The sequence below is a fragment of the Hymenobacter wooponensis genome (assembly GCF_004745865.1).
In the GTDB taxonomy this organism is placed as follows: Bacteria; Bacteroidota; Bacteroidia; order Cytophagales; family Hymenobacteraceae; genus Hymenobacter; species Hymenobacter wooponensis.
In genome coordinates this window covers 115,343-943,069 of record NZ_SRKZ01000002.1, presented here as the reverse complement: position 1 = coordinate 943,069, position 827,727 = coordinate 115,343, and the positions used below count along the sequence as shown (strand labels likewise).

Here is an 827,727-nt window from a genome sequence, read left to right as displayed (position 1 = left end):
GACAACGTGGGTCCGGTAGCGTAGCGAATGAGACAAGGAGTTGGCTGAGCATGAAGTGCTTAACGATGTCTAACAAGACAAAGGTCAGCCCTCAAGACAGCGTCTTAGTTTTGATGCGTACGCCCTGATCATACACTGGCTGGCTGAAGATGAGCCCGTTGAGGGAAACGTCGAGCACACTGTGCAGCATTTCATCAGCAGGTAACCAATGAGGCAACTCGTGGGAGGGCGAAGCAGGAGGAGAAGAGGACATAGAAGACGAGGTGGCCACTTACGAGCACCAAAGCTTAGGAACCATAAAGGTCATCAATACAGCCATACGAATAATGCCACGAGAGGTGGCAGTCAACTCGATAGTAGCACTCGTGTAATACTAGTACTAGGCAGAGGTAGGCAATCAAGGCACTTGGAGCAAAGCAACTAAGTAGATAACATGGTATTCTGTATTTTGGCGCCATTACCTCCCGTCTTTTACGTATGCTGGACCTGGTTATCGACGCCCGCCCCGCGGATTTGGGCAATGGCTTTGGCGTGAAGCGTATTTTGCCCTACCGGCTGCGGCCCATGCTGGGGCCTTTTATTTTCATGGACCACGCGGGACCCGTGCAAGTTACGCCGGAACTGATACCTGCCTTGGATGTGCTGCCGCACCCCCACATTGGCCTCTCCACGGTAAGTTACCTGTTTGGGGGCCAAGTAACCCACCGCGACAGCTTGGGCGTGGAGCAGATTATTCGGCCGGGCGAAGTGAACTGGATGACGGCTGGTAGTGGTATTGCCCACTCTGAGCGGTTCGAGGACCCGGCGGCGCTGGCTGGTGGGGCCCTGGAGATGCTGCAAACCTGGGTGGCGCTGCCCGAGGCCGATGAAGAAAGTGCCCCCTCCTTCACTAACTACCAGCCCCACGAGCTGCCCATCTTCACTGATTCAGGTGTGTGGATGCGCCTGATTGCAGGTGATGCGTTTGGACTGCGTAACGGCGTTAAAACCCACTCGCCCCTGTTTTACCTGCACGTGGTGTTGCAAGCAGGGTCCCGCTTTGGCCTGCCGCGGGGCTACCCTGAGCGCGGTGCCTACGTAGCCAAAGGGAGCGTAGAAGTAAACGGGCGTACCTACGGAGTAGGCCAGTTGCTAGTGTTTACGCCTGGCATCGACCCCGTATTGGTGGCGGTAGAGCCGACTACGCTTATGCTGCTGGGCGGCGAACCACTGGGAGAGCGGTTTATCTGGTGGAACTTCGTGTCGTCGCGTCGGGAGCGAATTGAGCAGGCCAAGGCCGACTGGCAGGCGGGCCGCATTGTGCTGCCCCCTACTGATAACCACGAGTTTGTGCCCCTGCCCCAAGACCGGACGCGGCCGGCGGGCTCAGGCTCCCCACCACCCCAGGCATTGTCGTAACCTGGGGTAGTGGTGGCCTACGGCAGTTAGTTGGGCAGAAATACCCGGAATGTGGTGCCCTGCTCGGGCACGCTCTCTACTTCTACGCGGCCACCCTCAGCCTGTACTAAGCGGTTAACCAGGAACAGGCCTACGCCCGTGCCCTCGCCGGCATTGGGGTGAAAGCGACGAAAGAGCTGAAACAGCTCGGCCCCGTGCCGGTCCAGGTCGAGGCCTAGGCCATTATCCTGCACCTCCAGCACTGCGTGAGAAGTGGTATGGCGGCTCCGCAGCTGCACTAAGGCAGGACGAGCAGGATGGCGGTACTTTACAGCATTGGCTACCAGATTAAGCAGCACTGTGCGCAAGCTGCTGCGCACAAACTCCACTTCGGGCAGGGCGGCGAAATCCGTTTTAATATCGGCCTTAGCATCCTGCAGCTGCGGGCGGAGCGTCTGCAGAATATCGGCCGTAAGGTCGGCGAGCGGTACGCGCTCAGTGATTTGTTCACCCGGCGGGCGCGCAACCTGCACTACCGCGGCCAAATCGGTAATGGTGGTGGATAGGTCGCTGAACGAATCTTCCATGAGCCGCAGCATCTGGCTGGCCTCCGGGTCGTGGAAAGTGGCGGAGCGCCGCAGCTCCTCGAACAGGCCATGCAGGTTGTGTACGGGCTGGCGCAGGTCGTGCGAGGCGGCGTACACAAAGTTATCCAGGTCGGCATTCGTGCGGGCCAGTTGCTCGTTGGCCGCCCGCAGTTCCTGGTTGCGGGCGCGCACCTCTTCGTTGGCTGCCGTTAGCTGAATATTAGCCTGCTGAATCTGCTGGCGGGTTTCGGTAAGCTCCTCCAGCGAGTCGCGCAGCTGCTGGTTAACGGTTTGCAGCTGCTGATGATAGCGCGTGATATACTGCCGCCACTCGTTTTTCTCGATGGCGTGCGTCACGGTTTTGTACAGCAGCTCGGGGTCGAAGTGCTGCTTCACCAGGTAGTCTAGTGCGCCGGTATTAAGCGCACGCACGGCCAGTGCCTCGCTGCCGCCGCCCGTAATCATTACCACGCACAGGGTGTCGGGGGGCGTGAGCTCCTGCAGGTCGCCGAGCAGCGTCAGGCCATCGGTATCTAGCAGATTATGGTCTAGCAGCACGCAATCAGGCCGCAGGTTCCGAAACTGCCGGATGCCCTCTGCCCCTGAGGAAGCCTCGTGAATCTCAAACCGTTCGTGACCGACTTGCTTGCCCAGGAACCGCTTATAGAGCATGCGATCCTGCTCATTATCGTCGATAAGTAAAATCTTCTTCACGCCGGGCAATCCTAACTCAACAAGGGTAACTCCGAGGTATTGAGCCAGTAGCTCACCAACAGTCGGGTTTTTTCCTCCAGCACAGCGTAGTCAATGGGCTTAGTGAGGTAGCTGTTGGCCCCCAAGCGGTAGCAGTCCTCAATGTCGCGGACATTGGTAGAAGTGCTAAAAATGATAACCGGAATAGACTGCAGCTGAGGGTCTTGCTTGAGCACGGCCAGCACGGCACGGCCATCGGTGCCGGGCATGTTTAGGTCGAGCAGCACGAAGGCCGGTAGTTGCTGAGGCCAGCCGGGGAGTTTACCGTAGCCCTGTAGGTATTCCAGGGCTTGGTCGCCGTCTTCGCAACGTAGCACGGGGTTGGGCAGCGCGTGCTTACGGAAGGCTCGGCCAAGGGCCGTGAAGTCTTCCACGCTGTCTTCCACCACCAAAATGGGCTTGAGGGATAAGGCTGACACTTACAGGTGTTTTGAGAGAGAAAAATAAAACGTTGCGCCCTGACCTAGTACGGACTCGACCCAGATTTCGCCGTGGTGCTTTTCCACCATTTTCTTGGCGATTGCTAAGCCAGCTCCAGTACCGCCCCCATACTTTTCCTGGGTATGAAGGCGCTTGAAAATCTTGAAGATGTTCTCGTGGTGCTTAGGATCAATTCCAATGCCATTGTCACGCACATAGAAAACATAAAAGTCCTCAGGAGTTCCAGTACCGCGTGGTCCGCGCGTTTCCGCGGGGGCTAGGCCTACCTGCACGGTGCGGTGCGAGGCATCGCTATAGCGCATGGCGTTGGTGAGCAGGTTGTTGAACACCTCCCGAATTCGCACTTGGTCGCACCGGATAGTGGGCAACTGGCTGGCGATAGAGACGGTGGTACCGGTTTGCTCAAACCGCGGCTGCAGCATATCCAGTACGTCTTCTACTACTTCCTGCACGTTCGTTTCCACTAGGGTCAGCTCCTGACGGCCCACGCGGGAAAGTTGCAGCAGCGACTCAATAAGCGCTTCCATTCGCTGGCTGAGGCGCACCAGGGTTTGGAGCTTATTTACGCCCTCTGCATCCAGTTGGGCGGCGTAATCTTCGAGCAGGAAGATGGAGTAATTATGAATTCCGCGCAGGGGCTCCTTCAGGTCGTGGGAGGCCACGTACGCGAAGGAGTCCAGCTCATCGTTGCTACGCTCCAGCTCGCTGTTGAGGCGGCTCAGGCTGGCGGCCCGGGCCTGCAGCTCATTGAAAATCTTCAGGCGAACATCTGAAAGGTGGAGCCGAATTTCCTGAGCGGCTTCAATTTCAATGGGCCGCCACGGCGCCGACGTGTTGTCGACGGTTTGGCTCCAGGCCTCAAACGACTGCCGGGGCGAGAGGTGCAGTTGGCCGTCCTGCATTACCTCGGCTTTCTGCGTTTTGCCGGCCCAGGTAACCGTCTGAATCTGCTCGGGTCGGAACCAGATGATATAGTCGCCGGGCTTCTGCGAGAGGGAAATGGCCAGTAGGCCACTTGCCGCGCCCCGTATTGATACTCCGGCCGGATTGTGCCGGGCGTAAGAATCGGTGTAAAACACGTCTTCCTGGGGCAGGTTCTGCCCCAGCCATTCTAACAGCTCCTGAATTTGTGGCTGACTAGGAGTGGCGCCCAGCGTAATAATCTGGCCCTCAAAGCAAATAGCTGCTCCACCGCAGGCAATTACATCCTGCACCGTGGGCTTGCGAGCGTACAGGCCCTCCATGAAGTTCTCGTGGCGCCCTATTAGCTCAAACAGGCGAGCCTGCGTTTCCCGAATGTGCAGCTGGTAAGCGTAGTCGTCGTGCTGCTGCTTGCTGCGCAACAGGGCCGAAAACGTTTTGCCGATGAACAGGCATAGCTCACGCAGCTCGTAGCTTACCAGGCGCGGCGTGAGGTGGTGGCAGGTAATCATGCCCCAGAGCACGCCATCCTGGATGATGGAGATGGTCATGGTGGCGGCCACGCCCATGTTGCGCAGGTACTCCAGGTGAATCGGCGACACGCTACGGAGCACCGCGTGGGTCATGTCGGGGGGCCTGGGGGCCGTGGGGTGCATTACCGGGTGCAGGCGGGCGGGCACGTAGGCCACATCCGGAATAAAGCGCAGCCAGTTTTTGAGGTACATGGCGCGGGCCTGCTGCGGAATGTCGGTGGCGGGGTAGTGCAGGCCCAGGAAAGGCTCCAGGTCCTCGCGCTTGGCTTCGGCCACTACTTCGCCGCTGGCATCCTCGGCAAAACGGTACATCACCACGCGGTCGAAGCCGGTGATGTCGCGGATCTGCTCCACGGCGTGCTGGCAGAACTCCAGCACGGAAGTGGCGCCCAGCATCTGGCCTAGGGCCACGTTCAGGGAGGGCAGGTCCAGCACGCTGGCGCCGGTTTCCTCCACGGGCTCAAACTCCAGCCACAAGAGTTGGTCGTAGCGGTGCAGAATGAGCTTATAGAACGGTTGCCCCTCCACCTGCTCCAGGCGAATGCCCAGTAGTTTGGCCGCCTCGGTGAGAGTAGGCCACAGCGGAGCCAGCTCGGCCAGCGTAGCCGGGCTCAGGAGTTGCTCTAGGCCAGTCCCAATGAGTTCCTGCGCCGAAAGGCCAATGAGGGCCTGGGTGTTTTCGCTGGCGTGCACCACCCGCTTGGTGTCGGGGTCGAGGCACAGCAAAAAGCCGTAAGGCTGCACGGAGCCCGGAATATGAATGGGCTCCCGGTCGCAGTTGGTAAGGGTAATGGGAGCATTGATCAGGCTCTCATCAGAATAGATTACGGCTGATTGATCCACGCGTGTAGTTTTTGAAACGTGAGACTCGCCGAATCCACAATTTCGGCTTGGTTGGCATCGGTGGCCTCCTCCGTGAGAAGCTGGCAGAAGCGTTTCCACATGGGCCCGGTACGCTCCCCGTACCCCGAAAAGTAGGTGCGGGACTCAATGCCGGCTTTCGCCAGTTGCCGGTTAATTACTTGCCCGCCCAAGGTGGAGCCTTCCATCACGTAGAGAGCCCCAAGCAGCTGAGGCCAGGTAGTGAGCGGGGGCATGTCGGGGCACAGGGGTAGGGACGCATCGGGGGGCATATCCGCCAAAATCAGGTGGGCCCGGTGGCGCTGCTCTATCTCCCAGGCCGGCGAGAACTGGTGCTGATCTAGCTGTGCCTCATAGGGTTTCAGAAAACCGTAGAGCTTGGCCAGAAACCACTGCGTTGCTGCTGCCGATACTTGGCCGGCGTTTAGTGCTTGGTTAAACTCGTTTTGCTCCAGCGCGTCGTGGTACGGTCGGGTCTCCGTACGCAAGCGTTGGAGAATAACAGGGCTTTCAGAAGCAAACGACATAGAAAACAGGGCAGCTATATTCTACAAAGATAAGGTATGCAGCAAATAAGACCTTGGCAAAAAGAGGGGTTAAAGGCGATAAGTAAGTCTATAAATAAGCCTTTAACACAGTCAGGGGCGTGTTCATAGGGCTGAAGACGGGCGTTTACCGAATAACTGAAATACGCGGCCCTAACGCCGGGAAAAACACCTGAACCACAGCCTGGCCCACTGCAATAATGGCCGCCAATGGGCTAAGGTGCCTGCAGCATGCGGCGCTACAGTAACCTCTGTGAGGATGAGCCGTTTGCAAAAAAGCTGGTAGAATACCGGCAACCTGCATGTCAAGGGCACCAAACCCTCATGAGTATGGTTATAGACTCTGCAGCAATTTTGAGGCGGCTCGTTTTTTGTGCGGTTGAGTTGAAAGTGGCTACTGAGCCACGGCCCGTATTCGGGCACCTAAGTAAAGACGAGCTTGTGAGAAGGGAATGGCGTTTTTCTCAATGAAAATTGAGTTATTGGGCTCTTTCAAGCTCCTCACTAGTCTAAAGAGTTGTCTTGCAATAGATGGCTCTGCTGCCGTTTGCCTACTGATCAATTGTAAAGCAGTTTCTGTACGCTCCCAACGCACGCAGTTGGGGTACAGGCTTTCTTAATAGCGAATTTCCATGCAACCTATCATAACAACCTTCGGCCCCGCGGCCGGACATGCCCATGCGCAAGCGCACGAACTGAAAATCTGGCCCGCTTGCTTCTCGGCGGTGGAAGCCGGTACCAAACCCTTTGACGTACGCGAAAACGACCGGGACTTCCGCGTGGGCGACGCGCTAGTGCTACGCGAGTATGAGCCGGAAAGTGAGCAGTATAGTGGCCGCAGCATCACACGCTGGGTTAGCTACATCATGCACGGCGGCTCCTTTGGCTTAGAAGCCGGCTGGTGTGTGCTTGGCCTGAGTGAGCGGCCTCCTCTGCCCGCCGGTATTCACGACACAAAGCTCTGGTAGGCCACTAGCCGCGCTGCCACTCCGGTGCCCGGCAGTGGCCTAGCGCACCTACCGCAATCGTTGGCATAGCAAAAGCCGACCCGACCTCACCCCCGTGAGCTCAGGGCCGGCTTTCTGATTTTTTAGGCTGGTAAGTAGCCGGCTGTTCCTGGCGGCAGAGGGGGCTGATTCTGGCGCTAGGCCACTACCCAGGGCTAGCGGCTGGGTTGTATCTTCGTGGATAGTTAGGTGCCAAGTTAGTGGAGCAGGAAGAAAGCCGGAAAATCATCCATCTGGACATGGATGCGTTCTACGCCTCCGTGGAGCAGCGCGACAACCCCGCCTTGCGCGGCCGGCCCGTGGCTGTGGGCGGCTCGCGGCAGCGCGGCGTGGTGGCCGCCGCCAGCTATGAGGCCCGGCAGTTTGGCGTGCGCTCGGCCATGGCCTCCTCCGTGGCCAAGCGTAAGTGCCCGGAGCTGATTTTTGTGAAGCCCCGGTTCGATGTATACAAGGAGGTGTCGTTGCAGATTCGGGAGATTTTCGCGGAATACACGCCGCTGATTGAGCCCGTATCATTGGATGAGGCTTACCTCGATGTCACGCATAACCTGAAGCAAATTGCTTCGGCTACGCAGGTGGCCCAGGAAATCAGGGCCAAAATTCTGGAGAAGACGCAGCTTACAGCCTCGGCGGGTATCTCGTACAATAAGTTTCTGGCCAAGCTAGCCTCCGATTACCGCAAGCCCAACGGGCAGTTTGTGATCAAGCCCGCGCAAGGGCTGGCCTTTGTGGAAGCCCTTACGGTAGGCCAGTTTCATGGCATTGGGCACGTAACGGCGGCGCGCATGAACCAGCTGGGCATCTTCACCGGCTGGGATTTGCGCCAGCAGACCGAAACGTTTCTGCGCCAGAACTTCGGCAAGGCCGGCTCCTACTACTACGCCATTGCCCGCGCCCGTGATAACCGGCCCGTAGTAGCCGATCGGGTGCGCAAATCGGTGGGCTCCGAAACAACCTTTGAGGAGGACCTGACCACTCAGGAGGAGCTGGTGAGTGGCCTACAGCCGGCTCTGGAGTCGGTGTGGAGCTACTGTGAGCGAACGGGCATTTTGGGCCGCACGCTCACGGTAAAGGTGAAGTACAACGACTTTCAGCTGCTCACGCGCAGCCGTACTTGCCCCGCGCCCTTCACCAGCCAAGCCGCGCTGGAGCAAGTGGGGCGGGAGGTGCTAAACTCACTGTGGCCGCTGCCCAGAGGCATCCGGCTGCTAGGGGCCTCGCTATCTAACCTGGATACTACAAGCGAGGACACGCCCGGCCGTCAATTGCTGCTGCCGCTGTAGAGTGTGAGCCGGAGGTAGGGTCTCGCTAGGCCACTCCAGCACTGCGATTCCAACCACAGGGAGGAATGACAGCTAGGCGGCTGCCTGCTTTTTGCGCTTTGTGGTCTTGGCCTTATGTGTTGGCTTGCGGCGGCGCCTGTTTCCGATGCGCTGCCGCTCGGCTTTGCGCTCGGCGCGGTGGAGCAGGCGCTCGGGGAGGCGGGCTATCAGCCGCTCCCGCACGTAGTGGGCTAGGCCGGAGAGGGGCACCAGGTGGGTAGTGCGCAGGAAGGTCATTACCTCGCGGCGGCGCAGGGTGCTCACACCTGAGAGGCCTAGCGCCAGCAAGTACTGCTTCACCTCCTCCAGCAACAGCAGTCCGGCTAGTGGGGCACGCTCTACGGTAGCATTGTAGGAAGCCGCCCGGTGCACCCGCAGCTCCTGGCCCGGGGTGGCTACCAGCACGCCCACCCATTCTGGCAGCAGTGGCAGCAGCTTCAGGACGTGCTTTTCGGTGACGATGAACGTCACGAAGTCATATACCTCGCCGTAGCAGCGGAGCTGGTTGGCCACGCGCTGCAGGGTATCGCCATCGCCTTTCACTTCATACCCGTGCATGAAGGCGGGCGTGATGTGTACCACATCGGCGCGGGTAGTGCCGGTGGGCAACTCATCAACATACACGCCCTCGGTGAGCAGCGGATAGAGCAGGGCACGGATTTCGGGGTCGTTCATGAGAGGCCTAGGCCAGGGCGGGGAAGGTGCCGAAGGCATAGGGCATACCTTCGGTAAGCAAGTTAAAACAGAAAGCCCGACCGCACATACAGGCGGTCGGGCTTTCTAGGTTTGAGCAGGTAGGCGCGAGGCGCCGTAGCTAGCTTATTGAGGGTCAGCCTTAACTTTCGACTTACGCTTCTTGTCTTTGGCTTTTACGTCAGCCTTGCCAGTGGCAGTGCCTTGCGTTACGCCCGTGCCCGACTGCGTTCCGATGGTGGTACCCGAAGTGGTGCCCGACATAGCAGGGTCAGTCGTGGTAGTCGTGGTGGTCGACTTGGTGGTTTCCGTGGTAGCGGGAGCCGTTTGGATTACCGTGCCCTGGGTAGGGGTGGTAGTTTGCGACTGGGTGGTAGTCGTGGTGCTCGTCTGGGCGTTAGCGGTAGCAACACCAGCTACGAGGAAAGCGGCAACAGCAATTACTTTTTTCATGGGGAAAGAAATTAGGGCATGAAACATAGTCGAAGAAACACCAGTTGCCTGTTGTGCTTCGGCTAGCCTTTAACGGGCCATGGCGGGTAATGTTGCCTAGGAGGTATAAAATAATTTAGAAAATTATGAAATAACCTAGAAAAACTGCCTATCCAGCTTCTCCGCGCAGAATTTCAAGGGGTGGTCGTGTCAGTACATCGCGGCTATTTAGCAGGCCAATAAGCACGGTAAGCGCCGTAGTGAGGGACGCTAATAGCAGCAGGGGCAGAAGCTGCGGCACAAAGGCTACTTCAAATACCCAGGTTGCCAGCGCCCACGCGGCCACCACAGCCAGCAGCAGGCCGGCTACTGCCGCCAACAGGCCTAGCAGCGCATACTCCACCAGCGTAATGCGCAGAATCTGGCGGCGGCTGGCGCCCAACGTGCGCAGCAGCACGCTCTCCTGCACGCGCTGGTAACGGCTGATGACCACCGAGCTGATGAGCACCACCACGCCCGTAGCAATGCTAAACAGGGCCATGAAGCGAATCACGAAAGAGATTTTGCTCAGGATGTCATCAAGAGTTTGCAAAATCAGGCCCAGGTCGATGGCGGAGACGTTGGGGAAGCCGGCCACCAGGTCTCGCTGCACGGCCCCCAGAGTTTGGTTGTTGGGCACGCGGGTGAGCAGCACATGAAACTGCGGGGCCTGCTCAAGCACGCCTTTCGGAAACACCACCAGGAAGTTGGTTTGCACGCGGCTCCAATCAATGGTGCGCGTGCCACCCAGAATGGTAGTGAGAGGAGCGCCCTGCACGTTAAACACGAGAGTGTCGTTGAGCTTCACCTTGAGGCGGCTGGCAAAATCTTCATCCATAGAAATGCGCGGGATGCCATCAGCCCCAAGCTTCGGCGTTTGGCCGGCCGCCAGCTTCTCGGAGCCAGGATTGAGCGTGTCGCGGTACGTGACGCGGTACTCCCGGGTGAGCATGCGAGTGGAAGGGCCGGTGGCCGTATCCTTCTTCATTTGGGAGATGGTGCGGCCGTTGATGGAGGTCAGGCGCATCGTCACGATAGGTACTTCCTGCATGATGGGTAGGCCGCGCCGCTGCAGCAACTGGCCTACGCCGGCTTTCTGCTCGGTCTGAATATCAAACAGCACCAGGTTGGGCTGCTTGCCACTAGCCGAAAGCTGCACCCGGCTCAGCAGCAGCCCCTGCAACAGGTAGAGCGTCGCCAACAAAAACACCCCCAGCCCGATGGACACCGTGAGCAGGAGGGTCTGGTTGTTGGGCCGGTACAGATTAGCCAGGCCCTGGCGCCACACGTAGCTCCACGACACAGGGAAGAAGCGCCGCACCAGCAGCCGCAACCCCTGGCCTACGCCGGCCAGCACGCCAAAAGCTACCACTAGGCCACCCGCAAAGCCCAGGGCCAGCTTCACGTCGCGGGTTTGCAGGTAGGCAAAGCCCAGGATGAACAGCAAAATCAGCCCAAACACCGCAAAGCGCAGCGGGTCGGGGCGGGAGGCGTCTTCCTCGTAGGAGGCGCGCAACGTGCGCAGCGGCGACACTCGCCGGATGCTCAGCAAGGGCAGCAGGGCAAACAGCACCGCCACTAGCAGGCCCGTTAGCACGCCCTGGCCTACCGCGCTCCAGGAGATAGTAGTGCTCACGGCCACCGGCAGGAATCCGGCAAACAGCCGCGGCAACAGCAGCTGAATAGCCGTCCCCAGCGCCGCCCCCACTATGGCCCCCACCAACCCCATAAGGGCAGTTTGTAGCAGGTAGATGAGCAAGGCTTGCCGGCCGCTAGCCCCTAGGCACCGCAGCACCGCCACCGAGGCCACCTTCTCGCGCACGTATAGGCTCACGGCACTGGCCACGCCCACGCAGCCCAGCAGCAGCGCTACAAAGGCCACCAGGTTCAGGAAGCGGGTAAGGTCGGAAAAGGCGCGGCCGGTTTGCTGCTTACGGCTCGCCACTGTTTCGGCCCGAATGTTTTCTTGACTGGGAATATCTACCAACGGGTCACTCAGGCGCTCCGGCGGAATGCCTGGCTGCATTTTATAGTAGATGCGATACTGCACTCGGCTGCCGGGCTTGATAAGCTCCGTGCGGGCGAGCAGAGAGGTAGTATCAGCTTGGCCCGTCGTGGTAAGCTGGTAGTCGCCGGGGATGAAGACGGTGGGCGCCACCGAGGCATTGAACTCCGACTGCCCCGGGGTTTTGCGCACCCGGCCCGCAATCCGGAATACCACTCGTCCCACCCGAATGGAGTCGCCGACGCGGGCCGCAAACTGCACGAGGAGCGCATCATCAACCAAGGCAATCGGCAGGTTAGTAAGCGAGGCCTGCTGGAACTCCTGCGCTGCCGACGTGGGCTCAGTCAACCACTCGCCATAATAGGGGAATTTGCCCTGAAGGGCTCGAACCTGCGCCAACCGCACGCCATTTCCTTTCGGAAACTGTACCAGTGAGGGAAAGGCAGCCTCAGCGGCTCCCTCCACAATGGCGGGCCCAATAACGGGCTGAAATTCTGGTTTAAAGGGCTGGCTGGCCGACAGCACTAGGTCGGCGCCCAGCAGTTCCTGGGCCTGCTCATCAATGGTGCGGGCTAGGTTATCCCCGAAGCCGTTGATGCCCACCAGGGCCGCAATGCCGAGCACAATGGCCGAGATAAATAGCAGCAAGCGGCTGCGGCTGCGGCGGCTGTCGCGCCACGCCATGCGCCACAGCCAGCCGGCCCCTGGCCTAGCGGAGGGTAGCTGGCTCATAGCGTAGCGGAAGAGGCAGGAGAAGAAACGGGGGCCCCGGAATCAGAAATCATGGAGCCGCCCTTAATCCGGACCACGCGCTGGGTTTTAGCGGCCAGCTCCAGGTCGTGGGTTACGAGCACGAGCGTGGTGCCGGCCTCGCGGTTGAGCTCAAACAGCAGGTCTACCACCGTGGCGCTAGTTTCGGCGTCGAGGTTACCCGTGGGCTCATCGGCAAACAAAATGGTAGGCCTATTGGCAAAGGCCCGGGCCAGCGAGATGCGCTGCTGCTCCCCGCCCGAGAGCTGAGTAGGGTAGTGATGGCCGCGCCCCGCCAGGCCTACGCGGGCCAGCAGCTCCTGCGCGGCGCGGGCCGAGCCTTTTTCGCCGCGCAGCTCCAGGGGCACCTGCACGTTTTCGAGGGCCGTGAGGGTGGGCAGCAGCTGGAAGTTCTGGAAGATGAAGCCTACGTACTGATTGCGGACGGCGGCGCGCTGGTCTTCGGTCAGCGCATCCAGTTGCACCCCATTGAGCCACACGCTGCCCGACGTGGCGCGGTCGAGGCCTGCGCACAGGCCTAGCAAGGTGGTTTTGCCGCTGCCCGACGGCCCGACGATGGAAAAGGTGTCGCCGGCGGCCAGCTCAAAGCTGACGGATTCCAGCACGGTCAGGGCCCGGCCGCCGCTGGAATAGGACTTAGTGAGGTTTTCGACTTTAAGCACGAAGAATGGGTTGGTTGTTGATTGCTGGTTATTGATTGTCAAGTAGAAAACTTCATGTGGTTTGATACAACTCAGAGGATGTCGGCAATCAACAAGTATCAATCAACAACGAACAATCAGTAATCAATTACTTATTAGCAGACGGATTAACCTTACGCATACTTTCTTTCGTTAGGCAACTACCCGCAAATACTTCCTGCATGAGAACTGTTTTGTCCTTGCTGAGCGGCGCACTCCTGTGCGCCCTGGTCAGCTGTAATTCCGATTCCCAGACGGCCACCCAAACCGCCGAGGCTCCGGCCACTACGGCCACGCAAACACCGAAGGCCCCTGGTAAAGCCGCCCCGCAAACTATTCTGTTCTTTGGCAACAGCATCACGGCCGGCTACGGGGTAGAGCCCGACGAGGCTTTCCCGGCCCTCATCGGGCAGAAGCTAGACTCGGCCGGACTGGCCTACACCATCGTTAACGCTGGCCTGAGCGGCGAAACCACTGCTGGTGGCCGCAGCCGCGTGGGCTGGGTGCTGCGCCAGCCGGTGAGCGTGTTTGTGCTGGAACTAGGCGGCAACGACGGCCTGCGCGGCCTGCCCCTCACCGATACACGCCGTAACCTGCAAGCCATCATCGATACCGTGCGCCGCCGGAGCCCGCAGGCGCAGATTGTGCTGGCCGGCATGCAAATCCCGCCTAACATGGGTCCCGACTACGCCAATCAGTTCAAGAAGATCTACGCCGAATTGGCCCAGAAAAACCAGGTCAAGCTGATTCCCTTCCTGCTGGAAGGCGTAGGCGGCGTGAGAAAGCTCAACCAGCGCGACGGTATTCACCCCACGCCCGCCGGCCACCGCCTGGTAGCCCGCAACGTATGGGCCGTGCTTCAGCCTATGCTACAGCAGCCAGTGACTGCTCAGAAGTAGAAGTTGAAAGGCTAGGCCAGTACCTGGTCTCTAGCTTACCTATGGCTTAGCTTGTTGGGGTTTATTTAATACATTCAGGATCAAGCTTTCCTGACTGTATAAGCCATGCCAAACGCTCCCGCTCCTGAGTTAAAGAAAGTCTTGAAGCCCCTGCACCTGTGGGCTATTGCGGTGGGGCTGGTGATTTCGGGCGAATACTTTGGCTGGAACTACGGCTGGGCTGTGGCCGGCACGGTGGGCTTTTTGGTGGCTACGTTGGTCATCACGGTGCTCTACATCACCTTCATTTTCAGCTTTACGGAGCTGACTACGGCCATTCCGCAGGCGGGTGGGCCGTTTGCCTATTCGTACCGGGCGCTGGGGCCGCTGGGCGGAGTGGTGGCCGGCTATGCCACCCTGATTGAGTTTTTATTTGCGCCCCCGGCCATTGCGTTTGCGCTGGGCAGCTACGCCCATTTCCTGCATCCGGCGGTGCCGGTGCTGCCCACGGCCCTGGGGTGTTACGGCGTGTTCATTGGTATCAACCTGCTGGGCATTAAGGAATCGGCCACGTTTTCTTTGGTTGTGACGCTGCTGGCGGTAGGGGAGCTGCTGCTGTACATGGGGCTGGTAGCACCTCACTTTCAGGCGACCAATTTTCTGTCTAAGCCACTGCCGTTTGGGTGGGGCGGTGTTTTCGCGGCGCTGCCGTTTGCCATCTGGTTTTACCTGGCCATTGAGGGCGTGGCCATGGTAGCGGAAGAAGTAGAAGACCCTAAGCGCACCATCCCGAAAGGCTACATCTATGGCTTGCTTACTCTTATTCTGCTGGCGCTGGGCGTCATGATTTTGACGGGAGGCGTCACCAACTGGGAGCGGCTAAGCAGCATCGACTACCCCCTACCCGAAGCGCTGGGTATTGCCTTCGGGCGCAATAGCCCCTGGACGCGCATCTTCGCCAGTATCGGGCTTTTTGGGCTGGTTGCCTCTTTCCACGGCACCATCATCGGGTACTCCCGGCAGATTTTTGCCCTGGCCCGTAGCGGTTATCTGCCTGGTTTTCTGGCCCAGGTAAATCCGCGCTTTCAAACCCCGCACTGGGCGCTGGTGGGCGGTGGCATAGTAGGCTGCGTAGCCTTGCTCACGGGCACCACCGATCAGGTGATTGTGCTGTCGGTGCTAGGGGCGGTGGTGATGTACGGCATCAGCTTGGTCAGCTTGTTTGTGTTGCGCCGCAAGGAGCCCGAGTTGGAGCGACCTTTTACGGCGCCGTTCTATCCGTACTTTCCGGCCGTAGCACTCCTGCTCACGGCCGTTAGCTTGGGCGCTATTGTGTACTACAACTGGCAGCTTACGGTGCTGTTTTGCGCGGGCTTGGCGGTGGCGCTAGGCCTGTACCGCCTGCTTGGCAAGCAGCCCCAGCCCGCAGAGGAACCGCTGGTAGAAGCTGAAACTCATTAGACCCACAAGCTACTCTGCGCACCCAATGGCCTACCAACATACCATCCGCAACCAGGTATACGCCTTCCCCGACCTGAAGACACTGCTGGCTAAAGCCACGCCCCTACGCTCCGGCGACGAGCTGGCCGGGGTGGCGGCGGGCACCTATGAGGAGAGGGTGGCCGCGCAAATCACGCTAGCCGATGTGCCACTTAAAATCTTTCTGCAGGAAGCCTTGATTCCGTATGAGCAGGACGAGGTTACGCGCCTCATCTTCGATACCCATGATGCCGTGGCGTTTGCGCCCATCAGCCACTTCACCGTAAGCCAGCTGCGCGACTGGCTGCTGTCGGATACCGTAGGCCAGTTGGAGCTGCAGCAGGTGGCCTACGGCCTGACGCCGGAGATGGTGGCGGCCGTGAGCAAGCTGCTACGCAACCAGGAGCTGATTGCTGTGGCCCGCAAGTGTGAGGTGATAACCAAGTTCCGGAACACGCTGGGCCTGCGGGGGCGGCTGGCTACTCGCCTCCAGCCCAACCACCCGACCGACGACGCCCGCGGCATTGCGGCCAGCCTCGTCGATGGCTTGCTCTACGGCAGCGGCGACGCGGTGCTGGGCATCAACCCCGCCACCGACAGCCCCGGTGTGGTGCGTAATCTACTGGAAATGCTCGATGCCGTGCGGGAGCAGTACCAGATACCTACTCAAACCTGCGTGCTTTGCCACGTCACCACTACGCTGGAGCTGATCCGGCAGCAGGCCCCCGTGGACCTGACGTTTCAGTCCATCGGTGGCACCGAGGCGCTCAACGCCAGCTTTGGCGTGAACCTAAGCGTGCTGCAGGAAGCCTGGGAAGCTACCCTGAGCCTGGGCCGAGGCACCCTGGGCCAGAATGTGATGTACTTTGAAACAGGTCAGGGCAGCGCCTTATCGGCCAATGCCCACCACGGCCTCGATCAGCAAACCTGCGAGGCCCGCGCCTACGCCGTGGCCCGGCACTATAAACCCCTGCTGGTGAATACCGTCGTGGGCTTCATTGGCCCCGAATACCTCTATGATGGCAAACAAATTATCAGGGCGGCGCTGGAAGACCACTTTTGCGGTAAGCTCCTAGGCCTGCCCATGGGCGTCGACGTGTGCTACACCAACCACGCCGAAGCCGACCAGGACGACATGGACACCCTGCTCACGCTGCTGGGCGTGGCAGGCTGCAACTACATCATGGGCATTCCCGGCGCCGACGACATCATGCTCAACTACCAGTCGACCTCCTTCCACGATGCCCTCTACCTGCGCCGCGTGCTAGGCCTGCGCCCCGCCCCGGAGTTTGAAGCGTGGCTGCAGCAACAAGGAATTTTTGATGAGAAGGGCCAGCAACTGCCCGCCTCGGCAGAGCATCGGTTGCTGGAAGCTAGCCGAGGGCGCTAGGCCACTAATCAGCGGGGCTTATCTCTAGCAGCGCGGTTTGCGTAAGAGCGCGTGAGACTTTTTCAACTAATCGCTGCCTTAAAATGCCCGGAGAAAATACCCTGCAACGATTTGTTGCCGCCCAGGAGTCAGACTACGCCACGGCCCTGGCTGAAATCAAAAGCGGACGGAAGCGCAGCCACTGGATGTGGTACATTTTTCCGCAGATACATGGGCTGGGCTTCAGCGAAACTTCCCGGTTCTACGCCATCAAGAACCGGCAGGAGGCAGAGGCCTTCCTGCAACATCCGGTGCTGGGCCCCCGGCTGATAGCTATCTGCCAAGCCCTGCTGACTCTGGGCAGTAGCAACGCCACTCAAGTACTAGGCAGCCCCGATGATGTAAAACTGAAATCCTCGATGACGCTGTTTGCGGCGCTTGACAACGCCGACCCGGTATTTGAGGCCGTGTTGCAGAAGTTCTTCAACGGCAGTAAAGACCAGAAAACTCTGCAGCAGCTAGACAACGCCTAGGCCCACCATTGTGTATGGAAACTGACCTCTCCGCTTTGGCGTCCGAAGGCCCGCAGCCCGACCCATGGTCGGGCCTGCGGGAGTTTACAGCGGCTCGCATTGCGCTGGGCCGGGTAGGTACCAGCGTGCCCTTGCAGGAAGCCCTGGCCTTCCGGCTGGCCCACGCCGACGCGCGCGACGCCGTGTACTCTGAGTTGAGCCTAGCTCCGCTAACAAGTGGCCTAGAGCAGTTAGGTGTACCAGTATGCGCCGTGCGCAGCCAGGCCGAAAACCGCCCCCAGTATCTCCAGCGCCCCGATCTGGGTCGCCAACTGCACCCTGAGTCGCGGGCGCTGCTGCAGGGGCAAGCGCCTGAACGGGCTGACATAGCTATTATTCTGGCCGATGGCTTATCGGCTAGGGCCGTGCAAGAGCATGCCGTGCCCGTGCTGCAACTGCTGCTGCCCAAGCTGCAAGCTGCGGGCTTTACGGTGGCTCCGGTAGTCATGGCTGAGCAAGGCCGCGTAGCCATCAGCGACGAAATCGGGCAGCTCTTGCACGCGCAGCTGTCCCTCATCCTAATTGGGGAACGGCCAGGACTCAGCTCCCCGCACAGCCTGGGAGCCTACTTCACTTACAACCCCCGCCCCGGCCTCACCGACGAAGCCCGCAACTGCGTCTCCAACATTCGACCCGAAGGCCTCGGTTACGCCCTAGCCGCCGACAAGCTATTCTTTCTGCTCCAGGAAGCATTGCGCCGCCAGCTTTCCGGGATAGGGCTGAAGGATGAGATGGGGTTGCTAGGCCAGTAAAGAAGTCAAACGCTAGTCTAACAGATTAGCGGCTAGTTCCCCTCCTCAGATGAGGAGGGGTTAGGGGTGGTGGACTGGCCTAGAACGGTGGCATTAGAACAAACCCACTAGCCCGTCGTGCTGAGCGCAGTTGAAGCATCTCTCTGACTAATCAAACAACAGCAACGAAGCGGTAAAGATGCTTCGACAAGCTCAGCATGACGGGCTTGATAAACAATAATTATTCACCACCCCTAGCCCCTCCTGTCTCAGGCGGGGAACTAGCCTTAGCTGGCTAGGCCACTTCAAAGTGATAAAACGACAATTTATTGTCGGAAATATGATGGAAGGCTCTTGCACTCTATCTTACCTCTCCACAACCATCATCCCCTCTGCCTGCTTCGATAGGCTGCTGCTACCTTTCTGCATATGCGTTTTACTACTTTGTTGCCGAGTGCCACGCTGGCGCTAGGCGTGCTTGCTGGCTGCGCCCGGACTCCTTCTACCTCGGGCGTTGCCTCCCCCACGGAACCACCCGCGCTAGAAGCCATCCGAGAAGCCGAAGTGCGCCGCGACTTATTTGCTCTGGCCAGCGACAGTATGCGCGGCCGCCGCGCTGGTACCCCCGATGAATTACGAGCTGCTGTGTGGGTGGCGGAGCGCGCCCGGGAAGCTGGCCTACAACCCGCCGGCGACGATGGTACTTACTTCCAGTTCTACCCCCTGCGCCGCATCACGGTGGCTACTACCTCGCGGGTGAGCGTGAGTGGTAAGCCGCTAGCCCTGTGGAAAGAAGCCTGGGTAACAGCTCCTATCAACAGCCGCCTTGATGGGCCGGTGGTGTGGCTGAACACCATGGCCGACACCGTGCGCCGCGACCTGCGGGGTAAGATTGTGGCAATGTCATTGCTGCCGCCCACGCCGCTGCCGGCCCCCAAAATGAGCCTTTGGAGCATGCGCTACGCCCTGGCGGCCATTGGGCAGCAGAGCGCCGCCTTGCGGGCGCGCGGGGTAGCTGGCATCATACTAACCGCCGATGCTGCCACCGAGCCGAGTCTGGAATTTGTAGGCCACCGCTACCAAGATGGGCAGTACTTGCTGCCCTCTATGCCAGTGCCACCCGCACCCATTCCCGTGCTATTGGTCCGGCAGTCGGTGGCCGCCGCCTTGCGGGCCCCCAAAGCACGCCTACAAGCCGAGCTCAGCCTCAACGACTTTCAATACCCTTCCATTAACGTAGTAGCCCGCGTGCCCGGCACCGATGCGGAGCGCCGTCAGGAGAACGTGCTGTTCAGTGGCCACCACGACCACGACGGCATTGGGGCGCCCGTAGCCGGCGACTCCATCTGGAACGGCGCCGACGACAATGCCACCGTGAGCGTGGCGCTGCTGGCCATTGGTCGGGCCTGGAAACAGCGTCCGGGGGCTCGTTCGGCCCTGTTCGTATGGCACGGTGCCGAGGAGCGCGGCCTGCTGGGCTCCCGCTGGTTTGCTGAGCACCCCACGGTGCCCAAGTCCTCCATCGTGGCCGTCCTCAACGGCGACATGATGGGCCGTAACGCCCCCGACTCGGCGGCTCTGCTGGGCTCTACGGCGCCGCACCGCAACTCACAGGCGCTGGTTGATATGGCCCTGAAAGCCAATCAGAACATCACCAAGTTCACCCTCGATAACTCCTGGGACGACGCCAAGCATCCTGAGGGCTGGTACTTCCGCTCTGACCACCTGCCCTACGCCCGCGCCGGCATCCCGTCCCTGTTCTTCACCACCCTGCTTCACCCCGACTATCACACGCCCCGCGACGAAGCCTCGCGCATTGACGTGGCCAAGCTTACCCGCATGACGCGCTGGATGTATGCTACCGGCTGGGCCGTGTCGGCCACGCCCCAGCGCGTCACCCAAGACCCCAATTTCAAGCTGGAGCGCTAGGGTAACAATGAGTGGCCACCCATCAGGCCGTCATGCTGAGCTTGCTGAAGCATCTCTCCCGCTGACTAAGTACTGGCCTAGAGCATCAGCACCGAAGCGGAAGAGATGCTTCGATAAGCTTAGCTTACGTTCAATTAAAATTCACCTCTACACAAAAAAGCCCGGCCTTCTCACTGCTGAGAAGGCCGGGCTTTTTTATTGCACTGACACAGGTGTTGGCTTAGTTCAGCCAAACGGTCAGCAGCATTTCAAAACGGTGAGGCGCATAAGCGTTGTAATACGGGGCTTCGCCCTCGAAGCCGAGAACGTGCACCAAGGGTAACCCTTCGGTGCGGGAGTCTACCACCCGAACGGGGTAGAGTTGGCCCTCTTCGGGCCAGTCGCCTACGTGGTTGTAGGGGCGCTGGCTGGCATCTACGCAGCGGGCGTAGTCAACGAAGGGGGCGTGGCGGGTGGCTTCCGCCAGGGTCAGGTTTTCAACTTCGTACTTTGGCATATTGAGTCTTTCTACAAGAAAACAGCCTTTTTAATTCACTTTCATCAGCATAAATCACCCGAAGTGAGCGTGCTGCAGCCGGGGCTGATGGGCTGTAAGTTAGAGTTTAAACTGAAAACTCACCTTCACCCCAAAGGTACGGGCCCCGGGTGAGTTCCGATACGTAAGCCGGTGCAGGAAGTCGACGCGGGCTACCCGCAAGATGTTCTCCACGCCGTAGCCCACTTCCGCGTACGGCGTGCGGCCCAGCGACTGAAACGTGGGCAGCGGCCCGCCATTCACGGGGTCTTCGGTGGGGTTAATGCGGCGGTTGGCGTCGCTTACGCCACCCCACAGCACGTTACCCGTGGCTACCAACCGCCAGTTAAGCTGCTTGATGGCCGGGATGGAGTTTAACAGGAAGCCATCGAATTGGTTTTCAAACCGGAAGGAAACGTACCGGTCGCTCACAAACTCGAAGTAGCGCATCAGGTTAAACGCCCCCGCGTTGTAAAACGGCGACTGATTACCCAAGTGCGACTTTAGCAGCGGGTAAGGCACCGTGCTCGGGATGTAGCCGGCATCCAGACGGTAGTCGGTGCGGCCTACCTGGCCTAGCCGAATGCTTTGATCAATGAGGAGGTTAAACTTCTGGTAGCGGAAGTCGCTGCCCAACAGGTTGTCTACGCCCAGCGTGTAGCGCACAGTAAACACTGGCCAGCGCTTCAGGCCAATGGCTGTGCGGCGGTTCTGATTATTAGGAATTAATACCTCGTCGCGGGCGTAGCGAGACTCCACCATCACCTCCGATAAATCGAAGCGGTTGTCGGTGGGGGCGCCGGGCCGTTGCTCCTGAGTGTAGTAAGCAAAAGGGTAGAGCGGGTTGAAGCTCTGCCGCCGGAACATTACCCGCTGCGTAAAGCCCCGGAATAAATCTGTTTGCAGGGAAATAGTGGTCAGGTCGCGGCGCAACGGGCGGCTGGAGGTGATATTACCCAACCGGGCCGAGGCTTCAAAGAGCGGGTTCTCCAGCGCGTAGTCATTATCGAGCAAGGCCACTTGATCGAGGTCGTGGCGGTGTTCGAAGTTTAACACCGTCCAGTGCCGACGCTCCAGAATACGTTGCGCCCGCAGGCCATATTTAAAGCGCCCATCGCGGGTGCCGTAGGCCAGGTAAGGGCGCAGCAGCCAGTCGCGGCTAAACTCCGGCGTGGTCCGAAAACCCACCCGGAAGCGGTTGCCCTCAATATTGTTGAAGCTATACGCCGTCAGAATGGGTCCCCAGTCGATTTTGCCCGCGCGGTAGTAGCCGTTCACGGCAATATCGGCCACTTCCAGCAAGTTGCGCATGGCCGGCAGCTGGCGCACCGAGTCCAGCACCATGAGCGTGGCCTGCTCCTCACGGCTCAAAGAATCGGGCCGGTTCTTCTCGAAAAAGTCCTTGGGGCCGTCAAAGGCATCGGCGGCCGTCTCCAAGGGGCGGTCGTAGAAGGGGAGGGGCTTGGGGTGATTAACGTCGAAGTTGGAGTTGACGATGGTAAGGTGAGCCAGAATGCCCGTACTGCCCTTGGTAGGCTTGATGCCGATAACTACTGCCGTGCGCTGCGGAAGGCCCGCCCCCGCCGCCGAAGCTACCAGATCTTGCCGCACCTGCACCAACTCAATGAAGTTGAGGTTAGCCTCGGGGCTTACCCGCAAATCCACCCGCCGCAACGCGTAGGTTTCGGTATTAATCCAGATGGTACCCACGAAGGCCAGATCCTGGGGGCGGCGGGGCTTCACGCCAATCTTGTAACAGTAATCCTGGCCTACAAATACTGAGTCCTGCAGGTCGTACTCGTAGGTGAACTTCCACCCATCGGCAATGGGGGAGATAAAGTCTTTGCCGAGCAGCTGCTGCCAGTTGGGGTAAAAGTCCCAGTCCTGAAATGACGAGCCCAGAATCTGCGACGTCACGGAGCCTTCCCGCGGCGCGGCCCCGTGTAGCTGGGTGCGCTTTATTTCCTCCCGCTTGCGCAGGGGCTGGTTATGCTGGTAGAAGTGAGAAAGAACTTCCGAGGCGAAGAAAGGTACTACGGGTTTGCCTTGGGCATCGCGGGGCAAGCCCATGCTGTCGGCTACCTGCGTCATCTGGCGCAGCAGCTTGCGGCGGCTCACCTGGTCGGGCAGATTATTCAAAGCCACCTCAGTGCGGCTGTAGCTATCAAACTCGAATGCCTCTAGGTTGCGCTTGTTGTTTCGCGCCTTGTGCTCCTGCACCCGCCGCAGAATAGCGTAAGCCGGATTTTCGCGGGGGCGCACCACTACTTCACCCAACGAAACCGAACCCGAGCCCAGCGCGAAGTTTACCGTGTTCGAAGCTAGGCCACTTACGCGCTTGCGCACCGTGCCAAAGCCAATGGCCGACGCCGCCAGGGAGTCAATTGGCCCCGCCGTGCTTAGTTGGTACCGTCCGTCTTCGTCGGCGGTGGTACCTTGCCCCGAGCCTGGCACGAACACCGAGGCGAAGGGCACGGCCTTTCCGTTGGCGGCTTCCGTCACGCGCCCGCTGAACAGCACGCGTTGCGCCCAGCTTGGCCTCACGCCTACCAGCAGCATTAGCAGTAGCAGCAGGTAAACGACTTTCATGCATTAAACAAATTAGGGCAGATGCCGGGAAGGTAGTAGTGGGTAAGATACACAGGTTCCGAGCACAACCAAGACCACTGCCGCGTAAGTTTCCCAGCACTACCAGATATACGCAGATACTCTTTTTGAGCTCATGTAGCAGGTAAATAGTTGAGGATAAGGCAATAGCTGCTAACTGACCTAGGGCCTTAAGCAACAGGCCTGGCAACCCAGTCGCTGTTTATTTAGGGCACTCTTCGCGGGTGAGGGTTTCGTTGATACAGATAGCAGCCTGACAGCCCTTTGCCGCGGCCAGCAAGGCTTGCTGCGTACCGGGCGTTATGTCGCCGGCGGCGTAGAAGCCACGCACGGAAGTCTGCTGGTCCTTGTCTACCAAAATGGCTCCTTTCTCAGAGAGGTTGCAGCCCAGCTGCTCGGCAATAGGGCTGCGCTGGTGCTGATGAGCATGAATGAACACCGCTTTGCGGACCAGCTTCTCCCCCGACTTCAGCAGCAGGTGTTTTAAGTCACCTTCCGGAGTGCCTACGAGGCGTTCTATTTCCTCTTCCCGCACCGTAATGCCCTGGCGGCGCAACCGCCGACGAGCATTTGGGGTAAGTCCTTTCCAGCCATCGGTGCATACCGTAATGTCGTTGCTCCAGCGACTTACCAACAGTGCTAGGCCAGTCACGCTCTTGTGCTTGCCATACACGGCCAAGGGTTTGTCGCGCACTTCCCAACCGTGGCAGTAAGGGCAGTGTAACACCCCAGTGCCCCACAGCTCCCGCATGCCATCCAGGGGTGGTAGCTCGTCATCTACGCCCGTAGCCAACAGTACCTTACGGGTGGTGTACGTAGTGGTATGACCGGTAGCGCCCTCCAGCGTCAGGCGGAAATACTTCGCCATTACTTCTACCTGTAGCACGCGGGCCTCACGCACTTCCACCGTTTTGTAAGGCGTGAGTTGTTCCCGACCCAGGCGCAGCAGCTCATCCGGAAGCATTCCATCACGAGTCAAGAAGCCGTGTACTGCCGGCGAGGGAGCATTGCGGGGCTTGCCCCCGTCGCACACTAATACGCGGCGCAGGCAGCGACCCAGAACTAGGGCCGCACTCAAGCCGGCACTACCCGCCCCAATAATCATGACGTCGTAGTCGGTGGCGGGCTGAGCGGGGGCACGATGTCGAGGTGTGGTTGCAGCAGGCATGAAGTAATGGAGAGTTAATTAAGGAGTAGATGAGTGCTATAAAATGAGCGAGTAAAGAATGGCGTCATTTTTTGCCAAATACATGACCAGCACGTGGCATTTACGAAGGATGCTCTCTTAGTGGAAAGCATATATGGTCAAAATATTACTAACTGAACAGTATAGGATAATGTGTGTCAGTATAAATTTTATACGATTTTAGTTGAATAATTCTTCATTCGATAGATATGATTTTTTGCTGAATGATGTATCTCACTTATTGCTACTGCTTTTGCTTTTCCCTTGCGCAGGTGTATTACCTTTGTTTATCTGGGGTGCTACGACCTAATAGTAAATCGTTGTATTCTGGTATTTTTCAAACATTTGTATATGAAAAAAAACTTACAACTATTTGCTGCTGCCGGGCTCTTAATGATGGGCCTCGGAAGTGGTTCTGACGCTTTAGGCGAAGGTTCTAAGCAGCTAACGCCAAACACAACGGGTACAACGGGTGATCTGACATCAGCTGCGAATACCCGTGCTGGGTTTCTAACGCATGATGTCAATTTGAGCGGCAGTGGTGGACAGGATGTTTCCCTAGGGTTCTTAAAACCAAGTTCATGGGTTGGTCCTGCCGGGCAGGCATTCAACACTGATTATCGAATGCACGTGCATTTGGAACCCGGCGAAACTTTATATTATGGTGTCCATCGGCAGCCCGTTTCCGCAACAGTTCGTACGCAATCTGATCTTATCCTAACGTTGCGTTATGGCAGTGGAGCAGGGACCATCGTTAAAACGAATACGCTATTAAGAGACCAAGCGAGTACTAACCAGTCTACTTTGCTTACCACAGTAAATGGTCAACCTCAGGCTGGTGTTATTGCAACTGCAGCACAACATGCAGCTGGACCTCTTCCGAATGCTGGCGGGTATACTCCCCTTGTTTACACGAATGATACAGGAGCAGCGCAGGAGTTTTTTATTGAATTTACACAGGTAGGTGAAGCTACAATGACGGCGGAAAATCGTCGTTCTGATTACGATTTTTGGGATTTTACTGTTCGCAATTCATCGGGCATAGAAAAACCTGGTCGTTTATATAGTCGCCACTGGGCTTTTACGGCAGGTATTAGCGCTACTACCGCACAAACAGCCAACCGTCTATCGTCAAAATTCAATCTCTACCCTATGGTAGAAAGTGAGCAAACTCCTGGTACATACTTTGTTAAGGAGGTGGAGTTAGCAGGTATGAGGCCGTTAGTGTTTTTCTTTGTTTCTAATGCCTTTGGCTCTGATGCCTCATTCGGTACTTCATTTACTGAACGGCGCAAGAGCCAGACTAGTAAGTCCTCTTATCCTCAATATCCGAACTTCGTCAGTAATCCAGATGCTGCGATTTGGCCCACTGCAATTGAGCCTACTGTAAGCGTCACCCCACAGCCCTTCTGCCAAGCGGGTGTTACAAAAGTAGCCTTTACAACACGTGCTGCTGAATCTGGTCAGTTTAATATTCTAATCGACCTGAACGGCACAGATGGCTACCAAGCTGGAACCACTGATGTTTTAATTGAGCAAAGCGTAACAGCAAATGTTGCTAGTACAGTTGTATGGGATGGGAAAAATGGTTCTGGCACACAGGTCGCCAATAACACAACCGTTAAGTTTAATTTCACAAGTAATGGTGCGCCTGTTCACTTCCCAGTGTTTGACGCAGAAGGCAACCCTGATGGCTTCCGCGTTCGTAATGCCCGCTCTTCAGACCCGACTGCCTATGACCTTCTGTATTGGGATGACAGCAATCTATCTACTACGAATTTCCCAAACTCCACAAGCAACCCAAGAGTGCAGTTGGGAGGATTAAACTCAACTAATGGTGTGCATATCTGGGGAACTACCAACGATACCGGTGATAACTATACAGTAAACACCTGGACGTATGGGTTCTCCGTTTTTACTGGAAGTAAGACCTTCGTTTATACTAGTGTCTGCGATAATGACGGCGATGGCATAGCTGATGGTACGGATATAGATGATGACAACGATGGTATCTTGGATGCGGTAGAAGCCCTATCTGGTACTACAACTGTTGACCCTGGTGCATTTGCCACAAGTTCTTCACCTATTCGTTATTTAGATGCTAGTTATGTGCACCCTGTATTAGGCGCATTTCTTGATACTAACAATGATGGAATAAACGATTACTTCGACACGGATTTAGATGGCATTCCTAATCACTTCGACTTAGACTCTGATGGTGACGGTTTGCCAGATGCCTTCGAAGCAAATGGAAACACTAATCCAACTTTTACATCTGGCCCAACAAATTATACGGTTGGTAGCGGGCGTAATGCCGTGGTCTGGACATACCAAAGCTTGTATGACCCTAATCAAGGACGTTATGTAACTACTGCAGCAGCAGCAGCAAGTGGTGCTGGCCCTTCAGCAGGTGTTAGTGCAAATGGGCTTCCTGATGCGGTTGAAACCTCTGTAACGCGTTCAGTAGCAGGTAGTGGAGTGTCTTCAAATGAATCGGGGGTTAGTAGATACGTTCTTTCAGACAACGATAATGATCAGCGAACGAATGGTGATCAAGTAGCTAGAAACTACAATTTCCTGGATATTGACTCCGACAATGATGGTATTACCGACAACATAGAAGCGCAAACTACTGCTGGTTATCGTGCTCCTTCTAGGCTGGATAGCGATAAGGACGGCTTAGACAATGCCTATGACCCTACGAATGGCGCTGGTGTAACAGTTGGCACCTTGCTGTCGGTAACAGACTCAGAAGGAGATGGGGTGGTTGATATGTTTGATACAGATTCAGATAACGACAACGCGAGTAAAACGGCCTTGCCTATTTATAAACAAACGTCTGACTGGACGGAAGGATTTGACAGAAATGGTAATGGCACTGCAGGGGATGAGATAATAGCACAGGCTAAATTATTTGCTGCTAATAACCCTAGCAAAGCCACGTATTATGAAGTCACAACCAATGGTGCAGGATTTGGTGGAACTACTCTTTCTGCTTTCCTTCAGGACGCCAATAACAATGGTATTCCTAACTTTTTAGAGCCTGGGAATGCGTCTTACCATGACGATAACTTTAATGGCTTGGTAGATATATATGATCCAGTATATGGTGGTGTGCCCTCTATTGCCCCTAAGTCAACAAGCAGTGGTCTAGAGGCTATATTCCGATCTAATGGCGCGCAAGTACCGTTGCCTGTAACGCTGGTGAGCTTCCAAGTACAAGCGTCCGGTTCAGATGCTCTAGTACGTTGGACTACTGCCCAGGAGTTGAACAGCGCCAGCTTTGATGTAGAGCGTTCAATTGATGGTCTCTCTTTTGCCAAAGTGGGCTCACTAAATGGCAAAGGCACAACCAACCAGAGAACAGACTATAAACTGGTTGATAAAGGTGTGGGTAATCAGATGATTACGCTGTACTATCGTGTGCGTCAGCAAGATCTGGACGGAAAAGTTGCTTTCAGTGAAGTAAAGGCGGTGACGTTCGATGGTAACGGCAAAGCGAGCTTAGTTACACTTTACCCTAACCCAATTAATTCTGAAACGATACTGGATCTAATGTCCCTACCGATTGGAGAATACACTGTAGATATCATGGGCGTTGAAGGCCGTAAATTGGTTACTCTAAAGGCTGAAGGCGGCAAACTGCTGCCATTCCCAAGCGCTTCGTTACCGAAAGGCGTCTACCTGATACAAATCCAGGGTAATAATCTATCTCAGATAGTTAAGGTGGTAAAAGAATAACTACTTAAACTTCATAAAAAAGCGGCTTCTTATAAGGAAGTCGCTTTTTTTATGTCATATTCTACAGTACTGCTACGGCTGGCCTAGTAAGTGCACAGATTATGCTGGTCTGCTGGTAAGTTACTTTACAAGGCCCGCAGAAGGGTTTATAGCGTTAGGGCTCATCTAAAGGTCTAGAGTGCCAGCACGGCTAGTATTCAGACCTATCATCTGGCGAGAGGGCACCTGATATACCTCGGTAGCAATAGCGTCTAGCTTTAGATCAAATGTGTGATATATCAAAAGCAGAACCAGCTTGGAGAGATGGAGCTAGATAGCCTAGCAACTAGCTTGCGTTACTATTATGTCCAAGTAAGTAGCAGTTGTATGCGGGCGTTATGGGCGGAGGCTTAATTAGAGGCGATGCATCTTGTTAGTGTAGGTAATACATAAGATAAAATGCACTAATAAGTAGTCGCTGGCGCATACATTGTTTGTAATTGTTGTGCACGGCAATGGGAGTAGTACGTGAAAACTACTAACCCTGATGCTAATAGCTGCCGATACTGTTGATAACATGCCAAGCTAACGATCATCATGCAATACCTGCATAAGCCACTGCTATGTACTAGCGAAGAGAAGGCGCAATGGATTATGTTCAAAAGGTTTAGCAAGAATTGTTATAGATTTTTATCCTTACACGCTAAAATTTGGTCCGCTTTGATCTGTCGAAAATAATCTATTTCATGTCTTTTAAGTTACCTGGCACAGCTGGCCTAGCAAAAATAGTAGCCCATATCTATTTGCTCTATTCTGTACGCCACTAGGAATCTAGTTACTTACGTCTTCTAGGCTACGAGCAGTCGGTACACTAAATTTAGGTCCTACAGTTACAAGCCAACATGCTTTCTTTACACATTGCACCTAAACCATCTCATTCTAATTAACGCACTAAATAGAGTGTGTTGCCTAGAAAAGCAATAGAATTCAATAGCAAAAAAGCCGCCCCAACTTGTGGAGCGGCTTTTTGCTTTTAATGAGTTCTTATCGTATCAGCTAGATAAAACTACTCTTTAATAAGGCGTAGCGCCTGCTTAAAGTCTTTGCCACTCACCAACACTTGGTAAGTACCAACTGGTAGTTCCTGTACTGACAACGTTGGGGTGGTGCCACCCTCGAAAAGGCTCAGGCTAACGGCACGGCCTACCGCATCAAAAATGGTTACCTTATAGCTACCTTGAGGCAGGCTGGTGAGGTTTAATATCGCGCTAGTAGTAGCCGGGTTCGGGTATAGGCTGATAGTTACTTCGGCTTTAGCGAAGGTCACTACCTGCACGCTGCTGAAGCTGGTAGTACCATCAGTGTCCACTTGACGCAAGCGGTAATATACCGTCCCAGCAGCCTTAACTGCTACCTGTGCATCGGTGAAGCGGTAGTCCGTGGCTAAGGTTGTAGTGCCCTGCCCTTTCACCTGGCCTACGGCGCTGAAGCTCTTGCCATCGAAGCTGCGCTCGACTACGAAGTGGTCGTTGTGCAGCTCCTGGGCCGTGCGCCACACCAGTTGCGCATCCTGGCCGGCAGCCTTGGCCGAGAAGCTCACCAGCTCTACTGGCAGCGGACGCACGCCAATAGTGAAGGTTACGTCCCGGGTGCTAGTGCCACCGTTTGCATCTACTGTTGCAATCCGTACAGTGTAGGTGCCAGCTACCAGCAAGCGGTTGTTGGTTACCACAATCTGACCGATCTGATTAGCATCGGTAGTGTTGAAACCAACACCAGCTGGGAAGCTGCTCAGGTAGCCAGTGGGCAAGCCCGTGGTAACCAGTGTAGCTGAGCTGAGACCATCTTTCACAACTGCCTGAGGTGTTGCGGAGTTATAAGTACCACTGTTAGCGTCAAACACGTTAGCAATTACATCACCAGTCTGGTAGGGGGTTGCGCCACCTTTTACGGTCGTCAGCGTGTAGTTCGACTCTACATCTTGTCCTACTGCAATGGTGTAGAGCGCAGTATTCGAAGTAGCTGGTGTAGGGGTACCGTTGTTTGTAGCGTTGTCAGTGGCCGTGTACGTGAAGAAGACATTCCCTACAAATGTGGGGGAAGGCAAGTAGCGTAGCTGGCTAGCCTCCGTTGCCGTGATGGGTGAACCCACAACCAAAGCCGTAGAACTGTTGCCAATGTACAAGCTACCGGAGGTTGGCAGGGAAGTAAGGGTATACGTCAACGTCTGACCAACATTTACATCATTAGCCATCAGAGGCGAGATGAGCTGAGCCGTAGTAGTCGTATTCTCAATTACCTGGTTAAAGCGTACTTCACCCGTCGACCGCAGGTTGTTTACTACGTTGTAGGCCACTGGAGCATTGTTCGCAATGGTTGTGATGCTGGCCGAGTTCGAAGCAGGGGTAATGTTAATGTCTGCCGTAGAAGTTACGTTTGCCGTTATAGTGAGCGAGGTAGCCGTAGTTGGGGCCGCAAACGAGATAAAGTTCGTTACGGCACCAGCCGTACCAGGAGCCATGGAGGCCACGGTGGGGAAGGTTACTACCGTATTGCCATTTACAACTGCCGAGGTAGCTCCTGCCGAGAACGTCAGGTTAGAAGGCGTGCCAGGAATGGTTACGGTCTGTACCACGTTCGTAGCAGGCGACAAGGCCGTGATATTGTTGGAAGTGGTGATTTCATACGTCACCCGTGAACCAGGCTGGGCCGAAGTTGGACCTGCGATGGTAGTTTGTGCATCAGCTTGGGGCGTTACCGTTACCGTCGTCAGGGCGGTGTTGTTGGTCAGCGCACCATCAGAAGTAGCGGAGTAGATGCTGGCTACTGCTGTTACCGGACCGGTAGCCGGAGCATTGAACGTTACGGAGTACGCGCCCGACAATGTAGCACCGCTGGCAAGTGAACCTACCGACTGGAAGGTTACTACTCCCGTAGTGGTATTGTAATCGGCGTTGCGAGTAACGCCGCCATCCGTCACAGTTACGCCCGTCAAACCGGGTACCAGCGTCAATTGGGGAACTACGTTGTTGGCCGTAGCCGAACCCAGGTTGCTGAAGACCGGCGTGATAGTAACTGCGCTGCCTGCGTTTGCCGTGATAGCAGTAGCAGTGCTCGTAGTTGCACGCAGGTCGGCTGTGGCGGTAGTTGCCGTGGCAGCCGTAGTGGCAACTGTAGCGTAGTTATTAGCAAGGGTAGCATCGTAGCTGGAAGTAGCTACCTGGCCTACAGCCGAGATCTGCGAAGCATCTGGCATAGTTACCACTACCACTCGGGTAGCGCTGGCACCATTGGCCAGATTTGCCACCGAAGCAAAGGTTACTAGGCCAGTCGTGTTATTGTACGAGTCGGCGCTGGTACCACCGGGGAAGGTCACGTTGGCAGTACCCAAGCCGGCGGGTAGCTGCAGGGTAGCGGCTACACCAGTAGCTACCGAGGCTCCATTGTTGGTAACAGACACTGCGTATGGTACTGGGTTGCCCACCGTAGCGGTAGCCGGAGCAGTAACGCTAATTGCTACATCAGCAGCGGGCGTTAGGGTGGTAGTTACGGCAGCGGTATTATTTGTCAGTACATTTTCAGCAGAACTGGTGCTTACCGCGGCCGCAACATTCAGGTTGGCCGATCCGGCCGGAGCCGTGAAAGAGACAGTATTAGTCTGGCTAAAACCAGCGGCTAGCGGCTCGGTAAACGAGATGGTCAGGATGCCAGTGGTAGCATTGTACTGCGAGCCGGCGCTGAGTGAGTTTACTTGTACGTTGATCAGGCCAGTAGGCAACTGTACAGTCTGCACCACACTGTTTGCCGCTGCTGGGCCATTGCTTGCCGTAGTGACAGTATAGCTCACCGTTTGGCCAAGTAGTGCTACTACAGGACCAGCCAGGGTGGTGGCTACATCTACCACCGGAGACACCTCAATCTTGGTCTGAGCCAAGTTATCGGCCGGTACCGCGTCGGGGGTAGAAGTAGTTACCGCCGCCGTTGCCAGCACAAAGCCTTGCTGCGGTGCCGCAAAGGTTACTGTGTAGGTTTGCGTAGCACCAGCCGCCAAGGTGGTAGTAAGAGCAGGGAAGATAAGTACTCCAGTATTGGCGTTGTAAGTGCCACCATTCAGGTTGCTGAAGGTGAGACCGGTAGGGAGAGTTACCGTTTCCTGTACACCACTAGCTGCTGCTGCACCCGCATTACCTGCCGTGATGGTCAGGGTGATGTTGGCGCCAGGAGCCACACTGGCTGCCGAAGCCGAGATGCTAGTGTATACGTTGGCTTCTGTACCCGTCCGAGTAGCGGGAGTAATGGTTGGGCGGGAGGTAGCGCCGTTCAGCTGAGCGGTGTTGTTATCAGTGCCTACAGTAGGAGAGTTTAAGTCACCAATATTGGTGCCCGTGAGGCCCGAAGTAACTGTGGCAATAGGAGCTGGGAAGCTGGTGCTAGGAGCTGTGAAGCTGATAGTATTCACCTGCTGCTGCCCAGCAGCTAGTACTCCAATAGCCGGGAAGGTAATAACCGTAGCGTTCTGCGTGGAGTTGTAGGCCACCGTTCCGCCGTTAGAAGCATAGATGCCAGCCCCCGTGAGGTTGCCCGAGAGAGAAACCGTCTGCACTACGTTTACTGCCGGCGAAACCGAGTTAGCATTGGCAGGCGAAGTGGTGCTGCTGAGGTTGCTGGTAACTACTGTGTAAGTTACTTCGTTGCCAGCCGTTACCGTGGTCGGACCGTTGATAGCCGTCGTCACATCAAAGCGAGGCGTGATGTTGACCGTCGATACGGTTGTGTTATCGGTCGTAGAGGTCTCAACGCCCCCGGCACCGCTGATGTTGGCGGTAACTACTAAGGGGCTAGTGAGCGGAGCTGGGAACGTCAGGGCTGTTGAAACCGACCCGCCGTTCGCAGCAAGATTACCAATGTTGAGGGTCAGCAGGCCAGTGTTCTGGTTATAGCTGCTACCTGTGAAAGTGATTACTCCATTGTTGAGCGTACCGCTGTTGCCACCTACTGTGAAGCCAGTAGTCGTCAATCCAGCTGGCAGCTGCACCGTTTCTACTACGCTGGTAGCTGCTACGGTACCAGGGTTGCTGGATACTACCGTATAGCTAACCGGTGAGCCGGCATTTACCGGACCAGCAGGGGTCACGGAGAAGCTAGTAGCTAAGTTGAACGTAGTGCCCGATACAGCTACCGAAATGAAAGCTGTATTAGAAGTTGTGCCCGAGGTGTTGTTTACCGTGTAAGGAACTGTGGCCACTCCTGTGAAGCCTGCCGCTGGCACAAAGCTTACCTGCCCGTTGCCGAGGAAGGTAAACGTACCACCAGTTACCGTAACGGCAGTAGTGCTACCGGCCACCTGGCCATTAAGCGCTACAGTAGCAGGATCAATTGCGTTCTGGTCGTTGCTCGTTACGGTGAGCGTTACAGCAGTGCCAGGGGTTGTAGAGGCGTAGTCGTTATTCGCAACTGGAGCCAATTGCACAGGGGCATTGCCCGAAAACTCTGAAGTACCTTGGTTGCCATTTACGGCCGTAAGCAGGGTAGCAGTAGAAGTGATTTTTGCGCCGCTAGCAGTAAGTGCATTCTGTTGCGCCGTCGTCAGAGAAGAAAGCGGGATGGAGAAGGAGAAACGATTTTGGTTCGTTTCAGTGCCCTGGTTGAGTCCATTAACAAGCCCGCTATAGCTGCCGGTCGAGGCGTTCAAATCACTAGAAGAGCCTTCCGTGAGCGTAGCAAAGTAGGTCTGGCCTTCGCCAAAACCGGAGGGATCAGCGGCTGCCACATAAAATTCAATGCGCGCACCAGGCGTAGCAAAGCCCTCTACTAACACGTTGCCGTTACGGATGGTAGCAGATGTAATGACTGGGAAGTTGATCAAGCCATTTGCTCCAGTATCACCGTCACCGCTTTCATTCAGTGTTACACCATCGCCGTTATTGTTCGCGCCGCCAGTCAAATCAATAGCCAGGTCGCTGTTATCGTAGAAAGAGTTCTGAGAAAAAATGTTATTCGTACCACCCTTGGCTGAAATACCATCTCCTACGTTAGCCGTGAAGGTGTTATTGCTGATTGTGTTGTTCGAGCTGGCATCACGTAGGCCTATGCCAGCAGTCTGCCCCGAGTTGGTGTTCTTACCGTTGCCGGCGAACAGGTTGCCAGTGATAGTATTGTTATTGCTGTTGCCGCTAATGAAGTCAATGCCAAAACCTGCGTTATTCAGGAACTGGTTATTGGTGATGATATCATTTGACGAAGCCGTCATTTCAATACCATCCGACTCGAGGTTTTGCGCATTACGGGAAATGTTGCCCGTAACCGTGATGTTCGACACGCCGTTGATGCGGAAGTTAGCGCCGTTGTTATAGAACGTGTTGTTCAGAACCTGAGAGTTGGTAGCACCTGCATCTACCCGTAGAGCCGCTCCGTTTGAGCCAGTGCCGGCACCAACGCCCGTAAAGCCTAAGCCTATCACCCGGGTATTAGCTGCCGTGGTAGCAAGGCCAATTTGGTTGTTAAAGTTGATGATAACTTCAGGACCAGTGGATTCACTGCCTGCTGTTGCAACGGCGGCGTTCGTATCGCCGATGTTGTTAGTCTGCGTTGTGGCGTTAAGAGCCGTAGCAGCGTCCGTGATGTTTGGTAAGGTGGAGGCCAATGTAACAACAGCGGCACCATTGGTTAGCTGATTAGTTAAACCAGCACGTTGACCAGCGTGTATTACACCATCCGGCACCATGAAAATGCTGGTTTCTACCCCCGCCGTCTGACCAGCCTGAGCTAGGTTGGTGTTGGCTAGTGCATTTGAGTTGATAATGAACTGCCGCAAGGAGCCAGGACCGGCGTCACGCGTAGAGGTTATCAAGTCAAAGTTGAAACCAAAGTCAACACCTGTATTACCTGCTGCAGGTACACTTATGTTGGTGATAGACTGAGGCGTAAAGCCTGTGCTTCCTGTACCCGTAGTCAGATCCGCTAGGGTTTGAGAGCCGGTGTTGGCAGCTGCATCCTGTTTTTCGGGAGATTCGCCGCCTACTCGGTTAGTAACTCCGTTAACAAAGGTCTGTACCGCCTGGGTGTTAGCCGTAGTGAAGCCAGAGTTCAGCGTTCTAACTGAGTTTACTGTAGAGTTTACTACGCGTACGCTATAACTACCTGGCACAGCATAGAACGTATACTGTCCAGTTGAGTTAGTAGTGGTAGTAGCTACGAAGTCACCGTCAGCATCGTACAACTCAACGGTGGCATTAGCTTGGCGAATAGCTCCTGAAGTGAAACCCGAAGCAACAGCCGAACTATTAGCATCAGCATAACTCCGGCCCACACCTCCGCCGTAGTTTACGTCCTCGAATACCATACCCGTGATGGGAGCAGGAGTTTGTTGAGAAACGCCAACTAGGAACAGGTCACCAGAGTGGTTAGTGTGACTGGTGTTACTAGGCCAGTTTCCAGAACCATCACCGTGTACAAACAATCTAAATTGTAGGCTAGTAACACCGCTTGCGGGAGTGGTTACCAAAACCGAGCCACTCACAAAATTAGCAGCAGGATAGGTAGTATTTGTATTTCTAATTTGTGTTGCACTTACTGCAAAAGCTGCTGAAGAGCCACTCAACCTAGATAGAGATACGTTTGAAGTGAGCAGATCTAGATCAGTTGTGAAACCTAACGTTCCCGAGAAACCTCCAAGGTCAGTGATATGAAGGACTGGATTAACAACGGGACGGGTAAAAGTAATTGTCAGAGTAGAAAAGGCATATCGAGCAGAGGCAACTGAAGAGCTACCAGCGGGTATTGCTTCAACCGAATTGAAAATACTGATACTATTATTGGATGCTGTGTTTATACCAGTGCCAGCGGTTCCTGACCTATTAGAAGTATAAACCGTATTAGCATAGGAGCTAAATGGGTTATTCATTGCCGGAAAGAGCGCAAAGGGTGTTGCCGAAGTGCTGTTGTTGGTAATGATTGCCCCGTAGGATGTACCAGTTCCTGTATTGGGTACTGTACTTACATTGGTATAGGCCTGGTTACTCAACGCGAATGTAGCCGTAGTCGTCGGCGTAAACGACGTGAAAGCGTTGTCATTAGGGTTATTCGCGTTATTCTGAAACGTGATTACCTGGTTGGCTACCGAAGGACCATTCGCAGTTGGATTTACTCCAGTGAGTGGTGCAAATTCCAACGTTTGGGTCTGAGCCAAAGAGGTATTTATAACACCTAACGGCACGAGGCCCGCCAGCCAGACGGTAAATCGTAAGAGTGTTTTCATGAAAGACTTATAAGAGTGAATTGTTGATTCTGGAGGTGATTGCACTTTATGGCACTTCAAAGCTATTCTGCCTTATAAAGGCAAGTGGCCGTTTTCGGCGAATGGTGGGTTCAACTGGCTAAATGGTCTACTCTTGCTTGTTGAATGGTAGAGCTTAAATCCTAAAATATTCTCTTCATGTGGGTTGCAGAGGCCTACGAAAAAGACTATTCAACTGGATTTAGTCATATGGTAAAAACACAAAAAGCCCCGCCGAATGGCGGGGCTTTTCAGAAGTTAGACGGCTTGGAGTTCTAGTAAGGTTGTGCGCGGCCGCTTTGGCTGACGAGTTGACCTACTTCCCGATTGAAGCGTTGCGCCTCGTTCAGATCCTCCAAGTTGAGGTGCAAGCGGTACTTCCAGAAGTGCGTAGGGTTAGCTGGTACATTGATTTGCTCAGCTAGTACATCTTGGCGGCGTAGGCCACTATCCATAGCCAGTAAATCCTGCAAGGGGAAGATAGCCCACATAGCTGGTGAGTGTAGGTGCTGCTCCGTGATTTCGCGGGCAACCCATGGCTCGCAATGCTGGGGCGCCTGCTGACCGTAGTGGCCTAGCGTATGCTCAAAGAAACGCTGAGTTTTCTCGCGGTCCTCTTCCCACCAGCCGCGTACGGTGCTCATATCGTGGGAGCCGGGGCTAACTACGGAGAGGTAAGGTGCGGAGCCAGGGTGGCCAAACTCTACGTTGGGGTCAGAAGGCATGCGCTGAATGTTCAGGCCTAGAATGCCCAAAGCCTTCATCACGCCGGGCACTGACTCGGGTACCATGCCCAGGTCTTCGCCGCAGATAAGCATGTCGGTGGCGTAACGCACAGGTGGCAGCTTCACGAGGCCCTGCTCGCGCCAAAACTCCTCGTGCCGACGGTAGAAGAAGTCAACGTACAGCTCGCGCAAGCGGTGGGCAGAAGGCTCGTCCAGCTCCCGGAACGACTGCGTGAGGTGGAGGGTAATACGGGGGTGGTAGAAGTCGGCGCGTTGGTCGTCGGGTACCAGCAGCACTTCATTTACTAATTTGTACAGGCCCGTGCGCAGCCACTTGTAGTGGTCAGTGTTGCTGGGGTCGGCGGCAATGCGCTCATCGAACACGTGCTCAATCTGGCGCTGGGTGCGCACATGCTCCTTCAGTTGAATGGCACCGTACTCATCGGCTACCATGAACTCATCGAACACCTGCTGAGCCTGACCGTGGAAGATGGTGGGCAGCATGTGCCACCGGATATACGGCACGCACAGGCGGCCATAGTCGAACCAGCCTAAACGCTGCTCAATCTCTTGGCGGGAGAAGGGCAGGGCAGGGGAGAAGTGGCCTAGTAGACCTTCTACGGAGTGGCCCGGAATTTCCCAGATGCGGAAGAAGCCCAAGATGTGGTCGATGCGCAAGGCATCGAAGTAGCGGGCCAGGGTGCCCATGCGCTGCTTCCACCAAGCATAGCCATCCTCAGCCATTCGCTCCCAGTTATAAGTGGGGAAGCGCCAGTTCTGGCCCGTGAGGGAGAAGTCGTCGGGTGGGGCACCGGCCTGCTGGTGCATGTGGTAGAGCTCCGGCTGGGTCCAGGCATCTACGGAGTGCCGGTAGATACCAATGGGTAAGTCGCCTTTCACGACCACGCCGTGCTGGCGGGCGTAGGCCACTGCCTCGCGCAGCTGCTTATCGAGGTGGAACTGGGTGAAGAAGTGTAGGCCAGTCTCGTCGAAATCAGCAGAAGCTTCATCGGTCAGTTCGGCCACCCGCTCCGGCGTGCGGAACTCCTCGGGCCACTGGCTGAAGTCGGCGGTATGGAACCGGTCGCGCAGGGCCGAGAAGGCAGCGTATGGGGCCAACCACGACTCTTGCTCTTGGCGGAAAGCCTGAAACTCCGGATCAGCCAGAAACCGGGCCTTTTCCTGCTGGTACAGCAGCCGAATGAACTTCCACTTGGCGTTCATCACGGGCTCGTAGTCTACAAAGTCTTTGGCGTTCAGCTCCTCGCGCAGCTGCTCTAGCTCCTGGCAGGCGGCAGGGTCTTGCAGCTCGGCAATGGCATCGAGGTTGAGGTACTGGGGGTGCAAGGCAAACACCGAAATAGCGGCGTAGGGGTAGCTATCCACCCAAGTATGCGTGGCTACGGTATCATTAATGGGCAGCACCTGCACCAGCTTCAGGCCCGAGGCTACGGCCCAATCCACGAGCAGCTTAAGGTCGGGGAACTCGCCCACGCCTAGGCCACGGCGGCTGCGCAGGGCAAATACCGGTAGTGCTACGCCAGCGCCCCGCCAGTTGCCGGTGGGGTAACGAAAGTTATCGTCGGCCTTTACGCGTAGGGTGCGCCGGTCGGAGGAGGGGTAGATGAGGCGGTCTTCGCCGGCTTCCAGATGCAGGATCTTCTTTTCTTGCGGGTCCCAGATGCCGTACTTGTATTGGACGATCTGCTCCGGGTGTTGCAGAGCCACGTCGGCGCACCAGGTGGGGTAGTCGGTATCAGAGAGAAGTACGGCTTTCTGCGCATCCCAAGCCCCCAGGGCGGGGTCGGAGCCCAGCACGCAAAGCTGGTGGTTGGAATCAACGCGGGGGGCGGAAAGCTGAAAGCGCACGACGGCGTCGGCGGTGGGGGCTGGGCTAGCGGGCTGGGCCGGTAGCGCACGGCGCATCAGGGCCTTCGTGAAGGCGGCGGTGTGTAGCTCATTTTCAGGCTGAGCCGCGGCGCGCCAGAAATCTTCCAGCACAATGCGGGTGAAGCGTTGCGCATCGTAGCTGATGGTGCGGTTAGGGCCCCATTCCCAGTGCTTGCTACCATCGCGCTCATCCAGCAAAACATACTTGTAGGCCACCTGGCCTAGCTGGTCGTCGGGCAGGCTAATTTCCTGGCTCCAAAGGCCGTGATCAGAATTATAGTGTAGGCTAAGAGCTTGGTCGAGGTTCCATTGGCCCAGGCTGGGCAAAGAACCACACACAACCAAGCGCTGGCCCCAGACAGTGCGGAAGGGCAGGGTAAAACGAAGAATCATGGGGGCGGGCTTCGGGAATTAGAGCGAAAGATAATACGATAGGCTGGGCGGGCGAAGTGGCCTAGAAGCAAAATGACAAACATGAGCACATAGCCCAAGTATTGGGTAATAGGGTATCAGTCGGGAAAGAAAAGTGGCCTAGAAAACTAGCATAGTGTGGCCCCGACAAGGCTATAAAGTGACCACCTCCTCACTACTCGTGGGCGGGTGGCCCAGCGCTAGGGGAGGCCCTTGTAACTGAGAGACGTTTCTCTCCTGACCGGGCTATGCTCAAAGCCACACATGATGTGGATGAGGAAGTATGGTAAGCACAACAGTAGAGTGCCCTAGCACGAGCGGGGTGAGGCTGTACCCAACCTAAGCGCATGATTCTGCGTTGGATCAAGCCAGAGCCCTTTCTTTCGCCGCACTACTTTATCCCTTGTCACCAGCTGTCCGCCGTATCCTGTACGCCCTGTTGGGGCTCGTTCTGCTCATCATCCTGCTCGTGGGCGGGGTGGTGCTGTTCTTGCAATTTCCATCGGGCCAGGATTTCGCCGCCCGACAGGCTGAAAAGTATCTACGAGGGAAATTGAAGACAGAGGTACGAATCGCCAAATTTCGTACTGATTTTAAACACGCTATCAGCCTAGATGGCGTGTATCTGGAAGACCAGAAGGGCGACACGCTGGTGTCTGTAGGCCACTTGGGTGTAGACCTGGATATCTGGGCCCTGACCAAGTCGCAGATCAATGTGAAGAGCGTGGAGCTGAACGACGGCCGGGTGGCTATCAAGCGCACGGAGCCCGATAGCATCAGTAATTACGACTTCATCGTCAACGCGTTTGCCACCGGTGACACCACTACCACTACGCCCGCCGACACTACCGGGGCGGGCTTTAAGTACAACATTGGCGACCTGCGCCTGACCAACGTACTGCTGACCTACAACGACCAGGTAGACGGTATGAATGTGCGTACTAAAGTGGGCGAGCTGGCGGTAAACATGGATGAAGTAGACGTGGATGGCTCCACCTACCGCATTGATCAGGCGGCGCTGCGCAACACCAGCATCGGGATTGTGCAGACCAAAGTGCCACCAGATACCCCCGCCGATACGGCCGCGCTGAAGCTGGAATTTGGCCTGAACAGGGCCCGGCTCGACAACGTGAGCCTTACCTACAAGAACGACCCCTCAGCTCAGTTCATCAGCACCCGCGTGGGCGAGGCCGATATCACGGCCGACCGCATAGATTTGGTGAACAGCCGCGTGAATTTGAACACGCTGCGGCTGCGCAACACCAGCTTCGCCTACGCTCAGAATGAGAACGTGCCGGTAGAGCAACGCGTGGTAAACCCCGCCGAAGCCGTGCGCGACCTAAACAAGTCAGTGGAGAAAGCCACTGGTCAGGAAGCCAGCTGGGTGGTTACGCTCAAGCAATCAGACATTGAGGGGGTAGACGTAGCCTTCGACAACTTCAACCAACCCCAGCAGCGCACCGCCGTGCGAGGAATGGACTACAACCACCTGAAGTTTACTGGCCTAGCGCTCAACACCGAGAACCTGTTCTACTCTGAAAACCGCACTACAGTCCGCATCAACCAACTGGCTGGGCAGGAGCAGAGCGGCTTTGCCGTAACCCGCGCGAAGGCTGATGTGGTGTTCGACTCCGTAGAAACTCGCCTCGATAACCTCGACTTGGTAACGCCGCATACCCGCATCCGGCGCACCCTGGCCATGCAGTACAAGTCACTGGATGCCATTGCCGACGATATCCCGAACCTAGGGATTGAGGGCGACTTGCGCGAAACGCGCCTGGGCTTCCGGGATATTCTCTATCTGGCTCCTGACTTGGCCAGCACTGCTCCCTTTAACACGGGGCCTAATCAGTCGATTCTGGTGAGTGGGCGCGTGAATGGGCGCGTGAAGGACTTTCGGGTGCAGAACCTAGAGCTAGTTGGTTTCCGCAGCACCATCGTGCGAGCCAGCGGCCGGATTCAGGGCTTGCCTGAGGTAGACCGCCGTCTCTACACCGACCTCAACATTCAGCAGTTCACTACCACCGATGCTGATATTCGCAGCCTGGCACCCAAGGGTACCATTCCGGCTGGCTATACCTTGCCGCCCCGCATCACGGTAGCTGGCACATTTAAAGGCAGGCCTACGGCGATGGTGTTCGACACCGACCTGCGGGCTACCACCTCCTTCGGCAATGTAGCCGCGAAAGTAGACATGGGTGCTGGCCCCGCCGGCCAAGAGCCAGTGCGTGCCACATTCAGCACGCAGAACTTTAACGTAGGCAAGATTCTGCGCGACCCTACCATTGGCGCCATCACGGCCTCGGGCACCCTTAACGCCCGTGGCCTCGACCCCAACCAAATGCGGGGCAAACTCACGGCGCGAGTACAGAAGGCAACTTACCAGGGCTATACCTACCGCGGCATTACAGCGAATGTGGATATCGACCGCAACCGCTACGTAATTGATGCTAGCAGCAAAGACGACCCCAACCTCAACCTTGACCTACTGGCCACGGTGGATTTGCGCAACTCCGCTAACCCTACCTATAACGTAGACCGCCTCAACCTGCGCGGGGCCAACCTCACAGCATTGGGCTTTTATACCGGCGGCGACCTGCGCGTGCAGGGCGACCTAAGCGCCAACCTCAGCGGCTCCGACTTGAACAGCTTAAACGGTACGTTCAGTGGCCGCCGCATTGTGATTGTCAACAACAATCAGCCCTTTGCCCTCGACTCTCTAAGCGGCCGCATTCTCCAGCGCACGGGCCGCACCGAGGTAGACTTTGCTTCCAACGTGGCCGACGTTACCCTGCGCGGCAACACCCGCCTCGGCGATATTGCTACTGCACTCCAAGAACATATCGATCGGTATTTTGACTTGCCGGGCGTTCAGTACAGGCCTAGCAACGCCAATCAGCAATTCACCTTCGAGGCCAACCTGAAGAACACCCGGATTGTGCGCCAGTTTGTGCCCGATCTGAAGTTCCTCTCGCCCTTCCAACTCACCGGCAGCTTTGATAGCCGCGCCGCCGACCTACGCCTAAACACCCGCATTCCGCGCATTGTGTACATGGGCTATACCATGGACTCTCTGCGCCTGAACGTGGGTTCCGACCCCCAGAAGCTGGATTATGGCCTGACCCTCCGGCAAGTGTCGCAGGATACCAGCCTGCGCCTACCCAACCCCAGCCTGAAGGGCAGCATTGCTAACAACAAAGTGGGAGCTCACGCCCGCATTGCCGAAAACGACAGTGCTACCACGCTAGATGTGGCGGGCGTGCTGCAGGTGCTGAACCAAGGTGCGGCCTACGCATTCAGCTTCGACCCCAAATTAGTTCTCAGTAATCAACAGTGGACGGTGGCGCCTAACAACTCAGTAAGCTATACACTGGCTACTGGTGCTGTGCGGGCCGAAAACGTGCGTCTGAGCCAAGGTAACCAACTGATTGCTCTCCAGACCCTGGCCGGAGCGCAGTACCCATTGCAAGTCAACCTCACCAACCTCGACATTAATGGCCTAGCAAAAGCCGCTGGCATGCCCGACTCTATGGTGGCTGGTACCCTCAACGGGCAAGCTGTGGCACTTAGCCTAGGCCAGCCCAAGCAGGCCTTCACGGCTGATATGGCCCTGAACGGCTTTGCCTTTAACAAGGCGGCTATCGGTGATGTGAACCTGAAAGCTACCAACCCTACCCCCGACCGCTTTAACGTGGATGCTCGCCTGACCAACGCGCAGGGGATGGATGTGCAGGCGGTGGGCTACTACTTGGCCACGCCGCCCAGCCCCATTGAGTTCTCCGTGAATGTGAACCGGCTGGATCTGAAAATCATTGAGCCCTTCTCGGCGGGGCAGCTGCAAAACATGGGCGGAGGCCTAACGGGCCAGCTGGCCGTGGGGGGCAACGTGAGCCAGCCGCGCATCAATGGCACGCTCACTACCACCCCCGATGCTACCTTCACGCTTACCCAGTTGGGCGCGCCGTTCTTCTTGGTTTCGCAGCCCATTGCTTTCAACGAAGAAGGGATTCGCTTCAGCAATTTTGCGGTGCGCGACTCCCTGGGCAGCGAGGCCATAGTTAATGGCTACGTGCGCACCCGCGACTACGTGAGTGACTTCCGCTTTGACCTGGAGGCTACCACCAACAACTTCCTGGCGGTGCAAAGCTCCCAGCGCGACAACCCACTGTTCTGGGGTAAGCTGCTGGTTGACTCTGACTCGCGCATTACCGGCAACCTCAACCTGCCCATTGTGCGCACCCGCGCCCGGGTGGCCGATGGCTCTAGCCTCTTCGTAGGCCTGCCCACCGACGACCCGGTGAAAGTAGAGCGCGAAGGCATTGTGGAGTTCATTGATAAGAGCGCTCCAATGGATACGTTACTGGCCCGTAAAGTGCCCATTGATACTGCCGAAACTGCGTCTGGCTATGACATTCAGGCCCTCGTGACGGTGACCGACAAATCCCTCTTCACTGTGGTGGTAGATGATGTGTCGGGCGACAACCTGCAGGTGCGGGCAAATGGCACGCTCAACACGGCCATTGACCCTACCGGCAATATTACCCTCACGGGTCGTTTAGACGTGGCGAGCGGCAAATACCAGATGTCGCTCTACGACCTAGCTTCTCGGGAATTCGATATTGCGTCGGGCAGCTCCATTACCTGGAGCGGTGACCCCTACAACGGGCAGGCCAATGTCACGGCGTTATACAAAGTGCGGGCGGCACCCGCTGAGCTGATTTCGGCTCAGGGAGTGGCCGATGAAACGCAGAGTGCCCTGGCCCGCAACCCGGTGCCGTTTGTGGTAGACCTGAAGGTAACCGGCGAGCTACTGAAGCCAGTAATCGGGTTCGATATTCGCTTGCCGGAAGAAGCCCGCTCTGACTTGCGGGGCCCCATTGAGAACCGCTTAGCGCAGCTGCGGCAGCCCTCGCAAGAGAGTGACCTGAACAAGCAGGTATTCTCCCTGCTGGTGCTTGGCCGCTTCCTGGCCGACGACCCCTTCCAGAGCAGCAGCGGCAACCTCGTAGCCGAACAGTTGCGTGGTTCCGCCAGCCAGGTGCTTACGCAGCAGCTCAACAACCTTACCGGCAGCTACCTCTCCAACTTGGGCGTGGAGCTGGGGGTGAACTCGTATGCCGACTTTAGCAGCGGCCAGGAGAAAACCCGCACCGACCTTAATGTGGCTGTGCGTCGCCAGCTGCTCAACAACCGCCTCACCGTGCGCCTTGGTACCGATGTGCCGCTGGGCGGAGGCAACCAGGGAACCCAGGGCCAGAGTGCAAGTGGCGTGAGTGCCTTCGCGGGTGATGTGAGCATTGAGTACAACGTGCTGGCTAATGGCCGCATTCGCCTGCGCGCCTTCCGCAATAACTCCTACAGTGACATCGACGGGCAGTTTGTGCGCAATGGGGCTTCGCTGGTATTCCAGCGCGACTACCAGAACCTTGCTGACTTGTTCAAGGGCATCGACTCAAACGTGAAGGAAGATATCAAGCTGGAGCGCCGGCGCCGCAAGCAGGACCGTCGCTCCCAGCGCGACTCCACTGCGGCGGCGCAGTTCCCAGCTACCCGCCCCGACTCTACCCGCCGCCCTTCTCGCCCCGATTCGGCCCGCTCGGCTCAACGCTAATTCTTTCTTGCCTAGCTTCCGCAGGACTGGGCAAGCTTGACTTTTCGATTTTCTGAACTACCTATTCATGCTCCATCATTCGCCCGCTTCTGTGCCGCCCCACCACCCTGCCGTTTCAAACCGTCAGGTGCCCCCTCTGCCAGAGGGACGGGGACCGGGGCGAAAGGGCGCCCACCGCTGGGCGGCGCTGCTAGGCCTAGTAGCCTTGGCCTCTTGCTCTGGTACCAAGTACATTCCGGAGGGCAGCAAGCTCTATACCGGTAGCACCGTCAAGGTGAAATCTGAGAGTGCCATTCCGAACGAAGCGGTACTTACTACGGAGCTGGAAAGCGTCATTACACCTAAGCCCAATACCTCCTTCTTCGGTATCCGGCCCAAGCTGTACTTCTGGCACTTAGGTGAGGGTAAAACCAAGGGCTTGGGTAAGTGGCTGGCCAATAAGTATGGGGAGAAACCCGTGCTGCTCAGCCAAGTAGATACGCAGAAGGTGAAGGGCCTGATGACTAACCGGCTCTACAACAACGGCTACTTTAAGCCTACCGTCCATAGTCAGATTGATGTGCAGGGCCAAGCCGCACACGTCAATTACACGGCTACAGTTGGCAAGCCATATACCATTAAGGAAATACACTTTCCGGAAGGCGACTCCCTGCTGCCCCGGGCCATCAGGGCCACGCAGCCAGCTTCGTTGTTGAAGGTCGGTGACCCATATAACCTACAAACCTTCACCAACGAGCGGACTCGAATTGATGCGGCCCTTAAAAACCAGGGCTACTACTACTTCTCTCCCGACTACATCTTGTTTCAGGTAGACAGCACCCTGAATAATCAGGTGAATGTGTACCTAAAGGTCAAGGAGAAAACAACTCCGCAAGCCGCCAAGCCCTACGTGCTGAACCGGGTGCGGCTCAACACCGACTACTCCCTGTCAGACACAACCCTGAACGACCGGCCCATCCGGTATAAAGGCTACTTGTACTTCCCCAGCGAGGATGTATTCACGGCGAAGTCTATCACCAACGCTACCTTCCTCTACCCCGACAGTATCTACCGCCGTCGCCGGCAAGACCAGACGCTGAGCCGCCTGATGAGCTTGGGCGTGTTCCGGTACGTAGACATCGGCTTCCGGCCTGCGCGGGCCAAGGCCGACTCGGCGGGGTATGGCTTCCTGAACTCCTACGTGCGCATGACGCAGGTAGCCAAGAAGAGCATCCGGGCCGAGGTGCTGCTGGTGAGCAAGGAAAACGGCTTCGTGGGGCCGGGCTTCCAGGTGCAGTTCCGCAACCGCTCGGCGTTGCGTGGCGCTGAGCAGCTGGTGGTAAACGCCACGGGCTCGTTCGAAAACCAGACGCGCAGCAATTCCAACACGATTGGCCTTACCAGCTATGAGTTTGGGGTAGATGCTCAGCTTCAGATTCCGCGCCTGATTACGCCGCCCCTGCCGTTCCTGGATGTGCGCCTGCCCAACTCCGACTTCCAGCCCCGCACGTTTATTGGAGCGGGCGTGAAGCGCGTGGAGCGCCGCCAAGCTTTCCGACAGGACCTGTTTAATCTGAATTACGGTTACACCTGGAAAACCAAGCTCACGAACGAGCAAACGTTGCGCCCTATCGACCTACAGTACTTGCGCCTATCCGATAGTAGTGCCTCATTTAGTAGGCTGTTGCGGGACCGGCCTTTCCTAGCTAACTCCTTCCGGCAGCAGTTCATTCTGGCTAGCTCCTACCGCTACACCTATAACCAGCAGGCGCTGGAGCAACGGCGTAACCAAATTTACTTCAGTGGGGGCGTAGAGCTGGCCGGTAACCTGGCCTACTTATTCAGTTCGCTCACCAGCCAACCTAAAGTAGAAACCGCCGATGGCCGACAGGCCTACACCCTCATTGGGCAGCAATTTGCGCAATACACTAAGGTAGATTTGGAGTTTCGCAATTATTTCCGGACCAGCTCTAACCCCACCAGCGGCAACAAGATTGCAACGCGCGTGCTCATCGGAGCGGGCTTACCCTACAAAAACTCTACGGTGCTGCCCTACCTGAAGCAGTACGGCATTGGCGGCCCCAACAGCGTGCGAGCCTTCCCGGCGCGCGGCATCGGACCGGGTACTTACCGCCCGCCCGTATCCCGCGAAAACAGCTACTTCTATGACCAGGTAGGTGACCTGCGCTTCGAGGCCAATGCTGAGTATCGCCAGGACTTGTTCCCGTACGTAAAGGGCGCGCTGTTTGTGGATGCAGGTAACATCTGGCTCGTAAACGCCGACCCCAGCCGCCAGACTATTGACGCAAATGGCAACCCCGATGGCAAAAACGGACAGTTTGCCTTCAACTCCTTCTTAAAAGAACTGGCCGTGGGTGCCGGCGCTGGTATCCGTATTGATGTGCAGTTCTTCGTGATTCGCCTTGACTATGCTTACCCGCTGAATGTGCCCTACAGTAAAAATAATAAAGAGGTGATTCGGCCAAGCTTGAACTCGTCTTACAATGTGCAGGATAACAAGGGCCGGCTCAACATTGCCATTGGCTATCCTTTCTAGGGCAGGCATAACCACGACTGCTGCGGTGCGTATAGCAGTATAGCATGTTTAAACTGGCCTAGGCCATGATAACTACGCGGGGCAGTGGCCTTTTCGGCACAGCCTCTTATTCCTTTTTCGCACCGCTGCCCCTCGGCAGCCCACCTCTCCATCATATGGCAGATCAACCGCAAAAACCCGCTCCTCAGGAAGATAGTCAGCAAGCCACCAGCAATCAGCGCAAAGACGGTAACACCCCCGTTGGCATTCCGCGCCCAAGCCAGCAGCAGCTAGACCCCGAAGCCGGCGTAACCATGGGCGACAATACCTACCACCTGCACAGCGCTGCTAAAGGCGACGAGGACTACATCAACGGCGATACGCACAAGGACGATAGCGTGCAGAAGCCCGAGCAGGATAAGCTCTAGGCCTGCTAGTACTGGCCTAGCTTACCCATAAGCTTCCGTGCTTCGAGCTACCATAATACTGAAGGCCGCGCACCACGCTGATGCGCGGCCTTTCTTATGCAAAAGCCAAGTAAAAATGCTGGCTAAGCTGAACAGTAATCACGACAGAACTGTATAGAAATAAACTGCGTTGCTTAGTTCAGCAGGGTAGAATGGTGTAGAATTCGAAATAACTACTGCATGCATCAACTCATTTACATGAGCACGGCTACGCGTCTGATGACAGATGACGAGCTGCAGACCTTGCTGGAACAGGCCCGGCTCAACAACGCGAAATACGACATCACGGGCCTCCTGCTGTATCACGAAGGTCGGTTCATGCAGTTGATAGAAGGCCCCACCGACGCTGTACGCAAACTATACAGCTACATTGAGCAAGATGGGCGCCACACCGATACCGCCAAGCTGGCCGATAAGGAAGTGGAGGTTCGTAGCTTTCCTACCTGGAGCATGGCATTCTGGCCAGTCCAGTCTGAAGATTTAAGCAAGGTTTCTGGCTTCCTGATGCCCGAACAAATGCAGTTGCCAGCCGAAGGCTTGAGCGGCGCCGATGCGCTCCTGCTTAAGATTATGCAAGACCATATGATGCGCAGCGAAGCCTAAACAAGTTACTGGCCTAGGCCACTCTCCTATACAAGCAAAGGCCCCATTACCGTGGTAATGGGGCCTTTGCTTGTATAAGTAAACTGAAGTAGCCAGACGCTGGGCGTAGCGCTTTGGTACTGCTGGTTATAGGCCTAGGCCTCTACCGCCAGCCGAATATCCAGCGGAGCCCCTACGGTTTTGCGGGTGGGCTCTACGGTAACTACCACATACTTAGAAGTAGGCGTGTTGCTGACCTTCGCTACGCTGGCAATGGGCACCAGCGGGTTAGCCTCGGGGAAGTACGCCGACACGTTGCCGCGCGGAATATCGTAGGGCACGGCCACGAACTTCTCCACGGTACGCTTCTCGCCCTTGAAGTGGCTAGTGATATCAATGAGGTCTTTGGCTTTGATACTGCGCTCGGCCATGTCTTCCCGGTTCATGAACAACACGCGCCGCTCACCATGCACGCCGCGGTAGCGGTCGTTGTAGTCGTAGATGGTGGTGTTGAACTGGTCGTGTGAGCGCACGGTCATCAGAATCAGCTGATCGGGCTCCAGGGTATATTTCTCCAGCTCTGTGGTGGTGAAGTTTGCCATGCCGTTTTTGGTGGTAAACTTCCGTTCGCGGGGGCCGTTGGGCAGGTAGAACCCGCCGGGCCGGCGCAGCTTCTCGTTGAAATTATCGAAGCCCGGAATCACGCGCGCGATATGGTCGCGGATAACGTCGTAGTTCTCCGTCATGGCTACCCAGTCGGCAATGTTGGTTCGCTCGCCCAAGGTAGCAATGGCCACACCGCTCAAGATGGCCACTTCGCTCATCATCTGGCCTTCTAGGGGCACCAGCACGCCTTTGTTCTGGCTTACTACTCCCATGGAGTTCTCGCAGGAGGTCATCTGGTGGCCTGAGCGCTGCATGTCCACGTCGGCGTGCGTAAAGCAGGGTAGCAGCAGGCTAGTTTCGCCGGTAGTTAGGTGGCCGCGGTTGAGCTTGGTGCCCACAAACACAGTTAGCTTCTGCTTGCGCATGCCTTCAGCAATTACCTCGGTGTCGGGGCCAGCGGCCAGCAGGTTGCCGCCCAAGCTGAAGAACACCTTGGTTTTGCCCTTATACATGGCTTTAATGGCCTCTACGGTGTCGTAGCCATGCTCATAGGGGGGCTTGAAGTTGAACTCCTTAGCCAGCGCATCCTGGAACTCCTTAGTTGGCTGCTCCCATACGCCCATGGTCCGGTCGCCCTGCACGTTGGAGTGGCCGCGCACTGGGCAGGTGCCCGCGCCGGGCTTGCCAATGGCACCCTTCATCAATTGCAGGTTTACAATCTCCTGAATGGTCTGCACGCCCTGGCGTTGTTGGGTCACGCCCATCGCCCAGCAGGTGATGATCTTCTTTTTGGTAGCCAGCATGTTGGCCGCTTCCAGCAGCTGCGCGCGGGTAATGCCGCTTAGCTCCTCAATGTCCTCCCAGCTAGTGTTGCGGATATTTTGCTCAAACGACTCGAAGCCCGTGGTGTACTTGGCAATAAACTCGTGGTCTACTACCTGGCCGGGGTTTAGGTCTTCGGCCTCAAATAGGTGCTTCATGATGCCGCGCAGCAAGGCCATATCGCCATCCACGCGCACCTGCAGGAACAGGTCGGTAATCTGAGTGCCGTCGCCGAGCAGGGCGCCAATGGCCTTCAGGGGGTTCATGAAGTCCTGAGGGTTCTTGAAGTGGTTGAGGCCAGCTTCCAGCAGTGGGTTCACGCTGATGATCTTGGCCCCATTGCGCTTGGCCTTCTGCAAGGCCGTGAGCATGCGGGGGTGGTTGGTGCCCGGGTTTTGCCCAATAATGAGAATTACCTCGGCTTCGTAGATGTCGTTCAGCGTTACCGAGCCTTTGCCTAGGCCTAGCGTGGGGCTTAGGGCAGCCCCGCTGCTTTCGTGGCACATGTTGGAGCAGTCGGGCAGGTTGTTAGTGCCGAACTGCTTGGCAAACAGCTGGAATAGGAAGGCGGGCTCGTTGGGCACTTTGCCCGAAGTGTAGAACACGGCCTCATCCGGCGAATCCAGCGCATTCAGTTCCCTGCCAATAATCTGGAAGGCTTCCGACCACTCAATGGGGGAGTAGTGGTTGTCACCGGGGCGCTTTACCAGTGGGTGCGTGAGGCGGCCCGCGTTGTTTTGGTCGCGGTCGGTCATTTTGGAGAGCTCGGCCAGGCTGTGCTTGGCAAAGAACTCGGGGCCGGCGGCCTTGTCGTCGGCATCAGAAGCGGTGGCTTTGGCGCCGTTCTCGCAAAACTCCGCTACTGAGCGGTGGTCGTCGGGGTCGGGCCAGGCGCAGCTCGAGCAGTCGAACCCGTCCTTCTGGTTCATCTTCAGCAGGCCCCGGGTGCCGCGGTTCACGCCGCCCTCAGTCCAGCTAAACTCCATCGACTTGATAACGGCCGTAACGCCCGCCGCTACTTTAGCCCGCTCTTCCAGCTGTAGGCCAGTCAGCTCCTCTGGGGGCTGGGCTAGAATGGGGTGCAAGTACTTGGCGTTGGCAACGTCGGGAGCAGGAATATTGCTTTGGTCGCGGTCCATTTGCGGGTCGGGGCGGTAGTGGTCGTTGGTAGGAGCAGTGCCCTGGTCGGGCCGCTCGCCGCTTTTCGGAACGTTGTTTTCAGCGCCTTGCTGCTCAGTTTTACCAGCGTTGCTGGGATCTTCGGTGGGGGACTTTTCCATGGCAGACAGAACAGATTAGTAGAAAGCGGCAGGCTCACCGGGGGGTGGGGCTAGCTACTCGCTTGTGCGGAGTAAATGGTAAGATACCAGCCCGGGGCCGGAGAGAAGGTCGTTGAAGCTTACTTGTACCGGACTGCTCTACACGAAGCAAATCCGACGCTAGGCCACTACAAAAAGAATCAACTGCAGTTCACCTTATAATAAGCACTGAACTGAACAATGGTTTGAGATTCAGACGAAGAAGTAAGCGTTGAGGTTGCCGAATCAGCCAGAATAGCTCATGTAAGCAGTAGCGGATACGCAGACAGCAAAAAGCCCAACCGTGAGTACGGTTGGGCTTTTCAGTCGGGTAAGTTGTAGACAGTTCTAAGCCGGTACAGCTACCTGCTCAGAGGTTGGAATGCGGGTACCAATGGGCAGCTCTACGGGGGCCACGGTTACAATCACGAACTTAGAGGTAGGCGTGTTGCTCTTGTAGGCCACTGACCCAATGGGTACCAGTACGTTGCCCTCGGGGAAGTACACGGCGCAGTTGCCCTTCGGAATGTCGTAGGGAATGGCAATGAACTTCTCGGCGTGGCGCTCCTGGCCTTCAAAGTGGCTGGTAATATTTACTAGGCCTCTCTCTTGAATACCGCGCTCGGCCATATCCTCGGGGTGCAGGAAAATAACCCGCCGCTCGCCGTGCACGCCGCGGTAGCGGTCGTTGTAGTCGTACACGGTGGTGTTGAACTGGTCGTGCGAGCGGATGGTCATCAGCACCAGCTGGCCGGGTTCCAGTACATGCTTTTCCAGGGGCGTGCTCGTGAAGTTGGCCTTGGCGTTTTCGGTGGTGAAGTTCCGCTCCCGGGGGCCATTGGGCAGGTAGAACCCGCCGGGGTGGCGCACCTTGGTGTTGAACTCCTCAAAGCCCGGGATGGTACGGGCTATGTAGTCCCGAATGAGGTCGTAGTTCTCAGTGCAGCCCACCCAGTCTACGGTGCTACGGTCGCCGAGGGTGGCAATGGCAATGCCGCACACAATGGCTACTTCGCTCAGCATCTGGTCAGAAATGGGGTCGAGCACGCCTTTGCTCATGCTCACTACCCCCATGGAGTTCTCGCAAGTCATAAACTGCTGCCCCGATTTCTGCATGTCGATATCAATGCGGGTTTTGCAGGGCAGCAGCAGGGCCATTTCGCCGTTTACGAGGTGGCTGCGGTTGAGCTTGGGCGTTACGTGTACCGAGAGGCGCAGCTTGCGCATGCCTTCGGCCACAAATTCCGTGTCGGAGCAGGCCGAGAGCATGTTGCCGCCCATAGCCATGAACACCTTGATCTTGCCGTCGTGCAGGGCCTTTACTGCCTCCACTACATCAAAGCCATACTCCCGTGGCGAAGTGAAGCCGAACTCCTTATCAAGCGCATCCAGGAATGTTTCGGTAGGCCGTTCCCAAATGCCCATGGTTCGGTCGCCCTGCACGTTGGAGTGGCCGCGCACCGGGCACAGGCCCCCGCCAGGGATGCCCACGGCGCCCTTCATGAAGTGCATGTTTACAATCTCCTGGATGGTATACACGCCGTTCTTCTGCTGAGTCAGGCCCATGGCCCAGCACGTGATGATCTTCTTGTGGCGGGCAATCAGGTTAGCCGCTTCCTGAATCTGCGCCTTGGTGATGCCACTGGCTTCCTCAATGTCGGCCCAGTTGGTGTTGTTCAGCGTTTCTACCAGCTCAGGGTAGCCGGTAGTATAGTCCCGGATAAACTCCTGGTCGAGCACTTGCCCAGGGTTGAGGGCTTCCGCTTCGAGGAGGCACTTCATCAGCCCGCGCATTACCAGCTGGTCGCTGTTGATGCGCACCTGCAGGTAAATGTCGGTGATGGGCGTACCGTCGCCGAGCAAGGTGCCCAAGGCCTTCAGGGGGTTCATGAAGTCCTGCGGGTTCTTGAAGTGCAGCAGCCCGGCTTCATGCAAGGGGTTGATGCTGATTATCTTGGCGCCGTTCTTTTTGGCCTTTTGCAGGGCCGTGAGCATGCGCGGGTGGTTGGTGCCGGGGTTCTGCCCGATGATGAGAATGACCTCGGCTTCATACATGTCATTTAGCGTCACCGAGCCTTTGCCTAGGCCAGTGGTATTGCTGAGGGCGGCGCCGCTGCTCTCGTGGCACATATTGGAGCAGTCGGGCAGGTTGTTGGTGCCAAACTGCCGCACGAAGAGCTGATAGAGGTAAGCTGGCTCGTTAGGCACTTTGCCCGAAGTGTAGAAAATAGCCTCGTTCGGCGACTGCAGCGCATTCAGCTCATCGGCCACCAGCTGAAAGGCTTCGGGCCAGGAGATAGGCGTGTAGTGGGTAGCACCGTGGCGCAGCACCATGGGGTGCGTGAGGCGGCCGGCGTTGTTCAGGTCGCGGTCCGTCATCCTCGACAAGTCGGCTAGGCTGTGCTTGGCAAAGAACTCGGGCCCCACCGGGTCCGATTGAGCATCGGAAGTGGTGGCTTTGGCGCCGTTCTCGCAAAACTCCGCTACTGAGCGGTGGTCGTCGGGGTCGGGCCAGGCGCAGCTCGAGCAGTCGAACCCATCTTTCTGGTTCATCTTCAGCAGCGCGTGCGTACCGCGCACCGGGCCCTCGTAGTCAAAAGCAAACGCTCCTGATTTTAGCACGGCCGTTATGCCGGCGGCTACTTTGGCTGGCTTGGTCAGCTTCAGGCCAGTAAACTCCTCTGGCGGCTGGGCCAGGATGGGGTACTTGTGCTTGGCCCCCAGCGTATCAGGTGCCTCCATTTTCCGCTCATCCAGGGAGTGGCGGAAAGGGGAAGTGCTCCAGTTGTCGCTGGTGGGGGCAGCACCCTGATCGGGACGCTCACCGCTTTTCGGAGCATTGGCTTCAGCGCCTTGCTGCTCGGTTTTGCCGGCTTGGTTAGGATCGTACGCGGGGGATTTATCCATGACTCGAAATGGATAGGGCAAATAAGGGTGGGGCGGAGATGGGCGCTAATGGCGACAATCCAAATCCTTCTCAATTAAAATCTTCAGGGGTTGATCCTCGGCCATCATCAGCGTGGCCGAGAAGCCGTTTTGGTCGGTTGTAGTCCAGTGGGTAGCCAGGGCAGCGGGCACTTTCACGGTAATAGCTCCGGCGCCATACGTGACGCGGAACTCTTCCGTCTCGGCGCGCTCTAGGGCGTAGGTCAGGTTCTCGGTGGTCGTGAGGCCTAGCGGCACTACCGACGCCACCCGGCCGGTAGTAGCAAAGTGGTGTACTTCATCTTCTGAAAGACGAAGGCGGAGCGAGTTATCTTCGATGCGAAGCTTCATGAGGCAAGGGTATGAGAGTCAGACGCAGCAGCGCCATCAGATGTTATGGTGGCGTTTAGCCTCCATTCGTGGCAATACACGTTGTAGCGGCCCTGGCGCACAAATCCGCACAGCGTCATCCCGAAGTTTTTAGCGGCTGCTACGGCCAGGGAGCTGGGGGCACCCACGGCCGTCAGCACCGGAATGCCTGCCACGGCCGCCTTCTGCACCAGCTCAAACGAAGCGCGCCCACTCACCAGCAGCACTGAGTTGTGCAAGGGCAGCATTTCCTGCAGGAGCGCCGCCCCAATAACCTTGTCTAGGGCATTGTGGCGGCCCACGTCTTCGCGCAGCAGCAGCAGCTCACCCTCCGGCGAGAACAGTGCCGCCGCGTGTAGGCCACCCGTTTGCTCAAATAAGGCCTGCGCCGCCCGTTGCCGCTCCGGCAACTGATGAATCACGGCCGGATCAACGTAGGGGCCCTGAGTAGGGAGCACGGGGCAGGCCGCCGCGTGCACGGCATCAATGCTGGTTTTGCCGCACACGCCGCAGCTGCTGCTGGTATAGAAGTGGCGCTCTAGGCGGGGGAGGTCTACGGCGGCGGTGGGGGCCAGCTCGGCGCGCACCACGTTCTCGCGCTCTTCCTCCTTCTCCACATCGGGGCAATAAATTACCCCCTGCAGCTCCTGCCGATTGCGAATAATACCTTCGGTAAGCAGGAAGCCGGCGGCCAGCTCAAAGTCGTGGCCCGGTGTGCGCATGGTGATGGAGAGGGTGCGGTGCTCGCGCTGGCCACTGGGGCCGTAGCCCACCCGTATTTCCAGGGGCTCTTCGGCGGCCAGCACGTCGGAGGCTTGGGTGATTTCTTCGCCCTGCACTTTGTGCACGGTCACGTAATCGTAGCTGGTAGGAGGCAGAAAAACAGGCGCTGACATAAGAAAGAAATGGGGTGGAGCCGAGGTTCTTTAACCTTATCGGCCAGAAGTAAGTTTGAAGGCTTAATCCATCGGTTCGTACATTTAGTAGTACGGCGCGCCGCTCCACTTGTGCACCTGCCCCTCACCATGCTCACTTCCGAAGAACGCCAGATATACCGCCGACACCTGCAACTCCCGGAGATTGGGGACGAGGGCCAGCTCCGCCTAAAAAATGCCCGCGTACTCGTGGTGGGTGCTGGGGGGCTGGGGTGTCCCATTCTGCAGTATCTGGCAGCAGCCGGTGTAGGCCACCTCGGCATTGTGGATGCCGACAAAGTAGAGGCCAGCAACCTGCAGCGCCAGATTTTGTATGGCCCCGCTGACCTAGGCCACCTCAAGGCCGAAGCCGCGGCGCGGGCCGTGCGGCGCATCAACCCACACATCAAGGTAGAGGTGCAAACGTGCCGCGCTACCCTGGGCAACGTGCGCAAGCTGCTGGAGAACTACGAGGTAGTGGTAGACGGCACCGACAACTTCCCCACCCGCTACCTGCTCAACGACGCCTGCGTGACACTGAACAAAACGCTGGTATCGGGGGCCATCTACAAGTTTGAAGGGCAGGTTTCGGTGTTCAACTACCAAGGTGGGCCCACCTACCGCTGCCTGTTTCCGCAGCCACCTTCCGCCGACGAAGCCCCCAACTGCGACGCTACCGGCGTGCTGGGCGTGCTACCTGGCCTAGTGGGCACGGCCCAGGCTACGGAAGTGCTGAAGGTAATTCTGGGCATCGGCGAAGTGCTATCGGGCCGCCTCTGGATGTTTGATGCCCTCACCTTCCAGACGCGCCTGCTGAAGTTCGCCTGCCGCCCTGAGCAAGCCATCATAGGCCTAGATAATGCCGACCCGAACGACTACACTGACTTCTGCGGCACCGGCGTAAATGCCGTATCGGCGCAGGAACTGCAGGAACAGTTGGCATCGGCGCACCCGCCGTTCCTACTGGATGTGCGCGAGCCCGACGAGTTTGCCTCCGGCCACATCCCCGGCGCTACCTTGCTGCCCCTGAGCAACCTCGACAAGGGAGTGGGCTCCGTACCGCGCCACCACCCAGTAGTGGTATACTGCCGTTCCGGTCGCCGCAGCGCTGAGGCCATTGAGCGCCTACAAACCCAGTACGGCTTCTCCAACCTGCTTAACCTCGACGGCGGCATCCTGGCCTGGGATGAGCAAGCCATTGACGTATAAGACGACCAGTAGCATCAACAACAAGAACGTCATGCTGAGCAGAGTCGAAGCATCTCTACCGCTTCGATTGAATCGTTGCTAGGCCAGTTGATTAGTCAGAGGTAGAGATGCTTCGACTTCGCTCAGCATGACGTTCTTGTTACCGTTCAGTACTTCATCACTTCACATACCTCATGCCGATTACCGCTCCATCTCCTCGCCGTCCCCGAATTCGCTTTGACCGCAATGAGCTGGCCGGGGCGTTTGGGGATTTAGGAACGGATCTGCCCTTGCTGATTGGCGTCATTGCGGCCTCGGGCATGGATAGTGCCGGCGTGCTGATTATGTTCGGGCTGATGCAGCTGTTTTCGGGGTTGTGGTACGGCATGCCTATGCCGGTGCAGCCCCTGAAGGCGTTTGCCGCGCTGGTTATTGCCCAGAAAATTCCGGGCCGCGTGATTTGGGGTGGCGGGCTGGCCGTGGGCGTCAGCATGCTGGTGCTGTCGGTGACGGGGCTGATTGATGGCTTGGCCCGGCTGGTGCCCAAGACCGTTATCCGCGGCATTCAGTTTGGGCTGGCCCTGCAGCTGGCCACGCTGGCCCTAAAAGAGTACGTACCCGCCGATGGGGTGCCTGGCTACGCGCTGGCGGCAGCGGGCTTCCTCGTAACGGTGGTATTGCTGGGCAACCGGCGCTGGCCCGCCGCCCTCATCGTGCTCACGCTGGGAGTGGCCTACGGGCTTGTCTTCAAGCTTGACTTTGCCACTGCTCAGCGGGCTATAGGCCTGCACCTGCCTAGCTGGCACGTGCCCGCCCGCGCCGATATTCTGCTAGGCGCCGTGCTGCTGGCCCTGCCCCAAATTCCGTTGTCGCTCGGCAACTCCGTGCTGGCTACCAAGCAAGTGGTGGACGACTACTTCCCTGACCGGCCCCTCACGGTGCGCAAAATCAGCTTCACCTACGCTCTCATGAACCTAATAAACCCGTTTTTGGGGGGCTTTCCGGTGTGCCATGGTTCGGGTGGTATGGTAGGCCACTACACGTTCGGGGGGCGCACGGGCGGTTCGGTGGTGCTGTACGGGCTGTTGTTTCTGGTGCTAGGCCTGTTCTTCAGCCAGGGATTTCAGCAGATTGTGCACATCTTTCCGTTGCCGGTGCTGGGTGTGCTGCTCCTGTTCGAGGCCCTGACCCTGGCCACCCTGCTGCGCGACATTAGCGGCTCCCGCTCCGATTTGCTGCTGGCCCTGCTGGTAGGTTTACTGTGCAGCGGACTGCCGTATGGTTATCTTGTGGGCCTGTTGGTAGGCACTGGCTTGTACTACGCGATGCAGCGCGGGTGGGTAGGCCTAGGAAAGTAGATGCGTATGGAAGAAAATTTACTCTGTCAGGTTTGGAAAACAGTGCGCGTGGAGGCTGGCCCGCAGCCCTTCCAGGGCTACTATAGTCTGGGCGAAAACATGCTCTTCGACTTCCGGTACCTAGATGTACCGCAAGAGAAGCCGGCGGTTGCTACGTCCGCGCACTGGACCCGCCACGCCGAAAAAATCACCCACGTCGAGAACCAGAAGCCGCTGTACCTACTGGTGCAGGCCGTTACTCAGCAGTACTTGGTGCTGGAGCTACACATGCTCTACGCCGACCAAGACCGGCACACGCTCACCCTCAAATTGGTACCCAATGCCATCGAGGAACCCGCGCTTAGTCTGGCTGCGACGGCACGAATTCCGGAGCCGGTACTACCTGGTTGCGCCGGCTGATGCGGTAGATAACCGAAAACACTAAGTTGTTTTTGGCGATGTTGGTTTGGGGCACAAAGGTGTTCTGCCGGTAGCTGGCGGGCGTGTAGTTGGCTTGGTTTACCCAGCCAGCTTGCACCGTAAAGTGTTTATCAAACTGGTAGCCGGCGCCAGCATACACCCGGTTGCGCTCAAAGACTGGTCCCCGCGGGTTGAAAAATACCTCATCGTACACCGACAAAAAGACCGTTTTGTCAACGAACGTAGGGTGGTTGAGGGGCAGGAAGGTGTTGAAGCGATACCGGATGCGGTTACGGTACCGGAAGGAGCCAGCGGGCACCACATCATCGCGGAAAGTAAACCAGCGCTGCTCTACCCGGTAGCGGTGCTCCATCTTGAGGCGGGCACTGTAGTGCGTGAGAGTCAGCTGCTCCCACAGGCGCTTTTCCGTATTAAGCGGGCCCTCGCTCAGGTCGCGGTAATCGGAGGTAGAATAGCGTCCTCCAGCCAGCATGAAGGTGAAATTCTTAGCCAGATCGTAGCTTACTCCACCCTTCGTTTCATAGTAGAAAAACTGCCGAAAAGTGCTGTTAGCACGAGCCTGTAGCTCTACATAACCGCCCCAATGCTTTGGGCCACCGGGCAACACGACCGTCCCAACAAACCAGCTACCTAGCCTCGGGTCAGGAACGGCATTGGTTTGAGCCTGAGAGGCCTGGATGCTAGCGCCGCTCAGGGCAGCCATCAGGAACAAGGTGATACGATGTTGAGAAGCGAGCATAACGGGTGGCCTACGTTCAGCGAAAGTAAGCAGGATACAACCACTAGCGCAGCTAAGTTGCGCAGTCAAGAACTAGTTTCCTCCTAATCTGGGGGACTAGCTCAAGTATTCTCGCTTAGGTATTTGCTTCAGATAGGCCAGTTGGACAGGTGCTGGCTACTTTATTTCAGCCTGTTGTAGCGCAGTAAGGCTTCTAAGTAGTAATAGTCAGCGTAGGTTAGAGGTGCATCTACCTCGGTCTTGGCTGGCTTGTGGGCCACACAGTGCTTTATGAGGAAGTTGTTGTTCTCGCCCACAGCGGCCCGGTACGAGGGGCTGCTCAGGCTCACTAGCATCTGCTCGGCGGCTTGGCGGTAGCGCTTGGCATCGGGGGCGGGGCAGTACTGCTGCAGCTCCAGCAGTGCCGATGCTACAATGGCTGCGGCGGAGGCATCGCGCTCCTCCTGTGGGATGTTGGGCGCGTTAAAATCCCAGTACGGAATTTTGTCGGCGGGCAGGTTGGGGTGGTTTAGGAAGAAGTCGGCGGTTTTGCGGGCCTGCTCCCGATAGCGCGCCAACTTGGTATCGCGGAACATGGTGGTGTAGCCGTAGATGGCCCAGGCCTGGCCCCGCGCCCACGCTGAGTTATCGGCGGCACCCTGGGCGGTTTTCTTTGCCAGCACCTGCCCGTGCTCATCGTAGCACACTACGTGGTAGGTGCTGCCATCGGGCCGGAAGTGATTTTTGAGGGTGTTGTCGGCGTGCGTGATGCTGAGGCGGCGCAGGGTAGAGTCGCCGGTGGTGCGGGCCGCCCAGCACAGCAGCTCCAGGTTCATCATGTTATCAATGATGACCGGGTACTTGTAGCCCTGAAAGTCGTTCCACGACTTTATCAAGCCCACTTCAGGGTTGAACCGCGTAGCCAAGGACTTGGCACCGGTAAGCAAAACCGGCTTATAGGCTGGGTTTTGGGTGAGCCGTAGGCCATTCCCGAAGGGGCAATACAGCATAAAGCCCAGGTCGTGGGTACCCGTGTTGGTTTGCTCCTGGGCCATTGCCATCGTCCAGCAGTCGGCGGCCTTCTGCCACTGCGGCTGCTTCGTGTACTCAAACATGTACCACAGCGTGCCCCCGAAAAAGCCACTAGTCCACCACTCCGAGGGCGTGTCTTTGAGGGAGCCGTCGGGCTTACTGGAGTAGGGAAACTTCGTGACGTCGGGGTGAGTCTGAAGCAGGCGCGTGAGTTGCTGCCCGGCGCGGTCAAACTCCTGCTTGACGTTGATTTTGCGCTGCTGCGCGTGTGCACTCAGCGCAACAGATAGGGCAAGGCAGAGCACTGCCAGCAGACGGGGGAAGGAAGTAGGACGGAGCATAGCCGACAAGCTACGGCAAATTTACCAAGCTTGGAAAGCCAACGGGCGGGCTCTTAACCCTGTGGGGCCAACAGTTGCTGAATCAACCGCCGGTACACCAGGTTCTCCGTCATGCCGTTGTGGCCTACGCCGGGCAGGGTGATAAATTGATCCTGCGGTTTCAGCAGATCCTTCAGTTTCAGGGTTGTGCGATAGTCAATAATCTCATCTTGGTCGCCGTGGAAGATGACGATGGGCGCTTTCACCTGCGGCAAAACTTTGTCGGTGGCCAGGGGGTAGCGCACCACCAGCCCCGGCACCCACGGATAGTGCTGCCGGGCCGTGGCGCGCATGCTGGCGTAGGGTGCCTGCAACACCAGGAGCTTGGGCTGATGATGCGCCGCCAGCCAGGCCGCCACGCCCGTGCCCAAAGAGTAGCCCAGCAGCACCACGCGCTCCTCGGGGTACTCCTTCAGCAGTTGCTGGTACGCGGTATCGGCATCAGCCAGAAGCTGTTGCTGGCTGCTGATGCGGCCCTCGCTTTTGCCGTAACCCCGGTAGTCGAGCAAGAATACATCGTAGCCGAGGCGGGTGTAGGTGGTGGCCACATCACCCCAGCTATCCAGCGCCCCGCCGTTGCCGTGCAGGTAAAAGATGAGCCCCTGAGACGAATCAGCGGGGAAGAGTAGCCCGTGCAGCTTAGTACCATCGGCGGTTGTAATCCAGCGCTCCTCAAACCGACCAGGGAAGCGGAACCGATAATCCTTGGCTAGCTTGTTCGGGAAGAACAACAGCCGCTCCTGCTGAAAATACAGCAGCAGGCAAATGGCTACGTACAGGACGGCTCCTAGGCCAAGTATCCAAAAGAGAGCTTTCATCGCGCTCCAAGGATACGAGGTTTAGGGCGGATTGGTGGGGTTTAATAGTTGGGTCGCTCTGCGTGCTGACGCGAGAACGATGTAGAGACGCCACACTTGGCGTCTCGTCGTTGAATGACTGGCCTAGAACAACTAGAACATCAAACTAAACAACATCAGCACGCGCCGAGACGCCAAGTGTGGCGTCTCTACATCGTTCTCACGACAGGGCTAGGGCTTGCGCTCCAGCACTTCGTCGATGAGGCCGTACTCTTTGGCTTCATCGGCGCGCAGCCAGTAGTCTCGGTCAGAGTCGTCGTGAATTTGCTGCGTGGTTTTACCGGTGCGCTCGGCGTAAATGCCATAGAGCTCCTGGCGGAGCTTCACGACCTCACGCGCCGTAATTTCAATATCAGCCGACGGACCTTGTACCCCGCCGCTAGGCTGGTGAATCATAACGCGCGCATGGGGCAGGGCCGAGCGTTTGCCCAATGCCCCACCACACAACAGGAACGCCCCCATGCTTGCGGCTAGGCCAGTACAAATGGTAGCCACGTCGGGGTTTACGTACTGCATGGTGTCGTACATGCCCAGCCCCGCGTACACCGACCCGCCCGGCGAGTTGATGTAGAGCAAAATATCCTTACGGTTATCTACCGATTCTAGGAAGAGCAATTGGGCATTGATGATGTTGGCAATGTTATCATCGACAGCCTGCCCCAGGAAGATGATGCGGTCCATGATCAGGCGCGAAAACACATCAATCTCTGCGAAGCGCGTAGGCCTCTCCTCAATCACGGAGCGAGTCATGCCCATGACCTGGGGCCAGGCGGTGCCTTGCATTTGGTGGAGGTAGCGGTCAACAGTGAGGCCGTTTAGGCCACGGTCGTGCACCGCAAACTTTCGAAATTCGGGAGTCATTAACATAGCAGGAAGGGTGAGGTGGAAGGGCATAGAGAGGCCTAGGTACCCCCAGCAGGAGTACCGAAACCGATGCTTCAAGAAGGTGAAGGGTTAGCGGCGAGCGGACCGTGTAGGCCACCGCAGGGCCTGGTGCAGGCGAGCTACGGCATGGCGCAGCCAAGTGCGCCGGGGGCGGTAAAGCTGAGTATGAATCTCCTCTAGCTCTTGCCGGAGCTGCTGGCGACCTGCCAGGAGAATGCCGTGGTAGAGGTGTTGCTGCAGCTCCGCATCGGCGGCCAGCACAGGATCTTGCTGGAGCTGGACTTGCCACTGGATGGTTTCAGTGGGGGTGGGGTGGCCTAGCAGATGATGCTCCAGCCGCTGCAGATGTTCGAGTTCCGGACGCATGGCCTAGTGAGCAGAGGTGAAAGCAACGGCTTGGCGCACGGCTTTCCGCAGCCGTTCCAGGCACTTAAACTTCTGCACCGTGGCCGAGCGGACAGTACCATAACTATTCTCTGCCGCAATCTGCTCCAGAGGCTGCTGGAAGTAGTAGAACGAGAGCAGAATACGTTGGCACTTTTCGCCGAGCTTAGATATGTATTCTAGCACCGCCAGAGCCGGCGCAGGCTCGGCCGCAGGGGCCTCAGCAGAATCAGGAAATTGCTCATGCGCCTCGTTCAGATCTGAGAGGGGCAGTCGGTTGCGGCGGCTGAGTTCCTGCTGCCACAGGTGGCGACACACGCCTACGAGGTAGGTGCTGGGTGAACAGGTGAGTACTAGGCTGCCACCTACCGTCTTCTCGTAAAATACTACTAGCGCATCCTGGAAAACATCCTTGGCATCCTGGGTGGTGCCACCGCGCTCCAGCACGTGGCGGCGGACCATCGGAAACGTCCGTTGGTAGAGACGGGTGAGGGTGCTGGTGCGGTTGGCGCGCAGCTCTTCCCGCAGGGAAGCGGCGGCCGGCGGGGCGGGCTGAAGTAAGACGGATGCAGTCATAGGAGGTACCATTCTGCGTATTAATCAGCTTTTCTCCCAACTATCACCCTACCCCAAAAGAAAAAATCAGGCAAGGCTAGCCGCCAATCGTGCTCATCGACTCAAAGCTGAGCTGATGCAGGGGGCGTTGCTGCTCCGCCTCAAAGCCATTGGCGGCGCGGTTGCGGAAGGCTGAGGTAAGAGCCATGGCTACCTCTGCATCAGAAGAGCCACCACGGAGCAGTGCTCGGATATCAAGCACGCCTTGGTCGTAGAGGCAGGTTTTGAGGCCGCCTTCCGCCGTGAGACGGATACGGTTGCAGGTGCCGCAGAAGGTGCGCGAGTAGGCCGCAATAATGCCCACGCGGCCTTGGTGGCCAGCAATAGTGTAGTGCGAAGCCGTGTCGCCGGGGCGGGAAACCACGGGTAGCAACGTACCGAGGTTGAGCTCCAAGTGTTCCCGAATACGCACGTGGTTCCAGGGCAGGGTGGCGGCGTGGCTGCCCCCGTTGAAGGGCATTTCCTCGATAAAGCGCACATCCACGGGCAGGTCGCGGGTTAGCTCCGCCAAGGGCAAAATGTCCTGGGTGTTCTGGCCATCCATCACCACCGCGTTGATCTTCACCCGAATGCCCGCCGCCAGCAAGGCGTAGAAGGTCTCCATTACCCGCGGCAGCTCGTCGCGGCGCGTGATGCTAGCAAATCGGGCCCGGTCCATGGTATCGAGGCTCAGGTTTACGGCCTTCACGCCCATTCGGGCCAGCTCCGGCACGTGAGGCGCGGTGAGCACGCCGTTGGTGGTCATGGTCAGCTCCTCAATGCCCGGGATTTCGGCCAAGCGGCTCATGAACGGCACCAAGTCGCGGCGCACAAATGGCTCTCCGCCGGTCAGGCGTACTTTACGCACGCCCAAGCCCGCCATAATGGCTACCAGGCGCTCCATCTCCTCATAGGTAAGCAGCTCGTGCTTGGGCATGTACTTGATGCCTTCTTCGGGCATGCAGTAGAAGCAGCGCAGGTTGCAGCGGTCCGTAACGGCCAGGCGCAGGTATTCCAGCGGGCGGCCATGATTATCAAACAAAACGGACGGTACAGGAGCAGACATAAGGTGCGGATTACGCAGAGGAGGCGCGGATACCCCGAAGCAAACGATTATTCGTGGTTAATCGTCGCACTAAAAACGGGAATCTGCGTACTTGGGCCTGTACGCAGATTCAGGGCCGGAAGATGTTCTAAAGCTGCGGGGCGTGCTTGGTAACAACCAACCCGGCGCGGTAGTTTACACTTCACGCCTGTTGCTAGCTACTATCTGGTACATCGGCGTTAAAACAGCGTAACTCTAGAGTTTATGAACTTAAAAATTGCTTTGTTCGGCATCGCCCGAGAAATCGTAGGCCAGTCGACGCTGGAAGTGGCGGCGCCCGAAGGCCAATCGGTGCAGGAGTTGCTGGCGCGTTTGCAGCAGGAGTATCCGGCCCTGAACCGCCTTTCCAGCCTGGCCGTGGCCGTCAACAACGAATACGCCTCCGACGATGCTCCCCTCCACGAGCGTGACGAAATTGCCCTCATCCCGCCCGTAAGCGGCGGCTAGATTGGCAATGAGCAACCAACAATGAGCCATGAGCAGTAGGCAAGACCACCGGCATCATGGCGCATTAGTACTTGCTCTTTGTTCACTGCTACGTATTCATTCCTACTTGCTCCCTGCCTTTTGATTACCATCGACCTAATCGATCAGCCCATTGACGTAAATGCCGCTCTGCAAACCGTGGAGGATGACGGAGCTGGCGCTATCAACACGTTTATCGGCACTGTGCGCAATAAAAGTACCGGCCGTCCTGTGATACGCCTGGAGTATGAGGCCTACGACAGTATGGCCCTGCACCAGCTGCGTAAAGTAGCCGAGCAGGCCCAGCAGCAGTGGCCTATGTTGCGGAAAGTAACCGTCATCCACCGCAAAGGCACCCTAAATATCGGCGACGTAGCCGTTATCGTGGCCGTGTCTACGCCCCACCGCGCCGAGAGCTTCGCCGCCTGCCAGTACATCATCGATACCCTGAAGCAGGTGGTAACCATCTGGAAGAAGGAGTTTTACGAGGATGGCGACGTATGGGTAGCCGCCCACCCTTAACATTATAAGAACGAAGCTCCCCTCCTCAGATGAGGAGGGGTTAGGGGTAGTTGACCCATCGTTGTTTATCTGTTCACGCAGAACGTCATGTCGAGCTTGTCGAGACATCTTGCGTGCTAATGTTGATAAACTGACTGTCATGCTGAGCGCAGCCGAAGCATCTCTACCGCTTCGTTGAATCACTTCTAGGCCTGTTGAATAGCCAGAGGTAGAGATGCTTCGGCTGCGCTCAGCATGACGTTCTTATTGGTTCGTTCTAGGCTACATCAACCACCCCAACTCTTTCTCATCTGAGCAGGGGAGTACCGTTCCTATTTCCTAATGGTTTACCCTAAATCCCGCTTAGCTTCCTCAAACTCCTCGGGGGTGTTCACGTTGCGTAGCTCCTGAGGAGCCGGCGTGGCGAGTAGCTCAATGTCGGAGTTGATGAGGGACTTGCGGGGGCAAGAGTAGCCGAGGCTGAGGAAACGCAGGAGCGTGCCGTAGCTGCGCGGCTCCCAGATGGTAATGAGAGGCTCGGGCCACTCATTTTCAGGGCTCTGAAAGGCGGTGGCCATGCGGGCCGGCTGGCGGTTTGCTACCAGGTGGCCTAGCGTGGTTTCGGAGAGGAAGGGCAGGTCGCAGGCCACTACCAGCCAGGCCGCGTTGGGGTCGAGGCGGAAGGCGGAGAGTAGTCCACTCAGGGGGCCTAGGTCGGAGAAGGTGTCGGGCAGGGGGCGGAGGCCGGCGAATTCCAGTTCCACTACCTGGTCGGGCCGGCAGGAAACGTGGACGTCCTGGCAGAATCCGGCCAGTAGCTCAGCGGCGCGGGCGCGCTGCTCTTGCCCGGCGTGGTAGGTAAGCTTGCCCTTATCCTGGCCCATGCGTTGGCTGCGGCCCCCAGCCAGCACCAGGCCGCGCAGAGGAGGAACTGCCACTTGCCATTCCTGCAGAATCAGGTCTGCAATGGCTTGCGTATCGTGCAGTGGCAGAATGGGTACTTGGGCGGCGCCCAGGTGGGCACGCAAGTAGGCTGGTACTTCCGTTACACCTTCGGGCAGGAGCAGGGCACGCACGTTGGTGAGGCGGTCCAGTTTCTTCTCCACGGGCTTGGCGGGGTCCAGGATTACAAGCTGCTGCTGAGCCCGGAAGTGGTTGCCGTTCACCAGCACCAGGCTCTGGTGCTGCAGCCACTCCTGCTGACTGAACTTGTCAAACCCGCGCTTCATATCCAGCCGCGCAAAAGTGATTTTGTCCGTTAGCTCCGCCGCGGCGCCGGCCTGCAGAATGGCATCCTGGCCGCCACTACCACCCTGGGCTGCGTCGTCGCCGGCGGCATGGTCGGCGTCCACGTACGTAACGCGCAGCGTAGAGGAGAGCAGGGGCAGCAGGCGGGCCGCCAGGTCCTTTATCTTACCACAAGGAGCTCCCAGAATAGCTAGCTCCTGGCGGCCAAACTCCCCTAGGTTAGGGCGAGCAAGCTGGGTGTGCTTGGTGCGCGGGGCAGTTCCGGCAGCAGCCTGGTTATCCGACATGGTGAAAATCTTGCTTGCCGCCGGTTTTTTCCAGCAGGCGCGTTTCCTGAATAACAATGTTGTGCGACAAGGCTTTGCACATGTCGTAGATGGTAAGAGCGGCTATTGAGGCACCGGTTAGCGCTTCCATTTCCACGCCGGTTTTGCCCGTGACGGTAGCGGTGCATTCAATCACCACCGCATCAGGGCCATCTAGGTCAATGCGCACCTGGCAGTCGTCGAGGCCAAGGGGGTGGCACAGCGGAATTAGCTCCGAGGTGCGCTTGGCGCCCATAATGCCGGCCAGGATAGCCGTTTGGAACACGGGGCCTTTGCGGGTGGGCAGGTCGCCTTCGCGCACCAAGGCCACAATCTCAGCACCGAGGATGACGCGGCTGCGGGCGCGGGCCACGCGGCGCGTAGGAACTTTGGCGCCCACGTCTACCATGGCTGGCTGGCCGGCGGCGTTGAGGTGGGTCAGTTTAGGAGAGTCAGACATAATAGCCGTAGAGACGCAACTTTGCGTCTAGTCGTTGCGAACGTTGAACAAACCGGCTAGGCCAGTACTTTGCTTTCGCAAACGCGAAGATTGTCATTCCGGTCGGAAGCGAGGAAGCAGAGAGTGGCCTAGCAGCTGCCTCAGATTGCTTGCTCCCGCTCGAGATGATACAACGCAACATTGCCTGGCTGCGTCTCTATACCGTCCTTTCCCCTGCTATGCTCTCCGTCGAAGAAGCCACCCGCCTTGTTGCTGCAACCATCCGCCCGCTGCCGGCCGAGTACCTGTCGTTGCCCTTGGCTATTGGGCGAGTGTTGCGGGAGCCGCTGTACGCCGACCGCGACTTTCCGCCCTTCAACCGGGTAGCCATGGATGGTATTGCCCTGCGCTATGCTGCGCTGGCAGAAGGCCAAACCGAGTTCCTGATTGAGCACACCCAGTTTGCCGGTCAGCCCCCTAAGCCACTCCAGAACCCAAATGCTGCTGTAGAAATCATGACCGGTGCCTCCCTACCAGAAGGCACCGACACCGTCATCCGCTACGAAGACCTCATCATTCGCACCGATGAAGCCGGCCGTCGCCTCGCCCAGGTGCAGGTAGGTGCCCCCCGCGCCGGCCACAACGTGCACGCCCAAGCCGCCGACCGCCGCCAAGGCGACTTGCTGCTGCCCGCTGGCACAGTACTAGGCCCCGCCGAGCTGGCCGTAGGGGCTACCATGGGCGCGGCCACCGTGGCCGTTACGCGTCGGCCACGAGTAGCCGTGGTCAGCACCGGCGACGAGTTGGTGCCCATCACTCAGCAGCCTGAGCCCCACCAGATTCGGCGCTCCAATGGCCTGATGCTGCAAGCCGCCGCCCAACAAGCCGGCACCGAAACCGCGGGCTTCCACTTCAACGACGACCCCGAAGTCCTGCGCCTAGGCCTACCCGCCCTGCTAGCCGACTACGACGCCGTGTTGCTCAGTGGGGGCGTCTCGAAAGGCAAGGCTGATTTCCTGCCCGAAACGCTACGGGCGTTGGGAGTGCAGCAGCTATTCCATGAGGTGCAGCAGCGCCCCGGTAAGCCGTTCTGGTTTGGGCAGCAGCCCCGTGGAGCCGTGGTGTTTGCCCTGCCCGGCAACCCAGTTTCTACCTTTGTAAACTTCTACCGCTATGCTCGGCCCTGGCTGCTGGCCGTGCAGCAACCCGCCACAGCTGACACCATAGCATTAGGCGGTCCAGTGCCGGCGGTATTAGCCCAAGAGGTGCAATTCAAGCCCAAGCTCACGCACTTCCTGCTCGTGAGCCTGGAGCATGCCCCCGATGGCCGCCTACTGGCCTACCCGGAGCGGGCCGGCGGCTCCGGCGACCAAGCCAGCCTATTGCCTAGTCACGCTTTTCTGGAGTTGCCACCCGAGCAGGAACTGTTTCCGGCAGGTACCGTTCTGCCCGCCTGGCGGTTTCGGTGAAAGCGTCAGCAGAATAGTATCAGGTAGTATCAGAAATAAGTAATATTCGCAGCAGTATATGTCCTTGATCTTTTGGCTCCATACCTGCTGCCAGGCTTGACCAGCGCAAAGGGCCCGCTATAGAATCTTTTACGCGTTCCTTATCACCATGAAGAGAAACATTCTACTTCCTAGTGCAATACTGTTTGGTGTTGGTCTGGTGGCTCCTTTGGGGGCATATGCACAGGCTACCTTCAGCTTAGGGCCGCGCATAGGCGTGCAGCGCACCCACCAATCGGATGTGAGCCCAGCCTTTGAGATATTTGGTGAGCTTACAGGCGACCCTCATCGCTTCGGGGCCCAGGCTGGCCTGGCCGGTAACGTGCAGTTCAGCCACTGGGCCATTCAGCCGGCGGTGTTGTACTCGCAGAAGGGCTACACGTATGAGCAACGCGGCATGTATTATTATCCGTCGGGGAGCTACCACGTAAGCGCCAAGCGGGAACTCACGATAAACTACTTGGAAGTGCCAGTAAATCTGGTGGTATCTACGGGAGAGCAAGATGGGTTTCAGCTAATAGCTGGCCTATACGGCGCCCTGGCCTTGAACGGCCGCAACAAAGAAAGAGCGACCATCGACGAAGAACCTGCCGACCCCTTTGGTTTTGGCTCCTACGCCAAGAACTATCGGCGCGATGAGAAACTGACGTTTGGGTCGTACACTCGCTATGACCTGGGGCTGAACAGTGGCCTAGGCTATAAGCGCAACGCCCTGCAGCTACAGGCCCTATACGGGGTAGGGCTGCGCCGGACTAGCAATCGGCAGCAAAGCGACGGTACCTTCAACCGGAGCATTCAGGTGGCGATATCGTACTTCCTGCCCCTCAGCCGGTAAGCGGTAGCCGTTCTCAGCGCAAACGCGGAGGAATAGCCGCCCAGTGGCACCAGAACAGCCGAGTTGCTCTGGTGCCGCTGGGCGGCTATTACGCTCCTGCTACCGAGATGGGAGCCGTGGCCAACGAAACCTGAATCTGGCTGATAACCTCCCGGAGCTGCTGCGAGATGGTGCTTACCAGCGGCGCAATGGCCTCTAGCTGAAACTCCCCCTGCCATTGGTCGAGCTCTGTGACGACTGGGAGCAGGTGTTGCACGCGCAAGTGGGCTAAGCTGGGCTTTAGCGTATGGGCGGTGCTTTTCAGTTTAACTATATCGCCAGTCTCCAGGCCGTGAGCTAGCTCCTGTAAAGATTCTTCGCTGCTTTCCACGAAGGTTTCCAGCATGAACGTTACGAAGCTCAGGTCGCCCTGCCCAACTTTCAATAACTCATCAATTTGATAAAGGGCAGATGCTGGATCAGCACCAGAAGTAGTTGCAGCGGCAGTGGCCTCCACCTGCGGAACTACCCACTCGCTTACTACCCGCAGCAGCTCGGCTTCCTGAAAAGGCTTTGCTAAGTACCCATTCATGCCGGCGGCCAAGCACTTTTCCCGTTCGCCTTTGATGGCATTGGCCGTAAGGGCAATGATGGGCGTGGTGAGTTGCAACTGCTGCCGTAGCGCCTGGGTAGCCCCGTAGCCATCCAGTATGGGCATTTGAATGTCCATCAAAATCAGGTCGAAGGCTTGCTCCTGGGCTAGCGTTAGTGCCTCGGCACCGTGCACAGCTTCTGTCACCTGAACCTGCGCCTGCTGGAGAAAGGTCTTGGCAATCTGGCGGTTGAAGCGGTTGTCTTCTACTAGCAGCACGTGCTTGTGGCGCAGGTGCTGGCGCAATGGGCTGTCTTCGGGCAGCAGTGCTTGGGGCAGTAGATCTTGGGTCGTGCCTACGGGTAGGCGCAGGGTGAATTGCGTAACCGTGCCCTGGTACTTCTCGCTTTCAAGCTGTATGTCGCCGCCCATAAGCTTCACTAGGTTCCGGCAAATAGATAGGCCTAGGCCAGTTCCGCCAAACTTTCGCGTAACCGAAGCATCCTCCTGGCTGAATTCTTGGAAAATGCGAGCTAGAAACTCCGGCTCAATTCCGATGCCCGTATCGGTTACCCGAAACAGCACATCCACTGCTTCTGGGGAGTCTGTCTGTACCAGCTCGCACGATACCACTACTCCGCCTTTCTCCGTGAACTTAATGGCGTTGCCGGCCAAGTTTAAGAGCACTTGGGTAATGCGGTAAGGGTCGCCGAGGAGCACGGCCGGAAGCCCCGCCTCTACCTGCGTGTGCAAATACAGACCTTTTTCAGCGGCTTTGTAGTGCAAGGTTTGCTCTACTTGAGCCAGCAATTGACCAGGGGCAAAGCCGACCTGCTCCAGCACCATCTTGCCCGCTTCCAGCTTAGAGAGGTCGAGTATGTCGTTGATAATAACCAGCAGGTTATCGGCGGATGTGGTAATGGCTTGCTGGTAGCTGCTCTGCGTAGGCGTAAGCGAGGTTTTGGCCAGGAGCTGGCTCATGCCCAGAATGGCGTTCATGGGCGTCCGGATTTCGTGGCTCATGTTAGCCAGGAAAATCTCCCGCGCACGCACCGCCGACTCGGCCGCCAGCTTGGCGTGGCGCAACGCCCGCTCCGTATTTACCCGATCCGTCACGTCGAGGCCGTAGCCCAGAATCAGGTGTAGGGAGCCATCGGGGTGGAAGACGGGTTGCAGGCACCGGTATTGGTGCCGGTCGCCATCGGGCCGCAGAAACGTTTCTTCGTACGTTACCAGGCTTCGTTGCCGTACTACCTGCTCGAATTGCGCGTGCCGCTCATGGGCCATGGCTACCGGGCGCTTGGTGCGGGCGAAGTACTCGAAGTTGTCGCGCCCAATCACCCACTTTCGCATCTCCGGGTCCTTGATGCCGCTGGCATTCACGAACAAGTAGCGAAATTTGTCATCGAACACACCCACGTCGCAGGGCAGTTGGTCGAGCACAAACTCGTAGAACGTCCGTTGCTCGGCGAGCTGCTTCTCTACCTGCCGGCGCTCTGTAATGTCCTCACCCAGGCCTACCATCATGTGCAGCGAGCCATCGGTAGCAAATACCGGCAGAAAGTGCCGTAACATGCATTGCTGGCCTGCTGCTGTTTCTTGGGTTTCTTCCCACACCACTGCTGCGCGAGTTTGCACAGCCTGCTCAAAGCACTGCCGACGCTGCATTGCCAGCTTCTGGGGCCGTTGATACCGGGCGCAGTACTCGAAGTCATCGTGGCCAATTACCCAGGCGCGGGTAGCCGCATCCGTAATGCCGTTGGCGTTAACAAAGCGGTATCTATGCTCTGCGTCGAATACGGCCACTTCCACGGGTAGCTGCTGCAGAATGGTTTCGTAAAAATCTCGATGTACTCTGTAGTCGATACCAGTAGGTGCCACCGCTAGAGTACAAAAGGTTTGCGCGCCTTCACTGCCAGTGTTAGCAGGGCACTCTTGACCGCTGTGGCTAACTGCTAGCGGCAGGCTCGGCTCAGATGCTAGTACACTATCACCTAGTCTGGCTTCCTGCAATGCTGTAAGACGAGCTTCAGCGAGTTGCGTTTGTGCTTGGGCTGCGGCTAAAGCCTTTTGTAAATCTGCTATATGGTTTACGGCCCAGATGCGCCACTCTTGCTCATCAGTTGGTGGAGCAGCCAGATTATCAGTAAAACCAGGAGGCGTAATAGCAGTCATTTTGTCCCGAAGCGAGATAGCAGTTAAGCAGCAAATATAACTATGCGCTATCATAAATATACTTATTCAAAGATTGATTATCTACGAATAAGTATTATTATTTTAATAACAATTGGATTAGTATAATAGAAGATTAGGTCACTTTAAAGGCATGCATTCAGGTTTTTATGCATTGAGGAGCTAGATAGGCAATATTATGTTGACCGAGTTGCACTGATTGCTTCCCCTAATATGAACTAACATCATGCTAGTGTATGAGTGCATAGTAGAACTATTATTGGATGTCTTAAGTGTAACTCTTGTAGAACATTATAGCCTGATTAGTATAAGCACAGAGTGTCGCTATTGTACAGAATTGATTTTCTTATATATCAATTCTTACTCCACAAAGCTTGCCGTATTCCTGGGTGCTAGCCCTAGTGGTTTAGTAGGACCAACTAGAGCTACTTAATAAACAGCCCCACTCTGCTTATAGCGGAATGGGGCTGTTTTGTAGGCCTAGGGCGGTCTACTGACGGTTAATAGCCAGGGTTCTGAGGAAGATTCCAGCTTTGGGCGTCGTTCAGGGAAATGGGCAGCAGCGGGAAGGGGTTAACTGAGGTTTCTGTGGCGGCGTGCGACAGGGCACGGGCCCGAACATCGGGGGGCAGGATGTTCATGTAGCGGCCCGTACGTATCAGGTCCCACAGGCGCAACGACTCCTCCCCGAATTCTACCCGGCGCTCATGCCAAATGGCGTTCAGCAGGGCCTGGCCCGAGAGGCCAGGGGCTAGGTCGGGTAGGGTGCCGGGAGGAGTGTTGGCGGGGGCGTAGGTCAGGGTGCCAACCGTAGTGCCGGGCGGACGACTAGAGGTGCGGGCGCGTTGCCGCACCTGGTTTACCAAGGCTATGGCTTCGCTGTTTTTATTAAGCTGAGCGGCCGCCTCGGCTTTCATCAGTAGCACATCGGCGTAGCGCATTTTTGCGAATGTTTTGCGGGCCCGATTCCGGAGCATTGGGCCGTACAATAGCGGCCTTACGGTTCAGATAACCCGTCTCGTTCTCGGTGCGGTCGATAGTATTCCGAACCCCCAGCACCACGTCGCCGTCTTTGATAACGGTAGCTTCTAAGCGCGGGTCATTTGGCTCAAACTCATCTACCAGGTTTTGGGTGGGGTTGTTAAAGCCGTAGCCAAAGGTTTTGCGGTTGTTCTGGAAGATGTTGTTGGTAGTACCTACCGAGATAGGGCCGAACGTATCGTTAGACGACACAAACTGAATCTCGAAGATGGAATTGCTGCTGTTCTACCCAATCTCTTGGTGAATAGCCGCGTAATTGGGTAGAAGGCTGTATTGGTTTGAGGCAATCACCGTGCTGGTGAGGTCGTACACCTCCTGCCACGTGCGGTTGTTGCCCTCCACCGTCTTTTCTGACAGGTTAATCTGCCCTGAAATTTCCGACACGCTATAATGCTCAAAGCGACTGAGCTGAAAAATCTCCCGCGACTTCTCGGGTAGATCTTGTATCCCGGCCAGCAATGCCGCCGTTAGGTCATTCAACGCCAGCGCTTCTTCAGTTTCTGTATTCTTTTCCGAGGCGCTAACCTGCAGATACAGCTGATAGCCAGCGCGCAGCTTCTGCGTTTTAATATAGTTGATGATGCGGTACTTGATAGCCGAAAACAGGTAGTAATCGAGCTGCTCTACCTGTATGGTAGCCCGCCGCGTCCAGAGGTTCTCAAACAAGTCCTGCACTAATTCCTCGGCTGCCTCACGGCTCTTCAGCTTTTGGTAGGCCACCGTAAACAGGCGAAAGCTATAGCGCTTGTACACTTCCGCAAACGCCCCTTCATCGCCCGCTCGTAGAGCGTCGAGCAGCGTGGCCTCTGCGTAAGAAGCGTACATGCGGACGGAAGTAGGTTTCACGGAATAAAGAAGAAATGGCTAAGCTCTCCTGCGAATATATAGTTTACGGTCAGCGAATTAGCAAGCCGCAAGGGGCCCACCCGTAGCCAATAAGGCTTATTTCTAGGGCTGTTGAAACCTCCTCAGCCAGCTATGCCGAGAGGTAATTATTCTGCGTTTCTTTATAGAAAAAGCTAGATAAATAGTGAGGATAAAACGGTGCATTATCGTTTTAGTGAATAATTAAGGTGGTTTTTTAGTGGTGCGCCCGGGGTGGCCTACGCTGCTCGGAGAAGCTGTTGCCGGGTTGAGCCGTAATGTGCGGCAAGGGTGCTATGTATCCTGAAAAAAATACTATCTAAAACGATTGCATAGTTTATTTATGGTCGACATAAGCTCAGAAGTTCGCCAACTGTTGACGGTAATCATACTTTAGCGCAGGCCTTGATACGTCACCTTCTCGACAGTGCGGCCTGCTGGCGGGCCTTAGGCTGTAGGCCAGTAGCGTGCTGACCGTAGTTGGGCACTGCATATTCACTTCTGTTTACGGATGAAAAACCCACTCCTCGTCTTGGGGCTGGCCGCTCTCACAAGCGCCGCTCCTAGCCAAAGCCCTAGGCATGGCAACCCTACCACCCAAACTGCCCCAGTTCCTGTAGCCGACCTCCCCTTCCGCAACCCCGACCTCCCCCTCGACCAGCGCGTGGATGATTTGGTGGGTCGTCTGACGCTGCCGGAAAAAGTGTCGCAGATGCTGAATGCTTCGCCTGCTATTGACCGCTTGGAAATACCGGCCTATAACTGGTGGAATGAGGCCCTGCACGGCGTGGCGCGCACCAGTATGAAAACCACGGTGTTTCCGCAAGCCATAGGCCTAGCGGCCACCTTTGATGAGGACGCCATGCTGCGGATGGCCACCATTACCTCGGATGAGGCGCGGGCGGTGCACCAGGAGTACGTGCGGCGCGGAGAGCGGGGTATCTACCAGGGCCTCACGTTCTGGACGCCCAACATTAACATCTTCCGCGACCCGCGTTGGGGACGGGGCCAGGAAACCTACGGCGAGGACCCGTACCTGACCGGCCAACTGGGCTCGGCACTGGTGAAAGGTTTTCAGGGCGACGATCCGAAGTACCTTAAGATTACGGCCTGTGCCAAGCACTTTGCCGTGCACAGCGGGCCCGAGCCCTCCCGCCACGAGTTCAACGCCCAAATCAGCGACTACGACCTCTGGGATACCTACCTGCCCGCCTTCCGCGACCTGATTGTGGATGCGAAAGTGGCGGGCGTGATGTGCGCTTACAACGCCTACGCCGGGCAGCCCTGTTGCGGCAGCGACAAGCTCATGAACGAAATCCTGTATGACAAATGGAAGTTCAAAGGCTACGTCACCTCCGACTGCGACGGCCTCAACGACTTCTGGCAGCACCACAAAACCGACCCCGACCCGGCCACTGCGGCCGCCAATGCCGTGCTGCACGGTACCGACATCGAGTGTGCCACGGGCAAGCTCTTCACCTACAACTCCCTCTTAGAGTCAGTACAGAAAGGTCTGATTACCGAAAAGCAGCTGGATGTTTCGGTGAAGCGCCTGTATAAGATCCGGTTTCAGCTGGGTATGTTCGACCCGGTAGAGCGCGTGAAGTATGCTCAGATTCCGATGAGTGTGGTGGAAAGTGCCCCGCATCAAGCTCATGCCCTCAAAATGGCGCAAGAGTCTATGGTGCTGCTCAAGAATGAGAAGAACACCCTGCCATTGCGCAAAGACCTGAAGAAGATTGCCGTGCTCGGCCCCAACGCCGACAACGAAAGCGTGCAGCTAGGCAACTACAATGGCTTTCCTACCCGCAACGTAACGCCCCTCATGGGCATTCGGGAGAAAGTAGGGCCTAACACACAGGTGACATACATTCAAGGGGTTGACTACGCCAGTAACATCGTCTACGAAACCTTCGATGTAAACAAGAACCTGGCCTACGAGGGCAAGCCCGGCTTCCGGGCCGAGTACTTCAAGGGCACCAACCTGGAGGGGAAGCCCGTGTCTACGGTGCAGGAGCCTGGCCTAGACCGCTACCTGGCCAACACCAAGCTGGAAATTGTGAAGGGTCTGCCGTCGGAGAATGTGTCGGCGCGTTACCTGAGCACGTTCACGCCGGAGAAGTCAGAGGAAATGGCCTTCCAGGTTACCGGCGACGATGGCTACCGGTTGTTCATCGACAACCAATTGGTGATTGATAACTGGAACAGCCGGGGCGTATCTACCAGCCAGCACACCATGAAAGTGGAGGCCGGCAAGAAGCTGGCCATCAAGATTGAGTACTTCCAAGGGGTAAGCCGCAGCATTCTGAAATTCACTGGGGCCCACGTGGTGCCTATGAACGCGCAGAACATTCTAGGCCAGGTAAAAGACGCCGACGCCATTGTGTTTGTGGGCGGCATCTCGCCACGGCTGGAGGGTGAGGAAATGAAGGTAAACGTGGAAGGCTTCAGCGGCGGCGACCGAACCAGCATTGCCCTGCCCAAGGTGCAGACGGAGCTGATGCAGTTGCTGCATTCCACAGGCAAGCCCGTTGTATTTGTAATGATGACCGGCAGCGCCATCGGGTGCCAGTGGGAGGCGGCCAACCTGCCGGCCATTGTGAACAGCTGGTACGGTGGGCAGTCGGCTGGTACGGCCATTGCCGATGTGCTCTTCGGTGATTATAACCCTGCCGGACGCCTCCCCGTGACGTTCTACAAGTCGGAGAGCCAGCTGCCGCCCTTCGATAATTACGACATGGCGGGCCGCACTTACCGCTACTTCAAGGATACGCCACTCTATCCCTTTGGCCACGGCCTGAGCTATTCCACCTTCAAATACAGCAACCTTAAAGCACCCTCCAAAGCCAAAACCGGCCAACCCGTGCAGGTAAGCGTAGACGTGCAAAACACCAGCCAGCGCCCTGGCGACGAGGTGGTGCAGCTGTACGTGCGCCACCCCGATACCAAAGGCCGAGTGGCCCTGCACGCGCTAGAAGGTTTCCGGCGCGTGCCGCTGCAAGCCGGAGAGAAGAAAACCGTAAAGTTCACGCTCACCCCCCGGCAACTGTCGCAGCTAAATGCACAAGCTCAGCGCGCCGAAGACGCTGGTAGCGTGCAGCTCTTCGCCGGCGGCGGGCAGCCTCTTTCTGATGCCGTAGTTAAGGGCAGCGTGCTGAAGGCTGATGTAAAGCTCCAGGGCAAACGTGTCATCATCGACTAAGCCCTAGCTCCATCACAAAAAAGCCCGCGCAACCATCAGGTGCGCGGGCTTTTTATTAGTGTCTGGGGTATCTTATAGCATTAGTCAGGGCTTTAGATAGGCTTAATGAAGCTAACGGATGAGGCCGTTACCGCAGCTGATTCTCTGCGGCTACTCTGCAAGCTCAAACTCGTGCCCGCAATTAAAGCAATGGCACTGGGGCGCTTCCGGGGCCAGCAGCCACAGGCGCAACTTGGTAAACAGGTTGTCGGAAGGCTGGGGCGTGTGGCGGCACACTACCTCATGGTGGTGGCAGCGGGGGCAGCGGGGCGCCGTTTCTTCTAGGCCATCAGGCTGCTCCGGGAGGGCGTGCATGGGCGAGTGATGGGGCTGCAGCAACTCTTGGGCGGCGGCCACATCCTGCTCGCGCACGTACAGGCGCACCCCGCCCGAAACGGGGCCATACGGCCGGTGCTCGTTGCTGAGAAAGCACGGTACATCGGCGGCATCCAGCTGGTTTTTAGCCAAGTGAGCGGCAATAGAATCCGGGAAAGTGGTGAGTAGCACCACAGCTGAGCCGGCATTGAAGGCGGAAGTCATAAAAGAACGGGCCAGCGCTAAAGAGTACGCAAAGATGCACCACTGCCCTAACAAAAGAAGCACCCGTTTGGGTGCTTCTTTTTATTGATAATGTGAAGGTTGAGCTTATTGGAACAAGGCCAGTGCCTTAATGAAAGTTTGGGCAACACCCCACACCAGCGGGATACCCACAAACAGCCAAGCAATTGCCAAGGAAGCCGTGGAGCTGGTTTCAGCAGGAGCCGGAGCCGAAGAATTAGGTTGTGCACTCATGGTGAAGACTGGTTAAGAAGAGAGGATTAATGGCCGCCGGGCTGGATAGTCACGGGGCCTTTCTCGTTGTATTTCTCGTTGACGGCGGTTACGGCCAGGTTGGCTAATAGGCCTACTACCAGCAGCCCCGCCATGGTGTAAAACACCGTCTGATACGCGGCGGCCCCCGTGAAGCCCTCGGCCTTGCGGCTTTCGTGCAGGTAGTTCACGATGAGCGGCCCCAGCACGCCAGCAGTGCTCCAGGCCGTCAGCAGGCGCCCGTGAATAGCGCCTACCTGATACTTGCCAAACAGGTCGGAGAGGTAAGCAGGAATAGTCGCGAAGCCGCCCCCATACATGCTGATAATAATACAGGCCACCAGCACAAATAGCGTGAGCTGCGCATTGTGGCCTAGTGTAGGTACCAGGGCGTACAGCAGAATGCCTAGGCCGAAGTAAATAGCATACGTGACTTTGCGCCCAAGTTTATCAGAAGCCGAAGACCAGAAGAAGCGGCCCAGCAGGTTAAACAAGCTCAACAGGCCTACGAAACCGGCTGCTGCGGCCACCGTTACGCCGCGGCCGGCTCCCATGGTAGCATCAGAAAAGCTTTCTTGAATAAGTGGGGAAGCCGTTTCCAGTACCCCAATACCGGCCGTTACGTTGGTGAGTAGTACTACCCACAGCAGCCAGAACTGCGGCGTTTTAATGGCGTTATCGGCTGATACGTTGCCGGTAGTAATAAGGGCCGAGTGTTCCGTGCTGGGAACATAACCCGCGGGAGCCCAATCGTCGGCGGGCACCCGAATGGTCCAAACGCCAAACTGCATGAATAGGAAGTAGATGATGCCCATCACAATGAAGGTGGGTGCCACGCCCTGCGGAGCGGAGTCTTTAAAGTGCGCCATAAGGGCTACCGCCAATGGTGAGCCAATCATGGCGCCGCCACCAAAGCCCATGATGGCCATGCCGGTAGCTACCCCTTTGCGGTCAGGAAACCACTTAATGAGCGTACTAACCGGCGAGATATAGCCGATGCCTAGGCCAATGCCGCCCACAAACCCGTATCCAAAATACAGCAGGGCCAAGCTGTGCAGATGTACACCTAATGATCCAATCAGGAAGCCGCCCCCAAAGCACAGAGCCGAGGCCATCATGGCTTTGCGAGGGCCTACGCGCTCCAGCCACGTCCCAAAAATGGCGGCCGACAGGCCTAGCAACACAATGGCAATGGAGAAAATCCAGCCGATTTGGGCCGGAGACCAGTCGCCGGCGGCGGGGTGGTCCACATCACCGCTGAGCAATGCTCCTAGTGGTTTTTTAAACACGCTAAAGGCGTATGCCTGCCCAATTGCCAAGTGAATAGCCAGTGCAGCAGGTGGCACCAGCCACCGGTTGTAGCCCGGCCCGGCAATTGTACGGCTGCGGTCTAGTAAAGAAGCATTTGCCATAGATGGAGTGGTGATGTGGGAAAGTAGGTAAAAGAACAGGCGGCCAAACAGCCTGCCGGAACAGTTCCCGGCTGTACGGATTGACAACCAGTAAGGTAGAAGCTTCGCTAGGCTTTTTTGTGGAACGCTGGAGTATTTTTTGCTAAAAAGCTATAGCAAAGGAATATTTGCAGGCTGACGCAACACATTGCCCTAGGCGATGCATCTAAGAAAGTACGAGCTATATGAGGAAAGGATGTAGCTACACAAGTATTCTACTGTTTTTAGGCCTCTCAAGTCAGCCAGCATCAGTGGTATAGGTATGATTCAGCCATTAAATAGGTAATGCCTTACTGTACCTGGGAGAAGTAATTAGCGCAGTGTTTCACTCCGCTGACTGGCCTAGCAGCCATCCTTTGGGGCCTTTGGCCCGACAGCTCTTTAAAAACCGCTCAATGCCCACCCGCATGGCTTTGGCCATGCGTTGCTGAAAGGCGGGTGAGGTAAGCAGCTTTTCATCCTCGGGGTTCGACACAAAGGCTGTTTCTACCAGTGCATTGGGGTACTCAGTGGGTCCATTCAACCCAAAATTGAAACTACCCACGTTGCCGAAGCCCGGTAGGCCAGTTTCGCGCATCTGCTCATATAGAGCCACTGAAAGAGGCCGAAAAGCCACGTACCTGTAGTATGTACTGGTGCCCCGCACCGTAGCGCTGCCCGAGGAATTAACATGTATGCTCACTAGTAGATCAGGCCGGCGGTTGCGCAGGAGCAATACCCGGTCGCCGTTGTCAACGGTGGCATCGGTTTCGCGGGTCATCAGCACGCGGGCCCCGGCTTGCACTAGCTGTTGGCGGAGCTGTTGGGCAATGGCCAGGGTAAGATCTTTCTCACGGGCTCCGCTGGCGCCAGTGGCCCCCTCATTGGTGCCGCCATGGCCGGCATCTACGGCTACGGTTAGGCCCCGCAACCGCAGCTTCTGGGGTGGGCGCTTCACTTGGATTTCCAATGTGCTGCCGCGGTAGCCAATGTGGTAGCCCCAGCTTTGGCGGTGGCGCAGGTGCAGAATCAACCGGAATACATCGGGGGCTACTTGCTCGTAGGTCACGTCACCTAGTTCCCGCAGGCCGTCACGCTGGGTTATCCAGTTGGTGTTAGAGGTGGCCCCGTAGATATCTACTACCAACCGGCCGGGCTCAGTAAGAAGCTGAGAGCGGTAGGGGAGGCGAGCCATAAGAGGCACGCGCACGTAGTCGTAGAGAGAGCCGCCCTGCACGCTCCAGGAGCCGGTGAGGGAAGCAGGTACGAAGCCCCCGGGTGGCAGCAGGCGCACCACTTCTTGCGGTACCCAGGCCGTGTTGGTTTCACTGAGCTGCACCCGATACTGGTTGCCTACTCGCCCAGTGAGGTGCAGCATCACCAGCGAATCGAGGTAGCCTAGCTTGGCACCACCCAGGCGGTCTTCGCCCAACCCATAGTTTAGGTAGGCCAGGCTGCCTTTGGTTACAGCCAATTGCGGGGCGTTGGGGTTCAGGAAGCGGATTTTGCTCTTGCTCTGGGCCGTAGCCATGAGACTATCGGGCGTAAGCAATTGAAACGTGATGGGCCTATCCTGCAGGGTATCGGTGGGCTGCACCACGTAGGTGGCCTGGTACACGCCCCGCTTGCCCTGGGCTTGGGCCGGCAAGAGCTCTGTAAGCGGCTGCCCGTTCAGGAAGGTTACTCGCGCTCCGGGCTGGCCTACGAGCCGCACCTGGAGCCGGTCGCCGGGGCGCAGCCACTGGTCGGCCGCCGGCACCGTCTCCGCCGACTCAATTAGCTGGGGCTGCTGAGCACGCGCGGGTGCCCCTAAAAATAATGCCTCAGCCAGGACGAGGCCACTCAGAAGCTTACGGGAAGTTTTCATCAAGAGCACCGCAAAAGAAAAGCCCCGCAGGCAGCGGGGCTTTGCAAAAACGGGGGAGGGTGGCCTACGGTTGCTTTACGGCCTGGCCCAGGTCTTTTACATCGCGGCCGGTTTCCAGCGCCGTAAACTCAGTCTGCAGAGCCCGGATATGTATCTCATCACGGCCCTTAATATCCAGCCGAATGTTGCGGAACTGCTGGTTGAGGCGGCGGCTGATAGCGGTAGCATAGTCCCAGTCGCGCTGGGTCCATTGCTTCCGTTTCGCGCGCACCTGCTGCATAAACTGCACGTACGCTGGCTCAATGGTAGTGGGCGTAAGCTGCTCAATACCCGAGTAGGTGCCTAGCAACTCATTAACGAAGGTAGCTTCAGCGGCTTTGTCGAGGGGCTGCCGGGAGCGAGCCTTTGAGGCGGAGTCGAAGCGGGCTGCGCGGTGGCCAGCCACTTTTAACTTGTCGGCGGCGCGGTCGGCAATCGTGTCTAAGCGGCGGGCGCCCTGGCTCACGGCTTCCTGCCGCTCGCGCGGCGTGCTGTCGCAGCCAGTTAGCGTAGAGGCCAGTAGGGCAGTGGCAGGAAATAGGAGGAGAATAGCTCGTTTCATGCCGTAATGTACGGGGCAAAAGCAGGAATGGCTACACTGCCGGAACAAGTCCGGCAGTGTAGCCATCAGGGGGCGCAAGCTCGTCGGTTCCGGTGAGCTACTTCGCAAGCCGGAAAGTGAAGGGCAACTCGTGCTGCACTACCACTGCGCGGCTACCCATCCGGGCTGGCAGCCACTGGTTAGGAATAGCCCGGGCTACGCGCAGGGCTTCCTCATCGCAGCCTCCACCAATGCCCAGCATAATTTTATGATCTATGGCCCGGCCCAGCGTGTCTACCACAAAGGCCACCACCACTTTGCCCTGGATGTTCTTGTTTTGAGCCTGCACGGGGTAGTTAAGCTTGCTCATGAAGGGCGCCAGCGCGGCATCGCCACCCAGGAAAAGTGGGGGCTGCGTAAGATGTTCCCGGTTCCAGGTGCCCGCCGGCGTTTGCACGGGGTAAGACACATCGTCGAAGTCGCGGAAGAACACCAGCTTCTTGGCAGTGTGGTCGTATTTCTGCGTAATCACCTGGCGGCCGTCGCGGGTATAGGCGTAGTATTCCCATACGCCAACTTTCTCGCCTTTTTCTAGTTGGCCGCTCTCCCAGTCGGTTTTGCGCAGTTTCTGCGCTTGCGCCGAGAACACACTGAGTAACAAGGCCAGTACTATGAGGGGTAAGAGTTTCTTCATGGTAAAAGAGTGGGATTTGGGGAGGGAAGGAGCGCGAAGAATCCACCAGCCGGAATGCCGGCGGCTGAAGGAGTAAAATAAAATATAGTTTTTGTTATAATTTGGCCTGAGGCCAATCTGCCAAGTGAGATGCGGGTGGGACCATTATGTGCTGACCTAGAGCAAGTAATAAGCCTCTGAACAGTTAGTGGGGGTAGCTGTTCAGAACTCTAGGTCCGGGAAATTTACAACTATCTCAGCAGATGGCAAAGCGCAAGAGCGTACTTCTTACCAGCCTGTCTCATCCAGCTGGTCGCGTAGGTCGCGCAGACGGTTTTGTAGGCCAGGCCAGTTTGGGCAGAGCCGCTCCAGGCGCTGAAGGGAGCGTAGGGATCCGGCTGCATCACCCAGATGCAACAGCATAGTAGCCCGCCCCGAGATGGCTCCGAAGTGGCGCGGCTCCAGGCGCAGTGTTTCGCGCACGTCGTCGAGGGAGGCCCGGTATTCGCCCCGCAGGTAGTGGGCAGTAGCGCGCTTGTTCCACCCTTCGGCGTAGTCGGGGCTGGTTTCAACTAGCACAGTAAATTCCCGAATGGCCAAGGTATAGTCGCCGGCGGCCATGGCCCGCATGCCAGCCTCCAGGTGCTTATCTAGCAACGGGTGCTCCGTCATCAGCCAGATCTGCCAGATACCGTCTTGTAGCGCTTCAATCTCCGCCGGAGTGGTAGCTTCATGGAGGCGGGCAAAAAGATCATCGAGAGTAGACATACACAAGCAGTAAGGCACGAAACAGCAAAGAGCAGAATCTATACGGATTCTCCACATGAAAGAGGGGTACTACCCGCCGCCGTACAATAACAGCGGCGGGTAGTACCCCTTATATTGGTAGTGCCCGAGTGGCCTAGAACAGGGCCGCCGCTACCCGCCGAATGCTCTCCGACTTGCCCATGCTATAGTAGTGCAACACTGGCACGCCGTGGGCCATTAGCTCCCGGCTCTGGTTGATGCACCACTCAATCCCAATTTCGCGGGCTGCCGCGTTGTCGGGCGCATGGTGCACGGCATCAGCCAGCGCCTCCGGAATGTTGAGGTAGAAGGAGCGAGGCAGCATGGTAAGCTGGCTCTTGGTGGTGAGTGGCTTCAGACCGGGGATGATGGGCACGGTAATGCCCGCCTCGCGGCAGCGCTTCTCGAAGTTGAAGAACTGCTCGTTGTCGAAGAACATCTGGGTCACGATGTAGTCGGCGCCGCGGTCTACTTTATGTTTGAGGTAGCGCAAATCGGCTCCGTAGTTCGGCGACTCAAAGTGCTTCTCGGGGTAGCCGGCCGTGCCGATGCAGAAGTTGGTAGCCCAGGTATCGTCCTGCTCCTCATCCAGGTACTCACCCTTGTTGAGGTTGGCCACCTGCCCAATCAGGTCGGCGGCATAGGCATGCCCATCGGGGTCGGGCTTGAAGTGTCCTTCACTCTTGATTGGGTCGCCGCGCAGGGCCAGCACGTTATCAATGCCCAGGAAGTGCAGGTCGATGAGGGCGTTTTCAGTTTCCTCCTTGGAGAAGCCTCCGCAGATGAGGTGGGGCACCGTGTCCACATCGAAGCGGTTCTTGATGGCGGCGCATATGCCTACTGTACCGGGACGTTTGCGGACCGTTTTCTTCTCCAGAAACCCGTTGGGGTGCTGGCGGTACACGTACTCCTCGCGGTGGTACGTTACGTCAATGAATGGTGGCTTGAACTCCATCAGGGGCTCAATGTTCGAGAACAGGTTCTGAATGTTCTCGCCCTTTTTCGGGGGCAGCACCTCGAAGGAAAACAGCGTTTTGCCGTTGGCGCGGGCCAGGTGTTCGGTTACTTTCATATAGCGGACCCCACCCCCGGCCCCTCCCCTCCGGGAGAGGGGTGCCTAACGGTGCGGTTGTAAAATAGGCTGGCTTGCGCCATGCAGGGTAAAACCATTTGTCTGGCTCCCCTCTCCCGGAGGGGAGGGGCCGGGGGTGGGGTGGCCTAGAGTGCCGTTACAGGCACGCTGGCGGGGTCATAGTTTAGGTTGGGGGCCAGCCAGCGCTCCAGCTCCGGCAGCGGCATGTTTTTGCGTTCGGCAATGTCCTCTACCTGGTCCTTGCCGATGCGGCCGAGGCCGAAGTAGCGGGAATCGGGGTGGGCGTAGTAGAGGCCGCTCACGGAGGAGGCGGGGTACATGGCCAGGTTTTCGGTGAGACGGATGCCGGTGGTGTTTTCCGCGTCGAGGAGCTCAAACAGGGTGACTTTCTCGGTGTGGTCGGGGCAGCCGGGGTAGCCGGGGGCGGGGCGCACGCCTTTGTATTTCTCCTGAATGAGGTCTTCGTTGGAGAGGTTTTCGGCCGGGTCGTAGCCCCAGAACTCCTCGCGCACGCGCTGATGCAGGCGCTCGGCAAAGGCTTCGGCGAGGCGGTCGGCCAGGGCTTTCACCATGATGCTGGAGTAGTCGTCGTGCTCCTGCTCATACTTTTCCAGCAGTTTTTCGATACCTAGGCCAGCCGTCACGGCAAAACCACCGATGTAGTCCTCGCGGCCGGTTTCGCGTGGGGCCACAAAGTCGGAGAAGGCTAGGTTGGGCACGCCGGGGGCTTTCTCACTTTGTTGGCGCAGGGTAAAGAACTCCGTCTGGATTTCCTGACGAGTGTCGTCCTTGAAAATCTGGATGGTATCGTGGCCTACGGTGTTGGCGGGCCAGAAGCCTACCACGGCGCGGGCCGTGAGCAGCTTCTCGTCGATGATTTGCTTGAGCAGCTTCTGGGCGTCGTTGAAGAGCTGGGTGGCGGCTTCGCCCACATTCTCATCGGTGAGGATGCGGGGGTAGCGGCCCTTCAACTCCCAGGTCTGGAAGAAGGGCGTCCAGTCGATGTACTCGGCCAGCTCCGCTAGCGGGTAGTCTTCCAGCACCTTGGTACCTAGGAAGCTCGGCTTCACGATGCGGCTGGTTTCCCAGTCGGCTTTGAAGCCATTCTCGCGGGCCGCCTCAATGGTCAGGTAGTTCTTCTCGCGCTGGCGGCCAGCATAATCCTCGCGGAGCTGGCGGTACTCCTCGCGCACGGTGCGGGCGTACTCCACATCGGCAGAGCCTAGCAAAGCTGCAGCCACGCCTACTGAGCGGGAGGCGTCGTTTACGTGTACTACGGGGCCGGAGTAGTTGGGCGCAATTTTCACCGCGGCGTGCAGGCGGGAGGTGGTGGCGCCACCAATGAGCAGCGGGGTGTTGAGGCCGCGCTTTTCCATCTCCTGGGCCACGTACACCATCTCATCCAGACTCGGGGTGATAAGGCCGCTGAGGCCAATTACGTCTACTTGCTGCTTTACGGCTTCGTCCAGGATCTTTTCCAGGGGGACCATTACGCCTAGGTCCACAATGTCGAAGTTGTTACAGGCCAGTACCACGCCCACGATGTTCTTACCAATGTCGTGCACGTCGCCTTTCACCGTAGCTAGTAGAATCTTACCGGCGGTTTGCCGGTCACCGCTTTGCTTGTCGGCCAGCAGGTAGGGCTCTAGGTAGGCCACTGCCTTCTTCATTACACGGGCCGATTTCACTACCTGGGGTAGGAACATCTTACCGGCACCGAATAAGTCGCCCACCACGTTCATGCCGGCCATCAGGGGGCCTTCAATTACCTCGAGTGGCCTAGCCACCTGCTGACGCACCTGCTCGGTGTCTTCGTCGATGAACTCCGTAATGCCTTTCACCAACGCGTGCTGCAGACGCTCCGCTACGGGCAGGCTGCGCCAGGCGTCGGCTACTACCTCCGTTTTGTCCTTCTGCTTTACTGTATCAGCAAACTCTACGAGGCGCTCGGTAGCATCGGGGCGGCGGTTCAGCAGTACGTCTTCCACCAGCTCCAGCAGGTCCTTGGGTACTTCGTCGTACACGGCCAGCTGGCTGGGGTTTACGATGCCCATATCCAGGCCGGCCCGGATGGCGTGGTAGAGGAAGGCGGAGTGCATGGCTTCGCGCACCACGTCGTTGCCGCGGAACGAGAAGCTAATGTTGCTGACGCCGCCGCTGGTGAGGGCGCCGGGCAGGTTCTGCTTGATCCAGCGAACCGCCTCAATGAAGTCGAGCGCGTAAGTGCGGTGCTCCTCCATGCCGGTGCCCACCGTCAGGATGTTGGGGTCAAAAATGATGTCCTCAGCGGGGAAGCCCACTTCGTTCACCAGGATATCGTAGCTGCGCTGGCAGATTTCGATGCGCTTCTCATAATTGTCGGCCTGGCCGTTCTCATCGAAGGCCATTACCACCACGGCGGCGCCGTATTGGCGCACGGTGCGGGAGCGCTCCTTGAAGGTTTCTTCGCCTTCTTTCAAGGAAATAGAGTTGACGATGCTCTTGCCCTGCACGCACTTAAGGCCGGCTTCCAGCACGCTCCACTTCGAGGAGTCAATCATAATCGGTACCCGCGAAATGTCGGGCTCCGAGGCAATCAGGTTCAAGAAGGTGGTCATGGCCTGCTCCGAGTCAAGCATGCCTTCGTCCATGTTCACGTCGATGACCTGAGCGCCGCCTTCCACCTGGTCGCGGGCTACTTGCAGGGCGGCTTCGTAGTTGCCGGTCCGGATGAGGCGGGCAAAGGCGCGGCTGCCGGTTACGTTGCACCGCTCGCCCACGTTCACAAACAAGCTTTCGGGGTAGATGCCGAAGGGCTCTAGGCCACTCAGGCGGGTAGCTTTCGGCAGCTCGGGCAGCTGGCGCGGCTCATACTTATCGGCCAGGCGGGCCAGCTCACCAATGTGCTGGGGCGTGGTACCACAACAGCCACCCACCACCGTCACCAAGCCTTCCTTGAGGTAGTTTTCCACTACCCCCGCAAATTCCTGGGCCGACTCATCATAACCACCAAATGCATTCGGCAGGCCGGCGTTAGGGTAGGCCGAAATGTGCACGTCGGCAATGCGGCTCAGCTCCTTGATGTACACCTGCAGCTGATCGGCGCCGAGGGCGCAGTTCAGGCCCACGCTCAGCAGGGGCAGGTGGCGAATGGAGTTCCAGAAAGCCTCCACCGTCTGCCCCGAGAGGGTACGGCCGGAGGCATCGGTAATGGTGCCGGAAATCATGACGGGCACCACGCGGCCGCCTTCGTCGAAGAACTTCTGCACGGCATACAGCGCCGCTTTGGCGTTTAGCGTGTCGAAGATGGTTTCGATGAGCAGCGCGTCGGAGCCGCCGTCGATGAGGCCGCGCACCTGCTCGTGGTAGGCGGTGGCCAGCTCGTCAAACGTGACGGCCCGGAAGCCGGGGCGGTTTACGTCGGGGGAGAGGGAGGCGGTGCGGTTGGTGGGCCCGATGGCGCCGGCCACGAAGCGGGGCTTGTCGGGGTTCTGGGCCGTAAACTCGTCGGCTACCTCCTTGGCAATGCGCGCCGACTCATAGTTGAGCTCATACACGATGTCCTCCAGGGCGTAGTCGGCCTGCGCGATGGTGGTGCCGCTGAACGTGTTGGTTTCCACCATATCAGCCCCGGCCGCGAAGTAATCGGCGTGGATGCCTTTGATGATATCGGGGCGCGTGATGCTGAGCAGGTCGTTATTGCCACGCAGAGGCTTGGGGTGGTCGGCGAAGCGCGAGCCCCGGAAATCAGCCTCTTCCAGCTTATGACGCTGAATCATGGTGCCCATGGCGCCATCCAGAATCAGGACGCGTTTGGCAAGAATATCGTGCAGCGGGGAGTGGGGGCGCAAGGTCGTCGGCATATCAGCTCTTCAAGTAAATCGGCAGCGAAAAAGTGCCTATCCAGAGAGAGCCGTGCGGGAAGCGCGTCCTGTTCTTATCTTCTTCCAGACCGCCAAAACGGTTCGGAAAGGGAATTAGCACCTTGTTTTATTTCAGGTTGCTAAGACGTCATCGGGCCCAATCCCTCGGTCTTTCTGGATAAGTAACTCTGCGAAGATACAGCAGGAATCTTCAAATTTCAATTTGCGAGGTTTGAGGAGTGGCCTAGGGGCGTGGGTGACAAGTCACAAGACCGTCATGTAGGGCGGAGTCGATACACGTTGCCCGATGTAGAGACACATACTTGTGTCTTCCCGCGTGCTGATGTTGTTTACCCCGTATGGTTCAACGGTTATTGTTCTAGGCCAGTAGTTCGCGCGTTATCGTTCAAAGCTGAGACGCAAGTATGCGTCTCTACATCAGCCTGACGAAAACGGTAGAGATGCTTTAATGAGGTTCGGCATGACGTTCTCCTACTTATAAAATGCAGGAGTGCTATATAGTATCATCTCGCTAGTTCGTTGAGCCAAAGCCCTGTACTCGTTGAATACACTTTGCGAAGCACGATGCAGTGCGCAACTTGGCTCCACCTGTTATCAACTGGCTGCTATGGCTTCTCTATCCTTTTATCGAGCCGGTGTAACGGCCATGTTACTGCTGACAAGTGGCCTAGCAATGGCGCAGCACCAAGCCGGGACTGGCCTACGCGGGCAGTATTACGCGGGCAAGAAATTCGAGAAGTTGGTATTGACCCGCACTGACCCTACCATCGACTTCAACTGGACTATTGGCCCCAACGGTGACCATTTTGTGTCGCCAGGGCCGGGCGTGCCTGGAGAATGGTTTTCAGTAAGATGGGCCGGCCACATCTACGCCCCGGTAACGGGCACCTACACCTTTCAGATTGCCACCGACGACGGCATGCGCATCTGGATTGGGGGCGACAAGGTGCTGGACTCCTGGAAGGATCAGCCCGCTACCATCTCTACCACGCATCTGAAGATGAAGGCAGGAAGCTATTACTCCCTGCGGGTAGAGTACTATCAATTTGACCGCGATTCTCGGGCGCAACTGGCGTGGCAGCTGCCCGACTCCTCCGAAGAGCCTCAACCCATTCCGACGGAAAACCTGTACCGGACCCTGCCCGATAATGTGCTGGTTCTGGCAGAAGCCACGCCGCCTAAGCCGAAAGCTACCGCTGCGATAGTGCCAACTGTAGCACCTACAGTAACTCCCGCGCCCACACCCGTGAAAGCAGTAGCAAAGCCAACGACTGCCGCGTCGCCAATAGCGCGCCGTGCTAGGCCAGTTGTTTCGGCCAAGCCAGCACCCGCTAGGCCACCGGCCGCCGATACCACGACCGTAGAATTGCCCGACCTGACGGCGCTCAGCAAAGGTGCGGCCGTAACGTTGCCCAACCTGTACTTCACTCAGAGTACCGCCACTCTGCTGCCTAGCTCGCGCCCTACCCTGAACGCGCTAGTCCGCACCCTACGCGCGCAGCCTGCCATGCGACTTGAAGTAGCCGGGCACACCGATAACGTGGGCGAAGCAGCCCTAAACCTTCGCCTCTCAGAGCAGCGGGCCCGGGTGGTGCGGCAGTACCTAGTGCAACAAGGCATCGACTCAGTGCGGCTCACGGCCCGCGGCTACGGCGGCGCTAGGCCAGTAGCCGACAACCGCGACCCGCAGCAGCGGCCCCGCAACCGCCGGGTGGAGGTTGTGGTACAGTAAGAAAGGACGGCTTATTTTTGCTCGCGCTTAGCCAGCACTTCCCGGATGGGAGTCCATCGTATTTCGGGGTACCGGTCGTTATCCAGCGGTTCTAGCTTGGGCCGGCCCGTGAACATGTTGTGCATATACTGCATGCCCTGCCACGGCGGAAACACCTCGTTGCGAGCCGGTACGAGCGTGCGCGTTACCTTAATCATGGCGGCCAGGAGGCCTAGGCCACCCGCCCGCAGTAGGCCAAATTGCTCACCCGTGGCGGCGCTGGCAGCGGCCTGCACCCCCCGGATGCTGGCTACTTCGCCGGCCACGCGCAGGTAGCGCGGGGTAGTAGGATCGAGGGCGGCGGCAGCGGTGAAGGCGGCGGTATCGGCAATAGTGGTAAAGTCCAGGGGCTGGTCGGCGTCGCCCCAGTACAGGATGCGTTTCGGCCCGAATAGCACCAGCGGCGCCTGCCCGGTGAGCAGGTCCATGAACATGCCGTTGAGAATGGAAGTAGCCTGGATGGGCTGCTGATCGAGGCGCTCCTGGAACTCCCGGCGCAGGTCGAGGTTGCGGTTGGTGCCGTTGGGCAGCTTGGTGAAATCGATGGAAAAGTCGGAGGGGATAAAGCGCGGCACGCCCGCCGCCACGGCTGCTTTTACCAGTCGCGTTTGCGCGCCTACAATCACTTCCCGCAGCCCCGACAGCGCCGACACTACGCAATCGGCGCCGGTGCAGGCGGCGGTCAGGGAAATGATGCTGTCGAAATTCACTTCCGTGATGGTAGCCCCCTGCTGGCGCAGAGATATAATCTCAGGCTTAGAGCTGCTGTCTGGCCGAACTAACGCCCGCACGGTAGCACCGCGCTGCAGGAGCTCCTTGGCAATACGGAAGCCCAAGTCGCCTGTGGCGCCAGCTACGGCAATGGTGGCGGGGGCTGATGCAGAGCGGGGCGAAGAAGTGATAGGTTCTGCCAAAACAGGAGGAAATAAAGGTGATCTAATGAATGCCAACTAGCGCGCTAAGGAAAGCTGGACGCTGGAAGTTGATAATACACGGATGCTACCTGGAAGGTTATTACGGATCAAGGAGTAAGCACAGGCTCATCACGGAATGAGTGATTGTAGAAGAATGGGCCAACAACTTCTCTAGACCGTTATGCTGAGCGAAGGCGCAGCCGTAGTCGAAGCATCTCTACCTCTGGCTAACTACTGGGCTAGAACAGCGCAACGAAGCGGTAGACATGCTTCGGCTCCGCTCAGCATGACGGTTAGCATTTCAGCGCCAGCACACGAGATGTCTCGACAAGCTCGACATAACGGGCTACTGAAGAGCTTTTAGTGTTCTTATCTCTATGCAGCTCAAGCGCCTAAAGCAGCTTTAGCCCTGCTGAGCGCCAGATAACAGAAAATAAATGTAACCGTGATGGAAACATATATGTAGCTACCCGAGTTGCTACGCGCTGAATCCGCAGGTAGCGGGTTCTCACTATAGACATCATCATGAGCCAAACCACCAATCTGTTTACGTCCGTGCAAGTGGGCGCCCTCACGCTGCCCAACCGCTTCGCCATGGCCCCTATGACGCGGAGCCGCGCCACCAACGAGGCCACCGTACCTACCGAGTCGGTAGTTAAATACTACGTGCAGCGCGCTACGGCCGGCCTTATCATTTCGGAAGGTTCGCAGGTATCGCCTCAGGGCGTGGGCTATATCAATACGCCCGGCATCTACTCTGAGGAGCAAGTAGCTGGTTGGAAAAAAGTAACTGACGCCGTGCATGCGGCCGGCGGCCGGATTTTTATTCAACTCTGGCACGTAGGCCGCGTATCGCACCCCTTCTTCCATAACGGCGAGCTGCCCGTAGGCCCCTCGGCCATCAAGCCTGAAGGTGCTAAAGCCTTCACTGGCCAAGGATTCGAAGACGTACCCACGCCACGCGCCCTGGAGCTAAGCGAAATTCCGGGCGTAGTAGACCAGTTCCGCCAGGCAGCTCGCAATGCCAAGCTGGCTGGTTTCGACGGCGCTGAGATTCACGGTGCCAACGGCTACCTGCTCGACCAGTTCATCCAGGACGGCTCTAACCAGCGCACCGACGAGTATGGTGGTAGCCTGGAAAACCGTGCCCGCTTTGCGCTGGAAGTAGTGCAGGCCGTAGTTGACGAGCTCGGTGCCGACCGCGTAGGCATCCGCCTCTCGCCCCAGGGCAGCCACAGCATCAAAGACTCCGACCCAGTAAAAACGTTCAGCTACGTGACGGAGCAGCTCAATAAATTCAACCTGGCCTACCTGCACGTAATTGAGGCCCTGCCCGGCCACCCCATGGCCCAGCCTAGTGCCCCAGCCGTAGCGGCGCACCTGCGCAACATCTTCAACGGCACCTTCATCCTGAACGGTGGCTACACCCAGGAAACCGCCGAAGAGGCCTTGGCCAACAACGAAGCCGACGTTATTGCCTTCGGCGTACCATTCATCGCCAACCCCGACCTGGTGGAGCGTTTCCGCATCGGAGCCGCCCTCAACACCCCCGACCCCAGCACGTTCTACGTGCCCGGCGACAAAGGCTACATCGACTACCCCTCCCTGCAAGACCAGGGCGTAGACACGAAAGAGCCCGTTGACTACCAGAACAACTAGCTGAACTGGCCTAGGCCAGTAAACAAGTAAGCCCGCCCCAGCGCAAGCTGGGGCGGGCTTTTCTGTTGAGTAATACCTGCTCGACAGGACGTTCTATTGGTGGCAAATGCGCAATACCAGAACGCACCCCTCTCCCCGAGGAGAGGGGCCGGGGGTGAGGTGAACCGAAGTAAGGGCACAGCTGAGGTTAGCTACAGAACCCGAAATCTGCGTAAGCAGAAAACTCAACTATACCCCGCTACACCCATGGCTGCTAAGAAAACTTCTACCTCTTCTGATTCTGCTAAGCCGGCTGCTAAGGCCGCTGCCGCTAAAAAATCTGCTGCTACCCCGGCTGCCAAGAAAGCCGCGGCGGCCTTAGCAGCGCCCGAGCCCGTGAAGAGGCCTACGGCTAAGGAGATGAAAGAACACGCACAGAAGCTGCCTTACCCTGGCAAGCAAGCCGACATGAAGCTGCAGCCGGCCATGAACTTCTCCACGTATCGGGCCGCCGGAAAGCTGCAGGATAAGATTGCGCTGGTGACGGGGGCCGACTCCGGCATCGGGCGGGCCGTGGCTGTGGCATTTGCTATGGAAGGTGCCCACGTGGCAGTACTCTACAATGAAAACACCGTGGATGCTGAGGAAACCAAGCGCCTCGTAGAAGCCCAGAACCGCCAGTGCCTGCTTTTGCAGCTAGATGTGCGCGACCCAGAGCAGTGCAAGCAAGCGGTGCGCCTAACCCGCAAAGAGCTGGGCGGCCTCAATATTCTGGTCAACAATGCGGCGTTTCAAATGAGCGCCGAGAAGTTCGAGGACATATCGGAAGAGCAGATTCGCCGCACCTTCGATACCAATATTCTTGGCTACATCTGGATGGCGCAGGCCGCCATTCCGCATATGCAGGAAAACGACTGCATCATCAATACCGGCAGCATTGTAGGCCTCACCGGCATCCCGATTTTAGTGGATTACGCCTGCACCAAGTCGGCCATTCATGCCCTCACCAAAAGCCTGGCTACCTACCTGGGTGAGCGAAATATCCGGGTGAATTGCGTGGTGCCCGGTCCCGTCTGGACGCCCAACATCCCCGGCACCATGCCCCAGGAGGAAATCGAGAAGTTTGGCTACGAGGTGGCCCTGGCGCGCCCAGGTCAGCCCGAAGAGCTGGCGCCCGCCTACGTGCTACTAGCCTCACAGGATGGCTCATTCATGACCGGCTCACTGGTGCACGTGACGGGCGGCAAGATGAGCAGCGACCAGTAAGGGGAGGTGATGGGGTGATGGGGTAAACGGTGAAAGGCTTGTTCTGTGAACCCCACCCCCGTCCCCTCCCCTCCGGGAGAGGGGTGCGTATTGATAACACCGAGTAATGTGTAGGTAGCCATTGTTCATTGCCTCGCGTCTGGCACCCCTCTCCCGGAGGGGAGGGGCCGGGGGTGGGGTTCACCAAATAGCACTAAACGCAAACCATCTAAAAGCGCCTTTTCAAAGCTAGAAAGGCGCTTTTATTGTTCAGTAGAAACCTTGTACTGGCCTAGCTCGTCAGTAAGAGCTAAGTTCTTCTATTTCACTGGCTGACTTCCGACCTGAATGGCTTCCCCTCATTACCCCGAAGGCACCGTGCGCGCCCTGCTTCAGACCGACTTGGTAACGGAAGCCACCCGCGCCGCCCTGCTGCCTCGCCTCGATACTTCGCCCTACACCCCTCAGTTTTTTGACGGGGCTACCTATGAGCTGCTGCGGGCCGTGGTAGCCCGCATCTACCCCCAACCAGAGCGCGTAGAACCTATCGAGCTTGCCCCGGTGGTGGATAAGCGCCTCGCCGTAGGCGACTCCGACGGGTGGCGCTACGACGCTATGCCGCCCGACCGCGAAGCCTACCGCCTAGGCCTAGGTGGCATCAACCAGGCCGCGCAAGCCCTGTTTCAGCAGCCCTTTGTGCAGCTGCCGGAAAGTCAGCAAGACCAGGTTATGGAAGCTGTAGCCAACGGCACTGCCCCCGGCGAGAACTGGCAGCAGCTCCCCATTGATCGGTTTTTTGAAGAGCTGCTGGCCGAGTTAGCGGAGGATTACTACTCGCACCCGCTGGCCCAGGAAGAAATCGGGTACGTGGGCATGGCCGACGTGCCCGGCTGGACCCACATTGAGCCCAATCAACTGGAACCCCGTGAGCCAGAAGCGGTGAAATAGTGCTTGAGTGACTCAGTGAGTTGATGTTCTCTCTGCGCAACCTGCGCTAGTAGCGCGGCCTAGGCCTGCCGAACGTCAAACTCACTAGTTCACCATCTCACTACCTCGCTCAATCACTATTTCACAATTCCACCGCATATGCCCGACGAAGAAGTACTGGAAGAAGGCGTGCTGAACCCGATAAAGCCGGAAATTCAGGACCCTCTATTGAAAAGCTTGCTGGCGGAAGACGACAGTTTGCTAGCCGAAGCGCCTATTGAGCTGGAGCAACAAGCCCCGCTGCCCGACCCCATTGACGAGGTAGACTGCGTGGTAATTGGTACTGGCGCGGGCGGCGCGCCGCTGCTAGCTCGCCTGGCTATGGCCGGCCTGAAGGTAGTGGCCCTGGAGGCCGGCCCCCGCCGCGACCCAACCAAGGACTACGCCACCGACGAAAAGGCCCAGCACTTCCTGTTCTGGAATGATGAGCGCCTCTCAGCCGGCCAAACGCCCGTAGCCTTCGGCAACAACAACTCCGGCACCGGCGTGGGCGGCTCTACCCTGCACTATACTGCCTACACACCCCGCGCCCACCGCGGCGACCTAAGCCTGTTCACCGACTTCGGCAAGGGCGTAGACTGGCCTTTCGGGATTGAGGAGCTGGAGCCGTACTACGAGGAGTTAGAGCACTTTCTGGGCATTAGTGGGCCCACACCGTACCCCTGGGATGCCAAGCGCCGCAAGGGATACCCGCTGGCGCCGCTGCCGCTGAACGGGGCCGCGCTGCTCATGCAAAAAGCTTGCGCGGGTATGGGCATCAAGACCTCGCCGGCGGCCAATGCTGCGCTGTCGGCGCGCTATTACCAGGAGGGTATTGGCTGGCGTGAAGCCTGCACCAACCGGGGCTTCTGCCAGGCCGGCTGCAACCGCGGCGCCAAGGCCAGCATGGACGTTACCTTCCTGCCGCTGGCGGAGGCCTACGGCGCCGAAATCCGAGCTGATGCCTTTGTAACGGAAATTGAGCGCGACGCCAAGGGCCGCGTGACGGCGGTAGTGTATACTCAGCACGGCGAGCAGAAGCGCCAGCGCTGCCGCCACCTGTTTCTGTGCGCTGGGGCCGTGGAAACGCCTCGTCTGCTGATGCTCAATGAGCTGGCTCTCACCAGCGGGCAGGTCGGCAAGAACTTCATGGCCCACCCCGGCATGCAAGTATGGGGCACGTTCGACGAAGATATCCGCCCCTACAAAGGCATTCCCGGCGGACTGATTTCCGAAGACACCCATAGGCCTAGCGATGCCGATTTTGCCGGTGGCTACCTGCTGCAAAGCATCGGGGTAATGCCCGTGACCTTTGCCTCCCAGATGGCGCGTAAGCGCAAGCTGTGGGGCCAGCCCCTGCGCGACTACATGCGCAGCTACAACCACACGGCCGGCATCAACATCCTCGGCGACTGTCTGCCCCACGAGAACAACTTTCTGGAGCTGGCCACGGAGAAGGATGCCCGCGGCCTGCCCAAGCCCCGCGTGCACTTCACGGCCCAAGAAAACGAGCAGCGCATGAACGCCCACGCCGAGAAGCTCATGCGCCAGATCTGGGAAGCCGCCGGCGCCCGCGACATCTGGGCCTTTGAGCGCTACGCCCACACCATCGGCACGGCCCGCATGGGCCTCTCCGGCGACGACGCCGTAGTCAATCCCGACGGCCGCGCCTTCGACGTGCCCAACCTCTACATCTGCGACAACTCCGTCTTTCCCAGCGCCCTCAGCGTTAACCCCGCCCTCACCATCATGGCCCTCAGCCTGCGCACCGCTGATAAGTTCTTGGAAGCTCAGCAGCGGCTTGATGGGTAGCAATCAATTGACAGAACAACAGCTCCCCTCCTCAGCTGAGGAGGGGAGCTGTTGTTCAAACATCCTTCGTTTCTCCATGGCCAAAAGCTTCCTGACGCATATTAAAGACAAGTTCGGCGACGGCAATTACGAGGGCGACGAGTATGGCGGCGCGGCCGGCCACGATGGTAGTGGCCTACCCACGGGCAACCCCGGCAACTTCATGTTCGCCACCGGCATCGAGTGCTCGTACCCCACCATTGCCAACGGCACCATCCGGCGTGACCTGCTGGCCGAAACCGACCATTACACCCGCTACAAGGAAGACCTAGGCCTGGTGAAAGAGCTGGGCCTGAAAGTGCTGCGCTATAACCTGCCGTACTATCTCATTCATAAGGCGCCGGGCCATTTCGATTGGGAGTTTGCCGACAAGGCCATGGCCGAAATTCAGCGCCTGGGCATCACGCCTATTCTAGACCTGATGCACTTTGGGGTACCCGACTGGATTGGCAACTTCCAGAACCCCGAGCTGCCCGTGCACTTTGCCGAGTACTGTGGGGCCGTGGCCAAGCGCTACCCCTGGGTGAGGTTTTACACACCCGTAAACGAGATTTACGTCACGGCCCGGGCTTCCGCCAAAGATGGCATCTGGAACGAACAGCTCAAGGACGACCGCGCCTTCATCACGGCCATGAAGCACATTACGGCGGCCAGCATCATGGGCAACCAGCAAATTGCCCGCTACCGGCCCGACTGCATCATTGTGCAAAGCGAGTCGGCGGAGTATATCCATGAGATGCGCGCCGTGGAAAGCGACGCCGTGCGCCTCACCAACAAGCTGCGCTTCCTGTCGCTGGACCTGTTGTACGCTCACAGCCTCGATGCGGAAGTGCTGCTCTATTGCCTCGATAATGGCATGACGCGGCAGGAACTAGACTGGTTTATGGCCGGCGAGCCACCCGGCTACCAGATTATGGGCAATGACTATTACGGCCGCAACGAGCGCATCATTAAGCCCAACGGCGAGTGGTGCGCTGCTGAAGATGTACTAGGTTGGTACACCATGACGCGCCAGTACTACGAGCGCTACCGCAAGCCCGTGTTCCACACCGAAACCAACACCTTCAACGTGAAAGATGCCGAATGCTGGCTCTGGAAGCAGTGGGTAAACGTGCAGCGCATCCGCCAGGACGGCGTGCCGGTAGTGGGGTTCACCTGGTACAGCCTCCTCGACCAGCTCGACTGGGACATCAGCCTCGCCGAGAAGCGCCTCTCCGTCAATGCCTGCGGCCTCTACGACCTCGACCGCCGCATCCGCCCGGTAGGGGAGAGCTACAAAATGATGATCCAGGAATTCGGCCAAATCACCATCATGCCCCACGGCGAGGTCTTCGAATTCACCAGCCGCCCCGCCACATTGAAGGTGGAGAAGTAAGGGTGGCCTAGGTAAACCCCACCCCCAGCCCCTCCCCTCCGGGAGAGGGGTGCCAGACGACTTTTCTTCCATCATATTACAATATCTTAACAACCAGAACGCACCCCTCTCCCGGAGGGGAGGGGCTGGGGGTGGGGTCACACCAAAGCGCTTCCGGCCATCCATTCATTGACCAAAACCAGCCGCCAGCATACAACCAGACCACGTTCGTTGAATAGTTGCTTTTCTTATATAGGGTAGGATTAATTCTTTGCTTCAGATTATGTAGGTTAGGAACACTTTCTCATTCCTCACTTCCCATACTCCTGATATGAAGCCATTTACTCCGCTAGGCCAGGCGCTGGGCTGGAGCGCCGCCTTCCTGCTGACCTTGGGCGCCTGCAGCCCCAAAGCCACCACGGTAGCCAGCACCAGCCCCACTCCGCCGCCCACCGCCGAAGCTACTGCGGCGCCGTCGGCCACGTCGTCATTTCAGATTCCGGTGGAGTATTACACCCTGCCCAACGGGCTAAAGGTGGTGCTTTCTCCCGACCACACGGCCCCCACGGCTACGGTAGCGGCTTACTACAACATCGGGTTCCGGAATGAGCCGCGCGACCGGACCGGGTTTGCCCACTTGTTTGAGCACCTCATGTTTCAGGGCTCCCAGAACCTGGGCAAGATGGAGTTCATTCAGCTGATTCAGAAGAATGGCGGGGTGCTGAACGGCTCTACGCGCTTCGATTTTACCAACTACTTTGAGGTGGTGCCAGCCCACAAGCTGGAAACCATCATCTGGGCCGAAGCCGACCGGATGCGGGGTCTCGCCATCAACCAAGCCAACCTCACCAACCAGCAGGGCGTGGTGAAGAATGAGGTACGCGTAAACGTGCTCAACCAGCCCTACGGCGGCTTTCCGTGGCTGGATATGCCCCAGTACGCCAACAAAAACTGGAACAATGCCCACAACTTCTACGGTGACCTGAAGGACCTCGACGCCGCCACTCTGGAAGACGCCCAACAGTTCTTCAAGACCTATTACGCGCCCAACAATGCCGCTATTGCGGTAGTCGGCGACTTTGAGCCCGCTGAGGCCAAGGCTTGGGTGCAGAAGTACTTCGGAAACATTCCCGCCGTGACCCAGCCGCCCAAGCCCGATCTGACGGAGCCCCGCCAGGAAAAGGAGCAGCGCTTTACCAAGGACGATAAGCTGGCCACCAAGCCGGCCCTGGCCTTCGCCTACCATATGCCCGAGCGCAATACGCCCGAGTACTACGCCCTTATCCTGCTCGACCAGATTCTGCTCCAGGGCAAAGACTCACGCCTCTACCAGGCCATGGTGCAGAAGCGCGGCCTCACTGACGATGTGAGCGGCGGCATTAACTACCTCGGCAACGCCTTCAACTACGCCGGCCCCATGCTCTGGATGGGCAACCTGACCTACGACCAGACGGTGAAATCTGACTCCGTAGTGAGCGTGCTCGATCAGGAAATCAACCGCTTAGCCAAAGGCGGCATCGACCAGCCGACCCTTGATCTGGCAGTAGTAAAGCTACGTTCCAGCCTCTACGACCAGCTCTCGGGCTCCGATAACTTCGGCCGGGCCGATATGCTGGCGGCTTTCGCCTTGTTCGATAACGATCCTTCTCGCATCAACACCCTGGAAGGGGAGTTCCGCAAAATCACACCGGCCGTGATGCAGCGCACCATTCAGGAGTACCTGCGGCCCACCAACCGCACCATCGTAGTTGTAAACCCACTGGCCAAGAGCTAACCCCGACTTATGAAAACGTTCTATCTCGGGTTGCTAAGCGCGGCCCTGCTCACTACTGGCCTAGAGGCCTCGGCCCAGACAAAGCCCGCCACCAAGCCAACGGCCAAACCGGCGTCAGCTGCTAAGCCAGCCGCGGCGCCTGCAGTAGCTACTACTCCCAAAGAAACGCCCCCACCCGGCGGCACGCCCCGCGACTTTGCCCTGCCGGCCAAGGAAGAGTTTGAGCTGCCCAACGGCCTGAAAGCCCGGCTGGTGCCTTACGGCCAGGTGCCCAAGGTCACGATGATGGTATCCATTCAGGCCGGTAACGTGCACGAAGCGGCCGATGAGGTAGGCCTGGCTGATCTGGTGGGCAAGCTCATGAACGAGGGCACCAGCACCCTCAGTGCCAGCCAGCTCGCCGATAAGGTAGCCCGCATGGGCGGCTCCCTGAACATCTCCGTAGGCCAGGACCAAACCAACATCTGGGCCTCCTGCCTGTCGGAGTTTGCGCCGGAGCTGGCTGCCCTGATGGCCGATGTGGTGCAGCACCCCGCCCTGCCCGCCAGCGAGCTGCCCCGCATCAAGAGCGACTTTAAGCGGCAGATGAACCTGGCCCGCGCCCAGCCCGGCACCCAGGCCCGCCAAAAGTTCACGGCCTCCCTCTACGGCAACCACCCCTACGGTAGGCCTATCCCCACTGATGCCGCCATCGACGCCCTGACCATGGAGCATGTGAAAGCCTTCTACCAGAACCAGTATGGCGCCCAGCGCACCAGCGTGTACGTGGCCGGCAAGTTCGACCAAGCCGCCCTGCGCCAGGCCATCACCAAAAGCTGGAGCGACTGGGCCAAAGGCCCCGTGCCCCACATCGAAATTGCCAAAGCCCAAATTCGCCCCGATGTGATGACCTTGGACAGGCCTAGCGCGCCCCAGTCCACCATTGTTATCGGCATGCCCGTAGTCGACCCCTCGCACCCCGATTACATGAAGGTGCGGGTGATGAACTCCCTGCTGGGTGGCTCCTTCGGCTCCCGCATCACGCGCAACATCCGCGAAGACAAGGGCTATACTTACTCGCCCTACAGTTTTATTGAGACGCACTACCGCGCCGGCAACTGGAGCCAGAACGCCGACGTGACTACCCAAGAAACCGGTAACTCGCTCAAAGAAATCGTGTACGAGATTGAGCGCCTCCAGAAAACCCCGCCCACCACGGAGGAGCTGAAAGGCATTCAGAACTATGAGTCGGGCTTGTTTGTGCTGCGCAACTCCACGCCAAGCGGCATCATCGGCCAGCTTAACACCCTCGACCTGCACGGCCTTCCCGACAGCTACCTCACTGAGCAGGTGAAGAACATCAACGCCGTCACGCCCCAGCAAGTCTCCGAAACCGCCCGCAAGTACGTCCGCCCCGAGGCGATGACCATTGTGGTAGTCGGCGACAAAAAGATCATCGACCCCCAAATCAAGAAGTTTAAGGAAAGCCGCAAGAAGGCGTTGTAAACTAATGCTAGAGCCAGTTTTCCTCCTCAGATGAGGAGGAAAACTGGCTCACGATGGTACCGCACGATAAGATGTGCGAAAGCACAAGAAGTCTGGCCAAGTTGTAAGTGGAGGTGTAAGTCGCTTGGCCTAGCTCGGGGTGCCTTTGATCTTCATGCGGTGCTTTAGGCCAAACTCCACCAAGGCATTAATGACGGGTTGGATTTCGGTAGCATGGGGCGTGAGAGCGTACGAAACCGTGACCGGCTTGGTGTTATTGACTGTTCGGGTAATAAGCTGGTTTTCCTCTAACTCCTGCAGTTCCTTCGACAGCACCTTGGGAGTAATACCCACCGAGGTTTCTTGTAAGTCTTTGAAGCGCAGGGTGCCATAGTTGTAGAGGTTAAGCAAAATGCAGAATTTCCACTTTCCGCTCAACAGCTCAATGGCGTCTTTTAGAGCCAATACTTTCTCCTTGTGCAGGACAAGGGGTTGTTCGCAGGTTGCCGTCATAAATAGTCGCTTACCTAAAGGTAACGAATAACAAAAGTATAGTAACTAGCCCACACTTTTGGTTTGTAATCAAGACAAGCCAAATGAAGAAGACCATTTTTATTACCGGTGCCTCGTCTGGTATCGGCAAAGCAACCGCTAAGCTGTTTGCGGCCAAAGGCTGGAATGTAATTGCCACCATGCGCAAGCCCGAAAATGAAACCGAGCTCAACTTGTTAGACAATGTAAGGCTGTTGCCCTTGGACGTAACTAGCCTAGAGCAGATCCAGGACATTACGCAAAAAGTGTTGACCTTGGGCCCCGTCGATGTAGTGTTTAATAACGCCGGCTATGCCCTGCTAGGGCCTCTAGAGGCTGCTACCGACGAGCAGGTGGTCCGGCAGATGGAAACCAATTTTCTGGGCGTGGTGCGTGTTACTCAAGCCTTTATTCCAAGTTTCAGGGCTAGGAAGGCTGGCCTGTTTATTACCACTAGCTCCTCGGCTGGGCTGATGGCTTTTCCGGTTAGCTCGATGTATGATGCCAGCAAGTGGGCGCTGGAAGGCTGGAGCGAAAGCTTGTCATTTGAATTAAGTCAGTTCGGAATTGGCATCAAAAACATTGAGCCGGGCTTAGTGACAACGGAGATAGGGGATAAGTCGGTCACCGTTTCGCATCCGGAGTATGATGAGCTGGCGAATAAATTTTTTGCGGCCATCAGCGCGCCTGGCATGGGAGTTTCTAGCTCTGAGCAAATTGCGGAAGTGGTGTACGAAGCTGCTACCGATGGCACCGATACCTTACGGTATGTGTGCGGGGAGGACGCCAAAGCGCTGTATGCCCAACGCCTTGCCGTGGGTGATGAAGCCTTCAGAAAGGAAGTTCTGCAAATGTTGGCAGGGCAACCCAGCAGCTAGCCTATGTGCCAAGCTTTTGACCAGGGTCAATGCTGCGGTCTTAGGTCAGGCACCCTAGGTCCTTCGGCTAAAATCGAAAAAGCCAGCCCAAACGGGCTGGCTTTTCTTGCAAATAGGTGTGCGAGGTCGAGTGTATTTAAACAGCTGCTTCGGCAGGCTGGGGGTGCTGGGTGGGCATTTCTACATCCACGCCTAAGCCTTTGGCAATGGCCATGCCCAGGCGGATATCGGCGCGGAACCAGTGGCAGAGCTGGCGCTGCGTGATGAGGTCTTTCTTGGGGCCGCTGATGCCGCTCATGGAGCCTACCACGTTGTCGATGAGGTTGCGCTGAGCCTGGGCGTCGAGCAGGCGGAACAGGTTGCCGGCCTGGGTGTAGTGGTCGTCGTTGCCGGGGCCTTCGTTGCGGTCGTAGCGAGCGGCAAAGCCGTCGAGCTCCTGGGCTGGCTCGCCCTGGGTCTTGTCTTCTACGGGGCCGTTGAAGGAGTTGGGGAAGTAGTTCGGGCCGGGGCCGCCGTTGTCGCCGAGGGCCATGTGCCCGTCGCGCTGGTAGTTGCTGAAGCCGAAGGGGCAGGCATTTACGGGCAGGTGCTCATAGTTAGCGCCAATGCGGTAGCGTTGGGCATCGGGGTAGCTCAGGATGCGGCCCTGCAGCATTTTATCCGGCGAGTAGCCAATGCCATCCACCACGTGGGCCGGTGCGAAAGCCGACTGCTCTACGTGGGCGTGGTAGTTTGCGGGCACCTCGTTCAGCTCCATTACGCCCACTTCCTGCAGCGGAAACTCACCCTGGGGCCACACTTTGGTCAGGTCGAAGGGGTTCCAGCGGAAGTCGCGGGCCTGCTCCTCAGTCATGGTCTGGATGAACATGGTCCACTTCGGGAAGTTGCCGTTGTCGATGGCCTCCACCAGGTCCTGCTGTGCGAAATCGGGGTTTTCCCCCTTCAGGCGGGTGGCCTCTTCGCTGGTCAGGTTCTTAACGCCCTGCTGGGTCCGGAAGTGGAATTTCACCCACACGCGCTCATTCTGGGCATTAATCAGCGAGAAAGTGTGCGAGCCGTAGCCGTGCATATGGCGGTAGCCGTAGGGCGTGCCGCGGTCCGACATCAGAATCGTGACCTGGTGCAGGCTCTCGGGGTTCAGGCTCCAGTAGTCCCACATCATCGTCGGCGACTTCAGGTTGCTGCGCGCCTCCCGCTTCTGGGTATGAATGAAGTCCATGAACTTGATGGGGTCCTTCACGAAGAACACGGGCGTGTTATTGCCCACCAGGTCCCAGTTGCCGTCTTCGGTGTAGAATTTCAGGGCAAAACCGCGGGGGTCACGCTCCGTATCGGCCGAGCCTTTCTCGCCGCCCACCGTGCTGAACCGGGCGAACATCTTGCACTCGTTGCCCACTTTGCTGAACAGCTTGGCGCGGGTCAGGTGGGTGATATCGTGGGTGACAGTGAACTTACCGTAGGCGCCACTGCCCTTAGCATGCACCACGCGCTCGGGGGTACGCTCGCGGTTGAAGTGAGCCGATTTCTCGTGCAGGAAGTAGTCCTGGAGCAACAGCGGGCCGCGCGCCCCCGCCGACTGCGTGTTTTGGTTGTCGAAAATCGGGCGGCCGGAAGCGGTAGTCAGTTTCTTGGGTTGGGTTGATTCTTCCATGGGAGTAGAGTAAGGAGGTGCGCGTGTGATTCCGGCCCGCTAGGCCAGTTGAGGTGTGACAAAGGTTGAGCTTACTTGGGTATAAGTAAAATCGATTGTTTTTATACTAGTATAGACAGTGTCTATATTTGGAAGTTGGGCAGACGGGTTAGCCCGCAGAGGACTAGTGTTTGCGCGGTAGGCGCAGAGCTGTTCTAGGCCAGTAAGCGTATGAATATTCAGCAGTTAGAGTACCTGGTAGCACTTGATACACACCGGCAGTTTGTGCTGGCGGCGGAGAAGTGCCACGTCACGCAGCCGACGCTTAGCATGCAGCTACAGAAGCTGGAGGAGGAGCTAGGTGTGCTCTTGTTCGACCGCACCACTAAGGGCGTGCAGCCCACGGCCGTGGGCATAAAGGTGGTGCAGCAGGCTCGGCGGGTGCTACGCGAGGTGCAGCAGTTGCGTGAGGTAGTGCAGGTGGAGAAAGACGAGCTGGTGGGAGAGTTGCGCCTGGGTATCATCCCGACGCTGGCGCCCTACCTGGTGCCGCTGTTTCTGGTGGAGCTGGTGGAGCGTTACCCTAAGCTGCGGGTGCAGGTAGAGGAGCTGCAGTCGGCCCAGATATTGCAGCAGCTCAAGGACAACCAGTTGGATATAGGCCTACTGGTAACGCCCCTCGACGACCGGCAGCTGCGCGAAATTCCGGTGCTGGAAGAGCCCTTCCTCGGCTACATTTCTGAAAACCACGAGCTGTACCCCCAGGCCACCATCAGCCCCCAGGATATGGGCGCACCGGGCCTATGGCTGCTACAGGAGGGCCATTGCTTCCGTCACCAAGTACTCAATATCTGCTCGCCGGCCCCCGTGGACACTACGCGGCCTTTTACCTACGAAAGCGGGTCAATTGAAACGCTCAAGCAGCTGGTGCGCCACAACCACGGCTATACCCTAGTGCCCGAGCTTTCGGTGCTGTCTGAGCTCGATAACCCCATGGTGAAGCGCTTTGAAGCTCCCGAGCCAGTGCGCGAAATTAGCCTGGTGGTGCACCACGGCTTCGTGCGCCTGCCGCTGCTCACCACTCTGCGCGACATTATTCTGCGCCAGGTGCCCGAGCGGCTACAGGCGGGTAAGGCTCAGCAGAAAATTAAGTGGCGCTAGGCCAGGTGTAGTTCAGCTGGCGGACCCGAAATGCGCAGTTCGCGTAGAAGTAGGTTATGCCCAACTCTCTCACTTTTATCGGCCTGCACTACTGGGCCGGCTCCGGCCGCGAATTCCAGCAGGTGGCGGCTCTGCTGGCCCCCGTGTACCCCTTCCTAGCGCCCGACCTTTCTGGGTTCGGCGAATCGGAGCCGCCCATTGGGGGTGGCTACTCCGTGGATGCGTATGCCGATCAGGTAGCCAGCTTCATTGCGGAAAAGCAGGTAGGCCGCTATGTATTAGTAGGTCACAGCATGGGCGGCAAGATTGCGCTGGCACTGGCAGCCCGCCAGCCCACTGGCTTAGCGGGCGTAGCCCTGCTCACGCCCTCGCCACCCACGCCGGAACCCATGACCGACGAGGACCGGATGGCCAGCATGCGCAGCTACGGCAAGCTGGCCGAAGCCGAGAAAACTTTCCAGAAAATAACCGCTAGGCCATTGCCCGAGGATATCCGTCAGCAAGTTCTGAAGGACAACATGCAAACCACCCGCCTGGCCTGGGATGCTTGGCTGCTGCACGGTAGTCGCGAAGACATTAGTGCCCGCATGTGCAATGTGCTAGTGCCTTGCACCATTGTGGCCGGCGACCAGGATAATGTAATGTCACCCTCGGTGCATGGCCTAGAAACCCTGCCACTGCTACCAACGGGTACACCGTTGGAAATTATTGGTGGAGCAGGCCACCTGCTGCCCTACGAAGCACCACAAGAAGTAGCGGAGTTGTTGCGCGCATTTGCTGGGCGGTTATAGCCGTGCGGCAGGCCTAGCAGTGTCATTCCGAGCGAAAGGAGGAAGCTAGCCACTGCTCTAATGGTTAACACCGGTTCTTCGCTCTCTCGGAATAACAAGTCAGGGCCACTTGTACCAGGCTACAGCCTAAAACCCCGAACTTGTGGGCCTATTCCCGCTCCGCATGAAACTCTGGTTTTTCCCCCTGCTGCTCGCCTCCTTGCTGACGCTCACCACCTGCCGCACCGCCCGCGTTACTGACCCCTATGCCCAGTACCCCACCTACGACGGTCCCGACCTGGGCCTGACGTTTGTGCGGGGGCAAGCGCACCTGCGGGTGTGGGCGCCTACAGCCGAAGCACTAGCCCTCAAGCTGTACGCGGAAGGAACAGGCGGCACGGCGGTGGCGGAATACGCCATGCAGAAATCAGCGGGGGGCACCTGGACCTACACGCTGCCGGCTCAGCCGGCCGGCCAGTTCTACGTGGTGCAGGCCACCATCAAGGGCAAGCAACTCGCCGAGGTGCCCGACCCCTACGCCCACGCCGTAGGCATAAATGGCCACCGAGGCGCCCTGCTAGACCCTGCCACCGTGAACCCGCCGCAGTGGGAAGACGACCTGCGCCCTAAGCTCAAACAGGCCACCGACGTTGTGATTGGCGAAGTGCACGTACGCGACCTGACCATGCACCCGCAGTCGGGGGTGCAGCACAAGGGCAAGTTCTTGGGCGTGGCCGAAAGTGGCACCCGCGGCCCCGAAGGCGTGAAGACTGGCCTAGACCATCTCACGGAACTCGGCCTGACCCACGTGCACCTGCTGCCCACCAATGATTTTGCCTCCATCGACGAAAGCCTGCTCCAGCAAAACCGCTACAACTGGGGCTACGACCCACTGAACTACTCCGTGCCGGAAGGCTCCTACGCCACTGACCCCGCCGATCCGGCGTCTCGCATTCGGGAGATGAAGCAGCTGGTGCAAACCCTGCACAACAGTGGCCTACGGCTGGTGTTAGATGTAGTGTACAACCATACCGCCGATGCCGGCCGTAGTTCCTTTGAACAGCTGGTGCCCGGCTACTACTACCGCCACAACCCCGACGGCTCTTACTCTGATGCCGCCGCCTGCGGCAACGAAGTGGCCTCGGAGCGGCCCATGGTGCGCAAGCTCATCGTGGAGTCGGTGGCCTACTGGGCCCGGGAGTACCACGCCGATGGGTTCCGGTTCGACCTCATGGGCATCCTGGACATCCGGACCATGCGGGCCGTGCGCGTGGCCCTGGACCAGATTGACCACAGCATATTCGTGTACGGCGAAGGCTGGGCCGCCGGTGCTAGCCCCCTGCCCGAGATGGAGCGGGCCGTAAAAGCCAATGTAGGCCGCCTCGACCGCGTTGCCGCCTTCGGCGACGAGCTGCGCGACGGCGTGAAGGGCCACTACGCCCGCCAAACCGAGCCCGGCTTTGCCAGCGGGCAGCCGGGCCTGGAGGAGAGCGTGAAGTTTGGCATTGTGGCCGCCACCCAACACCCCCAGCTCGATTACACCAAGGTCAACTACTCAAAAGCCCCGTGGGCCACTTCGCCCATGCAGGCCATCAATTACGTAGCCTGCCACGACGACCGAGTGCTCTGGGATAAGCTGACGGTATCTAACCCCGGCGCCTCAGAAGAAGAACTGATCAAGATGGACTTGCTCAGCAGCACCATCGTGTTTACCTCGCAAGGGGTACCGTTTCTGCCCGTCGGCGACGACTTTCTGCGGACCAAAGGTGGCTCCCACAACTCCTATAATCTCCCCGACAACGTCAACCAGCTCGACTGGGCCCGCAAGGCGCAGTACTTACGCATTAACCAGTTCTACCGCCAGCTCATTGCTCTGCGGCGCGCCCACCCCGCTTTCCGGCTGCCCACCCAAGAGCTGGTGCAGCAGCACCTGGAGTTTCTACCCAACCTACCGGCTACCACCATCGGGTACCGCCTGAAAGACCATGCCGGCGGTGACGCCTGGAACAACATTGTGGTGCTGTTCAACGGTAACCGCCAAGCCGCGAGCCTACCCATTCCCGGCGGCCGCTACTCGGTGGTACTGGCCGGCGACCAGATTAACTCACAGGGAATCCGGACGGTAGAAGGCGCTGGCGAAACCCTGACCGTGGAAGTGCCCGCCTCCTCGGCCCTGATTCTAGTGCAGCGCTAGCCAGGTTGAGGCAAGCAGTAAGCTCGGGCGTAGAAACCGGTAACGGTGGAGTTCGTTCTAGCTAGGCCACCCTTTCTGCAGTTGCCTATGTCGTTCCTTTCTCAGCTACGTTCCGCTTTCCATCGGCACTGGCGGCACTACCTGGCGGAAGCAATGGGCATCGCTTTCTTCGTGACCTGTGGTGGACTCCTGACCATGCTGCTCGAGCATCCGGCCTCACCGGTGCGGCAGGCCTTGCAAACCAACGACTCGGCCCGGCACTGGCTCATGGGCCTTGGTATGGGGCTGGTGATTGTGGCCATTGTGTATAGCCCGTGGGGCAAGCAGTCGGGGGCTCACATCAACCCGGCTGTTACCCTCGCCTTCTGGCAGCTGGGCAAAATCCGAACTCCCGATGCCGTGTGGTATGTGCTAGGCCAGGTGGCCGGGGCTATTGGCGCGGCGCAGGTCCTGAAGCTCGTCTTTGGGGCGCTGTATGCGCACCCGGCGGTTAAGTTTACCGTTACGCAGCCCGTACCCCTGCCCCGCGGGGAGGCGCTGGCCTTCGCGGCTGAGTTTATCATCTCCTTTATTCTGATGCTGGTGCTCCTGCTGGCTTTACACTCTGAGCGACTCAAGAAGCTGACGGGTTGGATGATAGGTGTTCTGCTAGCTCTGTATATCGTGTTCGAGACGCCATATTCAGGTATGAGCCTCAACCCCGCCCGTACCTTGGGCACCGCGGTAGCCGCCGGCAAGTATCATGGCCTGTGGCTGTACTGGGTGGCACCCCCACTAGCTACGTGGCTGGCTACGGTGCTATTCAGAAAGTTATACCACGGCGAAGATTTGGAATGCGCCATCCTGGCTGGGTGCGGGCCCAGCCCCTCGTCGCCCCACTTCTCCGGTGAGGAACCTCCGCAGTACCCCGATGAAGCGGCAGCTTAGTGAAGTGGCCTAGGCCTGGTAGGGCACGAGCACGGAGCAGATAGCCCTAGCCAGAGCGTAATTTCAGTAAAAGAAAAAGCCCTTACCTCTGGCAAAGAAGTAAGGGCTTTTCATTTGGTAGCGCTTGGCAGCAGGCCTAGGCCAGTCTACTTCGGCACCGAACTACTCCAAGGACCGCTCGCGGAAGAGGACGTAGCCGATGTGGGCGAAGACGCCGAAGCGGTGATTGTCATCGTCGTAGTGAATGGCTTGCACCGAGAGGGGCCCCACGGGCGTCTGGTACACTAGGCCAGTCATCAACGTCAGGTAGGGGCGGCTTACGCTATTTGAGCGACGAACCAGCACGGGGTTATCAAACGCCTGCTTCCAGGGGCGTACCAGCACGTGTGCGTAGGCCTCGGTGCGCCACTCCAGGCCCCGAAACACCCCTCGCACATACCGCAAGCCCGCGGCGGCGTAAGCCGTGCCCCGGTAGTTATCCAGAAAGAGGGTGCGGGAGTCGGGGAGGGGTAGGAAGGCGGCCGAGGTAGTCAGCGACGAACGATAGGTAGCAAACGCGCCCTGGGTGCTGGCTACGGCATCAACCAGGTAGCCCCAGGCATGCGTATTAGCTCCCACCGAGTCGCTTTTGCTGAGCGAGAAGTACTGCTCTGAGAATATAGAGCCGCGAATCCAGCGCTGATTTTTGGTGCGCCCTATAACGCCGTTGGAGGTGGTGCCGGGGTCGTATTTTTCCTGACCAGTTACACCCCGGAAGTTAAATTCTACCCGGCGGCCTTTGGTAGCGTATTGGCGGCGGTCGAGAGAGTTGCGCTCAAAGCGCACCCCCCCCGTAACACCCTGGAAACGATTCAAGTCTAACTCGTCGGTGCTGTTTACTTCAGTAGTATTGGCAAACCGGTCGCGGTTAGTGAACAGGCCTAGGTCTAGAATATAACGGCTGCGGTAGTTGGGGCTGATACCAACGTTAATACCCGTTTTTAGGTCGCGCTGCACCAGTTGGCTGGTAGCCGCGTTTTGGCCCAGCAGGCCGCCCGTGTCCTGGTAGTTGAGGTTGTTGAAGGTGATAATAGGCTCGAAGTACAGCGGAATCTGGCCCGGTACGCTCACGCGAAAAGAGCCCTGCACAGCATTATAGAAGCGACCCACGGTTGCGTTGCCCCGCACGGTGTAGAGGTAACGGCTCAGGTAGCGGTAGGCCCCACCCAAATAGAAGTTGCTCATGGAACGCGACGAGAGCAGCACGCCCAGGTCGGCGGTGAGGTTGTTGGCCTGGCGCGCATCAATGCTGAGGCCGTACCCTTTCTGCGCTTCGGAGTAGCGTACCCGTGGGTACACGTTGGTAAAGAAATCGTTGCTGACCAAGCGGAAGTAGCCTTCCTCAATGTCGCTGGGGGTGTAGCTGGTGCCAGTGCGCTGAAAGAACCGCCGCACAAACTCCTGCTGCTGCCGGGGCAAGCCCTGCACGGTTACGCTCGTGAAGTTTGGGCGCGGAGCCCGCTCCTGAAACGCCCGCCGCCGCCGCTGCAACGATAGCGTGTCTTCGCGCCGCGGAATGCGCTTCAGCATGAGGCTCAACTTCTCGTTGGCAGCGTTTTCGCCTAATGCCACCAGGCGACGCACCCGGCCAAAGTCGGCGGCAGTATAATCCGTCAGATCGGGCTGAATGAAGATGCCGTTGGGGCCCACGGAGGTAGTATCGGCGCCATTGGAACCCAGGAAGATGAGGGTGCTGGTCAGCAGTTGGTCGTCTTTCTCCTTGGGGTACTTGTTGTAAGCCACGTCGCCCACGTTCACCCCAATAATTACATCGGGCTTAAACTCATCCTTGATAACGCCGGTGGGAAAGTTGTCGACTACGGCCCCATCAAACAGGTAGCGCCCATCTTCCTGCCGAATAGGCCGGAACGCCAGCGGGAAAGCCATGGAGTTGCGCACTGCATCGGAGAGGGAGCCACTGCGCTGGATAACCTTCTGGCGGGTAAATACCTCTGAGGCCACGGCCCGGTACGGCACAAACAGGTTATCGAAGTTGTAGTTGGAGATGGCACCGGCCGGGGCCAGCATAGTGGCCAGCACATAGTTGAGCGTGGCATCGTTGATGATGCGCGGCGTTACGCGAGTCCGGAAAGCCGAGTCGATGGACAGGCCTAGGTGCAGAGCTGCCGGGGAAGGGTCAGCATCGTAAAAGTTAAACACCTTGCCTTCCAGGGGGCGGTTGGCCACCCAATTCTGAAACTCAGGCTTCAGCACAATTTCCTCAATCTCCTCCGGCGAATAGCCAGCCGCATACATACCGCCCACAATGGCGCCCATGCTGGTTCCTACAATGTAGTCAATAGGAATGCGGTTCTTCTCCAGTACTTTAAGCACACCCACGTGCGCTAGGCCTTTTGCTCCACCACCGCTTAGCACTAGGCCTACCTTCTGAGCTTGAGCGGTAGGCCAGTGCAATAGGCACAGGCAGAGTAATAGCAGGAAATAGTATCTTTTGGGCATAGGTGCAACAGGGAGTAGAAACGTGAAAAGCCCCGGTAAAGAGGCGCGTTTCACTACGCATACGCAGCAGCGGAGTTGCCCTGTATAGGCCAACACTTAACTATTCTCGATGAATGAAGCTCTAATCGGCGCCCAACTTCAAGCTCAACACTTGAGCAGAACGTGCGGAGGGCCAGTAAAGGACTATCCTAAGCTTATCTAGCTTACCACTTTTTGAATATCACATACACTGCGGCCACTAACAGGGCAAAGCCTACCACGTGGTTCCAAGCCAGCTTATCCGTCTTGAAAACGAACACCGCGCACAGGGTGAATACGGTCAGCGACACCACCTCTTGAATCACCTTCAGTTGAAACAGGTTGAATGGCCCGCCATTTTCTTCAAACCCGATGCGGTTGGCAGGCACCTGAAATACATACTCGAAAAATGCCAAGCCCCAGCTGATCAGGATAACACCAACCAGGCCTAGGCCATGCAACCAGCTGATTTTCTTGAACTGCAGGTGGCCGTACCAGGCAAACGTCATGAACAGGTTAGATATCAGCAGCAGGGCAACGGTGGTAAGGCTTTTCATGAGGTGTTGAGGGAAGAGGGGGAAAGCAGTAGATGCGCAAGCTCCGGCATCAGGTACAGGAACTTGCGCATCTACTGCAACAAGTCGCAAATCGTTTCGCTTTACGGTGAGCCGCCGGGCCCTACTCCTCGTGGCCGGGTGCAGGGGCTTTGGGGGCGGGCTCTAGCAGCTGCTTTGCTTCGAGGGCCAGGCGCTCCTGTTCCTTTCTGGAAGGGGCGCGGGGCAGCTTGTCGAGGTCGGGCTGGCCGGCATCAACCCAGGCCGTATACCAGAAGGCGCCCACCAAGCGCAGGGCCAGCCGCATTTGCCGCTCTACCTGCCCGTTGAGGCGCTGGTGGTACTCGCGGGCGAAATCACGGGAATAAGCGCGCACCGTTAGGTTGCCGCGCTGCTCAAAGCCATACTTACGGTCTTCGGGAAACTTTAGCGTCAGTTCCCGCTCAAAGCGCAGCACTGAGTCAACGGCTGCGGCCGACCGCCCCACCGCCTGCCAAATAACATCGGTAGGCCTATCTAGGTAGGGCGCGGGACCAGTGAAGAAATCGTAGCCGTTGCTGAGCAGCTCCGGGAGGCGGCTTTCCCAAAGTGCATGAATACCACGCTGGTTGGTGAGCTGCCCGTTGTAGTTGTGGGTGGCGTGCAGGGGCACGCAGGCGTCGGCAATATAGTGGCCTAGGTCGGCGGAGAGGTGCAGAATCCGGTCGGTTTCGTGCAGGCGGAAGGCTTCTGTCAGTTGACCTTTCATGCGGGCCACTTGCCAAGGCACTATGCCGTGGCGCAGCAGGGAATCCTCGCCCAGCAGGGCTACGGCATCGGCGTAGGAGCGGGGCAGCTTATATACCGCCGAGTCGCCGTACACGTCCACATCCAGGAAGTGGCGCGGGGCCTCGCCGGGTACTACGGTGCGGCGCGAGTCGGGACGGGTAGCGTTGTCGGTGAGGTAGTCGATGTTGGTCTTATAAAACCCAATCATCTCCCGCGGCAACGTATACACTGCCAGCCGATTGATGAGTCGGTGACTAAAGAACCCCCAAGCTTGCACGGGCCGCGTCGTAATCAAAAATAGTACTGCTAGAATCCCGAGTCTATAAATTGAGCGCATAGTGAACAATAGAGTAAGTGACTTACTGATAATTGGTAGAGTATAAATTGCAGCGAAAGTAAACCAGATAGGCCTACGCCCGGTCGCGCACCAACCGAAACAGACCCTCCCGATACGTTTCACCCACCGGAATAGCCTTGTCGCCTATATACACCGTGTGGCCGTCAATCATCGTGATTTTGTCAATGGACACCAGAAACGACTTGTGCACCCGCAGGAACGGCGGTTGCGGCAGTTGTTCGGCCAGCTCTTTCAGCGTTTGGTAAGTGACCAGGCGCTGGCCCGCCACAAAGAGCGCCAGGTAATTGCCCAAGGCCTCTGCATACAGAATATCTGATAAGCTGACCCGCAGAAACTTGTTTTTGCTGTCGCCCTTCACAAAGAGGTAAGGGTTAGTAATGGGGGCTACTGGCTCATTAGCCATAGGCACGGGTTGAGCTACAGCGGGCACTAGCGCCTGCGCTTTTTGCACGGCCCGCAGAAACCGATCAAAAGCAATGGGCTTGAGTAGGTAGTCTATTACATCATACTCAAAACCATCCAAGGCATATTCCGGGTAAGCGGTGGTGAGGATTACCTTGCACCGCTGCCCACAGATTTTCAGGAACTGCAGACCCGTGAGCTCCGGCATCTGAATATCGAGGAACACCACATCTACACGGCCTGCCTGCACCCACTGCAGGGCCTCAATGGGGTTGGTAGTGCTGCCAACTAGCTCTAAGCCCGGAATCTTCTGCACGTAGGCCACTAATAGCCGAGCAGCGTAGGCCTCATCATCAACTACAATACAACGAAGCATAGCATATACAGCTTACTAAATAGAGAATAGCCAACAGTAAAGCTGCACAATCTACTGCAAAAGCCAGCTATTCGAAACTGTTGATAGCTAGGCCACTATTCCAGCTCCAGAGTCAGCTGGGTGTGGTGCACCAGCCCGTCATTGTGCACCGTGAGCTGATGCCGGTCTGGGTAGAGCAGCGCCAGCCGCCGCCGCAGATTGGCTAGGCCTATGCCAGTAGTGTGGTCTTTCTGATGCTGGTTGATGTGGTTGCGAACCTCAAATTGCAGCAGCTGCGGATTGGGCAGCACCAGCCTGATGGTTACGGGCTGGCTGGGCTGGTTGAGAATACCATGCTTCAAGGCGTTTTCTACGAACGGAATCAACATTAGCGAGGCCAGCCGCTGCCCGTTTAAGTGGCCTAGCTGTGCAAACTCCACAAAGAACTTGTCCTCGAATCGCAGCCGATGCAGCGTCAGGTAGTTTTCCAAGTACTCCACTTCCTTTTGTAATTCTACTTTGCCGTCGGGGCTTTCGTGAAGCATGTAGCGCATGAGGTCGGAGAGGCGCAACACCGCTTCTGCCAACTGCTCCGATATAAGGTAGGCCTCAGAGTAAATGTAGTTGAGCGTATTATAGAGGAAGTGCGGGTTAATCTGGGTTTTGAGGAACGCCAGCTCAGTTTGTGTTTTCTCTTGGATGAGAAGTTGATTTTCCCGCTCGCGCCGAAAGGCATTCTGAATTCCCCAGGCGGCCGCGCTTAGCACAATGTAAGATGTACCCCAGTATAGGTTGTCGATAATGTAATGGCTAGCTGATGTATCGCTGGTATAGTTGCGGAACCCCAGGGTGGCGGGCACCAAAACTTGTTCTAGCAGATAGCGAAAGGCAATGAAAGTGGCCATAATACCTGCAACGCCCAGCAGTAGCTGCAGTAACTTGTTGCGGCGGAGATAGCGCGGAAAAACCCAGAGGTAGCCTAAGTAGAACTCTGCTATTTTAGCCAGCAGCAGCGTGAACGTAAGAACTACAAAATACTGGCGAGTATGGTCCAGGTATAGGCCTAGGCCGATATATCCAATCCAGAGCAGCCAGCAGAGTACGTGCAGAGCTACTTTTTTAGTAGTCGTCATAGCTCAAAAATAAACAAGGGCCAGAGCTGAACCGCTTCTTTTATACGAGCCTGCTGGTTCTGAATGCCAACAGACATTTATTACTGATAACCCCGGTAAGTTCTAAGTAAATGGGCTCACATCGGGTTTGAGCAGGTTGCTATAATAAACTTCAGCTAGCTAAAACCGGGTTATAGGTTTGGGCCATTCATCTACCGAGTTACCTGCCATGAATTGCCCTTGCCTCCTCACCAACCTGTTTTGGCCTTCTCGTCACCTGCTAGCGGCACTGCTACTGATTATAGCCCAGCTTCAACCTGCCCAAGCCCAGGCCGTCAAGCCGGTGGCTGCTAAAATTAAAGTCTACTTAGTGGGTACGTATCACTTTGATGGTTCTTCGCTGGATGTGGTCAAAAGCGGCAAAACCGACATGCAATCGGCGCAGAAGCAGCAGGAAGTTGAAGACTTCGTGAATCGCCTTACCAAAACGCACGCCGATAAGGTATTTGTGGAGTGGAAGCCTCAGCAACAGCGCTTCGTAGATAGCACCTATGCTCTGTATCTGAGAAATCAGTTCAGGCTTCGTAACAACGAAGTCTATCAGGTAGGCTACCGGTTAGCGAAAAAACTAAATCTGCCCCGCGTTATTTGTGCCGACGCCGATGGGGAATGGAATTATGATGAGGCACTGGTATACGCCAAGCAGCACGGACAAAGCGCTATTTTAGAGAATGCCTTTGAACCCGGAAAGTCGCCGCAGGACAGCGTGGGGCGCCTCATTCATGCCCGCATTCAAGCCATCCAAGGAGCTGACAAGCCGTTTGCTGGCAGAACCATCACCGACCTCATAGCGGCCAACAATACTGAGGCTGCCATGCAGGGAAATATGTACTGGTATATGCTGGTAAGCTCGCGCATTGGAGGAGGCAACAACTATGTAGGCGCTGACCTTGCGGGTGAATTCTATAAGCGCAATATGCGTATTTACACCAATATGCTGCGCCACATTGATGTCCAGCGTGATAAGGCTGTCGTGCTGATTATCGGCGCTGGGCACGTATCGTTTCTTAAGCAGCAGTTGCAGTATAACCCGCTGTTTGAGGTGCAGGATATAGTTCCGCTGCTCACTGCCAAGGCTAAATAAGCACGTATCAGCCTCTATACACACAAGGCCAGCGACAATCTTTTGCCACGGGCCTTGTGTGTATAGAGGCTGATACGTGCTACTGGCCTAGCGGCGGCCCTGGCCGGCGAATTTCATGCGGTAGTCGGCTTTCACATCGCCTTTGCTGATGCGGCTGAGTTTGCCCTTCAGTAGCTGCTTCTTCAGCCCTGATACGTAGTCGGTGAAGAGCACGCCTTCCAAATGGTCGTACTCGTGCTGGATTACGCGGGCGGTCATGCCGGAGAAGGTTTCTTGGTGCTGCTGGCGGTTTTCATCCTCATAGCGTAGCGTAACCACGGGCTTGCGGTACACCGTTTCGCGGATGCCAGGAATGCTCAAGCAGCCTTCCTCAAAGGCCCATTCTTCACCGGTTTCCTCCACAATTTGGGGGTTGATGAAGGCGCGCTTTACGGGGGCCGCCGTGGGCTCCGGAATGATGGGGTTGCCCTCCTCGTCTTCATCCAGCATAGGCTCAGAGTCAATCACAAACAGCCGGATGCTCTTGCCCACCTGGGGGGCGGCTAGGCCTACGCCGTGAGCGTAGTACATGGTGTCGTACATGTCCTGCACGAGCTGCTTGAGTTCAGAAGAAGAGAAGTCGGGAGCTATGGGTTTGGCCGGGGCTTTCAGCACCGGGTCGCCGAAGGCAACAATGGGGTAAATCATCGGGATTCGAGGAAAGATTGCAGAATGAGAGTAGCGCTTACGCGGTCTACGGTGGCTTTGTCGCGGCGGTCCTTTTTGCTTAGGCCACCGGCCAGCATGGCGGCGTGCGCCATCCGGGAAGTAAACCGCTCGTCAATTTCGTGCACCGGCACCTCCGGAAGCTCCTTGCGCAGGCGCCGGATCAGGCCTACTACGGCGCTGGTTGAGTCGGTTGCTTCATTGCTCAGGGTGCGGGGCATGCCCACTACCAGCGCCTCCAGCGGCTCCCGCTGGTGATACGCTTTCACGTAGGCCACTACCTCCTGGCTATGAATGGTTTCGAGGGGAGTAGCAATCAGCTGAAGCGGGTCCGTTACGGCCAGCCCCACGCGCTTGTTGCCGTAGTCGATGGCAAGAATTCGGCCCATCACAAAAAAGTTGACTAAGAAAGCGAAGATCCGGCAAGCCAGGTAGTTAAGCGAGCCGGGTGTCAAAGATACGGCGCTACGCCGGAAAGGTGGTAGTGCTTTCCCAGTCCGTTTAAATCCGCTGACGGAACCACTGCGTAGGTCAAAGGCTCCGCAGGATACCATTTGCCAGTGATGCTATACTTAATAAAGTTACAAAAATTAAGGCATTGTTGGCTGAGTATGAGGCGTGTGTAAATTGGATTATCGATCTAAAATGAGCCTATTTTGGTATTAATTTATAAAAAATTGCACTGTTATTTGAAGTTTATGGCCGAAGATTGCGGGTGGTGGATTTCTTAGAAAAGTTTCAATAGTTTTGAATACATATTGGCTTACATTTCCGTCGCATATCGCCTGAACATTTACTCGCCCAGCACTTTATGAACACCGAGCCGAACGTCTCGCCGCTACCCGCGACGGAGCCGGCCCCGCGGAATACGCGGCGGCAGGTACGGCAACCGCTGTTGTTGGCGCTGGCGCTGGCCTGTGGCATTTTGCTGGGTGCTAATCCCTTCCGGCCTTCCAGCCAAAACCCCGATGGCACGGCCCGCGGCTACCTGAAGTTCAAGGAGATTCTGAGTTACGTCGACCGCGACTACGTGGACTCGGTGAATGCCGAGGAACTGTCGGACTACGCTATCAGTCGCATGCTGGAGCGTCTCGATCCGCACTCGGTGTTCATCCCGGCCAAGCAGCAGCAACAGGCCTCCTCCTTCCTGCAGAGCGATTTTGATGGAGTAGGAGTGGAGTTCAACATCTTTCACGACACCGTGACGGTGGTATCGCCGGTAAGCGGTGGGCCCGCCGAGCAAGCTGGCCTGCAACCTGGTGACAAGATTCTGGCCGTAGCCGGTGCCAAGGTGTCGGGTACCCACACCACCACCGAGCAGATGTTCAACAAGCTGCGCGGCCCCCGCGGCAGCAACGTGGTGCTGCAAATTGTGCGCCGCGGCATGGCTAAGCCCATGAACGTGCAAGTAACGCGCAACCGCATCCCCAACTCCTCGGTAGATGTGGCCTACATGGTGGATAATCAGACCGGCTATATCAAAGTAAGCCGCTTCGCCAATGGCACTTACGACGAGTTTAAGGCTGCTCTCGGCGACTTACGCCGGCAAGGCCTCACTCGCCTCATCCTCGACCTTCGCGGCAACCCCGGCGGTTACCTCGACCGCGCCACTAAAATGGCCGATGAGTTTATCGGGGGTACCAAGAAGATTGTGTACACCGATGGTAAAGGCGACCAATACGACTCCCAAACATACTCCCGCGTTGCCGGCGAGTTTGAGCAGGGCCCGCTGGTGGTGCTGGTGGACGAAGGCAGTGCCTCCGCTTCCGAAGTATTAGCCGGTGCCCTCCAAGACCAAGATAGGGCCCTGCTGGTGGGCCGCCGTACCTTTGGGAAGGGCTTGGTACAGCAGCCCATTGCGCTGAATGATGGCTCAGAGCTGCGCCTCACCATTGCTCGGTACTACACGCCTTCGGGTCGTAGCATTCAGAAGTCGTACCGGGGTGGCCTAGAGGCCTACGAAAAGGACCTGGTGAACCGGCAGCGCCACGGCGAGTTCTTCCACGCCGACAGCATTCATTTCGCCGACTCCCTGCGTTACCGCACCTCACATGGGCGCACCGTATATGGGGGCGGCGGCATCATGCCCGACATGTTTGTGGCCCGCGACACCATGGCTTTCTCGGCGTATTACACCCGCCTGCAAAGTCATAACCTGATTCGCAAGTACGCTCTCGATTACGTGCAGGACCACAAAGAGGAGTTGGAAGGCCTGCGCTTTGAGCAGTTCAATCAAAGCTTCCGCATCACCGATATTCAGCTACAACACCTGGTAGGCCTAGCCACCCAGGATGGCATCCCCGCCGATGCTGCCGGCCTGCGCCGCTGCGCCAGCCTAGTGCGCAACCAGCTTAAAGCCCTTATCGCCAGGACCGCCTACGGCAAAGCCGCCTACTTCCAGGTCCTGAACCAAGATGACGCCGAAATGCGCCAGGCCCTGCAAGTCATCACCGATGGCAATGCTACTCTGATGCAAGGCCTGTCAATGAAATAGATGGCTTTACAGGCACCCAACAACAAAATGCCCGCAGCTACTAGCCGCGGGCGTTTTGTTGTTGGGTGTATTGCAAGAAATGACGGGCAATGTTGACTACCTAAGCAGTTCGATAATGATTACTTCTTCGCCAGGTCTTGCACCCGGAACTGCTGCTGTAGGCCACTTACTGGCTGGCCATCGGCCTCAGCATAGGGATAGATGAAGTAATTGAGCGCGCCGCTATGCTGACGCGGAGCTAGCACTAGGTCGCGGCCCCGGGTAAACTCTAGGCGGTTCTCGTCGTGCGCCCCAAAGAAGTAGGCGCGCTTAGCGGGGTTCTTGGCCGCTTCGGAAGCATCAACGGGTACCCAGCCAGTTTCCTTGGTATAAAACTCGGCCCAGCAGTGGTAGCCTTTTACCTCGGCAGTGCCGCGCTCGGGGGGCAGCGGAAAGCCAATGCTGAAGCGGGCTGGGATACCCGCCGCGCGGCAGTAGCCAATAAACACGGCGTGGAAGTCGGTGCAGTTGCCGCGGCGGGCGTCGCAGGCGTAGTAGATGTCGCCGCGGCCCCAGCCCTGCCCGGTTTTGTCGTAGGTCACGGTGCTGACCACGTGTTCGTAGATAGCCTTGGCTTTCTCCAGATCGGTTTTGGCGTTGGCCTTCGCTATTACCTCCTGCGACCACAATCGGATTTTAGGGTCGAGGGGGACAAGGCTATCGGGCGCTAGCCAGCGCTTCATATTGGGGTCGGCGGGGGCTAGGTCTTTGCGAGAAACAGGTTGGCCCGCCAGCGTAGGGTTGAGGTGCTCACGGCGGGTAGCCTGTAGTTTCATGCTCACCGTGAAACCCTGCAAGGCCGCGCCGGTTGCGTGCACGTGTAGCACCTGGTTGCCGTACGAACTGGTCTTGACCTCGTAAGCCACGGGTGCCGTGATTTTTAGGTCCCGGATATCCTGCGACTTGTCATTGTGCGGTACGGGCAGCCACAGGTCTACTTCTTTCACGCCGGCAGCTTGCGCGGGCACCGTGGCGGTGTACTCGAAGTTGAAGGTGCGGGTACGTGGCTCCGCTGTTTTAGGCACTGAGGCCACGGAGAACAGGCCTAGGCCAGTCAGCAGAAGCGGCAGCAAGCGAGAAATAGGAGACGGCACGGGCAAGAGAATAAAGTAGCGGCTGAAATAAAGCGCAAAGATACGATAGGAGTGAGGGTGTAACCGATGAGATATTCAAATGGTTGCAGGTAAAACCCCACCTCCAGCCCCTCCCCTCCGGGAGAGGGGTGTCATACGAGGGCAATGAATAATGAGCAATGACCCACTGTGCATTGCTCACTAATACCAGAACGCACCCCTCTCCCGGAGGGGCTGGGGGTGAGGCCAACCACCAAACCTTCTTACCTTCACATTCTCGCCTACCCACTCGTATTTCCCACCCAACTCATTTCTGCACCATGGCTTTCTACCACCGCCTCGGCCAGATTCCGCGCAAGCGCCATACCCAGTTCCGCCAGCCCGATGGTTCCCTGTACTCGGAGCAGCTGGTAGGCACGCTGGGCTTCCATGGCGTCTCGTCGCTGCTCTACCATAAGCACCCGCCCACCGAAATCAGAACCGTAGGGCAGCCCGAGCCGTTTGCGCCCAAGCTGCTGAAAGACCGGCCCCTGGAGCCAGCGCACCTGCGCACCCTAGCCCAAACCACCACCGGCGGCGACTACCTGCAGGCCCGGCAAACCATGCTCGGCAACGCCGACGTGACGCTCAGCATCTGCAACCCCACGGAGCGGCGCATGGAGTACTACTACAAGAACGCCCTCGCCGATGAGGTCATCTTCGTGCACGAAGGCCGCGGCGAGCTGTGGAGCCAGCTGGGCAAAGTGCAGTTCGAGCCCGGCGACTACGTCATCATTCCGCGCACCATCATTCACCAGCTTCACTTCGAGGAAGGCCCGGTGCGCCTGCTCATCATTGAGTCGTTTAGCCCCGTGGAAACGTGCCGCCGCTACCGCAACCACTTTGGGCAGCTGCTGGAGCACTCACCCTACTGCGAGCGGGACATCCGGCCCCCGCATGAGCTGGTGACCGATGATGAGCGGGAATCGGGCGAGTACGTGGTGAAGATCAAGAAAGACGGTCTGCTGCACACGCTTACCTATGGCCACTCGCCGTTTGACGTAGTGGGCTGGGACGGCTACTTCTACCCCTATGCCACCAGCATTCATGATTTCGAGCCGATTACGGGCCGCCTGCACCAGCCGCCACCCGTGCACCAGCACTTCGAGGGCCACAATTTTGTCATCTGCTCCTTCGTGCCGCGCCTCTTCGACTATCATCCCCTGAGCATTCCGGCGCCCTACAACCACTCCAACGTCGATTCCGACGAGGTGCTGTACTACGTGGCCGGTAACTTCATGTCGCGCAAGGGCGTGGACTTGGCTTCGTTTACCTGGCACCCCAGCGGCATCCCCCACGGCCCGCACCCCGGCACGGTGGAGGCCAGCATCGGCAAAAAAGAAACCCACGAGCTAGCCGTGATGGTAGATACCTTCCGCCCGCTTTACCTCACCGAAGCCGCCCTGCCTTACGTGGACAGCCGCTATCCCATGAGTTGGCAGCCCGGCTTCGTGCCCGACCCACCGCGCTCCGCCGACATGATGGATTAGCGAGTGGCCTAGGCCAGTGGCAATGTCATGCCGAGCCAAGCGAGGAATCTGAGAGCATCTGTGAAGAGGTTCACCCAGATTCCTCGCTTGGCTCGGCATGACAGTTTTATGCAAACAGTAGGCGGACTATAAAATGCAATCCGGGTTGAAGTTGATTTCGTAACTTCCGCTCAAATTGCAACCTCTATGAAAAAAGTCCTCTTTCTAGCTCCTGTTCTGGCCTTGCTAGTTTTCCTCTCTAGCTGCGACAAAATTGACAAGCTGCTGACCTTCACTATCGAAGACTCGCAGTCGGTTAAAATTGCGACGGGCTTCCCGGTGAACGTGGTTACGCCCGTTTCGCCCATCACCGTTCCCACGCGCTCCGACGAGAAGTTCAAGAACGAAAACACCAGCGCCAACTTGGTAAAAGACGTGAAGCTCGACCGCCTCACGCTCACCGTCACCGATCCTAGCTCCGAGAACTTCGACTTCCTGAGCAGCATCAGCTTCTACATCAGCACCGACGGCAACGACCGAATTCTGCTGGCATCTCAGGACAACGTACCCATGGGCGTCAATACCATCCAGCTGACCCCAACCACCGCGAAGCTCGATAAGTACATCAAGGCCAGCAGCTACACGCTGTCCACCGAAGCCCGCATCCGCAAAGCCATCAGCCGCGACATCACCATCCGGGCCGATTCGCGCTTCAAAGTAACTGCCGATCCGCTCTAGGCCACTCAGGCTGTACCTGCCGACAACACAACGCCCAATGGCCTCCCGGTCATTGGGCGTTGTGTTGTCGGCAGGTACAAGATAAAGGGCTTCTGAGGGATTTATACGCACCATAATTTCCGTATTTCCCGCTTTAACGGCTCTTTCGACCGGCGCGTAAAAAAAGATGCACCGCTGAATCCTAGCGGTATGTTCCGTTCTTTTTCCATGTGTTCCGCCCGCATGATTCATCAAAAACAGCCCACCCAACCCCAGTCAACTGCACAATATTGGGAAGACGTCCGCGCCCAGTTCAACCTGTCGCCCGACTACCTGCACCTGGGAGCTTCGCAATTCATTGCCTCTAACCCTAGGCCAGTCCGCGAGGCCATTGCCAACTACCGGCGCGTCCTCGACGAGAACCCCGTGTTCAATACACTGGACATGGAAAACGACGAGATGCAGAAGGTGCGCCAAGCCGCTGCCCGTTACCTCCACCTCGACGACCCCGATAACATTGCCCTCACCGACAGCACCACTATGGGGTTGGGCATGATCTACACGGGCCTTAACCTGCAGCCGGGCCAGGAGATTCTGACCACCGAGCACGACCACTATTCCCAGCACGAATCCATCCGGCAGGCCACAGCCCGCACCGGCGCCACCTACCGGAAAGTGCGGATGTATGACCGCCTCCACCACGTAACCCAGGAGGAAATGGTGGAGTCCATCGTGCGGGCGGTGCGTCCCGAAACACGGGTGGTCGGCATTACGTGGGTGCATTCCAGCACTGGCCTCAAAACGCCCGTAGGCCTCATTGGGCAAGCCCTAGCCGACCTCAACCGCCACCGCGACGAAGCCGACCGGGCGCTGTTGCTAGTAGATGGCGTGCACGGCTTCGGCATTGAGCGCGATACCTTCCCGGAGTTAAGCTGCGACTTTTTTATCACCAGCGGCCACAAGTGGCTCTACGGCCCGCGCGGGACTGGCCTAGTGGCCGCCACGCACGCCGCCTGGCAAACGGTTTCGCCCATCATCCCCAGCTATACCGAGGCCATGGATGTTATCATTGAGAAAAATGAGCGCCCCGACCACATGGATGGCAAGCAGATGACTCCCGGCGGCTTCCATTCGCTGGAGAACCGCTGGGCCTTTACGGCGGCCTTTGAGTTTATGGAGCAGCTTGGCCGAGAGCGGGTTTGTGAGCGGGTACACCAGCTCAACCGCCAGTGCAAGGAGGGCTTGGCCGCTATGTCCCACGTCACGTTGCACACGCCTCTCTCCGACGAGCTGTCCTCCGGTATTACCTCCTTCGAGGTGCGCGGCTACAATACCGATAAGGTAATCGAGCGGCTCAAGGAGCAAAAGATTGTCGCCACGAAAGCACCCTACACGCACTACAACTATGCCCGCTTCACGCCTGGCATCATCAACACCGAAGAAGAAATAGAGCAAGCTCTCGAGGCTGTGCGCAATCTGCGCTAGGCCAGTCAACGGTGCCTTCACCCATTATGCTGATATGAGCAGGCTCTTCCTACGCGTAAACGAGGCGCTAGGCCAGTCGTTGACGCATAAGAAGAGCCTGTTTATCTCTAAGTGCCTGACAAGGCACCCCCTTGGGGCTATTTCAGCAACTCGTGCAGCACGGTTTGCATGGAAAACACCCGGTTGCCTGCTTCCTGAATCACCAGGGAGTTCGGCGAGTCCAGAATGGCGTCCGACACTTCCACGTTGCGGCGCACCGGCAAACAGTGCAGGAACTTGGCGTCGTTGGTACCAGCCATGTGCTCGGGCGTGAGCATCCAACTGGGGTCGTTGCTGATAACTTGGCCGTAGTCCTGGTAGCTGCTCCAGTTCTTGGCCTGCACGAAGTCGGCGCCTTCCAGGGCCTTCTTCTGATCGTACTCTATGCGGGCCCCTTTAGTGAACTTGGGGTTCAACTCGTAGCCTTCAGGGTGTGTTATCACAAAGTCCACCCAGTCAACTTCCGAGAACCAGTCACTGAACGAGTTGGGCACACACTGGGGTAGGGCGCGCACATGCGGGGCCCAGGTTAGCACCACTTTAACGCGGTCCTTTTTCTTAGTTTCGGCTACCGTAATCAGGTCGGCAAACGACTGCAACGGGTGCAGCGTGGCGCTTTCCAGGCTAATAACCGGCACGGTGGCGTACTTCAGAATCTTATTGAAGACTTCCTCGCTGTAGTCGGCCTCACGGTCCTTGAGCGTGGGGAACGTGCGCACGCCCAGTACGTCGCAATATTGGCTCATCACAGCAATGGCCTCCTTGATGTGCTCCTGAGTACCGCCGTTCATCACTGCGCCATCGGCCATTTCCAGTGTCCAGGAGTCAGCGCCGGCGTTGAGCACCCAGGCTTGCGCGCCCAAGTTGTAGGCCGCCTTCACCGAGCTAAGCCGGGTGCGCAGGCTGGGGTTAAAGAAGATCAGCCCTACGGTCTTGTTCTTGCCAATGTGCTGGTATCCGTACGGATTTGCCTTGATTTCCAAGGCTTGCTGCAACAGCGCTTTATAGTCGCCCGCATCGGCGAAGGAGGTGAAGTTTTTCATTAGTAGGTGTTGAGTGGCCTAGGCCTAAAAGGAAGTCATACTGAGCTTGCCGAAGCATCTCTACCGCTTCATAGCTGATGTAGCAGGGTTGATCAAATGATAAGTTCAGCGGATTGCTGCAAGTACATATCAATAAACTCAGAAAATGACTTGGCTATAACTTTATAATCTCTGCCACAGATTGCATAAACCTCGTTTTCAGCGGATGCTGTAGGATATAGCTTTATGGCATAAAAGGTTAGGGAAATGAAATAGTCTGCAAATACATAGTACGTTTCAATGCCATGTATTTTATCTAATACGTCGCTGTGCCTGGGAATGCCATTTTGCCAAGCGCCTAATACCTGAGTAGCCGCTTGAAATTGAGCAAGTGTGTAGAAGCTAAAAAGCTCATTATCAGACTCTCCGTCGGTGCCGTTTATAGCTGTGAAGTAATCGCGTAGGTCTTGAGGTAGCTGCAAATTATGGCTTACTTCAAGCTCAGCAACCTGGCTCTCAGTAGCAGTTTCTACTGTTCTTATCTTCAGATCTTTCCAAAGTGAGTTCAGCTTAGACAGGTTATTCATTTGTGCTTACCTGCTACGGCTTTCATTTTTACCCTATCCATGTCTCTAGATCAATAACCTGCCACGTCGGATTAAACGCTGTAATCAACACATTCTTCTTCCGGCGAGTCCAGCCTTTCAACTGCTTTTCTCGCGCAATGGCTTGCGTAGCATCCGAACAAAGCTCAAAGTAAACCAGCAAATCCGCCTGATACCGGCCAGTAAATTTGTTCGCAGCACCCCGGCCGCTGCTATGCTCATAGAGGCGTCGCGTGAGGTGATTAGTGACGCCGATGTATAAGACAGTTTTGATCGGGTTGGTCAGGATATAGACGTACATATAGCTGCTTAAAAAAAGCAGAACGTCATGCTGAGCTTGCCGAAGCATCTCTACTGCTTCGTCCTCACGACAGGATTAGCCAGAGGTAGAGATGCTTCGGCTCCGCTCAGCATGACGTTCTAATGTTAACTATAGGCACTACCCGTCTCTACATCGCCTTGTACTCGTTCCAGCTCTTGATCTTCAGATCCTTCATTTCCAGCCGGCAGAAGGCTTGAATGAAGGCTTTAGCCAGGCGGGCGTTGGTGAGCAGCGGGATACCGAAGTCGATGGCGGTGCGACGGATTTTGTAGTCGTTGTCCAGCTCGCCCTTCGAGAGGTTCTTGGGGATGTTGATGACCAGGTCGATCTTCTTCTCCTTGAGGTAGGTTAGCACGTTGGGCTCCTGGTAGTCGTCGGGCCAGAAGAGCAAGCTGCTAGGGATGCCGTTTTCGGCAAAGAACCGGTGCGTGCCCTGGGTGGCGTAGATGGTGTAGCCCTTCTTCACGAGCATCTCGGTGGCCGATAGCAAGGCTACCTTCGACTTGATGGGGCCGCCGGATATCAGCACCGACTTCTGCGGAATCTTGTAGCCCACGCTCAGCATCGACTTCAGTAGGGCTTCCTCGGCGGTGTCGCCCAGGCAGCCTACCTCACCGGTGCTCACCATGTCTACGCGCAGCACGGGGTCGGCGCCGGGCAGGCGGGTGAAGGAGAACTGCGGAGCTTTCACGCCCACGAAGGGCAGGTCATACACCCGCTCGCTCTCGTCGCGCGTTACTTTCTTGCCTAGCAGCACCTGCGTGGCCTTCTTGATCAGGTTGTTGCCCGATACTTTCGACACGAAGGGGTAGCTGCGCGAGGCACGGATATTACACTCTATCACCCGGATTTCGCCGTTTTTATCCAGGAACTGGATGTTGAACGGCCCGCTGATTTCGTAGCGCTTGGCAATCTTCTCGGCAATGGTTTTCAGCTTCCGGATCGTGCGCACGTACACCTTCTGGGGCGGGTAGTACATGGTGGCGTCGCCGGAGTGGACGCCGGCAAACTCCACGTGCTCGGAAATGGCATAGCTCACGATTTCGCCCTTGTCGGCCACCGCGTCCAGCTCAATTTCCTTGGCATCCTGCATAAACTCCGACACTACTACCGGGTACTCGGCGCTTACCTCAGCGGCGGCTTTCAGGAAAGCCTCCATCTCGAAGGCGTTGGACACCACGTTCATAGCGGCCCCCGACAGCACGTAGCTAGGCCGGATCAGCACGGGGTAGCCTACCTCACCCACAAACTCAAACATGGCATCCAGGGAAGTCAGCTCCTTCCAGCGCGGCTGTGCAATGCCCAACTCGTCCATAATGCTGCTGAACTTGTGGCGGTTCTCGGCCTCGTCAATGCGGGCCGGAGCCGTGCCAAGGATAGGCGCGTTGGCATCGGCTAGGCGGGTAGCAAGGTTATTCGGAATCTGGCCGCCGGTACTCAGGATTACGCCCTCCGGCTGCTCGAATTCCAGAATATCCATCACCCGCTCGAAGCTCAACTCCTCGAAGTACAACCGGTCCGAAACGTCGTAGTCCGTAGAAACGGTTTCAGGGTTATAGTTGATGATGATGGTTTTGTAGCCCTCTTCGGCGGCTGTTTGCACAGCATTTACGCCGCACCAGTCAAACTCCACGGAGCTACCGATGCGGTACACGCCCGAGCCCAGCACCATAATGGACTTGTCTGCTTCCGGCTGCAGGTCGTTTTCGGTGCCGTGGTAGGTGCTATAGAGGTAGTTGGTTTTGGCCGGGAACTCCGCCGCCAGCGTGTCAATCTGCTTGATGACCGGCAGCACACCCAGGGCCTTGCGGCGGGCCCGCACCAACAGCTCGTCGGCTTTCACGTCGCCTTGGCCTAGCAGCTTCACCGCAATTTGCTGGTCAGAAAAGCCCGCTTTCTTCACGTCGCGCAGTAGGCCAGTTTCCAGCGCATCCACGCCGCTGCCACGCTTAGCGGCTAGCTGGTTGCTCAGCTCGAAAATGGTGTACAGGCGCTGCAGGAACCAGTGGTCAATCTTGGTCAGGTCGTGCACCTGCTCCAGGGTATAGCCCGCCTCGAAGGCCAGGTTGATGGCGAAGATGCGCTCCTCGTTCGGCTCGCTCAGCAGCTTGTCGATGGTAGCATTGTCTACCTGTTCGGGCTTGTTGGCCACGAAGCCGCGCTTGCCGGTATCCAGCATGCGCAAGCCCTTCTGAATGGCTTCCTCGAAGGATTTGCCAATGGCCATTACCTCGCCTACGCTCTTCATGGCCGAGCCAATCTGTCGGTTCACGCCCTCAAACTTGCCCAAGTCCCAGCGCGGCAGCTTCACCACCACGTAGTCCAGGGCCGGCTCGAAGAAGGCCGAAGTCGTCTTGGTCACGCTGTTCTTTAACTCCGACAGCGAGTAGCCCAGGCTCAGCTTGGCCGCCACAAACGCCAGCGGATAGCCCGTGGCCTTAGAAGCCAGCGCCGAGGAGCGCGACAAACGGGCATTCACCTCAATCACGCGGTAGTCTTCCGATACGGGGTCGAGGGCGTACTGAATGTTGCACTCGCCCACAATGCCGAGGTGGCGGATGGTCTTGATGCTGATGCTGCGCAGCTTGTGGTATTCGCGGTTGCTCAAGGTCTGCGAAGGAGCCACCACGATGCTCTCCCCGGTGTGGATGCCGATGGGGTCGAAGTTCTCCATGTTGCAGACCGTGATGCAGTTGTCATACTGGTCGCGCACTACTTCGTACTCCACTTCCTTCCAGCCCTTCAACGACTCCTCCACCAGAATCTGATCGGAAGTAGTGAAGGATTTCTGGGCTAGGGCCCGCAGTTCGTCCATGTTGTTGGCGAAACCGCTGCCTAGGCCACCTAGCGCAAATGCTGCCCGCACGATGATGGGAAAACCGATTTTCTCGGCTGCGGCCAGCGCGTCCTCCATGTTCGTCACGGCCACGCTGCGGGCCGAAAGCACCCCAATCTGGTCGAGCTTTTCCTTGAAAATGTCCCGGTCCTCGGTGTCGATGATGCTCTGCACGGGCGTGCCCAGCACTTTCACGTTGTACTTCTCAAACACGCCGCCGCGGAACAGGGCCACGGCGCAGTTCAGGGCCGTTTGGCCGCCAAAGGCCACCAGAATACCATCGGGCTTTTCCTTCTTAATAACCTCCTCTACAAAGTAGGGCGTCACGGGCAGGAAATACACGTCGTCGGCAATGTTGTCCGACGTCTGCACGGTGGCAATGTTGGGGTTGATGAGGATGGTGCGGATGCCTTCTTCTTTCAGCGCCTTAAGGGCCTGGGAGCCGGAGTAATCGAACTCACCAGCTTCGCCAATTTTCAGTGCGCCGGAACCGAGGATGAGAACTTTCTGTGGTTTTTCCATTCTAGGGGTTAGGGTAACAGACCGCAGGTGTGGTCATGTTAAAAGGCAGTCGTGCAAGGCCGGCTTTAGCCGGTGGTTTATATGGGCAGAGTTGGTTTTACTTGGAAAAGAGGGTGTCGCTCTTCACGATTTCCCAGTTGCCGGATGGGCGTCTGGTCATCCAAAGTTTGATAGTGGCATTAGCCCGCTCACCATCTAGTAAGAAGCGGAAGACGAGAGAGTCCTTCTTAGCACTCAGGTTTTCCACTTTAAAGTTTTTGGAGGCTATTCTTCCTGTTCTACTAGTTATTCTGGGTGAAACTTTGGCTGAACTCATGGCCTTAGCAATCAAATCGGCCGGCTCACCCAGTACTGCTTTCATAAGCGTCCGTTGGCCCAAGTTCCTAACGAAGTAAAACCCCGCAAAAGCCAGTGCTCCTAGCAGCACATACCCCCAGTTCGGAAACCCTTTACTTTTTGATGGCATGTGGGCTAGGTGGTTTACTCAGTGAAAGTGGTGTCGCTCTTGACCATTTGCCATTTGCCATCAGGCTGTTTCATGACTTTGGTCCGGATGGTGGCGGTGGCTTTCTCACCTTTCAGCACAAGCCGAAAGGTGAGTGAATCCTCTTTCGGGCCTGGCTTTCCGGCGTCAAACTTCCTCGAAACAATCTTCCCGGTACGGCTTAGAATGCGAGGTGAGACATTGCCCTTATCCAGCATCGAAAGAAAGATATCCTGCTTGCTCACGGCAAGTCTGACGACGTCTTTCATCTTGACGCTTTTGATGAGGTAGAACACCGCAAACGCTACAATTCCCAGCGCTACGTACACCCAGTTCCGCGTGCTTCCGCTCTTTTCTTGCATAGGGCTCATGCATTAAAAATGACCGGGTTGAAGATACGGAACGTCATGGGCCTAGTGCACCGATTGCTTTATAACCCAGGGTTTAATCCCTGGGTTATTTAGTGGAAAAGCAGCAGTTGCATGCAGCATACTAGGTGGGGTAGTGAGAGTCTAGGCCAGTTTATTTCGTGGCTTTGTGCTCGGCTACGGCTTTCAGGAAATCATCGAACAGGTACTCCGTGTCCTCGGGGCCGCCGGCGGCTTCGGGGTGGAACTGGGTGGAGAAGAACGGCTTGCTCTTGTGCTTGATGCCTTCACAGGTGCCGTCGTTCAGATTCTCAAACAGCATTTCCCATTCGGCGGGCAGCGTGTTGGTATCTACCGCAAAGCCGTGGTTCTGGCTGGTGATGTAGCTGCGCTTGGTGCCCGAAAGTAGCACCGGCTGGTTGTGGCTGCGGTGGCCGTACTTCAGCTTGAAGGTGTCGCCGCCCGCGGCCAGGCCCATGAGCTGAGAGCCTAGGCAGATGCCGAAGATGGGCTTGTCCTGGCCTAGCGCGGTTTGCAGGTGCTGAATGGTGGCGGTGCACATCTTTGGGTCGCCGGGGCCGTTGCTGAGGAACAGGCCGTCGTAGTCGAGCTTCGTGAAGTCGTAGTCCCAGGGCACGCGGATCAGCTCCACATCGCGCTGCAGGAAGCAGCGGATGATGTTGGTCTTGGTGCCGCAGTCAACGAGCACGATTTTGTGCTGGCCGCTGCCGTAGTGCTTTACCTCGGTGGGGCTCACCTGGGCTACTAAGTTATCCTGGTTGGGGTCGTGCAGCTCTACATCTTCCTCGGCCACAATCTTACCCAGCATGGCACCCTTCTCCCGCAGAATTTTGGTGAGCATGCGCGTGTCCACGCCAAAGATGCCGGGGATGTTGTACTCCTTGAGCCAGTCGCCGAGGCTCTTGGCGGCGTTCCAGTGGCTGTGCTCCTCGGAGTAGTAGTTCACCACTAGGCCAGCAATGTGAATCTTGTCCGACTCGAAAATCTTCGAAATCGACTCGTACAGCTCCTCACCGGGTACACCGTAGTTGCCCACCATGGGGTAGGTGAGCACCAGAATCTGGCCGGCGAAGGAGGGGTCCGTCAGGTTTTCGGGGTAGCCGGTCATGGCCGTGCTGAACACCACCTCGCCCGCGGCGGAGGTGAAGGCGCCGAAAGATTGGCCTTGAATTTCAGTGCCGTCTTCCAGGACGAGTTTTACCGATTTAGCGTTTTCCACTCTGTTATGCGAAAAAGGGTTTACTCTGTTATTAAATTTCTGCGGTAATCAGGTCTGTGGTTTTCCATAGCGTGAGCTAAGGCGGCAGAGGTGCCCATCAGCCCCATCAGCGCTACTCGGAAACCGACTTGAGGAGGGGAAAGGCGATGATTCGGCCTCCCCAATGCCGGGCGCTTAGCGGACGCGCTACGTGGCTTTAGCCTGCCTTCGAAACCGACCGGATACAATTTCGGCTGGAACAGAACCAAAATCAGAGGTCTATTCCAGCCGAACGAGGACTTAAGCCAAACGGGAGCGAAAGAAGGTATGTCAATCGGTCCCGTGCCCTGCCGCTCCCAGATGTCAGGCATCGGGAAATCGGGCGGGCACGACTGCTGAAAGGAAATGTTGGAGGCCGTTCTTTCATGGAAAGAACCAGCCGGTTGCTGCGCAATAGTCACCAATGGCAGCGTGCAGCTAATCTGAAGGGGAGCTTGGCTCGGGAACCTCATCGTGCTACTCATTGGGGTTGCAAGTTAGGTCACAGGTCGCTTACTTCCTTGCCTCGGCCGGAATAAGTGTGTACAGCGCTTGCAGGAAGCGGTCAACTTCGGCCTTGGTGATGTTGAGTGGGGGCAGCAGGCGCAACACCGTGGGGTCGGAGGCGTTACCGACGAAGATGTGGAAGTCCGAGAGTAGCTTGTCGCGCACGTCCTTGATGGGGAAGTCGTACTTGATACCCACCATCAGGCCACGGCCGCGGATTTCCTCGGCGCCGGCATTGGCTTCCAGCTCCGAGCGGAGGTAGTGGCCTAGCTCAGCAGCATGGTTCAGCAAGTCTTCCTGCTCAATTACTTCCAGCACGGCCAGAGCGGCGGCGCAGGCCAGGTGGTTGCCCCCAAACGTGGTGCCTAGCAAACCATAAGATGCTTTCAGCTCCGGGGCAATCAGGATGCCGCCGATGGGAAAGCCGTTGCCCATACCTTTCGCTACCGAAATAACATCCGGACGGATGCCGGCGTGCTGGTGCGCGAAGAACTTGCCGCTGCGGCCGTAGCCGCTCTGCACCTCGTCGGCAATCAATAGGGCGCCGTACTGCTTGCACAGCGCAGCTAGGCCAGTCAGGAATTCATCGGAAGGCATGATGATGCCACCCACACCCTGAATGGGCTCAATGATGGCCGCACACACGTCGCCGCCTTGCAGCACCTGCTCCACCGCCGCCAGGTCGTATTCCACGAAGGAAATAGCGTGGTCGGAGTTGAAGGGAGCTACAATTTTTGGGTTATCGGTAGCCGCTACCGCCCCGGAAGTCCGGCCATGAAAGGCACCTTTGAAGGCAAGAACACGCTTCTTGCCGGTGTGGAAAGACGCCAGCTTCAGGGCATTCTCGTTGGCCTCAGCGCCAGAGTTACACAGAAACAGTGAGTAGTCCTCGTAGCCCGACACTTGGCCTAGCTTCTGAGCCAGCTGCGCCTGAATGGGAATCTGCACCGAGTTGGAGTAGAAGCCGATATTCTGCAACTGCTCCGTGAGGCGCTGCACGTAGTGCGGGTGGCTGTGGCCGATGGAAATAACGGCGTGCCCGCCGTAGAAATCCAGGTACTCCTGGCCTTTATCGTCCCAAAGTTTCGCTCCCAGCGCCTTTACCGGCGTAATGTTAACGAGCGGGTATACATTGAAAAGCTCCATTTTCCTTGCAAGTCGTTAACCCCACCTCCAGCCCCTCCCCTCCGGGAGAGGGGTGCGTTCTGGTAGTTGGGCTACTGTAATATGATGGAAGAAAAGTCGTCTGGCACCCCTCTCCCGGAGGGGAGGGGCTGGGGGTGGGGTTAAAACAGCCCTGCTTTCAAGCCTAGGCCAGTCGTTTCGGGCAAGCCAAACAACAGGTTCATGTTTTGCACGGCTTGGCCGGAAGCGCCCTTCACCAGATTGTCGATAACCGAGGTGATGAGCAGTTGCTTGCCGAATTTTTGCACGTGCAGAAGGCACTTATTCGTATTAACAACCTGCTTCAGGTGAATTTCCTTGTCTGACACCGTGGTGAACGGAGCATCGGCGTAGAACTTCTGATACAGCTCTCGAGCTTCCTCTTGGGTCAGGTCCGATGGCGTGTAGACGCTGGCGAAAATGCCTCGGGAGAAGTTGCCACGGTACGGGATGAAGTGCATGGCGCTTTCTAGCTGCGGCTGCAACTGCGCCAGGCTCTCCCCAATTTCGCCGAGGTGCTGGTGCGTGAAGGGCTTGTAGATGGACACGTTGTTGGTGCGCCACGAGAAGTGCACCGTCTCCGACAAGCTCTGCCCTGCGCCCGTACTGCCCGTAATAGCCGACACGTGCACATCGTCCGTTAGCTTACCGGCCTGGGCCAGCGGCAGCAGGGCCAGCTGTATAGCTGTAGCGAAGCAGCCAGGGTTGGCAATGCTCTGAGCCTGCTGGATTTGGCTCCGGTTCAGCTCCGGTAATCCATACACAAACTCCCGGCCTTCAAACTCGGCGTCTGCTTCCAGGCGGAAATCGTTGCTCAGGTCGATGATGTGCGTCGTTTCAGGTAGCTCGTGCTTCGTGAGCCAGGCCTTGGAGTTGCCGTGGCCTAGGCACAGGAAAACTACATCTTCATCACCCGCCAGCTCCGAGGCAAACACCAGATCCGTCTCGCCTACTAGGTCATCGTGGACCTGGTAGATGGGGTTGCCGGCGTTGGAAGAGCTGACGATGGCACCCAGTTCGGCGTACTCATGGTGCAGCAGAATGCGGACAAGCTCACCGGCCGTGTAGCCGGCGCCGCCTACGATGCCAACCTTAATTTTCATCGTTGAACGAACTGTGAATCCGCAGCTGGTTGCTGAAGATCTTGATAAAGCCCTTGGCGTCGCGGCCGTCCCAGGCGTCGTTTTCCTCGCCGTAGGTAGCCACTTTAGAGCGCATCATGTCGTACTTCGACTCAATGCCTTGCAGCTCAAACTGGTAAGGCTTCAGCGTCACGAACACCTTGCCCGACACCCGCTCCTGCGACGATGTGAGGAAGGCCTCCATGTCGCGCATCACCGGGTCGAGGTACTGGGCTTCGTGCAGCAGGGTGCCGTACCAGTTGGCGATGTAGTCCTTGTGTAGCAGCTGCCAGCGGCTGGAGGTGTGCTTTTCTAGCAAGTGGTGCGCTTTCAACAGAATCAGCGGAGCCGGAGCCTCGAAGCCTACGCGGCCTTTAATGCCCAGAATGGTGTCGCCCACGTGGGTGTCGCGGCCAATGGCGTAGCGTCCACCCAGGTCGTTGAGCTGCTGGATGAGTTCCACCGGATTCATTGACTTGCCATTCAGCGCTACGGGCTCCCCCTTGGCAAAGGTGATTTCGACAGTGGATGGCTCGTTGGCGGTGAGCTGGGTGGGATACGCCGTTTCGGGCAACGCTTGGTGCGAGGTCAGGGTTTCTACGCCACCCACGCTGGTGCCCCAAATACCCTTGTTGATGGAGTATTTGGCTTTTTCCCAGCTCATCTCGAAGCCGTGCTGGTTCAGGAAGTCAATCTCCGCCTGACGCGACAATTTCAGGTCGCGAATGGGCGTGATGATTTCCGTGTTGGGCGCGATAACCGAGAAGGCCACGTCGAAGCGCACCTGGTCGTTGCCAGCGCCGGTGCTGCCGTGGGCAATGTAGTCGGCCTTGTGCTCCCGGGCATACTCCGCCAGGGCCAGCGACTGGAACATGCGCTCCGCGCTGACACTCAGCGGGTAGGTTTCGTTTTTGAGGATGTTGCCAAAAATGAGGTAGCGCAGGCAGTCCTGGTAGAATCGCTGGGTCACGTCAATCACCTCGTGCTTCGAGGAGCCCAGTTCGTAGGCTCGCTTCTCGATGGCTGCTAGCTCTTCCTCAGAAAAGCCGCCGGAGTTGACGATGACGGTGTGAACTTCCAGACCCAGCTCGCGGGTCAGATATACAACGCAGTAGGACGTATCCAAGCCGCCGCTGTAGGCTAAAACTACCTTTTTCATTATTGGCCTTGGGGTGTAAGAATCTCAATCGTCTCCTGGACGCGCTGGCTGAATTGGTCGTCGAGCTTGTCGTAGACCATGCCGGTGCACAGGCACATTTTGCGCTGATTTTCCATCAGGATGCCGTAGTTTTTGCAGCTAGAGCAGCCTTTCCAGAAATCGTCGCTCTGGGTTAGTTCAGGGAAGGTAACCGGGCGGTAGCCCAGCTCATTGTTGATCTTCATCACGGCCGCGCTGGTCGTGATACCGAAGATCTTGGCCTCCGGATACTTCGTGCGGGAAAGCTCAAACACCCGATGCTTAATAGCACGGCCCAAGCCTTCTTTCCGCAGTTCCGTATTCACAATCAAGCCCGAGTTAACCACGAACTTATTGTCTTCGAAGGTTTCGATGTAGCAGAAGCCAGCTAACTGCTCATCAATGAAGGCAATGATCGAATCGCCCCGCTCCATCTTCTTTTTCAGATAGTTGGGGTCGCGCTTGGCAATGCCGACGCCACGCGATTTGGCAGATTCCTCATACCACTGACAAAGGGTGTCCACGTACTGCGCATCGGCAGCATTGGCGACTCGTAAAAGCATGGTCGAAGCTCGGTTGGTTACCGCTGTATACGGCAACAGACTCGGAAAGACGATAAGGGATGAGCTAGAAACGCAGCGGTGGGATGTGGCTACGCCGCAACCAGAACAGTATCTGGTACCAGAAAAGGAGCTCGGAATAGTAGAGGGAGCCGGTTCAGCATGCCGCTACAGCGGCGAGGGTGGTGAAGTAGGCTAAGGGAGGCGCACTAAGGCTTACACTCGTGTCAATTCGTTATTCGTAGAAACTTTCTTCAGCAGGGCGCTTAGGTTGAAGGCCCTTGCGTCGTCGGGGGGTAGTGTGCTAACTGGCCGACGAGATATTGCATGCCAGCGCTTAAGCTGGCATTGTTCGCACGACCAGATTGGGTCGTCGCAGAAGCGCAATAGAAGAGAGACGAATCATGAAGACTGCCGTAAGGCGAGAGTGGTGTTTCTGCGGTTTAAATGAATTGGACCGCTAAATCGTTGCAAAACTAGATGTTTTTTTTCGGAAACTTTGCCGGCCCAACTTTAAATAATAGTTACCACTATATATGGGCTCCCGTTAGCCGTAAGCTCAACGGCAAGCATGTGTTGGCATTCTGTGGCCGTGCGCGCCATTTTTCCCTCTTCCACTCTTATGCGTGAAGGCCTGAAAATATTTAAGATTGGCGGTGGCATCATTGATGATGACGCCCAGCTCCAACAGTTTCTGACTGAGCTAGCCCGTATTTCGGGGCCTAAAATTCTGGTGCATGGCGGGGGCAAAGGCGCCAGTCAAATGCTGCAAAGCTTGGGCATTGAGCCCCAGATGGTGCAGGGCCGCCGCATCACCGATGCCGCCACCCTTGACATTGTGACTATGTTTTACGCCGGCAAAACCAACAAGCAAGTGGTAGCGCTGCTGCAAGCAGCCGGCGTGAATGCCCTAGGCCTGTCGGGGGCCGATGGCAACGCTATTCGGGCCGTGAAGCGCCCGGTGAAGGACATTGACTACGGCTTCGTGGGCGACTTGCCCGAGGGTAGCATTAACACTGCGCTGCTAGGTCAACTGTTGCAGGCCGGCATCACGCCCGTGTTCTGTGCCATCACTCACAATGGCCTAGGCCAGTTGCTCAATACCAACGCCGATACCATTGCCAGCACCCTGGCCCGCGCCCTGGCTGCAGAGTATGAGGTGGAGCTACACTTTTGCTTTGAGAAAGATGGCGTGCTCTCGGACATCAACGACGAGCAGTCGGTAATTCCGCAGATTGTACCAGCTCAGTATCAGCAGCTGAAAGCCCAGGGTGTCATTGCCGCTGGCATGGTGCCCAAGCTGGATAACGCCTTCGCTGCTTTGGAGGCAGGGGTAGAGCGTGTGGTTATTGAAAACGCCCTCAAGATCAACGAACCCGTGAAAACTGTGCTATGCCGGAGCTAATCGAGCGGTTGACCGAGGATGCCATTGAGCTGCTGCAGGAGCTGATTCAAACACCTTCTCTTTCTAGAGAGGAGGACCAGACAGCGGAGTTGATCTTCCGGTTTCTGACCTTCCACGGCGCCCACCCCCGGCGGGATAAAAACAACGTCTGGGCCGTATCGAAACACTTTGATGCCGCCAAGCCCACCATCCTGCTCAACTCTCATCACGACACCGTGAAGGCTGGCACCACTTGGACCTACGATCCGCTGGGTGCGGTAGTGGAAGGCGACAAGCTGATAGGCCTAGGCAGCAACGATGCCGGGGCTTCGGCAGTGAGCCTGCTGGCTACGTTTCTGTATTTCCACGAGCGCACCGACCTGGCCTACAACCTCATCTGCGCCATTACGGCCGAGGAAGAAGTGTCGGGGGTGAATGGTATCCGGAGCGTGTTGCCCTTACTAGGCCACATCGATCTGGGCATTGTGGGAGAACCCACCCAAATGGACCTCGCTGTGGCTGAGAAGGGTCTCGTGGTACTCGACTGCGTGGCCCACGGCCGGACAGGACACGCCGCCCGCGAAGAAGGCGAAAACGCCCTCTACAAAGCCGTAGCTGACATCCGGTGGTTCGAGCAATTCCGCTTTCCGGAGGTTTCGCCGCTGCTGGGCCCGGTCAAGATGACCGTAACCCAAATTCAGGCGGGCACCCAGCACAACGTAGTACCTGACCGCTGCACCTTCGTGGTGGATGTGCGCACCAACGAGTGCTACTCCAACCCGGAGGTAGTGGAGCTAGTGCGCCAGCACGTCACGGCGGAGGTTACCCCGCGTTCTACTCACCTTAATTCCTCTCGCATTGATGTAGGCCACCCCCTGGTGCAGCGGGGGATAGGCCTAGGCCGCCGCACGTTTGGCTCCGTAACCCTCTCTGATCAGTCGATGATGCCTTTCACCACGGTGAAAATCGGCCCCGGCGACTCCGCCCGGTCCCACACACCTGACGAGTACATCTTGCTCAGCGAAATTCGAGCGGGAGTGCGGGGGTACATTGAGCTGCTGGACGGGCTGGAGCTGTGAGTTGGAGCCATACAGACTGTCATGCTGAGCGGAGTCGAAGCATCTCTACCTCTGGCTAACTACTGGCTAGGCCTCTGCAACAGAGCGGTAGAGATGCTTCGACAAGCTCAGCATGACGAACGGCGTCTAGGCCTGTTCCAGCGTGGCAATGTCAATCTTCTGCATTTGCATCATGGCCGCCACCTTGCGCTGGGCCAGGGCGGGGTCGGCGCTACGCAACAGCTGGCTCATATTCTGCGGAATTATCTGCCAGGATACACCAAATGGATCTTTCAGCCACCCGCACCGGCCTGGTTCACCGCCATTGGCCGTGAGTTTTTCCCATAGCGCATCAATTTCAGCCTGATCGACGCAGCTTACCGCCAACGAAATGCCCGTGCTGAAGGTGAAGTGCGGCCCACCATTCAGAGCAATGTACTTTTGCTCTGCTAACTCAAACTCCACCGTCATCACGCTGCCATCCGGCAGGTTTGTCACGCGAGTAATTTTTGAATCCTTGAAAATGCTGGTGTAAAGCGTTGCTGCTGCCTCGGCCTTATCGTTGAACGTCAGGAATGTGGTGATTTTCTGCATAACTGGTGGAAGTTGACGGTTGCGCTGAGGTAAAGGTAGTGCCCGCTTTACCCGGCAATGAGGCCGAAAGCGACAAAAAACGGGCGGTTTACGACTCGGCAGTTTCACGCCGGTACAAGCCCACCTGAACCGATAAAACGTAGCACTCATCTCCCGGTCTGGTGCCGGAACCATACGTAGTTAACACATGAAAATCTGGGACAAGGGCATTGCCGTCGATAAGAAGATTGAACAGTTCACCGTGGGCCGCGACCGGGAGCTGGATATGTACCTCGCGCAGTTCGACGTGCAGGCTTCCAAAGCCCAGGCCAATATGCTGGCGAAAGCCGGGCTACTCTCAGAGGACGAAAACCAGCAGCTCCAGCAGGGCCTCACAGAACTGGCCACGCAGATAGAGGATGGCACCTTCACCATTGAGGCGGAGTTTGAGGATGTGCACTCCAAGATTGAGTACTACCTCACCGAGAAGTTCGGCGACGCGGGTAAGAAAATTCACACCGCCCGCTCCCGCAACGATCAGGTGCTCACGGCTATTCAACTGTTTCTGAAAGACTACACCGAGCGTGCTGCGGCTAAAACCCTGGAGTTGGTGCAGGTGCTGCTGCAGAAAGCCGAGGCGCACAAGGAAGACCTGATGCCCGGCTACACACACTTTCAAGCGGCCATGCCCAGCTCCTTCGGGCTATGGTTTTCCGCCTACGCAGAGCACCTGCTGCTGGACCTGGCCCTGTTTGAAGCTGCCCACACCGTAGCCGACCAGAACCCGCTCGGCTCAGGGGCTGGCTTCGGCAGCAGCTTCCCTATTGACCGCCTGATGACCACTAGGGAAATGGGGTTCAGCAACCTGGCTGTGAGCAGTGTGGGTGCCCAAATGCTGCGCGGCAAAACCGAGAAGACGGTAGCTTTTGCCTTGGCCGGCATGGCTGCCACCCTCGCCAAAATGGCCTACGACCTGGTGATGTACAATGGGCAGGACATGGCCTTTGTGGAGCTGCCTAAGGAGTTTACCACCGGCTCCAGCATCATGCCCCACAAGAAAAACCCCGATGTATTTGAGCTGATCCGGGCCCGCTGTAATGCTTTGCAGGCCCTGCCCAACACGCTCATGCTGGCCACCAGCAACCTGCCCAGCGGCTACCACCGCGACTTCCAGATTCTAAAGGAACTGCTCTTCGAGCCCATGACGCAGTTCCTCGACATCCTCGACATCGTGCTCTTCGCCCTGCCCCAGCTGCGCATCAAGCCCAATCTGCTGAACCAGGAGAAGTACGACGCCGTGTTCACCGTTGAAAACATCAACCAGCTCATTCAAAGCGGTACCCCATTCCGCACCGCTTACAAGCAGGTAGGCCTAGCCGTGGAAGACGGCAGCTACCTGCCCCATAAGGAGTTTCACACCACCCACCTAGGCAGCGTGCATAATCTAGGACTGGAAGTGATTCAGGCGAAGGTGGCACGCCTGCGGGAGAAGAGTGGCCTAGTGAAAGGCGAGAAGAAGTAAGCAGCCAAAAAGCACGTCATCCTGAGCAGAGTGAAGGATCTTACCACGGCAGCACAAGGCGCTAGGCCAGTCGTTCTTGCGTGATAAGGTCCTTCGCTCTGCTCAGGATGACGTACTTTATAGTTGGCAAAAGCTGAGCGCTACTTCTTCAGTGGTCCGGCTATTCTCATCGTCAGCCGAACGTCTGCCGGTTTGCCGTTTTGGTGGCCGGGGTTGAAGGGTTTGATATCGCTAAAAGCAGTAGCTAAAGCCGGATCAATGGATGCTTCCGATTCTGCAGGCTGCGTGCCCAAGGCAGGGCGGCGGGCCTTGCCGGTTTGGTCGATGATGAAGGTGACGTAGGCCCCGCTGCCTTTGGCTGAGCCACGTACGTGGCTGCTGATGAATGTCTGAAGGCCTTCTTTCCCCCCATCTGAGTAAACAGGCATTTGCTCAACATAGGTGTAAAGACTGCGCCCTTCAAACTGCGGCTTCATTTGCTGACTGGGTAAAACCGCGTTCGGCATGGGAGCTGGCGCAGGAGCGGTCTGGGCGGTAGCTGTTAAGCTTACAAGGAATAGACCTAAGCTTGCGGAGAATGACCAGGATGATAGACTTGGCATAATTAGTTGATATGTAGTGAGGGATACTGGGTAGATTGATTCGCTACCGATTGCGGCCGTATTGTTCGTGGGAGCTTACCCAGTCGGAGCTGCTGATGGCCGAACCGAGGCTGAGCTCCCCGGCCAGCACCACGCCGGCCACAATCTCGGCGAACTTGTTCACGGTGCCCCGTCCCACGCAGCCTAGCATGCGCAGGCACTCGTTTTGGGTGGCTAGGCCAGTGCCGCCGCCGTGGGTAGCCACGATGAGCGAGGGAATGGTGATGCTCAGGTACAAGTCGCCTTCCTTCGTGACTTCGGAGTACAGCACCCCGGCCGAGGATTCCGACACGTTGGCTACATCCTGGCCGGTGGCTATGAACATGGCCGTGATGCCGTTGGCGGAGTGGGCACCGTTGTTGTTGGCCCCGGAGAGGAAGGCACCCACGTTGCTCACTTGGCCGTGGTAGGCCAGTTGTTCGGGCGTTACGCGCATGCGTTGCTGCAGGATGTCGCGCTTGATGACGGCCTCGGCTACTACACGCTTGCCGCGAGTGCGCATCACGTTGATTTGAGAGGCCTTTTTGTCGGTGGCGAAGTTCGATTCGAGGTAGAAGTGGCGGATGGGTGCGCCCTTGTAGTGCTCCAGAATCCAGGAGCAGGCGGCGAAGGTGGCGCGGCCCACCATGTTCTGGCCCGCCGCGTCGCCGGTGCTGAAGTTGAAACGCAGGTAGGCAAATTTATTGGCCAGGTAGGTATCAATGTACTGGAGCTTGGCCACGCGGGAGGTGCTTTCGGCCTCGGGCCGAATGCGCTCAATTTCCTCTTCTACCCACCTGCCAAAGTCGCGGGCCCCGCGGGCATCATCAAACACGAAAACCGGGGCCCGCTGCATGGCGTCGCCGATGACGGTACACTTCACGCCGCCGCAGAGGTTGAGCACCTGAATGCCGCGGTTGTAGCTGGCTACCAGCGTGCCTTCGGTGGTAGCCATGGGGATGAGGAAGTCGCCTTGGGCGTGCTCGCCATTCACGTGCAAGGGGCCAGCTAGGCCTATCGGAATCTGCGCTACGCCCGTGAAATGCTCACAATTGCCCTGCAGATCGTGGGCATCGAAGGAGTAATGCTTCAGGTGCTGAAACTCTTGGCCTGAGAATTCCTCGGCAAAGCGCTGGCGGGCCTGAATAGCTTCCTCCGAGTAGTCGTCCTGCTCGGAGCGCGGAATGCGGGTGCAGTTTTCGGGCCGTAGCGCAATGGCGTCTTCTACTTCCACCGTCAGCTCGCCAAACGGGTCGGCCGCAAACTGCACCTGCACGGTGTGCATACCTTCCTGTAGCTGCTCCGTAGCCAAGTGAAATGTGGCCGACTGGCCTACGGGCAGGTTCACGCCGCTGCCGTCGGCGTTGAGGGCCACGGCGGGCCGCACGTTGCCTTCGCCCATGTCTAGCGCAATCTGCTCCGCCGGGATATGCACCCCATCAATCCGCACGTGGTCGATGCGCGTGACGCGGACCGTGTCAAGTCGATTTTTGATGCTGAAAGCAACTCCTTCGGGCGTGTTGTGCAGGCTGCCGCGCGTATAGAGCAGCTTAAGCAGCATGGGGCTAGGCGTGAAGAGCATAGGGCGGGAGAGTTAGGTTGGAAGTGCGGGAAAGTAGGGAGGTTTACGGATAGATGGCTCGCTCGAGGGGACTTTACTTGATAGAAAAGGGTACAGATAGACTATAAGGGGTTGCAACTGGCCGACCATTATAAGTGGCAGGTTGAAACTTTTGGTCGAGGAGTTTCACTACTCGCATTACCTCATCATCCCACGGTTGGCAAAGACTTTTGTAAACGCTTGGGTTACGGATATCACCGTTGACATCTACGATAAAGCGTATGGCGGTCCATCCTTCAATTTGGTAACGCAGCATAGCAGGAGGAAACCGAAAATTTTGGCTCAAAAAGCGTCTTAACCCAGCCTCTCCGCCCTTAAATTGAGGAGGAGTATCAATCAACGAAGGGCTGGAAAATGAATTTGGAAGAGAGAATATTGTCTGTAAAGAAGCAGATCGGCTCCGCAATAAAGTTGTATCTGCCAACGCACTAGCCGCCGGAGCTACCTGAGCTAGGGCCTGATTGTAGGAGTACAGTAGAATGACTCCCAGCAGAATGAGCATCTTAATCATTTTACTTGTGCTTACGATATGGTGCCGATGCTTGTATTCCCTAAAAGGCAATTGGGATAGTATAGCCAACAGATACCGGGCGGTTGTTTTGCTCGCCGGGGGTGAACTTGCCATCAAACAGTTTCACAACTCGCACAGCTTCTGCGTCTAGCGCCGGGTGCAGGCCCTTAACTATCTGTACGTCTCGTACCGCTCCGGTTTCGGTGATTTGAAACTTCACGAATACTCTACCACTAACGTCAACTGGAGCATCGTCAGGCCAATGCACATTGGCAGCCATGAACTTCATCATAGCTTCTTGGCCTCCCTTATAAACTGGCATTTGCTCCACATAGCCATAGGGTTGTTGCTGCGGAGACGCTGCCTGCTGCCCAGCCTTCCGCACCTGTGCCAGCGCCTCCTGCCCCGATAGGCCTAGGCCACACACCAACAGCAGCGCCACCAGAAACCGCCGCAACTTTTGGCGCAGCAGTGGCCTAGGAGCCAGCTGCTCGGGCCGGAACCGCCCGCAGACCCGGCCATCGGGAGAGTTTTGAAAGGCGGCGGCTAAATCGACCTGGGTGGAGGCGGTGAAGTCGAGTACTACCCGGTCGCACTGGGTGCAATGGTGCCCTAGCGCCACAGGCGTCATCTGCTGCCAGTCTTCGGGGCAGGCATTCAGGCGTACATTCAGGATAGGTAACGGGAGCATAACAGTAGCAGATAGATACCGGAAAATAGGGCTTTTATCTGCTAACGTCAGCTCCTAGCTTAAGTCATGCAAAGGGCTCATACTTACTCAAAAAACTCCTGGCCGTTAGCATCGATGTAGCCGGGCTGGCCGTTGGCAGTTATTACGCGGGCAATGTCACCCAGGAACGGGTCGGCCTGGCGGTAGCGGAGTTCTGTGAGGGTGTTGCCTTCCTCATCGAGGTAGCCCCAGAGGCCTTCGCGCTGCACGGCGGGGAATACCCTGTTGCCTTCCATGCGAATAGCATCGTAGGTCACTGGCTGAATTAGTTTGCCCTTACTGTTGATGACACCCCACTTGGCACCTTGGCGCACGAACAGCAGGCCGTTGTAGTTCTCTTGAATCTCATCGTACTCGGCGGGTACGCTAGTGGTGCCAACGGTGAAGCGAAAGCCTACTTTCCCGTTTTTGCGCACTAGGTCGCCGTGCTCCAGGGGTTCTATTTCGGGTTCGGGTGGCGCGGGCTCGGTTAGGCGGTGGCCGCTAAGGTCAATGTCAAAGGTTTCGCCGTTGAGCTCTACGGTGGCGCGGCCGCGCCGAAATGTGCTGGCCCGGCTGTACTGAACGGGTGTAACGGGGTTGCCGCCGCCATCAATGTACCCGTAGAGCGAGCCTTGGCGCACCCAGGCAATTTCGCCGGTAAAAGGGCCGGCCTCATCATAGCGCACGGGTAGCACTAGGCGTCGCGTATGATCAGCGTAGCCCCAACGCGCCCCTTGCCGGAACGGAACCAAGCGCGAAGGAGCAGTTTGTGCCGCGGCGTGCTCATGAGGTACAGCCAGCATTCCCAGTAAGAATAAGAGCGTGGCACGGTTCATCAGGCAGGGCAACGGGAAGATACTGGGTATGACGGCGAAGATACAGGTCCGGTGCAAACCTTCTGCCTACTTATTGGTTGGTTCACCCATTCTTCACTAGCTGGTAATGATTTTGGTTGTTGAGCTTTATCCGCTTTCAACGGAAATGCTGGATTTTGCCTCTAGGCCACCATTGGTGTTGTATCTTTGCCCTTTCTCAACAGGCGTTTGTTTGGCCGCCTTTGCTATATGTCCTCTCCACTACCGAATTATCCTCGCTTCACGCTCGGCGACAGCTTAACGCCGGAGCAACTGGATTTTTTTCGCGAATACGGCTTTTTACACTTCCGCGCATTTATCTCCCCTGAAACAGTTCAGAGCCTGTTGCGGGCCTCTGAAGACGTGCAGCAACGCTGGCTGGCAGAGGGGGTACAGAAGGTAAATGGCGTACCCATTAAGTACGGCAAAGACGTGGATGGCTCGCCCATTGTGCAGCGCTTCGCCTTCTCCTCGCACCACAGCCCTGTTTTGCACCAGTTTCTGCAGGACCCGCGCTTCCGGGCATTGTTTCCGCTGTTGGAAGCTCCGCATGGCCGCGTAGGCGAAAACGAGAAGGATGGCCTCGTCATCAATCACTACGTGAATGTGACCGGCAGCGAGTTCTCACAGATGGGCTGGCATACCGACTCCCTGCGTGACGTGTTCTACGGCAAGAAAATCGGGCCCATGCTCAACGTGGGCGTGCACCTAGATGGTACGCCGGCCACCAATGGTGGCCTACGCGTGATTCCGGGCACCCACCGCCAGGGCCTGCGCGACATCCTCTTCCGCAAGAAGTACTACAAAGACGTAGGCCCCGACTCCAACGAAGTAGCCGTAGAAACGGAGTCTGGTGACCTTACCGTGCACGATGGCCGCATGTGGCACCGCGTGGCGCAGTCGCCGCTGGTAGGAGAGGCCTCCCGCCGCCGCGTGATGTACGTGCCCATTATCTCGGGTAAGTATGAGCCCAAGCACGAAAACAGCCCTACGCCCTTCTATCTCCGGTTTTTACATCTGGTTAAATAGTGATTGAGTGATTAAGTGAATGAGTGAAGTGGCCTAGACTGCGCATGTGGGGCCGACCATGCCGATAAAACCTTCAACTCACCCAATCACCGTTCCACTCAATTACTGATTCACTATTTCATCAATGCCTTACGCCCTTATAACTGGTGCTTCCCGCGGAATTGGCCGCGCCTTGGCGATGGAGTTGGCCCACTGTGGCTACCATTTGCTGCTGGCTGCCCGGTCTGCCGATCAGTTGGAGCAGCTAGCTGCCGAGCTGCAGCAGCGCCACGGCATAGAGGCCCGCGTGTATGCAGCTGACCTGGCCACACCCGGTGCCGCCGCCGAGCTAGCGGCTTGGGCCTTAGCGCAAACTACGGAGCTGGCCGTGCTGGTGAACAACGCCGGCTACGGCTTGTGGGGGCGGTTTGAGGAGTTGCCTCTCGATCAGCAGCAGAACATGCTGCAGCTCAACATGCTGCTCCCTACCGAGCTGACCCACGCCCTGCTACCCCAGCTACGGAAGCAGCCTAAGGCCTACATTCTGAATGTAGCCAGCACCGCGGCTTACCAAGCAGTGCCCACGCTCACGCTCTACGCGGCTAGCAAGTCCTTCTTGCTGAGCTTCTCGCGGGGGCTGCGCTACGAGCTGCGCGAAACCAGCGTATCGGTAACCTGCCTCAGCCCCGGCTCCACCACTACCGATTTTGCCGACCGGGCCGGGATGAACGCCCAACTGCAGGAAACAGCCAACAAAGTTTCCATGACGCCCCAGCAAGTGGCACAGGCGGCGGTAGCAGCCCTGTTGAGCGGAGAGGCAGAAATCATTCCCGGCACGCTCAACAAGGTATCCGCCAAGCTCACCAGCTTCGTACCCAAATCCTTGACCGAGCGAATTGCGGCGGGCATTTACGAGAAGCACCTGAAGTAGACATACCAACCCCCTAAATGCCACGGGCCACTGCAGCGTGCAGTGGCCCGTGGCATTTAGGGGCGCTAGGCCAGTGCTAGCGAGGCTTTACTACGAAGCCCGCCACCTTGTAGGCCAGTAGGGTAAGCGGCAGGGCGGCCAGCACATCGTAGGTGTAGTGGGCATGCTGTACTAGCACCAAGCTCGCAATCAGGAAAGTGACCACGGCCAGCACCTGTCGGCGCCAACCCGGCGGCACGGCCAGCGCAAGCAGCAGCAGAGTGGCCGTGTGGCCGGAGAAGAACAGATCTTTGGTGATGGGAGTGGGAGCGGCGTAAAAGAAGCGCTCCACCAGGGGGTCGCGCAGCACGATGAGGCCAGTAGGTGGCTCCAGCGGCAGCAAGAATAGGGTCAGGCACCGGAAGAGATGCAGCAGCAAGTAGGCCCACAGTGCCCGCAACAACCGCAATGGCCGCGAAGCCAATGTAACCACGCCCAAGCCAATGCCAAGGTAGATAACCGCAAAAGCTGGTCCTGATACATCGTGGGCGGGCAGCCAGGCGAGAAGCGGGTCGGGGAGGAGCCGGCCGGGGCGAGCCTGCACCCAGGCAAAGAAGCGGGGCAGCAGGGCCGCCAGCGCCAGTAACAGGCCTAGCACCGTGAGCAGCCGCCCCCGAAACGCAGGCTGTGCCCAGGCTTCTCGCCACGAAATAGAAGGTGAGTTCATCAGAAAAAGCCGCGCCCCACTACCCCGAAACCACTGCCAGGTTGGGCGCGGCTGCAAGTTGGCACAGCCACCGCCAAATTAGGCAGTACTGGCCTAGCTGTTTTTTTGCCCGAAGCTTTCCGTTGAAGCTGGTTTGCGGCGTACTTTTCGGCTACCTGTACTCCGCACTGCCTAGCACTACTGCCTGCTGATGAAGTTCTTTTACCCCGCTACTCTTGCTGCTGCCCTGCTGGCTGCCGCTCCTGCACTGGCCCAGAATACTGCCCTAAATGCCCGCATTGCCCAATTGGCCGCGCAGGAAGAAAGTAAAGTCATTGCGTGGCGGCGCGATTTTCACCAGCACCCTGAGCTCGGCAACGAGGAAAAACGAACGGCGGGTATTGTGGCGGCGCACCTGAAAAAGCTAGGCCTGGAAGTCCAGACCGGCGTGGGGCGCACGGGCGTGGTGGGCATCCTGCGCGGTGGCAAGCCCGGCCCCGTGGTAGCCCTGCGCGCTGACATGGACGCCCTGCCTGTGACGGAAACTTCGGGGGTAGCCTTCGCCTCCACCGTCAAAACCACGTACCTCGGCCAACCGGTAGGAGTAATGCACGCTTGCGGCCACGATGCGCATACCGCCATGCTCATGGGCGCGGCTGAGGTGCTGAGCCAAGTGAAAAAAGACCTTCCTGGCACCGTCAAATTTATCTTCCAGCCCGCCGAGGAGGGCTCCTTGCCCGGGGTGGAAGGGGGCGCTAAGTTGATGATTAAGGAGGGCGTGCTCGAAAACCCGAAGGTGCAAGCCGTATTCGGCCTCCACATCAATGCCCAAACCGAGGTAGGCCAGCTGGCCTACCGACCTGGCGGCGAAATGGCCAGCTCCGACCGTTTTACCATCAAAGTGCTGGGTAAAGGTGCCCACGGAGCCCGACCCTGGAGCAGCGTGGACCCCGTAGTAACCGCTGCCCAAATTATCGTAGGCCTGCAAACCATCGTCAGCCGTCAAGTAAACCTCACCGATGACGCAGCCGTGGTAACGGTAGGCACCCTCAAAGCCGGCGTACGTTACAACGTCATCCCGGCCGATGTGGAGCTGAGTGGTACCATCCGTGCTTTCAACCCGGCTACGCAGGAGCAGATTTGGGCGGCCATCCGCCGCACGGCTACCAACATTGCCGAAAGTGCCGGCGCTACCGCCGAGGTAAATATTGAGTCGTACGTGCCCGTTACCTTCAACCATTTGGCCCTGACGGCGCGCATGGTGCCTACCCTGCAAGCCGTGGCTGGCGGCGCCGCTAACGTGAAAGAAGTGAAACCCAACACTTGGGCCGAGGACTTCTCCTTGTACCAGGAAAAAGTGCCGGGCCTGTTTGTGTTTGTGGGTGGCATGCCCAAGGGCCAAGACCCCGCCACCGCCGCCGACCACCACACGGCCGGCTTCAAGCTGGATGAGAGTGGCTTTACGCTGGGCGTGAAAACGCTGGCTACGCTAGCTACCGACTATCTGGAAATGAACAAATAATGCGCTAGGCCAGTCTGCACTTGCCGCGCTTCACCACGGGGCTCTGCCCCGTCTTGTCTTCTACTTAGTGCCTCCTTTGCTTATGCGAGTACCTCATTACGCCCTGCTAGCCCTCCTATTAGGAAGCAGTATCTCCCATGCCTCCGCCCAAAACAAGGCCCTCGACGACCGGATTGCCAAGCTTTCTGCTCAACAGGAAGCCCAGGTAGTGGCCTGGCGCCGCGACATTCACGAGCACCCGGAGCTGGGTAACGAGGAAAAACGAACGGCTGCCCTAGTAGAAGCTCAGCTCAAAAAGCTAGGCCTGGAGGTACAAACGGGTGTAGCGCGCACCGGCGTAGTGGCCGTACTACGCGGCGGCAAGCCCGGCCCCGTGTTAGCCCTGCGCGCCGACATGGACGCCCTGCCTGTGACGGAAAGCGTGAACATCCCTTTCGCTTCTAAAGCGCGCACCATGTACAACGGGCAGGAAGTGGGCGTGATGCACGCCTGCGGCCATGATACGCACGTGGCCATGCTGCTAGGCGCGGCTGAGGTGCTCACGCAGGTGAAAAAGGACCTGCCAGGTACCGTAAAGTTCATCTTCCAGCCTGCCGAGGAAGGGTCTTTACCCGGCGTAGAAGGCGGCGCCAAACTCATGGTGAAAGAAGGCGCCCTCGAAAACCCCAAGGTTGATGCCATCTTCGGCGTCCACATCAATGCCCAAACGGAAGTAGGAATCCTCAAATACCGCCCCGGCGGCGAAATGGCTTCTTCCGATGTATTCAGCATCAAGGTAAAAGGCAAATCAGCGCACGGCGCCTACCCGTGGTTGGCCGTGGACCCCGTAGTAACGGCCGCTCAGATTATCATGGGTCTGCAAACCATTGTGAGTCGGCAGACGGAGCTGACCCAGGATGCCGCCGTGCTAACGGTGGGCATGGTGCATGGCGGGGTGCGTAACAACATCATTCCGGAGCAGGTGGAGCTGACCGGCACCATCCGGACCCTGGACAAGGACATGCAGCAGAAGATTTGGGCGGCTATCCGCCGTACGGCCACCAACATTGCCGAAAGTGCCGGCGCTACCGCCGAGGTAGAAATTACCAACTACGCCCCCGTTACCTTCAACGACCTGCGCCTGACGGAGCAAATGGCACCCAGCCTGCGCCGCACGGCCGGCCCCGACAAAGTAGTAGTGCAGAAGGCCGTGACCGGTGCCGAGGACTTCGCGTTCTTCCAGGAGAAAGTGCCGGGCCTGTTTGTATTTGTGGGTGGTATGCCCAAGGGCAAGAACCCTGCTGAAACTGCCCCGCACCACACCGCCGGTTTCTTCATTGATGAAAGCGGCCTGACGCTGGGCGTGAAAACGCTGGCCACCCTTGCCGCCGACTATTTAACCGCGGGCAAAAAGTAACTGGCTCAGCTTCTGTGCTATCAGCGAGCTGAAGCAACCGCTGAGGAGGCATTACGTCTGATAGCGCATTGTTGGGCTATCGGCCCACCCTTTCCGCTCCACCACCCACCTCGATTGTGCCATTCTGCATCAGCGCAATCCTCAACATTCGTCTAAATCAGTGATGAACATTGCCCTTGTTACCTGTGAGAGCCTCGCCCAATATGCTGCCCCCAATGTGGAGGACGAGGATAGCTTGCTTACCCGTTACCTGCGCGAGCAGGGCCACACCGTAGAGCCCCGCGTCTGGACTAACCCGTCCGTTGAGTGGCAGCGCTACGATGTAGTAGTGGTGAAGTCGCCCTGGGACTACTTTGATCGGGTAGAGGAGTTCTACCAGTGGCTTGACCGGATGGAGGCGCTGGGCGTGCGCATGCTCAACCCAGTAGCCACGGTGCGTTGGAACGCCAACAAGAAGTACCTGCTGGAGATGCAGCAAGCGGGCGTGAGCATTGTGCCTACGCACTGGCTAAACCGGGGCAGCGAGGTCAACATCGACGAGCTGTTCGACATCCTTGGTAGCGACGAGCTGGTGGTGAAGCCGGCCGTGAGCGGTGGCGCTAAAAATACCTTTACCCTCACGAAGCAAGAGTCCGCTATCCGGCAGCCGCAACTAGCTAGTCTGCTTCAGCACGAAGATTTCCTGGTGCAGCCCTTCCAGCCCGAAATTCAGCAGGAAGGCGAATGGTCGTTGATCTATCTGGGCCGCGAGTACAGCCATTGCGTGTTGAAAACGCCCAAGTCCGGCGACTTCCGGGTGCAGCACTACCTGGGCGGCGGCATTGAGCCCCGCGAGGCCCCCGCGCACCTGCGCCGGGCCGCCGACGCCATCGTGGCCCGCTACGCCGCCGACTGCCTCTACGCCCGCGTAGATGGTGTGGATTCTAACGGCGAGCTGCTACTGATGGAGCTGGAACTCATCGAGCCCTTCCTCTACCTAGCATCTGCCGAAGGCTCCCTTGCCCGCTACGAGGCTGGCTTGGCAGTGAAGTTGTAAAGCGGTGAATTGTGTAGTGGCCTAGTGTCACTGCAAAAGACCTTTCGTACTGGCGCTAGGCCACTCCCACTGAAACCTGGCTTATTCAAAAGCCCTTACGTCCACACAGGACGTAAGGGCTTTTCTTATTTCAACGCTTTTCTCTTCGGTTAGGAGGGACTAGCTGCGCTGTCCTGCGGGTGCGATGTTCATCCTCGCGCTGACAGTGCTGCTAGGCCACCTCCTAACTTCACAAACTCACAGGTGCACCACCTAGAAGCCATTCACGGAGAAGCCTCCGTCTACGCTGATGGTTTGGCCCGTGATGTACGCGGCGGCGGGCAGGCAGAGAAATGCCACGGCCGAGGCTACCTCTTCGGGCTCGCCTACCCGGCCTAGTGGGGTGCGGTCTACTACCTGCTTCAGGTACGTCTCGTTCTGAAGCACGGTACTGGCCAGTGGGGTTTTGATGTACCAAGGGGCCACGCAGTTTACTCGAATGCCCGCCGAGGCCCACTCCGCCGCTAGGTTACGTGTGAGCTGCACCAGGGCAGCCTTCGTCATGCCATAAATGGAGCCCGTCCGGACGTGCACTAGGCCTGCCACCGACGAAATATTCACAATGCTGCTCTGGCCAGCTGCTTGCAGCAATGGATAAGCCGCCCGGCTCAATTCCCACGCCGAGTCGAGGTTAGTAGCTAGCAGATGGCGGTACTCCTCTGAGGTATATTCTGTAGTGGGTTTGCGGATGTTGGTGCCCACATTATTAACCAAGATGTGTAGCTGAGGCCACCGGCCTGCTGCCTCGGCCAAGAGTGCCTGCCGTTCAGTGGGTTGGCTGAGGTCGGCGGCAAAAGCATGCGCGTCAAAGCCTTGCTGCTGCCATTCTGCAACCTGGGCTTCGAGCGTATCGGCTTGGCGGGCAACGGCCAACACGGTAGCACCAAGCGCCAGCAATTCGGCGGCTATGGCTGCGCCAATACCCTTAGAGGCTCCAGTAACCAAAGCTACCTGCCCCTGTAATGACCAGCGGGATGAAAAGTTAGAAGGGGTGGCGCGTTCCATGAAATCAGCTTCTTAGAAATGTATAAAATTATGTTGGTCTCTTATCAGCCGGTATACGGTCTTCCTTGGGAGAGTGGCAAAGTAAATAGCTACACATCAGAAGGGTTGCATTTTACAATAGTTGATAGAACAGAGGAATATCATTAATGAATCGGCAAAAAATGAGTGTTTATACATGTAAAATTTGCAGAAAAAGAAGGTGAATATTAAAAAATGATTAATTTGGTGGCCTCCTATTACAGTTCTGCCCCGTGCAGACCGAAATAAGAGCTCAGTCTTCCCCTCTTTTCCACAACCAACTTTCTTTTATGGCAAACAAATACCCTGCGGCAGCTTTGCTGTTGCTCGGCGGCCTGGCTGTTTCTAGTGCACACGCCCAGGACTTATCCCGCGTACAGAGCAAGGAGCTTAATGACAATGGCACCCCCTTCCTGGTTGAGTTCAAAGCGCAAAGCGGCGCGTATAAGCTCAGCCAAGCCGACCAAGTGCTGAAAGAACAACTGCAGCTCACTTCCGAAGACCAGCTGCTGCGAGCCAAAACCGACATCGACGAACTGGGCTACGTGCACGAGAAGTACAATCAGTACTACAAAGGCATCAAAGTAGAGCAGGCTTCTTACACGGTGCACGCCCGTCAGAATGATGTAGCTAGCATTAGCGGTCAGTTTGAGCGTATCAAAGGGCTCAACACCACTCCTTCGCTGAACGCGCAGGCGGCGCTGCAGCGGGCCATGGCCTTTGTAGGAGCTCAGAAGTACATGTGGCAGGACGCCCGCGAAGAGGCTGGCCTGAAGATTCTGGAGAACAATGATAACGCCACGTACTTACCCAAGGGCGAGCTGGTGATTGTGCGCAACTCCCGCACGGCTGATCAGGCCCTGGCGGGTAAGCCTACCCTGGCCTGGAAATTTAACATCTATGCGCAGCAGCCCGTGAGCCGGGCCTACATTTACGTAGATGCTCACTCCGGCGAGGTGGTTCTACAAGACAACATCATTAAGCATGCGGCCGCTACGGCTACGTTTGCTACCGCCTACAGCGGCACCCGCTCTTTAGCTAATGGCACCACTACGGGTGGCTACAACCTGCGGGAGGTTACGCGCGGCCTGGGTATTGAAACCTATAATGCCAAGAAAGGCAGTAGCTACACCGCCGCTACCGACTTCATTGACGCCGACAACAACTGGACGGCTACAGAGTACAACAACGCCAACTTCGACAACGTGGCCGGCGATGCCCACTTCGGCGCCCAAGCCACGTACGACTATTGGAAGGCAACGCACAACCGCAATTCCTTTGACAATGCGGGTGCTAAAATCAAGAGCTACGTGCACTTCGACGACACGCCCGGCGATGGTGTAGGCTTCGAGAATGCATATTGGAATGGCTCGGTAATGACTTACGGCGACGGGGCCACCACCTTCAAGCCCCTGGCCGCCCTAGATGTGTGCGGCCATGAAATTGGGCATGCCGTGTGCGAGAAAACTGCTAACCTGGCCTACCAGAACGAGTCAGGCGCTATGAACGAAGGCTTCTCTGATATCTGGGGTGCTTGCGTAGAGGCCTACACGGTGGGGGTTTACGGTCTCACTGGCAAGTCTACCTGGCTGATTGGCGAGGAAATCAAGAAAAGCGGAGGCGCGCTGCGCTCCATGAGCAGCCCCAACACGTACGGCCAGCCCGACACCTACAAAGGCACCTACTGGAAAGCTACTACCACCTCCCCAACCTCATCTAACGACTACGGCGGAGTACATACTAACTCGGGCGTGCTGAACTTCTGGTTCTACCTGCTCGCTCAGGGCGGCTCCGGTACCAACGACATCAGCAGCGCTTACTCGGTAACGGGTGTGGGGCTTGATGCTGCCGCTAAGATTGCCTACCGCACGGAGAGCGTATACCTCACCGCTTCCTCTACGTTTGCCAATGCGCGCACGGCGTCTATCTCAGCTGCTACGGATTTGTACGGCGCGGGCTCGGCGCAGGTAACGGCTGTTACCAATGCTTGGTACGCGGTAGGGGTGGGCTCTGCTGCTGGTGGCACTACACCGCCGCCTACCACAGTGGCCTACTGTGACTCAAAAGGCACCAGCGTGGCCTACGAGTGGATTGATTATGTAAAGCTGGGCACTATTGCCCGTACTTCGGGCGCTGATGGCGGCTATTACAATGGCACGGCTTCCTCTACCTCAGTAGCAGCTGGCTCTTCTCAGACCATTAGCTTCTCGGCGGGCTTCGCCTCCACAGCCTACACTGAGTACTGGAAAGTGTACATCGACTACAACCAGAACGGCGTGTTTACCGATGCCGGCGAACTGGTTGTGTCAGGCTCTTCCTCTAGCAGCGGCACGCTCACCAGCACCTTCACGGTGCCCACCACGGCCAAGAGCGGTACTACCCGGATGCGCGTAATCGTGAGTGATGCTTCGGCTACCACCAGCTGCGGCACCTATAGCTACGGCGAAACTGAGGACTACACCCTCAACATCAGCGGTGGCACGCTGGCCCCAGAGCCATTGCCTTCGCTGGCAGGCGGTACCACGCTCGGCATGGAAGTAGCCAAGCAGCTGGAAGTATACCCCAACCCCGCCACCGATGTGCTCAACATTGCCCTGCCCAACGGCGCCGAGGTAAAGTCTGCCACTATCACCGACTTGCGTGGTGCTAAGGCAGTAGGTGCCCGCTTCGAGAATGGTCAGCTACATGTTTCGGCTCTGAGCAAGGGTCTCTACCTGCTCACCGTAAGCGACGGACAGAAAACTTTCCATCAGCGCTTCATGAAGCAATAGTCAAGTGCTTCAGCCAACAAAAAGGGCCCACCAAAACGGTGGGCCCTTTTTTATTTGTGTATTCCTGACAGGTCTTACGCCTGCCATGCTGGCCTAGCGGCGCCAAGGTGCGTATTCCAGCTTTATCTCGGCTAGGCCGTAGCCGTCATTGCGGTTCTTGTCGGAGATTGAGCGGCCTGAGGCAGGACTTACATCATCCAATTGGTCGGTAGCCGTGAAATAGTAGCTGCCTTCGATGGAAGCATTGAGCTTGGGCGTAAGCCGCAGCGTAACCCCCACACCCACCGGCGCCACTACCGTCAGGGCCGGGTAATCAAGCCGCTCGGGGCTTAAGAAGTTGGTATTATTGGCGGGGCGCTCGGTGCCCGTGTAGGCCTCGGGGTTGTAGAGCAAAAAGCCAGCACCTGCTTTCAGATAGGGCTTCACCAGGGCAGCCGGGCTGCGCGGGTCGGCGTAGGCCCCTTCATCGCGGAAGGGTTCCCAGCGCAAAAAGGCCACCCCCGAACCGTTGCGGCCGCGGAAAGCCAAATTTCGCTCCGGAATATGGTCTTTGGCTCCAAGCTGAAAGTAGGTGGCCTCGCCCCCCACCAGCCAGTGCGGTCTGAACTTGTACAAGAGGCCCAAGCTGGCACTCGGCCCCACTAACTGGTCGCCGAGGCTGCCAGTAATGTCGCCATTATAAAAACCGGCGCCTAGGCCTAGGGTGAAGCGCACGGGCCCGCGGAAGTAGGGGCGGGCGTTGCTGTCGTAGTGCCGGCGGCGGCGTTCGGGGCCGCCATCCTGCGCGGTAGCTTGCTCAGTGGCAACAACAGATAACAGCAATAGGGTGGGAAGCAGAGGTCGAAGGTTCACGCGAAGGGAAGTTGGTGAGAGGCTACGGCATACGCCACCAAGGCGCCGACTGTTGTACAACGTCGGGGAGGCTGGGTTTATTTGAATTGGCCGGCGGGGTCGGGAAGCTTCGCGATGAGGTCGGAAATAAGATCAAAGTCGAGGCTGCTCACGCTCAGCTTCTGGCCCTGATGAATGGCTTCCCAGGCCTGCGGGTACTTCTCCTGGTAGAAATACACACGTGCCATCTGCTGCCATGCGTCGGCGGGAGCGGCGGGCTGCGCCACCGATTGCTCCAGGTAAGTAGCGGCGGTGGTCAGGTCTTTTCTCTTTTTAGACTGCTCATACACGATGAGGTAGCAGGCGCCTAAGTCGTTGAGCAGGTTGGCGTTCTTTGGGTCAAAGGCCAAGCCCTGGCTCAGCAAGCCAATGGCCGTTTCGGGCGTAGCCTTTTGGCTGGCAATGATGCCCAAGCCCCGATAAGCATCGGGGTTTTTCTGGTCTAGCAGCCAAGCCAGGTTAAAGCGGTATTGGGCAGTATCGGCCTGGTTCTCGCTGAGGTACTCGTAGCCTTTGGTGGAGAAAAAACGACTAGCCTCTTCGCGGGAGGCGAAGCTGCGGGAGATATCTGCCAAGAAAGCGGGGCCCACGGCTTGCTCTGCCTGTGCCGGAGAAAGCCCGCCAAACATAGGCTGCAAGCGGTTGGCCGACGTGATAACCGCCACAGTTTCGCCCTTGGTCTTAACTTTTGTTTTGCGTTGGGCCAGCGCGGGGGTAGCTTCCCAAACAAAAAGGGCTGCTGCCAGAAGCAGCGTTGATTTAAATGACTTCATAAGAAAAGTAACGCCAGAGAAAGAGTGGCTGAAAACCAAAGATAAGCTGCTGAGCGCAACCCTGAGTGGGTAAGCGCGTTGGGTAGGCAGCCCGGCAATCCGGGGCCCGCCCGATGGAGTATATCAGGCTCCTGCACCCGTCAGCTACCGTGTTGGAGCTAACGGGCGGGAGTCATTTTCTTGTGTTTCATGCGCACTTTTTTCTTTCGGGTACTGCCCGGCTTTATCATCCTGGCGTTGCTGCTTGGCCTAGCCAATGAATACGCCGTAGCGCGACCCAGCCGGCGAATAGCGGATGTGGCCTACATACCCGCCACCGACCCTGGGTTCGACACGGAGCGCCACCGCCTTGATGTGTATGTGCCCAAGCAGAAAGCAGCTGCCCTGCGGCCGGTGGTGGTGTTCATTCATGGCGGTAGCTGGAACAGCGGCAACAAGAACTTCTATTCCTTTATCGGGCGCCGTTTGGCCAAGCAAGGCGTAGTGGCCGTGATTATCAACTACCGGCTAGCACCAAAGGTGGAGGTGCCAGCCATGGCCGACGATTGCGCCCGGGCCGTGGCCTGGACAACACAGCACATTGCGGAGTACGGCGGCGACCCGCAACGCCTCTACCTGATGGGGCACTCCGCCGGAGGTGGCCTAGCGGCTCTGCTCACCGCCGATAATCAACTGCTGGCCCGCTGGGGCATGGCGCCCAACCCGGTTCGCGGCGCCATCCTCGATGACCCCGCAGGCCTTGATATGTATGATTACCTGCAGAAAATGCAGTACCCCGGCGACGAGCAATATCTAGTGCCGTTTGGCAAGGAACCCACCGTGTGGCGCACAGTATCACCGATGTACCACATTACGGCTAGCACAGCCCCGTTTTTGCTATTCGTGGGCGGTGAAACGTACCCCTCCATTCAGAATAGCAGCGCGAAGTTTCGGGAGAAGCTGGTAGCGTTAGGCCAGCAGCCGGTTTTTAAAGTGCTGCCCGGCAAAAAGCACGTGCCAATGGTGTTGCAACTTTACTGGCAGCACAACATCATCTATCAGGAGCTGCTTCAGTTTGTGGGTGCCTCAGCAGCTACCAAGGCGGCCCGATAGGCCTAGCGCCTGTTGTTGGTTAAAATGCGAATAGCTGCCCCTGAGTAGCCGGCCGTTCAAAGTCCAGCAGCCACCGTTTGCGGGCTAGGCCACCAGCATACCCCGTGAGTTGCCCATTGGCCCCAATTATGCGGTGGCACGGCCACACAATGGCTAAGGGATTCTGGCCATTGGCAGCCCCTACTGCCCGCACAGCACCTGGGTTTTGTAGCAGGCGAGCCAGATCTAGATAAGAAGCCGTACGCCCAAACTCTACCTGCGGGAGGGTTGCCCACACCTGGCGCTGGAAGTCAGTGCCTTGGCGGGGAGAGTAGGTTAGATCGAATTGCTTCAGCTCTCCGCCGAAGTAGGCCTGCAATTGCCGGTAGCTTTCTTGTAAGCAGCTAGGCACTGCCTCTTTCCTGGTTTCGTCCAATCCATTAGTCGGCTGATCAAGGAACCTGACTACACTCAACCCAGCGTCAGTGCCACGGATTTCTAGCAGGCCTAGGGGCGATGATAAAAAAGCAGATACCTCAGACATAGCCAAACAAAACAAGTAGAAAAAATGCACAGAATATGGTTGGTTAAACTCAACCGTATGGGCCAAATTTACAGGTTTTATGCACTAAAATATTGATTAATAGTAGTATGGCAAGGATATGCGACAAATGCCAGGGGAATTGATTTATATTGTGATGGTCTTACGAGCGAAGAGCGGCTGGCAATTACCAAAATCATCTTCTGAGGCGTTGGGAGTTACACCTGCGTGCTACCGTTTTTCGCTCCCAATATCCTTTCTGCTGTGCAAAAACTACTGTTCTGCTCTATTCTGGGGTTACGCTTCTTCGATTGGTCTTCGGCCGCATCGGCGCAAGGCCTTGGTACAGGGCTTACGGCCCTTTATTATAACAACGGCACTTTGGCGGGGGCACCCGTTCTGAAGCGCCTCGACCCCAATGTTGAATTTCATTGGGGGATGGCGGCACCCGCCCCTGAAGTGTCGAAGGACAACTTCTCGGTGCGTTGGGAAGGCCTGCTGGCGGCGCCGGCTACGGGCACCTACAAGTTTGCCGTGGCTACTAAGGAGGGCGTTAGGCTTTGGGTAAATGGTAAAAAAGTACTTGACACCTGGAACGGTAAAGGCTCAGTACAGCTAGATGGTAACACCGTGAGCCTAGCGGCCGGCGAAAAAACTACTATCAAGCTAGAGTACTTTGATGAAGACGGTGATGCTACAGTTGCCCTGCAGTGGATGCCGCCCGGGCAGGCCTTGCAGACCATTCCGGCCGGCGACCTATACCCCGTAGGCTCACCTACTACCCCTGACCCCGCGGAGGCAGTACAAGCAGCCTTAGCAGCCAAGGCGGCCGCGGCGCAAGCTGCACATCCCGTAGCCGCTAAGGCCGCCCCTGCAGCAAATGCCCCCGCACTTACTCAGTCGTTAGCTCCTAAGGCGGCGCCTGCTAAGAAAGAAGCCCCCAAAACCACTACAGCGGCTAAACCAGCCGCTAAACCCGCTCCTAAAGCAACTGCCGCGAAACCTAGCACTGCGGCACCGGTGGCCCCTGCTGCCGCGGCTCCAACGGCCAAGGCCATAGCACCAGGTGCACTGGCGGGTGGCGTATTCATGTTGAAGTCAAAGGCCGATGGCACGGCCCTAGAAGTGGCAGATGAGAGCCACCCTTACCGGGGAGCACCCACTGTTCCGGGCCGCAGCACACCTCCGCAATGGAAAATTGAAAACGCTGGCGATGGGTACTACCGCCTCTTAGTACAGGGTAGCACCAAAGTACTCGAAGTGCTGGGCAGCTCTACCTCTAATGGAGCACCCATGAGCTTGTGGAGTTTCTACAGCGGTAACAACCAGCTTTGGCAAATTGAGGAAGTAGGCGACGGTTATTACAAGCTGATTGCCAAGCACAGCCGCAAGGCCCTAACCGCCAAAGACTCTTTGGGTGGTGGCATTCAGCAGTGGCGCTATAAAGGCGAGCCAACTCAGCAGTGGAAAATTGAGCCGGCTGTAGTGGAAGTACCCAAAACGACTCTGGCAGCCAGCAAAATTCCTGGTATTGGTGCTAACAACATGAGTGTGTACCCAAACCCTTCCAACGGGGTGGTGCAAATGAACTATACTCTGGCGGAAACCATGCCGCTGGGTTGGGTGCTCTACGACCAGCGAGGTATTGTGGTGCGTGTGTCAGATTACCGCAAGCAGGCGCCCGGGCAGCACAACCAGTCGCTCGACTTCACTAGCCTCCCCGCTGGCGATTATAATCTGCACCTAACCGTAGGCACGGTTACTACTTCCCAGCCTCTGCAGATTCGGCGGCCCAAAGCGGAGCCTACCGGCGGCCAGACCGCGGCACAATAGCGCTAACCGTCCCATCAAAAACAGACATCTGCTCCCACAACCGCTCAAACTCCCGGGAGTACTGGCCTACGAGGGCTGGGTCCTGGGAGATGAGCAGGTTTTCTTGGTTGTGAGATGCCGCTGAGCGTGTCCAGTTGTAGCTGCCCGTGAGTACGGCCTGCCCGTCGGCCACGGCAAACTTATGGTGCATGTGATACTCGGTGCAGTCGGTGCGAGTGAGGATGCCTGCCGCGTACAATTGCTGCACATCGGAGCCCTGGTCCCGGACTTTGTCGTTGTCGGTGAGCAACCGGAGCTTTACCCCACGGTGATGAGCCATGAGTAAGGCTTCCGTAAGCCGGTCATCAGCTACGGTAAACACGCACACATCTAGCGTCTGTTGGGCCGCCTGGATAAACGCCTGAATGGCTTCAACGCACGCTAGGCCAGGGCTGAAATACACACCAGATTTGTACCCAGTAGGGGTGGCTTGAACAGCAACTTGGCTAGCCTCTGAGCTTGTAGACAGCAGCGCGCTAGCTTCTTCTAGCCACTCAAGTACTGCCTTGTCTTTGAAAGTGTTGAAGCGCTCTTGCGCTAACGCAAACAGCTGGTGACGCAGGGCCTCGAGAGAGCCTCCGCCCTGGGTAAAGCGCGTCAGGCTACCCCGCAACTGCCGGGCTTCCTCTGGCGAGAGGTTTACATCGGCAAATGCTTGGCGAAACTGCTGCAGCAGCTCTGTGGCAGAGAGGGGTGCCAAAGGGCGGTTCATACCGAAGGAACCGCTTTCACTAGGCGGCGCTTAGTGGGTTGCCGCTGGGCAGCCGCTACCTGAGCCTGAGCCACTAGCAGAGCTTCGGCCGAAGGCGCATGCAGTACCCGCGTAAGGCCGGGCTCAGGGTGGGCCAGATCCGCATCCCACAGCCCCGCATGGTGCCAAGGAGAAAGGTGGTCCCAGTCAGGCCGGTCAATGATGGGGTAGAGGCACACGCCCAGCAGCGGCACGCCGGCTTTAATAGCGGCCACCGACTCTTTAGCAATCATTTCCAACCACAAAGGCCGGTCGATACCGGGGTGGCTGGTTTCGGTAATTACTACTGGCCGGTCATAGCGCTTATGCGCCTTGGCCAATAGCTGACTCAGCGACTGCCACCGCGGGTCGTTGCTTTCATTAGCCCAAGGCAACGTATGGTGCGGATGATGCTGCCACTGGTTGTCGTAGTAGAAATTGAAGCCCAGCAGGTCTACGTACTCTGGCTGACCGCCCAGGTCGGGGCACAAGCGCCCGCAAAGCATGTCTACGCTCTGGAATTGCGATTCGTGCGAGTCATGAGCCCACCGTATTTCTTCGGCATTAGCTCCTATGCGCGGAACCACATTTATCAGCGGCTCCGTGGTAAGAATTCTGATGGATGGGTCAGCTTCCTGCAATGCTGCTACGCCCTCAATGTAGGCACGCATCAGCCCGCGCTTCACCTCCCAGCCCTGGCCTACGCAATACGGCGAGGTACCCCGGGCATCACCACCCAGCCAGCTCATAAAGCTTACCTCGTTGATGGGCGTTACAATGAGCACATCGTCGGGGCGCTGCTGACGGTAGAAGTCAACGAAGGCGCGACACAGGAATGCAAAGCGTCGCGCAAACATGGGGTGTAAGGGCGTCAGGTCGTCGGGGTAGCCGAAGTGGCACAGGTCCCAGATCTGCTGAATGCCGTGGCGCTTGCCTGCGTCGAGCATGACCTGCACAGTGCTCCAGTCATAACGGTAAGGGGTCTTCTCGATCTGACTCCAGCGAATGCCCTCGCGCACGCTGCCAATAGCAAAGTCCTGCAGGCGGGTGTAGTCCTCATCTAGCAGCGGCAGATGACCGGTTAGCGGCAGAAAGTCTACTCGGTGGCCGAAGGCATTCAGTTGGTCGGTGCACTCGAAGCCCCCCATCCAGAATGATTTAAAAGGCGAAGCGGCGGAAAAGTCTTTTTGCATAGAGTAATTGACGTGCAGGGAGAAGAGAACAAATAAGCAACAACGCGCAGGCGCACTGTTGCTACTACTGCCGGGGTACAGTTAACTGTAGTGACTTCACGACAGAAGGAGAGACGTACTGTGGAGTTCGAAGGTTACGTGTTATATCTGAGGCGAAACCGGCGCATCGGTGGGGGAGGTGGCGCGCTGCTTGCCAGATAAGCCTTTGGCCTCGATGAAGATACGCTTGAACTCAGGGTACTTCGCCCGGATAGCGTCCTGCAACGCATCCACGCTGCGCTCTACTTCCACTGCCGAAAGGTGGTCATGAAACTCTACATCCAAGGCCAGCACCACATCGTGCGGACCCATGTACATGGTGAGGGGGCGGCGCACTTGCTCTACGCCGCGCTGCTGCCGGGCAATGGCTTCCAAGTTATCCAGCGTTTCGTCGTCGACGCCTTCGCCCACCAGCAAGCCTTTGGTTTTGTAAATTAGAAACACGGCTACTGATACCAGCAGTATGCCAATGCAGATGGATGCCCCACCATCGAAGTACGGGTTATTGAGTAAGTGCCCGAAGTACACTCCCGCCAGCGCAATGACTAGGCCTAGCAGTGCGGCCATATCTTCCATCAGAATAGCGAAAATGGAGGGGTCCTTGCTGCGGCCCAGAGTGGCCCAGAAACTAGTGTCGCCGCGCTCCTTGTTGAACTCGCGCAGCGCCAGAAAGCAGGAGATACCCTCAAACAACATCGACAGGCCTAGCACTACGTAGTTCCAGGTGGGGTCGGTGATGGGCGAAGGATGCTTGAGGTGCTCTACGCCCTCATAAAACGACATGCCCCCACCCACGGAAAACACCAGAATGGCCACAATCAGCGACCAGAAGTACAGCTCTTTGCTACGCCCAAACGGGTGGCGGGCGTCGGCGGGCTTCTCCGCTTGCTTCACCCCAAATAAGATCAGCAAGCCATTGCCGCTATCCACCAAGGAGTGAATGCCCTCAGAAAGCATAGCAGAGCTGCCCGTAAAAAAGGCCGCTACGAACTTCGAAACGGCAATAGCGACGTTAGCCGCGATGGCCCCGTAAATCGCGATTTTAGATGAACCCGCAGACATGCAAAAGTAGGTTGGGTGATTCCGCTGAGTGCAGCGGGGGTGAGCGTCACTACGCAACTCTTTAAACCGGGGTTGGCGGGGCCACTGTCTGAAGGCAGCTGTACCTGCTTAAGCTCAACGGCTAAGAAAGCTGGATCTTGTGAGGAGGCACGGCTAGCCAGTGGCCTAGGAACTTGAGCAAGCCGCCGCCAGAAGGCGGCTCCTTCGCATAAGGTAGCCGGAGGCATAACGGAACCTGCTAGGCCACTGCCCGCACAAAATAGCGCCGAGCCCGGCCGGTGTATTGAACAATCTGCTTTTATTCGACTTTTACGACCCATGACGCAGACTTCTACTACTCCTACCGAAGCAACGGCTCCCCTCCGCCGTCGCCTCGGGCTTGTGCAGGCCACCGCCCTGAATATGATTGACATGGTCGGTATCGGCCCTTTCGTGACCCTGCCGCTAGTGATGGGGTTCATGGGGCCTTACTTTCTGCTGGCTTGGCTGGTGGGGGCTGGCCTGAGCGTGGTAGATGGATTAATCTGGAGTGAGCTAGGAGCTGCGTACCCCGAAGCCGGCGGCTCGTACCGCTTCCTGAAACTGGCCTACGGTGAACATAAATGGGGCCGGCTGATGTCGTTTCTCTACGTGTGGCAAACCCTAATTCAGGCGCCGCTGGTGCTGGCCTCGGGGGCCATTGGGTTTGCGCAGTACTTCGGCTACCTCGTACCGTTTGACGCAGAGGAGCCCTGGCAGCCCAAGCTAGTATCGGGGGCAGTGGTATTGCTCCTCATTGCCTTGCTCTATCGCCGCATTGAGGATATTGGTAAGCTGGGCGTAATGCTGTGGGTGGGCGTGCTAGGCCTCATGGTCTGGCTGATTTTTGGCGGCATCACGCACTCTACGCACGAGGTGGCCTGGCTACCAGCGGGCGGCCTAACGGCGCTGCCGGGCATCCTGATTTCGGCGGCCATGGGGCAGGCTGCAGTGAAAACCATTTACAGCTACCTGGGCTACTACAACGTATGCCATTTGGGTGGCGAGGTGAAGGAGCCCCACAAGCTCATTCCGCGCAGTATTTTCCTGAGTATTCTGGGTATTGCGGCGCTGTACCTGCTCCTCAACTGGAGTGTAGGCACCGTGATACCGTGGCAGGAGGCTAGTAAGTCGGAGTTTATTGTGAGCACCTTCGTGGAGCGCCTCTATGGCGTTGCCGCTGCCAAAGCCGCCACGGCGTTAGTATTATGGGTGGCATTTGCCTCCCTGTTTGCTGTGCTGCTGGGTTACTCGCGCATTCCCTACGCCGCAGCTGCCGATGGGGAATTTCTGCCAATTTTTGGCCGCCTGCATCCCACCAAGCAATTCCCGCACGTTTCGCTGCTCATTCTGGGCGGGGTAGGGTTTGTATTTAGCCTCTTATTCCGGTTGGGAGAGGTGATCAGCGCCATCCTCGCCATGCGCATCCTCATTCAGTTTGTAGGCCAGGCAGTAGGCCTAGTGCTACTGCGTAACAGGCGCGGCACTGAAGGGCTACCCTTCAAGATGCCCTTGTACCCACTGCCGGTGGTGCTAGCCATTGCCGTGTGGCTGTTCATTCTCTACAGCACTGGGCCTACCCTCATACTCTCGGCCCTCGGGGTTACAGCAGCGGGCGTAATAGCCTTCTTAGTATGGAGCCGCAGCTTGGGCCGGTGGCCATTTGAGCGGTAACCCACCCCCATCTTCACTAGGAAAGGGGGCGCCAGACAACTCCAACACCTTCGCTTACACGCATCCCTCTCTCGGAGGAGGTGGGGTTTGGGTTAGGCTAACCGCTTCTCGTAGCAGAAGAACCGCAAGCCCGGTCGGAAGGCCAGGGTGATTTCACCGGCGTACCGATAGCCTAGCTTTGGGAAAAGCCGCTGCGTCGCCTGGTTTTCAGAGTTAGTATCCACGCGCAGCACTTTCAAGCCTAACTGGGTGGCCAGAGTTTCGGCGTGCTGCAGCAAGGCTACTGCTAGGCCACTGCCTTGGGCTGCTGGGTCAACGGCCAGGCGGTGCGTAACCAAGGCCGGCTCGGCGGGGTCCCAGTCGGCTTGGGCGTACTCGGGGTCTTGGTCGTTGTTGGTAAGGGCGGCTATGGCGGCTATGTGGCCATCCAATTCTGCTATCCACAGATGCTGCCGCTCAATATCTAGCTGAAACACCTCCTCATTCGGGTATTCTGCCGACCACTGCTGGTTGCCGCTTGCCTGCATGAGTGGCACCACCCGGCGTATGAGTGCTAGGATAGCCGGAATATCAGTAGGAGTGGCAAGGCGGATGTGAGTCCCCATAGAACAGGTGTAGTATGATTGAATCGGTGAGGCGTAGCAGTGAGATGCAAAAGTCTGATGCTGGCTCCGCCTGTGCAATATGAAGTGGCCTAGACGAAAAAAGCGCCCTGTAATAGAGCGCTTTTTTCGTCTAGGCCACCTTGGCCAACTACTTGCTATCCACGGTGCAGTACGGCAGCCGCTTCCTTAGCGAAGTAAGTTAGGATAGCATCGGCGCCGGCGCGCTTGATGCTCATGAGCACTTCCATCATGGTTTTCTCGCCATCGAGCCAGCCTTGCTGCGCGGCTGATTTCACCATGGCGTACTCCCCCGACACGTTGTAAGCCGTAACTGGCAGGTGCGTGTTGGTGCGCACCTCGTGAATTACGTCGAGGTAGCTTAGCGCGGGCTTGATCATCACCATATCGGCGCCTTCCTGCTCATCGAGGGCCAACTCCCGGAGTGCTTCGCGGCGGTTGGCGTAGTTCATCTGGTACGTTTTCTTGTCGCCGCGCTTGGGGGCTGAGTCCAGAGCATCGCGGAAGGGGCCGTAGAAGGCCGAGGCATATTTGGCCGTGTAGCTCATGATGCTCACGTGCGAGAAACCGTTCTGATCGAGAATGTCGCGGATCCAGGCCACGCGGCCGTCCATCATATCCGAAGGGCCAATGATGTCGGCGCCGGCGCGGGCTTGGGCCAGGGCCATCTGGCCTAGCACCTCCAAGGAAGCATCGTTCAGGATTTCGCCCGAGTCGGCGTCAACAATGCCATCGTGGCCGTCGCTGGAGTAGGGGTCCATGGCCACATCGGTCATGAGTACGATGTCCGGAAACTGGCGCTTGATGTCGGCTACGGTCTTGAGGTAAAGACCTTCGGGATTAGCGCTTTCCTTAGCGAGCCGGTCTTTCAGGCCATCATTAATGCTGGGGAAAGGGGCAAAACTTTTAATGCCGAGCTCCACACAACGCCCGATTTCGTCGATGAGACGGTCGGCCGAGAAGCGGTGAATGCCGGGCATGGAGTGAATTTCGAGCTGCTGATTTTGCCCTTCAATCAGGAAGGCGGGATAAATAAAATCGTGCACCGACAAAGTCGTTTCCTGCACCATGTTGCGGATAACTTCGGACTTGCGGTTGCGACGCGGACGATGCGTGGGGATAATGGCCATGCGTTGTTTTCAGGAATGAGACGAACTAGAACAACTGCCGCAAAGGTAAGGTTGCGCCGATGCCAAATTCCCTTTACACCAAAACGCCGCGCTGCTCCCAGAAACAGGGGCGGCACGGCGAGCGGCGGTGTGTGAAAATCAGAGCGAAACCAACGCGGGCAAAACCAGCGTCGGGAAAAGAGTGGCCTACTGCTGGCTGAACTCAGCAGCCTGCGCGGCCGTGAGGGCTACGCGAGTGCCTTGGGGGCCCTGCGAATCGTGGAGGATTACCACAGTGCGGGCGGTATCGGAGGGCATATCTACTACATTCCGGAAGGGGCGCGACACAAACGCTGAACGGCTGGTCTGGCAGCTAGCCAGCATCGAAACACCACAGAGCAGAAGTAGAAGACGAGCACGCATAACGGTAGAGCTTGAAGTAGTTATGAAGCAAAACTACTTCAAGCTCTTGCGCGATGCTGGGTAACTCGGTCAACGTGAAGGGATCCGCTACCAGCAGGGGCGTTTCATCGGTTAGCGAAATTGAGCTATGGGTAAAGGGCCGTTTTCGCCCGATAAACGGGGCTACATATTGAAAAACTCTTGGAACACCTCTAGCCACGCGTGCTCGCCACCAAAGGCCATTCCTAGGAAGTAATACCCCAAAATTACTATCAGAGCCCCTACGCCCAGGCCTAGCCACCCGCCCAGCAGCAAGCCCGTTACCACGCCCACTGCCACTACGGCTATGCCCAGCAGCAAGTGCCGTGTTTCATGAACGGCGGCACCTCTGGGCTTGCTGGCTGCCGCTGACTTGGGGAGCAGACTATGGGAAGTAGTGAGTAAGAGGCGGTGCGCCAGCCGGGGCCGGCCAGAGCGGGAAAGAGCTTTCGTTTGGGGCACACTAGGTTTGGGCTCACTACGGCGGGCGGCAGTAAGCGTGACGGACGCGGCAGGAGCGGTGTAGGCCACTACGGCTGCGGAACTGCTCACGGTACTATCAGCGACGGGGCGTACGGGGGCTAGAACAGGCCTAGCAGCGCCGGGCGAAGGCCGAAATTGAAAGGCTACTCGCTCGCTGCGGCAGCCACCTAACAGGCTCCCCCACATAACAACGAGAATAAGAAATGCCTGACGAGAGCAGGAGCAGGGTAGGAGTAGCCGAAGCGGCATTGAGAGTGCGGAAAAAGGTGAAGCAGAAACTATTCGTTGCGCCAGTAATAGAAAATCATGCCCCCTAGCACAACAAGCAGTACCCCCACTAAGGGAATAAACGACGAGCCGGAACTGGCAGCGGCCCCAACGAGGAGCAATACCCCCAAGGCGGCCGTTAGCACTGCCAATACCAGGGGCATGTAGTCGCGCGAGGGGTGGGCAGGATGGCGGAGTGCTTTGCGGTACGGCACAGCTTGCCGACTGGTTGTGGAGCGCGCAACGCCACTAGGCAGAATAGCTGCTAGCATAGGCAGTGGCCGGGGTAATGCCCGCCGGCCAAGCCGCCTGTGCTGCGGGGGTATTGGTAGCGGTTGTTTCAGCTGTGGTGGTAGCCGCGCGGCTGTAGGTTGGGTGGGCCGCCCCATTGCTGAAACAGGTAGCTGAGGTGGCCTAGGGGCAGCTGGCGGCTTGAAATAAAAAGCCACTTTCTCGCTTCGGCAGCTACTAGCCAACAGCAGGAGTAAGGCCAGATAACAGGAGTAATAACGACGCATACGATAGCACTAAATAGAAACGGACTGCCCCTAAAGTAAGGCAGTCCGTTGCAGGAACCATAGAGCCTGATGAGTGGCCTAAAACTCCAGAATCACTTGTTCAATTACATCACAGACCTCATGAAGCTGCTCCTCGGTAATTACCAGCGGCGGTGCAAACCGGATGATGTCGCCGTGGGTAGGCTTGGCCAATACACCCCGCTCCATTAGCGTTACGCACACATCCCAAGCGGTGCGGCCATCGGGGTGGGGTTTGATAACTACGGCATTCAATAGCCCTTTGCCGCGCACCAGCTCTACTACTTCGGGGCGCTTGGCCTGCACGCGGCGCATCCGCTCCCGGAATACTTCACCCAGAACGCGGGCGTTCTGAGTGAGCTTTTCCTCCAGCAGCACGTCGAGAGCAGCGCGCAAAACCACGCTGGCTAGTGGGTTGCCGCCAAACGTAGAGCCGTGCTGGCCCGGCTGAATGGTAAGCATAATTTCGTTGCGGGCCAGCACCGCCGATACGGGCAGTACACCACCCGAAAGGGCCTTGCCCAGAATCAGCATATCGGCGTGGACGCCCTCATAGCATACGGCCAGCAACTCGCCAGTGCGGCCTAGGCCAGTCTGGATTTCATCAGCAATAAACAGCACCTTGTGGCTCTTGCACATCGCCGCTGCGTGGGCTAAGTAGCCTTCTGACGGAACTACCACGCCGGCCTCGCCTTGGATGGGCTCTACCAGAAACCCGCACACGTGCGGGTTTTGCAGCGCTTCTTCCAGGGCCTCCAAGTCATCGTAAGGCACCACCTGGTAGCCAGGGTTGTAGGGGCCAAACCCACCGGTTGAGTCGGGGTCGGTGCTGAAGGAGATAATACCGGTGGTGCGGCCGTGGAAGTTATGCTCAGCCACGATGATAAGTGCCTGATTAGGGGCAATACCCTTCTCCTGGTAGCCCCACTTGCGGGCCAGCTTTAAGGCCGTTTCCACGGCCTCGGCCCCGGAGTTCATCAGCAGAGCCTTGTCGTAGTTGAACAGTTCACAGAGCTGCTTTTCGGCGGCACCTAGCTGGTCGTTGAAGAACGCCCGCGAGGTGAGCGTGAGCTTCTGGGCCTGCTCGGTGAGGGCCCCAATAATGCGCGGGTGGCAGTGGCCTTGGTTTACGGCTGAGTACGCCGACAGGAAATCGTAATAGTGTTTGCCTTCAACGTCCCACAGGTGCACGCCCTCGCCCCGGCTTAGCACCACGGGCAGCGGGTGATAGTTGTGGGCGCCGTAGTGGTCCTCAAGAGCCATCAGCTCCTGGCTGCGGCTGTGGGTGGTGGCAGTGGTAGAGTGCATATGTGTGGGGTGGGATGGTGATGAATGTCAAGGCGAAGTACTCAAAACTACGCTAAAACACTGCGTGAGGATCAGGCTCCACTATTCGGAAGCCCGTCAATAACAACACGTGGGCAGCCCCTCGTATGGTAGTGCAAGTGATTGTAATACAAGTTGTTGAATTGTTGAGCTGTGAATTGATTGCTACAGTTCTGCTTACCGGTGATGAATATGGCTACGCAAGGTTTTTTCGGACGGCACCGAGTTGCTTCCTTTCTGTTGATTGTAGTGGTGCTGCTATTGGCTGGTGGGGCCTACATGTATTTCAAGACCGACAAAGGCAAGGAACTGCTGCCCACACTTGAAAACGCCTCGCTGAATGTGAATAATGTTACGGCCAACTCGTTGCAGGCGCAAATGAAGGTAGACTTGCGCAATCAAATGCCGGTCACGCTCAACATCGACAGCCTCAGCTACGTGACCCGCGTGGATGGGGAGGTGCTTACAAAGGGCGCGAAGGATGAACCCACTGTCCTCCACGGCGACTCTGTTTCCCACCTCACGCTGCCCGTTTCAGTGCAGATGGATAACCTCAAGCGCAAGGTGCGCACCAGCCAGCAGGACTGCGTGGATGTGGAGATGGACATGAAGCTCTATACCCGGCTGCCTGTAGCTGGCCCTCAGAGTATTCCGGTGCGCGTGACCAAACGCGTTTACATCCCCAAACTGCCTAAAATTGAAGTGGCAGATGTAGATATTAAAGATCTAGGCCTCAAAAACGGCGAAGCTGTAGTAAGTCTGCGCGTTACAAATTACAACCCCTTCCCAGTCACCGTGCGTAGCGTCCGCTACAAGTTCAGCGTCAGCGACGATATGGAAGTCGAAGGCACCGAGACTAAGGACGTTACCTTCCGCAAGAAGGGGGTGGAGCTGATGCCAATTCACGTGCGCTTCGAGCCCAAGGCGATGCCTAAAGTGGCGTTCAAAGGGCTCTTCAAGGCCGAAAAAACTCCTTATAAGCTGACGGGGGCAGCCGTCATTGCTGCCGGTGAGCACAACCCCAAAGACATGACGATGAACTTCAACAGCTCTGGTTCCCTCAAAGATCTGAAGGAAGTTGCTAAGCCAGAAAAGCTAAAGAACTAGTTGAGTATGTGGCCTAGAGCGTTATTTGATCGACAAAGCGGCTAAGCGCTCCTCCAGGTCCAGGTATTTGCCAACGTAGTTGCCTTCCTCAGTGCCATTAGGCCGGAGCAGCAGCCAATCCAGAATGACCGTTTCCTCAAAAGTGACTAGGGCGCCAGCTATGGTTCGGCCCTCGGGGGAAAGCCGCACAATCCGGCCCGTAACTTGGCCAGCCTGCCAAGCAGCAACCTCCACAACCAACGGCTCAGGGGTAGCCGACTCATTAAGAACATTGGCCGTTAGGTAGCAGGTAGTGCCAGCTTGCAACCCTCGCTGGTAGCGCTGCCGCAGTTGTGGCAAGGTGCGCTTCGCTTCTTTCCGGGGGAGCTCTGGGAGCGGGCCTTCCTGCTGCTCTAGATGCGTTACCAATGAAGCCAGCGAGGAGGATGGCTGCTGTGCGTGTACTGTACCGGTAAGAGAAAAGGCCAGCAGGAAGGTGATAACAGTACGCATACACGGGAGGGCTAAGAGCGCTGGCCTAGAAAAGCAGCGGATAACCTGCTGCTTAGGTAAGATACAAAAGTAAGCCCATTAGAGTTTTACCAGAGCTCATCCGGCAAGCAGGTTGTATCTTGCGGGCTCAATCGGTTTTTTCGGCGTGCCTCGTTCTATTCCTCAGCCTCTCCAACCCGGCGACTACTACTACACTCCCGAAGGCTACATGGTCTTCACGGAGCAGTACCACCTGCGGCGGGGCACCTGCTGTGGGAATGGCTGTCGGCACTGCCCCTGGCAGCAAGCCCAAGAAAAAAAGAAGGCCTCTAGGAGTACCAGGGAAGGCTAACCCGCTATTTTTCAGCCTTCCGGTTTGCTTCTGTCAAAGAAATGCCGATATTTGCGTCCCTTTTTCCAGCATTGAAACCTCTAAGCTCCTGATATCATGGCCCGTGTTTGTGATCTGACCGGCAAGCGTACCCGCGTAGGTAATAACGTTTCGCACGCCAACAACAAAACCAAGCGCAAGTTCTACCCGAACCTGCAGAAAAAGCGTTTCTACATCCCCGAAGAGGATGCTTGGGTAACGCTGAAAGTTGCTGCCAGCACCATCCGCACCATCAACAAGAACGGCATCATGTCGGTCCTGAAGAAGGCCAAAGAGCAGGGCTTCATCGTTTACTAGTCTAAGCAAAGGCTAGAAAAAGTTAAGCGCAACGCTTCTATTCTGAGTATTGCCGGGTCTTTTTTCGAAGAGGCCTACGCGGTTATTCAGAGTGGAAGCGTTGCGCTGCTTTTTTTGCTAGGCCAGTTTCTCTTGCGTCTTGCGGTTTTTTCCGGAAGTTAGTGCCACCCAAGACCTCCTTAAGCCACGGCTGCCTGCTAACGCAACGTTAGAAGAGAATCCAGGTCCTTGCGGTTGCTATGCTCCACTCTTTTCTGAAGCCCTCGGCCTGGCCAGCGCTGCCAGCATTCTTGCTCACTGGCCTATTAGCCCTCACGGTGCCGCACCAAGGGCAGGCTCAACGCGCCGCCGGCCCCGACCGCCCCGCCGATTTTCTGGACCCCGCCTTTCACAAGCAGCGCCGAGAGTTGGTGCGCCAGGCGTTGCCGGCGGGCTCAGTAGCCGTCCTCTTCGCGGCCCCCGTACGTAACCGCGCCAACGATGTGGACTACGTGTACCACCAGAACCCTGACTTCTACTACCTCACCGGATACGAGGAGCCGGAGGCAGTGCTAGTGCTGTTCAAAGAGCCTCAAACCTTCAATGGACAAGCCGGCGTAACGGAAGCCATCTTCGTGCAGCCTCGCAACCCGCAACGGGAGCAGTGGACGGGCCGCCGCCTCGGCATTGAGGGCACCAAGCAGCAGCTCAAGGTGCAGTACGTAGCCGATAACAAAGACTTCGCGACGGCCGGCATAAAATGGTCGGGCTTCCAGCAGGTGCATTTCCTGGAGTTGCCCCAGGACGTCCGCAACGACGCACGTGACCCCGCCGACCTTTACGACTTAGTAGCCACCTTCCGGCAGCAGGCTGCGGTACCCGCCAACTTCGATGCCTCCGCCTCGGAGGTACATAAGCTCATTGAGCAATATGGCCTGCGTGGAGCCGACCGGCTGCGGCCTTACTTGCAAAACGTGGTGCAGGAGCAGCCCACGCTAGGCCAGGATGCCTACGTGCAAGGCTACCTGGCGGCGAAGAACGATGCCGAGCGGCAGAAAGCAGTAGCCAACAAGCCCAACAGCCGCTTCGAGACCAGCACCCTGAATGCCACGCTGGACCGCTTGCGGGAAGTAAAGACCCCGGAAGAACTGGCTTTGCTCCGCCGTGCCGTGCGCATTAGCGCCGTAGGCCAGCAGGAAGTGATGAAAGCCACGCGCCCCGATATGGGCGAGCGGGAACTGCAGGGCTTGCATGAGTACGTGTACCGGAAATACGGCGCCGAGTTTGAAGGCTACCCCAGTATTGTGGGCGCCGGCAACAACGCCTGCGTGCTGCACTACATCGAAAACAGCAAGCCCCAGGTGAAAAATGACCTGCTGCTGATGGATTGTGGAGCCGAGTACCACGGTTACTCCGCCGATGTTACCCGCACCATTCCACCTTCCGGTAAGTTCAGCCCTGCTCAGCGTCAGATTTATGAGCTAGTGCTGGCCGCTCAGGATGCGGCGTTTAAGGAGTGCAAGCCCGGCAAAGACTTTCAGGCTCTGCACGCGGCAGCTCAAAAAGTTATTGATCAAGGATTGATGAAGCTGGGCATCACTAAAACCGCGGAGGAAACCCGCAAGTATTTCCCGCACGGCACCAGCCACTATCTAGGCCTCGATGTGCACGACCGGGGGAGCAACGGCCCTCTGCAGGAGGGCAATGTAATTACCGTCGAGCCTGGTATCTACATTCCGGAGGGTAGTCCCTGCGACCAGAAATGGTGGAATATCGGCGTCCGGATTGAGGATGATGTGCTGATTACCGAGAAAGGGTACGACAACTTATCCAAAGAGGCGCCGCGCACCGTAGCCGAAATTGAAGCCATGATGGATAAGCCTAGTGGCCTAGATGCGTTCAAGCTGCCTGAACTCAACTAGGGGCTAGAAAAATCGTCCTCTGTATAAATATGTTATTAGATGGAAGCAGCGTTAGCGGGTGCGGAAAGGCTTTCTTAGTAGCGCTAGGCCAGTATGCGGGAGGCTAACCACACTGGAAGAGCAGATAGTAGAATAACTTTACAAAGGTTTCTCCATCTGACTGTTTGTCAATTCCACAAAGCTTTGTACCTTTGCAGTCCTTAATCCTAAAACCTAAGTCGAGATGGCTAAAAAAGGAAACCGGGTGCAGGTAATCCTGGAGTGCACCGAGCACAAAAACTCGGGCCAGCCGGGCACCTCGCGCTACATCACCACGAAGAACCGCAAGAATACCCCTGAGCGCATTGAGCTGAAGAAGTTCAACCCCGTGCTCAAGAAGATGACCGTTCACAAGGAAATCAAGTAATTGAGCAATGGCTAAGAAAGTAGTAGCAACCCTGAAAACCGCTACCGGCAAGGACTGGGCTAAGGTTATCCGCGCGGTAAAATCGGAAAAGACTGGTGCTTACACCTTCAAAGAGGAGATGGTACCTGTTGACAAAGTACAGGATTACATCGCCACTGGCGTTAAGTAATTGGGCGCCTTCGCGGCTTTCCAACGTAAATGAAGAAGTCCCGCCTTTGTGGGACTTTTTTGCGTGTTAGGGTTTTGCAACCTGAAGTCTTGGGGCTTTAGGTTTTCCGGCGCGCAAGCCTGAGCTGCCCTTCCTGGCCGGGAAGCGTGGCCTGTATTAACCACGGTCCCAAGACCTTAAGCCCCCGACCCCCTTATGGGCCTCTTCGATTTCTTCAAGAAAGACAAGGAAAGCAAGGAGCAGCAACAGGCCCTCGATGAGGGACTGCAAAAAACCAAAACCAGCTTCTTCGATCAGCTCAGCAAAGCCGTAGTTGGCAAGAACACGGTTGATGAAGCTGTGCTCGATGACCTGGAAACGCTGCTGGTGCACGCCGACGTAGGTATCGACACAACGGTGAAGGTTATTGACCGGATCGAGAAGCGCGTTGCCCGCGACAAGTACGTAAGCACCTCGGAGCTTGACCGCATCTTACGTGAAGAAATAGCGGATCTGCTGGACCGCAACAGCGGAGCCACCGGTTCAAGAGCCATTCTCGACCGGCCTGATAATACCGGCTCGCCTTTCGTGATAATGGTAGTGGGTGTGAACGGAGTAGGCAAAACCACCACTATTGGTAAGCTCGCGCACCGTTTCCACTCAGCCGGCAAAAAAGTAGTGCTTGGTGCCGCCGACACTTTCCGGGCAGCGGCGGTAGACCAACTCATCATTTGGGGAGAGCGAGTAGGCGTGCCCGTGATTTCGCACGGCATGAACACCGACCCCGCCTCTGTGGCCTACGACGCGGTGAAGAAAGGGGTGGAAATGCAGGCTGATGTGGTAATCATTGACACCGCGGGCCGTTTGCACAACAAGGTGAACCTGATGAACGAGCTCAGCAAAATCAAACGGGTGATGCAGAAGGTTATTCCGGATGCGCCCCATGAGGTATTGCTGGTACTCGACGGCAGCACAGGCCAAAATGCCTTCTTGCAAGCCAAGGAGTTCACCAAGGCCACCGAAGTATCGGCACTGGCCATCACCAAGCTCGATGGCACGGCCAAGGGTGGCGTGGTTATCGGTATAAGCGACCAACTGCAGGTGCCCGTGCGCTACATTGGCGTAGGGGAGAAGATGACTGACCTGCAGCTCTTCGACCGTCATACTTTCGTGAACTCGCTGTTTAAGAAATAGGCCTAGGCCAGTATAAGGTAATCGAGCCTCATCGGAGTAATTTCCGATGGGGCTTTTGCTTTTATTTATGCGCAGGCAACTACTCCGCATGAAGTTGGCATCTGGCCGGTAATGGAAGCAACTTCTACGTTGGAAACCTCCGCGCCTCCTGCTCGGCTAGACTCATTTCTGAGCCAGAAACTCCGGTTCTGGTCGTTGGTGGCCATGGTGTTGCTCGTGTACGTGCACGCCTACAACCTACACCCACGGTACCTACAGCCCTGGACGCCGGTTGAGGAGCCGTTGTCGGTGGGCGCGTGGCTGCAGTACTTCTTGGCTAATGGGCTGTTTCGCTTCCGCATTCCAATTCTGTTCGCTATTTCCGGCTACCTCTTCGCTCACCACGATAGTCGCGCCCCGCATAAAGTCCGGGTGAAGCGGCGGGTGCAAACGCTGCTGGTGCCTTACCTGCTCTGGAGTGCTCTAGGCCTAGGCCTGACGTGGGCAATGGAACAGTATCCCGCCACCCGCCAAGTGGTGCTGGATGCGGGGCTTAGCATATTTGGGCCGCAAAACCCGTTCGTGAGTAACTACAGCCCTAGTGAATTGCTGTTACGGTGGCTACTGCTGCCAGTGCCGTTTCAGCTGTGGTTTCTGCGTAGCCTGCTGGTATATAATCTGGCCTACCCGTGGCTGCGCAAGGCGGTGGAGCGGGGACCAAAGATTTACTTCCCCATCGTGGCTCTGCTGTGGATGTTCGAGATTAGCTTTCCGCCAATTATCGAGGGTACTGGCCTACTATTTTTTGCGCTGGGCGTGTGGCTACATAAGCGAGAAATAGATGTGCTTACACCACCGCAGTGGTTTAAAACGGGAGGGTTTGCCCTGCTATGGCTGGTGCTGCTAACAGGCAAAACCTGGTTGGCCTTTCATACAGAGCATCCTCCCTTCATTCCCATGCTAGTGCTACACAAAACGGCGGAAGTACTGGGTATGGGCGTGATGTGGTTTGGGGCTGATAGACTGGTGCGCGCTGCAATGCGCCAGCCGTGGTTTGTGTGGCTAACGGGCTTCTCTTTCATGATTTACGCTTTGCATGTGCCCTTGGTAAACTACGCCACGGAAGCAGCGTTGCGCACCTGGTCTAGCCAACAGCTCGGCGTATTTGGGTTGCTGCCTTTGGCGATAGTGCTACTAGCCGTAGTGCTGGGGGCCGTGTTGCGGCGGGCAGCACCGCGCGTGTACGGACTGCTGACGGGTGGGCGCGGATTGTAGGCCACTCTGCTAATGCTACTCGGGAAATGGAACATTCGCAGTAGGAAAAGGCGTTGCCGAGTTCGTACCTTTGCGGTCCAAAATTCGCCGCGGGCCGTAGCGGGCAACTTTCTCACTCCTAAGAAATTGTCCGGCCGCCCGCTTACCTACCCAGCATGAAAGTTAGAAGCCAGCAGGCCAATAAAGTCAACGTTATTACCCTCGGTTGCTCCAAAAACCTCGTCGATTCGGAGGTGTTGATGGGGCAGCTGCGCGCCAACCAGTTTGATGTAACGCACGAAGCGGAGAAAAACGACGCTAACATTGTCATCATCAATACCTGCGGCTTCATTGATAACGCCAAGCAGGAGAGCATTGACACTATTCTGCGCTACGCCGACGAGAAGGAGGCTGGCCGCTTAGAGAAGCTCTACGTAACCGGCTGCCTCTCTCAGCGCTACAAGGACGACCTGGAGGTGGAAATTCCGCAGGTAGATGCCTACTTCGGTACGCTGGAGCTGCCTCAGCTGATGAAAACCCTGGAAGCCGACTACAAGCATGAGCTTGTAGGTGAGCGGCTCCTGACTACGCCCAAGCACTACGCGTACTTTAAGATTGCCGAAGGTTGCAACCGCCCCTGCTCGTTCTGCGCCATTCCGCTTATGCGCGGCAAGCACCAAGACCGGCCCATCGAGGACCTAGTGAAGGAGGCCAAGCGCCTTGCTTCTATGGGCACGAAAGAACTCATCCTGATTGCCCAAGACTTGACGTACTATGGCCTACAGCACTACGGCGAGCGGAAGCTGGCTGACCTGCTGCGCAACCTCTCCGATGTAAACGGTATCGATTGGATCCGGATGCAGTACGCCTACCCCTCGCAGTTCCCGCTGGATGCGCTGGACGTGATGAATGAGCGCGACAACATCTGCAAGTACCTGGATATGCCCCTGCAGCATATCTCTGATAACATGCTGAAAACCATGCGCCGGGGTATTAGCAAGCGCCGCACCGTGGAGCTGGTAGATACCATCCGGCAGCGCGTGCCCAGCATTGCGCTCCGCACCACACTCATTGCTGGCCACCCCGGCGAGACCCAGCAGGACTTCGAAGACCTCTACAACTTCGTGGAGGAAACCCGCTTCGACCGCCTTGGCATCTTCACCTACTCGCACGAGGATAACACACACTCCTATACACTGGCTGACGATGTACCGGCCGAAGTAAAGCAGGATCGTGCCGACCAGATTATGGAGCTGCAGCAGGGCATTTCCATGGAGCTAAACGAGCAAAAGGTGGGCATGACCTACAAAGTGCTCTTCGACCGTAAGGAAAGCGGCTACTTCGTAGGCCGCACCGAGTTCGACTCGCCGGAGGTAGATAACGAAGTGCTGGTACCCGCTACCAAAGACACCTACGTGCGCATCGGCGACTTCGCCAACGTGGAAATCACAGATGCCTCCGACTTTGACCTCTACGGCAAGCTGGTGTAGAGGAGCCATTTACCCTAAGCAAAGCCCTGTTCTGGACTACCAGAGCAGGGCTTTTCATTTCAGCAATAGGGTAGGAAAATAAGAGCTACTTGGGGTTGTATACTTTTGATGCCCACCTTGCGCGTGGAAGCAGTGCAGTTAACAAGTTAATGAGTAGGTAGCAAGAGCGTATGGATATCCGAATTCAGCAACAACCAGTAGATTATCAGATTGAAGGCGAAAGCCACCCGGCTGATAACCGGATATTATTAGCCGTTGATACCGACCTGACTGCCGGGCAGCCATGGAGCGTAGCCGGATACGTGGTAGCCCCCTTCTTGACTGCCGCTGAGAATATTACGTTGCGCGAAGGCCTAGCCGAGAAAGTACGTGCCGCTGTCTGCACCGTAGGCTGCAACGTGGCCGCCGATTGGCCAGTGGCCCAGTATCACGAGGTGATTGGCGATGACCAAGCGCGGCATTTGGACGTGGTGCAGCAGACCAAAGAATACCCACTGGAGGCGCTGCCGCTACCCGTAATGCTGCTTGAAGAGCGCGTAAGTGCTTTGTGTGGCCGACGCGTACGTGTGCAGAATCCGCGTACGGAATTAGCGCAGTTTCACTTACGCTTGGCACGCCCCGGCCGTACCGATAACAACCCCCTGCACCGCGACGTGTGGTTAGACCGTCTGCGCGATGGCATCAATATTTACTTCCCGATAGCAGGCAGCACGGCTGATTCTTCCCTCACCTTAGTCCCTGGCAGCCATTGGTGGCCCGAAAGCCGCACCGAGCGCACCGCGTGCGGAGCTGTCTACAACGGTACGGCCTACAGTGTGCCCGCTCTGAAAGACGCCACCGAGCCGCTGGAGCTGGTGCGGCCCAACCCTGGACCGGATGAGGTGCTCTTATTTTCGCCGTATCTGCTGCACGGCGGGGCACTGAATCTGAACTCTGATGCTACCCGCATTTCGCTAGAAATGCGGTTTTGGGCAGTTTGAGCAGTATCATTAGCTTGGTGGATGGCCTACGGACGGCGGTTAATTTACTGGAGGCTAAAAAAAGCCAGTTACTTTGTGGCGTCTGGCCGGTTATAGCCGAATTACATCCGAATCCATGTCTGTTACGACCCTCCGCTACGCCGATACCGGCTCATTCTCGCCCCTGATTGCCGACTACCTCGGCCGGCGTCCGGAACTCAGCCAGTACTACCACCGCTTCCCCGCTCTGGAGGAATTTGCGGCCCAGATAGAAGAAAAAAAGGCTGCGTACACCCCCGAAGCCCGGCAGCGGCTAGTGGCCGCGCTGCGCGAGCAGTATGCCGCCGTGCCGGACGTAAACCCGATGGTGCAAGCCAATATTGACCTGTTGGAGAAGGATACCACTTTCACCATCACCACCGGTCATCAGCTCAACTTGCTCACGGGGCCGCTGTACTTCGTGTACAAAATTGTTACGGCCCTTAAGCTGTGCCGCCAGCTAAAGGAGCAGTACCCGCAGTACAATTTCGTACCGGTGTACTGGATGGCCACCGAAGACCACGACTTCGCTGAAATCAACCACCTCCACCTCTTCGGGAAGAAGTATGAGTGGAACGCCGCCAACACTGGTGGGCCCGTGGGCCGCCTGGCGTTAGATGGGCTGGAAGAGGAGCTGCTGCTGCAACTACCCTCCGATATGCCGGCCGCTTTCCGAGAGGCCTACACCACCTCAGGCACGCTGGCAGAAGCCATGCGCAAGCTCACGCATTCACTGTTCGGGCAGTATGGGTTGGTAGCCCTTGATGGCGACTCACCGGCCCTCAAGCAGGCCCTGATACCGGTGCTGGAAAAGGAAATTCAGCAGCAGGCTTCCAATCAAGCGGTGCAAGCCACCAACCAGCAGCTCGAAGCCGCGGGCTACAAGCCGCAAGTGTACTCCCGCCCCCTGAATCTATTTTTCCTCACCGATGGTGGCAAGCGGGAGCGGCTGGAGTACGATGCGGCGGCCGACTGCGTGCAAATCACGGTGCGCAATACCAATCGATGTCATAGCCAGGAGGAGTTGCTGGAGCTAGCCCGGCAGCATCCGGAGCAGTTTAGCCCAAATGTGGTGCTGCGGCCCTTGTACCAGGAATTGCTGCTGCCTAACCTCTGCTACATTGGGGGCGGCGCGGAAGTGGCCTACTGGTTTCAGCTCAAGCAGATTTTCACCGACAACCAAGTGCCCTTCCCGATTCTGCTGCTCCGTAACTCGGGATTATACATTGGAAAGGCCAACGCTGGCAAGCTGCGCAAGCTCGGTCTCACGGCCCCCGATATTTTCCGACCGCTGCCAGACCTGAAGAAGCAGGTAGGTGCCGCGCTAGGCCAGGAGGAAGTAAGCCTGGCCGCTCAGCAGCAGGCGTTAGCAGCCGTATTTAAGGAAGTATCTGACTTAGCTCAGCGCCTCGACCCCACGCTGGTGAAGACCGTAGCCGCCGAGCAGCAAAAAGCCGCCGCTGGCCTAGCCGGACTAGAAAAGCGCCTTAGCAAAGCCGCTGAATCCAAACATGAAGTGGCCTACAGCCAACTCACTGCGCTTAAAGAGAAATTGTTTCCTGGTGGCTCTCTGCAGGAGCGCGTGGATAATGTGCTGAGCATCCTGATCAATAACCCCCAGTTTATTGATCAGCTGTTAGAAGCCTTCGACCCCCTGGCCCTGGAGTTCACAGTGCTAGAGGAAGAGTAGAAAATTTAGGTAGTAATGCTGTAGAAACGGCCCGCCTCACCGGTTGAAGCGGGCCGTGCTAGTATCCAAGAGTATGCTGAAAGCAGATATTCGCCGGAAATTTATGGCCCGCCGCCGGAGCCTCTCAGAGGCAGAAGTTGGGCAGCGTAGCCAAGCAGTGCAGCAGCAGTTGTTTGCGCAGTTTACCGTAGCTGAGTGGCAGTGGCTACACGTATTCCTACCCATCCCGCAGCGCCGAGAACCAGATACGTGGGGCATCATCCGGCATGTTTGGGCTGAGCAGCTGCCGGTGCAGCTAGCGGTGCCCGTAGTACAGGCAGACGGCCATACGCTGCGCCATTACCACCTCACTCCTAATACTCAGTTGGTCGATAACCGGTGGGGCATCCCGGAGCCCGTAGGCGCTACTGAAGTGCTACCGGCGCAGCTAGATGCCGTATTGGTGCCCCTGCTAGCTTTCGACGAAACCGGCCACCGTGTAGGATACGGCAAAGGCTTCTACGACCACTTCCTAGGCCAGTGCCGGCCTGATACGTTGCGCATCGGGCTGAGCCTAGAACCGCCCGTGACGCATATAGCCGACACTTGGCCCGGCGACGAGCGACTGAACGCTTGCATCATGCCGGAAAAGGTGTGGCGGTTTGAGGCCTATTAAGCACCGGGCGCTAAACTATAGTATTGGTTCTATATACTTCGTAGCCGCGGATGGCCGTTGAAGAGGTAGTATCCACTATGCCTCTTATTACTATGGCCTCAACTCAGCCTCTCGACTTATCCGCCAAGCGCCTCCGCCGAACCTTCCGGGCCATCGTACCCCCCGACATGACCCCTATGGTGGGCGTTGGGTTCTTATTAGTATCGTTCTTCCTACTGACGATTACCGTGAGTAAACCCACGGTAATGCAGGTCACTATGCCGGTAAAAGCACGTCCTAATGAGTTTGGTTAAGGATGCCTTGGGCGAAGTGAAATCTTGACGCTTGTGTTGGGTAAGAGCAGCCAAGTGTATTACTATTCAGGGGAATATGGGTATACCGAAAAGTCCGAAATTCATTTGACGAATTTTAGCTCTACTGGCCTACGGCAGGTGCTTCTGGCATTATCAGATAGAACAATAGTTCAGATCAAACCCAGCAATGAAGCTAAATACCAGGACATGGTAGACGTCTTGGATGAAATGAATATTACCGACCGCAAGAAGTACGCAATGGTAGATATCAGTGCAGCGGAGTACGACCTGATTAAGAACAGCAGGTTGTAAAAGCGACCGAAGCGAGAAGCAAATTGTTATAACTGGGTTGAGAAGGCCGGGCCCTCTGCTTGGTTGCGTTGCCGATCTTTAGGCGGCGTGCTTTTGCCAGAAGGGGTGGAAGTATTGGTGCGTTGCGCGGCTAAGACTTGAGCTAGTTTGCACAATCCGATTTTCATGCGAGAAATAATTACTGATATAGATAGACCCGCTTCGAATAGTTAGAAGCAGAAATTAAGGTAGCAATATATAGTAGATAGATCAGTGTAGCAACTGGTTTTAAATTTCAGAGGTGGGGCTGACAAGTCGGCGCAACAAATGCCAAATGACGCGCACCAGTTGTGCAAGCAACCATAACGGGAGAGAAACCAGTAGCACTAGATTTGTGGGGCGCACCACGAGATAGGTGTTGTGCATCTGGATGTCGAGAGGAGCAAGCTGAAAAAAGGGGGCACCAAGTGCGTAGCCTAGGCCTATCGTAGTGGGGATAATAACACTTAAGGCTAACAGGCATTCTTTGCTCAACCGCTTCAGAAGCTGCATAGGCCTAGGGAGCCGTTTCGACCTTTACAATGCGCGCCTGACCCCAGGGCGCAATGCTCACCTGCACTCGCAACGACTGCCGTTTCTGTATTTCGCGGCCCATGTCTTCGGGTACGTAGTAGCGCTCCAGGCCATAGCGCAGGCGTAGGCCACGCCGCCAGACATCCTGAACGGAGCCCCGCAATACCGCTTGATTGGGCTGTGTCTCGGGTTTTTCAGAATAGACACCCACGGCTTCATAAGAACCGTTGCGAGGCTCCAGTAGCACGTAGGCCGCCTGCTGTCGGCGTGGGAGCTGAGTACCATGCCACAGGTGGCCCGGTAACTGGCTGATGGAGTAGTTCAGGCGCACATAGTCGCCATATAGTAAGTCGCGCGGATCGACGGGGGCCGTACGGAGCCAGATGGACTGGCCTAGCGCACCCGTAGCATAGCCAGCGGCAGCCACGCCCAGCACAAAAAGCACCTGGGCAGCCACCAGCCACTTCAGCCATCGCCGGTGTTGGGTGGGGGCAAGTTCAGGGAGTGGCTTCGGCTGGACGGGGGGGCGTGCCGGGAGGGTAAGAGGCTGCTCACTCATGATTTCGCAGGAGTTTTATCGGCGAACGTATGGTTGGCGCGGCGCCGTAGGTACCAGCTCAGCCCTAGCAGCAGAATTCCGCCCAGCAGGAAAAACAGTGACTTGTCCATGAAGCCCCACGTGAGCTTAAAGTAGGCCACTGCCGTAGTAACGATGAACAACACCGTTCCTAGCGTTACGCGGTCGGGGTTTTGCTCTTGGTGCGCCCGGAACAGTACTGAACCGGAATAAGCGTACAGCACCACCAGCGTAGCCACAGCCAGGGCTAGGCCACCCGTGAAGTAAAAGCCCGGCAACAGCAGCAGCCAGTCGGTGGCGCTAGTGAGGCGGCCGCGTTGGCGCTTGCCCAGCAGAGATATGGCCAGTACGCCCCCCATAGCGCCCAGGTAAGCCAGCAGCGGCGGCCGGAGCTGCCCAGTGTACATATCAGACTCGCCAAACAAGGCTAACCCAAGGGTAAATAGAAAGGCTGCTACCAACGGTGGCCCTTGCATGGCGCGGCCGGCGGGTCGGTCGGGTTGCCAGTCGCCGAAGGCGTAGATGAGCATGGCCGGCACAAAAAACCACGTGATTTTGATGTGCAAATGGTTTATCAGTAATGCTGCTTGCCACAGCAACCCCGCCGCTAGTACACCTCCCGCTAGCGAGTTGGGGCGGCGCCACCAGTAGTAGCCGAGGCCCAGCGCCGTGAAAGCCGCCGTGAGGTAGCTGAAGGCGCCCAACTGCCCCGTGTTGTAGCCTTGCACAATACCCCCAATTACCACCGTCATGATAAACAGTAGGTTGCTGCGGTAGAGCCACGTAAGGCCCATGCCCGCCACGGCCCAGGCCAGTAGTCCGGTGAGGTCGTAACCGATGAGTTGGTAGAGCTGGCTGGTGAGCACAATGCTAGCCCCGAACAGAACCAGGCCGAGCGCAATTAGGCCCATGCCTAGGTTGGTGTTGCCGCGCCGCCGGAAATACTCGCCGGCTGCATACGCGCCGCACAACGAGCCCAACAGCAGGGCCAAACGCAGCAGCTCCGGCAAGCCCTGCCAGTTAGCTGCCACCAAACTCAGTGCGCTCAGGCCTACTAGAAAGCTGCCCAGCAGCGGCAGTAGGCCTATAGCAGTGGCATCGGTGGGGTAAAGGGCCAGTAATTGCTCCCGCTGCTCTTCCGTGATGATGCCTTTCTGCACCCATCCCGGCCCGTCGGTTTCAAGAAATTTTCGACTCATAACAGCACCAACTTACGCAGGATGTGGGAAGTGAATGGGCGCATTGTTATTCTGCCAAATAATTCTGGGTGTTTGCCCAGGCTTTCCGCTCCCGCCGACGCTGCTCGGCTCTATGGTCAACGTGCCTATTGTTGGAAATCCGTTTGTCGGTGTCAAAGCTCATAACGCCTTCTGCAAGACGTGCCCCTTGCCGAACCATTAGGCCGTTGAAAGGGCAGGTGTCGTAGCCGCAGTTGTGCTTGGTATACAAGCCAAAATTGCGGTGCCGGATGCGCTTATTACTCAATATGCGCTGTTGCGCCCGCTTAATTTCATCCCATGCAGCCCGTTTATCGGCCACCGTTAGCTCCTGGCCTAGCGTGTTGAGGCCGAAGTAGGTGTCGGGGTCTTTGAGCTGTAAAAACTCATAGAACTTGGGGAAAGCGTCGGCCGCGGCATCCCGCAACCGCTGACGCTGCTGCAAATCCAACCTTTCATTTTCAAGTAGACTGCGAAATAGGCCCAGGGAGTTAAAGTCAGTATAGCGTCGATAGTTGACTAGCAAGTAGCGGTACTCAGCTTCACTGAGTTGATTCAGACGACGGTTGAGCTTCATGTGTATGTCTAACTAATCAGGCCACCTTCCGGGCCCGGGTCATTTCGCGCTTGCCGGGAGGGCCGGGAATTTTCTCTACCAGCCAGCCGGCGGCTTTCAGGCTGCGGCGGAAGCTGCCTTTGGCGCAGTAGCTTACCAGCACCCCGCCGGGAGCCGTGGCGGCGTAGAGCTGGGCAAAAATTTCATCCGTCCACATATCGGGTTGCTTTTCTGGCGCAAAGGCATCGAAGTAGATAACCTGATAGGTGTTTTCGGCCAGTGGCGTTTCTTGCAGTTGCCCGGCCAGTTTGAGTAGCACAAACTGCGGAGTAAGCACTACTGGCCGGCCCCAGGCGGAGGCGTGCAGCTGCTGCTGATAGTCCAGTAACTCATCGTCGTAGGTTTCAGTGCTGAGCTGCCCAATGACCTCGGCGGGCAGAGGAAACTTCTCGATGGTATCGTAGAAAATAACCTGGGAGCTGGGCAGCGCTAGGCTGCGTTCCAGCGTCAGCAGGGCATTCAACCCAGTGCCAAAGCCTATTTCTAATACCCAAACCGGCGTTGGAGGCTCCGCAGTAGGAGGGAGCATAGGCTCTAGGCCAGCCGCCAGATATACGTGGCGGGCTTCCTGCAGTGCGCCGTGGGTAGAGTGGTAATGCTCATCGAGGGCGGGCACGTAAAGCGTGCTAGACCCGTCAGCGGTAGTGCGTACTTCGAGTAAGGGTGTGGACATGCAAGGTTGTGGAGTGGAATGAAACAGGGGCGGGGGAGCGGGCAGAGCGGAGCGGAAAATACGAATTGAACGGCAACTTTGGCGTTGGTACGTAGTCCTACTTATCCTTCTACTACTTATTTCACTACCTCATGGCCCGCATTAAAGTACAGCTGCCAGATACCTTTCTCTTCACCACGCAGCTCCCCATCCGGATTACAGACCTCAATTACGGAGCGCATTTGGGTAACGACGCCCTACTTAGCATCCTCCACGAAGCTCGCGTGCAGTTCCTGCAGTTTGTAGGTCGCCCTGAGGTAGACCGCGCTACTGGCCTAGGCCACATTATGGCCGATGTGGCCATTGAGTACAAAGGCGAAGGCTTCTACGGCGACACCCTGCACATTCAGATGGCTGCCACCGACCTGCATACTTTCGGCTTCGACATTGTGTACTGGGTGAAAAACCAGGATGGCCGCGAAATTGCCCGCGCCAAGACTGGTATGCTCGGCTTCGATTACAACACGCGCAAGCTCCTGCCCCTCGGGGAAGAGGCCACCCGTCGGCTGCTGGGGGAGTAGTGGCCTAGGCCAGGTGGGAAACATAATGATCTTCCTGCTGAGCAGGCAGCGCATCAAGCCAATGATAAGGGCATATTCTACTGCTTCGTTACAAAGTTCTAGGCCAGTAGTTGGTCAGGGGTAGACATGCTTCAATAAGCGGATGCTAGATGGAGCATGGCGTTCTGCTATGAGTACTATGCTGCTAGTAAACCGCTAAGCTCGATTCCTGGGTATATGCGGAAAGGCAAATTTCTGGGAACCCAACTGCCTCTGGTGTTGTATCTTTGCAGCTATGATTGACTTGCCCGTACTCACCAAGCGCGACATCCGCAAACTCACCCCCGACGAGCTCAAAACCTTTATGGTAGAGCACGGCGAAAAGCCGTTCCGGGCAAAGCAGGTGAGCGAGTGGTTATGGAAGAACACTGCCTCGTCGTTTGAGGAGATGAACAACATCTCCCTGGCTACCCGGCAGTTGCTCGATCAGTATTTCACCATTAACGGGGTGAAGGTGCAGAACCAGCAACTCTCCAACGATGGTACCATCAAGTCGGCGTTCCGGCTGTATGATGGCAACATTGTAGAAGGGGTGCTTATCCCGCACGACACCCGCATGACTGCCTGCATCAGCTCGCAGGTGGGCTGCTCGCTCACGTGTAAGTTCTGCGCCACCGGTTACATGGACCGCAAGCGCAACCTCGATGCCGCTGAAATCTACGACCAGGTGGTGCGCATTCGGGAGCAGTGCGAGGCCCAGTACGGCACGCCGCTCACTAACATTGTGTACATGGGTATGGGCGAGCCGCTGCTGAACTACGCCAACGTAGTAGAAAGTGTGCGTCGCATTACCGCCCCCGATGGCCTGAATATGGCCCCGCGCCGCATTACCATCAGCACCGCCGGCATTGCCAAGATGATTAAGAAGCTGGCCGATGATGATGTAAAGGCTAACTTGGCCCTTTCGTTGCACGCCCCCAACGATGCCAAGCGCAACGAAATTATGCCTATCAACGAAGCTAACTCCCTAGCCTCGCTGAAGGAAGCTCTCAAGTATTACCACCAGGCCACGGGCCGCAAGGTCACCTACGAGTACATCGTGTTCGAGAGCTTCAACGACACGCTACAGGACGCGGAAGAGCTGTACCAGATTTCGAAATGGATTCCCTGCAAGGTGAACCTGATCGAGTATAACCCCATCGAAAACGCCTCTTACGTCAACACCGCCGACGATAAGCTAACCGCCTTCCATAAGTACCTCGCCGACCGCGGCGTGCAAACCAACATCCGCCGCTCACGGGGCAAAGACATTGATGCTGCTTGCGGTCAGCTAGCCGTGAAAGAAAAATCAGAAGTAGCCTAGGCTGCTCTAACATACCCTAACAAAAAAGCCCGGCTCCATGGAGCCGGGCTTTTTTGTTGAGGTAAAAACTACTTCTGGGCCGTTTTGCCGAACCGGAACGAAAGGTCTAGGTACACCGGATAGATATAGCCAAAGGCACCGTCTCCTTCAAACGGAGCTACGTAGAAAGAGCCGATGCCAAACGTTGTGCGGGGCCAGTTGAGGCGAATGCCGTAGAGGCCGGCTAGGCCACCACTGCCGGAAGTGATAAGGTAGTTTTCCGACATCAGGGAGATACGCTTGCTTACCCGGGTAGCGCCGCTAAACACCGCAACTGGCGACTCGCCGAAACCTTGGTCGCCCTGGCCACCGGAGAAACCATACCCCAGGCCTACCGTGAAGTTATTGTCGGCGCTGCCGGTAGTGAGCAAGCCATAGGCCACTCCGGCGCCGTAGCCGCTACTGTTATTGTAAGAGTCAAAGGTGGGGATGCGGGCGTACAGCACTCCCGCGCCTACGCTTAGCTTATTGCTGACCGGATAGCTAAACTTAGGCGTAATGGCTACCAGTTGGTTATCAAGCCCAATGCCCGGAAAAGCCGAGGCCAGTAACCCGACGGATACATTGTCGGTGACGCCGTAATTGATGCCCAGCAGGAACAAGTCTATCGTCTGGAAGTATCCTTCGCCGGCGCGCAGGTTGCGGGCAGTAGGAGCAAAAAATACGCGTGTGCCGTTGCCTACGTAGCCCCATGTGGGGTGGCGCATGGCATCCTGCAACTCAACCCGGGGCAGCAGCTCCATTCTGGTTATCTCACTCCGCGGAATAATTACCGCCCCCGGTTCTTGGCTGCTAAACTCTAGCTCCTGCGGGCGGGAAGCCCGCAAAATGCCGGCAAAAGTAGACCCCGAGCGCAGCGTAACGCGGTAGGAGGCCCCAATAGAATCGGTTGAGCTGGCGCCAGCCGCTACCCGCATAGCTTTTGCCTTGTCCTCAATCTGCCGGCGAGTGTATAAGTACTCATACTGCGGCATAGGGCGCAGTATTATGCGGCCATCAACGAACGTGGTGCGCAACGTGATGAGACTATCAGGCGTGAGGTTCTGCTCAAGGGTAGCCTCCTTGAAATCTTTGTTGGAATAGAAGGGGAAAAGCCCATAAAGCGTCCGTTCCTGAGCGTCGATAACGGGGCCAACTATTGGGCTAATAACTAGCGGGCGAGTAGTGGGTTGTTGCGCGTACAAGGTGCTACTCCACAAGAGAAAAAGTAGCAAGCTGAACAGCCGAGGCGATAGTAAAGAAGAAAGCATATAGCCGATGAATAGGAGTGTGATCCAAACGTATCACTTCGGCGCTTCACTACGATATAGAGCTTCTTATATAATATCAACGAGTTAGACTTTGTAGCAGTAGATAGCCTAAACTTAACAAGCCCGTTTCCTGGCCTAGAATGCTGTTCTAGGCCAGGAAACGAGCTTGTGTAAGGCGTTAAAATCTGGACTTTCTATTTGTGTAAAAAAAGGGCATTGATAGCCCATTTTCGCATACTTTCGAGCCTGTGAGCTTACCCGCGCCAGCGCCCCTCGGAGCGTGGGCGACCAGTAGTGATTTCTTCTTTGGTTTCGCCTTCCGGCACTTCCCGCGTTTCGATGCGTACGGCATGAGCCTTAGGCTGCACTTTCTGCCCGAAAGCGTCGGCAAACTCTTGCGTAAACTCTGCGCCAAAGAAGATAATCAGGGACGAATAGTTTACCCACAGCAACAGCACAATAGCCGAACCCGCAGCCCCAAACGCCGAGCCCGGATCAGACTTAGCAATATAGAATGCAATCAAGTATTTGCCCACCAGGAAGAGCAAAGCCGTAATAACTGCTCCAATGCCTACGTCGCGCCAACGAATAATAGCGTCGGGCAGGAAGCGGTAAATCAGGCCAAACAGCAGCGAAGTGATGAAAAGAGAAAGCGTGAAGTCAACGATGTGAATGAAGATAACGGCAACCTCAGGAAACCACTTTTGCAGCTGATCGGTGAACACACTGAGCAAGGCGCTAATCACGAAGGAGATAAGCAGGAGCAAGGCTACACTCAGAATCAGGCCAAAGGAAAGGAGCCGGTCGCGTACAAACTGCCAGATACCATTGCGGGGTTTTACCTTGAGGTTCCAGATGTCGTTGATGCTTTCCTGTAGCGTCACGAAGAATGTGGTGGCGGCAAAAATGAGGGTGCCCACGCCAATAATGGAGGCCACCCCAGACTTTTGCTGCTTGGTAAACTCGGCAATGGAGTCCTGCAGGAACTTGGCCGAATCGGGGCCGAGGAACCCGCGCATTTGCCCATAAATCTGGCCTGTTACAGCTTCAGTACCATAAATGGCGCTGGCCGTTGTGATAACAATGATCAGCAGGGGCGGCAGGGAAAAGATGGTATAATACGACAGGGCCGCCGCGTGGCGAAACGAGTTGTTCACCATGAACTCACTGGCCGTCGTTTTCAGGATACCAAGGATGTCGGAAAGGCGGTAGTGCGCGGGCATATAGCAGAAAAATCGGGAAGGTGTTGGGAGTAGTACGACGGCTATTGGAACTACGTTGGCTAAAGACGACCGCCATTCGTAGCTTTAGCGTACAAGCTGAACCGAAGCCACGTGGTTATCGGGTGCAGCTTTTTCCCTCATCATGCGAGTTAGTAGCCTTTCCAAAGTAGCCCTAGGCCTGTGCATCACCGGGCTATCCATTAGTGTTGGCGCCTGCCAGCAAAAGTCGCCTTCAGGCAAGAAGCAGCGGGCCGGTAAGTCGGCTACGGTGGCGGCAGACACGGCTTCCTTTCCCGCCGCGCCTGATTTTGACCGGGCTGGCTCCGATGCTAAGGCTATGGCCCTCGCCGACAAGGTAATGCGTCAGATGGGCGGATACCCGGCTTGGCAACAAACGCGCCTCATTGGCTGGGACTTCCTCGATGGCTCTTACCAGCTCTGGGACAAACACACCGGCGACTTCCGGTGGCAGAAGGATAGCACTGTGGCCGTGTACAACATCAACACGAAGCAAGGACAGGCCTACCGCAGCGGCAAAGACATTTCGGCCACGCCCGATGGGCAGAAGCTGCTGAGCCGGATGTACCCCATCTGGGTGAATAACTCCTGGTGGCTGGTAATGCCCTTCAAGCTCAAAGACTCGGGCGTGACGCTCACCTACAAGGGCACGAGCACTATGATGGACGGTAAGCCCGCCGAGGTGCTTAACATGACGTTTAAGAACGTAGGCGTAACGCCCGACAATAAGTACGAAGTGCTCATCAACCCCGCTACCAATTTGGTAGAGGAGTGGGCCTATTTCCCAAAAGCTACGGATGCTCAGCCCGCCTTCCGCCGCCGCTGGGCCGATTACCGTCGCTACGGCCGCATCATGCTGGCCTCCGACCGCACCGATGGGAAAGATGGCCGCAAGCTTGACCACGTTTATGCTTCGGACACCGTACCCACCGGCGTAATGACCAGCAAGACGCCCATCACCAAGCTCTAGGCCAGTACACGGCCGAGCTAAAAGGCCCATCATGCTCAGCATGATGGGCCTTTTAGCTTAGTTGGGCCACCTATTTTTTGAATTCCCAGGTCAGTAGCTCAATGGGAGCCACGCGCAGGGCGGAGGCTAGTTCCTCGTCGTCCTTGAATTGTAATTGGCTCAGCGTGGAGGCCTCTACGCTCACAGTAAAGCTCTTCTCCCGAAAGGGCCAAGGCTGAACCGTGGCTGGGCCACCAGGTTCGGGCACTACTACATCATAACGCTGACCATTGGAGCCGGTATAAATTTCTAGGCTGCGACCCATTTCAGGGAGCTCCTGGCGGCACAGAATCAGGCTCAGCCGGTCGCACCAGTGCAACAAGTCGTAGTAGCTCTGCGCTTCCTTGCGCGACAGTTTAAGCTCTTTCAGCCACTGCTTTTGCTTGGCCTGCTGCTCGTCCAGAAAAGCATCGGTCTGCTTGTTTTGGCCGCGCAGGCTTTCATACAGCGTACTCAGGTGCAAGCTGGTCAGCAAACTGCGCCACCGCCCCTGGAAACGAGCGGCTTTTATTACGCCCGTAGCCTGCTCCAGAGAAAACTCCTTCATGGTGAAGTTGGCCGGCGCCCCCGCGGGCGTGAGGCCGTAGTGGCCAGTCCACTCCGGCTGCTCATCGTCGTGCTGGGCAATGGCGGCCAGTAGGCCTACCCATTTATCAGAATCGCCGAAGGGCTGCCAGTGCCAGGCTAGCTGGGTGGCTAGTAGCCCGTGCGCCTGTTGGTAAATAATTTGCCAGCCGGCCGGAGTATGGTTGACGATCATGCGGAGCACAGTAATAGTTACCGCAGAGGAACGCACGGGAGACGCAGAGGTTCGCAGTGAAACGGTGCAAAAAAGCCTCGCCAGGTGGGCGAGGCTTTTTGTGGTGGCCTAGGAAACCGGAGCAGGCTGCAATTCCTTCAGGTGCAGCAGCATGTCGTCGGTCATCTTGTCTAGCGTGAACTGCGGCTGCCAGCCCCAGTCCTGGCGGGCCTTAGAGTCATCGATGCTGGCGGGCCAGGAGTTAGCAATCTGCTGGCGCGAGTCGGGCTGGTAGGTAACCTGAAAATCGGGGTAGTGGCGCTGAATGCTGCGCGTGATTTCCTCGGGCGAGAAGCTCATTGCGCCCAGGTTGTAGCTGCTACGCACCTGAATGTTGTCGGCGGGTGCGTGCATTAAGTCCAGAGTTGCTTTCAGGGCATCGGGCATGTACATCATGGGCAGGTAGGTGTCCTGCTCCAGAAAGCACTCGTAGGCCTGTCCGGCTACGGCTTTGTGGTAAATATCCACGGCATAGTCGGTGGTGCCGCCGCCGGGGAGGCTCTTGTAGCCGATGAGGCCGGGGTAGCGCAGGCTCCGTACATCGAGGCCATGCTTGCGGAAGTACCACTCACACCACTGCTCTCCGGCCAGCTTGCTGATGCCGTACACCGTATTGGGGTTCATAACGGTGAGCTGCGGCGTGTTTTCGCGGGGCGTATCGGGGCCAAACACCGCAATGCTGCTAGGCCAGTATACCTGCTGTACGCCCAGGTCTACGGCCGCATCGAGCACGTGAAACAAGCCATCCATGTTCAGCTGCCACCCAAATTTGGGGTTCTTCTCAGCCGTAGCCGAAAGCAGAGCCGCGAGGTGGTATACCTGCTTCGGCTTGTATTGGCGCATCACTTCCTCCAGCCGAGGCTTGTCTAGCACATCCAGCAGTTCAAACGGGCCAGCTTCTTGCGCCTCGGGGTGTTGGGGCGCCCGTACATCGGCGGCTACTACGTTGGAGGCACCATAGATCTGGCGCAGCTCGTGGGTGAGTTCTAAACCAAGCTGGCCGCCGGCTCCGATAACCAGTATTGTATCGCTGGGGGTGGTAGACTGCATATATGCTGAAAAAGGAGGGTGTGGGTGGATGGGGGCTACAAAGATAACGGGGTGAAATGGTTCTGCCGAGTTCAGCGGCAAGCCCTCTGAGCTGGACGTAGTAAACGAGCATACAACCTTCTGGCCGGTGCGGGTATCCGTCTGCCAGAGAGCTTTCCATCCGCAACCTCTTATGGTTACACATTCAGGTTTACCTATGCAGTACATATCCGCGCGGCGTATGCTGCTAGGCCTATTCCTATGGGTTGGTACAACTGCGCCTGTGCAGGCCCAGCCCACTCCGCCAGTGTACCGCAACCTGGTGATGGAAGGGGGCGGCATCCGGGGCATTGCTTACGGGGGCGCCCTGGCCGAGCTGGACAAGCAGGGCGTATTAACTGGCCTCCGCCGCGTTGGCGGCACCTCCGCGGGGGCTATTCAGGCGGCACTGCTGGCGGTGGGGTATTCGCCTCAGGAAATAGTGGAAGTAGTAAATCACACGCCTATTCAGCGGCTGAATGATGGGCGCCTGATGTTCTTCGGCGGCGGCACTCGCCTTGTGAAGCAATACGGCTGGTACCGCGGCGACGAGCTGGCCCGCTACCTCAACCAGTTGGTGGCCCGCAAAACGCAGCGCCCCAACCTTACGCTAGGCCAGTTGCACGCCCTGGCGCAGCAGGAGCCTACCCACTACCGCGACCTGTATACCACCGGCACCAACCTCACTACGCAGCGCACCCAAATCTTTAGCTATGAAACCCACCCCGACCTGCGCGTGGCCGATGCCGTGCGTATCAGCATGAGCATCCCGCTCTACTTCCGCGCGGTTCTGCTAGATGCCGGGGGCCATATTGTGCGTCATCCAGTGAAGGGGCAGCCGGTTGATGTACTGGTTGATGGGGGCCTACTGGCCAATTATCCGATTTGGATGTTTGATGATGCGCGCTATTTGTCGTCAGGTGCTGGGGAAGCTCCCGCCACTGGCCCGCTCTTCAACCCCGAAACTCTAGGCCTCCGCCTCGACCGCCCGGCCCAACTGGCTCTTGATACCTTGCCCACCGGCCGTCAGCAATTGGCGCCCTACCCCGTCCGCGACTTCGGTTCGTATGTGGGTGCCCTTTACACAGTGGCCATCGAAAACCTAAATCCCGCCCAGCCCCGCGACTGGGAACGGACTATCAGCATCAGCACCCGTGGCTACAATCCCAAAATCAAGCGTTTATCTGAAGCCCAGAAGCAAGAATTAATGCACAGCGGCCGTAATGGAGTACTAGCATTCCTCAGGAAGGACTAGGTGAAAGTCAGAGGTAAGGCCTTAAGACCGCATGCGGAATACACCCGAATTAGGAGTACACCGTAGGCAAGCCTCACGGGCTACTTACTGGCCTAGAACTGCACCATCGGGGCTTGGGATGTGCTCAGTAAGAGGCTTTGTTGTGGCGTTCTAGGCCAGATCAACAATTAGAAATTATACGATAGGCCACCGGAAATGCCGGTCGACTGGCCTACGTTGCGGCCTGCCACGTAGGAGCTCACCCCCACGGAAGCGCCAAGGCCTTTGGTAAGCGGGCGGAATAGGTTAACGCCCACCCGGATAAAATCTACTCGCGTGGCGGTGAAGTTACCGTTGAAGCCTGGCTGCAGAATATCGGTGCCACTCTTGTCTGACTTCTGGAAGGAAGCCAGGGCCTCGGCGTATAGCTTGGTGCCTGCAAACCCAACCTTAGTTTCGGCCAAAAAGGCATTGGGCACGAGGCCACTGCGTAGGCTGTAGCCTGCTTGCCCAGTAGCAAATACCCCCGAGGCAGTTTTCACGTGCAAAACCCCCAGCGTAGTAACCTTGGTGGCCCGGTTGCCGATGGCAATGATGTAGTCTAGGCCAGTATTCGATTTATAATCACTGAACGGCGTGCTTACAGCCACCACGCCCAACAGATCAACGAGGTAGTTACCAACGGTGCCGGAGTACGACTTGAACTTCAGCACACCGGTGATGTCCTGAAAATCCTGGCGCGAGTTACGGAAGCCCAGGTCCTGCACTACTTGTTCGTCGGCCCGACCCTCTGACTTAATGTAAGGCAAGCTCACAATCGCGTCAATCTTGTCGGTGAGGCCATAGCTAGCGTACAGGTTTACCGACGTCACGTAGATCTGCCGGTAGATGGGTACCATATTTACTTTTTCCGGGACGAGGTATACCTGCTTGTAATTCTCAGCAGTGGTAGAAACGGCAATAGAACCGTGGTGCTTTCCCGACATGAAACCGCTTACCAAACTTTGGGCGGAAACTGTGGCTCCGGAGGCCAGTACAAGGCCAGCCGTCAAGCCAAAAAGAGTGGAGAAGTGTTTCATGAGAAAAAGTTCGCAAATGGTGTGTTAGTGAGGTAAATGTTGCTGTAGTCTGGCGAGGTTGGGAGCGTGTTTCTGTGAATCGTCGCATTTACGCGACCAATGTCTCATTCGGATTGGTAGACGGTAAATCCATTTTGGGAATAGGGTCGTTAATTGCGTATCAGTTTAATACAACTGAATAGCGCCCTAATAACCACACCTTTTGCATTGGCTTTTTTCATGAAACACCTTTTCTCATTTCTCCTTGCTGGCCTAGTTGTAAGCGCCACATCTCTCACCAGCTGCCAACGCGAAGACGTGGCGCCGTCCATTGCGAACATTGCCGTGGCTGGCCAAGATTTTAGCGTGCTAGAAGACGCTGCCATCCGTGGGGGCGTAGCCATCACGCTCACCAACAAGGCCACCAGCGGTGCCCAGTACACTGTATTTGCTCCAACCAATGCTGCCTTCGCCCGCCTAGGCCTCAACAGTGCCTCCGACTTACTGGCCCTGCAAAAGCCTTTCCTTACTAGCACCCTGCTCTACCACACCGCTGCTGGCCGTTTAGAAAGCAGCACCTTTAAAGCGGGCAGCACGTCTGCTTCCTTAGCGGGCCCCACCCGCCGCATTATTACCCGCGACGGTAACTTATACGTGAATGGCTCCCGCATCCTGGCCCTGGATGTACAAGCCGCCAACGGCATGGTGCATCCAATTGATAAAGTGCTGCTGGCCACCGGGGCCGATATTGTGCAGTCGGCGCTGGCGCTTAAAAACGGGCAGGTATTCGTGAAGCCCGAACTCACCTTTTTGGTAGAGGCGCTTATTTACTGCAACCTGACCGATGCCCTTACGGCCAAGCCCGGGAGCCCATCGTTCACCGTATTTGCCCCTACCGATGCTGCCTTCAAAGACTTAGGCCGCAAGCTGGGCGTGGCGCTTGACCAGCCCGCTGATATTCGTAAGCTCCCCCAGGCCACCGTTACGGCGGTATTGCTGAATCATGTGGCTAACAACGGCGGCACTTTCACCCCAGAGTTGAAGGACAACGCCAACCTGACCACGCTGGGCGGCGAAGTAAAACTGGGCCTCTTCACTGATGGAGTGGTGCCGGTGCAGGGCAAGGGCAATACCACACCCGCTACCATGGTAATTCCGGATGTGCAATGCACTAATGGGGTGGTGCACGTTATCGACCAAGTGCTGCTGCCCTAAGGTAATTAACAGAGAGTGAACAGGATTTGAATGCTAAAGTGTAAGTTCTTCCTGCAAGGGCAGAAATTATACTTTACCTTTGTGCGCAATTTTTGCCTCTGGGCTGTACCCACCTGTTTTTTATATTTTATGTCGTTTTTTCGTTCTGCTTTGTTAGGCGGTTGGCTACTGCTGGCTTCCGTTATGCAGGCTCAAGCCGGTTCTGGGGCCACGCCAGTAGAACAAAGTGCCTTATATGGTACTGAGGAAGTCACTTTTCCGAATGCAATTGATAAGCTGCAGCTAGCCGGAACATTAACAGTTCCGCAAGGAGCGGGTCCGTTTCCGGCAGTTGTACTTATCTCGGATATGGGTGCACAGAACCGCGACGGTAGTGTGCGAGGATATCAACCGCTGCGGCTACTGGCTGAGCACTTAAGTGAGCAGGGCATTGCCGTGTTGCGTTTCGATGACCGGGGCGTGGGCAAATCGGAAGGCGATAATAGCGCCACCACAACCCTCGACCGCGTGAAGGATGTGCAAGCCGCAATGCTCTACCTGCGTACGCGGCCCGAAATTGCGGCTGCTCGAGTAGGCGTGATTGGTCACGGAGAAGGAGGCAACGTAGGCCTGTTGGCTGCCGCCCAGCCGCTACCTCCCGCCTTCGTTGTGACGCTGGCAGCTTCCGGCCAAGTAGGGCGCGATTTGCTGGCAAACCAGCAAGCTGCGCAGCGTATGGTTGCCTCTGCCGATACTTCCCAAACATTGGGCAAGCGTCGTATGCTGGCCCAGCAGGCTCTTGAGCAGCAGGTAGCAAGCATGCGAGCCTCAGGCGCCAATGCAGCCCAGGTAGAAACTGCGGTGGCAAAGTACCAGCTGAATCAGAAAACGGAAGCTCAAAATGCCCTAACCAAAGCTCTTGCGCGGGAGCAAGCCATGCTGGAAATTGTGCGCCAGAACCCCGATAATGCCCAGGTGCAAGCTATTCTGGCCAATATGATGCGCCAAGATAACGCTGAGCTCGACCCCAGCCAGGCCCGGACCTTAGCGGCCCGCCGAACTACTACTTGGTACCGTAGCTATCTGAGCTTCGACCCGCAGCAATACCTCAGCAATGTAAAGTGCCCCGTGCTGTTAATGCAGGGCCTCGATGATGAGGAAGTAGCTCCTACCAACCTAGCCCTGCTGGAAAAAGGCCTGAAAGCCAACCGCACCGTGACGGTACAAAAGTTTGAGGGCGTTAACCACGTATTTCAAGCGCCTGAAACGCACTGGCCCCTGGTAGACAATGTGCGCCAGCCAATTTTCTCCTACATAGCCTTATCCGCTATTCGCGAGTGGGTGCGCCAGCGGTAGTTTTGGTAGAGAGGAACGCCTAGGCCCCTATTGCTAGCAAAGGAGCATGGCGGCCTACGGAAACTCTGCTCCGCTTTTAGCAGTTTGCTGCTTGTCATGGAGAGGACTTTATCCCGATGGGATAAAGTCCTCTCCTTTTTGCGGGATGCCGTACTTTTACTTTTCCATCCCAACTCATCCGTTTACTACTTCACCACCTCACCGCTATGTACGCCACCCTCCAGCCAGATCTTGAGCAGCAGCTCCAGGAAATCAAGGAAGCCGGTCTTTATAAAAAGGAGCGCATCATTACCTCGCCCCAAGGCGCGGAAATTGAAACCACTGAAGCCGGTGAGGTGCTGAACTTTTGCGCCAACAACTACCTAGGCCTCTCCTCCCACCCCGAGGTGGTGAAAGCGGCTAAAGAAGCTATTGATACGCACGGCTACGGCATGTCGTCGGTGCGCTTTATCTGCGGCACTCAGGATATTCATAAGGAGCTGGAAGCCAAGCTGGCTGAGTTCCTCGGCACCGAGGACACCATTCTGTACGCGGCAGCCTTCGACGCCAATGGCGGCGTGTTTGAGCCATTGTTCAGTGAGCAAGACGCTATCATTTCTGATGCGCTCAACCACGCTTCCATCATTGATGGCGTGCGTCTCTGCAAAGCTCAGCGCTACCGCTACGCTCACAACGACATGGCCGACCTGGAAAAGCAGCTCCAGGATGCCCAGGCCAAAGGCACCCGCCACCGCATCATCGTCACCGACGGCTCATTCTCCATGGATGGCACTATCGCTCAGCTCGATAAAATCTGTGATCTGGCCGACAAGTACCAGGCTCTGGTGATGATTGACGAGTGTCACTCTATGGGCTTCCTGGGCAAAACCGGCCGCGGCACCCATGAGTACCGCAACGTGCTAGGCCGCGTTGATATCATTACGGGTACGCTGGGCAAAGCCCTGGGCGGCGCCATGGGTGGTTTTACTTCGGGCCGTAAGGAAATCATTGACATGCTGCGTCAGCGCAGCCGCCCATATCTGTTCTCTAACACCTTGGCCCCAGCCATTGTAGGTGCTAGCCTGCGGGTATTGGAGTTGCTTACGGAAAGCACCGAGCTACGCGACCGGCTGGAAGAAAATACCAAGTACTTCCGCGAAAAGATGACCGCCGCCGGCTTCGACATTAAGCCCGGCGAGCATCCCATTGTACCAGTCATGCTCTACGACGCCAAGCTGGCTCAGGAGTTTGCCGCCAAAATGCTCGACAAAGGCATCTACGTAGTAGGGTTCTATTACCCCGTAGTGCCCAAAGGTCAGGCCCGCATTCGGGTGCAGCTGTCCGCTGCCCACACCCGCGCGCACCTCGATAAGGCCATCAACGCCTTCATTGAAGTAGGCCGCGAGCTAGGCACGCTCAAAGACCGCAGCGCCCAACAGCCCGAAGCTGGGCAGGTAGTGACTAATACGCCGTAATTACCATCCGCTTACCTATAAAATGAGAACCCACTTTCAGCGAATGAAGTGGGTTCTTTTTTCAATATGATAAGACTCTACCTTGATATAGACGGTGTATTGTTGACCAAGCGCAACACGCAAAGCCCTGACTTTGGAGCAGAATTTATAGTGTTTGTGACGCAGTACTTCGACTGCTATTGGTTGACTACTCACTGTAGAGGCCTAGCACACACTGCAGTACAATATTTGGCTAGCTTTTATGGAGTTAGCACGCTGCAGCATCTTCAAGCTGTGAAAGCAACAATGTGGGAGACCTTAAAAACGGAAGCAATCGACTTCTCTACCGATTTCTACTGGCTGGAAGATGCACCGTTTAAAAGTGAACAACTAGCGTTGCACAAGCACGGGCTGACAGATAGGCTTTTACTTGTTGATCTAGACCTAGACAAAGCCTTCGAGCTCAGGAAACACAAAATGTATTTAGAGGAACTTCTGACGGCTACTGAGTAGCCCTACGCCGCCACTTCCGCTGCTGTAGAACCCGTTGAAGCAGTCGGCTTGGGGGCTACATCGAACAGGAACTCGTTGAGGCGGGCCCGCAGGTCGGCAGAGGCTAGGTTGCGGAAGACTTCACCGCCGCGCACCAAGGAAATCTGGCCAGTTTCTTCGCTCACAACCAGTACAATAGCATCGGTTACTTCCGTTAGGCCGATGGCAGCGCGGTGGCGTAGGCCCATGGAGGCGGGTACATCGGGGTTTTCGCTGACGGGTAGAATGCAGCGGGCGGCCTGAATGCGGCCACGGGTAATGATGACGGCCCCGTCGTGCAGCGGACTAGTTTTGTTGAAGATACTCATGAGCAGGCGCTTGCTCACGGTGGCGTCAATCAGGTCGCCGGAGTCGGCGAAGAACTTCAGGTCGGAGGCCATGCTGAAGGCGATGAGCGCGCCAGTTTGCTTGCCCGCTAAGCTTTTAGCGGCTTCTACAAAGGGCGTAATGTTCATGCGTTCCGAAGCCGCCTCGCGCCGCCATGGGAACACCCGCACGCGGTCTAGGGCCGTGGCCTTACCGATGGTGAGCAGAAACCGCCTGATTTCCTGCTGAAACAGAATGATTCCCGCCAGCACCCCCACGCTCATGAACTGGCCTAGGATGCTGGTGAGGAGCTCCATACCGGTGGCCTTCACCACCAGATAGAGCAAGTAAATGGACATGAAGCCCAGGAAAATCTTCAGCGCCACACTTCCCGTCAGCAGTTTGTACAGCTGATAAAACAGCACCGTGACCAGCAGCACGTCGATGACGTCTACCCAGCCTATGCGCAGGAAGCCGACGGTGAAGAAGCCAATCACGGGGAGAAGGGTGGGAAAGTGTTAGATACGAGCTGCACAGTTTGTACAGCCTCGGCCACATCATGTACGCGCAGAATCCGGGCCCCGTTGACCAGCGCCAGGGTATTCATGGCAATGGTGCCCGCTAAGGCGGCATCGGCCGACAGGCCTAGCGGCTTGTACACCATGCTTTTTCTGGACAGCCCCGCCAGCACCGGCAGGCCTAGTACTTGCAGCTCCTGCAGGCGGCGCAGCAGCTCATGGCCCTGCTTGGGCGTTTTGGCAAAGCCAAAGCCGGGGTCTAGCACCACGTCGGTTACGCCGTGGCGGCGTAGCTCCGTTAGCTTGTCGCGGAAATAGCGCACCAGCTCCAGCACCAAGTCATCGTCATAGTGCGTGAGCTGGGTCATGGTTTGGGGCGTGCCCCGCATGTGCATCAGAATGTAAGGCACTTGCAGGCGGCCCACAGTAGGTAATAGCTCCGCATCAAGCTGGCCGCCGCTAATATCGTTAAGAATATCGGCCCCGGCGGCTACGGCTTCTTCGGCCACGCTGGCCCGGAAAGTGTCGGCGGAGATAAACGCCTCGGGAAAGGCGCGGCGCACGGCGGCAATGGCGGGTAGCAGGCGGCGCTTTTCCTCGTCAACGGAAATATCTTCGGCACCGGGGCGGGAGGAGTACCCGCCCAGATCGAGGATGGCGGCCCCCTGGCCTAGCATCTGCTCGGCGCGGCGCAGCAGCTCATCCTCAGCCCCGATGCGGTTACCAGCAAAGAACGAATCGGGGGTTAGATTGAGGATGCCCATGACTTGCGGCCGGCGCAAATCCAGCACGCGCCCACCGGGGCAACGCAGGGTTTGCCTGGGGGAAAAACACGTATCTTGCGGGGCCTGGAGCATGGTTTCTATGCAAATTGAAGCTATTCTCTCCCTCACATCCTGAGCCATTCTTCGCCCGAGGCGACGACGCTGGAGCTTACCACCTCAGAACGGCTACCCTGGTAATGACTCAGGCTGCCGCGATAGGATGCTTCCGGCGTCAGGAGAGTGCAGGAAAATAGTAAATGCCGTTTCCCAACAAAATAGGCTGAAAAACTTGGAGAATCAAACCCAGCACGAGTACGACCGGGTAATCGAGCAATGCCGCCGGCTGTTTCTGGCTAAAACCCACGACTACGGCACGGCTTGGCGCATCTTGCGTCTTCCGTCGGTCACCGACCAGATTTATATCAAGGCCCAGCGCATTCGCAGCATTCAGGAGAAAGGCACCCAGCTGGTGGCCGATGGGGTAGAGGAGGAGTTTGTGGCCATTATCAACTACTGCATCATTGCCCTCATGCAGCTAAGCCTGCCCGCCGACGCGCCCCTGGACCTGGAGCCCGATGCGGTGGCCCAAGCCTATGATGCGCAGGTAGTGGAAAACCGCCACCTGCTGTTTGCCAAAAACCACGACTACGGCGAGGCGTGGCGGCAGATGCGCGTGGAGAGCATCACGGATATTATTCTGATGAAGCTGCACCGCACCAAGCAGATTGAAGATCTGCACGGGCTCACGCGCGTATCTGAAGGCGTGGAGGCCAACTACCGCGACATGCTCAACTACGCCGTGTTTGTCCTGATCAAAAAAGGCTTTGCGGACCTGAACGCCTAGTGGCCTAGCGCACGCCGAAGTATAAATATTTGTCTTCCTCAGGGCGGTAACTCACCTTGCTTCGTAACAACGCGTGTCGTCTGGGCGGGCTGCCGTTTTGCCTTGTGCAGAGGCTACCCCGCCGGATGCCGTTACCTTTATGAAATCAAGCCGTTAAGCTCCTCAAGAAGTACGTTCTATATGAAACAAATTACCCGTATCTGCTGGCTGCTGCTGGGGGTGGTATTTATCTTTTCGGGGCTGGTGAAGCTCAACGACCCGGTAGGTACTGCGCTCAAGCTGGAAGAGTATTTTGAGGTGTTCAGCAAAGACATTGGCTCTTTCTTTCACGTCTTTATTCCGCATTCTCGCACGCTGAGCATTGTGCTTAGCTCTCTGGAAGTGGTGCTGGGCGTGGCCCTGCTGCTGCGCTGGATGCTGCGCCAAGTGCTCCTGACGCTGCTAGGCCTGTTGGTGTTCTTCGGCTTCCTGACCTTTTACTCGGCAGCGTTTAACAAAGTAACGGACTGCGGCTGCTTCGGCGACTTTATCAAACTCACGCCCTGGACTTCCTTTGCCAAGGATATGTTCCTGCTACTGCTGTGGGCCGTAGTGTTCTTCAACCAGCGCTACCTGCGTCGGGTATTTGCCAAGGGTACGCTGGGGGTTATGTACATCACCATTGCGTCGGCGGTGGCCATTGGCATTGGCGTGCGGGCGCTAGGCCACTTGCCCTACTTCGACTTCCTGCCCTATAAGGTGGGCAACGACATTGGAAAGCTGATGAAGCCCCAGGAGCAGGCCAAGTACCAGTACGTGATGGAGCGCAACGGCGAAACCAAGACGTTCTCAGAGTACCCCACCGACTCAACCTGGAAGTATAAGAGCATGGAGGTGCTGAACCCGCTCACGTCTAAGCCCGTCATCACCGACTTCTCCGTGTTTGATGATGAAGGCAAAGACCACACTCAGGAAGTATTGCAGGGTAATAAGCTGCTGCTAATTGTGCAAGACGTGACTTCTGCCGACCGCGACCGATACAAGGAAATTAACAACCTACTGGAGGGCGCAGCCAAATCGAAAAAGCCCCTGACGCCGCTGGTAATTACCAGCAGCAGCCCCGCCGCCTTTGATTCTTACCGCCACGACGTAAACCTGGCCGCTCCATTCTACTTCGCTGATGCCACCGTGCTGAAGTCCATGATCCGCTCTAACCCCGGCCTGGTATTGCTGCAGAATGGCGTGGTGAAGGGCAAGTATCACTACCACGATATCCCCGAGCTGGGAGATTTGGAGGCGAAGCTGTGAGCCGAATACTAGGGTTTGTGCTGCGGCGCCTCTGGCAGGGGGTGCTAGTGCTGGTGGGCGTGGCCCTCACGGTGTTCTTCTTGTTCAATGTGCTGCCCGGTGACCCAGTAGCCCTGTTGGCCGGCCAGCGCTCCGATGCGGCCACCCGTGCCGCCATTGCCGCCGACCTCGGCCTCGATCAGCCCCTGCCCGCCCAGCTGGCCGGTTACCTAAACGATGTGTCGCCGCTAGGCCTGCACCCGCGCGATTCGGCGGGCGTGGCTAAGTACGGGGGCGTTACGCTGCTGCCACTGGGCCAGAAAGCGTTGGTGCTCAAAACGCCCTACCTGCGTCGGTCTTTCCAGAGCAACAAAGAAGTACTCAGCATTCTGCTCGACCACTTCACGGGCACCCTGTGGCTGGCCGTAGCGGCCATGCTCATTGCGGCCGTGCTGGGTATTACGCTTGGTATTGTAGCAGCACTAAAGCCGCATTCCTGGCTGGATCGGCTACTGGTGTCTACCTCTGTGCTGGGCATTTCGGTGCCTTCGTTTGTAGCGGCTATTCTTATTGCCATCACCTTCGGGTTCTACTGGAGCTCCTGGACCGGCCTCAACCTCACCGGCCAGCTCTACGAAACCGATCCGTTTACCGGGCGCCATTTGGTACTGCGCAACCTGCTGCTGCCCGCCTTTGCGCTGGGTATCCGTCCCCTGGCCGTTATCGTGCAGCTTACGCGCTCTTCTATGCTTGATGTGATGAGCCAGGACTACATCCGAACGGCGCGGGCCAAGGGCCTGTCGGGTTACCGCACGGTGGTAAGCCACGCGTTAAAGAACGCCTTAAACCCCGTCATTACGGCTGTTTCGGGGTGGCTGGCTTCCTTGATGGCGGGTGCTTTCTTCATTGAGTACATCTTCAACTGGAAAGGCTTGGGCACCGTTACCCTGCGGGCCGTAGAGAACCTAGACTTTCCCGTTGTGATGGGTGCCACTATCTTTATTGCGGCTCTCTTTGTGCTGGTGAATATTGTGGTAGACGTTTTATATGCCTTCATCGACCCCCGCGTGAAGCTGGGGTAAGCCAAGTAACTGCTTGCTAGGCCACTCTGGTAATTGGGCTTTTCTTTTCCTCACTGTTCCTTCCTCCACTTATGCGCCTTCACCTGATTGGTATGCCCGGCGCGGGCAAAACTACCTTAGGCCGGGCCTTAGCTACGGCCTATGAAGTGCCATTCCGCGACCTGGATCAGGAAATTGTGCGCCGGGAGCAGCGTAGCATTCCGGATATTTTCTCGCAGGATGGAGAAGAGTACTTCCGGGAGCGGGAGGCGGCCGTGTTGCGCGACCTTATTGCGGAGCTGCCCAGCCTTGTGCTATCAACCGGAGGCGGTACTCCTTGCTTTCACCAAAACCTGGATGTGCTCCTGGAAAGTGGCCTAACGCTGTACCTCGCAGTGCCCGTGTCGGAGTTGGTGCGGCGCCTGCAGCGGCAGGCCGCAAGTAGGCCCTTACTGGCGGCGCTGCCCGATGCTGCTGCCCTGGAAACCCGATTAACTGAAACCTTGGCTGCCCGTCAGCGGTTTTACGACCGTGCACCGCTGCGGTGTGCGGCCCCTACTTGCTCGGTAGAGGCTGTGCGGCAGTTGGTAGAGCGTTACAACGCCGCCGTCTAGTTATCTAAGGTTCTGGACCGGCGTTTGCGCAAGCATGACTATTTTTGCGTATTCATCAATTCTGCCTTGGTATGAACTCCACTTCCGAAGCTTCTGAACCTGAAGTAAAAGTAACTCCGGTTAAAACGCCTGATGCCATCAAGCCCAAGCACAAGGGCTCGGCGCAGCTGTTTAAGAACCCGGTGTTGGAGCGGTTGTCGCACACGCACATTGCGTTGCCGACTTCTATCTTTATCATTACTGCCTTCGTGAGCCTGTATTATGGTATCACGCGGGGCTTTATAACAGGGGCGTCGGCGTTTGGCTTGTTTCTGCTAGGCTGGTTTATGTTTACGTTTGTGGAGTACGTGATGCACCGCTACTTGTACCATATTCCGGCTACCTCGCCCGGCCGCGCCAAGTTTCAGTACACCATGCACGGCGTGCACCACGAGTTTCCCAAAGACAAGACTCGGCTGGCTATGCCGCCCATCATCACGGTATTCGTAACCTCGCTGCTGTTCTTCATTTTCCGCTTCACGTTCGGTAACGCGGTATTCGGTATTCTGGCGGGCTTTGTGTTTGGCTATGCACTCTATCTGTTTGTGCACTACGCCATTCACGTGTATGCGCCACCAAAGAACTTCCTGAAAGTGTGGTGGACTCACCACGCCCAGCACCACTACCGTCAAGATGAAATTGCCTTTGGCGTATCCAGCACCCTCTGGGACCACATCATCGGTACCATGCCCAGCAAGGCAAAATAATCTAGGCCACCTACGGCATTAAAAAAGCCCCCGCAGCTACTGCGGGGGCTTTTTTAATGCCGTAGGTGGCCTAGAACAATGCTAGGGCCGACGACGAAACTTATTTACAATGAACCACAGCAGCAGTACAATCAGGAATACGCCAATGAGGCCCGTCCAGGCACCTGCCTTAAAGATGGAGCCGATGGCATCGCAGCTGCTCAGCGAGAAGGTGAACAGAACGAGCAGAAAGAGTAGAGGTAGGCGCAGGGTGTTCATAGGTAGCAAAGGGAGAGAGTGAGTAAAAGTGCCGCTCATCATGGGCAGCGCCTATAATCATACTCTGGCTCAAGCTAAAAGGTTAGCGTAGGGCACGGGTGCTACCCACGTACAGTGGAGGTTGAGTACGAAAATTATCGGCTGCTAGGCCACCTGCCCAGGCCTCTTCGCTCAGAAAGGAAGTAAGAGAAATCTGCAGATCGGCTATTCCCCTCGCCTGCAGAATTTTTGAAGTTCTCAGCCCTCTCCGCCGTTTATGAGCTTACTTCTTTGCCTGATTGACAACGGGGTGGTTGCTGAGTGGTAGGGGGCGCGTGAAGTCCACACCAGCTAACGCTTGATTGTTCTGCTGTTGCTCAGCCTGCCGCGCGGCAGAAGGCGTGGCGGTTCGCTCAGTAAGCACGTTGCCGCGCTCATCCCGAACTTGTACAACCAGCTTCTGCACCGAAGGCGAAACCATAAGCACCGAGCCCGGCCGCACCTCCACCCGCATGGGTTCAAAGGGAAGTACGTCAACCACTGCCGTAGTGCTGAGGTCGTTGAAGTGGTAGGTATGAGTGGGGCTGGGCAGCGCTTGATATTCGGCCGTAACTAGGCTTTTGCCAACCATGAAGTTGTACTGCAGTTGCTCAAGCGCCTTGGGCAGCCGGGGCGCCAGCGTTAGTTGGCGGTTAGCCATATCGGGCCGGATGCCGAGGAAGTGCTGATACCACACCCGTAGCTGCTCAGCATTAGACCAGGCCTGCAGGTAGGCGCCCGTCAGCTTAGGCCACGCTTGGCCTGGGTGGGGGTAGGCATCCAGGTTTTCGCTTAGGCCTCCCACAACTCCCTGCGACAGGGCCTGCCGGTTGGAGTTGGCAAACAGCTGATAAGCGGTTTCTACTTGCCCGGCTTCCAGCATACGCTGCATGGCAATGCCATTTAGCCAGGGCCAAATGGTGCCGCGGTGGTAAGCCGCATCCTTGTGATAGAACTCGGGGGCCAGGTGGTAGGGGTGAAACTGCAGGTCGTAACGGTCTAGGGTGGCTACGCCCCAGGGGTACACCAGCTCAGTCCAGGTTTTGCGCAGCGCCTGCCGGGTAAAGGCTGGGTCGTTGATCAAGTCAAAAGCGAAGAGCTGGTTGGGGCGTAGCGTGAAGTCGGCCTTGCCCTGCTTGTCTAGCCGGTCGGCGAGGTAGTTGTGCTGGGCGTTGCGGTAGTCTTGGGCGAAATGGCCTTTCACCTGCTGAGCCAACTGCTCCCACTGCTGTTGGTGAGCCGCATCCTTCATGTAGGCGGCAAAGTAGGCTCCGGCCCGTAACTGCTCGTACCACAGCGCCTGAATATCGTTGGCCCGACTCGCCCGCGGGGTGTAGGACACTAGCTTGGCGTCGCGGGCATCCATCCAGGTTTCGTTGTCCTCGTGCAGGAGGTAGCCCTTCTCGTCAACCCAGTGCTTCAATGAGCCCTCAATGCTGGCCTGCACATTGGGGTACAGTTGCCGCACCAGTGAGGTGTCGCCGGAATACTTCACGTACTCCTGCAGGGCAATGACAAAGCGCGGGGTGCCATCGGTGGTGTGGTAGTCGATGTTGCTGGGGTTGACGATGTTCGGCACCCGCCCAAAGTATTTCGATGAGGCATCGAGCTGCTGATACTTGGCGAAAGAGAGCAGGATCTGGCGAGCCGTGGCAAATTGTCCCGTTACCAGAATAGCCCCAGGGAAGGAAATAAACTCGTCGCGGCCCCAGTATTCGTTGAACCAAGGCAGCCCCGCGTAAATCCCGTCGCCCTGCTGGCGGGTCACCAACTGGTCGGTAGTAACGGCTAGCCAGCGTAGGGCCTGCGTTAGGGAGTCGTTGTTGGAGGTGATGTAAGCATTGGTTTGCAGGTGCTCCCGCAGGCGCTGCTGCCGCGCTAGCTTAAGAGCTACGCTATTGCGCCTTCCTTCCGCAATTAGGGCGGTTGCCTCCGCTGCATCCTGGCCTACGGCAATGAAAAAGCCTTGGCCAGCGGCTACTACGCGTTGGTCTTGGAGCGTAAGCGCCTGCTGCTGGCGCGAAGCCACTGCAATGAGGTAGTTGCCTTCCCGCGCCGAGAAGAGGGCTATATCTCCCTGCTGGCGCAGAAAGCGCACCTTCTCGCCCTTAAGTTGAATACCCACTGGCTGCGTTGCGCCGGTCAGGTCAATCTCCAAGAGGTTTTTGTGGTCGAAGAGCCAGAGCTGTTCTTCTAGGCCAGGGCTGTGCTGGCGCACCAGTTTCTCGGGGTACACCACTACATTGGCAGTGCGGTTGTCGAGCAGTTGATCACCCACAAATAGGTCGTATCCCCCGAATACGCGGTTTTTGGCTACGTTCATCCCCTCAAACCAGCTGTACTCGGGGTGCGTTACCGCGTGGGTTTGGGCGCAGTAGTAGGCGGCTTCTTTGTTGGTGAAGGAGGCAATGCGGTTAGCCGAGGGCGGCACCGCTATTTTCATGGTTTCCAGCACATCGGTCAGGTTAGCGGCTCCTGGTCCTGCGGTACGGGTAGGGGTGGTTTGGGTGCAGCCCGTGGCAAGCAGAAAAGGAACGAGCAAGGAAAGTAATCGGGAGCGGCGCATAGAGACAGTAGTGCGTTTGCCTGGCCTAGCGCTTCAGCAACAGACCAGTAAACGGCGGAACGTAAGCCGTAGATAGGCGAGTGAAAATAACCACCTAGTAACTGCCACTGGCAGCAACCAGGTAAAGAAGGCCGAAGGTACTCGCTACCTGCTCAAGTCAACCTGAACTACACGGCCTCTAGGCCACTCATTCAATAGAAAGATGCTACGTTGGTGTACGTCGCTCCTAACCCCGTGGCTAAGGTCAAGGAGCCCACCCAGCGCTCTGGATAAACTCAGCTAGGCGCGGGTCAGTAGCAGACAAAGGCGGCAGCCATATGTCAACCGGCTCCCGATTCCACCACCGCCCCTGGGCATTGCCTGGTTGCGCAAACGTGTAACGGTAACGCACCGCCCTGATATACCGGGGCGGCCGCTTGGGGAAGGGGTTCTGCGCGAACAGGCTGACTACTCCCGGGTCGTTGTGCAGAAGCTTCCACACCAGGTTAAGCGTCCAAGGGTATTGCGTCGGCGACGACATGGCGGCAAACCACATCTGCCAGTCTAACCGCAGCTGATAGGGCGCAATTTGCGGCGGCCGCTGATCCAGGGCTACGGGCAGGCCTTTGTAGAGGTAGGGCTTCCAGGTGGCCTGTTCGTCGGGGTTTTCGTCCATAGTGCCCTCAAACACCACGTTCAGCCGCTCTTTCCCCACCGAGCCGAAGGCCCCATAGGTATTCACCAAATCGAAGGGGTCGAAGGAGGTGTTCATAATTTGCCCGGGCGAGACGATGTTCAGGGCCGGCTGAACACTTAAAGCGGCAAGTAGCGCCGTCACTGCCCAGGCCGTGATGCGCATGGGGCGAGAATCTTCGGCTTGCTCTGCCGCCACCGCGGCCCGTTGCACCAAACGCTTAGGGAGAATCTTCGCCCAAAACCCATCATCGAAGCACGCCAGCGCCGGCACAATGGTCAGCCAGTTGAGAAAGGAGAGGTTGCCGCTGACGATGATGTTGAGCTGGAATAACACGATGACCACGCCCGCAATGTGGCGGGCCAGGCGGGGCCCAAACACGAAAAAAGGCGCCACCACTTCGGCCAGCCAGTTAAACCACACGCCTACTTGCAGCAGAGTGCGCGGGAGAAAATGAAACCACCGGCTCAGTGGCCCCGGTATTGGCTGGGTCTCGAAATGATAATACAAGGCTGTGCCGTTACGCCAGACTTCATCGCCCCGCAGCTTAATCAAGCCCGCCCCAAGCATAATGCGGAAGTTCAGCCACCGAAACAGCACGATGATAGGCATGGGGGGCGCATACCGCGGAAAAGGGCGCAGGTCGAGCAACGGGCACAGAAAGATGGCCAGGAAACCAGTTTCCGTCAGCTGAATCTCCCAGCCGTAGCCATACCACTCCTGGCCTACGTGCACGAAGGACATGTACAGCAGCCACAGCACCGTCAGCACCACGGCATTGGCGTAGCCCGCCACCACTACGCAAGATAGTATCAGACCAACCCAAGCGCCAGTGAGCAGAGCCGCATCAGAGTGGCCTAGCCAAAACACCGACGGCAACCGCCAGAAGCCCGCGCCCTCTGAGCCAAAGGCGCTACTCACCTGCTGGAGGTAGTTCCCCACTGGCAAGAGGCCATGGGAGCCGATGAGCGGAACAATTTGGTTGATGGCTACTAGAAAGGCAATGGCATAGAGTGCCCCAAGCAGGCGCAAAATAACAATGCGGGTGAGCCAATAAGTAGGAGAGGGGCTGAGCGTGTGAGGAGCGCTTCCGGCATCAAGTTCCATGCTGCTTCCGAGTACTAAAAGGTGTGTCTCCTAGTACTGTCTCGCCTGCAGCAAGTTATAGATGAGCAGGAACTGGGTAAGGCAGAGCCGACTGGCCTACAGACCTAGCAGCGCCTTAATGCTTCATGCCCTCCATACCAGGCGTGTGCTGGGACTTGCCTAATTGGTCTAGGGCTGCCCGGAACCCTGTTGCTAGTTGCGCCGCCGGCCCGCGCCCGTAGTAGTGCAGGAACATCATGCGCGGCTGGTCAAAGAGCATGTGGTTATGCACCGCTACCACTTCGAGATTATGAGCACGAAGAGCTTTAATAACAGGGTTTACTTCGTGCTCCAACATGGCAATGTCTCCGGCAATGTGGGCATCCGCCTGTTTCCCGGCAAACGAAGCCCAGGAGTTTAGGCCAATGGCGGCCGTCATCTCCGTGTTCATCATGACCACCTGCAAATCATCGCGGCCTACGGTGTACTTATAGGTAGGGCCATTTACAGTGCCTTGGTAGCCGGTTATCTTGTCTAGTGCGGGCAGGTCGAAGAGCTCTTTCCCAGTAGCAGCGGCTCCGGCAGCAGGCGTAGCTGTGTTGCCAGCTTGCGCCCCGGAGGCTGGCGGGCTTGGCGGCTGGTTAGCAGGCAGCAGCTTAGAGTCTTTGAGCGTAGCGGCAAACTTACGGGCAAGTTCGGCCGGGCTCCCCATGCCGTGAATGTGCATGTAGAAAATCCGGGGCTCCTCGTAGAAGAAGTGGTTGTGCACGGCCCCAATTTCCAGCCCGTTAGCCAGCGCAGCCGACATAAGAGGCGCTACTTCTTCCTGCAGCAGAACCGTGTCGCTCATGAGCATGGCTGATTTTCCATCCAGCGTGTGCTTGATAGCGGCCCAGCCCCCAAAACCAAAGGGAATAGGCACCGGCTCTCCCTTGATCTTCATCTTCAAGTCGTTGCGCGGCAATGCGGTGCTGTGCGTGGCCTGAGCCTCTACGTAGGTGCCTTTTTTGCCTAGAGCTGCCTCAATGCTGGCAATTTCGGCGGTAGTTAACGCCGGAGTATTGCCTTTGGGTGGTTGCGCCGGAGTGGCCGCACTAGCGGCATCGAGGCCTAGCAGCGAGGTAGCGCTGAGCAGTGCCGTACTACGCAGGGCATCTCTGCGGGAAATAAAATGACTCATAACACGCAAGCGAGAGGGGACAGAAATAGGAAGAGGTTAGCCCAAGATAGCTAACATTCCAGACCAGCCGGTGGCTTGAAAGAGATGAGTTGAAGGTGCCAGGTAGGAATATGGCAAAGAAAAAGCCCGGTAAATGACTGCTGAAGTCGTTTACCGGGCTTGTGCGCTCCCTCCTGGGTGCGTATAACCGGCCAAGGTATTTAATTCAGGGTATTATTAGGTTTTGGGTCCTGATTTGTGTCCCGGTTTAGGCTGTACAGCGTACTTATGCTCAGCGGCACTTGGTACATGACCATTATGCTGGCTGATAGGTCCACTATGAAGCGCCACTTTTTGAGAAAAGTGGCGCTTCTTGGTTCCATGGACTCCGCTATTGGTATCCCTTCATTTGCTCTGAAGTTCGAATAGCAAAGAACAGTACCGGCCAACGAACCCGGCCTATGGCCGGATGAAACTGCCGGCGGCTCAGTCCCCGAAGCGTCGGCGCCGTCCAACAGTCACCGGTGGCTGGTAAGCCGGTGTGGCTGTGGCAGGCCGGCTATAGATTTCATACAGCCGTTTCTCTGCCGAGTAGCCGGAAAGCTGGCTTTCCTCCTCCCAGGTCAGCGTTTTCTCGAAGCGGGCCCGGTGGCGCAGGTGGTGCACGTAGGGGTCGTAGTAGCCTTCCCGCAGGCGAACCACCACCTGTATTTTGTCGTGCAGGTACTCGTGCGCGATACTATCGACGTGGTAGATGGCAGAGCCGGTGACGCCAGATATAAAGCCTAGTTCTACTCCCTCGCCTACTTGCGGCGGTACTGCCAGCCGGCATAAGAAGGTAATGTAGTCTCGCGGCCCCGGCACGCAAAACAGGTACTCGACCTGCCGGAACTGCAGCACGTCAGCATCTTCCTGAATCAACCCCAGAAAGTCATCGTGCCAGTTTTCCGCCCACCGCCGGAACACGGCCGCACTGATACCCAACTGCTGCTGAAGTGACTTGGCCGTGGGCAGTTTCGCGTCCGACGGCAGGTCCATCAAAGCGGCTATCAGCGGCGCGTATTCTTTCTTCTGGCCGTACAGCTTCTCCATGGCCGGGCGTACCTGCAGGAGGCTGTACAGCATGTCTTTCGTGCCGATAGGCGGCTTGGGGCGTTCAGTGTAGCGCATATAACAAGATGCGCAGGCTAAGCGAGAAAACCTGTTGCAGGCACATCAAGCCGGTACTTCACCACCTACGCTGAGCAGCCACTGACGGTAGCCGGGTAAATGCTCATCCACAAAACGGCCCCACTTCTGCCACGAAAAGAAGCTGCTGGGATGCCTGATAAAGAGTAGCCGGGTTGCCTCCCCGGCCGCATTGGTCACGGTGGCCAGCCGGGGCGTCGTCTTGCCGATTGCCGGCCGCCGTTCCGGTCCGTCTATTGTATAGCCGTGTCGGCGTGCTGCGGCCTGCATTTCCTCCGTGTAACCGCAGATTTCAACGCCTGCAAACAGGCAGTGTCCCGGCTGCAATAAGCTTATTACGGCGAAAAATGTATCCCATGCAGCCTGATAATCCTTCTGGGTGGGGCGGGCCCGTGCGCTTGCCATAGGTCGCTGCACCCGGTTGAAGTAGGCCACCGACGACCACAAACGCTGTTTCTGCTCCCGGGAGTGCTGCCTGCCGTAGAGTGCTCTGGTAAGTGCCGTAGTGAATTTGGTAGGCTTGGGGGGAGTTTTAAAGCCGTGGTCGAAAACGAAGTACCGGGTGAACTCAGGATTGTCCAGATAGGATTTGACCTGTACCGGTGTTTCAGAATGATGTGTCCAGTGGTAATGACTTTCCCCTACTATCAACAGCCGTTGGCAACGTGGCAGATATGTGTAACCGGTGCCCACCCAAGGCAACCAGTGCAACTGGTCGGCGGTGCTCCGTAGTGCTTCGTCGTAACGGGTATCAACAGCCGCCCGGTGACGGTCGGAATGGGCCATAAGTAGTAGTAACAGATAGGCGGTTCAGCTATTACAGCACCTTCCCCCGCACTATTTCCAGTACCCGCCACATATACCGGATATCCTCGGCTGCCACCGTCAGGCTGCCGGCGTTTTCATTATCGGAGTGCAGCACCAGGTAGCCCTTCGTCAGCAGGTCGTTATCCTTGATACGCTTGATGGCAAACTGGCTGCCGAACACCACGGCGTACACCCCGCTCACCGCATACTTGCAGTCCTCCAGCGGCAGCAGTACCGCGGCTACCTGCATACCCGAGCGCAGCTGTGGTTCCATTGAGTCCCCGTCCACATCAATGACCCACGTTTTGCGGCCGCGCAGTTCCGGACTGGGGCTGTAGATGCGGATGGTGTCAAACTGCGTCGTGTCTAGGTCGCACAGGTCCCCAAAGCCAGCCCGGGCGGGTACCGTAATGTGTATCCAGTCCTCGTAGTCCTCCTCATCCAGCGGGTGGGCCAGGCGGGCATTGCCGTTGAGGCCCGGCGTAGCTTCCTCCATTGGCCCGATGCCGAACCACAGCCAGTTGCGGCTGATTTCCAGCTTGCGCACAATGGTTTCCAGCACGTCCTGACTAGGCTGGTGCCGACCGGCTTCCAGCTGCGTAACCGTCGGGCGCTTCACGCCCAGCAGGTCAGCCATCTGCTGCTGAGTCAGGCCCCGCACCTGACGTACTATCCGCAGACGCTCCCCTGCACTGGTGCGAAGGTTTTCTTCCGCCACCTCTTGGGCCAGAGATTTTTTGATGGTAGCAGATTGTGTCATATAGTTTAGTTTTTGTTACATTTGGTCACTCCTTTAGTGGTGAATTTGTAACAACATAGACAAATGTAACAAATTGAAACCAAATGCAACCATCTGAACTAAAAAAATCAGTGCCCGACCTGCGGGAGCTTTTACCCCACGGCTCCATCACGTACATCGCCCACCGGCTCGACATTTCCCGGGCGGCCGTTACCAAAGCCCTGCGGAAGGGTCGGCCTTCGCACCCGGCCGTGGCCGAGGCAGTTCGCCTTATAAAGGAGGCCGGCAGCCAAGCCGTGCAGCAGGATTTGTCCCAGCTTTCCAAATAACCCGCCGCCATGCTTCTGTACTTCACCGCCGACAAGGAATACCCCCGCCGCCCGCTGCCGCCAGCTCCCTACCTGCTCGAAGAGCCCTGCGCCGCCACCGCCGCCCTCGAAACCGCCGTGCGGTCCTGCCCCAAGCCCGATTACTTCGGCAACTACCCGTTCCCGACCCTGGCGCAGCGCCAGGAACTGTGCCAGTGCCTCGACAGCCCCTACCTCACGCACCGCGAGGCGGTATGGCTGGAGCTGTGGCGCACGCAGTTCGATACCGATACGGCCGCGCAGGTGCTCGGGCAGCTGCACATCATTATCCGTCACCGGCAGGCCACCGGTATTACTCCCGTACCGCACAACGGCGGCTATTTCTTCCCTGAACGAGCTACCCAACTCCGGCCATGACCGAGCTGACCACGACCACCGCCGACGGCCTGCACATCATCGTGCGGATGCCTGACGACCACCCCTGGGTGCGCGAGTCCCTGGAGAAGGCCTGCGCCGCCGAGGCCCGCCGCCAGATGGAAAACACCCCGGCGCCCGACCCGGCCTGCGCCGTGCCCCGCGCGGCCGAGTTGCTGGGTCTGCACCCCGAAACCGTGCGCGACTATATGCGCCTGCCCGACAACCACCCGCGCCGCCTGCACTACGTGCCCGGCGAGAGCAGCCGCGGCGACCGGGTGCTGCTGTCCCAGCTGCACGACTGGCAGCGCCGCAACCGCACCGACGCCGCGCTGATTGAGCCGGCCGCCGCTACTCGCCGTCGGCGGGCTGCCCGCCCGACCTGACCGGCGGGGCCGGTACCCGCGTGGTCAGGTAGCCGCGCACCTGCCACAGCTCGATGATGTCGGCCGCCGGTACGTGCATGGGCGCTATCCGCGCATTGTCGGCCAGCAGCTCCACCACCTGCCGGCGCTCCGTGATGGGCGAGGGCAGCCGCCGGACCAGCACGCTGCCGGGCACCACCACCACACAGGCTGAGCCCGGCGCCAGCAGGTCCCACCGCTCCACGAAAGAGCACACGGCCACGTCGTGCCGCCGGATGCCGGGGTGCAGCTCGTCGCCGTCCACCTCGAAGGCGCGGAAGGTGCCCGAGGCAAACAGCGGCAGCCGGAAGGTGCTGAGCTTGTCCAGAAAAGCCGGGTCGTCGTGGCGCTTGGCGTAAGCGGCCTGGTCGCGCAGGGGCACCATCAGGATGTTCTCGTGCCCGGTGTGGTCTACCGTTACGGCCACCACCCGGCCCCCGCTGATGCCCCGCTCCGGCAGCACCGGTGCCTTGGCGGCGAACAGGGGCAGGTCGTTGGCCGGCGCAGCCCCGCCGCGCAGCATGGGCCCGGTGCCCAGGATCAGCCACTCCGGCGACAGGTCCGGCCACGCCGTCAGCAGCTCCACGATGGTGTCGTAGCCCGGCTTGGCGTCGTTGTTCACCAGCTTGTAAACTTTTGAAGGCTTTTCGTGGCCCAGCTTCTGTGAAGCCTGGTAGGCATTCAGCCCGTGCGCTTCCAGAAAGGCCTTTATACGGTCGCCAACCTGCGTTTCCTGACTCATAGTGGGGTAGTGCTGTGGCCGGACCGTGCTGGTCACCGGCTTGTATTTCTATGCAAAGTACGCATCTGCTCACTACCCTCTGCTACCACCCGCTACGGTTTGTATGAACTATATTACCCATACCCGCGCCGCCTTCGCCTTCCTGGCCGCCGAGCCCACGGCCACCCCGCACCACGTCAGCCTGTACGTGGCCCTGTTCCAGCTCTGGAACGCCGCTCACTTCCCGCCCTCGGTGCTGCTGTTCCGCGACGAGCTGATGCGGGCTGCTCACATCGGCAGCGCCGGCACCTACCGCGCCTGCCTGCGCGACCTCACCGCCTGGGGCCTCATCACCTACCAGCCCAGCCAGAGCCAGCACCACCCCAGCCAAGCCCTCATGCACGAGCTGGGACCGGAAGCTGCCCTGCCCACCGCTACGCCCGAAAGTGCTCCAACCACAACCGGCTCAAGCCGTGGGTTAGGCCGTGGCGCAAGCCGTGGCCCGACCACCGGCCAAGCCGTGCCTCCTATTCTGAAAACACCGGTAACGGTAACAGACGAAGAAAACCCCACAGACTTTTCAAACGCATCTGCGGCGGGCGCGAAAAATCAGAAAGGCTACGCCGTGCTGGATGATTCGCTTTCAGCGGAGCAGCTGGCCGCGGAGGACTGTGCAGGCGAGGCCCCGAAAGAAAAAGTTGCGCCAAAAAGAAAAGCCCCCGGCAGGGGAGGAGGGCGGCCTGAGGTCCTGTTTGCCGAATCCGAACTGGCCGACCCCGAGGCCTTCATAGCCGCCTTTGCCGGCACCGACTTCGAGCTGGCCAACCTGCGCTTCTACCACCAGAAAGTAGCCAACTGGCGCAAGGACGGGGAGCCGCCCCGCCGCCGCGACTGGAAAGCCACCGCCAAAAATTTCATGCTCAATGACATCGAACGCAACGCCCTCGTACTCGCCCCCGCGCAGCCAGTCGCCGGCTACGGCACCCCCGCCCACGGGGCCGGGGCCCGAAGCGCAATTGCTGACTATTTCGACAGCCGCTACGCTTGAGCAGCTGGTCACCGTGTCCGATGAGCGCCCCCGCCTGCTGCTGGCCCGCATGTCCGTCGGCCTCGACTACGCCCAGGCCGCCGAAGCCCGCAAGCTGTTCCAGGTGCAGCGCAGCATCGGCGAAGGAGAGTTGCTGAAGCTGCTGGCCGTCATCTTCAAGGCCTTCGTCGATTCGGTGCGCGTGCCCCACAAGCCCGACGCGGCCGACCTCATCGAGTTGGCTGAAACGGTCATGCGCAAGTACAGCCACGACAGCCTCAAAGACATCATCCTGGCCCTGAAGGAGGCCCGCACCAGTGGCCGCAACTTCTTCCAGGAACTCGACCAAGGCAAAATCTTCGCCCTGCTCAATGAGTATTTTGACAAGAAAGCCGCCTTCCTCGAAAGCCGCCACCTGGACCAAAAAGCCCGGGGCGCCTCCGCACAGTCCCAGGCCGTGGCCACCCTCGGTGACCTAGCCCCGAAGCTCATGCAGCAGCTGGCCGACCGCATCCCTGACGACCACCCCAACCACGACGTGCTGCGCGCCCGTCTCAGCCTGCAGAAGCAGCGCTGGCGCCGCGGCCTGCCTACCCCCGACCCCGAAGAGTTCCGCCAACAGCAGCACGCCGCCGCCTTCCGCAACCCCCGCCCCGACTGGCAGGCCCGCCCCGATGCGCCCCTGGGCGAAACCGGAAAATATGTCCGGCAGCTACGCGCTGAGAATGAGCAGCAGCGGCTGCGCAACAGTGCCTGAAGTCCTGCGGCCGTTAACCGTTATATTTGATGTTCATCAAGACAATACCCTGTCAGCATGGCCCGTAACGCAGTTATTTCTACCGGCACCGGCTACTCGCCCAAAAACCTGCTGACGCTGTTCTGCGAGGCGGAACAGGCTACCACCCCGCACACAGGTGGGCGGGTAATGGCCCGCACCGTCGCCGGGGTGGTCGTAGCGGTACGATGCCGCCGGTGTGGCCTTGTTCAGGAGCACACTCTGTCCCGGCTCCCTGATGGCTTGCTGGTATACCGGGTCCGGATAACCGGAGAAGACGGACCCCACCTGCCTGATTCCATGCGGCCGCTGCCCTTCCTGGAGGAGTCATTTGAGGTGGTGGCTGCGTCGCTGCAGGACGCGCACGAGCGGGCTGAGTTTGCTTGCTCGCTTCGCTTTGCCGGCCACTTGGTATGTTACTATATCAACGGCGAAGAGCACTTGAACGAGCGGTTCTGATGTTGTCTTAGATAATGGCCGCCGGATGTGAATGGCTCAGACGAATCTCGGGAACATCATTTGACTGGCAGTAAGCGACAAATTCATCGAGCACCTGACGGGTACCAGCCTCATTCAGAAACGACGTTATTGGAAAGCTTTTGGTTATCAGCGTGCCGCTGCTATCAGCAGTTTTCAGCTGTGTGTATCCTACGGACGTTCTGGTTTCGGTAGGAGGAAAGTCTTTCCCGAATTCACCGTGCCAAGTATTCTTGCCAACCAAAAAGCGCAGCCGCGTTTCGGATTCCTCAACCGGTGCGAATGAACGAATATCCGTTTTTTCAGCACCTGAATGATCATAAAATCCTGTGTCGCTCTGCAGAATTACTGCCAGCCTGATCCTGTTACCATCAACAAGTTCTTCACCCAGGAAAAACTCGTAATGGTACATATTCAGCCAGTCCCAGGCCCAGTTGTCTAGGCTGCCCCGTCCATCCCGGGGCGTTACACTGCTGAACCAGCACCAACCGCCATGGTAGTTGCGGCCGAGCTGCTCAGCTATAAACTTTACGGTGTCCATCACCCGAGCCTGAAACAGGTACAGGAGCCGGTAGGCCTTGCGCACGTCAAGGGCCACTGCCACTAAATCTTCCTGGGTAAGCTCACTCATAAAATGCGGGTATCAGTTGGCACTGCACGCGCAGGGCCGGGGGTATGTAATTAGAATTGGGAGGATTTGCTCAGCAACGTCTGCAGTCCGTTGCCCTGCCTGAGCCTTGTCAACTCACTGCCAGGCATAGTCGCCAGCCAGTCGTTGGTGGCGTAACCGTGCAGGCCGAAAGCGGCTATCAGGTCCTTGAGCAAGTGAATGAGGTGTGGTGTATCAGGCGGTAGCTGCTGCTGGGCAGTGCGCAGAGCCCCCAGCAGAGTGCGCCACCGGCATTTGTACACTAATATCGTGCGACCTGGGAAGGTCAAACGTGTTGGCTGTTCATCGCCGTGGTCAATACCCCCAACGGCCAGCAGCAACACGTTTTTCTCACAGCCATACTCATTGAGGTACGCCTGTACTTGGTCACGCCACTGCTTAGGGTTTTGCTGCCCGTAGTCGTGACGCTTTGCCTCAATTATCAGATCAAATTCCGATGTGCGAACAAAAACGTCGGGCTCCACGCTGTACGTGTTGGCAGTGTGCGTAGCATCCCATCTTGGCCAGAACTCATAGCTGATAATTTCTGGCGGGGACTGGCAAGGTAATTCCAGGTTGTAGGCCCCTTTGCACAACACCTCCCACAACAGGCTTGCGGGCAGGTAGAACAAGTGCCCGAATACCGAGGAAGTAAGAGAATCCTCCGACGCGCCGAACAACGACCGCCAGTTCACGGCGTCCTGAAAGTTGCGGCCTGCCTTGTTGTTTCTTATAGCATGAAGCATTAGACCGGCGTAAGTGAGGCGGCAAATAGCATCGGGGCCCGCACTTGCACAAGTAAGGGCCCCGAATAGCTACACCTTAAAATGCGGCCGGTGCTTCCCCCTCGGCCCAGAGCGCCGCCGGACTCGCCGCCTTTATTAACTGCGGCCCACCGGCTCCGCCCATAGCCTGCCCGCGTCCACCTCCGGCCAGCACATTTTCTAACTCACCACCAGCGGCCCCCGCTCGAACTGTCCCCATCCACAGTCGGCGAAACCACCGGTGCCATCTTGGCCTACCTCACGCTGCAGGGCTTCGCCGTATGGCGCCAGAACACCAGCGGCATCTTTAAACAGAAAACCGGTAGCTACCGCTCCATCCCCTAGGACCGCCCCCACGTCCCCGACATCATTGGCTTCTGCAAGTGCGACGGCGTGTTTATCGGCGTCGAAGTCAAAGCCGGCCGCGAGCAGCTGCGCCCCGAGCAGAAGCAGTTTCTCGATGAACTAAAAGCCGCTGGTGGCTTGGCCTTCGTCGCCCACAGCTTCGCGCAGTTCCAGCAGTCGTTTGAACGCCGTAGTGGCTTTGCTCATCCTTAAAAATTCATGCTCACCGTAGAGTCGCCAATTTTTATTTCAAAAGGGTGAGAGTCGGGCACGTCGCCCCTATCCGTCCGGCGCTTCGGGTCAAAATATCGCAGGCACGAGTACGCGGCTCCAAGTGGATCATTAGGCTTATACTTTAAGCCCGTTGCAAGTGTAGCCACAAGTTGCATCCACGAGCCCCAAGCTGCTTTCTCACTCGGTTCGCCACTCGTGAAATGCGCCGTGTGCCGGTTCAGCACCATTAAGTAAAACCCTTTGTAGCTCCTACGCTCCTCACGTGTAAGCTGAAGTTGAAGAGCGCTAAAAATTTCCTCTGTCTTCAACCTTGTTGCCCAGGCATATACTTTCTCTACCCATTCGTTAGCCTTGCTGTAATAATTCGCCACAACGCTCGCACGTCGCCGCATAGAGTCACCGTAAGCGTCAGGCCATTTTAGCTGAATGAGCGCAAGGGTACAGGTTTTTCTGTCATACATAACAGCGTCTATATCCGTTGCGCCAAGCGGAGTGGTAATCCGCACCTCCCTATCAAGCTTAATAATATGCTCTTGTGGGAAAAGCTTAAACAGGTCGCTGCGAAATCTATCCTCCCTATTATTTACAGACCGGAAATAGTCTTTCTCAAAACGACGCTTTAACTCGTAGTTGAGCAGTTGAAACGGGTTGTCACAGCAACCCACAACCGACCTGAGCAGAAACCCGTCAGACATCCGAACAAACGGCGGCGGCGCTGCTGCTGTGAAACTGGTGTAGCCTTCGTAATTGGTTTTGTCTATTGTCAGACAACTCAGAATCTGGCTGGCCTGTTTCTCAGTGACATCAAGGTCTTTAACAAGCGCCTCAACGAAAGAGCAGTCAGGCCGCAGATAGGGCAGCAGATTAGCCAGCAGCACCTGTGGCTGTTTTTCAATCGCGGCAAGCGCGTAGTGCGTGTGCATTAGTGCAACGCCCATCAGGTGTTCAACTGCATCAACGTAAATTCGATAGGGCAGGCCACCAAATACGTCTTCTGGCCCAAAATTCTCATGCTCCTGCAACCGCAAGAGATGGTATTGGCCTTGCTTTTGGAAATAGTCAAAAACTTCTTCTGGCGCATCATAGGCCATAAACTGGGGGTACGGCAGTTGGACGGTCTGGCGTAGCAGCGGCTGTATACTTTCAAACGATGACGGCCGCTCTTTCTCCCGAGCCTTGATGACTTGCTCAAATAAGTTTGTAACGACAAGGCGCCTATACTCCCTCTCGAAACGTTCGACACCATAGTATTTGTGGTTGGGCTCAAGCTGCGCTTCGCGGCCGGTGATTTCAGCAATTTTCACCATGCCGTAATGCACGTAATCCAATAGCTGCTGACATAGACCAACTCGGCCTGACGCACCCAGGAGCATCTGCCCGTTCTCTATAAGCTCCTTGTAGGAGGGGAAAAGCATAGGCTGAGGCTCCATGTCAAAGAGCCCGTATGCCTCCTTGAAAAGCGGCTGCCATCCGAATTTGTATAAGCTTGCTATTGACGGACTAATCTCCGCATCGTGTTGGGATATAATGTACTGAACGTCCAAACTTCTAATTAGTCCCAGCAATGCCACGAAAGGCGGGTTAGCCCTGATATGTCTACCCACAGCGGCCATTTCTGCCTCAATCTCCTCACGCAGAAAATCCAATCTTTCTCTTTGTGAACTCATACAGTTGGCGGGATTTTGCTATTGCTAACACGTTATAATCAGCACCGGCCCGCACAAAACCGCGTCCTCGTCGCCTGAGTCAGATTCCACCCCCGACACCTTAGCTACTGCTGCCATTGCAGACTCATTTATTGGCTCCTCGCAGTCGAACACCGAGTAAGCCACATACCCCGGCCCGCTGACTAGCACATCCACCAAGTTGCGGGCGCAGCCCATGAGCATCGGCACCTGCTCGGGTAACGCCGCAAACCCGGTAGCTGGATCGGGCAGGCTCAGCCCTTCGGCGAAAACAGGCTGCGGATTCCGGTGGGGCAGATAAAGCGTGGCATGCATAGCAAAACGTCGTGTATAGGTAAGCGAAGTTCGACAATAGCTCGCAACTAAGCTGCCCAAGGTCTAAAGGGTAATGGCATCCGTGTAAATTGCCCATATATTCAGCCTTCACACCCTAATGCTTTGCTTTTCGCACAAATAGATACCCTTGGCGCCTATCCTCCAGCGCAATCTACTTCGGGCTTCCCGGTAGTATTAGCCATTCTAATCGTTTCTACGCTCGTGCTGCTGGCTTACTGGATTTTCCGGCCCAAGTCGACCCAGCACCACACGCTGCCGCCTCCGTCACTTCCCATTCCGCCTTCCCCAAGTACTCCACCTCTTCAGAATAGGTCTCAGCCTGCGCCTGCAATTCCGAGGGTTGCTTCGTCAACGCTCACGCCAAAGCCAGTTCCGGTCACCCAGAGTCAGCCAACGGCCGCTGCTCCACCGCCGCCTGCTCATTCTAAACCAATCCCCGCCACTCCGCCTCTAACTTCTGCTGCTGAGCCCCCAGCTCGACGGGCAGAGCCTGTCCGGCCCACTCCACCACCGGCTACGCCCCGGCCTGCGCCTCAGCGCCCGGCTGCCGAGCAGGTACCGGTGCCTGGCGAAATTAAATACATTGGCTACGAGCCGCTACCCGCCCGCAGCAATAGCCGCTACCCTTATCTGCGCTGGCCAGCCGCTGGCAAGCGCGTACCTGTCAAGTTTCCCCGCGCTGGTCGCTCGGCCAACCGCGGCTACTGCGAAGCAGCTTTTGTTGAGCATTTGCGCCGCTTCTTTCCTAAGTCCGGCCCGGTTCGGGTGCTTGACAACCACCATCTGCCCACCGCCAACGCTTCCCGTCCCTACGAGCCGGATGTAGCTCTGCTACACGAGCGCAACGGCCTCAACCTCTTTCTCAATGTCGAGATTGACGAGCCTTATGACGGGGCCAACCGCCTGCCCACCCATTGCCAGGGTGACGACGACAGCCGCGACAACTTTTTTACGAGCCGCGGGTGGGTCGTGCTGCGCTTTGCCGAAATTCAGGTTCATCAGCAGCCGGAAGCCTGTTGTGCCGTTATTGCCCACCTCATTGCCCGGCTCGACCCTACCTACCAGATTCCTGAAACCCTGTTATCTGTCGGTACGCCCGCAGGCGTGGCGGTCTGGGATGTGGTGCAGGCGCAGAAGTGGGCTAAAGCCCGCTACCGTGAGCAGTACTTGGGAATCATTGACTTCGGTAGATATGAAAGCAGTGGTGTCGGCCCCGCCGCCGAGCCTCTACCCATTGAGGCGGAGATTGAAAAACTGGTAGCTCAAGCAACCCCTCTGCCTCCGCCGCCCAAGCCTGGTACGCTGCAGAAAGCTAATCCTGACCCACGCCGTAGCGCCTTAAGCTTCGATGCTGACGCCCACCAGTATTACATCAACGGACAGCCCGCAGTAGCTGTCAGTACTTTGGTAAGCCGCTTTTTCCCAGAGTTTGACACTGAATATTGGTCAGCCTATAAAGCGGCTCAACGCGGCTGCACACCCGAAGAGGTGGCCCAGGAATGGGCTGACAAAGCTGCTGCCTCGTCGCGTGCCGGCACCGCTCTGCATCAGCAGATCGAAGATTTTTACAATCAGGGTACCCCCGCTACCGGCTCTGAGTTTGCTCATTTCCTGAGCTTTCACAGAGCTTTTTCCCACCTCGTACCTCACCGCACTGAATGGCAGGTGTACAGTGAGGAATTGATGCTGGCGGGTACTCTCGATTTTGTGGCCCGCAATACCGACGGAACCGTTTCTATCTATGACTGGAAGCGCAGCCATAAAGTGGTAGATGCTGCCGGCCAGGTGCAGCTAAACCGCTACCAGACTGCCGAGGGGCCGCTTGGCGACCTGCCCGACTGCTCGTTCAGCCACTATACCCTGCAACAGAATATGTATAAGTGGCTGCTTGAAACCAATTACGGCTGCCGCGTCCGTGATATGCACTTGGTAGTGCTACATCCTGACTATGACCGCTACCACCTCGTACCCGTGCCCGAGCGCCCTGCCCATGTTGCCCGTATGCTCGATGTTGTGCGAGCCAAACGATAAAGCTGTAATCCTGCTTCGCTATGCCAGCCTCCAATTCCCCGCTTATAGACTTGGTTGAACAGCTTCGCCGGTTCCATGATGCCGAGCACGAGGCCCAGCAGCGTGAAATACGCCAGACCTGGGCGCTGCCGCTGGCGGCGCGGGTGCGCAAAGGCAGCGCCATTGCTAATGTGAGGATTCCGGGCACCGTACCAAGTGAGGAAACACGCGAGAGCATTCGCCAGCGGCTTACTAACGCGGGCATTGAGCCGAGCGAGGAAAAGATTCTCAACAACTTTCGTTCCTATGCGTCGCTCTCGACTACTGTCACTATAGAAGCACCCGTCAATAGGTCAAATTTCAGGGCAGGCTCCTATGTCCTCTTGCACCGCGGGGACCCATTCAATGAGCGTGAATCTTACCCATTAGTGCTCATGCAAGACGCCGGCCAACGGCTAACGCTGGAAGCCGAGTTTGGCAAAAATCCTCGTGCCCGCGGCCTCTCTGACGGCTGGGTCTTGGATGCTCATCAGCCTGACTTACGGTGGATATTGCATAAAGCTCTCGACCAACTTCTGGCGAGCCAGCCCGATGCTATTAATGATGTGCTCATTGACCATCAGCTACCGGCCTTCGACGCTGACCGCCTCACCCAAGCCGAGGCTTTATCTGCTACGTTAGGTTTCAACGCCCGGCAGCGCGAGGCATTTATCAACGCTTACGCCGCCCGTAACTATTACCTGATTCAGGGGCCACCCGGCACAGGTAAAACGTGGGTCTTGGCACATCTCGCCACAGCCTTCGCCCGGCAAGGTTTGCGCGTGCTTATTACGTCATCTAACCACCGCGGCATAAACAATGCCCTGCGCAAGATTCATGAAGTAACCAGCTACCCACACCTACTCAAAGTCGGTAAGCAGGCCGACGCCGACGGTTTAGGGGAAGTTGCTAACCATGAAAATGGGCCAGCGCTTGAAGCTGTGGACGGGAACGGCTTTATCGTCGGTGCTACCTGTTTTGCTCTCTATACCCGGCGCTTAGGAGGAACAAAATTTGATGTGGTAATAGCCGACGAGGCCAGCCAGTTAACGCTGCTGCAAGCCGCCGCCGCCATGCTTGCCGGTCGCAAATACATTTTCATTGGTGACCACCAGCAAATGCCGCCCATTATTACGGCGTCCCATTCCGACCCAGCCCTGCACCGCTCCGTATTCGAGCACTTGTTTACCCGCGCACCCGGCACTCGCCTGAACGTCACTTACCGACTCAATGCGAGCCTAGCTGAATTTGCATCGTCTTACTTCTACGAAAACGACTTTACTTCCCACGAGTCCGCTGCTACCCGCACCCTTCACATACCCTCGACACCCACACAGTACGCTGATATTCTTGACCCCGCCCAACCCAGCGTTTTCGTAGATCTGCGCCACAGCAACTCCAAAACATATGAGCGCAGCGAAGCCCACTATGTTGCCGAACTGGTGTCTGAACTGCTGGCTAGCGGCGTCTCTGCCAACGAAATAGCTGTTGTTATTCCCTATCGTGCTCAGGGGCGTGCCATCCGCCGCCGCCTCTACAAACGTTGCCCTGACCGCTCGCCCGAAGAGTTAGCTCAGGTCACCATCGATACCGTGGAGCGAATGCAGGGCCAGGAACGTGACGTGATAATACTGTCACTCACGTCCGGCCGCTTTGATTCTGCTTTGCAGCGAGCCAGCTTTTACTTTATGCCTAACCGCCTCAATGTGGCAATTACCCGCGCCCGCGTCAAGCGTATCATTGTCGGTAGCTCCCGCCTCACCCGCGCCCGCTTCGATGTGCCTGAGCTACAGCAATGGGTAGACTGTTTCCGTGACTTTCTCAACTCCTGTCACCGCATTACCCGCTTGGAACCGTTAAAAAAGACTCGTCCAGCCACTACTTCCAATAGCAAAGCTGCTGGATGATAAGACCACACATCGGCTTAACCCAAAAAAAGGCCGCTCCGACATCGGAGTGGCCTTTTTAGTCCAAGTACCTCTTGCACAGTTTGCCTTAAACCTCAAAATGCGGCCGGTCCTTCCACCCTGGCCAGTCCCCGCCCCAGCGCACCGCCGGACCCGCCGCCTTCATCAGCTGCGCGAACCGCCGCAGCAGCTCCGCCGACCAGCTCACCTGCCCGCCGGCCAGCAGAAAGGCCACGTCCAGGGCCCGCGCCGGTACCAGGTTGTGCTTCGACTCTCCGCCGCGCTTGTAAGTCACGATGGGGCCCGGCGCCGTGCGGCCCTGCGCGTACAGCCGCTCCTGCTCCGCCGCGCTCCGGTAGCCCTCCGTCACAATGGGCCGCCCCAGGCGGGCCAGCTCCGGCTGCGCCTGCCAAGCATCCAGGGCCCACCCGAAGGCCGCCCGCAGCTCCTCGCGCACGCCGGCCAGACGTGCTGCCTGCCGCGCCTGCTGGGCCTTAGTCAGCGTCACCACGCCGGGTAGGGTCAGCCGGTGGAACTTCGGCCGGCAGGGCCTCCGCCGGAATCTTCACGACCGCCTCCGGTTTCTGCAGGACCTTGCGCACCGTGGCCCAGATGGTCACGATGGCCACCAGCGCCTGAATCACCAGATGCCCGTACTGCTCAATCTTGTCGGGGTCCGGCGGCACCAGCTCGTTGCTGGCTACCTGGCCCAGAAGTGCGGTTGCCATAATATGCGCCATATGGCCGGCTTTTGTGCTGCTGAACATGATGTTGGATGGTTTGATGTTTGTATTTATTTGCAACAAAGCTACGTCAGCCGCCACCCAACCTGCTGTAGCAGTTGCAGTTGGTTGCGTATGGTATTTTTCTGGGTAGCCCCTTCGGGTCGGGCTGTCCGCCACTCCGCTTCGCTGCGGCCCTGCGGGCAGCCTCCTTCGTCGGCTTGGCTACCATCCCTGCTGCATCCTTCCGATTCTGTTGCTACCCGGCGACGCCCTCAGACGCTCTGCCCCCGCACCCGCGGCCGGGCCGCCCTGTCTGCCCCGCACAGCCACCCCGCCAGGGCCACCCGTCCGCTCCCCCTGATAAGGCCGCAGCCCGCCCCTGAAACGGGGCCGGCTGCCAGGTAAAGCGCGTTCAGGCCACGCAGGCCAAATAAAGCGGTGTGCTGCGCACCGGTTAGTTTAACCGGGGGCCTCCCCGGACCCCTCGCCACCGCGCCGGCACCCGCCGGCTCCATTCCGCTCTGCTGCATTCCGACCGGCCGGTGCCTCTTGCCGCCATCCATGCCCACCGGCCCTGAAAACGGGCCGCCGGTCATCCTAGCCACCACGCGGGGCCAGCCGCTGGTCCGGCTCCGCTGCTCTGCGCCTCCCCGTCGGCCCGCCCCTAAGCCCCCGCCCATAGGAGCGTTGCACGCAGCCTCAGTGGGGGAAGACCCCCACACCCCCTGAGCTTTTAAGGGCAGGCAGGTGGGCCCGGCAGCCCCTCTGTGCGCTGGTGGCCCGGCTCAGGCGTCCAGGGGCAGCAGCTCCACCGCGCGGCCCAGGCGGCGGGCGGCGCGCAGGGCGCTCAGCGTGCCCTTGCTGCGGCCGTCCCACACCACCAGCACCAAGTCGGCGCGGCGCACTATTTCGGCGTTGCGCACGTGGGGCGCAGCCGTGGGGCCGTGGGCGGCATAATCCGGCCGCAGCTCTGTCAGCGGCACCCCGTGGGCGCGGGCCCAGGCAGCGGCCAGCTGGTCCACGCCGGCCGCTCCGCCGCTTACCACTTCGGCCGGCGCCAGTTCGGCCAGCCGTGCCAGCAGGGCCGTGCAGCTTCGTACGCTTCGGCTGCCTACTACTGCTATTATTTTGTGTTTTACCATGATATAAGATATTGAAATTTACTTGTATTTCAAGGGGTTATTGCCAAAAAATACTTGTATCATATTGCATGTTATTCCAATTATTATTGTATATTTATACAAGTAAGTCGGGAAAGGCCCGGCTGCCTGCCTTGCCCGGAGGCCTACGGCGCGGGGCACCCCACGGCTAACACCTACAGCCCATGCTCACCGCTTTGCAGTTTTCGCAGCTCGTTACTGCTGCTTGGTCCGGTCCGGCCGCCGCCCATTTCGCCACCATCAGCCACTATGTAGCCCCAGAGGGCTACACCCGCACGCAGTACACGGCCTCGTACCACGTCGGCCGCGCCTGCCACCTGGGGCAGGCCGAGTGCCCCTTCCAGGCCATTGCCGCCGCCGTGCAGGCGTTTGCGGCTGCCCAGCACGCCCCTAGTTTGCTGGGCGCGCTGGCCGTGGTCCACGCCGCCCAAGCCTTGGCTGCCGCTGCCCAGGCGCTGGCCGGTGGCCCCTTCCGCCGCCCTGGCTTCGCCTTCCGCTGCCTCCGCCACCGTTGCGCCCGCCTGCGCTATGCATAGCGCCCTGCTATCCGCGCCGGCCGCTCCCGTATCGGGGGCGGCCCCGGTGCCCACCGTACGCCAGCAGCTGGCCCGCACGCAGTCGGTGATGTTCGATGCCCGGCACGCCCTGTACGCCTTGCGCGAGGAGTACCCCCGCCAGCCGGCCCGCTTCGCCCGCATCCGCGCCGCCATCCTACGCCTGCGCGAGGCCCGCGCCGCCTACAAGGCTGCCTGCGAAGCCTTCCACGCCAGTCCGGAAGGCGAGCAGCTCCACCGCCTGCGCCGGCAGTATGCCCGCTGGTAGCACCCCGCAGGCGGGCCGGTGGCACCCGGCCTGCCTGTACGCCGGCAACAAGGGCTGGGCCGTGGTGCGCGATGTGGCCCTGCCCGGCACCCGGCCCGGCGGCCCCGGCCACTACCAGCAGGAGGCCGCCCCCGGCGCCTACGCCACCCACGAGCAGGCCCAGGCTGCGGCCGATGCGCTGAACGCGCCGCCCGTGCTGCGCCTGCGCCCGGCCGACCGCTACGGCGAGTTGCCCACGCCGGCCGACGACTACCACCCCCACCCCTGGGACCTGAAATAATCAACCACCGGCCCGCGCCAGCTCGCCGCGGCGCGGGCCTCAATACCCCCACGATGTCAACAGTGAAAGAACATGCCGCAGTCTTTGAGGCCGCAGTAGGCCGGGCTGCCTCGGCGCTGGGCTTTGCCAGCCCGTCCGAATACATCCACGAGCGGAGCAGCAACGCCCGAGGCGTCCGGTTCCTGGCCGTGGAAGTTCTGGCTGAATTGCGTGCCGCCGGGTGGCGGCTTACGTGGGTGGATGCCGAAGACGAATAACCCTGATTCCCATGCCCGCAACCGCTACGACTTACCAGCCCCATTTGCTCGACCCGCACAGCGCCGAGCCCCAGCCCATCCACCCGCGCAACGGCCGCAGCTTCCGGCTGGCCGAGCTGTACGAGCTGCTGCAGTGCCAGCGCGTGGACGTGGTGCGCCTCACCGACGAGCTGATTCTCATCATCGACGACGAAGGCAAATTCCGCAACCCGGCTTACCTGAATCTGCTGGCTACCTATCTGTGGTACCAGTACCAGCCCGCGGCCCGCGGCCAGGACAGCATTGTGGGCCGCGTGATTCTGTGCCACGACAAGCAGTTCCGCTAGGCCCATGCAAGCGCCCACCTTCCGCGCCTGGGTGCGGCCCTGCCCGCGCTTCGGCTTTGTCTGGCAAGCCCGCCAGCCTTTTTACCCCACCACCGCCAACGGCGACCGGCCCACCCGGGCCGCCGCCATGCGCGAAGCCATCCGGGACTGCCGCCACTTCCAGACCTGCCACGAACACCCCAGCCCCCGCAAGGGCTGACCGCACACGGCTACCGGGGGCCGGGCCGACAACCGGCCCCCATTTCATTTCTCATTCCTTCTTCCATGAAAACCAAGCAAACCACTACCGCCCCCGCCGCACCCATCATCCACGCCGCCGAGCTGGCCCCGGCCGTTACGCCCAGCCGGGCCTACCTCACAGCCGCCGTGGACGAGGCCAGCGGCGAAGTCACGGAAACCAGCCGCTTCCGCTACCTGCCCGGCCACCCACGCCAAATCCGCTTCGACGCCAAGGCCGGTCAGTTCAACATCAACGGCACCACGCCCTTGGGTCCGGCCATCAGCTTTATCCCGCTGGCCTGGCGCGTGTTCCACGACAATATCCTGAACATGGGCCGCAAGCTCTGGGCTGAGCTGTTCTATGCCGACGAGAAGGGCGCCATCTGCGCCGTGCTGTTCCACGGCTACAGCGTCGAAAACCTGTACCGCCTCATCGAGCCGCTGTTCTACGACGACCTGACCCTGGCCGACGTGGTAGTAAAAGTGCAGGCCGAGAAAAAGGAAACCGTCAAGGACGGCAAGAAGGCCACTTACTTCATTGCGCAGTTCAGCTACGAAGTCGCCGACCCGGCCGAGGTGCAGGCCCGCCAGGAGTTTGCCCGCGACTTTCCCATCTGGCGCCAGGAAACCTACACCGGCGTCGCCGACGCGCGCATCCAGCACGGCTACACCGTGCCCACAGAGGCAGAGGCCGCCACAGAAGAAGTAGAGGAAACCCAGCAGGCCGCCTGATGCCCCGGCCCCCGCTTCCCCGGAGGCGGGGGCCCGAGCCGGCTACCATTCCCGCGCCATGCCTCAGCTGCATACCACCCTCATGCTGCCCCAGCTCCGCATTGAGCAAGCCCCGCTCGATGCCACGGAGGCCGATCTGCTGGCCCGGCTCGGCCAGCTTATAGAGGCCACCGACCCCATGCCCGATGTGCGCGCCCTGGCACCGGCCATCCGTGCGCTTTTCCCGGCCCCGGCTTACCAGGTAGGCTGTGGTGGCGCCCACATCTGGCTACACCGCACCGACGACCCGAACCGCTTGGCTCTCATCTGTGAGGACCGATAATCCCCCAGCGAAGAACATAACCAAGTGCCCAACACCCTAACAGCCATGTTTCACAGCCTTCAAACCTACCCCGGCCTCACCCAGGAGCAGCACCGCGCCCTGCCGCACGTTTCCAATACCGACCTCTCCGAGCTGAAAGCCCGGGTGCTGGGTCAGCTCCGCAACCCCAACCCCCAGGCTCTGGCCTACGGCTCGGCCTTCCACTCAGCCACCCTGGAGCCCCGCACCTACGCCCGCACCGCCGACAAATGTCCCTGGCAGGAGCTGGAGCAGTTGGCCCGCCACGTGCGCCGCCACCGCTACTGCCGCGACCTGCTGTACCGCGGCACCGCCGAGCTGACCCATACCGCCGTGCACACCGAAACCGGAGTAGGGGTGAAGGTGCGCCCCGACCTGCTGGTAGTCAGCCCCGCCGGCCGCCGCCGTACCCTCATCGACTTCAAAACCACCAGCTGCCGCAGCCGGGAGCAGTTCCTGGCTACCGTTGAGCAGTACGACTACGACCGCCAGGCCGCCCTCTACCTAGATGCCCTGCAGGCCAACCGCTTCCTGATTATCGGCGTGCAGAAGAAGGCCCCGCATGAGGTCTGGATTTTCGACATCAGCGCCGATGCGGCTCTGTTTGCCCAGGGCCGGAAGAAGTACCAACGGTTGCTACATGCATGTGCCGCGCAGGGTGGGGCTTTATGAGCGTAGTGTGCCTTGATGCACCTTCTTCCTGCAAAAGTCGTTTCTCTTTGAAAAAGTAAGTTATATGGCAGATGTACACTCGGCTGCTACCCGCAGCTATAACATGTCGCAGATTAAAGGAAAGAATACCAAACCCGAAATGCTGGTCCGCCAGTACCTCCACGCTCGCGGTCTGCGTTACCGTTTGCACGACAAGGGGCTGCCCGGTAAGCCTGACCTCGTACTGCCAAAATACAAAACGGTCGTCTTCGTTCAAGGGTGCTTCTGGCACCGTCATGAGGGTTGCCGCTACTTCGTAGTGCCCAAAACGCGCACCGAGTTCTGGCTGAACAAAATCAGCCGCAACGTCGTCAACGACGAGCGGCAGCAAGCCGGACTGACTGAAGCTGGTTGGAAAGTGCTGACAGTCTGGGAGTGCGAACTGAAACCGGCGGTGCGTGAACAAACGCTGGCGGAACTTTTTTCAAATATAACAAGCCAGGCATTTTAGCATTACAGGAATTTATTCCTTTCTTGCACGCGCGTAGCGCGCAGGATAGCGCGAAAACGCGACAAAGTTCTACAATGAATTATATTGATCTTTTCGCCGGAGCTGGCGGCTTGTCTGAGGGTTTTCTCCGTGCGGGGTTTACTCCCGTTGCGCACGTGGAGATGGATGCTGATGCCTGTAAAACGCTGAAAACTAGGCTTGCTTACTATCATTTGCGTGACAATAAAGGAATCAGTCATTACAAGGATTATCTGCGTGGCAAGATTTCATCTGAAAAACTTTACAGCTTCGTGCCGCCGGAGCAAATGGACTCTGTATTGAATCTGCCCATCAGCGCTGAAACGCAGGATGAAATCTTCGGCCGAATTGACAAACTGCTGGGTGAGGAGAAAGTAGATCTTATAATTGGAGGGCCTCCCTGTCAGGCTTACTCAGTGGCCGGCCGTGCGAGAAAGAAGGGGATGAAGACTGATCCGCGTAATTTTCTCTACGTACAGTACGCGCAGTATCTGCGCAAGTATGAACCTAGAATGTTTGTGTTTGAAAACGTTCTAGGCCTGCTCAGTGCTAAAAATGGGGAGCACCTGCGTAACATCCGACGTATTGTTGATAAGTACGGGTACGAAATGAGTATTCGGAAATTCAACGCCGGTGATTATGGAGTGCTGCAAAGCAGGGAGCGTCTTATCATCATAGGTTGGAGGAAGAACACAGGATTAGGCTATCCTAGTCTCAATACTAAACCGAAGGCCTATAAGGTTGACAATCTGCTGAGTGACTTGCCAGCTATTCAGCCAGGAGGCTCCAGCTCAGAGTACAAAACTGTAGCCCCTACCAACTACCTGCGCGACATGAACATTCGCCCTGTTCATTGGGATGTGTTGTCGCAGCACTTGGCCCGCCCTCATCTTGAGTCCGATATCAGAATCTATCGGCTGGTTATAGACCTTTGGGAAAAAGAGCAAAAGCGCCTCCGGTATGAAGACCTACCGCCGGAGCTGCAGACCCACAAGAACAAGAAAGGATTTAAAGATCGTTTCAAGGTAGTGGCCAAGGACCTGTCCTTGTCTCAGACGGTAGTGGCCCACATTCACAAGGACGGACACTACTATATTCACCCGTATGCAGAACAGGGGCGTTCCTTATCAGTAAGGGAGGCTGCAAGACTGCAATCCTTTCCTGACGACTACTACTTTGAGGGTTCCCGCACGGCGGCCTTCAAACAGATAGGTAATGCTGTGCCTCCGCTTCTGGCTGAGGAAATAGCTCGTCGTGTTAAGAACATGCTCGAAGGCAACGGCGTTTTTTGTAAGCTTCAACCACCAAAGGAGAAGTCAGCGGCTGTCAGGAAGACACCGGCTAAGAAAGTCAACAAGCCCGGGAAACAGACTGAGTTGTTCAAGCCGGAGAGGGCTTCGAAGCGTCAGACCACTATCCAGCCGCAGGTTCTCGCAGCTTCAGTATAAGGCGTAGGTATTCTCTGCCCGAACTACAGGGCAGGGAATACCTGCGCCTGAAGTATAGGGTGGCGCAACTATAAAAGTCAATTATTTTCAGCCTTGTTTGTACAAGTATGAGTGAGCTTATTCAGAACGGTATATTTGCCATACGGCCGGCAGGTCGCCACATTATCACAATCGGGGCTAACCTGATTAAGGACAAGTATGCTGCGGTTGTTGAATTGGTGAAGAATGCCTATGATGCTGACGCTAAAGAGGTAACTGTAGCCTTTTTCGGGGAAGAGTCCGAAGGGAAAGGTATTACTGTTGAGGTACGGGATACCGGCGACGGCATGTCTTTTGACAAAGTGGTAAACCAATGGATGGTGCCGTCCACTGACGATAAGGTACGCCATCCGGTGAGCCCTATGGGGCGCACGCGGCAGGGCAGCAAGGGCGTTGGGCGCTATGCAGCCTCAATACTGGGTAAAGAGCTTATCCTCGAGACAATCACACCAGAAGGGGAGCTTACAACTCTATACCTGATATGGGAAGATTTCGTCCGTGCACAATACCTGCAGGACGTTGGAATTCTGATTGAATCGACAACCACTGACCGACCCAAAGGCACTTCCCTTCGCTTGACAGGGGATGCATTGTGGACTGATAAGGAAATAGCCAGTCTGCAGTTTGAGCTTCGCAAACTGGTGGCCCCTTCAATCGACGATGATGAGCAGGAGTCGGAGATAGAGCGGGAATTCACAATAAAGCTTGAATTTGATGAGTCGTGGCCAGGTGTATACTCTGGTCTGAAAAAGGACATAGAGCCTTTCCCGATCATCAAGTTTTACGATTACCGTATTTGGGGGCATGTGGACTCAGCTGGACGAGCGACACTGCATTACCATAACAACCGGGTTGGTGATACTACAGTCACGGACCTGAACTTCGAAATCCGGTTGCCCGAAGACCCCAGGTACGACCTTAGTTACTGCGGTCCGATTGATGTGGATTTCCGGGTGTATGACCGTGAACCACAAGCCATTCAGAACCTGATTGAACGGGGTTTATCGGATCCTGAATCGGGGGAGCCAATCGGTAAACGGATGGCAACAAACCTCCTGAACGAGTACCACGGCATTGGGGTATACCGTAATGGGTTCCGGATTCGCCCATTAGGTGACCCCGGCTTTGACTGGCTTTCGCTCGATAAACGCCGTGTTCAGAATCCTTCCCTGCGCATCGGCAGTAACCAAGTCATCGGCTTCACCCGCATTGCATCCGAAGCAGAGTCCGGTCTGCAGGAGAAGAGTGCCCGGGATGGAATCAAAGAGGATGCAGCCTATTTCGGTCTGATTGAAATCAGTCGTCAGGTACTGAACGTATTGGAAAACAAGAGGTTTGATTACCGTCTTAAGTCAGGTCTGGGAAGGACCCAACGGGACATAGACGGTAAAGTAGACTCATTATTTCGCCTCGAGGACCTGAAAAGGAAAGTAGAAAAAACCTTGTTAGCCGGCGGCGTTGATAGCAAAACCCAGCAAAAGATTATTGCCCTCATTGACACTCAGCAGGAAAGCAATGCTAAAACAGCTGATGCTATCAAACGCATCGTAGCTACTTATCAGGGTCAGGCAACTATTGGTAAGATTGTCCACATTGTATTGCACGAGGGGCGCAAGCCAATCAGTTACTTCAAGAACGCGGCAAAGTTTATTTCCACATCTGCCACACAGCTCGCTCAAAGATTTGATCAGGAGCAACTGGAGGAAGTTGTAGAACGCGCCAAAGGCTTTGAATTGCAGTCAAACATCATATCCGGACTGTTTAGCAGACTTGATCCACTGGCTGCGCGCAGAGGGGATAAGAAGGTTGAGTTTAAGCTTGCAAAAGCTGTTTCCAATGCGTTGGCTGTCTTTGAGTCAGAACTAGCAAATAGCAGTATAACCTATACAGTAGAGTGTGACGACACTTTGAATTTCTATGGGTGGGCTGTTGATTTTCAGGCTGCGTTAACCAACTTGGTCGATAATAGTATCTATTGGCTTAATACTGTTGATGAGCCACGCACGATTTCTATTAAAGTCGCCAAGACTGACGATTTGCTGCGTCTTGAGTATCGTGATAATGGCCCCGGTATTCCGGAGGAATACATAAAAAGCCAAGTCATCTTTGAACCCGAGTTTACTACTAAAACCGAATCAGGTAGTGGGCTTGGTCTGGCTATAGCGGGTGAAGCCGTTGCCCGTAATGGAGGTAAGCTGATTGCTGAATACCCAGACCAAGATAGAGGTGTCTTCTTCGTTATGCAGTTCGTTCTCAAATAGAATAATGAAAAAAGTACTAACAGTCTTGGTTGTCGAAGACGATGCTAACGAATACCAAGCAGTTGTCGACGCCGTAAAAAACTCTAACCGGCAGGAGAAAATTGACAATGGCGAGGATGGTGTTCAAATCGAACTTCGTCAAGCTAGAACGTTTGAAGAGGCTGAGAGGGAGTTGGCTACGCCCGGGCAGTCCTTTGACGCGGCAATCATAGACCTGAAACTTGCTAACGATACAGGGCCAAGCGACTTAGAGGATGCTGACAAGATGGGGGGGCGTCTCGTAGTCGATCTGATTTTCAAGTTATTTCAGTTGCCGATGTTCGTGTACACCGGTACTCCCGGTCACATAGAGTCGTTGCGCGACAGAGAAAGCCCGTTTTTCAAGATACACAAACGGGGAGGGGATGTCTTGGTAGCAGATATCATATCTGACATCTTGACTATCCACAAGGGCGGTTTGCTGAATCTGCTTGGCGATGATGGCGTAATACAGACCTTTGGGAAACACTTTCACGAGATTTTCTGGACGCACCTCGCCCCTGCGGGTGAATACTGGCTGATCGAAGAAAACAGGGAAGCGCTGAAGCGTTATGTGGCTCAACACATGATGGAGTACCTGGAGCGCAGCCCGGACCCTGCTCATGCCGGGTTCATTCCAATGCATCCAGCAGAAACATATATAGCGCCTTCTATCAAGGAGAAAGTTTTTACTGGTGATATCCTACGCGAAGCCAGCACCGGAAGATTGTGGCTGGTTCTTACTCCTGCCTGTGATATTGTCTTCCAGAAAAAAGTTGCTGACGCCTCAGTTGCTGGTGGCATCCGCTACGTGAGGAAAGCTGATTTTATAACACTGGCACATCTTACGCCTTGGAGAGAAATGCCTGATATCAAAGATTATAACGGAGATATTGTTGCTAATCACGTCAAAAAGCTAAAGGAGCATACGAGTAATCAACGTTACGCTTTCCTGCCCAAGCACAAAAGGCTTGAGGCCTCATTCATTGATTTTCAGAAGCTGCTTTCAGTGCCTGAGCCAGACATCGACACAGCAAAGTTTGAAAGGGTCGCAGCCGTTTCAGGACCATTTATTAAGGATATCATCGCCCGGTTCTCTTATTACTACTCGCGGCAGGGTGCTCCCTCACTGAGCGGGACTATGGTGGATTGGATATAAATCCGCTTCCTGACTGCCAGCTAAAGCCAGCTTGTATATTATGTGCCTTTATAGCACGTTGAGTTCTGACTGAATTATTCTCTAATCATGCCTGCCGCGCCAGACCGTTCAGCAGTAGCTGTCGTCGCCTATTATTTTGCCCGTTTTGATAATTCAGCATACCAGAGATTAGGGTATCTGACTTGGCGCGAGGCCTATGCTGACGTAGGTGCCAAACTCGGTGTAAAGGGCTCGTATGTCAAGAACCGGCGTGATGGCTTTGACCCGCTATTTACCTGGCGCCGCGGTTGGTGGCAGCGTCCCCTGTCCGCATCCGAAGCTCATATTCACAGCCTGCTCGCCGATGTTGATGAGGCAGCATTATACGTTCTTGTTTCGCGTCTGTTAGCTGATGCAGAATCGGCAGAAGGTCGTCTACTGACCGGAGTACTTTCTATAGCAAGCCCTGGGCCCGTTCAGCAGCAGAGTTCGGGAAACCAGCGCGCTATAACCGGTGCTGCCGCAGAAGAATTGTTTATTGAACTGCATATCAAAGGCAAGAGCGGGTTTGTAGGTGAGTTATTAGACAAACGGCTTGCCGGAGAAGGATACGACTTCTTATTGAAAAATCCGGACGAACCTGACCAGTACATTGAGCTGAAGGGTACTGCCGGTCAGAATGGAGGAATCTCCTTTACTTCCAAAGAATGGGATGTAGCGCAAGCTAAAGGAGATCGGTTCTGGCTTGTGGTGATGAGCAGCGTGCACGATAAACCCACTCTGCAAATCATCAACAATCCTGCTGCGTGTTTACGGGCTCAACAGAGTTTTCACACTGTCATACAGACCAGCTGGCGGGTCACAGCCGCAGATTTGAATAGTAATAGTGACCCCATACTATGAACTCTACTCATCTTCCCTTTGAGGAGGCCGGCCCGCGCGCAGACGCTATGCTCGAAACGCTGCGCTCTATCGGCTACACGCTAGATACTGCTGTAGCTGATATTATAGACAACAGCATAGCCGCCGGTGCCACTCTGGTTCAGCTGGAGATGATCTGGCAGGGGCAGGAATCCACCTTGTCGATAGCGGACAATGGCCGTGGAATGGATGCTGAGGCGCTACGCGAGGCTATGCGTCCGGGCAGCCGTCACCCCGGCCAGGCACGCCACAAAGACGACCTGGGCCGTTTTGGTCTGGGCCTGAAAACGGCATCTTTCTCGCAGTGCCGACGCTTCACGGTGCTGTCTAAACCGGCTGGGGGTGAGGTAAGCTACCGGTGCTGGGATCTGGACTATGTGAACCAAGCAAAAGCGTGGAACCTGCTGTGTCATGTCTCCGACGAAACCCTGATAGAGCAGCTGGACGCACAGGAGCAGGGCACCATCGTTTTCTGGGAAAAGCTGGACCGGCTGGTAAATGAGCTGCAGTATGGCAACCCGCAACACGAGGCAATATTCGGCAACTACGTCAAACTGGTAGAACACCACCTGTCAATGGTCTTCCACCGGTACATGGAAGACGGCAGCCTGAGCATTGAGGTAAACGGGCAGAAGCTGACGCCCTGGGATCCGTTCCTTTCGGCCGAACCTTCCACGCAACGGCTGCCCGAGGAAACCCTGTTTAACGGTAAGGTGACGGTGCGCCCCTATATCCTGCCGCACCACCGGCGCTTGAGCCACCCGGACTTGTTTGACCAAGCTGGCGGCCTGCGCGGCTGGAATGCCCACCAGGGATTCTACATCTACCGCAACCGCCGTCTGCTGGTCGCTGGCGACTGGCTGAATCTGTTCCGGCGCGAGGAGCACTGCAAACTGGCCCGTATTATGGTCGACCTACCCAACACGCTCGACAGCGAGTGGCAGATTGACATCCGCAAAGCCCAGTCCCATCCCCCGGCGATACTACGGAACGACCTGCGCCGCATTGGTACCCGTGCCCGCACCCAGGCCGTCGAAGTCTACCGGGCGCGGGGAAAACGCCTGAAGCATACGCACAGCGTAGGCTTTACCCCTGTGTGGCACGAGAACGTGCGCCTCGGTCAGCGTCACTATACTATCAACCGGCAGCACCCGCTGGTTCTGGATCTGCTCAACCGCTATAAAGGGGCCGAAGCGTCCGGCCTGCTGCACGCGGTATTCCGCATGATTGAGGAAACGGTACCGGTGCCGCTGATTGTGCTCAGCGAGGCCGAAAAACCGCGCGAACAGGCTCTGCCCTACGAGGGTGTCAGCGACCAAGAGATTCTGCCGCTGATGCTGGACCTGTACAAAGACTTCCGCGCGGCCGGTCGGAGCCCGGCGGAAGTGCGCCAGCTGCTGCTCAGCACCGAACCCTTCAACTACTTCCCCCACCTCCTCGACCAACTGCCTGATGTCTGAGAATTACGAAGATATCCTGAGCGTGGCTATAACCATGCTCACCCCCAAACCGCACAAAACCCCGGCAGTTATCGATGAGACGGTGACCCGGTTGACCATACTGTACCCGGAAGTAGACACCGAGCGGCTGAAAGCTGACCTGCTGCTGCATTTCCGCGTCCGCTCGTTGCCATACTCGTTTCTGGAAGACCGCACCCGCCGGCAGCCTTGGCTTGACCGGGAGCGGGAGAACATCAAATGGCGCTTCTGGGGCCGCTACCGTGACTACCTGCAGTTTGACCGGCGGATGGCTGCTAACACTGTAGACAAGCTGGGCGACCTAACCGACGACGTACTTGACCGCCTGGGAAACCCGCGTGACCGGGAGCCTTTTGACCGCCGTGGAATGGTAGTCGGGCAGGTGCAGTCCGGTAAGACGGCCAATTACACCGGACTGACAGCCAAAGCTGCCGATGCCGGCTACAAGCTCATCATTGTGCTGGCTGGTATTCACAGCAGCCTGCGCAGTCAGACGCAGGAGCGCATCGATGAAGGTTTTGTAGGCTACAACACCGAGGACGCGCGTACCCACAAGACCGGCAACCACTGGATAGGTGTAGGTAAGCGTAAGCGCGACGTGCCCGCGCACTCCCTGACTACCAGCGCGCTTAACGGGGACTTCAAAACCAACGTGGCAGACCGGGTACCGACCAATATTTTTGGCTCAGACCCGGTTGTGATAGTCGTTAAGAAGAACCTTAGCATTCTGCGCAACCTTATCATGTGGCTGGCCAACAAAGGTGAGCTGAACGAAAAGGGGTACCGGACAATCAGTGACCTGCCGCTGCTGCTTATTGATGACGAGGCCGACAACGCTTCCATCAACGTTAGCAAGGAGAGCATTTCAGAAATCAACGGACTGATCCGCGTACTGCTGTCCTTATTTGAGCAACGTTCCTACGTAGGGTACACAGCTACGCCGTTTGCCAACATTTTCATCCCTCTGCTGTCCCAGGCTGATTTTGAAAACCTGAACAAAACCCTGCGCGTCGGCAAGCAGACGCTCGAAACGGCCATAGGCCAGGAGCTGTTCCCCCGCGACTTCATTGCTAACATTCCGCCGCCCAGCAACTACATCGGGCCTGATAAGATTTTCGGTATCGGGGAGCCTGATGATGACGAAGAAGGGTCGCACGAAAATGTGTTGCCGGTGGTGCGCGAAATCATTCCGCAGTCGGACGAAAACCCGGATGGTGACAACTATCCGGTGATTTTTCCCAACAAGCACCGGAAAGATGATCCGTTACCGGAAGAACTACCCGATTCGCTGCAGGAAGCTGTATTGCATTTCTTTCTGACCTGCGCCGCCCGCGTGGTCCGTGGCCAGGGCCGGCAGCACAGCTCCATGCTGATTCATATTTCTCATTTCGTCCGGTGGCAGAACAAAACCGGAGAGCTGGTCAGTGATTTTCTGAGCGACTGCCGGTCCAAGCTGGCCTTGCGCAAAAACTCCCTGGAGCCTCAGCTGAAGAAAATATGGGAGGAGGAGTACGAGCCCGTTACAGCCCGTTTCATCGATGAAAAACTAGTAGACGACCCCAACATCAAGCGGGTAAGCTGGGAGGCCGTGCGCAAGCAGCTACGCCCCACGCTCGACCGGATTAAGGTACGCGTGGTGCACGGCACGCCCAGCCGCACCGGCGACCCCCTGCACCTGCCGCTCGACTACAATGATTTTGATGGCACGGGGCTGTTCGTCATTGCGGTCGGCGGAAATAAACTTTCCCGCGGCCTCACGCTGGAAGGGCTCTGCGTCAGTTACTACCTGCGGGCGTCGAAGATGTACGACACCCTGATGCAGATGGGCCGCTGGTTTGGCTACCGTCCCGGCTACGTGGACCTGTGCCGCCTGTTCACCAGCCCCGAAATCATCAGCTGGTACCGGCATATTACGCTGGCCACCGAAGAGCTGCGGCAGGAGTTTGACCGCATGGTGCGCATCGGCAGCACGCCCGAGAAGTACGGCCTGAAAATCCGTTCCAAGCCTGGTGTGCTGCAGGTCACAGCGGCCAACCGGATGCGTGGTGCGTGGCCGTTACAGCTCAGCTTTGCCGGTGAGCTGATGGAAACCTATGCCTTCCCGCGGCACAACCCCGATTTCATCCGCGCCAACTACACCGCTGCCTACAACATGGTGGCCGGCTTGGGCACCCCGAAGCCGATAGGCAACCAACGTCACGCCTGGCGCGATGTGCCCGCTGAAGTGGTAATAAATTTCCTGCTGGCGTACCGCACGCTGCAGCGCAACATCGAGCCGGTAAAGCTTACCGACTACATCAGCAAACAGCAACCGGATGGTCGTCTGACCAACTGGACTGTCATTCTGATGGAAGCCGATAACAAGAAGACCATCGACGTTGATTTTGAGATTGACGGCACCATCACGCCGGTGCGCACCACATTGCGTAACGCGGCGGGCTCCAATCCTAAGCCGGGAGAAGTGGCCAAGGTCAGCACCACGGAATACGTCATTCCCAAAGCCCACATTATCAGCCCCCGGCACGAGTACCTGGACCTCGACAAAAAGGCCGTCGAGGAAGCATTAGAGGAAACGCAGGCAGACCGGCCCGCGGCCACCATTCCCTCTGGGGAGTTCGTGCGTGGCAAACGGCCTGCCTCCGAAGCCTTACTGCTGCTGTATCCGCTCGACCCGGAACCGGCAGGGTACGACCGAGCCGAAGGTGTGCCGGTGATGGGTTATGCCATTAGCTTCCCTCGCCTGAAAAAGGATAAGAAAGTAACATACATGGGCAACGCGCAGCTGCTGGATGAATTCCTGAATGAGGATGAAGACACCATCGACGCCGAAGCCGAAGACCAGGTAAGCCGGGATGATGAGTAACCCAGGATCCGCTGCCGACCTGTCAGCCATCTGGCAGGGCCTGCTGGCAAGTCTGCCCCCTGAGGGTGAGCTGCTGGCCATGCCCTGTCTGCCCGCTGACCCTGCCAGCCCGCTTTCTGCAGGGCTGCTGCACATGCCGTCCGGGGCGTTGTGCCGGGTGCTCATGCTGGCGTTGCCCGTGCGGCTGCGCACCCGCGTTGCCGCTGACCGGCAGCACGCCGGCCTGAGCCTGGAGCCGCTGCCCGACCCGGACGACCCGGGCACGACTTTTCAGCTGGCTCTCATCCTGACCGACGACCGTTTCGCGGACATCTTCGCCATCCTAGCCGCAGATATCGTGGCCGCCGTCAGCGCCACCACTGACAGCGTGGCCCGGTTGCGGGCTTTCACTGCGCAGCTGGCTCGCTGGCGCGACCTGTTCAGCGCATTTAACCCGGTCGGCCTGAGCGGCCCGGCCCGGCAGGGCCTATTCGGCGAATTACACCTGATGCGTGAGCTGCTGGCCGCCGGCGTGCCACCACAGTCAGTAGTTACAGCGTGGACCGGTCCGCTCCGTGATCCGCAGGATTTTCATTTTGGCCCGGTGGCGCTGGAGGTGAAAACAACCAGCGGCAACAGCACCGCCTTCCAAGTAAGTGGCGCTGCGCAGCTGGATGAAACCCCGTTTGAGCAACTGTTACTGTTTCATCTGGCCCTCGAAGTCACGGAGAGAAGCGGCGAATCATTGCCGCTGCTGGTGGCACACCTGCGGTCTGTGGTCAGCGAAGTGCCCGAAGCGGCCCGGCTGTTTGAAACCCGGCTGCAGCAGGCCGGCTATTTCGAGGCGCAGGCCACCCGCTACGAAGGTGAAGGCTACCGCATCCGGCAGACAACCCCGGCGGTAGTCCGCGACGACTTTCCCTGTATCCGGGCTACCGGGCTCACGCCCGGCGTGGGTAACGTGACTTACACGGTATCCACCGACCACATTTTACCTTTTCAGATTACGTTTGCCGACCTGCTAAGCATAGTTCAGTCCCATGTCTGATACAGAAGAACTCAACGGATTCCTGACCGACCTGAATCAGGAAGTCCGGGCGCTGGTGGAGATAGAGAAGGAGGAGGGGGCGCTGCTGGAAGAAAAAGCTACTGAATACCTGATAGGCCTGCTGGCTGATGCCGGCGAGACGGAGAATGCCCGCGTCTGTACCAGCATCAAGGCCAATAAGGCCCACCAGATTCAGCATAAAATCAACGGCTACGCGCTCAGCGAGGATTTCGAGACGGTAGACCTGTTTATCACGTTTTTTCAGGAGACCACCGAAGCCCGTTCGTTCGTGAAAACGGACGTGACCACGGCCGCCAATCAGTCGGAGCGTTTTCTGAAGAACGTATTCAATGGCTACCGCGACGAGATTGACGAATCGGCGCCCGCCTATGAGCTGGCACAGGTGCTGTTCGACAATGCCGGTAAAGTAGTCCGGGCCCGCATCTTTATTCTGACCAACGCCCGGCTGACATCTGATGCGGCATTGCCAGACCGCCGCCTGAACCAGACAGTTCAGGTGCAGTACCATATCTGGGATCTGGACCGGTTTCACCGGCTCTGGACGAGCCGCAACCGGCGTGAACCCATTGAAATAGAATTTGAGCGGAGCCATGGTCAGCCGCTTAATTGCCTGCCGATGCCAGTCAGCAACAATGACTATCAGTCCTACCTAGCCATCGTGCCTGGTACGCTGCTGGCAGAAATGTATGAGCGGTACGGGGCCCGCCTGCTGGAGCAGAATGTCCGTTCCTTCCTCGACTTCACGGGTGCGGTCAACAAGGGTATCCGCAATACTATTAAGACCGCCCCACACCGTTTTCTGGCCTATAACAACGGTATTGCCGCCACGGCCGAGCAGGTAGATGTACGTCAGCTGCCGGGCGGCGGCTGGGGTATCCATAGTGTTCGTGACCTGCAGATTGTGAATGGCGGCCAGACTACCGCTGCCATCTTTCGCACCCAGCGCCAGGACCGGGCCGACATCAGCAGTGTCTTCGTGCAGATGAAGCTGACGGTGTTGCGCCGGCCCGAGGACATGGACGAAATCATTCCGCTCATCTCGCAGTACGCCAACAGCCAGAACGGAATCCAAGCTGCCGACCTGTCGGCCAACAACAAATTCAACCGGCAGCTCGAAAAGATTTCCCGTGCCTGCTGGGCGCCGCCGGCACCCAATACCACCGTGCAGACCCGTTGGTTTTTCGAGCGGGCCCGCGGCCAGTACAAGGTGGCGCTTAACCGCGAGCTGACTCCCAAGCGGCGTAAAGCTTTCGAGCACCAGAACCCGCGCAAACAGCTCTTCACGAAGGAGATGGTAGCAAAATTTGAGCATACCTGGGGCGGCCTGCCCTGGCTGGTGGCGCGTGGTGCTCAGAAAAACTATGCCGAGTACCTGAAGAAGCTGGGCAAGGACTATCAGCCTAACAGCATTTTCTTCGAGGATTTAATAGCCAAGGCTATTCTGTTCCGGGCTGCTGATCAGGAATATGGCCGGGGTGCTACCAAACTGGGTGACTACAAATTCCTGACCGTGCCCTACACCTTGGCCTGGCTCAATCATGTGACTGCCGGCCGGATCGACCTGTACAAAATCTGGAAGGAGCAGGATGTATCCGAAGCCTTACGGTCGGTTATTAACAGTACCCTGCGCTTCGTGGATAACTATCTGCAGCAAAGCGCGGGCACCAAGCTGGTGAGTGAACGGGCCAAGCAGGAAGACTGCTGGCTGCTGCTGCGTGATGCCTCTGTTCCCAAGGACAAGCTGCAGCAACTGCTGACAAAGCTGCAGGGTGACTTTTCCGACCCGCAGCAACAGCAGAAACGCTACCGCCAGACGAACGATGACTTGGCGGCAGAGGAACGCCGGCAACAGGAGGAAATGCTCCGGGCCCTGGGAGCGGAGGCGTGGGAAATCATTGAGCAATGGGGCCGCCAGTCCAATCTGCTTTCCCAGCACAAACGGGACCGGTGCAACAGCATCGGACGCAATATCACCCGTAACCGACATCTCACCGACAGCGAGGTTGAAACGGGGCAGTTTATCATCGATTTGCTGCTGGAGCACAACCCCGGGTTGCTCGACCAGTTACAGGAACAGGAACAGCCAGCTGCTGCACCTGCTGGAAAAGAGGTACAGGTTAATCTCACACAGGAGCTGGTTGCCAAATTGTTTGACTGGGAAAAGAAAAACAAAGCCCTGGCACTGCGGGACGTCGAGTTTCTGAAAACAACCATGCGGGAGAAGTTCCCGGTTGGGAAGTTCAAAGCCGTCCGCCTGCATCAGATTGTTGAAAAAGCGGCCCGTTACGGCTTCACCGTTTCCGCCTGATAAAACCAGCCCGGGAGCTTATTCCAAGCAAAAGGCCAGCCTCTGTAGAAGGCTGGCCTTTTGTATTTAGATTGATTGATGGATTACCCGTCCACCTGCTCACGCTCGATAGCCTGAGGTGCGGAGGCCGTATCAATCTGCACGGCAGGCGGCTGGTTGATAATAGGCGGCGTAGTAGCCGTCTCCCCGAACAGCGGGTTTGCCGGCAGCGGCTGGCCGCCGTTGCCATCCGGAATCTGGTTGAACAGGACCAGCTCCTCGCCCGGCGTGCTGGCGGTCAGCGTGTCGGTCAGGCGCTGGGGTGTAACTACGTCTAGGAGGTCATGCACGAGCAGGGTCTGCGTGCTCACGTCCACGTTGTAAGTCTGGTTCAGCGCGTTCATCATAGCTGCGGCCATCTGGGCGTCGAGTAGGGCCGTGGCCAAGCGGGTAGCGTAGGAGCGGGCTTTGCGGTCAGCTTTGGCCCGCAGGCTGATGGCGCGCTTCATGCGCTGGCGAAATTGTTTCTGGTAGGCAGTTAGGGTGGCCATATAGAAAGGTGCCTTGCGGCGTTGAAGTGAAAAAGAAAGCGGCCGGCTCCGGGAAGCCGGCCGCGTGACCGTTGATGCTAGGCGGCTAGCCCACGTACACCACCGCCAGCGGGTTGCTGCCGTTGTTGTTCAGCGGGTACATCTTGCCGTTCAGCTCCTGGTAGAAGTTGATGCCAAGCACGCCCAGCACCACGTCCGTTGCGGCCGGGTCGGCGGGCAGCGTGGCCACGACGTTCTGCGCGCCCAGGGCGCCGCTCAGCGGCTGCGGACCCAGCGGCGCGGCCACCGTGGCCACGGCAAAGGTTTTGGTGTCGAAGCTGAGCGAGGCTGCGGCGTACACAACCTCATAGTGGGTGGCGCCCTGCGGGGCGGCCACATCGGTTTGCGGGTTGATGCCCGCCACGCTCAGCGTTACGTCCCGGCCGGCCAGCTCCACGCCGTAGCCGAAAAACAGCGTCTGGCTCAGGCCGGCCCCGGCGTTGAAGTTGAAGCCCAGCAGGCCGGCCGTGTTTTCTTTGAGTACCTGCCGGCCGCCCCGGTCATTGTCCTCGTCGAGGCTGATGATTTCGCGCATCTTCTGCGTCAGCCGGGCCACCAGCTTCTTGTCGCTGGCCGACTGGATAGCTTGGCGCAGCGCGTCGCGTACCAGCTTGCCGGCCGAAGCCGCTTCGCCGAACTCCGAGGCGTTTTCACGCGTGCGGGCCATGCTGGCCGAGCCGGCAAATGCCGCCTTGTTGGAAGCCGGCTTCTGCCGGATGCTGCCGTCCTTGGCAAACACGAGCCCGCCGACGGTGCCCTGAATGCCGATAATACCGGTTTGTTGTGCCATGGGTGAAAAGGGAAAAGGAGTGAAGAAATGAGAAGAATCAGGGGAGAAGCGGATGGCTCAGCGGGGACAGCCTGAAGCGTAGCGCCGCTTCCCGGCCGCACTCAGATTGCGCCAGATGGAAGGCGGCACCGCCGGCGAGCAGTGCCACAACCCGCGACCTTGGCGCTGGGCCTGCTGTTGCACGGCCGCCAGTCGCGGCACCTTGTGCCGGGGTGCCCAGGCCCACGCCCAGCCCCGCGCCACCAGCAGCGAGTCCAGAGCTACCGCCGGCAGCTTACCCGTTCCCGGCAGTAGCGCTATTGTGGCCAGGGCCCGGCCATACAGGTCCTGACCTTGCAGGGTCAGGGCCACCAGCTGCCGGGGCGTCAGCAGCCGGCGCACCGAATCGGCCACCTGCCGGCCGTAGGGCTGGCCCAGCTCCGGCGCATCTGCCCCGGTCAGGCGCACCCGCAGTAGCCGGCCGCCGCTCAGCACGTCGTAGGTGTCGCCGTCGATGACGCGCACCACGCGGCCGGTTTCAGTACGGGGCTCGTCCGTGCCGGAACCGGGGCTGCCAGCCGCTGCCGAACTGCCCGTAAGCATGACGCTCAGCGCCAGGAAACCAACCGCAACCAATCGTAACGTATTGTTTGTCATGGTGCTAAACCTATGGCCTGCACCCGCCTGGTTGTATCTTTGCTTGTCCCGAACGCCCCCACTCTCCCCACTATGCCCCAGGTTTGCATCTACCCCAAGGAGGCAGCCCAGCTCACGGGTACCAGCTACGACGCCGGCAAGCGCCTCCTCCAGCGCATCCGCCGCCACTTGGCCAAGCCGGCCCGCTCCTACGTTTCCATCGCCGAGTTCTGCCGCTACACCGGCCTGCCCGAGGCCGAGGTATGTGCCGCCCTTCGCCCGTAGCTTAAGCCAGGCAAAAGCCACCCTTCAGGCACCCTATAGCGCGACGCGGCCCCCTGCCGCCGGTTTATCCGGAGCAGGGGGCCGCGTCCTTATGTTGCCAGGTAACTGCTAGGCTGGCACCCCGTCGTACCAGTCGCCCAGAATCTTCTGCCAAGCATCCAGCACGGCCGGCGCCAGCAGCCGGGCCTTGTCTTTGGCGTAGCGGTCCGTTACATCTTCCTCGGCGTGGCCAAGCACCAGCCGGGCTAGGGCTTTGTTACCGTTGCTGACTTGCTTGAGCAGCGTAGCCGCCGTGTGCCGGGCCGTATGGGTGCTGATGACCTGCCAGATGGGCCGCCAGTTGTGCACCACCTTCCCGCCCGTAATCAGCCGGTCGTCCCATTCCCGGTTCAGTCCGGCCTGCTGGGCAATGTCCTTGATGTAGTCGCCGCGCTGCTGCCAGGTACGGGCCGGAAACTGCCAGCCCCACCGCTCCCCGATGTTCACCGCAATAGGGGGGAGGGGCACGGCTGCGTCATTACCAGTTTTGCCCTGGGCGTGTAGCAGCGCCGGCACTTTGCGGCCGTCTTCCAGCGTTAGCGTAATCCGCTCCCGCGGGTCGAACTTCTCCAAGTCTTCGTAGCGCCGTCCGCTGAACAGTTGAAACAGCCACCGGTCCCGTTCCTCGGCCAGCACGTCAGAAGTCGGCCGCCACTTAATCAGCCGTTGTACTTCCTCGATTTCCAGGTCCAGCTGCGGCGCGTTCTTGGCCGAATACTGCAGCCACGCCATGTCGGCCGGCAGCCCCAGTTGCTCAAGGCATTTGCGTAGCCCGGTGAAATGTACCTTGATGGTAGCGTCCGACTTCTGCAGGTCCAGCAGATGCTGCTGATATTCCTTGGCAATCTTCTGCGTCACCTGCTCCGGCCGCAGGTCAGGCCGCCAAGTTTCCATCATGGTAGCCAGCTGGTCGTACTTGCGCAGGGAGTCTTTGCCCAGGTTGCGGTTTTCCTCCTTCCATTCTTCCAGCACCTGCCGGAACGTGCGACTGATTGGCTTGACCGTTACTGCCGGCTCCGGTGTCTCTTCCACCTCGGGCGGAAACAGCTCGGCCCGCAGCTGCTCCTTGCTCACTTTCGCAAACGGGGCCCGGTCAAACACAGACTCGAAGGCCTGGGTAACGTCCCTTACCCACTCGGCCAAGCGGGAGTTCAGATATGCCTTGTCGGGGTGGTCACCGACCACCTGCCCCGTCTCTGCGTCCCAAAAGGATTCTTCCTTACCCCGCCGGTTCTTACCCGCCGGCATTACCAGTTCCCCGGTATCCATCTGCAGTTCCTCTCCGTGCCAGCGGGCCGTCATCCGCACCGGGCAGAAGCCCCGCTTATTGCGCTTAGCCAGCCGTAGGCTCATCCGCACGCTGATCTGCTTCCGGTAAGTAATCTGCTTTGCCATCCTGCCTGTGTCCCGGTATAGGTCCCGTTTTGTGTCCCGGTTTATATCGAAAGATAACCGGAACGCGGAGGAAAGGCAAGAAAGGCAAAGAAGAAAAACGGCTCAGAATGGCTTAAAAACGAAGAAGCCCACCGATTATCGGCGGGCTTCTTCTGCTTGTGCGCTCCCTCCTGGGCTCGAACCAGGGACCCTCTGATTAACAGTCAGATGCTCTAACCGGCTGAGCTAAGGAAGCGGTTATGGCGGCGTATTTTGCCGTTGCTGGTGCAATATTAGAGCAAAGTTTTTGAAGCTCCAAACATGCGTTTCGAAAATTTTTACCTGTTTTTTTTAATTAGTGATTGTCAGAAGGTTGCCGGAGAGGGCCGTGTTGTATTGCCGCAAATTTCTGGTGGCCGGGCCTCCCTGCACCTGCCCCTGGAAGCTAAACTGCGACTTGCAGCACGGGTCATAGAGCCGGACGAACGGGTCAATTTTCACCCGGGCACAGGTATCAAGCGGCTGGTAGGGGCAATTACGCTCGAAGGCTAGGTAGCTAGAGGCATTCTGCCGCACGACAATAATGCCCTTTACGCCGCCATTGATGTATATGGCTCCATTATCAAAGCGCAGGTTGCTGTTCTTCTGGTCGGTGAGCACAACCAGCTCGTTAACCGCCGCCAGCGGAATCTGTGGCTGAGCGTCGTTGGAGTTATTACAGGCGGCCAGCACCGCCGGGGCAGCTAAAACAGCCAGGAGGGCAACTGTACGGGAAGAAGGGAAGAGGCTAGAGTGCATAAGCAAAACGGGTAAAGCGCGGTAGCTTAAACGAAGCAGAGTTGCGCTACGGTATAGCCCGCTAGGCTACTAGGCAAGTATGATGAGCCGCGCATTCAGTAGCAAGAAAGGCCAAGAGCCACCCGATAGTTTGCTAAGGCCAAAAAAAAGCTCTCTTCTGGGGGCCGAAGAGAGCTTTTTAGACAAAGCGAAGCAGGCAATGTGGCCTACTGCACGCCTTCAAACTGACGGAGGAAGCGCAGGTCGTTCTCCGTGAAGAGGCGCAGGTCCTTGATCTGGTACTTTAGCATAGTAATGCGCTCAATGCCCATGCCCCAGGCGTAGCCGCTGTAGCGCTCGGGGTCGATACCGGACTGTTCCAGCACGGCGGGGTCTACCATGCCGCAGCCACCAATTTCAACCCAACCAGTGTGCTTGCAGATGTTACAGCCTTTGCCTTTGCAGATCAGGCAAGTGATGTCAATTTCCGCACTTGGCTCGGTGAAGGGGAAGAAGGACGGGCGGAAGCGCACCTGCATATCATCCCCGAACAGTTCCTGCACGAAGTGATACACGGTCTGCTTCAGGTCGGCGAAGCTCACGTTCTCATCAACAAACAAAGCCTCCACCTGATGGAACATCATGTGGGCGCGGGCCGAAATGGCTTCGTTACGATACACGCGGCCAGGCATGATGCTGCGGATAGGCGGCTTTTGGGTTTGCATCACGCGCACCTGCACGGGGCTGGTGTGCGTGCGCAGTACCCACTCCTGCTCGCCGGGTGTGCGGCGCACAAAGAAGGTGTCCTGCATATCGCGGGCCGGGTGGTTCTCGGGGAAGTTGAGGGCAGTGAAGTTGTGCCAGTCGTCCTCAATCTCGGGGCCCTCTGCCACATTAAAGCCGATGCGAGCCAGAATGCGCACAATCTCCTCGCGCACCAAGCTCAAGGGGTGGCGGGTGCCCAGGGCGTTGGGCACCGTGGGCAGCGTGTAGTCGAAGGTAGGGTCGGCGGGGGCGTTGGCCGTGGCGGCTTCCAGTTCCTGCTGGCGCTGCTCAAAACGAGCCAGCGCTTGTTGCTTGAGTTGGTTAAGCTCTTGGCCTACAGCTTTGCGCTGCTCCTGAGGTACCGTTTTCAGCTGGTCAAACAGATCGGCCAACTGGCCCTTCCGGCCCGTGAAGGCAATCCGGAACTGATCTAGCTGTTCTGGGGTGGTTACGTCGTACGCTTCGATTTCGGCCCGCAGCCGCGCGATGTTGTCCTGCATAATACTGCAAAGGTAGGCGTTGGAAAGATGAATTGCCGGGCCCTTTTTGCGGAGTGGCCTAGGCCAGTAAAAAGTTGGTACGGTTGCTGCCTATATGCTGAGTACAAGCGGCAAGTGAGGCTGAACGTGGGGCGCCACCCGTCGGCCGGCCAATTTTAGGCCCGGATGTGCCGGGTGAGGTGTTCCTTTCTAGCTTCTCTTCCCATGAAACGCTTTTTGCTTTCCGCCGCCGTTGTGGCGGCCTTCTTCAGCGCGCCCACTGTACAGGCTCAAACCAAAGCCACTGTAAGCAAGCCCGCTAACTCAAGTGTTGCACCCGCCACGCGCCCCGCTGCCGAGGAGGAGTGGCCTACACTCGAAACCTGGAACACACCTGCCGCTTCCAGCGGCTGGGAAACGGCCGTTACCGCTCCCGACCCCGACCCCATGATGCACTCTTCAGGGGTGTTGGTGGCGCCCGGCATGAGCTCCTCGCCCTACCGTGGTACCAGCACCGACTACAATGGCCGGCCCGTGGCCAAAGCCAAGTCTATGCGACCCCGCTCCGTGGTGGTAGAATCTGATGACCCGATGATGCATTCCTCGGGCGTGCAGATTGCCCCTGGCATGAACACGGCGCCCTACCGGGGCGTGAGTACCGACTACAACGGCCGGCCTTTGCGCAAAACAAGTACTAGCAATACCATGGCTGCTGAAGCTGCTTCGGAGGGTGCGGTGGCCTCGCAGTGGTAAGGCTAACCTTCTGAATTTTATGTGGCCTAGAGCGGCCCGGTCATTCATCCATGATCGGGCCGTTGTCGTATGTAGAGGCTCATGTAATAATTGGCCTCTCACACTTCATCCCGCCGCTTATGAAATCGCACTTACTCTCTTTAGTAAGCGCCTTTGCGCTGTTTGCTTTTCTAGGAAGCCCCGCTCAGGCGCAGACCAAAAAGAAGAGCACATATAATCGAGCTCGTTCAGGAGCATATGCTCGCTACGACCGCTCGGCGCGCCGGGATGAGGAAAATCTCAAGCTGGCACCGGGTATGCGGCTGAACATGCCTAGCCCCCCCACCACCGACTACATGGGCCGCCCTCTGAAAAAGAAACCCGCTAGGCCTAGTACCACCACTAATACATTCTCGGCAGGAGCTACTCCTCCTAAAGCGGCTGCACCCGCAAAAAAGCGCCGGTAGTTAAGCAGGCGCTAGCTACAGCTTTTGCCATCCAGGGTAAGTAACCTGCTGGGTGTCAATTCTGCGTTGCTTGTCTGCGTAAGTACAAAAAGTTGGGCTAACTTTTCAGAGCGAAAAAATACTGATAGAAAGCCTGCTAGCGGGATACTGAAGTGCAGGGTTCCTCGTTGAGGACTCAGGCCTCTCACCATAAGGTGGTGCTCAGGAACTTCTAATAATTCTCCGCGTTTAGGAGAAAAATCTGGGAGGTAGAATTTTCTGACCTGCCTGGGCTACCGTAACTTGCAGCTTCATTCCTCAACTGGCAATTTCGATGACTCGTTTCTTCTTTCCCATACTATTAGCAGGCGGGGTTCTGGTGGCTTCTTCAGCCCAGGCTCAGTCTAAGAAGTCCTCCGATGGCTGGGGATCTTCTGACGGCTGGGGTGCTCCTGCTCCCGCTAAGAAAACTACCACAAAGAAGGCTGCTGCTCCTGCTGCACAACCAGCTCCTGCGGCCGCGCCAACTGCTGCTCCCACAACTGCGCCAGCCCCTGCGGGTGCTGAAGCAGCCGGTGGCTGGGGTGGCGGAGGGGCTGCTGCTGGCGGTAGCGCTGGCGCTGCCATGTCTGGTGCCGATGCTCCTCAGCCTATTGGTGCTAGCATTGCGCCTGGCTTCACGGCCGCGCCTTCGCGTCGCCCGACTACCGACTATCGGGGCCGCCCTCGGGCACCTTATGTGCGCCGCTCAGTACGGGCCGAAGATCCGGTTCCACCAGCACCTGCTCCTATTCCAGTAGCGGCTCCTGAGCCCGAGCCCGCTCCGGTTGCTACTCAGCCAGCGGCCGCGCCTAAGGCAGCCTCCGCATCGGCGGCTACTAAAAACGCGGGTAGCTCTACTACCACCAAAGCTGCGGCTCCGGCCAAGAAAGCTGCACCTGCCAAGAAAAAAGCCGATGATGGCTGGGGCAGCGGTGGAAGCGGCTGGTAAGCCACAGTATTTGTAGCTAATCACAGCATACAGAATACAAAGAGCCCGATTGCCATGGCAGTCGGGCTCTTTGGATTCTAGGAGTGGCCTAGGCCAGTAGTTGGTTGCGAGTCTAGCTATTCGGCTACTTCGGCTAGCACCGGAGACGCTTCGGGTGCAGCAGCCGGTTTCGGCTGAGCGCGATAGTAGAGCGTGCTGCAGTTGTCAGGCCGTAGCACTTCTTGGGCGGCGGCCTGCACTCGTTCAGGAGTAACTGCCTGCACTTTGGCGCTTTCCTGATTTACCAAGTTTGCGTCGCCCAAAAGTTTGCTGTAGGCAAGGTTCATGGCCCGATGCAGCAACTCGATTTCGCTGAACACGATGCTGGCCTCCGCCTGGTTCTTCACTTTTTCCAGCTCCTGTTCCGCTACCAGTTCTTCGCGTAGTTGCGCTACAACTTGCTCCACGGCGGCATCTGCTTCTTCCAGCGTTACGCCGGCATTCAGTTTGCCACTTACTACTAAAAGGCCCGGCTCTAGAGAGCCCATTACGGAAGCTGAAATAGCATTAAAGAGCGGCTGCTCCTTCACCAGTTGCTGGTACAAGCGGCTCGACTTGCCTCGGCCCAGCACATCGCTGAGCAGGTCTACATCATAGTAGCGGGCATCGCCGCGGCCAGGCATGTGGTATACTTTGTAAAGCGCCGAAACGGGCACATCAGCTTGCACTTCTAAGAAACGAGCTTCGGTCTGGCGCGGCTCCTGGGGCAATTGCCGCTCGTAGCGGGTGCCCGCCGGAATCGGACCGAACCACTTCTCGGCCAGGCGTTCTGCTTCAGCCCGCGTCACGGCGCCAGCTACTACCAGCACAGCGTTGGAAGGAGAGTAATGCTTGGCAAAGAAGTCGCGCACTTGCTGCATGGTGGCATCCTCAATGTGGCTTACTTCCTTGCCAATAGTAGCCCACTGATACGGGTGGTGCTGGTAGGCCAGGGGGCGTAGCTTCAGCCACACATCGCCGTAGGGCTGGTTGAGGTAGTTCTGCTTGAACTCTTCCACTACCACTTTACGCTGCACCTCCAGGCCATTCTCCGAGAAGGCCAGGCTCAGCATGCGGTCCGATTCCAGCCAGAAGCCGGTTTCGAGGTTGGCGGCGGGCAGGGTAAGATAATAGTTGGTGATATCGGGAGAAGTGAAGGCGTTGTTCTCGCCACCCACCATCTGCAAGGGCTCGTCGTAGCTCGGTATGTTCACGGAGCCCGAAAACATCAGGTGCTCAAACAGGTGAGCGAAACCGGTATGGGCCGGGTCTTCGTCGCGGGAGCCTACGTTGTATAAAATGTTGAGCACCGCCATGGGCGTGCTATGGTCTTCGTGCACAATGCAGCGCAGGCCATTAGAAAGCGTGAATTCTTCGAATTGAATCATAGGAAAATCAGGAGGCGGGGCCAAGAGGCCAACAATATACCTAACCAGCCGCCAGAAACAGAAGTTTCGGGCGGCTGGCGGGATAGGTAGCCGGGTGTACGTACGTAGCTACCACCTAGGTTTACAACGCGATATGTAAGCTTAACAGTGTAGGGTAAATTATGGAATGGTCACTGTATTGACTTAATCAGCATGACGTGTTCTAGACCGCCCAAGTAGTCCGATGCTAAGTTATTTTCCTTCCCTAGCAAACCCGTACTTTTGGCGCCACCCACTACTTAGTTTGCTTTCCGTTATGCACTTCGACCGTAAGGATTACTCCAATGAAACCCTGCTCCACCTCTACCAGGGCCTACTGAAGCCCCGCCTGATAGAGGAAAAGATGCTTATTCTGCTGCGGCAGGGGAAAGTGAGTAAGTGGTTTTCGGGCATCGGGCAGGAAGCCATTTCGGTGGGCAGCACCCTTGCGCTGGAGCCCGATGAGTATATCTTGCCCCTGCACCGCAACCTAGGCGTGTTTACGGGCCGTGATATTCCGCTGGACCGCCTGTTTGCGCAGTGGCAAGGCAAAAACACTGGCTTCACTAAGGGGCGTGACCGGTCGTTCCACTTTGGCACCAACGAGCACCACATCGTGGGCATGATTTCGCACCTGGGGCCTCAACTGGCCGTGGCCGATGGCATTGCTTTGGCCGATAAGCTAGAAGACCGGCCCAAGGTAACGCTCACTTACAGCGGCGACGGCGGCGCCTCCGAAGGTGACTTCCACGAGGCCTTGAATGTGGCCGCGGTGTGGCAGCTGCCCGTGATTTTCATGATTGAAAACAACGGTTACGGCCTGAGTACGCCTTCCAACGAGCAATTTCGCTTTAAGCAGTTCATTGACAAAGGCCCCGCCTACGGCATGCAGGCCATTCAAGTAGATGGCAACAACGTGCTGGAAGTGTACGACACCGTACGCCGCCTGGCTGAAGGCCTGCGCCGTAACCCGCGCCCAGTGCTGATAGAAGCCCTCACCTTCCGGATGCGCGGCCACGAAGAAGCCAGCGGCACCAAGTACGTACCCCAGGAACTGTTTGAGGAGTGGGCCCAGAAAGACCCCGTGGAGAACTATGAGAAGTGGTTGATGCAGGAAGGCATTCTAGATGAAGAGGCTCGCCTGCGCTTCCGCGAAACCATTAAGCGCGAAATTGAGGAAGGCCTGCGGATTGCCGACGCCACCCCCATGCCCACCGCTGATGCTGCGCTGGAGCTAGCCGATATGTACCAGCCCTTCGAGGCGCCCGACCAGTCGCCGGCTCCCGATGCGCCCACCACCGACAAGCGCTACGTAGATGCCATTTCCGATGGCTTACGGCAGAGCATGGAGCGGTATCCTGAACTGGTGCTCATGGGGCAGGATATTGCTGATTACGGTGGGGTGTTTAAAGTGACGGATGGCTTCGTAGGCCAGTTTGGGAAGGGCCGGGTGCGCAATACGCCACTCTGCGAATCAGCCATTGTGGGCGCGGGGCTGGGCCTGAGCATCAAGGGCAAGAAGAGCATGGTGGAAATGCAGTTTGCCGACTTTGTGACCTGCGGCTTCAACCAGATTGTGAATAACCTGGCCAAGAGCCATTACCGCTGGGGCCAGAATGCCGATGTGGTTGTGCGTATGCCCACCGGGGCTGGCACGGCAGCCGGTCCATTCCACTCGCAGAGCAACGAGGCCTGGTTTACCCACACGCCGGGCTTGAAGGTGGTGTTCCCCAGCAACCCCATAGATGCCAAAGGTTTGATCTGCGCCGCCATCGAAGACCCCAACCCCGTGATGTTCTTCGAGCACAAGTTGCTCTACCGTAGCATTACGGCTCCCGTCCCCGATGTATATTATACCACGCCTATTGGGAAAGCTGCGCTGGTACGCGAGGGCGACGAGATGAGCATCATCACCTACGGTGCGGGAGTACACTGGGCCACGGCTCTGGCCGACGAGCTAGGCCTATCGGCTGATATTCTTGACTTACGTACGCTGCTGCCTTGGGATGAGGAAGCTGTGCGCCAAACCGTGGAGAAGAACGGCCGCGTCATCATCTTGCACGAAGACACGCTGGTAGGTGGCCTAGGGGGCGAAATTGCGGCCTGGATTGCGGAGCATTGTTTTGAGCACCTTGATGCGCCCGTGCAGCGCGTGGCTTCTCTCGACACGGCCGTGCCCTTTGCACCTCCGCTGGAGAAGGTGTTTCTGCCCCAGCAGCGCCTGCGCCAAACCGTGGAAAAGCTGCGCAATTATTAGGTCGGCGTCGTTGGTACTCTATTGTTGAGCGGGGGCAAGGAGACTAGGAGGTGGCCTAGAAGCCAGCCTGGCCCTTGGTCCCCCGTTCACTCAATAACTCTAGGCCACTTGGCTCAGCAAATTTCAACGCCTGACTATAGCTATTTGTGTATTTTGCGGAGCTTATGCTCTTGGTAAGAGCCGAATATAAACTAGAATGAACCTCTCCGGAGCTCTCCGTCGTCTGAGTCTGCTGTTACTTGCTGGGCTCTTGTTGCTTACTACGCCCGCTTGCCACAGCTATCGGATTCCGAATCCGAAAGGCCCACCCCAGCCTAAAGTAAAAAAAGCCGCCAGCGCTGATAATCAAGCCGCCAATGGGCAAGCGCTATCAGTGGAGAAGGAGGAAATCAAAACTCAGAAAAATAGCTACGACAAGCAGGGGCTGCTGAAAAAACCTAAGTATGAGCGCCGCCGCGTAAAGCGCAAAGTGGGGCAGCGCAAGTTTCTCGGAATAGTATTACCCTTTTAGCCAACTCCTCGTTAAGGAGAAGGTATAGCTCACGTTATCATCTTACTGCTTCTCTATGCGTTACATGTTACTTGCTACTGTGCTGCTGCTAGGCCTGTGTACTACGCAGGCCCAGGCCCAGTTAGCTTCTACCAGCCGTGGTAAGCAGCGGTCTGAAAGCCGGCGGGCCCTCCGCGATGCGCGCCAGTTTCCCGCTGAGTACAAGGACTCGCATCTGGTGGTGACCAAGCCTGAGCTGAAAGAAGGCAACGGGGGCCGCTTAGCCGTCCTCGAACCCAAAGACGATCGGAAGAGTTATCAGTTTGATCGTTCTGGCACGCCCCGCGTGAGTGAGCCTTCCCGCGTTTCTCTCCGTCCGCGGAAAAAAGACAAAGAGCCTACCCCCTAAATCCACCCGCCTCTAGCTATGACGCCCTGGCAGCCCCTTACCCAAGCAGAGCAGCTCACTGATATCGTACGCGAGTCATTTGAGCAGCCCATCATTATCTTCAAGCACAGCACCAGCTGCTCTATCAGTGCGGCCGCTAAAGCGAAGATTGAACGCCAGTGGGCAGATTCCAACTTGGATGACGCTAAACTCTACTACCTCGACCTGCTGCGGTTCCGGCCTATTTCCAACGAAATAGCAGAGAAGTTCAGCATTCGTCACGAGTCGCCGCAATTGCTGGTAATTCAGAACGGCGAGTGTCGGTACGATGCCTCACACATGAGCATCCGCCTCAGTGACGTGAAAGAAGCGGTCAGCTAAACTAAAAAGCAGGGCGTCCTCGTTCTAAGTACATAGTACTAGAGCAAGGGCGCCCGGCTTTTTCTTGCTGGATTATCCCTCGTACACGAACCGAACCTCCTGCTGAATTTCGGGGTTCAAACTAAGAGCAACCGGGCAGGTGCGGGCCGCATTTTCAAGAATGGTCCGCTCTTTCTCGGGCAGCGTAGCTGGCATCTGGAACGTTACGTCAATCTGACGGATGCGACGCGGTTCGGCCGCCATGTGCTTGGTTACATCATACGTTACGCCCGTCAGGTCTACCTGATGACGCTCGGCTACAATGCCCATTATGGTCATCATGCACGAGCCCAGTGCGGCACTCACTAAGTCGGTGGGAGAGAAGGCCTCTCCCCGGCCGTGGTTGTCTACGGGAGCATCGGTGAGAATAGTGTTACCGGAGGCTACGTGGGTAGCTTCGGTACGCAAATGGCCGGCGTAGCGGGCGGTGGCAGTGCTCATAGTAAGGAGTTGAAATTTGGCAAGACTGATGCTCGTAAATTTACGTACTTTAGGTAGTGTTGGCTCGCTCCGCCTCGGGCGGCCAATTAGTTATGACTCTTTTTCCTTCAGACCCGTGCGTACACGTCTATTCTTTGGCGGCAGCTTGCTGCTAACCTTTCTAGGAGCTGGCTTGTCTGCGCGGGCTCAGCAGAGCCGTACTACTCCCTTGTCGGCCAGCAATGAAGATCCTTCTTACCGGAAAGAGTTTACCTACGGTGTCAACTTCAATACCCGTGGTGGCTTGATTGGAGGAGTATCTGTACGTTCTACCAGGCCCTTAAACCAAGATTGGGCCCGGTTCTGGAGTATTGAAGGGGTGGAGGTGAAGCATCCTAAGGAATACAAGGTGCCCACCGGATACGGTGGCTTGTACGTTAATGGTAAGTCCAACTATTTCTTTGTCATTCGGCCCTCAGTAGGGGTACAGCGCGTTATTTTCCGCAAAGCCCCCGACTCAGGAGTGCAGGTAAATGGTTTAATAGGTGCTGGTCCATCTATAGGCCTCTTGATGCCTTACTACATCACCTACGATTATACCCTGCGTGACAGCGGTAATAAACCGATAGGGGCAACTGACTACCGCAATGAGCAGTACGATCCCCAAATTCATGGGGGAGGAAATATCGTAGATCGGGCCCCGCTCTTTTCTGGAGTTAGTGATACCAAGCCTTACGTAGGCGCTCACTTAAGGGGAGCTTTAAGCTTTGAATATGGCCGTTACCGCGACGCAGTAGCGGGTGTAGAAACCGGCTTTTTGTTCGAAGCCTATCCCAAGCGTCCGACTATCGTGAGAGAATTGCAGGTGTCGGATAGCAAATTGAACACACTGTTCTTCCCTTCCGTGTACCTGACGATTTACTTAGGACACCGCAGCTAATTTTTCTGGCCTGTAATTCATACTGCAAAAGACCTTTCCTGCCCGAAAGGTCTTTTGCAGTTAGGGCTTTGTGGGCTGCTAAGCAGCTTCTAGTGGCCTAGGACATACTTCGGGAACATTTTCAGCGCTACGGTGTCTCAGTAGTACGCATTCCATACTTCAATACCCACTACCTTTGCTGCATGAATGACCTGTTGCTGACTTTGCCCATCATTCAGCCGGAGGCGGCTGCTCCCGTAGCGCCCGCCAAGCCGCGCAAGCCCGATTGGCTGCGCGTGAAGCTGCCCGTGGGACCCGCGTACGCCAATGTCCGCCGCCTGGTGGATGAACATAAACTGCACACCATCTGCGAAAGCGGCAATTGCCCGAATATGGGCGAGTGCTGGGGGGCAGGTACCGCTACGTTCATGATTCTGGGTAACGTGTGTACCCGCTCCTGCTCGTTCTGCGCTGTGGCCACCGGCCGCCCCACCGAATACGATACCGATGAGCCCCGCCGTGTAGCCGAAGCCATTCAGCTCATGGGGGTGAAGCACGCCGTAATTACTAGTGTAAACCGGGATGAGCTGAAGGACCGGGGTGCCAGCATATGGTACGAAACGGTAGTGCGGGTAAAAGAACTAAGCCCGTCTACTACCATTGAAACCCTTATTCCGGACGTGAAGGCCAACTGGGCTGCACTTGATACCATGATTGCCGGCGGCCAAGAAGTAGTGTCGCACAACGTGGAAACCGTAGGCAGCCTCTACCGCCTAGTGCGCCCACAGGCTAAGTACGACCGCAGCCTAGAGCAAATTCGCCGCACCAAGGAAGCTGGTAAGCGCACCAAGTCGGGCATTATGCTGGGCTTGGGCGAAACCAAGGAGGAGATGTACCGTGCTATGGATGACCTTGTGGCCAATGGCCTCGACATCCTGACCCTAGGCCAGTACCTGCAGCCCACCAAGCGCCACTTGGAAGTAGCTGAGTTTATCCACCCCGACCTGTTCGCGCACTACCGCGAAGAGGGCCTGGCTCGTGGCCTAAAGTACGTAGAGAGCGGCCCACTAGTACGTTCCAGCTACCATGCTGAGCGTCACGTGAACGTGCCGATTTAATCCTAACCAGCCTTGTGCTATTAAAAAAGCCGCCTTCTGTAAACGAAGGCGGCTTTTTTAGTAGTACAAGGCTATAAAGCCCTCGCGCCGAGCAGATGATGTAGAGTAAACTGCTACCTTTCTGACTAGTTCAATTATACTAATTAGACAATTTCGTGCAGGATCTATTTTCAACGCGTGGTAGGCTGCGTCGGCGGACTTACTGGTATCGTTCAATAAGTATCTATTGCATGGTCATATTGGTGTACGCCCTAGCAAGCCAAGTGCAGTATGCCAATGCTGATGACGAAATGCTCGGTGCCGCTGGCGTAGGCCTAGTGGTTTTTCTAGGGATGATACTGGCCAACATTCAAGTGATTAAGCGGCTACACGATACCAATTTGAGTGGCTGGTGGTGGCTATTGTTTCTATTGCCCGTTGTTAATTACGGCCTGAGCATTGGCATGAGCTTCGTGCAGGGTACGCGCGGCCAAAATCGTTTCGGCCCAGATCCTAAACAACCTGTGGCCTACACTGAAGATAGCCCTGAAGTACCTGCATAAAAAAACAGCTCCGCTCATATGAGCGGAGCTGTTCTCTAGGCCACAAGGGGCGAATAACTAGCGGCGAGCTTGCTGGTCTTGGGGAGGGTAAGTACCCAAGATGCCGCCTACAATCCGGTAAACTTCTTCTTCAGAGATAGTCTGATTGTCTACCTGTGCTTGGCCTTGACCGCGCCAAGCTAGCTCTTTGCGATGGGCATCAACAAAGTCAATGATAACCGTGCCGGCTTTGTACTCAGTTACGAAGCCACGGTTATAGAGGCCGCCGTACCCATAGCCGTACCAGTAAGGGTAGCCGTAGGGGCCATAAGCGCCGTTGTTGGTACGCTGCTTGTCCTCTACTTTGGCGGAGTAAGCCACGTACAGATCGGGGGCCTTGTCAACGTGGGTGAGGCCTTTAGCCGTCATCTCACGCTCCACGGCAGTGCGAATGCGCTTGTCTAGAAACGACTGGTAGCCTTGAGCAGGACCGCCTTCTGTATCAGTAGGCTGCTGGGGTAGCCAAGCCCAAGTTTTGTAATTACGGAAATTGACGGAGTGGTCGAAGTCATTGGTAACCCCAACACGTGCCGTGCTAGCACAGCTGCTAACGCCCAGCAGTAAAGCTAAGCTCATGGCCGCCAGCGATATCCGACGGGACAGAAAACGAGTGATAAGATTCATGTTCGGACGGAAAAGACAGTGAATGTTGATGAGCTTCTGACTTCCTCCCCGGTATACCGAAATATCCGGCCCATAGGTTAATCAAAAACTACACTTATCTAACAACTGGACTAGGCCAGTCGTTCCCGAATAGTAGGCTTGCCGACTATGTCACAGAAGATTATTTCTGACGAAATGTTCAGTGATCTTGAAATATATCTATCTTCCTGAAGCCTAAATAACTTCCTTTTATCTATGAATAGACTTGTACTTTTTTTTGGTAGCATTTTGCTGCTCGCCTCCTGCAGTGCCTCCCGCGATGACTCTCGTGGTAACCGAACCTCAACCGGACCAGTTGCCCACAACACGGTAGTAGAATGTGTGTTGTACGATGGCATGTCTAAGGAGTCAAAACAGTTGACCACTATTGGCTCTGATACGGAAGTACAGGTAATGGATACGGTGGATGCGTATTTCCTGAAAGTTCGGGTAACAGCCAACGGTAAAACCGAAAACGGCTACATGTACCGCAACTGCTTCAGCAATAAATAAACAGTTGACGAGGCCAAGGCTATCGGGTAGTTGCTTGAGGCTAGGCCATTCTTGCTGTTTGCAGCAATAAAAAAGCCCCACCTGCTTGCAGGTGGGGCTTTTACTTGGGCAGCTAATTCAGGCTGCCTAGTTACTACAGACTAGTATGATGGGCCTTTATCGGTAGCTACCAGCTTCTCTTCCTGATCGGCATATTCCTCTACCGAGGTGCACGAGCAGATCAGGTTACGATCACCGTATGCAGAGTCGATGCGGGATACGGCGGGCCAGAACTTAAACATGCGGGCGTACTCGGTGGGGTACACGGCCTGCTCACGGGTGTAAGGGCGCGTCCACTCATGGGTGAGGGCCGTAGCCGCCGTGTGAGGCGCGTGCTTCAGCAGGTTGTCCTTCGCATCGGCCCGGCCGGCTTCTACTTCAGCAATTTCTTTGCGGATACCAATCATGGCCTCAATGAAGCGGTCCAGCTCCTCCTTGCTCTCCGACTCCGTGGGCTCTACCATCAGCGTGCCCGCCACGGGGAACGATACGGTAGGAGCGTGGAAGCCGTAGTCCATCAGGCGCTTGGCAATGTCCTCTACTTCAATGCCTGCCTTCTTGAACTGGCGACAGTCGAGGATCATTTCGTGGGCGCAGCGGCCGTTAGCGCCAGTATACAGCACCGGGTAGTGCTCTTCCAGGCGGGCCTTGATGTAGTTGGCGTTCAGGATAGCCGTGCGCGTAGCCTGCGTCAGGCCCTCGCCGCCCATCATGGAGATGTACGCATAGCTGATGGGCAGGATGCTAGCTGAGCCCCACGGAGCCGAAGAAACGGCACCTTCCGTGCGACCATCAGCATCAACTACTACGTGGCCGGGCAGGTAGGGAGCCAGATCAGCAACCACCCCGATGGGGCCTACGCCGGGTCCGCCACCACCGTGAGGGATGCAGAACGTTTTGTGCAGGTTCAGGTGACACACATCGGCGCCAATGGTAGCGGGCGAGGTGAGGCCTACTTGGGCGTTCATGTTGGCGCCGTCCATGTACACGCGGCCGCCGTGCTGGTGAATAGTCTCGCAGATGTCGATGATGGTTTCCTCATACACGCCGTGCGTGCTGGGGTAGGTCACCATCAGGCAGCTCAGCTTGTCGGCGTACTGGGCCGCTTTAGCTTTCAGGTCGGCCACATCAATATTGCCTTCCTCGGTGCTCTTCACTACTACCACCTGCATGCCGGCCATAACGGCCGAAGCAGGGTTAGTGCCGTGGGCCGAAGCTGGAATCAGGGCCACGTTACGGTGCTGGTCGCCGCGGGCATCATGGTAGCCTTTGATGGCCAGCAGGCCAGCGTACTCACCCTGGGCACCCGAGTTGGGCTGCAGGCTCACGGCCGCAAAGCCGGTTACCTCGCACAGCCAAGCCTCCAGCTCCCGGAAGATTTCCGAGTAGCCCTGGGCCTGCTCACGCGGGGCGAAGGGGTGTAGGCCACCAATCTCGGGCCAGGTCACCGGAATCATCTCGGCGGTGGCGTTCAGCTTCATGGTGCACGAGCCCAGCGGAATCATGGAGTGAGCCAGGCTCAGGTCCTTGTTTTCCAGCTGCTTCATGTAACGCAGCATCTCATGCTCACTGTGGTGCGAGTTGAAGATGGGGTGCGTCAGGTAGCTGCTCTTCCGGATGAGGCTATCAGCCCAGTTCACCGAAATTTCCTCGGGCAGGCTTAGCATTTTGCTTTCGCCTTTGCCGAGCACCTTGCTGAATACAGCCACGATGTCGGCTACGTCCGTCACCTCGGTGTTCTGATGCAGGGAAATGCCCACGCGAGGCGAGCCGTGCTCCTCGAAGTAGCGGAAGTTGATGCCGGCGGCTTCTGCTTCTTGCTTAATGGCGTTCTGCAGCTCCTGGCTTTCCAGCTTGATGTCGAGCGTATCGAAGTAGAACTGATTGCGCTGGTCGAGGCCGAGAGCCTTCAGCTCCGTTTCCAGTACCTGCGTGAGGGCGTGGATGTTGGTAGCGAACTGCTTCAGGCGCTGGGGGCCGTGGTACACGGCATACATACCGGCCAGCACCGACAGCAGCACCTGGGCGGTACAGATGTTGGAGGTGGCCTTCTCGCGGCGGATGTGCTGCTCGCGGGTCTGTAGGGCCATGCGGTAGGCTTTGTTGCCAGCGGCATCAATGCTCTGCCCGATGATACGGCCCGGAATCACGCGCTTGAACGCGTCTTTGGTTGCCAGGAAGCCGGCGTGGGGCCCGCCATAGCCCATGGGCACGCCAAAGCGCTGGGAGTTGCCTACTACGGCATCGGCGCCCATCTCGCCGGGAGGCGTGAGCAGCGTTAGGGCCAGCAGATCAGCGGCCACGGTCACGAACAGGTTATTGTCGTGAGCCTTCGAGATGAAGTCGGTGTAGTCGTACACGGCACCGTCGGCGGCGGGGTACTGCAGGATGGCGCCAAACAGGCTCTCATCCGTCAGGTCGGCAGTGCGGTGGTCACCAACCACCAGCTCAATGCCCAGCGGCGTGGCGCGGGTGCGCAGTACGTCGATGGTCTGGGGCAATACCTGCTCCGAAACGAAGTAGCGCGTAGCGTTCTTCTTTTTGGAGAGGGAGTGGAACATGTGCAGGGTCTCGGCGGCGGCAGTGCCTTCGTCGAGCAGGCTGGCGTTGGCAATTTCGAGGCCCGTCAGGTCCATTACCATCGTCTGGTAATTGATGAGGGCTTCGAGACGGCCCTGGGCAATTTCAGCCTGGTAGGGTGTGTAGGCGGTGTACCAGCCTGGGTTTTCCAGGATGTTACGCTGAATTACGGCCGGCAGCTGGGTGTCGTGGTAGCCGAGGCCGATGTAGTTTTTGAACAGACGGTTCTTGCCGGCGATGCCTTTGAACTTCGCCAAAAAAGCCCGCTCCGTGAGGGCAGCGGGCAGGTTCAGCGGCTGTTTCAGGCGGATAGCAGCCGGCACGGTTTCGTCGATGAGCTGGTCAAGCGACTCCACACCGATGGTGCGCAGCATCTCAGCCACCGCCGAGTCGTCGGGTCCGTTGTGGCGGTCCACGAATACATCAGCGGGCTTGGGTTGAAGCAACATAAAAGAAGGGTAGAGGTGGCGGGAAAAACCGGCCGCCGAGGCAGCCGAACCTGTAACAAAGGTAAGGCGAAAACTTCTCCCGGTACCACACAGAAAATGGTAGAAATCGGGGGATTCTCAGGGAGTTTGGTAAGGAATGGTGCTAGGCCAGTGGAGTACTATGGTAGCGCTGCCCCTGGCCTAGAGCAGAACAGAGCCGGCGCCTCCACTTAAATAATTTAACCAGATTTAGGGCCTCGTTCCCATCCTTCCCTTTCCACCCACCTTATTCATATGCGTTCTATTTCCCTGGGCCTTATCTGCGAAGGCAAAACGCCGCCCGACAAACGCGTACCCCTCACGCCCAAGAAATGCGCGGAGGCGCAAAGCCAATATCCCGGCCTGCACATTGTAGTGCAGGAAAGCCCCATCCGCTGCTTCTCTGACCAGGAGTACCGCGACCTAGGTATTGAAGTGCGCCCCGATGTGGCAGACTGCGACATCCTGCTGGGTGTGAAAGAAGTGCCCGTAGGCCAGTTGATTCCGAATAAGACCTACATGTTTTTCTCGCACACCGTGAAGAAGCAGCCTGCTAACCGGGAACTGCTGCGCCAGGTGCTGGCTAAGAATATCACCCTTATTGACTATGAACTGCTGACCAACCGCGAAGGCGGGGAGCGGATTGTGGCCTTTGGACGCTGGGCCGGCATTGTAGGGGCCTACAACGGACTACTGACCTACGGCCGCAAGCACGGCCTGTACAAGCTGAAGCCCGCCTATCAGTGCCTCGATATGGAGGACATGCAGGAGGAGTTCTTCAAAGTGAAACGCTTGCCCCCGATCAAGATGGTAGTAACTGGTTCTGGTAGGGTGGCTCAAGGCGCCGTGGAAGTGCTGGATAAAATGCGCATCCGGCGCGTGAGTGTGTACGACTACCTCTACCACGATTTCAACGAGCCGGTATACACCCAGCTCCGCAGCTCCGACTACAACCGCCGCCGTGATGGGCGGGTGTGGGACACCCCCGATTTCCACCGTAACCCACAGGAGTATGAGTCTACGTTCCAGAATTTCCTGCCTGTTACGGATTTGCTCATTGCCTGTGCCTATTGGCACCCCTCAGCGCCACGGTTGTTCGAGGAAGCGGACACCCAACGCTCCGACTTCCGCATTAACACCATTGCCGACGTAACCTGCGATGTAGACGGCTCCATTCCTACTACCAAACGCTCTAGTAGCATCATGGAGCCCGCCTTCGATTATAACTGCCAGACTGGTGAGTTGGAGCCCGCCTACTCAAACCCGTCTAACATTACCATTATGGCCGTGGATAATCTGCCCTGTGAACTGCCCCGCAATGCTAGCCGCGACTTCGGCCGCCAGCTGATTGACAATGTGTTTCCGCACCTGCTGGGTAGCGGCCTAGACGATGATATTGTAGAACGGGCTACCATTGCACGCGGTGGTCAGCTACTACCGCGCTACGAGTACCTGCGCGACTACGTGGCCTAGCGGCCCCGTAATAAGTTGGTAGTAAGTGAAAAGCCCTTACCTCCGCTTTGGAGGTAAGGGCTTTTTTGTGCAGCAAATAACAACTAAAAACGCGTGCTACTGGCTAGAGGAATAGCTGATGGTTATACCCCGCGCAGAACGGGGTAACGGGCCTGCACCAGCATGTAAAGGCCGTAGGCCATCAGGCCTAGCGCCACAATACCTAGTACGGCCGGCCCCATGGTAGCCAAGAAATCGAAGGCCTCATCGGTAGTGCCCACGGCTTCGGCCCGCGACTGGCGGCCGGCCTGCACGAAGAAGTACCCAATAATGCCCATCACAATGCCGCGGGCGGTATACCCCACCTGGCCCGTGCGGTATACTAGGTTTTGCTGGTTGGCGGGCAGGTCGCTGGAGTTTACGTGCTTATGAAAGGAGCCAGAATACGCCCGGTATATTTGGTAGATGCCGCTGCCAATGGTGATCAGGCCCACCGCAATGATAATCCACTCACCGGCAGGCCAGTTTAGTACTTTGGCAGTAAGGGTTTGCTGGGTGCTGCCGCCGTTGCTGTCGGCGCTGCCGCTGAAAGCCAGCTGGGCTGCATACCAGGCTACCCCGGCGTACAGTAGGCCACTGCCGGCATAGCCGATGCGCCGCCCAATGCCCTTGGCGCCGGAGCCTTTGCTTTCGGTGTCGCGCACGGCTTGCGTGAAGCGCCACACAATGTACCCAAGCAGGCCTAGCGCCACTAGGCCCAGCATAATCTGCCCACCGGGCAAGTCTTGGAGGGTTTGCACGGCCTGCTTCTTGTCGGCGGTTTGGCCGCCGCGTTGTCCGGTAGCCGCTAGTAGTGCCAGCAAGCCCATCAGGATATATACTACCCCTTTGGCGGCAAAGCCGAAACGGGCCAAAGCCTTTATGCCCGAGGAGGGGGAATGGGGAACATTAGAGAGTAAAGTGCCAGAAATTGCCATTGGTCAAAGTCAAAAGGTGAGAGAGACTCTACTGTACGTGCCAACGAGAAAAGAGTATCAACCAGTTACTGGCGAAGCCTGGGGGAGGGCCAGTGCCTACCCAAGTGGCCTACCAATTGCTGAGGACGATAGATGCGAGCACCCCGTTGAAGTAAGGGGCGGTTGGCTGGCAAGTCGAGGGTGAGCAGGGGCTTGAAGCGGGCCACCGCACTCGTTAGGAGGCGCTCCAAATTGCCGCCAGTTCGCACGTACGGAATGAATAGCTCGTCGGCCATATCCACCATCAACAGGTTGCGGAGGTTAGCCGACTCCGGCGTGACCACCTTCACCTCCTCATCAAACCGGCTCAGGAATAGCAAGTGGCCTAGCTCAATCTCCCGGCTATATTCCATCGAGAGGCTGGGCTGAATACCACGGCCCAACGCATACAATATGGGTTGTTTGGGTTCTTGGCGCAGGTAACGAAACACCGACTGCTCTAACTGAGAATGAAAGCTCGATAGCACGCATCGGCGGTGCATGCGCTGCTCCAGAGCCCACAGATAGGTGGCACGCTCAATACTTACGGGGTAATTGCGCGAACAGAAAAAAGCAGTTCGCGGTAGCTCTAGCAATGACTTATTCCCCAACAAACGCAGCTCTTCAACCGGAAAAATCATCGAAAGTATGTAGTGTTCAGAGTAGTACGGTGTCTCGAGAAGGTTTATAAGCAGGCATGCATGTTTACCTAGCCCAGAAACGTCCGGATACAAAAAGCCCTGCGATTTTATTCGCAGGGCTTGTGTGTTTATTGCCGAAGCTTAGAACGTGCGGTGGAACCACGCCTTGATGTCGTCGATGGCATCACCGGTTTTATGCTGCAAACGGCCGAACCACTCGTCCTGCTCACCTTCGTTGTAGGTCAGATCGTCGTCGGTCAGGTTGCCCCATTTCTGCTTGGCCTGTCCTTTGAGCTCATTCCAGTTGCCGCGTGCGCGCAGTTCGGTTTGGTCGTTGATGTTATTGTTGTTAGCGTCCATGATTGAAAGGAAGTATGGGAGGGATGTGAACTATGTTTCCCTTTACGGACGAGTTTATTGTTGAGGCTAGCTGATTAGCAAGAAAGCCCGAATTTTATTGGTGAGCGTTGACATTGAGCAACCTGTGAATATAGCGACAGGCAAATGCTACCTATTCCTAGTGGCGCTTGCGGCGAGCGGTGGTGGTTGCTGCCGATGCGCGCTTACCTCCAGTGCCAGATGCCGGAACCAGCTTGTGCTGCGGAGATGCTGCCTGCGGAGCTTCCTTTACTGGGGCCTTATCGGCTACTAAAATGGCCATCAGCTCAGATGAGTCGATAACTGGGGTTCCCGCAGAAGCCGAGTGCTCAGTCCAGAACTCATTGGGGCGAGTTTGAGCAGCAGCGGTGGTAGTAGCCACAGCGGATAGGCCTACTGCGAATAGTGAGTATAGGATGTAGCGCATATTAAATTGTAAAAATGGCATAAACGAAAGTACGTAGGTTATGAGGTTTTGTGTTACTAAACTCTGTTAGGTTTAGACTTTACATATCCAATGCAGCTTATAGTAATTAGCTGACTATGAGAATGTAATAATTTGTTTGCGGGATAAATTGAAATGGACATTTTCCGTCAGATATTGAGCTGTTGCTTGGTTTAGGCCTCCACCACTTTAGTCTAATGGATGATTTAAGAACTACTCTCGCTACGTTTACCCCCGACGACCGCAAGGACTTTGCTCGCTTCATTCAGCGGCAGCGTCGGAAGCAGAAGGGCCGCATGGATTCCCGCCTTTATGAGCTGCTACTGCACCAGAAGGAATACTCCACCGAGGAGCTGCTAGAGCGCTTGTACCCCGAGGAGCCGAACGCAACGGCTTACTACGCCCTGCGCAAGCGCCTCATGCGGCATCTTACAGACTACCTGCTGCTTCGTCAGCGCCAGCAAGATCCCACGGCTGCCTCGTCGGTGCGCGGCCTCCTTACGCTGGCGCAGTACCTGTTTGAGGTAGGCGTGCCTCGCCTGGCCTGGAATACCTTGCGCAAAGCCGAGAAACTGGCCTGTTCCCATGAGCAATATGAGCTGCTGAACACGGTGTACAACCTCCAGATTGCCCAGGCCGGCAGCAAGCACGCCGACGATTTGGAGGATATTATTCGGAAACGCCATCTCAACAAGAAATCGGCTGATGAGGAGGAGCGGGCCAACATTGCCGATAGCCTGATCCGGCAGCGGCTGCGCTCCGCTCGCGTGAAAGGCCGAGCCGGTGAATCGTTTGATGCTATTCTGCAGGAAGTGCTGCGCGAGTACGATCTACAGGAAGCGTTTGCCCGGCGGCCCTCCTTGCTGTACCGGCTCATGTCCATTGCCCGCTCGGCCATGCTGGTGCGGCGCGACTTCCTCTCCTTCGCGCCCTTCGTGATGCGCTGCTACCACCTGATGGAAAAGCGGCATGGGTTTCAGCTGGCGCACCGGGAAGCGCAAATGGGGCTGCTCTACATGATTGCCCACGCCTTGTACCGCACGCGTCGCTTCCGCGAGTCGGTGGAGTACCTGGAGCGGCTGCGGGAGGTGATGGACGCCGGGCCCCGCAACCGGCCCGCTGGGCTAGTACCTAAGTACACCTTCTTGCTGGCGGCCAACTATGCCTTCCTGCGCCGCAACGCCGAGAGTATCCGGCTGATGGAGGATATTCTGCGCACACCCTTGGCCCCTCGGGAGCAACTCACAGCTCGCCTAGGCCTAGGCTTCCACTACTTTGCCGAAGGCCAGTTCCATAAAACCAACCAAGTGCTGCTAGCCATTGGCCGCACCGACCATTGGTGCGAGCAGGAAATGGGCGTGGAGTGGGTTGTAAACCGCAACATGGGCGAAATGCTGGTGCAACTGGAAATGGGCAACCCCGATCTGGCCCTGAACCGGCTGCGCGCCATTGAACGGCTCATGCGGGAACGGTTCGGGCCCGACGGCGGACCCTACGCCACCGTGCTAGTGTACCTGAGCCTCGTGCGGGAAATCATTGATGACCCGGCCGCAGCTCGCCGGCCCGGGTTTGCCGAGCGCGTGACCAATGTGCCTGCCTTCGCCCCCCTGGAGCAGGAAGACCTGCAGGCCGTAAGCTTTTACTCTTGGCTGCGTGCCCGCTCTATGGGGCGCCCATACTACGAGGTGCTGCTAGAAATTGCCACCGCCTCCGATTCGGTAGCCGTAGGCTAACAAAAAGGGCCGCTTCTGCTAGCAGAAGCGGCCCTTTTTTATCGTAGACTGGCCTAGGCCAGTGCGTACTTAGTTTTTGCGGGTAGCAGCGTTGATTTCAGCCTTAGCGTCGCCAGCAGCTTTGTCGGCAGCCCCTTCGGTTTTGGCAGCGGCTTCTTTGGTCTCGGCGGCAGCTTTGTCGGCAGCGGCTTCCGTGTTATCGGCAGCTTTCTCAGCGGTGTTTTCTACGGCTTGGCCAGCGTTTTCAGCAGCATCTTCCGTTTTAACGGCAGCGTTGTTGGCTTCAGCAGCGGCAGCGTCGCCAGCGTTTTCAGCGGCGGCTTCGGTGTTGGCAGCAGCGGCATCAGCATTTTCTTTGCCTTCCTGGGTGCACGAAGCAGCAGTGAAAGCAACAGCAGAAGCGAGGATCAGCGATTTGAAGGAGAATTTCATGGTACTTGCGTATGATAGATGGTTGTGTGAAGCACAACAGTATGTGCTTTGTTGAGCTTAATCAGCCACTAACAAAAAAGTAACCCATGCCCTAGCTGATAAGCGCTTACCGCCTTGCGCATAACGCCGGAAGCGCTGGGTTCGTAGCGGGGCTAGTGGCCTAGACTCCATGCTAAGGCTACCTCTATTTCACTCTATCCATCTTGTGTCTTTGTTTGCTCACAACCTCCTCTGTTCCGTCCGTGCTCGTTGCGTTGGGCTGGTAATATTCTGCTTATCAGTGACGACTGGCCTAGCACAGGCGCAAACCCACGATGGGTTTCAGCGGCGCGATGGTGCCATGTACCTGGTCCGTAACGGGGAGGCGCGCCCCATGACCCGCGATACACATCTGCCAAACGGTCGCATCGTCACGCGCGACGGATTTGTGGTGGAGCGCGACGGCAAGCGCACGGAACTGGCCGAAGGAAACGGCTGCACCTTGCTAGGCCAGCCCGCCGCCATAACTACCCAGGGCGATGGGCGGCTGGCGTTACTAACGGTAGGCGCTGGTCGCTCGGGTGCGCCCGCCGTAACCACTCAGTTTGAGCGGTGGTTTGGAAAGCCAGGCCGCGGCAAAGCCAAAGGCCACAACAAGAAAGGGGGCAAGCACAAGCACAAAGACCGCGACGATGATTGAGCCCTAGTGGCCTAGGCCACATGAGTAGGCTTATACTTCAGCGCTGGCATGGGCTACTCTTTTACCTCTTCTCCTTTGCGGTTGATATAGAACGTGCGGCCGCCCTGCATGACGCGGGCCCGGTCACGGTCATCAAAATCAGAAGCATGCGTGTAGCGGCTGAAGGGGGCAATACCCTCGGTCGTATCGGCTAGGTAGTCAGAGCTGATGAAGGTAAACCGGCCTCCGGTTTTTACGCGGGCTACTCCCTTACTGAAGGAGTAGGCCTCCTGAAAAACAACGGGCTCGGTGGCCGGAGCATCGGGACCTGTGACGTAAAACCAGCCGCGGTAATCGAGTACGGCGGCGTGGCCTTCGGCAAAGTCATGAGCACTATAGTAGTAGGCCCCAAACTCCTCGCCCTGCTCATCTAAAAAGGTGTATAGCTTACCAATGCGGGCACGGGCGTAGCCACCCGAGTAGGGGTAAAGCGCCGCGTAAGCCGGCTTCACTACTTCCTTGCCTTTGTCATCGATAAAGCCCCTCATGCCCTCGCGTTCCACCACGGCCCGCCCATCCTTAAACTCTCCGATAGACGCATAAGTGGCGGGTAGCAGCGTGTCGCCGCTGGCGGAAAGCAGGCCCCAACGGTTACCCTCGCGGAAAGTGGTAGGCGGAGGAGTAGTAGAGCTGCGCAACACCCACCACCCCAGGGCCAGCACCGCCGCCCCTACTGCCAAGCTGCGCCGCGGATATCGGCGGGTATACGTGCGGGCCTGCTGGTAGCGTGGCTGCCACTGCTGCAGCCCTGCCGCCAACAGGTTTTGAGCCGCCTGTTTAGAGCGCCCAAACTGAGGTACTCTCGCCCAGGCAGGCGCTGGCGCGGCCACAGGCGGGGTGGTAGGTGGCGAAGTGGGTTGAACAGGTGATGCAGTAGGTTGCGCTGGGGTGGCCTCCGTGCCGGCCGAGAGCTGCCGGATAAGGCCCTCCAGCTGCTGTATCTTTTGCTCCAGCTCCTGCGTGCGGGCTGCCGATTGGGCTTGGTAGGCCTGCATGGTAGCCTCAATGCTGGCCTTTTCCTGGTTCTCTGCCGCGAGGCGGGAGGCCAAGGTGGCGGCTTCCGGAGCGGCTGGCGGAGCAGCCGAAAGGGCTTCGCGGAGCTGCGCAATACTTTGCTCGCGCTCTGCTTCCCGCTTCTCCAGGGCTTGTAGCTTGGTGCTTAAGTCGGCTTGCAAGCTAGTTCTGAGCTCTTCCAGCTGAGCCTTCTCCTGGTTGCGAATTGCCACTAGGTCAATCTCATACCCTGAGTCAGTGCGGTCTAGCTCGCTCATGTCCTCGGCACCAAGCCAGCGCCACAGCCAGCTAGCCTTCTGGCGCAGCAAATTGGTAGTACTAGGCTCGGGAGCAGAGGTAGGGGCGGGCTCCGCGGGTTGGGGCTCTAACCCTAAGTGAGAGGTGAGCAGGTGTAAATCGGCGGGAGTTAGATCTACCTCGGGAGAAGCCAGTTGGGCCAGGCGCCGGGTAAAACGGCTGGGGTCGGGGAGGAGGTGGAAGGCGGAGGCTGCTGGCACGGAGCTCATGCGCTCCTCCACCTCAGGCCCAAAGCGCACGGGCTCGGCAAAGAGCACTAGGCCACTAATGAAGTTGAGGTTGGCAGCTTCGGTGGGCAACAGCTGCTCCAGCCACGCTGCCAGGGCTTCCCGCTGAACCTGAAATTGCTGGAAAGGATTGTCGGTGCCGGCCGTGCCGGTAAGTGGTGTATCGTTGAGGCGCCAGGTACTAAACCGAAAATCGGGGATGCTTAGTAGGCCCCCCTGGGGCACCAATAGCAGTAGCGTAATGCTGCGGGGGCGCACTACCACGGCATCAAGCACTGCTGACTCCGTGGCGGAATCAACCGAGAAATTACCCAGTAAAATGGTTTCAGGCGCTTGGGTATCAGCTGCCAATGCGGCCGCAATAGCCTCAAACTGGCGCTGACGCACGGCGTCGGTAAAGGGAACTGGCTGATAGGTATGGAGCATAGATGGAGCGGGCCGGCCCCAGCTTTCCAATCAGCCTGGCCTAGGTACGCGGTTAGACGTTGGGCAGACGGAAGGTCAACTTTTCTGAGGCAGGGCAAGTATAGCCCTTTACGCTCTCCCGCTTATTTGTTTTCTACTCTCCATGGATTCAACTGCCCCCACTCCGCAATCAACGCCAACCCCCAGTATTCCGCTCGACGTTACCGATCAGCAGAACAGCGCGTTGCTGGAAGACACCCTGGCCCTTTTAAATGCCGGGCCTCCAAAAAAAGCCGACAAACATGGCCTAGCCGAAATTGACCGCTGGGAAGAAGTGCTTCGCGCTTCAGAACGGCCCGGCCTAGCTAAGATCATTCAGGAGCTAAGTACGCTCCGCGAGCAGCTCAATTCTTCTGATACTGAGCCGCATGAGCTGGCCGAAACCCTCGCTACTCTGGGTGCCGAAACCAATAAAGTAGCCGACGAAACCTCGGACAACTACAGCGCGCCGCTTAACCAACTAGGCAAGCTGCTCATCAAACTGAGTAACGTGTTGTCGCGCTAGCGGCAGTAAATTTTTCAGCATAAAGAAAGCCCCGGCCAATCAAGGTCGGGGCTTTTTTGTTGGGGCATCTACATAAGGTGGCCTAGTCCGGCCGCAACGATTTTCTATCGTTGCTAGGCCAGGGCTGGGGCCGTACCGTAGCTTTGTACTTTCGTTTGCCTGCTGAATTATGTCTGAGTACCCGCTTTCTGCCGCCGATCTAACGCTCTACGACCCCTTTGATGGCATGCGCTTTAGCATGCACCAGTGCTTTCTGTGCGGGGCGCCCACTACGCCACCCACCGACTCGGTGCCGGTGTTTGCAGAGTGGCTGATGGAGCGGTATAACCTGGCAGTGCGGCCGATTAAGCTGCTCGATATGAGCATTGTGAACTACCAGGACCTGCGCATTGCCTGCTGCCCACGCTGCCGTACGCAGCACGTTGAGCCGCTGGAAGCTCGGGTAGAAGAGGCCGCTAATGAGGGTATTAGTGGCCTACGCCGCCTTGATGAGCAGAGCTTGTTCCTGTGGCTAGGGAAAATGTTCTACGGTATTCTGATTACGGAACTGCTCAATGAGCTTGACCCGCTGGCCAAACCCCAGTACCCGCTCGCAGAAAACGCGCAGATGCTGCGGCGCTTTCAGGCATTTTTTCAGCCCTTGCAGGCCTTACGCGTGCCCATAGAGTACGACGATTTTGTGCCGGGCTCTATCTTTATTCTAGAGGCCGACCCCACCGAGGACCACATGGCCTTCGAGTATGATGATGATTTAAGCACTATTGCCTTCAGCATTAAGCTCGACAATACAGTGCTGATGGCGTGCCTGGTAGACAACGGAATCATTGCCCAGGCCATGCGCCGGGTGTACCAAGATGCGCACCGGCCCCTGCATCCAGTACAAGTTGCGGAGTTCAAGGCCCGGGTGTATTACGCCGCCTACTTGTTAAACGTCATCCCCGATTATTTCACGCGCCCCGTGAAGCCCGGCGATACCGAGGTAGTAATGGACACGTTTATCGACGACATAACGGCCACCGTATTTAACCCGTGGGAGAATTCCGGCTATGCGCAGTCGTTGCTGGAGATGTGGAAGCGGTGGCAGATACCGCTGGAGGAAATCATGCGCGACCCTGAGCAGCCGCTTTCCTACCTGTATGATGCCGACGGGCAACCGCAGGTAATGAAGCATTTAGCAAAGGAGGACGGTGAAAATAAGGAAGGAAAGTAGCAGGGCTTAACCCGCCTGCCAGGTTGGGTCAACTGCCGGAAGCTTGCTAAGCTTGATGCTGGGCCAGCGGCCTTCTAGGCCACCTTTTTTGCACTCTCGCTCGCTCACCAATACGTCCACGCAGTGGCGGTGGCGGCGGTTCATAGTGTCGTGGATGATGTAGACGCCGTCGAGTTCGTCGGAGATACCGCGTACATGCACTTTCTCACCGTAGGTGAAAGGGCCACCCCATTTGGAAAGCAAGTCGCGGGAAACAGCCAGCCAGCGAGTTTTGCTGGAGTGCCGGGTTGGAATGATGGAGCCGTCAGCGGTTTCCATCGGATTGTCGTCAGTCTGGTCAGGCTCAGGCCAGTATGTAGTTGCCGTAACAGTGTACGACAGGGTCTTGGGCGCCTTTTTTAAGGGCATTACCGGTATGGCTACGGCTACCGGGCGGGGGCTCAGGCTGGCAACTGTTGAGGGCAGAGCCAGGGCAGGGACAGAAATAGTGCGGGGGGGAAAGAGGAAGGTCAGTAGGAATAACGCAATGGACATGGTGTGTAGGTTCGTAGACTCTCGCTCTGTCCGGAGAGGATGGACGGCCGGCCCGACTCGGCTAGTGGGAGGAGCATAACCAATTTTTTAGAAAAAAAGGTTGCTCTAAGGTATAGAAGACAGCAGCAAGAGCCGCGAATCAGCTGGTGAAAAGGCAAATAGAAGGATTAAAATAGATAATTATTATAATTAATTGTATTAAAAATATGGGTTTGAATAAGAGGGGCCAAAGGTACAGCTTTTTTTCAAATGGCTGAAAATGCTGCTTTTGTCCAGCGTAACCCCGGAATATTATATAGAGGAGCTGTAATATGTAGAGTAAGGAAACGCGCTTACGTTGCTACGTGAGGAAAGGTTACGAAGTGGCAGGAGGTCAAACTAGCCATGTTAAGCTTCGTAAGGGAGTAAGTGAACTGTATCGAAACTAGGCTACCCATAAACCCCTCGACTTAACTTCTGTTTTCATGACTCAACTTTTCACCGCCCGTTTAGGCTCTAAAGCCTTGTTAGGTGCTGGCTTAGTAGCCGTAGGCATGCTTGGCGCCTGCTCGTCGCCGGCTAATAAAAATGCTCAAGACTCCAGTGCCGCCACCACTGATACAACCGCCACACAAGCTCCCGCGGCTCCCGCAAATTCTCCCTTACAAGTGGTAGCTCAATTCCGGGAGCCTCAGATTGTGGGAGTAGCTGTGCTGCCTGATGGGCGGGTATTCGGCGATTTTCCGCGCTGGGATAACAACCCAGTTAATCCCATTGCAGAAATTGGCACAGATGGCTCTGTAAAGCCTTACCCAGATGCCAAGTGGTGCCAGTGGAATGAAACTGTGCGCAACGAGCCCCAAAAACATTGGATTTGCCCGCAGAGCGTGTACGCTGATAAAACCGGAATGCTCTGGGTGCTTGATCCAGCCTCACCGGGCATCAAAGGCACGGTAGTAGGTGGGCCCAAGCTGGTCAAGATTGACCCCAAGACCAATCAGGTGGTGCAAAACATCAGCATCCCAGAGAGTGTAGCCTCGCGCAAGTCCTACCTCAATGATGTACGCATCGACACGCAAAACAACTACGCCTACATCACTGAATCAGGAGTGGGCAGCCTAGTGGTGGTCGACCTGAAAACGAGCAAAGCACGCAAACTGCTCGCCACGCACCCCTCTATGATGGGTGACACCACGCTCAACATCAAGGCTGATGGCCACGAGATGATCGATGCTTCTGGAAAACGGGCGCGTTTCAATGCCGATGGTATTGCCCTAAGCCAAGATCTCCAGTACCTCTACTGGAAGCCCCTCACTAGCTACAAGTTGTTTCGTATCAAGACCGAAGCCCTCCGCAACCCAGCCCTTTCCGATGCTCAATTGGCCCAGCAGATTGAAGACCTGGGTAAAGTGCCCGCGTCTGATGGAATGGAAATCGATGCCAACAACAACGTGTACCTCACCGCTTTCGAAGATCATTCCATCAAGCGTCGCACGCCCGATGGTAAGATTGAAACCGTAGTGCAGGACCCGCGCCTAGAGTGGCCGGATACGTTTGCATTCACCGCCGACGGGATGGTGTACGTAACCAACTCCGCCATTCACAAAACACCCACCTGGAATAAGGGCGTAGGTAAGCAAGATCAGCCCTACCATATCTTTAAAATGCAGTTGCCAAAGTAGTCTAGGCCTGTTTTCCTTTCGTAAAAGCCTTTCCTGTTTACAGGAGAGGCTTTTATTTTTAAATGAGTAGATTGGCTTCCAGTACCTGTGAGGTAATCGGCTAATAAATCATTTGATTGATTAGCAGGTTTATTTGAGTATGCGAATATCAATTTTCGCTTTCTAGTCAGAGGTTTTACCTTTACCCCCGACCACACCAGCTCCCACCGCATGGACGCTTATTCTTATATCGCCAACGCCCACGGCGAATACATCGATCAACTGTATCAGGCCTACAAGAACGACCCCGAGTCGGTTGACTTTGGCTGGCGCAAGTTTTTTGAGGGCTTCGATTTCTCGCAGCAGTACCCCGAAGACGGGGCTGCGCAAGCTGATGGCGAAGGTGTACTCCGTACGCCCGCCAGCACCAACCAAGCTGGCCAGGTGCGCGCCGTTGATACGGTATCAGCTGATAAGGAAACGCAGGTGCGTAACCTCATCCATGCCTACCGCAGCCGCGGGCACCTGGTGGCTAACACTAACCCCGTGCGCCCTCGCAAAGACCGCAAAGCGCGCCTGTCGCTGACGGACTTTGGGTTGAGCGAGGCCGACCTCGATACCGTTTTCAAAAACGGCGAGATACTAGGCCTAGGCACTGATGCGAAGCTGCGCGACATCGTTGCGGCCCTAGACAAGATTTACACTCGCACCATCGGGTTCGAGTACATGTACATCCGCGACCCCCAGGTGCTCGATTGGTTCCGGGAGAAAGTGGAGAAGGACTCGCTGAGCTTCAACCCTGGCCTAGACTACAAGAAGCGTATTCTAAGCAAGCTGAATGAGGCGGTTGTATTCGAGAACTTTCTGCATACCAAATTCCTAGGCCAGAAGCGCTTCTCCCTGGAAGGCGGCGAAAGCACCATTCCGGCCCTCGACGCTATTATTAATAAGTCGTCGGAGCTGGGCGTGAAGGAAGTGATGATCGGGATGGCTCACCGCGGCCGCCTGAACGTGCTGGCCAACATCATGGGCAAGACCTACGAGCAGATCTTCTCGGAATTCGAGGGTACTGCCGTGCCGGACCTCACCATGGGCGACGGCGACGTGAAGTACCACATGGGCTACAGCTCGGAGGTAGAAACGGAAGGCGGCCAGAAGGTAAACCTGAAGCTGGCTCCCAACCCCTCCCACCTGGAGGCCGTGAACCCCGTGGTAGAAGGATTCGTGCGCGCTAAGATTGAGCACCAGTACGGCGGCGACTACCACCAGATTCTGCCCATCCTGATCCATGGCGATGCTGCCTTGGCCGGCCAGGGCATTGGCTACGAGGTAACGCAGATGTCGCAGCTGGAAGGCTACAAGACGGGCGGCACCATTCACTTCGTGATTAACAACCAGGTTGGTTTCACCACCGACTTCGAAGACGCTCGCTCGTCCATCTACAGCACCGACCTCGCCAAGATCATCGATGCGCCCGTGCTGCACGTGAACGGCGACGACCCCGAGGCCGTAGTATTTGCTGTGCGCCTAGCTACGGAGTACCGTCAGCAGTTCCACGCCGATATCTTTATTGATATGGTGTGCTACCGCCGTCACGGCCACAACGAGTCGGATGAGCCCAAGTTCACGCAGCCCACGCTCTACAACCTCATCTCGAAGCACCAGAACCCCCGCGAGGTATACAACGCCATGCTGGTACAGCGCGGCGACGTAGATGCGGAGCTGGCCAACCAGATGGACCGGGAATTCCGCGACCTGCTCCAGGCCCGCCTGGATATGGTGAAGCAGAAGCCGCTGCCCTACAACTACCAGTCACTGGAAAACGAGTGGCGCAGCCTGCGCCGTAGCAAGCCCGAGGACTTCGAGCTGTCGCCCCAGACCGGCATCAGCGAAGAAGTAGTGCAGAAAGTAGGTCAGGCCCTGACCACCCTGCCCGAAGGCTTCCGCCCCCTGAAGCAGATTGAGAAGCTGATGGAGGAGCGCAAGAAAATGTTCTTCGAAAGCCGCGTGCTTAACTGGGCCGCCGGTGAGTTACTGGCCTACGGCTCGTTGCTGCACGAGAAGCACATTGTGCGCGTAAGCGGCCAGGACGTACAGCGTGGTACGTTCTCACACCGTCACGCCGTTCTGCACGACGCTGAAACTTCGGCGCCCTACAATTCGCTCAACCACATTGAGGAAGGTCAGGAGAAGCTGAGCATTTACAACTCGCTGCTGAGCGAGTATGCAGTGCTGGGCTTCGAGTTTGGCTATGCCATGGCTAACCCCACGGCGCTGGTAATTTGGGAAGCCCAGTTCGGTGACTTCGCCAACGGAGCTCAGACCATGATTGACCAGTTCATCGTGTCGTCGGAGAGCAAGTGGCAGCGCATGAACGGTGTGGTGCTACAATTGCCCCACGGCTACGAAGGCCAGGGCCCGGAGCACTCCAATGCTCGCCCCGAGCGCTTCCTGCAGCTGGCTGCCGAGAACAACATCATCGTGGCCAACATGACTACGCCGGCCAACTTCTTCCACGCTCTGCGCCGTCAGCTGACCTGGGAGTTCCGCAAGCCGCTGGTGGTAATGTCGCCGAAGTCGATGTTGCGCCACCCGCTGTGCGTATCGCCAGTGGAGGAGTTCACCTCCGGTACCTTCCGCGAAGTGCTCGGCGACGTGTACGCTGATGCCAAGAAGGTGAAGCGCGTATTGCTGTGCTCGGGCAAGATCTACTTCGATCTGCTGGAAGAGCAGCAGAAGTCAGGCCGCACCGATGTGGCGCTGGTACGCCTAGAGCAATTGCACCCCTTCCCCAAGAAGCAGCTAGATGCTGAGCTGGCCAAGTATCCGAAAGCCAAAGTGTATTGGGTTCAGGAAGAGCCCGAGAACATGGGCTACTGGAATTACCTGCTGCGCTTCATGCGCCGTGAGCTGGAAGACGTGATTTCGCGCAAGCCTTCTGCGTCGCCGGCTACCGGTTACAACAAGGTGCACGTGAAGGAGCAGAAGGAGCTGGTTGCCCGCGCCTTCGACAAGCCCCGCGAAGAGGTGGCCGATGCTACTATCAAGGAGGCAGTGGCTGTAGCCGATAAAAGCCAGGATGCATAATCAGCGGGGAGTGGCCTAGTAGTTTCGCTAGGCCACTTTATCTGAGCATCGGCTTTCCTATATCTTACATGAGTTGCCAGTGGTATTGCCCTGGCATTACAAACCCTCAACTTCCCACCATGGGTCTGGAAATTAAAATCCCCGCCGTCGGCGAGTCCATCACCGAGGTTACCATTGCCAAATGGCTCAAGAAAGACGGCGAGACCGTGAAGCGCGACGAAGTAATTGCCGAGCTGGAATCAGACAAGGCGACGTTCGAGTTGCCCGCTGAAACAGACGGCGTCCTGACCATCCGCGTAGCGGAAGGCGAAACTATCGGCATCGGTACTACTATTGCAGATATCGGCGGTAGCAGCAACGGGGCTGCTTCGGCTGCCCCGGCTGCCGCACCAGCTGCGGCTAGCACTTCCGCTCCGGCTGCTGACCCCATCAGCCAAGGCGAGGAAAACCCCCAGGCCAGCAATCAGAGCGGCTACGGCGGTTCGCAGGCTGGTTCGGCTGATACGCCTACAGCTGCCGCTCCAGCTTCGGCTCCTGCCGCTGGCGGTGCTGCTTCGGGTGGCGCTACGGTAGAGATGAAAATTCCGGCCGTGGGCGAGTCCATCACGGAAGTAACTGTGGCCAAATGGCTGAAAGAAGACGGTGCCCAGGTGCAGCGCGACGAAATCATTGCCGAGCTGGAATCCGACAAAGCCACATTTGAGCTGCCCGCCGAAGGTAGCGGCACCTTGCGCCACGCGGCCAAGGAAGGCGAAACCATCGGTATCGGTGCCACTATTGCCCGCATCGAAGGCGGTAGCGGTGCTTCGGCTCCTGACGCGGCCCCAGCAGCAGCTCCGGCCGCTAGCCAAGCCGCACCGGCTGCTTCGGCAGCGCCTGCTTCTAGCTCTACGAGCTACGCTACTGGCACGCCTTCGCCGGCGGCTGGTAAAATTCTCGGTGAGAAAGGCATTAACCCCGCCGACGTGCAAGGCTCGGGCCGTGATGGTCGCATCACCAAGGAAGACGCCCAGAATGCTCAGGCTCGCCCGGCTGCACCAGCACCTGCTGCGGCTCCGGCCTCGGCACCTGCTAAAGCTGCACCTGCCCAAGCTGCTCCGGCTGCCAGTGGTAACCGCAACGTGCGCCGTGAGCGCATGAGCAATCTGCGCAAAACGGTAGCTCGTCGTTTGGTGTCGGTGAAGAACGAAACGGCCATGCTCACCACCTTTAACGAGGTGAACATGCAGCCCATCATGGACCTGCGCAACAAGTTCAAGGACAAGTTCAAGGAGAAGCACAGCGTAGGCCTCGGCTTCATGTCGTTTTTCACTAAGGCCGTGTGCGTAGCCCTGAAAGAGTGGCCCGCCGTGAATGCCCAGATCGATGGCACCGACATTGTGTACAATGACTTCTGCGACATCAGCATCGCCGTATCGGCCCCCAAAGGCTTGGTGGTACCGGTAATCCGCAACGCGGAGGAGCTGTCGTTCGATGGTATCGAGAAGGAAATTCAGCGCCTCGCTGGCCTAGCCCGCGACAACAAGCTCACCATTGAACAGATGACCGGCGGTACGTTCACCATCACCAATGGTGGCGTATTCGGCTCGATGATGAGCACCCCGATCATCAACGCCCCGCAGTCGGCTATTCTGGGTATGCACAACATTGTGCAGCGCCCCATTGCAGAAAACGGTCAGGTAGTGATTCGCCCGATGATGTATCTGGCTCTTAGCTACGACCACCGCATCATCGACGGCCGCGAGTCGGTGTCATTCTTGGTGCGCGTGAAAGAGCTGCTCGAAGACCCAACTCGTCTGCTGCTAGGCGTGTAAGCAACTCGCTTACCATAGTTTATAAGTAAGTTCGCCGCCTGCTGCCTGCTCATTGTGAGCGGGGAGAAGGCGGCGAACTTATTTATTACGGTTGGTTAGTTCTGAGGAACGGTATATCCTGGTTGAGCTACAATTATCTCAGGAAAAAGACACAAACACTGTCAGGCCAATACAACACAAAAAAGCCCTTCAGACTTGCATCTGATGGGCTTTTTTGTGGGTGGGATGGGTGGAAGAGGAAGAGCGGCGGGAAAGGTAGGTGGATCGGGGAAATAGGAAAGGGAAACGGAAAGGGAAACGGAAAGGGAATATTAGTCGACGGGCAACTCGCGGCTGCGGGTAGCGCTTAGGCGAGTGGCCAGTTGGTTGGCGAGTTGCTTAGCCTCTTCGGCTTTAGAGCCCGAGAAATGTTCCTCAATAGTTGAGGAGAAGATCTTTAGCCAGTGCTGAATGTGCTGACCGCTCCGGGGTAGGGCTACCTGCTCAGGAAGGGGTTCTCCTTCGGTGCTACCGTGGCCTAGCAGAGTGCTGCTCCAGTAACGGTACTGCGTGGTGAGGTAGTGGGGCCAGTGAATACGTGCGGCAGCACCAAAGCTGGCGCCGAGCAGCGTGTCGTTGGTGGCCTTTTGGCACAAATTATCCACCAGCGTCTTGATGTCACGCTCGGTACGGATGTCAGGCAGAGTAGCGGAAGTTTTCATAAGCTGGCGGGGATCAAACTGTATGGGCTCTCGGATACGCAGCGAATTTACGCAGGTTGCACTGCATTCGCCAACAAACGGAAAAATTTTATTTTATCTTCTTACAGTACAGTGCCGTGGAAAGGGTTTTTAAGCGATTTAAGTTCACAAGTGATTATAAAACAGGCGAGTATACAAGGGGTGCTAAGCTCGTCTGTTTGAAAAAAATATTTGCTCTGGCTCCTTCATACCTCACTTGATTCGGGTAAGGCGCATGTAGTCGAGCATCGCTTGGTTTACTTCGCCGTTCATGTTTCTGTCGGCGGCATCGTAGGCCAGTGTCAGTGGGTGCGGACCTTTCTCTAAGCGTACGATTATCGGGTTCGAGAAGCCCCAATCCGACCATTCCTCCACGCCCCGCTGGGGAAGTACCACCGTGCCCAACCGTTGCTGACCGAGGCGTAGGGTGCGAATAGCGCACTTGTTGCTAGTGTTGATGGGCCCGTTGCCATTGGTATAGCGGAAGTCTATGGCGTAAAGTCCGGTTTCCGGAACCTCCACGCGGGTTGTTAGTGTGTGGTTTTGGGTGGTGCTAATTTCCACGAAGCCGGTGCCAGTGTATCCTTTATAAGGCTTCTTTGACTTACCGGTAACTGTTTCCAACTCATAGGTGCGGCGGTGTGCGGCAGCACCCACTGGCAGCGGCTCGCTCGCGTAGCTCTCGAAGCCCTGGGCATCCACGGCCAGCACCTGATACTCAGTGTAGGCCACTGGGGTGGGCACGGCAAACTCTGGGGTGGTAGTGCGGCCCGCAAACTGGCCGTTACGGAGCACCTGGTAAGCTTTTGCGCCTTCCACGGGTGCCCAGGTGAGGCGGCCGTTGGCGTAGGCCACTGCCGGAGTCATGGGGGCTACGTGGTGCGGTAGTTTGTTTTGGGGTGCAGCCGCCGGGGCCTCGTTGGCTAACTCAATGCGGATGGCGTGCGAGCCCGTGAGTGTGGCGGATATGGTAGCATTGGGGAGGGGCTGCCCATCTAGCGTAATGCTGCGAATAGTGCGGCCATAGCCTAGCATCTCCACATTCAGCACAGCCTGGCGGTACTTAAAGCCGGTGAGCTTACGGGTGCCCTGCAAGGCTTGCGGCACGAAAGGTCGGAACGTCAGGTGGTCGGCCTGAAAATCCATCCCAAACAAACCCTTATACACCAGGCCTAGCGAGCCGGATAGGCTCCAAAGCATGTTGCTGCTGTTGATTTGGGTGCCGGCAAAGTCGCCGTTGCTAGCCACGAAGTTCTCCTTGTTGGTGAGGAACAGGGCGGCCGGGCGAGCTACCGCCATCAGGCTTTCCAGAAAAGCGGTTTCATTGCCAACCTGGGCGGCAGCCAAACCCCAGTAACTCTGCACGAAAGGCCACACCGCATTATTATGATAGGGCGGGATGCCAGAAATCTGTGGATAGATGCAAGGAATGCCGTAGTCCATCACGGGCGTACGGGCGACAATACTACGTGCCCGTGCCTCCTCAGCCACACCAAACAGTACGGTCAGGGCCTCGCCCAGGGCTTCGGCTTTAGGCGAAAGCTGCAAAAACGAGCGCCCATAGAGGTACTGTCCGTAATAGCCACGGTCTTCCAGCCACAAGTGCTGATTAATGCCCTGCTTGATGCGCGCCGCCACGGCCCGGTGCTGGGCGGCTACGTCAGCGTGGCCTAGTTGGTCAGCCATCAGGGCCAGCACCTGGTTGCCCTGGAAGTGCGCCGCATTGGTGCCCAGGGTTTCGCTCTGGTAGATGTCCACGGGCTGCATCCACTTGGGGTAGGTTTGCTCCCGCCAATCCAGGAACGACGACTCCCCGCGTACTAGCCCGGTAGCGGGGTCGTAGGCCACCTGCTGGTCGTCCTCGATGGAGTTTTTGATAATCGGGTACACCTGCCGCAGCCAGGCCTCGTCGCCGGTGGCTTTATAGATTTCCCAGGCCGCCGTAGCCCAAATAATGCGGTCAGTTGAGCAGGGGTAAGCGCCGCCCGTGCCGGTGTCCTGAATGATGCGGCCCTCGGGCGTTACCTTACGCAGGAGGCTGGTTTTAGCTACTTCCGGCTGCAGTAGGGCCTGCGAGAGAATGATACTGTAGCTGATGTCGCGCGTCCAGACGCCCGCCCATTCCTGGCCCGTCCGGAAGGTGCCATCGGGCTCTACGGCCCGCTTGGCTTCCTCCAGCGACAGATTATACAGCGCATCCAGCAGCGGATAGTCGGAGGTTAGCTGCGGAAACTCCGAAACGTCGAGGCTCTGCTTCCAGCTGCTGGCGGTGGTTTTAGTATCAGAGTGAGCGTTGAGGGAGATGGTTGTTTCATAGATGCCGTCGCCGTCCGGGTCTTTGAGCTCTAGCTGAGGCTTGTTGATGAGGTTATCGAAATCCCAGCTTAGGGGCGCGGTATTGCCGGCCACGAACACATGTTTGAAGTCGTCTTTGTACAGCTTCTGACCAGTATAGAGCTGGTAGAAGCCTTGCTTCTGAAACGCCGCCAGCAGGGGCCGTAGGTCCAGCCGGATCTTCAGGGCCGTGTTGGGCGCCAGGTAGGTGTTGGCCGGCACCGGTGTTTGATCGTGGTACTGCTGCCCAAACACGATAAGAGGCGTTTCTAGGCCAGTGGCATCAGCTTTCGGCACGGCCATGAACACGTGGTCCTGGCCAATCGGCATTTCATTGTCTTTGCCGTTGAGGCTGAACTTGAAGCTTATCTGCGGGCTCTGAAACTCGTTGGCTGGGCTGCGGTAATCAGAGGTCAGTTCGGTGCGCGACAGGGCTCGTGCCGTGTGGGCACCCTGCACCAACGAATCGGGATACACGCTATACGCAGCCGACTGCCACAGCGGGCCAGCGGTAGTGGGAGTGGCAATAGGGGCGGTGGAAGGAGGTGTTTTATGCATCTGGCAGGAGCCCAGCAGGCCTAGGGAGAGCAGGAAACCAATGGAAAGGGAAGAAGGGCGCATGGGGCAAAGTAAGAAGGGCAGCGGGAAACGGCAGGCTCAGCCAGTGTGTCTACGGCAAGAAGTGCTGGTAGGAAAATGTGGCTAAGATTGGTGTACGGAATGGCGCCACCAGCTGCTTCAAGTGCCGCCACGCCGGCCGCTAACCGTTACTCCGAGGCACGATAGAGAGACTGGTTGGGCCCCTCACGCTTACTCTATGGAACTAGCGTGGGGTGCTGGCTTTCCGGCCACCCAGCACTACCAGCGCCACAGCTACCACAATGAGGGCGGCCCCACCCAGCATGCCGGCATTCAGCTGCTCACCCGCAAATGCCCATCCCAGTAGCACGGCTACCACGGGGTTCACGAAGGCATACGTACCGGCAATGGCAGGCTCCACCACGCGCAGCAGCCAGATGTAAGCCGTAAAAGCCACAATTGACCCAAACGTGACCAGATAAGCGTAGGCCACCCAAGACTTGGTAGTGACATGCGCCAGCTCAAAACCGGCGGCTTCGCCCTTAATGAGGCCCACCACCAGCATTACCAGCCCACCGCACAGCATTTGCATGCCTCCCGACACAAAGGGAGAAGGGGCCGGCTGGTGTTTCTTGGAGTACAATGAGCCGATGGCCCACACTAGGGCAGCTATGAGCACCAACGCTGTACCTAAGCCTTCATGCCCTGGCAGAGCTACGTGGCTGACGCCGGGTGTGCGCGCCAGCAGGTACACGCCGCCGAGGCCTAGTGCCAGCCCCACCGCCACCAACGGCGCCGGGCGGCTGGCTAGGCCGCTCCACCAGCCCAACACCGCCAGAAACATGGGCACGGTAGCCACCAGCAGGGCCGTCAGGCCCGACGGTATATACTGTTCGCCCAGCGTAACGCCCCCGTTGCCAAAGGCCAGCAGGCAGGTACCAATAATGAGAGCCGTGAACCAGCCTTGCCGCGTAGGGGCGGGCTCGCCCTTCCACCGCATGTAGCCATAAAGCAGTGCCCCGGCCGTGGCATAGCGCGTGCCCGCCATCAGTAGGGGCGGTATAGAGTCAATAGCGAACCGGATGCCCAGGTACGTGGAGCCCCAGATAATGTAGAGGGCCGCGAAGGCCAGCAGAATAGAAGCGCGCGAAGGGGAGGTAGAAGCAGACATAGGCACAAACCTACGCTGGTTTTATAGAGGTGGCCTAGGCAAGACAGTCAGGTAGTGAAAAATCAAAATAGAGTGTCCTGTCGGGCTTGTTGAGACATTTCGTCTGACTCACTACGGTAGGCCTTGCAGCATCAGCATGCGGAGGCTCACTACGGCAGCTTGTGGCAAGCACGACGGGCGCAAGTAGGCTAGTGGTGTTACTCGCAAGCAGCGTTTCGCTTTCGATGCCGTTCTTTACCCTGTACTTACTTCTGGCAATCCTGTGCGCTCCTTCTTTCTCGTTGCTCTCGCTGGCCTACTAGGCCTGTCTCGCCCTACCACTGCCCAGCTGTTGCAGGCGAAGCCCACCTTCACCCGCGCCGACTCACTACGAGGCATGCTCACGCCCCTGCGCACCTGCTACGACATCAACTACTACCATCTCGATGTGAAGCTGGATGTGGCGAAGAAAGCTATCAGTGGCTCTAATGAGTTCCGGTTCACGGCCACCCAGGATTTCACGCGCCTGCAATTTGATCTGTTTGCCAACCTAAAAGTGGAGAAGGTGGCCTACGAGGGCAAAGAGGTATCGTTTACCCGTGAGGCCAACGCGGTGTTCGTGACCTTCCCCCAACCCATCCGGAAGGGGCAGCGGGCGGCTTTCACGGTGTTCTACTCTGGCCAGCCCACCGTAGCCGAGAATGCGCCCTGGGATGGGGGCCTTGTCTTCACCCAAGATGCCAAAGGCAAGCCCTGGGTAGCCACCGCCTGCCAGGGCGTGGGCGCCAGCATCTGGTGGCCTACCAAAGACCACCAGGCCGACGAAGTGGATAGCATGCTCATCAGCATCTCGGTGCCCAAGGGCCTAAAGGATGTCTCAAACGGCCGACTGCGTGCCACTACGCCCCTTAAAAACGGCTACACGCGCTACGACTGGTTCGTGAGCAACCCCATCAACAATTACGATGTAGCCATGAACGTGGGTAACTATCAGCATTTCTCCGGCGGTACCTATGCCGGCGAGAAAGGCCCGCTCACCCTCGACTACTGGGTGCTGCCCGAAAACCTCACCAAGGCCAAAAAGCAGTTTGCCGATAACGTGCCGCCCATGCTCAAATCTATGGAGTACTGGTTTGGGCCCTACCCGTTCTATAAAGACGGCTACAAGCTGGTAGATGCGCCCCACCTGGGCATGGAGCACCAGAGTGCAGTGGCCTACGGCAACAAGTACCTCAACGGCTACCTCGGCAAAGACCGCTCTGGCACCGGCTGGGGCCTGAAGTGGGACTTTATTATCATCCACGAAAGCGGCCACGAGTGGTTCGGAAACAACATTACCAGCAAGGACATTGCCGATATGTGGATTCACGAGGCTTTCACTACCAACTCCGAAGCCCTGTTCGTAGAGAGCCAGTTTGGGAAGGAAGCCGCTCAGGCCTACATCCATGGGCAGCGCCGCAATATCCGCAACGACGAGCCCATCATTGGGCCCTACGGTGTGAACAAGGAAGGTTCTGGTGACATGTACGACAAGGGCAGTAATATGCTCCACGCCATCCGGACGGCCCTCAACGACGACCAGAAGTGGCGGCAGATTCTGCGCGGGCTAGGCAGCACTTTCTACCACCAAACCGTGACTACGGAGCAAGTGGTGGCCTACATCAACCAGCAAAGCGGCCGCGACTTTACTGCCGTTTTCAACCAATACCTGCGCCACACCAGCTTACCTACCTTGGAGGTGCGTTTTGAGGAGGGGCGCACGCTGGCCCGTTGGGTAGCAGCAGTACCTGCCTTCGATCTGCCGGTACGCGTGCGCGCAAAGGGCAGCGACTATCAGTTTATAAAGCCTACCACCACTTTTCAACCTATTCAGATACCTGGTCTGAAAAAAGAAAACCTAGAGGTGGATACTCTCAATTCCTATATCGGGACATTGGTGGAATAGTAGTTGGTGACCATAAATTCCTCTTGCGGGGCTTAAAGGGAATAAAGCGTCAAGCTGAAACCAAACTTGTCTTATTTATAGAATCAATTTCCTGAAAAGGGAAATAATTTGCCTGTATAGATGAGACAGTAAGCTGAACCGTAACATTGCGTATAAATTAAAATACTTTAATTTTGAGGGTTGGTTAAATCATAACAAATTGATTTTGGGATTACTAGCACTAACGGTGTGTGCTAGTGAAGTCAATACACAGTTGGTGCCTGAAGGGAATGATAGTGGTTTGTTAGTTATAGGTTTGTTGGATTATTCTAACGGCCTATTTGTTGCTTGTAGTACACCCAAATACTCAGGATTGAGCACAAACGATAAAGAGATTCAAGTGGCGGAAAGTAAACGTGTTGTGTGTTCTTTATTTCTACTAGCATGAACTTGACTACTACAGCACCAGCCAACTGCCAAGAGTGCCCCCACCTGCATAACTCGTTGATGGGGACCTGCCAGATGAGTGAACTCTCCCTGGTATCGGTAGGTAAGGTGTACCAAGTGTACCAGAAAGGGCAGGTAATTTTTCGGAAAGGAAGCCGACCTAATGGGTTGTACTGCATTCGGGAAGGCAAGGTGAAGATCTCCAAGGTTACCGGCGACGGGAAAGAGCAGATTATTCGGTTGGCGAAGGAAGGGGATGTGCTGGGCTATCGAGCCCTCATGGTCAACGACCCGTACTCCACTACCGCCGTTGCTCTCTCCGACTGCGTAGTGTGCCAAGTACCCCGCTCCGACTTTTTCAGCATCATTGAGCAGAATGCGCAGTTTTCGCACTCCCTAATGCGGCTGCTGGCCAAAGCCCTCGGCGAGGCCGAAGAGCGCATTGTGCATACGGCTTATAAGCCCGTGCGGGAGCGTTTGGCCGAGGCCCTCCTATTGTTGCATCATATCTACCAGCCGAGCACGCCTGGTCCATTTAGCATTCCTGTTTCGCGCGAAGATCTGGCGGCATTAATGGGCACGGCCAAAGAAACTGCTAGCCGTCTGCTCTCCGAGTTTCGCGATGAAGGAATGGTCCGGACCCAGGGTAGCCGCATCACCCTCCTCGACTTAGATAAAATCGGTAAGACCTCCGCGCTCTACGATTAAAGCACGCAGGCTACTCCTACGCACAGAGTACTCACGGGCGAGGGCAGAAAGTAGGTACTTTCTGCCCTCGCCCGTAGTCTTTTTAATTGCTAAGCTACCTGTATTATAGGCCTATGCTAGCTGAAGAATGAAGGGTAGCTCAACCAGTAAAAATTTTATTCTAGTAAGTGAAACCTTGTCAGCCCTATAGCCCGTATAGGAAGCCCGAGTGCTGAAAGAGGAAGGATACGCTGAGAATAGAAAGGATAGTGTAGTTGGGTTATATAAAATAGGACTTTTTATTCTCATATTGGTTTCCCAGTTTGAATTGAATGGGAAAAATTTAACTACAATCATTTTAGGAAGTGATGAGAGTCATTTCATCTGAGATAGGGAATAAGGATATTTGTAAAACAAGTTCGGTAGCAGCAAGCATGCCTCACTGCTGATTAACGACTGTCTTACTAAGAAGTTTTTCCTTGCAAAGTCCTAAATGAGTGGAGTGGCCAACGCGTGGGCCCGAAACCAATCGATGATGGATCGTGGGAAAGCAAGTGTAATCGGTTTTTTTCTCCTCCTCTTTTTCTTCTTCTATTGAAACATGGCTTACTCAGTTAACAATCCCGCTGGTAAAGTAGTACAGGATATCCTCAACGATCTGCCCGGCCTGATGGCAGTGGCAGTAGTAGACGTTACCTCCGGCATGAGCCTGGCCTCGCACACCAACGTGCCCACCATCAACCCCGACACCGCCGCTGCTTACAACACGGAAGTGGTAAAGCAGAAGCAGAAAGCCATGACGGCTTTGAAGCTGCAGGGCGAGTCGATTGAGGACATCCTCATTACCCTCTCAAACCAGATTCACCTGCTTAAGCTGACGGAAGCTGGCAACAAGTTTATCTATCTGGTAGTGAGCTCCCGCGACACTAACCTGGCTATCGCCCGCGAGGTACTGCGCAGCCACGTAAACGGCCTCAACAACTAACACTGGCTAACCGAGTAGGGTAGGGCCAGTGGGAAACCCGCTGGCCCTACTTTGCTTCCGCTAGTTAGGGCGGTCTGCTGGTCGGGCCATAACTGCTAACCAGTCTAGGCCACTTTTCTCGCCTGGTAGCGCGCCAGTATCCTGGCGCTTAGTCGTAGGCCTATGCAAATACCTTTTTTTCAACGGTTCGCCGGGCCCACCGTCAACAAGATTGTGGGGGCCGGTAACGGGCCTGAAAAGGCCGCGGCCGAGCGGATCATTCAGCACGCACTGGCGGGCTTACCCGAGCTACTGGGGGCCGCCGTGGTGCAGCTAGTCTCCGGCCAGACGTTAGCCACCTATACCTCCTCCCGCGAGTTTAACCTCAGCAAAGTGCTGGGGCACAACACTGAAGTAGTGCGCCAGCAGCAGAAAGCCTTAGCCGCTTTACAGCTGGGCTCTGAGGAGCAACTGGAGGAGATTTTGATTACGCTTAATACGCAACTGCATTTGTTGCGCTTGTTACCAGATGGGCAGCGGTTCCTCTATGTGGCCGTAGACTGCCGCGATACCAATCTGGCTATTGCCCGCGAAGTGATGCGCACCTGCGAATAGTAATCGCAGAGTGGCCTAGCTCGCCTCCCGGGTGGATTTATTCGGTTACCTCATTCGATTCATTCATTTTAACTCCCACTTTCGCCTATGAAATTGACAGCTTCTCCTTTCGATCCTCAAACCGGCGAGTTGTTGCCAGTTTACCGGGATGCGTATCTGCGCGGCGACCTCAGCAAGGCCTCAGCCAAAGCCGTAGAAGCTTACCTGCATCGGGATTCTGATCAGGCCCACGTTACCCTCACCCGCTTCGAGGAGCTGCGGGCCGCCGAGGAGGCTGGCTCGGCCCCAACCTGGGTGCAGAAGCAGATTCAATATATCCGGGCGGAGCCCGTGCGCTTCCGTCGGCGCGCTACCACCATGGTAGCCTCGGCCGTATTGGTAGGTACGGTGGTGTTTGCAGGCACCAGCACTCCCACTGAGCGCCTTCCTTCCGAGAACATCCCAACGGAGCTGACGGCTAGCGCTGAAATTAGCTCTACGGAAGCTGCCGCCTCGGCTGCATCGTCTATGCGCATGATTACCGTGCGCGGCCAGATCCTCAATGAAAACGGCAAGCCCCTGGCTGGTGCTACGGTTATGCACCCTGGCAGCCGCTACGGCGTGTCAACCAATGCAGAAGGCGAATATGCTCTTACTGTACCCGCCGGCACCAGCACGCTGAAGTATGGCTACGGTGGCTACCAAGACGAAGAAGTAGCTTTGAAAGGCTCTCACATAGCTAAAGTTACCTTGCTTCCCCGCGAACAGCAGAAGAAGCATCGGTGGTTATTTTTCTAGGCGTCCGCCGCGCCTGTGTATGTAGTAGAAGCGTGAGTGAAGCCTAAATCGTACCGCAAAAAATCCTCTCGTCGGCCAGACAAAGCTCCCAAGCCGCTTACCCCCGACCCTTTCGCAACGCAGGTGGTACACAATGTGCTGGCCGAGCTGCCCGGTCTGTTAGCGGTGGCTGTAGTTGATGTAGCCTCGGGCGCCAGTTTGGCCGCCCATTCCAATGTGCCTACCATCGACCCTAATACGGCTGCCACCTTCAATGCAGAAGTGGTGAAGCACAAGCAAAAGGCCATGGCCGCGCTGCAGCTGTCCGATGAAACTATAGAAGACATTCTTATTACGCTCTCCAGTCAATTGCACCTGCTCAAGCTCACCGAAAACGGTGACCGGTTCATCTACCTAGTAGTGAACTCCCACGATACCAATCTGGGAATTGCCCGGGAAGTATTGCGGGCGCAGGCCCAGCAACTGGAGACGCACAGTGGCCTAGCAGCCTAGTTCACCTTTCATATAAAAAGTAAGCTCCTCTTCTGGCCACGGAAGAGGAGCTTTTGCTTTACTGGAAACAGATACGGATTAAAGCTAGCGAACTAGTTCCCCTCCTTGGAAAGGAGAGGCAAGGGGTGGAGGACTGGCCTAGAACGACTACTCCAGAACAACCCATTAGCCCGTCATGCTGAGCGGAGTCGAAGTATCTCTACCGCTTCGTTGCTCTTCTAGGCCAGTTAATTAGCCAGAGGTAGAGATGCTTCGACTCCGCTCAGCATGACAGCTAGTGTGGCACCGTCAGCACGCGAGAAGTCTCGACAAGCTTGATATGACGTTGATTGTAAACAACGTCCGGTCAACTACCTCCAACCCCACGCCGCTTGATGCGCGGAATCATCTGAGGAGGGGAGCTAGCTTAGCTTCCTAGCTTAGCCCTAGCCTGCTGGTTAAATCTGAGCCGAGCCGCCATCTACGAACAGCTCTATACCTGTGATGAAGCTGCTGTCGTCGGAGGCGAGGAAAGAGGCGGCTTTAGCTATTTCGTCGGGGTCACCGAGGCGGCCTAGGGGTACGGTGCTTATGAGGTTGGCTTTGAGCTGCTCAGTCTCCTCGAGTGTGCCGACGAGGCCATCTAGGGCGGGCGTAGCAATAGGGCCGGGGCTGATGGCATTCACCCGAATCTTGCGCTGCTTCAGGTCCATTGTCCAGGTGCGGGCGAAGGAGCGGACCGCGGCCTTGGTGGCGCTGTACACGCTGAAGGCTTCGCTACCTTTAATGGAGGTGATGGAGGCGTTTAGGATGATAGAGCTGCCATCTTTCAGCAGGGGAAGGGCTTTCTGCACTGTGAATACCAACCCCTTTACGTTGCTATTGAAGGTCTTATCATAATGCTCCTCGGTGATGGCGCCCAGGGGGACAAACTCGCCGCCGCCGGCGTTGGCAAACACAATATCAAGGGTACCCTTCTCGGCTTGTACGGTGGCAAACAGCCGGTCGAGGTCGGCGAGGTTGGCTACGTCGCCCTGCACGCCGGTTACGTTGCGGCCAATTTGCTGCACGGCGGCATCCAGCTCCTGCTGGCGGCGGCCGGTGATGAATACATAGGCGCCTTCTTCAACGAATCGTTTGGCCGTGGCTAGGCCTATACCGCTGTTTCCGCCCGTGATAACAGCAACTTTTCCTTCTAGTTTTTTCATGTGGGGTTCCTCGGTGATGAGGAGATGATCTGAGGGAGTAAAGGCCCGCGCGCTCAGGTGGCGCAGGCTGGTGAGTTGGAGTGGCCTAGGCCACCCATCCGCAGTAGGCCGCTGATCAGGTCGGCCTTCTTCGGCAAACAGTACAGATAATTGCTAGCAGCTTGGGTACGTTTGTTACGCAAAGGAACTGCTATTAGTGTGGATTGGTTACTATTGGATTGTATGTTTGTGAAGAAACTAGTTACAAGCACGTTACTAGTAACCTCAAGGTAACCATTATGAAAAACGACCTGATGCTCAACTCCACTTGCTCCATGACGCGCACCATGGGCCTGCTGGGTGGGAAATGGAAGCCCCTCATTATTTGGGGCATAGGCCGGCGCCGCATCCGGTTCGGGCAGCTGGCGGCCCACATCCCCCTGATATCGCGCAAGGTGCTGGCCGAGCAGCTGAAGGAGCTAGAGGAAAATGGCTTGATCCTGCGCGAGTCCTTCAACGAGGTGCCGCCCCGCGTCGATTACTCCCTCACCGAAAACGGGCTGCGGCTGTTGCCCATCCTCAAATCCCTCAGCGAGTGGACCAGCAGCTGCGAAGCCTCTGCTGCTGCAACTACGCCTGCCGCCTTAGCAGAGAAGGGAAGCTAGAGGTAGAGAACTAGTTCCCCTCCTCATCTGAGGAGGTGTTAGGGGTGGTTGACCGGACGTTGTTCACAATCAACGTCATGCTGAGCGCAGCCGAAGCATCTCTACCTCTGGCTAACTACTGGCCTAGCAACGAAGCGGTAGAGATGCTTCGACTCCGCTCAGCATGACAGATAGTGTCGCAACATCAGCAGGCGAGATGCTTCGGCTGTGCTCAGCATGACGTGCTGGTGTCATCGTTCTAGGCCAATCCACCACCCCTAACCCCTCCTGTCTCAGGAGGGGAACTAGCTGCTTAGCTCTAAAAGCAGTCTAACCCGGTCAGTATTTCACAAATACACCACTTCACAACTTCACCGTCCGTACCTTCGCGGCCGTTGATTTCCACCGAATTCACTCGTTGAATATGAACCAATACGACGTTACCGTCATCGGCTCCGGGCCAGGCGGTTATGTAGCGGCCATCCGCTGCGCCCAGCTAGGCCTCAAAACTGCCCTGATTGAGAAGTACGACACCTTGGGCGGCACCTGCCTCAACGTGGGCTGCATCCCCAGCAAAGCCCTCCTCGACTCGACGGAGCACTTCCACAATGCCGGTCACACCTTCAAGGAGCACGGCATTGAGCTGAGCGACCTGCAGATCAACATGAACCAGCTCATCGACCGTAAAAACGGGGTGGTGAAGGCCAATACCGACGGCATCCAGTTCCTGATGAAGAAGAACAAGATCGACGTGCTGCACGGCGTCGGTTCGTTCGTAGATAAGAATCACATCAAAATTCAGCCCACTGCGGGCGGCGAGGAGCAGCAGATCGAGACGAAAAACGTCATCATTGCTACTGGCTCTAAGCCCACCGTGCTGCCTTTCATCAAGCAGGACAAGCAGCGCATCATCACCAGCACCGAGGCCCTGAACATCCGGGAGGTGCCTAAGCACATGATTGTGATTGGCGGCGGCGTAATCGGGCTGGAAATGGCTTCGGTGTACGCTCGTCTCGGCGCGAAAGTGTCCGTGATTGAGTTCATGGATTCCCTCATCCCCACCATGGACCGCGCCCTCGGCAAGGAGCTGAAGCGCATCCTGGGCAAAATCGGCATTGAGTTCTTCCTGAGCCACAAAGTAACCGGCGCTACCCGCGAGGGCGACGCTGTGACGGTAACCGCTACCAACCCGAAAGGCGAGGAAGTGAAGTTTGAAGGCGACTACTGCCTGGTGGCCGTGGGCCGCGTGCCCTACACCGCGGGCCTGAACCTGGAAGCTGCCGGCGTAGAAATGGAAGAGCGCGGCCGCATTAAAGTTGATGAGCACCTGCAAACCAACGTGCCCGGCATCTACGCCATCGGCGACGTGATTCGGGGGGCTATGCTGGCCCACAAGGCCGAGGAAGAAGGCGTGTTCGTGGCCGAAACCATTGTAGGCCAGAAGCCGCACGTTAACTACTTACTCATCCCCGGCGTGGTGTACACCTGGCCGGAAGTGGCGGGAGTGGGCTACACTGAAGAGCAGCTGAAGGAGCAGGGCAAGGCCTACAAAACCGGCTCGTTCCCCTTCCGCGCCTCGGGCCGCGCCCGCGCCTCCATGGACCTCGACGGCTTCGTGAAAGTGCTGGCCGACAAGGAGACCGACGAAATCCTGGGCGTGCACATGATCGGCCCCCGCATCGCCGACCTGATTGCCGAAGCCGTAACGGCCATGGAGTTCCGCGCCTCCGCCGAGGACGTAGCCCGCATGAGCCACGCCCACCCCACCTACGCCGAAGCCATGAAGGAAGCCTGCCTCGCCGCTACGGAAAATCGGGCTATTCACATGTAATTCCGCGCTTGCGGTAGAAACGAAAGAGGCTGCAGCTCCCAGGAGTTGCAGCCTCTTTTTGCATTTAGTCACTGTAGAGCTTGTTATCTATGCAGGCTTGAATTATCGGTGAGTAAGACTCTATGATCTGTTTCTCACTTGTGGGACTACCTGAACGTATCTTGACAACCCTTCCCTGAGTGTTGATAAATATGACACAAGCGGTTCCATCTTGTGTCAATGCTATATGCTTGTTACTAGTTATTTTCTTGTCATAAACTTGGGGGAAGATCAGAGGATGCGCTTGCAAATAACGTCTTGTTGTAGAAGAGTCATTAAAAGGAAATCCAATAAAGTCGACGCTCTGACTATGTTTTTGGCAAAGCGCATTCATAGCTGAAAAAATAGCTAAATCAGCCTTTTCAGCTTCCGCAGAGCCGTCAGGAAAAACTAACCAGAAGAATAAAATCATAGCCTTACCCTGGGTCGGCAATGTATTGACACTATCACCACCATAGGTTCTAACTGTAAGAGCAGGGCCCATAGAGCCCTTCATGCACTCACGTATCTGCTCCTTAAATTGGTATCTTGCTTCTGCTCCTTCTATGCTGGAGCTGTCAATTCCTTTGGGATAATGGCCCAGCTTTTTTGTGCAAATAGCTAGATTTTCCTCATAAGTATTTTCTCTTTGAGTCGAACAGGAGCAAATGGTCCAGGCAAATAAAAAGAGTGAAAAAGTAAATTTCATAGGTCTACTAAATAGATAAAATAGGACTATGTCTTCTGCACGAGCTTAAACCCATCTTTGGTGACTTGGTATTGCTGGCCCTGGATGGTGATGGTTTCGCCTTCCAGCAGCTTGCTTAAGTTCTCAATGTCGCCCTCGATGGTGTGCAGGGTGAAGCCGTGCTGGCGGGCCAGGGCGAGGTATTTGGGGTTGATGTAGTCGCGGACCCCGCAGAGGATGATGCGGACGTGGGCCGTGGTGTTTTTGAGCAGCTTGGCGTCGCGGGGGAAGGTGTAGTTGTCGGCAATCAGGATGAGGTCCGTGGGGGAGGTGCCGGGGCCGGCGAGCTGCTGGGCGTAGAGCAGGGCTTCGGCGTCGTTTTCGGGCGCGTCGCCGCCCCCGCCGGCCTTCATCGTTTCAATGAGCTTGTTCTTGATGGCCTCGTAGCTGCTGGTGGTTACGTGGAAGAGGCCGCCGGTTTTGCCCACGCGCTTGTCTTTGTCGGGCTGGTCGTTGCCATCATTGAAGAATACGAAGGTTTTCTCGTCTTCGAGGGCGCTGAGCTGCAGCCAGGCCAGCAGGTCGTAGGTGTAGGGGAACATGCTGCCGGTGGCATCGGTCACTACCACTTCCTTGTCCCACTCGGGGTGGCGCTGCATCACGCGGGTAACCACGTTGGCATCGGGCGGCAGGGGCAGCTCCTCGGCGGCGGTATCTGCGGCGGCCAGCAGCTCGCCTTTCTTGGTGATGCGCGCTTCGCAGTAGTCGTTTTTGTGCTGCTTGTTCTTCTTTTTCAGGAAGACGCGGTAAAGCCGGGCCGCCGAATCGGGGAGGGCGAAGTTGGTGAAACCCATATCGGCTTCGCCCAGCAGCTGGAAGGGCCCAATGGGCAGCCGGATAACGCCTTTGGCGCTAAACGGAAACATCTTCCGATCAATGGGGAAGCCGGAGTTGAAGGCCACACTCTTTCGGATGGCTTCTTCCAGCTCGGCGGTGCAGAGTGGCCTAGCGGTGGGCAGCACCTTCACCGTCTGGATGGCGCCATTGGCGGCTACCGTGAGCTCAAACCTCACTACCTGGGCATCGCGCTGGGGGCAGTGGTAGAGGCGGCGCAGGCTGCGGGCCATCTGGCGGTTGCTGAAGCGGCTGCCGGGCAGGTTGCAGGCCACCTTTTTGCCGGGGGCTTTCTTGCTGGCTTTGGGGCGCTTCTTTTCCAGGATGCGCAGCTTGCGCGTGAGGCTGTCGAGGTCGGCGCGGCTGGTGGCGGCGGTGGCGTGCCGGGCCACGTACACCACAAACCCGTGGAAAAACGGCTGGCACTCGGTGGGGCTGTTGCAGCCGGTTTGCTCCACCAGCGTCCAGGTCACGGATTCATCCTGCAGCAGGCCCGGTAGGCCACTCGCCAGGTTACGGATGCGGCTGAGGTTAAGCTGGCGCTGATTGAAGGTAGGGTTCAGGCGGAAAGCCGTGTACACCAGATCAATGCGCACGATGTGGCGGTCTTGCAGGTGCAGGGCCTGCAGGTCGGCGCCCGAGAAAGTGGAGGGCAGCTGCAGGGCCTCCAGGTCGGGGAGGGGCTGGTAGCGGGAGGTGCGGTAAGCGTTGAGCTGGTCGTAGAAGGTGTTTAGCTCAGCTTCGGAAGGGGCGGTTTGAGCGTGGGTGGTAACGGTGGCTAGCAGGAGAACAAGTCCACAGAGAAAAGCCCGGAAGGATACGGAAAGCATTAGATAGGATAGCAAAGCGCTAGAGAGTGCAAAATAGGGGTTTGCTGGGAGGTAGCCTAGCGTGACCCCACCCCCTCCCCTCCCCTCCGGGAGAGGGGTGCGTTCTGACGAAGTCGTTGAAGTTGTGTGGCACCCCTCTCCCGGAGGGGAGGGGCTGGGGGTGGGGTAATCCCAACCACATTTATTAACTAGTCGAGCCTACTTCTACCTTAGCCTTCTACACTGTGCTCTATACCGGTCAGCGCCTGCTGTGCGTGCTTTTACTACTGCTCCTGCCCGCCACACTGCGGGCCCAAACCAAGCTCACGCCCCAGCAGTACCAGCAGGATTTCGACTACTTCTGGACGACCGTCAACGAGAACTACTGCTACTTCGATAAGAAGCAGACGGATTGGGCCAAGGTGCGCACCTATTACGGGGCCCAGCTGCCGGGCATCAGCACTAAGGCGCAGTTCACACGCCTGCTGGAAAACGCGCTCAACGAACTCTACGACAACCACGCCTCCCTCTCCACTAATCTGCCCGACTCGCGCCGCCTGCTGCCTTCGGGCACCGATGTGTGGGCGCAGTACCAGCAGGGCAAGCCCGTGGTGGTGGCGGTACGGGCGGGCTACGGAGCCAAGCGGAGTGGCCTACGCCCCGGTATGGAACTGGTGGCCGTGAATGATGTGCCCATTGCGCAAGCCGCGACGCCTTTGCTAGGCCACTGCCTGAAAACCCCGGACGATGCGGCCCGCGAAGTGGCCCTCAACCAAGCCCTGGCCGGCACCCACAATACTATCCGCAAGCTGACGGTGAAGTCTCAGGGCCGCCAGTTGGAGCTGTACCCGGACAAGCCTACCTCTCAGCTGGAAAACATCCGCTACGCGGGCCTGCTGGAAAGCCGAAAGCTGGGCTCTGCGGGTTACATCAAAATCAATAACAGCCTGGGCGACAACCGTCTGATACCTGCCTTCGACAGCACCCTCAATGCCCTGGCCGCTACCTCAGGCCTCGTGCTGGATCTGCGCGAAACACCGGGCGGCGGCAACTCCACCGTGGCCCGGGCCATTATGGGGCGCTTTATCACCCAGGAGCAGTCCTACCAACGCCATGAGTTTGCAGCTGAGGAGCGAGAGTTTGGCATCAAGCGCAGCACCCTGGAGCTAGTGGCACCGCGGCGGCAGCCTTACGCTAGGCCACTGGTGGTGCTAGTGAGCCGCTGGACCGGCAGTATGGCCGAGGGTATTACCATTGGGTTTGATGCCATGCACCGCGCCACCATCATGGGTACCGAAATGGCTCGCCTGAATGGGGCCATCGAGTCGTTTCGGCTGCCAAATGCAGGGTTCGGCTTCAATATCCCTACTGAGCGGCTGTACCGGGTGGATGGGCTGCCCCGCGAAAACTTCGTGCCCGCTGAGCGGGTAGACCCGGCTGCCCAAGCGGGCGGAGACGCAACGCTGGACAAGGCCGTGGAGTATCTGAAAACGGCTGCTAAGCCATAGGTCCCAAGTGTTGTAGAGACGCATAGTTGCGTCTCGGTGCGTGCTGAGGTTGTTTAACCGCTGTTCTGATGGGGCTTCACCCCCGGCCCCCTCTCCTTCAGAGAGGGGAAGCCTGAAGAGTTGTGTGGCTGGAGCTATGGGGATATGGTGCAGGCTTGTTGTTCCAGGCCAGTCGTTCTGGTGCCGAGACGCAACTATGCGTCTCTACATTGTTCGGGGACTGCACCCTGGCATACACTAAGGGAAGCAGAAAGAGCGTTGGGGATAGAGTATAGCTGATATAACATGTTGCGCCTGCTCGCGCCGGCTCTATTTCACCTCCAGCCAACCTCCTACTATGAACCTCTTTCGCTTCCGGCGCCGTGCGGCGTCACCGCCACCTCCGCCCAAGAGCCCAGCCCGAGAGTGGCGCGATGCCGTGGTTTTCGCCGTGATGGCAGCTACATTTATCCGGTGGTCGGCGGTAGAGGCCTACACCATCCCAACGCCCAGCATGGAGAACTCACTGAAGGTAGGCGACTACCTGTTTGTGAGCCGCCTGCACTACGGCCCCATTACGCCCCAAACGCCCCTGCAGGTGCCGCTCACGCACCAGAAGTTGTGGGGCACTGAGCTGAAAAGCTACTCCGATGCCATTCAGTTGCCCACCTATCGGTTTCCCGGCTTTAGCTCGGTGCAGCGCAACGATGTAGTGGTATTTCATGTGCCGCATGAACTTGAGCGCCCCGCCGACATGCGCACTCACCTGATTAAGCGTTGCGTAGCCGTGGCCGGCGATACGCTGGAAGTTCGGCAAGGGCGGGTGTTCGTCAATGGTCAAGCTGGCGCAGTGGCGGGGCAGCTCCAGAACACCTACTTCCTGCAGGTAGACCACCCCGATGATGCCGTGCGGCAAGCCTTGCGCGACAAGGGCGTGGTAGACTACAACGAGCCCGACGGCATACCCCAGGCCACTGCCGACCCGGCCACCGGTAAGCCTGGCTTCATCATTAGCTGTACGCCCACCGTGGCCGAGTATTTTCGACGCCAGCCCTACGTGAAAGCGCTAACCGTTCCTGAGTACCGCACGCAGTTGTTCCCGGATGTGGGAGATTTCCATAACCCCAGCGCGGCGCAAAGCAGCCAGCCCCGCAACTGGCAGCTCGATGACTACGGCCCGCTGCCCGTGCCCCGCAAGGGCCAGACGGTAACCCTCACGCCCGCCAACGCGGCGGCCTACTACGCCATCGTGGCCCACTACGAGGGCAACCAAGCTATTACCTGGCAGCAGGGTCAGATTTACCAAAATGGTCAGCCGCTCACGCGCTACACCATCAAGCAGAACTACTACTTTATGATGGGCGACAACCGCCACAACTCTGAGGATTCGCGCTTCTGGGGTTTCGTGCCCGAAGACTACATCGTAGGCAAAGCGGTATTCGTGTGGCTCTCCCTCGACCCCAACGCCGACCTGTTGCACAAAATCCGCTGGGACCGGCTACTCCGCCCCATTAGCTAGAGCAGGCGGATAGTGCCGCGAAACGGATTTTCGTGGTACAAAACCACTTTGGTTAAGCGGGCACAGGCCTAGTTGTCCTTGCGGCAGAAACAGAAAAGCGGCTGAAGCTACGAGAGCTTCAGCCGCTTTTGCTAGGGCGCTGTTTGAGTGATAGGCCGAACGATGTAGAGACGCAATAGTTGGAGTCTCGGCGTATGCTGATGTTGTTTGCCTTGCGTGGTTCAATGACTATTGTTCTAGGCCAGTCGTTCCCGCGTTATTGTTCAACAGGAGGCGCAAAATATTGCGTTTCTACACCGTTCGGCTTGCCCAAGGGTAACATCAAACTACTTCAGAGCCGCCTTGGTCAGTGTGCTTTAGGCTTTATTTACTCTTTCACCAGTCGTTGGGTGATTCTCTGCTGGTCTTTGGTGATGATCAGCAGCGTGTACATGCCCGCCCGTAGTGAGGCTACATTAATCTCGTTGGTGCTGCCCAAAGTACCCTGCGCTTTCACCACCCCGTACGCATCCGTAATCTGGTATTGGCTGCCAGTCAGGGGCAGGGTAGAGGTGAGGCGCAGCTTGTCGGTTGCGGGGTTGGGGTACAGCTGCACAGTGGGCTCAGGAGCGGTAGCGGCCGCAACAGCGGTAGCGGTGGCTACGCTGCTGCCAGCTTGGCTAATGCGAATCCAGTTGAGGTTCCAGCCGCCGGTTTGAGCAAACACCCCGAAACTGTAAGTGCCGGCCGTTACGCTCACCGTTTGCGATACGGTAGCCCAGGTTTGCCAGCCGCCGGTAGCCGGAATGGTCACTTTGCCTAGTTGGGTAGTGCCCGAGTTCAGGTCCGACGATAAGGTGCCGCCGCTGGGGCTGGCCACCCGGTACTCAATGGTGTAATTGCCCGTGGTGGGGAAGGTGATGTTGCTGTAGGCCATCCAGTCACCGGCATCAATGTAGCCCACGTTCAAGCCCCCACCGGTGTCGGTGGTGGTTTGAGTTTGCACCCCCGACATGCTGCTGTAGGCCTCTGCCTCCAGGTTGATAGCTGTAGCAGTACCGGTGGCGGGGCCATACACTTCTACCTCGTAGATGGAGTAGCCGTAGGTGGTAGCGCGGCGGGTACCGTAGATGCGCACGTAGCGGCCCCGGCCCGCCAGACCCGTAATATCGTCTAGGCCACCGTCGCCGTTGATGACTGACTGGATGGAGGTCCAGGAGGTGCCATCGAGGGAAGTTTGCAGCTGGTAGTCTTTGCCGTAGGCAGCTTCCCAGTAAATCTTCACCCGCGCAATGTCTTTCACCGCGCCCAAATCGAGCTGCAGGTATTGCGGATCGGCGAAGGCGCTGGCCCAGCGGGAAGTCATGTTGCCATCAATGGCCTTGGCGGCAGTGGTACCCGTGTTTTCGCTGGAGGAAGCCGTGGCGGCCACGGGCGTCAGGCGGGTAGTGGCCGGCGCAGGCGTGGTGGGTGTGGTAGGGGTGGTAGGCGTGCTGCCGCTGAAGGGCAGGCTCACGTACAGCTGGCCTAGCTCGGTGAGCTGACCCGAGGCGGCCCCGAGCAAGTTGATATTGGGTATCTCGTTGTTGCGGCCCGAGAACCAGGCGTAGCGAAATACCGCTGGCTCGTTTTCCAGGTAGTTTACGGCGGCGGTGAGGTAGCGCTTCTGCACATCCAGCGTAATCTGGTCCTGGGGCTTATCACCGCACGAAAACTCCGTGAGCCAGATGGGTTTGCCGTACTTCTTCAGCTCCCCAATTTTATCGCGCAGCCATTGCTCCTCGCACACGTAGGTATGCACGGCAATGTAGTCTACCTGGCAGCTGGGGCAGGCGGCAAAAAAGGCATCGAGGTACTGCGTAGGCGAGTAGTAAGTGGTACCGTTTTCCGATACACAGTCGCCGCAGTAGTTCACGGCCGGCGACACCAGCTTGAGGTTTTTGCGGCGGGCAACTTCCTGTAGCGTAGGCCACAGGGCGGCTGCCTGGGTAGGCGTAAGGTTGGCCTGGCTGCGGAAGTTGGGCTCATTGAAGCCCAGCAAGTACTTAGCCCCGGCCGGAATGTTGGCGGCTAGCCGGTCGGCGGTGAAGGGGGCGCCATCCAGGTCGCGGCCCCACTGCATGGGCACGTAGTCGATGCCTAGGCCAGTGTAAACACTGGCCGCACCAGCTTCGGGCTTCGAGTACCAGTTGTACCACCAGCTGATGCCGGGGGCCAGGGCCTGCATGTCGGCCGCCGAGTGGTAACCGTAGGCGATACCGCGCTTGGCGCTTTTGGTTTGGGCAGTGGCTTGGAGTGGCCAACAGCCTAGCAGGGCCGCGGCACCGAGCAGCCACCCCGTGGCTCCCCGGCGAAGGGACGCATAAAGCTTGTTCATAAAAGAGAGGTGAATTGGTTGGATAGGGCAGTGGCTACCAAATAGTTGAGTTTGGTAGTTTTCAAATATAGCTGTAATAAAACAAGTTAGTGTTAAGGAATAACCTCCTGAAGATGAAGTAAAAACTGCTATGCTGGGGCAGGATGTTGCGCATCAAATCAGTGCGGGCCGTGGACGCGTGAGAACTGCAACTAGTTTTAGGCTGTGTCTGAAAACCTAGAACAGTCATGCTGAGCCTGACGAAGCATCTCTGCCGCTTTGTCTGATAGTAGACAACTAAGCGGTAGAGATGCTTCGACAGGCTCAGCATGACGTTCAAAACGTCCAGAACGACTTTTCAGCGCAACCTAGTAGTCGTTCTAGGCCAGTCAACCACCCCTAGCCCACACTCGCTTGATGCTCGACCTTTTTCAAGGAGGGGAACTAGCTGCTTAGCTCAGGTGCGTAACTTAGATTAGCTACTTTTAACGTACATGAGCTGGTATCAATACCTCCTTATTCTCCTGCCTTATGAGTGAGCGTATTCCTATTTATCAGCTGCAGGCATTTGCTACGGGTGGCGCCGAGGCACCGGAGGTTTACTTTCCGGAGTATGGCGTGGCCAAACCCACTATTCCCCTGCATCGGCCATATCGGGGCGACTACTACAAGATCAGCCTGTGCCTGCGCGGAACCGCCGACCTTAAGGTGAACCTGCAGCCCTACACCGTAACGCCGGGCTGCCTGGTGCTGGCTACTCCCGATGTAATCAAAGAATGGGGCCGCGTCAGTGAGGACTACGAAACCTTATCGATCTTCTTTACCAAGGACTTTATCACCGCCAACAACGCGGCCACAGGCAAGCTGCACTTCTTTGTGGCGCCGCCCGTGCATGTGCTTCCGTTGGCAGCAGACGAGGCCGCCAGTATTGCGGCTTCCTTCCGGTTTCTGCAGCAGAAGTACAACACCCCCAATGCCCAGCGCGACAACATCGTCAAGAGCATCCTCCACAGCCTGCTCTACGAGATTGGGGCGCTTTACGGCCAGCCAGCAACGGGCCAGAGCATTAGCCGCAGTCAGCAGTTGGTGGCGGGCTTCCGGCAGCTGGTGCAAGCGCATTGCGCCGAGGAGCGCAGCGTGCAGTTCTACGCCGATGCGCTGTGCATCACGCCTAAGTACCTTACCGAGCTAGTGAAAGAGGTGACCGGCCGCACTGCCAGCGAGTGGATAGCCGAAGCGGTGGTGCTGGAAGCCAAAGCCCTGCTGCAAGACCCCGCCCTGACGGTGCATCAGGTAGCTGCCGGCCTGCAGTTCGTGGATCAGTTTGCGTTCAGTCGGTTTTTTAAGCGCGGTACTGGCCTGTCGCCCACGGCGTACCGGCAGGCCGGATAGGCCACGCTTGCCGCCTTTTGGCCACAGGTTGCCGCCCTTTGGCCATTCTGGGGGCGGCCCCGAGTGTCGAAGTTTGTATTGGCATCTGTCACTGCCCCTGGGCTTACCAGCTTAGGGCGTGGCCAGATGAAGCTACATTCTTCACGCTAATCCTTTCCTGTATGATTTTAGTAACTGGCGCCACCGGACAATTAGGCACCGCCGTGCTGGACAACCTCCTGCAACATACGCCGGCCCAGCAAGTGGCGGCCCTGGTGCGCGACGAAGCCAAAGCCGCAACCTGGCAGGCGCAGGGCGTGAGCATCCGGGTAGGCCACTACGGCGACCCCGCCTCTCTTGACCGCGCCATGCAGGGCATTGAAAAGGTACTGCTGATATCGGGTGGGGGCGAAGACGACGCGCTGCAGCAGCACTACCACGTAATAGATGCGGCTAAAAAGGCAGGAGTACGCTGCCTGGCCTACACCAGCCGGGCCCTGAAAGACCCCAGCAGCCTGGCCAACCACCTGATGGTGCGCCACTTCCAGACCGAGGAATATCTCCAGGCCAGCGGCCTGCCGCACATCATCTTCCGCAACATCCTATACATGGACACGCTGCCCCTGTTTACGGGCCCCACCGTGCTGGAAACCGGTATTAGCCTTCCCGGTGGCCAGGGCAGAGTGGCCTACGCCCTGCGCAGCGAAATGGGCGAAGCCATTGCCAAAGTACTGCTCGCCGGTACCTGCGACAACCGCATCTATCACTTCACAGGAGCCGAGGCATACTCCTTCACTGACGTTGCGGCGGCCCTGACGGAGTTGTCGGGCCGGCAGGTGGCCTACACCGATGTGGAGAATGAGGTATTAGCAGGCCGCATGCGCGAGCGTGGCGTGCCCGAAGTAGCCATTGAGCGCACCATTGGATTCATGACCGACATCAAGCACGGCCAGGAAGACATCGTAAGCTCCGACTTAGCCACGGCCCTGGGACGGCAGCCTGCGTCGCTGGTAGAGGGCGTGAAACTGCTGTACAAGCTATAGCAGGCGTAATAAGCCAGGCCCTTCACGCACCGTGGGTGGTGCATATAACTCCCAAGCGGCTGATGCCATAGGCGCATCAACTGCTTGGGGGTTTGGAGTATGAAGCAACGCTTATAAAGATTAAAGTAGTCTGGCCTAGAGAAGCTTAGCTGCGCTTGGGTACGTACTGCTGCACCACAATGCCGCACTCAAAGGCAGTGGCGTGTACTAAGGTGAGGTGCTGAGTACCTCCTAGGCCAGTAAAGATGGGCAACCCCCGGCCCAGAGCTGCTGGGTTGATGAATAAGTGATACTCGTCAATCAGGTTGTGCTTGATCAAAGAGGAAACGAAACTAGCTCCGCCGTAGGCAATTATATCTTGGCCGGGTTGGGCCTTTAGCTGCCTGATTTCATCGGTCAGGTCGGCGGTAGCCAGCGTGGTATTGGCCCACTCAGCCTGCTGCAACGTCTTGGTGAATACTACTTTGGGGGTGTCGGTAAACTTCTGGCCGGCCGCAACGTCTGGGTTGCTTGGGTCAGTGGCTACGGCTGCCCAGTGCGGGATAAAGCCTTCCGCCAGCTTGCGGCCCAGCACAATGCAGTCTGCTGAGTTAGTGAGCTGGGTCACGTAGTCTTTTAGTTTATCATCCCAGTTGAAGGTCATCCAATCCATTTCACCGTTGGGCCCGGCAATGAATCCGTCAACGGTCATCTGGACTTGCAGCTTGAGTTTTCGCATGGTAGCAAGGTTAGCTAGTTAGTACCCCAAATGTAGGAGTGTGCCCAAATGAGCAGGGCGTATGAATGCGGCATCTCTCGGGGGCATTTGCGACAATTGATAGGGAGCTTTCTAGCTTAATGGCCAGCCACTCCTCCGTTATTATTAGTTGCGCAAGACCAGTAGTAGGATAGCAGCTTTGGTTAAAGGATAGTGGTAAGTAGTAGGGAGCTAGCGTGTGCTCATGCCAGACAACCCAACACCGCATAACAAGCTGCACGGTAGACCTGTACGCTGATGTTGGAGGAAACCTTCGGAGGAAACTCTGCGAATACCGTAGCTAATGGGGCGGTGGCGGGGCGTACCTGCCTGCCGTTCGGCGCACCGTTCTCCTGAGCTATACCTGCACCCTTATGGCCAAGCATAAAAAGAAGAAGCACAAGAAGAAAGGCATGGATGCCGTGCCGGACGATGTACTGGACGCGGCCGTACTGTCCATCAAGAAGTTTCGGAAGGTGACCAACGAAATTGCCAAGCTAAGCCTGGGGCAAAAAGTTGTGGGCGGCTTGGTGCTGGCCGCGGCTGGCCTCATCTACCTGGATCAGCGCAAGGGCAATGACGAAGAGGGCTCCCACTCCACCCCCAAGTTCGACTGGCCTAAGCTGGCGGAAGCGAAAGTAACATCTGCTACGGAGGCAAAGGACGACGACGATGAGGAACCACCCATCAGAGCAGCCACGGTGCCGCGGAAAAGTCGGAAAAGCCCCAAAGCCGGCAAGGGCCACGGGCACGCCAACCGGAAATCTCACGACGACTCCGACGAAAATATTAGCTAGTTGAGCTGTAGAAGTGGCCTAGCCGCAGTAATACCCGAGTTCAGAGGAGCTTCTTCCGTTTCCCAAGCAACTTTACCTCTCAGAATGCGAATAGCCTTTTCTAACAGGCTCTATACCTGAGGAAACCAACTCTCTCACTTAGTACCAAGCATCATGAAAAAGGATAAGAATAAAAAGAAAGCCGACAAGACTGGTAAAGCCGGCAAGTCGGGTAAGAAAACCACTTTGTTTGGTGGCGCTGGCAAGTCGCTCAAAAAGCTGGGCAAGGGTACTGGCCTAGCGAAGCTAAGTACCACTCAGAAAGTGCTTGGGGGCGCGGCCCTGTTGGCAGTAGGCCTGGGGTACTTGGGCAAGCGCCGGAACAGCACCCCGGCCGCTACCCCCAACTCTGATGCTGCCGCGGCCGAAGAAAGCCTGGCTTCTATGGAAGGCGGTGGGCTCTAGTCTGCTCAGCACGCTCTAGGCAATACCAGCTTTGTGTGGGGTATATGTAACAAGCCACAAAGGGCTGAAGCTACCGTAGCTTCAGCCCCTTGTGGCTTGTTAGCAGCGTAAGGTTTTATTAAGCAAGAGAGGATGATAGATGAAAAACAGGAACTGCTTACGTACTGCTAGGGCACTCTGAGTATGCGCCGGGAGGCTAGCTGATTAGCGTTTCTCCTGGTAGGCAAAGGGCACGGGCAAGACCCGAGATACGCGCACGGGCTTGCCGGCCATTTTTCCGGGGCTCCACCACGGCATAATTCTGATCAGTCGCAGGGCTTCTTCGTCGAGCCCATAGCCGCAGCCCTTCACTACTTTGGCGTCGGTGATGCGCCCTTGCTCGTCTACTACAAAACTCACGAACACGGTGCCTTGCACCTGGTGTTCGAGCGCCTGCTTAGGGTACTTAGCATTTTGACGCATGAAGGCCCGGTACGCGGCCTCATCTCCAGGAAACTTGGGCAGCTCATCGGAGTAGTTGAGCACTTCACTATTAGGTTCAGCTAGCACCGTGGAGCCCGCTAGAGAAGCGCTAGTCAGGGAGCTGGTAACTGGGTGCATCTGCACCTGCAGCGGGTCGCCGCTGGCCACTTCCAGCACTTTGTCGCGGTAGCCTTGGTAGCTGAAGAGCAGCATCGATTTGGAGTTGCTCAGCTGCACCAGAAATTCTCCTGCCGCATTTGTGCTGGTGGCCTGGGTGGTGCCTTGCACCAGCACCACTACCCCCGGCAGTGGCTCGCCGGCTGGGTTGGTAACCTTGCCGGCAACCGTACTGGTAACTAACTCGCTGCTAGGAGAAGGTGGGGCCGGATAAGCCGCTGGGTTAAAGGCTAGTGCTTGGCTAGCGCACCAAATAAGAGTAGCAAAAAAGAACATATAGTGGGAGTTTTAAGGTGAGCTAAGAGCAGGTAAAGCCCGCAAAGGTTTGCGGGTAAGAAGAGCGTGGAAAGCCGAAGGCAAGCAATAGGCCATCGACTGGTGTTTGCTGATTATAAGCGTTAGGCTGCTGTAGGCCTATAACTGAACTATGTCAGGAATAGCTGATATGGAATAGTGCATATAATATCCTGTAAAAACACTGTTATAGCGGCTAAGCTAGTGCGAGATAAGTGTTGGTATATAATGCGATTATAAACAAAATAAAGGATATATAAAAAAGTGGTTTAGTAAGTATTGTTAGAAATTTTATGAAAATCAGACAGCTGCTATAGTTAAACGCCAGTAGGATTAAATATAGGCGACGGGCAGCCTTGTGTTGCCGAACTGCTGCCCACAAACACAGCCATGGCCCCTGGTAGCAAGCAGGCAAGTGGGGTACACTGAGTGCCTGCTGCGAAACTTTTGTTTTGGGTGCTTAATCGGACAAAACACTGGTGCAGCTTGTTTGCCGCTTGGTGCCCTTTTTATATTTAGATAATGAAGAAGCTGATAAGAGGTATGGCGGTGGGCGCCGGGCTTTTATGGCCTGCGTTGGCCTATGCTGGAGAGCGAGAAGAGAAATATACGCTGCTCCTAGTGGGGGGCATTGGCGGTTTGCTGGTAGCAGCGTTGTTATACACGCTGCTCATGTTGCTGGCCTCTATTTATGTGAAGAACAAAACGGCAATTACAACCAGCTTTATCCTGTGCGTGCTTTTGTACCTCCGCATGGAGTATCTCTCGTTTCAAACGTTGCGAGTGGCGCTGGGTCTCATGCGCACCCCTACGGGCAACCCGGGTCCGGTGCCTCTTACGCCTCTGCTTCTGGTGATACCAGTAGCGGTGCTTGGGGTAGGCCTGCTTGTGTTCAGAATAGCCATGCGCCTCTGGAGGAAGCGAAACCGTCCGCGCATAAAGGCGCCCGACGGAGAGGTGCAGGATGTGCATCGCTAACCTGCCAAAAGGAAGAGTAACCTAGCTGGGCGTACAAGCTTGCCTTCGGCCGCTGAAGCTAGTTGTAAAAGAGTGGCTAGCTGAGGCTGTAATAGAGAATATATAAGTATGCCAGTGCTTATATGCAACTGTTTTTGCCCTAGCTGGGCTCTTACAGCAAGTATTGGCTCTGGTTTAACGCTTTATTTATGAAACGCATCTTTCTACTTCTAGCAGCACTAGCCGTGGTGAGTAGTGCTCAGGCGCAGCTTGGGTTGCGAGGTGGCCTGAACACCACCCTATTAAACTCCAAATCAGATGGCGCATACGGTGATGTAAGTGCTAACGAGTACCTCGGTTACCAAGTAGGGGTATTTTATGCCCACAAGCTCACGGAGCACATAGCTTTGGTGCCAGAAGTGGCCTACAGTCGCCAGATTATGCAGTTGCGGGTAGATGACTACAGCATTGCCGATGCTGGTTATAGTGCCCGGGTGCGGCTAAGCCGCTCTTACCTACAAGTGCCCGTAATGCTGCGCGCTACCTTCGGAAAATTTTACCTCGAAGCCGGACCTCAAGCAGGCTTTCTGGTAGGCGCGCACGAGAAGGGAACGGAATACCTGGGGACTATTGCAGGTACCACTGAGCGGCAAATAGATCGTTCCGCTGCGGATCGTTACCGGCGGATTGATCTGAGCCTTTGCGCTGGCCTAGGCGTGCAATTGCCTGCTGGTTTTGGAGTGAATTTACGGAGCTCCTCAGGGCTCATTGCCTTCAACCGCGGAAATGAACTGGCCTATGCCTCCCGCGACGATTTGAAGAACCAAGTGTTGCAGGCATCCATAACCTATTTGATAAAACCCAAATCCTAGAGAGAAAAGGGCGCTTTTCTGCGCGTTATATTTCTTGAAAAATGCCAGCAGCTCCGCTTTGTAAGAGTTGCCGATGGGGATGTACGTGTTATCCGTCAGCACTACGTTTTCGGGCTGTAAGAGCTTGATGTGCGCGGTGGCCACAATAAAAGAACGGTGTACGCGCAGGTAGCTTGGGCCCAGCGTTTCTACCATTTCCTTCATGGTTTGGTGTAGCAGGTAGGTTTTGGAGGCCGTAATGAGCTTCACGTAATCCTTGCAGCCTTCTACGTACACAATATCGCGGTGCGGCACTTTCAGCAGGCCCTGGCGCTCTTTCACCAGAAGGTAGCGCTCCTCAGAGGTGTCGGCGGCCGGAGGTGGCTGCACGGCGGGCAAGCGCGAAATGGCTTTCATGAACCGCTCGTAGCTGAAGGGCTTGAGCAGGTAGTCCAGCACATCTAGCTCGTAGCCCTCGTAGGCGTACTCGCGGTAGGCGGTAGTGAGCACGGTTTTGGGGGGATGCTGCAGGCTCTTAAGAAAGTGTAGGCCACTCACCAGCGGCATTTCAATGTCCAGAAACAGCAGATCCACGGGATGTTGCAGCAAGTGCTCGTGGGCCTCCATGGCGTTGCGGCACTTGCCCGTGAGCGTAAGCCCCGGCGTCTGGCCGATAAACTGGGAAAGCACTTGGTGGGCCAGCGGCTCATCATCCACAATCAAACAACGAACTGGGGCGGGAGTAGTGGTCATAGGGAGGAATGTAGAATAATACGATGGTGCTTATCCATAACCCCCGTCCCCACTGGGAGAGGGGGCGGGGGTTACACCCGCAACGTCAGCTCGGCGCGGTAACGGCCGTTGTGCTGGGAGAGGTGAAGCTCGTGGGCGTGCGGATAGTAGAGCTGCAGGCGCTGCCGGATGTTCTGAAGGCCGATGCCGCCGCTGCGGCGTGGGCTGGCGGCCGGAGCCTCGGGTAGCATGTCGTTTTCGATGAGGAAGTGCAGGCGGCCGGGGGAGGCAGTAAGGGTTGCCTCCACGCTGGCCGCATCGGAGAAGTGGTGGCGGCCGTGCTTGAAGCTGTTCTCCACCAGGGGCAGCAGCAGCAGGGGCGGCACCTGTAGGCCAGCCGTGGGGCCTTCCGTGCGTAGCTGAATGCTGGCCCCGGCGTACTTGCGCTGCTCCATCTCAAAATAGTTTTCCAGAAAGGTTACCTCCTCGGGCAGGCTGATGTATTCCTTGCCGCTGTCGTAGAGCACGTAGCGCATCAGCTCCGAGAGTAGCAGAATGAACCGCGGGGTTTCTAGTGAGCCGGCCAGGCTAAGCCCGTAAATACTGTTGAGCGTGTTGAACAGAAAGTGCGGCTGCAGTTGGCTTTTGAGCTGCTCTAGCTGCAGGGCTAGATGGTCTTTTTCTAGGTGGCGCCGGCGGTACTCATGCTCAAATGCCAGCCGCACAAAGGCCACGCAGCTGAAGGCGAGCAGATCAGTAAATAGCAAGCTAATATAGGTGTTGCGGGCGGCCGGCAGTTGGGCTACTGCCTCAACAAAGCCTTGGTGGTAGTAGCCTTGCAGCAACGGCGGACTGGCGATAAACTGAAATAGCCAGTGGGCTACTGCCACGTTCAGCTTAATACCCCACCACACATACACCACCGCTCCAACGCCCAGCAGCACGTATTGGCGGCGCCGAAGCAGCGTGGGCACCAGCCATCGATAATAGGGAATGATATAGACCGTTGCCAGCAGTGCGAAGAGAATAAGCTGTGGATAGGGGAAATTAGCTCGGTCGGTTGACTTTTGCGGCACGGCATCCATGTAGATGGCGTATTTGTACATGCCTACATACAGGCTCCAGATCAGGATTTCGAAGAGCAGGGGAAAGCGGCTGGGGCGGTCAGTAGGGTCGGAAGGCATGCGGCGAAGGTGGCGGTTTTTTCGCCCGTAGGCCACTCGCCCGGCATCGTTTTTCGACCAACCGGGGTGAAATTTCGACTAAAAAATGGCCGATCTGGATTGGTCGGAAAGGGGCGTGGGCTGGTCGAAGAATGCGGCTGGGAGCGGCAAGCGGAGTGTTGTTTTGCATCGTTCCCCGTCGGCAAATGGCGGGTAAATCTGCAACCCTTCTACCCTCCATACCCATGAAAGCCCTCTTCCGCTCCCTGCTTGCTTCGGCCCTGCTTACCACGGCTTCCTTCAGCGCCCTAGGCCAGTCGGCCGCCCCAGGTGCGGCTGTTCCCGCCCCTGCGGCCGATACCACGCCCATTACTCTCGATGCCTCCCTCATCAACGCCGTGAGCACCCAAAGCTTTGCAGAGTTCCGGACCGCAGTGCAGCCCTTGGTGAAGCAGATGGCCAGCAAAAAAGTAGTAGCCCTGGGCGAAGGCACCCACGGCACCGCTGAGTTTTACAAGCTGCGCTTCTGGCTGACGCGCATTCTGATGGAGGAATACGGCTTCTCACAGGTAGCCTTCGAGAACGACTACACCGACACCTACCTGCTCAACGAAGGTTTGCGCCAGCCCAACGCCACGGTGGAACCCCTGATGAAGGCCCACCTCTACAGCATCTGGCAAAATCAGGAAACCGCGGAGCTGCTCACCTGGGTGCAGGCCCACAACCGTACGCACCGCCGCCAGGTGCAGGTGAGCGGTATTGATGCCGCCTATGTGCTGCCCGAAGCCCGCGAGCTGAGCACCCTGGCCGCCCGCTACCCCAAGAGTGGCCTACGGGAGCTTACGGCCCAGCTCACCAAGCACGCTCTGCTGCAGGATTCTATCTGGGACAATATCAACAGGAAGGGCTTTAAGGTGCCGCGTCGGCGCTGGCTCGATGGTGGCCTAGAGGGCTACTACACGGCCGAGAAGATCCAGAAATCCTTGCCCACGGCCCGGCTGCCCCGCAAGCAGCGGAAGCTAGCCGAAGGTTTTGCCCTGGATGCCAAGATGGCCTTCGACCTGTTCTACCAGTTTAAAGTGAACAAGCGCGACGTGTCTCGCGACAGCCTGATGGCCGAGATGACCAAGTTTCTGGTGCGCGACAAAGGCGCTAAAGTGATTGTATGGGCCCACGATGCCCACGTTTCGCGCAAGATTGCCATGGCCGAAGACCCCGGTAATGGCGGCGGCACCGGCGCGTTTCTGGAGCGCATGTTCCCCGGTCAGTACTTTGTGCTAGGCACTAGCACCGCCATCGGCACCTTCGCCGCCACCACCGACGGCCACATTACCCGCACCAGCCCCATGGCCAGCTACCCCCTCGATGCGCCCGTGGCGGGCTCCTGGGAAGCCTCGCTTGGGCAGGTGAGTGCGCCCGTATTTTACCTGAGCACCCAACAGCTAGGCCAGCAGAACCTCCGGCGCCCCTTGCGTTTCGTTGGCTACGGCCCCAACAGTGGCAAAGACAGCTATTCCAATTTCAAGCTCACTGAAGCCTTCGATGCCCTGCTCTTTGTGCGCCAGACCACGGCCGCCACGCCCCTGCGCTAGAGTGGCCTAGGCCACTAGTTGCTGGCCAACTGACATACTAAACGGGTGTACTATCCTTGGTGCCGTAGTACGAGTGGCCTATAAACGGAAAAAGGCTGGAGCTCCTGGAGCTTCAGCCTCTTCTGGTTTAAGAGTGAGTGGTACTTACGCCTGGAGCTTAACGCCGAATGCGCTAGGACCCTTAGGGCCCATTTCTACCTCGAAGGTAACCTTGTCGTTCTCCTTGATGGTGATGCCACCAAGCGCATTTGCGTGCACGAAAATGCTCTGCTGCGTGTCGGAGTCCTTGATGAAGCCGTAGCCTTTAGAGTCGTTGAAGAACGTAACGGTGCCTTTGCGAACCGGGTCTTCCTGCTCCATGTCTTCCTGCTTCATCGCGCCGATGCGGATGTCTTCGGTCTTGATTTCCTTCTTCTTCTTCGGGTCCGGAGGAGTAGAAGAGATGTTGCCGTTCTCGTCTACGTAGGCCAGCATTTCTTCCAGGGCTTGGCCTTTCTTGGCGTTTGCCTGGCGCTCTTCTTTTTTCTCTTCCTTATCCTGGCGCTTCTTCAGGCGTTTCTTTTCGTTTTCCTTCTTACCGAAAGTGGCTTGCGATTTACCCATGTGTATTTAAGTGGTCTTTATAGTTGCTTTGCTATGCGAAGTCAGAGGGTGGTGAAACAGAGGATCATATTACGACAAATTTGAACGGGTTAGCGTTCATAAATTCAATAACTTATATAAACTAATAGATAGGCGCCAACGCTCGGCGGTGACAGCAATACCCCCTCAAAGCACCGGTGTGCGCAGCAGGGCCAAACGGCTCCCACTTCTCAGCTCCTTGCACGCCCCCTGCCCACTGTGAAATAAGAATAGGCGAATAAGTAGGTAAAGCTACCGCTTATTCTGGCAAGTGCAGGCTTGCGTACCAGAATAGGGCTGAAACAGTGGCCTACAGTACGGGGCTGAACAATAGCCCCCGCCTATGTATTTATGCAGTGAACTGCGGGGCTTGGGCATACGTACCCGCCTCAGGCCCCGACTAAATTGGCTATGCTCTCTGAACCCACCTATCTGGCGGCCCGCGTGGTTGCGCCCATGATTGAAACCCACTTTGCCCGGCACCGTGCCGCGGCGCGCCCCCGTGATGTAGCGCAATTGGCACCGCCGCCGGATGTGCAGTGGGTAGAAACCATCATTGACGTAGCTTTCTGGGCCAGCCTGCGGCGCGAAGAAGGGTACTCGCCCAAGATTTCTCTGGCCCTACTGCCCCCCGACAAAGCCATTCAGCCGGTGGTCTTTGCGCATAAGCGGCGCCTAATGCCCTATAATCTGCTGAAGCTGGCTCCGGCCGTAGAGCAGCCTGGCATCCACTTAGGCGTGTGGTACGATGCCGACGGCCTCTACGTGTGGGGCACGGCCATTGGCATTCCGCCGCTGTGCTTTGTGCTGGAAGTAATTGAGCCCGGCCTGTTGGTTGTAAAGCACCGCCGCGCCGACGGCTTCGGCAAGTTCGTGAACGTGGCCATTCTGCGCGGCGACCAGCTCCAACTGGTAGACGCCGACAACGCCGTTGTATCTGACTGCCCAGCCCTGCAAGCCTTCCTGCCCGAGCACACCCTAGCCACCGAGATGGGCGAAACCGACAACGTGCTGGTGGAGTTGGCTTCGGCCATGCGGGCCCATGGGCGCGGGGGGCTGGTACTGATAGTGCCGCCGAACTCGCAAGACTGGCAGGCCTCCATTGTGCAGCCCATGACCTACCCTGTCACGCCGGCTTACATGGGTATTGCCGAGATGCAGCGCGAGGACCAAACGGAGCGGAAGTGGCAGGATGGCCTGCTGCGCAACATTGGGATTGTGGGCGGCTTTACGGCCGTAGACGGGGCCACCGTCATCACCCGCGACTATCACCTGCTGGCCTTTGGGGTGAAAGTAGCTCGCGCCGAAAACAGCACGCCCGTTGATAAAATGGTGCTCACCGAGCCCGTGGTAGGGAGCGTGGTGCAGCACTTGCACCCGGCCCAAAACGGGGGCACCCGGCACCTGGCCGCCGCCCAATTTGTGCATGATCAGCGCGACTCTCTGGCCTTGGTGGCTTCTCAGGATGGCTACTTCACCCTCTTTGCCTGGTCGGTAACCCTAGAGATGGTGCACGCCCACCGCATTGACGTGCTGCTGCTGTGAGTTGGTTGTTGAATGTTGATTGCTAAGTGTTGGTTGCTGATTGCTAGGTGTTCAGAATAATGACAACCAGCAATTAGCAACCAACACTTAGCAATCAACCCCCAGCTCAAATCCCGCTACCTCTCGCACCTCACCGGGCGCTAGGCCACCTACCCACACATTGCCAATGCGCACTCTCACTAGGCGCAGGGTGGGGAAGCCCGCGGCGGCAGTCATTTTGCGCACCTGCCGAAACTTGCCTTCCGTCACGATGATGGAAACCCAACTGGTGGGGCCGTGGCGGTCGGAGCGGATGTGGCGGCCGCGCGGGGGAAGGTCCGGTGCTTCTTCAAGGCGCCGGACGCGGCTGGGTAGGGTCTGGTAGCGGCCGTCGGGCAGGCCAATTTTCACGCCCTGCTGCAACTCGGCAATGGCTTCATCAGTGATGAGGCCATCCACCTGGGCGTAGTATTCCTTTTCCACATGGCGGCTGCGCACTTGCTCGCTCACTCGGCCATCGGTAGTAAGCAGGAGCAGGCCCTCACTGTGCTCATCGAGGCGGCCAATGGCCATAGTGCCCTCCGGAAATGGGTGCAGCTCGCCCAGGAAGCGCTTTTTGCGGGCCTCCCGCGGAAACTCACTGGTGAACTGGCTGAGGTAGCCGTAGGGCTTAAAAAGCAGAAAATGCTGGTGGGGCATGAAGAAAGCAGTACGGTCAGCCCTGCAGCTGACCCAATAGCTCTAGGCCAGTACAGCCAAAGGCGGCCAAAGCTACGAAAGCTTCAGCCGCCTTACCGGGCTGTTGGGAGTGGCCTACGCCGTGGCCTCATCGGCCGAAGGGCCGTAGATGTACGGCACGGGTACATCTAGCAGGCGCAGATACACGGAGAGTTGGCCGCGGTGGTGGATAGTGTGGTTGATGAGGTGGCGGACAATATCGGCGCGGGACTGCTGCAGAATGGTTTGCTCCCCAAACCGCAGAGTCCAGATTACCGCGAAGGCCTCGGCCTCGGCCTGAGATAGGGTTTCATGGGCAGCGGCTCCGTTGGCTGCCAGGCGCTGGACCAGCTCTGCGGCACTGGCGGGTGGTGCTGGGGCATGGTCGGCGTAATTGGCCAGGTCCATTTCGGTGGTTTCAAAAGTGGTTTTGATGCCGCCCAGTAGATCGGCGGTGTGGGCGCCCAAGTGGCCTAGAGTCATGGATTTGGGGTGGGGCTGCCAGCTGAAGTGCTCGGCGGGCAAGCGCTCCAGTACACGGCGGGTCAGCGTCAGTTCGTGGGTGAGTTCGGACAGCAGGGCAAGGGCCAGCGGGGTGGTGAGGGTCGTTTCCATAAAGGCGATGATGGGGTTAGATGGATGATATTCCAAAGCTCGCCGCAGCCACTGACAGCCCTATGTCAGCAGGTTTTCTGAAGTGCCAGAAAAATGTTCGTAGGCCTCCCGGGCCAGTTCGCGTAGGCGCTGCTGCAGCTCCGGCGGCGATACTACCGTGACGTTGGGCCCGAACAGCATCAGCCACCGGGCTATGCTTTCCAGGTGCATGGGCTGCAGCGTCATCTCCACCAAACCATCCGCCGTTTCCTGCTCCTGCAGCCAGCCAAAATAGTGCTTGTTCTCGTGAGCATAGGCCAGGGCTTCGGGCCGGAGCCGGACTACCACCGTGGTACCGGGGTGCTGCCGCGCCCGCTCCGCCCAATATGAATGCAGGGTTTCGGGGCGGGGCGCAAAGTGCTCCTCCCGCAGCTGCAAACTCACTATGCGGTCAAAACGGAAGTCGCGGTACTCCTGGCGCAGGCGGCAGTAGGCTACTACGTGCCAATATTGCCCAAAGTACAGGCCAATGGGCTCTACATCGCGCTGGGTGGCCGCGCCATGGTAGCCGGCACGGTAGTCAATAGCCGCTACCCGGTGGGTGGCAATGCTGGTGAGCAGCAACTGGTGGGTGTCGCTGGAAGGTGGGGGCGCGCTACGGTGCATCCAGGGCTGCAGCACCGTCACCCGAGGGCTGAGCTCGGCTAAGTAGTCGCGGTCGGAGTGGCCTAGCACGGCGCGCAGCTTATCCATAGCGGCCTTGCTGAGTTGGGCCATGTGGGGGTTGGTGAGTTGGGCGGCCAGCTTTTCGGCCGTGAGTAGGGCCGTGGCTTCTTCCCGCGTAAACATTACGGGCGGCAGCCGGTAACCTTCCACCAGTGAGTACCCTACCCCCGCTTCGCCATAGAGCGGTACCCCAGCTTCTTCCAGCGTGCGCAAGTCGCGGTACACGGTGCGCAGGCTCACGCCAAACCGCTCAGCCAAGTCCTGGCCCTTCACCACGCGCTTGGCTTGAAGCTGAATGAGAATGGCCGTGATGCGGTCGAAGCGGTTCATGCTGGCAAAGTAGTCACCGTAGGCCAGTTAACCAGTGAGGTGCCCCAGCCCTGGCCTAGCTTCATCTGCCACATGCTGCAGATAGAGAGGGTGAGCTAGAAAGTGCTTAGGTAGTTTTAAACAGGTACCAGCCATTGCCCAGCGGCTTGATGACAATGATCCGGTCGGGACTCATGGTGGGTACCTGTTGGGCGTCGGGCTGGTAGAACAGGCCTACGGTGTTGTCAGTAACGCCCCCAATTACAAATTCAAGGCAGCTGGCGCAGCCCAGGTAACGGCGAGAAACGCGGGTAATGTAGAGAGGGTGGAGCAGTGCCTGCAGCTCCTCATTCGCATTAGCCGCCTTCTCCTCCAGCACCGCCGAATCTGGGGCAGAAGTGAAGAAATGGCGCTCCTGAATAAACTGCGCAGCCCGCTGAAAGGCCTCCTGATTACGAGCAAAGTGTTGGTTGATGTTCGCATCGGCCCCAATCCAGAGCTGAATGTTGCCAAGCATAAAGGCGTGGTCAGCGTCGGGGTGCTTCTGGTTGTAGGTTGCTACTTCCGCCGGGGGCATTTCGGAAAGCAGCTTGAGCATGGGCGGCCCTAACTGCGTCATCGACAGGCTGCGCACGGCCGCTAGCTTCCAGGGCGCTGCCGCCGCGGTAGAGTCGCGGCGGAAGTGCAGGTAAATGTCGTTACGGCTCACGGAGTCGTGCAGCTCCACGGTGACAACTGCCGTGGCCAGGCCCTGCTGCAGCAGCTGGCAGCGCCGCTCCAGGGTAGCCGGAATCTGCTGGCCTAGGCTCTCACGGCGGGCCTGCCCGGCGGCTTCCCCGCTGAGGTAGCTTTTCATCTCCGACCACCCGGTTTTGGCCACGAAATGCTCCGCAATCTGCAAAGGCTCTAGCGGTTGGGCGGCCCGTAACACCAGCGGAAGGCACCAGCCTAGTAGCACAAGAATATACTTCATCAATGGGCGCAAACTCCTTGTTGTTTCCACTAGGGCACAGAGCTTGAACTTCCAAGATAGCTAGAAAGTGCTAGGGTAGAAGTAAAATGCAGCCTGAGTTTCTCAAGCAACCTCCTGCTGGCGCTGATGCGTTGCCAAGAACAGATGACCGCCGCAACAACTAGATGTACAGTAGTTGCTTATCTGATGCTGCCGGTAGCTGTGCCTAGGCCTATGTATTGGGGAGCCGGCGCACCAGCCACACCATCACGGCCCCCAGCAAAGCCATCAGCGCAAACGACCAGCGCAGGTTAGCCGATTCGGCAATTAAGCCCACCACCGGCGGTACCACCAGAAACCCAAAGTACCCCACCGTAGACACCGCCGCAATGGCCGAACCCGAACTGAGCGTGGTGGAACGGCCCGCCATCCCAAACACCATCGGAATCACGCACGACACGCCCAGGCCCACCAGCACAAACCCTAGCCCTGCGGTAATAGGCGTAGGTAGCAGCGCCGCCAGCAATAGGCCTACCAGTATCAGTAGGCCACTATAATGGAGCAGCGGCTTCACCCCAAAACGGTTGGTCAGCGGGTCGCCCGCGAAACGGCCTGCCGTCATGGCCACCATGTACACGGCAAAGCCAATGGCCGCATCTTCTTTAGGCATCAGCACGGCCTTGTTAAAGTAGATGCTGCTCCAGTCGTACATGGTGCCTTCGCAGGCCATGGAGGCGAAGGCAATAATGCCGAACTTCAGCAGCGCCGCGCTAGGCCAGCTAAAGCCAGGCCGCCGCTCTTCGGGGGCCGGCGGCAGCGAGAGGCTATGGCGGTAGTTGTAAAGGGCCACCGCCGTGAGCAGTACCGCCACCACCGCAAAGTGCGGACCCGGTGCCACCCGCTCCCGAATAAGGGCTGCCCCTACGGCCGCGGCGGCAAAGCCCGCCACACTCCATACCCCATGAAAAGTGGCAATAATGGATTTGCTGTACTGGGCCTGCACGCCCACCGACTGCGCATTCATGGAGATGTTGAGCAGGTTGCGGGAGGAGCCAAAGCAAAATAGCAGCGCCACCAGCTGCCAGGTGTGGGCCGCAAAGCCCAGCAGCGCCAGCGCCACGTTGTAGAGAATAGCTCCCACCAGCATTACCTGCCGGCTGCTGAAACGCCGCAGCAGTAGGCCCGTGACGGGTAGCGTGAGCATAAGCCCCGTGGGCAGCGCCAGAAGCACACCACCCAGCTCCGCTTCATTTAGCCCAAGCTGGTGCTGGATGGTAGGGATGCGCGACGCCCAAGTAGAAAACCCAAACCCTGATACAAAGAAAAACAAGGCAATAGCCACCCGCGCCTGCTTCGGCGTTACCTCTTCCAAAACCTGCGTCATACCAGCCAAAAAGCAGCGTTAGCACTGCAAATGGTGGTAGAGACGCGGTTTATGTTGTTTTCGTTGCTGAGGAGGTGGGGGAGAAGTGGCCTAGCGGAGCGCTTGAGCTGGGCAAAAACATCAGCGCATTGCTTCTCAACTCCTGCTTATTCGTCATGGCAACGTTGCCGGCATCGATTGCACAAAGAAATCTAGATAACAGCGCCTGATGGGCTTGGTATTTGGGTAATATCAGGGTCACTACGACTAGCAAAGCGTGGCTAGGCCAGTCGTCACCTGTCCTGACATTTCCTTTTAATTCCCCCAATATGTCTGCCCATTTTTCCCTGCGTCGGCTGGGCCGTGCTTCTATCTGGCCCGTGGCGGCAGTAAGCTTTGCTGCTCTGATGGCGGCCACGGAAGCTCCCGTTGCCGGCCCAGTACCAGCATTTCCGGGGGCTGAAGGCGCTGGGCGCTTTACCACGGGCGGCCGTGGTACGGCGGCCATGCCAACCACTGTGTTCGAGGTGACCAACCTCAACGACGATGGGCAGCCCGGCAGCTTGCGTTACGCTCTTACTAAGGCCGCGCCCGCCCGTACGGTAGTGTTCCGGGTATCGGGCACCATTCACTTGAACTCCCCGCTCACCATTAGCAAAGCCAACACCACCATTGCTGGCCAAACCGCACCCGGCGATGGTATTTGCCTGGCTGATTACCCCGTGAGCGTGAAGGCCCACAATGTATTGGTGCGCTTCCTACGCTTCCGTATGGGCGATAAAAACCAGAACCAGGGCAAGGTAGCTGGGGCCGGCGGCGACGATGCCTTCGGGGGTACGCGCAACAACCGCCTCATTATCGACCACTGCTCCATGAGCTGGAGTACCGACGAGGCGCTGTCAGTGTATGAGGGCGACAGCACCACGTTGCAGTGGAACCTCATCAGTGAGCCGCTCAACTACTCCTACCACTTCGAGAAGGGCGACACTGATTTCGAGCAGCATGGGTTTGGCGGCATTTGGGGCGGGCAGCATGCCACCATGCACCACAACCTGTTCGCGAGCTGCAAAAACCGCACGCCCCGCTTCAATGGCAGCCGGTACACGCACCCCGCCGGCTTCGAGAATGTAGATTTCCGCAACAATGTGCTCTATAACTGGGGCGAGAACAATGCCTACGCGGGCGAAGGCGGCAACTACAACATCGTCAACAACTATTATAAGTATGGGCCATCTACCAAGGAAAGCGTGCGGGCGCGGGTGCTCAACCCCTACAAGCTAGAGAAAGGCCCCAACCCGCTGCCCTATGGCAAGTTCTACGTCACGGGTAACTACGTAGACGCCAGCGCCGAAGTGACGCGCCACAACTGGCGCGGGGTAACTATGAATGGCGGCACCGCCGCCGATACTGTGCTGGCTAAAGCAACACAGCCCTTTGTGCTGGGCCCCGTAACCACGCAAACTGCCCAAGAGGCCTACGCCCTGGTACTGCAGCAAGTAGGGGCCACCCTACCCAAGCGCGACACTCTCGACCAGCGCATCATCCGGAACGTGGTTACGCGCACCGGCCGCATCATTGATGTGCAGGGCGGCTATCCGCACGGCACCCCCTACAGCGTATCGCAAAAAGCGTGGCCGGAGCTGAAGTCAACGCCTGCACCACTCGATACCGACCACGACGGCATGCCCGATGCCTGGGAGAAAAGCCACGGCCTCAACCCACAGGATGCCACCGACCGCAGTAAACTAGCTGCTAGCGGCTACACCATGCTGGAAGAGTACCTGAATAGTCTGGCCACTCCCGCAATGGCTAAGAGTAAGTAGGAGAGTGGCCTAGGCACAAGAACTTTCCTCCTTAGATGGGGAGGGGCTGGGGGTGGTTGAAGTGGCCTAGAACGATTACCCTAAAACGTCATCCTGACGCAGGAAGGATCTACTCACGCATGAACGGCTTGTTCTAGGCCACTCAGTTATGGGTGAGTAGATCCTTCCTGCGTCAGGATGACGTGCTATCAAGAATTAACATTAAACGTCAGCACGCGAGATGTCTCGACAAGCTCGACATGACGTTCTTATATAATCACTCTCTACCAACTCTAGGCCACTTATCCTCTCTCTTCCACTTGCTTCTCTACCTTGGGTAGCAAAGAGGCGGGCTCAAGCTCTGGTGGCACGTCTCGGCCGGCTAGGGCCAGTTGGTGCTTGGCTTCATCAAACTCGTTTTCACTCTTGGCGATGACCAGAGTTGCCACGCCGTTGCCGATGACGTTGGTAATGGCTCGTGCCTCACTCATGAAGCGGTCAACGCCCAGCAGCAGGGCCACACCCTCCACCGGAATAATGCGCGTGGCGGCCAGCGTTGAGGCCAGCACAATGAACCCCGAGCCCGTAACCCCGGCCGCACCTTTGCTCGTCAGCATCAGAATACCAATAAGCGAAATCTCCTGGCCTAGCGTGAGGTTGATGTTGAAGGCTTGGGCCAGAAAGATGGCCGCAATAGAAAGGTAGATGGAAGTGCCATCGAGGTTGAATGAGTAGCCCGTGGGTATCACCAAGCCCGCCACCGAGCGGGAGCAGCCATAGCGCTCCAGCTTATCAATCATGCGCGGCAGCGCCGACTCCGACGACGATGTACCCAGCACCAGCAGAATTTCTTCCTTAATAAAGCCCAGGTAGCGCCACAAGCTCAGGCCATAGAACCGCATGATGGCGTTGAGCACCCCAAATACAAACAGGAACATGGTCAGGTAGACTACCAGCATGAGCTTGCCCAGCGGCAACAGCGTGTGCAGCCCGTACTTGCCAATGGTAAAGGCCATACCCCCAAATGCCCCAATGGGCGCTAGCTTCATCACAAGCGCCAACACCCCAAACATGGCGTGCGAAAGTCGGTCGAAGGTCTTCATCAGCGGCTGCCCGTACTCGGCGGGGATGCGGCTCACCGCTAACCCAAACAGCACCGCGAATAGCAGCACCTGCAGTACTTCCCCCTCGGCAAAGGCCCCAACCACGCTGTGAGGTACAATATGCGTAGCAAAGTCAACCCAGTTCATGCCCTCACCGCTAGCAGCCTGGGAGGTGTACTTCGCCGCTTCGGCCGCCTGTGCTGCGCTCTGGGTAGCTACTGAAGCACGGGCATCAATCCCCACACCGGGTTTGGCCAGATTAGCCGCTGTAATGCCGATAACCAGCGCCAGCGTCGTCACGATTTCAAAGTAGAGTAGGGCCTTGCCACCCACGCGGCCTACTTTCTTCATGTCGCCCATGCCCCCAATGCCCAGCACCACCGTCAGGAAAATGATGGGCGCAATGAGCATTTTGATCAGGTTGATAAACGTGTCGCCGATGGGTTTCAGGGCGGCCCCAAAATCTGGAAATAATGAGCCCACCAGCACCCCCAGCGCAATAGCCGTGAGAACCTGAAAGGTGAGGTTGGAAGCAAGTTTTTTCATGAATGTTAGTTACACAGTCGACATAACCCCACCCCCAGCCCTTCCCCTGCAGGAGAGATGCTGGGGGTGGGGTTACGGTGCAAGTACGAAATTGCCCGGAACAGCGCCAGCAATAACGCAATAACGCAAAAACGCCCCGCCGGCCAGATGCCAACGGGGCGCTTCAGCGGTAAGTGGCTGCCAGGCGGTTACACGCCAGCGGCTACGGCTACTTTAGGGGCACCAGCCAAGATGTCCTCATTGGCATAAGACGCATACTTCTCGAAGTTCTTCACGAACTTCTCGGCCAGGTCGGCGGCGGTGTGGTCGTAGGCCTCTTTGTCGGTCCAGGTGTCGCGTGGGTCCAGAATTTCGGAAGGCACGTTGGGCACGGCGGCGGGCACTTCCACACCGAAGATGGGGTGCTTGTGGAACTCCACGTTATCCAGCTTGCCCTCCAGTGCGGCCGTAATCATGGCGCGGGTGTAGGCCAGTTTCATGCGTGAGCCCACGCCGTAGCTGCCCCCGGTCCAGCCGGTATTGATCAGCCACACGTTCACCTCGTTCTCGTCCATTTTCTGACCCAGCATCTCGGCATACTTAGTGGGGTGCAGGGGCAGGAATACGGCGCCAAAGCACGCCGAGAACGTGGTTTGGGGCTCTGTAATGCCCATTTCCGTACCGGCCACCTTGGCGGTGTAGCCGCTCATGAAGTGGTACATGGCGTGGCACTTATCCAGCTTGCTGATGGGAGGCAGCACGCCAAAGGCATCAGCCGTTAGGAAGAAGATGTTCTTGGGCGTGCCAGCCACCGAAGGCTCCACCGCATTCGGGATGAAGCTGATGGGGTAAGCCGTGCGGGTGTTTTCGGTTACTGATTTGTTGGCGTAGTCTACGGTGCGAGTACCGGGCACGTAGCGCGTGTTCTCCACGATGGAGCCGTAACGGATGGCGTTCCAGATTTCGGGCTCTTTCTCCGCTGAGAGGTCAATGACTTTAGCGTAGCAGCCGCCTTCAAAGTTGAAGATGCCCGCATCAGGCGTCCAGCCGTGCTCGTCGTCGCCGATGAGGCCGCGGTTGGGGTCAGCCGATAGGGTAGTTTTGCCCGTGCCCGAGAGGCCAAAGAAGATGGCCGTGTCGCCGTCCTGGCCTACGTTGGCGGAGCAGTGCATGCTCAGCGTGTTCTTTTCGTGGGGCAGCAGGTAGTTCAGTACACCAAAAATGCCCTTCTTCATCTCGCCAGCGTAGCCGGTGCCACCAATCAGAATCATCTTCTTGGTGAAGTTGAGAATGGCGAAGTTTTTCTGGCGGGTGCCATCCACGGCGGGGTCGGCCTCAAAGCCGGGGGCGCAGATGATGCTGAAGTCGGGCGTCCAGCTGGTGTCAGCGCCTTCCTCGGGACGCAGGAACATGTTGTAGCAGAACAGGTTGTGCCAGGCTAGCTCGTTCACCACGCGCAGCTTCAGCTGGTAGTCGGGATTGGCGCCGGCGTAGGCATCACGCACAAACACTTCCTTATCAGCCAGGTACTGCACCATTTTCTCCTGCAGCTGGTCAAATTTGTCGGCCGCGAAAGGAATGTTGATGTCGCCCCACCATACAGAATCCTGGGTGTTTTCATCTTTCACGATGAACCGGTCTTTGGGCGAGCGGCCGGTAAAGGCGCCGGTGTCGGCCATCAGGGCTCCCGTGTCGGTGAGGGTGCCTTCGCCGCGGCGCAGAGCATGCTCAATCAGCTCAGAGGGCGTCAGGTTGAGGTGCACCTGGCCGGTGGTGGAGAGGCCTAGCGGGGCCAAACGGGTGGAAATGGGGGAATTTTCCATGTGGGAAATGGGGATTGGGTGGGAAATCGGAGGAGGTAGCGCCCGCAAACCTGGGTGGAGATGCTCCGGCCTAAGGGTGCAGGCAGGAGCGAGCTGGCGCTAGTAGAGCAGTAAGGAAAGCAGCGTATACGGGTTTGGGTGCTACCCGGATAACATGCCAACGAGCTACTCTGGCTGGGTAGGACAAAAATACGATGGCCTTGACTGCACGGACTGAAACAATTCGCTATTTTGTCAGGACAAAAAAAACATTGGTTTCCCTGATCTCAGGATTTCGGGCCGCTGAACCCAAAAATATAGATCGTGAAAATGGGAGAAATGAATACCACAGCATTCTATAGGCCAGTCCTTAAGTAGCCTTTTTTGTCGAGATGAAGGAAGTTATAGCCCGCTATGATGGGATTTACGGGGACGATAAAGCGCAAGTCTCGCACGACTACCTGTGCAGCCAGATCATTTCGCCCCGCAACCGTACCGCCGACTGGGGCCTGAAGCCGCACCTGCATGGCAACTTGTTCCAGATGTTTTTTCTGGAGGCCGGGCGCGCCTCTTTCCATGCCGCTGCCGAGCCCGTGGACCTTACCACGCCCTGCCTCGTTATCATTCCGGCCAATACGGTGCACGGCTTCACGTTCAGCCCCCAGGTGAAGGGCCGCACCCTCACGCTTTCGGAGGCTCTAATGGATACTATTCTGCAGGCTACTCCCGCCGTGATGGTGGAGTTAAACTCAGTGTACATCCTCTCTGAGTTTGAAGAAGACCTGCCGTTTGCCGATTTGCTGGCCCTGGAGCAGCAGATTCATACAGAAATCAACTCCGACTTGCCCGGCAAGCAGCTGGCGCTGAACGCTTACTTCAAGCTGCTGTTCGTGAAGATCTTCCGACTGCTGCTGCTCAACCGGAAGAAGGAAGAGGATAGCCCCAACCGGGCGCTGCATTACTTCCGCGAGTTTCAGAAGTGCATTGCCCGCTCGGCACCCTTCGAGAAGAAGATCTCACAGTTTGCCCAGGAGCTGAAGATTACTCCCGTGCATCTCAACCGCATCTGTCAGACCGTGAAGGGCAAATCGGCCCTTGAGATTGTGCAGGCCCACACCGTCCGGAAGGCGCACAACTTGCTGGTCTACACCTCCCTCTCGGTTTCAGAAATTGCCTACGAGCTGCAGTTTGCTGACCCAGGGTACTTTGCCCGCTTCTTCCGCAAGCAAACTGGCCTTTCGCCCATCGCCTACCGAGCCAAAGCCTACCGCGGCGAAGGCCAGCCCCGAACCCTGCGGGCAGTTGGCAATGAATAAGGAGCCATGGAAATCATTGCTTCAGGTGAGAGGCGCCGGGATGGCGAAACTGGCCTAGAACAAGGGGCTTGGGTAAAGAATAGGCCTATGCGTTACGGAGCTTAACTCATGAATAGATTTGACCGCGTAACAGCTCTGCTTATACAACTGCAGGCCAAACGCAAAGTAAGCGGGCCCGCGCTAGCTGAGAAGTTCGGTGTGAGTTTGCGCACGATTTACCGCGACCTGCGCACGCTGGAAGAAGCGGGCGTCCCTCTGATTGGGGAGCCGGGCATCGGCTATTCACTGGCCGAGGGATACCGGCTGCCACCCGTGATGTTTACCCGCGAGGAAGCTACGGCCCTGCTCACCGCCGAAAAGCTGGCTACCCACCTCACCGACGCGCCCACGGCGCAACTGAGCGGTGCCGCCATGGACAAAGTACGCGCCGTGTTGCGCGGCCCCGACCGTGACCACCTCGACCACCTGGCCCCGCACATTCGAGTGCTAGGACCCCGCGACCAAGCCAATCGGCCCCCAGTTTACCAGCAGCTGGTGGCAGCCATTGCCATGCACCGTGTGGTGCACCTGCGCTACCAGGCCGCCGAAAATGAGGCTTCCACCATCCGCGACATCGAGCCTATCAGTCTGTCTTTGAGCCGACAGTGGCACGTAGTAGCCTATTGCCGGTTGCGCCAGACCATCCGCCACTTCCGCCTAGACCGCATTCAGGACTTGGAGCTACGCCCCGAGGTATTTGAGGTGCGCCCTAACCTTTTACAGCAGCACTGGACCGCACAGGCCAGTCGGCAGCGCGAGCGGGTGGTGCTTCGCTTCCAGCCGGCTGCTCTACTGCCCGCCTTGGTCCAACACCTGCACGATACCAAACACCAGTATGGCTGGGCCCACGAGCAACGCTTGCCCGATGGGCAACTTGAGATGACCTTATTTATCGGAGAACTACACTACCTGGCAACTTGGCTGCTGCCTTACGCCGGGGCCCTCACCATTGTGGAGCCGGCAGCGCTAGCCGATCCGCTGCGCGCCCTGGCCCAACGGGCGTACGACTCTTTTGGCCGCCCTGATTAATTTTTACGGGCTACAAACATGCTGACACAGGGCTGTCAGTTGGGGGCTGGACCTTTGAAGTATCAAGTGAAGAACACTTGATAACATCATTCTTCAAGCTCTTTAACATGGAAAAGCGCACCGTAGACCCTTGGAAATGGGGACAATACACCAACTCAGTTCAAGCCGTTGAAATCAAGCAGCCCGCTGGCACGCTCTACTGCTCCGGGCAGGTGGCCCTGGATGCAGAAGGCCAGCCCAGCACGGCCGATATGCGCAGCCAGCTTCAGCAAACCTTTCAGAATCTGGAGCAGCTCATAAACGAAGCAGGATATGAATGCGGCGGTATTGTGCGACTGAATGTGTACACCACTTCGGTGCAGGAGTTTTTCGCTACCTGCATGGACATTTATGCGCCCTGGCTAGCCAAGCACGGCGTCAAGCAAGCCACCACGTTGCTGGAAGTGAAGGGCCTGTTTGCCTCCTTAACAGTAGAGTTGGAAGCTACAGTAGTGAGATAGGCACTTCGACTACGGTAAATACCAAAGCCCGGCAGCGACCTGTCGGGCTTTGTTGTTTACTGTAGCAAGCTAAAGCTGCTGGCCTACTGCATTGCAAGGCCTCTAGGCCAGTTACTTAATTACCCGAGGGCTGCCTTTGTAGTGGATGTCACTGGCGCCAGAGCTGCGGGAGGAAAGCTCATCGGCCACGGCCACGTAGGCGTCGCTCGCGCCGCTGGCTTGCACTTGGGCGCGCTTGCTTTTTAGGTCGTAGGCCCGATAATCGCTGCTGCCGCTGATGGAAACTTGTTGGCGCTCCGCGTAACCGGTTACGCGCAGGTCGCTGGCGCCAGACGCGCTAGCATTAAGGTTCTTTACATCAATGTTGAGGGTGATGTCGCTGGCGCCGCTAGCCCGGATAGTAAAGTCGCTGGCCTTAAAGGGCGTTTCACTCTTGATATCGCAGGCGCCGCTAGATTCCACGGAGTTCAGACGCGGGCAGGTGATATACACCATCACTTTTCCCGTGCTTTTCATGCGCTGCAGCAGCGATACATCCTTCTGGTCGCGGTAAATAACCAGCTTATTGCCTTTAACTTCTGTTTTGATCTGCTCCAGTACTTCGGGCTCGGCTTCTACTCGCACCGACGTTTGTGAGCCCTGCCGCAGCATAACATTTACCGCCCCGGAGGTCTGGAGCATCTCAAAGTCGCCTACCGTGCGGGTTTGCGACTTTTGAGCCAGTACGGCCCCTGAGGCAAGGGTAAACAGAGAGGCAGCTAAGGCAGAGCGTAACATGAGCGTTTTCATACACGGAAGGAATTAGGGTGACTGGTTATCGGTAGATGGCTGGGCTGACCCCAGGGTTGCCTGAGGCCCTGATAAAAGCTCCGTTGCTGAATAGTTGAGCTTACAGGAGCTGGCTTCTTAGAATTAACATGCTGATTGTAAGATAAATATACTGATAGGGCCTGCATTGGCAATAACCTAGCTCAGAAACTATATACCAGAGGCCTACGTAATCAGCGCCAACCTCCAGCTTCTGAGCAGCAGGTTTCACCAGCTTTCAACTTTATGAACAAGACGCTCCTTTTTCTCTCTTGTGCTGCCACTCTCACCGCCGTTTCCTGTAACCAGGACAAACAAGCGGCCATGGATGCTGCCACCACCCCATCTGCTGATACCGCCGTTGTAGCTCGCAACTCAGCCACCACCGAGGTAGCCGCTACCGATGCCGATACCGCTTCTTACCGCACCGACGCTGACCGCCTCTCTGACCGCATTGCCCAGGACCTGCGCCTGACTGACACCGTGGTAGTTACTAAGGTCCAGAAGACCTACTACACCCGCGGCCGTCGTATTCAGCAGGCTAACACCCAGTATGCTACCGATACCACTGGCCGTTATGCCGCGCTGCGCTCCATCAATGATGAAACGGACCGCTCCGTAAAAACCATCGTGACCGACCCCGCCCAGTACAACACCTATACCTCCAACCGCGACGCCTACTACGCGGGTACCCCCTACACGGCCTCAACCTCAACTACCGAGACGACCACCACTACCTCTACGCGTGCTACCACCCCAGCTCGTCGTCGGGGCCCGGCCATTGTGAAGTATGAGCGTGATGGGGGAGATGTGAAAATTGAATACGCCAACGGCACCAAAGTCAAAATTGACAAGGATGGTGAGCGCAAAACCAAGTTTGCCAGCGGCCGCAAAGTGAAAGTAGACGACGATGGCGAGCGTAAAGTGAAGAACTAACGCTTACTGCTAAGAATCAAAAAGCCCCTGTAGCACACGCTACAGGGGCTTTTTATATGAACTGCTTGTAGAGCTAGGCCAGTGGTAGTGTGGCAGGGAACTGTCTACTGGCCTAGCGTACACCATATTTCTTTAGGTCGGCATCAATGCGGCGGTTCCAGCGTTCCTGGGCGGCCAGGTCGGTGCCGCCGTGGGTTTCGGCATCGTACTGATCCTGCACGTGGTTCATTTCGGTGAACGACTTCAAGTATTGCAGCTGCAGGATGCTGTTATAGTCCTCCACTGTGAGGCTATCGGGAGTGGCTTTGCGTCGGAATCGTTCTGCCACAATCCGCACCAGATCAAAGTGGCGCTGCTCATGATTCAGGTTGACGGCCGTTTGCTGCCCCGGCGCCACCCACGAGGAGCTGCGCACTACAAAGATGGAAAGCAGAATATCCAGCTCCACCACCCCATTGCGCACCCGCGGCCGCCCCTGGTAGGCAAAGCTAGGAAACACAGATGCCGCGTACTGCCCTCTGGGGCGGGGCTGGCCGGTAAAGTCGTCCCACGTGAGTGGGTGGGCGGGGTCATGAAACACAGTATCGGCCTCGGTGCGGCGGGTTTCGTACCGGAACGTGGGGTGCACTGCCGTAGCCAGGCGCACATCGGTAGCTGCGGCCTGGTTGAGCCAAGTATTGAGGTACACTAATGAACTGGCCAGTGCCTGCCGCAAGGTCGGCTCCACGGGGGTGCGGTCGGCAGCATTGCGGATGTACCGCGCTCCGCCCCGGTACTGAGTCAGAAACACCGCCCGATCCGGAGTCTGATAGTCAAAGGCTAAATCTAGGCTGATTTGCCCTTCTACCGCCCCATTGGCCGCTACCTTCTCCTGCACCCGGCACTCCCGCAGCCGAATTTGAATAGGGCGGAGCGCCGGATTGCGTGGCAAGCTCTGCCGCACAAAGGCCTGAATAGCGGCTAGGCCACCTCCCTGCAAATCAATGGGCTGCGCCGCTGGCAGCGGCGCGCCCGGCTTAGTAGGCGCGGGCACCAGCCATGCAACCGCGGCGCGGTTGGGCCGCTCATCCCGAATTCTTGCTATGTAAAACTGAGTGGGTGTGAAAGGCAGCTTAACAGGCTGCAGCACCAGGGGCGCTTCGTTGTTTTTGGCCGGAATTGCGGCTGCCGTAAGTACCAACGCGGGCAGCACCAGCAGCCACCAGCACCGGCGAAGTATAGCCGGCCACTTGACCGAGAAAGCAGGCATAGAATGTTAGGATAGCGTTTGCCTGCCTAACAATTAGAGCGGCCTAGCACGTTCACACATAAGGCTTATGCTTACACACAAGCCAATTAATGCCAGCTTCTTACTTTAGCCAAGTACTTACATTACCAGACGCTGCCGGCGGTACTCGGTAGGGCTTTGGCCAGTGTGGCGGCGGAAGGTTTTGTTGAAGTGCGACACGTTGCTGAAGCCGCTGGCATAGCACACCTCCGTCACGGGAATGTCATCTAGCAGCAGACGGCAGGCGTGGCCTACGCGATACTCCTGCAGGAAGTCAGTGAGGGTGAGGCGCGTCATTTGGCGGAAATAGCGGCAGAATGCTGGCACCGACAGATTGGCTACTTCTGCTACCTCCTGCACCGACAGCGACGCCCGCTGGTAATGTTGCTCCAAAAACTGGTACACGCGGCTTAGGCGCTGTTGCTCCTTGCCCTGCCGCCCCAGACCAGCGTGGCCAGCGTGTAAGGAAAGGCACTCCGCGGCCGGGGCCTGGGCTAGCGTCTGCAGTACGCGCAGCAGCGTGAGCAAGCGGGCAAACGGTGGCTCATCCAGCAAGCGGCGCAAGTCGGCTCCAACTGCGGCCCGGGTTTCGCCCCCAAACGAAAGGCCTTCATGGGCACGGGCCAGCAACTGCCGGATATCGGCTAACTCGGGGTGTTGCCAGAATGTATCACCCAAGAAATCAGAGCGCAGCTGCACCACAATTTCCTCAAAGGGAATACCAGCTGGCTGCCCGTAGCTAAACGTCAGGTGCGGTAGGTCGGGGCCGATGAGCACCAGCTCGCCTTCCTCAAAGCGGGAAATGTGCTGGCCAATGTGCCGCCGGCCACTGCCTTGCGGCAGGTACACCAGCTCATACTCTGGGTGATAGTGCCAGAGCAAGTCACCTTTCTCAACGTTAGTGTAATGCAACAGCGTGAAGGAGCTGTCGGCGGTAGGCTGGATAGGTTCGAATTGGAGCTTCATGACGAGGTTTGGTGCCCGACTGACGGCCAAGTTACTAAATTATAACCTCATGTGTCAATGCAGCACCATAACTTGCGAATCAAGCGGTAGACATGCGCTGATATTCTTAAGACCTTGTGCCTGTATTTGAGCTTGTTGTATAAAAGCGGTTGCAACTGAACTTTAAGACGGTCGCAGCGCAGGTTTTTGGACCGTGCAACTAGGCCTAGGCCACAGCAATAAGTACACGAAATAAGACTGGCACCGTAAACGTCAAGTCAATAGAATGCAACGGTTGTGGGTGGGATCATGCCGTTGTAGCGTTTCTCCTGCCGTTGGTGGGATCCGGGTGACGGAGAAACGATAGAGAGGCTGAAGCTGTGGGAGCTTCAGCCTCTTTTTTTGCTCTTTTAGTTCGGTTATGATGAAAGCTGCGTAAGAAGCGCAACGCACAAACGTTCTCAATTTGAGAGCAACTCCGACCTTTTTTATAACATTAGGGGTTCAAGTGGTTACTATGCGCTTTATACTGTTCTGCTTACTGCTGTTTCTGGGGCTACAAGCTCATGGACAGCAGCCTGTTACGCCTCCAGCTTCTACCCAGCCGAAGCCCTCCCGCCAGGTAAATCTGGAGAATGTGGATGTAGCCCCCAATGCCGTTGACACTAAAGGGTGGCTGCTGCTCGACAAAGACATTCAGACCGAACTGGAAGGAGCGGTGCAGAACATGTACAACTTCAAGTACGACAAAGCGGAAAAGCAATTCCGCTCCCTGCGGCGGCGCTATCCTAACCACCCCATGCCGTACTTCTTGCTGGGCCTGAATACGTGGTGGAAGATCATGCCCACCAACATCACCACCGAGATATACGACAAGACTTTCTTCGCTTACATGGATACGGCCATTACCAAGGCTGAAACCCAATACAAGCAGGATAAGAAGAATTACGAGGCCTGCTTTTTCCTGTCGGCGGCGTATGGCTTTGATGCTCGTTTAAATGCCGAGCGCCACAACTGGCGCCGGGCTACCTTCTCTAGCAAGCGGGCCCTCGATTACTTAGACAAGAGCCAGGAAGCCAATGGCCTAAGCCCGGAGTTTCTGTTTGGGCAAGCCCTAATCAATTACTACGCCGTCTGGATTTCGGATAACTATAAGTTGCTGAAGCCGGTGCTGCTGTTCTTTCCTAAGGGCAACCGGCAGCTAGGCCTGCAACAATTGCGCAGCGTGGCCCAAAACGGGTTCTATACCTCTAACGAGGCCAAGGTGTTCCTGATGAAGATTCTGCAAAATCAGGAAAACAAGCCGGAGGAGGCTTTCCCCATTGCTCAGCAAATGGCTAAGGCTTACCCCGATAATGGCTATTTCCAGCGGTTTTATGCCCTCACCTGCTATCAGCAGGGCTACTTGCCGGAGTGTGAGCGGATCAGCCGCGACATACTGGATAAGATAAACCGGGGCTTGCCGGGCTATGAGGCTATCAGCGGCCGGTACGCTACCTTCTTTCTGGGCAGCTTGATGCAAAACCAGTATCAAGACCTTACTAAGGCCCAAGACTATTACAAGCGTTGCGTGGTATTCTCAGAGAGCACCGGCGAAACCAAGCAGGGTTTCTACCTCTATTCTCTTCTCAACCTAGCGCGTATTGCCGAAAAGCAAAAGAACACCGCAGAGGCCGTCCGCTATTACAAGGAAGTGGCTGAGAAGGCAGAGCGCAAATCAGAAGCCTCTAACGAAGCGAAAGCCTACCTGAAAAAGCATCGCAAATAAACGGCCCAGCAAGGCCGAGTTTTAATAGGCATAAAGGCTCGGCCCTGGGAGATGAACTGGCCTAGAAGGTATTGGTTCATCTCCCAGGGCCGAGCCCTTTGGGTAGTGCTGCTGGAGTAGTGGCCTACTTGCCCAACGCAGTTTGTGGTTGTTGGCCTGGGCGGCGCAGTACGTCTAGGGTGTGAGTTAGTAGCTCGGGGCCACCCCAGTTGCCGTGGCCGGGTACCACGGTGCGGGCCCGGGGGTACCGGTCAGCAACAGCCTTAACGGCGCTAGGCCACTTCTTCAAGTCGGCGTCCTCAATGTTGCCGGGCGTGTCGGTTGCCATTTCTTTCACTAAGCAACCTCCAAACAATACGCGCTGCTTGGGCAGCCACGCCACCAGATTATCGGGCGTATGGCCGGGGCCAGGGTAAAACAGCTCCAGCCGGGTTTTGCCCGCCTGAATAACCGTAAACGGCTTGATGGCAGGAGTGGGCGCATCTTCTTTGATGGCGGTGGCCCGGCTGGAGGTCATTTGGCTGCTGACAACCTTGATGTTGTTGGCTCGCAGCACTGCTATGCCGCCCATGCGGTCTTCGTGGGCGTGCGTCACGATGACCATACGCACTCGTTGGTGCAGGCTGTCGGCCACCCAGCGGAGGAGCTGTAGAGTTTGGTCAGAGTCCCAGCCAGTATCAAGCAGAATTGCTCCCTTGGTAGTACTAATAACAAGCCCGTTGGCGGGAATGGGAGCTGCCGTGCCCGGCAAGTACCGGTACGACGTGTGCACGAACACATCGGGAGCCACGGCCCGCACCCGAATACGAGCCTCCGGAACCGGGGTAGTACCCGCTGCTGCTACGGGCTGTAGAACTCCAAAACCGCTTGCGCAAAGCAGAAAACAAAGGAAGCCAGCGCGCCGCGCGAAGGATGAAATAGAAAAAGGCACCATCAGAAAACGAAAGACAAGCCCCGTAAACGTTTTTGGTCTTCTGAATAGTGCCCCGCTAGGCCACTCTTTTCAAGTGCCGAGTTAAGGAGCAGGGTACTTTAGGCCGAGGCTAGGTTGAGGATCTGGTGCACATGATGCTCCATGTGCATCACGTAATCCTCGGCTAGCCAGCGCAACGTCACACTGTATCCGTTATCAAACTCGCAGCGGTAGGCAGTGGCACCGGGTGGCAGGTTTTCCAGTAAACGCACAATCTGGCGGTTATACAGGGTCCAGAGCTGGAGCAGTTCAGCGGCTGGGGTTTGCTGATACCGCGAGAGGGCAACCCACTGGTCCTGGTCGTAGGGCGTGATGACGAGAGGCTCGGGCTCCAGCTGGCTCAGCACGAAGCGGCGGTGGTTGTTAGCAGCAGAGTCGATGAGGTGGCCTAGAATCTCCTTTTTCGACCACTGCCCAGGCGCAGGCGTATACGCTAGCTCGGCCTCTGAAAAACTAGATAACGAACTGTTCAGCAACCCTAATAGCTTGCGTAAGCGGTGGCTAATATCTTGCATATCCTAACCAAATCAAGCGTAGCAGGGCCCCACAAGGCACCCTGGGGTAGGGCAGCAGCCTAACTTGGATACAAAGATGTCGTTATCCAAGTATAATTAGGATGAATTCATCTGAATTTCACCGGTTTATCCCGGTTTTTCCGCTTTACGTACTATATGGAACCCACCACTGCTCTCATTCCCACAACCACTGACCCTATTGCCATAGAACTTCTTTTCCAACGGCAGCGCGCACGCGCCGAGGCTCTGCGCCGAGAAGGATGGGAGTCGCGGGCCAAGCGGCTGCGCAAGCTGAGCCGTTGGATTGAGGAAAACCGGGCCGCCATTCAGCAGGCGCTCTACGCTGATTTCCGGAAGCCCGCTGCCGAAACCGATGTTTCGGAAATTTGGTCGTCGCAGGTAGAAATTAAGCACACGTTGCGCCACCTAAAGGAGTGGACGCAGCCGCGCAAAGTTGGTACACCCATGTCGCTGATGGGTACTCGTGGCTGGGTACAGCATGAGCCTAAAGGTGTCTGCCTGATAATTGCCCCCTGGAACTACCCATTTTATCTGGCCATTGACCCGCTGGCGTCGGCTTTAGCAGCTGGTAATGCCTGCATCATTAAGCCATCCGAAATAACGCCAACAGTAGCGGCCTTACTCGCTCGCATGTGTCGCGAAATCTTTGACCCTGCCGAGGTGACGGTAGTGGAAGGGGACAAAGAGGTGGCCACGGAGCTATTAAAACTTCCCTTCAACCATATTTTCTTCACAGGTAGCCCCCAAGTGGGCAAAATAGTAATGCGCGCCGCCGCCGAGCATCTTACCAGCGTTACGCTGGAGCTGGGCGGCAAGAGCCCCGTTATTGTAGATGATACCGCCGACCTGCGCGATGCCGCCGAGAAAATTGTGTGGGGCAAGGGCATCAATGCCGGTCAAACCTGCGTGGCCCCCGATTACCTGCTGGTGCAGGAAACGGTGAAAGACAGGCTGGTGGAGGAAATAAGAGAGGTGGTGCAGCGCTTTTATGACCCCGCGGGCGAAGGCGTGGCGTCCTCGAGCTCCTACGCCCGCATTGTAAACCAGCACCACTTTCGGCGGATTGCTAGCTTGCTAGAAGATGCCCAGGCCCAGGGTGCCAACATACTGTTGGGCGGTATGGTAGATGCCAGTCAAAACTTTATTGAGCCCACGCTACTGGAGGGCGCACCCGCCCAGAGCCGCATTATGCAGGAGGAAATCTTCGGGCCGCTGCTACCCATCGTCACCTTTCGCACCCTCATGGAAGCCACGGATGTGGTGAACTCCCGCCTGCAGCCCCTGGCCCTTTACGTGTTTACCCAAAACGCTGAGCACCAGCGCTACTTACTGCAGAACATTCCCGCTGGTGGCTCCTGCGTCAACGAAACCATTCTGCACCTGGCCCACCCCGATTTGCCCTTCGGCGGCTTCGGCAACAGTGGCCTAGGCAAAGCCCACGGCTACGCAGGGTTTGTGGGGTTTAGTAATGAGAAATCGGTGCTGAAGCAGCGTGTGGGCCGCACAGGTATCAAAACTATGTATCCGCCCTACACACCCAAAGTGAAGAAAATGATTGGGTGGCTGCTGAAGTTCTTATAAGGGGAGGTAAGGAAGTGATGCGGTGATGAGTGAAGCAGCGCCTCATGCTCACAGCTTACCCCTGCGTCTTTTTGTATGCAAGCCGAGTAGTTTTCGGGAAAATTGTCGAACTTATCCGGGCCCGGCACCTAGTTAACCGCCGCCGGATCAGTCCACCATCCCGCCCACCCGGTCATGTCTTTCACCGAAACGCAGCGCGCCACTCTGCACGCACTTGCTGATACCTTCATCCCTGCCATTCCCGGTCACGATGCTGAAGACCCCGCCTACTGGGCGCGGCCCGGCTCGGGAGGAGTAGACCTGGAAAAGATTGCGCAAGTCTTGGATGCTCAGCCAGCCGGAGCCCGCAAGGAATTTATGCAGCTGCTGGGCTTGCTGGAAACACCCGCCGTGGGGCTCACCTGGTTTGGGCCGTTGCGGCCGTTTAGTCGGCTAGCGCCAGAGCAGCGCGAGAAGCTGCTGCAGAGCTGGGCGGCCAGTAATGTGCCGCAGTTTCGGAAGGGCTTCCATGCGCTACGCAAGCTTTTTACCTTTCTGTTCTACGGCAGCTCCACTCCAGAGCAGGGCAACTTCGTGTGGGAGCATATTGGCTACCCTGGCCCGCAAACAGAGGAAATTGTAGACACGCCTAGGCCTATCAAACCCCTGCAGCCGACCCACGACGTGACCTACGAGTGCGACGTGCTGGTAATTGGCAGTGGTGCAGGTGGCGGCGTGGTGGCCGGCGAACTGGCCGCGGCCGGCCACGATGTGCTAGTTCTGGAAAAAGGCCCGTACTTCCACGGTGCCGACTTCACTCAGCGCGAAGTAGACATGCTAGGCCACCTCTACGATGGCCGCGGAGCCATTAGCACGCAGGATGGCGGTATCGCCTTGCTGGCGGGCTCCTGCCTGGGCGGCGGCACTACCGTAAACTGGGCCGGTGCCTTTCGCACCCCCGACTACGTGCTGCAGGAGTGGGCCCGGGAGCACCAGGTTCCGCACTTCGCTTCGCTTGATTTTAAAAAAAGCCTCGATGCAGTGAGTAAGGCCTTGAGTGTGAACATTGATTACCACCGGCACAATGGCCAGAACCAGGCGCTCTGGGATGGCTCTACTAAGCTAGGGCAGGAGGTTAAGCTGATTCCGCGCAACGAGAAGGGCCTCACCGACACGGACCAGCAGTTTCAGGGCCTCGGGTACAGCTGCTTCGGCGACCGGCACGGCGTGAAGCAAGGCACACTCAATACCTACCTGCAACAGGCCTACGACCACGGCGCCCGCCTGTTGGCCGACACGCACGTGGAGCGCATCACCATTGCCGGCAACCGGGCCACAGGCGCCGAGGCCGTGCATACTACCGCCGATGGGCGCGCCGTGCGCGTAACAGTGCGGGCCCGGCGGGTAGTGGTAGCCGGTGGCTCCATCCAGACGCCGGCCCTGCTGCTGCGCAGTGGCCTAAAGCACCCGCACATTGGTGAGCACCTGCACCTGCACCCTACCGTGGTGGTTTCGGCGCACTACGCGCACGCCATCAACCCCTGGCATGGGCCTATGATGTCGGTGGTGAATGACTGCTTTACGATGCTAGACGGCACCAACTTTGGCGTGAAGCTGGAAACACCGCCGGCCCATAGTGGACTAATGGCTATGGTATTGCCCTGGCGCTCTGGCGAGCAGCACAAGGAAATGATGCGCCAGGCCGCCCACCTCGGCTCCTTTATTGTGCTCACCCGCGACCGGGACGGGGGCTGCGTGAAGGTAGACAAGCACGGCGCCCCACTCATCGACTATGTGCTCAGCGACTTCGACCGCAACCATCTGCTGCAAGGTGTGCGCGCCGCCGCCGAAATTCATGTGGCCGCGGGGGCCGGTAAGGTATATCTACCTCACGGCACGCTGCCTACACTGCACGCCCAAAACGGCGTGCTGCAAAACCCAGAAGTGCTGGAGCAGCTGCCGCATTTGGGCTGGAAGCCTAACCAGTTCAGCCTCTACAGCGCCCACCAGATGAGCACCTGCCGCATGGGCGGCGACGCGGGTACTCACCCCACTAGCCCCACTGGTGAGCTGTACGAAGTGGGGAATTTGTTCGTGGCCGATGCCTCCGCTTTTCCAGCGTGTAGCGGCGTAAACCCCATGCTGACCATCATGGCCCTGGCGCACTATACCGCGCAGCACCTGAAAACCAGCAACCCCACCGCTCGGTCTGGGGCGGCGGCAAGGGTGGCAGTAGGGCAGTAGCGTCCAGATCAGGAATAGTATAACCGTGGGGCATAGTTTTCGCGTATGCGGAGGCACACGCCACCCTATTGTACTATGTCTCCTGCCCGCTTATTCCTCGCCCTGGCCCTCACCACTACCCTCGCTTCTAGCTGCGCTCGGCGTAACCGGAGCATTCCGGAGGCAAAGTCGGTGGCCACGCCCGCTCCCGCACCCGTCGTAGCTTCTTCCGCCCCCCGCGACCTGACTGACGTGCTGACGGACGAGCTCAACCTGACTGGTGACCAGCCCAAGCAGGTGCGCGCCATCTTCACAGAAACTGCTGAAAAAGCCAACGCCGCCCAGCGCCAGTACAGCACCGACCGCCCCGCCATGATGGCCGAATTGAAACGCATCAACGCCAACTCTGATAAGCAGTTGCAGCAGGTGCTCACGGCCACCCAGTATCAGAAGCTGAAGGTGAAGCAACGCCAAGTGCAGGAGCAAATGCGCGCCCGCAAAGCTGGTCAGTAATCTGTTAGATAGTGGCCTAGCGTATTTTAATTAGCGTGCGAGAGGTGGCCTAGGCCACCCCAGGCAACTCTTTCTCAGGATGATGCATCTGGCGTACTGTCGCCGTGATGGCTTGTGACCAGCCACGGAAGGATAGGTGTCATGCTAACCGCACATTCCGATGAAAAAGCTCTTCTTAGCTGGTTTACTGCTGGCCGGTGCCAGTGCCCAGGCCCAATCCGTTACTGAGGTGCAAGCCCTCACGCGCCGCCTCAATGAACTGGCCCGCAACCCCGATGAGCCCACTACGGAGGTGCGGGCTCAGCTCTCCAACTGCCACTTCACGGAAGTAATCCGGAAGTACCGCACGGAAGCCAGCGGGGCAGGCACCTTTCAGGTCAGCCACCAGAAGAACGGCGCCGACTGGGCTGTGAAGTCTGATAACAAGGTGGAGTTTGAGCTGCGCATGGGCGTAGAGTGGAGCCAAGTAACGGCCCTCACCTTCGCGCCCGCTCACGACAACGAAACGAACCGCCGCTACTACGAGATTAAAATAACGCGCCGTCCGCCCGGCAAAGACGATACCACTACCCTGGAAATGCCCGTGTATACCACTGACGAAGCCGTGGTACGTGACTTGGTGCAGCGCCTGGAAAAAGTGCGCCGCAGTTGCGGTACGAAAGGGTAGGCAGCAAATGGCAGTACAGGTCGGGAGAATGTCCTAGGCCACTGCCTAGCCTTCTGGCCTACTCTGGGAGAGTGAGGCAGTGGCCTACAACCCGCCGTGAAGCGCAACCGTTTGTAGGCTACTGCCTCACTCCCTTCTGTATGCCTGCCCGTACCTATACCCTGCATTTTGACCCCAAGCTTAGTAAAAACCCCAATGGTAACGATGTGCGCGACGGGCTCTCTGCCGCCGTGCTCACCGGCGACAACCTCTGGCTCTGCTGCGACGAGCGAACCACCTTGGAGTGCCTGCGCCGCACTGGCCCCCGTACTTTTGGGCAGCACTGCAGCTACAAGCTCTCAGAGTTGGTAGACCTACCCGAGAAAGCCACTGAGGAAATAGACCTGGAAGGCATGGGCGAAGCCGAGAACTATCTCTGGGTGCTGGGCTCGCATAGTATTAAGCGTAAGAATGCCAAGCCAGAAGAACCCAATATTGCCAAGCAAATCAATCGGCTGACCAAGATAGAGGTGGCCCCTAACCGCTGTCTGCTGGCCCGCATACCGCTCGTGCGCAATCCTACATCTGGCGATTATGAGCTATGCAAAACGGCTAAGCACCCCACCGCCAGCGGCCAAAAGTTGCGCGCCGCCCAATTGCGGGTTGATAAGCACGGTACCAATGAGCTGCTGAAAGTATTGGCCAAAGACCCCCACATTGGACCCGCACTAAAGGTGCCCGCTAAAGACAATGGGTTGGATATTGAAGGGCTAGCCGCCTCCCCCGATGGCCGCTTGTTCTTGGGCCTGCGCGGGCCAGTACTACACGGGTGGGCCATTGTATTAGAAATCAGACCCGAGGAATACAAAAAAGGCAAGCTGCGGTTGGGGGAGCTGGAAGGCGGAGGCCACAAGCTCTACAAAAAACACTTCCTAGATCTGCGGGGTATGGGCATCCGGGAGCTCCGGCAGCAGGGCACCGACTTGCTTGTTCTGGCTGGCCCCACCATGGACCTCGATGGTAGCATTGCTATTTACCGTTGGCCAGATGCGCTGTTTCAAGCGCACGACAGCCTCACGCCTGCCGATCAGCTGGAGCGCCTGCTCGACGTACCCCATTTACCGCACCTCGATCGAGCGGAGGGAATGGCGCTCCTGAGTGAACAGGAAATGCTGGTGGTATTTGACAAGCCTGCGCCTGCGCGTAAGCCTCGTCCGCATACGGCCCTGGCTAATTCCTATCAGCTGCCCAACCGGCTCTACAGTGGCCTAGCGCACCAGGGCGGCTCGCATTCAGCCGTAAATCCACACCTTTGCATACACCATTAGTTACCCTTCTATGGCTGCTAAATCATTGGTCCGCACTCCGGAAACCACGCATCGTGTTCAGTTTCAGGACTGCGACATGCTAGGCCACCTCAACAACGCCCGCTACCTCGACTACTTCCTCAATGCCCGCGAAGAGCATACAATTCAGCACTACGCCCTCAACCTTGGCCAACTGGCGCAGGAGCTGGGCGCTGGCTGGGTCATCACCAAGCACCACATTGCCTACCTGCGCCCCGCCCAACATGCCGAGGTGGTGCGCATCCGAACCCAGCTTATTCATTTTGATAACTCTAACCTGGTAGTAGAGATGCAGATGCTGAGCGAGGACGGCCTGCGCCTGAAAGCGGTGCTATGGTCAGAAATGGCATTTGTGCGCGTACCTGGCGGCACCCGTACTGAGCACTCCGATGACCTCATGGACATGCTGGAGCAGCTGGACGTGGAAGACATCAGCTACGACCCCGACGGGTTCGATGACCGCGTGAAGCGCCTGCGCAAACAGCTCAAGCATGAACGCAGCGAGTAAGCTGGAAACGGTGGCCTAGGCCACAATTTTATAAGCCCATAAGCTCAACCAGAGCGCCCAGTGTAACAACTACTGCAGGCGTCTCTCGTTAAAGAAAAGCCGATGCTACCGTGCGTAGCGTCGGCTTCTTTATTTCTGTACCTAACGCAAATTGATATGAGCCTCTTTGGAAGCGACGCCTTGAAAGGCAAGAAAATAGCCATAGTTGCCACCGACGGTTTTGAGCAGTCGGAGCTGGAAAAGCCCAAGAAGTACTTAGAAAACGAGGGCGCCGAGACCCACGTCATTTCCCTCAAGAGTGGCTCTATTAAGGGCTGGGACGAGAAAGACTGGGGCGACAAAGTAGATGTAGATAAGGTAATTGGCGACGTGAAAGTGGCCGATTACGATGCCCTAGTGCTGCCCGGCGGCCAAATGAACCCCGACGTGCTTCGTACCAAGCCCGAGGTAGTAAGCTTTATCGGTGAGTTTGTGCGCTCCGGCAAACCCGTAGCCGCCATTTGCCACGGCCCCTGGACGCTCATCGAAGCCGGTGTGGTGCAGGGCAAAACGCTCACTAGCTGGCCTAGCCTGCAAACCGATATCAAAAATGCCGGCGCCACTTGGGTCGATGAGACGGTGGTAGTAGATGGCAACATCATCACCAGCCGCAACCCCCAGGATATTCCCAACTTCAACGAGAAGATTAAGGAAGCCTTGGTAAAAGACTCGGTACACGCCTAGGCCTGTCCGCTCCCTGAGAAGAAAGCCCCACTGGCCTACGCGGCTGGTGGGGCTTTTTTGTGGTCTACGCCACCCGCAGCAGTAACTCGTTTGCCCAGCGATGATAGATAAGGTAGAAACTTACGTCGAACAAAAACAGGAAACCGCCTTGCACCCATAAGGAGCGCCCATACCCTAGCAGGCGCTCTGGGCGAGTAGCGGCAGAAGTACCAGCTCGGGCCCGGAGCCAGCTACCCACGCACACGTAGGCCACATCCAGGCCCGCATTGAAAAGCAGAATCTTCTCGAAGTTGAACTGCGCGGTAAGGCTTTCAGAAAGAGTAAGACCAGCTACGTGCGCTGGGTTTGCCTGCAAAATGCCCCACACGGCTAGTAGCGCGTTTATCATGTTCCAGCCCACATTCATTAGGTGAAAGTGGTGGGCTTCTGTACGGGCATCTGCTTGCTTCACAAAGTAGCCGCTTACCAGCAGGTTAAGCAAGGCCCAAGTGCCCAGCGCAGCCATGCCGCGCTCCGCTAGTAACTCCCGAGCTTGATTGATGGCAGGTAGAATTTCGGAGGATGGAGTAAGCAAGGCAACAGAGCGTAAAGAGTACTAATTACAAGCAAAACAACGCAAAAGAGGAAGCCTAACGGCTTCCTCTTTTGCAATAAGTTATATGATAAACAGGCCTAGTCGGCAATTCCAATGCCCACGTACACCTGGAACATGCCGTTCTTGATGTTATTGATGGAATTTGCGGCCGCGTTTTGCGGATCCTTAATGATATCAGCAAAGCCGGCAGTGTAACGGCCACCTACGCGGGCTGGTCCAACCCGAGCTTCCACACCGGCGGCCAGACCATAGTCGAGGCTATTGTAGCTGTACCCGTATACATTGTTGTCGTCGGCAATCTTACGCTCGGTGTCACCCTCCTTTACTTTCGTCAGCAAAGATACCTGCGGGCCCACGTGCACGCTCACATTGTCGAGGAAGTTGTACACCAGCAGCACAGGTACCTGAATGTAGTCTAGGCGAGTATCATAGGTGCCCCGAGATGCATACTGCATAGGAGCACCTTTAAAGCCCTGGCGGCTGTAGAGTACCTCAGGCTGCAAGGAAAGAGCATTGTTGAAGCCAAACTGGGCATATACCCCGGCGTGGAAGGTGTTGTAGATACCTTCGTTGTTGAAGTTCTTCTTGTCGTCGCCGCGGAAGTTAGAGGCCGTGAACCCGCCTTTTATGCCAAAACCGTTGTTACGTGAAGCACTGCTGCCCGGAGAGTAGTCAGTAGAGGAAGCGAGACGGCCAGAGCGGGGGCCAGTTGTTTGGTCTTGTGCCACTGCCGCGGCACTCAGGGCAGTTAGTGAAAGGAGGAGAGCTACTTTTTTCATAGAGATGGGGAGCGGTAAAGCACAAAGGAGGAAAACCGTTCCGGTGACTAAACAGCCGGAACGAGCATCGGTAAAGTGCTATACTAGCCCGCCGTCAGAAGGTTACAGCCCAACACTATCTCAAGCATAAATTTTGCACCAGCTATTGCTGGAATATGTCAGCTATAATGATACCTTTGGCTCTTTACGGCCGCCGCCAGCTTGGCTTTGTATGGGGTGTTAGCTCAGTTGGTTTAGAGCACTACCTCGACAAGGTAGGGGTCACTGGTTCGAGCCCAGTACGCCCCACATCAAAGCCGCCTGTCTCCCTGCCATTTGCAGTAGCACATGGTACCGTAGAGGCAGTACGAATCTCCAGAAAGCCCGACCGCAAGGCCGGGCTTTTGCATTTATGTTCTTTCAAGACCGCTAAAGGTTCTAGGTAATCAGCAATTAGTTGAAAATAAATTTGTAGCAGTCAGCTAGTATCAAGCTACATGTTGCTGATATACTGATGATAGTATCCTTCTAAGATGGGTGAGTGTATCTATAGTATATTAACATAAGGTGAGTAAGAGAATGAAGAAGGCTGATTACTTATACACGAGTAAAAATTGAGTTAGAAAGCAAATTTGCTAATCGAGTAAAAGCTTTCATTCGGAGGTTTTACCGTCGTGTTTGCCTAATTAGGTACGATGACAATTTGTTGATCATTGTGTCTGATAGTCATGTTGAGCATAGATTGTAGCATTTTAAGAATCGGTAGGGCTTATTATTATTCTAATAAAGTAAGTACTGACTTATCAATATAGAATTGTTAAAGTCTTTAATTGAAACGACATTTTAATTAAAAATTAACGGGCTATATGTTGTTAAAGTTATGAATGTGTTACTTCTTGGGGTCAATAATTGAAATAAATTCAAAACCCAAGAAGGACACATGAGGAAAACATTACTGATGTTCCCTGTCACAGTTCTCGCAGTTGCTAGCCTAGATGTACAGGCTCAAACGCGTGCTGTAACTGGCCAGGTAGTTGGAACCGATGGCGCAGCGCTACCAGGCGTTACTGTGATTGTGAAGGGTGGTGCGCAGGGTACATCTACCGATACAGAGGGTAGGTACTCTTTATCAGTGCCTGCTAATGCTACTACATTAGTGTACTCTTTTATTGGCTACGCCTCAAAAGAGGTAGTCATTGGTACGCAGTCCAGCATCAATGTTACCTTGGCTAGTGGCGCCACTGGACTAGACGAAGTAGTGGTTGTAGGCTACGGCACCCAGTCGCGCCGCGACTTGACGGGTTCGGTGGCCACTGTCACAGCTGCCCAGATTGCTAACAAACCAGTACAAAGCTTTGAGCAGGCGCTACAGGGCCAAGCCTCCGGTGTGAACATCACTACGCCCAACGGAGTGCTCAATGCGCCGCCGGTAGTGCGTATCCGTGGGGTGAACTCTATTAGCCTGAGTTCGGCTCCGCTGTACGTAATTGATGGTATTCCAGCCTTCAGTGGCAACAGCTCAGCTGTAGGCAGTGTACCCAACAACCCACTCAGTAATATCAATCCCAACGATATTGAGAGTGTGGAGGTGCTGAAAGATGCGTCTGCGACTGCTATTTATGGTTCTCGTGCGGCAGGCGGTGTTATCTTGGTAACCACCAAGCGCGGTAAGAAAGGCCAAAGCAAAATCTCCGTGGACTCGTGGGCGGGTTGGACTGAACCAGTACGCCTCTACGATGTGCTGAACACAGCACAGTACATGGAAATCAAGAATGAAGCCGTTCGTAACCTGAATGCCAACCTAGTGGCTCAAGGCCTAGCTCCTTCCGCAATTGAAGGCTTCCGGCCCACGCAGGACGCCAACGGCAACACCGTGGATACCCGTTGGTACGACTACATCTACCGCACGGGCTTCTCCACATCCAACAACATCAACTTCAGCGGCGGTAGCGAAAAAACCTCGTACTACACGTCGGTGGGCTACACCGACCAGAAGGGTATGCTGGAAGGCAACACGTTCAAGCGGGCTTCGGGTCGTATTAACATCGATCATAAAGTGTTTTCCCGTTTCACGGTAGGCCTACGCGCTGGCTACACCAATTCGCGTACTGCCTCGCCTAACTCGGGCTCGGTAGGCGATGGTGCTTTCGGTACTGCTGGTCTGGGCCGCTTGCCGCTAGTGTTGCCACCCAACGTACCGGCTCGTAACATTGATGGTTCTTACAACATCAGTGGCGCGGGTATTGGACCAGGAGCTAACATCAACCCCACTTCTGCTACAGCTGCCAACCCCAATGGCTCACCATTGCTACCAGGTTACTACAACCCGTTGGTAGACCTAGAGAACAACTATTTCCGCTCAGACGGTAACGAGGTGCAAGGCAGCATCTACGCCAATCTGGAGTTAATCAAAGGCCTCAACCTGCGTACTACGTACGGTGTTTACAATATTGCCTTTGAGGATAAAGCCTTCTACACGCCCATTGCCGGAGACCAGTACAACGTTGGTAGTGCGTCTAACTTCTACCGCACTAATAAGCGCTGGAACTGGCAGAATACCCTGCAGTACGACGTAACCCTGGCTGGCAAGCATAACTTGTCGTTCTTAGCGGGTAACGAAAACCAGAACACCAACATTGACCGCTGGGGCTTAAACCGCAGCAGCGTGGCCGATCCCTTCTTTACCACGCTTCAGGGCGGCTATGTGAACGTAGCATCGTCGGGTAACTTTCAGGGCGAGAACTTCCTGACCTCTTACTTTGGGCGTATCAACTACAACTTCAGCAGCAAGTACCTGGCTACCATCAACGTGCGCCGCGATGGTTACTCTGCCTGGGCTAAAAAGTGGGGCAACTTCTACGGTGCTTCGTTAGGATATGCCATTTCGGAGGAAGACTTCTGGAAGAACTCGTCTGCGCTCAGCAAAGTCAGTTTCCTCAAATTCACGGGTAGCTATGGCGAAGTTGGCAACGCTCAAGGCATTGACGATTATGCTTCCCTGCGCCTCTATGAGGCTGGCTTATACGGCCCAAGCCCCACGTTTTATCTGAGCAGTGTTGGCAACCCAGAACTGACTTGGGAAACCAGCAAAAAAACAGATGTGGGCGTATCATTTGGCCTTCTCGATGACCGGATTACGGGCGACGTAGCCTATTACCGCAACTTGTTAGATGGCTTAATTTTGCAAGTTCCGCAGGCTGCTTCCCGCGGTATTCCTGGTGGTCAGATTCCTGACAACGTAGGTTCGATGCGTAATACCGGGGTTGAAATCAACTTGCGGGTAGATGCCATTCGCAAAACGGATTTCACCTGGTCGATTAATGCCAACCTGACTACGCTGAAGAACCGGGTGCTAGCCTTGGCCTCGGAAGGGCAGCGCATTGGTACGGCTACTTCGGGCCTCGAAACAGTAAACTACACGAAGGCTGGCCAATCGGTCGGCGAAATTCTGGCAGTTCGCTCTCTAGGGGTAAATCCAGAAAATGGTCGGCGCCTGATTCAGCTTCGTAATGAGGATGGCACCTTTACAACGGTACAGTACAACCACTCTTCCACTTCGACCGGCAACGGCTGGACTACGTTAGACGGTCGGAATTCCCGCGCCCCCAACCAGTTGGTTGACGGTGAATACTTTGGGCCAGTAATTCCAACCTGGTACGGCGGCTTTGATAACTCATTCCGTTATAAAGGTTTCGATTTGGGCGTGTTCGTGCAGTTTTCGGGTGGTAACTATATCTACAACGGTACCAAAGCTGGTTTGCACGACCAGCGCTTCTGGAACAACGACGTGGATATCCTGGACCGCTGGACAGAAACTAATAGAGGCGGCGAATGGCCTCGGGTAGTGTACGGCGACAACACGTCGAACGGCTCGGCCCTGATTATGTCCAACAACGTGGAAAAGGGAGACTTTGCCCGTCTGCGTAACGTGTCGTTGGGATATAGCCTGCAGCCTACTCTCATCAGCCGGCTTGGGATGAGTTCGGCCCGCTTCTACGTACAGGTGCAAAACGCAGCCCTGTTGACTAAATACTCCGGTATTGACCCCGAGATTTCTACGAACGGTGCCTCCAACACAGGCGCCGGCGTCGACCGTAACTCGGTAGGGCAAGCACGCACCTACACGGTAGGGTTCAATATCGGCTTCTAATTCTCTGCACTAGATGAAAAATTTCAAGCATACCCTAGCGCTAGGCCTAGTTACAGCCATGCTCGGCCTAAGCACTACCTCTTGCGAGGATCGTTTAAACCCGGCTCCCGTAGCCGCTCTAAATAGCGCTGAGGCCTTTGATACTCCTTCCCGCGTGTTGCTGCAAGTCAACAACATGTACGACTACATGAAGGCAGGCAGCTTCTTGGGGGGACGCTACCAAGTGTACGGCGATATTCGGGCGAATGACTTTCTCAATCGGACATCGAACCTAGTAACCGGAGCCGCCGTGTGGCAGCACACCGTCACCGAATCGTCTCAGAACGACGTAATCAACCTGTGGGGCGCGGGCTACTCGGCCATCAACCAGATAAACGTCTTTTTGGCGGGGCTCGAAGCTAATTCAGCCAAGTTTACTGCAACTCCATTCCCCAGCGATTTTGCTACTACCGCCACGGGGTACGCTGCGGAAGGTCGTTTTCTGCGGGCCCTTGCCTATTACTCGCTGCTACAGTTTTACGCCCGGCCTTACACCGATGGCAACGGCAGCAAGCCTGGCTTACCGCTTCGCTTAAAGGCGGAATTGGACTTGCGTGACAATGACTTAGCTCGTTCCACGGTGGCAGAGGTATACACCCAGATTCTGGCAGACCTAACGTTTGCCGAGCAGAACCTACCGCTTACTAACACGTCCAACGTTACGCGGGCGCACCGCAACACGGCTATTGCCCTCAAAACCCGGGTGTACCTGAGCATGGCTCGCTACGCTGATGTGGTAACGGAAGCCAATAAAATTGTATCGGCCACGGCCCCTTTCCGGGCTACTACTGGCGTTCAGCACGCGTTGCAGCCAAGCATTACTACCGTTTTTGTTGGTAATCAGTCCACCACAGAAAGCATTCTGTCGTTTCCCTTTACTCCGCAGGACGCCCCCGGCACGCAAAACCAGTTGGCGTTCTACTTCCTGCCGAACGCACAGGGCGGTGGAGGCGAGTACAGCCTCAATGCTAACGGCGTACTCAGTGACCCGCGCTTTCTGGCCACCGATGAGCGAAATACCAGCTTCGTTACCCGAGTTAGCAATGTCCCTTATCTGCGCAAATATCAGAACGGAGCACTGTCACCAGCTCCTTACACTGATAATGCCCCGGTAATGCGCTACTCAGAGGTATTGCTGAATTTGGCAGAGGCGCGCTTCCGGACGGCGGGGGCTACAGATCCACAAGCACTGGCCTTACTTAACGCAGTACGCACCCGTTCTGCTCCTACAGGCGCCTATGCTGCCTTTACAGATGTTGCAGCAGCAGTAGATGCTGTGCTACTAGAGCGTCGCATCGAGTTTTTGGGGGAAGGCCTTCGCAACAACGACCTCATGCGTTTGCAGCAGACCATTCCGGCTAAGGCCACGATAAGCGCAGTGCCTCCTACTGCTGCACTCTACATCTGGCCAATCCCGAATTCGGAGCTAGCTACCAACACCCTAATGACTCGCAATTAACTGGTGGTGAAGACTTCTTCACGCAAAAAAGGGCTTTCTCGATATCGAGAAAGCCCTTTTTCGTAACTGACACCTCTGTCTTAGGTGATGAAACAATGTAAGTCAACGAGCAAGAATATGCCGAGGTATGTCGCAGGCAGTTTACCATGGAAAATTGGCCTAGAAACAATGCCTGATTGGGGAGGTTGACACAAATATGCTCTCTATTGCCTGGGCTCCGCTGTATGCCCATCCGCTGCCTGCCAATCACCGCTTTCCGATGCTCAAGTATGAGCTAATACCCGAACAGCTTATTCGGGAGGGCACAGTGCCTGAAAGCGCTTTTTTTCAGCCCGTACCTCCCAACGACGAGGTTATTCTGCTCACACACAACGCCGGTTATTACCAACGGCTGCGCAACGGCGAACTGACGCGCCACGAGGAGCGGGCCACAGGCTTCCCGTGGAGCCCGCAGCTGATTGAGCGCGAAGTGACTATTCTGGGGGGTACCATACAATGTGTCCATCGGGCTCTAAAGCATGGGGTAGCGCTAAATGTTGCTGGCGGTACGCATCATGCCTTCCGCGACCGAGGTGAGGGGTTTTGCTTGTTGAACGACCAAGCAACGGCGGCCAACTACTTACTAGGCCACCCCGAGTTAGGCGTAAACCGGGTATTAATTGTGGACTTAGATGTGCACCAGGGTAACGGTACTGCTGCTATTTTTGAACATGAGCCACGGGTATTCACCTTCAGCATACACGGGGCCCGCAACTACCCGCACCGCAAAGAGCGCTCCGACCTTGACCTGCCATTGCCTGACCACACCGACGATGCCGCTTACTTGGCATTACTGCGTAACACGCTGCCCCGCTTGGTGCAGGAACACCAGCCCGACTTTGTGTTTTACCTCAGCGGTGTAGATGTATTAGCTACTGATAAGCTAGGCCACTTGGCTCTCACCCGCGAAGGGTGCCGGCAGCGCGACCAGTATGTGCTGCAAACTTGTTATCAGCATGGGCTGCCCGTGGTAGTGTGCATGGGCGGCGGCTACTCAGTGCGTATTGCCGATATTGTAGAAGCACATGCCAATACCTTTCGCGTTGCAGCAGATATCTGGGGATAGGATACAGGCTATGGAGTAAATGTGGTGGCTAGGCAGGTACAACTTCCTCTTTTACCTGATAATAACTTGCCAGCGGAATGCCCAGCGCCAACGTAGCGTGTAGCTGGTTATGCCAGCCGCGTACAGAAGCTGTTGCCACTCATGGCGCGTGAATGCTCTAGCTACTGAAAGCGGAGCATCATGCTGAACCAAGTAAGACCCGCGGAACAAGCGCGTAAGCCAATAGATACTGTAGTAGGCCAGGGGATGGCGGTGCAAATCATTGATAATGACTGCGAACTGGGCCTGCTGCTGCCAACGTGGTAGCATACTGGCTAGCTGCGTTGAGGAAAAATGATGGCAAAACAAGCTGGCAGTCAAAATATCATACGGCTGCTGCTGAAATTCGTCAGAGAAGATATCAGCTTGGCGATAACTGATTTCTGGGTATGCAGTACTTTTACTGGCAGCGTATTCCAGCATAAAGGGGTTAGCATCAACGCCTGTTAGCTCTACGGCTATCTGGTGTCGGCGGGCCCAGCGAGCAATCTGCCGTAGGGTGTCGCCACCGCCGCTACCTAAGTCGGCGAGGCGTAGTGGTCGGCCAGGGGGGAACTGGGAGCGTAGGCGTTCTAGCGCATTAAGGATTGGGGCATAACCACCCAGCCAGGTATTGATGGTTTCCAGCTCATCAAGATTGCGGCGCAGGTCGTCGGAAGCCAGAGTGAGGTCGTCCATCAGTTCCTCAGCCGTGGCACGCTGGGCTAAGTTCATGCGGCAAAATGCAGAAAGGAACAATACACTCTATAATACGCCTGGAGCGCTAGCCAATGAGCCTACCGGTTTAGTTGCCGTAGCGGTGGCTGTGGTATGGAGAGCAGCGGTTTCTGCCGTCACGGCTTTTAATAACATTGCCTCCAGCGTCAGGCCCGGCCCGAAGGCAAAGCTCAGGACGGGGGCGCCAGCGTCGGCAGGAGTTAGGCTGTGCAGGAGCTTCTGCAATACGAATAGCACCGTGGCCGACGACATATTGCCATAGTCTCGGAGCACTTCATAAGCGAACCGATTATCATGGGCGGATAGGCCTAGCTCCTGTTCGATGGTTTCCAGAATCTTGCGGCCGCCGGGGTGAATGGCAAAGGCATGAATGTCGGAAAGCTCCACGGGCAGATTTTCCAACAATTGATCAGTGAGTTGCCGGATGCCACGCTGAATCAGGTGAGGCACATACGACGACAGCGTCATCTCAAACCCAAAGTTATTGATGTGCCAAGCCATATCCTGGTGCCCATCTGGCTCTAGGCCACAATGGAAGGCTTCGAGGGCAAGACTAACCCCCTGTTGCGCAGGTTTACCCAGTACTATCGCTGCCGCCGCACCATCTCCAAACAAGGCGTTTGATACCAAGTGGTCATCCTCGTGGCTTTTTTGGAAGTGAAGCGTGCAGAGCTCGGTGCTCACAATCAGCACCTGGGCGTTGGCATCGGCGAGGCAAAAGGCGTTGGCCAGCTTTAGGGCATTCACGGCCGCGTAGCAGCCCATAAAATTCACGCACGTGCGTTGTACATTGGCGTTGAGGCCTAGCGCAGCTACTAGCTCAATATCTAGGCCGGGAGCATACATGCCCGTGCAACTCACCGTAACCAGATGTGTAATGCCACTCAGGCTTAAAGACGGCTGTTGGCGCAAGCACTCCCGCACGGCCTGCACGGAAAGGGGCAAGGCATGCTGCCTGTACTGCGCCATGCGCTGGCCTACCGTTGGAAAGGGCTCCAGATCAGGAGTGTTAGGGAAGAAGTCGTACTGACCTAGCTCGCGCCCATAATCTGGCAGAACCGAATAGCGCTGTGCAATCCCCGATACTCGATACAACGCGCGAAGCTTGCGCGTATCGGCGTCATTGAGCTGCAAAGCGCCCGCCATAAAAGTGGCAATTTGGGGCTGCGGAATACGGTGAGGCGGGTTGGCAGTGCCAATGGCACACAGGTAGCTGGTCATTAATCGAAGTTTACGCAAATTCCATGCGCTGCGCTGCCTCTAACTGCAAAATGCCAAATCCTGTAAGCGTGAGTGTAGTGAAGGTTGAGAGGCAATAGCTCTGACTGCGCGAGCAGAGTAGCCTAAGCTTGTTGAACTGGTGCTTCGCAACTTCTCCACTCTACAACATCCGCTTTACCTCCTTACCAGGCTTGTCCATGAGTGCGCTGCATAAGGGCCCTAATACCTGCAGGCCAAAAGCGCAAGGTGCCTACTACCGCTTCGCTTAGAACGGGCTGCCCGAACAAGCGCTGAATAGCTCGCCCCACCCGCAGGCGCTGTCCAAAGTGTTGCTGCCACTCACGCTGGTAGGCCACCTCCAGTGCCGGGCGCGCTAGGCCACCCTCTAAGAAGGCCGCGGTGTGGCGGGCAGCCACACTTGCCCCATGGATAGCCATAGCCATGCCATTGCCGCAGAGAGGAGTAATAAGCCCCGCGGCATCGCCGCACATCAGCACGTGGTCTTCTACTGCCTGCTTAGGCGCGAAGGATATTTCATTGATTACCTCGGGTTGTGGGTACAGAAACTCAGCTTCGTGTAAGATGCGCCGGAGGATAGGATTGCGAGCCAATACGGCTTTTTCAAGAGTGGGAATGGAGCCGTGCTCCTTCAGGTTACGGCGGGTGGTTAGGTAGCAAAAGCAGTATTTATCGTCCTCAATGGCCGAGATGCCCGCGTAGCCGTCGGCAAAATTGTGCAGGGCAATTAGGTCGCGGGGCTGATCGTAGTGCAGGTGATACTTCACGCCTATGTATGGCGAGCGTTGCTGAAAAAAAGCACGCTGCAGCTGCCGGTCCAGCGTGCTGCGCTTGCCGTAGGCCCCTAGTACCACTTTGGCTCGTAGTTGCTGGCCATCCTGCAGCTCCACTGTGTGCTCGTCGCTGGCTGCCTCATACCGAACGGCAGTGGCGGTGGTGCCTTGGTGTACGTCTACGCCTCTGGCTTGCACCAATCCATACAAATGGTCATCAAGCACGTAGCGACTGATGCCAAAGCCTCCCAGGTCAAGCGGCGCGGCTAGCACCCGCCCAGCCGGTGAGCTGAGCAGAAACTGACTGATGCGGGCCGGCGCCAGCTGGTTTGGTGAGGCTTCAAGCCGCTCTAAGTAGGGGAGCACCTCGTTGGAGATGTACTCACCACACACCCGATGAAAGGGATACTGCCGGCGCTCTAGCAGCGTAACTGCATAGCCTCGCTGGCGCAAGTCAAGGGCAGCGCAGAGACCTGCTAGGCCTCCGCCAATAATGACAACGTCCAAATTTATTCGTCAGGTAAATAGGTGAAACAGAAGATAAAACCTGTTCTTTTATCGAAGATGCGTTATATTCAGACGGAGCAAACAAAATACCCTGTTACCTTTGCCAACCTAAATTAGTGCCTCCCGTTATTGCTAGTCAGCGCTCCTACGCATCTCACCCTTACGCGCCTTTATGATGAAACGCTTACGCTTCTTTTGCTTACTCACCCTACTTGTTTGCGGCATGTTGCAACGGTCAGTGTCGCAGGCAGCGGCCCAGGCCAGCACAACACTTGCGGCTAAACCAACAGTGCGTCTCAACGGAGAGGAAAAAGCGCTGCTGGTGTATCCTAATCCCAGCACAGGTATTGTGCATGTTGCCATTAACGGGTTTGAGGGGCGGAAGCTAGAGTTGCGAGTGTTAAACGTAATTGGCTCAGTGTTGTATCGGGAGTCGCTCTCAGAGCTGAATGACCGGTTCGTAAAAGTGCTAGACTTAAGCAAGTTCACCAGTGGTCTTTACTACATCAAGCTAGAAACCGATTCGGGCAGTGAGATGCGCAAGTTGGTAATACGGTAAACAAACCACTCAGAGAATAACAGGTGAAGGCAGCCCGCAGGGCTGCCTTTCTTGTGTGTAGGCCACAAAAAAAGCGCTCCGAAACCGGAGCGCTTTCTGCTTGTCAGGGCAGTGCAAGGCTACTTAGCGGCCGTTGTTCGCCCGAACTGGTACTGGCTTCAGCATGTCCTTCACGTTGTTAACCGTGTCAAGAGCCAGCAGAGCGGTAACCAGCATTATTCCGAAAAAAATCAGGAGCGTCATACAAAAGAGAATTTAAGGCAAAAAGAATTCCGAGTACACCTGTTGAGTCACCAACAGTCTCTGGTACAAGGTACAATATACTAACCCCGAAAGCCATGCGGGAGTTTCAGCATAATTATGTGCTTTCTAGCAGTTGCTGCACCACGTAACGGGCATCGGCAGCAGCCCCACCCATTAACGCCGACCGGCGGCTAGTCAGCCAGTCGAGCCCTAAAAATGCTAGCCCAGGCACCGGCGAAATGCCTTTCGAGTGGCGAGGTGCACCTGCTACCGTAAGTGCCTGCGGTACGTGTAGCCAAGAATAATTGGGGCGGTAGCCCGTGGCCCACACCACAGCCGCCAGGGCAGGAGTGGTGGCGCGCTGCCCAACTAGGCCACCTTCGGGTGTGGCCGCCACTGCCCGGCCCATGAAATGCACGTTGGGCAAGCGTTGCAACCGCCGTAAATCGGCGCGTACTACGGGTTCGGGCTGCTGGCGCATGAATCGGCCCAGCCAGTTCTGGCTAGGCACCTGCAATAGCCCTGTGCTCAGCAGGGAAACCCACATAGCTGTATTATTAGGCATAGCGGGCGTTTTCTCATCAAAAGCCGCATACACTGTGTGGCCATGCATAGCCAAATCAGCAGCAATCTGTAAAGCAGAGTTCCCGCTACCTACTACTGCCACCACTTCACCCGCTAGTTGGCTTGGCTCAGTGTACGAACTGCTGTGAAACTGTGCTACAGCAGGCGGCAAGTTGGCGGCAAAATCAGGAATGCGTGGGGCCGTGTATGGGCCTGTACACACAATAACGCGGGGCGTTTGATACCGACTACCGGCAGCCGTCTGCACCTCAAAGCCGCCTTTAGTAAGCTGCACACAGGTAACTCGCTGGTTGGTCTCAACGGCCAGCTGAAAATGCTCTGCATAGGAGCGCAGGTAGTCAGCCGCTTCGTCTTTGGTAGGGTAACGTAGCTGCTTTCCTGGCCACGGCAACCCGGGTAGGCTACTAGCCCAGGCTGGCGAAAAAAGCCGTAAAGATGCATAACGTGAAGACCAGACGTGGCCTACCACTGGCCGCTCATCAAGCACAACGTAAGAAGCCTGCCGTTGCTGGAGATAATAGGCGGCCGCTAGGCCTGTTTGGCCAGCACCTATAACTACCGCATCAAGAACAAGAACCGCAGACGACATACACCTACCAACAGCCTTAGGCAGGAAATTCTTCGCGCAACTGACGAATTACCTCGTCAAGAGTGTGGCGTACTTGCGCAACCCACACGCCAAGCTGCGCACTATCAGGAGCATCCGAAGGAGCAGTAGCCCTTTCTAAATCACGTAGCACACCGTGTAGGCGCTGTACGCCTAGGCCATCAACTGAGCTTTTCAGGTGGTGAGCTGTTGCCGCAATTTGCACTCGGTCTGCTTTGGACAGGCTGGCCTCTAACTCCGCTACTATAGGGGGAGTGGTTTGGATAAAGATGTTCACTAAGCGCCGTACAAAGCCTTCATCAGCGTTAGTGTGGCGGCGCAGTGCGGTTAGGTCGTATAGGGGGGCTGCGTCGTCGGGAGCAGGCTGGGACTCTGGTATTGCTGTTGGTTCAGGAAGGGGTGGAGTTCCTCCACTCAGCAGGCTGGAAATTGTGCGAAACAGGTCTTGCTCGCGGAAGGGTTTAGAAAGGTAAGCGTTCAGACCAGCCTGCAAGTATCGTTCGGCTTCACCCCGCATGGCGTGGGCAGTAAGCGCCACCACTGGTGTCGCAGCCCGGGCCGCATCGGGGTGTTCGCGCAGCAGGCGCGTAGTTGTCACGCCGTCTAGGCCAGGCATCTGGATGTCCATGAGCACTATATCGTAGGTGCGGCAGCGGAACTTAGCCAGCGCTTCTGGGCCAGAAGAGGCCACGTCCACTTCTAGGCCCCATCCCTCCAACATAGTCCGCACCAGCAACTGGTTAACGGCGTTGTCTTCGGCCAGCAACACACTGCGGCGGCCAAGTGTCTGGTAGTCCGTAATGGTTTCTTCTACGATTACAGGCGCGTCGTCGGTGGCAACCTCAAAAGGCAGCGTGAACCGGAATATGCTGCCTTTATGCAGATGGCTCTCCGCCGTCAGCTCACCACCTAGTAGCTCAACTAGCCCTCGCGAAATACTAAGCCCCAACCCAGAGCCGCCATATTCACGGGCCGTACTAGCCGACGCCTGGGCGAAAGGCTCAAACATGGCCTGCAACTGATTTGGCGGGATACCAATGCCCGTATCGAGCACCGAGAACTGCAACTGTAGTGGAGCATCAAGCTTACTCACGCGCCGGCAAGTAAGTAGTACATCACCACGCTCCGTAAACTTTACGGCGTTGTTGAGCAAATTCAGCAGCACCTGCCGCAAGCGGTATGGGTCCCCAATTACCCGCATGGGCACCTCGGGAGGGGGCAATTGCAACCGAAGGTTTATGCCTTTTTCAGTGGCCGTATGAAGCAGCGACTGGCAGCTGGCCTTCAGCACCTCATCTAGCTGGAAAGGCATGGCCTCCACCCGGATTCGGCCAGCTCCAAGTTGGGCCATATCCAGAATGTCGTTGATTACTACCAGCAGGTTTTCAGCGGAGTGATGAATGTGCTGCAAGTACTGCCGCTGTTGCTCGTTTAGCGGAGTTTTAGCCAAAAGATCCGCTAGGCCCATGATACCGTTCATGGGCGTTCGAATCTCGTGGCTCATATTAGTGAGAAAGTTCTGGCGTGCCTGCGCGTTTTCTTCGGCTATTTCCTTGGCTTTCTGCAGGGCTTGCTCCGTTTCTTTCAGCGTGGTGATTTCATTGTCAACGCCCAGCACCTGCACCGTACCATCGGCCAGCAGGAAGGGCCGCTTAATGCTATTAAACCAATGCACCTGTCCTTCTGCCGACACAAACGTATCTTCCTGAGCTAGTTCCTGCTGGGTGCGGATTACCTGCTCGTCGGCGAGTCGGTAGCGCATCATATCAGGGTATGTTTTCTCCAGTTCCTCAATGGGAGTCTGTACCAGTTCCTCGGCTGTCAGCTTGTAGAGCTGGGCCGTGGCCTGGTTGGCCAGGACGTAGTTGCCCGTAATGTCCTTTAGGTAGATGAGATTGGGAGCCGTATCAATTACCTGCCGGAATAAACGGTTCTGCTCCGCCAGCCGGCGGTTAGCAGAGCGTCGCTGCTCATCGGCTACTTTCCAGCGCGTGATGTCCTCCGCCGAACCTACTACCTGGTGCACATTGCCATTAGAATCGCGCTCAAACGGTGTAGTGCTGATGCGCAGCCAGCGCTCGGTGCCGTTGCGGTGGTAGAGGTAAAACTCTAGGTGCAGCACGGCACCATCAGCAGCTTGGGCTACATCAGCGAAGTGCGCCCGCATGCGTACCTGTTGGTCGGGAGGAAGCAGGTTGGGTAGTACCGCCGAGCCCATGTTCTGCAGCTCCGCCTCCGTATAACCCAGCATAGTTTTGATGTAGCTGTTGCAATACACCGTAGATTGCCGCCGTACATCAAAGATGTAGATCAGGTTGGGGGTGGTATTCGTGACGCGGTCCATTAATAGTCGGCTCTGACGCAATTGCTCTTCGGTGGTACGCCGCTCAGTAACGTCAGCTACTGAGCCCACCACTTGCGATACTCGCCCTTTAGAGTCACGCATGAAACAGGTGCTTTTCAGGCTCATCCACCGCCAGTTGCCATCACGATGGAGCATGCGGTATTCTGAGGTAAGAACCTGGCTATCTTCTAAGGTTATCAGCAATTTCTGCCGACTCTGCATGGTACGCAGGTCCTCTGGGTGCAGCAGTTGCTGAGCCAGACTAGAGCCCATGCCCATTAATTCAGCCTCTGTGTATCCCAACATGGGCTCGCATTGCCGGTTGCAATACATGAGCTTGCCCGCCTCCATGTCGTAGAGAAACACAATGTTGGGTACCGTATCATTGATGCGAAGCGTGAATAGCTGATTTCTAACCAACTCTGCTTCTGCCTGACGACGGAGGGTGATATCCGTCAGGTACACATTGGCGCCATTCTCACGCCCAAGCGGGGCAACCGTCCAGAGGTAAAAGCCTCCATCTAGGCGCAGCTCAAACGTGCGGGGCTGCCCTTCATTAAGGGCTTGGTTGATTTCGTCGGATAACACTGCTCTCACGGAGGCCTCACTGGGCTGCTCCAGCGCTGCTAATGCCTTTGCGGCCGCTGGGTTGGCATAGCGGGCCTTACCCGTAGCATCAAAACGAATAATTGGCTGGGGGCTCTGCTCAGCCAGGTCCGAGAGTTCTTGTACGCGTTCTTGGGCCTGCTGGCGTAGGGTCACATCTTCGTAGCTCCAAATGTGCAGCACCGTCCGGCCATTCTGCACTACCGGCAGGTAGTCTTGCTGAATGATGGTGCCGTTGTTGAGCTTGAACAGTACACCACTTTCGCGTTGCTGGCCTAGGGTTGCTACGCGTCGCGCCTCTTGAAACTGAGCCGTATCCCGGAAGCCCACGGAGCCATTTTCCAACAATGCCTCGCTCGACCTACCTATGTAAACGCTGGGGTCTTCCGGCAGCCCAAACAAGTCACAGATTCGCTGGTTAAGGAGCGTTATCGTATGCTGGTAGTCCTCGGCCAGAATAGCGGTGCTCATGGTCTGCAGCAGCGCAGCCGCCTGAGCCGCAGCTGCTTGTGAGCGAGACTTAAAGTCTTGTAGCTGAACTTGCGCTTGCTGAGAAGACTGCTGGGCCTCCCGATAGGCCTGTTGAGTACGGCGCAACAGGCGGGCCAGATGTCGGTGGCTTATAGAGGTCATTGAGCAACAGAATAATGGTGAAGGTCAGCGTAAGCGGACCTCATTATTCTGAACCATACGATAAATAGTAGACTTACCGATCTGTAATTTGGCTGCTACCTGCAAAATATTACCATTATGGGCGTCTAGGTAGTTCTGCACGATGTTGGCCATTTGAATCCTGAGCGATTCATTGGTGACGCCATTGCCCATTTCGGCCCCATTTGTTGTCCCGTTGCGCAACGACAGATCTTGGGGTTGGATGATGTCACCATCGGCCAGAACAGCCGCTAGCTCCACCACCGCTTTTAGCTCACGCACGTTGCCAGGGAAAGCGTATTGCTGCAGCTTATGCTGGGCTGCTGGTGAGAGGGTGCAAGCCGGCATGTGATTCTGCTCGCAGAACTCACGCAAGAAAGCCTGCGCTAACACCAACACATCGTTCCCGCGTTCCCGCAGTGGGGGCAGCACAATAGGCAGGCCTAGCAGGCGGTAATACAGGTCTTCCCGGAAACGCCCTTCCTTTACTTCTAGGCCCAAGTCGCGGTGAGTAGCTACCATTAGGCGCGCATCAAACGGAATCCGGGCGCTACCTCCCACACGCGTCACCTCACGCTCCTGCAGCACCCGAAGTAACTTGGCCTGTAGGTTAAGTTCGAGGTCAGCAATTTCATCGAGGAAGAGCGTGCCTTTGTGTGCCTCTTCAAACCGCCCGATGCGGCGGCTTACGGCGCCCGTAAAGGCGCCTTTCTCATGACCAAATAGCTCGCTCTCAATTAGCTCGCGCGGAATTGCGGCTACGTTAACTGCCACAAAGGCCCCTTCGCGGCGCTCAGAGCGGAAGTGGATAGCTTTAGCCACCAGTTCTTTGCCCGTACCGGTTTCGCCGCTCAACGAAACGGTAATGTTGGTGCGGGCCGCTTTATCAATTAGTCCATAGAGCTGCTGAATCTGCGGACTTTCCCCCAGAATGGCTCGCTCAGGTGAGTACTTCTGGCCAATCTGTTCCCGAAGACGATTGTTCTCACGGGTCAAGGCCAACTGCTTACGAATGTTGCTTACGGTGTTCCATAAGCGGTCAACGGTTTCCTCGTCCTTTACCAAGTAATCGTATGCCCCTTGGCGAAGTAGCCCAATGGCGGTGCGCACATCTTCCTGACCTGAGATAACAATAACAGCTACCTCCGGTAACCGCTCCCGAATCTGGCGCAGTACTTGGTCGCCCTGCCCGTCGGGTAAGGAGTAGTCAAGCGTGATGATGTCTGGGTTATCAACCAGGTGATCTAGGCAAGCCTGGGCAGTTGTAAACCGCCGGATGCTGTAATCTGGATTTTGCGCGAGCTTGTATTCGAGTAGCTCGCCATACCAGGCGTTGTCTTCAACAATGAAAATGGAGACAGATTGTGAGGAGCTCATTGGATTAAAGGGATGCATGAGTCGAAGTAGCCGTAGCGCTGTTTCTTCGCTCGAAGAGGGCAACTAAGTAAAGTACTAATTCGGCTTAAGAGTTTTCGGTAGCTCAGGTGGAGTAAACAGTGCGTAGGGTTGCGAGTATAAGCGGGAAATATGGGCTTACCAAAATTTCCCGATATAAGAAGTTGAGTCTCTATCTGGGATTACATAGTGTTTTGCTTATAGATGTAAATTACTGATAATCAGGAATAAGGATAGGGGTGAAAATAGTGGTAATAGAATTGACTGTGAAGGAGACTAAAGCTCTCACTCTCAGGAACACTACTGCTTACACCTATTACTTTAACCCCTGCCTCATGAGATCAATGCTATTCACTCGTGTAGTTAGCCTCAGCTGTTTGCTGCTGCTGTTTTCAAGCTTTAGCAGCACGCTATTAGCTGCTAGCATACCCTTCTACTCAAACAAAGCGCAGGATTACCGCACCTGCACTACTGTAGGTGTAAGTCCCGTGGCCGTTACTACTTGTTACGGCGATGTAGACAACGTGGGACGGGCAGCAGATGCAGATCTTACGAACTACGCTACTATGCACATGCCATTGCTGCTCTTTCCCGTAGCAATTCGGATGGATATGCCAGCCGTTGTTCCGAAAGACTACCGGGCCGGAGTAGTACTAGGTAGCAGTACGGGCATTACAACTGTTGGAGCCGTGGTACTGCGTACTTACTTGAAAGACGCCAGTGGTACCTCACAGTTTCAGGAGGCGCGTATTGTGACTGACGCTGCCAAGGCAGTTTTAGGAACCTCTACCCCAGGGCGAGTTGAATTTGTGGCTACCAAGCCATTTAACCAAGTAGAAATTGAGGCAGGCGCTGTTATTAATGTAAGCTATGATATAAACGTTTACTACGCGTATGGAATTGATGCTAATGTAGTTACAACTGCTACTGGCTACGTTTCTCGTTTCAGCCAGAACCTGTCTAACTACTATAACACGGCTATTCAGCCAAATGGCGTAACAGTGTGCACTAATAGCAGTGTATCTAACCCAGGTAATGCTGTTGATGGTGACCTCACTAACTACGCTTCTTTTAGTTCACTGCTCAACGTTAACTGCCCTACCACCTTGCAAACGCAGTTGGAAGGCAAAGCTCCGGCCGGTTATCAGGCTGGTTTTGTTGTCGGTAGCGGAAGCTTGCTTGATGCAAAGGTGTTGTCGGGTCTTACGGTTACTACTTACCTCAATGGAGTGCCGCAGGAGTCAGGCAATGGAGCTCAGCTCTTGGATTTAAATGCTTTGTCTGGCGGCCAATATGCGGTAAGCTTCGAATCTACAAAGGCATTCGATCGGGTAGAAATCCGGCAGAATAGCCTGTTGGGCTTGGCAGACGATTTGCGCATTTACTATGGCTTTGGCATCGAACCACAAGCCTTTCGCGACCAGCAGCCCGTTCTGTCTAACTTCTCCAACGTTAATAATCAATACCAGACCAGCCAATACAAAGCAGGTAGCCTGTTATGTGTGAATTGCGGCATCACTAACCCTAACCAAGCTGCTGATAATGACCTTAAGAACAACTTTGCTCAAATTAATAGCGGGGTTGCAGTAGGTACTACTACCCGCCTGAAGGTGAAGTTGAATGGCACCGGCTTGGCTGGCAATACGGCGGGCATGATTCTAGGCGGTGCATCTGGCCTACTAGATGCCAGCTTATTATCCTCAATTCGGATTAATACCTACTCTGGGGGCACTGGGCAAAAGTTTGTAGAAAGCGCTAGTGGATCGAGCCTGCTTAACCTAGAACTACTGGCAGATGGGCGGCAGGAAGTATCCTTTGCTACTACGCAAGCCTTTGATTGGGTAGAGATTGAAGTGGCCAGTGGCGTTTCGGCCCTTGATGCCATGAAAATCTATTATGCCTTCGCCGATGACCGGCCTACCGGTTTCCCAAGCAAGATTGTCGCGCCAGCACCGCTGCCCGTAGAGTTGGTGCAGTTTGGCGCCAAGGCTGCCGGTACGGGGGTAGATCTGGCATGGCAAACCGCTTCTGAGCGCAACAGCAGCCACTTTGTTGTAGAGCGTGCGGCCGGGGCAACTAGCAAGGAGTTTACAGCTATCGGGCGCCTGGCCGCTGCTGGTAGCAGCACCTCTCGGCGCCAGTACAATCTGCGCGATGAAGAGGCCGGTAAACAAGGTACTACCGTGCTATACTACCGTCTGCGGCAGGTTGATGCCGATGGTACAGAGAGCTACTCCCAAGTGGTAGCCGTCAACTGGAAAGCGTTGGCGCAACAAGTGACATTGTATCCTAACCCCGCTTCTGGGGCAGATCAAGTGCGGGTATCACTACCCGAAGCCAGTGCCGAAGGAGGTAAGGTAATGCTGTATAATGGCCAAGGGCAGTTGGTTATTCAGCAAGCTGTAGCAAGCCGCGAGGTACTGTTGCCAACTACTGGCCTAGGCTCAGGAATCTATCAGGTGGTGGTGACGGACGCTACCAGCCGGCGGCTATCAGCGCAGTCGTTGGTTATCAGCGCCCGCTAGGCCACTAGGCACAAGGCCTTTTCTATTTACTATTTAACCCTATTCGCTACTATTTCACCATCCTTTATTTTATAAAAAAAGCCCCGTCGTTGCAGGTCGACGGGGCTTTTCTCATTTTGAACCATACGGTTGAGCCTTGCGAGCAAGACAATGGGACAGATTTTCAGGAGTCTAGCCGCAGTCCCAGCTAAACCTCTGTACCAGTAAAATACAATGCCATAAAACCATACACGCTACTTGTTGAGTGAGCGTTAATCCTATTTCAAGTAGTGGCATGAATAGAATTTTGCTCTAAGCAGAATGATAAACATGCGGTAATATATAACTCAGGGTCAGCCACCAACTTTGCTGCCCTTACGCCCTGCTCTGTTCTTTTTTCCTTCCAACCAACCCGTGTTTACATGAAGCGTACCTTCTCCCGCTTAGCGGGCTTGCTCCTACTGGGCAGCCTAGCAGTATCGTGTTCCAAGGATAGTGTAGCGCCAGCCGCCGGCCCTAGTGCCGCGGTCCAAACTGCTGATGCTACCGCTACCCGCGACAATAACCTGGCGCTTGGCAACCCTAGCGGCGCCGTAGCCGACCCTTCTTACTACTGGAATTACCTGGTCACAAAGTCCCAGTACACCATGTCGTACCACCGCGACCGGGGTACCCCAAACTGGGTGAGCTGGCACCTAAGCAGTGCCTGGTTGGGCAGTACTCCTCGCCAAGATAATTTTGCGCCTGATAATAGCCTGCCAGCGGGCTGGTATCGCGTTACTAGCACTAGCTACACGGGCTCCGGCTTCGACCGCGGCCACAATTGCCCTTCTGCCGATCGTACCGGCTCGGTGGCTGATAACTCGGCTACCTTTCTGATGAGCAACATGATTCCGCAGGCTCCGCAGAACAATCAGCGCACGTGGGCTGGGCTAGAAAACTACTGCCGTACCCTCGTAAATGCTGGCAATGAGCTTTACATCATCTGTGGTAGCTACGGCAAAGGCGGCACGGGATCTAATGGCTACGCAACCACGCTGGATGCTGGCCGAGTAACGGTGCCCACCCGAGTGTGGAAGGTGGTAGTAGTAATGCCCAATGGAACTGGTGATGCCACGCGCGTAACCACCGGTACCCGCGTTATTGCCATCAATACCCCTAATGACAACTCATTGGATACCAATTGGGGCGTGTACCGCACCACAGTGGATGCCATTGAGCAGGCTACCGGCTACGACCTACTATCGGCGGTATCAGCTTCCGTACAAAGCGTGGTCGAAGCCCGCGTAGACAACGGCCCAACCAGCTGATATTGCTAGACCCCCCTACAAAAACCCCGGCTACCGCAGAGCAGTGGCCGGGGTTTTTTATGATGGCTGTTGATACTCAGGAAAGTAAACCTAGAACCATAAGGCTCAGTTGGTCGGAGAACAGCCGACATTCATCTTTAAATAATTGTTATTAGTCTAAATACTCTCGTTAGGCTGAGTACATCTAGTACTTTTGCATCGAGTGAATGAGTGAGGTGGCCAAGAGCTACTTAAAAATTAGAAAGCCGCGCTGCAACGCGGCTTTCTGCTTTTTAGGGCCAGATATGCGCATCCTTAATAGTTTGATAATTCCGTGATAACGACTGACTAACATGTCTTTCGGATTTTTGAGGAATAGGCCTAGCCGGTTAGTGCGGTGGTCATTCTCCGGTTTTGTTGCGCATGAGCTTCTCCTCTGACTCCCAGCTGTCTTTCCCCGATTCGTTTGGCCGCCGCTCCGGCGAGTTCTTGCGGCCCCTGTGGTACCGGTGGGCGCAGTTGCGCAACCTGCAGCAGTTATACCACCGACATCAGCATCTGAACGGCCGCGAGTTTATTGGGCAACTCTTGCGCGACTTGGATATCACCCTGGCCTACGACCCCGCCGAGCTACGTCGGGTTCCGGTACGTGGGGCGTTTGTGGCTATTGCCAATCACCCCAGCGGCATGCTCGATGGGCTAGTGCTGCTCTACCTGTTGAGTGGAGTGCGCCCAGAGTTTCGGGCGGTGGCTAACGATATTTTGGCACCCTTACTGCCCAACCTGGCCGATCAGCTCACTTTGGTAAACCCTGAGCCGAATGCTGCGAGCAGCAATGTGCCCAGTGTACGCCGTTTACTGCGTTACCTGCAGAATGACGTTCCGCTAGGCCTGTTCCCGGCCGGTGAAGTGGCCTACCGATCTGGCCTCATTGGTCCCGCTCTCGACCCCACTTGGAACCCAACGGCCGGCCGGCTTATTGAGGCCGCACGCGTGCCTGTGGTTCCCATTTGGCTGAGTGGGCAAAACAGCGCGGCGTTCAGTCTGCTAGGCCTCTTGCACCCAATGCTGCGTACTGCGCGCCTGCCGGCTGAGCTGCTCAATAAGCGTGGGCAGACTATTCAAGTCCGCATTGGCCAGCCCATTGCCGCGGCTACGCTCACCAATGTGCCTGCGCCAGACCGCTTAGCTTACCTCAGGGCCCGAGTGTATGCTTTGAAGCCTGGTCTTGAAAAGGCAGCTCAGGGGCTGTTTCCCACAGTGTCTGCCACGGAGGTGGTAGCGGAAACGGAGTCTGCGCTACTTGAAGCGGATATTGCCCGGTTACGCTCCAGCCGATGCCTGCTGCGCCATCAACAGTGGGAAGTGTACGTGGCTAAGAAGGCAGAAATTCCCAACGTACTACGTGAGATAGGGCGGCTTCGAGAGCTCACGTTCCGCCGGGAAGGGGAGGGCACCCAGCAGGCCATCGACCTCGACCGATACGACGAATATTACCGGCACCTGTTTCTGTACGACCGCACTGCCCGGCGCTTGGTAGGAGCCTACCGCGTGGGCCGGGGCCGCAGCATTATGCAGCAGTATGGCAAGCGCGGCTTTTATCTGCATTCCTTGTTTCGGATGAAGAAAGAGTTGCGGCCGTTACTGCGCGAGTCGCTAGAGCTGGGCCGGTCGTTTGTGCGCGAAGAATACCAGAAGCAGCCGCTGCCCTTGGCACTGCTGTGGAAGGGTATTGCCGAATACATTGCCCGGCATCCCGAATATCGTTACCTGATTGGCCCGGTAAGCATTAGCAACCGTTTCGCGGCCGTTTCAAAAGCCGTGATGGTCGACTATCTGCAGCGCCATTGCACCGAGCCAAACTGGACTGGCCTAGTAAAGCCGCGCAAGCAGTTCCGGTATCGCCCCCTAGATGCCTCTGCTTCCAGCGACGTACTCCAGGCTGGCTTGGAAAGCTTACAGGATCTGCAACAGTTTATCAGTGGCCTAGAGCCTGGCGGTAGTGGTGTGCCCGTCTTGCTACGGCAGTACTTGAAGCAGAACGCCCGCATTATTAGCTTCAATCTGGATCCTCGATTCAGTAATGCTCTCGATGGCTTTATGGTGTTAGATGCCCGTGAGTTGCCCGCTCGTACACACCGCCTGTTAGAGCGCTACGCTACTAATTCAGCTGCCTAAAGGAAAAGGCAACAACAAAACGGCCCGCCTGCATTGCTGCGGGCGGGCCGTTTTGTTTAAGTAAAGAAGTGAACCTAGTTTTCGCCGGCTAGTCCTACGTTAGCATCAGTAGGCAGGCTGTTCATGTAAGACCGGAAGGCCATGGCGGCTTCGCTAGCCAGAGAGTTGGCCTGGGCAGTTACGCGGCGCTCATTATGCGTGCGCTCATTATTCTTATCAGCCCGTAGCTCAGTTAGGTAAACATCTATAGGCTTCGTCTGGCTCGGCTGGCCCGGATCGGGTATAATTTGGAAAGAACCTACGCTGTACTCATAGCCATTGTCGTTGGCGCGGAAGGTGAAGTCGAACAGAACGGTAAGTACCTGCTCGCGGCCTTTGTTGTCCACGGGCTTTACTTTGCCAGTACCCGTAAGGCGTACAGTGCCGGCAGCGGCATCAGCCTTCTGGCCGCTCTTGGGGCCGTAAGCAAAGTGGTTTTCCGTCCAGTCGAGCGCCCGGCGGTATAAGGCGCTGCGGCCAGCCCCGTCAGCGGGTACCCGCTCGCTGTACTCTACAGGAGCCGGAGCATCCGATTGAGCTCTCGTGGAAAGCGAGAAGAGCATAAGCCCGCACAAAAGAAAACCGAGTAGCAAGTTTTTCATAGAAGCGCAAAAGAATGAAGTGCCAAGTGAGTCGTTGCACAAAGGTAGCCGACATCTGTCGAATTGTACAAAACCTAAATAATTATGAATATGTTAAGATAAGTAACAAATGCAGGTTATCCAAATCAGCAATTGAAGGGCCAACCGTGAAATTTTGAAAACTGTTGCCTTTTCAAGCCCTTACGTAAGCTCCTCTCTTTATATAATAAGGGCTGGCTGATCTTAAATTGTATTATTGCAAGTAGAGGTAGGCCATATAAGAGATAATAATGGGCGCTTTTATGAGCGTTAAAAAGCAAAGTTACGGAGACACTCAGTTACTATAATTAAGGATTAGTGAAAATAAATTTGCTGAAATACAGCTACATAGCATACAAAATTTTGGCTAGTGTAAATCAACGGACATACTGAGGCAAGTAACATTAAGGTAACATAAACTTAACACGGCTTAGGGTGCTATACATGGGGTGAGTAGTACTTTTGCGTCGTGCTTCACCTCAACTACCAACATTTGATGGAGCGCGGGGCTTTCCATGAGAATGTCCTGCGAGATTACCGGAAGGTTGGTGCCCCCGTTGGTTTCGTTGCTTTTATTGGTTTTGCCCCGTTCACCGCTCCGGTTTCCGAAGCGGTTTTTTTGTGCCCTATCAGTTCGACAGGCCTAGGCAAAATAAGCGCACCCCCAGGCAGTTTCTAACTCATCAGCCCCTACTGGTAACCACCATGAACGACACCCCCCTCGGCCAACAGATGGTAGCCGCCGCTCTTGCTGCCACCCGCAACGTGAGCCTAGGCACGGACCCTAATGACATGGCCGTAATCGCGCAGTATGAAACGCACTGCGTATCGGTCCTAATCAACCGCGACACCATTATCTAGTTTGATTTCTTGGCAAGCGCACGGTTCTGCTGGGTGCGTTGCTTTTAGCAGCTGTAAGTTGTCAGATCTCACTACTGACAGCAGGCAGCTCCAAACACGAACCTAATAGCAGTAACCGAACTTCCCGAAGCCTGCCCAACGGCGGCAACGGGGCGAGGTGGCGCAAGATGCGGGGTGATAGATATCAGGGGGGATTCTGACGTAAGTCGGTCCGCGAATTGGCCACCTCGTTTTTCGGGGCTGCAAGAAGTATATTTAGCTGCTTGGGCTCCGGCCGGAAGTAGCGTCATCTGATTTCCTGGTGTGCGCCGCTACTGCAGGGCCGCCAGCGAAATCATAGCTTTTTAAAACCTATGCAACTCGGTAAACTCACGCTCCAGAACCCTGTGTGCCTCGCGGCCGCGCCCTGGCAGTTGGATGGAATAGGCTACGAGCGGCTGGGGGGAATTTTCACCCGCACCGTAACGATGGAGCCTAAGCCTGGGCTCTACGAAGAAGGAATTTGGCAGGTGGCAGACCAGACTCTGCTCAACGCCACCAACATGCGCACCGAAAGCGCAGAAATTCTGGTGCAGGAACACCTACCCAATTTGCGGCGCTACGGCGTGCCGGTTTTCGTGAGCATCACGGCTCCCGGCATCCCTGGTTTCCGCAAGATTGCGCGCTTCCTGGCTCGCGAAGCCGGCGACCTGATTGCGGGCGTAGAAGTGTACATTGCCCAACCTGATACGGGAAAGGGCGAGGAGCTCAACGCTAAGTTTGTGCGCGAAGCCACGCAAGCAGTACGCAATGAGCTAGGCCCTGAAGCCGCCGTAATCGTGAAGCTGCCGCCGTGGCCGGAGCACATTCGTGGCCTAGCCCTCGGGGCGCAGGCGGGCGGGGCCGATGCGCTGGCTGCTACTAACTTGCTCAAAGGACTGCATTTACCCGACGACGCTACTGCTGCGCCCGTGGCCGGTGGCCTATCGGGGGAGGCGTTGCGGCCAGTGGCCCTACGCTGTGTATGGGAACTAGCCCACGACGAAAACATTACACTGCCTATCTTCGGTACGGGCGGGGTGTTTACCGCCAGTCACGTTACGGACTATCTGCGGTGCGGTGCCAGCGCCGTGCAGGTGGCCAGCGGCGAGTGGCTGGAACCTGGCCTAGCCGCCCGGTTGTCTGCTGAGTGCGGCCACTTAATGCCAGAACCGTTACAAGCCCGGCCCTGAGCTTAGAAATAACACTCTGCAAGAATCATGTTTCTCAAACCGCAGGCCGCAAGGTTTGCGCTACTTCCCACCCATGGAAAAGCTACTTCACCGCGTACAGTACGCCAACACTCTGCTCTGCGTAGGTCTCGACCCTGTGGGCGATGATGCCCAGGTTGCGCGCCGCCTGGCTGAAGTAATTGACCAAACCAGCGAGTACGCTGCTGCCTTCAAGCCCAACCTGGCCTTTTTCCTGAGCCGGGAGGATGGGGTAAAGCTGCTGCGCGAAATGGTGCACCGTATCCCCGAAAGCATTCCGGTAATCTTGGATGGCAAGTTCGGTGATATTGCTAACACCGCTGACCACTACGCCCGCTTCTCCTACGATGTTATCGGTGCTGATGGGGTAACGGTAAACCCTTACATGGGCGACGATGCCATTGTACCCTTCGCCCGTCCCGGCAAGCTGGTGTTCGTGCTAGCTAAAACCAGCAATAAGCCTACTCACTCCCTGCAAGATGTAGCCCTCACCCGCGGTGGTACGCTTTCTGATTGCGCTGCCAGCGTGGCCCGCAAGCTGGATGAGCAGCACGGTGGCATAGGCCTAGTAGTAGGCGCTACCAATGCGGCAGCTGTAGCGCGCATGCGCAGCCTCACACCTGAGCAGTGGTTCCTGGTGCCCGGCGTGGGCGCCCAGGGCGGCGACCTGCAAGCCACATTGAAAGCCGGCCTCCGCCCAGATGGCTCTGGCCTCCTTATTAATACGTCGCGCGCTCTATGGCAAGCAGCTGATGCTGGCCAAGCCGCCCGGGAACTGGTAAAACAAATCAATCAGTTCCGACCGGTGGCGGTGTAGCGCGAACGTTGTAGTTCGCGCCTCCCGTCTTGTTCACGCTAACGCGAACTACAACGTTCGCGCTACACCCTATAAAAGAGTACTACCCTTGACTTCTTCCTCAACCACCTTCACCTCCGAAAACTTAGAGCAGCAACTGCTGCAGGAAGACGCGCTGTTGCGCGGGCACTTCCGCCTTTCCTCTGGGCTGCACTCGGATACCTACGTGCAGTGCGCCCGGTTTCTGCGCCGGCCTGACTTAGCAGCACCAGCTGCGGCGGAGCTGGCCCGGCAGATTCAGGAGGCAGGTTTGCAGCCTGATTTGGTGGTTGGTCCGGCTATGGGCGGTGTGGTAATTGGGTATGAGCTGGCTCGCCAACTAGGGGTGCCGGGCATCTTCACCGAGCGCGACGATACCGGGCAAATGACCCTGCGGCGGGGCTTTACCATCGAGCCCGGTCAAAAAATTGTTATTGCCGAAGACGTAGTGACTACCGGCAAGAGCACCAACGAAGTAGCCAAGGTGCTGGAGGGGCTGGGCGCAAAAGTTTTGGCCGTAGCAAGTTTAATTGACCGCACGGGTGGGAAAGCTGAGCTAACTTTTCCGAACTTTGCCCTGCTGCCGGTAACGGCGGCCACCTACGCACCCGATGATTGCCCGCTTTGCCGGGCAGGTATTCCGGTGGTGAAACCCGGCAGTCGGCCGGAAAAAGCGTTTTCTTAAACCTACTTCGCTGCAACCGGTAGCGAAGCAAGGCATTTTCGGCGTACCCTGCGCGGGTATGCTTCCTCACGCGGGCACCTTCGCCTAAGCGTGGGAAACCCGAAAAATAGATAACCATTCTCCTTTTGGACTCTACCCAAAGAACCATACAGCTTCTGCTCAAGCCCGGCCAACATGATGGCGAGGGCCAACGTGTAGCCGAAGCTGCCCAACGTCACCTAGGCCTCTCTACCGGCCGGGTGCAAAGCACCGCCCTCTACACGGTGCGCTACCCCGTGAGCGACGAGCAACTGCGCGACTTCGCCACCCACTGCCTGCAGGATCCGGTGCTGAACGATGTGGCCCTTGACGAGTTCCGCCACGGCTCCGAATACAAAAGCTACATCCTGGTGGCTAAGCTGCCCGGCGTAACCGACGATGAAGGCATATCGGCGCAGAACGCCCTCGGCGACTTCCTGAACCAGCCGCTGGACATCCATACCCAGCATATCTTCAGCAAACGGCTCTACTTCCTGGAGCACGAACTGCCGGAGAGTAGTCTGCGCCGCTTGGCGGAAGACCTGCTCGGCAACAAAATGATCAACCGCTTCGAGGTCGGCCCCATAGCCCAGATTCGCGACTACACGCCGCGGCCGGGCGGTGGGGCCGAGTCTATTACGAACACCGTGCGCCTCGTAGGCCTGTCGGATGAGGAGCTGGTCAAGCTGTCGAAAGACAACCTCTACGCCCTGAACCTGGAGGAAATGCGCGCCGTGCGCGACCATTACACCAGCATTGCCGAAGAGCGCCAAGCCGCTGGCCTGCCCCAGGACCCTACCGACTGCGAGCTTGAAATTGTGGCGCAGACTTGGTCGGAGCACTGCAAGCACAAGGAGTTCAGCGCCGTTATCAAGTACAAGGATGCGGACACGGGCGAGGAGTTTGAGGTTGACTCCTTGTTTAAGACCTACATCAAAAACGCTACCTCCGAGGTAGACCGCCAACTCCGCGCCAACGGCAACGACTGGCTGATTAAGGTGTTCAGCGACAACGCTGGTGCTGTGCGCATCAACCCTGAGTCGTTGTTCGTGTGGAAGGTGGAAACCCACAACTCGCCTTCGGCCATTGACCCCTACGGCGGAGCTATTACCGGCATCCTGGGCAACAACCGCGACCCGCTGGCTACCGGCATTGGGGGCGCGCGGCTGCTGTTCAATACCAACGTGCTCTGCTTTGGTAACCCCGAGTTCAACGGTACCCTGCTGAGCAACCAGCTACACCCGCGCCGCATTTTCGAAGGTGTGCGCAAGGGTATTGAGGATGGCGGTAACAAGTCGGGGGTTCCGACGGTGAACGGGGCCATTGTGTTCGATGACCGATACGCTGGCAAGCCGCTGGTGTACTGCGGCACCGGCGCCGTAATGCCCATGCAGCTAGCTGGCCTCGACTCGTGGGAGAAGAACATTGACGCCCAGGACCGCATCATCATGGCCGGTGGCCGGGTGGGTAAAGACGGTATCCACGGTGCTACCTTCTCCAGCATTGAGCTGGACGAAACCTCGCCCGCCACGGCCGTGCAGATTGGCTCGCCTATCACGCAGAAGCTGGCCATGGACTTCCTGATCCTGGCTACCCGCCGCGGCCTCATCAAGTGTAGCACCGACAACGGCGCGGGGGGCTTGTCTTCGAGCATTGGTGAGCTGGCTACTATCAGCGGCGGTGCCGTGGTGGAGCTGGAGAAAGTACCGCTGAAGTACCCTGGCTTACGCCCTTGGGAAATCTTCGTGTCGGAGTCGCAGGAGCGTTTCTCGCTGGCGGTGGAGCCAAGCAAGATGGCTGAGCTGATGGCCCTAGGCCAGGAGATGGAAGTGGAGCTGACCGACATTGGTTACTTCACCTCGGATGGCAGCCTCGACGTGCGCTTCGACGGTGAGTCAGTGGCACGCATCGACATGGAATTCCTACACAACGGCGTACCACGCAAAGTGCTGGAAGCCGAGTGGAGCCAGCCTACGGCTCAGGAACCCGCCTTACTCGCCGACCTCGATTACACCGACGTGCTGAGCCGCCTGCTGGGCTCGCTCAACATCTGCTCCCGCGAGTCGGTGATTCGTCAGTACGACCACGAGGTGAAAGGTCGTACCATTATCAAGCCGCTGATGGGCGCTACCGGCCAGGCTCCGCAGGATGCCGCCGTGGTGCGCTTCAACTTTGAGAGCTGGGAAGGCGTGGCCGTAAGCAACGGTATCCTGCCCCGCTTCGGCGACCTGGACGCCTACCATATGTCGGCTGGGGCGTTTGACGAGGCGGTGCGCCAGATTGTAGCGGTTGGAGGGAAGCTGCCCAACCTGAGCTATGGCGACGGCAACTTCTGGTCCGTAAACGACAACTTCTGCGTACCTGACTCGGTGTACGACCCCGCCACCAACCCCGACGGCAAGCTTAAGCTGGCTAAGCTGGTGCGCATGTGCCAGGCCCTGCGCGATGCTACGGCGGCCTACTGCATCCCGCTCACCTCGGGCAAAGACTCGATGAAGAACGACTTCAAGGCCGATGGCGTGAAGATTTCCGTTCCGCCGACGGTCCTGTACTCCATGACCGCTAAAATCGAGGACGTCCGCCGCACCATCACCTCCGACTTCAAGCAAGCCGACGACGTGGTGTACCTGCTGGGCGAAACCTACGACGAACTAGGCGGCTCGGAGTTCTACCAGCTCTTCGGTGAGCTAGGCGCCAACGTGCCGAAGGTTCGGTTCGAAGAAGCCAAAGCCCTCTATACCCTGATGGGTGAGGCCAACGAGAAAGGCCTCATCCAATCCTGCCACGACCTGTCGGATGGTGGCCTAGCGGTTGGCCTGGCCGAAGCCACGTTTGGCCATGGCTTTGGTGCTGACGTAGAGCTGCCTGCTACTGGCCTAGGCTTGTCGGCGCAGCTGTTTTCAGAGTCGCACTCCCGCTTTGTGGCCACGGTGGCTCCGGAGGATGTGGTGGCGTTTGAGCAGCGCTTTGGCACCCGTGCTACCCGCCTCGGCGTGGTAACGCAGGACGGCCAGCTCACGGTGCGCCACGGCGGCCAGACGGTCATTTCGGCCAGCACTGCGGCTCTACGCCACGAGTGGACGAATGGCCCAGTTAATCGACTTATCGGCTTCGGCCAGCACGAAGCGGCGCAATCCTAATGGAAGAACAACCCAAACTGCCGGACCTGAACACGCCTCCGCGCCCGCAGCACGACCATACCGCCCCCATCACCGATGCGGACGGCAGCCTGCACGTGCTCGGCTTCAAGAGCGTGGACGCTGGTCATGAATCTACTGAGCCCCTAGGCCACTCAGCCGAGGGAACTGCCGCCAAGCAAACAGTGCGCGCCCTCATCCTGACGGGCTTCGGTATCAACTGCGAAGAGGAGTTTGCCGCCGCCTATAAGCTGGCCGGTGCCGAGCCGACCATCGTGCACCTGAACCAAGTGCTGCACGGCCACGTCAGCATCCACGACTACGACATCCTGAACTTCCCCGGTGGCTTCAGCTTCGGCGACGACCTAGGCTCGGGCGTGGTGTTGGCCAACAAGCTGCGCTACCGCAAGAATGCTGAGGGCCGCACCCTGCTCGACGACATCAAGCAGTTCATTGCCAACGGTAAGTTCGTGATGGGCATCTGCAACGGCTTCCAGGTGCTGGTAAAGCTAGGCCTGCTCCCCAACCTGAGCGGGAACGTAACGCCGGAAGTAACCCTGACGCACAACGCCTCGGGCCGCTACGAAGACCGGTGGGTGCGCCTGAAAGTCAATCCTAAGTCGAACTCCCCCTTCCTGAAGGGCATCGACAGCATGGAAGTGCCCGTGCGCCACGGCGAAGGCCGCTTGATCATCAAGGGCGAAGAAACCCTGGCTGAAATCGAAGCACGCGCCCTGAACTGCCTGGCCTACACGGATTTCGACGGCTCGCCGACGGACGTGTACCCGCATAACCCCAACGGCGCTGACCTGAACTGCGCCGGCCTGACCGACACCACCGGCCAGGTATTTGGGCTGATGCCGCACCCTGAGGCTTTCCTGTCCCTCTATAACCACCCCGACTGGGCCCGGCGCAAGCGCCAGAACCCCAGCCTGAGTGAGGAAGGGGATGGCCTACGCCTGTTCCGCAACATTGTGGAGCATGTGCAGAGCCAAGCCGCCGCCGTGCCCCAGGAAGCCAGCCAGTTTTCATCCTAGACACCTCCGCATGCCGCCGACTTAGTGCCGGCTGCTAACTCGTCGTATGAACACCCTCAACCACTTCGATACCCCCCAGCTCGAACTCCTGCACCGCGGCAAAGTCCGTGATTCGTACCGTGCGCCTTCCGGCGAGCGTCTCATCGTGGTAACCGACCGCCTGTCAGCCTTCGACTCGGTGCTGGAAACGCCGGTGGCTCACAAAGGGGCGGTGCTGAACGGGCTGGCTGCTTTCTGGTTCGAAAAAACCCAGCACATCATCCCGAACCACGTGATTTCCCTGCTCGACCCGAACGTGACGCTGGCGAAGGAAGCCGAGCCGATTCGGGTGGAAATGGTGGTGCGGAATTACCTTACGGGTTCTATGCTGCGCGGCTACCAGAGTGGCCAACGTACCTTCTCTGGCGTGACGGTGCCGGACGGCCTAACCAAGCACCAACAGTTCCCCGAGCCCATCGTAACGCCAACTACCAAGGAGGAGTCAGACCGTGAAATCACGCCCGAGAACCTAGTGTCAGAAGGCTGGGTGTCAGCGGAGCTGTACGAGAAGATGCGGGTGAAGTCGCTGGAGCTGTTCAACTTCGCTTCGCAGTGGATGGCCGAGCGCGGCATCATCCTGGTAGACACCAAGTATGAGTTTGGCCTGCTGAATGGGGAGCTGATCTTGATTGACGAAATTCACACGCCCGATTCGTCGCGGTTCTGGAGCGCCGAGGATTACGCCCGAAACCCCGAGGCCGTGGAGCAGATAGATAAGGAGTACGTGCGCCAGTGGCTGATTGCTAACAAGCAGGACGGCCAGTACCCTCGCGCCCTCACCCCCGAAGTTTCCGCTGAAGCCACGCGCCGCTACCTCGATATCTACGAGCGTATCACGGGTGCCCCACTGCCCACCGCCAATGAAACCACTACTGGTGGCGACGTGCAGGCCCGCCTCATAAGCAATCTGGTACAGGCTGGCATCATGCAAAATGCCTGATAAGACAAGACAGAGCCAATGGACATTGCGAAACAGAAACAACTAGTGCAGGACTACATCGAAGCGTACAACCACTTCGATGTGGACGGTATGCTGCGACATCTGCACGAGGAAGTGGTGTTTCGCAACATCACCAACGGGGAAGTCGACCTGACGCTGACCGGTAAGGCAAACTTTCGTCAGCAGGCTCAGCAAGCTCTGCAGTATTTCTCCCAGCGTGAGCAGCGCGTCACGGATTGGCAAGCAGCCTACAACCGAATAGAAGTCCTGCTGGACTATACCGCCGTTGCCGCCATCGACTTTCCTAATGGCCTGAAAGCCGGCGACACCCTTCAGCTGCAAGGCAAGTCAGTTTTTCAATTCGCCGACGGTCTAATTGTCTCTATTGACGACATCAGCTAGACGCATCCTACGCCTAACTACCTATTCCTTTGAGCAACAGCAATAAAACCATAGTACTCCTCGGCGGCGGGGCCCGTGAACACGCAATGGCGTGGAAGCTGACCCGTGACGGCGCCACGGTGCACGTGCTGCCCGGCAACGGCGGTATCCCGAATAGCCATCCCGAAATCAGTGCCACAGACTTTCCGGCTATCCAGAGCTTCTGCGAGGCGAATGATGTGAAGCTCATTGTGGTAGGGCCAGAGGCTCCGCTAGCGGCAGGAGTTACCGACTATTTCGCCGGTTCTGATATCCGCGTGTTTGGCCCCAGTCGGGCTGGCGCAACACTGGAGAGCTCCAAGGTGTGGTCGAAGGACTTTATGCGGCGGCACGGGGTAGCAACGGCTATGTCGTGGCAGTACCGCAGTGATAAGCTGGACGAAGCCCGCGCCAAAGCCACTGAGCTGGATGGGCAGGTAGTAGTGAAGTACGATGGCCTAGCGGCCGGCAAAGGCGTGTACGTGTGCTCTTCTATTGAAGAAGCCCAAGCTGCCCTAGACGATTTGCAGCAGCAGCATACCGGCTGGTTTAGCTTCCTGCTGGAAGAAAAGCTGAGCGGCCCTGAGGTGAGCATCATCGGTATCACAGATGGCAACCGCGTGCGGCTGCTGGCTCCGTCGCAGGACCACAAGCAACTGCACGCTGGCGACCAAGGCCCCAACACCGGCGGTATGGGCGCCTACTGCCCCGTACCGTTTTGCGACGACAACGTGCTGGCCGCCATTCGCACCAGCATTGTGGACCCCACGTTGCTAGGCCTGCAAAACGAGCAGTTCGACTTCAAGGGCTTCCTGTACTTCGGCATCATGCTCACGCCCCAGGGCCCGAAGCTGCTGGAATACAACGTGCGCCTCGGCGACCCCGAAGCGGAAGTGTTGCTTCCTTCTATGGAAAGCAGCCTCCTAGAATTGATTGAGGCTACCCTCGACGGCACCTTGGCCCAAACCACCGTGTGGCAGCGGCCCGGCTATTACGTGGGCGTGGTGTTGGCCTCGGGGGGCTACCCCGCCGCCCAATTCCCAACCGGCTTTCCCATTACTGGCCTAGACCAGCTGCACCCGAGCATCCTGGCGTTTCATGGCGCTACCCGTCAGCAAGACGGCGAAATTCTTACCAGCGGCGGCCGGGTAATGGTACTTGTAGGCCACGGCAATGAGCTGGAAGAGGCTGTGAACCATGTATATCGGGAAGCAGAAAGAGTTAAATTTAAGGATGTGTACATCCGTACCGATATCGGCCAGCGGCCGGAACCGACCCTTGCAGGAAACTGGTAACCATAGCATCCGCAAACAGCGCCTAGCCATTTTGCTGTCGGGCCGGGGCTCCAACATGGTAGCCTTGGTACAGGCCGTGCAACAGGGCGTGCTGCAGAACCTAGCCGAGGTAGCCGTGGTGTTCAGTAACAAGCCCGATGCTCCTGGCCTAGAAACGGCAGCGGCTATGGGCTGCCCCACCGCCAGCCTCAGCAGCCAGGGCCGCAAGCGGACGGAATTTGATGCCGAGGTGGTAGAGGTGCTAGGCCAGTATCAGCCAGATTACGTGGTGCTGGCCGGCTACATGCGTATTCTGTCGCCTACGTTCATTCGGGCGTTTGCGGGGCGCATCCTTAACATTCACCCCGCCGACACCCACCAGCACCAGGGCCTGCACGCCTATGAGTGGGCTTTCGAAAATCAGTTGCCGGAAACCAAAATCACGGTGCATTTGGTTGATGAGGGCCTGGACACTGGACCTATCCTTGCGCAGCACCCCGTTGACTTGCAGGGCGCTGACACTCTAGGCGAAGTAGAGCGCCGCGGCTTAGCCGTGGAGCACTTTTTATATGCCGACACCCTGGCCCGCCTCATCCGGGGCGAGCTATCTACCCCCACCCCTGAGCCTCTGCTGCCTTTCGCCGCTGGTTCTTCTCCGCACGGAGAAGCAGCCGGTGGCTAGGCCACTTGTCCACCTCACGCCCACGATGCACCAACGCCCCGTTGGTGTTACACTCACCACCCCGGTAGCGGGTTTCACGCTCACTACCCCTTCTCGATACTTCCCATGTGCGGAATTGTAGGTTTTTACGGCCCCGATGACGTCGCCCACGACATCGTATTTGGTCTGACGGCGCTCCAGCACCGCGGCCAAGACGCAGCCGGTATAGCCACCTTCGACGATAATTTTCACCTCTGCAAAGGCAATGGCCTGATTTCCGATGTGTTCCGCCCGAAGAAGCTCAAGAAGCTAAAGGGCAACATTGGCATTGGTCACGCCCGCTATACCACCCAGGGCTCCAACGATGCGGAGCTGGCGCAACCGTTTACCACCAGCTACCCGTTCGGGCTGGCTATGGTGCACAACGGCAACGTCATCAACTTCCGCCAAGCCGCCAAGCGCCTGCACGAGAAGTACCACGTGCTGCCCAAGACCAGCAACGACCTGGAGCTCATTATGTACACCTTCGCCTCGGAGCTGCGCCTGAAGAACCTTGATGCCCTGTCGGTTATCGACATCTTCGACGCTGTAGAGACGACGCAGGAACTAGTAAAAGGCGCGTACGCCACTATCACCGTAATTGCTGGGCATGGCCTACTAGCCTTCAACGACCCGCTAGGCATCCGGCCGCTGGTACTGGGCCGCCGCGAGACGGAAAACGGGCCCATCTACGCCTTCGCCTCCGAAAGCACCTGCTTCGATTACCTCGGCTTTGAGTTCATCAAGAACGTAGGCCCCGGTCAGGCTATCTTCATCGATAAGGACTTCAAGGTTCATTATAAGAACCCCTACGCGCAGCCCAAGGCCTTCTGCGTGTTCGAGCATATCTACTTCGCCCGCGAAGACTCCACCATCCATGGCCGCCTGGTGGCTCGGGAGCGGGTGCGCTTGGGCAAGATGCTGGCGAAGAAAGTTATCGAGTCGGGTATTCAGCCCGATATGGTAATTGACGTGCCTTCGTCGGGGTACTTCTCAGCTTCCGGCCTGGCCGAAGCCATTGGGGTGCCCTACCGGCGGGCCATGGTGAAGAACAACCACATGGGCCGTTCCTTCATTGTGAGCAGTCAGGCCGGCCGCGAGGACATCGTCAAGAAAAAGCTTAACCCCATCCGCGAGTTTGTGGAGGGCAAGAAGATTGCCGTGGTGGATGACAGTATTGTGCGCGGCACCACCTCGCGGCGCATTGTGCGCATCCTGCGTGAGGCCGGGGCCGCTGAGGTATACTTCATCAGCAGCGCGCCGCCTATCATTTCGCCCTGCATCTATGGCATTGATATGGCCATGAGCACCGAGCTGATTGCGGCCAACTACACCGAGGAGGAAATCTGCCGCTACATTGAGGCCGACAAGGTGATCTACCAGTCGATAGAAGACCTACAGGAGCTGTTCTCCGAAGACAAAGGCCATGGCGGCAGCTGCTTTGCCTGCTTCACCGGCAAGTACCCCACCGGCGACGTAACTAAGTACCTACGCCACATTCAGGAGGAGCGCCAGAGCCACCGCCACGACAAGAAAGGCGATGCCAATGCAATGCCATCTGTGAGTGCCAAGGCTCCTGAGCCAACTGAGCATTAGATAACCACTAACTGTAATAACAACAGAACGTCATGTCGAGCTTGTCGAGACATCTCGCGTGCTGATGTTGTCACAGTAATCCAACGTCAGCACGCGAGATGTCTCGACAAGCTCGACATGACGTTCCAATACACATAGAAACTCAACGACGCATGTCATCCGACCTCAAAGCAACTGCCGGCTATTCTATTGAAGAAGGCAATGCCGCTTCTAAGAACGCCTACCACTGGGCTCAGAAAACCTTCTCAACCCGCGCAGGCAAGCCTGGTGAGCCGGCGCAGGACTTGGCTGGTGGTTTCTCCAACGAAATACGCTTTGGGGCGGAGCGGCTTGGTATAGGCTCTGATGGTATCGGGACTAAAATTGAGGTGGCCGAGCGCCTGGACCGTTACGACACGCTGGGCTACGATTTGATTGCCATGGTGGCTGATGATCTGGCAGTGGCCGGTTTCGTGCCCACCAACTTGTCGAACATCATCGACGTGAACACCCTCAACTACGAGGTGGTGGATGAGCTGATGCGCGGTCTGCACGATGCGGCGCAGTTCAGCCAGATTGCCGTAACGGGTGGGGAAATTGCCGAACTGGGCAACCGTATAGGCGGCTACCCCGGCGCCAAAATGAACTTCAACTGGTGCTCTACGGCCGTGGGCGTGTTACACCCCAGCCTGGAGCGGCCATTAAGCGGCGCCAACGTGCGCGCCGGACAGGCCGTGGTAGCACTTCGCTCGCCTTCTTTCCGCTCCAACGGCTACTCCCTGGCCCGTCGTGCCCTCACCAAGACCTTTGGGGAGAAGTGGCACGAAGCCCCCTACACTGGCCCCGACGCTCCTGAAATGGGCCAGACCTGGGGCGAGGTGATGCTGGCACCTTCCCTCATCTTCTCGCCCGGCGTGGCGGCGGTGCTCGATGCTGGTTTGCCTCTACACGCGGCCGCGCACATCACCGGCGGTGGTATTGCCGATAACTTCAAGCGTGTGCTCAAGAATGGCGTAGGTGCCGAACTGACCAACCTGTTCGAGCCCCTGCCCGCAATGCAGCAGCTAGCCGAGCTAGCCGGTATCACGCCCACGGAAGCTTACCTCTACTGGAACATGGGCAACGGCATGCTACTGGTAACCGACGAAGCCCAGGCCGAAGCTGTAGCCGAAACCCTACGCAACCACGGCTATCAGGCCCAGGTAGCCGGCCGCATCACCGCGGAAACCGACGTAGTACTGCGTGTAGGCGCCGGCGAACTGCGCTACGAGGCATAAGCCTGATTCGGGAGTAAAAAAGAACGTCATGCTGAGCTTGTCGAAGCATCTCTACCGGACAATGCGGCACGGTAGAGATGCTTCGATAAGCTCAGCATGACGTTCTTGTTGTTGGGCCAGCCCTCTAAGCTGCTAAGGGCTCAATATCAAACCCTGCTTGGGACACAGATTTCATAATTAGCTCAGGAATGGGGTTCTCGCCTTCTACAGTGAGAATCTTCTCGGGGCTGTTGGTGTCAACGTTCCACTTTTCTACGCTGGCTTCGGCGTCGAGGAAGGGAGTTACGGCACGCACGCAGTTGCCGCAATTGATGCTGGTTTTGAATTTCAGAGTTGACATGATAAGTAACGGTTGGCGCCGCAGTGGCCTATGAAAGCGGTCAGCGGCTGGTGAGTTGCTATAACAACGAATACGGCACAAAAGTAACTGCGGGGAAAGGCCTAGGAGGTATAGACAGTGGCCGAATAAGTATAGAGTTTTGCCGTATTTAGGGGCACATTTCTGTATGCTATGAAGCGTTATTTTATTAACCAAAAGGGTGAAGCCAACAAATTCTGGAATATCGAGATTGACGGTTCAGCCTATACTGTGACCTTCGGTAAGGTTGGGACGAAAGGCAGGGAAAGCTATAAATCATTCAGTGATGCTGCTGTCTGTGCTACGGAAGCGGCAAAGCTGATGCAAGAGAAGCAGAATAAAGGTTATCATGAGACACCAGAAAATGCGCCTGCTCCTGAAAAAAAGTCAATTGCATACCGACCAATGGACGAGATGCTGTTCTGGGAGGTTTTGGATTTATTGAATTGGAAAAAAGCCGGCAATGATGACGCCGTGTTGCTGCCGGCCGAAAAACGCTTAGCTACACTTCCACTGGAAGATATATTTGCTTTCGAGGACCTCTTGGCTGAGAAACTGTACCAACTAGATGGCGAGGTATATGCTGCTGCATGTTATCCAGGAGAAGGTACCCGGACAATTTCGGGTGATGCTTTCCTTTATGATAGATGCAGTGTGCTTTGTAATGGTCCTGCTTTCTATGAAGAAGTTCTGCAAGACCCTACTAAATGGCCGGTTGGATTAGAATTTGAAAGCCTCCTATACCTAGCAAGCAAAGCGTACACCCGAAAAACCAAGCAAGAAGATTTTCCACATATTACCCGCGTTTCCTATGAAACAGGAAGTAATTCTACTGGCTGGCCTTCCACAGAGTAACTTCCCTACGCCGGCCGCAGCGGGCGTTTCTCCAGAATCAGGTTGGTGCGGAAGGTATTCAGGGTTTCCTCTAGGCCTACGGGGTACACGTGTGGGTTGAGGAAGCGGCGGATACTAGGGTCGAGGCTCTGAACTTCGCGTTGGGCGCGGGTGCGACTCTCTTCCAAAGTAGGCAGCTCCTGCACGCGTTGGCCGCGCCGGAATACCGGCTGTAGCAACTCCCGGAAGGCAGCCCCGGCACGCACGGGGCGGCGGCGGGTGTAGTCGCTGGGGTCAATGAGGGTGAGCTGGTCGGGGAGGGGCTCCGCGATGTTGTAGAGCATGTCGGCGCGGGGCTGGCCTTTCTCGTTTTCGTAGCGGCGCACCTGCAGGATGCCGGGGATGCTGGTTTTGGCCAACTGCTCGGAGAGCTTGATGGTGAAGTCCCAGCCCGAGTCGTTGGGTTTGCGCAGGGCCGCCATTTTGTACACACCTCCTAGAGCAGGCTGGTCGTAGGCGGTTACGAGCTGAGTGCCGATACCCCAGGTGTCGATTTTGGCGCCTTGCAGCTTAAGGCTGGTGATAAGATTCTCCTCTAGGTCGTTGCTGGCCACAATACGCACATTCTCGAAGCCCGCTTCGTTGAGCAGGGCACGGGCTTCGCGGCTGAGGTAGGCCAGGTCGCCGGAGTCGAGGCGGATGCCGCCCAGCTCGTGACCATTCGCGCGCATCTGGCGCGCTACTTTAATGGCGTGACGCACGCCTTCCAGCGTATCGTAGGTATCTACCAAGAACACGGAGTCGTCGGGGAAGGCTTTGGCGTAGGCGGTAAAGGCTTCCACCTCATCATCGAAGGCCATAACCCAACTGTGGGCGTGGGTGCCTTTCACCGGGATGTTGAAGCGCTGCCCGGCCAGTACGTTGGAGGTAGCATCAACCCCGCCTAGGTAGGCGGCGCGGCTGGCGCTCAGTCCACCATCAAAGCCCTGGGCGCGGCGCAACCCAAACTCCAGCACCGTATCGGCACCGGCCGCTTCGCGAATGCGCGCGGCTTTAGTAGCCACCAGCGTTTGAAAGTTTACCAGCGTGAGCAGGGCGGTTTCTACCAGCTGCGCCTGCAGCAATGGGCCCTGCACCCGAATCAGGGGCTCATTGGCGAAGACCACAGTGCCTTCGGCAATGGCATCCACATCGCAGGTAAATTTTAAGTCGCGCAGGTAGTTCAGAAACTCCTGCGGAAACATGGCCGCACCTTTGGAGCTTTTCAAGCCGCCGAGGTAGGCCAGGTCGTCTTCGGAAAAGCGCAGATTTTCGAGCCAGTCGGCGGCGTAGGCCAGTCCGGCGCATACGGCGTAGCCCCCCTCGAAGGGCGGGCGGCGGAAGTAGAGATGAAATACAGCCTCACGATCTTGCATGCCTTGTTGCCAGTAGCCGTAGGCCATGGTAACCTGGTAGAGGTCGGTGAGGAGGCTGAGAGAGGGGGCGTAGAGTCCGGAGAGCGGAGCAGAATTCATGTGCGCAACAGTTGTGACGCCGTAGCTTACGCAGAATATTTCATTCTGTCGATGTTATGGCCTCATCTGTTTCTACCCGCGGCACGTCGGGCTTTCACCAACTCACGCGGCTAGCTACCTGGAAACGCCTGTCGCTGGGAGGATTACCGGCGCTACTGCTCTGCTGGCTCATGCCGGGTGCTTGGCCCCTGATGTTGCGCTTGCTGGGGGCCTGGGATGGATTTGCCGTCAGCACTTTGTTCATCACCTGGGCCATGATCCTGACGGCCGACGTAGGCCACATCCGCCAGATTGCCACGCGTGAAGACCCTGGTCGGGTGTTATCGTTTGGCGTAGTGCTCACGGCAGCTACGGCCAGCTTGGTAGCGGTAGTGCTACTACTCTCATCTATGCGCCAGGGAACAGATCCGCTGCTGATGGTGCACGTGGTAGTGAGCAGCTTAAGCGTAGTTACGGCTTGGCTGCTGGTGCACACGCTGTTTACCTTACGCTATGCTCACCTGTTTTATGATGCTGCCGATGCCAGCGGACAGGAAGGTGGCCTAGAATTCCCGGGTGACGAAAAGGAACCTGATTATCTCGACTTCGCTTATTTTTCCTTCGTTATCGGGATGACTGCCCAAACTGCCGACGTCAGCATTTCCGACCGCGGAATTCGGCGACTGGCGCTCCTGCACGGAGTACTATCCTTTGGGTTTAATACCGCCGTGGTAGCCCTAACCATTAGTGGCCTAGCAGGCCTGCTATAACGTAGGCTTACTGGCCTAGGCGGCCCGGCGCTGCCGATGCTGAAGCGGATGGGCTGTTTGGCAATAACGCTCCGCATCAAGCAACGAAGGCACTACTGGCGGGCAAAGCGTAGTAGGAAGTTTGGCCATTTGCTGATGAGCAGCGTCGCCTACGTGGCACAACACCATGGATACGTTGCGCATGCGGAGCCGACGGTAGGTGCGGACCAACACCCGCAACACGCTAAACGGCATCTTCGGCATATGGCTGCAGTCAATCCAGATGCTGTTTTTGCCACTGCGGCTGGCCAGTCGGAGCGCATGAGACAAGGGCGACAAGTCATCTGGCTCCGAATCGGTCAGAATCAGCAGATAACTCTGGGGCAGGATTTCGCGGTAGACTTCCATGGCTTGAGCACTAATGCGGCAGATACTCAAATATAGGCAAATGTAGTAGCCTGGTAATCAGGGTAAATACGGTATTACTTGCCGTATATTACGCACAGCTTATTAACGATACATGCACGGCGAAGTTGCGTACAGCCAGAACGCCGGCTGAACTACCAATGGCCGGAAGGGTTGTGAAGCTACACGCACAGAATCTGGCCCGGATGGCTACCACTACGTGACGTCCTGCGTATACACTTTATTTGCAGCTGTTCTGGCAAAACACTCATCTTCCTAACGCCTCTTGCGCGTACCCCTCCTATGATCCGTGTAATTCTGGCCGACGACCACACCATTCTCCGAGACGGCATCCGGGCCTTACTCGCGGGCGAGCCTGATATGGAGGTAGTGGGCGAAGCAAGCCACGGGCAGGGAGTACTAGATCTGCTGGCCGATACCTCCGCTGATGTGGTACTCATGGACCTGAACATGCCCGTTTTGGATGGGTTTGCCACCATGCCACTATTGCAAGAGCACTACCCCGGAGTGCGCGTGGTGGTTTTGTCTATGCTGGATAGTGAGAACTACGTGCACCGTATTCTGCAGGCGGGTGCCCTAGGCTATGTGCTAAAGAGTGCCGAAAGCAGCGAGATTATCTTCGCCATCCGGACGGTGGCGGTAGGCCACAGCTTCCTGTGCACAGAAGTAGGAATGGCAGTTCTTAACCGGCTAGTGAAGATTCCGAACGCAGATGCCGTGTTGGCCTCCCGTAAGTCCGGGGATCTTTCCAGCCGCGAAATGGAAGTGCTGCGTCTCATTGCTGAAGGCCTAACCAACGCGGAAATTGCCGATAAGCTGTTTACCAGTAAACGCACGGTAGAAACCCACCGGCAAAATATCATCGAGAAAACCCAGGCCAAAAACACGGCTGCCCTTATTCGGTATGCCATGAGCCAGGGCCTGATCGAATAAAGAAGTATACGTAGAAAAACAGAGGGGACCGGTACAAAGCGTAGCTGGTTGCATAGTGCCGTTTGGGTATATGAACTAAGCGTTCTAGCTTTTATGGTACGGGGAAGAGTTACTATTTTTTCGCCTGTCCGGCTCTGCGCTACGTAGCTGTACTTATTTCTGCTCTAGCTCTTATGCACTTGACTACTTCAAACTCAGCCGGTACTGACCCAAGGGCCGACAATCGTCACCGTCCTCCAGGGCGCGACACCTTTCACACCACTACTGCTCCGCTCATCGTCACGCCCACTTTTCTAACGCGAGCCGATAATACCCCTCGGACTGAGCGCCAGATTGATGAGGGCTCAAACAAGGGCCACCAGGGGCAGGAACTGGAAAGTCCTGAGGCCGAGCCGAACGAAGTAGCCCTGGAGACTAACCCCAATCTAAGCCTTGAGCACTGGAATGAGTATTGGCGCAAGGTGCACGGGCCCAAGTTTGCCTATGAAGAGCCGGGTACCGACAACGAACCCGTGCTGCGCTATGATCAGGTACACCGCGTGGCAGGCGGACCCTCCTCATTTTTTCACCCACCCTACCGGGCCATGACCCAGCCTGACGGCAAGCTGGTAGCCGACCCTTGGGCCCAAGTACCCGCCTACCAGCGCCCGCGCTTCGACGGCTTCGCTTACATTGCCTACGCGGCGGAAGCCGACATCCAGCGCGTGCTGAAGCAGGAGCAATATACTAAGCGCATCATTGCCGACGAGCAAACGGCATTTCGCCTGGTTACCCGTGAGATTACCCGAGAGTATATTTTGCTGCCGAGCGCTCAGCACCGCGACCCTATCAGCCTGGTTAAGATTCATTATAGGCGGCCTGAACTGAGCCGAGAGGCGTTTCAGCAGCGCCTGCTGCGGCAGCACGCCCCGCTGGTGCTGGCCCAGCCTGCCACGCACACCTATGTGCGTCGCTACGCTCAGCTCCACAATATTGGCTCCTCGCAGCAACCCGACCCCGAGGGCGAGTTGATAGATGCCATCTCGGTGTTGGCTTTTGCTAGTATGAACGACGTGGAAGACTATTTGGTGAGTGAAGACTACCGTACTATAGCGGCCGACGAAGCTGAATTTACTGACATCGGCCGCTCAGAGTACTGGACGGGAATCAACTACAGCGTCATTAACCGCCTGCTCCCCGAGTTGGCTACGGTGTACTAAAGTTCGGCTGAAATCAATAGTACAGCTGCAGCACATCTACATCACTCAAGCGTAAGGAAGCAGTTACCTTATTTCCGGTTTGCTGAAAACGAAGCGGGCCTAGCTCGGCGGTTTGCACCCGGCGCACGGGGCGGTCGGCAGTTACGGTTACTTCTACTTCCTGCGGAGTGCCGCGCCAGTTAAGTAGGGTCACGGCTACACCCTGAGCGCTGTAGAGAGCGGGCGCTTCTACCAGGGACTTACTGACACTAACAGGCAGAGCTACACCGGCATCGCGCACGGGCTGCACAATAAGCTGGCGCCAACCATCAGCAAAACCACTGGGTAGGCCACCCGTGTTGCCGGTAGCCGAGTGTCGGTACGACAAGCCAGGGTAGCAGGCAAAATGTATAATGCGCCCCTTTCCTACAAGCGTTTCAGTAAGTGCGGCTGAGCCGTCAGTAAAGCTGGAAGTAGTATGAGCGGTGGCAGCACCGCTGGGCTTCATCGTAACTTTCTCTCGCTCGCCAAATACTATAGCCTGCACACCTGCCAGGGTAATAGCGCCATTAGGCTTGGCGTCGGCGTACTGGTAGGCAGGCATCCGCACGGGTGCCGCAGGAGCTATACCGGTAGCCTGGTGTAGTAATGTCAGGGGCTGGTGGTATCGGTCGAAGGCGGCAGTGCCGGCTACTGTTACCAATGTGCCACCCTTATGTACCCAGTTCAGTACGGCTTCTGCCGCTTCAGTAGGCAGATCAGGGGCCGTTATATACAGCACTTTGGTTGCTTGGAAGTCGGGCTCCGTAAGTTTCTGCTCATCCACGAAGCGCACTGGTACTGCGCTGTGTTGCAAGGCCAGAAACAGACCGTGCATCTCTACCATGTAGCCCATGCGGCCCGCGTCCATGTAAGGGTTGGTGACATCAATAATGCGGGGTGGGGTCGGGAATTCTTCCAGATCCCATAGGGGGGAACTTTGGGGTGTAAGAATGGCTACCGGAGAGGTTTTCGCTTTGCCAGGATAAAGCAGGTCCTCAGCTTTGGCTACCAAGCGCATACCATTAGCGAGGGGCTTAAATACCGGCAGGTTCTCTGAGTAGCAATTGCCAGGGAAGCTGTATTCGGGGCCGTAGGTGAAGAATTGGATGGTTTTGGCCCCGTTGCCCACCAAAGCCAGTAGCTTTTGCGCCATGCCACCGGGGCGCTGCCCTGACACGCGAGGAATCACTAGAGCGCCCATTCCTACCTGGCCTAGCTCGGCGGCCGCCCGCAGGCGTGAAGCGTAAAATGACCATTGCGGGGCCATATCATCGCCAAACCAGTCTTCCGTAGAAATAGCGGTGGCGCCTCGTTCGCGCCCAAACTCCAGCCAGTCGTGCTGGCCCATGGCAGCATTCTGGTCGCTGCTCTTATCGTTATTACCCACAGGCCCCGGCTGGTAGGCCAGGCCCATGAAGTTATTGAAGTTGACCAGTACCGGCACCTGCGGACGAATCACTTCTTCGTACGCTTTTGTCACCTCCCCAAAAAAGTAGGCAGAAGCCCAAGGCACAAACCTATTCGACCAATAAAATAGCCGGCGGGAGGGAAGGTCTTGGTACTGTCGGCGGCCAATAAGCTTCACCTCGGCCCAGGAAGACTTGCCTAAGTCGGCAGGTTTCAGGCCGCGGTCATGGAGGTAGCTATGAAAAGCTGCTAAGGCATTGGGATCTTGGTTGAACTCATTGTAGCGGCTGGGGTAATACCACCCAGGCTCATCGCTGGTAACCCAAAAGCCAATGTCTTCCTTTTTCCAGCCAGCCGCCAATGCAGGCGTAATCTGGTCTTGCACAAATTTCTTAAACTCTTCATGCCGTTGAGGCCCGAAGTTGAAGGCATAACCAGGTGGGTTATACACCGCACCCCAAAGCTTCTTAATTCCCGCCTCTTTCACGGTAGCCGTAAGATTGGCTGGCACTGGGTGGAGGGCATTGAATCCTAGGCCACACAAACGCTGAATGCCTTCTTTCCAGCTAAGCACGTCATTGTCGGAGCCAATGTACCGCTCACCAAACAGGATTCTTGTGGGCCGCTCCTTCACTGGCAGAAAAGCTGCCTTTAGAGCCTTGTCATACACCCGTCGGCCATGCCCGGTAAAAGTATCAATGTGAATTTTCTTGTCGTCACCTTGCCACAAGATGAGGCCTACATTGGCACCAAATAGCTCTGCCGCTGTAGTTGAGGTCTCGCCACCTTCTATAGCACTTTGTATCTGTAGCTTCAGGACTGGGAAGGAAGCAGCTGAGGCGCTGGGCCCCACCGTTAGCCCCGTGACAACTTGCCAGAAAGGGTTGTTTGCGTTATTGTAGCTGGCTATGGCTTGTTCAATGCCTGCGCGAGTAGAGGGCACCCACGCACTCCAGGCCGGGCCTGAAAAAGTGACACTCTGTGGGTTGCCTCCTAGAGCTAAGCTAAACTGTTGGCCACTAGCTGGAGCTTTCCCATTGATGCTCGTGACAGAAACGCGCACTTTGTAATTAGGAACCTCTTTAGCTGCTGGGACGGCCAGCACTGGCAAAACCGACAGAAGCAGAAATGAGAAAAGGGTGAGAGGCCACCAGATATTTTTCATAAGCATCTTGAAAGCACATGCAGCAAAAAGGCCCATCCATCGGGGCTGGTCTTGTTCAGCGTTAGTGCCATAACGTGTTAGCCTTAGGCCTAGTCTTAAACAAGGTGCAAGTCTTCCCAGCGGGCTGACTTTCTACGTATTCTATTGGCATAATAAAGCCCGCCCCCTGGTAAAGAGAGCGGGCTTTAGTAGCCGCGACGGGAATCGAACCCATATCAAGCGTTTAGGAAACGCCTATTCTATCCGTTGAACTACGCAGCCTTGGGATAGTATCTTAACAAAGCTACGGCGAAAGGGGCGCTTGCCCAAACTTGTAGGCCACGTGCTGTCGTATAGGACACTAGGTGTACCTTGCCGGGAGTACTACCAGCCTTTCCCCTCTCTACTTCTCTCTTCTTGCCGCATGGGCTTGTTGGACGATATGCGCGCCGCGCGCCGGGCTGCTGGTGCGGGCCGTGCTCTTACCGCTGAAGCGGATGATGATGGCATGGTGCCAGCCTTGCTCTTCATCCCCGATATCAGTGGCTTCACCCGCTTCATTGAAGAGTCCGGTAGCCCGCAGGCACCGTTTCTGGTGGCCGATCTGCTGGAAATCCTCATTGAGGGCAACATGCTTGACTTGCAGGTCAACGAGATTCAGGGCGATGCGGTGTTGTTCTACCGGTTGGGGCCGCCCCCGCCCATTCGGGAGCTGGTGCAGCAGTGCCGCCGCATTTACCTTGATTTTCAAAATTATCTGCGGGTGGTGGAGCGCGACACTGGCTCGGAGCTGAGCGCGGCGCTGGCCGAGCATGTGCTGACGCTCAAAATCATTGTGCACTACGGCCGCGTAAGCGTAGCGCAAATTCGGGAGTACACTAAGCTGATGGGGCGCGATGTGATTGTGGTGCATCGCTTGCTCAAGAATAACATCATGGGCTCGGAATATATCCTCTTATCGGAGGGATACATTGAAACCCAGACCCCTGCTGATTTGGCGCGTAGTTTTTCCTGGACGCGCCTGCTCCACGGCTCTGCTTTTTATGACCACCTGGGGGAAGTACCCTACCGATACGCTCATCTCTCGCCGTTGCGCCTGTTGCTTAATGCCCCAGCCTCGGCTCACGATAAGCCCGCGCGTGGGTGCGTGCTAAAGGTGCGCCGGGCAATTAAGGTGCCCGCCCCGTATTTGCTTCGCATAATCAGCAATTTCCGGCTGCGCCCGCGCTGGATGGAAGGTGCCACTGCCGTACGCTACGATGTGACGAAGGCAGGGCGCCTGGGTACCAGCTATAAGGTAGACATCTTCCAGGGCCAAATTGACTTTCAAGCCATTCAGCGGTTTCAGGGAGATGAGGGCCAAATGGAATATGTAGAGAAGATTTCCCACTTTCGGCTTTTTCCGAACTCTCTACTGTTTTACTTCATCGAAGCCATCACCCTCGATACTTGTCTGCTCACGGTGGAATTCCGGTATGGCCACATTGCCAGCCATAATCGGCTTATCCGCTTTGGGCAGCTACACCGCATGCGCCGTTTTCTGGGTCGTTCTGTTAGTGGCCTAGCAAGCACGAGTGAGAAGCGTGCATAGCGAAGAAGAGGTGTTGAAAGAATAATCTGAAACGCCAAAAGCACAGCATCCGGAGCACTGCGAAGGCTCTACCCACATCAGCACGAACTGTTCTAGGCCAGTCGTTCCTGCGTGAGTAGAGCCTTCGCGGTGTTCCGGATGCTGTGCTTTTGCGCTTTATCTCAACTTACGACTTGTACAGGAGCACAATGCCGAAGGAGAGGGCGGTGAGAATGAGGCCTACCATGAAGATAGTGTAGCTCAGGCGCAGCAGACGGTATTTCCGGGTAAGCACGTCGCCGAGGTAGTAGATGTCCGTGACCATGTTGGTATACAGGGCATCTTTCTGGCGCATAATTTCAGTCATGCCATGCTGGAAGTCATCGAGGCTGAGCTTGCTGAAGTTACCGAAGAACAGCAGGTTTACCCGGCGGTTGGTCGCAATCTGGGGGCTGCGCTTGAGCCACTTGAAACTCGTAACATCTGGCTGGGCGCACAGAATGGCCGTTACCACCGAGCCAAGGGCGGTGACTAGCAGAATACCCATTGGAATGGAAATGACGGGGTTGCGCAACAGGCCTACGTTGCTGAGGGCCGCCGACTTGCTGCCTAGCTTGGCGCCGAAGTAGGTAATAATCAACGACATGAGCACCGCGTTGAGGCTAATCATCATGTTCGCCTTTTTATCGGCCATGTCGGAAAGCTTCATGTGGTTGCTGTACATGGTCCGAAACATCGTTTCGATGCCCCGTTTAGGCTCAGCAAAGGTGGCTTCGGCCTCCTCCTCCTTCTTTTTCTTCTTTTTCTCGGTCTTCTTCAGCTTGTCGCGCTGCTCCTTGATGTTAGCCTTGAACTGCTCTTTGTAGCGCTCCTTGGCGGCATCAGTATAATATTTGGAGCCCAGCAGGAAGTTAAGCTGCGTCTCGGCCCACTCCGTGTTAGAGTAGGTTTTGCCCAGCGTGGTTTCCCACTCAGTGCGAAGCAGCTCGGCGTTGGCGAAGAAATCCTCGCGGCCCAAGTTGCTCATGTCAGCATCCACTAGAAGCTGTTGCAACTCAGTCTCGCGAGCCTCATCGCGGTGCGTGGCCCGGATGATATCTTTGACCACGGCAATACGGTCGGCCGGATAGCCGTGGTCGGTGAGCCATTGCTCCGCTATTTCCATGCTGCGGTATTCGTGGCCATCGTACGTGTCCACGTAACCGGCATCATGAAACCAGGCCGCAAGAATTAGGGCTTCCTGATCGGCTTCGTTAAGGCCAGCGGCTTCAGCCAGTGCTTTGGCCTCCTTGACTACAACAGCGGTGTGCTTGGGAGAATGGTAGACAAGACGTGAAGGCAGCTGTTGTTCAAACAGTTGCGTAATATAGGCCTTTGCCTTCTTCACAATCTCAGCCTTGGCGGGTTTGAGCGTGGGGATGGTTTCCATGTAGCGGAAAATAATAAAAAAGTGCCGGCCAGCAGACCCGTACGGCTTAGAACGTAGCTGCGCTGTACAGGTTTTGCAGTGGGGAAGCCCAACCGCAGCCGGATGATTTGCGTAGGGCAGGCACCCCCTACTTCGTCTTGGAAAAGTAGCGGTAAACAGCAAGTTTATCGTATTTACTGCAACCCTACTTTCTGCCGCCTGTTAACTCTCGTATAGTAACAGCAAGTAACAGGCTTTTGCTCCTTTTTTGTTTACTCTCTCGCCCTTTATGAGAAGACATTTTCTGTCCTGCGGCCTGCTGATGTTATTGGCTGGTGGCACTATACCCGTGACGCTGGCTCAGAAGCCTGACCAGACGGCACACCCAACCCGACCTAATTACCGCAATGGAGGCGAAAACTGGGAGGCGAAAACTCCACCCGATAGCTCCACCATTCGCTATACTGTATTTCTAATTGGCGATGTGGGTAAGCCTATTGCCCAGGAAGAAGGGGGGGAGCCCTCGTTGAACTATATGCGCAAGCAGATGCTGGCCGCCGGCAACCGTAGCACTACGGTGTTCCTGGGCGACAACATCTATGAGTACGGAATGCCCGAAGAAGGGGCCTACGACCGGGAAGTATCAGAGCGACGTATCTCGGACCAGTTGGACATCCTGCGGAATTACGCCGGCGAGAAGTACATGATTCCTGGCAACCACGACTGGAAGCAGGGCTTACGTGGGGGCGTGGAGCAGGTAAACCGAGAGCAGCGGTTCGTGGAGAGTTACATGACCAAAGACTCGGTGGCTTTCTCCTACACCGGCGACTTCTTTATTCCTCGCGATGCCTGCCCAGGGCCCTTTGAGGTGCGGCTGCAGGATGACCTGGTGCTGATTGCGGTAAACTCGCAGTGGTTTTTGCAGACCAACGGAGAGCGGCCCTACGGGGCGAACAGCGGCTGCGGCGTAGCTAATGAGACAGATTTCTTCACCCAGCTCGAAGACATCATTGCCCGCAACAAGGATAAGAACATCATGGTGGTGGCGCACCACCCACTGTTCTCCGATGGCATCCATGGCGGCTACTTCACCTTGGGCGACCATTTCTTTCCGCTGTCTATCGTCTATAAGTATGCTTTCCTGCCTTTGCCCGTCATTGGCAGTATTTACCCATTTGCGCGCAAGTACGGGGGCGTGAGCCAAGACATTGCGCACCCGCTGTACCAGGCCTACAAAAAGGGGATGCTGGAGATTTTCCAGAAGTACCCAAATGTGGTGTATGCGGCGGGCCACGAGCACAATCTGCAGTTTTTCAAGGAAGGCAACCTCAACCACATTGTTAGTGGCTCCGGCTGTAAAACCCAGCACGTAAAGCCCGGTAACGGTGGTGATGCGCTATTCTCAGACAAAGAGAAGGGTTTTGCCCGCGTAAACTACTACCAGGATGGCCAGGTGTGGGTGGAGTATTTCATTCCGGAAGGCAAGGGTGAAACCGCACGGCGCGTGTTCCGCACGCCCATGTATGCGCTGCAAGCTGCCACGGCTGCTCAGGAAACGAATAGAGCGCCAGCTCTTAACCGCCCTAACTTCCGCGACAGCACCGTTACTACGGCTATCCACCCGCAGTACAATGAGGCGGGCAAGTTCCACCGTTTCCTGTTTGGGGACCATTACCGCAAGGAGTGGGCTACGCCCATTAAGTTTCCGGTGCTAGATCTGGCTACCGAGAAAGGTGGCCTAACGCCCTACAAAATTGGCGGTGGTAAGCAGACGGCCTCGCTGAAAGTACGCAATGAGGAGGGCCGCAACTTCACCATCCGTAGCCTCAACAAAGACCCTTCGGCGGTACTGCCGGAGGCCTTACGCACGGGGGCCGCGGCCGATATTCTGCAGGATCAGATTTCGGCCCAGCATCCGTTGGGTTCGTTGCCGCTGCCTCCGCTGGCTACGGCTGCGGGCATTCTGCACACCAACCCCGAGCTGCGCTACATTCCGCAAGACCCCTTGCTGGGTATCTACCTGCCGCGCTTTGCCAACACGCCGGGCGCTATTGAAGAAGATGCCAAGGACGACCAGAGCAACGTGGAAAGCCTGGGCAACGCCAAGAACCTGGTGGGCACCGATAAGGTGTTTGAGCGCATTACCGACGACAACGACAACCGCGTTAACGAGAAGGCCTTTGCCCGCTCCCGCCTGTTCGATATGTGGATTGGCGACTGGGACCGGCACGAAGACCAGTGGCGCTGGGCTGAGAAAAAAGATAAGGACGGTGACCGGAAATTCACGGCCGTACCCGAAGACCGCGACGTTGCCTTCTTCAAGGGCGACGGGTTGTTCCCGTATCTGGCCTCGCGCAAGTGGGCTATCCGGAACTTCCAGAACTTCGGGAAGGACTACGCCGACTGGAAAGGCCTCAACCTAACGGCTCTGAGCAACGACCGGGTATACCTGGCTTCGGTGACTAAGGAAGATTGGGTAAAGCAGGCCGAGGAGCTGAAGGCTTCCCTGACTGACGACGTAATTGAGAAAGCATTCCGGGAGCGGTGGCCTAAGCAGATCTACGACCTGCATGGCCCCGAGATTATTGCTAAGCTGAAAAGCCGGCGTGACCTGCTGCCCGAAGTAGCGGCTGATTACTATGCCATGGTGAGCCGCGTGACGGAGGTGAAAGGCTCTAAGAAGCGCGAGAAGTTTGTGGTGGAGCGCCTGCCCGATGATAAGACGCACGTAACGGTGCAGAAGATCAACAAGGAAGGGCAACTCACCAAAATGCTCTTCGACCGCACCTTCGACAACAAGGTTACCAAGGAAATCCGGTTGTACGGCTTTGCCGGCGAGGACATTTATGACGTGAAAGGCGACGTGAAGCGCGGGGCAAAGGTGCGCATCATTGGCGGCACCGATAAGGACAGCATCACGAACCGCTCGAATGTGTCGGGCATCAGCCACAAGCTGCACATTTACGACGCCGATACGAGCAACACCATTGTAGCCGGAAAGGACGCCCGCCTACGCCTGGAGCCCGGGATTGATGTAAGCCGCTACGACGTGCACACCCGCACCGACCGCAAAGACTATACGCTAAACTACCTGGGGCCCACAGCGTACTTCGGGTACAATATAGACGACCGGGTGTTTGTGGGCGGTGGCCTCATCTACCGTACCTATGGTTTCCGTAAGGAGCCGTACGCTACCGAGCAGAGCATAGCCGCCAACTACTCGCCTTCGCAGAGTGCCTACAATGTGCGCTACCTAGGCCACTACGTGGATATTTTCGGGAAGCTGGATTTGCGCGTAACTGCCCAGCTCTACGGCCCGCAGCTGCTGTATAACTACTTCGGCCTTGGCAACAACACCCGCAACCGCCTAGCCGAAGATAACGATGGAGGCGGCCGCATTCGTAACCGCGACATCAACGACACCTACCGCATCCGGTTCTCGCGGTTGTACGTGGCGCCTATGCTGGAGAAAAGCCTGTTTAGCTTCTTGCAGCTAGGCTTCGGTCCGCAGTACGACCAGTTCCGCGTCGACCGTGACCAAATTGGTAGTGAGATTGCCGCTGGCCTAGACGAGAACGGCAACGGCATCATCGGCACCTCGGCCGTGGGTATCCGGAGTTCCGACTTTGGGCTGAACCGCTACCTGGGTGGTAAGGCGTACTTGAACCTCGATGCCAGCTCTTCGCCTAAGAACCCGCGCATAGGCCTGCGCCTCTACAACTCGGCGGAGTATAACTACCAGCTCAACGGAGAGAAGCTCAGCTACGGCCGCCTAACCACGGAGGCACGGTTCTACCTCTCGCCCAACTTCCCCTTCCAGCTGACCTGGGCGGGCCGCATCGGGGCTAACCGCAACCTCGGCGACTACCGTTTCTACCAGGCTAATACCCTGGGTGGCACCACTAACCTGCGTGGTTACCGCCGCACTCGTTATGCCGGCCGCAGCTCTGTGTACGCCAACGGCGAAGTGCGCATTCAGCTCTTCACCTTCAATGCGTACTTGGTGCCCGGTAAATTTGGTATCCTAGGCCTCGCTGATGCTGCTCGGGTGTATACCCACTACGATACCCAGACTGGCCTAAAGGCCTTCCACACGGCCGTAGGTGGTGGTGTTTGGGTTGACATCCTGAAGCAAGCGGTTGTTAACGCTACCTACTCGGTAGGAGAGGAAAACCTGGTGTTTGTAGGCTTCGACTTCCTGTTCTAGTAAAATGGCGTGCCTTCGCTAGGAATAATGGCCTAGCAAGGCCGCCACCCTGCTTTTGCCTCATCCTTTTTCGCGAAAAGACGTTAAGGCTAGCCTAACGTCTTTTCGTCGTTTAGCTCCCTCCATTTTTCTTGTTATGACCGTATTCTCGACGCTGTTTAAGCGGGTATCTCGTCCGCTGACCATGGTTACTGTTCTGCTTGGAGGGGCGGTGGCTGCACAGGCACAGATTACGCCTACAACTCCACCAGTATATCCTCCACCCGCACCGCCAGCCGGTGATACAACTGCTGCCGTTAATGCCCAGGAGTTTGCTACTCCCTCGGTGCTGGGAATGGGACCTAGCAAAGGCCTCATCTTTCACTATGAGCGCATGCCCCGCTTCAACATCAACTCCGATGGGAAAGCAGTAGGCCTGAATGATTACCGCTCGCAGGCGGAGAAAAATGCCCGGTTGGTGATAAAAGGGTACATCCCATTCTGGAACCGCCCCCACCTTAAAGTAATATTGGGGGTCAACTATGAGCGGGAAGAGTTTAAGTTTCGTGAGTACCCCACGGGCTATGAGCTCTACGACAACATTGAGAACAAAGGCCTCAAAACGTTAGGAAGCCAAATAGCGGTTATCCGGCCCGTAAACGAGGTGAACTGGTACATTTTCCGCATTAAGGGTGAGCTAAGCGGCGACTACACTTCCTCGGAGCTAAGCGTGCGTGACTACTTACGAGTGTCTTCGGAATTTCTGTACGGCTGGAAGCGTAGCCCAACCTTTTCTTGGGGGGTAGGCCTGCAGCTAGGCTACACCTTTGGGCGACAGAGTATTTACCCGGCCGTGCTGTATAACCGCACCTTCAACAACCGGTGGGGGGTAGAGGCGCTGTTCCCGGCTCGCATTACTATGCGCTATAATGCGTCGCCGCGCTCCCTGTTCTTTGCGGGTTACTCCGTTGATGGTTTCAACTATATCATTAAGCTGCGGCAACCGCTGCGCCGCGAAAACGCCATTGATCTGCGTACGCTGGAGCTACGGGAAACGGAGGTTAAATTCCGGGGTCGCTGGGAGCGGGAGATTTATGACTTCCTGTGGTTTGGGCTGGAAGGTGGCTACCGTTACAACTACGCTTTCGATGCCTTCGACCGTACCAACGATAACCGGTTCAAAATCGTAGACAGTAAGCTAGCTGGCGCGCCCTACGCCTCGCTCGAGCTATTCATTGTGCCCCCGCGCAAATTCCTGAAAAAGACGGTAGATAAGTAATACAAGCCTTTATGGCTCATGCCAGGCTGCCACAGCCCAAGTACACAAAGGCCCCGGTGCAAACAAGCACCGGGGCCTTTGTACTACATAAGAATTAGGAGGCTAGGCCGGTTCCTTCAACGACTGCATATCAATGACGTAGCGGTAGTGTACCTCTTCGTCTTGCATCTTGTCGAAGGCCTTGTTGATGTCCTGCATCTTGATCATCTCTACCTCCGGCAGAATGTTGTGCTGGGCGCAGAAATCCAGCACTTCCTGGGTTTCCTGAATGCTCCCAATGATGGAGCCTGCCACCGAGCGGCGGTGCATGGCCACCTCCATATTGTTGAGCGGCTTTTTGTAGGGCCCAAGCAGGCCTACGGCCACAATAGTACCATCGCGCTTCAGCAACGATACGTACTCGTTGATGTCGTAGCTATCGGGAATAGTGTTGATGATAAAGTCGAGGCTGAGTTCGTGCTGCTTTAGGGCGTCCTTATCAGAGGAAATAAGCACGTGGCGCGCGCCTAGCTTAATGGCGTCTTCCTGCTTTTCCTTGGTAGAGGTAACCACCGTTACCTCAGCTCCCATGGCGGCGGCCAACTGCACGGCCATGTGGCCTAGGCCACCCAAACCCACCACGCCCACGGCGTTGCCCTGCTTGATGTTCCAGTGCTTGAGGGGCGCGTACGTGGTAACGCCGGCGCACAAAATGGGCGCTACGGCTTGCACATCAAGCGTATCCGGGATGCGGAGCACAAACGACTCTTTCACCACAATGTCGGTGGAGTAGCCGCCGTAGGTGTTAAAGCCGCTGCCATCGGGCTTCATGTAGCCGTTGTAGGTGGCCGTCCAGCTTACGGGGCCTTCACAGTAATTCTCCTCCTTGTCGCGGCACGGCGAGCAGCTGCCACAAGAGTCAATCATGCAGCCCACGCCCACAAGGTCGCCTACCTTAAACTTAGTAACGCCGCTGCCGGCCTGCACTACCCGGCCAATAACCTCGTGGCCGGGCACGCAGGGGTAAATGGTGTTGCTCCAGTCGTTTTTTACCTGGTGCAAATCAGAATGGCACACGCCGCAGTAGAGCACCTCAATGTGTACTTCATCTTCTTTGGGTGCGTGGCGCTCAAACTCCATCTCAGACAGACCGCTGAAGATGGAATTGGAGGCCCCGTAGCCTTTAGCTTTAATACTGTCCATGCAGGTTAGGGTTGGTTGTGAGGAGGATAGTTCAGTTAACCTGTACGCCTGCCATAAGCAGGAGTTGGTACAAAGTTTCATGATGCAAGCCCCACCAGAAACCGACGGTACTGCTCCTTGCCCCACCAAAAAGCCCCATCTGGTAGGATGGGGCTTTGCGTGCTCTTATGCCTGAGAAAAACTACTTGCGCTTCTCTTGACTTAGCTTTTTCAGGTATTCATAGGTCTCAAACTGCGCCCGAACCTTGCCGGCCTCTACATCGTCTTGGCCGATGAAGTTGTTGTGGCAGTCCCGCGACTTCACGTTGTCTTGGCGCTGTAGGTCTAGCAGATGGCGTACTTCGGCCCGCAGGTCGTCTTGCAGAATGGGGAAGGCCACTTCCACGCGGCGGTCCAGGTTACGGGCCATCCAGTCGGAGGAAGCTACGTACACTTTCTCGTGCCCGCCATTGCCAAACACGTACACGCGGGCGTGCTCCAGGTAGCGGTCTACTAGGCCACGTTGGCTGATGTTTTCGCTCTGCCCGGGCAAGTCAGGAATCACGCAGGAGATGCCCCGGATCAGCAGCTCTATTCGCACACCTGCCTGGCTAGCCTCGTACAGCTTCAGAATCATGCGCTCATCCTGTAGGGCATTTAGCTTCAGAATGATGTAGGCCTCTTTGCCCTTCTGCGCCAGCGCTATCTCATGATCAATAAGGGCTACCAGCTTCTCGCGCAGCTCAAAGGGGGCCACCAGCAGGTGCTTAAACACGCCGGTTTTGTCTTGGCGGTCATGGAAATACCGGAAAACCTCCGCCACCTCATGGGTAAGGGCAGGGTTAGCGGTAAACACGCCGTGGTCAGCGTAAATCTGGCTGGTTACCTCATTGAAGTTGCCCGTGCTGAGATACGCATACAGCTTATTCTGGCCTTCTTCCCCGCGGGTAATCAGCAGTAGTTTGCTGTGCACCTTAAGGTCAGGAATACCATAGATGACGTTGGCGCCGGCCTTCTGGAGCTTCTCTGCCCAAAACATGTTCGACTCCTCATCGAAGCGGGCCTTTAGCTCTACCACCACCGTCACCTGCTTGCCGTTTTTGGCGGCTTTCAGCAGCGCCTTGGCCACCTCGCTCTTGCTGGATACTCGGTACAGCGTGATGCTGATGCCGCTTACCTGTGGGTCTTTTGCGGCTTCAGTAATCAGCCGCGTTACGTAGTCGAAGGACTGGTAGGGCGGGCTTAGTAGGTGGTCGCGCTGGGCAATGGCCGGCAGCAGCTTGCCCGTGCGGGGCAGCGTGGGATGAGGCAGAGGCGGCTGAACCTCGTACTTGAGGTGGGAGAGACCTAGATCAGGGAAGCCGAAGAAGTCGCGGAAGTTGTGGTAGCGGCTGCCCTCTACCAGCTCTTCCTTGCCAATGCCGGTTTTCTGCATAATGGCCCGCAGCACCTCCTGGGGCATGGCGGGGTCGTAGAGCAGGCGGGCAGGGTAGCCGGTTTCGCGCTTTTGCAGGCTGCTTTTGATTTTGGCGAGCATATTGCCCGAAACTTCCTCCTGAATGTCCAGCTCGGCATCGCGGGAAAGTTTCAGGGCATGCACCTGCACCTTCTCGTACTTCGGAAATAATTCTGAGGCCCCGCACCGAATTACGTCGTCGAGGAACATCACGTACTTCTCTTCCCCCTGAGCGGGCAGTTGCACAAAGCGGCTGCCGTGGCGCTTGGTGGGTAGCTCCATCACGATAATCCGCTCCTCATCGTGCTTCTTCTTGGCAAGCGGATGGCTGAGGAAGAAGGTGAGGTACACACTCTGGTCGCGCAGGAACAGGTGGTGCAGGTTATCATCGAGGATGATGGGCGAAAGCAAATCCTGCACGTGCTCACGGAAGTACTGCAATACCCACTGGTGTTGCTCGTTCGTCAGGTCGTGCTCCGATACCAAGTGAATGTGCTGGTGGCGCAGCTCCGGCAGAATGCCGTTGCGGAAGGTTTCGCCAAACTCCTGCTGCTGCCGGCCTACCTCGGCCAGCAGGTCCTGCAGCTGCACGGTAGGGTCTTCGCCCAGCTTGGCGCGGGTCTTTTTTTTCAGCTTCACCAGGCGGCGTAGCGTGGCCACACGTACCTTGAAGTACTCGTCGAGGTTGCTGGAGAAAATAGCCAAGAACTTAATGCGCTCCAGCAGCGGAACCTCCGGGTTCTGCGCTTCCTGCAATACGCGGCGGTTGAAGGCCAACCAGCTCAATTCGCGGTTTAGCAGCTGAGGACGAACCTGTTTGGTTTCTTCCATGAGAGAAGGGATGGTGATAATAGGATGCGGGGCCTGCAAATAGCGCACCTGCTTTGATGAGCTATTGAGCTATTGTTATCTCCTCATTAATTCTCGTGCCGAGGATGGTCGTAGAAGTAGAGCTCGGCGTTCGTGCGGTTTACGTCAACCCACCGGTCGCAGGTAAATTTCAGGCAGGCAATGGCCGCCGTAGTCATCTCCGGTATGGGGTTAGGAGAAAGCACGTTGGCAAACTCCGTGAGGGTATTGTTGTGGCCTACGAGCAGCACGGATTCGGCGCCATCGGGTAGCTGGCGTACTACATCAAGCAGGTCCATCACCTCGGCTTCGTAAATGCGGTCGATTACCTGAATTTTTTCGGGGGGGTAGGCCACCTCTTTGGCTACCAGCGCGGCCGTGCTCAGTGCCCGCACGGCGGGCGAGGCCACCAGCAAATCCAGGGTTATGCCTCTTTCCGCCAGCGCTTGCCCCATGGCGGGGGCATCGTCGCGGCCACGGGAGTTGAGCGGCCGTTCTTTGTCGGTTAGGTCGTCGAAGCTCCAGCTAGATTTAGCGTGGCGCATCAGGTATAGAGTCTTCATCGGGAGGAAGAGAAAGAGTGGGAACGAGTCCTTTACTACGGCGCCCGCCAAATGGTTGTGGCCTACGGTAGCGCTTACGCCAACGTAAAGGAACGGAACAAAAAGGACCCGCCGGCTTCGGCGGGTCCTGGAGTAGAAAGTTCAGGGAAGTAGCGCACGGCTAGGCCACCTAGGCCACCAACTAACAGCCTGGCCTACGGATGATAGGCCAGGCTGTTGGGGCATTTAGGAGAGGGGAGGCGAAACTATTCCTTGCGGAAGCGGCGGTGAATTGTGGTCTGACCGTCGGACAGGATAACGTGGTACAGACCGGCAGGCAGGGCGGCTACGTCAAGCGTAGTGGCATTTTCTGCACGCACCTGCTTCATTTCCAGGCCTTGTAGGTCGTATACTTTGGCAGCCCACTGAATGCCGGCTTCCTCGGTGCTCGGCTTTAGCGTGAGGCGGTTGCTGGTAGGGTTAGGATACAGCTCCACCTCAGCTGTTTTGGCTACCAAGGCAGCAGGGGCCGTGCCGCCGGCAGAAGTAAGCAACGAAGCACGGGAACCCCCGGAGGCAAACAGCGCATTAATGCGCGATGACTGGCCTTGGGTAAACATATACATGCAGGCATCATCGGTATAGTCCATGTAGTTCATGAACATGTCGCCGTTGGTCCCATTTGAGCAGGTCACGTGCGGGAAGGAGGGGCAACCGTAGTTGCTGGTTTGCTGAGTGGGCGTATCCGACACCAAGTCGTTGCCGCAGCTGGCATCACCCCAGATGTGGCGCAGGTTCAGCCAGTGGCCTACCTCGTGCGTGGCCGTCCGGCCTTTGTCGTAAGGCTTGGCTGAGCCACCGGGCAAAGAAGAATACAGCACTACTACTCCATCGGTGCTGGCTTGGCCCCCAGGAAACTGCGCGTAGCCCAGTAGGCCCTGGCCTAGATTACACACCCACAGGTTTAGGTATTGGCCCGCGGGCCACGCGTTGGCGCCACCACGCTTGGCGTTCTTTACCGCATCGTTAGAACTCCAGGACGATACTTTGGTTTGGGTGCGCTCAATCCCGTTGGTGGCTCTGCCATTTGGGTCGCGCTTGGCTAGCACAAACTGCACGTTTGTATTGGCGGCCAGCCCCGCAAAAGCGGTGGGTATCAGGCTGGCGTCGGTGTTGGTCTTCGAAAAATCTTGGTTCAGAACGTCAATCTGCGCCTGTACCTGCGCATCCGATACGTTTTGCGCAGTTGTGTTATACACCACGTGCACTACCACCGGAATGGTGATGGTACCCGCAGTAGCGGCAGTAGTAGACAACCGCCGAGCGGCCGCGTTGGCCTCAAATTTACGGGTATGAGCCTCAATGGCCGCCATGCGCTCCGGTAAACGTGGGTCGGCGGCAACTTGCGCCTCGTACACTTCCATAGTAGCGCACTGCCGGCGTATCGGCTGCTCCAGCTTAAAGCGGTCTGACTTAGAAAACTGCAGGTTTTGCGCTTGCGTGGAGGTGGCTAGGCCAGCGCACAGAAGAGCCAGCGTGAGGGAGTAAAAGGTTTTTTTCATGTAGTAGTTGGTTGTGGAAAGGGAAATGGCAAATCGTGAGGGATGTACTAAAAAATGTCAGTTATGGTTGTCATAATTTCAAGAAAAATCAAAATATAATAAAATATATTCAACAAATAGGGGTTCTTGCTGAAATTGAGAAGGGCAAGGGTTGCATTTAGCGCTGTCGGTCTTATCTAAAGACTTGCTTTAGTGTTCTGACTGGGGTTCAGCCAAAAACAAGAAAGCCCCATCGGCCTAGGCCAATGGGGCTTTCTGCTTGATACATGTTGAAGAGTACTAGTCTTCCTCGGTCTCGGTGATTGGATGCACGTTGGGGTAACGCTGCTGCGCAATAGCCGACACATGACGGACCAGCAAAGCACGTAACTCATCAATATTCTCGCGCTCTTGTGCGGAGATGAAGATAACCGGGTCGTGCATCTTGGCCATATACGTGGCCTTAAGCTGCTCTAGCGTAGGACGGGCGGCTGGGGCATCGTCGTCTTCGTTCATGCCTTCAAAACCACCATGATGCTCTACTTGTGCCTCAGGGTTATACAAGTCAATCTTGTTGAAGACCAAGAGCATGGGCTTATCAGCGGCCTCAATATCCTTGAGGGTTTCGTTCACTACCGCAATTTGCTCCTCAAAGGTGGGGTGCGAGATATCCACTACGTGCACCAGCAAATCAGCTTCCCGAATCTCATCGAGCGTACTCTTAAAGCTTTCAATCAGGCGGGTGGGCAGCTTGCGGATAAACCCTACAGTATCGGAGAGCAGGAACGGTACATTCTCAAGTACCACCTTGCGCACCGTTGAGTCGACGGTAGCGAATAGCTTGTTTTCGGCAAATACCTCCGAGCGGCTCAGCATGTTCATGATGGTGCTTTTGCCCACGTTGGTGTAGCCCACTAGTGCCACTCGCACAATGCCTCCCCTTGATTTCCGCTGCGTGTTGCTCTGCTTGTCGAAGTCCTTGAGGCGCTCCTTCAGCAGGTCAATTCGGTCGCGCACTACGCGGCGGTCAGTCTCGATTTCCGTTTCACCCGGTCCGCGCTGCGATACGCCACCGCCACGCTGCCGGCTTAAGTGGGTCCAGAGGCCGGTGAGGCGGGGCAGCAGGTACTGGTACTGGGCCAGCTCAACCTGCGTGCGGGCTGTGGCTGATTTTGCCCGGCTGGCAAAAATATCGATGATGAGCAGGGAGCGGTCTACGATCTTCACCTGCAGCTCGGCCTCCAGATTGCGCAGTTGAGAGGGCGACAGGTCATCGTCGAAGATGACCATACTGATATCCTGGTGCTGCACGTAGGCCTTAATTTCGGCCAGCTTGCCTTCCCCCACGAAGGTGCGGATATCGGGTTTTTCGAGGCGCTGTACGAAACGCTTGATGACTTTAGCACCGGCCGTTTCGGCCAGAAAAGCAAGCTCATCGAGGTATTCCTGCGTTTGCGTGTCGGGCTGGCGCTTATCGGGAACGGCCACCAGTACGGCGGTTTCCTGTTCCAGGGCCGTGTCGTAGGTGCCGTCTTGGTTGGCTTTGGCCAGAATGCGACCCGCACGACCTTTCACGCCATCGGTGGCGCCGGGGTGGCGGGTGCTGTTGCCAGGCTTGCGGCCTTTAGAGGCAGGTTTATTAGCCATAGGTAGTTAACTGCGTGGTAAGAGAGTAGGGTGGGATGAGAGGGGAGTAGCTAGTAAACGGAGTATTAGGTCAGGAAGATGCTGTGGCGCTTTATTGTTTCTTGAGAGTGAGCGAATAGGCCACTACCTGTTGAATTTGCTCTGGAGTAAGCTTATCGGCAAAGGCAGGCATTTTTTTGCTGATACTACCATTTGTAACCTGGTAGATGCGGCCCTGCTGGTTGAGGTTGCTCTTAGTAAGGTCGCGGGCACCGTTGAGGCCTAGACGGCCGTCGGCTCCGTGGCATACGGCGCAGTTCTTCAGGAAAAGGGCTTTGCCCTGCACCAGGTCGTCGGAGGGCGTTGCCTCATCACCCAATGCCGCCGCGGCAGCAGCGGCCATCTCCTGCGAGGTGTTAGGTTCCGCCAAGCGGGAAGGGGCTTCGGCATCGGGAGTGGCGGTGGCTTCGGCTAGGCCAGGGGTGGTGGCGTAGGAGGTGGCCGTAGGATCTCGGCGGAGGGCAACGCTGCCGGTTTCCGCTAGGCCATACACGTAACTAAACCCAAGTAAGGTGAGAACAACTCCCGGCTTGAATTGCCGGCGCATAGAAGCAATAGCCGCGGGCAGAAGTACCAGCACCAGGCCTAGCTTTACCCACAGCCAGCCCGGCGTGGTGCCGGGGTGCTGAGCCAGCAGAATGCCACCAGTGAGTAAAATCAGGATGCCTAGCAGCGAATCAGCAATGCGGGTGCGGGCACGTACAGCGCGTAATTGCTCCTGACGGTTGAGGAGCAGCAAAGCTGCTTTTACAGCATAAAACAGCAGAAACACCAGCACCACGAGCAGGTGTAGGCGCAACAGAATAGGAGAACCAGACATAGGCCGCAAAGGTACGGCTGCTGGCGCTTAGAGCAGGTAAGCGGCCGGAAATTCCAAAATGTAGCAAACAGAAAACGCGCCCGCGCGTAGGAACGCTACCTTTGTGCCCGCGTAGCCTCTTGGCGCCGCGCTTTACTACATACCGCTCAGAATGCGCGTTGCCATAGTCATCAATACAAGTTGGAATATCTGGAATTTTCGGCGCAGCCTAGTAGTGGCTTTGCAGGCAGCGGGCCACGAGGTGCTGGCCATTGCCCCGCCTGATGCGTACTCGGCGCGGCTAGAGACAGAGTTAGGCTGCCGCTACGTGCCCATCTTGATGGAAAATAAGGGTACTAACCCAGTAAAAGACGCCCAACTGGCGGCTCGCTTCTACAAAATTTACCAGCGCGAGCGGCCTGATGTGGTACTCCATTATACCATCAAACCAAATATTTACGGGGCCATTGCTGCCCGCATAGCTGGTATTCCTAGTGTAAACAACGTGTCTGGCCTGGGCACGGTGTTTATCGTGAAGAATCTGGTGAGCAAGGTAGCGCTAGGCCTCTACCGCTTTGCCTTCCGGTTTCCCAAACGCATCTTCTTCCAAAACGCCGACGACCGCCAGCTCTTCGTGGAGAACAAGCTGGTAAACCCCGCCATCACCGATCTGCTGCCCGGCTCTGGTATTGACACCAACAGGTTTCGGCCAGCGGCGGAATTCACCCGGCACACACCCTTTACCTTTCTTATGATTGCGCGTGTGCTCTATGAGAAAGGTGTAGAAGAGTATTTTGAAGCCGCCCGCATAGTGCGTGAAGCCATGCCCGGTACCCGCGTGCAGCTCCTGGGTGGCATTGATGAATCTGGTGGGGTAGGTGTGAAGCGAGTAGTGGTGGAGGAGTGGCTCCGGGCCGGGCATGTAGAGTACCTCGGCACCTCCGACAATGTAGCCGAGCACATTGCGCAGGCCGATTGCGTGGTGTTGCCTTCCTATCGGGAAGGGACGCCTAAGACTTTGCTGGAAGCGGCTGCCATGGGGAAGCCCATTGTGACAACCAACGTGCCCGGCTGTCGCGAAACCGTAGTAGACGGCCAGAACGGATTATTGTGCGAAGTGCGCAACGCCCAAGACCTCGCCGATAAAATGCTGCAGATTCTGCGCCTGCCCGATAGTGGCCTACAGCAAATGGGCCGTGCTGGCCGCCAGCTGGCGGAGCAAAAATTTGACGAGCAAATCGTGCTCAACAAGTATCTACGGGTGGTGGAAGACGTGCAGCCTGCGCGCGCCGCCGTCTCGAAATCTGTCTAACTTGCCCCTCTGAAGTCAAAAATATACACCTGTATGGAGATTAAGCATCATGCCCTGGCTGGGGTAGTTGAGTTTACGCCCCGCGTATTTGGCGATGCCCGCGGCGCATTCTTTGAGTCATTCAGTGAGCGAGTAATGCGGGATGCGGGCGTCGATGTGAACTGGGTGCAGGACAACCAGTCGCGCTCTATGCGGGGCGTGTTGCGGGGCCTGCACTTCCAGCAGCCCCCGTACGCACAAGCCAAGCTGGTGCGCGTAGCCCAAGGCCGCGCTCTTGATGTAGTAGTCGACATCCGCCGCGAATCGCCTACTTACGGGCAACACGTGGCGGTAGAGCTAGATGCTACCCGCTACAACATGCTGTACGTTCCCGTTGGCTTCGCTCACGGCTTTGCGGCCCTTGAGGATGACACGCTCTTCCTCTACAAATGCAGCAATTACTATCAGCCCAGCTCCGAAGGTGGCCTCCTGTGGAACGACCCTGCACTGAACATCCGCTGGCAGCTAACCGACCCAGTTATTTCTCCTAAAGACCAAATTCAGCCGCTGTTAAAAGACCTTCAGAGTCCTTTTTAGCGGTAAAGGAATGTGAAGTGGCCTAGGCATGTCACTGCGACTTGCGCCAAGGCAGTGTAGCTACTACTACTTCCTCTTCACTTCCAATGCTGTGATAACGAAAAGCCCTTACTTCCACTGTGGAGGTAAGGGCTTTTCGTTATCGCAAGGATTTATACTGCAAACAGAGTGGGCTGACTACACTGTTCTTCGAGTGCCTCGTCACACCTCCTCGTTATATCAGAACAATCACTCATTTAATCATTTGCCGTGCTACACTAGCTCCAGTAGAGTTTCCAGGCCCATGCCGCGAGAGCCTTTGATGAGCAGCTGACGATTGCGCAGTGGGTTGGCGCGGAGCCATTCGGCGGCTTCGGGCTTGGTGGCAAAATGCAGGAAGCCGTTGTGCTGAGCATGCTGCATGTGGGAGCCCACCAGCAGCACGGTCTCGATGGGTAGCTCCTGTAGCAGGTGGCCTAGGGCCCGATGTTCGGCTTCACTCTCGGGGCCTAGCTCGAACATGTCACCCAAGATTACGGCTTTGCTGGCGGGGCTGCCGGCACGGGCCGCGAAGCTGCGTAGGGCGGCGCTCATGCTGCTGGGGTTGGCGTTGTAAGCATCCAGCACCACCTCATTGTAGGCAGTGCGCACCAGTTGAGAGCGGTTGTTGGTGGGGGCATAGCCGGCCAGGCCAGCTTTGATGGCCGCATCGGGTACTGCAAAGTATGCGCCCACGGCCGCGGCGGCGGCCAAGTTCGGGAAGTTGTAGTCGCCCGTAATCTGGGCTTCCACCTGCTCGCCGTTGAACAGGCGCAGTACCACTTGTGGCGTAGCCCCTAACAGCTCAGCCGGGTAGGTATCTGCGGGGCCAGGGTAGGTAACGCGCTTCTCTACCACGGTGGCTAGGCCTGGTAGGCGCGCATCCAGCGTATTCACGAAAGCGGTGCCACCCGTGCTGGCCAGGTAACGGAACAGCTCACTCTTGCCTTTCGCAATTCCTTCCTCCCCTCCAAAGCCTTCGAGGTGGGCCTTGCCAATGTTGGTGATGAGGCCGTGGGTGGGCTCAGCCAGCGTACATAGCAGCTCGATTTCGCCCTGGTGGTTAGCGCCCATTTCTACAATGGCTAGCTCATGCTCTCCGGGCTGAATGGTTAACAACGTCAGCGGAACCCCAATGTGATTGTTGAGGTTGCCTTTGGTGTATTGCACCCGGTAGCGCTGACTCAGCACGGCGTGTACCAGCTCCTTGGTGGTGGTTTTGCCGTTAGAGCCTGTAATAGCCAGCACCGGAATGCTAAGCTGGCGGCGGTGATAGCGGGCCAACTCTTGCAGTAGCTCCAGCGGGTCCGGGGCAAAGGTGTAGCGGTCGGGGTCTTGGGCTACCAGGGCTTCGTCGTCAACCACGGCAAAACGGGCGCCGCTGGCCAGGGCCTGGGGTGCGAAGTCGCGGCCGCGGAAGCTGGGGCCGTTCAGCGCGAAAAACAAGGTGCCATTTTGGGGCTGCCGCGAGTCGGTGCTGACGCCCGTGGATGCCGTAAACCGGGCGTAGAGCGCCGCGAGATCTGCCATGCTGTTTATGCGTAACTTGGGAGCTAAGTGAGAAGTAGCCGAAAATACTCGTACTCGATGCGCCACTCTATATTTCTATTGCTGACGGCTGCAACGCTGGCCGGCGTTGCCCGCCAGGCGGCGGCACAAACTACTCAGCCATTCGGGTTTGAGTTCAAGGCTGTCGCAAAAGTAGTGCACGGCACCGATACGCTGCGTAATGCCTGGGCCGGGGGGCTAAACTCGCCCCAGTTTTCCAACATCGACCTCAACGGCGACCAGCAGCCCGACCTGTACCTGTTCGACCGCGCCACCACCCGCTCCATGACATTTCTGAGCGTGACCAGCGGCACGGGCCGTGCTTGGCAATACGCTCCGGAGTATGAAACGCTGTTTCCGAGTGGCCTACAAGGCTGGGTGCTGCTGCGCGACTACGACTGCGACGGCCGGCCCGACCTGTTCACGTATGGCAACGGCGGCGACATTCGGGTGTACCGCAACGTGGCGGGCACTAATGGGCAGCCTAACTTTCAGCTTACCACCAATCAGCTCACGTATTTTGACCCCTCGCCCACCGGCGGAAACGTGAATATCACTACCGGCGGCTATAACCTGCCCGCCATTCAGGACGTGAACGGCGACGGCCGGCTCGACATTCTCACCTATGATTTTGCCTCTACGTCGCCCAGTATCAATTACTATCGCAACTCTACTACCACGGGCTGCGGTGGGCTAGCCATGGTAGAAGCAACCAGTTACTGGGGTGGCATCACGGCGTGTTTGTCGGGCTGCACGGGTTTTGCCTTTGAGCCCGATCTTTGCCGTGCTATACCGCGCCCAAACCACACCGGCGGCTACAACTTGGAGGTAGTAGACCTGGATGGTGACGGTGACCTGGATGTGCTGACCGCCCGCGACAACTGCGCCGAGCTGATTAGCCTGCGCAACGATGGTACCTCGCAGCTGGCGCGTATGACCGCCGCCGGCATCAACCTGAACTTCCCGGCCAGCACTTCGCCGGTGCGGGTGCCCAACTTCCCGTCGGCGTACTTGGTAGATGTAACCTTCGATGGCCGCCCCGACATGGTGGTAGCGCCCAACCTCTACGATAACACCGACACCGTTGACACCCGTGCTTCGGTGCATCTGTACCGCAACACCAGCGCTTCGGGGGCTCCGGCCTACGCTTTCCAGCAGAACAATTTCCTGCAAGAAGGTATGCTGGACGTTAGCGAAGCCGCCGCGCCCACTTTCGGCGACCTAACCGGTGATGGCCTCGTGGATATGCTCATTGGGGGCACCAGCCGCAACACTCCCAACCAACGGTACCGGGCCACCCTGAGTCTCTACCGCAACGTGGGTACTGCTGGTAAGCCCGTATTTGAGCTGGTGACCAGCGACTACCTAGGCCTCTCGAGCCGCCATTTAGTGGCAATTAAGCCCGTGTTGGTTGATCTGAACCGCGATGGCAAGCTGGACCTGGCGTATACCAGCACTCAGCGGACCAGCAATAGCGCGGGCACCATCACAGACGCGGTAGCGCCCCTAGCAGTTATGCTCAACACGGCCAACGCAGGGCAAGCCGCCACCTTTGGGGCGGCTACTTTGCTGAGTACTATCTCTGCCACTGTTAATGATGGGCCCTGCTTCACGGATGTGGATGGTGATGGAATAGTGGACTTGCTGCTGGGCACCAACCTCAACTCTTCCGATATTCCCGGGTTCTCCCTGCGCTACTATCGCAACTCCGGCATGGGCAGCCTAAGCCAAGCCTTTACGCTGGTTAACAGTGACTACGGCCAAATCCGGGTGAGTGATGGTTCCCGCCCTGGTAACCTGCACCCCGTGGTAGCCGACTTCGATGGAGACTCTTTCCCGGATTTGCTTACGGCAGATGGCTCTGGCGAAATACGGCTGTACTCTAACTTCCGGGCGCAAACAGGGGCGTTTCTGCCTCGCACCGACTTGTTCTTTAACCCGCTGGTAGGCCAGTTCCAAAATGCCCGGCTCGGTGCAGTGTCCCGCGCCCGTTTCGCCCCGGCCGTGGCCGATGTTAATCAGGATGGTAGCCCGGAGCTTTATCTGGGAACGGAGGCCGGCGGAGTTCTCTCATTCAGTATTCGCAGCCGGGTGCTGACGTCGGCTCCTGCCGCAGCGGCGCTACCCTTGCAGCTGTACCCTAACCCCGCTACCACCGCAGTTACTATTGAGGCAGCGCGCCCCGTGCGGTTTACACTGCTAGATGTAACTGGCCGCGTACTCCGTCGGCAGATGCAGGTGTTGCGTACTCACACGCTCTCCCTGAGTGGCCTAGCCCCGGGCGTTTACCTCATCCGCTGCGAAACCGAAACCGGCGAACAAGCCGTCAAGCGCTTGGTAGTGCAGTAACCCCAAATTACGCCCGGCACAACGCATTCGAAGAAAAGCGCTACTTGCCGAGCCCATCAGTTCTACGCTAAGAAAAGCCCTTACATCTTGAGTAGATGTAAGGGCTTTACGTTTTCTGGGCCTGCCGCTGTGCGGAGCATGGCTAGAAGGGTTATGAGTTATGAGGCTTGAGCCTTTCTTGTGGTACCAAGGCCTCGCGGAGTTCAAATGGGTCGCCATCTGCCAGCGCCGGAAATCGCTCCCGGAAGGATTCAAGGTCGGCGCGGCGCAGGGTGCGGGTGATGCTGGTTTCTTGGTTGCCCACTTCCACTAAGTATTCACCACGCATATCCAGCAGGGCAGAGTCGCCGGCGTAGGCTAGGCTATTGCCATCGATGCCAACGCGGTTGACGCCTATGGTGTAGGCCAGGTTCTCGATGGCGCGGGCGCGCAGCAGCGTAATCCAAGCGGTACGGCGGGTAGCGGGCCAGTTGGCCACGTAGAGGAGTAGGTCGTAGGGGTGCTCGGGCTGGTTACGGCTCCATACCGGGAAGCGCAGGTCGTAGCATACCAGCGGACAAATGCGCCAGCCGCGCCATTCCTCAATAAGGCGTTCTGTGCCGGCCGTAAACACTTCGTGCTCTTTGGCCATGGTAAAGAGGTGGCGCTTGTTGTAGTAGCTGAAGGTACCATCAGGCCTCACCCAGAGTAGCCGGTTGTAAAAGCGGCCTTCCTCCGTAATTATAATGCTGCCCGTGACCACCGCGTCGCGCTGGGCGGCTACTTCCTGCATCCACTGCAGCGTGGGGCCATGCAGGGGTTCAGCCAGAGCTTCCGCGTTCATGCTGAAGCCCGTGGTGAACATTTCCGGCAGCACAATCAGATCAGTGCTGATGGAGATTTTGTCGATGTGCCGCCTTAAATCCTGGCGGTTCGTGTGCGGATCGTGCCAATGCAACGACGCCTGCACAAAGGATATGGTAAGGTCAGACAAAGCGGAGAATATTGCAGGTGACAGGAAGGCCGAGAGGCATATCAGGCAAAAGATACAGGAGAACCTCCAAAAAAGTGTGGTGTACTAACAAAGAGCCTAACTCTTTGCATGGCGTGGCAGGCCTACGCCATTCCTGCTCTAGCCTAGGCCATCTCGTACTAGACGCAAGCAATTTTGCTTCCAAAACCACGCCAAGCGGTGCTTACTAGGGCGGGCAGATGTGCCGCGCTTCTTTACCCACTAGGCTAGGCCAAGCCCTGCTGCAGGCGCTGAGCGGCGGCACGTAATGTGCTTTCCTGTTTGGCAAAACAGAAGCGCACCAAGCTGTGGTCTTGGCCGTCGTGATAAAACGCCGAAATGGGGACTACTGCCACGCCCGTTTCTTGGGTGAGGCGCCGGGCAAACGTTACGTCGTCGGTGCCGGGAGACAAAGCGCTGAAGTTCGCTACCTGAAAGTAGGCCCCCTCCACAGGCAATAGGCGGAAGCCCGTAGGCGCTAGCAGCTCCCGGAACAAGTCGCGCTTCTGCTGATAAAAGGCTGGTAGCGTTTCAAAAAGAGTCGCGTCCGGCAGCACATCTGCCAGGGCGTGCTGGGTAGGAGTGCTTACGCTAAACGTCACGAACTGATGCACGCGCCGCAGCTCAGTGGTGAGAGCAGGCGGCGCCACACAGTAACCAACCTTCCACCCGGTGGCGTGGTAGGTTTTGCCAAATGAAGAAAGCACAAACGCCCGCTCGCGCAGCTCAGGGTTTTGCAACACGCTGTGGTGGGGCTGCCCATCAAACACCATATGCTCATACACCTCATCGCTGAGTACGAGAGTAGTAGTGTCGCGCAGGAGCTCAGCTAGGGTGGTTAAGTCTTGAGGAGTGAGCACGGCCCCGGTTGGGTTGTTGGGCGTGTTGAGCATAATGAGACGGGTGCGGGGCGTAAGCGCTGCCTTTACCCGGTCCCAATCGGGCCGAAATTCGGGGAGAGTCAGGGGAACGTACACCGGCACGCCGCCCTGCAGCCGGATGGCTGGGCCGTACAGGTCGTAGGCGGGTTCCAGCACCAGTACCTCATCGCCGGGGTGCACTACGGCGGCCAATACGGCATACAAGGCCTCGGTAGCGCCGCTCGTGACAGTAATTTCCGTGGCTGGGTCGGGGGCTGCTACGCCGTACACGTGCGCCGTTTTCTGGCTGATGGCTTCGCGCAGCCGCGGTAGGCCAGGCATGGGGGCATATTGCTGGTGGCCGGGCGTAGTTACGTGTTGGGCTAGTGCGGCCAGTAACGCCTGCGGCGGGTCGTAGTCGGGGAAGCCTTGCGCCAGGTTGATGGCCCCATGTTCCTGGGCCAGCTGGGTCATCACCGAAAAAATACTGGTGCCCACGTCGGGCAGCTTGGAGCGGAGCAAAGGCGAGGCCATGCGGAATAGCTAGCTGAATAAGTAGTTCGCCAAAGTACGCACGGCGCGCCACGTGGCCTAGCGGCTTTTACGAAAGCTAGGCCTCTGCAAGCGCAGCACCAGTTGGTAGCCTATCAGCCGTAGGCCAGGTGGCCAGGGGTAGCTATAAGGGCATTGCGCTACCCTTCGTTACTAACGTCGCGCATGGCGCCCACCATACGCACGGGTAAACCAGTAGCATCGTGAATTACGCAGGCGCGGTCCTGGATGGTGAGGTAGCGGCCGTCGGCGCGGCGCAGGCGGTACGTCGATTCCAGCAGCTTAGAAGTGGTCGTCAGGTCCGACTGCACGCCGCTCGTTACCCGATCCAGATCATCGGGGTGAATAAGGCTCAGCCAGAAGGATATTGTTTCGGTGTTGGGGCGAGGTGGGTGGCCTACCAGCTGCCAAAACTCCTCGCTGTACCACATGCGGCCGGAGTTGATGTCCCAGTCCCAGATTAGGTCATTGGTGGCGCGGGCCATGAGCTCGAACAGCTCCCGGCCGCGGCGCTCCTGCATTTCGGTGCGCTTCTGCTCATCAATATCGGTGGAGGTGCCCAGCCAGCCCAGCAGCTCGCCGGTTATGGAATACAGTGGCACCACCCGATCGAGGTACCAGCGGTAGCGCCCATCCTGGCCTAGCCAGCGCAGATGCAGCTCCAGCGTCTGTCCATTGGGGAGGTGGCGCAGTTGAGCATCGGCGGCGTCGGCGCGGTCATCGGGGTGCAGATACTCTATAAACCCTCCATCGGTCAGCACATTTTCCGGCGCCCCAGTGTAGCTGAACCAACGCGCGTTGCAATGAATCACGGTGCCATCGGGAGTAGAGAGCCAGGCCAGATGAGGCAGGGCGTCGAGCATGGGCACGGGATGCAACTCCCGCATAAGGAGGCGGGCCGCGTCGGTTTCAACAGTATCAGACCAGAGCATGTGGGAGAGGAGAAAGTGCAATAAGAGCCAGTAAGATACGAGCTTAAGCTCAGGAAACAGTGGCGCTTGTAGCTACTTCTTCCAGGGGCCGCAGGTACAGCCGAAACGTAGTGCCCTCCCCAACCCGGCTTTCCACAGAAATGCGCCCCCCGTGGCTCTGAACAATACGATTCACCAAATACAAGCCCATGCCCGAGCCCGGCACGTGGTCGTGGAAGCGACGAAACATCTGAAACATTTCGCTGCCGTAACGAGCCAAATCGATGCCCACGCCATTATCCTGCACCAGTAGCACTGGCTGGTCGTTTTCCAGAATAGTGCTAATGTGCACCTGCGGCTGCCGGTCGGGGGAGGCGTATTTCAGGGCATTGCTGAGCAGGTTGTACAGCACGCTTTGCAGGTTAGGGCGCACAAAGGGTAGGGCCGGTACCGCCGAGAAATCCATGGTCACCTGCGCTTTCAGCAGCTCCAGAGGTTCTGCTATGCTAATGAGCACCTCCTGCGTCAGGGGGGCCAGCTCTACCAGTTCCAGCGGCACCTCGTGGCGCAGCTTCTGCACCTGCACCAGCTCTGAGAGGTCGTGAATGGTGCCGTAAATCTGGTGCAGCGCCTTCTCAAACATGGACACTAGCTGAACAGCATCCGGATCGTGGAAGGTAGCCGTCCGGACCAGCTCCTGGAAGATGCCGGCCATGTTGTTGATGGGCTGCTTCAGGTCATGAGAGGCCGTGTACACGAAGTAGTCCAGGTCCTGGTTGGTGCGGGTGAGCTCGGCGTTACGTTCCTCCAGGCGCTCTTGTACCCGCTTATAGTCGTCGATGTCGGTGGTGGTGCCAAACCAGCGCACAATGCTGTCATCAGCACTGCGCAAAGCATAAGCCCGGTGCAGATACCAGCGGTAGCGACCCGTGCGTACATCCAGCAAGCGGCTTTCCATGCTTAGGTTTTGGCCGGTTTGCATGCTGTGCTTGTACTGCGTGAATGCCTCCTCCACCTCATCGGGGTGGATCAGCCCGCCCCAGCCTTTTTGCAAGGTTTGCGCAGTGGGTACGCCTGTGTGTTCTGACCAGCGCGAATTCAGGTAGTCAATCTTGCCGTCGGGCTGGGCCGTCCAGACGATGGCGGGAATGGTTTCGGCTAGGAAGCGGAACTGCTCTTCGCTGCGCCGCAGCTCTTCAGCCAGCAGGCGCTGCTCGTGAATGTCGGTGCTGGTGCCATACCACCGGTGTAGCTTGCCGGCATTGTTGAGCGCGGGCACCATGCGGTTGAGGTGCCACCGATACTGCCCGTGCTGGTTACGCAACCGTATTTCCTGGGAATAGCCCCGCAAGGTAGATTGGGCCTGGGCAAAGAGCTCCTGGCTAGAGGCCTGATCAGCGGGGTGTAGCGCGCTTTGCCAGGCGTGGGCCAGGTCGTCCAACGTCTGGCCTGTATAGTCAAACCACTGGGGGCTAGCGTATTCCATCAGGCCATCGGGCCGGATAATGCTCGTCATCTGGGGCAGCGACTCCAGCATCTGGCGTAGCAACTCATCTTGGCGGTGCAGCTCGGCACCCAGGTCTTCCATGCGGCGGCGGGCCAGTACACGGTCCGTCACATCCACGGCAAATACCAGAATGCCCTGCATGTTTTGCTGGTCGTTGCGCAGCGGGCGGCACACAAAGTCGAAGTAGTGCTCCTGGGCGGGCGTATCTGGTTGGGCGGGTACCTCTACCAGTTGCTCATGGCCGCTGGCGGGCTCACCGGTGGTGTATACTTGATCCAGAATGTCGAGTAAGCCCTGCTGCTCTAGCCAGGGAGCCGCCGTGCGAGCCGTTTGCCCCGGTCGAACATGGTTGCCCAAGAAGCGGTTGAAATGGCTATTGATGAAGCTCACTACGTGGCTTGGGCCTAGCAGCGTGGCCAGGAAAGCGGGCACCTCGCCCACAATGTACTGGAGCTGCTGATCCTTCTCGGCCAACACCAGTTGGGTGCGCTTCTGCTCATCGATGTTGGTGCAGCTGCCAAACCACTGCTCCACCTCGCCGGCCGCATTACGCACTGGCAGGGCCTGCGCCAGAAACCAACGGAATTGCCCACTGCGGCTTCGGAGGCGATACTCGCATTCATAGGCTTCTCCCGACTGTAACGAGGCCTGCCAGCGTAGGTGAGTGCGTTGCTGGTCATCGGGGTGGAGCTGGTGCAACCACAGGCCGTCAGACGACAGGAACTTCCCATCTTCATCCATGTATTCCTGCCAGCGCTGGTTGAAATATGTAACACGGCCTTCCGCATCGGTCGTCCAAACGAGCTGGGGAACAAAATCGGCCAGCAGCTGGAATTGCTCTAGGCTCTGGTGCAGGGCGCGCTCCGTGTTGCGGGCCTGGGTTACGTCCTGCATGGCTCCCAGTATCCGGAGCGCCTGCCCCTTGTCATCGCGCACAATGTAGAAGCGGTCTACCACCTCGGCCCAAGAGCCATTGGCCCGGCGCAAGCGGTACTCCGCATTACCCGACGTAGCGGCCCCTGCCACCAAGCCGCTCATGTACACATGCAGGGCGGGGAGGTCGTCGGGGTGTACGCAGCTTTGCCAAAAGGCATAGGTGCTGGTCTCGGAGCTGACGGGGTAGCCAAACAGGACGTTGAACATCTCATTACGCCACAAGTGCCCGGTGCGCAAATCATGGTCCCAGATAATGTCGTGAGTGGCGCGGGCCAGCAGCGTGAAGCTCTCGTAGTTGAACTTGCCCTGCTGCTGCAGTCGCACCTGGTCGGTTACATCAAGGCACCGGCACAGGAGGTAGCGTAGGCCACCGGCTTCCGTAAATACGGGCTGCAGCGTCATTTGCCAGTAGCGCGGAAATACAGTGCCATCGGGGGCAGTATGAGTAAACTGCTGCGCTTCCAGCACCTGCGGTGCCCGTTGCTGCTGGGCTTTCTGCAGGGCCTCGTGCCACTCTTGATGCTGGGTGGGGCCCACCACGGGGCCCGTGGCTAGCACTTCAATAATAGAGCGCCCCGCCACCGCCGCCCGCTCACAGCAGAGCAGGCGGCACATGGCATCATTAAGGGCAAGTAGGGTAAGGTCAGGCCGCAGTACTAGGTGCGGGGAGGGCAGCACGTCGAACAAAAGCTCGAAGTCGACCAGTTCGGCAACCATAAAAGGAAATTGAAATACACTCGACCCCGGGGAGGCCGTCGGGCGCCTAAGGTTTTCAAAGATACGCGTCAAGGAGGGTTTCCCGTCGTTGTTCAGCTTCATTCTGCCAGCCCGTATTCACTGGCTTGCGTATCGGGCGGTCAAATAAAAAAGCTCCGCTTCATGATTGAAGCGGAGCTTTCTCAGCAGCGTAGCCGAATGGTGGCCTACTGGCCTAGAGCGGGTTCTTCAGCAGCTCCGGAAACTTGTGGCGAAACTTCTCCACTTTCGGGGTCGATACACTGCGCACGTAGGGCTCGTTGGGGTGGAGGCGGAAGTACCCCTGGTGGTAGCCCTCGGCGGGCCAGAACTGCGTGTAGGCCACTACCTGCGTTACAATGGGGTCAGAATACTGGTGGGAGGCATTGACGCGCTTAATGGCGGCATCAATGATCTGCTTTTCCTGAGGCGTGCGGTAGAAGGCAATGGAGCGGTACTGCGTACCCGCATCGGGTCCCTGGCGGTTAAGGGTGGTAGGGTCGTGGCCGGCGCGCAAGAACACATCTACCAGCGTGGCGAAGCTGATCTGCTTGGGGTCGTAGTAAATCTGGATAGACTCGGCGTGGCTGGTTTGGCCGCTGCCCACTTGCTCGTAGGTGGGCTTCGCTTCTTTGCCGCCGCTGTAGCCAGATACCACTTCCTTCACGCCCTTGAGCTCCTCAAATATCTCCTCAGTGCACCAAAAGCAGCCGCCCGCAAAAGTGGCTTCGGCTAAACCCTGCAGGTTTGTAGGAGCCTTGCCGGCCGTGGAGCGGCTAAGCGACTGCGCGTCGGCGGGACGGTCTTGGGTGCAGGCCATTAAAGTAAGCAGGAGGCCTAGCAAATAGGTTTTCAGATGTTGCATGATGACGTAAAATGACGTGTGGCCCATATACGGTAAGCTGAGCGTTATCGGACGTAGAGCCTGAAGGTTGCGCTGTAAAGTACAGTGGGCTTAAAATAATTCCGCTAGGCCAAGCACAACCTTTTTCAAGCCCAACCGTAAGGTCGGCCAGTGGGATTGTGACCACTACGTTGTATATGTCATTACGCATCCTGCACGAAGAGCCCTACATCACGATTGCTTACGACTATCTCAATGATTGGCTGTATGTAGATTGGATTGGGGACCAGGATTTGACGTCGGTGCAGACGGGGTGCCTCATGATGCTGCAGTTTCTGAAGACCGAGCGCTGCCGCAAGGTGCTCAACGACAACCGCCGCGTAACCAGCATGTGGGCCGATGCCGCCGAGTGGGGCGGGTATGAGTGGTTTCCGGCCATGGCCGATGGTGGCCTAGAATACTTTGCCTGGGTGTACTCGCCCAACGTGTACAGCCGCCTCTCCACCGACCTTACCCTGCAGCACACCACCCGCCCAGTTATCCTGACCTTCGATAATATTGATACGGCTTCATCCTGGCTGAAGCAGATGCTGTAGGGCCCCAGTTTAATTGTGCCGCTAGGGTATGCTGCCGGGGAGGCTATATTTACCAAGTCCACTGGTATAACTAGCTATACGTGTCCCATTCTCTGCGTCGTGGCGTTCTGACTGCCGCGCTAGGCCTTGCGCCCTGTTTGCCTGTACTGGCTCAAACGCTGCTGCCGGTGGGGCAGCAGACGCCCGCCTCCCTGCCGTGGTACGAGGTGCGCACGCCCCACTTCCGGGTACTGTACCCCACAGGCTTCGAGGCTACGGCTCAGCGCACCGCCCGGCGGCTAGAGCAGGTGTACCAGCCGGTGAGTGCCTCCCTCCAGCGCCCGCCCCGCCCAATTTCGGTGGTGCTGCAAAGCCAGAACACCATTGGCAATGGCTTTGTGACGTTGCTGCCCCGCCACTCCGAGTTCTACGGCAGCTTCCCCCAAGACCCCTTCCTGACCGGTACCCTCGACTGGCTTGATGAGCTGAGCGTGCACGAGTACCGCCACGTGGTGCAGTACGAAAAGGCTCGCCAGGACCTGGGCCGACTGGCCTACGCCGTGGCTGGTTACGGGGGCGTGGGCCTGCTGACGCTGGGAGTGCCCGACTGGTTTTTTGAGGGCGACGCCGTGGGCACCGAAACAGCCTTGACGCGCAGCGGCCGGGGGCGCATTCCTAATTTCGACATCGGCCTGCGCGCCAACCTGCTGGCCGGCCGTACCTATTCCTACAGCAAGGCCGTGGCCGGCTCCTTCCGCGACAATGTGCCCAACCATTATGTGCTGGGCTACTTCCTGACGACGCGCCTGAAACGTACCGCCGGCCCTACCGTGTGGAGCGACGTGCTCAATCGCTACTACCGGTTTCCGGTCTATCCGTTTTCCTTTTCAGATAAGACGCGCCGCCAGACGGGCATCCGCATCGACGACCTCTACCGCCGCACCATGCAGGAGCTGGATAGCACGTGGCGCCAAGAGCAAGCCCAGCTGGAACTCACACCCGCCACCGATCTGCGCCAGCAGGCATCGCAGCGGGTATTTACTGAGTACCAGTACCCACAGTACCTCACCGATAGTACCGTGCTGGCCGTGAAGAGTGGCCTAGGCCATATTTCGCAACTAGTGCGACTGAGCCGCCGGGGCCCCGAGGAGCAGGTCCACCAGCTAGGCCTCTGGAACAACCCCGAGATGCTCTCGGTGGGTGGAGGAAAAGTGGCGTGGGTAGAGTTTCGCTACGACCCGCGCTGGCAGCAACGGGTGTACTCGGAGCTGCGGGTGCTGAACTTGGCTACCGGCGAGCTCACGCGCCCTGGTCGGCGCACCCGCTACGCCGCCGCCGTGCTCTCGCCCGATGGCCAGCAGCTACTCACCGTTAGCACCGACTCGGCCTACCAGCAGCGCGTGCACGTGGTGAATGCTCAGAATGGCACCGTTGTGCGGACGTTTCCTAACCCTGAAAACTACCATTACCTGCAGCCCCGCTGGTCGGCCGATGGCCGCACGATTGCGGCAGTGCGGCTAGAGCCTGCGGGCAAAGCCCTGGTGCTGCTTGATGCTCAGACTGGCCTAGCCCGGACCGTGCTGCCCGCCGCCAACGACAACCTCTCTAACCCCCAGCCCTGGGGCGAGTACGTGCTGTTTAACTCCCCGCGCTCGGGCATCGACAACGTGTACGCCGTGCAAACGGGCACCGGCGAGGTGCGTCAGGTCACGTCTAGGCCTATTGGGGCATACCACGCGGCCGTATCGCCGGATGGGCAACGACTGGCGTTCCATGAGTTTCGGGCCCAGGGCAGCCGGGTGGTAGAAATGCCGCTAAACCCTGCTCAGTGGCGACCTGTGCCCGTGCTGGCTGGCAGTCCCGACCGCTACGCCGCAGAATTGGCCCAGCACGAGCCAGGCAAAGCCCTGGTGGGGCCTATCCTGCCCGGTCCCGATTCGGCGGCGGCCGCCTTGCCGGTTTCGCGCTACCGCCGCCTGCCTCATGCCCTCAACGCCTATAGCTGGGGGCTGGTGCAAAGTGCCTCGAGTAGCGACTTAGTGCTGGGTGTCCGCTCCCAGGATATTCTCAGCACCACCCAAGCGGTGGCCGGTATAAGCTTCGATGGAATAGAGCGCACGGGCAGCGCCACCGTAGACGTTAGCTACCAGGGCCTGTGGCCTGTGCTTGATTTGGGCCTGACCTCTGGGCAGCGCCGCACTTCTGTGCTCACCCGCGATGGGAACCTGCTGGAGGATACCTGGCAATACACGCGCCTCCTCACGGGTGCCCGCCTCCCGCTTGTACTAACTCATTCGCGCATGCAGCAGTCGCTTACAGTGGCGGGCTACTACCAGATGGAAAAAGTGCGTGATTATGATTTACCAGTGCGTGCCATTTCCGAAGTGGGCTTTGGGCGCAGCTTGCACGTATTAACGGGCAGCGTGGCCTACGCCCGCACCCTGCGGCAGAGCCGCCGCGATGTAGGGCCGCGCTGGGGGCAAACGGTAAGCCTAGCGTGGCGCGGCACGCCCTTTGGCACTGGCCTAGACGCTGAGCAGCGGAGCGCTCAGGCGGGGGTGTATCTGCCAGGAGTTGGGCTGCACCACAGCATTCGGTTGCGCGGCGGCTACCAGTGGCAGCAGCAGAACCAGTACCGCTTTGGCTCCACCGTATTCTACCCGCGCGGCCTGCGCTACGTGAGCCTCGACCGCATGAACGTGCTTAGCGCCGAGTATCGCCTCCCTTTGGCCGATGTGCACTGGGAACTGGGCCGCTGGCTCTACGTTCAGCGCCTAAAGGGAGTAGCCTTCTACGACCGCGCCGCCGGTAGCAGCCGCGTACCCCTGCCTACCGGTGAAACCCAGTTAGTGCGCCGCACCTACTACTCCACCGGCTTCGATCTGTCGTTTGTTTTCAACCCGCTGCGCCTGCGCACTCCGCTAGAGGCTGGGGTCCGCACGTTTTATAACTCCCAAACTCGCGCCTGGGAGCTACAAGGGTTGGTATTAGACGTGGGCTTTTAGCAAGCGTAGTGTGCTGTCTGGATAGAACAAATACAAATGAAAAGGCCGCCCTTCTCTCCAGAGGGCGGCCTTTTAGTATCCAGGAGAAAGAAGCGTTAGTCTTCGGCCCGGAAAACAAGGAGGGGTTGCTCCGACTCGGCCCCGTATAGGCGGAGGGTGCGGTTACTGATAGTGTAGCGGACCGTCTGGCTCAGGCCAGCAACGTAGGCATCTTCCGTAGCCATATCCTTACAGAATACATACGTGGAGCCATTGATAGGAAACCGTAGCGCTGGGGTACCAGCTGCCAGCTCATACGTTCCCCCAAGCTGATTGCAGTAGGAGTGAGCCGAGTATTTATTACTCTCCGCGAGCATAAGTAAGTCGGCCGTTGCATTCTTGGGCACCTCCTTACCGTTTGTTTCCGTCAGAATCCAGCGCTGATCTAGTAGGTACACCGGTGCGGGTACTGGCTCATCATCCTTGCTGCAGCTGCTGAATACCAGCGACAGAGAGAGCACCAGGCAGGAGAGTACTGAACGAACCATAAAGTAGCAGAAAGAGCGGTGGGAGGTATAGCCGGCCCTGGCCTAGGCCAGGGGCAACATGCAAGAGAGCCGCAGAAGCGCCAGACGGTTGCATGAGTGGTTGCAAGTACCGCACTACGCGCCAAAAACACACTTAAAACTCACATTTATTCCCAACTTTAAGTCCTATTCATTACCTCTCATTAGTTTCTATGAAATTATCCCAAGTGCAGCGATCCTGGAAGGTCGTAGTAGCCCTGGCGCTACTAGGGGCCGGAAGCGCCGCTTTTCAAGTAGCCGATACTACTCCCGCCGCCCAAATTCTAACGCGCCTGCAAGCTTTTTACAACGAGGCGCAGCCCGAGGTTAGCTACCTCCATCTCAATCAGGTGGCCTACGCTGCTGGCGAAACGCTCTGGTTCAAGGCTTACGTGATGAATGACCAGTCGCACCGGCTCGATTCCTTGAGCCGCGTGCTGTACGTAGATATGGTGACGCCCAACCGCCAGGTAGTTTTTCGCCGCACGCTCTCCCTGCGCGGTGGGTTAGCCGAGGGCGATATAGTGCTGCCCGACACGCTCACCCAAGGGGTGTATACCCTGCGCGCTTACACTAGCTGGATGCGCAATCAGGGGGAGGAACTGTTCTTCTCGCGCCGGGTACCGGTGTGGCAGGCCTCCTCAGAGGCCAGCGAAATAGGGTCTTTGAATTCTCGGGCCGCTTCCGTGGCCGCCAATGCTCGAAAGTATGCTCGCCAGCTAGAAGCTAATAGGAAACCCGATGTGCAGTTCTTCCCGGAAGGCGGCGACTATGTTGCGGGCCTGCAAACGGTAGTGGGGGTGAAGGCTAGCAACGCCACCGGCCAAGGCTTGGCGGTGAGCGGCCGCATCTTGGATGAGCAAGGCCAAGAAGCTACAGTCTTCACCACTCCCGCTTTGGGCATGAGTTCCTTCGGGTTCACGCCCACCGCAGGGCACCGTTACCATGCGCGCGTTACGCTACCCGATGGTAGCGCCGCCGAGTACCCCTTGCCCGGAGTGCAGCCAGCGGGCTGGCTCCTGAACGTGCGCGAAATTGGCACCGATTATCGGGTGTACATCCGGCACCAAGGGGCGGCTGGGGCGGCGCCCACCCCCGAACCGTTGCGGTTGGTGGCGCATGTGCGAGGTATGCCGGTGTTTGTGGGGGAGGGGAAAATTGAGGGTGCTCAAACCTTCCAGGCCTCTATCCCGAAGGCCAAGCTTCCAGCTGGGCTGCTGCACCTCACTGTTTTTGACGGTCAGCAGGTAGCGCAGGCCGAGCGCTTGGTATTTGTGCCCGAGGAGCAGGGGCTCCGGGTGACGCTCACGGCCAATAAGCCCACGTATCAACCCCGCGAGGCCGTGACGATGAACGTGGAAGTGCGCACTTCCACTGGCGAGCCCGCCCCGGCCGAGCTGTCATTGGCGGTAGCTAATACTGCTGGGCTACCCACTACGGGTACCACTGATGCCACCATGCAGTCGCACTTGCTGCTCTCCTCCGAGCTGCGCGGTTACGTGGAAAACCCCGCCTACTATTTCCGCAACCCAACCGCTGCTACCCATCGCGCCCTCGATGATTTGCTCATGACCCAAGGTTGGAGCCGCTTTGTGTGGAAAGAGCTGCTCACGGATAAGCCCACAACCGCCGATTTCCTGTTCCCGGCAGAACAAGCGCTCAGCCTGGGTGGGCAGCTGATACGCCCGAATCAGAAGCCAGTGCCAAACGGCTCCCTGACGTTGCTACAGAAAGATGCCAAGGCTGTTACTGTGGGCAACGCCAACGCGGAGGGGTACTTCCTGTTTCTGGGCTTCCCGGGGCAAGATACTACGCGGGTGCTGCTGCAGGCCCGCACAGAAAAGGGCAAAAGCAACGTTTTAATCAAGCTAAACGAGCTGTGGCCCGCGCCCACCAGGCAACTGCCAATGCCCCTGCTGCCTGCAGTTACCAACCCACAGCCAGAAGTACTGGCCTACGGACAGCGTAGCCGCCGCCAACAGGTGTTGGAGCGCCAGTTCCGGCCCGATACTACCAGCGGCATTGTGTTGCGCAACGTTACCATCCGGGGCCAGCGCCAAGCCCCACCCCGCGACCCTCGTTCGTTGCACAGTCAGGCCACCAACGTCCTCGACTTAAGCAAAATCCCGAATGCCAACTCCTACAGCAATATTTTCGACCTGATCCAAGGTAGGTTTGCGGGCGTGACGGTGACACGCAGTGGCTTCTCTTATCAGGTCCTGATTCGGGGAATATCGTCCATTACGGGCTCCTCTAGTCCATTATTTCTACTGGATGGTATGCCCTTACAGGATGCGGACGGCCTATTAGGCATTCCGCCCAGTGATGTTGAGCGAATTGAGGTACTGAAGGGAGGCGACGCAGCTATTTATGGCTCCCGGGGGGGCAACGGGGCAATTGCTGTATTCACGAAACGCGGAGGCAGCAATGATGAAGCCCGTGGGCCGGCAGCAGGGGTTATTGTGCGCACTATGCCTGCTTTCTACCGAGCTCGGCAGTTTTACGCTCCTCAATACGTAGCTAACAGCCCCAAGCCCGATCCTCGGACCACCACGCTTTATTGGCTGCCGCGCCTACGGGTACCTGCCTCCGGCAACGCCCAAGTAACTTTTTACGCCTCCGACCAGGGTGGCGCGTTCCGGGCGGCTGTGGAGGGTATTTCATTTGGCGGCCAGCCCATTGTAGCTGAAACCAGTCTCACAGTGGCCGATAACAAGTAAGTCGTACCAATTTTGTAGAAATTCACGGCCCCGGCTCTCTAGCTGGGGCCGTTGCTTTGCTGCTCATGTCCCAAGTACCTCTGCTTACCGAACATGACGAAACGCTCACTTTTCAGGATCATTACCTGCGCGTACGACACCTGCGGCACGCTACCTCAGAAGCGGCTGGCGAGAGGCCTACGCTAGTGTTTCTGCACGATTCGTTGGGCAGCATTCGGCTCTGGCGCGACTTCCCGGCACACTTGGCGCTGGCCTTGGGCTGCCACGCCCTGGTATATGACCGCCGCGGTTACGGGGAGTCGGCGCCATTTGGGCCAGAGCCCCGCACGGTGGCCTACCTAGAGCAGGAAGCCTTACTGGTGCCTGCAGTGCTGCGGGCTGCTGGGGTAAGCCAAGCGGTGCTATTTGGGCACTCCGATGGAGGAACGCTGGCCCTGCTAACTGCTGCTCAGGAGCCTGGCGTAGTAGCTGCCGTAGTAACAGTAGGAGCCCACGTATTTGTGGAAGACGTAACGCTAGCTGGGATTCGGGTAGCCCAGCAACAGTACTCCACCACCGATCTGCCCCAGCGCTTAGCCCGCTACCACGGCACCCGCACCGAGCCGCTGTTCCGGGCTTGGGCTGAAACCTGGCTGCACCCCACTTTCCGCAACTGGAATATTGAGCGGTACCTGCCCCAAATTCAGTGCCCAGTGCTGGTAATGCAGGGCGCGGAGGATGAGTATGGTACCGCCGCGCAGGTAGAAGCTATTGCTACCCAAGTAGCTGGCACCGCACACGCAGTGCTACTACCTGGCCTAGGCCACACCCCGCACCGCCAAGATCCTGAGCAGGTACTAAAGCTTGCCGTTAACTTTCTGCGGGCAGTGTTGTAGTAGTGGTCATTTGTAAAGGCTAGAGGCACTAACAACTCATGCCCGTTAGCTGTAGTAAACCCAGAGAGGCCTAGAGCAAACCTGTGCTCGGGATAAGTTACTGGCGTACTGATTCCGCAACCAGGAGCAGCAGTGCCGTTAGACAGCAAGCATGTTTTCTTTCTTCCGAAAAAAGCCTGAGGCGTTGCCGTTCTCCGCTGCCATGAAGCGGGTAATCGGCGCCAGCCGCATTGAAGCGTTTCGGCTCGACAATGATTTCATTGCCGTGCCGCACTTCCTGCTGGCCATGCTGCGCGAAGAAGATGCTACCGTGGTGCCGGCATTGGAGCAGCTCTTGGTAAGCCCGGTTCTGTTTGAATACCGCTTGGCTACCGAGGTAATGGGACTGCGGCTAACCAGCAAACGTATTTCGGAAAGCTCCAGCCTGCCGCTCACCCTGGAAATGGAAACCATGGTGCAGCAGGCCCAACAAACGGCCCTGCTGCTAGAAGCCCCAGAAGTAGAGGCGCTCCACCTGCTGCTAGCCATGCTGCGCCAGCCGGGCAGCACCGCCGCAGTAGCAGCCGGTGAGTTTGGCCTGACCCACGATGTATTAGTTACGTACCTGCGGCGCGAAGAAGCAGGGGCTTCAGCCTAACCGCTCAACTACGGTTGAGCTGCGAAATCCGGGGCTAGGTGCGGTTTTCGCGCGTTTGGCCGAGGACCTCGGCCCATTGGCCGGGTGGGGTTATGTGTTGGCCGCATCCGCACATCTGAGGGAGAGGGTACGCGTATATTTGGTCAGAAGCCGGATAGTACTATACCGGTTTCGGGTAATGCCTTATTTCTTTCTGTTTGCCGATCATGGCTGAAATTCTGTTGCATTCTGAACCATACGGTGAAATTACGCTGTCTCCCGGCATGACTTGCATAATTGTACGTTGGCATGGCTTTGCTAATAGCCGAAACTTCCGGTTTCTGCTGAATAAAGCGCTGGAGCTTTACATCGGTTATGCCGAGCGCTATACCAATCTGGCCTGGCTCAACGATACGCGTTACTTTGGCGCTATGCTGACCACCGATCAGGAATGGGTGAATACTGACTGGAACCCCCGGGCCTATGCTGCGGGCATCCGGCAGGTGAATTTTCTCGCGCCAGCCAACGTGTTCGGGCAGATTGCTATTCAACAATACGCGCATAACACATCCAAACGAGACGATTATAAGCTGGAAATTCTGCACCACGCCTCCCTGGAGGAAGCCTGCCGCCGCTTAAGCGCCTTGTATTAAAGCCTAAAAATAGCAGCCTCAGCCATCCACGCTGAGGCTTTTTTGTGTCATACAATAACCAACTACAGGCAGAGGCAGTAGATTACTTAGAGGAAAGATTTACCAGTTAGCAATCTTTTTCACCAGGGGGCTGTTGGCCCCGAACAGATCATTGCTATCTTCTGCCATGCAAGTACTTAAGCTGACTCTTCTTACGGCCGCCTGCGCTTCTGCAGGCTTGGTTTCGACGCCCGCCTTGGCCTCCGGTGATCCGACGGCCACTACGTCCGTCACGGTAGTGGTATCGGCGCTGGCTTCTACGTCTTCGTCGGTGAAATTGTACTTCTACAACGTTCGGGAGAAATTCTTAACTCATGGTGGCTACGCGTTTATGCGCGTGGTAAAGCCCAGCGGGCAGAAGCAGATTACGCTGCCCGTTGATTTGCCCAACGGGGAGTGGGCCGTGGCCATTACCCAGGATACCAACAACAACGACAAGCTCGATAAGAACTTCATGGGCATTCCTACGGAGCCCTTTGCTTTCTCTAACAATGTGCGGCCCCGCCTAGCCCCGCCCGCTTTCGACGACTGCAAGTTTATGGTAGGTGGCACGGGCAAGGTGGTCAACATCAGTTTGTTGAAGATGAAGTAGCCTAGGCCTATAGCGCTGGGCAATTACTCTTTCCGGAAGGGGTGCGCTCCGCGCGCCAACCGTTCTGTTAGCTCCACGGCCCGGCGGGCGCGGGTTTCCGCTTGCCGGGCCGTGGCTATGTGCTGAGCTACCGCTCGGCGCATACTCCCTGAAAGGCGCTCAAACTGTTCACCAGCTTCGGGCCACGCTTCAAACGCTTCGGCCAGCTCTGCCGGCAGGTCTACGCGGTCGGGTTCCGGGTCAGGAGCCAGGGCAAGCCTAACATGCTGGCCTAGCTGCACCCCGGCGGCCCGGCACAGTTCTTTGTTGATCATGAGGTATCGGCCTCCGCCAGCCTGAGCCAATAGGCCTAGCCGAATGGGGTGGCCGTTGAGCGTGCCCATCACCCGCTTTGTTTTGGAGCCCAGGCTAGCCAGTACGAGGGGTGGCACTACCACAATTTGTGTGGGCATGAAGCTGGGGCCACCGTTTTCCAGATACGCCTCAAAAGAAATTGGATCAGACATGAGCGTGAACATACTCGTGGTTGAGGGCTGCTGCAAGTGTAGCCGATGCCCCAGCGGCGGGTAGCTTTGGGCACCGAATAAGTGCGGCAGTTGTTATGGTAAGAGCAGCTGAGAGGCCTAGCATGGCGGCTTACTGGTTTGAGCTACACTAGCTTCGGTTTTTAAACATTTCTTCTGGGCTGCGGCTTATATGCGCCTGAAATTGTAACCCCTTGTTCTCATGAAAATAGAAATCTGGTCTGATATCGTTTGCCCGTTCTGCTACATCGGCAAGCGGCGCTTGGAGAATGCGCTGGCGGCTTTCCCCCACGCCGATAAAGTAGAGATTGAGTGGCACAGCTTTGAGCTAGACCCTCAGGCGAAGCCCGAGCCCGGCGTGAGCCTGTATAAGCGCCTCGCCAGCAAGTACGGCAACACGGAGGCCTGGGCCCGGCAGATGAGCTCTAACATGGCCCAGTCGGCCGCTGAGCTGGGCTTGGCGTTTGACTTCGACCGTGCTGTGCATGCCAATACCCTGCACGCCCATCGCCTGGTACACCTAGCTGAACGCCATGGCAAGCAGGATGCCGCTAAAGAGCGGTTCTTCAAAGCCTATCTGGAAGAAGGCGAAGACCTCAACGACTTTGCTACGCTCACCCGCCTGGCTACCGAGATAGGCCTACCCGCGGCCGAGGTAGAGCGGGTACTGAACTCCGACGAGTTTACGCAGGAAGTGCGCCATGATGAGTACCAGGCTCGTCAGATTGGGGTGCGCGGGGTGCCGTATTTCGTGTTCGACGATAAGTATGCCGTATCGGGTGCGCAGCCGAGCGAGCTGTTCCAGGAAGTGCTGGAAAAAGTGTGGGAAGAGTCGCGCCCGCAGCCAGTGCAGCTGGCCGGCGCTGATGGCGCTTCCTGCGACATCGACGGCAACTGCTAGACCACTCCTTTAGGTAGAAACAACGTACGGCCGCTTCTCAACTGAGAGGCGGCCGCACGTTATTTCAGGGTGTAGGCCAAGTTACTACTTAAGGCCTCGATCCTCGAAAATGAGCAGCGGCCGAAGGGAGTTAGAGGCATCATATAGACGGAGCTCTTTACCCGAAATTTCGTAGCGTGCTGTTTTGGGCAGCGCTTCCAGGTACCTCGTTTCTATGTTCAGCGCTCCACAGGAGGCTTTAGTAGATGCCTGCGGGCTGATGGTGAGTACACCGGGCTCCTTGCCCAAGGTAAAGCTCCCACTATAAGAATTGCACGGCCCTAGGCCAGTAGTGCGTTCTGGGCCACCCGTAAACTCAATGTAGGAACGGTGAGTGTCGCTGTAGCTGGATGCTGACACAGGAAAGTCTTCAATCTGCACTACCATCCAACGGGTAGTGAAAAGTGGTGACTCTGCATTCTTGTCTTCGCAGCCGGAAACAAGAGCCAGGAGGGTGAAAGAGCCCAGAAGAGTAAAGAAATAGCGCATACGTAAGTAGGTAAGAGAGTAGCAAGTACTGATAGAGAGCCTGCCCATCCGCTAACGGTTGCACGTGCCCTACACCTACTGCGCCGGCTAAGGCTAGCGGCTGGCTAGGCCACTCTCGTAGCCGCTCTGGGCCAGAAAGGCTTTGGCGTCTCGGATGGATAGGATATCGGCCAGAGCCTGCTTCTTGTCGGCAGTTTTGTTGTAGTAAGCCTGGCAGATTTTATAGCCCACGTAGTAGCCCAGGTCGCAGGGCTTTTCGGGGGTTTCCTGGCTGCCGTTGGCCATCCAGTTGTCGGGGTTGGTGCCCAGCATTTCCTTCTTAAAGTCGGCCCAGAGTTCCTGCTCGTGCGCGTTGCCGTAGGCCTGCAGGCGGCTATTAGCTCCGCCCTTCACACCCGTCACCAGCTCAGATACAAAGTCGGCCATGCCTTCGCTGAGGGCGTAGCTGAGCAGGGTGCCATCCTGAGAGCCTTGGTTGCGGTGCACCAGCTCGTGCACCATCAACTCGGGCATCACCGTAACCGGAGCGCAGCGGTTGCGCTGCACCAAGCTCAGCTCCGACGTATTCACGCCCGGTCCATTGGCTACCTGGTCGGCCCCAATGAGCAGCCCCGCGTCCGACACAGTACCGCCCGACACCCAGCCCCCCACCACGAAATAGATGTTTTGGAAGTGCACATTGGGGTATAGCTCCTGAAAGCGCTTAAAGGCTGCTACAATCTGGGGCTTCTGTTTGGCAATAGACAGCGTGGTACCCTGGATAGATTGATAGTAGAGTGGCCGCCGCAGAATGCGTTTCGTGAACGAGGCGTCGTTCTTAATTTTCAGGCTGTAATAATCCTTCAGGCCCTCCGAACCCTTGTCAAAGTACTCGCGCCGGAAAATGGCGCTGGCCTGAGCCGTGTCGCGTTGGGCCGCGCTGTAGGCCTGCCAAAAGCGGTTGATATCCGTCGTGACGAGCTTCACGTCCTCGGGCCGCCGGATGAGCTGCTTTTCTTCCAGCTTGCGGGCCCGAGCCAGCAGCTTTGGCCATTGCTTGTTACCGTGCAGCAGGTTTAGGTCAGAGTCTTCTGCAATATGTTTGGCATTGACATAGCCCGCCTCAATGGCCTTCTCTAGGTTGGTTAAGGCATTGGGTGCATCATTCTGCAATCCGTAGTAGCAGGCAATATTATAGTAGCTGATGGCTTTGTACCTGGGCTTAGCCGTGGGCTCCTGTACCACCAGCTGATAGGCCTTAATCGCCTCCGGATAGTTCTTTTGTTTGCTGATCTGCTGGGCCCGCGTAATCAGCGAATCGGTGCGGGTAGGAGCCTGGGCGAAAGCGGCCGTACTGGCAGCCAGCAGGAAAAACGGAAGCAGATAGCGTTGCATAATTCTGACGTAACTACGGAGGTAAAGCTGTATGCTGGGGTAGATGGTCTGACTTCGGAAACCGTTGCTCAGCCAGTGCAAGCTGCACAAAAAAAGCGCTGCCTGGGTAGGCAGCGCTTTTTTTAAGCGAAACACGGGTGGCCTAGGCCACTTACTGTTGTACTTGCTCCAGCTGCTGAGAAATGAAGTCTACTTCCTGGGGCGAAAGCTGCACATCAATGGCGTGGGCATTCTGCACGGCCTGCTCGGCGTTGCGGGCTCCCACCAGCGCCACCGAAATGCCGGGCTGGGCCAGCGTCCAGCGCAGTACCAACTGGCCTAGCGTAGCGTTTTTGCTCTCGGCCATGGGCCGGATCTTGTCCAGGAAAGCGTTTACGCGGGTTACGCTTTCAGGCTTAAACAAGGGGTGAGTAGCGCGCAGGTCGCTGGCATCGAAGTGCTGGCCCGGCTTGATTTTGCCCGTGAGCAGGCCTAGCTGCATGGGGCTGTAGGCCAGGATGGCCTTGTTATTCTCGAGGCAGTACGGCACTACGTCTTTTTCAATATCGCGGCGCACCATGCTGTAGGGCACTTGGTTCGAGGCCAGGTTTACTACCTTCTCAGCGGTCTGCATCTGCTCTACGGAGTAGTTGCTTACGCCCACGGCGCGCACTTTGCCCTGCTCCACCAGGCGGGCCACGGCCTCCATGGTGTCTTCAATAGGCGTAGTCTTGTCAGGCCAGTGAATCTGGTAGAGGTCAATGTAGTCGGTGCCGAGGCGGCGGAGGCTGTCCTCCACTTCCTTCATAATGCTCTCAGGCGCGGCGTACTTATACACGTCCAGGTCGTGGCCGTTGTTGTCCTTGGTTTTCATGGCGAAGTCGCCCTTAGCCAGGTCCCAGCGCATGCCAAACTTGGTCAGGATCTGCACCTTGTCGCGGGGGAGGCTTTTGATGGCTTCGCCCACAATTTCTTCGCTCAGGCCCTGACCATAAATGGGAGCCGTGTCAATGCTGGTAACGCCCAGCTCGTACGAGGCGTGGATGGCGCCCACGGCATCGTTTTGTTCCGTGCCGCCCCACATCCAGCCGCCGGCCGCCCAGCTGCCAAACGTGATGCGCGAAACCTGCAATCCGGAGTTTCCTAATTGAATGTATTCCATGGGTAGATCAGTAAGTAAAGCGGACGAGTGCCCGCAGGTATGAGGGGAAGTAACCGGCGTGGGTTTGGCAATGTTGTAGTGGCCCAGACCGGCTACACACAATAAAACGGCCGCCTCAGAGCGAGGCGGCCGTTTTAGTACACGCTAATTCTAGAAAGCCAAGGGTTTACATAGAGCCGCTAGTGGTAGAAGACGAGCTGGTTTTCGTTTTCTTGCCGGTTGATTTTTTGGTTGAGCGGCTGCTGCGGTTCGACGAGCCCGAGCCCGACGTGGTGCCCATGGTGCTGCCCGAAGTAGACATGCCCGAACCGGACGTGCTGCCCGAGCCCGACGTGGTGCCCGAAGTCGACATGCCCGAGGTAGTACCGGAAGTGGTACCCGAGGTCATAGTGCCGGAAGTAGAGCCCGACGTGCTATACGTAGTGGAACCGGACGTGGTGCCCGACGTAGTGCCCATGGTGCCCGAAGTGGTACCCATAGTGCCCGACGTAGTACCGGAGCCGGAGGTAGTGCTGATGGTGCCCGAGGTAGTACCCATCGTGCCCGATGTTGTGCCCGATGTAGTACGCATGGTACCCGAGGTAGTACCGGATGTGGTGCCCGATGTTGACATACCCGAAGTGGTACCCGAGGTAGTACCCGAAGTAGTGGTCTGAGCGAAGGCAGAAGTAGCACCTAAAGCGAGGGCAGCAGCGAAAGCAAATGCAGTTTTCATAGGAAGGGTTTTGTTATTAAGAGAGGGAGTAGAATCTAGCCCTGTTAAGGGGTGTGCAGTAAATACGGGCCCTCCGGTGAAGTGTTATAGCTGTGAGGTAATAGTTGTTTATATGCAACGTATTGAATATCAGATAAGCTGAACTATGCGTGCCGTTGCTTGGCGGCCCAAAAGGGCCGTTTCAGCAGCAGCAACCACACTTTCATTTGCTGAGGTCAGCGCAGTTGGCAAGCGCAGAAACGTCAAGTATAAAATTCTGTCCTACCGGATTCTATACCGCTTGTTCCTGCAAAAACCGGGTGGAAGCGTAGCCGGCAAGCTATACAAGTAAGCTGCTGTGTGAGGTCTTAACGGTGGTCTGGTTGTTAGGCTCTAGGCCACCACTGCAGCTCCTTAATCTGCTTGGCTCAGCAGGCCTTTCAAACAAACAGATAGCTGCGCACAACACCAGTCGGAATTTCAGAGTAAGCCGATACGAATTGTGGCGCTTGCTTCAGGCAGCGGCCTATCTCCGCCCTCATTTCCTTTCTCCCCTCTAGTTAAGCACCCACGCCCATGACACCCCACTTCCTTTTTGCTACCGGTATTGAAAACAGCTATCCAACTATTCAGAACGGGCGGGTGCGGATGGATGAGATGGAGAAGTGTGGCCACTACAAGTTCTGGCAGAAAGATTTTGACTTGGTGGAAGAACTCGGAATCGGCTTTCTGCGCTACGGGCCGCCCATTCATACCACCTGGCTGGGCCCCGGCAAGTACGACTGGTCTTTCGCCGACGAAACGTTCCGCGACTTGTACCGGCGCAACATTGTGCCCATCGTAGACCTGTGCCACTTTGGAGTGCCCGATTGGCTCGGGAACTTTCAGAACCCTGATTTTCCGGAGCTATTTGCCCAGTATGCCCGCGACTTTGCCCTGCGCTTTCCGTGGGTGCAGCTTTACACGCCCGTAAACGAAATGTACATCTGCGCGGAGTTCTCGGCCCTGTATGGCTGGTGGAACGAGCAGCTGCAGTCGGATAGGGCCTTCGTGACGGCGCTCAAATACATTGTGAAGGCCAACGTGCTGGCCATGAAGGCTATTGCTGAGGTGCGGCCCGACGCGCTGTTCATTCAGAGCGAGTCGTCGGAGTACTTCCACGCCGAGAACCCCGCCGCCATTGGGCCCGCTGAGCACATGAACGCCAAGCGGTTTCTGTCGCTGGATTTGAACTACGGTCGGCGCGTTGACTCGGAGATGTATGAGTACTTGCTGGAGAACGGCATGACGCGGGACGAATACCACTTCTTCCTGCACAACCGCCTCAAGCACCAGTGTATCATGGGCAACGACTACTACAAAACCAACGAGCACCGCGTGAAGGCCGATGGTAGCACCAGCGCTTCCGGCGAGATATTCGGCTACCACGTCATCACGCGCCAGTACCACGACCGGTACCGCCTGCCCGTGATGCACACTGAGACCAACCTGTGGCAGGGCCCCTGCGGCGACGAAGCCGTGAACTGGCTCTGGAAAGAGTGGGCCAACGTGCTACGTGTGCGCAACGATGGGGTGCCCATTGTAGGCTTTACGTGGTATTCTCTCACCGACCAGGTGGATTGGGATTCGGCCCTGCGCGAGAACAATGGCAATGTAAACCCGCTAGGCCTCTACGACCTCGACCGCAACATCAGGCCCGTAGGAGAGGCCTACAAGCAGCTGATAAGTGACTGGCGGCAGGTGCTGCCGGCCCAGAGTGTGTGCCTGCAGGTGCCCATTGTGATGCCCCACGAAAGCAAGGAAGACTGGGCCGAAGACAAGAAATCAGAGGCCAAGCAGGCCAGTCAGGATTCGTCTACTGCGGCGGCCAATACCCCCTCCACTGCCTCTCTGTAAGCATTCATTTCCTATTCCACATCCCCTCAACACATGCGTTTCCAAGATAAAGTAGTTCTCATTACGGGTGGGGCCAGCGGCATAGGCCTAGCCACTGCCAAGCGCTTGGCCAGTGAAGGCGCCCGCCTTGTGCTGGTTGATTTAAGCCAGGAAAACCTAAATAAGGCTTTGCCGCAGGTAAAAGCCGCCGGCGCCCCCGATGCCTGGGGCAGCGTTTGCAATGTGGCCGTAGAAGCGCAGGTAGAGGCTTCGGTGAAGGAAACGCTGGATAGGTTTGGCCGCCTCGATGTCATCGTGAACAACGCCGGCCTCATGCAGTTCAAACCCCTGGAGCAGCTAACCGGCGAGGATTGGCTGCGCATCCTGAACGTAGACCTGCTGGGTGCATTTTACTTCACCAAGCAGGCGTTTCTGCACATGAAGCCAGGCGGCAACATCGTAAACGTATCCAGCATTCATGCCGTTGAAACGAGCCCGTTGGTAGCGCCCTATGCGGCGGCCAAGGCGGCCGTCAACTCGCTTACCCGCTCGGCGGCGCTGGAAGGCAAGCCTAAAGGCCTGCGCGTAAACTCCGTGCTGCCCGGCGCCATTGATACGCCCATGCTTTGGGAAAACCCCAACATAAAATCGGGCGTCGAGAAGATAGACCGCTCTGATGTGGGCCGCCCCGAAGACGTAGCCGCCCTCATTGCCTACCTCGCCTCCGACGATGCCGCCTTCGTGCAAGGTGCCGAAGTTAGAGTTGATGGCGGCCGCCTCGATCAGCTCTAGGCCACCTGAGTTGGCTTCGGCCGTTAAAAACTGTCATTCCGAGCAGAGCCGAGGAATCTGGGGGAGCTTCTAGGCCACTCCCAGATTCCTCGGCTCTGGCTTGATGCGCCACATGCTCGGGATGATGGTCCTAGGCCAGTACCTGCAGGGCGGCTAGCTCGGTCCGCAGCTGCTCCGGCGACTGGAAGTGCACCGTCTGGAGGCCTACGGCCTGGGCCGCGTGAATATTGCGCTCGTTGTCGTCAATGAACACGGCCTGGCCAGGCTCAATCTGGTAGCGCGTGAGCAGGGTTTGGTAGAAATCGGCAAAAGGCTTGCGCGACTTCTCGGTGCCTGATACCACAATGCCCTCGAACCAGTGCAGAAACTCAAACTGCTCCAGCGCAATCGGGAACGTCTCTTCCGACCAGTTGGTGAGAGCATAGAGGCGGTAGCGGCCACTGTTGCGCAGCTCCGTGAGGACATCTACGGTGCCCTGAATGGCGCCGCCCAGCATCTCGGGCCAGCGGCCGTAGAAGTGCTCAATCAGCTCGCGGTGCTCGGGGTGCTTGGCTACCAGCAGGGCCGTGCCCTCGGCAATGGTTCGGCCGGCATCCTGCTCCTCGTTCCAGTCGGAGGTGGTAACGGTGCTCAGGAAGGATTCCATTTCCTGCTCATCGGTGAAAAGCTGCTTGTAGAGGTAGCGGGGGTTCCAGTCGATGAGTACGCCGCCTAGGTCAAAAACAATGGTGGTGATGGGAGAGGAAGACATGCAAAGAAGTAAGGCAAGTGGAAAAGCACGCTAGCAGCCCAGAGGAGGCCTACAAGCGCAGTAATCCACAAAAGAAGCAAAAGCCGCTGTAGTAAGACAGGCCTAGGGGTACTTACTTAGGTTAACACTCTGTTTTCTTTCTGCGTACGAATGAGCTGTACTTCACCCTCGATACTCATGGCTCAAAACCAGAATTCTACCGGCAGCTCCGATTAGAGCTCCCCCGGCGGCCTGTCGCCCATTCCCAAGGAAGAGCTGCACCGCATCCTCGACGAAGAAAATATTGAAGAGAAAGACATCGCTAAAAAGGTTAAACACCTAGCCGACAGCATCCGCGAGACCTACGAGAAAGTATCCGGCGAGAAACTGAAGCCCGCCGATATGGAGCCTTTCCGGGAGCTGGTGCAGCGCGAAGCCGAAGGGTACCTGGCCCGCCGGCCCCACGTATAGGCCTACCGCTGAACCCCCAGGCGCAACTCCTCTACGGTGGAGTTAGTGCTTTTAAATAGTTCAGCTAGAAGGCTCTCCTGCACAAAACTTGATTGCTCAGGCCCTGAAACCTAGCCGCGGCAAGCGAGTATTAGAAGAAGGCTTAGCTGCTTCCACCTGGGGTGAAGCGGTGAGCCTTCTTCTCTTTTTTATCCGCACTCCTCACTACCTCCTCTATGAAAACAACTTTGTATGCAGCGCTGCTGCTACTCATTGGGCTGCTCAGCAGTTGCTCGTCGCCGGTTGCCGTTCAGCAAAAGCCCGGCGTCGATTTTAGCCGTTACCGCACCTATGACTGGGCGAAAACCGATGTGAAATCGGCCGACTCCCAAAATCCTATCTACAAAAGCTCCCTCAACGACGAGATGATTCAGAACGCCATCAATACCGAGATGGCTAAACGAGGCATCCGGCAGGTGCAGGGCAATGCCAAGCCTGACTTCTACCTCACGTATCACCTCTACATTGAAGAGGCCGAGCGGACCGTATCTAACCCTCCAGCCCCAGGGTATGCCTTCCCATACGCTATGTCGTATCGGGGCCGGTTTTTGCCCATTAACTACGGCTACTGGTACACTACTCCTTATTATAACACGGGGTACCGCACAGAAACGTACCAAGAAGGCACCATGATCTTAGACGTAGTAGATGCCCGCACGCACAACCTGGTATGGCGCGGTTCTATGGCCGACCCCGTAGGCAACCCCGCCCGCATAGGCGAGGAGTTTGCCAAGGCTTCCAAAGACATTCTAGACAAATTTCCGGTAGAGGAAAAGAAATAAGCACCTCTCATCCTTTCGTAAAAAGCCCCACCTAGTATGTAGGTGGGGCTTTTTTGTGACTGAAGCTAGGTGCCATGAACGATAGTACTTTAGGCCGCCTCTGTTAACTTATTTAGGAATTACTGAAAAGAGAAAGACCTTCGGGCGGTAGTGCTTATCTTGAACTATGCGCCTGCTTGCCCAAACATCTTGTTTACGTATTCAGTACGACGATCAGCATCAGTGGCTATATGCGCAATGGTATGGCGCGCTAAACGAGGCAGTAGCCAAAGAAGGCTGCGCCCTGCTACTAGAGCATCAGCGGGCCCAGCAAACTTCTAAGCTGCTCAACGACAACATCCTGATTACGCGCCCCTGGGCCGAGGGAATTAGTTGGGGCGCCCGCGAGTGGCTGCCCGCCATGGCTAAGGCGGGCTTACGGTACCTGGCCTGGGTGTACTCGCCGCACCTGCTGAGCCGCTTGGTGTTCGACCAGTCGCAGCTAGATGTTGTATTTCCGATAGCCACGGCCTTCGACGATGTAGCACAGGCCGTGGAGTGGCTCCAGAACCAGCAGCCTGAAGTAGGAGCCCCCCTTCGCACTAAGCAATGGTAAGCTGCTAGGCCACTACCCAATAAGCCCACGGAGTGGCCTAGGCTAGTACAATTTCACTGTTGCCTTACCCCAAGAAACAGCAGCTCTGCACGAATTGCTAGTAGCACGTGTGCACAGAGCACAGGGAAACTCTTCTGCCTAGCCAAGCCGCACACGCACAGGATAGCTTGGCTTGATAAAGGAGGTGGGCTTTGTTTTGTTATATTTACTGTAATTTGCTTTGCTGGGCGTTAAATAGGCCTGGTGTTGTTGATTCCATTTGTTTTAGGGAGCTGCGGCTTGTAGTCTGAGTTGGTATGAAAGAATTTTTACTTGCACTTTTTCGGAGCACACTGAGTTTTTTACTACTCTTTGCTCCTGCATGGGGATTTGGTCAGCAAGTGCAGAAGGTGGTTACTACGCACCAAAATCCGGCATACAAGGAGGAGTATTCGGTACTGAGCACGAACAAAGCAGTTAAACAGGGCGCTTACAGAAAGTACAGCGGTAAGAACAACCTGCTTCTCACCAGTGGCTACTACAGCAAAGGCCAAAAAGACAGCACCTGGACCACCTACTACCCCAATAGCGAAATTGTAAGGGAGCGGGGCTCTTATGAGCTAGACCAGAAGGTAGGCATGTGGGAGTTCTACACGCCTGAGGGTACCCTGGAACAGAACTACGACTACACTTACCGGCAGGTGCTCTTCAGTAAAGCCGGCACCAATGATAAATGTATATTCAAGCTGTGGAGCGAGGAAGACGACTGCCGCGACACGCTACACCTGGAAAGGAAGCCCGTGTACATTGGTGGCCTAGAGGCCATGCAAAGCGTAATTCGGGAGAATCTAAAGTACCCCGCTCAGGCTCTGCAGCGCCGTATCACTGGCACGGCCAAAGTAGCCTTCTTAATTGATGCCGAGGGCAAAACCTCTGACTATCGCGTGGTAAAGAAGCTAGGCGGTGGCTGCGATGCCGAGGCCTTGCGTGTGGCTAAGCTATTGCCTGCCACTTGGGTGCCCGCCCGTTTAGATGGCCGCGCCGTAACCGTGGTATGTGAGCTGCCTGTAGTGTTTGCTCTGCCAACGCCCGCCCAAAAAAGCCCGCCTGGCAAAAGCAGCAAGCGGAAGTACGTGGCCCGCTCTTCTTCCCGATAGCTTGCGTAAAGGCCAGCCTCCACAATGCCTGCTACTCAACCATAGGCTAGGCCATCAGCTTACTCGAACCAGTGAACCGTGAACGTGGTACCCTGGCCTACGGTGCTGGTAACTTCCAGGTGCCCACCCCTACTATCAAGAATGCGCTGGACTAAGTAGAGGCCAACGCCCGCGCCCGCTACTTGTGGGTTTTGACGCTCAAATAGTTGAAAGGAGGTGAAGGGGTCTTGCCGAAGCTCCATGCCTAGGCCATTATCCCGAACGGTGAGCTGAGGCTGCCCAGTTTCGGAGAGGGAGGTGGCAATCTGCACGTGGGCGGGGCGGGCGGGGTGCGTAAACTTAAGGGCATTGCTGAGCAGGTTGTGCAATACGCTCCGCAGGTTAGCGCGGCCGTACACTAGCGTAGGGGCGGCGCTCAGCTCCAAGTCAATAGTAGCCTGGGCCTCGTGCACCTGCGTACGCAGGCCCAGCAGAACCTCCTCTAGCACACTGCGCAAATCTAAATCCTCGGTAGGGGCCGCAAGCTCCCGCTGGTCCTGTACGGTAGCGGCTAGCTCTTGCAGGGTACCATCAAGCTGACGCAGAGATTCATCAACCATTTCAAGGAGCTGTTCCTGCTCGGAGTCTTGGAAGGTGGCCGTGCGGCGCAGCTCTTCAAACAGGCCGCGCAGGTTAAACAGGGGCTGCTTAAGGTCGTGGGAGGCCGTGTACACGAAGGTGTCCAAGTCGCGGTTGGTGCGGGCCAGCTCATCATACTGCGTCTGGAGCACTTCGCGCAGGCGGTGTTGGTCGTCTACATCAGTGCACGCACCAAACCAGCGTAGGCCACGTGAGTCGGCTAGTTGCCGCGCTCTAATGATGTGCCAGCGATACTGCCCATCGTGGCGGCGCATGCGATAGAGGCCCTCGTACGCGTCGCCGGAGGCTACACAATGCACCCAGCGGCGGGCGGCTGCGGCCTGCTCAGTGGGGTCGAGCAGGGCAACCCACCCCGTAGGGCCCAGCTCCTGAGCCGACAGGCCGGTGTAGTCGCCGGTGTGCTGGTTGTAGTAATCAATGAATCCTTCGGCCGTGGCCGTCCAAATCAGCTGCGGGATGCTGTCGGCCAGGAACCGCAGCTCCGCTTCCCCGCGGCGCAGGGCCTCCGCCAACTCCCGCTGGTCGTGTACTTCCGTCACGGCGCCGTGCCAGAACACGGGTTTGTCGGGGGCGTGCAGCTCCGGCAAAGCGCGGCTAAGCATCCAGCGGTATTGCCCATCGTGGCGGCGCATGCGGTACTCAAAGCTCCAGCCTACGCCCGCCGCGCGAGCCGCATCGGCCTGGTAGAGTACCCGCAGGCGGTCATCCGGATGAATAAGCAGGGGCCAAATGGCGTTAAGGTCGGCCGTGGGTGGCTGCCCCGTAAAGTAGTACCACTGGGGGCTTACGTACTCATATTGCCCGCTGGTATCCACACTAAACGTAATCTGCGGAGCAGTTTCAGAAAGTACCCGCAAGCGGGCATCAAGCCGCCGCGTTTCCAACGAAAGCTCGTGAGCACGCTGGCGGGCCTCTTCCTGCCCCGTAACATCAACGGCAAACAGCAGCAGGCCCTGGGGCTCGTCGTTTTCGTCGTGGAGGGGCTCTAAGGCTAGGTCGAAGTAGCGCTTGGCAACGACGCCATCGGTAGGGTCGGGGGCAGAAAAGGGGTAAGCTTTGGCTACGTAGGGCCGGCCCGTCTCATACACCTGCTGCATCACCTCCAGCAAATCGGCCGCTAGGCCACCCGTATGCTCAGCCAGCGGCTCGCCGGTGGGCGTGGCGCCGCCCAGCAGCATCTGCATCGCTTCATTCACGAAGCCGTAGCGCAGCTCCGGCCCCAAAAGGGTAGCAATGCCCGCAGGCATATGCCGGAGGATACTCTGAAGCTGATGATCGTGCATGAAAAGAGAGGCGGGGAAAGAGCGCTGCGAAAATAGGTGTGAGAAGGAGCAGAACCCTACGCTAGGCTGGGAGAAGGAGTAGTGGGGGTGTCGGCACCGAATACCGCCTGGCGGACCAGATCAACTAGCAGGGCATCGGCAATAGTCAGGCTTTCGGGAGTGGGGGGTACCTGATTGGGTAGCAGGAAGCCCCCCAAGGCCGTGAAGCCCTCACTTTCGAGCGGGTGAAAGGCCATAGACCAATCGGGGAAGCTGCGGCTGGGAATAGGCTTGTTCACCAGCTGGGTAACGTTAGAGTGGCGGCCGTCGCGGGAAATTCTCTCGTAAAGCGGATCAATAATACTTGATTCACCCTCAATCAGTTGCGCAATGTTGCCGTGGCTGTAAAACAGCACGCCGGTAACGTTGTGCAAGGCATTGTCGCGGCGGCACTGGTCAAGCAGCTCCTGCAAATCCTGGTCAGATAGCGGTCTGACTGCCCGGCTCATGTATACAATGTGGTTCATGCGGTACTGAAATAGGGCTTGCTGCGTGCTAGCAGTTACTGCTTACCTCCGGAGGAGCGAGCCAAATACACCGGGTAAGTCTGTAAAGTACGAGAGCTAGAACGTTAGCGGTTGTTAATAGTTGAGCTTAATTCAAACCGTACGCCCTAAACGATACGGGCGGCAGTTGCTGGAAGAAAATCAGGCTTCATAACTAAGCCAATGGAGTAGTTTGCCCAAAGGAATTGTCAACAAACCAGCCTAGTAGCCCGACGGTTGCACCACCTGGCTTACAGGAGCCAGCCCCAACCGGCGTGAGTTAAGAAGGGCGAAGGTATAATGAGCCGGCGTAATAGCGGCGCTAGAGCAGGTGCAGCCCATAGCCCAAGGCCAACTCCGTAACCGTTGCGAGGTGCTGACTATCGAGGAAGTAAACGCCTACGTTCAAGTCGTAAGCACTAACTAACACGGCGTCTAGGCTCTTTATGTAGAGTAGAAATGGCGTTTGCTCGCGTAGGCCACTGGTGCTCACGGCAATAAAGTTAGCCCAGCTCTCCAACGGTAGTATTGTGGCCGAGGTCGGCTCAACAAAGAATACCTCGCTGGTACGAAACAGGGACGCCAGCAGACGTACAAAACGGTCTTCCTCCTGCAAGTAAAATCGATACTCCTGTAAGGACTCAAGAGTACCGAAGCTGAGAGAAGCCCCGTCGGCTTCCTCCTCACTCAGCCAGTGGTCATGCGAAGACAGGGTGCGGCGCTGCACGCCCTCCTGAGACAATAGCTCCCCGTGTTCAGCCAGATGCTGAAGCAGCTTTTCCACGGATGGGTCTATCGGAGCGCTTGGCATATCACCTTAAATATAACGCGTTACCCCTTCCGTATGCCGCCTAGCGGAGCACAAAAGGGGTAGGTGGGTTATAGGTCTATTAGGTCCCAGTACTAGTGGCCTAGTGAACCCGCTCAAAAACGAGCTTGGGCGTCAGGGAATTATCAGGGCCGTAGAAGCGCAATTGCTCCCCACTGATTTCATAGCGGGCAGTGAGGGGCAGAGCGCTCAGGTAGCGCATTTCAATGGTTTGGGCCGGGCAAGTAGCCTTGGTAGAGGTTTGCCCGCTGATGGTGAGCGTGCCCGGAGCGCCGCCCAGGCTGTAAGTACCACCAAAGGAGTTGCACGGAGCGAGGCCTTCGGTCTTGTGGTTGTCGCTGGCCAGCAGCAGGTAAGACCGAGACGTTTCGGAGTAGCTGGAGGTAGCTAAGGGCACTTCCTCTACCTGCACTAGCATCCAACGAGTGTCTTCTAGCTGAGCGGCCGGCGGCGGAGTATCGGTGTCGCGCTGGCAACTAGTGATTAAACCTAGAGTAAAGAGAGATAAAATAGCTAGGCGCATAAAACCAAGGCGTAACGGGGGTAAGTAGTAATTAGATGACACGTTAGGTAATGAGGTTGCAAAGGCGCAACGGTAGTCGGCAATTTTCAGTGTGTACTCGTCTAAAAGCAGGAAGCCAGGAGCAGTTCTAACGCGGTGTCTTTGGGAAGTAAGAAGGCTGGAAAAGCCGCTTTCTAATAAGCTGAGCAATATCTAGGCCAGTCAGCGGGCCGTATGGGTGGAGAGTGTAATTCACCTGTGAGCCTGATCGTATATGCCACGTATCCTACCTCATCACTCGGTTGTTGAAACCCCGGCCATTCTACAACCGAAGCCAAGCAGCACCTTGCGTTGCGCAATGGCGGCTAGGCCAGTCTGGCTGCTTGTGCTGGGCTTCTTCCTCGGCAGTTGTGCCACGGCCAAGCTAGGGGCTAGTGGGCAGAAGAAAGTGCAGGGCAAAACCTACGTCATCATTGGCGCTTCCAGCGGATTTGGTCGCGGCATGGCCGAGCAGCTCGGCACCATGAAAGCGAACGTAGTGCTGGCGGCTCGCCGAGGTGATGTGCTGGAAGAAGTAGCCGACAAAATCAGGTCGGCCGGCGGTACGGCTTTGGTAGTGCCCACCGACATCAGCAAGCCCGAGCAAGTGCAGCGCCTTGCCGAGGCCGCCATGCAGAAATACGGCCGGGTAGATGTGTGGGTCAATGATGTGGGCGTGGGCGGTATCGGCCGTTTTTGGGAGATGCCCTTGGATGATTACTCGCGCATGATTGACGTCAACCTGAAGGGCATCGTGTACGGCAGTCAGGCGGCCATTAAGCTGTTTCAGGCCCAGGGCCGCGGCGTGCTCATGAATCTGGGCTCGGTGGAAAGCCACGTGCCCCTGGCCTACCACGCCGTGTACGCCTCCACTAAAGGCGCCATCAAAAACCTCGATCAGGCCCTCAACCAGGAGCTGCGCCTGAGCGGGTATAAGAACATTGAGGTAGTAACTATTGAGCCCTGGGCCGTAGATACGCCCTTTTGGGGCCACGCCGCCAACTACAGCGGCGGCACTCCCCGCATGGCCGCCATGGACCCACCCTCAAAAGTGGTAAACGCCATGGTGCGCTCCTCGGTGCGGCCACGGCAGGAGCTGCCCGTAGGCTGGAAAGCCCGCGGGGCCGTTACTTCCCACCGGGTGCTGCCTCACTTCACCGAGCGAATTTCGGGTAACATTGCTCACCGCTACCAAATAAAAACGGCCCCGCCCGCCCCGGCTACTGCCGGCTCGGTGCATCAGCCCATGGTTACGGGCCGCGGCGTAGACGATGGCGTGCGCCAGCGCATGAAGGAAGAGAAGCGGCAACGCAAACAGAAGAAAAACACTGGCGCTGCTGCAGCCCGCTAGGCCACTATAGTAAGGACTGAACTAAGAACAGCTGCCGGGCAGGAAGACGCGTGCGTCTTCTTACCCGGCAGCTGTTGTTTATATTCTGGATGGAGCCACGCCATACATTTTCTTGAAGGCGAAGGAGAAGTGGGAGAGGTCTTCAAAGCCTACTTCCAGATATGCCTCAGAGGGAGCCTTGCCCTTCTCCTTAATCAGGTAGTAGGCCTCCTGGAGTCGGCGCTGCAGCAGCCAGCGGCTAGGAGAGAGGTGAAAGATCTTCTCAAAATCGCGCTTGAAGGTGGCCAGGCTCCTGCCGTGAGGTAAGCAAACCGCCGCAGTTGCACATTGAAGTGAAAGTTGCGGCTCATGAAAGCCTCCAGGTCTAGCTTGCCAGGGTCCGAGAAATCGAACAGCACCTCCTTCAGCTCGGGGTTGCTCTTAAGCAGCAGCAGTATGGCCTCCCGCAGCTTTAGGGCCAGTAAGCCTTCGTTGCCGGGCTCGGTGAGGTGCTCGTAGGGCTGCAAAGAGGCCAGGTAGCTTTTATAGAGCGGGTTCATCTGCAGCTCCAGCACGGCATGGCCGCTGTCGTGGGGCTTTTCGGCGTGGTAGCCGTGCTCCAGGCTGAAGCGGCGCAGGGTTTCCTGGTCCAGCGTAACCGACAGCGACTTAAACACTCCATTCTCCGGCGGCTGCTTGTTGAACTTCACCAAATGGTTGCGCTTAACCAGCCGCAGGTCGCCCGCCCGGAACACCTGCTCCGTGCTGCCATCATGCGTGATAAGCGTGCCCGAGAGCTGGAAGCTCAGCGCATGCTCCGCCACAAACTGCTCCCCCGACCGGCTCTGGTTGTAGTAGCAGGAGTAAAGAATGGAAGGCCGCCCAGGAGCAGCAGAAGAGGCAGTCATGATAACCGAAGTGAGATATAGAAGGAGCAATAGGCCACCCGCCCAACGGTTGCGCTAGTCTGCGCGGTTATTGCTCAACAAATGTCCTGTTGAGCTGGCCGAGGCGTTATGATCCACCTTGTTGTTAAGATACAGCTTGCCCATGGGCGTATCCAGGAAGTTGCCGGCTTCGTCGTGGTCGGTGGAGAGGGTTACGGGCAACCAGTGCTCAAACTCTGCTTTGCGGTCAGCATCGGCTTTTTCCAGGAAGGCGGCGGCCTCACTGCCTAGCACCAGATGCACGGGCGGATTGGGGTGGCCTACCAGATCAAGTAGCACCTGTGCGGCCTTGGCGGGGTCGCCCATGGGCACAAAGTCTCCGCTGGCAAAGTAGTCGGCGCGTTGGTTTACGGCGGTGTAGTCCGCAATGGTGGGGGCGAAGGTCATGGAGGCGCTGGCCCAATCGGTGCGGAAGCCGCCGGGCTCCACTGAGATTACTCTGATGCCCAGCGGGGCAACTTCCTTGGCCAAGGCTTCCGTAAATCCGCTCAACCCAAATTTGGCAGCCTGGTAAATAGAAACCCCGGCATTGCCAATGCGCCCGCCAATGGAGCTGATTTGCAGGATGTGGCCGCTGCGCTGCTTGCGCAGGTAGGGCAGCACGGCGCGCGTAATGGCAATGGGGGCGTACAGGTTGGTTTCGAGCTGGCTGCGGACCTGCTCCTCCGTGTAGGCCTCGGCGGCCCCCGTGATACCGAAGCCGGCGTTGTTCACTACCACATCGAGGCGGCCGAAGTGGCCTACGGCCGCGGCAACAGCCTCAGTGATCTGGGCGGCGTTGGTTACGTCTAGGGCCAGGGGCAGCACGAGGTTGCCGTACTGGGCCACTAAATCGGCGAGCTGCTCGGGGTGGCGGGCGGTGGCGGCTACGCGGCCGCCGTTAGCCAATACTGCTTCGGTTAAGCTGCGGCCCAGGCCCCGCGAGCTGCCGGTAATAAACCATACGTTGTTCATGTCAGTGAGCTTTAAGTTCCTGACAAAGGTCTGGCCGAAAAGAGGGGGCAACTTTGCTGAAAAGCTCAAAGTGCCTTTGTTGAAAAGCTCACTTAATAGCTCGCTGTCAGTCCCGCTGGCTAGGCCACTATTTCAGGCCTTTTCTCCCTTCACCTCAAAATGAAAGAGTGACAGCCGCCCCACCCCCGCAGCTGGCGGGGCGTTCTGGTAAGGCGCAGAATGAGGCAAGCAGCTGCTACTTGCGGCAGTAGTACCACCCGCGGGCTAGGGAGCCCCATACTGACCGGATACGCATAGGCAACAAAATCAAGGAAGAGAGTGCAAATCGTCCTGAATGAAAGTATAGTCCAGGAACAATACAAGCTCATCATGATAATGTAACCTTGGCTGCGGTGCCTCATACGAGTCTGGAGCTGTGGAGCTTGCCGAGTAGAGGCAGCAAGAAGGTTGACTGTAAACGAACCCAATGGTGGATATAGGCCTAAGACTTTTTGGGCTCTCAAAAGCAAACCCTCGCCCATAGCTCTGCTAGGTTAATCTAAATTATACCCAATATTCTATGTCACAAATACAATGGTTGTTTCCTGGCTCTCCCCTATAAAACCCGCTAAACTTACACTTCCCGCTGCCACTAAAATGGGCAAGTGCTTCCCGTTTTAACGTCACAAAGACGGGGTGCTTTGCGCATTCGGCAGTACCATTCTTTTCCACACAACCATTTTCTACACACGCTCATGAAGTCAAAAAAAACCCCTCTGTCGGGCAAGTCCTGGCTGGCCGCTGGCCTCGTATCCGTTCTGGCATTGAGCAGCTGCGAAAAAAGCTTTGATGGTTCGGAAGCTGATAGCCTGTCGCAAAGTCAATCGTCGAATGCCATCGGGGAGCCGGGGAAAGACTACGTAGCCAACGAGCTGCTGGTCAAGTTCAAGGCGGGCCTATCAGACGAGGATAAGTCGAAGGCCTTGAGCCGCATTGGCGGCAAGGTGTCGGAGAAGATTCTGACCAAGGCCATGGAGCGGAAAGGCGACAAGGAAGGCTTGCTGGTGGTGCACACGCCCATGGCTGCCATAGAGGCCCTTAGCAAGATGAAAGGTGGCCTAGAGGTGGAGTACGCCGAGCCCAACTACATCTATACCCACACGGCCGCCACCAACGACACGTACGTGGCTAACAACTCCCTCTGGGGCATGGATGCCGCCAACCAGTACGGTAGCCAGGCTTCTACGGCCTGGGCCGCGGGCAAAACCGGCTCGGCCAGCGTGCTAGTAGGCATTGTGGACGAAGGTGTGCAGTTCGACCACCCTGACCTAGCCGGCCAGATATGGACTAACCCCTTCGACCCCGCCGACGGTATCGACAACGACGGCAACGGCTACATCGACGACATCCACGGCTGGGACTTCGACGGCAACGACAACACCATCTACGACGGTACCACCCGCGGCAGCTCCGACGACCACGGCACGCACGTGGCGGGCACCATTGGCGCCAAAGCCAACAACAACCAAGGTGTGGCCGGTATGAACTGGAACATCACCATCATCTCTACCAAGTTCTTGGGCAAGCGGGGCGGCACCACAGCCAACGCCGTGAAAGCCGTTGACTACCTCAACGACCTGAAAACCCGGCACGGCCTGAACATCGTGGCTAGCAACAACTCGTGGGGTGGCGGCGGCTTCTCGCAAGCACTCTATGATGCCGTAAATCGTGCTAACACCCAGAACATCCTGTTCGTGGCCGCGGCCGGCAACGGCGGCAGCGACGGTGTAGGTGATAATAATGATGCCGTAGCCAGCTACCCATCTAACCTGGACCTGCCCAACGTTATTGCCGTGGCAGCCATTACCTCCACCGGCGCTAAGTCGAGCTTCTCTAACTACGGCGCTACCACCGTTGATATTGGCGCCCCCGGTTCGGGCATCTGGTCGAGCACCGCGTACAACATCTACGAGTCGTACAACGGCACCTCCATGGCTACGCCGCACGTAACGGGCGCTGTAGCTCTGTATGCCTCACTGCACCCCGGCTCCACGGCCGCCATCATCAAAAACGCCATTCTGAGCAGCGCTACGCCTACCGCTTCGCTGTCGGGTAAGTGCGTAACGGGTGGCCGTTTGAACGTGAGCGGTTTCTAGTAACTGCGCTTCAGTGGCCTAGGCTACTCTGCCAACAAAAAGCCCCGCCAGATTTGGCGGGACTTTTTGATTTATACAAGTAACATAGGTAGGGTCAGCCTCTGCCCTCAAGATGTCTTCATTAGCTCGATAGGATGGGCTGATCTTGCTAGGCCAATAGGCCACTCTCAAGGGCTCTGGTTCTGGGCGTAGTTGGGGCGCAACTGGCCTACTGCAGTTCGCGGTAGAGCTTGTCGCCGATGAGCTCCAGGTCGCCCGTATCGGTGTTGGTGAGCAGGATGACGACCTTCCGAAACTCTGGGTCTGTGAGCAGCACCGAGTTAAACCCGTTGATGCTGCCGCGGCGCTCTAGCAAGGGCGTAGGAAAGTTTTATCGTTAAAGTAGAAGCCTAAAGTGGGGTAGCCGCGAATGCCGTCGATGTAGGTGGGCTTTTGCGGTTTGGTGAGGTAAGTGGTGGTACTGGCCGAGAGCAGCTTGTGCGCTTTTAGGCCCTGCACCAGCTTATACACATCCTCGGGAGTAGAGTAAATGGCCCCGGCACCTGCATAATTGGAGAGGTAAATGGGGGCGTCATTGAAGATGGTGTCGGTTTTGCTGCCTGCCCCAAATTTGTAGTTGTGGTAGCCGTAGGCCAAGTTAGGCGTCACCACGGCTTCGCGGATGAGGCCAGAGTCGTGCATGGCTAGCGGGGAAAAAATGCGCTCCTGCAGCAGTACCGCGAATGGCTTTTGCGTGACTACCTCCAGCACCCGCGTGAGCAGCACATAATCGACGTTAGTATAGTTAAAGGCCGGGGCTTTTGGGGGCTGGGGCCGCGCCACAAACTTCTGCACGTACTCAGTGGGAGAGTAGCGCGCTTTGTAGGCCAGTATGGGCTCGTTCTGCAACCCAGAATAGTGCGTCAGCAGCTCCAGAATAGTAATACTCTGGCACGCGGGCGGCAGCTCCGGAACGTACTGCGCTGCTTTATCATCCAGCCGAAGCCGGGACTGCTCCACCAGCTGCAAGACCAGAATAGCCGTGAAAGTCTTGGTCATGGAAGCAATTGGGAAGCGGGTGCTCTGCGTGATGGGCACTCCAAACTGCAGGTTTGCGTAGCCTTTGCTGGCCCTGACCACTACTTTCCCGTTGTTCACCACCAGTGCGGCTCCGTTGAAGTGGCCTGCCTCGTACTCCGCATCTAGTAGGCCACTAATCTTGTGTTGGGCAAGCACTGTGTGGGTAAGCAGGAGCAAAGCCGCCAGCAGAAATCGGGTCATAGAATAAAGCTATTGTATGCGAATAGAAGAGCAATAGAAAAGAAAGTAACGCAAAAACGAGCTGAACGCTACCATTGTGGGGCCTAAAGAGCAGCCTGTAACTGCATTCGTCAGAAGCGTTAGGAACGAGGACGTAGGCAAGCTCAGAACATGCTGGCACATAATTAGTATACCCCCAGTAACTGTTGTGCTACCCCGGCAGCAGAATGGGCCTAGCCCGCTTGTGCTCAGCTCCTCTCATGTTGGGGGCTGGGTGCCGCTGAGTAGGCTCTTCCTGGTGGGGTGTATTCTCTTTCCATTTCCTTCCGCGCATGAATCGTTTGTTTGTATTTCCGTCGGTGTTGCTGAGCCTGGGGCTGGCCTTAGGTAGCTGCAGCCAGAAAGCCACTGAAGCCACCGGCACCACCCCATCCGATGTTGCTATGTCTGCTGTAGCCCCCGACCCCGCCCAGCTCAACGGCCGCTGGCTGATAACCACGCTCAACGGTACTGCCGTGCCCGCGGGCGAGCCAGACCGGGCGGCCCACCTGATTTTTGATTCGGCTACCGGCCGGCTCTCGGGCTCTACCAGCTGCAACCGCCTCATGGGCAGCTATACCGCCACCGGCAACACGCTCACCTTTAACCAGGTGGGCTCAACGCGTATGGCCTGCGTGGGCCCAAATGTAGAGCAGCAGGTGATGACGGTTCTTAACACGCCAGGCCTTACCTACCAGCTCAGCACCGACAATCAGCTCACCCTGCTCTCTGGTACCGCCCCAGTGGCCGTGCTCATGCGGGAAGCCCAATAACCCCCATACGTCTAGCAGCTCATAAGAGCTAAGAGGTTGCTGGTTTGCCTCTTGTAGGTGAAGAGGATGCGTGTAGGCCTCTGGTAGTTTCCTGGCTTTTAGCTATATTCAAACTGTTCCATATTTGGTGGGGCAGATAGCTGGGCGCGCATGAAAAGGATTCTGCTGATTGTAGGGTGGTGGCTACTAGGCCCGGCGGCCGTGGGGCAGCAGCCCGCCGACATCGTATTGCTGAACGGTCAGCTGTTTACCTCTGATGCCACCCGACCTACGGCCCAGGCGTTGGCCATTCGGGGGGAGCGGATTGTGGCGGTGGGCACCACGGCGGAAGTCAGTAAGCTGGTTGGCCCCAACACGCGCCGGATTGATGTGCAGGGCCGCACTGTTACGCCGGGCTTTAATGATGCCCACAACCACTTCAGCCCTGAGCCCGCCGGCGTGCACCTCACGTTTAAAACCATGGAGCCCACCTGGGAGGAAACCACCCAGGCCCTTAGTAGCGCCGTGCAACAAGCCCCTGCCGGTACCTGGGTGTTCGGTTCGGTGGGCGCCACGGTAGTGCTCAATGAGCAGGTAACCCGCGCCGCCCTTGACCAGCTGGCGCCTCGCCACCCCGTGCTGCTGCGCGCCTACTACGGGCATGGCTACATTGCCAACTCCCTAGGCCTAGCCAAGCTCACTATTCAGGAGCAGCAGCCCGACCCCCTGGGCGGCCACTTTGAGCACACCAGCTCCGGGCAGCTCAATGGGCGCTTCTGGGAGTATGCCCAGTGGCAACCCAGCCGCACGCTAGCGGCCCAGGTGCCCGACTCTACCGTAATTAGAGGGCTGCGACAGATGGCGGCCGAGGCAGTTCGGATGGGGATTACCTCGGTGCAGCTGTTTTCCTTCATGCCGTTTGCGCGCTTCGTGCGCGTGCTAGGCCAGGCCAATCTTCCCATCCGGGTGCGCGCCATCCCGTTCTCGCCCACCACGCCCCAGCAGCGCGACCTGTCCGAAGCGCGCCAGCTCCCGCCCCCGGCCGCGCCTAATGCCAAGGTGAAGGCCAGCGGCATCAAGTGGGTGCTCGATGGCACGCCCTACGAGCGGGGTGCCGCCCTGCGCCAGCCCTACCAAGACCGCCCCGGCTGGACTGGCAAGCTAAACTTCTCCGAGGCCGAGGTGGCGCGCATGGTGCAGGAGTCGCTTGACCTGCACCAGCAGCTGCTGGTGCACTGCGCTGGCGACCAAAGCGCCGCCGTAGTGCTGCAGGCCCTGGAGCGTAACGGCCCCGCCGCCAGTTGGCCCGCCCGGCGCGTGCGCATTGAGCACGGCGACGGTGTAGTGGCCGACCTGCTGCCTCGGGCCAAGAAGCTGGGCGTGGTAGTGGTGCAAAACCCCATTCATTTCAGCGAGCCAGCCCTGTTTCATCAGCGCTGGGGCACAGGTATGCAGCCGATGCGCTCCTTTCTAACGGCCGGCGTACCGCTGGCCCTCGGCTCCGATGGGCCGCTTAATCCCTTTCTCAACATTATGCTGGCCAGCCTGGCCCCCAGCAACCCCGCCGAGGCCCTCACCCGCCCGCAGGCAGTGCAGGCCTACACGTACGGCTCGGCCTTCGCCGAATTCGCGGAGCGAGATAAAGGGCGCCTCGCCGTAGGTCAGTTAGCCGATGTAGCGGTGCTCTCCCAGGATATTTTCGCGGTGCCGCCGCCCGCCCTGCCCGCCACTACCAGCATCCTCACCATCATGGGCGGCCAAATAGTTTATGATGCCAAGGCGCTGAAATAGCCTGGCAATACGGGCCTAGAAGCTACAACCTCAAAGCCCACCTTGCTAAGCCGGATGCAAAGCCTCTAGCGTGTTGACGCCCGAACGATGTAGAGACGCCACACTTGGCGTCTCGGCGTATGCTGATGTTGTTTAGGCTGCGGTTCTCGGCCAGTCGCTCAACGCTGAGACGCCAAGTGTGGCGTCTCTACCTTGTTCCCACGTCAGCTTGCAGAAGTGCCCCGATAAGCGGACGCCAAATGAAGCATCATGTTCAGGAGTAATAGTGCCTTGTATCCCTTCTAGGCCACTCACTTCCAGCTGAGCATACTGCACGGCCTCATTACCTCTGGCCGCAACTACCAAAGCAAAGCCGCTCCCGGCACCCATGTGGGCACCAGGAGCGGCTGCGCGGTACGGCAGGCTAGAGCCTAAAAGCCTAAACCAATAGTAAACCCGGAAACGCGGCCGGTGAAGTCGCCGAGGCGCTGGGCGCTGCCGGTGGTGGTATTAATGCGGTAGAGGCCGGTGCGGCCCGCTACTTCCAGCAGGGCATAGGCTGCATTGCTGGCCCCCCCGATGTCAAAGCCAGTGGAAGCCTCCGCATTCACGCCTAGCGCGCCCACTTCCAGTAGCGTGCCGTCGTTGGGCGGCATCTGCCGGAACAGCTTGTCGCTGGCTACATCAATATCAAAAAGGGTAGTGGTGGCGGTGCCCGGTACGTTGTTGGAGTAGGCCGCGCCGGTAACGGCGGGCATGCCGGGGTTGAGGTTGCCATCTTTAAGCGCTACCCCGTCGGTGGGGTTGATGCGCAGGTTCTGGCCCGTGTTGCTGACCACCCGAATGCGGTCTACCGCCGGGTTAAAGTCAACCCCAAAGGAAGTGCCCTGCAGCGGCATACTGATGGTGGCTACCAGCGTGGCGGCGCCCGAAGAAGCGTTTAGCGTAAACAGGCGGCTGGCGCTGGTCACGGCGTACAGCTGCCCATTTACGGGCCGGAAATCAAGCCCAACTACGGTTTCGCCGCTACCTAGGCCAGTAATGGGCTTGGCAATGGAGGTGCCGGGGGTAGTGGGGTTGAAGATCAGGAGTTGGTTGCTGGCATTCACGGCGTAGGCCACTGGCTGGGTCGGGATGGCCAGGCCGGTGTACTGCTCGTCCTTATCGTACTTGGCCAGAATGCGGGCCGCGCCCGTGGTCAGGTCTACCTGGAAGAGGGTAGGCTTCTTGTTGACCTCAAACAGGCCTAGCGCCAGGTCGGTGCCGGGTACAATGTCGAAGCCGCCGTTGCCGGTTACCTTGATCTTCAGGTCGCCTACTTCTACCAGAACGCCATCGTTGGGGGGCATTTGCTTATAGAGCTTCTGCGAGGCAATATCAATATCGTAGAGCGTAGTGGTGGTGGCGCCGGCTACGTTGTTGGTGTACGCCGCCCCCGACAGCCGGGCCCCGTCCGCTCCCTTAATGGTGCCATCTACGGCGGCCACAGTGCCGGTTTCGGGGTTCAGGCGCAGGTTTTGCCCGGCATCCGTCACCACCCGAATGCGGTCTACGGTGGGGTTGAAGTCGAAGCCCGCTATTGAGCCGGTAAGGGCGGGGCTAAAGGGCTGGCTGCCAATGGCCCGCGCCGCGCCGGTCGTGGGGTTTATCACGTAGATGCGGCTGCTGCTCCCCAGCCCGTAGAGCTGGCCCGTGGCGGGGCGGAAGTCAATAGCCAGAATCCTCTCTCCGCTCTGCAACCCCGTAATGGCGGCTGAGTTAACCACCCGGTCGGGATCTGAACCCTCAAATGCATCGAGCCGCAGGCCTTCCGCCAAGGCGTAGAAGCGGAAGGGCAGGTCGGCCCGTTTCACGTCGCTGATGCCCTCGCTGCCGGCCGGAGCCATAGCATCGTCCGTTGCTTTCTCGCAACCCACCAACGCACAGAAGAGCCCGGCAGTAGCCACTAGCTGGCCGAAGTAGAACCTGTTTTTCATTTTAAGGAGTTTAGGTGAGATAAATCCGTGATGAAAAAAAGCTACGAAGTGAGTTGGTGAGCGGATTGCGGCTACATGAAAAAGCTGAAATTTAGTTAGTTAAGCTCCAGGGAAGGGTCGCCAAGAGGCTACGCCCAGGCTGCTGCGCCCAGTCTAGGCCACTAGCGCTGAACCAGGGGCCGTTACCTTCGCTCAAAACGGCCTTGTATGATAACGCTAGCCCCCCTGCAACCCGAACACGTAGGCCACTTCTATAAGTGGATCAAAGACCCCGAAGTCATCGAGTATTCCCTGTCGGCGTTCCAGACCATGACCACGGAGGCCCAGATTGACGCCTGGTTTGCCCGCACCCTCCGCGACGAGAGCAGCCTCAACCGGGGCATCTTCACCACCGATACCCAGGAGCTACTCGGCTACGCGGGAATCTCCGGCATTTCCCGGCTCAACCAATCGGGCGAGTATTTCATCTTCATAGGGGAGAAAGCCCACTGGGGCCGGGGCGTGGGCACCGAAGTCACAAAGCAAGTGCTGGCTCTGGGCTTTACCGAGCTCCACCTCAACCGCATCATGCTCACCGTCTCGGAGCCAAATGTGGGCGGGGTGCGGGCCTACCAGAAGGCCGGGTTTAAAGTGGAGGGCCGCCTGCGCGAAGCCTGCCTGCGCCATGGGCAGTTCCATGATAAGCTCATCATGTCGGTGCTGAAAGCCGAGTGGTAGCCGCCAGTAGCTTGCGTTTCGCTGATCAGATTGCCTCGCCCGTAGTCGAATGCTGGAGCAGGTCAACTATTCATTATCTCGGTACCCTAGGAACCCGGCTACCGCAAACCCTCCAGCGAAACCTGCTGCCAGCTCTGAAGGCACCGTGCAGCTGGACCGTAGCCGCGCCGCCGGCAAATCCGGCCCCAGTCCCATCTTCTAGGAAGTGCCAGCCAAGGCCAACGGCCTGAAATGGGTATTCCGCACCATTAAGAGCGTGTTTGGGCTATTGAAATTGGTCATGCTGAACTTACGGAAGCATAGCGTGTCAGGAGCCTTTTACCAAAACCAAACGGCCTCTTCGCGTAAAAAAGCCTTTCTGTTTGCGCAGAAAGGCTTCTTCCAAAACAAGTAACGGACGATTAGCGGTATTTCGGCATCTCCTCTCGCTCGGAGAGCAAGCCGGTGGTCAGCAGCGTGGCGCCGATGGCCAAGAAGGTGTTGCGTGCTTTTTTGTTGTTGGAAAAACCTAGGAGCCACGGCGCACCTAAACTGGTGAGGGCCGTCACCACATCGATGGCCAGGTGGGTTTTGTAGGGAACCGATTTTACCAGGCCCCACTCGGCGCGCGTGAAGGCGGTGAGGGCCAAGATGCCGCTGCCCAGCACGTAGCCTAAGGTAGCCGGGGTCTTGTCTTCGCTAAAGCCGATGAGCGCTGGGGCGGCGGCGACGAGGGGGGCGGCGGAATAGTCGAGGGCGCCATGCATACGGCGGGAAATGGGCTTGCTCATAAGGGCGATTAACGAGTAGATAAAGAGGAAGATGGGTGGAGGATTAACGGCAGCCGTCAGCCAAAGGATATGGTTGCGCTTGGCGTTCAGCACAACTGCCGGCGGCTATAGAAGCAAGGCGACCCAGTTGAACGTGGCCAGGTGTATTCTTCTATCGCCATAACTTGCCACTGCGCGTCAGTAAAGGGTTGATAGCCGTCAACCATTATGCGAACGGAAGCCTAGCAACTCCCGCCGCAACTCACTGACTCGCTTCTTTTATGCCCTCTTCATTTCCCAAACACGCTCTAAGGGTTCCGCCCTGGACATGGCCGAGAAGGCCGTGTAGTCTTCGACATCGTCCGATAAACACCTCTCGATTTACGGCAAAGCCAAAACCCGGCAGGAGATACGCAACGCCCAGAACCACTGTGCATCTACGGCCATCAGCCAAGCATCGTCGCGCTGTTGCAGCTCCCCACTTCCTGCACTGCATTATGCTCACCGTCTCGGAGCCCAACATAGGCGGAGTAAAAGCCCACACCAAGGCCGACTTCAAGCTGGAAGGTCGCCTGCGCGAAGCGTGCCTGCGCCATGGTCAATTCCATGATAAACTTATCATGTCGGTGCTTAAAGCCGAGTGGTAGCCGCCTACCTCTAGGCCACCTCCGCAGCCCAGACGAGGTAATAACGCCAGATCCATCGGACCGTCTGTGGCCGCAGTGGTGGGTTTTAGGAAACAACGACTAGTAGGTCGGGCAATGTATTCATGCGTCTGACCACATATGCCAAACTGTGAACAAGCTATGCTGCTTCTACAAGTGTTAGACTTAATATGATGGAAGTATATTGCTAAAGAGGTAAGAGCACTAGTGGGCAATTATGTTGAGGGTGTTGATGGCTCTGATAATGGGGGCCTTGGCATAGGAGGAGTAGATTCGGGAACTAAAAGCGCTTGTGCAATCAAGGCTTCAACTGGCTCTACCAAAGGAGTAACACTTTCTAAGAAGCTTTTCAGCGACACTGAAAAAAAATAGTTGAATTCATCCATTAAAAAGTATTCTTCTATGCTATGCCCCTCTTCTACAAGTTGCTTTATGTTTAGTAATCTTGTTTCTTTTGTTCCGTCAACTTTACGTCCTTCAGGAGTTAAATAGTCTTCTAATTCTCCTCTTTTTAAAATATATAAATTATGTTGATTGAATATATCATCTATTGCTTTGTATACCTTTTGCCGGAAGTTAGAATTGTTTTCATTCTCTAAATCTTTAAAGGTTATTTTCTTCTTGACTTTTGGTCTTAGGTATGCCCATAAGTTTAATAACTCAGATAGTTTAGAGTTGTCTGATTCTACTTCATCCATTTTCTGGCAAAATGACTTAGCATCTATACTCTTATCCGGATTTAGTAATCTCTTTTGCAAGTATTTGCTTTCTAATTCATCTATTATAGATGTTTTATCGCTTCTTATACTTCCGATATCTGGGTGTAGTGTGTGATCTAGGCCTTCAAAAAGGAAATCTAGATCTGCTAAAGCATAGTACGGTATTCCACATTCTCTTAATGCATCTGCTATTCTAAATATGTCGTTTTTGCCGTTGGCTCTGACAATTGTAATGTTGTATTCGTCTAACAATTCTCTGCTCTTTACAAATTTATCTACCATAGTTGGTAAAATAAATTTCTCGCCTCCTTCACATATTATGACTGTATCTGCGAAAAACATTTCGCTGTTCTCGCTTCTTAATAGAGTTTGTATTTGAGTTTTATTTTCTTTTTGTATATTAAAGAAATTGGATTTAGTTTTTCCATTTATTTTCTTTATAACTGAAATGTTGTTTAATTCGCCTGCTTTGATAAATTCTGTTGAATGTGTAATGACAATTACTTGGTTCTGTTTATCGGGGTTTGTATTTACAAATTCACTCAGTCTATTTGATATTACGCGCCTAGCCTGAGGGTGTAAATATAACTCAGGCTCTTCAATTGCTAATATGGTTGTATTTTGATGGAATAAGGTGCAGTAATATGAAAATAACCCAATTATTACAGCACTTTGTATTCCTGAGCCTTTGTTTTGTAAATTTGAATTAAATCCATCATTAACAAATACTTGTACTTGTTTGTAAATTTCTTTTGGGTCATGAAAATATTGAAAGTTTATGGAGGGGTCACTAAAAGCTATATTTATTTTCTTGCTAATATCCCTTGCTAAGGCGTTGTATACGTTGTTTCCTATTTTTTCTACTACGCTCAGTGCTGCTTTTAAAACACTTTCTATGTTATCTTCGGAATTTAGCTTGTCAACTTTTTTTTCGTTCCAAACTTTCTTTAATAGTTTTCCATACCACGACCAGTTGCTTGGCTTGAGTTGGTTAGCTGGTTCTCTAAACGCAGGCAAAATAGCGCTTGTTATAAGTGCATCCCTGAATATTGGTGAAATAGCCCATATTACATACCAAGGCGCATCTTTCTGCTGTATGCCAGACTCTTCTGTTACTGCTTCTTGATAGAAAAATCTGTATTCTTTTTCATAAGATGTATCCAAATCATTGCAAGATCTGGCGTAGAATAACACCATTATGCTATTTGCCTTCTTAATTGATTCTATAAGAATTGGTAGATTGCTTTTGGGTTTAAAATATGTTTTGTTTGCATAGTCGTTATTATAATATGCATCTGGATCAAATACAGTATGCTCTTGTACTATGTCAATTTGCCCTTCATTTATCCTGAAAGGTGTAGCCTTCAACTTTCCTCTATATACTCCCTTTATTTTGGCAAGCTCTTCCTCATTAATGTCTGTTTCGCGTAACTGGCTCAGTATCCAAAAATCCTCACAAGGGCCGTGCTCATGTTCGTGAAAATCTGTGTAGGATACATCAGTGTATAAAGGATTCTTACTTCCAAAGCTGATGTCTAATGCTTTTACTATATTGCTTTTTCCTGCGTTATTTTTTCCGACAACTACATTCTTTCCTTTGGTCAATTTTAAATGCAAGTAATCTATGCTTCTAAAATTTTTGATGTAAAGTGATTCTATGTACATAAAGTGCTAAAAATTAATAGTCCAGTAAGAATGCAAGTATACTATAAGCTTATGGTGAATCAGTCGCAGAAAAGACAAAAAAGCCTACTTTTTCACAAGTAGGCTTTTAGTACGAGTTTACTATAGTATTCTTATTCTACACCCCTACCTTCTCCTCACTCCCCAACTCACTCAGAATCCGTTGGGCGGCTTGCACGTTTTTCACGTCCTCGATGCTGATGATGAGCTGCTCCTTGCGCTCCTTCATGGAGGCTGAGCGAGGGTGGGTTTGCACGTAGCTGAGGATGTTGCCGAAGGTGTTGCTCTGGAAGTACCGCTCGTTGTTGGTGGCCGGGATGAAGCCTTTCAGCAGGTTCTTCTTCAGCGTCAGCTTCTCGAAGCCGGCGTGGCAGGCCTGCCAGCGCAGGCGCACAATGTCGGCTAGCTGCTCCACCTCGGCAGGCAGCGGCCCGAAGCGGTCCGTCATGCTGTTGAGCACCTTGCGCAGCTCCTCGGCGTTCTTGGCCCTATCCAGCTTGCTATACAGCTGCAGCCGCTCCGATACGCTTGTCACGTAGCGGTCGGGTATCAGCACCTGCAAGTCGGTCTCAATGTTGCACTCCTTGGGGGCACCCGTGCCAGCGGCTTCCTGCAGGCGCTGGGTAGGGTCGCCGAGGAATAGGTCGCGGAACTCGGTTTCCTTGAGCTCCGTCACCGCCTCGTCCAGAATCTGATGGTAGGTCTCGAAGCCCAGGTCGTTGATAAAGCCCGACTGCTCGCCGCCCAGCAGGTTGCCCGCCCCCCGAATGTCGAGGTCGCGCATGGCCACGTTGAAGCCCGCGCCCAGGTCCGAGAATTCCTCCAGGGTACTTAGGCGCTTGCGGGCATCACTGGGTAGGCCCGCCACCGGGGGCGTGAGCAGGTAGCAGTAGGCCTTTTTGTTAGAGCGGCCTACGCGCCCGCGCATCTGGTGCAGGTCAGAGAGGCCGTGCATGTGGGCCCGGTTGATGATGATGGTGTTGGCATTCGGGATGTCCAGGCCACTCTCAATGAGGGTAGTGGCCACCAGCACGTCGTAGTCGCCATCCACAAACTTCATCATGCGCTTTTCCAGCAGGTCGCCGTCCATCTGGCCGTGCACGTAGGTCACGCGGGCATCGGGCACCAGGCGCAGAATCATGTTGGCCTGCTCCTCAATGTCCTTCACGCGGTTGTGCACATAAAACACCTGCCCGCCCCGCTTCAGCTCGCGCGCAACGGTGTCGCGCACCAGCATCTCGTCAAACACGTGCAGCTCGGTTTGCACCGGCTGGCGGTTGGGTGGGGGCGTGGCAATTACGCTCAGGTCGCGGGCGCCCATGAGCGAGAAGTGCAGGGTGCGCGGAATGGGCGTAGCCGAGAGGGTGAGCGTGTCCACGTTCACCTTGATTTCCTTGAGCTTGTCCTTGGTTTTTACCCCGAACTTCTGCTCCTCGTCAATCACCAGCAGGCCTAGGTCCTTGAACTGCACGTCCTTGTTGGTGAGGCGGTGCGTGCCAATGAGAATATCGGTTTTGCCCTCCGCCACGCGGCCCAGGGTTTCCTTGATCTGCTTGGTGGTTTTGAAGCGGTTCACGTACTCCACCGTCACGGGCAGGTTAGAGAGCCGCTCCCGGAACGTTTTGTAGTGCTGCATGGCCAGAATGGTGGTAGGCACCAGCACGGCCACCTGCTTGCCATCGGCCACGGCCTTAAACGCCGCCCGAATAGCTACTTCCGTCTTGCCGAAGCCTACATCACCGCACACGAGGCGGTCCATGGGGTGGGGCACCTCCATGTCGCGCTTCACGTCCTCGGTGGCCTTGGCCTGGTCGGGCGTGTCCTCGTAGATGAACGACGATTCCAGCTCAGCCTGCATAAAAGAGTCGTGGGCAAAGGCGTGGCCGGGCGCGGTTTTGCGCTTGGCATACAGCCGAATCAGCTCGGCCGCAATGTCCTTCACCTTCTTCTTTACCGACTTCTTCTTGTTCTCCCACTCCGGCGAGCCCAGCTTGCTCATGGTGGGCGGCGTGCCCTCGGCTCCCGAGTACTTGGCAATCTTGTGCAGAGCATGAATGCTGACCGTCAGCACGTCGTCGTCGCGGTACACCAGCCGGATGGCCTCCTGCAGCCGGTCGTTGATTTCTACCTGCGTGAGGCCCGCGAAGCGCGCAATGCCATAGTCTTGGTGCACCACGTAGTCGCCGGGCACCAGGGTGCGCAGCTCCTTCAGGGTCAGGGCCTTTTTCTTGGAGAACTTCCGGGTTTCCTGGGCCCGGTAGAAGCGCTCAAACAGCTGGTGGTCGGTGTACACAATCAGCTTCAGGTTTTCGTCAATGAAGCCCTCGCGCAGGCCTAGCAGCATGTGCTGAAACTGCACGTTGTTGTCGAGCTCATCGAAGATGGTGCGGAGGCGGTCGGCTTGGCGCACCTGCTCGGCGGCAATAATGTTGGTGTAGCCCTTCTGCTGATTATCGTGCAGGTTCTTGACAATGCGGTTGAAGTCCTTGTTGAAGCTGGGCTGGGGCTTGCTGGTAAACTGGAACTCCTCGCCGGTCTTATAGTAAAACCGCTTGCCAAACTCCACCACCGCGAAGTTGTCGAGCAGCTTCTTGAAGCTCTTGCCCGACTCAAACAAGTCGGTGGGCTTGCTCACTATCTGCGTGCCGCCCGCTACTTCCAACAGCTCCTTAAAGTTGGCCTCGGCCCGGTCGAAGGACTCGTCCACCACATCCAGGGTCTGGCGCAGGTCCTTGGCCCAGATGCAGGTATTCTTCGGAATGAAGTCCAGGAAGGCCTCGCGGGTTTCCTGCAGCAGCTTGGTTTGCACGTTCGGGATGATGCTCACCTGCTGGCGCTTCTCCACCGACAGCTGGCTCTCGGGGTCAAACGTCCGGATGGTTTCCACCTCATCCCCGAAAAGCTCAATGCGGTAAGGCAGCTCGTTGGCGTAGCTGAAGATGTCCACAATGCCCCCGCGCACCGCAAACTGCCCGGGCTCATACACAAAGTCGGTCCGCTCAAAGTCATACTCCGCCAGCATGTCGCTGATGAAGTTCACGTCGAGCTTGTCGCCCACCTTCACCAGGAAGGTGTTGGCCACTAGGCTTTTCTTGTTGATTACCTTCTCAAACAGCGCCTCCGGGTAGGTTACAATGAGCGCGCCCGTCATGCCCGGCACCTGCCGCGGGGTGGCCTCGGGCGTTTCTGTCACCTCGCCCGAACCCAGCACCGCCAGCGGCGAAGCCGGCGCCTCGGCGGCCGCAGCCGAGTCGCGGCGGGCGGAGTTGAGGCGGTTGAGTACCTCGGCCCGCATGAGCACGTTGGCATTTTCCGTCTCATCGAACTTATAGGGGTGCTTGTAGGAGCTCGGGAACAGCAGCACTTCTGGCCCGTCGGGGAGCAGGTTCTGCAGGTCGGCCATGAAGTAGCCGGCCTCCTCCTTGTCGTGCAGAATAAACAGATGCGACAGCGCCCCGTGCGCTACCGCCGCTGCCACTACGGCATCCTGGCTGCCTATCAGGCCCCGCAGGCGCAGACGCAGCTCCGCGGCGCCCTTGTCGGAGTCGGCAGTAGCGGGCTTCGCCGCCCCGTGCAAGCGGGCCGACAAGATTTGGACATCGGTATCGAGACGGTAGAGACGAAGGAAATCGGAGACTTTCAAAGTAGGGGTAGGCTAGGGGAGGAGCAAAGGTAGAAGCCCGGCCGGATGGAAATCCGGTCGGGCACGCGGTAATATGGGCGCTTGCAAAGACGCGCTATTCAATACCGCCGCCAGCCCACGAAAGTTTCCGACACTTTTCAGCACCGCACTCGTATCTTCCCACTTCACGGCAGCGAAGTAGCCCCAGCGGGCATAAGGCTATGAGTAACAAGCAGAACGAGCAAGGAGCAGAAGAGTGGGATGCTATTCTGAATCAGTTGCGGCAAGTGCGCCAGCAGGTACAAGAGCAAGGCCCCCTGCCCGAGCAGGAAAAAGCCGAAGCCGCCGAAGCCTTTCGCCGTGGCCTGGCCCTGCTGGAAAGCCAGGTCCAAAACATCCAAGACGACCAAAGCGGCCTAAAAGGCAGTTCCGGCGTGTGGTAGGGCTAGAGTGCTAACTCGCGCTGGGGGACTGGCCTAGAACGACTCCACCAGAGCGATACACGAGAACGGGCATGCAGCACGAAGCCTCTCACCTGCTGACGTTGCCAGGCTACCTAATTCCTGTAGCACGTCATCTGAGCAGCGCCAAGGCTCCTACCACGTCAGCATGGGGCTCTAGGCCACTCGTTTCAACGTGCCAGGAGCCTTGGCGCTGCTTAGGATGACGTGCCAAAGCGAAATCCCGGGGAGCATGCGCCGACACTACTCCCGTACGGGTGTGCGAATAGGCATGTTAGAAGGCTGACTAGAACGCTGAAATTTGCGGTTGAACTTGGCCGTGTCCTTAATGGTAGAGGTGCCCGCAGAGGTAGGAGCTTTGCTCGCCGGCTTAGTAGTTTTACTTGACCGGGCGGGTGGAGGCGTTTTCTTAGTGGCCGCGGGCGTAGTTTGGGCATGGGCCGCTACGCCTAATAGCATTGCAGTGGCAACGAAAAGAAGCTGCTTTTTCATGATAATTGGCTGATAGTGAGAAGTGGATATGCTGATAACGCAAAAACACTCCTGTCGGGTGGCGGTTGCACCCTCGCCCAGCTACGCTGCAAAACAGAGGCCCGCACGATTCTCTCAACCACGGCGCTAGGCCACTCGTGGTAGCCCTGCCACGGTTGCGTGTTTATTAGACAAATTATATATGTAGCGGTGAGTAGTGGCCTAGAGAGCTTGCTAAATGCCGTTTTGTGCACTACTGAAAAATAAATAGTGAAATTAGGTAGGTAAGCAAAACCGTCTGCACTCTATCTTCGCTGTTTCCTCTTATAGCATAGTAGCTCCTTCTTCGTGCGCGGTTCCTCTCACTTGGCCATTGGCCTGATTACCGGCGTGGCCGTAGCGTACCTCATACCCGGCGTTCCGGTTTCGCCGGCTGGTATTGCCCTGGCCGGCTTCTCCTCCCTGGCCCCCGACCTCGACCACCCCGGTTCCCGGCTTAGCAAGCGCCTGGGCTTCGCTCAGCAGTACGTGCGCTGGGCCTTTGTAGTAGTAGCGGCTGGCCTGGCCCTCTACACCCACTTCCAGCTACCCCCCGGCCCCGACCGACGGATGGGATTTACCGCAGCGCTGGCATTTGGCCTCATTGGTGCGGCCATGCAGGGCGATTCCACCCGCAAGCTGGCTTTGCTTTTCACGGGCTTGTGCACCGTGGTAGCCGGTTTGTACACGGAGTTTGTGTGGCTGAGTATGCTAGGCCTGTTTGTGTCGGTGGCGCCCTTCACCTCGCACCGCTCCTGGACGCACACCATCTGGGCCACCGCCCTCTGGACCTACATCGGCCACCTCGCCGACCGCAGCCTGGGCTGGCACGGGGTAGCGCTGTTTGCCGGTGGCGGCTACGTATCTCACCTGCTGGCCGATACGCTCACCAAAGCCGGCGTAAAGTGGCTCATGCCCCTCACCGATTTCACCCTGAAGCTTCCCCTGATCAGAACGGGTTCCAAAAGTGGTAACATGCTGGAAGTCGCCATCTGCCTGGGCTATGGTGGGCTAGTGCTAGTTTTAATTATCGGAACGCTCTCCGTCTGAATTTTGGTAACTGGCGGGAACTAACTGCTCGAAAAGCCTGCTTTACTTTGTAGGGAGTAGAAATAGAAGTTGGTCTAGGAATAAGGCGATTTTGTATAGGAATATGTCATATTCAGAGGTTATTATCTATTCAACCCTTGGTTGTTGGTATCTTTGTTGAATCTTAGTGCGTGATGCCTGCTATATAGGGCCAGTTCAGAATTACAAGTAACGAAGAACCCTCCATAGAGCCACCAAGTGGTGCACAAACTAAGTCACTTGTTCAGCTTACTGGACAAAACTTAGTGAGTTTGTACTCCGTTTATAGGTTGGAAAATATATGTTGTTTAATATTGTATCTTGCTCAACCTAGCAAGATCTAGTTCTTATATACATAGCTATAACCTTATATAATTATGCGCAGCACGCCACTCCATTGTCTTCATAGTTTTCTCATAGTAGGGCACTCTACCTTTCGGTGGCGTACTCCTACCACTTCTGTATATGGTAGTCATGCATAGAAGTATATACACGAATTACGTGAGTAAGTGGTCAATTGTGAAAACCTCTACATGTATCTTTGACCGGGTCTCTGCCCGGTGCAGGACCCGCCGAACCGCTTCCCTGCCCTTATTTACCCCACACCTTTTTGCGCACAAACCGTTTCTCGTATGAACCAGATGAATAGCCCCCTGATTAGGATCGGCGTCTTCTATGACGGCAATTATTTCCTTAAGATCAGTGATTACTACTACTTCCAGCATGACCGTAAGGCCCGTATTAGCCTGGAAGGCCTCCACGAGTTTATCCGGCACCAAGTAGCTGAAGAAGAAGACGTAGATGTGCGCCTGGCACAAATTACCGATTCGCACTTCTTCCGCGGCCGCCTATCTGCTACCGAAGCCCGCGACAAAGACCGCCTGTTCCACGACCGGCTGCTCGACGATATTCTGATGAACCTGGGTGTAACCACCCACTACATGCCCCTGAAAACGCGCGACGGCCGTTTACAGGAAAAAGGCATTGATGTATGGCTGGCCCTGGAAGCCCTGGAGTTGGCTATGCACAAGAGCTTCGACGTGATTGTGCTCATCGCCGGCGACTCTGACTACGTGCCCCTGATTAAGAAGCTCAACACCGTGGGTACCCGCGTGATGCTGCTGAACTGGGACTTCAAGTACGTTGACTTCAAAGGCGAGAACCGCGTAACGCGCGCTTCGCAGCAACTGCTGGAGCACGTAACGTACCCCACCCAAATGCACGATATCATCGACCAGGGCCTGAGCTCCGGCGACGAGCTGATCGAAACGCTGTTTGTGAATACGCCCGAGCCGGTGGCTTTCCCCGCTGTGAAGCCCGTGCGTCCTACTGGCCCTACCGCCGCGGGTCCCGTTGGTACGGTTGGCATCAGCACCATCAAGAACCTGAAAAACGGGTTCGGCTTTGTGGTTATGCCCCCAAACAACCTGTTCTTCAGCTACGCTGATATGGCTGAGGGTGACTTCAACGATTTGCGTGAAGGCGACTGGGTAGAATTCACCGTAGGTCGTAACCACCGCGATGAAGACTGCGCCCGCCAGGTGCGTAAAGTACCAGCCCCGGAAATGGAAGAAGGCGACGAGTACGGCGACGAAGCCGAACACGAGTCGATCGACTCTCCTGACCGTCTCTAATTCGCTCTAATACCTCAGGTTCGGCATCCTGCATAAACGCCGGGCACCCGCTTGCAACACGGGCTGCCCGGCGTTTTTGTGCTACTCAGTTACCCGCTTTACTCTACTTACTCTCCTCCGCCTGCGGGAAAAGCAGATCGTGAAACTCGCGCTTGGTGGCGGGGTAGCGGTTGAAGGTGCCAAGGCCCCGGGCTACAACTAGGTTGTCGCGGGCGGGACAGGTAATGGTAGCGCTGCTGACCATGAGGGTTTTGCCGCTATGCTCTACCAGGCCATGGGCAACCAAGTGGTCGTGCAGGTGCACGGGGTAGAGGTAGTTAATCTTAAACTCCACCGTGGAGACTAACTCGCCGGCCGTGAAAGCCAGTGATAGGGCTGCCGCGCCCAGGGCTGAGTCCATGAGCCCCGAGAGTACGCCGCCGTGGCAGGTGCCAGGGGAGGAGAGGTGCTCCGGGCGCACCGTCATGGTGTACTGCACTTCTCCCGGAGTTTTCATTAGCAGCTCCATGCCGTTGGTGCGGCCGTAAGTATTAATGCGGTTGTACACGGCTATAAGGGTAGCCACATCAGGAAATTGCTCCATGAGAAATGTAGAAAGGGCAGGATGATAACGCTGAAAAGTTAGCGTACTTTAAAGAAACCCACCGTACTGCTATGGCCTCCTCCTCTGCTTCCCTCACCTTCGCTGAGTTCTATCCCCGCTACCTGCGCGACCACCAGCAGCGGGGCACTCGGGTGCTGCACTTCATCGGCACCACCTTGTTTCTGGTATTTGTTGCACTCGCCATTTTCCGGCAGCAGCCCTGGTTGGTGCTAGCCGGAATAGTAGCCGCCTATGGCTTTGCCTGGGTAGGCCACTTCTTCGTAGAGCACAACCGCCCAGCTACCTTCCAGCACCCCTGGCTCTCCCTGATGGGCGACTTCCGCCTCTACTTCGACTTGCTTCGCGGCCGGGAAAAGTTCTAGGCCACTAAAGGTCTTTGCGCATCAGGAAATGAGGCACCGTACCAAATAGCGTGTGCGAGGGTGCCACCACGGCATAACCCAGGCGCTCGTAAAACGGTACGGCTTGCTCCCGGGCATGCAGCACTACCTCCCTGAGCCCTTGCTGGCGGGCGGCAGCTTCTAGGTATTCCAGCACTTGCCGGCCCACCCCCTGCCCCTGTGCCTGCGGGTGCACGGCCATGAATCGTACTTGCCCCTGCCGGGCACCGCTGGGGTGTAGCCGCCCCACGCCCAGCGCCTGCCCGTCGGGGGCCAGGAGTAGGGCGTGAGTTGTGGTGGGGGCTGCGTCATCGTCAGCTCGCTCAGAGCCTTCGGGCTGGTCCCAGGGCTGCCGGAGCACCGTATAGCGAAGGCGGTAGTAGGCATCCCAGTCGGCGGGAGTTTGGGGAGTGTTGATGCTAGCCATGGAGCAGTGATGCGGCAAGTGAGAAGGCAGGCAGCAAGATAGGCCGCGAAGCCTTTATCCTTAGGTTTAGGCCACTATTCTGTGCTGTAGCAACTGGGGTAAACGCGTAAAGCAGGCCTAGGCAATAAGCTCTGCTATACCAATCCTGCTAACTTTCTACCTTTGGCCTCCCGCCCAAACTGGCCTAGCGGTTTGGCGTATGCACCTCCGAACGTTTCTTTCTCTTCTTATGGCCTCCTTCGATATCGTCAGCAAAGTAGATCCGCAAACCCTCGAAAACGCGGTAAACACTGCCAAAAAAGAACTCCAGACCCGCTACGACCTCCGCGACACCAAGGGGGGCATCGATCTGGATAAAAAAGCCAATACTATTCTGCTCAGCTCCGAAAACTCCATGCGCGTGAAAGCCCTGGAGGATATTCTGCTGGGCCGGGTGGTGAAGCAGGGCATTGATGGCACAGCCCTCGACTTCTCAGCGGACGAGCAGCCCAGTGGCAACCTCGTAAAAAAGACCATTAAGGTGCGGGCTGGTGTAGATAAAGAGGCCGGCCGTAAAATCGTGAAAGCCATCAAAGACGCCAAGCTGAAAGTGGAAGCCCAGATGCAGGACGACCAAGTGCGGGTATCGGCCAAGAAAATTGATGACCTGCAGGCCGTTATTGCCCTGCTGCGCCGTACTGATATTGGGCAGCCCCTGCAGTTCGTGAACATGAAGTCGTAGCAGGAAGTGATGGGAGGAGATAAATAAAAAGGAGGCTGAACAGAAGTAGATTCATCCTTCTTCGTCTTATTCTCTTCCTTACTTATCCTCGGTTTCCCTCATGCCCCTTACTGCTTCATAACTAGCCTACTTCACCACGCCGTTCATGGAATTCGACTTTTCAGTTTTCTCCAATCCCCAGACCTGGGTCAGCTTGCTTACGCTGACGTTCATGGAAATTGTGCTGGGTATCGACAATATCATCTTCATCTCCATTGTGGTGAACCGGTTGCCCCGCGACCAGCAGAAGCGGGGCCGCACCATTGGGTTGATGCTGGCGTTGCTATGCCGCATTGGGCTACTGCTGAGTATAACCTGGATTGTGGGCCTTAAAACGCCGCTCTTCCACCTGAATCTGCCTTGGCTGGAGGAGCCGTTCGGCGTGGCCGGGCGCGACCTAATTCTGCTGGCTGGTGGGTTGTTCCTGATTGGTAAGAGCACCACCGAGATTCATACCAAGCTGCAGGGTGAGGAAGATGAGACAGGCGCAGAAGGTGGTACGGCTACAATGGGCTCCATCATCATGCAGATTATCGTCATCGATATTGTCTTCAGCTTCGACTCCATTCTGACTGCTGTAGGCCTGGTAGATAATGTTCTGATCATGATTTTGGCCGTTATCCTGTCGATGGGGGTGATGCTGGTCTTCTCCGGCGTAGTTGCCGACTTCGTGAACCGCAACCCCACCATCAAGATGCTGGCCTTGTCCTTCCTGATTATGATTGGGGTGATGCTGGTAATGGAAGCCTTCCACAAGGAAATTGAGAAAGGCTATATCTACTTCGCCATGTTCTTCTCGCTGGTTGTAGAAATTCTCAACATGCGCCTCCGTAAAAAGGCCGCTCCTGTACAGCTGCGAGAATCACAGTTCGATTAATCCAGGCCTTATACGTAACGCCTACACACCACTCGGCCCCGTTACTGACGTCAGTAGCGGGGCCGAGTGGTGTGTAGGCGTTACGGGAAAGTTGCTTCCTGGAGCCGGCTTGCCTAAACCGCCAGCAAAATATACAGCACAATAGGCAGCAGAAACGCGCAGCCTACGGCGCAGTTGATGCTGCGCATGGCCGGAGCGCGCCAGAGGCCTAGGCCAGCTAACAAGGCCAGCAGCAAAGGCAAAAAAACGAAGTTGTCGTAGATCGTAACGCCGCCGGCATCCATTAGCAACTCTGGGTGGCCTACTGGGGCCGCTTTGCGAAACACGCCAAACAACATAGTCCGATCAACCAGGAGGTGTGTTCCCTCGGGCCAAGAGTCGGTGTCGGAGCGAAACTTAGCGTGCGTGGTTTGAATGATGGAGTGAGTGCCCATACTACGACCCCGAGCGTAAAGCGACACCGATTCTACGGTTTGCACCACTTCATTGGGCAGGTGCTCGGTCCAGAGAAAGTCGAGCGTCATGAGTAGCACCAACAGCATGGCTATCCGGCAAACCCACAGCGCGTAGGGGGCATAGTGCCCGTAGCGCTCCTCCGTAGTAGGGGGGCGGCGTGGCGCTGGTGGGCGCCCCCGCCGTCGCAGAGCCGGGTCGCGGTGGAGAGGCCTAGGCGGCTCTGCAGGGTGGCGCTGCGCCCGGAGTAGCGCGTCGTAGGCCTGGCGGCGCACGGGGTTACTCAGAATATCGTAGGCCTCATTCACAATGAGGTAGCGTTGGTGCGCGGCCGGGTCAGGGGTGCGGTCGGGGTGGGTAAGCAACACCAAACGGCGGTAGGCCCTGCGCAGCTCGTCAGCCGAAGCTTGCTCACTTACCTCCAGCAGGGTATAAAGGGTGCTCATAACATGGGCAGCAGGGCCACTAGAGCGGCCGTTTGGTCCTGCGCTCGGCGCACCGTCAGTTCCAGCAGGCGCCGATTAAGCTCGGAGCGGTGCGCCCGGTAAAAGTGCAGCTCCTCAGTGGTAAACAACCCAACCGCTAGGCCTATTAGGGTGTAGCGCAGCTTGGTATTACGGCCCAGTAGTTCTGTCAGAAGCCGTTGCTGCTCCGCCGCCTGCGCCGCCCGGAAGGGTACATGGTGGTCAGAGAGAAAGTCGGCAATTACAGTCAACAGATGCTCATTCTGCAGCTTCAGCACGGGCCGCAGCGTCCGGTGTAGGAAGTCGGCTACGCTGGCCACGGGCTCTGGTGGAAGCTCGGCGGCAACAGTGGGGCGTAGGGCAAGTAGTGCCGCGTCGGCGGCTGCTGTCGTGGCAGAATGAAGTTCAAACATTAACTCAAAAGGTAACCGGTGGGGACGCGAGATACAGGAGCAAGTAGCTACTTCTTTCTCCTTTTTAAAAGCTGATCTATAGAGTAGTACTAAGGGTACTTATTAGATAACCGCTCAAAAACAGAGAGGGTCAGCAAGAATAAAGCTGAGGTTGGTAGCTGCTTAAAACAACCAGCCTCATCCGCGTAATACACCATTGTGCATGAGTCTCTCCAAGGCAGGGGATACGTGGGGCACTAACAGCGCTAATTAAGAGAAGTATTAAGGATAAGTCACTTATCTTGAAAACACAGCAAAATAAATCCAAATGTGGTGCAAAAATGATAAAAAGGTTATGGTGTAGGATAATGGTACAAAAGCAAGGCAACGAGCACCTTTTGCGCAACCTATCTAACTAGCAAAAAGGTTGTGCCGTGGTGTTGAGTTAAGAGCCAGAAAGCTATAAAGCTGTTTACATAACAGATATCTTGTGATATTAGCAAGCAATGCTAGGTGCACATGCCCATTATAAACTCGCTTTTACTGTATACATCCTCAACGCAAGCTAGTAGCCAGAGTTTCGGTAAAATATAAGGAAATGCAGTTAGCAGGCCAGTAGAAAGTGAGGCAGGCGGTATACCAGCTTTAGGGCTGCAGGTAAGTAGGGAAATTATTAGGGCTGAAAGCGTTAATTTTAAAAGGTCATCCAACTTCACTCTTCTTCTTATCGATGAAAAAATTACTTTCTCTGGCGCTGTTCGCCTGTGGAGCAGTGATGCCCTCAATGGCACAGACGTTTGTGCTTGATCCACGGCCAGTTCCCGAGACGATATGCCCCGCCCGTCCTGAAAATATGTTTACCAAGGTAGCCGCGCCCACCGCCTACCTAGAATCTCAGCGCACGGGGCGCAAAGGCACTGCAGCATCTCGTATTGAGGTAACCTATACTGGCTTTACTCCTGAAGCTCAAGCAGCATTTCAGTATGCCGTTGATATTTGGCAGTCGCTCCTGAATACACCAGTTCCCATTCGGGTGCAGGCCACCTGGACTTCTTTGGGGACGAATACACTAGGCTCTGCAGGAACTACTGCCCTCTACGCCCGGATAGAGGGAGCCACGCGTAGTGATGTGCTTTATCCAGTAGCACTTGCGGAAAAACTTGCGGGCCGCAACCTAAACGGCCCCTCCAATCCCGACATCTCTGCTCGCTTCAACAACGCCATAAACTGGTACTACGGTACGGATGGTAAGCCCGGCGTCAATCAATACGACCTAGTATCGGTGGTGCTACATGAGCTAGGCCACGGCCTGGGATTTCAGGCTGGCACCGATTATTCCGTTGATGATAAGGAAGGGGGGTATACCGACCCTCCATTCAACTTCGCTACGTTTATCGAGAACCAAGCCGGCCAGTTAATTACGGATACCCGCTTATTTGCCAACCCTTCTACTGCACTAGGTACTCAGTTCATCAGCAATGGGCTGTACTTTGATAGTCCGCTGGCCAGGGCCGCTAATAATACTGCTAGCCCCGATAAACGGCCTAAACTATACGTGCCCACTACGTTCTCTGGTGGTTCCAGCATCTCACATTTAGATGAAGCTACATATCCTGCGGGTAACGAGAACTCGCTGATGTCGCCACAAGTTGGAGCCGCGGAAGCTATTCATGATCCAGGCCCCATTACGAAAGCTATTTTTAATGAGATAGGCTGGTTTAATACGGCTATCCGCCATACTCCGCTCAAAGACACGGAGACGGCGCAGAATTACGTAGTGAACGCTACCGTGCAGAGTGATGGTACCGTGACACCGGGTTCCGTGAAACTGACGTACAGCGTTGATAACGGCACCCCCACAACGGTGACCATGACTGGCACTGGCAATAATCAATATACGGCTACTATTCCTAATCCGGGCTTTGGTAAAACTGTTCGGTACTACATCACCGCTTCTGATGTGGAGACTGGCCGCACATATGCTTCGCCCGCGGCTACGCGTCGTGGCGTGCCCAACCAGTATCAGTTTGTAGTGGGTACCGACCTAACTGCCCCCGTAGTGAGGCATACGCCACCAACCTTTCTCTTCACTACAGATCTGCCTTATCAGGTCACGGTAATGGTTACGGATAACCAAGCCGTTAAAAATGTGGTGTTGGAGTATGATGTGAATGGCACTGCTCGTCCGAACGTCACCCTCACCCGTCAGAACGATTCCACTTTCGTGGGCTCCATCTCAACGGCGGCAGGCGCAATTGTATCCGGCGATATTATCAATTACCGGGTAGTGGCTACAGATGTAGCTGCGGCTGCTAACCGCACTGTAAACCCCGCTACTGGCTTCTATTCGGTACGCGTGGTGTCTATCAAGCCTGCTCAGGAAACGTACGTTAATGCCCTGAACAGCAATGTGCCGCTGGATTTTGTGGGTGATGGATTCACTATTTCGCAGCCTGCAGGCTTTACTAGCCCGGCAATCAACTCCGACCACCCCTATAAGGACGGTACGGGGGCCAACTCGGAGAGTAATAGCTTCTATAATCTGCTGGTGCCCATCATTGTGAAGGCTGACCCCGCACAAGCGATAATGCGGTTCGATGAAATCGTGTTGGTTGAGCCTAATGAGGCTGGTAGTATATTTGGGGGTACGGGCTTCTTCGACTTTGTAACGGTGGAGGGCAGCAATGACAACGGTGCTACCTGGAAACCCTTAATAACCGGGTACAACAGCCGCGATAAAGAAGCCTGGCTCACCCGCTGGAATAGTGCGGTAGATGCTAGCGGTAACTCCACAGCCGTTGGCACTCCTGATTTGTATGTTACGCGCTCCCTGAATCTGAGCCCCACCTTCGCGGCGGGTGACGTAGTGCGCCTGCGCTTCCGCCTGTTCGCCGACCCTGGTGCTCATGGCTGGGGCTGGGCCATTGATAACTTGGCCATCCAGAATGTGGTAACGGGTGTGAAGGAAGAGGTGCAGGCCGCTGGCCTAACTGTATACCCCAACCCCAGCGCTGGCCAGTTCACCGTATCGGCTAACTTCGCTCAGCCGGTGAAGGGCTTGCAAGTGGTAGTTCGTAACATGCTAGGCCAGGAAGTGCTACGGCGGGATGTGCCAAGTGGTACGCGCCAAGTAGCCATGCCCGTAGACCTGAGCAGCTTCTCTGCCGGTATCTACCAGGTTAGCCTCGGCTCAGGTAACGAAATGGTGTCACGCAAAGTGATGGTGCAGAAATAATACTTCTGCCCTAACTCCACTAAAAAGGCGGCTCCTAGAGCCGCCTTTTCTGTTTATTGATAAGTAAACTGGCCTAGGAGGCCCAGCCCATCTTGCTAATAAAGTCCCAGAGTACTACTCCCGCCGCTATGCTCACATTTAGGGAGTGCTTGGTACCAAACTGCGGAATTTCTACCGCGGCGTCGCAGAGCGCCAGTACTTCATCATCCACCCCAAATACCTCATTGCCCAGCACCAGTGCGTAGGCCTGTCCGGGGGTGGGCTGAAAAGAAGGTAGGGGTACGCTGCCAGTAGTTTGCTCTACGGCTACTACCACGTAGCCAGCCGCCTTGAGCTGCTGCACCGCTTCTACGGTAGTAGGAGCATATTCCCAGGTAACAGACTCCGTAGAGCCTAAGGCGGTTTTCGTGATTTCGCGCTGGGGTGGCCTACCCGTGATCCCACAGAGCCAGATTTTTTCCAGCGCAAATGCATCCGCCGTGCGGAAAGCCGCCCCCACGTTGTGCAGGCTCCGCACGTTGTCGAGAACCAAAGAGAGGGGGAATTTTTGCGTATTTTTGAAGTCTGCCACCGTCAGCCGGTTCAGCTCTTCCATGGAGAGTTTGCGCATAGTGCAAAAGTAGGAACGTCCGGCCGAGTGGCTGATGTTGGCAAATACAAAACCAATAGAACGTCGAGTTGAGCTGGTCAAACCAAAGGCCCGTTACGTCAAGCATCTCTACCAGTTCTAGGCCACTAGGGCAGCTAGCAGTAGGGAATTTAAGCCAGCTCAGCCCGACGCGAAATACATACTTCTGATCCTGTTCGCTGGCTCTGTGCTGGCGTTACTTCCTTGCTAGTGAAAGCTAAAGTCGCCGATCCTAACAAAAAGCCCATCCGCACACACGGTTCTCTCGGACCGGCTCCCGTGATTGATACGCCCCTGATGAAGCAGTACTACCAGCTGAAACAGGAGCACCCCGGCGCCGTGCTCCTGTTCCGGGTAGGCGACTTCTACGAAACCTTTGGGGAGGATGCCGTTACGGCCTCCCGTATTTTGGATATCACCCTCACCAAGCGCGGCGCGGGTACTTCTTCCGAAACACCCCTGGCCGGTTTTCCGCACCATGCGCTTGATAACTACCTGCCCAAACTAGTGCGGGCGGGGCAGCGTGTGGCCATCTGCGACCAGCTCGAGGACCCCAAAATGGCTAAGGGCCTGGTAAAACGCGGTATCACGGAGCTCGTGACGCCGGGCGTTAGCCTACACGACAACGTGCTGGAGCGCAAGAGCAACAACTACCTCTGCGCCGTCCACTTTGGTAAGCAAGAGGCCGGCATCAGCTTTCTTGACATCAGTACCGGCGAGTTCTTGGTAGCCCAGGGCACTATTGATTACTTAGGTAAGCTGCTGCAGAACTTTGGCCCGGCGGAAGTACTATTCTGCAAGCGTAGCCGCCGGGAGTTTGAGGAGAACTTCGGGCCTGATTACTGCCACTTTGCGCTGGATGAGTGGGTGTTTGGCTACGATTATTGCCACGACACGCTCACCCGTCATTTCAACACCACTTCACTGAAGGGCTTCGGTATCGATGGCCTACGCGAAGGCATCACGGCGGCCGGCTGCATTCTGCACTACCTCGCCGAGACCAAGCACACCGATGTAGGCCACATCGGCAGCATCGGGCGCCTAGAGGAAGATAAGTACGTGTGGCTCGACCGTTTCACGGTGCGCAACCTGGAGCTGGTGCTGCCCCAGCACCCTGGTGGGGTACCCCTCATCGACATTCTCGATCAGACCGTAACGCCCATGGGCGCGCGCCTGCTGCGCAAGTGGGTGGTGTTGCCTCTGAAGGAGCCTGCCCAAATCCAACGCCGCCTCGATACGGTGGAGGCCCTGCTGCAGAGCCCAGAGCTGCTGGAAAACCTGCTGCAACACCTACGTCAGATCAACGACCTGGAGCGCCTGATTTCCAAGGTTGCCGTGCGCCGTATCAATCCACGTGAGCTGCTACAACTGGCCCGGGCGCTGGAGGCCATTGCTCCTATGCGCGAGCAGCTAGCCGCTTCGGGTATCCGGGCGCTGCAGAAGCTAGCAGATCAGCTCAACCCCTGCACTGGCCTACGCGAGGAAATTCAGGCCAAAATTAAAGTGGATGCGCCCATTCTGACCAATCAGGGTGGGGTAGTGAATGATGGGGTGGATGCGGAGCTGGATCAGTTGCGCGAAATGGCCTTCTCGGGCAAGGACTACTTGTTCCAGATGCAGCAGCGCGCTATTCAGGAAACCGGTATTGGGTCTTTGAAGGTGGCCTACAACAAGGTATTTGGCTACTATCTTGAAGTTACCAATGCCCACAAAGACAAAGTGCCTGCCACCTGGATCAGAAAGCAAACCCTGGTAAACGCCGAGCGCTACATCACGGAGGAGCTGAAAACCTACGAGGAGAAAATTCTGCACGCCGAAGACCAGTTGTTCGTCATTGAACAGCGCATCTATACTGATCTGATGCTGTCGGCGGCCGAGTACGTTTCCCAGATTCAGCAGAATGCCCGCGCTATTGGGGTCACCGACTGCCTAGCTAGCTTTGCTGCTACTGCCCGCCAGTACCGCTACGTAAAGCCGCGCGTAGATGATAGCACTGTACTTGACATCAAGGCCGGCCGCCACCCCGTAATTGAGCGCCAGCTGCCACCCGGTGAGGCCTACATCCCGAATGACATCCGCCTCGACCAGGAGGACCAGCAGATCGTGGTGATTACGGGCCCCAACATGGCAGGTAAGTCGGCGTTGTTGCGCCAAACGGCCCTTATTGTGCTACTGGCCCAAATTGGCTCTTTCGTGCCAGCAGACGCGGCCACCATTGGCGTCATCGACAAAATCTTCACCCGGGTAGGCGCTTCTGATAACCTGAGTAAGGGTGAAAGCACCTTCATGGTGGAGATGACCGAAACGGCCAGTATCCTCAATAACCTTTCCGACCGCAGCCTGGTGCTAATGGATGAAATTGGGCGGGGCACTAGCACCTATGATGGTATCAGCATTGCCTGGGCCATTGTGGAGCACCTGCACAACTCACCCAAGGCACGCGCCAAAACGCTGTTCGCTACTCATTACCACGAGCTCAACCAGCTAGCCGATGATTGCTCGCGGGTACGCAACTACAACGTGGCTGTGAAGGAGGCCGAAGGCCGAATCCTGTTTCTGCGTAAGCTACAGGAAGGGGGCTCAGAGCATAGTTTTGGCATTCATGTAGCTCGTATGGCGGGTATGCCTACTTCCGTGGTGCTGCGGGCCAATGAGATTATGCACCACCTGGAGCAGGAGCGGGCCAGCGCTGGAGTAGAAGACGGGCCCACCGAATTCGATGACGTGCTAGCGGGCCTAGATGATAAATCCGGCTCTGGCAAACTGGTTCCTCTAAACGGCTTGGCCAATCAGGAAGTAGAAGCTCGCCGCGCACCCAAGGCCCAACCGACTGCCGCCGTACACAATGCCCCACGGCCTAGCCTGCAGCTGAGCATGTTCGAGCCCAGTGACCCAGCCCTGGAGCGAGTACGTGAACTGCTAGAAAAACTAGACGTGAACACGCTGACCCCTATTGAGGCGCTGCTCAAGCTTAACGAGCTAAAGCTAGCCGCCGGAGGAAAATAACAGGGTAACCTAGCCCTGAGTGCCGGGTAAGCCGGGGCTAGGCCACTCCCTTTTCTTCGATATCGTGAAAAATGCGAGGTGAAGGCTGAAATTTTTCTCCCTGAAAATCAGCTGAAAACAGCTTTTGCAGTAAAAAAGTAAAGGTTTTTTTGCGGCCACCTCTTGACAACAAGGATTCCTGTAGTACCTTTGTCACATCAAAACGCCACTACGGCGCCAAGATCAAAAGCGAGAGTAGCTCAGTTGGTAGAGCGCGACCTTGCCAAGGTCGAGGTCGCGAGTTCGAACCTCGTCTCCCGCTCCAAGAGGATGTTGCTGCTGCAACATCCTCTTTTTGTTTTTGGCTAATGAGGTTTAGGGCGCTACATTTGCCCACGCTTTATTACCCAGCTGCCAGAGTGGTGTAATGGTAGCCACGAGGGACTTAAAATCCCTTGTCTTCACGGACGTACGGGTTCGAGTCCCGTCTCTGGTACTGAAAAGGCCTTCTCATGAATTTGAGAAGGCCTTTTTATTGTTAGTAACACCTGTCCAATGCGGCGGTGCCACATGCTTACTGTGTGAAATAGGCCGCCCCTGAACGGGTCGACCAACTAGAAGCTTTGCTTCGGCGGGCGGGTCTGGGCTGGCGCCGAGGAAGAGGGGTAGGCAAAGAGGCTAGCTTTATTCTTTTAGGCAGTACTCGTGCTAAGTTGTTTAACCGAGGCCGTTCGGGGCCGCCAATGGCATTTTCTGCGAATAGTGCCGGGTGGCCGTTGCGGTCATACACCCAGCCTTGGTGTACCCAGCCCAGATAACGGCCATTGAGCGAGTAAACCAATTCTTCATCAAACCAGGCTACCACATTTCCATCCGTGTCATATAAGGCACGGCAGGCATCATCAGCATATACAACTTGCTTTCCGGCAGTGTTATAAAGGGGAATCATAATGTGCAATAAGTTATAGAGGTCAGGTATTGTACAAACGCAGTTGCCCATGGAGTCGGATTTTAGACTCGCCAACTTTTTTATCAGCAAACGACTGAGATTTAACAGGATCTGCGGCTTGGCTGGGTAGGGCTAAGCACCTCTGTTTTCACCTGAACCACTTCCCTTAGCAGTAACTAGGTCCCATTCAGGCTTATCAGCGACGTACTAGAAAGACTAGGAGTAGGCATAGGCCGTTATTCTGAGCGCACCCATAGTTTGAAGTGGCCTAGCATAGGCCTTGAAAGCAGCGTTTCTGCGCTGTGGGCTATTTGGGGCCGTCTGATTTGTTACCTTTAGTTTCTCGCGGATTCCGCGTTTCCTATGTCCCTCTCTTTTGTTTCTGACGCCCCAATGCCGGAGGTACCCGATTATCAAGTAAAGATTAAGCAAGTATTTGCTGAGGTAGGCAAGGTTGTCGTAGGCCAGCAGTACATGGTTGGGCGGCTACTGATTGGCCTGTTCACGGGCGGGCACATTCTATTGGAAGGAGTGCCTGGCCTGGCCAAGACGCTGACAATTAGCACCCTATCGAAGGTGTTGCACTTGCACTTTCAGCGGGTGCAGTTTACGCCAGACCTGCTGCCTTCCGACCTAGTGGGCACCATGATTTATAACCAGAACCAATCGGAGTTCGAAGTCAAGAAAGGACCCATTTTCGCTAATCTGGTGCTGGCTGATGAAGTGAACCGCTCTCCGGCTAAGGTGCAGAGTGCGTTGCTGGAGGCCATGCAGGAAAAGCAGGTAACTATCGGTGAGACTACTTACCCGCTCGATTTGCCCTTCCTGGTGTTGGCCACGCAGAACCCCGTGGAGCAGGAGGGGACCTACCCGTTGCCGGAAGCCCAGGTCGACCGTTTCATGATGAAGGTGTTCGTTGACTATCTGAAGAAGACGGATGAGCTGGAAGTCATGCGTCGAATGGCCAATATGAGCTTTGAAGGCGGGGTTAACCCTATCCTGACGAAAGAGGATATTTTCGGAATTCGGCAGCAGATCAACCAGGTGCAGATTTCGGAAACGCTGGAGAAATACATTATCGAGCTGGTGTTTGCAACCCGCAAGCCGGCAGAGTATGACCTCGCCGAGTTTCAGCAATACGTGCAGTTTGGCGTGAGTCCGCGTGCGAGCATTGCCCTGCACCGGGCAGCCAAAGCCGTAGCCTATCTCGATGAGCGTGACTACGTATTGCCCGAAGACATTAAGGAAGTCGCCACTGATGTGCTAAATCACCGCATCCTGCTTACATATGAAGCGGAAGCCGACGGAATTCGCACCCAAGATTTGATTGAAGCCATTCTGCGCAAAGTGCCCATCAGCTAGGCCACTTGAAACTGACTGTGCTAACCGAGCAGTATATATAAGGAGGTGAAACAGCTGCTGCGCCGAGTACTAGGGTTGCGCCCCGAAATGCCCCTGAGCTTTTACGCTCTCGACGTACTATTTCGGCGAGTGCTACGCCAGAATGCCGGCGTGCCGTGGGCGGTGCATCATACTAGCACAATCCGCACTCCGCATCGGTTGCAGGCTGGTCAGGGGTCCTTTCCCGGCGACTCCCCCGGCGTCTATATCAATGCTGATAACGGCATTATTATCGGCAGCTTTACCAACATTGGTCCTCAGGTAGGACTGATTTCCGCTAATCATGACCCCGTGCGCAATGCTCAGCGCCTGCATGCCCGACCCATACGAATTGGGAGTTTTTGCTGGGTGGGCATGGGAGCGGTGGTATTACCCGGAGTGGAATTAGGCGATTTTACGGTAGTGGGTGCTGGAGCCGTTGTAACGCACAGTTTCCCGGCGGGCCATTGCGTAGTGGCGGGCAACCCGGCGCGGGTGCTCAGATACCTGAACCAAGATGAATGCGATGCGCAAGCCCGAAGCGAATACGAGCGGCACGCTGCTGGGAAATAGCGCGTACATCTTTCTCATTCGTTTCTTCCCCACACTTGCCAGCGTAGCTGCATTAGTATGGCTGTCGCGGCATATGGCGCCTACGTACTACGGTCGGTACCAGAGTTTCTGGGTGCAGTGGCAAGTGTTGCAGGTGGTTGCTTGTCTAGGCCTGCCTACCGTAATTCTCACGTACCCAGCCGCGTTGGTAAATAGCTTGGTGCGTGGCATAAGCCGGCTCCAACTGTGCTTGCTAATTACCTCGCTCATGCTGGTCGCAGGCGGCTTTGCGGTATTGCAGTGGCAAAGCAGTTCTCCCTTCGAGCCTTGGCAAACGGGGGGATTCCTGCTGTTGAGCGTATTGGGGGCACTGCTGGAAGCCTATGCACTACTCGGCCGACAGTTTCGCTCCTTGAGCTTGATAAGTGTGGCTTACGCCGGGGCCTTCATGCTAGGCCACATTTTTTTGGTCGGGCAGGTTCTGACTAGTCAGCAATTAATGAGCATGCTGCTATTCTGCAACGTACTGCGTGTAGCCGCACTGAGTAGGTTGGCTCAGCAGCATTTTGATCGAGTAGCGGCAGTAGTACCCTCACCATTTAAAGCAGTGCGCCAACTCTGGCTGCATACTGCTCTCAATGATGGGGTGCAAATCCTGTTTCGTTGGATAGATAAGTTTATGCTCAACTTTCTACTTCCACCGGCTCTCTTTGCCCTGTATTTCAATGGCACCCTCGATGTGCCCTTTCTGCCCTTGTTGTTAGGAGCGGCCGGTAGTGGGCTACTGTTGCACTTCGGCCAGCCCAACATCCCCGATACTGAACGGGTGACTATGCTCAAAGAAGTAGGCACAGTGCTCGGCAGCCTCGTCTTTCCCCTATTCTTCTTTCTACTCTATTTTCGCTACGAGCTATTTGGTGTAGTATTCGCCCATCGCTATGATGCCGCGGTACCGCTGTTCCTAGTCTCAGGCTTAGTAATACCCTTACGCGCTTATAATTTCACGGCTATGCTTCAGCATAAGAGCCAAGGCCGCGCCATTACGAAAGGAGCTATTCTTGATTTACTGCTGGCACTTCTACTAATGTATCCGCTGTATAGGCTGCTAGGCCTGGCGGGAGTGGCGTTGGCCTTTGTAATCAGTACCTACTGCCAAGCCGCGTACTACTTAGCTCTGACTGCAAAACTGCTCCGCGTATCTTGGGTTGAGCTGTTGCCTTGGAAGATGTGGGCTAGTCAGCTATTTAGAGTAGGTATTGGGCTATTGGTGGTACATGAGTTATTAGCGAGGGTAGTTCCTGAAGTACTAGTAGTGTTAATCGGGAGTGGTCTTACCTGTTTGCTAGGCCTCTATCTGTTTTATAACGCCAGGCAGAGAGCCCAACTGCAGCCATAATCCCCTTCAGGCAACTGGATAGGCTTGTACACCTATACCGGTAGTGAAGTCGTTTCATTTCAAGTGTCTTTGTGTTCAAGCTTGGGGTTGCCGCGCTTCTAAGCAGAGTGTGACTACGCTACTACTTTAGAAGTAGCTAGTCATGCTGCTAGCAGGATGGGCTTACTATACGAATAGTTAGGTAGCGGTCATCAACGCTAGGCCAGTCCTATTTAATGCTAATATTGCTCCCGGGTCCTACCTATTCAAGAAGCCGACTACACTTCTCTTGCTTTGGCTGTGGCCTATTGTTTTTACGCTAAACCTGCTTCTTTGCCATGCTTCAATCCATGACCGGTTATGGTATCGCTCATCGCGAAACCGACACATACGCTGCCACCGTCGAAATTAAATCTCTCAACTCCAAGACGCTGGATTTGAGTTTGCGCCTACCACGCTTCCTGCAGGACCGTGAACTGGAAATCCGTAATCTGGTAACCAAAAGCCTTATTCGGGGCAAGGTCAACTTAAACTTAGACTTTACTCGTCCGCGCGCCGCCGCTCGCACCGGTGCCGTGTTAAATGAGGCCGTTCTAATGCTTGCCTTGGAAGAACTACGGCAGGCAGCGGCTCGTAGTGGGGCCTCAATAGAGCAGTTGACAGCTCTTGCTCACGCTCTACCAGGAGCGTTACGAATACCAGCCGATACAACTGCTGCCACTGAGGAGGAAGAAGATGTGCCGTGGGAAGAGTTGTTACCCTTGTTGCACGAAGCTCTAGATCGGGTAAATCAGTTTCGTCGTGACGAAGGACAAGCGCTGACCAACGAGATCTTGGGCTACGTTGACAAGATTCGAATTCAGTTGGCTGATGTGGAGCGCCATGACCCCACGCGCATTGAGCAAGTTCGTCAGCGCCTGCAGAATCATATGGCTGAGATAACAGGCAGTGAATACTTTAACCCCACTCGCTTCGAGCAGGAGGTGCTGTACTACATTGAGAAGCTTGACATTGCCGAGGAAAAAGTGCGGTTAGTCAACCATTTGCACTACTTCACCGAAACGGTGTACCTACCTGAGCCCACCGGAAAGAAACTTGCCTTTATTTCGCAGGAAATCGGACGAGAAATCAACACTATCGGCTCCAAAGCCAACGACTCTACCATCCAGCATCTGGTGGTTGGGATGAAGGAGGAACTGGAGAAAATCAAGGAGCAAATCAACAACATTCTCTAGGTTTTCGACTGCTACGGTACTAATAGCAGGAAGGCTAAATTGAATTTTGTGGATAGTAATAGCGGTAGGCTATTCTTGATAATAAATGGTATTCCTTTATGAATCTGATTGTTTTAATGGATAATTCTTTAATAGCTAAAACCGTCTGATTACGTTTGTCGTAGCTATTTCGCATAGTAAGTACGGCTACGGATAAGGTCGCTAAACTATTTTTTTTCAAAGTACTTGCGGTTTTAAAAATTGCACGTAAATTGTGTTATCCAAACAGAGTGCCTCCACAGCCTCAGAACGCAGATCTCCTTTTGAATTTCACCTTTTTTCAGTCTACAACTATGAAAAAAGCATTACTCGTAGCCCCTGTTTTTTGCCTGATGCTATTGCTGATGGCTGCTCGTCCCTTCGCTGAGGTTGAACTGATCAAGAAGCGCGTGCTCAGCGAGCGAGTAGAAATTCTTATCCCCAAGGGATTTGAAGTGATGAGCGAGCAGCAGATGGACTTTAACTATGCTAAAGCCCAAAGCCGCCCAAGCGTTATCTACACGAACAGCAAGGAAGCCAGCATCGCTTTCTCGTACACCGACAACACGGCCGATCAGGATATGATCGATATGTATGCCGACAACTTCTACAAGATGTACTCTAAGCAGTACAAAGAGGCCAAGTGGTTCAACCACGGCGTGAAAGAGGTGAACGGCCGTAAGGTTGGTTACATGGAATTGATGAAGCCTGAGCTAGGCCACGAGGTATACAACCTCGTATTCTTCACCGATGTGGAAGGCAAATTGCTGATGTGCAACTTCACTTGCGCTGACCGTCAGAAGCCCGAGTGGGAAAACGTTGCTAAGCAAATCATGACCTCGTTCAAGACGAACGGTTAATAGTAGGCTGAGCTACTAGCTTTTCACCACTAAATAAAAATCGGCGCCCTCCAGCTATCTAGCTGAGGGCGCCGATTTTTATTTAGTACTAGAGTCACGTGCGCAAAGCCATTCCTACAGTAGCCTTAAGAACAAGGGATAATAGTCTCTGCTCGAAAATGGGTTAGCAATGAGTCTATTTACGTATGGGAACTCTAGCGAGAGCTGGCTCCTAATGCGTTAAGGAAGTCTCGTAGCAGGCCAAATGCTCCTGTGAAGCCAGTAAGGGGAAGAGTAGCTGCTTGATCATACACATCGTGATAAGCGGTTGGGCCACCACGGGTGTAAAGAAAGAAGGCTGGAACTCCGCGCTCCGAAAAGAAGTAATGATCGGAGTTAGCGGCTCGGCCCCTGGCGGCTAGAGAAGGAAGGTAATGTCCGGCCTCGTTCAGCGTAGTGAGGAGTTGGTATTGCTGCTTAAATACCCGACCATTCACTACCGTAGCGCCCTCGGCTCCCGTGCCCAGTAAATCTAGGTTAATCAGGAAGCGTATGCGCTCCAAGGGCATTAATGGGTGATCTACAAAATAGTTAGAGCCTACTAAGCCCGCTTCTTCTGCTCCAAAGGCAATAAATACCAGAGAGTAATTCGGGCGGTTCTCAGATCGGGCATAGTGGGCTGCTAATTCTAGGAGCATGGCAGTGCCACTAGCATTATCGTTCGCTCCTGGGAAATACGTGCGCTGGCCTAGCATCCCTAAATGATCGTAGTGAGCCGTTACAACCAAGAAAGAATCTGGTTGGACACGCCCTGGTAAATAGCCGATCAGGTTCTGGGTTTGATATGCGGGCTGTAAAACAGCATCAAGCTGTAGCTTGATATTACGGGTCTGTGCAGGCCAACTTTGCGCGAGTACTTGCACTTGCGGTTGGGGCTGCTGAGTAGGAGCAAGTGAGGCCGTAAGCTTTTTGGGTACAAGCGTAACACGAGCCGCGGCCGTTAACAAGTGAGACTGCAACGCAGCGGGCAGCTGAGCGAGCCGATTTGCATCATGCTGGTGCAGCACCAGCACCCGCTGCCGGAGGTTGGTGGAGAGCAGATGCTGCTGGGCAGCCTCCTGGCTGAATACGAGGGTGTCGAGTTGGAAAACCTGCCCCGTTATGGCACCCGGCCCTGATGCTGGTTCCGCAATAAAATCATAACCAGGCCGGAGCGTTTTGCCATCAACATGCAAAGAGGCGCGCTTGGGAAATGTGTTGATGGGTAGCGAAAACGGCTGGCTGTACCCCGACGCTAGCGGTTGTAGGCCTATCTCCGCAAAGCGCTTCTGAATATAGGTAGCTGCCAGGTGTTCCCCCTGCTGCACATAGCCACGCCCGTGTAAGGCGGGCGAAGCCAAGGTGCGGATAGTAGCCCGCGCCCGATCCATATTCTGAGCTGCTCCGGTTGTGGCCTGGCCCCAAGCTAGTACAACGGCCGCGGCTACTAGGCGGAACTCACCAAAAATACCGGGCCGCCGCATTATCGCCAGAAACGACGAGTGACATACATAAGGCCTAGGCCTATGCCAGCGCCAATTGTATCGCTTATCAGATCAGACCATTCGCCGTGGCGGCCCAGCTTCATAGTCATCTGCAGTATTTCGATGATGGCTCCGAATGCGATGCAGGCTAGCAATACCAGGCCCAAAGCATGTCGGCGCAATGCAAGCCATGATTCTTGACGGCCCGCCGAGAAGTACGCCAACACGGCCAACACGGTGAAAACGCCCGCATGAGCTGCCGTGTCAAACGACAACAGCTGCCAGTCCGGAGTCTTGGGCATTTCCTCCGATGGCGTCAGAGTCAGCACTAACACCAGCGCCGCCCATGCCAGCGGCAGAGCCACAAAGGCTCGACGGCGGGGCAGGGGCGGCGCGGTACGTAGCATACGCAATAGAGAGGAGGGCTTAAGCGCCTACCAGTTCGCCGTAGGCTTCAGCAGTCAACAACGACTCCAGCTGGGCAGGGTTGGCAATCGACATCTTGATCATCCAGCCATCGCCGTAGGGGTCGGAGTTCACCAACTCGGGGCTGCCGTCGAGCTTTTCGTTGATCTCTAGCACAGTGCCAGAAATGGGGCTGAAAAGGTCAGATACCGTTTTTACGGCCTCTACCGTCCCGAACACTTCGCTCTCGGCTACTTCCTTGTCGAGGGTATCGATGTCCACGTACACGATGTCGCCAAGTTCTCTCTGAGCGTGGTCGGTGATGCCGATGTAGGCAACGTCACCTTCCACACGAATCCATTCGTGTTCTTTCGTGTACTTCAGGGTGGCAGGCAGATTCATGGGATGCGTTTTTGGAGAAATGGGGAGTGAAAGCGCTGTGGCGCGATGGTTCAAAAGTAAAGCTTAAATGATGGAATGCCGAAAATGTTCTTAGGAGAATTCGCTAGGCCACTGGTTGCAAACCACAGTAGGCTCCTAAAAAGAAGCCCTACCTGGCCTAGGCCAGGTAGGGCTTCTACATGCATTAGCTGCATCTTATTGTGAAAGACTATAGCGCAACTGAATGCCACCTTCTGTGGCCGTGTTCTTATACGCATTCTGTACCCGAGGAGTGGTGATGTTCTGGGTAAAGAAGAACTGCAAGTTGAGCCGTTGGTTCAAGATATAGTCAATAGTGGGGCGTAGCTGCATCTGCCGAGTGCCGTTGGTGGTCTGGCTAGATGAGCGTCCGAGGTTGGTATCGGTTACATCCAGAATGGCGCGCTGGACGGTATAGTTGTCGCGAATGCTCAAATCAAGCCGGACGTTTATCTCATTGCGCAGCACCTTCTGTTCACCCCCAATGCGGAACGGTACTCGAAGGCTATTGGTCACATACCCTAAGCGAAAGACCATTTCCTTGGAGCGCAATTCGGTTACCTGGGCGTTGGTAGTGTTGAGGCCTAGGGTACGATCTACGCGGTACTCTATACCGCCAGTGGTTTTGCCGGTGGTCTGGAAGTTCAGACCGATGAGCGGAGCCAGCCGCTCAGCAATGGTCACTTGTCCAATAACGTAGTATGGAATATACTGGCCGCTATTGTTGGTTAGATATGGTAGGTCTGGCTCCCGAGTGTAAGAAGTGGCTGTGGTGTATCCGTTTATGTTGTAGCTGGACGTGTAAACATGGTTGAAAGTAATGGAGCGGAAATACTGCTGCATGAACGGCAGATCAGCGAGGCCATTGTATTCAATTGTCCAGTTCGGGATAGGCAGCAGAGAGAAAGGATCAAATTTCTTGGCCTTGTAGCCATCAGACGATTTGCCTCGGTAGGCGTCTAGAAAGGCCGGCAGCAGGACATCCTGTGAGTTGTATCCGTAGCTACCGGGGTTGGTATTAGCCGCTTCTAACCGCTCGCGTACAGCGGCTCGGTTTTGCACGAATCGGTTGAATGCTTTAGACGTCTCACCGCTGGCATTTAAATCGCCGAACAAGGTTTGAACGGAAATGAAGGAAGTGCTAAACGTGCCCGAGCCCAGCGGGTTGCTGGCCTGCGGTCCAGTATTAGGAATGGGCGTCAGCTTAACTTCATCTATGGGAAGACGGTAAAATACCTCCCGGTTGCGCACCAGCTGGCGGCGTCCATCGAGGCGGATAATGAAGTTGCGGAACGGCTCCAGAGAAGTGCGCAGCGCCAGGTTCTCGGTTAGCAATGAGCTAAGAGGAGTATTCAAATATTGGCTGCTGTCAGTGTACCATCCGCGTGAGTAGGCCCGCTGGAAAAGTGCATCTAAATCATACTGCTTACCGAGCAAGAAGGGCACACCCGGAGCATTGAAGTCACTGTTCATGCCGAAGAAACGGGTGCCTGGTAAGTAGCCTGGTAGTAGCGTGCCGTTGCTGCGGGTGTACGTGAAGTTGAGCGAGCGGGCCGTCATTAAGGAACGCAGAACGGCTTTGAGTACCCGCAGCTCGGGACCTTTGGCTGTATCAGCGGCTGCCGGATCAGTCTGGGACTGGCCTGGTAATCCTTGCTTCGGCCGGCCTTTCAGGCTTTCGTCAGTACCACGAGGCGCGGGTGGAGGGGCGTTGTTGATGATATTGAGGAAGCGGACCTTGTTGTAAAGCTTCACCAAATCAATTTTACCATTCGCGCTCAGCTCTCCGTTGTTCTGAATGGTGTTACCAAGGTTGAATGGGGCAGTAGCAGTGTCGGCTAGGTTACCGGGGTTGATAGGGGCCCGTAACGCTGTGGAGGCCGCTTGCCAAGTATAGTTGGCTGCGTACCGGGCGTCGGCTGAGAGCCAGTCGGTGAGCGGGAACTTGTCTAGGGGGAGGCGGTAGGTAATAGCAACCGTTTGGTTGAAATTGGTAGTGCGGCCGCCGCGCTTAAACAGATTGTCGCGCAGTAACTCTCGGTTGCGCTTCGAAATATCATCGCCACCAATGGTGCGACCTGGGCCTTCATCTACTACTGAGCGGTTAGTGGCTGTGTAGTCCAACGCTAGAGCCTTCGTTAGATCCCAGCGCATATCGTAGATGCGGTTAAAGAAGAACGACTTCTGGAAGATGCCCGGGATACCGTCTGTCACGGGAACCTGACCGGGCTCCAACGTCCGCTGTAAGAACCGCTCGTTGTAACGGCGGTCAATATCAGCGCGGAAGGAGAAGCGCGAGGGGAGGGGAGTAAAGTTTACCTCCTGCAGCATCTTCAGGTACGGCGAGTCAAAGGCCTTCACCTTGGCCAGCGGCGTGTAACTTTTGGGCACTGTCTGGTACACGTAGGCCAGAGCGCCCGTGTACGTGCGGGTATAGTCGCGGTCGGTCCGAATATCAGTGTGTAAGCGCTCCGTGTAAGAGTAGCTTAGTGCAAAGTTTTCAATGTCGTAGGGGCGTACCTTCTTCTCAGGGTTGGTCCGCTCCTTGCGCACGTTTAGCACGTTAATACTGCGCTGGCTGGTTTGGTCAACTACCTCTTTCCGGTAGGCCGCTTTCTCTTCGCTGGTCTCAAACTTCTGTAGCGACTGCTCTAGCCTCGTGTCCGGGTCAAGTGGGTCATACTTGGGGGCCCGGGTTTCTACGCCGGCCTGAACCAGCACCGGCACGCGGAGGCCTAGCTTCTCTGGGAAAAACTTGTCGGCCGCGATAGTGGCGTTCAAATCACCACGGGCAATATTGTCGATAGAGCGCTGCTGAGGCCGGTCTTGTAGGCCACCAAATCCAGTAGTAATGTAATTGCCCGTAGCCGTGATGTTGGCTACGTCGGCCAGTTTAGCATTGAAACGCGCCGTAGCGGCCCAGCCGCTTTCGTTCTCGAAGTCGAATACTCGCAATTCATCCGCCCACAGCGTCAGGGTCTTGGGTGCATTGTCGTCACGCGGGTTCAGCATGCCAATCATCACGCCCTGTACCGCTGAAAGGTCAGGGTTACCCACTACTGTTATCTGAGCGCGGGTAACTGGGTCTACTATAAGGGTATAAGGGATGGCGTAGTCAATAGAGTTGGATGCTGCCTTATTGCGCGCCGACTTGGCATCAACGAAGGCTTGGAAACTCAAATCAATACGGTTTTCTATAGGCCAAATTGCATCCTGTGTAGTAGAGCCAGGCTGTGTAATGGTCAGCGGAACAGAGTATTCGTAATAGTTCTGCGTGTAGTCAGTACCGATGCGCACAAAAGCGCGCACCTCGCCACTCTGAACAGTGCGGTCTTCGCTTTCGGCGTGCAGGAACATGCGCAGGCGCTTGTAACGCAGCATGTTCAGGGTCACGTTCTTGTAGCTCGCCTTAGCAAATCCATCACGCAGGCCTTCTACCCGCAGACGTAAGCTAGACTCGTTCTGCTGGCGGTTTACGGTGCTAGAGCCAAATTCACGGTCCCGGTTAATGCCGGGCGGTAGAACGTAGGGAATAGCATCGGCGGTGGGGGTATTGCTAATACCGTTTTCCTCCAGGTTTACCGTCGAAATATCGAAGGCATCAGCGTCCGTGTCAGGGCTGAGTACTGGGCCCGGCTGCTGAATCTTATTGAGGTAGCGGCGCCACTGGTTGGCTACAAACTGCGGCTGTACCATGCGCAAAACCGTTGGCTGCTCCCACTGCGTGAGATACATGCGCAGGAATCGGATCGACTTGAAACCAAAGTCTTTGCCATTGGGCGTACCTACAACGCCGGTAGGCTGCCGAACCGGTATACGAAACTGATACCATGTTACATCATCATCGTTGACCTTAGATGTGACTTGATCGACGATATAGTTCTGGCCTACCGCGAGCTGGCCAGGGCGTAAGTTTAAGCGGTACTCGTAATAACGCTCCGTATCGGAAATAACGTTGTCGCGGTTCAGATCTTCCTTATCAGGATAGGCTGTGGAGCTGAGCTGGCTGCCTTCAGGAGAGTTATTCTCTAGGCCATTATAATCCTTGTAACGAGCCAGAATTTTGGCATCGGCCTGATCGAAGCTGGGGTCGAGGTGGTGGCGGAAGTTATCTGCGGCCGGGTCAGCAAAGCCGGCATAAGGAGCCGGAACACCCGCTAGGCCACGTTCACCATCATTGTTTACGCCATCTAGCCCTACGTCCTGACGAGCACGAGAACCGGCAGCGGCGTTGAACGCATCGGTAAGGAAAGGCTGACGCGACACCTGCCCCCAAATTGTTGGAGTTACATCCGATAGGTCATCGGTAGAGGGCAAGCCATTCTCAAATTCGTGTCGGTTGCCATCCTTCAGTACATCCTCCGACACGGAGCCCAAGTTGATGTACAACTCACCACCCGTGGTGTTGGGGGCGTTGTGGCCATCAGAGTCGGTAATGTTTGCTAGGCCATCCCGGCTGTTGATGAACGGGTCCATCATCCAGAACTCTAGGTACTCGATGTTGGCATTGTCGAAGTCGGTATCAAACGTGATTTCACGGGAAATGCCACCGAAACGAGCTGCGTTAGCCGAGCCTGCTACATTGGAGAACCGACGGCCATTGGTGCTGGGATCTACGTTAGGCGTGTAGTTGTACTGGCCACGTTCATCGGGGAAGTAGGCTAGGTCCAGGGAGTACTCGTAGGCATTGCCGGTGGTACCCACGTCACGATTAGGGAATATCTCCGTCCGCTTGATACCGCGGATATAGTGGTTGCGGATATCGTTGGCACCGATGTTACGCGGCCGGGCTGTACCACCAGTATAGTAGCTCTGATCAATAGAGTACCACGCCAGTTTCGCCCGGCGGTAAGCCGACTCTAGGCCAGTTAAGTTGCCTCCTAGCGCGGGAGGTGTAGCCGCCAGACGCCACGTGGTGGCAGAGTTAAGGCCACCAAGTGAGTAAGGCGTGCGGGAGTTCTCAAAATCATCAATGTAGGAAACCCCGGGCTCTCCGTTGCTCCCCAGCTTGGAGCGACCCGGTAAAAGCTGCGCAAATTCCCCACTGAATGCCACTGAAGATATTTCTTTAGTGGAAATAAAGGGCAGCATATCCAGATACTTCGTAATGGCCCGCGACTCGCGCCGAGCATTCACGTCGAACCCGTAGATGGTGTTGTTGCCAGGCTCGTCGCCAATGTTTACGCGGTTGATACCAGGGGCTTGGTTCTCGAGCAGGTGAAGTACTGTAGCGCCAAAATTCACATCAGGGCTCAGGCGATAGTCGAAGCGGGCGCCCACCAGCTTGCGCGGCTGCACCTGCACTAAGGCATTTTTCTCAAACTGTACCCGCAGCTCGTTTGCTGAGTTGAGGTAGCTAGGGTTGAGAATTTTTACAATAGCTTGATCATAGAATACCTGATAGTCGATGCCCTCTTGTAGCAAGGTGCTGCCTGCATACACCCGCACGGAGCCCTGAGCCACCCCGATACCGGGTAGGCTGATTTCGTTGGTAGCGGTGGCCTGAAATCGGCCGCGCAGGAAGAACTTATCCTTTTCCTGGCGCTGCTGAGCATCACTCTGTATCTGGGTATAGAGCTCCCGATACACGTATTTACGGGCCAGCTCTCGCTCGGCTTGGGCGTTGCCACCGGCCACGCCAGTAGTATCGAATTGGGCAGCCAGGTAATTGCCGAATGGCTGTACCTGCGGGAAAATGATCTTGCCTAGCTCGGTATCAATTGTGATGCCGGGGAAGAAGTCAAAATTGCCGTCAGGGTTACGGTCGTTGTTGGGGTTTACATTGTCGAGGTTCAGGACCTCAATCAGCGGCCGGTTCTGGATTTTGGCCCCTTCCTTCAGGGATATCAAGTCGACGCCCGTTACGTCGTCCTTGTAAACGATTTGGAGCTGGAAGTTGTCGCGGTTGAGCTGGCTGGCGTTCAGGGCATAGATGTTTTTCATCATCAAGTCCCAGGTCGGCAGGTTGCGGGTTTGCAGGTTGGCGTTGCCCGTTAGGTTTACGCTGGCGTCGCTGGAATCCACTAGGCCTACGGCGGGGTTGGTGGCCTTCAGCATCTTCAGGAAAATCACCTGATCCTGGCCTACATTGGCGTAATCTTCCACCGTCTCGCCCACCTTGTAGGTCTTGCCGTTGTAGATGTACTCAAACGACACACCCAGCACCTGCTCCGGGAGCAGCTGCGTGTTTAGCGAGATATAGCCCAGCTGTGCATTAAAGGTGTACTCGCGTGGGTCCAGCTTCCGGGCCCGAATGTGTTCGTAGTCTACGTTCTTGGCAAGGCCTAAGGAGTTTAGGTAGCCTTCTGTAGACAAATCATTCCGGGCCTCGGCATTAGGAGAGTTAGGCCTGATGATGCTCCCAAAGAGTGTATTGGCCGAGTTGTCGGCGGGAGTGTTAGGGCGGGTAGGTTGTTGTACAAACTGACGGCGATAGGTCCGAACCGGCTCGGCTACGTCCATGAGGGTAACCACGTTGCGTAGGTTATCGCTCTGTCGGTTGTCGTTGGTCACGTATACTTCCAGCCGCCGGATTTCTACCCCGCTCTGCACTGTAGGCAGGTTACGGAGGGCGGCATCATACCGGTCGCGGAAAAACTGCGATAGGAAGTAGTGCCGGTCGCGCTCATACTGGCTGGCTTTGAGCTCAAATTGCCGGCTCTGCCCGCCGTTCTGAATCCGGACTTCATCGGCCTGCCCGCGCAAGGTGCTGGCCACGGCCGTAACGCCTAACCGCCCAAACTGCAGCTGAGTTTTTACGCCAAACAAGTTCTGCCCGCCCGTAATGAGCGAGTTATTTAGGGGCAAGCTCACGTTACCCAGCTCTACCTTCCGAATGATATCGGTATCGAAGCCGGTGTAATCGAGCTTCATATTATTCTCGAAGTCGAAGGCAGCGCGCGTATCATAGTTGAAGCTCAGCTTCAGCTTCTCCCCAATCTGACCGGTTAGGTTGAGGTTAATGTTCTGATCGTACTGAAAGTCGCCGACACGTTGCTGCCGCAAAGTAAGCGTGGGGTTTTCATTGCGGTTGAAGCGGGCACCCATCCGTAGCGTCACGGCACCTTGCGGACGGATATCGACATAGCTACCCCCAAAAATCCGGTCGGCCATGGGGCCGAGGTAGATTTTAGGAATGAGACGCTGGCTAGCGGGCGTATTGGGGCTGCCGGCTACGCCCCCATTGGAGCGCTGCCGGAAGTAGTTTCGAACGGCCTGCTGCTGCTGCCACCGCGAATACTCCTCAAAGGTCATGCGGCTAGGGTCGCGGAAGTCTACTTCCGTACCCACCCGTTCCCGAATATCGAAGTTCTGGAGACTGTCGTCGGGCTGCACGTCTAGGTTCACGTTGCCGGGCAGCGGCAGTACCAGCGGAGAGCGACGGCGCTGCGGCGAAAACGGCGTGCCAATGCGGTCCTGCGGATTTACTTTGGGGCGCCGGCTAGGCCGGTAGCGCACCGTATCAATGCGGGGCGTGTCGGGAGAAACCGCGTGCAAACCCCGAGAACCGCCCGGTAGCCACGCCCAGAGCTGACGCATAGCAAACGGTTCAGCTAGTGTGCTGTTCGGCTTTGCTTGCGACCACCAAGCCACTAACGATACAACTGTTACCAAAGAGGTAACAAGAGACTTCTTACCGGTATTCAAGCGTCAATAATCCGTCGGAAAGGGGAGAGGAGATAGTTGTTGTAGGCCAGTCGAGGCAACCTTTCTCCCAGAACCCAGTATATGAGGGTGCAGAGTGAGAGGCGCCCATGACAGGCCTACAACATCACTGGCCTAATGAGACTTAAGAGCGAATTTAATCAATTCCTCCACGCTCAGATCGTTGCCGTGCTTGTGCTGAATTTGGTCGAGAGTCTTCTCGGCCGCAGCCCGCGCAAAGCCCAGCGTTACTAGAGCGGCTAACGCTTCAGCGCGGTTGGTATTGTGTGCCCGCGCCAGAGGTACGGTATCAATTCCTGCTTTGGCCAGCAACTCATCCTTCCGCAGCTTGTCTTTTAGCTCCAGCACTACGCGCTGAGCTGTTTTGGGGCCTACGCCCTTGATGCTCTGAATAGAGCGCACATCTTCCTGCACAATAGCCTGCCGTATTTCCCCAACGGACATGGAAGACACCATCACGATGCCCGTGCCGGGGCCAATTCCCGAAACGGAAATCAACTGCATGAACAAGGCTTTCTCGTTGGGGTCTAAGAAACCGTACAGCGTTTGCCCATCTTCTTTGATGTGCTGGTAGGTATAGAGTTTTGTTTTCTCGCCCTCGGCGGGCAGTTTGGAGTAAGTGGCTAGCGAAATCCGAACTTCGTAGCCCACGCCCATAATATCAACAATAGCAAGGGCGGCGTCTTTGTAGGCAAGTTTACCGTCGAGGTAGGCAATCATGTGGGAAAGGGATAAAGAGCAGGCACTGCTCCTAATGTAGGGAGCGGTAGAATAGAAGTGCCCGCAGCATGTTCAAGAACCAGTTGTTGGTCTAGCTGAACAACACGGCGCAATTGGGTTTATATCCCAAATCTACTGGCTTTTTGCTCAAAAAAATTGGTTTTACCCAAGAATCGTCCTCCCAGCAACTGCAAACCTCCGGCTCAGAAGCTTCTGCTGGCCTAGGGCCTACGCCGCCTTGTTTTTCTGCTCTATGTAGGCATTCACTACCCGCTCTAACAGGCTCAGGGGCATGGCTCCATTCTTTAGCACCACCTCATGAAAGTCACGCATATCAAACTTGGGGCCTAGCGCCTGCTTAGCCCGCTCGCGCAGCTCCAAAATTTTGAGCATGCCCATCTTGTAGGCGCAGGCTTGGCCGGGGTTCACAATGTAGCGCTCAATCTCAACCACTACATCAGACTCAGCTTGGCCGGTGTGGGTGCGCATGTAGTCAATAGCTTGCTCGCGGGTCCAGCGCTTGTCATGGATTCCGGTGTCTACCACCAAGCGCACGGCACGAAACAGCTCCGCCTGTAAGCGGCCTAGGTTGTCGTAGGGGTCTTGTTCAAAGCCCAGTTCCCAGGCTAGCTGTTCGGCATATAGCGCCCAACCCTCGGAGAAGGCGGTAAACGGAATAACCGTTCGAAAAGTAGGTAGCCCCTTCAGCTCTTGGGCCGTACTGATTTGGAAGTGATGACCCGGAATACCTTCGTGGTAGGCTAGGGTGCGCATACCAAATTTGGGGGTGGCCTTTATATCGTAGAGGTTAGTGTAAAAGGTGCCGGGGCGGGAGCCATCTTGGGCACCAAGTTCATAATACCCACCAGGGGCTGTTTTCTCCTTGAATGCTGGAGCACGCTGTACATCCAGCGCTGCTTTCGGGCGGCTATGGAAAGCGGAGGCCATACCTTGGTTGACCTCGCTTAGAATTCGCTTGTAGTCCGTCAGAATCTGTACTCGGCCCGAGTCTGTATCGGGGTACAGAAAGCGCGGTTCCTCATTTAGCTTCGCCATAGCTTGGCCCGGGCTGCCGCTGATACTTTGGGCTTTCAGGATGGTTGCCATCTCGGCCTCAATACGGGCTACTTCCTTGAGGCCTAGTTCATGAATTTGATTAGGGGTAAAATCGGTGGTGGTATTTTGCCTCAGGCAGTATGCGTAGTATGCGGCTCCATCCGGAAATTTCCACACGCCCGCATCTGTAGTGGAGCGGGGGCGCAAGGCCGTGAAGTAGGCTATCAGAGAGTGGTAGGCCGGATACACGGCTATCTTAATCTGGGTGTTGGCTTCGGTTAGCAGCTGAGCTTTTTCGGCCTTATCCAGTGTATTTATAGCATTCAGCTTCTCCGCGAACGAAGTATATAAGATGTTTTCCTCGGGCTTCTGCGCCACGAAGCCATTCATTTCCGTCAGTACTTTATCAATAACGAAAGTAGGGGGCACTACCCCGTGCTGCTCCCGAATCTTGAGCCCTTCCAACACCTGCGCAAACTGCGCTTTCACCTTGCTCAGCCGAATGGTATAGTATTCGGCATCGCGCTGGTTGTGCACTTGGTGCTTGGTGGCCATAAAGGTTGGGAAACCGTTCTGAACCCCGAACAGCTGGTTTACGGGGTAATCGTCATACCGAAACTTCTCGCCCTCATTGGCGGCTCTCATGTACCAGTCCAGAATATCGTATGATAATTTCTGCTGCGCATCAAAGCCGGTGGTGTCATAACTGTGCAGTATATCCAGGTTGCGGCGTAACCGCTTGGCCTGCTTGTCGTGTTCAGCCTCTGAGTAGTCGTCTAGCTTTTTATTATGAGCTTGGATGCCTAGCGGCTCCACTAAGCGAAATGTGGAAAGCAACTGTGGCATGTCAAACAGCAATTCAGCAAAAACCCGCTCGTAGAATAGGCGAATGAACACGGGCTTAAACCACACTACATTTACTACAAAGGCCATTAACAGCAGTAATAGTAGGCCAATAACACGAAGTAGAGCTTTTCTCATGCTTCAAGTATAGAGATAAGGCGCTGTAATACAAGTAAAAGCCCTCAGCGCCAGCGGCACTGAGGGCTTGATAGTTTCTTGCCAGAGCGGTAAGTGGCCTAGCGAAGCTTAGAGGCGGTTATGCAGGGTTTGCGCATCTACTACCGCAATAGAGGCAATGTTCACGATTTCGCGGACGGAAGCACCCAACTGCAGAATATGCACTGGCTTGCGCATGCCCATCAGAATTGGCCCGATTACCTCCGCGCCGCCAATTTCCTGAATCACTTTGTAGGCGATGTTGCCGCTGATTACGTTCGGGAAAATGAGGGTGTTGGCGCCGCCCTTTGAGGCCAGCTCTGAGAAAGGATACTGCTCTTGCAGCAACTGAGGGTTCAGGGCCGTGTTGGCCTGCATTTCCCCATCCAGAATCAGATCGGGGTAACGCTTTTTGGCTAGCTCGGTAGCTTTGCGCGCTTTATCGGGCAGGTCGCCGGGGTTTGAGCCGAAGTTGGAGTAGCTAATAACAGCCATGCGCGGCTCGGTATCGAAGAAGCGAACTGCCCGGGCTGTTAGACCGATGATATCTACCATTTCCTCGGCCGTAGGGTCGATGTTTACGGTCGTATCGGCAAAGAAGAAGGGGCCTTTCTTATGCTGGATGATGTACATACCCGCCACGCGCTTTACCCCGTCTTCTACCCCAATTACCTGTAGCGAGGGTAAAATCGACTTGCCGTAGTCTTTGCTTAAACCCGTGATGAACGCATCGGCCTCACCGGTTTCCAGCATCATGGAACCAAAGTAGTTTCGCTCCCGAAGCAGGCGGCGACCTTCGTAGAGGGTAATGCCTCGGCGCTGGCGCTTCTCATAAATGAGGTTGGCGTATTCCTCGCGCTTGGCATCATCTTCCAGAATATCAATGATCTGGCAACCTTCCAAATCAAGGTTGTTAGCCTTGGCAATCAGATCAATCTTCTGGCGGTTACCCAGCAGGATAGGATGCGCAATGCCTTCGTCGTGCAGAATTTGCGCCGCTTTGAGAATCTTGTAGTTGTCGCCTTCCGCAAACACCACCCGCTTGGGGTTGGCCTTGGCGGCCTGGGTCATGCGGTTCATGAGCTTCTGGTTCACGCCCAGGCGGTTGCGCAGCTGATCCTCGTAGGCCATCCAGTCTTCAATCTGGATGCGGGCCACGCCGCTTTCCATCGCGGCCCGCGCCACAGCTGGGCTAATAACCGTAATGAGGCGTGGGTCGAGGGGCTTGGGGATGAGATAGGTGCGGCCGAAGGTGAGGGTGTTATCACCGTAAGCCTTGTTTACCATATCCGGCACGGCGTCTTTGGCTAGCTCTGATAGAGCATGCACCGCCGCCAGCTTCATGGCCTCGTTGATTTCCGTAGCCCGCACGTCTAGCGCCCCCCGGAAAATATAGGGGAAGCCCAACACGTTGTTCACCTGGTTAGGATGGTCGGAGCGACCAGTGGCCATGATGATATCGGGCCGAGTGGCCAGGGCCACTTCGTAAGCAATTTCGGGGTCAGGGTTAGCCAGCGCAAACACGATGGGGTTATCGGCCATCTTTAGCAGTAGCTCGGCCGGCAGTACGTTAGCCGCGGATAGGCCTAGAAACACGTCGGCACCTTCCATCGCCTGGGCCAGCGTGCGGATAGGCCTAGTGGTAGCAAAGTGCAGCTGCATGTCGGCCAGGTCGGTACGCTCCGGGGTGATGATGCCGTCCTTATCAAACACTACCACGTTTTCTACCTTCAGCCCCAAGGCTAGGTACAGGCGGAGGCAGGAAATGGCAGCGGCGCCGGCGCCACTTACCACCATTTTAATCTCTTCGATTTTTTTTCCGACCAGCTCCAGGCCATTGAGCAGGGCCGCCGATGAGATGATAGCTGTGCCGTGCTGATCATCATGCATGAGCGGAATGTTCATCTGCTCACGCAGGGCCGTCTCAATTCGGAAGCATTCTGGCGCTTTAATGTCTTCGAGGTTGATACCTCCAAACGTAGGCTCCAGCGACTTCACAATCCGGATGAACTCATCCGGGTCGGTGGCATCAATCTCAATATCAAAGCAGTCGATGCCCGCAAACTTCTTGAATAGTACTCCCTTGCCTTCCATTACTGGTTTAGAGGCATCGGGACCAATATTGCCTAGGCCTAGTACGGCCGTACCGTTGCTGATAACACCAACCAGATTGCCCTTAGCTGTGTACTTGTATACGTCGTCCTTGTTAGCGGCAATTTCCTTGCAGGGCTCCGCTACGCCAGGCGAGTAGGCCAGGGCCAGGTCAAGCTGGGTGCTGACGGGCTTAGTGGGCACTACTTCTATTTTGCCGGCGGGCTCCTGAGAGTGGTAGTTCAGGGCGTCCTGTTTGTTTATTTTAAGCATACGCGGGTGGCAACGAGTGGGTACTCCAGAGGAGTTTAATAAAGCAAGTTGGGGCGAAATCAGCCGGAATCAAAGTTTAGGCGGCTTGCCTACCAAATAGGCGGGCCTTGAACCGCAGCGCCACCAGCCACAAAATAGGTGGCCTAGAGTTGACGGTAATTGGCTAAGTATGAGTGGCACATTTACACAAAAAGGCGGATGCTACTGCTAGCATCCGCCTTTTGTGTGTTCTGATCAGTAAGAGCTTAGCCCGCTACCAATAGCTTCTGGCCTGGCTTCACCTCATCAGATTTTAAATGGTTGAGCTGCCGCAGCTTCTCTACCGTTACACCCTGATAACGACGCGAAATGTTGTAAAGCGTATCGCCGGGCTGCACCAGATGTACTTTAGGATGCTTCGGCATCTTAGGTGCCGCTTCCTTGGGCTCGGCTGATGCGGTGCTACGAGCAGGCCTAGCTGATGCCAGAACTACGGTAGGGGCCACGTCTTCCTTCTCTTCCGTAGGATGGAGCACGAGCTTCTGACCGGGTTGGACGACTTCTGAAGTCAGGTGGTTCCAGGCCATTACCTGAGCTACCGTTAGGTTGCGCTCCCGGGCTATTTTCTCAATAAAGTCGCCGCGGCGCACGGTATAGTCGTCTAGTACAGGGCTATCAGCTTCGGAAGTACTGGTTGCTACGGGAGCAGCTTCTGTCCGGACTGGCCTAGCGGGCTTAGCGAGCCGGGGCGTTTCGGCCTTGGCTACTACAAGTGGAGCTTCCTCCTCTGTGGCGGTCTGAGCTGGGGCAACTGCTTGGCTTACTGAGCGGCCGGGTGGTGTTTGTGCAGCTTCAGGCACCCGAATGGAAGCCGGACGCGCTGTACGCGCAGCCACGGACGCCTGCTCTGGGGCAGGCGCTTGCTTGATTGGTACAAAAACTACCAGCTGACGGCGCGACGCTAGAGACTGACCTTTGGAAAGTTCATTCCACCGTCGGACTTGAGCCGGAGTTACATCGTAGCGCTCCGCTACGGCGGCTACAGTTTCGCCACGGCGTACGGTGTGGCGCACCCGTCGGAATCGTGGGGTGGTATCTACGGCAGCTTCGCGGGGAGCCCCCTCGGCTAAAAGGCTGCGTGTGGGCAGGGGTGTTACTCCTAGCAACGGAATGGGGCGTGGTGCTAAGGGAGCAGGTAGTTCAGCCATTGGCCGGCAGTAATCAAATAGGGTAGCCCTATCAACTAAAGCCAGAGCTGGCCGCACAGAAGTAGGCAGTTGCACCGCATACGGGCGGTAACCCTCTGGGAGCCAAGGCTTGCGCAGCTCCGGATTAAGCCGGGCCAGTGCCATAGAATCGGTGTAGCCACAGGCGCGTGCTAGACGGGTAAGGTCGAAGGCCCGACCACCCAATTGTAGCGTATCCATTGGCTCAGCATGCTGGTAGCGCAAGGTAGCGTCGTGCAACTGGTGTTCCTGCGCGTGCTTCATGGTGTACATGATAGCCGTGAAGGTGGGCACGTAGTTGCGAGTTTCAGCGGGCAAATTGGGGTATACCTCCCAAAAAGTCTTTTTACCGGTTCGGCGCATAACCCGCTGCATATTACCAGCTCCCCAGTTGTAAGCTGCCAGCACCATCTCCCAGTCGTGGAACACGCCGTACAAATACCGCAGATGCTTACAGGCAGCTTCTGTGGCTTTCTCGGGGTTCATACGCTCATCCACCCAATCGTCGCGACGCAGACGTAGGTCGTTGGCCGTAGGCCCCATAAACTGCCACAAACCCGTTGCGCCCACCCGTGACTTTGCCGTCGGAATCAAAGCTGATTCTACTACGGCTAGATATTTAAGGTCTGTGGGTAGGTTATACTTGGCGAGGTACTTTTCAAAAAGCGGGAAGTACATGTTCTCCCGCTCCAGTACCCGCTGGGTATAGGAACGTTGGCGCTCCGTGAATAACCGCACAAATGCTAGCACCGAAGCATTAAATGCGTGCGGTACGTCTGTTTCAAAGCAGCTTACTCGGTCTCCTACTAAGTCCCGCAGTTCTGGAGGCGTACGCAACCAAACTAACCGAGCCGAATCCAGGGGAGCAGGAATAGCTACCAAAGAGTCGGGAAGAAGCTCCAGCGTTACTTGTGAAGAATCGTTGGGCTGCGCGCTGGCATTCTGGGGAATCTGAGGACGAACCTGGGCAACACTGGTGTGGGCTAGAGCTGCCCCAACCAACACCGGAGCAACAGCGCGCAGCAACAATTTCTTCATCGTATCTCCAAGCTATGACAGAACAGGCGTGAGAGTCTCCGTTACAGATTTGGCAAAGGCCAGCAGATGCTCTTCACGGAAGGCTCCACTGAGAATTTGCAGCCCAATGGGCAGACCCTTAGAGTCCTCACCCGCTGGTACCGAGATGGCTGGTACGCCAGCCAAAGATGCTTGAACGGTAAAGATATCAGCTAGGTACATCGCCAGCGTATCTTTTTCATTCTCTCCAATGCGGAAAGCCGTAGCTGGCGTAGTGGGCAGCACCAGGAAGTCATACTCCCGCAGCAACTCATCCGTCTTTTCCTTAATCAGACGACGCACTTGCTGAGCCTTCGTGTAATAGGCATCGTAGTAGTCGGCACTAAGTACGAAAGTGCCCAACAGAATACGCCGTTGCACTTCTGGCCCAAAGCCTTGAGCACGCGTTTTCTTGTACAACGACTCTAAATCCGTGGCATCAGGGGCACGGTAACCAAACTTAACCCCGTCGTAGCGGCTCAGGTTGGAGCTAGCTTCGGCAGTAGTCAGAATGTAATAGCTAGGTACGATAAAGTCGAGATAGGGAAAATCTACGGCTTCTACTACGTGGCCTTGGCCCCGGAAAACGTCTAGGGCATGTTCTGTGGCCGCCTTGATCTCCGCATTCAATCCTGGCCGCTCCAAGCAGTCGCGGATATAACCAATGCGGTAATGCGGGGCAGGCTCTAGTAGCTGGCTATAAGCTGGTACTTCACGCTGGCTAACAGTGCTGTCGAAAGTATCGGCGCCAGCCATTACCTCCAGCAACAGGGCAGCATCTTCAACGGAATGAGTGAGAGTGCCAATCTGGTCGAAGGACGAGGCATAGGCAATCAGGCCATAGCGCGAAATGCGCGAGTAGGTAGGCTTAAAACCGACAATACCACAAAAAGCGGCAGGCTGCCGCACCGAACCACCCGTATCGGAGCCAATAGAGGCCAAGCACATATCAGCCTGCACCGCTACTGCAGACCCCCCTGATGAGCCACCCGGCACGCGGTCTGGGTCAATGGCATTCCGGGCGGGGCCAAAAAAGGACGTTTCGTTGGAAGCGCCCATGGCAAACTCGTCGCAGTTCTGACGTCCAATCAAGATGGCATCTTCATCGAGCAGGCGCTGCACAGCGGTACCCGTAAACAGCGACTTAAAGCCATCTAGAATATGGCTGCTGCTTTGCAGTGCGTGGTCTTTGTAGGCCAGTACATCCTTCAGGCCAATCACCATGCCTGCTAGCTTACCAGCTGTGCCAGCAGCTAGCTTGGCATCAACGGCCTCAGCCTGCGCACGGGCCTCTTCGGGCCATACTTCCAGGAAGGCGTTTAGATGATTGTTCTTCTGAATGTTATCCAGATAATACTCCACGAGCTGACGGCAGGTCGTGGTGCCTGCCGTCAGCTCGTTACGAACTTCCGTGAGAGAGGTAAAGCGTCTCAAATTGAAGAAAGAATTAGTTCATTTGATCGAGGCGGGGGCGCTCCGGAGTGGGCGTTACAGGCGGCGTAATTCCACCGTCCATGGGCGGAGCAAGCGGCGTTGCGGCGGGCGTCACGTCAGCTACCGGAGTAGCTTCAGGGGCTGGCGCTTGGTAGGCTACTGGCTGCGTGTATTGCTGAGGCTGCTGATTGAACTGCTGCTGATAAGGCTGCTGTGGCTGACCACTGTTTTCAATCTCGCTGCGAATTTCGCGGGAAGCATCTTTAAACTCCCGGATGCCCTTACCCAAACCGCGAGCAAGCTCCGGAATTTTGTTGGCGCCGAAGAAGATCAGGATGACAACCATGATGAGCATCAACTCACCACCACCTAGGTCACCCAGGAAAAGGAAGAATGGAGTATTCATGGCAGAACTACTGATTAACGGCGGGGTGCCGTGGGGTCATTGGGGTTTACCGGACGGTCACGGAATTCCGGCTTATCTTCTTTAGAGGCATCTTTGAACTCCCGAATGCCTTGGCCCATGCCGCGGAACAGCTCTGGAATGCGCTTGGCGCCGAAAAGCAAAATGATAGCAAGACCAATAAGCAGCAACTCGGTGCCTCCGAAGTTACCAATTCCGAGCAAAAGGGTGGCGAAATGCATAGTTGAGGATAGCCAAAAGGCCGTTTGGGAGTGTCAAAGCTGAACGTACGGATGTGTGTACGCTTCAGGATTGGTAAAGGTACCTCATAATTTCAAAATCAGTTCCCTGGCCTAGATGTACCTGACCCATCAGGTACATCTAGGTACTAATTTTCACACAGGTATAAGCTCCTTTTGGCGAGGATTTCATGCTGTTCGCCTTGCCAAATTGGGAAATGTTCCAGATGCTGTACTATTTTGTAAGGATACAGATAGTTAGGCTGCTTAGCATTAGCTACTCTGCTTTTAAGTAAAACCCCAAATTTTCTGTCTATTAAATGCCTGGTAGAACGCGTGCAACATCCGCGGGGGCAACTTACCAACCCTTAAGTCCTCTTGCCGAACAGGAGCGACTAGAGGCCCTGCGTGCTTATCAAATCCTAGATACTCCAGCTGAAGCGGCTTTTGACGATCTGGTTAAACTAGCTTCCTATATCTGCGGTACTCCCACCTCTCTAGTAACCCTGCTCGACTCTGAGCGGCAGTGGTTCAAAGCCAAAATTGGGATGGAGGCCGACAGCACGCCGCTTGAGCAAGCGTTCTGCCGTTATGCCATGTTTTCGGATAGTGTATTTGAAGTAGAAGACGCTAGCCAAGACCCCCTTTTTCAAAACAACCCGCTCGTTACTTCAAACCCGAGCATTCGTTTCTACGCCGGGGCACCTTTACTTTCCCCCGAGGGGCATCCGCTGGGCACTATCTGTGCCATTGATACAGTACCACGCCGGCTTAACCAGAAGCAGCGGGAAGCCTTGAGCGTTTTGGCCCGTGAGGTAGTAACTCATCTGGAACTGCGCCGCGCCCGCATTCAACTTCATTATGAACAGCAAAAGCTGGAAGAGCTACTGCGTATGACGAATGATACCGCTGGCTCTATGAATGTAGGAGGCGGACAAACTGAGATTTTTGTCAAGCAGGAGCACAAGCTGGTGCGCCTCAAGACTGCTGACATCCGCTACGTGGAAGCACTAGGCGATTACGTAAATATCTACGTGGGCCAAGACCGCTACACAGTGTACAGCACCATGAAGGAGCTGGAAGCAAAGCTGCCAGCGAAGGAATTTGCCCGGATTCACCGCAAGTATATCGTCCGCCTGGATAAGATTGTGGCCATTGAGTCTGACGCCGTTGTAGTTGAAGCAGGGCGCAATGCCGACCGGGTGAGTGGTGTGATGCCAGTACCCATCGGGAACTCCTATAAAGCCAACTTATTGAGTCGGCTTAATCTTATTTGAATAGTAGACCAGCCCTTTGCTAATTCTCTACTCAGACAGAGAGAAAGAGAAAAATGAGATTCGCCGAGAGAAATAGACATTTCGGCGAAAGGGAGTAGTAAGGGTATTCAAAGTCTCCTATCTTTCGTCATGTTATCGGGGATTGCCCCGGAGCGGGTGCAGCTTGCTGCTCCTGTTTCGGGGGAGGGATTACTGATAGCTAAGTTTGTTTTCATAGCTCAGAAAGACACCGTATCCTGTACGGTGTTTTTTTATGCCCAACCATAGCGCTATGCTTCAGCGCAAACAGAAAGCCCAGCACCTATCATAGGGCTGGGCTTTGAAGTTATAGTGGCCTAGGAGGCAAAATTACTTGCGACCCAGCCAGTTTTCAGGGTTGAGGTTAGAGCTATTGTGCCATACCTGAAACTGTACTTCCGAGGTGCCTTCGGGGTCAGTATATACTGTGCCAATAGGTTGGCGAGCTTTTACTTGCTGGCCCTCGGTCACACTTACATTGCGCAGCTTCGCGTACACCGTGAAATAGTCACCGTGCTGTACCATTACAATGTTGTTCATGCCGGGCACGTTGGCAATGGTTAGCACTTTACCATCAAAAACCGCGCGCACCTGCTCGCCGGCACTGGTCTGAATATCTACGCCACGGTTTTCTACCACCACATTATGCAGCACCGGGTGGTTGTGGCGTCCAAATCGCTGGGAGATAAAACCGCGCCCCACAGGCCAAGGAAGCTGACCGCGGTTTTCGGTGAAAGAAGATGCTAGAATAGCCGTTTCTGGGGTGAGCGTTACGCGGTCAACCCGTTCAACAGCGGCATTCTCGGCTGCTTCGGCAGCGGCAGTACTGGCCCGGGAGGGGGCCTCGCCGGGGCGCGGAGCGGCAGCAGGGTTATTCGCTCGAGCAGCAGCGGCGCGGGCTGCTGCTGCTCGGCGGGCTGCCAAGCGGGCAGCGCGGGCAATTTCCTCTTTTACTCTAAGCGCAATCAAATTGTCGAGCCGGCTGACAGCTTGCTGACGGGCTGCCAGTTCCTGCCGTAGGCTTTCTTCCTGTTGGCTGAGCTTGGTGACAACCTGGTCTTGTTGCGTTTTCAGCGTCAGAAGATTTTTCTTTTCCGAGAGCTGCGTGTTGAGTAACGAGCCTTTCTCCTGCTTCTTTTCCTTTAGGCCAGTCAGCTGCTCACTAAGGCGTTGCTGGGTATGGCTGATTTGAGCGGCTTGCGCTTGGCGTACTTCGGCGTACTGCCGAATATAGCGCAGACGCAGCATAAACTGGTTGAATGATTCTGAAGCAAACAGAAACATTACCCGGTTGTAGCTATTGGCTGTTTTGGAGCCAATATAGATTAGGCGGGCGTACTCCGCTTTTAATTGCTCTAAGTTCTGCTGGGTATGATGAACCTGCGTTTGTGTTTGCTGAACGTCATTTTCAATGTAGTTCAGCTCATTGCTAATATTGCGAATGACGCCTTGCTGAACCGTCAGCTTTTCTTTGAGCGCATTTAACTGGCCTACCGAAGCCTGCTTCTGACGTTGCGTCTGCTCCAGAATCTTGCTGGCTTCCTGAATGCGACGCAAAGTGGCACGCCGTTCCCGCTCCAGTTGGGCTTTTGACTTGCCACTACTGGAGGAACTGCGAGGTTTAGACTTGGTTCTTTGCTGCGCCAGTAAGGTGGTACTCGCCTTTACCGAAAACAGCAGGACTACTGGCAGAAGCAGCCAGGCCTTACTTCTTGCGCGCATAACCTTTAGGGACCGAGAAGGGGAAAGAAAGCCTTTCTTTGTCCAGATCCACATTGCGGTAAGATACCGTAACGCTGGCTGGGGCGCCTTTGGGTTGCTTTACCTTTAGAGCCGTGCCGTGAGCGAAGGGTTGGTTTTGCGGCGGCAGGGGCTGGAAGTCGGAGTAATCTACCTGTAGGCTGTTCTGGGTTTGCTGATCTTGCACGGTAAGCTGCTGCACTCGTCCCTTGCTCAGATCAATGAGTTGCTGCACCAATACTCCGGTCTGCTCATACTGCACGCGCTGCGTATCACCCTCAGTACTAACTGTAGGAGTAACTGTATTAGGTGGGGTGGCGGGCAGATAATCGCCAAGGAGCACTGCCTGCACGCGCTCAAACGTAATGGGCACGTTTAATATGCGGCTCAGGTAAGCATAGTCGCCAGAGTAATATTCGCGCTGCAGGGGAAACAACACCTTCACAGAGTCACGGGTGATGTAGGCCCGGAATCCTTCGATACCCAGTGACGCCGATAACCAGATAACGCTGTCTTTGCGCATGCGCACGTTTAGGTTAGCTGTTTGCTGTACTCCGGGAAAATCAATAGATACCTTGCCCTTAGCCTTGAGGTAACGGAAGTCTATGTTGGTAGCCTTCACCATTTCCGGCGCCTTCGTAGAAACGGTCTTGGAGGCTGTTGGAGTCAGCTTGCGGGTGCAGCTACTCATCAACAGCACGGCGCCCAGCAAGGCCAGCGGAATACATTTACTCATAGAGTTTCTTGTCTTTAATCTTGCGGTCAATCAGTGGCGAAGCACCGCCCATTTTCTGGGCCCGCTGCCACTCCGCCAGTGCTTTGTCCCGCTCGCCCAATTGGTACAGAACGTCGCCGTAATGCTCTATTACGGTAGCGTCCTTGGTGGTTTTAAGCGCAAGCTCAAATTGCTGTCGGGCTCCGGTGTAATCTTTCAGCCGGTACAATACCCACCCGTACGTATCGAGGTAGGTATCATTATCGGGGTTTTGTTTGACGAGCTTACTGGCCATCTCTTTCGCTTTATCCAGCTTTTCGCCGCGCAAAGAAAGGTAGTAGCTGTAGTTATTCAACGCCTGTGCATTATTAGCATCGAATACCAAGGCGGCGTCATACGCGGCATCCGACTTGGCATAGTCTTTCAACTCGTGATAAGCGTCGCCGAGTTGGGTGTCGAACTGGGCTAGCAGTTCGGGATTATCGGTGGCTAGCTTGCGGCCGTATTCTAGCGACTTCACTCCCTTTGCCGTTTGCTTTTTCAGCATGTAGGCCACTCCGTTGTAGAACCACAGGGAGGCTTGATTGGGGAAAAGCTCCAGCGCCTGGTCGGTGTGGAGAAGGAGAGAGTCAACCTGGTTTAACTCGGCGTCAATCAGCACCACCTGCTGCCAGATCTGGAATTTGGAGTTATCCAGCTTTACGGCTTTGAGGTAATTGGCACGGGCTGCCGCTTTGTTATCGGTAATGGTTTGAATGTCGCCTGCAATGGAGAAGGCCTTGGCTTCTTTAGGATGCGTGCGGGTGGTGATTTCTGCTAGCTCCAGCGCCGACTGATTCAGGGCGGGGTTAGGGAGCTGCTTAATGTAGTCAACCAAAATCCGAACTTTGGTGTCAATATCGAGGCTAGGGCTCTCGAATGCCAGCTTAATCTGCTTCTGCGATTCTTGAGGGTTGTTCTGCTGCCGGTACACGTCGGCCAGAATCATGCGGGCCTGCGGACTAGACGGATCTTGCTTCAGGGCCTGCTGCGCTACTCTAATGGCATCGGGGTAGCGGTTGTTGGCAGCGTACATCTGCGCCTGCGCCAGCACGTACCGGATTTCATCAGGATTGGCCGCAATCAACGACTCGCCCTCCTGCAAGGCTTTATCCAGGTTGTTCTGCTTGAGGTAGATCTGTTGCTTCTTGAACGACACTTCGTCAATGGGCCCAAACTTCTTTTCGGCCTGCTCGAAGGTGCTCAGGGCTTCATTGAGCTTGCCCTGGGCCATATACAGGTCCGCCAGATTGAACAGGTAGTAGCCCGAATCGGGTACATCCTTGATGAGGGTAGTATATACCTTGATAGCCTGATCATACTGCTTCTGCGAGCTATAGATCTGGGCCAGCAACAGGTAGTAATACGCGTTTTTGGAGTCGAGCTTTACAGCCGTCTGCGCAAAATTGGTAGCGTCGCTGAGATTTCCACTCAGCAGATTGGTTTCCGCAATCTTATAGTTGATGGCAGCATTAGCCGGGTTGAGGGCGTAGGCCTTGAGCAAGCGCTCCAAGGCTTTGTTGTAGTCCTCGAGCATGAGGTAGCGTAGGCCATCCACAAAGAAAGCCTCGCTTAGTTCACGGTCTTTCTCAGAAAGTGGCCGCTTTTGCAGCTGCATCGACTCAATATCGGCGCGCTGGGCTAGGGCCTTCCGCTCCTTGCGGCTTAGCTTCTTGGATTTGGCCGCCTTTTCTGGTTTGCTAACGCTTGGGCTAGCACTAGGCTGCGTTGGGCGCTGCTGGGCATGGCCTGGCGCAGCCACCAACAGGCCTAGCAAGAAGAGGAATACGGCACCTTTACGACTCATGAACGGAGTAGCGCGGACCCGAAGGCCGCGGTTAGGGAAAGCAAGATACACCCTAGCACAAAATAGACGAGCCACACGAGCCCGCACTACTGCAACGTCAGGAGGCGCTAAAATATCACACGCGCAGTGTGTTGTAATCTCCCAGGCTCAAATCGTTGGGAGTGCTGGCTACAGTGGCAAAGTTGCCAATCATGGAGTTCGTAACGTTGGCGTGAAGCACGGAAGCCGATTGCTGCACAATGCTATTGGACACCACTGAGCTGCGGACGTTGCTCTGGTTGCCCAGCGATACGTGCGGCCCTACTACTGAATCTGTGATAATGGCACCTTCACCGATATAAACCGGTGGAATGAGTACGGAGTTTGTTACGGTAGCGGATTCGGCTACCAGGTTCTCGCCCCGCTCCTGCAGATACTCCAGGTAGCGCTGGTTGGTGAACACCGTTGCATCCTTATTGCCGCAGTCCAGCCATTCCGTAACGCGACCAGGTACGAATTTAGTACCCTTGTTCTTCATGTTTTCCAGGGCATTGGTGAGCTGGTACTCGCCTTTGTCGAGGATGTTATTGTCGAGCAGGTACTGGAGCTCTTGGCGCAGATACTCGCCATCCTGGAAGTAGTAGATGCCGATGATGGCTAGGTCAGAAACAAACTCCTGGGGCTTCTCCACGAAGTCGGTAATCTGGCCTTCTTCGTTGAGCTTCACTACACCGAAGGGCTTAGGGTCGTCAACGCGCTGCACCCAAATGGTACCGGGCACGGAGGTGTCGAGGGTAAAGTCTGCTTTAAACAAGGTGTCGGCAAAAGCCACCACTACCGGGCCGCTAAGGGCCGACTGAGCGCAGAGAATAGCGTGGGCCGTACCGAGGGGCTCATCCTGGTAGTGAATGGTGCCTTTAGCGCCTACTGATTCAGCAATTTTAATGAGGCTTTTCTCTACCTCGGCGCCAAAGCGCCCGATGATAAAGGCCACCTCCTCTACTTGCTCCCCGCAAACTTTGGCAATGTCTTCTACCAAGCGTTGCACAATGGGCTTGCCGGCAATAGGAATGAGCGGCTTAGGAACGGTAAGAGTGTGCGGGCGCATACGCTTGCCCATACCTGCCATCGGGACGATGATTTTCATAGGGAGTAGGTGAATTAGGGAGATGTGTAATCTGGTAGTACGAAAGGAATGACAGCCTGTTGGCTGCCGGGGATATTATCAGGAGAAGAGGCCTAGGCAAGGCTTTGTGATGCTGGGCTAGTGGACGCCGGTGCTGCCATAGCCGCCCGCTCCGCGCGCCGTTTCGGTCAGCGTTTCTACCGCCTGCCACTGCACTGTTTCGTGGCGAGCCACTACGAGCTGGGCAATTCGCTCGCCGTCTTGCACCACAAACTCTTGGTCAGAGAGGTTAACGAGCAGCACTTTCAGCTCACCGCGGTAGTCGGCGTCAATGGTGCCGGGGCTATTCACGAGCCCAATACCGTGCTTGTAGGCCAGTCCGCTACGGGGCCGCACCTGCATCTCGTAGCCCACCGGAATTTCCAGGAATAAGCCCGTCGGAACGAGGGCCCGTTGCAGGGGCTTCAACGTAATCGGCGCCGTGAGGTTGGCTCGTACATCCATACCAGCGGCGTGGGCCGTTTGGTACTCCGGCAAGGGGTGATGCGAGGTATTAATAACAGGAATTTGCATAAGGGAACAGCTAGCGGCAACGGGGCAAAGATAGGCCTAGCGCCTTGGCAGGGCACGCTCTGTGTAAAAATGTAAGGGAATTCTTGAAATTTTCTGACAAGCAGCCGCGCTAACTGCCGATAATCTAGGCCGTACGCAAGCGGTGAGGGCGCTCAACAAGCACTAATAGCGCTATGAATCCTAGCGTAAGTAGAACGTGAAAAGCATGCCGCGTCCAATACTCGCTCACCGGCACATACCACGCTACGGCCACTACCCCGGCGGCTAGGCCTATCCAGGTGAGCAAACGTACCACGGGATAGGGGACGGGGAAGTGATGGTTACCAAGCCACCAGCACACGGCCGCCATCGTAAAGTAGCAGGCCAGTGTAGCAAGTGCCGAGCCCATGTAGCCCAGTACCGGAATTAGCAGGAAGTTGAGTGCAATGGTAAGCACAGCGCCCCCAAAGCCAATGTAGGTGCCGTAGTAGGTCTTGTCGGTCAGTTTAAACCACACCGAGAGGTTCCAGTACACGCCCAGGAACAGGTTGGCCAGCAACAACACTGGCACTACCACTAGGCCTTCCAAGTACTCGGCGCGGTGCAGAAACATTCGCCCGAAGTCTTCCACATTTACACTCACCACCACAAAGATGATGGCGCAGCACAGCGTAAACCACTTGAGCACCATAGCAAAGGTGCGAGGAGAGTTTTTATCGGCGCTTTGAGCGAAGAAGAAAGGTTCGGCGGCATAGCGGAAGGCCTGCGTTACGAGCTGCATAAAGATGCTGAGCTTGTAACAGGCACCATAAATACCAACGGCTGTGAGGCTGCTTTGGCCCGGGTAAAAGTTATCCGGCAGCCACTTGGGCAGCAGAATACGGTCGAGGGTTTCATTCACCATGCCAGCTAGGCCCATTAGCATGATGGGGTAGGCGTACTTCAACAACGGACGCAAGGGCTCCAAAGAGATGCGGAAGCGAAAATCGGTCAGCTCCCGGCCCAGCAGCACCAGCGTCAGGAAGCTGGCAATCAGGTTAGAAAGGAATACGTAGCCCACGCCCATGCTGGGGTCGTACACGCGTGCTACTAACGGCTGTAGGCTAGTTAAGTACTTACCGGCCAATACATCGGGGCAGAACACAATGAAGAACAGGTTCAGAGCCACGTAGAGCAGGATATTGGCCAGCCGGATGCCCGCAAACTTGCGCGCTTTGTTTTCGAGGCGCAGGCGCGCAAACGGAATGGCCGCCAAAGCATCCATGCCCAAGATCAGGGCTATCCAGAGGGCATACCGTTCACTACTGGGCGGCAGGTTTAGCAGCCGCAGCAACACCGGGGCCTGCCACATAAGCAACGCCGTGAGCAGCACCGTAGAAACCAGTAGCATACTCATAACTTGGTCGTAGAGCTGGCGGCGGTCGGTGCCGGGGCGGTTGGCGAAGCGGAAATAGGTGGTTTCCATTCCGTAGGTGAACACCACGTTCAGGAAGGAGACGTACGCGTACAGGCCCGTTACGATGCCGTACTGCGCCGCCGCGAACCGCCCGGTGTACACCGGAACCAGCAGGTACGAAAGCACCCGCCCCACAATACTACTGATGCCATACACGGCCGTTTGCGAGGCCAGGCGCTTGGCAATACTCATGCAGAGAGAAGTAAAAGAAGAGAGTAATCTATAAGCCAGCGCTTTACTGGCCTAGGCAAACCAAGGACCTGATCAAGCTGCCACGGCTTGCCGTGCCAACCTGATCAGGTCCTGCTGAGGGTGCGGTACAACTAACCGACCATGTATTTAATTGCCCGTGAACTGAGCGGGGCGCTTTTCCAGGAAGGCACTGCTGCCCTCACGGAAATCAGCAGTACCAAAACACCGGGCAAAGGCATTGGCTTCCGTCTGATAACCGTGGCGGTCTTTATCGTAATAGGCATTAACGCACTCAATCACCATGCCCAGGGCCAAGGGGGCCTTGGTAAGAATGCGGCTAAGCAACTGCTCAGTAAATGCCAGCAGCTCGGCCTGCGGTACCACGTGGTTTACTAGGCCTAGGCGCAGCGCCTCATCGGCTTTCAGCATATCGGTGGTGAGCATGAGCTCCAGGGCTTTGCCTTTGCCAATAAGCTGAGTCAGGCGCTGGGTGCCACCATAGCCCGGAATGAGGCCTAGGTTTACCTCTGGCTGACCGAAACGGGCATTTTCTGAAGCTACCCGAATGTGGCAGGCCATGGCCAGCTCGCATCCACCGCCCAGCGCAAAGCCGTTTACAGCAGCAATAACAGGTTTAGTGCTTTCCTCAATCATGCAGAACGTTTCCTGCCCGCTCTCAGCTACCCGGCGCGCCGTGATTTCATCTTGAGCCGTGAGCTCCGCAATGTCGGCGCCAGCTACAAATGACTTCTCCCCACTACCCGTCAGGATAATCCCCCGCACCGCCGTGTCGTCGAGGGCTTGCTGCATAGCCCGGTGGATTTCTTGGATGGTAGCTACACTGAGCGCGTTCAGCTTGGTGGGGCGGTTGATGGTGAGACGCAAAATGCCCGTGGTGGCATTCAGCTCATACAGCAGATTATCGAAAGAAGCCATAGTAAACCAAAAGTATCAGTGATGCGGGCAAAGATAGGAGCTAACCTGATCCTGTGCATTTCTAGCCATTTGCGTGGCCTAGCACCCTGCAGAGCGGTAGTCTAGGCCACGTAACAAGTAAAGATGGCCTCTTTTGTTGCTCAATGACAGTGCGATAGGTAAATAAACCCGACCTATGCTCGTCAGTTAGTATCGCAATGTGTATATATTTACCCAGTTTGTTTTGTCCTTCTTAAACTATGCACTCTTATGGGCTTTGTTTCCGAATTCAAAGAATTCATCTCTAAAGGCAACGTACTGGATCTGGCAGTTGGTGTAATAATCGGGGGAGCGTTTGGGAAAATTGTTACGTCCCTGACCGACGACATTCTGATGCCCATTCTTGGGTTACTTACCGGCGGCCACGATTTTACTAACTGGTTTCTGTCGCTCGATAACCGGCATTTTGAAACCTTGGAGGAAGCTAAAAAGGCTAATGCTGCCACAATCAACTACGGCCTGTTTTTAAATGCCATCATCACTTTCCTGCTGATGGCTTTTGCCATTTTCTGGTTAGTAAAGCTAGCCAACCGCTTCAAGAAGCCTCAAGAAGTAGTTCCAGTAGAGCCAGTAACTACGAAAGACCAGCTGCTGCTAACAGAAATTCGCGACGCCTTGCGTAGCCGGCCGTAGCTCTAGGCCTCTTTCGTACCTTTGCCCGCCGACCTTCCTCGCTGAGAGAGGAGGTCGGCGTTTTTTTGAGTTTAAAGTGAGAAGATGAGTTCCGTCTGGCGAGTTTTCCAGCGTTTGGCAGTAGTACTGCTAGGTATAGTAGGGGTAGCGCAGCAGGCCAGAGCACAGACTAGCGTTCCATATCGGGTGCCGGTACCGCTACCAGCGTACAAGATTTCCGTTGAGGTAGATACCACCCGAGGATGGCGGAAGGGTGGAACTGGTACCCTTAACTTCAGTCAGGTGAGCATGAGCAACTGGGCCGCTGGGGGGCAAAGCTCCCTGTCATTGCTAGGCCTAGCCAATGTGTATTTGCACTACCGAGGGCCTCAGCACACGTTCGATATGTCGGGCGACTTGGTATATGGCCTGCTCAAGCCTGGCAAAGCGCGCATGCGCAAGAACGACGACCGACTGGAGTTGAATGCCCGCTACGGCCGACAGTTTACGGAGAAGCTCTCCTACACGGCCCAAATGAACCTGAAGACGCAGCTTACACCTACCAAATCTTTGGAGAAGCTTGATTCCTTGCTCTCACGGTTCTTTGCACCGGCGTATGTGCTGGCGTCCTTGGGCATTGAGTACAAGCCGAGCGAGGACTTCTCCTTGTTCCTGTCACCAGCTACTGGCAAGTTCACCATCGTTGCCGACCGTGGGTTGGCTGATGCAGGCGCCTTTGGGGTGCAAGGAGCGAGGCTGGATACGGCCGGCGTACGAGTGCGGGGTACTGGCGAGCGGTTTCGGGAAGAGTTAGGCGCCTACCTCAACGCGCGCTACCGACGAGGCCTAGGCCAGAACATTGTGTATCAAACGCGCCTGGAGTTGTTCAGCAATTACTTCCACAACCCGCAGAACGTGGATGTCAACTGGGAAAACGCCATCAACTTCAAAGTGAACAAGCTGATTAGTGCCAATATCACCACCAACTTGGTGTATGATGATGATATCCTGGTGCCCATTGATCGGAACGAGGATGGCATTCCTGATGACCGGGGCCGACGGATCCAGTTTAAGGAAGCTCTAGGAATTGGGCTGATGTATAAGTTCTAGGAAAATTTGAACTAACTTAGAGACAGGCCCGTTGCCGCGCTACAACCAGTTGGCCGAGTTCTTGTTTGCGCCGTACTAGGTACCTGTTTTCGGGTTGTATCATCTCTGTTCTGCATGAAAAAGTTGTTTGTTGCCACATTGGTGGCCGTTGCTGGTTTGCTAGCTGCTGCTCCTGCACAAGCACAGTCGGCGTCGCGTTCCGTCCTTCCTGAATTAGGGGGGCGTCCTGCTGACGAAGGAGGCGCAAAAAAGAAGCGTAAAGCTTCCGCAACGGATATTGCGCGCATGCAACAGCGCATGAGCATGAACCCCGATGATGCCAAGCGCGACCAGCAAATGGAAATTTTGGAGGCTCGCTCTGGTGGCACCAGTAACACTAGCTTTGGGCGCGCAGCTGGTCCGAGCCGTCAATATGAAAAAGGCTCTGGCGGCTTCACTGTTCGTAAGTTCAAAGACAACCGCATTGGTACTGCCCGGCAGAAGCGTGGTCAGACTCGCGCTGCCGGTTACGTAAACCCTAAAGGCAAACCACTAAGCCACAAGAAACACAAGAAGTTTTTGTTCTTCTAGTGTAAACCTCGGCCTAGGCCAGTATATAACAATGCCCCGGTGTGAAGTCGCACCGGGGCATTGTTATATACTGGCCTAGGCTATTAAAAGCGCCCCGTCAGGCCAAGCTTTAGGTAAGTCATATCGTAGCCGAGTTCTCCAAACGCGCCAATGTTCTTGGTGAGGAAGTAACGGGCTCCGGCAAAGACCCCAGTTTCCAAGTGTGCGCCGCCGTACGGATTGTCGGGGTCGTGCAGTTGCGCGCCATCGTACTTCTCGTTGTGCATCTCCAAGCGCATTCCAACGCTTACCCCTAAATAGGTGTCAATGGCAGAGTGATGAAACAAATCGTAGTGGTAAGTGCCTCGGGCCAATAGCATCAGCGTGTTCCACCGCGACTTACCATCAGTGTTGGGATACTGATAGGAGTATCCTTTGTAGCCTATCATGCCACCTACCCCAATAACTCCCGGCCCAAGGCCCTCTACCATTCCCTTCTCCGCAGAAACACTCATGGCTGGCGTCGACTCTAGGCCACTGCCGAAGCTATAGCCAGTGCCCAAGCCTAAGCCGGCATTCATCATGGTAGTACCTTTCTGAAAAAGGGCTCCCGTGTCTTGCTTAGGGAGAGGTTCCGGCGAGGTGGAAACGGGTGGAGTAGTAGAACTGCGAGCGGGTGCTGGCCTTGGTGCAGTTGTCTGAGTGGGTTTGTTTCCGGCACTAGTACGTTTGGTCGTCGGCTTCACTTGCGCCATTGCGTGCGTACCCGCCAATAGTAAAGGAAAAGCTAAAAGAGTGGCGGTAAGCGTCTTCATTGTAACGGGGTAAAGAGGGCTGTAGGGAATTCAAGGCTTATTTACTGAATAAATAGGACTTTGATTCAGGCTACAGGAAAGAGAGCAGGTATGCCATAACGAAAAAGCCCCGGCCTTAGTAGGCCAGGGCTTCTCTTTTATAGCAGCATTGCTGATTATAGCGTCCGCTTCACTTCTTTTTCTTCGAAGCCTTCGATGTTGTCGCCTTCACGCAGATCGTTGAAGCCTTTCACCGAAATACCGCACTCGTAACCCTGACGTACTTCCGACACATCGTCTTTGTAACGCTTGAGGTCTTGAATTTCGCCCGAGTACACCACGATACCGTCGCGCACCACCCGCACGCGGGTCTTGCGGGTGAAGGTACCTTCCGTCACCATACAGCCGGCAATGGTGCCCACTTTGGTGATGTTGAATACCTGACGCACTTCGGCGTTGGCTACCACTACTTCCTGCACCGTTGGGGCCAGCATGCCTTCCATAGCATCCTTCACCTCGTTGATGGCGTTGTAGATAATCGAGTAGAGGCGGATATCAATCTGCTCCTGCTCGGCCAGCTTACGGGCGCTTTGCGAGGGACGAACCTGGAAGCCAATGATGATAGCGTCGGAAGCCGAAGCCAGCAGTACATCCGATTCGGAGATGGCACCCACACCCTTGTTGAGGATGTTTACGGCCACTTCCGGCGTGCTCAGCTTCAGCAGTGAGTCGGCCAGTGCTTCTACCGAGCCGTCCACGTCACCTTTCACAATCACGTTAAGCTCCTTGAACGAACCAATTGCCAGACGGCGACCAATCTCGTCGAGGGTGATGTGCTTCTTGGTGCGCATGCTCTGCTCACGGGCCAGCTGCTGACGCTGCGTAGCCAGTTCACGAGCCTCACGCTCGGTTTCCATTACCTGGATCTTGTCACCAGCCTGCGGAGCACCAGTCAAGCCAAGCACCTGTACCGGGGTAGCCGGACCAGCGAGCTTCATCTTCTTGCCACGGTGGTCGGTCATAGCTTTCACACGACCAAAGTGCGGTCCTGCCAGAACAATATCACCCACTTTCATGGTACCAGTCTGCACTAGAATAGTGGTTACGTAGCCACGACCTTTATCCAAGGAGGCTTCGATAACACTACCAACGGCGTTACGATCAGGATTAGCTTTCAGATCCAGGATTTCGGCTTCCAGCAGAACTTTCTCCAGCAGGTCGTCGATACCTAGGCCAGTCTTGGCTGAAACTTCCTGGCTCTGATACTTACCACCCCATTCTTCCACCAAGATGTTAATCACCGACAGTTCCTCACGGACTTTGTCGGGGTTAGCACCTGGCTTATCGATTTTGTTGAGGGCAATTACAATCGGAACACCGGCTGCTTGTGCGTGGTTGATGGCTTCCTTTGTCTGTGGCATCACCGAGTCGTCGGCAGCTACCACAATGATGGCGATGTCCGTCACTTTAGCACCACGGGCACGCATGGCGGTAAAGGCTTCGTGACCAGGCGTATCAAGGAATGTTACGCGCTTGCCCGATTTGGTCATCACGTCGTAAGCACCGATGTGCTGGGTAATACCACCAGCTTCGCCTTTAGCTACCGTCGCGCTACGGATGTAGTCGAGCAACGATGTTTTGCCGTGGTCAACGTGACCCATGATGGTAACAACAGGCGCGCGAGGCTGCAGATCCTCTTCAGCATCTACAATTGTAACCTCAGCTTCATCTTCTTCAGCACTCAGGAACTCTACGTCGTAGCCAAACTCATCGGCAATAACCGTGATGGCTTCGGCGTCAAGGCGCTGGTTAATCGAGACGAACATGCCCATATTCAGGCAGACCTTAATTACCTCGTTCACCGACACGTTCATCAGTGAGGCTAAGTCATTGGCCGAGATGAACTCGGTTACTTTTAGAGTCTTAGCGTCGAGCTCGTTCTGAGCGCGTTGTGCTTCGCGGTCTTCCGCAACACCAGCCCGCTTGTCGCGGCGGTATTTAGCGCGGTTGTTTTGGTTGCCACCACGGCCACCGCTGAGCTTGGCCAGCGTAGCCTTGATTTGCTCCTGAATTTGCTTTTCAGTCTGCTCAGGGGTAGTAGCAGGTGCTGCCGTAGTGGGGCGATTACCGCCTTGGTTGCCACCAGGGCGGTTGCCGCCTTGATTGCCACCTCCGGGGCGGTTGCCACCGGGGCCATTGTTCTGGCGGTTAGCTGCTGGGCCAGTACCCGTAACACGGGGAGCTGCCGGAGCATTATTCTGACCACCACCTTGGCCACCTTGCTGGTTAGATGCACCAGGGCCATTCATCGGAATGCGCTGGCGCTTCTTCTTGTCGGCGCCAATGCCACTCTTCCGAACGTCGGAAGAAGCAACGGGGCGAGCTCCACGCCCACCGCCGCCACCGCGCCGCGATGAATCTAAGGGAAGTTCAATTTTACCCAATACCGTCAGACCTTTCAGCTGATCAGCCTTCGCAACGATGGTACCAGCAGGTGCTTCTTCCGAAGGAGCTGCCGGGGCATCAGCAGGAGGGGTAGATGCTGTGGGCGCCGGAGCGGGGGCTGCAGGAGCCGGAGCCGCTGGAGGCGTGACAGGTTGAGCAGGAGCCGCTGCTACGGGAGCAGGAGTCTCAGCTGGTTTGGGGGCTGGAGCTGGAGCGGCAGGCTGTGGAGCCGGCGCTGCCTTAGGCGCTTCTGCTACAGGAGCAGGAGCTGGCGCTGGAGCCACTACAGGGGTAGGGGCTGGCTTAGGGGCTTCCACCACGGGAGCTGCTGGGGCAACAGGCTTGGGGGCCTCCACTTTAGGAGCGGGGGCTTGAGGCTGAGAAGCAGCGGGAGCCGGTGCCGGAGCAGCAGGCTTCGGCGGTACCGGGCGACCCTTGGCGTCCAGCTCGATGCGACCAAGCACTTTCAGGCCGGGCACACGGTTGGGCTCCTCAGCGGGAGCAGCCGGTGCTGGCGCTGCAGGTGCCGCCGCTACCGGAGCGGGGGCCTCAACGGGCTTAGGAGCAGGAGCTGGGGCAGCGGGCTGAGGTGCCGGTGCAGCCTTGGGGGCTGCTACGGGTTCAGCTGGGCGCGCCTGGGCAACTGCTTCTTGCTCCGTCTGGCGCTTGGCCTGGCTGAGCTTCGCAGCTTCCATCTTGTCCTGTGCCGACGACTCAAAAGCTTTGTTCAACAGGGAAACCTGTTCCCCCGTCAGCTTAGTCGTGGGTTTATTTTCGATGATGTGCCCTTTTCCCGCTAGGAAATCTACAATTGTAGATAAGCCAACGTTCAGGTCTTTGGCCGCCTGATTCAGCCGTTTGGTTGCTGCTTCCGCCATTCTATGCTCGCGAACGATACTCGTATTCAGTTGCAAAGGTACTATATTAAATCTTGCCGGGCGACGTTAAATCCAGCCACCCGGCTATGATTTAACGTCCTTGCCGTACCGGCCGCCGCGCACTCATTGCGCGTCGCCGGAATTTTGGGTTTCTGCCTGCTCGTCTTCCTCTTGTTCTTCGAACTCCTGGCGGATAACACGGAAGAGCTCTTCTACCGTTTCTTCCTCCAGTTCAGTCCGACGTACGAGGTCTTCTTTATTTACGGCCAGCACGGCACGGCCAGTGTCAAGCCCAATTTTCTTGAGCTCTTCAATCACCCAGCCTTCAATTTCATCCGTGAATTCGTCGAGAGCGATATCCTCCTCGAAGTCTTCTGCTTCACGGAATACGTCGATTTCCATACCCACCAACCGCGAGGCCAGCTTGATGTTGGCGCCGCCGCGGCCGATAGCCAGTGAAACCTGGTCTGGCTTTAAGAACACCGAAACCCGACCAGTTTGTTCGTTTATTTTCATGGAGCCAATTTTAGCTGGCGAAAGTGCCCGCTGAATATATAGCTCCAGGTTGTTGGTGTAGTTGATGATGTCGATGTTCTCGTTCTCGAGCTCACGCACCACCGCGTGAATGCGGGAGCCTTTCATGCCCACGCAAGCACCTACTGGGTCAATACGGTCGTCGTAGCTTTCTACGGCTACTTTGGCCCGCTCGCCGGGCTCGCGCACGATATTCTTGATGGTGATGAGGCCATCATAGATTTCAGGCACTTCTTGCTCCATCAAACGCTCCAGGAAAGCAGGTGCTGCCCGGGAGATAATGATTTTGGGGGTGCCGTTGATTACTTCTACGCGATGAACCACAGCCCGTACGGTATCACCCTTGCGGTAGCGGTCCTTCGGTATTTGCTCGCCTTTGGGCAGTACAAGCTCGTTCTCATCCTTATCCAGAATAAGCGCTTCGCGGCTCCATACCTGGTACACCTCACCTACAACAATCTCTCCTACCTGGTCTTTGTAGGCCTGGTAGAGGTTGTCGCGCTCTAGATCTTTTACGCGCTGAATCAGCGTTTGGCGGGCCATGAGCACGGCGCGGCGGCCGAAATCTTCCAGCTTAATTTCCTCAGCCACTGATTCGCCTACTTCGTAGTCAGGCTCAATCTTTTGGGCTTCAGCCAGCGGAATCTTGTCCAGATCCCAGATGTCCTCGGAGTTGTCATCTACAATTTCGCGGTTGCGGTAGATTTCCAGGTCACCCTTGTCCACGTTGAGAATAACGTCGAAGTTGGAGTCGTCGTCGTACTTCTTACGAATCATTGTGCGGAACACTTCCTCCAGGATGCTCATCATCGTGGGGCGGTCAATGTTCTTGGACCGAGCGAAATCGGCAAACGATTCAATCAGGACGTTGCTGTTCATACTGATTTAGTTGTTGGTTAACTAGATGGCAGTTGGTGGGTTGTGCGCAACAGGCCTAGAGGCCGATTATCGGGCAACCGCCAGCTTATTATTTAAATGAAATCACTACCCGGGCCTCCTGAATATCCTGGAAAGGCACCAGAGCGGCGGGCAGGGTTTTCTTCTTGGTTTTCTCTTTCACTACTTCTGCCAGCTGAATGCCCTCAGCCTCTACGGCTTCTAGGGTACCGGTTTTCTCGGTGCCATCGGTGAGCTTAAGCGCCAAGCTGCGGCCTACGTGGCGGGTATACTGGCGTGGGTCGCGCAGGGGCTGGTCGGCACCAGGCGAGGTCACTTCCAGGGTATAGCTTGCGTCCTCGCCATAATGCTCGTCGATGCGGCGAGCTAAGCGGCGGCTTACTTGAGCGCACTCATCAATGCCTACGCCCTGCTCTCCGTCGAGTGTCACGGTCACTTTGGGCCGAATGGCATCAGATACGGTCAGGGAAACTACAAACAGACTTTCGTCGGTTGGCAGGCTGTCCCGGAGCAGTTCAGAGAGATGGGCTTGGTCGAGTTTCATGAATGGGGTGGCAAAAGAAAGAGGGGACTATCCGTCCCCTCTGTCGTGTTTGTAGTTTGCTGGTGCAAAGATAGGATAAAAACTCGCCGTATGCAAGCCTAGGCCGCCAGCAACCTGCTGAGGGAGTGGCCTAGCGCTTTACCTGCACCCACCCTTTCGCGGAACGGCCCTCCGTATCGCGTAGGTGGTAATAGTACATTCCGTCGGGAAGGTTGTCGCCGCGCCAGTCGTTGCGGTAGTCTTCCGTTTCGTATACCTTGTTACCCCAGCGGGAGAATACGCGCAAGCTAGCCGGCTGGCAGCTGAAACGAGGCATAAACTTATCGTTCTTGTCGTCGTTGCCGGGCGTGATGATGTTCGGCACGAACACGTCGCCTACGACTACGGGCACGAAGCCCGTCTCGACGGTGCAGTTGGAGTAGCGGGCCACTAGCTTCACATTATACGTACCGGCGTGTTCGAAAACGTGACTGGGAGAGGCTTCCGAAGATTTGGGCGAGCCGTCGCCAAAGTCCCACTCGTAGGTGCCACCGGCTAGCACTGGCTCAAATTGGCAAGTAAAAGGTGCTAGGCCAGTGTACTGCGGAGCGGTGGAGCAAGCGGGGACATTAAGCGGGAAATTGTTGGAAGGGGAGGGAGCGAGCACCACCTGACGCGTTGCTGAGTTTGGGCAGCCATCCAGCACATAGGTATAGGTCAGGGTGAGGATGGCACCTCGTAGTTTGGTATCGGGCGGAGTAAATAAGCCGCTTGGTGTGACTCCCGGGCCGCTCCAAGTGCCGCCAGCCGGGCTAGCTCCGAGCAGCTGTATCGCCTGAGTTTCGTACGAACACATGGTCAAAGCGGGGCCAGCACTGACTTGTGGTAAAGGTTTTACCACTACTTGCCGAGTGGCTACGCCGCAACCCAGCGTATCAGGCATTGTGTAAGTAATAGTATGCGTACCAGCACCTGCTTTCTTGGGGTCGAACAAATTCGCACCGCCTGTTATACCTGGGCCACTCCAGGTGCCCCCTGTGAGAGCAGCTTGGAGAGTGAGATTGTTGCCATTAACGCATACTGAAGGTACCGCATTGATGCTTATCGTTACATCGGGAACTACCGTGATGCGTAATGGACGCTTGCTAACGCAAATGCCAGTGGTGGCTATAGAATACGTGAGAATATTGCGGCCAACTAAGGCCGCCGTGGGAGTAAAGCGGTAACCAGTGGTAGCATTGCCTGATACGCCAGGGCCAGTCCAGGTGCCACCGGCTGGGGTGCCACCCAAGGCAATGGGGGCACCGCTGGCGCATACGTAGCGAGCCACGCCAGGGTCGGCCACCACCATTCCGAAGTCCATCTTGAAAGCGGCGTTGTTACAATTCCGGTTGCCGTTGCGCGTATTAAAATAGGAAGCGGTAGACGGGATGGGGAAACCCTGCGTGCCACCACAGCCGCCGCATACAGCTTGGTACACCATACCGCGCTTATCGAAACGGGAAGTGCCACCATCTACGTGCTCGCCGGAGCCCCCATTTTCTCCAAAGAAGGTAGCGTACTCCAGGTTAGCCATGCCTGGCGTGAATTGGGCCAGGTAAAAGTCAGAACCGTCGGTGGAGGTTTGCACGGCACCGCTGGTAACGGGTAGGCCTGCTGTGGAAGAGCTCCCGAAGCCGTAGCCGGCATTTGTGCGGCCGCCCCAGCCGCACACGTAGATTCTTTCGCAGTCATCGACCAGAAACGCGGTGGGAGAGAGGTCGTAGGCCGCACGGCCCGTGCCAAATACGGTGGAGTAAGCGGTTTGGCTCAGCGTAGGGTCGAGCTTATGAATGAATTGGTGGCTGTTGGCCCGCACGTAGCGACCAGCAGTAACGGGGTAGCTGCCGGAGCTCTGGCCAAGCAAGTACACATTATCATCCGCATCAAGCTGGGCAAAGTAGGCCTGGTCATCGCCCGAGGTCCCGATATAGGTAGATTGGCTGATAACGTTACCTGCCGGAGCAATGCGCACCACGAAGCCATTAACACCGGAAGGAGCCGTAGTAATCAGGCTGCCATCGGTCACTGGGAAGTTGCGGCTAGTAGTACCGCCGGCTACTACAATGGAGCGGCCCGCGCCCAGCTGAATAGAATAGGCTGCCTCTGCGCCGGAGCCACCCAGGTAGCTGCTCCACAGTAGCGTGGCCAGGTTTGACGTAAGCTTACACACTACCGCATTTGCGCCAGTCGGAGCCGATGCACCAAACCCATTGCGAGTGGGGAAGTTGGTACTGAAGGTGGTGGAGGCGATATAAACATTGTTATCTGCATCCGTAATGATGTCACCACGAAACTGGTCGCCGTAGTTATTCAGTAGAGCTTCAGACATGTTAAGCCCGTCGTTGCCGCTGCCACCTAGGTAGGTGGAGGAAACCAAAGAGCCACCATTGGCGCTGAGCGTAGTGATAACTAAGTCAGAGCCGTTGGCATAGCCCATGGGCGCGTTGTTGCCTTCAAACAGAGGGTCAGCATACTGACCTCCATTGTAGGTGCGGGAAAGAGCCTGCGCCGTAACGGGGTAGTTGCGTGAGCTGGTAGTGCCCAGAATTACCAACTCATTACGGCTGTTGACTACCAGACTATGCGGAACATCTACTTCGTTGCCGCCTAAGTATGTAGCGTAGAGTCGGGCAGCCGACCCTTTAACAGTTGTGTTGTACTTCAGAATGGCAATGTCGGCGGCGCCCGCATAAGTAGTTTGTGCGGCACCGGTAGAGGTTGGAAACCCAACCCCGAAGGCGATGCCACCCGAGTACATGTTGCCCTGGGCATCGTATGTGGCGGTGAACCCCCAGTTGTCAGCCGTGGAGCCAGTGAATGACGAAAAAACGACTGTTGGGTCGATGACGAGGGGCCGCTTTCGGTCATACTGGCCTAGACGGAAGGAAAGCACGTTGTTCTGAAGCTGAAAGGCACATTCTACCGGCTCTTGCTCCCCACTGGGGCTCGTTTGCCAGGCTTTAGGAGCCTGCTCCAGTACGTCGCCCACTGAGGTATGAATTTGTAGGCCACCTTCCGGCGTCAGGCGCACGGTTTCGGCGCCCTGGTAGCGGAGGCGGATGGCTTCGGGTTTGGCCCCGGCGCGCACAGTGAAGTCGTACTCTAGGGTTTGGGCTGCGTTTTCGTATAAGCGCACGTCAATGCCTGGGTATACTTCCTTGTATCGTGCTTGCCGAAAGCTACCTACCTGGCTAGCCCACTTGCTGGGGTCCTTGCCGAGGAAATAGTTGCGCACTTCTGAGGTGGCTTCTTCTCCCTGAAGGAGGGCGCGGGAGTTGCCGCCTTCGAAGTTTACGCGGTAGGCATGGGTGCGCACCTGGCCTTTGGCCGTAGCAGAAGTAGCCTTATGGTCGTGGTAGGCGCGCAGGGCGGCGGGGTCGGCGAAAGCGTAGGTGAAGCCTGTGGCAGTGAGGAACAGCCGCCCAGACGGCAACTCGGCCATGAAGCGAGCTTGCGCATCCCACTGGCCTTTGTTTTCCACAAATTCAAGGCTGCGGGGCAAAGGCGCAGCCACCTTGCTTCGGGGAGCCGAGCCACTAATTGCGGGTAACGCGGGCAGGCTCAAGAGTAATGTAACTAAATAAAAACGCAGTGTAGAAAGCACCATCAGCACAGTTGTCTAATAAGGGAGTGAAAGATACAACCAAACTAGGCTAACCTGCGTAGGGGCCGGCTTCGTAGCTCGGAACTTTTACCTTTGCCTCTAGGCCTATTTCCACGGAATTAACTTGTCAGTGCGTCGTTCATTTGCTTTTAAGTGCACTCTACTGGTAATCGGGTGGTTGCTGGCCGCCATTGCCTGCGTGCAGATTCCGGCTTACACCTTCTGGCCCGCATCTTTCGTGGCTCTCACCCTGCCCGTTGCGTTGGTGCTCAACCTGATGCTGGCCTTCTACTGGCTGCTGCGCGATTGGCGGGTAGCCGCGCTGCCGTTAGTAGTGGCCTTTCTCACGTGGCCGCATTTTCAGCGGGGGCTGGCGCTGCACCCTTTGCGCATTGCCACTGCCGCCGAGAAGCCAGGCCAGGTGGTGCGGGTGCAGTCCTCGAATGTGCGCATATTTAATGTGTACCCGCAATTGCGGGATGCTCAGAGCAACTCCTCGCGGCAGATGGTAAAGTTTCTGGCCGAAAACCCCGCCGACGTGCTCTGCCTACAGGAGTTCTACAACGAGCCTGCTGGCCACCGTTGGCAGGATGGGAGCTTGTTTCGGACAGTTGATAAAATTGGCCGGGATGCGGGCCGGGAATGCTTCTTATCCAAAACACTCACTAATAGTGCCGGTGCAGAGTTTGGCATGGCGATTTTCTCGCGCTTCCCGATCGTCAATCGGGGCACGATTAAGTTCGGGAAGCTGACCCAGAACCACGCCATGTGGGTGGACCTGCGACTACCGTCTGCTGACACGATTCGGGTGTACAACTTCCACCTCCAGAGCATGAGCATGGATGAGCAGGATATTGTGGATAGCTACTCTAGCAAAGCCGGACTCCGGCGGAAGGGCCTAGGCCTCATGCGCCGCTTCAAGCGCGGAATGGTGGCTCGTAATATTCAGATCGATACGTTGATTAACCGAGTTGAGCGCTGCCGGTATCCTATGCTGCTCTGCGCCGACCTCAACGACTTGCCCTACAGCTACAGCTACGATCAGTTAGCCGACCGTTTTCAGAATGCCTGGGCTACTGTGGGCAACGGCGTGGGCAGCACCTACAATGGCAAACTGCCTTTTGTGCGCATTGATAATCAGTTTGCCAGCCCTGAGTTTACGGTCGATGATTTCTGGGTAAACTATGAGATTCCCTACTCTGACCACTTCCCCACCACCGCTATCTACCGGTTGGGAAAGCCAGAGATTAAGTAAGCCAGTTTAAAGGAGGTGATACTATTGTCTCCATTGCAGCACTCCGTTAGATATAACATGAGGAGTTTTGTGCTGGGTACTCGTACTCTTGTACTAGCAAAGGAACTTTATAGACTGCGCAATTAGGTTTTTGTGCCGCTTGATGAACCTTTTGTACTTAGTTACAGAAAATTTGGGTGGTTTTGCAGCCATTTCGGGCTGAAAAATGTTGTAGACGGCTTAACGACTGGCCTAGCGAGATTCGGTTACAAAATCTGCGCAATACGCTGAAGCCGTCTTAATCCGTGATACTTTTGTCTCCTATGCAGCACCCACTTTCGCTTTACAATACCCTCACCCGTCAGAAAGCCCCGTTTGAACCCCTCAACGCACCCTTTGTAGGGGTGTATTTGTGCGGGCCTACGGTGTACAATGAGGCCCACATTGGCAATGCCCGTGGACCAGTGGTGTTTGATGTGCTGACGCGGTATCTGCGCTTCTTGGGCTACACGGTGCGCTATGTGCGCAACATCACCGACGTAGGCCACCTGGAGGGCGACGCCGATGAAGGAGAAGATAAAATTGGGAAGATTGCCCGGGCCCGTAAGGTAGAGCCCATGCAGGTGGCAGAAAGCTATACCAACCTCTACCAAAACCACGTGGAAGCGCTGGGCTGCTTACCGCCCGATATTACCCCCCGCGCCAGCGGCCACATCATTGAGCAGATTCAGATGATTGAAGAAATCATTCAGAACGGGTTTGCCTACGAGGCTAATGGCTCGGTGTACTTTGATGTGCCCGCTTATAACGCCGCCGGCCGGGGCTACGGCAAGCTCTCCAACCGCGTGGTGGAAGAGCTGCTGGCCGGCTCCCGCGACAACCTTGCCGGCCAGGAGGAAAAGCGCAGCCCCCTGGATTTTGCCCTTTGGAAACGGGCTGATGAACGCCACATTATGCGCTGGCCCTCTCCCTGGAGCGACGGTTTCCCCGGCTGGCACCTAGAGTGCTCGGCTATGAGCCGCAAATACCTCGGCGACGAGTTTGACATTCACGGTGGTGGCCTAGACCTGATGTTCCCGCACCATGAGTGCGAAATTGCCCAGAGCCAGGCCTGCAACCACCCCACCAACGAGGCCCGGGTGTGGATGCACAACAACATGATTACGGTGAATGGCCAGAAGATGAGCAAATCGCTGGGCAACTTCATCACCATCAGTCAGCTGTTTGAGGGCACCAATATCACCCTGGCTCAGGCCTACTCACCCATGACGGCGCGGTTCTTCCTGCTCCAGGCCCACTACCGCAGCACCGTTGATATTACTGACGAAGGCTTGCAGGCGGCCCGCAAGGGCTACCGCAAGCTGATGAATGGCCTGCGCCTGCTCGACAAGCTCAACGAAGCCAGCCTCTCCCCGGAAGTAATCAAGAGCCGCACCGTAGAGCCCCTCACTGAAGGCCAGGCCCCCGATACAACCAAGGGCGACACGGAACTGCGTAAGCTGGTAGCCGACTGCTTCGCGGGTTTGAACGATGACTTAAACACGGCTAAGGCTATTGCCAGCCTCTTTAATCTGCTGCGCAAGCTCAACGGCTTTTTCGCTAACCTAGCCACACTGGCTACAGTAAGCGCTGCTGCGCTGCAGGAAGCCACTGAGGCTTACCAGGCGCTGGTAGTAGATATTCTAGGCCTGGTAGATGAGCCACGCGCGAAAGCCGAGGACCTGCTGCGTCTGACGCTGGAATTCTACCACGAAGCCAAAGTCACGAAAGCCTACGACAAGGTCGACCAGATTCGGGCCGCGCTCAAGGAGCAAGGCATTGTAGTAAAGGACACCAAAGCCGGCATCGACTGGGCATATAGCGAGGAGTAGAGAGCACGCAAGTGTCCTTCCGCACATCAACTACCTTGTAGCCCGAAGCTCCAGCTTTGGGCCTCGTTGAACGAGCAGCAATGCGCCGGCGCAACGAGCACCGTTCAACGTCAGCCACGAGAGCGAAGCTGGAGCTTCGCACCTTACTTGCTTCTCCCTCATGAATCTTACTCGTCTTGCTCCCGCCGCTCTGGCCTCGTTGCTGCTGCTTACCGCTTGCCCGGAGAAGAAAAGCACCACCGAAACCCCTGCCACCACGGAGCAGCCCAGCACGCCCAAAGCACCCGCCTTCAACCCCGATTCGGCCTACGCCTTCACAGCTAAGCAAGTCGCGTTTGGGCCGCGCGTGCCCAACAGCACAGCCCACGTAAAAGCCGGCGACTGGATTGTGCAGAAGTTTAAGGCGCTAGGCCTCTCGGTGAAGGAGCAGCCCTTCACGGCTATGGCCTTTGATGGCAAGATGCTACGTTCCCGTAACATTGTGGCCCAGTATCAGCCTCAGGCCGCTCGGCGCATTGCCATTTTCACGCACTGGGATACCCGCCCCTTCGCCGACAAAGACAAGACCAAAAAGAACGCTCCGCTTGATGGGGCCTCAGATGGGGCCAGCGGCGTGGGCATTGCTCTGGAAATGGCCCGTGTACTGGCCGCTCAGAAGGATAGCTTGGCCCCTGGCGTAGGGGTAGACTTCATTCTCTTCGACTCCGAAGATTACGGCTACGACAGCAGCACCCAAGGTGAGAAGGAGAACCTGCTAGCCCGGCAAGAAGCTAACGGTCAGTCGAGCTGGTGCTTGGGCTCACAATACTGGGCCAAGAACATGCTACCCGTGGGCTACAAGCCCAGCTATGGCATCTTACTAGACATGGTTGGCGCCAAAGACGCCAAGTTCAGCCGCGAAGAACTCTCCCGCCAGCAAGCCCGCGACGTGGTGGATAAAGTGTGGAACACGGCCTCTCAGCTGGGCTTCTCTGACTTCTTCCTCTTCAACGATAGCTACGGCATCACCGATGACCACGTTTACACCAACCAGGCGGGAGTGCGCACCATCGATATCATCGACCACGTGCCGGTCGGCGACGAATACTTCCCCGCCTATCACCACACCACTCAGGACAACATGAGCATCATCGACAAGCGGACGCTCAAAGCCGTAGGCCAGACGGTGCTTACTACTATTTACGGCGAGTAGACCTAACTAGAGAAAAATAAAAAGCCCCAGCAGCAAAAGTTGCCGGGGCTTTTTGAGTGCGTAGCTAGAACTTAGATTAGACCAGTAATTTATAATACACCACCGTAGCCTCTAGCTCCCCACTGGGCACGCGAGCAAAAGCAGGAATGGCACCCACTGCAGTATAGCCGAGCTCTTGATAGAGAAGTTCCGATGGGGCACCTTGTAGCGTGTCCAGAACCAGAGTGGTGCGCTGGTGGAAGCGAGCTTCACGTTCTACTTCCTGCATAAGTCTTCGGCCGAACCCTTGCCGGTACACCATACTATTCACGAGTAGTTTAGCTACTTCAGCGCGGTGCAGGCCATTACTTTTCGTAGCCAAGTGAAGCTGAACGGTACCCAACAATTCGCTATCCTCTTCTGCAACCAATAATATAGTGTGCCCTGCTGGCAACGCAGCCTCTATGGTATCCCAATATGCCTGCGCTTCCTTGGTGGTTAGCGGCGGCAGGAAACCTACAGAGGCACCAGAGTCAACAGCATCCTGCAATAGCTCAATTAGACCTTCTCTATACTTCGAGAACTCAGGTGCTGAGACGCGACGAATGATGATAGACATAAGGGTTAGGAATAAGTGAGGCGGGCGCCGGCCGCATCTACGGTGAGGCGGGCTTCGCGGCCGCAGATCAGGGCCATGTTCTGGGGCTCGTGGCCTACGGGGAAACCGTGGGCGACGGGGAAGCCATACTTGCCGGCGTAGTGGTCAATGATTTCGTTGGGCGTCTGGCCGTAGGGTACGGTGTTGTCCTGGGGGTTGGAGAAGTGGCCTACGAGCAAGCCAGCCAGGTGCTGGAGCTTGCCGGTGCGGTCGAGGTGCACCAGCATCCTATCAATGGCATAGAGGTACTCGTCGATGTCTTCCAGGAAAAGAATGCGACCAGCGGTGGGGCAGTCGGAGCGGGTGCCGGTGAGGGTTTGGAGCAGGCTCAGGTTGCCGCCCGTTAGCTCGCCCGTGGCGGTACCGAAGCGGTTGAGCGGGTGCGCCGGAACGGTGTAGGCCACTGCCTCCCCGAACAACGCCCGCCGCAGGCTCTCCAATGATTCTTCGCCCGCCTCCTGATGGAACAGCATGGGCATCACGCCGTGGATGCTTTGGTGGCCTAGCGCCAGCAAATGGCTGTTGAGGGCCGTAATATCGGAGAAGCCGGCCACCCATTTCGGGTCCTGGGCAAAGCGGGAAAAGTCAATGCTGTCGATGATGCGCGTGGTGCCGTAGCCCCCGCGGGCCGACAGGATAGCTCGGATGCTGGGGTCGTCGAGTTGGCGTTGCAGGTCGCGGGCACGTACTTCATCGGAGCCGCCAAATTGATGGTGGGCGGTGGTGGTGCTCTCACCCAGTACTACCTCCAGGCCCCAGCTTTGCAGGGTGGTAACGGCCGCGGCCAGCTCTTCGGGCGAGGCTTTTCGGGCAGTACAAACGATGGCTACTTTATCGCCAGAACGAAGGGGGCGCGGCGCAGTGGCTGCCATAGGTAGAGAAGTAAAAAGCTTGTGGCAGACAAACCTACACAACCTCCACGGCAGATGCTATGTATAGGTATTTGTAAATATTGCAGCCGCGATTTTAGGATTGTTCTTTACTCAAGGGTTAGAAAATATGAAGCATTTCTTCTCGCTTATCCTCTGGCTGTCTATGGCGCTGGTAGCCCAGGCGCAAACCCGAATTGATACTACCGGCGGCCGGTATTACAAGCCCATCTTCAGCAACGTGTTGCGCACGACAACAGCCTATGGTGCCGCCGTAAACTACCTGGGCAATACGGCCTCGCTTAGCCTGGATTTGTATCAGCCGGAAGGAGACACCGTGAAGCGCCGGCCGCTATTGATATTCGCGCACGGTGGGGGCTTTGTTTCCGGTAATCGGACTGATCAGGACATCACGGAGCTGTGCAACCGGTTTGCCAAGATGGGGTATGTTACGGCCAGTATCGATTACCGCATCGTGTTTTTGCCCTTCGATACCATTAACCTAGGGCGAGCCGCCATTCGAGCGGCGCAGGATATGCGAGCCGCCGTGCGCTTCTTCCGCCAAGATGCCGCTACTGCCAAAGCCTACCGCATTCACCCCGACTTTATCTATGTCGGTGGTTCTTCGGCGGGGGCCGTTGCGGCGCTGGAAGCCGCTTACCTCGATAAGGATGCCGAAGTACCCGCCTACATAGGCCTAGCAGCTTTGGGCGGACTAGAAGGCGACAGTGGTAACCCCGGCTACTCTAGCAAAGTACGCGGAGCCCTCAACCTCAGCGGCGCCCTGGGCAGCCCCGCCTGGATAGAGGCTGGCGACGTACCCTTCGTGAGTATGCACGGCACCAACGATGCTGTTCTACCCTACGCGGGCGGCAAAGTGGGTAGTTTGCTACCGCCCCTAAAGGTATATGGTAGCGCGCCGCTGCACACGCGCGCCCTGGCCGTAGGCGTGCAAAATCCGTTTTACACCTTTAAAGGAGCCGGGCACGTGCCATTCTCCGGCACTACTGCCGCCCAGGTGGCCTACATGGATACCACCGTGCGTTTCGTGCGAGATTTCCTGCGCCCCTTGTTGCGTCAGCCCAGCACCGTTACGGTCAACAAAGCCAGCGCCAATGCGGCGCTTTTGCAGGCGTACCCAGTGCCCGCGTCCACTGCTGTGCGCCTAACTTGGCCTACCAGCACCGCCTTCCGACCCGCCACCGTTGAGCTACTAGACGCTACGGGCCGTGTGGTGCGGCGCATGCGCTGGGAGCAACCCGAGCTACTACTACCCCGCGAGAACCTCCGGGCGGGCACTTATATCATTCGCGCCGAAGGAATTGGTGCCCGTCGCGTAGTATTTGAGTAAGCTTCAGTAAAAGCAGTTGCATAGAAATATTATGCAGAGGCGCAATTGAGGCACCTCGAGTTCTAGTGCTGCTGTGGTAACCCCACCACAAAAGCACGTCATCCTGACGAAGGAAGGATCTTGTCACGTGAGCACGAGGCGCAAGGCCAGTCGTTCTATCCTGACAAGATCCTTCCTTCGTCAGGATGACGTACGATTTAGTGGGTAGCATCAATCCCAAGATTACACTTTGTAGGCCTATATGCTGGAAGTGGCACAGGAAATGTGGTCACCAATGGGCGGTGGCTTGCGCAGTATCTTTGCAGTGGGCGACGCGTGAGGACGAGCTACAAAACACGAATCTGGGCATGAAGTATTTCTGGTTGCTGGCCTTGCTAGCAACGCTGTTTCTGGCGCCGCTAACAGGGCGGGCGCAAATTGACACCACGCGCGGACGCTATTATCAGCCGCGCTTTCGGCAAGTGACGGTGCAGCGCGATGTGGAGTTTGCCCAGGCCACTACCTTCCTCGGTCGCACCCAAACGCTGTACATGGATGTGTACCAGCCCGCCGGTGATACCGTGCGGCGCCGCCCACTTATTGTGTTGGCCCACGAGGGCGGCTTCCTGACCGGGACCCGCGACGATGCCATCATGACGGCCCTCTGCACCCGGTTGGCTAAGCTAGGCTACGTTACGGCCAGCATCGATTACCGGCTCTATTTCTTCCCGTTTGACACCGTGGGTATTGGCCGGGCCGCCGTGCGAGCAACCCAGGACATGCGGGCGGCCATTCGCTTCTTCCGCCACGATGCCGCCACGGCCCGCAAATACCGGGTGCACCCGCAGTATATTTTCGTGGGCGGCAGCTCGGCCGGCGGCTTCATGTCTTTGCTCACAGCGTATATGGACAAGCCCGCAGAAGTGCCCGCCTACCTTGGCCTAGCCGACTTAGGTGGCCTAGAAGGCACCGGTGGCAACCCGCGCTACAGCAGCCGCCCTCGAGGGGTAGTAAATATGTGTGGAGCTCTAGCCGATTTGCGCTGGCTGCAACCCGGTGATGTGCCCGTGTGCAATATTCACGGCACCCGCGACGGTCTGATACCCTACAGCAAAGGGCACGTAGGCAGCCCCTTGCCGGCACAACGGGTGTACGGCGGTGGGGCCATCAGTGCCCGCGCTACAGCTGTGGGCGTGCCCAACGTACTGCGGCGCCTGCGTGGGGCCGGGCACGTGCCGTACTCCGTGGAGCCCGTGTATCTCGATACCGTGTTTACTACCGCCCGCGACTTCCTGCGCCCTTTACTAGGGGCCGGGGCACCGGGACCGTTGCTGGCCGCTGCCCTAAAGCCTCAGCCGCGGGCGGTGGCATTACTGGTTCCGCGCCGAGTGCTGTTGGTTAAACCACTTTCGCTGGAGAGTAGGCTGGTGCCAGTGGTTAGCATTCCTCAAGCAGCGGCCTCCGATAGTAGCCAGTTCGCCCCATCAAATTCAAACGAACAGCAATCGGCTAGGCCACCTGAGCCGAGCTTGCCGCCTACCAATCCCGCTTCTGAGCCAGTGCCGAACAACGCCCCGGCCTCTACCAGCAAGCCACGGTAGACCCCGCTAGGCTTATAGCTGATTGTAGCCCCGCTGCCATACTTTGTACCAGTACTTGTTGGCAGGGTAGCGCCGGGAAGACGTTACATTATTGAAAATAAGAGCCACGAGCAGCAGAATCACGGCGCCGGATAGCACTGGCATCAGTACATAATAGTAGCCTAGCGCCTTGATCTGCGACGAGCCCACGTTGGCAATAAGAGCGGTGGCGCCGCCCGGCGGATGAAGAGTCTTGGTCATTTGCATGCCAATGATGGACAGCGCCACGGCCAACGCCGATGCCAGCCACAACTCGCCGGGCACTAGCTTTTGCACCGTCACGCCAACCAGCGCACTTAGCACGTGGCCCCCAATAAGGTTGCGCGGTTGGGCCAGCGGGCTGTTGATAATGCCGTACACTAGTACTGAAGAAGCGCCGAATGAGCCAACTAACAGCAACGTATCATTCGGGCCCAGGTAGTGGCGGTTGAGTAACCCGATCAGGGCAATGCCAGCGAAGGAGCCCAGGAAGGTCCAGAAGTGCTCCTTAAAGTCGAAAAGGGTTTCTTGATATAGAATGTAACGCGCCTGCCGCGCGTGTTTCCGCAGTTTTTGTCGCATGCTAAGAAGTTGAACGTCTGGCAGCCCAGCCACTGGCCTACCAGATAGCACCAGCCTTCGGAGGCTCAAAATAGGGCCTCAAAGGTACTGTAAACCTAAAATCCCCTACTCAATAGGTATTGAGTAAGGGACTTCACTAGAAACTAGTAGCGGTAATCAAACACTACAACGACTCCTCTTCTACCACTGCCGCCACGGCCGTGCTGATGGGGCGCAGCTGCCCGGTGCGCACCACGAAGGCGCCATACTTGCGCAGCGTGTCGCGGTGGCGGATGAGGTTTTCCAGGGCCACGTAGCCCACCACGTACTCGTCCTCGTCGGCTTCTTCGGAAATCTCGCTGAAGTCGAGCAGGTCGATGAGGCGCTCCTCGTCGGTACGCAAATAGATTTCCACTTCCAGGTCGGAGGCATAGGCTGGTGCGCCCGCTGCGGCTTTGGGATACTGGTAGGCGAAGCCTTGGCGCAGCGCTGCCAGATCGGCGAGTACGGCTGAGCCGGTAGGGTGCCCGCCAGCCCCGCGGCCACGCAGGAACTGCTCGCCTGCAAAGTCGGCCTCAATTACTACGCCGTTAAACTCATGGTCAACGGAATACAGCGGCGACTCTGGGCCCACGAACTGCGGGGTTACTAGGGCCGTTACGCGGCCATCGGGGAGGCGCTGCAGGCCTGCCACCACTTTGATTTTCTGACCCTGAATAGCAGCAAAGGCAATATCCACGGCGCTGATGCCTTCAATGCCTAGGTTCAGGACCTGCTCCGGCTGCAGGAAAGCGCCGTAGGCATGCGCGGCCAGCAGCACGGCCTTAGAGCGCGGGTCAAACGCGCCCATATCCAACGATGGGTCGGTTTCGGCGAAGCCCTTGGCCTGGGCCTCCGCCAGCGCTGGGCCGTAATTGGAAGCCTCCTCGCCCATACGGGTGAGCACGTAGTTGGAGGAACCATTGAGAATGCCAGTCAGGCGGCGCAGGGGCTCGGCTCCGAAGTAGGCATCTAGCGTCCGAATAACCGGAATGCTGCCGCACACGGCCGCCTCATATAATAGAGTGCCCTGGCCTTCGCGCTGCAGCTGCACCAGTTCGGGAAGGTGGCGGGCCAGCATAGCTTTGTTGGCCGTAACTACCCGACGGCCGCGGCGCAAGGCGGCCGCTACGAGCCGGAACGCTTCGTCGGCGTCGTCAATTACTTCTACCAGCACATCCAGCGTGTCATCGGCCAGTAGGGCGTCGGCATCAAACTCAAACCGGTTAGCGGGTAAGGTCCGCTCCTTGGTTTGGTTTTTTACCACAATGCGGCTGATGTCGAAGCCCACTTCTGGCCGTTGCTGCAGGATATCATACAGGCCCTGGCCTACGCAGCCAAAACCAATCAGGCCCACGCGCCACGGCCGCGCAGCCGAGGGTAAAGTGCTAGACGGAGAGTTGGGGTGCAGGTTGGCTAACATAGGTTGGAGCGTAAAAGCGTTCTAAGAAGTGCGTGATCTGGGCGGTTTCAATCAGGAAGCCATCGTGGCCATACTGCGAGCCCATTTCCGCGTAGGTGGCGCCCTGAATGTGCCGGGCCAGCAGTTGCTGCTCGCTGGGCGGGAATAGCACGTCGGAGGTGATACCGATTACCAGTGTGCGCGCCCGAATGCGGCCGAGGGCGGCTTTTACCCCGCCGCGCCCCCGCCCCACGTTATGGGAGTCCATGGCTCTGGACAGAGTGACGTAGCTGTGGGCATTGAACCGCGCCACCAGCTTGTCGCCCTGGTAGCGCTGGTAGGAGCTGGCCCGAAAATCAGTGAGTACCGAGTCATCGGGCTCCGTCTGAGCTAGGCTGTAGGCCTCATAGCTGCGGTAGCTCAACAAGGCCACGGCCCGGGCGGCCCGTAGGCCAGCTGCGCCGCTGTTGGGCGTAGCGGAGGTGTAAGTAGGGTCAGCCAGAATGGCGAGGCGCTGGGCTTCGTTGAAGGCGATGCCCCAGGCAGAGTGCCGTGCGCTGGTAGCCAGCAGTACTAAGTTCTCACATAGTTCGGGCCGCTGAATGGCCCACTCCACCGCCTGTTGGCCGCCCAAAGAGCCCCCAATAAGCGTGTGAATGCGCGGCAGGGCCAAGTGTTCCCGCAGGGCTTCGTGCGCCGAAACCAAGTCGCGGATGGTCAGCAGGGGAAACTGCTGGTAGGCCACCTCTTCGGTTTCGGGGTTAGGCGTGAGGGGGCCAGTGCTGCCGTAGCAGGAGCCCAAAATGTTGGCGCAGACAATAAACCAGTCGGCCGGGTCAAAATGCGTGTCTTCCCCGAACAACCCCGGCCACCAGCTCAGCACATCGGCGTTGGCCGTGAGGGCATGGCACACCCACACCACGTTGTCGCGGGAGGCATTCAGCCGCCCGTACGTGTGGTAGGCCACTTCCACGTGCGGGAGCACGGTGCCGCTTTCCAGCCGCAGTGGCCTAGGTAGCCGGAAAATGTGTTGGTCGAAATCTGACATACTATTAAAAGCAAAAAAGTCTAGGCTAGAAGCTCTACTCAGTACACAAGGAGGGGAGCTAGTTCTAGCGTTTCCAAAGCCCGCGGGCTGAGCCAGTAGACGCTCTGGCTCAGCCCCGGCTATGGACGGACAGCTGATTTCAACGGATTCCTCTCTCACAAAAAAGCCGTTGGGCTGCCCGCAGTACGCCCGCTGAAGGTCAAGTTCTGGCTGTCATCCCACGAAGCGACAGGCAGCTGCTCAACCCCTCTCTTGGTTTTAGACCTCCAGCGTAGCGGCGTGCTCGGGTTCCGGCTCGGGCAGCAGTGTGCTGCCGTTGGAGCTGGCTTGTAGCGGAGCGGCGTTGCGCACGGCCTCAAAGGCTTGCTGCAAGTCGGCCCGGATATCTTCAAAGTGCTCAATGCCCACCGACAGGCGCAGCAGTGTAGGCGTTACGCCCGCCGATAGCTGCTCCTGCTCGGAAAGCTGCTGGTGCGTGGTGGCCGAAGGCTGGATGATGAGCGTTTTGGCGTCGCCCACGTTGGCTAGGTGGCTGATGAGCTTCAGGTTGTTGATGAACTCGGTAGCGGTTTCCTTGCTGCCTTTGATAGCGAAGGTGAGCACGCCGCCGTAGCCGCGCTTCAGGTATTTCTGGGCCAGTTTATTATAAGGGCTGCTGGCTAGGCCAGGGTAATTCACGGCCTCTACCTGCGGGTGCTGCTCCAGCCAAGTGGCCACGCGCAGGGCGTTTTCTACGGTGCGCTCTACACGCAGGCTCAGCGTTTCGAGGCCCTGAATCAGCAGGAAGGAGTTGAAGGGGCTCTGCGAAGGACCAAAGTCGCGCAGACCTTCCACGCGGGCCCGGATGATGAAGGCGATGTTGCCGAAGGGGCCATTCTTACCGAATACATCATTGAACACCAGGCCGTGGTACCCTTCGGATGGCTCCGTAAACTGCGGATACTTGCCGTTGCCGAAGTCGTACTTGCCGCCATCCACAATCACGCCCCCAATGCTGGTGCCGTGGCCGCCAATCCATTTCGTAGCCGACTCCACCACAATGTGGGCGCCGTGCTCCAGGGGACGGAACAGGTAGCCACCCGCGCCAAACGTGTTATCTACGATGAGCGGCAGGTCGTGCTTGTCGGCAATGGCCGCAATACGCTCGAAATCGGGAATGCTGAAGCTCGGGTTGCCGATGGTTTCCAGATAGATAGCCTTGGTGTTCTCGTCAATCAACTCCTCAAACTTCTCTGGCTGGTCGCCGTCGGCAAAGCGCACTTCGATGCCCAGGCGCTTAAACGCCACCTTAAACTGGTTGTAGGTGCCGCCATAGAGGTGCGAAGTCGAGACAAAGTTGTCGCCGGCCTGTAGGATGTTGTTGAGGGCAATGAACTGCGCCGCCTGCCCCGAGGACACGGCCAGCGCCGCCACACCGCCTTCGAGGGCGGCAATGCGCTGCTCAAACACGTCGGTAGTGGGGTTCATCAGGCGAGTATAGATGTTGCCGAACTCCTTCAGGGCAAACAGATTGGCGCCATGCTCCGCATTCTTGAAAACGTAGGAAGTGGTCTGGTACAGCGGCACGGCGCGGGCACCGGTTACGGGGTCGGGCTGCTGGCCGGCGTGGAGTTGAAGCGTCTCGAAGTGGAAGTTGGGCGTTGACATGACAGTTTGGTCTGTAAGGAGTTGGGGTAGGAAGAGAAAGCAAATGCTCAGTGAAGGGGCCACGACGAGGCGTAGCAGCAACCGCTCAGAACGCGCCAAACACGGCGGCTAGGATGCGGCGGGGCCCGGCAAGGTGGCCTAGGCGGCGCATCCAAGTGGGGCAACAGCAGGAAGAGGAGGAAGGGGGCGTTGCGGAGTCGGCCTACGGGCGACTAGCTACAGCAACAACAGGCGCTGCAACAGCAGCGCATTCGCATTCGCGCGGCAACGTGAGCAGCCACCAGTGCGGTGGGGGCAACACAAAAAACCATCGGCGAGGCGGCATGCAGCAAGGCAGCCGGGGCAGATGGGTTCACAAGGGCGAAAGCGAGGGTGTTTTCCATGGCACTCTGAGTTATATGCCCCGCCAGCAAAAGCTTGGTCGGGCAGGAATTGGCACCTTTCGCGCGGTCGAAGGTTGCCAGCGGGTCAGGGAGCCTGTTCTCTCGCCGCTTCTGTATAAATCCTATGAAAACTACTCTGCCGCGAGCAGAGGAGTACCGTGTTGGTGTTGCAAATGTATAGCCGGTTTTGATATCTGCAATAGATTGGCCAAATATTTTTTTGCGACAGGTGGTAGTGGCCTAGGTCTGCCATTGAATAATAGCAGTATTCTATAAGTGGTTAAAAATGAGCTTAAATAGATAGCAGCAACCATTTGATAGGCCTAGGCAATGGACAGGTTCGGCAGTTGTAGCAGTAGCGTGCTTTCAGATAATCCGTCAATAAATTTTTGAAAGCACCCGGAGGATGTAGCCCTTAGCGAACAAAAAAAGCCGCCTTATGACAAGGCGGCTTTTTGTATAATTCTAATGAGACGGAGTGGCCTACAGCTTGGGCAGCGTCAGGATCTGGCCTACCTCAATATGGTCGGGGTTGGAGCCGATAGTGCTCTTGTTGGCATCGTAAATCTGGTGCCATTTGGCAGCATCGCCATAGTGGTTTTTGGCGATTTTCGAGAGCGAGTCGCCGCTTACTACGGTATACGTTTCGCCTTGGGCAGCAGCGGGCTGAGCAGCCGCTTGGTTGGTGTTGCCGAAGAAATCCGTGGCGCCGCCAGCAGCTGGCTTGTTAGCGGGTTCTACAGGTTTTTTATCGCCGTCGTTGGAAAGGAAATCAAACAGTCCCATATCTACATGTAAGTTAAAAGTGAGGGAGAAAGAGCCGGTTATCAGACAGATGCAGTGCACCGGTACAAGCGTCTTACGCTGAGGGTCGCAATAAGTTGTACAACTACGGATGAGGTAAAATCCTAGGTAAACATCTTGGTAAGGGCTACCGTAGAAGCGCTGTAACTGAACTTTCTCCATGGGCTCTGCAGTAAGTGCTGCTGGCCTTTTTCATCCATCTCCCTATTCTCATGAAAACTCAATCTATCACCCTGCGCTACCTGGCCAGCCTGCTCATGCTGCTCGCCATCTTCACCACCTCGTGCGGCAGCAAAGAAGGCAAAGTAGAAGGTGTAAACATGCTCTACGGCAAAGACAGCAAAATCTGGAAAACCGATAAAGAGCTTGACGCCACCGGCGATAAAGTGAAGCAAACCGATGCTCAGGAAGACGAGCGCATCACGTTCTTCGCCAATGGTCAGTACAATATGACTTCGCCTGCTGGCGCGGTAAACGGCAAATATGCCTTCGACCAAACGGCTAAAACCATCACCATGACCCCCGAGGGCGCCGCCGAGAGCAGCACCTTCAACGTAGTAACCCTCACCGACGACAAGCTGACGCTGAAAAGCCCGGCTGGCGCTGAGTTGCGCCTCGAAAAGGAGTAGCCGCGAGCTAGTCTGAAAAACACAAAAAAGCCTTCCTACTCAACAGTAGGAAGGCTTTTTTGTGTTTTATGTAGCTGAGCAGGAGGGAGGTTTTGCCAAATGACTGGTTGTTACTCAAATCTATTCTTTCACCTGCACGCAGCCGGCGAAAAACTTGCCGCTGCATACCTTCCTTTCCCCTCCTGCTATGGAACGCTACAACAATCTCGACAAACAGTACATCAATGGCCATTGGAAAGATGGCAGCGAAGACGACCACATCCAGGACATCAACCCCTTCGACAATTCCGTGTTGCTTGATATTAAGTGCGCTGGCCTAGGCGAGCTGGATGAGGCCTACGAGGCTGCTCACCAGGCCGCTAAAACCTGGAGCGCCACCCTGCCCCAGGAGCGCCGCGACATCTTGCTGAAAGCCGCAGCCATTCTAGAGGCCCGCAAAGACGAGTTTGCCGAATGGATTGCCAAAGAAGCGGGCGGTGCCCACGCCAAAGGGGAAGTAGAAGTGATGCTGGCCCGCGAGGTTATTCTGGAAGCCTCTTCGTTTCCCAGCCGCATGCACGGCCAAATTCTGGCTTCCAGCACGCCAGGCAAAGAAAGCCGGGTGTACCGCAAGCCGCTGGGCGTAATTGGCATTATCAGCCCCTGGAACTTCCCAGTCCACCTTTCCATGCGCTCTATTGCACCGGCTCTGGGCTGCGGCAACACCATTGTAGTAAAGCCAGCCTCACAAACGCCCGCTACAGGCGGTACGCTGCTGGCTAAGCTGTTTGAGGAGGCGGGGCTGCCGGCCGGCGTATTCAACGTGGTAGTAGGCAAGTCGTCGGTTATTGGCGACCCATTTGTGCAGCATCCCATTCCCAAGATGATATCCTTTACGGGCTCCACGCCGGTAGGCCAGAACATTGGTAAGCTGGCCGGGGAAGGCCTGAAAAAAGTAGCACTGGAGCTGGGCGGCAACAACGTGTTCATTGTGCTGGAAGACGCCGATATCGATAGGGCCGTGGCGGGCGGCATGATGGGCAAATTCATGCACCAGGGCCAGATTTGCATGGCCATAAACCGCTTCCTAGTGCACGAAAAGGTGTATGATGAGTTCCGCGACAAGCTGGTGGCCCGCACCAAGGAGCTAAAGGTGGGCGACCCACTACAGCGCGAAACCGACATCGGTCCTCTCATTGATGAGAAGCAAGTAAAGCGCATTCAGAAGGATGTGGAGGAGAGTATTGCCCAAGGTGCCAAGCTGGAGTTTGGCGGCCAAGCCGAGGGCGCGGTGCTCTACCCCACGGTACTCTCGCAGGTGCGCAACGATATGCCCATCGCCCAAAATGAAATATTTGGCCCCGTGGCCGCTCTCATTCCCTTCAAGGACGACGAGGAAATGCTGCGTTTGGCCAACGAGCTAAACTTTGGCCTGAGCGGCGCCCTGCACACCCGCAACGTGGAGCGCGGCGTGCAGCTGGCCCGGCAGGTAGAAACCGGCATGATTCACGTGAACGACCAAAGCGTAAACGACGAGCCTAACGCGCCCTTCGGCGGCGAAAAGGAATCGGGCATGGGCCGCTTCGGGGGCGAGTGGGTGATTGAGGAAATGACCCGAGTGCAGTGGGTAACCGTGCAGCACACCCCACGGGAGTACCCCATTTAACCAATGTGTTACGGAGAGTCTGACCAAAAAACAGGTTGCTCCTAACCTAGCTGTTATGTCGAGCTTGCCGAGGCAGCTCGTGTGCTTATGTTAATCCTCAATAGCACGTCATCCTGACGCAGGAAGGATCTTCTCACAGCAGCACGAGGCGCTAGGCCAGTCGTTCTATCGTGACAAGATCCTTCCTGCGTCAGGATGACGTGCTCGTTGGCTGTTCTAGGCCAGTTGGGTACCACTTCAGCGTCAGCACGCGAGATACCTCGGATCCGCTCGACATGACAGGCTAGATTTTCTCACAGACTCAATTAATAAGCAAAAGGCCCGTTCTCTAGAGCGGGCCTTTTGCTTTGGATATTGGGAAAACGATATAGCTTGCCGCCGTAACTATATAGTATTAGTAGCTAGATTTTTATGTCAGAGAATTTGCGGTGGCTGGTAACCAGCTGTATATGCTTGCTGCTAGGCCTCCAGACTGGCCTAGGCCAAACCAGCATCGCGGGGCAAAGTGGCTTGGTAGTGCATCCTATCCGCATCCTATCCGCAGCAGTAGTGCCGCCGACACCAGCTTTGCCGATTTAGAATTTCTGAGTCAGGAAATAGGTTCGGCGCGGGTAGTACTGTTGGGTGAGCCGAGCCATGGAGAGGGCAACGTGTTTGAAGCCAAGGCGCGACTAGTGCGGTTCCTGCAGCAACGCATGGGCTTTACTACCCTGGGGATGGAAAGCGGCTTTTACGAAATGCACAAGGCGCAGCAGCAAATAGCTGCCGGTGTACCCGCCCAGGAAGCGTTGCAAAACAGTGTATTCGGCATCTGGACCTTCACTCAGGAATTTCAGCCGGTGGAGGAACTGGTAGCGGCGCGCAAGCTGCGCGTTATGGGCTTCGATCCGCAATTAACAGGCAGTTACGGCGAGGAGCTGGTGGATGACCTAGAGGTGTTTCTGGAACCAAACAAAGCCAGTGCCGCCATCAACTACGACTACCTGGATGAGGTGCTAAACTTCATGCAGCACTTCAATGGGTTTCCGGCCGGGCATACGCTGGCAGAGTGGGAGAAAAACCTGAAGCTAGCTGACCGCCTGCTGGCTGCTGCTACTCCCAGCCGGTGGGCGGAGGCGGAGCACTGGCGCCAAACCCTGCGCGGACTGCAAGCTTTGGCGCGCGACTACGTGCAGAACGACCCCTCGGTAAAGGACCGTGAAACCTTTGAAGCCCGCGACAATAACCCCCGCGACGCGCAAATGGCCGATCATCTGTTGTGGTATCTGCGGCAGCACCCTCAGGAGAAAATTATTTGCTGGGGCGCCACAGCACACTTCAGCAACCAAACGCAACTCATCGACAACGCCGAAATGCAGGCGTTTCGGCCCATGGGCTGGCACGTAAAGAAAGCGCTTGGCGAGCAGGCCTACATCCTGGGCACTGCCACTGCGGGCGGCAGCTACGGCGCCATTGGTGAGCCGGGTAAGGCCATTCCGGCGCCTCCGGTGAGTAGTCTGGAAGCGCGCCTGGACAGCCTGGGCCCCGAAATGTTGTTTCTCAATCTCCGGCAAAACTTCGGTAACAGTCACTTCAAGGCTTACTCTATTCTGGAATACACGCCTTTCATAGCCGAATGGGCGCAGGTAGTGGATGGGGTACTCTTTATGAAGACCACTAGGCCACCCCGGCCACGCCAGCTGCACCCTGCGGATGATGCCGCCTCACCCGTGGCGAGTGAGCCCGCAACCCGACCGGGCCAGCCCACTGAAAAAACTGTGAGCCAGCCCCCGCTAGTGTTGCGACAGGCTACCGCTAGGGCGGCCAGCTTAACAGTGAAAGGCAGAGTGACCGACCAGAAAACCCGCGGCCCGGTACCCTTTGCCTCAGTGGCTTTACTTGGCCTAGGCCTGGGCGTAATGGCTGATGAACAAGGGAATTTTAGCTTGACCATACCCCGTACTGCCCTCGGAGCAACCATACAGGTGTCAAGCGTGGGGTATGCTACGGCTACTGCTGCGGCCAATGCGCAACCTATTGCCGTAGCCTTAGCGCCCCAGGCCTATGTGCTCCGTGACGTACAGGTGAAAGGAGAGTCACTGGACCCGCGCCGGATTATGAAGAAGGTGCTGGCAGCCATTCCTGCTAATTATGAGCAGAACGACTATATGGCGCAGCTATACACCCATCGGCGCGTCAGCAACTTCGATACGCTCCAACATGAGATAGAATATACAAGTCAAATTTTTGAGCCAGCGGGCCATAAGCACTTTGCCGGGGGCTTTTTGATGCTGGAGTTGGGGCAGCAGCACCGAGTGCAGGAGGCCCAGGTGCTGGTAAACTCGAAGGCGCCGCTTGGTCGCTACGGGTGGTCGGAAGGCGGGCAAGGGTTTTATGCTTCTACCGCCGACCCGGTGCGCATTTCGCCGCTCTTCAAACGCGGGTCCCTGAGCAAGTTTGCCTGGCACCTCGATAGCGTGCAGGAAGGCCCCGAAACAGTGTATATCATCAGTTTCGCGGCCAAGCGTGCCAATCACCGCAGCACGGGCACCTACTTAAACTCTGGCTTCTCTGGGCGACTATATGTGCAGCAGCGTGATTATGCTGTGGTGCGGTACGAGGCCTTGTGGCAGGGCGATACAGTGCAGCAAAATGCGGTGGCGCACAAGTACTATGGCCGCCAAAACCAAATAGCCCGTCTCTACACCAACGTGTATACTGATCTGCGCACGGCACACGTGGTGACGTACCAAAAAGCCGCTAGTGGGCGCTACCATGTGGCTACCAGTGTAGGGCAAGCAGTTAGCGTGGGTCGGGTGCTAGGCCAAAAGCCTTTCTACTACCAAAAAGCCTGCGAGCAATATTTTAGTGTGCTCCCCGCTGGCACTCAGCTACCGCCGCTTGCCATAACCATTGATCCGCGATTAAAGGACAGCGAGATATATCTGCTCAACCACACTGAGTACCGGCCGGAGTTCTGGCGAACCTACCAGCGGCCTACCCCAGCGGAGCCGGCCCCTACACTCAACGCTACGAAGCCATAATCTCCTCGGCCTCTTTCTTACCGAAAATGCGCGTAATCCAGCGGGGCAGGAAGATGGCGCCCAGCACCAAGTAGAGGTAATACGTAACAATGCGGTAGAGCAGCACCATGAAATTGGTCATGGTGGGCGTGCCGATGAACTTGCCGAAGAAGGTAGGGAAGGCGCCCTCTGCAATGCCGGCCCCACCTGGCGTAATGGCAATCAGCAGGATAACTTTATAGGTGAGGTTGCGGCCAAAAATCAGCCAGAACTCTGCCCACGTGACATCAATAAATGCCGAAATCAGGCAGCCAATAACCAGGTAGCGCGCCGTCCAGACGAAGGCCGTGCTGAGGGCGGCGCGCAGCCAGTAGGCCACCCCATTGCCGCGTAACTGGGCAGAGGCCAGTACCAGCTCATTGCCGTGTTGGTAGGCTTTGTTGCGCCAGCGCCGCAGGCCCGCAATGGAAAACAGCCGGATAAACAGGCGGCGCACCGACTTAGGATTCACGAAGATGGCGTACACCATCAGAAAGGCGTAGGCCGACACGAACACGTAGCTCGCAATAAACGCCACCCGTAGCGTGGCCACTAGGCCACCTTGCAGGGCCTCGTGGGGGTAGAGCGCATCGCCCCCAATGAGTACCACCAAAGGCACTGCCAGCACATAATATAGGTTGTCGAGCATGGCCGTGGCCATGATGTAGGCCACTGACTTGCCCAGCGGAATGCCCTCTTTGTGCAGCAGTACCGGCGCAACGGCCGTTCCACCCACCGCCGACGGCAGCACGCACGACGAGAACTCCCAGATCATAATCACGTCGAGGCTGGCGCGCCAGCTCAGCACTTTCTGGGTGAGGTAACGGATGCGGTATACGTAGCCGGCGTCGCGGGCCACCAGCACCACGGCCATAATCAGGAGCCACACGGGCTTGGCATTGGCCAGCGGGGCTAGGTCGCCGGGCTTATAGCTGCGCCAGAACATGAAGCCCACCACGCTCAGCCCAATGAGTACCGGCAGAATGATGCGAGAAGGACGGAGCTTGTGGAGCAGCTGCTGTTCCTCGTTCTGCGGTTCCGTGAGCTGGGGCATGGACAAAAGGAAATAGGTGGGCGGGTAAAGGTACGGATTAGTGAAGGCGAGGATATTAAAGAGCCGTTAATTGACGGCCAGCTGATGAATGTCATGAACTAGCACGGTGAATTCTGTCTTCCCACAATGACATAACCTTGGTGTCTTGCTACGAACCGGTCGAGCGGAAAACCCGTACCTTTGCCTGTTGTACGCAGCTGGGGTTCGGTAGATGCTAACCTTTTACCTAACCTTACTGTTGAACTGCTATATATCCCCCTTTTGCCCTTGCCCTTATGATTGTCGAACCTGGTGAATTGCTGGCGGCTATTGACTCGCCCAACGACCTGAAAAAACTCAGTCCGGACCAATTGGTGCAACTGAGCCAGGAGTTGCGACAATTTATTATCGATTCAGTTTCGATTTACGGGGGCCACTTCGGGGCTTCCCTAGGCGTCGTGGAGCTGACGGTAGCTTTACACTACGTCTTCAACACGCCCTACGACCAGCTGGTGTGGGACGTAGGCCACCAGGCCTACGGCCACAAAATCCTGACCGGCCGCCGCGACCGGTTCCCGACTAACCGCCGCTATAATGGCATGTCGGGCTTCCCCAAGCGCAGCGAGAGTGAGTACGATGCCTTCGGCGTAGGCCACAGCAGCACCAGCATTGGCGCGGCCCTGGGCATGGCTGTGGCTTCGGACTACAAGGGCGAGTTCGACCGCCAGCACATTGCCGTGATTGGTGATGGCGCCATGACGGCCGGCATGGCCTTCGAGGCCCTGAACCACGCGGGCGTAGAGAAGTCCAACCTGCTGGTTATCCTCAACGATAACTGCATGAGCATCGACCCCAACGTGGGCGCGCTCAAAGAATACCTCACCGACATTACTACCTCCCGTACCTATAATAAGGTGCGCGACGAGCTGTGGAATGTACTGGGCAAGCTCTCAAAGTTTGGCCCAAACCCCCAGCAGATTGCCCGCCGCGTAGAGCAGGCCATGAAAGCCACGCTCCTAAAGCAAGGCAACCTGTTTGAGGCCCTGAACTTCCGCTACTTCGGCCCCGTGGATGGCCACGATGTGCAGCACCTGGCCACCATCCTCAACGACCTCAAGAGCATTCCCGGCCCCAAGCTCCTGCACTGCGTAACGGTGAAGGGCAAAGGCTACGCTCTGGCCGAGAAAGACCAGACCTTGTGGCACGCTCCCGGCCTGTTTGATAAAGTAACCGGCGAAATTCACAAGAAGACCTACGACAAACCCCAGGCACCTAAGTACCAGGATGTGTTTGGCGAAACGCTGGTAGAGCTAGCGGAGCAGAACGACAAAATCATGGGCGTGACGCCGGCCATGCCCTCGGGCTCGTCGCTGAACATCATGATGAAGGCCATGCCCGACCGCGCCTTCGACGTGGGCATTGCCGAGCAGCACGCGGTAACCTTCTCCGCTGGCTTGGCCACGCAGGGGCTTATACCGTTCTGCAACATCTACTCGTCGTTTATGCAGCGGGCCTACGACCAAGTGGTGCACGACGTGGCCCTGCAGAATCTGCACGTAGTTTTCTGCCTCGACCGCGCTGGTTTTGCCGGCGCCGACGGCCCCACCCACCACGGCTGCTACGACTTGGCCTACATGCGCTGCATTCCTAACATGGTGGTTTCGGCGCCCATGAACGAGGAAGAACTGCGCAACCTGATGTATACGGCTACCCTGCCCGAAAACGCCGGGGCCTTCAGCATCCGCTACCCCCGCGGCGAAGGCGTGATGCCCGAGTGGCGCAAGCCCCTCAAGAAGCTTACCATCGGCACGGGCCGCGTGGTGCGCGAAGGTGAGGGTGTAGCAGTACTCAGCATTGGCCACATTGGCAACTACGCCGTGAAAGCTACCCAGAAGCTTGCGGCAGAAGGCCTCAACCCCGGCCATTACGACATGCGCTTCTGCAAGCCCCTCGACGAGGAAATGCTGCACAACATTGCGCGCCAGTACAAAGCCATTGTAACCGTAGAAGATGGCTGTCTGCCTGGTGGCTTCGGGGCCGCTGTGCTGGAGTTCCTCGCCGACCACGGCTATAGCCTCCCCGTCAAGCGCCTCGGCATTCCCGACCGCATTGTGGAGCATGGCACTCAGGATGAGCTTTATAAGGAGTGCGGCTTCGATGCCGATGGCATTGCCGCCGCCCTCCGCGAAATGGCTGGTAAAGTGGTAGCCAAAGCTCCCGTAGAAACGGTGCTACTGTAAGCTGCTAGGCCAGTATAAGGTATAGAAAAGCCCCGCCGGATTTGTCCGGTGGGGCTTTTTTGTTGCTCATAATAGCAAGATAGCTAGAAGCAGAAAGTGTAGAGGCCTAGCAGACTTATTCCAGCTCTGTCCGCAGCGTGTGCAGCTCCTGGGTCATTTGCTCCGTCAGCTGTTGGAGCAGCTTGGTGGCCTCGGCTACCATGCTTGGGATGATGGTATCGTCGAAGGCGGCGTGCCAAGAGTCTAGGGTAGTAATAAGAGGCAGCATACGGTGCACCTGCAGATGCTCTAGGCTGGGCTTGAGCTTGTGAGTGGCGGCACGCAGCTCTACTACATCGTGGGCGGCGGTAGCGGCTTGAAGCTCCTGTATAGCCTCCGCGCAGCTTTCAATGAAAGATTCCAGCATGAGTACCGTGAAGGAGGCGTCGCCCTGCCCAATCTTACGCACGATATCCAAATTATAAAAAGGCTGGGTGTCGGCCTCTTCGGGTGCGGTGCTGGGGGCGGCAACTGTTAGCAATGCCTCTTGAGCAGCTTCTGGCAATATCCAGCGGCAAAGCATTTTCAGCAGGTCGTCTTCCTGGAAAGGTTTCGGCAGATAGTCGTTCATGCCTGCTTCCAAACACTTTTCCCGCTCTCCTTTGATGGCATTGGCGGTAAGCGCAATAATGGGCGTGGTAAAGTGCAGCTGCTGGCGCAGATGGGCGGTGGCTTCTAGGCCATTCATGATGGGCATCTGCACGTCCATGAGCACCGCCGCGAAGGACTGCTGCCGGGCCAGCTCCACAGCTATTACCCCGTTCTCGGCTTCCACTACCTCAAGGCCCGCGTTATGCAGAAAGCCTTTGGCAATCTGCCGGTTGAAGTTGTTGTCCTCTACCAGCAGAATCCGTTGGTTGCGGAGCTGCTCCCGAATGCTGGCCGTGACCAACGTTTTCTGGGGCAGATCATTGGGGGTGCCAACGAGCAAGCGCAACGTAAAATAGCTGTGCGTGCCTTCGTGCTTCTGGCTGTCGATGCTGATTTCCCCGCCCATCAGGTGCACCAGCTGGCGGCTGATGCTGAGGCCTAGGCCAGTGCCGCCGAACCGACGGGTAACGGAGGAGTCTTCCTGGCTGAACTCTTTGAAGATGTCAACCAAGTATTCCGCATCAATACCAATACCCGTGTCAGCTACTAGAAAGCGCAGGTCCACGTAGTCGTCAGTGGCTTGCTCCAGCGTGCAGGAAACGGTAACGGACCCCTTCTCGGTGAACTTGACGGAATTGCCGGCTAGGTTAAGCAGCACTTGCGTGATGCGGTACGGGTCGCCGAGCAGCACCGCAGGAATGCGCTCATCTGCCTGGGTATGGAAGGAGAGGCCTTTTTCTTCGGCCTTGAAGTGCAGGCTCTTTTCAATTTGATGCAGCAGGCCCGTCATGCTGAAGCCAATATGCTCAATGAGCAGCTGGCTAGCCCCTATTTTCGACAGGTCCAGAATGTCGTTGAGAATTACCAGCAGATTTTCGCCGGAAGTAGCAATGGCCCGCAGATACGTGTGTTGGTCTTCGCTGAGCGGCGTTTTGGCCAGCAACTGTCCCATACCCAATATAGCATTCATGGGCGTCCGAATTTCGTGGCTCATGTTGGCCAAGAACAGCTCTTTCGCCCGCGCCGATTCCTCCGCTTGCTCCTTGGCTTTACGCAGGTGTGTTTCAAGTTGCTTCTGGTGGGTAATATCCAGGAAAATCCCAATGCTGCCGTACACCTGGCGGTCATCGCTATAGAGGGGGGCGGCACTCACCAGCAGCCATTTTGCCTCCCCATTGTTCGCGCTGATGGGCAACTCGTAGGTTTCTGATATACCCTGCATTCTGAGAGTGTTGCGCTCCTCCATCTTGGCTATTTGCTCGGGGCTGAGCATCCGCGTCATCATCAGCTCACTGTCGAACTCATGGCTACAGTATCCTGTGATGTCGCGGAAGGTCTGGTTCGTGAACAGCACCCGGTTGTCGAGGTCCATTTCGACTAGGCCTAGGTTCATGTTTTCAATGATACCCCGGTACTTCTCTTCGCGGCGGCGCAGGGCGTCTTCGCTGCTCTTACGCTCCGTAATATCCTGGAACTTCCACAGGTGCCCAATGTAACGGTCGGCTTCAAATATGGGCACGAAGTCGCCTTGCGCCGTACGCCCATCAGCTAGTTCAAACAGCTCCGCCGTAACCAGTTCTCGCTTGCGTACGATGGCCTCGTAACGTTCCATAAACGCCTCCGGATTCCGAAAATGGTGCTTAATGGTTTGGCTGAGCAAGCTCGTGTCGTAGCCAATAAGCTGAGCCGGCGTGATGCCGAGGGTGAAAATGCGACAAAGAGCATCATTGGCCAGCACCACGCGCTGGTGCTCATCCTCCAGCATAATACCTTCCTGGAAGTTGGCAATAGTGGTGGAGAAGCGTAGCATGCTGGCTTCTAGTGCGGCAGCAGCCTGCTTAAAGGCCGAGATATCCGTATGGACCCCCGTCATAATGAGAGGCTGGCCTTGGTCGTCGCGTTGTGTAACCAGCCCGCGGGTGAGCACCCATTTGTACTCCCCATTGCGGCAGCGCAACCGACGCTCTACGGAGTAAATCGGAACCTCACCACGCAAGTAGGTAGCGGCAGCTTCTAGGCTTGGGTCGTGGTCGTCGGGGTGAACGTGATGCAGCCAGGAATTGGGCATCGCCCCCGCCTCGGTGTTGGCATAGCCCAGCATCTCATAATAGGCATTGGAGAAGTACTCTTCACCAGTCTGGTAGTTGAATTCCCAGGCGCCATCCCCGAACCGCTCCATAGCCAAGCGCCACCGCTGCTCGTTGGCCTGCACAGTTTCTTCGGCCTGCTTCAGAGCAGTTATGTCGGTGAGGAGTCCGCTGTAAAGTCGGCCCTCCGAGCTAGACTCTACTAACTGAGCGCTGCCCCGAAACCAGCGGACTGGCTGGCCTGGCACCACAAAGCGCCCCTCGAATGTCCATTCTGCATCGTGCAGGTGGGTGCGGCGCAAGGACTCCTGCCACTGAGGCTGGTCGTCGGGGTGCACAAAGCCCATTATCCCGTCGGCTTGCTCAGGAGTTATGCCAAAAATGCTCTGGAGCTGAGGGCTAATGTAGCTGAGGCCTGATGGGCCAGAATTCATCTGGCGCCATTGAAATAATACACCTGGTACATGCTCCGTGAGGTAGCGAAAACGCTCCTCCTGCTCCAGGGCGGCTTCTTGCCGTGTCGTAATATCCTCTAGCAGGCCTAGAAGAGAGCCGGCTGGTGAGTAGGGTTGTAGCTTTAAGTGCACCCATACGCGCTGGCCATCGGCCCGCCACAGGGGCACGTCAAAGCGTAATGGCTGGGTCACTTGCAGCAGTTGGCGGAGCTCTTTGGCGGGAACTCCACTCTCTGCTAGTGCTCCAATCAGCAAGTCAGGCGCCTGCTCGAAGCTTCCATAGCCGGTGAGCTGCTGAAAGCCGGAGTTTACCCAAGTTAGCTCGCCTTCAGCCGTTAGTAGAACTACAGCATCAAAGACTTCTTCCAGTAAAGCAAAGTCGGGTTTTCCGGTTTCAGGCGGAGAGCTGACAGTGGTTGACTTCACAGAAAAATCAAATGACAGGTGAAAAGCGGCATCGCGCTGATATATATAGTCAAGTAAGTTACTAAATACTGCCGCCCCAACAAGGCAAGCCCTAATGCCTTCCGCTGCAAAAGGAGGCTCAGGTATAGGAAAAGGGAACTGAAAAGAAAAAATAATTGATGTACGTACATCAATTAATCTTCGAAGCTGTATATTTGCATAGCAATTCACACCTAATTGCTGTGCAGCTTTTCGGCTACACCCTCAATAAGTCCAAAACCACTTTACTTTTTTCTTGCCTTATGGCTACTACCACTTGGGTTATTGACCCCACACATTCCGAGGTTCAGTTCAAGATCAAGCACTTGGTAATCTCTACCGTTACTGGCTCATTCAAGAAGTTTGAAGGCAAAGCTGTAACGGAGAACCACAGCTTCGAAGGTGCCCAAATTACCTTCGCCCTAGACGTGAACAGTATCGATACTAACCAGGAGCAGCGCGATGAGCACCTGCGCAACAACGATTTCTTCGATGTGGCTGCTTACCCTCAAATCACCTTCACTTCTACTTCGCTTACCAAAGTAGATGATGACGAGTACAAATTGGTAGGAAACCTAACCGTGAAGGACGTAACCAAGCCCGTAACGCTGAATGTAGAGTACGGCGGCACCGCTACCGACTTCTACGGCAATGAGAAAGCGGGCTTCGAGATAACCGGCAAAATTAACCGCAAGGAGTTTGGCTTAACCTTCCACGCCGTAACCGAAGCCGGTTCCATCGTGCTCGGCGACGAGGTGAAATTGTCGGCCAGCGTGCAATTAGTAAAGCAAGCCCAGGAAGTAGTGGCCTAGTCACTTCTTACCGAGCAATTACACCAAGAGCCAACGCCCACATGGGGCGTTGGCTCTTGGTGTTTTAGAGGTGAGTAGATACACCTTCTTCGCAGTGGCGACGAATGACTTTCAAAATACGCTGCTAAATCTCACTCATGACATGGTCGGTGCAAAGGACGGCGTAGGGGTTGAGCCGGGTGCTCAGGCGCGGCTGACTGTAAAGTACCAGACGGTTGCGGCTAAGTCTGGCATCTTCCAACTTATAGGTCCCACTTACACATCAAAGAACCTACTACCGCTACGTGCTCATCAAAGCCGGTAGTATCAGATTAAATGTGACGCTTGTAATTGTTATAAAAATTACGTGGGTTTGGGTGTAGATTGGTTAAGCGCTCATTTCACATATTATAGATAATTGAGCATTATTTTTATTTAAATGCGTCGAGTGAAAAATTATACTTTTTCATTAAGATGAAATTTTAATGAGGGAAATTAGAGTGGGAGCAGTAACAGAATATTAATCAGTAAATTTGGTTTGAATCGTGCTCTAATAGCTTCTAATGAAGTCATTAAGTGCATAGTGCGTTGCTTTAGATCACGCTTGTTCAAATGATATTGAATAGGCTAAAATAAACTTGGCACTACACAGGGTATTAACGACAGTTCACAACACGATCTGAGCTTATGTTACTGACTGTGTGTAGCTGTTGTCGCAATCGTCTATAAAAAAAGTCACAAAATAATTGGCTGATGCCATTATTTTTCAACTAGTATCCATGAGTCATAGATTCTTAGATGCTACTCCTGCTCCGCGCTTTATCTGCCCTCTTATCTGGCTACGCTAGAAGGGGATTCCGCTTTCTTCCTTTCCAAAAACTTCATGAAACACCAGTATACCTTCTGGAGTAGTATAGCTCTGCTCCTACTGTTATTGCCATTTGTTAGTAATGGGCAAGGCTGCGATAACAAAGTGACCATCTCGATTGGCGGTATTGGCGTACGCTCTACGCCAAACAGTACTACAGGGGCATTTGATTACTGCCCAAGTAGCGCTAGCAACTCAAATTCTATTGTAGCAAGTGGGTATTCTTCTACCCCTGGCTCAACTCTTACTTGGACAGCCAAGGATGCAGCTGGGAACATTACAGCTATTCCGGCTACCAGCACTACCGATAAAAATGGGACTTACAGCAGCATAAGCGTAAACCCTATAGTTAATACTACTTACACAGTTTCTTCTCAGAGCGGGTGTAAACCAAACGACCCGTCTACTGCCGCTTCAGCAGTTATTGCTCCTAGCCTGACCGTTTCATCCAGCGCTTCCTTAATATGCTCCGGTACGAGTACTACTTTAACCGCTACTGGATCAAATAGCGGGCAGTATACTTGGTCAGGGGATGGTATTGCCACCACTACCACCAGTGGCAGTTTAGAGGTAAGCCCCACCAAGACTACCACTTACACTGTAACTACTAATACTGCTTCGTGTGGTACATCTACGCAGCAGATAACGGTGAATGTTAAGGCTCTCACCGTTGCTCCAAGTGCTCCTGCAATCTGCTCCGGCCAGTCTATTAGCCTGGTTGCCAGCTATAGCGGCAGCTCCGTTACCAGCTACAAGTGGGAAAATGTGACTACCGGTGCTGTGTTGTCCTCTACTACGGCTACGCTTACAGTCGCTCCAGCTACAACAACACTCTATAAGGTTACTGCCGTTACTACCGACTGCTCTACCGTAACCCAGGAGGTCACGGTAGCGGTGCAGGCTCCTACCATTAGTGTCTCGCCCAGCAGCACTATCTGCTCAGGCTCATCTACCGTCCTGACGGCTAGCTCTGATAACCCTAGCACTACCTATCGGTGGGTAAACAAGAATGCCCCAGCCACCACCCTGAGTACTGCGGCCAGCTATACGGCATCGCCTGGGGCAACTACCACGTATCAGGTTATAGCTACTACTTGCGGCTCCAGCCAAACCACGGATGTAACTGTAACGGTTACCAACACGGCTACTCTGCAGATCAACCCTGCCGCACCAACCATTTGTGCCGGAAACAGCACTACGCTCACTGCCGTTTCTAACGTAAGTGGAGCAACCTACAAGTGGTATGAAGGAAGCACTTCCTCAACCGTTATTTCAACCAATTCTACTCTGACGGTAGCTCCTGCCAGCACCACCACCTACCGGGTTGAGGCAGTTACTTCCTGCGGTAGTACTACGCAAAGTGTAAGCGTAAGTGTAACGCCAGCGGTGGCCGTAACACCCGTTGCGGTTACAATCACCAAAGGAAGCACGGCCACTCTCACGGCCAGCGGCAGCGTGAATGGCGTGTATACGTGGACTGCCACGGCTAATGGTAAAACTACGCCTATTACATCAACCTCCGCAACGATTACCGTTGCTCCGGAAGCAGCTACCACCGTCTATACTGTAACCGGAACTAACACAAACAACTGCAGCAATACGGCGCAGGCCACTGTTACGATGCCCGGGGGTGTATTGCCCGTAGAACTCATCAACTTTACGGCAAAGTGGAACGGTAAGCATGTTCTGCTGAATTGGAGCACAGCTTCTGAGAAAAACAATGCTTACTTCGAGGTAGAGCGCAGCCTTGATGGAACTGCCTTTGAGGTGATTGAAAAACGGGTTGGTGCTGGCACTACCTCTACCTTCACGAGCTATCAGTTCTCCGATGTGAGCGTAGCGCAGTTGGCTACCAGCTTGGTATATTATCGCCTGCGTCAGGTGGATATTACTGGAGAGGCCACGTACTCCATGATACGGGCAGTGCAGGTTACTAATCCTAGCAATGTGTTCAAGGTTGGGGTTTTTCCAAACCCTTACGAGCAAACTCTGGCGGTACAGTTTACCACTCAGCAGGCTGGGGCTGTCACGGTCACGCTTCGAAACATGCTAGGCCAGGTGGTGCTGTCGAAATCGTTAATTTCTGGTGTTGGAAATCAGGAACTCAGCTTGCCACAAGCTGCAAATCTGCCAAGTGGAGTGTATTACCTCACTATCCGGCAGGGCAGCCAGCAGCAAGTTGTAAAGGTTAGCCACCAGTAAAAATTTGCACTTACAGGCACAACAAAAAGCCCGAACCATGCATGGTTTGGGCTTTTTGTTGTGCCTGTAGTATCACGCAACTCCCTCCGCATATTCTTTACATTTGGCTTTTATCAAACTCAGCTAAGTAAGATGCCGCAGCCTACCATCCTGTTTCTACATGGCTTTGCCGAATCCCGCGCTATCTGGCAGGAGTTCACTCAGACCTTTCCTGCCCACTATCGGGTGCTAGCGCTAGACCTGCTAGGCCACGGGGCCAACACGGAAAACATCTCGGACTATTCTATGGAAGCGCAAGCGCACTACGTGGCCGAGCAGTTGCGGCAGGAAAGCATTGATGAGGTGTTGGTAGTGGGGCATAGTATGGGTGGCTACGTGGCCCTGGCTTTGGCTGAAGCGCACCCCGAATTTATAAGTGGCCTAGTGCTTTTTCACTCAACCGCCATGCCCGATACGGAGGAGAAGAAAGCAAACCGCGACAAAAATCAGGACTTCGTGCGGCGGCACGGGGTGCAGAAGTTTATGGGCTCATTCATTCGGCCGCTGTTTGCTCCCGCCAACCGCGACCAGCTGCAACAGGCGCAGGAGTTTCTGGAGGGCATTGGCAAGGCCACGCCCGAAGCTACCGTTTTGGGTGGCCTAGAGGCTATGAAAAACCGCCCCGACCGTACGGAAGTGCTGCGTACTGCGCAGTTCCCAGTGCTCTTTATCGGTGGTAAAGACGATGTAGCTGTGTCCGTCGAAAGCTTGTTGCCGCAATTGGCGCTGCCGGCGCAAAGCCACGCTCTGCTGTTGGCCGATGTAGGCCACCTCGGCTACCTGGAAAAGCCTGAGATAACGCGCCAGGCGGTACTGAATTTCGCGGAGCAGGTGTTGGCTAACTAGTAAGAAAAGGCGTAAAAAAAGCCCTCTGATGGGTTCAGAGGGCTTTTATTGCGAATGAAAGGCCGCTTACTGCACTGGCACCATTTTGTCGCGTAGGCTAGTAGGAACTTCCTCCACCGACATGATGCGCAGATTGGTTTTATCGGCGGGGTTGAAGCCTTGTGCGCTAGGAGCTAGTACTCCTTGCATATCGCGGCTGCTAATGCGGTACATAGCACCGGTGGCTGGGTCAACAATCAATAAACCAATTAAGCCACCGAACACGATGTTGCCAAAGTACCAGCCATTTAAGTCGGCTTCTAAGGTCATAACCTTGTCGTCGAAGCCTGGCTTGCTAAACTTTATCTGATAGCTGGCTTTAGAGAAGTAGCCGGCACCAGATTTCAGTGTCACGGCGGTCGGTGCTACGCCGGAAAACACCTCTTTGCCATTTTTGTCGGTGATGGTGACGTTGGCTCCTACAGGTACGCTGCTGATAGCAACAGGATAGCGGCTCTTACTTACAATTGAAGCGCAGCTGCCGAAGGCAAAAGTAGCCGCCAGGGCTAGGGGTAAAGTTAATTTCATATAGTAGAAAAAGGTATGAAGGGCACGCTAAACTCTAAGTGCTAAGGCTATAGCACAACTACGGTCCGAAGATATAGCGCTTCGGACCGTAGTTGCTGCTGACTATAAAAACATTTAAAATTATTCTTGTAGCAGGCCCATCTGCAGCATTTTTTCGGCAATCTGCACGGCGTTGGTAGCGGCCCCTTTGCGCAGGTTATCGGCCACTACCCACATGTTGAGGGTGCGGGGCTGCGTTTCGTCGCGGCGTAGGCGGCCTACCAGTACGGCGTCTTTGCCGTGAGCATCCTTGGGCATGGGGTATTGGTTCTGGCTGGGGTTGTCAACCACTTCTACGCCTTCAGTCTCGCGCAGAATACGGTACACATCTTCCAACTCAAATTCCTTTTCGAACTCCACGTTCAGGGCTTCGGAGTGGCCACCTACCACAGGAATGCGCACCGTGGTAGCCGTTACGCGGATGTTTTCGTCCCCCATAATTTTCTTGGTCTCCTTCACCATCTTCATCTCCTCCTTGGTGTAGCCGTTGTCCTCGAACACGTCGATGTGGGGCAGCACGTTCAGGTCGATGGGGTGGGGGTAGGCCTGGCTGGTGATTTCGCCGCCGGCACGCTCCTGCATGAGCTGGTCAACGGCCTTTTTGCCGGTGCCGGTTACGCTCTGGTAGGTGCTCACCACAATGCGCTGCACTTTGAAGTTCTCGTGCAGCTTGTTGAGAGCCACTACCATCTGAATGGTAGAGCAGTTAGGGTTGGCAATGATCTTGTCTTCAGCCGTCAGCTCTTTGGCGTTGATTTCGGGCACCACCAGCTTTTTGGTGGGATCCATGCGCCAAGCAGAGGAATTATCGATTACAACGGTGCCTACTTCGGCGAAGCGTGGGGCCTGCTCTTTAGAAATGGAGCCGCCGGCCGAAAAGATGGCCACGGCTGGGCGCGCCGCAATGGCGTCGTCCATGCTCACCACTTTGTATTTCTTGCCCTGAAATTCAATTTCCTGGCCTACCGATTTCTCGGATGCCACGGGCAGGAGTTCGGTGACCGGGAAATTGCGCTCGGCCAAGACTTTCAGCATTTCGCCCCCGACCAGGCCGGTGGCACCTACTACGGCTACTTTCATGAGTTTAGGTGTTTTACGAAAGCAAATGTACGGCGCGAAATTCTGGTTATATTTCCTTCCTGATTATAGAATTCCAAGCCTCTAGAACTTTTCAGTGGCCTCCTAGGCCACTAAAGTCCAGAGAGGCTGGCAATCTACCCCGGCGCGTAAGCTATTCAGTCTATTTTTCGTGAAGAAATGGTTACTCCTGCCGCTGCTTTTAAGCGCGGTTCCCGCTACGGCGCAACTAGTTGATACGTTTGCTGATGGCAACTTTACCCAAGATCCTGTCTGGGCTGGTGATGTAGCCTCGTTTCAAGTAAACGCCGCCCAACAGCTCCAAACCAATGGGCCCGCCGTTATTGGTACGGCGCTGCACTTGGTTACGCCTTGTGCGGCCACCACGGGCACTACTTGGGAGTTTTGGGCCAATCTGAAGCTGGCTACCAGCAGTGGCAACTACGCCGATGTGTGGCTAATGGCCGACCAAGCTGACCTGAAAGCCACGAGCACTAAAGGCTATTTCGTGCGCCTAGGTGGCGCGGCCGATAAGGTGTCGCTCTTTCGCAAAGATGCTACGGGTAGCCCAGTGTATGTAATCAATGGCCTAGATGGCACGCTGAAGTCAACAAACAACAATGTGGTGCGGGTACGCGTGACGCGCACTACGCAAAACGAGTGGAAGCTAGAGCGTGACTTGGCCGGTGGAGTGGCGTATGTAAGCGAAGGCACGGGCACTGATGCCACCCATCAGCGCAGCGCTTATTGCGGGGTGTACGCAACCTACTCGTCGGCCAATAGCAAGGCATTTTACTTCGACGATTTTCGGGTGACGGATGCCACGCCGCCCATGCTGGTAAAGGCCACCGTGCCCTCGGCCCAACAACTAGATCTGGTCTTCAATGAGGCAGTGGCGCTAGGCCAGGCGGTGAGCAATTACCGGCTAACGACGGGCCAAGCCGCCATTGAGGCCCAGCGCGATGCCACTGACCCGACTGTAGTGCACGTAACGTTTGCGGCCGATTTGCCCCTGGGCACCGTGACCGTAGAAGCCCGCAACGTAACCGATGCATACGGCAATGTAGCAGCCGGTCCGGTTACAGCTACGGTGCAGAACAACGGGTTTCCGGTGACGCCAAAACTCAACCAACTGCTCATCACCGAGGTTATGGCTGATGAAACACCAGTGGTAGGCCTGCCCGCCTCCGAGTTCGTGGAAATTCATAACCCTTCCGCTACCGCCTTGCTGGATCTGGCGGGAGTACGCCTCCTGAAGCCGGGCAGCAACACTGCTGCCGTGTTTCCGACGGGGGCAGTGCTGCTACCCGGCGAGTATGCCGTGGTGTGCGGTAGCACCCGGGCTGCACAATTTGTGGCCTACGGTAAGGTGTTTGGGCTGAGTAATTTTCCTAGCCTCACTAACTCCGCCGATCAACTAATACTGCGTGGCAAGGACGGCCGCACCTTGTTTGAAGTCAGCTACTCCGACACCTGGTATAAGGATACTCGCAAGAAGGATGGCAGCTGGACGCTGGAAATGCGAGACGCCTCTAATCCCTGCCAAGGAGGAGAGAACTGGTTGGCTAGCCTTGACCCTAGCGGCGGCACGCCTGGGCGGCGCAACTCCGTGCAGGCGGCCAACCCCGACCGTGAGGCCCCCAAGCTGCTGCGGGCATTGGCGTTGTCAGCTACCTCGGTGCGACTGATTTTTGGGGAGAAGCTGGATAGCACGGCGGCTGCTACGCCGGCGCTGTACACGCTAGGCCAGGGCCCAGCTATCACGCGGGCAGCTCCTGTTGGGCCAGATTTCCGGCAGGTAGACCTTGTATTGGGCGCTGCACTCACGGCCAACCAGCCAGTGACAGTTACCGTGCAACGGGCCGTAGACTGCGCCGGTAATGCGGCGGGCCCGGCTACCTCAGCCACGTTTGCTTTGCCGGTGCCCGTAAGCCCGGGCGATGTGGTGGTGAATGAAATTTTATTCAACCCGCGCTCAGGGGGAGTTGACTTTGTGGAGTTACTGAACCGCTCAACCAACTACGTGGATATGCGCGGCTGGCAGCTGGGTGGGCCGAAAACGGATGGCTCACTGGCCTGGGAGCTAATCAGCGCGGAGCCGTGCTTGCTGAGGCCTGGGCAGTTAGTGGTGCTGACCACCCAGCCAGAGGTAGTGCAAACACAGTATTCCACGAATGACCCGGCAGCTTTTCTGGCGTTGTCAGCCCTGCCCTCTTACCCTGATGCCGCTGGCCTAGTGGTGGTAGCTGATGCGCTGGGGCAGGAGCTTGACCGCTACGCGTACACCGAAAAGCAGCACCTCGCCCTCTTGGATTCGAGGGATGGAGTGTCGTTGGAGCGAATCAGGGCCACGGGGCCGAGCTTACCGGTGAACTTTCACTCGGCAGCCAGCAGTGTGGGCTATGCTACGCCGGGCCGCCCAAACTCACAGCAGCAGGCTGACCCCACGGGCACGGGCATCCTCACCCTGGAGCCAGAGCTGTTCACGCCAGATGACGACGGGCAGCAGGATTTCACCACCCTCAGCTACCAGCTGGATAAGCCCGGATACGCTGGCTCGGTAACTATTTATGATGCCCAGGGCCGCCTTGTGCGCCGGCTGGTGCGCAACGAAACGCTGCCTACCAAAGGCTTCTGGCGGTGGGATGGCCTCAACGATCAGAACCAAAAAGCTGCCGTGGGCTACTACGTGCTGCTGGTAGAGCTATTCCGGGCTAATGGCGGCGAAAAGCACGAATACCGTAAGACCGTGGTAGTAGGCACCCGGTTCTGAGAGCAGGCAGTGGCCTAGAGTCGGTGCTGAAAGCAGCGCTGAAAGGCCCGCTACCAGCTCGTATTTGTTTGGCTTTTTGGGAGGCGAGAACAAGGAATTTGCAAGCAAAAAGCTGCAGCTCAGCTATATCCTTTGAATTTAGAGGGCGTAAGAACAGGCATTCGTTCTCTCAAAACACCAACTAGCTATGAAAGTCATTTCACCTCGCGTGCACGGCATGCTTGATTACGGCACCATTGCCCTGTTTGCCCTCGCGCCCACCTTGTTCAACTTCGATGGCCCTTATGCCACGGCTTGTTACGTGCTGGCCGTTGGGTATCTGCTCATCACCCTCGCTACAGACTTCCCACTGGGCGTCATGCGGATGATACCCTTCCCCATGCACGGCGGCCTAGAGCTAGTGAGTGGCCTAGCGTTGCTGGCAGCTCCCTTCATCTTCGGTTTTCACGATGACAATACCGTAGCCCGCAATTTCTTCATGATCATGGGTATCATATTCCTGGGGTCTTGGATGCTAACGGACTGGCGTGCCGACACCCACACCCGCACCCAGAATAATATGATGCCTCATCATAACTAAGCTGATGAAGCAGTAATAACGAAAAAATCCTGTGGCCAGCGCCACAGGATTTTTTATTGCCCTAGCGCTAGATAGCAGAAGGTCAACTGTATCCTTGCGCTGCAGTGGCCGTATTTACTTGTATGGTTCCACCCAAAAATTCTATCGATTCATGAAAATCCTGTCTCCCGCCGCGCACGGCGTAGTTGATATAGCTTTCATCACTGTTCTCGCGATGGCTCCCATCATGTTTGAGCTAAACCCAGCCGTGGATACGGCTTGCTTTGTAATGGCCGGTGGGTATTTGCTGATTACCCTGCTCACCGACTTTAAGCTAGGTCTGTTCAAGGTGATTCCATTCCCGATTCATGGCTGGATGGACTTGCTCACGGGTATTGCTTTGCTGGCAGCACCGCTGCTCTTTAATTTTCCGGCCGACAGCTCAGAGCGTAACCTGTTCTGGGTGCTAGGTGCGGTGTCGGTAGTAACGTGGTTTATCACTGACTGGAAAGCCCACACCCGCAGCCTGATGACCGATCAGTAACCAAGGTAGTAGGCTAGCCTACGCAACACGGCCCCGGCTTCTGACTACCAGAAGCCGGGGCCGTGTTGCTATAAGCACATGCCTAGCGCCGGAACGTGAAACCCACGAAAAACTCCCGATCCATTTCTTTGCTCAAGGCCAAGTGCGCCCCAAAGTCGGCCTGCAGGTTCTTATTGATGCTGAAGATTGGAGCCAAATTAACGGAGGAGCGCCAGCCGGAATGCTCCGCGTCCCACTGCGTTACCCCTTCTACTAAGAAGCTAAACAGGTCACTGAACTCATGATCAAGGGCTACCGAGGGCATCACGCGCAGGTAATGATTGCGCTGCTCCTGGTCGTAGTTCACGTCAGACTCTATCTGCACATCAAGATTCCACTTGTGGGGCAGCATGATGTTAACTGGCAAGATCAATCCTCCTTCTATAGACCCGTTGCGGGCTTGTTTGCTTGTAGGAAGGCGCGTGTAGGCCACTATGCCCATTGCTACGGGGCTTTCTTGGTCATCGCCGAGGAAGTTGTGCTTCACCCGAATGGCTAAGTCCCCGAAGCCGCGGCTCTTGTCCCATTCCGATTGATGCTCGCCACGTTGTTTGCCAATACTATAGAGTGGTACTTCTATCTGCAGATCGGTGCGGCGGCTCAGGCCCATTTTGGCTACAGCGTAGGCCACGTGAAAGTCGCGGTTGCGCATAGTGTCCTCGCGCGAATTAATCAGGCGCACGGCATCGGTCTCAAGCTGAAAGTGGCCGGCATCTACAGTAAAGGGGCTTTCTGTTACGCCGGGCCGGTCGGGGCGTAACTCCCGGAGTTGGTTGCGGGGTACCGGGTGAAACAAGTCGAAGTGGGCCGAATCGTAGGGACTGGTCTTTTTAAGATCTTGGGCTGCTAGCTGCAGGGGAGCCAGCGCGCTCAAAAGCCACAAAAAAGCGTAGCGTTTACACATGAGGGGAGGAGTTAAGGGTCGTATTCCGCCCCTACGCAAACGCCTGCAGACTGGCCTAGAAAGCCACCGTTATTTTTAGGCTGAGGTTACGCCCCTGGTTATAGATGCCCCGCTGGCCCGTAGGCGAGGCAGCGTAGTACTCAAAGTATTTCAGCCGGTTAAGGTGCGACTGATACGTTGTGTTCAGCGCATTGTCGAGGTGTAAAAAAAACTGCAGCCACTCCCGTTTTTCAGGGCCAGTGGCTAGACCAGTGCCTAAGCCTACCCCCAGCAGTGCGTACCCCGCCGTGCGTGTTTCGGTGTTATCTACTGCGTAAAACCGGTTTTGGGGGGCGTTGTAGTCGAGTACGGCCCGCACGTAGGGGTGTAGCAAGCAGCCCCACGGCTTCTCACTTGTGAAACGCACCTCTGAGCGGGTACGCAGCGGTGGGATGAGCGGCAAGTATTTGGCCGCCGCCCCGTTGGCTTCCAGTAGCTGTGCTTCGCGGTTCAGGCCAGTTACGTAGGCCAGGCTATTGCCGAACGTAAGGCTGGGCAGTGCCCGTGGGTGCAGGTTTACAGTTGCCTCGGCGCCATAAAGCCGGGCCTGGCCCTGCTGATACTGGTAGGTAGCATTGCCTGGAACAATGACTACCGGCTGCCCATCGGGGCCATTCAGGCGGGCCTGGTAGATGTAGTTGTTGATGTCGTTGTGAAAAACGCTGGCGCTCAGCTCCACATCGGGCAGGTAAGCACTGAGCCCTAGGTCTTCCTGCAAACTGAACTCGGGCCCGAAGGTGCGGTTGCCCAGGTACACTATGTGGGCGCCCGGGTCGAGGCCATTGGAGCCCACTTCCGTGATGTTAGGTGCCCGGTAACCCCGCGCCACATTGGCCCGCAGCACCAACCGATCAGAGAAATTATAGGTAGCGCCCACGCTAGCCGACACGCCCCGGTAGGGTCGTTTAAACGCTGAGAATTGTGGCGCTAGGCCACTATTGGCGCCTACCTGTTGCGGAAAACCAGTGGCGGGGTTTTCTCCCACATAAAAGTCAGCCCACCGCAGCACGCGGGTATCGTAGCGTAAGCCCCCGGAGAGGTCAAGCTTGCCAAACGTCTTCTTCAGGAAGAGGTAGCCGCCCACATCAAAGAGCGAGTAATCCGGAATGGGGAAGTCAGTGGCCTCGCGGTTTGTATTGGTCTGGTACATCCCGTTCAGACTCAGTGTCGTCTCGATGCCTTGCCAGGCAGGGGCAGCGTAACGCACATCGTAATTGTAGGTGTTCAGGGCCACCGCTAGGCCTGCCTGCGTGGGCGCAGTAGGGTGGTTGTACTCGCGGCGGATGTTCTGTTGTGCCCCCAGCAGCGCGTGCAGCTCTCCTTGCCCAAGCCGCAGCCGGGTACGGCTAAGCAAGCGGTAGTGCTGAATGTGCTGGTGAAGCGGGTTGATGCGGTACGTAGCCAGGTCAGCATCAGGCACTAGGGGGCGGTTCTTGATGTCGTCCTGCTCGCCTTCCAAAATCTGGCGCGTGAAACGCCGGCTCAGGGAGTCGCGGCTGCCATCCGGAATTTCCTGTAGGTTGTTGTAGAGCGTGGCGTAGAGCTGCGTAGAGCCCCAGGTTTTCTCTAGGCCTGCCATAGCCGTTAGGTTCAGCTCCCGAAAGGCCGTGCCATATACCCGGCCCTCCAGCGCGTTGCGGTACGCTTGCGCCAAGCGGTAAGAGCCTCGCGCCGCATACTGCCAGCCGTTGCGGTTATAGTGCAGGCCTAGCGAGGTGCCAATCAGGTTATTATTGGTCTGATACTCAGTTAGTGCATCGCCATGCAGCTCACCGGCGGGGCCATTGGGTAGCCTCGGCAGCATGTTGATAACACCGGCTACGGCATCAGACCCATATATCAGACTGGCGGGACCTTTTACTACCTCAATCCGGTCGATGTCATATTGATCAATCTCGATGCCGTGCTCGTCGCCCCACTGCTGGCCCTCCTGGCGCAAGCCGTTGTAGAGCGTGAGTACCCGATTATAGCCGAGCCCCCGAATAAACGGCTTAGAGATATTGGGGCCAGTAGTGACGGCGCTCAGGCCGGGCACGCCTTTTACGGCGGCATCAATCACGTTGCTGCTGCCATTGAGGTTCACCTCGCGCCGGCTAAGCACGGCAATCGGGACTGGGCTTTTTCGCAGCTCCGTAGCCCGAGAAACTCCCGTTACCACCACCTCCTGCAATGCCGCCGGAGTAGGAGCCAAGCGCACCGAAACCTCCGCAGTTTGCCCGGCCACGATGGTCAGCCGTTGGCGTTGGGCCTGGTAGCCAATGCTGGAAAACACTACCTCGTGCGCTCCCGCCGGAATGCCTTCGAGAACATAGTGCCCTTGCGCATCTGTAGCAGTGCCCAAGGCGGTTCCCGGCAACACTACCGTAGCCAGCTCTAACGGTTGGCCTTCTGCCAGCACCTGCCCCCGGATGCTGCCCGTACCCTGCGCCGCTACCAGCAGCCCCGAGAAAGAAAATAGCAAAGTAGTGAGCAGGCGAAAAGCTAGTTTCATAATGAAAAGCGGTAGAAGGTGAGAACCACGCCGTACTGCCGTAGTGGGCGCAGGCTGGGTCAGTACAGGCCTAGTGGCTGCTCCCAAAGGCAGTAGTTTGTTTAAACCAGGTTAAATAAATATTTAGGCCAGTCTAAAAGTGTAAAGCCAAAAAAGCGCCGTGCTGGCTAGGCCAGGTACGGCGCTTTTTTTAGCTTACCCGAAGAAGGTTTGAAACAGTAGGTAGCCGTTCAGTAATACAATAATGCCCGATACGCTCCAGGCAATAGTCTGTAGCCAGGGCTTGTTCACGAAAACTCCCATTTTGGCTTTGCTGCCCGTGAAGAGCACTAGCGGCACCACCGCAAAGCTGAGCTGCAACGACAGAATAACCTGGCTTAGAACGAGTAATTCGCCGGTGCCTTTCTCCCCGTACAGCATGGCTACTATAAAGGCTGGCACCACCGCAATGCTCCGCGTGATAAGGCGCCGTACCCAAGGCTTCAGCTGTAGATCCAGAAAGCCTTCCATTACAATTTGGCCAGCCAGGGTGCCCGTGAGCGTGGAGGTTTGTCCGGAGGCCAGCAGGGCTACTGCAAACACCACAGAGGCCGCTCCGGCGCCTAGCACCGGCGCAAGCAGCTCATGGGCATCCGCAATATCAGCCACGTTTTGGTGGCCATTGCGGTGAAAGGCGGCGGCAGAAGTAATTAGAATAGCTGCATTCACAAAGAAGGCCAGAAACAAGGCCACCGAACTATCGATAGTGGCGAATTTGATGGCCATGCGCTTGCCGGGTTCATCCTGAGCAAAGGCGCGGGTTTGTACGATGCTGGAGTGCAGGTAGAGGTTATGCGGCATTACCGTAGCGCCCAAAATACCAATGGCGATGTAGAGCATCTTGGGCGTGGTCACGATCTGGGGCTGGGGTACTAGGCCTCCCAGAATCCCAAACCAGTCGGGCTTCGAGACAATGATTTCATACAGGAAGCAGCCAAAAATCACGGTCAGCAGGCCCGCCACAATACTTTCCAACACCCGGAAGCCCTTGCTCTGAAACAACAGCACCACCAGCACATCTAGGATGGTAAGCGATACGCCCCAGGTGAGCGGCAGCCCGAACAACAGGTTCAGGGCAATGGCCGAGCCGATTACCTCGGCTAGGTCACAGGCGGCAATAGCAACTTCGCACAGCACCCACAGCACCTTGGCCACGGGAGCGGAGTAGTGGTCGCGACAGGCCTGCGCAAGGTCACGGCCCGTCACAATGCCCAGCTTAGCTGCCAAGTGCTGAAGCAGCATGGCAAACAAGTTGGAAATCAGAATCACTGAAAGCAGCGTATAGCCAAAGCGCGAACCGCCTTCAATATCCGTTGCCCAGTTGCCGGGGTCCATGTAGCCCACCGCCACCATCAGGCCCGGCCCCCAGAAGGCCATCAGCTTACGCCAGAACGAAGCACTCTGCGCGGGCACCCGAATGGAGGCGTATACCTCGGCCAGCGAATTGTGCTTCCGGGCCCGGCGCCAGCCGGTAGCGGCCTGCATGTCCGCTTCGGAGGGAGTGGCAACGGGAGGAGTTTGTATGGCTGGAGGCATAGAGTCAGAGCTACTTGAATTCACAAAGTAAACAATTTTAGGGTCGTCTAAATTTATTTTTAAGACAGGTTAATTACTGCTTTTGTTTCAAAAAGTTGTGTCATCAGTGGCACGCCGGGTTTTTTACCTGAATTTTGTTGCTCGCTCCACGGTTACGTCCTCATGTTTTCACTTCCCCTCAAAACGCGCTACGGGCTATTATCGTTGGTTGTCAGCGTGGTGTTAGTGGCGATTAAGTTTTACGCCTACCTGCTCACCCGCTCCCAGGCCGTGCTTACGGATGCCCTAGAGTCCATCATCAACGTGGTGACAAGTGGTTTCGCGCTCTACAGTATCTACCTGGCCAGCTTGCCCAAGGATGAAAACCATCCGTATGGCCATGGCAAAATTGAGTACCTCTCCATCGGGTTTGAGGGAGCCCTGATTCTGACGGCCGGCGTGTATATATTCCGGTCGGCTATTCTCTCTCTCATGAATCCCCACGCCGTAGACCGGCCCGACTGGGGCATGGGCTTGCTGGCATTCACGGCATTGGTAAACCTGGTAGTGGGCTTCTTGCTGGTGCGCGCTGGCAAACAGCATAACTCGGTGGCACTGGTAGGAGACGGGCAGCACCTGTACATGGACTCGGTGAGTACCTTGGTTTCATGTGCCGCCCTGCTGCTGGTGCTGTTCACCGGCAACGTGCTGTTTGACTCCGGGGCGGCTCTGGTGCTGGGCGTATTCATTGTGGTGAATGGCTACCGCATGCTGCGCCGCTCTATTGGAGGGCTCATGGACGAATCGGACGTGAAAACGGTGAAGCAGGTAATTTCAGAGCTGCAGGCGCACCGCCAGCCATCTTGGATTGACGTGCATAACCTGCGCGTACTACGCTACGGCGCCGACTTGCACGTGGACTGCCACGTGACCATGCCCTACTACTTCACCCTCGATGAAACCCACAGCCAAGTGCACCGCATTGAGGAGTTTATAGCAGGCCGCTTTGAGGTAGAGGTAGAAATGTTTGTGCACGCCGACCCCTGCACCTTTGCCGCTTGCTCGCACTGCCACATGCCCGACTGCCCTGTACGGCAGCACCCCTTCAGCCAAGAAATTCCCTGGACCTTGGCCAACACCGTCAAAAACGAGCGCCATCAGTTACTGCTGGAGGAAGAGTAAACATCCGTCTCTTCCTCTGAGAAGTAGCACGTGAGGTGATCTACTTGTCGAAAAACCAGGAGTAGAGCAGCCAGAGCAGCGTCATCAGCCCAAAGACGTACCAGATCCATTTGTTGGATTCAGGCTCGGAGCCGCTTGTGCGCTCGCGGCGTTTCATGAAAGGAGGTAGCATAGGGAACAACGTATGCGTGAAAAACGTACCGCTTTTCCCATACGCACGGGAAGGGCTGGCGTTCCGGCTCAGTTTGCGGGTTCCGTGTTTCCGCCCTCTCATGGCTATTCCACCACCAGGCGCTGCGTAAAGCTACCCGCCGGGGTAAGCACCTGCGCCGAGTATATGCCGGGCCGCAGCCCCGCCACGGATACTTCTAATGACGACTGGCCCGCAACAAACCGGCTAGCCAAAACTAGGCGCCCTAGCGCATCACGCAGCTCCGTAGGCAAGGAGGCCGTAGCGGGCGAGGGCAACCGTAGCGTCACGCTACTTCGCGCCGGGTTGGGCCAGAGGCCTAGCACTTCCTGCCTAGCCGTGACAGTGGGAGTAGGCACGTAGGCCAGGTTTTCCAGTACCAGAATGCGGTCGTCGGTGGTGGCAGGGCCACCACGGCCGTCGCGGTTGCTGGTACTCACGTACACGCGCCCCTGGGGCGAAACGCAGATGGCCCGCAGTCGCCCGAAGGAGGTAAGTGTGAATACCCCTTCGCTGGCAGCAGTACCGGCTGCGTTAAGCGGAATTTGCGTGAGCTTATTTCCCCGCAGGGTAGCTGCAAGCAAGCTGTTGCGCCAGCCGGGTATGGCTGGGTGGTCGTAGTAGGTAAGGGCAGCAACCCCCACCGTAGGTGCCCAGGCAAAGATGGGCTCACGCACATTGTTAGCACTGCAGTAGGCCTGTTCGGAGGCGAGGTCGCAGAGGCCTTCCACGGTAGGCCAGCCGTAATTGCGGTTGGGCTCAATAATGTTAACCTCATCTTCGGCATCCTGGCCGTGTTCAGAGCTGTAGAGGCGGCCATTGGAGGCGAGTACTAATCCTTGTGGGTTGCGGTGCCCGAAAGTGTAGCTGGGGTTACCCGCCACCGGGTTGTCGGGCGGAATGGTGCCATCGAGGTTTAGGCGGAGGATTTTGCCGTTCAGCGAGGCGCGGTCTTGGGCAGCGGGGCGGTCCTGAGCATCGCCGGTAGTCATCAGCAGGGTGCCGTCGGGCAGAATGAGTAGGCGCGAACCGCTGTGCGTGCTCACGGCCGGAATGTTGCCCAGCAGCACGAGTGGGCTACCCAGCGTGCCATTGGCGTAGGTCAGGCGCACCAGCTTTTCTTTGTAGCCATTGTCGTTGTAGTTGTACACCACATACACGTAGGGCGAAGTACTAAACTCGGGGTGGAGCACCATGCCCAGTAGGCCACCTTCGGAGCTGGTAGCCACATCAGCCAGCGTAATAAGCGGGGTAACAGCCCCCGTGCTGGGGTTCACCCGGCTGATGCGCCCGCCCCGCTCGGTCATCCAGATAAAGTTATCGGGCCCCCAAACCAACTCCCACGGCACTACTAGGCCAGTGCTCAGCGCCGAAACCGTTACGGTAGTAGCGCCCACCGGAAAGGTGCCTAACACCGGTAGTGTTTGGGCCTGTGCAGCCGCGGTGCCAGTAACTAATAGGCTAGCAAGAAATAGAGTAGACAGAATTTTCATAGTCAGCAGGTTACTGAAGTGATAGAAGGCTTGTCTGATCAACGAATTATTCCGGCTCATGGATGAGGTAGGAGGTGCATTTCCTGCCGTACTTGCCGGCGCTATCGTCACCTGGCCTAGAACCACAGGTTTCCGTTGCTTACCTATGTTCACCATCAGTACCGACCCCACTAAGCTCGACGTCACGGTTATCCACCGCTACCTCTCCCAAGAATCGTATTGGGCGAAAGGCATTCCGTTGGAAACTGTGCAGCGGGCCATTGCTAATTCCCTGAATTTTGGGGTGTATGCCCCCAGTGGGCAGCAGGTGGCCTACGCCCGGGTTGTCACCGATAAAGCCACCTTCGCTTGGCTCTGCGACGTATTTGTGTTGCCTGAGTTTCAGGGCCGGGGAATTGGCAAGCAGCTGCAAACTGCAATATGGGCTCACCCGGAGCTGCAGGGGCAGCGCCGCTATCTGTTGGCTACGCTAGATGCGCATGGATTGTACCGGCAATTCGGGTTTCAGGACTTAGCCGCTCCCGAGCGCTACCTGGAAATTCGTCGGCCCAATCCGTACGGTACACCCACTGCCAATTAGCTGGCCTATAAAGGCGGGCTTCTGCACGCTTTGTAAATGGGGCCTAGCCCGTCAGATGCGCCACAAACCTAGCGTTCAGCTCCAGAAGCCATAGGTTGCGGAAAGCCGGTAACCATAGGCAGTATTGTGCCCGCGCTACATTTCTGGAAATCAATTGATTTAAGCGTTTAACCGCTTTTTGCTAAAAAAACTGAAGCTCCACTGGGGTATTCTATTATCTAGGGGTGGTATATTTCTATGCTGCGCCACCTATTTGCTCGTATCAGATTATGGTTATGAATACCACATTACCGGCCCGCTGGCATCAGCTGACGGCTCCTTTGCTCCCCGATCAGGAACGCCGTGCAGCCACGCTTAAGCAACTCACCGAGGCTTACCAAGCTTCTGACCGGCACTATCATTCGCTTCAGCACATCCGCGCTCTTCTCGACTGTGCCGACCGCTATTCTTCTGCTATCCACGATATGGAGGTAGTGCAACTGGCTATCTGGTTTCACGATGCCATCTATAGTACGCGCCGCGAGGATAATGAAGCTCGTAGTGCTGCCATGGCTCTGGAGTTTCTGGGCCACACTACGCTTTCTGCGGAACGCCGGCAGCGAGTGGCCTACCTGATTGAGCGAACCAAAGACCACACCCAGCCACACCCCACCGCCGACGCAGACCTGCATTTCTTCCTCGATGCGGATCTGCAAATCCTCGGGGCCCCAGAGGCCGACTACTGGCAGTACGCCCGGCAGGTGCGCCAAGAGTACCGCTTGGTACCAGACTTCCTCTATCGCCGCGGCCGCCGCAAAGTACTGGAGAAGCTGCTCACGGCTCCCGTGCTCTACCAAACCCCGCTCTTCCGCGACAAGCTTGATGCTCAAGCGCGCCGTAACATGCAGGCCGAGTTGAAAGCATGGGAAAAGGGTGGTCTGTAAGGCGGCTGTCAGCACAGATATAGAACAGATACAGAGCTGTTTCCGTGACATGTGGTGCCGCCCCGCTACACCCTAACTATGGCCAGCGCTATATCCTTGCGTACTTCGGGCAAGTCAACTGTCAGTTGCCCGGTGGTAGCCTGTAAGTATACTTGCCCCGCGCTGTCGCCCGTCAGGGTATTCCAGAGGTGCACCCGGTAGCAGCCTGCGTGCAGCCCTGGTATCTTGATTTGCACAGGCAGTGGCTTCACGTGTTGCAGCATGGTGCCGCCGCGCTTCTTAAGGCTGTCTTGGCGCAGTATCCAAACAATGGCCTGGGTTGCGTCGCCGCAGGCAAACCCAGCAAATGCCGGCGTAGATAGCTGTATCTCCTGATTCAGATTCCGGCGCTGGAAGCTAGGCCAGTGTATCAGCTCCACAAACGAAGCCAAGCTCTGCTGGGCCGCCCGCATACCGTGCGTGAGCACATGAGGATGTCGGTTAGGCCACCGCATTCCGCCGCCGGCCGCCCCAGAAGCCACATGAGCCCACTGCATGTGCCGGAAGTATTCATCATCAAAGGCCTCTGGCAACGTCCGATGCCGGTCTTTGAAGGTGTGAATAGGGCCATGCTCACTATCAAAAAAGGGGGTGGGCTGGTGCAGCTGTTCTAAGGCCTCCCGTACCAATGACCCCGTGTAGATAGCCGGTTGCACGGTATCCTTGGGGTGATCAATGGTGGCGGCATGGTAGAAGTGCGTAGTAGCGAAGTCGAGCTGCGGATGCCGAAAAATGACATCGGCTACGGCCGGGTGTTCATACAAAACTGGCCAGAACAGCGACACCGTTTGCAGATGCGTACGGCCATACAACTTGGTTTCTACTTCACGCAAATGGGTGCTAACCTCCGTAATAAAATCAGCGAAGCCATCCGTGCGGCCCTGGGCGTGGCGGGGGTGAATTTCGTTCCATAAATCCCAGGCGAAGAGTGCACCGCTGCCACCCCAGCGCTCCGTCGCAAACTTCAAGCGGTTTTTGATGGCCGCAAGTGTATCGGGGCAGAGCAACCATTGAGAATGGTGCTTACAAGGGCCACCATGTGCCTGATTGTACGGATGGTGGCGCCAGCGCTTCCACATCCAAAATGTGTCGTATGGAGTGAGAAGCACCCGCAGCCCATACCGTTCACACAGAGCAAACAAATCGTCCCAGAGGCGCACCATATTAGGTTGAAAACGCCCAACCGGCCGCTCAAGATAGCGGTTCTCGGTCTGACAGTACTCGAGCATAAACCGCAGGCACGTTACCCCGTGCGCCGCTAACCACGCTAGATGGCCCTCCACGGCCGCCATATTTTTTCGGCGAAACAACCCCGCAAAGTCAGGCCACGTGATGGCATCATTCTGCCCGATGGGCGTCCAGCTGGTTCCCTGTTCTGTGATGAAATATGGAGCATTTGGCGCTACCTGAATCCAGGGTAGGCGTTGAGTAAATAGGTTATGGGTAGTGGGTGCCTGAGAAGGAAGAAGCTGCATTATTAAGGCAGAGGGCTAGAAAAGTAGACTCAGTTTCTAAGCTAACCTTCAGCGCAAAAGTTCGAGTAGGCCACTCCTAACCGCAAACTGATGCTCAGTGACAGGGTGGCAAAGCCAATTTTACATAGGTAGCCTTTACTGTAGGCCTCTATCGCCGTGCAACGCAGGCAGTGGGCGTTATGTCCCTTGGCTGCCGTGACGTAAGTTGCAGTCTGGCTTAGCTATTTGCCGCTTCTATGTTGAAACGTATTCTCTTGCTGCTGGCCATTGCGCCGGCCTTATCACCTACTGTCCGCGCCCAGCAACTTGGGCCCCTGACCGTTGAAAAAATCATGCGCGACCCAGCGCAGTGGATTGGTAACTCCCCGAGCAATATTTCCTGGGCCGAGGACGGCAAGCGCATTTATTTCAACTGGAACCCTGAGAAAGCCCGCCGCGATTCCCTTTACAGCATCAGCCCCAGTGGGGGCACTGCCCGCAAAGTGAGCCAGCGGGAACAGCGGGAGCTACCAGCCGCCAACGGCGAGTACGACCAGCAGCACGCTCGCAAAGTGTACGAGAAGGACGGGGATATCTACCTGCTCGACCTCAAGACTCTGCGTGTGCGCCGTATTACCAACACCGCCGAGCGGGAGCTAGACCCCACATTTGCCCTGCAGGGCCAGCTCATCAGCTATACCCGGGCCAGCAATCTTTATACGTGGAACCCCGCCACTGGCGAAACCGTGCAGCGCACCGACTTCCGCCGCGGCAACAGGCCTACGGACGGCTCCACGGATATGGCCGATAAGTTTCTAAAGGCGCAACAGTTGGCGCTGTTTGACATCATCAAGCAAAAAGACCAAGATGTTAAAGCCCGGCAGCGGCAGCAGAAAGCCTTGGCGCGCCTGCGACCCAAAGCCATTTGGCTAGGCCAGCAGTCGGCGCGTAACCTGCGTCTCTCACCCGATGGTCGCTACGTAACCTACACGCTGGCTCAAGAGCCAAGTGGAGAGAAAGTAGCGTTGGTGCCGAACTTCGTGACGGCTTCCGGCTTTACCGAGGACATCAGCACCCGTACCAAAGTTGGTGCTCCCCAAACTGCTTACCAGCTAGGCCTCTACGATATTGGGCGTGACACCACCTTTGTGCTCGGCTACCGTGAATTAGAGGGGCTGGATGAGCAACCAGCTTATCGCAAAGAGTATCAGCTCCAGCTCAAAGCCCCCACGCCCGCCGATTCCGTTAAAGCTGCCACCGCCAAAAAAGAAAAACCAGCCACGGAGCAGCGCCGTGTGATTCCCTACGGCCCATTCTGGTCTGAGGACGGTAAGCGCGCATTTCTGGTTATCCGTAGCACCGATAATAAGGACCGCTGGATTGTTGGCCTCGACCCCGCCACCCAGAAAATCAATCTGCTCGACCGCCAGCACGACGATGCCTGGATCAATGGCCCTGGCATTGGCTACGACGAGGGCAACGTAGGTTGGCTGCCCGATTCGCGCCGAGTGTGGTTCCAGAGTGAGGAGACTGGCTACAGCCACCTCTACACCGTGGACGTAACCAATGGCCAGAAGAAAGCCCTGACTAGTGGCAAGTTTGAGGTGCAAAAAGCCCAACTCAGTCAGGACAAAAAGTCCTGGTACCTAACGGCCAACAAGGTGCACCCCGGCGAGCAGCATTTCTACCGCATGCCCATAAACGGTGGAGACTTAACTCAGATTACCTCTCTGCCCGGCGGTAGCGAGGTTACCCTTTCTCCCGACGAGAAGACGTTGGCAGTACGCTACAGCACCGCCAATACGCCCTGGGAGCTATACGTGATGGACAACAAGCCCGGCGCCAAAATGCGTCGCCTAACCCACAGCACCACCCCCGAATTTGAGAGCTATGCCTGGCGTACGCCAGAGGTCATCACCATCAAAGCTCGCGATGGGGCCGACGTGTACGCAAGGCTCTATAGGCCTACGAGTCCGCAGGCCCAAGGCCCAGCCGTAATTTTTGTGCACGGTGCCGGCTACCTACAAAATGCCCACAAATGGTGGAGCACGTACTTCCGCGAGTACATGTTTCACAACCTGCTGGTAGACAAAGGCTATACCGTGCTGGACATCGACTATCGCGGCTCTGCGGGCTACGGCCGCGACGTGCGCACAGGCATTTACCGTTACATGGGCGGCAAAGACCTCAACGACCAGGTGGACGGTGCCAAGCTCTTAACCGAGAAGTATGGTGTTAGCCCGCAGCGCATTGGCATATACGGCGGCAGCTACGGCGGCTTCATCACTCTTATGGCGATGTTCACCCAGCCCGACGTGTTCAAGGCTGGCGCCGCCCTGCGCTCCGTAACCGACTGGGCCCACTACAACCACGGTTACACCGACAACATCCTCAACGAGCCTTATAACGACTCCCTGGCCTACGCGCGCTCCTCGCCTATCTATTACGCTAATGGCCTAAAAGGAGCCTTGCTTATGTGCCACGGTATGGTAGATACCAATGTGCATTTCCAGGATATTGTACGCCTCTCTCAGCGCCTCATTGAACTCCACAAGGAGAACTGGGAGCTGGCAGTATACCCCGTTGAAGACCACGGCTTCGTGGAGCCCTCGTCGTGGACTGATGAGTACAAGCGCATCCTGAAGCTATTTGAGACGAACTTGAAGATTACCCCGGCCACTAGTGGCAGTACTGGCGGGCAGTAAAGTAGCCTAAACTAGCTAATCTGTCATAAGGCGCCGCCTTACCTCCAGTGCCCGAAGGAAATGCAGCACTCATCACTATAAGATATTCCTGTGCAGTACGATGGTAGCGCATTACTCAAAAGAAAAGCTGGCTATATAGGAACGCCCGTTCTGCATACTACCATATGGCCTAGAAGAGAAACCGAGGAAGAATAGGGTTGGGTATAATCGGGTTTGCTTCCTGGCAATAATTTCTTGCTGGGGTGTACTTGGCTAGAAGGATCAAGATGAATTCAGTCGTTTCACCCTTTCACCATCTAGAAAACTTGTAGCTTTGCGGCCCTGCCCGGCCTTTCGCTAGGGCGGGGCAGGGGCTGCCGGCCCCTCGCGTACTTCTACCTTACTAGCTGATGCCGTACTTGTTCACCTCCGAATCTGTTTCGGAAGGCCACCCCGATAAAGTAGCCGACCAGATTTCCGATGCCATCCTCGACGAATACTTGCGTCAGGACCCCACGGCTAAAGTCGCCTGCGAAACCCTGGTTACCACTGATTTTGCGCTGGTAGCCGGCGAAATTAAATCAACGGCCCACGTAGAGGCCGAGCCCATCATCCGGGAGGTGATTCGTCGCATTGGCTACAACAAGCCTGAGTACCTGTTTAATGCCGACACTTGCGAGGTAATGAACCGTCTGCACGAGCAGTCGGCTGACATCAACCAAGGTGTTGAGCGTGCCAAGCCTGAAGAGCAGGGTGCCGGTGACCAGGGCATGATGTTCGGGTATGCTACTCGTGAGACGGAAAATTACATGCCTTTGGCTCTCGACCTCTCGCACCGTCTACTGCGTGAGCTGTCGGCTATCCGCAAGGCTGGGCAGGAGATGACCTACCTGCGCCCCGATGCGAAAAGCCAGGTAACCATCCGCTACAACGACGACAACACGCCGGAAGCCATCGAAACCATCGTGGTCAGTACCCAGCACGACGATTTCGACCAAAACGAGCAGGTGATGCTAACCCAGATTGAGCAGGATATTAAGAACATCCTGATTCCGCGGGTGAAAGCTCAGCTCACGCAAGAGGTCCAAGCCCTCTTTACCGAGGATATCAAGTACCACATCAACCCCACGGGCAAGTTCGTAATTGGCGGTCCTCATGGTGACTCTGGCCTCACGGGCCGCAAAATCATTGTGGATACGTATGGCGGCAAGGGTGCTCACGGTGGCGGTGCTTTCTCCGGCAAGGACTCTTCAAAAGTTGACCGTTCCGCTGCCTATGCAGCCCGCCATATTGCTAAAAATCTGGTGGCTGCTGGCGTAGCCGATCAGGTGCTCGTGCAAGTGGCCTACGCTATTGGTGTGGCTGAGCCAGTTGGCGTATTCGTAACAACCTACGGTACTACTAAGGCTACCGGCTCGTTTGGTCACCAACTCACGGATGGTGAAATTGCCGCTAAAGTGCAGAGCATTTTCGACCTGCGCCCCTACGCCATCGTAAAGCGCTTAGGCCTGCAGAACCCCATCTTCGCTGAATCAGCTGCCTATGGCCATATGGGTCGTCAACCCGGTACAAAAGAAGTAAAACAAGCCGATGGCTCAACCAAGACCGTTGAGACTTTCACTTGGGAGAAGCTTGACTACGTCGATAAAATTAAGGCCGAGTTTGCGCTGTAGAGTAGCATGACCTTACAAAAAAAGCCCCAACTGGTAGCAGTTGGGGCTTTTTTATGCACGAAGCGGAGCTAAGTGGCCTAGCATAGCTGGCTAGGCCACCTACCTGGTATGCTTAGTGGCTCACAAGCTTGTCTTTATATTTGGTGATCTGACGCTTCAGACTGTCAGCGGCGGCATCAGCGGCCGCCTCAAATGTGCCAGCATCTTCCTGTGCGAAAAGCGTGGTACCGGGGACCCGAACCTTTACTTCCACCGTTTTATTATTTATACCATCCTTGTTATTCAGGCGCATAATCACTTCTCCTTCCGTGACGTGGTCATAAAAGGTTTCGAGTTTATCAAGACGCTTCTGGATGAAGTCAATCAGTTTTTGGTCGGCATCAAAATGCACCGATTGCATCTGTACTTTCATCGGATGTTGGGTTAAGGGTAAAAGAAAAATTAGGCCTTTGGGTGGGCCTTTTCAAACACGGATTTGAGCTTGTCAATACTCAAGTGTGTGTATACTTGGGTGGCCGCCAGATTAGCGTGGCCTAGCAACTCCTTGATAGCGTTTAAGTCGGCGCCTTTGCCTAGCAAATGCGTAGCGAAGGAGTGACGTAACACGTGCGGGTGCTGCTGACCAGACGCCGTAGTAATCTGGCTTAAATAGTGCTTTACCGTGCGATACACAAACTTTTCATAGAGCGGCTCTCCTTTGTCAGTAACGAGGAGTGCCCGGCGGACGTTGCTGTCAGCGCCAAATTCGCGTTGCTTATGCGCTATATAGTGTTCTAGCACTAAAAGCAAAGTGGGGTTGAGTGGTACGAGGCGCTGCTTGTTGCCTTTGCCTGTTACGCGCACTGTTTTGCCTGCTAAGCTGATGTCTTCGTGACCAATACCAATTAGCTCAGAGAGGCGGATACCGGTACCGTAGAGTAGTTCAAGAATCAGCTGGTCGCGAGAGCCCACCAAGTCCTGCGAAAATTCGAATGTATTGAGCAATCCGTTGAGTGAATCCTCCGCTACAAAGTCGGGCAACTTCTTGGCTACCTTGGGTGAAGTGATGCGCAACATGGGGTTTTTCTGGATGGCCCCCGTTCGCAGCAAATATTTGTAGTAAGAGCGTAAACAGGCAATCTTGCGGTTGACCGTGCGCGGGTCTTGGTGTTGCTGCATTAGAGCCACTACCCACGAACGAATTAGCATATGGTCCGCCTGCGTCGGATCCTGTAGCTCATAAGTGGTTTCTAGAAATGCAGAAAACTGCCGCAGATCGGTTTGGTAGGACAGTACCGTATGCGGACTATACCGCCGCTCGAACCGCAAATAATCAAAAAACAATTCCATACGTTAGGGCCCGACAGCTAAGCTGTGGATACCCAATGTATGGAATTCAATGGAAGAAAAAAATGAAATATACGGGCGCGAAAAAGCCGGCTGTTATGCTGCTAGAGCATAAATCAGCCGGCTTTTCTAGCTTATAGAAAGCTTTCTGAGACTATTGATTAGCCTCGTTACCATACGTTACCTGCTTGTAGATAGCTTTCTGCTTCTGCTTGCGGTTCGTGATGGAAGGCTTCTGGAAAAACGTGCGGCGACGCAGTTCTTTCAGCACGCCAGTGCGCTCGAATTTCTTCTTGAAGCGCTTGAGCGCACGGTCAACCGACTCGTTTTCTTTGATTTGTACGATGATCATATCTTCAGTGAGGTTGAAAACTTTCCTGGCTAGAGGGCTGCAAAGATAAGGAACTCTACGTGGTAGATGCAAATGGTTTACAGATTAACTAAGATTCAATAGTTTATCTATGCCATTCTACCGCTAGGCCACTATGCATGAAGCTTACTCTTATCAACAAGTCTCCTCTATTTTAGGATAGTACGAGCAATTACAAGCTTTTGAATTTCAGAGGTGCCTTCGCCAATTGTGCAGAGCTTAGCATCACGATAGTATTTCTCAGCCGGATAGTCCTTGGTGTAACCGTAGCCACCAAAAATTTGCACCCCTTCGTTAGCCGTGCGTACCGCCACTTCTGAGGCATAGAGCTTCGCCATTGCCGACTCACGATTAACATTCAGTCCCCGGTCTTTCATATCGGCAGCCCGATAGGTGAGCAGGGAAGCGGCTTCAATCTCGGTAGCCATATCGGCGAGCTTAAAGCCGATACCCTGGAAGTTGCTAATAGGCTGATTAAACTGATGACGCTCCTTTGAGTACTGCAGCGCTGCTTCATACGCTCCCTGCGCAATGCCCAAGCTCAAGGCCGCAATGCTAATACGACCACCGTCTAGTACTTTCAAAGCCTGCACAAAACCGTCACCTACCTTTCCAATGATATTTTCCTTAGGTACGCGGCAATCGGTGAAGATGAGCTCCGTAGTTTCAGAAGCGCGCATGCCAAGCTTATCTTCTTTGCGACCGGCAGCAAAGCCAGGCGTACCGCGTTCAATGATGAAAGCCGTCATGCCGTGAGAGTCACCTACTTCACCCGTCCGTGCAATAACTACAGCCACGTTGCCAGTCTTGCCATGGGTGATGAAGTTTTTAGCTCCGTTGAGCACATAAAAGTCGCCGTCTTCGATAGCTACGGTGCGCATATTGCCCGCATCAGAACCAGTATTGGGCTCCGTTAGACCCCAGGCTCCAATCCACTCGCCAGAGGCCAGTTTGGGTAGGTACTTGTGTTTCTGCTCTTCAGAAGCGTGTTGTAGAATATGGCCAGTGCAAAGAGAGTTATGCGCAGCCATACTCAGACCAATGCTACCATCAATCTTGGAAAGCTCTGCAATAGCTGTAACATATTCTACGTAGCCAAAGCCAGCCCCTCCATACTCTTGGGGTACTAGCACGCCCATAAGGCCGAGCTCTCCGAGTTTATGAAAGACGTCTACAGGAAACTCCTGGGATTCGTCCCATTTCATCATGTCGGGTTTGATGTACTGCGCGCCAAAATCGCGCACCATCTGGGCAATCATTGTCTGGTTTTCTGTAGCGACCAGTTCCATACGGGGTGGGAGTAAGGGTGGGGTGGGAATATGAACTAAACAGGACAGCGCCCGTTTTGGGTCCGCGAAAGTACGATTTTATAGAGGCAGAAGCCAGTACAGGATTTGGGGTTGAAGTGGCCCGGATTTTGAAAGGGCGCACCGATTCGGTTACTTTGGTAGTTCTTTCCCGGAATTCCTATGTGTGATTTTGGGTTTTCCATTAAGTCCTGACCTTGAACCCGGTTCTCCGGTTTGCATGCAAAAAAGCACGTTACCCCGCCTTCTGCGCCTATGTGTGTTATGCGTTTGCGCTGCACTGATCTCCTTTTCTTGCACCACTTCCAAGCTGAGGCAGCAAAATATTCTACTGCGAACTACTGGTGCTGGAGCCCTTGATACAGCACGTCTGCGGGATGTAGTCAATCGAGCTGAACGTAACTATATCATTCAGCCCAATGATTACCTGTACGTTCAAGTCGCTACTAACAAGGGAGAGCGAATTATAGACCCTAATGGGGAGTTAGGGTTCGGCTCCCCGGGAGGCGCAAGCGGTGGCAGTCGCCAGCCAATTACTCGCAGTTCTGGAGGTGGGCGTAATAATCAACAGCAGCAGGGCTCTGGTCAAAGCGAATTCCTAGTGCAGCACGATGGCATGATTAAGCTGCCTATGATTGATCCTTTGCGCTTGGCGGGCTATACCTTGTTGGAAGCAGATAGCGTACTACAGCAGCGTTACAGTGTCTACTATAAGGACGTATTTGTGCAGACCCGGGTAACGAATAACCGGGTTGTGGTAATGGGCGCAGTGGCTGGTGGACCAGGTCAGGTTATTCAACTGTATAACGACAATATGAACCTGCTAGAAGTGCTGGCTTCCGCAGGTGGTATTTCTGGAGGATATGTTGGTACTACATCTGCCAGCGGCCAATCAGGGCGCGCTGACAATATCCGTCTGATTCGGGGTGATTTAAAAAACCCACAAGTACAGATTATCAATCTAACTACTATCGATGGGATGAGACGAGCGAGTTTACAGGTTGAGCCCAATGACATTATCTATGTGGAGCCCATACGTCGTCCCGTATATGAAACGTTAAGTGATGCACAGCCTTATTTTGGCTTAATAGGAAGCGTAGTAGGCATCTTCACAACGTTTTTCCTTATTCGGAACGCTGTTAAATAGCGCTTCCATTTTTTAATTACTGAGCGTCTGCCTATATGGCTTTAAACGAAGAAGCTGATCTGGAAGAGTTAGTCCGTGGTGCCGGAGGGGAAGCGGATGAAGACCAAGGCGGCGGATTAGATCTGACTACTCTGGTAATGGTAGCTCGTAAGAGCTTACCCTGGGTATTGCTGCTTGTTATTCTGGGTCTACTGAGTTCTTGGTTGTTTCTTAGGTACACCAGCCCAGTATATCAGTCTACATCTCTACTTAAAATAGATGAAAAAACTGAAGCTGGCGTATTAGGGCTAGAGGGCTTAGGCAAAGCACCAAGTACAAGCCAGCTTTCTGGCGAAATTGAACTCATAAAGTCTAATTTGATATATCGCAGATTGCGCGACTCGCTCGATCTGGAGGTAAATTATTACGCAGAGGGAACTGTTCTAGAAACCGAATTATATCGAGCTGCACCCTTCAAAGTTGAGTACGAGGTCAGAGCAGGCGGTGCGGGACAGTTCAATTCTAAATTCGGACTGCATTTTTTATCTCCCCAACAAATAGAATTAACTTATCAAGAAGGCGGTCAGGAAAAAAGCCAGAAAGCTGCTGTTGGTGACCCGATTGAAACAGCCGGCTTTACCTTCAAGATTCTTCAGACTCCCCTTTTCCGTCCAGTAGATACAGACCGAAGCTTTTATTTTATAATCAGAGACGAAGGCTTCATAAATGGGTATCTAAGTTCTAATCTGCAAGCTCAAATAGTGAATCCGGATGCTAATACTATTAGTATAGCTTTCACTGATCATAATCCCCTTAAGGCGCATGATATTGTAAATAAAGTAGATACGGCCTATTTGGTTGAAAAAATCCAGCGCAAGCAGGAACAATCCGCTAAAACACTTCGGTACTTGGCAGAACAGTCAGAAGACAATCGCCAACTCTTGCGTCAAGCAGAAGAGCAACTGCAGGACTATATGAAGCAGAATAAGCTTTTCGATGCTGAAAGTGAACTCGGAAGCTTGACCACTTTATTAAATAGCCAAGAGGAAGAACGGCAGAAATTACAGGAGCAGTTATCTCTTCTACGAAGCTTGAATAGCCAGATAGAACAGAATCGTATCATAGCGGTGGAAGGTAGATCTGCTGAGCAAAGTATACCAGCCTTAGCAGAGGTGAAGGCACCTGAGCTCACAGAGCGCATTTCTGAGTTATACGGCTTACAACTAGAAATTAACCGAATTTCAAATTCATATACGCCCGCTACACAAGCAATTAAAAACCTACAGGACCAGATTGCCTTTGTTAAGCGTAATATCAATCAATTGCTTCGCCAGAACCAACAGCTTTTGCAACGGCAGTTGGATCAAATGAACGGTAAAGCGAATGAGCTACAGAGTCGTTTGGCCGAACTGCCAGAAATACGGACCCAGATCGAAAGGCTAAAGCGCCCTCGTGAGCTATATGAGAAGTATAGCATGCTCATGATGGACAAAACGCTAGAATACAATATTGCTAGAGCTGGTATCACAGCCGACTTTCAAGTATTGTCGCCAGCCAATTTACCCGGAGCCCCCATTGCACCTGTTCGCACAATGGTCTATGCAATTGGGTTGGCTGTGGGCTTGGTATTGGGAATAGGATTAATCGCTGTTCGATACCTACTACACAATACCGTTACGAATGTAGGGGAGCTAGAGCGCAATACGTCTTCTCCAGTGTTGGGAGTAATTCCTACCTACGACAAGGAGAAAATGTCGGTATCAAAGCTGATTGTTGATAAGAATCCAAAGTCGGCTATTTCGGAAGCTATACGCTCTATTCGGACGAATCTAGAGTTTATGGCTTCCTCCAAAAAGAAACGACTAATTTCTATAACTTCTACTGTTAGTGGAGAGGGCAAAACCTTTGTGACGGTTAATCTAGCCGGCATCATAGCGGCTTCAGATCAGCGAGTAGTAATCTTGGATCTAGATATGCGTAAGCCCAAGGTGAATCTAGCTTTCGAGGCTGAAAACACAAAAGGAGTTAGTACTATACTCATTGATAAGCATTCTTGGCAAGAGTGTATTCAGCATACTACCATCCCAACGCTAGATTTTATTTCTGCGGGGCCAACGCCACCTAATCCATCGGAGCTTATTCTGAGTTCACGGTTTGATGATTTGATAGAGCATCTGTATCAATTTTATGATGTGATTATCATTGATACACCGCCAGTAGGCCTAGTGACGGATGGCATCCTCATCATGCGTAAAGCGGATGTGCCTATTTATATAGTTAGGGCTAACTATTCGAAGAAGGCCTTCCTGAAAAACATCAATAAGCTGGTTCGTACAAACGGCTTCACCAAGATTACCACCATCTTAAACGATGCGAAAACCAGTGGCATGTATGGCTACGGGTACGGTTATGGGCAAGGTTACGGGCAAGGCTACTATGAAGAAGCTCAACCTCAAGCTGCAGGCGTAGTTGAAAAAATACGTAAGCGGTTTTCCTAACTTCTGGGCCTTTTCTTAACATGGCGTCCTTCCTTCAGAAACTCTTTGGCTCTAAGCCGCCAACTGCCTCTGAGGTGGCTGAGTCACTAGCGGTGCTAGGCGCAGACATGCATTCCCACGTGCTGCCTGGCCTAGATGATGGAGCAGAGACCATGGAGCAAGCTGTGGAACTGGTATGGGCCATGCAACAGCTAGGGTATCGCAAGCTGATTATGACTCCCCATATCATGGGTGACTTCTATCGCAATACGCCCGATGGGGTTCGAGGAGCATTGGCCGCGTTGCAACACGCTGTAGCAGCAGCTAGTATCACTGGGATTGAGCTAGAGTGCGCGGCAGAATACTACCTGGATGAATGGTTCGGACAGAAGCTAGAGGCACGAGAACCATTACTGAGCTTTGGCGGCAATAAGCAGTATGTGCTAGTTGAAACCTCTTACATCAACGAACCCTTTAACTTTGCCGATACGATGTTTCAACTCAAAGCACACGGATATCAGCCGGTGTTGGCACATCCGGAGCGGTACACGTATCTGTACGGACGGTTTGAGCATTTAGAAAGCATACGGGAAAGTGGGGTGTTCCTGCAGGTAAACCTCAACTCTATTGCGGGCTACTACTCAGCAGGTGCCAAACGAGTGGCCGAGAAGATGATTGATGCAGGCATGGTAGATATGGTGGGCACGGATGCCCATCATAGCAAGCATACCGAATTTTTACGCACTAAAGTCTTACCCAGTAGCTACCTTCAAAAGGTGCTGTCGTTGCCTTTACTCAACAATACATTGTAGTACAGCCACACGGCCTCTATCTTGCTTTGGTTTTCCGCCCCAGCTCAAATGCATGATTTTCGTTACCGGAGGTAGTGGCCTAGTAGGCAGCTTTTTGATTGCAGAGCTTATTGCGCGAGGCGAAAGTGTTAGGGCTCTCTACAGAGGCGACGTCGTTCCGCAGATACCAGCCGCCAGCCAAGTAGAATGGGTAGAAGGCGATTTGCGTGATGCGCTGGGCCTACGAGTAGCTTTGGAGGGTGTGACGCACGTATTTCATTGCGCGGGGTTAGTATCCTATGCTCCGCAGGACGAAACGGCTCTGTTGCAGGTCAACGTGGAAGGTACTGCCAACATGGTGGATGCCTGCCTGGAAAGACCAGGTATTCGGTTGGGCTATGTATCGTCAGTGGCAGCCTTGGGCAGTAAGACGGGAGAGCAGCCTGCCGGACCCGTGCAATTAGATGAAACCGCTAAGTGGGATTTGGGAGCGGAGCACAACGCCTATGCTACCTCAAAGTATTTGGCAGAGCTGGAAGTGTGGCGCGGCGTTTCTGAAGGGTTACAGGCCGTAGCAGTCAACCCTTCCGTTATACTAGGGCCCGCCGATTGGAACCGCAGCAGTACCCGTCTCTTCCGGTATGCTTATGACCAGCACGCTTTCTATACGCCTGGCAACATTAACGTAGTGGATGTGCGCGATGTGGTAGACATGCTTATGCGCCTGACATTGGATACTACCATTAGTGGCGAACGGTTTGTATTGAGTGCCCAGGCTGTACCTTTGCGGGACTTCCTCAGCCAGGCAGCCACTTGCTTCCGGCGTAAACCTCCAACTATAGCAGTGCCCGATTGGGCCGCTGAAACTATTTGGCGCTTAGAGCATGTGCGGTCTGTAATGACGGGGGCTAGGCCACTTATCACAAAAGACACCGCTCGGGCCGGACGTCGGCCAGTAGAATACCGCGCCGATAAGGTGCAGCGGGTGCTAGGCCAGTCGTTCCGGGCTTTACCGGATACCATAACCTGGTGTTGCGAGGGGTTGATGGCTAGGAAGCACGTAACCGAGCAGCTTGTCTAGCTAGTGGGTACGCTAGGCCAGTAAAAGAACTTTTAGGAAGCGAATTATGGCCTGAACCAGCGTGCCTCCGGTGCGGTTGTTGTATATTCAGGACCGACACCTTATTAGGGTGAGTTACGTCGCTCACCTTTGCGTAGCCTGCCAAAATGGCGGCTGCGTGCCGATTGTAGCAGCATGAGAATGAATGAGAATTTTGAGGACCGGGATGAAGTGCTGGATACTGTGCGCCGTTTTGAGCGGATGGTAGCCCAGAACGAACCCGTGTTTTTTGACTTGGCCGATTTTGAGAACATCATCGACCACTATACCACCAATACTCAGTACGACAAAGCATTACAAGCCTGCGAAGCAGCCATTGCGCAATATCCCTTCAGTACCGAACTACTCATTGACCGCTCCCAGGTACTAGCCATGAAGGGCGAGTACGGAGCGGCAGCTCAGCAGATTGAGGACGTCGCTCAACTCGACCCCGATAACCCTGATGTAGCTGTAACACGCGGCATAATTGCCACACAAAAGGGTGAGTTTGCTGAAGCAGTAGCATTCTTCCAGCAAGCAGCGGAGCGCACACAAGACCGCGACGATATCTTTTTCAACCTCGGACTGGCCTACCAGAGCTGGCAGAAGTTTAAGAGTGCAGCTAAGTACTACAAACAGAGCCTGCGCCTAAATCCCGATAACGACGTGGCCGTGCAGGAGCTCCTGTACTGCTTGGAGGTGAGTGAGCGGCTGGAGAAAAATCTAGAGTTCTTCCGGCGCTTTACCGATGACGACCCGTACTCGGCGGTAGCTTGGTACAACTTAGGACAGGCCTACTATCGGGCGGGTAAGTTCGACGATGCCATAAGTGCTTTTGACTACGCCATCCTCATCGATGCCAAGTTCTATGAAGCCCATGGTTTCCTAGCAAGCACGTATGTGAGCTTGGAGCGGTACCGCAAAGCAATCGAGGAGTTTGATCTGAGCTACCCTGAAGGAGAGCCAACCCCGGAGGCTCTATGCAATATTGGTGAGTGCTACGAGAAGCTGGCTGAATGGGATAACGCCCGTCGTTTCTACCAACGCGCTATTGACCTCGACGCCACTATTGACGAGGCTTGGTTTGGCATCGGCATTGTGATGAATGCCCAGGAGCGCTATTTCGAGGCTATTCACTTCTTTCGCAAGGCCGTGAGCCTTTACGAGGAAAGTGTGGAGTACTGGCTGGCCCTAGCGGCTGCGGAGTATCAGATTGGCAACGTTGTATCATCCATAGAGGCCTACGAGCGGGCTACCCAGGTGGCACCCGACAACAAGGACGCGTGGCTGAACTGGAGCATTCTCCTGTATGAGCAGGGTAACTTTGATGGGGCCATCGACTTGATGCGCAACGCCGTGGAGATTCAGCCGCTTGAAGCTGAGCTGCACTATCGTCTGTGCGCTTACCTATTAGCTGCTGGCCGCTACCGCGAAGCGTACCAGTGCCTGGAAAACGCACTAGTGCTGGACTTTGACAAGCACCGGTTGCTCTTTGACTATTTTCCGGAACTGGAGTCGCAGAAGGCGCTGGCAAAGCTGATTGATCAATACCGGAAGTAGCTCTGCGTTTGCTACATATAGGGAAGCCCCACTGGGTTGGTAGTACTACCAACCCAGTGGGGCTTTCAGCATTTTCAGCCGTTACAGAATTCGGGCGTACTTTTGAGCGCAGTGCTAGGCCACTATAGGTGATGTGGTAACTAACACAATCCGCTTGTCCCATTCTCCAGAAAGACAATTAAGAATGAATTACACCCTCAATCAACTCCCCGAGCGTACTGAAAAACCCCGTGAGCAAGGCTTTACCATGGTAATGGATAAAGGCCTGAGCGTGCGCGAGGTGGAAGATTTCCTGGAAGTAGGTGCACCCTATACCGATATTGTGAAGCTGGGTTGGGCTACCTCCTTCGTAACGCCAAACCTGAAGCGCAAGCTGGCAGCCTATAAAGAAGCTGGCATTCCGGTGTATTTCGGCGGAACACTGTTTGAGGCTTTTATCATTCGAAACCAGTTTGATGACTACCGTCGGCTGCTGGAAGAGTTTGACATGGAGTACGCTGAGGTATCAGATGGCTCCATTGACTTGAATCACGACCGTAAGCTGGAGTACATTCAGCAGCTTTCTAAAGACGTGAAGGTGCTGTCGGAAGTAGGCTCCAAGGATGCGGAGAAGATCATTCCGCCTTACAAGTGGATTTCGCAGATGAAAACCGAGCTGGAAGCTGGTGCCATCAAGGTAATTGGCGAAGCTCGCGAAGCTGGCAACGTAGGCCTCTTCCGCAGCACGGGCGAAGTCCGCTCCGGTCTGGTTGAGGAAATCCTGACGCAGATTCCCTTCGAGAAAATTCTGTGGGAAGCCCCGCAGAAAGCCCAGCAGGTGTGGTTCATCAAGCTGCTCGGTGCCAACGTAAACCTGGGTAATATTGCCCCCAATGAAATCGTAAGCCTAGAGACCATCCGTCTGGGCCTGCGCGGCGATACGTTCACGCACTTCCTCGATATGGATGCCGTGCACGAAGATTTTCGTCCCGAGAAGCCCACAGGCAAGCCCGGCACCTCGATGCCCCGCGGCTAAGGCGTTTTGTTCTATAGCTAAAGCCCAGTGCTACAATCGTAGCACTGGGCTTTTTTGTTGGCGGCCTCCGCCCCCTATGAGAGGTAAAGCTAGCATCGGCAAACGTGAGGTTTATCCAGTCCATAAATCAACAACCGTAACCAACTCAAAAGAAAGCAGTAAGAACAAGCTGAGCTATGCCCCACGTAAGGGTGCTCACCTATCTGTTTTTACCTCGCTTTCTAGTTGGAATGACTACACTTAAATTTTATCCGGCCGTGCTGAGTCTAGGCCTATTGGCTGCTTGCGGCGGACCATCTAAACAAGAGAAAGCCGAAGCTCAGGCTAATACGCCCGCCGACACGGTGGCCACTGCCGCCACTAATGTGAAGCTGCCAGAGCCATACGCGACGGAGTCAACCACCAAACGCAGCAAAGTGATTGGCTGGCCCCAGGGTAAAACGCCCACGGTGCCCGCGGGCTTTACTATTCAGGAGTATGCTGGCAATTTCCAAAGCCCCCGCTGGGCGTACATCACGCCCTCAGGCGACGTACTGATTGCGGAAGCTAATACCGTCCCGACCACCACAAAGAAAAAAGTAACGGCTGCTCTGGATCTGGACCCCTCAAAATCATTGCGGGAAACCAGTGCCAATCGGATTACGCTGCTGCGCGACACCAATAAAGACGGTAAGCCCGATGTACGCGAAACCTTCTTAGCCAATCAGAGCCAACCATTGGGCATGCTGGTGCTAGGCCAGTATTTCTACGTGGGTAACACCGATGGTGTGTGGCGCTTCCCGTACCAAGCCGGCCAAACGAAGATTACGGGTAAGGGCGAGAAGATTCTCAGCTTACCTAAAGGAGGCTACAACAACCACTGGACCCGCAACCTGCTCGCTAGCCCCGATGGTAAGAAGATCTACGTGTCGGTAGGGTCTGGTTCTAACGTGATGGAGCACGGTGCCGAAAATGAAGTACGTCGCGCTAATATTCTGGAGATAAACCCCGACGGCTCGGGGGAACGAGTCTACGCAAGTGGCCTACGCAACCCCGTAGGAATGGACTGGGCAAAAAGCACTGGGAAGCTTTGGACGGCGGTAAATGAGCGCGATGAACTTGGCGACGAACTGGTACCCGACTACCTGACTAGTGTACAGGAAGGAGCCTTTTACGGCTGGCCCTACTCGTATTTTGGCCAGCACGAAGACCCGCGCCGGAAGGGCGAACGGCCCGATCTGGTGAAAAAAGCTGTAGTGCCCGAAGTGCCCCTGGGGCCGCATACCGCTTCCTTAGGGCTTGCCATTTATGATGGGCAGGCTTTTCCGGCCAAGTACCAGGGCGGCGCCTTTATTGGGCAACATGGCTCTTGGAACCGCTCGGCCTTTTCGGGGTATAAGGTGGTGTTTGTGCCCTTCAATAACGGCAAGCCCACCGGCGGCATGGAAGACTTTGTAACGGGCTTTATTGCCAACGAAGAAAATAAAGAAGTGTATGGCCGCCCGGTGGGTATCACGGAAATGCCCGATGGCTCTTTGCTGGTGCTGGATGATGCCGGCGAAAAAGTGTGGCGCGTTGTAGCCATGTAGCGTAGCAGAGCATTGGTTGTGCTGCACGCCACGCAAGCCCACTAACCAAGGGCAGCAGCCGGGTGCTAGCTCCACAATAAAGAGGCCTAGAGCGCAACTAAAGCGTTTTTAGGTCTCTTTATTGGTTGATAGTTGCCGTATCTTGGGCCCCAATGAAGCAGCTGTTCACCTCATTGCGCCGGCTAGTTAGCTACGCCGTGCCGCTCACGCGCCGGGTGAAAACGGTGCACAGCGGAATAGCAGAAATTACGCTGTCCCAAGGGCACAAAACGCTTGATACGGCCCACGCCAACTATTCTTACGGCTCCTTGCAGCGGGTGCTGCGCTACGGTATCCGGTTCACTAAGCCTGAAGCGGCCAAGCAGGTGCTAGTGCTAGGCCTAGGGGGCGGGAGCATCGTGCAGGTGCTTCGGCAAACGCCAGAGTTTAGGGGGGCCATCACGGCCATAGAATTTGACCCCGTTATTATTCAGATTGCCGACGAGGAGTTTGGAGTGCGCCCAGATGATACCCTGCGTATTGTTTGTGCTGATGCATTTGCGTGGGTACCAGCGGCGCTTGATCAACAGTTCGACCTAATTATTATTGATCTGTTTCTGGACTTGACTATGGCATCCGGGTTGGGTGCCGCCGTATTCTGGGAGCATATTGGGCGTCTGCTGCCGCCGGGGGGCTATGTACTGTTCAATACGCTTACCGCCGATTCAGTGCTGATAGATGGCGAACCGGCCGTGGATTACTGGACCCAACAAGGATTTGATGTTCGAGAAGTAGAGGTGGAGCTACTCAACCTGCTTTACATCTTGCACAAGCCGGGCTAGGCCAGTAGCCGCGGTATTTCAAGTGCAGATTCTAACTCAACCTCTGTGGTTTGGGGCCCAAGTGCTTTCTTTGTAGGCTCAACCCTCACTCTATGGAAATTATAAAGCACCTGATTGACTTCGTACTGCACCTCGATAAGCACCTCACGGAGCTAGTGCAGGATTACGGCGTCTGGACCTACGCCATTCTGTTCCTCATCATCTTCGTGGAAACGGGTGTGGTGGTGCTGCCCTTCTTACCCGGCGACTCGCTGCTGTTTGCTGCGGGTTCCTTGGCTGCGCTGCCCGGCTCGCCTCTCAATGTATGGGCGCTCATGGGGCTGCTTATTGTGGCGGCCGTGCTCGGTGATGCGCTTAACTACCACATCGGCGACTATCTGGGGCCGCGGGTATTCAGCGGCAACTCCCGGTTTCTGAAGCGGGAGCATCTGGAAAAAACTCAGGCTTTCTACCAGAAGCACGGTGCTAAAACCATCATTCTGGCCCGCTTTATCCCTATTATCCGCACGTTTGCGCCGTTTGTGGCGGGCGTGGGCACCATGAGCTACACCAAGTTCCTGTCGTACAACTTGGTGGGGGCCGTGGCTTGGGTGCTACTCCTGACTGGGGCCGGCTACTTCTTCGGCTCTATGCCCTTTGTGCAGAAAAACTTCTCGCTGGTAGTGGTAGCCATCATTGTGCTATCAGTACTGCCAGCCGTGTGGGAGTTCTTCAAAGCCAAGCGCACTACGGCAGCCTAAGCGCAACGCTTGGCCTTCCCATAGTGGCCTACCGTGTTTATATCAGGTTCAGGGTAACAATCTGTTGAGTTACCGGTAAGAATAAAAACCACCCGTTGGCTTTGGGCCCGGGTGGTTTTTTTGTTGCTTTAACCTGGCTGACCCCAGTACTATCTTATGCGTGAATTTGGCTTGATTGGTCGCACCCTGCGGCACTCGTTTTCCCAAACATATTTCACTCAAAAATTTGATAGCCTTAATCTGGCCGACCACCAGTATGAGCTGTTTGAATTAGTGACCATTGATGAGTTGCCAGCGCTGTTAAGCAAGCACCCAGACCTGTGTGGACTAAACGTAACCATTCCGTATAAAGAGAAGGTCTGGCCCTTTCTCACCAAAGTAGCACCCTCAGCCGCCCGTGTAGGGGCAGTTAATACCATTGAGTTTACCAGTGATGGCCGCCTCATTGGCCACAACACCGATATGGTGGGCTTCCGCGACTCATTGCGAAGCTTCCTCTCGGCTGATTTTAGGGGGCGGGCACTGGTGTTGGGCAGTGGCGGCGGTTCTAAGGCCGTGGAAGTTGCCCTCCGCGACTTAGGTATTGGCTACTGGGTGGTATCGCGCAACCCGCTAGGCCCCGGTCTCACCTACGACGAGCTCACCCCCGAGATAATGCGCGAACATCTGCTCATTATCAACACCACGCCCTTGGGTACTTTCCCCGATGTACAGGAGTGCCCACCAATCCCTTACAACACGCTCAGCAGCCAGCACTATCTCTACGACCTGATTTATAACCCTCGTGAAACCGAGTTTATGAAGCGTGGCCAGGCCGTGGGTGCCCAAACTAAAAACGGCTTCGAAATGCTGTGCATCCAAGCCGAAGAAGCCTGGAAAATCTGGAACGGAGAAGTTCGGTAACTGAGTGAAGTGGCCTAGGATGACATGCAAGTAACGGCATGTACTTACTGCTGCCCCTGACCGCTGCCCCCACCGCCTTTAGAGTCGTCGTTGCGGATGGTGCGGCGTTGCCGCTGCCCGCCATCTACTTTGCCGAAGCGGTAATTGAAAGAAGCCCGAATAGAGCGCTGGTAGGAATAGAAGACGCCCTGGTTGATGAAATCGGGGGTGGTAGTGGTGCTACGGAACTCACGGCCGGGGGCCAAGAAATTATTGATGCCCACGGTGAAGTCGGCTTTCTCGGCTAGTAAGAGTTTCTTGGCGCTTAAGCCATAGTATAAGCCACCGGAGTAGCGCGTCTGGAGCTCCACACCGCCGGTCCAGAAGCCGCCATACCCTTGCAGGGTGTAGGTCTTACCGAGCTTATAAGAGGAGTTGACACTCATGTACATGCTAGCTCGGCGATTGGGGCGCCTCAGCACCGGGCTGCGCAGGTTGGTATAGTCGCCGCTTAGGTTGCTGCTCAGGTCCCAGCCCTTAACGGGTTTCCACGAGCCGTATAGGTTCACCCCATAAATAGAGGCCGTAGCTAGGTTTGCGTACGTTGTCTCGTTGCGGGCTAGTGCTTCATTGTACTGGCTGAACCGTTCGATAGAGTTGCCGGTGCGCCGCACGAAGCCTGAGGCATTAAAGGAGGTTTTCTCGCCAAAGGTGCTATAAGTCAGCTCTACTAAGTCTGCTATTTCAGGGCGCAGCTTGGGATTTCCGAAGTTCACCGAGTTCGGTGTCACTTGGTTCACGTAAGGGTTCAGGAAGTAAATCTGAGGGCGCTGAATGCGGCGCGAATAGCTTAGGCGGAGCGTTTGGCCTTCCTTTTTGAGGGTGCGGGTGGCGCTGAGATTGGGTAGCACGTTCAGGTAGTTGTTCTGGAAGCGGCCATCCTCACTCTGAAATTCCCCCTCAATGGCGGTGCGCTCTAGACGCGTGCCTAGGCTCAACGTATGTTTCTTGCCCAGCGCAAAGTTATACGTGCCATAGGCAGCCAGCACGTTTTGGTGGTAGTTGAAGCGGTTAGAGCGCAGAGCGCTCCGTACGAAAGTAGATTGCTCACTGGCAAGCAGCGTATCCACAGTGTAGTCGCTGCTGACTTGGCGGCGGATGTGCTTAGCGCCCATTTCCAGGGTGTTCTTCTCCCCAAAAGGCTGGGTGTAATCCGTCTGGAAAGTGGTTTCGAGGTTGCGGGCAAGGTTGTGGCTGGCTTCCTGGTATTCAATGGGGCCGCGCAACTCACTGGTCGGAAACTGGTCGAGGCGGTACTTTTCGCGGCTGCGGCTATTGGTATGCTGGGCCAGCACGCTCCACTCCCGGCGCGGCTGCTTCTCCCCAAAGGTGCGAGTGTAGCCCGCATTCAGATCGTAGTTGCGGCTCTCATCGCGGCGGTTGATGTCGCGGGAGTAGAGTGTATCCAGCTGCGACTGGCCTATGTACTGATTGAACAGCTCTTGTGGAGCGTTGCTCTTGTAGAGGTTGCTATTGCCGCTGAGGGTAAAGCTATGCTGGGGCGAAGGGTCGTAGGTGAGTTCCACTTGCCCGTAGCCGCCCTGGCCTTGGTTGCGCGAGGTAGTGCGCTCCGTTAGCTGACCTGTGGCCCCATTGGGCAAGTAGTTGGTGCGGTTAGTGCTGCTCTTAAACGGGTATAGGCTCTGGAAGCCGCTTAGCTTGGTGTTAATTCCGACCACGCCCCGCTTAGCATTGAGGGCGCCATTGATTCCTTGGTTGCGGTTGCCGCCGTTGATGCCCACGTTGCCACTCATGCCCTGCAGACTGTTTTTCTTCAGCACAATGTTGATGACGCCACCCGAGCCCTCGGCGTCGTACTTGGCCGAGGGGGCCGTAACCACCTCAATTGCCTTGATCTGATCGGCCGGAATTTGCTTCAGGGCATCGGCTAAGTTGCCTGACAGGAGGGCTGAGGGCTTGTTATTGATGAGAATGCGCACATTACTGGTGCCGCGCAATTGCACGTTGCCTTCCCCATCGAGGTTTACCAAGGGCGTTTTGCGCAAAATATCGGCGGCCGTGCCACCAGTGTTGCTGGGGTCTTGCTCGGCATTGTAAACCAGGCGGTCGGGCTTGGTTTCCACCACCGGTTTTTCGCCCGTTACGGTTACGCCAGCCAGGTTTTGTGCTGAGGCCGTCAGGGCGAGAGCACCCAGCTCAGTGGAAGCCTCTGTAACACTGACGGGCTCTACTCTAGTGGTGTAGCCGACAAAGCTGATCTGCAGCCGGAAAGAGCCCGCCGGAAGCTCTTTGAGCTCAAAGCGCCCCTGCTCGTCGCAAGTGGCTCCCGTGAGCGGCGCAGTGCCCGTGGCGGATAATAAGGCCACCGTGGCATATTCAATGGGCTTTTGGGTGGCAGCATCCAGCACGCGCCCTGTCAGGCGGCCGGTTCCCTTGGCAGAGGGCGCTGAAGTGGGAGCAGGGGAGGTGGTTTGTGCCTGGGTAACCGCTGCCGGCAGCAATGCCAGCAGCATCAGAGTAATGAATTGCTTCATCTAGGTAGGAAAGGATAAGCAGAAACGGATAAAGTAGCTGCCCTATAGAGCAGCGCACACGCTAATTGGTGGCAAGATGCATCAAACGTAGAGCTTATTTTATCTGAAGGGGCCTAGAAATCAACCAACGGCATCTTCGCGTTATACTAAACCCACTTCTACTTCTACCAGCCTAGCAGAGTAGCCTAGTGCGCCATCTGCCCAGTATTTCGCTGAAGCCAGCACTGGATTGATTGAAGCACCGCTGCCAGTGGTTGAAAAGTGCACCGCACTGGCCTAGGAATGGTTAATTTGGAGCTGGAAGGCGTGAAGTGCCCCCAGCTTGCGCATGCTTTATTCTTTCTCCTCGGCCCGCCGTCCTCTGCAACTTCCCCGGTTTCTGAAAAGCCTGCCTTGGCCGCATTTGGTGTGGCTAGGCCTGTTGCTGTACTTCGACATTCAGCTGCGGCTGCTGCGCGTTGGGCCGTTTCTGCCAGTGCTGGAAGACAACTTCTGGCTCAATGCCTTCCTGACGGACGTGCTCGACTCGGGCCTGTTCTATCTGAACTGGCTTTTGATGCCGCACCTATTCGTCCGGACGCGGCTTCCTGGTTATTTCCTCACGCTAGGCCTAGGCCTGGCCACATTTACGGCCCTGCGTATTGGCCTGAGCTATGCCTTTGAGGAGGTGAAGATTCAGGGCATCTCGCAAACGCTGGAGTACTATGTGCGGGTGCTGCAGTCGTACTACTTGCTGCTGGGAGGCCAGATTCTGCTGCTTAGCTTTTTCCTGCGGCTGGCTGGCGACTATCTGCGCGAGCGAGACGACCGGCGCGAGCTGGAAAAGCAGCACTTGCGCACTGAGCTGGCACTGCTCAAAACCCAGCTGCACCCACACTTTCTCTTCAACACGCTCAACAACATCTACTCCCTCACGCTGAATGCCTCGCCCCAGGCACCCGAGGCGGTGCTGCGCCTCTCGGAGCTTATGCGCTATCAGCTCTACGACAGCGCTGCCGACACCGTGCCGCTCGCCCGCGAAATCAGCCACTTGCAGAGCTTCCTAACGCTACAGCACTTGCGCCTGCCGCCCGACGAGGCCGACGAAGCTATTCAGTTCACGGTACTGCTGCCGCCGGGCGCCGAGTATGCTTACCAGCTGCCACCCATGCTGCTGCTGCCGCTGGTAGAAAATGCCTTCAAGCACGGCGACCTAACCGCTAGGCCACATGTAGTGCGCCTTTCCCTGGAGCTAGCCGATGATGGACAACTGCACTTCTCAGTACGCAACCGTCGCCTTAATGCGGGAGCCGTGCCGCCCGGCCGGGGCGGGGTAGGGTTAGCCAACCTCAAGCGCCGCCTCACTCTGCTCTATCCTGAGCAGCACGCCCTGGTGGTAGTGGAGAACAATGAAGAGTATTCCGTCCGAATGTCGTTGCAGCTGGATAGAAAGGCGCTTGCAAGCCCAAGAGCCGCTCCCATTCCGCAAGAGGTTCCGGCTTCTGGCGTGCCTCAGCCCCAACCACTGGCCTAGGCCTAGTAAGCAATAGTTAAAGGCTGCCAGGCTGAGCGCAGCTGTAGCATTACTACCGCTTCTAGGCCTGTAGTTAGCCTGCGGAGAGAGATGCTTTAGCTACGCTCTTCATGGCGTTAAAACGAACTGCAAAGTAGTTAAGCAGGCTACTGCACTTATTCACTCACTCGCTCATTCACTGTCAATGGAATCTGCTACCGCGCGCCGCCCGCTCACCTGTGCTATCGTTGATGATGAGCATCTGGCCCTGAAGGTGCTGGCCGAGTATTGCGGGCAGGTGCCATTTCTGGAGCTGAAAGGGCAATTTCATGATGCGCTGACGGCCGTAGCCTTTCTGCAGGACAACCCCGTCGATGTTGTATTTCTAGACATCCAAATGCCGCGTCTTACCGGCTTACAGCTGGCCCAGCTGTTGCCACAGCCCGGCCCGCGCATCATCTTCACCACCGCCCACCCCGATTACGCCGTGCAGAGCTATGAGCTGCCAGCCCTGGATTATTTGCTCAAGCCCATTTCCTTCGAGCGGTTTGTGCAGGCCGCCCACCGGGCCCGCGCCGCTCTAGGCCACTCGGCTGCCCCAACCGTGCCCGCGCCGGAAGCGGCTGCTGAAGCCCCAGCCGGAGAAGCCCTGTTTGTGCGCCACGACAACCGCTTGCGGCGGGTGCCAGTGGCTGATATTTTCTACGTGGAAGGGCAAAAGGAATACCTCATGCTCTACACCGGCGGCGGCAAAATCCTGACGCTACAGTCGTTTCGGAAGCTGGAGGAGCTGCTGCCGCCGGGGCGCTTTGCCCGCATCCATAAGTCCTACCTCATCAGCCTGCGCCACCTGGAGTACGTGGAGCGCACCCGCGTGCAGGTCCACGGCACCGCCCTCCCCATTGGCGAAACCTACCGCGATGCCTTCATGGAAATGCTGCGCTATCACAAGTATGTGTGAGGAAATGCTGCAGTAGCAGAAGGTAGCGAAGCACAAGCACGTCGTCCTCACGCAAAAAGGAGTTACTTCCATCAGCACAACGAGCTAGGCCAATTGTGCTAATGAGAGTAACTCCTTTTGCGTTAGGATGAGGTGCGTGAGTAGGCTGCTACTTCACAAGTTCACCTATTGCTGGCCTTGGCCGGTGCTTTCCCCTTGCTTCGTATCATCGTTCTGGATGCTGCGGCGGCGCTTCTGGGGCTGAGCAGTTGTCTTGCCGAAGCGGTAGTTGAACGCCAGGCGCACCCCGCGCAGGTAGATGTAGTTGTTGCTCACTTGGCGGAACTGGCCGGGGCTGTTCAGCTCGGTGCTCAGATTACGGGTGGCCGAGAGAAAGTTGTCGGCGTTCAGGGTCAGGTCGGCCTTATCCTTAAGCAGGTTCTTGCGCAGGCCCATGGAGTAAAAGGTAAAGGCAGCTTGCTTGCCCTGGAGCTGCACCCGTGGCGAGTTGAGGCCCCCAAAGAACTGCAGGCTCAGGCCTTTCTCGAATTTGTAGCTGGAGTTCAGGTTCAGGTTGTACATCACCCCATCGTTGTTGAAGCCCAGTGCGGGGCTTTTCAGCGACACGTAGTACACGTTCACGTTGCCGCTCAAGTCCCACTTCGGCACAGGCTTCACCGAGGTAAACAGCGACACGCCGTAGGTGGCATTGCGGCCAATGTTACGGAAGGTCTGGTTGTTAACCCCAAACTCATCCACAAACCGGTACGACTCAATGGCTTTGTTGGTGCGGCGAGCGTAGGTTGAGATGTTGACCACCGAGCCCTTAATGAAGGTGGTGTAGTTCAGCTCGAAGCTATGCGTCAGCTCGGGGCGCAGCTCAGGGTTACCGTAGCTCACGTTGAGCGTATCGGTGGTGTTCCGGAAGGGGTTCAGGTAAAAAATCTGAGGGCGCTGAATGCGGGTTGAGTAGGCCAGGCGCACGGTTTGTCCCGGCTTTTTGGGGTTCTGGGGCTGGAAGCTAAAGCTCACGTTCGGCAGCACATTGGTGTAGTTCTGCTTCAGGCCCGAGTTTTCATCCTGTTGCTGGGCAAAGCGGCCATTGATGCGCGTATTCTCGGCCCGGGCGCCGATACGGGTGCTCACCTTCTTGCTGATGTTGAAGCCATAGGTGCCGTACGCCGACAGTACATCCTGGTCGTAATCGAACACGTTGGAGCGGGTGTTGCTCAGAATCAGCGGGCCATTACCGGTCTGGTCCTCCGAAACGTCGTAGTCGCTGCTCACGCGGCGCAGGATGGCTTTGGCGCCTGTTTCCAGCGTGGCCGTTTCGGAGAAGGGCTGCACGTAGTCAGTTTGGAGAGTGGTCTCCAGGTTTTTGGCCAGGTTGAGGCTCCGCTCGCGGTAGTCGATGCCGGTTTCGGGACCGTAGCCAAATCCTTCGTTGTTGAACTGGTCGAGGGCGTACTCTTGGTTGTTGCGGTTGCGGGTATGCTGGGCCAGCACGCTCCACTCGCGGCGCTTCTGCTCGAAGGTGCGAGTGTAGCTGCCACTTACATCGTAGCTCTGAGTATGGAATTTCCGGTCGAAGTCGCGCAGAAACTCCTGCCGTACCGGAAAAAGGCTGTTGTTGTAGAGGCTCTGGTCGCCGCTGTTGCGGAACAGGTTGCCCTGCAGGCTCAGGGTCAGGTTGTGGTACTTGGCCGGGTCGTAGTCGAGGCCCAGGCGTCCGAAGCCGCCACCCCCAATGGTATTGCCATCCCCGTTCTGCACCAAAGAGAGCATCTCCTCGCCATTGGTTCCGGGCAGGTAGCGGCGCAGGTCGCTGCGGTTGGGGCTGTAGAACGCGAAACCGCTGACCGAGCTGCTCAGTCCCACTTTGCCCTTGCGGTAGTTGAGCGTAGCATTGCCGTTGGAGCTGCGCGTGCCACCCGCTAGGCCTACTGAGCCGTTCAAGCCTTCGAGGTTGTTCTTCTTCAGAATAATATTGATGATGCCACCGGTGCCTTCGGCGTCGTACTTGGCCGAGGGCGTGGTAATTACCTCTACACTCTTGATCTGATCGGCCGGAATCTGCTTCATGGCATCAGCCACCGAGGAGGCCACAATACCAGAAGGCTTGTTGTTGATGAGCACGCGCACGTTGCTAGTGCCACGCAGTTCCACGTTGCCCTCGGGGTCTACGTTTACCAGCGGTACTTTGCGCAGCACGTCGGCCGCAGTGCCACCCGAGTTTGTGATGTCTTTATCGGCATTATAAACAATACGGTCGGGCTTGGTTTCCACTACGTCCCGCTCGCCGGTTACGGTTACCTCGCCCAGCTTCTGCGCCGATGACTCCAGCGTTAGGGTGCCCAGGTCGGTAGCGCCATCCGTGATAGTAACGTTTTCAGTGCGGCTCGTGTAGCCCAAAAAGCTCACCTGTACCCGGTAAGAACCGGCAGCTAGGCCTTTGAGGTTGAAGCGGCCCCGGTCGTCGCAGACGGTGCCATCAATGGGCGTGTTGCCGGCCAGGGGCAGCAGGGCTACGGTAGCATATTCAACGGGCTTCTTGGTAGCAGCATCCAGAATAACACCCGTCAGGCGGCCAGCACCCTGTGGGGTTTGCGGTAAAACTGGTTTGGCAGCCGGCGCCTGGCCCGGCGCGCCTGCTGGGCGTGCCCCAGCGGGTGCACCCGCCGGCGGCGCAGTCTGCGCCATAGCAGGAGCCGACAACAGGCCCGTTAACAATAAGGATAGAGGTAGATAGGAGTTTTTCATCGGAGAAAAGCAGATTGCGATAGCAAAGAGCAGGTAAAAAGGAGGAAGTAGAAAGTGAAATCCGCTGAGCCGTTAGAAACAGGGGCTGAGTGGGAGAAGCGGAGTACTGAAGAGCCACGCTGGCGCAGAGGCACTGTTGAGCTTAGTAGGGTTGCATTAAGCCTGAAGAAATAGGTGGGCTAGGCCACTTAATCGGCGCGGCGCAGCTGGAGCAACACGTACCCTAGCAGTAGAGCGCCGGCAAACCACGCCAGGCTGTACCACTCGTGCTTGAACAAGGTGTGAGCTACCTCTAGGCCACCAAGCTTCGTCATTTTCATCTGCATGGTGGTGCCCAAGGGGGCCGAATACGGAATCTTGTCCACGTGCTCCCAGTTGAGCAGGGCAATAGTAGCTACCACGGCCCCCATACCCACGCCTACCGGCACCACGAAAGAGCGCCAGTACAGGCTCACGATGTATTGCACCGCCAGCAGCCCAAGCGTAGCCACGTAGGTGTGGCCAAACATCCAGAGTACCGTTTCCAGCGGTGCTTGGTGGTTCTGGAAGCCCAGCCCTGGCTTCACTAGGCCTAGCAGAAACCCAGCGCCCAGCAACAGACCTGCAAATAGAAGCAACGCCAGCATGTTGAGGCCCAGAAGCACCAGCAGCTTAGACACGAACACCGCTCCGCGGCCCACTGGCAAAGCAAAGAGGTGCTTCCAGGCCCCCGATTTGGTTTCGACGTTTACAATTAGGCTCGTGAGCAGCACCACAAACAGGGGCAGCAGCAAGGTGCCGGCCGTTTGCCAGGCCATGCTCACAAACTTCGGCCACGGATCAATGCCGCCTTTGATGATGTATTGCCCTTTGAAGTAGAAAATGCAGAACGTGAGCAACACAGGCAGCGCCCCACTGAACAGCGACAACCGGAGCGCGGCCGTGCGGCGCAGCTTCAGCATGTCGCCCGACAACGTGCGCTGCAACTGCTGCAGAGGTGAGGGAGTAGCCGGCAGGGCTACAGCAAACTCGGCGGAGGGTAGGGTAGCGCTCATATGGCGGCGTTGGTTTCAGTGAGGTGGAGGAAGGTGTCTTCGAGGCTGGGCTGCTCAGAGTGCAACCCATAGATGGGCTGACCGGCGGCTACCAGTGCTTCGGCCAGCGTGGCTACCTGCTCGCGGGAGTGGTAGGGCAAGCGCAGAGTGCTCAGGCCAGTAATAGTGGCCTCCCCGAGCAGCTGAGGCAGCAGGTTGCGGCAGGTGTCGGCGCTTTCCGTTTCCAGCACGAGGTGAGCCCGGCCAGTCTGGAGCCGCTGCAACTCAGGTAGGCTACCCTGGAAGACTAGTTTGCCCTGCTGAATAACACCCACGTGAGTGGCTACCTTTTCAATCTCAGCAATGAGGTGGCTGGAGAGCAGGATGGTAGTCCCCTGGCTTTGCAGGCGCCGCAGCAACTCACGCATCTCAATTATGCCATTGGGATCGAGGCCGTTAGTGGGCTCATCCAGCATCAGTAGCGCCGGGTTGGGCAGCAGGGCCAACGCTAGGCCTAGGCGCTGGCGCATACCCAGGGAGTACTCCTTGGCGGGCCGCCGGGCTGAATCGGGGCTGAGGCCTACCAGCTCCAGCACCTCGGCGGTGCGCGTGGCCGGAATGCCGCGCAGGCGGCGGGTGGCTTCTAGGTTCTCGTACCCCGTGAGGTGGTCGTAGAGCGAAGGGTTTTCGATAAGAGCACCTACCCGGCTCAGCAGGGCCACCCGGTGCTTGGCCAGGTCGTACCCGAAGAGCTGCACGCTGCCCGCCGCTGGCCGCAACAGGCCTAGCAGCAACCGCATGGTAGTGCTTTTACCTGCTCCGTTTGGCCCCAGAAAGCCGTAGATGCTGCCCGTGGGCACTTGCAGGTTAATATCGTGGAGGATAGGCCGCTTGCCGAAGCGGAAGGACAGGCCCTGGGTTTCCAGGAGCAATGTAGGTGTAGTCATAGCGCAGAAAGAATCGTCGAACTGGAAGCAAACCTAGGGGGCGCTCTATATCCTATTTCTGCTATTCAACCAACCCAAAGTGCCAAGCCCGTAACAGCTGATTTTACCCGCCAAACACTACCGGGCCGCCCCTCAGCTGGCCTAAAAGAGTTTCACGGGGGGAGAGGGGCCGTTGGCGGTCTATGTAGGTATGTTGATTGAAAAGCAACGCCATTGGCACGGGTAGAGCCGTATTTTTAGGAATGGAAATATCATCCGTACCGCTTGTTGGCCTAGGTTCAGAGGAAGCCGCTACCCGGCGTAGCTGGCGGGCCCGGCTCGGTTCCTTGCTGCGGCCCACCAACTGGTCGGCGGCGCCGGATGCCGGGCGGGTGCCCCGCGGAATTCATGCTTTGCTATGGCTATGGCTGCTGGCCTTAGATGGCCTAAAGCTTATCGGACCGGTTTCGGCCTTGCCACATGTGCCGGCAACAGCTGCTGAGTGGCAACCGCTCCTAAAACTGCTAGGCCGGTTGGTAGTAGAGGACCTCGCAGCTGCTACATTATTTTACGTGACCTGGCGCTGGCTCATCCCTCGCACGCTGGCCCGAGCCCAGGTAATTCAGTACGTATTGCTAGCGGCGCTGCTGGTAGGGCCATACGCACTGGTGATAGGGGAGATTACTTACCGCACGTCGCCGAAAAAGGCGGGCCGTACCTATCAGGTCACGGAAACAGCTCCCGGACAGAAAAAATCAGTTACTACCATTGTCAAGCCTGCCAAGCCAGCTATTTCGGAGGAGTGGATGCGGGTACTGGCCGCGGGGTTTGCGGGTATATTCATTGTGGGCAGCAGCTCGGCCCTGCGCATCACCGGCGACTACGTGCGTGGGCAGCGCAACCGCCGTGAGCAGGAGCGCCAGCAGTTGCTTACGGAGCTGGCCATGCTCAAAACCCAAATCAACCCCCACTTCCTCTTCAACACGCTCAATAACATCTATTCCCTCACCAGCCGCAAGTCAGACAAAGCCCCGGAGGCTGTGCTGCGCCTGGCGGAGATTATGCGCTACTTGCTCTATGAAAGCAGCACCGATATGGTACCGCTCAGCCGGGAGCTGGCTCACCTAAATGCCTTTCTGGACCTACAACGCCTGCGCTTGCCCGCCTCCGCGCCCGATGCCATCCGGTTAGACATCAGCGGTACCTCCCCCGATTGTGCTCACCCAATTGCGCCGCTACTGCTGCTGCCGCTGGTAGAAAATGCCTTTAAACACGGAGATTTGGCGGCTAGGCCAGTAGCCGTGCATATTACCCTAAATCTGACTCCTGATGGGCTGCTCCGGTTTTCGGTGCTGAACTATGTGGCCGACCCCGATGCCTCCCGTGACCTGCCTAAACAGCCCGGCGGCGTGGGCCTCGTAAACCTGCACCGGCGGCTTGAGTTGCTCTACTCCGGCCGCTACACGCTGCAGGTGCAAACCCCACCCGGCCAGCATCAGGTTACTCTCACGTTGCAAAACTGATGGCAGCAAGCTGGCAATTACTGGCCTAGCACAACCCTGCTCACACTGCTCAGGCAACCATTGAGGCTAAACTAGGCATCTGGTAGGCAAGCATCTGAGCAGAACACTGAAGGCCAGTATATTTACTCCACCTAGTTGCCCATCAACCATCAGCCCCTCATACCTTCCTTTCATGACCTGCGCTATCCTTGATGATGAACCTCTAGCCCTTGACCTGCTGGCTGACTATTGCGCCCAGGTACCTGGCCTAGAGCTGAAAGGGCAATTTGATGACGCCTTGGCTGGCTTGGCTTTCCTGCAGGATACGCCCGTGGATTTAGTATTTCTGGATATTCATATGCCGCGCCTAACAGGGGTGCAGCTGGCTCAGCTACTGCCCCAGCCCGGTCCGCGCATCATCTTTACCACGGCCTACGACCAGTACGCTGTGCGTAGCTACGAGCTAAACGCCGCCGATTACTTGCTCAAGCCCATTGCCTTTGAGCGGTTTTTGCAGGCTGTGCAAAAGGTGAGGCAGCAACTAAACGGGGGCGCCGCTGCTCCGGCTGCTACTGGCCTAGCCCCAGCGCCAGCCGCCCCAGCTGAGCATCAGTCGGCTTCTTCTGATGCAATGTTTGTGAAAAACGAGCACCGGCTGCAGCGCGTTGCCTTCAATGATATCCTCTACATCGAGGGCATGAAGGAATACCTCATGATTTACACCACCACCGGCAAGGTGCTCACGCTGCAGTCGTTCCGGCGAGTGGATGAGGTACTACCGCCCGATCGTTTCGCCCGTATTCATAAGTCGTACTTGGTAGCCTTGAGTCGCATCGAGCACCTAGAGCGAGGCAAAGTGCAGGTGGCGGGCCGCCTGCTCCCCATCGGCGACACCTACCGCGAGTCATTTGCCAGCCTGATTAAAGCCTATAACCAGTTGTAGGCTGAGTATATGCCCAGCAAAAAGCCCAGCCAGGATATCCTGACTGGGCTTTTTGTATGAAGTGAGTGAGCCTGATTATTTTGACAGCTTGCTGGCAATTTCGGCGGTGTGGCGGCCCTGGAAACGGGCGCCTTCCAGCTCGTTTTCGCTGGGCTGACGCTCGCCCTGACCACCGGCCACGGTGCTGGCGCCGTAGGGAGTGCCGCCCGTTACAGTTTCGTGGCCCGTCTGGCCCTGCCAAGCGTAGGGCAGGCCTACAATTACGAAGCCATGGTGCAGTAGCTCGGTGTGGAAAGAGCGGATGGTAGTTTCCTGACCCCCGTGCTGAGTAGCCGTGCTCACGAATACGCCGCCCGCTTTGCCTACCAGCTTGCCTTGAGCCCACAACGCACCCGTAGCGTCCATAAACGACTGCATCTGCCCGCACACGTTGCCGTAGCGAGTAGGAGTACCGAAGATGATAGCATCGTACTGATCCAACTCATTAGGGGAGGCTACCGGAATGTGCTCAAACGCTTTCTGCGCCTCAGTGGCCCCAATCTGATCAAGAATAGCCTGGGGCAGGGTTTCCGGCACGCGCTTAACCACTACGTCGTTACCAGATACCTGACGGGCGCCTTCGGCTACCGCTTCAGCCAGCTTATACACGTGGCCATACGTGGAATAAAACAGAACGAGGGTTTTCATATGGTACTGGATTTGGGTGAAATGGAGGAAGATGAAGTCTGCCAAACGTATGTACAGACACTAAGTTGCTGCAAGAGGCAGTAAAGAATACGCCAATATATGTACATACATTGTAATGTGGTATAAGGTTATTGTAGATAAAATGCGTTGGTCTGTCTAGTGCTTAGTAGCGCTATAATTCGGAAATTTTAAATTTATCGGGATGGTATGCAACCAAACAGACGTGACCCGGCATCTCCATCACAGAACGCCGCCCTACCTGCTAAAAGCGGCGTTTCAACTACCAGTTTAGCATCAAGCTTATCCGACTTTAGTAGCGTATGCAGCATTCTTACTTGCGCGGACATGAACCCCAGGAGGGGCCGGCCGCTGGTGAGCGTCTTACTACCGGACCCCGTGCGGGCCGGGTAACTCCATGAGCGCCTTGTCGGCCTCATTAGGAGGGGGCGGGCTGCGTAGCCTGTTACCGGGCCGAGCCACTACCACCAGCCGCTCGGAGTCCCTATCCTCGTCGTTATCCGCTCCTGTGCGTACTCTCACTCCGCCTTCGCAGCTCTCCGACAATGAGCTGCTGGACGGTTGCCTGTCTGGTAGCCGCCTGATGCAGAAATACCTCTACGAACGTTTTGCGGGCCGCATGATGGCCGTGTGCATGCGTTACGCCCAAACCACCTTCGAAGCCGAAGATGTACTGCAGGAGGGGTTTCTGACCGTGTTTAAAAATCTGGGCAGTTTCCGGCGAGAGTGCCCGCTTGAATTCTGGATTCGCCGTATCATGGTGAATGCCGCCTTGCGCCAGCACCGCCGCAACGCCCCCCTGGTAGCCGTCAGCGACGGTGGGGAATACCCCGAGGACCTGGCCGGCGAAGAGTTTACCCTCTCAAACTACAATTTCGAAGAGCTCTTGCTGATGATTCAGGACTTAGCACCGCGCTACCGCATGGTGTTTAACCTGTTCGCCATTGAGGGCTATGGGCACAAGGAAATCGGCGAGATGCTGGGAATTTCCGAAGGCACCAGCAAATCACAATATTCCCGGGCTCGGGCAATCTTGAAAAGTAAAGTAGAGCGCCTCGACGCTCAGCGTACTCATGGCTTCCGCTCCTAATAATATGTCTAACAACCCGCGCCCCTCCGGTGACCTGGAACATTTGTTCCGGCAAACCTTCGCGGAGGCCGAAATTCAGCCACGCACGAACCTCTGGGAACAGCTCGATCATGAGCTGGTAGTACAACAAAATGACTCCTATCGGCGGCGGCTGGTGGTACACCGTTGGGTGGCCGCCGCCTGCTTGCTGCTGGCGCTGGGCTTTGGTGGCTGGGCCGCTTTGTGGCAGCTGAATAAAGGCAAGGCTGGGCAAATAGCTTCCTCTGATGCACGTTCCGGTAACGCGGCAAGTGGCCTAGGCACTGGAGCATCTACGGAGGGTAGGGCAGCCCAAGCTGGCCCCGAGGGCTCTACAACTGAGCTGGCCACTACGGGGGCACAGCCTAACGCTGCTGGAGAAACCTCAGGCTTACTGGCAACTGGTCCGCTAGGCCAGTCAGAGGCATATACTTCGGCGGCAGGAGCTGCTGACAACATGTATGCTGCGGCCGGCGCAACTGCAGCTGCACGAGAACAGGCCTACCAGGCAGGGCACTTGGGTAGCTATGCTGCCACAAGCTATCCTAAGGACTATAGCCGCTCCGGCAGCGCTGCTGAGGGGGGCATTAACTATGGGTTTGCCTCACAAGGCCAGTATGGCGCCGCCACCGCCTCTGACCAGCTGATGGGCCTATCGTATCTGACGTCGCGGTTGCGTAGCTCTCTGGGCCTAGGCCTGCCTGATACGCTGAAGCCTTCCCTGCTAGCCCAGCCCGCTCCGGCGGCCAGCCAACTGGCGGCTGTAACGGCTCCGGAGCCGGAAGAGCGCGAGGCACCTAAGCTGTGGCACCGTTTGCGGGTAGGAGGCACCTATGCTGCTTCCGCCTACAATCCTAACATCAACTTCTCCCAGGCAGACAGCAAGCTCAAGGCGGATGCCTTAACGCTGGCCCTCAATAGCTACTACCGCGAGGATGCTGAAACGGAATACCGCCGCAACCTGCGGGCTGGCTTAGCCCAGCGCGTAGCTCTCACGGTTGATTATGCCATCAACAAAAAGTGGAGTGTGGGCTCAGGGGTTGAAGTAGCTGAGCAACGGGCCAAGTCCGCCACTTCTTATGGTTTCATTGACGGCAAGCAGGTACGCAGCAGTGACCTTGTACTGTTCAGCTCTGCAATGCGGGCACCTACTGCTCAAGTGGCCCGTACTACCTCGTACCGGTACCGGAGTGCCAGCGTGCCCGTGATGGTGCGCTATGGCTCAAGCAAGCCCGGAGCTTCACTGTACGCCAAAGTGGGTGCCGCCGTAAATGTGCTCTTAAACAGCCACTCGGAGCTGGAAGGCTCACCGGCAGTTACCCGCACCTACACCCTGTCTTCGCAGGATTCTCCCTACCGCAAGGTTATGACTACGGTACGCGGCGGGGCCGGTGTCCGCTATCAGCCTGCTACGGCTAAGTGGAGCATGGCCGTAGGGCCCGTAGCCGAAGCCGGGCTGACCACCCTCAACGCCCACCCCAACCAGGCCACCCTGCACCAGAGCCGCCCTTACTCCATAGGCCTAGAAGCTACCGTGGAGTTTGGCACCACTCGGCCCGTAGTAGCGCTGCACTAACCAAGTGACGTAAAGTCAACCGCCGGGAGTAGTGCTTGACTAGCTGGTTCTGTTAGGCTCGGGAACTTCCCATTCTACCAAATCATTCGCACGATTTGGGCTCTCCTCACCACCCTCTATGAATCGAACATTTACTTTTTTGGCAGCTTGGCTGCTCTTTCTAGTCACTGCCTGTAGCGCCGATTTATCGGGAGATGCCGCAACCGCCCCCTGCCCCAGCGACTTTTCTGCTACTCTCATTGAGCAGCTAAAGCAAAAGCCCAAGCAAACGCCCGCCGCTGAGGTTACGCAGTACACCTACAAGGGCAACACCGTGTACCTGGTAACGGGCGGCTGCTGCGACAACTACAACTACCTCTTCGACCACTGCGGCAACGTGCTGTGTGCGGCTAGTGGCGGCTTATCGGGGGTGGGCGACGGCCGCTGCACTGACTTTTCCACTACTGCCACCAACCCCGTACTACTCTGGCGCGACCCCCGGTAGCGATACTCTTATACCTACACAGTTTTTCACTTGATAGGCTATGCGTTTGCTGTACTTAGTGCTGGTTGTTGTGATGTTGGCTGGCTGTAGCAAGAAAGAAAATGAAGATATCCACCCGAAATTTGTGCCGGGGGAAATAATCTTGGGTGCTGAAGCGAGTACAACATTAGTGCAATTGTTTGCATTGGCTAACTCCTACAAGCTGCCTATAAAGCAAGTAGCGCCCTGTTTGTATACCACTACTGTTTCCAAGGATAGCGCAGACTATGTGAAGAACATAGTGATGAGCAAGGCCTACGGCAATACCCCGGAGTGGCCTATGTTTGTGCGTGCACAGGGAACCGGTTTGCAAGTTGGCGGCCGCTTTCTGGCGATGCCGTTGTCTGCCCAACAGGACTGGCTAGCGACAGTGCGCCAACTACGCTTACAGGAAGTGTCTATCACGAAATCATGCACTGTGCAAGTGCCGGTAGGAGAGGAGCTAGCCTACGTAGCGCGCCTACAGGCAACGCCCGGGCTAGCCTTTGTTCAACCCAACCATTACGTTCAGATTACATTGCACTAGGCCACTAGGCGTAGCATATGCAAAACCCATCTGCCAGCCAGATGGGTTTTTTCTTTTGCCAGGAAACCTCCCGTATTCTAATTCAGTTATCATAGGCTACCCTTTCTGGCCTATATTTCCCTGCATGGAATACCAACTGACCTCAGAGTTTAAACCCACCGGCGACCAGCCTACCGCCATTGCGCAATTGGTAGAGGGCGTTAACAACGGGGAGCCGGCGCAGGTGCTGCTGGGAGCCACCGGCACGGGCAAAACCTTTACTATGGCCAACGTTATTGCCCAAACGGGCAAGCCGGCCCTGGTGCTCTGCCACAACAAAACCCTAGCCGCGCAGCTCTACGGCGAGTTCAAGCAGTTCTTCCCCAACAACGCCGTCGAGTACTATATCAGCTACTACGACTACTACCAGCCAGAGGCTTACATTGCCAGTACCGACGTTTTCATTGAAAAGGACCTGGCTATTAACCAGGAAATTGAAAAGCTGCGCCTGCACTGCACTTCCACGCTGCTCAGCGGCCGCCGCGATGTAATTGTGGTGGCATCGGTGTCGTGTATCTACGGTATTGGTAACCCCGAGGAGTTCGGGAAGAATGTGATTTACCTGGCACCAGGCCTACGGTATTCGCGCAATAACCTGCTCTACTCTTTTGTGCAGATTCTGTACTCGCGCACCGAGCAGGAGTTTACCCGTGGCTCCTTCCGGGTGAAGGGCGACACCGTGGACATTTTCCCGGCCTACGCCGACCACGCGTACCGTATTTTCTTTTACGGCGACGAAATTGAGGCTATTCATAAGATTGACCCCGCGAGCGGCAAAAAGCTGGGCGACGAGAAGTCGGTGACGCTATACCCCGCTAACCTCTTCGTGACGGGCAAGGATACGCTCAACCAGGCCATCAAGGAGATTCAGTTTGACATGGTGCAGCAGCACGCCTATTTCGAGAAGGAGGGGCGCGACTCGGAAGCCAAGCGAATTGTGGAGCGCACCGAGTTTGACCTGGAGATGATTCGGGAGCTGGGCTACTGCTCCGGTATCGAGAACTACTCGCGCTACTTCGACGGCCGCCAGCCGGGTTCCCGGCCTTTCTGCCTGCTCGACTATTTTCCCGACGACTACCTGCTAGTAGTAGACGAGAGCCACGCCACCATGCCCCAGATCCGGGCCATGTGGGGCGGCGACCGAAGCCGTAAGGCGGCACTCATTGAGTATGGGTTCCGTTTGCCCTCGGCTTTCGATAACCGCCCGCTCACGTTCAACGAGTTTGAAAGCATGATCCGGCAGGCCGTGTTCGTTTCGGCCACGCCGGCCGACTACGAATTGGCTCGCGCGCAGGGTGTAGTGGTGGAGCAGATTATCCGTCCGACTGGCCTACTCGACCCCGAAATTGACCTGCGCCCCAGCGTGAATCAAATTGACGACTTGCTGGACGAGGTAGACAACCGCGTGAAAATGGGCGACCGGGTGCTGGTAACCACGCTCACTAAGCGTATGGCCGAGGAGCTGCAGAAATACATGGAGCGCTTGGGCATCAAGTCGAGTTACGTGCACTCCGATGTGAAGACGCTGGACCGCGTGGAAATTCTGCGCCAGCTACGCCTGGGCGAAATTGACGTATTGATTGGGGTAAACCTGCTCCGCGAGGGCCTCGACTTACCCGAAGTGAGCTTAGTAGCCATTCTGGACGCCGATAAGGAAGGCTTCCTGCGCGACCAGCGCAGCCTGATTCAGACGATGGGCCGGGCCGCCCGTAACGACCGGGGTAAGGTTATTATGTACGCCGACCGCATTACGGGCTCCATGCAGCGGGCCATTGATGAAACCAACCGCCGCCGCGCCACACAGCTGGCCTACAACGAAGAGCATGGCATTACGCCCCGCACAGTGCGCAAGTCTCGCGAGGCCATCATGGAGCAAACGTCCCTCTCCGATTACCGCATCCAAGAAGGCACTGCCTACGCTGGCCCCGATACTGATGTGGCCCTAGCCATAGCCGCCGAGCCGGTAGTGTCAGTAATGGCGCGCCCCGACCTAGAGAAGCTCATCAAGCAAACCGAGAAGCAGATGGAAGCCGCCGCCAAAGACCTCGACTTCCTCACCGCTGCTAAGCTCCGCGACGAACTAGCGGCCCTCAAGCAAGTATTGAAAACCAAGCGCGACTAATTCAGGCTGCACAGAAGTGAAATACGAAGAGCCCTTACGTAGAGCGGAAACGCTTTGGTAAGGGCTCTTCTCTTGTGGAGTTGTTCTCCGCTGTGTTTGAACTAGAGATGGTACCTGTGCTTGCCTTGAGCGCTCAGGGTAGTACTTCGGCACGATAGTAGAATGAAGCCCCTGGCCTAGCGACGCTTAGTCAGGGGCTTCGTGTATTCTTTCTTGCTACTGTATGTCTCTATTCTTACGCTTCAGCCTAGTATTGCCGGCCATGTTGATGTTGCGGCTTGGTGCGGCTCAGTCGCAGCCTGCTCACGAGAAAGTGCCGGCTGGGCCGTTGCCAAGGCTGCCGGAAACGGCCTTGCAGCCGGTGCTAATGAGTACCGTACTGCCTCCCGCCGCAGGCCAGCGGTATCAGTACCAGATAGTGCGTTTGTACAACGACCAATGCGTGTATCTGGCACCAGCTTGGCGGGGGCAAACGAAGCTGCAGCCTCCCAAGCAAGGCTTGTTCTCCAGCCCTGAGCCCGGCGAGGTAGATGCGCTGCTGATAGGGGCTCTGAATGAGCTGGCCCAGGACGGATGGGAACTGGTAGAAATCCAAACCTCAGCGCAGCCCGTGAAGGCCACACAAAAGATAGAAACGGCCCTGGCCTACAACGATCCGCAGCGCCCCACCTACACGGGTACTACCGCCATCGAAACGCTCAATCAAACGCGCTACCTATTTCGCAAGGCACTTACGCCGGCTTCTTCAGGACCACGCTGATACGGCCGTTGCGTTCCAGGTAGGCCCGCTCAACCTGGGTCACGTCATCGAGGTTGCCGCTGTTGCGCAACCCTTCCTGCAGGTCTTTCTCCGAGAAGCTCACCCGCCGCAGATTGAGGGGCAACGGCTGGCCATTGTCGACGAGTGGAAGCGCATTGCCCTTCACCAGCCGGCCCACCGTATCGGAGAAGAAGGAAATGTAGGAGAGCAGACGGTATAAGCCTATCAGCACGGCCCCCGTCAGTAAGGTAGCCCCAAAAGGGGAGGCCGCTACAATGGCGCGGCTCAGCACGGCCCCAAAAATCACCTTCAATACCATATCGAGGGCACTGCCGCTGCCGAAGGCTTGCTGCCCCGCTAAGCGTAGCAAGGTCAGGGCCCAGAGAAAAACGATGATAGCGCGTGCACACATCTGCAGGGTAGTGATGTTGTGCGAACTCGCATGAAGACCTAGGAGCTCGTTCAGGAAATGCATGGGAGGGGAGTTAACAGTTCGGTAACATAACTATACCCATCCCAGGTGTTCTGAGTTACTTTCTACTTTTCCGTGCACTTTGCAGGCATATGGCAGCCTACGCGGGGCTGTGTCAGGAGTGGCCTACCAGAGTAGCTTGTAGCCAATGCCACGCACATTTACTATCTGCACCTGCGGGTCGTCTTTGAGGTAACGGCGCAGGCGGGTGATGAACACGTCGAGGCTGCGGCCATTAAAGAAGCTGTCGTCGCCCCAGAGCTCTTGCAGCACGGCGGTGCGCTCCAATACCTGGTTGCGCTGGTCGTAGAGACACTTGAGCAGTTCAGCTTCGCGGTTAGTGAGCACTTCTTCGTGCAGGCCTAGCCGCAGGCGCTGCTTGGGGTGGTCGAACTGGTAACGGCCGATGGTGTACACGCTGCTAGGCGTAGCTACCGGAACTGGGGCACCCAGCCGAGCCCTGATGCGCACAATCAGCTCATCCATGCTGAAGGGCTTCTTGAGGTAGTCGCTGCCGCCCAGCTCAAAGCCCCTGACCACATCGGCAGGCTGAGAGCGGGCGGTGAGAAAGATAATGGGCACGGCCGGGTTGTCGCGCCGGATGATTTCGGCCAGCGAGAAGCCATCCAGGCGGGGCATCATCACGTCGGCCACCACAATATCGGGGCACTGCTCCCGGAATAGCTCCAGGCCTTCCTGCCCATCGGCAGCATAGCGCACCGTAAAGCCCCGGACCTCCAAGCTATCTTTCACAATCATGCCCAGGGCAGGCTCGTCTTCAATGAGGAGAATGGATGGCATGGAAGAAGGGAGGAATAAGTGATGATGGAAGATGATAGAACATCAACTCCCCTCCTCAGATGATTCCGTGCATAAAACGGAGTGGGGTTGGGGGCGGTTGATACCCGTTGTTTACCAGACCGTCGTTCTGAGCGCTGTCGAAGCATCTCTACCGCTGGCTAATCAACTGGCCTAGAACGTCAGCAATGAAGCGGTAGAGATGCTTCGGCAGGCTCAGCATGACGGTCTAGTGTAATCGTTCTAGGCCAGTCAACTATCCCCACTCCCTCCTCATCTGAGAAAGGGAATTGACGTTCTGGCGTCACCCAACCGGCAGCCACAGGGAAAACTCGCTGCCGTGGTTGGGCTCACTGCGAACTGCGATGTGGCCGCCGTGGCGTTCTACTACCTGTCTGACGTAGTACAGGCCTAGGCCAAAGCCTTTCACGGGGTGGAGGTTGCCAGTGGGCACGCGGAAGAATCGGTCGAAGATGGCGTCCTGGTAGCTCTTTGGAATTCCGATGCCGTTATCGCGGACGGTGAGGCGCCAGCCGGTTTCGTCGCGGCGGCCCCGAATGGCTACCGTTACCTGCTCGCGGGAGTACTTAATGGCATTGTCGATGAGGTTGTTGAGAACGTTGCTGACGTGCAGGCGGTCCAGATTCAGCGATACCGAGGGCTCCAAGTCCACCTCAAATAACACCGGCTTGGGCGCTTTCAGCTGATGGCGCGTTACCAACTCCTGCACCAACTCGGCGGGGCACACCAGCTCGGGATTGAGTTCCAGGGTCTGGCGCTCCTCCACGGCAATGTTGAGCACTTTCTCTACCAGGTCGGAGAGGCGTTGGAGCTCATTGCGGCTGATGCTGAGGTAGGCTTGGGCCTTCTGCGGATCATTGAGCGCCCCGAAGTTCTGCATGGCCTCTACCGCCGCCGACACCGTGGCTAGGGGCGTTTTCAGCTCGTGGGTCATGTTGTTGATGAAGTCGTTCTTGACTTCAGAGAGCTTCTTCTGCTTCAGGATAGTAGACAGCATCAGCAGAAAGCAACCCGTGGTGAGGCCCAGCAACAGCACCGAGCCCGCCAGTAGGCCACCCATGCGGCGCAGAATGTAGCTGGTAGGCGCCGGGAAGGTGGCCCGCACGTACAGGTTGCTGATGGGGTTGAGCGGCACCGGCGAGGTTTGAAAACCGCTTTGCGCTTTTGATAAGGCGGTGTGGCGCTTCTGGGCCAGGTGCGTGCGGTCCACAATGGGCAGGTGCAGCGTGTCTAAGGTGAACTGCATGGGCATATCGCGCAGCTTTAGCTCCGTTTGGTAGGCCTGTTGCAGGTGCTGCATATTCACCCGCTTGCCGTTTGCCCAATCGTCCAAGACCAGGCGCGACAGGCGTTTGGCTAGGGTATCGGCGGCAGCCCGGCGGGGCAATACCTCCTTCACGATGTCACGCCGCACACTAATACGAACCGGCCGCCGTCCTGAATCGGGCGTAGTGCTTCCCCTAGATTTCAGCACAATTCGGTCTAGGCCAGTGCCGTCGTCATACTTGTGAAAGATGACCATGTTGCCCGGCGCTCCTGAATCAATAAACTGGCGTGCGGCAGCTAACTGGTACTGCTGCACCACACCCAGCAAAGCTTCCCGAGCAGTGCGCTGAAACTGCGCCGAGGTGAGCTGGTAGGTATTGTACAGCCAATAGCCCTGGAACCCATTAATGCCCAGAATGCACAGCGCAATCAGCCAGAAGATAGAGCGGATGCGGCGTTTCATGGGTGGGTGGTTGTTGATTTCCAGTGGTTGATTGTTGGTTGCTGAATGTTGGATTGACGAGATGCTAGCTGTCGGCATCTAACCATCAACAACCAGCAACCAGCCCGAAAATACAACCTCCGGCGCGGGCTTGGTAAGCCGTTAACATACATTAACATAAAGTAACAGTGCTTTACATGGGCTCTGCGGTGCTTTGCAAGCGTCAACCACTTCTAACGCTTGCTCGCCATGAAAGCCCTTTTCTCCTTTTTACTCGTGCTCCTGCTGGGCACTGGCCTACGCTCCGCTGCTTCGGCTCAGTCGGCTCCTAAATCTGGCCGCATCCAGTACGAAGTCGCCCAGCGCGTCGATCCGTCGCAGATGCGCATTGTCATTGATGGGCAGGTGATAAAGCCTGGCAGCCCGGAGTTTCCCACCGACATTCCCGATACCCGCAATTTCGGCATGACGCTGAGCTTTGCCGGGCCCTACGCCAAGGAGGAGCGCCAAAACATGGCCATGCGCATCATCAGCGCCGGGCCAGGCACTGCGCCACAAACCACCAACCTCGGCCGCCCCTTCGAGGAGGCCGTGTACGTGGACATGAACAGCCGCTCCTACGCCACGGTAGTAGGCCTGAAAGACGGCGACGCCACCACTACCTACCGTACCGACGCGCCCTTCACCCAGCCCGAAGGCTGGAAAGACACCGACCAGACCAAAAAGATAGCCGGCTTTACCTGCCGCAAGGCCACCGTGCCCTTCCAGAAAGAAACCTACACCATCTGGTACACCACGGAACTGCCCTTCACTTACTCGCCCATCCGGGAGCTGCTGCCTACCCAGGGCGTAGTGCTGTCTGTAGAAAGCCCCAAGGAGCAATTCAAAGCCACCAAAGTAGACCTCAAGCCCGTACCCGAGGCCGAAGTGCGCCCCGTCGCTGGCGCCCAGCTCGTCACCACTGAGCAGCTCCGCGACCTACGCGAGAAAGCCCGCGCCAACTTCCGCCAGCGCCTCATGGACCGGGAAACCGGCAATTAGTGTGAACCCCACCCCCGGCCCCTCCCCTCCGGGAGAGGGGTGCGTTCTGGTAGCCATGATCAGCAGCTCATCATGCATTGCTCATTTCCCTCGCTTGGCACCCCTCTCCCGGAGGGGAGGGGCCGGGGGTGGGGTTCCCCGTCAGCACATCCTTGCTCAACCTATCCCCATGCGCTACATTCTACTTCTACTCTGCTGGCTGAGCCTGGGAACTGCCTTGGCCCAGAAACCCACAGCTCCCGCCGCCACTGGCAAAGCCCAGATTCTGGGGGCGGTGGCCGACTCGGCTACGGGCAGGCCGCTGCGGGAGGCTTCTATCTCCCTGCTGGCGGGGCGGGATTCGTCTTACCTCAGCTTCACGATTACCGATGGGGATGGGCGCTTTGCTCTGCGCAACGTGGGCAGCGGGCGCTACTTCCTGCTCGTTACGTTTCTGGGGTATAAAAGCCAGCTGCACCCGGTGAGCGTGGGCGCGGGTGGCCTAGAGGTGCCGGTGGGCACGCTGCGGCTGCGGGCCATGGCGCAAACGCTGGGCGAGGTGGTGGTGCAGCAGGAGCGGGCCCCCGTAAGCGTGCAGGGCGATACGGTGGCCTTCAGCGCCAAAGCCTTCAAAACCCAGCCCAACGCCGCCGTAGAATCCTTGCTGAAGAAGCTGCCCGGCGTAGAGGTAGACCGCGACGGCAATATCAAGGCCCACGGCCAGGATGTGCAGCGGGTGCTGGTGGACGGCAAGCCCTTCTTCGGCGACGACCCCAAGATGGCCACCCGCAACCTGCCCGCCGACATCATCGACCAGGTGCAGCTTTACAACCAGCGCAGCGACCAGTCGGCTTTCTCGGGCATTGATGATGGCACCCAGCAGAAAACCCTGAACCTAGTGACCAAGCGCGACAAGCGCAAGGGCTACTTCGGGCAAAACGGGGTAGGGGCGGGCACCGATGGGCGCTACCAGGCCCGGCTGGGGCTGAACCGCTTCAACAATGGGCGGCAGCTCTCGGCCGTAGGCCAGGCCAACAACCTCAACCAAACCGGCTTCGGCGACAACGGCAGCCCCGCGGCCGGCGACGCCAGCAGCGGCCCCGGCGGGAGTGGCCTAGGCGGCGCGCTGCCCGGTGGTTTCGAGGGGCCCGGCAGCGGCGGGGGCGGCCCGGTACGGATAGCTAGCGGCGGCAGCCGCCAGGGCCTGAGCAGTGGCACCGGGGGCGGCAACCAAGCCATTGGCGTTACGGAGGCGCTATCGGGGGGCTTGAACTACCGCGACGCCTGGGGCAAGCGCGCGGAGGTGGCCACCAGCTACTTCGTCAGCCGCAGCACCATCCGCAATGGCCAGCAGATTCGGCGCGAAAACGTGGCCACCGGCACCACCGAGCCGGGCGAGTCGCTCCTGACCCAGCAGCAGGCCGACTCCCGCAACCGCGTGCTCAGCCAGCGCTTTAACCTGCGCCTCGACTACAAGCTCGATTCCCTGACCTCCCTGCGCTTTACGCCCAGCCTGTGGTGGCGCCAGAGCAACGCCCTGAATATAAGCCAGCAGCAAACCAGCGTGGGCGAGCGGCAGCTCAACCAAAGCCTGAGCCGCTACCAGTCCGATGCCAACACCCTCTGGGGCGGCGGCAACACCCTGCTGATGCGCCGATTCGCCAAGCTGGGCCGCACGCTCTCGGCCAACCTCAACACGGTGCTCAACAACCAGGACGGCGACGCCCTCAACCAAGCCACCAACACCTTCTTCGCCCCCGACGGCACGCCCACCACCAGCCAGCTCAACCAGCGCATCGGGCTGGACAACCCCGCCCGCACCCAAACCCTGAACCTCTCGTACACCGAGCCCCTGAGCCTGCAGCACAAGCTGGAGTTGCACTACAACCTCGCCGACAGCCGCAGCCGCGCCAACCGCCAAGTGCGCGACTTCGACGAAACCACCGGGACGTATAGCAGCCTGAACCTCCCGCTCAGCAACCGCTTCAGCAGCAACTTCCGCACCCACCGCGCCGGCCTCACGCTGCAAACCAAGCGCCTGCGCTACACCTATGGCCTGGGCCTGGATGCCCAGCAGGCCGACCTGCTAGTGAACAACCAAACTGCCGACCTGGCCCTCACGCGCCGCTACCAGCAGCTGTTGCCCAACGCCCTGTTCAGCTACAACGGCAGCCGCAGCCGCACCGTGCGCTTCAACTACCGCACTCGCCTGCAGGCGCCCACCGCCGTGCAGCTGCAGCCTGTGGCCGATAACACCAACCCCCTGAGCGTGCGCCTCGGCAACCCCGACCTGCGCCCCGAGTACATCCATACCCTCACGGGCACCTACACCCAGTTCAACGCCGTGAACAACCGCAGCGTATTTGCCTCCCTCAACGGCAGCAAGGTGCAAGACCGCATTGTGTCGGCCACGTCGTTCAGCGCCCGGGGCGTGCAAACCACCCGGCCCGTAAATGCCGATGGCTACGCCACGCTCAACGGCTTCGCGTCAGTGGGGCAGCGCCTGGCCTGGCACAAGCTCAACCTGAACCTGACCACCAACGGCAACCTCACCCGCAGCCGCAGCTTCGTGAACGACCAGGCCAACGACACGCGCTCCTGGAACCTGGGGCAGGGCCTGAGCCTTAACTCCGCCTTCAACGACCAGCTGGAGCTCGGCCTGCGAGCCAACGCCACCTACCAGCGGGCCACCTACTCGCTGCTGCCCCAGCAAAACACCTCCTACTGGACCCAAACCCTGGAAACCGACCTGTTCTACCAGCTGCCCGGCAACTGGGCCATCAGCAGCGACCTGTGGCTGACGCGCTACGCGGGCCGCTCAGCGGGCTTCAACCAGAGCGTAGCCCTCTGGAACCTGGCCCTCACGCGCCAGCTCTTCAAAGCCAAGCAGGGCGAGCTGAAACTACAGGCCTACGACCTGCTCAAGCAAAACCGCAGCGTAGTCCGCAACGTGACCGATACCTACCTGGAAGACGTTCGCAGCAACGTCCTAACGCGGTATTTCCTGCTGAGCTTCACCTACAACCTGCGGCAGTTTGGGAAGTAGAGGCAGGAGCTTTCAGAAGTATTTAAGTTAGTAATGAAAAAGCCGCTTGCCTTAATTAAGGCAAGCGGCTTTTTATTGAGCGAGAAACGAGGTTCGAACTCGCGACCCTCAGCTTGGGAAGCTGATGCTCTACCAACTGAGCTACTCTCGCTGATGAAGGTTGGTAGAAGCAAAAGTACACGCCTAAAATCAATTTGCAACTGCCGCGGCGGGGGAAGTGAGCAGAGTTTTTCGCTGTGGCAGGCGGCTTTTCCGTAAGTAGGCGTTCTACGCTGCCGCGGGCCATTCCCGGCGCCCTGCCCATTGCCTCACCTCCAATAAGTTTCTCGTATGCCTTGGCCGCTTTCGCCCCCTACCCGCCGCCTGGTGGGGCTGCTGTTTCTGCTTTCTGGTGCTTTGCTCGTGATTGGGGAGGCCCTGCGTATGTACGTGCTCTACACCCTCTATGCCACCCAGGGCCCCAATGCCATTACCTCGGTCCAGATTGTCATAAACCTCACGCTGCTGGTGCTAGGCCTGTTGATGCTGCGCTACGGCTGGCGCGAGCGGCGCGGCAACGATACCGTAGATTAACGGCCTGCGCTAGTAGAGCTAGCCAGCAAGTTCCCCGCCTTAGCTAAGGAGGGGCCAGGGGTGGTGGAGTGGCCTAGAACGACTACCTGAACAGCCCTCCAGCTCGTCATGCTGAGCGGAGCCGAAGCATCTCTACCGCTTCGTTGCATTCTCCTAGGCCAGTAGTTAGCCAGAGGTAGAGATGCTTCGACAAGCTCAGCATGACGGGCTATGTAAAGAAGTAAGAAACGATTGTCAACCACCCCCAACCCCTCCTTTCCAAGGAGGGGAGCTTCGTTCTGCTGAAGCCGCGCTAGGCCTGTTACCTTTGCGGCTCTTTCCCGATCTGGTTTTCTATGACTTCTCCGCTTCGTATTCTGGTGGCTAAGCGCACCGCGGCCACCGCGGCCCAACTCGCCGAGCTGGGCCGGCAGACTTTCCATGAGGCCTTCGCGGCCCAGAACCGGCCCGAAGATATGGCGGCCTACCTGGCTGCGAGCTTCAGCCCCGAGCAGCAGCTGGCGGAGCTGCAGGACCCCAATACCGTGTTTCTGCTGGCCCAGCTGGTGCAAGACGTGGTGGGCTACGCCAAGCTCAAGCTCCACTCCACCCTAGGCCAGGAGGAAGGCAAAGTGCCCGAAGAACGGCTGGAGATTGAGCGCCTCTACATTCTGGAAGACTGGATTGGCACGGGCCTGGGCGCCACCCTCATGCGCCGCGCTATTGAGGAAGCCCGCCAGCAGAAGTGCCGGGCTGTGGTGCTGGGCGTGTGGGAGAAGAACACCCGCGTCATTGAGTTCTACCGCCGCTTCGGGTTCAAGCCCATCGGGCAGCACGAGTTCCGGCTGGGCCAGGACGTGCAGACCGACCTCATTCTACGGAAGGGCCTGTAGGGCAAGCGTGTGTCGCTTACCTTTACGCCTTATACCCCTTAGCTGCTTGCCCTTGAAATCAGTTTGGTATGCTTGTTCGGCGGAGCTGACATCCGCATTGGTAGAGGCGCGGCCGGGCCGGTGGTGGCTGAGCGCCGTGGCCCTGGCCCTCACCACGGCCTGCTCCACGGATAGCTCCCGCGACCAGCCCACCATTCCCCTGCCCACCGGCCACTACGAGGGACCCATCACCTACCGCGGCTCGGAGCTGCGCGTGGCCCTCGATCTGCGCGAGGCCACGCCCGGCCAGCTCCAGGGCGACATCAGCTTCCCCGAAAACCCCGGCCTCTCTTTCCCGGCCGGACAGCTGCGCTACAAGGAGCCCCAGCTGCGCCTGGAGCAAGACCCCACCCAGCCCGGCGGCATCAGCTTACAAGCCCTCCGCGAGGGCGACTTCCTGCGCGGCGTACTCAGTTGGGACAGCGCCCAGGTAGATTTTGTGTGGGTGCGTCGGGGCGAAGCCGCCCCGCGTGGCTACCGGGAGCAGGAGGTAAAGCTGCGCGATGTGGGCCTAGGCCAGTCGGCCACCCTGCGCCTGCCCGAAGACACCCTGCTGCGCCACCCGGCCATAGTGGTGCTGGGCGTGCCCGCCGCCCAAGCCGCCCGCCTGACCCGCCAGGGCTTCGTAACCCTGACCCTGCCCACCACCATCCCCACCGACTCCGGGGCTACCGCCGCTGTAAGCGCCGCCCTGACCCTGCTGCGCACCCAGTCCGCCGTAGATAGCAGCAAAGTAGGCCTCTGGAGCCGCGGGCCCGCCACGCCGTGGGCAGTAGCTGCCGCCGCGCAAGCCCAGCCCCAGGCGACCTTTGTTGTGCTGGAAGGCGCCCCCGCCCGCACCGCCGACGAGGCCAAAGCCTACCAGGTCCTGAGCCAGCAACGCATCCCCGCCCTAGGCCACTACGCCGCCCTCGACACCTCCCTCAACATCCCAGACAACTACCGCCGCCTCCGCGGTGTACTAGGCGCCCGCCGCAACGGTATGGTCCGCACCTACCCGCGCGCCACCGCCGCTTTCATCGTGCCCGGCCGCGCCGCCACCAACGGCCAGTGGCAGTGGCCCACGCCCGCCCCCGGCTACTGGGAAGGCCTAACTGACTGGCTCCGCCTAGTCACGAAGTAGAGCCACAAGAACGAAGCTCCCCTCCTCAGCTGAGGAGGGGTTGGGGGTGGTTGATAATCGTTGTTTACAGAGACCGTCATGTCGAGCTTGTCGAGACATCTCGCGTGCTGACGGTGCAATGCTAACCCAACCCAATAGCACGTCATCCTAACGAAGGAAGGATCTTCTTACTTGCTGATGTTGCAATAGTAATTCAAGCCCCTCTCCTGAGGGGAGGGGTTGGGGTGGGGTACCACGTTAGCACGACTGGCCTAGCGCCTCGTGCTGACGTGATAAGATCCTTCGCTCCACTCAGGATGACGTGCTATGAAAGTGAAGTGCGGAATAGGATGAACAACGAAGCGGTAGAGATGCTTCGACAAGCTCGACAGGATGGACTAGATAAACAACGCTCCGGTCAACCACCCCCAGCCCCTCCTCATCTGAGGAGGGGAGCTTCGTTCTGCTACCCTCTACCTAGCCTAGAGAATCAACAACCCCTTCTCCCGCAGCAACTGCCAGCTCTGCGACTGTAGGAACTGCTCGAAGTTCTGGCCTTGGGGGAAAGTGCGGGCGGCATCTTTCAGCAGGACCTTGGTGTCGTAGTCTGCCGTTAGACCTGATAGAAGCTCCTGGAGCCACTGGCCTATGGCAGCAGGTACTTTTACCTCGAAATCCTCGGCTTGCTCGTAGAAGGTGAGCACGGCGCGGGGGCCTTTCTTGCCGGCTTCCAAGGTCAGTTCCGGGGCGTTGCCCAGCCAGAACAGGCGCTGGTTCTGCTTCGCGAAATCTGGTTTCACGGGCTCCTGCAGGGCCTGCTGAATCAGGTGGCGCGGCACGGTGGGCTTGGGCACCCGGAAATCGAACCAGAAGCTGAGAGGCTCCTGCAGGGCCACGCCGTGTAGGTAGTTGTAAAGCGCTTTGGCTAGGCCAGGTCCGAACTGCTCGTGGTCGGTGCCGGTAGGGTCGTCGTGCCAGAGGTCGTTCCAGGCGAAGGGGCCAGGCTCGGGGCCGATGGGTTGCACCTTATACTTCTCCGGGTTCTTGCCTACGGGCGAGTGGGCCGTCATGGAAAACCGGTGCCAGTAACCGCTCTGCACAATGCCTGCACCAAACAGCTGGCGCACTACTTCCAGCGAATCCACGGTTTCCTGGGCGGTTTCAGTGGGGAAACCATACATCAGGTAGGCGTGCACCATAATGCCGGCCTGGGTGAAGCCATCCGTCACGCGGGCCACCTGGGCAATGGTCACGCCTTTCTCCATGAGGGCCAGCAGCCGATCAGAAGCCACCTCTAGGCCACCCGACACTGCTATGCAGCCCGAGGCGGCCAGCAGGCGACATAGGTCGGGGGAGAAGGTTTTCTCGAAGCGGATGTTGCCCCACCACGTAATGTTCACCTGCCGCTTCAGCAGCTCAATGGCCAAATCGCGCAGGGCCAGGGGCGGGGCAGCTTCATCCACGAAGTGGAAGCCAGTCTGGCCGGTTTGCCGCACAATCTGCTCAATACGGTCAACCAGCAGGGTGCTGGGCGCAGTTTCGTAGCGTGAGATATAGTCCAGCGTCACATCGCAGAAGGAGCAACGCTTCCAGTAGCAGCCGTGAGCCACCGTGAGCTTGTTCCAGCGCCCGTCACTCCAGAGCCGGTGCATGGGGTTCAGCACCTCAATCACCGACAAATACTCCGTCAGCGGCAGATCAGAGTAATCCGGCGTGCCCACCTCCGGGTGCGGAATATCCGGGAAAGGCTGGTTTACATACACCACCTCACCCGTCTCATTCCGCAGGAAAGTCCGCTGGAAGGGCAACTGGTGATTTATCAGCTCGTCATGCTGAGCCTGTCGAAGCATCTCTACTGCTTCGCCTACAAGATTGGGGTTAGCCAGAGGTAGAGATGCTTCGACAAGCTCAGCATGACGTTCTAATGCTGGTGCATACCGTCGTTCTTTTTCCTCCCTCAAGTGGCCTAGCAGCCGCAGCCACGGGCCTTCGCCATCATCGAGGGTCAGAAAGTCGATGTAATTGAAGAAGCGGGGCTCCTTGATCTGGCGCAGCTCGGTGTTGGGGTAGCCGCCACCCATTAGGGTTTTGGCCGTCGGGCGCAGCTCTTTCACACGGCCCGCTAGGCGGATGGCGCCATAGAGGTTACCAGGAAATGGTACCGTGAAACCCACCACATCGGGCTCGGTGCGAGCCACTAGCTCATCTAGTAGCTCCAGCAGCATCTGGTCGAGCAGGTTGGCGGGGGCATCCAGCGCCTCCTGCAAGCCATCAAACGTAGTGGCCGACATAGCCAGCTTCTCCGCGTAGCGTGAAAAGCCAAACTGCGGCCCCACGGTTTCCTTAATTAGGTCGCCGAGGTCTTCGAGGTAGAGTGTGGCCAAGTGGCGGGCCTGATCGGTGAGGCCCATGGTGCCGAAAGCGCTTTCCAGGTCGGCCACGTTATCGAAACGGCTGGCTTCGGGCAGAAAGCGGCTGTGGCAAATGCGTGGGGCCAGCGTATTGTCCTTGTTCTGCAGAAATCGGATGACCGGCTCAATGGTGCTCAGGTAGCTGCGGCGCAGGCGCAGCATCCGTTTAGCGTTGTCGCTCAGGTCGAAGCCGCCGGCCTCAATGGCCGCAAATACCCGCGCTAGGCCAGTCTGCGAGAACAGCTTCAACACTAGCTCTAGGCCTAGGTCAGCTTGCGTCACACTATAGCCACGCGAACCGAGAAAGCCCTTCAGGTAGGCCGTGGCCGGGTAGGGCGTATTCAGCTGCGTAAGCGGCGGGGTAATGAGCAGGATGCGAAGAGAAGATGTAGGCACGGCAGCAACAACCACAAACTAGCGGCAATGGTGCCGCAAAGGTACGGCCGTATATGTATGGTCTATATTTGACTTAGTATATCATGGCCTAATGCTCACATCACCACAACAACTTCCAAAGATTCCAGCGGCTGTCGCTCTTCAATGGATACAAGCCAAGCATCCTGTGCAGGGCTATCACATTGTTGGCCAGCTTAGCCTTCTCGGTTATCTCTACTTCGACTATCCCGTTGAAATAGAAAACTGCTGGGTAGATGAGTTAGTAGGATCGACTATGCATTACACCCACGCTGTAAGGCTGGTAAACTCACATTTTACACGATGCGAATTTGAGTTTGCTTACTTCACGCATGGATTGAGTATCGAAGGCTGCACTTTCGACAGTTACCTCGACTTTCAAGCAGGAGGCCACAACCAGCCAGGTTGTTTGGTACAGTTGACCGATAATATATTCAAGAGCTTCGTTAATTTCTTTGACTGCTGGTACAGATCTACTGTGCAGATAGAAAGAAACGACTTCCAAAAGGGAACTAACCTACTCGGTGCACCGCAAGGGTATTTAGTCCAGTTTGATGTGCCACCTCTGATTCAAAACAACACCGGTGACCTAAACCGAAACGATGAAGGGGATATACCTAGCTGAGCTACCGCACGCTACATCCGTTTCATCAAAGAAGGATTCAGGCGCAGATACACTTGGGCGGAAACGGGTGTGCGACCGTAGAAGTAGCGGATATCTGAGTCGGGGCGGTAGACGGTGGCCTGGGCACCCAAGGTAAAGTCAGTTTTTGCTACCTGGGCCACGCGGTAATTAGCGCCCACGGTCAGGCCGTGCACATTGTAGTTGGCGGTTACTTCCTCGTCGGCGGGCCCGAACAGCGGGATTCCCAGCTCTTCATTAGATTTCTGCACGAACTCGTAGCGGCCGTATACGGCGGGCTTGCCCAACTGCACATTGGTTTCAGCCAGCACGGAGTGTGAGGCGCTGCCGTGGCTATGGCCATCTGCCTCCACATGCTTATTCAACCCCCAAACCAGTGCTGAGGTGATGAAACGGTAGTCGCCCCACTGGTTACTTTGGATAATGGAAGCCGTAGTGCGACGCACGTTCTCATCTAGGTGCAGCTCCTCGGGACTCTTGATGTAGGCCTTCGATACCTGCAGGGCTAGGGAGGGCGTGGGGTTCCAGTTCAGGCGCCCGGCCCATGAGTCGGCGCGGGGCTTGTCGAAGCCGTAGCGGTGCTCATCAGGCTCCCGACCAGTAAAGTTGGAGCCTTCCAGCTTAAACTGCTTGTAGCGCAGGCCTACTGTAGCTACCCCAAAGGCAATGTGAGTAGCATCCTGCCAATGGTGGCCTAGGGCGGCATCGGGGTTGGGCATGGCCGAAATGCGGTGCATAAAGGCCACGGGCCCAATGGCCGGCTCACCCGGGTAGCCCAGGTACACAGTCAGGTCTACATCCTCGGTGAAAGCATGCGTATATGCAACACTTAGGGCGGAGAACAAGTCGTGGGGGTGCTGGCGGTCAATCAATGGCTTGCCCTTGTAGGCCTCTCCGCTCTGGAACAGCAACGGGTAGCCGTTGCCGCCTTCCGTGAGCGGGTCTAAGGAAATCATAGCCGTGAGGTTCAGCAGACCTTTCTCCCCAATGCGGCGCTGAGCCATGGTCATAAACCAGTTGGGAGCGTCAAAGGTGGTGCCGCCCCGCTGCCCATTACTTCGACCGATGTTCTGGTTGGTGTAGCGCAGGTTCAGGGCCCCGTGGTTCATAATCATCCACTGGCCCTTGTGGTGCATCCACATGAACATGGGTGTATTATCGGGGTTCCAGGCGGTGCCGGAACCGTTGCGGCTCATGGGCAAGTTGCGCGAGTAGGCGTGGCTCATGTTCATCCCCCCGTGGTCCATGCCAGCCATGTTACTCATATCGTGGCCCGAGTGGTCCATGCCCTGCATTGTCTGAGCCTTGCGTGAGGTATCGGGTGTGGCTGTCATGCCAGGCATAGTATGGCCCATGTGCTGGCTGTGGTCCACGGCTTTTTTGGCGCGGGCCGTGTCAGTGGGAGCGGCCATCTTGTGCATATCATGCTGGGCATAGGCAGTAGCCGAGAGCAGCAAAGCGGGCAGGAGTAGACGGGAAGAGCGCATAAAAAAGAAGTCGGGGTACTACAGCAGAATCACTCTGCAATAGTACCCCGACTTCGGAGTCAAAGTTTTACACGATTTGTGCTGGGCACGTGCAAGGTTGTGCCCGGCGCAGTAGCCTACACCAGTTGATCTAGCGAGAGGCGTTTGGGCATCAGGTCGCGGCGGAATTCACTTACTGAGCGGCCCGTTACTTGCCGGAACTGGTTGCTGAGGTGCTGGCCACTGCTGTAACGCATGTGCTCAGCTATTTCGCTCAGGGTCATTTCGTTGTAGCTGAGCATCTCTTTCACTCGCTCAATCTTCAGGCGAATGAGGTATTTCTCAATTGTAAGGTTGGCCGTGCGCGAGAACACCTTGCTAAGGTGCGAGTAAGTAGCCGCAAAGCGCTCCGTCAGGAAAGCCGATGTGGTAAGCGGCATGCGCGCCGTGCGCAGGTGTTCCAAGTATTCTACCAGGGCGGCCTTAATCTGTTCAGTCAGCTGATCAGCACGACCCAGGAGCACATCAAAGCCCGCTTCCCGCAGGATAGGAGCTACCGAGGCGGGGTCTACGGGCGTACTTTGATCTAGTTGCGCCTGACCGAGCTTTACATCGGTGGCATGATAGCCAGCTTGTTCGAGGAGGGTGCGCACGGCATCAATGCAGCGTGGGCAAACCATATTTTTGATGTGGAGGAGCGTCGTTTTCACGGGTGTTTAGTTGAGTCCAACCGCGTAGCGGTCCGCGTGGGTTTACGAGTGGAAGAAGGGGCAGCGGCAGAGCGAGGACGCCGAGTGGGAGCCGGCGGGGCCTCGGTCCAGGCGTTCCCGAACCAACTGGCGGCTGCCCAGGTCACGAAAGGCACAATGCCCAGAAACGTAACAGCCAACAGCCAGAAAAATACGAAAAATGCGCCAAACAGGCGGCCAAAGAAATGGTCCTGTACCCCAAACAAATACGCCACTAACAGCAGAGCCAGCCCAAAGCTGGTAGCAGCCAAGATAGCTGCCCGCCGCAGAAGCGGTTTGGTAGTAACAGACCAGGTGGAGGTACGGTTCATAAGCAGCCCAAAGAGGGGCGGCAAATATATTAGTTGCGTGGCGTATTGCGGAATACGCTGGGTGGGTCGCCGCGCTGAGGCAGCGGGTGGGGGTAACGTGTAGTCATGGTCGTGGTTTTATAGAATAAAACAGAACGGTAGCCTCCCCGTAACTCTCTCCTAACTCAGTAAGCCCAGCGCTGTTTCGTAGAGGCAGTGGTTGTACGCAAAAACCACGAACGAGGTCAGCCGTACAGCAGAATAGTTTCTCCTTTTCGTGCTTCTGTTCCCTACACCATGAAAACCATCATTTCACTTCGCTCAGTGGCTGCTACGCTGCTGCTTTCCTCAGCCCTTTTTACTACCGCCTGCGACACTGGCACCGATAAAGGTGACACCAACGTTGAGCGCGGCGACTACAAAAGAAAAGACCCCGATCCGGGCCACACTACCGCCTCTGACTCAGCTACCGCCGGTTTGCGCGGCGCTGAGGATACACGCCCAACTGGCCGTCAGCAGTACGAGGCCTCTGGTGATGCCCAAGACCACAACCGCGACGGTATTGCTGATTAACTAGCCGCTCAAATAGCTGCTGATAACCGATAAGAAACGCGAAATGGCCGGCCCCCAAAAGGAGCCGGCCATTTCGCGTTTCAAGTATGATATTGATATAAGTTGATATGATATTTATAAATAGTTGATGAGTGGGTAATTGTGGATAGTTGCTACAGCCCTCTCATCTTGCTCCTACTAATAGAAAACAAACCCATTCGGGCCGATGCCTACCGTGAATGAGTCGATGGCTGCGCCGTTGCTTTGGTAACGGATTACCTTATCGTTGGCTGTGAAGGAGCCGATGCCGCCATAAATCGTGTTGTCCTGTGGGTCGACGCCCAGGCCGTAGAAGCTCCGACGGATGAGCGGGTTAGTGGGCAGGTTTGCGTCGCCGATGCCCAGCGTGTACACTCCGCCCCGGTAGGTGTAGTATAGCTGGTCGCGGCGGCCATTAATGGTTAGCCGGCTAGGTGAGCTAGTGTTGGTTTCTACTTCCCGAGTCTGGGCCGTTAACTGACCAGGCACAATTAGGGATAGGCTGCCCTTAGTTGTTTTAGAGTAGTCGATGGCTGTGTAGTCGGCGTTATACACCACTTTACCGCCACTGAGCACCCACACGTTGCCGTTGCGGTCCGTCACGGCGCTGTTTGGGGAGTCGCCCACCGTAATGGTGCCTTCCACCGCGTCGGTAGCCGTGTTGATGACCGTTACGGTGTTGCCACCATTGTTGGTCACGTACAGGCGGTTGCCCGACACCGTTAGGCGCTCGGGCTGCGCACCTACCGCAATAGATTTGGTTACGGTGTTAGTCTTCAGGTTAATAACCGACACTTGTCCGTCGCCGCCGTAGGCCACTGTTTCCGTCACATAGCCTTTATCTGAAGAGGCGGCTACGAAATAGCGCGGCAGCTTCAGGCCAGTAATGGTAGCTTTCGAGCGAAACTTAGCCAGCGACACCACCTCTAGCTTATTGCTGTTGTTGACCACAATGTAGCCCAGGGAGTCCTGCACGGCCATGCTCTGGGCCACGTCGCCGAGGGGCCGGCCATTTACAGAAGTGAACAGGGTAGCATTGGTAACCCGGTTAGTAGCTTTGCTGAACAGACTGATATCGGAGTTGGCCCGGCGGAAGTTGCCCTCATTTACCACAAACACGCTGCTGGTCACAACGGGCTTTTCTTCGGGAGTGGGGTCATTATTCGGGTCGCAGCTAAACAGGGCAAGGGCGGCAGCACTGCTTAGTAGCACGCGGAATGGTAGGCCAGTAAAGGCGGAAAAAGACTTCATACTAAGTAAAGGTTGAGAAAGAAATGACGAAGAGATTAGTGCCACAGTAGTCGGAGGCTCAATGAGCCGTTGCGCAGAGGCATAGCGCTGTTCTGGTAGCTTTGGTAGCTGCGGTTGGTGAGGTTATAGCCCTGAGCCAGCACCAGCACTTTCCAGGTAGGCCCCACCGCCACGGTGCGGCCCACCGCCCCATTCAGCAGCAGATAAGAAGGCAGGAACTGCGTGGCGGAAGCATCGGTGTAGCGGTAGCTGGTAAAGGTGAGCGTGGTGCTGAGCTGCCAGCCGCGCCAGAGGTGGTCGGTGCTGAGGGCGGCTGCGTGCCGGGGCACAAAGGGCAGTTGCCGGCCTGTGGGGTCGGTATCGGCAGCCGTACCCTGGGTTTTCTCCGACTGAGTAAGGGCGTAAGACGCGCGGGCCGTGAGGTGGTAGGCCCCCGGCTCCCAGCCCAGCTGCGTGCTGGCCTCTAGGCCCTGAGCCCTTACCTGCCGCAGGTTGCGCGGTGACCAGTAGCCTGCTCCTGGCGTCCACTGCACCCAATTCTCTACCAACTGGCGGTAAGCTGTCAGCTCAGTGCGCAGGCGCAAGTGGGTGGGCGCTTGGGTAAACTCATGGACTAGGCCACCCTCGTAGCCTACACTTTCCTCGGGCAGCAAATTGGGATTGCCGCCGGGGCGCCAATACCGCTCATTGAGTGTTGGGGCCCGGTAGCTGCGCGAGGCACTGGCCTTGAGATTTAGGGCGTGGCTGGTGTTTTGCCAGGCTACCCACTCAGTGCCGATGGTAGGAGTGAGGGGGGGCTGTTGGCCAGGCAGCACTGCTTGGCGTACGTTCAAGGAAAGGCGTAGCCGGGGCCGTGGGTCGTAGCGTAGCAGCGCAAAGCCCGAGAAGCGGTTTTCAGTGCGCGGGCGAGTGCCATAGCCATCTACCTGGGCCGCGAAGTGCTGTGCTTCCAGCCCGGCCCGCAAGGAAGCATTAGGCGCCAGCCGCCACGTATGCTCGGCCTGGGCCTGGGTTGTATGCACCGTTGATTCGCTGAGGCCGCTTACATCATCGCGGTAGTTGATAACGTCTTCGAACCACGCCACCCGCGCTGCCCATTCGTGGCGGGAGCCTACATAACGGTAACCTGCCGTGAGGCGGCGACTCTGGTCCCGCTCGCGGGCATTGGTGTTGTTGGTGCCGATGCCCGGCTGAATCTGCCGGTCGGCGTCGGTGAGCCAGACGGCAGCCGTTAGCTCACTACGCTGGCCCAGGCGTAGCGTTAGGTCTTGCGTGATGCTAGCTTGCCGAAGTGCCGCGTTTTCCTGCTCGCGCCGTACTCGGCCGGCTGCTGCTCGCTCGTAATAGGCAAAATTATTTTCAGCTTGGCGGTATAGCAGGCTAGTGCGCAGGGCCAGCTTCTGATTGCTATAGCTAGCCTCTAAATTACCCGCCCGCAGCCCAAAACTACCGTAGTCGGCCTGAGCTGAACCGCGCCAGCCGGCATTCCAGCGCTCCGGCGCCGACAGTAGCACGGTGCCGCCCACAGCTCCGTTGCCGTATGTGGCGCTGGCCGGGCCGGGCTGAATAACTACTTGAGTAGCCCCACTAACCGGCAACAAGGCAAAATCAGCTTCACCCAGGGAAGGTAGGTTGATGTTAAACCCGTTCCAAAGTACAGCCGTGTGCCGGGCCGTAGTTCCTCGCAATGAAATGGAGGCAAGCTGGCCGGGCCCGTAGTTTTTGATGTACAGGGTGGTGCGGGCGCTTAGCACATCGGCCAGCGTACCGGTTTGGTAGGTGTTAAGAGCAAGGGAATCTAAAACCAGGCGGCGGCTGCCTACCGCAAAGCGGTCCAGTCGTAGGCCAGTAACCCGCACTGAGGGCAGCTGCTGCACCGTATCGGGGAGCAGCTGCTGGGCCGCGGCTGGAAAGGCTAGTGCTGCTAGGCACAGACCCGCCGCCGCTACCGGGGCCGCTCGCCGCCAGAACTGGCTATAGTGAACTACTTGCATCTTCCGAACTAAATTCTCGCAATCGAAAAATTCAGTTCAAAACCCTGAGCGTCCTGCGTCCGGCGAAGTGCCGCACCGCTGGTTCCCTGGGCCGAGGCCGAAAACAGATGAATATTCCGCGCCGCTGAAGCGCCGCCACTGCAATCATTCTCCGCCCTTCCTCCGAAGGCGCTGAACATTGGGAAATGTAAAGGCAGGTCTCCTGGCTTGCTTCGGGTCGGTCGCCTTCCCATTTCTCCGGCGCCTGCAGAGCGCAGCCGCTTTCCTCGAAACAGTGGCAGGGGGAATGACCGCCTGGTAAAAGAAGCGTACAGTTGCGGGGACAGCTCCGGCTTTAAACCGGATTCCCTTTTAAGCCTCGCCCCGCAGTTGGGGTCCGGCCACCTTTACAGCCGCAAAGATAGGCAATGTGGCCTAAGCTTCGGCTCCTCCGTATCCGGAGTTTATTCAATGGTGTGCCCTTAGTGCTTTTCGGCCGGAGACGCTAGAGGTTGTGCAGTGCCGTTCATTTACGCCCTTTATGAAAATCCCCCTCGAGTTTTACCGCCGCTCCAATCCCGTTGAAATTGCCCGTGAGCTAATTGGGAAGTACCTGTTTACCCAGATTGATGGGGTGCTGACCGGCGGCCGCATTGTTGAGACCGAGGCCTACGCCCACATCAATGACCAAGCCTGCCACTCTCATCTGGGCCGCTATACGGCCCGTACCAAAGTCATGTACGAGCCCGGCGGAGTGGCCTACACCTACCTGATTTACGGCCGCTATGTCCTGTTCAATATCATCACTAATGAAGCGGGCAAAGCGGATGCGGTCTTGATTAGAGGCCTAGAGCCTACTGATGGAATTCCGGAGATGCTGCTTCGCCGCGGGCTAAGCACCGTGCAACGCAACCTTACTGCTGGCCCAGGCTTACTAACCCAAGCCCTCGGCATCACCACTGCGCACTACGGTACCGACCTTACCGCCGATCTAATTTGGATGGAAGATAGAAGCGAAACCGTAGCTTTCGAAGATATAATAGCCTCTCCTAGAGTAGGTATTGATTATGCCGGCGAAGACGTGTCGCTTCCGTGGCGCTTCCGCCTTAAGGGAAGCAAGTGGGTAAGCCCCGCACGGTAATGCAGTGCCTGGGTAGAGTGGCCTAGGTAATCACTATAGATAGTTAACAGCGAATTAAGCCAAGGGTGAATACTATCCCTTTTGCCAATTGAGCAGCTGTATCTACTGAAAAGCCCTTACTTCTGCATCAGAAGTAAGGGCTTTTCAGTAGATAAATATGATGGCCTAGGCCTCTTTACAGTTTCTCGCAGACAAGCACCATCAGCTTGCCTTCTAGATTGGTGGTGGCAAAAAGATATAAGTCGCCGCCTTCGCGGATGCCGGTACGATGGCGGAACTCCGCTACAGTATCGGGGAAGTTACGGGTGGTAACGTGGGCACGGGCCTCAGGGCCTAAGTGAGCCCGTAAGGCTGTAGCATCATATTTTTCGGCCGCCTTAATCCGGAAAATTCGGCCCGGAAACTCTGGGCGCAAGATATCAGACGTATAGAGGTGGCTGTGCTGATGGAGCTTCAGCATCTCAAAAGCCGTCCCGACGCTGCGGAAACCGCCTGCTTTGAGCACTGCTACATTCGGCTCATAGAGGTACTGCTGCGGCAGGGCATAGCGAGCAATGGCACGGCCTTCGCGGGCTCGGTTTAGCCTGAATTCTTGCTGCTGACCATTTCTCAGCAGGTTAACCGTGAAACGTTCAGGGTCTACGGCAGGCTCGGGGCCTAGCTCATACAATACCTCCTTGCACTCGTTATCAACGGCTAGTACCCACAGCCGACGTACGTGGCGAAGTTCCTGGAGAGCCTGCTCAATATCGAGCATAGGTGAGGTTTTGAGCAGCACGCTCCGGCTCTTCTGCAGCAGCAGGGGCATGATGCGCAACACGTCCGGCTCGCAATCCTGCAGACGGAAAATCTTGCGGGCAGCGGTATCGCGCCGAGCGGGGTCAAGGTAGAGCCAATCAAAATGCTCCGTGGTGTTGCGCAGAAAATGCACCGCATCCTCGTTGTGGCAGACCACATTATCGATGCCTAACTGCTGCAGGTTATACCGTACCACATCTACCAGGGCCGCATTCCGCTCCACATAGTGCACCTCCGATACAGTGGCTGCAAAATGGGCAGAATCTACACCAAAACCACCCGTAAGGTCAGCAAGACGTTGCCCCTGAATTAGGCTAGCCTTATACGCTGCGGTGCGGGCAGAAGAGGCTTGCTCCACTGAAAGAGTGGGCGGAAAGATCAGGTCAGGATTTGCGGCCCAAGCGGGCAGCTTCGCCCGGGCTTTCTGGCGCGCCTGAATCTGGCGCACGAGGTCCGGGACGGGGAGGCCTGGGTATCGGCGGGCCTGTAGCGCCAGTTGAGCGGGGTCGTCGTGCAGATGCTCAGCAACATATTGCCGGGCCGCTGCCGGCAGCGGGTATTCCATGTAGGGTTCCTACGAAAAAACACTAGCCTTAGTCAGCATCTAAGGCAGAAAGGTTTATCAAACGTAAGGAGGAATCCGACAACTGACCACCAGAAGCTGGAAGTTAGTTGTCGGATTCCTCCTAAAAAGTCTTCTAAATACGTAACGCCAGTAATTCTAGCGCAGGTTCCAACTCAGTGCTACTTGCGGCTGGCCCCAGCGGCTAGCCGTTAGGCCTACGGTGCTAGGGCGCAGCATCTGCAGGGCGCCAGTACGGGCGGCGGGCAAACCAGCGTTATGCGCATCAACAGCCCGCTGGAAGTGCTCATTGGTGTGGCGTGAAATAAAAATGTTCGACAGCAGGCTGACGGCGGCCACTCCTACGGCTACTTTCTGGGTGTTATTGTGGTATTGCTGCACCTCAGGGTCAGAGAGTACTTGTTGACCATAGAGGCCTACGGCACCTACAAACGTCAGGCGCTCAGCCAAAAACAACCACTTCTGACGGCGGTAGTTGTTGAGCTCCTGCAATGCTTCTGGGTTGCCAGCTAAGTACGGACGTAGCTTCTGACCGAAGAAGCCCGCGCTCTTGTAATCATCATCTTTTGGGGTACCTAGGCCTGTAGCAAAGAAAAAATTCTTCTGCACCCCATTTAGTCCCCGTCCCTGGTCCTCCGGGCTAAGGCGGATCAGTGTGTTCGGCGACTGCTGAGCGTGGGCGAAAAATGTAATGAAAGCAAGAGGCAATAGGAGTAGTGCGCGGCGCAAGGTGCTAAAATTTGGAATCATCATAGATCGGAGCGTGTCAGCAAATGTAGTTGGCTAAACCACAGCTACCTAAGTCTCTCACCGAGAAAAAGGTGCAATCCGTCGAAGAAAAGTTTGCAAGCCAACTCAACAAAAGCCAATAGGCCTACGTTCAGTCGGCATCTTTATCAGCATTTCTTTCACCAAACTGTCCCATCCTATGAAAACCCTGACCTCCCTGCTCAGCCGCTCTGCTTTACTCGCGGCCCTGCCGGCTGCGCTGGCTTTCAGCTCTTGCTCCGACGATAAATCTGATCCGACTCCCGAGCAAGGTAAAGTGCTGCTGATTCATGCTGCCCCCTCTGCTAATGCGCGAGTAAAAGTGCTAGCAAATGATACAGAGCTGGGCCAACTCGATTATGGGCAGCTTAGCAACTACGTGACTGTAAACACCGGTACTCCATCATTGAAGATCAACGATGCCAGCTCTAACCAAACGGTAGCAACCAAGCAGGCCACAATCGAGAAAGATAAGAGCTACTCTGTTTTCGCGTACTCGCCTTCTACTGCGCTCGGCTCTGCCGATGCAATAGTAGTTCCTGACGATTTAACGGCTCCTTCCGCCGGAAAAGCAAAGATTCGGTTGGTACACCTAGGCCTCGGCTCACCAAATACAGTAAGCTTGGCTCAGCCAGCTGCCCTGACTGGCACTGTGGATATCATTCCCAATGTCGCCTTCGGTACGGCATCGTCTTTTGTAGAAATCACACCTAGTACGTACAACTTGGTTATCTCTACGGGCAGTGGTGCAACGGCTTCAACGGAAGTTACCGTTGGCGACGGCTCTGGCTCTGGTACAGGCACCAAAGCGTACGAAGCCGGCAAGATTTATACTGTGCTTGTGCGTGGTATCAAGAGTGCCAGCGTAGCTACTGACCTACGCACAAAGGCCATTGTTATTACTAATAACTAAGTTGCCTAACCTCAGGTGATTAGACAGCCCGTTCTCTAGTAGAGCGGGCTGTTTGCGTTTAAGTGCTTGTATTTCAATGGCAGAAGGAAAAGGTTAACAAATCAGCTACCTTTGTAGTTGATTCGAAAATATTCTCTGCATTATGGTTGAGACCAAGACCACGGCCTACGTTCCGTATAAAGTAAAAGACATGAGCCTCGCTGAGTGGGGCCGCAAGGAAATTCGTTTGGCAGAGGCTGAAATGCCCGGCCTGATGTCCCTGCGTGAGGAGTTCGGTAGCTCGCAGCCGCTGAAAGGCGCGCGTATTGCTGGCTGCCTGCACATGACCATTCAAACGGCTGTGCTCATCGAAACGCTGATTGCACTGGGTGCCGACGTTACGTGGTCTTCATGCAATATCTTCTCGACTCAGGATCACGCTGCTGCTGCTATTGCGGCTGCCGGCATTCCGGTATATGCTTGGAAAGGCATGAATGAGGAGGAATTCAACTGGTGCATCGAGCAGACCCTGTTCTTTGGGGAGAAGCGCGAGCCCCTGAACATGATCCTCGACGACGGTGGCGACCTGACCAATATGGTGCTGAACCAGTTCCCTGAGTTGGCTGCTGGCATCAAAGGATTGTCGGAGGAAACCACCACGGGGGTTCTGCGCCTTCTAGACCGCGTGAAGAACGGCACCCTGCCCATGCCGGCCTTCAACGTGAACGACTCGGTAACCAAATCGAAGTTCGACAACAAGTATGGCTGCAAAGAGTCGGCCGTTGACGCTATCCGCCGGGCAACCGACGTGATGATGGCTGGCAAAATTGCCGTTGTAGCTGGCTACGGTGACGTAGGAAAAGGTACTGCCGCTTCGTTGCGTGGTGCCGGTGCCCGCGTTATCGTGACGGAAATTGACCCAATCTGTGCACTGCAGGCCGCTATGGATGGCTACGCCGTGAAGAAAATGGCTAATGCCATCAAGGAAGCCGATATCGTGGTAACTGCTACTGGTAACTGCGACATCATCACGGAGGAAGCCTTCCGTGCGCTGAAGGACAAGGCTATCGTCTGCAACATCGGTCACTTCGACGATGAAATTGATATGGCTTGGCTGAATAAGAACTACGGCCACACTAAAGACACAGTGAAGCCGCAGGTTGACATCTACAATATCGATGGCAAAGAGGTAATCATCCTCGCCGAAGGTCGATTGGTAAACCTGGGCTGCGCTACCGGCCACCCCTCGTTTGTGATGTCGAACTCGTTTACTAACCAGACGCTGGCTCAGCTTGAGCTGTGGCAGAATGCTGACAAGTACGAGAACAAAGTCTACACTCTGCCCAAGCACCTCGACGAAAAGGTGGCCCGTCTGCACCTCGCCAAAATTGGCGTGGAGCTGGACGAGCTGAAGCCTAAGCAAGCAGATTATATCAACGTGCCCGTTGAGGGCCCTTTCAAGTCGGACCTGTACCGCTACTAGGCCATCCAGTTTAAAGTTTGTAACAAAAAGCCCCGCTCTACTGCAGAGCGGGGCTTTTTGTTAGTTGTTACGCAGCTAGGAAGAAGAAAACGCGCGATGGCATAGCACCACGCGTTCCTCTCTTTTGCTCAAGTAAGACATTATCTATAAAGTTGAGTAGGCTTTAACTATGCACATCATCCTAAAGCCAAATTGAGAGCTTGGGCATTATACTTAGTAGGTGTAGTGAATATATTTATATTTTATATATAAAGTTTGCTATTAAACCTGCGTTTTCCCTATTTAAGCAGGCTTTATCGACATGGTCACTAGTAGAAGTATTTACTGCTAGGAGTACATATTTGGATGAGGTGAAAAGTAATCTGGGGCTTGCTTTTGCTTGTTCATGGATGACTTCCCTCTCTATCAAGAACAATCTTTTGGAATTTATACAAGAATGCATCTATGATAAGCTACGTCTGGAAAGTCAGATTGCTGAAGCGCCCAAGATTCAATCTGTTTTGGCGGTATTGGAATGTCTGGCGTGGTAAAAAAGTAGGGAACTACTCAGAGATACCTACGCTCATACGCCAGTATGCGAAAGGGCACACCTTCGCTGATATTGGCTGTATGTGGGGCGTTAATGGAGAGTATGCTTTCCTCGCGGAGGAAGCAGGGGCCACGGCTGTAAAAGGAGTAGACGTGTTTGGCCCTACCCCTGAGTTTGAAGCCAAGAAGCGGGAGCGAAACTCTTCAGTAGAGTTTGTGTTGGGCGATATTGGTACTCAGGCAACACTCACGGAAGTAGGTAGCATTGAGGTCGTCTTTTGCGCTGGCGTTCTGTATCATCATCCTAGCCCTTTTGACTTGCTGGTAGCTTTACGGAAGGTCTGTAGCAAAACGCTCATTCTGCGAACCTCTACCATTCCTGAAGTAAAGGGCCTGCCCAACGCGGCCGTCTACTTTCCTATGCTCTCTGCGGAACAACGTAAGCTTTGGAACCTATCTAGCTTAGGGCTCTTAAATCAGGTGGGTATTACGAATGGTTTTGAGCCAGAGGAAGGATACGGAAACTGGTTTTGGGGATTGACTCCCAGTTGCCTAGAGTCTTTGTTGATAACTGCTGGTTTCAAAGTAGAACAACGGTTCACGGAGCCCTTTGCCCAAACGGTAATTTGTTCAGTTATCGCGCCGCCTTTCGTGCATGAGTTGCCAAATGAGCTAGATGCAAAAAGAAGCGCGGAAGCTATTTCATCCTTGGGAATTGCAAAACCAGCTTAAGCGCTCTTAAGCTAACTCACGTACGATTAGCCAGAATATATTATTGAACTCTTCCTTAGCTGCTCATCCATACGAAGCACGTTGGGGTTAATTAATTGGTGTCTGTTGAGTTGTTTACCGACTGATGAGCAATTGCAGATTGGTAGGTTTCTGGTCTGCTAGGCCACTGGCTCTAACTGTATACTGGCCTGCCGGTAACTGCGCTACGGGCAGGGTAAGTGTAGCAGCATCTGTTTCGGTACGGTACAGGCACTGGCCGCTAGTCGTAAACAGTTGTACTGTTCGCTTACCTGCCGCGGCGAAGCTTAATGTAGCATACTGCTGAGCAGGGTTCGGATAAAGTGCCGGAGCCGCCAGAGTAGGAGGTAAGGAGCCGCCGGCCACAGTAGAAGCGAACCGGTACACTGGAAAGCTATCAATCTCAGCGGAATAGAACTCGCGGAGTTGCCGCACATTAAACCGCAGTTGAATGGAATCATTAGTGGAGCTTTGGTACTGGACTAGCTCCGGGAAGGTGCCCCGCTTCACCACTTTCGACAAATCCATCATTTGCTGCCAGCCGGTAGCCAAGCCCTGCACCTCGTTACTGCGGATGCGTACGGCATGAACCCAGTACGTAGTATTCGTGTGGGGCTCTACTAAATAATACAGCTGCTTATGATGCAGCGCCCAGGCACTCAGTAAAGTGTCTTGGGTACCTGATTGAGTGAAGGTGTTGCGCTTTGATACGGGATCATACTGAACTTGCAAATTCAACGTGTCCTGTGCTGAGATAAGGCAGACTCGCGAGCCGAGCTTCTTTTCCAGATTTTGAGGCTGCTGGATCGGGAAGGCATTGAATGTAGCACTTGGGCTCTCGCAGCTAAGCAGGCCTAGTAAGGCTAAACCGAGAAAAGCAGAAGCGCGAGAGAAACCCATATCCGTTTGATTTGAAGTGGCCTACATCTTCTGTTCATGCTAGTTGCAGGCAAAATGTAACCTTCTATGAACGGTAGTGGAGGTATGCCTGTAAATCCCGAAGCCGATTAGCAGCCAAATTGCGGATATTTGCCCCTGTATGCCCGCTGTTTCGTTATCCGTCGTCATCATCACCTACAATGAAGAACGCAACATTGCCCGCTGCCTAGAGGCTGCGCGTGGTGTAGCCGACGAAGTAGTGGTAGTGGATTCTTTTTCTACCGACGATACCGTGTCCATCAGTCAGCAGTTAGGCGCACGGGTGGTTCAACACGCTTTTGAGGGCTATGTACAGCAGAAGAATTATGCCACCGCGCAGGCCACGCACAACCATGTCCTACAGCTTGATGCTGATGAAGTTCTCACAGCAGAGCTCCGCCAAAGTATTCTCGCTGCCAAGCAAAATTGGCAAGGTGCCGGCTACACTCTGGCCCGCCTTACTAATTACTGCGGCTCTTGGGTGCGCCACGGGGGCTGGTATCCCGACCGCAAGCTCCGCCTTTATGACCGCCGGCTAGGCCAGTGGGAGGGCCTGCTTCTACATGAGCGCTACGAGGTAGCGCCAGGCCAGTCCGTAGGAGTACTCACTGGCGATGCCTTGCACTACTCTTACGATTCCGTTGAGCAGCACGTACAGCAGCTTAACCGCTTCACTAGCATAGCAGCCGACGAGCTATGGCTGCGGGGTAAGCGTCGGGTTTCGCTTTTCCATTTACTACTGAAGCCTTGGTGGAAATTTGTGCACGGCTACTTCTTTCGGCTCGGCTTTCTTGATGGCTTTGCAGGGCTGAGTATTGCTACTATCTCGGCCTGGGGCGTATTTCTAAAATTCGCCAAGCTTAAAACCAAAGCTGCCGCATGAAGACATTTCTCATCAGCCGCACCGATGCTATTGGCGACGTCGTGCTTACCCTACCAGTAGCTGGGCGCCTTAAGCAGCTCTATCCGGGCTGTCGGGTGGTCTTGCTTGGGCGCACATACACACAAGCAGTAGCCGAGGCTTGCCCGTGGGTAGATGATTTTCTGAATTATGATGAGCTGTTAGTATTACCAGTGGCGTCGCAGGTGGCGCTGTTGCGTAGCCAACAGGCCTACGCTATGTTGCACATCTTCCCCAACAAGCTACTTGCTAGGTTGGCTCGCAAGGCTGCAATACCAGTGCGCATTGGCACACGCAACCGCCTATTTCACTGGCTAACGTGCAACCGTCTAGTTGCCTTGAGTCGTCGCCATTCACCGCTGCACGAAGCTCAGCTTAACCTGCAATTGCTGGAGCCACTTGGCCAGGCAACCGTGTTGCCGCTGCCAGAAACAGCTGCTTTGGTTTGCTTACAGGCTACAGTGGCTCTACCGGAGCATCTCCAAAAATTGCTGGCTGCTCGGCAACCCAAGCAATTAAACGTGGTACTTCACCCACGCAGTCGAGGTAGTGCCCGTGAGTGGGGGCTGCCACATTTCGGTACCCTAGCCCGGTTGCTGCATAAAGCAGGGCACCGCGTGTTCGTAACAGGTACCGCCGCCGAAGGGGAGGAACTGCGTGACTGGCTTCAGCAACACCAACACTTCCTAGCCGCTGACTTGACCGGGCAACTCAGATTACCCCAGCTTATCGCGTTTATTGGTGCCACTGATGGTCTTGTAGCGGGTAGTACCGGTCCTCTGCATTTGGCCGCCGCGCTAGGCCGGCAGGCGCTAGGCCTGTATCCACCTATTCGCCCCATGCACCCCGGCCGCTGGGCTCCCCTAGGGCCTCACGCTGAGTATTTAGTATTTGATAAGCCTAACTGCCAGGATTGCCGCAAGCAGCCGGCTATGTGTACTTGTATCAAGGCGCTAGAGCCAATACAGGTAGTAGCTCGTATCCAGACGTGGCAGGCCTTACCAATGGCGCCGGTTGCATCTACTGTTGTTAGCTGAATGGGCGCCCAGACTACAAACGCCTCTTCACGCGAACCATGGTGGTACTCCTGGTGGCATTCTGGGCTGTTATCACAGCATCTGCTGCTGCTAGCGTGTGCCGCGGGCGTCGCAGGCCTCCTTGCATCTCGGGCGTTGGTAGCGCTTAGCCCGGTAACGGGCGTGATAGCTGCTCTTGCTAACCCAGCGCTAGGGCGGGCGCTAGGCCAGTGGTTACGGCTACGCACTGTCTGGGCACCTGCGGCGCTGTATTATCTATTACTATTAAGTGGTTTCTACACTGAACAATGGGGCGTATGGCGCCACGAAACATTTCGCTTACTGCCTTGGCTTGGCGTACCACTGGCTTTCGGCGTAGCCGTACCACTTTCCCAACGGCAACGATTTGGAATAGGCCTTCTGTATGTTGGCGGTACTGTGCTTATAGGGTTAGCCACTCTAGGCCAATACTTCCTAGATCCGGCAGCAGCAAATAAAGCCTTCGGATTAGGGCAAAGCTTGTCATCCGTAACGGGCATTTTTCATATTCATTTCGGCCTAATGCTAGCATTAGCGGCCTTCTTTGCCCTCTTGTTGCGCCGGAATGCCCTTGTCGCTCCGGCCTTACGTCTGGGGCTCCTGTTGGCCGCAAGCTTGTGCGTTTTGACCCTGCACCTACTGGCCTACCGCACAGGGTTGCTGGTGTTTTACGTAATGGCGGTGCTCGATGCCCTGCATCTTATAATGCGGCGGCGTTTGCTGCTAGGCCTAGGGGTACTACTCTTGCTTGTAGCAGCTCCTTGGATAGCCTATCACACCTTAGGTTCTGTACATCAACGAATGGATGCTACCATCTGGGATGTCCAACAAATTCAACTCGGACATGATATCAACGAGTACTCCCTCTCTCGCCGGATAGCTGCTTGGCAAACTGCCCTTACCATTTCAGAAGCCCAACCGTGGCTTGGAGTAGGGTCCGCTGATGCGTATGTAGCAATGATGGATCAGTACAGTTGGAAGGATTTTGGCCTTCGGCCTGAAAACCGCGTAATGGTTCATAATCAGTACCTCCATCAACTACTAGGTGGTGGAATAGTAGGCCTATGTTTGTGGCTGCTGGTGCTATTTGGGCCATTTATGCAACCTAGCCTGCGGCGCAATCCGTACGTGTATCACTTCCTGTTGATGGAAGCTACCGCTATGCTGGTAGATTCGCTGCTTGAATTACAGATTGGCTTCAATTTGTTCGTGTTTCTCTACGGGTTTATCGTGGTGGCCACCGAACGCCGTGTTAGTCAAGAAGCTGAAACGCTAAAACCTTCCGCCCTTCCTACGGTATAATCCGTAACATCATTTGTCTATCGGCAGTATTTTTTCAATATTCAGCCGCAATTTCAGCGTTTATGAGCGACTCTCCCGAACGGGTTCCCAAACTGAGCAAAGAGGAAAAAGACCGGCGTTTTCAGGCCGAACTCATGCCTGTGCTCGATTCGCTATACAACTTCGCATTTCGACTTACGCTCGACGAAGATGACGCAAATGACCTCGTACAGGAAACTTATCTGAAAGCATATCGCTTCTTTGAGTACTTCGAGCAAGGAACAAACGCCAAAGCGTGGCTGTTTCGCATCCTGAAAAATTCGTTCATCAACGATTTTCGCAAAAAAAGTAAGCAGCCTGCTAAGGTTGACTACAGCGAAATCGAAGGGTACTACAACTCAGAAGACGTGGAAGCCGAAGGCGACGCCGGCAGCACTTCTTCTGACATGCGGCAGCAAGCCGTGCGCGACCTCATCGGCGACGAAGTGGCCAGCGCACTCAACTCGCTACCCGTGGATTTTCGTACTGTCATTATCCTCTGTGATCTAGAAGGGTTCACGTACGAGGAAATGGCCAAAGTACTTGATATTCCCATTGGGACGGTGCGCTCCCGCCTACACCGGGCGCGTAATTTCCTGAAGGACAAGCTTGAAAGATACGCTAAGTCGATGGGCTACGGCTCCGAAGACGGCGAAGAAACCGATTTAGAAGACACCGAATAAACTCCTGCCAGGAAACAGCTATGGAAACTACTTCTACAAAAACCAACCAGAGCGGGGCCACGTCCAATGCCCCCGACTGTGAACGCGTGAATACAATACTCGACCAAATTATCGTAGGCCAGGAGCCCACGGCGGAGGACGAAGATTACTTCGTAAATCATGCCGAAGATTGTTCCCCTTGTTTCGATAGCATCGATAAGCAGCGTGTTTTTATCGATTTCTTGTCGCAGCATGTAGGCCGCAAAGGCGCTCCTTCTTCGCTACCTAACGCAATTCTTGCGCGCGTTCAGGCAGAAATGGCCTAATTTTACCCCATGCAGGGTAAAATCATCGCCTTTTCGGCTCCCTCCGGAGCCGGCAAGACCACTATTGTTCATCGGCTACTGGAAAGAATTCCAGAGCTAAGCTTCTCAATATCAGCTTGTACGCGTGACAAGCGCGGCCGGACAGAAGCCAACGGTAAAGACTATTACTTCATCTCCGTTCAGGAGTTTCAGGAGAAAATCCGGCACGATGAATTCGTGGAATGGGAGGAAGTGTATGAAGGTGCCTTCTACGGAACGCTCAAATCTGAAATTGAGCGTATCTGGGAAGGAGGCCACCACGCCGTGCTGGACGTAGATGTTAAGGGCGGTTTAAGTATTAAGGAGTTTTACAAAGACCGTGCCTTGGCCGTGTTCGTAAAACCTCCATCATTAGAGATACTGGAGCAGCGTCTGCGCAACCGCGCTACCGATTCTGCTGCTAGCATTTCTTCTCGTCTCTACAAGGCCAACTTTGAACTAACGTTTGAAGATCGTTTCGATGTAACTATTGTAAACGATGATTTGGATCGAGCTATTGATGAGGCAGAGCAGCTTATCCGTAAGTTCATAATGGCTGAGTCAGAGATATTGTGAACAGTCCCACTTCGGAAAAGAAAGTTGGGCTGCTCTTCGGCTCTTTCAATCCCATCCATACTGGACACCTGATCTTAGCCAACTACATGGCTACCCACACCGACTTAGATGCGGTGTGGTTAGTTGTGTCGCCGCAGAGCCCATTCAAGGTAGGCCAGGAGCTGCTTCCTGAGGCCCACCGCTATGAACTGGTGCAATTGGCTATTGCAGGAAACCCCCGATTGGAGGCTCTCAACATTGAATTTGAGATGCCCAAGCCTAGCTATACCATCGACACACTCGATGAGTTGCACCGGCGTTACCCATTGTATCATTTTGCGCTCCTGATGGGTGAGGATAATTTACCTGGTCTGCCACGATGGAAAGAGGCGGAGCGTATCCTTAGTGAGCACGAGGTATATGTCTATCCTAGGCCAGGAGTGGATGTTACTGCAGTAAATGCGCATCCGGGAGTAAAAGTGGTAGATGCTCCACTGCTGGATATCTCGGCTACCTTTATCCGGGACTGCGTGCGAGAGCACAAGTCTATCCGGTATTTGGTTCCTGATGCTGTGGAGGCCCGGATTGAACAAGGTGGATTCTGGCGCTAGGCTAGTAGAGACATAGTAGAAGTTAAACTAAAAGCCCCGCTCATTCAGAATGTGCGGGGCTTTGTTATGAACTGAAGTTAGCTCAAATCAGATAGTCATGATCTCGCTTTCCTTCTTGCTTAGCAGATCATCTACTTTAGTGATGTAAGCATCAGTAGCTTTCTGCACTTTGGCTTCGGCATCCTTAATAGCATCTTCTGATGCTCCTTCTTTCAGAAGCTTCCGCAACGAGTCATTCACATCTTTCCGGATACCGCGAATGCGCACCTTGCCGCTTTCAGACTCTGACTTAGCCTGTTTTACTAGCTCCCGACGACGTTCCTCTGTCATGGCAGGAATATTCAGGCGTACTCCCTCTGCGTCTGACTGTGGGTTGAGGCCTAGGTCGCTGTTCTTAATAGCCTTGGCTATTTCGCTGATCATGTTCTTCTCCCAGGGCTTAATAAACAGCGTACGAGCATCTGGTGCCGATACGTTGGCTACCTGTGCTACGGGAGTAGGGGTGCCATAATAGTCTACCCGCAGCGAGTCGAGCATAGCCGGCGAGGCCTTGCCCGCCCGTATGCGCGTTAGTTCTACGCCAGTGTGCTGCAAGGCTTTGCCCATTGATTCCTCAGCCTCGTCGAGGTAAAACTTAATTTCTTCGTCCATATGTGAAGGAATGAAAAGTGAGAAATGAAAGTCTAGGCCACGGTTATCGCTTTACCTCAACTTTCACTTCATCATACTGATTGACTTGTGCTTATATAGCAGGTTGCAGGGTGCCGGGTGTAGAAGACGGTTGCGCTTCTGAGCCATTCATGCTCACTAGTGTACCTACTTTCTCCCCCTCAATCAGACGCTGCAAATTGCCTTCTTTGTTCATGTCGAACACAATAATCGGCAGGTTATTCTCCTTGCAAAGTGTGAAGGCCGTCATGTCCATCACGTTGAGGTTTTTTGCCATAACCTCATCAAACGTAATGTCTGGGTAGCGCACCGCCGTTGCATCCTTCTCTGGGTCCGCCGTGTAAATGCCATCTACGCGTGTGCCTTTCAGCACCACATCTGCCTCAATCTCGATGGCTCGCAAGGAAGCCGCCGAATCGGTAGTAAAATAAGGCGAGCCAATGCCGGCTCCGAAAATAACCACGCGGCCCTTTTCTAAGTGACGTAAGGCCCGGCGGCGGATATATGGCTCGCAAACTCGCTGAATGGTTACTCCCGAAAGTAAACGGGTGTTCACGTTGAGCTTTTCCAGCGCACTCTGTAAAGCCATGGAGTTGATGACTGTAGCCAGCATACCCATGTAATCGCCTTGCACGCGGTCTAAGCCAAATGCCTCTGCCTGTACGCCTCTGAAGATGTTGCCACCACCAATAACCACGGCTATTTCGGTGCCCGTGGCCGCCGCCGTCTTGATTTCCTCCGCGTACTGCATCAGTCGATCGGCATCAATACCGTACTGTTGCTGACCCATGAGCGCTTCGCCGCTCAGCTTTAGCAGAATCCGTTTATACTTCAAAACAAATGGGGTTAGGCGTGAAATGCGGTGTATAAGCTAGCCGTAGGCCAGTATCTATTGCAAGAGCAAAGGTACCAGATCCGGTTTTTTACGAAAGGGTGGCCTAGCTAAAGAGCACTAGTACTTGTCCTTTCGTAACGTTGTCTCGCAAGGTTACTTTGATGGCCGAGATAGTGCCCTCACCAGGTGCTTTTAGAATATTCTCCATTTTCATGGCTTCCAGTACCAGCAAAGGGTCGCCTTTCTGAACTACTTGGCCCGGCTCTACTCGGATGTCTACAATAAGGCCGGGCATGGGAGCCTTCAACTCATTGACTTTGCTGGCTGTGGTGTTGCTCATGCCCAGCTTGTCCAACAATAAGTCAAACCGGTCTTTGGCCTGCATCTCTAAGCGCTGCCCATTGAGCTTCAGAACAAAGGCCTTAGCAGAGTAGTCTACCGAGATAAGCTCAGCTGCGAAAGACTGACCTCCATATAAGATATGGTATTGCCCGTTCCCTAAGGAGGCTAAATCCCATTCAAATGCCTGGCCGTTTACAGTGATGGGGCCGCCGGAGCGGTAATCGATGTCCCAGACTTGGTCGGGACCGGTGCGTACCTGTAGCATGTGGGAGAGTATGGGGTAGAGCGGAAAAGGGCTTAAAGATAGGTCAAATCTGAAATAAATTCGGAACTTGACCTTTCATTCCCCTATTGCGTTTCTTCATGAAATATCCGGTCCTCGGTGCTCTTAGCCTGATTCTGACCTGTTATATAGTGGCCCCGGCCCAGACTACTACTACGTCTAAATCAGCCACTAATAAAACAGCTGCGCGTAAGAAAGTAGCTGCTCCCGCAGCAGCAGCTACCGCTGCGCCTGCCCAGTTGCCGGTGCCCAACTGGTTGCCACCCACAAGTCCTGTTCAGCCGGCAGCCACTATTGTTCACGATCTACTAGATACCAAGCTGGATGTCCGTTTCGACTGGGCCAAGCAGTGGCTATTAGGTACAGCAACTCTAACAGTTCGGCCGCACTTCTACGCGCAAAATCAGCTTGTTCTGGATGCGAAGGGTTTTGACGTCAAAAGCGTCGAGCTAGTGAATAGCAGCACTAAAAAAGGGAAAGATCTAAAGTTTACTTACGATAAGAAGAAGCTCACCGTCTCTCTAGATCGTTCCTATACCCGTACTGAGCCGTATCAGGTACGTATCCAGTATATAGCCAAACCCAATGAACTGCCCTCTACCGGCGGCAGCGAGGCTATTACGGATGATAAGGGGTTGTATTTCATCAATCCTCTTGGCATGGATAAAACCAAGCCCCGTCAGATTTGGACGCAAGGAGAATCAGAATCAAGCTCCTGCTGGTTTCCGACGATTGACAAGCCGAACCAGCGGATGACGCAGGAAATCAGTATCACCGTTGAGAGCGGATTAAAAACTCTCTCAACGGCTTGCTCACTTCCTCACAGCGCAACCCTGATGGCACCCGCACCGATGTTTGGAAGCAGACTTTACCAGCGGCTCCTTACTTAACTATGCTCGCTGTTGGAGACTTTGCAGTAATCTCCGATACATGGCGTGGTAAAGCTGTCAATTACTACGTTGATCCAGCGTATCAGCACACCGCTAAGCAAGTATTTGGTAATACTCCGGAGATGATGGAGTTCTACTCTAAGAAACTTGGTGTTGATTTTCCATGGGAAAAGTATTCACAAGTAGCAGTGCACGATTTCGTATCCGGTGCTATGGAGAATACTACTGCCACGACTATTCAACAGCAGCTTGTGCAGTTTACGAATCGCGAGTTACCCGATGTTAGCTATGAAACGGAGGCCGTAATTACTCACGAGTTGTTCCACCAGTGGTTCGGCGACTATGTAACCACTGAGTCATGGGCTAACCTGCCACTGAATGAATCTTTTGCTGATTACTCAGAATACTTATGGGCAGAGCACAAGTATGGTGCTGATGCTGCTGGCCTAGTGCAGCAAACTAAGCTCAATAATTATTTGCAGGAGGCCCAGACCAAACGAGAGCCCCTAATTCGGTACCGGTATGCAAACCGGGAAGACATGTTCGACCGGCATTCATACGACAAAGGTGGCCGGGTACTGCATATGTTGCGCAGTTACGTTGGCGATGAGGCGTTTTTTACTGCTCTAAACCGGTATTTAACCCAGAACAAGTACTCTGCTTCCGAAATAGCCAAGTTGAGAATGGCTTTTGAAGACGTGACAGGGGAGGACCTAATGTGGTTCTTTGACCAGTGGTTTATGCAGCGTGGCCATCCGGAGTTGCGTATTACCCACAGCTATGATAATGGGCAGGTGGCTTTACGTGTGCGCCAGGTGCAGGATACTCTATTTCAGCCAGTGTATCGTTTACCAGTCACGGTCACTACTTGGAGCAATAACCAGCCCACTGATCACCGTGTTGTTATTACTAAAGCAGATCAGACGTTCAAGCTACCAGCAAGCCAAAGGCCTAGTCTGGTTAAGTTCGATAACGAAGGTGTTTTACTAGCTCAACTCGATGAGGAGCGGACTCAGGATGAGTTGATCTACCAATACAATCACGCCCGAAGCTACCTACAGAAATTCGAGGCACTTGATGGCCTACGAAATAAGACAGCTGATCTTAACGTCAGTTCACTTTTCCGTAATGCTGTAAATGATAGCTTTTGGGCAGTTAGACAAACGGCTCTCGAAGGACTGCGTCGATACAAAGGAGCCGAAGGCAGCGCCGTTAGAAAGGAAATTCAACGCGCAGCACTTAATGAAAAGAAGGGAGTAGTACGGGCGGCGGCTATTACTACACTAGGCTCCTTCCCCAACGAAGACTTCAGCGAGGTGTACTCGGTTGCCCTGCGCGATAGCTCCTATCTAGTGGTAGGCGCCGCCGTCGATGCGCTAGCCAAAGCTCCCACTGTGGCTACTCGCGAACCAATCAATGCCCTACAGAATACCAAGAACCCGGCGTTAATTACTGCTTTGTCTAACTACTATGCTCTCAACGGCACAGCAGATCATTATCAGTGGTTCCTTGCCAGAAGCAAAGATGCCCCAGGGGAAGTACTGTATACCTTGCTAGAGAACTTCGGGACGCTTATGCAACGCATGCCCCCGATTGAGCGCGAAAAAGGAATTCAACGGCTAGAAACGCTCGCCCGTACTCACCCCATGTATTACGTGCGCTTAGGGGCGTATAAAGGATTGAATGAATTAGTAACTAGTATGCCGGTTCTCAAACCCACGCTTCAGGACATCCGCGCCAAGGAAAAGGACGAACGTCTAAAGTCGATCTACAGCCTCATTCAATAAGTGGAAATTTTTTTCGTCTTCGGCTGAAGCTGTTGCAGTTTGCTTGTTATAGAGTATCAGAGGGTTGTGAAGCAGGTTGGAAGAAGTAAGGAAGGATTAAGAAAAAAAGTCAAAACGTTTTTTCAATTAAGTCTTGACTTGCATCAGAAAGCCCTTAATTTTGCAGCTCCAATCACAACCGCAACGGCCTCGGCATACGGAAATGAAAGGATAAGTTTTTCGCAGAAGGCGGAGGATTACTTAAGCGGGGGCGTCGCATAGCGGCAATTGCGGGTGACTGTAACTCACCTCCTTCGGGTTCAAAGGTTCGAGTCCTTTCGCCCCCACATTTATGAGCTGATGTATCGATGAGGAATGAACTTGATTCGTGCTCTTCTTTCATAAGCTAAGTACGCGGGAGTAGCTCAGTTGGTAGAGCGGCAGCCTTCCAAGCTGCAGGTCGCGGGTTCGAACCTCGTCTCCCGCTCAGTGCATAGGTGATCTAGCTAGATCAGCCACATGTGGCAAATGTTCTTTCACTAGCATATCTTTGCCGAAAAAATAGAATAAGCCGTTTTAGCTCAGTGGTAGAGCACTTCCTTGGTAAGGAAGAGGTCATGGGTTCAAATCCCATAAATGGCTCAGAATTACGAGCACCAACGGAATAGCTGGTCTATTCTGCTGGATCTGTCAGACAAGTAAAGCGACGTGCAGTCCTCACTAAACGGAGCTGCGTTTCGCTTTCTTGCAGTATAGCCAAATCGCTTTTTCCCCCTCTTTACTTCAAAGTCTCTTAATCTCTGTTACAATGGCCAAAGAAAATTTTGATCGTTCCAAGCCGCACGTGAACATCGGTACGATCGGGCACGTCGACCACGGCAAAACCACCCTGACCGCTGCAATCACCACGGTTCTGGCGAACAAAGGTCTGGCCGCTAAGCGTGACTTCTCGTCGATCGACAACGCTCCTGAAGAAAAAGAGCGTGGTATCACGATCAACACCGCTCACGTTGAATACGCTACCGAAAACCGTCACTATGCTCACGTTGACTGCCCTGGTCACGCTGACTATGTGAAGAACATGGTAACGGGTGCTGCTCAGATGGACGGCGCTATCCTCGTAGTAGCTGCTACCGACGGCCCAATGCCCCAGACCCGTGAGCACATCCTGCTCGCTCGTCAGGTAGGTGTACCTCAGCTGGTAGTGTTCATGAACAAAGTGGACATGGTGGATGACCCCGAGCTGCTCGAGCTGGTGGAAATGGAAATCCGTGAACTGCTCTCGTTCTACGACTTCGACGGCGACAACATTCCAGTTATTCAGGGCTCTGCTCTGGGTGGTCTGAACGGCGATGCCAACTGGGTTCCCAAGATCGAGGAGCTGATGGCTGCTGTTGACAGCTACATTCCAATCCCTGCTCGTCTGACCGATCTGCCCTTCCTGATGCCAGTAGAGGACGTGTTCTCTATCACGGGTCGTGGTACGGTTGCTACCGGCCGTATCGAGCGTGGTATCATCAACTCGGGTGAGCAAGTAGAAATCCTCGGTATGGGTGCTGAGAACCTCAAGTCGACCGTAACTGGCGTTGAGATGTTCCGCAAAATCCTTGACCGTGGTGAAGCTGGCGACAACGTAGGTCTGCTGCTCCGCGGTATTGAAAAAGAAGCCATCCGTCGTGGTATGGTTATCTGCAAGCCCGGCTCGGTTAAGCCTCACCAGAAGTTCAAGGCTGAGGTGTACGTGCTGTCGAAAGAAGAAGGTGGCCGTCACACGCCATTCTTCAACAACTACCGTCCTCAGTTCTATTTCCGCACCACCGACGTAACCGGCATCATCTCGCTGGGCGAAGGCGTGGAAATGGTAATGCCTGGTGACAACGTAACCATCTCGGTTGAGTTGATCAACTCGGTAGCTATGGAAAAAGGTCTGCGTTTCGCTATCCGCGAAGGTGGCCGTACCGTAGGTGCTGGTCAGGTAACTGAAATCCTCGACTAGTTTCTGTTAGAATAAAATAATCCGCCCTCGATATTTTTCGGGGGCGGATTTGTTTTGTCTAAACACTTCAGTACATTTGCAGTCCCAATCCAGCACCTTGAAGGGTAGGGACGCATACACGGGCGTAGTTCAAGGGTAGAATAGAGGTCTCCAAAACCTTTGATGGGAGTTCGAATCTCTCCGCCCGTGCAAGAAACAAGGCTGCCAGTGCAGCCGCACCTACCAAGCCTAACCGGTGCCGCATCATGAGTAAGCTGACAAACTATTTCCGCGAAACCTCTGAGGAGATGCGTTACAAGGTAACGTGGCCTTCTATAGAAGAACTACAGAAGAGTGCTGGCCTAGTACTGCTCGGCTCGCTTCTTTTTGCAGCAGTAGTTGGCATTATGGATGTGGCGTTCAGCAAGAGCCTGGAAGCGTTTTACACTTCGTTCCGGTAAGCGGCAGAACACACGACGACAATGGGCGAGTTAAAATGGTATGTGGTCCGTTCAGTTAGCGGACAAGAGAAAAAAGCCAAAACCTACTTGGAAACTGAGATTGGTCGCCATGGCCTTTCTGATCTAGTACCCCAGGTGCTGATTCCAGTAGAGAAGGTTTTCGAAATGCGCAACGGCAAAAAACGTGTGCGTGAGAGAAATCTCTATCCTGGCTATATTATTATTCATGCTGATCTGACGCACGGAGAAGTTGATCATATTATCACGAGCACACCGGGTGTAATCGGTTTCCTCAGTGATAAGGAAGGGAAAGCAGCTAGTCAGAACACGAAGCCAGTTCCTCTGCACATCTCAGAAGTCAACCGTATCCTCGGTATTGTAGATGAGGCAGAAGAGCAGACGGCAACTCTCGAAACTCCATTCGTGGTAAACGAGCTGGTGAAGATTGTAGATGGCGGTTTCGCTGGTATGTCGGGTACTGTTTCCGAAGTTTTCGAGGAGCGTAAGAAGCTCAACGTAATTGTAAAAATATTCGGCCGTAGCACTCCCATGGAGTTGAGCTACACGCAGGTTGAAAAAGAATCATAAGCTGAACTAGACATGGAGAGCTTAGAACTGAGAATCGTCTGACTCTGAGTTCTAAGCTCTCTAGTCTAACTTCTGCACAAGCAACGTCGCCAGTCATCCGCTCCGGATTGGCGGTGCTTCCACTAGGAGCAATCAAAAAACTGAGGATGCTGCGTGTTACGATGCAGGGTCCGAAGCCTTTCAAACCAAATGGCCAAGGAAATTAGAGGTTATCTGAAGCTTCAGATAAAGGGAGGTGCCGCAAACCCTGCGCCACCGGTTGGACCTGCACTTGGTAGCAAAGGCCTTAACATCATGGAGTTCTGCAAGCAGTTCAATGCTCGGACCCAGGATAAGGCCGGCCAAGTTTGTCCTGTACTCATCACCATGTACACCGACAAGTCGTTCGACTTCGTTGTGAAGACTCCTCCGGTGCCAGTTCTCCTCATGGAGGCTGCCAAGCTCCAGAGCGGTTCGAAAGAGCCTAACCGTAACAAGGTTGGCTCGGTGACTTGGGACCAGGTACGCACCATCGCTGAGACGAAGATGCCAGACCTGAATGCTTTCAAAGTGGAGTCGGCAATGCTGCAAGTAGCCGGTACGGCTCGCAGCATGGGCATCACTGTGTCGGGCGCTTCTCCTTTTGCTGACTAATCTAACAACGGAGAAGAAATGGCACAAGTAAGCAAAAAGCGCAAGGAAGCCCTTGCTAAACATGACCTGACCGAAGTTCGGAATCTGGTAGAAGCAGCCAAAGTGGTAAAGGATATCACCTATACCAAGTTTGACGCTTCAGTAGATATCGACGTTCGCCTGGGTGTTGACCCCCGCAAAGCCGACCAGATGGTACGTGGCGTAGCCACGCTGCCCCACGGCACCGGCAAAACCGTTCGCGTTCTGGCCCTCGTTACCGCCGACAAAGAAGCCGAAGCTACTGCAGCTGGTGCTGACTACGTTGGTCTGGACGACTACATCGCCAAGATCGAGAAAGGCTGGACTGACATCGACGTTATCATCACGATGCCGTCGGTAATGGCCAAAGTTGGTCGTCTGGGTCGCGTACTCGGTCCTCGTGGCCTGATGCCTAACCCTAAGTCTGGCACGGTTACGACTGACGTAGCAAAGGCTGTTCAGGAAGTGAAAGCTGGTAAAATCGACTTCAAAGTTGACAAGACTGGCATCATTCACTGCTCAGTTGGTAAAGTGTCTTTCGACGAGCAGAAGCTCGCCGAAAACGCCATCGAAGTAATCCAGACGCTTCAGCGTTTGAAGCCTTCTTCAGCTAAAGGCACCTACATCAAGAGCATCACGCTCTCGAGCACTATGTCGCCCGCCGTTCCGGTTGACACGCAGGTAACTTCCGCTTAAGTTTTAATCAACACGACGATATGATCCGGGAAGACAAACAAGCCCTCGTCGACGAGTTGAGCGAGAAGTTCCAATCGCACAACGCGTTCTACATTGCCGATGCTTCGGGAATGTCGGTGGCGAAAATCAACGAATTCCGTCGCCTGTGCTTCAACCGCGGCATGGAGTTCAAAGTGTACAAGAACACGTTCATCCGTAAAGCACTCGATACCCTAGGTACCGATACTGCTGAGATGGACGCTGCACTGAAAGGCCAGTCGGGCATCCTGTTCTCGAAAGAGTCGGGCAATGCTCCTGCCAAACTGCTGCAGGACTTCTACAAAGCACAGAACTACGGCAAGAACGTAGAGCCGAAGCCTGCTCTGAAAGGTGCTTATGTTGATGCCAGCATCTACATCGGCGCTAATCAGCTGAGCAGCCTCAGCACGCTGAAAGGCAAAAACGAGCTCATCGGTGAAGTTATCGGTCTGCTCCAGTCGCCCGCCAAAAACGTTATCTCTGCTCTGTCGAGCGGCGGCAACATCCTGGCTGGCCTCATCAAAACGCTTTCCGAAAAAGAAGAGGTTGCAGGCTAACCGCTGCTCATCTTTTTCACTATAGTTTCCAAAAGTTCAACAACCCCTTTTTTAACAATCTACAGAAATGGCAGATTTGAAAGCATTCGCCGAGCAGCTCGTTAGCCTGACGGTAAAAGAAGTAAACGAACTCGCTACTATCCTGAAAGACGAGTATGGCATCGAGCCTGCTGCTGCTGCTCCCGTAATGGTAGCTGGTGGTGCTGGCGCTGGCGCTGCTGACGCTCCTGAGGAGAAGACCTCGTTCGACGTAATCCTGAAGTCGGCTGGTGCTGGCAAACTGGCTGTGGTGAAACTGGTGAAAGACCTGACCGGTCTGGGCCTGAAAGAAGCCAAAGAACTGGTTGACGGTGCTCCTAAAGCCCTGAAAGAAGGTGTTGCTAAAGACGAAGCTGAGTCGCTGAAGAAGCAACTGGAAGAAGCCGGCGCTGAAGTAGAAGTTAAGTAATTTCTGCTGCCTGCTCTTAAAACCAGCAAATATGGAGAGGCCTGGCAACTAAGCCAGGTCTTTTCCTGTTTGTAGGCAACAAACTAGTTGGAAGTTCGTTTGCACGCCGCTTTGCGGCTTTTTGTGCCTACGGACGCTGAAGCGCAAAGTTCTGCTTTGCGCTTTCGTGCGCCAACAACTTTCATTTTTTTCAAGGTAGTGGTGTTGCTACTACCCTGAACTGGATTCTCTCAGTGTCCATTTCCTAACCCCACATACATTGGCTACACCGAAAGCACAGACAGGCCTGCAAAAACTGCAGGCAGCTGACGAGCGGATCAACTTCGCCAAGATTAAAAAGGTTATTGAGTACCCAGATTTCCTGGACGTGCAGGTTCGCTCGTTCATGGATTTCTTCCAGTTGGAAACGGCTGCCGAGAACCGTACCGATGAGGGTCTCTTCAAAGTATTCGCCGAGAACTTTCCGATTTCGGACTCGCGCGAAAACTTCGTGCTGACCTTTATCGACTACCACGTCGACCCGCCGAAGTACTCGGTAGATGAGTGCATCGACCGGGGCCTGACGTACTCGGTACCGCTGAAAGCTAAGTTGCGCCTGGTCTGCAACGACACGGACAACGAGGATTTCGAAACGATTGAGCAGGAAGTGTTCTTGGGTAACATCCCCTACATGACCGAGAAGGGCTCCTTTGTGATTAACGGGGCAGAGCGCGTTATCGTTTCGCAGCTGCACCGTTCGCCCGGTGTGTTCTTTGCCCAGAGCAAGCACACTAACGGCACCAAGCTGTACTCAGCCCGTATCATTCCGTTCAAAGGTTCGTGGATTGAATTTGCCACGGATGTGAACAATGTGATGTACGCGTACATCGACCGGAAGAAGAAGTTCCCGGTTACTACGCTGCTGCGTGCCATCGGTTACGGCACCGACAAAGACATCCTCGACTTGTTCGGGCTGTCGGAAGAGGTGAAGGCCGATAAGAAGAACCTCAAGAAAGCCGTAGGCCGCAAGCTGGCTGCCCGGGTACTCCGCACTTGGACGGAAGACTTCGTAGACGAAGACACCGGTGAAGTGGTATCCATCGACCGGAACGAGGTTCTGTTGGAACGCGACTCTACGATCGAGGAAGAGGACATCGACGTTATTCTTAACGCTGGTGCCAAGTCGGTAATCCTGCACCGTGAGAACGTAAACATTGCGGACTACGCAATTATTTACAACACTCTGCAGAAGGACAACTCCAACTCAGAGAAAGAAGCCGTTGAGCAGATTTACCGTCAGCTCCGTAACACGGAGGCTCCTGACGAAGAAACTGCCCGCGACATCATCCAAAAGCTATTCTTCTCGGATAAGCGCTACGACCTCGGTGATGTAGGCCGCTACCGTATCAATAAGAAGCTAGGTATTGACACGAATTGGGATGCACGCGTGCTGACCAACGAGGACATCGTTCTCATCGTAAAATACCTGATCGGTCTGATTAACTCGAAGGCCATTGTCGATGACATTGACCACTTGAGTAATCGTCGTGTACGCACGGTAGGGGAGCAGCTGTACGCCCAGTTTGGCGTAGGCCTGGCCCGTATGGCGCGTACTATCAAGGAGCGCATGAACGTGCGCGACAACGAGGACTTCAAGCCAGTTGACCTGATCAATGCCCGTACCCTGTCGAGCGTAATCAACTCGTTCTTCGGTACGAACCAGCTTTCGCAGTTCATGGACCAGACCAACCCGCTGGCGGAGGTGACGCACAAGCGTCGCGTATCGGCACTGGGGCCAGGAGGTCTGTCACGTGAGCGTGCTGGTTTCGAAGTACGTGACGTTCACTACACCCACTACGGCCGTCTTTGCACTATTGAAACGCCGGAAGGACCGAACATCGGTCTGATTTCGTCGCTTTGCGTGCACGCCCGGGTAAACTCGATGGGCTTCATCGAAACTCCTTACCGCACTGTTGAGAACGGCAAGGTAGACACGACGGAGAACGTGAAGTACTTGACGGCTGAGGAAGAAGATACCCACCACATTGCGCAGGCCAACGCCCGCATCGATGAGGAAGGTAACTTTATCAACGAGCTGGTAAAAGGCCGTTTCGAAGGTGACTTCCCTGTGGTAGGTCCTGACGAGTACAGCTACATGGACGTAGCCCCGAACCAGATTGTATCGGTGGCTGCTTCGCTGATTCCGTTCCTGGAGCACGACGATGCTAACCGTGCCCTGATGGGTTCGAACATGCAACGTCAGGCGGTACCGCTGCTGAAGGCTGAGGCTCCCATCGTGGGCACTGGCCTAGAAGGCCGCGTGGCTATTGACTCTCGCACTCTGGTAGTAGCCGAGGGTGACGGCGTCATTGACTATGTAGATGCTAACCGCATCGTGGTGAAGTACGACCTGACGGAAGACGATATCCTCGTAAGCTTCGATGCTGAGAAGATTTCGTACGACCTGATCAAATTCCGTCGTACCAACCAGGACACCTGCATCAACCTGACCCCTATCGTGAAGAAGGGCGAGCGGGTAACCAAAGGTCAGCCCCTGTGTGAAGGCTACGGCACGAATAAAGGTGAGCTGGCCCTGGGCCGCAACATGCAGGTGGCGTTTATGCCATGGCAGGGCTACAACTTCGAGGATGCTATCGTAATCTCGGAGCGCGTAGTACGTGACGACATCTTCACTTCGATTCACATCGAGGAGTTCGAGTTGGAAGTACGCGAGACCAAGCGTGGCGAAGAAGAGCTGACCTCGGAAATTCCGAACGTGAGCGAAGAAGCCGTGCGTAACCTCGACGACAACGGTATTATCCGTCTGGGTGCTGAGGTTCGTGAAGGCGATATTCTCATCGGTAAGATCACGCCGAAGGGCGAGACTGACCCGACCCCGGAGGAGAAGCTGCTCCGCGCCATCTTTGGTGACAAAGCCGGCGACGTGAAGGATGCCTCGCTTAAGGCGCCACCTTCCCTGAACGGTGTAGTTATTGGCACCAAGCTGTTCTCACGTCCGAAGAAAGACAAAAACCTACGGGCTAAGTCGAAGAAGGAAGTAGAAGAGCTGAAGGATTCGTACGCTAAGGAACTGCGCGGTATCAAAGCTGTGATGGTTGACAAGCTGGTGCAACTCCTGGAAGGCAAAACCTCTCAGGGCGTGAAGCACAAGTTCGGCGACGAAATCATCTCGAAAGGAGTGAAATTCGGCAAGAAGAATATTGCTGAAAACCTCTTCCCCGAGAAGAATCCTTACAAAGACGAGAGCAACTACGCTGTTCCCGAAGAGGTGAACATGTTCAAAGATCTCGTGCTGGAAGGCTGGACTGCTGACGCTCGCGTCAACAGCATGGTGCTGGACTTGGTGAAGAACTACGCCAAGAAGCGCAACACCATCACAGCCCGCTTCAAGCGCGACCGGTTCACGCTGGAAGTAGGCGACGAACTACCCGCTGGTATCGTGCAGCTGGCCAAAGTATACATCGCTAAGAAGCGTAAGCTGAAGGTGGGTGATAAAATGGCAGGTCGTCACGGTAACAAGGGTGTGGTAGCCCGCATCGTACGCGATGAGGACATGCCCTTCCTGCCCGACGGTACTCCGATGGACATCGTACTCAACCCGCTTGGTGTACCAAGCCGGATGAACATCGGTCAGATCTACGAGACCGTACTGGGCTGGGCCGGCCTCAAGCTGGGCCGTACCTACGCTACCCCAATTTTCGACGGTGCTACCGAAGAGGAAGTATCGCGTGAGTTGACGGAAGCTGGTCTGCCAACCTTCGGTCGTGCTTACCTGCACGACGGTCTAACTGGTCAGCGTTTCGACCAGCCGGTAACCGTTGGGGTAATCTACATGCTGAAGCTAGGCCACTTGGTTGATGACAAGATGCACGCCCGTTCTATCGGACCGTACTCGCTCATCACCCAGCAGCCGCTTGGTGGTAAAGCCCAGTTCGGTGGTCAGCGCTTCGGCGAAATGGAAGTGTGGGCTCTCGAGGCCTTCGGTGCTTCCAACGTCCTCCAGGAAATCCTGACGGTTAAGTCGGATGACGTGGTAGGTCGCGCTAAAGCGTACGAAGCCATTGTAAAAGGTGACGTACTGCCCAAGCCGAATATCCCCGAGTCATTCAACGTACTCATTCATGAGCTACGCGGTCTGGCCCTGGAAATCACGCTTGATTAAGGTTTGAAAGAGGTGGCTGCTGATGCGCAAGTGTCGGCAGCCACTTTTCAAGTCTCCTATATAATAGCATACCCGCGGTTCGGGAAACTGATAACATCATCTGCTGGCGTCGTTCCGAGATATGGTCAGAATGGCAAACAGGCCTAGCAGAAGTTGGCCGCACCTTGATTCAGATTTCTGAGTCACCCGATTACCAGACCTGGCGGAAACCTACTGCGCGGCGTACCTATCCGACCCACAGAGCACTTTTCGCAGAGTCGAACTGTTATGTTCTTTCCGACCACTCTTAAGACTGGCGGAACCAACGAACAGATAAAAGCCACCAGCTAACAACAGCTACTCTACATGGCGTTTGCAAAAAACAAAAAACTGGTACAGGACTTCTCGAAAGTTACCATTTCGCTGGCCTCGCCCGAATCCATTCTGGAGCGGTCGAACGGTGAAGTTGTAAAACCCGAGACGATCAACTACCGGACGTACAAGCCCGAGATGGGCGGCTTGTTCTGCGAGCGGATTTTCGGTCCCGTGAAGGACTGGGAATGCCACTGCGGTAAATACAAGCGCATCCGGTACAAAGGCATTATCTGCGACCGTTGCGGCGTAGAGGTGACCGAGAAGAAAGTACGTCGGGAGCGGATGGGCCACATCGAACTGGTGGTGCCCGTTGCGCACATCTGGTACTTTAAGTCCCTGCCCAACAAAATCGGCTATCTGTTAGGCCTGCCTACCAAGAAGCTCGATCAGATTATTTATTACGAGCGCTACGTAGTAGTGCAGCCGGGTGTACTGGGCGAAGAAGGCGTGCAACAGCTCGACTTCCTCACCGAGGACGAATACCTCGACATCATCGACAAGCTCCCCCGCGAGAACCAGATGCTGCCGAACGAGGACCCGAATAAATTCATCGCCCGTATGGGTGCTGATGCTCTGCAGCTATTGCTGGAGCGCATTAACCTCGACGAGCTGTCGTACTCGCTGCGTGACTCTGCTGCGCACGAGACTTCGCAGCAGCGTAAGGCTGAGGCTCTGAAGCGTCTGCGTGTAGTGGAAGCTTTCCGTGACGCCGCAACCCGCGTGGAGAACAAGCCCGAGTGGATGGTAATCCGCATGGTGCCGGTTATTCCGCCGGAATTGCGCCCACTGGTTCCGTTGGATGGTGGCCGTTTTGCTACTTCCGACTTGAACGACCTGTACCGTCGCGTTATCATCCGTAACAACCGCCTCAAGCGCCTGATCGAGATCAAGGCTCCTGAAGTGATTCTGCGGAACGAGAAGCGCATGCTGCAGGAAGCAGTAGACTCGCTGTTCGATAACTCACGTAAGGTGAATGCCGTGCGTGCAGAAGGTAACCGTGCCCTGAAGTCGCTCTCTGATATGCTGAAAGGCAAGCAGGGCCGCTTCCGTCAGAACCTGCTCGGTAAGCGTGTTGACTACTCTGGCCGCTCGGTTATTGTAGTAGGCCCCGAGCTGAAGCTGCACGAATGCGGTCTGCCCAAGAATATGGCAGCTGAGCTGTTCAAGCCGTTCATTATCCGTAAGCTCATTGAGCGCGGTATCGTGAAGACGGTGAAATCAGCTAAGAAAATTGTTGACCGTAAGGACGCCGTAGTATGGGACATCCTGGAGAATGTGCTGAAAGGCCACCCAGTGCTCCTGAACCGTGCTCCTACGCTGCACCGCTTGGGTATCCAAGCGTTCCAGCCCCGCCTCATTGAGGGTAAAGCTATTCAGCTGCACCCGCTAGTGTGTACGGCTTTCAACGCTGACTTTGACGGTGACCAGATGGCTGTGCACGTTCCCCTGGGGCCGGCCGCTATCCTGGAAGCCTCTATGCTGATGCTGGCGTCGCACAACATCCTGAACCCCGCCAACGGCGCGCCCATCGCGGTACCGTCGCAGGACATGGTTCTAGGCCTGTACTACGTGACCAAAGGCAAGCGCAGCACCGAAGACGAGCAGATCCAAGGCGAAGGCCGCATGTTCTACTCCGACGAGGAAGTGGTTATTGCTATCAACGAAGGTCAGCTTTCGAAGCACGCTTATATTAAGGTGCGCACGAAGGTTCGTGACGAGGAAGATAACCTCGTAACGAAGATCATCGAGACGGTAGCAGGCCGCGTGCTGTTCAACCAGCTCGTACCAGAAGAAGTAGGTTTCGTAGACGAGCTGCTGACCAAGAAGAAGCTGCAGCAGATCATCTCGATGGTGTTCAAGCGTACGGGCATGGCCCGCACGGCGCAGTTCCTCGACGACATCAAGACGCTGGGCTTCCAGTCGGCTTACAAAGGTGGTCTGTCGATGGGTCTGGGCGACATCCAGATTCCGAAAGAGAAAGATGCCCTGGTTCTGCAAGCGCAGAACGACGTGAAGGCCGTTACTCAGAACTACCAGATGGGTCTGATTACCGACAACGAGCGTTACAACCAGGTTATCGACATCTGGACGCGCATCAACAACCAAATCACTGAAACCCTCATGGGTCGCCTCGAGAAGGAGAACCAGGGCTTCAACTCGATTTACATGATGATGCACTCCGGTGCTCGTGGTTCGCGTGAGCAGATTCGTCAGCTCGGCGGTATGCGGGGTCTGATGGCTAAGCCACAGAAGTCGCTGCAGGGCTCGGTAGGTGAGATTATCGAAAACCCGATCCTGTCTAACTTCAAAGAAGGCCTGGACGTAATCGAGTACTTCATTTCTACCCACGGTGCCCGTAAGGGTCTGGCCGACACCGCTCTGAAGACGGCTGACGCCGGCTACCTGACGCGTCGTCTGGTTGACGTATCGCAGGACGTTATCGTAAACGAGAATGACTGTGGTACTCTCCGTGGCATCGAGACCTTCGCTTTAAAGGATAACGAGGACGTGGTGGAGCCGCTGGCTGAGCGTATCCTGGGCCGTGTAGCAGTACACGACATCATTGATCCGCTGACCGACGAAATCATTCTGCCAGCTGGCCTAGAGATTACGGAGGAAATCACCCGCCGCATCGACAACACCAGCATTGAGTCGGTGGAAATCCGCTCGGTACTGACGTGCGAGTCAAAGCGTGGTATTTGCGCCAAGTGCTACGGCCGTAACCTGTCGTCAGGCCGCATGGTACAGAAAGGTGAGGCTGTAGGCGTAATTGCTGCACAGTCGATCGGTGAACCCGGCACCCAGCTGACCCTGCGTACCTTCCACGTGGGTGGTACTGCCTCGAACATTGCCGTAGAGGCTAGCCTCCGCGCCAAGTTCAATGGTGTAATTGAGTTCGAAGACATCCGGACCGTAGAAACTGCTAACGCCGACGGCGAGCCAGTGAAAGTGGTAATGGGTCGTTCGGGCGAGATTCGTATCGTGGAGAAAGGCACCGGCAAGGTGTTCATCTCAAACCACGTTCCATACGGCTCGTTCCTGCTGGTTGACGAAGGTCAGGAAGTAGAGAAAGGCCAGGAGCTGAACAACTGGGACCCCTACAACGCCGTTATTCTGGCCGAGTTTGATGGCACCATTCAGTACGACGCCATCACCGAAGGCATCACCTACCGCGAGGAGTCGGACGAACAGACCGGTCACCGCGAGAAAGTGATTATCGAATCGAAAGCCAAGGATCAGAACCCCTCGATCATCGTGCGCCCCGGCAAGAAGGGCGACATGGAAGGCTCGAAGGGCTACAGCATCCCGGTAGGTTCGCACTTGAACGTAGAGAACGGCGAGAAAATCAAGGCTGGTCAAATTCTGGCCAAGATTCCGCGTGCCGTGGGCAAAACCCGCGACATTACCGGTGGTCTGCCCCGCGTTACGGAGCTCTTCGAAGCTCGTAACCCCTCGAACCCGGCTGTTGTGTCGGAAATCGACGGTGTAGTAACCTACGGTACGGTGAAGCGTGGTAACCGTGAAATCTTCGTGGAGTCGAAAGACGGCGTGAAGAAGAAGTACATGGTGCCGCTGTCGAAGCACATCTTGGTGCAGGACAACGACTTCATCCGGGCTGGTATGCCACTCTCCGATGGTGCTATCACGCCGTCCGACATCCTGAGCATTCAGGGTCCTGGCGCGGTGCAGGAGTATCTCGTGAACGAGATTCAGGAAGTATACCGTTTGCAGGGTGTGAAGATCAACGACAAGCACATCGAGGTGGTAGTTCGCCAGATGATGCAGAAAGTGGTGATCCTCGACGCCGGCGATACGACCTTCCTGGAGCACCAGGTTATCGACAAGATCGTGTTCATGGAAGAAAACGATACCATCATCGACATGAAGGTGGTAACGAATGCCGGCGACTCGACCAACTTGAAGCCTGGCCAGATTGTGAGTGCCCGCCGCCTGCGCGACGAGAACTCCAGCCTGCGTCGTCGCGACTTGGCTCTGGTAGAAGTACGCGAAGCACAGCCGGCCGTATCGCGGCCCACGCTGCAGGGTATCACTCAGGCTTCGCTGGGTACGCAGTCGTTCATCTCGGCCGCTTCCTTCCAAGAGACGACCAAGGTGCTGTCGGAAGCTGCCATCCGTGGCAAGGCCGACGAACTGCTGGGCCTGAAGGAGAACGTAATCGTAGGTCACCTCATTCCGGCCGGTACCGGTCTGCGCGAATACACGCGTCAGGTCGTGGGCTCGAAGGAGGATTTCGAAGCCGCTCAGGCTGCGAAGACCGACGAAGCTACGGCTCCTGCCAAGCGCCCCGCCCGGGCCTCGCGCCGCGAGTCCGTATCGGAGTAGTTTTGAAGTAGCGTAAATAGGAGAAGCCGGTCGAAGCAATTCGGCCGGCTTTTTCTTTTTATTTGCGTAGGTGACACAAAGTAAAAGTTAACTCACCAAGACGCTTTTCATTTCATCATATGAATCAACCCAACCAACCCGCTGACCCTAACGCTCCGCAGCAACCTCAAGATCCTAATGCTATAAGCATAGAGCTATCAGAAGAAGTTGCTGAAGGACAATACGCCAACTTGGCGATGATTGCCCACAGCAGCAGCGAATTTGTCATTGACTTTATTCGGTTGATGCCAGGCCTACCAAAGGCAAAGGTGAAAGCGCGGATTGTAATTACGCCCGAGCACGCTAAACGCTTACTTACGGCGCTATCCGAAAACCTTGAGCGCTTCGAGAAAGCCTACGGTACCATCAAAATGCAGCCTGACGAGCAAGGCTACCCAATGGGGTTCGGTGGTAAAATAGGAGAGGCCTAGAAAACGGAATAATACAGCACAAGGAACGGCTTTTACCGAGAAGGTAGAAGCCGTTTCCTGTTTATGTTCAACTCTAAGCCAGTCATACCTCTAGTCAGCGACAATTACCTTTGCAGTATGAACTATCTGATCTACCTGGCCTACGGCTCAGCGGACATTCGTAACGAAGCCTTCTATAGTATCCTCTCTTATGATCAGGTAGCACCGAAGCGGCCGGATACACAGATTTTGATCTATACGGATGATGCTGCCCCTTTTCAGCAGGTGCTAGGCCACCGTCCCGATATTCAGTACCCAGCCGTGGAGCCGGAGCAGTGGCAAGCGTGGCGGGGAACAGTGAATAAAGTATATCTGCTGAAAATTGGCGTGTTAGAGCATGCCGCAGCTCACTACCCTGGCAACCTATTCTTTCTCGATACGGACACTATCTGGCGACAAGACCCCGCGCCCCTGTTCAAGCAAATTGCCGCAGGAACCTTTTACATGCACCAGAACGAAGGACGCCTGATCAGTGGGAATACTCTTAGCCGCAAAATCTACAAGCACCTGCGTGGCCATGAGTGGCCTAGCGGTGGTCATACTATGCGCGTAACCCCCAAAACTGAATTGTTTAATTCCGGAGTGCTGGCATTCCGCAGCGATAAAGCGTATCTGCTGAGAGAAGTTATGACACTAGCTGAGCAGCTCTACGCCACTTACAACAAACATATGATGGAGCAGCTGGCCTGGAGCCTGCGGTTCGCGGTGGAAGGCTCTATCGAAGATGTGCCCGACTATTTATGGCACTACTGGAATCTGAAAGATGCTAGGCCAGTCATCTCGCAGGTAGTAGCCAAGTATGGTAAGCAACCTCAACTGCTGGAGCAACTAGACAAGCTACATCTACCGAATTTGCATCAGCAGGAACTGGCCTACCGCAGTCTACCAGGCTGGCAACGGACGCTCCGCAAGATGATGGGGCAGCGTTGGAAGATGCCGCAGCTAGAAGTTTGAACTAGCAGTAGGGGAGGAGCGAACCGCTTGAAATGGTATTAAGTACCATTTAAACGCTACGGTAACCATTATTTAAAGCTAGGTAAGCAGCCTAAAAATTGCCTGTTGGGTTTCTCTAAAATTATCTATTTCAACCCGTTTGCTATTTCAACCCATCTTCTATACCTTTGCAAGCCTAATTTTTGGGAGAGAACCCTCCTTGACAAAACATTCCATAAATGCCTACTATCAACCAGTTAGTACGAAAAGGCCGCGAGAAGCTGACGACGAAGTCGAAGTCGCCCGCCCTTGATTCGTGCCCGCAGCGCCGTGGCGTTTGCACTCGCGTGTATACCACTACGCCTAAGAAGCCAAACTCGGCTATGCGTAAAGTTGCCCGTGTGCGTCTGACCAACGGCAAAGAAGTTAACGCCTACATCCCTGGTGAAGGCCACAACCTGCAGGAGCACAGCATCGTGCTGATCCGTGGTGGCCGTGTGAAAGACCTTCCCGGTGTACGTTACCACATCATCCGTGGTGCCCTTGACACCGCTGGCGTAAACGGCCGTCTGCAGCGTCGTTCTAAGTATGGCGCTAAGCGTCCGAAGCCAGGCCAAGCTGCCGCAACAGGCAAAGGTGGCAAACCAGCACCCGGCAAGAAAAAGTAATTGAACGAGTGAGGTAGTGCCCAGTGCCGGATAGCACATGGTTCTTATCCCACTGCTCGCTGCCTAACACTCATTTCTACACCCATGAGAAAGTCAAAACCAAAGAAGCGCATCCTCCTGCCCGACCCTAAGTTCAAGGAGACGCTGGTAACCCGTTTCGTTAACTACATGATGTATGACGGGAAGAAAAACCTGGCCTACACCATTTTCTACGATGCTTGCGAGCTAGTAGAGCAGCGCACGAAAGAAAGCGGCGTTGAGATGTGGCGCAAAGCCCTGAACAACGTAATGCCTACCGTAGAAGTTAAGAGCCGCCGCGTAGGTGGTGCTACCTTCCAGGTGCCTACCGAAGTTCGCCCTGATCGTCGTATCGCTGTAGGTTCGAAGTGGTTGATCCAATACGCTCGTCGTCGTGGTGAGAAAACCATGAAAGACAAGCTGGCTGGCGAAATCATTGCCGCTGCTAAAGGTGAAGGTGCTGCCGTTAAGAAAAAGGACGACACCCACCGGATGGCCGAGGCCAACAAGGCCTTCTCGCACTTCCGCTTCTAATTTAGACAGACAGGGGCTTTAGAAGTTGCTGCTCCGGGAATGAGAAAAGTGATTTTCGTGTTCCTCAAGCTCAACTACTGAAGTCCCTACGTCACAAAAAAAGCAATGGCTGTTAACAAAGACCTGCAATACCTCCGGAACATCGGGATTATGGCGCACATCGACGCCGGTAAGACCACGACTTCGGAGCGCATTCTCTACTATACCGGTAAAACCCACAAAATCGGGGAAGTGCACGAAGGTGCTGCCACGATGGACTGGATGGAGCAGGAGCAGGAGCGTGGTATCACCATCACGTCGGCTGCTACTACTACCTTCTGGAACTACCCCACCGTACAGGGTGACCCAACGCCGGAGACCAAGCAATACAAAATCAACCTGATCGATACCCCCGGTCACGTGGACTTCACCGTAGAGGTAGAACGTTCGCTGCGTGTTCTGGACGGTGCCGTAGCTCTGTTCTGCGCCGTTTCGGGCGTAGAGCCGCAGTCGGAGACCGTATGGCGTCAGGCTGACAAATACAAAGTGCCGCGCATCTGCTTCGTAAACAAGATGGACCGCGCTGGTGCTGACTTCTTCAAGGCTGTTAACGAGATCAAGGAGAAACTGGGCGCAACCCCCGTTCCGCTGCAAATCCCGATTGGCGCTGAAGACACCTTCAAAGGTGTAGTTGACCTGCTGACTGGCAAAGCCATCGTATGGGACGACGAAACCCAGGGCAAAACCTACAAGGAAATCCCAGTTCCCGAGGACCTCGTGGACACGGTTGCTGAGTGGCGTGAGAAGCTCGTGGAAAGCGTTGCTGAATACGACGACACGCTGATGGAGAAGTTCTTTGATGATCCAGACTCCATTACTCGCGAAGAAATGATGGTGGTAATCCGCAAAGCGGTTATCGACATGAAGTTCTCGCCCGTAATGTGTGGCTCGGCCTTCAAGAACAAAGGTGTACAGTCGATGCTGGATGCCGTTATGGCTTACCTGCCTTCGCCGCTAGATATGCCCGCCATCATCGGTACCAACCCTGACACTGGTGAGGAAATCGAGCGTCACCCCGACAACGATGAGCCCTTCACTGCTCTGGCGTTCAAAATTGCTACCGACCCATTCGTAGGTCGTCTGTGCTTCTTCCGCTGCTACAGCGGTCAGCTCGACGCTGGTTCGTACGTGTTCAACAACCGTACTGGCAAGAAGGAGCGTATCTCGCGCCTGATGCAGATGCACTCCAACAAGCAGAACCCCATCGACAAGATCCAAGCCGGTGACATTGCTGCTGGTGTTGGTTTCAAAGATATCAAAACCGGTGACACGCTGACCGACGAGAAGTCGCGCGTAGTACTGGAGTCGATGTCCTTCCCTGAGCCCGTTATCGGCTACGCCATTGAGCCCAAAACTCAGGCCGACGTTGATAAAATGGGTATGGCTATTGCCAAACTCGTGGAAGAAGATCCTACCCTGGTGGTACAGACTGACCCCGAGACGGGCCAGACCGTACTGAAAGGTATGGGTGAGCTTCACCTCGAAATCATCATCGACCGTATGCGTCGTGAGTTCAAGGTAGAGATCAACCAGGGTGCTCCTCAGGTGGCCTACAAAGAGGTTCTCACCAAAACGGTTGAGCACCGCGAGACTTACAAGAAGCAGACGGGTGGCCGTGGTAAATTCGGTGACATCGTATTCGAACTCGGTCCGAAACTGACCGACCCAGAGAAACCAGGTCTGGAGTTCGTGAACGACATCACGGGTGGTGTTATCCCCCGCGAATTCATCGCTCCGGTTCAGAAGGGCTTCGAAGAAGCTATGAAGAACGGTCCGCTGGCTGGCTTCCCCATTGAAGGCATGCGTGTACGCCTGTTCTTCGGTTCTTACCACGATGTTGACTCGGACGCCCTGTCGTTCGAACTCGCTGCTCGTGGTGGCTTCCGTGAGGCTGGCAAGCAGGCTGGTCCGAAACTGCTCGAGCCGATCATGGCTGTAGAGGTAGTTTCGCCAGACGAATACACCGGCTCGGTAACGGGTGACCTGAACCGTCGTCGTGGTATCATGAAGGGCATGGACACCAAGGGTGGCGCCAACGTTATCAAGGCTGACGTTCCATTGTCGGAACTGTTTGGCTACGTAACGTCGCTGCGTACCATCTCTTCGGGTCGTGCTTCGGCTTCGCTCACGTTCTCGCACTACGATCAGGTGCCACAGAACTTGGCCGAAGGCATCATCGCCAAGCAAAAGGGTAACGCCATTCGCTAATCCGCTTTCTCATTAATTGACATGAACCAGAAAATTCGCATCAAACTAAAATCCTACGACCACAACTTGGTGGACAAATCGTCGGAGAAGATTGTGAAGGCGGTGAAGGCTACGGGCGCTATCGTAAGCGGACCGATTCCACTGCCCACTGATAAGGAAAAATTCACCGTTCTCCGTTCGCCCCACGTGAACAAGAAGTCGCGTGAGCAATTCCAGCTCTGCACCTACAAGCGTCTCGTTGACATCTACTCGACCTCGTCGAAAACTGTAGATGCCCTGATGAAGCTGGAGCTGCCTAGCGGTGTAGACGTTGAAATCAAAGTCTGAGGACTGATTTCCCCGACTAATTAGGAAAAACACCCCATCAATTCTTCGGAATTGGTGGGGTGTTTTCATTTTAATCGGTGCAACTTGTGCCGTAAGATGTAAGCTCTACCGTATGATAGAGCTTTTGATAGCGGTAACTTTACTAGAAGCCCGCTCATTCCGTACCCGCTTGCATGCCCTCCTCACTCAGTTCACAACTGACTATCCCACGAATACTAACGGCTAGCACCGTTTTCTGCGCCTGCATTATTGTAGGCCTATTTACAAGCACATTCTTCCGGATTCTCCCGAGCATTGGTATAGTGGGAGTGTTGTTGTGTGGCCTACTCTCCTTTGTTCTCCACGGAGATTCCTATACCCGTAGCAGTAAGGCAGTATATCTGCCGTTTGTGCTCATTTATGGAATACATGCAGCATCAGGTCTGCTAACTAGCAACGCCAACTTGCGGGAGTACGAACGGGATATCGTGTTGCAGTTGCCGTTCTTGGCATTACCCATTGGCTTTTGGCTCTTACCCCCAATCTCAACCCGGCAACTACGTCTGCTTTGGTATTTACTGATACTAGTTACAGTCATAAGTGCTGCAATAAGCACGGGCAATTACTTGCTGCACATTGATGAGATCAACGAGTTATATCTGCGCTCAAAGGTAATGCCCACCGAGCCGGATCATATTCGGTTCAGTCTCATCGTTACGTTGGCAATAGCAGTGGGAGCAGTACTGCTGGGGCAATCTAAGATGGAGCCACGAACACGTAATCTGCTACGGGTAGCAGTTATAGGCCTGGCTCTATACCAGCATTTACTGGCTGTGCGAAGTGGCTTAGTGACCTTTTATATACTAGGAGGGATAGCCTTACTCTGGTTGGTCTTCTACCGACAGCAATACAAGAGAGCAACTGGCCTAGCCAGTATCCTTATAGTACTTCCACTATTCAGCTACATCTGCTTTCCAACCTTTAGGAATAAGTCAGCTAACACTAGAGAAGATGTAGGGCGAGTTGAACACACAGCTTCCGCTAATAACTACTCCCTAGTAGGGCGAGTGTACTCGTATAAGGTAGCTCTGAAGGTTGTTGAAGATAACCCCTGGTTTGGAGTTGGTAAGGCAGATATGGAGCAGGAGCTAGCTCGGCACTACAAGCAAGAGTTTCCCAATATTCAGCCAGAAGCTTACATTCTGCCACACAACCAATTCTTGTTTACGACTGTGGCACTTGGGTGTGTTGGTGTGGTCTTGTTTATTATTGGTTTCTATTATCCCGGCATCACGAGCGGCATGCGCTACGCACCGCTACTATTAACCCAATATATAATTGTTACTATATCGTTCTTAGTGGAGTATACCATCGAGACGCAAATCGGAATTGCCTTCTCGCTTTTCTTTCTACTGCTGGCATTAGAGGGCGCAAAAAGAGAAAATAACGAATCAGCCGATAAGCTTTGGCGCCCCTGCTAGAATTATTGGATTTTTCCGAAGCAATAGTTTAAGAATAACCTACGGGGTAAACTTATTTCATTGGGATTGAAAAGCACAAGAAAAGGGGAGGGATAGAGAAAGTCATTGACTACCAGAAAGAGAGGAGCAATAAAAGGCTAACTCTGTGATGCTGAAAATATTTCAGAAGGTAGGTAGCTTATCACAGAACAATTTCCTAGCTTTGCACTCCATTTCCGAAAACGCCACTTGGGCGTTTTCAACTGTGTCTTTTTCTAAAACCCCAATCGAATGCCTGGCATCATCGGTAAAAAAATCGGTATGACAAGCCTCTTCACTCCGGACGGGAAGAACATTCCCTGCACGCTCATCGAAGCGGGTCCGTGCGTAGTGACGCAGGTTAAGACCATCGAAACGGACGGCTATACTGCCATCCAGCTCGGCTACGGCGAGAAGAAAGCTAAGAACACCACCAAAGCACTGGCTGGTCACTTCGCTAAAGCCGGAACCACCCCCAAGAAAAAACTCGTTGAGTTCCGTACCGACGAGGTTGCCAATTTCGCCGCTGGCGCTACCATCGACGCTACCCTCTTCGAGGAAGGCGAATTCGTTGACGTAGTTGGTACCTCAAAAGGTAAAGGTTTCCAGGGCGTTGTAAAACGCTACAACTTCGCCGGTGTTGGTGGCCAGACCCACGGTCAGCACAACCGCCTGCGTCACCCCGGTTCTATCGGTGCTTGCTCTTGGCCTTCGCGCGTATTCAAAGGAATGCGCATGGGTGGCCGCATGGGTAACGACCGTGTGAAAGTGCAGAACCTAAAGGTGATGCGCATTGTAGCCGACAAAAACCTCATCCTGGTGAGCGGCTCGGTTCCCGGTGCCAAGAACTCTTTCGTGGTCCTGGAAAAATAACCTAGCAAATGGAACTGTCAGTATATAACATCAAAGGCGAAGACACCGGCCGCAAGGTTACCCTGTCTGACGCCATCTTCGGTCTGGAGCCGAACGAGCACGTGATGTACCTCGACGTGAAGCAGTACTTGGCCAACCAGCGCCAAGGTACGCACAAGTCGAAGCAGCGTAACGAAGTGCACGGCACTACCAAGAAGCTGAAGAAGCAAAAAGGCACCGGTGGTGCTCGTGCCGGCTCTATGAAGTCGGGTGTATTCGTAGGTGGTGGCCGCATGTTCGGTCCTCAGCCCCGCGACTATGGCTTCAAGCTGAACAAAAAAACCAAGCGTCTTGCTCGTCTGTCGGCTCTCTCGAGCCTTGCTAAAGACGGCAAAGTAGCGCTGGTGGAAAACATCACGCTGTCGGCCCCCAAGACCAAGGATTTCCTGGACATCCTGAACGGTCTGAAGCTGAACAACGGCAAGAAGACGCTGCTCGTAACGGGCGCAGTTGATAAAAACGTGGTGCTGTCGGCCCGTAACATCCAGAAAGTGAGCGTAGCTACTCCCGTAGCCCTGAATACCCACGATCTGCTGAACACCGACACGCTGCTGCTGTCGGAGGATGGCCTGACGGCATTGGAACAACTCTATACCACTGCTGAGTAATGAGCATCCTGAAGAAGCCCATCGTGACCGAGAAGGCCACGGCTCTGAACGAAAAAGGCCAGTATGCCTTCGAAGTAGCTATCGACGCTAACAAGGTTCAGATCAAAAAAGAGATTGAGCAACTGTACGGGGTAACGGTAACGGGCATCAGCACGATCCGCACCATCGGCAAGCTGAAATCTAAGTTCACGAAAGGCGGATCAGTATCCGGCCGTCGTGCACACGGCAAGCGCGCCGTGGTAACCGTGAAAGAAGGCGACGTTATCGACTTCTACAGCGGCCTGTAAGCCCGCCTTTTCGCAAAGAGCATTTTCTAAGCTAGAGTAATGGCACTCAAAAAACTAAGACCAACATCACCGGGTCAGCGCTTCCGCATTGCACCGGCCTTCGACGAGATTACTGCGTCGACGCCGGAGAAGTCGCTGTTGGCACCCATGAAAAACTCCGGTGGCCGTAACAACTCGGGCAAAATGTCTAACCGCTACATCGGCGGTGGACATAAAGCCAAGTATCGTATCATCGACTTCAAGCGTGACAAAGCTGGTGTTCCAGCTACGGTGAAGACGATTGAGTACGACCCTAACCGCACGGCTCGTATCGCTCTGCTGAGCTACGCCGACGGTGAAAAGCGCTACATCATTGCTCCTGCCGGTGTAACCGTAGGTGCAACTGTAGTGTCGGGTACGGGTGTGGCCCCGGAAGTAGGCAATGCCCTTCCCCTCCGCGAGATTCCGCTGGGAACTATCGTCCACAACATTGAGTTAATGCCCGGCAACGGTGCAGCTATGGCTCGGTCGGCTGGAACGTACGCTCAGTTGGTAGCCCGCGAAGACAAATACGCCACCCTGAAACTGCCTTCCGGCGAGATGCGCATGGTACTCGTTACCTGCATGGCTACGGTTGGTACTGTGTCGAATGGTGACCACATGAACGTACGTCTCGGCAAAGCCGGCCGTAACCGTTGGTTGGGTCGTCGTCCACGCGTTCGTGGTGTTGCAATGAACCCTGTCGATCACCCAATGGGTGGTGGTGAAGGTAAGTCGTCGGGTGGTCACCCACGCAGCCGTAACGGCATCTTCGCTAAAGGTCAGAAGACCCGCAACAAGAACAAGTACTCCGAGCAGCTCATCGTTAACCGTAAAGGCAAGAAGTAATCAATGGCACGTTCACTAAAAAAAGGGCCGTACATTGACTTCCGGCTCGAGAAGAAAGTAACGGCAATGGAAGAAACCGGCAAAAAGTCGGTGGTGAAGACCTGGTCTCGCCGCTCGATGATTTCTCCGGACTTCGTAGGCCACACCTTCGCCGTGCACAACGGCAATAAGTTCATCCCGGTATATGTGACGGAGAACATGGTAGGACACAAACTCGGTGAGTTTGCCCCGACCCGTAACTTCCGCGGCCACATTGCCAAGAAAGATAAAGGCAAGCGCTAAGAATGGAAGCAGTAGCTAAACTCCGTAACGTGCCTACCTCGCCGCGCAAGATGCGGTTGGTAGCCAACCTGGTGCGCGGTCAGAAAGTGACCCGTGCTCTCGGCCTGCTGAAGTTCGAGGCTAACTCGGGCGCTGCTCGCATCGAAAAGCTGCTCCTGTCGGCTCTGGCCAACTGGCAGCAGAAAAACGAAGACGAGCGTATCGAAGATGCGAACCTCTACATCAAAGAGATTTTCGTGGATGAAGGTCGCCAGCTGAAGCGTCTGCGTCCTGCCCCTCAGGGCCGTGGTCACCGCATCCGCAAGCGTAGCAACCACGTGACGTTGGTGATTGATTCGAAAGTAGCACCGCTGGGCAGCAAAGCTGCCGCTCTGCAAGCTGCTGAGACCAAGCCCGCCGCCACTACCGCCGAAGCTGCTCCGAAGAAGACTCGTCGTAGCTCCGCTAAGAAATCCACTGAAACCACGGCAGAAGCCACCGCATAAGCACTATGGGACAGAAAGTAAATCCGGTTGGCTTCCGTCTGGGCGTCATCAAAGGATGGGACTCGAACTGGTACGGCGGCAAGGACTTTGCCGACAAGCTGGTTGAGGACGAAAAAATCCGCAAATACATCAACGCTCGTATCCCGAAAGGTGGCATCAGCCGCATCGTTATCGAGCGCACACTGAAGCGCGTCACTATCACTATCAACACGGCTCGTCCGGGTGTAGTAATCGGTAAGGGTGGTGCTGAAGTTGACAAGATCAAGGACGAGCTGAAGCAGATCACCGGCAAAGACGTTCAGATCAACATCTTCGAAATTAAGCGTCCTGAGCTTGATGCTAAACTGGTAGGTGAGAGCATTGCTCAGCAGCTCCAGGCTCGTATCTCGTTCCGTCGCGCTATGAAGATGGCCATCCAGGCTGCTATCCGCGTTGGTGCCGAAGGCATCAAGATCCAGTGCGGTGGTCGTTTGGGCGGTGCTGAAATTGCTCGTTCCGAGCAGTACAAAGAAGGCCGCACTCCGTTGCACACGCTGCGCGCTGACATCGACTACGCTCTGTCGGAAGCACAAACTGTGTATGGCAAAATCGGCATCAAGGTGTGGGTAATGCGTGGTGAAGTGTTCGGCAAGCCCGACTTGTCGCCTAACCAAGTTCCCGCTAACCAAGGTGGCGAGAGCCGTGGCAACGACCGTGGCCCACGTGGTGAGCGTGGCGACCGTGGTGGTGACCGTGGCCCACGTCGTGACCGGAATGACCGTGGTGGCGAAGGCCGTGGCGGTGATAACCGTGGTGGTCAAGGTGGTGGACAGCGTCGCGGTGGCGGCGGTGGCCAGAACCGTGGCGGCCAGGGTGGCGGTGCTCCGCGTCGCTAGCCTTTTTCTCTTCTTTCGAATTTCAATTCAAGATAAATCATGTTACAACCGAAAAGGACCAAGTATCGCAAGATGCAAAAGGGTCGCGTGCATGGCTTAGCCCACCGCGGCAGCTCCATTGACTTCGGTTCGTTCGCTATCAAGTCGCTGGAACAGGCATGGATTACGGCTCGCCAGATTGAGGCTGCCCGTATTGCCATGACCCGCGCCATGAAACGCGAAGGTCAAGTTTGGATCCGCATTTTCCCTGATAAGCCGATCACCAAGAAGCCTGCTGAAGTGCGGATGGGTAAGGGTAAAGGTTCGCCCGAGTATTGGGTAGCCGTAGTGAAGCCCGGTACCATCATGTTCGAATCAGATGGCGTTAGCCTGGAAGTAGCACAAGAGTCGCTACGTCTGGCTGCTCAGAAGCTGCCGGTTCGGACTTCATTTGTTGTTCGTCGCGACTACGTAGAAAACAAGTAAGATGAAGAACGCTGAAATCCGTGCCCTCTCGCTAGAGGACCTCAAAAACCAGATTAAAGCTGAGCAGACTAACGGCCAGAGCATGCGTTTTGCGCACGCTATTTCTCCCCTGGAGAATCCGATTCGTCTGAAGCAAGCCCGCAAAAATGTCGCCCGTCTGCTGACCGAGTTGAAGCGTCGCGAGAACGAGCAGGCAACTAACACTGCTAACTAACGATGGCAAGCAACGAAGAACAGCAGGCAACGACCGCAACCGAGCGGAACCTGCGTAAAGAAATCATCGGCCGCGTTTCCTCCTCCAAGATGGATAAGTCCATCACGGTAGTTGTGGAAAGCAAAATGAAACACCCCATCTACGGCAAGTTCGTTACCAAGTCGACCAAGTTCATGGCTCACGACGAGAATAACGAATGCGGCGAAGGCGATACGGTTCGCATCATGTCGACCCGTCCGCTGAGCAAAAACAAGCGGTGGAGACTGGTAGAAATCGTAGAACGCGCCAAGTAAGATGATACAGCAAGAATCCCGTCTGACCGTCGCTGATAACAGCGGCGCCAAAGAAGTTCTCTGCATTCGTGTCCTCGGTGGCACGGGCAAGAAATACGCCAGCGTAGGCGACAAGATTGTAGTAGCAATCAAGTCGGCTATTCCTTCCGGCAACGCCAAAAAAGGCACTGTATCGAAGGCTGTTGTAGTTCGTACGAAGAAGGAAGTACGTCGTAAGGACGGCTCCTACATTCGTTTCGACGACAACGCCGCCGTACTGCTCAATAATAACGACGAGCCCCGCGGTACCCGCATCTTCGGCCCCGTGGCCCGTGAACTTCGCGAGAAGCAGTTCATGAAGATCGTTTCGCTGGCTCCTGAAGTTCTCTAAGCAATGGCAACGAAAACGAAAGCAACGCCCGCGAAACTGCATGTGAAAACTGGTGACACCGTTCTGGTGATTGCTGGTGACGAGAAAGGCAAAACCGGTGTGATTAAGTCGGTGAACCGTTCTACGCAGCGTGTTATCGTGGAAGGCCTAAACCTGGTAACTAAGCACAACAAACCCAGTGCTAAGAATCCCCAGGGCGGCATCACCAAGATCGAGTCACCAATTCACGTGAGTAACGTGAAGCGTGCTGATTCGACCAACGCCTAATCCGCTCTACGACCATGGCTCGACTCAAAGACAAATACAAAAAAGAAGTAGTACCCGCGCTCCAGGAGAAATTCCAGTTCAAGAGCATCATGCAGGTACCACGCATCACCAAGATCTGCATCAACCGCGGTATTGGCGCAGCCGTTGCCGATAAGAAGCTGGTAGATAATGGTGTTGACGAACTGACGACCATCGCTGGTCAGAAGGCCGTTGCCACTATCGCTAAGCGTTCGGTGTCGAACTTTAAACTGCGTGAAGGCATGCCCATCGGCGCCCGCGTTACCCTGCGTGGTGAGCAGATGTATGAATTTATGGACCGTCTGCTGACAATTGCTCTGCCCCGCGTTCGTGACTTCAAAGGCATCAACGACAAAGGCTTCGATGGCCGTGGTAACTATACCTTGGGCATCAAAGAGCAAATCATCTTCCCAGAGATTTCGATCGATAAGATCAAATCGATTTCTGGTATGGACATCACCTTCGTAACGACCGCTGAAAACGACGAGCAGAGCTATGAGCTGCTGAAAGCTTTTGGTATGCCGTTCGCTAACGCTAAGAAACAAAGCTAATGGCTAAGGAATCCATCAAAGCCCGCGAGCGGAAGCGCATCGCTCTAGTAGCTCGCTACGCTGAGAAGCGTAAAGCCCTCAAAGCTGCTGGTGACCTAGAAGGTCTGGACAAGCTGCCCCGAAACTCGTCACCCGTGCGTCTGCACAACCGTGACAAGATTGACGGTCGCCCCCGTGGTTACATGCGTAAGTTCGGCATTAGCCGGGTACGTTTCCGCGAGATGGCTCTAGCCGGCAAAATCCCCGGTGTAACGAAGTCCAGCTGGTAATACAGCTGTTGCTGCTGGATAAATTTATCAGGCAGTTCTATTTGGCAGGTTGCCGAAAGAAACCATTGGCCGAGCCTAAGTAAGTCGAGCCAAGTAGTCTTAACCGAAAATTTCGTCGCCACTTTCCGTGGCGGCGAAATTTTCCTATCTTTGCGGCTCCCTAAAAATGGGCGCCTCTTTTCTACAGAAATGAATACAGATCCAATTGCCGACTACCTGACCCGGGTACGCAATGCCATCAAGGCAAACCACCGGGTAGTAGAAATCCCGGCCAGCAACATCAAAAAGGAGATTACGAAGGTGCTTTACAAAAAGGGCTACATTCAGAGCTACCGTTTTGATGACAGCGCTGTACAGGGCACGATTAAAATCGCGCTGAAGTACAACCCCGCTACGAAGCAGTCTGCTATTACGAAGCTGGAGCGCGTGAGCACTCCCGGTCTGCGTAAGTACGCTCACGTAGAGAACCTGCCCCGCGTATTGAGCGGTCTGGGTGTTGCAATTCTGTCGACGTCGAAGGGCGTAATGACGGAGAAAGAGGCGAAAGCCGAGAACGTGGGCGGCGAAGTGCTGTGCTACGTCTACTAATCTGAAAGGAAAACGAGACTATGTCACGCATTGGTAAACTGCCCATCAGCCTGCCCGCCAACGTGCAGGTTGAAGTGAGCAACGAAAACACGGTAACCGTGAAGGGTCCGAAGGGTACCCTGGTGGTTCCAGTTGACCGCGACATCACCTTAGCTATCGAAGATGGCCAGTTAGTGGTAACGCGTCCGACCGAGCAGAAGCGTCACAAGGCTATGCACGGCCTGTACCGCTCGCTGCTGAACAACGCTGTTAGCGGTGTTAGCAACGGTCTGGAAGAGAAGCTGGAGCTGGTAGGTGTAGGTTACAAAGCCGCTATGGCTGGTACCACCCTCGAACTTTCTCTGGGTTACTCGCACAACATCTTCCTGGCTCTGCCTAAGGAAGTAACTGCAACGGCTGTAACGGAAAAGGGTAAGAACCCTATTGTTACGCTGACTAGCATTGATAAGCAACTGCTAGGCCAGGTGGCCGCCAAGATTCGCTCGTTGCGCAAAGTTGAGCCTTACAAAGGCAAAGGCGTGCGCTTCGTGGGTGAGCAGATTCGTCGTAAGGCTGGTAAAACGGCTTCGAAATAACATCACACCATGGCTTTCGATAAAGCAACTAGAAGAAAACGGATCCAGCGCATCATCCGCACTAAGGTGGCTGGCACGTCCGAGCGTCCGCGTTTGTCAGTGTTCCGCAGCAATACGGGCATCTATGCTCAGATTATTGACGACACGACTGGTCACACGCTGGCGTCTGCTTCCTCGAAGCACGTTTCGGTGGAAGGGGGCAACGGAGTAGCCCTCGCTGCCGCAGTCGGCAAAGAACTTGCTGCCCGTGCTACAGGAAAAGGAATTTCGAAAGTGGTATTTGACCGTTCCGGTTACCTCTACCACGGCCGCGTAAAATCATTGGCAGAAGGAGCCCGCGAAGGCGGCCTCAATTTCTAAATCATCATGGCAGAATTTAACACCGGCAACCGTGGTGGTAGCGGCGATAACCGTGGCGGCGGCAATGACCGTCGTGGTGGTGGCAATGACCGTCGCGGCAATGACCGTAACAATGACCAGTCGCGCACTGGTGATTCCGATCTGAAAGAAAAGGTTGTTGCTATCAACCGCGTAGCCAAAGTAGTAAAGGGCGGTCGTCGCTTCAGCTTCTCGGCTATCGTAGTAGTAGGTGACGGCAACGGCACCGTAGGCTATGGCCTAGGCAAAGCCAACGAAGTAACCGACGCCATTGCTAAAGGCATTGACGACGCTAAGAAAAACCTCGTAAAGGTTCCGCTGTACAAGCACACGGTTCCTCACGTGATGGAAGGTAAGTACTCTGGTGGTTTCGTGCTGGTTCAGCCTGCTGCTGCTGGTACGGGTGTAATTGCAGGTGGTGCTATGCGCGCTGTTTTCGAAAGCGCTGGTATCAAGGATGTGCTTGCAAAGTCGAAAGGCTCGTCTAACCCCCACAACGTGGTAAAGGCTACTTTCGATGCCCTTCTGAAAATGCGCGACCCTATGCAGATTGCACAGGCTCGTGGCATCACTCTCTCCCAAGTGTTTAACGGCTAAGAGCAGATGGCGCAGATCCAAATTAAACTCGTAAAGAGCGTTATTGACCGCCCCGAGCGTCAGAAGCGCACTATCAAGGCCCTAGGCCTAGGCAAAATCGGCAGCACCAAGGAAGTGGAAAACACGCCCCAGGTTGCTGGTATGGTTAACGCCGTGAAGCACCTGTTGGAAGTAACCGAACTTTAGGAATCTCCCGAAAATGAATCTCAGCAATCTCAAACCCGCCGTTGGCTCTACCCGCAATGAGAAGCGCGTAGGTCGTGGTACGGGTTCCGGCCGTGGTGGCACATCCACGCGCGGTCACAAAGGTGCCAAGTCCCGTTCGGGTTACTCCAAGAAGTCGGGCTTCGAAGGTGGTCAAATGCCACTCCAGCGTCGCATACCTAAGTTTGGTTTTACCAACATTAACCGCGTCGAATACAAAGCTGTTAACTTGGACGTATTGGCTGCTCTGACTGAAAACGGTAGCACCACTACGCTTGACAAAGACTTCTTTGTAAATGCTGGTCTGGCTTCTAAGAATGCCAAGATCAAAGTTCTAGGTCGTGGTGAAATCACCAAGGCTCTGGAAGTACATGCCCATGCTTTCTCTAAGTCAGCTGTTGAAGCTATTGAGAAAGCAGGTGGTAAAGCTGTGACGCTTTAAGCCTGATTGGCAATGAACAAGTTCATCACCACGATTAAGAACATTTTTGCGATTGAAGATCTGCGTATGCGGATCTTCAATACGCTTTTCTTCATTGCCATCTATCGGCTGGGTTCTTACGTGGTGCTGCCCGGAGTGGATCCGAATCGACTGAAGGCTACTACTGGCGGAGTACTAGGTATCCTAGATACGCTTCTTGGTGGTGCTTTCAGCCATGCTTCGGTATTCGCGCTGGGCATTATGCCATATATCTCAGCCTCAATCGTGCTGCAACTGCTCACGATTGCGGTGCCTTACTTCCAGAAACTACAGAAGGAAGGTGAGTCAGGTCGCAAGAAGATCAACCAATACACTCGGGTTCTAACCATCCCGATTGTAGCCCTACAATCCATTGGATTTATTGCTACGATCAATGCGGAGGCAATTACCAACCCTGGTCCATTCTTCACGATATCCACAGCCCTAATTATTACGGCTGGGACATTGTTTTGCATGTGGCTAGGAGAAAAAATAACTGATAAAGGTATCGGAAACGGTATATCCATGATCATCATGATCGGGATTGTATCTCGTCTGCCCGGTGCCCTGATTGGTGAAGCAACTGCTCGCACCATGCGTGGCTCGCTGATCTTCCTGATTGAGCTGGCCGTGCTGTTCTTAGTTGTAATGGCCGTTATTATCCTGACTCAAGCGGTGCGCCAGATACCGGTGCAATACGCTAAGCAGGTAGGTGGTGCTGCGCAGCTAAGCTCGCAGCGCCAGTACATCCCGATGAAAGTGAATGCTGCCGGCGTAATGCCTATCATCTTCGCTCAGTCGCTGATGTTCGTGCCTGCTATTGCAGCATCTGCTTGGAACAAAGACAGTGAGACTGCTGGTCTTATTGGTACATGGTTCCAGCCCAACCACTGGGTATACAACCTAGTGTTCGGTTTGCTCATTATCATCTTCACGTATTTCTACACTGCTATTAGTGTTAACCCCAATCAGATTGCGGACGACCTAAAGCGCAGTGGTGGTTTCATCCCTGGGGTAAAACCAGGACGTGATACTTCGGAATACATTGATGAAGTGCTTACTCGCATCACTCTGCCTGGTGCTGTAGCACTGGCAGCTATTGCTATCTTGCCTTCGTTGGCTACAGTAGCGGGTGTTACTCGTCCATTTGCTCAGTTCTATGGTGGTACTTCTCTCATCATTATGGTGGGTGTGGTACTAGACACTATGAATCAGGTGAAGAGCTACCTGCTCATGCGCCACTACGATGGCATGATGAAGTCAGGTAAAGTGCGGGGCCGCTCACAGAATATCGCCCTGGCTTCTTAGCAACATGATTGTTTATAAGACAGAGGAAGAAATTGAGCTCATGCGGGCTAGTGCGAAAGTGCTAGCCCAAGCCCACGGAGAGGTAGCTGGCATGATTCGGGAGGGAATTACGACGCGAGAGCTAGACCAGCGCGCGGAGGAGTTTATCCGGGACCACGGTGGGCAGCCTTCCTTCAAAGGGTACAATGGGTTTGAATATAGCCTGTGCATTTCTCCTAACTCAGTAGTTGTGCATGGTTTTCCGGGAGACTACACTTTAAAGAGTGGAGATGTTATCTCGGTAGACGCAGGCGTCTTGCTTAACGGCTATCATTCAGATAGCGCTTACACTTACCCAGTAGGGGAAGTGGCACCAGAGGTGCTTAAGTTACTGGAGGAAACCAAAAAGTCGCTGTACCTGGGTATTGAACAGGCAGTGGCTGGTAACCGGATGGGCGACATCAGCTTTGCTATCCAGAACCACGTTGAAAAGCAGGGTTACGGAGTGGTAAGGGAACTAGTCGGCCACGGAATTGGTAAGAAGCTGCACGAGCGGCCTGAAGTACCTAACTACGGCAAACGTGGAGCGGGACTGAAGCTGCAAACCGGGCTGACGCTTGCCATTGAGCCCATGGTAAATCTAGGCACTAAAAGCGTGGTACAGGAAAAGGATGGCTGGACTATCCGGACCAAAGACCTAAAGCCTTCGGCGCACTTTGAACACACAGTTGTTGTTCGCAAAGACAAGGCGGAAATATTAACCTCCTTCGAATACATAGAAAAAGCCTTACAGTAGCCTTATGGCCAAACAAACTTCCATTGAGCAGGACGGTGTCATCCTGGAAGCCCTTTCCAATGCCATGTTCCGAGTGGAACTGGAAAATGGTCACCAGCTGATTGCCCACATTTCGGGTAAGATGCGGATGCACTACATTAAAATTCTGCCGGGAGATAAGGTTAAGCTCGAAATGTCGCCCTACGATTTGTCGAAGGGTCGAATTGTGTACCGTTACAAATAATCTGACGACATGAAAGTCAAAACCTCCGTTAAGAAGCGTAGCGTTGACTGTAAGCTAGTTCGCCGCAACGGCAAGCTTTACGTCATCAACAAAAAGAACCCCCGCTACAAACAGCGTCAGGGGTAGTAGCACCAGACTTTTTAAAAAAGCACATGGCTCGTATTGCAGGGGTAGATATCCCAGACAACAAGCGCGGTGAAATCGCGCTGACCTACATTTTCGGCATTGGCCGTCCTTCTGCCCAGCAAATCCTCACCAAAGCAGGCGTTGACCTGAACAAGAAGGTGAAAGATTGGACTGAAGCAGAGGCTGGCGAAATCCGCGGCGTGATTGCCGCCGAGTTTAAGACCGAAGGTGTGCTGCGCTCAGAAGTGCAGCTGAACATTAAGCGCCTGATGGACATCGGTTGCTACCGGGGTCTGCGTCACCGCAAAGGTCTGCCAGTTCGTGGTCAGCGTACCAAGAACAACTCGCGTACCCGTAAGGGCAAGCGTAAGACCGTTGCTGGCAAGAAGAAGGCTACTAAATAAACCGTAGTGGGAATCGAAGTGTAGCTTCCGTTGTTGGGAGCACACTTCAACACCTCCCGCAGATTTTTGCGATAACCAAATGGCACAAAAGAGAAAAGACAAAGCCAAGAAGCGCGTTGTCGTTGTTGAGCCAGTAGGCCAGGTTCACATCAAGGCCTCGTTCAACAACATCATCATTTCCATCACCAACAACAATGGCCAAGTAATTTCTTGGGCTTCGGCTGGTAAGATGGGTTTCCGGGGTTCTAAGAAGAACACCCCCTACGCAGCTCAGATGGCTGCTACGGACTGCGGCAAAGTAGCTCATGACCTGGGCATGCGCAAAGCTGAAGTGTTCGTGAAGGGTCCGGGCGCTGGCCGTGAGTCGGCTATTCGTACGCTGGGTAACGTGGGTATTGAGGTAACGACCATTAAGGACGTGACGCCGCTGCCCCACAATGGCTGCCGTCCCCCCAAACGTCGTCGCGTTTAGTTTATTGAACAGGCCTTTTTAGGCCACCGGTGTCGGGTTTCTGATGCGCCTTTACTCCCCTGCAAGGTGCGCCTCCGGAGCCCGACACGCGCGGTTCAACCCCCACATCACTCAACAACCCCGAAATGGCACGTTATACTGGTCCTAAAACCAAGATTGCCCGTCGCTTCAATGAGCCGATCTTCGGCCCAAGCAAGGCACTCACCAAAAAAGCATATCCTCCCGGCCAGCACGGCCGTGGTCGTCGTAAGAAGCAAAGCGAGTACGCTGTCCAGCTGATGGAGAAGCAGAAAGTGAAGTACATGTACGGTGTACTAGAGAAGCAGTTTGAGAACCTGTTCCACAAAGCTGCTACCATGCCCGGCATCACCGGCGACAACCTGCTGGCTCTGCTGGAAGCTCGTCTGGACAACACGGTTTATCGTTTGGGCATTGCTCCTACGCGCCGTGCTGCTCGTCAGCTGGTTCTGCATAAGCACATCACTGTAAACGGTGAAGTTGTAAACATTGCTTCGTACAAACTCCGCGCTGGTGACGTTGTTGCCGTTCGCGAGAAGTCGAAGTCGCTGGAGGCCATCACTACGAGCTTGAGCGCCCGCAATGCACGCGCTTTCTCGTGGCTGGAGTGGGACGGCAAAGAAATGGTGGGCAAGTTCCTGAACGCCCCCTCGCGTGACCTGATTCCGGAGAAAATCACGGAGCAGCTCATCGTCGAGCTTTACTCGAAGTAATAACGAAAGCGGCCCAGGAGTCTGGGCCGTTTTCCTGCTTCGACTTTTCCTTTGTTATAAATGGATTTGGGTAGCAGGTAGTAAGGAATTAGGCTAGCTTAGTCGCATTCTTACTACCTGCTATTCACTACTTCAAACCGCCCCACTTATGTCAATCTTAGCTTTTCAAATGCCGGAGAAGGTCGTGATGGAGAAATCTGACGACTTCTACGGAACGTTTGAATTTAAACCGCTGGAGAAAGGCTACGGCGTCACGATCGGCAACGCTTTGCGCCGCATCCTGCTGTCGTCGCTGGAGGGCTACGCCATTACGTCGGTTCGCACCAGCAGCGTTCTGCATGAGTTCATGACCATCGAAGGGGTGATTGAGGATATGTCCGAAATCATCCTGAACCTGAAGCAGGTTCGCTTCAAAAAGGTTAGCGACGCTATTGAGGACAAAATCACGGTTCGTGTAAAGGGCCAGGATACGTTCACGGCGGGTGACATCAACAAATTCACCAACGGTTTCCAGGTGCTGAACCCGGACCTGGTGATTTGCAACGTGGACCCAGCAACCGAACTGGAGTTTGAATTCACGATTCAGAAAGGCCGTGGCTACGTTCCTGCAGAGGAGAATAAGCCTGCTGACCAAGTGTTCGGTCAGATTGCCATCGATGCCATCTTCACGCCTATCAAAAACGTGAAGTACAGCATCGAAAACACCCGCGTAGAACAGAAAACCGACTATGAGAAGCTCCTCATTGAGATTCACACGGATGGTTCTATTCACCCGGAGGATGCACTGAAAGGTGCCGCCAACATTCTCATTCAGCACTTCATGCTGTTCTCGGACAGCACCATGACCTTCGAAACGGCTAAGGCCGAAGAGGAAGAGACCGTGGATGAAGAAACGCTGCACATGCGTAAGGTTCTGAAGACGCCGCTGGCGGATATGGACCTGAGCGTGCGCGCTTACAACTGCCTCAAGGCTGCCGACATCAAAACCCTCGGTGACCTGGTGCAGCTGGACATGGCTGACATGATGAAGTTCCGCAACTTCGGTAAGAAGTCGCTGACCGAGCTGGAAAACCTCGTAGAGGAAAAGGGTCTGACCTTCGGGATGGATCTGGGCAAGTACAAGCTCGACGAAGAATAGTATCTCGTTTCAAGAAGGGGCTGAGAATGAAGAAGTGGCCTAGGACACTATTTCATCTCAGCCCCTTTTTTGTGTCAAGGTATTGAGTACCTTTGCACTCCCAATTTCACACTCTTAACCAGTGAGCCCAAGGGACGACGGTTCTAATGAGAAGGCCTAGCTTTCCGCCGTGGTCGTCGTTCGCAAGCCCACACCTTCATTTCTTTTTATGCGTCACGGTAAAACCATCAACCACCTCGGCCGTACGGCCTCGCACCGCAATGCCATGCTTTCTAACATGGCTTCTTCGCTGATCATGCACAAGCGCGTGACCACGACGGTTGCTAAAGCTAAAGCTCTGCGCAAGTTCGTTGAGCCCCTGCTGACCAAAGCTAAGAGCGACACTACGCACTCGCGTCGTCTTGTTTTCTCGGTTCTGGAGAACAAAGAGACTTTGAAAGAGCTGTTCGGTACGGTATCCGCTAAAATCGGTACCCGTCCAGGTGGCTATACCCGCATCATCAAGCTGAGCGAAAACCGTCTGGGTGACAACGCCGAGATGTGCATCATTGAGCTGGTAGACTTCAACGAGACGCTGCTGGCTAGCAAGACTGCTGTTGAAGCTAAAGCTACTACTACCCGTCGTTCGCGCGGTAAGAAGAAGGCTGATGCTCCTGCTGGCGAAGCTGTAGCTCCTGCTGCTGTAGTTGAAACCGCTGCTCCTGCTGACACTGCTACCACTATGGTAGAAGAAGGCGAGACTCGCGACGAAGCTAAAGCTGACGAAGAAGCTGCTTCGTAAGGTTAGCAACTCCTGAAATTGTAAAGGGACGTGCCGCAAGGTGCGTCCCTTTTTTCATTCTAGCGGGGCGCCTCATCCCCGGTCCCCTTTCTGAAGAAGGAGAAGGGGAGCCAGACATTGGAAGTGGCCTAGCTACAAGTGATGTTTATGGCACTTGGTTCATCCTCTATTTTGCCTAATTCGTCGGGATTCTACTGGAGTATAAAAGAAGTGGCCTAGGTAAGCAGGTGAATAGCGCGTGTTTTGGATGTATTCTCACTCAAAGCCCGACGGTATGAAAGCTTACTTTACTCTCCTTTTTTTGCTAGTGGCTCTGGGCACCAGCTTCGCACAACAAGCTTCAGTGAGCGGACAGGTTATAGATGCGCAGCGCAGGCCAGTGCCTTTTGCCTCCATAGCCTTACTTACAGCCACAGACTCCGTAGTGGCACAGGCAGCGCAGGCCGATGACCAGGGAGCCTATGCTATGAAGGGCCTTCGGGCAGGAGCGTACCGGGTAGCTGTAACGGCGTTGGGGTTTGGGAAGGGGAGGAGCGAGATTTTTACGGTGGGTAATACGCCATTGCGAGTGCCCAACATTGTACTGGGCTCAGCAGCGCAGGAGCTAAAAGGCGTGGAGGTAGTAGGGCGTAAGCAGCTGCTGGAGATGCAAGCCGGCATGATGATAGTGAACGTAGAGGGAAGCCTGACGGCGGGCTCTACGGCTCTGGAGGCCTTGCAGAAGGTGCCGGGCCTAGTGGTGATGAGCAACCGGATTAGTTTGGCCGGGCGTGAGGGCGTTATAATTCAGATTGACGGAAGAACTACCCAATACACCGATGTGGTGGGCGTGTTGAAGGATTTTCCGAGCAGCAGCATTGAGCGCATCGAAGTACTGACCCAGCCCGATGCTAATCACGACGCCGCGGGTAATGCGGGTATCATCAATATTATCCTGAAGAAAAATGCTGACTTAGGTACAAATGGCACCATTACGGCTGCTGCTGGCTATGGTCGCTTTGGGAAGGGCAGCGGCACACTCGATCTAAATCACCGCACCAAGCAACTCAACCTGTTCGGCAACTATAGCTCTACGTACCGCAAGACCTACGAGCAGCTGAACACGGAGCGGCGGGCTGCTGAAGCCGAGGGGAGCTACCGGCAGTCGAGCTACCAGCCGCGCACGGCCAACGTGCAAGCATTGCGAGCCGGGGTGGATTATAGCCTTTCGCGCCGGCAGACGGTAGGCCTATTGCTGAATCTCTACACGAACCGCACCCAGGTGAACGGGCAGAACCAGACAGTGGCAGACAACGGCACGGGGGTACAGACGACGAATACTACGCGCCGGGCAACTGACTCTTACGCGGCCAATGTGAACTATAAGCTACTGCTGGATACACTAGGCCAAGAGCTAACGGCAGACGTGGATTATTCGCGGTATGAGTCGGATAGCTATGGGCGGCTGGTGAATGAGGTGACAGCCGAACGGCAGAACCGGCAAGAGCGGCTGCAGAACGATCAGCTAACGGGTATAGGCCTACACTCGGTGAAGCTGGATTACCGCTGGCCAGTACGAGAGGGGCTGAAGGTTTCGGCGGGCATGAAGGCTAGCCAAGCTACCATTGCGAGTACTGTGCAGTTATCGGGTGGCAACCAAGAGCGCTACGATGACTTCCGGTACACGGAAAGCATTCGTGCGGGGTATGCGCAGGCGGAAGGGCGGCACTTAGGCTTTGGCTGGCAAGGTGGCCTACGGGGCGAGTGGACGAATACCCTAGCCGTATCGCAAGCCGATGGCCGGCGAGTAGCGCGCCAGTACGGGCAGCTGTTCCCGAGCCTGAGTATTGACAGAGTCGTGTATAAAACCGTGGCGCTGAACTTGTCCTACAGCCGGCGCATCGATAGGCCTAGCTACCAAGACCTGAACCCGAGCATTCTGTACCTGGACCCCTACACCTCCCAGCGCGGTAATCCGTTCCTGAAGCCGCAGTTCACTAACAATTACAAGCTGGCCCTGACTTACAACAAGCAGCCGTTCTTTCTGCTGGGCTACAGCCGCACGCGGGATGCTATTAGTTTAGTGACGGCTACCCAGGACAGCGCCGTGTACTCTACGTCGGCCAATCTGGATCATTTGGAGCGGTACAGCGCCACCCTGAACTTCCCACTAAACCTGGGCAAGCTGATGACAGGCTATGCCGGCGTGAACGTGTTTTACAATCAATACTTGAGTCAATACTTGGGCAGCACGTACCGGAACGGGCGGACGGCAGCCACCTTCTACGCCCAATCGAACGTGAAGCTACCGCAGGGCGTGACGTTTGAGGCCTCGGGCTACTACCAGACGGCGGGCGTGAACGGGCTGATCAATTTCAAGGCGTTTGGCGCTTTAAACCTGGGCCTGCAGAAAACTCTGCTGCATGAGCGGGCTACGTTGCGGCTGAGCCTAAACGATGCCTTGTTCTCGAACAAACAACGCGGCACAGTGCGGTACCAGGAGTTAGATGTGAACTTCCTGAGCTATGGAGAGAGCCGGCAGCTACGGGCCAGCTTCAGCTACAAGCTCGGTAATCAACAGCTGAAAGCCGCTCGTAAGCGCAGTACTGGCCTAGAGGAGGAGCGCGGCCGCGTGAAATCAGATAAAGAGTAGCATCTTCCGGTCGGCTATGAATACCTCCTCTCTGAAACCCTCGCGGTCTTACAACTCCGACCTCCTGTTGCTGGTGGTGTACTGGTTGCTGGCTGCACCCATTATCTACTCAAGCTATCGGCACGATTTCGGGGTGCAGCGGGCGCTGGCAGGCATTCTTTACACGATACTGCTTGACTCGGTGGCGGTGTACCTGCTGGTGTTTCAGTTTCTGCCGATGGCCCTGTTACGGCGCAATGCCGTAGTGGTGCTGGCTAGTGTAGTGGTGTTTGTGATGTTGGATGCCCACTTTTATTTGGTTGGCTACCAATTATTATTCAGCCAGCGACCCGTGCACTGGAGTATAGAGGAAGTGCTCAACGCCGTCATCCAGCACACCCAGAGTTACGGGATGCTGGGTATTCTGATGGCTGGCAAGCGTTATTTTGAGGTGCAGAGTCGCCTGCTCCAAACCCAAAAGGCCCAAACGGAAAGTGAGCTGCGCAACCTTAAAGCTCAGATTGACCCGCACTTCCTGTTCAACAACCTCAACGTGCTGCGCGGCCTGATTCAGCAGGACCCGGCCGAGGCTAATGCCTACCTGAGCCGCTTTGCCAACCTGTACCGGTTTCTGATTCGGCACAAGGAAGACGACTTTGTGACGGTGGCGGAGGAACTGCAATTTGTAAATGAGTACATCTACCTGCTACGCCACCGCTTTGGAGAGGCCTACGCGTTTCGGCAGGAGCTAGCGGAAACGGCAGAGTTGGAGCGGTTGCTGGTAGTGCCCGGCACGCTGCAGCTGTTAGTGGAAAACGCCATCAAGCACAACGCCGGCGACGAGGACAACGCACTGCTCATCACCATTAAAGTAACGGAAACGGAGCTGGTAATATGGCATGCGTTGCGACCCAAGCTGACGGCCGTTGATTCTACTGGCCTAGGCTTGGTGAACCTGCGGGAACGGTATAAGCTTTTGTTCAATAAGGCCATAGCGGTAGAAAATACTGGCACGGCATTCATTGTGACAGTGCCGGTGATGCGGCAGGCGCAGGTATATTCTGCGGCGTAGAAGACGGGCTAACTCAACAGGCGTACATGAACATTCTGATTCTGGAGGATGAGGAGCTGGCGGCTCGGCAAACGGTGCAGTTTCTGAAGCAGGCCGGTTTGGTAAGTGAAGCACCGCCGGTGTTGCGTAGCGTAGAAAAGGCCTTAAGCTGGCTGCAGACGTATCCCATGCCCGACCTGATCTTCTCTGATATTGAGTTGCTCGATGGGAATGTGTTTTCGCTGTATGAGCGTTTCCGGGTGACGTGCCCCATAATTTTCACTACCGCCTACGACCAGTTCTTGCTGGCCGCTTTCCGCGGCAATGGTATTGCTTACTTGCTTAAGCCCTTCGATTACGCGCAGTTTCGGGAGGCGCTGGATAAGTACCAGTTTCTGCAGCAGAGCTTTGCCCCAGTTGTGCCGGCTGCGGCTCCTGTGCTGAGTGCTGATATTGTGCGCGAACTAGGCCAGGCCCTGCGCCAAAATGCCCAGCCCCAGTACAAGCAGCGTTTTTCGGTGCGCATGCGCAACGGCCTGTATGTGCTACAAACGGATGAAGTGGCCTACGTGCAGGCAGATGAGGGCGTGACGTTTGCCGTGGATGGAGCTGGCACGCGCTACCCGCTTGGCGGCACGCTCACGGAGCTGGAGCGGCAGCTCGACCCTACCAGGTTTGGACGGCTGAACCGCTCGGAGCTAGTAAATATTGCCTTTGTGGAGAAAGTGGAGCCCTATTTCAATAACCGGCTGGCTGTGAAGCTGCGAGCCAGCAGCGTGACGCTTACCACTAGCGCCGCGCAGACCCCGGAGTTTCGGAAGTGGCTGGAAGGGTAGGAGTGGCCTACAAATACTACATAACCGCGTCATAGCGAGCTTGTCGAGACATCTCGCGTGCTGATATTGTAGTGAGTAACCCAATACACCCACACGTCAGCCTGAGCTTGTGAAGGACCTTATCAGGTTTGAACGACTGGCATTGCGCCTCGTGCTGACGTAACAAGATCCTTCGCAAGCTCAGGATGACGTGCTAATTAGGCCGTTTTAGGCCAGTCAGATAGAAGCACTGGCTATCATATGGTCTAGTGGCAAAAATAGGTTGTGTCTGCTTGGCCGTTTCTGATGCTGACTTTGCACTGGCAATATTTCGCACTGGGCAAAAAGGTCCAATTGAGTACCTTGCCGCCCCAACGCAACCGGGCCTAGTCGGGTTTGGATTGTGAAATTTCCCAAGCCATTCTATTCTTCCATTCAACCCATTTCTCATGAGTATCATCACCGAAATCCACGCTCGCCAGATCTTTGACTCGCGCGGCAACCCAACCGTGGAGGTGGACGTGACCACCGAAAGCGGCACCGTAGGCCGTGCGGCCGTACCCTCGGGCGCTTCTACCGGTAAGCACGAAGCCGTGGAGCTGCGCGACGACGACAAGTCGAAGTACATGGGCAAAGGGGTGCTGAAGGCCGTGGAAAACGTGAACAGCAAGATTGCCGAAGAGCTGATTGGTTTCTCGGTATTCGAGCAAGGTTTGCTCGATAAGATCATGCTGGAGCTCGACGGCACGCCTAACAAAGCTAACCTGGGCGCCAACGCTATTCTGGGTGCTTCGCTGGCTATTGCCCGCGCTGCTGCTGCCGAAGCTGGCATGCCCCTGTACCGCTACGTGGGCGGCGTAAACGCCACCACGCTGCCCGTACCGATGATGAACATCCTGAACGGCGGCTCGCACGCCGACAACAGCATCGACTTTCAGGAGTTCATGATTATGCCCGTGGGCGCTCCTTCGTTCTCGGAGGCACTGCGCTGGGGCACTGAAATCTTCCATCACCTCAAAAACGTACTCAAGAAGCAAGGCCTGAGCACGAACGTGGGTGACGAAGGTGGTTTCGCGCCGAACATTAAATCAAACGAAGACGCCATTAAGGTAGTACTGCAAGCCATTGAAACGGCTGGCTACAAGCCCGGCGACGACGTGATGATTGCCATGGACGCCGCTGCTTCGGAGTTCTACTCTGATGGTCACTACCACTTCAAGAAGAGCACTGGCGACAAGCTGACCTCTTCGGAGATGGTGGCCTACTGGACCGACTGGACCAAGAAGTACCCCATCATCAGCATTGAAGATGGCATGGACGAGGATGACTGGACCGGCTGGAAGAACCTGACCGACAGCATCGGCTCGACCACGCAGCTAGTAGGTGACGACCTGTTCGTGACCAACGTAAACCGTCTGCAGCGCGGTATTGATGAGCAGATTGCCAACGCCATCCTCATCAAAGTAAACCAGATCGGTACGCTCACCGAGACGATTGATGCCATCAACCTGGGTCGCCGCAACGGCTACAAGAGCATCATGTCGCACCGCTCGGGCGAAACGGAGGACAACACCATCGCCGACCTGGCAGTGGCGCTCAACACCGGCCAGATCAAGACGGGCTCGGCTTCGCGCTCCGACCGGATGGCGAAGTACAACCAGCTGCTCCGCATCGAGGAAGAGCTGGGCGAGGTGGCCTACTTCCCCGGCAAGAAAATGTAATTACGTTTGGCGCTAAGTGGTGCTGAGCAGTGTTTACGACGAAACGGTGTCGTTACCTACGGGTGGCGACACCGTTTTTGCGTAGTGTTGGTGTTAGCCGAAATCGTGATATTTGTACACATAGCTGCTCGTGGGCAGCTTCATTAGCCGCTTTTGCCATGAGTTTCTCCGATGCATTCAGCCGAGTGCCGCGCTTCCTGCGCAGCTTTTACTTCCTGACTGGCCTAGGCTTTCTGGTGTGGATGTTCGTGTTCGATGCCAACGATTTTGTGAAGCAGTACGACATGTACGCCAAGTGGCAGGAGCTGCGCACCGACAAAGAATACTACCTGCGTGAAATTGACAAAGTGAAGAAAGACCGCGCCGAGCTGCTAAGCAGCCCTGAGCTGCTGGAAAAATTTGCCCGGGAGAAGTACATCATGAAGCGCCCCGGCGAGGACGTGTTCGTGCTGGTAGCACCGGAAAAGGAGGAGTAAGTCCGGCCGTTGTGGCGTGGTAGTTGCCCCGGCTTTCTCTAATGAATGTACTTCGATCTTTCTCGGCGCGGTTCGCGCTGCTAGGCCTGTTGGTGCTAACGCCCTTGCTAGCACATCCCGCGCAAGCACCCACTACTCAGGTGCAAGTGGCGCGGCAGTTCTTACTGGCGGTGGTGCGTGGCGAATGGGCAGTGGCCTATGGGCACTTAGCCCCGGAAGTCCGGCAGGGGTTATCGGCCCAACAATTTCAAAAAGCCGCCGAGCCTCTGTACAAGCAAGCCAAGCACTACGGCCCTACTATCAGCCTCTACAAGCTAGGCTACCGCCTGCGCGATACCCAAGTGCCGCAACCCTTCGTGGCCTTCTCTTACAAAGCCGATACCCTACAGGCTTATCCGCACTTCCAACTCGACGTCACGTTCCGCGATTCCACGGCCCGACAGGTACTCGGTTTCGGGTTAGTACCGCTGGTGGCGCCCGTGAAATAACGTAGGCCACAAATAAAAAGAGCCTCCTCCAGTTTACCGGAGGAGGCTCTTTTGTTAAACCTAGCATTATATGGCTGGGTCGGTGGGCGTATTAGGGTTGTTAACGCGCTCTTGCTGCGGATAGGGGTAGAAGTTGCGTGTGCGTTCCGTAAGTGAGGCAGGTGGCGATGGGCGGCCAAAGCGGCGGCTATCATCTAGGCGTAGGCCACTTAAAAAGAGCTCAGCGCTGCGCTGTTTATACACTTCCAGCAGTAAGGCATCTACCGTGAGAGGACTTGAGTAGGCTGGCAAACCAGGGTACACTCCAAACGGGTCACCAGACGTTTGGGTGCGCACCGCGTTGATATCGGTGAGGGCGGCTGCGATGTTGGGCGTGGCGGCCCGCAGGTTTGCCTCAGCTCGGATTAAGCGCATTTCGTCGGGCAAATAGGCAGGGATAGGGCTGGTCTGGCTGGTGAAGAAGCCAGCCAAGCTGCGGATGTTATCGGTACTGCCGTTGTTGTTGTCTGCCACTACAGGGCCAGTTAGGTAAAACGCTAGGCGTCCGTCGCCGGGTTCTACTAGGCTAGCGGGCAGCCCAAACCGGTCGCGGGGCCGGAAGTTGGTGCCGGGCAAAATGGTGAATTGATAAACCGGGTTCGGGTTTTGGGTAGAATAGGTGAATGCAGACCGTACCGTGAGGTTAACTAGGTTGGCGGCAGCTAGAGCAGCTGCATAATTGCCGGCCATGAGGTTGAAGCGGGCCCGGTAGGCCTGTACCGTGTTGGGTAGGTTAAAGTCGGGGCCAATTACCTGGGAGTTGAATTCGGCAGAAGGGGGAGTAGTGGCCAATTCCTGCGTTGCCAGATCAAGCAGGCGTATAGCTTCCTGCAAAAGCTGCTGCCGAGGAACGAAACCCGGGGATGCTTCGGCACTAAGTGGGCCTTGCTCAAAGCCTAATGCCACGCCGGCCAGGGCCGCTGCTTTGAATAGGTAGGCGTGCGCCAGTACGCCACTGCGCGCTGCCGCATCTGCACTTAGTACCGAAGGAGCGGCCGAAATCAGCTGGTCGGCAATAAGCACTACCCGGTAGTTGCGGGCAAACAGGGCAGAGGTATTGGCGTTACTCGGGGATAACTGCGCCCCACCTTGCTCCAACTCAGTGATATTGAAAAACGTGGTGATGCCCTTTACTTCCCGGCTTGTGGCGCCCGTAGTTAGGATAATGGGCTCTAGAGCTGCCGTGGAGTAGATCTGGCGTAGGCCTACACTCAAAGCGAAAAGGCCTTCGCGCGTAGTAGAGTTTGCGCATCAGTGGCGGCGTTGGGGTTAGGAAGGTCCAGGTCGCAGGCAGCAGTGCCCAGCAGCAGTCCTCCGAGTAATAATCCGGCCAGCAAACGGCGCGGGCTAAGTGAAAAGTGACGCATATCGGTAGAAAGCAAAGTCGGAGAAGTAGTTAAAACGACGCGTTGAAGCCCACCGACACCGAGCGAGGAATGGGCACCTCCACAAAGTCGAAGCCGCGCACGGCGTTACTCTGGCCTGCGGCACTTACTTCGGGGTCGTAGCCGCTGTAGTCGGTTATCACCCACAGGTTGCGGCCAGCTACAGAAAAGCGGAGGTCGCGCATGCCGAGAAATTTAGGTTTGAGCAGGTAACTGATAGAAGCTTCCCGCAGCTTGACAAACGAGCCATCTTCAATCCACCGATCAAACGTGTTGTAGGTGGCCACGCTGGTGCCTTTAGGTACCTCACCGCGCAGTTCCGGCTCATATTGGGCTAGCCCCCCGAAAATATCACGGCTGCCCACGCGTTGCGTGAAGTTAAATACGTCGAAATCCTGTTGGGTATCAAACTGCACCCGCAGGGAAAGGCGGCCATTGAGTAGGCCAACTTCGTTGATAAGTGAGGCCACGTAACGCGGATTTGGGTCGCCGAGAACACCGTTGAGTAGGGCGCCCGAAGGTTGCCCATCGGCGGCCCGTTGCGGTGTGTTGGCGGCGCCAAATGTGCCCTGAACGCCTCGCCTAACGGGTATAGGCCAGCGGGCGTGAGTAGCAGAGAACCATCGGGGTTGCGGGCCGAATAAGTGCCGTAGTATGTGCCTAGCGGGTACCCCTCAACACCGGCTACCAAGCCAAATCCGTTGGGGAAGGTCACAACCCCGCCCGGGATGTTGGTAATACGGTTCTTGTTGTGGGTAAACGTGCCCGTAATATTCCAGGTAACGCGCTCCGACTTCACGGCCGTAGCACGTATCAGCAGCTCCACGCCTCGGTTGCGCATGTTGCCGATGTTGTCGAAACGGTTCAGAAAACCAGAGCTGAAATTCAGGTCACGCTGCAATAGCAAGTCCTGTACTCGCTTGTCGTAGTAAGAAAATTCAAGGCCTAACCGGTCGTTGAGTAAGCTCAGATCGGTACCAATCTCAAACTCTTTCTGGCGCTCCGGCTTCAGGTTATTATTGCCTTGCAAGGTAGAAGTGCCTAGGCCAGGCAGGGCACCCTGAATTAAGGGGTTGAAATTGGTGAAGCGTTGGTAAGCGCCGATGGCCGTGAGGTTACCCGCTTCGCCGTAGGAGGCGCGTAGTTTGAATTGCGGCACAAAGCGGGCTAGGCCACCTTCTTTCCAGAAGTTTTCCTCCGATACCACGTAGGAGCCGCTGAGCTTAGGATAAAACTGAGTGCGGTTGTTGGCGCCGTACACAGAGGCCGCATCTACGCGGCCGGCAGCTGTGATAAATAAACGGTTATAGAGGCCAAACGTCTGCTGGAGGAAGGCCCCCTGAATGGTGCGCTCGGTACGCTCTTCTGTGGCTACGGTAGTACCATTGATTATTTCCACCACCGGTGCCAGGTTAATGGACTGAATGCCGGTTGAAAGGGCCCGCTCATACTGCAGCGTGCCGCCCGCCGTGGTGGTGCTGGCCAGCCACTCCGTAAAATCACGCTTGTAGCTAAACGTTAGGTCGTTGTTAACAAGAAAGGAAGTACGGTCGGCGCGGCGTGCTAGGCCTGTAGTATAAGTGGGAGCCGTGCTATTGGTTGGAATGAAGCCAGTGGCTACCTGGGTGCTGGCGTCGTAGCCCAGCACGTAGTCAATGGTGAAACCAGCAAAAGGGGTGAGATTTAGCTGAGCATCGCCGATGAAGCGGGAGGTACGTTGGCGGAAGTTAAAGCGATTGATGGCTTCCAGCGGGTTGGTGCGCGCAATATTGAGGGCGGTACTGGGGTAGCGGCCGGTTATTGGGTCGGGGCTTGGGTCAATAAAGTTGTTTGAGAAAATAAAGCCCGTTAGGGCACCGTAGGCTTCATTAATACCGCCGTTTGGTACCTCCCGACTTTGGCTCAACGCATAATTAGCTCCCACACTCAGGCTAGCTTTCGACCCCAACGTTTGCTGCAATCGCAGGCGCCCACCTCCGCGGTTGAAGTCTGTGTTCTTGACGATACCCTGGTTCTTGAAGTAGTTGCCAGAGGCGAAATACTTAGTGCCAGTGTTGCCACCCGTTACAGATACATAATTATCGGTGCCGGTAGCAGTGCGGAAAATCTCCTTCTGATAGTCGTAGCGCTGCACGGGCACCTGGCTCAGGTCGGTGGCGATGGTGTTAGTAAAACGCAATGGGTATTCGTTGTAGTCGAGAGTTTTACGGATTTGAGAGGTTAGGAACTGCGACGACACCGTTACTTGGGGCTTGCCTTCCTTACCTCGCTTCGTAAAAATTTGTACTACCCCATTAGAAGCCCGCGACCCATAAATGGCGGCCGCTGCCGCGCCCTTAATGACCTCAATACGCTCAATATCATTGGGGCTGATATCAACAAGACGGTTTTGCGCGTAGCCTCCCAAATCCAGCAGTTGGGGCGAGTCGTTGTTGATAATAACCCCGTCGATGATGTAAAGCGGATCAGAGGAGCCTGCCACGGTGCTTGGCCCACGTAGGCGCACCGAAATACCGCCGGCGGGGTTGCCGGAGTTCTGGGTAATTTGTACCCCCGCAAATTTTCCCTGCAAAGCTTGGTCAATCTAGGTAGGCACGGTTGTGCGCAGCTCATCTCCTGAAACTGTGGCAATGGTGTTACCGAGCTGCTTTTTGCTGGTAGCTACCGAGGTGCCTGTTACTACCACGTCGTTCAGCCGAACCAGGTCCTCGCTCAACGATACATCGGGCACCGAGATAGTAGTTTCTGTGCCTAGCACTAGGCGCCGCCGCACCGGGGTGTATCCTACTGAGCTGACTTCAAGCTGGTAATTTCCAGGTGCCAAGTTAGCGCTGAGCTCAAAGCGACCTTCTACATCTGAGCTAGCTCCAAGCACCGTGTTTAACAGGCGAACCGTGGTGCCAGGCAATGCTTCGGAGCGGGCATCGAGTACACGCCCCCGAATAGTGTAGCGCGTGTTTTGCGCCAGCGCAGGCAGCGTTTCTCCCAGAAACAGCAGGAGCAGCGCCATCCATACCCAGTGGTTGTGGCGCTTGGGGTGAGAGTAAGCGTGTGGCATAGGGGAACGGTTAGGGGTAAAAAAGAACGGCTTGCTATCAACTCTATTGAGCTGATAGCAAGCCACTAAACATAGCGAAAAGAAGACTTAGTTGTGTTTCTCTTATTAAGCCTACCCAGGAAACGAAATCTTGCCCATACTCACTGCAGGTACCCGTTGGCGCCCTGCACCAATGCTCACAGGCTGCCCAGCTACGGCTTCGTTGGCCAACAGCGCAAAGAGGATAGCCTCCTTGGCGTCAGGTAGTACTCCTAAAGTCTCAGTGGTGTCGAAGCGACAAGCGGGCAGGTGGCGCTGTAAGGCGGCTTGCAGTGCGGGGTTGTGAGCACCACCACCACTGGCGTACACGGCCAAAGCAGGCCTAGGACCAAAAACCTGCATGACGGCTCGGGCTACGCCAAGGGCACTTAGCTCCGTGAGGGTTGCCAACGTGTCTTCTAGGCCTAGGCTGGTGGTGTTACTGCGCTCCTGGGCTTGCTGCAGATAAGCCGGCCCAAAAAGCTCGGGGCCGGTGGTTTTGGGCAAGGTAGCGGCAAAGAAGGGGTGGCCTAGCAGCTCACTGAGTAAGCCTTCGTGTATGCGGCCAGCACTGGCTAGGCGGCCATCCTCGTCGTAGGCCAGTGTGGGGCGATGCTTGCGCACGGTGGCATCAAGTAGGGTATTACCAGGGCCAGTGTCGGTGCTGAAGGCCGTGCTGGCATCTTGGCCAGTGCGGGGAAGGTAGGTGAAGTTGGCAATGCCGCCCAGGTTAAGGAGTAGGCGCTCCTCATCGGGGCTACTGAGCAGGAGGTAGTCGCCGTAAGCGGCCAGTGGGGCACCTTCGCCCCCCGCCGCAATGTGCTTCTGCCGAAAGTCGCTCAGAGTAATGATACCAGTGCGCACAGCCACATGGTCGCCATCGCCGAGTTGTAGGGTGGCATTCAGGCTGAAATCGGGGAGTTGATGCTGGTGTTGGGGTGCGTGGTATACCGTTTGGCCGTGGCTGGCGATGAGGTCTACTTCCTGCGGAGCCACCTGCCACTGCTGCAGGCATTGCAGAATCATGTCGGCGTGTAGGTGGCCAAGCCAAGGGTTTAGCAGCGTTAAATATTCTAAGCTCACTTGCTCGCGCGCAAACACCTGCCGAATGCGATGATGCACATCCTCGTGGTAGGGCACGGTGGCGAAGTGCTCCAACTCCAGCCGGGTGCTGGTGCCATGCCCATGCAGGCGGCAAAGCGCCACATCTAGCCCATCCAGGGAAGTGCCCGACATTAGCCCAATAATGCGGCGGCTAGGTTGCTGAGCAACGTGATAGAGGCGGAGCAAGTCTGGATTCATAGATCAGCAAGTTCTTTGTACTGTTTACAACTGGGCTCCCTAGCCTAAAATATTTTTTATACTTCCTAATACTAAATCGTTGCTCAGAAAGGTAAGTTAACAACGTGTAGGCAAAGCAAAAGGGCTCTACCGACACGCAGCAGAGCCCTTTATGGAAATAGGGTTAAGGCAGCAAACGTAATGGCTTCTACCTACTCAGTTCCTGTTACTCAATTTTCTTGCCGGCCATAGCTTGGCTGATGCTGATGTTCATCACGCGTTCGGCGAAGGGGCGGGTGAGTTCTTCCAACTCATCAACGGCTTTCAAGATCGTGTCCTTGTCCTGAGTGGCGAGGGCCGCTTTGAGTTTTTCCACGCCAGCATTGGTCTGGCTGGTTTCATCTTCGGTGAGGTGCTGGCCGTTTTTGCTCACAAAACGCTCTACCTGATACAGCATTTGCTCAGCTACGGTGCGGGCTTCAATAACCATGCGGGCCGCAATATCCTCGCGGGCGTGGGTCATGGAGTCCATCAGCATCTGCTCCACTTGCTCGTCGGTGAGGCCATACTGAGGCTTAATCTCCACGGCTTGGCGAGTGTTAGAGCGCAACTCAATGGCCTCCACTTTCAGAATGCCGTCGGCGTTCAGGATGAAGTTCACATCAACCTTTGGTAGGCCTGCCGGCATGGCCGGGATGCCGCGGAGGGCAAACTCAGCCAGCTTGCGGTTTTCCTTGACCAAGTCACGCTCGCCTTGGTAAACCGAGATTTTCAGGTTTACCTGCCCATCCACGGAAGTGGTATACTGGCGGCCCGCTTTGGTCGGGATTTTAGAGTTGCGCGGGATGATGGGGTCCATTAGGCCACCCAGCGTCTCAATGCCCAGCGTGAGAGGCGTTACGTCGAGCAGCAGTACGTCGCGGCGGTTGCCAGCCAGAATATCTGCCTGGATGGCGGCGCCCAGCGCTACTACCTCGTCGGGGTTGAGGGAGTTGTTGGCGGGTTGCTGGAAAAACTCCGACACCGAATCATACACTAGCGGCACGCGTGTGGAGCCACCCACCAGCAATACGGCGTTCAGGTCTTCGGGCGTGAGCTTGGCATCGGCCAGCGCCTGCCGGCACGATACCAGCGTGCGCTCAACCAGCGGGGCAATTAGCTCATTAAACTTGGCCTTGGTGAGCGGGAGCGTGGTGCCACCAAAAGCAGCCGAAAACTCCTCGTGCTGGCTTAAGTGTTTCTTCGCTGACTCGGCCAGCAAGCGCAGCTCTTGTTGGGCACCACCATTATTAAACAGCAGCGTAGATAGCTGGTACTCGCCACTCCAGTAGTCAATAATAGCGCGGTCGATATCATCGCCTCCTAGGTAGGTGTCGCCGTTGGTGCTCAGTACTTCAAAGATACCCTGCTGAATGCGCAGAATGCTCACGTCGAAGGTGCCGCCACCCAAATCGTATACGGCTACCGTTTTCTCTTCATCAGGAGAGAGGCCGATGCCGTAGGCCAGGGCCGCGGCCGTGGGCTCATTCACAATGCGTAGAACCTCTAGGCCTGCCAGGCGGCCGGCGTCGCGGGTAGCTTGGCGCTGAGAGTCGTTGAAGTACGCGGGAACGGTAATTACGGCCTTGTTCACGGGCGTTTTGAGGGCGTGCTCGGCACGAGCCCGCAGTTCCTTCAGAATCTCCGCCGATAGCTCAATGGGAGAGTAGAACTTATCACCGACCCGGATTTTAACCAGGCCTTCTGAGTTATCATCAATGACCTTATACCCCAGGTCCTGAGCGTGCTGGCCTAAGTCTTGGTACGACTTGCCCAGTAGGCGCTTCACCGAGTAAATGGTGTTCTGCGGGGCAGTGAGCAGGTAGCTTTTGGCATCCGTACCCACAATGGGGTCTTCGCCACCCTGCGGAAAGTGCACCACCGAGGGCACGATGGTTCCGCGGCCCTGGTCGTTGATGGCCAAAGGCTGGCGTGTATCAGGGTGAATGTAGGCCACCAGGGAGTTGGTAGTGCCCAGGTCGATACCGACGATGATTTCTTCCTGTTGCAGGCTCCCGGTAGAAAGATTGATTGCGACTTTGGCCATATGTGAGCAGCGTGCCAAGACACGCGGAATAAGCGGAAAGAGGGGCGGAAAAAACCATAACAGGTAATCGGCCCGGAAGGCACAAAAGTAGCGAAGAAAACTGCCCGCCGGACGGAATAACGAATGGCCTCCTAATCTGAGAATAGCACCCCTGCAGTGAAAGGGCTGTTCAGAATGACCTCGTGTTGAAGTAGCCGTGCAAACGGAAAGCTTGCAATCGGGCCGGTAAATGCAGACTTTCGGGTCGAATCGTGCTGTTTGCTATGAATCTACTGCTACGCTTGCAATCTGTGCCTCAGTCGGTGGGTAAGCCCCTGTACTTAGCGGCTATGCTAGGCCTGTTGGCGCTCTTGCCGTCTTGCCAAACTTCGGTGGGCGAAACTACCAGCGCCTACTCCGCAGCCAAGCGGCCCACTGCTCCGGCCACGCTACCCGATTCAATTGGTACCGCAACAGAGCTGCCGGATTCCCTGCGCCTCACGCCGATTCCGGTGCTGGCAGGCGTGCCCGATTCTCTGCACCAGCAAATTCAGGCTCTGCATGCGAGTCTTGGCCCGGAAGCGGCCGAGCTGCGCCTGGAAGTGCTGGAACGGGCCTGCGTAGGCTACCTTAACCTGCGGAAAGACGGCCGCGTGAGCAAGCCCGGGGTGTTGGCCGTTGCCGACATGGACCTGCCTTCCTCTGAAAAGCGCCTGTGGGTAGTAGATCTGGCGGCTGGGCAATTGCTGCACCGCAGCCACGTAGCGCACGGAGAGGGCTCGGGCCACTTGCGGGCCTGGCGGTTTTCCAACGTTATGCGGTCGGAGTGCACTGCGCTGGGCTTTTACCGCACGCAGGATACCTACCAGGGTAAGCACGGCCTCTCGCGTCGCCTGCGCGGCCTCGACGTAGGCCAGAACGATAACGCCCTGCGCCGCTACGTGGTGCTGCACGCCGCCGACTATGTGAGCAAGCAGCACTTGGCGCGCTACGGACAAGCCGGCTACAGCCGAGGCTGCCCCGCCTTACCACCCGACCAATACCGCGCTATTATTAAGGCAGTAGGAGAAGGGGGGTGCTTGTACGTGAGTGGCCCAGGCCTAGAGTCGAAATGGCTGGATGCCACCGTAGCAGCGCAACAGCTAGCCTCCCGTGGGTGGCGGTAACCGTAGAAGTCTAATTGCCGAACTGGAAAAAGAGCACTGGAAACTATAAGTAGCTGGTTATCTAGTAAAAAAGCCTCGTCAGTAGATACTGGTGAGGCTTTTTTACTGGTGGCAACAGTTGAGCAATGACTGCGCTAATGGCATTGAACAGCCCCGTTTTGAAAGGCGGAGGGAACTCTGAGCTAGGCCAACAAGTTTTAAATACGGAAGCGACTATATCTCAATACACGATAGGGTGTATCGTTTGTTGGAGTAGTACGTATATCTCTCTGGCTCAGAATTACTAGTTGAGCCTATCTCATAACCGCAATATTTCGTGCAGATGGAAAAGAAGAGTGTAGTAAGTCGTCAGCGGCTTAAGCGCCGGGCCCGCCGGATGGCACGTCGGGTACTCCCGTTTGTGGCTTCGCTGTTCTTGGCTACGCCCCTGGCGGCTCCTATTGCCCGCACGCAGGCTGCTACGCCCAAAACTATGGCGCGTCGTGTAGTTGCGCCCGTACTCACCAAAGAGGCGATGTACAACCAGCGTCTGCATGATTTATACCAGGAACTAGGCGTGGCTCAGCAGGGCTTGCGCTACGATGTATTTGAGAAAGCCATGACTGGCTACCTCAACCTCGAGGAAGAAGGCAAGCTGAATAATGATAAGCAGTTGCTGACCGTGGTTGACTTTAGCTTGCCCTCCACCGAAAAGCGCCTGTGGGTGCTGGACCTGGCAGCCAAGCAAGTAAAGTTTCATACCCTGGTAGCTCACGGCCACAACTCCGGCGAAAACATGGCGACAAACTTCTCCAACGAGAACGAGTCGAACATGAGCAGCCTGGGGTTCTACGTGACCAAAGGCGAGTATACGGGTAAGCACGGCCGTTCCTTGAAGCTGCAAGGGGTAGATGAAGGCTATAACACCAACGCCCTGTCGCGCGCGGTGGTAATGCACGGCGCCGACTACGTTAGCGAAGACTTCATTAAGCAATACGGCCGACTAGGCCGTAGCTTGGGCTGCCCCGCTTTGCCAATGGCTGAGAAAGATGCCATTATTGAAGCCGTAAACGGTGGCACCTGTCTGTTCCTGAACGGCCCCGATCAGCAGTACTCGTCTAAATACCTAAACGAGGACATTGCTATTCAGCGGCTACTGAATGACACGCAAATGATTTAACTGGCCTAGTGGCCTAGAGAAATGAAAAGCCCGCTCTGCATTAGCAGAGCGGGCTTTTTTACGTTGAGGAAAGCTGGAAAGAAGCATTACAGCTTCACGCCAAACTTTGCTCCCACTGATTCCAGATCCTGTATGACCGGGTCGAGCAGTGGAATGCCTTCGAGCAGGCGCTTCCCACTCATCTCACGCTCTGGGTCGCCGGGAATGAGCACGTGCTGACCTTCCGTTGCGCGAGCGTTGCGGAAGGTAGTAATCCAGTTGTCCATGTGTGCCTTAAACTCGGCGGCTGGCCGGAAAGCATCTACGCGCATGGCCCCAAAGAAGTGGCCTAGGCCCTCACCAACTGGGTTGGCGGACGGCTGCAGGAAGGCCACGAAGGGTGGCACCCAAGGCCCGTAGTTTGCACCGCTCAGCACCGCCGAGAAAATATCTACTACTGCACCCAGGCCGTAGCCTTTATGAGAGCCGGTGGCGCCACCCAGCGGTAGAAGGGCACCGCCATTTTTCACAGCATTTGGGTCGGTTGAGCCTGTGCCATCGGCATTCTGGGCCCAGCCTTCCGGAATGGGCAGGTTCTTGCGCTGGGCAATTTCCAGCTTGCCGTTGGCGGCCGTGGTGGTAGCCATATCGAGCACGAAGTCGGGCTGGTCGCCGGCGGGTACGGCTACGGCAATGGGGTTGGTGCCCAGCAGGCGCTCCAGCGAATACGTAGGCGCTACTAGAGGCGAGGCGTTGGTCATGGCAATACCCATCATGTCGTGGGCCAGGGCCTTCATGGCGTGGTAGCCCGCAATGCCAAAGTGGTTGGAGTTCTTCACCGATACCCACCCGGTACCTACTTGCCGGGCTTTCTCCATGGCTACCTCCATGGCTTTAGGTCCCACCACTAGGCCTAGGCCACCATCGCCATCTACCACGGCGGTGCTGGGCGTTTCGTAGGTCACGCCCACGCGGGGAGTGGCATTGATGCGGCCGGCTTCCCAAAGGCGCACGTAGCCAATGAGGCGCGCAACGCCGTGGGAGTCGATGCCGCGCAAGTCGGCGGCTAGCAGCGTTTCGGTAGCCAGCGTGGCATCCTCATCAGAGCAGCCAATGCTTTTGAAAACAGCTTCTGTGAAGCTAAAGAGGTGCGTGTAGGATAGCGTAGTAGCCATGGAGAAATGTGGGGGAGAGCTTGAAGCCCTTTGCAGCATAAATAAGCCAGCTCGGCTAAGTGTTTCAGAGACCTACTGGCGAAAGTAGGAGCGGAGGTTACTGGCCTAGCAGCTCGCTCAGCAGGCCTTCTTTCAGCGCGTAAGCGGAGGCTGTAATAGTGCTAAGCCCGTAGGTGGTCAGCACGAAATCAATTAGCACGCAGGCAACCACTATCATATCGGCCCGCAGGGGCGTCATTCCGGGTAAGTTCAGGCGGCCGGCATGGTCGAGGTGCAGGAGCTGCTCGTAGCTGGTGCTAAAGCTTTCGAAGGAAATGCGGGTGGCGGGCGCAGCGTGTCCTACCAGCTCCGGCTGGTCAGCGCGGGCAGCCTGCAGGTCGCAAAGTGTATCGAAGGTGCCGGACGCGCCCACCAGCGCCGCAGGGCGGTACTGGTTTACGGCCGCCGTCAGGGGAGCCAGCACCTCCGCGAGGTAGGCTTGCTGGGCCTGCACGGCGGAGGCTGGCAATGGGTCGGCGGTGAAGAACTTATCAAGCAGGCGCTGAGCTCCAATTTCGAAGCTTTGCTTCCAGAAAGTGGTGTGCTCATCGGCAATGATAAACTCCACTGAGCCGCCCCCAATATCCATGAGCAGGTGCGGTACCTGGCCTAGCGGAACCGCCTTTCGGATACCATTGGCAATTAGCTCCGCTTCCCGGTCGCCGGGGATAACCTCCACCCGAATACCGGTCTGCTCGAAGATGTCTTTCACCAGCTCCGGGCCGTTTTTAGATACGCGCACGGCACTGGTGGCCGTGGCGCGCACTTCCGTTACCTGGTGCAGCTCAATTTCTTCTTTGAAGCCCAGCAAAGTTTGGAGTGCCCGCGCATAAGAAGCTGGCGCAATGTAGCCGGCACTAATGCCACCCTCACCCAGCCGCACCCCTACTTTGGTGCGCAGCAGCGTAATGGGCTCCTGATGCTTGGGCTCAGGCAACTCCACAATCAGCAAATGAAAAGTGTTGGTGCCCATGTCAATCAGGGCCAGACGACGGTGGCGGGGAGGTTGCTGTGACACAGAGTAGGTGATGAGGGTAGGGGGATATAGGAGGATGAAATGAAAGGAGGATGGAAGGTGCTATAGATACCAGGGTAGAAAGAGGTACGGTAAGAGGTAATAGGACAGATTAAATGCCTCTTCCTTTTCACTCAATCACCTTTTTGCCTTTCACCTCGTCACTTCATCTCTTAAGTAGCAAACCGGCAAAACGTACCGAGGGGCAATTTCCGCTCCCCGGCGTCGTGCAGGTAAATCTCTCCGATTTCACGCTTCTGCCGCATGCCTGGGAAAATTTCTGACACCAGGTTATCAAGAATCAGGGCCGAGAAGCCCAGCGAGTACAGGTTGATGAGGAAGAAGTGATCCTGCGGGTCGAGGAGCTCTTTGCAGAGCTTGAGCATTTCGTTGAGCTCATCCTCTAGCTGCCACTTCTCGCCGTTGGGGCCGCGGCCGTAGGCGGGCGGGTCGAGAATGAGGCCCTGGTACTTGCTGCCGCGCTTTACCTCGCGCCGCACGTATTTCATGGCGTCTTCCACCAGCCAGCGCACCCCATCCAGGTTAGAGGCCTCCATATTGTCGCGGGCCCAGAAGTTCACCTGCTTTACGGAGTCGAGGTGGGTAACATCAGCGCCGGCGGCTCGGGCGGCTAGCGTAGCGGCGCCAGTGTAGGCGAACAGGTTTAGCACCCGCGGCTGGGCGGCTTTGCGCTGGCGGGTTTGGTTGTAGATGAACTGCCAGTTGGGGTCTTGCTCCGGGAACAGGCCTACGTGCTTGAACGACGACAGCCCCAGCCGAAACCGCAGCTTCAGGCCGTCGGGCCGCTCATAGCCGATAACCCATTGCTCAGGGGTGTTGGGCTTTATCTTCCACTGACCACGCTCCTGGCTGCCTTTCTCGCGGGTGAAGGTGGCGTGGGCGCGCTGCCACTCACTTTGCGTCAGGTGCGGATCCCAGATAGCCTGCGGCTCGGGCCGGGCCAGAATATGTTTACCAAAGCGCTCTAGCTTTTCAAAGTTGCCCGCGTCGAGCAGCTCGTAATCGGCCCAGGGGCTGGTAGTGAGGAAAGTGTACATAAGGCTATCTTTACGCTGCCCAGCAGGGCAGGGCGGCAAAGGTACGGTATGGCGCTGTTCTAGGCGGTATTGTATGAGAACCAGTAAGCGGGAGAGAAGCCGATGAAAGAAATAAACCGATTACTCGACCAACTAAGGCGGGCCTACGACGGAGATGCTTGGTCAGGTCCTTCGCTGCAGGCCACCCTGGCGGGCCTCACGGTAGCCCAGGCGGTTGCGCATCCGCTGGCGGGTGCACACAGCATCTGGGAAATTGTGCTGCACCTGTATACGTGGCTGGAGACAGTGCGCCGTCGCCTGGAAACGAACACGCTGCTCGGTCCCACCGACGAAGAGAACTGGCCCCTGGTGCCCGCCGAACCTACGGAGGCCGCCTGGCAGCATGCCCAGCAGCAACTCCGGCAGGCTCACGAGCGGCTGCTGGACGCCATATCGGGTATGCACGACGCCGACCTGGACCTTTTCTTAGCACCCCTGCCTGAGTATTCCGCCGGCACGCCCGGCTCATATTACGTGCTGCTGCACGGGCTGGTGCAGCACAACCAATACCACACGGGCCAAATTGCGCTGCTGCGGAAAGCTTTTGCCTAAGAATTCTGTTAGTGCCAGTGGCCGGACGTGGTGGTCTGGGCCTGGCCGACCATCTTTGTTATCTTAATGAGATCTATGAGTACCACGCTACACTTCTACAAGTACCAAGGCACCGGCAACGACTTCGTGATGGTGGATGACCGCGCCCAGCAGTTTGATGCCAGCAACCACCAGCTGGTGCGCTTTCTCTGCGACCGGCGCCGCGGGGTAGGGGCCGATGGCTTGATTCTGCTCCGCCTGCATCCGCAGTACGATTTTGAGATGGTGTACTTCAACGCTGATGGGTACCTGGGCTCCATGTGCGGCAACGGCGGCCGGTGCACCGTTGCTTTTGCCCGGCAGATGGGCGTAATCGACACTGAAACCAAATTTCTGGCCGCCGACGGCCCCCACGAGGCCCGCATTGACGCCGACGGTACCGTGCACCTGCGCATGCAGGACGTGCTAGGCCAGCAGGAAGTAGAAGAATACGGCGTGTTTCTCGATACTGGCTCGCCCCACCTGGTGCGCTTCCAGCCCATGAGCACCCTGGCCGAGCTCAACGTGTACAGCGAAGGCCGCGCCATTCGCTACAACGACCGTTTCCGAGAAAAGGGCACCAATATAAACTTCGTGGAGGCGCCCGTAGTACCTAGCCAACCCTGGCAGGTGCGTACCTACGAGCGAGGTGTAGAAGACGAAACCCTGAGCTGCGGCACGGGCGTAACGGCAGTAGCCCTGGCCGCCTCGCGCCGCGGCGCCACCAGCCCCGTGCACCTGCGCACTCCCGGCGGCGATTTGCGCGTTGCCTTCGAGGCCAAGCCTGATGGCTCCTTCACCAACGTATTCCTGAGTGGCCCCGCCACCCGCGTCTTCGACGGCTCAATCGAGGTATAGCTCGGCCTTTAGGCCACTAAAAGTAAAGCTGTCATTCCCCGCGGAGCGAAGAATTTGGACTAACCCAGTGAGGCTAACCCAAATTTTTCGCTCCGCTCGGAATGACAGCTTTACTTATTTTAAGCAAACCAGACTCTAGGCCTGTCGGTCACCTTTGGTGAAGTCCAGCATCCAGCCGGGGTACTCGGGCGCAAGCTTGCTCACTTCATCCAGCTGCTGCAGCTCTTCTGGTGAGAACTGCACGTCCACGGCCTTGAGGTTATCCTCTAGCTGCTCCATTTTCTTGGCCCCGATAATCACGCTGGACACTACCGGCTGATGCAGCAGCCACGCCAGCGCCGTTTGGGCTACTGATACGCCTTTGGCTTCGGCCAAAGGGCGTAGCGCATCCACTATATCGAAGCCTTTCTCCTTATTCACGGGCGGAAAGTCGAAGTTGGCACGGCGGGCACCTTCTTCATTCTCGTTTTCGCGGGTGTACTTGCCGCTGAGGAAACCGCCGGCCAGGGGGCTCCAAACCATTAGGCCCACTTTTTGGTCTTGCAGCAGAGGGACCAGCTCCCGCTCTAAGTCGCGGCCGGCAATGGTGTAGTAGGCCTGCAACGACACGTATTTCTCCACGTGGTTGTAAGTGGAGTAGCTCAGCGCCTTCATCAGCTGCCAAGCGGCCACATTGCTGGCTCCAATGTAGCGCACCTTGCCGCTGCGCACTAGGTCGTCGAGGGCACGCAGGGTTTCTTCCAGGGGCGTGAGCGGGTCGTAGCTGTGGGTTTGATATAGATCGATGTAGTCGGTTTTCAGGCGGCGCAGGCTGTCATCTACCTGCTGAAAGATGTGCTTGCGCGTGAGGCCGGCATCATTAGGGCCTTCGCCCATTTTGCCGCGCACCTTGGTAGCCAGTACTATGTCGTGGCGGGAGAGGCCTAGGTTGTGGATAGATTGGCCCGTAAGCTCTTCGGATAGGCCTTCGGAGTACACATTGGCCGTGTCAATAAAATTGATGCCCGCCTCTACGGCGCGCTTGACTTGCTCATCCACGGCAGATTGGTCTAGGTTGCCCATAGCTGCCGCCCAGCCTTTGCCACCGTAAGTCATGGTGCCCAGGCACAGTTCTGATACCTTCAGGCCTGTATTGCCCAGCAGGTTGTATTTCATAGCAGAGAAGTTTAGAAGTGAATCCTTGTCAAACTCCCGGTTAAACCGGATTGTTGGCGTATAATTTCGGCTTCTACTCTCCACCTCCGCGTAGTAGCAGCGGGCCCGAACCTTGGCAATAGCCTAATAGGCCTAGAAAGCTTAATAAATCATATGCTCTCCTCCGACCTCGTTTTCCTGCGCCCCCTCGAAGCCGAAGACTTAGATTTTCTCTATGCGCTGGAAAATGACCCTGCCGTGTGGGGAGTGTCGGATACATTGGCGCCTATTTCTCGCTACACGCTGCGCCAATATCTCGATAATGCGGGAGCTGATTTTCAGGAGGTACGCCAGCTTCGATTAGTGCTATGCAGGCAGGATATAAAGATAGCGGTAGGTACATTGGATATTTTTGATTTCAACCCTCTACACCAGCGGGCCGGCGTGGGTATAACGGTGCTAGGCCAGTACCGCCGACAGGGCTACGCACGTGCTGCATTGGATTTATTGCTGCCCTATGCCCGCCAAGTGCTACGATTGCATCAACTATATTGCACTATTGCCGTAAACAACTTAGCTAGTGTAGCCCTGTTTAAAGTAGCAGGATTTAAGAAAGTTGGAGTACGCCGAGAATGGTTGCGCACGGCGGAGGGGTGGCAAGATGTGTTGGAGATGCAACACCTTCTGAGTAACTGACTATTTCTAGGCCAGTAAGCTCCAGAGTGCAAAACGCAGATAGTGAAGCTCGTCTATATCCTTTTACGGAGGGGGGCGTATAGAGACATAACCAGATAAGCACTGCCAGTTATTGCAGGTTCGTAAAGGGGCAGGGCCGTCTGTTTAACGCTTTATACTGTACCCTATGTCGCTGACCCCACCAGCGGAGTCACCCGTGCGTGCCTCTGCCTCCTCTCCCTCACCAACAACTTCTGCTTCTGCCGAAAACCTACGCTATGCCCTGCCCGATTTAGTTTGCTTTGCTCATTTGCATTGGGACTTTGTGTGGCAGCGCCCTCAGCACCTTCTTTCTCGCTTTGCGCAGCATGGCCGCGTGTTTTATGTAGAAGAGGCTTTCTATCACGCCGACGACCTCATTGAGCCCCACATGGAGGTGAAGGAGCGCCAAAACGGTGTTAAAGTTTTGGTAGTGCATCTGCCCGCCCGCCTGCGCGGCCAGGATGATGCCGCCGACCAAGCTCAGGAGGAAGTGTTGGCTAACTACTTCCGGGAGCAGCACATTGAGAAATACATTTTCTGGTACTATACCCCCATGGCGCTGGGTAAGTCGCGCTCCTTCCAGCCCGTCCTGACGGTATACGACTGCATGGATGAGTTGGCAGCCTTCAAATTTGCTCCACCTGCGCTGCAGGAGCGGGAGCAGGAGCTGTTCCGCAAAGCAGCGCTGGTATTTACTGGCGGCCATACGCTTTACGAGGCCAAAAGCCAGCAGCACAACGACGCGCATCCCTTCCCCAGCAGCATTGATAAAGTGCACTTTGGGCAGGCCCGGCAGCCCCAAGCCGACCCCGCCGACCAAGCCGGTATTGCGCATCCGCGCGTGGGCTTCTTTGGGGTGGTAGACGAGCGCTTAGACATTGAACTACTCCGCCAGCTGGCCGATGCTCACCCCGAGTGGCAATTTGTGATTATTGGCCCCGTGGTAAAGATTGACCCCGCCATTTTGCCGCGTCAGCAGAACGTGCACTACCTCGGCGGAAAAGACTATCAGGAACTGCCTTCGTATTTAAGTGGTTGGGATGTAGCAACGTTGCTGTTTGCCGACAACGAGAGTACCAAATTTATCTCGCCCACTAAAACTCCCGAATATCTGGCCGCCGGACGGCCAGTCGTGAGCACCCCGATCCGTGATGTGATTCGGCCCTACGGCGAATTGAACCTCGTACAGATTGCCGCTACGGCGGATAAATTCGGGCAGGCCATTGAAAAGGCGCTGACCCAGACCCAGGACGCCGACTGGCGCCAACGCACCGACGACTATCTGGCTACAATCTCTTGGGATCAGACCTGGGAACAGATGGTACAGCTGATGCAGCAGAAGCTTACGCCTGCTACCAGCAAACCGCTTACCGCAGCACTGTCTTAGTACTGCACTCTACTTACTCCATCACCTGTTCTTTCCCCCTCATTTCTTTCCAAACACCGCTTCGTTATGTTCGATTATCTCATCGTAGGAGCCGGCTTCGCTGGCAGCGTATTGGCCGAGCGGCTTGCGACTCGTTCCAATAAAAAAGTACTGGTGGTGGACAAGCGCAACCATATTGCTGGTAACGCCTATGACCATTACAACGAAGAAGGTATCCTGGTCCACAAGTATGGCCCACACATCTTCCACACCAACTCGAAAGACGTATTCGAATATCTTTCCAATTTCACCGATTGGCGCCCCTATGAGCACCGTGTACTGGCTTCAGTAGATGGCCAGCACGTGCCAATGCCTATCAACCTCGATACTATCAACATGCTGTACGGCTTGTCGCTGAACAGCTTTGAGGTAGAGCAATTCCTGGAGTCGCTGGCCGAAAGCGTGCCGGTTATCAAGACTTCTGAGGACGTTGTAGTAAGCAAAGTTGGCCGCGAGCTGTACGAGAAGTTCTTCCGCAACTACACCCGCAAGCAGTGGGGTATGGACCCCTCGGAGCTGGATAAGTCGGTAACGAGCCGCGTACCTACCCGCACCAACCGCGACAACCGCTACTTCACCGACACTTACCAGGCCATGCCGCTGCACGGCTACACCCGCATGTTCGAGAACATGCTCAATCACCCCAACATCAAGGTGATGCTGAATACCGACTACCACGACATCATTGACTTCATTCCTTTCAAGGAAATGATTTTCACGGGTCCGGTAGACGAGTACTTTGACTTCAAGTATGGTAAGCTGCCCTACCGCTCGCTGGAGTTCAAGCATGAAACGCTCAACACCGAGCAGTTTCTGCCAGCTCCGGTAGTAAACTACCCCAACGAGCACCTCTATACGCGCATCACGGAGTTCAAGCAGCTCACCGGCCAGCAGCACCCCAAAACCAGCGTGGTATATGAGTATCCGAAGGCTGAGGGCGACCCATACTACCCCGTACCACGCCTTGAGAATGCCGAGCTGTACAGTAAGTACAAGAAGCTGGCTGACGAAACGCCCAAAGTGCACTTCGTAGGCCGCTTGGCTACCTACAAGTACTATAACATGGACCAAGTGGTAGCGCAGGCTCTCACTTTGTACAAAAAACTCACGGAGAAAACCGAAGAAGCCCAGAAAGTTGTAAAGCCAGCTATTACGGGTTCGGCCTCCATCATTAACAAGCTCGTACCGCGCGATCCGGCCAAGGAATAGCGGTTTCTGTAACTGGCTGCCAGATGCTGTCATTCTGGGCTGGTGATGTGAGGTGTACTGGTTACGCAGGCCATTAGGCGTGCCACCAAAAGCTCCGCATCCCGGCCCAGAATGACAGATCTGTTTTCAGGTGTTGCTAACTCAACACTTGGCCATCTGAATCTGCGGCCGTAATTGAAAGCAGTATGGAACATGTAGAAATGTGGGGCGGCGTAGAATGCACCATCCGAAGAATTGGTGATGGGTATTCAGACCAACTTGTTAGCAGTGGCCATCGGGACCGGCTAGAGGACCTGGACCTAATTGCTGAGTTGGGAATCCGCAAGCTGCGATACCCCATTTTATGGGAGCAGGTAGCCCCCGAAAGTCTGGACACCCCCGACTGGACCTGGACGGATGAGCGGATGGCTCGTCTGCGAGAACTGGGCATTGATCCCATAGTGACGCTGCTGCACCACGGCAGTGGCCCGCGCTACACGGCGCTGCATCAAGAGAATTTTGTGTCGGGGTTAGCCCGCTTTGCCAAGATGGTAGCCGAGCGCTATCCCTGGATTAAGCACTACACGCCCGTAAACGAGCCCCTAACCACGGCGCGCTTCAGCGGCCTCTACGGCATCTGGTATCCGCACGGCCTCGACGACCAGACGTTCGTCCGCATTCAACTCAATCACATCAAGGGCACCCGTGAGGCCATGAAGGCTATTCGGGAGGTAACGCCCGATGCCCAACTAGTGCAGACCGAAGACTTGGGCAAAACACACTGCACGCCTAAACTGGCCTACCAAGCCGAGTTTGAAAACAATCGGCGCTGGCTGACCTTCGATTTGCTATGCGGCCGCATAACTGAGCAGCACCCCATGTGGGGCTACCTGCATGAACATGGTGCTTCTGAAGCGGAACTGCTAGATCTGGTGGCTGATCCGTTGCCGCCTGATGTGCTTGGTATCAACTACTACATCACTAGTGAGCGGTTTCTGGATGAAAACCACCAGCACTTTCCCGCGCAACACTTGCGCCAAAGCGAGGAGCGAGTTGATTACGCCGATGTAGAAGCCGTGCGCGTGCGCCTAGTGCAACTGGCCGGTATTCATGATCTGCTGCTAGAAGCTTGGGAGCGGTATCAGCTGCCCATTGCCATCACCGAAGTGCACCTACAATGCACCCGCGAGGAGCAGATGCGCTGGATACAATACGCCTGGGATGCCGCTAACCAACTGAAAGAAGAAGGCGTGGATATGCGTGCCATTACCATTTGGTCGCTGCTGGGTGCTTACGACTGGAACACACTGCTCACGCAGGATGGAGCCTACTATGAAAGTGGCGTATTTGACCTGCGAGGGGGAAGCCCCCGGCCTACCGCTCTTTTCAAAATGGTAAAAGGCTTAGCCACCGAAGGCCACTACGAACATCCGCTTCTGCATAATAAAGGATGGTGGGAGCGTGAAGACCGCTTCATCTACCATCATCACCGACCCACCACCAATACCCTTGAGCTATGAGAGTACTTGACCTACATGAAATAAACGCAGGCCTGCCCCCTGTGCAGCCTCTGCTTATCACCGGCGCCAACGGTACGCTAGGCCAGGCTTTTAAACGTATCTGCGTCCTCCGAGGTATAGAATTTGTGGCCTTGGGCCGCGCTGAACTTGACATTTCAGATCCACTGGCTGTAGAAAGAGTGCTGGCCCATTTCAACCCGTGGGCAGTAGTAAACACGGCCGGGTACGTGCGGGTTGATGACGCAGAGCAGGAATACGCGCGCTGCTACCGTGAAAATACCATTGGCCCTGCAATTCTGGCGGCCGCCTGTGCGTATCGGGATATCAAGTTGCTCACCTTCTCCTCCGATCTGGTCTTCGACGGCAACAAGTCGGAGGCCTACGTAGAAAATGACATGCCGCGGCCTCTTAATGTGTATGGCAATAGCAAGCGGCTAGCTGAGCGCGATGTGTTGCAACGGATGCCCGAGGCCCTGGTCGTTCGTACCAGTGCATTCTTCGGCCCCTGGGATGAGTACAACTTTGTGTATTCGGCTCTGCGCGCTGGTCACAAGAACCAGCACTTTGAAGCAGCCGACGACGTCTTGATGTCGCCCACCTACGTCCCTGACCTCGTTAATGTGTCGCTCGACTTACTCATTGATGAGGAGCGCGGCGTGTGGCACTTGGCTAACCAAGGCTCCTACACCTGGGCCGATCTGGCCCGTTTAGCCGCCGATATGGCGGGCTTAAATACCTCCTTTGTAGTGCCTCGTGCTATGCAAACCCTGGGCTTGGCCGCTGCCCGCCCTGCTTACAGTGTGCTCGGCAGCAAGCAAGGCAACCTCCTTCCATCCGTTGAAGAGCGCCTACATGGGTGTGTAGCGGAGGTAACGGAGAGCATTAAACAGCTGTCTGAAGAGCCGATGGCCGTTGCTTCTTAGCAGCTTGTCTAACCGGCGAGGCAAAATGGCCTCTTTAAAGTTTAAGTAAAAGAACACTCCGCCCTAAAACTCTTCCTTTCGTGGAAACCCCGCAGTCTCACCGAGGCAGCGGGGTTTCGTCGTTGTAGCCCTAGCGTAAGTGGCCTAGGCCAGTACCGTGTGGGAGTCGGGCGCGACCTGTAATTTGCGGGGTGTACTTCCAGCTTCTACGCTATGCAAAATAACTTCGACGCCGTGCGGCTAGGCCTAGCTTTGGTGGTCGTGTTGTGTCACTTGGCCGTGCTAACGGGGCTGCCGTCATTTCAACCTTTTCTGACGTACCTCTCGGCTGATTTTGCAGTGAAGGGCTTTTTCGTGCTCAGCGGCTGCCTGGTAACGCGCAGCTTTTTGAATAGCAGGTCTGGGCTTGAGTACGCTGAGAAGCGTGTGCGCCGCATTTATCCGGCTTACCTGACCACAATTCTGGTGGCCTGGCTACTAGGCCTAGCGGCTACGGCCTTGCCGCTAAGTGAATTCTTGCGTACTCCAGCCAGTTTCAAATACCTGCTGGCTAATGCTACCTTTCTAAACTTCTTGCAGCCTACGTTACCGGGCGTATTTGAGCACCACCGGGTGCCGGTAATGAACGCCTCCCTCTGGACGATCAAGGTAGAGCTATGCCTTTACTGTTGCGTGCCGGGGCTTGTGTTCTTATTTCGCCGAATTGGTCCGTACAAAACCGTGGTACTAGCTTTGGCTATTGCCTTAGTGTGGGAATGGCTGCTAGGCCAGGCTGCTGGAATAAGCCCCAAAATGGTGGCCGAATTAAGCCGCCAGTTTCCGGGTATGGTGCATCTGTTTGCGCTGGGTGCGCTATTCGGGGTTGAAGAGCGGCGACTAGGCCAGTACTTGGGTTGGGTAGTGCTAGGGGCAGTGCCGCTGTTTTGGCTGCTGCACGAACACAGCCTGCGCGCAGTGGTTGAGCCCATCTGCTATGCAGCCGTTATATTGTTTCTCTCCACTCGTTTGCCCATTCAACTCAACGCCGGAAAGTGGGGAGATTTATCGTATGGCACCTACTTATTGCACTTTCCTATCATTCAGATGTTTATTCATGCAGGGCTGTTTCAGCATAATGGGTGGCTGGGAGTAGTAGTATTGCTAGTGGTATTACTTGGCTGTGCGTTTCTGATGTGGCACGGGGTTGAAAAGCCCTGGCTTAAACGAAACTCGCATTACGTTGCGGCTCAAATAAGTAGTTAATAAAATCGGGTGCGCCCCTCAGGATCGAGAGCTTTTGAGCTGTCAGCCTCTGGTAAGTCGCACTAGCTAAAATCGGTCAGATTGACGGTGCGTTATGATATGGGACGATTTTGGCTAGAAATCTTGTAAATTTGAGGTGCGCCCCGGCGTTTCAATTAAGGTAAACCAGCATGTTTGATTTTCTAGGGAAAACCGTCGCCAAGATTTTCGGTTCTAAGTCGGACCGGGACTTGAAGGAGATTGTTCCGTATGTGGCGCTGATAAACGCCGAATATGCCAATCTGGCACAACTCAGCGACGACGAGCTGCGCGCCCGCACCGATGAGGTTCGGGCCCGGATTGATGCTCACCTCAAAAATATTGACGACCAGATTGCGGCCCTACATCAGCGTGTGAACGAAGATGCTTCGCTGGATGCTATCCAGAAAGAGCAGGTTTTCGACCAGATTGATGCCCTGGAGAAGCAGCGCAACAAGGAACTGGAAGTAGTACTCATGCAAGTGCTGCCCGTTTCTTTTGCCATTACCAAGGAAACCGCCCGCCGCTACGCCCAGAACGGGCAGCTGGTGGTAACGGCTACCGACTACGACCGGGAGTATGCGCGCCGCAAGAGCAACGTCACCATCCAGGGCGACAAAGCCATCTGGAGCAACAAGTGGCTGGCTGCCGGCGCCGAAGTAACCTGGGACATGGTGCACTACGATGTGCAGCTGATTGGCGGCGTAGTGCTGCACCAGGGTAAAATTTCGGAAATGGCCACGGGTGAGGGTAAAACCCTCGTATCTACGTTGCCCGCCTTCCTGAACGCGCTGGCCCGCCGCGGCGTGCACGTGGTAACCGTCAACGACTACCTCGCCAAGCGTGACTCGGAGTGGAATGCGCCGCTGTTCGAGTTTCACGGTATCTCGGTTGACTGCATTGATAAGCATCAGCCCAACACTGATGCCCGCCGCAAGGCCTACCTCGCCGACATCACCTACGGTACTAACAACGAATTCGGCTTCGACTACCTGCGCGACAACATGGCCCGCGACCCCGAGGAGCTGGTGCAGCGCAAGCACCACTACGCCATGGTCGATGAGGTGGACTCCGTACTGATTGACGATGCTCGTACGCCGCTCATCATCTCCGGTCCTGTGCCGCGCGGTGATGTGCACGAGTTCTATCAGCTGAAGCCCCGCATTCAGATGCTGGTGGATGCGCAGAAGAAGCAGGTGCAGAACTACCTGGTGGAGGCCCGCAAGCTCATCAAAGAAGGCAAGGACGGCCCGAAAGAGGGTGAGGGTGGCCTAGCGCTGTTCCGCGCTTATCGTGGCCTGCCCAAGAGCAAGCCGCTCATCAAGTTCCTCTCGGAAACTGGTATGCGCGCCGTGCTGCAGAAGACCGAGAACTTCTACCTGCAGGACAACCAGCGCCAGATGCCCCAGGCCGATATGCCGCTGTTCTTCACCATTGATGAGAAGAACAACCAGATCGAGCTGACCGAGAAAGGCATTGACCTTATCACTGGGCAAGGCGAAGACCCGCACTTCTTCATCATGCCCGACATTGGCTCGGAGCTGGCTGCCATTGAAAACAGCAAGGAGCTGAACGGCGAAGAGAAGCTGCACACCAAGGAGAAGCTCATGGACGACTTCCAGGTGAAGTCGGAGCGCATCCACACTATCAACCAGCTGCTGAAAGCCTACACCCTGTTTGAGAAGGATGACCAGTACATCCTCACCGACGACGGCAAGGTGAAAATTGTGGATGAGCAGACCGGCCGTGTGATGGAAGGTCGCCGCTACTCTGATGGTTTGCACCAAGCCATTGAGGCCAAGGAAAACGTGCGCGTAGAAGACGCCACGCAGACCTACGCCACCGTAACCTTGCAGAACTACTTCCGCATGTACCACAAGCTGGGCGGCATGACGGGTACGGCCGAAACCGAAGCCGGTGAGTTCTGGGAAATCTATAAGCTCGACGTGGTGGTAATTCCTACCAACCGCGGCATTGCCCGCAAAGACGAGCACGACAAGGTATACAAGACCGTTCGCGAGAAATACAACGCCGTAGCCGAGGAAATCCAGACGCTGGTGCAAGCTGGTCGTCCGGTGCTGGTAGGTACTACGTCGGTTGAAATTTCGGAGCTGGTAAGCCGCATGCTCAACCTGCGCAAGATTCCACACCAGGTACTGAACGCCAAACAGAACCAGCGCGAGGCTGAGATTGTAGCCGCTGCCGGTTACCCTGGCACTGTTACCATTGCTACCAACATGGCTGGCCGTGGTACCGACATTAAGTTGCGCGGCACCGCTAAGGAGTCAGGTGGCCTAGCTATCATCGGTACGGAGCGTCACGAGTCGCGGCGCGTTGACCGCCAGCTGCGTGGTCGGGCCGGCCGCCAGGGCGACCCCGGTTCTTCGCAGTTCTTCGTGAGTCTCGAGGATAACCTGATGCGCTTGTTCGGCTCTGACCGGATTGCCAAACTCATGGACCGCATGGGCCTGGAGGAAGGTGAGGTTATCCAGCACTCGATGATTACTTCTTCTATTGAGCGCGCGCAGAAGAAAGTAGAGGAAAACAACTTCGGCACCCGGAAGCGCCTGCTGGAGTACGACGATGTGATGAACGCCCAGCGTGAAGTGGTGTACAAGCGCCGCCGCAACGCTCTGCACGGTGAGCGTCTGGAGCTGGACGTGTGGAACATGATCTACGACGTTTGCGAGGACATCGTGGTAGGCCATAAAGGCAATAATGACTTTGAAGACTTCAAGCTTGCCGTTATCCGGGTATTCGGTTACGACACCCACCTGACGGCGCAGGAGCTGAGCGGCATGCAAGCCGGCCAGCTCACGCAGAAGCTCTACGATGAGGCCCTGGGCTACTATCAGAGCAAGAACGACTTCATTGCTGGCAACAACATGCCGCTGATCAACGACCTGCTCAGCCAGAATTCGCCCTACGAAAACATTGCCATTCCGTTCACGGATGGTCGCAAGCAGATTCAGGCCATTGCCAACCTGCGCCGCGCCCAGGCTACGGGTGGTCACGATGTAATTCGGGCTATGGAGAAGGTAGTGGTGCTGTCGGTTATTGATGAGGCCTGGACCAAGCACCTGCGCGCCATGGACGACCTGAAACAGGTAGTACAGAACGCCGTGTACGAACAGAAAGACCCGCTGCTGGTGTACAAGTTCGAGTCGTTTGAGCTGTTCAAGCAGATGATTGGCAAGGTAAACGAAGACACCATCCAGTTCCTGTTCCGCGCCGACGTGCCCATGCAGCCCGGCCAGGATGGCTACGACGAGCCCGAGTATTTCACCGAAGACGAGCTACCCGTTGCGCCGCCCATGCCCAAGCTGAAGGCCGAGAAAGAAATTTCCTCGGTGTCGTTGGGCGCTGGCCCCGAAGACCTGGAGCAGGCCGCTGGTCAGCCGCAGGTGCTGGAGAAGCAGCAGCCGGCTAAGTCGCAGAAAGTGGCTAACCGCAACGAGAAAGTGAGCGTGCAGTACATGGATGGCCGCATTGTGCGCGATGTGAAGTTCAAGTCGGTTGAAGACGACCTGCTGAACGACCGCTGCGTATTGGTTGACTAAGAAAACCAGGGTTTTATAAACGGGCCGCGTTTCCAATCCGGAAGCGCGGCCCGTTTGTTGTAGGGCACTTCGGCCGCTCTGCAGACCTTCCCGTATGGTTCGCGTATGAGCCTGTTATGTACCTACGTCAATCAACCAAACGCGCACTACCAAGTTCGCGCTACATCCCCCTACCTTTGCTCCGTGAACCTCGCCTCGTACATCGACCACACTCTCCTCAAACCTGACGCGCAACCCGAACAGATTGAACAGCTCTGCCAAGAGGCCGCCGAATACCAGTTTGCCAGCGTGTGCGTGCCGCCGTGCTACGTGCGCCTAGCAGTAGAAAACCTGCGAGGTACGGGCGTGCCAGTGTGTACAGTTGTTGGCTTCCCGCTGGGCTATGGTCTTACTAAGGTAAAATTCTTTGAAGGACACCAAGCCCTGTCGGAAGGCGCAACGGAGCTGGATATGGTCATCAACATTGGCGCTCTGAAAGCCGGTCGGGTAGAGGAAGTAGAAGAGGAGGTTGGAGAGCTGGCCGAACTGTGCCACCTGCGGGGTGCCATCTTGAAGGTTATTATTGAAACGGCTTTGCTGACGGAGGATGAAATAGTGCTGGCCTGCGAGATATGCGCAGAGGCCGGTGCCGATTTCGTGAAAACCTCTACGGGCTTTGCCAGCCGGGGCGCAACCGTTGCCGACATCGAGCTGATGCGCCAGTCGCTACCCACTCACATTCGCATTAAAGCTTCCGGTGGTATCCGCACCCGGGAAGCGGCGCTGGCTCTCGTGGCTGCTGGTGCCGACCGCATCGGCTCCTCTAATAGTCTGGTGCTGCTGGAAGACAACTCCCATGAAACACTCGCTTCGTAACGTGCTGCTGCTTTCCACCCTGTTTTCGCTGGGCGCCTGCGCTTCGTCGGGGCCGGCGGCGCCATCGGTTTCTTCCGCTCCGGACACCACACGCCGACCAACCTCGTCGGCTGCTGCGGCCCCCGCTGAAGACTTAAGTAAGTACCGGCCCGTGTTTGCAGCTCCTAAGGCGCCAGTAGCAGCGCCCGCTGTGGCGGCTAGGCCAGTAACGCCCACCAATCAGGTAAACGCCCAGATTGAGCAGCGCCTACGCGACCAGGCATACACCAACAAAAATGTGAAGTATGCCCAGGGCTTCCGGATACTGGCCTACGTAGGGCTGGAGAAGGAGCAGGCCATGAGCATCCGGCGGAACATCATCAGCCGCTACCCCGAGGAAACGGACTACCTGGCCTACAAGCAACCCATCTTCCGCCTCTGGGTAGGAGACTACACCACGCGGCTTGAGGCCGAGCAGGCCTTGCAGCGCATCAGGCTGCTGGCCCCTAAAGCGCAATTGGAGTCATCGCAGGTAGTGCTCAACAAAACAACTTTTTAACCGTGCCCACTACTCGGGTGCTGCAATGGGAAGAACCTGACTTGTTGCGAGGCCTGGCCTGAGTGCGGTATTTACATAGTCTCGATTCACTTTCCCGAGTATGCTGCATCTGATTACGCGCATCAAAACGCTGGCCGCAGCGGCTGCCACCGAAACTACAGCCCTGCGTGAGCATCTGCACGCTCATCCTGAGCTCTCTTTTCAGGAGTTCAATACGGTGGCCTACGTGACCAAGCAGTTGCAGGAGCTAGGCCTGCAAACGCAGCCCATTGCCAATACCGGCGTGGTGGCTCTTATTGAAGGCCGCAACCCCAGTACCCGCACCGTGGCCTTACGGGCTGATATGGATGCGCTGCCCATCACGGAGCAGAACGAGGTGGCCTACAAATCAACTACCCCCGGCGTAATGCACGCCTGCGGCCATGATGTGCACACGTCGTCGCTGCTGGGTACGGCCCGCATTCTCACCCAACTCCGCAACGAGTTTGAGGGCACCGTGAAGCTGATGTTTCAGCCCGGCGAGGAGTTGCTGCCAGGTGGCGCCTCCTTGATGATTAAAGAAGGCGTGCTCGAAAACCCTAAGCCGGCTAGTGTACTAGGCCAGCACGTATTTCCGCGGCTGCCGGCTGGTAAGATTGGGATTCGGGCGGGGCGCTACATGGCTAGCACCGATGAGTTGTACCTGACCGTGCGCGGCAAAGGTGGCCACGGCGCCATGCCCGAGCAGAACATTGACCCCGTGCTGGTAGCCGCCCACATTATTGTAGCCGCCCAGCAGATTGTTAGTCGTCGGGCCAACCCCAAATTGCCCTCGGTACTTTCTTTCGGAAAAATTATTGCCCAGGGTGCTACCAACGTTATTCCGAATGAGGTGTACATGGAAGGCACCTTCCGGACGCTGAATGAAGAGTGGCGCAATGAGGCCCACGAGCACCTGCGCCGCCTCTGCCAGGGCCTGGCCGAAAGCATGGGCGCTAGCTGCGAGCTGGAAATCCGGCGCGGCTACCCGTATCTGGAAAACGAGCCTGCCTTAACGGGCCGCGTGGAGCAGGCGGCTGTGGAGTACCTGGGCCGTGAAAACGTGGTGGAGCTAGATCAGTGGATGGCCGCTGAGGACTTTGCCTACTTTTCGCAGGCCACCAGCGCCTGCTTCTACCGCCTTGGCACCGCCGCCGCTGACGGTAGCAGTCGTTTCACTTCCTCAGTGCATACACCTACCTTCGATATTGATACCAAAGCCCTCGAAACGGGTCCGGGCCTGATGGCTTGGCTTACCCTGCGGGAGCTTGCTGAGCAACAGGCCTAGCCTTATTTCACCTCCTTATTAATGATACGTACCCGAGCTTATTTACTAGTACCAGCGCTACTACTGGCCGCCCTTACGGCTACTGCCCAACGGCGCCTAACCAGCAATACGGCATTACAACCAGAGCTGCAGGCGGAGCTGGCCCTACAGAATAACGACTACCTACTAGTAGGCGTAAGTGCCTTGAATGTGAACGGCGCCGGAACTACCTTCTCCGGCGGGCAGCTACGGCTAGGGTATGAGCACTTCTGGAGCGAGCAATGGAGTGGAGGTGCCACCTTACGGTTGCTACGTCAGTACGGCCAAGGGTACGGCGACTTCTTGGGCCAGCCGGGCAACATAGTACCGGGCGTATTTGTGCGCCACTCGGGTAAAATTAGCTCCTTCAATTTTGGGCAACGCCTAGGAGTAGAGTACGGTATCAGTACCGTGGATGTGCTATCTATTATCGAACGGAATAACCGTGCATCAGCCCGTTTGCGCCTTGATGTAGACCGCATTTTCCCGTTGGGCGAGACCGTGGCTTTGCGCCCCCGGGTAGCTTACGAAGCAGCCGCTTACCTCCGTTTTCAGCGGGATGAAAATCAAGTCAAGGAGCGCACCATCGATTTCGGGGTATTACGAGCCGAAGTGGGCGTACGCCTTTCGCCCCACGTTGACGTTACGCCCTGGGTAGCCTCGCAAACGGCATACACAGTGTTTGTAGCGCAGTATGACGCACAGGGGCGGCAGGTCAGTGGCGGCCGTACCAATCTCGTAACTCCCGTAGTAGGCCTAGATGCTCGCTTCACATTGTTTAGCGGCGATGCAGCACAGGAGCGACGTCAGCTCCCAACGCAACATTAAGTGAGATTGGTAGCGGCGTAGATAGCGGCTCTATATGCAAACCAAGGTATTGTAGGCCACTTGGCTGCGGTTTGTGCTTCGGCGCATCGTAGAGCCAAGTGGCCTAGCTACTTCCTAGATAATAGAAATGACAGTTTGAAAGTTATCGTGGGTGACAAATTGTCGCAGCTTTATAAATGGCAAAAATGCCTTTTTACACACTTTGAGTGATGTATTGGCTTGATCGGGAAACAATGCTGTATTGATGATTGCTAATTTTATGACTTTTTGTCTTGAAATAGCCGGCTAAAATCAAGTGGTACAAAATTTATTAAGATAGAGAAGTACCGCAAAGGGTACTTCTCTAACATTTGACTTTAGACCTTCAAACAGATAGTAAACCCATGGCAACTCTTCTGTATAACAACCTGCCCGCTCTTCGCCCTTCCCGCGCTATCAATTCAGTGCTGAATGAAATGCTGCGTGAAACTCTGCCTACCTCCCAGAAGCAGCCTTCCAAAGCTTTCGTGCCCCAGGCCGATGTACTGGAATCAGCGCAAGGCTTTGAGCTGCACCTGTTGCTGCCTGGCGTTCCGAAAGAAGCCATCAAGATTGACTTTCAGGAAGGCCAGCTGACGGTAAGCGGCGAGCGGAAAGCTCCTGAGGCTTCGGAAGAAGCTCCTAAGTTCCGCCGCGTAGAATCGGGGTACGGTACCTTCTCCCGCACCTTCCGCCTGCCCGACACGGTAGACGTAACTGCTATCGACGCGCAACTGGTAGACGGGGTGCTGCGCCTCGTGCTCCCCTTCGACAGCAAGAAGGTAACCAAGCACCAGATTGAAGTTCGCTAAGGCGAAAAATCTGTAAAAAAGGCACCTTCGCGGGTGCCTTTTTTCTTGGCCCGCGTGTTATTATACTAGCAGTTGAAGCTGGCAGCGCTGAGCCAATGGTTGAGATATTCTACCAACGGGCCGTTTTCATCCTTCAACAGCCATGCAACCGAATACGGGAGACCTGGCATCTAGCGTTAGTATGACGCCGGTTCACGGTTTATTCACCTTTCTGTTGTATTTTCAGTTCTGACTTCTCTTTCATTTCAATCTCTTTTATACCCATGCAAGCAAAACAAATGATGCTCGGCCTGCTAAGCTCCGCTATTCTGGGTGGCGGCGTGGCCGTGGGTGGGTACAAGCTGCTAGAGCCTGAGCGCAACAATACGCCGCAGGCTATTGCCGCCGATCCCAACGTTCGGTACACCAGTGAGTTGCGTAGCAGCACGTACACCGTGCCCGAAGGCCTGAACTTTACGGCCGCTGCCGCTTCGGTAACACCGGCCGTAGTACACGTAATGACCGAGTATGCCCCGAAGGCTAGCGACAATAGCGCGATGCGCATGGACCCATTCCTGCGTCAGTTCTTCGGTGATGACATTGATCAATATCAAGGCCGCGGCCGTTCGCAGGGCCCGCAGCAGGGTTCTGGCTCTGGCGTTATCATTGCGGCCAATGGCTACATCGTCACGAATAACCACGTGATTGAGAAAGCCGATAAAATTGAGGTAGTTCTCGACGACAAGCGCAAGTATAAAGCCACGCTGGTTGGCGCCGACCCTAACACGGACTTGGCGCTGCTGAAAGTTGAGGCCGATAATCTGCCTTTCATCCGGTACGGCAACTCCGACAACGTGAAAGTAGGGGAGTGGGTACTGGCTGTAGGTAACCCCTTCAACCTGAACTCGACCGTAACGGCTGGTATTATCTCGGCTAAGGGCCGGAACATCAACATCCTGCGCCGTGAAGACGGTATGGGCGTAGAGTCGTTCCTGCAGACGGATGCCGTAGTAAACCCCGGTAACTCTGGTGGTGCCCTGGTGAACCTGAATGGCGACCTGATTGGCATTAACTCGGCTATTGCTTCGCAAACCGGTTCTTTCGTGGGGTACTCTTTTGCCGTGCCTAGCTCTATCGTGAGCAAGGTGGTATCGGACCTGCTGAAGTACAAAGTGGTGCAGCGCGCTCTGCTGGGTGTACAGATTCGGGAGGTAGACGCTACCCTAGCCTCAGAAAAGAAGCTGAACTCGCTGAATGGTGTGTATGTAATGGGCCTAGGCAAAAACAGCTCAGCTGCTGATGCCGGTATCAAGGAAGGCGACATCATTACCGAAATCAACGGTGTGAAAGTGAATACCTCTTCGCAACTGCAAGAGCAAGTAGCCCGCTTCCGCCCCGGCGACAAAATCAAGGTGACCTACCTGCGCGGTACTGAGTCGCGAACCGCTTCTGCTACGTTGCGCAACTCAACCGGCACTACCGATATTATTCGGGAAGAAGTAGCTTCCACGGTGAAATATGAAGGTGCCACGCTGGCCCCAGTAGGCCGGCAGGAACTGAGCAAGCTTGGCATTGAAGGCGGTGCTAAAATTAACGGTATCAAGGATTCTAACTTCCGCGAAACTGGTATTGCCGACGGCTTCATCATCACCCGCATCGATAAGAACAAGGTGACCAAGCCCCAAGACGTAGCACGTTACTTGGAGGCGGCTAAAGAAAGCCAGGGTGCCCTTGTGGAAGGTGTGTATCCTGATGGCCGCAAAGCCTATTACCCCATTGGTCAGGCTGAGTAATCAGTTGCTGAACTAATTAAAAGCCCTCTGCTAGTATAGCGGAGGGCTTTTTTTATGGTTCTACCTACGCCAGCGTGAGCAGAAGAAAGCTAATGCAAGTGGCCTAGCCGAGTAGCCACTCCATGGCCGGGCCCTCCTCAATGAAAAGCTGAAGCTGGTAAGGCCGTTCGGGCGAGGTGCCGTAGGTGATATACTCCCGCTGGCTGGCTGAGGCCTCATACACTGTTAGTCGGGCCGGAGAGCAGTGCACGGCAATGCGCAAGGGGGCAGTAGCTACCTGTGCAGCCTCGGGAAAGAACGTGTGGGTGGTCCATTGCCCAAACTCTGGATCGAGGGAGTCGCGGCGCCTAACATCCAGCAGCCACCGCCAGAGGTTGTGGTGCTGAGCCGCCGTTAGTAAGGCCGAGAAGTGTTCCTTGAGTTGCTGTCGGGGTGCATCGTCAGCCCAGCGGGCTACAAGTATGCCTAAGTCGGGGCGAGGTGTGATGGTGACTAGTTCGGGGAGCATATGAGTCTATACGAAGGAGCACCGCGTATTGAAGAAATACTACTAAGATAAAAGCGTGAGAGGTCTCACCCAAGATAGTATTCTCATAGTGAGCGACTACCAATAATAGGCAGAGAAGCTCAAGAGGGGCGACACCTGAACCGTAGTAACCTACTACCGCTGCTGGTACGTTACGAAGAAAATAGTACGAACACTTGGTAATGCTATATGAAAATTTCTAAACACACTGATTTACGCGACGGCAGTAGTTGTGAACTAGAGTTTGATGAAGGAGAAGGGTGGCTCCGTGCCATTTGGTTAGGCTACGTTGACCCCATGGAAGCCTATAATGGGGCCGAGAACTTCTTGAAAGCCATGCAGGATCTGCATTGCCCGTATCTGCTTAACGACAACAGTAAGCTCTCCGGGCCCTGGTTTGATTCGGTGGAGTGGCTGCGCAGTGTATGGGTGCCGCGGGCCGTGCACCTAGGGCTACGCTACATTGCGCACGTAGTGCAACCCCACGACCTGCTAGATGAGGCCGCCAACACCGATGCATACGCTTTTGATGATCAGCTGCGCCTGCAGCTTTTCGATGACGTGCCTTCCGCCGAGGAGTGGCTGCGTGAAATGCGTGTAAAGCAACAGGTTTAAGAGTAGAGAAAGGGATAGTTGGGAGAGGAGCGGCGCAAGGGCCAGACCAAGCCTATTTTAGTAGCTTTGTCAGAGAGTTTTCCTTCGACTTGCCCACCCATCCCAATATCCCTTTCCCATGAAACAAGCCCTTGAAGAAGCGGCCGCCACTGGCACCGATGTACAGGACCACGACCACCACGGTATCCGGCAAGTGCTGCGGGAGCTAGGTGTAGAAGCACACAATGCCGCCTGGAGTACTGGCCTACGCTGGGGCAGCAGCACCGCTGAGAATACCCGCGCCATTCATTCACCCACCGATGGCCGCCTGATTGGCTCCGTGGCTTTCGCTACCGCTGCCGACTACGACCAAGTGGTGAAAACGGCCGAAACCGCCTTTAAAACCTGGCGCCTAGTGCCCGCCCCCAAGCGGGGCGAGATTGTGCGCCAGATTGGTAACAAGCTCCGCCAGTATAAGGAGCCACTAGGCAAGCTGGTGAGCTACGAGATGGGCAAAATTCTGCAGGAAGGCTTGGGCGAGGTGCAGGAGATGATAGATATCTGCGACTTCGCAGTAGGCCTCTCGCGCCAACTCACGGGCTACACTATGCACTCAGAGCGGCCCGCGCACCGCATGTATGAACAGTACCACCCGCTGGGCGTGGTAGGCATCATCTCGGCTTTCAACTTTCCGGTAGCCGTGTGGAGCTGGAACGCTATGCTGGCAGCCGTGTGCGGCGACGTATGCATCTGGAAGCCCTCTGAGAAAACTCCGTTGGTGGCCGTGGCTGTGCAGCACATCCTGAAAGAAGTACTACAGGAAAACGAGTTGCCGGAAGGCATCTTTAACCTGGTTATTGGTGATGCCGAGATTGGGGCTGCTATGGCTGCCGATTCGCGCGTGCCGCTGGTATCGGCTACTGGCAGCACCCGCATGGGCAAGAAAGTAGGCGAGGTAGTGGGGGGGCGCCTAGGCCGTGCCTTGCTGGAGCTGGGTGGCAACAACGCCATCATCCTCACCGAGCACGCCGACCTGGACATGGCCATGCGCGCCGTTGTGTTTGGGGCCGTTGGTACGGCTGGGCAACGTTGCACCACTACGCGCCGCTTAATCATCCACGACAGCATTTTTGAGGATGTGAAGGCCCGCCTGTTGAAAATCTATCCCAATCTGCCCATCGGTCATCCCCTGCAGGACGGTAACCTCGTAGGCCCCCTCATTGACAAGGCCGCAGTAGAAGGCTTCACTAAAGCCCTAGAGGCAGTGCAGCAGGAGGGTGGTAAGTTGCTCATTGGTGGTGAAGTGCTGGAAGGCCTTGGCTATGAGACGGGCACTTATGTGAAACCGGCACTGGTAGAAGCCCGCAATGAGTACCACACCGTGCAAGAAGAAACCTTCGCCCCTATTCTCTATCTTATTAAGTATAGCGGCGGGGTAGAGGAAGCCATTGCGGTGCAGAACGGCGTACGGCAAGGGCTCTCATCGAGCATCTTCTCCCTGAATATGCGCGAAACCGAAACCTACCTCAGCCACGCGGGCTCCGACTGCGGTATTGCCAACGTGAACATTGGCACCAGCGGCGCCGAGATTGGTGGCGCCTTCGGCGGGGAGAAAGAAACCGGCGGTGGCCGTGAGTCCGGCTCCGATGCGTGGCGCATCTACATGCGCCGCCAGACGAATACCATCAACTACTCCGACCAGTTGCCGCTGGCTCAGGGTATCAAGTTTGATGTGTAAGTAGCCTAAAGCCATTTACCCGCTATAATAGAAAGCCCGGCTGTTTTTCAGCCGGGCTTTCTGTTTCTAGGCCTGTGCTTACGTTTCTAGGAGCCAATTTTGATATCGCCGTGTCCCTTTGAGTATAGGATGGCAGGAGACTTCTGATAGATGATATAGTATACCCGGTAAGTGGTGTTGGGTAGAAATTTATCGGCAGGCAGGTCGAAAGGGAATAGTACATCAGAAACACTGAACGGACCATATTCCTGCTTTTCTACCACCTTATAGTTTTTGTCAACGAAAACCATAGCCCACATAGCTCCATAAGGAATGCCATAAAAGCCATAGCCGCCCTTTTGTGTAGTGGTGGGATTAGGGAAAAAACCACGGGGCTGAATACCTAGCGGAGAAGATGCGCTGAGCTTAACAGAGACCGTGAATAGCTTTTGTTCTTCTTTAGTCCAGGTTTCATCGGCTGTCCAGTCGCTGGGGTCCACTGTGCCATTGAGGCGGTTGCTGGCGTCGCGCTGCGTTATACCGTCGTTAGGGCCAAAGTCGATAGTGGGCTCAGCTTCTTTTTTGTCGCAGGCAGCTAGGCCAGTTAAGAAAACAGCGCCGAGAAGAAAATTTTTCATGAATGGGTTCGGATAGATAATTGGGTGACACAGTAGACCAAAAGGCACAAATTTTCAATAGGTAAGCCACTCCATGTGGTAAGAAGGCAACCACCAGGCCAATCGATAAGAAAAATTATAATGGAAGTGCCCGGCATTGGGCCGCTGAAGCTATTTGAACAATCTCCAATTAGCTGTTGTCTTGGAGACTAAGTGCAACCCCACTGGCCTAGGCCTGTCTTTCACTTGCTTACCGAATAGCACTCGCCGATTTAGCCCGGAAAAGTTGGATATTTACGATTCACACCTTTCCGAATCTCCGCCAACCCAGACGCAACCTATGGAGGCATTTGCATATACTGACATCAACGCTCCGCTGGTGGAGCGCTGCCGCCTGGGCGACCGGCGGGCCCAGGCTGAAATTTACAAGCGCTATTCGAAAGCCATGTTCAATGCCTCGCTGCGCATCACCGGCGATTTTGCCGAGGCGGAGGATGTGTTGCAGGAGTCTTTCCTGAGTGCTTTTCGCGAGCTGCACAGCTACAAAGGCGACTCATCGTTTGGCTCCTGGCTTAAGCGCATCGTCATCAATAAGAGCATCAATTGCCTGCGCAACCGGCGTCTACAACTGGTGCCCTTGGCTGACCAGCACGACAATGCTGCCTTCGACCACGACGACCACAGCCTAGGCCTCGATCCAGAGGACCTCTCGTGGCGGGCCGATGTAGTGCGGCGCTGCGTGCAGGAACTCCCCGATGGCTACCGCGTAGTACTGTCGTTGTATCTGCTGGAGGGCTACGACCACGCCGAAATTGCCAGCATTCTTCATATCACTGAATCTACTTCAAAATCGCAGTACAGCCGAGCTCGGAAGAAATTACTTGAATTAGCTCGCCAGCACGGCCTGTAGCACGTATTCGACAGCGTACCTGACACCGCTGCTTACTTCTAGCCCACAGCCTCGCATCGCCCACCACCCCAACGCAGACGAGACCAGGCATAGTGGCCTAGAGCGCTTCACCACCTGACATGAACGAGAAGAAAACCGGACTTGAATCCTTTGTTGAGCGCCACCGCGCCGACTTTGATGCGTTCGAGCCGCGCCCAAATTTGTGGGACGACATCGAACAAGAACTTGCCGCACCGGCTGCCTCCCTTGAGGAAGAAGCGCCGTTGCGGGTTGTAGCCCTGTACCCCGAAGAAACACCGGCTCCGCAGGCGCCCGTAACACCCACTACGCCGCCGGCTACCCGCACCGCTTGGCCATATGGCATTGCGGCTTCTCTGGTTGCTATACTGATGACGGGTTACTTCTGGCAGACGCAACGCCCCGCCACCATCTGGACGCGGGCCACTGCCGGAACTAGCCTGGCCGTGCCTGCACCAGCAGCCGGCAACAGCCAAAACTTCTATACGGGCCCTGGCCTGACGGCTACCGCTGCTACCGCTGGCCCAGAGCAACGCCTGGGAGGCGCCGTGCAACGCATGGAAGCCTACTATGCCGCCCAGATCACGGAGCGTCAGCAGGAGCTAAAGGCTCTGGATGCGGAAACTCCCGCGGCGCCGCGTGCCGATTGGCAGGAGGAGCTAACCTCCCTCGACTCAACGTACCGCCAGCTGAAGGTGGAACTCTACCGCAACCCAGAGCCCGATGTGGTGCTGGAAGCGATGAACCGTAACCTACAGATTCGGCTGGACCTGCTCACCCAACAGTTGCGCACGCGGGAGCGTATCCGCGATTATCATAATCAACCGTACATGGTGGCTGACAGCCGCCGGATGCCGTAAGCCATGGGTTCCCGTCATACTCTTGCTGTTCTAGGCCAGTGGCCGTGGCGCTTGCTGTCCGTAGTTGGAGGGCTAGCCATGGCGGCTGGTTCGGTGCAGGCGCAGGTGGCTGCCGACCCCATGACGGGTCCGGCAGTGCTGTACTACCCGCAGCCCAAAGACACGGCTTGGCCCCAGGGCCAGGGTGGGCCCGTTGATGCCTGCCAAGGCAGCACCGCGCAAGGCCCCCAAGATGATGCTCAGGTCCCAGCCGTTGAGAAGGTTCGGAAGGTAAGCCGCACTTTCGCCGCCAATGGCAAGCCGTATACTCTTGACACGCGCTACGGCCGGGTGCAGGTAAATGTGTGGAGCCGCAACGAGGTGCGCACTGATGTGGATATTATCACCCGCTCTGACACCGAAGAAAAGGCCCAGCAACTGCAGGATATGATTCAGGTGCAGGTGCAGGAAACAGACCCCGCAACGGCCGGCATCAGCGTGAAGTCACGCTTTGGAGCCATGCCCCGCGAGTGCTGGAGCCGCACCAAGCTCTATGAGGTAAACTACACGGTGTGGGTGCCCAAAAACACGCCTCTGCACCTGTACAACACCTTTGGTGAGGTAATCCTGACTGGCGACGTGAGCGGCGTAACTGATTTGGCGGTGGAATATGGTAGTCTCCGCACGGCTCGGTTAGATGGTCCGCGCAACCTGGTACGCATAAACAACGGGCAGTGCGCCATTCCTTACGTGCGCAAAGCCAGCCTCGACGCATCATACTCCAAGCTGCGCCTAACCGCCGGCGACGTGGTAGATCTGCGCAACAACTCCTCGGATATCGACATTGGAACGGTAAAGGACCTGACGGTGCACAGCAAGTATGGCGACGTAGCATTGGGCAACGTGAGCAATTTGCGCGGTACCTCGGGCTACTCGAAGTTTAGCATCGATAAGCTCAGCAACCAACTGGACATGACGGTGCAGTATTGCCCGAACTTTGAGGTGCGTAGCACGGGTAAAAACTTCCGCCAGATCAACGTGGATGGGGGGTACAGCACCATTCAGCTGAACTTTCCCGATGAAGCCGCCTTCAGGTTTGATGTAAACACGGAGCACGGTAAGCTGCTGGTAGATAAACGCCTGGTACGCGTAGATTCCGAAGAAAGCAGTGCCTCCTCCAGCGACATGCAGGGCAGCTTTGGCAGCGTACCTACCCGGGCCGTTGGCAACGTAAATATTAAAGTGCGCTACGGCAACGTCAGCTTCAACAAGTAAGCTGCGATACGGGCCCTCAGTAGCCTAACTACCAAAGAAAGGATCTACCCGCGCCTGAAGATGCCGTTGTAACAACGGCTCTTCAGGCGCGGGTAGATCCTTTTTGCGTCTGGATAAATGTGGGGCTGTTTACTTTGCAGGCATGATTCGACTTCTGTTGTCGGGGCTGCTGGCGCTGCAGGTGCTGGTGGCAGCGGCTCAATCTGCTCCTGCTATGTCGGCTAGGCCACTTCCTGCTTCTGCTGTTTCCTCGCCCATGCGGGCCTACGCCCTCCGTTTAAAGCCCGGCGAAGATTTACGACAGCAACTCTTCGCCTTCGCAGAGCAGCACCACATAAAAGCCGGCGCCATCCTCACGTGCGTGGGTAGCCTTACTACTACCAGCTTGCGGTTAGCTAACCAAGAGGAGCCAACGGTGTACAAAGGGCACTTTGAAATAGTGTCGCTGGTAGGAACGCTGTCCGTGAACGGGAGTCATCTTCACCTATCCGTTTCTGACTCTACCGGCCGCACCATTGGCGGGCACTTGCTGGACGGGAACATTATCTATACCACCGCAGAGCTGGTGCTGGGAGAGTTACCCGAGCTAGATTTTCGGCGGGAAACGGATGCCACGTACGGCTATAAGGAACTCAGCGTGTATCCGGCTGAGGCAAAGCCAGCGAAGTTCAAGAGAAAGCCCAAGCCGGTGCAGTAGTTGGGTAGGCCAGTAAGGCAGAGCCGGGAGCGACAGCAGCAAATCAGTATCTTTCAGCATGACTCCCCAGCCTACCCCTGCCCCCACTGACACGCCCCGCATGGCGCAGTTCCGCCGCACCATTCAGAACCCAATGAAGCTGCGGTTATTTATGCTGCGCAGCTTGCCCATGGCCTATCTGGCGGGCTTGCGAGTTAGGAGCCTGACGCTAGAGGAGGCTACCGTAACGGTGCCATTTAAGTACCTCACCAAAAACCCATTTCGCAGCATTTACTTCGCCTGCCTGAGCATGGCCGCCGAAATGGCGAGTGGCCTACTGGCCATGATGCACGTGCAAAGCGGCTCGCCGGTTTCTATGCTGGTGGTAGGCATGGAAGCTGAGTTCACCAAAAAGGCCGTAGGCCTCATTGCTTTTACCAGTACCGATGGAGCCGCCGTAGCGCAGGCCATGGCCGAAAGCCGCCAAACCGGTGAAGGCCGCACCGTAGTATGCACCAGCACTGGCCTAGACCAGGCTGGCGACGTAGTGGCCATCTTCCGTATTACCTGGTCGTTTCGGGCCAAGAAGTAGTAAGGCGACGAGGTGCAAAGAACTACACGGGCACGTCGTGTTAAGAAGAGCGAATGATCTTGCTACAGTAGCACGAGGCACTAGGCAAGCCGTCTAAACGTGGTAAGATCCTTCGCTTTGCTCAGCATGAGGTGATGTTTATGCACTGCTTCACCTCAACTCTTTTACCTCGTAACCGCTTAATAAGCGCTTACTCCTCCCGCAGGCTTTCTTTAGTAATAACATCCACCAGGCCATCTTCACTTACTACGATGGCGAGGCAAGGATAAGGAGAACTATCCACGTACCGGACGGCCGAGTTGTAGCGGGCCCCGCGGGTGCTGTTCCCGTGGCCGGATGCTTTACCATCCAGAATTACCCCGATGGAATAACAGTAGGAGTCGGGGTCGAGCAGGACGGCGCCGTCGATAGCAGTTACCAAGCTAGTGATGAGCGGCGTGAGTGGCACGGGCTCAATGAGGGTGCACTGCAGCTTGAGACGGTCGGCTTCGGCTAGGGCCTCGGTGGTGATAACCAGCAGGGTACCGTGTTTCTGGCGGCTAGCAGCCTGCACCACGTCCCAGAGGCGTTCTACCTTTTCCAGGTCGGTCAGGTGGAAAGTGCGCTTCAGGTCGCGCCGAAACTTGTTGCGGTTGAGGTGAGTGCGGGGCAGGCTGGGCAAGCCGTAGTGCGCCCGCATGAGTACCTGCCCATCGTGCTGGAACTCCCAGGCATAATGGTTCACGAAGTTGATGACGAACAGGTCTTCGCGGGTGGTATCATAGTGGCCTATCTGGCGGCCCAGGGCGTACACGTTCTCGGCGTCGGCCAGCAGGCTCACATCCTCGGTTGTCATCTCCAGAAGCTTGCGCACGGCCCGGTAATCGGTGAGGGGAGTGGGGCAAGTCAGGGCGAAGATTTCGGTGAGGTTGGGGTGGCCCCGGCGCGCCAGAATCATTTTACCTACGCCCTCGGCACCTTCGTAGCGCAACGACGAGATGGTGTTGCAAGTGGCGAACAGCTTGGCCGCCGACGGATTCATGCCGATGTCCTGGGCGGGCGTGTCCATGAACAACTGGCCAGCGGCGCGCACCAACTCATCGGTGTCGCGGGGGCGCACCAACAGGCCCGAACCGGGCTCCGGCTCCGTTAAGGATTTCAGGCATTCCTCGTTGAAGCGCACAATAGCCGCTTTCAGCAGAGAGTGCGGCAGAATGCGCCCATCGGTATAAAAGCGGTTGGGCTGCAGCGTGGGGTAGCCGTTCATCACCTTGCGATTGAGCTGCAGCACCGGAATTACAAAGTGCTGGTCAATCTGAATGGGGAAGCCGGCAAATGATACCCGCTTGCCTTGGTTGTCAATTTCTTCCAGCACCTCCTGCACTGAGCGACGCAGCCCCATGGCGTGCTGGCGCCGCAGAATAACGGGTTCCGGCATAACCTCAGGGTCGGCGGGGGCCCAATCAGAGGTTAGCTGCAGATACTGGCCGCGGGCAATGGTTCCGGCAAATGCCGTAGCATCAAAGCCGCAATCTTCCGGCTCCAGGCACACCGTCGCCGAGTCCTCATCCGGGTCGGCGGGAATGGCCAGCAGAAACACATACGGGTCCAGATCGTCGTCGAGGGCCTCAAAAATGCCGGTAGCTACTACCTGCGCAGCCTGTCGGAAACGTGCTTGGTAAGGCCAGATGGAGTAACTATCGGGCAGGGGCAGGGGATGACCAAAAGCGACGGGCGGAGCCGAGATGAGGGGCAGGGGCGACAGCATCGGAAGGAGCGGAAAGGATGGCAGGAGCAGGGAAACCAGCGAGCCACTTAGTCATCGGCCGGTATGAAGAGGCAGACGAGCAACGGATAGATATATTTTAAAGAAGCTCTATAAACTTACCTGCGTTGCACCGCAAGCACGCTTTCAGAGCTTTAATTCGGGTTACAGTTGGAATACAACAGGTAAAACCATCTTTTGCTTCATCGGTTGGCCTTTATAGGTAGCTGGCTCCCATTTAGGGGCCGCTTTAATCAATCGAATAGCCTCTTCATCCAGCCCAGAACCCATGCGTTTGATGGGCTTAATATCAGAAAGAGAGCCATCCTTCTGAATCACAAACTCCATCATTACGCGGCCTTCCACTTTACGTTGGCGCGCTAGAGCTGGGTATTTCTGGTTTTGCTGAATCCACTCGAAAAAGGCATCGGTGCCACCCACTGGCCTAGCGGGCTTATCGGGCGTTACTACTTGCGTGGTAGAGCCCGCTGTGGCACCTGCCGCTGCTGTTCCTGCGGTAGCACCACCCTCGGTGCCGGGAGGTATTTGAAACGTGATGGGCACGGAAACGCGCTGACGCACCACTCCGCCCCGGTGCTGAGCCGGCGTCCAGCGGGGGCCACCTTTAATCAGCCGAATAGCTTCAGCATCTAGCTCCGGCGACACGGGCTGGGCCACTGCCACGTTGGAGATGGAGCCGGTTTTTTCAACCACAAACGTGACGTTCACGGTACCCTGGGTGCCTGCCTGCAGGGCTGCCGTGGGGTACTGCTGCTTGTCGGCGAGGTACTCAGCGTAGGCCTCTAGGCCACCCAGGGGCACAGCAGGTTTCTCCACGGCATCATAAATCTCGCTGGCTGCTGGCTGCTTGGGATACTTAAGCTTTTGCTGGGCGAAAGCGGGCGCAAGGGCCAGTGCGCTGAAGGCCAGCGCAAGCGTAACACGGCGGAAATTGGGCGTCATAGATATAGAAAAGGTGGGAGGGAAGCTAAAATACCAAGTGGGCTTGTGTCAACAACCGCACCAGCCCCGGTTCAGGTTCGCCGGTCATACAAAAAGCGCCGCATTTCGGTAGTTTTGGCGGTATGGCACCTGACGCAACTTCCTCGGCCCACAACTCTAGCCGCGCCCCCGAGCCGGTAGGCCTCTACCCCCACGCCCGGCGCGCCGGCAATCTGCTGTTTCTGTCCGGCGTGGGGCCGCGCCAGCGCGGCCAGCAACAGGTGCCCGGCGTGGAGCTGAACGCTAACGGCGCCGTAGTGGCCTACGACTTCGAACGCCAGTGCCACGCCGTGTTTCAGAATGTGCGCTACATCCTGGAAGAGGCCGGCGCCCGCTGGGAAGACCTCGTGGACGTAACCGTATACCTGACCAACATGCGCGACGACTTTGCGACGTACAACCGCCTCTACGCCGAGTATTTCCAGAGCAACCAGCCCTGCCGCACTACCGTGGAGGTAAACTGCCTGCCCACGCCTATTGCCATTGAGCTGAAATGCATTGCGGTAGTAAGCTAGACCGAAACCTTGTGAAACCCTTTATTGCGCAGCGGGCCAGCTGGGCTAGGTATTGTTGTGGCCTCCTAATAGTGCTGCTTAGCGTTACCCAAGGGCGGGCGCAGGATGTGTGGGCCCAGGTACGAGCGAAGCATATAGCCAAGCTCCAAAGCATGATGGGCGTGTATGAGGGGAAGCTCAATGGTAAATATCCCATCCGGATGGTCTTGCGCCCAGGCGATACGGATAGTTCGGTAGTAGGCACCTATTATTACCTCTCGAAGGGGAAGCCGCTGGAGCTACGCGGCTACATTCAGCCAAGTTTATCGACCCCGAGCATAGAATTGCGGGAGTTGGCCCCTACGGATACAGTACCTACCGGTTGGTTCAGTATCAGCTTGGGCACTGAGCCAGAAGTGCTAGGCCACTGGTACAACAAAGACGGCACTACGCTGCTGCCCCTACGGATGAAACGAATAAACGGGGCAACTCAACCAGCAATACCCTCTGTTCGTGTCAAGTCTAAAACCTATATCAAGTACTATACGGTACCAATAGTTACTGTGCCTAATGCTGCCTTAATGGCAATGCTAGAACAGTATTTCTCTTTTGAAAATCTCATGCATCAGAGCATAAGCAGTTTTCGCGAAGAGATACGTCAAAACCAGGAAGACGGAATCCACACGGGCCTACAAAGTATAGAGTACACTGAAAACCACAACGCCAATGGGCTTTTAAGCATTACCCTCCGGCGGGATGTAACAGGGGCCAATGCTTGGCATAATTATGAGTCCCAAACTATTGATTTAAACACCGGCTTCCCCATAATACTGGCTGACGAAATTCAGCCCCAGAAGCTTCAATCCTTCTTGGCACTGGGGGAGCAGAAGCTGCACCAAGAGGTGTTGAAATACCTCTCGGTTTCGCAAAATGCTTTAGAATCAGTTGATGAACATGGCCTACTCGAGCAGCACTTTATGGTAAGTAGCACTCAAGAGTACGCCGTATTTGGCAAGGAAATACAGTGTCATCATTCCGTGAATTATGACGCTCTGTCAAATATGATTTCCAAGTTATTTACAGATGATTTTATGGTGCATTTCACTACTGCTGAGCTGAAGCCATTTCTAAAACCGGAGAGCCCTTTACAACGATTACCCTAACTATTCTTTCTGTGCGAATACTTTATGCGGCAGCCGTCTTGATGGCCCTGTGGGGCTGCGAATCGAAATCAACTAAACCGGCTACCACGGTGGCAACTCCTGCCGCAGATACTACCCATGCCGCCCCGGCGCTTGGCAGCTATGAAGGCTCCATTGCTGGGAAATACCCGTTCCGACTAGCCATTACCAATCGGCTCAATAAGTCGGAGGTTGTAGGTATTTATTACTACCTGAAACAGCAAAAGCCCATCAGGCTCTGGGGAATTCTTGCTCCCGATGGCGAGATATGGTTACGGGAAATTGACCCCGAGCGCCCCGACACGGTGGCGGCGGGCTGGGGCCCTGGCGGAAAATCACGCTATCCGTTTGCGTATTTCCGGCTGCGCCATTTACCTCAAGGTGGCCTAGCGGGCACTTGGCAAGCCGCCAAATCAGACAAGCTGCTTCCGGTGCAGCTTACGCCCTATCAGGCCAGCAGCCCCGTACAGAAAGCCCACGCAAGTGAGCGAACCTATTTCGAGGAATTCACGGCCCCCGAGTTTACTGTAGCTGACATGGCCGTTACGGAGAAGCTTTACTGGCTCTTTGACATAGAAGACCTATCGGAGCAGACGCTAGAGGACCTGCAGGAAGAGCATCGGAGCCACAAAAACGGCGGTTTTCAAGGCTACGGCGGCATAACATCCGAAGTAACCTATAACGACCGGGGCTTGCTAAGTGTGTCGCTGCGTGATGAATACACGGCTGCCAACGTGAACAGCCGCTTTTGGACGAAGGTAGTTGACCTGCACACCGGCGAGGAATTGAGTGAAAGTGAGATTGATCCCGCTAAGCGACAGGCCTTTTTAGCCGCGTGCGAGGTGCAGCTTCAGCAACAGATCAGCGAGTACATCAGCAATTCAGGAGAAGAGCTTGACTCAACGGATATAGCGGGGTTACGCAGTCAGCACATTGGGACTGGAAACGCTCTCGGTGACATGCAAATAGCGAAAAACGATGTTTCCTTTAACCATTCTGTGGAGTACGATATGATGTCGAATTTCATTCGGAAGATGTACGCTGAGCAATTTCGCGTGTCTTTCACCTTTGCTGAAATGGCTCGCTATCTGAAGCCGAATAGTCCGTTGCGGCGGCTGCTGTAGCGAGGGATAGGCCTAGCGCGGGGCTGCGTACCTTCGTGGCTTCACTGAACCTGTTGCCGTGCCTGTTTCCCCTGCTACTCGTACCCTATCCGTTACGCCCGCCGAGCTTTTCCAGGAAAACCTGGCCCACTACACTGAGCGCGAAGCCTACTTTGCGGGGCGGCACCGAATGGTGGCCCTGGTGCGGCTGCTGGTGTTTGGGGGCGCGGCCGTAGGCGCGTGGCTGCTGTTTAGCAACGGGCAAGTGATGGCGGGCTTCGGGCTGCTGTTTGCGGCTTACCTGGTGTTTCTAGGCTTGGTGCGCTGGCATACTACCGTGGGCTACCAGCGGGAGCACCACCGCCTGCTGGCCCAGCTCAACCGCGACGAGCAACTTCGCCTCTCGGGTAAGCTCACCGGCTTCGACCCTGGCCTACGCTACCTTGATACCCAACACCCCTACGCCGCCGACCTCGATGTGTTTGGCAGCCACTCGCTGTTTCAGCTGCTCAACCGCAGCACCTCCCGGCTAGGCCAGGATTGGCTAGCTGGCTGGCTGCTGGCCCCCAGCCCGGCCGCAGCAGTGCGGGAGCGGCAGCAGGCCACCGCCGAGCTGGCCCCCGATGTGGCCTGGCAGCAGGAGTGGCAAGCCCGCGCCCGGCATTACGCCCGCCAAGAGTCAGATCCGCGCCAGTTTGCGGCCTGGCTGCAACTACCCGACTTTTTTGCGGGCAAAGGTTGGCTGTTGCCCCTGCTGATAGTGCTGCCGCTACTCACGGTGGGTGGCCTAGTAGCGCTATTAAACGACCAAGGCCCCTGGTATCTGTTCGGGGGCTTGCTGCTGACGGGCATTCTAAACTCTCGATTCCGGGTGCAGCGCGCCGACTACTACGAGCACGCCACCGCCATGCGCGACGCATTACGGGCCGCGCATGACCAACTGGCGCTGTTTGAGGAGCGCGACTGGCAAGACTCCGCTCTGCGCCGCCTCCACCGCACCCTGCAAGTAGCCGAGGGTGTAACGGCCTCGCAGCTGCTGGGCTGGCTGGCGCGCATTGCGGGCTGGTTTTCCCTGCGCCAAAACCCGGCCGTAGCGGGTACCGTGAATAGCCTGCTACTCTGGGACCTTTGGGGCATGTGGCAGCTGGAGCGGTGGAAGCGCCGCCTCGGCGGCAAGCTGGAGCCACTGCTGGAAGCCGCCGCCGAGCTGGATGCGCTGGTGAGCCTGGCCGCCTTCAGGGCCGCTAACCCCACCTACGCCGAGCCGGGGCTAAGCACTGAAGCGCTGGAGGTGACGGCCGAGGCGCTAGGCCACCCACTGATCTTCGACCACCAGCGCATTACCAATGATTTCAGCCTGCGTGGCCTAGGCCAGACGGCCGTTATTACGGGCTCCAACATGGCGGGTAAAAGTACCTTTCTGCGCACCGTAGGCCTCAATTTGGTGCTGGCTCAGGCCGGAGCAGTAGTGGCCGCTCAGAGCCTCCGGTGCAGCCCGGCGCAGGTGTACACGGCCATGCGCACCAACGACAACCTCGCCGAGAATACCTCTTCCTTCTACGCCGAGCTCAAACGCCTGCGGCTGCTCCTAGACTTAGCCGAAGCGCCCGAAGCCGCCCAACTGCCGGTGTTCTACCTGCTCGATGAAATTCTGAAGGGTACTAACTCCCAGGACCGCCACCGCGGGGCCCGTGCCCTGGTGCACCAGCTGCACAAGCGCCCCGCCAGCGGCCTTATCAGCACCCACGACCTGGAGCTAGCCGCTCTGGAGCAAGAGTTGCCGGGCACCGTTAGTAACTTCAGCTTCAATAGTTTTCTGGAGCCCGACGGCACCTTGCGCTTCGATTACCACCTGACCCCCGGCGTATGTAGGGCCTTCAATGCCAGCCAGCTTATGCGCCTGATGGGGATTATGCTGGAGTAAAGTAATTGGCAGACTCCCAAACTCATAAGTTTTCAACTAGATAACTGTGGAGCTAGCAACCTGCGTAGAGCACGTTGCGCGGTACTGCCTAGGCCACTTTAATCTGAGGTTAATGTGGCGCTCGTACTTTGCAACACGCCAGGTTTCTGGACGTGTTCTTTCGTCTGCTCTTTAACTTCCTCGTTGTGTACGTTCGTAATAATCTGCGCTGGCGCGTCATCTGGAAGTTTGCCTGGAAAAGCCTGCTGGTTTTTACATTTTACTCCATCCTAGTCTGTTTTGTCTACGGCCCGCTGAATCTGCACTCCTTGTCTATTCCGTGGCAACCGGTTTCGCTGTTGGGTACGGCCGTGGCATTCTACATTGGCTTCAAAAACAACGGCTCCTATGAGCGTTTCTGGGAAGGCCGTAAACTCTGGGGCGGCATCGTGAACAGCAGCCGCATGTTTGCGGTGGAAGCCTTGGAGTTCGTAACCTCCGTGGTAGACGCTCCGGGCGTAGAAGCCCCTGCCGCCTCAGCGCAGGAGCTTTCGGTGCGGCACCGCCGCATGGTGTACCGCCAAATTGCCTGGTGCAACGCCGTGCGCCTGAACCTGCGGCGCCAGCCTGAGCAATGGGATGCCGCCGTAGCGCCGTTTCTGGACGAACAAGAGTCGGAGCGCCTGCGGAAGATGGCGAATCCGCCGGCTCAGCTCATCCGTCAGCAGGCCGCCGATTTGCGGATGCTCCGCGAGGAGCGGGGTCTGCTCAACGACTTCCAGCACGTGCAAATGATACGTACCCTAGAGGTTCTGTACGATTTGCAGGGTGGGTGCGAGCGAATTAAAAACACGCCCTTCCCGCGCCAATACGCCTTCTTCAGCTACGTCTTCATCTGGATTTTTGTAGCCCTGTTGCCGCTAGGCCTCATCGGTGAATTCGCCAAAATGGGCCCCGACCATATCTGGCTAACGGTGCCATTTTCCGTACTGGTATCGTGGGTGTTTAACACCATTGAAGTGGTAGGCCACACCAGCGAGAACCCCTTCGAGAATGAGATGAACGATGTGCCCATGACGGCCATCTGCCGTTCCATCGAAATAGACTTGCGCCAGATGCTCGGTGAAACAGAAGTGCCCCCGAAGCTGGAGCCCGTCGACGATATCCTCTACTAGACAGCCTCTCCAACAGCTGTTTCTATGGCGCGAGCCGCGAGAAACGGGTAGGTCATCCTGCCCAATTCTCGCGGCTCGTGCCGTACTAGTACTAGGCCACCTGGGGTGTAGGAAGGTTGTTTTTGGGCGAGATCTGCAACCTCACGCTAGGGGGCAGGCTCTTCTAAGTAAACCTACCAGACCTATTATCTACGCTATGTGGAATCGTATTGCAGTGCTATGTGTAGTGGCCGCCGGAATCTCTGCCTGTAAGAAGTCAGATGCGGAGCCCAGCCCGAATAACCCCGTAACCGTTACCTACGCCCAGACGGTCTGCGCCGATCCGTGGGCAGTTTCCTCCACCAGCGCCAACACCGACGAAGGTTTTCAGCAGGTGGTGCAGCAGTATGTGGGGCAGAAAGGGGTGAAGCTGTACAGCATCAAAATCAGTAACACCGCCGTCCAGACGAGCACTTGCCGGACCTGCACCTGCCCAACAGGCCGGATGTTGGAGGCCAAAGTGGAGGCCACCGATGTGGCGGCTCTCAAGCAAATGGGCTTTAAGCAACCCTAAAGCCCCGGCAGGAGCAAGCTCAGCCTTAACCCGCCTTAAAAGCCTGGCGTAGAGTAAAGCTCATCCTTTCCTCTTGCTTCTATGGCTACTCCTAATCCTACCCGTACTTCCGGCGTTACTACTTCCTCCTGGTTTGGCACCAATGGTCCGCTTCCTGCCTTCACGCCCCTAAAAAAATCTATTACTACCGATGTAGTAGTGGTAGGAGGGGGCATTGCGGGCCTCACCACGGCTTACCTGCTGGGTAGAGAGGGAATGAAAGTAGTAGTGCTGGAAGACGGCGACTTGGCCAGCGGCGAGAGTGGCCGGACCACCGCCCACCTTTCCAATGCTCTCGACGACCGGTACAGCACGCTGGAGCAGCTTTTTGGAGAATCGGGGGCCCGGCTGGCAGCGGAAAGCCACGGTATGGCTATTACCCGCATTGAGGAGATAGTGCACCGCGAAAACATCGACTGCGACTTTACTCGTCTCGATGGGTACCTGTTTCTGCCCAAAGATGGCGACCCAAAGGAACTGGATGAGGAACTGGAGGCGGCCCACCGGGCTGGCCTGGCAGGTGTAAAACGGCTCAAGAACGCCAACACCAAGGGCTTTCATACCGGCGAGTGCCTTAAGTTTCCGAACCAGGGCCAGTTCCATATCCTGAAATACCTACAAGGGCTGGCGCAGGCTATTGTGAAGCAAGGCGGCAAAATTTACACCCACACCCACGTAGCAGAAGTGCAGGGGGGCAGCAAGGCCCGCGCCATTATCAACGACGAGGTGGATGTGCAGGCCCGGGCAGTAGTAGTAGCCACTAACACGCCCTTCAACGACCGGGTAGTGATGCACACCAAGCAGCACCCTTACCGCACGTATGCGCTGGCCGCTCGCGTACCGAAAGGCTCCGTAACCTTGGCTCTCTACTGGGATACCGCCGACCCATACCACTACATTCGGCTGCAGGAGCTCACCGAGAAAAATGCCCAGCACGATCTGTTAGTGGTGGGGGGCGAAGACCACAAAACCGGACAGGAGGAAAACCCCGAGGAACGGCTGCGCTGCCTGGAGGAATGGACGCGTGAGCACTTCCCGTCGGTTGAAAGCATTGAGTACCGCTGGTCGGGGCAGGTGATGGAGCCGTCGGATAGCCTGGGCTACGCGGGCCGTAACCCCCTCGATTCTGACAACATATACATCATCACCGGCGACTCAGGCCACGGAATGACGCATAGCACACTGGGTGCGCAAATTGTGACCGACCTGATCCAGAACCGCCCGAACCCTTGGGCGAGCCTCTACGACCCCGGCCGGGTAACGGTGCGCCCAGAGTCGGTGAAAGAGTTTGTGCGCGAAAACCTCAACGTAGCCGCCGAGTACACCGAGCTGCTCACGGGCGGTGACGTAAGCAAAGAATCAGAAATTGAACCGGGCACGGGTGCCGTGCTGCGGCGGGGTATTTCTAAGGTGGCCGTGTACCGCGATGATGCCGGACAAACCCATGAGTGCTCAGCCATTTGCCCTCACCTTGGGTGCGTGGTGCACTGGAACGGCCTGGAGAAGAGCTGGGACTGCCCTTGCCATGGCTCGCGCTTCACGCCGTTTGGGGAACTGCTAAACGGTCCTGCCAACTCCAACTTGGCGCCCGTAAAAGAGTAGAGGCCTAGGTTGTTGCCGGGTTGTCTCTTGCCTCCTCAAATCCTGTTCATCATTCGTATATGCCTGCATCCTCCAAAAAAACTGCCTCTCGCTCCCGCGCTCAGGTGCACTGCCCTAACCCGCAGGGTATCCTAATTCCAATTGGTGGCCACGAGCGCAAAGAACAGCTTACCCAAGCTGAAACGGGCAACAACCCCGACCAAGCTCCGGAACTGATTTTGCAGCGCGTAGTGGATGAGCTGCAGGGGAAAGGCCCCATTGTGGTGATTCCTACGGCAGCCGAAGAGGCCGAAGAAGCGGGGGAGGAGTACGTGGAAATCTTTAGGAAGCTAGGAGCGGCTCAGGTGGAAGTGCTGAACGTGCAAAGCCGAGAGCAGGCCAACGATGAAAGCCTGCTGAAACAGCTGCAACAAGCTAGCGGCATAATGTTCACGGGCGGCGACCAGCTGCGCCTCACGGCGCTGCTGGGAGGTACGCTACTGCAGCGCATCATTAAGGAGCGGTACACCAATGACCGGTTTGTGGTGGCGGGCACCAGTGCCGGCGCCACGGCCATGAGCACGCCCATGATTTACCAGGGCCGCAATGATGCCGGCATGCTCAAGGATTAAATTCACATTACCACTGGCCTAGAGTTCCTGCACGATGTGGCCATTGATACGCACTTTGTAGCCCGAGGCCGTATTGTGCGCATGGCCCAGATCATTGCTACCAATCCGGCCTGCATAGGCCTAGGCCTAGAGGAAAACACCGGCGTGGTTATCACGAAAGGATATGAGCTGGAAGTAATTGGCGACGGTATTGTGGTGGTGGTAGATGGCAATCAATGCTCCACTGACATTCATGAAGTGGCCCCCGGCAACCCATTTACCATCCGCGACCTGCGCGTGCATATGCTGGCGAAAGGCCAGCGGTATACCTTGCCCATTATGGAGCAAATGCACGTGTGAGCCCTGGGCTAGTCAGGAACTGTCTCACAAAAGCCGAGTCTGCGCTACGTAGGCTCGGCTTTTTTCTGGTAGTTTGGCCGGGGCGTCGGAGCCCGTCCGTAGACTGCGTCCTACCGTATAGCCGACACGTACCCGCACTCGCAGCCTGCTGCAATGAACGATCATACCCGAAATTTTCAGTACTTCTTTTCCAGCCAAGACTTCTCTGATGGCCTGCGGACCACGCTTTCCATCCTGATTCCGGGAGTAGCTTTGGGCATGCTAGGCCACCTCGACAGGGGCCTTACAGTATCGCTGGGGGCACTTTGTATTAGCATTATTGACTCGCCGGGCCCGGTAGTGCACAAGCGCAACGGTATGCTAGCCGGCGTGGCACTGTTGCCGCTAGTGGCCTTGCTCACGGGAGTGGTGCAGCCTTACCTGTGGTTGCTAGGCCTGGAGGTGGTGGTACTCAGCTTCGTGTTTACGCTGTTTCTGGTGTATGGCAACCGGGCCGCCTCCGTGGGCACGGCGGGCCTGCTGCTGCTCATTCTGATGATGGACCGGCACCTCTCATTTCTGCAGCTGCTCCAGTATGCCGGTCTGGTTACGGCCGGTGGCATCTGGTACATGACCATCAGCCTGCTTACGTACCAGATCCGACCCTACCGGCCGGCCCAGCAGGCATTGGGGGAGTGTATTCGGTCTATTGCTGACTTCCTCCGCCTGAAGGCGGAGTTCTACCGGACGGGCACTAGCCTGGAGGAAGACTACCGCCGCCTAATGGCCCAGCAAGTGACGGTGAATGAAAAGCAGGACGCCGTGCGGGAACTGCTGTTCAAAACTCGCCAGATGATTAAGGAGTCGACGGGTAATGGCCGGCGGCTGGTGCTCACCTTCGTGGACGTAATTGACCTCTACGAGCACATCACCGTGACGTACTACGACTACGCCGCCATCCGAACCCAGTTTGGTTCTTCTGGGGTGCTAGACGCCGTAGCGGATATGGCCGAGCTGATGGCAGCGGAGCTGGAAAACATAGGGTTTGCCATCCAGGCCAACCACGGCTTCCGGTCGCGCGTGAACCTTACCAGTGGCCTAGAGCAGCTCAAGGCCCGCATTGATGCTCTGGAAGACCCCGCCCGCCCTGGGCATACCTTGGTGCTGAAGAAGATTCTGGTAAACCTGCGCAACCTCAACCAGCGCCTCCAGGATATTCAGGCGTACTTCGATACCAGCGCCCCCACCCGCTCGAGCAGCGACCTGGAATTTGGCCGGTTTGTAGGCCACCAGAGCTTTGGCCTAGAGCAACTCCGCGACCATCTAACGCTTAACTCCGGCATATTCCGGCACGCCGTACGCATGACGCTGGCTTGCCTCATAGGCTTTTTGGTTGCCAAGGTGGTACTGCCCGGCCACCACAGTTACTGGATTTTGATGACCATTACCTACATGCTTAAGCCGGCCTTCAGCCTCACCAAGCAGCGCAATGTGCAGCGCGTGTTGGGCACGCTGGTGGGCGGCGTAGTAGGGGGCGTGGTACTATGGGTGGTGCAGGATAAAGTAGCTCTGGTAGTACTGCTAGGCCTGTTTATGCTCGTGTCGTTCAGCTTCACGCGCAGCAACTACATTGTGGCCGTAACTTTCATGACGCCCTTCGTGCTCATCCTGTTCAGCTTCTTAGGGCTTCACTACCTACAAGTGGTAGAAGAGCGCGTGATTGATACCGTCACGGGCTGTTTGCTGGCCTTTGGGGCGGCCTATCTGCTGTTTCCGCGTTGGGAGTCAGACCAGCTCCAAGACTATATGAAGCAGGTGTTGCAGGCCAATCTGCGCTACCTCCAAACCCTCTCCGAAACGCTAAACGGACTGCCCGTAGCCGTGGTAGACTACAAGCTGGCCCGTAAGGAAGTGTATGTAAGCTCCGCTAATCTGGCGGCGGCATTCCAGCGCATGATGTCGGAACCGCGTGGTAAGCAGCACCGCCCCAACGAAGTGCACGAGTTTGTGGTGCTCAACCACATTCTTTCCTCCAACGTGGCCTCCATCACCTCAGCCATGCTCACGGGTAGCCGCCGCCCGCCGCAAGTCCCAAGCCTGCTCAAGCCCGTTCGGCAAGCGCAGCAGTCGCTTTACCGCAGCCTGCGCGCACTTAATCCACAAGAGCCCGAGCTACCCACCCCACCTGACGGTACTGGCCTACCAACCGAAACAGCCGTTGATCCGCAGTTAGTAGAGCAACTTGATTTCATTCAGAAGGTTAGCACGGATATTCGCAAGGTGACAGAGGAAACCCTTAGCAGCGAAACCGCAAGCTAGGTAGAAAGCGGAGTGGCAACCTTGGCGCTATATTAGGCTGCTCAACTAGCCTATAGCACGTGAGAAATCTGGTATTGCGGGAAAGCGCGCCCTTGCGCTACGGTACGTTCTTCTACCTGTATGGCATGCAGGGCATTCCAGCCGGATTTGGCCTAACGGCCATGGTAAACTACCTCAATGCCCAGCACTTACCAGTACAACAAGTAGCAACGTTTACGGCGTTAATAGGCCTGCCCTGGACCATTCAGTTCGTGTGGGGACCATTGATTGACAAATACCAGTACTCCGTTATTGGTCATCGCAAGCAGTGGGTGGTACTCACGCAGTTGGTAGCAGTAGCCGCTTCCTTGCTGCTGCTGCTCGTACGGCAGCCGGTGGCGCAGCTCTCTCTGCTTACTACTGACTTTGTAGTGCACAGCATCTTCGCCTCCATTCAAGATGCCAGCGTGGATGCCATTGCCATTTCGGTGGTGCCCGAAGCAGAGCGGGGGCGCGTGAATGCGTGCATGCGGGGTGGCTTTCTACTGGGTATATCGGTTGGGGCAGCTGGCCTCTCGTGGGTGTTACACCAGTACGGCTTCTTCTGGGCTGCTTTAGCGCAGTCGGCCGCCTTGCTAGCTTTTACAGTCCTTACATTCTTCATCCGTCTCGACGCAACCGATCAACTTCTGCCTAGCCGAAGCCAGCGCCGTATTGCCCTGGCCCAAAACGCCGATAACCCACCAGTAAAGTGGTTGTTCCAAGAGCTGTTTCGGGCCATGATTGAGCCTCGCTCACTCTGGCTGTTTGGTGGTATTGCGTTGGCCTATATGTGCTTTAGTGTGTTCGGGTGGGCGTACTCGTTTCATCTCATTCGAGAGCTGCATTGGTCAGACAGTAAGCTCTCGTTGCTGCAAGGCAGCTGGGGAAGCATTACTGCACTAGGGGTAATTGGGGTGGGCGGGATAGTGGCCGACCGCATTGGGCCGGCTCGGCTTCAGCGGTGGGTACTCGGAGCGCTGGGCTGCTTTTTGCTGCTATTCTGCAGCCTGCACATTTGGTGGCAGCATGAGGCAGTAGCCACGCTAGGCCTGTTGGTCTGGAACCTCGCCGACCCTAGCCTGAGCGTGGCGGCGCTGCCACTGTTAATGACCCTGTGCCGCCCCCAGATAGAAGGCTCCCAGTTCACTACCTACATGGCCTTGGTAAATTTGAGTGGGGTATGCGGCTCCTATATTACCGGCTGGGCGCTAAACGTGGTGGCTGCTCCTGCGTTGGGCCTAGGGTGCAGCTTGGTGGTGCTAGGCCTGTGCTGGCAGCTGAGCCGGAGCAGGGAAGCACGCGTGCAGCCAGTGGCCCCACTAAAGTAGGTTACACTCACGGTAGGTTCTAACAGGGCAGTGCTACCGTAATGCGGCTACCGTGCTCTGAGCTATCAATAACCATGTTGCCGTGTAAGTATTCGGTGCGGGCTTGCACGCCGCGCAGACCAATACCCGAGCCCGGCGTGTGAGCCGCAAATCCCCGGCCGTTGTCTTCTACTATTATTTCCAGCGCAGTAGGGTGGCGCTGCAGGCGTACTGTTACTTCGGTAGCGCGGGCGTGGCGCACGGCATTGTTTAGCAGCTCCGCCGCAATACGGTAAGCAGCTTGCTGCACCACTGGTGGCAGCTGTTCCAAGCCATCGTCGTAATGCACGCGCACCTGCGGGTTACCGTAGAGGTTAAGCAGTTCAACCAGCGCCGCTATTGACTCCGTTAGGCTTTCCTGGCCGGGCTCAGCAGGCAGTAGAGCGTGGCTATAGGTGCGCACCTGGTCGCGGAGGTGGCGAAGTAGCAGCTGCGTTTGTTTACCGGCCGCCGCCGCTTCCGACGAGCTATCCAGCACTTTCTGAATAGCCGGGCTTTGCCAGGCCAGATTCAGCGCTGCCAGATTGGGGCCTAGGGCATCATGCAGCTCCCGCGCCAGTTGGGTGCGCTCCTCTTCCTGAGCCTCAATCAGGCGTGCCCCCAGCGCATTACGCTGGCGGAGCTGCCGCTCCCGCAAGCGGGCATTCTGGCGCAGGGTATGGCGGAACCGGCCCGTGAGCAACGCACTCAATACCAGCAGCTCAAAAAACAGGCCCCAGGCCAGCGGGTTCGGGTAAATGGGGTTGAAGCTGCTCAGGCCTACATGATTGCTCCAGAATATCGCGAAACCGGTAAAGAAGAACAGGTAAGTTAACGCGTAATATGCCGCCAGTCGGCGGCGGTTCTTTGTTCTGACCACAAGCAGCAGGGCTATCCAGCTGTACAGAAAAAGTGAGAGCAGCACCAGTTCTCGGGTAGTGTTTAGTACCTGCAAAAACGGCAGGCTATTGCGCACGGCCCACGGGAACAGCATTGCGTAGGCCACCACAAACCCCATAGCCAAGCCCGCGAGCCAGTGCCCTGCTTGGTGCAGCCTGGGCCAGCTTGTACGCAGCCTGAGAAAAAGCAGCATGATATGAATGCCTGCGGCGGCGGCTAGCACCGTAAAATTAAACTGCCCTACCGTCCAGATCAGGCGATATATGCCTGTGGGCAGCAGCATAGCGTCTAGGCCATCTTCCATCATCAGAAAGACGGATACGCACAGCACGTAGGCCACGTACCAAATATGAATTCGGTCGCGCAGGAAGGTGAACAGCACGAGGTTGAACAGCGCGCTGCTGAAGTAAAACCCCAGTAGCCACACCCAATGCCGATCAAAAGGGAAATTCATCTCCCATGCCAGGAAATGCTCGGCAGTTTCAATGTACGTAGGCAAATACAGCGCCCCGGCGTGCAGGTCGATGCGCAGGTACAGGTCGGCGGTTTCGCCGGGCTCTAGCGTGAAAGGGAAGCTGAGCGAGCGAGCCGGGAAGGTGCGCTCGGCCGCTGGTACCCAAGAGCTGGCGGCGCCCAGTAGCGTAAACTTTGCTTCGCCCTGCCGCCGGCAGTACAGTGCGGCGCTATCAGTAAAGTTGAAAATGCTCCATAAAAAGCGGAGCCGCTCCGCCTCCGTGTTACGCACCGTCAGGCGCATCCATACGCGCTCATGCAAGAGGCCTAGGTTAAGCGTTTTGTGCCACGGGCCTGCCCGAAATTTGCCCGCCAGCCACTGGGCTTCTGCCTGCTCCGGGTCAGGGGCTCTTGAGAATGGCTCCGTGTAATATCGATACGCCTCCGATATGTGCGGGCCCTTGGGGTCCTTCAAGAGTAGCGTGTCACGGACAGTGTGCGGTGTTTCCACCGCGTTACTCGACTGGCCAAGTGCCAACTGCGCGCCCAATAGCAATACAAGTAGTAAACGAAGCCACATAGCTAGGTGTGTGAGAGGGAAGCGCTACATTGGTAAATAAATGCAATTTGATATAGTTATAAAAATACTTTCCCTGCGCCCCAACTGTAATGATCAGTTGAAATGCAGGGAAGAAAAAGTAAAGAGCTCCGCTATTTCGCTAGCCTGTAAACCGTACTAAATAAAGCCCGCCTACCCGTAGTTAAGGTTAGAAGCGGCTATAGCGATATTCGTAACGCGTTGTCCGTCCAGCACTGCTATTGGTTTCGCTGAGGAGCAGCCCTTTTGATGAATAAGTCTTATCCGTTACAGTCCTAACGGTATCTGATGCCGGTTTGCTCGTTTGCGAGAGTGCCGGAAAAACGGCCATAAATTCTTCCCGAATTACACGGCCTTGAGCATCGTACTGATATGAAAACGAGCTGTAAGAAGAACTGGTGGTAGTCATAGTTCCATGCTCGCTTTCCTGTGTAACGGGCTTGCTTAGCAACTTGGTAGGGCTGCTATGCTCAGAGCGTATCAACCAGCCATTTTTATCATACTGTGAATAAGTAGAGGCTATATAAGAGCCCCGTAGGCCGTTCTGACGCAACAAAATAGCAGCATCGGATAGTCCTTGGCTACGCCATTGGCGTGCTCTCGCAGAGGAGTCTAGGAGAGCTTGTAGTTGGTTCTGGAAAGAAACTGTGCCATTTTCAATTGAACGTCCGTTTTGGACAATGGTATACATACTTTGATAGGCTTGAGCCTGCTGAGTGCCATCGTAGCCAAAAAAATCTACCCTAACAGTGTCGTGGCTCACATTGTAGCCACGGGCTGTTACCTGAGTTATTATTTGGCCCTGCTGATAAATAGGCTGATGTAATTGCGCCTCACTACTGGATATATTGCCTTGTCGTTGGTGTGTTACAGTGAGCAGAGGGACATCGGGTTTGCCAGCAGGTTGTCTGAACGAAGTGTATAGTCCCTTATCTGGATCTAACACTTCTCGCATGCTGTAGGGATATGTAGGCGTTGGCTGCTGAATAACTTCTACAAGTCGGCCGCGCTTATCATAATGCCGAATGATACGGGCCTTAGAGTGCGGATTGTACAACAAAACTTTATTGCCTTGGCGGTCAAGCTCCATATAATCCACTGAATCAACTTCTCCGATTTTATCGATCAACCTGACTTTGGTTACACTACGGATTTTGTTTCTCATGTAGTCCCGGCGCGTAAGAGAATCGGCTCGACCTAAGCGCGTGTTAGTGCTCGGTACATACGCCATTAAGGGTAGTTGTATTGGGGCCGACATTGTTATGCTGCTCTTAACAGGAGAACCAGGTGTTTGAGCCTGGGCATACACAGTGAGTAAATACAAGCCTAGTAGGCTAGCTATGCGAAGCAGTAAAGCCATTGAAGAAAAAATATGATCAAAGAATAACATAGCGTTGCCTGTAAAGGTATATAAGGCTAAGTCAGAGTAGCAACAAAAAGACCCTGCTGAGGAATTGAGCAGGGTCTTTTTGTTGCTAAAGCAAAATCTATTTGGCTGCTTGGCCTTCGGGCTTTAGAGTGCGGCTTAGCCAGTTAAAGAACACACGGTTCCACAGCACGGCGTTCTGAGGTTTGGTAATCCAGTGGCCCTCGTTGGGGAAGTACAGGAAACGGCTCGGGATGCCGCGCAGCTGCGCCGTACCAAACGCTTCCATGCCTTGGCCCTCGGGTACCCGGAAGTCCTTACCACCGTGAATTACCAGAATCGGCGTATCCCAGTTCTTTGCAAACTGCTGGGGGTTGAAGTCGGTGTAGCTCTTGTTGAGTGTAGCGTCCCAAGGAGTGCCGCCCATGTCGTGCTTGGCAAAGAACATTTCCTCGGTGCTGGGGTACCAGCTGGTGAGGTCGTAAAGGCCCGCGTGAGCAATAAAGGTCTTGAAGCGACCCTCATGCTTGCCGGCCAATTGGTACACCGAGTAGCCCCCGTAGCTGGCGCCCACGCAGCCGCGGCGGTCCTTGTCTACGTAGGGCTCCTGGCTCACGGCATCAATGGCGGAGAGATAGTCGCGGATGGGCTGGCCGCCCCAGTCGCCGGAGATGCTGTTGTTCCACTCCGTGCCGAAGCCCGGCAGGCCCCGGCGGTTGGGAGCTACCACAATGTAGCCGTTCGCAGCCAGCAGTTGGAAGTTCCAGCGGTAGCTCCAGCTCTGGGTAATAGGGCTTTGGGGGCCGCCCTGGCAATACAGCAGGGTAGGGTACTTCTTGCTGGCGTCAAAGTCAGGAGGGTAGATAACGTACACCTGCATCTGCTTGCCATCAGTGGTTTTCACCCAGCGGGCTTCCGATTTGCCTGTTTTCACGCCAGCTAGCTCCTGCTGGTTAATGGTAGTGAGCTGGGTTTCGCGGCCGGTTTTCAGGTCTATGCGCACCAAGTCGGCGGGCGTGGCTTGGGTGGTTTTGTTGGCCACGGCTACGTCGGCGCCAGCTAGCTCGAAGCTGTTGTAATTCTGGGGGCCTTTGGTCAGCTGTTTGAGTTTGCCGCCTTTGCTCGGGATAGAGAATAGCTGCTCGGTGCCTTCCAGCACACTTACGAAGTAGATGGTCTTGCCATCGGGGCTCCAGCGAATGTTGGCGGCCGCCTGCTCCGAGCCTTTCGTGATGTCCTCACGCTTCTTGGTTTTGAAGTCGTACACCACAATACCGTTGCGGTCTGATTCAAAGCCCGGCGTGGCCATGCTCAGCCAGGCCACTTTTGTGCCATCAGGCGAGAAGATGGGCTCGGTATCGTAGCCGCCCAAGCCTTCACTCAGGTTCTGGGTTTTGCCCTCTCTGATGTCGTAGAGGTAAATATCGGAGTTTGTGCTCTCGGCTTCGGCCTTGCCGTAGAGCTTGCGCGAGGTGTAGGCCAGTCGGTAGCCGTCGGGCGAAAACGCCAGCTGCTCTGAGCCGCCCAGCGGCTGTAGCGGCGCATCAAACTTCTCGCCGGGCATCACGTCTTTGCCGTAGCCGGTGGGCTTGCCATCGTCGCCAACTGGCTGGAAAAACACGTGGCTCGATTTGAAATCGTCCCAGGTGTTCCAGTGGCGGTAGTTCAGGTCGTCGATGAGCTTGGCGTCGGCTTTGGGCAGATCGGGGTACCAGTCCTGCACCGATTTGCCGGTTTTCACGTCCTGGGTATACAGAATAAACTTGCCCGTCGGCGCGTATTTCAGGTTGGCGAGACCCTCATCAGGAAATTCGCTGAGCTTCTGCTTGCCCGAGCCGTCGGCATTCATCACGTAGAGCTGGTCGGTGCCGCCTTCGCCCGAGAGGAAAGTCAGCTTGCCATCGGGGCGCCAGTTAATGGTATTCTCGGAGCCGGGGGTATTAGTGAGCTGCTTGGCCGCGCCGCCCGCCACGGGCACCACCCAAATGTCGGTGTTGCCCTTGTTCTCGCTTAGGTTGTAGCGCGTCACGGTGTAGGCCACCAGCTTGCGGTCCGGCGATACCTGCATCTCCCCCAGCCGGCCCAGCTTCATCAGCAGCTCGGGCGTGTAGGTGGTTTGTTGGGCTGAAGCCGCCAGCGGCAGAAAAGCCAGCGCAGTCAGAAAGGATTTTCTCATGGGAATTCAACTGGAAAGAAAGGAGCAAGTTAGGCAGAAGTGGCCTAGCGCACCCCTCGCCAGTGCCCCAACACATCATCCTAACGGAGAAAGGATATACTCACACCACAACAAAGGAACTAGGCGTTTCATGTTGCCTTGACAAGATCTTGCGCTCCACTCCGGGTAACGTGCGAGACAGAAGCCACACACCATTTTCTGGCATCTAGCCACCGCGTACCTTGCGGCCATGCCCGATTTTCGTCTGCGCGTTTTCCAGTCGGTAGCCCGCCACTTGAGCTTTACCAAAGCGGCCCAGGAGCTGTTTATTACCCAGCCCGCCATTACCAAGCACATTCGGGAGCTGGAGCGCAGCTACGCCCAGCGCTTGTTTGAGCGGCGTGGCAACCGCATTAGCCTCACCGAGGCCGGCCAACTCTTGCTGCAGCACGCCGACGCCGTAGAGAACCTGCACCAGCAGCTCACGGAACAGCTGCACTTGCTGCACGGGGCTGCCCGGGGCCGCCTGCGGCTAGGCGCCAGCACCACGCTCACCCAATACGTGTTGCCGCCATTGCTACCGGCGTTCCAAGCGCGCTACCCGCACATTGAGCTAAGCTTGCTCAACGGCAACTCCGAGCAAATTGCCGATGAACTGCTGCAAGGTCACCTTGACTTAGGCTTTGTGGAGGGGCGCAGCAAAAGCCGCGACTTGCATTACGAACTACTCTTGGAGGATGAGCTCGTGGTAGTCCGCAGCCCTGCTCTAGCGGGGCCCTCATCCCTCACGGTTGCGCAATTTGCCCAGCACCCACTCGTGCTGCGTGAGCGGGGCTCGGGTACCTTGGAAGTGCTGGAATATGCCCTGAAAGCGCATCAGCTGAAGTTTTCGGAGCTGAAAGTGGCCTTCTACTTTGATAGTACAGAGGCCATAAAGCTGTATCTGGCTGCGGCCCCCGGCTGCTTAGGAGTAGTGTCTAGGCGGGCGGTGGTAAAGGAGGTGGCCGCCGGAGAACTAGAAATCGTCGATGTGCCTGAGCTCCAGCTGTCCCGGCAGTTTGAGGCTGTGTGGGTGCAAGGCCAGCCGCTGTCGGCAGCGGCTACGCGCTTCCTGTCCTATGCGCACAAGCAGTACGAGCAGACTTAATCAAATTGTTCTTATAACTTTAAGTAATAGCTGATAACAATTATTGGTTATCTGGCGGTATGGGGGCAACGTACCTTTGGGAGCAAGTTACCGCCCCCATGAAAGCCACCCTCCCTCGCCCTACTCAACCCACGCAGACCCCGAACCTAGCCGCAGGTTTTTGGGAATCGTTTCGTCAGCCTCACCAACTGCTAGGCCTCTCTGTAACGGGGCAGCAAGGGGTGTTTGTCGTTTTTTTGTTGTTCTGCCTCACCCCCTGGGCTTCGCCACCCGTGGCGCTGGCGCTAGGCCTGGTGCTGGCCCAGACTGTGGGCAACCCGTTCATTGTTCAGACCCGCGCCCTCACGGCTAAGCTACTCCAGTACTCTGTGATAGGCCTAGGCTTTGGGATGAATGCACATGCGGCAGTGCAGGCCGGTCAGCAAGGTGTTCTGTTCACGGTGGCCTCCATTACTGGCACGCTGGTGCTCGGCTATTTTGCGGGGCGCTGGCTCGGGTTGGGGCGCCACGTGACACACCTTATCTCCTGCGGCACCGCCATTTGCGGCGGAAGTGCCATTGCGGCGGTAGGGCCCGTATTGCGGGCCAAGGAGGAAGAACTGTCGGTGGCGCTAGGCACGGTGTTTATCCTGAATGCTCTTGCGCTGTTTGCTTTTCCGCCGCTAGGCCACTTGCTGCACATGACCCAGAACCAGTTTGGCCTCTGGTGTGCCATTGCCATCCACGATACCAGCTCGGTAGTGGGTGCCGCCGCCGCCTACGGCGACCAGGCCCTGCAGGTAGCTACCACCGTAAAGCTAGCCCGCGCCCTCTGGATAATTCCCGTAGCGCTGGGCACGGCCTTAGCCTTCAAGCAGAAGGATGTGAAAGTGAAGATTCCGTACTTCATCCTGGGCTTCATCGCGGCTATGCTGCTCAATACTTACGTGCCAGCTCTGCAGGTAGCAGCTCCCACGGTGGTGCAACTGGCCAAGCTAGGCCTCACGGTAACGTTGTTCTTTATTGGCGCCGGGCTTTCCGCTAAAGCCATTAAAGCTGTGGGCCCCAAGCCGTTTGTGCTAGGTATAGTACTCTGGGCGGTGATATCAGTCGCCTCGCTCTACGTGATTCTGCACACAATCTAGGCCTAGGCCTCTCTATTACGGTTTCTGCTACCCGGCCGCGGCGGCTCCTGGGAAAGGTGCGTTTCTGCATCTTTCCCACACGATTGTAATCTCATCGATAAAGTCAGGAATTACTTAGGAAGTTTTAGATAATATATATTACTTTAATAATACTTGCGCAACAGTAACCAGAATAGGGGCGAGAGGGGCACTACGGTGCGGAGCAGTTATGAGCAACTGCTACTTGGAAAGGATGCGGACTACCGCTCCTTCTGCTGTGGACACCAGCCGCGTTAGCGAAACCGGCTGAAGAACGCCTGCCTGATATAAGAGCGGCACAAGTGCGCTAGGCCAGGTTCTGGCGGTCTGCTAATGATTCAGTCAGTTAGTCAGTACCCAAATCTGAGTGGCTATGAATACCTATTTCCCATCCCAGAATGGTGAGCGAGTAAACGATTTACTGTCCAGTAGTCCGTTTGCCGACGAGTCGGAGGAGGAATTTGCCGACGTGCGGTACGAAGATCTGCTGCCCCTGCAAGAAAGCTTTGGGGTAGATATGGAAAGCCCGTTTCTCTCGGAGCTAGAAAGTAACGGCGAGGTACACCCAATGCCCAACCCGCTGGCCGAGCAAATGGTGAGCATGCTGGCCGAGCTCCACGACCACGAATTCAACGAAGCCCTCTTTGAGCTGGCCAACGAGTTTGAGGACGTGGCGGCCACCCGATTTGCCCATGAAGCCGGTGAGTACAGCCTGCGCACGGTATCTGAGCTGCGCAACCATGCCGCGCCTCTCATCTACGAGCTGGAAACCATGATTAGCAACATGGCTACCGAGATGGAGCGCGAAGACATGGGCAGTAAAAGTGAGGCCGAGCTGGAGCAGTTCTTTGACCGCTACTTAGTAGATCATGAGGGATTTTCGCCCCGCTTTGAGCAGTTTTTTGGTAAGGTTTTCCGGGTTGTAAAGAACGTCGCCAAAAAAGCCATTGACCTCGGCAAAAAAGGCATTGCCGGCGCGGTAGATCTGGCCAAGAAGGGCATTGCCTTCGCGGGTAAGTTTCTGCCAATTGGCCTGATCATGAAAAAACTGGGGGCCTTGGTAAAGCCCCTGGTGCATAAGGTCATCAACTTTGCCATCAACCGCTTGCCCATTGTGCTACGGCCCATTGCCAAGCAGTTCGTGAACAAGCTCATGAACCGCGAGTCGTTTGAAACGGAGGGCACTTATGCCACCGAGGCCTACGAAACTGAGGCGGAGGCCGAGCAACCGACGACCTACGAGATAAACGAGATTCAAATGGAGTTCAATGCGCGGGCAACCAACCTGCTGTTTGCCGAAACCGAGCAGGAAAGCGAGGCCACGGTAAACAACTACCTCCAGGAGAATGAGCAGCCCCAATCAGAAGATGAAGCCGGCACGCTGGATGCGGCCCGTGAGCGGTTTGTGCAGGAGCTGAGTGAGCTGAAAGATGGCGAAGACCCTACGCCGGCTATTCAGCGCTTTATTCCGGCCCTGCTCCCCATTCTGAAGGTGGCCATTACCATTATCGGGCGCGACAAAGTTGTGAACTTCCTGGGTGGCCTAGTGTCTCAGCTGGTGGGCAAAATCCTGGGTAACACGCTCAAAACCCACCACCGGGCCCTCGGCAACGCCATTGCCGACATTGGCATGTCGATGATTTCGCTGGAAACTCCCGGTCTACAACCCGACCGACTGGCCTACGAGGCCTACGCTTCCACGGTGGAGGAGATTCTGACGGAAATAGGGAGCCGCCCTGAGAATTACACCGCCGAGCCGGAAGTGGTCCAGAGTCTGGTGAGCGAGGCCTTTGAAACGGCCGTGGCCAACAACTTCCCGACCTCCATGATGAAGGCGGCCCTGCGCCAGGCGTCGGGCAACGGCATGTGGTACAAAATGCCGCGGGCAAAGCGCTTTTACCGCAAGTATTCCACCGTGTTTAACGTCGTGATTGACGCCCGCACGGCCCAGCAGGTAAAATCCTTCAAGGGGCAGTCCCTGGCTAGTTTCTTTAAAGACAAGCTAGGCCTGCCCATGGGTAAGCCTGTGCAAGCCAAAGTACATCTCTACGAGGCTATTCGCTACACCAAACTGTCCATCATCTCGCGGCTGGAGAAGTTACCTGGCCTAGGCAGCTCAAACTGGTCGGCGTACTGCCAGCTGCACCCGCTCACGCCTACGGCCGCGGCCCTGCTGCTCAAGGAACCTGGCCTAGGCCGCGACGTAGATGCGCGGTTTCTACAGTCGCGCAACCTGATCAGTACGGGGCAGCGGTTTTACTTCCTAGAAATTCCGGGTGCTAAAGTGCATCCGCCCTACGGAGCCGGCAAGGTAAACCGGCCGCCCGTGCCCGTTACGCCCGGCACGCCCTGGACGCCGCCCAAAGTAGAGCCCGTAATTCCGCGCTCCAGTGATGCGCAATGCGTGCTGAACTTCCTCAAAAGCGAAATCCGCTTCAACTTCTTCTTCAGCGGTGAAGATGCCCGCGCCATCGGCCAAAAGCTCGGCAGCGGCGACTACCTATCAGCGGTGGGCACCATCCGGAACGTGGTGCGAGATATTCTCACCAATACGCTGCTGCGCAACGTGCCCCATAAAGTCAAGTTTGTGCACGAGGCTATGCCGGAGCTGTATCTGGAGAACTTTGAGCCCGCCCAGGAGCAGTTTCTGGGAGGTGTGGCCCGGGCCGCTGGGGGCATGCTGGTGAAGTTTGGGAAGGATGCGCTGGTGAAGGTGGTCGAGAAGCTCATCAACAAGTTCGCCGACATCGTCTACAACTCCATCATCACCTACCTGAAGTCGCGCAAGCAAGAGTTTGTCACGGCATCGGCTAACCAAAGCGGCGTTACGGTGAAGGTGATTTTCTCGAACGTGCCCATTATGTCGAAGCTGCGTCTGGTCATCAGCGCCATGAAGGGTACCACCAACCTGGGCGACCTGGCCGACTTTGTGCTGCCGTCATTGCCCACGCCTAGCATCATGATAGTAGGCGGGCGGCAGTTCGATTAAACGGCGGGCGACATGGTACACACGCTTCCACTTGTCAGCACGAAGCCGCTCATCCGGCGGCAAATCGGGCACTGGCTCCAGGCCGCTACCCGGCTGGCGGCCTACGAGCAGTTGGCCTCGCCGGGAGCCTGGGCCGGGGTAGACCAGGGCCTGGGCCTGAAAATAAGGGCCTTTCTGACCCAATCCATCACGAATCTGCTGTTGAGCGGCAAGCAGCTGCAAGTACAGCTCGACCAGGCCACTACCGAAGCGGCGCTGCTGGAAATCCGCAAGCAAGTCATTCGGTTTCGGAGCCAATACGTGAAGTGCGAAACCACCGTGCATCTCTACACCGATGCCATCAACTCACGCACTACGCCCCAGGTAGCGGCGCTGCTACGGGCCTGCGATGCCCTCTGCGCCCAAAGTATGCAAGAGGTGCTGAGTAAAGTAGGCAACCAGCCCGTGCCCAGCGTACTCACCTACATTGATAAGGGCCTTGGGGCGTCTATTATGAAAGCGGGGCTGCGGCTCTGGGACAGCTCTACCAGCCCGGTAGCCGTCATCAAGATAACGCGCCACAACCTGCTGCGCCCCACCTCGGCCATCCACGAAACCGGCCACCAGCTGGCCCACATTCTGGACTGGAACGAGGAGCTGGCCCGCGCCCTACGCACTGGCCTACAAGCCAAATCAGGCCTGGCGGCCGACGAGTATGCAGGCTGGGCTTCTGAAATTGCCGCCGATGCGTTTGCCTTTGTGCACACGGGCTACGCGGCCGTGGCAGCCTTGCACGATGTAATGGCCGGCGAGGTGTGGAGCGTGGTGCAGTACCACCTCGGCGACCCGCACCCCATCAGCTACCTGCGCGTGTTGCTGGCCACCGAAATGTGCCGCCAATGCTTCGGGCTGGGCCCCTGGGATGAGCTGGAACGGGCCTGGGTCGATTTCTACCAGATCAAGAATAGCGGCTCACATGCGGCTCTCATTATTCAGGCGTGTTTGTCGGTGCTGCCGCAGGCCGTGGAAATTATTCTGAGGCAGCGCTTCCGGGCTTTTGGCGGCCGCGCCCTCACTGAAATCGTGAACCCCCTACGCGTGCGCCCCGATGAGCTGGCCAAGCTAGAGTATGTGGCCGGGCCCGCCCTGTTTACCAACCACGCCTGGATTTGGAAGGAATGCCTGCGGCTGCTGGCCCTAAGCGGCCTGAAAATAGCCACCGCCGACGACCCCGCCCCTGAATATCAGCGCCAGGAAGAATGGATGCAGCGCTTGGGCTGGTCTGTGAATTTGAACTGATAACCAGGCGTGTTTTCCCCATACGCCCCTACACCTCACCACCCACTACCCCACGTCATGAGAAACGCAAAAGGAGTATTTGAATCGGAAGAGCCACAGAATTCGGAGTTTAACGGTAGCCCCGATTCCGGCCCCGATGTGCTGATTATTGAAACCGCCTCCCGCCAGGAAGTAGAGGAAGTACGAGCCGAAATGCACCGCTATAAGCAGGAGCTGCGGGAGCTGAAGCGCCACATCAAGGGTCGCAAAAACGGGGAAGACCCGCCAACGCCTACCACCCCTGACTTTCAGAAGCGGCTGGAAGTACTGTTGCGGGCCTACGTCAAAACCCGAGTATAGCTCGCACCCGTCGTTGCTTATTGTTCACCTTTAACTCTTCGCCACCATGTCAGCTACTCTAAGGTTGATCAAGGCGTATAACACGCTGTATAGCTACAATAGCACGGAGCGGCCCTATGCGCTGCCGAACTTTCGCAACGACGGCACGCCCTTAAATTCGCCCATTATCAAGCGCTGGACATTTCCCGGGCAGTTTGGGCTTGATGTAGCGCCCGGCCCGCCCGACTCTTTTCTCATCGACCTGAACAAAGACGACACAGAAGCGCCCAATGCCGATTCCATCCGGGCCTTTGTGTCAATGCCTGATGCGGGCGTGCTCGAAAATTGCATTGGTTACCACTGGTATGAGTTGATGTATAACATCAAAGGGGCCAACGTACCAGCCGCGGATAAATTTCCGCCCTACCACCTAATCTTCGCCTACCTCATCGAGCACTCGCGCATCTTCGTCATCTTCGAGCGCCTGATCATGAAGTTCAAGACGGGCGAAGACCTAGGCCACCCCAGCGCCTTCACGCGCGAGTGGATACGGAACACCGAGGACCTGTTTTACAAGGATGTGCACATTCCGCAGTTCCGCTCCGTGGTCACGGCCCTGGCTCCCAGCTTCGATGCTACCCGCCGCAATGCCTACTACCGCCTGTTTGGGCTGGAGCTAGGCCACGGTAATCAGGCCAATTCGCCGGTCAGCTTCGTAAAGCCGACTCACGCTAACCTGAACTTCGTAGGCCTGTTAGAGCACTTTTTGCGCGAAGTATGGCAGGGCGTCATCAACCACAAAAACACCAGTGGTGTTAATACCACTGACGTTATCTTTATTTCGGAGCTGGCACTGCAGCTCAAGGACAGCCTGCTGTCCCGCCGCAACGCCGATAAGAACCTGGAGTTCTATGAGAGCAGCAGCCTCTCGAAGGAAGAATTCCTGTCGGTGATTATGGCCGAGTGGTACTACCAGGTAATTGCTACCAACACCGAGCTGGTAAAGGAGCTGAACGCCGAGGCCGTCACGCCCTACGAGCGCCTGGCCAAGCTCGGTAAGCTGGTGGGAGTCACGCCTCACTCCAAAACCCACGACATCTTTGAGCTAGCACCCTTGCTGGCCATTCTGCTGCGAATGGTGGAGGAAGGTAAATATGATACAGCTGCTAATATCCAAGGGCTATTTGATCCTGGCGTGCCTAGCAACACGTTTGCTCAACAGATTTCGCTCATTATTAATTTATGGCAGAAAACTACGGGCACCAACCTCAAGCAGATGCCCAGTGCTCCCCTGCAAAATGGCGCGGCAAAAAACCGCACCATTGCCTTGATGTAGCGCACCCCCTTTCCCAGCACGCAAAAGCGGACGGCCCTGACGAGCCGCCCGCTTTTGCGTGCTGGGGAAGTGCAAGGGTACTACTTATCGGCTTTCTTACGGCCGAAGCCGCTTTTCTTGCCGCCGCCGTCTTGCTTATTAACGGTGGCCCAGGCGCGCTTTTCGGCTTCTTCTTCCGAAACGCCGCGCTTCTCGTAGCTTTCTTCGATGTGTTCAGCCTGCCGCTTTTGCTTGTCGGTGTAGGCCGATTTATCTCCTTGTGGCATAAGTGAAAGGGAGGGGAAAGGTGGAAGGTAGAGTAGGAGAGAGGGGTACAAGGCTGTACGCAAACACGGTGAGGCTGTTATGTCGAGCTTGCTCTCATGGCTTAACTGCCACTACCTATCTTCGCCCTCTCAATGTTTCTGACCTTGCTATGCGCCAGTTAGCCATCATTCCGCACCCCGACGCCAAAATCACGCTCTTCTCCTGGAACGGTAAGTACCTTATTAAGCTAGAAAAAGGCCCTTTTGAGCAAACCTATAAGGTGAGCGAGTTGGATCTGACCGGTGAAGAAGATGTGCACTTGCTCCTGGACGATGAATTTGTGCAGGCCGCCGTACGGCGCTTTGTGGGCATGCAGCAAGACTTGCAGGCGGCCTTCGACCGGCATGGTATCTGATAACCGTTTTTGGTTGTGTATCCTTGATTTTACTGTTTATGAATCGTCTTTCGACTGGCATACTGGCTTTTTTGGCGCTGATCCTGACTTCGGCTTCCGTGCAGGCGCAGCTGTATGATGCGCGCAACAGCAGCGTAAATTTTGAGCGCAAAGAGCGCGACGCCGTGAAGGTGCAAGTAGAAGGTACCGCCCAATGGACCCGCGACTTCTGGCAAGCCTGGCTCAAGGACACCTACAACATCCGCTTGAAGGGAGATGGTGTATTAGGTGTGGGCAAGAAAGATATTCTGGTGGCCAAGCAGGCACCCATGTCTAGCGTGTCGGGCAAGCTGGTTGATCTATATTCTACCATTACGGCTCCTTCCGATACCGTGTCGGAACTATCGGTATGGGCGGCCCTGGGGCCCGATGCATTTATTACCACGGGTGGCACGCCCTCTGAGTTTAGCTCCTTGCGCAACATTGCCCAGAGCTTTGCCGCCGCCGCCCGCGTAAAGGCCTATCGCGAGCAAATAGCGGAAGCTGAAAAGCAGTTCAAGGAATCGGAGAAGGAGAAAGAGAAGCTGGAGAAGGAACGCGCTTCCTTAGCTTCCAACACGCAAAGCAACCTCACCAAAATCGAGCAGCTAAAACAACAGAATGCCAACAACAAGCTCAAGTCGGCGGAAGACTCTGTGAAGCTCATCGACAACGCGCGGCTGCTGGAATTGCGTAAAGCACAGGTGGAGCGCCGCCGCGCCCGGCTTACCAACCTCGACCGTAAATAACTCCTTGTGCTAGCGCTGCTGGCCTCTTGTCATGGAAAAAGACCCTTCTCCCCTCGACACCCTGCGCCAACTGAAAGAGTGGCTGGATGCGGGCACCATTACCCCCCAGGAGTTTGAAACCCTGAAGCGCAAGCTGCTTTTCTCTGAAAATGCCAGCCCATCGGCTCCCGCGCAGCCCCCCGCTCCCGAAAAGCCCCCAGTAATTGCAGCTGACCAGATCTACCCAACCTACTCAGCACCGCCTACGCCAGCTCCGGAGCCTTCTAGGCCACCGGTGCCGCCTATAGCTCCTGCCTCCTCTACTACCAGTGGCCCCATTGAGGACCCCTTGCTACCGCCCGTAGGGCAACCTACCAGCACGTTAAGAAGAGAACCTCCCATCGTGCCGCCCACCCCACCAGCGCCAGAGTTTCTGCCGCCGCGGGAGACAGCGCGCCCCTTTACCGCCGAACCGCAGCCTGCGGAGGTGTACCCGGCTGACGAAACCTTGGAGGACGATACCTTTCCGCCACCCACCGATGCGGCATCGCACAACCCCCTAACTACCGTGCTCATTGTAGGCGGTATTGTGGCCTTGCTGGCGATAGTGGCCTACCTGATGCTGGGCAACAAACAATCGGAGCGGTTAACGAGTACGACCATTACTGCAGCCGACACCCTCACCACGCGTCCCGAAACCGGGCCGCAAGCTGAGCAGATTGACCTACCGCCTGCCGCAGCTCCCGAAACTGTTCGGGTGGCCCCGGTAGTGCCACCTACCCCGGCTTCTACCGCAGATACGGCCGCTGGGGCCGCTGCGCAAACGCCTGCCGCCACACCTGCCACTGCGCCCGTCACTACTCCTGATCCTACTACAGAGGCCGCCGCCCAAACGCGTATTCAGGGAGTGTTGAATTCGTTCTATGAGGATATGCAAGCGGCGCCTTTTGCCGCTAGCACGTACTTCGCCCCTCAGGTAGAGCGGTTTTACCTTATGCAGAATACTTCTCCGGCCGCCATCAATGATGAGCTGGCGAAAAGCTACTTCCCTGAGTTCTTGGAAGCGCAGAACCAGATTGAGCCCGGCACGCTGAAAATTAGCCCCCCCGTCAATGATGGCTCGCGGGTGGCTACTTATATCGAGAAAATTCAGTCGTTGCGGCAGTCTATGCAAAAGCACCAGCAAACCCGGGCGCAGGTGCGGGCGCGCTTCGATAAGAACTTCAAAATCGTATACCTGCGTCAGGAAAAGCTCCTCGAGAATACCTTCACGGAGTAACTTTACGATTGACTTTATCTGCCTAGGCCTGTCGCGCAACTGTGCAACAGGCCTAGGTCTTTCTTCCTCGATCTTACTCGCTGTGTTTATTTATACCGCTTGGCACCGAACGTTGCTGGTGCCGCTATTACTGCTGTTGAGCTCTTGCCTGGGAGTGTTGCGCCCCAGTCACCAGTTTGCTCCGGCCAAAGACGTTTCAGAAGCACCAGATTACCGGATGGAGGATAACTGGGCCGCCTTACCCGACCGCCTCGATTCAGCAGATGCTGTACCGCTCGGTACGCTGCTCCGCGACCGTCAGCGCGATGCTCCCGTGGATGTGTTCTTCGTGCACCCTACTACGCACCTGGGGCGGGGGCATTGGAACGCTGATCTGCATAATACCGCCATTAACCACCTCACGGATATCACTACTATCCGTAAGCAGGCATCTGTATTCAACAGCACAGCCCGCATTTACGCGCCCCGCTACCGGCAGGCTACGCTGTACTCGTTCTTCGATGAAAAAACGAAGAACGGAGAAGAAGCCATCGACCTGGCCTACACCGACGTTAAGGCGGCCTTTCAATACTATCTCGATAACTATAACCACGGTCGCCCTATTATTCTGGCGGGCCATAGCCAGGGTACCCGTCATCTCACGCATATTCTGCAAGACTTTTTCGACCACGACCCGAAACTGCGCCATCAGTTGGTGGCGGCCTACTTAGTTGGGTTCAATGTGCCCGAAGAGATGTTTCAGATCGTAAGGCCCTGCGAAGACTCAACCCAAACGGGCTGCTACGTAGCCTGGAATACCGCCGACTGGGGGCAGGAGTACGCTGCGTATAATAAAAGCGTGGTGACGAATCCGCTCACCTGGTCGCGTGATACTAGTACCGCCGAAGCACGCCTGAACCTTGGTGGTGTTCCGAGCACCTTCAACCGCCGCGATACCCGCGTAGTAGATGCCAAGGTGCATAACGGCCTGCTATGGGTGCATAAACCTATCCGCGACGGGTATCCGCGCTTCCTGCTGCCCGGCCGCCCCGAACTGCGCCATTCCTTCCACATCGCCGATTACAGCTTGTTTTACTACAACATCCGGCAGAATGCGGAAGCGCGCGTGCGGGCCTACCGCATAAAGATGAGCGGAGGATAGCTTACCGATCCAACTCAGCTAACCTGGTTGTACATACTGTCGGATAATCACCCAGGTTTATAGCCGGATTGTTAATAGAGAACTGGCTTAAACTTGACCAAAAAGCGTTTTCATCAAAGTGTTCAAAGTCAGTTGCAGCAGCCAAGGCAAGGGTATGAAGCAAATAGGCAACGGATCCAGCATAGTAGCTATGCGACAGCAGCTGTTGCTGATTCCATACTGGCTGTGTGGCCACCGGGGTAGTTCTTATTGTTAGCAAGAAATAGTATAACAGGTAACGATAAGCGTTTTTCCGGTTGTCATTCATAGCATGCAAATAAAGCAAAAAGCCCCATCAGCCAGCGGCCGGTGGGGCTTTTCCATACGCTAGCGCGAGTGTTTAGGCCAGCACGGCCGTCTGGCCTTTCAGGATCTGGCGAGCTACGGCCAGGTTCGTGTCGCGCGAGTTCACGGCCAGGTAGATGAATTTGTCCCCGGTGGGTGACAGCTTAATCAGGTGCAGCTGGTCGGTGAGGGTGAGCAGGATGTCTTGTACCGTCTGGTTCAGGTTGAGCGCCTTGATGGCCTTCAGTTTCTGCTTTACGACCTCCGTGTTGTAGGCAGCAGCAGTGTCAATGTCGAAATCAGACAGGTTCGAGTGAGCAGCCAGCGGCATGCCGGTCTCGGTCTCTACGACGGCGACAGCCAACAGGGTGGGCAGCTCTTCCAGAATTTCTTTAACGGTTTGTTTAGGCGAAGCCATGGGAAATGATGAAAATGATGTAAAGGGGTAATTACTCTGATTTAAGCAGTATGGCGGCGCAACACGTCCCGGGCCATGCCCAGGTTGGCATCAGCAAAGCGTACGGCCACGAAGCAGTACCACTGGCCAGTAGGCAGGGGCCAGACGGTGTGAAACTGGTCTTCCAGCAGCACGGTAATATCAGTTAAGGGGCCACCCGGAATCTGCTGCGCAGCCAGCGTTTTGGCTGTTAGCTGCAGTAGCTTGGCGTACCGCAAACTGATTTGATTGGGGTTGAGGTGGGCCTCTCTGGTATAGGAAGCCAACACCCGCCCGGATGACACTTCTACCACGCACGTGAGTAGCAGCTCCGGCATCTCGGCCAGGAGCTTTTCTAAAATTGTGCGGGCTTGTACACCTGCCTCATTGGACGTGCCTACCGTAATTTGGCGGATGCGGACTCTATTGAGGAAAGGAATAGTCATGTAATAGAAATAGCAGAAGATTTGCCACTGGGCAAGCTACTTAAAACTGCCACCAATGGTGCTTTTTCGTTTTAGCAGTGGTACGAGGTAAAAGGGTCACGTTGTAGCTGCTCTTACCATTCATAAGTACCTCTTCCTCTTTGTAGCCCGCGTAGGCATACTGCAGCTGCGTAGCCTTGTTAGCCGGAACTACGATAGCATAATTGCCATCCTTATCCGTCGAAACGCCGCGGCGATTAGCGCGGTCTAATACGGTAGCGCCTACCAGCGGCTTGCCGTCTTCATTCAAGATGCGGCCGCGCATGGTCACCACGCGTACAGCCGTTGCGTTAGCTGCCAGTGCTTCAGCCGCCTCGGCCTCAGCCACGGTAGCATCAGCCGTTATAGGGAAGTTTTCGGTTGGCGTAGTGGGCGTGTTCGTGCCGGCAAACACGGCACCACCAAGCAGGGCACTGCCTACCAGCAGCGCTGCCGCCCGCTGCCGGAACCGCTGTGGCTCGGTCCGAATCAGCTCGAACTGGCGCTGGACCCAGCCAACCGGGCGCACCTGCTGGCCCTGGTTCTTCAGTTCGTAAAACCGACGCAGGATGGCATCCGCCTGGGCGCTGTTGGTGTTCATGTAGGCGTCGACCGCCTCTGTATTCTCAATTGATAAGTCACCGCGTAAGTACGCGTCCCGATACGCCGGGAGTAAGTCGCCCGTGGTCGGGTGAAAAGGGTTAGCACTTAGTTTCATGCAAAAGGTAGTTTATGGTACAAGACACGAGGGGAGTCCGGGTCTTAGAGCGTATACAAAGGTGATATAGAATATTTAAAGGAAACAGTGTATATACTTGAATAACAGATAATTTATATTATCCCATTTTAGATGAAATAGTATTTATGCCCGTCTAAAGGGGGTATACGCATTATAAAGTGCTTTGGTTTTAAGATTAAATAAATTTCTATGACGTGTTATTTTCTTCGAAAGTAACAGATGTGTCTTCATTTTGGGATATAAATTAAATATTATTAATTTATACAAAAGCAATAATAGCTTTTGTAAGCTCCTCTGTATCTGAGTTAATATATAGGAAACATAATTTTATTCTCTGTTTGGGAATAGTAGAGATGTTATACAACAAGATAACTAAGCTGAACAGTAGAATTGTATAAATACAACAAAAGAGAAGCCCCGCCGGCTATTGCCGACGGGGCTTCTCTTTTGTGTTACTCTCTGAGTGGTTTAGCCTACGATGGCGACACGCTTGAACTCGGAAATAGTCAGACCTTTCGACGTCTTGTCGAGCAGCTGAGAGATAGTAACTGAGTTGTCCTTCACGAACTCCTGGTTGAGAAGGGTGTTCTCCTTATAGAACTTGTTGAGTTTGCCCTGAGCAATTTTCTCCAGCATAGCCTCTGGCTTGCCTTCTGAACGAGCTTGCTCTTTGCCAATCTCGATTTCGCGCTCGATGGTAGCAGCGTCAACGCCGTCTTTGTCAAGAGCAACTGGCTTCATTGCTACGATTTGCATAGCAACGTCGCGGCCAACCGAAATTACGTCGGCACCGCCTACGTTCTTCATGGCTACCAGAACGCCCTTCTTATTGTCGGAGTGGATGTAAGAAGCAACCTTCTCGCCGGTTACATTCTCGTAGGCCACTACGTCGAGCTTCTCACCGATTTTGCCCATCAGGTCCGTGATGTGGTCCTGTAGCGAACGGCCATCAGCCTGGGGAGCAGCTAGCAGCTCTTCTTTGGTAGCGGCGTTGGTCTTAACGGCCGTATCCAGAATCTGCTGAGCGAGGTTCTTGAAGTCTTCAACTTTTGCAACGGGCTCAGTTTCGCAAGCCAGAGCAATCAGTTTGCCGTTGGTGCCATCTTCGCTAACAGCAGCCAGCACGAGGCCTTCCGACGTGGTGTTTTCTGAGCGCTTGTCAGCGATTTTCTGACCCTGCTTGCGCAGAATGTCGCGAGCGGCTTCGAAGTCGCCTTCGGCTTCGGTCAGAGCTTTTTTGCAATCCATCATGCCCGCGCCAGTCATGGTGCGGAGCTTATTCACGTCTGCGGCGGTAATTGCTGCCATTGTTGTGAGAGTATATGAGGGTGTGAGGGTTATCTTACGTAGTCCCGAGTAGTGGCCTAGACCAGCATCGGGCAGTTAAAGAAAAAGGGAACATCGGAGCCGAGCGCTTCGCATGTTCCCTTTTTTCAATGAACAGGCAGACTATTCGTCAGCGTTCTGCTTTTCCTGAATGCCTTCCTCTTCAGCTTGCTTCTTGTCGGCATCCTCCTTGTCGACTTTCCGCTCAGAGAGGCCGTCTTCGATAGCTTTGCCAATCACCCCAACGATGAGTTGGATCGACTTCGAAGCGTCGTCGTTAGCAGGAATTGGGAACTGCACCAGCTCAGGGTTCGAGTTCGTGTCGCAGATAGCAAACACCGGGATACCCAGTTTCTGGGCTTCTTTCACGGCGATGTGCTCACGCTTCACGTCAATCACGAATAGAGCAGCGGGCAGACGGCTCAGGTCGGCGATGCCGCCCAGAACACGCTCCAGTTTCTCACGCTCACGCGACATCATCAGCTTCTCGCGCTTTGCGAGGGCGGCGTAGGCCGTGTTTTCCTTCACCATCTTGTCGATGGTGCTCATTTTCTTCAACGACTTGCGCACGGTGGTGAAGTTGGTGAGCATGCCACCCAACCAACGGTCCGTTACGAACGGCATTTTGAGGCGCTTAGCCTCTTCCGTTACGATTTCCTGCGCTTGTTTCTTGGTTGCCACGAACATCACCTTACGGCCGCTCTTAGCGATGTTGCGGATAGCCGCAGACGCCTGCTCGAGCGAAACGAGGGTTTTGTTGAGGTCGATGATATGGATGCCGTTCTTCTCCATGAAGATGTACGGCGCCATTTTCGGATCCCACTTGCGCGTAAGGTGACCAAAGTGGGCACCGGCGTCAAGCAGTTCTTTATAAGTGGTGGTCTGAGCCATGATAGGGGTTCCTCTGGAAGATTAGCGTTTCGAGAACTGGAACGAACGACGAGCTTTGCGCTTACCGAATTTCTTACGTTCCACCATGCGCGGGTCGCGGGTCAGGAAGCCTTCTTTCTTCAGCGCGGGGCGAACCTCCGTGTTGTCGCCTACGAGGGCTTTCGAGATGGCCAGACGGATAGCTTCAGCCTGAGCCGAGATGCCACCACCGCGCACGTTTACCTTGATGTCGTACTGTCCAACTTGTTCAACAGTAGCCAAAGGCTGGTTCACGATGTTTTCCAGGAGTTCGTTACCGAAGTACGTCTTCATGTCCCGGCCGTTGATAGTGATATTCCCTTGCCCGGCTTGCATGTAGATGCGAGCCACCGAGGTTTTTCTTCTACCAGAGGTGTTGGAAATTTCCATTAATAGAATGAGTTAGAAAATTGGGGAGCCGAAGTGGCCTAGAGGTTGGTGAGTTCAACAGCTTTGGGCTGCTGAGCTTCGTGGGGGTGCTCAGCACCAGCGTACACGAACAGGTTGCGGAATTGCTCGCGGCCGAGGCGGTTGCCTTGCAGCATGCCTTTTACTGCGTGCTCAATTACGCTGGCCGAGTTTTTAGCCTTTTTGTCGCGCAGGTTGATGCGCTTCTGACCGCCTGGGTAGCCCGAGTGCGAGATGTAAATCTTGTCGGTCAGTTTTTTGCCGGTTACGCGCAGCTTGTCGGCGTTGATAACGATAACGTTGTCACCGCAGTCGGAGTTGGGCGTGAAGCTAGGCTTGTGCTTGCCACGCAGCATGTTGGCAATCTGGCTGGCCAGACGGCCCAGCGGCGCAACACTGGCATCAACCACAACCCAGGCCTTGTCGGCATTGGCTTTGTTGACGGATACCGTCTTGAAGCTCAGATGATCCATTGGGGAGGAGGATAAGCGTTTGGAAATGAGGAGAAACCGAACACGGGTTCGGGAAAAACGGACACAAAGTTACCGCCTTCCTTCGAATATTCAAAGCTATGCTCTAATAATTGTCCCTGAAACACTTACTGGCGGCTTCGGGCTGATTCTCGAAAGCGCTTACCTTGCGGCCCGATTTTGCCGCCTATGAAGCCCATTAGTACGCCAGCCTCTTCTGCTGTATCTGTGCAAGCCATTTGGTGGCGCCGAGTCGCCTGGTCAATTTTAGCGCTTGGCCTGGTGCTACGCGGAGTAATCTGGCTGCAACAGCGCTCTTTATATCTCGACGAAGCCAACCTACTGCGCAACTTTACTGAGCGTTCTTTCCTAGGCCTGTTTCGCAACCTCGACTACGAGCAGTATTCACCGCCGCTGTTTTCCGTGCTGGTGAAAGGCTGCCTAGGCCTGTTTGGCAACAATGAGCTATCGGTGCGGCTGGTGCCAGTGCTGGCAAGTATGCTCACGCTAGGCCTGTTCTTTCGCCAAACGCGGCGCTGGCTTGCTCCACCGGTAGCAGTGTTTGCCTTGGGCTTTATGGCCTTCGGGAAGGTTTTCGTTGATTATGGCACCGTTTGCAAGCAGTACGCTACCGACGGCTTGGCCGCGCTGGCCCTGATTGAGGTGGCCTATTACGTGGGCCGCGTCCGGTTCGGGGCGCGTGAGGCTGGCGTGTGGGTACTAGTAGGCTGCGTGAGCATTTGGTTTTCTATGCCATCGGTATTTGTCTTGGCGGGAATAGGGTTGTGGTACCTGCTACAGGCCTGGCAGCGCCAAGACTGGCGGGCAATAGGGTGGGTGCTGGGGACTGGCCTAGCTTGGCTAGTTTGCTTCGGTGTGTATTACATGCTCCTGCTGCAGACTAACGTGGAATCGGACTATCTGCAGCAGTACCACCGTGAAATGTTTCTGGCTTTCCCGCCTCGCAGCGCGGAAGATGTGCAGCTGCTGTTGAAGCAACTAGGTGAATTGATCAATAAAACGGTGGGAAAAACTGCTTTGGCGGCGGGGCTAGCCATTATCTGCTTTCCGCTAGGCCTATCCCAGTTGCTACGGCGTCAGCATTTCCTAGCCTGTGTGTTGCTCTTACCAATAGCTGCCTGCTTGGCTGCTTCAGCCCTACATTACTACTCCCTCATGTCGAGGTTAGTGCTGTTTATGTTGCCGTTGTTGCTGCTAGTGCTGGGCTATGGGGCACAGTGGTTGGGGCAGCGGCACAAGTGGGCAGCTTGGACAATAGCTACCCTGGCAGTGGTGGTACTGGCTAATCAGCAGCAGTTGCGCTACCTCGGCAAACCATTTCAGAGTGATTATGCTGATGTGCGCTCCGCCCTGGAGGTTGTGGCCCAGCACCAGCAGCCCGGCGATGCGGTGTTTGCGTATTACAACGTGGCACCGGTTGCTCGCTATTATACCCAGGAGCACACGCCCCGGCTTACACTGCCTGGTCTAACCCTGCAGGAAGCAGGCCCGCTGCCGACTAAGCAGGACCCTTTTACCTACGGCCTGCTCACCTTGCAGCAGCAGGGTGCTCATCGCATTTGGCTGGTATATGACCGAGAAGACGAGGGACCTGCGCAGCTGGCAGCGGCCCAAGGAAAGGTGCTGGCGCGCTACCCCGTGTACCGCGGCTACGCGTTACTCTACGCACCTACTGCTCCAACTAGTCAATAGGGCTAGAACAGGGTGTAAGAAGCAAGCGCCCCCTCTCAATTGAGAAGGGGCGCTTATATGGTAGTGTGCTCTAGCGGTATTGCTGGAGGTTTTCCACCAATACCCGGAAGTCCTTGGGGTAAGGGGCCTCCACAGTTACCTTCTCTCCATTGAGCAGGCTGAAGGTAAGCTGGCGGGCATGCAAGGCAAACCGCTTGATGAACGGCTGCTCCTCCTCACCCTGCTTCATGTTGAACTTCTTCTTCAGCGAAGACAAGTAGAAATTGTCGCCCCCGTACATCGTGTCACCAACGATGGGCGCTTGCAAGTAGGCCAGGTGCAAGCGAATCTGGTGCATACGGCCGGTAATGGGCTGGCACTCCAGTAAGGTGTGGCGAGCATACGCTTCGAGGGTGCGCACCAGGGTAACGGCGGGCTTGCCCTTGTAGGCCAGTCGGGCTTTGCCTTTGGTGGTAGTTTCGATGCTGCGGTCTACTTCCAGGCCTTCGTACTCGTGCACTCCCCACGAAACAGCGTGGTAAATTTTCTTTACCTGCCGGTCTTCGAACTGCATAGCCAGGTGGCGGTAGGCCGCTGGGTTCTTGGCTAGCGCCAGCGAGCCGCTGGTCTCTTTATCCAAGCGGTGGCAGGCCTGGATATCATCGTAGTGCTCGCGGGCTAGGCGTAGGATGTTAGGCGCACCGCCGAACCGCTCGTCGAGGGTAGCCAGAAATGGGGGCTTGTTGATGACGACGTAGTCTTCGTCTTCGAACAGAATCAGGTCTTTGAACTCAGGTAGCTTCATAATGAGCTACAAAGGTACTTCTAAATTCTAGCTAGGAACTAAGGCAACTGAGGCGGCCAAAGCAAGCAGCTTGGCTTCTAGGCCTCTTCAGCTGCTACAGTCGGGCTTTTAGCCCGTGGCTTAGGAAGCTTGAACTCTAGCGTGGTACCCTGGCCTAGCTCGCTCTGCACCCGAATGGTTGACTTATGCGCTTCCACAATGTGCTTGCTGATGGCGAGGCCCAACCCAGATCCGCCGGCTTCCCGCGATTCCCGGCTGCGGCTTTTATCAATGCGATAGAAGCGCTCAAAAATGCGGTTCTGGTGTTGTTTCGGAATGCCTTCCCCATCGTCCCGGACGCTGATACGGATGTTCTTACCGCTCTCCACGAGAGCTACCGTCACATGGCCGTTTTCCCGGCCGTACTTAATGGCATTATCAATAAGATTGATCAATACCTGACGGATGCGGTTACGGTCGGCCAGCACGGGTAGGCCACCTGCCGGAAACTCCGGGGGCGACAGGGCCAGTTGTACGTTGCGCCGGGCAGCCTTCAGCTCCAGCTGCTCAAAGATGTCGTGTACCAGCTGCACCAGATCAAAGTTTTGCCGGCGCATGCGCACCACACCTTTTTCCAATTGCGAAATCGTGACCAGGTCTTGTACCAGTGCATCCAGCGCATCAAGGCTAGAGGCTGCTTTCTGCAGGAATTTCTTGCGCGTAAACTCATCCACGTCGTCATCGTCGAGAATGGTGTGCACGAAACCCTGAGCCGCGAAAATGGGGGTTTTCAGCTCGTGCGATACGTCGGCCAGAAACTCCCGGCGCAGCACCTGCAGGCGCTTCAGTTCGTCAATTTCCTGCTGCTTGCGCTGGGCCATGTCCAGAATCTCGTCGCGCATGCGCTTGAGGGGCTCCGGCCGAAACAGAAACTTGTTCGACATGCGCCTAAACTCCTTGCGCTTAATGTGCTCTAGCCCTTCGTAGATGTTGTTGATTTCCTGAAAAATCAGCGCCTCAAACATGAGGTAGAGCAGCAGAAAGCACGCGGCAATGCTAATGCCCGCCACCAGCACGCCTTCCCGCAGCGGCAGTGAGGGGCCTAGCCAAGCTAGTAGGCTGAGAATGGTAGCCACCAGCAACGACAGGAGTATGGCAATGGTACGGGAAGAGAGGTTCATTCTCTGAGTAAAGGCGCAAAAGGCTAGTGGTAATGAGCAAAAGTAGCTACCCAACGTTATGAAGAAAGGATCTTATCGGCCTGAACGACTGGCCTAGCAGTGGCTCGTTCAAGCAGGTAAGATCCTTTTTTCAAGTTGAGAGCTATGACGGGAGCTTAGTCAATGTTGAACTTGTAGCCCACTCCCTTGATGGTCTGGATATGATGGTCGCCGACTTTCTCGCGGACTTTACGCACGTGCACGTCCACAGTACGGGCCAGCACAAATACGTCGTTGCCCCAGATGTTCTGCAGCAGCTCGTCGCGGCCGAATACTTTATGGGGGGAAGCGGCTAGGAAGGCTAGAAGCTCGAATTCTTTCTTAGGCAAGCTGATTTTCTTGCCCTCCTGGTACACTGCAAACCCCGTGCGGTCAATTTTGAGGCCGTTGATTTCGATGCTGTCGGTCTGGACCTGGGGGTCTTTGTCGCGGCGCACGAAGGCGGCTAGGCGGCTCATCAGGGCGCGGGGCTTGATGGGCTTGGCAATGAAGTCATCGGCGCCGGCCTCGAAGGCGGCAACTTCCGAAAACTCCTCGGCGCGGGCTGTCAGGAAGATGATATACGTCTCCTTGAACTTCGGCATCTCGCGGAGCTGCCGGCAGGCCGCAATACCATCCAGATTGGGCATCATTACGTCAAGCAGAATGATGTCGGGGCCGAACTGCGGGGCTACCTCCAGGGCCTTGCGGCCGTCAGGAGCGGAGGCCACCTCGTAGCCTTCCTTGCGCAGGTTGTACTCCAGCAGCTCGACGATATCAGGATCATCATCGACTACCAGGATCTTGTAAGCGTTGGGGTTGGCGGTTGGCTGCACGGAGCGGGGCGGTTTAGGGTAAAACAGAATGCGCGAGTTCAAAAGTACCGCCGGCCGACGGGCGCGGCGTGTTACGTTTTCATTACCGCCGGCCACAAGTTTGCGTGGGGCAGTAGCAACAGCAGTGGTTTCATCGGATTCCGACCAGGAGGTTGCTGGGTGCCAGGGCGATTCGGTGAAATCCATACGGTGGAGGTTGAAATGTAAGGCAAAAAAAAAGCGACCCAGGCGGAGTCGCTTTTAAGCAAAGTCAATTTTTAGCTACCAGATTCAGACGGTTTCGCAGGCCTTGATACTTGTACATATCAACTTTTACGGCCCCCAAAACCAACTCCGCCTGAATCAGAACCGGAATCTTATTACGGTCGTCGGAGAGGTATACCGAAACGGCGTTTTCTCCGCGGAAGAGTTTATTGTCGGGCATTTTCGGGACGAGCCGAATGGCACGGATGGCGCCTGCCTTGGTTTCAACTGTTTCGCGGCCCTTGTAAATCACATCCATGTTGAAGACTTCCTCGTCAAAGAACCCCTGCACCTTGATTACTTCCCCAACTTTTCGTTGGTCGTAGTTGAGAGTGCGCAGGAAGTAGAAGCCACTGACGATGTCCTGAACGTTATTCGGGGTTTTGAAGGTGCCATGCTTCACGTTGTTCTTATCCCGCTTATGACTTTCGACCGAGGCCATGTCCTTGAGATGATCGAAGTCTACGGTTTCCTGCTTCCGATAATTCTTCTCCTCAATATTGCGGAAAAAGCGCTGGGGTAAGATGCTAGTCGTGTCGATGTAAGACCGCCACGTGTCCCGAATGCGCAGAAAATAATCGAAGGAGCCGGTAGTACGTCCTGTAACGGTGGCCCGGTAACAGGGGCGTTCATTTACACGGTGAATATTATCGGCCAGCTCAATTGTGGCTTCGGCTGCGTTAATTAGGCCATAGTGTACTTTGTACTGCAGTACTTCCCCTTTAGCGAAACTGTGGTTACTGATGGTACGTGTCGCGTCGGAAGGCCCGAAAGCCGTTAGCATGGCCGCTAAAGGCAGAAGTAGCGAAGGAAACAGGAGCCAGCGGCGAGTCATGTAATAGCGGCGAGATAAGGTATAGCCGATGCCTTCTCAAATGCGATGCCAGCAAAGATAATGGATTCGGTCAGGGCAAGGATACGTCTGTACGGAAAGCTCACTAAGAATGGTTTTAGCTGACTCACACAAGCAAAATATACAACAAAAAAAGCCCCACCGAATTATCGGCGGGGCTTTTCAATCTGCGAAGCGCAGGTGGCTTACAGGTCAACGGTTTCGTCGTCGTCCATGGAGCGGTCTTCGGGAATAGCAGCCAAAGCAGCTTCCGGCTCACCTTTCACCATGGCCCGAATTTGAGCCTCGATTTTATCAGCTAGCTCAGGGTTGTCCTGCAGAATGGTTTTTACACCTTCGCGGCCCTGGCCTAAGCGGTTGCCATCGTACGAGAACCACGAGCCCGACTTGGCAATGATGCCCATGTCAACACCCAGGTCCAGGATCTCACCTACTTTCGAAATGCCTTCGTTGTAGATGATATCGAACTCAATCACCTTGAAGGGAGGAGCTACTTTGTTCTTCACCACCTTCACCTTGGTGCGGTTACCGGTAACGTTGTCCTTGTCTTCTTTGATCTGGCCGATCCGACGGATGTCCAGACGAACCGAAGCGTAGAATTTCAAGGCGTTACCACCCGTGGTGGTTTCGGGAGAGCCGAACATTACGCCAATCTTCTCACGCAGCTGGTTGATGAAGATGCAAAGGCAGTTGGTCTTGTTGATGGTACCGGTGAGCTTCCGCAGTGCCTGAGACATCAGACGAGCGTGCAAACCAACCTTCGAATCACCCATGTCGCCTTCCAGTTCGCCTTTCGGCACCAGAGCAGCTACGGAGTCAATTACGATGATGTCGATGGCACCAGAGGAAATCAGCTGATCGGCAATTTCCAGGGCTTGCTCTCCGTTGTCGGGCTGAGCAATTAAGAGGTTTTCCGTGTCGATGCCCAGCTTTTTCGCATACAGCGGATCGAAAGCGTGCTCGGCGTCGATGAAGGCTGCGATGCCGCCTTTCTTCTGAGCTTCGGCAATTGCGTGCATGGTCAGAGTCGTCTTACCCGACGATTCTGGGCCGTAGATTTCCACTACGCGGCCTTTGGGTAGGCCACCCACGCCCAGGGCAATATCCAGACCCAGCGAACCGGTGCTGATGACTTCGACGTCCATCACCTTGTTGTCGCTGAGCTTCATCACGGTGCCTTTGCCGTAGTTCTTGTCCAGCTTGTCCAGCGTCAGCTGGAGGGCTTTCATTTTCTCGGCGTTGGCGTTGACGGCCTTGTCAGTGGTTGCAGCCATACTAATATAGGAGGGGGTTATTGAGAAATGCTTCTTAGGTTTGGTGAATGTAGCCCTTTTGGCTGGCTCGCACAATGTGGCGAGTGGCCTAGCGATACTCCACTGCCAGCCCCTTTTCGGGCCGGCTCATGGTAACGCCGCTGAGCTATATTTTGTGCCCACAATGCTAAAAAAATTCGTCGGTTTTAGGATGTTTTTTCTGTGCTAAAATTTTTAGGAAAAGGCTCGATTTATACCTCCCTGATACTGACCTTGGTAGCCTGGTTAGGCAGCACAGGGCAGAGTTTGGGTCAGCTAGATAACCGCGCCTTCACGCACTCCTTGCCCGTAGGCCCCGCATACGAACACCAGCTCCGGCTTGATGTGCAGGGCTTCTTGTTTAACAAAGACAATGAGTATTTCAACAAGATTGATCCGGGCCTGACCTACTTCGGGGCGCAGCTGGCGCCACGGCTTGTGTACTTCCCCTCGGCCAATCTTCGTCTGGAAGCCGGCATATTCCTGTGGAAGGATTATGGCACCCCGCGGCTGCGCCAAGTGCGCCCGTTGTTTACCGTAAAGTATCAGCAGGGGCGGCACAGCCTGTTGTTTGGTAACATCCAAGGCAACCTGTACCACGGCTACATTGAGCCGATGTTTGACTTTGAGCGGGTTATTACCAACCGGCTGGAAGAGGGAACCCAATATTTATATCAGTCGCCGCGGACCAATTTAGACGCGTGGGTAAACTGGCAGCGGCAACAGTACCGCTACAGTAATTTTCAGGAAGAGGTAGCGGGCGGACTAACGGCAGAACACCGGGTACTTAACGACTCTTCGGGGTGGCTGGTAGGAGTGCCGTTTCAGTTTACTGCTACCCATCGTGGGGGCCAAATTGATACGATTGACAAGCCCTTACAAACCCTGTTTAACGTGGCAACTGGCCTACGAGTGCGGCGGGCATTACCGTACAACTTTGTGTCTGCTGTGCATGCTGACGCCTACGTAACCTACTTCCACGATTACTCCTTCACCAAGGAGCTACCGTTCCAGAGTGGCACAGGACTGTACCTTAATGCCGGAGTCGACACGCGGCTATCCACTCTGCAAGTGGCCTACTGGCATGGTAACGGCTATATCTCGCCCCTAGGTGGGCGTCTGTACCGCTCCATATCCGTGTCGCCGGCCGACCCAGATTACACCGAGAAGCAGCGCCAACTACTGATTCTGCGCGTATGGCGCGACTACCGGCTGCCAGGCAACCTCATCCTGACTACCCGCTTTGAGCCACTCTACGACCTCAATAACGGCCTGTTTGACTTTTCTTTTGCCCTATACATGAACTTCAATCAGAGCTTTTTGCTCAAGAAGTTGCGTCATGAATCAAACTAGCTAGCATCAAGATTGAAGGCAGGCCTACGGAATTCAGGCGCTTTCATGCTGCTTCCGAATGTAATACAGAATAGAGCGGTTGGAGAAGGGCTGAAGCAGCCGAGGGCGCGGTGGCAAAGGAGTAAAGGCTACCGACTCAGCCACGGCACAGCTACGCGGATTATCCGCCCGGCATCGGATAAGTAACCGGGCAGCTCCCAATGTTTCAAATCCAAAGGGCACTACCGCCGCCAGGGCTTCGCGGGCGTATCCGTGGCCTTCGGCCGCGGCCGCAAGGTAGTACCCAATTTCAGCAGTGATAGGGGACGTCCAGTTGGGTTTAAGACTGATGTCGCCGAGGTAAGCGTGGCTCTCAGTGTGCCAAATACCGAACACATACAAGCGGCCTGCCGCCCAATCTTGCTCAAACATGGCCAGAACGCTAGCCGCGTCAGGAAGGCTTTTTACACTAGCCTCACGGCTGGGAAAAGAAGGGCGTAGGCGTGGGCGGTCCTCGTCAATTACCTGGAAGAACGCGGCTTGGTCGGAGGGTAAGTAAGGGCGTAACGTGAGCCGAGCCGAGAGCAGAGGCGTGTGGGCAGGAGCACGAAGCGGCAGTGAGGCGGCGTACATGATTTGGGGCAGTTGCCGGCCAAACGTCCGGTGAATAGGCCAGGAAAGGCAAGTAGGTTTCCAGGTGGCCTACGTAACAAAAACCTGACTGGCTACACATCGTTCAGGAAAATGGCTCAACTTATTCAGCAAGCTGAGCTAAGCGTAGGCCAGTAGTCGCGCTTCGTTTTATCACTCCATAGTTTACTCCGATGAAAGGAAGACTCGAAAATAAAGTAGCTATTGTAACTGGTGGTGGTTCCGGGATTGGGGAAGCCATCAGCAAGAAATTTGCCCGTGAAGGCGCGGCCGTAGTGGTCGTAGGCCTCGATTCGGACCCGGTGCGCGAAGTAGTAGACGAGATTTTAGCCGAAGGTGGCCGCGCCATTGGCTACCTCGCCGATATTTCCCTGGAGGAAGCCGCGGAATCTTGCGTAAAGGCCGCCGTAAAGGAATTTGGGAAACTAGATATACTAGTGAACAACGCCGGAGCCTTCCCAACCACTTCCACTATTGATAAGTATCCGCTGGAAGCGTTTGAGTATATGATCAAGAACAACATCTACTCGAACTTTATGATGACGAAGGCAGCTATTCCGCACCTGCAGAAAACACATGGCAACATTGTGTCGGCGGGCTCGGAGGCCGGCCACATGGGCGAGCCGCAGAACACACCGTACGGCGGCACCAAAGGCTTCGTGCATGCTTTCCAGAAGGGCGTGGCTGTAGAGCAGGCTAAGTTTGGCGTGCGCTCCAACATTGTAGGGCCGGGGCCTATTGATACGGCTTGGACTCATAAGGAAACTGGCCCTATGGATGCTAAGATGGAGAAGCTCACCACCCAAGGTGTGCCCATGGGCCGGCGTGGTACGCCAGAAGAAGTAGCCAACGTGTACCTCTTCTTGGCTTCCGATGAAGCTAGCTTCGTAACGGGGGCCATCTATTATGTGGATGGTGGCGTAACCGTTTCCAAAGGCCCACACGGCGATGAAGTACCCAGCCACCTCAAAAAGGAACCTGCTGGCGAGCTTAACCTGAAACACTCCAAAGAAGGCAATACCAAGGTGCGTAAGGAAGCCTCTGCTTCTATGTCGTAGCGCAACCAGCTCTGTGTCTATTAAAAACAAACGCGCCTCTTCCACGGAAGAGGCGCGTTTGTTTTTGGGTCCTGAGTGAGTGGCTAGGCCAGTCTTAGGCTATTTCTGCAGGGCAATTCCGTTGCCTGAGCGCGACTGAGGAGGGCTGCCTAACGCATGCTGGGTGCGCATTACATTCACGAGGCGAGCAGCTTCATTGAAGAACTCCAGGCGCCGAATTAGCATTTCCTTGGTCAGTACCCGACCTTCCGGTGTACGCATCATGGCCTTTTTGTCCTCCAGAATGCGCCGCATCGTGGCCTCCGTAGCCGACTCGTGCTGCAAGTACTGAGCGGCAAATTCGCGCAGCAGATCTAGGCCTTGCGTGGTGAGGCGGAAATGTTCACCACCTTGGTTCAGCACTTCGCACAGCACGTACACTTCAATTGGCAGTGCCGTGTTTAGGTGCGTGGTACGAACATCGAGACCTGCATCCAACGCATCGAGAATGATTTTTACGTTGCGCTCAAACTGCTGGTAGTAACCGGCTGCTTCCATTATATAGGGTATTGGGTATTGGTTTTGGGCCTTTGGGTCTGTGCAAACGGCAGCCTGTTGAAGGCTATAGCAGGCAAGTCAAAGGTTTATAACAACTCTTTTACAATCTGCTCTACAGTGACGCCTTCGGCTTCGGCCTTAAAGTTACGCACCAAACGGTGGCGCAAGATGGGCAGGGCTACTGCTTTCACGTCCTCAATATCGGGCGAGTACTTGCCGTTGAGCAGCGCATTGCACTTAGCGCCTACAATGAGGTGCTGCGAAGCACGCGGGCCCGCTCCCCACTCTAGAAGCTGAGTGGCACGCGCGCCGGCCCGGTCCGTATTTGGGCGGGTTTTGTGCACGAGGCTTACGGCGTACTCTACCACATTGTCGGCCACGGGTACGCGGCGCACCAGGTGCTGGTAGGCCTGTATTTCGTCGGCGTGCAGAATCTTGGAAACCGTTGGCTTGGTATCCGAGGTAGTATTCTTCACAATCTGCAGCTCTGCTTCGTAGCTCGGGTAGCCAAGCTCAATGTTAAACATGAAGCGGTCGAGCTGCGCTTCGGGCAGGGGGTAAGTGCCTTCCTGCTCAATGGGGTTCTGGGTGGCCAGCACGAAGAACGGGCGCTCTAGCGGGTAGCGCTTGCCGGCTACCGTTACAGCGTATTCCTGCATGCTTTCCAGCAGCGCCGCCTGAGTTTTGGGCGGGGTGCGGTTGATTTCGTCGGCCAGCACAATGTTGGCGAAGATGGGGCCCGGAACAAAGTGGAAGTCACGCTGCTGATTCAGGGTTTCCGAACCTACAATGTCCGATGGCATCAGGTCAGGCGTGAACTGCACCCGGTTGAAGGAGAGGTCTAGCGAGTCGGCAATCGTCTGAATGAGTAGCGTCTTGGCTAGGCCAGGTACTCCCACCAACAGACAATGGCCTTGCGAGAATACGGCCGTCAGCACCAGCTTCACCACCTCTTCCTGCCCGATAATCACTTTGCCAATTTCCTGGCGCAACGTGCGGTAGGCCTGCGCCAGCGAGTCGGCGGCTTCTTTATCAGATGAGAATGTTTTAGCCATAAATAGCGAAAGAGGAGAAGTGATGAGACGCCCACTGTCGGGCGGAAGCTGCACATGCAGCTTTAAAACACTAAAAGACATGAGAAGCCCTGCTTCCCATGTCTTTTAGTTCACTTCGGTCTTAGTTAACGGTAGTCAGTACTTGACAGTCGGCGTACTGCGGGTCTACCTCCAGATATACCGTGTTGCGGTTGGCGGCAAACCACTCATCCAGCGCCTTGTTCTTTTTCTCGTTGAGAGCAGCAGCGGCAATCTTCTGGTAGTCGTCGGTGAGGTTGGCCTGGTGAGGCGGCGTGTTCGACTTCAACCACAAAATGCGCATGGCATCCTTGCCATCATCGGTACGGTAAGGCATGGGTGCCGTGATGCTGCCCACCTTCATAGTATCAATGGCGAAGAAGATAGCGGGGTCTAGCTTGTCGAGGGGCAAGTAAGAGCTGCCGTCCTGGCGGTTTGCAATCAGGCCACCATTGCCGCTGGTTAGTTTATCCTCCGAGTTGTCCTTAGCGGCTTTAGCAAACGTAATACTGTCGCTGAGGATGCGGCGGCGAAGCTTGGCCAGTTCCTGAGCGGCTTCATTCGCATCGGCGGCGCCGGTTTCAGGTTTTAGCAGGATATGACGCGTGCTGAAGCTGTCGCCTTTGCGCTCAATGAGCTGAATAAGGTGAAAGCCAAACGGCGACTCCACTACCGGCGACAGTTGACCGGGCTCTAGGCGCAGGGCGGCAGCCTCATACTCAGGTACCAGCTCGCGGCGCTTAAAGAAGCCCAAGTAGCCACCTTCAGCCGCCGAGCCGGGGTCTTGAGAAAACTGCTTGGCTAGGGTAGCAAAGTCTTCGCCGCCCTGGATGCGGGCCCGCAGCTCGTTGAGCTTGGCCTGGGCAGCTTGCTTCGCCTTGGTGTTAGTCTTAGCAAACCGGATGATCTGGCCTACTTCTACCTCTGTAGAGTAGTAGGGCAGGCTATCCTTGGGAATCCGGTTGAAGAACTGGCGCACTTCGCGGGGAGTTACCGACACCTTGCCGGAAATTTTCTCCTGCATTTCCTGCTGCACCAGCTGCTCTTTCACCTGCACACGCAACTCTTCCTTAAGTTGCTTTACAGGCTTGTTGTAATACTCCTCCAGCTTCTTCTCCGAGCCGATCTGCTGGATGAAGTAGGCCATGCGGCGGTCTAGCTCGCTTTTCACCCGCGAGTCTTCCACCACTACCGAGTCGGTCTCGGCTTTGGCCAGCATGAGTTTGTTTAGGGCTAAGCTCTGCAGAATCTGGCAGCGCAGGTTGGGGGGCAGAGGCTTGCCTTCGGCGCGGGCCTGCTCCTGGGCGTAGAGAGCTTCCACGTCGGAGCGCAAGACAATCTGGTTGTCGACCTTGGCCACAATGCCATCGAGAACCTGACGGCCAACGGGGCGTGCCAAGCCCAGCTGTGCGTAACTAGCCGTAACCGATGCCGCCAACAGGGCCGCACTCAGGAGCACCCCACGGGCCGACGTATGCAAAAATTGAATCATGGAATTTTTACCAAGTAATGCCCGCATGAGCGCGTAAGCTCCGCAGGCCAGACAGCAGGCAAAACGCCAAAAGCCGCCCGTAAATTTCATCATAAATACTTTCTCTGGCAAAAACAACCCGAGGCCTCATCAGCGGCAGTGTGTTTGGGAGAAGAGCCTGCCAGCTGGCCTAGCGTTGCATGCCAGAAAAAGAAGATAGGAGCCCAAATGGTTTTCTAGTCCATTCAAGCTCCTATCAGCCATTGCGGGCGTTCTAGGCCACTATTGCTTTGTAATCAGCTTGTCTACCTCGGCCTGATTAATTTTAACTGGGTACTTCTCACGCAGCTGGGTTACCCATTCTTTCTCCAGGTAGTTCTGGTAGTCGGAGGTGGCCTGGCCACGGGCCTCGTTAAGAGTTTTGGGGCCAGCCGGCAGTTGCTTCTCTACTTGCACGGAGTAGTAGCGGCCGTCTTGCTGCGTGGTGTACGTGCCGGGGGCACTGCCCATGAACTGATCTACTGCCTTGTTGTCGCCCTTCTGGAAGCTGCGCTGCTGCACCTGCACCGACAATGGGTTCTGCTCATTCAGCAGGGCTTCCAGAGCGGCAGGGTTGGTGGTGGTTATATCAAACGTTACGTTGCTGGCAGTGGCGCGGGTGTCGGACGTAGCGGTGAGGCGGGCGGCGTTGGCTCCTTTGCTGCGCAGGTAGGCCACTACGCGGTCGGCGCGGCGGCGGGCCAAGGCGGGCGTTTCACCTTTCTTACTGTGGCCTACAACAGTCGTGCGGGTCAGCGTTGCGTCGTTTGCCAAGCGGAAGGCCAGTTCATCCAAGGCAGGCACTGCAGCTGGCAGCTCAGCCGAATTAGCTTTGAATGCAACTGGCACTGGTAGGCCACTCTTGAGCGGGTAGCTGCCGGCTTTCTGCAGCTGCTGGGCCTTAGCCAGCAACTGGGGCGAGGCCGCACTGATTACGGTAGCCTGAACGCGCGGCTCCCACTGGTACTTGGCCTGGTTGGCGGTAAAGTACTGCTGCAGGCCTACAGTATCCTCAATGGCTTTGCTCCATACCTTCTCATCCATCAGCTGGAAAAGCAGAATACCATCTCGGTATTCCTTCACCAGCATGCGGTAGTCCTCGTACTTGTTTTCCAGGTTGGCTTTTTCATACTCCGTCAAGCTCTGGTCCACGTACTGGTCGTAGAGCTGCTGCATGGTAAAGCGAGCATCGGCCCCGGGCCGCGGCTTCTGGTTTTGCTGCACGTAGGCCAGGAAGTCGGATACCAGATAAGGCTTGCTCTGAATGGTGAACAACGTTTGGCTGTCGCCGCCAGCGGCTTTCTTGCCTTTAGCAGGCGCTGCAGCTGGGGCCGGGGCCGTGTATCGGAAGCGGCCGTTCACCACGGCTGTGTCGGCTTTGGCGAAGGCATAGTCCTTGCCGGCCGAGTTCTCCGTAAAGTTGTTTTCCGTGCGTACGCGCTTCAGGAAGGCGGCTCGGTTTAGCTCGGCCCGCGAGTCTTTGGCCACCTTGCTTTTCAGCGTGGGCTCCATGGCCTCAAAGGACGGAACAGGCTGCTTTTCAATCAGACGGATAATGTGCCAGCCGTAGGGCGTCTGCACGGGCTTAGATAGGTCGCCGGGCTTCTGAAGCTTGAAAGCGGCTTCCTCGAAGCTCGGAATCATGCGGCCCGTACCGAAGGGCGGCAACTCCCCGCTGTTGGCCGCCGAGCCGGCGTCTTCCGAAAACTGCGCTACCAGCTTCTCCCAGTTCTCCTTGCGCTGCGTGAGGCGGCTGTAGAGTTCATCTACCTTCTTCTTGACGGTAACCGAGTCAGCCTTGGGCATACCCGGCGTGGTCCGAATCATGAGGTGGGCCACCTTGATTTCGCCCTGAGCGGGGCGCATATCATTCACCTTGATGATGTGGTACCCGTAGCGCGTGCGCACCGGCTGCGACACTTGGCCTACGGGCGTGTTGTAGGCCACTGACTCAAACGGATACACCATTTGCATGGCGGTGAAGTACCCCAGCTGGCCACCATTGTCGCGGGCTGAGGGGTCTTCAGAATTCTCACGAGCTACTTTATTAAAATCTTCACCGCCCGTTACGCGCTGGCGCAAAGCCATTATGCGCTGGTACACCGCCAGCGTATCCTTGGGGTCGGCGTCGGGCTGAACCCGAAGCAGGATGTGTGAGGCGCTTACCTCCTTGCTCATGCGGTCGTAGGCCTCTCGCACCAGCTTATCCGTCACGCTTTTTTCGGTCAGGTAGGGCTGGGCCAGCTGCTGCTTATAGCCGTCCAGCTCACGCTTGAAGGCTTGCGTGGTATCCAGGCCGCGCTGCTCGGCTTCCAGTACCTTAAGCTTAAAGTTGGTGTAGAGGTCGAGGTACTCGGCTACGCTGGCTTTGGTGCCAAACTCAGGGGCCGAGCTGTTATTCTTACGATATACATAGCTAAACTCCGACGTAGGAACCTGGGTGGAGCCAAGAGTTTCTACAACGGGCTGCTTGGCAGCAGCGGTAGTAGGTTTTGTGGTTTGGCAGCCGGCCAACAGCGCGGCGGCGGCAGCCGTACCAGCAAACAAAAAGCGGTTGTGCATACAGGAGGAAAGTATTCTTCTAAGCGCTCAAGCCGGCCGGAGTGTGCCCCGGACGTGGACGGCTGACCAACGCAATTTTACGGATTTTTTTCCGCCGTGCGGAGTTCGGCAATTTGCCAGCCAAGCATAAAAAAAGCACCCTAGAGTTGGGGTGCTTTCTTTTCTATCGTTAAAACGAAGCTTACGCTATTTTCTTGTACAGTCGGCAAATATTGTGGAGCCCTTCAGTGGTGAACTCCACGCGGTCCATGATGCGGTTCACTAGCATCATGCCTACGCCGCCCTTCTTGCCAATCCGGACGAACTCATGCAAATCAGGCTCGCGGTAGCTGGATGGAGAATAGCTCGTTGAACTTTCGTCTTCGAGTTCGATGCCAAATTCTCGCTCCTGCATCGTGAGCCGTACATCCAGAAACCGAGATTCGTCTTCGCTGTTGCCGTGAATAATGAGGTTGGCCACTACTTCATCGACCGCCAACACAATTTGGTTGATATGCAGCTCAGAGAGCTGGTAGTGTTCCAGAAATTCGCTCACAAAGTCACGCACTACCTTCAGGTTGCGGCGAGTGCAGCTGACTCTTATAGCGTTTTTCATTCTCTCCTGATAGTCCCGTAGGATTAAATAGCGGTGGCCTCGGCCTCTGACGGTACAATCGTCAAGAGAGAGTCTAAGCCTAGAATTTCAAATACGTTGTGCACTTTCTCCTGCATGTTGAAGAACACCAGTTTCACGCTGGCGTCTTGAAAGCGCTGCAGGTGCGAAATAAATACACCTAAGCCGGCGGAAGAAATGTAGTTCAGGCGCTGGCAGTCGATTAGGACCTTCTGGTTCTCCAGAATAGAAGGTTGGTTTAGTTCTGTGTCAAGCAATACGGACGAGCTAGCGTCCAGTTCGCCATCAAGAACCAGGGTGAGCGTATGGTCGGTGGTGTGTTGGTTGATTTTCATATCCCAAGGCTACGTTAAAGGGGAATATCGGGTTGGGAAGCCCGGAATTTAATGACGAGCAACGTCTGATCGTCATGCATGGGCTGCCCGCGGCTAAACTCCTCTAAATCAGCCAGGATCTTTTCTTTAATAACGGCCGCGTCCATGTAATAGGTTTGCTCCAGCATAAACTGGAGGCGGTCTTCGCCATACTCGTCACCGGCCGCATTGCGCGCTTCCACAATGCCATCGGTGTAAATCACCATTACGTCGCCAGGGTTGTAATCGTAGAACTGGTTCTTGATGTGTTTCTCGTAGGAGTCGTTGCGAATGATGCCTAGGCCGAGGCCAGCCGTATGGAAGTACGATACCTCTTCCTTGATGGAATGGTAGTACAACGTGTGGCAGTGACCAGCCCGGGCAAACACAAATCCGCCGTGCTCATAGTCGATAATATAGAGCGATGCCGTGATGAAGGCCGCTTTCTCTAAGCAGCGGGCGAGGGCATTATTGGCCTGCGCCATAAACTTGCTGGGCACCGGAAATTTCTCCCGCTCATTGCGCGCCAGCGGGTTTTCCTGCATCAGCGCATGGAAAATGCCCTTCATCTGAGCCACGTGGAAAGCCGCCGTGATGCCCTTGCCCGAAACGTCGCCGATAAGCACGGCCAAGCGTCGGCCGGGTAAGTGCAGGAAGTCGTAAAAATCACCACCTACCTCTTTAGCCGCCTGAGCGTGCGAGCTGATTTCAAACCAGTTGTCGATGGGTAGATCTTTCGGAATCAGGCTGTCCTGCACTGAGGAGGCAATCTTGAGCTCCTCTTGCACCAGCTGGTTCTGAATAGAAGCCTGCATCAGCTGCAGGTTTTCAATGCTGAGTACCGTCTGGCTCGTGAAGGTCTGCAGGATGCTCAGGTTCTCGCGGTCGAAGCCCTGGCGCTGCTCCTTGAGCATGTAGAGCGCGCCGTACTGACGCTTGCTAGAGCGCAATGGCATTACAATCAGCGACCCATACGGCAAGTCTAAACTCCGGAAACCAGCGCTGTTTTGCAGGTCGTTATTGAGATACTCAATGTGGCCTAGGTTATACTCCGTTAGCAGCCGCTGAATGGCGGCGGCTTGCTCGGGACTAATATGGTAGTGCTGCCCCGAGTAGTCGATGCCGTCGATGCTTTCTACTTCCAGCCAGGCTGCATCGGCCTCCACCGTTTGAATGGCAGAGTCGAAGAGCATGCGGTACACTTCCTCGGGCGTCTGACTTTTTTGAATGAGCTGAGTAAGACGTTGCAGGCTGAGTATCTCTTCGCGCTTCTGCTCAAATACGCCGGCGGTTGGCAGATTGAAGAACGTAACCATCAGCCCCATAAAGGCATAAAAAGCCGCGAAGAAGGCGTTTAGCACCAGGAAAGCGTGCTGCGGAGCCGGGGCTACCAGCAATGGGTCGTACTGAGTTTGCAGGAAATAGGCTGCAAATACGCCCATGGCCACAATCACGCCCGACTGCAGCAGCACGGCCTGAATCTTCTGGCGCCGGTTGAGGTAGGCCACCCATTTCTGGTGACTGCTGATATACACGCCCAGCACGGCCAAACCACCCAACAAGGCGGTAGTCATGCTATACGGCAACGACCGAGGCACCAAGCTCAAAAGCAGCGTAATGCCCAGCAGCAATTCAAACCACTCCCAAATACGGCGCAGGCGGGCCGATGAGCGGAAGAGCACCAAGGAGCGCCAGCTGTAATTGGTGCGGGCAAGAAAGAGAATAAACAGGCCTACGTTTACGGTGTAAAGCACCGTGAACAACAGCGGGCTGGTGCCGGGCATCTCGGCTTTTAGAAGCCGTTCTATTAAGTGCAGCAGTACACACACGGTGGCCAGTAGACCAGGACCGAAAAGCAGATTTCGCAGGAGGCCTACAAAATCAAGGCCACGCAGGCGGTCGGGGCGGGCGCGCTCCTGCAAGAATACGGCAGCGGCAAACACTGCCTGCACCCCCAGTAGCAACCAACCCGGAGGGGTACCAACTCCTGGTGCCAGCGTAGGGCGGGCGTAGAGAAGCGTACACACCAAGAGCCCAACCCAACTAAGCAAGGCGAATGGTTGCATAAAGGAAGATGACTTCCGGGAGAGGGACATGAATCCGGGTTAAGTACAGAGGCCTAGAAACCAGTGAGCGGGCCAAAAGGACAGCCAAGATACAGGGCTGAAGGCTAACTCTTATCGTGTACTAACGAAATTAGATGTTGCCCACAACTTAAGGCACTGGCAATGCGGCTTCAATGGAAACAAATTTGCCGATGACCCGCAAAGGCCATCGGCAAAACCTGTGAGCACCAAGCTCAACCGTAATTAGCGGCTGCTGTAGTTGGGAGCCTCGCGGGTGATCTGCACGTCGTGGGGGTGCGACTCGCGCAGGCCCGCGCCCGTGATGCGTACGAAGCGGGCGGTTTGCAGTGCCTCAATAGTGGCCGCTCCGCAGTAGCCCATGCCAGCGCGTAGGCCACCCGAGAGCTGGTAAAGAACTTCCGAGGCCAACCCTTTATAGGGTACGCGGCCAACGATTCCTTCTGGCACCAGCTTCTTCACGTCGTCCTCGGCATCCTGGAAGTAACGGTCTTTCGAGCCTTCTTCCATGGCTTCAACTGAGCCCATGCCGCGGTAGCTCTTGTACTTGCGGCCTTCGAAGAGCGTCACCTCACCGGGCGCCTCTTCGGTGCCGGCGAGCAAGGAGCCAATCATGATAGTACCAGCACCGGCAGCCAGCGCCTTCACCACGTCACCGGAATACTTAATACCACCATCGGCAATCAGTGGAACGCCAGTGCCTTCTAGGCCACGGGCGGCCTCTAGCACAGCAGACAGCTGAGGTACACCAATACCGGCAATAATACGGGTGGTGCAAATGGAGCCGGGGCCTACGCCCACTTTCACGGCATCGGCACCGGCATCAGCCAAGGCGCGGGCACCTTCGGCGGTAGCCACGTTGCCAGCAATTACCTCCAGGTTGGGGAAGCGCTGCTTGATGTTGCGCACCGCATCTAGTACCCCTTTGCTGTGGCCATGGGCCGTGTCTACGCTTACCACGTCTACGCCGGCTTCTACTAGTGCGGCAATGCGGTCCATGAGGTCGGCGGTTACGCCTACGGCGGCACCCACACGCAAACGGCCAAACTCGTCTTTGCAAGCGTTAGGCGTGCGGCGGCGTTTCCGAATGTCTTTATAGGTAATGAGGCCTACCAGACGACCTTCGGTGTCTACTACGGGGAGCTTCTCTACCTTCGACTCCTGCAGAATGTCCTCGGCTAAGTTCTGGTCGGTACCGGCATCGGCGGTTACCAGATTCTCGCTGGTCATCACCTCCGACACGGAGCGGGTCATGTCTTTCTCGAAGCGCAGGTCGCGGTTGGTCAGGATGCCTTTCAAGCGGCGCTGATCGTCCACAATCGGAATACCCCCGATGTTGTTGTTGCGCATCAGCTTCTTGGCATCGGCTAGGGTAGCGGTTTCTTCCAGCGTGAAGGGGTCCAGGATCATGCCACTCTCTGAGCGCTTTACCCGGCGCACAAGCTCGGCCTGGGCCTTGATGCTCATGTTTTTGTGAATCATGCCGATGCCACCTTCCTGAGCCATGGCAATAGCCATTTCGGCTTCCGTCACGGTGTCCATTGCCGCAGAAACGAAGGGAAGCTTGAGCCGGATGTTGCGGGTGAGCTGGGAGCTGGGGTCGGCGTCGCGGGGCAGTACTTCCGAATAACCGGGCAGTAGCAGGACGTCGTCGTAGGTAAGCGCCTCGAAGGCAATTTTGGCAGCGTGGTCGGCCATGGCAACAAGTAGGTTAGGTTCCGCTTATTGCCAGGTAAAATTACGTCGAATAATTGGGTTTCCGATTGTAGACCTTCTTATTTCCAAATTGTGCTTGTGTTAATTCTTGCGTGTATGCTGAGCAAAGCAGCAAGAGTTGCTTAGTACGGCCTACAAATAAAAAGCCCCAGTGAAGTTCACTAGGGCTTTCCGCTGAGGGGAGTTGGTGGGACTAGAAACGGGAATAGGGCTGCCCCAGTAGCACTGAGGCTGATGCTTTTACATAAAGCGCACAAATTTGCGCCCGTTACATGAGCAGAACATGAATGCACTCTATCAGCTGAAAATGATTCAGCTGCTGCAAGGCGGTGGTTCGGGAAAGTCAGGCCAATTCTAGGCCACTCAAAACCCTGGGCTATTTCGGGAGTTATAAGTCCCAGCCAGCCGAAAATAGCAGGTTGGTTTTCTCTCATTAATCCCCTCTGAATTTCATGGCAAGCACTAAAACCTGGTTTATTACTGGCGTCAGCACCGGTTTCGGTAAAGAGTTAGCTGAATATTGCCTCAGCAACGGCGACAAAGTGGCGGCCACCTTCCGCAAGCAGGAGCAGGCCGACGAATTCACGCAAAAAGCCGGTGAAAACGGGCGTGGCTTTGTCTGTGATGTAGTGCATGAGCAGCAGGTGCAGCAAGCCGTACAGGCCGCCATCCAGCACTTTGGGCAGCTCGACGTCATCGTGAACAATGCTGGCTACGGCTCCTTGGGCAGCATCGAAGAAATTGATGACGCTGAGGTGCAGCGGCAGTTCGACGTGAACGTGTTTGGGCCGTTGCGCGTGCTGCGGGCCGTGCTGCCCCACCTGCGCGAGCGGAAAAGCGGCCACGTACTCAATATCACCAGCATCGGGGGCCTGAAGACCTTCCCCGGCGTGGGCGTGTACAACGCCAGCAAATTTGCTCTGGAAGCCATTGGTGAGAGCCTGGCCCAGCAAGTAGCACCGCTCGGCATTAAGGTTACGAACATTGAGCCCAGTGGCTTCCGCACTGAATGGGCCGGCAGCTCAGCAACCTATGCCGATACCAGCATTGAGGATTACCGCTCCACTGTGGGCGAGAACCTAAAGGGCATTCAGAGCTACAGTGGCAAGCAGCCCGGCGACCCGCAGCGCGCTGCTAAAATCATGTTTGATGTAGTGCGCCAAGAAAACCCGCCCCTGCATTTGCCCCTCGGTAAAGCGGCCGTGAAAGGGGCCCGCGAAAAGTTTACTGGCCTAGTGAAAGAACTGGAAGCCGTGGCCGACCTCGGCGACTCTGCTGACTTCCCGGCCGGTGAGTAGTTAGATCTGCTTCAACAAAAAGCCCCGCAGTTGCACACTGCGGGGCTTTTTATTTAGATATGAAATAAGCCTGGCTTGTTAGAAAGCAGCGCCGATACTTAGTTGAAACTCGCGGATGCGGTATTCGGCATCGTAGGTGTAGGGGCCGTTTAGCACACCTTCAAAGTGTGAAGCACCCGGGATTAGCACATTATAAGGAGTGTCGGAAACCGTAGCAGAAAGCAGCAGCCGGTCGTTGGTGAAGTACAGGCCGGGCTGAATAAAGGTGTAGCTGTACCCGTCTTTGCTAAGATTCACCATTTGCCCTACTGCTACTCCGGGCATGAGGTGACCAGATGCACCAATATTGAATTGATAGTGAATGCCCCAGTCGGCGCGGGCGCGGGTTAGCAAGCGGCTGATGTGCTGATTTTCATAAGCTGTGATAATATCGTTTATAATCGTTTGGGTATAGCCGGTTTTGTAGTTCAGATGCTGCATATCCAACCCTAGCGTACCCGATAGCACCACGTGTTCCGAAAGAGGCTTAAATGCTTTTACCTGCATGAAGCCCGAAAACGTGTTTCGAATAGTCACTCTGCGGTCGGCTTCGGAGAAGGAGGGCGAGGTTGACTGGGGGCGGTAGGTTCCGCCGTAAGACATAGCACGGAAGTCGCTGATTTTTGGGCCTGCCTCGAAGTAAAACCGCCACTTGGTAGCATCCTGAGCCGCAACGGGTCGGGCCATGTGCAGGAAGATACCAAGCAAGGCAAAAGCGAAAACGTGTTTCATAACGGTCAAAAGAATTGGGAGGACGGATACGGATGGGAGGACAAGAATAAAGACTATAGCAGGCAAAACTTCAGGTCAGAGAAGGAAAAGCGCCCTCCAGGACGAAAAATACTGGTAAACCAGTAGGCTCAGAACCAGCTCTGCATCGAGCGCTGCGTAGGTTGACTTATCAGTTGCAGACGAATAGTTAACAGCTGCCCTACTGAGCAATAAGCATGGAGAACTAGGCTAGGCCAGTTGGCTAGCTAACAAAGCCGATGCTTGGTGGCCTACAGGCCATTCTGCTTTTTGGTACCCCGAATGGCTTGCGCCTCCAATGGGTTTTCGGGCCAGTAGTGTTTGGGGTAGCGGCCACGCAGCTCCTTACGCACCTCAAAGTAACTGCTGGTCCAGAAGCTGGGCAGGTCGCGGGTGACTTGGGCCGGGCGGTAGCCAGGCGAGAGCAAGTGCAACGTGAGTGGCACGCGGCCACCACCTACCGTGGGCGTATCCAGCAGCCCAAAAACTTCCTGCAGCCGCACGGCCAGCACCGGCGCCGTTGGCTCAGAGTAGTCCAGCCGGATGTTGGAGCCAGTAGGTACTTCGAGGTGGGATGGAGCTAACCGGTCGAGTTCCTGGCGCTGCGCCCAGCCACCGGGAAGGCGGTTGAGCAGGGCCTCACCTAGGTCTACCCTGCCTAAATCCGTCAGAGATTTTACGTTGGTGAGGTAGGGCCCCAGCCAATCCTCCAACTCATCCTGTAGCTGCTCATCTGCAACGCTAGGCCAGGTGGCCGGAGCCACATGATGCAAAAATGCCAGCCGCTCCCGCATATGCGTGGCGGCCTCGCTCCAGGGAAGGCGGCTAATGCCTGCGGCCCGCAAAGCGCCTAGTAGGGCCGATGTAATAGCTTCGGGGCTGGGATTGGGTAAGTTAGCTTCTGATAAAACCAAGGCGCCCAGGCGACGCAGGCGGCGCGCTACTACGCGGCCCGTGGCATCATCCCAGCGTACTTCCTCCAGGGTTTCTATCAGTGCTGCGAAGTGCTCTTCCAGCTCTGCCTTGCTTAACGGAGCTGCTAGGCCAGCTCGCGGTTGAGCAGCGGTGCCATCCAGCGCCGCTACGGCAAAGAACACATCCTGGGAGCTAAAAAACTCGGCGGGCAGCAGGGCGCGCTGGCCCGTTATCAGGCGTACGCGCTCTGGGGTTTCCCGCTGGCCTAGGCGGTCGGGGTAGGCGAGGGCGGCAAGCAGCCCCGCTACATCTGGCTCTATTTCTCCCCGTACGCCGGCGCGGTTGCGGAGCACGGCAGCGGCTTCGCGTACCCGGCGCACCGCTCCGGCATCGGGCTGCAGGCCAGGGAGTGGGGCCCGACCCGTTGCCAAAGCTTCCAGGCGCAGCCGCAAATCCGGCGGACCAAAGGACCCATCTGCGGGGCGTAGAATGTCGCGCTCGGTGAGCAAAGCAGCCAGGGCACAAGCCGTAGCGCCGTGGCCTATTTCCTTGCCACGCACTACCAAGTGCGCTAGGCGAGGGGCCAAGCCTAGGCCTGCCAGCAGGCGGCCGTGAGCCGTGGGCTGACCATCGGGCGTGAGGGCTTGGAGGCGCACCAGCAGCTCGCGGGCCTGGGCTAGAGCCGGGGCGGGCGGGGCATCGAGCCAGCGCAGGGCCGAGGCGTCGCGGGCTCCCCAAAGAGCTAGCTCCAGGGCCAGGGCGCTAAGGTCGGCGGTAAGAATTTCGGGGGCGAGATGGTGGGGGAGCTGCTCAAAGTCGTGGGCGGTCCAGAGGCGGTAGCAGGTGCCTGGCCCCAAGCGGCCGGCACGGCCCCGGCGCTGGTCGGCGGCGGCTTGGCTTACGGGCTCGGTACCCAGGGTGGTAAGGCCGGTGCGCGGCTCAAAGCGCGGCACGCGGGCATAACCGCCATCTACTACAATCGTAACGCCCTCAATAGTTAAGCTGGTTTCGGCGATGCTAGTGGCCAGCACTATTTTGCGGCGCCCACGAGGGGCCGGGCGCAGGGCCGCGTCCTGCTGCTCAGCGGGCAGCTCCCCGTGCAGCACGTGCACGTCAATACTATCAGGCAAGGAGGCAAGCTTATCTGCGACGCGGCGCTGGTCGGCTAGGCCAGGTAAAAACACCAGCACATCGCCGGTGGCGTGTTCCGCCAGAGCCTCGCGGATAATGACTGGCGTGAGGTCCTGCAGCTTCTCGTGGGGCCTGCGGCTGGCGGTGGCAGCTCGTGCCGGGCTCAGGTAATGTGTTTCTACTGGAAACATGCGGCCCAAGCTGCGCACTACTGGCGCCCCCAACCAAGCGCCCAGCCGGTCGGCATCCAGCGTTGCCGACATTACCAGCAGGCGTAAGTCGGGCCGCAACACGCTTTGGGCATCCAGCGCCAGTGCTAGGCCTAGGTCAGCCTGCAAACTGCGCTCGTGAAACTCATCGAACAGCACTGCTGCTACGCCCTCCAGAGCCGGATCGTCTTGGAGCTGGCGGGTCAGAATCACCTCCGTAACTACCTCAATCCGGGTTTGCGCTGACACTTTGCTTTCTAGGCGCATGCGGTAACCCACCGTTTGTCCCACGGGCTCACCCAACAGCTGGGCCATGCGCGTGGCCGCTGCCCGGGCCGCCAACCGCCGCGGCTCCAGCACAATAATGCGGCCTCCTTCCCGCCACGGGGCTTCCAGCAGGGCCAGCGGCACCACGGTAGTTTTACCGGCACCGGGCGGAGCTTGCAGCACAGCTATAGCAGAAGTCTCCAACGTTTGGAGCAACTCAGGTAGCGCGTCTTTTATCGGGAGGTCGGGGAGGAGCATAGCATATAGTTCAAGCATTTTAGCCCACCTCCCCGCAAACTTTGCGCGGAGGTATTCAGCGGAGCTGACGTAGGCCTAGTACACCGCTACCGACGGATCGACGCGGGTGCTCCAGGCATGAATGCCGCCGCGCAGGTTCAGGAGGTTGGTCATTTCGTGGCGGTGCTGCAGGTAGGCCAGCGCCTGCATAGAGCGCACCCCGTGGTGGCAGATGAGCACCGTAGGCCTATCGGGGTCAATTTCTTCTGCCCGGCTGGCCAACTCACCCAGCGGAATCAGGTGGCTGCCCTCGATGCGGCAGTACTCGTACTCCTCCGGCTGGCGCACGTCGATGAGCTGGAGGTCGTCGCCGCGCTGCAGGCGGGTGTGCAGGTCTTCGGGGGTGAGGTCAGGAATCATAAAGGGCAAGGCTGGCGGGGAAGAAAAACCGAGAGCAGCCGCAAAATTAACCCGTGGCGGGTTAGCTTTGGTCTTTGCCGCGCCACCCAACCCCAGAAGAGTGGCCTAGCTTGATCCTAACAGTGCTTTTGGTTTTGTCGCAGTCGTTATACGAACTCTGGACCTCCGCCGCGGGAAACACGCCCCTGGAGTGGGTAGCCGTACTCACCGGTTTTGCCTGCGTATGGCTGGCCGCCCGGGAGTCGCTCTGGAATTTTCCCGTGGCCATTTTCAGCTGCGCCTTATACATAGTGGTGTACTTTCAGCAGGCTCTGTATTCTGATAGCATGCTGCAAATCATGTTTATCGGCCTGAGCATGTATGGCTGGTATGAGTGGCTATATGGCGGGCGTAGCAAAACGGAGCTGCCTGTTTCGCACACACGGCGATGGGAATGGCTGGTATGCGGGCTGTTTATACCCGCTTTCACCTTTGGCTTTGGCTACTACTTAGATAACTATACACAGGATACGGTGCCTTACTGGGACAGCTTTACCACGGCTGGCAGCTTAGCGGCGCAGTTTCTGATGATGCGCAAACGCCTGGAAAATTGGTGGCTTTGGATAATAGTTGACATCATTTACGTGCCTATTCTGTGGCACAAGCAGCTTTACCCAACCAGCGTACTTTACGCGGTGTATCTGGGCTTAGCGGCCTACGGGTATTGGGAGTGGCGTCAAGCGCTGCGTAAGGCCGAATCTTCTTCTCTACTGCCGGCCTGATGCTGCGAATTGCCCTAACTGGCCCCGAATCGACGGGGAAAACTACCCTGAGTCGCCAGCTGGCCGAGCAGTACCACACTGCTTGGGCCCCGGAGTATGCTCGCCAGTACCTGGAGGAGCGCGGCCCCGAGTACACTCTCACCGACCTGGAGGCAATAGCCCGCGGGCAACTGCAGGCTGAAGAGGCAGCTATGCAGCAAGCCCAGCAGTTAGGCAAGCCCGTGGTCTTTCTGGATACCGACTTATCAGTGATAAAGATCTGGGCGGAGCATGCGTTTGGGCAGTGCCCCGAGTGGATTCTGCGCCAGATTGCCCAGCACCACTACGATTTGGTGCTGCTGCTAAACGTAGATTTACCCTGGGAGCCCGACCCGCTACGGGAGCACCCCAACCACCGGCAGTATTTTTACGACCTCTACCAGCGCGAATTGCACAGTCAAGTAGCGAACTTTGCCGAAATAAGTGGAACTCCGGCCCAACGCCTAGCGCAGGCCTGCTTTCATGTAGACGAACTGCTGCAGGCGGCCGAATCTTCCCGCCCCAATTCCGCGTAAGGCCGCTGACCGCTACTTGCTATCGAAATGACGTATTTCCTTGAAAACGAACAGTGCCGCGTAGGGATCAACTCCCACGGGGCCGAGCTCAGCAGCTTCATCCGCAAGGACCTTGACCAGCTGGAGTACATCTGGGAGGGCGACGCTGCCGTGTGGGGCCGCCATGCACCGGTGCTGTTCCCCATTGTGGGCCGCCTGCCGCAAGATGAGTTCCGCTACCAGGGCCAGACCTACACGCTAGGCCAGCACGGTTTTGCCCGCGACCAAGAGTTTCAGGTGCTGAACCATTCTGGTACGGCCGTAGCCTTCGAGCTGCGCGCCAATGAAGAAAGCCGCCGCAAATACCCCTTTGACTTTGTGCTGCGCATCAGCTACCGGCTGGCGGGTACCATGCTCACGGTGGGGTGGGAGGTAGGAAACCCCAGCTCCGCCGAGCTGCTGTTTAGCATTGGCGCGCACCCCGCGTTCCGCTGCCCTTTAGTTGAAGGCGAAACTTTTGAGGACTACGACTTCGTTTTCGATCAGCCGGTAACCGTTGAGCGGCATTTGCTGGAAGGCGGCCTCCTGAACGGGAAAACCGCAGCCTTGCTGGAGGAGCAGCAAACCCTACCCCTGAGCTACCCCCTATTCGCCGACGATGCGCTGGTGCTGAAGCATTTCGACTTCACCCACGTAACCTTGCGCAGCCGCCGCTCTGGCCGCGGGGTGCGGGTGCGCTTCGATGGTTTCCCGTTCCTAGGCCTGTGGACCAAGGGCGCCAATGCGCCGTTTGTGTGCATTGAGCCCTGGCACGGCATTGCCAGCTCCACCACCGACTCGGGTGAGCTAGCCGACAAAGAAGGAATTCTGACGCTGGGCCCCCATCAACAATTTCTCACTTCCTACAGCATCACTGTTGAGTAACCTTTTGGCCTGAATGTCAAACCAAGTACAAATTCGCCCCATTACGGCCGCCGAAACCTATCCGCTTCGTCACCAAGTGCTCTGGCCCCAGGAGTCGCCAGACTATATTAAGCTGAACTACGACGAGCAGGGCCATCATTTTGGGGCCTTCTACAACAACCAGCTGGTATCCGTCATCTCCCTGTTTATTGATGGCAATGTGGCCCGCTTCCGCAAGTTTGCCACCCGCCCCGACTGCCAGGGCCAGGGCATTGGCTCAAAGTTGCTGCGCCACGTGCTGGAGTACGCCCGTACCAAAGGCGCCCAGCGCATCTGGTGCGACGCCCGCGCCGTGAACGAGGCCTTCTACCGCGCCTTCGGCCTGGAGCCAGAAGGCAACCGCTTCTACCGCGGCACCATTCCTTACATGCGCATGGCCCGCGACCTGAAAGAGCCGGTGCTCTAGGCCAGTAACAGGCGCATGGCCCACCGGCCGAGACCATAATACACTAGAACGTCATGCGGAGCGCAGCCGCAGCGTCTTTACCGCAGTGCTTACAGTTGATTAGCTCCGGTAAAGACGCTGCGGCTGCGCTCCGCATGACGTTCTTTTTGATTTTAGATAGAGAAGTATTCCCTGGCTGGCCTAGAGCAGCATGGGCTCAGTAGGGCGCACGGGCGTACGAGTGGGGCGGCCGTAATCGGGCTCCCAGTCGTTGATAGGACGGGTGATGCCGGGGGGCAGGTCAAGGTCGGGCAGGCCATCATCGAGCGGTTCACCGCCCTCATCGTCGTTGTCGGGGGAAGGGGGCTGCCGAAACCGACGGCGCGGCGAGAGGAGGAAGTAGACCAAAATGGCCAAAACCACGAGCATGTAAACAATGATGTTCATGGTGAAAGAATAATTAAAAGGTCGGACGGGATGGGACGCAGCGAGCTATAGCAGAATAACGGAGGCCGCGTGCGAGTTGTTTTTGTTTAGGAAGATTTTCTGAAGGTCTGAGTCCTGCCTAAGTTACGTGATTATCAGGCGAAAGTAAAGTAAGTGTAAGCTCGCTGCTGATAACTGGCCTAGGCATGCCTACCTTTGCAGCTATAAGTTTTAGGGGTGCCTCTAGGCCAGTATGGCCGTAGCGGCTGAGATCATACCCATTGAACCTGCCCGGGTAATGCCGGCGAAGGGAACAAACGATCCGCGAACGAAACACCGAAGGTGCCGACCCCTGGCGCCGGGTCCGTTCCACCTTTCCAGTTGCATTGTTGAAAAATGTACTAACCACCGGAGTAGCCATTTTGGCGCTTACGGGCTCGGCATGGGCGCAAGGCCCCGTGTCCGGCACCATCCGCGATGCTGGCACCGGCACCGCCCTGCCTGGGGCTACCATTTTGCTTGATGGCTCGGCCGTGGCGGCCGCAGCCGATGGCTCGTTCACGCTGCCCGCCGTGGCAGCTGGCGCTCATGAGCTGCGCATCACGTTTGTAGGCTATGAGCCACTGGTAAGCCGGGTGCTAGGCCAGGAGGCGCCCCAGCAACTGCAGCTCACGTTGCAGCCTGGCGGCATACTCACCGGCGATGCCCTCGTTACTGCCTCCCGCGCCAATGAGCGCACGGCCACAGCTTATACCAACGTAAGCAAGCAGGAACTGGCCAAGCGCAACTTCGGGCAGGACCTGCCTTATCTGCTCGATCAGACGCCTTCCGTGGTAGTAAATTCCGACGCCGGCGCCGGCGTGGGCTACACTGATATCCGCATCCGGGGTACCAGCAACACGGGCATCAACATGACCATCAACGGGGTGCCCCTGAACGATCCGGAATCGCGCGGCTCGTTTCTGGTGAACCTGCCTGATCTGGCTTCCTCCGTCAGTAACCTGCAGGTGCAGCGCGGTGTAGGCACCAGCCAAAACGGCGGCGCGGCTTTCGGGGCCAGCATCAACATTTCGACCCTGGAAAACCGTCAGGAGGCCTACGCCGAAACCCAGAACACCTATGGCTCCTTCAATACCTGGAAAAACAACGTGTCGTTCGGGACGGGCCTACTGGGCAAGCACTTCACCGTAGATGGACGCTTGTCGCGGATTGCGACGGACGGGTACATGAACCGCGCTTCTTCAGATCTGAAGTCGTATTACCTATCGGCGGGCTACCAAGCCAACAACACGCTGATTAAGTTCATCACCTTCTCGGGCCGCGAGAAAACCTATCAGGCCTGGAACGGGGTGCCTGAGCCTGCCATTACCGGCAACCAAGCATTATTGCAGCAGTTCATCGACAACGGGGAGCTGAGTGAAGCCGATGCTGAGCGGGTACGCCGCGAAGGCCGCCGCTACAGCTACTACACCTACGACAACCAGACCGACAATTACCAGCAGAACCACTACCAGCTTCACCTTTCTCAGGGCCTAGGCCAGGACTGGAATATTGGGGCAGCGCTGCACCTCACCCGCGGCTTTGGCTACTACGAGAGCTACCGTGCGCGGCGCAAATTCACAGATTACGGCTTGGAGAACGTGGTAATTGGCGGCCAAACCATTACCCGCACCAACCTGGTAGACCAGAAGTGGCTGGATAACTATTTCTACGGCGGCACCTTTGCCCTCAACTACCAGCCTAAGCAGAATGACAAGCTGCAGGCCACGCTGGGCGGCGCCTGGAACCGCTTCACCAATGACCACTACGGCGAGGTAATCTGGGCTCAGTATGCGTCTAACAGCAATATCCGCCAGCGCTACTACTTCAACGACGCCACCAAGACCGATTATAACGGCTACGCCCGCGCCACCTATCAGGTGCTACCGCGCCTGGGCGTGTACGCCGACTTGCAGCTGCGCCACATTGCGTATGACATCAATGGCGTAGAAGACGACCAGAACGACGTAACAACCCGCGCCCGGTACACCTTCTTCAACCCCAAAGCCGGCGCTACCTTCTCCCTAGGTGAAGGGCAGCAACTCTATGCCAGCTACGCCGTAGGCCAGCGTGAGCCCGTTCGTGCGGATTTCACCGACCGCCCCGCCGGCGACCAAACTGCCAAACCCGAGCGCTTAGAAGATTACGAAGGCGGCTACCGCTTGTCGTTGCCAAATACCAATTGGCTGGGCACCAACACGGCCGTGCGCTTCGAGGCCAACTATTTCTACATGCACTACCGCAATCAGTTGGTGGCCACCGGCCAGCTGAACGATGTGGGAACGGCCCTGCGAACCAACGTGGCGCGCAGCTACCGCACTGGCCTAGAACTAACGGGCTTTGCCTCGGCCAATGACCTACTCAGCCTGAGCAGCACGCTCACTTTGAGCCGTAACCGCATTCTGAACTACCGCGACGTGACCTACGATGCCGACTACAACCCTGTAGTAGCGCCAGCAGGCCGGACCACTGCAGTATCATATTCACCGTCGGTAGTATCAGCACACACGCTGGAAGGGCAGCCGCTGAGTGGCCTACGGGTGGCCCTGCTCTACAAAACTGTTAGCCGCCAGTACCTCGACAACTCCACCAGCGAAGACCGGCGCATCAAGCCTTATCAAGTCCTGGATTTCCGGGTGCGCTATGCCATTCATCCGGTGTTTGCGAAGGAAATTGAGTTAGGCCTGTTGGTGAATAATGTACTCAACCGCCGGTATGTGGCCAACGGCTACACCTACGGCTACCCCGATGCCAACGGCTTGCAACAGACCTTTAATTGGTACTTCCCCCAAGCCACGCGTAACTTCTTGGCTTCAGTAGGGGTGAAGTTTTAGGAGTCATCCTAAGCTCAGAACAGGAGTTCATTCCCAAGTTTTCGGTTCTTACATCAACTAAACAGCCCTTACCTCCGCTAGGAGGTAAGGGCTGTTTAGTTGGAGCTTGAAATAGTTGGTTTGTTATGCTCCCTTGTGGCAGGTCTTGATCAAATAATGAGCCGCACGCCGCCCAACTCGGAAATCTGGTAGGGGAACCGGTCGCCGGGGGAGCCGATAAACATGAAGTTCTTGGGTATATTCCATTCTTGAGAGAGCCTATCAATAAGTTCCGGTCCGAAGCGGCCAGGCATGGTCACTACTTCTACCTCAATCTGTTCATACGCCCGGTCTAGCACCCGGATATCGTTCATGAGCTCCTGGGGGAAGGTTTCGCCCTCCTGTAGCATTGTCACAATTTTGAGTCGGGTAGTAAACTCGTTTTCAACCACGTAGGCCATCACCTTATTAAGGTTCGAAACGTTGTCGCCCTTGGTGAAAAACACGAATTCCTGCTGGTGCAACTGCCGCAGCTTGCGCCGGATACGCAGCCGCGCTATCCGCGAAAACCGGGGAGAATGCTCCGTAAACGACTCTATAGCCGCTAGCGTGAGGTTCAGGATGGCGGTTCGGTTGAGCATCACATACACCAGCACCATGGCAGGCAAAAAGTACTGCAGAAACACAATCAGGTAATCGGGGTGCAAGCGGACGTTGCCATAGAGGGCCAGCAAAATGCTGAACAGCGCCACCGCCACCGTAACAATACCCGCGTACACTGGCCGCGGCAGGTTGGGGCGCTTGCGCTTGAGCAGAAAGTTGCCCAGCGCAAAAAACGCCATCACCGATAGAAATGAAATGGTATATACTCCCGACAGTGGCCCCAACTGCCCATTGGTAATCAACAGTACCGATACGCACAGCAGGAAAAAGATAATCAGGATCAGGTAGTTGCTCTTGCGCTTGTTCTCCTTCAAGAAAGACTGCGGTAGAATGCGGTCGAGGGTCATGCGTTTCATCAGGCCGCTCACGCCCACAAACGAGGTGAGCACGGCTCCGCTAAGCACTGCCACGGCATCTATGGAAATGAGCGTGCCTAGCCAGCGGCCACCAGTTTTGGTGCCTAAGTAAGAAAGAAGCGTTTCGGTGTTAGGCCCAACCTCCGCCAGTGGCAGCGCCGCTACTGCCAAAAAGGCAATAACCGGATTGAAGAAGCTCACCACTACCCACATGTTGCGCAGGGTTTTCCCAAATACGCCGGGGGCCTGTTCTTCTACAAAGTTCGCGGAGCTTTCAAAGCCCGAAATACCCAACATAGCTGCACTAAACCCAAAGAACAGGGCCGTCAGCAGATGGCCACCCGGTACGGGCTGCGCGAAGTTGAAGGAGAGTGTACCAATGCCGTTGGTAGCCAGAAACCAGATGGTAGCTCCCACCAAGAGCGTAAGCGACGTCAGGTGCACTAGGAAAATACCTACTGCCACTTTCGCCGACTCGGAGATGCCCAGAATAGTGAGGGCCAAAAACAGGCCTAGCAGCCCCAGCGTAGCCCCAATGATTGGTAGCCCATGCCAGAGCGTGTGCAAATAGTGCATGGCCTCGCTGGCAGAAATTACGGCCGTGGCCATGTACGACAGAATGGTGAGGCAGGCTGCCAAGGCGGCATTACGCTTGCTGGTGGTGTTAAGCAGCACATTGTAGGCACCGCCATTTAGCGGTAGCGCCCCCACTACTTCACCGTAAATTTTGCGGAACAGGAATAATACGGCCCCCACCAGCAGCAGCGCCACCCAGGCATACTGCCCCGCATAAGCAATGGCCAGCGCCGATACGTACAGGCAGGACGAGGAGATGTCATTACCGCAAATGGCAGTGGCCTCAAGCTCGTTTAACTTCTTTTCGTGGCTCATAAACAGGTGGTAGCAGCAGGGTAGTAACCACTACTACGCAAAGAAAAATTTTGTATCGGTGCAGGCTGACAATACGTGACTTAGGGAGTGCGCTTACGCTCTTAAAGGGCAAGTGGTTTAATAAGGCGCGCCACAGTGGTAGCAATATTTTCTGCCACAATTAAGCTCAACACTAGTGCAATAAGGGTATTTGACCGGCAGGGGTTTTTGAATCTCGAAAAACGGTACTTTATTTATAAAAATTAGCGCGAAGCTATTTTTTCGGCATAACCTTTGCCGAATGCTTTGCATGACTTTTTCGGCCAGGAATCTGCCTCCTGGCTTTTGACGGGCACGAAATCGGAGGGCGGTTCTGGCATTCTTCCCCCGCACCTCGTGTCCCAAGACCCTGACTAGCCCCCTTTCTGGTCAGGGTTTTTTGTCTCTAGGCCAGTAGGGAGCGGGGGCCGGCGTTCCTTGCTGAAATGCCTATCTTTGGAAAGATAACCCCACCCACTTTCCTACTATGTCTTCGCAAGCTGACGTTCTCTCGCCCAAGGCTCAGGTACAGCAAAACAAAGGCTCCCTGAATGCCGCTGGCTTTACTGATTATTACGACATCGACGGTCTCCTGACCGAGGAGCACAAGCTCATCCGCCAGAGCATGCGCGACTTCGTGAAGAAGGAAATTTCACCTAACATTGAGCAATGGGCTCAGCAGGCACACTTCCCCTCGGAAATTGTGCGCAAGTTTGGCGAGGTGGGTGCTTTTGGGCCTACTATCCCCACGGAGTATGGCGGTGGTGGCCTAGACTACATCAGCTACGGCCTGATTATGCAGGAGATTGAGCGCGGCGACTCTGGTATGCGCTCTACGGCCTCGGTGCAGGGCTCCCTGGTTATGTACCCAATTTACCAGTACGGTTCCGAGGAGCAGCGCCGCAAGTACCTGCCCAAGCTGGCCTCCGGTGAGTGGCTCGGCTGCTTCGGACTCACCGAGCCCGACCATGGCTCCAACCCGGGCGGCATGATCACCAAAATCGAGGATAAAGGTGATTACTACCTGCTAAACGGCGCCAAGCTCTGGATCAGTAACTCTCCTGAGTGCCAGGTGGCCGTGGTGTGGGCCAAGGACGACACCGGCCGCATCCGCGGGGTCATCGTGGAGCGCGGCATGGAAGGCTTCACCACTCCCAAAATCCACAACAAGTGGAGCCTCCGCGCCAGCATCACCGGCGAGCTGGTGTTTGAAGATGTGCGCATACCCAAGGAAAACATCCTGCCCAACATCGACGGCCTGAAAGGCCCGCTTTCCTGCCTCGACTCGGCTCGTTACGGCATTGCCTGGGGCGCATTGGGTGCCGCTATCGACTGCTACGAATCAGCGTTGAAGTACTCGCTGCAGCGCGAGCAGTTCGGTAAGCCCATTGCCTCCTTCCAGCTCCAGCAGCGCAAGCTGGCCGAAATGATTACCGAAATCACGAAGGCTCAGTTGATGGTGTGGCGCCTGGGCATGCTCAAGAACGAAGGCAAAGCCACCTCGGCCCAGATTTCGATGGCCAAGCGTAACTCCGTAGAAATTGCCCTGGAAATTGCCCGCGAAGCCCGTCAGATTCACGGCGGCATGGGCATCACGGGTGAGTACCCCATCATGCGTCACATGATGAACCTGGAATCCGTAGTGACCTACGAAGGCACCCACGACATCCACCTGCTTATCACCGGCGCTGATATCACCGGGATTCAGGCGTTCAAGTAAGCTGCTTATTTGCTAAGTTGTAACGGCCGTTCTGGAAACAGAGCGGCCGTTTTTATCTATCTATACTGCAAAGAAGAACGTGCTCATGATAGGGTGGTTAATGTTATGGAAAGTTATTGCTTGCCATGGACAAAAGGTGCCAGAGGCTCTGCAGTATCGACTTGCTGCTACCATCGTCGAGGAATTACGCCCTATATCCGTTTTAGTGCCTGCTCAATTACTCGATACATTAGGAGTAAGAGTATATCTGTCAGACCAGCCAAGCTCATACCTACTCACAAAAACAGAGGCGTTTATGATGTCTGGTGCAGGAACAGATCAACATAATGCTTTGCGTCAGTATTTTAAGCTGGCTGATTTAAGCTATATGCAACATCAATTGCTGATAGCCAGAGAATTCAAGTTTAAACCTGGCCTGTTCTCGCAAAACTGGGTGCATATAATTACAAAGGATACGCTGACAGCACTAGGTGCCCAGTATAACAAAAGGCTAGAATCGAGTGAAGAATATAAGCGTTATGACTCCCTACTTCATCTATACGGCCAAAATCGTAGGTTCGCGATTTGGGGAATGCTGTTCTCACGCGACCACAAAAGCGCAGTAGTTTCGGTGAGTTACTTTGATGGATGGGATATATGGGTATATGAAAAAGGCCCACAAGGATGGCGCCGAAAAGGCAAGCTGTATTCTGAAATTGACTAATCAAAGGGATATACTAGTAACACTTCATGAGGCTCGACTCAGTTGAGCTACTCGTAGCGTTTGAAGAGTTCTTCGATCTTCCGGTTCCTGACCCAGTAGCAGAAACTCTCGGGCGAGTAGGCGAGGTAGCGGCTTACTTTTCCCAGCAACTAGGCTGTAACCCAAGCTTCGCGCGCACGGAGGCGCATACTCGTCTACTAGGCCAGATACTCCAGTGCTTGTCTGCTGAAGACAAGGCAGCGTCTGGCGCAACGTTACTCCGCACATTGTGGCCAGAATCAAACCGCCAAGCGGTACAACAGCAACTACAGACCTGCCTGCATTTGGCTGTGCCAGATATATCGGAGCCAGCCTCACTTGTTGGGCCGCTAACAAGCTGGTGGCAACGGCTACTGCCATCGGTCATGCCAACTACGCATCCCCCAGAATGGGCCACTTGCACCGTTAATGACCTTGTGGATTGGTTGCTATCCGAAAACTACCAGCACCTGCTTTCTGCTCCCGCTAGCCTGTATGAGGTGCAACGGGTGGTAATTGGCATCACGGCTATTAAGTGCGGTATTGATGTGCCGGAAATCAAACTTACGGATAGTTTCTCTATGGATCTGGGTGTTGATTGAACGGGTCTAGAGCGGTTTAACGGCTACTCGACGAACCTATTAAACAACTGCGCCGCTCCAGTATTGGAGCGGCGCAGTTGTTTAATAGGTTCGTTAATCTCTACTTAACCATGGCGGCATCCTTGACCGGAAATTCCTTGCGGAACATGTACTTCACAGTGGTGCCTTCCTGCAAGGTGTTGATCAGCACCCAACCATTAGAACTCAACTCGTTTATCTTCTTGATTTCTGCCTGATATACCAAGTTGCGCGTGTAACGCGCCCGGCGCTGGGTTAGGCTACTAGAGTCGATGGCGGCGGCTTGGGTGATGGATGCGTTGACCGTCTTCTTGGGAACCGTCCAGCCAAATAACCGGAACTCCTCCGTCTTGAAGGAGCCATCAGGCTCGATGACCGTCAGGGATGGATAAGAAGTAGTATTGGAAACCTCCGCGCCCTCCCGCACAAGCATGAGGTATTTAGGAATAGATTGCTGTGCATACGCGGCACTGGTAGCCAGCACGAAGCTGAGCAGCAGAGAAACCTTTTTCATAATGGATAGAAAGGAAGTGGGAAATAGTTGGTGGTAAGGCGAACAGACTGCTATATACGAAAGAATGGATGAATGTAAGTAGGATGTAATCAGCCGGGCTACACAGCCGAAGCACATTGTTTGAATGCTACTCTCTAGTAGTTTACTGCTCAAGCATAACAAACCCAGAAACGCCGCTCGTATACAGTTGATTTCCATTCTAATCTACTGAGCTATGAGCACTAACGAAAAGCACGAAAACGCCGAGTCGCGGCGGCAGGAGCGCCGGGAGCATGACAAGGAGGAGTATCGCAAAGAAGGCATTGAGATGGGGCAGGAGGGCCCTAACCCCAATCTAGGCCACCACGAGCGTAGCCGCACTGGCGACGGCCGGTTTGTTCCCGACAGCGAGGCCGATAGTGGCTCAACCGACGGCATTGCCAAAACCATAGCCGGCTCGGGTGGCAACAACGGCGGCCGCTACCACTCCCTCGACGAGGTCAAGGAAAGCAACGTGATGGGCTCGAATGAGGGCGGTACCACTGGCGCGGCTCAGAGCCGCGAGCCGCAGCTACGCACGCCCAGCGCCCAAACTTCGCACACTAGTAAAGGCCCGCAGAGCGAAGGTGGCGAAAGCACCAGCCAAGGCAGTAAGAGCGGCAACCAGAGCTAAATATAAAGCGGCCTTCCTTAACTAAGGAAGGCCGCTTTATCTATCTGAGAACGTTAGCGTAGCTCGTCAAATGCATATTGTGCAGTGCTCCAGAACTCATCCAAGGCCATAATGCGTGGTTTGAAGAAGGAGATGAGCCTAGGCCAGTCGTCGCGGTTGAACAGGTTGACGGGGCGCAGCTCCTGGTAAATCCGGCTGATACTTTGACCGTTGGCATCTTCCACGGCAGGCTCCCAGATCCACTGTTCGTTCAGGGTTTCGTGCAGCACGAGCTTCAGAGCTTCAAATTGCTCAAAAAACAGCTCCCGGATTCCGGCATCAGGATGAGTAAGCTCAATGCCGATGGTGGCGTGGCGGCCATCGGCGTGCATGCGGAAGTACACGTGCTTGAGGCCCGTCTTATAGTTAATCCAGTTGGTGGGCATGCCTTCGGCGGACGGTACGGGCTGCATGTACTGCCCAAAGGTGGTCCAGAAGGCCTGGCGGAGTTGGGTAACTTCAGTTTTACTGTACATCGAAAAGAATGGCGCCAGCGTAGCTAGGCCAGTTTTGGTGAGTAGAGGGAAGTGCTACATGTACCCGCCGCCAGCAGGCGCGACAGATCTGCTCGTTCCGGTGTTATTTTACGGCTTCACTTCCTATTCCGCTATGTCTACGTCTTCTCCCGAACCTCTGATCTTGTTGGAATGCCTGGTAGCTGGTACCACACACCGCACTGGCCTACGTGAGCTTGAGCCCCAGCTGCAACCCAACCAGCCCCTGGCCCTCCAACGGGAGCCCGACAGCTCTTACGACGACTGGGCGGTGCGCGTGTACACCACCGGCCCCAACGCTTTCTGGCTCGGGTATCTGCCCGAGGGCCGCAACGAAACTGTAGCGCGTTTGCTGGATGCCGGCTACCCTGTAGTGGCTCGCCTCACCCACAAAGCGTGGGAGGAGGACTGGCTGCACCTGGAGATTGAAGTGCTCCTGGAGCGGGCCTAGGTCAATTTAAAGCGAGAAGGGTGGCCTAGAGCAAGTCAGCTAAGGCCATTACTTCTTCGCGGGCTTTGGCAATTTCCGGAGCGTCGGGGAAAGTGTGCTGCACCCAGCGGGTGAAGCCGGTTACCATCTCGCCCACGGCTTGGCGGTGACTGGCGGGCGCGGCTTCCGTGGTAGCAGGATCGGTATCGGTAGGGAGAACCGGAAACAGCTCCTCCAGCCCAATGCGCGTCATAATATCCGACACGAACACCATACCGCACACTTGCATTCCCTGGTAAAGCTGCACCAGCTCGGGCATTGTTAGCGACAGTTGCTCTTGGGCGTGGGCGCGGCCTAAGTGTTCTAGCAACGGTTCTAGTGCTTCCGGCTGCAGATTCTGCAACTGGCCTACGGCCCGCATAAACGGGTGGTCGGCGGTCTGCGGTAGGCTGTGTACGAGCAGCAAAGACAGGCGTAGCATCTGCAGCTGCGGCTCGGAAAGGCGCAGGTTGGCAACGGGCGGCACGGGGGCCGGGATGTGCGCTATGTACTGAGCAAAAACCTCCTCAATCTGCAAGCGGTGCAACCCAAGTGAGGCTGCCCCAGCCGGGGCGGGCAGGTGCTCTTCCAACGTAGTCAGAAACGCCCCGCTAAGTTCCAGGCAGTAGGTATTGAGCGCCATCAGCTGTTCCTCCTGAATGTGCATTTGCTGTTGCACGTAGGCCAGCACGGGCACAGCCAGGGATGTCTCCAGCGTCAGGCGGCCCAGCAGGAGCAGGTGATAGAGGGCCAGCGGCTCAGTACGGAGGGCTTCGAGGAGCGCCGTATGATCCTGAATGGTGTTCAACCGCTGAACGTCGGCCTGCTCTAGGCCAGTAAGCTGGTGGAGCTGGTGAGAAAATTCAGAGCTAGGCCGGCTGAGCAGTTCGGCCGCGGCCATACCGTGCAAGCTCAGGCAGTGAGCTAGCTGGTCGTAAAAATCAAGGGGGAGAGCGTCGAGCCAGGAAGAGGAAGGAGAAGGCATGCAGCAACAACAGATGAAGCCGCAAGTTACGGGCGCAGCAATACCGAGTTACGGTTAAGCTGCGGGCGCCCACCAAACGCGCAGTAGAGTGCGTCCTGGAGCTCTTAATTTTCACCAGATAAAATCAGCGTTTCAGCAGCGTGTAGGCCAGGCGCAGGGCCAGGGCTGGATGCACTTTGCGCTGCACCCCGGGGTCGGGCGTTTTGCTCAGGAAATTCTGCTCCGGCGCGTCGTAGAGGTAGTCGCCGGGGTGCTCGTTTTGGGTAGTGTATTCGGTTTCGATGCGCCGGAAACCCAGGCCTAGAGCGGCATCCAGCCAGAACCGCTGGCCTAGTCGGCGCATCATGCCGGCTTTCAGAGCGCCTCCCTCAATTGTTTTTTCAATGTGTGCCCGCTCGTAGGCCCTGAACTCACCGTTACGGTAGAAGTTGCCCTTGCCCAGGTCGTATTCCTCAGGAACATAAAACCCCTCAGCAGCTATATACCACTGTTTCTGCTCAGTGCGCGGGAAATAGTAGCGCGCCTCAGCCTTAAACTTCTGATAGCGCATATTCTCCTTCTTAGTGTTCCAGCTGAATAGCCGCAGTGGCGTAAACCGGAACCCATAGTCTAGCTCTAGGCCTATACGAGGCATGGGCCGAAACTCCGCGCCCACCAATACTGCGCTGGTGCTGGGGTCAAAAAGAGTAAGGGGTGCTATCTTCAACAGCAGTCGGTCGGTGGGCTGAGGGCGGGGAGCTACCGTTTGAGCCGAGAGCTGGTGGGAAAAGGCCACGCTGGCCAGTAGGAGATAGAAGTTGCGCATCAACAAATGGTGTAGCAGTCTGGCCTAGAGGGAATAGAGGCTGCCCGAAAATAGCAAAACAGATGTTTATAGCCTAGTTATTCAGGCAAGGAGCCGCTTATGATGCATGTCTTGCTAACAGCGTTAGTTAAAATAGGCTTTGGACAATATTTTTTGCTAAAGAAGGCACAAAGGCCACCGTTCGGGTGTTATCTTTCGACAAACAGAACCGACTTACGCTTATGCGCGAACCGTATATGACGGGTGGCAATGAACACTTCGACGCTACCGATAAAGACATTGACAAGGCCCTGCGCCCGCTTTCCTTCGATGACTTCACGGGGCAGGGTAAGGTAGTTGAAAACCTTAAAGTATTTGTGGCCGCCGCCAAGCAGCGCGGCGAGGCTCTCGACCACGTGCTGCTGCACGGGCCTCCCGGCCTGGGCAAAACCACGCTCTCGCACATCATCGCCAATGAGCTGGAATCGGGCATCAAGATGACCAGCGGCCCGGTGCTCGACAAGCCCTCCGACCTGGCTGGCCTGCTCACCAACCTAGAGCCCAACGACGTACTCTTCATCGACGAGATTCACCGCCTGAACCCCGTGGTGGAGGAGTACCTGTACTCGGCCATGGAAGACTACCGCATCGACATCATGCTCGATTCGGGTCCGAATGCGCGTTCGGTGCAGATTTCGCTGTCGCCCTTTACCTTGATCGGGGCTACCACCCGCTCGGGTATGCTCACCTCGCCGCTGCGGGCCCGCTTCGGCATCAGCTCCCGCCTAGAGTATTACGACTCCAAGCTGCTGACCAGCATTGTGCAGCGCTCAGCCGAGATTCTGGGCACGCCTATTTATGAGGATGCTGCCTTCGAAATTGCTCGCCGCTCGCGTGGTACGCCACGTATTGCCAACAACCTACTGCGCCGTACCCGCGACTTTGCCCAGATCAAGGGAACAGGAACCATAACAAAGGAAATTGCCCACTTCGCCCTGAATGCTCTGGACGTTGACCAGAACGGCCTCGACGAAATGGACATCCGCATCCTGACCACCATCATCGACAAGTTCAAGGGTGGCCCCGTAGGCCTGTCTACCATCGCCACTGCTTGCGGCGATGAGGCCGAAACCATTGAGGAAGTGTACGAGCCCTTCCTGATTCAGGAAGGCTTCATTAAGCGCACCAGCCGCGGCCGCGAGGCTACGGAAAACGCTTACAAGCACCTCGGCCGCCCCATGCCCCAGCACCTGCGCGGGAATGAATCAACGGGAGAGCTGTTTAGTTAATCATTACTTCCGGTAAAGTGGGAGCCAGACAGTAGCATTTATGCTACTGTCTGGCTCTTTTGCTTTTCAGATGAAGCTATTTTTTTCGGAGCATAGAAATAAAGCTAACCCAGCCTATTTTGAGGGAAATAAGACTGATTAACAGCATAGCAATAGCCGGATAGGTTTACTAGTAAGAATGTAGAAACAAGTGCTTGTAGTTAGTGAAATAGAATCCACAACTAATTCAGTAGTAATGAACACAGCTACCAATGAGGATAAGTCGCTAGAGCCGGCCTCCGACCAAGGTTCCCAGGCATTTTACCACGGTACCAAAGCCGACCTGAAGCCGGGAGAGTTAATTACGCCTGGCTTCAACTCAAATTACGGCAAGAGAAAAGAGGCGGCATATGTCTATCTGATGGCCACCCTGGACGCTGCCACTTGGGGCGCTGAGCTTGCCCTTGGCGACGGGCCCGGCAGAATTTACATGGTAGAGCCTACTGGCCCGATTGAAGACGACCCTAATTTGACGGACAAAAAGTACCCCGGCAACCCAACGAAGTCATATCGTACGCGGAGCCCCCTGCGGGTCATTGGTGAGGTTATAAAGTGGCAGGGGCACTCTCCAGAGCAACTAAACTCTATGAAGGAGCACCTGGAGCGGCTAAAGCAACTGGGTATTGAGGCAATTGAGGAGTAGGCATGGCTTCTCTTGAAGTAGCAAAGAGCAGCCGCGCCAGAATAGTAAAGCTGTACAAGCGAGCTACATACTGCTACGCCTTGCCTTTCATTTTCCTGATTCTGGCAGTAATAGGAATAGGGGAGGGGCTGTTTTTAGGTGTTTTCTGCCTGAGCTTATTGCCGCTTGCGGTAACTGGTCTCGTGTTCACTGGTAGAGGTCTAAGGCTTTCCTCTAGAAGCGGTGATTACGAGAAAAAAGATGTAGGCTTTGCCAACGTAATACTGGGGGTGATATTGGGTGGCCTAGGTTTGCTGGCCCTTGGGCTTGCCTATGCGTGAACCAGCCTGTAGCCAAGATAATACGTAGGTAGGTGCGTAGCTATTTGGTCACTATAGCATTAAAAAATCAAAAGCCCGGTAGAATGAAACTGTCTCTGACTGTAGCGTTACTTCTTCTTTCACTTACCAGTGCATTAGCGCAAAAGAAAAGCATGATGATTCGAATAGCTGAAATAGAAGTTAATGCAACTAGTTTAGAAGAATACAAGGCTATTTTAAAAGAAGAGTCCCGAGAATCAATGAAGTTAGAGCCTGGGGTTATATCTATTTATCCAATGTATCAGAAAGAAAACCCAACGCAGATACGTATTCTGGAGATATATGCAAGCAGAGCGGCCTACGAAGCCCATTTAAAAACGCCACATTTCCTGAAGTACAAGACAAGCACCCTGAATATGGTAAAGTCTTTAAAACTCACAGAAATGGATGCAATTGATGCTGAAGCTATGCCTCGCATTTTTAAAAAGATAAAGGAATAAAGCGCGCCAGTATAAAGCTTATGCAATACTATACCCGTGATGAACATAGAACAGAAGCCAAGCGGGGCACTGGCAGTTGATTAACTAGCATAAGTTCGCAGACTCAATAGGTAGCTCAGAGCTACGTGGGCAAGAACGCTTCTGTAGCAAAGGGTGTTTTGGCATTTCTAGCCGACCTTTGTACCCAATGCTCCCCACTGCTCACTATACTGCCTTCATTAAGCGCCGCGCGGCAGAGCTGGGCTTTATGTACTGCGGTATCTCCAAAGCTGACTTTCTGGAGGAGGAAGCGCCGCGCCTCGAGAATTGGCTGAACCGCCAAATGCATGGGCAGATGGCCTACATGGCCAACCACTTTGATAAGCGCCTCGACCCGCGCCTGCTGGTAGACGGAGCCAAATCGGTGATTTCACTGCTGCTCAACTATTACCCGCCCGAGGAAACCCAGCAGCCCGACGATACGCTCAAGGTCAGCAAATACGCCTACGGCCGCGACTACCACTTCGTCATCAAAGACAAGCTCAAGACTCTGCTGCAGGATATGCAGGCGGAGATTGGGGAAGTGGGCGGGCGGTGCTTTGTTGACTCGGCGCCGGTGCTGGACAAGGCCTGGGCTAAGAAGAGTGGCCTAGGCTGGGTGGGTAAGAACAGCAACCTGATCCGGCCCGGCGTGGGCTCGTTCTTCTTCATTGCTGAGCTGATTGTAGACGTAGAACTGGCCTACGACGGTCCCATTAAAGACTACTGCGGCACCTGCACCAAATGTATGGATGCTTGCCCCACCGGAGCCATTACGGAGCCCTACGTGGTAGATGGCAGCAAGTGCATCAGCTACTTCACCATCGAGCTGAAAGACCAAATCCCAAGGGAGGTGGAAGGCAAGTTTGGTAATTGGGTATTCGGCTGTGATATCTGCCAAGACGTGTGCCCCTGGAACCGGTTCTCGAAGCCTCATCAGGAGCCCCAGTTCAATGCGCACCCCGGTCTAAAAGACCTCACCGCCGGCGACTGGCGGGAAATCACGCATGAACTGTTCTCGGAGCTATTTAAGCAGTCGGCTGTAAAGCGCACGGGCTATGCTGGGCTTACGCGCAACATTCGCTTCGTAACGGGTGAGGATACACCTTTCATACCGGAGCAGTAGTGGCCTAGCCAAATTCTCTGAAAGCGAAAGTCCCCGTCCGGCCCGCCCAGAGTTGCTATAGCAACTCTGGGCGGGCCGGACGGGGACTACTCAGGTTGTAGGGCTTTGCGAGAGCCCTACGCGGTCTGTACGAACACGCGGTTCAGAATGCGGCGATACACCGTAGAGAACTGCTGGTAGCACCAGGATTTTAGCTCCGACAGCTCGGCCGGAACTAGCATTCGTAGAGCTTTGCGCAATTCCTTTTCGAACAAGATTTTGTCGAAGCTCACTTTGAGCAGGATGGTTTTGGCGTACTCAAGCATGGTGAAGTGGGTTTTCAAAAGCGGGTTAGAACAGAGCGGTTAGGTAATGTGACCTGCTATACGCAAGCCTTAAAAAAAGGCTATTGTTGAGAAGAACTTTTACCTAGGTTTATAGAAAGATACAAAAGATTGTTCGAAGGATACAAGCAAACGCTTGTTAGTTGTTCCATCTGGTCAAAATAAAAATGAAAAAAGGAACGGTTATGCCGTTCCTTTTTGTTTTAAGGCGCTTTTTAGCCTTGTTATGAATAGGTGAAGCTTCGCTAGTAGATAAACAAGCTGGCTACTTCGGTGGCCGTTAAGGCTTCCAACGGCTCATCGAAGGCCTCAGCTACTTTAGCCAAAATAGCCGCTTGAGAGAGGGGAGGCTTTGCAACGTTAATCGGCAAATTGTCCACGAAAGGCACCAGGTTATTGCCTGCTAAATATTGCGCAAAATTCTCTTCACCTGCGTAAGCTTTTGCCGCTACTGACCCAGCCGTTGTAATGGGGGCATCGCTGGAGCTGACCCAGCTTTTAACGGTAGCACCGCGCTGCCGCCGCATGGTGCGAATGTGTGAAGCATGACGTGCCTCCACTGAGTGCGTGCGTACTGCCGACTCGAGCAAGAAGTCATCAAACTGAATGAATTCAACTTGGCCTTTGTAAGCCCGCACGCCTGTATCTTCCAGCAGTTGCGCTACTCGCAAAAACGTATCGAAGTTGCTAAATACGTCGGGGTACAACGCTGCTTGGGAGCCATTCTTGCTGCCCGTAAAATCAAAGCGAGGGGCAGCCTCCAGAGTAGCTCCGGAGTTTAGGAGCAAACGGGTAAACAGATCCACATGCTGCTGTTCATGGGTCTGAATCGTTTGGATAGCAGCTCGGTTTTCCGTGGTACCAAAAAAGGTAAGGGGCTGCTGCAGCGCCTGTGTGTAAAACGCATTTTCAAGCTGCTCTAAAACAAGCGCTAGCTTCAACACATCTTGCACGGTGCGGCTGTCGCGGGCCGCGGCAGGTTGTGGCAGCGCCGTGAGCACAGCCGGCAACACGGCAGTGCCTGCTTGTGCGAGGCGGCGAAGGGCGGTGCGACGCGGGCCTGTTACTGTTAGGCTTTGAGTGTCAGTTTCGGCCAAGCGGGCCAGAAGTTTCAGAAAATCCATCTGGAAGAGTGGCTTAGGTAGTGATAGGAGCGGTGATAGTAGCCGGAACGAACTTGGCTATTAACTCAACCACTTCCTGCGGCGTTTTAGCAGTATCGAGGCCAGCGGTAGTGCCGGTTTGCGTTATTACATCGGATGCTGCGAAAGACCCCGGTTGAGCCTGATCACGCACAAAGGCCGCGTGGCGAGCTTCTACTGAGGCAATTTTAGCCAGTAGGGCCAGTGTCGTCGGGTTTGTAATAAGCTTCGCGGCGCCATTGTAGGCAGCTACGCCTGTGTCCTCCAGCGTGCGCGCGGCCGCATATACTCCAGCGCGGGTAGTGAGGGTAAAAGAGGAGAAATCAAAGGTGAGGCTGGTTCCCGCCGAGTCGAAGGCATTTGTGCCTAGCGCATACCGAAAAAATTCCCGGTGAATTACCTCATGGTCGCGTAGGTCCACAAAGGCTGCTTTATCGTCGGCGGTGAAGTCAGATGGAAAGGCATCAACTACTTTCTGGTAGAAGGCGGCCTCAATCTGCTCTAAGAGGTAAGCATAGTTCAGCAACCCATTGTCTGCGCTACCCAAGGTTAGGGTTGGAGTGGAAGACGTAGGCTCTGGGTCATCGTTATCGTTGCAGCCCGCCAGCACTAGTGTGGAGGTGGCAACGGTGGCACCAACCACACGAAAAAACGAGCGGCGACGCAACGTACGTGCCAAAAAGGAATCAGAAAATAGTGGCTCAGACATGCGTAAATTACTCAGCGGGCTCATCTTAGGCATCCGGCAGCGGGCGCCTGATAACAAATGTACTCCGATAAACCGGGATGCACTAAACAGCAGAGCCGCGGAGAACCTAAAAGGTTGTCTCGAAACCAAACAACCCAAAGAACAACAGCAAAAAGGCTGGCCTAATATTAGGCCAGCCTTTTTGCTGAGATAAGCTAGTAAATCCTTTACAGGTTACTCAATCAGGCCACCGGCCCGTGAAGCATCTGTTACTTCCGCCATGGTCAGCACTTCGTCAAATGCAGCGGCTGCGTCTGAGGCGGAATAACCACTGCCAAGCTTGGTTACGTCTACGCCAGCTTGCATTACATTGTCCTCACGTGTGGCACCAGTGTATACGGGGCCAAGCGGTGCGGGCAAATTGGAGTCAGCCGCTGGAATCCACGGAGCCTGCATACGCATGGTGCGAATGTGAGCCGCGTGACGGGCTTCTACCGAGTGAATCTGAAGAGCTACCTGGAGCAAGCTAGTAGTGCCAGCCATAGCGCCAATTAGGTTACCTGCCTGACCCTTATAAGCTCGTACGCCAGTGTCTTCTAGCGCTTGAGCATAGGCCAACTGAGTAGCGTAATCAGCAGGAAAAGCAGAGGCCTTAAACTTTACATTAGTTTTTGGTGTGCCTTTTAACGCGGTTACAGTATCAGTCAGCAATTTTACGTGCGCTGATTCGTGCTTCAGAATCAGGTTAATCGCCCCTTGAGGAGCACCAGTTGGTACTTTACCGGCAGCTACCATCTTCTTGTAGAAGTCTTCTTCCAGAAGCTCCAGCGTGAGGGCATAGTTCAGGACGTCGATAACGCCTGTGCTGGTGGTCTGGCCATATGCTTTCTGGAACAAAGAAGAAACGAAAGCAGGAGCGGCGGCAAGCGCACCTAATTTGGCGGTGTTGCCCAGGGTTTTGAATACTGCCCGGCGAGAGTCGAAGCGTCCCAGGACGTCGGCATCTACCTCCGACAGTTGCTCAATAATGCGAAGTATGTTCATGGTGAAGTGTCGTTGAACTGAGGAGAGATTACTTGCCTACGCTGGAAGCGTCAATCTTTTGTTGAATAAATGACTGGGCAGCGTTAATTACATCTACTGGCTCCATGGCTTTATCCAGACCCGTAGCAGCATCAACGATAGAGTCATCGGCGAAGCTTCCGTTGGCAATAAGGTCGCGTACGTAGGCGGCGTGGCGAGCCTCAACCGAAACAATTTTACCAGCAACTACGAGGTACGCAGGGGTTTTTAGGTACTTACCAGCGCCATTGTAAGCAGCTACTCCAAGATCTTCAAACGTCTTAGCCGTGGCCAATACGGACGCGCGCTTAGTAAAATCAATAGAGGAGAAAACGGGAGTCAGGTCCTGAATGATTTTGCCCGGAGCATCGCGGTTGATGGCCGCCTTCAGGAAGTCGCGGTGAATAGCTTCGTGAGCAGCAACCTGAGAGAAGTAGTCTTTCTCAACAGCCGAGAAATCGGCAGCTGGGGTAGCTTTTACCTGAGCATAGAAAGCCGCTTCTAACTGTTCTAGAGCATACGCGTAGTTCAGCACTCCTACATCACCGGAGCCTAAGCTAACCGTGCCGGGGGTCATGGAGTCGTTGTTATCATCGTCGTCGCAGCCAGACAGCAACAGTGCGGTAGCACCAGCAGTGGCACCAGCATACATGAAGAAGGAGCGGCGCTTGATTGGCGTATAAAGCGGCTTGGCGAATTCCGCGTCGTCTCCACCTGATTTGGTGATGTTAGACATAGGAAGGGAAAGTTTGGAGTGAGAAAAAAGTAAGGGCAATATTTATCCAGGCCACCACAGGGTAGCTTTTTTTGGATTTAGGCAAGTGCTTTAGGGGATTCTGTGTTGAGGTACGCGGGCCTGGAGAAAGCGGATTGCAGAAGGCCAAAATCTTGTAACAACGTTTTTCTGCGTGTTAGTAAGCCCAGCAGTAAAAGTGGCCACTGCCAAGGTTTTACGTAGATTTGGCCCTATCTCAATGCGTGCTGCTCATGCAGATTTTCTTTCGCCTTACTGTACTCATTCTGCTGTTGCTGTTAGGGGCGCTGCCTATAGCTGCGCAGCCCACAACCCCACGTGCCGAAGCTGAAATCGTGCTGGGGCCGTCGGCTTTTACCATTAGCGAGTATTTCACCATCAGCTTTCAGCTGCGCGGAGCACCCCTAGAACGCTATTCTGCTTTCCCCGAAATAGAAGGGTTCAAGAAAAGTGGCAAGTCTAGCACCACTACTACCCGCATTGTGAATGGTGCGCGCTCGACGGAGCTAACCATCACTCAGCGCTATGCTGCCTTTGAGGAAGGAGAATTTGAAGTCAAGCCCTTCACCATGACCATCAATGGGCTAACCGTGCGCTCAGCGGGGACTAAGCTTAAGGTAGGGCCCCAGGCCACGGCGCCGCCCACGCCGCCGGGCGGTGCCGCTCCACCGGCCATAGGCCTACTAGACCAGTTGTTTGGCAAGCCCAAGCCGCAAGATTTTGTGGAGCCCAAGGACCAAGCCTTTCTGGCTCTGCTACCAGACAAAACCCGTGCGTATGTGGGCGAAGGCGTCCACATTGGCTTGTACTTTTATCTAACGCCCCAAGACCAAGGCGTACTTGACTTCTACAACTTTGCGGGCCAGCTGCAAAACATCATCCGGCTGCTGCGGCAGCGGACCGTGTGGGAAGAGACGTTTGATGAACAGGAGATTGTGCCCGAAACCGTGCAAGTGGGAGGCAAGCCTTTTCTGCGCTACCGGTTGTACGAAGCCCAGCTTTACCCCCTGAATGCCCAGCCACTGAGCTTTCCCGTAGTGCCGCTGCGCATGGTG

At 56.2% G+C, this 827,727-nt stretch carries 723 protein-coding genes, 10 tRNA genes, 1 pseudogene and 4 riboswitches (1 of these 738 running past the window's edge); of the genes and pseudogenes, 407 read left to right on the top strand and 327 right to left on the bottom strand.

Going from position 1 to position 827,727, the window contains the following annotated elements; genetic code table 11:
* Positions 1-91: 91 nt before the first annotated feature.
* Positions 92-253: a hypothetical protein gene (locus EU557_RS25455; RefSeq protein WP_167855156.1), complete on the bottom strand. Its 162-nt coding sequence runs from the start codon at positions 251-253 to the stop codon at positions 92-94.
* A 224-nt stretch (positions 254-477) separates the two neighbouring features.
* Here EU557_RS25455 and EU557_RS10205 point away from each other — a divergent pair, with 224 nt between their 5' ends.
* Entirely contained in the window at positions 478-1,398 is a 921-nt protein-coding gene (locus EU557_RS10205; protein ID WP_135530282.1) for a pirin family protein, read from the top strand.
* Positions 1,399-1,424: 26 nt separating this feature from the next.
* Here the strand turns inward: EU557_RS10205 and EU557_RS10200 are convergent, their stop codons facing one another.
* From EU557_RS10200 to EU557_RS10185, 4 genes are read right to left on the bottom strand one after another with little or no spacing between them, the layout of a single operon-like run.
* Positions 1,425-2,678, bottom strand: coding sequence for an ATP-binding protein (locus EU557_RS10200; RefSeq protein WP_135530280.1), 1,254 nt, complete (start codon positions 2,676-2,678; stop codon positions 1,425-1,427).
* 11 nt (positions 2,679-2,689) lie between these two features.
* The gene (locus EU557_RS10195) at positions 2,690-3,136 is read right to left on the bottom strand and encodes a response regulator (protein WP_135530278.1); all 447 of its coding nucleotides are present in this window, start codon (positions 3,134-3,136) and stop codon (positions 2,690-2,692) included.
* Entirely contained in the window at positions 3,137-5,455 is a 2,319-nt protein-coding gene (locus EU557_RS10190) for an ATP-binding protein (RefSeq protein ID WP_167855155.1), read from the bottom strand.
* Complete coding sequence (locus EU557_RS10185; RefSeq protein ID WP_135530275.1) at positions 5,437-6,000, bottom strand: biliverdin-producing heme oxygenase; 564 nt, start codon at positions 5,998-6,000, stop codon at positions 5,437-5,439. The genes EU557_RS10190 and EU557_RS10185 overlap by 19 nt, the downstream gene beginning before the upstream one ends.
* 650 nt (positions 6,001-6,650) lie before the next feature.
* Here EU557_RS10185 and EU557_RS10180 point away from each other — a divergent pair.
* Together EU557_RS10180 and dinB are read left to right on the top strand one after the other, a co-directional pair.
* Positions 6,651-6,986: an ASCH/PUA domain-containing protein gene (locus EU557_RS10180; protein ID WP_135530273.1), complete on the top strand. Its 336-nt coding sequence runs from the start codon at positions 6,651-6,653 to the stop codon at positions 6,984-6,986.
* 278 nt (positions 6,987-7,264) lie between these two features.
* Positions 7,265-8,308, top strand: a complete 1,044-nt coding sequence (gene dinB / locus EU557_RS10175; RefSeq protein WP_245326225.1) for a DNA polymerase IV — start codon at positions 7,265-7,267, stop codon at positions 8,306-8,308.
* Positions 8,309-8,380: 72 nt separating this feature from the next.
* Here dinB and EU557_RS10170 read toward each other — a convergent pair whose 3' ends face one another.
* From EU557_RS10170 to EU557_RS10155, 4 genes are all read right to left on the bottom strand, one after another.
* Positions 8,381-9,061 carry a sce7726 family protein gene (locus EU557_RS10170; protein WP_135530270.1) on the bottom strand — a complete coding sequence of 227 codons (681 nt, stop codon included), beginning with the start codon at positions 9,059-9,061 and terminating at the stop codon, positions 8,381-8,383.
* Between the two features lie 105 nt (positions 9,062-9,166).
* A complete protein-coding gene (locus EU557_RS10165) occupies positions 9,167-9,493 on the bottom strand; it encodes a hypothetical protein (protein ID WP_135530268.1) in 327 nt (108 codons plus the stop codon).
* A gap of 148 nt (positions 9,494-9,641) precedes the next feature.
* Positions 9,642-12,248, bottom strand: coding sequence for an ABC transporter permease (locus EU557_RS10160; RefSeq protein ID WP_245326224.1), 2,607 nt, complete (start codon positions 12,246-12,248; stop codon positions 9,642-9,644).
* Positions 12,245-12,949, bottom strand: coding sequence for an ABC transporter ATP-binding protein (locus EU557_RS10155; RefSeq protein ID WP_135530267.1), 705 nt, complete (start codon positions 12,947-12,949; stop codon positions 12,245-12,247). The genes EU557_RS10160 and EU557_RS10155 overlap by 4 nt, the downstream gene beginning before the upstream one ends.
* A 200-nt stretch (positions 12,950-13,149) precedes the next feature.
* Here EU557_RS10155 and EU557_RS10150 point away from each other — a divergent pair, with 200 nt between their 5' ends.
* The 6 genes from EU557_RS10150 to EU557_RS10125 all read left to right on the top strand — a co-directional run bounded on the left by EU557_RS10150 (position 13,150) and on the right by EU557_RS10125 (position 19,925).
* Positions 13,150-13,866: an arylesterase gene (locus EU557_RS10150; RefSeq protein ID WP_135530266.1), complete on the top strand. Its 717-nt coding sequence runs from the start codon at positions 13,150-13,152 to the stop codon at positions 13,864-13,866.
* Positions 13,867-13,971: 105 nt separating this feature from the next.
* On the top strand, positions 13,972-15,306 hold the full coding sequence (gene eat, locus EU557_RS10145; protein WP_135530265.1) for an ethanolamine permease: 1,335 nt from the start codon (positions 13,972-13,974) through the stop codon (positions 15,304-15,306).
* A 25-nt stretch (positions 15,307-15,331) separates the two neighbouring features.
* A complete protein-coding gene (locus EU557_RS10140; RefSeq protein ID WP_135530264.1) occupies positions 15,332-16,714 on the top strand; it encodes an ethanolamine ammonia-lyase subunit EutB in 1,383 nt (460 codons plus the stop codon).
* 83 nt (positions 16,715-16,797) lie between these two features.
* Positions 16,798-17,226, top strand: a complete 429-nt coding sequence (locus tag EU557_RS10135) for a DUF1810 domain-containing protein (RefSeq protein WP_135530263.1) — start codon at positions 16,798-16,800, stop codon at positions 17,224-17,226.
* A 14-nt stretch (positions 17,227-17,240) separates the two neighbouring features.
* Entirely contained in the window at positions 17,241-18,017 is a 777-nt protein-coding gene (gene eutC, locus EU557_RS10130) for an ethanolamine ammonia-lyase subunit EutC (protein ID WP_135530262.1), read from the top strand.
* A 408-nt stretch (positions 18,018-18,425) separates the two neighbouring features.
* Complete coding sequence (locus EU557_RS10125; RefSeq protein ID WP_135530261.1) at positions 18,426-19,925, top strand: M28 family metallopeptidase; 1,500 nt, start codon at positions 18,426-18,428, stop codon at positions 19,923-19,925.
* Between the two features lie 220 nt (positions 19,926-20,145).
* On the opposite strand, the gene EU557_RS10120 is transcribed toward EU557_RS10125, so the two are convergent.
* The 3 genes from EU557_RS10120 to EU557_RS10110 all read right to left on the bottom strand — a co-directional run bounded on the left by EU557_RS10120 (position 20,146) and on the right by EU557_RS10110 (position 24,214).
* A complete protein-coding gene (locus EU557_RS10120) occupies positions 20,146-20,421 on the bottom strand; it encodes a hypothetical protein (protein WP_135530260.1) in 276 nt (91 codons plus the stop codon).
* A 99-nt stretch (positions 20,422-20,520) separates the two neighbouring features.
* Positions 20,521-23,028 carry a DUF5686 and carboxypeptidase-like regulatory domain-containing protein gene (locus EU557_RS10115; RefSeq protein WP_135530259.1) on the bottom strand — a complete coding sequence of 836 codons (2,508 nt, stop codon included), beginning with the start codon at positions 23,026-23,028 and terminating at the stop codon, positions 20,521-20,523.
* 220 nt (positions 23,029-23,248) lie between these two features.
* Entirely contained in the window at positions 23,249-24,214 is a 966-nt protein-coding gene (locus tag EU557_RS10110; RefSeq protein ID WP_135530257.1) for an NAD(P)/FAD-dependent oxidoreductase, read from the bottom strand.
* A gap of 369 nt (positions 24,215-24,583) precedes the next feature.
* On the opposite strand from EU557_RS10110, the gene EU557_RS10105 reads away from it, so the two are divergent.
* On the top strand, positions 24,584-27,973 hold the full coding sequence (locus EU557_RS10105) for a T9SS type A sorting domain-containing protein (protein ID WP_135530256.1): 3,390 nt from the start codon (positions 24,584-24,586) through the stop codon (positions 27,971-27,973).
* 1,045 nt (positions 27,974-29,018) lie between these two features.
* On the opposite strand, the gene EU557_RS10100 is transcribed toward EU557_RS10105, so the two are convergent.
* Both EU557_RS10100 and EU557_RS10095 read right to left on the bottom strand, forming a co-directional pair.
* A complete protein-coding gene (locus EU557_RS10100; protein ID WP_167855154.1) occupies positions 29,019-35,294 on the bottom strand; it encodes a right-handed parallel beta-helix repeat-containing protein in 6,276 nt (2,091 codons plus the stop codon).
* A 1,208-nt stretch (positions 35,295-36,502) separates the two neighbouring features.
* Positions 36,503-39,235 (bottom strand): 4-alpha-glucanotransferase, encoded by a 2,733-nt coding sequence (locus EU557_RS10095; protein ID WP_135530253.1) that lies wholly within the window; start codon positions 39,233-39,235, stop codon positions 36,503-36,505.
* A gap of 421 nt (positions 39,236-39,656) precedes the next feature.
* Between EU557_RS10095 and EU557_RS10090 the strand changes: the two genes are divergently transcribed.
* The 4 genes from EU557_RS10090 (at position 39,657) to EU557_RS10075 (ending at position 48,449) form a co-directional block, all read left to right on the top strand.
* A complete protein-coding gene (locus EU557_RS10090) occupies positions 39,657-44,864 on the top strand; it encodes a translocation/assembly module TamB domain-containing protein (protein WP_135530252.1) in 5,208 nt (1,735 codons plus the stop codon).
* A gap of 67 nt (positions 44,865-44,931) precedes the next feature.
* Positions 44,932-47,400: a translocation and assembly module lipoprotein TamL gene (gene tamL / locus EU557_RS10085; protein ID WP_135530251.1), complete on the top strand. Its 2,469-nt coding sequence runs from the start codon at positions 44,932-44,934 to the stop codon at positions 47,398-47,400.
* A 155-nt stretch (positions 47,401-47,555) separates the two neighbouring features.
* Entirely contained in the window at positions 47,556-47,807 is a 252-nt protein-coding gene (locus tag EU557_RS10080) for a hypothetical protein (protein ID WP_135530250.1), read from the top strand.
* 219 nt (positions 47,808-48,026) lie between these two features.
* The gene (locus EU557_RS10075; protein WP_135530249.1) at positions 48,027-48,449 is read left to right on the top strand and encodes a BLUF domain-containing protein; all 423 of its coding nucleotides are present in this window, start codon (positions 48,027-48,029) and stop codon (positions 48,447-48,449) included.
* A gap of 134 nt (positions 48,450-48,583) precedes the next feature.
* On the opposite strand, the gene EU557_RS10070 is transcribed toward EU557_RS10075, so the two are convergent.
* From EU557_RS10070 to fdhD, 4 genes are all read right to left on the bottom strand, one after another.
* The gene (locus tag EU557_RS10070) at positions 48,584-51,136 is read right to left on the bottom strand and encodes an FdhF/YdeP family oxidoreductase (protein WP_135530247.1); all 2,553 of its coding nucleotides are present in this window, start codon (positions 51,134-51,136) and stop codon (positions 48,584-48,586) included.
* A gap of 366 nt (positions 51,137-51,502) precedes the next feature.
* A complete protein-coding gene (locus EU557_RS10065; RefSeq protein ID WP_135530245.1) occupies positions 51,503-54,061 on the bottom strand; it encodes an FdhF/YdeP family oxidoreductase in 2,559 nt (852 codons plus the stop codon).
* Between the two features lie 45 nt (positions 54,062-54,106).
* Positions 54,107-54,430, bottom strand: coding sequence for a DUF7009 family protein (locus EU557_RS10060; protein WP_135530244.1), 324 nt, complete (start codon positions 54,428-54,430; stop codon positions 54,107-54,109).
* Entirely contained in the window at positions 54,427-55,344 is a 918-nt protein-coding gene (gene fdhD / locus EU557_RS10055) for a formate dehydrogenase accessory sulfurtransferase FdhD (protein ID WP_135530243.1), read from the bottom strand. The genes EU557_RS10060 and fdhD overlap by 4 nt, the downstream gene beginning before the upstream one ends.
* 129 nt (positions 55,345-55,473) lie before the next feature.
* Between fdhD and moeB the strand changes: the two genes are divergently transcribed.
* The 3 genes from moeB (at position 55,474) to EU557_RS10040 (ending at position 58,307) form a co-directional block, all read left to right on the top strand.
* Positions 55,474-56,571 (top strand): molybdopterin-synthase adenylyltransferase MoeB, encoded by a 1,098-nt coding sequence (gene moeB / locus EU557_RS10050; RefSeq protein WP_135530242.1) that lies wholly within the window; start codon positions 55,474-55,476, stop codon positions 56,569-56,571.
* Positions 56,572-56,744: 173 nt separating this feature from the next.
* Complete coding sequence (locus tag EU557_RS10045; protein ID WP_135530241.1) at positions 56,745-57,908, top strand: putative sulfate/molybdate transporter; 1,164 nt, start codon at positions 56,745-56,747, stop codon at positions 57,906-57,908.
* Between the two features lie 6 nt (positions 57,909-57,914).
* Positions 57,915-58,307 carry a hypothetical protein gene (locus EU557_RS10040; RefSeq protein WP_135530240.1) on the top strand — a complete coding sequence of 131 codons (393 nt, stop codon included), beginning with the start codon at positions 57,915-57,917 and terminating at the stop codon, positions 58,305-58,307.
* Here the strand turns inward: EU557_RS10040 and EU557_RS10035 are convergent.
* From EU557_RS10035 to moaA, 7 genes are all read right to left on the bottom strand, one after another.
* Positions 58,249-59,067, bottom strand: coding sequence for a DUF2490 domain-containing protein (locus EU557_RS10035; protein ID WP_245326223.1), 819 nt, complete (start codon positions 59,065-59,067; stop codon positions 58,249-58,251). The genes EU557_RS10040 and EU557_RS10035 overlap by 59 nt on opposite strands.
* A gap of 161 nt (positions 59,068-59,228) precedes the next feature.
* Positions 59,229-60,419, bottom strand: coding sequence for a glycoside hydrolase family 88 protein (locus EU557_RS10030; RefSeq protein WP_135530239.1), 1,191 nt, complete (start codon positions 60,417-60,419; stop codon positions 59,229-59,231).
* Positions 60,420-60,472: 53 nt separating this feature from the next.
* Complete coding sequence (locus tag EU557_RS10025) at positions 60,473-61,276, bottom strand: alpha/beta hydrolase (RefSeq protein WP_135530238.1); 804 nt, start codon at positions 61,274-61,276, stop codon at positions 60,473-60,475.
* A 210-nt stretch (positions 61,277-61,486) separates the two neighbouring features.
* Positions 61,487-62,182, bottom strand: a complete 696-nt coding sequence (locus EU557_RS10020) for a ClpP family protease (protein WP_135530237.1) — start codon at positions 62,180-62,182, stop codon at positions 61,487-61,489.
* Positions 62,183-62,269: 87 nt separating this feature from the next.
* Positions 62,270-62,566 carry a hypothetical protein gene (locus tag EU557_RS10015; protein WP_135530236.1) on the bottom strand — a complete coding sequence of 99 codons (297 nt, stop codon included), beginning with the start codon at positions 62,564-62,566 and terminating at the stop codon, positions 62,270-62,272.
* Positions 62,567-62,569: 3 nt separating this feature from the next.
* On the bottom strand, positions 62,570-63,160 hold the full coding sequence (locus EU557_RS10010) for an RNA polymerase sigma factor (protein WP_135530235.1): 591 nt from the start codon (positions 63,158-63,160) through the stop codon (positions 62,570-62,572).
* Positions 63,161-63,236: 76 nt separating this feature from the next.
* Positions 63,237-64,244, bottom strand: coding sequence for a GTP 3',8-cyclase MoaA (moaA, locus tag EU557_RS10005; RefSeq protein WP_135530234.1), 1,008 nt, complete (start codon positions 64,242-64,244; stop codon positions 63,237-63,239).
* 243 nt (positions 64,245-64,487) lie between these two features.
* Here moaA and moaD point away from each other — a divergent pair, with 243 nt between their 5' ends.
* Positions 64,488-64,730, top strand: coding sequence for a molybdopterin converting factor subunit 1 (gene moaD / locus EU557_RS10000; protein WP_135530233.1), 243 nt, complete (start codon positions 64,488-64,490; stop codon positions 64,728-64,730).
* Between the two features lie 120 nt (positions 64,731-64,850).
* On the top strand, positions 64,851-65,270 hold the full coding sequence (locus EU557_RS09995; protein WP_135530232.1) for a molybdenum cofactor biosynthesis protein MoaE: 420 nt from the start codon (positions 64,851-64,853) through the stop codon (positions 65,268-65,270).
* Between the two features lie 326 nt (positions 65,271-65,596).
* Here the strand turns inward: EU557_RS09995 and EU557_RS09990 are convergent, their stop codons facing one another.
* Together EU557_RS09990 and moaC are read right to left on the bottom strand one after the other, a co-directional pair.
* Positions 65,597-66,784, bottom strand: a complete 1,188-nt coding sequence (locus EU557_RS09990; RefSeq protein ID WP_135530231.1) for an NTP transferase domain-containing protein — start codon at positions 66,782-66,784, stop codon at positions 65,597-65,599.
* Complete coding sequence (gene moaC / locus EU557_RS09985) at positions 66,774-67,262, bottom strand: cyclic pyranopterin monophosphate synthase MoaC (RefSeq protein ID WP_135530230.1); 489 nt, start codon at positions 67,260-67,262, stop codon at positions 66,774-66,776. Before moaC ends, EU557_RS09990 begins: the two co-directional genes overlap by 11 nt.
* Positions 67,263-67,480: 218 nt before the next feature.
* On the opposite strand from moaC, the gene EU557_RS09980 reads away from it, so the two are divergent.
* Positions 67,481-68,710, top strand: a complete 1,230-nt coding sequence (locus tag EU557_RS09980; RefSeq protein WP_135530229.1) for a molybdopterin molybdotransferase MoeA — start codon at positions 67,481-67,483, stop codon at positions 68,708-68,710.
* 148 nt (positions 68,711-68,858) lie between these two features.
* On the top strand, positions 68,859-69,584 hold the full coding sequence (locus EU557_RS09975) for a porin family protein (RefSeq protein WP_135530228.1): 726 nt from the start codon (positions 68,859-68,861) through the stop codon (positions 69,582-69,584).
* Positions 69,585-69,672: 88 nt separating this feature from the next.
* On the opposite strand, the gene EU557_RS09970 is transcribed toward EU557_RS09975, so the two are convergent.
* The 4 genes from EU557_RS09970 to EU557_RS09955 all read right to left on the bottom strand — a co-directional run bounded on the left by EU557_RS09970 (position 69,673) and on the right by EU557_RS09955 (position 74,235).
* A complete protein-coding gene (locus EU557_RS09970; protein ID WP_167855153.1) occupies positions 69,673-72,036 on the bottom strand; it encodes a hybrid sensor histidine kinase/response regulator in 2,364 nt (787 codons plus the stop codon).
* An 812-nt stretch (positions 72,037-72,848) separates the two neighbouring features.
* Positions 72,849-73,289 carry a RagB/SusD family nutrient uptake outer membrane protein gene (locus EU557_RS26195; RefSeq protein WP_167855152.1) on the bottom strand — a complete coding sequence of 147 codons (441 nt, stop codon included), beginning with the start codon at positions 73,287-73,289 and terminating at the stop codon, positions 72,849-72,851.
* The gene (locus tag EU557_RS26190; RefSeq protein WP_167855151.1) at positions 73,237-73,581 is read right to left on the bottom strand and encodes a hypothetical protein; all 345 of its coding nucleotides are present in this window, start codon (positions 73,579-73,581) and stop codon (positions 73,237-73,239) included. Before EU557_RS26190 ends, EU557_RS26195 begins: the two co-directional genes overlap by 53 nt.
* Before the next feature lie 33 nt (positions 73,582-73,614).
* Positions 73,615-74,235: an RNA polymerase sigma factor gene (locus EU557_RS09955; RefSeq protein ID WP_135530224.1), complete on the bottom strand. Its 621-nt coding sequence runs from the start codon at positions 74,233-74,235 to the stop codon at positions 73,615-73,617.
* A 529-nt stretch (positions 74,236-74,764) separates the two neighbouring features.
* On the opposite strand from EU557_RS09955, the gene EU557_RS09950 reads away from it, so the two are divergent.
* The gene (locus tag EU557_RS09950) at positions 74,765-77,455 is read left to right on the top strand and encodes a glycoside hydrolase family 3 C-terminal domain-containing protein (RefSeq protein WP_135530223.1); all 2,691 of its coding nucleotides are present in this window, start codon (positions 74,765-74,767) and stop codon (positions 77,453-77,455) included.
* Positions 77,456-77,605: 150 nt separating this feature from the next.
* On the opposite strand, the gene EU557_RS09945 is transcribed toward EU557_RS09950, so the two are convergent.
* The 9 genes from EU557_RS09945 to metH form a co-directional block, all read right to left on the bottom strand.
* Entirely contained in the window at positions 77,606-78,034 is a 429-nt protein-coding gene (locus tag EU557_RS09945) for a putative signal transducing protein (protein WP_135530222.1), read from the bottom strand.
* 105 nt (positions 78,035-78,139) lie between these two features.
* Positions 78,140-78,286: an MFS transporter small subunit gene (locus tag EU557_RS25450; protein WP_167855150.1), complete on the bottom strand. Its 147-nt coding sequence runs from the start codon at positions 78,284-78,286 to the stop codon at positions 78,140-78,142.
* A 26-nt stretch (positions 78,287-78,312) separates the two neighbouring features.
* Entirely contained in the window at positions 78,313-79,716 is a 1,404-nt protein-coding gene (locus tag EU557_RS09940) for an OFA family MFS transporter (RefSeq protein WP_135530221.1), read from the bottom strand.
* A gap of 364 nt (positions 79,717-80,080) precedes the next feature.
* Entirely contained in the window at positions 80,081-81,601 is a 1,521-nt protein-coding gene (locus EU557_RS09935) for an N-acetylmuramoyl-L-alanine amidase (RefSeq protein ID WP_135530220.1), read from the bottom strand.
* Between the two features lie 64 nt (positions 81,602-81,665).
* Positions 81,666-82,202 (bottom strand): hypothetical protein, encoded by a 537-nt coding sequence (locus EU557_RS09930; RefSeq protein ID WP_135530219.1) that lies wholly within the window; start codon positions 82,200-82,202, stop codon positions 81,666-81,668.
* Between the two features lie 97 nt (positions 82,203-82,299).
* Entirely contained in the window at positions 82,300-82,875 is a 576-nt protein-coding gene (locus EU557_RS09925) for an energy transducer TonB (RefSeq protein WP_135530218.1), read from the bottom strand.
* Between the two features lie 267 nt (positions 82,876-83,142).
* The gene (locus tag EU557_RS09920; protein WP_135530217.1) at positions 83,143-83,622 is read right to left on the bottom strand and encodes a tetratricopeptide repeat protein; all 480 of its coding nucleotides are present in this window, start codon (positions 83,620-83,622) and stop codon (positions 83,143-83,145) included.
* A gap of 133 nt (positions 83,623-83,755) precedes the next feature.
* Positions 83,756-84,712, bottom strand: a complete 957-nt coding sequence (gene metF, locus EU557_RS09915) for a methylenetetrahydrofolate reductase [NAD(P)H] (RefSeq protein WP_135530216.1) — start codon at positions 84,710-84,712, stop codon at positions 83,756-83,758.
* 146 nt (positions 84,713-84,858) lie between these two features.
* Positions 84,859-88,575 (bottom strand): methionine synthase, encoded by a 3,717-nt coding sequence (gene metH, locus EU557_RS09910; protein ID WP_135530215.1) that lies wholly within the window; start codon positions 88,573-88,575, stop codon positions 84,859-84,861.
* A gap of 71 nt (positions 88,576-88,646) precedes the next feature.
* Positions 88,647-88,760, bottom strand: a riboswitch (SAM riboswitch).
* A 443-nt stretch (positions 88,761-89,203) separates the two neighbouring features.
* Here metH and EU557_RS09905 point away from each other — a divergent pair.
* The gene (locus tag EU557_RS09905) at positions 89,204-90,328 is read left to right on the top strand and encodes a PA14 domain-containing protein (RefSeq protein ID WP_135530214.1); all 1,125 of its coding nucleotides are present in this window, start codon (positions 89,204-89,206) and stop codon (positions 90,326-90,328) included.
* Positions 90,329-90,339: 11 nt separating this feature from the next.
* Here the strand turns inward: EU557_RS09905 and EU557_RS09900 are convergent, their stop codons facing one another.
* Entirely contained in the window at positions 90,340-91,281 is a 942-nt protein-coding gene (locus EU557_RS09900) for an NmrA family NAD(P)-binding protein (protein ID WP_245326222.1), read from the bottom strand.
* Between the two features lie 525 nt (positions 91,282-91,806).
* Here EU557_RS09900 and EU557_RS09895 point away from each other — a divergent pair.
* The 7 genes from EU557_RS09895 to EU557_RS09865 all read left to right on the top strand — a co-directional run bounded on the left by EU557_RS09895 (position 91,807) and on the right by EU557_RS09865 (position 101,594).
* Positions 91,807-92,940, top strand: a complete 1,134-nt coding sequence (locus tag EU557_RS09895) for an alkene reductase (protein ID WP_135530213.1) — start codon at positions 91,807-91,809, stop codon at positions 92,938-92,940.
* A 246-nt stretch (positions 92,941-93,186) separates the two neighbouring features.
* On the top strand, positions 93,187-94,185 hold the full coding sequence (locus EU557_RS09890) for an SDR family oxidoreductase (protein WP_135530212.1): 999 nt from the start codon (positions 93,187-93,189) through the stop codon (positions 94,183-94,185).
* 327 nt (positions 94,186-94,512) lie between these two features.
* Positions 94,513-95,112 (top strand): gluconate 2-dehydrogenase subunit 3 family protein, encoded by a 600-nt coding sequence (locus tag EU557_RS09885; protein ID WP_135530211.1) that lies wholly within the window; start codon positions 94,513-94,515, stop codon positions 95,110-95,112.
* A 138-nt stretch (positions 95,113-95,250) separates the two neighbouring features.
* A complete protein-coding gene (locus tag EU557_RS09880; protein WP_135530210.1) occupies positions 95,251-96,942 on the top strand; it encodes a GMC family oxidoreductase in 1,692 nt (563 codons plus the stop codon).
* Between the two features lie 76 nt (positions 96,943-97,018).
* Positions 97,019-98,356 (top strand): family 1 glycosylhydrolase, encoded by a 1,338-nt coding sequence (locus EU557_RS09875; protein WP_135530209.1) that lies wholly within the window; start codon positions 97,019-97,021, stop codon positions 98,354-98,356.
* Positions 98,357-98,666: 310 nt separating this feature from the next.
* Entirely contained in the window at positions 98,667-100,109 is a 1,443-nt protein-coding gene (locus EU557_RS09870; RefSeq protein ID WP_135530208.1) for a M16 family metallopeptidase, read from the top strand.
* A gap of 9 nt (positions 100,110-100,118) precedes the next feature.
* Entirely contained in the window at positions 100,119-101,594 is a 1,476-nt protein-coding gene (locus EU557_RS09865; protein WP_135530207.1) for a M16 family metallopeptidase, read from the top strand.
* Positions 101,595-101,723: 129 nt separating this feature from the next.
* On the opposite strand, the gene EU557_RS09860 is transcribed toward EU557_RS09865, so the two are convergent.
* Positions 101,724-102,086, bottom strand: a complete 363-nt coding sequence (locus tag EU557_RS09860; RefSeq protein WP_135530206.1) for a winged helix-turn-helix transcriptional regulator — start codon at positions 102,084-102,086, stop codon at positions 101,724-101,726.
* A gap of 83 nt (positions 102,087-102,169) precedes the next feature.
* Between EU557_RS09860 and EU557_RS09855 the strand changes: the two genes are divergently transcribed.
* Positions 102,170-102,982 carry an SDR family oxidoreductase gene (locus EU557_RS09855; protein ID WP_135530205.1) on the top strand — a complete coding sequence of 271 codons (813 nt, stop codon included), beginning with the start codon at positions 102,170-102,172 and terminating at the stop codon, positions 102,980-102,982.
* Between the two features lie 136 nt (positions 102,983-103,118).
* On the opposite strand, the gene EU557_RS09850 is transcribed toward EU557_RS09855, so the two are convergent.
* On the bottom strand, positions 103,119-104,633 hold the full coding sequence (locus EU557_RS09850; RefSeq protein WP_135530204.1) for a catalase: 1,515 nt from the start codon (positions 104,631-104,633) through the stop codon (positions 103,119-103,121).
* A gap of 210 nt (positions 104,634-104,843) precedes the next feature.
* Between EU557_RS09850 and EU557_RS09845 the strand changes: the two genes are divergently transcribed.
* The 4 genes from EU557_RS09845 (at position 104,844) to EU557_RS09830 (ending at position 109,664) form a co-directional block, all read left to right on the top strand.
* The gene (locus tag EU557_RS09845) at positions 104,844-105,773 is read left to right on the top strand and encodes a LysR substrate-binding domain-containing protein (protein WP_135530203.1); all 930 of its coding nucleotides are present in this window, start codon (positions 104,844-104,846) and stop codon (positions 105,771-105,773) included.
* A 56-nt stretch (positions 105,774-105,829) separates the two neighbouring features.
* The gene (locus tag EU557_RS09840) at positions 105,830-106,564 is read left to right on the top strand and encodes an alpha/beta fold hydrolase (protein WP_135530202.1); all 735 of its coding nucleotides are present in this window, start codon (positions 105,830-105,832) and stop codon (positions 106,562-106,564) included.
* A 163-nt stretch (positions 106,565-106,727) separates the two neighbouring features.
* Positions 106,728-108,737: a type I pullulanase gene (pulA, locus tag EU557_RS09835; RefSeq protein WP_135530201.1), complete on the top strand. Its 2,010-nt coding sequence runs from the start codon at positions 106,728-106,730 to the stop codon at positions 108,735-108,737.
* A gap of 87 nt (positions 108,738-108,824) precedes the next feature.
* Positions 108,825-109,664, top strand: a complete 840-nt coding sequence (locus EU557_RS09830; protein WP_135530200.1) for an MIP/aquaporin family protein — start codon at positions 108,825-108,827, stop codon at positions 109,662-109,664.
* 162 nt (positions 109,665-109,826) lie between these two features.
* Here EU557_RS09830 and EU557_RS09825 read toward each other — a convergent pair whose 3' ends face one another.
* The 5 genes from EU557_RS09825 to EU557_RS09805 all read right to left on the bottom strand — a co-directional run bounded on the left by EU557_RS09825 (position 109,827) and on the right by EU557_RS09805 (position 115,751).
* The gene (locus EU557_RS09825; protein WP_135530199.1) at positions 109,827-112,163 is read right to left on the bottom strand and encodes a patatin-like phospholipase family protein; all 2,337 of its coding nucleotides are present in this window, start codon (positions 112,161-112,163) and stop codon (positions 109,827-109,829) included.
* Positions 112,164-112,366: 203 nt separating this feature from the next.
* The gene (locus EU557_RS09820) at positions 112,367-112,738 is read right to left on the bottom strand and encodes a DMT family protein (RefSeq protein ID WP_135530198.1); all 372 of its coding nucleotides are present in this window, start codon (positions 112,736-112,738) and stop codon (positions 112,367-112,369) included.
* A 121-nt stretch (positions 112,739-112,859) separates the two neighbouring features.
* Positions 112,860-113,798, bottom strand: a complete 939-nt coding sequence (locus EU557_RS09815; RefSeq protein ID WP_245326221.1) for a zinc dependent phospholipase C family protein — start codon at positions 113,796-113,798, stop codon at positions 112,860-112,862.
* Positions 113,799-113,913: 115 nt separating this feature from the next.
* Positions 113,914-114,639 carry a LytR/AlgR family response regulator transcription factor gene (locus EU557_RS09810; RefSeq protein ID WP_135530197.1) on the bottom strand — a complete coding sequence of 242 codons (726 nt, stop codon included), beginning with the start codon at positions 114,637-114,639 and terminating at the stop codon, positions 113,914-113,916.
* Between the two features lie 95 nt (positions 114,640-114,734).
* On the bottom strand, positions 114,735-115,751 hold the full coding sequence (locus EU557_RS09805) for a sensor histidine kinase (RefSeq protein WP_135530196.1): 1,017 nt from the start codon (positions 115,749-115,751) through the stop codon (positions 114,735-114,737).
* 208 nt (positions 115,752-115,959) lie between these two features.
* Between EU557_RS09805 and EU557_RS09800 the strand changes: the two genes are divergently transcribed.
* Positions 115,960-116,874 (top strand): DUF5694 domain-containing protein, encoded by a 915-nt coding sequence (locus tag EU557_RS09800; RefSeq protein WP_135530195.1) that lies wholly within the window; start codon positions 115,960-115,962, stop codon positions 116,872-116,874.
* A gap of 87 nt (positions 116,875-116,961) precedes the next feature.
* Here EU557_RS09800 and def read toward each other — a convergent pair whose 3' ends face one another.
* Both def and ruvX read right to left on the bottom strand, forming a co-directional pair.
* The gene (gene def, locus EU557_RS09795) at positions 116,962-117,561 is read right to left on the bottom strand and encodes a peptide deformylase (RefSeq protein ID WP_135530194.1); all 600 of its coding nucleotides are present in this window, start codon (positions 117,559-117,561) and stop codon (positions 116,962-116,964) included.
* Positions 117,558-117,968 carry a Holliday junction resolvase RuvX gene (gene ruvX, locus EU557_RS09790; RefSeq protein WP_135530193.1) on the bottom strand — a complete coding sequence of 137 codons (411 nt, stop codon included), beginning with the start codon at positions 117,966-117,968 and terminating at the stop codon, positions 117,558-117,560. Before ruvX ends, def begins: the two co-directional genes overlap by 4 nt.
* Positions 117,969-118,390: 422 nt before the next feature.
* On the opposite strand from ruvX, the gene EU557_RS09785 reads away from it, so the two are divergent.
* Complete coding sequence (locus EU557_RS09785) at positions 118,391-120,073, top strand: S41 family peptidase (protein ID WP_135530192.1); 1,683 nt, start codon at positions 118,391-118,393, stop codon at positions 120,071-120,073.
* Positions 120,074-120,192: 119 nt separating this feature from the next.
* Here the strand turns inward: EU557_RS09785 and EU557_RS09780 are convergent, their stop codons facing one another.
* A complete protein-coding gene (locus tag EU557_RS09780; protein ID WP_245326220.1) occupies positions 120,193-121,206 on the bottom strand; it encodes a transglutaminase-like domain-containing protein in 1,014 nt (337 codons plus the stop codon).
* 299 nt (positions 121,207-121,505) lie between these two features.
* Between EU557_RS09780 and EU557_RS09775 the strand changes: the two genes are divergently transcribed.
* The 3 genes from EU557_RS09775 to EU557_RS09765 all read left to right on the top strand — a co-directional run bounded on the left by EU557_RS09775 (position 121,506) and on the right by EU557_RS09765 (position 124,895).
* The gene (locus tag EU557_RS09775) at positions 121,506-122,714 is read left to right on the top strand and encodes a homogentisate 1,2-dioxygenase (RefSeq protein WP_135530191.1); all 1,209 of its coding nucleotides are present in this window, start codon (positions 121,506-121,508) and stop codon (positions 122,712-122,714) included.
* 186 nt (positions 122,715-122,900) lie between these two features.
* Positions 122,901-123,431: a hypothetical protein gene (locus tag EU557_RS09770; protein ID WP_135530190.1), complete on the top strand. Its 531-nt coding sequence runs from the start codon at positions 122,901-122,903 to the stop codon at positions 123,429-123,431.
* Positions 123,432-123,653: 222 nt separating this feature from the next.
* Positions 123,654-124,895, top strand: a complete 1,242-nt coding sequence (locus tag EU557_RS09765) for an aminotransferase class V-fold PLP-dependent enzyme (RefSeq protein WP_167855149.1) — start codon at positions 123,654-123,656, stop codon at positions 124,893-124,895.
* A gap of 137 nt (positions 124,896-125,032) precedes the next feature.
* Here the strand turns inward: EU557_RS09765 and EU557_RS09760 are convergent, their stop codons facing one another.
* From EU557_RS09760 to EU557_RS09710, 11 genes are all read right to left on the bottom strand, one after another.
* The gene (locus tag EU557_RS09760) at positions 125,033-125,977 is read right to left on the bottom strand and encodes an N-acetylornithine carbamoyltransferase (RefSeq protein WP_135530188.1); all 945 of its coding nucleotides are present in this window, start codon (positions 125,975-125,977) and stop codon (positions 125,033-125,035) included.
* A gap of 92 nt (positions 125,978-126,069) precedes the next feature.
* The gene (locus tag EU557_RS09755) at positions 126,070-126,543 is read right to left on the bottom strand and encodes an SMI1/KNR4 family protein (protein WP_135530187.1); all 474 of its coding nucleotides are present in this window, start codon (positions 126,541-126,543) and stop codon (positions 126,070-126,072) included.
* Between the two features lie 28 nt (positions 126,544-126,571).
* Positions 126,572-126,862: a GIY-YIG nuclease family protein gene (locus EU557_RS09750; RefSeq protein WP_245326219.1), complete on the bottom strand. Its 291-nt coding sequence runs from the start codon at positions 126,860-126,862 to the stop codon at positions 126,572-126,574.
* A gap of 148 nt (positions 126,863-127,010) precedes the next feature.
* Positions 127,011-130,241 (bottom strand): carbamoyl-phosphate synthase (glutamine-hydrolyzing) large subunit, encoded by a 3,231-nt coding sequence (carB, locus tag EU557_RS09745; protein WP_135530185.1) that lies wholly within the window; start codon positions 130,239-130,241, stop codon positions 127,011-127,013.
* Between the two features lie 97 nt (positions 130,242-130,338).
* Complete coding sequence (locus EU557_RS09740; protein WP_135530184.1) at positions 130,339-130,602, bottom strand: hypothetical protein; 264 nt, start codon at positions 130,600-130,602, stop codon at positions 130,339-130,341.
* A gap of 119 nt (positions 130,603-130,721) precedes the next feature.
* A complete protein-coding gene (locus EU557_RS09735; protein WP_135530183.1) occupies positions 130,722-131,087 on the bottom strand; it encodes a hypothetical protein in 366 nt (121 codons plus the stop codon).
* A 160-nt stretch (positions 131,088-131,247) separates the two neighbouring features.
* On the bottom strand, positions 131,248-132,333 hold the full coding sequence (gene carA / locus EU557_RS09730) for a glutamine-hydrolyzing carbamoyl-phosphate synthase small subunit (protein ID WP_135530182.1): 1,086 nt from the start codon (positions 132,331-132,333) through the stop codon (positions 131,248-131,250).
* A gap of 531 nt (positions 132,334-132,864) precedes the next feature.
* Positions 132,865-134,004 (bottom strand): aspartate aminotransferase family protein, encoded by a 1,140-nt coding sequence (locus tag EU557_RS09725; protein WP_135530181.1) that lies wholly within the window; start codon positions 134,002-134,004, stop codon positions 132,865-132,867.
* Positions 134,005-134,144: 140 nt separating this feature from the next.
* Positions 134,145-135,125 (bottom strand): N-acetyl-gamma-glutamyl-phosphate reductase, encoded by a 981-nt coding sequence (argC, locus tag EU557_RS09720; protein ID WP_135530180.1) that lies wholly within the window; start codon positions 135,123-135,125, stop codon positions 134,145-134,147.
* Positions 135,115-136,305 (bottom strand): argininosuccinate synthase, encoded by a 1,191-nt coding sequence (gene argG / locus EU557_RS09715; RefSeq protein WP_210116022.1) that lies wholly within the window; start codon positions 136,303-136,305, stop codon positions 135,115-135,117. The genes argC and argG overlap by 11 nt, the downstream gene beginning before the upstream one ends.
* Positions 136,302-136,883, bottom strand: a complete 582-nt coding sequence (locus EU557_RS09710; RefSeq protein WP_135530178.1) for a GNAT family N-acetyltransferase — start codon at positions 136,881-136,883, stop codon at positions 136,302-136,304. The genes argG and EU557_RS09710 overlap by 4 nt, the downstream gene beginning before the upstream one ends.
* Before the next feature lie 619 nt (positions 136,884-137,502).
* On the opposite strand from EU557_RS09710, the gene argB reads away from it, so the two are divergent.
* Positions 137,503-138,285, top strand: a complete 783-nt coding sequence (gene argB / locus EU557_RS09705) for an acetylglutamate kinase (RefSeq protein WP_135530177.1) — start codon at positions 137,503-137,505, stop codon at positions 138,283-138,285.
* Positions 138,273-139,343 carry a M20 family metallo-hydrolase gene (locus tag EU557_RS09700; RefSeq protein WP_135530176.1) on the top strand — a complete coding sequence of 357 codons (1,071 nt, stop codon included), beginning with the start codon at positions 138,273-138,275 and terminating at the stop codon, positions 139,341-139,343. Before argB ends, EU557_RS09700 begins: the two co-directional genes overlap by 13 nt.
* 126 nt (positions 139,344-139,469) lie before the next feature.
* On the opposite strand, the gene EU557_RS09695 is transcribed toward EU557_RS09700, so the two are convergent.
* Positions 139,470-139,916, bottom strand: a complete 447-nt coding sequence (locus EU557_RS09695) for a VOC family protein (RefSeq protein WP_135530175.1) — start codon at positions 139,914-139,916, stop codon at positions 139,470-139,472.
* Between the two features lie 187 nt (positions 139,917-140,103).
* On the opposite strand from EU557_RS09695, the gene argH reads away from it, so the two are divergent.
* Positions 140,104-141,417, top strand: a complete 1,314-nt coding sequence (argH, locus tag EU557_RS09690) for an argininosuccinate lyase (RefSeq protein WP_135530174.1) — start codon at positions 140,104-140,106, stop codon at positions 141,415-141,417.
* 140 nt (positions 141,418-141,557) lie between these two features.
* Here argH and EU557_RS09685 read toward each other — a convergent pair whose 3' ends face one another.
* The 5 genes from EU557_RS09685 to EU557_RS09665 all read right to left on the bottom strand — a co-directional run bounded on the left by EU557_RS09685 (position 141,558) and on the right by EU557_RS09665 (position 145,717).
* Positions 141,558-141,923, bottom strand: a complete 366-nt coding sequence (locus EU557_RS09685; RefSeq protein WP_135530173.1) for a hypothetical protein — start codon at positions 141,921-141,923, stop codon at positions 141,558-141,560.
* 139 nt (positions 141,924-142,062) lie between these two features.
* The gene (locus EU557_RS09680) at positions 142,063-143,619 is read right to left on the bottom strand and encodes a hydroxymethylglutaryl-CoA reductase (protein WP_135530172.1); all 1,557 of its coding nucleotides are present in this window, start codon (positions 143,617-143,619) and stop codon (positions 142,063-142,065) included.
* Positions 143,620-143,692: 73 nt separating this feature from the next.
* Complete coding sequence (locus tag EU557_RS09675) at positions 143,693-144,169, bottom strand: energy transducer TonB (protein WP_167855148.1); 477 nt, start codon at positions 144,167-144,169, stop codon at positions 143,693-143,695.
* Positions 144,170-144,209: 40 nt separating this feature from the next.
* The gene (locus EU557_RS09670; protein WP_135530170.1) at positions 144,210-144,860 is read right to left on the bottom strand and encodes an energy transducer TonB; all 651 of its coding nucleotides are present in this window, start codon (positions 144,858-144,860) and stop codon (positions 144,210-144,212) included.
* 83 nt (positions 144,861-144,943) lie between these two features.
* On the bottom strand, positions 144,944-145,717 hold the full coding sequence (locus tag EU557_RS09665) for a WG repeat-containing protein (RefSeq protein ID WP_135530169.1): 774 nt from the start codon (positions 145,715-145,717) through the stop codon (positions 144,944-144,946).
* A gap of 228 nt (positions 145,718-145,945) precedes the next feature.
* Here EU557_RS09665 and EU557_RS09660 point away from each other — a divergent pair, with 228 nt between their 5' ends.
* Entirely contained in the window at positions 145,946-146,764 is an 819-nt protein-coding gene (locus EU557_RS09660) for a phytanoyl-CoA dioxygenase family protein (protein WP_135530168.1), read from the top strand.
* A gap of 124 nt (positions 146,765-146,888) precedes the next feature.
* Entirely contained in the window at positions 146,889-147,674 is a 786-nt protein-coding gene (locus EU557_RS09655; RefSeq protein WP_135530167.1) for an SDR family NAD(P)-dependent oxidoreductase, read from the top strand.
* A gap of 76 nt (positions 147,675-147,750) precedes the next feature.
* Here the strand turns inward: EU557_RS09655 and EU557_RS09650 are convergent, their stop codons facing one another.
* Entirely contained in the window at positions 147,751-148,380 is a 630-nt protein-coding gene (locus tag EU557_RS09650) for a phosphatase PAP2-related protein (protein WP_135530166.1), read from the bottom strand.
* 190 nt (positions 148,381-148,570) lie between these two features.
* Between EU557_RS09650 and EU557_RS09645 the strand changes: the two genes are divergently transcribed.
* The 3 genes from EU557_RS09645 to EU557_RS09635 all read left to right on the top strand — a co-directional run bounded on the left by EU557_RS09645 (position 148,571) and on the right by EU557_RS09635 (position 152,313).
* Positions 148,571-149,881: an amidohydrolase gene (locus tag EU557_RS09645; protein WP_135530165.1), complete on the top strand. Its 1,311-nt coding sequence runs from the start codon at positions 148,571-148,573 to the stop codon at positions 149,879-149,881.
* An 82-nt stretch (positions 149,882-149,963) separates the two neighbouring features.
* Positions 149,964-151,277: an amidohydrolase gene (locus EU557_RS09640; protein ID WP_135530164.1), complete on the top strand. Its 1,314-nt coding sequence runs from the start codon at positions 149,964-149,966 to the stop codon at positions 151,275-151,277.
* Between the two features lie 163 nt (positions 151,278-151,440).
* Positions 151,441-152,313, top strand: a complete 873-nt coding sequence (locus EU557_RS09635; RefSeq protein ID WP_135530163.1) for an ATP-grasp domain-containing protein — start codon at positions 151,441-151,443, stop codon at positions 152,311-152,313.
* Positions 152,314-152,565: 252 nt separating this feature from the next.
* Here the strand turns inward: EU557_RS09635 and EU557_RS09630 are convergent, their stop codons facing one another.
* Positions 152,566-153,357 (bottom strand): SDR family oxidoreductase, encoded by a 792-nt coding sequence (locus EU557_RS09630; RefSeq protein ID WP_135530162.1) that lies wholly within the window; start codon positions 153,355-153,357, stop codon positions 152,566-152,568.
* 308 nt (positions 153,358-153,665) lie between these two features.
* Between EU557_RS09630 and EU557_RS09625 the strand changes: the two genes are divergently transcribed.
* The gene (locus tag EU557_RS09625) at positions 153,666-156,146 is read left to right on the top strand and encodes a M4 family metallopeptidase (protein WP_135530161.1); all 2,481 of its coding nucleotides are present in this window, start codon (positions 153,666-153,668) and stop codon (positions 156,144-156,146) included.
* A 93-nt stretch (positions 156,147-156,239) separates the two neighbouring features.
* Here the strand turns inward: EU557_RS09625 and EU557_RS09620 are convergent, their stop codons facing one another.
* Both EU557_RS09620 and EU557_RS09615 read right to left on the bottom strand, forming a co-directional pair.
* Entirely contained in the window at positions 156,240-156,998 is a 759-nt protein-coding gene (locus EU557_RS09620; RefSeq protein WP_135530160.1) for a hypothetical protein, read from the bottom strand.
* 77 nt (positions 156,999-157,075) lie between these two features.
* On the bottom strand, positions 157,076-157,810 hold the full coding sequence (locus EU557_RS09615; RefSeq protein ID WP_135530159.1) for a tetratricopeptide repeat protein: 735 nt from the start codon (positions 157,808-157,810) through the stop codon (positions 157,076-157,078).
* A gap of 189 nt (positions 157,811-157,999) precedes the next feature.
* Between EU557_RS09615 and EU557_RS09610 the strand changes: the two genes are divergently transcribed.
* Positions 158,000-158,902: an alpha/beta hydrolase gene (locus tag EU557_RS09610; protein ID WP_135530158.1), complete on the top strand. Its 903-nt coding sequence runs from the start codon at positions 158,000-158,002 to the stop codon at positions 158,900-158,902.
* 19 nt (positions 158,903-158,921) lie between these two features.
* Here EU557_RS09610 and EU557_RS09605 read toward each other — a convergent pair whose 3' ends face one another.
* Positions 158,922-159,425 (bottom strand): methylated-DNA--[protein]-cysteine S-methyltransferase, encoded by a 504-nt coding sequence (locus tag EU557_RS09605; protein ID WP_135530157.1) that lies wholly within the window; start codon positions 159,423-159,425, stop codon positions 158,922-158,924.
* A gap of 261 nt (positions 159,426-159,686) precedes the next feature.
* Here EU557_RS09605 and EU557_RS09600 point away from each other — a divergent pair, with 261 nt between their 5' ends.
* Positions 159,687-161,255 carry a PA14 domain-containing protein gene (locus tag EU557_RS09600; RefSeq protein WP_167855147.1) on the top strand — a complete coding sequence of 523 codons (1,569 nt, stop codon included), beginning with the start codon at positions 159,687-159,689 and terminating at the stop codon, positions 161,253-161,255.
* Here the strand turns inward: EU557_RS09600 and EU557_RS09595 are convergent.
* From EU557_RS09595 to EU557_RS09585, 3 genes are all read right to left on the bottom strand, one after another.
* Complete coding sequence (locus tag EU557_RS09595; protein WP_135530155.1) at positions 161,227-162,006, bottom strand: phospholipase D-like domain-containing protein; 780 nt, start codon at positions 162,004-162,006, stop codon at positions 161,227-161,229. The two genes, EU557_RS09600 and EU557_RS09595, sit on opposite strands and share 29 nt — an antisense overlap.
* On the bottom strand, positions 162,003-163,217 hold the full coding sequence (locus tag EU557_RS09590) for a glycosyltransferase family protein (RefSeq protein WP_135530154.1): 1,215 nt from the start codon (positions 163,215-163,217) through the stop codon (positions 162,003-162,005). Before EU557_RS09590 ends, EU557_RS09595 begins: the two co-directional genes overlap by 4 nt.
* A 141-nt stretch (positions 163,218-163,358) precedes the next feature.
* Positions 163,359-164,318, bottom strand: coding sequence for a cation diffusion facilitator family transporter (locus tag EU557_RS09585; RefSeq protein WP_135530153.1), 960 nt, complete (start codon positions 164,316-164,318; stop codon positions 163,359-163,361).
* A gap of 318 nt (positions 164,319-164,636) precedes the next feature.
* Here EU557_RS09585 and EU557_RS09580 point away from each other — a divergent pair, with 318 nt between their 5' ends.
* Entirely contained in the window at positions 164,637-166,010 is a 1,374-nt protein-coding gene (locus EU557_RS09580; RefSeq protein WP_135530152.1) for an APC family permease, read from the top strand.
* 92 nt (positions 166,011-166,102) lie between these two features.
* Here EU557_RS09580 and EU557_RS09575 read toward each other — a convergent pair whose 3' ends face one another.
* The 6 genes from EU557_RS09575 to rocD form a co-directional block, all read right to left on the bottom strand.
* The gene (locus EU557_RS09575; protein WP_135530151.1) at positions 166,103-166,615 is read right to left on the bottom strand and encodes a GNAT family N-acetyltransferase; all 513 of its coding nucleotides are present in this window, start codon (positions 166,613-166,615) and stop codon (positions 166,103-166,105) included.
* Between the two features lie 155 nt (positions 166,616-166,770).
* Complete coding sequence (gene hemB / locus EU557_RS09570; RefSeq protein WP_210116016.1) at positions 166,771-167,763, bottom strand: porphobilinogen synthase; 993 nt, start codon at positions 167,761-167,763, stop codon at positions 166,771-166,773.
* Between the two features lie 186 nt (positions 167,764-167,949).
* Positions 167,950-168,165 (bottom strand): hypothetical protein, encoded by a 216-nt coding sequence (locus EU557_RS09565; RefSeq protein WP_135530150.1) that lies wholly within the window; start codon positions 168,163-168,165, stop codon positions 167,950-167,952.
* A 162-nt stretch (positions 168,166-168,327) separates the two neighbouring features.
* Positions 168,328-168,852 (bottom strand): hypothetical protein, encoded by a 525-nt coding sequence (locus EU557_RS09560; RefSeq protein WP_135530149.1) that lies wholly within the window; start codon positions 168,850-168,852, stop codon positions 168,328-168,330.
* Positions 168,853-168,944: 92 nt separating this feature from the next.
* Positions 168,945-169,205 carry a hypothetical protein gene (locus EU557_RS09555; RefSeq protein WP_135530148.1) on the bottom strand — a complete coding sequence of 87 codons (261 nt, stop codon included), beginning with the start codon at positions 169,203-169,205 and terminating at the stop codon, positions 168,945-168,947.
* Positions 169,206-169,529: 324 nt separating this feature from the next.
* Entirely contained in the window at positions 169,530-170,777 is a 1,248-nt protein-coding gene (gene rocD, locus EU557_RS09550; RefSeq protein WP_135530147.1) for an ornithine--oxo-acid transaminase, read from the bottom strand.
* Between the two features lie 210 nt (positions 170,778-170,987).
* Between rocD and EU557_RS09545 the strand changes: the two genes are divergently transcribed.
* Positions 170,988-171,902 (top strand): LEA type 2 family protein, encoded by a 915-nt coding sequence (locus tag EU557_RS09545; RefSeq protein WP_167855146.1) that lies wholly within the window; start codon positions 170,988-170,990, stop codon positions 171,900-171,902.
* Between the two features lie 21 nt (positions 171,903-171,923).
* Here the strand turns inward: EU557_RS09545 and EU557_RS09540 are convergent, their stop codons facing one another.
* Positions 171,924-172,394, bottom strand: coding sequence for a hypothetical protein (locus tag EU557_RS09540; protein WP_135530145.1), 471 nt, complete (start codon positions 172,392-172,394; stop codon positions 171,924-171,926).
* Positions 172,395-172,539: 145 nt separating this feature from the next.
* On the opposite strand from EU557_RS09540, the gene EU557_RS09535 reads away from it, so the two are divergent.
* The 13 genes from EU557_RS09535 (at position 172,540) to EU557_RS09475 (ending at position 183,381) form a co-directional block, all read left to right on the top strand.
* Complete coding sequence (locus tag EU557_RS09535; RefSeq protein ID WP_135530144.1) at positions 172,540-172,725, top strand: C1orf53 family protein; 186 nt, start codon at positions 172,540-172,542, stop codon at positions 172,723-172,725.
* A 96-nt stretch (positions 172,726-172,821) separates the two neighbouring features.
* Positions 172,822-173,061, top strand: coding sequence for a 50S ribosomal protein L28 (gene rpmB / locus EU557_RS09530; RefSeq protein ID WP_045689230.1), 240 nt, complete (start codon positions 172,822-172,824; stop codon positions 173,059-173,061).
* 239 nt (positions 173,062-173,300) lie between these two features.
* Positions 173,301-174,962, top strand: coding sequence for an aminopeptidase P family protein (locus EU557_RS09525; protein ID WP_135530143.1), 1,662 nt, complete (start codon positions 173,301-173,303; stop codon positions 174,960-174,962).
* 223 nt (positions 174,963-175,185) lie between these two features.
* The gene (gene rpmG / locus EU557_RS09520; protein ID WP_045689232.1) at positions 175,186-175,368 is read left to right on the top strand and encodes a 50S ribosomal protein L33; all 183 of its coding nucleotides are present in this window, start codon (positions 175,186-175,188) and stop codon (positions 175,366-175,368) included.
* A gap of 7 nt (positions 175,369-175,375) precedes the next feature.
* Positions 175,376-175,537 (top strand): DUF4295 domain-containing protein, encoded by a 162-nt coding sequence (locus EU557_RS09515; RefSeq protein ID WP_110976337.1) that lies wholly within the window; start codon positions 175,376-175,378, stop codon positions 175,535-175,537.
* Positions 175,538-175,732: 195 nt separating this feature from the next.
* On the top strand, positions 175,733-176,710 hold the full coding sequence (ftsY, locus tag EU557_RS09510) for a signal recognition particle-docking protein FtsY (protein ID WP_135530142.1): 978 nt from the start codon (positions 175,733-175,735) through the stop codon (positions 176,708-176,710).
* A gap of 111 nt (positions 176,711-176,821) precedes the next feature.
* A complete protein-coding gene (locus EU557_RS09505) occupies positions 176,822-177,964 on the top strand; it encodes an acyltransferase family protein (protein ID WP_135530141.1) in 1,143 nt (380 codons plus the stop codon).
* Positions 177,965-178,119: 155 nt separating this feature from the next.
* Positions 178,120-179,433, top strand: a complete 1,314-nt coding sequence (gene rimO / locus EU557_RS09500) for a 30S ribosomal protein S12 methylthiotransferase RimO (RefSeq protein WP_135530140.1) — start codon at positions 178,120-178,122, stop codon at positions 179,431-179,433.
* Between the two features lie 170 nt (positions 179,434-179,603).
* On the top strand, positions 179,604-180,413 hold the full coding sequence (locus EU557_RS09495; RefSeq protein ID WP_135530139.1) for a phytanoyl-CoA dioxygenase family protein: 810 nt from the start codon (positions 179,604-179,606) through the stop codon (positions 180,411-180,413).
* A gap of 115 nt (positions 180,414-180,528) precedes the next feature.
* Complete coding sequence (bshC, locus tag EU557_RS09490) at positions 180,529-182,121, top strand: bacillithiol biosynthesis cysteine-adding enzyme BshC (protein ID WP_135530138.1); 1,593 nt, start codon at positions 180,529-180,531, stop codon at positions 182,119-182,121.
* Positions 182,122-182,194: 73 nt separating this feature from the next.
* Positions 182,195-182,776 (top strand): 5-formyltetrahydrofolate cyclo-ligase, encoded by a 582-nt coding sequence (locus tag EU557_RS09485; RefSeq protein WP_135530137.1) that lies wholly within the window; start codon positions 182,195-182,197, stop codon positions 182,774-182,776.
* A 92-nt stretch (positions 182,777-182,868) separates the two neighbouring features.
* Positions 182,869-183,069, top strand: a complete 201-nt coding sequence (locus tag EU557_RS09480) for an ExbD/TolR family protein (RefSeq protein ID WP_167855145.1) — start codon at positions 182,869-182,871, stop codon at positions 183,067-183,069.
* A gap of 105 nt (positions 183,070-183,174) precedes the next feature.
* Complete coding sequence (locus EU557_RS09475) at positions 183,175-183,381, top strand: hypothetical protein (protein ID WP_135530135.1); 207 nt, start codon at positions 183,175-183,177, stop codon at positions 183,379-183,381.
* A gap of 267 nt (positions 183,382-183,648) precedes the next feature.
* Here the strand turns inward: EU557_RS09475 and EU557_RS09470 are convergent, their stop codons facing one another.
* The 5 genes from EU557_RS09470 to mnmC2 are packed head-to-tail and all read right to left on the bottom strand — an operon-like array spanning position 183,649 to position 187,016.
* Positions 183,649-183,912, bottom strand: a complete 264-nt coding sequence (locus EU557_RS09470; protein ID WP_135530134.1) for a hypothetical protein — start codon at positions 183,910-183,912, stop codon at positions 183,649-183,651.
* Between the two features lie 4 nt (positions 183,913-183,916).
* Positions 183,917-184,492: a GDYXXLXY domain-containing protein gene (locus tag EU557_RS09465; RefSeq protein WP_135530133.1), complete on the bottom strand. Its 576-nt coding sequence runs from the start codon at positions 184,490-184,492 to the stop codon at positions 183,917-183,919.
* On the bottom strand, positions 184,489-185,709 hold the full coding sequence (locus EU557_RS09460; RefSeq protein WP_135530132.1) for a DUF2157 domain-containing protein: 1,221 nt from the start codon (positions 185,707-185,709) through the stop codon (positions 184,489-184,491). Before EU557_RS09460 ends, EU557_RS09465 begins: the two co-directional genes overlap by 4 nt.
* A gap of 46 nt (positions 185,710-185,755) precedes the next feature.
* Positions 185,756-186,304, bottom strand: a complete 549-nt coding sequence (locus EU557_RS09455; protein WP_210116015.1) for a hypothetical protein — start codon at positions 186,302-186,304, stop codon at positions 185,756-185,758.
* 16 nt (positions 186,305-186,320) lie between these two features.
* The gene (gene mnmC2, locus EU557_RS09450) at positions 186,321-187,016 is read right to left on the bottom strand and encodes a tRNA (5-methylaminomethyl-2-thiouridine)(34)-methyltransferase MnmC2 (RefSeq protein ID WP_135530131.1); all 696 of its coding nucleotides are present in this window, start codon (positions 187,014-187,016) and stop codon (positions 186,321-186,323) included.
* A 131-nt stretch (positions 187,017-187,147) separates the two neighbouring features.
* Between mnmC2 and EU557_RS09445 the strand changes: the two genes are divergently transcribed.
* Both EU557_RS09445 and rlmN read left to right on the top strand, forming a co-directional pair.
* A complete protein-coding gene (locus EU557_RS09445) occupies positions 187,148-187,576 on the top strand; it encodes a thioesterase family protein (RefSeq protein ID WP_135530130.1) in 429 nt (142 codons plus the stop codon).
* Between the two features lie 274 nt (positions 187,577-187,850).
* Positions 187,851-188,918 carry a dual-specificity RNA methyltransferase RlmN gene (gene rlmN, locus EU557_RS09440; protein ID WP_135530129.1) on the top strand — a complete coding sequence of 356 codons (1,068 nt, stop codon included), beginning with the start codon at positions 187,851-187,853 and terminating at the stop codon, positions 188,916-188,918.
* 68 nt (positions 188,919-188,986) lie between these two features.
* Here the strand turns inward: rlmN and EU557_RS09435 are convergent, their stop codons facing one another.
* Together EU557_RS09435 and EU557_RS09430 are read right to left on the bottom strand one after the other, a co-directional pair.
* A complete protein-coding gene (locus tag EU557_RS09435) occupies positions 188,987-190,207 on the bottom strand; it encodes a hypothetical protein (RefSeq protein WP_135530128.1) in 1,221 nt (406 codons plus the stop codon).
* 254 nt (positions 190,208-190,461) lie between these two features.
* Positions 190,462-191,430: a YihY/virulence factor BrkB family protein gene (locus tag EU557_RS09430; protein ID WP_135530127.1), complete on the bottom strand. Its 969-nt coding sequence runs from the start codon at positions 191,428-191,430 to the stop codon at positions 190,462-190,464.
* Positions 191,431-191,572: 142 nt separating this feature from the next.
* Here EU557_RS09430 and EU557_RS09425 point away from each other — a divergent pair, with 142 nt between their 5' ends.
* Positions 191,573-192,418 (top strand): hypothetical protein, encoded by an 846-nt coding sequence (locus EU557_RS09425; RefSeq protein WP_135530126.1) that lies wholly within the window; start codon positions 191,573-191,575, stop codon positions 192,416-192,418.
* Positions 192,419-192,488: 70 nt separating this feature from the next.
* Here the strand turns inward: EU557_RS09425 and EU557_RS09420 are convergent, their stop codons facing one another.
* Positions 192,489-193,253, bottom strand: a complete 765-nt coding sequence (locus tag EU557_RS09420) for a DUF3891 family protein (RefSeq protein ID WP_135530125.1) — start codon at positions 193,251-193,253, stop codon at positions 192,489-192,491.
* 72 nt (positions 193,254-193,325) lie between these two features.
* On the bottom strand, positions 193,326-194,306 hold the full coding sequence (locus EU557_RS09415; protein WP_135530124.1) for an NAD-dependent epimerase/dehydratase family protein: 981 nt from the start codon (positions 194,304-194,306) through the stop codon (positions 193,326-193,328).
* A 196-nt stretch (positions 194,307-194,502) separates the two neighbouring features.
* On the opposite strand from EU557_RS09415, the gene EU557_RS09410 reads away from it, so the two are divergent.
* Complete coding sequence (locus EU557_RS09410; RefSeq protein ID WP_167855144.1) at positions 194,503-195,579, top strand: patatin-like phospholipase family protein; 1,077 nt, start codon at positions 194,503-194,505, stop codon at positions 195,577-195,579.
* A gap of 167 nt (positions 195,580-195,746) precedes the next feature.
* Here the strand turns inward: EU557_RS09410 and EU557_RS09405 are convergent, their stop codons facing one another.
* On the bottom strand, positions 195,747-196,637 hold the full coding sequence (locus tag EU557_RS09405; RefSeq protein ID WP_135530122.1) for a hypothetical protein: 891 nt from the start codon (positions 196,635-196,637) through the stop codon (positions 195,747-195,749).
* A 219-nt stretch (positions 196,638-196,856) separates the two neighbouring features.
* Between EU557_RS09405 and EU557_RS09400 the strand changes: the two genes are divergently transcribed.
* From EU557_RS09400 to EU557_RS09385, 4 genes are all read left to right on the top strand, one after another.
* Entirely contained in the window at positions 196,857-197,831 is a 975-nt protein-coding gene (locus EU557_RS09400) for a fasciclin domain-containing protein (protein WP_135530121.1), read from the top strand.
* A 129-nt stretch (positions 197,832-197,960) separates the two neighbouring features.
* Positions 197,961-199,166 (top strand): alpha/beta hydrolase family protein, encoded by a 1,206-nt coding sequence (locus EU557_RS09395; RefSeq protein WP_167855143.1) that lies wholly within the window; start codon positions 197,961-197,963, stop codon positions 199,164-199,166.
* 206 nt (positions 199,167-199,372) lie between these two features.
* Entirely contained in the window at positions 199,373-200,620 is a 1,248-nt protein-coding gene (gene kbl, locus EU557_RS09390; protein WP_135530119.1) for a glycine C-acetyltransferase, read from the top strand.
* Between the two features lie 66 nt (positions 200,621-200,686).
* Positions 200,687-201,112, top strand: a complete 426-nt coding sequence (locus tag EU557_RS09385; RefSeq protein ID WP_135530118.1) for a hypothetical protein — start codon at positions 200,687-200,689, stop codon at positions 201,110-201,112.
* A 2-nt stretch (positions 201,113-201,114) separates the two neighbouring features.
* Here the strand turns inward: EU557_RS09385 and cdaA are convergent, their stop codons facing one another.
* The gene (cdaA, locus tag EU557_RS09380) at positions 201,115-201,954 is read right to left on the bottom strand and encodes a diadenylate cyclase CdaA (protein WP_135530117.1); all 840 of its coding nucleotides are present in this window, start codon (positions 201,952-201,954) and stop codon (positions 201,115-201,117) included.
* Positions 201,951-202,832: a dihydropteroate synthase gene (folP, locus tag EU557_RS09375; RefSeq protein ID WP_135530116.1), complete on the bottom strand. Its 882-nt coding sequence runs from the start codon at positions 202,830-202,832 to the stop codon at positions 201,951-201,953. The genes cdaA and folP overlap by 4 nt, the downstream gene beginning before the upstream one ends.
* Before the next feature lie 196 nt (positions 202,833-203,028).
* Between folP and EU557_RS09370 the strand changes: the two genes are divergently transcribed.
* The 5 genes from EU557_RS09370 to EU557_RS09350 all read left to right on the top strand — a co-directional run bounded on the left by EU557_RS09370 (position 203,029) and on the right by EU557_RS09350 (position 207,270).
* Entirely contained in the window at positions 203,029-203,583 is a 555-nt protein-coding gene (locus tag EU557_RS09370) for a DUF1599 domain-containing protein (RefSeq protein WP_135530115.1), read from the top strand.
* 180 nt (positions 203,584-203,763) lie between these two features.
* Positions 203,764-204,870, top strand: a complete 1,107-nt coding sequence (locus EU557_RS09365) for a BT_3928 family protein (RefSeq protein ID WP_135530114.1) — start codon at positions 203,764-203,766, stop codon at positions 204,868-204,870.
* The gene (locus EU557_RS09360) at positions 204,867-205,931 is read left to right on the top strand and encodes an ABC transporter permease (protein WP_342588225.1); all 1,065 of its coding nucleotides are present in this window, start codon (positions 204,867-204,869) and stop codon (positions 205,929-205,931) included. Before EU557_RS09365 ends, EU557_RS09360 begins: the two co-directional genes overlap by 4 nt.
* A gap of 71 nt (positions 205,932-206,002) precedes the next feature.
* The gene (locus EU557_RS09355; protein ID WP_135530113.1) at positions 206,003-206,524 is read left to right on the top strand and encodes a shikimate kinase; all 522 of its coding nucleotides are present in this window, start codon (positions 206,003-206,005) and stop codon (positions 206,522-206,524) included.
* A gap of 71 nt (positions 206,525-206,595) precedes the next feature.
* Positions 206,596-207,270, top strand: a complete 675-nt coding sequence (locus EU557_RS09350) for a sterol desaturase family protein (RefSeq protein ID WP_135530112.1) — start codon at positions 206,596-206,598, stop codon at positions 207,268-207,270.
* A gap of 81 nt (positions 207,271-207,351) precedes the next feature.
* Here the strand turns inward: EU557_RS09350 and EU557_RS25445 are convergent, their stop codons facing one another.
* From EU557_RS25445 to EU557_RS09320, 7 genes are all read right to left on the bottom strand, one after another.
* Positions 207,352-207,528, bottom strand: coding sequence for a hypothetical protein (locus tag EU557_RS25445; protein WP_167855142.1), 177 nt, complete (start codon positions 207,526-207,528; stop codon positions 207,352-207,354).
* 262 nt (positions 207,529-207,790) lie between these two features.
* Entirely contained in the window at positions 207,791-210,088 is a 2,298-nt protein-coding gene (locus EU557_RS09345; RefSeq protein WP_167855141.1) for an amylo-alpha-1,6-glucosidase, read from the bottom strand.
* A gap of 268 nt (positions 210,089-210,356) precedes the next feature.
* Positions 210,357-211,892: a lipase maturation factor family protein gene (locus tag EU557_RS09340; protein ID WP_135530110.1), complete on the bottom strand. Its 1,536-nt coding sequence runs from the start codon at positions 211,890-211,892 to the stop codon at positions 210,357-210,359.
* 115 nt (positions 211,893-212,007) lie between these two features.
* Positions 212,008-213,051, bottom strand: coding sequence for a DUF1259 domain-containing protein (locus EU557_RS09335; protein ID WP_135530109.1), 1,044 nt, complete (start codon positions 213,049-213,051; stop codon positions 212,008-212,010).
* A 465-nt stretch (positions 213,052-213,516) separates the two neighbouring features.
* Positions 213,517-214,200: a hypothetical protein gene (locus tag EU557_RS09330; protein WP_135530108.1), complete on the bottom strand. Its 684-nt coding sequence runs from the start codon at positions 214,198-214,200 to the stop codon at positions 213,517-213,519.
* Positions 214,201-214,245: 45 nt separating this feature from the next.
* Entirely contained in the window at positions 214,246-215,004 is a 759-nt protein-coding gene (locus EU557_RS09325; RefSeq protein ID WP_135530107.1) for a hypothetical protein, read from the bottom strand.
* A 31-nt stretch (positions 215,005-215,035) separates the two neighbouring features.
* Entirely contained in the window at positions 215,036-215,785 is a 750-nt protein-coding gene (locus tag EU557_RS09320; protein ID WP_135530106.1) for an XRE family transcriptional regulator, read from the bottom strand.
* An 83-nt stretch (positions 215,786-215,868) separates the two neighbouring features.
* Between EU557_RS09320 and EU557_RS09315 the strand changes: the two genes are divergently transcribed.
* From EU557_RS09315 to EU557_RS09305, 3 genes are read left to right on the top strand one after another with little or no spacing between them, the layout of a single operon-like run.
* Positions 215,869-216,093, top strand: coding sequence for a hypothetical protein (locus tag EU557_RS09315; RefSeq protein WP_135530105.1), 225 nt, complete (start codon positions 215,869-215,871; stop codon positions 216,091-216,093).
* Positions 216,094-216,102: 9 nt separating this feature from the next.
* Positions 216,103-216,489: a hypothetical protein gene (locus EU557_RS09310; protein ID WP_135530104.1), complete on the top strand. Its 387-nt coding sequence runs from the start codon at positions 216,103-216,105 to the stop codon at positions 216,487-216,489.
* 47 nt (positions 216,490-216,536) lie between these two features.
* Positions 216,537-216,872: a hypothetical protein gene (locus EU557_RS09305; protein ID WP_135530103.1), complete on the top strand. Its 336-nt coding sequence runs from the start codon at positions 216,537-216,539 to the stop codon at positions 216,870-216,872.
* On the opposite strand, the gene EU557_RS09300 is transcribed toward EU557_RS09305, so the two are convergent.
* The gene (locus tag EU557_RS09300) at positions 216,838-217,632 is read right to left on the bottom strand and encodes a helix-turn-helix domain-containing protein (RefSeq protein ID WP_135530102.1); all 795 of its coding nucleotides are present in this window, start codon (positions 217,630-217,632) and stop codon (positions 216,838-216,840) included. The two genes, EU557_RS09305 and EU557_RS09300, sit on opposite strands and share 35 nt — an antisense overlap.
* Before the next feature lie 103 nt (positions 217,633-217,735).
* Here EU557_RS09300 and EU557_RS09295 point away from each other — a divergent pair, with 103 nt between their 5' ends.
* The 3 genes from EU557_RS09295 to EU557_RS09285 are packed head-to-tail and all read left to right on the top strand — an operon-like array spanning position 217,736 to position 219,872.
* Positions 217,736-218,659: a hypothetical protein gene (locus EU557_RS09295; protein ID WP_135530101.1), complete on the top strand. Its 924-nt coding sequence runs from the start codon at positions 217,736-217,738 to the stop codon at positions 218,657-218,659.
* Complete coding sequence (locus tag EU557_RS09290) at positions 218,628-219,395, top strand: hypothetical protein (protein WP_245326218.1); 768 nt, start codon at positions 218,628-218,630, stop codon at positions 219,393-219,395. The genes EU557_RS09295 and EU557_RS09290 overlap by 32 nt, the downstream gene beginning before the upstream one ends.
* Before the next feature lie 57 nt (positions 219,396-219,452).
* Positions 219,453-219,872, top strand: coding sequence for a hypothetical protein (locus tag EU557_RS09285; RefSeq protein ID WP_135530100.1), 420 nt, complete (start codon positions 219,453-219,455; stop codon positions 219,870-219,872).
* Positions 219,873-219,879: 7 nt separating this feature from the next.
* Here EU557_RS09285 and EU557_RS09280 read toward each other — a convergent pair whose 3' ends face one another.
* From EU557_RS09280 to EU557_RS25440, 3 genes are all read right to left on the bottom strand, one after another.
* Positions 219,880-220,521 carry a hypothetical protein gene (locus tag EU557_RS09280; protein ID WP_135530099.1) on the bottom strand — a complete coding sequence of 214 codons (642 nt, stop codon included), beginning with the start codon at positions 220,519-220,521 and terminating at the stop codon, positions 219,880-219,882.
* A gap of 50 nt (positions 220,522-220,571) precedes the next feature.
* The gene (locus EU557_RS09275; RefSeq protein ID WP_135530098.1) at positions 220,572-221,285 is read right to left on the bottom strand and encodes a hypothetical protein; all 714 of its coding nucleotides are present in this window, start codon (positions 221,283-221,285) and stop codon (positions 220,572-220,574) included.
* A gap of 198 nt (positions 221,286-221,483) precedes the next feature.
* Positions 221,484-221,660 (bottom strand): hypothetical protein, encoded by a 177-nt coding sequence (locus tag EU557_RS25440; protein WP_167855140.1) that lies wholly within the window; start codon positions 221,658-221,660, stop codon positions 221,484-221,486.
* A gap of 9 nt (positions 221,661-221,669) precedes the next feature.
* Here EU557_RS25440 and EU557_RS09270 point away from each other — a divergent pair, with 9 nt between their 5' ends.
* Positions 221,670-221,861, top strand: coding sequence for a VRR-NUC domain-containing protein (locus EU557_RS09270; RefSeq protein ID WP_135530097.1), 192 nt, complete (start codon positions 221,670-221,672; stop codon positions 221,859-221,861).
* On the opposite strand, the gene EU557_RS09265 is transcribed toward EU557_RS09270, so the two are convergent.
* Both EU557_RS09265 and EU557_RS09260 read right to left on the bottom strand, forming a co-directional pair.
* Complete coding sequence (locus EU557_RS09265; protein WP_135530096.1) at positions 221,858-223,297, bottom strand: hypothetical protein; 1,440 nt, start codon at positions 223,295-223,297, stop codon at positions 221,858-221,860. The genes EU557_RS09270 and EU557_RS09265 overlap by 4 nt on opposite strands.
* Positions 223,298-223,573: 276 nt before the next feature.
* Positions 223,574-223,882, bottom strand: a complete 309-nt coding sequence (locus tag EU557_RS09260) for a hypothetical protein (RefSeq protein WP_135530095.1) — start codon at positions 223,880-223,882, stop codon at positions 223,574-223,576.
* A gap of 582 nt (positions 223,883-224,464) precedes the next feature.
* Here EU557_RS09260 and EU557_RS09255 point away from each other — a divergent pair.
* Positions 224,465-225,934 carry a PDDEXK family nuclease gene (locus EU557_RS09255; RefSeq protein WP_135530094.1) on the top strand — a complete coding sequence of 490 codons (1,470 nt, stop codon included), beginning with the start codon at positions 224,465-224,467 and terminating at the stop codon, positions 225,932-225,934.
* A 20-nt stretch (positions 225,935-225,954) separates the two neighbouring features.
* On the top strand, positions 225,955-227,859 hold the full coding sequence (locus EU557_RS09250) for a DEAD/DEAH box helicase (RefSeq protein WP_135530093.1): 1,905 nt from the start codon (positions 225,955-225,957) through the stop codon (positions 227,857-227,859).
* A gap of 88 nt (positions 227,860-227,947) precedes the next feature.
* Here the strand turns inward: EU557_RS09250 and EU557_RS09245 are convergent, their stop codons facing one another.
* Positions 227,948-228,367 carry a M15 family metallopeptidase gene (locus EU557_RS09245; protein ID WP_245326217.1) on the bottom strand — a complete coding sequence of 140 codons (420 nt, stop codon included), beginning with the start codon at positions 228,365-228,367 and terminating at the stop codon, positions 227,948-227,950.
* Positions 228,354-228,587, bottom strand: a complete 234-nt coding sequence (locus EU557_RS09240) for a hypothetical protein (protein WP_135530092.1) — start codon at positions 228,585-228,587, stop codon at positions 228,354-228,356. Before EU557_RS09240 ends, EU557_RS09245 begins: the two co-directional genes overlap by 14 nt.
* 558 nt (positions 228,588-229,145) lie before the next feature.
* Between EU557_RS09240 and EU557_RS25435 the strand changes: the two genes are divergently transcribed.
* Positions 229,146-229,313, top strand: coding sequence for a hypothetical protein (locus EU557_RS25435; RefSeq protein WP_167855139.1), 168 nt, complete (start codon positions 229,146-229,148; stop codon positions 229,311-229,313).
* A gap of 56 nt (positions 229,314-229,369) precedes the next feature.
* On the opposite strand, the gene EU557_RS09235 is transcribed toward EU557_RS25435, so the two are convergent.
* Positions 229,370-229,726 carry an SLOG family protein gene (locus EU557_RS09235; RefSeq protein ID WP_135530091.1) on the bottom strand — a complete coding sequence of 119 codons (357 nt, stop codon included), beginning with the start codon at positions 229,724-229,726 and terminating at the stop codon, positions 229,370-229,372.
* 182 nt (positions 229,727-229,908) lie between these two features.
* Between EU557_RS09235 and EU557_RS09230 the strand changes: the two genes are divergently transcribed.
* From EU557_RS09230 to EU557_RS09145, 18 genes are all read left to right on the top strand, one after another.
* Positions 229,909-230,280, top strand: a complete 372-nt coding sequence (locus EU557_RS09230; RefSeq protein ID WP_135530090.1) for a hypothetical protein — start codon at positions 229,909-229,911, stop codon at positions 230,278-230,280.
* Complete coding sequence (locus tag EU557_RS09225) at positions 230,273-230,566, top strand: hypothetical protein (protein WP_135530089.1); 294 nt, start codon at positions 230,273-230,275, stop codon at positions 230,564-230,566. The genes EU557_RS09230 and EU557_RS09225 overlap by 8 nt, the downstream gene beginning before the upstream one ends.
* Positions 230,553-230,846: a hypothetical protein gene (locus tag EU557_RS09220; protein WP_135530088.1), complete on the top strand. Its 294-nt coding sequence runs from the start codon at positions 230,553-230,555 to the stop codon at positions 230,844-230,846. The genes EU557_RS09225 and EU557_RS09220 overlap by 14 nt, the downstream gene beginning before the upstream one ends.
* A gap of 53 nt (positions 230,847-230,899) precedes the next feature.
* Positions 230,900-231,103, top strand: a complete 204-nt coding sequence (locus EU557_RS09215) for a hypothetical protein (protein WP_135530087.1) — start codon at positions 230,900-230,902, stop codon at positions 231,101-231,103.
* Between the two features lie 11 nt (positions 231,104-231,114).
* Entirely contained in the window at positions 231,115-231,429 is a 315-nt protein-coding gene (locus tag EU557_RS09210) for a DUF3846 domain-containing protein (RefSeq protein WP_135530086.1), read from the top strand.
* 4 nt (positions 231,430-231,433) lie between these two features.
* A complete protein-coding gene (locus EU557_RS09205; protein ID WP_135530085.1) occupies positions 231,434-231,628 on the top strand; it encodes a hypothetical protein in 195 nt (64 codons plus the stop codon).
* 65 nt (positions 231,629-231,693) lie between these two features.
* Positions 231,694-232,380, top strand: a complete 687-nt coding sequence (locus EU557_RS09200) for a hypothetical protein (protein ID WP_135530084.1) — start codon at positions 231,694-231,696, stop codon at positions 232,378-232,380.
* 58 nt (positions 232,381-232,438) lie between these two features.
* Positions 232,439-232,702 carry a hypothetical protein gene (locus EU557_RS09195; protein WP_245326216.1) on the top strand — a complete coding sequence of 88 codons (264 nt, stop codon included), beginning with the start codon at positions 232,439-232,441 and terminating at the stop codon, positions 232,700-232,702.
* A 45-nt stretch (positions 232,703-232,747) separates the two neighbouring features.
* Positions 232,748-233,392 (top strand): PD-(D/E)XK nuclease-like domain-containing protein, encoded by a 645-nt coding sequence (locus EU557_RS09190; protein WP_135530083.1) that lies wholly within the window; start codon positions 232,748-232,750, stop codon positions 233,390-233,392.
* A gap of 64 nt (positions 233,393-233,456) precedes the next feature.
* Positions 233,457-233,882 (top strand): very short patch repair endonuclease, encoded by a 426-nt coding sequence (locus EU557_RS09185; RefSeq protein ID WP_135530082.1) that lies wholly within the window; start codon positions 233,457-233,459, stop codon positions 233,880-233,882.
* 74 nt (positions 233,883-233,956) lie between these two features.
* Complete coding sequence (locus EU557_RS09180) at positions 233,957-235,348, top strand: DNA cytosine methyltransferase (protein WP_135530081.1); 1,392 nt, start codon at positions 233,957-233,959, stop codon at positions 235,346-235,348.
* A gap of 107 nt (positions 235,349-235,455) precedes the next feature.
* On the top strand, positions 235,456-237,648 hold the full coding sequence (locus EU557_RS09175) for a sensor histidine kinase (RefSeq protein WP_135530080.1): 2,193 nt from the start codon (positions 235,456-235,458) through the stop codon (positions 237,646-237,648).
* A 4-nt stretch (positions 237,649-237,652) separates the two neighbouring features.
* Positions 237,653-238,825 carry a hypothetical protein gene (locus EU557_RS09170; protein ID WP_135530079.1) on the top strand — a complete coding sequence of 391 codons (1,173 nt, stop codon included), beginning with the start codon at positions 237,653-237,655 and terminating at the stop codon, positions 238,823-238,825.
* An 87-nt stretch (positions 238,826-238,912) separates the two neighbouring features.
* Positions 238,913-239,707, top strand: coding sequence for a protein NO VEIN domain-containing protein (locus EU557_RS09165; protein ID WP_135530078.1), 795 nt, complete (start codon positions 238,913-238,915; stop codon positions 239,705-239,707).
* Positions 239,704-241,185: an ATP-binding protein gene (locus EU557_RS09160; protein WP_135530077.1), complete on the top strand. Its 1,482-nt coding sequence runs from the start codon at positions 239,704-239,706 to the stop codon at positions 241,183-241,185. Before EU557_RS09165 ends, EU557_RS09160 begins: the two co-directional genes overlap by 4 nt.
* Entirely contained in the window at positions 241,178-244,066 is a 2,889-nt protein-coding gene (locus EU557_RS09155) for a Z1 domain-containing protein (protein WP_135530076.1), read from the top strand. Before EU557_RS09160 ends, EU557_RS09155 begins: the two co-directional genes overlap by 8 nt.
* The gene (locus EU557_RS09150) at positions 244,056-245,093 is read left to right on the top strand and encodes a PD-(D/E)XK motif protein (protein ID WP_135530075.1); all 1,038 of its coding nucleotides are present in this window, start codon (positions 244,056-244,058) and stop codon (positions 245,091-245,093) included. Before EU557_RS09155 ends, EU557_RS09150 begins: the two co-directional genes overlap by 11 nt.
* Positions 245,086-247,422, top strand: coding sequence for an AIPR family protein (locus EU557_RS09145; RefSeq protein ID WP_135530074.1), 2,337 nt, complete (start codon positions 245,086-245,088; stop codon positions 247,420-247,422). The genes EU557_RS09150 and EU557_RS09145 overlap by 8 nt, the downstream gene beginning before the upstream one ends.
* A gap of 83 nt (positions 247,423-247,505) precedes the next feature.
* On the opposite strand, the gene EU557_RS09140 is transcribed toward EU557_RS09145, so the two are convergent.
* From EU557_RS09140 to EU557_RS09130, 3 genes are all read right to left on the bottom strand, one after another.
* Entirely contained in the window at positions 247,506-247,952 is a 447-nt protein-coding gene (locus EU557_RS09140; RefSeq protein WP_135530073.1) for a hypothetical protein, read from the bottom strand.
* 85 nt (positions 247,953-248,037) lie between these two features.
* The gene (locus EU557_RS09135) at positions 248,038-248,781 is read right to left on the bottom strand and encodes a hypothetical protein (protein ID WP_135530072.1); all 744 of its coding nucleotides are present in this window, start codon (positions 248,779-248,781) and stop codon (positions 248,038-248,040) included.
* A 57-nt stretch (positions 248,782-248,838) separates the two neighbouring features.
* Positions 248,839-249,417: a thermonuclease family protein gene (locus tag EU557_RS09130; RefSeq protein ID WP_245326214.1), complete on the bottom strand. Its 579-nt coding sequence runs from the start codon at positions 249,415-249,417 to the stop codon at positions 248,839-248,841.
* A gap of 72 nt (positions 249,418-249,489) precedes the next feature.
* Between EU557_RS09130 and EU557_RS09125 the strand changes: the two genes are divergently transcribed.
* Complete coding sequence (locus EU557_RS09125; protein ID WP_089332422.1) at positions 249,490-249,681, top strand: hypothetical protein; 192 nt, start codon at positions 249,490-249,492, stop codon at positions 249,679-249,681.
* Between the two features lie 108 nt (positions 249,682-249,789).
* Here EU557_RS09125 and EU557_RS09120 read toward each other — a convergent pair whose 3' ends face one another.
* The 4 genes from EU557_RS09120 to pheS form a co-directional block, all read right to left on the bottom strand.
* Positions 249,790-251,115 (bottom strand): site-specific integrase, encoded by a 1,326-nt coding sequence (locus EU557_RS09120; RefSeq protein ID WP_135530071.1) that lies wholly within the window; start codon positions 251,113-251,115, stop codon positions 249,790-249,792.
* Between the two features lie 161 nt (positions 251,116-251,276).
* Positions 251,277-251,350: transfer RNA gene (locus EU557_RS09115), tRNA-Asn, on the bottom strand.
* Positions 251,351-251,445: 95 nt separating this feature from the next.
* A complete protein-coding gene (locus EU557_RS09110; protein ID WP_245326213.1) occupies positions 251,446-251,892 on the bottom strand; it encodes a Rieske (2Fe-2S) protein in 447 nt (148 codons plus the stop codon).
* A 206-nt stretch (positions 251,893-252,098) separates the two neighbouring features.
* A complete protein-coding gene (gene pheS / locus EU557_RS09105) occupies positions 252,099-253,136 on the bottom strand; it encodes a phenylalanine--tRNA ligase subunit alpha (RefSeq protein WP_135530070.1) in 1,038 nt (345 codons plus the stop codon).
* 204 nt (positions 253,137-253,340) lie between these two features.
* Here pheS and EU557_RS09100 point away from each other — a divergent pair, with 204 nt between their 5' ends.
* The 3 genes from EU557_RS09100 to EU557_RS09090 all read left to right on the top strand — a co-directional run bounded on the left by EU557_RS09100 (position 253,341) and on the right by EU557_RS09090 (position 255,284).
* Positions 253,341-253,868 carry a hypothetical protein gene (locus EU557_RS09100; RefSeq protein WP_135530069.1) on the top strand — a complete coding sequence of 176 codons (528 nt, stop codon included), beginning with the start codon at positions 253,341-253,343 and terminating at the stop codon, positions 253,866-253,868.
* Positions 253,869-253,987: 119 nt separating this feature from the next.
* Positions 253,988-254,314, top strand: coding sequence for a hypothetical protein (locus EU557_RS09095; protein ID WP_135530068.1), 327 nt, complete (start codon positions 253,988-253,990; stop codon positions 254,312-254,314).
* A 313-nt stretch (positions 254,315-254,627) separates the two neighbouring features.
* Positions 254,628-255,284, top strand: a complete 657-nt coding sequence (locus tag EU557_RS09090; RefSeq protein ID WP_135530067.1) for a hypothetical protein — start codon at positions 254,628-254,630, stop codon at positions 255,282-255,284.
* A 116-nt stretch (positions 255,285-255,400) separates the two neighbouring features.
* On the opposite strand, the gene EU557_RS09085 is transcribed toward EU557_RS09090, so the two are convergent.
* Positions 255,401-256,690 (bottom strand): M16 family metallopeptidase, encoded by a 1,290-nt coding sequence (locus EU557_RS09085; protein WP_135530066.1) that lies wholly within the window; start codon positions 256,688-256,690, stop codon positions 255,401-255,403.
* Positions 256,691-256,985: 295 nt separating this feature from the next.
* On the opposite strand from EU557_RS09085, the gene EU557_RS09080 reads away from it, so the two are divergent.
* From EU557_RS09080 to ytxJ, 4 genes are all read left to right on the top strand, one after another.
* Positions 256,986-258,965 carry an alpha-ketoacid dehydrogenase subunit alpha/beta gene (locus EU557_RS09080; RefSeq protein ID WP_135530065.1) on the top strand — a complete coding sequence of 660 codons (1,980 nt, stop codon included), beginning with the start codon at positions 256,986-256,988 and terminating at the stop codon, positions 258,963-258,965.
* A 196-nt stretch (positions 258,966-259,161) separates the two neighbouring features.
* Positions 259,162-259,476 (top strand): hypothetical protein, encoded by a 315-nt coding sequence (locus EU557_RS09075; protein WP_135530064.1) that lies wholly within the window; start codon positions 259,162-259,164, stop codon positions 259,474-259,476.
* A gap of 55 nt (positions 259,477-259,531) precedes the next feature.
* On the top strand, positions 259,532-259,864 hold the full coding sequence (locus tag EU557_RS09070; protein WP_135530063.1) for a hypothetical protein: 333 nt from the start codon (positions 259,532-259,534) through the stop codon (positions 259,862-259,864).
* Positions 259,865-259,882: 18 nt separating this feature from the next.
* Positions 259,883-260,224 carry a bacillithiol system redox-active protein YtxJ gene (ytxJ, locus tag EU557_RS09065; protein ID WP_135530062.1) on the top strand — a complete coding sequence of 114 codons (342 nt, stop codon included), beginning with the start codon at positions 259,883-259,885 and terminating at the stop codon, positions 260,222-260,224.
* A 72-nt stretch (positions 260,225-260,296) separates the two neighbouring features.
* Here the strand turns inward: ytxJ and EU557_RS09060 are convergent, their stop codons facing one another.
* Positions 260,297-260,704 (bottom strand): OsmC family protein, encoded by a 408-nt coding sequence (locus EU557_RS09060; protein WP_135530061.1) that lies wholly within the window; start codon positions 260,702-260,704, stop codon positions 260,297-260,299.
* 115 nt (positions 260,705-260,819) lie between these two features.
* On the opposite strand from EU557_RS09060, the gene EU557_RS09055 reads away from it, so the two are divergent.
* From EU557_RS09055 to EU557_RS09045, 3 genes are all read left to right on the top strand, one after another.
* Positions 260,820-261,623 (top strand): hypothetical protein, encoded by an 804-nt coding sequence (locus tag EU557_RS09055; protein ID WP_135530060.1) that lies wholly within the window; start codon positions 260,820-260,822, stop codon positions 261,621-261,623.
* 194 nt (positions 261,624-261,817) lie between these two features.
* Positions 261,818-262,720: a lipoyl synthase gene (lipA, locus tag EU557_RS09050; protein WP_210116021.1), complete on the top strand. Its 903-nt coding sequence runs from the start codon at positions 261,818-261,820 to the stop codon at positions 262,718-262,720.
* Positions 262,721-262,875: 155 nt separating this feature from the next.
* On the top strand, positions 262,876-263,262 hold the full coding sequence (locus tag EU557_RS09045; protein WP_135530059.1) for a DUF805 domain-containing protein: 387 nt from the start codon (positions 262,876-262,878) through the stop codon (positions 263,260-263,262).
* A gap of 57 nt (positions 263,263-263,319) precedes the next feature.
* Here EU557_RS09045 and EU557_RS09040 read toward each other — a convergent pair whose 3' ends face one another.
* Positions 263,320-263,925 (bottom strand): DUF4136 domain-containing protein, encoded by a 606-nt coding sequence (locus EU557_RS09040; protein WP_135530058.1) that lies wholly within the window; start codon positions 263,923-263,925, stop codon positions 263,320-263,322.
* Between the two features lie 234 nt (positions 263,926-264,159).
* Here EU557_RS09040 and EU557_RS09035 point away from each other — a divergent pair, with 234 nt between their 5' ends.
* Positions 264,160-264,456, top strand: a complete 297-nt coding sequence (locus EU557_RS09035; protein WP_135530057.1) for a hypothetical protein — start codon at positions 264,160-264,162, stop codon at positions 264,454-264,456.
* Between the two features lie 140 nt (positions 264,457-264,596).
* Here the strand turns inward: EU557_RS09035 and gcvP are convergent, their stop codons facing one another.
* A complete protein-coding gene (gene gcvP / locus EU557_RS09030) occupies positions 264,597-267,524 on the bottom strand; it encodes an aminomethyl-transferring glycine dehydrogenase (protein WP_135530056.1) in 2,928 nt (975 codons plus the stop codon).
* 273 nt (positions 267,525-267,797) lie between these two features.
* Here gcvP and EU557_RS09025 point away from each other — a divergent pair, with 273 nt between their 5' ends.
* Positions 267,798-269,015 carry an NAD(P)-dependent oxidoreductase gene (locus EU557_RS09025; protein ID WP_135530055.1) on the top strand — a complete coding sequence of 406 codons (1,218 nt, stop codon included), beginning with the start codon at positions 267,798-267,800 and terminating at the stop codon, positions 269,013-269,015.
* 122 nt (positions 269,016-269,137) lie between these two features.
* Here the strand turns inward: EU557_RS09025 and EU557_RS09020 are convergent, their stop codons facing one another.
* From EU557_RS09020 to EU557_RS09005, 4 genes are all read right to left on the bottom strand, one after another.
* Positions 269,138-269,971: a DUF1206 domain-containing protein gene (locus tag EU557_RS09020; protein WP_135530054.1), complete on the bottom strand. Its 834-nt coding sequence runs from the start codon at positions 269,969-269,971 to the stop codon at positions 269,138-269,140.
* A gap of 65 nt (positions 269,972-270,036) precedes the next feature.
* Positions 270,037-270,630, bottom strand: a complete 594-nt coding sequence (locus EU557_RS09015; RefSeq protein ID WP_135530053.1) for a DNA-binding protein — start codon at positions 270,628-270,630, stop codon at positions 270,037-270,039.
* Between the two features lie 141 nt (positions 270,631-270,771).
* Positions 270,772-270,990 carry a CsbD family protein gene (locus EU557_RS09010; RefSeq protein ID WP_135530052.1) on the bottom strand — a complete coding sequence of 73 codons (219 nt, stop codon included), beginning with the start codon at positions 270,988-270,990 and terminating at the stop codon, positions 270,772-270,774.
* A gap of 157 nt (positions 270,991-271,147) precedes the next feature.
* Positions 271,148-271,435: a hypothetical protein gene (locus EU557_RS09005; protein ID WP_135530051.1), complete on the bottom strand. Its 288-nt coding sequence runs from the start codon at positions 271,433-271,435 to the stop codon at positions 271,148-271,150.
* Between the two features lie 215 nt (positions 271,436-271,650).
* On the opposite strand from EU557_RS09005, the gene EU557_RS09000 reads away from it, so the two are divergent.
* Positions 271,651-273,186 (top strand): hypothetical protein, encoded by a 1,536-nt coding sequence (locus EU557_RS09000; RefSeq protein WP_135530050.1) that lies wholly within the window; start codon positions 271,651-271,653, stop codon positions 273,184-273,186.
* A gap of 69 nt (positions 273,187-273,255) precedes the next feature.
* Here the strand turns inward: EU557_RS09000 and EU557_RS08995 are convergent, their stop codons facing one another.
* Complete coding sequence (locus EU557_RS08995) at positions 273,256-273,618, bottom strand: entericidin EcnAB (RefSeq protein WP_135530049.1); 363 nt, start codon at positions 273,616-273,618, stop codon at positions 273,256-273,258.
* A 205-nt stretch (positions 273,619-273,823) separates the two neighbouring features.
* Here EU557_RS08995 and EU557_RS08990 point away from each other — a divergent pair, with 205 nt between their 5' ends.
* Positions 273,824-274,297, top strand: a complete 474-nt coding sequence (locus tag EU557_RS08990; RefSeq protein ID WP_135530048.1) for a DUF6799 domain-containing protein — start codon at positions 273,824-273,826, stop codon at positions 274,295-274,297.
* A gap of 53 nt (positions 274,298-274,350) precedes the next feature.
* Here the strand turns inward: EU557_RS08990 and EU557_RS08985 are convergent, their stop codons facing one another.
* A complete protein-coding gene (locus EU557_RS08985) occupies positions 274,351-276,300 on the bottom strand; it encodes a WG repeat-containing protein (RefSeq protein WP_135530047.1) in 1,950 nt (649 codons plus the stop codon).
* A gap of 142 nt (positions 276,301-276,442) precedes the next feature.
* On the opposite strand from EU557_RS08985, the gene EU557_RS08980 reads away from it, so the two are divergent.
* Together EU557_RS08980 and EU557_RS08975 are read left to right on the top strand one after the other, a co-directional pair.
* A complete protein-coding gene (locus EU557_RS08980; RefSeq protein WP_135530046.1) occupies positions 276,443-276,844 on the top strand; it encodes a hypothetical protein in 402 nt (133 codons plus the stop codon).
* Positions 276,845-277,013: 169 nt separating this feature from the next.
* Positions 277,014-278,054, top strand: a complete 1,041-nt coding sequence (locus EU557_RS08975) for a hypothetical protein (RefSeq protein WP_135530045.1) — start codon at positions 277,014-277,016, stop codon at positions 278,052-278,054.
* 6 nt (positions 278,055-278,060) lie between these two features.
* Here the strand turns inward: EU557_RS08975 and EU557_RS08970 are convergent, their stop codons facing one another.
* Positions 278,061-278,588, bottom strand: coding sequence for an RlpA-like double-psi beta-barrel domain-containing protein (locus tag EU557_RS08970; protein WP_135530044.1), 528 nt, complete (start codon positions 278,586-278,588; stop codon positions 278,061-278,063).
* A gap of 464 nt (positions 278,589-279,052) precedes the next feature.
* Between EU557_RS08970 and EU557_RS08965 the strand changes: the two genes are divergently transcribed.
* The 3 genes from EU557_RS08965 to odhB all read left to right on the top strand — a co-directional run bounded on the left by EU557_RS08965 (position 279,053) and on the right by odhB (position 285,129).
* Positions 279,053-280,249, top strand: coding sequence for an SMP-30/gluconolactonase/LRE family protein (locus EU557_RS08965; protein ID WP_135530043.1), 1,197 nt, complete (start codon positions 279,053-279,055; stop codon positions 280,247-280,249).
* Positions 280,250-280,459: 210 nt separating this feature from the next.
* On the top strand, positions 280,460-283,315 hold the full coding sequence (locus EU557_RS08960; protein ID WP_135530042.1) for a 2-oxoglutarate dehydrogenase E1 component: 2,856 nt from the start codon (positions 280,460-280,462) through the stop codon (positions 283,313-283,315).
* Positions 283,316-283,434: 119 nt separating this feature from the next.
* Positions 283,435-285,129 (top strand): 2-oxoglutarate dehydrogenase complex dihydrolipoyllysine-residue succinyltransferase, encoded by a 1,695-nt coding sequence (gene odhB, locus EU557_RS08955; RefSeq protein WP_135530041.1) that lies wholly within the window; start codon positions 283,435-283,437, stop codon positions 285,127-285,129.
* Positions 285,130-285,440: 311 nt separating this feature from the next.
* Here the strand turns inward: odhB and EU557_RS08950 are convergent, their stop codons facing one another.
* From EU557_RS08950 to yedA, 3 genes are all read right to left on the bottom strand, one after another.
* Entirely contained in the window at positions 285,441-285,830 is a 390-nt protein-coding gene (locus EU557_RS08950; protein WP_135530040.1) for a group III truncated hemoglobin, read from the bottom strand.
* 231 nt (positions 285,831-286,061) lie between these two features.
* Positions 286,062-288,803 (bottom strand): alpha-L-rhamnosidase-related protein, encoded by a 2,742-nt coding sequence (locus EU557_RS08945; protein WP_135530039.1) that lies wholly within the window; start codon positions 288,801-288,803, stop codon positions 286,062-286,064.
* 202 nt (positions 288,804-289,005) lie between these two features.
* Positions 289,006-289,932, bottom strand: coding sequence for a drug/metabolite exporter YedA (gene yedA, locus EU557_RS08940; protein ID WP_135530038.1), 927 nt, complete (start codon positions 289,930-289,932; stop codon positions 289,006-289,008).
* Between the two features lie 262 nt (positions 289,933-290,194).
* On the opposite strand from yedA, the gene EU557_RS08935 reads away from it, so the two are divergent.
* The 6 genes from EU557_RS08935 (at position 290,195) to EU557_RS08910 (ending at position 295,817) form a co-directional block, all read left to right on the top strand.
* Positions 290,195-291,856, top strand: a complete 1,662-nt coding sequence (locus EU557_RS08935; protein ID WP_245326211.1) for a M1 family metallopeptidase — start codon at positions 290,195-290,197, stop codon at positions 291,854-291,856.
* Positions 291,857-292,279: 423 nt separating this feature from the next.
* Entirely contained in the window at positions 292,280-292,990 is a 711-nt protein-coding gene (locus EU557_RS08930; RefSeq protein WP_135530037.1) for a Crp/Fnr family transcriptional regulator, read from the top strand.
* A gap of 580 nt (positions 292,991-293,570) precedes the next feature.
* The gene (locus EU557_RS08925; protein WP_135530036.1) at positions 293,571-293,954 is read left to right on the top strand and encodes a roadblock/LC7 domain-containing protein; all 384 of its coding nucleotides are present in this window, start codon (positions 293,571-293,573) and stop codon (positions 293,952-293,954) included.
* Between the two features lie 162 nt (positions 293,955-294,116).
* Positions 294,117-294,548, top strand: a complete 432-nt coding sequence (locus EU557_RS08920) for a hypothetical protein (protein WP_135530035.1) — start codon at positions 294,117-294,119, stop codon at positions 294,546-294,548.
* Positions 294,549-294,635: 87 nt separating this feature from the next.
* The gene (locus tag EU557_RS08915) at positions 294,636-295,325 is read left to right on the top strand and encodes a carboxypeptidase-like regulatory domain-containing protein (protein ID WP_135530034.1); all 690 of its coding nucleotides are present in this window, start codon (positions 294,636-294,638) and stop codon (positions 295,323-295,325) included.
* Between the two features lie 36 nt (positions 295,326-295,361).
* Entirely contained in the window at positions 295,362-295,817 is a 456-nt protein-coding gene (locus tag EU557_RS08910; RefSeq protein ID WP_245326210.1) for a roadblock/LC7 domain-containing protein, read from the top strand.
* Between the two features lie 437 nt (positions 295,818-296,254).
* Here the strand turns inward: EU557_RS08910 and EU557_RS08905 are convergent, their stop codons facing one another.
* Together EU557_RS08905 and EU557_RS25940 are read right to left on the bottom strand one after the other, a co-directional pair.
* Complete coding sequence (locus EU557_RS08905) at positions 296,255-297,004, bottom strand: SDR family NAD(P)-dependent oxidoreductase (protein ID WP_135530033.1); 750 nt, start codon at positions 297,002-297,004, stop codon at positions 296,255-296,257.
* A gap of 53 nt (positions 297,005-297,057) precedes the next feature.
* Positions 297,058-297,186, bottom strand: a complete 129-nt coding sequence (locus EU557_RS25940) for a hypothetical protein (RefSeq protein WP_281062602.1) — start codon at positions 297,184-297,186, stop codon at positions 297,058-297,060.
* 96 nt (positions 297,187-297,282) lie between these two features.
* Here EU557_RS25940 and EU557_RS08900 point away from each other — a divergent pair, with 96 nt between their 5' ends.
* Together EU557_RS08900 and lpdA are read left to right on the top strand one after the other, a co-directional pair.
* Positions 297,283-297,648, top strand: coding sequence for a winged helix-turn-helix transcriptional regulator (locus tag EU557_RS08900; protein ID WP_135530032.1), 366 nt, complete (start codon positions 297,283-297,285; stop codon positions 297,646-297,648).
* Between the two features lie 403 nt (positions 297,649-298,051).
* Positions 298,052-299,458 (top strand): dihydrolipoyl dehydrogenase, encoded by a 1,407-nt coding sequence (lpdA, locus tag EU557_RS08895; protein WP_135530031.1) that lies wholly within the window; start codon positions 298,052-298,054, stop codon positions 299,456-299,458.
* 64 nt (positions 299,459-299,522) lie between these two features.
* On the opposite strand, the gene EU557_RS08890 is transcribed toward lpdA, so the two are convergent.
* Together EU557_RS08890 and EU557_RS08885 are read right to left on the bottom strand one after the other, a co-directional pair.
* Complete coding sequence (locus tag EU557_RS08890) at positions 299,523-300,185, bottom strand: TlpA family protein disulfide reductase (protein ID WP_135530030.1); 663 nt, start codon at positions 300,183-300,185, stop codon at positions 299,523-299,525.
* A 26-nt stretch (positions 300,186-300,211) separates the two neighbouring features.
* Positions 300,212-301,888, bottom strand: coding sequence for a vWA domain-containing protein (locus tag EU557_RS08885; RefSeq protein ID WP_135530029.1), 1,677 nt, complete (start codon positions 301,886-301,888; stop codon positions 300,212-300,214).
* Between the two features lie 224 nt (positions 301,889-302,112).
* On the opposite strand from EU557_RS08885, the gene EU557_RS08880 reads away from it, so the two are divergent.
* A complete protein-coding gene (locus EU557_RS08880; RefSeq protein ID WP_135530028.1) occupies positions 302,113-303,375 on the top strand; it encodes a S41 family peptidase in 1,263 nt (420 codons plus the stop codon).
* Positions 303,376-303,712: 337 nt separating this feature from the next.
* A complete protein-coding gene (lepB, locus tag EU557_RS08875; protein ID WP_135530027.1) occupies positions 303,713-304,873 on the top strand; it encodes a signal peptidase I in 1,161 nt (386 codons plus the stop codon).
* A gap of 367 nt (positions 304,874-305,240) precedes the next feature.
* On the opposite strand, the gene EU557_RS08865 is transcribed toward lepB, so the two are convergent.
* Positions 305,241-307,229 (bottom strand): glycosyl hydrolase, encoded by a 1,989-nt coding sequence (locus EU557_RS08865; RefSeq protein ID WP_167855137.1) that lies wholly within the window; start codon positions 307,227-307,229, stop codon positions 305,241-305,243.
* Between the two features lie 510 nt (positions 307,230-307,739).
* Between EU557_RS08865 and EU557_RS08860 the strand changes: the two genes are divergently transcribed.
* Together EU557_RS08860 and EU557_RS08855 are read left to right on the top strand one after the other, a co-directional pair.
* A complete protein-coding gene (locus EU557_RS08860) occupies positions 307,740-308,600 on the top strand; it encodes an AraC family transcriptional regulator (RefSeq protein WP_135530026.1) in 861 nt (286 codons plus the stop codon).
* Between the two features lie 161 nt (positions 308,601-308,761).
* Entirely contained in the window at positions 308,762-309,622 is an 861-nt protein-coding gene (locus EU557_RS08855) for an SDR family oxidoreductase (RefSeq protein ID WP_135530025.1), read from the top strand.
* 145 nt (positions 309,623-309,767) lie between these two features.
* Here the strand turns inward: EU557_RS08855 and EU557_RS08850 are convergent, their stop codons facing one another.
* Positions 309,768-310,340, bottom strand: a complete 573-nt coding sequence (locus EU557_RS08850) for a dihydrofolate reductase family protein (RefSeq protein ID WP_135530024.1) — start codon at positions 310,338-310,340, stop codon at positions 309,768-309,770.
* A 392-nt stretch (positions 310,341-310,732) separates the two neighbouring features.
* Here EU557_RS08850 and EU557_RS08845 point away from each other — a divergent pair, with 392 nt between their 5' ends.
* Both EU557_RS08845 and EU557_RS08840 read left to right on the top strand, forming a co-directional pair.
* The gene (locus EU557_RS08845; protein ID WP_135530023.1) at positions 310,733-311,155 is read left to right on the top strand and encodes a hypothetical protein; all 423 of its coding nucleotides are present in this window, start codon (positions 310,733-310,735) and stop codon (positions 311,153-311,155) included.
* 153 nt (positions 311,156-311,308) lie between these two features.
* Positions 311,309-311,599, top strand: a complete 291-nt coding sequence (locus EU557_RS08840; protein WP_135530022.1) for a hypothetical protein — start codon at positions 311,309-311,311, stop codon at positions 311,597-311,599.
* Between the two features lie 204 nt (positions 311,600-311,803).
* Here EU557_RS08840 and EU557_RS08835 read toward each other — a convergent pair whose 3' ends face one another.
* The gene (locus tag EU557_RS08835; protein ID WP_135530021.1) at positions 311,804-312,514 is read right to left on the bottom strand and encodes a TonB family protein; all 711 of its coding nucleotides are present in this window, start codon (positions 312,512-312,514) and stop codon (positions 311,804-311,806) included.
* A gap of 540 nt (positions 312,515-313,054) precedes the next feature.
* Between EU557_RS08835 and EU557_RS08830 the strand changes: the two genes are divergently transcribed.
* Together EU557_RS08830 and EU557_RS08825 are read left to right on the top strand one after the other, a co-directional pair.
* Positions 313,055-313,510, top strand: a complete 456-nt coding sequence (locus tag EU557_RS08830; protein WP_135530020.1) for a hypothetical protein — start codon at positions 313,055-313,057, stop codon at positions 313,508-313,510.
* Positions 313,511-313,698: 188 nt separating this feature from the next.
* Entirely contained in the window at positions 313,699-314,361 is a 663-nt protein-coding gene (locus EU557_RS08825) for a porin family protein (protein ID WP_135530019.1), read from the top strand.
* On the opposite strand, the gene EU557_RS08820 is transcribed toward EU557_RS08825, so the two are convergent.
* Together EU557_RS08820 and EU557_RS08815 are read right to left on the bottom strand one after the other, a co-directional pair.
* On the bottom strand, positions 314,248-315,093 hold the full coding sequence (locus tag EU557_RS08820; RefSeq protein ID WP_135530018.1) for a LytR/AlgR family response regulator transcription factor: 846 nt from the start codon (positions 315,091-315,093) through the stop codon (positions 314,248-314,250). The genes EU557_RS08825 and EU557_RS08820 overlap by 114 nt on opposite strands.
* Before the next feature lie 71 nt (positions 315,094-315,164).
* On the bottom strand, positions 315,165-316,256 hold the full coding sequence (locus EU557_RS08815; RefSeq protein ID WP_135530017.1) for a sensor histidine kinase: 1,092 nt from the start codon (positions 316,254-316,256) through the stop codon (positions 315,165-315,167).
* 224 nt (positions 316,257-316,480) lie between these two features.
* Between EU557_RS08815 and EU557_RS08810 the strand changes: the two genes are divergently transcribed.
* Complete coding sequence (locus EU557_RS08810) at positions 316,481-317,827, top strand: erythromycin esterase family protein (RefSeq protein ID WP_167855136.1); 1,347 nt, start codon at positions 316,481-316,483, stop codon at positions 317,825-317,827.
* A 144-nt stretch (positions 317,828-317,971) separates the two neighbouring features.
* Here EU557_RS08810 and EU557_RS08805 read toward each other — a convergent pair whose 3' ends face one another.
* Positions 317,972-318,430, bottom strand: a complete 459-nt coding sequence (locus tag EU557_RS08805; RefSeq protein ID WP_135530015.1) for a cold-shock protein — start codon at positions 318,428-318,430, stop codon at positions 317,972-317,974.
* A 429-nt stretch (positions 318,431-318,859) separates the two neighbouring features.
* Here EU557_RS08805 and EU557_RS08800 point away from each other — a divergent pair, with 429 nt between their 5' ends.
* Positions 318,860-319,993 (top strand): putative sensor domain DACNV-containing protein, encoded by a 1,134-nt coding sequence (locus EU557_RS08800; RefSeq protein ID WP_135530014.1) that lies wholly within the window; start codon positions 318,860-318,862, stop codon positions 319,991-319,993.
* A gap of 87 nt (positions 319,994-320,080) precedes the next feature.
* On the opposite strand, the gene EU557_RS08795 is transcribed toward EU557_RS08800, so the two are convergent.
* The 5 genes from EU557_RS08795 to EU557_RS08775 form a co-directional block, all read right to left on the bottom strand.
* Entirely contained in the window at positions 320,081-320,671 is a 591-nt protein-coding gene (locus tag EU557_RS08795; protein WP_135530013.1) for a pseudouridine synthase, read from the bottom strand.
* A 114-nt stretch (positions 320,672-320,785) separates the two neighbouring features.
* On the bottom strand, positions 320,786-321,304 hold the full coding sequence (locus EU557_RS08790) for a DinB family protein (protein WP_135530012.1): 519 nt from the start codon (positions 321,302-321,304) through the stop codon (positions 320,786-320,788).
* 60 nt (positions 321,305-321,364) lie between these two features.
* On the bottom strand, positions 321,365-322,339 hold the full coding sequence (locus tag EU557_RS08785) for a helix-turn-helix transcriptional regulator (RefSeq protein ID WP_135530011.1): 975 nt from the start codon (positions 322,337-322,339) through the stop codon (positions 321,365-321,367).
* 106 nt (positions 322,340-322,445) lie between these two features.
* A complete protein-coding gene (locus tag EU557_RS08780) occupies positions 322,446-323,291 on the bottom strand; it encodes a hypothetical protein (protein ID WP_135530010.1) in 846 nt (281 codons plus the stop codon).
* A 211-nt stretch (positions 323,292-323,502) separates the two neighbouring features.
* On the bottom strand, positions 323,503-324,654 hold the full coding sequence (locus EU557_RS08775; protein ID WP_167855135.1) for an MFS transporter: 1,152 nt from the start codon (positions 324,652-324,654) through the stop codon (positions 323,503-323,505).
* A gap of 308 nt (positions 324,655-324,962) precedes the next feature.
* On the opposite strand from EU557_RS08775, the gene EU557_RS08770 reads away from it, so the two are divergent.
* Positions 324,963-326,456, top strand: coding sequence for a pectate lyase family protein (locus tag EU557_RS08770; RefSeq protein WP_135530009.1), 1,494 nt, complete (start codon positions 324,963-324,965; stop codon positions 326,454-326,456).
* 281 nt (positions 326,457-326,737) lie between these two features.
* Here EU557_RS08770 and EU557_RS08765 read toward each other — a convergent pair whose 3' ends face one another.
* A complete protein-coding gene (locus EU557_RS08765) occupies positions 326,738-328,084 on the bottom strand; it encodes a dicarboxylate/amino acid:cation symporter (RefSeq protein WP_135530008.1) in 1,347 nt (448 codons plus the stop codon).
* Between the two features lie 188 nt (positions 328,085-328,272).
* Positions 328,273-329,886, bottom strand: a complete 1,614-nt coding sequence (pckA, locus tag EU557_RS08760; protein WP_135530007.1) for a phosphoenolpyruvate carboxykinase (ATP) — start codon at positions 329,884-329,886, stop codon at positions 328,273-328,275.
* A gap of 371 nt (positions 329,887-330,257) precedes the next feature.
* Between pckA and EU557_RS08755 the strand changes: the two genes are divergently transcribed.
* From EU557_RS08755 to EU557_RS08745, 3 genes are all read left to right on the top strand, one after another.
* Positions 330,258-331,181 carry a helix-turn-helix domain-containing protein gene (locus EU557_RS08755; RefSeq protein WP_135530006.1) on the top strand — a complete coding sequence of 308 codons (924 nt, stop codon included), beginning with the start codon at positions 330,258-330,260 and terminating at the stop codon, positions 331,179-331,181.
* A gap of 108 nt (positions 331,182-331,289) precedes the next feature.
* Entirely contained in the window at positions 331,290-332,249 is a 960-nt protein-coding gene (locus tag EU557_RS08750; protein ID WP_135530005.1) for a helix-turn-helix transcriptional regulator, read from the top strand.
* Between the two features lie 107 nt (positions 332,250-332,356).
* Positions 332,357-332,749, top strand: coding sequence for a RidA family protein (locus tag EU557_RS08745; RefSeq protein ID WP_135530004.1), 393 nt, complete (start codon positions 332,357-332,359; stop codon positions 332,747-332,749).
* A 111-nt stretch (positions 332,750-332,860) separates the two neighbouring features.
* Here the strand turns inward: EU557_RS08745 and EU557_RS08740 are convergent, their stop codons facing one another.
* A complete protein-coding gene (locus tag EU557_RS08740; RefSeq protein ID WP_135530003.1) occupies positions 332,861-333,538 on the bottom strand; it encodes a head GIN domain-containing protein in 678 nt (225 codons plus the stop codon).
* Between the two features lie 264 nt (positions 333,539-333,802).
* On the opposite strand from EU557_RS08740, the gene EU557_RS08735 reads away from it, so the two are divergent.
* Positions 333,803-334,492, top strand: a complete 690-nt coding sequence (locus EU557_RS08735; RefSeq protein WP_135530002.1) for a T-complex 10 C-terminal domain-containing protein — start codon at positions 333,803-333,805, stop codon at positions 334,490-334,492.
* 112 nt (positions 334,493-334,604) lie between these two features.
* Here EU557_RS08735 and EU557_RS08730 read toward each other — a convergent pair whose 3' ends face one another.
* Both EU557_RS08730 and EU557_RS08725 read right to left on the bottom strand, forming a co-directional pair.
* The gene (locus tag EU557_RS08730; RefSeq protein ID WP_135530001.1) at positions 334,605-335,741 is read right to left on the bottom strand and encodes a hypothetical protein; all 1,137 of its coding nucleotides are present in this window, start codon (positions 335,739-335,741) and stop codon (positions 334,605-334,607) included.
* 117 nt (positions 335,742-335,858) lie between these two features.
* Positions 335,859-336,725: an AraC family transcriptional regulator gene (locus EU557_RS08725; protein ID WP_135530000.1), complete on the bottom strand. Its 867-nt coding sequence runs from the start codon at positions 336,723-336,725 to the stop codon at positions 335,859-335,861.
* A 496-nt stretch (positions 336,726-337,221) separates the two neighbouring features.
* Here EU557_RS08725 and EU557_RS08720 point away from each other — a divergent pair, with 496 nt between their 5' ends.
* Positions 337,222-338,472, top strand: coding sequence for a tetratricopeptide repeat protein (locus EU557_RS08720; RefSeq protein ID WP_135529999.1), 1,251 nt, complete (start codon positions 337,222-337,224; stop codon positions 338,470-338,472).
* Positions 338,473-338,596: 124 nt separating this feature from the next.
* Here the strand turns inward: EU557_RS08720 and bla are convergent, their stop codons facing one another.
* Both bla and EU557_RS08710 read right to left on the bottom strand, forming a co-directional pair.
* On the bottom strand, positions 338,597-339,406 hold the full coding sequence (gene bla / locus EU557_RS08715; RefSeq protein WP_135529998.1) for a subclass B1 metallo-beta-lactamase: 810 nt from the start codon (positions 339,404-339,406) through the stop codon (positions 338,597-338,599).
* Between the two features lie 98 nt (positions 339,407-339,504).
* A complete protein-coding gene (locus EU557_RS08710) occupies positions 339,505-339,960 on the bottom strand; it encodes a DinB family protein (protein WP_135529997.1) in 456 nt (151 codons plus the stop codon).
* Between the two features lie 156 nt (positions 339,961-340,116).
* Here EU557_RS08710 and EU557_RS08705 point away from each other — a divergent pair, with 156 nt between their 5' ends.
* From EU557_RS08705 to EU557_RS08675, 7 genes are all read left to right on the top strand, one after another.
* Positions 340,117-341,562, top strand: a complete 1,446-nt coding sequence (locus EU557_RS08705; RefSeq protein WP_135529996.1) for an aldehyde dehydrogenase family protein — start codon at positions 340,117-340,119, stop codon at positions 341,560-341,562.
* Between the two features lie 174 nt (positions 341,563-341,736).
* Positions 341,737-343,785, top strand: a complete 2,049-nt coding sequence (locus tag EU557_RS08700) for an FAD-dependent oxidoreductase (RefSeq protein WP_135529995.1) — start codon at positions 341,737-341,739, stop codon at positions 343,783-343,785.
* Between the two features lie 75 nt (positions 343,786-343,860).
* Entirely contained in the window at positions 343,861-344,277 is a 417-nt protein-coding gene (locus EU557_RS08695) for a hypothetical protein (protein ID WP_135529994.1), read from the top strand.
* Positions 344,278-344,437: 160 nt separating this feature from the next.
* Positions 344,438-344,944, top strand: coding sequence for a hypothetical protein (locus tag EU557_RS08690; protein WP_135529993.1), 507 nt, complete (start codon positions 344,438-344,440; stop codon positions 344,942-344,944).
* 140 nt (positions 344,945-345,084) lie between these two features.
* On the top strand, positions 345,085-346,251 hold the full coding sequence (locus tag EU557_RS08685; protein ID WP_135529992.1) for a DUF3616 domain-containing protein: 1,167 nt from the start codon (positions 345,085-345,087) through the stop codon (positions 346,249-346,251).
* A gap of 10 nt (positions 346,252-346,261) precedes the next feature.
* Positions 346,262-346,777, top strand: a complete 516-nt coding sequence (locus tag EU557_RS08680) for an acyl-CoA thioesterase (RefSeq protein ID WP_135529991.1) — start codon at positions 346,262-346,264, stop codon at positions 346,775-346,777.
* Between the two features lie 156 nt (positions 346,778-346,933).
* On the top strand, positions 346,934-347,500 hold the full coding sequence (locus EU557_RS08675) for a type 1 glutamine amidotransferase domain-containing protein (protein ID WP_135529990.1): 567 nt from the start codon (positions 346,934-346,936) through the stop codon (positions 347,498-347,500).
* A gap of 64 nt (positions 347,501-347,564) precedes the next feature.
* On the opposite strand, the gene EU557_RS08670 is transcribed toward EU557_RS08675, so the two are convergent.
* Positions 347,565-348,074, bottom strand: a complete 510-nt coding sequence (locus EU557_RS08670; RefSeq protein WP_135529989.1) for a DUF6992 family protein — start codon at positions 348,072-348,074, stop codon at positions 347,565-347,567.
* A 98-nt stretch (positions 348,075-348,172) separates the two neighbouring features.
* Complete coding sequence (locus EU557_RS08665) at positions 348,173-348,874, bottom strand: porin family protein (RefSeq protein WP_135529988.1); 702 nt, start codon at positions 348,872-348,874, stop codon at positions 348,173-348,175.
* Positions 348,875-349,087: 213 nt separating this feature from the next.
* On the opposite strand from EU557_RS08665, the gene EU557_RS08660 reads away from it, so the two are divergent.
* The 4 genes from EU557_RS08660 to EU557_RS08645 all read left to right on the top strand — a co-directional run bounded on the left by EU557_RS08660 (position 349,088) and on the right by EU557_RS08645 (position 355,606).
* A tRNA-Val gene (locus EU557_RS08660) sits at positions 349,088-349,162 on the top strand.
* A gap of 631 nt (positions 349,163-349,793) precedes the next feature.
* Positions 349,794-353,003 (top strand): SusC/RagA family TonB-linked outer membrane protein, encoded by a 3,210-nt coding sequence (locus EU557_RS08655; RefSeq protein WP_135529987.1) that lies wholly within the window; start codon positions 349,794-349,796, stop codon positions 353,001-353,003.
* 13 nt (positions 353,004-353,016) lie between these two features.
* Positions 353,017-354,501 carry a RagB/SusD family nutrient uptake outer membrane protein gene (locus EU557_RS08650; protein WP_135529986.1) on the top strand — a complete coding sequence of 495 codons (1,485 nt, stop codon included), beginning with the start codon at positions 353,017-353,019 and terminating at the stop codon, positions 354,499-354,501.
* A gap of 196 nt (positions 354,502-354,697) precedes the next feature.
* Positions 354,698-355,606 (top strand): histone deacetylase family protein, encoded by a 909-nt coding sequence (locus EU557_RS08645; RefSeq protein ID WP_135529985.1) that lies wholly within the window; start codon positions 354,698-354,700, stop codon positions 355,604-355,606.
* A 51-nt stretch (positions 355,607-355,657) separates the two neighbouring features.
* Here EU557_RS08645 and EU557_RS08640 read toward each other — a convergent pair whose 3' ends face one another.
* The 3 genes from EU557_RS08640 to EU557_RS08630 form a co-directional block, all read right to left on the bottom strand.
* Entirely contained in the window at positions 355,658-356,359 is a 702-nt protein-coding gene (locus EU557_RS08640; protein WP_245326209.1) for a methyltransferase domain-containing protein, read from the bottom strand.
* A 30-nt stretch (positions 356,360-356,389) separates the two neighbouring features.
* Positions 356,390-357,583 (bottom strand): type III polyketide synthase, encoded by a 1,194-nt coding sequence (locus tag EU557_RS08635; RefSeq protein ID WP_135529984.1) that lies wholly within the window; start codon positions 357,581-357,583, stop codon positions 356,390-356,392.
* Positions 357,584-357,765: 182 nt separating this feature from the next.
* Positions 357,766-358,881, bottom strand: coding sequence for an NAD(P)/FAD-dependent oxidoreductase (locus tag EU557_RS08630; protein WP_135529983.1), 1,116 nt, complete (start codon positions 358,879-358,881; stop codon positions 357,766-357,768).
* Between the two features lie 172 nt (positions 358,882-359,053).
* Here EU557_RS08630 and EU557_RS08625 point away from each other — a divergent pair, with 172 nt between their 5' ends.
* The gene (locus tag EU557_RS08625; RefSeq protein ID WP_135529982.1) at positions 359,054-359,440 is read left to right on the top strand and encodes a T9SS type A sorting domain-containing protein; all 387 of its coding nucleotides are present in this window, start codon (positions 359,054-359,056) and stop codon (positions 359,438-359,440) included.
* A 358-nt stretch (positions 359,441-359,798) separates the two neighbouring features.
* Here EU557_RS08625 and EU557_RS08620 read toward each other — a convergent pair whose 3' ends face one another.
* From EU557_RS08620 to EU557_RS08610, 3 genes are read right to left on the bottom strand one after another with little or no spacing between them, the layout of a single operon-like run.
* On the bottom strand, positions 359,799-360,857 hold the full coding sequence (locus EU557_RS08620) for a flavin-containing monooxygenase (protein ID WP_135529981.1): 1,059 nt from the start codon (positions 360,855-360,857) through the stop codon (positions 359,799-359,801).
* A 16-nt stretch (positions 360,858-360,873) separates the two neighbouring features.
* Entirely contained in the window at positions 360,874-364,458 is a 3,585-nt protein-coding gene (locus EU557_RS08615) for a PAS domain S-box protein (protein ID WP_135529980.1), read from the bottom strand.
* A gap of 24 nt (positions 364,459-364,482) precedes the next feature.
* The gene (locus EU557_RS08610) at positions 364,483-365,853 is read right to left on the bottom strand and encodes a sigma-54-dependent transcriptional regulator (RefSeq protein ID WP_135529979.1); all 1,371 of its coding nucleotides are present in this window, start codon (positions 365,851-365,853) and stop codon (positions 364,483-364,485) included.
* 353 nt (positions 365,854-366,206) lie between these two features.
* Here EU557_RS08610 and EU557_RS08605 point away from each other — a divergent pair, with 353 nt between their 5' ends.
* From EU557_RS08605 to EU557_RS08595, 3 genes are all read left to right on the top strand, one after another.
* Complete coding sequence (locus EU557_RS08605) at positions 366,207-368,396, top strand: T9SS type A sorting domain-containing protein (protein WP_135529978.1); 2,190 nt, start codon at positions 366,207-366,209, stop codon at positions 368,394-368,396.
* 401 nt (positions 368,397-368,797) lie between these two features.
* Positions 368,798-369,685, top strand: a complete 888-nt coding sequence (locus tag EU557_RS08600) for a DNA/RNA non-specific endonuclease (RefSeq protein ID WP_135529977.1) — start codon at positions 368,798-368,800, stop codon at positions 369,683-369,685.
* Positions 369,686-370,087: 402 nt separating this feature from the next.
* A complete protein-coding gene (locus EU557_RS08595; RefSeq protein WP_135529976.1) occupies positions 370,088-371,842 on the top strand; it encodes a bifunctional lysophospholipid acyltransferase family protein/GNAT family N-acetyltransferase in 1,755 nt (584 codons plus the stop codon).
* Positions 371,843-371,916: 74 nt separating this feature from the next.
* On the opposite strand, the gene EU557_RS08590 is transcribed toward EU557_RS08595, so the two are convergent.
* Positions 371,917-372,483: a DUF4468 domain-containing protein gene (locus EU557_RS08590; protein WP_135529975.1), complete on the bottom strand. Its 567-nt coding sequence runs from the start codon at positions 372,481-372,483 to the stop codon at positions 371,917-371,919.
* 723 nt (positions 372,484-373,206) lie between these two features.
* On the opposite strand from EU557_RS08590, the gene EU557_RS25430 reads away from it, so the two are divergent.
* The 12 genes from EU557_RS25430 (at position 373,207) to EU557_RS08535 (ending at position 386,528) form a co-directional block, all read left to right on the top strand.
* Positions 373,207-373,362 carry a hypothetical protein gene (locus EU557_RS25430; RefSeq protein WP_167855134.1) on the top strand — a complete coding sequence of 52 codons (156 nt, stop codon included), beginning with the start codon at positions 373,207-373,209 and terminating at the stop codon, positions 373,360-373,362.
* Between the two features lie 353 nt (positions 373,363-373,715).
* On the top strand, positions 373,716-374,573 hold the full coding sequence (locus EU557_RS08585; protein WP_135529974.1) for a dihydroorotate dehydrogenase: 858 nt from the start codon (positions 373,716-373,718) through the stop codon (positions 374,571-374,573).
* Positions 374,574-374,646: 73 nt separating this feature from the next.
* Complete coding sequence (gene pyrF, locus EU557_RS08580; RefSeq protein ID WP_135529973.1) at positions 374,647-375,408, top strand: orotidine-5'-phosphate decarboxylase; 762 nt, start codon at positions 374,647-374,649, stop codon at positions 375,406-375,408.
* Between the two features lie 88 nt (positions 375,409-375,496).
* Positions 375,497-376,111 carry an orotate phosphoribosyltransferase gene (pyrE, locus tag EU557_RS08575; RefSeq protein WP_135529972.1) on the top strand — a complete coding sequence of 205 codons (615 nt, stop codon included), beginning with the start codon at positions 375,497-375,499 and terminating at the stop codon, positions 376,109-376,111.
* A gap of 125 nt (positions 376,112-376,236) precedes the next feature.
* A complete protein-coding gene (locus EU557_RS08570; RefSeq protein ID WP_135529971.1) occupies positions 376,237-379,269 on the top strand; it encodes a phosphoribosylformylglycinamidine synthase subunit PurL in 3,033 nt (1,010 codons plus the stop codon).
* On the top strand, positions 379,269-380,303 hold the full coding sequence (locus EU557_RS08565) for a phosphoribosylformylglycinamidine synthase subunit PurQ (protein WP_135529970.1): 1,035 nt from the start codon (positions 379,269-379,271) through the stop codon (positions 380,301-380,303). The genes EU557_RS08570 and EU557_RS08565 overlap by 1 nt, the downstream gene beginning before the upstream one ends.
* A 46-nt stretch (positions 380,304-380,349) precedes the next feature.
* Positions 380,350-381,282 (top strand): phosphoribosylaminoimidazolesuccinocarboxamide synthase, encoded by a 933-nt coding sequence (locus EU557_RS08560; protein ID WP_135529969.1) that lies wholly within the window; start codon positions 380,350-380,352, stop codon positions 381,280-381,282.
* 18 nt (positions 381,283-381,300) lie between these two features.
* Positions 381,301-381,684, top strand: a complete 384-nt coding sequence (locus tag EU557_RS08555; RefSeq protein ID WP_210116013.1) for a nuclear transport factor 2 family protein — start codon at positions 381,301-381,303, stop codon at positions 381,682-381,684.
* Positions 381,685-381,713: 29 nt separating this feature from the next.
* Positions 381,714-382,997 carry a phosphoribosylamine--glycine ligase gene (gene purD / locus EU557_RS08550; RefSeq protein WP_210116012.1) on the top strand — a complete coding sequence of 428 codons (1,284 nt, stop codon included), beginning with the start codon at positions 381,714-381,716 and terminating at the stop codon, positions 382,995-382,997.
* The gene (gene purN / locus EU557_RS08545; protein ID WP_245326208.1) at positions 382,981-383,658 is read left to right on the top strand and encodes a phosphoribosylglycinamide formyltransferase; all 678 of its coding nucleotides are present in this window, start codon (positions 382,981-382,983) and stop codon (positions 383,656-383,658) included. The genes purD and purN overlap by 17 nt, the downstream gene beginning before the upstream one ends.
* 105 nt (positions 383,659-383,763) lie before the next feature.
* On the top strand, positions 383,764-385,272 hold the full coding sequence (purF, locus tag EU557_RS08540; RefSeq protein WP_135529967.1) for an amidophosphoribosyltransferase: 1,509 nt from the start codon (positions 383,764-383,766) through the stop codon (positions 385,270-385,272).
* Between the two features lie 152 nt (positions 385,273-385,424).
* Positions 385,425-386,528, top strand: a complete 1,104-nt coding sequence (locus EU557_RS08535; RefSeq protein WP_135529966.1) for an AIR synthase-related protein — start codon at positions 385,425-385,427, stop codon at positions 386,526-386,528.
* 124 nt (positions 386,529-386,652) lie between these two features.
* Here the strand turns inward: EU557_RS08535 and EU557_RS08530 are convergent, their stop codons facing one another.
* The gene (locus tag EU557_RS08530; RefSeq protein ID WP_135529965.1) at positions 386,653-386,868 is read right to left on the bottom strand and encodes a heavy-metal-associated domain-containing protein; all 216 of its coding nucleotides are present in this window, start codon (positions 386,866-386,868) and stop codon (positions 386,653-386,655) included.
* A 171-nt stretch (positions 386,869-387,039) separates the two neighbouring features.
* On the opposite strand from EU557_RS08530, the gene EU557_RS08525 reads away from it, so the two are divergent.
* On the top strand, positions 387,040-387,741 hold the full coding sequence (locus EU557_RS08525; protein ID WP_135529964.1) for a DUF4240 domain-containing protein: 702 nt from the start codon (positions 387,040-387,042) through the stop codon (positions 387,739-387,741).
* 5 nt (positions 387,742-387,746) lie between these two features.
* On the opposite strand, the gene EU557_RS08520 is transcribed toward EU557_RS08525, so the two are convergent.
* Positions 387,747-389,234: a nicotinate phosphoribosyltransferase gene (locus tag EU557_RS08520; RefSeq protein ID WP_135529963.1), complete on the bottom strand. Its 1,488-nt coding sequence runs from the start codon at positions 389,232-389,234 to the stop codon at positions 387,747-387,749.
* Between the two features lie 56 nt (positions 389,235-389,290).
* Between EU557_RS08520 and EU557_RS08515 the strand changes: the two genes are divergently transcribed.
* Positions 389,291-389,983, top strand: a complete 693-nt coding sequence (locus tag EU557_RS08515; RefSeq protein ID WP_135529962.1) for a DUF1345 domain-containing protein — start codon at positions 389,291-389,293, stop codon at positions 389,981-389,983.
* Between the two features lie 15 nt (positions 389,984-389,998).
* Here EU557_RS08515 and EU557_RS08510 read toward each other — a convergent pair whose 3' ends face one another.
* Positions 389,999-390,370, bottom strand: a complete 372-nt coding sequence (locus EU557_RS08510) for an STAS domain-containing protein (protein WP_135529961.1) — start codon at positions 390,368-390,370, stop codon at positions 389,999-390,001.
* Positions 390,371-390,670: 300 nt separating this feature from the next.
* On the opposite strand from EU557_RS08510, the gene EU557_RS08505 reads away from it, so the two are divergent.
* On the top strand, positions 390,671-391,321 hold the full coding sequence (locus EU557_RS08505; protein WP_135529960.1) for a response regulator: 651 nt from the start codon (positions 390,671-390,673) through the stop codon (positions 391,319-391,321).
* 179 nt (positions 391,322-391,500) lie between these two features.
* Positions 391,501-392,520 (top strand): EthD domain-containing protein, encoded by a 1,020-nt coding sequence (locus EU557_RS08500; protein ID WP_210116011.1) that lies wholly within the window; start codon positions 391,501-391,503, stop codon positions 392,518-392,520.
* 13 nt (positions 392,521-392,533) lie between these two features.
* Here the strand turns inward: EU557_RS08500 and EU557_RS08495 are convergent, their stop codons facing one another.
* Positions 392,534-395,113, bottom strand: coding sequence for a hypothetical protein (locus tag EU557_RS08495; protein WP_135529958.1), 2,580 nt, complete (start codon positions 395,111-395,113; stop codon positions 392,534-392,536).
* A gap of 189 nt (positions 395,114-395,302) precedes the next feature.
* Positions 395,303-395,374: transfer RNA gene (locus EU557_RS08490), tRNA-Arg, on the bottom strand.
* A 142-nt stretch (positions 395,375-395,516) separates the two neighbouring features.
* Here EU557_RS08490 and EU557_RS08485 point away from each other — a divergent pair.
* Positions 395,517-396,683 carry a DUF2652 domain-containing protein gene (locus EU557_RS08485; protein WP_135529957.1) on the top strand — a complete coding sequence of 389 codons (1,167 nt, stop codon included), beginning with the start codon at positions 395,517-395,519 and terminating at the stop codon, positions 396,681-396,683.
* Between the two features lie 166 nt (positions 396,684-396,849).
* Here EU557_RS08485 and EU557_RS08480 read toward each other — a convergent pair whose 3' ends face one another.
* Complete coding sequence (locus EU557_RS08480; RefSeq protein ID WP_135529956.1) at positions 396,850-398,091, bottom strand: Pycsar system effector family protein; 1,242 nt, start codon at positions 398,089-398,091, stop codon at positions 396,850-396,852.
* Positions 398,092-398,359: 268 nt separating this feature from the next.
* On the opposite strand from EU557_RS08480, the gene EU557_RS08475 reads away from it, so the two are divergent.
* On the top strand, positions 398,360-402,277 hold the full coding sequence (locus tag EU557_RS08475) for a metallophosphoesterase (protein ID WP_245326207.1): 3,918 nt from the start codon (positions 398,360-398,362) through the stop codon (positions 402,275-402,277).
* A gap of 136 nt (positions 402,278-402,413) precedes the next feature.
* Complete coding sequence (locus EU557_RS08470) at positions 402,414-403,535, top strand: DUF6268 family outer membrane beta-barrel protein (RefSeq protein ID WP_135529955.1); 1,122 nt, start codon at positions 402,414-402,416, stop codon at positions 403,533-403,535.
* A gap of 102 nt (positions 403,536-403,637) precedes the next feature.
* Here EU557_RS08470 and EU557_RS08465 read toward each other — a convergent pair whose 3' ends face one another.
* The 6 genes from EU557_RS08465 to EU557_RS08440 form a co-directional block, all read right to left on the bottom strand.
* Positions 403,638-404,717 (bottom strand): NAD(P)-dependent alcohol dehydrogenase, encoded by a 1,080-nt coding sequence (locus EU557_RS08465; protein WP_135529954.1) that lies wholly within the window; start codon positions 404,715-404,717, stop codon positions 403,638-403,640.
* A gap of 181 nt (positions 404,718-404,898) precedes the next feature.
* Positions 404,899-406,983, bottom strand: a complete 2,085-nt coding sequence (ppk1, locus tag EU557_RS08460) for a polyphosphate kinase 1 (protein ID WP_135529953.1) — start codon at positions 406,981-406,983, stop codon at positions 404,899-404,901.
* An 86-nt stretch (positions 406,984-407,069) separates the two neighbouring features.
* Positions 407,070-407,564 carry a SixA phosphatase family protein gene (locus EU557_RS08455; RefSeq protein WP_135529952.1) on the bottom strand — a complete coding sequence of 165 codons (495 nt, stop codon included), beginning with the start codon at positions 407,562-407,564 and terminating at the stop codon, positions 407,070-407,072.
* A 245-nt stretch (positions 407,565-407,809) separates the two neighbouring features.
* Complete coding sequence (locus EU557_RS25935; protein WP_167855133.1) at positions 407,810-409,105, bottom strand: M43 family zinc metalloprotease; 1,296 nt, start codon at positions 409,103-409,105, stop codon at positions 407,810-407,812.
* Positions 409,106-409,384: 279 nt separating this feature from the next.
* Positions 409,385-410,731: a GTPase HflX gene (hflX, locus tag EU557_RS08445; protein WP_135529951.1), complete on the bottom strand. Its 1,347-nt coding sequence runs from the start codon at positions 410,729-410,731 to the stop codon at positions 409,385-409,387.
* Positions 410,732-410,822: 91 nt separating this feature from the next.
* Entirely contained in the window at positions 410,823-411,590 is a 768-nt protein-coding gene (locus EU557_RS08440) for a c-type cytochrome (RefSeq protein ID WP_135529950.1), read from the bottom strand.
* Positions 411,591-411,741: 151 nt separating this feature from the next.
* Here EU557_RS08440 and EU557_RS08435 point away from each other — a divergent pair, with 151 nt between their 5' ends.
* Positions 411,742-412,881 carry a glycosyltransferase family 4 protein gene (locus tag EU557_RS08435; protein WP_135529949.1) on the top strand — a complete coding sequence of 380 codons (1,140 nt, stop codon included), beginning with the start codon at positions 411,742-411,744 and terminating at the stop codon, positions 412,879-412,881.
* 33 nt (positions 412,882-412,914) lie between these two features.
* Entirely contained in the window at positions 412,915-413,457 is a 543-nt protein-coding gene (gene rfbC / locus EU557_RS08430; RefSeq protein ID WP_135529948.1) for a dTDP-4-dehydrorhamnose 3,5-epimerase, read from the top strand.
* Between the two features lie 252 nt (positions 413,458-413,709).
* On the opposite strand, the gene EU557_RS08425 is transcribed toward rfbC, so the two are convergent.
* A complete protein-coding gene (locus tag EU557_RS08425) occupies positions 413,710-415,005 on the bottom strand; it encodes a UDP-N-acetylmuramoyl-tripeptide--D-alanyl-D-alanine ligase (RefSeq protein WP_135529947.1) in 1,296 nt (431 codons plus the stop codon).
* Positions 415,006-415,062: 57 nt separating this feature from the next.
* Between EU557_RS08425 and EU557_RS08420 the strand changes: the two genes are divergently transcribed.
* Positions 415,063-417,372, top strand: coding sequence for a T9SS type A sorting domain-containing protein (locus EU557_RS08420; protein WP_135529946.1), 2,310 nt, complete (start codon positions 415,063-415,065; stop codon positions 417,370-417,372).
* A gap of 151 nt (positions 417,373-417,523) precedes the next feature.
* On the opposite strand, the gene EU557_RS08415 is transcribed toward EU557_RS08420, so the two are convergent.
* From EU557_RS08415 to msrA, 5 genes are all read right to left on the bottom strand, one after another.
* The gene (locus EU557_RS08415; RefSeq protein WP_135529945.1) at positions 417,524-418,345 is read right to left on the bottom strand and encodes an amidohydrolase; all 822 of its coding nucleotides are present in this window, start codon (positions 418,343-418,345) and stop codon (positions 417,524-417,526) included.
* 245 nt (positions 418,346-418,590) lie between these two features.
* Positions 418,591-419,757 carry a methionine aminotransferase gene (locus EU557_RS08410; RefSeq protein ID WP_135529944.1) on the bottom strand — a complete coding sequence of 389 codons (1,167 nt, stop codon included), beginning with the start codon at positions 419,755-419,757 and terminating at the stop codon, positions 418,591-418,593.
* 158 nt (positions 419,758-419,915) lie between these two features.
* Positions 419,916-420,707 (bottom strand): PAS domain-containing protein, encoded by a 792-nt coding sequence (locus EU557_RS08405; RefSeq protein WP_135529943.1) that lies wholly within the window; start codon positions 420,705-420,707, stop codon positions 419,916-419,918.
* A gap of 49 nt (positions 420,708-420,756) precedes the next feature.
* Complete coding sequence (locus EU557_RS08400; RefSeq protein ID WP_167855132.1) at positions 420,757-423,846, bottom strand: PAS domain-containing protein; 3,090 nt, start codon at positions 423,844-423,846, stop codon at positions 420,757-420,759.
* A 214-nt stretch (positions 423,847-424,060) separates the two neighbouring features.
* Positions 424,061-424,729 carry a peptide-methionine (S)-S-oxide reductase MsrA gene (msrA, locus tag EU557_RS08395; protein WP_135529941.1) on the bottom strand — a complete coding sequence of 223 codons (669 nt, stop codon included), beginning with the start codon at positions 424,727-424,729 and terminating at the stop codon, positions 424,061-424,063.
* A gap of 176 nt (positions 424,730-424,905) precedes the next feature.
* On the opposite strand from msrA, the gene EU557_RS08390 reads away from it, so the two are divergent.
* Complete coding sequence (locus tag EU557_RS08390; protein WP_135529940.1) at positions 424,906-425,304, top strand: hypothetical protein; 399 nt, start codon at positions 424,906-424,908, stop codon at positions 425,302-425,304.
* An 80-nt stretch (positions 425,305-425,384) separates the two neighbouring features.
* A complete protein-coding gene (locus EU557_RS08385; RefSeq protein WP_245326206.1) occupies positions 425,385-428,288 on the top strand; it encodes a TolB-like translocation protein in 2,904 nt (967 codons plus the stop codon).
* Between the two features lie 95 nt (positions 428,289-428,383).
* On the opposite strand, the gene EU557_RS08380 is transcribed toward EU557_RS08385, so the two are convergent.
* A complete protein-coding gene (locus tag EU557_RS08380) occupies positions 428,384-428,815 on the bottom strand; it encodes an META domain-containing protein (protein WP_135529939.1) in 432 nt (143 codons plus the stop codon).
* A 191-nt stretch (positions 428,816-429,006) separates the two neighbouring features.
* Here EU557_RS08380 and EU557_RS08375 point away from each other — a divergent pair, with 191 nt between their 5' ends.
* The 5 genes from EU557_RS08375 to EU557_RS08355 all read left to right on the top strand — a co-directional run bounded on the left by EU557_RS08375 (position 429,007) and on the right by EU557_RS08355 (position 434,328).
* Positions 429,007-431,553: a TonB-dependent receptor plug domain-containing protein gene (locus EU557_RS08375; RefSeq protein WP_135529938.1), complete on the top strand. Its 2,547-nt coding sequence runs from the start codon at positions 429,007-429,009 to the stop codon at positions 431,551-431,553.
* Between the two features lie 65 nt (positions 431,554-431,618).
* Positions 431,619-432,428, top strand: a complete 810-nt coding sequence (locus tag EU557_RS08370; protein ID WP_135529937.1) for an alpha/beta fold hydrolase — start codon at positions 431,619-431,621, stop codon at positions 432,426-432,428.
* Between the two features lie 202 nt (positions 432,429-432,630).
* On the top strand, positions 432,631-433,065 hold the full coding sequence (locus EU557_RS08365) for a Clp protease N-terminal domain-containing protein (RefSeq protein ID WP_167855131.1): 435 nt from the start codon (positions 432,631-432,633) through the stop codon (positions 433,063-433,065).
* Positions 433,066-433,328: 263 nt separating this feature from the next.
* Positions 433,329-433,697, top strand: coding sequence for a hypothetical protein (locus EU557_RS08360; protein ID WP_135529935.1), 369 nt, complete (start codon positions 433,329-433,331; stop codon positions 433,695-433,697).
* Positions 433,698-433,863: 166 nt separating this feature from the next.
* Positions 433,864-434,328: a DUF2141 domain-containing protein gene (locus EU557_RS08355; protein WP_135529934.1), complete on the top strand. Its 465-nt coding sequence runs from the start codon at positions 433,864-433,866 to the stop codon at positions 434,326-434,328.
* 23 nt (positions 434,329-434,351) lie between these two features.
* On the opposite strand, the gene EU557_RS08350 is transcribed toward EU557_RS08355, so the two are convergent.
* The gene (locus tag EU557_RS08350) at positions 434,352-434,834 is read right to left on the bottom strand and encodes a YdeI/OmpD-associated family protein (RefSeq protein ID WP_167855130.1); all 483 of its coding nucleotides are present in this window, start codon (positions 434,832-434,834) and stop codon (positions 434,352-434,354) included.
* 220 nt (positions 434,835-435,054) lie between these two features.
* Between EU557_RS08350 and EU557_RS08345 the strand changes: the two genes are divergently transcribed.
* Positions 435,055-435,753 (top strand): DsbA family oxidoreductase, encoded by a 699-nt coding sequence (locus EU557_RS08345; RefSeq protein WP_135529932.1) that lies wholly within the window; start codon positions 435,055-435,057, stop codon positions 435,751-435,753.
* An 84-nt stretch (positions 435,754-435,837) separates the two neighbouring features.
* Here the strand turns inward: EU557_RS08345 and EU557_RS25820 are convergent, their stop codons facing one another.
* The 3 genes from EU557_RS25820 to EU557_RS08330 form a co-directional block, all read right to left on the bottom strand.
* On the bottom strand, positions 435,838-436,281 hold the full coding sequence (locus tag EU557_RS25820; protein ID WP_245326205.1) for an META domain-containing protein: 444 nt from the start codon (positions 436,279-436,281) through the stop codon (positions 435,838-435,840).
* Between the two features lie 93 nt (positions 436,282-436,374).
* Positions 436,375-437,655: a gliding motility protein GldB-related protein gene (locus EU557_RS08335; protein WP_135529931.1), complete on the bottom strand. Its 1,281-nt coding sequence runs from the start codon at positions 437,653-437,655 to the stop codon at positions 436,375-436,377.
* A 151-nt stretch (positions 437,656-437,806) separates the two neighbouring features.
* On the bottom strand, positions 437,807-438,796 hold the full coding sequence (locus EU557_RS08330) for an aldo/keto reductase (protein ID WP_135529930.1): 990 nt from the start codon (positions 438,794-438,796) through the stop codon (positions 437,807-437,809).
* Positions 438,797-439,008: 212 nt separating this feature from the next.
* Here EU557_RS08330 and EU557_RS08325 point away from each other — a divergent pair, with 212 nt between their 5' ends.
* The 3 genes from EU557_RS08325 to EU557_RS08315 all read left to right on the top strand — a co-directional run bounded on the left by EU557_RS08325 (position 439,009) and on the right by EU557_RS08315 (position 442,157).
* Positions 439,009-439,452 (top strand): hypothetical protein, encoded by a 444-nt coding sequence (locus tag EU557_RS08325; RefSeq protein ID WP_210116010.1) that lies wholly within the window; start codon positions 439,009-439,011, stop codon positions 439,450-439,452.
* Between the two features lie 614 nt (positions 439,453-440,066).
* A complete protein-coding gene (locus EU557_RS08320; protein WP_135529929.1) occupies positions 440,067-441,386 on the top strand; it encodes a family 1 glycosylhydrolase in 1,320 nt (439 codons plus the stop codon).
* A 33-nt stretch (positions 441,387-441,419) separates the two neighbouring features.
* Positions 441,420-442,157, top strand: a complete 738-nt coding sequence (locus EU557_RS08315; protein ID WP_135529928.1) for an SDR family NAD(P)-dependent oxidoreductase — start codon at positions 441,420-441,422, stop codon at positions 442,155-442,157.
* Between the two features lie 130 nt (positions 442,158-442,287).
* On the opposite strand, the gene EU557_RS08310 is transcribed toward EU557_RS08315, so the two are convergent.
* Positions 442,288-442,908 carry an HAD family hydrolase gene (locus EU557_RS08310; protein ID WP_135529927.1) on the bottom strand — a complete coding sequence of 207 codons (621 nt, stop codon included), beginning with the start codon at positions 442,906-442,908 and terminating at the stop codon, positions 442,288-442,290.
* A 665-nt stretch (positions 442,909-443,573) separates the two neighbouring features.
* Here EU557_RS08310 and EU557_RS08305 point away from each other — a divergent pair.
* The 3 genes from EU557_RS08305 to EU557_RS08295 all read left to right on the top strand — a co-directional run bounded on the left by EU557_RS08305 (position 443,574) and on the right by EU557_RS08295 (position 445,910).
* Entirely contained in the window at positions 443,574-444,179 is a 606-nt protein-coding gene (locus EU557_RS08305) for a DUF4136 domain-containing protein (RefSeq protein ID WP_135529926.1), read from the top strand.
* Between the two features lie 166 nt (positions 444,180-444,345).
* On the top strand, positions 444,346-444,774 hold the full coding sequence (locus EU557_RS08300) for a hypothetical protein (protein WP_135529925.1): 429 nt from the start codon (positions 444,346-444,348) through the stop codon (positions 444,772-444,774).
* Between the two features lie 296 nt (positions 444,775-445,070).
* Positions 445,071-445,910, top strand: coding sequence for an energy transducer TonB (locus EU557_RS08295; protein ID WP_135529924.1), 840 nt, complete (start codon positions 445,071-445,073; stop codon positions 445,908-445,910).
* 59 nt (positions 445,911-445,969) lie between these two features.
* On the opposite strand, the gene EU557_RS08290 is transcribed toward EU557_RS08295, so the two are convergent.
* The 4 genes from EU557_RS08290 to EU557_RS08275 form a co-directional block, all read right to left on the bottom strand.
* On the bottom strand, positions 445,970-447,796 hold the full coding sequence (locus EU557_RS08290; protein ID WP_167855129.1) for a PAS domain-containing sensor histidine kinase: 1,827 nt from the start codon (positions 447,794-447,796) through the stop codon (positions 445,970-445,972).
* A 92-nt stretch (positions 447,797-447,888) separates the two neighbouring features.
* A complete protein-coding gene (locus EU557_RS08285) occupies positions 447,889-448,338 on the bottom strand; it encodes a BLUF domain-containing protein (protein ID WP_135529922.1) in 450 nt (149 codons plus the stop codon).
* Between the two features lie 340 nt (positions 448,339-448,678).
* On the bottom strand, positions 448,679-449,140 hold the full coding sequence (locus EU557_RS08280; protein WP_135529921.1) for a hypothetical protein: 462 nt from the start codon (positions 449,138-449,140) through the stop codon (positions 448,679-448,681).
* A 127-nt stretch (positions 449,141-449,267) separates the two neighbouring features.
* On the bottom strand, positions 449,268-449,708 hold the full coding sequence (locus EU557_RS08275) for an META domain-containing protein (protein WP_135529920.1): 441 nt from the start codon (positions 449,706-449,708) through the stop codon (positions 449,268-449,270).
* Between the two features lie 253 nt (positions 449,709-449,961).
* Here EU557_RS08275 and EU557_RS08270 point away from each other — a divergent pair, with 253 nt between their 5' ends.
* Positions 449,962-451,077 carry an SDR family NAD(P)-dependent oxidoreductase gene (locus EU557_RS08270; RefSeq protein ID WP_245326204.1) on the top strand — a complete coding sequence of 372 codons (1,116 nt, stop codon included), beginning with the start codon at positions 449,962-449,964 and terminating at the stop codon, positions 451,075-451,077.
* A gap of 78 nt (positions 451,078-451,155) precedes the next feature.
* On the opposite strand, the gene EU557_RS25815 is transcribed toward EU557_RS08270, so the two are convergent.
* The 3 genes from EU557_RS25815 to EU557_RS08260 are packed head-to-tail and all read right to left on the bottom strand — an operon-like array spanning position 451,156 to position 452,957.
* On the bottom strand, positions 451,156-451,335 hold the full coding sequence (locus EU557_RS25815) for a helix-turn-helix domain-containing protein (protein ID WP_245326228.1): 180 nt from the start codon (positions 451,333-451,335) through the stop codon (positions 451,156-451,158).
* Complete coding sequence (locus EU557_RS08265; protein ID WP_245326203.1) at positions 451,272-451,964, bottom strand: AraC family transcriptional regulator; 693 nt, start codon at positions 451,962-451,964, stop codon at positions 451,272-451,274. The genes EU557_RS25815 and EU557_RS08265 overlap by 64 nt, the downstream gene beginning before the upstream one ends.
* 54 nt (positions 451,965-452,018) lie before the next feature.
* Entirely contained in the window at positions 452,019-452,957 is a 939-nt protein-coding gene (locus tag EU557_RS08260; RefSeq protein WP_135529919.1) for an oxidoreductase, read from the bottom strand.
* Between the two features lie 734 nt (positions 452,958-453,691).
* Here EU557_RS08260 and EU557_RS08255 point away from each other — a divergent pair.
* Entirely contained in the window at positions 453,692-455,092 is a 1,401-nt protein-coding gene (locus EU557_RS08255; RefSeq protein WP_135529918.1) for a S8 family peptidase, read from the top strand.
* Positions 455,093-455,300: 208 nt separating this feature from the next.
* On the opposite strand, the gene EU557_RS25425 is transcribed toward EU557_RS08255, so the two are convergent.
* Together EU557_RS25425 and EU557_RS08250 are read right to left on the bottom strand one after the other, a co-directional pair.
* The gene (locus EU557_RS25425) at positions 455,301-455,447 is read right to left on the bottom strand and encodes a hypothetical protein (RefSeq protein ID WP_167855128.1); all 147 of its coding nucleotides are present in this window, start codon (positions 455,445-455,447) and stop codon (positions 455,301-455,303) included.
* Complete coding sequence (locus EU557_RS08250; RefSeq protein ID WP_135529917.1) at positions 455,441-456,352, bottom strand: serine hydrolase domain-containing protein; 912 nt, start codon at positions 456,350-456,352, stop codon at positions 455,441-455,443. The genes EU557_RS25425 and EU557_RS08250 overlap by 7 nt, the downstream gene beginning before the upstream one ends.
* Positions 456,353-456,663: 311 nt before the next feature.
* Between EU557_RS08250 and EU557_RS08245 the strand changes: the two genes are divergently transcribed.
* Together EU557_RS08245 and EU557_RS08240 are read left to right on the top strand one after the other, a co-directional pair.
* A complete protein-coding gene (locus EU557_RS08245) occupies positions 456,664-457,143 on the top strand; it encodes an META domain-containing protein (protein ID WP_210116009.1) in 480 nt (159 codons plus the stop codon).
* A 150-nt stretch (positions 457,144-457,293) separates the two neighbouring features.
* Entirely contained in the window at positions 457,294-458,913 is a 1,620-nt protein-coding gene (locus EU557_RS08240) for an amidohydrolase (RefSeq protein WP_135529916.1), read from the top strand.
* 410 nt (positions 458,914-459,323) lie between these two features.
* On the opposite strand, the gene EU557_RS08235 is transcribed toward EU557_RS08240, so the two are convergent.
* The gene (locus tag EU557_RS08235) at positions 459,324-460,868 is read right to left on the bottom strand and encodes a DUF4394 domain-containing protein (protein ID WP_245326202.1); all 1,545 of its coding nucleotides are present in this window, start codon (positions 460,866-460,868) and stop codon (positions 459,324-459,326) included.
* Between the two features lie 207 nt (positions 460,869-461,075).
* Between EU557_RS08235 and EU557_RS08230 the strand changes: the two genes are divergently transcribed.
* Positions 461,076-461,585 (top strand): GNAT family N-acetyltransferase, encoded by a 510-nt coding sequence (locus EU557_RS08230; protein ID WP_135529915.1) that lies wholly within the window; start codon positions 461,076-461,078, stop codon positions 461,583-461,585.
* Between the two features lie 401 nt (positions 461,586-461,986).
* Here EU557_RS08230 and EU557_RS08225 read toward each other — a convergent pair whose 3' ends face one another.
* Complete coding sequence (locus EU557_RS08225; RefSeq protein WP_167855127.1) at positions 461,987-462,448, bottom strand: SPW repeat domain-containing protein; 462 nt, start codon at positions 462,446-462,448, stop codon at positions 461,987-461,989.
* Between the two features lie 383 nt (positions 462,449-462,831).
* Between EU557_RS08225 and EU557_RS08220 the strand changes: the two genes are divergently transcribed.
* A complete protein-coding gene (locus EU557_RS08220; protein ID WP_135529913.1) occupies positions 462,832-462,981 on the top strand; it encodes a GNAT family N-acetyltransferase in 150 nt (49 codons plus the stop codon).
* Between the two features lie 233 nt (positions 462,982-463,214).
* Here the strand turns inward: EU557_RS08220 and EU557_RS08215 are convergent, their stop codons facing one another.
* Together EU557_RS08215 and mfd are read right to left on the bottom strand one after the other, a co-directional pair.
* A complete protein-coding gene (locus EU557_RS08215; RefSeq protein WP_135529912.1) occupies positions 463,215-465,383 on the bottom strand; it encodes an ATP-dependent nuclease in 2,169 nt (722 codons plus the stop codon).
* Between the two features lie 136 nt (positions 465,384-465,519).
* Positions 465,520-469,044 (bottom strand): transcription-repair coupling factor, encoded by a 3,525-nt coding sequence (gene mfd, locus EU557_RS08210; RefSeq protein WP_135529911.1) that lies wholly within the window; start codon positions 469,042-469,044, stop codon positions 465,520-465,522.
* 200 nt (positions 469,045-469,244) lie between these two features.
* Here mfd and EU557_RS08205 point away from each other — a divergent pair, with 200 nt between their 5' ends.
* Positions 469,245-469,466 carry a hypothetical protein gene (locus tag EU557_RS08205; protein WP_135529910.1) on the top strand — a complete coding sequence of 74 codons (222 nt, stop codon included), beginning with the start codon at positions 469,245-469,247 and terminating at the stop codon, positions 469,464-469,466.
* Positions 469,467-469,727: 261 nt separating this feature from the next.
* On the opposite strand, the gene EU557_RS08200 is transcribed toward EU557_RS08205, so the two are convergent.
* Positions 469,728-469,976 carry a hypothetical protein gene (locus EU557_RS08200; RefSeq protein WP_135529909.1) on the bottom strand — a complete coding sequence of 83 codons (249 nt, stop codon included), beginning with the start codon at positions 469,974-469,976 and terminating at the stop codon, positions 469,728-469,730.
* 327 nt (positions 469,977-470,303) lie between these two features.
* On the opposite strand from EU557_RS08200, the gene EU557_RS08195 reads away from it, so the two are divergent.
* Together EU557_RS08195 and EU557_RS08190 are read left to right on the top strand one after the other, a co-directional pair.
* On the top strand, positions 470,304-471,044 hold the full coding sequence (locus EU557_RS08195; RefSeq protein WP_135529908.1) for a metal-dependent hydrolase: 741 nt from the start codon (positions 470,304-470,306) through the stop codon (positions 471,042-471,044).
* A 650-nt stretch (positions 471,045-471,694) separates the two neighbouring features.
* Positions 471,695-472,696 (top strand): NYN domain-containing protein, encoded by a 1,002-nt coding sequence (locus tag EU557_RS08190; RefSeq protein WP_135529907.1) that lies wholly within the window; start codon positions 471,695-471,697, stop codon positions 472,694-472,696.
* 103 nt (positions 472,697-472,799) lie between these two features.
* Here EU557_RS08190 and EU557_RS08185 read toward each other — a convergent pair whose 3' ends face one another.
* Positions 472,800-473,279 (bottom strand): PaaI family thioesterase, encoded by a 480-nt coding sequence (locus tag EU557_RS08185; RefSeq protein WP_135529906.1) that lies wholly within the window; start codon positions 473,277-473,279, stop codon positions 472,800-472,802.
* 71 nt (positions 473,280-473,350) lie between these two features.
* Between EU557_RS08185 and EU557_RS08180 the strand changes: the two genes are divergently transcribed.
* Positions 473,351-473,662 carry an Mpo1-like protein gene (locus EU557_RS08180; protein ID WP_135529905.1) on the top strand — a complete coding sequence of 104 codons (312 nt, stop codon included), beginning with the start codon at positions 473,351-473,353 and terminating at the stop codon, positions 473,660-473,662.
* A gap of 4 nt (positions 473,663-473,666) precedes the next feature.
* Here EU557_RS08180 and EU557_RS08175 read toward each other — a convergent pair whose 3' ends face one another.
* Positions 473,667-474,107: a GNAT family N-acetyltransferase gene (locus tag EU557_RS08175; protein WP_135529904.1), complete on the bottom strand. Its 441-nt coding sequence runs from the start codon at positions 474,105-474,107 to the stop codon at positions 473,667-473,669.
* Positions 474,108-474,336: 229 nt separating this feature from the next.
* Between EU557_RS08175 and EU557_RS08170 the strand changes: the two genes are divergently transcribed.
* Together EU557_RS08170 and EU557_RS08165 are read left to right on the top strand one after the other, a co-directional pair.
* Positions 474,337-474,828 (top strand): YajQ family cyclic di-GMP-binding protein, encoded by a 492-nt coding sequence (locus EU557_RS08170; protein WP_135529903.1) that lies wholly within the window; start codon positions 474,337-474,339, stop codon positions 474,826-474,828.
* A 145-nt stretch (positions 474,829-474,973) separates the two neighbouring features.
* Positions 474,974-475,744 (top strand): TerC family protein, encoded by a 771-nt coding sequence (locus EU557_RS08165; RefSeq protein ID WP_135529902.1) that lies wholly within the window; start codon positions 474,974-474,976, stop codon positions 475,742-475,744.
* Between the two features lie 113 nt (positions 475,745-475,857).
* On the opposite strand, the gene EU557_RS08160 is transcribed toward EU557_RS08165, so the two are convergent.
* Together EU557_RS08160 and EU557_RS08155 are read right to left on the bottom strand one after the other, a co-directional pair.
* Complete coding sequence (locus EU557_RS08160; protein WP_135529901.1) at positions 475,858-476,643, bottom strand: J domain-containing protein; 786 nt, start codon at positions 476,641-476,643, stop codon at positions 475,858-475,860.
* Positions 476,640-477,074: a hypothetical protein gene (locus EU557_RS08155; protein ID WP_135529900.1), complete on the bottom strand. Its 435-nt coding sequence runs from the start codon at positions 477,072-477,074 to the stop codon at positions 476,640-476,642. Before EU557_RS08155 ends, EU557_RS08160 begins: the two co-directional genes overlap by 4 nt.
* A gap of 709 nt (positions 477,075-477,783) precedes the next feature.
* Between EU557_RS08155 and EU557_RS08150 the strand changes: the two genes are divergently transcribed.
* Positions 477,784-480,288: a T9SS type A sorting domain-containing protein gene (locus tag EU557_RS08150; protein WP_135529899.1), complete on the top strand. Its 2,505-nt coding sequence runs from the start codon at positions 477,784-477,786 to the stop codon at positions 480,286-480,288.
* Positions 480,289-480,361: 73 nt separating this feature from the next.
* On the opposite strand, the gene EU557_RS08145 is transcribed toward EU557_RS08150, so the two are convergent.
* A complete protein-coding gene (locus EU557_RS08145) occupies positions 480,362-480,898 on the bottom strand; it encodes an RNA methyltransferase (RefSeq protein ID WP_135529898.1) in 537 nt (178 codons plus the stop codon).
* Positions 480,899-481,213: 315 nt separating this feature from the next.
* Here EU557_RS08145 and mutS point away from each other — a divergent pair, with 315 nt between their 5' ends.
* The 3 genes from mutS (at position 481,214) to EU557_RS08130 (ending at position 484,397) form a co-directional block, all read left to right on the top strand.
* Positions 481,214-483,922: a DNA mismatch repair protein MutS gene (gene mutS / locus EU557_RS08140; protein WP_135530319.1), complete on the top strand. Its 2,709-nt coding sequence runs from the start codon at positions 481,214-481,216 to the stop codon at positions 483,920-483,922.
* Between the two features lie 228 nt (positions 483,923-484,150).
* A tRNA-Gly gene (locus EU557_RS08135) sits at positions 484,151-484,226 on the top strand.
* 88 nt (positions 484,227-484,314) lie between these two features.
* Positions 484,315-484,397, top strand: a tRNA-Leu gene (locus EU557_RS08130).
* Positions 484,398-484,475: 78 nt separating this feature from the next.
* On the opposite strand, the gene EU557_RS26085 is transcribed toward EU557_RS08130, so the two are convergent.
* Positions 484,476-484,850: a 4-fold beta flower protein gene (locus EU557_RS26085; RefSeq protein ID WP_425351928.1), complete on the bottom strand. Its 375-nt coding sequence runs from the start codon at positions 484,848-484,850 to the stop codon at positions 484,476-484,478.
* A gap of 363 nt (positions 484,851-485,213) precedes the next feature.
* Between EU557_RS26085 and EU557_RS08125 the strand changes: the two genes are divergently transcribed.
* From EU557_RS08125 to EU557_RS08105, 5 genes are all read left to right on the top strand, one after another.
* Positions 485,214-486,212 (top strand): AAA family ATPase, encoded by a 999-nt coding sequence (locus EU557_RS08125; RefSeq protein ID WP_245326201.1) that lies wholly within the window; start codon positions 485,214-485,216, stop codon positions 486,210-486,212.
* Between the two features lie 45 nt (positions 486,213-486,257).
* Positions 486,258-486,803: an acyltransferase gene (locus EU557_RS08120; RefSeq protein WP_135529897.1), complete on the top strand. Its 546-nt coding sequence runs from the start codon at positions 486,258-486,260 to the stop codon at positions 486,801-486,803.
* The gene (locus EU557_RS08115; protein ID WP_135529896.1) at positions 486,757-488,178 is read left to right on the top strand and encodes a polysaccharide biosynthesis protein; all 1,422 of its coding nucleotides are present in this window, start codon (positions 486,757-486,759) and stop codon (positions 488,176-488,178) included. The genes EU557_RS08120 and EU557_RS08115 overlap by 47 nt, the downstream gene beginning before the upstream one ends.
* Before the next feature lie 317 nt (positions 488,179-488,495).
* Positions 488,496-489,392 (top strand): YicC/YloC family endoribonuclease, encoded by an 897-nt coding sequence (locus tag EU557_RS08110; RefSeq protein WP_135529895.1) that lies wholly within the window; start codon positions 488,496-488,498, stop codon positions 489,390-489,392.
* A 332-nt stretch (positions 489,393-489,724) separates the two neighbouring features.
* Complete coding sequence (locus EU557_RS08105; protein ID WP_135529894.1) at positions 489,725-490,270, top strand: hypothetical protein; 546 nt, start codon at positions 489,725-489,727, stop codon at positions 490,268-490,270.
* A 194-nt stretch (positions 490,271-490,464) separates the two neighbouring features.
* Here the strand turns inward: EU557_RS08105 and EU557_RS08100 are convergent, their stop codons facing one another.
* The 11 genes from EU557_RS08100 to EU557_RS08050 all read right to left on the bottom strand — a co-directional run bounded on the left by EU557_RS08100 (position 490,465) and on the right by EU557_RS08050 (position 509,741).
* Positions 490,465-491,772 (bottom strand): M28 family metallopeptidase, encoded by a 1,308-nt coding sequence (locus EU557_RS08100; protein ID WP_210116008.1) that lies wholly within the window; start codon positions 491,770-491,772, stop codon positions 490,465-490,467.
* Positions 491,772-492,179, bottom strand: a complete 408-nt coding sequence (locus tag EU557_RS08095; RefSeq protein ID WP_135529893.1) for a VanZ family protein — start codon at positions 492,177-492,179, stop codon at positions 491,772-491,774. The genes EU557_RS08100 and EU557_RS08095 overlap by 1 nt, the downstream gene beginning before the upstream one ends.
* Before the next feature lie 19 nt (positions 492,180-492,198).
* Positions 492,199-492,579 (bottom strand): glycine cleavage system protein GcvH, encoded by a 381-nt coding sequence (gene gcvH, locus EU557_RS08090; protein WP_135529892.1) that lies wholly within the window; start codon positions 492,577-492,579, stop codon positions 492,199-492,201.
* Between the two features lie 195 nt (positions 492,580-492,774).
* Complete coding sequence (gene sov / locus EU557_RS08085) at positions 492,775-500,136, bottom strand: T9SS outer membrane translocon Sov/SprA (RefSeq protein ID WP_135529891.1); 7,362 nt, start codon at positions 500,134-500,136, stop codon at positions 492,775-492,777.
* A 240-nt stretch (positions 500,137-500,376) separates the two neighbouring features.
* Complete coding sequence (gene ruvA, locus EU557_RS08080) at positions 500,377-500,982, bottom strand: Holliday junction branch migration protein RuvA (RefSeq protein WP_135529890.1); 606 nt, start codon at positions 500,980-500,982, stop codon at positions 500,377-500,379.
* 228 nt (positions 500,983-501,210) lie between these two features.
* On the bottom strand, positions 501,211-503,019 hold the full coding sequence (locus tag EU557_RS08075) for a DUF885 domain-containing protein (RefSeq protein WP_135529889.1): 1,809 nt from the start codon (positions 503,017-503,019) through the stop codon (positions 501,211-501,213).
* A 108-nt stretch (positions 503,020-503,127) separates the two neighbouring features.
* Positions 503,128-505,401 carry an NADP-dependent malic enzyme gene (locus EU557_RS08070; RefSeq protein ID WP_135529888.1) on the bottom strand — a complete coding sequence of 758 codons (2,274 nt, stop codon included), beginning with the start codon at positions 505,399-505,401 and terminating at the stop codon, positions 503,128-503,130.
* 245 nt (positions 505,402-505,646) lie between these two features.
* Positions 505,647-507,644: a LysM peptidoglycan-binding domain-containing protein gene (locus tag EU557_RS08065; protein ID WP_135529887.1), complete on the bottom strand. Its 1,998-nt coding sequence runs from the start codon at positions 507,642-507,644 to the stop codon at positions 505,647-505,649.
* A 12-nt stretch (positions 507,645-507,656) separates the two neighbouring features.
* Complete coding sequence (gene gatA, locus EU557_RS08060) at positions 507,657-509,096, bottom strand: Asp-tRNA(Asn)/Glu-tRNA(Gln) amidotransferase subunit GatA (RefSeq protein ID WP_135529886.1); 1,440 nt, start codon at positions 509,094-509,096, stop codon at positions 507,657-507,659.
* 13 nt (positions 509,097-509,109) lie between these two features.
* Positions 509,110-509,502: a twin-arginine translocase TatA/TatE family subunit gene (gene tatA / locus EU557_RS26035; protein WP_135529885.1), complete on the bottom strand. Its 393-nt coding sequence runs from the start codon at positions 509,500-509,502 to the stop codon at positions 509,110-509,112.
* A 14-nt stretch (positions 509,503-509,516) separates the two neighbouring features.
* Positions 509,517-509,741 carry a Sec-independent protein translocase subunit TatA/TatB gene (locus EU557_RS08050; protein ID WP_135529884.1) on the bottom strand — a complete coding sequence of 75 codons (225 nt, stop codon included), beginning with the start codon at positions 509,739-509,741 and terminating at the stop codon, positions 509,517-509,519.
* 317 nt (positions 509,742-510,058) lie between these two features.
* On the opposite strand from EU557_RS08050, the gene EU557_RS08045 reads away from it, so the two are divergent.
* Complete coding sequence (locus EU557_RS08045; RefSeq protein WP_135529883.1) at positions 510,059-511,015, top strand: GAF domain-containing DNA-binding protein; 957 nt, start codon at positions 510,059-510,061, stop codon at positions 511,013-511,015.
* 348 nt (positions 511,016-511,363) lie between these two features.
* Here EU557_RS08045 and EU557_RS08040 read toward each other — a convergent pair whose 3' ends face one another.
* The 7 genes from EU557_RS08040 to EU557_RS08010 form a co-directional block, all read right to left on the bottom strand.
* Complete coding sequence (locus EU557_RS08040; protein WP_135529882.1) at positions 511,364-512,755, bottom strand: murein hydrolase activator EnvC family protein; 1,392 nt, start codon at positions 512,753-512,755, stop codon at positions 511,364-511,366.
* On the bottom strand, positions 512,739-513,509 hold the full coding sequence (gene lolB1 / locus EU557_RS08035; RefSeq protein WP_135529881.1) for a lipoprotein insertase outer membrane protein LolB1: 771 nt from the start codon (positions 513,507-513,509) through the stop codon (positions 512,739-512,741). Before lolB1 ends, EU557_RS08040 begins: the two co-directional genes overlap by 17 nt.
* On the bottom strand, positions 513,502-515,334 hold the full coding sequence (locus tag EU557_RS08030; RefSeq protein WP_135529880.1) for a tetratricopeptide repeat protein: 1,833 nt from the start codon (positions 515,332-515,334) through the stop codon (positions 513,502-513,504). Before EU557_RS08030 ends, lolB1 begins: the two co-directional genes overlap by 8 nt.
* A 115-nt stretch (positions 515,335-515,449) precedes the next feature.
* Entirely contained in the window at positions 515,450-516,460 is a 1,011-nt protein-coding gene (locus EU557_RS08025) for a sugar nucleotidyltransferase (protein ID WP_135529879.1), read from the bottom strand.
* A gap of 117 nt (positions 516,461-516,577) precedes the next feature.
* Positions 516,578-517,012 (bottom strand): dUTP diphosphatase, encoded by a 435-nt coding sequence (gene dut / locus EU557_RS08020; protein ID WP_135529878.1) that lies wholly within the window; start codon positions 517,010-517,012, stop codon positions 516,578-516,580.
* A 124-nt stretch (positions 517,013-517,136) separates the two neighbouring features.
* Positions 517,137-518,639, bottom strand: coding sequence for an oligosaccharide flippase family protein (locus EU557_RS08015; protein ID WP_135529877.1), 1,503 nt, complete (start codon positions 518,637-518,639; stop codon positions 517,137-517,139).
* Positions 518,640-518,786: 147 nt separating this feature from the next.
* Entirely contained in the window at positions 518,787-519,575 is a 789-nt protein-coding gene (locus EU557_RS08010) for an enoyl-CoA hydratase/isomerase family protein (protein WP_135529876.1), read from the bottom strand.
* 249 nt (positions 519,576-519,824) lie between these two features.
* Here EU557_RS08010 and mscL point away from each other — a divergent pair, with 249 nt between their 5' ends.
* From mscL to EU557_RS07995, 3 genes are all read left to right on the top strand, one after another.
* On the top strand, positions 519,825-520,247 hold the full coding sequence (gene mscL / locus EU557_RS08005) for a large conductance mechanosensitive channel protein MscL (RefSeq protein WP_135529875.1): 423 nt from the start codon (positions 519,825-519,827) through the stop codon (positions 520,245-520,247).
* A gap of 84 nt (positions 520,248-520,331) precedes the next feature.
* Positions 520,332-521,336, top strand: a complete 1,005-nt coding sequence (locus tag EU557_RS08000; protein ID WP_135529874.1) for a DUF3078 domain-containing protein — start codon at positions 520,332-520,334, stop codon at positions 521,334-521,336.
* 114 nt (positions 521,337-521,450) lie between these two features.
* Positions 521,451-521,906 carry a hypothetical protein gene (locus EU557_RS07995; protein WP_135529873.1) on the top strand — a complete coding sequence of 152 codons (456 nt, stop codon included), beginning with the start codon at positions 521,451-521,453 and terminating at the stop codon, positions 521,904-521,906.
* A gap of 83 nt (positions 521,907-521,989) precedes the next feature.
* Here EU557_RS07995 and EU557_RS07990 read toward each other — a convergent pair whose 3' ends face one another.
* The 5 genes from EU557_RS07990 to EU557_RS07970 form a co-directional block, all read right to left on the bottom strand.
* Positions 521,990-522,700 carry a superantigen-like protein SSL4 gene (locus tag EU557_RS07990; protein ID WP_135529872.1) on the bottom strand — a complete coding sequence of 237 codons (711 nt, stop codon included), beginning with the start codon at positions 522,698-522,700 and terminating at the stop codon, positions 521,990-521,992.
* Between the two features lie 155 nt (positions 522,701-522,855).
* Positions 522,856-526,002 carry a translation initiation factor IF-2 gene (infB, locus tag EU557_RS07985; RefSeq protein WP_135529871.1) on the bottom strand — a complete coding sequence of 1,049 codons (3,147 nt, stop codon included), beginning with the start codon at positions 526,000-526,002 and terminating at the stop codon, positions 522,856-522,858.
* 123 nt (positions 526,003-526,125) lie between these two features.
* Complete coding sequence (gene nusA, locus EU557_RS07980) at positions 526,126-527,415, bottom strand: transcription termination factor NusA (RefSeq protein ID WP_135529870.1); 1,290 nt, start codon at positions 527,413-527,415, stop codon at positions 526,126-526,128.
* A gap of 88 nt (positions 527,416-527,503) precedes the next feature.
* Complete coding sequence (locus EU557_RS07975) at positions 527,504-527,977, bottom strand: ribosome maturation factor RimP (protein WP_210116007.1); 474 nt, start codon at positions 527,975-527,977, stop codon at positions 527,504-527,506.
* Positions 527,978-528,107: 130 nt separating this feature from the next.
* On the bottom strand, positions 528,108-531,563 hold the full coding sequence (locus EU557_RS07970; protein ID WP_167855125.1) for a DUF7948 domain-containing protein: 3,456 nt from the start codon (positions 531,561-531,563) through the stop codon (positions 528,108-528,110).
* Between the two features lie 169 nt (positions 531,564-531,732).
* Between EU557_RS07970 and EU557_RS07965 the strand changes: the two genes are divergently transcribed.
* From EU557_RS07965 to EU557_RS07955, 3 genes are all read left to right on the top strand, one after another.
* Entirely contained in the window at positions 531,733-532,857 is a 1,125-nt protein-coding gene (locus EU557_RS07965) for an endonuclease/exonuclease/phosphatase family protein (protein ID WP_135529868.1), read from the top strand.
* 302 nt (positions 532,858-533,159) lie between these two features.
* Entirely contained in the window at positions 533,160-534,707 is a 1,548-nt protein-coding gene (cysS, locus tag EU557_RS07960) for a cysteine--tRNA ligase (RefSeq protein WP_135529867.1), read from the top strand.
* Positions 534,708-534,867: 160 nt separating this feature from the next.
* Complete coding sequence (locus EU557_RS07955) at positions 534,868-535,899, top strand: M28 family peptidase (protein ID WP_135529866.1); 1,032 nt, start codon at positions 534,868-534,870, stop codon at positions 535,897-535,899.
* Positions 535,900-535,975: 76 nt separating this feature from the next.
* On the opposite strand, the gene EU557_RS07950 is transcribed toward EU557_RS07955, so the two are convergent.
* Together EU557_RS07950 and EU557_RS07945 are read right to left on the bottom strand one after the other, a co-directional pair.
* Positions 535,976-536,497, bottom strand: a complete 522-nt coding sequence (locus tag EU557_RS07950; protein WP_135529865.1) for a GNAT family N-acetyltransferase — start codon at positions 536,495-536,497, stop codon at positions 535,976-535,978.
* A gap of 5 nt (positions 536,498-536,502) precedes the next feature.
* On the bottom strand, positions 536,503-537,408 hold the full coding sequence (locus EU557_RS07945; RefSeq protein ID WP_135529864.1) for a S66 peptidase family protein: 906 nt from the start codon (positions 537,406-537,408) through the stop codon (positions 536,503-536,505).
* Positions 537,409-537,535: 127 nt separating this feature from the next.
* Between EU557_RS07945 and EU557_RS07940 the strand changes: the two genes are divergently transcribed.
* Together EU557_RS07940 and EU557_RS07935 are read left to right on the top strand one after the other, a co-directional pair.
* Positions 537,536-538,756, top strand: coding sequence for an alpha/beta hydrolase fold domain-containing protein (locus tag EU557_RS07940; RefSeq protein ID WP_135529863.1), 1,221 nt, complete (start codon positions 537,536-537,538; stop codon positions 538,754-538,756).
* A 347-nt stretch (positions 538,757-539,103) separates the two neighbouring features.
* A complete protein-coding gene (locus EU557_RS07935) occupies positions 539,104-540,336 on the top strand; it encodes an alpha/beta hydrolase (RefSeq protein ID WP_167855124.1) in 1,233 nt (410 codons plus the stop codon).
* A gap of 12 nt (positions 540,337-540,348) precedes the next feature.
* Here EU557_RS07935 and EU557_RS07930 read toward each other — a convergent pair whose 3' ends face one another.
* From EU557_RS07930 to EU557_RS07910, 5 genes are all read right to left on the bottom strand, one after another.
* Positions 540,349-540,936: an HPP family protein gene (locus EU557_RS07930; protein ID WP_135529861.1), complete on the bottom strand. Its 588-nt coding sequence runs from the start codon at positions 540,934-540,936 to the stop codon at positions 540,349-540,351.
* A 163-nt stretch (positions 540,937-541,099) separates the two neighbouring features.
* A complete protein-coding gene (locus tag EU557_RS07925; RefSeq protein ID WP_135529860.1) occupies positions 541,100-542,377 on the bottom strand; it encodes a homoserine dehydrogenase in 1,278 nt (425 codons plus the stop codon).
* Positions 542,343-543,404: a homoserine O-acetyltransferase MetX gene (gene metX, locus EU557_RS07920; RefSeq protein ID WP_135529859.1), complete on the bottom strand. Its 1,062-nt coding sequence runs from the start codon at positions 543,402-543,404 to the stop codon at positions 542,343-542,345. The genes EU557_RS07925 and metX overlap by 35 nt, the downstream gene beginning before the upstream one ends.
* Before the next feature lie 258 nt (positions 543,405-543,662).
* Entirely contained in the window at positions 543,663-545,051 is a 1,389-nt protein-coding gene (locus EU557_RS07915; RefSeq protein ID WP_135529858.1) for an O-acetylhomoserine aminocarboxypropyltransferase/cysteine synthase family protein, read from the bottom strand.
* A gap of 391 nt (positions 545,052-545,442) precedes the next feature.
* Positions 545,443-545,556: riboswitch (SAM riboswitch) on the bottom strand.
* Positions 545,557-545,917: 361 nt separating this feature from the next.
* Complete coding sequence (locus EU557_RS07910) at positions 545,918-546,220, bottom strand: LysM peptidoglycan-binding domain-containing protein (RefSeq protein WP_135529857.1); 303 nt, start codon at positions 546,218-546,220, stop codon at positions 545,918-545,920.
* 230 nt (positions 546,221-546,450) lie between these two features.
* On the opposite strand from EU557_RS07910, the gene EU557_RS07905 reads away from it, so the two are divergent.
* From EU557_RS07905 to EU557_RS07895, 3 genes are all read left to right on the top strand, one after another.
* A complete protein-coding gene (locus EU557_RS07905) occupies positions 546,451-546,867 on the top strand; it encodes a lipocalin family protein (protein WP_135529856.1) in 417 nt (138 codons plus the stop codon).
* A gap of 187 nt (positions 546,868-547,054) precedes the next feature.
* A complete protein-coding gene (locus tag EU557_RS07900) occupies positions 547,055-548,512 on the top strand; it encodes an aldehyde dehydrogenase family protein (protein ID WP_135529855.1) in 1,458 nt (485 codons plus the stop codon).
* 449 nt (positions 548,513-548,961) lie between these two features.
* The gene (locus EU557_RS07895; RefSeq protein ID WP_135529854.1) at positions 548,962-551,535 is read left to right on the top strand and encodes an erythromycin esterase family protein; all 2,574 of its coding nucleotides are present in this window, start codon (positions 548,962-548,964) and stop codon (positions 551,533-551,535) included.
* On the opposite strand, the gene EU557_RS07890 is transcribed toward EU557_RS07895, so the two are convergent.
* On the bottom strand, positions 551,522-552,607 hold the full coding sequence (locus tag EU557_RS07890) for a lysylphosphatidylglycerol synthase transmembrane domain-containing protein (RefSeq protein ID WP_135529853.1): 1,086 nt from the start codon (positions 552,605-552,607) through the stop codon (positions 551,522-551,524). The two genes, EU557_RS07895 and EU557_RS07890, sit on opposite strands and share 14 nt — an antisense overlap.
* Before the next feature lie 275 nt (positions 552,608-552,882).
* Between EU557_RS07890 and dxs the strand changes: the two genes are divergently transcribed.
* Positions 552,883-554,826 (top strand): 1-deoxy-D-xylulose-5-phosphate synthase, encoded by a 1,944-nt coding sequence (gene dxs, locus EU557_RS07885; protein WP_135529852.1) that lies wholly within the window; start codon positions 552,883-552,885, stop codon positions 554,824-554,826.
* Between the two features lie 115 nt (positions 554,827-554,941).
* Here the strand turns inward: dxs and EU557_RS07880 are convergent, their stop codons facing one another.
* Positions 554,942-558,424 carry a PAS domain S-box protein gene (locus tag EU557_RS07880; protein ID WP_167855123.1) on the bottom strand — a complete coding sequence of 1,161 codons (3,483 nt, stop codon included), beginning with the start codon at positions 558,422-558,424 and terminating at the stop codon, positions 554,942-554,944.
* A gap of 281 nt (positions 558,425-558,705) precedes the next feature.
* On the opposite strand from EU557_RS07880, the gene EU557_RS07875 reads away from it, so the two are divergent.
* From EU557_RS07875 to EU557_RS07860, 3 genes are all read left to right on the top strand, one after another.
* Entirely contained in the window at positions 558,706-559,254 is a 549-nt protein-coding gene (locus EU557_RS07875) for a YceI family protein (protein WP_135529850.1), read from the top strand.
* A 1,612-nt stretch (positions 559,255-560,866) separates the two neighbouring features.
* A complete protein-coding gene (locus EU557_RS07865) occupies positions 560,867-562,303 on the top strand; it encodes an Ig-like domain-containing protein (protein WP_135529848.1) in 1,437 nt (478 codons plus the stop codon).
* A gap of 132 nt (positions 562,304-562,435) precedes the next feature.
* On the top strand, positions 562,436-563,188 hold the full coding sequence (locus EU557_RS07860) for an alpha/beta fold hydrolase (protein ID WP_135529847.1): 753 nt from the start codon (positions 562,436-562,438) through the stop codon (positions 563,186-563,188).
* Positions 563,189-563,254: 66 nt separating this feature from the next.
* Here EU557_RS07860 and EU557_RS07855 read toward each other — a convergent pair whose 3' ends face one another.
* On the bottom strand, positions 563,255-563,755 hold the full coding sequence (locus EU557_RS07855) for a peptidase associated/transthyretin-like domain-containing protein (protein ID WP_135529846.1): 501 nt from the start codon (positions 563,753-563,755) through the stop codon (positions 563,255-563,257).
* A gap of 120 nt (positions 563,756-563,875) precedes the next feature.
* A complete protein-coding gene (locus tag EU557_RS07850) occupies positions 563,876-564,874 on the bottom strand; it encodes an aspartate-semialdehyde dehydrogenase (protein ID WP_135529845.1) in 999 nt (332 codons plus the stop codon).
* Between the two features lie 169 nt (positions 564,875-565,043).
* Between EU557_RS07850 and EU557_RS07845 the strand changes: the two genes are divergently transcribed.
* The 3 genes from EU557_RS07845 to EU557_RS07835 all read left to right on the top strand — a co-directional run bounded on the left by EU557_RS07845 (position 565,044) and on the right by EU557_RS07835 (position 568,747).
* On the top strand, positions 565,044-567,644 hold the full coding sequence (locus EU557_RS07845) for a lamin tail domain-containing protein (protein WP_135529844.1): 2,601 nt from the start codon (positions 565,044-565,046) through the stop codon (positions 567,642-567,644).
* A 187-nt stretch (positions 567,645-567,831) separates the two neighbouring features.
* A complete protein-coding gene (locus EU557_RS07840) occupies positions 567,832-568,224 on the top strand; it encodes an SPW repeat domain-containing protein (RefSeq protein ID WP_135529843.1) in 393 nt (130 codons plus the stop codon).
* Positions 568,225-568,375: 151 nt separating this feature from the next.
* Positions 568,376-568,747 (top strand): hypothetical protein, encoded by a 372-nt coding sequence (locus tag EU557_RS07835; protein WP_135529842.1) that lies wholly within the window; start codon positions 568,376-568,378, stop codon positions 568,745-568,747.
* Between the two features lie 82 nt (positions 568,748-568,829).
* Here the strand turns inward: EU557_RS07835 and EU557_RS07830 are convergent, their stop codons facing one another.
* The 3 genes from EU557_RS07830 to EU557_RS07820 form a co-directional block, all read right to left on the bottom strand.
* Complete coding sequence (locus tag EU557_RS07830; protein WP_135529841.1) at positions 568,830-569,690, bottom strand: transporter; 861 nt, start codon at positions 569,688-569,690, stop codon at positions 568,830-568,832.
* Between the two features lie 55 nt (positions 569,691-569,745).
* On the bottom strand, positions 569,746-572,220 hold the full coding sequence (locus EU557_RS07825; RefSeq protein ID WP_135529840.1) for a TonB-dependent receptor: 2,475 nt from the start codon (positions 572,218-572,220) through the stop codon (positions 569,746-569,748).
* A 195-nt stretch (positions 572,221-572,415) separates the two neighbouring features.
* Entirely contained in the window at positions 572,416-573,744 is a 1,329-nt protein-coding gene (locus EU557_RS07820) for an Nramp family divalent metal transporter (RefSeq protein WP_135530311.1), read from the bottom strand.
* A 213-nt stretch (positions 573,745-573,957) separates the two neighbouring features.
* Here EU557_RS07820 and EU557_RS07815 point away from each other — a divergent pair, with 213 nt between their 5' ends.
* A complete protein-coding gene (locus tag EU557_RS07815; protein WP_135529839.1) occupies positions 573,958-574,956 on the top strand; it encodes a cation diffusion facilitator family transporter in 999 nt (332 codons plus the stop codon).
* A 40-nt stretch (positions 574,957-574,996) separates the two neighbouring features.
* On the opposite strand, the gene EU557_RS25930 is transcribed toward EU557_RS07815, so the two are convergent.
* Both EU557_RS25930 and EU557_RS07810 read right to left on the bottom strand, forming a co-directional pair.
* Complete coding sequence (locus EU557_RS25930) at positions 574,997-575,128, bottom strand: hypothetical protein (protein WP_281062601.1); 132 nt, start codon at positions 575,126-575,128, stop codon at positions 574,997-574,999.
* A gap of 104 nt (positions 575,129-575,232) precedes the next feature.
* Positions 575,233-576,639, bottom strand: coding sequence for a PQQ-dependent sugar dehydrogenase (locus tag EU557_RS07810; RefSeq protein ID WP_167855122.1), 1,407 nt, complete (start codon positions 576,637-576,639; stop codon positions 575,233-575,235).
* Between the two features lie 145 nt (positions 576,640-576,784).
* Here EU557_RS07810 and EU557_RS07805 point away from each other — a divergent pair, with 145 nt between their 5' ends.
* Positions 576,785-577,219, top strand: coding sequence for a GNAT family N-acetyltransferase (locus EU557_RS07805; RefSeq protein ID WP_135529837.1), 435 nt, complete (start codon positions 576,785-576,787; stop codon positions 577,217-577,219).
* Between the two features lie 275 nt (positions 577,220-577,494).
* The gene (locus tag EU557_RS07800; protein WP_135529836.1) at positions 577,495-578,142 is read left to right on the top strand and encodes an HD domain-containing protein; all 648 of its coding nucleotides are present in this window, start codon (positions 577,495-577,497) and stop codon (positions 578,140-578,142) included.
* A 65-nt stretch (positions 578,143-578,207) separates the two neighbouring features.
* Here EU557_RS07800 and EU557_RS07795 read toward each other — a convergent pair whose 3' ends face one another.
* Entirely contained in the window at positions 578,208-579,656 is a 1,449-nt protein-coding gene (locus tag EU557_RS07795; protein ID WP_245326200.1) for a glycoside hydrolase 5 family protein, read from the bottom strand.
* A gap of 236 nt (positions 579,657-579,892) precedes the next feature.
* On the opposite strand from EU557_RS07795, the gene EU557_RS07790 reads away from it, so the two are divergent.
* Complete coding sequence (locus EU557_RS07790) at positions 579,893-582,340, top strand: prolyl oligopeptidase family serine peptidase (RefSeq protein WP_135529835.1); 2,448 nt, start codon at positions 579,893-579,895, stop codon at positions 582,338-582,340.
* Between the two features lie 389 nt (positions 582,341-582,729).
* The gene (gene metK, locus EU557_RS07785; protein ID WP_135529834.1) at positions 582,730-583,992 is read left to right on the top strand and encodes a methionine adenosyltransferase; all 1,263 of its coding nucleotides are present in this window, start codon (positions 582,730-582,732) and stop codon (positions 583,990-583,992) included.
* A gap of 112 nt (positions 583,993-584,104) precedes the next feature.
* Here metK and hpf read toward each other — a convergent pair whose 3' ends face one another.
* The 4 genes from hpf to EU557_RS07765 all read right to left on the bottom strand — a co-directional run bounded on the left by hpf (position 584,105) and on the right by EU557_RS07765 (position 586,977).
* A complete protein-coding gene (gene hpf, locus EU557_RS07780) occupies positions 584,105-584,404 on the bottom strand; it encodes a ribosome hibernation-promoting factor, HPF/YfiA family (protein WP_135529833.1) in 300 nt (99 codons plus the stop codon).
* A 29-nt stretch (positions 584,405-584,433) separates the two neighbouring features.
* Complete coding sequence (locus tag EU557_RS07775) at positions 584,434-585,321, bottom strand: tyrosine-type recombinase/integrase (RefSeq protein ID WP_135529832.1); 888 nt, start codon at positions 585,319-585,321, stop codon at positions 584,434-584,436.
* Between the two features lie 151 nt (positions 585,322-585,472).
* Entirely contained in the window at positions 585,473-585,670 is a 198-nt protein-coding gene (rpsU, locus tag EU557_RS07770) for a 30S ribosomal protein S21 (RefSeq protein WP_135529831.1), read from the bottom strand.
* A 167-nt stretch (positions 585,671-585,837) separates the two neighbouring features.
* Positions 585,838-586,977: an acyl-CoA dehydrogenase family protein gene (locus EU557_RS07765; protein ID WP_135529830.1), complete on the bottom strand. Its 1,140-nt coding sequence runs from the start codon at positions 586,975-586,977 to the stop codon at positions 585,838-585,840.
* Between the two features lie 238 nt (positions 586,978-587,215).
* On the opposite strand from EU557_RS07765, the gene EU557_RS07760 reads away from it, so the two are divergent.
* From EU557_RS07760 to EU557_RS07715, 10 genes are all read left to right on the top strand, one after another.
* Positions 587,216-588,142 carry a polysaccharide biosynthesis/export family protein gene (locus tag EU557_RS07760; RefSeq protein ID WP_135529829.1) on the top strand — a complete coding sequence of 309 codons (927 nt, stop codon included), beginning with the start codon at positions 587,216-587,218 and terminating at the stop codon, positions 588,140-588,142.
* Positions 588,143-588,177: 35 nt separating this feature from the next.
* Positions 588,178-590,619 carry a GumC family protein gene (locus EU557_RS07755; protein ID WP_135529828.1) on the top strand — a complete coding sequence of 814 codons (2,442 nt, stop codon included), beginning with the start codon at positions 588,178-588,180 and terminating at the stop codon, positions 590,617-590,619.
* Positions 590,620-590,639: 20 nt separating this feature from the next.
* Positions 590,640-591,410 carry a tyrosine-protein phosphatase gene (locus tag EU557_RS07750; RefSeq protein ID WP_135529827.1) on the top strand — a complete coding sequence of 257 codons (771 nt, stop codon included), beginning with the start codon at positions 590,640-590,642 and terminating at the stop codon, positions 591,408-591,410.
* A gap of 52 nt (positions 591,411-591,462) precedes the next feature.
* Positions 591,463-592,470: an NAD-dependent epimerase/dehydratase family protein gene (locus tag EU557_RS07745; protein WP_135529826.1), complete on the top strand. Its 1,008-nt coding sequence runs from the start codon at positions 591,463-591,465 to the stop codon at positions 592,468-592,470.
* A gap of 180 nt (positions 592,471-592,650) precedes the next feature.
* The gene (locus tag EU557_RS07740; protein ID WP_135529825.1) at positions 592,651-594,048 is read left to right on the top strand and encodes a tetratricopeptide repeat protein; all 1,398 of its coding nucleotides are present in this window, start codon (positions 592,651-592,653) and stop codon (positions 594,046-594,048) included.
* Between the two features lie 184 nt (positions 594,049-594,232).
* Positions 594,233-595,063: a phosphosulfolactate synthase gene (locus tag EU557_RS07735; RefSeq protein ID WP_135529824.1), complete on the top strand. Its 831-nt coding sequence runs from the start codon at positions 594,233-594,235 to the stop codon at positions 595,061-595,063.
* 230 nt (positions 595,064-595,293) lie between these two features.
* Positions 595,294-596,631, top strand: coding sequence for a PQQ-dependent sugar dehydrogenase (locus EU557_RS07730; RefSeq protein ID WP_135529823.1), 1,338 nt, complete (start codon positions 595,294-595,296; stop codon positions 596,629-596,631).
* Between the two features lie 152 nt (positions 596,632-596,783).
* Positions 596,784-597,452, top strand: a complete 669-nt coding sequence (locus tag EU557_RS07725) for a spermidine synthase (RefSeq protein ID WP_135529822.1) — start codon at positions 596,784-596,786, stop codon at positions 597,450-597,452.
* A 92-nt stretch (positions 597,453-597,544) separates the two neighbouring features.
* Positions 597,545-598,192, top strand: coding sequence for a DedA family protein (locus EU557_RS07720; protein ID WP_135529821.1), 648 nt, complete (start codon positions 597,545-597,547; stop codon positions 598,190-598,192).
* A gap of 156 nt (positions 598,193-598,348) precedes the next feature.
* Positions 598,349-599,095 (top strand): shikimate dehydrogenase family protein, encoded by a 747-nt coding sequence (locus EU557_RS07715; protein ID WP_135529820.1) that lies wholly within the window; start codon positions 598,349-598,351, stop codon positions 599,093-599,095.
* 44 nt (positions 599,096-599,139) lie between these two features.
* Here EU557_RS07715 and EU557_RS07710 read toward each other — a convergent pair whose 3' ends face one another.
* Complete coding sequence (locus tag EU557_RS07710) at positions 599,140-601,629, bottom strand: TonB-dependent receptor (protein ID WP_135529819.1); 2,490 nt, start codon at positions 601,627-601,629, stop codon at positions 599,140-599,142.
* 328 nt (positions 601,630-601,957) lie between these two features.
* On the opposite strand from EU557_RS07710, the gene EU557_RS07705 reads away from it, so the two are divergent.
* Both EU557_RS07705 and EU557_RS07700 read left to right on the top strand, forming a co-directional pair.
* Complete coding sequence (locus tag EU557_RS07705; RefSeq protein WP_135529818.1) at positions 601,958-603,142, top strand: sensor histidine kinase; 1,185 nt, start codon at positions 601,958-601,960, stop codon at positions 603,140-603,142.
* Between the two features lie 184 nt (positions 603,143-603,326).
* Positions 603,327-604,082, top strand: coding sequence for a LytR/AlgR family response regulator transcription factor (locus tag EU557_RS07700; protein WP_135529817.1), 756 nt, complete (start codon positions 603,327-603,329; stop codon positions 604,080-604,082).
* A gap of 165 nt (positions 604,083-604,247) precedes the next feature.
* On the opposite strand, the gene EU557_RS07695 is transcribed toward EU557_RS07700, so the two are convergent.
* From EU557_RS07695 to EU557_RS07685, 3 genes are all read right to left on the bottom strand, one after another.
* The gene (locus EU557_RS07695; RefSeq protein ID WP_135529816.1) at positions 604,248-606,821 is read right to left on the bottom strand and encodes a TonB-dependent receptor; all 2,574 of its coding nucleotides are present in this window, start codon (positions 606,819-606,821) and stop codon (positions 604,248-604,250) included.
* Between the two features lie 188 nt (positions 606,822-607,009).
* On the bottom strand, positions 607,010-607,855 hold the full coding sequence (locus EU557_RS07690) for an ABC transporter permease (protein WP_135529815.1): 846 nt from the start codon (positions 607,853-607,855) through the stop codon (positions 607,010-607,012).
* Complete coding sequence (locus EU557_RS07685) at positions 607,852-608,781, bottom strand: ABC transporter ATP-binding protein (protein ID WP_135529814.1); 930 nt, start codon at positions 608,779-608,781, stop codon at positions 607,852-607,854. The genes EU557_RS07690 and EU557_RS07685 overlap by 4 nt, the downstream gene beginning before the upstream one ends.
* Before the next feature lie 242 nt (positions 608,782-609,023).
* On the opposite strand from EU557_RS07685, the gene EU557_RS07680 reads away from it, so the two are divergent.
* The gene (locus EU557_RS07680; RefSeq protein WP_135529813.1) at positions 609,024-610,283 is read left to right on the top strand and encodes a sensor histidine kinase; all 1,260 of its coding nucleotides are present in this window, start codon (positions 609,024-609,026) and stop codon (positions 610,281-610,283) included.
* Positions 610,284-610,455: 172 nt separating this feature from the next.
* Positions 610,456-611,205 carry a LytR/AlgR family response regulator transcription factor gene (locus tag EU557_RS07675; RefSeq protein WP_135529812.1) on the top strand — a complete coding sequence of 250 codons (750 nt, stop codon included), beginning with the start codon at positions 610,456-610,458 and terminating at the stop codon, positions 611,203-611,205.
* A 75-nt stretch (positions 611,206-611,280) separates the two neighbouring features.
* Here EU557_RS07675 and wrbA read toward each other — a convergent pair whose 3' ends face one another.
* Entirely contained in the window at positions 611,281-611,892 is a 612-nt protein-coding gene (gene wrbA / locus EU557_RS07670) for an NAD(P)H:quinone oxidoreductase (protein WP_135529811.1), read from the bottom strand.
* 526 nt (positions 611,893-612,418) lie between these two features.
* On the opposite strand from wrbA, the gene EU557_RS07665 reads away from it, so the two are divergent.
* From EU557_RS07665 to EU557_RS07640, 6 genes are all read left to right on the top strand, one after another.
* Positions 612,419-613,000 carry an RNA polymerase sigma factor gene (locus tag EU557_RS07665; RefSeq protein WP_245326199.1) on the top strand — a complete coding sequence of 194 codons (582 nt, stop codon included), beginning with the start codon at positions 612,419-612,421 and terminating at the stop codon, positions 612,998-613,000.
* Positions 613,001-613,004: 4 nt separating this feature from the next.
* Complete coding sequence (locus EU557_RS07660) at positions 613,005-614,594, top strand: outer membrane beta-barrel protein (protein WP_167855121.1); 1,590 nt, start codon at positions 613,005-613,007, stop codon at positions 614,592-614,594.
* 118 nt (positions 614,595-614,712) lie between these two features.
* Positions 614,713-615,078 (top strand): DUF6970 domain-containing protein, encoded by a 366-nt coding sequence (locus EU557_RS07655; RefSeq protein ID WP_135529808.1) that lies wholly within the window; start codon positions 614,713-614,715, stop codon positions 615,076-615,078.
* 229 nt (positions 615,079-615,307) lie between these two features.
* Positions 615,308-615,643, top strand: coding sequence for a hypothetical protein (locus tag EU557_RS07650; protein WP_135529807.1), 336 nt, complete (start codon positions 615,308-615,310; stop codon positions 615,641-615,643).
* Positions 615,644-615,767: 124 nt separating this feature from the next.
* Entirely contained in the window at positions 615,768-617,804 is a 2,037-nt protein-coding gene (gene uvrB / locus EU557_RS07645) for an excinuclease ABC subunit UvrB (RefSeq protein ID WP_135529806.1), read from the top strand.
* 223 nt (positions 617,805-618,027) lie between these two features.
* The gene (locus tag EU557_RS07640) at positions 618,028-618,564 is read left to right on the top strand and encodes a hypothetical protein (protein WP_135529805.1); all 537 of its coding nucleotides are present in this window, start codon (positions 618,028-618,030) and stop codon (positions 618,562-618,564) included.
* Here the strand turns inward: EU557_RS07640 and EU557_RS07635 are convergent.
* The 3 genes from EU557_RS07635 to EU557_RS07625 form a co-directional block, all read right to left on the bottom strand.
* On the bottom strand, positions 618,536-619,039 hold the full coding sequence (locus EU557_RS07635; protein ID WP_135529804.1) for a DUF421 domain-containing protein: 504 nt from the start codon (positions 619,037-619,039) through the stop codon (positions 618,536-618,538). The two genes, EU557_RS07640 and EU557_RS07635, sit on opposite strands and share 29 nt — an antisense overlap.
* Positions 619,040-619,162: 123 nt before the next feature.
* The gene (locus EU557_RS07630) at positions 619,163-619,837 is read right to left on the bottom strand and encodes a response regulator transcription factor (protein ID WP_135529803.1); all 675 of its coding nucleotides are present in this window, start codon (positions 619,835-619,837) and stop codon (positions 619,163-619,165) included.
* A gap of 301 nt (positions 619,838-620,138) precedes the next feature.
* Positions 620,139-621,584 (bottom strand): sensor histidine kinase, encoded by a 1,446-nt coding sequence (locus EU557_RS07625; protein WP_135529802.1) that lies wholly within the window; start codon positions 621,582-621,584, stop codon positions 620,139-620,141.
* A 228-nt stretch (positions 621,585-621,812) separates the two neighbouring features.
* Here EU557_RS07625 and EU557_RS07620 point away from each other — a divergent pair, with 228 nt between their 5' ends.
* Positions 621,813-622,604: a GLPGLI family protein gene (locus EU557_RS07620; protein WP_135529801.1), complete on the top strand. Its 792-nt coding sequence runs from the start codon at positions 621,813-621,815 to the stop codon at positions 622,602-622,604.
* Between the two features lie 169 nt (positions 622,605-622,773).
* Positions 622,774-625,629 (top strand): outer membrane beta-barrel family protein, encoded by a 2,856-nt coding sequence (locus tag EU557_RS07615; protein ID WP_135529800.1) that lies wholly within the window; start codon positions 622,774-622,776, stop codon positions 625,627-625,629.
* Positions 625,630-625,707: 78 nt separating this feature from the next.
* On the opposite strand, the gene EU557_RS07610 is transcribed toward EU557_RS07615, so the two are convergent.
* Positions 625,708-625,780 (bottom strand) — tRNA-Gly (locus EU557_RS07610).
* 179 nt (positions 625,781-625,959) lie between these two features.
* On the opposite strand from EU557_RS07610, the gene EU557_RS07605 reads away from it, so the two are divergent.
* The 3 genes from EU557_RS07605 (at position 625,960) to EU557_RS07595 (ending at position 628,236) form a co-directional block, all read left to right on the top strand.
* Positions 625,960-626,202 (top strand): hypothetical protein, encoded by a 243-nt coding sequence (locus tag EU557_RS07605; protein WP_135529799.1) that lies wholly within the window; start codon positions 625,960-625,962, stop codon positions 626,200-626,202.
* 335 nt (positions 626,203-626,537) lie between these two features.
* A complete protein-coding gene (locus tag EU557_RS07600; protein WP_135529798.1) occupies positions 626,538-627,074 on the top strand; it encodes a GNAT family N-acetyltransferase in 537 nt (178 codons plus the stop codon).
* A 52-nt stretch (positions 627,075-627,126) separates the two neighbouring features.
* Positions 627,127-628,236: a dienelactone hydrolase family protein gene (locus tag EU557_RS07595; RefSeq protein WP_135529797.1), complete on the top strand. Its 1,110-nt coding sequence runs from the start codon at positions 627,127-627,129 to the stop codon at positions 628,234-628,236.
* 461 nt (positions 628,237-628,697) lie between these two features.
* On the opposite strand, the gene EU557_RS07590 is transcribed toward EU557_RS07595, so the two are convergent.
* Positions 628,698-631,022, bottom strand: coding sequence for a B12-binding domain-containing radical SAM protein (locus EU557_RS07590; protein WP_245326198.1), 2,325 nt, complete (start codon positions 631,020-631,022; stop codon positions 628,698-628,700).
* Between the two features lie 91 nt (positions 631,023-631,113).
* Here EU557_RS07590 and EU557_RS07585 point away from each other — a divergent pair, with 91 nt between their 5' ends.
* Positions 631,114-631,665, top strand: coding sequence for a hypothetical protein (locus EU557_RS07585; RefSeq protein WP_135529795.1), 552 nt, complete (start codon positions 631,114-631,116; stop codon positions 631,663-631,665).
* Positions 631,666-631,676: 11 nt separating this feature from the next.
* Here EU557_RS07585 and EU557_RS07580 read toward each other — a convergent pair whose 3' ends face one another.
* The 3 genes from EU557_RS07580 to EU557_RS07570 form a co-directional block, all read right to left on the bottom strand.
* Entirely contained in the window at positions 631,677-633,170 is a 1,494-nt protein-coding gene (locus EU557_RS07580) for a hypothetical protein (RefSeq protein ID WP_135529794.1), read from the bottom strand.
* 116 nt (positions 633,171-633,286) lie between these two features.
* A complete protein-coding gene (locus tag EU557_RS07575; RefSeq protein ID WP_135529793.1) occupies positions 633,287-633,859 on the bottom strand; it encodes an AraC family transcriptional regulator in 573 nt (190 codons plus the stop codon).
* On the bottom strand, positions 633,856-634,209 hold the full coding sequence (locus EU557_RS07570; RefSeq protein WP_135529792.1) for a hypothetical protein: 354 nt from the start codon (positions 634,207-634,209) through the stop codon (positions 633,856-633,858). Before EU557_RS07570 ends, EU557_RS07575 begins: the two co-directional genes overlap by 4 nt.
* 276 nt (positions 634,210-634,485) lie before the next feature.
* On the opposite strand from EU557_RS07570, the gene EU557_RS07565 reads away from it, so the two are divergent.
* Positions 634,486-634,761, top strand: coding sequence for a hypothetical protein (locus EU557_RS07565; RefSeq protein ID WP_135529791.1), 276 nt, complete (start codon positions 634,486-634,488; stop codon positions 634,759-634,761).
* 177 nt (positions 634,762-634,938) lie between these two features.
* Here the strand turns inward: EU557_RS07565 and EU557_RS07560 are convergent, their stop codons facing one another.
* Complete coding sequence (locus tag EU557_RS07560) at positions 634,939-636,030, bottom strand: beta-propeller fold lactonase family protein (RefSeq protein ID WP_135529790.1); 1,092 nt, start codon at positions 636,028-636,030, stop codon at positions 634,939-634,941.
* Between the two features lie 35 nt (positions 636,031-636,065).
* Positions 636,066-638,024 (bottom strand): TonB-dependent receptor, encoded by a 1,959-nt coding sequence (locus EU557_RS07555; protein ID WP_135529789.1) that lies wholly within the window; start codon positions 638,022-638,024, stop codon positions 636,066-636,068.
* A 175-nt stretch (positions 638,025-638,199) separates the two neighbouring features.
* A riboswitch (cobalamin riboswitch) is annotated at positions 638,200-638,427 on the bottom strand.
* A gap of 117 nt (positions 638,428-638,544) precedes the next feature.
* On the opposite strand from EU557_RS07555, the gene EU557_RS07550 reads away from it, so the two are divergent.
* A complete protein-coding gene (locus EU557_RS07550) occupies positions 638,545-639,144 on the top strand; it encodes a DNA-3-methyladenine glycosylase (protein WP_135529788.1) in 600 nt (199 codons plus the stop codon).
* A 175-nt stretch (positions 639,145-639,319) separates the two neighbouring features.
* Here the strand turns inward: EU557_RS07550 and EU557_RS07545 are convergent, their stop codons facing one another.
* A complete protein-coding gene (locus EU557_RS07545; RefSeq protein WP_135529787.1) occupies positions 639,320-640,507 on the bottom strand; it encodes a class I SAM-dependent methyltransferase in 1,188 nt (395 codons plus the stop codon).
* Between the two features lie 156 nt (positions 640,508-640,663).
* Positions 640,664-641,278 (bottom strand): hypothetical protein, encoded by a 615-nt coding sequence (locus EU557_RS07540; RefSeq protein WP_135529786.1) that lies wholly within the window; start codon positions 641,276-641,278, stop codon positions 640,664-640,666.
* 175 nt (positions 641,279-641,453) lie between these two features.
* On the opposite strand from EU557_RS07540, the gene EU557_RS07535 reads away from it, so the two are divergent.
* From EU557_RS07535 to EU557_RS07525, 3 genes are all read left to right on the top strand, one after another.
* The gene (locus tag EU557_RS07535) at positions 641,454-642,206 is read left to right on the top strand and encodes a DUF4397 domain-containing protein (RefSeq protein WP_135529785.1); all 753 of its coding nucleotides are present in this window, start codon (positions 641,454-641,456) and stop codon (positions 642,204-642,206) included.
* Between the two features lie 142 nt (positions 642,207-642,348).
* Entirely contained in the window at positions 642,349-643,668 is a 1,320-nt protein-coding gene (gene ahcY, locus EU557_RS07530; protein WP_135529784.1) for an adenosylhomocysteinase, read from the top strand.
* 444 nt (positions 643,669-644,112) lie between these two features.
* Complete coding sequence (locus EU557_RS07525) at positions 644,113-644,928, top strand: DUF1698 domain-containing protein (protein ID WP_135529783.1); 816 nt, start codon at positions 644,113-644,115, stop codon at positions 644,926-644,928.
* A gap of 114 nt (positions 644,929-645,042) precedes the next feature.
* Here the strand turns inward: EU557_RS07525 and EU557_RS07520 are convergent, their stop codons facing one another.
* Positions 645,043-645,846 (bottom strand): T9SS type A sorting domain-containing protein, encoded by an 804-nt coding sequence (locus EU557_RS07520; protein WP_135529782.1) that lies wholly within the window; start codon positions 645,844-645,846, stop codon positions 645,043-645,045.
* 139 nt (positions 645,847-645,985) lie between these two features.
* Here EU557_RS07520 and EU557_RS07515 point away from each other — a divergent pair, with 139 nt between their 5' ends.
* The 7 genes from EU557_RS07515 to nadD all read left to right on the top strand — a co-directional run bounded on the left by EU557_RS07515 (position 645,986) and on the right by nadD (position 651,312).
* Positions 645,986-646,747, top strand: coding sequence for a glycosyltransferase family 2 protein (locus EU557_RS07515; RefSeq protein WP_135529781.1), 762 nt, complete (start codon positions 645,986-645,988; stop codon positions 646,745-646,747).
* Positions 646,744-647,802 (top strand): glycosyltransferase family 9 protein, encoded by a 1,059-nt coding sequence (locus tag EU557_RS07510; RefSeq protein ID WP_135529780.1) that lies wholly within the window; start codon positions 646,744-646,746, stop codon positions 647,800-647,802. The genes EU557_RS07515 and EU557_RS07510 overlap by 4 nt, the downstream gene beginning before the upstream one ends.
* Positions 647,803-649,122, top strand: a complete 1,320-nt coding sequence (locus EU557_RS26030) for an O-antigen ligase family protein (protein ID WP_135529779.1) — start codon at positions 647,803-647,805, stop codon at positions 649,120-649,122. It abuts the gene before it with no gap.
* Between the two features lie 62 nt (positions 649,123-649,184).
* Entirely contained in the window at positions 649,185-649,823 is a 639-nt protein-coding gene (locus EU557_RS07500) for a sigma-70 family RNA polymerase sigma factor (RefSeq protein WP_135529778.1), read from the top strand.
* Between the two features lie 20 nt (positions 649,824-649,843).
* Complete coding sequence (locus tag EU557_RS07495; protein ID WP_135529777.1) at positions 649,844-650,128, top strand: hypothetical protein; 285 nt, start codon at positions 649,844-649,846, stop codon at positions 650,126-650,128.
* Positions 650,129-650,137: 9 nt separating this feature from the next.
* Positions 650,138-650,722 carry a guanylate kinase gene (gmk, locus tag EU557_RS07490; protein ID WP_135529776.1) on the top strand — a complete coding sequence of 195 codons (585 nt, stop codon included), beginning with the start codon at positions 650,138-650,140 and terminating at the stop codon, positions 650,720-650,722.
* Positions 650,719-651,312, top strand: a complete 594-nt coding sequence (nadD, locus tag EU557_RS07485) for a nicotinate (nicotinamide) nucleotide adenylyltransferase (RefSeq protein WP_135529775.1) — start codon at positions 650,719-650,721, stop codon at positions 651,310-651,312. The genes gmk and nadD overlap by 4 nt, the downstream gene beginning before the upstream one ends.
* Positions 651,313-651,399: 87 nt before the next feature.
* On the opposite strand, the gene frr is transcribed toward nadD, so the two are convergent.
* The 3 genes from frr to EU557_RS07470 form a co-directional block, all read right to left on the bottom strand.
* Positions 651,400-651,963 carry a ribosome recycling factor gene (gene frr, locus EU557_RS07480; protein ID WP_135529774.1) on the bottom strand — a complete coding sequence of 188 codons (564 nt, stop codon included), beginning with the start codon at positions 651,961-651,963 and terminating at the stop codon, positions 651,400-651,402.
* A 91-nt stretch (positions 651,964-652,054) separates the two neighbouring features.
* A complete protein-coding gene (pyrH, locus tag EU557_RS07475) occupies positions 652,055-652,816 on the bottom strand; it encodes a UMP kinase (RefSeq protein ID WP_135529773.1) in 762 nt (253 codons plus the stop codon).
* 103 nt (positions 652,817-652,919) lie between these two features.
* Entirely contained in the window at positions 652,920-653,423 is a 504-nt protein-coding gene (locus tag EU557_RS07470; protein WP_135529772.1) for an acyl-CoA carboxylase biotin carboxyl carrier protein subunit, read from the bottom strand.
* A 98-nt stretch (positions 653,424-653,521) separates the two neighbouring features.
* Between EU557_RS07470 and EU557_RS07465 the strand changes: the two genes are divergently transcribed.
* From EU557_RS07465 to EU557_RS07185, 57 genes and pseudogenes are all read left to right on the top strand, one after another.
* Positions 653,522-654,331, top strand: a complete 810-nt coding sequence (locus tag EU557_RS07465; RefSeq protein ID WP_135529771.1) for a M1 family metallopeptidase — start codon at positions 653,522-653,524, stop codon at positions 654,329-654,331.
* Positions 654,332-654,333: 2 nt separating this feature from the next.
* Positions 654,334-656,118, top strand: a complete 1,785-nt coding sequence (locus tag EU557_RS07460; protein WP_135529770.1) for a M1 family aminopeptidase — start codon at positions 654,334-654,336, stop codon at positions 656,116-656,118.
* A 246-nt stretch (positions 656,119-656,364) separates the two neighbouring features.
* Positions 656,365-656,444 (top strand) — tRNA-Tyr (locus tag EU557_RS07455).
* Between the two features lie 67 nt (positions 656,445-656,511).
* Positions 656,512-656,584 (top strand) — tRNA-Gly (locus EU557_RS07450).
* 83 nt (positions 656,585-656,667) lie between these two features.
* Positions 656,668-656,739: transfer RNA gene (locus EU557_RS07445), tRNA-Thr, on the top strand.
* 166 nt (positions 656,740-656,905) lie between these two features.
* Complete coding sequence (gene tuf / locus EU557_RS07440; protein WP_135431220.1) at positions 656,906-658,093, top strand: elongation factor Tu; 1,188 nt, start codon at positions 656,906-656,908, stop codon at positions 658,091-658,093.
* Positions 658,094-658,211: 118 nt separating this feature from the next.
* Positions 658,212-658,282 (top strand) — tRNA-Trp (locus EU557_RS07435).
* A gap of 56 nt (positions 658,283-658,338) precedes the next feature.
* On the top strand, positions 658,339-658,533 hold the full coding sequence (secE, locus tag EU557_RS07430) for a preprotein translocase subunit SecE (protein ID WP_135529769.1): 195 nt from the start codon (positions 658,339-658,341) through the stop codon (positions 658,531-658,533).
* Positions 658,534-658,554: 21 nt separating this feature from the next.
* On the top strand, positions 658,555-659,121 hold the full coding sequence (gene nusG, locus EU557_RS07425; protein ID WP_135431224.1) for a transcription termination/antitermination protein NusG: 567 nt from the start codon (positions 658,555-658,557) through the stop codon (positions 659,119-659,121).
* 189 nt (positions 659,122-659,310) lie between these two features.
* Positions 659,311-659,754, top strand: coding sequence for a 50S ribosomal protein L11 (gene rplK / locus EU557_RS07420; RefSeq protein WP_135529768.1), 444 nt, complete (start codon positions 659,311-659,313; stop codon positions 659,752-659,754).
* A gap of 18 nt (positions 659,755-659,772) precedes the next feature.
* Positions 659,773-660,468, top strand: a complete 696-nt coding sequence (rplA, locus tag EU557_RS07415; protein ID WP_135431228.1) for a 50S ribosomal protein L1 — start codon at positions 659,773-659,775, stop codon at positions 660,466-660,468.
* A gap of 20 nt (positions 660,469-660,488) precedes the next feature.
* Entirely contained in the window at positions 660,489-661,043 is a 555-nt protein-coding gene (rplJ, locus tag EU557_RS07410) for a 50S ribosomal protein L10 (protein ID WP_135529767.1), read from the top strand.
* A 67-nt stretch (positions 661,044-661,110) separates the two neighbouring features.
* Positions 661,111-661,491 (top strand): 50S ribosomal protein L7/L12, encoded by a 381-nt coding sequence (gene rplL / locus EU557_RS07405; protein WP_110976700.1) that lies wholly within the window; start codon positions 661,111-661,113, stop codon positions 661,489-661,491.
* A gap of 286 nt (positions 661,492-661,777) precedes the next feature.
* The gene (gene rpoB, locus EU557_RS07400; protein ID WP_210116018.1) at positions 661,778-665,653 is read left to right on the top strand and encodes a DNA-directed RNA polymerase subunit beta; all 3,876 of its coding nucleotides are present in this window, start codon (positions 661,778-661,780) and stop codon (positions 665,651-665,653) included.
* A gap of 345 nt (positions 665,654-665,998) precedes the next feature.
* Complete coding sequence (gene rpoC / locus EU557_RS07395; RefSeq protein WP_135529766.1) at positions 665,999-670,351, top strand: DNA-directed RNA polymerase subunit beta'; 4,353 nt, start codon at positions 665,999-666,001, stop codon at positions 670,349-670,351.
* Between the two features lie 119 nt (positions 670,352-670,470).
* Positions 670,471-670,821, top strand: a complete 351-nt coding sequence (locus EU557_RS07390; RefSeq protein ID WP_135529765.1) for a DUF3467 domain-containing protein — start codon at positions 670,471-670,473, stop codon at positions 670,819-670,821.
* 117 nt (positions 670,822-670,938) lie between these two features.
* Entirely contained in the window at positions 670,939-671,814 is an 876-nt protein-coding gene (locus tag EU557_RS07385; RefSeq protein WP_135529764.1) for a hypothetical protein, read from the top strand.
* Positions 671,815-672,032: 218 nt separating this feature from the next.
* On the top strand, positions 672,033-672,461 hold the full coding sequence (gene rpsL / locus EU557_RS07380) for a 30S ribosomal protein S12 (protein ID WP_135529763.1): 429 nt from the start codon (positions 672,033-672,035) through the stop codon (positions 672,459-672,461).
* Positions 672,462-672,545: 84 nt separating this feature from the next.
* Positions 672,546-673,013, top strand: coding sequence for a 30S ribosomal protein S7 (gene rpsG, locus EU557_RS07375; protein WP_044003258.1), 468 nt, complete (start codon positions 672,546-672,548; stop codon positions 673,011-673,013).
* A gap of 105 nt (positions 673,014-673,118) precedes the next feature.
* Positions 673,119-675,260 (top strand): elongation factor G, encoded by a 2,142-nt coding sequence (gene fusA, locus EU557_RS07370; protein WP_135529762.1) that lies wholly within the window; start codon positions 673,119-673,121, stop codon positions 675,258-675,260.
* Between the two features lie 21 nt (positions 675,261-675,281).
* Positions 675,282-675,587, top strand: coding sequence for a 30S ribosomal protein S10 (gene rpsJ / locus EU557_RS07365; RefSeq protein WP_022822123.1), 306 nt, complete (start codon positions 675,282-675,284; stop codon positions 675,585-675,587).
* 173 nt (positions 675,588-675,760) lie between these two features.
* Positions 675,761-677,047, top strand: a complete 1,287-nt coding sequence (locus tag EU557_RS26025) for an O-antigen ligase family protein (RefSeq protein ID WP_135529761.1) — start codon at positions 675,761-675,763, stop codon at positions 677,045-677,047.
* Positions 677,048-677,317: 270 nt separating this feature from the next.
* Positions 677,318-677,938 (top strand): 50S ribosomal protein L3, encoded by a 621-nt coding sequence (gene rplC, locus EU557_RS07355; RefSeq protein ID WP_135431243.1) that lies wholly within the window; start codon positions 677,318-677,320, stop codon positions 677,936-677,938.
* 8 nt (positions 677,939-677,946) lie between these two features.
* Positions 677,947-678,585 (top strand): 50S ribosomal protein L4, encoded by a 639-nt coding sequence (gene rplD, locus EU557_RS07350; RefSeq protein ID WP_135431245.1) that lies wholly within the window; start codon positions 677,947-677,949, stop codon positions 678,583-678,585.
* Positions 678,585-678,872, top strand: coding sequence for a 50S ribosomal protein L23 (gene rplW / locus EU557_RS07345; RefSeq protein WP_088844276.1), 288 nt, complete (start codon positions 678,585-678,587; stop codon positions 678,870-678,872). The genes rplD and rplW overlap by 1 nt, the downstream gene beginning before the upstream one ends.
* 39 nt (positions 678,873-678,911) lie before the next feature.
* The gene (gene rplB, locus EU557_RS07340; RefSeq protein ID WP_135431249.1) at positions 678,912-679,739 is read left to right on the top strand and encodes a 50S ribosomal protein L2; all 828 of its coding nucleotides are present in this window, start codon (positions 678,912-678,914) and stop codon (positions 679,737-679,739) included.
* Positions 679,740-679,742: 3 nt separating this feature from the next.
* Positions 679,743-680,021: a 30S ribosomal protein S19 gene (rpsS, locus tag EU557_RS07335; RefSeq protein WP_088844274.1), complete on the top strand. Its 279-nt coding sequence runs from the start codon at positions 679,743-679,745 to the stop codon at positions 680,019-680,021.
* A gap of 2 nt (positions 680,022-680,023) precedes the next feature.
* Positions 680,024-680,506 (top strand): 50S ribosomal protein L22, encoded by a 483-nt coding sequence (gene rplV / locus EU557_RS07330; RefSeq protein WP_135431251.1) that lies wholly within the window; start codon positions 680,024-680,026, stop codon positions 680,504-680,506.
* A 5-nt stretch (positions 680,507-680,511) separates the two neighbouring features.
* Positions 680,512-681,381: a 30S ribosomal protein S3 gene (gene rpsC, locus EU557_RS07325; RefSeq protein ID WP_135529760.1), complete on the top strand. Its 870-nt coding sequence runs from the start codon at positions 680,512-680,514 to the stop codon at positions 681,379-681,381.
* Positions 681,382-681,420: 39 nt separating this feature from the next.
* Positions 681,421-681,846 (top strand): 50S ribosomal protein L16, encoded by a 426-nt coding sequence (gene rplP / locus EU557_RS07320; RefSeq protein ID WP_135431255.1) that lies wholly within the window; start codon positions 681,421-681,423, stop codon positions 681,844-681,846.
* Between the two features lies 1 nt (position 681,847).
* Entirely contained in the window at positions 681,848-682,060 is a 213-nt protein-coding gene (rpmC, locus tag EU557_RS07315) for a 50S ribosomal protein L29 (RefSeq protein ID WP_135431257.1), read from the top strand.
* A gap of 2 nt (positions 682,061-682,062) precedes the next feature.
* Positions 682,063-682,353 carry a 30S ribosomal protein S17 gene (rpsQ, locus tag EU557_RS07310; RefSeq protein ID WP_088844269.1) on the top strand — a complete coding sequence of 97 codons (291 nt, stop codon included), beginning with the start codon at positions 682,063-682,065 and terminating at the stop codon, positions 682,351-682,353.
* A 1-nt stretch (position 682,354) separates the two neighbouring features.
* Complete coding sequence (rplN, locus tag EU557_RS07305) at positions 682,355-682,723, top strand: 50S ribosomal protein L14 (protein ID WP_044003245.1); 369 nt, start codon at positions 682,355-682,357, stop codon at positions 682,721-682,723.
* A 3-nt stretch (positions 682,724-682,726) separates the two neighbouring features.
* Positions 682,727-682,975 (top strand): annotated as a pseudogene (gene rplX / locus EU557_RS07300) (50S ribosomal protein L24); the annotation flags it as partial.
* A 29-nt stretch (positions 682,976-683,004) separates the two neighbouring features.
* On the top strand, positions 683,005-683,559 hold the full coding sequence (gene rplE, locus EU557_RS07295; RefSeq protein ID WP_135529759.1) for a 50S ribosomal protein L5: 555 nt from the start codon (positions 683,005-683,007) through the stop codon (positions 683,557-683,559).
* Positions 683,559-683,828: a 30S ribosomal protein S14 gene (gene rpsN, locus EU557_RS07290; protein ID WP_135431265.1), complete on the top strand. Its 270-nt coding sequence runs from the start codon at positions 683,559-683,561 to the stop codon at positions 683,826-683,828. Before rplE ends, rpsN begins: the two co-directional genes overlap by 1 nt.
* A gap of 189 nt (positions 683,829-684,017) precedes the next feature.
* On the top strand, positions 684,018-684,416 hold the full coding sequence (rpsH, locus tag EU557_RS07285; RefSeq protein ID WP_135431267.1) for a 30S ribosomal protein S8: 399 nt from the start codon (positions 684,018-684,020) through the stop codon (positions 684,414-684,416).
* A gap of 20 nt (positions 684,417-684,436) precedes the next feature.
* Positions 684,437-684,991 (top strand): 50S ribosomal protein L6, encoded by a 555-nt coding sequence (rplF, locus tag EU557_RS07280; RefSeq protein WP_135529758.1) that lies wholly within the window; start codon positions 684,437-684,439, stop codon positions 684,989-684,991.
* A gap of 9 nt (positions 684,992-685,000) precedes the next feature.
* Complete coding sequence (gene rplR, locus EU557_RS07275; RefSeq protein ID WP_044003239.1) at positions 685,001-685,351, top strand: 50S ribosomal protein L18; 351 nt, start codon at positions 685,001-685,003, stop codon at positions 685,349-685,351.
* Between the two features lie 6 nt (positions 685,352-685,357).
* Complete coding sequence (gene rpsE / locus EU557_RS07270) at positions 685,358-685,966, top strand: 30S ribosomal protein S5 (RefSeq protein WP_171590255.1); 609 nt, start codon at positions 685,358-685,360, stop codon at positions 685,964-685,966.
* A 6-nt stretch (positions 685,967-685,972) separates the two neighbouring features.
* Positions 685,973-686,152: a 50S ribosomal protein L30 gene (gene rpmD / locus EU557_RS07265; RefSeq protein WP_135431273.1), complete on the top strand. Its 180-nt coding sequence runs from the start codon at positions 685,973-685,975 to the stop codon at positions 686,150-686,152.
* A gap of 13 nt (positions 686,153-686,165) precedes the next feature.
* Positions 686,166-686,612 carry a 50S ribosomal protein L15 gene (gene rplO, locus EU557_RS07260; RefSeq protein WP_135529757.1) on the top strand — a complete coding sequence of 149 codons (447 nt, stop codon included), beginning with the start codon at positions 686,166-686,168 and terminating at the stop codon, positions 686,610-686,612.
* A 12-nt stretch (positions 686,613-686,624) separates the two neighbouring features.
* Positions 686,625-687,938: a preprotein translocase subunit SecY gene (gene secY / locus EU557_RS07255; protein WP_135529756.1), complete on the top strand. Its 1,314-nt coding sequence runs from the start codon at positions 686,625-686,627 to the stop codon at positions 687,936-687,938.
* Positions 687,939-687,942: 4 nt separating this feature from the next.
* On the top strand, positions 687,943-688,713 hold the full coding sequence (gene map / locus EU557_RS07250; RefSeq protein WP_135529755.1) for a type I methionyl aminopeptidase: 771 nt from the start codon (positions 687,943-687,945) through the stop codon (positions 688,711-688,713).
* Positions 688,714-688,717: 4 nt separating this feature from the next.
* A complete protein-coding gene (infA, locus tag EU557_RS07245) occupies positions 688,718-688,936 on the top strand; it encodes a translation initiation factor IF-1 (RefSeq protein WP_022822146.1) in 219 nt (72 codons plus the stop codon).
* Positions 688,937-688,945: 9 nt separating this feature from the next.
* Complete coding sequence (gene rpmJ / locus EU557_RS07240; protein ID WP_044016053.1) at positions 688,946-689,062, top strand: 50S ribosomal protein L36; 117 nt, start codon at positions 688,946-688,948, stop codon at positions 689,060-689,062.
* Positions 689,063-689,088: 26 nt separating this feature from the next.
* The gene (rpsM, locus tag EU557_RS07235; protein WP_022822148.1) at positions 689,089-689,466 is read left to right on the top strand and encodes a 30S ribosomal protein S13; all 378 of its coding nucleotides are present in this window, start codon (positions 689,089-689,091) and stop codon (positions 689,464-689,466) included.
* 79 nt (positions 689,467-689,545) lie between these two features.
* The gene (gene rpsK, locus EU557_RS07230) at positions 689,546-689,938 is read left to right on the top strand and encodes a 30S ribosomal protein S11 (RefSeq protein ID WP_022822149.1); all 393 of its coding nucleotides are present in this window, start codon (positions 689,546-689,548) and stop codon (positions 689,936-689,938) included.
* A gap of 125 nt (positions 689,939-690,063) precedes the next feature.
* Positions 690,064-690,669 carry a 30S ribosomal protein S4 gene (gene rpsD, locus EU557_RS07225; RefSeq protein ID WP_135529754.1) on the top strand — a complete coding sequence of 202 codons (606 nt, stop codon included), beginning with the start codon at positions 690,064-690,066 and terminating at the stop codon, positions 690,667-690,669.
* Between the two features lie 148 nt (positions 690,670-690,817).
* Entirely contained in the window at positions 690,818-691,807 is a 990-nt protein-coding gene (locus EU557_RS07220) for a DNA-directed RNA polymerase subunit alpha (RefSeq protein ID WP_135431283.1), read from the top strand.
* Between the two features lie 208 nt (positions 691,808-692,015).
* Positions 692,016-692,588: a 50S ribosomal protein L17 gene (rplQ, locus tag EU557_RS07215; RefSeq protein ID WP_135529753.1), complete on the top strand. Its 573-nt coding sequence runs from the start codon at positions 692,016-692,018 to the stop codon at positions 692,586-692,588.
* Between the two features lie 274 nt (positions 692,589-692,862).
* Positions 692,863-695,220 (top strand): outer membrane beta-barrel family protein, encoded by a 2,358-nt coding sequence (locus tag EU557_RS07210; protein WP_167855118.1) that lies wholly within the window; start codon positions 692,863-692,865, stop codon positions 695,218-695,220.
* A gap of 16 nt (positions 695,221-695,236) precedes the next feature.
* Positions 695,237-696,271: a sensor histidine kinase gene (locus EU557_RS07205; RefSeq protein WP_135529751.1), complete on the top strand. Its 1,035-nt coding sequence runs from the start codon at positions 695,237-695,239 to the stop codon at positions 696,269-696,271.
* Positions 696,272-696,297: 26 nt separating this feature from the next.
* Positions 696,298-697,086: a LytR/AlgR family response regulator transcription factor gene (locus EU557_RS07200; protein WP_135529750.1), complete on the top strand. Its 789-nt coding sequence runs from the start codon at positions 696,298-696,300 to the stop codon at positions 697,084-697,086.
* A gap of 428 nt (positions 697,087-697,514) precedes the next feature.
* A complete protein-coding gene (eno, locus tag EU557_RS07195; RefSeq protein WP_135529749.1) occupies positions 697,515-698,786 on the top strand; it encodes a phosphopyruvate hydratase in 1,272 nt (423 codons plus the stop codon).
* 158 nt (positions 698,787-698,944) lie between these two features.
* Positions 698,945-699,262 (top strand): FtsB family cell division protein, encoded by a 318-nt coding sequence (locus tag EU557_RS07190; RefSeq protein ID WP_135529748.1) that lies wholly within the window; start codon positions 698,945-698,947, stop codon positions 699,260-699,262.
* A 41-nt stretch (positions 699,263-699,303) separates the two neighbouring features.
* A complete protein-coding gene (locus EU557_RS07185; protein WP_135529747.1) occupies positions 699,304-699,750 on the top strand; it encodes a hypothetical protein in 447 nt (148 codons plus the stop codon).
* A 66-nt stretch (positions 699,751-699,816) separates the two neighbouring features.
* Here EU557_RS07185 and EU557_RS07180 read toward each other — a convergent pair whose 3' ends face one another.
* From EU557_RS07180 to hscA, 7 genes are all read right to left on the bottom strand, one after another.
* Complete coding sequence (locus EU557_RS07180; protein ID WP_210116006.1) at positions 699,817-701,004, bottom strand: RagB/SusD family nutrient uptake outer membrane protein; 1,188 nt, start codon at positions 701,002-701,004, stop codon at positions 699,817-699,819.
* The gene (locus tag EU557_RS25720) at positions 701,001-701,156 is read right to left on the bottom strand and encodes a hypothetical protein (RefSeq protein WP_210116005.1); all 156 of its coding nucleotides are present in this window, start codon (positions 701,154-701,156) and stop codon (positions 701,001-701,003) included. Before EU557_RS25720 ends, EU557_RS07180 begins: the two co-directional genes overlap by 4 nt.
* 29 nt (positions 701,157-701,185) lie before the next feature.
* Positions 701,186-701,539, bottom strand: coding sequence for a hypothetical protein (locus EU557_RS07175; protein WP_135529746.1), 354 nt, complete (start codon positions 701,537-701,539; stop codon positions 701,186-701,188).
* Positions 701,509-703,746, bottom strand: coding sequence for a SusC/RagA family TonB-linked outer membrane protein (locus EU557_RS07170; protein ID WP_167855117.1), 2,238 nt, complete (start codon positions 703,744-703,746; stop codon positions 701,509-701,511). The genes EU557_RS07175 and EU557_RS07170 overlap by 31 nt, the downstream gene beginning before the upstream one ends.
* Before the next feature lie 12 nt (positions 703,747-703,758).
* Positions 703,759-704,232: a carboxypeptidase-like regulatory domain-containing protein gene (locus EU557_RS07165; RefSeq protein ID WP_135529744.1), complete on the bottom strand. Its 474-nt coding sequence runs from the start codon at positions 704,230-704,232 to the stop codon at positions 703,759-703,761.
* 111 nt (positions 704,233-704,343) lie between these two features.
* Positions 704,344-705,552: an anhydro-N-acetylmuramic acid kinase gene (locus tag EU557_RS07160; RefSeq protein ID WP_135529743.1), complete on the bottom strand. Its 1,209-nt coding sequence runs from the start codon at positions 705,550-705,552 to the stop codon at positions 704,344-704,346.
* 205 nt (positions 705,553-705,757) lie between these two features.
* Positions 705,758-707,617: a Fe-S protein assembly chaperone HscA gene (hscA, locus tag EU557_RS07155; RefSeq protein WP_135529742.1), complete on the bottom strand. Its 1,860-nt coding sequence runs from the start codon at positions 707,615-707,617 to the stop codon at positions 705,758-705,760.
* A 263-nt stretch (positions 707,618-707,880) separates the two neighbouring features.
* On the opposite strand from hscA, the gene EU557_RS07150 reads away from it, so the two are divergent.
* On the top strand, positions 707,881-708,762 hold the full coding sequence (locus EU557_RS07150; RefSeq protein ID WP_135529741.1) for a murein L,D-transpeptidase catalytic domain family protein: 882 nt from the start codon (positions 707,881-707,883) through the stop codon (positions 708,760-708,762).
* 322 nt (positions 708,763-709,084) lie between these two features.
* Complete coding sequence (locus EU557_RS07145) at positions 709,085-709,921, top strand: murein L,D-transpeptidase catalytic domain family protein (protein ID WP_135529740.1); 837 nt, start codon at positions 709,085-709,087, stop codon at positions 709,919-709,921.
* An 86-nt stretch (positions 709,922-710,007) separates the two neighbouring features.
* Here EU557_RS07145 and EU557_RS07140 read toward each other — a convergent pair whose 3' ends face one another.
* The 3 genes from EU557_RS07140 to EU557_RS07130 all read right to left on the bottom strand — a co-directional run bounded on the left by EU557_RS07140 (position 710,008) and on the right by EU557_RS07130 (position 713,187).
* On the bottom strand, positions 710,008-711,075 hold the full coding sequence (locus EU557_RS07140) for an Ldh family oxidoreductase (RefSeq protein WP_135529739.1): 1,068 nt from the start codon (positions 711,073-711,075) through the stop codon (positions 710,008-710,010).
* 97 nt (positions 711,076-711,172) lie between these two features.
* Positions 711,173-712,132 (bottom strand): Ppx/GppA phosphatase family protein, encoded by a 960-nt coding sequence (locus EU557_RS07135; RefSeq protein WP_245326197.1) that lies wholly within the window; start codon positions 712,130-712,132, stop codon positions 711,173-711,175.
* A gap of 170 nt (positions 712,133-712,302) precedes the next feature.
* A complete protein-coding gene (locus tag EU557_RS07130) occupies positions 712,303-713,187 on the bottom strand; it encodes a class I SAM-dependent methyltransferase (RefSeq protein ID WP_135529738.1) in 885 nt (294 codons plus the stop codon).
* 102 nt (positions 713,188-713,289) lie between these two features.
* Between EU557_RS07130 and EU557_RS07125 the strand changes: the two genes are divergently transcribed.
* Positions 713,290-713,778 (top strand): DinB family protein, encoded by a 489-nt coding sequence (locus EU557_RS07125; RefSeq protein WP_135529737.1) that lies wholly within the window; start codon positions 713,290-713,292, stop codon positions 713,776-713,778.
* 75 nt (positions 713,779-713,853) lie between these two features.
* A complete protein-coding gene (gene dapF, locus EU557_RS07120; protein WP_135529736.1) occupies positions 713,854-714,654 on the top strand; it encodes a diaminopimelate epimerase in 801 nt (266 codons plus the stop codon).
* A gap of 135 nt (positions 714,655-714,789) precedes the next feature.
* Here dapF and EU557_RS07115 read toward each other — a convergent pair whose 3' ends face one another.
* On the bottom strand, positions 714,790-715,809 hold the full coding sequence (locus EU557_RS07115; RefSeq protein ID WP_135529735.1) for an aldo/keto reductase: 1,020 nt from the start codon (positions 715,807-715,809) through the stop codon (positions 714,790-714,792).
* A gap of 153 nt (positions 715,810-715,962) precedes the next feature.
* On the opposite strand from EU557_RS07115, the gene EU557_RS07110 reads away from it, so the two are divergent.
* The 13 genes from EU557_RS07110 (at position 715,963) to EU557_RS07055 (ending at position 732,529) form a co-directional block, all read left to right on the top strand.
* Positions 715,963-716,484, top strand: a complete 522-nt coding sequence (locus EU557_RS07110) for a GNAT family N-acetyltransferase (protein ID WP_135529734.1) — start codon at positions 715,963-715,965, stop codon at positions 716,482-716,484.
* Between the two features lie 166 nt (positions 716,485-716,650).
* Positions 716,651-717,892 carry a glycosyltransferase family 1 protein gene (locus tag EU557_RS07105; protein WP_135529733.1) on the top strand — a complete coding sequence of 414 codons (1,242 nt, stop codon included), beginning with the start codon at positions 716,651-716,653 and terminating at the stop codon, positions 717,890-717,892.
* A gap of 66 nt (positions 717,893-717,958) precedes the next feature.
* Entirely contained in the window at positions 717,959-719,140 is a 1,182-nt protein-coding gene (glf, locus tag EU557_RS07100; RefSeq protein ID WP_135529732.1) for a UDP-galactopyranose mutase, read from the top strand.
* Between the two features lie 185 nt (positions 719,141-719,325).
* Positions 719,326-720,639, top strand: coding sequence for a family 1 glycosylhydrolase (locus EU557_RS25715; protein WP_210116004.1), 1,314 nt, complete (start codon positions 719,326-719,328; stop codon positions 720,637-720,639).
* A complete protein-coding gene (locus tag EU557_RS25710) occupies positions 720,636-721,562 on the top strand; it encodes an SDR family oxidoreductase (RefSeq protein ID WP_210116003.1) in 927 nt (308 codons plus the stop codon). Before EU557_RS25715 ends, EU557_RS25710 begins: the two co-directional genes overlap by 4 nt.
* 213 nt (positions 721,563-721,775) lie before the next feature.
* Positions 721,776-722,804 carry an acyltransferase family protein gene (locus EU557_RS07090; protein ID WP_135529731.1) on the top strand — a complete coding sequence of 343 codons (1,029 nt, stop codon included), beginning with the start codon at positions 721,776-721,778 and terminating at the stop codon, positions 722,802-722,804.
* A gap of 170 nt (positions 722,805-722,974) precedes the next feature.
* A complete protein-coding gene (gene secA / locus EU557_RS07085; protein WP_135529730.1) occupies positions 722,975-726,382 on the top strand; it encodes a preprotein translocase subunit SecA in 3,408 nt (1,135 codons plus the stop codon).
* 183 nt (positions 726,383-726,565) lie between these two features.
* A complete protein-coding gene (gene deoC / locus EU557_RS07080) occupies positions 726,566-727,237 on the top strand; it encodes a deoxyribose-phosphate aldolase (RefSeq protein WP_135529729.1) in 672 nt (223 codons plus the stop codon).
* Positions 727,218-727,775, top strand: a complete 558-nt coding sequence (locus EU557_RS07075) for a sporulation protein (protein WP_135529728.1) — start codon at positions 727,218-727,220, stop codon at positions 727,773-727,775. Before deoC ends, EU557_RS07075 begins: the two co-directional genes overlap by 20 nt.
* A gap of 100 nt (positions 727,776-727,875) precedes the next feature.
* The gene (locus EU557_RS07070) at positions 727,876-729,081 is read left to right on the top strand and encodes a M20 metallopeptidase family protein (protein ID WP_167855116.1); all 1,206 of its coding nucleotides are present in this window, start codon (positions 727,876-727,878) and stop codon (positions 729,079-729,081) included.
* 21 nt (positions 729,082-729,102) lie between these two features.
* Positions 729,103-729,927: a hypothetical protein gene (locus tag EU557_RS07065; protein WP_135529727.1), complete on the top strand. Its 825-nt coding sequence runs from the start codon at positions 729,103-729,105 to the stop codon at positions 729,925-729,927.
* A 383-nt stretch (positions 729,928-730,310) separates the two neighbouring features.
* Positions 730,311-730,757, top strand: coding sequence for an Hsp20/alpha crystallin family protein (locus tag EU557_RS07060; protein ID WP_135529726.1), 447 nt, complete (start codon positions 730,311-730,313; stop codon positions 730,755-730,757).
* 263 nt (positions 730,758-731,020) lie between these two features.
* Positions 731,021-732,529, top strand: coding sequence for a Do family serine endopeptidase (locus EU557_RS07055; RefSeq protein ID WP_245326196.1), 1,509 nt, complete (start codon positions 731,021-731,023; stop codon positions 732,527-732,529).
* 103 nt (positions 732,530-732,632) lie between these two features.
* Here the strand turns inward: EU557_RS07055 and EU557_RS07050 are convergent, their stop codons facing one another.
* Complete coding sequence (locus EU557_RS07050) at positions 732,633-733,037, bottom strand: hypothetical protein (protein WP_135529725.1); 405 nt, start codon at positions 733,035-733,037, stop codon at positions 732,633-732,635.
* 207 nt (positions 733,038-733,244) lie between these two features.
* On the opposite strand from EU557_RS07050, the gene EU557_RS07045 reads away from it, so the two are divergent.
* Together EU557_RS07045 and amaB are read left to right on the top strand one after the other, a co-directional pair.
* Positions 733,245-733,670 carry a hypothetical protein gene (locus tag EU557_RS07045; RefSeq protein WP_135529724.1) on the top strand — a complete coding sequence of 142 codons (426 nt, stop codon included), beginning with the start codon at positions 733,245-733,247 and terminating at the stop codon, positions 733,668-733,670.
* Positions 733,671-733,788: 118 nt separating this feature from the next.
* The gene (gene amaB / locus EU557_RS07040) at positions 733,789-735,387 is read left to right on the top strand and encodes an L-piperidine-6-carboxylate dehydrogenase (RefSeq protein ID WP_135529723.1); all 1,599 of its coding nucleotides are present in this window, start codon (positions 733,789-733,791) and stop codon (positions 735,385-735,387) included.
* Between the two features lie 86 nt (positions 735,388-735,473).
* Here amaB and EU557_RS07035 read toward each other — a convergent pair whose 3' ends face one another.
* On the bottom strand, positions 735,474-736,004 hold the full coding sequence (locus EU557_RS07035) for a hypothetical protein (protein ID WP_135529722.1): 531 nt from the start codon (positions 736,002-736,004) through the stop codon (positions 735,474-735,476).
* A gap of 319 nt (positions 736,005-736,323) precedes the next feature.
* Between EU557_RS07035 and EU557_RS07030 the strand changes: the two genes are divergently transcribed.
* The 5 genes from EU557_RS07030 to EU557_RS07010 all read left to right on the top strand — a co-directional run bounded on the left by EU557_RS07030 (position 736,324) and on the right by EU557_RS07010 (position 740,293).
* Complete coding sequence (locus EU557_RS07030; RefSeq protein WP_135529721.1) at positions 736,324-736,893, top strand: RNA polymerase sigma factor; 570 nt, start codon at positions 736,324-736,326, stop codon at positions 736,891-736,893.
* A gap of 119 nt (positions 736,894-737,012) precedes the next feature.
* Entirely contained in the window at positions 737,013-737,771 is a 759-nt protein-coding gene (locus tag EU557_RS07025; RefSeq protein WP_135529720.1) for a hypothetical protein, read from the top strand.
* Between the two features lie 3 nt (positions 737,772-737,774).
* Positions 737,775-739,025 (top strand): DUF4097 family beta strand repeat-containing protein, encoded by a 1,251-nt coding sequence (locus tag EU557_RS07020; RefSeq protein ID WP_135529719.1) that lies wholly within the window; start codon positions 737,775-737,777, stop codon positions 739,023-739,025.
* A gap of 142 nt (positions 739,026-739,167) precedes the next feature.
* Positions 739,168-739,722, top strand: a complete 555-nt coding sequence (locus EU557_RS07015) for a PPC domain-containing DNA-binding protein (RefSeq protein ID WP_135529718.1) — start codon at positions 739,168-739,170, stop codon at positions 739,720-739,722.
* A gap of 58 nt (positions 739,723-739,780) precedes the next feature.
* Positions 739,781-740,293 carry a DUF4442 domain-containing protein gene (locus EU557_RS07010; RefSeq protein WP_245326195.1) on the top strand — a complete coding sequence of 171 codons (513 nt, stop codon included), beginning with the start codon at positions 739,781-739,783 and terminating at the stop codon, positions 740,291-740,293.
* A gap of 190 nt (positions 740,294-740,483) precedes the next feature.
* On the opposite strand, the gene EU557_RS07005 is transcribed toward EU557_RS07010, so the two are convergent.
* The gene (locus EU557_RS07005) at positions 740,484-742,040 is read right to left on the bottom strand and encodes a DNA integrity scanning protein DisA nucleotide-binding domain protein (protein ID WP_135529717.1); all 1,557 of its coding nucleotides are present in this window, start codon (positions 742,038-742,040) and stop codon (positions 740,484-740,486) included.
* A gap of 162 nt (positions 742,041-742,202) precedes the next feature.
* Complete coding sequence (locus tag EU557_RS07000; protein WP_135529716.1) at positions 742,203-743,000, bottom strand: energy transducer TonB; 798 nt, start codon at positions 742,998-743,000, stop codon at positions 742,203-742,205.
* Between the two features lie 122 nt (positions 743,001-743,122).
* Here EU557_RS07000 and EU557_RS06995 point away from each other — a divergent pair, with 122 nt between their 5' ends.
* The 11 genes from EU557_RS06995 to EU557_RS06950 all read left to right on the top strand — a co-directional run bounded on the left by EU557_RS06995 (position 743,123) and on the right by EU557_RS06950 (position 755,686).
* Positions 743,123-743,554, top strand: coding sequence for a RidA family protein (locus EU557_RS06995; RefSeq protein WP_135529715.1), 432 nt, complete (start codon positions 743,123-743,125; stop codon positions 743,552-743,554).
* A gap of 152 nt (positions 743,555-743,706) precedes the next feature.
* Complete coding sequence (locus EU557_RS06990) at positions 743,707-744,696, top strand: hypothetical protein (RefSeq protein ID WP_135529714.1); 990 nt, start codon at positions 743,707-743,709, stop codon at positions 744,694-744,696.
* An 11-nt stretch (positions 744,697-744,707) separates the two neighbouring features.
* Positions 744,708-745,838 carry a hypothetical protein gene (locus EU557_RS06985; protein ID WP_135529713.1) on the top strand — a complete coding sequence of 377 codons (1,131 nt, stop codon included), beginning with the start codon at positions 744,708-744,710 and terminating at the stop codon, positions 745,836-745,838.
* A 58-nt stretch (positions 745,839-745,896) separates the two neighbouring features.
* The gene (locus tag EU557_RS06980) at positions 745,897-747,741 is read left to right on the top strand and encodes a MutS-related protein (RefSeq protein WP_135529712.1); all 1,845 of its coding nucleotides are present in this window, start codon (positions 745,897-745,899) and stop codon (positions 747,739-747,741) included.
* Between the two features lie 185 nt (positions 747,742-747,926).
* Positions 747,927-748,895 carry a bestrophin family protein gene (locus EU557_RS06975; RefSeq protein ID WP_135529711.1) on the top strand — a complete coding sequence of 323 codons (969 nt, stop codon included), beginning with the start codon at positions 747,927-747,929 and terminating at the stop codon, positions 748,893-748,895.
* Positions 748,896-749,091: 196 nt separating this feature from the next.
* Positions 749,092-749,448, top strand: a complete 357-nt coding sequence (locus EU557_RS06970; RefSeq protein WP_135529710.1) for a hypothetical protein — start codon at positions 749,092-749,094, stop codon at positions 749,446-749,448.
* Between the two features lie 81 nt (positions 749,449-749,529).
* Positions 749,530-751,089, top strand: coding sequence for an FAD-dependent oxidoreductase (locus tag EU557_RS06965; protein ID WP_135529709.1), 1,560 nt, complete (start codon positions 749,530-749,532; stop codon positions 751,087-751,089).
* 59 nt (positions 751,090-751,148) lie between these two features.
* Positions 751,149-751,700, top strand: coding sequence for a cyanophycinase (locus EU557_RS25805; RefSeq protein ID WP_245326194.1), 552 nt, complete (start codon positions 751,149-751,151; stop codon positions 751,698-751,700).
* Between the two features lie 36 nt (positions 751,701-751,736).
* On the top strand, positions 751,737-752,039 hold the full coding sequence (locus EU557_RS25800; protein WP_245326193.1) for a hypothetical protein: 303 nt from the start codon (positions 751,737-751,739) through the stop codon (positions 752,037-752,039).
* A 153-nt stretch (positions 752,040-752,192) separates the two neighbouring features.
* Entirely contained in the window at positions 752,193-754,337 is a 2,145-nt protein-coding gene (locus EU557_RS06955; protein WP_135529708.1) for an FUSC family membrane protein, read from the top strand.
* A gap of 59 nt (positions 754,338-754,396) precedes the next feature.
* Positions 754,397-755,686 (top strand): MFS transporter, encoded by a 1,290-nt coding sequence (locus EU557_RS06950; RefSeq protein ID WP_135529707.1) that lies wholly within the window; start codon positions 754,397-754,399, stop codon positions 755,684-755,686.
* 19 nt (positions 755,687-755,705) lie between these two features.
* Here the strand turns inward: EU557_RS06950 and EU557_RS06945 are convergent, their stop codons facing one another.
* The 3 genes from EU557_RS06945 to EU557_RS06935 form a co-directional block, all read right to left on the bottom strand.
* Entirely contained in the window at positions 755,706-757,637 is a 1,932-nt protein-coding gene (locus tag EU557_RS06945; RefSeq protein ID WP_135529706.1) for a sensor histidine kinase, read from the bottom strand.
* Positions 757,638-757,824: 187 nt separating this feature from the next.
* On the bottom strand, positions 757,825-758,820 hold the full coding sequence (locus EU557_RS06940) for a hypothetical protein (protein WP_135529705.1): 996 nt from the start codon (positions 758,818-758,820) through the stop codon (positions 757,825-757,827).
* 322 nt (positions 758,821-759,142) lie between these two features.
* Positions 759,143-761,197 carry a S9 family peptidase gene (locus EU557_RS06935; protein ID WP_135529704.1) on the bottom strand — a complete coding sequence of 685 codons (2,055 nt, stop codon included), beginning with the start codon at positions 761,195-761,197 and terminating at the stop codon, positions 759,143-759,145.
* Positions 761,198-761,426: 229 nt separating this feature from the next.
* On the opposite strand from EU557_RS06935, the gene EU557_RS06930 reads away from it, so the two are divergent.
* From EU557_RS06930 to EU557_RS06905, 6 genes are all read left to right on the top strand, one after another.
* Positions 761,427-762,323 carry a LysR substrate-binding domain-containing protein gene (locus tag EU557_RS06930; RefSeq protein ID WP_135529703.1) on the top strand — a complete coding sequence of 299 codons (897 nt, stop codon included), beginning with the start codon at positions 761,427-761,429 and terminating at the stop codon, positions 762,321-762,323.
* Between the two features lie 98 nt (positions 762,324-762,421).
* Positions 762,422-763,447 carry a YeiH family protein gene (locus EU557_RS06925; protein WP_135529702.1) on the top strand — a complete coding sequence of 342 codons (1,026 nt, stop codon included), beginning with the start codon at positions 762,422-762,424 and terminating at the stop codon, positions 763,445-763,447.
* A 391-nt stretch (positions 763,448-763,838) separates the two neighbouring features.
* Complete coding sequence (locus EU557_RS06920; RefSeq protein ID WP_135529701.1) at positions 763,839-766,454, top strand: hypothetical protein; 2,616 nt, start codon at positions 763,839-763,841, stop codon at positions 766,452-766,454.
* A 12-nt stretch (positions 766,455-766,466) separates the two neighbouring features.
* Entirely contained in the window at positions 766,467-767,732 is a 1,266-nt protein-coding gene (locus tag EU557_RS06915; RefSeq protein ID WP_135529700.1) for a hypothetical protein, read from the top strand.
* Positions 767,733-767,789: 57 nt separating this feature from the next.
* Complete coding sequence (locus EU557_RS06910) at positions 767,790-768,071, top strand: hypothetical protein (RefSeq protein WP_135529699.1); 282 nt, start codon at positions 767,790-767,792, stop codon at positions 768,069-768,071.
* Between the two features lie 46 nt (positions 768,072-768,117).
* Complete coding sequence (locus EU557_RS06905) at positions 768,118-769,386, top strand: hypothetical protein (RefSeq protein ID WP_135529698.1); 1,269 nt, start codon at positions 768,118-768,120, stop codon at positions 769,384-769,386.
* Between the two features lie 80 nt (positions 769,387-769,466).
* Here EU557_RS06905 and EU557_RS06900 read toward each other — a convergent pair whose 3' ends face one another.
* Positions 769,467-769,652 carry a type II toxin-antitoxin system RelE/ParE family toxin gene (locus EU557_RS06900; RefSeq protein ID WP_135529697.1) on the bottom strand — a complete coding sequence of 62 codons (186 nt, stop codon included), beginning with the start codon at positions 769,650-769,652 and terminating at the stop codon, positions 769,467-769,469.
* A gap of 149 nt (positions 769,653-769,801) precedes the next feature.
* Between EU557_RS06900 and EU557_RS06895 the strand changes: the two genes are divergently transcribed.
* The 4 genes from EU557_RS06895 (at position 769,802) to EU557_RS06885 (ending at position 773,213) form a co-directional block, all read left to right on the top strand.
* Positions 769,802-770,047: a hypothetical protein gene (locus tag EU557_RS06895; RefSeq protein WP_135529696.1), complete on the top strand. Its 246-nt coding sequence runs from the start codon at positions 769,802-769,804 to the stop codon at positions 770,045-770,047.
* A gap of 38 nt (positions 770,048-770,085) precedes the next feature.
* Positions 770,086-770,814 carry a hypothetical protein gene (locus EU557_RS06890; RefSeq protein ID WP_135529695.1) on the top strand — a complete coding sequence of 243 codons (729 nt, stop codon included), beginning with the start codon at positions 770,086-770,088 and terminating at the stop codon, positions 770,812-770,814.
* Between the two features lie 31 nt (positions 770,815-770,845).
* A complete protein-coding gene (locus tag EU557_RS25415) occupies positions 770,846-772,072 on the top strand; it encodes an SHOCT domain-containing protein (protein WP_167855115.1) in 1,227 nt (408 codons plus the stop codon).
* A gap of 82 nt (positions 772,073-772,154) precedes the next feature.
* Positions 772,155-773,213, top strand: coding sequence for a DUF3089 domain-containing protein (locus tag EU557_RS06885; RefSeq protein WP_167855114.1), 1,059 nt, complete (start codon positions 772,155-772,157; stop codon positions 773,211-773,213).
* Between the two features lies 1 nt (position 773,214).
* Here EU557_RS06885 and EU557_RS06880 read toward each other — a convergent pair whose 3' ends face one another.
* From EU557_RS06880 to rplM, 8 genes are all read right to left on the bottom strand, one after another.
* Positions 773,215-773,520 carry a hypothetical protein gene (locus EU557_RS06880; protein ID WP_135529693.1) on the bottom strand — a complete coding sequence of 102 codons (306 nt, stop codon included), beginning with the start codon at positions 773,518-773,520 and terminating at the stop codon, positions 773,215-773,217.
* Positions 773,521-773,592: 72 nt separating this feature from the next.
* Positions 773,593-773,955: a hypothetical protein gene (locus tag EU557_RS06875; RefSeq protein ID WP_135529692.1), complete on the bottom strand. Its 363-nt coding sequence runs from the start codon at positions 773,953-773,955 to the stop codon at positions 773,593-773,595.
* 41 nt (positions 773,956-773,996) lie between these two features.
* Positions 773,997-774,419, bottom strand: coding sequence for a hypothetical protein (locus EU557_RS06870; protein ID WP_135529691.1), 423 nt, complete (start codon positions 774,417-774,419; stop codon positions 773,997-773,999).
* 40 nt (positions 774,420-774,459) lie between these two features.
* Positions 774,460-775,155 carry a carboxypeptidase-like regulatory domain-containing protein gene (locus EU557_RS06865; RefSeq protein ID WP_135529690.1) on the bottom strand — a complete coding sequence of 232 codons (696 nt, stop codon included), beginning with the start codon at positions 775,153-775,155 and terminating at the stop codon, positions 774,460-774,462.
* Positions 775,156-775,644: 489 nt separating this feature from the next.
* The gene (tsf, locus tag EU557_RS06860; RefSeq protein WP_135529689.1) at positions 775,645-776,484 is read right to left on the bottom strand and encodes a translation elongation factor Ts; all 840 of its coding nucleotides are present in this window, start codon (positions 776,482-776,484) and stop codon (positions 775,645-775,647) included.
* Positions 776,485-776,625: 141 nt separating this feature from the next.
* Positions 776,626-777,393, bottom strand: coding sequence for a 30S ribosomal protein S2 (gene rpsB / locus EU557_RS06855; protein ID WP_135529688.1), 768 nt, complete (start codon positions 777,391-777,393; stop codon positions 776,626-776,628).
* Between the two features lie 21 nt (positions 777,394-777,414).
* Positions 777,415-777,801, bottom strand: a complete 387-nt coding sequence (rpsI, locus tag EU557_RS06850; RefSeq protein ID WP_135529687.1) for a 30S ribosomal protein S9 — start codon at positions 777,799-777,801, stop codon at positions 777,415-777,417.
* Positions 777,802-777,839: 38 nt separating this feature from the next.
* A complete protein-coding gene (rplM, locus tag EU557_RS06845; RefSeq protein WP_088844202.1) occupies positions 777,840-778,292 on the bottom strand; it encodes a 50S ribosomal protein L13 in 453 nt (150 codons plus the stop codon).
* Between the two features lie 186 nt (positions 778,293-778,478).
* On the opposite strand from rplM, the gene EU557_RS06840 reads away from it, so the two are divergent.
* Complete coding sequence (locus EU557_RS06840) at positions 778,479-780,002, top strand: glycosyltransferase family 39 protein (RefSeq protein WP_135529686.1); 1,524 nt, start codon at positions 778,479-778,481, stop codon at positions 780,000-780,002.
* A gap of 70 nt (positions 780,003-780,072) precedes the next feature.
* Here EU557_RS06840 and EU557_RS06835 read toward each other — a convergent pair whose 3' ends face one another.
* From EU557_RS06835 to recA, 5 genes are all read right to left on the bottom strand, one after another.
* Positions 780,073-780,786, bottom strand: coding sequence for an RluA family pseudouridine synthase (locus tag EU557_RS06835; RefSeq protein ID WP_135529685.1), 714 nt, complete (start codon positions 780,784-780,786; stop codon positions 780,073-780,075).
* Between the two features lie 77 nt (positions 780,787-780,863).
* Positions 780,864-781,946, bottom strand: coding sequence for a sensor histidine kinase (locus tag EU557_RS06830; protein ID WP_135529684.1), 1,083 nt, complete (start codon positions 781,944-781,946; stop codon positions 780,864-780,866).
* A gap of 155 nt (positions 781,947-782,101) precedes the next feature.
* Positions 782,102-782,800, bottom strand: a complete 699-nt coding sequence (locus EU557_RS06825; protein ID WP_245326226.1) for a response regulator transcription factor — start codon at positions 782,798-782,800, stop codon at positions 782,102-782,104.
* 250 nt (positions 782,801-783,050) lie between these two features.
* Positions 783,051-783,878, bottom strand: coding sequence for a DUF3108 domain-containing protein (locus EU557_RS06820; RefSeq protein WP_135529682.1), 828 nt, complete (start codon positions 783,876-783,878; stop codon positions 783,051-783,053).
* Positions 783,879-784,081: 203 nt separating this feature from the next.
* Positions 784,082-785,170, bottom strand: a complete 1,089-nt coding sequence (gene recA / locus EU557_RS06815) for a recombinase RecA (RefSeq protein ID WP_135529681.1) — start codon at positions 785,168-785,170, stop codon at positions 784,082-784,084.
* A 252-nt stretch (positions 785,171-785,422) separates the two neighbouring features.
* Here recA and EU557_RS06810 point away from each other — a divergent pair, with 252 nt between their 5' ends.
* Entirely contained in the window at positions 785,423-786,541 is a 1,119-nt protein-coding gene (locus EU557_RS06810; RefSeq protein WP_135529680.1) for a hypothetical protein, read from the top strand.
* A 33-nt stretch (positions 786,542-786,574) separates the two neighbouring features.
* Here EU557_RS06810 and EU557_RS06805 read toward each other — a convergent pair whose 3' ends face one another.
* Complete coding sequence (locus EU557_RS06805) at positions 786,575-787,153, bottom strand: GNAT family N-acetyltransferase (protein ID WP_135529679.1); 579 nt, start codon at positions 787,151-787,153, stop codon at positions 786,575-786,577.
* A gap of 191 nt (positions 787,154-787,344) precedes the next feature.
* Here EU557_RS06805 and EU557_RS06800 point away from each other — a divergent pair, with 191 nt between their 5' ends.
* A complete protein-coding gene (locus tag EU557_RS06800; protein WP_135529678.1) occupies positions 787,345-788,229 on the top strand; it encodes an SDR family NAD(P)-dependent oxidoreductase in 885 nt (294 codons plus the stop codon).
* 99 nt (positions 788,230-788,328) lie between these two features.
* On the opposite strand, the gene EU557_RS06795 is transcribed toward EU557_RS06800, so the two are convergent.
* From EU557_RS06795 to guaB, 8 genes are all read right to left on the bottom strand, one after another.
* Positions 788,329-788,766, bottom strand: a complete 438-nt coding sequence (locus EU557_RS06795; RefSeq protein ID WP_135529677.1) for a hypothetical protein — start codon at positions 788,764-788,766, stop codon at positions 788,329-788,331.
* 86 nt (positions 788,767-788,852) lie between these two features.
* Positions 788,853-789,821: an AAA family ATPase gene (locus tag EU557_RS06790; protein WP_135529676.1), complete on the bottom strand. Its 969-nt coding sequence runs from the start codon at positions 789,819-789,821 to the stop codon at positions 788,853-788,855.
* 121 nt (positions 789,822-789,942) lie between these two features.
* Positions 789,943-791,331 carry a peptidylprolyl isomerase gene (locus tag EU557_RS06785; protein WP_135529675.1) on the bottom strand — a complete coding sequence of 463 codons (1,389 nt, stop codon included), beginning with the start codon at positions 791,329-791,331 and terminating at the stop codon, positions 789,943-789,945.
* Between the two features lie 261 nt (positions 791,332-791,592).
* Positions 791,593-793,911, bottom strand: coding sequence for a peptidylprolyl isomerase (locus EU557_RS06780; protein ID WP_135529674.1), 2,319 nt, complete (start codon positions 793,909-793,911; stop codon positions 791,593-791,595).
* 181 nt (positions 793,912-794,092) lie between these two features.
* A complete protein-coding gene (locus tag EU557_RS06775) occupies positions 794,093-794,506 on the bottom strand; it encodes an ATP-binding protein (RefSeq protein ID WP_135529673.1) in 414 nt (137 codons plus the stop codon).
* Between the two features lie 23 nt (positions 794,507-794,529).
* Positions 794,530-794,859: an STAS domain-containing protein gene (locus tag EU557_RS06770; protein ID WP_135529672.1), complete on the bottom strand. Its 330-nt coding sequence runs from the start codon at positions 794,857-794,859 to the stop codon at positions 794,530-794,532.
* A gap of 14 nt (positions 794,860-794,873) precedes the next feature.
* Positions 794,874-796,973, bottom strand: coding sequence for a PP2C family protein-serine/threonine phosphatase (locus tag EU557_RS06765; protein ID WP_135529671.1), 2,100 nt, complete (start codon positions 796,971-796,973; stop codon positions 794,874-794,876).
* Positions 796,974-797,186: 213 nt separating this feature from the next.
* The gene (gene guaB, locus EU557_RS06760) at positions 797,187-798,659 is read right to left on the bottom strand and encodes an IMP dehydrogenase (protein WP_135529670.1); all 1,473 of its coding nucleotides are present in this window, start codon (positions 798,657-798,659) and stop codon (positions 797,187-797,189) included.
* A gap of 470 nt (positions 798,660-799,129) precedes the next feature.
* On the opposite strand from guaB, the gene EU557_RS06755 reads away from it, so the two are divergent.
* Positions 799,130-799,975: an oxidoreductase gene (locus EU557_RS06755; RefSeq protein ID WP_135529669.1), complete on the top strand. Its 846-nt coding sequence runs from the start codon at positions 799,130-799,132 to the stop codon at positions 799,973-799,975.
* Between the two features lie 78 nt (positions 799,976-800,053).
* Here EU557_RS06755 and EU557_RS06750 read toward each other — a convergent pair whose 3' ends face one another.
* The 3 genes from EU557_RS06750 to EU557_RS06740 all read right to left on the bottom strand — a co-directional run bounded on the left by EU557_RS06750 (position 800,054) and on the right by EU557_RS06740 (position 803,943).
* Positions 800,054-800,746: a hypothetical protein gene (locus tag EU557_RS06750; protein WP_135529668.1), complete on the bottom strand. Its 693-nt coding sequence runs from the start codon at positions 800,744-800,746 to the stop codon at positions 800,054-800,056.
* A gap of 269 nt (positions 800,747-801,015) precedes the next feature.
* On the bottom strand, positions 801,016-803,544 hold the full coding sequence (gene hrpB / locus EU557_RS06745; RefSeq protein WP_135529667.1) for an ATP-dependent helicase HrpB: 2,529 nt from the start codon (positions 803,542-803,544) through the stop codon (positions 801,016-801,018).
* Positions 803,545-803,619: 75 nt separating this feature from the next.
* A complete protein-coding gene (locus EU557_RS06740) occupies positions 803,620-803,943 on the bottom strand; it encodes a rhodanese-like domain-containing protein (RefSeq protein ID WP_135529666.1) in 324 nt (107 codons plus the stop codon).
* 134 nt (positions 803,944-804,077) lie between these two features.
* Between EU557_RS06740 and pnuC the strand changes: the two genes are divergently transcribed.
* The 4 genes from pnuC to EU557_RS06720 are packed head-to-tail and all read left to right on the top strand — an operon-like array spanning position 804,078 to position 806,606.
* Positions 804,078-804,704, top strand: a complete 627-nt coding sequence (gene pnuC, locus EU557_RS06735) for a nicotinamide riboside transporter PnuC (RefSeq protein WP_167855113.1) — start codon at positions 804,078-804,080, stop codon at positions 804,702-804,704.
* Positions 804,704-805,258, top strand: a complete 555-nt coding sequence (locus EU557_RS06730) for an AAA family ATPase (RefSeq protein ID WP_135529664.1) — start codon at positions 804,704-804,706, stop codon at positions 805,256-805,258. The genes pnuC and EU557_RS06730 overlap by 1 nt, the downstream gene beginning before the upstream one ends.
* A gap of 27 nt (positions 805,259-805,285) precedes the next feature.
* Positions 805,286-806,161 carry an aldose 1-epimerase family protein gene (locus tag EU557_RS06725; protein ID WP_135529663.1) on the top strand — a complete coding sequence of 292 codons (876 nt, stop codon included), beginning with the start codon at positions 805,286-805,288 and terminating at the stop codon, positions 806,159-806,161.
* Between the two features lie 13 nt (positions 806,162-806,174).
* Entirely contained in the window at positions 806,175-806,606 is a 432-nt protein-coding gene (locus EU557_RS06720; protein WP_135529662.1) for a GNAT family N-acetyltransferase, read from the top strand.
* Between the two features lie 180 nt (positions 806,607-806,786).
* Here EU557_RS06720 and EU557_RS06715 read toward each other — a convergent pair whose 3' ends face one another.
* Entirely contained in the window at positions 806,787-807,032 is a 246-nt protein-coding gene (locus tag EU557_RS06715) for a hypothetical protein (protein WP_135529661.1), read from the bottom strand.
* 202 nt (positions 807,033-807,234) lie between these two features.
* Positions 807,235-807,342: riboswitch (TPP riboswitch) on the top strand.
* A 58-nt stretch (positions 807,343-807,400) separates the two neighbouring features.
* Here EU557_RS06715 and EU557_RS06710 point away from each other — a divergent pair.
* The gene (locus tag EU557_RS06710; RefSeq protein WP_135529660.1) at positions 807,401-809,884 is read left to right on the top strand and encodes a TonB-dependent receptor; all 2,484 of its coding nucleotides are present in this window, start codon (positions 807,401-807,403) and stop codon (positions 809,882-809,884) included.
* A gap of 149 nt (positions 809,885-810,033) precedes the next feature.
* On the opposite strand, the gene EU557_RS06705 is transcribed toward EU557_RS06710, so the two are convergent.
* On the bottom strand, positions 810,034-811,773 hold the full coding sequence (locus EU557_RS06705) for an APC family permease (protein WP_135529659.1): 1,740 nt from the start codon (positions 811,771-811,773) through the stop codon (positions 810,034-810,036).
* Between the two features lie 505 nt (positions 811,774-812,278).
* Here EU557_RS06705 and EU557_RS06700 point away from each other — a divergent pair.
* From EU557_RS06700 to EU557_RS06690, 3 genes are all read left to right on the top strand, one after another.
* A complete protein-coding gene (locus EU557_RS06700; protein ID WP_135529658.1) occupies positions 812,279-813,511 on the top strand; it encodes an acyl-CoA dehydrogenase family protein in 1,233 nt (410 codons plus the stop codon).
* A 100-nt stretch (positions 813,512-813,611) separates the two neighbouring features.
* The gene (locus EU557_RS06695) at positions 813,612-814,214 is read left to right on the top strand and encodes a hypothetical protein (RefSeq protein ID WP_135529657.1); all 603 of its coding nucleotides are present in this window, start codon (positions 813,612-813,614) and stop codon (positions 814,212-814,214) included.
* A 404-nt stretch (positions 814,215-814,618) separates the two neighbouring features.
* Positions 814,619-814,834, top strand: coding sequence for a hypothetical protein (locus EU557_RS06690; protein ID WP_135529656.1), 216 nt, complete (start codon positions 814,619-814,621; stop codon positions 814,832-814,834).
* A 100-nt stretch (positions 814,835-814,934) separates the two neighbouring features.
* Here EU557_RS06690 and EU557_RS06685 read toward each other — a convergent pair whose 3' ends face one another.
* Positions 814,935-815,366, bottom strand: a complete 432-nt coding sequence (locus tag EU557_RS06685; RefSeq protein ID WP_135529655.1) for a hypothetical protein — start codon at positions 815,364-815,366, stop codon at positions 814,935-814,937.
* 214 nt (positions 815,367-815,580) lie between these two features.
* On the opposite strand from EU557_RS06685, the gene EU557_RS06680 reads away from it, so the two are divergent.
* Positions 815,581-816,018, top strand: coding sequence for a hypothetical protein (locus EU557_RS06680; protein ID WP_135529654.1), 438 nt, complete (start codon positions 815,581-815,583; stop codon positions 816,016-816,018).
* Positions 816,019-816,071: 53 nt separating this feature from the next.
* Here EU557_RS06680 and EU557_RS06675 read toward each other — a convergent pair whose 3' ends face one another.
* Complete coding sequence (locus EU557_RS06675) at positions 816,072-816,533, bottom strand: DUF4268 domain-containing protein (protein ID WP_135529653.1); 462 nt, start codon at positions 816,531-816,533, stop codon at positions 816,072-816,074.
* Positions 816,534-816,666: 133 nt separating this feature from the next.
* On the opposite strand from EU557_RS06675, the gene EU557_RS25410 reads away from it, so the two are divergent.
* Positions 816,667-817,002 (top strand): HIRAN domain-containing protein, encoded by a 336-nt coding sequence (locus tag EU557_RS25410; protein WP_167855112.1) that lies wholly within the window; start codon positions 816,667-816,669, stop codon positions 817,000-817,002.
* 25 nt (positions 817,003-817,027) lie between these two features.
* Here EU557_RS25410 and EU557_RS06665 read toward each other — a convergent pair whose 3' ends face one another.
* Positions 817,028-818,005, bottom strand: a complete 978-nt coding sequence (locus EU557_RS06665; protein WP_135529651.1) for a hypothetical protein — start codon at positions 818,003-818,005, stop codon at positions 817,028-817,030.
* 124 nt (positions 818,006-818,129) lie between these two features.
* Positions 818,130-818,810, bottom strand: coding sequence for a DUF3575 domain-containing protein (locus EU557_RS06660; protein WP_135529650.1), 681 nt, complete (start codon positions 818,808-818,810; stop codon positions 818,130-818,132).
* 221 nt (positions 818,811-819,031) lie between these two features.
* Here EU557_RS06660 and ruvB point away from each other — a divergent pair, with 221 nt between their 5' ends.
* From ruvB to queG, 5 genes are all read left to right on the top strand, one after another.
* Entirely contained in the window at positions 819,032-820,078 is a 1,047-nt protein-coding gene (ruvB, locus tag EU557_RS06655; RefSeq protein WP_135529649.1) for a Holliday junction branch migration DNA helicase RuvB, read from the top strand.
* A gap of 235 nt (positions 820,079-820,313) precedes the next feature.
* A complete protein-coding gene (gene arr / locus EU557_RS06650; protein ID WP_135529648.1) occupies positions 820,314-820,760 on the top strand; it encodes an NAD(+)--rifampin ADP-ribosyltransferase in 447 nt (148 codons plus the stop codon).
* Positions 820,761-820,762: 2 nt separating this feature from the next.
* Positions 820,763-821,080 (top strand): hypothetical protein, encoded by a 318-nt coding sequence (locus EU557_RS06645; protein ID WP_135529647.1) that lies wholly within the window; start codon positions 820,763-820,765, stop codon positions 821,078-821,080.
* 83 nt (positions 821,081-821,163) lie between these two features.
* Positions 821,164-821,559, top strand: a complete 396-nt coding sequence (locus tag EU557_RS06640; protein ID WP_245326192.1) for a putative quinol monooxygenase — start codon at positions 821,164-821,166, stop codon at positions 821,557-821,559.
* A gap of 187 nt (positions 821,560-821,746) precedes the next feature.
* Positions 821,747-822,703: a tRNA epoxyqueuosine(34) reductase QueG gene (queG, locus tag EU557_RS06635; protein WP_135529646.1), complete on the top strand. Its 957-nt coding sequence runs from the start codon at positions 821,747-821,749 to the stop codon at positions 822,701-822,703.
* A gap of 116 nt (positions 822,704-822,819) precedes the next feature.
* On the opposite strand, the gene EU557_RS06630 is transcribed toward queG, so the two are convergent.
* From EU557_RS06630 to EU557_RS06610, 5 genes are all read right to left on the bottom strand, one after another.
* Positions 822,820-823,008: a hypothetical protein gene (locus EU557_RS06630; RefSeq protein ID WP_135431528.1), complete on the bottom strand. Its 189-nt coding sequence runs from the start codon at positions 823,006-823,008 to the stop codon at positions 822,820-822,822.
* A 263-nt stretch (positions 823,009-823,271) separates the two neighbouring features.
* Positions 823,272-824,150: a ferritin-like domain-containing protein gene (locus EU557_RS06625; protein WP_135529645.1), complete on the bottom strand. Its 879-nt coding sequence runs from the start codon at positions 824,148-824,150 to the stop codon at positions 823,272-823,274.
* A gap of 13 nt (positions 824,151-824,163) precedes the next feature.
* Complete coding sequence (locus EU557_RS06620; RefSeq protein WP_245326191.1) at positions 824,164-824,847, bottom strand: ferritin-like domain-containing protein; 684 nt, start codon at positions 824,845-824,847, stop codon at positions 824,164-824,166.
* Between the two features lie 243 nt (positions 824,848-825,090).
* The gene (locus tag EU557_RS06615) at positions 825,091-825,900 is read right to left on the bottom strand and encodes a ferritin-like domain-containing protein (protein WP_135529643.1); all 810 of its coding nucleotides are present in this window, start codon (positions 825,898-825,900) and stop codon (positions 825,091-825,093) included.
* Positions 825,901-825,928: 28 nt separating this feature from the next.
* Complete coding sequence (locus tag EU557_RS06610) at positions 825,929-826,654, bottom strand: ferritin-like domain-containing protein (protein ID WP_135529642.1); 726 nt, start codon at positions 826,652-826,654, stop codon at positions 825,929-825,931.
* 251 nt (positions 826,655-826,905) lie between these two features.
* Here EU557_RS06610 and EU557_RS06605 point away from each other — a divergent pair, with 251 nt between their 5' ends.
* A protein-coding gene (locus EU557_RS06605) for a BatD family protein (protein WP_135529641.1) crosses the window boundary here: on the top strand, positions 826,906-827,727 show its 5' portion. 660 nt of this gene lie beyond the right edge of the window; 822 of the gene's 1,482 nt are visible here — the first part of the coding sequence; its start codon is at positions 826,906-826,908; its stop codon lies beyond the right edge, outside the window.

Bases quoted from the DNA above. Each gene is read 5' to 3' on its own strand.
- EU557_RS25455 (WP_167855156.1), bottom strand. From the start codon at position 253: ATGTCCTCTTCTCCTCCTGCTTCGCCCTCCCACGAGTTGCCTCATTGG.
- EU557_RS10205 (WP_135530282.1), top strand. From the start codon at position 478: ATGCTGGACCTGGTTATCGACGCCCGCCCCGCGGATTTGGGCAATGGC.
- EU557_RS10185 (WP_135530275.1), bottom strand. From the start codon at position 6,000: ATGTCGTTTGCTTCTGAAAGCCCTGTTATTCTCCAACGCTTGCGTACG.
- EU557_RS10180 (WP_135530273.1), top strand. From the start codon at position 6,651: ATGCAACCTATCATAACAACCTTCGGCCCCGCGGCCGGACATGCCCAT.
- dinB (WP_245326225.1), top strand. From the start codon at position 7,265: ATGGATGCGTTCTACGCCTCCGTGGAGCAGCGCGACAACCCCGCCTTG.
- EU557_RS10170 (WP_135530270.1), bottom strand. From the start codon at position 9,061: ATGCCTTCGGCACCTTCCCCGCCCTGGCCTAGGCCTCTCATGAACGAC.
- EU557_RS10165 (WP_135530268.1), bottom strand. From the start codon at position 9,493: ATGAAAAAAGTAATTGCTGTTGCCGCTTTCCTCGTAGCTGGTGTTGCT.
- EU557_RS10160 (WP_245326224.1), bottom strand. From the start codon at position 12,248: ATGAGCCAGCTACCCTCCGCTAGGCCAGGGGCCGGCTGGCTGTGGCGC.
- EU557_RS10150 (WP_135530266.1), top strand. From the start codon at position 13,150: ATGAGAACTGTTTTGTCCTTGCTGAGCGGCGCACTCCTGTGCGCCCTG.
- eat (WP_135530265.1), top strand. From the start codon at position 13,972: ATGCCAAACGCTCCCGCTCCTGAGTTAAAGAAAGTCTTGAAGCCCCTG.
- EU557_RS10140 (WP_135530264.1), top strand. From the start codon at position 15,332: ATGGCCTACCAACATACCATCCGCAACCAGGTATACGCCTTCCCCGAC.
- EU557_RS10135 (WP_135530263.1), top strand. From the start codon at position 16,798: ATGCCCGGAGAAAATACCCTGCAACGATTTGTTGCCGCCCAGGAGTCA.
- eutC (WP_135530262.1), top strand. From the start codon at position 17,241: ATGGAAACTGACCTCTCCGCTTTGGCGTCCGAAGGCCCGCAGCCCGAC.
- EU557_RS10125 (WP_135530261.1), top strand. From the start codon at position 18,426: ATGCGTTTTACTACTTTGTTGCCGAGTGCCACGCTGGCGCTAGGCGTG.
- EU557_RS10120 (WP_135530260.1), bottom strand. From the start codon at position 20,421: ATGCCAAAGTACGAAGTTGAAAACCTGACCCTGGCGGAAGCCACCCGC.
- EU557_RS10115 (WP_135530259.1), bottom strand. From the start codon at position 23,028: ATGAAAGTCGTTTACCTGCTGCTACTGCTAATGCTGCTGGTAGGCGTG.
- EU557_RS10110 (WP_135530257.1), bottom strand. From the start codon at position 24,214: ATGCCTGCTGCAACCACACCTCGACATCGTGCCCCCGCTCAGCCCGCC.
- EU557_RS10105 (WP_135530256.1), top strand. From the start codon at position 24,584: ATGAAAAAAAACTTACAACTATTTGCTGCTGCCGGGCTCTTAATGATG.
- EU557_RS10100 (WP_167855154.1), bottom strand. From the start codon at position 35,294: ATGGTATTCGAGGACGTAAACTACGGCGGAGGTGTGGGCCGGAGTTAT.
- EU557_RS10095 (WP_135530253.1), bottom strand. From the start codon at position 39,235: ATGATTCTTCGTTTTACCCTGCCCTTCCGCACTGTCTGGGGCCAGCGC.
- tamL (WP_135530251.1), top strand. From the start codon at position 44,932: ATGCTCCATCATTCGCCCGCTTCTGTGCCGCCCCACCACCCTGCCGTT.
- EU557_RS10080 (WP_135530250.1), top strand. From the start codon at position 47,556: ATGGCAGATCAACCGCAAAAACCCGCTCCTCAGGAAGATAGTCAGCAA.
- EU557_RS10075 (WP_135530249.1), top strand. From the start codon at position 48,027: ATGCATCAACTCATTTACATGAGCACGGCTACGCGTCTGATGACAGAT.
- EU557_RS10070 (WP_135530247.1), bottom strand. From the start codon at position 51,136: ATGGAAAAGTCCCCCACCGAAGATCCCAGCAACGCTGGTAAAACTGAG.
- EU557_RS10065 (WP_135530245.1), bottom strand. From the start codon at position 54,061: ATGGATAAATCCCCCGCGTACGATCCTAACCAAGCCGGCAAAACCGAG.
- EU557_RS10060 (WP_135530244.1), bottom strand. From the start codon at position 54,430: ATGAAGCTTCGCATCGAAGATAACTCGCTCCGCCTTCGTCTTTCAGAA.
- fdhD (WP_135530243.1), bottom strand. From the start codon at position 55,344: ATGTCAGCGCCTGTTTTTCTGCCTCCTACCAGCTACGATTACGTGACC.
- moeB (WP_135530242.1), top strand. From the start codon at position 55,474: ATGCTCACTTCCGAAGAACGCCAGATATACCGCCGACACCTGCAACTC.
- EU557_RS10045 (WP_135530241.1), top strand. From the start codon at position 56,745: ATGCCGATTACCGCTCCATCTCCTCGCCGTCCCCGAATTCGCTTTGAC.
- EU557_RS10040 (WP_135530240.1), top strand. From the start codon at position 57,915: ATGGAAGAAAATTTACTCTGTCAGGTTTGGAAAACAGTGCGCGTGGAG.
- EU557_RS10035 (WP_245326223.1), bottom strand. From the start codon at position 59,067: ATGCTCGCTTCTCAACATCGTATCACCTTGTTCCTGATGGCTGCCCTG.
- EU557_RS10030 (WP_135530239.1), bottom strand. From the start codon at position 60,419: ATGCTCCGTCCTACTTCCTTCCCCCGTCTGCTGGCAGTGCTCTGCCTT.
- EU557_RS10025 (WP_135530238.1), bottom strand. From the start codon at position 61,276: ATGAAAGCTCTCTTTTGGATACTTGGCCTAGGAGCCGTCCTGTACGTA.
- EU557_RS10020 (WP_135530237.1), bottom strand. From the start codon at position 62,182: ATGTTAATGACTCCCGAATTTCGAAAGTTTGCGGTGCACGACCGTGGC.
- EU557_RS10015 (WP_135530236.1), bottom strand. From the start codon at position 62,566: ATGCGTCCGGAACTCGAACATCTGCAGCGGCTGGAGCATCATCTGCTA.
- EU557_RS10010 (WP_135530235.1), bottom strand. From the start codon at position 63,160: ATGACTGCATCCGTCTTACTTCAGCCCGCCCCGCCGGCCGCCGCTTCC.
- moaA (WP_135530234.1), bottom strand. From the start codon at position 64,244: ATGTCTGCTCCTGTACCGTCCGTTTTGTTTGATAATCATGGCCGCCCG.
- moaD (WP_135530233.1), top strand. From the start codon at position 64,488: ATGAACTTAAAAATTGCTTTGTTCGGCATCGCCCGAGAAATCGTAGGC.
- EU557_RS09990 (WP_135530231.1), bottom strand. From the start codon at position 66,784: ATGTCGGATAACCAGGCTGCTGCCGGAACTGCCCCGCGCACCAAGCAC.
- moaC (WP_135530230.1), bottom strand. From the start codon at position 67,262: ATGTCTGACTCTCCTAAACTGACCCACCTCAACGCCGCCGGCCAGCCA.
- EU557_RS09980 (WP_135530229.1), top strand. From the start codon at position 67,481: ATGCTCTCCGTCGAAGAAGCCACCCGCCTTGTTGCTGCAACCATCCGC.
- EU557_RS09975 (WP_135530228.1), top strand. From the start codon at position 68,859: ATGAAGAGAAACATTCTACTTCCTAGTGCAATACTGTTTGGTGTTGGT.
- EU557_RS26195 (WP_167855152.1), bottom strand. From the start codon at position 73,289: ATGCGCTACGCCGATGTGCTACTGATGAAAGCCGAGGCGGCCGCTCAG.
- EU557_RS09950 (WP_135530223.1), top strand. From the start codon at position 74,765: ATGAAAAACCCACTCCTCGTCTTGGGGCTGGCCGCTCTCACAAGCGCC.
- EU557_RS09945 (WP_135530222.1), bottom strand. From the start codon at position 78,034: ATGACTTCCGCCTTCAATGCCGGCTCAGCTGTGGTGCTACTCACCACT.
- EU557_RS25450 (WP_167855150.1), bottom strand. From the start codon at position 78,286: ATGAGTGCACAACCTAATTCTTCGGCTCCGGCTCCTGCTGAAACCAGC.
- EU557_RS09940 (WP_135530221.1), bottom strand. From the start codon at position 79,716: ATGGCAAATGCTTCTTTACTAGACCGCAGCCGTACAATTGCCGGGCCG.
- EU557_RS09935 (WP_135530220.1), bottom strand. From the start codon at position 81,601: ATGAAAACTTCCCGTAAGCTTCTGAGTGGCCTCGTCCTGGCTGAGGCA.
- EU557_RS09930 (WP_135530219.1), bottom strand. From the start codon at position 82,202: ATGAAACGAGCTATTCTCCTCCTATTTCCTGCCACTGCCCTACTGGCC.
- EU557_RS09925 (WP_135530218.1), bottom strand. From the start codon at position 82,875: ATGAAGAAACTCTTACCCCTCATAGTACTGGCCTTGTTACTCAGTGTG.
- EU557_RS09920 (WP_135530217.1), bottom strand. From the start codon at position 83,622: ATGTCTACTCTCGATGATCTTTTTGCCCGCCTCCATGAAGCTACCACT.
- metF (WP_135530216.1), bottom strand. From the start codon at position 84,712: ATGAAAGTAACCGAACACCTGGCCCGCGCCAACGGCAAAACGCTGTTT.
- metH (WP_135530215.1), bottom strand. From the start codon at position 88,575: ATGCCGACGACCTTGCGCCCCCACTCCCCGCTGCACGATATTCTTGCC.
- EU557_RS09905 (WP_135530214.1), top strand. From the start codon at position 89,204: ATGGCTTCTCTATCCTTTTATCGAGCCGGTGTAACGGCCATGTTACTG.
- EU557_RS09895 (WP_135530213.1), top strand. From the start codon at position 91,807: ATGAGCCAAACCACCAATCTGTTTACGTCCGTGCAAGTGGGCGCCCTC.
- EU557_RS09890 (WP_135530212.1), top strand. From the start codon at position 93,187: ATGGCTGCTAAGAAAACTTCTACCTCTTCTGATTCTGCTAAGCCGGCT.
- EU557_RS09885 (WP_135530211.1), top strand. From the start codon at position 94,513: ATGGCTTCCCCTCATTACCCCGAAGGCACCGTGCGCGCCCTGCTTCAG.
- EU557_RS09880 (WP_135530210.1), top strand. From the start codon at position 95,251: ATGCCCGACGAAGAAGTACTGGAAGAAGGCGTGCTGAACCCGATAAAG.
- EU557_RS09875 (WP_135530209.1), top strand. From the start codon at position 97,019: ATGGCCAAAAGCTTCCTGACGCATATTAAAGACAAGTTCGGCGACGGC.
- EU557_RS09870 (WP_135530208.1), top strand. From the start codon at position 98,667: ATGAAGCCATTTACTCCGCTAGGCCAGGCGCTGGGCTGGAGCGCCGCC.
- EU557_RS09865 (WP_135530207.1), top strand. From the start codon at position 100,119: ATGAAAACGTTCTATCTCGGGTTGCTAAGCGCGGCCCTGCTCACTACT.
- EU557_RS09860 (WP_135530206.1), bottom strand. From the start codon at position 102,086: ATGACGGCAACCTGCGAACAACCCCTTGTCCTGCACAAGGAGAAAGTA.
- EU557_RS09855 (WP_135530205.1), top strand. From the start codon at position 102,170: ATGAAGAAGACCATTTTTATTACCGGTGCCTCGTCTGGTATCGGCAAA.
- EU557_RS09850 (WP_135530204.1), bottom strand. From the start codon at position 104,633: ATGGAAGAATCAACCCAACCCAAGAAACTGACTACCGCTTCCGGCCGC.
- EU557_RS09845 (WP_135530203.1), top strand. From the start codon at position 104,844: ATGAATATTCAGCAGTTAGAGTACCTGGTAGCACTTGATACACACCGG.
- EU557_RS09840 (WP_135530202.1), top strand. From the start codon at position 105,830: ATGCCCAACTCTCTCACTTTTATCGGCCTGCACTACTGGGCCGGCTCC.
- pulA (WP_135530201.1), top strand. From the start codon at position 106,728: ATGAAACTCTGGTTTTTCCCCCTGCTGCTCGCCTCCTTGCTGACGCTC.
- EU557_RS09830 (WP_135530200.1), top strand. From the start codon at position 108,825: ATGTCGTTCCTTTCTCAGCTACGTTCCGCTTTCCATCGGCACTGGCGG.
- EU557_RS09825 (WP_135530199.1), bottom strand. From the start codon at position 112,163: ATGCCCAAAAGATACTATTTCCTGCTATTACTCTGCCTGTGCCTATTG.
- EU557_RS09820 (WP_135530198.1), bottom strand. From the start codon at position 112,738: ATGAAAAGCCTTACCACCGTTGCCCTGCTGCTGATATCTAACCTGTTC.
- EU557_RS09810 (WP_135530197.1), bottom strand. From the start codon at position 114,639: ATGCTTCGTTGTATTGTAGTTGATGATGAGGCCTACGCTGCTCGGCTA.
- EU557_RS09805 (WP_135530196.1), bottom strand. From the start codon at position 115,751: ATGACGACTACTAAAAAAGTAGCTCTGCACGTACTCTGCTGGCTGCTC.
- EU557_RS09800 (WP_135530195.1), top strand. From the start codon at position 115,960: ATGAATTGCCCTTGCCTCCTCACCAACCTGTTTTGGCCTTCTCGTCAC.
- def (WP_135530194.1), bottom strand. From the start codon at position 117,561: ATGATTTACCCCATTGTTGCCTTCGGCGACCCGGTGCTGAAAGCCCCG.
- ruvX (WP_135530193.1), bottom strand. From the start codon at position 117,968: ATGGGCCGAATTCTTGCCATCGACTACGGCAACAAGCGCGTGGGGCTG.
- EU557_RS09785 (WP_135530192.1), top strand. From the start codon at position 118,391: ATGAACACCGAGCCGAACGTCTCGCCGCTACCCGCGACGGAGCCGGCC.
- EU557_RS09775 (WP_135530191.1), top strand. From the start codon at position 121,506: ATGGCTTTCTACCACCGCCTCGGCCAGATTCCGCGCAAGCGCCATACC.
- EU557_RS09770 (WP_135530190.1), top strand. From the start codon at position 122,901: ATGAAAAAAGTCCTCTTTCTAGCTCCTGTTCTGGCCTTGCTAGTTTTC.
- EU557_RS09765 (WP_167855149.1), top strand. From the start codon at position 123,654: ATGATTCATCAAAAACAGCCCACCCAACCCCAGTCAACTGCACAATAT.
- EU557_RS09760 (WP_135530188.1), bottom strand. From the start codon at position 125,977: ATGAAAAACTTCACCTCCTTCGCCGATGCGGGCGACTATAAAGCGCTG.
- EU557_RS09755 (WP_135530187.1), bottom strand. From the start codon at position 126,543: ATGAATAACCTGTCTAAGCTGAACTCACTTTGGAAAGATCTGAAGATA.
- EU557_RS09750 (WP_245326219.1), bottom strand. From the start codon at position 126,862: ATGTACGTCTATATCCTGACCAACCCGATCAAAACTGTCTTATACATC.
- carB (WP_135530185.1), bottom strand. From the start codon at position 130,241: ATGGAAAAACCACAGAAAGTTCTCATCCTCGGTTCCGGCGCACTGAAA.
- EU557_RS09740 (WP_135530184.1), bottom strand. From the start codon at position 130,602: ATGAAAGCAGTACTGGGTGAGCCGGCCGATTTGATTGCTAAGGCCATG.
- EU557_RS09735 (WP_135530183.1), bottom strand. From the start codon at position 131,087: ATGCAAGAAAAGAGCGGAAGCACGCGGAACTGGGTGTACGTAGCGCTG.
- EU557_RS09725 (WP_135530181.1), bottom strand. From the start codon at position 134,004: ATGGAGCTTTTCAATGTATACCCGCTCGTTAACATTACGCCGGTAAAG.
- argC (WP_135530180.1), bottom strand. From the start codon at position 135,125: ATGAAAATTAAGGTTGGCATCGTAGGCGGCGCCGGCTACACGGCCGGT.
- EU557_RS09710 (WP_135530178.1), bottom strand. From the start codon at position 136,883: ATGCTTTTACGAGTCGCCAATGCTGCCGATGCGCAGTACGTGGACACC.
- argB (WP_135530177.1), top strand. From the start codon at position 137,503: ATGCGTGAAGGCCTGAAAATATTTAAGATTGGCGGTGGCATCATTGAT.
- EU557_RS09700 (WP_135530176.1), top strand. From the start codon at position 138,273: ATGCCGGAGCTAATCGAGCGGTTGACCGAGGATGCCATTGAGCTGCTG.
- EU557_RS09695 (WP_135530175.1), bottom strand. From the start codon at position 139,916: ATGCAGAAAATCACCACATTCCTGACGTTCAACGATAAGGCCGAGGCA.
- argH (WP_135530174.1), top strand. From the start codon at position 140,104: ATGAAAATCTGGGACAAGGGCATTGCCGTCGATAAGAAGATTGAACAG.
- EU557_RS09685 (WP_135530173.1), bottom strand. From the start codon at position 141,923: ATGCCGAACGCGGTTTTACCCAGTCAGCAAATGAAGCCGCAGTTTGAA.
- EU557_RS09680 (WP_135530172.1), bottom strand. From the start codon at position 143,619: ATGCTCTTCACGCCTAGCCCCATGCTGCTTAAGCTGCTCTATACGCGC.
- EU557_RS09675 (WP_167855148.1), bottom strand. From the start codon at position 144,169: ATGATTAAGATGCTCATTCTGCTGGGAGTCATTCTACTGTACTCCTAC.
- EU557_RS09670 (WP_135530170.1), bottom strand. From the start codon at position 144,860: ATGCTCCCGTTACCTATCCTGAATGTACGCCTGAATGCCTGCCCCGAA.
- EU557_RS09665 (WP_135530169.1), bottom strand. From the start codon at position 145,717: ATGAACCGTGCCACGCTCTTATTCTTACTGGGAATGCTGGCTGTACCT.
- EU557_RS09660 (WP_135530168.1), top strand. From the start codon at position 145,946: ATGTCCTCTCCACTACCGAATTATCCTCGCTTCACGCTCGGCGACAGC.
- EU557_RS09655 (WP_135530167.1), top strand. From the start codon at position 146,889: ATGCCTTACGCCCTTATAACTGGTGCTTCCCGCGGAATTGGCCGCGCC.
- EU557_RS09650 (WP_135530166.1), bottom strand. From the start codon at position 148,380: ATGAACTCACCTTCTATTTCGTGGCGAGAAGCCTGGGCACAGCCTGCG.
- EU557_RS09645 (WP_135530165.1), top strand. From the start codon at position 148,571: ATGAAGTTCTTTTACCCCGCTACTCTTGCTGCTGCCCTGCTGGCTGCC.
- EU557_RS09640 (WP_135530164.1), top strand. From the start codon at position 149,964: ATGCGAGTACCTCATTACGCCCTGCTAGCCCTCCTATTAGGAAGCAGT.
- EU557_RS09635 (WP_135530163.1), top strand. From the start codon at position 151,441: ATGAACATTGCCCTTGTTACCTGTGAGAGCCTCGCCCAATATGCTGCC.
- EU557_RS09630 (WP_135530162.1), bottom strand. From the start codon at position 153,357: ATGGAACGCGCCACCCCTTCTAACTTTTCATCCCGCTGGTCATTACAG.
- EU557_RS09625 (WP_135530161.1), top strand. From the start codon at position 153,666: ATGGCAAACAAATACCCTGCGGCAGCTTTGCTGTTGCTCGGCGGCCTG.
- EU557_RS09615 (WP_135530159.1), bottom strand. From the start codon at position 157,810: ATGAAGTCATTTAAATCAACGCTGCTTCTGGCAGCAGCCCTTTTTGTT.
- EU557_RS09610 (WP_135530158.1), top strand. From the start codon at position 158,000: ATGCGCACTTTTTTCTTTCGGGTACTGCCCGGCTTTATCATCCTGGCG.
- EU557_RS09605 (WP_135530157.1), bottom strand. From the start codon at position 159,425: ATGTCTGAGGTATCTGCTTTTTTATCATCGCCCCTAGGCCTGCTAGAA.
- EU557_RS09595 (WP_135530155.1), bottom strand. From the start codon at position 162,006: ATGAACCGCCCTTTGGCACCCCTCTCTGCCACAGAGCTGCTGCAGCAG.
- EU557_RS09590 (WP_135530154.1), bottom strand. From the start codon at position 163,217: ATGCAAAAAGACTTTTCCGCCGCTTCGCCTTTTAAATCATTCTGGATG.
- EU557_RS09585 (WP_135530153.1), bottom strand. From the start codon at position 164,318: ATGTCTGCGGGTTCATCTAAAATCGCGATTTACGGGGCCATCGCGGCT.
- EU557_RS09580 (WP_135530152.1), top strand. From the start codon at position 164,637: ATGACGCAGACTTCTACTACTCCTACCGAAGCAACGGCTCCCCTCCGC.
- EU557_RS09575 (WP_135530151.1), bottom strand. From the start codon at position 166,615: ATGGGGACTCACATCCGCCTTGCCACTCCTACTGATATTCCGGCTATC.
- hemB (WP_210116016.1), bottom strand. From the start codon at position 167,763: ATGGCCATTATCCCCACGCATCGTCCGCGTCGCAACCGCAAGTCCGAA.
- EU557_RS09565 (WP_135530150.1), bottom strand. From the start codon at position 168,165: ATGCGTGCTCGTCTTCTACTTCTGCTCTGTGGTGTTTCGATGCTGGCT.
- EU557_RS09560 (WP_135530149.1), bottom strand. From the start codon at position 168,852: ATGTGGGGGAGCCTGTTAGGTGGCTGCCGCAGCGAGCGAGTAGCCTTT.
- EU557_RS09555 (WP_135530148.1), bottom strand. From the start codon at position 169,205: ATGCTAGCAGCTATTCTGCCTAGTGGCGTTGCGCGCTCCACAACCAGT.
- rocD (WP_135530147.1), bottom strand. From the start codon at position 170,777: ATGCACTCTACCACTGCCACCACCCACAGCCGCAGCCAGGAGCTGATG.
- EU557_RS09545 (WP_167855146.1), top strand. From the start codon at position 170,988: ATGGCTACGCAAGGTTTTTTCGGACGGCACCGAGTTGCTTCCTTTCTG.
- EU557_RS09540 (WP_135530145.1), bottom strand. From the start codon at position 172,394: ATGCGTACTGTTATCACCTTCCTGCTGGCCTTTTCTCTTACCGGTACA.
- rpmB (WP_045689230.1), top strand. From the start codon at position 172,822: ATGGCCCGTGTTTGTGATCTGACCGGCAAGCGTACCCGCGTAGGTAAT.
- EU557_RS09525 (WP_135530143.1), top strand. From the start codon at position 173,301: ATGCTCCACTCTTTTCTGAAGCCCTCGGCCTGGCCAGCGCTGCCAGCA.
- rpmG (WP_045689232.1), top strand. From the start codon at position 175,186: ATGGCTAAAAAAGGAAACCGGGTGCAGGTAATCCTGGAGTGCACCGAG.
- EU557_RS09515 (WP_110976337.1), top strand. From the start codon at position 175,376: ATGGCTAAGAAAGTAGTAGCAACCCTGAAAACCGCTACCGGCAAGGAC.
- ftsY (WP_135530142.1), top strand. From the start codon at position 175,733: ATGGGCCTCTTCGATTTCTTCAAGAAAGACAAGGAAAGCAAGGAGCAG.
- EU557_RS09505 (WP_135530141.1), top strand. From the start codon at position 176,822: ATGGAAGCAACTTCTACGTTGGAAACCTCCGCGCCTCCTGCTCGGCTA.
- rimO (WP_135530140.1), top strand. From the start codon at position 178,120: ATGAAAGTTAGAAGCCAGCAGGCCAATAAAGTCAACGTTATTACCCTC.
- EU557_RS09495 (WP_135530139.1), top strand. From the start codon at position 179,604: ATGGATATCCGAATTCAGCAACAACCAGTAGATTATCAGATTGAAGGC.
- bshC (WP_135530138.1), top strand. From the start codon at position 180,529: ATGTCTGTTACGACCCTCCGCTACGCCGATACCGGCTCATTCTCGCCC.
- EU557_RS09485 (WP_135530137.1), top strand. From the start codon at position 182,195: ATGCTGAAAGCAGATATTCGCCGGAAATTTATGGCCCGCCGCCGGAGC.
- EU557_RS09480 (WP_167855145.1), top strand. From the start codon at position 182,869: ATGGCCTCAACTCAGCCTCTCGACTTATCCGCCAAGCGCCTCCGCCGA.
- EU557_RS09470 (WP_135530134.1), bottom strand. From the start codon at position 183,912: ATGCAGCTTCTGAAGCGGTTGAGCAAAGAATGCCTGTTAGCCTTAAGT.
- EU557_RS09465 (WP_135530133.1), bottom strand. From the start codon at position 184,492: ATGAGTGAGCAGCCTCTTACCCTCCCGGCACGCCCCCCCGTCCAGCCG.
- EU557_RS09460 (WP_135530132.1), bottom strand. From the start codon at position 185,709: ATGAGTCGAAAATTTCTTGAAACCGACGGGCCGGGATGGGTGCAGAAA.
- EU557_RS09455 (WP_210116015.1), bottom strand. From the start codon at position 186,304: ATGAAGCTCAACCGTCGTCTGAATCAACTCAGTGAAGCTGAGTACCGC.
- mnmC2 (WP_135530131.1), bottom strand. From the start codon at position 187,016: ATGTCCACACCCTTACTCGAAGTACGCACTACCGCTGACGGGTCTAGC.
- EU557_RS09445 (WP_135530130.1), top strand. From the start codon at position 187,148: ATGGCCCGCATTAAAGTACAGCTGCCAGATACCTTTCTCTTCACCACG.
- rlmN (WP_135530129.1), top strand. From the start codon at position 187,851: ATGATTGACTTGCCCGTACTCACCAAGCGCGACATCCGCAAACTCACC.
- EU557_RS09435 (WP_135530128.1), bottom strand. From the start codon at position 190,207: ATGCTTTCTTCTTTACTATCGCCTCGGCTGTTCAGCTTGCTACTTTTT.
- EU557_RS09430 (WP_135530127.1), bottom strand. From the start codon at position 191,430: ATGCCCGCGCACTACCGCCTTTCCGACATCCTTGGTATCCTGAAAACG.
- EU557_RS09425 (WP_135530126.1), top strand. From the start codon at position 191,573: ATGCGAGTTAGTAGCCTTTCCAAAGTAGCCCTAGGCCTGTGCATCACC.
- EU557_RS09415 (WP_135530124.1), bottom strand. From the start codon at position 194,306: ATGCAGTCTACCACCCCCAGCGATACAATACTGGTTATCGGAGCCGGC.
- EU557_RS09410 (WP_167855144.1), top strand. From the start codon at position 194,503: ATGCAGTACATATCCGCGCGGCGTATGCTGCTAGGCCTATTCCTATGG.
- EU557_RS09405 (WP_135530122.1), bottom strand. From the start codon at position 196,637: ATGAAACACTTCTCCACTCTTTTTGGCTTGACGGCTGGCCTTGTACTG.
- EU557_RS09400 (WP_135530121.1), top strand. From the start codon at position 196,857: ATGAAACACCTTTTCTCATTTCTCCTTGCTGGCCTAGTTGTAAGCGCC.
- EU557_RS09395 (WP_167855143.1), top strand. From the start codon at position 197,961: ATGTCGTTTTTTCGTTCTGCTTTGTTAGGCGGTTGGCTACTGCTGGCT.
- kbl (WP_135530119.1), top strand. From the start codon at position 199,373: ATGTACGCCACCCTCCAGCCAGATCTTGAGCAGCAGCTCCAGGAAATC.
- EU557_RS09385 (WP_135530118.1), top strand. From the start codon at position 200,687: ATGATAAGACTCTACCTTGATATAGACGGTGTATTGTTGACCAAGCGC.
- folP (WP_135530116.1), bottom strand. From the start codon at position 202,832: ATGCTCCAGGCCCCGCAAGATACGTGTTTTTCCCCCAGGCAAACCCTG.
- EU557_RS09365 (WP_135530114.1), top strand. From the start codon at position 203,764: ATGAAACAAATTACCCGTATCTGCTGGCTGCTGCTGGGGGTGGTATTT.
- EU557_RS09355 (WP_135530113.1), top strand. From the start codon at position 206,003: ATGCGCCTTCACCTGATTGGTATGCCCGGCGCGGGCAAAACTACCTTA.
- EU557_RS09350 (WP_135530112.1), top strand. From the start codon at position 206,596: ATGAACTCCACTTCCGAAGCTTCTGAACCTGAAGTAAAAGTAACTCCG.
- EU557_RS25445 (WP_167855142.1), bottom strand. From the start codon at position 207,528: ATGAACACCCTGCGCCTACCTCTACTCTTTCTGCTCGTTCTGTTCACC.
- EU557_RS09340 (WP_135530110.1), bottom strand. From the start codon at position 211,892: ATGGAACTTGATGCCGGAAGCGCTCCTCACACGCTCAGCCCCTCTCCT.
- EU557_RS09335 (WP_135530109.1), bottom strand. From the start codon at position 213,051: ATGAGTCATTTTATTTCCCGCAGAGATGCCCTGCGTAGTACGGCACTG.
- EU557_RS09330 (WP_135530108.1), bottom strand. From the start codon at position 214,200: ATGCGCTACACTGAACGCCCCAAGCCGCCTATCGGCACGAAAGACATG.
- EU557_RS09325 (WP_135530107.1), bottom strand. From the start codon at position 215,004: ATGGCCCATTCCGACCGTCACCGGGCGGCTGTTGATACCCGTTACGAC.
- EU557_RS09320 (WP_135530106.1), bottom strand. From the start codon at position 215,785: ATGACACAATCTGCTACCATCAAAAAATCTCTGGCCCAAGAGGTGGCG.
- EU557_RS09315 (WP_135530105.1), top strand. From the start codon at position 215,869: ATGCAACCATCTGAACTAAAAAAATCAGTGCCCGACCTGCGGGAGCTT.
- EU557_RS09310 (WP_135530104.1), top strand. From the start codon at position 216,103: ATGCTTCTGTACTTCACCGCCGACAAGGAATACCCCCGCCGCCCGCTG.
- EU557_RS09305 (WP_135530103.1), top strand. From the start codon at position 216,537: ATGCCTGACGACCACCCCTGGGTGCGCGAGTCCCTGGAGAAGGCCTGC.
- EU557_RS09300 (WP_135530102.1), bottom strand. From the start codon at position 217,632: ATGAGTCAGGAAACGCAGGTTGGCGACCGTATAAAGGCCTTTCTGGAA.
- EU557_RS09295 (WP_135530101.1), top strand. From the start codon at position 217,736: ATGAACTATATTACCCATACCCGCGCCGCCTTCGCCTTCCTGGCCGCC.
- EU557_RS09285 (WP_135530100.1), top strand. From the start codon at position 219,453: ATGGCCCGTAACGCAGTTATTTCTACCGGCACCGGCTACTCGCCCAAA.
- EU557_RS09280 (WP_135530099.1), bottom strand. From the start codon at position 220,521: ATGAGTGAGCTTACCCAGGAAGATTTAGTGGCAGTGGCCCTTGACGTG.
- EU557_RS09275 (WP_135530098.1), bottom strand. From the start codon at position 221,285: ATGCTTCATGCTATAAGAAACAACAAGGCAGGCCGCAACTTTCAGGAC.
- EU557_RS09265 (WP_135530096.1), bottom strand. From the start codon at position 223,297: ATGCTTTTCCCCTCCTACAAGGAGCTTATAGAGAACGGGCAGATGCTC.
- EU557_RS09260 (WP_135530095.1), bottom strand. From the start codon at position 223,882: ATGCATGCCACGCTTTATCTGCCCCACCGGAATCCGCAGCCTGTTTTC.
- EU557_RS09250 (WP_135530093.1), top strand. From the start codon at position 225,955: ATGCCAGCCTCCAATTCCCCGCTTATAGACTTGGTTGAACAGCTTCGC.
- EU557_RS09240 (WP_135530092.1), bottom strand. From the start codon at position 228,587: ATGGCAACCGCACTTCTGGGCCAGGTAGCCAGCAACGAGCTGGTGCCG.
- EU557_RS25435 (WP_167855139.1), top strand. From the start codon at position 229,146: ATGCCCACCGGCCCTGAAAACGGGCCGCCGGTCATCCTAGCCACCACG.
- EU557_RS09235 (WP_135530091.1), bottom strand. From the start codon at position 229,726: ATGGTAAAACACAAAATAATAGCAGTAGTAGGCAGCCGAAGCGTACGA.
- EU557_RS09230 (WP_135530090.1), top strand. From the start codon at position 229,909: ATGCTCACCGCTTTGCAGTTTTCGCAGCTCGTTACTGCTGCTTGGTCC.
- EU557_RS09225 (WP_135530089.1), top strand. From the start codon at position 230,273: ATGCATAGCGCCCTGCTATCCGCGCCGGCCGCTCCCGTATCGGGGGCG.
- EU557_RS09220 (WP_135530088.1), top strand. From the start codon at position 230,553: ATGCCCGCTGGTAGCACCCCGCAGGCGGGCCGGTGGCACCCGGCCTGC.
- EU557_RS09215 (WP_135530087.1), top strand. From the start codon at position 230,900: ATGTCAACAGTGAAAGAACATGCCGCAGTCTTTGAGGCCGCAGTAGGC.
- EU557_RS09210 (WP_135530086.1), top strand. From the start codon at position 231,115: ATGCCCGCAACCGCTACGACTTACCAGCCCCATTTGCTCGACCCGCAC.
- EU557_RS09205 (WP_135530085.1), top strand. From the start codon at position 231,434: ATGCAAGCGCCCACCTTCCGCGCCTGGGTGCGGCCCTGCCCGCGCTTC.
- EU557_RS09200 (WP_135530084.1), top strand. From the start codon at position 231,694: ATGAAAACCAAGCAAACCACTACCGCCCCCGCCGCACCCATCATCCAC.
- EU557_RS09195 (WP_245326216.1), top strand. From the start codon at position 232,439: ATGCCTCAGCTGCATACCACCCTCATGCTGCCCCAGCTCCGCATTGAG.
- EU557_RS09190 (WP_135530083.1), top strand. From the start codon at position 232,748: ATGTTTCACAGCCTTCAAACCTACCCCGGCCTCACCCAGGAGCAGCAC.
- EU557_RS09185 (WP_135530082.1), top strand. From the start codon at position 233,457: ATGGCAGATGTACACTCGGCTGCTACCCGCAGCTATAACATGTCGCAG.
- EU557_RS09180 (WP_135530081.1), top strand. From the start codon at position 233,957: ATGAATTATATTGATCTTTTCGCCGGAGCTGGCGGCTTGTCTGAGGGT.
- EU557_RS09175 (WP_135530080.1), top strand. From the start codon at position 235,456: ATGAGTGAGCTTATTCAGAACGGTATATTTGCCATACGGCCGGCAGGT.
- EU557_RS09170 (WP_135530079.1), top strand. From the start codon at position 237,653: ATGAAAAAAGTACTAACAGTCTTGGTTGTCGAAGACGATGCTAACGAA.
- EU557_RS09165 (WP_135530078.1), top strand. From the start codon at position 238,913: ATGCCTGCCGCGCCAGACCGTTCAGCAGTAGCTGTCGTCGCCTATTAT.
- EU557_RS09160 (WP_135530077.1), top strand. From the start codon at position 239,704: ATGAACTCTACTCATCTTCCCTTTGAGGAGGCCGGCCCGCGCGCAGAC.
- EU557_RS09155 (WP_135530076.1), top strand. From the start codon at position 241,178: ATGTCTGAGAATTACGAAGATATCCTGAGCGTGGCTATAACCATGCTC.
- EU557_RS09150 (WP_135530075.1), top strand. From the start codon at position 244,056: ATGATGAGTAACCCAGGATCCGCTGCCGACCTGTCAGCCATCTGGCAG.
- EU557_RS09145 (WP_135530074.1), top strand. From the start codon at position 245,086: ATGTCTGATACAGAAGAACTCAACGGATTCCTGACCGACCTGAATCAG.
- EU557_RS09140 (WP_135530073.1), bottom strand. From the start codon at position 247,952: ATGGCCACCCTAACTGCCTACCAGAAACAATTTCGCCAGCGCATGAAG.
- EU557_RS09135 (WP_135530072.1), bottom strand. From the start codon at position 248,781: ATGGCACAACAAACCGGTATTATCGGCATTCAGGGCACCGTCGGCGGG.
- EU557_RS09130 (WP_245326214.1), bottom strand. From the start codon at position 249,417: ATGACAAACAATACGTTACGATTGGTTGCGGTTGGTTTCCTGGCGCTG.
- EU557_RS09125 (WP_089332422.1), top strand. From the start codon at position 249,490: ATGCCCCAGGTTTGCATCTACCCCAAGGAGGCAGCCCAGCTCACGGGT.
- EU557_RS09120 (WP_135530071.1), bottom strand. From the start codon at position 251,115: ATGGCAAAGCAGATTACTTACCGGAAGCAGATCAGCGTGCGGATGAGC.
- EU557_RS09110 (WP_245326213.1), bottom strand. From the start codon at position 251,892: ATGCACTCTAGCCTCTTCCCTTCTTCCCGTACAGTTGCCCTCCTGGCT.
- pheS (WP_135530070.1), bottom strand. From the start codon at position 253,136: ATGCAGGACAACATCGCGCGGCTGCGGGCCGAAATCGAAGCGTACGAC.
- EU557_RS09100 (WP_135530069.1), top strand. From the start codon at position 253,341: ATGAAACGCTTTTTGCTTTCCGCCGCCGTTGTGGCGGCCTTCTTCAGC.
- EU557_RS09095 (WP_135530068.1), top strand. From the start codon at position 253,988: ATGAAATCGCACTTACTCTCTTTAGTAAGCGCCTTTGCGCTGTTTGCT.
- EU557_RS09090 (WP_135530067.1), top strand. From the start codon at position 254,628: ATGACTCGTTTCTTCTTTCCCATACTATTAGCAGGCGGGGTTCTGGTG.
- EU557_RS09085 (WP_135530066.1), bottom strand. From the start codon at position 256,690: ATGATTCAATTCGAAGAATTCACGCTTTCTAATGGCCTGCGCTGCATT.
- EU557_RS09080 (WP_135530065.1), top strand. From the start codon at position 256,986: ATGCACTTCGACCGTAAGGATTACTCCAATGAAACCCTGCTCCACCTC.
- EU557_RS09075 (WP_135530064.1), top strand. From the start codon at position 259,162: ATGAACCTCTCCGGAGCTCTCCGTCGTCTGAGTCTGCTGTTACTTGCT.
- EU557_RS09070 (WP_135530063.1), top strand. From the start codon at position 259,532: ATGCGTTACATGTTACTTGCTACTGTGCTGCTGCTAGGCCTGTGTACT.
- ytxJ (WP_135530062.1), top strand. From the start codon at position 259,883: ATGACGCCCTGGCAGCCCCTTACCCAAGCAGAGCAGCTCACTGATATC.
- EU557_RS09060 (WP_135530061.1), bottom strand. From the start codon at position 260,704: ATGAGCACTGCCACCGCCCGCTACGCCGGCCATTTGCGTACCGAAGCT.
- EU557_RS09040 (WP_135530058.1), bottom strand. From the start codon at position 263,925: ATGAATCTTATCACTCGTTTTCTGTCCCGTCGGATATCGCTGGCGGCC.
- EU557_RS09035 (WP_135530057.1), top strand. From the start codon at position 264,160: ATGAATAGACTTGTACTTTTTTTTGGTAGCATTTTGCTGCTCGCCTCC.
- gcvP (WP_135530056.1), bottom strand. From the start codon at position 267,524: ATGTTGCTTCAACCCAAGCCCGCTGATGTATTCGTGGACCGCCACAAC.
- EU557_RS09025 (WP_135530055.1), top strand. From the start codon at position 267,798: ATGCGTTCTATTTCCCTGGGCCTTATCTGCGAAGGCAAAACGCCGCCC.
- EU557_RS09020 (WP_135530054.1), bottom strand. From the start codon at position 269,971: ATGGCAATTTCTGGCACTTTACTCTCTAATGTTCCCCATTCCCCCTCC.
- EU557_RS09015 (WP_135530053.1), bottom strand. From the start codon at position 270,630: ATGATTTTTCCGGTTGAAGAGCTGCGTTTGTTGGGGAATAAGTCATTG.
- EU557_RS09010 (WP_135530052.1), bottom strand. From the start codon at position 270,990: ATGGACGCTAACAACAATAACATCAACGACCAAACCGAACTGCGCGCA.
- EU557_RS09005 (WP_135530051.1), bottom strand. From the start codon at position 271,435: ATGCGCTACATCCTATACTCACTATTCGCAGTAGGCCTATCCGCTGTG.
- EU557_RS09000 (WP_135530050.1), top strand. From the start codon at position 271,651: ATGGATGATTTAAGAACTACTCTCGCTACGTTTACCCCCGACGACCGC.
- EU557_RS08995 (WP_135530049.1), bottom strand. From the start codon at position 273,618: ATGAAATTCTCCTTCAAATCGCTGATCCTCGCTTCTGCTGTTGCTTTC.
- EU557_RS08985 (WP_135530047.1), bottom strand. From the start codon at position 276,300: ATGCTCCATACCTATCAGCCAGTTCCCTTTACCGACGCCGTGCGTCAG.
- EU557_RS08980 (WP_135530046.1), top strand. From the start codon at position 276,443: ATGGATTCAACTGCCCCCACTCCGCAATCAACGCCAACCCCCAGTATT.
- EU557_RS08975 (WP_135530045.1), top strand. From the start codon at position 277,014: ATGTCTGAGTACCCGCTTTCTGCCGCCGATCTAACGCTCTACGACCCC.
- EU557_RS08970 (WP_135530044.1), bottom strand. From the start codon at position 278,588: ATGTCCATTGCGTTATTCCTACTGACCTTCCTCTTTCCCCCCCGCACT.
- EU557_RS08965 (WP_135530043.1), top strand. From the start codon at position 279,053: ATGACTCAACTTTTCACCGCCCGTTTAGGCTCTAAAGCCTTGTTAGGT.
- EU557_RS08960 (WP_135530042.1), top strand. From the start codon at position 280,460: ATGGACGCTTATTCTTATATCGCCAACGCCCACGGCGAATACATCGAT.
- odhB (WP_135530041.1), top strand. From the start codon at position 283,435: ATGGGTCTGGAAATTAAAATCCCCGCCGTCGGCGAGTCCATCACCGAG.
- EU557_RS08950 (WP_135530040.1), bottom strand. From the start codon at position 285,830: ATGAAAACTTCCGCTACTCTGCCTGACATCCGTACCGAGCGTGACATC.
- EU557_RS08945 (WP_135530039.1), bottom strand. From the start codon at position 288,803: ATGCGCCCTTCTTCCCTTTCCATTGGTTTCCTGCTCTCCCTAGGCCTG.
- yedA (WP_135530038.1), bottom strand. From the start codon at position 289,932: ATGTCTGCTTCTACCTCCCCTTCGCGCGCTTCTATTCTGCTGGCCTTC.
- EU557_RS08930 (WP_135530037.1), top strand. From the start codon at position 292,280: ATGAACTTGACTACTACAGCACCAGCCAACTGCCAAGAGTGCCCCCAC.
- EU557_RS08925 (WP_135530036.1), top strand. From the start codon at position 293,571: ATGGCTTACTCAGTTAACAATCCCGCTGGTAAAGTAGTACAGGATATC.
- EU557_RS08920 (WP_135530035.1), top strand. From the start codon at position 294,117: ATGCAAATACCTTTTTTTCAACGGTTCGCCGGGCCCACCGTCAACAAG.
- EU557_RS08915 (WP_135530034.1), top strand. From the start codon at position 294,636: ATGAAATTGACAGCTTCTCCTTTCGATCCTCAAACCGGCGAGTTGTTG.
- EU557_RS08905 (WP_135530033.1), bottom strand. From the start codon at position 297,004: ATGAAAAAACTAGAAGGAAAAGTTGCTGTTATCACGGGCGGAAACAGC.
- EU557_RS08900 (WP_135530032.1), top strand. From the start codon at position 297,283: ATGAAAAACGACCTGATGCTCAACTCCACTTGCTCCATGACGCGCACC.
- lpdA (WP_135530031.1), top strand. From the start codon at position 298,052: ATGAACCAATACGACGTTACCGTCATCGGCTCCGGGCCAGGCGGTTAT.
- EU557_RS08890 (WP_135530030.1), bottom strand. From the start codon at position 300,185: ATGAAATTTACTTTTTCACTCTTTTTATTTGCCTGGACCATTTGCTCC.
- EU557_RS08885 (WP_135530029.1), bottom strand. From the start codon at position 301,888: ATGCTTTCCGTATCCTTCCGGGCTTTTCTCTGTGGACTTGTTCTCCTG.
- lepB (WP_135530027.1), top strand. From the start codon at position 303,713: ATGAACCTCTTTCGCTTCCGGCGCCGTGCGGCGTCACCGCCACCTCCG.
- EU557_RS08865 (WP_167855137.1), bottom strand. From the start codon at position 307,229: ATGAACAAGCTTTATGCGTCCCTTCGCCGGGGAGCCACGGGGTGGCTG.
- EU557_RS08860 (WP_135530026.1), top strand. From the start codon at position 307,740: ATGAGTGAGCGTATTCCTATTTATCAGCTGCAGGCATTTGCTACGGGT.
- EU557_RS08855 (WP_135530025.1), top strand. From the start codon at position 308,762: ATGATTTTAGTAACTGGCGCCACCGGACAATTAGGCACCGCCGTGCTG.
- EU557_RS08850 (WP_135530024.1), bottom strand. From the start codon at position 310,340: ATGCGAAAACTCAAGCTGCAAGTCCAGATGACCGTTGACGGATTCATT.
- EU557_RS08845 (WP_135530023.1), top strand. From the start codon at position 310,733: ATGGCCAAGCATAAAAAGAAGAAGCACAAGAAGAAAGGCATGGATGCC.
- EU557_RS08840 (WP_135530022.1), top strand. From the start codon at position 311,309: ATGAAAAAGGATAAGAATAAAAAGAAAGCCGACAAGACTGGTAAAGCC.
- EU557_RS08835 (WP_135530021.1), bottom strand. From the start codon at position 312,514: ATGTTCTTTTTTGCTACTCTTATTTGGTGCGCTAGCCAAGCACTAGCC.
- EU557_RS08830 (WP_135530020.1), top strand. From the start codon at position 313,055: ATGAAGAAGCTGATAAGAGGTATGGCGGTGGGCGCCGGGCTTTTATGG.
- EU557_RS08825 (WP_135530019.1), top strand. From the start codon at position 313,699: ATGAAACGCATCTTTCTACTTCTAGCAGCACTAGCCGTGGTGAGTAGT.
- EU557_RS08820 (WP_135530018.1), bottom strand. From the start codon at position 315,093: ATGACCACTACTCCCGCCCCAGTTCGTTGTTTGATTGTGGATGATGAG.
- EU557_RS08815 (WP_135530017.1), bottom strand. From the start codon at position 316,256: ATGCCTTCCGACCCTACTGACCGCCCCAGCCGCTTTCCCCTGCTCTTC.
- EU557_RS08810 (WP_167855136.1), top strand. From the start codon at position 316,481: ATGAAAGCCCTCTTCCGCTCCCTGCTTGCTTCGGCCCTGCTTACCACG.
- EU557_RS08805 (WP_135530015.1), bottom strand. From the start codon at position 318,430: ATGGGTAAATCGCAAGCCACTTTCGGTAAGAAGGAAAACGAAAAGAAA.
- EU557_RS08800 (WP_135530014.1), top strand. From the start codon at position 318,860: ATGCTCTCTGAACCCACCTATCTGGCGGCCCGCGTGGTTGCGCCCATG.
- EU557_RS08795 (WP_135530013.1), bottom strand. From the start codon at position 320,671: ATGCCCCACCAGCATTTTCTGCTTTTTAAGCCCTACGGCTACCTCAGC.
- EU557_RS08790 (WP_135530012.1), bottom strand. From the start codon at position 321,304: ATGGAAACGACCCTCACCACCCCGCTGGCCCTTGCCCTGCTGTCCGAA.
- EU557_RS08785 (WP_135530011.1), bottom strand. From the start codon at position 322,339: ATGAACCGCTTCGACCGCATCACGGCCATTCTCATTCAGCTTCAAGCC.
- EU557_RS08780 (WP_135530010.1), bottom strand. From the start codon at position 323,291: ATGAAGTATATTCTTGTGCTACTAGGCTGGTGCCTTCCGCTGGTGTTA.
- EU557_RS08775 (WP_167855135.1), bottom strand. From the start codon at position 324,654: ATGACGCAGGTTTTGGAAGAGGTAACGCCGAAGCAGGCGCGGGTGGCT.
- EU557_RS08770 (WP_135530009.1), top strand. From the start codon at position 324,963: ATGTCTGCCCATTTTTCCCTGCGTCGGCTGGGCCGTGCTTCTATCTGG.
- EU557_RS08765 (WP_135530008.1), bottom strand. From the start codon at position 328,084: ATGAAAAAACTTGCTTCCAACCTCACCTTTCAGGTTCTCACGGCTATT.
- pckA (WP_135530007.1), bottom strand. From the start codon at position 329,886: ATGGAAAATTCCCCCATTTCCACCCGTTTGGCCCCGCTAGGCCTCTCC.
- EU557_RS08755 (WP_135530006.1), top strand. From the start codon at position 330,258: ATGAAGGAAGTTATAGCCCGCTATGATGGGATTTACGGGGACGATAAA.
- EU557_RS08750 (WP_135530005.1), top strand. From the start codon at position 331,290: ATGAATAGATTTGACCGCGTAACAGCTCTGCTTATACAACTGCAGGCC.
- EU557_RS08745 (WP_135530004.1), top strand. From the start codon at position 332,357: ATGGAAAAGCGCACCGTAGACCCTTGGAAATGGGGACAATACACCAAC.
- EU557_RS08740 (WP_135530003.1), bottom strand. From the start codon at position 333,538: ATGAAAACGCTCATGTTACGCTCTGCCTTAGCTGCCTCTCTGTTTACC.
- EU557_RS08735 (WP_135530002.1), top strand. From the start codon at position 333,803: ATGAACAAGACGCTCCTTTTTCTCTCTTGTGCTGCCACTCTCACCGCC.
- EU557_RS08730 (WP_135530001.1), bottom strand. From the start codon at position 335,741: ATGCCTGCTTTCTCGGTCAAGTGGCCGGCTATACTTCGCCGGTGCTGG.
- EU557_RS08725 (WP_135530000.1), bottom strand. From the start codon at position 336,725: ATGAAGCTCCAATTCGAACCTATCCAGCCTACCGCCGACAGCTCCTTC.
- EU557_RS08720 (WP_135529999.1), top strand. From the start codon at position 337,222: ATGCGCTTTATACTGTTCTGCTTACTGCTGTTTCTGGGGCTACAAGCT.
- bla (WP_135529998.1), bottom strand. From the start codon at position 339,406: ATGGTGCCTTTTTCTATTTCATCCTTCGCGCGGCGCGCTGGCTTCCTT.
- EU557_RS08710 (WP_135529997.1), bottom strand. From the start codon at position 339,960: ATGCAAGATATTAGCCACCGCTTACGCAAGCTATTAGGGTTGCTGAAC.
- EU557_RS08705 (WP_135529996.1), top strand. From the start codon at position 340,117: ATGGAACCCACCACTGCTCTCATTCCCACAACCACTGACCCTATTGCC.
- EU557_RS08700 (WP_135529995.1), top strand. From the start codon at position 341,737: ATGTCTTTCACCGAAACGCAGCGCGCCACTCTGCACGCACTTGCTGAT.
- EU557_RS08695 (WP_135529994.1), top strand. From the start codon at position 343,861: ATGTCTCCTGCCCGCTTATTCCTCGCCCTGGCCCTCACCACTACCCTC.
- EU557_RS08690 (WP_135529993.1), top strand. From the start codon at position 344,438: ATGAAAAAGCTCTTCTTAGCTGGTTTACTGCTGGCCGGTGCCAGTGCC.
- EU557_RS08685 (WP_135529992.1), top strand. From the start codon at position 345,085: ATGCCTGCCCGTACCTATACCCTGCATTTTGACCCCAAGCTTAGTAAA.
- EU557_RS08680 (WP_135529991.1), top strand. From the start codon at position 346,262: ATGGCTGCTAAATCATTGGTCCGCACTCCGGAAACCACGCATCGTGTT.
- EU557_RS08675 (WP_135529990.1), top strand. From the start codon at position 346,934: ATGAGCCTCTTTGGAAGCGACGCCTTGAAAGGCAAGAAAATAGCCATA.
- EU557_RS08665 (WP_135529988.1), bottom strand. From the start codon at position 348,874: ATGAAAAAAGTAGCTCTCCTCCTTTCACTAACTGCCCTGAGTGCCGCG.
- EU557_RS08655 (WP_135529987.1), top strand. From the start codon at position 349,794: ATGAGGAAAACATTACTGATGTTCCCTGTCACAGTTCTCGCAGTTGCT.
- EU557_RS08650 (WP_135529986.1), top strand. From the start codon at position 353,017: ATGAAAAATTTCAAGCATACCCTAGCGCTAGGCCTAGTTACAGCCATG.
- EU557_RS08645 (WP_135529985.1), top strand. From the start codon at position 354,698: ATGCTCTCTATTGCCTGGGCTCCGCTGTATGCCCATCCGCTGCCTGCC.
- EU557_RS08640 (WP_245326209.1), bottom strand. From the start codon at position 356,359: ATGAACTTAGCCCAGCGTGCCACGGCTGAGGAACTGATGGACGACCTC.
- EU557_RS08635 (WP_135529984.1), bottom strand. From the start codon at position 357,583: ATGACCAGCTACCTGTGTGCCATTGGCACTGCCAACCCGCCTCACCGT.
- EU557_RS08625 (WP_135529982.1), top strand. From the start codon at position 359,054: ATGATGAAACGCTTACGCTTCTTTTGCTTACTCACCCTACTTGTTTGC.
- EU557_RS08620 (WP_135529981.1), bottom strand. From the start codon at position 360,857: ATGTCGTCTGCGGTTCTTGTTCTTGATGCGGTAGTTATAGGTGCTGGC.
- EU557_RS08615 (WP_135529980.1), bottom strand. From the start codon at position 364,458: ATGACCTCTATAAGCCACCGACATCTGGCCCGCCTGTTGCGCCGTACT.
- EU557_RS08610 (WP_135529979.1), bottom strand. From the start codon at position 365,853: ATGAGCTCCTCACAATCTGTCTCCATTTTCATTGTTGAAGACAACGCC.
- EU557_RS08605 (WP_135529978.1), top strand. From the start codon at position 366,207: ATGAGATCAATGCTATTCACTCGTGTAGTTAGCCTCAGCTGTTTGCTG.
- EU557_RS08600 (WP_135529977.1), top strand. From the start codon at position 368,798: ATGAAGCGTACCTTCTCCCGCTTAGCGGGCTTGCTCCTACTGGGCAGC.
- EU557_RS08595 (WP_135529976.1), top strand. From the start codon at position 370,088: ATGAGCTTCTCCTCTGACTCCCAGCTGTCTTTCCCCGATTCGTTTGGC.
- EU557_RS08590 (WP_135529975.1), bottom strand. From the start codon at position 372,483: ATGAAAAACTTGCTACTCGGTTTTCTTTTGTGCGGGCTTATGCTCTTC.
- EU557_RS25430 (WP_167855134.1), top strand. From the start codon at position 373,207: ATGAACGACACCCCCCTCGGCCAACAGATGGTAGCCGCCGCTCTTGCT.
- EU557_RS08585 (WP_135529974.1), top strand. From the start codon at position 373,716: ATGCAACTCGGTAAACTCACGCTCCAGAACCCTGTGTGCCTCGCGGCC.
- pyrF (WP_135529973.1), top strand. From the start codon at position 374,647: ATGGAAAAGCTACTTCACCGCGTACAGTACGCCAACACTCTGCTCTGC.
- EU557_RS08565 (WP_135529970.1), top strand. From the start codon at position 379,269: ATGGAAGAACAACCCAAACTGCCGGACCTGAACACGCCTCCGCGCCCG.
- EU557_RS08560 (WP_135529969.1), top strand. From the start codon at position 380,350: ATGAACACCCTCAACCACTTCGATACCCCCCAGCTCGAACTCCTGCAC.
- EU557_RS08555 (WP_210116013.1), top strand. From the start codon at position 381,301: ATGGACATTGCGAAACAGAAACAACTAGTGCAGGACTACATCGAAGCG.
- purF (WP_135529967.1), top strand. From the start codon at position 383,764: ATGTGCGGAATTGTAGGTTTTTACGGCCCCGATGACGTCGCCCACGAC.
- EU557_RS08535 (WP_135529966.1), top strand. From the start codon at position 385,425: ATGTCATCCGACCTCAAAGCAACTGCCGGCTATTCTATTGAAGAAGGC.
- EU557_RS08530 (WP_135529965.1), bottom strand. From the start codon at position 386,868: ATGTCAACTCTGAAATTCAAAACCAGCATCAATTGCGGCAACTGCGTG.
- EU557_RS08525 (WP_135529964.1), top strand. From the start codon at position 387,040: ATGAAGCGTTATTTTATTAACCAAAAGGGTGAAGCCAACAAATTCTGG.
- EU557_RS08520 (WP_135529963.1), bottom strand. From the start codon at position 389,234: ATGAATTCTGCTCCGCTCTCCGGACTCTACGCCCCCTCTCTCAGCCTC.
- EU557_RS08515 (WP_135529962.1), top strand. From the start codon at position 389,291: ATGGCCTCATCTGTTTCTACCCGCGGCACGTCGGGCTTTCACCAACTC.
- EU557_RS08510 (WP_135529961.1), bottom strand. From the start codon at position 390,370: ATGGAAGTCTACCGCGAAATCCTGCCCCAGAGTTATCTGCTGATTCTG.
- EU557_RS08505 (WP_135529960.1), top strand. From the start codon at position 390,671: ATGATCCGTGTAATTCTGGCCGACGACCACACCATTCTCCGAGACGGC.
- EU557_RS08495 (WP_135529958.1), bottom strand. From the start codon at position 395,113: ATGAAAAATATCTGGTGGCCTCTCACCCTTTTCTCATTTCTGCTTCTG.
- EU557_RS08485 (WP_135529957.1), top strand. From the start codon at position 395,517: ATGGGCTTGTTGGACGATATGCGCGCCGCGCGCCGGGCTGCTGGTGCG.
- EU557_RS08480 (WP_135529956.1), bottom strand. From the start codon at position 398,091: ATGGAAACCATCCCCACGCTCAAACCCGCCAAGGCTGAGATTGTGAAG.
- EU557_RS08475 (WP_245326207.1), top strand. From the start codon at position 398,360: ATGAGAAGACATTTTCTGTCCTGCGGCCTGCTGATGTTATTGGCTGGT.
- EU557_RS08470 (WP_135529955.1), top strand. From the start codon at position 402,414: ATGACCGTATTCTCGACGCTGTTTAAGCGGGTATCTCGTCCGCTGACC.
- EU557_RS08465 (WP_135529954.1), bottom strand. From the start codon at position 404,717: ATGGACAGTATTAAAGCTAAAGGCTACGGGGCCTCCAATTCCATCTTC.
- ppk1 (WP_135529953.1), bottom strand. From the start codon at position 406,983: ATGGAAGAAACCAAACAGGTTCGTCCTCAGCTGCTAAACCGCGAATTG.
- EU557_RS08455 (WP_135529952.1), bottom strand. From the start codon at position 407,564: ATGAAGACTCTATACCTGATGCGCCACGCTAAATCTAGCTGGAGCTTC.
- EU557_RS25935 (WP_167855133.1), bottom strand. From the start codon at position 409,105: ATGAAAAAAACCTTTTACTCCCTCACGCTGGCTCTTCTGTGCGCTGGC.
- hflX (WP_135529951.1), bottom strand. From the start codon at position 410,731: ATGGCTAATAAACCTGCCTCTAAAGGCCGCAAGCCTGGCAACAGCACC.
- EU557_RS08440 (WP_135529950.1), bottom strand. From the start codon at position 411,590: ATGTCTGGTTCTCCTATTCTGTTGCGCCTACACCTGCTCGTGGTGCTG.
- EU557_RS08435 (WP_135529949.1), top strand. From the start codon at position 411,742: ATGCGCGTTGCCATAGTCATCAATACAAGTTGGAATATCTGGAATTTT.
- rfbC (WP_135529948.1), top strand. From the start codon at position 412,915: ATGGAGATTAAGCATCATGCCCTGGCTGGGGTAGTTGAGTTTACGCCC.
- EU557_RS08425 (WP_135529947.1), bottom strand. From the start codon at position 415,005: ATGGCAGATCTCGCGGCGCTCTACGCCCGGTTTACGGCATCCACGGGC.
- EU557_RS08420 (WP_135529946.1), top strand. From the start codon at position 415,063: ATGCGCCACTCTATATTTCTATTGCTGACGGCTGCAACGCTGGCCGGC.
- EU557_RS08410 (WP_135529944.1), bottom strand. From the start codon at position 419,757: ATGGCCTCGCCTTTGCTCCGCTCCAAGCTGCCCGACGTGGGCACCAGT.
- EU557_RS08405 (WP_135529943.1), bottom strand. From the start codon at position 420,707: ATGCTCTGGTCTGATACTGTTGAAACCGACGCGGCCCGCCTCCTTATG.
- EU557_RS08400 (WP_167855132.1), bottom strand. From the start codon at position 423,846: ATGGTTGCCGAACTGGTCGACTTCGAGCTTTTGTTCGACGTGCTGCCC.
- msrA (WP_135529941.1), bottom strand. From the start codon at position 424,729: ATGCAACATCTGAAAACCTATTTGCTAGGCCTCCTGCTTACTTTAATG.
- EU557_RS08390 (WP_135529940.1), top strand. From the start codon at position 424,906: ATGTCATTACGCATCCTGCACGAAGAGCCCTACATCACGATTGCTTAC.
- EU557_RS08380 (WP_135529939.1), bottom strand. From the start codon at position 428,815: ATGGTTCGTTCAGTACTCTCCTGCCTGGTGCTCTCTCTGTCGCTGGTA.
- EU557_RS08375 (WP_135529938.1), top strand. From the start codon at position 429,007: ATGAAATTATCCCAAGTGCAGCGATCCTGGAAGGTCGTAGTAGCCCTG.
- EU557_RS08370 (WP_135529937.1), top strand. From the start codon at position 431,619: ATGTCCCAAGTACCTCTGCTTACCGAACATGACGAAACGCTCACTTTT.
- EU557_RS08365 (WP_167855131.1), top strand. From the start codon at position 432,631: ATGAAGCGGGTAATCGGCGCCAGCCGCATTGAAGCGTTTCGGCTCGAC.
- EU557_RS08360 (WP_135529935.1), top strand. From the start codon at position 433,329: ATGACTTGCATAATTGTACGTTGGCATGGCTTTGCTAATAGCCGAAAC.
- EU557_RS08355 (WP_135529934.1), top strand. From the start codon at position 433,864: ATGCAAGTACTTAAGCTGACTCTTCTTACGGCCGCCTGCGCTTCTGCA.
- EU557_RS08350 (WP_167855130.1), bottom strand. From the start codon at position 434,834: ATGTCTGATCCAATTTCTTTTGAGGCGTATCTGGAAAACGGTGGCCCC.
- EU557_RS08345 (WP_135529932.1), top strand. From the start codon at position 435,055: ATGAAAATAGAAATCTGGTCTGATATCGTTTGCCCGTTCTGCTACATC.
- EU557_RS25820 (WP_245326205.1), bottom strand. From the start codon at position 436,281: ATGCGCTATTTCTTTACTCTTCTGGGCTCTTTCACCCTCCTGGCTCTT.
- EU557_RS08335 (WP_135529931.1), bottom strand. From the start codon at position 437,655: ATGCAACGCTATCTGCTTCCGTTTTTCCTGCTGGCTGCCAGTACGGCC.
- EU557_RS08330 (WP_135529930.1), bottom strand. From the start codon at position 438,796: ATGGAATACATTCAATTAGGAAACTCCGGATTGCAGGTTTCGCGCATC.
- EU557_RS08320 (WP_135529929.1), top strand. From the start codon at position 440,067: ATGACACCCCACTTCCTTTTTGCTACCGGTATTGAAAACAGCTATCCA.
- EU557_RS08315 (WP_135529928.1), top strand. From the start codon at position 441,420: ATGCGTTTCCAAGATAAAGTAGTTCTCATTACGGGTGGGGCCAGCGGC.
- EU557_RS08310 (WP_135529927.1), bottom strand. From the start codon at position 442,908: ATGTCTTCCTCTCCCATCACCACCATTGTTTTTGACCTAGGCGGCGTA.
- EU557_RS08305 (WP_135529926.1), top strand. From the start codon at position 443,574: ATGAAAACAACTTTGTATGCAGCGCTGCTGCTACTCATTGGGCTGCTC.
- EU557_RS08300 (WP_135529925.1), top strand. From the start codon at position 444,346: ATGCGCCTGCTTGCCCAAACATCTTGTTTACGTATTCAGTACGACGAT.
- EU557_RS08295 (WP_135529924.1), top strand. From the start codon at position 445,071: ATGAAAGAATTTTTACTTGCACTTTTTCGGAGCACACTGAGTTTTTTA.
- EU557_RS08290 (WP_167855129.1), bottom strand. From the start codon at position 447,796: ATGCCTGCGGGCATTGCTACCCTTTTGGGGCCGGAGCTGCGCTACGGC.
- EU557_RS08285 (WP_135529922.1), bottom strand. From the start codon at position 448,338: ATGAACCACATTGTATACATGAGCCGGGCAGTCAGACCGCTATCTGAC.
- EU557_RS08275 (WP_135529920.1), bottom strand. From the start codon at position 449,708: ATGCGCCTAGCTATTTTATCTCTCTTTACTCTAGGTTTAATCACTAGT.
- EU557_RS08270 (WP_245326204.1), top strand. From the start codon at position 449,962: ATGCCACGTATCCTACCTCATCACTCGGTTGTTGAAACCCCGGCCATT.
- EU557_RS08265 (WP_245326203.1), bottom strand. From the start codon at position 451,964: ATGACTGCCTCTTCTGCTGCTCCTGGGCGGCCTTCCATTCTTTACTCC.
- EU557_RS08260 (WP_135529919.1), bottom strand. From the start codon at position 452,957: ATGAACAACGTATGGTTTATTACCGGCAGCTCGCGGGGCCTGGGCCGC.
- EU557_RS08255 (WP_135529918.1), top strand. From the start codon at position 453,692: ATGAAGTCAAAAAAAACCCCTCTGTCGGGCAAGTCCTGGCTGGCCGCT.
- EU557_RS08250 (WP_135529917.1), bottom strand. From the start codon at position 456,352: ATGACCCGATTTCTGCTGGCGGCTTTGCTCCTGCTTACCCACACAGTG.
- EU557_RS08245 (WP_210116009.1), top strand. From the start codon at position 456,664: ATGAATCGTTTGTTTGTATTTCCGTCGGTGTTGCTGAGCCTGGGGCTG.
- EU557_RS08240 (WP_135529916.1), top strand. From the start codon at position 457,294: ATGAAAAGGATTCTGCTGATTGTAGGGTGGTGGCTACTAGGCCCGGCG.
- EU557_RS08235 (WP_245326202.1), bottom strand. From the start codon at position 460,868: ATGAAAAACAGGTTCTACTTCGGCCAGCTAGTGGCTACTGCCGGGCTC.
- EU557_RS08230 (WP_135529915.1), top strand. From the start codon at position 461,076: ATGATAACGCTAGCCCCCCTGCAACCCGAACACGTAGGCCACTTCTAT.
- EU557_RS08220 (WP_135529913.1), top strand. From the start codon at position 462,832: ATGCTCACCGTCTCGGAGCCCAACATAGGCGGAGTAAAAGCCCACACC.
- EU557_RS08215 (WP_135529912.1), bottom strand. From the start codon at position 465,383: ATGTACATAGAATCACTTTACATCAAAAATTTTAGAAGCATAGATTAC.
- EU557_RS08205 (WP_135529910.1), top strand. From the start codon at position 469,245: ATGAGTAACAAGCAGAACGAGCAAGGAGCAGAAGAGTGGGATGCTATT.
- EU557_RS08200 (WP_135529909.1), bottom strand. From the start codon at position 469,976: ATGAAAAAGCAGCTTCTTTTCGTTGCCACTGCAATGCTATTAGGCGTA.
- EU557_RS08190 (WP_135529907.1), top strand. From the start codon at position 471,695: ATGAACCAGATGAATAGCCCCCTGATTAGGATCGGCGTCTTCTATGAC.
- EU557_RS08185 (WP_135529906.1), bottom strand. From the start codon at position 473,279: ATGGAGCAATTTCCTGATGTGGCTACCCTTATAGCCGTGTACAACCGC.
- EU557_RS08180 (WP_135529905.1), top strand. From the start codon at position 473,351: ATGGCCTCCTCCTCTGCTTCCCTCACCTTCGCTGAGTTCTATCCCCGC.
- EU557_RS08175 (WP_135529904.1), bottom strand. From the start codon at position 474,107: ATGGCTAGCATCAACACTCCCCAAACTCCCGCCGACTGGGATGCCTAC.
- EU557_RS08170 (WP_135529903.1), top strand. From the start codon at position 474,337: ATGGCCTCCTTCGATATCGTCAGCAAAGTAGATCCGCAAACCCTCGAA.
- EU557_RS08165 (WP_135529902.1), top strand. From the start codon at position 474,974: ATGGAATTCGACTTTTCAGTTTTCTCCAATCCCCAGACCTGGGTCAGC.
- EU557_RS08160 (WP_135529901.1), bottom strand. From the start codon at position 476,643: ATGAGCACCCTTTATACCCTGCTGGAGGTAAGTGAGCAAGCTTCGGCT.
- EU557_RS08155 (WP_135529900.1), bottom strand. From the start codon at position 477,074: ATGTTTGAACTTCATTCTGCCACGACAGCAGCCGCCGACGCGGCACTA.
- EU557_RS08150 (WP_135529899.1), top strand. From the start codon at position 477,784: ATGAAAAAATTACTTTCTCTGGCGCTGTTCGCCTGTGGAGCAGTGATG.
- EU557_RS08145 (WP_135529898.1), bottom strand. From the start codon at position 480,898: ATGCGCAAACTCTCCATGGAAGAGCTGAACCGGCTGACGGTGGCAGAC.
- mutS (WP_135530319.1), top strand. From the start codon at position 481,214: ATGAAGCAGTACTACCAGCTGAAACAGGAGCACCCCGGCGCCGTGCTC.
- EU557_RS26085 (WP_425351928.1), bottom strand. From the start codon at position 484,850: ATGATTCCCCTTTATAACACTGCCGGAAAGCAAGTTGTATATGCTGAT.
- EU557_RS08125 (WP_245326201.1), top strand. From the start codon at position 485,214: ATGTCCCTCTCTTTTGTTTCTGACGCCCCAATGCCGGAGGTACCCGAT.
- EU557_RS08115 (WP_135529896.1), top strand. From the start codon at position 486,757: ATGCGCAAGCCCGAAGCGAATACGAGCGGCACGCTGCTGGGAAATAGC.
- EU557_RS08110 (WP_135529895.1), top strand. From the start codon at position 488,496: ATGCTTCAATCCATGACCGGTTATGGTATCGCTCATCGCGAAACCGAC.
- EU557_RS08105 (WP_135529894.1), top strand. From the start codon at position 489,725: ATGAAAAAAGCATTACTCGTAGCCCCTGTTTTTTGCCTGATGCTATTG.
- EU557_RS08100 (WP_210116008.1), bottom strand. From the start codon at position 491,772: ATGCGGCGGCCCGGTATTTTTGGTGAGTTCCGCCTAGTAGCCGCGGCC.
- EU557_RS08095 (WP_135529893.1), bottom strand. From the start codon at position 492,179: ATGCTACGTACCGCGCCGCCCCTGCCCCGCCGTCGAGCCTTTGTGGCT.
- gcvH (WP_135529892.1), bottom strand. From the start codon at position 492,579: ATGAATCTGCCTGCCACCCTGAAGTACACGAAAGAACACGAATGGATT.
- sov (WP_135529891.1), bottom strand. From the start codon at position 500,136: ATGCGTCAGCTCTGGGCGTGGCTACCGGGCGGTTCTCGGGGTTTGCAC.
- ruvA (WP_135529890.1), bottom strand. From the start codon at position 500,982: ATGATTGCCTACCTCGACGGTAAACTTGCCTACAAAGACGCCGCCCTT.
- EU557_RS08075 (WP_135529889.1), bottom strand. From the start codon at position 503,019: ATGAGAAAAGCTCTACTTCGTGTTATTGGCCTACTATTACTGCTGTTA.
- EU557_RS08070 (WP_135529888.1), bottom strand. From the start codon at position 505,401: ATGCTTAAAATAAACAAACAGGACGCCCTGAACTACCACTCTCAGGAG.
- EU557_RS08065 (WP_135529887.1), bottom strand. From the start codon at position 507,644: ATGAAGAAATTGTTGCTGCGCGCTGTTGCTCCGGTGTTGGTTGGGGCA.
- tatA (WP_135529885.1), bottom strand. From the start codon at position 509,502: ATGAATACTCCATTCTTCCTTTTCCTGGGTGACCTAGGTGGTGGTGAG.
- EU557_RS08050 (WP_135529884.1), bottom strand. From the start codon at position 509,741: ATGCATTTCGCCACCCTTTTGCTCGGAATTGGTAACTTCGGAGGCACC.
- EU557_RS08045 (WP_135529883.1), top strand. From the start codon at position 510,059: ATGCCTGGTAGAACGCGTGCAACATCCGCGGGGGCAACTTACCAACCC.
- EU557_RS08040 (WP_135529882.1), bottom strand. From the start codon at position 512,755: ATGCGCGCAAGAAGTAAGGCCTGGCTGCTTCTGCCAGTAGTCCTGCTG.
- lolB1 (WP_135529881.1), bottom strand. From the start codon at position 513,509: ATGAGTAAATGTATTCCGCTGGCCTTGCTGGGCGCCGTGCTGTTGATG.
- EU557_RS08030 (WP_135529880.1), bottom strand. From the start codon at position 515,334: ATGAGTCGTAAAGGTGCCGTATTCCTCTTCTTGCTAGGCCTGTTGGTG.
- EU557_RS08025 (WP_135529879.1), bottom strand. From the start codon at position 516,460: ATGAAAATCATCGTCCCGATGGCAGGTATGGGCAAGCGTATGCGCCCG.
- dut (WP_135529878.1), bottom strand. From the start codon at position 517,012: ATGCAAATTCCTGTTATTAATACCTCGCATCACCCCTTGCCGGAGTAC.
- EU557_RS08015 (WP_135529877.1), bottom strand. From the start codon at position 518,639: ATGAGTATTGCCAAGCGCCTGGCCTCGCAAACGGCCGTGTATGGCATC.
- EU557_RS08010 (WP_135529876.1), bottom strand. From the start codon at position 519,575: ATGGCTTCTTTCGATAATCTGCTGTATGAGCTGAATGCCACCACGGGC.
- mscL (WP_135529875.1), top strand. From the start codon at position 519,825: ATGGGCTTTGTTTCCGAATTCAAAGAATTCATCTCTAAAGGCAACGTA.
- EU557_RS08000 (WP_135529874.1), top strand. From the start codon at position 520,332: ATGAGTTCCGTCTGGCGAGTTTTCCAGCGTTTGGCAGTAGTACTGCTA.
- EU557_RS07995 (WP_135529873.1), top strand. From the start codon at position 521,451: ATGAAAAAGTTGTTTGTTGCCACATTGGTGGCCGTTGCTGGTTTGCTA.
- EU557_RS07990 (WP_135529872.1), bottom strand. From the start codon at position 522,700: ATGAAGACGCTTACCGCCACTCTTTTAGCTTTTCCTTTACTATTGGCG.
- infB (WP_135529871.1), bottom strand. From the start codon at position 526,002: ATGGCGGAAGCAGCAACCAAACGGCTGAATCAGGCGGCCAAAGACCTG.
- nusA (WP_135529870.1), bottom strand. From the start codon at position 527,415: ATGAACAGCAACGTCCTGATTGAATCGTTTGCCGATTTCGCTCGGTCC.
- EU557_RS07975 (WP_210116007.1), bottom strand. From the start codon at position 527,977: ATGAAACTCGACCAAGCCCATCTCTCTGAACTGCTCCGGGACAGCCTG.
- cysS (WP_135529867.1), top strand. From the start codon at position 533,160: ATGCAGCACCCACTTTCGCTTTACAATACCCTCACCCGTCAGAAAGCC.
- EU557_RS07955 (WP_135529866.1), top strand. From the start codon at position 534,868: ATGAATCTTACTCGTCTTGCTCCCGCCGCTCTGGCCTCGTTGCTGCTG.
- EU557_RS07950 (WP_135529865.1), bottom strand. From the start codon at position 536,497: ATGTCTATCATCATTCGTCGCGTCTCAGCACCTGAGTTCTCGAAGTAT.
- EU557_RS07945 (WP_135529864.1), bottom strand. From the start codon at position 537,408: ATGGCAGCCACTGCGCCGCGCCCCCTTCGTTCTGGCGATAAAGTAGCC.
- EU557_RS07940 (WP_135529863.1), top strand. From the start codon at position 537,536: ATGAAGCATTTCTTCTCGCTTATCCTCTGGCTGTCTATGGCGCTGGTA.
- EU557_RS07935 (WP_167855124.1), top strand. From the start codon at position 539,104: ATGAAGTATTTCTGGTTGCTGGCCTTGCTAGCAACGCTGTTTCTGGCG.
- EU557_RS07930 (WP_135529861.1), bottom strand. From the start codon at position 540,936: ATGCGACAAAAACTGCGGAAACACGCGCGGCAGGCGCGTTACATTCTA.
- EU557_RS07925 (WP_135529860.1), bottom strand. From the start codon at position 542,377: ATGTTAGCCAACCTGCACCCCAACTCTCCGTCTAGCACTTTACCCTCG.
- metX (WP_135529859.1), bottom strand. From the start codon at position 543,404: ATGTCAGATTTCGACCAACACATTTTCCGGCTACCTAGGCCACTGCGG.
- EU557_RS07915 (WP_135529858.1), bottom strand. From the start codon at position 545,051: ATGTCAACGCCCAACTTCCACTTCGAGACGCTTCAACTCCACGCCGGC.
- EU557_RS07910 (WP_135529857.1), bottom strand. From the start codon at position 546,220: ATGGGACTGTTTGATTTCCTTTCCAACGACGGCGATAAAAAACCTGTA.
- EU557_RS07905 (WP_135529856.1), top strand. From the start codon at position 546,451: ATGAAAACTCAATCTATCACCCTGCGCTACCTGGCCAGCCTGCTCATG.
- EU557_RS07900 (WP_135529855.1), top strand. From the start codon at position 547,055: ATGGAACGCTACAACAATCTCGACAAACAGTACATCAATGGCCATTGG.
- EU557_RS07895 (WP_135529854.1), top strand. From the start codon at position 548,962: ATGCTTGCTGCTAGGCCTCCAGACTGGCCTAGGCCAAACCAGCATCGC.
- EU557_RS07890 (WP_135529853.1), bottom strand. From the start codon at position 552,607: ATGCCCCAGCTCACGGAACCGCAGAACGAGGAACAGCAGCTGCTCCAC.
- dxs (WP_135529852.1), top strand. From the start codon at position 552,883: ATGATTGTCGAACCTGGTGAATTGCTGGCGGCTATTGACTCGCCCAAC.
- EU557_RS07875 (WP_135529850.1), top strand. From the start codon at position 558,706: ATGGCTACTACCACTTGGGTTATTGACCCCACACATTCCGAGGTTCAG.
- EU557_RS07860 (WP_135529847.1), top strand. From the start codon at position 562,436: ATGCCGCAGCCTACCATCCTGTTTCTACATGGCTTTGCCGAATCCCGC.
- EU557_RS07855 (WP_135529846.1), bottom strand. From the start codon at position 563,755: ATGAAATTAACTTTACCCCTAGCCCTGGCGGCTACTTTTGCCTTCGGC.
- EU557_RS07850 (WP_135529845.1), bottom strand. From the start codon at position 564,874: ATGAAAGTAGCCGTAGTAGGTGCCACCGGCCTGGTCGGGGGCGAAATG.
- EU557_RS07840 (WP_135529843.1), top strand. From the start codon at position 567,832: ATGAAAGTCATTTCACCTCGCGTGCACGGCATGCTTGATTACGGCACC.
- EU557_RS07835 (WP_135529842.1), top strand. From the start codon at position 568,376: ATGAAAATCCTGTCTCCCGCCGCGCACGGCGTAGTTGATATAGCTTTC.
- EU557_RS07830 (WP_135529841.1), bottom strand. From the start codon at position 569,690: ATGTGTAAACGCTACGCTTTTTTGTGGCTTTTGAGCGCGCTGGCTCCC.
- EU557_RS07825 (WP_135529840.1), bottom strand. From the start codon at position 572,220: ATGAAACTAGCTTTTCGCCTGCTCACTACTTTGCTATTTTCTTTCTCG.
- EU557_RS07820 (WP_135530311.1), bottom strand. From the start codon at position 573,744: ATGCAGGCCGCTACCGGCTGGCGCCGGGCCCGGAAGCACAATTCGCTG.
- EU557_RS07815 (WP_135529839.1), top strand. From the start codon at position 573,958: ATGTTTTCACTTCCCCTCAAAACGCGCTACGGGCTATTATCGTTGGTT.
- EU557_RS25930 (WP_281062601.1), bottom strand. From the start codon at position 575,128: ATGCTACCTCCTTTCATGAAACGCCGCGAGCGCACAAGCGGCTCCGAG.
- EU557_RS07810 (WP_167855122.1), bottom strand. From the start codon at position 576,639: ATGAAAATTCTGTCTACTCTATTTCTTGCTAGCCTATTAGTTACTGGC.
- EU557_RS07805 (WP_135529837.1), top strand. From the start codon at position 576,785: ATGTTCACCATCAGTACCGACCCCACTAAGCTCGACGTCACGGTTATC.
- EU557_RS07800 (WP_135529836.1), top strand. From the start codon at position 577,495: ATGAATACCACATTACCGGCCCGCTGGCATCAGCTGACGGCTCCTTTG.
- EU557_RS07795 (WP_245326200.1), bottom strand. From the start codon at position 579,656: ATGCAGCTTCTTCCTTCTCAGGCACCCACTACCCATAACCTATTTACT.
- EU557_RS07790 (WP_135529835.1), top strand. From the start codon at position 579,893: ATGTTGAAACGTATTCTCTTGCTGCTGGCCATTGCGCCGGCCTTATCA.
- metK (WP_135529834.1), top strand. From the start codon at position 582,730: ATGCCGTACTTGTTCACCTCCGAATCTGTTTCGGAAGGCCACCCCGAT.
- hpf (WP_135529833.1), bottom strand. From the start codon at position 584,404: ATGAAAGTACAGATGCAATCGGTGCATTTTGATGCCGACCAAAAACTG.
- EU557_RS07775 (WP_135529832.1), bottom strand. From the start codon at position 585,321: ATGGAATTGTTTTTTGATTATTTGCGGTTCGAGCGGCGGTATAGTCCG.
- rpsU (WP_135529831.1), bottom strand. From the start codon at position 585,670: ATGATCATCGTACAAATCAAAGAAAACGAGTCGGTTGACCGTGCGCTC.
- EU557_RS07765 (WP_135529830.1), bottom strand. From the start codon at position 586,977: ATGGAACTGGTCGCTACAGAAAACCAGACAATGATTGCCCAGATGGTG.
- EU557_RS07760 (WP_135529829.1), top strand. From the start codon at position 587,216: ATGCAAAAAAGCACGTTACCCCGCCTTCTGCGCCTATGTGTGTTATGC.
- EU557_RS07755 (WP_135529828.1), top strand. From the start codon at position 588,178: ATGGCTTTAAACGAAGAAGCTGATCTGGAAGAGTTAGTCCGTGGTGCC.
- EU557_RS07750 (WP_135529827.1), top strand. From the start codon at position 590,640: ATGGCGTCCTTCCTTCAGAAACTCTTTGGCTCTAAGCCGCCAACTGCC.
- EU557_RS07745 (WP_135529826.1), top strand. From the start codon at position 591,463: ATGATTTTCGTTACCGGAGGTAGTGGCCTAGTAGGCAGCTTTTTGATT.
- EU557_RS07740 (WP_135529825.1), top strand. From the start codon at position 592,651: ATGAATGAGAATTTTGAGGACCGGGATGAAGTGCTGGATACTGTGCGC.
- EU557_RS07735 (WP_135529824.1), top strand. From the start codon at position 594,233: ATGAATTACACCCTCAATCAACTCCCCGAGCGTACTGAAAAACCCCGT.
- EU557_RS07730 (WP_135529823.1), top strand. From the start codon at position 595,294: ATGACTACACTTAAATTTTATCCGGCCGTGCTGAGTCTAGGCCTATTG.
- EU557_RS07725 (WP_135529822.1), top strand. From the start codon at position 596,784: ATGAAGCAGCTGTTCACCTCATTGCGCCGGCTAGTTAGCTACGCCGTG.
- EU557_RS07720 (WP_135529821.1), top strand. From the start codon at position 597,545: ATGGAAATTATAAAGCACCTGATTGACTTCGTACTGCACCTCGATAAG.
- EU557_RS07715 (WP_135529820.1), top strand. From the start codon at position 598,349: ATGCGTGAATTTGGCTTGATTGGTCGCACCCTGCGGCACTCGTTTTCC.
- EU557_RS07710 (WP_135529819.1), bottom strand. From the start codon at position 601,629: ATGAAGCAATTCATTACTCTGATGCTGCTGGCATTGCTGCCGGCAGCG.
- EU557_RS07705 (WP_135529818.1), top strand. From the start codon at position 601,958: ATGCTTTATTCTTTCTCCTCGGCCCGCCGTCCTCTGCAACTTCCCCGG.
- EU557_RS07700 (WP_135529817.1), top strand. From the start codon at position 603,327: ATGGAATCTGCTACCGCGCGCCGCCCGCTCACCTGTGCTATCGTTGAT.
- EU557_RS07695 (WP_135529816.1), bottom strand. From the start codon at position 606,821: ATGAAAAACTCCTATCTACCTCTATCCTTATTGTTAACGGGCCTGTTG.
- EU557_RS07690 (WP_135529815.1), bottom strand. From the start codon at position 607,855: ATGAGCGCTACCCTACCCTCCGCCGAGTTTGCTGTAGCCCTGCCGGCT.
- EU557_RS07685 (WP_135529814.1), bottom strand. From the start codon at position 608,781: ATGACTACACCTACATTGCTCCTGGAAACCCAGGGCCTGTCCTTCCGC.
- EU557_RS07680 (WP_135529813.1), top strand. From the start codon at position 609,024: ATGGAAATATCATCCGTACCGCTTGTTGGCCTAGGTTCAGAGGAAGCC.
- EU557_RS07675 (WP_135529812.1), top strand. From the start codon at position 610,456: ATGACCTGCGCTATCCTTGATGATGAACCTCTAGCCCTTGACCTGCTG.
- wrbA (WP_135529811.1), bottom strand. From the start codon at position 611,892: ATGAAAACCCTCGTTCTGTTTTATTCCACGTATGGCCACGTGTATAAG.
- EU557_RS07660 (WP_167855121.1), top strand. From the start codon at position 613,005: ATGTCTAACAACCCGCGCCCCTCCGGTGACCTGGAACATTTGTTCCGG.
- EU557_RS07655 (WP_135529808.1), top strand. From the start codon at position 614,713: ATGAATCGAACATTTACTTTTTTGGCAGCTTGGCTGCTCTTTCTAGTC.
- uvrB (WP_135529806.1), top strand. From the start codon at position 615,768: ATGGAATACCAACTGACCTCAGAGTTTAAACCCACCGGCGACCAGCCT.
- EU557_RS07640 (WP_135529805.1), top strand. From the start codon at position 618,028: ATGTCTCTATTCTTACGCTTCAGCCTAGTATTGCCGGCCATGTTGATG.
- EU557_RS07635 (WP_135529804.1), bottom strand. From the start codon at position 619,039: ATGCATTTCCTGAACGAGCTCCTAGGTCTTCATGCGAGTTCGCACAAC.
- EU557_RS07630 (WP_135529803.1), bottom strand. From the start codon at position 619,837: ATGCCATCCATTCTCCTCATTGAAGACGAGCCTGCCCTGGGCATGATT.
- EU557_RS07625 (WP_135529802.1), bottom strand. From the start codon at position 621,584: ATGAAACGCCGCATCCGCTCTATCTTCTGGCTGATTGCGCTGTGCATT.
- EU557_RS07620 (WP_135529801.1), top strand. From the start codon at position 621,813: ATGAAAGCCCTTTTCTCCTTTTTACTCGTGCTCCTGCTGGGCACTGGC.
- EU557_RS07615 (WP_135529800.1), top strand. From the start codon at position 622,774: ATGCGCTACATTCTACTTCTACTCTGCTGGCTGAGCCTGGGAACTGCC.
- EU557_RS07605 (WP_135529799.1), top strand. From the start codon at position 625,960: ATGCCTTGGCCGCTTTCGCCCCCTACCCGCCGCCTGGTGGGGCTGCTG.
- EU557_RS07600 (WP_135529798.1), top strand. From the start codon at position 626,538: ATGACTTCTCCGCTTCGTATTCTGGTGGCTAAGCGCACCGCGGCCACC.
- EU557_RS07585 (WP_135529795.1), top strand. From the start codon at position 631,114: ATGCTCACATCACCACAACAACTTCCAAAGATTCCAGCGGCTGTCGCT.
- EU557_RS07580 (WP_135529794.1), bottom strand. From the start codon at position 633,170: ATGCGCTCTTCCCGTCTACTCCTGCCCGCTTTGCTGCTCTCGGCTACT.
- EU557_RS07570 (WP_135529792.1), bottom strand. From the start codon at position 634,209: ATGAACCGTACCTCCACCTGGTCTGTTACTACCAAACCGCTTCTGCGG.
- EU557_RS07565 (WP_135529791.1), top strand. From the start codon at position 634,486: ATGAAAACCATCATTTCACTTCGCTCAGTGGCTGCTACGCTGCTGCTT.
- EU557_RS07560 (WP_135529790.1), bottom strand. From the start codon at position 636,030: ATGAAGTCTTTTTCCGCCTTTACTGGCCTACCATTCCGCGTGCTACTA.
- EU557_RS07555 (WP_135529789.1), bottom strand. From the start codon at position 638,024: ATGCAAGTAGTTCACTATAGCCAGTTCTGGCGGCGAGCGGCCCCGGTA.
- EU557_RS07550 (WP_135529788.1), top strand. From the start codon at position 638,545: ATGAAAATCCCCCTCGAGTTTTACCGCCGCTCCAATCCCGTTGAAATT.
- EU557_RS07545 (WP_135529787.1), bottom strand. From the start codon at position 640,507: ATGGAATACCCGCTGCCGGCAGCGGCCCGGCAATATGTTGCTGAGCAT.
- EU557_RS07540 (WP_135529786.1), bottom strand. From the start codon at position 641,278: ATGATGATTCCAAATTTTAGCACCTTGCGCCGCGCACTACTCCTATTG.
- EU557_RS07535 (WP_135529785.1), top strand. From the start codon at position 641,454: ATGAAAACCCTGACCTCCCTGCTCAGCCGCTCTGCTTTACTCGCGGCC.
- ahcY (WP_135529784.1), top strand. From the start codon at position 642,349: ATGGTTGAGACCAAGACCACGGCCTACGTTCCGTATAAAGTAAAAGAC.
- EU557_RS07525 (WP_135529783.1), top strand. From the start codon at position 644,113: ATGATAAGCTACGTCTGGAAAGTCAGATTGCTGAAGCGCCCAAGATTC.
- EU557_RS07520 (WP_135529782.1), bottom strand. From the start codon at position 645,846: ATGGGTTTCTCTCGCGCTTCTGCTTTTCTCGGTTTAGCCTTACTAGGC.
- EU557_RS07515 (WP_135529781.1), top strand. From the start codon at position 645,986: ATGCCCGCTGTTTCGTTATCCGTCGTCATCATCACCTACAATGAAGAA.
- EU557_RS07510 (WP_135529780.1), top strand. From the start codon at position 646,744: ATGAAGACATTTCTCATCAGCCGCACCGATGCTATTGGCGACGTCGTG.
- EU557_RS26030 (WP_135529779.1), top strand. From the start codon at position 647,803: ATGGGCGCCCAGACTACAAACGCCTCTTCACGCGAACCATGGTGGTAC.
- EU557_RS07500 (WP_135529778.1), top strand. From the start codon at position 649,185: ATGAGCGACTCTCCCGAACGGGTTCCCAAACTGAGCAAAGAGGAAAAA.
- EU557_RS07495 (WP_135529777.1), top strand. From the start codon at position 649,844: ATGGAAACTACTTCTACAAAAACCAACCAGAGCGGGGCCACGTCCAAT.
- gmk (WP_135529776.1), top strand. From the start codon at position 650,138: ATGCAGGGTAAAATCATCGCCTTTTCGGCTCCCTCCGGAGCCGGCAAG.
- frr (WP_135529774.1), bottom strand. From the start codon at position 651,963: ATGGACGAAGAAATTAAGTTTTACCTCGACGAGGCTGAGGAATCAATG.
- EU557_RS07470 (WP_135529772.1), bottom strand. From the start codon at position 653,423: ATGCTACAGGTACGCACCGGTCCCGACCAAGTCTGGGACATCGATTAC.
- EU557_RS07465 (WP_135529771.1), top strand. From the start codon at position 653,522: ATGAAATATCCGGTCCTCGGTGCTCTTAGCCTGATTCTGACCTGTTAT.
- EU557_RS07460 (WP_135529770.1), top strand. From the start codon at position 654,334: ATGCTCGCTGTTGGAGACTTTGCAGTAATCTCCGATACATGGCGTGGT.
- tuf (WP_135431220.1), top strand. From the start codon at position 656,906: ATGGCCAAAGAAAATTTTGATCGTTCCAAGCCGCACGTGAACATCGGT.
- secE (WP_135529769.1), top strand. From the start codon at position 658,339: ATGAGTAAGCTGACAAACTATTTCCGCGAAACCTCTGAGGAGATGCGT.
- nusG (WP_135431224.1), top strand. From the start codon at position 658,555: ATGGGCGAGTTAAAATGGTATGTGGTCCGTTCAGTTAGCGGACAAGAG.
- rplK (WP_135529768.1), top strand. From the start codon at position 659,311: ATGGCCAAGGAAATTAGAGGTTATCTGAAGCTTCAGATAAAGGGAGGT.
- rplA (WP_135431228.1), top strand. From the start codon at position 659,773: ATGGCACAAGTAAGCAAAAAGCGCAAGGAAGCCCTTGCTAAACATGAC.
- rplJ (WP_135529767.1), top strand. From the start codon at position 660,489: ATGATCCGGGAAGACAAACAAGCCCTCGTCGACGAGTTGAGCGAGAAG.
- rplL (WP_110976700.1), top strand. From the start codon at position 661,111: ATGGCAGATTTGAAAGCATTCGCCGAGCAGCTCGTTAGCCTGACGGTA.
- rpoC (WP_135529766.1), top strand. From the start codon at position 665,999: ATGGCGTTTGCAAAAAACAAAAAACTGGTACAGGACTTCTCGAAAGTT.
- EU557_RS07390 (WP_135529765.1), top strand. From the start codon at position 670,471: ATGAATCAACCCAACCAACCCGCTGACCCTAACGCTCCGCAGCAACCT.
- EU557_RS07385 (WP_135529764.1), top strand. From the start codon at position 670,939: ATGAACTATCTGATCTACCTGGCCTACGGCTCAGCGGACATTCGTAAC.
- rpsL (WP_135529763.1), top strand. From the start codon at position 672,033: ATGCCTACTATCAACCAGTTAGTACGAAAAGGCCGCGAGAAGCTGACG.
- rpsG (WP_044003258.1), top strand. From the start codon at position 672,546: ATGAGAAAGTCAAAACCAAAGAAGCGCATCCTCCTGCCCGACCCTAAG.
- fusA (WP_135529762.1), top strand. From the start codon at position 673,119: ATGGCTGTTAACAAAGACCTGCAATACCTCCGGAACATCGGGATTATG.
- rpsJ (WP_022822123.1), top strand. From the start codon at position 675,282: ATGAACCAGAAAATTCGCATCAAACTAAAATCCTACGACCACAACTTG.
- EU557_RS26025 (WP_135529761.1), top strand. From the start codon at position 675,761: ATGCCCTCCTCACTCAGTTCACAACTGACTATCCCACGAATACTAACG.
- rplC (WP_135431243.1), top strand. From the start codon at position 677,318: ATGCCTGGCATCATCGGTAAAAAAATCGGTATGACAAGCCTCTTCACT.
- rplD (WP_135431245.1), top strand. From the start codon at position 677,947: ATGGAACTGTCAGTATATAACATCAAAGGCGAAGACACCGGCCGCAAG.
- rplW (WP_088844276.1), top strand. From the start codon at position 678,585: ATGAGCATCCTGAAGAAGCCCATCGTGACCGAGAAGGCCACGGCTCTG.
- rplB (WP_135431249.1), top strand. From the start codon at position 678,912: ATGGCACTCAAAAAACTAAGACCAACATCACCGGGTCAGCGCTTCCGC.
- rpsS (WP_088844274.1), top strand. From the start codon at position 679,743: ATGGCACGTTCACTAAAAAAAGGGCCGTACATTGACTTCCGGCTCGAG.
- rplV (WP_135431251.1), top strand. From the start codon at position 680,024: ATGGAAGCAGTAGCTAAACTCCGTAACGTGCCTACCTCGCCGCGCAAG.
- rpsC (WP_135529760.1), top strand. From the start codon at position 680,512: ATGGGACAGAAAGTAAATCCGGTTGGCTTCCGTCTGGGCGTCATCAAA.
- rplP (WP_135431255.1), top strand. From the start codon at position 681,421: ATGTTACAACCGAAAAGGACCAAGTATCGCAAGATGCAAAAGGGTCGC.
- rpmC (WP_135431257.1), top strand. From the start codon at position 681,848: ATGAAGAACGCTGAAATCCGTGCCCTCTCGCTAGAGGACCTCAAAAAC.
- rpsQ (WP_088844269.1), top strand. From the start codon at position 682,063: ATGGCAAGCAACGAAGAACAGCAGGCAACGACCGCAACCGAGCGGAAC.
- rplN (WP_044003245.1), top strand. From the start codon at position 682,355: ATGATACAGCAAGAATCCCGTCTGACCGTCGCTGATAACAGCGGCGCC.
- rplE (WP_135529759.1), top strand. From the start codon at position 683,005: ATGGCTCGACTCAAAGACAAATACAAAAAAGAAGTAGTACCCGCGCTC.
- rpsN (WP_135431265.1), top strand. From the start codon at position 683,559: ATGGCTAAGGAATCCATCAAAGCCCGCGAGCGGAAGCGCATCGCTCTA.
- rpsH (WP_135431267.1), top strand. From the start codon at position 684,018: ATGAATACAGATCCAATTGCCGACTACCTGACCCGGGTACGCAATGCC.
- rplF (WP_135529758.1), top strand. From the start codon at position 684,437: ATGTCACGCATTGGTAAACTGCCCATCAGCCTGCCCGCCAACGTGCAG.
- rplR (WP_044003239.1), top strand. From the start codon at position 685,001: ATGGCTTTCGATAAAGCAACTAGAAGAAAACGGATCCAGCGCATCATC.
- rpsE (WP_171590255.1), top strand. From the start codon at position 685,358: ATGGCAGAATTTAACACCGGCAACCGTGGTGGTAGCGGCGATAACCGT.
- rpmD (WP_135431273.1), top strand. From the start codon at position 685,973: ATGGCGCAGATCCAAATTAAACTCGTAAAGAGCGTTATTGACCGCCCC.
- rplO (WP_135529757.1), top strand. From the start codon at position 686,166: ATGAATCTCAGCAATCTCAAACCCGCCGTTGGCTCTACCCGCAATGAG.
- secY (WP_135529756.1), top strand. From the start codon at position 686,625: ATGAACAAGTTCATCACCACGATTAAGAACATTTTTGCGATTGAAGAT.
- map (WP_135529755.1), top strand. From the start codon at position 687,943: ATGATTGTTTATAAGACAGAGGAAGAAATTGAGCTCATGCGGGCTAGT.
- infA (WP_022822146.1), top strand. From the start codon at position 688,718: ATGGCCAAACAAACTTCCATTGAGCAGGACGGTGTCATCCTGGAAGCC.
- rpmJ (WP_044016053.1), top strand. From the start codon at position 688,946: ATGAAAGTCAAAACCTCCGTTAAGAAGCGTAGCGTTGACTGTAAGCTA.
- rpsM (WP_022822148.1), top strand. From the start codon at position 689,089: ATGGCTCGTATTGCAGGGGTAGATATCCCAGACAACAAGCGCGGTGAA.
- rpsK (WP_022822149.1), top strand. From the start codon at position 689,546: ATGGCACAAAAGAGAAAAGACAAAGCCAAGAAGCGCGTTGTCGTTGTT.
- rpsD (WP_135529754.1), top strand. From the start codon at position 690,064: ATGGCACGTTATACTGGTCCTAAAACCAAGATTGCCCGTCGCTTCAAT.
- EU557_RS07220 (WP_135431283.1), top strand. From the start codon at position 690,818: ATGTCAATCTTAGCTTTTCAAATGCCGGAGAAGGTCGTGATGGAGAAA.
- rplQ (WP_135529753.1), top strand. From the start codon at position 692,016: ATGCGTCACGGTAAAACCATCAACCACCTCGGCCGTACGGCCTCGCAC.
- EU557_RS07210 (WP_167855118.1), top strand. From the start codon at position 692,863: ATGAAAGCTTACTTTACTCTCCTTTTTTTGCTAGTGGCTCTGGGCACC.
- EU557_RS07205 (WP_135529751.1), top strand. From the start codon at position 695,237: ATGAATACCTCCTCTCTGAAACCCTCGCGGTCTTACAACTCCGACCTC.
- EU557_RS07200 (WP_135529750.1), top strand. From the start codon at position 696,298: ATGAACATTCTGATTCTGGAGGATGAGGAGCTGGCGGCTCGGCAAACG.
- eno (WP_135529749.1), top strand. From the start codon at position 697,515: ATGAGTATCATCACCGAAATCCACGCTCGCCAGATCTTTGACTCGCGC.
- EU557_RS07190 (WP_135529748.1), top strand. From the start codon at position 698,945: ATGAGTTTCTCCGATGCATTCAGCCGAGTGCCGCGCTTCCTGCGCAGC.
- EU557_RS07185 (WP_135529747.1), top strand. From the start codon at position 699,304: ATGAATGTACTTCGATCTTTCTCGGCGCGGTTCGCGCTGCTAGGCCTG.
- EU557_RS25720 (WP_210116005.1), bottom strand. From the start codon at position 701,156: ATGCGTCACTTTTCACTTAGCCCGCGCCGTTTGCTGGCCGGATTATTA.
- EU557_RS07165 (WP_135529744.1), bottom strand. From the start codon at position 704,232: ATGCCACACGCTTACTCTCACCCCAAGCGCCACAACCACTGGGTATGG.
- EU557_RS07160 (WP_135529743.1), bottom strand. From the start codon at position 705,552: ATGAATCCAGACTTGCTCCGCCTCTATCACGTTGCTCAGCAACCTAGC.
- hscA (WP_135529742.1), bottom strand. From the start codon at position 707,617: ATGGCCAAAGTCGCAATCAATCTTTCTACCGGGAGCCTGCAACAGGAA.
- EU557_RS07150 (WP_135529741.1), top strand. From the start codon at position 707,881: ATGAATCTACTGCTACGCTTGCAATCTGTGCCTCAGTCGGTGGGTAAG.
- EU557_RS07145 (WP_135529740.1), top strand. From the start codon at position 709,085: ATGGAAAAGAAGAGTGTAGTAAGTCGTCAGCGGCTTAAGCGCCGGGCC.
- EU557_RS07140 (WP_135529739.1), bottom strand. From the start codon at position 711,075: ATGGCTACTACGCTATCCTACACGCACCTCTTTAGCTTCACAGAAGCT.
- EU557_RS07130 (WP_135529738.1), bottom strand. From the start codon at position 713,187: ATGTACACTTTCCTCACTACCAGCCCCTGGGCCGATTACGAGCTGCTC.
- EU557_RS07125 (WP_135529737.1), top strand. From the start codon at position 713,290: ATGAAAGAAATAAACCGATTACTCGACCAACTAAGGCGGGCCTACGAC.
- dapF (WP_135529736.1), top strand. From the start codon at position 713,854: ATGAGTACCACGCTACACTTCTACAAGTACCAAGGCACCGGCAACGAC.
- EU557_RS07115 (WP_135529735.1), bottom strand. From the start codon at position 715,809: ATGAAATACAACCTGCTGGGCAATACAGGCCTGAAGGTATCAGAACTG.
- EU557_RS07110 (WP_135529734.1), top strand. From the start codon at position 715,963: ATGCTCTCCTCCGACCTCGTTTTCCTGCGCCCCCTCGAAGCCGAAGAC.
- EU557_RS07105 (WP_135529733.1), top strand. From the start codon at position 716,651: ATGTCGCTGACCCCACCAGCGGAGTCACCCGTGCGTGCCTCTGCCTCC.
- glf (WP_135529732.1), top strand. From the start codon at position 717,959: ATGTTCGATTATCTCATCGTAGGAGCCGGCTTCGCTGGCAGCGTATTG.
- EU557_RS25715 (WP_210116004.1), top strand. From the start codon at position 719,326: ATGGAACATGTAGAAATGTGGGGCGGCGTAGAATGCACCATCCGAAGA.
- EU557_RS25710 (WP_210116003.1), top strand. From the start codon at position 720,636: ATGAGAGTACTTGACCTACATGAAATAAACGCAGGCCTGCCCCCTGTG.
- EU557_RS07090 (WP_135529731.1), top strand. From the start codon at position 721,776: ATGCAAAATAACTTCGACGCCGTGCGGCTAGGCCTAGCTTTGGTGGTC.
- secA (WP_135529730.1), top strand. From the start codon at position 722,975: ATGTTTGATTTTCTAGGGAAAACCGTCGCCAAGATTTTCGGTTCTAAG.
- EU557_RS07075 (WP_135529728.1), top strand. From the start codon at position 727,218: ATGAAACACTCGCTTCGTAACGTGCTGCTGCTTTCCACCCTGTTTTCG.
- EU557_RS07070 (WP_167855116.1), top strand. From the start codon at position 727,876: ATGCTGCATCTGATTACGCGCATCAAAACGCTGGCCGCAGCGGCTGCC.
- EU557_RS07065 (WP_135529727.1), top strand. From the start codon at position 729,103: ATGATACGTACCCGAGCTTATTTACTAGTACCAGCGCTACTACTGGCC.
- EU557_RS07060 (WP_135529726.1), top strand. From the start codon at position 730,311: ATGGCAACTCTTCTGTATAACAACCTGCCCGCTCTTCGCCCTTCCCGC.
- EU557_RS07055 (WP_245326196.1), top strand. From the start codon at position 731,021: ATGCAAGCAAAACAAATGATGCTCGGCCTGCTAAGCTCCGCTATTCTG.
- EU557_RS07050 (WP_135529725.1), bottom strand. From the start codon at position 733,037: ATGCTCCCCGAACTAGTCACCATCACACCTCGCCCCGACTTAGGCATA.
- EU557_RS07045 (WP_135529724.1), top strand. From the start codon at position 733,245: ATGAAAATTTCTAAACACACTGATTTACGCGACGGCAGTAGTTGTGAA.
- amaB (WP_135529723.1), top strand. From the start codon at position 733,789: ATGAAACAAGCCCTTGAAGAAGCGGCCGCCACTGGCACCGATGTACAG.
- EU557_RS07035 (WP_135529722.1), bottom strand. From the start codon at position 736,004: ATGAAAAATTTTCTTCTCGGCGCTGTTTTCTTAACTGGCCTAGCTGCC.
- EU557_RS07030 (WP_135529721.1), top strand. From the start codon at position 736,324: ATGGAGGCATTTGCATATACTGACATCAACGCTCCGCTGGTGGAGCGC.
- EU557_RS07025 (WP_135529720.1), top strand. From the start codon at position 737,013: ATGAACGAGAAGAAAACCGGACTTGAATCCTTTGTTGAGCGCCACCGC.
- EU557_RS07020 (WP_135529719.1), top strand. From the start codon at position 737,775: ATGGGTTCCCGTCATACTCTTGCTGTTCTAGGCCAGTGGCCGTGGCGC.
- EU557_RS07015 (WP_135529718.1), top strand. From the start codon at position 739,168: ATGATTCGACTTCTGTTGTCGGGGCTGCTGGCGCTGCAGGTGCTGGTG.
- EU557_RS07010 (WP_245326195.1), top strand. From the start codon at position 739,781: ATGACTCCCCAGCCTACCCCTGCCCCCACTGACACGCCCCGCATGGCG.
- EU557_RS07005 (WP_135529717.1), bottom strand. From the start codon at position 742,040: ATGCTGTCGCCCCTGCCCCTCATCTCGGCTCCGCCCGTCGCTTTTGGT.
- EU557_RS07000 (WP_135529716.1), bottom strand. From the start codon at position 743,000: ATGACGCCCAATTTCCGCCGTGTTACGCTTGCGCTGGCCTTCAGCGCA.
- EU557_RS06995 (WP_135529715.1), top strand. From the start codon at position 743,123: ATGGCACCTGACGCAACTTCCTCGGCCCACAACTCTAGCCGCGCCCCC.
- EU557_RS06990 (WP_135529714.1), top strand. From the start codon at position 743,707: ATGATGGGCGTGTATGAGGGGAAGCTCAATGGTAAATATCCCATCCGG.
- EU557_RS06970 (WP_135529710.1), top strand. From the start codon at position 749,092: ATGTGGAATCGTATTGCAGTGCTATGTGTAGTGGCCGCCGGAATCTCT.
- EU557_RS06965 (WP_135529709.1), top strand. From the start codon at position 749,530: ATGGCTACTCCTAATCCTACCCGTACTTCCGGCGTTACTACTTCCTCC.
- EU557_RS25805 (WP_245326194.1), top strand. From the start codon at position 751,149: ATGCCTGCATCCTCCAAAAAAACTGCCTCTCGCTCCCGCGCTCAGGTG.
- EU557_RS06955 (WP_135529708.1), top strand. From the start codon at position 752,193: ATGAACGATCATACCCGAAATTTTCAGTACTTCTTTTCCAGCCAAGAC.
- EU557_RS06945 (WP_135529706.1), bottom strand. From the start codon at position 757,637: ATGTGGCTTCGTTTACTACTTGTATTGCTATTGGGCGCGCAGTTGGCA.
- EU557_RS06940 (WP_135529705.1), bottom strand. From the start codon at position 758,820: ATGAGAAACAAAATCCGTAGTGTAACCAAAGTCAGGTTGATCGATAAA.
- EU557_RS06935 (WP_135529704.1), bottom strand. From the start codon at position 761,197: ATGAGAAAATCCTTTCTGACTGCGCTGGCTTTTCTGCCGCTGGCGGCT.
- EU557_RS06930 (WP_135529703.1), top strand. From the start codon at position 761,427: ATGCCCGATTTTCGTCTGCGCGTTTTCCAGTCGGTAGCCCGCCACTTG.
- EU557_RS06925 (WP_135529702.1), top strand. From the start codon at position 762,422: ATGAAAGCCACCCTCCCTCGCCCTACTCAACCCACGCAGACCCCGAAC.
- EU557_RS06920 (WP_135529701.1), top strand. From the start codon at position 763,839: ATGAATACCTATTTCCCATCCCAGAATGGTGAGCGAGTAAACGATTTA.
- EU557_RS06915 (WP_135529700.1), top strand. From the start codon at position 766,467: ATGGTACACACGCTTCCACTTGTCAGCACGAAGCCGCTCATCCGGCGG.
- EU557_RS06910 (WP_135529699.1), top strand. From the start codon at position 767,790: ATGAGAAACGCAAAAGGAGTATTTGAATCGGAAGAGCCACAGAATTCG.
- EU557_RS06905 (WP_135529698.1), top strand. From the start codon at position 768,118: ATGTCAGCTACTCTAAGGTTGATCAAGGCGTATAACACGCTGTATAGC.
- EU557_RS06900 (WP_135529697.1), bottom strand. From the start codon at position 769,652: ATGCCACAAGGAGATAAATCGGCCTACACCGACAAGCAAAAGCGGCAG.
- EU557_RS06895 (WP_135529696.1), top strand. From the start codon at position 769,802: ATGCGCCAGTTAGCCATCATTCCGCACCCCGACGCCAAAATCACGCTC.
- EU557_RS06890 (WP_135529695.1), top strand. From the start codon at position 770,086: ATGAATCGTCTTTCGACTGGCATACTGGCTTTTTTGGCGCTGATCCTG.
- EU557_RS25415 (WP_167855115.1), top strand. From the start codon at position 770,846: ATGGAAAAAGACCCTTCTCCCCTCGACACCCTGCGCCAACTGAAAGAG.
- EU557_RS06880 (WP_135529693.1), bottom strand. From the start codon at position 773,520: ATGAATGACAACCGGAAAAACGCTTATCGTTACCTGTTATACTATTTC.
- EU557_RS06875 (WP_135529692.1), bottom strand. From the start codon at position 773,955: ATGGCTTCGCCTAAACAAACCGTTAAAGAAATTCTGGAAGAGCTGCCC.
- EU557_RS06870 (WP_135529691.1), bottom strand. From the start codon at position 774,419: ATGACTATTCCTTTCCTCAATAGAGTCCGCATCCGCCAAATTACGGTA.
- EU557_RS06865 (WP_135529690.1), bottom strand. From the start codon at position 775,155: ATGAAACTAAGTGCTAACCCTTTTCACCCGACCACGGGCGACTTACTC.
- tsf (WP_135529689.1), bottom strand. From the start codon at position 776,484: ATGGCAGCAATTACCGCCGCAGACGTGAATAAGCTCCGCACCATGACT.
- rpsB (WP_135529688.1), bottom strand. From the start codon at position 777,393: ATGGCTCAGACCACCACTTATAAAGAACTGCTTGACGCCGGTGCCCAC.
- rpsI (WP_135529687.1), bottom strand. From the start codon at position 777,801: ATGGAAATTTCCAACACCTCTGGTAGAAGAAAAACCTCGGTGGCTCGC.
- rplM (WP_088844202.1), bottom strand. From the start codon at position 778,292: ATGGATCATCTGAGCTTCAAGACGGTATCCGTCAACAAAGCCAATGCC.
- EU557_RS06840 (WP_135529686.1), top strand. From the start codon at position 778,479: ATGAAGCCCATTAGTACGCCAGCCTCTTCTGCTGTATCTGTGCAAGCC.
- EU557_RS06835 (WP_135529685.1), bottom strand. From the start codon at position 780,786: ATGAAGCTACCTGAGTTCAAAGACCTGATTCTGTTCGAAGACGAAGAC.
- EU557_RS06830 (WP_135529684.1), bottom strand. From the start codon at position 781,946: ATGAACCTCTCTTCCCGTACCATTGCCATACTCCTGTCGTTGCTGGTG.
- EU557_RS06820 (WP_135529682.1), bottom strand. From the start codon at position 783,878: ATGACTCGCCGCTGGCTCCTGTTTCCTTCGCTACTTCTGCCTTTAGCG.
- recA (WP_135529681.1), bottom strand. From the start codon at position 785,170: ATGGCTGCAACCACTGACAAGGCCGTCAACGCCAACGCCGAGAAAATG.
- EU557_RS06805 (WP_135529679.1), bottom strand. From the start codon at position 787,153: ATGTACGCCGCCTCACTGCCGCTTCGTGCTCCTGCCCACACGCCTCTG.
- EU557_RS06800 (WP_135529678.1), top strand. From the start codon at position 787,345: ATGAAAGGAAGACTCGAAAATAAAGTAGCTATTGTAACTGGTGGTGGT.
- EU557_RS06795 (WP_135529677.1), bottom strand. From the start codon at position 788,766: ATGGAAGCAGCCGGTTACTACCAGCAGTTTGAGCGCAACGTAAAAATC.
- EU557_RS06790 (WP_135529676.1), bottom strand. From the start codon at position 789,821: ATGGCTAAAACATTCTCATCTGATAAAGAAGCCGCCGACTCGCTGGCG.
- EU557_RS06785 (WP_135529675.1), bottom strand. From the start codon at position 791,331: ATGATTCAATTTTTGCATACGTCGGCCCGTGGGGTGCTCCTGAGTGCG.
- EU557_RS06780 (WP_135529674.1), bottom strand. From the start codon at position 793,911: ATGCACAACCGCTTTTTGTTTGCTGGTACGGCTGCCGCCGCCGCGCTG.
- EU557_RS06775 (WP_135529673.1), bottom strand. From the start codon at position 794,506: ATGAAAAACGCTATAAGAGTCAGCTGCACTCGCCGCAACCTGAAGGTA.
- EU557_RS06770 (WP_135529672.1), bottom strand. From the start codon at position 794,859: ATGAAAATCAACCAACACACCACCGACCATACGCTCACCCTGGTTCTT.
- EU557_RS06765 (WP_135529671.1), bottom strand. From the start codon at position 796,973: ATGTCCCTCTCCCGGAAGTCATCTTCCTTTATGCAACCATTCGCCTTG.
- guaB (WP_135529670.1), bottom strand. From the start codon at position 798,659: ATGGCCGACCACGCTGCCAAAATTGCCTTCGAGGCGCTTACCTACGAC.
- EU557_RS06755 (WP_135529669.1), top strand. From the start codon at position 799,130: ATGGCAAGCACTAAAACCTGGTTTATTACTGGCGTCAGCACCGGTTTC.
- EU557_RS06750 (WP_135529668.1), bottom strand. From the start codon at position 800,746: ATGAAACACGTTTTCGCTTTTGCCTTGCTTGGTATCTTCCTGCACATG.
- hrpB (WP_135529667.1), bottom strand. From the start codon at position 803,544: ATGCTCCTCCCCGACCTCCCGATAAAAGACGCGCTACCTGAGTTGCTC.
- EU557_RS06740 (WP_135529666.1), bottom strand. From the start codon at position 803,943: ATGATTCCTGACCTCACCCCCGAAGACCTGCACACCCGCCTGCAGCGC.
- EU557_RS06730 (WP_135529664.1), top strand. From the start codon at position 804,704: ATGCTGCGAATTGCCCTAACTGGCCCCGAATCGACGGGGAAAACTACC.
- EU557_RS06725 (WP_135529663.1), top strand. From the start codon at position 805,286: ATGACGTATTTCCTTGAAAACGAACAGTGCCGCGTAGGGATCAACTCC.
- EU557_RS06720 (WP_135529662.1), top strand. From the start codon at position 806,175: ATGTCAAACCAAGTACAAATTCGCCCCATTACGGCCGCCGAAACCTAT.
- EU557_RS06715 (WP_135529661.1), bottom strand. From the start codon at position 807,032: ATGAACATCATTGTTTACATGCTCGTGGTTTTGGCCATTTTGGTCTAC.
- EU557_RS06705 (WP_135529659.1), bottom strand. From the start codon at position 811,773: ATGAGCCACGAAAAGAAGTTAAACGAGCTTGAGGCCACTGCCATTTGC.
- EU557_RS06700 (WP_135529658.1), top strand. From the start codon at position 812,279: ATGTCTTCGCAAGCTGACGTTCTCTCGCCCAAGGCTCAGGTACAGCAA.
- EU557_RS06695 (WP_135529657.1), top strand. From the start codon at position 813,612: ATGTTATGGAAAGTTATTGCTTGCCATGGACAAAAGGTGCCAGAGGCT.
- EU557_RS06690 (WP_135529656.1), top strand. From the start codon at position 814,619: ATGCCAACTACGCATCCCCCAGAATGGGCCACTTGCACCGTTAATGAC.
- EU557_RS06685 (WP_135529655.1), bottom strand. From the start codon at position 815,366: ATGAAAAAGGTTTCTCTGCTGCTCAGCTTCGTGCTGGCTACCAGTGCC.
- EU557_RS06680 (WP_135529654.1), top strand. From the start codon at position 815,581: ATGAGCACTAACGAAAAGCACGAAAACGCCGAGTCGCGGCGGCAGGAG.
- EU557_RS06675 (WP_135529653.1), bottom strand. From the start codon at position 816,533: ATGTACAGTAAAACTGAAGTTACCCAACTCCGCCAGGCCTTCTGGACC.
- EU557_RS25410 (WP_167855112.1), top strand. From the start codon at position 816,667: ATGTCTACGTCTTCTCCCGAACCTCTGATCTTGTTGGAATGCCTGGTA.
- EU557_RS06665 (WP_135529651.1), bottom strand. From the start codon at position 818,005: ATGCCTTCTCCTTCCTCTTCCTGGCTCGACGCTCTCCCCCTTGATTTT.
- EU557_RS06660 (WP_135529650.1), bottom strand. From the start codon at position 818,810: ATGCGCAACTTCTATCTCCTACTGGCCAGCGTGGCCTTTTCCCACCAG.
- ruvB (WP_135529649.1), top strand. From the start codon at position 819,032: ATGCGCGAACCGTATATGACGGGTGGCAATGAACACTTCGACGCTACC.
- arr (WP_135529648.1), top strand. From the start codon at position 820,314: ATGAACACAGCTACCAATGAGGATAAGTCGCTAGAGCCGGCCTCCGAC.
- EU557_RS06645 (WP_135529647.1), top strand. From the start codon at position 820,763: ATGGCTTCTCTTGAAGTAGCAAAGAGCAGCCGCGCCAGAATAGTAAAG.
- EU557_RS06640 (WP_245326192.1), top strand. From the start codon at position 821,164: ATGAAACTGTCTCTGACTGTAGCGTTACTTCTTCTTTCACTTACCAGT.
- queG (WP_135529646.1), top strand. From the start codon at position 821,747: ATGCTCCCCACTGCTCACTATACTGCCTTCATTAAGCGCCGCGCGGCA.
- EU557_RS06630 (WP_135431528.1), bottom strand. From the start codon at position 823,008: ATGCTTGAGTACGCCAAAACCATCCTGCTCAAAGTGAGCTTCGACAAA.
- EU557_RS06625 (WP_135529645.1), bottom strand. From the start codon at position 824,150: ATGGATTTTCTGAAACTTCTGGCCCGCTTGGCCGAAACTGACACTCAA.
- EU557_RS06615 (WP_135529643.1), bottom strand. From the start codon at position 825,900: ATGAACATACTTCGCATTATTGAGCAACTGTCGGAGGTAGATGCCGAC.
- EU557_RS06610 (WP_135529642.1), bottom strand. From the start codon at position 826,654: ATGTCTAACATCACCAAATCAGGTGGAGACGACGCGGAATTCGCCAAG.